The following is a 922,746-nucleotide window of genomic DNA, read 5'->3' as shown; positions in this document are numbered from 1 at the left end:
ATACCCGCTGCGGCCCCGACGTTAACCAATGCCTGGAAGCTAAACCAGATACCAATTGAACAGGCTAAGAATCCTGAGAAGCGGTGATCGATCTCCAGCGCTTTCCGGCCGATGGACATGGCGCGGAAAGCGACGAAGAATACCATTAATAGCGCTAATACCACACCGATATAACCCAGTTCTTCCGCAATAATGGAGAAGATGAAGTCAGTGTGCGCTTCCGGTAAATACTCCAGTTTCTGTACCGAGTTACCCAGACCCTGCCCCCAGACTTCACCGCGACCAAAGGCCATCAGCGACTGCGTCAGCTGGTAACCGCTGCCGAACGGATCTTCCCACGGGTTCCAGAACGAGGTTACACGGCGAATACGGTAAGGCTCGGCGAGGATCAGCAGCACAACCGCCGAAATCCCCATCCCGATGATAGCGATGAACTGCCACAGCTTCGCGCCCGCCAGGAACAGCATCGCCAGGGTGGTAACGAACAGCACGACAACGGTACCGAGGTCAGGCTGCGCCAGCAGTAATACCGCCAGCACCAGAATCACGCCCATCGGTTTTAAGAAGCCGCGCAGGTTGTTACGCACTTCATCTACCTTACGCACCAGGTAGTTAGCCAGGTAGCAGAACAGGGAGAGCTTGGTAAATTCCGCAGGCTGAATACGCAGCGGGCCAAAGGCGATCCAGCGCGATGCCCCGTTAACAGAGCTCCCCACCACCAGTACGATCAGCAGCATAATAATCGAGGCGATCAGCATCGCCGTACTGTGCCGCTGCCAGAACTCCATTGGCAGACGCAAGGTCACCAGCGCCAGACAGAACGCCAGGATGATGTAAAGACCATCACGCTTGGCAAACAGGAAAGGATCGTTCGCCAGACGCTGCCCGACAGGCATTGAGGCTGACGTCACCATAATAAAGCCCACCGCCGCCAGCCCCATCGTGAGCCAGAACAGCGTGCGATCGTACATGACCAGGCTGTCGTTATCTTTTTGACGAGAGCCCATCACCCAGCCTTTGAGCGCCGCAAACACCCATGCCAGGATCCCAAATCCTGGCAGGCGCGGCATTTTCAGGCGAGGGAGAGATAAACGCATTAGCCTAACTCCTTCGCCAGGCGGGTAAATACATCACCACGCTGTTCGAAATTCTTGAATTGATCGAGGCTGGCGCAGGCCGGAGAGAGCAGCACCATATCGCCAGGCTTCACGCGAGGAGCAATCAGCCGCATCGCCTGTTCCATGGTTTCGGTTTGCTCAGCAACCTCAGGGCGCAGCTCAGCCAGCTCGCTGCCGTCACGGCCGAAGCAGTACAGACGGACGTTATCTCCGGAGAGATACGGCTTCAGGGAGGAGAAATCAGCGGATTTACCGTCGCCGCCCAGCAGCAAATGCAGCGTGCCGTCAACGTGCAGGCCGTTCAGCGCGGCCTCCGTGCTTCCTACGTTGGTGGCTTTGGAGTCGTTGATCCAGCGCACGCCGTTGTGCTCCAGCGCCAGCTGGAAACGGTGTGCCAGGCCGGAAAACGTGGTTAACGCTTTCAGGCTGGAAGAGCGCGGCAGCCCGACGGCATCCGCCAGCGCCAGCGCCGCCAGGGCATTGGTATAGTTGTGCTGACCAGTGAGCTTCATCTCTTTCACGTTCAGCACTTTCTCACCCTTCACGCGCAGCCAGGTTTCGCCCAGCTGGCGGTTCAGGTGGTAATCCCCCATCGTGATACCGAAGCTGATACAGCGATCGTCTGCACCACGCACAGGCATGGTCAGCGCGTCATCGGCGTTAACCACGCAGACTTTGGCATTTTCATAAACGCGCAGCTTGGCGGCACGGTACTGCTGCAGGCCAAATGGATACCGGTCCATATGATCTTCAGTCACGTTGAGGATCGTCGCAGCCGCAGCGTGCAGGCTGGAGGTTGTTTCCAGCTGGAAGCTGGAAAGCTCGAGAACATACAGCTCACAGCCTTTATCCAGCAGCATCAGAGCGGGTAAACCAATGTTACCGCCAACGCCGACGTTCACGCCCGCCGCTTTCGCCATTTCACCCACCAGGGTGGTGACGGTGCTTTTACCGTTAGAACCGGTAATGGCGATAACGGGCGCCTGCGCTTCGCGGCAGAACAGCTCGATATCGCCAACAATCTCAACGCCCGCATCCGCGGCAGCGCTCAGCGAAGGGTGCGCCAGCGCCATACCTGGGCTGGCGACAATCAGATCGGCTGCCAGCAGCCAGTCATCATTCAGACCACCAAGGTGGCGTTCAACCTGTTCCGGCAGTTTGTCCAGACCCGGCGGAGAGACACGCGTATCCATCACGCGTGGCGTCACGCCGCGTGCGAGGAAAAAGTCCACGCAGGAGAGCCCCGTGAGGCCCAACCCGATGATAACGACTTTTTTGCCCTGGTAATCTGCCATGATTAACGTACCTTCAGCGTTGCCAGGCCAATCAGCACCAGCATCAGCGAAATGATCCAGAAGCGCACAATCACGCGCGGCTCCGGCCAGCCTTTCAGTTCATAGTGGTGGTGAATCGGCGCCATACGGAAGATGCGCTGACCGCGCAGCTTGAAGGAACCGACCTGCAAAATCACCGACAGGGTTTCAACCACAAACACGCCGCCCATGATCACCAGCAGGAACTCCTGACGCAGCAGTACGGCGATAATGCCGAGCGCACCGCCCAAAGCCAGAGAACCAACGTCACCCATAAAGACCTGCGCCGGATAGGTGTTGAACCACAGGAAGCCCAGCCCCGCGCCGACAATTGCCGTACAGACGATCACCAGTTCACCCGCGTGACGCAGATAAGGGATATGCAGGTAGTTCGCGAAGTTCATGTTACCGGTCGCCCACGCCACCAGCGCAAAACCTGCGGCCACAAAGACGGTTGGCATAATGGCCAGGCCATCCAGACCGTCGGTCAGGTTAACGGCATTGCCGGTACCGACAATCACAAAGTAGGCCAGCAGGATGTAGAACAGCCCCAGCTGTGGCATCACATCCTTAAAGAACGGCACGACCAGCTCGGTGGCTGGCGTGTCTTTCCCGGCCAGATACAGCGCGAAGGCAACGCCCAGCGCGATCACCGACATCCAGAAATACTTCCAGCGCGCGATCAGGCCCTTAGTATCTTTACGAACGACTTTGCGGTAATCATCAACAAAACCGATGATCCCGTAACCCACCAGTACCGTCAGAACGCACCAGACGTACGGGTTGGAGGGATATGCCCACAGCAGCACGGAAACGACGATGGCGGTCAGGATCATGATCCCGCCCATGGTCGGCGTGCCGCGCTTGCTGAAGTGCGATTCCGGACCGTCGTTACGTACAACCTGGCCGAAAGAGAGTTTTTGCAGACGGGCAATCATGCGCGGGCCCATCCACAGCGAGATGAACAGCGCAGTCAGCAGGCTGACGATGGCGCGAAACGTCAGATAGGAAAAGACGTTAAAGCCTGAATAATATTTGACCAAATGTTCGGCCAGCCAAACTAACATGTCCCGTTCTCCTGTAATGCGTGCACAACCTCTTCCATGGCGGCACTACGTGAACCTTTCACTAACACAGTCACAATTTGTTTTTCTGTAATCAACGCCTTAAGGCGCGCTATCAACGCGGCTTTGTCAGCAAAATGCTCGCCAACGCCGCTGGCATGGCTAATCGGCTGGCTCAGTTTTCCCGCGCTCAGCACGCAGTCCAGCCCCGCCGCTTTCGCCGCTTCACCGACCTGGGTATGACAGGCTTCGCTTTCGTCGCCCAGCTCTGCCATATCGCCAACCACCATGATGCGGTAGCCCGGCATTTCAGATAACACCTGCACCGCCGCCGTCATCGAGCCAACGTTCGCGTTGTAGGAGTCATCCAGCAGCAGCTTGTTTTCCGAAAGCTGAATCGGGAACAGGCGTCCCGGTACGGCTTTCAGGTTCGCCAGCCCGGTTTTAATCGCCTCATGCGACGCGCCCACCGCCGTCGACAACGCCGCCGCCGCAAGCGCATTAGCGATATTATGGCGGCCCGGCAGTGGCAGCAGCACATCAACGCCACCCGTTGGGGTGGTGAGGGTGAACTCCGTGCCGTGCGACGTCACATGGATATTGGTCGCGGTAAAATCACTGTTGACCGCATTCGGAGAGAAGCGCCAGGTTTTACGCGAACCAATGATGCTCTGCCAGTTCAGCCAGTCGTTGTTGTCGGCGTTCAGGATGGCGATACCGTCATCCGGCAGGCCGGTGTAAATCTCACCTTTAGCTTTCGCGACGCCTTCCAGCGAGCCAAAGCCTTCCAGATGCGCAGCCGCGAGGTTATTCACCAGCGCGGCTTCCGGACGAGTCAGGCTTACGGTCCAGGCAATTTCGCCCTGATGGTTTGCCCCTAACTCGATCACCGCAAATTCGTGTTCTTTGGTCAGGCGGAGTAATGTCATCGGCACGCCGATGTCATTATTGAGGTTGCCCGCGGTATAGAGCGTGTTGCCGCACTGGCTGAGGATCGCCGCCGTCATCTCTTTCACCGATGTCTTGCCTGATGATCCGGTCAAGGCGACAACGCGCGTAGGGACCTGCTGGCGAACCCAGGCGGCCAGCTCACCGAACGCGAGACGCGTATCTTTCACCACAATTTGCGGAAGATTGATATCAAGCTTGCGGCTGACCAGCAGCGCACCGGCGCCGTTCTCTTTGGCCTGTTCAGCAAAATCATGCGCGTCAAAACGCTCGCCTTTCAGCGCCACAAACAGACAGCCAGCGGTGATTTTGCGGGTGTCCGTCGTGACGGCATCAATCGTCAGGTCTTGCCCGTGCAGGTCGCCCTGCAGGATGGCAGCGGCCTGGCTTAACGTGATGCTAATCATGCCACGACTCCCAGCAGACGCGCTGCCGTTACGCGATCCGAGTAGTCCAGACGGCGATTGCCAACGATCTGATAATCTTCATGGCCTTTACCCGCCAGCAGGACAACATCATTCTCCCGCGCCTGCATGATGGTGTTGGTCACGGCTTCCGCACGCCCTTCCACCACGCGAGCGCGGCCCGCGTCCAGCATGCCCGCCAGAATGTCATTGATGATGGCGCGCGGCTCTTCGGTACGCGGGTTGTCATCGGTCACAACCGGAATATCCGCGAACTGCTCGGCAATAGCCCCCATCAGCGGGCGTTTGCCTTTATCGCGATCGCCGCCGCAGCCAAACACGCACCAGAGCTTACCGGTGCAGTGCAGACGCGCCGCCTCCAGCGCTTTTTCCAGCGCATCCGGCGTGTGGGCATAATCAACCACAACGGTCGGTTTGCCCGGCGCGCTGAACACTTCCATACGGCCGCAAACCGGCTGCAGACGCGCTGAGGTTTTCAGCAGTTCAGCCATCGGATAACCCAGCGCCAGCAGCGTTGCCAGCGCCAGCAGCAGGTTGCTGACGTTAAAGGCGCCCATCAGGCGGCTTTCAATTTCACCTTCACCCCAGGAAGAGGCAAAGCGGATTGTCGCCCCGCTGTCGTGGTAATTCACCTCAACCGCCTTCAGCCAGCGGCCGTGGCAGTTTGGATTGATATGGTCTTCCATCGACACCGCAACCGCATCCGGCAGCTTCGCCAGCCAGCGGCGGCCCACTTCGTCGTCGGCGTTGATGATGGCTTGTCCGTAATGGTGAGTAGAGAACAGCAGCCATTTCGCGGCTTCGTAATGCTCCATATCACCGTGATAATCAAGATGATCGCGGCTCAGGTTGGTAAACACGGAAGCGGCAAATTTCAGCGCCGCGACGCGGTGCTGTACCAGACCGTGGGAAGAGACTTCCATCGCAGCAAAGGTTGCCCCCTGCCCTGCCAGACCGGCAAGCACGTGCTGTACATCTACCGCCGAGCCGGTGGTGTTTTCCGTCGGGCTCACTTTGCCCAGCAGGCCGTTGCCCACAGTTCCCATCACCGCACCAGTTTCACCCAGCAGCTGGGCCCACTGCGCCATCAGCTGCGTAGTAGTGGTTTTACCGTTGGTACCCGTCACGCCAACCAGACGCAGCTGGTCGGAAGGTTCGTGATAAAAACGTCCCGCCAGCGCGGAAAGACGCTCGTTTAACTGGCTGAGATAGATAACAGGCACCCCGTGCATTTCACGGATCTCCCCGTCGGTTGCCTCATCTTTCGCCTCAGCAATAATGGCAGCCACACCTTGCGCAATCGCCTGCGGGATATAACGACGCCCGTCCGCCTGATGACCGACCACCGCCACAAAAAGATCGCCAGAAGCAGCCACGCGGCTGTCCAGTACCATCTCTCGCAGTGCTCGCTCCGGTGCATTTGGCACCCACGGAGCGAGAAGGTCGCGCAAATTACGATCTGCCACCTGTACCCTCGCCTTGATTAATTACAAATTCACTTTTTTCGCCCGTCGCCAGCGCATCCGGTTCAATGTTCATGGTGCGTAACACGCCGCCCATGATAGCCCCGAACACAGGCGCGGAGACGGCGCCGCCGTAGTATTTACCCGCCTGTGGATCGTTTATTACGACCACCAGCGCAAAACGCGGATTGCTTGCAGGCGCAACGCCTGCGGTATAGGCAATGTATTTGTTGATATAGCGGCCGTCCGGCCCCACTTTCTTCGCCGTACCGGTCTTGATGGCGATGCGATAACCTTTGATTGCCGCCTTCACGCCGCCGCCGCCAGGCAGCGCCACGCTTTCCATCATATGAACAACCGTACGGACGGTCGATTCCGGGAAGATTCGCTCACCGGGAACCGGTGGATCAACTTTGGTGATCGACAGTGGACGATAAACGCCATAACTGCCGATCGTTGCGTAGACTCGCGCTAACTGTAACGGTGTCACCATTAGCCCGTAGCCGAAAGAGAAGGTGGCCCTCTCTATGTCAGACCACCGTTGTTTTTGAGGATATAAGCCACTGCGTTCTCCGACCAACCCCAAATTGGTCGCCTTTCCAAGCCCAAAACGTGAGTAAGTCTCTACTAACGCTGAGGACGGCATCGCTAACGCCAGCTTTGAAACACCGACGTTACTCGACTTCTGTAACACCCCGGTCAGGGTCAATTCGCTGTAGCGCGCCACGTCTTTGATTTCGTGACCGTTAATTCGGTAAGGAATGGTATTCAGGACGGTATTTTCATTAACGATACCGCGCTGAAGTGCAGTCATAACCACCATCGGCTTTACGGTCGAACCCGGTTCGAACACGTCGGTGATGGTACGGTTACGCATAACATCCTTCTGCGTACCGGTGAGATTGTTAGGGTTGTAGGACGGGCTATTGGCCATCGCCAGCACTTCACCCGTGTTGACGTCGACTAACACGGCACTGCCCGATTCCGCTTTGTTGAAGGCCACGGCGTTGTTCAGCTCGCGGTAGACCAGCGCCTGTAAGCGCTCATCGATACTCAGCGCAAGGTTGTGTGCGGCCTGGCTGTCCGTTGAGGAAATGTCCTCGATCACGCGACCATAGCGGTCTTTACGCACAATGCGCTCGCCGGGCTGGCCGGTGAGCCATTTATCAAAGCTTTTTTCAACACCTTCAATCCCCTGGCTATCAACGTTAGTAAAGCCAATGAGGTGAGCAGTCACTTCGCCGGATGGATAGTAACGACGGGATTCTTCACGCAGATGGATCCCCGGCAGCTTTAATTTTTTAATATAATCCGCCATATCAGGGTTCACCTGACGCGCCAGATAGATAAAACGCCCTCTCGGGTTGCTATTCACGCGTGAAGCTAACTGGTCCAGCGGCATCTTCAGCGCGTCCGCAAGCGCCTTCCAGCGGTTATCAAGCGTGATACCGCCAGCGTCGTGCAGCTCTTTCGGATCGGCCCAGATCGCCTTCACCGGCACGCTCACCGCCAGTGGACGACCCGAGCGGTCGGTGATCATTCCGCGGGAGGTCGACACTTCCTGGACGCGCAGAGAGCGCATATCGCCCTGGCGTACCAGCATGTCAGGGGCGATGATTTGCAGCCAGGCCACGCGTCCCAGCAGAAAACCCAGCGCGAGTAAAATGCAGCCGCAAAGCAACGCAAAACGCCAACTGACAAAGTTGGCCTGTTCTTCCTGACGTTTTGGTTTTAGCGTTTTTGCCGCTGCTTTCATGCGTCGCGTTTTCCCTTATTTTTGTACTACGATATTTTCCTGCGAAGGATCAACATGCTGCAGCTGCAGCTTTTCCGTTGCGATCCGTTCAACCCGGCTGTGATCGCCGAGCGCGTTTTCTTCAAGGATCAAATTTCGCCATTCAATATCCAGCGCATCGCGTTCCAGTACCATCTGCTCGCGTTGCGCAGTCAATAAACGTGTATGGTGGGCGGTGGTCACCACCGTAACTGCCGTGACAATGATGCAAATGAACAGACAGAGTGGCAGTTTCCCAAACCGCAAAAGATCGTCGCCGATCACGCCAGGCAAGGCATGGCGCTCGTTGCTTCCTAACGAATCCTTAACTTTGCTTAGGGTCTCTGTCACTCTGCCGATCATGCGTTCGTCCTCTCTGCAACACGCAGCACTGAACTACGGGCGCGTGGATTCTCTGCCACTTCTTCTTCGCCCGGCATCAACTTGCCTAATGCTCGCAACTGACGGCCACCCAGCTTCCTGAGTTGTTCTTCCGTCATCGGCAGCCCCGCTGGCACCTGAGGACCGCGGCTTTGTTCACGCATAAAGCGTTTCACAATACGGTCTTCCAGCGAATGGAAGCTGATGATGGATAACCGCCCACCCGGGGCCAGCACGTCGAGCGAGCTTTTTAGCGCCAGCTCTATTTCCTCCAGTTCACTGTTTACCCAGATGCGAACCGCCTGGAAGGTACGGGTCGCGGGATGTTTGTGCTTATCCTTCACCGGCGTCGCCGCCGCGATCACTTCGGCCAACTCTTTGGTGCGGGTCATTGGCTCAATGCGATTGCGCTCAACGATGGCGCGCGCAATGCGTTTGCCAAAGCGCTCTTCGCCGAACGTTTTGATGACCCATGCAATATCTGCTTCGTCAGCGGTCTGTAACCACTCAGCGGCAGACTGGCCGCGCGTCGGGTCCATCCGCATGTCCAGCGGACCATCACGCATAAAGGAGAAACCACGTTCAGCATCATCGAGTTGGGGTGAAGAGACGCCAAGATCGAGAAGAATCCCGTCGATCTTGCCCGTCAGGCCGCGCTCAGCGACATAGTCCGCGAGCGCAGAGAAAGGTCCATGCACGATGGAAAAGCGTGGGTCATTGATGGTCTGTGCAACGGCAATAGCCTGCGGATCGCGATCGATTGCCAGCAGACGTCCTTCCTCTCCAAGCTGGGAGAGAATCAAACGCGAGTGACCACCGCGACCAAACGTGCCATCAATGTAGATGCCATCCGGACGAATATTCAGGCCGTTAACGGCCTCGTCCAGCAACACCGTTTTATGTTTATAATTTTCCATCATATTTATAGAGACAAGTCCTGCAGCCGTTCCGATAATGTCGCGGAATCAGACTGCTCAGCGTCGATATCTTCCTTGACCTGTTGATACCAGGTCGTTTCATCCCACAGTTCAAACTTGTTGAACTGCCCGACCAGCATCACTTCTTTGGTCAGACCGGCATGTTGCCGCAACACAGGGGCAATCAGTAACCGCCCTGCGTTATCCATCTGACATTCACTGGCATGTCCCAATAACAGCCGCTGTACGCGGCGTTCCTGCGGGTTCATGCTCGACAGTCGCGACAGCTTTTGCTCAATAATTTCCCATTCAGGCAAGGGGTAAAGCAGCAGGCAGGGGGAGTTAATGTCAATGGTGCAAACCATTTGACCCGCAGCGTTCTCAATCAGCCGATCGCGGTATCGGGTTGGTACCGATAAACGCCCTTTGCTGTCGAGATTGACTAACGTAGCTCCACGGAACATGCCAGTCTCACCCCTCCTCACCACTTTAACCCACAAATTCCCACCTAAAGGAGTTTACGGAGCGAGGGAAAAGCTTGTCAAGCCAGGACTCTCCGTATAAGGACTCGAAAGCCCTCTATTTACAGAGATAAACAGTCCTGGTTAATAACTGCACAACTGGCGAGGCAAAATTAACGTTATGAATATTTGTAAGAAAAAAACCGAATATGCACACTAGCGTTAAAGCTCACTCAATATCATCGCAGATAAATATAAAGTGTCAGTTTGCGACGCGGGCAGCATTTTATGACAGATTCACAGGGGATAACAGCGCCAGATTCACCCAGACACACGGTAAGCACGGCGGTTGCCACGTAAGCTGGCAAAGGAGAAGGAAAAACGTCTGAATATTCATCGACCGAAGAGGGTTTGTAACAAAATAATACAAAGAATACTGTTTAAAATCGCCCGGGCGTTCTTTAAAGGAACAATTTAAAAGCCAGAATGAATTATCAAAAATAGGTGATTATGATCCCTCAAGAATTATCCTAATTTCTCTCCGGGAATTATCTGCACGAATTAACGCAACACAATGGGGCAGATTTCTCCGCCCCAGTCATTTCATTTTTGGCGGCTTAAAATTCCGCGATGGTAGAGATTACGTTTGATACGCGTCAGGCCCGGCTTCGGCTTGCGCGGCTCATCCAGGCTTGCCAGCACAATCTCAAGCACGCGTTCAGCGACATCGCGGTGACGCTGTGCTACCGCCAACACCGGGCACTGGAGGAAGTCGAGCAGCTCGTTATCCCCGAACGTGGCAATCGCCAGGTCGGAGGGCAGTTTCCCTTCACGGCGTAAGGTCACATCCATAACGCCCTGCAAGAGCGCGAACGAGGTGGTGAACAGCGCCTGAGGCATCGGGTGCGTTTCCAGCCATTTTTCGAACAGCTGCGCGGCGGCTTCACGCTCGTAGCTGTTAGCATAAAGGTAATGAACCTCGCGCGGATCGTCTTTCCAGGCAGTTCTGAACCCCTGCTCGCGCAGGAAGCTCACGGAAAGCTCGGGCAGCGCGCCAAGATACAGCACCGTTTCAGCGGGGAATGTTCTCAGCTCTGCGGCCAGCATTTCTGCATCATCCTGATCCGCACCCACGACGCTGGTGAAATGCTCGCGATCCAGCGCGCGATCCAGCGCAACGATTGGGAACGGGTCGTTCGCCCAGCGCTGGTAGAACGGATGCTCTGGCGGCAAGGAGGTCGACACGATGATGGCATCCACCTGGCGCTGGAGAAGATGCTCAATGCAGCGCATCTCGTTGTCGGGCTGATCTTCCGAGCAGGCAATCAGCAACTGATAGCCGCGCTGACGCGCCTGACGTTCAAGATAGTTGGCGATACGGGTATAGCTGGTGTTTTCCAGGTCAGGGATCACCAGACCAATAGAGCGGGTACGCCCGGCACGCAGACCGGCTGCGACAGCATTCGGATGGTAGTTATGCTCACGAACCACCGCCATAACTTTTTCAACGGTCTTGTCGCTGACACGGTACTGCTTTGCTTTACCGTTAATCACATAGCTGGCCGTTGTTCGTGACACGCCGGCTAGCCGGGCGATTTCATCCAGTTTCACAATTGCCCCTTAAAAAAAGAAAAGAGTCCATGGCCCTGTCAAGGTTATGGTTAAATCTTTTAACATCTAAACGCAGAAAAGCCTTCGCGGCAACCGCTTTTATCTGCGTTGTCGGCTGATTACACAAAAAAAAGCCCGGCTTTGGCGACCGGGCAGAAAGAGGCGAACCTTTTTGACAACTAACGCATGATTTTCTCGCCGCGTGACAGACCAACTACACCCGATCTCGCTACCTCGACAATTTTTGCGACATCCCGCACGGACGCCAGGAAAGCATCCAGCTTGTCGCTCGTCCCGGCCAGCTGAACCGTATAAAGAGAAGGCGTGACGTCGATAATCTGTCCGCGGAAAATATCCGCATTGCGTTTGACTTCATCACGCCCGTAGCCGCTGGCCTGGATTTTCACCAACATGACCTCACGTTCAACGTAGGCCCCCTGCCCCAGCTCGCTCACGCGCAGTACGTCGACCAGCTTATGCAGCTGTTTCTCAATCTGCTCAAGCACTTTGGCATCGCCGACGGTTTGGATCGTCATGCGCGACAGCGTGGGGTCTTCCGTCGGGGCAACGGTCAGGCTTTCAATGTTATAGCCGCGCTGCGCAAAAAGGCCAATGACGCGCGACAGTGCGCCAGACTCGTTTTCCAGTAAAACAGATAATATCCGGCGCATATCAGGTTCTCTCCGTTTTGCTTAACCACATTTCATCCATACCACCACCACGAATATGCATCGGATAAACGTGCTCGGTTCCATCAACAATCACATCCATAAAGACGAGGCGGTTGTTTTTAACGTGCTCAAGCGCTTGTGCGAGCTTCGTTTCCAGCTCAGCCGGATCGGTCACCCGCATGCCTACATGTCCGTAAGCTTCAGCAAGACGAACAAAGTCCGGCAGCGATTTCATATATGACTGAGAATGACGGCCGGAGTAGATCATATCCTGCCACTGCTTCACCATACCGAGATACCCGTTATTCAGGTTCAGTACCAGTACCGGCAGTTCATACTGCAGCGCGGTAGACAGCTCCTGAATGTTCATCTGAATACTGCCATCTCCGGTCACGCAGACGACGGTTTCATTCGGCAGCGCCAGCTTCACGCCCAGCGCGGCAGGCAGACCAAAGCCCATGGTTCCTAAACCACCGGAGTTGATCCAGCGTCGCGGTTTATCAAATGGGTAATACAGGGCAGCAAACATCTGGTGCTGCCCCACGTCTGAGGTCACGTAAGCCTCACCTTTCGTCAGTCGCCACACCGCTTCAATGACCGCCTGCGGCTTTATGTTTTCACTTTGGGTGTCATATTTCAGGCACTGACGCGCGCGCCACTGTTCAATCTGCTGCCACCAGTCGCGGATCTCATCCAGCGGCTGGGTTGTACTCTCCTGGGTCAGCAGGTCCAGCATTTGCTCCAGAACCTGACGGGCATCGCCGACGATTGGCACATCAGCCGACACCGTTTTTGAAATTGACGTAGGATCGATATCAATGTGCAGCACGGTGGCGTTTGGGCAATACTTCGCCAGGTTGTTGGTGGTGCGATCGTCGAAACGCACGCCGACGGCGAAGATGACATCGGAATGATGCATCGTCATGTTGGCTTCATAGGTACCGTGCATACCCAGCATACCCAGTGCCTGACGATGGGTGGCAGGAAACGCCCCCAGCCCCATCAGCGACGACGCAACGGGAAGGTTAAGCTTTTCAATCAGTTCACGCAGCTGCGTTTCACAGGCGGAGTTAACGGCCCCCCCACCCACATAGACCACCGGTTTTTTGGCTGCCAGAAGCGTTTGCAATGCCCGCTTGATCTGCCCTTTATGCCCCTGCGTTGTGGGGTTATAAGAGCGCATGCTGACCGATTCCGGCCAGACATAAGGAAGCTTGTTTGCCGGGTTCAGAATATCTTTAGGCAGATCGACCACCACCGGTCCAGGGCGTCCACTTGCCGCCAGCCAGAAGGCTTTTTTCAGTACGCCGGGAATGTCTTCTGTTTGCTTGACCAGGAAGCTGTGCTTCACAACGGGACGCGAAATCCCGACCATGTCGCACTCCTGAAACGCATCGTAGCCAATCAGTGAGGTTGCCACCTGCCCGGAGAGGATCACCAGCGGGATAGAGTCCATATACGCTGTCGCAATGCCGGTAATGGCGTTTGTCGCGCCGGGGCCAGACGTGACTAACACCACGCCCACTTCACCCGTCGCACGCGCCAGGCCGTCAGCCATGTGCACCGCCGCCTGCTCGTGACGTACCAGAACATGGTCAATGCCCCCTACCGTATGCAGCGCATCATAAATATCGAGGACCGCACCGCCAGGGTAGCCGAACACTTGCTTTACGCCCTGATCGATCAGCGACCGAACGACCATTTCCGCGCCAGACAACATCTCCATGCTTTGCCTCCAGGCATTTTGTTATAGACGGACTGCCGAATTCATTTCCGCACCGTCTTACGATTGGGATAAACCAATCTTATATTTTGCAGAGTGTTCTTTACCTTAACCGCTCGTTATGAGGCAGGCAATTAGCAAACCCGGGGAGATAAACGGCACGCAAAGCAGAAAAAGCAGCCGTTAACAGAAGATATGGTTAATTCCTCTGGGAATAGAGGATGGGGTGATAAATCATCGCTGAAAAGCACGACAATGCAGGAAATCATCTATTTTTGCGTGCCGTAGAGCAGCCTGAAAAAAATCACAGCAGAACAAAATAGCAATTATCCAAAAGAAATCAGGATAAATCACATAAACCGATGCAATTTATCCTGATGCGTTTATCGGCGACAGATGCCAACCAGCAGCTCTTCCATCCACTGATGTCCTTTATCCCGACCCGCCGCTTCATGCCAGGAAAGATAACAGGTACGGCTGTTTAGCTTGAGCGGCAGAGGCAAAATTTGCAGATTTAAAGGGTCAGAAAACTCTTCTGCCAGCCAGCGCGGCGCAATCGCCACCAGATGCGTCTGGGAGACCACGTTTAATACGCTGACCATGGCCATGCCCTGATAAGCTACGCTTGCCTGTTTATCCGCAGTGTCATACCACGGCAGGCTAAAGGACGCATATCTGTCTAGCGCAACAACGGCGTGCTGCTCGTTATAAACATCGTTTTCTCGCAGCGGAGAATTAAGGCGCGGGTGTTTTTTACTGGCGACCAGAACCATTTCATCTTTAAACAGCGGCACGCAGGAAAATTCTGGACGACGGAACTCTTCATATCCCAGAACAAATTCGATCTCCTGATAGCGTAACTGATGTTCCGTGTTTTGATTCAGGGATGATTTAAAAACCAGATTGATATTGGGTGCAATCTCTTCAACTTTATTATAAATAATCGATGTTAAATAATTATCTAACGGGCTACAGACGCAAAGATGGAATACGCGCTCGCTGCTTAAGGGTTCAAAGCCCGATCCCGGCAGCTCGTTTTGTACCAACTGCAACGCCTGGCGGATAGAGCCAAACAGTTGAAATGCGCGCGCTGTAGGCTGAATCCCCCTCCCGTAACGGACAAATAACTCGTCGTTAAACATGACCTTAAGTCTGGCAACGGCATTACTTACGGCAGGTTGAGACATCCCCAACGTTTGGGCCGCGCGGGTGATATTCTGTTCCTGCATGACAGCATCAAACACCGTCAGAAGATTAAGATCCACCGTGCGTAACTGCGGTTTAATCCCATCAGTAGCTTGAGGTTGTTTAATATTATTTTCTGACACTTCTGACTCCACTGTCACGCTACACTCCCTTTGCCATCGTACGGTAATAATCTCGAAAAATATGATTTATCATGCAAATACGAACAGCGAAAGAGAATTATTTAAAATTCGGAATATATAAAGACTCAATATAAACGAAAATTAATGAGCGCAAATGATATGTTTGACTTTAGGATTTGAATGAAACCATAAACCAAACAAATATACAATTGCCGTCAGGTTAATGATGACTTAAGTATTATTAAACTGTTATTGCTATCCCCCCACGATTAGTTAACAACCTGTTATCTCTGTTCGCTTTTCAACATTATAGAATAGATTCACAGCATTTATAACTTGATGATATCAAAACCTTTTAATCATAAAGGATCGTCTTCAGGGCATTTTACGCATTTTAAACAATAATATTTATTTGTTTATGCAACGCTTTTCTTAAGTCCAAAATTAGACAATTAGTCGGGTCGCGAAAGCGAAAACCAGCACAATTAGCTAAAGCGATCACCCTGTCAATTCCGTCTGTCGGGCGCGTTTTCATCGTCAGGGGTTGACATGAACGGGCGTATCCAGTACCACTAAAAGCATATTGAATTTAACGGAGCACGATTCATGATTCGCACCATTCGTTTCACCGGTCTACTACTACTAAACGCATTCACTGTGCGCGGTAGACTGGCGGGCGAAATTCAGCGTTGAATCGTCACCAGTAAGACTAAAAACCCGCGCCACTGCGCGGGTTTTTTTATGCTCGTAGCAAGGCGCCCTAAGACTGACAAGGACCTAACCCATGAGCCAGCAAGTCATTATTTTCGATACTACTTTACGTGACGGTGAACAGGCATTACAGGCAAGCCTGAGTGTAAAAGAGAAACTGCAGATCGCGCTGGCTCTCGAACGTATGGGTGTCGACGTGATGGAGGTCGGTTTCCCGGTCTCGTCTCCGGGTGATTTCGAATCCGTCCAGACTATCGCTCGCACGATTAAAAACAGCCGCGTATGTGCCCTGGCGCGCTGCGTAGAGAAAGACATCGACGTTGCTGCCGAGTCATTGAAAGTGGCCGAAGCGTTCCGTATCCACACCTTTATTGCGACCTCGCCTATGCACATCGCAACCAAGCTGCGCAGCACGCTGGATGAGGTGATTGAGCGCGCGGTCTACATGGTTAAGCGCGCACGCAACTATACCGATGACGTTGAATTCTCCTGTGAAGATGCGGGCCGTACGCCAATCGAAGATCTGGCGCGCGTCGTAGAAGCCGCCATCAACGCGGGCGCGAAAACCATCAACATCCCGGACACCGTCGGCTACACCATGCCGTTTGAGTTCTCCAACATCATCACCGGCCTGTATGACCGCGTACCAAATATTGATAAGGCAATTATCTCCGTCCACACCCACGATGATTTGGGTCTGGCCGTAGGTAATGCTATCGCTGCCGTCCACGCCGGGGCGCGCCAGGTAGAGGGTGCGATGAACGGTATCGGCGAACGCGCGGGCAACTGTTCGCTGGAAGAAGTGATCATGGCGATCAAAGTGCGCAAAGACATCATGGACGTGCACACCCGCATCAATCACAACGAAATCTGGCGCACCAGCCAGACCGTCAGCCAGATTTGCAACATGCCTATCCCGGCTAACAAAGCGATTGTCGGTACCGGTGCCTTCGCACACTCCTCCGGTATTCACCAGGATGGCGTGCTGAAAAATCGCGAAAACTACGAAATCATGACCCCGGAATCCATCGGCCTGAATCAGGTGCAGCTGAACCTGACCTCCCGTTCCGGCCGCGCGGCGGTTAAGCACCGTATGGAAGAGATGGGTTACAAGGACAGCGATTACAACATGGATCAGCTGTACGACGCGTTCCTGAAACTGGCCGACAAAAAAGGCCAGGTGTTCGACTATGACCTGGAAGCGCTGGCCTTTATTAACAAGCAGCAGGAAGAACCGGAGCACTTCCGCCTGGATTACTTCAACGTGCAGTCCGGCTCCAGCGACATCGCCACCGCCTCGGTCAAACTGGCCTGCGGTGATGAAATTAAAGCAGAGGCCGCCAACGGTAATGGCCCTGTTGATGCCATCTACCAGGCGATTAACCGCGTCACCGAGTACGACGTTGAGCTGGTGAAGTATGACCTGACGGCCAAGGGCCACGGTAAAGATGCACTGGGTCAAGTGGACATCGTGGTCAATTACAACGGCCGTCGCTTCCACGGCGTGGGCCTGGCGACCGATATCGTTGAATCCTCCGCGAAAGCGATGGTGCACGTTCTGAACAACATCTGGCGCGCCGCCGAAGTCGAAAAAGAGTTGCAACGCAAAGCTCAGAATAAAGAGAACAACAAGGAAACCGTGTAATGTCGAAGAATTACCATATTGCTGTGTTACCGGGCGACGGTATTGGTCCGGAAGTGATGGCACAGTCGCTGAAAGTACTGGAAGCCGTTCGCGCGCGTTTTGCGATGAAAATCACCACCAGCCACTACGATGTGGGCGGTATTGCAATTGATAACCACGGTACGCCGCTGCCGAAAGCGACCGTGGAAGGCTGCGAAAATGCCGATGCCGTGCTGTTTGGTTCCGTCGGTGGCCCGAAATGGGAACACCTGCCGCCAGCAGAGCAGCCAGAGCGCGGCGCGCTGCTGCCGCTGCGTAAACATTTCAAGCTGTTCAGCAACCTGCGTCCGGCGAAGCTGTATCAGGGTCTGGAAGAGTTCTGCCCGCTGCGCGCGGATATCGCCGCCAACGGTTTCGACATTCTGTGCGTGCGTGAACTGACCGGCGGGATCTATTTCGGTCAGCCAAAAGGGCGCGAAGGCAGCGGACAACACGAGAAAGCGTTCGACACCGAGGTGTATCACCGCTTCGAAATCGAACGTATCGCCCACATCGCGTTTGAGTCGGCTCGCAAACGCCGCCATAAAGTAACCTCCATTGATAAAGCGAACGTGCTGCAGTCTTCCATTTTGTGGCGCGAGATCGTCAGTGAAGTGGCTAAGCAGTACCCGGACGTCGCGCTGTCGCACATGTACATCGACAACGCAACCATGCAGCTGATTAAGGATCCGTCCCAGTTTGACGTGCTGCTGTGCTCCAACCTGTTCGGCGATATCCTCTCTGACGAGTGCGCGATGATCACCGGCTCCATGGGGATGCTGCCCTCCGCAAGCCTGAACGAAGAGGGCTTTGGCCTGTACGAGCCGGCAGGCGGCTCCGCGCCGGATATCGCAGGCAAAAACATTGCCAACCCGATTGCGCAGATCCTCTCCCTGGCCCTGCTGCTGCGCTACAGCCTGGATGCAGGCGATGCGGCAACCGCAATTGAGAACGCCATTAACCGGGCGTTAGAAGAAGGCGTCCGTACCGGCGATTTAGCACGCGGCACGGCGGCAGTCAGTACCGATGAAATGGGCGACATCATTGCCCGCTATGTCGCTGAAGGGGTGTAATCATGGCTAAGACGTTATATGAAAAGTTGTTTGATGCGCACGTTGTTTACGAGGCACCAAACGAAACCCCGCTGCTGTACATTGACCGTCATCTGGTGCACGAAGTGACCTCTCCTCAGGCATTTGACGGCCTGCGCGCGCACAAGCGCCCGGTACGTCAGCCGGGTAAAACCTTCGCGACGATGGATCACAACGTATCCACCCAGACCAAAGACATTAATGCTTCGGGTGAGATGGCCCGTATCCAGATGCAGGAGCTGATTAAGAACTGCAAGGAATTTGGCGTTGAGCTGTACGACCTGAACCATCCATACCAGGGGATCGTCCACGTGATGGGGCCTGAGCAAGGGATCACCCTGCCGGGCATGACCATCGTCTGCGGAGACTCCCATACCGCGACCCACGGCGCGTTTGGCGCCCTGGCGTTCGGTATCGGCACGTCCGAAGTGGAACACGTGCTGGCAACGCAGACCCTGAAACAGGGCCGCGCCAAAACCATGAAGATTGAAGTGAAGGGTAAAGCCGCACCGGGTATTACCGCAAAAGACATCGTGCTGGCCATCATCGGTAAAACCGGCAGCGCGGGCGGCACCGGTCATGTTGTTGAATTCTGCGGTGAAGCCATCCAGGCGCTGAGCATGGAGGGACGCATGACCCTGTGCAATATGGCCATTGAGATGGGCGCAAAAGCCGGTCTGGTCGCCCCGGACGAAACCACCTTTAACTACGTGAAGGGTCGTCTGCACGCGCCGAAAGGTCAGAATTTTGACGACGCGGTCGCGTACTGGAAAACCCTGAAGACCGACGATGGCGCAACGTTTGATACCGTTGTCACGCTGCAGGCTGAAGAGATTGCGCCTCAGGTGACCTGGGGCACCAACCCAGGCCAGGTGATTTCCGTCAATGACGCCATTCCCGATCCAGCCTCCTTCGCCGATCCGGTCGAGCGCGCCAGTGCGGAAAAAGCGCTGGCCTATATGGGGCTGAAGCCCGGCGTGCCGTTGACCGACGTTGCCATTGATAAAGTCTTTATCGGTTCCTGCACCAACTCCCGTATCGAAGATTTGCGTGCCGCCGCCGAAATTGCCAAAGGCCGCAAAGTGGCACCGGGCGTGCAGGCGCTGGTGGTACCTGGCTCCGGTCCGGTGAAGGCCCAGGCGGAAGCCGAAGGTCTGGATAAGATCTTTATCGAAGCGGGCTTCGAGTGGCGCCTGCCTGGCTGCTCCATGTGTCTGGCCATGAACAACGACCGCCTGAATCCGGGTGAGCGCTGCGCCTCCACCAGCAACCGTAACTTTGAAGGCCGTCAGGGCCGCGGTGGGCGCACCCATCTGGTCAGCCCGGCAATGGCCGCCGCTGCGGCAGTCACCGGCCATTTCGCCGATATTCGCAGCCTGAAATAAGGAGACAATCATGGCAGAGAAATTTACCCAACATACGGGCCGGGTTGTCCCTCTGGACGCCGCTAACGTCGATACTGACGCTATTATTCCGAAACAGTTTCTGCAGAAAGTGACGCGTACTGGTTTTGGTGCGCATCTGTTCAACGACTGGCGATTCCTGGACGACAAAGGCGAAGTGCCGAACCCGGAATTCGTCCTGAACTTCCCGGAATACAAAGGGGCATCCATTCTGCTGGCGCGCGAAAACTTTGGCTGCGGCTCATCCCGTGAACACGCGCCGTGGGCGCTCACCGACTACGGGTTTAAAGTGGTCATTGCCCCAAGCTTCGCGGATATTTTTTACGGCAACAGCTTCAACAACCAGCTGCTGCCCGTCACGCTGAGCGATGAACAGGTCGATGAATTGTTCGCGCTGGTTAAGGCGAATCCGGGCATTTCGTTTGAAGTGGATCTGGAAGCGGAAGTGGTGAAAGCCGGGGATAAGACTTACAGCTTCAGCATTGATGCGTTCCGCCGTCACTGCATGCTGAACGGTCTGGACAGCATTGGTTTAACTCTCCAGCACGACGAGGCGATTGCCACTTACGAAAACAAGCAACCTGCATTTATGAAATAATCCTCCGGCCTGCAGTCCATTCTGCAGGCCGCGTTTTATCCCGATACCCGCCACCTTCTGTAAATACGTCCCAAACCCAGCCAATAATGACGTTATATTTAATGTCAATTTAATGTTTCCTGCGCAGAATAACCGCTCAATCAGCTGGCAGCGGACATAATCATGGAAAAGAAAAATGGCAATGAGTCTCATCTCCGTTCTCGAGAAATACAAAAATGCACATTAGTAAGCGTGATAATAAATAGTTTACTCACCGGCTTTCAGATAGTTGCAGGAATATTCTCCGGCTCACAGGGGTTAATTGCTGATGGGATTCATTCTCTTTCCGATTTGTCCTCTGACTTTGTCGTTCTTATTGCAAATAAAAAGAGTCAGAAAGCCTCTGATATCGATCATCATTACGGTCATCTGCGTTTCGAAAACGGTGCAAAGCTCATTATTGGCGCTATTCTGCTGCTTGTTGGCGTCGGGATGCTCTGGTCCGCAGGGAATAAACTGCTTCACCCCGAGACGCATCAGCTGGTGAACGGGGCCGCGTTGTGGGTGGCAATACTGGCGCTGGTGGTGAAGGAAAGCCTGTTCAGATACATGTTTGCCACGGGAAAACGTATTCAGTCCTCGCTGCTGATAGCCAATGCCTGGCATGCCCGCTCTGACGCAGCCTCGTCAGTGGTCGTCGCCATCGGCATTGCCGGGAATTTAGTGGGTTTTCACGCGATGGACCTGATTGCGGCCCTGATTGTCGGGATTTTCATCGCCCATATGGGTTACAAATTCTCTGCCGATGCCCTGCACGACCTGATGGACCGCTCGCTTGAGCCCGAACTGGAGCACGACATCAAAACGTGTCTTCTTGCAACCGAGGGCGTCACCGGGCTCCATGATTTAAAAACCCGCAAGATGGGCGACTTAGCCCTTGTCGATGTCCATCTGGAAGTGAACGGCGAATTAAGCGTAAAAGAAGGACATCAGATTGCTGTGAATGCCAGAAACAATGTAATGCAAAAATTCAATGTACTGAACGTGATGACGCATATTGATCCAGCCCACTAATCAGAACGCATAAATACAGTGTGACGCAAGCGATCGTTAAGGTTTCGTTAATTAATCTGCGTCACACTGCATCGCATGAGCACTCTCATTATTGAGGTAAAAAGCGATGAACCCAACATTACGCGATACGCTTCCCCATAAAGAAACGCCTTTTCTTCGCATACTGCACATTCTTGTGGCCGTACTGGTTCTGGCCCAGATTATCAATTCTAATTTCACCGAAAGTGAAGCCCTCCACGAATCCGGGTTAAACGGAATTATCACCTGGGTCCATGTTATCTCCGGATTTGGTTTAATTTTTTGTGGCATTGCCATGATGGCATGGATGTTAACCCAGCGCGGATTTAAGTATTACTTCGCCTGGCTGGCGCTGGATTTTCGTGGAATTGTTGACGATATTCGCACCCTCGCGCAGCGTCAGCTTCCTGACGCGCATGCCGGCGGCATGGCGGCAACGGTGCAAGGTCTTGGCGTGCTGGCGCTGCTGGGCGTTGCACTCTGCGGCGCGGCCTGGTTCGTGCTGAACGCCACGCTCGGGCCGGTTTCGTCCGTCACGGAATCCGTCCTGGATTTGCATAAATTCCTGACGGTCTTTATCGAGACATATTTCTGGGCACACGGTTTCATGGGCCTCGTTCATATGTACCTGACGCTACGCGCACAGCGTAAATATCAGTATTCAGAATAAAACAGTTCGCAGAGCCCGGCGTTCCCGGGCTCCGTTTCACTCATCCAATCACACGTCTTTTACGCGGCAGGTCAGCAGGAGCGTCACGACGGATAGCGCCGCAATCATCCAGTAGACAGACGCATGCCCATAGCTTTGCGCCAGCGCCCCCTGAATCACGCCAGCCAGAATCACTCCGGTTGAAATACTGTTGGTAAAAAGCGTGGTCGCCGAACCTGCACGACCGGGCATGAGATCCTGAAACCAGAGCATGCCGATCCCGGCAACAATCCCAATAAACACGGCGTTAAACAGCTGAAGAGCCAGCAACGCTTCTCGCGAATGGAAAAGGATCAGCCCCGCGTAGAACAGCACCCCGGCCGCCACGGCGACGATCATCATCCTGCGCTTTCCAAAGCGCTTAACGTAGTAACCCGCCAGAATCATTGCCGGAATTTCCAGCCCGGCGGCAGTTCCCATTAAGATCCCCGCGAGTTTGTCCGGTAAACCCAGATCGCTGCTGATCCACAGCGGCATATCGATGATGTACATGGTGTTGCAGGTCCACATCAGCGTGGAGGCAATAAACAGCATGCGGACGTTTTTGTCCTGCCAGCCGCTCACCTGGGTGACAGGTTTATCCGTCGCCTGTTCGACGCGCGCCACGGACGGCAGCGCAAAGGCAATCAATACCAGGCTGATGACAAAAATCCCGGCGGCAATGGAAAACATGGTGGTAAAGCCGTAGTTCAACGCCAGCATGAAGGCCAGCGGTGGGCCAATGACCCACGCCAGCGAAAGCTGGGCACGCATCACCGAGCTGAACATCACCACTTCACGCGCCGAGTTATCCGCATATTCACGGGCCAGCGCGAACAGCTGCGGCATGGCGGTGTTCGCCAGCGACGCCAGCAGTACGCCGCAGGTAATCAGCGTCAGGTAGTGGCGGTTGAAGGCAAAGAGCAGCGCGTTACCCACGGCCATGGCGCAGCAAAAGAGGATCAGCTTACGACGATCGCCCTGGCTATCCGATCGTTTCGCCAGCGCGAGGCTGACCAGGATCCCCGCAATCGCGTTGACGGTATAAAACAGGCCGACCCAAAACGGCTGTGCCCCCACCTCGCGGCTGAGAAACAGGCTCAGCGTCGGCGCCTGCAGCGCCCCCGCCACGCCCATCATAAAGGCCACCAGCATAAAAGCGGCATACACGCCGTTCAGGCGTCGCCCCATCGTCATCAACCACAGCATGCGCAAGTCCTTGTGAAAGCGAATCGAAATTGGGTGAAAGAATAAACGAAAAAAGCCAGCAAAAACATTTTGCTGGCGGGTGATTAGCACCAATACTCAGTCACACATGATCGAGGCGAGTTAGCGGGAAGAGGTCGGTGTTGTAACGTCCCACTGCATCAATTCTTCTAACGTTTTCAGCCGTTGCTCGGCACACCGGCGGGCCAGCCAGGACGATCCCTTCGTCGCTGAAAAGTACTGCTGATAAAACTGACGTGCGGTAGACCTCTTCATAATTTACCTCCTCGCTTCATCGAGGAGAATTATTGGCCTAATATAGGGATAAATAAATTGCTGGTTTTTTGTCAGGAGTTCCCCTTTTATGCCTTCCGGTCGTCTGCAACAACAGTTTATCCGCCTCTGGCAGTGCTGCGAGGGGCAATCGCAGGAGACCACGCTCAACGAGCTGGCTGACCTGCTTAGCTGCTCCCGCCGCCATATGCGCACGCTGCTCAACACCATGCAGCAACAGGGCTGGTTAAGCTGGGAAGCGGAGGCGGGACGCGGCAAACGTTCGCGGCTGACCTTTCTCTATACCGGGCTGGCGTTGCAGCAGCAGCGCGCGGAAGACCTGCTTGAGCAGGACCGCATCGATCAGCTGGTACAGCTGGTGGGTGACAAGGCCGCCGTGCGCCAGATGCTGGTTTCCCATCTCGGACGCAGCTTTCGTCAGGGCCGACACATTCTGCGGGTGCTCTACTACCGTCCGATGAAAAATCTATTGCCCGGCACGGCCTTACGCCGCTCTGAAACCCATATGGCCCGGCAAATCTTCAGCGGCCTGACGCGGATAAATGAGGAAAATGGGGAACTGGAGGCGGATATCGCGCACCACTGGCAGCAGGTTTCCCCGCTTCACTGGCGCTTTTTCTTACGCCCCGGCATCCATTTTCACCACGGCCGCGAGCTGGAAATGCACGACGTCATCGCGTCTCTGGAGCGAGCACGCAAGCTCCCGCTCTACTCGCATATCTCCCGCGTCCACTCCCCCACGGCCTGGACGCTGGATATTGAGCTGTCGCAGCAGGATAAGTGGCTTCCCTGGCTGCTGGGCTACGTGCCGTCGATGATTCTGCCCGGCGAGTGGGAAACATTGAACAATTTTGCCAGCCTGCCAATTGGCACCGGGCCCTACTCCGTCTCCCGCAATAACAGCAACCAGCTGAAAATCCGCGCGTTCGATGACTACTTTGGCTATCGGGCGCTGATCGACGAAGTGAACGTATGGGTATTACCGGATCTCAATGAAGACCTGAGCTGCGGGCTGACGCTTGAAGGCCCCACCACCGGAGAAAAGGCCGTGGAGAGCCGCCTGGAGGAGGGCTGCTACTATCTCCTCTTTGACCGCCGCACCCACCGTGGGGCAAACCAGGCCGTCCGCAAGTGGATCAGCCACGTTTTGTCCCCTTCCAACCTGATCTACCATGCGGAAGAGCAGTACCAGACATACTGGTTCCCGGCGTACGGCCTGCTTCCGCGCTGGCACCACGCCCGCCCGGTGCACTGCGACAAACCCGCAGGGCTGGAGTCCATCACCCTGACCTACTACCGCGAGCACGTAGAGCATCGTTTTATCGCCAGAATCATGACCCGACTGCTGGCAGCCGAGGGGGTCAAGCTGGAGATCAGGGAAGTGGACTATGACGAATGGCATCAGGGAGAGATCGCCAGTGATATCTGGCTCAACAGCGCCAACTTTACCCTGCCGCTCGATTTTTCCCTTTTCTCGCATCTGTATGAAGTGCCTCTCATCCAGCACTGCATCGACCGTGACTGGCAGCAGGACGCCGCCCAGTGGCGTGCGGGAGATATGAATCTTGCAGCGTGGTGCCAGCAGCTGCTGGCCGAGCAGGCGATCGTCCCGTTGATCCACCACTGGCTGATGATCCAGGGCCAGCGCAGCATGCGCGGCCTGCGGATGAACACCCTGGGCTGGTTTGATTTTAAATCCGCCTGGTTTGCGCCGCCGGAGCCATAACGCTTTCGTAATATTCACCAAATCATTACAATAGCGCCGTTCTCAACGGGGTGCTGCATCACAGATGTGCGCTGAGATAATACCCGTCGAACCTGATCCGGATAACGCCGGCGAAGGGATTTGAGGCTGTTGCTCAAAATCCTTTGCCACTCAACTTTGAGGTGCAAAGTGTTAAAAAAAGTTCTTCCCCTGCTGGCGCTGTTTGCGCTGCCTGCTTTTGCCAAGCCCGTCCTGACGGTCTACACCTATGACTCTTTCTCTGCCGACTGGGGCCCTGGCCCGGTGGTTAAAAAAGCCTTTGAAGCGGACTGTAACTGCGAGCTGAAGTTCGTGGCGCTGGAAGATGGCGTGTCGCTGCTCAACCGTCTGCGCATGGAAGGGAAAAACAGCAAGGCCGACGTGGTGCTCGGGCTGGATAACAACCTGCTGGACGCCGCCTCGCAGACCAAACTGTTTGCCAAAAGCGGCGTCGCGGCAGATGCCGTTAACGTGCCGGGCGGCTGGAAAAACGACACCTTTGTGCCGTTCGATTACGGCTACTTTGCTTTTGTTTACGACAAAAATAAGCTGAAAAACCCGCCGAAGAGCCTGAAAGAGCTGGTCGAAAGCGATCAGAAATGGCGCGTGATTTATGAAGACCCGCGTACCAGTACGCCTGGCCTGGGCCTGCTGCTGTGGATGCAAAAGGTCTACGGGGATAAAGCGCCGGAAGCGTGGCAGAAGCTGGCCGCCAAAACCGTCACCGTCACCAAGGGCTGGAGCGAAGCCTATGGCCTGTTCCTGAAAGGTGAAAGCGACCTGGTGCTGAGCTACACCACCTCTCCGGCCTACCACATTATCGCCGAGAAGAAAGATAACTACGCCGCCGCTAATTTTGGTGAAGGACACTATCTGCAGGTGGAAGTCGCCGCGCGTACCGCCGCCAGCAAACAGCCGGAGCTGGCCGAGAAGTTCCTGAAGTTTATGGTTTCACCGGCGTTCCAGAATGCGATTCCCGCAGGCAACTGGATGTATCCGGTCACTAACATTGCCCTGCCCGCAGGTTTCGAGCAGTTGACCAAACCAAAAACCTCGCTGGAGTTTACGCCGCAGCAGGTCGCCGCGCAGCGTGCAGCATGGGTAAGTGAATGGCAACGCGCCGTCAGCCGCTGATTCCCGGCTGGTTACTTCCCGGGCTCCTCGCCGCCATAGTGATGGTGGTGGTCAGCCTGGGGGCTTTTCTTGCACTGTGGTTCAACGCGCCAGAGAGTGACCTGCTCGCGCTCTGGCACGACGGCTACCTCTGGCACGTTATCCGGTTCTCCTTCTGGCAGGCGTCGCTTTCTGCCCTGCTGTCGGCGATCCCGGCCATTTTTCTGGCGCGCGCCCTGTATCGGCGGCGTTTCCCCGGCAGGCTTGCCCTGCTGCGGCTGTGCGCGATGACGCTGATCCTGCCCGTGCTGGTGGCGGTATTTGGTATTCTGAGCGTTTACGGTCGCCAGGGCTGGCTGGCCTCGCTATTCGGCCTGCTTGGTCTGGAATGGTCATTCTCGCCTTACGGCCTGCAGGGCATTCTGCTGGCGCACGTCTTTTTCAATATGCCGATGGCAACGCGCCTCTTTTTGCAGGCGCTGGAAAATATTCCCGGCGAACAGCGTCAGGTTGCCGCCCAGCTCGGCATGCGCGGCTGGTCATTCTTCCGCTTTGTCGAATGGCCGTGGCTGCGCCGCCAGCTCCCGCCGGTAGCGGCATTAATCTTTATGCTCTGTTTTGCCAGCTTTGCCACCGTGCTGTCGCTCGGCGGCGGGCCGCAGGCTACCACCATTGAGCTGGCGATTTACCAGGCGCTAAGTTACGACTACGATCCCGGTCGCGCCGCGCTGCTGGCGATGGTGCAGATGGCGTGCTGCCTTGCGCTGGTGTTACTCAGCCAGCGGCTGAGCAAAGCGATCCCCGCAGGAAGCAATAATCTTTCTGGCTGGCGCGATCCGCAGGACAGCCTGCACAGCCGCATCTCGGACGTGATGCTGATCGCGCTGGCGCTCCTGCTTCTGCTGCCGCCGCTGCTGGCCGTGATCGCCGATGGCCTCAACAGGAATGTGGTGTCGGTACTGCAACAGCCGGTCCTGTGGCAAGCCACATGGACCTCGTTGCGCATTGCGCTGGCAGCCGGGCTACTGTGCGTGACGCTGACCATGATGTTGCTCTGGAGCAGCCGCGAGCTGTACGCGCGACATGCCCGTAAAGCCGGACAGGCGCTGGAGCTGACGGGCATGCTGATCCTGGCGATGCCGGGCATCGTGCTGGCGACGGGCTTCTTTTTACTGTTCAACAGCACCATTGGCCTGCCGGAAAGGGCCGATGGCATCGTGATTTTCACTAACGCCCTGATGGCCATCCCCTACGCGCTCAAGGTGCTGGAAAACCCGATGCGCGACGTCAACAGCCGCTACGGTTTGCTGTGCCAGTCGCTGGGCATGCAGGGCTGGCAGCGGCTGAAGGCGGTCGAACTCCGCGCGCTAAAACGTCCGCTGGCGCAGGCGCTGGCGTTTGCCTGCGTGCTGTCGATTGGCGATTTTGGCGTAGTGGCGCTCTTTGGCAATGACGATTTCCGCACGCTGCCATACTGGCTCTATCAGCAGATCGGCTCTTATCGCAGTCAGGACGGTGCGGTCACCGCGCTGTTACTGCTGCTGCTGTGCTTTGCCTTATTTACCGTTATCGAAAAACTTCCGGGGCGTGATGTTAAAACTGAATGATGTAACCTGGCTTTACCAGCATCTGCCGATGCGCTTCACGCTCTCCGTGCGTAAGGGGGAGATGATCGCCGTACTTGGCCCAAGCGGCGCGGGAAAAAGCACGCTGCTTAATTTGATTGCCGGTTTTCTGCAGCCGGCAAGCGGCGCGATCGTCATTAACAATCACGATCATACCCACACGCCGCCCGCAAAACGTCCTGTCTCAATGCTGTTTCAGGAAAACAACCTGTTTACCCATCTGACGGTGCGGCAAAACATCGCGCTGGGAATGCATCCGGGACTCAGGCTGAACGATGCCCAGCGCCAGAAGCTGGAGATCATTGCCGCCCAGATGGGGATCACCGAATTCATTGACAGGCTGCCGGGCGAGCTTTCCGGCGGCCAGCGTCAGCGCGTGGCGCTGGCACGTTGTCTGGTACGCGAGCAGCCGATACTGCTGCTGGATGAGCCGTTCTCGGCGCTCGATCCCGCGCTGCGCCAGGAGATGCTGGCGCTGGTGCAGGACGTCTGTCAGCGCCAGCAGTTGACGATGCTGATGGTGTCGCACAGTATTGAGGATGCCGCCCGCATCGCGCCGCGATCGGTGGTGATTGCCGAAGGACGTATTTTGTGGGATGGGAAGACAGAAGAATTGCTGAGTGGTAAAGCGGGGGCGTCTTCACTGTTGGGCATTCGTGCGGTCTGATGCCCTCACCCTGGCCCTCTCCCACGGGGAGAGGGAAAAAGTCCCTAACGGCTGACCACTTTTAATAAAATCTCACCGTATACCGGCATCAGCGGGTGGCGAATCAGCGCGACCAGCGCCACCACGGCCACACCCAGCGTCAGCGGAGCCAGCCACAAAAGACGAGAGCGCGGAAGATAGCGCGTCAAGCGATCGACACTGGCTTTCGCGCTGCGCCATAACCGCCAGCAGAGCCACGCAGCCAGCCACAGCAGCACAGCCGTGCCCAGCAGCAGCCACTTAAACTCACCGCTTTGCATCCCGTCAGGAATATCAATGGCAGCACCCGCGAGGATCCCCGGCAGGAAGTAGAACGGCGGCCAGAAGACGCAGCCGATAATGTTCGGTACCACGAATTTCGCGACGGGCAGATCCAGCATTCCCGCCACCATCGGCACCAGCGGACGCGTTGGTCCCACAAAGCGGCCGACGAGAATGGTAAACATGCTGTGCTGGTGCAGCGCATGCTCGGTTTTATCCAGCAGGGCTTTGTTCTTTTTCATGAACGACCAGCGGTGCAGCGGCTTCTTAAAGCGCCAGCCCAGCCAGAAGGAGATCCAGTCGCCCAGCAAACAGCCGATAATCCCGGCCAGCCACGCCTGCCAGAAATTGACCTCACCGCTGCCAATCAGCGCCCCAAGCCCCGCCATCATCACGGTGCCGGGCAGGATCAGCCCAACCAGCGCCAGCGATTCCAGAAACGCCACCAGCGCCACGGCGATGAGCGAGTACATAACGGACTGGGTAATAAAGTGTTCCAGCAATGCCTGCATAACTATTCCGGTCAGAAAACGAATCAGCGATTCTGCTTAGCGCCCCCCACCGCGTCAAGGCATCAATTGTCTGAATAGTTTACAAGATGCGCCTGAAGTTCACCTGAATGTTTACCGTTTATTCACATCCCGCGCGGAATTCACTCGGGCTGGCGCCGGTACATTTTTTAAATACCCGGGAGAAATAGAGCTGATCCTCAAATCCCACGTTGCGCCCCACGGTGGCGATCGGCATCCGGGTGGTGCTGAGCAGCAGTTTCGCCTGGCTGATGCGCTGATCCTCGCGCCAGCTCAATACGCTGACGCCCAGCTGCTGACGGAACAGATGCGACAGCCGCGACGGCGACAGGCAGACGTGCTGGGCAACGCTGGCGATATCAAACTGGCTATCGGCCAGGTGGTCGCTGATGTACTGGCAGGCGTCGCGCACGCGGTTATCCAGCGGCGGGTTAAGCGACTCGTTAATCGCCTCCATCCGTCGCAGCAGCAGCTGTTCGAGCAGGTTAATCGCCAGCAGTTCAGCGTAGCGCCCACCGGCCTGTCCCGCCTCGATAATCTGCGCAAAAAGCTCGCGAAACTGCGCCAGATGAACCTCATCCGGACGATAAAAACCGGTGTGCGCAAAAATAGCCGGCCAGGAAAGCCACTCCTGCCAGTAGGCGCGCGGACGGAAGTAGACCCACTGGTGATACCACTCTTTGGCATCCGGATGACGGCCATAGTGGTGGATCTCCCCCGGCGGGAATAGCAGGATATCGCCCGGACGGCAGACAAACTGCTGGTCACCGTTCTTGATGATCCCTTCTCCTCGTACGGTCAGATTGAGGATATACCCTTTCATCCCGAGCGGTCGGTCGACGTAAAAGTCGAGATATCCCTCAGCCTCGATAGGGGTCAGTCCCGCCACAAGGTGCGCGTTAAACGAGTATCCCGGCAGCAGGGGATCGTTTTGCGTTTCGGCCATAGATTCAGTTCTCCCAAGGGTCCTGAAGGAAACCAATTGTCCATATCATTAAAAGCAGGTTAAAAATGGCCCGCGAAAAGTTCCAAAAAGCATCACGCCGCTTTTACGTCCGCCATGTTTCAGCCTTCCCCCCTGATTTCTCCGCCAGAGCAGGCAGATAACCAGTAACAAAAGTGTCTATAAGTGCGGCAGAAATGTCCACATTGAATATTTGCACGGCGTCACACTTTCCGTTGTAACAGCAATTTAGTCCATAAGATTAGCGGATCCTGCCTGACGACTTTTGTCCCCAGTCTCTAATGTTCTTCCATACCTGTTTTTTCGATGGAGCAACACCATGGCAATTGCGATTGGCCTCGATTTTGGCAGCGATTCAGTTCGCGCGCTGGCAGTGGACTGTACGTCCGGCCAGGAGATAGCAACCAGCGTTGAGTGGTATCCGCGCTGGCAAGAGGGGCGCTTCTGCGACGCGCCAAACAACCAGTTCCGCCACCACCCGCGTGACTATATCGAGTCGATGGAAGCGGCGATCAAAACCGTCCTGGCTGAACTGACTGATGCCCAGCGGGCTGAGATTGTCGGGATTGGCGTCGACAGCACCGGCTCCACGCCAGCCCCTTTGGATGCCGAAGGCCGCGTGCTGGCGCTGCGCCCGGAGTTTGCCGACAACCCGAACGCCATGTTCGTATTGTGGAAAGACCACACCGCCGTGGAAGAGGCCGAAGCCATCACCCGGCTGTGCCATCAGCCGGGCAAAACGGACTACTCGCGCTACATCGGCGGGATTTACTCCAGCGAATGGTTCTGGGCCAAGATCCTCCACGTTACTCGCGCCGACGCCGCAGTCGCACAGGCTGCGGCGTCATGGGTTGAGCTGTGCGACTGGGTGCCTGCCCTGCTCTCCGGCACCACGCGACCGCAGGATATCCGCCGCGGCCGCTGCAGCGCCGGGCATAAATCCCTGTGGCATGAAAGCTGGGGCGGCCTGCCTCCGGCCGCGTTCTTCGATGAGCTCGACCCGATACTCAACAAGAACCTGACATACCCGCTGTTTACCGACACCTTCACCGCCGATATTCCGGTCGGCACGCTCTGCGAAGAGTGGGCGAAACGCCTCGGCCTGCCGCAGAACGTGGCGATCTCCGGCGGCGCCTTTGACTGCCATATGGGCGCCGTGGGCGCGGGCGCGCAGCCAAACACGCTGGTGAAAGTCATCGGCACCTCCACCTGCGACATCCTGACGGCGGATAAAGCCACCGTCGGTGACCGCGCGGTGAAGGGCATCTGCGGCCAGGTTGACGGCAGCGTGGTGCCGGACTTTATCGGCCTCGAAGCCGGTCAGTCCGCGTTTGGCGATATCTACGCCTGGTTTGGCCGCGTGCTCGGCTGGCCGCTGGACCAGCTGGCGGCGGCGCATCCTGAGCTGAAAACCCAGATAGCCGAGAGCAAAAAGCAGCTTTTGCCGCAGCTCACCGAAGCCTGGGCGAAAAATCCCTCGCTCGATCACCTCCCGGTGGTGCTGGACTGGTTTAACGGCCGCCGTACGCCGTTTGCCAACCAGCGTCTGAAAGGGGTGATCGCGGATCTCAACCTGGCAACCGACGCGCCTGCGCTGTTCGGCGGCCTGATTGCCGCAACGGCCTTCGGTGCCCGCGCCATTATGGAGTGCTTCACCGGTCAGGGCATCGACGTGAACAACGTGATGGCGCTGGGCGGCATCGCCCGTAAAAATCCGGTGATCATGCAGGCCTGCTGCGACGTGCTGAACCGTCCGCTGCAGATTGTGGCCTCCGATCAGTGCTGCGCGCTGGGCGCGGCGATTTTCGCGGCCGTGGCCGCAGGCGTTCATGCCGATATCCCAACCGCGCAGCAGCACATGGCAAGCGCCGTCGAAAACACACTCCAGCCGCGTGTCCAGCAGGCACAACGCTTTGAACAGCTTTATCAGCGCTACCAGCAATGGGCAAAAAGCGCCGAACTTCACTATCTCCCTGTCGCCGCCCCGGCTAAAAGCACCGCGGACACTACGGCAACCCTGACCCATTAAGGACACGATGATGACCATTTTTAATAATTATGAAGTGTGGTTTGTGATTGGCAGCCAGCATCTGTACGGAACGGAAGCGCTACAGCAGGTAACGAAACACGCGGAGCACGTGGTTAACGCGCTGAACGCGGAAGCCAAACTGCCGTGCAAACTGGTTCTGAAGCCGCTGGGCACCACGCCGGACGAAATCACTAATATCTGCCGTGACGCCAACTACGACGACAAATGCGCAGGGCTGGTGGTGTGGTTGCACACCTTCTCGCCGGCCAAAATGTGGATCAACGGCCTGTCTATCCTCAACAAACCGCTGCTGCAGTTCCATACCCAGTTCAACGCCTCCCTGCCGTGGGACAGCATCGACATGGACTTTATGAACCTGAACCAGACCGCGCACGGCGGCCGCGAGTTCGGCTTCATCGGCGCGCGTATGCGTCAGCAGCACGCGGTGGTCACCGGCCACTGGCAGGATGGCAAGGCGCAACAACGTATCGGCTCATGGATGCGTCAGGCGGTCTCTAAGCAGGATACCCGCCACCTGAAAGTGGTGCGCTTCGGCGACAACATGCGTGAAGTGGCGGTCACCGACGGTGACAAAGTCGCCGCGCAGATCAAGTTCGGCTTCTCCGTGAATACCTGGGCCGTGGGCGACCTGGTGCAGGTGGTGAATGAAATCAGCGACGGCGACGTGAGCGCGCTGGTGGACGAGTACGAAAGCCGCTACCGCCTGACGCCTGCGGCACAAATCAACGGCGACAAGCGCCAGAACGTGCTGGACGCGGCGCGCATCGAGCTGGGCATGAAGCGCTTCCTGGAACAGGGCGGCTTCCACGCTTTTACCACCACCTTTGAAGACCTCCACGGTCTTAAACAGCTGCCGGGTCTGGCGGTACAACGTCTGATGCAGCAGGGCTACGGCTTTGCGGGCGAAGGCGACTGGAAAACTGCCGCTCTGCTTCGCATCATGAAGGTGATGTCGACCGGTCTGCAGGGCGGCACCTCCTTTATGGAGGACTACACCTACCACTTCGAAAACGGCAACGACCTGGTGCTCGGCTCCCACATGCTGGAAGTGTGCCCTTCTATTGCCGTCGAAGAGAAACCGATCCTCGACGTGCAGTATCTCGGCATCGGCGGTAAAGCCGATCCGGCGCGTCTGATCTTCAACACCCGTACGGGCCCGGCCATCAACGCCAGCCTGATCGATCTGGGCGATCGTTTCCGCCTGCTGGTGAACTGCGTCGATGCGGTTGAAACGCCGCACTCCCTGCCGAAACTGCCGGTTGCTAACGCCCTGTGGAAAGCACAGCCTGACCTGCCAACCGCCTCAGAGGCCTGGATCCTGGCCGGCGGCGCGCACCATACGGTGTTCAGCCACGCGCTGGATCTGAACGATATGCGTCAGTTCGCCGAGCTGCACGATATCGAACTGACCGTCATTGATAACGATACCCGCCTGCCTGCGTTCAAAGACGCGCTGCGCTGGAACGAAGTATATTACGGTTCAAAACGCTAAGCCCTGAATGCCCGGTGGCACTGCGTTTACCGGGCCTACGGTTCCGTAGGCCGGATAAGCGAAGCGCCATCCGGCAGGAGATAACAATGTTAGACGATCTCAAACGTCAGGTGCTCGAAGCCAACCTGGCGCTGCCGAAACATAATCTGGTGACCCTGACCTGGGGCAACGTCAGCGCCGTTGACCGGGAAAAAGGCGTGTTCGTGATCAAGCCTTCAGGCGTGGATTACGCGGTAATGACCGCAGACGATATGGTGGTGGTCAGCCTCGAGACTGGGGAAGTGGTCGAAGGTAAGAAAAAACCGTCCTCCGATACGCCGACTCACCGCCTGCTGTACCGGTCATTCCCAACCATTGGCGGCATCGTGCATACCCATTCGCGCCATGCGACCATCTGGGCGCAGGCGGGCCAGTCCATCCCGGCGACCGGCACCACCCACGCGGACTACTTTTACGGCACCATTCCCTGCACGCGTCTGATGACCGATGCGGAGATTAACGGTGAGTACGAGTGGGAAACCGGCAACGTGATTGTTGAAACCTTCGAAAAGCAGGGGATCGACGCGGCGCAAATGCCCGGCGTACTGGTGCATTCCCACGGCCCGTTTGCCTGGGGGAAAAACGCAGAAGACGCGGTGCATAACGCCATCGTGCTCGAAGAGGTCGCCTATATGGGGATCTTCTGTCGCCAGCTGTCGCCGCAGCTGCCGGATATGCAGCAAACCCTGCTGGATAAGCATTACCTGCGCAAGCACGGTGCGAAGGCCTATTACGGGCAGTAGCTCATCGCCCGGTGGCGCTGCGCTTACCGGGCCTACGGAACCTGTAGGCCGGATAAGCGCAGCGCCATCCGGCAAAACCAGCACTGTATAAAACCCCAGCAAACACCCCTTAACCAGGCTATAATCAGGCCTGGTTTTGTTTTATGGGATAACGGCGTGGCGCAGGCGCAAGAAGGCTTTTTACTGACCCGACACTGGCGGGATACTCCTCAGGGCACCGAGGTCGCGTTCTGGCTGGCAACCGACAACGGTCCGCTGCACGTTACGCTGCCCCCCCAGGAATCCGTGGCCTTTATTCCTGAAGCCCACGTCGAGAAGGTGAAGCAGCTGCTGCGCGGCGAAAACGGCTGGCGCATCACCCCGCTTGAACTGAAAGATTTCCACCGCCAGCCGGTTTATGGGCTTTACTGTCGCGCCCATCGTCAGCTGATGCGCTATGAAAAACTGCTCCGCGAGGCGGACGTGACGCTCTACGAAGCCGATATCCGCCCACCGGAACGCTTTCTGATGGAGCGGTTTATTACCGCCCCGGTCTGGGTCGACGGCACCGCGCATAGCGGCAGCCTCGTTAACGCGCGCCTGAAGCCGAATCCGCACTATCGCCCGCCGCTGAAGTGGGTCTCCCTGGATATCGAAACCACCCGTCACGGCGAGCTGTACTGCATTGGCCTGGAAGGCTGCGGCGATCGGGTTGTCTATATGCTCGGGCCGCCGAATGGCGATGCGTCCGCGCTGGATTTCCGGCTTGAGTACGTCAGCAGCCGCCCGCAGCTGCTGGAGAAGCTTAACCAGTGGTTTGCCGACTACGATCCCGATGTTCTAATCGGCTGGAACGTGGTGCAGTTCGACCTGCGCGTCCTGCAAAAACACGCCGAGCGCTACCGCATCCCGCTGATGCTGGGGCGCGGAAACAGCGAGCTGGAATGGCGCGAGCACGGTTTTAAGAACGGCGTTTACTTCGCGCAGGCTAACGGCCGCCTGATTATTGACGGCATCGAGGCGCTCAAGTCCGCCTTCTGGAACTTCTCTTCATTCTCCCTTGAAGCGGTGGCGCAGGAGCTGCTTGGCGAAGGCAAATCCATCGACAACCCCTGGGACAGAATGGACGAGATCGACCGGCGCTTTAACGAAGATAAGCCCGCGCTCGCCACCTATAACCTGAAAGACTGCGAGCTGGTCACACAGATTTTCCACAAAACCGAGATTATGCCGTTCCTGCTGGAGCGCGCGACGGTGAACGGACTGGCTGTCGACAGGCATGGCGGCTCCGTGGCGGCCTTTAGCCACCTCTATTTTCCGCGGATGCACCGCGCAGGATACGTCGCCCCCAACCTCGGGGACGTACCGCCGCAGGCAAGCCCCGGTGGATATGTCATGGACTCCCGACCAGGATTGTACGACTCCGTTCTGGTCCTGGATTACAAAAGCCTCTACCCGTCGATCATCCGCACCTTCCTGATCGATCCCGTCGGGCTGGTTGAGGGCATGGCCCAGCCGGATGATGAGCACAGCACTGAAGGCTTCCTCGGCGCACGCTTCTCGCGGGAAAAACACTGCCTGCCTGAAATCGTGGGAAACATCTGGCACGGTCGCGATGAGGCCAAGCGCCACGGCAACAAGCCCCTTTCTCAGGCGCTGAAAATCATCATGAACGCCTTTTACGGCGTGCTGGGCACCAGCGCCTGCCGCTTCTTCGACCCGCGTCTGGCCTCCTCGATCACCATGCGCGGACACGAGATCATGCGCCAGACCAAAGCGCTGATTGAGTCCCGGGGCTATGACGTCATCTACGGCGACACGGACTCCACCTTTGTGTGGCTTAAGGGTGCGCATTCAGAAGACGACGCCGCGCAAATCGGCAAAGCGCTGGTCGCCTTCGTGAACGACTGGTGGCAGGAACATTTGCAGAAAGAGCGGTTAACCAGCGCGCTGGAACTGGAATTTGAAACCCATTTCGCCCGCTTTTTAATGCCCACCATTCGCGGCACCGATCAGGGTAGCAAGAAGCGCTACGCCGGGCTGATTCAGGAAGGCGACGCGCAGCGGATGGTGTTTAAAGGCCTGGAAACGGTGCGCACCGACTGGACGCCGCTGGCGCAGCAGTTCCAGCAGACGCTCTATCTGCGGGTGTTCCGCAATGAGCCGTATCAGGACTACGTGCGCGAGACGATAGCCAGCCTGATGGCGGGCGAACTTGACGCGCAGCTGGTGTACCGCAAGCGTCTGCGCCGCCCGCTGGCCGAGTACCAGCGTAACGTTCCTCCGCACGTACGCGCCGCGCGTCTGGCGGATGAAGAAAACGTCCGCCGCGGCCGCGCGCCGCAGTATCAAAACCGGGGAACCATCAAGTACGTCTGGACAATTAGCGGCCCGGAACCCGTGGATTATCAGCATTCTCCTCTGGATTACGAACACTATCTGACCCGTCAGCTTCAGCCGGTTGCCGACGGAATTTTGCCCTTCATCGACGACGACTTTGCTACACTAGTGACAGGGCAACTTGGCCTATTTTGACGCGTGACGAAATGGCTGCCATCCAGTACCATAGCGCCCTTTCCATTCCCGGACCCATTTTTCGATGACCGTCTTTTTTGACGGGGGTCGAACTATTGCCTGCAATTAAAGATTAGAGCCGAACAACTATGCCTTTTACACTTGGTCAACGCTGGATCAGCGATACAGAAAGCGAACTTGGATTAGGAACCGTCGTAGCAATCGATACGCGTATGGTTACCCTCCTTTTCCCAGCCACCGGTGAAAACCGTCTGTACGCTCGCAATGACTCCCCTGTAACCCGCGTGATGTTTAATCCGGGTGACACCGTGACCAGCCATGACGGCTGGCAGCTCAAGATTGAAGACGTAAAAGAAGAGAATGGACTGCTCGCCTACATTGGGACTCGCCTGGACACCGACGAGGCCAATGTCATCCTGCGTGAAGTGCTGCTCGACAGCAAACTGGTGTTCAGCAAGCCGCAGGATCGCCTGTTTGCCGGGCAAATCGACCGTATGGATCGCTTCTCCCTGCGCTATCGCGCGCGTAAGTTCCAGAGTGAACAGTACCGCATGCCCTGGAGCGGCCTGCGCGGCCAGCGCACCAGCCTCATCCCCCACCAGCTGAATATTGCTCATGACGTGGGCCGTCGTCACGCGCCGCGCGTGCTGCTGGCAGATGAAGTGGGCCTGGGGAAAACCATCGAAGCGGGCATGATCCTGCATCAACAGCTGCTTTCCGGCGCTGCCGAACGCGTGCTGATTGTGGTGCCAGAAACCCTGCAGCACCAGTGGCTGGTTGAGATGCTGCGCCGCTTTAACCTGCGTTTCTCTTTGTTCGATGACGAACGCTATGCCGAAGCGCAGCACGATACCGACAACCCGTTTGAAACCGAACAGCTGGTCATTTGCTCCCTGGACTTCGTGCGCCGCAGCAAGCAGCGCCTTGAGCACCTCTGCGATGCCGAGTGGGACATTATGGTCGTTGACGAAGCGCACCATCTGGTCTGGAGCGAAGACGCGCCGAGCCGCGAATACATGGCTATCGAGCAGCTTGCCGAGCGCGTGCCTGGCGTTCTGCTGCTGACCGCAACGCCGGAACAGCTGGGTCTGGAAAGCCACTTCGCCCGTCTGCGCCTGCTCGATCCAAACCGTTTCCACGACTTCGCGCAGTTCGTGGAAGAACAGAATAACTACCGCCCGGTCGCGGATGCCGTCGCTATGCTGCTGGCGGGCAAGCGTCTTTCCAATGACGAACTCAACACCCTGAGCGATCTGATTGGCGAGCAGGACATCGAGCCACTTTTGCAGGCCGCGAACAGCGAGAGCGACAACGCGGAACCCGCGCGTAAAGAGCTGATCGACATGCTGATGGACCGCCACGGCACCAGCCGCGTGCTGTTCCGAAACACCCGTAACGGCGTCAAAGGCTTCCCGAAACGCGAGCTGCACACCATCAAGCTGCCGCTGCCGACGCAGTATCAGACGGCGATTAAAGTCTCCGGCATTATGGGCGCGCGCAAAACCCAGGAAGAGCGCGCGCGTGACATGCTCTACCCGGAACAGATTTATCAGGAGTTTGAAGGCGACACCGGCACCTGGTGGAACTTCGATCCGCGCGTGGAGTGGCTGATGGGCTATCTGACCGCGCACCGCTCCCAGAAAGTGCTGGTGATCTGCGCCAAAGCGGCCACCGCGCTGCAGCTGGAGCAGGTCCTGCGCGAGCGCGAAGGTATTCGTGCCGCCGTGTTCCACGAGGGTATGTCCATCGTCGAGCGCGACCGCGCCGCGGCGTGGTTCGGGGAAGAAGACAGCGGCGCACAGGTTCTGCTGTGCTCGGAAATCGGCTCTGAAGGCCGTAACTTCCAGTTCGCCAGCAACCTGGTGATGTTCGATCTGCCGTTTAACCCGGATCTGCTGGAGCAGCGTATCGGCCGTCTGGATCGTATCGGTCAGGCGCATGATATTCAGATCCACGTGCCGTATCTGGAAAAAACCGCGCAGTCCGTACTGGTACGCTGGTTCCACGAAGGTCTGGACGCGTTTGAACATACCTGCCCGACGGGTCGCACCATTTACGATCAGGTACATGGCGATCTGATCGGCTACCTGGCCGCGCCGGAAAACGCGGAAGGGTTTGACGATCTGATCAAGTCCTGCCGTGAGAAGCACGACGCTCTGAAAGCGCAGCTGGAGCAGGGTCGCGACCGCCTGCTGGAGATCCACTCCAACGGCGGTGAAAAAGCGCAGGCGCTTGCCGAAAGCATTGAAGAACAAGATGATGACACCAGTCTGATCAGCTTCTCCATGAACCTGTTCGACATCGTCGGCATCAACCAGGACGACCGCGGCGAGAACCTGATAGTCCTGACCCCGTCCGATCACATGCTGGTTCCGGATTTCCCGGGCCTGCCGGAAGATGGCTGTACCATCACCTTCGAACGTGATGTGGCGCTGTCCCGCGAAGACGCCCAGTTTATCACCTGGGAGCACCCGCTGATCCGCAACGGTCTGGATCTGATCCTGTCCGGCGATACCGGCAGCAGCACCATCTCCCTGTTGAAAAACAAGGCGCTGCCGGTGGGTACCCTGCTGGTGGAGCTGATCTACGTTGTGGAAGCGCAGGCGCCGAAACAGCTCCAGCTCACCCGCTTCCTGCCGCCAACGCCCGTCCGCCTGCTGCTGGACAAAAACGGCACGAACCTGGCCGGACAGGTCGAGTTCGAAAGCTTCAACCGACAGCTGAGCGCGGTGAACCGCCATACCGGCAGCAAGCTGGTTAACGCGGTTCAGCAGGACGTGCATGCTATTCTGCAACAGGGCGAAACCCAGATTGAAAAAGCGGCCAGAGCGCTGATTGACGCCGCGCGCAGCGAAGCCGACGAGAAACTGTCCGCGGAGCTGTCCCGTCTGGAAGCGTTAAAAGCCGTCAACCCGAACATCCGTGACGACGAGCTGGCGGCGATTGAAAGTAACCGTCAGCAGGTGCTGGAAAGCCTGAATCAGGCGAGCTGGCGTCTGGATGCCCTGCGTCTTATCGTTGTGACGCATCAGTAACCGGAGCGCAAGATGGTGATGGAGCCGTACAATCCGCCGCAGGATCCCTGGCTGGTTATTCTGTATCAGGATGAACACATTATGGTGGTCAACAAGCCCAGCGGGCTGTTGTCCGTGCCGGGGCGTCTGGACGAGCACAAAGACAGCGTGATGACGCGCATCCAGCGCGATTATCCGCAGGCGGAGTCTGTCCATCGCCTGGATATGGCCACCAGCGGTGTGATTGTGGTGGCGCTAAATAAGGCGGCGGAACGTGAGCTGAAGCGCCAGTTCCGCGAGCGCGAGCCGAAAAAGCAGTATGTCGCCCGCGTCTGGGGTCACCCCGCGCAGGCGGAAGGGCTGGTGGATTTACCGCTGATCTGCGACTGGCCGAACCGGCCAAAGCAGAAGGTGTGCTACGAAACCGGCAAGGCCGCGCAGACCGAGTATGAAGTGCTGGAGTACGCCCCGGATAATACCGCGCGCGTCCTGCTTAAGCCGATTACCGGACGTTCACACCAGCTGCGCGTGCATATGCTCGCCCTGGGTCATCCGATTCTGGGCGACCGCTTCTACGCGCCGCCTGAAGCGCTGGCCTTAGCGCCGCGTCTGCAGCTGCACGCCCAGACGCTCACCATCACCCATCCGGCCTTCGGTAACGCGATGACGTTTAAAGCCCCGGTGGACTTCTAAAAAAAAAGCCCGACACCGTCGGGCTTTTTCTTATTTGAAACCTTTCTTCTCTTTAATGAGCTCGTACGCCTTCTGGATTTCCTGCGCTTTTTGCTTCGCCATCTCCATCATTTCCGGCGGCAGGCCTTTCGCGACCAGCTTGTCCGGATGATGCTCGCTCATGAGCTTACGATAGGCACGTTTAATCGTGGTCTGATCGTCAGAGGGCTTTACGCCAAGCACGTTGCAGGCATCTTCCAGCGTCGGACCACGCTGCGCCTGCTGCCAGGCGCCGCCGGACGACTGCTGGTGATAGCCGCCGCCAAACTGCGCCCCGCCCTGCATCATGCGCAGGAACTGATCGAACTGCATGCGGGAGATGCCCAGCTCTTCAGCAATGACGTACAGCACGTCACGTTCATTAGGGTGAAGTGACCCGTCGGCGAAGGCCGCCTGGATTTGAATTTCCAGAAACATCCGAATTAAATCAAAACGTCCAAAGCAGATGCTGCGGAACTGACGCATTTTTTCGCGAAGCGGATAATTATCCGATTTACCGATGCGAAACGCATTTTGTGCTGCCAGACGGGAATCACCGTGCAGGTTCATGCGATCCATAAAGACGCTGGCAATCTGAATATCGGCTTCTGTGACACGCCCTTTGGATTTGGTTAAGTGCCCCATCACCTCAAAGGTGGTGGAGAAAAAGAGTGACTGACGCTCGCGCTGATTGGCAAACCAGGCCATTTTGCGGCTGCGCGCCTTATCAAACATATGGCCGATAATAAGCCCAAGCACAATCCCCCAGAACCCGGCACCCATGATGATGGCGAACGCAACGCCGATTATTTTACCCCAATACTGCATATACTCCCCGGATAGTCATATTCCTGGCCGACGCAACGTCATCATCACTGTGTTCAAGTCACGGTCAATTGAAGGACATCGCCTATAATTTGCTTTATCATACTCGTCATTCGATAGCGAGCCTAACACTCTGGCACGCAAACGGGCAGGATTAACGCTGGTACTGCGCAGATGAGTAAGATAGTCTCTGAGCGTTTGTAAGCCGTAGCCACTGATGACGGAACAATAAAATACAACGTATGAAAAAACGTATCCCCACCCTCCTGGCCACCATGATTGGCTCCGCCCTGTACAGTCAACAGGGGCTGGCGGCCGATCTCGCCTCGCAGTGTATGCTTGGCGTCCCAAGTTATAATCGCCCACTGGTGAGTGGCGATACAAATAGCTTGCCGGTAACCATTACTGCCGACAGTTCGAAAGGGACTTACCCTGACAATGCCACGTTTACGGGCAATGTTGATATTAACCAGGGCAATAGCCGCCTGCAGGCAGACGAAGTGCAATTGCACCAGAAGCAGCCGGAAGGTGCGGCCGAGCCGGTACGAACGGTGGATGCGCTGGGTAATGTGCACTATGACGACAATCAGGTCATCCTGAAAGGTCCGAAAGCCTGGTCAAACCTGAATACCAAAGATACTAACGTCTGGAAAGGTGATTACCAGATGGTGGGTCGCCAGGGGCGCGGTGACGCAGACCTGATGAAACAGCGCGGTGAAAACCGCTATACGATCCTGGAAAACGGTACGTTCACGTCATGTCTGCCGGGTTCAAATACCTGGAGCGTGGTCGGGAGCGAGGTTATCCATGACCGCGAAGAACAGGTCGCAGAGATCTGGAACGCCCGCTTCAAGCTGGGTCCGGTGCCGATATTCTACAGCCCTTATCTGCAGCTTCCCGTGGGTGACAAACGTCGCTCCGGTTTCCTGATCCCGAATGCCAAATACAGCACGTCGAACTACTTTGAGTTCTACCTGCCGTATTACTGGAACATCGCGCCAAACATGGATGCGACGATTACGCCGCACTATATCCACAAGCGCGGCAACATCATGTGGGAGAACGAATTCCGCTATCTGACCCACGCCGGTGCGGGTCTGATGGAGCTGGATTATCTGCCGTCAGATAAAGTCTTCCAGGACGAGCATCCGACCGAAGGTGATAAGCACCGCTGGTTATTCTACTGGCAGCACGCCGGGGTGATGGATCAGGTGTGGCGCTTTAATGTTGACTACACCAAAGTCAGCGATTCGTCTTATTTTAACGACTTCTCGTCCAAATACGGCTCGAGTACCGATGGCTATGCCACGCAGAAATTCAGCGTTGGCTATGCGATACAGAACTTTGACGCGACCGTCTCGACCAAGCAATTCCAGGTATTTTCTGACCAGTCCACGCCTACGTATGGCGCAGAGCCACAGCTGGACGTTAACTGGTATCAGAATGATGTGGGTCCATTCGACACTCACGTCTACGCTCAGGCGGTGCATTTCGTTAACACGGATTCGGACATGCCTGAAGCCACGCGAGTTCACCTTGAGCCGACGGTCAATCTGCCATGGTCTAACGACTGGGCAAGCCTGAATACCGAAGCCAAGCTGATGGCGACACACTATCAGCAAAAAAATGTTGATAACTACAACGCAACAAACGATACGCATCTGGCAGAGTCGGTCAACCGCACGCTCCCGCAGTTCAAAATGGACGGCAAGCTCATCTTCGAGCGTGATATGGCCCTGTTGGCGGATGGTTATACCCAGACGCTCGAACCGCGTATGCAGTATCTGTACGTGCCGTACCGCGATCAAAGCAAGATTCAGAACTACGACTCCTCTTTACTCCAGTCTGACTACAGCGGCCTGTTCCGTGACCGTACCTACGGTGGTCTTGACCGCATCGCCTCAGCAAACCAGTTGACGACCGGCGTCACAACCCGTGTATATGATGATGCCGCCGTTGAACGTTTTAACGTTTCTGTTGGTCAAATCTACTATTTCACCGAGTCACGCACCGGTGATGACAACATTAACTGGGAGAAAGATAACAAAACGGGATCGCTGGTTTGGGCAGGAGATACTTACTGGCGTATGACTGACCGTTGGGGTCTGCGCGGTGGTGTGCAATATGACACTCGACTCGATAATATTGCGACAAGTAGCGCTGCTATTGAGTACCGCCGTGATGAAGACCGTATGGTGCAGCTGACGTATCGTTACGCCAGCCCTGAATATATTCAGGCAACATTGCCATCTTATGCTGGCTCAGAACGCTATAAAGACGGTATTTCGCAGGTGGGTGGTGCAGCAAGTTGGCCAATCGCCGACCGCTGGTCAATCGTAGGCGCTTACTACTTTGACACTAACGCCAATAAATCTGCTGACCAGATGGTGGGTCTGCAATATAACTCCTGCTGTTACGCGCTGCGTGTCGGCTACGAACGCAAACTTAACGGCTGGGATACTCAAAACAATCAGAGCAAATACGATAACGTGATTGGCTTTAACTTCGAGTTACGCGGCCTGAGTTCCAACTACGGTCTGGGTACGCAGAAAATGCTGCGCTCGAATATTCTGCCGTACCGTAGCGCCTTGTAATGTGCTTGATTTGCAACGTAATCCGCTTTGCGGTTAATTGAAATGGAAAAAGTATGAAGAACTGGAAAACGCTGCTGCTCGGTGTCGCTATGGTTGCGAATACCAGCTTCGCGGCCCCCCAGGTTGTTGATAAAGTCGCTGCTGTGGTTAACAACGGCGTCGTGCTTGAAAGTGACGTTGACGGTCTGATGAAATCGGTGAAGCTCAATTCGGGCGAAGCCGGTCAACAGCTTCCGGATGACGCCACGCTGCGCCACCAGATCCTGGAGCGTCTGATCATGGATCAGATCGTTCTGCAGATGGGGCAGAAAATGGGTGTGAAGGTCACTGACGAGCAGCTCGATCAGGCGATCGCTAACATCGCGAAGCAGAACAATATGACTTTAGATCAGATGCGCAGCCGTCTGGCCTATGACGGCATTAGCTACGCCACCTACCGTAACCAGATCCGTAAAGAGATGCTGATTTCGGAAGTGCGTAACAACGAAGTGCGTCGCCGCGTCACCATCCTGCCTCAGGAAGTGGACGCGCTGGCAAAACAGGTGGGTAGCCAGAACGATGCGAGCACAGAGCTGAACCTGAGCCACATTCTGATCCCACTGCCAGAGAACCCAACGTCCGATCAGGCTGCGGAAGCAGAAAGCCAGGCGCGTTCTATTGTTGAACAGGCGCGTAACGGCGGCGACTTTGGCAAACTGGCAATCACTTACTCCGCTGACCAACAGGCGCTGAAAGGTGGCCAGATGGGCTGGGGACGTATTCAGGAGCTGCCATCCATCTTTGCCCAGGCGCTGAGCACGGCGAAGAAAGGGGATATTGTCGGTCCTATCCGTTCAGGCGTGGGCTTCCACATTCTGAAGGTGAACGATCTCCGCGGCCAGAGCCAAAATATCTCCGTCACCGAAGTTCACGCTCGCCACATTCTTCTGAAGCCGTCACCGATCATGACTGACGATCAGGCGCGGATGAAGCTGGAGCAGATCGCAGCAGACATTAAGAGCGGTAAAACCTCGTTTGCGAAGGCAGCAAAAGAGTTCTCTCAGGATCCAGGCTCTGCTAACCAGGGCGGCGATCTGGGCTGGGCGGCTGCGGATATTTACGATCCTGCCTTCCGCGATGCGCTGATGAAGCTGAACAAAGGCCAGATCAGCACGCCGGTCCACTCTTCGTTTGGCTGGCATCTGATCGAGCTGATGGATACCCGTAACGTTGATAAGACGGATGCGGCACAGAAAGACAGAGCCTACCGTATGCTGTTTAACCGTAAGTTCTCAGAAGAAGCAGCAACCTGGATGCAGGAACAACGCGCCAGTGCTTACGTGAAAGTTCTGAGCAACTAATGAAACAGCATCGTGTTGTTATCACGCCAGGCGAACCCGCCGGGATTGGGCCTGACCTCGTTGTCCAGCTCGCCCAGCGCAGCTGGCCGGTAGAACTGGTTGTCTGCGCCGATGCAACACTGTTACAAGACCGGGCAACGCTGCTCGGTCTGCCTTTAACGCTCATTCCTTACGTTGAAGGCCAACAGCCAGCGCCGCAGCAAGCCGGTACGCTCACCCTTCTTTCCGTTCCCCTACGTACGCCGGTCATTCCGGGCCAGCTCAGCACAGAAAACGGCCACTATGTCGTTGAAACCCTTGCGCGCGCCTGCGACGGTTGCCTGAAGGGCGAATTTGCCGCCCTGATTACCGGCCCCGTTCATAAAGGCGTCATCAACGAAGCGGGTATACCGTTTACCGGGCATACGGAGTTCTTCGAAGAGCGCTCGCACAGCCCGAAAGTGGTGATGATGCTGGCGACGGAGGAGATGCGCGTTGCGCTGGTGACAACCCATCTGCCGATCAAAGCCATTCCTGACGCGATCACCCCTGAACTCCTGCGCGAGATCATCGGGATTTTGCATCACGATCTGCAGACAAAATTTGGGATCCCGCAGCCACACGTGCTGGTCTGCGGCCTGAATCCGCACGCCGGAGAAGGCGGGCACATGGGGACCGAAGAGATCGACACCATTATTCCGGTGCTCGACGAAATGCGGGCGAAGGGGATGAACCTCAGCGGGCCGCTGCCTGCGGATACCCTTTTCCAGCCGAAATACCTGGATAATGCCGACGCCGTGCTCGCGATGTACCACGATCAGGGCCTGCCCGTGCTAAAATACCAGGGCTTTGGCCGCGGAGTGAATATCACCCTCGGTTTACCCTTTATTCGAACGTCCGTTGACCACGGTACTGCGCTGGATCTGGCAGGCCAGGGGAAAGCGGATGTCGGCAGTTTTATTACGGCGCTTAATCTCGCCATCAAAATGATTGTTAATACTCAATGACTAATCGAGTCCACCAGGGCCACTTAGCCCGTAAACGTTTCGGGCAAAACTTCCTTAACGATCAGTTCGTGATCGAAAGCATTGTCTCGGCTATTAATCCGCAAAAAGGTCAGGCGATGGTCGAAATCGGCCCGGGCCTTGCCGCGCTGACCGAGCCGGTAGGCGAACGCCTCGACGCGCTGACCGTCATCGAACTGGACCGCGATCTGGCCGCACGCCTGCAAACGCACCCGTTCCTCGGGCCGAAGCTGACCATCTATCAGCAGGACGCCATGACCATGAACTTTGGCGAACTGTCGGAAAAAATGGGCCAGCCGCTGCGCGTCTTCGGCAACCTGCCGTACAACATCTCCACGCCGCTCATGTTCCACCTCTTTAGCTATACTGATGCCATTGCCGACATGCACTTCATGTTGCAAAAAGAGGTTGTTAACCGTCTGGTTGCAGGCCCGAACAGTAAAGCGTATGGTCGTTTAAGCGTGATGGCACAGTATTACTGCAACGTGATCCCGGTACTCGAAGTACCGCCGTCAGCGTTCACACCGCCACCGAAAGTGGATTCAGCGGTTGTGCGCCTTGTGCCGCACAAGACGAAACCGTATCCGGTTAAAGATCTGCGCGTACTGAGCCGCATTACCACTGAAGCCTTTAACCAGCGCCGTAAAACGATCCGTAACAGCCTGAGCAATTCGTTTACCGTTGAGGTGTTAGCCGAGCTGGGGATCGACCCGGCAATGCGTGCGGAGAACATTTCCGTAGAGCAGTACTGCAAGCTGGCTAATTACATCAGCGATAATGCGCCGCCGAAGGAGAGTTAAGCCATGATTGATTCGCCCCGCGTATGTGTCCATGTACAAAGCGTCTATGTTGAATCACAGTCCTCCCCGGACGAAGAACGTTTTGTTTTCGCTTACACCGTGACCATTCGTAATCTGGGGCGGATGCCCGTGCAGCTGCGCGGGCGCTACTGGCTTATCACTAACGGCAATGGCCGCGAAATCGAAGTTCAGGGTGAAGGTGTGGTCGGTGAGCAGCCCCATATCGCCCCTGGCGAAGAGTACCAGTACACCAGCGGCGCGGTGATTGAAACGCCGATGGGTACCATGCAAGGCCATTATGAAATGGTCGACGTCGATGGCAATGATTTCCGCGTTGCCATTCCTGTGTTCCGTCTCGCCGTAACCACACTCATTCATTAATCTAATGTCTACATATCTGATTGGCGACGTTCACGGTTGCTACGATGAACTGATCGCATTATTAAAACAGGTCGACTTTACGCCAGGACAGGACACGCTCTGGCTGACGGGCGATTTAGTCGCGCGTGGCCCCGGCTCCCTTGAAGTATTACGTTTCGTCAAATCGCTGGGCGACAGCGTGCGCATGGTGCTGGGCAATCACGATCTGCATCTGCTGGCGGTTTTCGCCGGGATCAGCCGCAACAAACCTAAAGATCGCCTCACCCCACTGCTGGAAGCGCCGGACGCGGACGATCTGATTAACTGGCTGCGCCGTCAGCCCCTGCTGCAGATCGACGAAGAGAAAAAGCTGGTCATGGCGCATGCCGGGATCACCCCGCAATGGGATCTTGAGACGGCAAAAACCTGCGCGCGTGACGTTGAAGCGGTGCTGGCGAGCGACTCGTATCCTTTCTTCCTTGATGCCATGTACGGCGATATGCCGAACCACTGGAGCGAGGAACTCAGCGGTCTGGCCCGTCTGCGCTTTATCACCAACGCGTTCACCCGCATGCGTTTCTGCTTCCCGAACGGACAGCTGGATATGTATTCCAAAGAGACGCCGGAAAGCGCGCCCGCTCCGCTCAAACCGTGGTTTGCCATTCCGGGGCCGGTGACAAGCGAGTACAGCGTGGTGTTTGGTCACTGGGCTGCGCTGGAAGGAAAAGGAACACCGGAAGGGATTTACGGTCTGGATACCGGATGCTGCTGGGGAGGCGAGTTAACCTGCTTACGCTGGGAAGATAAAGCTTACTTTGTGCAGCCGTCCAACCGACAGCTGGACTTAGGAGAAAGTGAGGCCGTCGCCTCCTGATACGTTATTCCCTCTCCCGGCCGGGAGAGGGAAAATCACTTAACGACGTTCCAGAATCTCGAAGCAGTAGCTGTGGGAGTTCTGTGCATCCGCGTCGTGGAATTCGCTGAATACCGATTCCCACTCGTCCGGATCGTAGTCCGGGAAATGGGTATCCCCTTCCACTTCTGCATCAATGTGGGTCAGATAGAGCTTCTGCGCTTTTGGCAGGAACTGCTCGTACACGCGCCCACCGCCAATCACCATGATCTCTTCGGCATTGCCGCAAGCAGCAATCGCCTCGTCTACTGATTTAACCCATTCGACGCGATCGTCAGTGCCTGGCTGGCTACTGATAACGATATTCTTACGGCCCGGCAATGGACGACCAATCGACTCCCAGGTCAGGCGGCCCATCACTACCGGCTTGTTTAACGTAGTACGTTTAAACCATGCGAGATCGGCAGGCAGGTTCCACGGCATGGCATTTTCCATACCGATAACGCGGTCCACCGCCAGCGCTGCAATCAGACTGATCATTGAAAATTTCCCGGATGCAAAAAATTGCCGCCACTATACGGAAAGCTTAATCTTTCGTCGACTGGCGGCAGGGTAAAGATAAAGAAATTTTTTATTATTGCTGGCAACTCCACTTCACGCGGAAGGTTTACTCTCGGGCTCGTCAGCCGGATCGCCGGTATGCTTGCCCTCTTCCGTGCCCTGCCAGCCATGACGCTGGATCAACGACAGGTGATTACGGTCCTCGTTAATGATTTCCGTCAGCATCGCGCTGGTGCGTTTGAACACCGCCGCACGCTCGGTGGCCGTACTGCCGGCCATCACCGCCATCTCTTCCACCATCTCGGTATTAAAGCGGCGGAACAGGTCCGCGCGTTCGCGCGCTTCATACGCGCCGAGCCCCAGATTTTCCAGCGCCATACGGCCAGACTTCAGCGCACCTTCGAACGTTTCACGCTCCGGCGCGTCTACGCCCGCCTGTCGCAGCCTGATGTAGTGATCCACATCGCGCGCGCGGGAGATAATGGTCAGCGCCGGGAAATGTTCTTTTACCAGCTCCACCATCTGCATGCTGGTTTCCGGATCGTCAATGGCGTTAATCAATACCTCGGCTTTTGCCGCCCCGGCGGATTCCAGCAGATCGACGCGGGTCGCATCCCCGTAAAACACCTTCATATCGAATTTACGCAGGGTATCAACATGGTCGGGATCGTGATCGAGGATGACCATTTTCACCCCGCTGGAGAGCAGTAAACGACCGACGATCTGCCCGTAGCGGCCAAACCCGGCGATGATGACGCGCGGCTGCTCCTCGTCAATCTCATCGGCTTCGCGCTCCTGCTCGCTGTCAGATTTTTCCAGGCGCGTCAGCACCACCAGCAACACAGGCGTCGCCGCCATCGACAGTGCGACCGCCAGCGTCAGCGCTTTCGCCCACTCGGGATCGAGTACGTTTGCCATCTGCGCGGCGCCAAAGACCACGAACGCAAATTCACTCCCCTGCCCCAGCAGCACGGCAAACCAGCGGCGCTGCCTGCCCGGCACGTTCAGTGGACGAGCAATCAGCCACAGCATCACCATTTTAATGACCAGGAATCCAACGAGCAGGATGACGATCCGCAGCGGGTGCGTCACCAGCGTGCCGAAGTCGACGGACATCCCGACGCCGATGAAAAACAGCCCCAGCAGCAGCCCTTTAAACGGCTCAATATCGCTTTCCAGCGCGTGACGGTATTCAGAGCTCGCCAGCAGAACGCCTGCGAGGAACGCCCCCATCGCCATCGACAGCCCGGCTTCCTCCAGCAGCAGACCGAAGCCAAACACCAGAAACAGCGCCACGGCGCTGAACACTTCGCGCAGGCCAGAGCGGGCAACAAACCGCAGCAGCGGGCGGGTCACGTAGCGGCCAAGCAGCACCACCAGCGCCAGCGCGCCCGCCACCTTCAGCGCCGACAGCGCGAAAGCGCCCAGCGTGGTAGAGGAACCGCTGGCCGCCAGCAGCGGGATCATCGCCACCAGCGGGATAGCGGCAATGTCCTGGAACAGCAGCACCGAGAACGCGCTGCGTCCCATCTGGGATACCGTCAGGTTACGCTCGTTCATCGCCTGCATGGCAATGGCCGTTGAGGAGAGCGCCAGCGTCATGCCGATGAGTTCTGCCACTTTCCAGTCCATACCCAACAGGATGCAGAACCCGCCCAGCAGCAGGCCGCAGGCCACCATCTGCAGCGCCCCACCGCCAAATACCGAGGCGCGGAGCTTCCACAGCCGCTGGGGATCGAGCTCCAGGCCAATCACAAACAGCATCAGCACCACGCCGATTTCAGCGAAATGCAGAATCGCCTCTGCATCCGTGACCAGTCGAAAGCCCCACGGCCCAATGACGCAGCCCGCAATCAGGTAGCCGAGAACAGAGCCCAGCCCCAGGCGTACCGCCACGGGCACAATCAGCGCCGCCGCGCCGAGGTAAATCAGCGCCTGAATCAGCGTATGGCTATCCATGGTGCGCCTCCTGCCACTCAAGTAAGCGTTGTTTATAATGGCGAGCCTGCGCCTGCAGCGTTTCATCGTCGCAAACAAACGTGCAGTGCATCGCAAAAGGCGGGAGCCAGTTCAGACCGCAATACAGCGCGGTCGCCTGCAGCGGTTGCGCCAGGACGTCAAAACCCGGGAAGGAACCGATATCAAAGTGGCTTTCCCCTCCGCCGGTGGTGACCGCCCACATCAGGCTTTTCCCTCTTAGCGCATCGCCGTTGTGGCCATACGCCCAGCCGTGGGAGAAGACTTTATCAATCCACAGCTTCAGGAGCGGGGGCGTGCTGTACCACTGCATGGGATGCTGCCAGATAATCAGATCGGCACGGGAAAGCGCCTCCTGTTCGGCGGCGATATCAATATTAAAATCGGGATAAAGTTGATAGAGGGAACGTATCTCTACGTTATCAAGCGTCCTTACCTGCTCAAGCATCCGCTTATTCGCATGCGAGTGCTGCGGATAAGGATGGGCATAAATTATCAGAATCATTGATTAGCCTGTTGTTACTGCTTTCTTTTAACAAAAGAGTGTAGTCAGTAATTCAACAGGCTAATAGTGAATATTATTGACGGGCTTACGTCAGAATTCTGAATTAGTTATCCAGCTCGCCCATGGATTTCACCTGGTCACGGTTGATCTGTTCGGTTTGACCGGTTTCGGCGTTCTTGTACGACACCAGACCGGTATCGTCATCCACCTGCGGTTTGCCGTCGGTGACAATGGTTTTGCCATCGGTGGTTTTTACGGCCTGATTAGACGAACAGCCCGCAACGGTAAACATTGTCGTGGCAGCCAGAACGGAAGCGATCAGTAATTTATTTTGCATGGTGTTTTCCCCTGCTCTCAGTTGAATTTCGTTATCGACCTAACCATTTTAGGCTAACTGACTGAAAGCGGATGAAAAACCAGAAGGTTCTGAAGATGGGGAAAATGCCCGGCAGCCGAACGGCACCGGGCATTTTGACTTACTTGCTAATCTGCGCGTGCATTTCCTGCACCGAAATCACCTTCTCGGTGGCATCCGCGTTCAGTGCCATGGCCGTCGCGAACCCGCCGTTCAGGGTGGTGTCGTAGTGCACTTTGTACTGCAGCGCGCTGCGGCGAATCAGCTTGGAGTCTTCAATCGCCTGGCGGCCTGCGGTGGTGTTGATGATGTAGGTGTATTCGCCATTCTTGATACGGTCCTGAATGTGCGGACGACCTTCATGCACCTTGTTCACCAGACGCGGGTTGATGCCGGCTTCGCCCAGCACAATCGCCGTACCGTGGGTTGCATCCAGCTCGAAGCCCTGTTTCAGCAGCTTGGCGGCCAGGTCAACCACGCGCTCTTTGTCGCCTTCACGAACCGAGAGCAGCGCACGGCCTGATTTTCTCATGGTAGAGCTACTGCCCAGCTGCGCCTTCGCGAACGCTTCTGCGAAGGTGCGGCCCACGCCCATCACTTCCCCGGTCGAGCGCATTTCTGGCCCTAACAGCGGGTCAACGCCCGGGAATTTGTTGAACGGCAGCACCACTTCTTTCACCGAGTAGTACGGTGGAATGATCTCTTTGGTCACGCCCTGCTGCGCCAGCGTCTGGCCCGCCATCACGCGCGCCGCCACTTTCGCCAGCGGTACGCCGGTGGCTTTGGAGACGAACGGTACGGTACGTGCCGCACGCGGGTTCACTTCTATCAGGTAGACTTCGTTATCTTTCACCGCGAACTGGACGTTCATCAGACCGCGAACCTGCAGCTCAAAGGCCAGCTTCTGCACCTGCTGGCGCATCACGTCCTGAATCTCCTGGCTCAGGGTGTACGCTGGCAGAGAACAGGCCGAGTCACCGGAGTGCACGCCCGCCTGCTCGATGTGCTCCATGATGCCGCCAATCAGCACCATTTCGCCGTCGCAGATGGCATCAACGTCCACTTCTACCGCATCGTCGAGGAAGCGGTCGAGCAGCACTGGCGCATCGTTCGACACGCTCACCGCCGTCTGGAAGTAGCGGCGCAGGTCGGCTTCGTCATACACGATTTCCATCGCGCGGCCGCCCAGCACGTACGAAGGACGTACCACCAGCGGGTAACCAATCTCTTTCGCCTTCTCAACGGCCATTTCGATGGCGGTGACGGTGGCGTTCGCCGGCTGCTTCAGCTTCAGACGGTCAACCGCCTGCTGGAAACGCTCGCGGTCTTCCGCACGGTCAATCGCGTCCGGGCTGGTGCCGATAACCGGCACGCCTGCGGCTTCCAGCGCGCGCGCCAGCTTCAGCGGGGTCTGGCCGCCGTACTGCACGATAACGCCTTTTGGCTTCTCGATGCGCACGATTTCCAGCACGTCTTCCAGGGTAACCGGCTCGAAGTAGAGGCGGTCAGAGGTGTCGTAGTCGGTAGAGACGGTTTCCGGGTTACAGTTGACCATGATGGTCTCGTAACCGTCTTCGCGCAGCGCCAGGGAGGCGTGTACGCAGCAGTAGTCGAACTCGATGCCCTGGCCGATACGGTTTGGACCGCCGCCCAGCACCATAATTTTGTCGCGGTCGACGGACGGGTTCGCTTCGCACTCGTCTTCATAGGTGGAGTACATGTATGCGGTGTCGGTCGAGAATTCAGCCGCACAGGTGTCCACGCGCTTGTAGACCGGGTGCAGGTCGTACTGGTCGCGCAGCTTGCGGATTTCCGCTTCACGCACGCCCGCCAGCTTAGCCAGACGCGCATCGGCGAAGCCTTTACGCTTCAGCACGCGCAGGAAGTCAGCGTCCAGGCCGTTGATGCCCAGCTCAGCTACCTGCTCTTCCAGACGCACCAGCTCTTCAATCTGCACCAGGAACCAGCGGTCAATGTTGGTCAGGTTGAACACGCCGTCGACGGACAGGCCCGCGCGGAAGGCATCGGCGATGTACCAGATACGCTCTGCGCCCGCGTCTTTCAGCTCGCGGCGGATTTTGGTCAGTGCTTCCGGGTCGTCCAGGCTGACTTTCGGGTCAAAGCCGGTCGCGCCCACTTCCAGGCCGCGCAGCGCTTTTTGCAGGGATTCCTGCTGCGTGCGGCCAATCGCCATGACTTCACCAACAGATTTCATCTGGGTAGTCAGACGGTCGTTGGCGCCGGCGAATTTCTCGAAGTTGAAGCGTGGAATTTTAGTCACAACGTAGTCGATGGACGGTTCGAAGGACGCTGGCGTGCGGCCACCGGTGATGTCGTTCATCAGCTCGTCGAGGGTGTAACCCACCGCCAGCTTCGCCGCCACTTTTGCAATCGGGAAGCCGGTGGCTTTAGAGGCCAGCGCGGAGGAACGGGACACGCGCGGGTTCATTTCGATAACAATCAGACGGCCAGTTTTCGGGTTCACGGAGAACTGCACGTTAGAACCGCCGGTTTCCACGCCGATTTCACGCAGTACCGCCATCGAGGCGTTACGCATGATTTGATACTCTTTGTCGGTTAGGGTCTGGGCTGGCGCAACGGTGATGGAGTCACCGGTGTGGATACCCATCGCATCGAAGTTTTCGATAGAGCAGACGATGATGCAGTTGTCGTTTTTATCACGCACCACTTCCATCTCGTACTCTTTCCAGCCAATCAGCGATTCATCAATCAGCAGCTCTTTGGTTGGGGAGAGATCCAGACCGCGTTCGCAAATCTCTTCGAACTCTTCGCGGTTGTAGGCGATACCGCCGCCGGTACCGCCCATGGTGAACGATGGACGGATAATGCACGGATAGCCCACGTCAGCCGCGACGGCCAGCGCTTCTTCCATATTGTGTGCGATACCAGAACGCGCGGTGTCGAGGCCGATTTTCTTCATCGCCACGTCGAAGCGGCGACGGTCTTCTGCTTTATCAATCGCGTCGGCGGTCGCACCAATCATGGTCACGCCGAATTCGGCCAGCACGCCCTGACGCTCCAGCTCCAGCGCACAGTTCAGCGCCGTCTGGCCGCCCATGGTTGGCAGCACCGCGTCCGGGCGCTCTTTCTCAATGATTTTACGCACCACTTCCCAGTGAATCGGCTCGATGTAGGTTGCATCGGCCATTTCCGGGTCGGTCATGATGGTTGCCGGGTTAGAGTTCACCAGGATAACGCGGTAACCCTCTTCACGCAGGGCTTTACACGCCTGCGCGCCGGAGTAGTCGAATTCGCAGGCCTGGCCGATGACGATCGGGCCAGCGCCAAGGATCAGGATGCTTTTTATGTCTGTACGTTTTGGCATTGTCTTCTCGGCTCCTGATTATTTAGCGGTCTTACGGTATTGCTCGATAAGTTCGATGAAGTGATCGAACAGCGGCGCGGCGTCGTGTGGGCCCGGGCTGGCTTCCGGGTGACCCTGGAAGCTGAATGCTGGCTTATCGGTACGGCGGATACCCTGCAGGGTGCCATCGAACAGCGACTTGTGGGTCACGCGCAGGTTAGCCGGCATCGAGGCTTCATCGACGGCAAACCCGTGGTTCTGCGCGGTGATCATCACCGTGTTGTTATCAATGTCTTTCACCGGGTGGTTACCACCGTGGTGGCCGAACTTCATCTTAACGGTGTTCGCACCGCTCGCCAGCGCCAGCAGCTGATGGCCAAGGCAGATGCCGAATACCGGGATGTCGGTTTCCAGGAAGGACTTGATGGCGGCGATGGCGTAATCGCACGGCGCCGGGTCGCCAGGGCCGTTGGACAGGAAAATACCGTCCGGATTCATCTTCAGCACGTCTTCGGCAGACGTTTGTGCCGGAACCACCGTCAGGCGGCATCCGCGGTCAACCAGCATGCGCAGGATGTTGCGCTTGGCGCCGAAATCGTAGGCCACCACGTGGAACGGCAGCTCGCTCTCTTTTTTCGCTTCCGGCAGGTCGCCTTCCAGCGTCCAGCTACCCTGCGTCCAGCTGTAGGCTTCAGCGGTAGTTACTTCTTTCGCCAGGTCCATGCCGTTCAGGCCCGGGAAGGCTTTCGCTTTTTCCAGCGCCAGGGCCGCATCGAGGTTATCACCCGCGATGATGCAGCCGTTTTGTGCACCCTTCTCGCGCAGCAGACGCGTTAACTTACGGGTATCGATATCGGCAATCGCCACGATGTTATGGCGCTTCAGGTAAGAAGAGAGGTCTTCGGTATTGCGGAAGTTGCTGGCAATCAGCGGCAGGTCGCGGATGACCAGGCCTTGCGCATGTACCTGAGAAGATTCTTCGTCAGCCGCATTGGTGCCGACATTGCCGATATGAGGATAAGTAAGAGTAACGATTTGGCGAGAATAGGAAGGATCAGTGAGGATTTCTTGATAACCGGTCATTGAAGTATTGAAAACGACTTCCCCAACCGCCGAACCCGTTGCCCCTATGGCCCGACCGATAAACTGGGTTCCGTCTTCCAGAACCAATAGCGCTGACTTAATCAAAACACCCTCCAGAGAATATTCACTCACTTTATTTGCATATTAATTCATAACCATGTCATGAATCAATGCAAATGTGTTGCCAGCGGATTTTTGGCAAACGGCGGCATTCTGGGGATTTGGTGGGTAAAAGTCAACTTAAAACGGATATTTTGTTTAGTCTTTTGCAGGCCTGGTGAAAGGAATGCGGCTTAAGCGACAAAAAGATCAGGTAAATCACTGCAGAAAACGCTTGCGCACCGGGTTTAATAAAAAATAACGCGATGGAGCATAATAAAGTGGACCAAATGGTCAAAGTTTACATTTCAGTAACGTAAAAATGCAGAAAGAGATATAGTTTTATGGGTTTAAATAAAAATACACCACGAGACAGGTAAAATAAAAGGGCAATAAAATATTGCCCTATGCAATCAATCAATTACGACTGCAATAACCACATCACGATGGGTAATAATGCTTACAAATTGTTGAGATCGAGCACATCTCGCATATCAAAAAGGCCATCTTTCTTGTTTTTCAGCCATAAAGCGGAACGTACGGCGCCGTTGGCGAACGTCATTCGACTGGAGGCTTTATGCGTAATTTCGACACGTTCGCCAATATCGGCGAACATCGCCGTGTGTTCGCCGACGATGTCACCCGCTCGCACGGTTGCGAAACCAATGGTTCCCGGCACGCGTTCGCCGGTGTGACCTTCACGGGTATAAACCGCGCAGTCTTTTAAATCTTTATCAAGTGCATGAGCAATCGCTTCGCCCATCGCCAGCGCCGTGCCTGATGGCGCATCAACTTTGTAACGGTGGTGAGCTTCTACGATCTCAATATCGGTATAGTTGCCCATCACTTTCGCGGCCTTCTCCAGCAGCTTCAGCATGACGTTAACGCCCACGCTGAAGTTTGCGGCGAAGACAATCGCAATCTCTTTTGATGCATCCTGGATAGCCTGCTTACCCGCATCGTCAAAACCGGTGGTGCCGATCACCATCCCCTTGCCGTGCTGGCGACAAAAAGCCAGATGCGCGAGCGTCCCTTCCGGGCGGGTAAAATCGATGAAGACATCGAAGTCCTCTTTTACCGCCTCCAGGCTGCTTTGCACGGTAACGCCCGTGTGGCCTGCGCCCGCCAGCTCACCGGCATCGGTCCCCAGAAGCGATGAACCTTCACGCTCCAGGGCCGCACCAAGCGCGACGCCATCCATCTGAAGTGCCGCCTGAATAAGCTGACGGCCCATACGTCCACCCGCGCCCGCAATGGCGACACGGATCTGTGCATCATGCATAGTTATTCTCTTACGTTAAAATGATGTAAACCGTTTTCAGATTAACCAGCCTTGAGAAGCACTGCCAACTGAAAACACCGATAATTAGAATTTAACGTGAAACCGACTTAAATATCAGTAAAAGACATGATTTTGTCGTCACGATAAAGTAACGGGTAAAAAAAAGGCCAGCACAGGAGGTGCTGGCCTTTCATCAGAAAAAGGACTATTCGACTTCGCGGGCGTCGATGCGCAGTTCTTTCGGGACTTCGAAAACGATGTTCTCTTCACGTCCTTCCAGCGGCACCGCTTCGCCACCACCCAGCTCCTGCAGTCGGGAAATGACGTTCTGTACCAGAATATCGGGCGCAGACGCCCCGGCCGTCACGCCGACACAGGCCGCGTGTTTAACCCACTCTTCCTGAATATCTGACGCATCATCAATCAGGAAAGCCATTTTCCCCATACGCTGCGCCAGTTCGGCCAGACGGTTGGAGTTAGAGGAGTTTTTGGAGCCGACCACCAGCACCACATCCGCCTGTTCAGCCAGTGCGCGCACCGCTTCCTGACGGTTAGTGGTCGCGTAGCAGATATCATCCTTACGCGGACCGACGATTTTCGGGAAGCGCTGGCGCAGGGCGTCAATCACGTCTGAAGTATCGTCTACGGAGAGCGTTGTCTGGGTCATAAAAGACAGACGGGCTTCATTTTTTACGTTCAGCGTAAAGACATCTTCCGGCGACTCGACCAAATACATGCCCCCTTCCGGGTTACTGTACTGACCCATGGTGCCTTCAACTTCCGGATGACCGGCATGGCCAATCAGAATCGACTCTTCACCGCGACGGCTGGCGCGCGCCACTTCCATATGCACTTTTGTCACCAAAGGACAGGTAGCATCAAATACGGTCAGGTCGCGGCTTTTCGCCTCGTTGCGTACCGCCTGCGAGACGCCGTGCGCGGAGAAGATCAGGATCGCACCGTCCGGCACTTCGCTGATCTGCTCAATGAATATAGCGCCGCGCTCGCGCAGGCTGTCGACCACGTAGCGGTTATGCACCACTTCGTGACGCACATAAATCGGCGCGCCGTAAATCTCCAGCGCGTTTTCAACAATGCTGATAGCGCGGTCTACACCGGCGCAAAAGCCGCGCGGGTTAGCCAACAGGATCTGCATTTCAGGCCTCCAGTGCAGGATCGATTTCCAGCACTTCAACATCAAAATGAACGGTACGCCCGGCAAGCGGATGGTTGAAGTCAACGGTAATCGAGTCGCCGTTGATTTCGCGGATCACGCCAGGCATTTCGCTGCCGTCCATAGCGGTAAAGAGCATAATCGCTCCGATTTCCGGTTCACCCGCGTCCATAAACTCGCGGCGCGAGAAATACTGGATCAGGTCCGGACTCGGCACGCCAAACGCGGCATCCGGCTCCAGCGAAAAGGCTTTTTTCTCACCCTCTTTCAGACCGAGAAGCTGCTGCTCAAGACCTTCAGACAGGGAGGTATCGCCAAGACGAAACAGGGCCGGTTTGCCGTTGTTGCGGGTGGATTCGGCCGTGGAGCCGTCATCCAGCTTCAGCGTGAAGTGAACGAGAACCGCGCTGTTGCTCTGTACGGATTTAGACATGCAAATTGCTCGCTTGTTTTGGGTCACCTGTTGCCCGGTGGCGCTGCGCTTACCGGGCCTACGGGAGGCCACAAATTCTGTAGGCCGGGTAAGCGCAGCGCCACCCGGCATTGACAATTAAGCCTGCTCTTTCGCCGCCGGTTTCGGCAGGAAGCCTTCCAGCACGATTAACGCGGCGCCTACGCAAATTGCGGTGTCGGCCAGGTTAAAGGTCGCGAAGTGCCAGTCGCCGACGTAGAAGTCGATCATATCGACCACAAAGCCGTGCCACAGGCGGTCAAACAGGTTGCCCAGCGCGCCGCCAATGATCAGCGCGTAGGCGATGTTATTCAGCTTTTGCGTCGCCTTCGAACGGTACATCAGCACCGCGAGGATCACGCAGATACCGAGAGCGATACCCGCAAAGAACCAGCGCTGCCAGCCGCCGCTGTCGGCAAGGAAACTAAACGCTGCGCCGTAGTTACGCGCGTAGTGCAGGTTAAGCGACGGGAACAGCGGGACCGTCTCCCCCAGAGCGAAATTCTGGAGGATCAGGAACTTGCTGCCCAGATCGATAATCAGCACCACCACAACCAGCCACAGCCAGCGCAGTCCTGTTGAACAGAGAGTTTTACTCATCAGGCAAACTTACGTTTTTCGCCGTCACCGGCGACGTTGCTTACACAGCGTCCGCAGATGTCTGCGTGTTCCGCCACCTGGCCAACATCGGTGGTGTAATGCCAGCAACGCGGGCATTTCTCACCGTCGGCTTTGCTCAGCGCGACTTTCAGTCCTTTGAGCAGTTCGCTCTGCTGAGCATCAGCAGAAGCCTCGGCATAATCCGCAACTTTCGCGCCCGAGGTCAACAGGACAAATCGTAATTCATCGCCCAGCGCCGTCAGCTTCGCCGCCAGCTCCGGTTCGGCGTACAGCGTGACTGCCGCTTCCAGAGAGCCGCCGACTTTCTTGTCTGCACGCGCCTGCTCGATAACCTTGTTCACTTCGCCACGTACTTTCAGCAGCTCGTCCCAGAAGGCATCGTTCATTGCTTCGGTGCTGGAGAGATCGAACAGACCTTCGTACCACTCGCCCGTGAAGACATACTTCTCACGGTCGCCCGGCAGGTAGCCCCAGATTTCATCTGCGGTGAAGGACATGATCGGCGCCATCCAGCGCACCAGCGCTTCTGCGATGTGGAACAGCGCGGTCTGGCAGCTACGACGCGCCACGCTGTCCGCCTTCGCGGTGTACTGGCGGTCTTTGATGATGTCGAGGTAGAACGAGCCCATCTCGATGGAGCAGAAGCGCATCAGGCGCTGCACCACTTCGTGGAAGTCGTAAGACTCATAGGCTTTCAGGATATCCTCCTGCGCCGCTTTCGCGCAGCCTACCGCCCAGCGGTCCAGCACCACCATCTCTTCCGGTTTCACCATGTCTTTTGCCGGATCGAACCCGTTCAGGTTCGCCAGCAGGAAGCGCGCGGTGTTACGGATACGACGATAGCTGTCGGCGGCACGCTTCAGGATCTCGTCAGACACCGCCATTTCGCCGGTGTAGTCGGTAGAGGCCACCCACAGACGCAGAATGTCTGCGCCCAGCTTGTTCATCACATCCTGTGGAGAAACGGTGTTACCGATAGATTTGGACATCTTGCGGCCCTGACCATCCACGGTGAAGCCGTGAGTCAGTACCTGACGGTAAGGTGCTTTACCCTTCATGGCGGTGGAGATCATCAGCGATGACATGAACCAGCCGCGGTGTTGGTCGGAGCCTTCCAGATACATGTCGGCAGCGTGACCGGCAAATTCCGGACGCACGTCAACCACGGAGGAGTGGGTAGACCCGGAGTCGAACCACACGTCCAGGGTATCCGGCACTTTTTCGTAGCTGTCTGCGTCAGCGCCCAGGATGTCGCGGGCGTCGAGATCCCACCACGCCTGAATGCCGTCAACTTCGACGCGCTTCGCCACTTCTTCCATCAGTTCCAGCGTGTTCGGGTGCAGCTCCTGCGTCTCTTTATGTACGAACAGAGACATCGGCACGCCCCAGGTACGCTGACGGGAGATACACCAGTCAGGACGGTTAGCCACCATGGATTCGATACGCGCCTGGCCCCAGTCAGGGACCCACTGCACGCCTTTGATCTCTTTCAGAGACTGCTCGCGCAGGCCTTTCTGATCCATGCTGATGAACCACTGCGGGGTCGCACGGAAGATGATTGGGGTCTTGTGACGCCAGCAGCACGGATAGCTGTGCTGCATTTTTTCAACGTGCAGCAGCGCGCCGCTGGTGCGCAGCATGTCGACGATGATGTCGTTCGCTTTGAAGACGTTGATGCCGTCCAGCGCCGGATAGGTGCCTGGCAGGTAAGATCCGTCCGGGCCAACCGGGTTAGCGATTTCCAGGCCGTACTTCAGGCTGATGTTGTAGTCGTCAGGGCCGTGGCCACCGGCGGTATGCACCGCACCGGTACCCGCTTCCAGCGTCACGTGGTCGCCCAGGATCGCCGGAACGTCGAAGTCCAGGAACGGGTGTTTGAAGCGCATCAGCTCCAGCGCGTCGCCTTTCACGGTGCCCAGCACGGTGTAGTCGGTGATATGCGCGCGCTTCAGCACGCTCTCAACCAGATCTTTCGCCAGAATAACCGCCTGACCGTCAACCTGAACCAGCGCGTATTCGAACTCACCGGACAGGGAGATCGCGCGGTTGGCCGGCAGGGTCCACGGGGTGGTGGTCCAGATAACCAAAGAGATCGGGCCGTTAACGGACGAAACGCCAAATTTGGCTTTCACCGCATCCTGATCGACGGCATGGAACGCCACGTCGATAGACGGAGAGGTTTTGTCGTAATACTCCACTTCCGCTTCTGCCAGCGCAGAGCGGCAGTCCACGCACCAGTGCACCGGCTTAGCGCCTTTGTGCAGGTGTCCGTTACCGATGATTTTACCCAGCGCACGGATGATGTTGGCTTCGGTTTTGAAGTCCATGGTCATGTACGGGTGCGACCAGTCGCCCAGCACGCCCAGACGGATGAAGTCAGCGCGCTGACCGTCAACCTGCGTAGCAGCGTATTCGCGGCACTTCGCACGGAACTCGGCGGCGGTGAACTTCTCACCCGGCTTGCCAAACTCTTGCTCCACTTTCAGCTCGATTGGCAGACCGTGGCAGTCCCAGCCCGGAACGTAAGGCGAGTCATATCCCGTGAGGCCTTTGGACTTCACGATAATGTCTTTCAGAATCTTGTTAACCGAGTGACCAATATGAATGCTGCCATTCGCATATGGAGGGCCATCATGCAGAATGAAGGATTTTTTGCCTTTTTTGGCTGCACGAATGATGCCGTACAGGTCATCATCGGTCCAACGCGCCAGCATTCCCGGTTCGCGCTTGGCGAGATCGCCGCGCATCGGGAACCCTGTTTCCGGCAAATTCAGGGTTGATTTATAGTCACTCATCAGATTCTCGGTTCCGTATTTATCACGTAGGCAGTTAAGCCGGGTTCAAAGCCCAAAAAACTCGCGGGCCGTCAATTCATCTCGCGCAATTTGCGCTTTTAGTTCATCCAGCGAACCAAATCGCTGCTCGTTGCGTATTTTTTTACGCAGTATCACATATATATGGCGACCATAGAGGTCCATTACAACGTCCAGCAGGTGCACTTCTAGCTGTTGACGCACACCGGCGACGGTCGGACGCGTGCCAATGTTGGCGACGCCGTAAAACGGCCTATCGCCCAGTCCTGCCACTTCCACCGCATACACCCCTTTAACCGGGGAAACCTGACGACGCAGCGGTATATTCGCCGTCGGGAAGCCTATCGTGCGGCCCAGCGCATCGCCATGGACCACGCGACCAGAGATGGTGAACGGATGTCCCAGCAGGTTTTCCGCCGTATCCAGTTCGTCATCAGCCAGTGCCCGGCGAACCGCCGTGCTGCTGACGCGCACGCCGCCTTCGCAGAAGGTCATCGCGCTGGTGACGTCAAATCCGTACTCCAGACCAGCCTTCTGTAATAGCAAGAAATCGCCCTGACGACCAGCGCCAAAGCGGAAATCATCGCCCACGGCGAGAAACTGCACGCCAAGACGCTTAACCAGCAGGTCACTGACGAAATTTTGTGCTGTCAGTGCGGCAAAACGGCGATCGAAACGTACACACAATACATAGTCCACGCCGGACTCCGCCAGATAGCGCAGCTTCTCGCGCAGGCGAGTGAGGCGGGCGGGAGATTTATCGCCCGCGAACAGCTCCAGCGGCTGCGGTTCGAAAATCATCACAACAACGGGCAGGCCACGGGCCTCCCCTTCTTTACGCAATCCCTGCAACAGCGCCTGATGACCACGATGCACGCCGTCGAAATTACCAATGGTCAGCACGCACCCGTGTGGCGCGCTGCTGAGATTATGTATGCCGCGTATCAGCTTCATGTCTGGCTCAAAACAGTGAAAATCGCCAAAGTATACCTTGTACAGCGGTTAAGGTTAACCGGCGATTGTTCGCGCAAAACAGAAAGCCGTAATGATTTCATCAGGCTGACCTTTCGCAGCGAAAAAATCTGCTCGTGAACTGCGATTTTTATGCCGAAAGGCTGTATTCAGGGAAGACAAGCTGGTAGAATCCTGCGCCATCACTACGTAACGTAGCGTCGCTAATTAACGGCGCTTATTTGCACAAATCCATTGACAAAAGAAGGCAAAGAGGGCATATTCCTCGGCCTTTGAATTGTCCACATAGAACATATTTGGGAGTTGGACTTGGCTAATATCAAATCAGCTAAGAAACGTGCCGTTCAGTCTGAAAAGGCTCGTAAGCACAACGCAAGCCGTCGCTCTATGATGCGTACTTTCATCAAGAAAGTATACGCAGCAATCGAAGCAGGCGACAAAGCTGCAGCGCAGAACGCATTTAACGAAATGCAACCAATCGTGGATCGTCAGGCTGCTAAAGGTCTGATCCACAAAAACAAAGCAGCGCGTCATAAAGCAAACCTGACCGCGCAGATCAACAAACTGGCTTAATCGCTACTTGTTGTTGCTTGTTTAAAGAACCCGCTTAACGCGGGTTTTTTTATGCCTTCAGATTGCCGGTGGCGTAAACAGGTCCGCGTAGTCACGGTTACAAATTCGCTGTACCGCCGGGTGCTGAATCATCCTTTCGGCAAATATGGCGTGATACTCCTCCATCACGTTATCCACTCTGCCTATCTCCGTAATCTTATCGTCCGAATAGAGATCGTGCGCGTACAGCGTCGGCGCAACGAAGATCGCGTTATGCGCTTCGCCAAAGGCTTTCATCAGCGCCGCATCGTCGAACTCACCGAGGATTTCTACCTTTAGCCCCTGCGAGTTAAACCAGTTCAGCAGCTTCCGTCCGAGCATGGAGCGCCTTCCCGGCACCAGCAGGCGACGCTCCTCAAGGCACGCGGGGAACGGTTTTTCCGGCGGCGGGTTAATGCACCAGAAGCTGACGCCGCATTCGCCAATCTTCACCGAGAACAGCCCTTCCTGCTGGGTGGAGTCAATCGGACAATCCGAGATAATCATGTCCAGCTTGTGCTGGCTCAGCTGTTCCAGCAGCATCTCGTGGGTGGATTCAAAGCAGCGCAGGTGGATTTGCTCATCTTCTACTACCGCTGCATCCAGCACGCCGCTCACCAGCCGCTTGGACAGCGCATCCGCCACGCCCACGTCAAAGAGCAGGTTCGACTCTTTGCGGTAGTTGACGATATCCAGCATCTCCTGGCTCAGGGTGAACATTTTGTCCGCATAGCGGAACACCAGCTCACCCAGTTCGCTGGGTTCAATCCCACGCCCTTTACGCTTGAACAGCTTGCCCTGCAGACGCTCTTCCAGGGCTTTGATTTGCCCGGTGATGGTTTGCGGCGTCAGGTAGAGCGCCTCTGCGGCCCCCACCACCGAGCCCTGTTTATAGACGTGCCAGAAGTAGTACAGATGGTTGTAATTTAAATGAGACATCGCGTCTTCTCTCCCTGAGTGTGTATCGGGAGAAGGCTCGCCTCCTCCCGGTGTTCCGCTATGCCTGGACGGCCTGTCCGGACAATTTCACCTTCAACAAGGTATAACCGATTACCGCGGCCAGTAATGACCCGATGAGGATGCCGAGTTTCGCCCAGACGATAAGCTCAGGCGCATGCGCACCAAACGCCAGCGTCGAGATAAAGATCGACATCGTAAACCCGATGCCACACAGCACGCCGACAGCCATAATCTGCTTAAACGTGGTGCCGTGCGGCAATGACGCCAGCTTCAGCTTCGTCGCCAGCCAGCAGAAGAGGCTAATGCCCAGCGGCTTACCGATAAACAGCCCGGCAATAATGCCCAGCGGCAGCACGGACGTCAGCCCGTCCAGCGTCACGCCACCGAGGGAAACGCCCGCGTTGGCAAACGCAAACAGCGGCAGGATCATAAAGGCGACCCACGGGTGCAGCACATGCTCCAGCTGTTTGGCAGGCGACTTGCCGTCCTGTGGCTTAAGCGGCACGAAGAAGCCGACGATCACACCAGCCAGCGTAGCGTGCACGCCCGATTTCAGCACCGCCGTCCACAGCACCATCCCCACCAGGATATAGATACCGATGCGGCGAACATTGAAGATGTTCAGCAGCGCCAGCACCGCAATCGCCCCGGCGGCCACGCTCAGGGACAGGATCGACAGATCGCTGGTGTAGAACAGCGCAATAATCACGATCGCGCCCAGGTCATCAATAATCGCCAGCGCCATCAGGAAGATTTTCAGCGCAACCGGCACGCGGCTGCCGAGCAGGGCTAAGACACCGAGCGCAAAGGCGATATCCGTCGCAGCCGGGATCGCCCAGCCGTCACGCGCTACAGGATCCTGCCAGGTGAACGCCAGGAAAAGCAGCGCCGGAACGACCATTCCGCCAATGGCGGCGATCACCGGAAACGCCGCGCGCTGGCGGCTGGCAAGCGAGCCCAGAACCAGCTCACGCTTAACCTCAAGCCCGACGAGCAGGAAGAACACCGCCATGAGCGCATCGTTGATCCACAGCAGCATGTTCTTGTTAATTTCCAGCGCCCCGACCTTCAGCTCAACGGGCGTTTCCAGAAATGCATGGTAGAGATCCTGCGTGATGCCAAGGTTAGCCAGCACCATCGCGGCCGCTGCGGCAATAATCAGGATCACGCCACCGGACGCCTCACTGCTAAAGAAACGGTGTAGTAATTTCATTTAAGTTCTCTCTTTTACAACAATACCTCGATAAAACCATAATACCAAGCCAAATAGCTCGGCAAAAACAGATTAATGTTGAGTATAGACTCAGTTTAACCGAGCTATACCCACAAATAGAAAAAGCCCGGAATCGCTTCCGGGCTTGTGCGGATGAAAACCTGAGAACAGATTAACGGGTCAAATCATCGAAGAATTTTTTGACGCCATCGAAGAAGCTTTTGGAACGCGGGCTATTTTTTTCACCCGTCGGGCCGCCAAAGCTCTCCTGCAACTCTTTCAGCAGCTGTTTCTGCCTGTCGTTCAGGCCAACCGGCGTTTCCACGACGACGCGGCACAGCAGGTCGCCCTGCGCGCCACCGCGAACGGATTTAACGCCTTTCCCGCGCATGCGGAACAGCTTGCCGGTCTGGGTTTCGCCCGGCACTTTCAGGTTCACGCGACCGTCCAGCGTCGGTACTTCAATTTCGCCACCGAGTGCCGCCATCGCGAAGTTGATCGGCACTTCGCAGTACAGGTTATTACCTTCACGCTCGAAAATAGCGTGCTGTTTCACCTGAACCTGAACGTACAGATCGCCTGCCGGTGCGCCGTGCTCCCCTGCTTCGCCCTCACCTGCCAGACGGATGCGGTCGCCCGTATCAACGCCAGCCGGGATCTTAACGGACAAGGTCTTGGTTTTCTCAACGCGACCGTGCCCGTGACATTTGGTGCACGGATCTTTAATCAGCGTGCCGCGACCGTGACAGTGCGGACAGGCCTGCTGTACCGCGAAGAAGCCCTGGCGCATCTGTACCTGACCAGAGCCGTGACAGGTTGGACAGGTCTGAGGCTGCGTACCCGCTTTCGCGCCGCTGCCGTGGCAAACGTCACACTCTTCCAGCGTCGGGATACGGATCTCTTTGGTGACGCCGCGAACGGCCTCTTCCAGCGTCAGCTCCATGTTATAGCGCAGGTCCGCGCCGCGCGCCGCGCGCTGACGACCACGGCCGCCGCCGAAGATGTCGCCAAACACATCGCCAAAGATATCGCTGAAGTCAGCGCCGCCGCCAAAGCCGCCGCCGCCGAATCCACCGCCGCCCATGCCACCCTGTTCAAAGGCTGCGTGACCGTACTGGTCATAGGCCGCACGTTTTTGTGCATCGGTCAGGACTTCGTAGGCTTCTTTGATCTCTTTAAATTTGGCTTCAGCCTCTTTGTCACCCTGGTTACGGTCCGGGTGGAATTTCATGGCCAGGCGCTTGTACGCCTTTTTGATTTCACGCTCTTCCGCAGTTTTCGGAACGCCTAAAATCTCGTAATAGTCTTGCTTTGCCATTGGTTTTTTTAAGCCCCTTAACATGCGAGCACGGGCGTGGAGAGTTCTCCTACGCCCGTGCCGATTAATTACCCTGCATCAGGGCGATTATTTTTTATCTTTAACTTCTTCGAACTCAGCGTCGACAACGTCGTCGTCTTTCGCGTTGTTCGCCGAAGCGTCAGCGCCCGCCTGCTGTTGAGCGTGCTGCTGCTGAGCGATTTCCATCAGCTTCTGAGAAGCCTGCGCCAGCTCCTGCATCTTCGCTTCGATGTCCGCTTTGTCTTCACCTTTCAGTGAGGATTCCAGCGCGCTCAGTGCAGCTTCGATAGCAGTCTTGTCTTCCGCTGGCAGTTTATCGCCTGCTTCTTCAACCTGCTTACGGGTGCTGTGCAGCAGATGGTCACCCTGGTTGCGGGTCTGAACCAGCTCTTCGAACTTACGGTCGGATTCCGCGTTAGCTTCGGCATCACGAACCATTTTTTCGATTTCCGCTTCGTTCAGGCCAGAAGATGCCTTGATGGTGATCTTCTGCTCTTTACCGCTGTTTTTGTCTTTCGCAGACACGTGCAGGATACCGTCAGCATCGATGTCGAAGGTCACTTCGATCTGCGGCATGCCGCGCGGTGCCGGGTTAATACCGTCCAGGTTGAACTGACCCAGAGATTTGTTATCCGCCGCACGCTTACGCTCACCCTGAATCACATGGATGGTTACCGCAGACTGGTTGTCTTCAGCGGTAGAGAACACCTGGCTGTGTTTCGTTGGGATGGTGGTGTTTTTGTTGATGAGCGCAGTCATCACACCGCCCATGGTTTCGATACCCAGAGACAGCGGGGTAACGTCCAGCAGCAGTACGTCTTTAACTTCACCGGTCAGTACGCCACCCTGAACCGCAGCGCCGATTGCAACCGCTTCGTCCGGGTTAACGTCTTTACGTGGCTCTTTACCAAAGAACTCAGCCACTTTCTTCTGAACCATTGGCATACGGGTCTGACCACCCACCAGGATAACGTCCTGGATATCGGATACGGACAGGCCAGCGTCCTGTAGTGCAACTTTCAGCGGCTCGATGGAACGGTTCACCAGGTCTTCTACCAGGCTTTCCAGTTTCGCACGGGTCACTTTGATGTTCATGTGTTTAGGACCGGTCGCGTCTGCGGTGATGTACGGCAGGTTCACGTCGGTCTGCTGAGCGGAAGACAGCTCGATCTTCGCTTTCTCAGCGGCTTCTTTCAGGCGCTGCATAGCCAGCGGGTCGTTACGCAGGTCAATGCCCTGATCTTTCTTAAATTCGTCAACGAGGTAGTTGATCAGACGGGTATCGAAGTCTTCACCACCCAGGTGGGTATCACCGTTGGTTGCCAGAACTTCGAAGGTTTTTTCGCCGTCAACTTCGTCGATTTCGATAATAGAGATATCGAAGGTACCACCACCCAGGTCGTAAACCGCGATAGTACGGTTGCCAACTTCTTTATCCAGACCGTAAGCCAGTGCAGCAGCGGTTGGTTCGTTGATGATACGTTTTACTTCCAGACCTGCGATACGGCCAGCATCTTTGGTTGCCTGACGCTGAGCATCGTTGAAGTACGCAGGAACGGTGATAACAGCTTCAGTTACCGGCTCACCCAGGTAATCTTCCGCGGTTTTCTTCATTTTTTTCAGCACTTCAGCAGAGATCTGCGGTGGTGCCGTTTTAGTGCCTTTCACATCAAGCCATGCATCGCCGTTATCTGCCGCGATGATTTTGTAAGGCATGATGGAAACGTCACGCTGAACTTCTTCGTCCTGGAAGCGGCGGCCGATCAGGCGTTTAATCGCAAACAGGGTGTTTTGCGGGTTTGTCACTGCCTGACGTTTAGCCGGCTGACCAACCAGAGTTTCACCATCCTGGGTATAAGCAATGATAGAAGGCGTGGTGCGATCGCCCTCGGCGTTCTCCAGCACGCGTGCAGTAGTGCCATCCATAATCGCTACACAAGAGTTGGTAGTACCCAGGTCGATACCAATAATTTTACCCATCTAAACGTCTCCACTAAAAATTCAGTCAACATGTGGTTGTGTACCTGTAATAAGGGCAGAACGTGCTTTTTCAACTGCCCAGATTTGATTTTTTTCAGGTCCACACACTGCGGTTGACTACAAGATGGGGTCGCGACGGCATCCATCAAGGGGCAAGCATAAAAAAAATTTTAATTTCACCCTGATGAGATCATAGACGCCATCAATTGCGCCCATTATGATGCCGCGCCCAGTCAGGGAGTACTGACGCGGGTTTAACCATTTCACCATATTAATGATGATTTTTTTGAGGACTTATGGGCAACACTAAGTTGGCTAATCCGGCTCCGCTGGGCCTGATGGGTTTTGGCATGACCACTATTCTGCTGAACCTGCACAATATCGGGATGTTCCCGATGGATGGCATCATCCTGGCGATGGGCATTTTTTACGGCGGTATCGCGCAAATCTTCGCGGGCCTGCTGGAATATAAGAAAGGCAATACCTTCGGCTTAACCGCCTTCACCTCTTACGGTTCTTTCTGGCTGACCCTGGTTGCCATTCTGCTGCTGCCTAAAATGGGCATGGCGGACGCGGCAAACGCCCACTTCCTGGGCGTTTATCTGGGCCTGTGGGGCGTCTTCACCCTGTTCATGTTCTTCGGTACCCTGAAAGGTAACCGTATGCTGCAGTTCGTCTTCCTGAGCCTGACCGTGCTGTTCGCCCTGCTGGCGATCGGTCACCTGGTGGATAACGAAGGCATCGTTCATGTTGCAGGCTGGATTGGTCTGGTTTGCGGCGCAAGCGCTATCTACCTCGCAATGGGTGAAGTGCTGAACGAGCAGTTTGACCGCACCATTCTACCGATTGGTGAAAAACACTGATCCCTCTGTCGTGCCCGCCTCGCGGGCACGACATCCCCCCGCCTGACGAAGCCAAAATCCTAATACCAGCCCCATCAGCGAGAGCGCGAGTACATACCAGGCTGGCGCCATCGGCGACACGCCCATCAGTACGGTAACCGCAATCGGCGTTAGCCCGCCGAAAATGGCATACGACACGTTGTAGGAAAATGAGATCCCGGTGAAGCGTACCTCCGGCGGGAACGCGCGGACCATCACGTACGGTACCGCCCCGACAACGCCCACGCACAGCCCTACCGTGCCGTACAGCAGGAACAGCTGTTCAGGATGGCTGCCCGCCAGATGGTAAAACGCCCAGCTTGATGCGGCCAGTAACAGGCTGCCGACGATAAAGGTTACGCTGGCGCCGAAACGATCTGCCGCCAGCCCGGCGGCCAGACAGCCGAAGCAGAGCATGATTGTCGCGATACTGTTCGCCTGTAGCGTCACGGCAGGGGCGAAGCCGTACTGCTTTTGCAGCCACACCGGGGACATCAATATCACCACCACAATGCCCGCCGAGAGCAGCCAGGTGAGCAGCATCGACACCACCACCGCTTTTTTATGGCGTACCACGACCGCCTTCACCGGCAGCTCCTGCGCCAGCGCTTTGCGCTGCTGCATTTCGAGGAAAATCGGCGTCTCCTGCAGCCAGCGGCGCAGGTACATCGCGACCAGACCAAACGCCCCGCCCAGCAGGAACGGAATACGCCAGCCCCAGTCATGCACGGCCTGCTGCGTCATGCTGGTATTCACAATCGTTGCGACCACCGAACCCAGCAAAATCCCTACCGTTAAACCCGCCGTTAAGGTTCCGCAGGCGATACCAATGCGGCGCGCCGGAACATGCTCCGCGACAAACACCCACGCGCCAGGCACTTCACCGCCAATCGCCGCGCCCTGAAGGACGCGCATCAGCAGCAGCAGCAACGGAGCAAGGATGCCCATCGAGGCATAGGTGGGCAGCAGACCAATGGCCAGCGTCGGCACGGCCATCAGCAGGATGCTAAGGGTAAACATCTTCTTACGCCCGACCAGGTCGCCAAAGTGGGCCATGATAATGCCGCCCAGCGGACGCGCCAGATACCCGGCGGCAAAAATGCCGAAGGTTTGCACCTGACGCAGCCATTCCGGGATATCCGCCGGGAAGAAGAGCGCTCCCACCACGGCGGCGAAGAAGACGAAGATGATAAAGTCGTAAAACTCCAGCGCGCCGCCTAAGGCCGCGAGCGTGAGGGTTTTGTAGTCCTGTCGATTCAGAGGTCGGGTGTTATGTGACATAGCGAACCATTATGCATTTATTGTGGATTTATTTTTACAGCAATCGTAAAGAAAAAATTACTATACCGTAAAAGCGTTACCACGCTATCGCCGCTTCAGCTAATGTCACATATTGGTTAATTTCAGGAGATTGTTTCGCGACGCGCGTTTTTTGGACGAAAAGCTGCTACCACTTTCTCATCGGTTTCCACATAGGGACCGTCAAGCAGCTGTATACAATACGGTACACTTGCAAAGATGCCGTGAACGAGGGCGCTGCCATCTTCTGCTTTCAGCCCTTCCAGCGTCTCTTTGATCGACTTCGGCTGGCCCGGCAGGTTCAGGATCAACGCCTGCTTGCGGATCACCCCCACCTGGCGGGAAAGAATGGCCGTCGGAACAAAGTGTAGACTGATCTGCCGCATCTGTTCACCGAAGCCCGGCATTTCGCGATCGGCAATTGCCAGCGTCGCGTCCGGCGTCACGTCGCGGCGCGCGGGACCGGTTCCGCCCGTCGTCAGAACGAGGTGACAGCTCATCTCATCCACCAGCTCACACAGGGTCTGCTCGATGATCGGCTGCTCGTCAGGGATCAGGCGAGTCTGGATCTCAAACGGGGTAGTCAGCGCGCTGGCAAGCCACTCTTCCAGAGCGGGGATGCCTTTATCCTGGTAAACGCCGCTGGAGGCGCGGTCAGAAATCGACACTAAGCCGATGCGTAAGGTATTCATATCCATTCCATTCAAAGAGTACTGATTAAAGGGAATGATACACGCAGAGAGGAAATTCAGACAGAGGCGGGGGTAAGACGCGTGACCGGGAGCCCGGTCACGCGGAATGATTACAGCAGGTCGCCGATCATTTTTTCCAGTTTGCCCTGGTCAACAGCAAACTTACGGATACCGTCCGCCAGTTTGTCTACCGCCATTGGATCCTGGTTGTGCTGCCACAGGAACTCGGATTCAGTGATGCGCTCTGGGCGTGCTTTCACTTCACCGGTGTAGGACAGCTTACGCTCCAGGGTACCTTCGCTTTCAGCCAGCTCTTTCAGCAGTGCAGGCGCGATGGTCAGGCGGTCACAGCCAGCCAGCTCGATGATTTCACCGACGTTACGGAAGCTCGCGCCCATAACCACGGTCTCATAGCCGTGCTGTTTGTAGTATTCGTAGATTTCAGTCACGGAAACCACGCCTGGATCTTCAGCCGGTGCGTACTCTTTCTTATCGGTGTTGGCTTTGTACCAGTCCAGAATACGGCCCACGAACGGAGAAATCAGGTATACGCCTGCTTCCGCACATGCACGCGCCTGCGCGAAGGAGAACAGCAGGGTCAGGTTACAGTTGATACCGTCTTTTTCCAGCTGCTCTGCCGCGCGGATGCCCTGCCAGGTAGAAGCCAGTTTGATCAGGATACGATCGTTGCTGATGCCAGCGTCGTTGTACATTTTGATCAGACGTTTGGCTTTCGCGATAGACGCTTCGGTGTCGTAGGAGAGACGCGCATCCACTTCGGTAGAGATACGGCCAGGAACCAGCTTCAGGATTTCCAGACCGATGTTCACTGCCAGCTTGTCGGTGGCATCCACAACCTGCTGCGCGCGGTCATTGCTCTGTGCTTTCGCCCAGGTCACTGCGTCGTCAATCAGTTTGCGATACTCAGGGATCTGTGCGGCGTTAAGGATCAGAGAAGGGTTAGTTGTGGCATCCTGCGGCTGGTACAGCTTCATTGCCGCGATATCTCCGGTGTCAGCTACGACAGTGGTGAACTGACGAAGGGAGGTCAATTTATCCGTCATGATAGTGTTTCTCTTTTAACGTGCCCTGGATAATTCACGCTACCGACAGCATGCCTGCAGCGGAAAAATGACAGGTTTACTTGTTAGGGGGATGTAACCGGTCTGCCCTGATGATAACACGACGGAGGGGTAGCGCAACCGCAGACAGTGCGCTTAGGCAGAGTATGGTAAACTCGGAATATTAACAGGCTGCTAAGCAACAGCATGCCCAATCAGTGGTAGCGCTTACATATTCACTTTGGCATCAACAAGAGGGACGTTAATGCCTGATTTCTTTTTCTTTATTAACGAAGTCCTCTGGGGTTCGATAATGATTTACCTGCTTCTGGGAGCAGGTATTTGGTTTACGCTACGCAGTGGGTTTATCCAGTTTCGTTATATTCGCAAGTTTGGCAGAAGTCTGAAAAACAGCGTCACGCCCCAGCCGGGTGGATTAACGTCGTTCCAGGCACTCTGTACCAGCCTGGCGGCACGACTCGGCAGCGGGAATCTGGCGGGCGTTGCGCTGGCCATCAGCGCCGGTGGGCCAGGCGCGGTCTTCTGGATGTGGGTAACGGCGCTTCTCGGGATGGCCACCTCCTTTGCCGAAAGTTCGCTTGCACAACTCTATAAAGAGAAAGATAAACACGGCCAGTTTCGCGGCGGTCCTGCCTGGTACATGGCGCGTGGCCTGGGGATGCGCTGGATGGGCGTCCTGTTCTCGCTTTTTTTACTGCTCGCGTACGGCCTCATTTTTAATACCGTCCAGGCAAATTCTGTCGCCAATGCCCTGAGCTACGCCTTCTCCTGCCCGGAGTGGGTCGCCGGTATGACTTTAGCCCTTGTCGTACTGCTCACTATTTCTGCCGGTCTCAGGGGCATCGCCCGCCTGATGCAGTGGCTGGTTCCCGTTATGGCGCTGCTCTGGGTTGCCGCGAGTCTTTTCGTCGCCGCACTGCATATCGAGCTGGTGCCGGGCGTGATTGCGACCATCGTCAAAAGCGCTTTTGGCTGGCGCGAGGTGGCCTCCGGGGCGCTGGGCTACACCTTCAGCCAGGCGCTGATGGCGGGTTTTCAACGGGGAATGTTTTCCAATGAAGCCGGTATGGGGTCAACCCCCAACGCGGCAGCCGCCGCTTCTTCCTGGCCGCCGCACCCGGCCGCACAAGGCATTGTGCAGATGATTGGCGTTTTTACCGATACCATCATCATCTGTTCCGCCAGCGCCATGATTTTGCTACTGGCAGGTCCCGTACCGCATTCCTCAGGAACCGCAGGGATACAGCTTCTCCAGCAGGCGCTGGTGAACCTTACCGGCGGCTGGGGCGCGGGGTTTGTCTCACTCATCCTGGTGTTATTTGCGTTCAGCTCGATTGTGGTGAATTACCTCTACGCCGAAAATAACCTTATTTTCCTGAAGCTCGACTCCCGCGCTGCAATCGGAACCCTGCGTCTGGGGGTCATACTGATGGTGATAGCAGGCTCCCTGCTCAGCATGCCGCTGGTCTGGCAGCTGGCCGATATTATTATGGCGCTGATGGCGATCACTAACCTCACGGCGATCCTGCTGCTCTCACCCGTTGTGACCCTGATTGCCAGAGACTATCTGCGTCAGCGCAAACTCGGCGTTCCACCGATATTTGATCCCGCCCGCTATCCCGATATTAAGGCGCAACTTGCCCCCGGCACGTGGGATGATTTGCCGCGGCAATAACAGCTATCGATCAATTCAGGGCGATTTTTTGCTAAAGTCGCTCTAAATTTCCTGCAAGGACTGGATATGCTGATTCTGATTTCACCTGCAAAAACGCTCGACTACCAGAGCCCGCTCGCCACCGAGCGCTATACCCAGCCTGAACTGCTGGACTACTCGCAACAGCTGATCCGCGAAGCGCGTAAACTTTCTGCGCCGCAAATCGCCTCGCTGATGAGCATCAGCGACAAGCTGGCCGATCTTAACGCGACCCGCTTTCACGAGTGGCACCCGGATTTCACCCCGGCTAACGCTCGCCAGGCGATTCTGGCGTTTAAAGGTGATGTCTACACCGGCCTGCAGGCGGAAGATTTTAGCGAAGCCGATTTCGATTTTGCCCAGCAGCATCTGCGCATGCTGTCGGGTCTGTACGGGGTACTGCGCCCGCTGGATCTGATGCAGCCGTATCGTCTGGAGATGGGGATTCGCCTGGAAAATGCCAAAGGCAAAGACCTGTACCATTTCTGGGGCGATATCATTACCGACAAGCTGAACGCGGCGCTGCGCGCCCAGGGCGATAACGTGGTGATTAACCTGGCATCCGATGAGTACTACAAGTCGGTGAAGCCGAAAAAGCTGGATGCGGAGATTATCAAACCGGTGTTCCTCGACGAGAAGAACGGTAAGTTCAAAGTGATCAGCTTCTACGCCAAGAAAGCGCGCGGCCTGATGAGCCGCTACATCATCCAGAACCGCCTGACGAAGCCGGAGCAGCTGACCGCCTTCAACAGCGAAGGCTATTTCTTTGACGAGTCGTCGTCGGGGAAAGGCGAGCTGGTGTTTAAGCGCCACGAGCAGTAAAAACAAACCCCGCCATCTGGCGGGGTTTTGCATTAATGGTGTTTCCAGTCCGGGCCGCGATCGTCGCGGTGGTCATCGTGATGATGGTCGTCGTGACGATCGTCGTGTTTACGATGCTCGTCATGTGGACGCCAGTGGTTATCACGCCAGTCATAATGCGCCTTCCACCAGTCGTGGTCGCGCCAGCGGCCGCCGTCCCAGTAATGCCCGTTGTTATCCTGGTCGCCAATCTGCAGTTTTACCGCCGGTACGAGGGTAATTTCAGATGCCTGAACCGCCATGGGGGCGACCAGTACCAGTGAAAGCGCGATGAGTGCATGTTTCAGTGTAGACACAGGAGACTCCTTATTCTTCTTGCCCAACGTGGGCCGATGTAAGGAGATTACGCGAGGGGAACGGGGGATGTTATTCTCTGCAATCCTAAACGCTAAGTGACCGCATTTATTGGGAATTTCTACTTTTTTCCTGCTTTATTTCTCCTTAATTTCTTCACAAAAAAAGCCGGGTGGCGGCTTCGCTTACCCGGCCTCGGTACAATGCTTCTGTTGCCGGGTGACGCTGCGCTTACCCGGCCTACGTTCAGGGGGATTGTAGGCCCGGTAAGCGAAGCGCCACCGGGCAAAAAATCACGCTCGGGTCATCATCAGCTTACGCAGCGCGGCAAAATCTGCCGGCAGTTCATGAGACAGCAGCGGCAGGTCGGCACGCTCGGCCAGCTCTTTCGGCAGCGGCAGCGTTTCGTCCAGGATCGCTTCCACGCTCTCTTTGAACTTCGCCGGATGCGCGGTGCCCAGGAACAGGCCATATTCCCCCGGGTTAAGCTGGTCGCGCAGCGCACGGTAGGCAATCGCCGCGTGCGGTTCAGAGGTATACCCCACCGCCTTCAGCTCGCGCATGGTCTCTTTGGTGGTTTCATCCGTCACCGCGGCGTAGCCCAGGTCACCCAGACGCCAGATCTTACGGCGGAACAGCTCTTCCACGCGCGGCCAGTTGTTTGGCTGCGATACATCCATTGCGTTAGAGAGCGTTGCCTGCGTGGCGTTCGGCGCCCACTTCCCGTCTTTCAGGAAGCGCGGCACGGTGTCGTTGGCGTTGGTGGCGGCGATAAAGCGTTTCACCGGCAGACCCAGAGATTTCGCCAGCAGGCCCGCCGTCAGGTCACCGAAGTTACCGCTCGGCACGGAGATCACCAGCTGGTTGCGCGCTTCCTGCGGCAGCTGCGCCACCGCTTCGAAGTAGTAGCAGATCTGCGCCAGCAGACGGCTGATGTTGATGGAGTTAGCAGAGTTCAGACCCAGGGCCACCTTCAGCTCTTCGTCGTCGAAGGCCTGCTTGACCAGCGCCTGGCAGGCATCGAAGTCGCCGTCAATTGCCACGGTTTCAATGTTGCCGCCGAGCGTACAGAACAGTTTTTCCTGCAGCGGGCTAATTTTGCCTTTCGGATAGAGGATCACCACGCGGACGTTTTTCAGGCCGTAGAACGCGTGCGCCACCGCCGCACCGGTATCGCCGGAGGTCGCGGTCAGGATGGTTACCGGTTTATCGCCGCTGATGTGGGTCAGCATCTGCGCCATAAAGCGGCCGCCGAAGTCTTTAAACGCCAGGGTCGGGCCGTGGAACAGCTCCAGGCAGCCAACGTCAGGCTCAACCTGCTTCACAGGCGCCGGGAAAGCGAACGCCGCACGCACGCGCTCTTCCAGCAGCTCCTGCGGGATTTCGTCGCCGATAAACGCCGAGAGAATTTTGGTGCTGCGGGTGACAAAGTCCTGCTTTAGCAGTTCGTCGATGTCGGTCAGCTGGAATTCCGGCAGGTCATGCGGGAAGAACAGCCCCTGATTTTTGCCCAGCCCCTGAGTTACCGCCTGCGCGAAGCTGACCTGCTCGTTATGATCTTTAAGGTTATAGAGTTTCATTAATTATCCCAGTACTCGTGCGCCAGCCGTGTCCAGACGGCAAATATGAACAAAGCCTTCCTGATTTTGCAGGTAGTGTTTAGAGAGCCAATCCGCCACGCGCTGCGCGGTGTCAGGCTTGTCGCACAGGGCGAACAGCGTCGGGCCGGAGCCGGAGATGCCGCACGCCTGCGCGCCGATATCCATGGATGCCTGTCGCGCCTCGTTAAAGCCCGGCAGCAGCTTCGTGCGGTAAGGCTCGGCAATGACGTCCTTCATCAGTTTGGCCGCCAGCTGCGGCTGACGGGTGTAGCAGGCGTGGATAAAGCCCGCCAGATGACGCCCGTGGGCGATACAGTCCTGACGACGATACTGCGCGGGCAGGATCGCACGCGCTTCCGCAGTTGACACTTTAATGCCCGGATAGGCCAGCACCCACAGCCACTCGTCAAACCCTGGCACCTGCTGGCTGATGATGCCATTTTCTTCGATCATCAGCTGCATGCCGCCGAGGAAGCACGGCGCGACGTTGTCATAGTGAATGCTGCCGGAGATGCGCCCTTCCAGCTCGCCCATCAGCCCCAGCAGGCGGTTGTTGTTCAGCGGCTTGCCGCAGTGCTCGTTCATTGCTACCAGCGCGGCGACCACCGAGCAGGCACTGGAACCCAGACCCGAACCAATCGGCATACTTTTTTCCAGCGTCATGGCAACCGGCACGTTTTTGCCGATCTCCTGACAGAAGCGTTCCCAGCACTGATAGACGATATTCTCGCGCGGGTCGGACGGCAGTTTGCTGGCGAAGCGGCCCACGTTATTCAGGCTGAAGCTGTCTGCCGCTTCCACCGTGACCGTATCGCCCAGCAGCGAACCATCCACCGGCGTCACCGCCGCACCCAGCACGTCAAATCCGACGCTCATATTCGCGCTGGAAGCCGGGGCATAAACTTTGACCATGTTAAACTCCTAACTTCCATGACAGGGTACGCAGCAGATCGGCAAACACGCCCGCCGCCGTAACATCGTTCCCTGCGCCATAGCCGCGAAGCACCAGCGGCAGTGGCTGATAATAGTGGCTGTAAAACGCGAGGGCGTTTTCGCCGTTTTTGACTTTGTACAGCGGGTCGTTGCCATCCACTTCGGCAATCTTCACCCGGCACACGCCATCTTCTTCAATGTTGCCAACATAGCGCAATACCTTACCTTCATCACGGGCTTTTGCAACGCGCGCGGCAAACGCGTCGTCAAGCTGCGGCAGCCTGGCCATAAAAGCGCCAACATCACCGCTGCTGTCAAATTCTGCCGGCAGGACCGGTTCAATCACGATATCGGAAAGCTCAAGCTCACGGCCCGTTTCGCGGGCGAGGATCAGCAGCTTGCGCGCCACGTCCATACCGGAAAGGTCGTCACGCGGATCCGGCTCGGTATAGCCCAGCTCGCGCGCGGCGCGGGTCGCTTCCGACAGGCTCATCCCTTCATCCAGCTTGCCGAAGATAAACGACAGCGAGCCGGAGAGAATGCCGGAGAAACGCTGCAGTTCGTCCCCTGCGTTGAGCAGGTTTTGCAGGTTCTCGATAACCGGCAGCCCCGCGCCCACGTTGGTGTCATACAGGAACTTGCGGCGCGACTTGCTCGCCGCCAGACGCAGCTGGTGATAGTAATCCATCGACGAGGTGTTGGCCTTTTTGTTCGGCGTCACCACGTGGAAACCTTCGCGCAGGAAGTCCGCGTACTGATCGGCCACCGCCTGGTTCGAGGTACAGTCGACGATCACCGGGTTAAGCAGGTGGTACTCTTTCACCAGACGGATCAGGCGGCCCAGGTTGAACGGCTCTTTCGCCTCGTTCATCTCGGCCTGCCAGTTCTCCAGGTTCAGGCCGTGAACGTTGGTGAGTAGCGCTCTGGAGTTGGCAATCCCGCAGACGCGCAGATCGATATGTTTCTTCTTCAGCCATTCCTGCTGACGCTTCACCTGCTCCAGCAGCGCGCCGCCCACGCCGCCCACGCCAATCAGGAACAGCTCGATGACCTGATCGGTGTTGAACAGCATCTGATGCACCACGCGTACGCCGGTGGTGGCGTCATCGTTGTCCACGACAACGGAAATTGAACGCTCTGACGAGCCCTGGGCAATCGCCACGATATTGATATTGGCGCGCGCCAGCGCGGCAAAGAACTTGGCGGAGATACCGCGCAGCGTGCGCATGCCGTCGCCGACCACGGAGATGATCGCCAGACGCTCCTGAATGGCGAGCGGCTCCAGCAGCTCTTCTTTCAGCTCCAGATAGAACTCTTCCTCCAGCGCGCGGCGGGCGCGGAGGCAGTCGGCCTGCGGCACGCAGAAGCTGATGCTGTATTCGGAAGAGGACTGGGTGATCAGCACCACCGAGATACCGTTGCGGGACATGGCCGCAAACACGCGCGCCGCCATGCCGACCATCCCTTTCATTCCCGGACCGGAGACGCTGAACATCGCCATGTTGTTGAGGTTGGAGATGCCTTTCACCGGCAGACCGTCTTCATCAGTGCTCGCGCCAATCAGCGTACCCGGCGCCTGCGGGTTACCGGTGTTTTTAATCAGGCAAGGGATCTGGAACTGGGCAATCGGGGAGATGGTACGCGGATGAAGCACTTTGGCGCCAAAGTAGGAAAGCTCCATTGCTTCCTGGTACGACATCGACTTCAGCAGCCTGGCGTCCGGAACCTGGCGCGGGTCGCAGGTATAGACGCCGTCGACGTCAGTCCAGATCTCACAACAGTCCGCGCGTAAACAGGCGGCCAGCACGGCGGCGGAGTAGTCGGAGCCGTTACGGCCCAGCACCACCAGCTCACCCTTCTCGTTACCGGCGGTGAAGCCTGCCATCAGGATCATGTGGTCAGCGGGAATTTTGCTCGCGGCGATACGGCGGGTTGATTCAGCAATATCAACGGTAGATTCGAGGTAGTGGCCCACCGCCAGCAGTTTTTCAACCGGATCGATCACGGTCACGCTATGGCCGCGCGCTTCCAGCACGCCCGCCATGATAGCGATAGAGAGTTTTTCGCCCCGGCAGATCAGCGCCGCGTTGATGCTGTCCGGACACTGGCCGAGAAGGCTGATGCCGTGCAGGACGTGTTTGATTTGCGCGAATTCCTGCTCAACGAAGGCCTTCAGCTGAGCGTACGGGAAGCCGGGCAGCGCCTCTGCCAGCCCTTGCAGTAAGTCAGCAAAGATACGCTCTGCGTCGCTGATGTTCGGGAGTGCATCCTGGCCACCGATGGTTTTTTCAATCATCGCCACCAGATGGTTCGTGATTTTTGCCGGGGCAGAGAGCACGGTCGCAACCTGCCCCTGCCTGGCGTTGCTTTCCAGGATATCGGCAACACGCAGAAAACGTTCTGCATTTGCCACTGATGTACCGCCGAACTTCAACACTCGCATGGTTCTACCTCGTTTCCTTTAGCCGAAAAAAAAGCCCGCACTGTTCAGGTGCGGGCTTTTTTCTGTTTTTCCTGTACGCGTCAGCCCGCATCGTTACCTGTGGTAATGATGATGGTTGTGGTAATGGTGGTGATGCTGATGCGTTTCATGGATGTTGTGTACTCTGTCATTATTATCTGTCTGTGCTGTATTCTTTTAGGGTTAAAGGATCGGGCACCTTAAGTCAACGAATTTTTAATTTGATCACAATTCGTGAGACTCTCACGTCCCGCTGCCTGCAGTTTTATTTTCATCCTATTCGCCCATGTGCAACCCTTCCGGACAGACTTATTCGCCATAGTAAAAACTTATGACAGTATTTTACTCGGCCAATTTTTTTTCAATATCGTGCAGCAAACGGTGCAGCATTGCGGTGTCCCGCTGCTCAAGACGCCCCAAACGCTGCTGCAGCCAGTCAGCCATTTTTTGATCGTCCGCCATTCCCAGCTGAGACAAGAGTTGCTCAACGCGTGCCCGCAGCGCGGCCAGCTGATTTTCATTCGCCCCTTCTGCCTGAGGTTGGGGGATTTGTATTAGGGAGGCTAATTGATAGCAGTAGACCATGACCGCCTGACCCAAATTCAGGGAGGGGTAATCGGCTACCATCGGCGCACCGGTAAGAACGTCCGCCAGCTCCAGCTCTTCGTTGGTTAACCCGGAATCCTCGCGACCAAACACCAGCGCCGCTTTATCAAGCCACTGGCTTTTCTCACTCAACATCGGCACCAGCTCCGCTGGCGTGGCGTAGTAATGGAACTTCGCCCGGCTGCGCGCGGTGGTCGCAACGGTAAACGAAATGTCGTGCAGCGCATCTGCAAGCGTCGCGTAAGTGGTTATATTATCGAGAATATCGCCCGAACCATGTGCCACCCAACGTGCCGCAGGCTCCAGGTGAGCCGTGCTGTCCACGATACGTAAATCGGTAAAACCCATGGTCTTCATGGCACGCGCGGCAGCGCCTATATTTTCTGCTCTGGCTGGGGCAACCAGTACAATCGACAGATGCATTTATGCTCTCTTTTTAATCAGTTAGCGGGTAAAAATGTGATGCGCTTCAACATATTACGCAGCGCGAATTTACAAAATTGCAACACAAATCACCGAAATAGCGTTTCATAACAAATTAAAAACGCTAAACTATTCCTTGTCTGAACAATCAGTTAGAATGTTAACAGAACACTATTATCCCCATGTTTTATAATGATAATGGTGATATGAATACTCTATTCTGATTGGATTCACTTCGTTTATAAATCAATGTCCGCAACTAGTTGGTTTATTGAAAAATTGTGACAAAGGCTAGCATTCGGCTACGATGATTTCATCAAACTGTTAACGTGCTACAATTGAACTTGATATATGTCAACGAAGCGTAGTTTTATTGGGTGTCTGGTGTCACTTAGCCTGTTATGTTGCTGTTAAAATGGTTAGGATGACAGCCGTTTTTGACACTGTCGGGTCCAAAGGGAAAGTACCCAAGACCAAGCTAATGATGTTGTTGACGTTGATGGAAAGTGCATCAAGAACGCAATTACGTACTTTAGTCACGTTAAGCCGATCATGTTAATTTGCGACATGCATCAGGCAGGTCAGGGACTTTTGTACTTCCTGTTTCGATTTAGTTGGCAATTTAGGTAGCAAACATGCAGACCCCGCACATTCTTATCGTTGAAGACGAGTTGGTAACACGCAACACGTTAAAGAGCATTTTCGAAGCAGAAGGCTACGATGTCTTTGAAGCGACCGATGGCGCAGAGATGCATCAGATCCTTTCTGAAAATGATATCAACCTGGTGATCATGGATATTAACCTGCCGGGCAAAAACGGTCTTCTTCTGGCGCGCGAACTGCGCGAACAGGCGAACGTCGCGTTAATGTTCCTGACGGGCCGTGATAACGAAGTTGATAAAATTCTTGGCCTGGAAATCGGTGCGGATGACTACATCACCAAACCGTTCAATCCTCGCGAGTTAACCATTCGTGCACGCAACCTGCTGTCCCGCACCATGAACCTGGGTACGGTCAGCGAAGAGCGTCGTAGCGTAGACAGCTACAAATTCAACGGCTGGGAACTTGATATCAATAGCCGTTCGCTGATTAGCCCGAACGGCGAGCAGTATAAACTGCCGCGCAGTGAATTCCGCGCGATGCTGCACTTCTGCGAAAACCCGGGCAAAATTCAGTCCCGTGCAGAGCTGCTGAAGAAAATGACCGGCCGTGAGCTGAAGCCGCACGACCGTACTGTAGACGTGACCATCCGTCGTATTCGTAAGCATTTCGAATCTACGCCAGATACGCCGGAAATCATCGCCACGATCCACGGCGAAGGGTACCGTTTCTGCGGTGACCTGCAGGAGTAATCCCGCAGTTAACGCATTAAAAAACGGCGCATTTGCGCCGTTTTTTTTATTTCCAGATCCGCATCGTATCGTCATCCGGTGCTGCGGGTGGCTCAGGTCGCTTCGGCTGAGAGAGCGAGTACCAGTCGAAATGCCGGGTCAGGTACATCACCGCAAACAGCGCCAGCGCGAGAACCGCTGACCCCAACAGCAGCGCGCTGTCCTCCGAGCGCAGCAGGAACCACATCACCACGTCCAGCCCGAGTAGCGCCAGCACAAACAGCCCGCTGCGCTTCCAGCTTTTCAGCACGGCCTGCAGGTACATTCCGTTCATCGCTGCGCCAACCAGGCTTGCAACAACCCAGGCTGGCGTAAACCCGACGTGTTCAGACAGCGCCAGCAGCACCAGATAGAACAGGACCAGCGACAGCCCCACCAGCAGATACTGCATCGGGTGAAGGCGTAATCCGGTTAAGGTTTCGAAGACAAAGAAGGCCATAAACGTCAGCGCAATCAGCAAAATAGCGTACTTGATCGCACGGTCAGTCAGCTGATACTGGTCGGCTGGCGTCGCTACCGTGACGCTAAAGGCCGGGAGCGCCTCCCACTCCGGCGACTCCTTGTCGTAGAACCAGCTCTCAAGGTTATTTGCAAACCAGCTGCTCTGCCAGTTCGCCTGGAAACCGGACTCGCCTATCTGATGCTTAACGGGGAGATAATCGCCCATAAAGCCCGGATGCGGCCAGTTGCTGTTGAGCGTCATTTCGCTATTACGCCCTACCGGTACCACCGCAAAACTGCCGGTTCCCGCCAGGCTGAGGGACATCTCAAGCGCAAACGTTTTGGCTTCCAGCGCTTTGTCGGTCAGCGGAATGTGGATCCCTGCAAGCGCCCCGTAGACGCCTGAACCGGGTTCCACGCTTAGCGTCTCACCGTTGATTTTAGAGATACTGACCGTGCCAATACCCCGCGCGTCGCCAACGCCCGTCACGATAAACGGTTGCCCTGTTGTTATCGTTTCCCCTCTCAGCTGTTTTAGCTCTTCGGTATTAAACTGCGCTTTTATCTTCAGGTCAGCGTTCCAGATTTGCCCGTCGTAGATGCCAATATTTCGGGACTCCACGCGCTGGTTACCTTCCACAACCAGAGATTCCGGCAGAATGAAATGCATATAGCTTTTCTTGTATTCGACCTTCTTCTCGTCCTCTATCTTGTAGAAGATCTCCGTCATCGGAATGGCAATCATCGGACCGACCAGTTTTTGCGGTCCGCTGGTGCTCTGACGAAGCGTATTTTCGACATCGTTGCGGTAGCTCTCCCGCTCTGATATCAGGTTACTGACCATAAAAAGCGGGACTAACAGCAGCAGGATGCACCCCAGTAGGGTGCTTACTTTCCAGAACAGGGGGGATTTCATCATTACGTCTCCTTTGTGATGAGGAGAGCGTAACCAGGCCGTGTGGGGTCAGTTTGAAGCTATGTGAAGGGACGGTGAAGTGTCAGCGTGGCCATCACGCCGCCTTCATCACGATTACGCAATGTAATCTCTCCCTGGTGCAGACGCGCCACCTCCTGGACAAACGCCAGCCCGAGGCCGCTGCTCTTCAATCCGTTCTCGCGAGGCAGGGAATAAAAGCGCTCAAAAATACGCGCCAGCGCGTAATCCGGGATACCGCTTCCGCTGTCGGTGACGATAAGCTGTATCTGCCCGTGCTCTTCCCGGGCCGCCAGTCCAATGGCACCGCCCTGCGGCGTAAAATCAATAGCGTTATCCAGCAAATTGCCAAGCGCCTGTTCGAGCAGGTCGGGATCGCCTTCAACATGAAGCGAAACGGGCTGGAGGGTCAGCACAATCTCTTTTGCCGCCAGCAGCGCCGAGCGCGCGTCGGCAAGACGGGTAAACAGCAGGTCGACACGGACGGTCTGAGGCGTAATCTCGACCCGATTTTCAAGCCGTGCCTGAGTGAGCAGTTTTTCAACCAGCGACTGCATACGCGCGTTTTGCACCAGAATATTATCGATAAACCGCGCGGCCACCTGCGGCGGCGGCTGCTCGGCGAGAATTTCCGCCGCGCCGCGTATGGCGGCGATCGGGCTTTTCAGCTCGTGGGTCAGCGCATGGACATAGTGTTCAATGTAGTTTTTCCCTTCCAGGCGAATGCGCATATTCTCCAGCGCCAGGGCCAGCTTGTGCAGTTCGCTGCTGCCAGGATTAGGCAGCGGGAGAGGCGTATCCGTGGTCACCGAGTCGGCATAGCGCGATAATGTACTGATAGAACGATTGATCCACCAGGCGACGAGAAGACCGATAAGCAGGGCAATGCCGAGCAGCGCCCCGCCTGCCCACAGGATCCGCCGCTCGCTGCGATGGATAACCGGTGCCATCGCGCTGTTCGGTTTCCCGACCGACAGCACGCCGATAATCTTGCCCTGCTCCACAACCGGCGCGGCAACATACATCACCGTGCTCTCCGGGTCGTCGGGATGGCTCTGGGTACTGCGCGCGCCGTATTCGCCGCGAAGCGTCAGCCAGACATCGTTCCAGCGCGAGTAATCTTGACCCACGGCCAGACCGGCGGAATCAAACACGACGCGGCCCTGCGCATCGGTCATGTAGACGTGGTATTCGTTACGCACTTTATGAATCCCGCCGATATTGGCGCGGAAAGGGCGCTGATGTAGCTGAGAAAAGGCCTGCGCCAGTTTGCCCTGCTGCGCATGGCCCGAAAGCAAATCATCACGCCCAATTTCAGCCAGCAGGGTCGCGGTATCGATCAACGTGCCCTCGGTTGCCCTGCGCACGCCGGGCTTTACTTCCTGAACGAAGATCGACAGCACGAACCACGCGGCGATGGCGACGATCAGGAAATACCCCAGCAGCAACCGCATCCCAATGCGCATCAGTAAAGGCCCAGACTGTAGCCCATACCGCGATGGGTGCTGATGGGTGACAGTTCCTCGTTCACCGCCCGCAGCTTGGCGCGCAGGGTTTTGATGTGGGTGTCCACGGTACGATCGAAACTGTCGCCGTCTTCACCCCACACCTTGTCCATGAGCTGCTGACGAGAAAAGACCCGCCCGGGAGCCTGTAACAAGGTTTTGAGCAGCAAGAATTCGTAGCGGGTCAGGGGCAATGCTTCACCGCACCAGCTGATTCGCGCGGCAGGTTCGTTAAGTTCAAACTGGCCGATGCGCACAATCTCCGAAGGCGCGGCGGATTTTTGCATGCGCCGTAAAATTGTCCGCACCCGCGCACAGACTTCACGGGGTGAGAAAGGTTTAGCCACGTAGTCATCGGCCCCCATTTCCAGGCCAAGCAGCTTGTCTACCTCATCACTGCGCGCCGTCAGAAACAGCACAGGCAGCGAGGGATGCTGCGCCAGCAGCCGGCGGCAAAGCTCAAATCCACTGATGTCCGGCAGCCCGACGTCCAGAATGGCGAGCGCCGGAACCTGCCGCCGCGCCTCCTCCAGCACGGGTAAACCGCGTTCAAACGCCTTTACCGCGAATCCTTCCTGCTGAAGCATGTAGATCAGCGTATCGGCGATACTGGTTTCGTCTTCAACCAGCCAGACCACAGATTGTTGCATGGTTCATCCCTGAATTAATGCCACGGCATAATCGGCACCGCGCTGATCGCGTTTTTCGGCGAACCTTCCACCACTTTGTCGGAATAGGCCAGGTAAGCCAGCGTATTGCGTTTGGCATCGTAGAAACGCACCACCTGCAGCTTTTTGAACACCAGCGAGGTCCGTTTCTGGAATACCACGTCGCCCTGCGCTTTGCCGTTTTTAATTTTATCGCTCAATTCAACCGGGCCCACCTGCTGGCAGGAAATCGCCGCATCGGAGGTATCTTCCGCCAGCCCCAGTCCGCCTTTGATACCGCCCGTTTTCGCGCGGCTGACGTAGCAGGTGACGTTTTTCACGTCCGGATCGTCAAACGCCTCCACCACGATTTTGTGGTCCGGACCAAACATTTTGAACACGGTATCGACGGAGCCAATCTGTTCTGCCTGCGCCACGCGCCCGACCATCAGCATCAACGCGGTGAAGATCAAAGTCTTGTATTTCATATTGTTACCATTCTTTAAAATTACACTGAGCGATTATTCAACACTTTAGATAAAAATGTAGCAAGATCACAGGATTAGAATATATCTGCCTGTAATGTGCTCTAAAAAGCATGAATGCGCAAAAAAAACACTGAATGCTAAAACATCAAAAAATGCTATTATCCGCTAACCTGTTATCAGGCACCTGCTGTTTTAAGGATGAGGATAGTATATGGATCAGGCTGGAATTATTCGCGACCTGCTCACCTGGCTGGAAGGTCATCTCGACCAGCCTTTGTCACTGGATAATGTGGCGGCTAAAGCAGGCTATTCCAAGTGGCATCTGCAAAGGATGTTCAAGGATGTCACCGGTCATGCTATCGGGGCCTATATTCGCGCACGTCGTTTATCTAAATCTGCTGTGGCACTGCGCCTGACCGCGCGGCCGATTCTGGATATTGCCCTGCAATATCGTTTCGATTCACAGCAGACTTTTACCCGCGCCTTTAAAAAACAGTTCTCGTTGACGCCTGCGCTTTATCGTCGCTCGCCTGACTGGAGCTCGTTTGGCATGCGTCCGCCGCTGCGTCTGGGCGAGTTCGCGATGCCGAAATATGAAATTGTCGCGCTGCCGGAAACCCATCTGATCGGCACGACGCAGAGCTATTCCTGTTCCCTGGAGCAGATTTCTGAGTTCCGTCATCAGATGCGCGTTCAGTTCTGGCGTGATTTCCTGAGCCACGCACCGGCGATCCCGCCAATCCTGTATGGCCTCAACGAAACGCACCCAAGCCAGGAAAAAGACGACGAGCAGGAGGTGTTCTACACCACCGCGCTGACGCCAGAGATGGCCAATGGGTACATTCAGGGTTCGAAGCCTGTCGTACTGGAAGGCGGCGAGTACGTGATGTTCTCGTATGAAGGGCTGGGGACGGGGGTTCAGGAATTTATCCTGACCGTTTACGGGACCTGCATGCCGATGCTGAATCTGAATCGCCGTAAAGGTCAGGACATTGAGCGCTACTACCCGGCGCAGGATGCCAAACCGGAAGAAGGCCCAATCAATCTGCGTATGGAATTCTTGATTCCGATACGTCGTTAACGCTGCAGTTCGTCAAGCGCAGGGGCATCAAGATGCGAAATGTCCCCTGCCATCTCCACTACCCAGCCCGACGCCAGCCACGCGCTTTCCTGATAATCAATCCGGGAAATGGAGCAGTTGCGCAGACGCAAGCGGCGCTCGGCGTAAGCCGGTAACCCCAGAATGGTGCTCACCAGGCAACCCAACGCGATCCCGTGACTCACCAGCAGCGGACGGCTTCCCGCCGGAAGCTTCAGGCATTCCGCCAGTGCAGCATGCATGCGCACGCTCAGCTCCTGCATGGATTCGCCTTCAGGAATACGGCCATCTTCGGTGCCGTTCACCAGCGTGCGGCGCCAGCCCTCCTCCGTTTCCGTCAGCGTATCAATATGGCGTTTTTCCAGCACGCCCATATCCAGCTCGCGCAGGCGCGGCTCCAGCATGACGTCACAGCCGCAGGCATCTGCGATGATGCGCGCCGTCTGCTGTGTGCGACCTAAATCGCTGGTAATCACGTGGGTAATGCCCAGCGTTCTGGCGCGTTCCGCCACCTGCCACGCTTGCTGCACGCCCTTCTCAGTAAGAGGACTGTCTGACTGGCCTTGAATACGTCGCTCGGCGTTCCACTGCGTTTCACCGTGGCGAACAAGGTATACCTGTAACATGCTTTTTTTCCGTTATACTGCGATGAGTTTTTTTTGAATCGAGCTTAATTATGCACCATGTTGTCTCTGCTACCACTAATCCTGCCAAAATTCAGGCAATTCTAAGGGCATTTGACGAGATCTTCGGCGCAGGATCCTGCCATATTGAGGCCATCGGCGTCGAGAGTGGCGTTCCTGAACAGCCGTTTGGCAGCGAGGAAACGCGCGCTGGCGCACGAAATCGCGTGGCAAACGCTAAGGCCGCAGCACCGAATGCGGACTTTTGGGTCGCGATTGAAGCAGGTATCGACGAAGGCGCAACCTTTAGCTGGGTGGTCATCGAAAGCCGCGAGCAGCGCGGTGAAGCGCGTTCGGCCACCCTGCCGCTGCCGGAGATCATTCTGGAAAAAGTCCGTGCGGGTGAAGCGCTCGGGCCGGTGATGTCGCAGTACACCGGCATCGATGAGATTGGCCGTAAAGAAGGGGCGATTGGCGTCTTTACCGCAGGCGCGCTGACGCGTTCAGGCGTTTACCACCAGGCGGTGATTCTGGCGTTAAGCCCGTTCCATAACGCGATTTATCGGTAAGTTTCCAGGCCGGATAAGGCGCAGTCGTCATCCGGCGTTTTTCAGCAATACCGCTTCCAGCCACTGGCGCAGCTCAACCGGCGCAGACTTCAGGCTGTTCGAGCCGCGGGTGATCGTTGCAATGCCCGCGCCGAGCTCATTTTTCAGCTCACGCTGGCTCATCTCGCCGCGCAGCAGCTCCTCAATGATCCGCACGCGCGTGCCCAGCGCCTCGCGCTCGTCCGGCGTGAGCATCAGTTGCATCAGGGGTAAGTGCAGATCCTGTTCGTAAGACTGGCGAAGCAGCTCCACAAAACGAAGCCACTCCTGATGACGTTGTTCGGCCATTGCCGAGGAATACGGGGAATGCTGGGTCATGTTACGCTGCCTCTTGTACTCATTAGCGAGTACAGCATAACACAACCCACGCCGATCAGTAACGTCTCTGCCACTCGGCATCGCTCATCAGGGTATCTTTCTGCCCCATGAAGTAGCGATAGTAAGCGTCATAGGCCAGCACGTTCTTCACGTAGCCGCGCGTTTCCGAGAACGGGATGCTCTCGACAAACGCCACGGCGTCGATGCGTCCGGCGCTGTTGCCGAGCCAGGTACGCACGCGTCCAGGCCCCGCGTTATACGCCGCCGAAGAGAAGATGCGGTTATTGCCGAACTGCTGATACACGTACTGGAGATAGCTGGTACCGATGTTGATGTTGGTATCCGGATCCAGGAGCTGTGACGGGCTGCTGTACCCAGGAATATTAAACATCTTCACCGTGTGCGTCGCCGTGCCCGGCATAATCTGCATCAGGCCGCTGGCACCCACCGGGGAACGGACTTTCGGGTTCCAGGCGCTCTCCTGGCGGGCAATCGCCATCGCGTAGCTTTGCGGGATATCTTTGCCGCTGGTGTAGCGATCGAACAGATCTTTGTACGCCAGCGGGAAACGCTCTTCGAGATGATCCCAGAGCTTGCCGGCGATCGTCGCCTGCACGCTGAGATCCCACCAGTGATTATCAAAGGCGTAGCGGGCAAGCTGGGCTTTCTCGTCGGTGGTGCGGCTGGTGACCAGATTCGCCCACTCGCTGCGCGCGGTGTTATCCATATTCCAGTACATCAGCTCGCGAACGCGCGCCATTTCTGGCCCCTGCGTCAGCGCCGGGTTCGCGTTAGCAGGCGCTTTATCAATGCGGAAGGTGTACTCCTCGCCCAGACGCTGCGCGGCTGCCATCGGGTAAAATCCGCGCTGCTGCATCAGCGTATGGAGGATCTCTTTGGCCTCATCATCACGACCGCGCTCCATCAGCAGATCGGCCTGCCAGTAGCGCCATTCGTCCTTCTCTTTGGCCTCCATCGGCAACCGCGCGAGCCAGGTATTCAGCCCACGGCGATCGCCCGTGCCCAGCGCCATGCGCACGCGGCGTTCCACCAGCGACGTGGAGTTCGAACGCATAATGGCATCGTCACGCCAGCGCGCCTGTTCATCGGTCACGTCGGTGCCCATCAGTCGCCACGCCACAATGTCGCGCAGCTCCTGGGTTTGCTCCTCATTAAGCTGCTGCGCCTGCACCAGCTGCGGGATCATCAGCCGCGCGTTTTCCACATCGTCACGCGCCACGCTGGCAAAGGCCACCGCCGCCATCTGGCGGGTAAAATCGGTCGCGCCCGTACTGCGGGCAAAGGTCAGCACGCTGTTCGGATCGTTAGCCAGCGAGATAACCGCGGTAGAGATCGTCTGGTAATCGGACGGCATCTGCCCCGCCAGCGTGGTCACCAGACGCGTGTTGCCCGCTTTCATCGCCAGGCGAATGCGCTCGAGGTAGGCCAGCGGATCCTGCTTGCCGGAAGCACGCCATGCCCCAAACAGGGAATCACAGGCGTTCGGCTGGTTTTTCCCGGTAAGCCACAGATCTTTCGCCCCGGCCCAGGCCTCTTCCTGCTGGCCGGTCGCCCATTTCGCGTAGTAATAGTTACACTGGGCTTCGGTGGTATTCGGTTTTTCAGGGCTGAATGCCAGCAGCCCGCGCCAGTCTTCGCGACGCGCCAGCTCATTCACAAAACGAGACTGGAGATTTCGGGCTGGCGGCAGGGTCGGGTTCGCCTGAATGAAGTTATTCACGGTGACGGTGGGTTGGTTCATGAGATCGTCGGTTATCTGGCGATACTCCAGATACGGATACAGCGGATAATCCTTTAGCGTCGGCATCAGCGCCTGTACGGTATCCATCTGCTTGTTGTCCCACGCCTGTTTAATCTGGGCGTAGCGGTTACGTTGTTCATCCAGTGAATCGGCATGCACCGCCTGGCTTACCGCCATTACGCATACGCTGGCAGCCAGCAGACGCCAGACCACCCGTTTGGCTTTTTCCACAAGCTCTTCCTCATTGTTTTTTCGTCAATTGCAGCGTCTTGCCACGTCAAAGTCTAATTAACTTATGCTAACCAGGCATTCTTCAACGCGCCACGTCATGGACACTTTTTTACCTTTCTTGCGCGTTTTAACACTCCCGACGTTCCTGGCTGGGATTAGGACGTGAAAAAGGCTACACTTCGAGGCTGAAATTCCTTCTCATTACGATAAAAGAGGCGAAGTCCAACGTGGCTCAATTCGTTTATACCATGCATCGTGTCGGCAAAGTTGTCCCGCCGAAACGTCATATTCTTAAAAATATCTCGCTGAGCTTCTTCCCGGGCGCAAAAATCGGTGTTCTGGGTCTCAACGGTGCCGGTAAGTCCACCCTGCTGCGCATCATGGCCGGGATTGATACAGACATCGAAGGTGAAGCCCGTCCGCAGCCTGGCATCAAGATTGGTTACCTGCCGCAGGAACCTCAGCTGAACCCGGAACACACCGTTCGCGAATCCGTTGAAGAAGCGGTTTCCGAAGTGGTTAACGCCCTGAAAGGTCTGGATGAAGTGTATGCCAAATACGCCGAGCCGGATGCGGACTTCGACAAGCTGGCCGCGCAGCAGGGCAAGTATGAAGAGATTATCCAGGCGCACGACGGCCACAACCTGAACGTGCAGCTGGAGCGCGCGGCGGATGCCCTGCGTCTGCCGGACTGGGATGCGAAAATCGCGAACCTCTCCGGGGGTGAACGCCGCCGCGTGGCGCTGTGCCGCCTGCTGCTGGAAAAACCAGACATGCTGCTGCTCGACGAACCCACCAACCACCTGGATGCGGAATCCGTGGCGTGGCTGGAGCGCTTCCTGCACGACTTCGAAGGCACCGTTGTGGCGATTACCCACGACCGTTACTTCCTCGACAACGTCGCTGGCTGGATCCTGGAGCTGGACCGCGGCGAAGGTATTCCGTGGGAAGGCAACTACTCCTCCTGGCTGGAGCAGAAAGATCAGCGTCTGGCGCAGGAAGCTTCTCAGGAAGCGGCGCGTCGTAAGTCTATCGAGAAAGAGCTGGAGTGGGTGCGTCAGGGCGCGAAAGGCCGTCAGTCTAAGGGCAAAGCCCGTCTGGCACGCTTTGAAGAGCTGAACAACACCGAATACCAGAAACGTAACGAAACCAACGAACTGTTTATTCCGCCTGGAGCACGTCTGGGGGATAAAGTGGTTGAAGTCAGCAATCTGCGTAAGTCTTACGGCGACCGCCTGCTGATTGACGACCTGAGCTTCTCCGTACCGAAAGGCGCTATCGTTGGCATCATCGGTCCGAACGGCGCGGGTAAATCGACCCTGTTCCGCATGATGTCCGGTCAGGAACAGCCTGACAGCGGCTCTATCACCCTGGGTGAAACCGTGAAGCTGGCCTCCGTTGACCAGTTCCGTGACGCGATGGATAACAGCAAAACCGTGTGGGAAGAAGTCTCCGGCGGTCTGGATATCATGCGTATCGGCAACACCGAGATGCCAAGCCGCGCCTATGTTGGCCGCTTCAACTTCAAAGGCACCGACCAGGGCAAACGCGTGGGCGAGCTGTCCGGCGGTGAGCGCGGTCGTCTGCACCTGGCTAAGCTGCTGCAGGTGGGCGGTAACGTACTGCTGCTCGATGAACCAACAAACGACCTGGATATCGAAACCCTGCGCGCGCTGGAAAACGCCCTGCTGGAGTTCCCGGGCTGCGCGATGGTTATCTCGCACGACCGCTGGTTCCTGGACCGTATCGCGACCCACATTCTGGACTACCAGGATGAAGGCAAAGTGGAGTTCTTCGAAGGTAACTTCACCGAATACGAAGAGTACAAGAAACGCACGCTGGGCGCCGACGCGCTGGAGCCGAAGCGTATTAAGTACAAGCGTATTTCTAAGTAAGTGCCCAAAAAGCCGGGTGGCGCTCACGCTTACCCGGCCTACGGTTCTGCGCTGTTTGTAGATACTGTTATGCGACGCAAGCATTTTCCTGGTGCAACGTGGCATCGAACGGGCGTCCTGATTTCAGGACGCCATACGCCACCTGCGCCAGCTTACGCATCATCGCTCCGATTATCAGCTTCGCTCCCTTGCCGTTCTTTTCCAGACGTGTCCTGAACGCTTTTCCCCACTCCGTTTTGTACAGCGCAACCATCGCGGGCATATACAGCGCCCTGCGAAGCGAGACATGGCCTGCCTTACTCATCCTGCTTGCCCTGGTTACGCTGCTTCCGGATTCATGCTGCCGCGGTGTCAGCCCTGCGAACGCCGCGAACTGCCGCGCCTGACCGAACCTGTCCTTCAGCCCCACATACGCCAGCAGTACGGCGGACGTCTTTTCACCGATACCCGGTATGCTGTCCAGCAGTTTTCGCCGGTGCTTCAGGTCCGGGTCGTCATCCGTCAGGTCCTTTATCTGTTTCTCCAGCCGCTTCAACTCCGCTTCCAGCCACAGGAGGTGCGCGTCGATGCTCGGCATCTGCACTTCCCGCGCCGTCTCCCGGCGGTTCAACTCCTGCGTGTGCATGTCCGTCAGGGACTGATGACGCAGTACCAGCGCCCGCAACGCGCGCTCCAGCGGATGGGGAGCCTCCCAGGCTGCCGGACGTTTCTGCCGGCAGAACTCTGCCAGCATACGGGCATCGACGGCATCGGTTTTACTGCGCAGGCCTTCGCTCTGCGCAAAGGCTTTACCCAGAGCAGGGTTGATGATGGATACGGTGAAACCGGCATCACTGAGGGACGCCGCGGCGTCTTCCATATAGGTGCTGGTCGCCTCCATGCAGATATGTGCCGGAGCCACATTATGGCTGCGGAGCCAGCTGAGCAGCTCCTCGTGGCCTTTAGGGGTGTTGGCAAACTTTTTGCTGCGGTGACGGCCATCAGGTCGCAACACATCGATATCCAGCTTAGCTTTGGAGACATCGATACCAATAAAGTGAAGTTCCTGTTCCATAGTGAAACCAACCTTGTGAATGCGGATTACCGGAAAAACCGGTCCATGATACTGTCCGGTTTGTCACTTGTGGAGAAGGGGCAGTCCACTGCAGGGATCTACAATACGGGCTCGTGGCCTGAGGCCGGGTACGGCATGTGGACTGCCTGACAGAAAGAACTGGCCGGTTCTTTCTGTACGGGGGATAATACAAGGCCGGGTAAGGCGAAGCCGCCACCCGGCTTTTTTATTTGTCCACGTAATACCGCTTCACCTCATCAAACTGCATCGCAAAGTCGATATAGCTCATCAGCGCGGGCGAGTTCAGCTTGCGGCTCGGGTAGGCAAGCCACAGATCGTTGCCTTCAACGCTCCACTCCGGCAGCACCTTCACAAGCGCCCCCTTTTCGACCTTATCCTCCAGCAGAAACGCGGGTAAGAGCGTGATCCCCGCGCCGGCAATCGCACACTCGCGGGCGTATACCAGATTATCGGTCATGTGCGCGTTATCCGGCAGATAGCGGTAATCCTCGCCCTCGCTTCGCAGAAGCCACTCCGACCACGCCCGGTGCGTAATGCAGCGGTGTTCCACCAGCTGACGGGGATGAATTAACGGCTCCCGACGCGCCAGATAGTCCGGCGAGGCCAGCATGTAGCGCGGGCAGTGCCCGATCATCCGGCCAATCAGAGAGGAGTCCTGCGGCTTGCCGGTGCGCAGCGCCACGTCAAAACCGGCCTCGACCAGATCCACCACGTCGTCAGAAATAGACACATCCAGCGAAACGTCAGGATAGCGAAGCTGGAACTCGGCATTCATGTGCGCCAGCAGCGTCGCCCCAATCCCTGCCGGACAGGTGATGCGCAGCCGCCCGCTGGGGTTATCGCGCAGGCGCTGAATGGCGTACTCCGCCCGCTCGCTGGCCGCCAGCATCTCGCGACAGTGCACCAGATAGTGCTCGCCCGCAAACGTCAGGCTGATCCTGCGCGTGGTGCGGTTAAGCAGGCGGATCCCCACCTGCTGCTCCAGCTGGCTAATTCGCTGGCTAACGCTGGATTTCGGCAGTTCGGCTTTCTGAGCAGCCGCGGTAAAGCTGCCCATCTCCGCCACCAGTGCGAACAGCGCCATATCCTGCAGCTGTTTAAACATGATTGTTCATCCTGTACGAACGCTGAGTTCTTGATTGTCCATCTTATCACGCAGCTGGCCACTTAATAGACTAGCCTCAATAAAACGCATGCCATTGAGGAGCACACCATGTCAGTTAAAGCCATTGCCGTTAACCCGGAAAATCCCTCTGCTTTCATTGAAATCACTCCGCCGATGCCGCAGCCCGGCGAGCACGATCTGCTGGTGGAGGTGAAGGCCGTCTCCGTTAACCCGGTCGATACCAAAGTCCACGCGGGCATCGCTAAAAACGGGCTGAACGAGCCGCGCATTCTCGGCTGGGATGCCAGCGGGATCGTCAAAGCGGTAGGGGCTGGCGTCACCGGATTCAAACCGGGTGACGAGGTGTGGTACGCGGGCGACATCACCCGCCCGGGCAGCAACACCACGCATCAGCTGATCGATGCGCGGATTGTCGGGCGCAAGCCCGCCAGCCTCGGCTGGGCGGCTGCCGCTGCGCTGCCCTTAACCGCGCTCACCGCGTGGGAAGGCCTGTTTGAACGGCTGAACATTCAGGATGCAGGGGCGGACAAAACGCTGCTGATCATCGGCGGCGCGGGCGGGGTGGGATCGCTGGCGATCCCGTTTGCGAAGCACAACAGCAAGGTGAAGATCGTCGCAACCGCTTCCCGGGAAGATTCCGCCCGGTGGTGCCGCGATCGCGGGGCTGACGTTGTCGTAAATTACCGCGACCTGAAGGGTGAACTGGCGAAACAGGGGCTCACCTTTGTGGATTACATTTTTATCCTCAACGATACCGACGGGCACTGGGATGCGGTCAGCGACCTGATTGCGCCGCAAGGGCATATCTGTTCCATCGTTGAGAATGAACGTCCGCTGAACCAGGACAAGCTGAAGTCCAAATCCGCCGCGCTGCACTGGGAGTTTATGTACACCCGCAGCATGTACCAGACGGCGGATATGGCGCGTCAGGGTGAGATCCTCAATGAGGTGGCGAAGCTGGTGGATAACGGCGTGGTGGAAAGTTCGCTGAGTGAAACGCTGCACGGGCTGAGCGTGGAAAGCATTACCGAGGCGCACCGTAAGGTGCTGGAGGGGCATATGCGCGGGAAAGTGGTGGTTGAGTATTGAGTGATTTGATTCCCTCACCCCGGCCCTCTCCCACAGGGAGAGGGTTAGGGTGAGGGGTAAGTTTTTTACCCCTGCTCCCCCATCATCTCCTTCACCAGCTCGACGCAGCGCAGGAAGCGGGAGTCGTAGTCCGACTCTTCCACATGCACAAACTCAACGTTGTTCTCATTGAGCATCTCCACCAGCATGGTCTGAAACTCTCGCCTGTCCACGGAGCTGCCGAGGCTGCGCATGCCGTCAGCGACCCACGGAGTGTTGTTCTCCAGCAGGATCACCAGGTCAAAGCGGTATTCGTCAATCAGCGCCTGCACGAACGGGTGCTCGCGCCCTTCGTATTTTTTACAGAACGCCTGCGTGGTGACGAAATCGGTATCGATAAACGCCACCTTGTTGGCATATTTCACCGCAAAATCAATGTACTGAGCATGACCAAGTGCGATTTTGTCATAGTCGGAATACTGCAGCGCCATCTCGTCGCCGCCAAGGTGCGAGAAGACATAATCGCGGCCATACTCCCACGCGCTGGTGGTATTGAAGATGTTCGCCAGCTTGTTGACCAGCGTCGATTTACCGCTCGACTCGCCGCCGAGGATCGCCACCGTACGCACGAAGAACGGCTTCACTTCGGTCGGAATGTAATCCCAGTAGCGGAACGGATTCTCGCGGATCTGCGCCCCGCTGATGTTCATGAAGGTGCGTTTCGGGTCGATCAGCACCGTCTCGATGCCCAGATGCTCGCTGAACTGCGGCGCGTCGGACTCTTCAGAGGTGTAGATCCAGTTAGGCGCAATGCCCTTCTCTTCCATAAACGCTTTGATGCCGTTGCTCCACACGTCCCAGCCGTGTGGATACGGCTCCATGCCCTCTTCGTTAAAGGCATGAATACGAATGTTTTTCTGATACTTAAAGGTCTGGAGCAGCCAGCGCAGGCGGTCCGGCACGGTCGGCTGCTGCGACATGGCGCTGTCTTCAAACAGCTGACGGTCGCGGGTTTCGTCGTAGCCCATGATGATGTGCAGCTCGTCCACCTGGCTACAGGCGCGCTGGATCAGATAGATATGCCCGGTATGCAGCGGGTAAAACTTGCCGAACACCACGCCGATGTTCTTTTGCATACGCGGGAATTCCAGCCCCAGAAAGCGGTGCAGCGCTTCCAGCTTCTGCGCGCTGGGGCTTTTGATTTTGGCGTTCAGCAGCTGGCTCAGGTAGCCTTTGGTCATGCCGCTGGCGTCCGCCACCTGCTGCAGCGTGCAGCCCTTCTGGCGGATTGCGGTCTTGATGTAGTCAAATGATGACATAAATTACGGTGCCTCCTGCAAAATCGAATACGTAATTATAAGTCGTCAAAGACATTTAACGCATCTGCGAGTTTCTTCACGCCAAATACCTGCATCCCTTCCGGGATTTTTTTCGGCACGTTGGCAGCGGGAACGATCGCCCGGCGGAAGCCGTGTTTCGCCGCCTCGGAGATACGCTCCTGCCCGCTCGGCACCGGGCGGATCTCGCCAGCCAGCCCTACCTCACCAAATACCACCAGATCCTGCGGCAGCGGTCGGTCGCGCAGGCTGGAGACCATCGCCAGCAGCAGCGCCAGGTCTGCGCTGGTCTCCGTAACTTTGACGCCGCCCACCACGTTCACGAAGACATCCTGATCCGCCATCTGCAGCCCGCCGTGACGGTGCAGCACCGCCAGCAGGATCGCCAGGCGGTTCTGTTCCAGACCGACCGCCACGCGCCGCGGGTTGCCCATCATCGACACGTCCACCAGCGCCTGAATTTCGACAAGCAGCGGGCGCGTCCCTTCCCACAGCACCATCACCGAGCTGCCGGAGGTGATCTCATCGCCACGGCTCAGGAAGATGGCCGACGGGTTGCTGACTTCACGCAGCCCCTGTTCGGTCATGGCAAACACGCCCAGTTCGTTCACCGCCCCAAAGCGGTTCTTGTGGCTGCGCAGGGTACGGAAGCGGGAATCCGCGTCGCCGTCGAGCATCACGGAGCAGTCGATACAGTGCTCAAGCACCTTCGGTCCGGCCAGCGAGCCGTCTTTGGTCACGTGGCCGACCATCACAATTGCCACCCCGCGTGTTTTGGCAAAGCGCGTCAGGTAGGCCGCGGTTTCACGCACCTGCGCCACGCTGCCCGGCGAAGACTGAATGTCCGCCATGTGCATCACCTGGATGGAGTCGATCACCATCAGCTTCGGCTGCTCTTCTTCGGCGATCATGCAGATCTGCTCGATGCTGGTTTCGGAAAGCATGTTCAGGTTGCCGGTCGGCAGGCCCAGACGGTGCGCGCGCATCGCCACCTGCTGCAGTGACTCTTCGCCCGTGACGTACAGAGTTTTCATCTGTTCGGCGAGCTTGCAGAGCGTTTGCAGCAGCAGGGTCGATTTACCCGCGCCCGGGTTACCGCCGATCAGGATCGCGCTGCCCGGCACCACGCCGCCGCCGAGCACGCGGTCAAACTCTTTGAACCCGGTGGAGAAGCGCGGCAGCTCTTCGAGGCTGATGTCCGAGAGTTTTTGCACCTTCGCCACGCCCGCGTTACCGGCATAGCCGCTCAGGCGCTCGTTGCGGGCCACGCTCGGCGAAGCCGCCACACCACGCACTTCGGTGATGGTGTTCCAGGCATGACAGGCGCTGCATTGCCCCTGCCAGCGCGGATAATCCGCACCACATTCATTACAGACAAATGCGCGTTTTGGAGCTTTCGCCACGGTTTACCTCGTTATTTCTGTGCGGCCTGCGTGCCGGGTGGCGCTTACGCTTACCCGGCCTACAAAGCAGACCGTTATTTCTGATTAATGCTGCCGGAGAGAATGCAGAACACCCCCATCAGGTCAGCGTGACGGATAGTGACTTCCGTCTTTTCATTCACTTTTGGCTTGGCATGGTAGGCAATGCCCAGACCGGCGGCTTTGATCATCGGCAGATCGTTCGCACCGTCCCCGATGGCGACGGTCTGGACGACCGGAATTTCATATTTTTCCGCGAGACGCGTCAGCGTATTGGCTTTGTACTGGGCATCTACGATATCGCCGATCACCTGGCCGGTCAGCTTGCCGTCCATGATCTCCAGTTCATTGGCCACCACGGTGGTCAGATGCAGTTTTTCCCGCAGATAATCCGCGAAGAAGGTGAAGCCACCGGAGGCGATCGCCACTTTCCAGCCCAGCGACTGCAGCTTCAGCACCAGCTGCGTCAGCCCAGGCATCAGCGGCAGCACGTCGCGCACCCGACGCAGAATGTTAGCATCGGCCCCTTTCAGCGTCGCCACGCGCTGGCGCAGGCTGGCGGTGAAGTCCAGCTCGCCGCGCATCGCACGCTCGGTGACTTCCGCCACCAGCTCGCCGCTGCCCGCCAGCTTCGCAATCTCGTCAATGCACTCGATCTGAATGGCGGTCGAGTCCATGTCCATCACCAGCAGGCCCGGGGTTTTCAGGTGAGGGATTTTACCCAGCGGCGCGACGTCCAGCCCGGCGTCATGCGCCAGACGCGTTGCGCGCTGCGTCAGGGAACCCGCCAGGCGAATAACCTGGTAGTCTTCCACGCACCAGGCGGCGACGATAACCATCGCGGCGCCCAGCTTGCTTTGATACTGGGTCAGGCGTTGCTTATCCAGACCGCGTCCGTAGAGGAGCCAGCCGCTACGACCGGCATGGTAATCCAGAGGCATCACCTCATCGCCACTTAAAGAGAGCGGCAATCCTGGCCATAAAGAGACATCCGTTGGCAGGTCACACCAGGTAATGTTCGGCATTAAAGCTCCTGTAATTTCGTTCGCGCCGGAAGGTTGCAGAGGGAAAATAACGCATGAGGCTACCCTGTAACCATCACTTCTGGCAACATTAAGCCGTAAATTTTCAGCAGGTGGAATATGGCTCGCGCAAAACTGAAATTCCGGCTTCATCGCGCCGTGATTGTCCTCTCCTGTCTCGCACTATTAGTGGTGCTGATGCAAGGGGCATCGTGGTTTAGCCAGAACCATCAACGGCAACGCAACCCGCAGTTTGAAGAGCTGGCCCGCACGCTGGCACGCCAGGTGACGCTCAACGTCGCGCCGTCCATGCGTACCGAAACGCCGGACGATAAGCGAATAGGCCAAGTTTTACGCCAGCTCACGGAGAATAGCCGCATTCTTGATGCCGGCGTCTATGATGAGCAAGGCAACCTGATTGCCCGCGCGGGCGAGCACGTCGACGTGCGCGACAGGCTGGCGCTGGACGGTAAAAAAGCCGGGGGCTATTTTAACCAGCAGATCGTCGAACCTATTCAGGGGAAGAATGGTCCGCTGGGCTATCTGCGCCTGACCCTCGATACCCACACCCTGCCTACTGAAGCCAAACAGGTCGATAATACCACCAATATTCTGCGCCTGATGCTGCTGCTTTCACTCGCCATCGGCGTTGTGCTGGCACGCACCCTGCTTCGGGGCAAGCGCTCGCGCTGGCAGCAATCCCCGTTCCTGCTGACCGCCAGCAAATCCGTCCCCGAAGACGAAGAGAGCGAGAAGAAAGATTAGTGATAAAGTAGGCGAACGATTCGGAAAAGGAACTTTGCCATGACGACGTTACGCCTGCTTATCTCTGACTCTTACGATCCCTGGTTTAATCTCGCGGTAGAAGAGTGCATCTTCCGCCAGATGCCCGCCACCCAGCGCGTACTGTTTCTCTGGCGTAACGCCGATACGGTGGTCATCGGCCGCGCGCAAAACCCGTGGAAAGAGTGCAATACGCGGCGTATGGAAGAGGACAACGTTCGCCTCGCGCGCCGCAGCAGCGGCGGCGGCGCGGTGTTTCACGATCTGGGCAATACCTGCTTTACCTTTATGGCGGGCAAACCGGAATACGACAAAACCATCTCAACGTCCATCGTCCTCAACGCGCTCAATTCACTCGGCGTGACGGCGGAAGCGTCCGGGCGTAACGATCTGGTGGTGAAAACCCCCGAAGGCGACCGGAAGGTCTCCGGATCCGCCTACCGCGAAACGATGGATCGCGGCTTCCACCACGGCACCCTGTTGCTGAACGCCGACCTGAGCCGTCTGGCGAACTACCTGAATCCTGACAAGAAAAAGCTCCAGGCTAAAGGGATCACCTCCGTGCGCGGCCGCGTGGCAAATCTGGTTGAATTGCTGCCAGGCATTACGCACGAGCAGATTTGTGATGCGATTCGTGACGCGTTCTTTGCACACTACGGCGAGCGCGTGGAAGCAGAAGCGATCTCCCCTGACAAAACCCCGGACCTGCCCAACTTCGCCGACACCTTCGCCCGCCAGAGCAGCTGGGAGTGGAACTTCGGTCAGGCGCCTGCGTTTTCCCACCTGCTGGATGAGCGTTTTACCTGGGGCGGCGTGGAGCTGCATTTTGACGTGGAGAAAGGCCATATCACCCGCACGCAGGTGTTTACCGATAGCCTGAACCCGGCACCGTTAGAGGCGCTGGCGGCTCGTTTGCAGGGCTGTTTGTACCGGGCGGATATGCTGCAGCAGGAATGCGACGCGTTGATTGGGGATTTTCCGGAGCAGGAAAAAGAGCTGCGGGAGCTGTCGGCGTGGATTGCTGGCGCAGTGCGGTAAGATGAAAAATGATAAAGAGCAAGAATTTCTCATTTATCCCTTGCATCATAAACAGGCTCATGATTACGCACTGAAAAATAATAAAATCAATAGGTAATGTTTATATATTCCTGCCAGAAATCGCAACGATTTCTGGCAAATATGCACGAAACAAAACTATTCATCATTACTACATATCTTTTCAAGATTAACTAAATAGACGAATAGCCCCGCCCCTCAGAAAATAGCCTTCCGGAAATAATCTTTCTTTTTGCTGTAATTCTCTTCTCACACTCGTTAAGGATTAACGATGAAAAAATTACTGATTGCAACCGCGGTTGCATTGTCTTTGTCTGCGGCTGCGCACGCGGCTGAATCTACCGCAGTATTAAAAGTGGCAGGTGTACTGACCAACGATGCTTGTACCCCGAGTCTGGACGGTGGCGGCGTGGTGGATTTTGGCACCAAATACATCAATGAATTGTCTGCAACAGAGACAAACCAGTTAGGCAACAAAGACCTCTCCTTCAAAATTTCCTGCACCGCGCCAACCAAGGTTGGTTTTACTATCAGTGACGATCGTGCTGACTCTACAGCAAATATCATCGTTGAACACACCAGCTTTACCACCCCTAACGAGACCGCCTGGACCAACTCTATCCGTTACGGCGTCGGGAAAACGGCAGGCAATGTCAATATCGGCGCCTACTCTGTTGCGCTAAACCGAAGCGCGGTTATTGCAGACGGTGAAACACAGTCGGTTGTGCGAGCCACGCCAGGCTATGACTTAGACACCGAATGGAGTGTATGGACCGATGACAAAGACCTTCTGAACAACAGTGGTATATACGAGTACAGCTTAGGCAGTGCGGCAGGCATACCCGTTGCCTTTACCAATGCAGAATTTCCTTTACGCGTCGCATTAGCCGTTCAAAACACGGATGCGCTGGCCATTACCGACAACACGACACTTGATGGCCAGGCCACCCTTACCCTGATTTATATGTAATTTTTTCATGCGCCAACTGACGCTGACGCGATAATTTATCCCCGTTAAGGAACAACGATGAAAAAGATTTTAGTTGCCACTGCTGTTGCAGCGGTACTTGCTTCAGGTGCTGCCAATGCAGCGACCACTGCCTTACTGAAAGTCACCGGCGTGCTGTCCGTGGCGGCATGTACCCCTACATTGAACAAAGGCGGCACCGTTGATTATGGCCGTATTCACCTGTCCGATCTGTCTTCCACTGGCATCAACCAGTTGGGCACCCAAAATATCAGCCTGACCATTACCTGCCCGGCGGCGACGAAAGCAGGCTGGACCATCACCGACGATCGCGCGGATACCCATCCGGGCGCATCTGTCATCACCATCAACAACGCAGATGCCGCTAACGGCGCAGTATCCGATACCAGCATGTCCTACGGTGTAGGTAAAACCACAGGCGACGTAAAAATTGGCGCCTACTCGATCTTTACCGATATCAGCAACGTGACCGCCGATGGCGTAAAAGTTGACGCGATTTCAGGTACGACGGTTAGCCCTACGTGGCAAAAAACCACCACCGGTATCATAAAGAACGGTAATGCTGAAGTGATGACCGTTGCGGCGACGGGTTCAACCGCTCCTCTTGCTTTCACCACGGCTATTTTCCCGCTGAAAACATCACTGGCAATCCAGAGCACCGCAGCGCTGGCCGTCACCGATGATACTAACCTGGACGGTCAGGCGACAATCACCGTTAAATATCTCTGATATTCAGCACACTATTGCGTGAAGCACCTCCCCTTGATTGGGGAGGTTTTTTTAAGGTTAAAGGATTAATCTCGATGTCAAAGACACTGTGCAAACTTACGCTTGCCGCACCCTTTTTATTCGCCACGCTTTTTTCTCAGGCTCACGCCGATGGCATGGTGCCGGAAACCACCTTACTGGTGATTGACGAATCCACCCATAGCGGCGTCATGAACGTCAAAAATACCGATAATTTTCCGGCGCTGCTCTATACCACCATTGTTGACCTGCCGGACGATACCGGCGTGAAGCTCAACGTGACCCAGCCGGTCGTTCGGGTGGAGCCAGGCCAGCAGCAGCAGTTGCGCTTTATTATGGAAAGCCAGCAACCGCTGACGGTTGAGCACTTTAAGCGCGTGATATTCGAAGGCATCCCCCCCAAACGCACCGACAAAAATATGAAGATTGGCTTCAATATGCGCCAGGATTTGCCGGTGTTGATTCGCCCCAAAAATCTGCCGGTGGTGACCGACGCCTGGAAATTGCTTCAGTGGTCTGGCCGCGGCAAAGCCGTCAAAGTGAAGAACCCTTCAGCTTACGTGGTGCGGATGTCCCCCAACGTTAACTTCCTGCCATCAGGCGCCAAAGGCATGCTGAAAAAGACCTACATTCTGCCCGGCGAAACACTGAATGTGCAGATGCAGAACGGCCTCGCAGGAGATACCTCGGTTCGATTCTATCCGGCAAGCCGCTACGGTGTTGAAGTGCCCAGTTTTACCGCTCCGCTCACCCAATAATTAAAATAATAAAGAGAGTTAACTGGTGAAAAGTATTCATCTTGCTTCTTGCATACGCGCCGCATTACATTGCTCAGTCGCTGTTTCATTGCTTCTCTCTGTTCCTGCTCAGGCCAGGGACGTCGCGTTTGATACGGATATTCTGACGTCAAGAGGCATCAGTAAGAACCTTGCCGATTATTTTTCTGATGCGCCGCGGTTTCTGCCAGGCAGCCATACCGTTGCGATAAAAATTAACGGCCAGGAAAAGGGCACGCTGGCCGTTCGTTTCAATGAAAATGGTCAGCTTTGCGTTGACGACGATTTTCTTAGCGCAACGGGTCTGATGCCGGTCAACATCGGGAAAAACGAACCGTGTCACGACCTGCGCACTAATTACCCTTCAGCCGTGGTAAATCCCATGCCGAATAGCGAATCGCTGGAACTGTTCGTTCCTGCGCAAGCGCTGGACAACGGTTTTCTTACGCCGCAAAACTTTATGAAGGGCGGTACCGCCGGGTTATTTAACTACAATCTGTTTTCCAGCCGTAATGACGTTTCCGGAGGCGACAACAGTACCTATTCCCAGGCAAATCTGGAAGCGGGGCTTAATATCGCGGAATGGACGCTACGCAGTCGCTATATGTTAACCGATGATGACGGGCAATATCATTCGGACAGCCTCTACACCTATGCAGAACACGTTTTCCAGGCACAAAAAGTACGTGTCCAGGTCGGGCAGATTAACGTCAGCTCATCGCTCTTTAGCGGCCCGGCGATCGACGGGGTGCAGTTTATTCCCGAACAAAAACTGCAACAGGATATTCCGGGCGTAACCATTAACGGTATTGCGCACACTCACCAGGCGCGCGTGGAAGTCCGCCAGGCCGGGCAGCTAATCTATACCGCGCCAGTAAATGCCGGCCCCTTTACCCTTGATAACGTTCCAGTGGTTCGCAGCAATGCGGATCTCGATGTCAGCGTGGTTGAAACCGATGGCTCAACCACGCATTTTACCCTTCCGGCGTCGTCGTTCAATCTGCATACTTTGCGTCCTGTCGGGCTGACGGTGTCGGTGGGTCGGGTACGTGAACTGACCACTGATTATGATAAACCGTATGTCACTAACGTTACGAATGGCTGGCGTCTTAACCGGGACTGGAGCACCACCGTTTCCGGCGTATTAGCAGAAGACTATCAGGCGGCGGGCGGTATGCTTCAGTGGCTTCCGGCGGAAGGGATGATGGTGTCAGGTTCGCTCCTGGGCAGCCGGGAGTCTTTCGGCGACGCTCAGCAAGGCGCGAAGAGTGAATTAACAACCAGCATGGGTTTACCGGGTGATGTTGGTTTTGACCTGAGCGCCGCGAAATACAGCAGCGGCTATCGCGAACTGACGGAGTCGCTGGATGATGATTTCCACGGTTACCAAAGCAGCTATAGCGGCAACCTGAACTGGAGAAATGACCTGCTGGGCACGTTCTCTGTCGGTTATTACGCCTATGAAGCCGCCAATGGCTACGACGATTCCCGCAGCATGATCGTCTCCTGGGGCAAATCATTTAACTATTTCAACATCAATGCGAACTGGCAACATGCCGTTAATCAGCAGGACGACGATAACAGCTATAGCAATGATGATCTTTTCTACGTCAACATCAGCATTCCTCTTGGCACTCAGCGTGTAGGCGCCTACATGCGCAACCAGGGGAATAAAACCGCCTACGGTTTACAAAATAACGGTTCTCTCGGCCAGGATACCAGCTACTACATATCTGCCGATCGCGATAACGAAACGAATGAAAACTCTTTCAACGGCAGCCTGAATACCAATCTTCACTATACCCAGTTGAGCCTGGGTGCAGGCTCAAGCGGCGACAATCAGCATAACTACAATGCGACCTTAAGCGGCGGAATTGCCGCCCACGAGCACGGCCTGACGTTCACGCCTTATAACGTTCGGGACACGTTTGCTATTGCCCGTCTGAGCGAGCCTGAAAGCGGCATTGAAATTTCGACCCCGCAGGGCAGAGTCTGGACCGATTATTGGGGACAAGCGGTGGTGCCGGGGTTGACCGAGTGGCGAAAATCACGCATTGAAGTGAACGCTAACACCTTACCGAAAAGCATGGATCTGGCGAACGGTATCAAGAATGTCGCCGTTGCCCATGCCGCCTTCAAAGAGCTGGAATTTAAAGTGCTCAACACACGGCGCGTCATGCTGGAAGTGAAACAAGCCGACGGTTCCTGGTTGCCGAAAGGCACCAGTATTGTCGACAAGAAGAATAACTATCTGGTGAGCGCAGTGGATAGCGGGCGCGTGTTCGTCACCGACATGTCAGATAGCCCGGCCCTGTATGCCGTCGACGACGATATGCAACGGCTGTGTCAAATTGATTACAAATTAAGCGATACTCAGGACAAGGAAGCCTTTTATGAAACGGCGAAAGGAGTCTGCAAATGACATTCAAACGTACATCTATACTGATTGCCCTGACGGTTTGCACTTCGCTTTTTACTCAAATGGCGCAGGCAGACGAAGAATGTCAACTTACGTTTGCTACCAATAACGTGAGCTTTGGTGCATTCAAACAGGATGACATTGTCAATTCCCAAAAAGGCTGGCATCAGATGCCGTCCAGAGAAATTAACGTCAGCGTTTACTGTCCGCAAAGCCAGCCAATAGCGCTGTTTGTCCAGGCTCGGGCAGGCGAAAAAGGGCGTTTTTACTTTGGTGACAGTAGTGGCCTGGCCGTAAGCGTGAGTCAAATGGTGGTGGACGGTAAAAACTACGATATTGCCAAAACCATTGACCGGACTCACTTTGCGCCTGACGGCGATAGCGGTGAAAGCCTGCTGCTTCACAATAACGAGGGAATTATCGCGGTTGAAAACCAAACCCAGGTGAATGGTAAGCAGATGAACTTTACGCTGAAAATGACGCCGGTATTAAACGATCAGCAGTTTACGCACGCTTCAGATGTGACAACGCTGGAAAGTGACCTTACGTGGGAAGTGTTGACGAAATAGCGGCAGGACATTGCCGGACAGGTTCGCTGTCCGGCAATGGCAACATTACTCTTTATCGCCCAACAGAACGGATTCCAGCGCGATTTTGATCATGTCGTTGAAGGTGGTCTGACGCTCGGCAGCAGTGGTCTGCTCGTGGGTACGGATGTGGTCAGACACGGTGCAAATGGTCAGCGCTTTCGCACCAAACTCAGCCGCGACGCCGTAGATACCCGCCGCTTCCATCTCCACGCCCAGGATGCCGTATTTTTCCATCACGTCGAACATCTCGCCGCCGTCTGGTGCATAGAACAGGTCAGCAGAGAAGATGTTACCTACGCGTGCTTCAACGCCCAGCGCTTTTGCAGCGTCAACCGCGTCACGCACCATGCCGAAGTCAGCAATCGCCGCGAAGTCATGATCTTTGAAACGCATGCGGTTAACTTTGGAATCGGTACAGGCACCCATGCCGATAACGATGTCGCGCAGCTTAACGTCCATGCGCACCGCGCCGCAGGAGCCCACGCGGATGATTTTCTTCACGCCGAAGTCGGTGATCAGCTCTTTGGTGTAGATAGAGCAGGATGGGATACCCATACCGTGGCCCATCACAGAGATTTTGCGACCTTTGTAGGTACCGGTGAAGCCCAGCATGCCGCGAACGTTGTTCACTTCACGCACGTCTTCCAGGAAGGTTTCAGCAATGTGCTTCGCGCGCAGCGGGTCGCCCGGCATCAATACGACGTCAGCGAAATCACCCATTTCTGCATTAATGTGAGGAGTTGCCATCTTCAGTTCCTTTTCATTTGAGTTTTTTTGCCCGGTGGCGCGCAGCGATCCGGGCCTACGGTTTTGTAGGCCGGGTAAGGCGCAGCCGCCACCCGGCAATGACCTCAGAACATAGCCTTGCCATATTCCATGTCAGACGTACCAAAGTATTTCGCGATAGTCTGGCCGATGTCCGCGAAGGTTTCACGGTGACCGAGCGAGCCCGGCTTCACTTTCGGGCCGTACACCAGCACCGGAATGTGCTCACGGGTGTGGTCGGTACCGGTCCAGGTTGGGTCGCAGCCGTGGTCCGCGGTCAGGATCAGAATGTCATCTTCACCCACCAGCTCCATCAGCTCCGGCAGACGGCGGTCGAACAGCTCCAGACCGGCCGCATAGCCTGCGACGTCGCGACGGTGGCCCCAGGAGGAGTCGAAGTCCACGAAGTTGGTGAAGACAATGGTCTTGTCGCCCGCTTCTTTCATCTCTTTGATGGTGGCATCGAACAGCGCATCCAGACCGGTGGCTTTCACTTTTTTGGTGATGCCGCAGTTGGCGTAGATATCCGCGATTTTACCCACGGACACCACGTGGCCGTCTTTCTCTTCAACCAGCTTCTGCAGCACGGTTGGCGCCGGTGGCTCAACGGCCAGGTCGTGACGGTTACCGGTACGCTGGAAGTTACCCGCTTTGTCGCCGATAAACGGACGAGCGATCACGCGGCCGATGTTGTAGCCGCCTTCGGTCAGTTCTTCACGGGCGATTTCGCACAGCTCGTAGAGTTTATCCAGGCCGTAGGTCTCTTCGTGGCAGGCAATCTGGAAAACGGAGTCAGCGGAGGTGTAGAAAATCGGCTTGCCGGTTTTCATGTGCTCTTCGCCGAGCTCGTCCAGAATCACGGTACCGGAAGAGTGACAGTTACCGAGGTAGCCCGGCAGGTTGGCACGCTTCACCAGCTTGTCCAGCAGCTCCTGCGGGAAGCTGTTCTCATGATCGGAGAAATAACCCCAGTCGAACAGCACCGGCACACCGGCGATTTCCCAGTGGCCAGACGGGGTATCTTTACCGGAAGAGAGCTCGTGCGCCCAGCCGTAGGCACCCACGACTTCCGCGTTGCCGTCCATACCGGCTGCGATTTTACCGGTAGAGCCTTCATGCGCTTTCACCAGACCGAGGCGGGTCAGGTTAGGTAGAGTCAGAGGGCCTTTACGACCGTTGTCCGCTTCGCCTTTCGCACAGGCTTCCGCGATGTGACCCATGGTATCGGAACCCACGTCACCAAAACGTTCTGCATCTTCGGTTGCGCCGATGCCGAATGAGTCCAGCACCATAATAAATGCACGTTTCATAATTGTTCTCCGTACGTAGTGCTTAAAAATGATTGATCAGATCAGTATACCGCTATTCGGTGATACGGCGATAGACAGTCGGTGTGGTTTCCGGCGCTTTATCGTCAAGCGTAATGGCTGCTTTCACCGCTTTCGCCGCGTCCTGCCAGCTGGCTTCGTCTTTGGCGTGGATCACCGCCAGCGGACGTTGACCGTCAACGCTGTCGCCCAGACGGGCCATATCGGTAAAGCCGACGCTGTAATCAATGGTGTCCGATGCCTGACGACGGCCGCCGCCCATCGAGACCACCGCCATACCCAGCGCACGGGTGTCCATTGCAGAAACGAAACCTTCGCTATCGGCATACACCGCTTTGCTGAGCGTCGCGGTTGGCAGGTATTTCGCGTAGTTCTCGACGAAATCGGTCGGGCCTTTCTGCGCCGCGACCATACGGCCGAAGATTTCCGCCGCTTTGCCGTTGTCCAGCACCGCCTGCAGTTTCGCGCGCGCTTCAGCATCGTCTTTGGCCAGCTTGCCGGAGATCAGCATCTCAACGCACAGCGCCATGGTGACGTCGAACAGACGCGGGTTACGGTATTCACCGGTGAGGAACTGTACCGCTTCACGCACTTCAACCGCGTTACCGGCGCTGGACGCCAGCACCTGGTTCATGTCGGTGAGCAGTGCGGTGGTGCGCACGCCCGCGCCGTTGGAGACGCCAACGATCGCTTCGGCCAGCGCAGCAGAAAGCTCATAGGTCGGCATAAACGCGCCGCTACCGACCTTCACGTCCATCACCAGCGCGTCCAGCCCTTCTGCCAGCTTCTTCGCCAGGATAGAGGCGGTGATCAGCGGGATGGAGTCAACGGTCGCGGTAATATCGCGGGTTGCGTAAAAACGTTTGTCTGCCGGAGCAAGAGAGCTTGTCTGGCCGATAATCGCCACACCAACGTCTTTAATAATGTCGCGGAAGCGGTTGTCATCCGGGAAGATATCGAAGCCCGGAATGGCTTCCAGTTTGTCGAGCGTACCGCCTGTGTGCCCAAGGCCGCGCCCGGAGATCATCGGGATGTAACCGCCACAGGCCGCCACCATTGGGCCGAGCATCAGAGACGTCACGTCGCCTACGCCGCCGGTGGAGTGTTTGTCCACAATTGGGCCGTTAAGGTTAAGGCTTTTCCAGTCCAGAACGGTTCCTGAATCTCGCATCGCCATGGTCAGCGACACGCGCTCAGGCATCGACATATCGTGGAAGAAGATGGTCATCGCCAGAGCCGCAATCTGCCCTTCTGAGACGGTGTTATCACGAATGCCGTTGATGAAGAAGCGGATCTCTTCATCGCTTAATGCATGACCATCACGTTTTTTACGAATAATTTCTTGTGCGAGAAACACGGTAACCTCCATGCGGAATCGGGGGAGTTGTGGCGGGTGGCGCTACGCTTACCCGCCCTACGATCCGGTAGGCCGGGTAAGCGTAGCGCCACCCGGCAATTCAAACTTAGTAGCTGCTTGCGCTCTTACCGTCGCCGTGGCCCAGCGCTTTCAGCAGGCTGGCCAGCAGGCTGGACGCGCCGAAGCGGTAGTGACGGGAATCGGCCCAGTCGGCACCAAACAGCTCGTCGGCAATCGCCAGGAACTGCTGCGCGTCTTCGGCGGTACGCACGCCGCCCGCGGGTTTGAAACCAACGGTTTTGGACACGCCCATATCGCGGATAACTTCCATCATGATGCGCGCGCTTTCTGGGGTCGCATTCACCGGCACTTTACCGGTAGAGGTTTTGATGAAATCGGCACCGGCTTTGATGGAGATTTCAGACGCCTTACGAATCAGCGCCTCTTCTTTCAGCTCGCCGGTTTCGATGATCACTTTCAGCAGCACGTTTGCCGCCGCACACGCGTCTTTACAGGCTTTCACCAGATCAAAACCGACCTGCTCGTTGCCGGCGATCAGCGCGCGGTACGGGAATACCACGTCAACTTCGTCTGCGCCGTAGGCAATCGCCGCGCGGGTTTCTGCCAGCGCAATCTCGATATCATCGTTGCCATGCGGGAAGTTAGTTACGGTAGCAATGCGCACGTCCGGCGTACCCTGCTCTTGCAGCGTCTTACGGGCAATCGGGATAAAGCGCGGGTAGATACAGATGGCTGCGGTGTTACCCACCGGCGTTTTCGCCTGATGGCACAGGGCGATGACTTTTTCATTGGTATCGTCATCGTTCAGGGTGGTCAGATCCATCAGCTTCAACGCGCGCAGGCTGCTTGCAGTTAAATCGGTCATAACATTCTCCAACGGCAGTGCCGTATAAATTTTACCTTGCGGGTCTGTGAGTATTCTAACATTCACCCGCATCCACACTTCGACATTCATCACAGTTAATGAAAACTGCGTACAAATTTGCATTACTGTAATGAGATCTTCTTCAAACTTTAGCGCGTAAATTGTCGACTAAAGCAGCGATACCCCCTGTCGGATCAAAAGCCCCGACAGGCTGGCTTCCTACAATCCGTTCATCATCCGCAGAACACTCAAGGAAGCGAATATGCCCCACTCCAGCCCCGACGCCCTGCAACAACGTTGCCAGCACATTGTGACAAGCCCGGTGTTAACCCCGGAACAAAAACGTCATTTTCTGGCGCTGGAAGCGGAAAACAACCTGCCTTATCCGGCACTTCCTGAGGCCGCGCGAGCCGCGCTGGACGAAGGGTTTATCTGCGACATGTTCGAAGGCCATGCGCCCTACAAACCCCGTTACGTTCTGCCGGATTACGCAAAATTTCTGGCTAACGGTTCAGAATGGCTGGAGCTGGAAGGGGCGAAAGATCTCGACGACGCCCTCTCTCTGTTAACCATCCTCTACCATCATGTTCCGTCCGTCACATCGATGCCGGTCTATCTCGGTCAGCTTGATGCGATCTTAACTCCATATGTTAGAATTCTAACACAAGAAGAGATCGATAGCCGAATAAAACGTTTCTGGCGCTATCTCGACCGTACGCTGCCGGATGCGTTTATGCACGCCAATATCGGCCCGGCGGATACGCCCGTCACACGCGCCATTTTGCGTGCCGATGCAGAGCTGAAGCAGGTCGCACCGAATCTGACCTTTATCTACGATCCCGATATCACCCCGGACGACCTGCTGCTCGAGGTGGCAAAAAATATATGTGAATGCAGCAAACCGCATATTTCTAATGGCCCGATGAATGATAAAATTTTCACAAAAGGCCGTTACGGCGTGGTGAGTTGTTACAACTCCCTGCCACTGGCGGGCGGTGGCAGTACGCTGGTGCGCCTTAACCTAAAGGCTATTGCCGAACACAGCGCATCGGTTGACGACTTCTTCACCCGCGCGCTACCGCACTACTGCCAGCAGCAAATTGCCATCATCGATGCGCGCTGCGATTTTCTGTACGGGCAGTCTGGCTTCTTTGAGAATAGCTTCCTGGTAAAAGAGGGGCTGATTGATGCCGATCGGTTTGTGCCGATGTTTGGCATTTACGGCCTGGCGGAAGCGGTAAACGTGCTCTGTGAGAAAGCAGGCATTGCAGGGCGTTACGGCAAAGATGAGCAGGCCAACGCGCTGGGCTATCGCATCAGCGAACAGCTAGCGGCGTTTGTGGAAAACACGCCGGTGAAGCACGGCTGGAAGCACCGCGCGATGCTGCACGCGCAGTCGGGGATCAGCTCCGATTCGGGCACCACGCCGGGCGCACGTCTGCCCTACGGCGACGAGCCGGATCCCATCAGCCATCTGCTGGCCGTTGCACCGCACCACAGACATTATCACTCCGGAATCAGCGATATTCTCACCCTGGAGGAGACGGTTAAACGCAACCCGCAGGCGGTGGTTCAGCTTTGCCTGGGCGCGTTCAGGGCGGGAATGCGTGAATTTACCGCCAACGTAGCGGGTAACGATCTGGTCCGCGTGACCGGTTATATGGTGCGACTATCGGATCTGGAAAAATACCGGGAAGCCGGATCGCGCACCAATACCACGTGGCTGGGCGAAGAGGCCGCGCGCAATACCCGTATTCTCGAACGTCAGCCGCGCGTGGTTAGCCATGAACAGCAGATGCGCTTTAGTTAGTCAGGTCATTCCTTTTTCCTGCGTGGACGGGCCGGGCAGCCGCCTGGCGCTGTTCCTGCAGGGCTGCAACCTGCGCTGTAAAACCTGCCACAACCCGTGGACGATCGGCCGCTGCAACGACTGCGGGGACTGTGTGCCCCACTGCCCGCACGACGCGCTGACGATTCAGGCCGGACGCGTCTGGTGGCAGGAGAGTGACTGCCAGCAGTGCGACACCTGCCTGCACCTGTGCCGGCAGCAGGCAACGCCTATGGCGCACCGCTTCAGCCTGGACGAGATCCTCACTCAGGTCCGCAAATCCGCACCGTTTATCGAAGGGATCACCGTGAGCGGCGGCGAAGCCACAACGCAGCTGCCGTTTTTAGTGACGCTATTCTCAGCGATCAAAGCCGATCCTGCCCTGCGTCACCTGACCTGTCTGGTAGACAGCAACGGTATGTTAAGCGAAACCGGCTGGCAAAAGCTGCTGCCGGTACTGGATGGCGCGATGCTGGATCTCAAGGCGTGGGGGAACGAGCATCACCGCTTCCTGACCGGGCGCGAAAACCCGCAGATTAAGCAGAGCATCCGCTGGCTGGCAGATCGTCACCGTTTGACGGAACTCCGCTTATTGGTCATCCCAGAGCAATGTGATTACCTGGCACATCTCAAGCCGCTAACGGCCTTTATCCACGGGCTTGGAAATGTGCCGGTGCGCATCAACGCGTTTCATGCGCATGGCGTCTACGGTGAGGCGGCGTCATGGCGCAACGCCACGCCCGAGGACGTTGAACCGCTGGCGCAGGCGCTGGAAAAACAGAAGATAACGGTGATTCGTCCGGCGCTTTACCTATAGCGTGATGCCAAATACCGAACGGGTGTTTTCAAGCAGCGCACCGGCAATCACCTCTTCAGGCTCCTGTCGCAGTTCACACAAGGTGGTAAACACGCGCGCCGCCTGTTCCGGGCGATTCGGCTGGCCCTGAAAACCATTCAGCGGCATATCGGGGGCATCGGTTTCCAGCAGAAGCGCCGACAGCGGCAGCTGGGCCATCACGTCCCGGGTTTTACTGGCGCGCGGATAGGTGATGGTGCCCCCGACGCCGATTTTATAGCCCAGCTCAATAAAACGCTGCGCCTGCTGCAGGCTACCGGAGAAACCGTGCACTACGCCCCTGCGAGGCAGATCGATGCGTTTCAGGTGCATCGCCAGCTTATCGTGCGTACGTCTTGAGTGGAGGATCACCGGCAGATCGTGGCGCTTCGCCAGCCTGAGCTGCGCGTCGAGGATCGTCTGCTGGCGCTCAAACTGCGGATCCTCGCGATAAAGATCGAGGCCGATCTCACCGATGGCGACAAGTTTGTCTCCTGCGGTCTGCACTGTCTCATCAAGCCTCTCAATGTGCTCATCAAGATGCCGCTCAATCACAATCGGATGCAGGCCGAGCGCGGCATAGAGCGCGGGGTGCCGCATGGAAAGATCCAGCACCCGGGAAAAATAGGCCGCTTCCACTGACGGCACAATGATGGCCTGAACGCCTGCCTCGGCCGCTTTCGCAATACTTTGCGCTTCATCTCCCGTAAACGGCGGGAAATCAAAGTGACAGTGGGTATCAACAAAGCGGAGCGTCACGCCAGATCCTCGTTATCCAGTAAAGCGTCATTTGCCTGCGGAATATCCACCAGCGGCACCGTCAGGGCGTCGTTGGCAACAATCGCAGGCGGCGTAATAATGCGTTTATGTCGATGAAGCGGCGGTTGCTCCGCCAGCATTTTCCCCACCGTCGCCAGGAAATAGCGTCCGCACAGCCGCCCCGTTTTGTAATCCATGCGCAGCGCAGGAACGCGGCTGCCCAGCGCCATGCTCAGCAGCGGCTTAGGCGGATAGATTTCAAAAATACGCAACTTGCCCGGCGGTTTTTCAATGAAGCGCTGCATCGCACCGTAGGTGGTTTCATGCTGCTTCGCGATATTCACCAGCGGCTGCAGGCTGCTATCGCCCAACCAGCGCTCCATCCGCTTAAACCACTGCGGGGTGTAATACATTTGCGACGGCACGGTACGGATCACCACAATGGTTTTCGCCCCGCGCCGGGCGGCTTCCTGCACCGGCACCGCGTCACTGATCCCCCCGTCCAGATAGCTAATGCCGTCCAGCAGGGCGCCGGTACGATAAAAGCCGGGGATCGCGCTGGAGGCGCGGATGATGTCCAGCCAGTTCTCCTTCTGAGGAGAAAAATAGCCCGGCGAATAATCATCGCCCCGGCTGGCACACATCCAGAACTCTTTGCCGCTATCAAACAGACGGGCAGCGGTATCCATGGCAAGCGGCATCTGGCTGGAGGTCGACTCCAGCAGCCAGTCGAGATCGATCAGGTTGCCGCCGCGCACAAAGCGCACCGGGTTAAAAAATTCTTTCGCCGTGGTGTAGCGCATAATGACCTTTCGCGCGTAGCCGGGCTGGTTACAGACATAGGCAGAGAGGTTCTGCGCCCCGGCAGAGGTGCCGAAGTAAAGATCAAACGGGTTGAACTGCGCGCGCATAAATTCATCCAGCACGCCGGCGGTGAAAATGCCGCGCTGTCCTCCACCTTCGCAGACCAGCGCGAGTTGACCTGCGCGAAACGGCTTTAACGTCAGCGGCGCAATATTGCCGAGCGTAACGGGAATTCGTTGCCCCACCTCTGCTTTCCTGTTTTGATTATTTTATAACACCACAGTAACGCACCCGGCCTGTTACGCAAATAAGAAAAAGCCAGTCGCAGTGACTGGCTTTATTTTGTTGAAGGAATATTGCGTTTGCTACGGACGTCTGCGACCCGTAAACAGGCTGACCAGGAACAGAATAATACCCACAACGAAGACAATTTTAGCTGCCCATGCCGCTGTACCTGCCAGTCCACCAAAGCCCAATGCGGCGGCAATTAACGCGATAACCAGAAATATAATGCCCCAACGAAACATAAGCTTCTCCTTTACCATAGTTAATGTCGGCCGCTAAACGTGAGCGCTCAGGTCACTCACCGGCGTTCTTCCAGAGTCGTTCTTATTTCGCCCGCAGGTGTTACCCAGACGGGCGAATGGTCCAGATTTACTTCGTTTTCAGATCGTTTTTAACGCTTTTCACACCGTCAATCGCTTTCGCGATGGACTCGGCGCGTTCACTTTGCGCCTGCGAATCTACCGTACCGGAGAGCTGAACCACACCATCGGTGGTTTCCACTTTCACCTTGCGGGATGGCACGATGTCATCTGCTAAAAGTTTAGCTTTGATTTCGCTGGTAGTAGCGGCATCACCGGCATAACCTTTCACCGACGCGTTTTTGGCGTCACGTACGTGCAGCTTATCGCTGACGGAGGCAACACCTTCGACGCCCTTCGCCACTTTCACCGCCTGTTCGGCCTGAGCCTGGCTTTCCACAAAGCCGCTCAGCGTGACCACTTTCTTGTCGGTCTTAACGGAAATATCGGTACTTTTGATGGATTCATCATCCACCAGTGCGGCTTTCACTTTTGCTGTGATTGAGCTGTCATCCATGAAGTTGCCGACTTTATTCATAGAGCTATCGATTTTTTGCCCTGCGCTATCGGCCGTGGACTGTGCTTTATCCATGGTGCTGCTTTCCGCCAGAGCAGAACCGCTCACCAGAACGCTACCCAGGGTTACAGCCAGCAGAGTTTTCGAAATCTTCAGTCTTGTCATATTCATCGATCTATTCCTGTGTTGACCCGTTATTCGGGCTACATACTTCCTTAGTAGTTTTATATATTGCGAATAAACACACGGGCAAAATGGATAACCTAAAGTCATGCATTGAACAGTTAATTTATCCACGCCCGGTGTTAAACACTGAGTTAAATATAGATCACTCTCACAGAGCCGCTTTCAGAATTGGGTAAAAAACGCGCGAATAGCGTGAAATTGCGTTGAATTAAGAACATTCCGCAAGGGATTAATAAGACAGGAATTAAAGAAGAGCACGGCGGCAGCCGTGCTCTGAGAGGGGATTAGTGCTCGCGGGTTTTACGGAACTGAACGTCAGGATAACGTTCCTGCGTCAGGTTCAGGTTCACCATGGTTGGTGCGATATAGGTCAGGTTATCGCCGCCATCCAGCGCCAGCTGAATTTCGTTCTTACGCTTAAATTCTTCGAATTTCTTCACGTCAGAACACTCAACCCAGCGCGCGGTCGCGACGTTTACAGATTCGTAAATCGCTTCCACGTTGTACTCGCTCTTCAGACGGGCAACAACCACGTCGAACTGCAGCACACCGACCGCACCAACGATCAGGTCGTTGTTCGCGATTGGGCGGAACACCTGCACGGCGCCCTCCTCGGAGAGCTGAACCAGGCCTTTCAGCAGCTGTTTCTGCTTCAGCGGGTCGCGCAGACGGATACGACGGAACAGCTCCGGTGCGAAGTTCGGAATACCGGTGAACTTCATCATTTCGCCCTGGGTGAAGGTATCGCCGATCTGAATCGTACCGTGGTTGTGCAGACCGATGATGTCGCCCGGATACGCCTCTTCAACGTGCGAACGGTCGCCCGCCATAAAGGTCAGCGCGTCGGAAATCACCACGTCTTTACCGGTACGCACCTGGCGCAGCTTCATGCCCTTTTCATACTTACCGGACACCACGCGCATAAAGGCCACGCGGTCGCGGTGTTTCGGGTCCATGTTGGCCTGAATTTTGAAGACGAATCCGGTGAATTTCTCTTCTTTTGCTTCCACTTCACGGGTGTCGGTTTTACGCGGCATCGGGCGCGGCGCCCACTCCACCAGACCGTCCAGCATGTGGTCAACGCCGAAGTTACCCAGCGCGGTACCGAAGAAGACCGGGGTGATTTCACCGCTCAGGAACAGCTCTTTATCGAACTCGTGAGATGCGCCCTTCACCAGCTCCAGCTCGTCGCGCAGCTGCGCGGCCAGCTCTTCGCCGACTGCCACGTCCAGCTCAGGGTTATCCAGGCCTTTCACCACGCGAACGTCCTGAATGGTGTGGCCTTTACCGGTCTGATACAGATAGGTTTCGTCTTTATAGAGGTGATACACCCCTTTGAACAGCTTACCGCAGCCAATGGGCCAGGTGATGGGCGCACAGGCGATCTTCAGCTCGCTTTCCACTTCGTCCATCACTTCCATCGGGTCACGGATGTCGCGGTCGAGTTTGTTCATAAAGGTGAGGATCGGCGTATCGCGCAGACGGGTAACTTCCATCAGCTTACGGGTCCTGTCTTCTACACCTTTCGCGGCGTCGATCACCATCAGACAGCAGTCCACCGCCGTCAGGGTACGGTAGGTATCTTCGGAGAAGTCTTCGTGGCCCGGGGTGTCCAGCAGGTTCACCAGGCAGTCGTGATACGGGAACTGCATCACGGAGGTGGTAATCGAAATACCACGCTGCTTTTCCATCTCCATCCAGTCAGATTTTGCATGCTGGCTGGAGCCACGGCCTTTAACGGTACCCGCAGTCTGGATCGCCTGTCCGAACAGCAACACCTTCTCGGTGATGGTCGTTTTACCGGCATCCGGGTGCGAGATAATGGCAAAAGTGCGGCGCTTGGCCACCTCTTGCAGATAAGGAGACAACGTCATAATTAAATCTTCTTTTATAAGCGCGGCAGCACGCCACGCATCATGGAATACAAAATTGCGGCTATTTTACCCATCAACGGGGGGCAGGCAATCATTGTTTACACAGGAGTTGCTCCAGTTCGTTCAACGACGTTACGGTCCAGGTCGGCTCGATGCCTTCAGGCTTCACGCGGCCATGCGCGTTGAGCCAGACGGTCGACAGACCGGCATTCATGCCGCCCAGGATATCTGACTCTGCCGTATCACCCACCATCAGGACGCGATCGCGGTCAGGATTACCGGCCTGCGCCAGCGCATAATCGAAAATACGCGGATCCGGTTTAGGTACACCCACCTCTTCGGAGATCACCAGCGCGTCGAAATGATCGCGCAGGCCGGTGCGCTCGAGGCGGATCTGCTGCAGGGCGGTAAAACCGTTGGTGATGATCCCCAGTTTCACCTTGCCTTTCAACGCATTCAGCAGGGAAACCGCACCCGGCAGTGGCGCACAGATATCGGCCATCGCGTTCAGGAACGCCTCGTTCAGCGTCCCCGGACTGACCTTTAAGCGTTCCGCCCAGACGTCAAAACGCTGGTGCTGAAGCTGTAACGCGGTAATGGCACCGTTCTGGTAATCCACCCACAGCGGCTTGTTTACCGCCTGATAGTCCTGAAAATCTTCAGCGGTGAAGGTCACGCTATAGTCGAGAAACATCCGCTGCAGGCCGCCGAACGAATCGAACGTAAACAGCGTTTCGTCGGCATCAAAGAAAATCCAGTCCCATTTCATCGTTACAACCTTATTTTTTATTATCCAATCGGCAGAGCCATTATGATGGCGTCTTCACGTCCCTCTGCGGTGGGGTAGTAGTTACGGCGGATTGTCGCCTCGTTAAAGCCTAAGCTTTCATAGAGCGCGATGGCGGCGACATTCGACGCGCGCACCTCCAGCCACAGGGTGAAAACGTCACGGGTTTCGAGCTCACGGATTAGGTGCTCGAGCAGTTCTCTTCCCAGCCCACGGCGCTGGAACGCGGGATCAACCGCGATATTAAACAGCGTCGCTTCATCAAGAACAACCTGCGTGATTGCGAAGGCGGCCATGGTGCCGTCAACGTCCAGGCGGTAGTTCAGATACCGTTCGCCCTGATTGCTGGCGAAGGTTTTTTCGCTCCACGGAAAGGCGTGGGCGCGTGTTTCAATCGCAAACGCGGTGGTCAGGTCAGGCGTCGTGAGGGAAGAAATCGTGTTCATATTCGCAGATTTGTTGCCATAGCGCGCTGCGCGCTTTTGGGTTGGCTTTCAGTTCGTCCAGCGCTGGCGTGGAGATCTGGCTCCCCTGGAGGGGGATCTCGTTTGTCTCTCCGATACGCCAGCTGTTACAGCGGCTATCAGGAGGAAGCATCGCGACACGCTCTGGCGTCAGCTGTAAAACCTGGTCGGCCGTCATCTTCAGGCTGCGAAGGACATCATCGATCAGGGGTTCATTCAGGGCAGGCAGTTCTTCCGCCACCATCACCAGGCGTACGTGCGCTGGGATGGAAATGGCGATTTCGCCCTGCAACGCCGTCGGGCGACGCAAAGCCCACTGGGTAATGCCCAGCTGCTGCAACTGCCAGTCTCGTCGGGATGTCATAGGGAAAACTCCTGTCTCTCAGGCGCGCAAATATAGCAAATGTGTCGAAAGTGCGCCATCTACCTACTATAATCCCCGCCTGAGTTTATTGAGGAACAATTCATGTCTGCATTTACCCCGGCAAGTGAAGTCTTGCTGCGTCACAGTGATGATTTCGAAGAAAGCCGTATTCTGTTTGCCGGAGATATGCAGGATGACCTGCCTGCGCGTTTCGACTGTGCTGAAAGCCGTGCCCACACCCAATACTACCACCACTGGCAGGTGCTGAGCCGCCAGATGGGCGAGCGCGCGCGCTTTAGCCTGGTGGCGGAGCAGAGCGATATCGCCGACTGCGATACGCTGATTTACTACTGGCCGAAGAACAAACCGGAAGCCCAGTTCCAGCTGATGAACCTGCTCTCCCTGCTGCCGGTCGGCTGCGATATTTTCGTGGTGGGTGAGAACCGCAGCGGCGTGCGTAGCGCTGAACAGATGCTGGAAGGCTACGCGCCGCTGAATAAAGTCGACAGCGCTCGCCGCTGTGGTCTGTACCATGGCCGTCTGGAAAAACAGACAACGTTTGATGCACAGGCTTACTGGGACGAGTACCAGCTTGACGGCCTGACCATCAAAACCCTGCCGGGCGTGTTCAGCCGTGACGCGCTGGATACGGGCAGCAAGCTGCTGCTCTCCACCCTGACGCCGCACACCAAAGGCAAAGTGCTGGACGTGGGCTGCGGCGCGGGCGTGCTCTCTACCGTGCTCGCCAGCCATTCACCAAAAGTGCGCTTAACCTTGTGTGATGTCAGCGCCCCGGCGGTAGAAGCCAGCCGCGCAACGCTTGCTGCAAACGGCATTGAAGGCGAGGTGATCGCCAGCAACGTCTTCTCTGACGTCACCGGTCGCTTCGACATGATCATCTCCAACCCGCCGTTCCACGACGGCATGGAGACCAGCCTGGAAGCCGCGCAAACGCTGATCCGTGGCGCAACCCGTCACCTCAACAGCGGCGGCGAGCTGCGTATCGTTGCGAACGCCTTCCTGGCGTATCCGAAAGTGCTGGACGAAACCTTCGGTTTCCATGAAGTGATCGCCCAGACCGGCCGCTTTAAGGTCTACCGTACCGTAATGACGCGTCAGGCGAAGAAATAATTCGCCATGCAATGCTTGCCGGGTAAGCACCAGCGCCATCCGGCAAGCAGGCGTCCCCGTTCCGGCCATTTTTGCAGCAATCAATAAAAGGCGCGCACTTTTCTGTTGACGTAAAGCTGAAAACATCTAGAATGCGCCTCCGTGGTTACGATACTTTTACAGTATCGATGGTATGCGAAGGTGGCGGAATTGGTAGACGCGCTAGCTTCAGGTGTTAGTGTCCTTACGGATGTGGGGGTTCGAGTCCCCCCCCTCGCACCAACGAGGCGATATCAACAATAGTAAGATGACTGGGCGAAGGTGGCGGAATTGGTAGACGCGCTAGCTTCAGGTGTTAGTGTCCTTACGGATGTGGGGGTTCGAGTCCCCCCCCTCGCACCAACGAGGCGATATCAACAATAGTAAGATGACTGTGCGAAGGTGGCGGAATTGGTAGACGCGCTAGCTTCAGGTGTTAGTGTCCTTAGGATGTGGGGGTTCGAGTCCCCCCCCTCGCACCAATTATCTTGCATCCCTTCTGAAGTTCCTCTTATTTTCCGTGTTATTTCAAGCTCATCAGTATCACCAGAATTCCACTGACCAGTGCTACACAGGATGGCAGTAAAACAAAGTGGCGCAGCTGCTTATGCCAGATCATGCCTGACGTGACTAACAGTCCTGACACAATGATCGTTTTCCAGGTATCAAGGGAGAGATCGGCAAACATCAACACGCCGAGAATGGCTCCCGGTAGCAATACCCCCCAACCACTTCCCAGCGCCTTGTTCAACATGATCTGCCCTCTCACAACGATAATGATAACCAATATCATATGACAGAGATTATCATTTGTCAGCTGAATGAATCAAAATCCATCGACCTTTACCTTTCCCGTAATGACAGGAATTGCCTAAGGTGATAAATTGCACACCTGTTAACAACATCTAAAGATTTTCTGATAATTACTCTTTGAGTTTTTTGCATGTTTTATTGCGAAACAGCACCTACTTATTTGTTTTAATTAAATTTTAATAAAACGCACGACTATGACATCACAATCCTGGCGGTCTTTGGTTCACAGAAAATATCAATTGTCGTTACGTTTATTTTTATTTCTGAACGCAACCTCGGCAGTGTTCTCGGTAACAAATCCGCTCAATTCTGTACGCCTGTTATCTGCCCCACTTATTGCTATTTTCTCCATCAGTACCGGCCTGTTCGTCTGGCACTGGAGAAAGCGCGCGCGGAAGATAAATATTCCTGCCGTTTCAGGGATCTTCGGTATTTTATGGGCGTGGCAAATCGTGTCGAAATTCGCCTTAATTACCCACGACCATGCGACATATTTGTTAATCGCCCTATTAACGGTGCTTTTTATCGGAACGCTGGCATTCGCCAGTAATATCAAAGCATTTACGCTGCACTCATTGCCCACCTTTATTGTCTGCCTGTGGCTAGGCGATCACGATATATGGCTGCGAATGACCTATTCTTTCGCACTTCCTGTGGTGGCAATCGCTATTCATAACATTTTGCAAAGACGTAACGATCGTTTCGCTCAGGAATTGCTCTCTCGCCTGCTGGAAGAGCGAGAAACCCTGACCGATCTCAGCATGATGGACCCGCTTACCGGGCTTTATAATCGTCGCGGTCTGCAAAGCCGTCTGGAGAACCTGCCGACGGTAGAAAATGGCGAGCACTTTGTCCTGCTGATGGATATCGACCACTTTAAAGCCTATAACGACCATTACGGCCATATGATGGGCGACCAGGCATTGAAACGCGTCTCTGCGGCCATCCGCGACGCCGTGCGTTCTCGCGATATTGTGGCGCGTTTTGGCGGGGAAGAGTTTATGGTGCTGCTGACCAATATTTCACTCGAACATGCTCGCCTGACGGCCGAGCGGATCCGCCAGAAAGTCTACGATTTGAAAATCCCGCATCTGTTTAACGAGAGCGTCGCGACAAACGTCACCATCAGCATTGGTATTGCCATTTTCGAGGATGAAGATGTGGAAGGCGCGCTGGAAAAAGCGGACAAAGCCCTCTACGAAGCAAAGCATATGGGGCGTAATAACATTCTGTTGAGTGAAGAGCTTCAGACGGCGTAAACAATACGACGATGTCACCAGGACAAAAGTCTTGCCATTGGTATGAGCAATAGTTAGGATTGGCAATCATTATCATTTAGATTTCTATCTATACTATGGCCACGCATACCGCACACATCGTCGAACCCTTACTCTGGCGAGCGCCCCTCACCAGCGGGGATGCTTCGCTTGCGGATGCCATACGGGATAAGATTGCGGAGACGCGCGCCCACCTGCTGGACTTTATCCGGCTTGATGAAGCGCACCCGAACCATGCCATGACGCTCTCAGAGTGGCGACAGCCGGCAAAACTGCGATCGCTGCTGGCCACCTACTCTGACCATATCTATCGCAATCAGCCTACCCTTACGCGGGAAAATAAACCTCTGCTCTCACTCTGGGCACAGTGGTATATCGGGCTGATGGTGCCTCCTCTCATGCTGGCGCTGTTAACGCAAAAGAGCATGCTGGAACTCTCGCCGGATAATTTCCACGTCGAGTTTCACGAAACCGGGCGTGCAGCCTGCTTCTGGATCGATCTTCACGAAGACCAGAGCGCGGAACGCCTGACGGCTCAGGAACGTATGGAGCGGCTTATCACGCAGGCCCTGATCCCGGTCGTGGACGCGCTTGAAGCGACGGGAGAGATTAATGGGAAGCTTATCTGGAGCAATACGGGCTATTTACTCCACTGGTATTTAACGGAAATGAAGCCCCTTCTCGGTGATGAGAACGTTGACGCCCTGCGTCAGTCCTGTTTCTTTGCAAAACAGCTTTCCGATGGCCGTGACAACCCGTTATTCCGTACCGTCGTGCTCCGTGATGGGCTTCTGGTTCGCCGCACCTGCTGCCAGCGCTACCGCCTGCCGGACGTTAAGCAGTGCGGGGATTGCACGCTGAAGTAATGCAATGAATTGCCCGGTGGCGCTTCGCTTACCGGGCCTACAAAAACAGGCCCGGCCTGATGCCTTCACCCTGACCCTCTCCCACAGTAAGAGGGAACAAACACTAAAAACGGCAACATGCGTTGCCGTTTTGGTTTTACCTAGGCCACCTGCTGATTGTCCTCTTCCGCGTTACGCTGCGCTTCTTCCGCTTCCTGCTCCAGCAGCTGCTTCTCGTACACTTTGAAGAACGGGTAGTAGATGATTGCCGATACGCAGGCCAGAACCACAACCAGAATAGCCGCGCGGAAATCCCAGCCCAGAGCCCACGCTGCGCCTATCGGCGCCGGTGCCGTCCAGGGGACCACAGAGATGACGCGGCCAATCAGGTCAAACGTCATCGCCGCCCAGGCCAGCACGGCATTTACCATCGGTGCCAGCAGGAACGGAATAAAGAACACCGGGTTCATCACAATCGGCGTACCGAAAATGACGGGTTCGTTGATATTAAAGAAGCTGGGGACCACGCTCAAACGCCCGATAGAACGTAAATGCGCTGAACGGCTACGCAGATAACAAATCACCAGCCCCATCGTGGCGCCCGACCCGCCAATCACGATAAAGAACGTCCAGAACGCTTCCATAAAGATATGCGGCAGAGGCTGGCTGGCGGCCAGCGCGGTCTGGTTAGCGCCAAGGTTAGTCAGCCAGAACATCTGCAGCATCCCTGAGACGATGGCGGCGCCGTGGATCCCGGCGAACCACAGCAGATGGCCAATCAACACGGCCAGCAGGATCGCAGGCAGGGAATCCGCTGCGGAAACCAGCGGTTTAAAGACCGACATAATGGCCTGTGGGATCAGCATGCCAAACTGAGACTGAATGACCAGGCTCAGCGGATAGAGCGTCAACACCACCACCAGCACCGGGATCAGCAGATCAAAAGAGTTTTTGATCATCGGAGGAACCTGGTCTGGCAGGCGAATACCGATGTTATGCGCCTTGAGGAAACGCATCATCTCAACGCAGTAGATCGCCACCAGAATCGCGGTAAAAATCCCCGTTCCACCCAGGCTGTCGACGGGAAGCGAGCCTTTGGTTTTCGGTGCCGCAACCAGCAGAAACGCCATCAGCGACAGCATGGCGCACATGAACGGATCTAGCTGGTGCGATTTGACATAGTGTTTGCCAAGGTTATAGGCAATGGCCGCACAGATATAAATGGACATAATGCCCATCGTCATATCAAACGGCGTCAGGATCTGGCCTTCAAACTGCTTCGCCATATCCAGCCAGGCGCGGGCGAAACCCCAGGTGGTATCAGGCGAAAAAGGTGGGTAAGCGAACACTAATAAAAATGAACCCACAATCATAAATGGCATCGCGGAGATGAACCCATCACGAATAGCCATGACGTGACGCTGGGAAGAGATCCGCCCGGCAATTGGGCTCACGTAATTTTCAACGAAACGGAATATCAGGTTAAACGCAGCATGGTTGGCAGACATGGCAGATCTCCTGTCAGACGTTTGTTACGGGCACTTTCGCGCCGCACGTGGTTCCATTAATCAACTTCACAACCTTGCTGGCTTGTGTACCAGTGGTACTGCTCAGACGAAATGGTTTCATAATTTGCTCTTATTATTGGATACAGGGGACGTTACGTACTCAGTATTAATCGACGCAACACGGTCTGCAACCGGTTACTGTAACCGGTTTCTGTGATTGTGAAGAGGATCCAGAAATCAGCCGTTCGGGATATTTGTTACGTAAGAGATATTTACACAGCATAAATTCTTATGACAGATTACGCAGGATATTTGTCAGGAGGAAACAATGAGTTTGCAGTCTGTACAGCAGTTTTTTGCCGACAACGCGCCGGATATCGACGTAATTGAACTTAGCCAGAGTACCGCTACCGTTGCGTTGGCTGCTGCCGCCCATCGTGTTGAACCGGGACAAATCGCCAAGACCTTGTCTTTAAAGGTGAAAAATGAGGTGATTCTGGTGGTAGCGAAAGGCGATGCGCGTCTGGATAACAAAAAGCTGAAAGACACGTTTGGTGCGAAAGCGCGCATGCTCAGCAGTGATGAAGTGGTGACCATCACCGGTCATCCCGTAGGCGGCGTGTGCCCGTTCGGGCTGGAAAACCCGCTCGCGGTTTACTGCGATATTTCATTAAAGCAGTACGCCGAAGTCCTGCCCGCCGCAGGAGCAATTCATAGTGCCGTGCGTATTTCACCTGACAGAATGGCAGAGCTGACTTCTGCAAAGTGGGTTGATGTTTGCATCTGATTGATGCGCCAGAACCTGTCTGGCGCGCAACGGACAGGTTATAAAAAGGTCGGCTTGCTGAGTGCCAAAATTCGCGGTTCTCTTGCCGGAAGGTGAGTAATAATATCCGCCGCATCGAGCAACCCGACGTCAGAATTCACCCCCAGCTTCACCATCGCATTAAACTTATGCGCCCGGATGGTCTTAATATTACGTTCAAGCTGCGCCGCAATTTGAGGAATTGAATAGCCGCAAGACATATAACGCAATATTGCCCGTTCCGTTGGGCTTAACATTCTGTTTTGACTCCGGTACCAGTGATTCATCATATTGTCATTGATGCGCACCGTTTCACTCAACAACACCATGAGTTCCTGCTGCAGGTGCTCAAGCATCAGCGATTTACTGACCACACCGTGAAGGCGTGACGGCGAAAGGTGGCTAATTAACCGTGCTTCCGTCTCATCAGCGACCAGGATAATGCGCTGGATATGACCATGCGAAAATGCGAGATCCCGCAGGTGTGCCAGACAGTTACGACGTTCTTCTCGCGCATCGGAAAGTGAATAGATTAGCGAGAAAAAATTGACGTGCTGAAGTGCTTTCTTAAAGCTGTCAAATTCGCTAAACAGATGCAGCTGATAATGATTCAGGCCGGGCAGCGCAAAAAGATGCTGTAGCCCAACAGCACTCATCGTGCAATTTTCGACGATGGCGATATGTCTTGTTGAATCGGTTTTTTCCATTCCTCGAACTCTCCATAGGCTGACATCAAACTCAGCTCTCTCATTCCCTGCGTACTGTTGATCCAGGCGTACATATCGGCATTACTGCGTAATGACAGCCGTCGCATAGCACTGTTTTTCTGCGCACTAATGGTTTTATTGCTCTTCTTGAGCAATGTGGCGATTTGGTTAATCCCCCATCCTTTACCTAACAGACGCAGGACCTTACGTTCGGAGTGCGTGAGCTCGATAACGTGTTCGTTTTCATCCTCCGTACTTTGAGGTTCCGGGGTTAACAACGTCTGGCTTATTCGCTCTGCCCGCTCGCTCCCTGCCCGAATAGCGTTAACCACGCCTTCAATAGGCTCCATATCAGACAGCAAGGTACTTTCCGGGCGCATAAGTAACTCAACCGCAATAGGGTAAAGCGGCCGCGAGACTAAAAAAATCCAGTGAATGTCCCGATATTGATTCAATAAACCATAGTACTCTTCGAGGGTGCCCCGGGGATTTCGGTATTCGCCTGAAATATCAGCAATAATGACGTCTGCGCGGCGTAACTGGAGCAGCGTTAACTCCTGCAGTGAGCGGCAATAGGTCAATTCAAAATCCGGGAAATGGCATGCCATCACGCCCCCTAACCCGTTTTGCATCACGGGTATCCGGCTAATGACAACGCCGTGCTTACCATGCAATGACAACATAGACCCTCCGTGTCCATTTTTCATTTGATGAGTAACATTAAAACGCATCAATGTATGAGTATTTTCGTCCCTGAGTGTAAAACTGATTAATACAAGCAGAAGATGAGATATGTTCTTTGTTTAAGAAATGCCTAAAACAGCCGTAATATCTCATAAAGCGCAAATAAGTTTAATTGCGGAGCCATTAAAATAACGACAATATAAAATTAGAATAACTAAATACAAATATTCTATATTTTCATATTAATAATTCACCACATTGATAAATTAAGTCAACGTCCCTTTCGCGATACGGGTGGGACTGTTTGCATAAACCTTGATCTGGCCCACAGCAAGAGGCACTGCACTTTGTGCTAAAAGTAATCACTATCGGCCAACCGGCAACTTTCCATCTTCTTCAGGACAATACATGCAGGCAGATCGGTCAACGCAGCGTGCTATCACGCGGCTATGTATTCAGTGCGGTCTTTTTCTGCTCCAGCACGGCGCGGAAAGCGCGCTGGTTGAGGAGCTTTCCACCCGGCTGGGTGTGGCGCTGGGTATGGATAGCGTGGAAAGCGCGATCTCATCCAACGCCATTGTGCTGACCACGATCAAAGACGGTCAGTGCCTGACCTCCACCCGCAAAAACCATGACCGCGGCATTAACATGCACGTCGTGACCGAAGTGCAGCACATCGTGATCCTTGCTGAACACAAGCTTCTCGATCTCCATGAAATTGAAAAACGGTTCAACCAAATTAAGCCGTTACGTTATCCGCGCTGGCTTGTCGTGTTGATGGTAGGGCTGTCGTGCGCCTGCTTTTGTAAGCTCAATAAAGGCGGCTGGGACGGTGCCATCGTCACCTTTTTTGCCAGCAGCATCGCCATGTATGTTCGCCAGCTGCTGACGCACCGGCAGCTGCATCCGCAAATTAACTTCTGCATTACCGCGTTTGTCGCCACTACGGTTTCCGGTCTGCTTCTGCGCCTGCCGCAGTTTGCTAACACCCCGACGATTGCCATGGCCGCCAGCGTGCTTCTGCTGGTCCCGGGCTTTCCGTTGATCAACGCCGTCGCCGATATGTTTAAAGGACACATCAATACCGGTCTGGCGCGCTGGGCTATCGCCAGCCTGCTGACGCTGGCGACCTGCATCGGCGTGGTTATGGCTATGACACTCTGGGGGTTACGCGGATGGGCGTAATAGATTTTCTGCTGGCGCTGGCGCAGGACATGCTTCTGGCCGCCATTCCTGCCGTCGGCTTTGCGATGGTATTTAACGTTCCGCAACGCGCGCTGCCGTGGTGTGCGCTGCTGGGCGCGATTGGCCATGGCTCGCGAATGATGATGATGACCGCGGGTTTTAACATCGAATGGTCAACATTCATGGCGTCCATGCTGGTCGGCAGTATCGGCATCCAGTGGTCGCGCTGGTATCTGGCGCATCCCAAAGTGTTCACCGTCGCCGCCGTAATCCCGATGTTTCCGGGCATATCTGCGTATACGGCGATGATTTCCGCGGTGAAAATCAGCCATTTTGGCTACACCGAGCCTCAGATGATCCTCCTCCTGAGCAACTTTCTTAAGGCGTCGTCCATCGTCGGTGCACTCTCTATCGGGCTGTCGATCCCCGGACTGTGGCTGTACCGCAAACGCCCACGCGTTTGATATTTGTGTTATTTCGCTGCCATGGAGATAATCCTTCTGGTCCGTTTGGTGAAAATAAGGAAAGGATGTGGCTAACCCTGGCAGCGAACACCCCGAGCACGGCGAAGAATCCAGCCTGAAAGAGAAAATTTTTCAGAGCGCCATCGCGCTTTTTGCCGAGTATGGACTGAATGGTGCCCGCATGGAGCAGATCGCGGAGAAAGCGGGTACCACCAAACGCATGGTGGTTTACCATTTTAAGAATAAAGAGAACCTCTATCTCCTGGTACTGGAACATGTTTACACCCAGATTCGCGCCAGTGAAAAAGCGCTAAGCCTGGCGGGAATGCCCCCTGTCGAAGCGCTGGTCGACCTGGTTGAAGCCACCTTTGACTATCATGCCGACCATCCCGACTACATTCGGATTATCTGCATGGAAAACATGCAGCGTGGTCGCTTTATGCAGCAGTCGAGCTATCTTCGCCAGGTCAACCGCAGCGCGCTCGACCTGCTGGAGGAGATCCTGCGCCGGGGCAAAGAAAAACAGCTCTTCAGCCAGACGGTTGACGCCCGCGATCTTCACCGCCTGATAAGCAGCTTCAGCTTTCACTACGTTGCCAACAGCTACACCTTCACGCTCCTGTTTGAAGACGGTGCGGACGAACAGGCTCAGCGCCAGCACTATCGCAAAATGGCCGTTCAGGTAGCGCTCCGCTACACCTGTCCATAAAATTGCTTGCAATTAAATCGCGCACTATCTATATTCATTTCATGAACGCGAAAACGAACGACGCAACCGCTGCGCTCAAGCTGGATAACCAGCTCTGCTTTGCCCTCTATTCGGCAAACCTGGCGCTCAATAAGCTGTACCGGCAACTGCTGGCACCGCTGAACCTGACCTACCCGCAATACCTGGTGATGCTGGTACTGTGGGAGCAGGATGACATGACGGTGTCGGACATCGGAGAACGGCTGTTTCTGGACTCTGCGACCCTGACGCCGCTGTTGAAACGGCTGGAAAGTGCCGGGTTAATCAACCGTCACCGTTCGCGCCGGGACGAACGTCAGGTCGCCGTCACCCTGAGCGAAGCGGGACGTGAACTGCAGCAGCAGGCATTGGGTATCCCCCATGCGGTGGGTTGCGCAGCGCAGTGTGATACCGACACCCTGCTGGCGCTCAAACAGCAGCTCGAACTTTTGCGACAACAGCTACACCGCGCGTAAGGCTATACTTTACGCGTGATTATTACCCATATATATCGCACGCTATTTAATAGCACACACTTAAGCAAGATGAGGAACCTGCCATGTCTTTAGAAAAAGTTGTTTATACCGCCAAAGCCAAAGCAACCGGTGGCCGTGACGGTCGTGCCACCTCTTCCGATGGCGTACTGGACGTAAAACTGGGCGTGCCAAAAGAGATGGGCGGCATGGGGGGAGAAGTAACGAACCCTGAGCAGCTGTTTGCTGCCGGCTACTCTGCCTGCTTCCTGGGCGCGATGAAGTTTGTGGCGGCGCGCGACAAATTTACCCTGCCAAAAGAGGCCTTTATTGAAGGCGAAGTGGGTATTGGCCCGCTGCCAACCGGTTTTGGTATCGAAGCGAAACTGAACATCCACGTTGAGGGTATGGATCCTACGGAAGCCAAAAAGCTGGTCGACGCGGCACACATTGTTTGCCCGTACTCTAACGCGACCCGCGGCAACATCGACGTGACCCTGAATATCATCGCGTGATAAATGCCTGATGGCGCTGCGCTTATCAGGCCTACGACTATAGCCCCGGTAAGCGCAACGCCGCCGGGGAAATCCCCTCCTTCCCTTTCCCCTCTCTGTGCTACCATAACCCCATATCACGCCCGTAGTAATCAGTAGAGTAAGCGTTATGTCCTCCAGAATTCTGACCACCAGCATTGCTGGCATTGATGCCTTTATGCGCGACCCACGCGGGGTGTTGACCCACGCCGAAGGCGGCACGGTTGCGGTTTTTGCCGACAACGCGCCGGCGTTTTACGCAATCACGCCGGAACGTCTGGCACAGCTTCTGGAGATCGAAGCGCAACTGTCACGCCCGGCGAGCGATGTCGCGCTGGACAACCAGTTCTTTGATGAACCGGTCAACGTCCCCGCGACCGTTCCGATGGGGAAATTTGCCCTGTACGCGGGCTGGCAGCCGGATGCGGATTTTCAGCGGCAGGCGGCGCTGTGGGGCATAGCGTTAACCCAACCGGCCACCGCGGAAGAGCTTGCCGCGTTTACCGCCTGGTGGCAGGCGGAAGGTAAAGTCTTTACCCACATTCAGTGGCAGCAAAAGCTTGCGCGTCATCTTCAAATTACCCGCGCCGGCAACAACGGCCAGCCCAAACGCGATATCAACGCGTTTTCAGAACCGGATAAACAGATCCCCAGCGGATTCCGAGGTGCGAAATGAAGAACGTCGGCGACCTGATGAAACGTCTGCAAAAAATGATGCCTGCCAACGTGAAGCCCGCTTTCACCACGGGTGAAGAGCTGCTGGCGTGGCAAAAAGAGCAAGGTGAGATCCGCGCCGCCGCGCTCGCCAGGGAAAACCGGGCGATGAAAATGCAACGCACCTTTAACCGTTCCGGTATCCGTCCCCTGCACCAGAACTGCTCGTTCGATAACTATAAAGTCGAAACCAACGGGCAGATGAACGCCCTTGCGGCCGCCCGTCAATACGTGGATGAATTCGACGGCAATATTGCCAGCTTCATCTTTAGCGGCAAGCCGGGCACCGGAAAAAACCACCTGGCAGCCGCCATCTGCAACGAGCTGCTTCTGCGGGGTAAATCGGTGCTTATCATCACCGTGGCCGATATCATGTCCGCGATGAAAGACACCTTCAGCAACCGCGAAACCAGCGAAGAACAGCTGCTTAACGATCTGAGCAATGTGGATTTACTGGTCATCGACGAGATTGGCGTTCAGACGGAATCCCGCTATGAAAAAGTGATCATCAACCAGATTGTCGATCGCCGCTCTTCGTCCAAGCGCCCCACCGGCATGCTGACGAACCACAATATCGACGAGATGACCCGCCTGCTGGGGGAACGCGTCATGGATCGCATGAAGCTGGGTAACAGTCTGTACGTCATCTTCGACTGGGAAAGTTACCGCAGCCGCGTCACCGGCAAAGAGTATTAAGACAGTTCCAGGAATCGCCGGTCGGGTACAGGTATATACTGGAACCCCATCCGCCCCAAAACGGACCTTTTTGAGAGAACCATGATGAAAAAAGACATTCTAATCAGCACCTTTTTAGGCGCGCTGCTGGTGACCGGCGCAGCGCAAGCGGCGTCCTGGCAGGAATCCCTGTCAAGCGCGGCAAATGAGCTGAGCAAAGAGAGCAGCAGCTCTCAGGGTGGACTTTCCGCCTCTTCCCTCACCAGCCTGCTGGGCAACAGCTCCCAGAGCCTCAGCGCGGGCACGATGAACAACGCGGCGGGGATTCTGGAATATTGCGCGAAGCAAAAGCTGGCCTCCGTGACCGACGCGCAAAACGTGAAAAACCAGGTGCTGGGTAAACTGGGTCTGGATACCCAGGAGCAGAAAGCGGACACCAACTATATGGACGGCATTCAGGGCCTGCTTAACGCGCAAAACGGCCAGCAGCTGAACCTGAGCACCCTCGGCAACTCTTCCCTGGCAAAACAGGTGAAAACCAAAGCCTGCGATCTGGTGCTGAAACAAGGCGTTAATTTCCTCTCCTGATCCACCCCATTTTCTGCCACAACACGCCGCGTTTAATGCGATAGTCTTGCAGCGCGGCGCTAAACGAGCGTTTTTCCAGGTTGCCACCGTCTCAGCGTCCGTTTGTCAGGATGTGTCCATCTTCATAAAAACGATTTTCTAAACCAAATCCTAACAACAGCACACTTTCGTGACACTAAAATTGCAGCTGAACGACATCGCAATTACATTGTATCACCCAAAAAATAAACAGTTAGCCAGCGAATCATCTGGCGTTTTGAGGATATGCTGTTGTCTGAATTCCTGTCTCTTATCCTTTTTCTGGCTTCTGTCGGCGTTTACGCCTGGAAAGCCGGCCGTCACACCTGGTGGTTTATCGCCACGCTGGTGGTGCTCGGCATTTTTATTATTTTAAACATTACCTTATATGCCAGCGATTACTTTACCGGTGACGGTATTAACGATGCGGTGCTCTACACGCTGACGAACAGCCTGACGGGCGCGGGTGTGGGCAAGTACATTCTTCCGGGGCTCGGCCTTATTGTCGCGCTGGTGACGATTTTTGGCGCGCTGGCCTGGGTGCTGCGCCGCCGTCGCCATCTTCCGCACCATCATGGCTACAGCCTGCTGGCATTATTCCTGGCGCTGGCCTCCGTCGACGCCAGTCCGGCGTTCCATCAGATCACCGAGCTGGTGAAATCCCAGTCGCGCGACGGCGATCCTGATTTTGTGGCTTACTACAAAGAACCGTCAAAAACGATCGCCAACCCGAAGCTCAACCTGGTCTACATCTACGGTGAAAGTCTGGAACGCACGTACTTTGATAACGATGCCTTCCCGAACCTGACGCCAGACCTGGGTGCGCTGAAAAATGAAGGTCTTGATTTCAGCCACACCGTGCAGCTGCCCGGCACGGATTATACGATTGCCGGGATGGTTGCCTCCCAGTGCGGTATCCCGCTGTTCGCGCCTTTTGAAGGTAACGCCTCAGCCTCAATGTCGACGTTCTTCCCGCAGAATATTTGCCTCGGCGATATCCTGAAAAACTCCGGCTACGAAAACTATTTTATGCAGGGGGCAAACCTGCGCTTTGCCGGAAAAGACGTGTTCCTGAAATCCCACGGTTTTGACCACCTGTATGGCTCAGAAGAGTTAAAAACGACGGTTGCCGATCCGAGCTATCGTAACGACTGGGGCTTCTATGACGATACGGTACTCGACGAAACGTGGAAGAAATTCGAGGAGCTTTCCCGCGCGGGCAAGCGCTTCTCCCTCTTTGCGCTGACGGTGGACACCCACCACCCGGACGGGTTCGTCTCGCGCAGCTGCAAGCGCAAAAGCTATGACGTTGACGGCAAAAACAACAAGTCTTTCAGCGCCGTTACCTGCAGCCAGGAGCACATTGCCGCGCTGGTCGAGAAAATCAAAGCCTCGCCCTGGTTCAAAAACACCGTCATCGTCGTCTCGTCTGACCATCTGGCGATGAAAAACAGCGCCTGGGATCAGCTCAACAAGCAGGATCGCAGCAATCTGTTCTTCGTCCTGCGAGGCGATCAGCCGCAGCAGGAGGTGATTGCCACCAAACGCAACTCCATGGATAACGGCGCAACCGTGCTGGACATTCTGGGCGGCGACAACTTTATTGGCCTGGGCCGCAGCACGCTGTCGGGGCAATCCCTGTCGGAAGTGTTCCTCAACATGAAGGAAAAAATCCTCGCCTGGAAGCCAGACATCATCCGCCTCTGGAACTTCCCGAAAGAGATGAAGGACTTCACCGTCAATGGGGATAAAAACACGATTGCCTTCTCGGGCAGCAACTTCCGTCTGCCGCTGCTGGTGCGCGTGTCGGAGGGTCGCGTTGAGCCGCTGCCGGAAAGCGAGTACTCCGCGCCGCTGCGCTATCAGCTGGCCGATTTTGCGCCACGCGATAATTTCGTCTGGGTCGACAGGTGTTACAAGATGGGCCAACTCTGGTCGCAGCCACTGGCGCTTTCTACCGACTGGTGCGTCTCTCAGGGGCAGCTTGGCGGGGAGCAAACCGTGCAGCATGTGGATAAAGCCCAGTGGAAAGGCAAAACCGCGTTTAAAGATACGGTGATTGATACCGCGCGCTATCAGCGTAACGTCGACATGCTCAAAATCGTCGATAACGATATTCGCTATAAGGCAGACAGCTTTATCTTTAACGTGGCCGGCGCGCCGGAAGAAGTGAAGCAGTTTAGCGGCATCTCGCGGCCGGAGTCCTGGGGGCGATGGTCCAACGCGCAGCTGGGCAACGAGGTGAAAATTGAGTACGCCCATCCCCTGCCGGAACGGTTCGACCTGGTGATCACCGCCAGAGCGTATGGCCCTAACGCCAACAAGCCCGTGCCGGTGCGCGTGGGCGATCGGGAGCAGACGCTGACGCTCGGGAACGATGTGTCTACGCACACGCTGCATTTTGACAACCCATCGCGCAGCAATACGCTGGTGATTGTGCCGCCAGACCCGCAGTCGACGAATGAAGGGAATATCCTTGGACACTCACCGCGCGAGATCGGGATTGGCATGGTCGAAATCAAAATCGTCGGTACGCAAGGCTAACGCGCACGTGCCCGGCATTCTGCCGGGCACTTATGGAAATAAATAATTCTATAAAATCATTATAAATTAGACAAAAACACTTTATATAAGCCAGTTTAATTTATAAATATCCCGCAAAAAGACAAATCCATAACATGTGCAGCTCCATAAGTTACCACGGAGCATTACGCACTTTTATCATGCTAACCGGCTATAAGTTCGAATCCATCCGGGCACTGCGCAGCGAAAATGTGATTGCCTGGGAGGTATTGTCCACGGCAAAGCCCCACGTCGATCTTGAAGACTATTTTAGCGCGATGTCCTCGACGCAGCGTAAGGCGCACTTCTTTGCGCAGCTTCGTCATGCCATGTATTGCGAGGCGGGCGACAAGTATTATCTCAACGCAACATCGGATTTGCTGCTGGAAACGGACTTCCTCGACAGGCTAAAAGAAGAGACCCCCTGCCCGGAGAGGCTTGCTATCGAGGTCACCGACCTCCATACGCTGGTACAGCTCGACGACACGCAAAGCCGGGCTCTGCGGATATGCATCGCGACGCTCCATCAGTGGGGGATCGAAGTGTGGGCTGACGATGTCTGCGAAGACATTCTTCCCGATCTTCTGACCAGCCAGATCCGCTTCTGCGGCGTCAAAATAGATAAACATACCTTCTGGAGCGGACGCATCGAGCAGGCGAAGTTCCTGCATCTCACCCGCCAGTGCAAGCGCGTCGCCAGCAAGGTGCTGATAGAAGGCATCGAAACCGCAGGGGATTTCGCGCTGGCCCGTGCCAGCGTGGCCGACTACGGCCAGGGCTATCTGTGGGGCAAAAAATGACGCCCTTCATTCCTAATGCTGGCTATCAGGTCATCGTTCTGAGCGGCAATGCGTTTTTATGGCTTGGCCTCCAGTCGATGATTTCGATGGCTGTTACACCCCGTCCTGAGATGTATTGGATCAACAGCGTTGATCCGCAAGGGCTTACCCTCCTTCAGGAACGGCTGCACAGCGCGTCCGTCGCACAGAACTGGCTGATTTTTACGGATGCGGCCTGGGTCAGCGACATTAACGCCTGGCTGCGCAGCGAGCGGGTCAAAGTGGTGGCGGACAACCTGTCTCTTGCGCAGCTGAGCCGCTGCTTTAGCGACACGACATTTTCCTTCGAAAACGCCGCCACGCTCTCGTATCAGGAGATGCGGGTTTGCATGCTGTTACATAAAGGATTCAGCCCGGTTCGTATCGCAAAAATTCTCAATAAGTCACCTAAAACGATCTACACCCACAAGCGTAACGCGATGAACAAATTTTGCTGTCACAGCCTGGCGGAATTCCATCGAAAACTCTGCCTGCTGGACGCTCAGTCATTCTCTTTGTAATTGCATTGTTACTCACGTCAGGAAATAAGATCATGAAAATTATCACCACTGCTGTATGTTGTTCCGCTCTCCTGCTTCCTGCCGCCGCGATCGCCGCAGACAGTACCGCAAGCGCGACGATGCACGTCTCACTTGAGGTCGTGAAGTCGTGCACCCTCAAAGCCAACGACCTCAATTTCGCGCGCCACGGCTCGGATGAATCAAGCGAAATACAGGCCAGTACGCAGGTCGATATTGTCTGTACCAACGGTACCCCGTTCACTCTCTCCGCCACCAGCAACGACAGCAGCGAGAACGGCACCTTCTGGCTGAAGCCGGAAAACGGTGAAACGGGCGCACAGAAGATTGCCTGGAAACTCTTTGCTGACGAGGGCAAACAGACGCAAATCACCAGCACCGATGGGCTAACCGACACCGGCAACGGTCAGGAGCAGAAAGAGACGCTCTATGGCGTGATTGACGCAGGCGCCCTGACGACCGCACAGGCAGGCGCCTACAGCGACGACATCACCTTAAACCTGGTGTACTGATCGTGCGTCGCTATCTTCCCTGCCTCATTCTGTGGCTCATGATGCTGACGCTGCTGTCACGCTACGCGCTGGCCGCCACGCTGCAGGTGGCGCCCGTCACGCTCGATCTGCAAAGCGGTCAAAGAGCAACAGCGGTCACCCTCAGCAACACTGGGAAAGCGGCCATTCATGCGCAGATACGGGTGTACGAATGGACCCAGAAAAACGGTCAGGATGTCTTAGTCGCCACCAATGAGGTCGTCAGCAGCCCGGCGATGACCGCGCTGGCGCCGGGCCAGCAGCAGCTGGTGCGCATTATCGTCATGCAGCCTGGCATCCATACACAGGAGCAAAGTTACCGGCTGGTCATCGATGAACTGCCGGACGCCACGTCCCGTGCCGCCAATCCCAATGCGGTGCACTTCCTGCTGCGCTATTCGATCCCAGTATTCATTGCCGGACCCCAGAATACCCCCGTCGGCCACGATGCCCTGAGCTGTGAACAGGCGGACAGCCCGGCGACGATCCGCTGCTATAACGCCGGAAAAAGCCATATTCGCCTGAGCCATCTTGAGGCCCTGACGGCCAGTGGGCAGGTTGCGGGATCGGTTAAAGGACTGGCGGGCTATGTACTGCCGGGACAGACCGCCCTTGTGAAACTTAAGCAAGCGTCACGCCATACGCTCAGCGCGTTACGCGTCTTCCTCAACGATGACCACCATGCCAGCCAGATACCCCTGCGCCCGCTCGCTTCTCGCGCTCCTGCTTTGGCTACCGCTGATGCTGTCAGCCCGCACTGAAGGACCCGCCAACACCGTACAATGGCTGGCCATCACCGTGAATCACGCCCCGCAAGGGGATCTGTGGGCCTGCCGGGTGGTGGACGATGCGCTGTGGATGAGCGACAGCGATATCAAAAAACTGGGGCTCCGCGCCCCGGACCATCGCGGCGGATGGGTAGAACTCACGGCCCTGCCGGGCCTGAAGGTTGATATCGACCTGCTTGCCCAGCAGGTGGCGATTACGGCCGAGGCAAAGGCGCTCGCCGGAGAGCAGCATCTGACGTTCGAAAAATCGTCCCCGCAGTACGCCTATCCTGAGGCCCAGCCCATCAGCGCGTTTACGCTCGGCTACGCCCTTTACGCCAGCGATGCGCAGGGTAAACGCCAGCTGAATGCCCAGACCCAGCTGACCGCGTCCGGGCTGCTGCCCGGAACGTTCAGCAGCAGCTTTTCAAGCCATGCCGGTGAGGAAAACAGCGCCGGTCGACCTGCCCACACGCGTCTCGAAACCCGCTGGCAGTGGGACAACACCGATTCGCTGACTACCCTTGCGCTGGGCGACAGCATCACCACCGGCACCCGCTGGAGCCGGCAGGTGCGCTTTGGCGGGCTGCACTGGGCGCGTAATTTTGAACTCGATCCGCAGCTTAATACTGAACCGCGCAGCCGCTACAGCGACACGGCCGTGCTGCCTTCCACGGTCGATTTGTATATCGACGGCCTTAAGCAGAGCAGCCAGCGCGTGACGCCGGGGGCGTTTACGCTGGATACTCTGCCGGCCTTCACCGGAAGCGGGCAGGCACAGGTGGTCATTACCGACATCAACGGCCAGCGTCGCACCGTACAGCTCGACGTGTACGGCGCACCGGGAATGCTGGCCGAAGGGCTCAGCAGCGGCTCGCTGGATATCGGCTGGATGCGGCAAAACTACGCCCAGCGCTCCGACGACTACGCCGCGTCGCCGATGCTCGACGCCGGCTGGCGCTATGGGGTCAATAACCACCTGACGCTGGCGCTGCACACGGAGCAGCAGCGTAAACTTCGCCATCTCGGGACAGGCGTTGACTGGTTGATATCCCCCGACGCAGGCATTATCAGCCAGCACGTCGCGGCGAGCGACAGCCCCTACGGTCAGGGAATGCAGTGGGGCCTTGGCTGGCAGTGGAACGGCGGCGGGACGGGCATTTCTGCCAGCACCGTGCGTACCGATGCCGCCTTCGCCGATAATGCCCGCATGGGCGGTGCAGTGCCCGTCAGGCGCAGCGATAGCGTGTGGCTAAGCCATTCATTCTCCCACGTCGGTACGCCAGGCGTGGGCTGGGTACAACAAGATATTAAGGGTAACAAACAACGCTATCTCAACGCCTCCTGGTCCGTTTTTTTACCGGCGCATCTCTCCGCCACGCTGAGCTATACCCGCTCGTTTACGGACGCGTCGAGCAACGTTCAGCTTATGCTCTCTCTCCCGCTGGGCCGCCAGGACACCCTCTCTCTCCAGGCCAGCCAGGACTCGCCGCGCATGGACTATCGCCATCAGCCAGACGATCGGACCGGCGGCTGGTCATGGCAGCTGGGGCAAAGCGTTGGTGAACGCCGGGAAAAGTATGCTGACGTGGGCTATCTGGGCCACGCCGGAGAGTGGCATGTGGGGCTGGAGCAAGGCGCTAACGTAGGTAATCAGTATGCCTCAGCCGAAGGCAGCCTGACGCTGCTGGATAATAGCCTGCACGCCTTGCGCAACAGCGAGCAGGGCCTGGCACTGGTCTCTACGCGCGGTATCGGGCACGTACCGGTGATGCTGGAAAACCGCCCAGCCGGTGAAACGGATGAGGATGGTTATCTCCTGCTGACCGACCTGCCGCGTTACCACAACAGCAAAATCAGCATTAACCCGCTCGATCTGCCTGCCGATGTGATCGCTCCCGTCACCGACATGCATGCCAGACCGGGCAACAGCAGCGCGGTAAAAGTCGATTTTAACGTCCATCACGCCGTCACGGTTCAGGCCCGACTGGTCGACAGCCGCCGCAGGCCGCTCCCGCTGGGCAGCGTCGTGTCAACGCCGCAGGGTGCGACCATCGTAGGACGCGACGGCTTTATCTGGCTTGAAGATCCGCCCCTGCCGGGTGAACTGGTGGTGAAGACCGGTGAGTGGGAGTGCCGGGTCACGCTTCCGTCGCCGCGTACCGCGTCATCAATACAGAATATCGGAGAACAACTGTGTCATTAAGAGCGCCGTTATTATTGCTGCTCGTCCTGTCCGTGAAGGCGATGGCGGCAGCCTGCTGGATAACCTCAACGCCCGCCATTAACTTTGGCAACGTCGTGGCGGGCAATACCACCTCCGTCAACACCGAGGTAAAATTTAGCTGCCAGGCCGACAACGAGGGCAGGACGGAATATATCAACGTCTGCCTGAGCAGCGTAGACGCCCCGCCCTTTGAGATGATCTCGCCGGGGGACCAGGAGGGGAAACAGTACACCCTCCTCTTCCGCCTGCTTAACGGCGCAGCGCGCGCTCAGGAGCTGGGACCTGCCGGCAGCGGGAACCTGATTCAGCAGACCCTGGCCGCGGAAAGCAATGCCAACGTCAGCGGTACCTTTCCGCTTATCGCTACCATTCCGGCAGGGCAAAGCCAGCTTCCGGCCTACCACTATTACAACTACAACATGAATCTGCGCATCGCCTGGCACAGCGCCATGCGTCAGGATGCGCTGCAAAACTGCTCGGACGGTTCCGCAGAGGGAGAGCAGGTGCAGGGCGGCACCAACGCGCAGGCCGAAATCAGCCAGGGATGCTACATCGAGCGCGTAACTCCGCTTAACTTCGGCACCCTGACCAGCACCGCGACCCTGCGCCCGACGCGATCCACCGCCACCCTCACCACGCGCTGTCCGGCCGGAACCGCGTTCACCCTTGCCATGGGCAAAGGCAACCATGCCAGCGGTAATCAGCGTCAGCTCTGCAACAACGAGGGCCAGTGCCTGCGCTACGGGCTCTGGCAGGATGAGGCGGCCACGCAACGCTGGGGGGATCAAAGCAGCGGCGATGCGCTGCAGGTCACCCATCCCGCTGGCGGCACCCAGAACTACACCGTTTACGGCGAAGTCCCGGCACAGCCGCTAACCGGTACCGGGGAATTTATTGATGACGTGATTATCACGCTGACTTATTAAACCACCCAAAATCCTGTCTGGATCAATGTTATCGGTAACAGTGGCGTTAAAATAACCAGCAGTGCTGCCCGGAAGGCATAAACCTTCTCTTTTTATTTGTTATCTCTGTCTGTATTACAACAACTTATGAAATACCTGCTTGCTGACGCCATCGTCTATAACGACGAGGACGGTTCTGTTTCTCTTATCAATGCGCCGGATGAGGATGCGCAGGTCCTCACCTGCACGGCCAATACCATCCTGAGACTGCTGGTTCAGCATCATGGGAACGTGGTCGAACGGGAAACCTTTCTGCATGAAGTCTGGGATCGGCGAGGGCTCCAGGGGTCTAACAACTCCTTAAACCAGTACATCAGCATTCTGCGCAAGATGCTGGCGACCCTGCTTCCCGACGAGCTGTTTATCGTTACCGTACCGAAAACGGGCTTTATGCTCAGCGCAGACGTTACGGTCACCCCGCTTGAGGAAGCCCCACCGGCCGACGAAAAGGCGAAACCTGCCTGGCGCGTTCGCCCGGAATGGCTGTTCTGCGGCGCACTCACGATGGTCGTCGTCGCGCTGTGCATCGGGATCGCGCTCATCAAGCCAGAAAACTCGCAGAGGGAGATCCACCTGCTGACCCATATCGGCACCTGTCCGGTCTACACCTTTACGCCGCTGGCGGACGTGTTCCATGAGAAGGCGATTGGGCTGGCGCAGACGCTTCAGCAGGACGGCCATCTTCCGTGCCTGAAAAATTCCATTTTCTACATGCACATTCAGAGAACGCTTTTCTACGGCCACGAAGGGCGGCTGGTACTCTCCCAATGTTCGCTCACGCGGGGTAAAGCCAGCGCCTGTCGTACGCTTTACTATTACGAGTGGTGATATGAGACACAAAAAAGTTTGGCTAATTCTGATCCTGAACCTGCTGTTGCTGGGCGCCGCGCTGGCGTGGTACTTCCACACGCCCCCGCTCTCGGTAGCCTGCGATGGAAACCTGACCTTCTCCGACAGGCGCGACAGCCACGACTTCACCTTTGACGGCGAGATCATTATGCGTTTTCATCCCGACAAAACGGGGTACATCACGCTAAACGGCAGCGTGGTGAATGCACCGCGCAGCTGGGAGGTTTCCCGCCAGGAAATGTTTAAATGGCGTCACGTGGAGGGCGAACTGTATGAGATTGTCATTCAAAAAGTGGAGCGTTTTAGCCACGATGCCATGCCGCCAGGCGTCTTTGAAAAGTACGTCGCGGGCCTGACGCTGGGCAATAAAAGGCTTCTGACGATTGAGCGAACGCCGGAAGACGCGCTGGTGATCAGCAATTTTTACTCGCCGGTGCTGATCTGCTCGGAATAATGTAAACGGGTCAGGCTATACTTGCCGCCATGCACATTCATATTCGCCCCACGACCCCTGACGACGTTACTGCCCTGCCCGCCATTGAACGCGCGGCGGGTCAGCGCTTTCGTGAAGCCCCCGAACTCGCCTGGCTTGCCGACGGTGAGGTCATTTCCGCTGAGCAGCACCTTGAGTATGCCGAACGTGGGCTAAGCTGGCTGGCGCTGGCGAACGACCACCCCGTCGGGTTTATCCTTACCGAGGCCCATCCTTCATCACTGTTTATTGTCGAACTTTCGGTTGATCTGGACTGGCAGGGAAAAGGGATCGGCAGGCAACTCATCGCCTGCGTGGCAGACCATGCCCGCATGCTGGGGCTGACGTCGCTGACGCTGACGACGTTCAGGGACGTACCGTGGAACGCGCCTTTCTATGCGCGGTTGGGGTTTGAATACGTTACTGAACTCACGCCCGAACTGCGTGAAAAACGTGAAGAAGAAGCAGCGCACGGCTTAGCGTATGAAACGCGCTGCGCCATGCGCCTGCCTCTGTAATATCGCCCGGTGGCGCTGCGCTTACCGGGCCTACAAAACCCTGAACCGTAGGCCGGGTAAGGCATAGCCGCCACCCGGCAAAACCACGAACCGTAGGCCGGGTAAGGCGTAGCCGCCATCCGGCAAAACCACGAAACGTAGGCCGGGTAAGGCGTAGCCGCCACCCGGCACAACGCACCGAGTTAGAACGTTTCCCAGTTATCGCCTGAATCGGCCGTCGCGGTTTTACGCGCCATCACGGGCGTGGAAACCGCTTTAGCCGCAGCGAATTCGCGCGCTTTCATCTGCTCCTGCTGAATGCGGAACACCGCCACGGCCTGCGTCAGACGGCTCGCCTGCTCTTCCAGGGCGGCCGCCGCTGCGGCTGATTCCTCAACCAGCGAGGCGTTCTGCTGGGTCACGCGATCCATCTCCGCGACCGCCAGACCCACCTGGTCGATACCGCGGCTCTGCTCGTCAGACGCAGACGCAATTTCACCCATGATGTCCGTTACGCGGGTTACCGCATTCACGATCTCACCCATGGTTTCACCGGCGCTTTCCACCAGCGTCGAGCCGACTTCCACGCGGCCCACGGAGTCTTCAATCAGGCTCTTGATTTCACGAGCCGCCTGGGCGCTGCGCTGGGCCAGGTTACGCACTTCACCTGCCACCACCGCAAAACCACGGCCCTGCTCGCCCGCACGCGCCGCTTCTACCGCCGCGTTCAGTGCCAGAATGTTGGTCTGGAAGGCAATGCCGTCGATCACGCTGATAATGTCGGCAATTTTCTGCGAACTGCCCGCGATATCGCGCATGGTCTGCACCACGTTATCCACCACTTTGCCGCCTTTCTGCGCGGTTTCAGAGGCGCTCAGCGCAAGATGACTCGCCTGACGGGCGTTTTCGGCGTTCTGCTTAACGGTCGCCGTCAGCTGCTCCATGCTGGCAGCGGTCTCTTCCAGGGAAGCGGCCTGCTGTTCAGTACGGGAGGAGAGGTCGTTGTTGCCCATCGCAATTTCGCTCGCGCCGCTGTAGATAGCGTTCGCGCCGTTACGCACGTCGCCAACGGTACGCACCAGCTCACCCTGCATATGGCGCAGCGAGTCGGCCAGTTCACCCATCTCGTTGGTGCCCTGAACCTCAATGCGCTTCACCAGGTCGCCGCTGGCGATATGGCGAATGTTGTCGATCAGACGATTCAGCGGAGAGATCAGCGTCTGCTTGATGTTCAGCCAGACGGCCACAATCACCACCAGCACGGCAATCAGGACGCTGATCAGCACCCAGATAGCCTGAGTGTAAGAGCTGTTACTGTCTTTGACCGCCGTTTCGTACAGCTTGTCGTTCTGCTGCAGGTAGCTCACGTACTGCTTCTCAAAACCGTCCTGATAGCTCTGGGTCGGCTGGTCGAAGAAGGCGTTGATTTTGCCTGCACCCAGCAGCTGAATCAGCTCCGCCAGCGCGCCGTGGTAAATATCATAGTTACGCTTGATCTCCATGGCATCCGCATCGCTTTGACGCGGATCGCGCGGCAGGGCTTCGTAGGCAGCCCAGTTCTTTTCCGCCTGTTTCAGAGACGTAGACGCGATTTGCATCAAATCGTTAACGGTCGCGCCGCTGCCGATATTGCTCTGATCCATCATGTAGCGAATACCCGCACGGTTCAGGGTATTACGGGTTTGCAGCAACGCGACCCAGCTGGCGTTCAGCGTGGACTGTTGCTGGCGAATGGTTTGCAGGACGGTGAAATTCTCTTTGTCATTCTTAAGGGCATTAAAGAAAAGACCACCGGATGTGAGTTGTAAAAGGCCAAATATCGCTAAAACCAGCATTAAGCTGGTGACAATCTTGATACGGTTTAACATGTTTTCTCTTTCCTCAGACAGATACAGAATTTTCGGCCTGGAAAGAGAAAACTTTACGAAAATCATCCTGGAATTTGGGGTTTTTACTCTTCTTCCCGCGCTGCGTTATGCCGGTTTCCGAGTTCAATAAACTCTTCCAGCAGCGCCGTCAGCTGTTTCATCTTCTCCGGCGTGTATTCCGCCTCAATTTGCTGATACGCCTCTTCGACCTGCGCCTGGGCGTGTTCATACAGCGCATTCCCCTCTTTGGTCAGCGACACGTACAGCTTGCGCTGGTCGTTCACCGGCTTTAAGCGCAGCACCAGGCCGTCGCGCTCCATGCGCGTCAGAATACCGGTCAGGCTCGGGCGCAGGATGCAGGTGCGAAACGCCAGATCGTGAAAATCCATCGACGGATGCTCAGCCAGCACGCGCACAATGCGCCACTGCTGCTCGGTCAGATTATGGCGCTTTACGATCGGGCGGAAGTACGACATCGCCGCTTCCCGCGCCTGCAGCAGCGCGATGGTTAATGAATCATGCATAGCCTCTCCCCTTCACATCATTAACAAGTAAACAATCACTAAAAGATGCTTTTATAAACAACAGGTTTTCCGTCAAAAAGTCTAACAGAAACCATTAAATTTTATTAACCATATGATTTAAATATAAATAAAATTCAACATGTAAATTTATTGTTATTCATATCACAAATTTTTCACTTCTGATTGCGAAATAAACAGCAAAAGCATAAAACCAGATCATTAACATATTAACGAAATCATAACCCGGACCACCGGGCTGAGGAGTATGTGAATGAAAGGTACCGTTTTTGCCGTCGCCCTCAACCATCGAAGCCAGCATGAAGCCTGGCGTGAGGCGTTTGAAAAAGCCCCCTACAACACGCCGCCGAAAACAGCCGTGTGGTTTATCAAGCCGCATAACACGGTGATCCGTGCAGGCGAGCCGATCCCCTTCCCGCAGGGGGAAACGGTGCTCAGCGGCGCGACGGTGGCGCTGGTGGTGGGCAAAACCGCCAGCAAAGTGTGCGTGGAGGACGCCGCGGAGTACATCGCGGGATACGCGCTGGCCAACGAGGTGAGCCTGCCGGAAGAGAGCTTCTACCGTCCGGCCATCAAGGCCAAATGCCGGGACGGATTTTGCCCGCTCGGCGAACCTGTCGCCATTGATAACGTGGATAGCCTGACCATCATCACCGAGATTAACGGTCGCGAAGCGGACCACTGGAACACGGCCGATCTTCAGCGCAGCGCCGCCGAACTGCTGAGCGCCCTGAGCGAGTTCGCCACCCTCAATCCCGGCGATGCGATCCTGCTCGGTACCCCGCAAAGCCGCGTTGAGCTGCGCCCGGGCGATCGCGTGCGTATCCTGGCGGAAGGTTTTCCGGCGCTGGAGAACCCGGTGGTGGATGAACGCGACGTCGCTATCGCTCACGGCGCGCATCCGCACCCCACGCTGTTTGCCCTCGGCCTGAACTATGCCGATCACGCCAGCGAGCTGGACTTCAAGCCCCCCACCGAGCCGCTGGTATTTATCAAAGCGCCAAACACCTTCAACGGCGACAACCAGACGTCGGTGCGCCCGAACAATATCGAATACATGCACTACGAAGCGGAGCTGGTGGTGGTCATCGGTAAAACCGCGCGTAAGGTCAGTGAAGCCGAGGCGATGGACTACGTGGCGGGCTATACGGTCTGCAACGACTACGCCATCCGCGACTACCTGGAAAACTACTACCGCCCGAATCTGCGGGTGAAAAGCCGCGACGGGCTGACCCCCATTTCCCCCCACATCGTGCCGAAAGAAGCCATTCCCGACCCGCACAACCTTGCCCTGCGCACCTTCGTTAACGGCGAGCTGCGTCAGGAAGGCACCACGGCGGATCTGATCTTCAGCATTCCGTTCCTGATTGCGTACCTGAGCGATTTTATGACCCTGCAGCCTGGCGACATGATTGCCACCGGCACGCCGAAGGGGCTGTCCGACGTGGTGCCGGGGGATGAAGTGGTAGTAGAAGTGGAGGGCGTGGGGCGCCTGGTGAACCGAATTGTCAGCGAGGAGACTGCAAAATGAAAAAGATTAACCACTGGATCAACGGTAAAAACGTTGCCGGAAGTGAGTACTTCCACACCACCAATCCGGCCTCCGGCGAGGTGCTGGCAGAAGTCGCCTCCGGCGGTGAAGCTGAAATTCACCAGGCCGTCGCCGCCGCCAAAGAGGCATTCCCAAAGTGGGCTAACCTGCCAATGAAGGAGCGCGCGCGCCTGATGCGTCGTCTGGGCGACCTGATCGACCAGAACGTGCCCGAGATCGCCGCCATGGAAACCGCCGACACCGGCCTGCCGATCCACCAGACCAAAAACGTGCTCATTCCGCGCGCCTCGCACAACTTCGAGTTCTTCGCCGAGGTGTGCCAGCAGATGAACGGCAAAACCTACCCGGTTGACGACAAGATGCTCAACTACACCCTGGTGCAGCCGGTGGGCGTCTGCGCGCTGGTGTCGCCGTGGAACGTGCCGTTTATGACCGCCACCTGGAAGGTCGCGCCGTGCCTGGCCTTAGGGAACACCGCGGTGCTGAAGATGTCTGAACTCTCCCCGCTCACCGCCGACCGCCTGGGCGAGCTGGCGCTGGAGGCAGGCATTCCGGCGGGCGTGCTGAACGTGGTGCAGGGTTATGGTGCCACGGCAGGCGACGCGCTGGTGCGCCATCATGACGTGCGCGCCGTCTCCTTCACAGGCGGCACCGCCACCGGGCGCAACATCATGAAAAACGCCGGGCTGAAGAAATACTCTATGGAGCTGGGCGGCAAATCCCCGGTGCTGATTTTTGAAGATGCCGACATCGAGCGCGCGCTGGATGCCGCCCTCTTCACCATCTTCTCTATCAACGGCGAGCGCTGCACCGCGGGCTCGCGCATCTTTATCCAGCAGAGCATCTACCCGGAATTCGTCAAGCGTTTTGCCGAGCGCGCCAACCGCCTGCGCGTGGGCGACCCGACCGATCCGAACACCCAGATTGGCGCACTCATCAGCCAGCAGCACTGGGAGAAAGTTTCCGGCTACATCCGGCTCGGCATTGAAGAAGGCGCGACCCTGCTGGCGGGCGGGCCGGACAAGCCGGGCGATCTGCCTGCGCACCTGAAGGGCGGCAACTTCCTGCGGCCAACCGTGCTGGCGGACGTCGACAACCGCATGCGCGTGGCGCAGGAGGAGATCTTCGGGCCGGTGGCCTGCCTGCTGCCGTTTAAGGACGAAGCGGAAGGCCTGCGCCTGGCCAACGACGTGGAGTACGGCCTGGCGTCGTACATCTGGACCCAGGACGTCAGCAAGGTGCTGCGCCTGGCGCGCAGCATCGAAGCGGGCATGGTGTTCGTCAACACCCAGAACGTGCGCGACCTGCGCCAGCCGTTTGGCGGCGTGAAGGCCTCCGGCACCGGCCGCGAGGGCGGCGAGTACAGCTTCGAGGTGTTCGCGGAGATGAAGAACGTCTGCATCTCCATGGGCGACCATCCGATTCCAAAATGGGGGATCTGATCATGGGTAAATTAGCGTTAGCGGCAAAAATCACCCACGTTCCGTCAATGTACCTCTCCGAGCTGCCGGGGAAAAACCACGGCTGCCGCCAGTCGGCCATCGACGGGCATAAAGAGATCAGCAAGCGCTGCCGGGAGCTGGGCGTGGACACCATCATCGTGTTCGACACCCACTGGCTGGTGAACAGCGCCTACCACATCAACTGTGCGGACCATTTTTCGGGCGTCTACACCAGCAACGAGCTGCCGCACTTTATTCGCGACATGACTTACGACTACGACGGCAACCCGGAACTCGGCCAACTGATAGCCGACGAGGCGGTGAAGCTTGGCGTGCGCGCCAAAGCGCACAACATTCCGAGCCTGAAGCTCGAGTACGGCACGCTGGTGCCGATGCGCTACATGAACGCGGATAAGCACTTCAAGGTGGTCTCCATCTCGGCGTTCTGCACGGTTCACGACTTCGCCGACAGCCGCAGGCTGGGCGAGGCCATCGTCAGCGCCATCGAAAAATACGACGGCACCGTGGCGGTCCTCGCCAGCGGCTCGCTGTCGCACCGCTTTATCGATGACCAGCGCGCCGAGGAAGGAATGAACAGCTACACCCGCGAGTTTGACCGCCAGATGGACGAGCGCGTGGTGAAGCTGTGGCGCGAGGGGCAGTTCAAAGAGTTTTGCAGCATGCTGCCGGAATACGCCGACTACTGCTACGGCGAGGGCAACATGCACGACACGGTGATGCTGCTGGGCATGCTCGGCTGGGACAGCTACGACGGCAAGGTGGAGTTTCTCACCGAGCTGTTCGCCAGCTCCGGCACCGGCCAGGTTAACGCCGTTTTCCCGCTGCCCGCATAAGGAGCCACCATGCCGCACTTTATTGCTGAATGCACCGACAACATCCGCGAAGAGGCCGACCTGCCTGGGCTGTTCGCCAAAGTCAACGAGGCGCTCGCCGCCACGGGCATCTTCCCCCTCGGCGGTATCCGCAGCCGCGCCCACTGGCTGGACACCTGGCAGATGGCCGACGGCAGGCACGATTACGCCTTTGTCCATATGACGCTGAAGATTGGTTCCGGGCGCAGCCTGGAGAGCCGGGAAGAGGTCGGTGTAATGCTGTTTGGGCTGATCAAAACGCACTTCGCGGAGCTGATGGCGGGCCGTTATCTGGCGCTCTCTTTCGCCATGGAAGAACTCGATCCGACGCTGAACTACAAACAAAACAACGTGCACGCATTGTTTAAGTAGACATCTTTTTCGCCCGGTGGCGCTTCGCTTACCGGGCCTACAACGGCTCGAACGTAGGCCGGGTAAGCGAAGCGCCACCCGGCACCAGCCGCACAAAGGATATCGCCATGCTCGACAAACATACCCATACCCTGATCGCCCATCGCCTGCACCAGGCGGAACAATCCCGGGAGCAGATCCGCGCGATCTCGCTGGACTACCCGGAGATCACGATTGAAGACGCCTACGCCGTCCAGCGCGAATGGGTCAGCCTGAAAATCGCCGAAGGCCGCGTGCTGAAGGGCCACAAGATCGGCCTCACCTCCAAAGCGATGCAGGCCAGCTCGCAGATTAGCGAACCGGACTACGGCGCGCTGCTGGACGACATGTTCTTCCACGACGGCAGCGACATTCCCGTGGATCGCTTTATCGTTCCGCGTATCGAAGTGGAGCTGGCCTTCGTGCTGGCAAAACCGCTGCGCGGCCCGAACTGCACCATCTTCGACGTCTACAACGCTACGGACTACGTCATCCCCGCGCTGGAGCTGATCGACGCCCGCTGCCACAACGTTGACCCTGAAACCCAGCGCCCGCGCAAGGTGTTCGACACCATCTCCGATAACGCCGCCAACGCGGGGGTGATCCTCGGCGGTCGTCCGATTAAGCCCGACGCGCTGGATCTGCGCTGGATCTCCGCCCTGCTCTACCGCAACGGCGTAATCGAAGAGACCGGCGTTGCCGCAGGCGTGCTTAACCACCCGGCGAACGGCGTAGCGTGGCTGGCGAACAAGCTGGCGCCGTACGACGTGCAGCTTGAGCCGGGGCAAATCATCCTCGGCGGCTCCTTTACCCGCCCGGTGCCCGCCAGCAGAGGCGACACCTTCCACGTCGACTACGGCAGCATGGGCTCCATCAGCTGCCGCTTTGTGTAAGGAGACAACCATGCAAAACGCATTTAAAGCGGCGCTGAAGGCAGGCCGTCCGCAAATTGGCTTATGGCTGGGGCTCACTAGCAGCTACAGCGCCGAACTGCTGGCGGGGGCTGGATTTGACTGGCTGCTGATCGACGGCGAGCACGCGCCAAATCATGTGCAAACCGTCTTAACCCAATTACAGGCCATCGCGCCTTATCCCAGCCAGCCGGTGGTGCGCCCGTCGTGGAACGATCCGGTGCAGATCAAGCAGCTGCTGGACGTGGGCGCGCAAACTCTGCTGGTGCCGATGGTGCAAAACGCCGACGAAGCGCGGCTGGCGGTACGTGCCACCCGCTACCCGCCCGCGGGCATTCGCGGCGTCGGCAGCGCCCTGGCGCGCGCCTCGCGCTGGAACCGCATCCCGGATTACCTCCAGCAGGCTAACGACGCCATGTGCGTGCTGGTGCAGATCGAAACCCGCGAGGCATTGAAAAACCTGCCGCAGATACTCGACGTGGAAGGGGTCGACGGCGTGTTTATCGGCCCGGCGGATCTGAGCGCCGACATGGGCTTTGCCGGCAATCCGCAGCACCCGGAGGTGCAGGCCGCCATTGAGCAGGCGATCGCGCAGATACGCGCCGCCGGTAAAGCGCCCGGCATCCTGATGGCGAACGAGCAGCTGGCAAAACGCTACCTTGAACTCGGCGCGCTGTTTGTCGCCGTCGGCGTCGATACCACCCTGCTCGCCCGCGGCGCGGAGGCGCTGGCGGCACGCTTTATCGAACAACCGGTTACGTCAGTTAATAACAATAAATCCGTCTACTAAACGTAAGATCTGGAGCGCACCATGACGACCTCTACCCTGCAAACTCATGATAATAAAGCTGTTGAACATCGCGCCATTAATAAGCTGTTCCGACGTCTGATCGTCTTTCTCTTTATCTTGTTTGTCTTTTCGTTTCTCGATCGCATCAACATCGGCTTTGCCGGGCTGACGATGGGTAAAGATCTGGGCCTTACGTCGACCATGTTTGGCCTGGCCGCGACGCTGTTTTACGTTACCTACGTGCTGTGCGGGATCCCGAGCAACATCATGCTGGCGAAGATCGGCGCGCGCCGCTGGATCGCGGGGATCATGGTGGTGTGGGGCATCGCCTCCACCTGCACCATGTTCGCCACCAGCCCTGAAACGCTCTACGTCCTGCGCATGCTGGTGGGTATTGCCGAAGCCGGCTTCCTGCCGGGGATCCTGGTCTATCTCACCTGGTGGTTCCCGGCGTATCACCGCGCCCGCGCCAACGCGCTGTTTATGATTGCCATGCCGGTGACCATGATGCTCGGCTCGATCCTCTCCGGGTACATTCTGGCGATGGACGGGCTGTGGAACCTGAAGGGCTGGCAGTGGCTGTTCCTGCTGGAGGGGCTACCGTCGGTAGTGCTCGGCGTGGTGACCTGGTTCTACCTCAACGACACGCCGGATCAGGCCACCTGGCTGGACGATGACGAAAAGCAGGCGCTGAAAATGATGATCGCCCGCGAGCAGGAGGTCGCCGTTGCCCAATCCGTCACGCCGCGCTCGACGCTGCGCGAAGTGCTGACCCCGGCGGTGCTGCTCTACACGCTGGCCTACTTCTGCCTGACCAACACGCTCAGCGCGATCAACATCTGGACGCCGCAGATCCTGCAAAGCTTTAACACGGGGAGCAGCAATATCGTCATCGGCCTGCTGGCGGCGATCCCGCAGTTTTGCACCATTCTCGGGATGATCTGGTGGAGCCGCCGCTCCGACAGGCTGAAAGAGCGAAAAAAGCACACCATCCTGCCGTACCTGTTCGCCGCGGCGGGATGGATGCTGGCCTCGGCTACCGATCACAGCCTGATCCAGCTGCTTGGCATCATCATGGCCTCAACCGGATCGTTTACCGCCATGGCGATATTCTGGACCACGCCGGATCGGGTTATTAGCCTGCAGTCCCGCGCCGTGGCGCTGGCGGTGATCAACGCCATCGGCAACGTCGGTTCTGCCGTCAGCCCATTGCTGATTGGGATCCTGCGTGACGCGACCGGCAGCTTCAGCTCCGGGCTGTGGTTTGTGGCCGGACTACTGGTGGTCGGCGCGCTGGTGCTGACGCGCATCCCGATGACGCAGCGGGATCAACAGAGGAACGATCGTGTGCCAGAACCCTATCGCCAACATTGATATCAGCAAGGAGTACGACGAAAGTCTGGGCACCGACGACGTGCACTACCAGTCGTTCGCCCGCATGGCGGCCTTTTTTGGCCGCGACATGCAGGCGCATCGTCACGACCAGTATTTTCAGATGCACTTTCTCGATACCGGACAGATTGAACTCCAGCTCGACGATCACCGCTACTCGGTGCAGGCGCCGCTGTTCGTCCTCACGCCGCCGTCGGTGCCGCACGCGTTTATCACCGAATCCGACAGCGACGGGCACGTGCTGACGGTGCGCGAGGATCTGATCTGGCCGCTGCTGGAGGTGCTCTACCCCGGCACGCGGGAAGCATTTGGCCTGCCGGGGATCTGCCTCTCGCTGGCGGATAAGCCGGACGAGCTGGCGGCGCTGAAGCACTACTGGCAGCTGATTGCCCGGGAATCCACGGAGCAGCTGCCGGGGCGCGAGCACACGCTGGTCCTGCTGGCGCAGGCGGTCTTTACCCTGCTGCTGCGCAACGCGAAGCTTGACGACCACGCTTCAGGCGGTATGCGCGGCGAGCTGAAGCTGTTCCAGCGCTTTACCCAGCTGATTGATGCCCACTACCACCAGCACTGGACGGTGCCGGCATACGCCAGCGAGCTGCACCTGACCGAATCCCGCCTGACCGACATCTGCCGCCGCTTCGCCAACCGCCCGCCGAAGCGGCTGCTCTTCGACCGGCAGCTGCGGGAAGCCAGGCGGCTGCTGCTCTTCTCCGACAGCACGGTCAGCGAGATTGCCTGGCAGCTGGGGTTTAAGGATCCGGCCTATTTCGCCCGCTTTTTTAACCGCTTAGTGGGGTGCTCACCCAGCGCGTACCGGGCGCAGAAAGTACCGGTTTCCTGAACGCATCACGGTTCGTAGGGCGGGTAAGCGCAGCGCCACCCGCCGAAAAGCCACACCGATCACAAAACCACATCCCACCCGAAAAGTACCCGCCGTTGTCCCAAACGTCCCTTCACGTTACGCCCCGCTCAGGCTTCAATTAAACAACAAAAACAAAACATAAATTTAACAACACTATTCCGATACGAGGTCCCTATGAAGCCTGAAGATTTCCGCGCTGATGCCAAACGTCCGTTAACCGGCGAAGAGTATTTAAAGAGCCTGCAGGACGGCCGTGAGATTTACATCTACGGCGAGCGCGTCAAAGACGTCACCACCCATCCGGCGTTTCGCAACGCGGCGGCCTCCATCGCGCAGATGTACGACGCGCTGCACAAGCCGGACATGCAGGATACCCTCTGCTGGGGCACCGACACCGGCAGCGGCGGCTATACCCACAAGTTCTTCCGCGTGGCGAAAAGCGCCGACGACCTGCGCCAGCAGCGCGACGCCATCGCCGAGTGGTCGCGCCTGAGCTACGGCTGGATGGGCCGCACGCCGGACTACAAAGCCGCGTTCGGCTGCGCGCTCGGCGCCAACCCGGCCTTCTACGGCCAGTTCGAGCAGAACGCCCGCAGCTGGTACACCCGCATTCAGGAAACCGGCCTGTACTTCAACCACGCCATCGTTAACCCGCCGATTGACCGCCACAAGCCGGCGGACGAGGTGAAGGACGTCTACATCAAGCTGGAGAAAGAGACCGACGCCGGGATTATCGTCAGCGGCGCGAAGGTGGTAGCCACCAACTCGGCGCTGACCCACTACAACATGATCGGCTTCGGCTCCGCGCAGGTAATGGGCGAAAACCCGGACTTCGCGCTGATGTTCGTCGCGCCGATGGACGCCGAGGGGGTGAAGCTGATCTCCCGCGCCTCTTACGAGATGGTGGCAGGCGCAACCGGATCCCCGTACGACTACCCGCTCTCCAGCCGCTTTGATGAAAATGATGCGATCCTGGTGATGGATCACGTGCTGATCCCGTGGGAAAACGTGCTGATCTACCGCGATTTCGACCGCTGCCGTCGCTGGACGATGGAGGGCGGCTTTGCGCGGATGTACCCGCTGCAGGCCTGCGTGCGTCTGGCGGTGAAGCTCGACTTCATCACCGCCCTGCTGAAGAAATCCCTGGAGTGCACCGGTACCCTGGAGTTCCGCGGCGTGCAGGCGGATCTCGGCGAAGTGGTGGCCTGGCGCAACATGTTCTGGGCGCTGAGCGACTCCATGTGCTCCGAAGCCACCCCGTGGGTCAACGGCGCGTATCTGCCGGATCACGCCGCGCTGCAAACCTACCGCGTGATGGCGCCGATGGCCTACGCGAAGATCAAGAACATCATCGAGCGTAACGTGACGTCCGGGCTGATCTACCTGCCGTCCAGCGCCCGGGATCTGAACAACCCGCAGATCGACCAGTATCTGGCGAAATACGTGCGCGGCTCCAACGGTATGGATCACGTCGAACGCATCAAGATTTTGAAGCTGATGTGGGATGCCATCGGCAGCGAGTTTGGCGGTCGTCACGAGCTGTACGAAATCAACTACTCCGGCAGTCAGGATGAGATCCGCCTGCAGTGTCTGCGTCAGGCGCAGAGCTCCGGCAACATGGACAAGATGATGGCGATGGTCGACCGCTGCATGTCCGAATACGACCAGCACGGCTGGACGGTGCCGCACCTGCACAACAACAGCGATATCAACATGCTCGACAAGCTGCTGAAATAGCGCAGCGGGAGGTTGCAATGCATTTAGATGAACAACGCCTGCGTTTTCGCGACGCAATGAGTAGCCTGTCGGCGGCGGTCAATGTGATCACCACCGAGGGCGAGGCGGGCCGCTGCGGCATTACCGCCACCGCCGTCTGTTCGGTCACCGACACCCCGCCGTCGGTCATGGTGTGCATCAACGCCAACAGCGCCATGAACCCGGTATTTCAGGGCAACGGCAGGCTGTGCGTTAACGTGCTGAATCACGAGCAGGAGATCATGGCTCGCCATTTCGCCGGGATGACCGGTATGACGATGGAGGAGCGCTTTACCCTCTCCTGCTGGCAGAAAGGCCCGCTGGCGCAGCCGGTGCTCAAGGGGGCGCTCGCCAGCCTTGAAGGTGAGATTAGCCAGGTGCAAACCATCGGCACGCATCTTGTCTACCTGGTTGAAATTAAAAATATCATTCTGAGCGATACGGGACACGGCCTCATCTACTTCAAGCGCCGTTTCCACCCGGTCATGCTGGAGGCGGAAGCCGCCGTGTGATCTCCCCTCGCGCTGGCCTTTTTTTCGGCCAGCGCCGCTTTCTACAAAAAATCCTAAGGTTTCCGCTAAATCACGCCGTTATATACCCATAAGAGAAATTTTCTGTGACTGAATACTGACACCCTTTGTCAGTGCACCCGCATCATTCAGCGCATACCTAAATATACAGGATGACCTTATGGCTAAAACGACGCGGAGCCGCTCGGCTGAACGTCTGGTCGATATTCTGGTTGAGCTACATTTAAACGGTGTGGTAAACCGCAGTGCGCTAATGGAGAAATTTAAAATTACCGAGCGTACCGTCTACCGGGATTTAAATGCCCTCTCACCCATTGTTGAACATACCGGTAACGGGCTATATCGACTGATCCATTCCGCACAATCGCCCGGTGGACAAGGCTTACATCACACCCTTGCTAACTTCCTGAATGCTGACAGCTTTTTCCCTGAAAGAAATACGGAATTCTGGCAGAATCTTGAGACGCGCGTTGACGAAAACCATATTCTTATTCTTGCGAATGAAGCTGAACACACGGTCCAGCGCGATATTCGTCGTCATTTAACGAAAATCGAGAGATCGATTAAAAACCATAATGTTTGTCAGATTGTTTATAAGGGAAAAACCCGTCTGATTAATCCCTATAAACTCATTAACAAAAAAAATATATGGTATTTACAAGCCACCGAAAATAGCCGCCTGAAATCCTTCTCATTGAGCCAGATTAGCTGGTTTGATATTCAGAAAACGACCTTCACCCCGGAAGAAAATGTCCTTGCGCTGCTGGAAAAAAGCCTCGACCCCTGGGTCTCTGAAAATACTTTCGCGGTGAAAATATTCATCAAAGATAATATTTCACACTACTTCCTGCGCCGCGATCTTCTGCCGGAACAAGAGCTGCTGGAGGAGCAACAGGGCGGCGTCACGCTGCGCTGCCAGGCGGCGCACGAGAACCAGATCCTGCCGCTGCTGTTCTACTGGCTGCCCCATATTCAGATTCTGGAGCCGAACTGGCTGAAGGAAAAACTGATCGGAACGCTGGAGAGCTATCTGGCGGTGGAACGCAACCCGAATAATCAAGTGATCTCAATCACATAATTTCGCCCCCAGGCGGCGAGCCGGAACCGCTCGTCGCCCCCTTTGACCGCTCACCTGTCACTTTCAACCACTCATTCATTTACCGTCCTTTACACGCGCGAGGATCTGGCACGATCGCTCCAGCATTAATCAATACCTCCTCACAACGAACCCTGACCCTTTTTTCTTTACATAAAAAACCAGGTCTTACTATGGATACTAAAAAACTACTGAAGCACGTGCCCTGGGCCTTACTCGGGATCCTCGGCGCTTTTTGTCTGGCGGTTGTCGCATTACGCCGGGGCGAACACGTAAGCGCCCTGTGGATCGTGGTCGCGTCCGTTTCCGTCTATCTTGTTGCTTATCGCTACTACAGCTTGTACATCGCGCAGAAGGTCATGAAGCTCGACCCGACGCGCGCCACGCCGGCGGTCATTAACAATGACGGCCTGAACTACGTGCCAACCAACCGCTACGTGCTGTTTGGTCACCACTTTGCCGCGATCGCCGGCGCAGGCCCGCTGGTGGGCCCGGTGCTGGCCGCGCAGATGGGCTACCTGCCGGGTACCCTGTGGCTGCTCGCGGGCGTCGTGCTGGCGGGTGCGGTGCAGGACTTTATGGTGCTGTTTATCTCTTCCCGCCGTAACGGCGCTTCTCTGGGTGAGATGGTCAAAGAAGAGATGGGCCGCGTGCCGGGGACGATCGCCCTGTTCGGCTGCTTCCTGATTATGATCATCATCCTCGCGGTGCTGGCCCTGATCGTGGTGAAAGCGCTGGCCGAAAGCCCGTGGGGTGTCTTCACCGTCTGCTCAACCGTACCGATTGCGCTGTTCATGGGGATCTACATGCGATTCCTGCGTCCGGGCCGCGTGGGTGAAGTGTCGGTGATTGGTATCGTGCTGCTGGTAGCGTCTATCTACTTCGGCGGCGTGATTGCGCACGACCCGTACTGGGGTCCGGCGCTGACCTTCAAGGACACCACCATTACCTTCGCGCTGATTGGCTATGCGTTTATCTCCGCGCTGCTGCCGGTCTGGCTGATTCTGGCCCCGCGCGACTACCTGGCGACCTTCCTGAAAATCGGCGTTATCGTCGGTCTGGCGATCGGCATCCTGGTGATTAACCCGGATCTGAAAATGCCGGCAGTGACCCAGTACATCGACGGTACCGGCCCGCTGTGGAAAGGCGCCCTGTTCCCGTTCCTGTTCATCACCATCGCCTGCGGTGCGGTCTCTGGCTTCCACGCCCTGATTGCCTCCGGTACCACGCCTAAGCTGCTGGCGAACGAGAAAGACGCGCGTCTGATCGGCTACGGCGCAATGCTGATGGAGTCCTTCGTGGCGATCATGGCGCTGGTTGCAGCCTCCATTATCGAACCGGGTCTGTACTTCGCGATGAACACCCCTCCTGCGGGCCTCGGCATTACCATGCCAAACCTGCACGAGATGGGCGGCGACAACGCGGCACTGATCATGGCGCAGCTGAAAGACGCGAGCGCACACGCGGCGGCGACCGTCAGCTCCTGGGGCTTCGTGATTTCGCCTGAGCAGATCATGCAGACCGCGAAGGACATCGGCGAACCGTCCGTGCTGAACCGCGCCGGTGGCGCACCGACGCTGGCCGTCGGTATCGCACACGTGTTCCACAAAGTGCTGCCGTGGGCGGACATGGGCTTCTGGTACCACTTCGGTATTCTGTTCGAAGCGCTGTTCATCCTGACCGCGCTGGACGCCGGTACCCGTGCGGGCCGCTTCATGCTGCAGGACCTGCTCGGTAACTTCGTGCCATTCCTGAAGAAAACCGACTCTCTGGTAGCGGGCATTCTGGGTACTGCGGGCTGCGTAGGCCTGTGGGGCTACCTGCTGTATCAGGGCGTTGTCGACCCGCTCGGTGGCGTGAAGAGCCTGTGGCCGCTGTTCGGTATCTCTAACCAGATGCTGGCCGCCGTTGCTCTGGTGCTCGGTACCGTGGTCCTCGTGAAGATGAAACGCACCAAATACATCTGGGTAACGGTTGTTCCTGCGCTGTGGCTGCTGCTCTGCACCACCTGGGCGCTTGGCCTGAAGCTGTTCAGCGCCAACCCGCAGCTGGAAGGCTTCTTCTTCATGGCTAACCAGTACAAAGAGAAGATTGCCGCAGGCGGCGCGGATCTGACCGCGCAGCAGATTGCCAACATGAACCATATCGTGGTGAACAACTACACCAACGCGGGTCTGAGCATTCTGTTCCTGGTGGTGGTGTACAGCATCATCTTCTACGGCATCAAAACCTGGCTGAACGTGCGCAACGCCGACGGTCGTACGGATAAAGAAACCCCGTACGTGCCGGTGCCGGAAGGCGGCGTGAAGACCTCTTCACACCATTAAAAAAATGGCGGGTGGCGCTGCGCTGACCCGCCTTACAACGGTACTGTAGGCCCGGTAAGCGTAGCGCCACCGGGCTTTTTCTGTCTGGAACCCACAATGTTTGGTAACTTAGGCGAAGCAAAAAAATACCTCGGCCAGGCGGCGAAAATGCTGATTGGCATTCCGGACTATGACAACTACGTTGAGCATATGAAGACCAACCATCCGGATAAGCCGTACATGACCTACACCGAATTCTTCCGCGAGCGTCAGGAAGCGCGCTACGGCGGAAGTGGAGAAGGCGGCGTCCGCTGCTGCTAAAGGAGAGACCATGACCCCGATTGCCGTTACCCTGCTGACCGGTTTCCTCGGCGCCGGTAAAACCACCCTGCTGCGCCACATCCTGAATGAACAGCACGGCTTCAAAATCGCCGTCATCGAAAACGAGTTCGGCGAAGTCTCCGTTGACGACCAGCTGATTGGCGATCGCGCCACCCAGATCAAAACCCTCACCAACGGCTGCATCTGCTGTACCCGCTCTAACGAGCTGGAAGACGCCCTGCTGGACCTGCTCGACAGCCGCGACCGCGGTGAAATCGACTTCGACCGTCTGGTGATCGAGTGCACCGGCATGGCCGACCCCGGCCCGATTATTCAGACCTTTTTCTCGCACGAAATTCTTTGCCAGCGCTACCTGCTGGACGGCGTGATTGCCCTGGTGGATGCGGTTCACGCCGACGAGCAGATGAACCAGTTCACCATCGCCCAGTCTCAGGTGGGCTACGCCGACCGCATCCTGCTGACCAAAACCGACGTGGCGGGCGGAAGCGAAAAACTGCGCGAGCGCCTGACCCGCATCAACTCCCGCGCGCCGGTTTACACGGTGACGCACGGCGACATCGATCTGTCTCAGCTGTTCAACACCAACGGCTTTATGCTGGAAGAGAACGTGACCGCAAAACCGCGCTTCCACTTTATGGGAGATAAGCAAAACGACGTGGCGTCGACTGTGGTGGAGCTGGACTACCCGGTGGACATCGGCGAGGTTTCGCGCGTGATGGAGAACCTGCTGCTCTCGTTTGCCGACAAGCTGCTGCGCTACAAAGGGATGCTGTGGATTGACGGCGAGCCGAACCGCCTGCTGTTCCAGGGCGTGCAGCGCCTGTACAGCGCCGACTGGGACAGACCGTGGGGCGATGAAACGCCGCACAGCGTGATGGTGTTTATAGGAATCCAACTCCCGGAAGAAGAAATTCGAGCGGCGTTTGCAGGGCTGAAGAAATAACCGCCCCGAACAATCCCCTCTCCCCTATGGGGAGAGGGTTAGGGTGAGGGGTGAGGGGGATACTTATTTCACCGCCTCCGGCAGCGTCACAACCCACAGCTCGCTGTCCGACTCCGGCTTCTTCAGCGGCTTCACGCTGAGGGTGGTTTCAACCGGCTTATCATCCAGCGTCAGCTTGCCTTCTGCGTTCACCCGGTAATCCTTGAGCTTTTTGCCCTCGACCGGGTTTTGCAGCGCCACCTTCACGCCAAAGTCGTTATCGTTCGCCACCGCAAGCGTTTTGCTGTCGATCAGCGCCAGCCCTTCGGCCTTTTCCTGCTGCCAGCCCAGCGCGCGCAGATCGACGACCTGCGTTTTTGCAGCAAGGGTAATGCCGCGCTGCGCCAGGGTTTTCTCATCATCAAACTCCGGGTATTCCCCCGGCTTGTCGAAGGCGCTCAGGTCACTCGCCTTGCTGAGATCCACCTTGTAAATCAGGTTACGCATGCCGTCGTTTTTATCGCTTCCCTGCTCAATCAGCAGGATGTGCTGGTCATCTAGCGCCACGATGTCGCCGATTTTGGCGTCGCTGTTTTTACCGTAGGCCGCGCTGTCGATGGGGTAGCCGTACATCGCGGTTTTCCCGGTCGCCGGATCGAAGCTCACCAGACGCGTAAACAGCGCCTGCTTTTTGCTCTTACCGTCGATATCCAGCGTACTTTGCACGGCGGCGATAATCCGCCCGTCCGGCATGCGGGTCAGGCCTTCAAAGCCACGGTTTGCCTGACGCCATTTGATAATGTTTGGCAGACCGCCCGCGATGGATTTCTCCCCTTCCGCCGCCTGCGGCCCGTGGATCGCCAGGATCTTGCCTTTGCTGTCGACGTTAATCAGGAACGGGCCATACTCGTCGCACAGCCAGTAGCCGCCTTTGCCGTCCGGCGTGATGCCTTCGGTGTCCAGCCCGCGGTTGTCGCCCTTCAGAATGTTTAGCGTGTCGCTGAATGCCACTTCATTGGTGGAGCCAATCACGCCGCTTTGCAGCGGCAGACCGTTAATCGCGCCTTTATCATCATGCAGCGGGCGGGCATCGACAGCCTCCGCTTTGCCGTTCTCAACGCGGATGGTCATTAGCAGCGGCGCGAAATCTGGCGTGACAAATATTTTGGCCTCGTTTTTACCCATTTTTGGCGCATCGGCGTTTGGACCGCGATCGGTCACGGTCGCAAAGGTCAGGGCGTCGCCCTGTTTGCCCGTAAACAGCAGGCCGGAACCGATACCCACGGGCAGTCCATTCGGAAACGCACTGGCAAACGCGCCGCTGTAGCTCACGTGGGAGCCTTCAGGGAAGCTGACGACATAGCGCTCAGCAGTAGGCTGCGCCGCCAGGCCAGAGAAAGAGAGCGCACAACCGATTAGCACAGGAATAATTTTTCTTTTCATATTGTTAGCATCCAGTTAGTGAAGCCAACAACGTAATGAAGAATCGTGTCAGAAAAATGACACAGGCGGGACGCTGACCCACGCAGCGGCACGTATATCCCTCTTCAGAAATGTAAACTTACGTCTTTATCTATGACAACTGAAACACTTCTGGAAATTATTAGAAATTCAATTAATTCATCTCAAAGGGCTTTTTTCTCCTCGTTCAAACGTCGTTTAGCAAACTCTTTAAACTTTTCCTAAACGCGAATTTAATTGCCATTGACGGCTCGCCAAACAAACAATTCAGCAACAGATAAAAACTAAATAACTAACAAAATCAGCATAAAACCACGACATGCATCACATTTGCAGTCATAAACATCACTTGTTAAGGTGCCCTCAGATTAATTTAATGACGAGGAAAAACTCATGAAAAAGCTTAACGTTCTCATCCTTTCCGCTCTGACCGCTGTCTCTGGCTCCGCACTGGCGATGGGTGGCAGCATTGAGCAGGGTAAAAACTTTACCAACCTGAATGTGGAAATGGGTAAATCGACCTCCGGTCTGTACACCGAAGGCAGCTGGCTGAAAAATACCGATGACGGCACCACAACCGGTGGCGTAGGTGCTGGATACAACTTCGAAGTCGGTCCGGTGATGTTGAACGCAGGCGCTAAGGCCCTCTACGTTGGCCCGAAAAAAGGCGATAACGGCGTAGCGTTCCCAATCGGCGGCGGCGTGAAGGTTGCCCTGACCGACAGCATCAACGTCTTCGGTGAAGGCTATGTGGCGCCAGACGGGCTGAACAACAGCGTCAAAAACTACGTTGAAGCGAACGGCGGCGTAAGCTGGACCCCAATCAAACCGGTTACGCTGAAAGTGGGTTACCGCCACGTGAGCGTTGACGGCAAAGACGGCCGTCCTAACCACACGCTGATCGACGGCGCATACGTGGGCGGCGGCGTGAGCTTCTAAGCCAACGAACAAACAAAAAAACCTGCCATGCGGCAGGTTTTTTTTGTCTCGGGTATTACTTGTGTACCACCACCAGCTTCTGGTTCACAAACTCTTTGATCCCCAGATCCGACAGCTCACGACCGTAGCCGGAGCGCTTCACGCCGCCGAACGGCAGCTCTGGCGCGGTATCGGTGAGCCAGTTGATATACACCATCCCGGTCTCAATGCGCGACGCCATTTTCTTCGCGCGCTCGATATCCTGGCTGAATACCGCCCCGCCAAGGCCGTAGTGGGAGTCGTTCGCCAGCGCGACCGCTTCGTCGTCGTTTTTCACCACATACACCTGCGCCACCGGGCCGAAGAACTCCTCGAAGTACGCCGGGTTGTCGCGGGAGATATTCGTCAGGATGGTCGGTTCGAAGAAACTCCCGTCGCGCTGAACGGGCTTGCCGCCATAGTGCAGCGTCGCACCGTTTTTCACCGCCTCGTTAACCTGTTTGGTCAGCGTTTCCAGAGCATCTTTAGACGACAGCGGCCCCAGCGTGGTGCTTTCGTCCAGCGGGTCGCCAATCTTCACCTGCTTAAACGCCTCGGTGAATTTGCTCAGGAAGGCATCGGCGATCTTTTCATGCAGGATAAAGCGCTTCGCCGCGGTGCAGACCTGTCCGGCATTGTTAAGCCGCGCATTCACGCCAATCTTCACGGCTTTGTCCAGATCCGCATCATCCAGCACCACGAATACGTCGTTACCGCCCAGCTCCAGCGTGGATTTCTTGATGTGCTTCGCCGCCTGCGCGGCCACCACGCTGCCCGCCTTTTCGGAGCCGGTTAATGCGGCACCCTGCACGCGGTCGTCGGCGATGATGTTCGCCACCTGCTCGGAGGAGATAAACAGGTTGGTCCACGCCCCTTCCGGCGCACCCGCCTCGCGCACCAGGTGGGCAAAGGTCTCGGCGCAGTGCGGCACGATGCTGGCATGCTTGGCGATTACCGGGTTCCCCGCCGCCAGGTTCGGGGCCAGAACGCGCATCAGCTGGTAATAGGGGAAGTTCCACGGCTCAACGGCCATCAGCACGCCGATGGGGTGATGCTCCACCCACGCTTCCCCAAGTTCAGATGGGTACTTCACCGGGGCCAGGAACTGCTTCGCGTTATCCGCATAGTAGCGGGCGATCTGCGCGCACAGCTTCACCTCGCCGCGGCTCTGTTCGATGAGCTTACCCATCTCCTGGCTGGCGATTTTCGCCAGCTCCTCGGTGCGCTCGTCGATCAGGTCGGCAAGCTTATGCAGCACCGGCAGGCGCTGGCTGATGTCGCCTTTCGCCCAGTCTGAATGATAAAGCGCATCGGCCGCCTTCAGCGCCGCTTCGATATCCGCGTCGGTATGTGAGGGGTATTCTTTGATGAGCTGGTTAGTGGCAGGATTTACTGTCTGATAAGCCATGTCGAATCTCCTTGTTTTACCGCTTAGGGTATTAAGGGTAGTCAACATGACTGGCTCTGGACGTAAAGTTGGGTATATCCGGAAGGTTCTTAATGAAGCACTGCCCGACGGTTCGCGGCCGTGGTATAAAAAAAGCGCCAGAAGGAGCGCCTATGACCGATACCCGACATGTCCGCCAGACTTTTCACCGCGCCTCAGGCCTTGAGCTGCGCAGCACGTGGCAGAGCACCCAGGCGTACAAACGCCATAGTCACCCTCAGCTCTCCATCGGCGCGATTGTGGAGGGCCAGACCTGCTGCGTGTGTCATGACAGAGAGTACATCCTTAACCCCGGGGACCTCATCGTGATCCCGGCCTGTGCGCCGCACAGCTGCAACCCCGTCGCCGGGCAACCGCGCAGCTACCATATGCTCTACATCGATACCGATCTTCCGCTGGCGCTACAGGTGATTCGTAGCCCAATCCTGTTTGCCCATTACCTGGACGTTGTCGAGACACTGTCTCCAGCGTCCCTGGACACGCTGCTTTCTGCCCTTCCCTACTGTGCGGATAACGCTGACGCGCTTCGCTCAACCAGCCAGCAGGTTCAGGAGGCATTTCTTGCCGATCTCGCCAGCCCGCCTTCTCTCGACGAGCTTGCTCAACGCTTCTCGCTGCGCAAGGAGACGCTGATTCGCACCTTCAAACAGGACACCGGCCTGACGCCTGGCAGCTTCCTTAACATCTCCCGCGTGGAGTACGCCAAGACGCGGCTGCGTGCCGGGGATGATATTGCCGACGTCGGCTACCAGAGCGGGTTTGCCGACCAGAGCCATTTTCATAAGACCTTCGTCAGCTATACCGCCGCCACGCCGCGCCAGTACGCCACGGGCCGATCAATATCAGACAATAAATAGGTTCTGCAGCGCAGTACTCTGACCTCGGATTGTTAACCGAGGTCGCTATGGAACTGTTCTTCCCTTCCGCTTTTCTCGCCCTGGCGCTGGCGCACTTTGTTGCCCTGCTAAGCCCGGGCCCGGATTTCTTCCTGCTGGTGGGCTACGCCGCGCGCTATCGGCTACGCGGCAGCGCAGGACTGTGCTTCGGCATCGCCGCGGGTAACGCACTCTATATTGTTCTGGTCATTATCGGCTGGAGCGCGCTGCGCCAGTTTACGTGGCTGTTTACGCTTATCGAGCTTTGCGGGGCGCTGTACCTGCTGTGGATCGGCTCGCATCTGGTGCGCAGCCGGCCTCAGGCGCTGGCACTGAATGAAACCCACCAGCGCTTTCCCTCGCTTCGCAAGCAGATCCTGCTGGGGCTCGGTTCGGCGCTGCTAAACCCGAAGAACGCGCTGTTCTATCTGGCGCTGATGACGGCGCTGCTGGGGCCGGACGTGACGCTGCTTCAGCAGGCGACCTGCGGCGTCTGGATGGTGATGGTGGTGCTGACGTGGGATCTGGCGCTGGTGTCGCTGATGGGGCTGCGAGCGGTGCAACAGAAGATCAGCCGTTCGCTGTGGTGGATTGAGCGCACGGCAGGGGTGGTGCTGATGGGATTTGGGGGATGGGTGCTGTGGCGGTTGATATGAAAGAATTTACAGGGCTGCTTTCAAGCCCCTAACCGATAATCCCAGTCATCCGAATGAATCACGTTACCGTCACGGTAATGCCAGGCAATCTTTTCATAACGAAGCAGAACAAGCTCAAGATGCCCCTGTTTTTCATGATAAGTCTCTTTCACGTCATGCATGAATGAAAACAGCGTGACGACTTTTACCGATTCCAGCGTTATTGTGAAATAGATTTCCTCCTGACCGGCATCATTGATTCTGTAAAGGTCGATAGTTGCTTTTCTGAGCGTGCCCCCCGTGCTCAGCGCTTTATAGAGAAAAACGCTGGAGGCATCAATTTCCTTCTCAATAAGAAAGGGGCGATGCTGGCGTTTGCTCAGCGCTCTGCCATTGTGCAGGTCTGAGTTATAACTCACATTATGATAGAGTCCCAAAACCTCAATCTGGTTTTCACGATCTTTGATTGTCACGCTGCCTTTTATAATATTACCTGCATCGTCAGTTAATGACATATATCCCGGAATGGCCATTTAAATATCCTTATCGAATGGAACAGAGTGTTCAACGGTGGCGATCATAACAGCGAGGCATCTTTTACCCTTCGGGCTGTTAACTTTAAACATCTCCCTGATGGAATCGACATAAAGCTTATTACTTTCTGCTTCCGTCTCAGGGAAATTGGTAAAAGCGCAGACTTGTTCAATAGTGAGCAACGGTTTATCGTCTTTTAAGATTGCTAAGACACCTTCAGGGTTATGCGGGATGGCTTCAGAAAGTGCCGCCTTTAAATCTTCAGCCGTACTGGCGTCCACTCCGGGTTCAAGGGCACTCGCTACGGCTAACCATGCTTGTGTGCCGCTCCTAATTTTCGGGATGATATGATTCCACCACTCCGACTCACCGTTATCATTTGAATCCAGTTCACTTACAACGGTTCTGGCACCTTTGTCATTTATCATTTGCAATATCTGTTCAGGAGTGTGGTTTTTGGCAAATAAACCCACCGGCAAGCACAAAAAGAATAGCGCAATAATATACTTCATTATCGCACCACCAGTATTGTGTCACCTGAATCATAAATCATATGACGTTTGTCCTGGCCGTTCATAATGATGCAACCTGCTGATGCCGAACCTGGCGGTTGACCTTTTTTATCCCCATGAATCTGGAAATGATCTCGGCCAAAAGTATTAGTGCCAGCTATAGGTTCAAGAACAATGGCCTCTGCACTTTTGTGATTATTCCATCCGGCAATAAAATAAATACCTCTGGGAATCGGTCCTCTGTTTCGTTGACTTTCACACTCAGGCTTATCTTTCGATTCACCCGCACCGCTGTAGCAGTGAGCAACAAACTCGCCGTTATGGCTCAATACTCCTGTCGATACTTTATATTCCCATGTCATTAATACCGTCTCCTTGTGCGAATAGTCCTTTATCTTATGACTCACAAGAAAATCGAAATTACCGTGTCGGTCACAAAACCTTACTGTCGAGAATAAATAAGCACAAAAAATATAGAAAAATGAATAATAGATAACTTTGATATATATATTTTTAATATAATAGCCGTTTGTTTGCACAGAGGCTGCGTCTCCCTCCTCTTACACCAGCTTTGCACTTTTGGTGCACAACCCTCTATCCTTAACCCATGGAAAAACATACCGAACTCAAACGCGCCAAGCTTCTGGCGCTGTCGCTGCTGCTGGTTGCCGCCGCGGCGTTTATCACCACCCTGTTTCTGCCGCAGACCTTCTGGGTGCGCGGCGTAAAGGCCATTGCCGAGGCGGCGATGGTCGGTGCGCTGGCAGACTGGTTTGCCGTGGTTGCGCTGTTCCGCCGGGTTCCCATTCCGTTTATCTCGCGCCATACGGCGATTATCCCGCGCAATAAGGACCGGATCGGCGACAATCTCGGCCAGTTCGTGCAGGAGAAGTTTCTGGATACCCAGTCGCTGGTGGCACTAATCCGCCGCTATGAGCCCGCGCAGATGATCGGAACCTGGTTCAGCCAGCCCGACAATGCCCAGCGCGTCGGGCAGCATTTGATTCAGGTGATGAGCGGTTTTCTGGAACTCACGGACGACGGGCGCATTCAGCGATTGCTCAAACGGGCGGTACACAAGGCCATCGATAAGGTCGATCTCACCGAAACCAGCGCCGTGATGCTGGAGAGCATGACCAAAAACAACCGCCACCAGGTGCTGCTGGACGCCATCATCAACCGCCTGATTACCCTGATTCAGCGGGAAAGCACGCGGGAGTTTATCTCCGATCAGATTGTCCACTGGCTGAAGACCGAACATCCGCGCAAGGCGCTGGTGCTGCCCACCGAGTGGCTGGGCGATCAAAGCGCGGAGATGGTGTCGAACGCGGTGAACACGCTGCTGGACGATATCAGCCACGACCGCACACACCAGATCCGCCAGGCGTTCGACCGCGCCACGCTGAAGCTTATCGACAACCTGAAAAACGATCCGGAAATGGCGGCGAAAGCTGACAACATCAAGCACTACCTGAAAAACGATGAGGCGTTTAACCGCTATCTGGGCGAGATGTGGGCCGATCTGCGCCAGTGGCTGAAGGCGGATATGCAAAGCGAGGATTCGCGCGTGAAGCAGCGCATCGCCAACGCCGGGCTGTGGTTTGGCGAAACGCTAACAAACGACGCCAGCCTGCGGGCGTCGCTGAACGAGCATCTGGAGCAGGCCGCGCACCGCCTCGCGCCGGATTTCGCCGCGTTCCTGACCCGCCACATCAGCGACACGGTCAAAAGCTGGGACGCCAAAGACATGTCCCGCCAGATTGAGCTGAACATCGGTAAAGACCTGCAGTTCATCCGCGTCAACGGCACGCTGGTGGGCGGGACGATTGGCCTGATACTGTTTTTACTCTCGCAGCTGCCTGCCGTGCTGGGACATTAATCTACTTTGGGCGGCGCGATGACGTAGCGCGTCGCCTCAAAGCGGTTGAGGATCAGGTGCACCAGGAAGACCATCGTCAGCGTTGCGGCCAGCGAAAAGGTGACGGAGGTGATGCGATAGAGATCGCTGAACACCAGGTCAGTGTCCGGGTGCATGTTCTGCCCGAACATAATGCCGATGGTGGTGATGCTGGAGAACCCCACGCCCGCGCCCACCTTTTCCATCACGTGGAGTCGCGCGCCAAACGCCAGCCCGAGGCCAATCAGGGGCATCATCAACAGCATATGGCTGCTGTGATCGTAGAGGATCAGCTGCACCACCAGAATATAGAGGCAGCCCAGCACCACGCCGACCACGCGCCAGATAGAGCTCATCACCGAACCGCGGTAGTGCATCGGGAACAGGATCAAAATCCCCGCCATCAGCGCCGAAAGCGAATCGCTTAAGTCGCTAATCTGAAACACCACGAATATCAGCGTCGCGACGGTACCGGAGAGCAGCGACTCGTGGCGCACGCGCGCATCGTCTTTCTCAATCAGCGGCGGCGGCTTGCGGGGCTCCACGTCAGGCAGGAGATAATTCATCAGCGCGCTCAGGCACACCGCCATCACGCTCGCTTCGATGTTGGAAAACAGCAGCGTGTGCCAGCTGGTGGTGGGGTAGCTCATAAAGTTGAGCATCACGCTCTGGCATACCACGCCCATTGAGCCAAACAGGAACAGCGGCCCCTTGCTCATAAAGCGAAAGCGCATCACGTACAGGGCAAACACCACCAGCGTCATAATGACCGGCCATTGCGACAGATAGCCGATGATGAAGATCATTTCGACGCAGTTAAGTGCGGCGCTGAAGATAAACTGCTTCGCCACGTGGCGGTTAAAGACCGGCACCAGCGACAGCAGCATGATCGGGTAGACCACGAAAAACACGCCGTAGCTGGTGTTGTAGAAGCTGGAGATGCTCAGCGCAATCATCCCGGCAAAGACGATGCGCAGGGTCTGGCGAAAGTCGTTTGCCGTATAGACGATGTTGCCGTGCGGGGTAAACACCCGCGCCAGGGTGCTAATAGACATAATGCAGCAGGCTCACCAGGTGGATCTGCATCCCGGAGAAAAAGCGCGCAAACGGCCCCTCGCTGTTGTAGAGCTGCACGGTCGCGCGCGCGCCGGTCGGCAGATGCTTCGGCAGCGCCTCGTCCAGCGCGACGTGAATGCGCATGCGTTGGGCGTCACGCACCCAGCGGTTGGAGGTCTCCGGTTCGGACAGTTGACCGTTAACGGCCTCCTGACCCGCCAGTATCCCCGCGTCGCTGCTGGTCACGTGGGCGCGGAAAACGTGCCCCGGGAAGGCGTCGAACACCACGGCGGCGTCGGTGCCCTGATGGGTGTAACGCAGGCTCTTCTCGCGGAAATCGGCCACGATATCGGTCTGGTTGTTCACCAGCGCCAGCGCGGCGGAACCCGAGGAGGCGTAAAAGCCCGGGCTTAACTGCAGGTTACTGACCGTGCCGTCCGCCTGGGCGTAGACCTTCGTCCAGCCGAGGTTGAGTTCCGCGTCATCCAGCGCGTTGCGGTATTTTTGCAGCGTCACGTTGCGGTGCTCGTCCCGCTCGCCGCGCTGAATACGCAGGTTATGGATATTGGCCTGGATGGAGCTGACGGACTGCTCGCTGCTCTGCCAGGTGGTGCGGACCTTATCCAGATCCGCCTGCGAGACGTTCTGCAGGGTGCTCAGCTTCTGGTAGCGGTCGAAAGTCACTTTGTCGTTACGCGCGGTCAGCACGGCGGTTTTCAGGCTGGCCTGCGCGGCGGCGATCTGCGCGTCCAGCTGTTCGTTGGACAGGCGGGCCTGCTCAAGCGCGATTTGCGCCGCTTCCACTTTATTGCGAAACGGCGTGTCGTCGAGCTCAAACAGCAGATCGCCTTTCTTCACCTGGCTGTTGTTGTGGACGTGTACCGCCGCCACATAGCCGGAGACGCGCGGAGAAACCGGCGTCACCACTCGCATCACGGTGGAGTCCGGCGTCAGCGGGATCCAGATATCCGCGACGATAAAGTAGACAAACATCAGCAGGAAAGAGGCAATACTTACCCTTACCCAGCGGGCAAACTTTTGTTCAGGAGTCATTATTTTTCGGTCTTGTTATCTTCTTCGCGGATTGTCCGCAAATTGCAGGCGATTTGATTCAACGTGGCGCTGAAAATCTCGATATGTTCCGGCGCGATGTTTTGCGATACGCGCGCCTGATAGGTCTCAATCACCTGAGTGAGCCGTTTTAATATGGCTTTTCCCTCAGGCGTCAGCGTCAGAAGCCGGATGCGCTTGTCATAAGGCGATACGGCGCGCAGCAGGTAACCCTGCTTTTCCAGCTGTGTCAGGGTGCGCATCAGCGGCGGCAGTTCAATACCCTGCACCTCCGCCAGCTCACTCATGGAGACGTTATCCCCGAGCTGATGCAGCTGCATCATCACCGTCCAGCTCGACTGGGTTAACCCGGTATCGAGAATGGCATCGTCAATGACGGCACGCCACTGGCGCACGATCATCGCCATCCGCATACCCATCGGCCTGCGGCAGAACAGTTCTTCTTCACTCATGGGGGAACCTCTCATCACACGCGGTCAAGATAATAGTTATCAGGGTAAGTATCAAGAAACGAGAGGTAAAAGCGCAGGAATTGCGAAAGGCGTTATGGGAGGCGATTTACACGTAGGCCCGGTAAGCGCAGCACCACCGGGCTTTTTTTAGCTGCTAAAAAGTCTCTGAACGGCACTTTTCCCCGAAGCCGTCATCACCACCTCCCTGTAGCCCGCCACGCGCTGGATCCAGCCTTTGCTTTCCAGATAAATCAACAGCGCCGCGCCCGCCTCACCGCCAAGATGAAACCGCCGCTCGCTCCAGTCCAGGCAGGCGCAGCAGGCCTTGCGACGGGGGTGAGGCGTTAGCGGAATACCGAGCTTCAGGAACTGCTCCCGGCCATACGGCGTGAGCGCTGAACCGTCCGCTTCCAACCAGCCTTCCGCCTGCATAAAATCATAGATTTGGACCGCAACCGTTCCGGCAAGATGGTCGTAGCAGGTTCGCGCTTCGCGCATGGCTTTCGGCGCGGTGGTTTCCGGCGGGGTGATGCGGCTCCAGGAGAGCCCCATCATCTGCTCGACCAGCGCCGCCACGTCGTGCCCCGCCAGGCGATAGTAGCGATGCCGTCCCTGAGACAGGCAGGTGATCAGCTTTCCCTCCACCAGCCGGACGAGATGCCCGCTGGCGGTCGACGGCGCAACGTCTGCCGCCGCGCTCAGCTCTGTAGCCGTCCACGCCCGCCCGTCCATCATGGCACAGAGCATCTTCACGCGCGACGGATCGGCCATCGCCGCCGCTACCGCCGCAACGGCCTGTTCCAGCGCCGCGCTGTTATCAGGGGGTAAGCTCGTTTTTAACATGTGTCGCCCAGGGTTCGGTGATCTCTGCAGCCAGCTTATCATCATCCGTCAGCAGAATTAGGTGATTCGCGTGGTCGCTGTACTGGGTAAGGATAGACACGCCGCGTGCCGCCAGCGCCGCCGCGATTTCACCCAGCTCGCCGGGGCGCTCCTGCCTGAGTTTCCGGATCACCGGCTTACGCAACGCCTGCACGGTAAACCCGGCCTCCATCAGCACGCGCCGCGCTTTTTCCCCGTCTTCCACCAGAAAATGGGCATCGGTACCAAATACGCCGCCGCCCTCCAGCCCCACGCCGTTGCGCCCCAGCAGCTGTCCAAAGCGCGCCAGCTCGCCGGGCCTGTCGTTGAAAATCACATGAACGTCATACATGTGCGTGTCCTCCGGTTTCGGAACTGTATTCCCGCACCAGCTGCGCCACCCGAATGCGGTAGTACGCGAAAATCGACTCTCGCCCTTCGGCCTGCGCGGCCTGATGGAAGACGTTCTGCTTCCAGCGGCGGACGGCCTCTTCATCCCGCCACCAGGAAAGCGACAGGATTTTGCCGTCGGTTGTCAGGCTCTGGAACCGTTCGATATCAATAAAGCCGTCGACGTCGGACAGCAAAGGCTTAAGCTCTGCGGCAAGCTGAAGATAGCGCGCCTGATGAGCAGGCGCGGCCTTGGCTTCGAAAATGACTGCAATCATGATGGTCTCTCCGTGGTGATGTTGGGGAGAGAATGCAGGATAGAAAAGCACAATGCTTCGGCAAGGAGCGAAGTGTTGCGCCGGATGGCGTAGGCCCGGTAAGCGCAGCGCCACCGGGCAGGCGAGCGCAGAATTATTCCAGGTTAGCCTTATTCAGCCCATAAGCCGCGTCAAGCGAGCCGGGTTCCATGCGGGAGGTGATCCCCAGACGGTTCCAGGCGTTGATCGCCACGATGGCGAAGTTCAGCTCTGAAATCTCCACGTCCGAGAAGTGCTCCGCCACGCTGCGGTACAGCGCGTCGCTCACGCCGTGAACGCCAATCTGGGTCAGCGCTTCGGTGAAGGCCAGCGCGGCTTTCTCGCGGGCGCTGAACAGCGGTGACTCGCGCCAGGCCGCCAGATGATACAGGCGCAGCTCGCGCTCGCCGGCGATTTTGGCCTCTTTCGAGTGCATATCCAGACAGAAAGTACAGCCGTTCAGCTGCGACACGCGAATGTCGATCAGGTGCTTCAGCGCCGGGTCGATGGAGGTTTTTGCCACTTCCATGCTCAGGGCGGACAGGGCGTTGGCGAGGGCAGGTGTAACTTTATGGTGGTTGACGCGAGTGCTCATGGTCTTTCCTCTTTTTGTGCGGCATATGTCATGCGATGAGGCAAATCTACGCCGTTCATGACATAGTAAAAAGATACAAAAAGCGTGAAACGAGGTAGGACATGAAGCCGGGCTATCACGAGATTTATTCCCGCTATCGCGACAACATCACGCGCGGCGTGCTGAAGCCGGGCGATAAGGTTCCCGCCATCCGCGTGCTGGCGGAAGAGCTGAAGGTGGCGCGTAAAACCGTCGAAACGGCGTATGCCATTCTGACGGGTGAAGGGTATCTGGTGAGCCAGGGCGCGCGCGGCACGCGGGTGAACCCGGATTTACTGTTGCCGGATAAGACTGCCCCTGCGGAACAGCCCACCGGCACGCTTCCGGCATCGCTCATCAGCCAGCGCGAGCGGGCGGGGTTTCTGCGCCCCGGCATCCCGGCCCTCGACAGCTTTCCGTATAAAAAATGGCTGCTGCTGGCGGGCCAGGCGACGCGCGCCATGCGTCAGGAGGAGATGCTCAACCCGCCCGTCCTGGGCTGGTATCCGCTGCGCCAGGCCATCGCCAGCTATCTGAACATCTCGCGCGGGCTCTCCTGCACCGCCGAGCAGGTGCTGATCACCAGCGGCTACAGCGGCAGCCTGCGGCTGATCCTCGACACCCTCGCCAGCCGCAGCGACAAGGTGGTGTTTGAGGATCCGGGCTATTTTATGGGCCAGCAGCTGCTCAAGCGGATCGTGCCGCGCCTGCACACGGTGCCGGTCGACCGCTGCGGTATCGACACGGACTACCTGCTCCGTCACCATCGCGACGCCCGTTTCGCCATCGTGACCCCGTCGCACCAGAGCCCGCTGGCGGTCACGCTCTCCCTGCCGCGCAAGCAGCAGCTGCTCGACTGGGCCAGCCAGAACGCGGCGTGGATTATTGAAGACGATTACGACGGCGAGTTTCACTACACCCGCAAGGTGCTGCCGTCGCTGAAAAGCCTCGACCAGCACGACCGGGTGATTTTTATGGGGACCTTCAGTAAAACCATCATGCCGTCGCTGCGCATGGGCTACGTGGTGATGCCCGCCAGCACCGTCGGGGCCTTTACCGACTGCGCGGACATTACCACCAGCGGCCAGCCGGTGCTGACGCAAAAGATCCTCACCGCGTTTCTCAACGAAGGGCATTTTTTCCGGCACCTGAAAAAGATGCGCGCGCTGTATCAGACCCGCCGCGACTGGATGATTGCCGCCCTGCGCGAGGTGTATGGCGATCTGTTTTTCACCGAGCAAAATGACGGCGGGATGCATATCGTGGCGTTTCTGACCAGAGGAAGCGGTGACCGGGAAGTGGCGCGCTGCTGGCAGGAACAGCAGCTGCAGGTGAATGCGCTTTCAGAGTGGTATCGCGGGTCGGGCAAACGCTACGGGCTGGTGATGGGCTATAACAACGTGCGGTCGTATGAAGAGGCGGTTGAGCTGCTGGAAAGGCCGAAATGGCAGACGTTTGAAATATTACTCTGAAATCAGATATCTGCCCCATTAGCACCGATTTAAAATATCGATATAATCTGATGGCTTTTTTACATTTCTAAGGAAAAGAAAATGAAATCAATTTTGGGATTTGATTATTTATTAACACCACGCGTGCTGGTCTTATTTTACTGGATCGCCATGCTGCTTATTTTTGCAGGCGGTGTGTATACCATGTTCAGCGACCATCTCATCACCGGCTTTATCGGTACGGTATGCAGCCTGGTCGGATGCCGCGTGATGTTCGAACTGATTATGGTTGCGTTCAAGAACAACGAATATTTGCGCCGCATCGCTGAAAACACGTCGATAAAATCTGCCGAATAATCCGCTTGTTATATGCCGGGTGACGGCTTCGCCTTACCCGGCCTACTCGATCCCGTAGGCCCGGTAAGCGAAGCGCCACCGGGCGATAAATGCCTCACACATCATACCGCGACAACCCAACGTCCTTGAGCTGCTCGTCGCTCATCTGGCTCAGAATGCGGCGGGTACGGTTGATGCGATACCAGTTGCAGATCGTTTTGCCGATCCAGACAAACACGACGAACGGACGTTTTGAACGGTTCTCATAGAATTCCATGATGCTCTCCTCACTGTACCAGTGGGGTTATCATCCTGGAAATCGGCCTGTACAATACAGATGCAAAAACACCTTTTGTTTAACATACAGATCCGCTAAAACAGTATCTGCATGCCATTTTTTACGGCAATCTGTACTGGTTTTACAATCTGTATGGTGAAAACAAAGGATACAGCATGACGCGCTATCAACATCTGGCCAACCTACTGGCAGAACGCATTGAACAAGGGCTGTATCGCAGCGGCGAACGTCTGCCGTCGGTACGCACGCTGAGCCAGGAGCACGGCGTGAGTATCAGCACCATACAGCAGGCCTATCAGATCCTCGAAAACCTCCAGCTGATCACCCCTCAGCCGCGCTCCGGCTATTTTGTTTCGCAGCGCAAAGCCCAGCCGCCCGTCCCGGCCATGACGCGCCCGGTGCAGCGTCCCGTGGACGTCACCCAGTGGGATGAGGTGATGATGCTGCTGGATGCCCGCGCCGACAAAGAGATGATCTCCTTTGGCGGCGGCTCGCCGGATATCAACCAGCCAAGCCTGAAGCCCCTGTGGCGCGAGATGAGCCGCATCGCGCAGCATAACCCGAGCGAGATGCTGAGCTATGACGTGCTCGACGGCCGCCTGGAGCTGCGCGAGCAGATCGCCCGCCTGATGCTGGACGGCGGCTCGACCGTGGCAGCGAACGAGATTGTCATCACCAACGGCTGCCACGGCGCGCTGTCGATCGCCCTGCTCTCGGTGTGCAAGCCGGGGGACATCGTGGCGGTGGAGTCGCCGTCGTTTCACGGCACCATGCAGATGCTGCGCGGGTTTGACATCAAGGCGATTGAAATCCCTACCGATCCCGAGACCGGAATCAGCATCGAGGCGTTAGAGCTGGCGCTGGAGCAGTGGCCGATCAAGGCGGTGATCCTGGTGCCCAACTGCAATAACCCGCTCGGGTTTATCATGCCGGAAGCGCGCAAAAAGCAGGTTTTAGCCCTCGCCCAGCGGCACGATATCGTGATCGTGGAGGATGACATTTACGGCGAGCTGGCGGCGGAGTACCCGCGCCCGCGTACCATTCACTCGATGGATATCGACGGCCGCGTGATCCTCTGCAGCTCGTTTACCAAAACCGTGGCGCCGGGCCTGCGCGTCGGCTGGATTGTGCCGGGGCGCTATTACGACCGGGTGATGCACATGAAATACGCCGCGGGCGGGTTTAACGTGCCGGGCACGCAGATGGCGGTAGCGGCGTTTATTCGCGACGGGCATTATCATCGCCACGTGCGCCGTATGCGCCAGATTTATCAGCAGAATATGGAAACCTACACCTGCTGGGTGCGGCAGTATTTTCCGGCCGAGATTTGCGTCACTCGCCCGCAGGGCAGCTTCCTGCTGTGGATTGAGCTGCCGGAGAAGGTCGACATGGTGTGCGTCAGCAAGCAGCTGTGTCGGCTGAAGATCCAGGCCGCGGCCGGGTCGCTGTTTTCCGCCTCCGGGAAGTACCGCAACTGTCTGCGGATCAACGTGGCGCTGCCGCCGACGGAGAAGAATCGCGAGGCGTTGAAGAAGATGGGAGAGGCGATTGTGATTGCGATGGAGGAGTAGTGTTTTGCCGGGTGGCGGCTTCGCCTTACCCGGCCTACGTTCTTGCCGTTGTAGGCCCGGTAAGCGCAGCGCCACCGGGCAACAGGCCGCACTACTCGTCGAAGTACCAGTACCCCTGGTTAATCAGCCCGGTGAGCTCTTCAACAAACGCCGGGTTGTTCAGCGCATCGCCCAGCTCGGCCTGGCCGAGTTCGGTGTAGCGGCACAGCGCATCCGCCGCCTTCTCGTCTACCGTCTCCAGCTGTTCGCTGTTGATGAAGAAGCTACCGTTGACGTTCAGCACGCGCAGGCCACTCAGGCGAGACAGCGTTTCGCCGCCCTGCAGCGCGTCCAGCACCTCTTCCGGCGCATACGGCGGCTCGGCGGCGGCGATATCCAGCTCGTGGCGCGGCGTCGAGACAAAGCTGCCGAACCATTTTGTGAAATCTTCCGGCTTGCCGATCATGTCGATCATCATCTGGCGAATGCGATCCAGCTCGTACTGCTCCACGCGGCCCGGGTGTTCGCGACAGGTCAGATCCGGATCGCTGTAGTGCTCGCCGCCCAGATCGTTTTCCAGCGCGTAATCGGCGAAGCTGCTGATCAGATCGCGACCGTTCGGCCCGCGGAATCCGACGGAATAGTTGAGCGCCGTCTCATGGGTAAAGCCGTCGTGCGGGAATCCAGGCGGGATGTAGAGGATATCGCCCGGGGCCAGATCTTCGTCGATGATCGGCTCAAACGGATCGACATGCAGCAGCGCCGGATGCGGGCAGAACTGACGCATCGGCAGCTTGTCGCCCACGCGCCAGCGGCGGCTGCCCATCCCCTGAATGATAAACACGTCGTACTGATCGATATGCGGGCCCACGCCGCCGCCCGGCACGGAGAAGGAGATCATCAGGTCATCCAGACGCCAGTCCGGCAGGACGCGGAATGGACGCACCAGCTCCGCGGCGGGCATATGCCAGTGGTTCACCGCCTGTGCCAGCAGCGACCAGCCGGTTTCGCCCAGATCGTCAAAGTGCTCAAAGGGACCATTGCTGGCCTGCCATTTGCCGTTGAAATGGCTCACCAGACGGCTATCGACTTCCGGCTCCATCGCCAGCCCTGCCAGCTCGTCCGGGGTAATCGGGTCGACAAAATTCGGGAAGGCATTTTTCAGCACTACGGGTTGTTTTTGCCAGTATTTCTCAAGAAATTCCGGCCAGTTCAGGTTCAGTTGATACACCATGAGTAGCACCAGTGAGAGGGGAAACAGGCGCGATTATGGAAGAGAGCAAGCGTGAGCGCTTTGTCGTGGGTCAAGCGAGGGTAAAAAGCGTGTAGGTCGGGTAAGGCAAAGCCGCCACCCGACACAAACACGCCGCGAAAACTTAATCCAGCTTCAGCTCGTCATAATGGGTAATCAGTTTACCCACGATGCCGTAGTCCAGCGCTTCTGCCGGAGACATCCAGAAGTTGCGATCGGTGTCTTTTTTCACTTTTTCCAGCGGCTGGCCGGTGGCGTCGGCGATCAGCTTGTTCACGCGATCCAGCATGCGGATGATCTCGCGCGCTTCGATCTCAATATCCGTTGCCTGACCGCGCACGCCGCCCAGCGGCTGGTGGATCATAAAGCGGGTGTTCGGCAGCGAGTAGCGGTGCTCTTTTTTCGCCGCCAGGAAGATGGTGATCCCGGCGCTCGCCACCCAGCCGGTGCCGATGACGTGCACTTCCGGGCGGATGAATTTGATGAAGTCGTGGATGGTATCGCCCGCTTCCACGTGGCCGCCCTGGCTGTTGATGTACAGCTTGATCGGATCGTTGCTCACGCTTTGCAGCAGGATCATCTGGGTAATGACCTTCTGCGCCAGCTCCTGGTTGATCTCACCGGAGATCACAATCGAACGGGACTCCAGCAGTTTTTGCTGCAGAGCGCCCGCGCCGTTTGACCCTTCCGCTTTATCCTTGTCGCTTTCTTTCAGTGTGTAGTGCATTGTTATTTCCTCAGCTTGTAGCGCTCAAAACCAGAGTGTAGCCTGTTTTACGGGTCAAAGTCCTCACGGACAGATCGCAATCCACGAAGCGGCGACAGAGGACACCGGACGGCAACCGCATCGAACTTGTGGGTGCATAAAATCAGCGTTTCGTTGCTTAACCGCCCCGGCCACGTATCGCTATACTTCATCTTCATACGGTTATCATATTGTTAAATGATAATGATAGTTAATGTGTTAAGATGAAAGTCAGCATAAACAGTCTCTTACGTAAGCGTCGGGACTGTTTGCATCCTCGACATGTCAATCAGCACCGGGGCGGTGAATGGAACACATTGTGTATGTGGTAGATGACGATGACGCAGTCAGACAGTCCGTGATCGGGCTGCTGGACTCGGCGGATCTGAACGCCGTCGGCTTTTCATCGGCAGAAGCGTTTCTTCAACACCGCTTTGAGGATCTGCCGTCGTGCGTGGTTCTCGATATGCAAATGCCCGCCATCTCGGGCTTTGAGGTGGCTGACGCCCTCAAGGACAGCGGGCGCGAGATCCCGATTATTTTCCTCACCGGCCACGGCACTATCCCGATGTCGGTGCGCGCCATTAAGGGCGGCGCGTACGAATTTCTCACCAAGCCCGTCGAATCCACCGCGCTTATCGACGCCATCGAGTCCGCGCTTCAGCTGGCGGAACACAACGCCGCGCGCAATAAAGAACACTACGCTCTGAAGCAGCGCCACATGTCCCTCACTCCGCGCGAGCACGAGGTGCTGACGCTGGCGATAAGCGGCATGCTGAACAAGCAGATTGCCGCCGAGCTGGGCGTTAGCGAGATCACGGTGAAGGTGCACCGTCGCCGCGTGATGGAGAAAATGCAGGTGCGCTCCGTGGCGGAGCTGGTCAGGGCCGTTGAGCGCCTGAACAATAGCCAGCCCGCGGAGTAACCTTTACCCTTCCTGCGCCGCCTGCGGCAGCGCAAACGCAAACACCGTGCCGAACGGCTCCCGGCGGCGCGCGCTCAGCTTCCCGCAGTGGCGCTCGATGATGCTGGCGCTGATGGTCAGCCCCATCCCCATCCCCTGCGCCTTGGTGGAGTAGAACGAGTCAAAAATCTGCTCCAGCCGCTCGGGCTCAATGCCGCTCCCGGTATCGGCGATCTCGACGATCACCTTCCCGTCCGCGTTGGCGGTGCTGAGGGTAATGATGCTGGCGCGATCCTTCACCTCGGCCATCGCCTCTACCGCATTCATCACCAGATTGAGCAGCACCTGCTGGATCTGCACGCTGTCGCCGATGATAAAGCTCTCCTGCGCCCTTAACAGATAATCAACGCTAATGTGTCGCTGCTCCAGCTCGCTGCGCGAAAGCGTGATGATATGGTGGATCAGGTAGTGCATGTCGATGCGCGAGAAGGTGGGATCCTGCTTGCGCGTCAGGGACTGGATGCTGCGAATGATCTCCCCCGCCCGCGCGCCTTCCGCGGCGATCTCCTCCAGCCCTTCCCGCACTTTGTCCAGCCGGGCGGGCTCGCGGTTGAGCCAGCGCAGGCTCGCCCCGGCGTTCGAGACGATCGACATCAGCGGCTGGTTGATCTCGTGGGCGATGGAGGAGGTCAGCTGCCCGACGGTGGTAGCCCGGGACACCCGCGCCAGATCCGCCTGCGCGACCCGCATCGCATCCTCCGCGGCGCGCTGGCTGGTGATATCGGTGATGATGCCGTAATACTCGTTCACCTCGCTGCCCACGCCCACCGGATCGCCAATCCCGAGTATGTAGCGCGTTGAGCCGTCGGTACGCTTCACCCGAAACTCCGCGCGCATGGAGAGCCCGTCGCGCACGCTCCGGGTGACGATGGCGCTGATGCGGGCGTAATCGTCCTCATGAACGAAGGTCAAAAACTCCGCCATGGAGATCATCTTTTGCTGCTCGGGCAGGCCGAGAATGCGGGCGTACTCTTCCGAGACAAACATCAGATCCTGCTCCAGCTCCCAGCGCCAGCTGCCGGTGTGGCTGATCTGCTCGCCGAGCATCAGCGAGGTCTGGCTGGCGCGCAGCTCTTTCTCCACCCGTCGGCGCTGGATGTTCTCTGCCAGCAGCTCGGCGTACAGCCGCGCCGTCTCCAGGGATACCGCGGCCTGCGCGCCCAGCAGGCTCACCACGCGCGAGTGCTCGGCGGTGAAGACCTCCGGCATCAGGCGGTTTTCCAGGTAGAGCACCCCCACCAGCCGCGCCTGCTTGAACATCGGGACACACATGACCGCCGCCCCGGAGGTCACCAGATAGGGGTCCTGGCTGAAGGGATGGAACTCCTCCGGCCTGCCGGTGCGGATCTCCTGCCCGGTGCGGATCACCGCCGCCAGCACCGACAGCGGCAGGTCGGTCGCCGTCGGCACGTCTTTCAGGATCCGCACCCGCACGCCCTCGGTGCTGGTCCAGGCGCTGGCCTCGATCTCCGGAATCAGGCTCTCGCTCACGCGAAGCAGCAGGCCGCGCTGCGCCCCGGCGCGTTCGAGCAGGATGGTCATCAGGTTTTCGATTAAGCGCTCAAGGTTAATCTCTTCCGACAGCGCGCGGGAGGCTTTGATCACGCTCTGCAGATCGCGGATGGTCTCGTTCTGGGCGAACGCCACCGTGTCGTAGGCGCTGGCCTGCCCCGAGGCCAGCAGGTGCGGGAAATCCTGCTCCAGCTGGCGGATTTTGGCCTGCACACCCGCGCGGCCCCAGGCGGCAATTGCGCCGCGGAAGTGCGCGTCCGAGGCGGTCGGGTAGCCGCAGGCCAGGGAAAAGCGCCCCGCCAGCTCGTGGGCCAGGGCGTTGATCGGGTTAAACCCGCCCTCGCGGGAGAGCCGGACCGCCTTCTCATACTGCTCGAGCGCGATGCTGTTCATCCCGTCCAGACGCACGATTTCGGCGTAGATCAGCGCCTCTTTATCCGCGAACGTGCCGGGATTAATGCGCGCCCAGAGGGCAATTTTGTCGTAGTGGGCGTGAATGCTGCGGCGATGATTCGCCGAGAAGGTCTCCGGCGTCAGCTGACGTGACAGCGCCAGGGCGCTGTAGAGATGGTAGTCCAGCAGATGGATGTGCCCCGGCGCAGACCACGCATACCAGCCCGCCATCTCGAGATCCGCCTGCGCGTCGGCATACTCCCCGCAGGTAAAGTGCGCCATGCCGCGGTAGAGCCAGTACCAGAACAGCATGGTGGCGTTCTTCTCCGGCGCCTGCTCCGGCGACGCGGGAAGCAGCGCCTCCGGCAGCACCTGCGCCGCGGTCCAGGTGCCGATGACCGGCGTGCGCAGGAACTCAACGTAGCCGCGCTGAACCATCAAAATAGTTTCCACGTCCTGGAAGTGGGTTTTACGCACGAACGCCAGGCCGCGATCGATGCTGGTCAGCACCCCGTCCAGATGATCGCCCCGCGAGAGGAAGTTAATCACCTGGTGGCAGGCCGCAAAGCAGGCCATCGTCATATCCCCGTGGGTCACTGCCGAGGTGAAGCAGGCCTTCGCGCACTCGATGGTAAACGATAAAGGCTGGGTCCAGACGCTGAGCTGGTCGAGCGGCAGCAGGGTTTTGGCTTCGAACGCGTCGTAGCCGTGACGATTGACCAGCTCGCGGGCCAGGGTGCCGTACTGGAACCCGAGGCGGTACTCGGCGTAGCGGTGACCCATCAGCACGCCAAACCAGGCCATCGCCGTGGTGGACGCGCCGGTAATGCCGTGGTCGAGGGTCAGGTGCATCATGCGGCAGAGCAGCAAAAAGTGCAGGCGCGGGCAGATGAAGCTGGCGCAAATGCTGGCGCTGTAGAGCAGGTTCATCACCGCTTCGGTTTCCGGGTTATCCATCCGCGACAGCTGGGCAAACAGGTTTTGCGGCGCGTCGGCCGTGCGGTTGCAAAACAGCGCCCAGGCCTCGTCGCAGTCGGCGTCTTCCGGATAGCGGCTAATCTGGATCCCAAAAATCCCCAGCCAGCAGAGCGCCGCCTCCAGCGCCAGACGGCTATCCGACTGGCGAATGTACACCTCCACCAGCAGGTTGGCCGCCAGCGCCTTTTCGGTCAGCCCGCCGGGGCAGCCGAGAATGGCATCACACAGCTCGCGGGTGCGCTCCAGGTGCCCCAGCGCAAACTCGCAGCCCGCCTCTTCGATATCGAGCATAAAGTCTGACACCGTCCCGGCATTGCCCAGCGCTCTGGCGGTCTGGATATAGCCGAGCGCCGAAAGGTAATCTCCCGAACGCTTCGCGCGTCGCGCGGCCAGCAGGCTCAGCTCGCGGAACATCTGGCGCTGCGGCGCGGGCTGGATGCTGTCCAGCGCGGCCGTGACGTGGTGAACGGCGCGGAACAGCAGCTCGTTCCCCGCCGCCTGACGCGCGGCGTCGGCCAGCAGGCTGGCGGTGGTCAGGTGAATATGGCTTTTCTCATGCCGTTCCAGCAGCGCAAAGGCCGCCTCCTGCACCCGGTCGTGGGTGAAGGCATACTTTTTTTCCGTCAGCACGATGAGCTGGGCCATCACCGCCGGGTGCAGCGCATAGCGCATTTCCGCCATCGACAGGCCAACCACGCGGCAGATCATCTCCATCTCGCCCGTGCCGCCGAGGCAGGCGATGCTGCCCAGCAGGCGGCGCGTCTCGTCGGGCAGCTCTTCGAGCTGCTCCAGCACCAGAGTGACGACGTTTTCGGTGTAATGCCTGGCGCGGATCGCCTGCAGATCGTAGTGCCACTTGTCCTGATATTTGTTGTGCACCACCAGGCCGTCATCAACGATGCGGCGGAAAAACTCGTGCACAAAGAGCGGGTTGCCGCCCGTCTTCTCGTGGATCAGCGTGGCGAGGTCGGTCGTCGCCGCGCTGCGGGTGCGAAATACCGTCGCCAGCCAGCGCGCCACCGCTTTCACGGAAAGCGCCTGCGGAACAATCTCGCTCGCGTTTTGCGCCGCCTCCGGCAGGCCTGCCAGCAGCGCCTGCAGGGCGGTGTCGGTCACGGAGCTGATATCCCGATGGGCCGCGACCACCAGCAGCGGAACAGCCCCGCAGTTCATCAGCAGATATTTGAGCGTATGCAGGCTGGCGGCGTCGCTCCACTGGAGATCGTCGAGCACCAGCACCAGCGGGCAGCCCTGCGAGGCAAAGGTTTTTACCAGCGCCAGCACCATATGGCTGAAACGCGCCCGGGCATCAATGGAAAACGTATCCGCCGAGAAGCGCGGCTGGCTCTCAAGCAGCAGGCCCAGCTCGGGCACCAGGCTGACGGCCAGCGCCTCGTGCCCCTCCAGGGCGCGGGAGAGGCGGATTTTCCACTTCGCCACGTCCTCTGCGGGCAGCCCCAGCAGGTGCAGCGTCAGGGTGCGGAACGCGGAGCTTAATACGCCGTAGGGCAGCGACGGTGAAAACTGATCCACTTTGCCCACCGCCAGCAGCACCGTACGCTGCTGCAGCGTTTTGAGCGCCGTCGCGATGATCGAGGATTTGCCGATCCCCGACGGCCCGCCGATCGTTACCAGCGCCGGCACCAGGCTCTGCCGCACCCGCTCAAACGCGGCAATGACGTCGTTCGCCTGCGGATGCGTCGCGAACAGGGAGTCCGCCAGATGGATCGCCGGGGTGCGGTCCTGCTGGCCGGGCGTAAAGGCGACGATCTCGCCCTCGCAGGTCAGCGTTGCCTGGCAGCGGCGAAGGTCGGCAATCAATCCGTCGACCGTCTGGTAGCGGTTATCGGGGTGCTTTTCCAGCAGCTTCAGGACGATGGTCGACAGCATTCCCGGCACGTCCGGGCGGATCGCGTCCGGGGCCAGCGGCGCGGAGGCAATATGGTAGTGCGCCCAGTTGTCCCGATCGTCCTCCCCCAGCTCAAACGGCAGGCGTCCGGTCAGGAGTTCATACAGCACCATGCCGAGGCTGTAGAGATCGCTGCGGCCGTCGACGGGGCGCCGGGTGCGGGTGGTGTGCTCCGGCGACATATACGCGGGCGTACCGCCTGAAACGGCAAGCCGGGTCTGGGTGACGGCATCGGAGAGGCTGCTGGAAAGGCCAAAGCTGCCCAGACGGCAGGTGGCATCGTGATGAACAAAAATACTGCCGGGCTTGATATCGCCGTGGATCAGGTTTTGCAGATGCATCTGGCGCAGGGGAGCGCAGATCTGGATCGCCAGCTCGATAAAGCGCGTGATGCCCGAGATCGCCCTGCCCGCGCGCCGCGCCAGCAGCTCAAACGCAAACGGGGCATACACCAGCGCGAAGCGCCCCCGGTACTGGGTGGAGGCAACGGCGCGGATGGCCCAGCTGTCCTGCAGCGCGTCGCGCAGCGCAAACTCGTTTTTGAGCAGCCGGGTGGCCCGCTCTTCCTCTTCGTCGCTCACCGCGGTGGCGATAATGAACGAGCCGCCGGAATGAGGATGTCGCGCGTGCATCCAGGCGATACCGCCCTCCTGCGCCAGCACGGTGAAAATCACATCCTCTTTAAGGACAAAAACCCGCCCCTGGTGAAGATTCCCCTGGGCGGGCCAGAATGCAGGCTGCTCGTGTTCGTTCATCCGCGATCCTTATTGTCGGCGGGCCATCTCCCGCTGAATATGATCCAGCAGAATATCGATGTTAATAGGCTTACGCAAAAATGCAGCGGCGCCCAGATCAAGAGCGTACCGCTGCATATTTTCATCAGCATGACCGGAGATAAAGAGCACGGGCGGAGGCGGTACGGCCAGCAGCCGCAGCTTGTCAAACAGCTCCAGGCCGCTCATGCCCCGCAGCTTGATATCGGTGATGACCAGCGCCGCGCCGGACAGGGCGAACGGATGGCTCAGAAATACCTCTGCCGAATCAAACGTATCGGTCGAATACCCTTCCGACTCCAGGAGATTACTCAGCCCGCTGCGGACGGAACGTTCGTCATCAATGATGGCAATGCGCCACGGCAGCGTCATGCTCTCTTTCCTCTCACAAATCATTAAACGTCGCGATCGTCCTTCGCGGGCGCAGGAGGCGCCGTGCCGCTGATTTTCGGCACGCATTCGTGACGAAACCAGGCGAGGGTAAGCGGTTCGCGACTCAGTAAACGCCGTCCCACCGGGATGAGCTGTTCGCCCACCAGCATGCCAAACAGGCCAAGCAGGGCGACAACCGGCGGTGCCGGGGAATGGACGTCGAGCAGGGCGTAAATTACCCCAGCAGCCACGCCGCACACCAGCGAAATTATCCATGCTTTCATGACGACGCTCCCGTCTGCGATGTCGCCTGCGGAACGGTCACCTGAGGCGGCGCGGCGTCGCGGGATAACAGATGGCGCGTCGCCTGTTCACCCGCCAGCATCCCCAGCAGGCCAATCAGCGCCAGCGCGGGCGGCGCGGGGGAGCGCACCTTCAGCACGGCATACATCAGGCCAATCAATACGCCTGCCGCAAGGGATATCAGCCCAGTACTCATTGTGAACTCCAGAGAAAGAGGCAGCGGCGAGCCGGATGAGGGACCAGCCCGCCAGCGGAACTTAGCGAGCCGGGACCGGCGCTAAGGTGCGGTGTTCGCTCTTCTGGCGAGACGGCGCTTTGTGCACCATGGTGTAGGCGTAATCGACGCCCATGCCGTACGCGCCGGAGTGCTCGCGCACGATGTCCATCACCGCGGTGTAGGTCTCTTTACGCGCCCAGTCGCGCTGCCATTCCAGCATCACCTGCTGCCAGGTCACCGGGATCACGCCCGCCTGGATCATACGCTGCATCGCGTAGTCGTGGGCTTCTTTGGAGGTGCCGCCGGACGCGTCCGCCACCATATAAATTTCGTAGTCGCCTTCCAGCATCGCGCACAGGGCAAAGCTGTTGTTGCACACTTCGGTCCACAGGCCGGCAACCACCACCTTCTTCTTGCCGTTGGCCTGCAGCGCGTCGCGCACCTTCTGGTCGTCCCAGGAGTTCATGGAGGTACGCTCCAGAATGTCCTGGCCCGGGAACACGTCCAGCAGTTCCGGATAGGTGTTACCGGAGAAGCTTTCGGTCTCAACGGTGGTGATGATGGTCGGGATGTTGAACACTTTGGCCGCTTTCGCCAGCGCCACGGTGTTGTTTTTCAGCACCTGGCGGTCAATCGACTGCACGCCAAACGCCATCTGAGGCTGGTGATCGATAAAGATTACCTGACAGTTCGCAGGGGTTAACACTTCGAGCTTTGAAGAGGTCATAGCATTTTCCAGTGGTTAAGGGTGAAATCGCCGCGAGCGCCGCGACGATAAAGTCACCCTCATCCTGCGGTTTTCCGTCCCTGCGCGTAATTATCTCTTCGTATAGTTAACCTTAGGTATAGTTATACTTTGGTATACCTATCCTATTGTATAACTGGATCTTTGCCGAAACCGGTTCCCATAATCCTGACCATTCCCCTCTCAGTCAGGAGCAGTTTATGGTTACCCTCGGTAAAGCCGATCTCATTCTGGTTAACGGCCAGTTTCACACCGTCGATCGCGAGAACCCCGTCGCGGAAGCCGTTGCCGTGCGCGACGGAAAATTTCTGGAAGTGGGTACCGTCGCCGAGGTGATGCAACACCACTGCGACGGCACCAAAGTCGTGGATTTAAAAGGCCACACCGCCATCCCCGGCCTGAACGACTCGCACCTGCACCTGATCCGCGGCGGGCTGAACTACAACCTCGAGCTGCGCTGGGAAGGCGTGCCGTCGCTGGCCGACGCCCTGCGGATGCTGAAAGAGCAGGCCCTGCGCACGCCGTCGCCCCAGTGGGTGCGCGTGGTGGGCGGCTGGACCGAGTTCCAGTTCGCCGAGCGCCGCATGCCGACCCTGGACGAAATTAACGACGCCGCGCCGGATACCCCGGTCTTCATCCTGCACCTGTACGACCGCGCCCTGCTCAACCGCGCCGCGCTGAAGGTGGTCGGCTACACCAAAGACACGCCAAACCCGCCGGGCGGCGAGATCCAGCGCGACGCCAACGGCAACCCAACCGGGATGCTGATTGCCCGTCCTAACGCCATGATCCTCTACGCCACGCTCGCCAAAGGGCCGAAGCTGCCGCTGGAGCAGCAGGTTAACTCCACCCGCCAGTTCATGCGCGAGCTGAACCGTCTGGGGCTGACCAGCGCCATCGACGCGGGCGGCGGCTTCCAGAACTACCCGGAAGATTACGAGGTGATCGCCGAGCTGCACGAGAAGAAGCAGATGACCATCCGCATCGCCTACAACCTGTTTACCCAGCGTCCGGGCCACGAGCTGGAAGACTTTGAAAAATGGACCGATATGCTCACGCCGGGCCAGGGCAGCGACTTCTTCCGCCACAACGGCGCGGGCGAGATGCTGGTCTTCTCCGCCGCCGATTTTGAAGACTTCCTCGAGCCGCGCCCGGACCTCGCGCCGGGCATGGAGGACGAGCTGGAGCGCGTGGTGCGCCATCTGGTGGAGCACCGCTGGCCGTTCCGCCTGCACGCCACCTATAACGAATCCATCAGCCGCATGCTGGACGTCTTCGAGAAGGTGAACCGCGACATTCCGTTCAACGGCCTGCACTGGTTCTTCGACCATGCGGAAACCGTCACCCAGGCCAACATCGACCGCATTAAAGAACTGGGCGGCGGCATTGCCGTCCAGCACCGCATGGCCTTCCAGGGCGAATACTTTGCCGAGCGCTACGGCATCGAAGCCACCCGCCACACGCCGCCGGTGGCAAAAATGCTCGAGACCGGCGTGCCGGTGGGCTTAGGGACGGACGCCACCCGCGTGGCGAGCTACAACCCGTGGACCGCGCTCTACTGGCTGGTCTCCGGCCGCACCGTCGGCGGGATGCAGATGTACGACCACAGCGCCCGTCTGGATCGCGATACCGCCCTGATGCTCTGGACCCAGGGCAGCGCATGGTTCTCCAGCGAGCAGAGCCAGAAGGGGCAGATCAAGGTCGGCCAGCTCGCCGACCTGGCGGTGCTGAGCAAAGACTTCTTCCGCGTGCCGGAAGAGGAGATCAAGGGCATCGAGTCCGTCCTGACGGTGGTCAACGGCGACATCGTCTACGCCGCAGGCAGTTTTGGCCCGCTCGCGCCGCCTGCTATTCCGGTTCTGCCCGAGTGGTCCCCGGTGGTGAAGGTGCCGGGCCACTACCGCAGCGCGCCGCCGCAGGCCGCACGCGTCGGCTTGAGTGTGGTTCACCACTGCAGCGGTCCATGCGGGGTTCACAGCCACCAGCATGATTTCGCCCGCACGTCAGAGATGCCGGTGTCCGACGATAACGCTTTCTGGGGGGCGCTGGGCTGCAGCTGCTTTGCATTCTGATGAAAAACACCTTTGCTCCGCCCCGGGTCGACCTGGGGCTGTTCTTCCTGCGCCTGACCGGCAGCCTGCTGCTGCTGTACGTACACGGCCTGCCGAAGGTGCTGCACTTCAGCGAAGAGCTGACGCGCATTGAAGATCCGTTCGGCTTCGGGCCTTACGCCAGCCTGATCCCGGCAATTGTCGCCGAGGTGGTCTGCCCGCTGTTTATCATTGCGGGGGTTTACACCCGCCTGGCGTGCCTGCCGATTATCGCCGTGCTGCTGGTGGCGATGCTGGCGGTCCACCCGAACTGGTCGATTGCCGAAGGGCAGTTTGGCTGGCTGCTGCTGATTATCTTCACCACTCTCGCCCTCACCGGGCCGGGCCAGTGGCGGCTGCAGCGTAAGGCAACGGAGAGGTTCGCATGACCCAGGTTAACGACGTTCGCGACGCCCACGTCGAGACGACGCCCGCATCGACGGTTTCGCCCTGGCAGCCGCTGAGCCAGCCGGTGTTCCGCATGCTGTGGATCGCCACGGTGGTCTCTAACGTCGGCTCATGGATGAGCGACGTCGGCATCAACTGGAGCATGCTGACCCTGAGCGCCGACCCGCTGGATATCGCGCTGGTACAGGCGGCAAGCAGCCTGCCGATGTTCCTCTTCGCCCTGCCGTCCGGGGTGATGGCGGACATCGTCGACCGACGTAAATACCTGCTCTTCTCCCAGCTGTGGGTGTTCATCGCCGCCGCCGGGCTGACGGTGCTCTCCTTCACCGGACACGTTACCCCCGCCGTGCTGCTGGTGGCGACGTTTCTGCTGAGCGTGGGCGCGGCGATGAGCTCGCCGCCGTTCCAGGCCGTGGTGCCCGATCTGGTGAGCAAGCCGGAGCTGGGCGCCGCCGTGGCGCTGAACTCGCTGGGCGTGAACATCAGCCGGGCGATTGGCCCCGCGCTGGGCGGTTTCCTGCTGTCGCTCGCCGGACCGTGGATGGTGTTTGCCCTCAACGCGCTGTCCGTGGTCGGCGTGGCGTGGGTGCTGTGGCGCTGGCGTCCGGCGCCGTCCGTGCAGCGCCTGCCGCCGGAGCACTTCTTCTCCGCGGTGCGCTCCGGGATTCGCTACGTGCACGCCGCGCCGGTGCTGCGCAACGTGCTGGTGCGCACCGTGGCCTTCTTCGTTTTCGGTAGCGCGGGCTGGGCGCTTCTGCCGCTGGTGGCGCGCCGCGAGCTGGGCCTGGGCCCAGCGGGCTACGGCGTGATGCTGGCCTGCATTGGCCTGGGGGCGATTGCCGGAGCGATCCTGCTGCCGCGCCTGCGCCAGCGGCTGAACGCCGACCGCCTGATGGTGGCCGCCAGCCTGACCTTTGCCCTCACCATGCTGGCGCTGGCGTTCGTGCGCCACGTCTGGCTGCTCAACCTGTTTGAGTTCTTCACCGGCTTCGCCTGGATTGCGGTGCTCTCAACGCTGAACCTCGGCGCGCAGCGCAGCGCCGCCCGCTGGGTGAAGGCCCGCGCGCTGGCGGTTTACCTGACGGTGTTCTTCGGCTCAATGACCGCGGGCAGCGCCATCTGGGGGCAGATCGCCTCCCGCTTCGGCACCCCGACCTCGCTGGTTGTCGCCACGCTGGGGATGGTGCTGGCGAGCGCGACGGTGTTCCGCTGGAAGCTGGGCAAAGATCCGGACCTGAACCTCGACCTGAGCGGTCAGCCGCTGGACGGCGTGGAGATTGACCTGCCGAACGAGCGCGGCCCGGTGCTGGTGTCGCACGAGTACATCATCGACCCGCAGAATACGAAGGCCTTCCTGGAGGCGGTTCACGAGCTGCGCCGGGTGCGCCGCCGCGCCGGGGCGATGAGCTGGGCGGTGTACGAAGATATCGAACGTCCCGGCCTGTTTATCGAGACCTTCCTGATGGGCTCGTGGATTGAGCATCTGCGCCAGCAGGAGCGCCACACCATGAATGACCTCCTGCTGCAGAGCCGCGTTCTGGCTTTTCATCAGGGCACAACATCACCGGCAATTCGTTATCTGGTCGCGCCGGTATAACCATAACCATCACCTGCACAGGAACACACTATGGCAACGTTTAAGGCAAAAGACGGCACGCAGATTTACTACAAAGAAGGCGGCGCGGGCAAACCGGTTCTCTTCAGCCACGGCTGGCCGCTGGACGGCGACATGTGGGACAGCCAGCTGAACTACCTGGCCGAGCGCGGCTTCCGCGCCATCGCTTTTGACCGTCGCGGCTTTGGCCGCTCGGATCAGCCGTGGAACGGTTACGACTACGACACCTTTGCGTCCGACATCAACGACCTGATCACTACCCTGGACCTGCAGGACATGACGCTGGTGGGCTTCTCCATGGGCGGCGGCGACGTGACGCGCTACATCAACAACTACGGCAGCGCGCGCGTCGCCGGTCTGGCGCTGCTGGGCGCGGTCACGCCAATTTTCGGCAAATCCGACTCCTTCCCGCAGGGTGTGGATCAGAGCGTGTTCGACGGCATTCGCGACGGGCTGCGTAAAGATCGCGCCCAGTTCATCAGCGACTTCGCGACGCCGTTCTACGGCACTAACGCCGGGCAGACCGTCTCTGCCGGTGCCCTCACCCAGACGCTGAACATCGCCCTGCTGGCGTCGCTGAAGGGCACCATCGACTGCGTGACCGCGTTCGGCGAAACCGACTTCCGCCCGGATATGGCGAAAATCGACGTGCCGACGCTGGTGATTCACGGCAGCAACGACCAGATCGTGCCGTTTGAAAGCACCGGCAAGCTGGCGGCGGAGATGATCAAAAACGCCACGCTGAAGGTGTACGACAATGCGCCGCACGGCTTCGCGCTGACCCACCAGGACCAGCTCAACGAAGATCTGCTGGCGTTTGTGAAGTCGCTGTAATTTTCTGTAGGCCGGGTAAGGCGCAGCCGCCACCCGGCGCTTTCGCAGACGCGTTTCGCTCCGCCAGCAGCCGACAAATCTCCGCGTGCTTCTCCTCGGTGAAGGTAAAGCGCGACATAAACACGATGCGGATCACCGATCCAATCGCCGGCAGCAGGCAAATCCCGAAGAACAGCCCCGACAGCACGCCCTCGCTCTGAATTTGCGCCTGCGGCACGTAGCCGATCATCGTCAGGAACACGCCGATCAACCCGCCGCCCACCGCCACCGACATCTTGCCGGTAAAGGTCTGCCCGGAGAAGGTGATCGCCGCGCAGCGCTTGTGGGTGTGGTACTCCGCGTACTCGATGGTGTCGGCAATCATCGACGAGGTGAGGATGTTGGTCATCATCACGAACAGGGTGCTCAGGCCAAGCAGAATAAACAGCATCGTCACCTGCTGATACCCGACAAACCACATCACCACGCGCACCGCCACGTCCAGCCCGCAGAGGATCATAAACAGCTTCCGCTTCTGCATCCGGCGCGTCAGCATTGGCGCGACCAGGCACAGCACCGCCGCCACGATCCCCATCACGCCAATCGCCATCTGCAGGCTGCCGTCGCCCAGATTGTTGATAAAGAAATAGATATACAGCCCGCCCGCCACGTTGTGGAACACGCAGAAGAAGAACGACAGCAGGACGATAAACAGCGGCTTGTTCTGGCGCAGGTTGTGGAAGGTGTCGCGGATGGTCACCTTTTCCGGGCTCGGCGGCACGCGCTCTTTGATCTGCATAAAGCCGTTAAGCATTAGCGGCAGGCCCACCAGCATCATCACCAGCGCCGCCATAAAGTAGCCTTTATCGTTGCTGTACTGGGCGAAGAACGCCGCCAGCTTCGGGAAGAAGATGTTGGCGCAGGCAATCCCGGCGTTGACCCCGAGCATCGCCGCCGTCACCGCGCGGGTGCGCTGGGCGGAGTCGTTGGTCATCACCGACGACATCGACCAGAACGGGATATCGGAGATGGCGTACAGCGTCCCCCACAGGATATACGTCACCCCGGCGTAGAGGATTTTGGTGGTCATGTCCGCTTCGATTTTATAGAACGACAGCAGCGTGACGCCGGTGATCAGCAAAGGGGCGATCAGCAAAAAGTGGCGAAATTTGCCGAACCGGCTGTTAATAGTGTCCATAATGCTGGCAAAAAGCGGATCGTGAACCGCGTCCCACGCGCGGGCAATCAGGAAGATGGTGCTCGCCGCCAGCGCCGAGATCCCCAGCACGTCGGTGTAAAAATAGTTAATAAACGAACCCACTAAACCAAAGCTAAAACACTGACCTAAACCATAGCCAAAATAAGACCACAGCTCGCGAGACGGTATTTTCATTGTCGTTGCCATTGATATATGCCTGCCTGGTTGCCCGGCGGTGGTCCGCCGGGTCGATATTATTAGCCCTGAACTTTCGGGGCGATCTTGCGCAGCTGCTGCATTAATGCGATTTCACGGCGCGAGAACGGAATGCCGTTCTCCTCGAACACGTCGTGGAACCAGAGGCGGCAGTAGTCCGTGGACTCCTTCATCACCACCGGCCACGGCAGCCACGTCTGGGTTTTGCCGCGCACCAGCCCCCACTGGTACGGTGCGACCTTCGCCGCGTACATCAGCGGGAGCTGCTCCTCGATGGTGCTGCCCACGTGGCGCGCCAGCCATTCGGTGCAGAACAGCGGGCGACCAAGCTGTTGCAGCTGCTGGATAATCGCCGTCATGCGCCCGGTGTGGGTGTAGGCGTGGAAGCTCACCACGTCCGAGAGCGCCAGCGCGGTCTGGTCCAGCGGGTGCTGGAAGAACGTCTCGCCCTCCTCTTCCGGCGGCAGACGCCACGCGCAGACGGTGAGCGGCTGGGTCGGGTCTTCTTCACGCACCCACTGGAACGCGAGCTTCATCAGCGCGTGGGCGCAGGTCTCCAGCTTCGCGTCGTACTGCACCTCCTGCGTGCCGGTCGCGAAAATGCCGCGGTTGCCCGGCTCGTTATAGAGATCCCACAGCAGCACGCGCTTATCGTCGCGGAACTGGCGGACAACGTCGCGGATATAGCGCTCAATGTCTGCCCAGCAGTCGGGATCGCATACCTTGTCGCGCCCCGGGCTGGCCGCCGCCTGGCTGTTGTGCTTGCCCGGCACGGGCGGCTTTTGCGGGCCGAGGTACGGCTCGTCGCCGGAGAAGCCGCAGTCGTCCATCAGGGTCAGCATGGTGCTGAACCCGCGGTCGTCGGCAATCGTCAAAAACCGGTCGATGCGCGCCATCAGCCCGTCGCGGTCGTGCTCCCAGACGATAAACGGCAGGTTGATGCGCAGGGTGTTGTAGCCCGCGTCCGCCGCCCAGCCCAGCTCGCGCTCGATGGTGGCGGCATCGAAGGTCTCTTCCTGCCAGATATCGGTCCAGTTCACCGCCGTCGACGGCAGATAGTTAAACCCGCACAGCCAGTCTTTTTGCTCATACCACGCCTGTGCCTGCTCCCTGCTCCACTGCTCTTTCATTACGCGTCCTCTTACTGATAATATTTAGCTAATAAATATTAGCTGCAGGATAAATGCGCAAATCACGGCGTTTAGAAAAGCGATGCCCCTCACAAAGTTCACGCTTCGATGAATGAGAAACGTGATCGACGGCGCTAAAGCGTGCGGTTAGGGTATGATGCGAAGTCGCGAAAGGGAGAGGACGGATGAAGCGAAAAACGAAAGTGACGATGAACGATATTGCGCGGGCGGCGGGCGTGTCGCAGGCGACGGTATCGCTGGTGCTTAACCAGTCCCGCAACATCAAGCTCAGCGACGACACCCGCCAGCGGGTCATTGGCGTCGCTACCGAGCTCGGCTACGACCGCCTCCCCGCCGTTCACGCCCCGCGCAACCAGGAAGAGATCGCCTTGCTGGTCAGCTCTATGCAGAGCTTCGACCCGTTTATCGACGCCATCAGCCAGGCGCGGGAAGCCGCGTGGCGCAACGAGACGTTGCTCACCGTGTACGACTACGGCGACGACATTGAGCTGGCGCTGAACATTATCCGCCAGCTGGAGAAACGCAACTGCATCGGGATTATTCTCGCGTCCCCGGTCACCACGCTGGTGGACATGACGGCCTTCCAGGACTGCACCCGCATCCCGCTGGTGCTGCTCAACCAGCGCGACCCCGGCTCGCCGCTGCTGCCGTCGTTTATCCCGGACGACTACGCCAATGCCTTCCAGGTCACTAAACACCTCATCGCCTGCGGGGCCACGCGCATCGCCCACATTACCGGGGAGAGCTGGATGGAGGCATCGCGCCAGCGTCTGGCGGGCTACCAGGCGGCATTACAGCAGGCCGGACTCGCGTGCGAAGACGGCCTGGTGCGCCAGACCAACTGGCAGTTCAGCGAGTCCTTTACCGCCACCACCTCTCTGCTGGAACTGGCCGAGCGTCCGGACGCCATCTTCTGCGCCAGCGACTGGCTGGCGATTGGCTGCTATCAGGCGCTGGCGGTGAACGGCGTGCGCATCCCGCAGGATATGCTGCTGGCGGGCTACGACGACCAGAAGATCTCCGAGCAGCTCACCCCGCCGCTGACCAGTATCCAGCTGCCCTACAGCGAGCTGGGACGGCTGGCGGTGGAGTACCTGTGCAATCAGGAAGATGCCGCCACGCACGTGACGCTGGCGGGCAGGCTGAAGGTACGCGCCTCAAGCCTCGTCTGAGCTAAACACCATGCCCGCATAGGGCTTCTCGCGACACGCCGCCAGCCGCGCGGCGAGGCTGCCCACGTGCAGCTCCAGCTTGTGCCCGTCCGGGTCGAGAAAATAGAAGGACGCCCCCTCGCTTTTGTTCTGCTTCCAGACGGTGACGCCCGCCTGCTCAAGCCTTTGCGAGAACGGTTCAAAATCCGCTTCCGCCACGGTAAACGCGTAGTGGGTATAGTCACTCTCCTGCGGCGGCACATACTGGCGCGCCTCGTCGTACGACAGGCAGACCCACAGATCGCCGCAGGTGAGATAGGCCCCGGTATTCCAGCGGGCGTGCAGCGCAAGCCCCAGCAGCTCGTGCCAGAAGGTGACGCTTTTTTGCAGGTCGCTGACCGCGAGGGTCAGGTGGTTGAGTGATTGCAGCATGACGTGCCCTTTTGTTTTTCGCGCCGGACATGGTACGGTAAAGAGATGAACATAAACCACGCCGTGCTCACCGTAAACCGCTGGTGGCTGCCTTCTTAAAGGCGGCACGGAGTAGTTTTCCCCATTTTCAGATAGCCGCCGAAAGGCGGCTTTCTCACATCTAAGACCCCTTTCGGCATTACAACGTTAAGGAGTCTTTATGAACGCACCCACCATCCTCACCGGCGACCGCCCAACCGGCCCGCTGCACCTCGGCCACTTCGTCGGATCGCTGCGCCAGCGCGTGGCGCTCCAGCAGACGCACAGCCAGTTTGTGTTGATTGCCGACCTGCAGGGGCTGACCGACAACGGCAGCAACCCGCAAAAAATTCGCGACAACATCCCCGAAGTGCTGGCCGACTACCTCGCCGCCGGCATCGACCCGAACCTGACCACGATCTGCCTGCAGTCCGCCCTGCCCGCCCTCGCCGAGCTGACGATGCTGTATATGAACATCGTCACCGTCGCCCGCGTGGAGCGTAACCCGACGGTGAAAAACGAGATTGCGCAGAAGGGTTTCGCCCGCTCGCTGCCGGTCGGGTTTATGGCCTACCCCATCAGCCAGGCGGCGGACATCACCGCGTTTAAGGCCGAGTGCGTGCCCGTCGGCGACGACCAGCTGCCGATGATTGAGCAGACCAACGAGATTGTGCACAAGATGAACAGCCTGCTGCCCGCTCCTGTGCTGCGCCACTGTAAGGCGATGCTGAGCGACACCAGCCGCCTGCCCGGCATCGACGGCAGCGCCAAGATGTCGAAATCGCTGGGCAACACGCTGCACCTTTCGGCCAGTGAAGAGACCATCCATCGCGCGGTAAGCGCGATGTACACCGACCCGAATCACCTGAAGGTGAGCGACCCGGGGCAGATTGAGGGGAACGTGGTGTTTACGTACCTCGACGCGTTTCACCCGGACAAGGACAAAGTGGCGGCGATGAAGGCGCACTATCAGGCGGGCGGGCTTGGGGACCGGGTATGTAAGAACGAGCTGGAGGTGTGCCTGCAGGAGCTGATTGCGCCGATGCGGGAGCGGAGGGCGATGTATATGCAGGATAAGGGCGAGCTGATGGCGATGCTGAAGCGCGGAACGGAACGGGCGCAGGGGGTGACACAGGAGACGTTGAGGGAGGTGAAGGTGGGGCTGGGGGTGCCGGTGTTTAGTTAAGTTAGATTTAGCGGTGGAGTGCGTGGAATTGGCATGAAGCCGCTAACTTGATTATTACGGAAATCAGCGAGGCGCAATAAATTCTGAAATGCATTATTAGTCAATGTTGTTTGTCATTCTGTTGAGAGCGCTATATTCATAGACTCTTTATATTTTTCGAACGTCGTAGCAAATGTTATGAGCAAGTTTATTATTTACATGCTGAATATATTTTTTTGTGGTTATGTGCTGACTATATGCCTCATTTCTTTGGTTAGTTTTGATAACTGGGAGGACCGTACGATCGCAATAACAATCATATTAGGAAGTGCACAGCTTATTGCGACATTACTTAATCGGGTGCTGCCTCATAAGTTACATATTTTAGGGGGGATAGCTGAACTGATAGAAGGTCCGCTATTAGTTATTGGCGCGATTGTGTGTCTGGATGTGTTTGAACCCTGGCCGATGAAGATTATTGGGATGTTTACGTGGATTGTTTTGATTTTCTTTGTACCTTCAATAATAAGTCCCAAGCGTTAACTCGGTCTATTAATCAATGTCTACGTCATTTCTTCACCCACGGAATCCAACATAATGTACCCCACTCTTTCGCAGGTCATTGAGGTTGTACGTCAGTCCTCGGGACATCATCGCAAGCGCATTGATAAGAACACCCTAATCGAAGCCGACCTCGATATATGCGGCATGGATGGCGATGTCCTGATTGAAGACTGCGAGGAAGCGTTTGGCGTTACGCTCGTCACTGAAGAAGATGGTTATGAGAAAATTTTTTCCCTCGCTGAAAACGAGTTTCTTTTTAGCACCGAGGGCATAGATTACTTTGGTATCTGCCGCTTGATTCGCAGGTTGCGAGGCATTCCGGAACCTGTGATACGCGATTTAACCGTTGGCGAACTCCATGCTGTGCTGGTTAAGGCTGTGAAAGAACAAATACATCATGATTGAATTACTTTTAGCGTAGTGCGGGCATGTGCTCATATGCCCGCACTCGTTAGTCTTAAGTTTAAACGGCCTTCCCACTCCCCCGCTTAATCACCGGAACATCACCTGTATCATTCAGCGCTCCCGGAAAGGTCTTCAACCACTGTGCGACTTTCTGCTTATTGATATTCACCACGCTCATACCCTCCAGGCATCCCCATAATTCTCTTGTATGCTGCGGCGTAATCACAATGCAATCTTTCATGGCGCGGATTTTCACGGGCATGCCGTTGATAAAGCCTGCACGGGTTAACCAGTCCCCGCCCAGAAGAAGATATTTCATGTCTATGCGAGCATAGAGTTCGCAGCAGGCGGCACTGTCCTGCGGCGTTTCCGCTCGTGGATGGAGGGGCGCCGCGTTGGGCGGGTTGCCGTGCAGACGGCGGGCGCTGTTTTTGCGTACCAGCTCGCGGTTTTCAATCATGCCGGTGAAAGCGTCTGATTCTGTTTTGCAAACAGTAAACTCTGGCTTAAAATTCGTCACAGCCATTTTCAACTCCTGATTAGTTGTTGGTGGTTAGCGGTATGGGGGTGTTGCAGCACCTTCATATCGCGAATTCTCTCTTTAAATATTCTTTGATACTTCCTTTTGCCATTCGGCTAATTTCTGATGGTCATTATACAGGGCTGAATATAAATACAGCGGTTTGGTGTGGGGCAAATTTGAAATTTGCGAGGAAGATTCAGGAAATAGTGTTGTGTGCGGTATGGTCATGTTTTTGTTGATTGCAGGTTGATTGGTCTGGGTTTTGCGAGCATCATCGCAATTATTTACCTTCTTCCGTAACGCGATGGCTTCCAGCAAAACTCTCGAACAGGCAATTGCCGATATCACCATCTGGCGCAAAGGCGAACAGCGTGCGCCGCATAAGCCTTTATTGCTTCTGTACGTGCTGGCGAACTATCAGCAGGGACATGCGCGACTGTTTGATTACGGTACTGAAGTACGCGATCAGCTACACAGCCTGCTGGAACGTTTTGGACCACAGCGTGCACAGTACCGTCCTGATATGCCGTTCTGGCGTTTACAAGGTGATGGCTTTTGGGAACTACAAAACGCAGAGCGCTGTTCCACATCAGGTACCAGCAAACAACCCCCTGCGGGGGAGTTGGTTGAACATCATGTTGCAGGTGGTTTTGACGAGCAGCATTACTCTCGTTTGATAAACAGTAAGAACCTCATTAACTCTATAGCTCAGCAAATCCTCGAAGCACACTTTACCGAAAGCATCCAGGAAGAACTTGCCGACGAGTTGGGATTCGATCTCCTGCAAATTCGCAAACAGCGCGATCCCTTATTTCGACAGCAGGTATTGCGAGCCTATAACTATCAGTGCGCCGTTTGCGGTTTCAATATGCGACATGATAATACCTCTGTCGCACTTGAAGCCGCTCATATTAAGTGGAAGCAACATGGAGGACCATGTGAGATCGCGAATGGTTTAGCTCTCTGCTCAATCCATCATAAAGCCTTTGATAAAGGTTCTCTTGGAGTGGATGAAAACATGCGCGTTCAAATATCTTCCGCTGTAAATGGCAATAGCGTTGTATCCAGATTCTTTTGGGACTACGCAGGAGCTCAAATTCACCTCCCACTACAGAAAGAAAATTATCCGCAGGCTAGTTATATAGAGTGGCATATACGCGAAATTTTCAGAAAGTAATCGATACAATTTGGAGAACACAAAGATGCCGTTTCCTAGTTATAAAGAGATAGAGATCCCTTTACTTTTAAATATCTATAATCGGGGCGGAGAAGTAAGTTCTTCCTCATGTTATGAACCGCTTGGTAAGGAGTTCGACCTTACAGATGAAGAAATGAGCATTTTACTTTCTGATGGAAGCAACCGTCTCCAGTGGAACAATATGGTGCAATGGGCGCGCAATCAGCTTGTTGACTACAAGTACCTTCACAATGCAAAAGAATCGGGCCATGGCATCTGGAAACTCACTCAAGATGGCATCAAAAAAGCAGAATCGCTTTCAACCAAGTTAGAAATCGGCTACCCAGATGATGTGTCCGAAACCTTTTATGAGGGGGCTGTAAAGCGGATTAAAGTTAACAAGTACGAACGGAGCAAAACAGCAAGAGACAAATGTATAGACCACTACGGCTGTCAATGTAGCGTATGCAATATGGACTTTGAGAAAACGTATGGTGAAACCGGCAAGGACTATATTCACGTACACCATATCACCCCTCTCTCTGAGATTGGAGAGCGCTACAAACTCGATCCTGTAAATGATCTTCGCCCTGTCTGTCCCAATTGCCATGCAATGATCCACAGGCGAAAACCCTCACTTACTATTGAGGAATTGAAGGTCTTGATGACCAAAGCACAAAAAGAAAATGAATCGGCACAGAGTGAGTTAACTCAGTAATTCATCACTTTGGTCAACTCAACTTCACCCGTAGCGGTATTGAAGTACAAATAGAAAAGATCCCCGTTTACCTGATCGGGTTTTGACCAGATCTCCTTATCCCCAGGCGACGCTTTTCCTTTGTGTATCCCAGCGTTTCAAGATACGTGCGCAACGGTGCTACACCAGTGGCCCCTTTAAATAAAATGCTATTTGAAGGGGCATAACCATCACCGGGATGCGCCTCGAAATAGTAGTCGTCCGTGATACGCGGGGCGTTTTCAATATCCTTGTCAGTCAGCGTGTGATATTGGAAAATGTCATTTTCGGTGTAAACCGTTGTTTGATCAGAACCCGATGCCACGAGCCAGACAAACAGCCATCCGAGGATAAAGATTGTGGCGACCGAGAGTGCACACCACTTCAGGACTTTTAAAAAGATTTTCATAGCTTAGCTCCCATGAATGAGAGCGATGTGCCATCATTTGTAATGACCTAATCTTGCCGATACATGGACTGACCCCAGCCCGGTAGACGATCCTGCCCTAATAGTCCCACGCCTCAAACGCCAGCGGCATCTTATTGAGCAAATCCCGGCGCTCGCGCCAGTTAGGGATCAAGCGGTCCATATGCAGCCGAAAGCGCTCGTTATGATGACGCTCCAGCAGGTGAACCAGTTCATGCACCAGAATATACTCCAAACACTCAGGTGGCTTCTTGACCAGCTCCAGATTGAGCCAGATTCGCTTTGTGGTGGTATTACAGGTACCCCAGAAGGTTTTCATCTTTTTGATGCCCCAGAACGTTGGGGAAACACCGGTTCTGGCCTGCCATTCGGGCAGCAATTTGGCAACCTGCCGCTTCAGTTCATGCCGATAAAACTCGGTTAATACCAGCTCCTTATTTTCATTACTGGTTCCCGGCTGAATATAAAGCTGGAGTTTATTGTTTCCCGCGACCTTCACTTCATGGCGTCCCTGGCGCTCGATCACAAACAAGCGATACTTGCGGCCCCAAAGATAGTGGCACTCTCCGCTGACCATCTCCCGCTCGGATTGACGGGGCTGTCTGGCAAAATCCTGCTGCTGCTTTCGGATCCAGCGCAAGCGGGAAGCGACAGCCATCCGTATCGCCGTTTCCGTCATGTGTTCCGGGGCAGAAACGCGGACTTTGCCGTCGGGCGGCAGGACGTTGATATGCAGGTTCTTAATCGCTTTACGATTAACCTGCAAGCGCAGCGTGCCTATCTGCATGACCGGCATCAGTGGTATTCCTTTTGCTTGCGGGCAAGCTCAAGAACGTCATCAATATTGACGTTATAACTGGCGGTTTCTTCGCGTAGTGCACGGGCAAGCTCTCGTTCCTTAAAACGATCGCCAATCCACTCCGCTTTTTTGGTATAGCGGATTGTCGTATCAATACGGGTTGCCAGCACCTCGTCATGACCGAAGTTATCATAAAACGCACGCTTTGCCTGTGTATCCATTGTTTCAGGATAGGATGCTCCGTTGGTTTGTTCCGGGCGGATGACCTGCTTGCTCAAATCCCGGATACGCTCCAGGTACTGCTGATAATCAAGCGCATTCTGGCGGCGAAGGGTAATCAGTTCATCCAGCAAAAGCGACATGCGTCCGTAGTATTTTGGGTTCACCGGGTTTTCATCCACGATGGTTTTACGCACGTTGTTTTCGATGGTTTCCGCCATCGCATCCTGATTGTTGCGGATCTCGTCTGGTAGAGCCGCGGTTGCTGCTGCGCCTTTTTCAACAATCAGCTCAATCAGGCTTAACTCTTCGAAATCCATCAGCACTTCGCTACCATCGGCGCGAACGTACATGTCCAACAGGTGGCGCATGGCGGGTTCAAAGCGCTTCATGTCCAGCAGATCGCCGCTGGTCAGCTTAATGTCGTAGCGCAGTCTCTCGAATTTAGCGACTTCGGCTCGGATGCTTTCCACTTCTTCATCGGTATAACCCGCTTCCTGCATTTCATTTGCCAGGCTGGCGTAAGCGCGTAGCAGGCGGGCGACATTCTGATAGAACGATAGGCGCAGCGCCTCTTTTTCGCCTAATATCGTCTGGTTTTCCCCTGACTGGCCGCAGAAATAGTGCTGATAGTCAGGCAAATCGCGCGGTGCCCTGACGGGTTCGCACAGGCTGCGAACCACCTCCAGCGCGCTGTCAAGATCCAGCTTTGCCTGCTCCAGCCGATTTTTCAGCAGGCCATCAACATCATCGCGATCGTAATCGTCAAACGCACCCGTGGTGTAATCGGTTATCGCTTTATCCAGCGAGCGGAACAGATCTTTATAATCGATAATATAGCCGTACTCTTTATCTTCCCCATCCAGCCGGTTTACCCGACAAATCGCCTGAAACAGCGTATGGTCTGTCATGGTTTTATCAATATAAAGATAGGTGGCGGACGGTGCGTCAAAGCCAGTCAGCAGCTTATCCACGACGATAAGCAGGCGCATTTGTCCCGGCTCATTAATAAAGCGCTGCTTAACGTCTCGCTCGAACTCGGCGATACGCCCGGCAACCTTCTCTTCGCTTTGCTCAAAGTAGTCAGCCAGCATTTTGCGGTAGGTCGAGAATTTAAACAGTTTCTCGGTCAGGCCCGCTCCGGTTTCTTCACCTTTGATACTGGCCGCGTCGGGACGGAAGCTGGTCACAATCGCCACTTTTCCCGCCAGATCGGTCTGGCTGAACATCTCGTAAACCTTACAGGCCTGATACACACTGCTGCATACCAGCATGGCGTTGCCACGCCCGTCCATCAGGCGCGGACGGGTATCCATATCCAGCAGAATATCGTTAACGATCTGCTCCAGCCGCGACTTACTGGACAGCAGTTTCTGCATTGAGCCCCATTTCTGCTTAAGCTGGGTTTTGGCTAAATTCGACAGGCCGCGCGTTTTGGCTTCAAACCAGTCATCGACCTTTTTCTCCGACGTCAGATACTGGTCAATATCGCGGGCCTCATAGCGCAGATCCAGTACCACGCCGTCTGCTACTGCTTCATCAAACTTATAGGTATGGATATAAGGGCCGAACACTTCCACCGATTTCTTTTTATCTTTCTTCATCAGCGGCGTGCCGGTAAAACCGATAAACAGGGCTTCCGGCAGAATAGCGGTCATCGCATTATGCAATTTGCCGGACTGCGTACGGTGGCACTCATCCACGAAGACAAACAAGTCGCCTTTGGCCCGGAACGTTTTAGTCAGAGATTGTTGCAACTCGGTGATGAAGTCGTCAGTTGCAGCAGCGTCTTCCGCCTCGCTACGACGACCAAACTTATGCACCAAAGAGCAGATGAGCCACGGGTTCGGATGGTTAAGCGTCGCAATAAGGTCGTTGCCGCTAGAGGTGCGATAAATCTCTTCATCCACACCCATAAACACGCTTTCGATCTGTTCATCCAGCTCGGTGCGGTCGGTCACAATCAGCACGCGTGAATTGGGTACGTTTTCACGGATCCACTTCGCCAGCCAGACCATCGTCAGGCTTTTACCCGATCCCTGCGTGTGCCAGATAATCCCGCCTTCACGACGGGCAATATGCTGTTTAGCTGCCTCGACGCCAAAGAACTGATTATGGCGACAGAGTTTTTTCACTCCAGCGTCAAAGGCCATGTAGTTATGGACGATATCCAGCAGCCTTGATTTGCTGCAAAGGCGGCTTAAATGAAAGTCGAGTTTATGCGTGTATGTGCCGGTATTCTCTTCTTTCCACTCCAGATAATATTTTTCCGGCGTTTCGATGGTGCCGTAGCGCAGTCCCTGCGTATCGTTACCTGCCATCACCAGTTGCATGGTGGTAAAGAAATTGCGGATAAATGTTTTCTTTTGATTATCGAGATTCTGCCGGATGCCTTCGCTAACGTGGACAGACGAGCGTTTAAGCTCAATCACTCCCAGCGCGATGCCGTTAACGTACAGCACCAGATCCGGGCGCTTGCTGTATTCACCTTTGACCGTCACCTCGTCGGCGATGGCGAAATCATTGGCTTCAGGATTTGCCCAGTCAATAAGCCACACGGTCTGATTCTGCTCGCCCGCGCCTTCCTTTTCCTTCACGCCGTAACGCAACAGGCGATAGACCTCTTTATTGGCGTAATACAACTTCTTGCCTTCGCCCAGCGCAGCTGCGGAATCCAGTTGCCGAAGCACGCGGGTGATCAGGGTATCGCTGACGCCGCGCCGCTTGAGCCATGCGCTCAGTATGTCAGTGTTGATATTGCTGTCACCGGCATATCCTGCGCTGCGGCCCAGATAGCGGTATCCCAAATCCTTAACAAAAAACTGGATCAAACGCTGCTGTGTGGCGCGTTCGCGCTGGCCGATAGTGCTCAAAGGGTGCTCTCCCTAAATGTTCAGCAATGGAACTCCATCACACGGTTTATGGCGAATTGAAGATGATTATCATCAAACAGCTTCATCTTACGGCTGGCCCAGCGTTCACCGGCAGGCCACTGGTGTAGCCCCTCTTTTACTGAATCTAGAGTGGGCTGGCATTCTCCTCGGGTCAGCAGCCAGTCAACGGTCGCCAGCAGCTCCAGACCAAACGGTGATTCAAAGCCGTCAATCAACTGACTGACCTGCTCAAGCGCCGGTAGCCACTCTTTGGCCTCGTTATTCAGCCAGAGGTTGACGTGTTCTTTTTCCCGATCGTTAAACCAGATCACGTCCAGCGGCTGGCTGTCTGGGATGCGTTTCTCGGCTTTCAGATAGGTGCCGTCCAGCGCATTAAGCAGATGGTTCAGGTTGGGGGAAAAGGGACCGTAATTGTGCGCCTCAAAGCGCAGCTTTAAAACGTCCTCCTGCTGGTGCAGTTCAATAGCACGTTGTAACAGCCATGCCAGCTTCTGGATTTCCAGCAGGCTGCACTCCATACCCAGCACCCAGTAGCGGCGCACAAGTTCAGCGATCATCGCTCTGGCGGGAGTAAGCTTTTTTACGCCGGTGTTCTTGGCGACGTTCTGGTATTTTTCGGTAGGCTCATAAATCAGAATTTCCGTGTCCTGAAGGTCGCCTAGCGCAGATTCAATCCGCGCCCGCACGTCTGGCCAGTTCAGGCCGCCGTTGCCCGCGCCCAGCGGGGGAATAGCGATGGATTGCACTTTCTCTTCGATCAAAAAGCGGCGTAGATCCTGCAAACCTTCTTCGATCCACTCCATGCGGGAGTCGGCGCGCCAGTGCTGCTTGGTAGGGAAGTTGACGATCCAGCGCGGCCCCATTAGTTCGCCGGTTTCGGTAATAAACATCTTGCCGGTCATGACCTGCTTTTGTTTGCAGGCGAGGGCATAGGATTTCATATTGTCGGGGAAGCGCTCTTTGAACATCAGCGCGATGCCTTTACCCATGACACCGACGGTATTAACCGTATTCACCAGTGCTTCCACGGGCGCATCCAGTAAATTGCCTTGTGTATATGTCATCATGAGAAGTACCACCCGGCCCGTGCGTGAACGGGCATTGACAGATTGCGTTGCGACAGCCACTGCTCTAATTGTAACCTGACGCCATCGTTGTAACAAATCATCCCGACCAGCAGTGTGATTGGGCAGTGCTGCCAGATTAACGCCTCGGCCTGATAGCGTTCAAACTTGGCAAGATCGTCCTGATCGCGACGGAAATCCCTCGCCTGTAGGATAGGCCAGTCGATCCGGTGCAGATTGTCCAGATCGGTATAATAATTAGCCAGATTATAGTAGGCATGGCTGTCGGTAAACACGAAGGGGACTTGTTGTGCCGCCACATGTCGCAGGCTGCTGACCAGAATGACGATTTCTTCATTAGGGCGCTGCTTAATGCCGCCGCGCCCGCTGCGGATATTCATCAGCATCGGCGAGAAGGGAGTAAAGTAAAATGGCACATAGTCATGCAGCGTCCCGCCTGTACCGGCAGGCACCGGGTGCCCGGCGCGTTTGCCGATCAGCTCCGGGTTGCCGATATTGATCCAGTTTTCCGCCTGAACCGGGCTGTTGCCGCAGTGCAGACCGTTGTCCAGTATCCACGGGATATTGTCCCGATGGACAATGCGCCAGATCAGGGCTTTTTCCGGGTTGAGATTAGCGCTGTAATCATAGGCCACAATCAGGCTCCGGGGAACATATATGGGTTAACGGCAATGAATATACTAAGCCTATATTTTTCTTTTAAGGCGATAACGGTTCTCTCTGTTGCGCGATCAGGGACATAAATACTGAAAAAATCACTGGATGGTACAATGGCAGGAGATAAGCATTCCGCCATGCAGATATGCCTACATTCATCCTCTGCGTAAGCCCTACGATTCATTGTATCCCAGTCGATATTTTTTATCCCCGTGTCATAATCCAGTAGCGTGATATTGGCTCCAGCTAAAGGGTGTCTGGGAATGATTTTCCAGTTATTTTTCTGGGCATGATCGCGATGAACAGTGATAAGGATGAACTTTTTACCTCGGTTATCGAGGTGAACTCTGCCATCAAAAGGGTTCCCGGCAAAAAAATGAAAAGGAACAAATTCTTCTAATCGCAAAGCGCGACGTGAATCGATGATGTCAGGGTCGGCAACATCTGAAAACTCCCTTAACAGACTACGTGGCTTTAATCCATCCGAAAAAATAGCTTCCAGATTATTAATGTCCGTTAAGTGAAAAATCAGCTTTTGCTCTCGAATATCAACCATTTATTTAGCTCCTTTCCATGAGTCGGGTTTTCCCGGTTAACAACTCTTGCATCATCCCCTGTTTTAGCTGGCGGGTTTTGTCAAGACGCTGTCGCAGGGTTTGAATGTCCTTGTCCATATCGGAGAGAATGGCGGCGATGGCGGTTTGTTCTTTTTTATCAGTTGGTAAGAACAACGGTATTTTTCTGATTAAACCAGCCGTATAGCTTAATTGTTTTGTCCCCTGACAGTATTTAAATGCCAAGGTATCACCATTGTAAACATACCAGTGATAAAGATAGTTACTATCCAGTTTATTATTGGGATAGATAGCCATACAAGACTGATTTGTAGCAGAAGGTTTACCGACAATCCCACAAGCGCCGCGTGTTCCTGCGGCTTCAAGACCTGTTATCGCCATCAGGAATGTTCCTGTTGGATGAATTTTCAGATTTGTATCTTTAATAGCACCGTCACTAATTTTCTCTATTGTGTCATTAATAACACAATAATTGAGCTCACCACTGGTGATCCAGCGGTTGTTTCCTTTGTAATATTCAGTTACGCCACGATATGGTGTTGCTCCACTTGAGCAGGAGTCTATAACATCATTCAGTATAGTAACTGTCCAATCCTCAGGAATATCCCCCAACTCACTCTTTTTATATCCCTTAACAGCCCCATCGTCCCGTAGCGCAAACTGTGGCAAACGGGTTTTACCTGTAAGTAGTTGCTGCATGGTGGCTGTTTTTATGGCCTGTTTTTTAGCGATAAGTTTTTCTGACGCTATAATAAAGTCGTCAACATCCGATAATGTATCAGCAATAGCACGTTGTTCTTTCCTATTTTTGGGACATGGAATCAAATATGTTTTTATAGCAACTAGCGGTACGCGACGATGTCCCGCACTTCCCACCATCTCTGATTCCAGAGACGACCTGAATTTTTTCTCAGTTGTCCAAAAATAAATGAAGCGAGAATCGGAATCTTCATTTTCTCTTAATACATGAAATTCAGTACTACCAAAGCCTACGTTAGTAGGTAACTCAGCGGTATGGCATCCCTTTCCATTTTCAAAACATGGGGTTATTTTAGCTAACAAAACATCCCCTTTTTCAAAGTATGTGAAACCGCTTTTAACTTCTTTAAAAGGAAGTCGTATACTATTTTTTAATTTTGCATCCTCACTAACATCCTGCATCCCAATAAACGAAACAAGCTCATGATCGCTGACGTTTATTTTCTTTATGTTTGTTTTAAACAAGTTGCCAAATGGTACGCACTCCCAATCCTGCGGAATAATCCCCACCTCAGTCAGCTTAAACCCCGCAGGTACGCCTTTCTCCGTCGTACCCGACCGCTGCTCACTCACCATTAAATCCACCATCACCACACCAGCCCCATCGCCCGCAAATGCCCGGCCACCTTCTCGTTCAACGCTTCAACGGACGCTTCCAGCGCCGGTAACGGTTCGGCATAGCGCTCTTCCAGCTCCTTCACGCGCTCCGCCAGTTGCTGGGTGATGCGCTCAATCTCCGCCTTAATCCCGGCCTGCAACGTCGCCAGCCATTTGTCCTGCACCACCAGCACCTTGATCGCCGCTTCATCCAGAGTGGGATAATGTTTAAACACCGCGCGATCCAGCGCTTCCTGTGCGGCTTTCAGCGCTTTTTTCGCATTCGCCTCTGCTTTAATCAGCGCCAGGCAGCGGGTCAGCGCCGTCAGCTCATCCGGGTCGGCAGTGGTTTTCTTCAATTTTGTCAGGCGAGCATTGACCAGCTTTTGCGTCACCTTATCCTTATCATTCTTCACCTCGGCCAGCAGATCGTCTTCCCCGGCCTGCTCCTCGACATACTCAGCTAACTGACGGCTGGCTTTTTCGCTGCGTTCCTGTGCGTGGTTCAGCGCATCCAGCAGCTCCGGGAAACAGCGAATTTCTACCAGTGAACGGGGCAGCACATCAGCCTTGTAGCGCCGCTTGTCAAACTCAAAATCATGCGCTTCTTTCCAGACGTTTTTGCCGTCCTTGCCTTTTCCCGGCTGGAGTTCGCGAATTTGCGCGGCGGCTTGCCAGCCTTCCTGCATAATCACATATACATCGTCCTGCATGGCATCGGCCCAGTAGTCCATTAGGATCTGGTACACGCTGTATTTGTTCAACAGCTCGCTGTTGGCGTACTGCGCCAGCAGCATCTCGCCGATATCGTGGATCAGTTCCTTCGGTTTATCGCCTTTGCCAATATCCGCCAGCGCCGCCTCTTTCACCCACGCCTTAAATGGCAGCAGGCTACGGGTGGCAAAATCCTTAAATTCCTTATGCGCTAGAATGGTAGGTTTCACCAGCTGTGCCTCTACCTGCGCCCAACAGTAGCCGGGGCGAGCGTCGGTAAACAGTACGTCGCGCAGGGCAGGGAAGACTCGCCAGTAGTCTTGGAGAGCATCAACATCACGTGCCGGAATACCGCCCTGTAAGTGTGCGGTCAGATCGTGCAGATCTTCCGGTTCGCCGCCATCGATATAGCGGGGGATATTCAGGTTGTAATTATTTTGTTCGCTGGCAATTTCACTTAACGGCACCATCCGGCTGTAGCCGGGCACCGTGCGCTGGTGGTTAAACACGTCCACGATGCGGTGAATATCCCGGCTGCGCAGGCGGTTCTTATTGCCGTCCTTGATAAAGCCCCGGCTGGCGTCGATCATAAAAATACCTTTGCGGCTGTGGGCATGTTCCTTGTCAATCACGATAATGCACGCCGGGATGCCGGTGCCGTAAAACAGGTTGGCCGGTAAGCCGATAATGCCCTTGATATAGCCCTGTTTTATCAGGTTTTGGCGAATATTCGCCTCGGCGTTGCCGCGGAACAGCACCCCGTGTGGCAGGATCACCGCCCCTTTGCCGGTGCTTTTCAGGCTCTTGATAATATGTAGCAGAAAGGCGTAATCGCCGTTCTTCTCCGGCGGGACGCCCCAGACGAAGCGCTCAAACGGGTCTTTCTTCGGATCCAGTCCGCTGGTCCAGTTTTTATTTGAAAACGGCGGGTTCGCCACAGCGAAGTCAAAGGTTTTCAATTTGCCGTTGGCCTCTTTCCACTGTGGATCGCTCAGGGTATTGCCCTGCCAGATTTTCGCGGTGGCATTGTTGTGCAAGATCATGTTCATCCGCGCCAGCGCGCTGGTGGCGTTGTCCATTTCCTGCCCAAAGATCGACAGCCCGCGTCGCGTTTCGTCGCTGACTTTGAGCAGCAGCGAGCCGGAGCCGCAGGTCGGGTCGTACACAGTGGCATCCTGCGGCGTATCGGGCGAAATGCCGATCACCTTCGCGAGAATGCGCGACACCTCTGCAGGAGTATAAAATTGTCCCTTGCTTTTACCGGATTCGGTGGCGAAGTGGCGCATCAGATATTCATAGGCATCGCCCAGCAGATCATCGCCATCGGCCCGGTTGCTGGAAAGATCCAGCCCCTCGAAGATACCGACCAGCTTCGTCAGGCGGTCAATCATCTCCTTGCCTTTACCAAGCTTGTCTTCGTCGTTGAAGTCAGCCTCGTCGATGACGCCTTTCAAATCGTTCTCTTCCGCCAGCTTGCGGATGATTTTGTTGATTTTATCGCCGATTTCTTTATCGTTCTTCAGCGCGATCATATCGTCAAAGCTGGCCCCTTTCGGGATAAGGATAATGCCGTCGGGATCGCCCTTATATTTGTCGGACACATACTTCATAAACAGCAGGGTCAGCACATAGTCCTTGTACTGGCTGGCATCCATCCCGCCGCGCAGTTCGTCGCAGCTTGCCCACAGGGAGGAGTAGAGTTCGGTTTTCTTGATAGCCATTAAATATCTCGTTCCGCGCGATGACGTGCCGTAAGCAGGTTACAGCAGATCGGTGTTCAGTCCGGCGTCTTTCAGCCGACGGGTTAAGTTACGCATTTTGCTGAATTCGGTGCCGAGACTCTGGCTCAGACCGGTGCCTTCGCAAAAGGCTTTTGCCGTAATGTGTTCCAGTTCGTCGGCATATTTGATCATTTGCAGATGCAGCTCGACGGTATATTGGTTACGTGGCGCGTTGGACAGCGCCTGCTGAATACGGCGATAAATATCGTTTTCGTTCATAAATAGAGTGCAACTGTCGACTTACTGAGTAATTTAGCTAAATTAGCTAAACGCGGCCTCGGATTCAAGAACTAAGGTAATTCGCAGTGTTATCTGAAGGATTTTTGAACGGTGTTAATTTCTTCCACCACATTAACTATTGCTGTATTACATACATATGAATGCAAGCCTGGAATACACAGTTATTACAGCAATAAGTATCTTGAATCGACTAGATCTAGAACAAATGAAAAAGCGAGGAAAGCCTTACGGATACTGAGTTCCAGACACAAAAAAAGCCGCCCTTAAGCGACTTTGATTTGCATCTTTTGGTGCCGAAGGCCGGACTCGAACCGGCACGTATTTCTACGGTTGATTTTGAATCAACTGCGTCTACCGATTTCGCCACTTCGGCACTGAAGGGGATGCGTAAACGTTGTGGATTATACCTGTCGCGCGCCGCCATGCAAGCGACGACGCGCTAAACCCGCGCTAAGTGCCCAAAAAACCAGCGCTACCGTCAGTCCAGCTCAGACACCGCCAGCCGAATCACCCTCGCCGCCTTCTGCTCCGGCAGCGCCAGCACCTTCGCCCACATCTCCTGCACCATATCGCAGGAGAGCTTCTCTTTGCCCGCCGCCTTCTCCGGCGTCTGCAGCAGCTGGATGTCCTCACCGTACTTATCGGCAAGTTCTTTCATAATCGGCCGCACATCCTCGACAGCCGCCTCGCGTTCGGCCGGGGTCACGGTGTGGCGGTTTTTGCCGTAGGCCGCGCGCATCATGTCGGCGTCGGCCTGCATGCGCCGCGTCATCAGGTCTTTATCCAGCATGCGCATCGGGTTCACGCCGCCCTTCACCATCGGGTAGAGGAAGCGGAAGCAGGCGTCGTCGCTCACCTTCTGGATGGCAGCGGTCTGCTCCATGTTGATGGTCATGTAGTTCACCACGTTGGCGTCCGGGGCGTTCTGCAGGCGCGACATCTGCAGATGCAGGATCTGCGGCTGGATGGTGTCGATAATCTGCTGCTCCGGCTCGCCCGCTTTTTGCAGGGCGGCCATCTGGTCGAGGATGCGCTGATGCAGCGCGGGCTCCTGCTCCTTAATCACCTGCCAGGCGGGCATCGCGTTGAGGGTGGTATCAATCTAGTGTTCGGGGGCACGCTGCTTATCGAAGAATACCCAGAACGCCACGGCGGCAACCGCGACGACGACAATCACAATACGGGTCCACGTTTTATTCATCTCGCATCCTTATCCTTTCGCTATGCCGGTTTACACCGGCACGCCGCTATGGAAGCGAAACTCGTTGTCCGGTGTCGAGATAAGTGTGGCTTCAATTTCGCCAAAATGCTGTATGCGCGGTGAGATATCGTCGTCGCTCACCTGCTGCGCCAGCGTCAGGTAGTCCTGATAGTGGCGTGCTTCCGAGCGCAGCAGCGAGAGATAGAACTTCTGCAGGTCGTCGTCGAGGAACGGAGCCAGCGCGGCGAAGCGTTCGCAGGAGCGGGCTTCGATGTAGGCGCCGCAGATGAGCTTGTCGATCAGCGTCAGCGGTTCGTGAGTGCGCACGTCCTTCAGCATCCCTTTGGCGTAGCGGCTGGCGGTGATTTTGACGTACGGAATGTCGCGCGCCAGCATCGCCTCTCGCACCTGCCAGAAATGGTGCAACTCCTCTTTAATCAGCAGCACCATGCTGTCGATGAGCGCCTGGCCCCACGGGTCGTCGGTTTTGGGCATCACGCTTTTGCCAATCTGCCTGTGCAGGGCGATGAAGTCCGGCTCCGGGCCGTCGCGGAAGGTGAACTGTTCGTAGGGTTTGAGCCAGTCGAGCAGCGCGTCGGCACCGCTTTCGTCGGCGACGTATTTACGCACCAGCAGCAGCGCGGTCTGGGCGGCCTTGAGCTCGCACACCATGTGGTCGGTGAGCAGCAGCGGCAGGTTCGCCGGGTCGCGGGCTTTATCAATCCATGCTTGCGGGGTCGGGCACTGGAGGAAGTTGAGTACGGGGGCGAGTATCTGCGGGTAATCCATGGTTCTGCCTTGAAAAAAGCGGTGGCGCGCGCCACCGCCTGAAACGCTTAGTGACGCACGCCGTCGTCGTCTTCGTCGACGTAATCTTCGTCGTCGCCTTCTTCGCCGTCTTCACCGTTCGGATCTTCGAAGTAGGTTCCCCAGCCGTCGTATTCCACGTCAAACTTCTCGGCCAGGTTCATCAGCTGTTCGACCTGCGCGTCGATAAGCTCCGCCTTCAGCGCGCCTTCGCTCAGAATGTCGCAGCAGATGACGGTGTCGCCCTCTTCCACTTCCAGCTCTTCCGGCTCGGTCACTTCGTAACCCAGCTTGAAGGCTTCTACCGCCAGTTTTTCCAGCGCGTCGAAATCATCCGCAGAGAAATGGTGCTCGATGGTGTACAGCGCGTCCGGATCGCTACCGTCTTCCAGCAGTTCTTCAATAATCAGACGCGTCTCTTCGCGTTGCTCTTCCAGGTGTTCCGGGTTTGCCATGGCTCAATCCTCTTTAAAGTGCGGCAGATACTTCTATTTTCACACACGGACGGGTTTGCCTCCACCTTTGTTGGAAAGATTTGTGAAACGGGGTTGCAAATGAATAATTACACATATAAAGTGAATTTTAATTCAATAAATGGCGTTCGCCATGTGAGGATAAAATGTCTGATCTGTACAAGAAACACTTTCTGAAATTGCTTGATTTTACCCCTGCACAGTTCACTTCTCTGCTGACCCTTGCCGCACAGCTCAAAGCCGATAAAAAAAATGGCAAGGAAGTACAGAAGCTTACCGGTAAAAACATCGCGCTCATCTTCGAAAAAGACTCGACCCGTACACGTTGCTCTTTCGAAGTTGCCGCATTTGACCAGGGCGCGCGCGTCACGTATTTAGGGCCGAGCGGCAGCCAGATTGGGCATAAAGAGTCAATTAAGGACACCGCACGGGTGCTCGGGCGGATGTACGACGGCATTCAGTATCGCGGCCACGGCCAGGAAGTGGTCGAAACGCTGGCGCAGTATGCGGGCGTGCCGGTGTGGAACGGGCTGACCAACGAGTTCCACCCGACGCAGCTGCTGGCGGACCTGCTGACCATGCAGGAGCACCTGCCGGGCAAGGCGTTTAACGAGATGACGCTGGTTTACGCGGGCGACGCGCGCAACAACATGGGCAACTCGATGCTGGAAGCGGCGGCGCTGACCGGGCTGGATCTGCGCCTGGTGGCCCCGAAGGCCTGCTGGCCGGAAGAGAGCCTGGTGGCGGAGTGCAGCGCGCTGGCGGAAAAACACGGCGGAAAAATTACTCTGACGGAAGACGTGGCGGCGGGCGTGAAGGGCGCGGACTTTATCTATACCGACGTGTGGGTGTCGATGGGCGAAGCCAAAGAGAAGTGGGCGGAGCGGATCGCGCTGCTGCGCGGGTATCAGGTGAACGAACAGATGATGGCGCTGACCGGCAATCCGGACGTGAAGTTCCTGCACTGTCTGCCGGCGTTCCATGACGACCAGACCACGCTCGGCAAGCAGATGGCGAAAGAGTTCGATCTGCACGGCGGGATGGAAGTGACGGACGAGGTGTTTGAGTCGGCGGCGAGCATTGTGTTCGACCAGGCGGAAAACCGGATGCATACGATTAAGGCGGTGATGGTGGCGACGCTTGGGGAGTGATTGGCTCCTCTGCGGTCTGATGTCCTCACCCCGGCCCTCTCCCACAGGGAGAGGGAGAAAACCCTAAAAACGACAACAGCGTTATCGTCAGGCAGAAAAATTCATTTTACTGACGCTTTCTCAACTAGACATTAACCATAATAAGAATTTATGTTTTTATTAACCATTATTTATTGAGTAGATAATGGTTAATATCAGGTCATTATCAATTACAAAACACCGTATATTATCGGCGTAATATTTCCTTATTGCTGCATTTCGTTAATAAGGATTATTTATGTCATGGAATAAGCATGAAGCTGTGTCATACGCCCGTAGCCACGCACTAACCCATACTGGACACTATTGCGCTCGCGCAATCGCCGCCGCCATTCGAGCAGGAGGGCTTAAAATCGAAGGGGCAAACGCCAAGGATTTCTGGCGTTCTCTTGAAAAAGCAGGGTTCTCAAAAGTCTATGGCACCCCCATAGAGGGGGATATCGCGGTGATTGATGCCTTGCCCGGCCCGAATCAGTACGGACATGTCTGTATTTACGATGGCGCTGGAACCTGGTATTCAGATTTTAAACAGAGAACACTGTACCCGGGGCCAACCTATCGCCAACTTCAGCCAGCAATAACCTTATACAGGCATTATTAAAATGAATAAGCTCATCTTAATTGTGTTATTCAGCACAGCCGCATTGGGGGCCGAAGATTTTCAGATACCGATGCAGCGCGCCCTTGAATTCAATCGCTGGTACGTCAAACAGGTGAACAACGATCGTTATCCCATCCAACAGGGAAATGAAATCGATAAGTTCGTTACGGCCAGCACCATGAAAAAATTACGTCATGCAGACGATCCCCGTTATGCCGACGCTGAATTTTACGAGGCTGATTTTTTTATGAAATCGCAGTATATCGGCGAGGACTGGGCTGAGAATGTGGCTATTGATTCGTATGATTCAGACCCGGTCTGTGTAAACGTGAATATCACGTTTGGCAAAAAGACCCAGCACACAGTCATTGATTGCATGGTGAAAGAAGATGGGATCTGGAAAATCCAGTCTGTCGCTGCTCGGGATAATAATTGATGCCCCCGCTAACAATAATGTAGCCGGGTGGCGCTGCGCTTACCCGGCCTACACAACCCGTAGGCCCGTGCAAGCGAAGCGCCGCCGGGCAAATCAGGTGACGATGCGGCCTGATGCCCTTTCTCCCACAACCCGCTCTACTCAATTGATTTTTCACCCCGAAAAAGGTACGTTTTCGCCTTAATTCCAGCGTGGACATGCCAGCATTATGCCGATTATTCAGTCTGTTGAACGTGCGTTGCAGATCCTCGACCTGTTCAACGAGCAGGCCACCGAGCTTAAGATCACCGACATCAGCAAACTGATGGGGCTGAGCAAGAGTACCCTCCACTCGCTGCTGAAAACCCTGCAGCTTCACGGCTATATCGATCAGAACCCGGAAAACGGCAAGTATCGCCTCGGCATGAAGCTGGTCGAGCGCGGTCATTTTGTCGTGGGCTCCATCGATATTCGACAGAAGGCGAAAGGCTGGCTGACGGAGCTGTCCCAGCGGACCGGGCAGACGACCCATCTGGGGATCCTGGACGGGCGTGAAGGGGTCTATATCGAGAAGATTGAAGGCAAGCTGGCCGCCATCGCCTATTCGCGCATCGGCCGCCGTCTGCCGGTTCACGCCACCGCCATCGGCAAGGTGCTGATTGCCTGGCTGGGCGAACCCGAGCTGAACGCCCTGCTGGAAGGCTATCAGTACACCACCTATACCCCTTCCACCCTCGCCTCTCGTGAAGAGCTAATGGCCGCCCTGACGCTGACCCGCGAGCAGGGCTATGCCCTTGACAGCGAAGAGAACGAGCAGGGTGTGCGCTGCGTGGCGGTGCCGGTGTGGAACCACGAGTCCCGCGTCATCGCCGCCCTGAGCCTGTCGACGCTTACCTCCCGCGTGGACGACGCAGAGCTGGCTAACTTCCGCGAGCAGCTCCAGCAGGCCGGGCTCCAGCTCTCACGCGCGCTGGGCTACCCGGCCTGAGCCGTTAGGCCGGCTCGTAGGTGAAGTAGTCGAAGTCCGCGTGGCAGCCGTCGCCGCTGATGTCCTCGCAGTGCAGCCCCACAAATGCGCCGGTGAAGAAGCCGCGCCCGCCGATGTAGTCGTCCGACAGCTTCCACGCCTCATAGGTTACCGGCACGGCGTGCCACGTCTCGCCGTCGAACGAGTAGCTGTAGCGGTAGACCAGCGTATCCACATCTACCCGCAGCCAGACGCTCTCCGCACTCTCCGGCACCGGAATGGGCTGCTCGTGCAGCGGCCATGACGGCACGTTGTGGTCGAGCTGAATAACCTTGATGGTTCTCCCCTGCCCCTCCTCGTAGTCCACAAAGCAGTAGCTCCAGTTTTTGCTGTTGTAGTAGCAGGTCAGCCCCGCGCTCTGCTGGAAGTGGACCGGCGAGAACTGCATCCGCGTTTCTGAACGAAAAGCGAAGTGCTGCCAGCGGCGCGCCACGGTCGACTGGGTAAAAGTCGAGTTGAGCGAGTCGTTGCCGTAGAGCCGTAAATAGCCGGGGCGCGCGGTGAGCGAGCCGAGGGTGTCGTCGAACGGAACGCGCAGGGTCTGCAGTTCCGGGTCGAGCGAACTGGCGTCGAAATCGTCCCGCCAGCTGTGCTGAACGGCAGCGGGCTGCTCGGCAATCTGCGGGCCGGGCACGGTCAGCTGCGCGTGCTTGCCGCCTTCCACGTACGGCCAGCCGTCGCGCCACTCAATGCGGGCGATACCGGTCTCACGGCCCAGCGGGCAGTAGCCGCGTCCGCCGGAGGCCAGCAGCGGCACGCCGGGCAGGCGCAGCGGGCGGCTGGTGAGGTAGGCCATGTACCACTCTCCAGTGTGGGTCTGCAGCAGCGAGCCGTGGCCGCTCTTCTGCAGCGGGTTCTCCGGCAGGTGCCAGCTGGTCATCATCGTCACGTCCGGGTGAAGCTCGTACGGCCCGTCGATGGTTTTTGCACGCAGCATCACGACGGCGTGCTCGTAGCTGGTGCCGCCTTCGGCGACCATCAGGTAGTACCATCCCGCGTGGCGATACAGGTGTGCGCCCTCGGTGTAGCAGAGCGGCGTGCCGGTAAACAGGGTTTTGCGCTCGGGCGAGAGGGTGCCGGTCTGCGGGTCAAACGCCTGCATCACGATGTTGTTGTGCGGGTTGCTGTGGTGGCGCGGCCCCCACGGGCGGTAGATATAGTACTTGCGGTCATCGTCGTCGTGGAACAGGGACGGATCGAACCCGCCGTTGCCCATCGGGATCGGCTCGCTCCACGGCCCCTCGATGGACGGCGCGGTGACGAGGAAGTTGCGGCCGTTTTTCCACGGCGAGTCGACAATCTTCACGTCGGTGTAGAGCAGCCAGAATTTGCCGTCGGCGTAGCTCAGGCACGGTGCCCAGATGCCGCCGGAGTCCGGGTTGCCCTTCATGTCCAGCATCGACACGCGGTCCAGCGGGGTGCTGACCAGCGACCAGTTTTTCAGGTCGCGGGAGTGGTAGATGCGCACGCCCGGGAACCACTCGAAGGTCGAGGTGGCGATGTAGTAGTCCTCGCCCTGGCGGCACAGGGACGGGTCCGGGTTGAAGCCGGTGAGTATCGGGTTAGTGATTTGCATAGTGCCTCCGGTTAATGGGATGCGGCTGTCGCTGCGTCGGGAACGGCCTCGCCCTGCGCCGCGCGGTGTTTGATCAGCTGCTGGCTGATGGCCTCCACGCGGGCGTCGGTGAGCTTATAAAACGACAGCATGATGAACATGCCCGCGTAGAGCACCACCGGCACCACGCAGAACAGAATTTTGATGGTGGTCAGCACTTCAACCGGCTGCACGCTGCTGCTGGCGGAGTAGTTCACGTACGCCAGGATCCAGCCCACCACCGCCCCGCCAATCGCCAGGCCAATCTTCAGGCTGAACAGGTAGGTGGAGAACACCAGCCCGTCGAGGCGGCGCCCGCTGCGGCTCTCCTCGTAGTCCACCACGTCAGAGGCCATCAGCCACTGCAGCGGCGTGGTGGTGTTAAAGACGAACAGGAACAGGATGTTGAGGGCGAAAATCAGCGCGATATGCTCCGCCGGGGTGACGAAAATCAGCAGGCTGATCAGCGAGTAGGCGACGATGATCCACTTGAAGGCGGTAACGCGGTCAAAGCGGCCCAGCAGGCGGGAGGAGCAGAGCGAGCCGAACATGGTGGCGAGGCTGCCGTAGAGTAAGAACTGGGTCGCCATCTCCGGGTGATCCATCACGTATTTCACGAAGTAGAGCGTCGCCCCGCCGCGCACCACGTTAGAGCAGGTCGCCATCATCTTGAACGCGCACATGATCCGCCACTGGCTGTTGCCCAGCAGCAGCTTAAGATCTTTCGCCACCGACGAGCCCGGCTGCACCTCAAAGGTGTAGCGCTCTTTGGTGGTGAAGAAGCAGACGTAGAGCAGCACCACGCCGCTCAGCCCGAGTACGCACATGGCGCCGAAGTAGCCCACCTGCTCGTTCCCTTTGCCGATGATGCTCACCAGCGGCAGCGCGATGCCGCTGATGGCGAGCGAGCCCGCCGCCGCCAGGAAGAAGCGCCAGGACTGCAGGGCGTGACGCTCTTTCGGGTCGGCGGTAATGACGCCCGGCATGGCGCAGTACGGCACGTTAACGAAGGTATAAACCAGGGTCAGGAGAATGTAGGTCACGCAGGCGTAGATGATCTTGCCCTGCGCGGAGAAGTCCGGCGTGTAGAAGGTCAGCACGCAGACGATGCCAAACGGGATGGCACCCCACAGCAGAAACGGGCGGAACTGGCCGTGCCGCGTGCGGGTGCGGTCTACCAGCAGCCCCATCAGCGGGTCGGTCACGGCGTCGAGCACGCGGGAGACCAAAAACAGCGTGCCCATAATCCCCGCCGACAGGCCGAAGACGTCGGTGTAGAAGTAGGCCAGCAGGAACATCGTGGCCTGCCAGACGAAGCCGCAGGCGGTGTCACCCAGCCCGTAGCCAATTTTGTCTTTCATGGTTAATTGCGTCATCAGAATTACACCCTTATGTAGTGTGCTGAATTACAACATCGTGTTAATGGAGTGTAATGAGCTGTTCAATTAACCAGCAATGGTCATATCTTATTTCTGAATTACGTTATTTTGCTTTTGTGACGCCAACGATATATCGCAACTTATTGTTTAAATTGATAAATAACAGGAACAGCAAAACCGCCCGCGGAATATTTCCCGCAGACGGTTTTATCTCTGAAAATAATTAAATGCCGAGCGCTTTTTTACCGGCGTTAATTACCTCAATGATTTTATCGGTGTCATAAATGCAGCCTTTCCAGGTGCCGCCGCTCACCGACTGCAGCGCCGCCCACAGCCGGGTATCGTCCGGCAAAAAGTCGTGGGCATGCAGGTCCGGATGCGTCTGCCTGACTGCCAGCTCGCGCGCCCCCTCTTCCGGCGTCAGCGGGTTGTCCGCCGTGCCGATAAAGTTCACGCTGCCTGTTAACGTCAGGCGGTCGACCGCAATCTCGATGATGTCGTTGTCGCGCAGCTTGCCAATCGGCCCGCCCGCCAGCGCCTCCGGCGACACGTGGCCGAAGCAGGCGCCCGTCGACACGCCCGAGAAGCGCGCATCGGTGATTAACGACACCGTTTTGCCCCACGAGATATGCTTGAGCGCGGAGGTGAGCTGGTAGGTCTCTTCCATGCCGGTGCCGGACGGCCCGCCGCCGATCACCACCATGATATCGCCCTGCTTAATCTCTTCCCGCTTGATGGCCTTAATCGCCTGCGCTTCCGAGACAAACACCCGCACCCGGCCGGTGTGGCGGTAAACGCCATCTTCGCCCACCACCGACGGGTCAATGGCCGTGGCCTTGATCACCGAGCCTTCCGGCGCGATGTTGCCCGTCGGGAAGCAGACCGTCGAGGTCAGCCCTTTCGCTTTTGCCTTCTCCGGCGGCAGGATCACGTCATCCGGATCCACGCCGTCCTGCTCGCGCAGGCACTGACGGAAGCGCGCCCGGCGCTCGGACGCCTGCCACCAGTCGAGGTTCTCGCCCACCGTCTGGCCGGTGACGGTCATCGCATCAAGATGCAGCAGGCCGAGATCGCGCAGGTGGAGCATCACCTCCGGCACGCCGCCCGCGAGGAAGGCGCGCACGGTCGGGTGATAGTCCGGGCCGTTGGGCAGCACGCTGACCAGGCGAGGCACCCTGCGGTTAACCCGCGTCCAGTGTTCAACGTCCGGAATAGTGCAGCCCGCCGCGTGGGCGATGGCCGGAATGTGCAGCAGTAAATTGGTTGAGCCGCCGAACGCCGCGTGGATCACCATCGCGTTTTCGATGGCTTTATCGGTGAGGATATCGCGCGTGGTGATGCCGCGGTTATCCAGCTCGCTCACCGCGCGCGCCGACTGGCGGGCGATCTCCAGCCACACCGCCTGTCCGGACGGCGCCAGCGCGGAGTGCGGCAGCGCCAGGCCCAGCGCTTCCGCGACCACCTGCGAGGTGCCCGCCGTGCCGAGGAACTGACACCCACCGCCCGGCGACGCGCAGGCGCGACAGCCCAGCTCGGCGGCCTCCTGCAGGGAGAGTTCGTGGTTGGCGAAGCGCGCGCCGATGGTCTGGACCTTGCCCGCGTCTTCGCCCACGGTCGGCGGCAGCGTCGCCCCGCCCGGCACCAGAATGGTCGGCAGGTCGTGCATGGAAGCCAGCGCAATCATGGTGGCGGGCAGCCCTTTATCGCAGGTCGCCACGCCGATCACCGCCCGCCGCGTCGGCAGGGAGCGAATCAGGCGGCGAAACACGATCGCCGCGTCGTTGCGGTACGGCAGGGAGTCGAACATGCCGTGCGTGCCCTGAGAACGGCCGTCGCACGGATCGCTGACGAAGGCCGCAAACGGGATCCCGCCGTTGCGGGTGATCTCCTTCGCCGCCGCCTGCATCTGCATGCCGATTTCCCAGTGCCCGGTGTGGTAGCCCAGCGCAACCGGACGCCCGTCTCCGGCGCGGATCCCGCCCTGGGTGCCGATGATCAGCACCTCTTTGCCGGTGAGCCTGTTGGCGTCCCATCCCATCCCGGCGTTCTGCGTCATGCCGAACAGGTTGCCGCTGGGAGATTCCATCAGCATCTGCGGAGTCAGCGGCAGCGCGCCCTGCGGCCCCGCCGCGTGGGTGATCACCGCATAAAACGCATCGTCCTGCGGGGTGAAAATTTTCTCGATGGTCATGGTTATCGTCCGGCTCAGCAGAGCTTGAGCTGTTGTAGCAGGGTTTTCAGCTGCGCCTTACGCGGCTCGTCCAGCGCAGAGGCGGGCGGCAGCACGTGGGTAGAAATCGGGCGGCCGCAGAGCACGATCGCCTCTTTAATGACGTTCACAAACGGCGTATCCAGCTGATACATCTGCGGGATTTGCAGCAGGGTCTGATGATACTCGGCCGCTTTCGCCACGTCTTTATCCCGCCAGGCTTTCAGAAGATTCACCGACACCTGCGGGGCAAAGTTGCCGCTCGCCGAGATCGCCCCGTCGCCGCCGAGCAGCAGGGTATTAAACAGATGATCGTCATAGCCGCACAGCACGGTGAAGTGCGGATGGGCGGCTTTGACGGTGTGGATCATGCTGCGCAGGTGGGCGACGGAGTCGATGGTGTCTTTAATACCGATAATGTTACTGCGCGAGTCGGCGAGGGTTTTCACCAGCGCCGGGGTCAGATCCTGCCCGGTCAGCGCCGGGAAGTTGTAGAGCATCACCGGCAGCGTGACGCTGTCCGCCACCTGTTCGAAATAGCGGATCAGGTTCGCTTCCGACACTTTCCAGTAGTAGGGGTTGATCACCACGATGCCGTCCGCGCCCGCCTGCTGCGCGTGCTGGCTCAGCTCAACGGTTTCCCGGGCGTTGGTGCCGCCGGTGCCGATCAGCACCGGCACGCGGCGATCGACGTGATCGATAGCAAACTGGGCAATGGTTTTACGCTCTTCGGCGCCGAGCTGGGAGAACTCGCCGCCGCTGCCCAGGAAGAACAGGCCGTCAACGCCTGCCGCGATCAGATCGTCGATCAGCGCGGCGGTGCCCTGCTTATCGAGCTGGCCGTCGGCGGTAAAGATGGTGGAGACAGGGGGAATGATTCCCGTGAACAACGCGGACTGCGGCATAAGATCTCCTTGCTGAATCATTTTGTTCTACATTATAGAACAGCGTTCATTAAATTAACAATCATACTATGACGCAGAAAAAGCGCAGGTAAATGGAAAGGGAAGAGGGAGTGTGGGAAATTTAAGCTGGATCACATTATGCGTGGGTGCGGTCTGGTGCCCTCACCCTAACCCTCTCCCAGAGGGAGAGGGGACTTTTACACCCTCTCCCTCTGGGAGAGGGCCGGGGTGAGGGAAAATTACTCCACCAGCATTTTAACGACCACTTTCCTGACCTTAGCAGGCGCTCCCACCGCGCACAGCGGCTTATGCACTTCGCCCGGCCAGAACACCACGAAATCCCCTTCGCTCAGCACCACGGTTTTCTCCTCCTCGCCTTCCGGCAGAAACGCGATGTCTTTGTCCGCCAGCCAGTCGGTGTCCGGCGCGCCGTGCGGCAGGGTGCTGAAGGTCATCCCTTCCTGGCCTTTCATAATTATCTGGATATCCAGATAGCGCGCGTGGTACTCGGCGCGGCGCTCGGCGAACGGCTGGGTCGTATCTTCGGAGACCAGATAAAACAGGCTGTTGCCGTTGATGTCGTGTTTCCCGAGCGGCGTGGCGTCGGTGACATGGGTTTTGACGTGCTCAATGGCCTGACGCAGATCGTCAGGCAGCCAGGACTGCAAATGGTGGATGTTGCCGATAATCATGTTTCAATCCTCAATATAAAACAATGTTTCATTTTTATCTTTTATACGAGAATCCCGGCTGCCATACCAGCCCTTTTTAGACGTGGTTTGCGCGAGCGCATGTTTATCGGAAATGGTGTTAAATTGCTGTTAACCCTGCCCAGGCATTTATGCAGGGGTTATGCATAACCTCGATCAGCGCTTATCGCACGACCGCTCTAACCTCTTGATCGTGCTCTCTAATTAACAAAACCCGTTGCCGCCTCACACTTTACTGTTTTGATAATTTGCTCTAAAAAACCATAATTATTTATTGATTTTTCTTAAGTCAAAAATAGTTAATTACGTTAATTGCATAGCCATTCTTGTGCATGATATTTATCATTTAAAATCAGTTACATAACAATATATTTCAAAAGGTTAAAATCTACAAAATAATAACAACCTCAAATAATGCCACCGGATCCTGCTTAGCTATTCACGCCTCAATAATATGAAATTAATCATTATCTGATGCGAATCATGCAAATGAAAACAAACCCCTTAATATCCGGTTTCGCGTGAGCAATATCACAATACGGATTATTTAACTGCCTAGTATGAATCACGAAATCAATTGAGCTTAGCCGCCATGCAATTAAATACATCACATGGCGCATGCCCTTTTTATTCTGAAAAACAGTTAAAGGAATAATTATGGAAAAGCATTACGTCGGTTCTGAAATTGGTCAATTGCGTAGCGTTATGCTGCACCGCCCAAATTTAAGTCTGAAACGTTTAACGCCATCAAACTGTCAGGAGCTGCTTTTTGATGACGTGCTCTCGGTTGAGCGGGCGGGTGAAGAGCATGACATCTTCGCCAACACGCTGCGCGAGCAGGGTGTGGAAGTCCTGCTGTTAACCGACCTTCTGACACAAACCCTTGATATTGCAGAAGCGAAAGCCTGGCTGCTGGATACGCAAATCTCCGACTATCGCCTCGGTCCCACCTTTGCCGGCGACGTGCGCGGCTGGCTGGCGGATATGCCGCACCGCGAACTGGCGCGCAGATTAAGCGGCGGATTAACCTACGGTGAAATTCCGGCGGCCATTAAAAATATGGTGGTCGATACCCACACGGCGAATGATTTTATTATGAAGCCGCTGCCGAACCATTTATTTACCCGCGATACCTCGTGCTGGATTTATAACGGCGTGTCCATTAACCCGATGGCGAAACCGGCCCGTCAGCGTGAAACCAATAACCTGCGGGCTATATATCGCTGGCACCCGGCGTTTGCCGACGGCGATTTTATTAAGTATTTCGGCGACGAGAATATTAATTACGACCACGCCACCTTAGAAGGCGGCGACGTACTGGTTATTGGCCGCGGCGCGGTCCTGATCGGCATGTCCGAGCGCACGACGCCGCAGGGCGTGGAGTTCCTCGCCAACAGCCTGTTCAAACACCGCCAGGCCGAGCGCGTGATCGCCGTTGAGCTGCCGAAACACCGCTCCTGCATGCACCTCGACACCGTCATGACCCACATCGACGTGGACACCTTCTCCGTCTACCCGGAAGTGGTGCGCAAGGACGCCCAGTGCTGGACGCTCACCCCGGACGGACGCGGTGGCCTGCAGCGCACGCAGGAAACCGACCTGCTGCACGCCATCGAGAAAGCGCTCGGCATTAACCAGGTACGTCTGATCACCACCGGCGGCGACGCCTTTGAGGCCGAACGCGAGCAGTGGAACGACGCCAATAACGTCCTGACTATCCGCCCCGGCGTGGTGATCGGCTACGAGCGCAACGTCTGGACCAACGAGAAGTACGACAAAGCGGGTATCACCGTGCTGCCCATCCCTGGCGACGAACTCGGACGCGGCCGCGGCGGCGCGCGCTGCATGAGCTGCCCGCTGGAACGCGACGGAATTTAAAGGAGCCATCATGGAACGAAAACCCACTCTGGTTGTGGCGCTTGGCGGCAACGCGCTGCTCAAGCGCGGCGAGCCGCTGGAAGCGGAGATCCAGCGCCAGAACATCGAGCAGGCCGCCCGCACCATCGCCGGGCTGACGGAACAGTGGCGCGTGGTGCTGGTGCACGGCAACGGACCGCAGGTCGGGCTGCTGGCGCTGCAGAACAGCGCCTACGACAAAGTCACGCCCTACCCGCTGGACGTTCTCGGCGCCGAAAGCCAGGGAATGATCGGCTACATGCTCCAGCAGGCGCTGAAAAACAATCTGCCGCAGCGCGAGGTGAGTGTCCTGCTCACGCAGGTGGAAGTGGACGCTGCCGACCCTGCCTTCAGCAACCCGACCAAATACATCGGCCCGGTGTACAGCGAAGCCCAGGCAAAAATGCTGGCCGCGGAAAAAGGCTGGGTGTTCAAGGCCGACGGGAGCTACGTCCGCCGCGTGGTGCCGTCACCGCAGCCGAAGCGCATCGTCGAGAGCGACGCCATCACGGCGCTGATTCAGCGCGACCACCTGGTGATCTGCAACGGCGGCGGCGGCGTGCCGGTGGTGGAAAACGCCAACGGCTATCGCGGGATTGAGGCGGTGATCGACAAAGACCTCTCCGCCGCCCTGCTGGCGCGCCAGATTGAGGCGGATGCCCTGCTGATCCTCACCGATGCCGACGCGGTGTACCTCGACTGGGGCAAACCGACCCAGCGCCCGCTGGCGCAGGTTACGCCGGAGCTGCTCAGAGGCATGCAGTTCGACGCCGGATCGATGGGGCCGAAAGTGGCCGCCTGCCGCGAGTTTGTTGAGGCCTGCAACGGCATTGCCGGGATCGGGGCGCTGGCCGACGGCGCGGAGATCCTCGCGGGCGAGAAAGGCACGTTGATTCGTAACTGAACACTCATTTTAAAAAGGATTTACCCATGACCATCAACCTGAAAAACCGCAACTTCCTGAAACTGCTGGACTACACCCCGGCGGAGATCCAGTACCTCATCGACCTCGCCATCGAACTCAAGGCCGCCAAAAAAGCCGGGCGTGAGAAGCAAACCCTGGTCGGGAAAAACATCGCCCTGATTTTTGAAAAAACCTCTACCCGCACCCGCTGCGCCTTTGAAGTGGGCGCATTCGACCAGGGCGCGCAGGTCACCTACCTCGGCCCAAGCGGATCGCAGATTGGCCATAAAGAGTCAATGAAGGACACCGCCCGTGTGCTGGGCCGCATGTATGACGGCATAGAATACCGCGGCTACGGCCAGGCCATCGTCGAAGAGCTGGGCGAGTACGCGGGCGTGCCGGTGTGGAACGGCCTGACCGACGAGTTCCACCCAACGCAGATCCTCGCCGACCTGATGACCATGCTGGAGCACGCGCCGGGCAAAACCCTGCCGGAGCTGAGCTTTGCCTATCTCGGCGACGCGCGCAACAACATGGGCAACTCGCTGATGGTCGGCGCGGCCAAGATGGGGATGGATATCCGCCTCGTCGCGCCGAAATCCTTCTGGCCGGAAGCCGGGCTGGTCGAGCAGTGCCGCGCCATCGCGAAAGAGACGGGCGCGCGCATCACCCTCACCGACGACGTGGAAGAAGGCGTGCGGGGGACCGATTTCCTCTACACCGACGTGTGGGTCTCTATGGGCGAGCCGAAGGAAGCCTGGGCCGAGCGCGTCAGCCTGATGAAGCCGTATCAAATCAACGCGGACGTGATGAAGGCCACCGGCAACCCGAACGTCAAGTTTATGCACTGCCTGCCGGCGTTCCACAACGAGCACACCAAAGTGGGCCGCGAGATCGAGATGGCGTACGGCCTGAAGGGGCTGGAGGTGACGGAAGAGGTCTTCGAATCACCGAACTCCATCGTCTTCGACGAAGCAGAGAACCGCATGCACACCATTAAAGCGGTCATGGTGGCGACACTCGGCGACTAATCACCGCCCGGCGCGCCAAGGGGTGCGCCGGGTTTAAGGAGCACATCATGGGCAAATTTAAGTTTCCCTCCGCTTACACCATTCTCTTTTTTCTGATTGCCGTTGTGGCGGCGCTGAGCTGGGTCGTCCCCGCCGGGCAGTACCAGATGGCAATGAACGAAACCCTCGGTAAAGAAGTCCCGATTGCCGGAACGTACGCGCACGTGGCGGCACATCCGCAGGGGCTGGTTTCCGTCCTGATGGCGCCGATTGCCGGGCTGTACGATCCGGAGTCCGGCCAGGCCGGGGCGATCGACGTGGCGCTGTTTATCCTGATCATCGGGGGATTTCTCGGGATCGTCACCAAAACCGGGGCGATTGACGCCGGGATCGAACGCGTCACCACCCGGCTGCGCGGCCGCGAGGAGTGGATGATCCCGATCCTGATGGCGCTGTTTGCCGCAGGCGGGACGATTTACGGCATGGCCGAGGAGTCGCTGCCGTTCTATACCCTGCTGGTGCCGGTAATGCTGGCCGCGCGGTTCGACCCGGTGGTCGCCGCCTCCACCGTGCTGCTTGGCGCGGGGATCGGCACCCTCGGCTCCACCATCAACCCGTTTGCCACGGTGATCGCCGCCAACGCCGCCGGGATCCCCTTCACTAACGGCATCGCCCTGCGCGTGGCGCTGCTGGTCATCGGCTGGATCATCTGCGTGGCGTGGGTAATGCGTTACGCCCGCAAGGTGCGCCAGGATCCGTCACTGTCGATCGTGGCGGATAAGCAGGAAGAGAACCGCGCCCACTTCCTCGGCAACAAGGGCGAACAGTCGCTGGAATTTACCCCGGTGCGCAAAATCATCCTGGTGATTTTCGCCCTCGCCTTCGCGGTGATGATCTACGGCGTGGCGGTGCTGGGCTGGTGGATGGCGGAGATTTCGGCGGTGTTTCTCGCCAGCGCGATTATCGTCGGCCTGATTGCCCGCATGAGCGAAGAAGAGCTGACTTCGACGTTTATCAACGGCGCGCGAGATTTGCTGGGCGTCGCGCTGATTATCGGCATCGCGCGCGGTATCGTAGTCATCATGGATAAGGGCATGATTACCCACACCATTTTGCACAGCGCGGAAGGGCTGGTCAGCGGGTTGTCCACGGTAGCGTTTATCAACGTGATGTACTGGCTGGAGGTCGTGCTGTCGTTTCTTGTGCCTTCTTCGTCCGGCCTGGCCGTTCTGACGATGCCGATCATGGCGCCGCTTGCCGATTTCGCTAACGTCAACCGCGACCTGGTGGTCACGGCTTACCAGTCGGCCTCAGGCATCGTGAACCTGGTCACTCCCACCTCTGCCGTCGTGATGGGCGGGCTGGCTATCGCCCGCGTGCCCTACGTGCGTTATCTGAAATGGGTGGCGCCGCTGCTGGGCATTTTAACGGTAGTGATTATGGCGGCGTTAAGCCTGGGGGCGGTGTTGTGATGTTTTGAAGTTGTAGGCCCGGTAAGCGTAGCGCCACCGGGCGTTTTGTTTCAGCCACTTACATGGGAAATAGTTATGACGGAATATGGTGATTACTCTCCAAAAGAACAGCTTCAGCTGACGGTCTGCCAGCGTCTGATCGCAGAAAAGAGTTATCTCTCTCAGGAGGAGATCCGCCGGGATTTGCAGGAGCGTGGTTTTGAGACCATCAGCCAGTCCACCGTTTCACGTCTGCTTAAATTGCTCGGTGTCATAAAAATTCGAAATGCCAAAGGGCTAAAAATTTATTCGCTGAATCCCCAGCTGCGCCCTGCCCCCGACGCCGCGCGTACCGTGTCCGAAATGGTGGTCAGCGTCGAGCACAATAGCGAGTTTATCCTTGTTCATACCGTCGCCGGATATGGCCGCGCGGTGGCGCGTATTCTGGATTATCACCAGCTGCCGGAAATTTTAGGCGTGGTGGCTGGCAGCAGTATCGTCTGGGTCGCCCCTCGCGTCGTGAAGCGCACCGCGCTGGTGCATAAGCAAATTAATTATTTACTCAGAACGCATTAATATTCATAAAGAACCGTTTGCATTGAGTAAAGCGTGCATTAAATCGCTTGATCCGAAAAGCGAGCTGCGTATAATGCCCGACAATTTGCCGGGAGGAAGCATGGTCAAGCGTGTACGACATAACGTCTTACCGCGTCTGAAATCAGACGCTGGCCTGCCGTTTTTCTTCCCGTTGCTAAACCTATTCCCAGAGCCCCTCATTTGAGGGGCTTTTTTTTGCCCGGCGTCAGGAGATAAACATGAATCCGCTTTATCAAAAACACATCATTTCCATAAACGACCTCAGCCGCGAAGAGCTGGAACTGGTTCTGGAAACCGCGGCAAAACTGAAGGCCAATCCGCAACCGGAGCTGCTGAAGCACAAGGTGATTGCGAGCTGCTTCTTCGAAGCCTCAACCCGCACCCGCCTCTCCTTTGAAACCTCCATGCACCGCCTGGGCGCGAGCGTGGTGGGCTTCTCGGACAGCAGCAACACGTCGCTGGGTAAAAAAGGCGAGACCCTGGCGGATACCATTTCAGTGATCAGCACCTACGTCGACGCGATTGTGATGCGTCACCCGCAGGAGGGCGCGGCGCGTCTGGCGACCGAGTTTTCCGGCGGCATTCCGGTGCTGAACGCCGGTGACGGTGCTAACCAGCATCCGACCCAGACCCTGCTGGATCTGTTCACCATTCAGGAGACGCAGGGCAAGCTTGAGAACCTGAACATTGCCATGGTCGGCGACCTGAAGTACGGCCGCACCGTCCACTCCCTGACCCAGGCGCTGGCGAAATTTAACGGCAACCGCTTCTTCTTCATCGCGCCTGATGCGCTGGCGATGCCGCAGTACATTCTCGACATGCTGGACGAGAAAGGCATTGCGTGGAGCCTGCACGCCAGCATCGAAGAGGTGATGGGCCACGTGGATATTCTCTACATGACCCGCGTGCAGAAAGAGCGTCTGGACCCGTCCGAATACGCCAACGTGAAGGCGCAGTTCGTGCTGCGTGCCAGCGACCTCGAGGGCGCGCGCGACAACATGAAGGTCCTTCACCCGCTGCCGCGCATCGATGAGATCGCCACAGACGTGGACAAAACGCCGCACGCCTGGTACTTCCAGCAGGCCGGAAACGGCATCTTCGCCCGCCAGGCGTTACTGGCACTGGTTCTGAATCGCGAATTGGCACTGTAAGGGGAAACGACCATGACACACGATAACAAACTCCAGGTTGAAGCCATCAAGCGTGGCACCGTGATTGACCACATCCCTGCGCAGGTCGGCTTTAAGCTGCTGACGCTGTTCAAACTGACCGAAACCGACCAGCGCATCACCATCGGCCTGAACCTGCCGTCAGGTGAAATGGGCCGCAAGGACCTGATCAAAATCGAGAATACCTTCCTGACCGACGAGCAGGTTAACCAGCTGTCGCTGTACGCGCCGGACGCTACCGTCAACCGCATCGACGAGTATGAAGTGGTCGGCAAATCCCGCCCGAGCCTGCCGGATCGTATCGAGCGCGTGCTGGTCTGCCCGAACAGCAACTGCATCAGCCATGCGGAGCCGGTTTACTCCAGCTTTGCAGTGAAAAAACGCGCCGATGACATCGCGCTCAAATGCAAATACTGCGAAAAAGAGTTTTCTCATTATGTGGTGCTGGCCAATTAATTGAGGTTGGTAATGAAATCCCGGCTGTTATAATGGCCGGGAACATTCTTAACGCTGTAATTCTGGAGAAAACATGAGCAAAGTACTCGCGACGGAAAATGCACCAGCCGCTATCGGCCCTTACGTTCAGGGCGTTGATCTGGGCAGCATGATCATCACTTCAGGTCAGATCCCGGTAAACCCAAAAACTGGCGCGGTGCCGGAAGACGTCGCGGCGCAGGCGCGTCAGTCGCTGGAAAACGTGCAGGCTATCGTTGAATCTGCCGGTCTGAAAGTGGGCGACATCGTGAAAACCACCGTTTTCGTGAAAGATCTGAACGATTTCGCGACCGTTAATGCCACTTACGAAGCGTTCTTCACCGAGCATAATGCGACTTTCCCGGCGCGCTCCTGCGTGGAAGTAGCCCGTCTGCCTAAAGACGTGAAAATTGAAATCGAAGCGATCGCCGTACGTCGTTAATTCGCTTTGGCGATAAAAAAAGGCAGCCCAGGCTGCCTTTTTTGTTGCTTGCTACTGATTCCGCGTCGCGCGCAGCAGCGTCTCCAGCGGATAGACCGCCGCAATCACCACTTCGTCCTGAACCTTCGCCGCGTTGTCCAGCTCGCTCTGAATCGAGGCGATCTCTTTGTCATCCAGCGTGCCCTGGCGCGCCACCAGATCCGTCAGCCGCAGGCCAATCGAGGCCAGCTTATCCACCTCCTGAATCACCGGCTTCATCGCCTTCAGCTGATAGCTGTTTTCGCTTAGCGCCAGCGCGTCGCTGGTGTTGTTCTGCCACCGGTTGAAAACGTGGCGCAGCGCGTCGGCGCTTTCCGCGTCTTCCGCATCGCTCACCAGACGGTCCGCCCATTTGTGCATCTGGCGCACGGTGGCGCTTTCGGCGTTCAGAGCATCCGCGAAGCGGTTGAGCGGCTCAAACTGATGGTAGTTTCCGGACTGGAACTTGAGGTGCTGACGGGTGTAATACTGCGCGGGCTCTACCGCCTGCGCGAGGATCTGCAGCGGCAGCGTGTCGGCATTACCGGCGAGGCGCGTGAACTGCACCTGCTGCTGGGTATGCTGCTGCAGCCCGACCGACACCGTCGACCAGCTGTCCATCGCCTGCAGGCGGGTGTACATGTTGTCGACGTCGTTGACATCCTGTGCAGACCACAGCCGCTCCGCCACCGCAAACGTTCGCGGCCACAGGCGGATATCCAGCACCGGCGCCACCACGTTTTCCGCCCACAGCGCGGCCTCGCCGCCGAGCAGGTTGGCCTGATTCGCCACGTCCGGCACGACCGGCGGAATGCCTTTCGGTACGTCGTCCAGACGCGTGCCGCTGATGGGGTAGCGCGTATTCCCCACCAGGAAATAGCCGGTGAGCGTGTCGTTATCGACGGAGACCACCGGGCGCGTTTCGCCCATCCAGGTGTCGACGGTAAAGGTCACCTGATTGTCGCCACGCCATTCAATATCCTGCACCGCTCGGCGGGATTTCCCGGCAAAATCAATAAATCCGCGCCAGCCGGACTCCCCTTTCACCAGCGTGAAGCTCCCCTCAATCGGCTTGCCCTTCAGGCGCGGCATGGTGAAGGCCCAGCTCTGGGCGCTGTCGGTGTCTGCAATCACATCCACGCCGTTCAGCCCCTGCGGGACAATTTCGTTGCGATAGTGATAGGCGGTGGACTGGGGCTGGTCGAGATAGAAGCCCGTCGAGAGAATGCCCTTGTAGCCGTTCTGCGCCACCTGCCCCAGCGCGTCCTGCCCCTGCCAGGACTGGATCAGAATGCTTTTCGGCAGGTCGGGATGGTAGATCTCGTCCCAGCCGACCATCTGACGGTGATGCTTCTCAAGGATCGTTTCCAGCTTGCGGTTGAAATAGGCCTGCAGCGCGTGGCTGTCCGCCAGCCTGTTGTCGCGCATGAAATTCTGGATCGCGGCGTTCGCTTTCCACTGGCTGTCGTCCACCTCATCGCCGCCGATGTGCAGATACGGATCCGGGAAGATCGCTGCCAGTTCGCTGACCATAGCGTCGGCGAAGGCGTAGGTTGCCTCTTTTGTCGGATCCAGCACCGGCTTCAGCACGCCCCAGTGGCGCTCCATTGCGTACGGCCCCGGGGCGCTCATCAGCTCCGGGTAGGCCACGGCAATCGCCGAGGCGTGGCCCGGCATGTCGATTTCCGGCACTACGCGAATGCCGCGTTCGGTGGCGTAACGCACCACCTCGCGCATCTGTTCAGGCGTGTAGAACAGCCCGTCGCTGGCAAGCTGCGTCAGCTTAGGGTAGCGCTTCGAGCTAAAGCGCCAGCCCTGGTCGTCGGTTAAGTGCCAGTGCAGCACGTTGAGCTTTGCCGCGGCCATGCCGTCGATCTGGCGCTTGATATCCGGCAGCGGAATAAAGTGACGCGCCGAGTCGAGCAGCAGCCCGCGCCACGGGAAGCGCGGCGAATCTTCAATGGTGACCCACGGCAGCGAGGTGTTTTCCGCGCCGTTCTGCATCAGCTGGAGCAGCGTTTCCATGGCGCGCATGGCACCAAAGCGGGTATTGGCGGAGATAGTTACGCCGTTGGCGTCCACCGTGAGCGTATAGCTTTCATCGCTGTCAGGCAGCGGCTGCGGCTTCACCTTTTTAGCGATGGCAATGCGGATGGTCGGTTTGTCTGGCTTTTCAGCCTGAGGCTGCAGCGTCCAGCCGGTTTGCAGGGCGATGCGCTGGCGCAGGCGGTTGACGGCATCGCCGAGATCGTCCCCGCTGACGCTAATGGATACGTTGTTGCTGAGCACCAGCGCGCCCTGGGTCGTCGGGCGTTCGACCTTCGCAGGCCAGGGCATTAAGGGGAGATCCCCTGCCGGGGCAGCAAAGGCAGAGGCGCCGAGCATCAGCCCGGCGGTTAAGAGACTGTACCGTAACATGAATGTTCCTTATCTGACGGGCCAAATATACCCGTCATACTTCAAGTTGCCTGTGCGTTGGCTGCACTCGTTCACCCCGGTCACTTACTTATGTAAGCTCCCGGGGATTCACTCCCTTGCCGCCTTCATGCAACTCGAATTATTTAGGGTATAAAGGCAAAACATTCTGTTAACATGCGCTCAATTTGTCGTCAAGCGAATGCGCCGACGGAGATCACAGGTTGTTGAATTTGAGAGGAAAGCTATTGCCCGGTGGCGCTGCGCTTACCGGGCCTACGTTTCGGGAGTAGGCCGGGTAAGGCGAAGCCGCCACCCGGCAAACATAACTTACTGCCACCCATACCGACGCGCATAGAACCCTTTCACCATCTGGGTCAGCACCATGTAGCCCGCGAGGATCGCCACCAGCCACGGGAAGTAGCTCAGCGGCAGCGCCTGCAGCTGCAGGTAGCCAGCCAGCGGTGAGAACGGCAGCGCGATGCCGAGCGCCATCACAATGCCCGTCATCACAATCAGCGGCCACGCCGCGCGGCTCTGGATGAACGGAATGCGGCGGGTGCGGATCATATGCACAATCAGCGTCTGCGACAGCAGCCCGACCACGAACCAGCCGGACTGGAACAGCGTCTGGTGTTCCGGGGTGTTGGCGTGGAACACAAACCACATCAGGCAGAAGGTCAGGATGTCGAAGATGGAGCTGATCGGGCCAAAGAACAGCATAAAGCGCCCGAGATCCGCCGGGTTCCAGTGCTGCGGCTTCTGGATCTGCTCGTCGTCGACGTTATCAAACGGGATCGCCACCTGAGAGACATCGTACATCAGGTTCTGGATCAGCAGGTGCAGCGGCAGCATCGGCAGGAACGGCAGAAACGCGCTCGCTACCAGCACGCTGAAGACGTTACCGAAGTTGGAGCTGGCGGTCATTTTGATGTACTTGAGCATGTTGGCAAAGGTGCGGCGCCCTTCGATGACACCCTCCTCCAGCACCATCAGGCTCTTTTCAAGCAGGATGATATCCGCCGCTTCGCGGGCAGTATCGACCGCCCCGTCTACGGAGATACCGATATCCGCCGCACGCAGCGCGGGCGCGTCGTTGATGCCGTCGCCCATGAAGCCCACCACGTGGCCTTCGCGCTTAAGCAGGGTGACGATGCGCTCTTTGTGCATCGGCGTCAGCCGGGCAAACAGCGTGGTGCGCTGGGCAAGCTTCGCCAGCTCGTCATCAGAGAGATGTTCAATATCGCTCCCCACCACCACGTCGCCCGCGTCCAGACCCACTTCATGGCACACTTTGGCCGCCACCAGCTCGCTGTCGCCGGTGAGGATTTTCACCGTGATGCCGCTCGCCTTCAGCGCCTTCAGCGCCGGCGCGGTAGTCTCTTTCGGCGGATCGAGGAAGGCGATGTAACCTTCGAGGATCAGATCGGATTCGTCGATACGCTGATAGTCACCCTCACGCGCGGGCAGGAACTTGCTTGCAACCGCCACCACGCGCAGCCCCTGACGGTTCAGGTTGTCGGTGACGCGCTTGATGCGGCGCAGCATGGTGTCGTCCAACGGCACGATGTCGCCGTTATGGCGCACCTGCGTCGACACGTTGAGGATCTCCTGCAGCGCCCCTTTGCAGATCAGCTGGTGGACGTCCTGCTGCTCGCTCACCACTACCGACATGCGGCGGCGCTCGAAGTCGAACGGGATCTCATCCACCTTCTGCCAGCGACCGGAGAGCGTGCGGGCGGATTCCTCATCCACCCCTTCCAGCACCGCCACGTCGAGCAGGTTTTTCAGCCCGGTCTGGTAATGGCTGTTCAGCCACGCGCTGTGCAGCACGCGCTCGCTGGTTTTGCCGGAGATATCGGTGTGGTTCTCCAGCACGATTTTGTCCTGCGTCAGGGTGCCGGTTTTATCGGTGCAGAGAATGTCCATCGCGCCAAAGTTCTGAATGGCGTCGAGGTGTTTGACGATGACTTTCTGTTTAGAGAGCTTCACCGCCCCGTGCGCCAGTGTGGAGGTGACGATCATCGGCAGCATTTCCGGCGTTAAGCCGACGGCCACGGAGAGCGCAAACAGCGCCGCTTCCCACCAGTCGCCCTTGGTGTAGCCGTTGATCAGCAGCACGATCGGCGTCATCACCATCATAAAGCGAATCAGCAGCATGCTGACGCGGCCAATGCCTTTCTGGAAGGCGTTCGGCTCGCTCTCCTGCTCGCTGACGCGCCCGGCAAGCTGTCCGAACCAGGTGTTGCCCCCGGTAGCGGTGACAATCGCCTGCGCGGTGCCGCTGACCACCGTGGTGCCCATAAAGCACAGGGTGTCGCACTCGAGCGGGTTCATCTGCTGCGGGTCGCGGCTGCGCGCCACCTTTTCAACGGGCAGGGATTCCCCGGTCAGGGAGGCCTGCGCGACGAACAGATCGCGCGCCTGGATGATGCGTAAATCCGCCGGGATCATGTCCCCCGCCGCCAGCTTCACCAGATCGCCCGGCACCAGCTGGTCGATAGGCAATTCCACCCAGGCGTTTTCGCCGAGATCGTTAATCACGCGCGAGACGGTCGCGGTATTGCTGACCATCGCCTTCAGGGCGTCCGCCGCTTTGGTGGAGCGGGCCTCCTGAATAAAGTTCAGCAGCGTGGAAATGCCCACCATCAGGGCAATCACCCCTGCGGCAAACAGATCTTCCGTCGCGTAGGAGATAAGGCCGAGCACGGTCAGCAGCAGGTTGAACGGGTTGCGGTAGCAGAGCCACAGGTGTACCCACCACGGAGAAGGCTTCTGCGCCGGGATCTGGTTATCGCCGTGCACGGCGCGGATTTTTTCCACTTCGGCCGCGTTTAGCCCTTCCGGGTGTCCGCCGAACGCGCGCCAGACTTCGTTTTCATCCATCGCCGCCACGTTCAGGCAGCGTTCGGTCAGGGACGCGGGGATCGCGGTGCCCGCCATGTTTTTAGCATTGGGCAGCGGGTCGCGCTGAACAAGACGGTGTGGCAGGTGGCGGCTCAGCAGGGCCTGCAGCTGCCGGGTGATATTTTTAAACATACTCATTCCTCCGCATCCGCGAATGCGGACGCAGCATTTCCTTCAGGCGTGGCAAGGCCGTACCTGAGAGGCACTTAATTTTTCAAGCAGGAACGTTTGTGGCGTTGCTGCCTCACATCACCGGTGAGTCAGCAACAGGCTGGCTTACCGGAAAGAACGCATTCTCCCGTTCAGGAGAGGTGTGGGATCGGGATCCATGAAGCCTCCGGTAAGTAAAAAGTAGGGTGTCGTCGCGCAGTATAGGGATTTAAGCGTACCCTTTGTGACGATTCGGGCGGTATTATACCCCCCTGCAAATAAACCGAACGTAAACCAGACTTTGCCCATAGCGAAATCGCGCTATAGCATTAGGCTCAATTCACTACATCGTCGTTGTTACAGGGAATACAGCATGCAGAACCGCCTTACGATTAAAGACATCGCGCGTTTAAGCGGCGTGGGGAAATCGACCGTCTCACGCGTGCTGAACAACGAAAGCGGCGTCAGCGAACGCACCCGCGAGCGCGTTGAGGCGGTCATGAATCAGCACGGTTTTTCCCCTTCCCGCTCCGCGCGCGCCATGCGCGGGCAGAGTGACAAAGTCGTCGCCATCATTGTTTCGCGTCTGGATTCCCTGTCAGAAAACCTCGCCGTGCAGACCATGCTGCCCGCCTTCTACGAGCAGGGCTATGATCCGATCATGATGGAGAGTCAGTTTTCTCCGCAGCTGGTGGAAGAGCATCTGGGCATGCTCCAGCGGCGCAACATTGATGGCGTGGTGCTGTTCGGTTTTACCGGCATCAAAGACGAGATGCTGAAACCCTGGCAGCCTTCGCTGGTGCTGCTGGCGCGCGATGCCCACGGCTTTGCCTCCGTCTGCTATGACGACGAGGGCGCGATAATCACCCTGATGCAGCGCCTGTTCGACGAAGGCCACCGCCACATCAGCTTCCTCGGGGTACCGCACGCGGACGTCACCACCGGTAAGCGCCGCCACGAGGCCTACCTGACCTTTTGCAAAAACCACAATCTCTCCGCCGTGGCCTCCCTGCCGGGGCTGGGCATGAAGCAGGGTTACGAGCAGGTCGCCAACGTCCTGACCCCGCAGACCACCGCGCTGGTGTGCGCCACGGATACGCTGGCGCTGGGTGCCAGCAAATATCTGCAGGAGCAGCGCATCGATAACCTGCAGGTGGCGAGCGTCGGCAGCACGCCGCTGATGAAGTTCCTGCACCCGGAGATCATCACCGTCGATCCGGGCTACGCCGAGTCCGGCAGACAGGCCGCCGCGCAGCTGATCGAACAGATCAACGGGCGCGCTGAGCCGCGTCAGATCGTCATTCCTGCCCACCTCTCTTAACCCCCCCTCAACGGTTTATTGTGATCTTCGCCCGATTTCGGGAACGTTCCCATTTTCGCCGTCACGCTGAAGGAGTAGGCTTGCGCTCAGGTCATTACACCCCCCTCACCATCTGTCATGAGGTTTCATGATGAGTAAAGTCAAACAAGCAGATATCGATCGGCTGATCGTCCTGGTCGGCGGCCGCGAGAACATCGCCACCGTCAGTCATTGCATTACCCGCCTGCGCTTCGTGCTGAACGATCCGGCCAAAGCGGACCCGAAAGCCATTGAAGAGCTTTCCATGGTCAAAGGCTGCTTCACCAACGCCGGTCAGTTCCAGGTCGTTATTGGTACCGAAGTGGGCGATTACTATCAGGCTCTGCTGGCGACAACCGGGCACTCTTCTGCCGATAAAGAGCAGGCGAAGAAGGCCGCGCGCCAGAATATGAAGTGGCACGAGCAGCTGATCTCCCATTTCGCGGAGATCTTCTTCCCGCTGCTGCCGGCGCTGATCAGCGGGGGCTTAATCTTAGGCTTCCGTAACGTCATCGGCGATGTGCCGATGAGCGACGGCAAAACGCTGGCGCAGATCTATCCGGCGCTGAAAACCGTTTACGATTTCCTGTGGCTGATTGGCGAGGCAATTTTCTTCTATCTGCCGGTCGGGATTTGCTGGTCCGCGGTGCGCAAAATGGGCGGCACACCGATTCTTGGTATCGTGCTGGGCGTCACGCTGGTCTCTCCGCAGTTAATGAACGCTTACTTACTTGGTCAACAGGTGCCGGAGGTGTGGAACTTCGGGCTGTTTACCATCGCTAAGGTGGGCTACCAGGCGCAGGTGATCCCGGCACTGCTGGCCGGTCTGGCGCTGGGCTTTATTGAAACGCGCCTGAAGCGCATCGTGCCGGATTATCTCTATCTGGTGGTGGTGCCGGTTTGCTCGCTGATCCTGGCGGTGTTCCTGGCGCACGCCTTTATCGGTCCGTTTGGCCGCATGATCGGCGACGGCGTGGCCTTCGCGGTGCGTCACCTGATGACCGGCAGCTTCGCGCCGATTGGTGCCGCGCTGTTTGGCTTCCTGTACGCCCCGCTGGTGATCACCGGCGTGCACCAGACCACGCTGGCGATTGATATGCAGATGATCCAGAGCCTTGGCGGCACGCCGGTCTGGCCGATTATCGCCCTGTCTAACATTGCACAAGCATCGGCGGTGACCGGCATCATCATCGTCAGCCGCAAGCACAACGAGCGTGAGATCTCCGTTCCGGCAGCTATCTCCGCCTACCTCGGCGTCACCGAACCGGCGATGTACGGTATCAACCTGAAATACCGCTTCCCGATGCTCTGCGCGATGATCGGTTCCGGTCTGGCGGGCCTGGTGTGCGGCCTGAACGGCGTGATGGCGAACGGGATTGGCGTCGGCGGCCTGCCGGGCATCCTCTCCATCCAGCCCGCGTACTGGCAGGTGTTTGCCCTGGCGATGGCCATCGCGATTATCGTCCCAATGGCGCTCACCACCGTGGTTTACCAGCGCAAGTTCCGTCAGGGCTCGCTGCAGATTGTTTAATTCTCTCTTTCGGGGCGCAATTGCGCCCCTTCGCATTTGCAGGAACGCACTATGAATACCCTTCCTCACTGGTGGCAAAACGGCGTCATCTATCAGATTTACCCAAAGAGTTTCCAGGACACGACCGGCAGCGGCACCGGCGATCTGCGCGGCGTGACGCAGCGTCTGGACTACCTGAAAACCCTCGGCATTGATGCCATCTGGCTGACGCCGTTTTATATCTCCCCGCAGGTGGATAACGGCTACGACGTGGCGAATTACACCGCCATCGACCCCGCCTACGGCACGCTGGATGATTTCGACGAGCTGGTTGCCGAGGCGCACGAGCGCGGCATCCGCATCGTGCTGGACATGGTGTTTAACCACACCTCCACGCAGCACGCCTGGTTCCGCGAGTCGCTGAACAAAGCGAGCCCGTATCGCCAGTTCTACATCTGGCGCGACGGCACGCCGGAGCAGCTGCCCAACAACTGGCGCTCCAAGTTTGGCGGCAACGCCTGGCGCTGGCACGCCGAGAGCGAGCAGTACTATCTGCACCTGTTTGCGCCGGAGCAGGCGGACCTCAACTGGGAAAACCCGGCCGTGCGCGCCGAGCTGAAAAAGGTGTGCGAGTTCTGGGCCGATCGCGGCGTGGACGGCTTGCGTCTGGACGTGATTAACCTGATTTCAAAAGATCAGGATTTCCCGGACGATAACATCGGAGACGGCCGCCGCTTCTACACCGACGGGCCACGCATCCACGAATACCTGCAGGAGATGAGCCGCGACGTCTTCACCCCACGCAACCTGATGACGGTTGGCGAGATGTCCTCGACCTCGCTGGAGAACTGCCAGCAGTACGCGTCGCTCGACGGCAGCGAGCTGTCGATGACCTTTAACTTCCATCATCTGAAAGTGGACTACCCCGGCGGCGAAAAATGGACGCAGGCGAAGCCGGACTTCGTCGCGCTGAAAACCCTCTTCCGCCACTGGCAGCAGGGGATGCACAACAAAGCGTGGAACGCGCTGTTCTGGTGTAACCACGATCAGCCGCGCATCGTGTCGCGCTTTGGTGATGAAGGGGAACACCGCGTGGCTGCCGCGAAGATGCTCGGCATGGTGCTGCACGGCATGCAGGGTACGCCGTATATCTACCAGGGCGAGGAGCTGGGGATGACCAACCCGCACTTCAGCCGCATCACCGATTACCGCGACGTGGAGAGCCTGAACATGTTCGCGGAACTCCGCGCCAACGGCCGCGAGCCGGATGAATTACTGGCGATTCTGGCGAGTAAGTCACGTGATAACGGACGAACCCCAATGCAGTGGGACGCGTCGCACAATGCGGGCTTTACCGAGGGCGAGCCGTGGATTGGCGTCTGCGAGAACTACGAAACCGTGAATGCACGCTCGGCGCTCGACGACCCGGATTCGGTGTTCTACACCTACCAGTCGCTGATTAGCCTGCGCAAAACCCTGCCGGTGCTGACGTGGGGAGATTATGAGGATCTCCTGCCGGACCATCCTTCCCTGTGGTGCTACCGTCGTCAGTGGCAGGGTCAGACGCTGATGGTGGCGGCAAACCTGAGCCATACGCCTCAGGAATGGCAGACAGACGCTCTCAGCGATAAATCACAGGTGCTGATGAGTAACTACCCGGCACCGCAAACGACGTCGCTCCGTCCGTTTGAAGCCGTCTGGTGGCTGCAGCAGTAACCTTCTCGCCGGGTGCAGCCCAGCATCCGGCTTATTTTACTGTTTTTGTTGAATAATTAATCAGATTTTTCTCGCGCGCCTTTACAATCGCTGAAGCGCCCGTCGTTTGTACTCTCGTCTTTTTACTTTGTTCTGCATCAAATAAATCGCAAACATGTTTGATGCAAATCACTATATGTAGCACTTAAAATGCACGCCGACCCAATATCTTGTATTTATCGTCTACTATTCCAACAACAAGACGGCGCTTACGCTGGCCGGAATTGTGGATAACACGAGCTGGGAACGCGGGAAGTCTTTGGCCCGGCGGGGAATACGCCCGGTGAATACTTCTCCACCTCTGTGGATAACCTGTTTTCAAAAAATGGAGTGATCATGACACCGCATGTGATGAAACGTGATGGCTGTAAAGTGCCGTTTAAATCAGAGCGCATCCAGGAAGCCATTCTGCGTGCAGCTAAAGCAGCGGGAGTCGATGACGCAGATTACTGCGCCACCGTCGCAGAAGTCGTTAGCAGCCAGATGAACGAACGCAGCCAGGTCGATATCAATGAGATCCAGACTGCGGTTGAAAACCAGCTGATGGCGGGGCCTTACAAGCAGCTGGCGCGCGCCTACATTGAGTACCGTCACGATCGTGACGTGCAGCGTGAGAAGCGCGGTCGTCTGAACCAGGAGATCCGTGGACTGGTGGAGCAGACCAACTCCGCCCTGCTCAATGAAAACGCCAATAAAGACAGCAAAGTGATCCCGACCCAGCGCGACCTGCTGGCCGGTATCGTGGCTAAACACTATGCCCGCCAGCATCTGCTGCCGCGCGACGTGGTGTCGGCGCACGAGCGCGGCGAGATCCACTACCACGATCTCGACTATTCGCCGTTCTTCCCGATGTTCAACTGCATGCTGATCGACCTGAAGGGCATGCTGACCCACGGTTTTAAAATGGGTAACGCCGAGATTGAACCGCCCAAGTCGATCTCCACGGCCACCGCCGTCACCGCGCAGATTATCGCGCAGGTTGCCAGCCACATTTACGGCGGCACCACCATTAACCGCATTGATGAAGTGCTGGCCCCGTTCGTGACGGCAAGCTTTAACAAGCATCGTAAAACCGCCGAAGAGTGGCAGATCCCGGACGCGGACGGCTACGCGCACTCCCGTACCGAGAAAGAGTGCTACGACGCCTTCCAGTCGCTGGAATATGAGGTGAACACGCTGCACACCGCCAACGGTCAGACGCCGTTTGTGACCTTCGGCTTTGGTCTGGGCACCAGCTGGGAATCGCGCCTGATCCAGCAGTCCATCCTGCGCAACCGTATTTCCGGCCTCGGCAAAAACCGTAAAACGGCGGTGTTCCCGAAACTGGTGTTCGCCATTCGCGACGGCCTGAACCACAAGTTTGGCGATCCGAACTACGACATCAAACAGCTGGCGCTGGAGTGCGCGAGCAAGCGCATGTATCCGGACATCCTGAACTACGATCAGGTCGTCAAAGTGACCGGTTCGTTTAAAACGCCAATGGGCTGCCGCAGCTTCCTCGGCGTGTACGAAGATGAAAACGGCGAGCAGATCCACGACGGACGCAACAACCTGGGCGTCATCAGCCTGAACCTGCCGCGCATCGCGCTGGAGGCGAAAGGCAATGAAGCTGAATTCTGGACGCTGCTGGACGAGCGTCTGCAGCTGGCGCGTAAGGCGCTGATGACCCGCATCGCGCGCCTTGAAGGAGTCAAGGCCCGCGTGGCGCCGATCCTCTATATGGAAGGGGCCTGCGGCGTGCGCCTGAAGGCGGACGATGACGTGTCTGAGATCTTCAAAAACGGTCGCGCGTCCATTTCGCTGGGCTATATCGGCATTCACGAAACCATCAACGCGCTGTTTGGCGACACGCACATGTACGACAGCGAGGCCCTGCGCGAAAAAGGCATCGCCATCGTTCAGCGCCTGCGCGACGCGGTAGACCAGTGGAAAGAGGAAACCGGCTACGGTTTTAGCCTCTACAGCACGCCGAGTGAGAACCTGTGCGACCGCTTCTGCCGTCTGGACACCGCCGAGTTCGGGATTGTGGAAGGCGTGACCGACAAAGGGTATTACACCAACAGCTTCCACCTCGACGTGGAGAAAAAGGTGAACCCGTACGACAAGATCGACTTCGAAGCGGCGTATCCGCCGATCGCCAGCGGCGGCTTCATCTGCTACGGCGAGTATCCGAACATTCAGCACAACCTGAAGGCGCTGGAAGACGTGTGGGATTACAGCTATCAGCACGTGCCGTATTACGGGACCAACACGCCAATCGACGAGTGCTACGAGTGCGGCTTTACCGGTGAGTTCGAGTGTACGAGCAAAGGCTTCACCTGCCCGAAATGCGGCAACCACGACGCGGCCCGCGTCTCCGTGACCCGCCGCGTGTGCGGCTATCTCGGCAGCCCGGACGCGCGTCCGTTTAACGCCGGCAAGCAGGAAGAGGTGAAGCGCCGCGTGAAGCATCTGGGGAATGGGCAGATCGGGTAAGTTCTGCGCAGGGTTTTCCCCCTCACTCTACCCCTCTCCCTCAAGGGAGAGGGAACCGATCGAGCACATTGTTATTCCGGCCACCGGTTTTCTCCCTCTCCCTGTGGGAGAGGGCCGGGGTGAGGGCATCAGGTTAACGCTATGAATTATCATCAATACTACCCCGTCGACATCGTCAACGGCCCCGGCACCCGCTGCACCCTGTTCGTCTCAGGCTGCGTCCACGAATGCCCCGGCTGCTATAACAAAAGCACCTGGCGTCTGAACTCCGGCATGCCGTTTACCGCTGAGATGGAAGACCGCATCATCAACGACCTCAACGACACCCGCATCAAACGCCAGGGGATCTCGCTCTCCGGCGGCGACCCCCTGCACCCGCAAAACGTGCCGGATATCCTGAAGCTGGTGAAGCGCATTCGGGCAGAGTGTACGGGAAAAGATATCTGGGTCTGGACGGGCTACAGGCTGGAAGTGCTGAACGCGCAGCAAAGGGAAGTGGTGGATCTGATTAACGTCCTGGTCGACGGCAAGTTCGTGCAGGATTTAAAAGACCCGGCGCTGATCTGGCGCGGCAGCAGCAACCAGGTTGTGCATCATCTGCGTTGAACAAAGGCGGATGTTATCCGTCCGCCCTTACCTCAAAACCGGCTCAAACTCTCCATTGCCACCGCCTTAAACTCGGCAAAATTTCCGCAGCCACACAGCCGCGACATTGCCCGTTCACGCAGGAAAGTGACAAAGATATCGTAAATCGCCATCGCCTCTTCGTACTCGCTTTTGCTGATGGCGAGCAGGAAGATGACGTGCGCGGTTTCGTCGCCCCACGGGACGCCGTGCGGGGCGAGTACGGTATAGACCACCGTTTTCTGCGCCAGCAGGCCGAGGGAGTGCGGCAGCGCGATGCCGTCGCCGAGCATGGTGCTGACGATGGCTTCACGCTCGACGACGGAATCCAGGAACTCCGCGCCGACAAACCCCTCGCCTTCAAGCTGCGCGCACAGTTCCCGGAACAGCGTTTGCTGATCAACGGGCGTGTCGATAATGCGGAAATGGGCCGCGTCGAAGTATTTATCCAGCATCCACGGGCGGGTGCGGTCCACCAGCACCAGCTTGCCGATCTGCTCTAACTGATAGTCGGTCGGGAACGGGGCGATCGTCACCACCGGTTTCGACTTTTCACTGACGCGGGCGGTGGCGATCACAAAGTCTTCGCCAATCGTTTCCGCCAGCTCGTACTCGCGCAGGGTGAGCGTGCGCGTGACCTCAATTTGCGGGTATTTGCGCTGCAGCACCGCCTCGATCATGCGGACCATGGCATTACCGGCGTCGCACACCAGCAGCACGCGCGGCTGGCGCTGGTAGCCGATGTTGTAGTGACGCTCCAGCCCGACGCCAATGTGCAGCACCAGGAAGCCAATCTCGTTTTCGCTGATCACGTACGGCGTGTATTTGCCCCAGCTCGACACCGCCGCGAGGGTCATATCCCACGCCATCGGGTAGTGCTGCTTGATGTTATCCAGCAGCGGGTTGGGGATCATGATTTGATACCGCACGCGGGTGATCATGGTTTTGATGTGCGTGAGCAGGTCCGCGTGCAGCTGCTCGTCGCTGAGCAGGTTGTAGTTATAGTGGGTGTTGATGTAGCGCAGGATGTAGTTGACCAGCGCTTCGTCGTCGTCTGCGTTAATGGCGCTCGGGGCAATCTCCTGGATCTGCCGCGCCGCAATGTGCACGCACAGCCAGCTCTCCTCCGAAGGTGAAAGCGCTTTGCCCGCCAGCTGCTGGATAGTGACGGCGATATCCTTCGCCGCCTCGCGCACGTTCTCTTCTACGTCTTCGGCATGGAACTCCGGCAGCGGATAGCCTTCGCTGATGCGCCGCACCGACACCGCGCAGTACAGGCGCAGGAACAGCTCCCCTTCATCGGTCAGACGGATGTGATGACGCGTCAGCGCCTCGTGCAGCACGGGCACCATCTGCTCCGCCACGCCCGCGTTCAGCGCCACGTCGGTCACCAGCGGGTTCAGGCTGTCCTGCTGTGCCAGCTCCCAGAGCAGATCGGTCAGGCAGGCGCGGGTCGACATCTCGCTGCCAAACAGCTTCATGCCGTGGCGCGGACGCGTTTCCAGCGTCAGGTTATAGCGGTGAAACCACTCGCGGACTTCCGCCATGTCGCTTTGCAGCGTGGCGCGGCTGACGAACCACTCGTCCGCCAGATCCTCAAGCTTAAGAGAAAATGCCGAGGTGAGAAAACGCACCACCAGATAATGCACGCGCTCCGGTCCGGTCCGGGGAATGCGCAGCGCGCGCGGATGGGATGCCTGCAGCTGCTGGTAGCGCACCACATCATCAATTTTGAGCTGATAGCCGTTGCCCCGGCTCAATATAAACTGCGCGCCGTGGCTGGCCAGCAGCGCGTTCAGGGCGGTGATATCGGCACGGACGGTTCGCGTGGAGACCGACAGCCGCTGCGCCAGCTCGTCCTGCGGCAGCGTCTCGTTTTGCAACAGATCGAACAGTTGCGCTAAACGTTGGTTCGGAAATCGCACGGGTTTGTCCTCTACAGCTTAAGGTGAAATGACCATCTGGGATGGGCTGCCGACCGGAGTGTAGTCTGGCTCGAAGCTCAATTTGCCGTCCTGCGCTACGCGGAAACGGGTGATGTTGTCGCTGCGCTGGTTCATAACGTACAGCCAGCGTCCCTGTTTATCGAGCGTCAGGGTGCGCGGGTAGTCGCCGCGCGTCCACACGTCGTCCTGATGGGTCAGCGTGCCCTCCGCTGTTACGGTAAAGTGCCCGATGCTGTTATGCAAACGGTTAGCCACATACAGCTGTTTGCCGTCGGCGCTTAATGCCAGCCCGGCAGCAAAGCTGGTGCCTTTGTAACCTTCCGGCAGGGCTGAAAGCGTTTTGCCCTCTTTTAAGGTGCCGTTGGCGCTCACGGTATAATGGGTGAGCGTAGACGCCTCTTCGTTAATCAGCCACAGGGCATCGCCTTTTGGCGTAAAGACAAAGTGGCGCGGCCCGGCGCCTTTTGAGGAGGCGCTGATAAACGGCGGAGCGTTCGGGGTCAGCTTTCCTGTTCGATCGTCAAAACGGTACTGGTAGAGGCGATCCAGCCCAAGATCGGTGGAAAATACGTATTTCCCGCTCGGATCGGCAGCGATCATGTGCGCGTGGGGGCCGTTATGATCGCTGATGGCAAAACTGCCCTCCGCTGCCGCTTCCGGCTTCGCCGCACCCGGTTCGCCTTGATCCTGATGAGTGTCCGTGGCCTCACCCAGGCTGCCGTCTGCGTTAACGGGCAGCACTGCGATAGATCCGCTGACGTAGTTCGCCACCAGCAGGTGCTGGCCGTTCGGCGTCAGCGACAGGTAAACCGGCCCCGCGCCGCCGGAGGCTACCTGATTCAGCTCGCTTAGCTCGCCGTTTTCGCCCACGCGCAATGCCTGCACCACGCCCTGCTCCACTTCGCTTGCCAGATACAGCGTTTTGCCGTCGCGTGAGACGGCCAGCTGCGCGGCGTTCGGCAGCTTGCTGACCAGCGTTTTATTCGCCAGCGCGCCGCTTTGCGGGTCAACGGTAAAGCGGTACAGCCCTTCGCCGTTGGGGTTGTAGGTGCCCACCCAGGCGTATTGCGTCTGGGCGATAGCGGTGGTGGCGAACATTGAGAGTGAAGCAACAAGCAGGGTACGGGTGTGCATGGTGGCTCCTTTGGGTGTGTGCGGTAAGGTTTTATTTTACTTAACCAGCTTCTTCGTCATCGCAAGCAGGGTGCGCACGTCTTCCGGGCGCGTATCGCCGCTGGCTTTGTCGATAATCGAGCTGTAGATATGCGGGATGATTTTGCTCACGCCCGCGTCGAGGGCGATCTGCAGGATCTCCTCATAGTTTTCCAGATCGATACCTCCGGTTGGCTCCAGCCAGAAGTCGTGACGGGCGCAGGCTTCCGCCACCGCTTTGTACTCGTCACGGCACTTCAGGCCGCCCATCGGGAAGTATTTGATGGAGCTGCCGCCGAAATCCTTCAGCAGGGCAATCGCGGTTTCAACCGGCACGATGCCGTCAGGCGCGGCGCTGCTCAGCGGTCCGGTGGAGATTTTGACCATCCCGACGGTGCCGGTCGGAGAGACCAGACCGTTGACCACGGAGTCGTTCTGCCCCAGCAGCGCGCGGCTGGTAGCCACGCCGGTAAAGACCTGGTTGACGTGCTGCGGCTGCACCTGACGGGAGATTTCACTCACCATCGCCGACTGGTTCGGATCCCCCGCGCCGAGGCCGACGGAGAGCGCGTTATCAATCAGCGCCGCGTATTCGCGCATGTCCGCAACGGCGCTCGCCACGTCCGGGTAATTTTTGGAGAGCACGCCCACCAGCACGTGACCTTCCGCCGCCTCGTAAATGGCGCTGGCGTTGGCTTTCGATCCTGCCAGCACGTTCAGGCAGACGCGGTCACGGTAAAAGTTGGGGGTCAGTTTCATGCGTTTTTCTCCTGTCCTAATACTTCGCTAATGCGGCGGTACACGATGTTCAGCTGGTCTGCGTTCACGCTGCGCACGTCCGCTTCGATAATCCCTTCGTTGGCCTTGTAGCCACGGAAGTAAATGGCGTATTCGCCCTGCTTGAGCTTCGCCACCAGATCGCCCGTGCCGACGCCCGTTGTGGCTTCATCAAACTTAATCTCGGTGCGGGCGATATCGCGACCGGCGCTGTCCCAGACCACGCGTGCGGTCACGCCGTTGAGGGTGTTGAGCGCGTCGATAAACGGCGTCATCTTCGCCACCATCTCGGCCCCGCTCTCTTTGGTCGCCGTCAGGTAGTGTTCGATGGCGCAGGTCAGGCCCAGGATACCCTCTTTGCCCACCTTCATCGCGCGACCAATGCCCGCCGTCTGGCGCTTCACCCACTCAACGTACTGGGTTTTGCCGATCACCAGCCCGCTGGTTGGTCCTTCAATCGCCTTCGCGCCGCTGTAGATCACCAGATCGGCGCCAGAGCGGTAGTACGCGTGAAGATCTTCTTCCGCCGCCGCATCAACGATCAGCGGGAGATCGTGCTTGCGCGCCACCACCGCCGCCTGCTCGACGCTGAGCATGCTTTTCTGCACGCAGTGGTGCGATTTGATGTAAAGGATCGCCGCCGTGCGTGGGGTGATCGCCGCCGCCAGCTGATCGGCAGAGCATTCGTTGGCGTAGCCCGCTTCCACCAGCCTGCCGCCGCCCAGCGCTACCATGGTGCCCACCGGCGCGCCAAAGTTGACGTTGTGGCCTTTCGGCAGGACGATCTCGTTATTCTCGATTGGAGTGACGTGCAGGTTTTCCAGCAGCCAGTCGCTGTCTTTCACCAGCACCGCCGCCACGGACTGAGCAATGCCCGCCGACGCGCAGGAGACCACCGTTGCCCCTTCCACATCCAGCAGCTTCGCGATGTATTCTCCGGTTTTATTAACCAGATCCTTCATCTCGAAGTACTCATTCATACCGTCCATTGCCGCCTGCACCACTTCCGGGCGCGGCGTGGAGACACCCAGCGCCGTCATGCGGCCAGAGGTGTTGATCACCTGCTTTAAGTTGTACTTCTCATAAATCGAAGGCATGTTCCGTGCTCCCTTGTTCGGTCATGTAGCCCTTGCCCGCGCGGATCGCGGCAAGCGGCACCAGAATGTGTTCAGCCTGCAGGCTGTCGTTTTCAGCGTCCGTCAGCACCGTCGGCTGGCGTTTGAGGGTAAACAGCGTCAGGTCGGCGTCGAGGCCCGGCTGAATGCGGCCTTTGCGCGCCAGGCGCAGCCCGTCGGCAGCGTTCGCGGTCACGCAGTCAATCACCTGCGGCAGCGACATGCCGATGGCGAGGAATTTCGACATTACGCTTGCCAGCGAGCCCACCGGGCCGTTGATGCGGTTGCGGCAGTAGATATCCGAGCTGATGGTATGCGGCAGAATACCCATCGCGATGGCGCGTTTCGCCACCTCAAAGCTGAAGCTCGCCGTACCGTGGCCGACGTCCAGGCGCACGCCGCGCTTCAGGGCGGAGGTGATGGAGGCGCGCAGCTCGCCGGATGGCGTCAGAATGCGGTTGGGTTTGCCGTTGTAGCAGTGGGTGATGATGTCTCCGGAGCTCAGCAGCTCGGCAATTTCGTCGAGGTTCGGCGGGTTGTTGCCGATGTGCACCATCAGCGGCAGGTCGCCGTTCTCTTTCTGAATGGCTTTCGCCCGCTCCAGCGGCGTAATGCCGTTTTCACCGACCACGCTGCTGCTCATACGCGCCTTCAGGCCGACGATAAAATCAGGGTGGCGCTTCACCGCCTGCTTCACCGCGTCGGCGTCGATGTTGGCCATGTTAGCCAGCTCGTTCTGGGCAATCAGCCCCACGCGGGAGATGTTCAGCAGGGCAAACACCTCGGTGGAGGCTTTGCGGGTGATGGCGTAAAAATCGTCCACGTCGTCGGCTCCGGTACTGCCCGCGTCCACCACGGTGGTGACGCCGGTGGCAATGCCGACGCTGTCCGGCTCGTCGTGGTAAATCGGGGAGTTCGGGTAGCAGTGGACGTGGGAGTCAATCCAGCCTGCGCTGACGAATACGTCGCCGTTCAGCTCAACCGTTTTATGCGCGGGGGCGTCAATCTCGCCCAGCGCCGCGATCTTCCCGTTCTGAATGGCGATATCGGTCAGGGTATCGTCGGCAAGGCGCGCACGGCGCAGGAGTAAATCAAACATGAGGATCTCCTGATAAGGCGGGCGCCTGAGCGCCCGCGGGTATTAAAGGGCGACCGGGAACAGCCAGCCCAACAGCATTGCGCCGAGGATCGCGCCACCGGTGATCGGCTTCTGCCAGATGTAGAACACCAGCGCACCCAGCAGGGAACCGACGCCGATAGGAATGGAGGCGGTCATGGCGCTGAGGATAATCAACGGCCCGAGGAAGCGGCCGGAGGCGTTACCCGCGCCCATCATCACGTCTGCACCGTAGGTAGAGTTGCTCTGGTTGATGGTGAACTTACGCGCCAGGATGATGACGTAGCCAATCGCCAGACCAATCACCAGGCCGGTAATCAGCGCGGCAATGAAGTTGGTCACCGGGAACATGATCCCCGCGCCCAGCAGCAGCGCCGGTACGCCGAGGCCTACGCCAGTCTGGATCGCCCCGCCGATATCAAGAATACCCACCAGCGACCCTTCGATAATTCGGGCGAACAGGAAGCTCGCGCCAAATGCCGCCACCGCGCCGTAGACGCCGGTATCGATCCCCGCTTTAAGCATCGCCACGAAGGCCACTTCGTTAAACGCGCCGATGCCGTAGAGGTAGTACATGTGCGTCCCGGCGAAAACGCCCGAGGAGAGCAGGCCAACGAAGATCGGGAACGACCAGTCGGCATACCAAAAACCTTTATTCTGTTCCATTTAGAGGCTCCTGTTATTTACCGCTGAGCGAGTTGTGGATCATGTCGAGCCAGTTCGGCACGGTCAGATGGAAGGATTCGATCATCTTCATGTCGAAGCCGCGGAAGAAGCCGCTCAGCACGAAGAGCAGGACGATGGCCGCCATCATCACTTTGGTGACGTGGTTCCAGCCGCTCTCTTCCACGCCTTTACCGATCAGGATCCCCAGCACCAGGCCCGGTACGGCGTTCCCCATGATCAGCTGCGCCGCGCCGCCAAAGATGGTGGCCCAGAAGCCTGATTTTTTACCCGCGTCGATGGCCGCCAGCCAGAAGATCACCGGCATCACGGTGTTCACCAGCAGGTTAGCCGCCGGTACCAGCACCTTCACGGCGGTGACCTGAAGCGCTGCCGGAACGGAGGAGGCGGTCAGGTTCAGGAAGGTGACGACGAGCATGCCAATCACGCCGCAGGCAATCGCCATTTTGCGCGGGTCGTGCAGCGTTTCGCCGACGTTACGGTTTTTGATCATCAGTGCAGCAGCACCCCAGTTCGGGATGATGCGGTGGTCAACGTCCTGTGTGAAGGCACCTGCGGCCACGGAAGAGGCCCAGGCGTTAAAGAAGAAACCTAACCCAAAGGAGAAGTGAGACGCTGGGTCCCCTTCGCAGGAGTTCAGTTCCCCCAACGTACGAAACGCGCCCATACCCTGTGTGGTAGGCGCATGAAACATGCGTGCAGCCCCGGCTCCGACACCGACGCCAACCAGGCCGCCAATGATGAGCGATTTTATTAATATAATTAAGAACATCAGTCTGCCCTTTTATGAATAATCAGCGTTGCGTGACGAAATCCACCTGGTCGAGATTGATGGCGGTCACGTTGACGGTCACATCCAGCTCCACGCTGTAGGTGCGTCTTTCCCGGCGCAGAAAGAAGAACAGAAACGCTTCTTTTCGCACCGCTTCTTGCGCCTGAACGACCTGCACATCCTGTGGCTCAATACGCAGTAAGATATGCGGTGAGGCTTTCATCACCGCGGCCTGAACGTGGTTGAGCGCGTCGGCAAAGGCGCGCGCTTTTGCGTCACCTTTGCCCTTCACTCTCACCGTGGTTGTGAACTGTTCTTTCATGCTTATGCGCCGTATTTCTTCTGCCACGCCTGTACCAGACGCTCGCCCAGCTCTTCTTTATCCATGAAGCCGAAGCCCAGCACGTTGCAGCCTTCGTTGATGGCGGTCACGCCCTCTTCCACTGAACGCATGCCGTATTTGGCCTTGTAGCCATATTTCGTTTGGGCTGTGATGGCACCCGCGCCGCCGCTGCCGCAGAAGGAGATGCCGAAGGTGGCGTTTTCCGCTTTCATCACGTCGCCGAGCTTCATGTCCGCGGCCATGCCCGGTACGACAACCGCGCGTCCGCCTGCTTTTTCGACACCGGCGGCCACTTTCTGACCTTTGCCCAGGCGATCGCCAATCACGACTGTAATCTGTTCCATGTGTTGCTCCTTAAAGGTTGTCTTTCGCGACTTCAAAGTGAACGGAGAGCAGCCAGGCTTCTTCATCAGGAAGATTGCCAAACTGCGCGACCACTTCACGGGCGAGCCGCATTGAATCCGGTGAAATTTCGTCAAACAGCTCTGCTTCAACCTCCGGCAGCGGCTCGCCGGTCACGGACCGGTGTGCCATTGCGCGCACGTGGGAAGTGAGCATCTGCTCCTGTACCGCATTGGGGATGATGTTGTTTCGGGCCAGCAGGGCATAAACCTGCTGCAGCATGGTGTTCGCGAGCTGTTCTGTTTGCTCCGCCTGTTCCCCAACGTCGTTCATTACCGCTCCGTTAATCACTGGTCTTACCCCGTTAATGGCTCTGGAATAAAACTAACGTTGGGGGGGAATGGTTTGTAGCGAGTTGTTTTCCACTTCGAAGTGGAAAGGCGAGCCGCAGCAGTGATCTGTGCCACATAAATGCGGTGAATCTGGATTAATAACGGTATTTACGTGATGAATGTCACGTATTCCAGCGGCAAAACGCGCGCCTGGGAAACGAAAACGTTCAGGCGTGGTGACGCAAAAATGTGATGGCGATAGGGTTTACTTATTACCGCGTAAAAAAAACGGGAGCCACTGGCCCCCGCTGATTGTTTGTCAGATGCGCGATCGGTTAACGGTATTTCTGGTGATATGTGTTGCGCGTAGTCACAAACTGCTCGGCCGCCGCCTGGGCTTCCTTCACTTTGCCTTCGTTAGCCAGCTTCAGCGCGCCGTCGATCTGGCCGACCAGCACGTCAAAGCCGTGGCGGTAGTCTTTCATCTCTGCGCTGTCTGCCGCTTTGCTTTCCAGCTTCGGAGGCGTCGCTTTTTGTGCGTCCAGCGCCGCTTCACGCATTTTGGTCAGCGCGTCTTTCATTTCAGCCGCATTGTCGGTTTTCTGCACCACCTTCAGGTTTTGACCGAGGATGCCCATGTCGTCTTCAAGATCGGCAGCAAACGCAGAAGAGCCAAGAACCAGCGTTGAAGCCGCGACGATCGCTAACAGATGTTTACGCATTGCTCACTTCCTTTTTTATTATTAAAACGCCTTTACGGGTATTACTGACCGGCGATTTTCATTTCCGGCAGAAGTACAGAACCACACTGTATATTGCTACGTGTTTCAATATCGTTACCGACCGTAACGATATTGCGCCACATGTCCTTCAGGTTGCCGGCGATGGTAATTTCGCTCACCGGATACTGGATTTCACCGTTTTCCACCCAGAAGCCCGCCGCGCCGCGCGAGTAGTCGCCGGTGATGCCGCTTACGCCCTGGCCCATCAGCTCGGTGACCACCAGACCGGTGCCCATCTCTTTCAGCATCTGCTCAAAGCTCAGGCCCTGTCCGGCAATGCGCCAGTTGTGGATGCCGCCAGCGTGTCCGGTGCTTTTCAGCCCCAGCTTGCGCGCGGAGTAGTTGGTCAGCAGCCACTGGGTCAGAATACCGTCTTTGATGATATCGCGACGTTCGGTGCGCACGCCTTCGCTGTCGAACGGCGTGGAGGCCAGCCCCTTCAGCAGGTGCGGATGTTCTTCAATGGTGAGCCATTCCGGCAGGATCTGCTTGCCCAGCGAGTCGAGCAGGAAGGTCGATTTACGGTAAACCGAGCCGCCCGCAATCGCGCCGACCAGATGGCCAAACAGGCCGGTCGCCACTTCGTTGGCAAAAATGACCGGAGCCTTCATGGTGGAGAGTTTGCGCGGCGACAGGCGTGACAGCGTGCGTTCGGCACACTCTTTACCCACCCACTCAGGAGACTGCAAATCCCCCAGCGCGCGGCCAATGGTGTAGGCGTAGTCACGCTCCATGTCACCGTTCTCTTCGGCGATCACGCAGCTGGAGAGCGAATGGCGGGTGGAGCAGTAGCCCTGCAGCATGCCGTGGCTGTTGCCGAACACTTTGATGCCGTAGTGGCTGTTGAAGCTGCCGCCTTCGGTATTGGTGATGCGCTTATCCGCCTGCAGGGAAGCCTGCTCGGCGCGCGCGGCCAGTTCAATGGCTTCGTCCGGGGTCACTTCCGCCGGGTGGAAAAGATCGAGATCCGGCGCGTCAAACGCCAGCAGGTCTTTATCCGCCACGCCTGCGTAAGGATCCGGGGAGGTATAACGGGCGATATCCAGCGCCGCCTGCACCGTACGGGCAATGGCATCCGGGCTGAGATCGGTGGATGACGCGCTGCCTTTGCGATTCTGGTGATACACCGTGATCCCAAGCGCGCCATCGCTGTTGAATTCGACGTTCTCCACTTCACCATAGCGGGTACTCACGCTGATGCCGGTGGTTTTGCTGACCGCCACTTCGGCGCCATCTGATTTTTCTGAAGCAAGCATCAGCGCGGTGGAGACGGCTTCTTCCAGAATCTTACGCTGCGCTTCAACTTGTGAGGTTACTTTCATCGCAAATGCCATACTGTAAGAGAGAGTTATCTGAAGTCTAACAGAGAACCGTTTTTCAGTGCGCGTCTTAACTGGTAACATTAGCCTCTTTTTTTAAGGAGCCTGACATGACTAAGCAGCCCGAAGACTGGCTCGACGACGTTCCCGGTGATGACATCGAAGACGAAGATGATGAGATCATCTGGGTCAGTAAAAGTGAAATTAAACGTGACGCCGAAGAGTTAAAACAGCTTGGCGCAGAAATGGTAGAACTGGGTAAAAACGCGCTGGACAAGATCCCGCTCGACCAGGATCTGCGTGATGCCATTGAACTGGCACAGAAAATCAAAAAAGAAGGCCGTCGTCGCCAGCTTCAGCTTATCGGGAAAATGCTGCGTCAGCGCGACGTCGATCCGATCCGCCAGGCGCTGGACAAGCTGAAGAACCGCCACAACCAGCAGGTTGCGTTTTTCCACAAGCTTGAGCAGATCCGCGATCGCCTGATTGAACAGGGTGATGATGCCGTACCGGAAGTGCTGAACCTGTGGCCGGATGCCGACCGCCAGCAGCTGCGTTCCTTGATCCGCAACGCGAAGAAAGAGAAAGAAGGGAATAAGCCGCCTAAGTCTGCGCGCCTGATTTTCCAGTACCTGCGCGAGCTGTCTGAGAACGAAGAGTAATCTGTTCCCCTCACCCCGGCCCTCTCCCCGGAGGGGCGAGGGAGAAAACACGGGAAGTAGGCCCGGTAAGCGCTAGCGCCACCGGGCTTTTTTTTTACTCTGCGGCTGCCGCTTCCGCTTTCTTCGCCAGACCGTCCAGCAGCTTCTGATGGATCCCACCGAAACCGCCGTTGCTCATCACCAGAATGTGGTCACCGGGCTGAGCGGCTTTCACCACCATATCCGCGAGCACATCCACATCCGCACTCCAGTGCGCAGGCTGAATGCAGGCATCGGCCACCTCCGCTACCTGCCACGGAATATGCTGCGGCTGCAGCAGGAAGACTTCATCGGCGCGTCCTAACGACGGCGCGAGGTCATCTTTGCAGATGCCCATCTTCATGGTGTTCGAGCGCGGCTCCAGCACTGCCAGAATGCGGGCTGTGCCGCCGACCTTGCCACGCAGGGCGGCAAGCGTGGCCAGAATGGCCGTTGGGTGGTGCGCGAAATCGTCATACACGGTAACGCCGTGGGCTTCACCGCGCAGCTCCAGGCGGCGACGGGCATTGATAAACGAGCCCAGCGCATTCGCTGCATCCGCAGGCTGAACGCCCACGTGGCGTGCGGCAGCAATGGCCATCAGGCCGTTGTGCATGTTGTGCTCACCCACCAGACCCCACTTCACCTCACCCACTTTCTCACCGTCGAGCAGCACTTCCCACTCGGAGGCATCGGCGTTGAGTTTCTTCGCCTGCCAGTGGCCCTGCTCGCCCACCAGCTCCTGCTCGCTCCAGCAGCCCATCGCCAGGGTCTGCTTCAGGTTGATGTCGTTCTCCGGCAGGATGATGCGTCCCTGGCCCGGCACGATGCGCACCAGGTGGTGGAACTGCTTCTGAATGGCTTTCAGATCGTCAAAGATATCCGCATGGTCGAACTCAAGGTTGTTGAGGATCAGCGTGCGCGGGCAGTAATGCACGAACTTAGAACGCTTGTCGAAGAACGCGCAGTCGTATTCGTCGGCTTCGATCACAAAGAACGGGCTGTCGCCCAGACGTGCAGAAACGTCGAAATTACCCGGTACGCCGCCAATCACGAAGCCCGGCTTGTAGCCGCAGGCTTCGAGGATCCAGGTGGCCATGCCCGCGGTGGTGGTTTTGCCATGGGTACCGGCAACGGCAACCACCCAGCGGTCGCGCAGCACGAAATCATGCAGCCACTGCGGGCCGGACATGAACGGAATATTGCGTTCCAGAACCGCCTCGACGCACGGATTACCGCGGGTCATGGCGTTGCCAATGATCACCAGGTCCGGCTCGGGATCAAGCTGGCTGGCATCGTAGCCCTGAATTAAAGAGATGCCCTGTTTCTCCAGAAGTGTGCTCATTGGCGGATACACATTGGCGTCCGAACCTGTCACTTCATGGCCCAGCGAGCGCGCCAGCATTGCCAGTCCGCCCATGAAAGTGCCACAAATCCCCAATATATGAATGCGCATACGTCACTATCCTTCTTCAATGTGGCGCACATTTTACTCACATGTTAGCGGCTGTGAAACGCATTTCAGGTAAATCCGTATGTTGCTGGCGCGATTCACCTCTGCGCTACTATTTGAATATTTGTTAAGATTGTTGGGCTTTAGTCGTTTTAGTGAACATACAATCGCTCTACTCACAAAGATGCAGGGAAAGTGTTATGAAAACGTTAGGTGAATTTATTGTCGAAAAGCAGCACGAGTTCTCTCATGCTACCGGTGAACTCACTGCTTTGCTGTCGGCAATAAAGCTGGGCGCTAAGATCATCCACCGCGATATCAACAAGGCCGGTCTGGTCGATATCCTGGGTGCCAGCGGTGCCGAGAACGTTCAGGGCGAGGTTCAACAGAAGCTCGATCTGTTCGCAAATGAAAAATTGAAAGCTGCACTGCGCGCGCGCGACATCGTTGCGGGTATCGCCTCTGAAGAAGAAGATGAAATTGTTGTTTTCGAAGGGTGTGAACACGCTAAATACGTTGTTCTGATGGATCCGCTCGACGGCTCCTCAAACATCGACGTTAACGTTTCTGTCGGTACCATTTTCTCCATCTACCGCCGCGTCACGCCTGTTGGCACGCCGGTAACCGAAGAAGATTTCCTGCAGCCGGGCATTAATCAGGTTGCTGCCGGTTACGTCGTTTATGGCTCCTCCACCATGCTGGTATATACCACCGGGTGCGGGGTTCACGCCTTTACGTACGATCCTTCACTGGGCGTTTTCTGCCTGAGCCAGGAACGCATGCGCTTCCCGGAGAAGGGCAACACCTACTCCATCAACGAAGGTAACTACATCCGCTTCCCGAACGGCGTGAAGAAGTACATTAAATTCTGCCAGGAAGAAGATAAAGCGACCCAGCGCCCTTACACGTCCCGCTATATTGGCTCTCTGGTCGCGGATTTCCACCGTAACCTGCTGAAAGGCGGTATCTACCTCTACCCAAGCACCGCCAGCCACCCGGACGGGAAACTGCGTCTGCTGTATGAGTGCAACCCGATGGCGTTCCTCGCCGAACAGGCGGGCGGCAAGGCGAGCGACGGTAAAGAGCGTATTCTGGATATCGTGCCGGAAAGCCTTCACCAGCGTCGTTCATTCTTCGTCGGCAACAACCACATGGTTGAAGACGTTGAACGTTTTATCCGTGAGTATCCGGACGCGTAATACCTCTCTACAGGGGAGCCGTTCTGGCTCCCCTGGTCATTTATATATTTTACCGTATAAGTGTTTATAAAAAACATGCTTTAATATTCACCACTGCTCCTGCATTATTTCCATAACAGTTTGACAGATATTTCGTGGAGCAGAATCGCAATGAAAAATTATTCCCGTGCTAATACCGGTATTGATTTAAATCTTATCCCTGTATTTATTGAAATCGTCCGCTGCGGCAGCATGGCAAAGGCCTCTTTGCGTCTGGAGATGTCCCGCCCCGCGGTGAGTCTGGCATTAAAGCGTTTTAATCAACTCTTTGATGAGCCATTATTTTTCCGCAAAGGTTTATATCTTGAACCGACGGAAAAAGCGTTAGCCTTAACCCGTTCGCTGGAAATATTAATGGGTGAAATTCACGATAATATTGCGGCGGTTAATTCCGGTGGAAATAAAACCCCGGCACAGAGCGTACCGGGGCTGGGTAATATTATACAGCGGTCTGAGTCGTCACTTTGAAGGATGACATGGCTTCCATCAGCTGACGCGACTGTTCCTCAAGGGAGCGGGTCGCGGCGGAGGATTGCTGCACCAGCGCCGCATTCTGCTGCGCGGTTTCGTCCATCTGATTCACCGCAATATTTACCTGCTCAATGCCGCGGCTCTGCTCCTGAGACGCAGTCGCAATCTCGCGCATCAGTTTGGTCATGCGCAGCACTTCTGTTGCGATCTCGTCCATCGTTTCGCCAGCCTGCTGGGCCAGCTCGCTGCCCTCGGTAACGTGGGTCTGCGAATCACTGATAAGCGTTCGGATCTCTTTCGCCGCGTCGGCGCTGCGGCTGGCGAGGTTTCGCACTTCGCCCGCAACGACGGCAAACCCGCGCCCCTGCTCGCCCGCGCGCGCCGCTTCCACGGAGGCGTTAAGCGCCAGGATATTGGTCTGGAAGGCAATACCGTCGATCACGCTCAGGATATCGGCGATGCGCGCCGAGCTGCCGGAGATATCGCGCATTTTTTCAATCACGTAGCAGACCATCTCGCTGCCGTGATCGGCCGTGTCGGACACCGACTTCGCCAGCTGGTGCGCCTGCTCGGCGTTATCGGCATTGAGCTTCACCGTGGCGGTGATCTGTTCCATGCTGGCCGCCGTCTGCTCCAGCGACGTGGCGGTGGATTCCGTACGCTCGGCAAGATCGCGGTTTCCCAGCGTCAGCTCGCGGCTACCGGTATCAATCTGCGCGCTGGCGTCGCGTACCCGCATAACCGAGTTCATCAGCGACTGTCGCATCTCCTCTATCACCGCGTTGAGGCGGTTAAACTCCTGGCTTGCGGGGGCATTCAGCGTGTGGGTTAAATCCCCCGCCGCCACATTCTCCAGTTGAGCAATGGAGGCCGAAAGCGGCTTGAGCAGCATATGGCGCAGCACCAGCCAGGCGAGTACGATAATGCCCGCCGTCAGCAGCGCGGCGACGATAATCAGGATCAGTACGCGGGTTTTGCTCGCCTGCACGGCGCTCACTTCCGCCTGACCGCGCGCTTCGCTCCATTTCTGAAACGCCTGCATATCGTTATCAAACTGCTTCGCCACCGGTATCAGCGTCTTCTCCAGCAGATCGTAATACCCGTCCGCACTCTGATCATTCAGGGTTTTCAGCATCGGGTTGATCCCCTGCTGGTTATACGTCGCCAGGCTGGCCGCCACGTTATCGAGCAGCTCTTGCCCCTGTGCGTCAGCCACGCCGCCGTCGATCACGCCTTTCAGCGTTTTCTGGGCCAGGGCAACCTCCTGATTGATGTTTTTTACCGCGTTGGCCGCATCGTCCAGCATGCCGATTTCCATCATGCGGACGGCCTGGCCCGCCTCATTGCGCGCGCGCAGGATCAGCGTATAGCCTGAATTAAGCTGCACCATCTGCTCACCCTGAAGGTGGTTGATACGCTGCAGCGAAGAAGAACTCTGTGTGAGGGCATAAATGCCGATGCCGCTGACAATCAGCAGCAGAAGGGTCATAACGGCCAGTAAAGAGAGCAAGCCGGTACGAATCGATAGCGTTTTAAGCATGATATTATTTCCGGTAGCGAGATATTTCTGGGCATAAAAAAAGAGTATCGGCCGCTACCGGAAAATGTTTAGACTTTAAGCAAATTCAGCGTGTTATCGCTCTGTTACCGATGTGTTTACACGGGTAACAGGCGAGCTTTGACGGTTCTCCCAGAGCACCGTCAGACCCCGCTGCAGGGCAATAAAAATAAACAGCAGAATGCCGATGGCGATCTTCGTCCACCAGGAGCTGAGCGTGCCGTCAAAGTTGATGTAGGTCTGTATCAGCCCCTGAATCGCCACGCCGAACAGCGTCCCCAGCACCGTACCCACCCCGCCGCTGAGCAGCGTGCCGCCGATAACCACAGAAGCAATCGCATCCAGCTCAACGCCCACGCCTGCAAGGGCATAGCCCGCCTGGGTATACACCGAGAAGACGATACCCGCCAGCGTCGCGAGGCCGGTCGAGAGCATATAGATGCGGATGGTGGTGCTGCGGGTTGAAATGCCCATCAGGTTGGCCGACGTGGCGTTACCGCCGATGGCGTAAACCTGATTGCCAAACCGGGTACGGTGGGCGAGGAAGATGCCAATCACGACCACGCCCAGCATCAGCAGCCCCATCGCGCTCAGGCGGCCGCCGCCGGGAATTTTCCACGCCAGGCTGGAGAGCGTGTCGTAGATGGGGTGGTTAATCGGGATCGACTCTTCCGACACCAGATAGCTCACCCCGCGCAGGAAGAACATTCCCGCGAGGGTAATGATAAACGCCGGGATTTTTAACGCGTCGATCAGCAGCCCCATAAAGGCACCAAACGCGCAGCCCATCGCCAGTACCAGCGGGAACGCCACCAGAGGAGAGATCCCCCAGAAGCCGATCGCCTTCGCGAGGAACACGCCGGTAAACGCGATCACCGACCCAACGGAGAGATCGATCCCGCCGGAGAGGATCACAAAGGTCATCCCAACGGCGATGATGCCTAAAAAGGCGTTATCGGTCAGGATATTGCAGATCACGCGCGTCGAGGCAAAACCGGGGAACTGGGTCAGACAGTAGAGATAGCCCAGCACAAACACGCCCAGCGTGATCATTAGCGGTAAATTACGTTTTATCATGGCCACGGATCCCCTTAATGATGCTGACAAAGCGCGGCGACTGGACGATCAGCACGCAGAGCACAACCACCGCCTTCACCACCTGGTTGAGCTCCGGCTGGAATCCCGAAAGCAGGATCCCGGTGTTCATGCCCTGAATGATCAGCGCGCCGATCACCGAGAGCAGCAGGTTAAAGCGCCCGCCCATCAGCGACCCGCCGCCGATCACCACCGCGAGGATCGCGTCCAGCTCCAGCCAGAGCCCCGCGTTGTTGGCATCGGCTCCGCGAATATCCGCCGCGACGATGACCCCGGCAATGGCGGCGCAGACGCCGCTCAGCACGTAGGTCAGCATTACCATCAGCCGGGTGTTGACCCCGGCGTTGCGCGCGGCGCGGATGTTGATCCCGACGGCCTCAATGAACATGCCGAGCGCCGTTTTGCGGGTGAAAAGCCAGAAGACAACGAGCGTAGCCAGAGCAATAATCACCGGCGTCGGGAAGAACAGAAGGTTGCCGCTACCGAGCCACGCCAGGCTCGGGGAGTTAAAGGTGACAATCTGTCCGGAGGTAATCAGCTGCGCCACGCCGCGCCCGGCCACCATTAAGATCAGGGTGGCGACAAAGGGCTGGATTTTCAGTACTGCCACCAGAATGCCGTTCCATAATCCTGCCAGCACGCCGGTGCCTAAGGTCGCCAATAAAACGACCGGCAGGCTGTGCCCGGCCACGGTCATGGAGGCTGCCGTGGCCCCGGCGATCGCCATCACCGCGCCGACGGAGAGGTCAATCCCGCCGGTGGCAATGACCAGCGTCATCCCGATGGCCAGCAGCGCCACGGGGGCGGCACGGTTTAAAATGTCTATCGGGCTGCCAAACAGGCGGCCATCCTGCACGATAATCTGGAAGAAATGCGGCGCGACCAGGCTATCCACCAGTAAAACCACCAGCAGCGCCGCGATTTGCGGCGTGCCGGTCGGCCAGCTGAAGCGGCGCTTTGACTCACCTGTTTGCGAAAGCGAACGGGGCATCACGATTCACTCCTTATGCCGCGATGGCATTCATGATCGCCGGAACGGACAGCTTATCCAGCGGGATCTCTGCCACCTGTTTACGATCGCGCATGATGATGACGCGATCGGCATAGCCCACCAGTTCCTCAAGCTCGGAGGAAATGACCAGCAGCGCCAGACCGTCCGCACACAGGGTTTCAATAAGCCGGATAATTTCAGCGTGCGCCCCCACGTCAATGCCGCGGGTCGGTTCGTCGAGGATCAGGAACTGGGGTTTGGTCAGCAGCCAGCGTGACAGCAGCACTTTCTGCTGGTTACCGCCGGAAAGAAACTCAATAGGCTGTTCCGCGCTCGGGGTGCGGATGCCGAGCTGGCGGATAAAGCGCTCGGCGATGGCGTTCTGCTCTTTGCGTGGGATCGGCCGTAGCCAGCCGCGCTGGGCCTGCAGGGCCAGAATGATGTTTTCCCGCACCGAGGCCGCGGCGATAATACCGTCCGTTTTCCGGTCTTCCGGGCAGAAGCCCACTCCCATGCAAGAGGCCTGATGCGGCGATCGCAGGGTTTGCGGTTTGCCCTTGATCAGCGCGCTGCCGCTGTCAGCAGGCTTGATCCCGAAGATCACCTCGGCGGTTTCGGTCCGGCCGGAGCCCAGCAGGCCCGCCAGGCCGACAATTTCGCCTGGTCGCACCTCAAGGTTAAACGGTGAGATCACCCCTTTCTTGCCGTAATCGCTGAAGGCGGCGACCGGTTTCTCGCTCAGCAGCGTGCGGCCTGCGCGCTGAAGGGCGTTGGTTTCCAGCTCGCGGCCGAGCATCATTTTGACCAGCTCGATCTGCGGCAGCTCGCGGGTTTCGCGGCAGCCGACAAAGCTGCCGTTGCGCAGCACCGTAATGCGATCGCTCACCTCATAAACCTGATCGAGGAAGTGCGTCACGAAGATCAGGCTCACGCCCTGATCGCGCAGCTGGCGCATCAGGGTAAAGAGCATCTCCACTTCCTGGGTATCGAGGCTGGCGGTGGGTTCATCCAGGATCAACACCTTTGCCGAGAGATCGATAGCCCGGCAGATGGCGACGATCTGCTGCATCGCCACGGAAAAGCGGTTCAGCGGCTCGCGGACGTCGAGGGAGAAGCCGTACGATTCCATCAGCTTTGTCGCCCGCGCCTCCATCTCTTTGCGGCGCAGCAGGCCAAAGCGGCGTGGTTCACGGCCAATAAACAGATTATCCGCCACCGACATATTCGGCAGCAGGTTCACTTCCTGGTACACCGTCCCGATCCCCAGCTGTTGGGCATGGGCGGTATTTTTTGGCGAAATGGCGTTGCCTTCCAGCCAGATGGTGCCACGATCGGCGTGATAGACGCCGGTCAGCGCTTTAATCAGCGTCGATTTCCCCGCGCCGTTTTCGCCCAGCAGCGCCATAATCTCACCGCGCCGCAGGCTGAAATCAACGCCATCCAGCGCCTTTACGCCGGGGAAGAATTTACTCAAGCCCTCCGTGCGGAGGATTTCCTGGTGTTGTTCAGTTTTCATATTTACGCCCCCGGCACGTTCCCGTAGGCCGGGTAAGCGCAGCGCCACCCGGCAATTTCACTGGATCAGTAGCCCATATTTTTCTTCTTCTCTAACTCTTCTTTCGCCGTATCCGGCAGGTAGAGCGTGGACTTGGTGACCGTCACTTTCTCAGGCATCGTGCCGTCTTTCTTGAATTTCTCCAGCGCGTCGAATGCCGGGCCCGCCATGTTTGGCGTCAGCTCCACGCTGGCGTTGGCTTCGCCGTCGATCATCGCTTTATAGATGTCCGGCACGCCGTCGATAGAGCCGGTGAGGATATCTTTGCCCGGCTTCAGGCCCGCTTCTTTAATCGCCTGAATCGCACCGATCACCATGTCATCGTTGTGGGCGTAAACCATGCAGATGTTCTTGCCGTTGTTTTCAGCCTTAATAAAGCTCTCCATAACCTCTTTACCTTTACTACGCGTAAAGTCGCCGGACTGAGAGCGGATGATCTTGATGTTTGGCGCTTTCGCAATGGCTTCAGCAAAGCCTTTTTTACGGTCGATGGCCACGCTCGCGCCGACGGTACCCTGCAGCTCAACGACGTTACACGGCTTGCCGTCGACCTGCTTCACCAGCCAGTCGCCAATCAATTGCCCTTCAAGCACGTTGTTGGCGGTGACGGTGGTCATATAGAGGGATTTGTCTTTGACGTCGATGGAACGGTCGAGCAGGAAGACCGGGATCTCAGCGTCTTTCGCTTCCTTCAGTACGGGTTCCCAGCCGGTCGCCACGACGGGTGCAATAAAGATGGCATCCACGCCCTGGGCGATAAAGGAGCGCACGGCTTTGATCTGATTCTCTTGTTTTTGCTGACCATCGGCGATTTTCAGGGTAATGCCGCGTTTCTGAGCTTCGCTTTTCGCCACGTTGGTTTCTGCCGCTCGCCAGCCAGATTCAGAGCCGACCTGCGAAAAACCTACGGTTAAGGGAGCGGCCATCGCCATAGACGACATGGCTGCCGAAACTGCTGTGACCAGGAGTAAGCGCTTCCACATATTAACGTCCTCGTAGGGTGAGTTATTGTTGGTTAAAAGATGTTCTGCGGAATGACTATAGCCCATGAAATATGTAACGAATTGCGTTACATCACACTTCAGAAAAGTGAATAAATCGTTAATCACAAGTTTGTAATCGCTTTCATTTCGCCATGAAAAATGCGGCTGAGTTTATGGATTTTCCTGTCATGGAATCGGTCTGAAAAGTGGAGAAAGCGGGGAGAGAAAGCGAAAACAGGCGGAGACATTCAGCGCGAGTTGGCTATAATACCTGCCACTTGTTTACCATCCATTTTAAAGGACACCGACATGAGCTTACTCAACGTCCCAGCGGGTAAAGAACTGCCAGAAGACATCTACGTAGTTATCGAAATCCCGGCTAACGCAGATCCGATCAAATACGAAGTGGACAAAGAGAGCGGCGCCCTGTTCGTAGACCGTTTCATGTCTACCGCGATGTTCTATCCGTGCAACTACGGCTACATCAACCACACCCTGTCTCTGGACGGTGACCCGGTTGACGTGCTGGTCCCAACGCCATACCCACTGGAGCCAGGCTCCGTCATTCGCTGCCGTCCAGTTGGCGTGCTGAAAATGACCGACGAATCCGGTGAAGATGCGAAGCTGGTTGCGGTACCGCACACCAAGCTGAGCAAAGAGTACGATCACATCAAAGATGTGAACGACCTGCCAGAACTGCTGAAAGCGCAGATCACTCACTTCTTCGAGCACTACAAAGACCTCGAAAAAGGCAAGTGGGTTAAGGTTGACGGCTGGGACAACGCAGAAGCGGCGAAAGCAGAAATCATCGCCTCTTTCGAACGCGCTGCTAAGAAGTAATTCTTACTGCCGATCGATAAAGCCCCGCTGGTCGGGGCTTTTTTATTTCGTTGGTTAAAAGCGGTACAAACGGATTATTTAAGAAAAATCCCATTCCTTTTGGTTTGGATATTAAAAAAAAGAAAAGACGCCCTATCATTTATGGTGGGAGTGGTTGAATAGCCAGGCTGTTCGCAACATACTGTCATGATGAACATTAATCCCCCTTCCTTACAGGATTCATATGTCATCCATTAACATTGACGTTGCCCGCCCAACTGGGATTTATTTTATTATTGAACGGCTTTATTCCCGCGATGGTCTTATGCCTTCTATTGGGGAAATCAGCCCCTCTTTAACACAAGTGCACCGTACTGTCATTCAGCTAAAACGCAAGCAAGATATGTTTATGGATGGCGTTAAGGTTTCCCCTAAAGATATTACCCTTTGGCAACAGATAAAATATATTACGGGTTCAAAAGTAACGACCAAAGATACAGATGCGTTAGTGTATACGACCGATTTTATTGGCTCTCTTGTTGCCACAACGCCTTTAGGTAATATTGAGCATGAAAATATTCCTCGGTTCCTCACGACAGAGTCTATCCACTCCCTGCCACAGGCGGTGAGCTATGGGCGGGATCCCATCCCACAAGTTCTTCTTTATGGTCGTAAGGATATTGTCTTCTTTATGGACAATGGTGGTAAAGGTACGCCAACCGCTATTGCAAAATATAACCACAATACTCGTGACCTTGCCATAATCAAAGATCAGCTAGAAGCCAGTAAAACGATGAAGGAACTGCTATCTAAGGGAGCAAAATTATGAGTAAGAAAAGCCATATTGTGAGCCTATTCATCCTTATTGTTGCCTCCTTTATCTTTGGCAGAAGTACGTATATTGAATATCTGTCATGGTACTATGGAAGCGATAATTTAATATTCAGCGAAATAAATAGTTCTTTACTATCTAGTTTATTTAACGGACTTTACTTCGCTCTATCAGCAAGTATTATTTATGCATTACTCACTCTATTAAAAAGAATACCAGGAAATATTGTCATTTCTTGTCTGCTTCAGTTCTGTATTAACATCGGGCTATATACGCTTTTTGTTGCAGTAGATAGAGGATATAGTAAATTACATACTTTAAGCTCGGGTGCTACTGATATCACCCACAGCTTTTTTTTAGGGGCGTTGCTGACGAGCACGCTCCTGACCGTCGCGATCGTGAGCGTTATACATGCTAAGTTTCTTTCTTCAAAGCATAAAGATGGGCTACATAAAGGCGTTTGACTGTTACGGCAAAGACAGCAAATGGCAGTATCTCTGCATCATGACATTCCAGCTTGCCTGGTTTTTGTTTTACTTATGGATCCCTTATCGAAGCGATTATGCGATTCTGCTGTTTTTACTGTTTTTCCTGCCCGTCATTTCAAGCAATACGCGGTGCATAAACTACTATGGCCGTTCACGCGCCCTGTGTTTGTTATGGCTTATTGCCCCGTACATCATGCTGTTCGTTCCTCTGTTTTTAACCCGGCGCCGGGATACAGAAGAGAGTTGAAGGAACAAAAAAAACAACGCCACCTCACGGTGGCGTTGTTTTTTTCAGTACTGGTCTCTGTCTAACCAGTTACCGCTTACAATCCGCGTTAACCCTTCGACCGGACGCTGGTAGACATACATCCACGCACTTCCGTACGGCGTCTGGATCAACTGGCGTGCGTATTCACCGCCCCTGGTGCGCAAGGCATCAAGTTCGGCAAGCGTCGCGTTATCAATACGATAGACTTCACCCTGTACTGTTCCTTCGCCCGGAACCGCGCCTGGATAGTGGCCCAGGCTGTACAACTGGTAGTTCTCGATATTGTAATTCCCCAGCAGCAGGGCATTGGTCATCCAGTGACTGTTGCCTTGCTTGGTTCGTAAACTGCCGTAGACAAATATTCGCATTGCTAAAACTCAAACTGATAGAGCAGATCAAGTGCCTGGTCTACGCCGGACACTGCTTCCAGATATAGCTTAGGCATCAGGCGATAGCGTAACGTGAGTGTTGCCAGTGAGTCAAAGATCCCCACACCATATTTTACCTGCAGACCCGGCAGCACATACCCACTGACCACCACCTGCGAGGAGTCACCCACGCCCTCGGTGTCCAGCGCCAGATTGCTTACGCCGAACGTCTCGCCGATTTTACCCACAACCTGCCCACTTTGTGCAACCCCCAGACCCACTAACATCGAGGTCATCGCCGCGCTGTCGCTTTGTCCGCTGTCCAGACCTTGTCCACGCAGCAGATAAGAGAGAGCTTCCTGCTGCGACATCGCCGGGTCAGAGAAGATCTCCGCCTTCGGTTCGTCAGCAGAACCGGTGACGCGAACGCCAGCAATGACGTCGTTTTCCGTCGCTTCCGGGTTACGAATCGCTTCGATGTTCAACAGGGGCTGATCCGGTGGACCGGAGAACAGCAGCTCGCCTTTGCGGACAATCAGATCCTGACCATAGGCATGGAAACGCCCTTCAGGGATATTGATCTGCCCGTTCAGGCCAAGCCCTTGTTTATCCTGCGCCACTTTCAGGTCGCCCGTGAGCCTCGCCTTCAGCCCAAACGCATCCAACCGCACGTTATTCCCCACGTGCACGATAAGGTTACTATTAATCGGTATGCCAGCGCTCTTCTGTTCGACAGGTTTCAGATTTTCATTGAGCATAACTTCATCACTTGAGACGCCGACCGCACTTTCCGGCACGTCGTGAACCACGATGCGCGCCCAGGGTACGTCGACGCGTCCGTCAAGCGTGAAGAGGCTTGGCGTGGCTTCAAAGACCACATCAGGCGAGACGTCGAGGCGCACCATTGGCGGTACGGTGATGCGTACCCGGCTCCCCTTCGCCGCGATGCGGGCGCGCCAGTTATCGATCTGGCTCCAGTCCGCGTCGCCGCTCAGGTTGATTTGCCCCTGCTGGGTGAGCACCGAGCCGCTCAGCGTCGAGCTCATACCGTTGAAGTTCATCGCTATCTGGCTGGGCTGCATATCGAACGGCATGAAGTTACCGTCGATATCCACGCCGCTGAGGCGCAGCTGGCCGAACAGCTGCGGGCTTTGCGCGTTGCCGGCCAGGCGCAGGTTGGCATTCACCATGCCCTCTGCTTTTTCCCCGCGCGCGAAAATCGGGTTCACCATCGCCAGATTGAAGTTACGAATGTTGACGTTGCCGCCCAGATTACGGCGTCCCTGCGGATCGGTAATCTGGACCTGCCCGTCCATCTGACCGTTGTTGGTCAGGCGGATTGTCCACCCCAGCTGTGCGCGATTGTTATGCAGATCGGCACTCAGGTTCAGGGTGTCGAATGCCACCGGAAGCGGCGCGTCGTTGACCTCCTGCGTCACCTTCACATTACGCCCGGACAGCGTGACGCTGCCCTGCGGCAGCCCCTCTTTGGTGGTATCCCATGCCACATCGGCTTTCCCGCTGAAGACGCCGCTGGCCTGAGTCGTGTCCGGCATAAACGGCTTCAGCATCGCCAGATCGAAACGATTAAGGTTGATCTGCGCCCGCCCTTCCGCGCCCGCATCAATGGTCTGCGGCACGCACAACTCCGCATTCGGGTTGGTCCAGCAGTGTGGCCCAATGCTGATCTTCTGCTCGGCGTTGCGGTAGTCCAGCGCGATGGAGCGCGACAGCGCCAGCGGCCCGACCGGCGTATTAAAACGCGTGTTATCCAGCGTCCCTTTCCAGCGTTCTTCCTTGCGGTCGAAGCTGCCGGTCAGGTGAAGCTGGCCGGAGACCGGCTCGCCCTGCACGCGCAGCTGGAGATCGTGCTGCTTCTCGTTCCCTTTGGCGTCCAGGGTGACCAGGTTAATGTTCACGTCCGGCTGAGAAATACGCTCTACGCGCAGGTTCAGGTTACCGCCGATCTGATCGGTGGATTTCACATCCCCTTCCACGCGGACGCGGGCAACGCTCAGCTCCTGCCAGCGCAGGTTATTGGCGGTAATGTCCGCCAGCAGCTGCGGCGCATCCACGGTGCCGCGCACTTTCACGAGACCTTTCGCCGTCCCCCCCAGACCCGGAAGGGCGTTATCCAGATTCGGCGCGTCGATGGTGGCGTCCAGATTAAGATCTTTCACCCCCAGCTCGCCTTTGATATCCGCCGTGTTGCGGCCCAGCGCCACGTGCAGACCCGGAATGACCCACTGCAGGTAGCTGTTGCCTTTCACCGAGCCTTCAACGTTAACCTTGTTCTGCTTCACGTTCCCGGTGAGCTTAATTTCCGGCACGTCCATCTGCCACGTACCGCCGTACAGGCTGCCGCGCGTTTTGATCAGGCCGTCCAGTTTTGACGGCCAGTCCGGCACCTCTTTAGCGGTGTTAATGCCCGTCAGCTTCAGCTCGCCGCGCCAGCTGATCGCCTGCTGCCAGTCGAGCAGCGCGGTCAGCTCGGTTTTGCCTTCCAGCGCCGCGACGGTCAGCTTGTCGAGGTTAACCTGCTGTTCGTTGCCCTTCGCATCCAGCGTGATGTTTGCGGGCGGCACGCCCTGCCCCTTCACCGCGGTGCGGAACGAGAGCGTGTAGTCGGTCATCTTGCCGCTCAGCTTCAGCTTCAGGTCATCGGCCTGGAACTGCTTTTCGCCGGTGAACGGCCAGTAAAGCTGCTTGCTGACAACCTCAAGATTGAGCGGCAGCCCGGCTTCCGCCAGCTGCGTTTGCGCGCGCAGGACCAGGTCAACCGGGCCAGAGAGATTGACCCCGACGTCCAGCTTATCGCGCAGCGCCCCGCCCACCTTGACCTTCACCTTCTCGCCTTTCAGCGGATCGATGTTGAGCGCGCTGTTGAGGGTGATATCGACCGGCCAGTTGTCGCGCAGCAGCGCATTCCCCGACGCATTCACCGAGCCCTGGTTGGTGTCGATATCCAGCGCGTCGAGCTTCATGTTGCCGTCAATGCTGCTGACTTTCAGCAGCATATTGTAGACCGTCAGATCGGTATCGCCGGTCAGGCGCAGCTGCTCACCTTTGAACTCCTCAATATTGAGGTTCAGCGGCAGGTGAACGTCGGTCATTTCCGGCAGGACAGGCTTCGAGAAGAGATCTTTCAGCGTTTCGCCCAGCGGCTTTTCTTCTGGCTGCGGGTTCTGGATCTTCGGCTCGACGATCTCTTCCTGCGCCACGTCGGCCACTTTCGGCAGCGCGATCAGCAAGCCCTGCAGGGACGTCGGCGTCAGGGTGAGGTTTTTCTCCTGCCAGCGCAGGCCGGAGGTGAAATCCATCACGGACACGGTGGTGTCGTCGATTTTGATGTTGACGTTATCGAGCGCGACCCGATAGAGCGCGATCGGGTACGGCGTGGAGAGATTCAGCGGGCCGCTGTCCTCTTCCTCGACCGGCGCAGACTTCGGCATTTTTTTCGAATCTATCGCCACGTTGACGTCTTTAAGCGACAGATCGTTGACGCAGAGCTTGCTGTCACGCAGGCAGCCCAGCTTCACCGCGAGATGGAACTCCCCGGCGTTCACCGCCACGCCCGGCTGCTCGTAGCGGATGTTTTTCAGACGCAGATCGCGCCAGCCGCCCGTTACCTGACCAATCTCCAGCCCCGGCACCCAGCGGTTCGCGGCGTTAAACAGCAGATGCAGCCCGGTCGTCGTTCCCACCAGAAACGCCACCGTACCGAGCAGCAGCACGATAAAAATCAGCACCCCGAGGCTTATTTTCTTCCATAAACTCATAATTCAGGCCCCAGACCGATGTAAAACTGTAATCCGTGTTCATCTTTGTCGCCGACAGGTACGGCGAAGTCGAGCTTGATGGGCCCGACGGGTGACTGCCAGCGTACGCCCACGCCCGCGCCGGTTTTAAAGTCGCTGCGGCGGATATCGTTCACCGCTTCACCGCCGTCAACAAACATGGCGCCCCACCATTTTCCGCTGACGTTGTACTGATACTCCAGCGACCCCGTCGCCAGTTTTGACGCGCCGGTTAGCTGGCCCTTTTCGTTCTCAGGCGAGATCGATTTGTACTTATACCCACGAATGCTGCGGTCGCCACCGGCGAAGAAGCGCAGATCCGGCGGCACGCGCTCGAAGTCTCCCGTTTCAATCCAGCCGAGATTGCCGCGCATCACAAAGCGATGTTTGTCATACAGCGTGCGGATCCAGACGTTTTGCGCCTGCAGGACGGAGAAGTCCACGTCGGAGCCCCAGGCGGAGTTGGAATAGTCGATGGAGTAGCGCTGCGAGTCGCCCCAGGTCGGCATCAGGCCCCCACGCGAGCGGGTGCGGCTGATCATCACGCCCGGATAAAGCAGCATGGTGGTATTGGTGACGTTGGCCTGGGTAAAGTGGTCCAGGCTCCAGCGCAGGTTAATGGCGCGCTGCCAGCCGCTGGAGAGATCCCAGAAGCGGGAGACCGCAAGCGTCGTAGAGTCCTGCTTGGTGTCGTTCAAATCGGTGCGCTTAAAGCCGCCCTGCAGAAGGTAATATTGCTCAAGCGGATTTTTCAGCAGCGGCATTTTGTAGCTGAAATCCAGCTGCTGTTCGGGCGCCGAGAGGCTCAGGCTGGTGGTCAGGCTGTGACCGTACGAGTTCATCCACGGTTTTTTCCACGAGGTTTTCACGCGTGGTCCTACATCCGTCGAGTAGCCAACACCGGTCTCAATGGTGTTCTCGGTGCGCGGCGAGACAACGCCATGCAGCGGCAACACCTTGGTTTTGCGAGACTTATCAAATTCCGGGGCGACAACCACGGAGTTAAACCAGCCGGTGGCTGAAAGGCGACGGTTCAGTTCCGCCAGGTCCCTCGACTGGTAGTAATCCCCTTTTTTGAACGGCACGAGGTTTTGCAGGTACTCTTCGCGAATTTGCGAACCTTCAAACGTCACATCGCCAAAGCGGTAGCGTTCCCCGCTGTCGTAGTCGATATCCCAGAAGGCCTGACGTCGCGCCAGCGCAATGCCCAGCTGGCTTTTATTAAACTGGCTGTCGAAGTAGCCCTTACGCAGAGAAACGCTCGTCAGCTCTTTTTTGAAATGGTCGTAGTCGCCGTGGTTAAGCACGGTACCGACTTTCGGCCGCGTGCTGAGCAGGTCCAGGTAATCCCGGTCGGTACGCGCTCCGCCGCGCAGGATGACGTTTGTGCCGCCAATCAGTACCGGCTCACCCGGCGAAACGCGGGCAATAAGCACCTGGCGCCCCTTCTTTGGCGGCGGACGGAGATCGAAATCAATGGTGGGTTCGTAATAACCCAGCGCCTTTAGGCCCTCACGGATGGCGTCATCGACGCGCGCGCGAAAACGCCGGTCCAGCGTCACCTCATCACTCTGGATGGTCGACAGCTGCGCACGCACGTTTTTTTCCAGCGCCCCGGATAACCCCTCAACCTGCAAACGGACATTCGCCGCGCTGGCAATCCCGCTTGTCAGCAACACACTGACCAAACATAACTGGCGGATTTTTGTCACGTTTTCTCCTGAATATCCCTGTTTCCACCCTGGAAGCAAATGAAGTGCCGCTCCGCGGCAAAATACGGCCTGTTGGCCAAAAACCCGAATCGCGGGTTGAAAATGGGTGCAACACCCAAATATTTCTTATGATTAAATCTAGACTCATTCAGCGCATTTATTGTGTTCAATTAAACGCGTCGTGACAACCTTAACTGAAACATCGCACCCCGGGAGGCCCCATCGTGAGTTTATTCGACAAAAAGCATCTGGTTTCACAAACAGATGCATTACCGGGACGCAACACCCCTATGCCTGTGGCGACCTTACACGCCGTCAATAACCATTCCATGACCAACGTGCCGGAGGGAATGGAAATCGCCCTGTTCGCCATGGGCTGCTTCTGGGGCGTTGAGCGCCTCTTCTGGCAGCTGCCCGGCGTTTACAGCACGGCAGCTGGCTACACGGGCGGTTACACGCCGAATCCGACCTATCGCGAAGTCTGCTCCGGCGAAACCGGGCATGCGGAAGCGGTACGCGTAGTCTATGACCCTGCGGTGATTAGCTACGAGCAGCTCCTGCAGGTCTTCTGGGAAAATCATGACCCGGCGCAGGGCATGCGTCAGGGCAACGATCACGGCACCCAGTACCGCTCGGCTATTTATCCGCTCACGCCTGAGCAGGATGCCGCCGCGCGCGCCAGCCTTGAGCGTTTCCAGCAGGCCATGCGTGAAGCGGGCGATACGCGCGAGGTGACCACGGAAATCGCGACGGCGAAACCGTTCTACTACGCCGAGGACGATCACCAGCAGTATCTGCATAAAAACCCGTACGGCTACTGCGGTATCGGGGGCATCGGCGTCTGCCTGCCGCCACAGCTGGCCTGATTACCGATCCAGCGCCACGCGCGCCGCGTGGCGCGTGGCGTTACTGACCGAACCGTAATCCATCACTTTGCCCTGCAACAGCAGATTAAAGACCGGCGCCTGCGGTCGGTTAAGCCGCGTTTGCAGCAGATGTACGGCCTCAATCCCCAGCTCGCGGCAGGGCACCGTGACGCCGGTGACCGGTTTTTCCAGACGGTGCGCTAAATTCCAGGCAAAATCGGTCGTAATCAGCGAAATGTCTTCCGGAATGCGCAGCCCGTGGCGCGTTAGCACCCTAACCACCCCTTCCACCATGCGGGTACTGTTCGGGAAAATGACCTCCGGCCACTGGGATCGGTCATGACTCAACAGCCACGCATCCAGCGCCTGCTCGGCCTCTTCAGCGGTAAACCACTCCGTCACGAGCAAATCGCGCTGCGGGTCAAAAGCCACGTGAAAATGGCGGTACGCCTCTTTGATACCGTCCAGACGCGCATACAGCGTATCCCGCCGCAGGCAGGTGAGCGTGAGCACACGGCGATGCCCCTGCTCAAACAGATACTGCATGGCAGTGAAACCAATCGCCCGGTGATCGGGCGACACGGCATCCAGCACCCGATCCCGATCGACGGAATTAATCAACACGCAGGGCTTATTCAGCGTGCTCGCCAGTTTAAATATGGTGGAATCATCAGTTCCAATAATAATTATCGCGTTGATATTCTTATGACTGGCCTTTTCCATAAATAATTTCACATCGGCGTGCTGTTCTTCTAACCCACAGCAGCTGACCCACACGTTGTGCGGCGCGCAGGCTTCCGCGATCCCTTTCGTCACTTCCAGATAAAAAATATCCCCGCGTCCCTGAAAGGTTCTTTCCGGCGCAAAAACAGCGATACCGTTAATTAATAGTCTTCCGCTCGCCATTGACTCCAGCACCCCTAATTCTCGCGCGGTGCGAACTATCGCTTCCCGGGCTTTATCGCTGGTATACGACTTGCCGCTTAATACCCGCGAAACCGTGCTGACGGAATAGCCCGTTAGGGCCGCAATTTCCTCCATTTTCAACTTGCCCGGCATAGTGTGACCTCGCTCTCATTCAGTTTTTGCAAATATTTGCAGAAACAGTTCGTTGATTTTAAAACCAAATTTCAGAAAGCCTGGAGATTACTTAATCACCTTGCGAGTATTCTCACAAAAACACATTGTCGCTGCGGCTCCCCTTTCCTATTTTCCGGTCATCACTCATTTCAACTGAAATTAAGGTGTGACATGGAGAAGGTACGTTTTGGCATTATTGGAATAGGGAATATCGGTACGGTCCATGCGCGTTATTTACTGGCGGGTACGGTCAGCGACGCCTGCCTGACAGCGGTTTGCGATAATGCACTGGAAAAACATCCGGCCATTCGCCAGCTGGTCGGCACCCTCCCCCTTTTCAGCGACGCGCAGGAGATGCTCCAGAGCGGGCTTATCGACGCGGTGATTGTCGCTACGCCGCACTACGAGCATCCGCGCCTGTCGATGCTGGCGATGCGCAGCGGCATCCATACCCTGTGTGAAAAACCGGCGGGCGTGTATACGGCGCAGGTGCAGGAGATGAACGCCTGCGCCCAGACGTGCGACGTGGTGTTCGGCATCATGTACAACCAGCGCCCGAATCCGCTCTACCAGAAGGTGAAAGATCTGATCGACAGCGGCGAACTGGGTGAGATCCGCCGCTCCAACTGGATCATCACCAACTGGTATCGCTCGCAGAGCTACTACAACTCCGGCGGCTGGCGCGCCACCTGGAAAGGAGAAGGCGGCGGCGTATTGCTCAACCAGGACCCGCACCAGCTCGATCTCTGGCAATGGCTGGTCGGCATGCCGGTCCGCCTGCGCGCGTTCTGCCAGTTCGGTAAGCATCGTGAAATCGAAGTGGAAGACGAGGTCACCGCCTACGCCGAATATGCCAACGGCGCGACGGGCGTGTTTATCACCACCGTGGCGGAAACGCCGGGCACCAACCGGCTGGAAATCGTCGGCGATCGCGGCAAGGTGGTCGTCGAAGAGGGCAAGCTGCGCTACTGGCGGCTGCGTGAATCTGAAACCGCCTTCAACGCCCGCTGGCAAAACGGTTTTGGTGAACCCGAATGCTGGGAAGTCACGCTTCCCGTCGCCCCGGAGTGCAGCGAACACCACGTCATTACCGCCAACTTCTGTGCCGCCATCCTGCGCGGCGAGCCGCTCATTGCGCCGGGTCTGGAAGGGATCCTCGGGTTGACGCTCTCCAACGCCATGCACCTCTCCACCTGGACGGACGACTGGGTCGACCTCCCGCTCAACGAAAAACAGTATCTGCGCCTGCTTCAACAGCGCATCAGCACCTCAGTGGCTAAAGAGACAGCCAGCGTCACGCTGGATGCCTCCGGCACCTGGTAACTCCGGAGAAGAATCGATGTTAAATGTCGCTATTGTGGGAACAGGAAATATCTCGCATAACCATATTCAGGGCTATTTGCAGTTTGGCCAGCGCTGCCGGATCGTCGCGCTGGTGGATATCTACCCGGAAAAAGCCCACGAGAAAAAAACGCGCTACGGCCTGACGGAAGCACGCGTGTATGACAGCCACCAGCAGATGCTGGCCTCAGAGCCGGATATCGACATCGTCGACGTCTGCACGCCGCCCTACGTCCACGCAGAGATCGGCATTGATGCCCTGAACGCGGGGTGCCACGTGCTGTGCGAAAAACCGATGGCCGCCTCGCTGGAGGAGTGCGACGCGATGATCGCCGCGCAGCGAGCCAGCGGCAAAACGCTCGCCATCATTGCCCAAAACCGCTTTACCGATGCCTTCTGGCGTCTGAAAGCCGCGCTCGATTCCGGCCTTGCGGGAAAAGTCTGCCACGCGCAGGTGGATTCGTTCTGGTGGCGCGGACACTGCTACTACGACCTGTGGTGGCGCGGCACCTGGGAAAAAGAGGGAGGCGGCTGCACCCTTAACCACGCGGTGCACCACATCGACGCCATCCAGTGGATGCTTGGCTTCCCGTCCGAGGTGGTGGCGATGATGACCAACGTGGCGCACGACAACGCTGAAGTCGAAGACCTCAGCGCCGCGATCTTCAAATACCCCAGCGGCGCGCTCACGCAGTTGACCGCCTCGGTCGTGCACCACGGCGAAGACCAGAAAATTATCATTCAGGGTGATAAAGCGCGCATCTCCGCCCCGTGGCAGGCCTTTGCCAGCGTCAGCGCCGATAACGGCTTCCCGCAGGAGGATCGGGATCTGCAGCGAGAAGCGCAGCTTAACGCCGTTTTTCAGGAGACGCCGAAGCTCGAGTGGACGCTGCATACCGGGCAAATTAACGACCTGCTTTATGCCATTGAGCACGGCACCGCGCCGTTAGTGGATGGCCTGCAGGGCAAACGCTCCCTGGAGCTGATTACTGCGATCTACAAATCCGCCATTACCCGCAGCGTGGTCTCGCTGCCGATTCAGCGCGATGACCCGTTTTACCGTACCGGCGGGACGAACGCCCTCGCCCCCCGTTTTTATGAAAAATCCGCAAGCGTCGCCAACTTCAGCGAAGTCGGTGCGATTCCTCTTGGCAAAGATCTGGATGAAGGAGTGACACCATGAACAAGAATGACGGAATGAACTATGCCCCGGTGGGCAAACCGCAGCCGGTTGTCCGCGAAGGTGAATTCGTCTTCGCCGCCGCCGCGCTCGACCACGGCCATATCTACGGGATGAGTAACGGCCTGATAGAAGCCGGGGCCACCCTGAAATGGGTGTACGACCCCGATCCGGCCAAAGTGGATAAATTTATCCAGCAGTACCCGCAGGCAAAAGTGGCGGAGTCGCTGGAAGTGATACTCAACGACGACGAGGTGCGTCTGGTTGCGGGTGCGGCCATCCCCTCCGAGCGCTGCGCGCTGGGGCTGAAAGCCATGGCCGCGGGCAAGGACTACTTCACGGATAAAGCGCCGCTCACCACTCTTGAACAGCTGGCGGATGCCAAAGCGATGGTCGAGAAAACCGGACGGAAATACGCCGTGTACTACAGCGAACGTCTGCACGTCGAAAGCGCGGTTTTTGCCGGACAGCTGGTACAGCAGGGGGCGATCGGTCGCGTGGTGCAAACCCTGGGCACCGGCCCGCACCGGGAAGGAACGGGCCGCCCGGACTGGTTCTACGATCGTCGCTACTTCGGCGGCATTCTGTGCGATATCGGCAGCCACCAGATCGAGCAATTTCTCTTTTACACGGGCAACAGTAACGCCACCGTGGTCGCCAGCCAGGCACGCAATTTCAACCATCCGCAGCATCCGGCATTTGAAGATTTCGGCGACGCAACAATCAGAGGCGAAAACGGCGCCAGCGGCTATTTCCGCTGCGACTGGTTCACCCCGGACGGACTCTCAACCTGGGGCGATGGCCGTCTGACGCTGCTCGGGACCGAAGGCTATATCGAAATCCGCAAATATGTCGATCTCACCCGCGGCGAGCAGGACGTGGTTTATCTCGTCAATAAAAAGGGGGAATTCCGCTATCCGGTCGCCGGAGAGGTCGGGTTCCCGTTCTTTGGCGAACTGATCCTCGACTGTCTGCATCGTACCGAAAACGCCATGACGCAGGCACACGCTTTCAAAGCGGCGGAGCTCTGCGTGAAGGCTCAGATGCTGGCGAACGCGACGGAATAACGGGAGGCGATAATGACGATCCTGAACACGGCGGTTATCGGTGCCGGTGCAATTCACGGCTGCCACGTGAACGCGCTGCGCCAGATGCCCAACGTCGCACTGCGCGCGCTGGTAGACATCGACAGCGTCAAAGGACAGAAGCTGGCGATGGGCTATCAGTGTCGCTTTTATCAGGATTACCGGGAAATGCTGCTGGATGGGGACATCGACGTGGTCAATATCTGCACCCCGCATTTCGAGCATAAAACCATGATCCTGGCGGCGCTCGCCGCCGGGAAGCATGTTTTCTGCGAAAAACCGGTGGGGATGAACGGCAGCGAGCTCGTTGAAATCACCCGCGCCGCGGAGCAGGCGCCGGGGCTGCTCGGCGTGTGCTACCAGAACCGGCTCAACCCCACCAGCCTGGGCATTCTCCAGGCGCTGGACGATGGTGAACTGGGGAAAATGCTCAGCATCAAAGCGGTGCTGACGTGGTCACGCTCGGGCACGTACTACACCGAAAGCCCGTGGCGCGGGCGGCTGGCAACGGAAGGCGGCAGCCTGCTGATCAACCAGGCCATCCATACCCTCGACCTGATGCAGTGGTTCGCCGGCGGCGTGACGCGGGTGAAAGGCGTGGTGGACCGCGGCGAGCTGGCGGACGTGACCGAGGGAGAAGACAGCGCGATGGCGACGCTGCATTTTGCCAACGGCGCGCGCGGCCTGTTATATGCCAGCAACTGCAATACCACGGACTCCCCCCTCTGGCTTGAAATCCACTGCGAACGGGGCTCTCTGCTGCTCAGTGACAACGTGCTCTGGCGCATCACTCCCGGCGAGCGCCGGAGGCTGGCCAGCGATAACTCCCCTGACGGCTCGGTCAAAAGCTACTGGGGGCTGGGGCATGAGCAGGCGATCCGCCGTTTTTATCATGCCATTTCTCATCCCGGAAACGCGAATTACACCGACATCCGCGAAGCCGGAAAATCACTCACCCTTGTGGAGGCTATTTATCGCTCATCTCAGTTAAGACAATGGATAGAACTCAATAAGTAGAACGTAATGTGTCGTCCAGATTTGAATAAAAATACGACCTGAAAAACAGGTTAATCATTACCCTACACTGGATATTATTATGGTCAAACCTACTGAACGTAGAGTGGGTTACGGCGTGGCGCTTGGCTACGGCGTAACCGATCTGTTTGGCGGAGGTGCGTTCACCATCATTGGCACCTGGCTGCTCTTTTTTTACACCACCTATTGCGGGCTCTCGGTTATTGAAGCGGGGTCCATATTCGCCATTGCCCGCGTGATTGATGCGTTATTAAGCCCGATTATGGGCTATATCACCGATAATTTCGGCGATACCTGGCTCGGACGTAAATTTGGCCGTCGCCGCTTCTTTTTACTACTCAGTTCGCCGCTCATGTTTTTGTATGCCCTGCTGTGGCTGACGGACATGGGCTACTGGTATTACCTGGGGACCTATCTCTCTATTGAGCTGCTGTCGGCAATGGTGCTGGTGCCCTGGGAGACGCTGGCGGCGGAGATGACAAACCGCTATGAAGAGCGTAGTCGCCTCTCCGGCGTGCGCATGATCTGCTCTCAGTTGGGCGGTTTTCTTGCGGTTTCCGTTCCCGGCGTGATTATGCAGTTCACGGGGAAAGATAATCCCTTTACCTATACTCTCACCGGACTGATTTTTTCCTGCGTGTTCTGCATCGCGGTATTTATTACCTGGTACACCACCTGGGAAGCAAAGGATGTGCATCAAGAGTCCGATTTTAAAGTGGACAACCAGCGCAGCAGCGGGATACTCAATCACCTGAAATACCTGGTACTGGATCTCTTTTCGTCATTCCGCATTCGCGCGTTTCGCCTGCATATTATTATTTATATCTTTTCGTTCACGGCGATGGACGTATTCGGCTCGGTCTTTACCTATTATGTCGTGTATTGCCTGAGCCAGGATGCCTCAGCGGTTTCCGGCTGGCTCAGTATTGCCGCCTTTGCCTCAGTACCCGGTACCTATGGATTTATGCTGCTGTTGAACCGTCTGAACATGACGCCGTCTGCCGCCCTGCGACTCGCGTACGGCTGCATCCTTCTGGTACTGGCGTTCCTGTTTACGGTCTACCTGACCAAAACGCAGGTGCCGACGCTGCTGTTCTCGGCGGTCTTTGTTCTGTTGGGTGCCGCCCGCGCCGGTCTCTATTATATTCCGTGGAATATTTACAGCTTCATTCCGGATATTGACGAGATGGTGACCCAGCAGCGCCGCGAAGGCATTTTTGCCGGTGTGATGGTCCTGACCCGTAAGAGCACCGTGGCGATTGCCATCATGATCATTGGCCTGGTGCTGCAGGAGTCCGGCTTCGTGAAGGGCAGCGGTGCACAGCCTGAAAGCGCGCTGGGGGCGATTATCGGCCTGATGATCTTCGCGACGGCAGCCCTGCTGGCGGTCAGCTTCTTTACCACCTACAGGTTCAAGCTCACCCGCGAGACGCACAAGCTGCTCCTGAAGGAGATTGCGCGCCGCAAGCTGGGCGGCGATTACCGCGACTGCGACGCCAGGACCCGCGTGGTGATAAAGCAGTTAACGGGTTATGAGTATGACCAGGTGTGGGGAGGAAGCGCCTCACGACGCGCGGAGGGGAACGCCCGTTTATCCGCCGCGAAATAGCGCCCTGTACCGGACAGCGCCACGCTGTCCGGTCTGTTTTATGCCAAAAATGTGACCTCTGGCAGATTTACATCTCTTTACGCTATACTACCCGCTGAAATAATCGGCTCAACGCTACGAGCTGACGTTCAATGTGTTTTCACACAAATGGTATCAACTTCCCTTCCGAGGATCTGGCGAGAAGCCGGATAAACTATGTTAAACAGTATTTTAGTAATACTTTGTCTGATTGCCGTCAGTGCATTTTTCTCGATATCTGAGATCTCGCTGGCCGCATCCCGTAAAATCAAACTGAAGCTGCTTGCCGATGAAGGCAACATCAATGCTACCCGCATCCTGAAAATGCAGGAAAACCCCGGCATGTTCTTCACCGTGGTGCAGATTGGCCTTAACGCGGTCGCCATTCTCGGCGGTATCGTGGGTGATGCGGCGTTTTCCCCGGCGTTTTATAGCCTGTTCGTTAAGTACATGTCCGTTGAACTGGCCGAACAGCTGAGCTTTATCCTCTCCTTCTCGCTGGTAACCGGCCTGTTCATCCTCTTTGCAGACCTGACCCCGAAACGCATCGGTATGATTGCGCCAGAAGCTGTGGCTTTGCGTATCATCAACCCGATGCGCTTCTGTCTGTACGTGTTTCGTCCGCTGGTGTGGTTCTTCAACGGCCTGGCAAACGTCATTTTCCGCATCTTTAAGCTGCCGATGGTGCGTAAAGACGACATCACGTCTGACGACATTTATGCGGTCGTGGAAGCCGGCGCGCTGGCCGGGGTGCTGCGCAAGCAGGAACACGAGCTGATTGAGAACGTATTCGAACTGGAATCCCGTACCGTGCCGTCTTCCATGACGGGCCGTGAAAGCATTATCTGGTTCGATTTACATGAAGATGAGCAGAGTCTGAAGAACAAGGTGGCGCAGCATCCGCACTCCAAGTTCCTGGTCTGTAATGAAGATATCGACCACATCATCGGTTACGTCGACTCCAAAGATCTGCTGAACCGCGTGCTGGCAAACCAGAGCCTGGCGCTCAACAGCGGCGTGCAGATCCGCAATACCCTGATTGTGCCGGACACCCTGACGCTCTCCGAAGCGCTGGAAAGTTTCAAAACCGCCGGAGAAGACTTCGCGGTGATCATGAACGAATACGCGCTGGTGGTGGGTATTATCACCCTGAATGACGTGATGACCACGCTGATGGGCGACCTGGTTGGCCAGGGGCTGGAAGAGCAGATTGTTCAGCGCGACGATAACTCATGGCTGATTGATGGCGGCACACCGATTGAAGACGTGATGCGGGTGCTGGATATCGACGAGTTCCCGCAGTCCGGCAACTACGAGACCATCGGCGGCTTTATGATGTTTATGCTGCGTAAAATCCCGAAACGTACCGACTCGGTGAAGTTCTCTGGCTACAAGTTTGAGGTGGTGGATATTGATAACTACCGCATCGACCAGCTGCTGGTGACGCGCATCGACAACAAGCCGACCGTACTGGTGCCGAAGCTGCCGGATGCGGAAGAGAAAGTGTCGGCGTAACCTTCCTGCCCCCACAAACATCAACGGCTCCCATTGGGAGCCGTCTTTTTATCTACTACTACTGCATAGCACGTTGGTTAAGCCATCTCAGTCTGCAGACGCATAACCTGACGGTTGACCTCGGACATCACAGACAGGTGCTGTTTGTCCTTCACTTTTGGGACAAGGATCTTGCCCTTATCAAACTCAAAAGCGCCAACATCCTTGATGTACAACCGTCCACGGAACAGGATCTTCACGTACTTCGCCACCTGAAGCGGGTTGTAGCGTTGGAAAATTTTCATTCTTGTATCTCCTGCGAATCATACGCTCTTGCGGTGCCACAATCGGCCCGACTGTCCTGAGCGCAAATTTTGATGCCCAATGACTATAGACCAGAACTACGGTGTTACCCAGTGTGCATAAGTTTATTTACCGTTTGATTACAATTATTCAGAATAATCTTTGCAAAGCGTGACTGAGAGCAGTATAAGCCGTCGTTTTTTCATGGATATGTGCGTTCACCCGCAAACTGGCATCGGGATTGCGGGAAAACCCCATTGATCGCACTTATGATTAAAAGCGCAAGACCAAGTGGTCGGATCACCTGCAAACAATAAGGAAACGCCATGACCCTACGTAATATCCTTGCAGCAGCCTGCCTGCTGCTGCCCCTGTGGGCTTCCGCTCACAGCATTGAAAAAGGACAACGTGTACCGCCAGTCGGCATTGCTGACCGGGGAGAATTGATTCTCGACAATGATAAGTTTAGCTACAAACCCTGGAATAGCGCGCAGCTCGCGGGCAAAGTGAGAGTTGTACAACATATTGCTGGTCGTACATCCGCAAAAGAGAAAAATGCCAACCTGGTGGAAGCGATCAAGGCCGCAAAATTCCCTCACGACCGCTACCAGACCACCACGATCGTGAATACCGACGATGCCATCCCGGGCTCCGGAATGTTTGTGCGCTCCAGCCTTGAGAGCAACAAAAAGCTCTATCCGTGGTCGCAGTTTATCGTCGACAGCAACGGCGTAACCCGAAAGGCCTGGCAGCTGGAGGAAGAGAGCTCCGCGATTATCGTGCTGGATAAAGAGGGCCGCGTACAGTGGGCGAAAGACGGCGCGTTAACCCAGGAAGAGGTGCAGCAGGTTGTCGACCTGCTGCATAAGCTGCTGGCTCAGTAAATAGAGACGCGGAAGCCGGGGTTGAGGAAGGATTCGCGCGGGGTATAGTCCAGCGGCTTGCCCTGCCAGTCATGAACGTGCGCCCCGGCGGCTGCGGCAACGGCATGACCTGCCGCGGTATCCCAGACGTTGGTTGGCCCAAAGCGAGGGTAGAGCTGCGCGTGGCCTTCCGCCACCAGGCAGAATTTCAGCGATGAGCCAATCGAGGTGGTCTGGTGTTCACCCAGCTGCTGCAGATACTCCTGCAGCTCGCTGTCGCCGTGCGAGCGGCTAATCACCACCAGCGGTGGACGCGCATCGCGCACCTGGATCTGCTTGCGCACGCCGCACTCTTCCTTCCACGCCTTCCCTTCTGCGGCGCTGTACATCACCTTCATTACCGGCGCGTAGACCACGCCCAGCACCGCTTTGCCCTTCTCGATCAGGGCGATATTGACGGTGAATTCTCCGTTGCGCTTGATGAACTCTTTCGTCCCGTCCAGCGGATCGACCAGCCAGTAGCGCTGCCAGTGCTGGCGTTCGTCCCAGCTTTGTGGCGCTTCTTCTGACAGAACGGGGATGTCCGGCGTTAAGGCCTGTAACCCTTTCAGGATAACCTTATGCGCCGCAATATCCGCCGCCGTGACCGGAGAGTCGTCGGCTTTGCTGACCACCTCCATAGGTTTGCTACCGTCATACACCTGCATGATGGCATCTCCCGCATCCCGTGCGAGCTGACAAATTTTATCTAGCATTTTCCACCTCTTTGTTAACGCAGTGAGGTTAACTCTTTGTTTTAGTTATATCGTAATGTGAACAATTCCGCTATCTGTGAAGCAATTCCGGTTTCAGGTGACTTTTTTCTGTCAGGATTCACATTTCTGTAAGCAACACGCTATAGATACATACTCTTTTGTGCTCTGCATCGAAAAAAGGACTCCTCTGATGATTAAGTTTAGTGCAACGCTTCTGGCGACGCTGATTGCAGCGAGCGTGCAGGCGGCGACGGTAGATCTGCGTATTCTGGAAACGACCGATCTGCACAGCAACATGATGGACTTCGATTACTACAAAGATACCCCGACGGAAAAATTCGGACTGGTGCGCACGGCAAGTTTGATCGATGCGGCGCGTGGCGAAGTGAAAAACAGCGTGCTGGTCGACAATGGCGATCTCATTCAGGGTAGTCCGCTCGGGGATTACATGGCGACCAGGGGCCTGAAAAAAGGCGAGATCCATCCAGTGTATAAAGCGATGAACACCCTGGACTATACCGTCGGCAACCTCGGCAACCACGAATTCAACTACGGTCTGACATACCTGCATGATGCGCTGGCCGGTGCGAAATTCCCGTATGTTAACGCCAATATCATCGACGTTAAGACCAAAAAGCCGCTCTTTACCCCTTATTTGATCAAAGAGACAAACGTCGTCGACAAGGATGGTAAAAAACAGACGCTGAAAATCGGCTACATCGGTTTTGTCCCGCCGCAGATCATGACGTGGGATAAAGCCAACCTCGACGGAAAAGTAACCGTTAACGACATCACCGAAACCGCACGCAAATACGTGCCGGAAATGCGGGAAAAAGGTGCCGATCTGGTGGTCGTTGTCGCCCACTCGGGTCTCTCCGCCGATCCGTACCAGGCCATGGCAGAAAACTCTGTTTACTATCTGAGTGAAGTCCCGGGCGTCGACGCGATCCTGTTCGGCCACGCCCACGCGGTCTTCCCGGGCAAAGATTTCGCCAGCATCAAAGGCGCAGACATTGAGAAAGGGACGCTCAACGGCGTGCCGTCGGTGATGCCGGGCATGTGGGGCGACCACCTTGGGGTGGTGGATCTGGTGCTGAATAACGACAGCGGCAGCTGGAAGGTGACGCAGTCAAAAGCCGAAGCGCGCCCGATTTACGACGCTGCGGCTAAAAAATCGCTGGCGGCTGAAGATAAAAAACTGGTCGACGTGCTGAAGCACGATCACGACGCCACGCGCGAATTCGTCAGCAAGCCGATCGGCAAATCCGCCGACAACATGTATAGCTTCCTGGCGCTGGTGCAGGATGACCCGACCGTTCAGGTCGTCAACATGGCGCAGAAAGCCTATGCCGAACACTTTGTGCAGGGCGATCCGGATTTGGCAAAACTGCCGGTCCTGTCAGCCGCTGCTCCATTCAAGGTGGGCGGGCGTAAGAATGACCCGGCAAGCTATGTTGAAGTCGAAAAGGGCCAGTTGACCTTCCGTAACGCCGCCGATCTCTATCTCTACCCGAACACGCTGGTGGTGGTAAAAGCGACGGGCCAGGAAGTGAAAGAGTGGCTGGAGTGCTCTGCCGGACAGTTTAACCAGATTGACCCGCACAGCAGCAAGCCGCAGTCGCTGATTAACTGGGACGGCTTCCGGACCTATAACTTCGACGTGATCGACGGCGTGAACTACCAGATTGACGTCACCCAGCCGGCGAAATATGACGGCGAGTGTCAGGCGATTAACCCGCAGGCGGAGCGCATCAAAAACCTGACCTTCAACGGCAAGGCGATCGACCCGAATGCCACCTTCCTGGTGGTGACCAATAACTACCGCGCCTACGGCGGCAAGTTTGCCGGGACGGGAGATAGCCACATCGCCTTTGCCTCGCCGGACGAGAACCGCTCGGTGCTGGCGGCGTGGATCGGCGCGGAGTCGAAGAAGGCGGGTGAAATTCATCCGGCAGTGGATAACAACTGGCGTCTCGCGCCGATCCACAGCGATACGAAGCTGGATATCCGCTTCGAAACGTCGCCGTCCGATAAGGCTGCCTCGTTCATTAAGGACAAGGCGCAGTATCCGATGAAACAGGTCGCGACGGATGATATTGGGTTCGCTATTTATCAGGTGGATTTGAGCAGGTAGCGGTGATTGTGCCGGGTGGCGCTTCGCTTACCCGGCCTACGGGATGGAAGATTACGGGTAGGCCGGGTAAGGCGAAGCCGCCACCCGGCTTTTACGCCGCACGGTCGTCCCGATTCGCCATCACCTTCGGTGTATTCACCTCAATCCAGTCCGCCAGCGCGGCGACCTTCTCGCTCACCTCAACGCCCAGCGGCGTCAGGCTATACTCTACGTGCGGCGGCACCACCGGATACGACACGCGATCGACAAACCCGTCCAGTTCCAGCGCCTGGAGCGACTGGGACAGCATCTTTTCGCTCACCCCGCCCATTTTACGGCGCAGATCGCTAAAGCGATGCGTTCCCTGGCGCAGGGCCAGCAGAATCAGGACACCCCAGCGGCTGGTCACGTGTTTGAGCACCTCTCGTGAAGGGCACTGCTCCGCGAAAAGATTGCCATCGCGCATTTGTTCGCTGAGCGTTGGTATCGTTGTTTTCATACTTACCTTTTTGTACGTACTTACTAAAAGTTAGCTATGGTGCTAGTGTGCCACAACACCAGACAAACACGAAGGAGATTCATCATGATCGCGATTACCGGCGCTACCGGCCAGCTTGGCCATCTCGTTATCGAACAGCTGTTGAAAACCGTACCGGCCAGCCAGATTGTGGCCATCGTACGTAACCCGGCGAAAGCGCAGGCCTTAAGCCAGCAGGGAATTGTGGTTCGTCAGGCGGACTACACGGATGAAGCCGCATTCACCGCCGCGCTGAGCGGCGTGGATAAGCTACTGCTGATCTCTTCCAGCGAAGTCGGCCAGCGCGCGACCCAGCACCAGAACGTGATTAACGCCGCCAAAACGGCAGGGGTGAAATTTATCGCCTACACCAGCCTGCTGCATGCGGACAAATCACCGCTGGGTCTGCACGTTGAACACGTTGCCACTGAAAAAGCGCTGGCGGCGTCCGGCATTCCGTATGCCCTGCTGCGCAATGGCTGGTATACCGAAAACTACCTGGCGAGCGCGCCACCTGCCCTGGAACACGGCGTATTTATTGGTGCGGCAGGCGAAGGCAAAATTGCCGCTGCTCCCCGTGCAGACTATGCCGCGGCGGCAGCCAAAGCGATCGCAGAAGAAGGCCATGCGGGCAAGGTCTACGAACTGGCGGGCGACCACGGCTGGACGCTGAGCGAACTGGCGGCTGAACTCAGCAAACAGAGCGGGAAGCCTGTCACCTACCAGAATCTCAGCGAAGCGGATTTTGCCGCCGCGCTGAAAAGCGTCGGCCTGCCTGCCGGGCTGGCAGATATGCTGGCGGACTCCGATGTGGGCGCGTCCAAAGGGGGACTCTTTGACGATAGCCATACGCTGAGCAAACTGATCGGGCGCGCAACGACGCCGCTTGCGCAGAGCATTAAAGCCATTCTGTAACGGTGTCACCGTTCTTTCCTGCGGCCGGGTGATTTCCCTTACCCGGCCTGCTCATATTGATTAATAATAAAATCAGATAGAACGATTAAAAGTCCGGGTATTCTTTATCCGTCGCGTAGGTTATCGGTTTTTCAAATCCGGGAATGGTGATGCCATTCATATCAATCTTAATATCTTCCTCATTTATCCCCTGCTGGCCGAAAAGATAAATAACATTGAGTTCACCCTGCGATGCCGCTTCGTCGTATGCGTTTGCCTGACGTCGCACCAGGTGGTTACGCTGTTGATATTCCGCAAACACCGCGTCCCCGTAGCGTTTACGCAACCATTGATGGGTAAGCTTTGGCGAGTAAACCACCCCCGTGGCATTATTACCGCCAAAGCCTTTTGAATTAATAAAGGCGATTTGTCCCTGGCCTTCCTCTAACTTGCAGTCCTGAAGAGGAATGGCTAAGCGCGCGTTGTTCACCTGCGGCGCGATGTGGGACACGCTTTTAATTCCCGGCAAAATACCGTAGCGGAAGACGCCGAGGCAGCCGATCAACTGGTCGCCGCTGGCGGGCCCCAGAGAGTGGCCGAGATACGATTTCACCGCCGTCACCGGCCAGTCGCGAATCGAAAAGGCTTGCGCAACGCGGTCAAAAATATCCGCCTCGGAGACGCAATTCTTCGGCGTGCTTGAACCGTGCGCCTGAATAAACGATCCCTTCTGCACCGTCTCCATCCCGGCCATCGATACCGCAGAGGCGACGGCTTTCGCCATGGTGATGTAGTTCCCTGGGCCCGGTGACGCAATCGAACGTTTAAAGCCGTCAGCGTTGATAAAGATATTCCCCACCGAACCGTGGATCTCTGCGCCAAGCTGCAGCGCCAGCTCGTCGTCCATTAACACGACATACTGGCTGGATTCTGCGATAACAAAACCGCAGCTGTTACCAAACGGGCGGCTGCTGTTGCGCCAGTCGGCCGTTTCCGTTTCATCAATGTGCTTAAGCTTGCTCTGTGTTGCCAGGGCGCCCATGGCGTCGAAGCCTTCAATCACTTCTGAGGTAACCGGCGCTTCGGCGCTGCCAACAACGGCCACGCGAATGCGCCCCGCTTTGATATCTTCAACTGCCGCATTGAGGTTATACAGAAACGTGGCGCATGCCCCCAGCGTGGCGCTGGTATGGCCGACGCTACCCAGCACATACGCATTGAGGAAATCAGCACACATGCTGTTCAGGCCCAGCGGACAGTGTTTAGCGCTGACGCGATGGCCTTTCAGGCGAGACTGCAGCATTCCGCCAAAACCATAATCGTCGAGCTGTCCCAGGATATTGCCCGAATAGACGCCGAGCTGATCCGGCGCGATTTTTGCCTGCACCTCTTGCCACGGGATCCCCAGGGCGTTGATGGCGTCTGACGCCCCAACAATCGCCATTTGTAACGCCCGCGGATGAAACTGCGAGCTGTAATGGTCGCCTGGGCGGAATCCCTGCGGCAGCAAGCCTGCAGCCTGAACTTCCGTGCGCAAAAACGCCTCAATTTTGCAGTCCATCTCTCCCTGAACGGTAATAAGCGCGCGCTGATCCGCTAATGCCTCAACCTGCCATCCCGCCGGTAAAGGGTCAGGTAATTGCCTGGCAGAGATATTAAAACTGAATCCTTCTTCGCCTGAAACCATATTCAATTTTGCATGGCTGGCGATAGCATCGACATCGAAATAGTCGCGCGTAATTTTTCTGATTAGGGTTCCCTCAAGCACCTCGTCTTTTATCCTCGCGGCAGCCTGAGCAGGTGTAAATCTTTTACCTGAAATGTCGCAATAATCGCCCTCATTATATTTAAGCGTGCCCATCAGGATGGCTAACGATAATAATTCCTCCTGCCTTTCCTCTTCCGATAATGACTCAATAATCATTCGACGAAATGCATGATGTGAAGAACTACGACCCGCTGGACCGTAGCCGCCAAAAGCCGTTATTACGGGTAATTTCGCCATAATCCATCCTGTAGTGGTCGCTGATTAATATTGCTAAGTAAGTGCGATCGTTTCAGATATGAGTTTACAAATTACCCACAAAAGCTAATATGAAAATCCAGCCAAAATGCTGACTTTTCTGGCCAGGGTAACGTTGAGCCACCAAAAATAATAGCCAAAACAGGTATTAACCAAAAATGACAAATACACAAATAGGATTTGTGTTATGCGAACGCATGCTAATTTCCGGTCTCAGCCTGCCGATTGAAATGTGGAAAGCCGCAGCCAGCAGCTATTTAGCCGAGCAAAAAACAATGTCCCACGCAGAGACGCACAAACCTGAGAAGTCGCTCTTCAGACTCTGTCGCCCGGAGAATATTCTGAAGGTGAATATCATTGGCATAAACAGCGAGCCTATCCTGACGCACAGTGGTTTTAGCATCACCGCCGATACCACGCTTGCTGCAGACAGGCACTATGACGTTATCTATCTTCCTGCCCTGTGGCGGAATCCTCGTGCAGTGGTCAGACAGCAGCCTGAACTTCTGAAATGGCTGACCGAGCAGGCCGCGCGAGGAACCCGCATCGCCGCCGTCGGAACGGGGTGCTGTTTTCTGGCGGAGTCGGGACTGCTCGACGGGAAGCCCGCCACCACCCACTGGCACTACTTCAAACAATTCTCGCGCGACTACCCCAGCGTAAAATTACAAACAAAACACTTTCTCACGCAGGCCGATAATATTTTCTGTGCCGCAAGCGTTAAGGCCCTGTCAGACCTGACGATTCATTTTATCGAAACGATATACGGAAAACGTGTAGCCACACATACTCAGCGGACATTTTTCCATGAAATTCGCAGCCAGTTTGATCGCCAATGCTACAGTGAAGAAAACAAACCTCATCCGGATGAAGAGATCGTTCAAATACAAATCTGGATAAAAGCCAACTGCGCTACAGATATATCCATGCAAAATCTTGCCGATATGGCTGGCATGAGTTTGCGCAACTTTAATCGCCGCTTTAAAAATGCCACCGACATGTCTCCTCTGCAGTATTTATTAACCGCCAGAATTGAATCCGCCATGACAATGTTGCAATCCACCAATCTGTCCATTCAGGAGATTGCGAATGCGGTTGGATATCAGGATATTGCGCACTTTAATCGCCAGTTTAAGCATAAAACCACGATTTCTCCGGGGGATTACCGTAAGACCGTCCGGGCAAAGATGTTTAGTGCATAAACGCCGGTCATCTCTGATAATGAAAAGATGACCACGAGGAGGCTCACCGTGCAAGGCGTACCGGAACAGTTTATTGATGAAAGAGACAGCGCGCGCTTTCGCCATCTGGCACAGCTGCCGGGCCTGGAGCTGTATCACGCGCATATTTCTGACTACGCCTTTGAGCCTCACACCCATGAAGCCTTCGGGATCGGCACGATTGAAACCGGTGCCGAACGCTTTCGCTATCGCGGTACCCAGCATCTCGCCGCGGAAAAATCCGTCGTTACTATGAACCCGGACGAGATCCACACCGGTGAATCCGCCACCGAGGGCGGCTGGCGCTATCGGATGGTCTATATCGAACCCGATCTGCTGGAAGAGGTGACCGGCCTCCGGCACTGGTGGTTTAGCGACGTGACCCGTCATGACCCGCTGCGCTCGCAGCAAATCGGCAGACTCATTTACGGCCTGTGGCATACGGACGATCCGCTTGCGCAAAAAGGATTACTGCTGGATCTGATTGATACCTTCCGGCCGTTTGCCCATCACGCGCCGGTGGCTCAGGAAGGCGCGCACCGCTTCGAACGCGTGCGCGAGTACCTGCACGACAACTATATGCGCGCCCTGACGCTGGACGAGCTGGCCAGCGTCGTTTCGCTCAGCCCGTACCATTTCCAGCGCCAGTTCAAAGCCCATTTTCACGTGACGCCGCACCAGATGCTGATGGCCATTCGCCTCTGGCGCGCCAAAGCGTTCCTCACGCACGGCATGCCCGCGGCAGAGGTTGCCGCCGCGACCGGACTGACGGACCAGTCTCATTTAACCCGGGCGTTTACCCACCGCTACGGTATTACCCCCGTGCGCTACCAGAAGCAGGTCACCCGGCGCTAATGCGCAACCTCATACAATACGCGCGCATTTTCCCCTCCTACACTGCATACAGCGTAAATACCTGTGGATGGAAAAATGATTAGTGGTGTGTTGTATGCCCTGCTGGCCGGGCTGATGTGGGGGCTGATTTTTGTCGGCCCGCTGATTGTGCCCGAGTATCCGGCAATACTGCAGTCGACCGGACGTTATCTGGCGCTGGGGCTGATTGCTCTGCCTCTGGCGTGGCTGGGACGCGCGCGCTTGCGTCAGCTCAGCCGCAAGGACTGGGGTACCGCGCTGGCGCTAACCATGATGGGGAATCTTATCTACTACGTTTGCCTCGCCAGCGCCATTCAGCGTACCGGTGCGCCGGTATCTACCATGATTATCGGCACGCTGCCGGTCGTCATCCCCGTCTTTGCGAACCTGCTCTACAGCCACCGCGATGGCAAACTGGCGTGGTCAAAAATGGCGCCGGCGCTGATCTGCACCGCCGTGGGGCTGGTATGCGTCAATATTGCCGAGCTGCGTCATGGGCAGGCGGAAGATGACCTGTGGCGATACGGTTCTGGCATTGTGCTGGCGTTCATTTCCGTGGCGTGCTGGGCCTGGTATGCCCTGCGCAACGCGCGCTGGCTGCGGGAGAACCCGGACAAGCACCCGATGATGTGGGCGACGGCGCAGGCGCTGGTCACCCTGCCCGTCTCAATGGTGGGCTATGCCGGGGCGTGCATCTGGTTAGGCCATCAACAGCCTGACTTCGCCCAGCCCTTCGGGCCAAGACCGTGGGTGTTTGTCGGCCTGATGGTGGCGATTGCGGTGCTGTGTTCATGGGTGGGCGCGCTGTGCTGGAACATTGCCAGCCAGAAGCTGCCGACGGTGATCTTAGGGCCGCTGATTGTCTTCGAAACCCTGGCCGGACTGCTTTATACCTTCCTGATGCGCCAGAGCATGCCGCCGCTATTCACGGCCTGCGGGATCGCGCTGTTGGTGGTGGGGGTGGTGATGGCGGTAAGAGCGAAGCCGGAAAAACCGCGGGTCGTTCCGGCGTCGGAGATGTGATTTTTGCCGGGTGGCGGCTCCGCCTTACCCGGCCTTGTATTATCCCCCGTACAGAAAGAACCGGCCAGTTCTTTCTGTCAGGCAGTCCACATGCCGTACCCGGCCTCAGGCCACGAGCCCGTATTGTAGATCCCTGCAGTGGACTGCCCCTTCTCCACAAGTGACAAACCGGACAGTATCATGGACCGGTTTTTCCGGTAATCCGCATTCACAAGGTTGGTTTCACTATGGAACAGGAACTTCACTTTATTGGTATCGATGTCTCCAAAGCTAAGCTGGATATCGATGTGTTGCGACCTGATGGCCGTCACCGCAGCAAAAAGTTTGCCAACACCCCTAAAGGCCACGAGGAGCTGCTCAGCTGGCTCCGCAGCCATAATGTGGCTCCGGCACATATCTGCATGGAGGCGACCAGCACCTATATGGAAGACGCCGCGGCGTCCCTCAGTGATGCCGGTTTCACCGTATCCATCATCAACCCTGCTCTGGGTAAAGCCTTTGCGCAGAGCGAAGGCCTGCGCAGTAAAACCGATGCCGTCGATGCCCGTATGCTGGCAGAGTTCTGCCGGCAGAAACGTCCGGCAGCCTGGGAGGCTCCCCATCCGCTGGAGCGCGCGTTGCGGGCGCTGGTACTGCGTCATCAGTCCCTGACGGACATGCACACGCAGGAGTTGAACCGCCGGGAGACGGCGCGGGAAGTGCAGATGCCGAGCATCGACGCGCACCTCCTGTGGCTGGAAGCGGAGTTGAAGCGGCTGGAGAAACAGATAAAGGACCTGACGGATGACGACCCGGACCTGAAGCACCGGCGAAAACTGCTGGACAGCATACCGGGTATCGGTGAAAAGACGTCCGCCGTACTGCTGGCGTATGTGGGGCTGAAGGACAGGTTCGGTCAGGCGCGGCAGTTCGCGGCGTTCGCAGGGCTGACACCGCGGCAGCATGAATCCGGAAGCAGCGTAACCAGGGCAAGCAGGATGAGTAAGGCAGGCCATGTCTCGCTTCGCAGGGCGCTGTATATGCCCGCGATGGTTGCGCTGTACAAAACGGAGTGGGGAAAAGCGTTCAGGACACGTCTGGAAAAGAACGGCAAGGGAGCGAAGCTGATAATCGGAGCGATGATGCGTAAGCTGGCGCAGGTGGCGTATGGCGTCCTGAAATCAGGACGCCCGTTCGATGCCACGTTGCACCAGGAAAATGCTTGCGTCGCATAACAGTATCTACAAGGAGCCGTTTCGTAGGCCGGGTAAGCGCCAGCGCCACCCGGCATGATGTTAAAACGTTTCCCAGTTCCCTTCAGACGCCGCCGCTGCAGGCTGCGCTTTTGGCACGTAGGTTTTTACCGGCGCCGCTTTAACCGCCTGGTTGCGGGTGATTTTGAACACCGCCACCGCTTCGTTCAGGCGTGCTGCCTGATCTTCCAGCGCTGCCGCCGCGGCCGCAGACTCCTCTACCAGCGAGGCGTTCTGCTGGGTCACGCGGTCCATTTCGGCTACCGCCTGGCCCACCTGGTCGATACCGCGGCTCTGCTCGTCAGAGGCCGAGGCAATTTCGCCCATGATGTCGGTGACGCGGGTGACCGCATTGACGATCTCCGCCATCGTTTCCCCGGCTTCGTTAACCAACTGGGAGCCCGCGTTCACGCGCTCGCCGGAATCATCGATCAGCGCTTTGATCTCTTTCGCCGCCTGGGCGCTGCGCTGTGCGAGAGTACGTACTTCACCGGCCACCACCGCAAAACCGCGACCCTGCTCGCCCGCGCGCGCCGCTTCCACCGCCGCGTTCAGCGCCAGGATGTTAGTCTGGAAGGCAATACCGTCGATCACGTTAGTAATTTGCGCGATTTTGCTGGAACTGGTGGCGATTTCGTCCATTGTACGCACCACGCCTTCCACCACGTTACCGCCCTTCTTCGCCGTTGAGGAGGCGTCCAGCGCCAGACGAGACGCCTGACGCGCGTTGTCGGCGTTCTGCTTCACGGTTGCCGTCAGCTGTTCCATGCTGGCAGCCGTTTCTTCCAGAGAAGCGGCCTGCTGCTCGGTACGTGAGGAGAGATCGTTGCTGCCCGCAGAGATTTCGCCTGCACCGGTGTAAATGGTATCGGCGCCTTCACGCACCACGCCCACCGTGTTCGCCAGCGAGGTTTGCATCTCCTGAACGTTGCGCGCCAGGATGGCCATCTCATTTTTACCGTCAGCCTGAATCGGCTGGGTTAAATCCCCTGCCGCAATGGCGCGAATATGGTTAATCACCTCTTCCAGAGGCAGCAGCAGCACGCGGCGCATGGCTACCCAGCTGGAAATAATCACCACAATCACCAGCAGCATGACCGCAGAGAGGATCCACAGGATGTGTTTGTAATCACTTTCATTATCCTGAATGCCTTTATCGGTGAGCGCGGCCTGCGCTTCACGCCATTCACGATAAACCTTCTGCATCGCATTTTGCTTTTGTTCTGCATTCTGCTTGAACATATCTTCCAGATTGCCCTGGCTCAGCAGAACGTTCATTTGGGTCAGCGTTGCAGAGTAAATGCGGTACTGCTCTTCGAGCCGGTTAGCCAGGTTCTCATCCAGCCCTGGCGTATTCGGCAAGGCATAGTATTTATCGTAATGAACCTGGGCTTCTGTCAGCAGATTTTTCGCCGTCGTCACCAGTTCATTCAGCTGACCGCCGTTAATTTGCGAGGCCATGCTGCTTTGCAGGCGCAACATCCCGCGGTTCAGGGTGACGCGCGCCTGATTCAGACTGATCCACGCATCGGTAAACTCCGCCACGTTCTTGCTGGAGAGCTGCGACACGGTGAAGTTGTCTTTATCGTTGTTCAGCGCGTTGATAAAGATACCGGCGGAAATCACTTGCATGATGCCGAGCACAAGCAGCACCGAAATCAGAAGGGTAATGACTTTTATACGTTTAAACATGCGTTGCCTTTGTTATATGCAGGTTTGTCTGACGTGGATATATCGGCAGGCGCGGCGGGTTGTTTACTGTTTCTACACCTTTAAAAAGTTTCTAAACCACTTTCCTAAGTCCATTCAGAGAGTTAAATCGGATATTTTTTTGTGATCCGCATCTCACTTTTACCCGTCCCTCTAAAGGGTTATAGCGTCGCCTTAAAGATGCATTTAATATGCATCTTATATTATTAATGACGAGGTAACTGCTATGGCCTTTCGCGACCAACCCCTTGGCGAGCTGGCGCTCTCCATTCCTCGCGCTTCAGCGCTGTTCCGTAAATACGATATGGATTACTGCTGCGGCGGTAAGCAAACCCTGGCGCGAGCGGCTTCCCGCATGGAGCTGGACGTTGAGGTGATTGAAGCAGAGCTGGCGGAGCTAGCCGAGCAGCCCGTCGACAAAGACTGGCGAACCGCCCCGCTCGCTGAAATCATCGACCATATCATCGTGCGATACCATGACCGTCACCGTGAACAGCTGCCGGAACTGATCCTGCAGGCGATCAAAGTCGAGCGCGTTCATGCCGATAAACCGTCCGTACCGCGCGGCCTGGCGAAGTACCTGACCCTGCTGCACGAAGAGCTTTCCAGCCACATGATGAAAGAAGAGCAGATCCTCTTCCCGATGATTAAACAGGGAATGGGAAGCCAGGCAATGGGGCCAATCAGCGTGATGGAAAGCGAGCACGATGACGCAGGTGAATTGCTGGAGGTGATCAAACACACCACCCACAACGTCACGCCGCCGCCAGAAGCGTGCACAACGTGGAAAGCGATGTACAATGGCATTAACGAGTTGATCGACGACCTGATGGAACACATCAGTCTTGAGAACAACGTTCTGTTCCCGCGGGCATTAGCTGATAAATAAAAAAGCCCGGTGGCGCTAGCGCTTACCGGGCCTACAACGTCCTCGAACGTAGGCCGGGTAAGCGTCAGCGCCACCCGGCAACATCCTTAACGCATGCCTGCCATACGTTTCTTACCGATAAACACCCAGCCCAGCCCCAGCGCGATAAACCACAGCGGCGTGACGATCAGCGCCTGACGGGTATCATCTTCCAGCGTCAGCAGAACCAGCACGAAGACGAAGAACGCCATGCACACCCAGCACATCAGCTTGCCCAGCGGCATCTTGTAGATCGATTTTTCATGCAGGTGTGGACGCTGCTTGCGGTACACCAGGTATGAACAGAGGATGATGGTCCAGACGAACATAAACAGGATCGCAGAGACCGTGGTAATCATGGTGAACGCGCCAATCACGCTTGGGTTCACGTAGAGCATCACCACACCGCCCAGCAGGCACATGCAGGAGAAGGTCAACCCTTTAGCCGGTACCGCGCGCTTCGACAGCTTGGCGAACGCGCTCGGCGCCACGCCTTCCTGCGCCAGCCCAAACAGCATACGGCTGGTGGAGAATACGCCGCTGTTTGCGGAAGACGCCGCAGAGGTTAGCACCACGAAGTTAATCAGGCTCGCGGCAGCAGGCAGGCCTACCAGCACGAACAGTTCAACGAACGGGCTCTTGGTTGGCACCACGGAGCTCCACGGCGTCACGGACATAATAATGACCAGCGCGAAGACGTAGAACATGATGATACGAACCGGAATAGAGTTAATGGCGCGCGGGAGAGACTTCTCGGGATCTTTGGTCTCTGCAGCCGTGGTTCCCACCAGCTCAATGCCCACGAAAGCAAATACCGCAATCTGGAAGCCGGCAAAGAAGCCGCTGATGCCTTTCGGGAACCAGCCACCGTCATTCCACAGATGGGTAAACGACGCCTGAACGCCCGTTGGCGACTGGAAGTGGGTGAGCACCATCACCAGACCCACGACGATAAGCCCGACAATCGCCACGATTTTGATCATCGCGAACCAGAACTCCATCTCACCGAACATTTTAACGGTGGCGAGGTTAAGGCTCAGCAGTAGAACAATGACCGCCAGCGAGGCGACCCAGTCCGACAGTCCCGGGAACCAGAACTGCGCGTAGGCGGTAATCGCCACGACGTCCGCCATACCGGTGACCACCCAGCAGAACCAGTAGGTCCAGCCGGTGAAATATCCCGCCCACGGCCCGAGCAGGTCAGAAGCGAAGTCGCTAAAGGATTTGTATTCGAGGTTCGAGAGCAGCAATTCACCCATTGCACGCATCACGAAGAAGAGCATAAAACCGATGATCATATAAACGAATATGATCGACGGCCCGGCAAGACTGATGGTTTTGCCTGACCCCATAAACAGCCCGGTACCGATGGCACCCCCAATCGCAATGAGCTGAATATGACGGTTTGTGAGATTGCGCCGTAGCGACTGTTCAGACGTCGCCTCTTCTGTAGCGGCGACTTTGACCTGATCTACCATGTAATTTTCCTGTTTATGCCTGTCTGTGTTGTTAAGGCTCTTCTGGCCTTTAAAAACGTCAAAAAAATGACGGTCCCTTTGTAAGGGTTTATCGATATTAGGTAAGAATCGGCGGGATGAATACTATGATTTAGATATTATGTTAATAATATGTTGAAAGTGAGTGTCATATCACTCATACAGCGCGAAACAGCTCACAAAAATACACGCAACAGTTTCGTTTGCAAGATAAAATATTGATTACGTCGTAACTATAGGTTTTAACACTTTTTTCCTCTCCCCAACCGGGAAGAGGAAATAAGAAAAGTCGATTACAGAATTTCCAGCAGCTCGACTTCAAACACCAGGGTGCTGAATGGCGGAATGGACGCGCCAGCGCCGCGCTCGCCGTAGGCCAGGTTGTGCGGGATGGTCAACTCCCATTTAGAACCCACTGGCATCAGGGTCAGCGCTTCGATCCAGCCTGCGATAACGCCATTCACCGGGAATTCAGCCGGTTCGCCGCGCGCCACGGAGCTGTCGAAGACGGTGCCGTCGATCAGCTTACCGGTGTAGTGTACGCGAACGTGGTCGGTACGTGCCGGGATTGCGCCGTCGCCCTGATTGATCACGCGGAACTGCAGGCCGGATTCGGTGCTGTTCACGCCTTCACGCTCGCGGTTCTCTTCCAGATATTTCACACCTTCGGCGGCCATCTCTTCAAAGCGCGCGCGACGCACGGCGTCAGCACGTTCGTGGATTTCACGCAGCGCACGGTGCACGACGTCAACCGGAACGGCAGGCTGTTTGCCTTCCAGCGCGTCAGCGATACCCGCCACCAGCGCTTCTGGTAACAGACCTTCCAGGCCGGATTCGCTCAGCTGCTGTCCTACCTGCAAGCCGATACCGTAACTTGCCTGCGCTTCGATAGTGTCAAAAGTCGGGGTGGTCATGGGTTTTCCTTCCATCACATTTAAAGTAGCGGGCAGCATATCAGCCATGCCCTTATGGGTAAAACTTTGTCTGAAGTTAAGGTGACAAACCGCGACGAAACGGAAACAATAGAGATAACCAGGATTAATCCCGAACTGATGTCACGGATGTCGGGTTTACTACGCCGTTCAGGCAGTTAGCAAACTATACTTCGGGGCACAGGATAAAAAATACGCGGAGCAGGAGGAGTGCCATGCCCGGGCGATTTGAACTGAAACCTACCCTGGCGAAAATCTGGCAGGCGCCGGACAATTTTCGCATCATGGACCCGCTGCCTCCTCTGCATCGCAGAGGGATCATCATTGGCGCGCTGATGGTGATCGTGGGCTTCCTGTTACCTTCCGGGGGCGATGATGTCGATACCGCACCCGTCACCCGCAATGCCCAACTGGACATTCAGTCGCAGACGCGGCCGCAGCCAGACGCACAGCCGATGCAGACGCAGCTCGTCACCCCGTCTAACGATCCGGGTCAGGTCGCGCCGGTTGAGCCAGAGCCTATTCAGGATGAACAACCGCAGGATCAAGCCGCCGCCGCCCCGTCTCAGCCTCAGGCGCAACAGCCCACCGGCATTGAGCAACAGTGGCGTTCCTATCGCGTAGAGCCGGGCAAAACCCTGGCACAACTCTTCCGGGACCACAACCTGCCGCCAACCGACGTATATGCCATGGCGCAGGTGGAAGGTGCGGGTAAACCGCTCAGTAACCTGCAGAATGGTCAGATGGTACAGATTCGCCAGAATGCCAGCGGGGTGGTGACAGGGTTAACGATTGATACGGGAAGTGGACAACAGGTACTGTTTACCCGCCAGCCAGACGGCAGTTTTATCAGGGCGCGTTAAAAACCCGGTTCTGTAAAAAGCAAAACGCCGGCACAAGGCCGGCGTTTCAACGTGAGCGGAGTAAAAAATTACTCAGCTACAACGTTAACAACCAGTTTAGCGAACACTTCGCTGTGAACCTGGAAGTCAACTTCGTGCTCACCAGTGGTACGCAGAACGCCGTTCGGCAGACGAACTTCGCTCTTAGCCACTTTAACGCCTGCTGCAGAAACTGCATCAGCGATATCGCGGGTACCGATGGAACCGAACAGTTTACCTTCGTCGCCAGATTTAGACGCGATGGTAACGGTGCCCAGTGCGTTGATTGCTTCAGCGCGAGCGTTAGCAGCCGCCAGAACGTCAGCCAGTTTGGCTTCCAGTTCAGCGCGACGTGCTTCGAAAAACTCTACGTTTTTCTTGGTAGCTGGAACAGCTTTACCCTGTGGAACCAGGAAGTTACGTGCGTAACCCGCTTTAACGTTAACCTGATCACCCAGGCTGCCCAGGTTTGCTACTTTATCAAGCAGAATAACTTGCATTACCTTATCCTCTTAAAGTCGTATTAATGGACCGTGCCCGATTACTGATGACGATCAGTGTACGGCAGCAGGGACAGGTAGCGAGCGCGTTTGATAGCGCGAGCCAGCTGACGCTGGTATTTTGCACGAGTACCGGTGATACGGCTTGGGACAATCTTACCGCTTTCGGTGATGTAGTTTTTCAGCGTTGCGATATCTTTATAGTCGATCTCTTGAACGCCTTCCGCGGTGAAACGGCAGAACTTGCGACGACGGAAATAACGTGCCATATGGCTAGTCTCCAGAATCTATCAAATCAATCTGCTCGGCATGCAGAACCATTTTGCTCAGGCCGTTCTTTGCCTTGTGGCAAGAGATGAACCCCTGAACGATTACTGCGCTACCGACCGTTAAACTGTGAGTAATGGCCTGGTTTTCGTGTCCGCTAATAATAACGGGCATTTGGCACCACGCCTGCCGGTGAAACCCGGCTTCCTCTTGCACAGAACGATGCTCAAGCACGAACTGGCAATGCGGAATTCCTGATGGACTGACCTTTCGAAGGGGAGCCCTGCATACGATGCCGGACAACGCCAGACGGTTGGTCATCAGAAATTACTCTTCAGAATCCCCAGCATCAGAATCATCTGCGGTTTCGTTTGCGAAATCATCGCGACGCTCACGGCGCTCGTCTTTCGCTTTAACCATCGGAGATGCTTCGGTAACTGCGTTTTTGGTACGCATAACCATGCTGCGGATAACGGCATCGTTGAAGCGGAAGGTAGTTTCCAGCTCATCGATCACTTCCTGCGGCGCTTCAACGTTCATCAGAACGTAGTGTGCTTTGTGCAGTTTGTTGATCGGGTAAGCCAGCTGACGGCGGCCCCAGTCTTCCAGACGGTGGATCGTACCTTCTGCACCAGTGATGGCAGCAGAGTAACGCTCGATCATACCCGGAACCTGTTCGCTCTGGTCAGGATGGACCATAAAAACGATTTCGTAATGACGCATCGAATTGCTCCTTACGGATTATTCAGCCTCCTGTCTGGGTCAGCCGAGGCCCGGGGAGGCAAGGAACGTGTTAAAGGTCGGCTGAAAAATTGACGCGTCATAATACTTGCGCGCCCCTGGAAACTCAAGCTGATTGCACAAATAATTCGCACAAAGCGCGAAGCGGGTCTAAGTGGGTGATTTAAAATTGGTCACACCCGGAAGCGCTGTTTTTTTGAACAACTGCATCAGAAATGGTCACGCATCCCCGCAGGATGAGTGATTACACTTTAATCAGAGATCACCTGAATTAAAGAAGGAGTATCCCCCCTCTCGCAGCACGTAGTCGTGGAGCGCATATCATGAAAAAAATCGCATTAGCCATAATGGCGGCGCTTTTGCTCAGTGCAAACGCGATGGCAGCCATCAAGATAGACAGCCGACAGGCCAGAAACATGGATGATGTGCAAAGCTTGGGCGTAATTTACATCAATCATAATTTCGCCACGGAAAGTGAAGCAGATCAGGCATTAAATGAAGAAACCGATGCGCAGGGCGCAACCTATTACCACGTGATGTTAACCCGTGAGCCCGGCAGCAACGGCAACATGCACGCCAGTGCAGATATTTACCGATAACGCTTTAACGCTAGCACCAGGAAAGCCAACAACGAGAACATAGCCATAGTTGACGTTGCCCCCTGCCCGGGGGCTTTTTTTGTGAATGGCTCCGGAATACCACCGGTTACAACTGTTTTTCGGTATTCCAGAGCACTTATTCACTTCTGCCCGTAGTAGGCATTCGGGCCGTGCTTGCGCATGAAATGCTTGTTCATCAGGTAGTCATCAATGCCCTGAAGCTGTGGGTTAATGCCGCGGGCAATCCACGCCATACGTGCCACTTCCTCCATGACGACCGCATTATGGACGGCGTCGTGGGCATCTTTTCCCCAGGCGAACGGGCCGTGCTGATAGACCACAATACCCGGCGTATGCAGCGGTTCGCTTTCGCCCAACGTTTCGATGATGACTTTACCGGTGTTGAGCTCGTATTCGCCTTCCACTTCAGCCTGCGTTAATGCGCGCGTGCAGGGAATGTCGCCAAAGAAGTAGTCCGCGTGGGTCGTGCCCAGCGCCGGGATGGGCAGCCCCGCCTGTGCCCAGGCCGTCGCGTGCGTGGAGTGGGTATGCACCACGCCGCCAAGGGACGGATAACGCCGGTACAGCGCCAGATGGGTGGCGGTATCTGAAGAGGGACGCCATTTTCCCTCCACGACGTTTCCGTCGAGATCCACGACAACCATATCGTCTGCTTTCATGGTGTCATACGCCACACCGCTCGGCTTAATCACGATCAGCCCCTGCTCGCGGTCGATTGCGCTCACATTGCCCCAGGTGAACGTGACCAGACCATAGCGCGGCAGATCCATGTTGGCTTCAAAGACCTGCTGTTTAAGCTTAAGCATGTTCAGCCTCCAGCAACCCTGCACGCGCCATACGTTCGCGCACCCAGTCCCGTGCCTTCGCCACTTCCGCAGCCGGGTCGTCCGACGTCTCGCTCCACATCTCAATCAGGTACGGCCCGCAATAGCCTGTCTGCCTGAGCGTTTCGAAGCACCGTTCGAAATCCACCACCCCGGTGCCGAACGGAACATTTTTGAACACGCCTGGACGGGTATCTTTGACGTGCACCGCCACAATATGCCCGACGCCCGCCTGCAGCTCCATCTGCACGTCGTTATCCCATGCCGACAGGTTGCCGATATCAGGATAAAGCTGGAACCAGGGGTTATTCAGGTAGTGCGCGTAGCCCAGCGCCTTGCTGATGGAGTTCATCAACGGGTAGTCCATGATCTCCATCGCCAGCGTGACCTGCGCGCGGCTTGCCATCTCAACGCTCTCCTTCAGGCCGTCACGGAAACGACGGCGCGTTTCATCGTTGGCTTCCTGATAGTAAACGTCATAACCCGCCAGCTGGATCACGCGGATACCGACATCCTGCGCAAAGCGAATGGCTTTACGCATGATCGCCAGCCCCTGCGCGCGCACGGCATCGTCTTCGCTGCCGAGCGGAAAACGGCGGTGGGCGCTCAGGCACATGGACGGCACGCGCACGCCCGTTTCAGCGACGGCGCTCACCAGCGCCAGGCGCTGTTCGCGGCTCCAGTCGAGGCGAGAGAGACGCTCGTCCGTCTCATCCACGGACATTTCGACAAAATCGAAACCCAGCTGTTTTGCCAGCTGTAACCGCTCCAGCCAGCACTCCCCCGCAGGGAGTGCCTTTTCATAGATGCCAAGCGGGACCTGTTTTGACAACATACCCGCTCCTTAGCCCCAAAGCTGAGCGATTGAGCGTTTGAACTGACGCGCCGCTTCCACCGGAGACGCCGCATCACGAATGCTACGACCGGCAATAAAGACGTGAATCGGGATCCCCTGGAACAGCGGCAGATCTTCCAGCGCCAGGCCGCCGGTGACGGTGACTTTGAAGCCCATATCCGCCAGACGTTTGATAGCGCTGATATCCGCTTCGCCCCACGCCACCCCTGCGGCCTGCGCATCGCGGCTACGGTGATACACCACCTGCTGAATGCCCGCGTCGCGCCACTCCTGGGCCTGCTCCCAGGTCCAGAAGCCGGTCAGCTCAATCTGCACGTCGCCGTTAAACTCTTTTGCCACGTCCAGCGCGCCTTTGGCGGTGTTGATATCCGCACAGCAGATCACGGTGACCCAGTCAGCATTTGCTTCGAAACACATGCGGGAGAGGATTTTGCCTGCGTCGGCGATTTTGGCATCCGCCAGCACGATTTTATGCGGATAGAGCGCCTTCAGGTCGCGAACGGCGCGTACGCCTTCGCCCACGCAGAGAATGGTGCCCACTTCGATGATGTCGACTTCTTCCGCAATCAGGCGGGTGGTTTCGTAAGCGTGGGACAGAGTTTGGTTATCCAGCGCAACCTGCAACATTGGTAAAGACATGTTCAATTCCTCTTAGACTGCCGCCGCATTGGCGTTATCAATTAAATCCAGCACTTCCTGCTCGGTACGGCAGGCGCGTAAACGGTCGAAATTGGCTTCGTCATCAAACAGATTGACGATCTGCATGATGCCCACCTCCTGGTGGGTGTTGGCATCCACGGCGGCCATGGTGATCAGGATATCGACCGGGTCGTTATCTTCATGGTTGAATACCAGCGGCGTTTTCAGCGTCACCAGCGCGAAGCCGGTTTTCTTCACGCCCTCTTCAGGACGCCCGTGCGGCATTGCCAGCCCTGGCGCTATCACAAAGTACGGGCCGTGCTGCGCGACGCCATCAAGAATGGCCTGGTAGTATCGCGGCTCGACAACGTCAGCCTTAACCAGCAGATCCACGCTCAGCTTCACCGCTTCCTGCCAGGTGCTGGCCTCAGCCTGTAAAAGGATGGAGTTATTCTCTGCCAGCGAATCACGTAGTTTCATGTGGCGTCCTTACTTCACGTCTTGTGGGAAGTGCTCTTTAATCACTTCCAGCAGTTTTGGTCCGAAATCCGCAGGCGACAGCATGTTGCGCACGCCTACCACATATTTATTGCCCGACACGCTAATTTCACCGGCGATATGCGTAGAGGCGATGATGATGTCCGCGCCGTTCAGTTCACTTTTATATTCACCCACTGCGCAGCTGTTCACCGTGTGGTCGATGTTTGACTGGGTTAAAAACTGGTCCACTTTCATCTTCATGATCATGGAGCTGCCTTGCCCATTGCCACACACAGCCAGGATACGTACGGTCATAATCGAAACTCCTTAATGAGCAGACACTTCTGCTGTTTGTTTTTCCGCATCTTCTTCAGCTCGCAGCGAACGGCCAGCGAAGAACATATAAGTAAGAGCAATCAGGATGATGACGGCCATAAAGACCAGCCCGACGGAGGCAAAGCCCTGCATCATCGGCGGTGCCAGAATTGACCAGTCCGCCATGCCCATCCAGGCACTCATACCGGTGAGCTTGACCGCCCACACGCAACCGAAGATTTCCACCATGCCCATCACCAGGCAGATCTTGAGCGCTGCGCGCCAGCCGCCGAAGTGGTTAGCAAACACGCCGATGGTGGCGTTGGAGAAGAACATCGGGATAAAGCCAGGAATAATCAGGATTGAAGAGCCGCAGCCGACCAGGATGCCCACCGCAATCAGCTGGCCGATGGTGCCCCACATAAAGCCCCAGACCACCGCGTTTGGTGCAAAGCTGTAGATAGCGGCACAGTCAATCGCCAGCACCGCTCCGGGGATCAGGCGCTGTGAGATACCGTTGAAGGCTTCCGACAGTTCGGCGACGAACATACGCACACCCTGAGTGATGATGAAAATAGCTACCGCGAAGGAGAAACCGGTCTGCAGGATATAAACCGTCCAGTGGGTTTTACCCGCCATCGCCTGAACAACATCAATGCCGAAGGAGAGCAGAATGGCGCCGAAGAAGATGGTCATCACAATGGCGGTGGAGACGATGTTGTCATGGAAGATATTCAGCCAGCCCGGCAGCTTAAGGTCTTCAACGCTCTCTTCTTTTTTGCCCAGGTACGGCGCAACTTTATAGGCAATCCATGAGGCGAACTGCTGCTGGTGACCGATGGAAAAGCCACAGCCGTCAGTCACTTCCTGGGTTGGCTTGTACATCATGTTGGAGGTGATACCCCAGTAGAGCGAAACCAGCACCGCGGTGCAGATAATCGTGGTCCACATTGGGTAGCCGAAGATATAGAGAGAAACCGCGATCAGCCCCGCCTGCTGGAACATGATGTGCCCGGTAAGCATGATGGTGCGAATGCCGGTAATACGGCGCAGAAGAACGTAAATGATGTTCAGCGCCAGGGCGAGCAGAACCGCATAACCCACCCAGCTATAGGCATCACCCATGCGGTCGATGGTCGCCATCATTGAGGCGTAGGTGTCAGAGATGGCACCGTTGATGCCATACACCTCAGACATTTTGGCGACGACCGGCTTGAAGGTGCTGGTCAGAATGCCTGACCCCGCCTGCAACAGCATGAAACCGATAATGGTTTTGATGGTGCCTTTGATAATCACGCTGACGCTTTTGCGCAGCAGGATATAGCCCAGGCACGTCACGATACCCAGCAGCAGCGGGGCGTTGGTCATTACCTGATTAAAGAACACGGTAAAGACGTTGTAGAGGATCTCCATAACTCTCTCCAAAAATGAGAACACGAGGGGCAATCCCTGTGTGGTTGGTGCCATCACTCTATTAATCACAAATAATCACCACAAGATTGAATCTGATTATTTGTGACGTATCACGCAAATTATTTCCACGGTGTTAGTAATGATTTTCAGTACCGTACACAGAAAATGAATTAATCTTTATAATTCATGTAATTAATAGTTATTGCGGGATAGTCTAACAAGGAAGAAGCGCAGAGTCCGTGAAGTCGAGCAGATAAAATTCCTCATTTTTGCCATTGCAAAGCGCATCAAATGGTGACAGCATTAATCATAACGAATCACATAGTGATTACTTTTGATTAAACCAGGAGTCAAAACGATGAGTAAAGTGAACACCATCACCCGTGAGTCATGGATTCTGAGCACCTTCCCGGAGTGGGGCAGCTGGCTGAATGAAGAGATTGAGCAGGAACAGGTTGCTCCTGGCACGTTTGCAATGTGGTGGCTGGGCTGTACCGGTATCTGGCTGAAATCAGAGGGTGGCGCCAATATCTGCGTCGATTTCTGGTGCGGTACCGGCAAGCAGAGCCACGGCAACCCCCTGATGAAAAAAGGCCATCAGATGCAGCGCATGGCGGGCGTAGAAAAACTGCAGCCGAACCTGCGTACCACACCGTTTGTGCTTGATCCGTTTGCCATTCGCCAGATCGACGCCGTCCTTTCTACTCACGATCACAACGATCATATCGACGTGAACGTGGCGGCAGCGGTGATGCAAAACTGCGCGGACGACGTGCCGTTTATCGGGCCACAGACCTGCGTGGATCTCTGGATTGGCTGGGGCGTGCCGAAAGAACGCTGCATCGTGATGAAGCCTGGCGACGTGGTGAAAATCAAAGATATTGAAATCCATGCGCTGGATGCCTTTGACCGTACCGCATTGATTACCCTGCCAGCCGACCAGAAAGCCGCTGGCGTTCTGCCGGACGGTATGGATGAGCGTGCGGTCAACTACCTGTTTAAAACCCCTGGCGGTTCCCTGTACCACAGCGGCGACTCTCACTACTCCAACTATTACGCGAAGCACGGTAACGAGCACCAGATCGACGTGGCACTGGGCTCCTACGGTGAGAATCCGCGCGGCATTACCGACAAAATGACCAGCGCCGATATGCTGCGCATGGCGGAAGCGCTGAATACCAAAGTGGTTATCCCGTTCCACCACGATATCTGGTCAAACTTCCAGGCCGATCCGCAGGAAATCCGCGTGCTGTGGGAAATGAAAAAAGACCGCCTGAAGTATGGCTTCAAGCCGTTCATCTGGCAGGTCGGCGGCAAGTTCACCTGGCCACTGGACAAAGATAATCTGGAATATCACTATCCACGTGGTTTCGATGATTGCTTCACCATTGAGCCAGACTTGCCGTTCAAGTCCTTCCTCTGATTGTGCAGCCAAATCGCCAGACGTGATGTCTGGCGATGCCATATTTCTTTTAGTAATTTCACGCTATTTCAAATATCATCTTTTCAAATCAATTCTTATCGGAATAGCTCATGACGGAAGCGCAACGGCATCAAATTCTCCTGGAACTCCTGGCGCAAACCGGGTTTATCACCGTCGAGAAAGTGATCGAACGTTTAGGGATCTCCCCGGCAACGGCACGGCGAGACATTAACAAGCTGGATGAAAGCGGCAAGCTGAAAAAGGTCCGCAACGGTGCGGAAGCCATCAGCCAGCAGCGCCCCCGCTGGACGCCGATGAATATTCATCAGGCGCAGAATCATGATGAAAAAGTACGGATCGCCAGAGCTGCGTCGCAGCTGGTGAATCCCGGCGAGAGCGTGGTCATCAACTGCGGCTCTACGGCGTTTCTGCTGGGTCGCGAAATGTGCGGCAAGCCGGTACAGATCATCACCAACTACTTACCGCTCGCCAACTATCTCATCGATCAGGAGCATGAGAGCGTGGTGATCATGGGCGGCCAGTACAACAAAAGCCAGTCCATCACCCTTAGCCCTCAGGACAGCGAGAATAGTCTCTATGCCGGGCACTGGATGTTTACCAGCGGCAAAGGCCTGACGGCGGATGGCCTGTATAAAACCGATATGCTGACCGCGATGGCGGAGCAAAACATGCTTAACGTTGTGGGCAAGCTCGTTGTACTGGTCGACAGCACCAAAGTGGGCGAGCGCGCTGGCATGCTGTTCAGCCGTGCCGAACAGATCGACATGGTGATCACCGGTAAAAATGCCAACCCTGAGATCCTCCAGAAGCTGGAAGATCTGGGGGTGAAAGTCCTGCGCGTCTAAAGATGCTGGCGGAAAAAGGCCACCGTGGCGTCCAGCGCCGTTGGCGTGATGCGGTGGCGGACGCCCGATTCCCACAAACAGGTCAGATTATCGTCCAGTCCTTCATTTATTAACGCCTGCTGCAGACGGAAGGTTCCCTCGGGCGGGACCACATCATCCGCGTCACCGTGCCACAGCAGCAGTGGGCGATCGGCCACGCGTGGCAATGCCCGGGTCACTTCCCACTCTGCCAGCATCGCGGTCATTTCCGTTAAATCCTGCGGGGGAAAAAGCGTCTTCGCCAGCGACGTAAAGTAGCCCGAGCCCATCAGACAGGCGACAGACGTCACTTCAGGGTGATGCGTCATAATCCCCAGCGCCGTCATCCCCCCCATCGACGCCCCGGCTACCGCCAGACGATTGTCGGCCACCAGCCCAGCCTCATAAAGCGCATCGCGCAGCCCGGCAAACTCGGTCAGGCTACCGTGCAGAATCTGCCAGAACTGCCCCAGCCGCGCCTGCTCGTTACCCATAAAGCGTGCGCCGTGGTCTGGTGCATCTGGCATTACCACGCGAAAACCCGCCTGTGCCAGCGCTACCGCAAAATAACTGTAAACCAGCTTCGATGAGGTAAACCCGTGATAAAAAACCACAACAGGCAGCGGTTTATCACGTTTACCCGCTGGCATCGCGTGTAAAATTTCATGGTCGCCGAGGTGGCGTATTTCAATTTCAATCATTGTCGACCCTGTGCGAATGTATGATTCATAATGTTGAGAACTGGGTTACGCTTTCACGTCATTTTCATTCGAAATATACGTCCCAGATAACACTTCGGGAACATTCCCCCAAAACTAAATTCACAGACAACTACACTATGGCTATCAGGAAACGAGATATGGTTATGCGCAGGTTTGCTGCTTTATTGCTGGTGTTTCTGCTGAGTGGCTGTAGCGCGCTGCAGGGAACGCCGCAACCCGCTCCACCGGTCGCCGATCATCCGCAGGAGATTCGTCGTAATCAGACGGAAGGATTACAACGAATGGGCACCGTCTCCGCGCTGGTTCGCGGCTCTCCGGATGACGCAGAATCAGCAATAAAAGCACAAGCCGTCGCCGCCAAAGCAGATTATTACGTCATCATTATGATCGACGAAACCATCATAACGGGACAGTGGTATTCACAGGCCATTTTGTACCGGAAATAATGGTTTTCCTTTGAACGAGATTTACACTGCTTTGCGTCCATAGACATTTTCCTGTCCACAATAAACTCCATGCCCGCGTCAATGGAAGGGAGTTTATTTGCGAAGGATTGCCCGGCGGATACCGGATATATGTGAAATGGAGCTGACGATGAAACGAACTCTTGCTTTGACCTCACTGTTGCTCTCAGCAGGCCTGGTGAGCACCACCGCGCAGTCAGCAGAATTCGCCAGTGCTGACTGCGTGACTGGCCTGAATGAAATTGGCCAGATCTCCGTGAATAATATCTCGGGAAGCCCGCAGGACGTTGAACGTGTCGTGGCATTAAAGGCCGATGAGCAGGGTGCTTCATGGTATCGCATCATCCAGATGCAGGAAGATAACCATATCGATCGCTGGCGGGTACAGGCCATTCTCTACGTGTAATCTCCCTTCTGATAAAAGCCACTTATTTTTAGTGGCTTTTCGTTTTTGCAAATTTTTTATCTTATACAAAACCAATTAAGAACAATAAAATAACATTTTGTTACATTAATTCAGTAAACGTAATCCCTGCTCTGCCGTTGAAGAACCATACCTTTTCAATGATGAGCAATTTATGATCAACGTTTTTCGCCGTGCAGGCCTGGGTACGAAGCTGTCACTGCTTACGGGCGTCAGTGTCGCCACGCTGTTTCTGCTTTTTACTTTTCTGCTCAGCCAAAAAGCCAGCCAGCAGCTTGAAGCCCTTGCGGTAGAAGATCTGCATAATCAGTCCACCGGCATGGTCGACATGGTGCAGATGTTTAACACCAGCCTGAGTGAAGAGGTTGAGAGCTATACCCGTCTGTTCACCACCTTTTTACCGCAGCCCCTGAACATTGATACTTCCCAAACCCAGACGATTAACAGGCTTAGCGTTCCGCTTCTGAAAGGCGGAGAAACCGGGCTGCATGAAAACAACACCCTATCAGACGAGTTCCTGAACCGTACGGGAGCCATTTCGACGCTGTTTGTACGCAGCGGTAACGATTTTGTTCGCGTAGCCACGTCGCTGCGCAAAGAGAACGGCGATCGGGCAATGGGTACCGTTCTGGATAACGCCAGCCCGGCCTTTGCCGCCGTCAGCAATGGTGAAGTCTACCGCGGCCTGGCACTGCTGTTTGGCAAACGCTACATCACTCAGTACCAGCCCGTTAAAAACGCCGAAGGACAGGTGATTGCGATCGTCTTTGTCGGGGTGGACATCACCCACTCCTGGAACGTCATGCGTGAGAAAATCCTCAACCGCCGGTTGGGCGAGAGCGGTCACTTCTTTGTGCTGGATCGCAGCAACGGTAAAACGCGCGGGCAATACCTGTTCCATGCCGGAGAAGAGGGAAAACTGCCGAAGTGGGACGGCACAACACAACAACAGCTTCTGAGTGACAAACCCGGCACGCTGGAGCGAGTAAGCGACGATGGTCGCACGCTGAAAATGGCCTATACCCCGCTGCCGGGCTGGAACTGGACTATCGTGGGCGAAGTGGATAAATCGGTGCTGCTCTCAAGCGTCACCGCCATGCGCGATCGTTTCCTGCTGGCTGGAGTGGTCTTATCCATCCTGTTTGCTGGCCTGTTCGTGGTCCTGATTCGCCGCGTGCTGACCCGACCGCTGCGCAATGTGATCCATCTTGCCCGGCAATATGCCGCAGGGGATCTCCGTTCCAGCCTGCCGGTGACGCGCCAGGACGAAGTGGGTCAGCTGATCGATGCTATCAACGGCATCGGCGGCGGCCTGCAAAAAATTGTGCTGCAGGTCCGTGAGGCTGCAGGCGAGATCCATTCAGGCACCAACGCGCTGGCCGCCGACACTGGCGAGATTTCAGAGCAGATCAACAAGCAGGCCAGCAGCGTGGAAGAGACGTCCGCCAGCATGGAGCAACTGGCCGCCACCGTGCAGCAAAATGCCGCCAACATGGAGCAAACCCAGCAGCTGGTGGGTGAAACCTCGCTCGCGGTTCATCAGGGCGGTGAGACGGTCACCCACGCAGTGTCGACTATGGACGACATTCGCGAAGCGTCAAAACGCATCGAAGACATTACCCGCGTGATCGAGTCCATTGCTTTCCAGACCAATATTCTGGCGCTGAATGCGGCAGTGGAAGCGGCTCGCGCGGGCGAGCACGGAAAAGGATTTGCGGTAGTCGCCCAGGAAGTTCGCGCCCTGGCGGGACGCAGCGCTAACGCGGTGAAGGAGATAGAACAGCTGATTGGCGATACGCTCAGAAAAGTGAGTGAGGGTCATGCGCTGTCTGAACAGACGCGTCTGGCGATGGATGACATCATCATTCATATCGATAACATTAGCCAGCTGGTCACAGAGATTAACCATGCCTCACGCGAGCAGTCCGCCGGGATCGGCCAGGTGAACCTCGCCATGACCCATATTGGCGAAGCGTCGCACATCAATGCCGATCGCGTCTCACGCAGCGAGCAAACGGCTCAAACGCTGCGCGAGAAGGGTTCACACCTGACTCAGCTGGTGAGTCTGTTCCAGCTAAAAGGCTAGCCGACTCTGCCCGTGGCGCGCAGCAGCAGGTCACTTTGCACCTGCTCGCTCATCAGCGTACCGCCACGGGTGTCCAGCATCATGCGGCACCACGCCTGCGCCACCGGGGGCGATGCGTGCCGCAGCATCTGGCTCCCGGTACCGAGCAAGAAAAGCTGCTGCGCGATCTCCCGCCCCTGCGCCTCCTGCGGTTTACGCAGTTTTTGCTGCAGCTGTCGCCAGCTGCGGTCGAAGTGTCTGTCCTGCCCTTTCACCTGCGCAAACTCATCGGCAAGCAGATCGTGAATGCCCGGCTGCTTCGCCAGCACGCGCAGCACGTCCAGGCACATGATATTCCCCGATCCTTCCCAGATACTGTTGACTGGCATCTCGCGATACAGGCGGGGAAGTTCGCTCTCTTCGCAATATCCGATCCCACCCAGCACCTCCATCGCTTCAGCGACAAACGGGATGCCCGCTTTACAGATGCTAAATTTCGCAGCCGGGGTAAACAGCCGCGCCCAGGCGGCCTCTTGCGGATCGGCACGCTTGTCCCACGCCCGGGCCAGGCGGAACAGCAGCGCCGTGTGCCCCTCCAGCACCAGTGCCATCCGGCTTAGCACCTCACGCATTAGCGGCTGGTCGATGAGATTTTTGCCGAAGGTTTGCCGCTGATGGGCATGGTACAGCGCCACCGAGAGCGCCCGACGCATCAGCCCGTGGCTGCCCAGCGCGCAGTCAAAGCGCGTCAGACCGCCCATTTTGAGGATCTGCCGTACCCCTTCGCCCTCTTCCCCCAGCAGCCAGCCGGAAGCATCCAGGAACTCCACCTCGCTGCTGGCGTTGGAGCGGTTTCCGAGCTTGTCCTTGAGGCGCTCCAGCCGGACGGCGTTGCGCTGTCCGTCTGGCAAAAAGCGCGGCACAAAAAAGCAGGATAGCCCGCCTTTCGCCTGGGCCAGCACCAGGTGTGCATCGCTTTGCGGGACGGAGAAAAACCATTTATGCCCCACCAGCCTGTAACTGCCGTCGCTGCATTTTTCCGCTTTGGTGGTGTTGCTGAGCACGTCTGAGCCGCCCTGCTTTTCCGTCATTCCCATGCCGATCAGCAGGCCGCGCTTTTGCGCACCGGGGGCCAGATGCGGATCGTAGCGATCGCTGAGCAGCGGCGTCAGCCAGTCGTGAAATGCTTTGGGGAGCGCCTGCTGCAGCAGCGGCGTGGCGGCGAACGTCATGGTGACCGGGCAAAGCGTGCCCGCCTCCACCTGAGCATGCAGCACAAAGCGTGCGGCCCGAGCGACAAACGACCCTTTACGCGCCTCCTCTTCCCACGCCAGATTATGCACGCGATTGGCACAGAGTCCCTGCATCAGCAGGTGCCATGCCGGGTGAAATCGGACGTCGTCCAGCCGCTCTCCGGTGGCGTCATAGCGTAGTAATTCCGGAGGATTAACGTTTGCCAGCCTGCCCAGCTCCAGCGATTCCGCGGTGCCTAACTGCTGTCCGATGCTGGCGAGCAACTCAATATCCCACTCGGCCCCTTCACGCGCGACCGCATCGCGCAGGGCGCAGTCCGAGAGGAAAAGGTTGCTGTTGGAAAGCGGTGCAGGTTGATTGAAAACCGTATGGGTCTGCCAGTGCATGCTGTCTCCCTCCTTCAGTGGCAATGACGATAAGTATGGACAAACCGCGCACACGCTGCATGGGAGGGGAGTCACACGTTCGCGATCCCGCTGATATCATTCGTGAAATAGCTCACAGAACATAAGAATAAACTATTTCATGACTTCGCTTTTGTTGAATAATTTATTCTTACCCTTTTCAGTGAGGATCGTTATGCAACCGGATGCGCACAAGCGAGCATTAATTGCAGGCTCCATTGGTAACTTTATCGAGTGGTATGAGTTTGCGGTCTACGGTTTTCTGGCGACCGTCATTGCGAAAAACTTCTTCCAGCTTGAAGGCGAAGCGGGTCTTACCAGCCTAATCCTCACCTACGCCTCGTTTGCCATCGCCTTCTTCTTCCGCCCGCTGGGTGCGGTAGTGTTTGGCCGCATCGGCGACCGGATTGGCCGTAAGCCGACGCTAATCATTGTGCTGGTGCTGATGACGCTCGCTACCGCCGCCATCGGCATTGTGCCGGTTTATGCTAGCATCGGGATTGCCGCGCCGCTCATTATTACGCTACTGCGCATCCTGCAGGGGCTGTTCGCGGGCGGTGAGTACGGCGGTGCGGTCTCGCTGATGACGGAGTTCGCCCCGCGCGGCAAGCGTGGGCTCTATGGCGCGTGGCAGTCCTTTACCGTGGCGCTGGGGCTGTTAGCGGGCGCAGGCATCGTGGCGCTGCTCTCCGCCCTTCTCACGCCTGAGGCATTGCACGACTGGGGCTGGCGCATTCCGTTCTTCCTGGCGCTGCCCATGGGCGTCGTGGCGCTGTGGCTGCGTGTCAGCATGGAAGAGACACCCAGTTTTGTGCAGCAGCAGGATAAACCGGCTGTCGCTCAGGCGGATACTGCCGCCACGCTCCGGGCCATCGTGATGGGGATTGGGCGCGTCATGGTCTGGTCTGCGGCGGGGTACACCTACCTGGTGATTATGCCGACCTATCTGCAGTCGGCGCTGCACACCGGGTTTAACCAGGCGCTGCTGATAGCGGTGATTTCCAATATTGGGTTTGCGCTGACGATTATTCCGTCGGGGATCCTGAGTGACCGGATCGGGCGCCGCACGGTGATGATTATCGCCACCGCGCTTTTGCTGATCCTCGCCCTGCCGCTGCTGAAAATCCTGCAGGCGGAGTCGAGTACGCTGGCGGTGAAGGCTGTTGTGGTGTTGATTGCGGGCGGTCTGGTCGGGATGCTGGCGGGGCCGGGCCCGGCGATGCTATCTGAGATGTTCCCGACGCGCGTGCGCTATACGGGACTGGGGCTGGCCTACTCTTTGTCGAACGCGATTTTCTCGGGATGTGCAGGGTTAATCATTACCGGGCTGATTAAGCAGACGGGCAACCTGGATATTCCGGCGTATTACGTGATGGCGACGGCGGTAGTGAGTATCTTTGCGCTGATGACGCTGAGAAAGGATGACCATTTGCGGTCATTAGAGGAGTGAGGTTAATGCCCGGTGGCGCTACGCTTACCGGGCCTACGGTACCGTGCCTTTGTAGGCCGGGTAAGGCGAAGCCGCCACCCGGCACAACAGGCTACCCTCGCTGACGCACCGCTTCAAACAGGCAGATACCCGTCGCAACGGAAACGTTCAGGGACGACACACTGCCCGCCATCGGGATGCTGATCAGCTCATCGCAGTGCTCGCGGGTCAGACGGCGCATGCCTTCGCCTTCCGCACCCATCACCAGCGCCAGGCGGCCGGTCATTTTGCTCTGGTACAGAGTATGGTCCGCTTCACCGGCAGTACCGACGATCCAGATGTTCTCTTCCTGCAGCAGACGCATGGTGCGCGCCAGGTTAGTCACGCGGATCAGCGGAACGTTTTCCGCCGCGCCGCAGGCCACTTTCTTCGCCGTCGCGTTCAGCTGCGCGGAGCGGTCTTTCGGCACGATCACCGCATGCACACCCGCCGCATCCGCGCTGCGCAGGCACGCGCCGAGGTTATGCGGATCGGTAACGCCATCGAGGATCAGGAAGAACGGGTTATCCAGCTCTGCAATCAGATCCGGCAGATCGTTTTCCTGATACTGACGACCCGGCTTCACGCGGGCAATGATCCCCTGGTGCACCGCGCCTTCGCTTTTCTCATCCAGGAACTGGCGGTTCGCCAGCTGGATCACCACGCCCTGCGCTTCCAGCGCGTGGATCAGCGGCATCAGACGCTTATCTTCACGCCCTTTCAGAATAAAGACTTCCTGAAAACGCTCCGGTGCGCGCTCGAGAAGGGCCTGCACCGCGTGGATGCCGTAAATCATTTCACTCATTGATGGTTCTCGTAATAAATATTTCCCCTCCCCCATTAGGGAGAGGGTCAGGGTGAGGGGAGAATTTACTCCGCCTGCTTTTTCTTGGCCGCGCGCTTCGCTTTGGTGGCGGCAGCGATTTTCTGCGTTTTCGCGGAAGGTTTTTTCGCTGAACGAGCTTCTTTCTTCGCCGCCTTCGGCTTCTGTTTCTTCTCGCCGCGGAACGCGCTGTCCGGCTCGAAGTTTACCTTCTTGCCCGCCTGACGACGTTTACCGCCGCCCGGTTTACCGTTACCGGTTTTTTTCGCCCTTTCACGCTCGGTTTTACCGACGTTACGCGGCGCGCGCTCGCTGGAGATCAGGCTGAAGTCGATTTTACGATCGTCCATATTCACGGCTTCGACCTTCACTTCCACACGGTCGCCCAGACGATAGGTCTGGCCGCCAGACTCACCAATCAGGCGCTGACCGACCTGGTCGAAGCGGTAGTAGTCGTTGTCCAGGCTGGAGACGTGCACCAGACCGTCGATGAACAGCTCGTCCAGACGAACGAAGAAACCAAAGCCGGTCACGCTGGCAATCACACCTTTGAAGACGTTACCGACCTGATCGAGCATAAAGTCACACTTCAGCCAGTCCGCCACGTCGCGTGTGGCTTCATCGGCACGACGTTCGGCCATGGAGCAGTGCTGACCCAGCTGCAGCATCTCTTCCATCGAATAGTGATAGCCACCGGTTTCGGTGGTGTTCCCTTTATGACCTTGCTCCTGCGCCAACAGATACTTGATCGCACGGTGCAGTGAGAGGTCAGGATAACGACGGATCGGCGACGTAAAGTGGGCGTAAGACTGCAGCGCCAGGCCGAAGTGTCCCCGGTTTTCCGGATCGTAAATCGCCTGCTTCATAGAGCGCAGCAGCATCGTCTGCAGCATTTCTGCATCCGGACGATCGCTAATGGATTCCAGCAGCTCGGCGTAATCGCGAGGCTCTGGCTTGTTACCGCCTGGCAGCTCCAGACCGAGTTCGGCCAGCACGGAGCGGAACGACGTAATGGCTTCCGTGGTCGGCTTATCGTGAATACGGAACAGCGCTGGCTCTTTGGCTTTCTCGACGAAGCGTGCCGCCGAGATGTTCGCCAGAATCATACACTCTTCGATCAGCTTGTGCGCATCGTTACGCTGGGTCTGTTCGATACGCTCGATGCGGCGTTCAGCGTTGAAGATAAACTTCGCCTCTTCGCTCTCAAAGGAGATCCCGCCGCGCTCTTCGCGCGCCTGATCCAGCGTTTTGTAGAGGTTATGCAGTTCTTCGATGTGTTTAACCAGCGGCGCGTACTGTTCGCGCAGATCCTGGTCGCCCTGCAGCATATGCCAGACCTTGGTATAGGTCAGACGCGCGTGCGAGCTCATCACCGCTTCGTAGAACTTGTAGCCGGTTAAGCGCCCTTTGGTGGAGATGGTCATCTCGCAAACCATACACAGGCGGTCAACCTGCGGGTTCAGGGAGCACAGGCCGTTAGAGAGCACTTCCGGCAGCATCGGCACGACCTGGGACGGGAAGTAGACCGAGGTTCCGCGGCTGCGCGCTTCGTTATCCAGCGGCGTATGCGGACGGACATAATAGCTTACGTCAGCGATAGCCACCCACAGACGCCAGCCACCGCCGCGTTTTTTCTCGCAGTAGACGGCGTCATCGAAGTCGCGGGCATCTTCACCGTCGATAGTGACCAGCGGCAGGGAGCGCAGATCCACGCGGCCCGCTTTGGACTCTTCCGGCACTTCTTCGCGCAGGCTTTCGATCTGCTCTTCAACCGCTTTCGGCCAGATGTAAGGAATTTCATGGGTGCGCAGCGCCATATCAACGGCCATGGTAGTGCCCATGTTGTCGCCAAGCACTTCGACGATTTTACCTACCGCTTTGGTGCGACGTGTTGGGCGCTGGGTGAGTTCCACCACCACCACAAAGCCCATGCGGGCGCCCATCACCTCTTCAGGTGGGATCAGAATGTCGAAGCTCAGACGGCTATCGTCCGGCACCACAAAGCCCACGCCCGCGTCGGTAAAGTAGCGCCCGACGATCTGGCTGGTTTTTGGCACCAGAACGCGAACCACGCGCGCTTCGCGGCGGCCTTTACGGTCCGCGCCCAGCGGCTGCGCCAGGATCTGGTCGCCGTGGATGCACATTTTCATCTGTTCAGATGAGAGGTACAGATCGTCCTTACGGCCTTCCACGCGCAGGAAGCCGAAGCCATCGCGGTGACCAATGACGGTCCCTTTCAGCAGATCGAGTCGTTCTGGCAGCGCGTAGCACTGGCGACGGGTAAAGACCAGCTGCCCGTCACGCTCCATCGCGCGCAGGCGGCGGCGAAGGGCTTCAATTTGCTCTTCACCTTCAATGTTTAATTCAACGGCAAGTTCTTCACGATTGGCGGGTTTTTCGCGTTTTGTTAAGTGTTCAATGATGAACTCGCGGCTGGGAATAGGATTCGCGTATTTTTCAGCTTCGCGTTCCTGGAAAGGATCATGTGACATGTCGGTTCCTCCGTTGTCAGCTCCGGTGGAAATTTTCTTCATTCCACCAGCAATAATTTATAAAGCGGTTGATTCTCTTCAACCAAATCGGCCAGCGTGTAGTTATCCAGTTCCATGAGAAAACTTTGCACGGCCTTTGAAAGCGCCTTTTTCAGGCGGCAAGCGGGCGTGATGTGGCAGAACTCGCTGCTGCAGTTCACCAGAGACAGCGGCTCCAGTTCACGTACCACATCGCCAACACGAATACTCTGTGCCGGTTTACCGAGACGGATCCCACCATTCTTCCCGCGGACGGCAGCAACGTATCCGGCACGACTAAGTTGATTGATTATTTTGACCATATGATTACGGGATACGCCGTAGACCTCTGTGACTTCAGAGATACTGGTCATCTTCCCCTCGGGTAACGACGCCATGTAGATCAGCGCACGTAAGCCGTAATCGGTGAAACTTGTTAACTGCACATCAACCTCAGGAAAAAGGGAAATCGCGGTTAAACCGCAGAGATATTCATTAATGATGATAAACCAGCCAGATAGTTAGCGGCTAATTTATTTGACAGACGGGGCGAAAAAGCGGAGATCCAGGAGCGTTCGCCGGATGGCGCTACGCTTATCCGGCCTACGGGTCACCCCGCAGGCCAGCATTCACGAAGATTATGCGTCGAACGGGTCGCGCAGGATCATCGTTTCAGTACGATCCGGGCCGGTAGAAATAATATCGATCGGCACTTCGGTCAGTTCTTCAATACGCTTGATGTAATCCAGCGCCGCCTGCGGCAGGCCGCTACGCTCTTTCACACCGAAAGTGGTCTCAGACCAGCCCGGCATGGTTTCGTAGATTGGCTCAATGCCTTCCCAGTCGTCAGCAGCCAGCGGCGTGGTGGTCACTTCGCGGCCATCTGGCATACGGTAGCCAACGCAGATTTTCACTTCTTTCAGGCCGTCCAGTACGTCCAGCTTGGTCAGGCAGAAGCCAGACAGGGAGTTGATCTGCACTGCACGACGCACGGCAACCGCATCCAGCCAGCCGGTACGACGACGACGACCGGTGGTCGCGCCAAACTCGTTACCCTGCTTGCACAGGAACTCGCCGGTTTCATCAAACAGCTCGGTCGGGAATGGACCTGCACCCACGCGAGTGGAGTATGCTTTGATGATGCCCAGAACGTAATCCACATAACGTGGACCCAGGCCAGAGCCGGTCGCCACGCCACCTGCAGTGGTGTTAGAGGAGGTAACGTACGGATAGGTACCGTGGTCGATGTCCAGCAGCGTACCCTGCGCACCTTCGAACATGACGAAATCGCCACGCTTGCGCGCCTGGTCCAGCAGATCGGACACATCAACAACCATACCGGTCAGAATGTCAGCGATAGCCATGACGTCATCCAGCACTTTCTGGTAGTCAACAGCGTCAGCTTTGTAGAAGTTCACCAGCTGGAAGTTGTGATATTCCATCACTTCTTTCAGTTTTTCAGCGAAGGTGGCTTTGTCGAAGAGGTCGCCCACGCGCAGACCGCGACGCGCAACTTTATCTTCGTAAGCCGGGCCGATACCACGACCGGTGGTACCGATCGCTTTCGCGCCGCGCGCTTTCTCACGCGCTACGTCCAGCGCCACGTGATAATCCAGGATCAGCGGGCAGGCTTCGGAGAGCAGCAGACGCTCACGAACAGGGATACCACGGTCTTCCAGACCTTTCATCTCTTTCATCAGCGCAGCAGGAGACAGCACAACGCCGTTACCGATGATGCTGGTGACGTTATCACGAAGAATGCCTGATGGAATAAGATGGAGGACGGTTTTTTCACCGTTGATTACGAGAGTATGGCCTGCGTTGTGACCGCCCTGGTAGCGTACAACATATTTAGCCCGTTCAGTCAGAAGATCAACAATCTTCCCTTTACCTTCGTCACCCCATTGGGTGCCCAGTACGACGACGTTGTTACCCATTTTTTTCAAAATCACCGTTTGCTTAAAAATGGATTCTACCATCGCTTTTTCAGATATACAGCACTTTTTGACCTCAAAATACGCCGATTGCGCCTACTTTTTGATCAGCCAATCGTTTTCCTCAACATGTAGTAGATCACGATGCCCGCAACCACAAGACCTCCGCCGAAACGACGCAAAATATTATCCGGCAGTTGGCTCATCGTGGCGATCATTCGGCGCCAGGCGCGCGGATAAAGCATCGGTCCAATACCTTCCAGCACCAGGACCAAAGCCAGTGCGAGCCAGATCGTTGAATTCATTTTTATTCCTTATAAAAGAAAACCACCGCTCCGTTGAGAGCGGTGGTTTGAATACTCAAACGTGCCTGAGTTTATCGCGTTGCGTTAGTCGGCGTCTTCATATAACGGAAGAAATCGCTGTCCGGGCTGAGCACCATGACATCCTGGTTGCTCTGGAAGCTATTCTCGTAAGCGCGCAGGCTACGGATAAAGGCGTAGAAGTCAGGATCCTGGCTGAAGGCATCCGCAAACAGCTTCGCCGCTTCGGCATCGCCTTCACCGCGCAGGATACGGCCCTGGCGCTCAGATTCTGCCAGCGTCTTGGTGACTTCATAGTCCGCTGCTGCACGCAGCTTCTCAGCCTCTTCCTGGCCCTGTGAACGGTGACGACGGGCTACCGCTTCACGCTCGGCGCGCATACGGTTGTAAATCGCCTCGGACACTTCCACCGGCAGGTTGATCTGCTTGATACGCACGTCAACCACTTCGATACCCAGCGCAGCCATACTGTTCGGGTTGATCACCGGCACTTTACCGTTGGTCTCCGCCTGAACGCGTTCAGCCGCTTTGGCAATCGCATCATCTGCTGCCGGCGTTGAAACTTCATCTTCCGTGCCTGCGGTACCGGAGTTCAGCGCATCGCGAACTTCCAGGGTCAGACGACCACGGGAGTCGGTCACGATGTCTTTCACATCCAGACGACCAATCTCGGAACGCAGACGGTCAGAGAACTTACGTTTCAGCAGCACTTCTGCCTGAGAAACGTCACCACCGCCCGTTGCCAGGAAGTAACGGCTGAAGTCGCTGATGCGCCATTTGATATAGGAATCAACGATCAGGTCTTTCTTCTCTTTGGTCACGAAACGATCGGCCTGGTTATCCATGGTCTGGATACGCGCATCAAGCGTTTTCACTGACTGAATGAACGGCACCTTGAAGTGCAGACCCGGCTCGTAAATCACCGGGCGTTTGTCGCCATCACGCACGACGCTGCTGAACTGGAACTTAATCCCACGCTCGCCTTCTTTCACCACAAAAATCGAGGTATAAAGCGCGACCAGTACGATGACGATGATCGCAATAACTGACTTACGCATCCTTATTCCCCCTGACGCTGGTAGTCGTTACGCTGCGCGTTAGCACGGCGTTGGTCCATGATGTCACCATCGTTCGAAGAAGGCGTTGTGTTCGTGCTGGCGCTGCCTGTTGAGGCTGGCGGCAGACGCAGCAGGTTGTTCGCGCCGCTGGTGTCGCCTTTCGCTGCTGGTGCAGAACCGCCTTTCAGCATCTGATCCAGCGGCAGAACCATCAGGTTTCCGCCTTTACTGTCGTTCACCAACACCTTGCGGGTGTGGCTCAGCACTTTTTCCATGGTCTCGATATAGAGACGCTCACGGGTAATTTCCGGCGCCGCTTTATATTCCGGCAGGATCTTCGCAAAGCGAGCCACTTCACCCTGAGCTTCCAGGATGGTCTGCGTCTTATACGCGCGCGCTTCTTCCAGAATACGCTGCGCCTGACCGTTAGCGCGTGGCTGAACTTCGTTGGTGTACGCTTCTGCTTCACGGATGTACTGCTGTTCGTTTTCACGGGCAGCAATCGCATCGTCAAATGCGGCTTTCACCTCTTCCGGCGGACGCGCAGCCTGGAAGTTGACGTCCAGCAGGGTGATACCCATATTGTACGGACGAATGGTCTCTTCCAGCTCGCGCTGGGTATCGCTACGAATAACGGTACGACCTTCGGTCAGGATACGGTCCATGGTGTATTTACCGATCACACCGCGCAGGGCGCTATCGGTCGCCTGACGCAGGCTGTCATCGGCGCTGGTCACGCTAAACAGATAACGCTCAGGATCGGTCACGCGGTACTGCACGTTCATCTCAACGCGCACCACGTTTTCGTCAGAGGTCAGCATCACGCCAGAGGCGGCCAGTTCACGGACGGATTCCACGTTTACCGCGGTCACGTAGTCAATGAAGGTCGGCTTCCAGTTCAGACCCGGCTCAACCAGATGGCTGAACTTACCGAAACGGGTGACCACGCCGCGTTCTGCTTCTTTAATGGTGTAGAACCCGCTGGCTGCCCAGATGATGACTACCGCAGCGGCCACGATGCCCACTACGCGGCCACCCATTGGCGGGCGCGAACTCTGAGTGGAATTGCCACCCGAGCCAGAACCTTTTCCTCCGCCAAGGCCACCAAGCTTCTTGCTCAGTTTGCGGAAGATATCATCCAGATCCGGCGGCCCCTGCTCGCGACCACCTTTGTTGCCATTTCCCTCAGAGTTGCCGCCAGGTTTGCTGCTTCCCCACGGGTCGCGGTCTTGTCCGTTATTACCGGGCTGATTCCACGCCATGTATATGCTCCATATTTGTTATGCAAGGGCGAATTATTCAGGCATCCCCTTTCTGATCAGACGATATAGTCGACCAGCGCAGGTTCTTGTTTACAGAGGCGACGCCAGTCAACGATCGGCATACGCACCTGCATCCCCACGCTGCCGTCATCCTCCATCCACTCTTTTTCTATCGCCTGAAGCTGATAAAACCGGCTGCGCAGCCTGCCTTCCTGTGGCGGCAGTCGCAGCGTGTGCTGAGCTACCTCACCGGAAAGACGTTCTGTCAAAGCCTGGAAAAGCAGTGGCACACCAATACCGGTCTGGGCAGAAAGCCAGACCCGAATCGGTTTGTTTTCTTCATCTCTGTCGATACGCGGTTCGAAATCGTCCAGCATATCGATCTTGTTCATGACCAACAGCGTTGGGATCTCGTGGGCATCGATCTCTTCGAGCACCACGTTCACCGCGTCGATGTTCTCCTGCACGCGCACGTCTGCCGCATCAATCACGTGCAGCAGCAGAGTCGCCTGTCGCGTCTCCTGCAGGGTGGCTTTAAACGCCGCCACCAGGTCATGCGGCAGGTGGCGGATAAACCCTACGGTATCCGCCAGCACCGTTTCACCGACGTCTGCGACGTCAATACGGCGCAGCGTAGGGTCCAGAGTCGCAAACAGCTGGTCTGCGGCATAAACCTGGGCCTCGGTTATCTGGTTAAACAGGGTGGATTTACCGGCGTTGGTATAGCCCACCAGCGACACCGTCGGGATGTCGGCTTTGGTTCGCGCCCGGCGTCCCTGTTCACGCTGTTTCTCTACCCGTTCCAGACGTGAGAGGATCTGGGTAATTCGGCCGCGCAGCAAACGACGGTCGGTTTCGAGCTGGGTTTCACCCGGGCCGCGCAAACCGATCCCGCCTTTTTGTCTTTCAAGGTGTGTCCAGCCACGCACCAGACGCGTTGCCAGATGGCGCAGCTGCGCCAGCTCAACCTGCAGTTTCCCTTCGTGGGTACGTGCACGCTGAGCAAAAATATCTAAAATCAAACCCGTGCGATCGATAACACGGCATTCGCAAAGGGCTTCCAGGTTGCGCTCCTGGGCTGGAGACAGCGCATGATCAAACAACACGACTGACGCGCCGGTTGCTTTTACGGCATCCGCAATTTCGACTGCTTTACCTTCACCAACAAAATACTTTGGGTGCGGCGCTTTACGGCTACCGGTAATCACCTGCATTGCTTCGACACCGGCGGAAGAGACCAGAGATTCAAACTCCTGGAGGTCTTCCATATCTTTGTCTTGCGAAAAATAGATGTGTACCAGCACCGCCTGCTCACCGGCATCATAACGGTCAAACAAGCGTAAACCTCTCTAAAAAGATCAGCGGGGAACGCAGGATCCCTGGCTCCCCGTGTGGATAACAGTGCGAAACCTTATTCGGTCTCGTCGCTGTCCTGCGCCGGCGTTGAAGAACCCTGCGCGCTGCTGCCATGATGGTAGTTACTACCAGTGCCGCCGCCAGCGTTATTGCTGTGATGAGATACCGGACGGGACGGAACAACAGTAGAAATAGCGTGCTTGTAGACCATCTGACTGACCGTGTTTTTCAACAGAATCACAAACTGATCGAAAGACTCAATCTGACCTTGCAGCTTAATACCATTCACCAAATAAATAGAAACTGGAACACGTTCCCGACGCAATGCGTTCAGGAACGGATCTTGTAAAGATTGCCCCTTAGCCATTCTATCTTTTCCTTATATGCTTGTTTTGTACTTAGAACCTTGCGATTCTGAAAAATTGCGCACGATACGTCTCAATTGTACACATTCAGTGAGCGATATCACCAATAACCTCAATCACTTCGTTTAACGCCTGTTGCGGTTTTTCACTGTCTAACCAGTGAACGCCGTCCCAACCGCGCAACCAGGTGATCTGGCGCTTCGCTAACTGTCTCGTGGCGCAAACACCTCTATAAACCATTTCATCGTATGAAATCTCACCTTCAAGATACGACCACATCTGGCGGTATCCCACACAACGAATGGAAGGCATGTCCGTATGCAAATCTCCACGGGCAAAAAGCGCCCGCACTTCTGCTTCAAAATCTGAAGCTAACATCTGATGAAAACGCTGCTCAATTCGCTGATGGAGCAGTTCACGGCTCGCCGGGGCGATGGCGAACTGATGCACCTGATACGGCAGAGCGTCTCCTGACGTTTGCGTCAGTTCCGTTAAAGTTTTACCCGAAATGAAAAAAACTTCCAGTGCCCGGGAAAGCCTTTGCGGATCATTTGGATGGATTCGCGCTGCAGCAACCGGGTCAATCTCCGCCAGTTGCTGATGCAAAACGTCCCAACCCTGCTCTGCCGCCTGCTGCTCAATTTTCGCTCTTACTTCCGGATCCGCAGATGGCAGAGGTGACAACCCCTCCAGCAACGCCTTGAAATAGAGCATGGTTCCGCCAACCAACAGCGGTATACGTCCCGCCGCCGTTATCTCGGCCATCTCGGCTAAGGCATCCCGGCGGAAATCCGCTGCGGAGTACGCCTGAGCCGGGTCGAGTATATCCAGCAAACGGTGCGGTGCCGCACGCAGCTCTTCTGCGTCAGGCTTCGCCGTGCCGATGTCCATCCCTCGGTAGATGAGGGCGGAGTCGACGCTAATCAACTCTACAGGCAAAACTTTACGCAACTCAATGGCTAGCGCCGTTTTGCCGGAGGCCGTTGGGCCCATTAAAAAAATTGCCTTAGGCAGGCTCGCCTTACTTGCGTCAATCATGTTTCAGGGCATTCATCGCCGTTTGTAAATCAACAGGTTGTAATAACCCACCCGGCGGCGTTTTCACCAGATGCGGACAGAGGCGTTCCACCTCCGCCAGCACGCTAATGGCCTGCGCCATACTCCACGGCGCATGTTCGCTTGCCAGATGGCGGGCGATCCACTGCGCGGTGTTGGCGGCATCAAACGATGTTTGCTGCGCCAGGTAGCCTATCAGTTCAGGAATCAAGTTTTGTAAATTTTGTTGGCGTAAGGGTAAAGGCACTGCACGAATTGTCACATGTTGTGGTTCGAGCACAGTTTCAATGCCCATTTGCGCCAGCTGCGGCTCGGCGCGCTGCAATACCCTTGTTTCTTCAGAGGATATTTTCAGGCGAACCGGAATTAACAATGGCTGCGCACAGGCTGCATTTTCGCCTGGCGTAAGCTGCACCTGTTTGAGCCAGCGTTCGGCGACCGGCAGTGCCAGAAGCATCAATTTGCCGTCACGTTCAAGCAGTGCCATATCCGGCGCGATAATCGTCAGCACCCGGCCAAAACTCTGGCTATGGCCGTCCAGAGAAGGCTGAGCGGCCGGAATGTGCTCTTTACGCTCCACGGCTGGCGTTTCCAGCAGCTTGCGGTATAACGCTCCCTGCTGCTTTTGATAGCCAGGCTGAGCATTCGGGTAGTTCGCGCCCGTCGGACGCGGTGCGCTCCCTGCAGGGGAAAAACGCGGGGCTTCCGGTTCACGCGCGACGGCAGGCTCCGCAAAATGATTGCGGCCTGCCGCTACACGGTTTTCCGGCAGCGGACGCGGTGCAGGGGCGTCGTTCTCCAGCGGCAGCGTTGGCTCTGCCTGCTGCTGCAATACTGTGGCCACGCCCTGATAAATGAAGTCGTGAACCAGACGCGACTGGTGGAACCGCACCTCATGCTTGGCGGGATGGACGTTCACATCCACCTGATGGGGGTCGATTTCCAGATAAAGGACGAAAGCAGGCTGCTGATCGGCCCCGAGTTTGTCTTCGCAGGCCTGGCGAATCGCGTGATTGATGAGACGGTCGCGCATCATGCGGCCGTTCACGTAGCAATACTGAATTTCAGCGAACGCAGCACTGCTTGCGTTTGGATCGGCAACCCAGCCGCGTAAAGCCAGATCGCCGTGCTGCCACTCAATGGCCAGTGCCTGTTCCAGAAACGGCGTACCGCAGATCGCCCCCAAACGCCGCTCTTTCTGTCCACCTTCCGCCACCGCGCGGTACTGGCGCATTACCTTGCCGTTGTGGCTGAGGTTGATGGTGACATCGAAGCGGGCCAGCGCGATACGGCGAATGATCTCGTCGATATGGCCGAATTCGGTCTTCTCGGTACGCATAAACTTGCGTCGGGCGGGGGTGTTGTAGAAGAGATCTAATACTTCCAGCGTCGTGCCGACAGGGTGCGCCGCGGGTTTGACCGTCACATCCATGTCGCGCCCTTCGGCGTAAGCCTGCCAGGCTTCCTGCTGTTCAGCGGTACGGGAGGTCAGCGTTAAGCGCGAAACCGAGCTGATACTGGCCAGCGCTTCACCGCGAAAACCGAGGCTAATAATCGCTTCCAGGTCATCGAGAGAGGCAATTTTACTGGTGGCGTGACGTGCCAGCGCCAGCGCCAGCTCGTCTTTTTTAATGCCACAGCCGTTGTCGCGAATGCGGATTAGCTTCGCGCCACCGCGTTCGATATCAATATCAATGCGGGTTGCGCCCGCATCGAGGCTGTTTTCCACCAGCTCCTTCACCACCGACGCAGGGCGTTCCACCACCTCACCGGCGGCGATTTGGTTCGCGAGCTGCGGCGGTAGAACCTGAATCGGCATGAATTCTCCTTAGTTGGTCGCGGTCATCTCACCCGGTAGCGCTGCACTGGCCGTCTGGGCAGCGCCGCTCTGCGGCGCGGACTGCAGCGGATGGGCATCAAAATATTTACGCAGACCGTTATAAATCGCTTCGGCAATTTGCTGCTGGTAGCTGTCGCTTCCCAACAGACGCTCTTCACCGTTGTTACTGATAAAGCCCGTCTCTACAAGGATGGACGGGATATCCGGCGAGCGCAGAACGCCGAGGCTGGCATGTTCCGGACGACGCTTGTGCAGCACGCCAATACTTTGCAGCTGGCTCAATACGTTAGTGGCGACATCATACCCGACGCGCTGAGAATGACCGAACTGTAAATCCAGCACCGCCTGGCTGAGGTATGGATCGGACTGGCTGTTCGCCAGCACGTCGCCCGCGCCGCCTAACAGTTCAGACTGCTTCTCATGCTCTTCCAGCCAGTTGGCCATTTCGCTGTTCGCGCGACGGTTCGACAGCACCCAAACCGAGGCGCCGGTGGCGCTACGATTCGGTGCGGCATCCGCATGAATGGAGACCAGGAAGTTCGCGTTTTGCTTACGCGCTACATCCGAGCGTCCCATGACGGAGATAAAGTAGTCCCCGTCGCGGGTCAACACGCCTTTAAACATAGGGTCGTCATTGAGCAGCGAACGCAGCTTACGCGCGATAGCGATGGTCACGTTTTTTTCTCGCGTGCCGCCTGGGCCAATCGCCCCCGGATCTTCCCCGCCGTGGCCCGCATCAATGGCGATAATCACTTTGTCACCGCTGACCGTCGCGCGTCGCGCGCTGGCCGCCGGACGCGTCACCGTATTGCTGCTGGTTGCCGCAGTAATGCGGTCGTTCTGCGATTTAAACGGATTACGCGCAGGTTCAGAAGGACGCGGAGTATATACCGGTTCTTCCACGCGCTTCGCTACGACCGGCGGCGGTGGAGGCGGTGGCGGTACGTCGGCATTGATGGTAAAGACCACCGTATAGTTCGCCCCGTTTTGCTGCTTCACCGCCTTCGTTTTGCCCTTTTCGGTCAGATCGACCACCAGGCGTAACGACTGGCTATCCTGCGGCGTTCCCGAACGGATACTTTTCACCAGGTTGTTACCGCTGAACCGCAGCGGTAGCCCCTGGATCACGCCAGTCTGCTTGATATCCAGCGCCACGCTGTGGCTGTCTGGCTGTGAAAATGCATATTCAGGATCGCCCATAAAGCTGAACGTAATCCGGGCCTGGCTTTCGCCGTTTGATACCTGAATATCTGAGAGGTTTGCCGCCCCGGCCTGCGCGCACAGCAGCACGGTGGCAGCCAACAACCAACCTTTAACGCGATTTATCATCCCGTCATCCCTACGCTTAACCGGCCAGTCGCGCCAGTAAGGAACTGCCTGATGAGGAAACAGCACTGATGCGTGCCTCACGCCCTTGTGCCTGGTAATCTAAGTGAATTTCGACATCCGGGTCAGGCAGCACACCCGCACCTTGTTGCGGCCACTCCACCAGGCAAATGGCGTCGTTGGCAAAATAATCACGGATCCCCATAAATTCCAGCTCCTCAGGATCCGCAAGGCGGTATAAATCGAAGTGGTACACCATGAGATTTTCAAGGGTGTACGGTTCGACCAGCGTGTAGGTTGGGCTTTTCACATTCCCGTTATGCCCTAACGCCTGCAAAAAACCCCGGCTGAAGGTGGTTTTACCCGCACCTAAATCACCATACAGATAAATGACGGTTGCCCCCTGACAGGCCTGCGCCACGCGCTTGCCGAGTTCTAAAGTGGCTTGTTCATCAGGTAAAGGAATCGCTCGATTAGTCATTTTCTACGTCAATCACATCCGGGTTAACAACACGCCGCAGCGTGCAAAAAAGATCGGTGGCCAGCATACCGCGTGTACCGTAACGCGCGGCCAGTTTATCCGCCGCGACGCCGTGGGCCACGCAGCCCGCGCAGGCTGCATCATAAAGGGGAAGTTTCTGTCCAAGCAATGCGCCAATGATGCCGGAAAGCACATCGCCCATGCCGCCGCTTGCCATGCCCGCATTTCCAGCATCAATAATGCCCTGCGTCTCGTCACTGGCGACAACGGTTCCTGCCCCTTTCAAAACGGCAACACCTCCGTAACGTTTTACCAGACGCTGAGCAGAAAGTAAGCGATCGCTTTCAATTTCTGCCACGCTGCAGTTAAGCAGTCGCGCGGCTTCGCCGGGGTGTGGCGTCAGAATGCGATTGTGACGCTTATCCGGGTTTATTGCCAGAAGGTTAAGCGCGTCGGCATCCCACAGCATCGGTTTACGAAAATTCTCGACCTTTTGCAGGGCCTGTTTACCCCATGCCTGCTGCCCAAGACCCGGGCCAATTACTACCACGTCCGCCCATTCCAGGCTTTCTTCAAGCGTCTGGGACGTAAGCTCATGGACCATCAGCTCCGGTCGGGCCGTCACGATCGGCATAATATTCTCAATGCGAGTGAGTACCCGCACTAATCCGGCACCGCTGCGCAGGGCCGCTTCGCCGGTCATGCGAATCGCACCTGCCGTACCGTGGTCGCCGCCAATAATCACCAGCCTGCCGTGATCGCCCTTATGGGACGTCGGCCGGCGCGGCGGGAGCCACGCAGCAAGCTGCGACGCATCAAAACGCGCGATGCGCATTTCCTGCCCGGCCAGCCAGCTCTCCAGCCCCAGCGCATTGTGGTGCAGCACGCCAACGACGTCTCGCGCTTTACCGGTCAGTAACCCCGGCTTGAGGGCGATGAAGGTCACCGTATGGGCAGCCTGAATGACCGCCCCCGGCGTCGCGCCGGTTTGTGCAATCAGGCCAGAGGGAATATCCAGGGCGACTACCGGCGCGGAATGTCTGTTTGCGTGTTCAATAAGCGCGGCAATGTTCTCACGAGGCGCACTGCGTAGACCGGTCCCCAGCAGACCATCAACAATCAGATCCACCTCTTCTGGCCAGACGATATCAGGCGCATGAATCACACCGCCTGCGTTAAGCCACGCCTCCCGCGCCGCATCGGCCTCTTCCGGCAGCGGTTTATCGCTCTCCAGGGCCAGCAACGTCACGCGAATACCTGCCGCAACCGCGAGACGGGCGACGACGTAGCCGTCGCCGCCGTTATTGCCGTGACCGCACAGAATCAGCCAGTGGGAGGCCTGCGGGTAGGCGCTCTGGGCAACGTTAAACGCCGCCTCACCCGCGCGCAGCATCAGTTCATAAAGGGTAATCCCGAGGCTGTCTGCGGCCTCTTTTTCGGCGCGCCGGAGGTCATCCGCATGCCAGATGGAATGTGGTATACTTGCGGGGTTTTTCTTCACCGTATGGTCCGTCATGTCACAGCCCCTCGATCTCAATGAATTAGCGCAAAAAATAAAACAGTGGGGTGCTGAGCTTGGCTTCCAGAAGGTGGGCATTACCGATACCGACCTTTCCGCCAGCGAGCCGAAACTGCAGGCCTGGCTGGACAAACAATACCACGGCGAAATGGAATGGATGGCGCGTCATGGCATGATGCGCGCCCGCCCTCACGAGCTTTTGCCGGGCACATTACGCGTCATCAGCGTGCGCATGAACTATCTACCTGCCAACGCGGCCTTTGCGCGCACGCTAAAAAATCCCTCACTGGGTTACGTCAGCCGGTACGCCCTGGGACGTGATTACCATAAGCTCTTGCGTAACCGTTTAAAAAAACTCGGGGAAACTATTCAGCAGCACTGTGTTTCGCTGAATTTTAGACCCTTTGTCGATTCTGCGCCTATTCTTGAGCGCCCGATCGCTGAAAAAGCCGGGCTTGGCTGGACAGGTAAGCACTCACTTATCCTCAACCGCGACGCCGGATCGTTCTTCTTCCTGGGTGAACTGCTGATTGATTTACCGCTGCCGGTAGACGGCCCGGTAGAGGAAGGCTGTGGCCGCTGCGTGGCCTGCATGACCATCTGCCCGACGGGTGCCATCGTCGAGCCTTACACCGTTGATGCGCGCCGCTGCATCTCCTACCTCACTATCGAACTGGAAGGGGCCATTCCCGAAGAGTTTCGACCGCTTATTGGCAACCGCATCTACGGCTGCGACGACTGCCAGCTGATCTGCCCGTGGAACCGCTATTCGCAGCTCACGGACGAAGAGGATTTCAGCCCGCGTAAGGCGTTGCATGCCCCGCAGCTCATTGAGCTGTTCGCCTGGAGCGAGGCCTGGTTCCTGAAGGTGACGGAAGGTTCTGCCATTCGCCGTATCGGCCATCTGCGCTGGCTGCGTAATGTTGCCGTCGCGCTGGGTAATGCCCCGTGGGATGAAGCGAACGTGCGGGCGCTTGAAAGCCGTAGAGGTGAGCACCCACTTCTTGATGAACATATAGAATGGGCGATTGCGCAGCAAATTGAGAAGCGTAATGCCTGTACGATCGAGGTGCAGCTACCGAAGAAACAGCGTCTGGTGAGGGTGATTGAAAAAGGGCTTACGCGGGATGCCTGAACTATTCACAGCCTGTGAATAAAATTACAAACTCAAGCGCCATCTGGGCTAGAGAAGAGGTCAAGTGATCTCACTAACATTTTGAAATGAAAATTTATCCATTAAATACAGTGTGTTAAGTGGATACTATTCACCCTGCTAAGTTTTAACCCTGTTCAGGGTAAGTGCGGTTTCTGTGGATAACTCTGTTCACAAGAGTATTTCAGAGACAATAGAAAACGTCCCCAACGAATCTTTTCGCTGTGGATACTTTAGAGATGAAGAAGAATTTGGAGCGGGAAACGAGACTCGAACTCGCGACCCCGACCTTGGCAAGGTCGTGCTCTACCAACTGAGCTATTCCCGCTTAATCTGTGTCTTTCAAGCTGCCACTGCGTTGGCTGCCTTCACTCACCTTAGTCACTTACTCAAGTAAGCTCCCAAGGATTCGTTCAGTTGCCGCCTTGTTGCAACTCGAAATCCCACGATTTGGTGGTCTGTGCTTTAGAAGCACTTTCAAATTTTGGAGCGGGAAACGAGACTCGAACTCGCGACCCCGACCTTGGCAAGGTCGTGCTCTACCAACTGAGCTATTCCCGCAAATCTGCACTGCTTTTGTTGCTGTCGTAACGTGTAATTCTCTGTCGTTACGGGAGGCGCATTATACGAGAAATCCTTTTAGCTGCAACCCCCCTTAAAGCGATTTTTTCGAAATTAAGTTCAAATGCTTATTTAATCGGCAAGCTGAACAATTTAACGACAAAAACCCGGCCACGCAAGGCGCCGGATCGCAAAATCACAGCTTAATAAAGTTTTCGCGGTAGTAGGAAAGCTCCGCCACGGACTCACGGATATCGTCCATCGCCTGGTGGGTCCCCTGCTTTTTAAAGCCGTCGAGGATTTCAGGCTTCCAGCGACGCGCCAGCTCTTTCAGGGTGCTGACATCCAGATAGCGGTAGTGGAAGTAAGACTCCAGCTCCGGCATATACTTAAACAGGAAACGGCGATCCTGGCCGATGCTATTCCCACATATTGGCGATTTGCCTGCCGGAACCCACTGTTTCAGGAACTCAAGCGTCGCCAGCTCCGCCTCGCGGTCACCGAACGTGCTCGCCTTCACGCGCTCCACCAGGCCACTGCCGGTGTGGGTGCGCACGTTCCATTCATCCATCAACGCCAGCTGATCGTCGGACTGATGCACCGCAATCGTTGGCCCTTCCGCCAGGATATTCAGGTTGGCGTCCGTCACCAGCGTTGCAATTTCAATGATGCGATCGCGCTCGGGATCCAGTCCGGTCATTTCGAGATCGATCCAAATCAGGTTGTTTTCATCCGCGCTCATGTTATTTTCCACCCTTCTCGCATAACCGGCAGTAGCAGGTTAACTAGTATTAATTAGAGTGTATCATAGAGGTTTTGCCCCTTACGGGCGACCAGGAGCCAGCGCGATTGAGTAAAAATAAACTCTCCAAAGGGCAGCAGCGCCGCGTAAACGCCAACCACCAGCGCCGTCTTAAAACCACTTCGGAGAAGCCGGATTATGACGACAACCTGTTTGGTGAAGCGACAGAAGGCGTAGTCATCAGCCGTTTCGGTATGCATGCCGATGTCGAATCCGCCGACGGAGATATTCACCGTTGCAATATCCGTCGCACCATCCGTTCACTGGTTACCGGCGATCGCGTGGTCTGGCGTCCGGGTAAAGAGGCCGCTGAAGGTGTCACGGTTAAGGGCATCGTTGAAGCCGTGCATGAACGCACGTCGGTACTCACCCGCCCGGATTTCTACGATGGCGTAAAACCGATTGCCGCCAACATTAACCAGATCGTCATTGTTTCGGCGATTTTACCTGAGCTTTCGCTCAATATTATCGACCGATACCTTGTCGCCTGCGAAACGCTGCAGGTTGAACCGATTATCGTGTTGAACAAAATCGATCTGCTGGATGACGACGGCATGGCCTTCGTGAATGAGCAGATGGATATCTACCGCAAGATTGGTTATCGCGTGCTGATGGTCTCCAGCCACACCAAAGATGGCCTGAAACCGTTAGAAGAGGCGCTGACCGACCGTATCAGCATCTTTGCGGGCCAGTCCGGCGTGGGTAAATCGAGCCTGCTGAACAACCTGCTTGGCCTCCAGCAAGAGATCCTGACTAACGATGTGTCCAACGTATCGGGTCTGGGCCAGCACACCACCACCGCCTCGCGTCTGTATCATTTCCCGCACGGCGGCGACGTGATTGACTCCCCAGGGGTGCGTGAGTTCGGTTTGTGGCACCTTGAGCCGGAACAAATCTTTAACGGATTTGTCGAATTCCATGATTATTTAGGCGCTTGTAAATACCGCGACTGTAAACACGATAACGACCCAGGGTGCGCTATTCGAGAAGCGGTTGAGAAAGGCGAGATCGCAGAAACCCGCTTCGAGAATTACCACCGTATTCTTGAGAGCATGGAAGACGTAAAAACGCGTAAAAACTTTTCTGATTCTGATAACTGACAACTAAGCTAAGCATCGCTAAAATCGTCCCCTTTTTTCAGGTTCCGGCGGCTTAACGCCGGATCAGGAACGACAAAACAATGGCCTGGAGGCTACCTTGTTAAACGCATTTAAACTTTCGCTTCAATACATTCTGCCAAAACTGTGGCTCACTCGCCTGGCGGGCTGGGGCGCAAGCAAACGCGCGGGCTGGCTGACCAAACTGGTCATCGATCTTTTCGTAAAATATTACAAGGTCGACATGAAAGAGGCGCAAAAGCCGGACACCGCCAGCTACCGCACCTTCAACGAGTTCTTCGTGCGTCCGCTGCGTGACGAAGTGCGCCCGCTGAACACCGACCCTAACGTTCTGGTGATGCCAGCAGACGGCGTGATAAGCCAGTTGGGTAACATCGAAGACGACAAAATCCTGCAGGCGAAGGGCCATAACTACAGTCTGGAAGCGCTGCTGGCAGGTAACTACCTGATGGCGGATCTGTTCCGTAATGGTACGTTTGCCACGACCTATCTGTCACCACGCGACTATCACCGCGTGCACATGCCGTGTAACGGTATCCTGCGTGAAATGATTTATGTCCCAGGCGACCTGTTCTCCGTAAACCATCTGACCGCGCAGAACGTGCCGAACCTGTTTGCCCGTAACGAGCGCGTCATCTGTCTGTTCGATACTGAATTTGGTCCTATGGCACAGATTCTGGTGGGTGCGACCATTGTAGGCAGTATCGAAACCGTCTGGGCCGGCACCATCACCCCACCGCGCGAAGGCGTGATCAAACGCTGGACCTGGCCTGCCGGTGAAGCGGAAGGCTCTGTGGCCCTGCTGAAAGGTCAGGAGATGGGTCGCTTCAAGCTGGGCTCGACCGTGATTAACCTGTTTGCGCCGGGCAAAGTGAAGCTGGCTGAACACCTCGAAAGCCTGTCAGTTACCAAACTGGGCCAGCCGCTGGCGGTCTCTACCGAAACCTTCGTGACGCCAGATGCAGAGCCTGCGCCGTTGCCGGAAGAAGAGATCAAGGCCGAGCACGACGCCAGCCCGCTGGTTGACGACAAAAAAGACGAAGGCTAACAACAGAAGGATCGCTGACGTGCGCCCGATTATCGTTCTACTGATGGCCTGGTGCCTCAGCATGGGGGCGTACGCAGCGACAGCCCCCGACGCCAAACAGATAACTCAGGAACTGGAGCAGGCAAAAGCGGCCAAACCCGCTCAGCCAGAGACCGTCGAGTCGCTCCAGGCTGCCCTGAACGCGCTTGAGGAGCGGAAAGGCTCTCTTGAGCGCGCTCAGCAGTATCAGCAGGTTATCGACAACTTCCCCAAACTCTCGCAGACGCTGCGCACGCAGCTTAATAATTTGCGTGACGAACCGCGCGATGTGCCCGCAGGGATGACCTCCGACGCACTAAACCAGGAGATCCTGCAGGTCAGCAGCCAGCTTCTGGAAAAGAGCCGCCTTGCTCAGCAGGAGCAGGAGCGCGCGCGCGAAATCGCCGACTCGCTCAGTCAGCTTCCGCAACAGCAAACCGACGCCCGTCGCCAGCTTAATGAAGTTGAGCGCCGTGTGGGTACGCAAAGCGGCAACACGCCGCAGGCGCAGGCCCAAAATCTGGGTCTGCAGGCAGAATCGGCTCGCCTGAAGGCCCTTGTCGATGAGCTCGAGCTGGCGCAGCTTTCCGCCAATAACCGCCAGGAACTGTCGCGGATGCGCTCAGAACTCGCTCAGAAGCAGAGCGAGCAGTTAGACGCGTATCTTCAGGCCCTGCGCAACCAGCTCAACAGCCAGCGTCAACGCGAAGCGGAGCGCGCGCTGGAAAGTACCGAACTGCTCGCTGAAAACAGCGAAAATCTGCCTGCCGGTATCAACGAACAATTCAGGGTCAACCGCGAGCTTTCCGCCGCGCTGAACCAGCAGGCGCAGCGCATGGATCTGGTTGCCTCGCAGCAGCGTCAGGCCACCAATCAAACCCTTCAGGTTCGCCAGGCGCTCAACACCCTGCGCGAGCAGTCCCAGTGGCTCGGGTCATCTAACCTGCTGGGCGAAGCGTTGCGCGCCCAGGTCGCGCGCCTGCCGGAGATGCCGAAGCCGCAGCAGCTGGATACCGAGATGGCCCAGCTGCGCGTTCAGCGACTGCACTTTGAAGATCTCCTCAATAAACAGCCGCAAATCCGCCAGATCCGTCAGGCTGACGGACAGCCCCTGACCAGCGAGCAAAACCGCATTCTGGAAGCCCAGCTGCGTACCCAGCGTGAACTGCTGAACTCTCTGCTCCAGGGCGGGGATACGTTGATTCTGGAGCTGACCAAGCTAAAAGTATCCAACAGCCAGCTGGAAGATGCGCTGAAAGAGGTGAACGAGGCGACGCACCGTTATCTCTTCTGGACGTCCGACGTGCGTCCAATGACCTTCTCGTGGCCGATTGAGATTGTTCAGGACCTGCGCCGCCTGATTTCACTGGACACCTTCAGCCAGCTGGGACAGGCCAGCGTGATGATGTTCACCAGCAAAGAGACCATTTTCCCGCTGCTGGGGGCGTTGATTCTGGTGGGCTTCAGCATTTACTCGCGCAGACATTTCACCCGTTTCCTGGAGCGTTCCAGCTCCAGGGTCGGGAAAGTCACCCAGGATCACTTCTGGCTGACGCTGCGCACCGTATTCTGGTCGATTCTTGTCGCCTCCCCGCTGCCGGTGCTGTGGATGACGCTAGGGTATGGCCTGCGGGAAGCCTGGCCCTATCCGCTCGCGGTCGCGATTGGCGATGGCGTCACCGCCACGGTGCCGCTGCTGTGGGTGGTCATGATTTGCGCCACCTTCGCACGCCCTAATGGCCTGTTCATCACCCACTTTGGCTGGCCGCGTAATCGCGTCGCGCGCGCCATGCGCTACTACCTGATGAGCATCGGGTTGATTGTGCCGCTGATTATGGCGCTGATCATGTTCGATAATCTCAACGACCGGGAATTCTCAGGCTCGCTGGGCCGCCTCTGCTTTATGCTGATATGCGGGGCGCTGGCTATCGTCACGCTCAGCCTGAAACGCGCGGGTATTCCGCTCTATCTGGATAAATCCGGCAGCGGCGAAAACATGTTTAACCGGCTGCTCTGGAACCTGCTGCTTAGCGCGCCGCTGTTTGCGATGCTGGCAGCCGCAGTGGGCTATCTGGCAACCGCGCAGGCGCTGCTGGCGCGGCTGGAAACCTCGGTGGCCATCTGGTTCCTGCTTCTGGTGGTGTACCACGTGATCCGCCGCTGGATGCTGATCCAGCGCCGCCGCCTGGCCTTTGACCGAGCCAAGCATCGTCGGGCGGAGATCCTCGCCCAGCGCGCGCGGGGTGAGGAAGAGCCAAACCACGTCAACAGTACGGAAGGCACGACGGATGCGGACGAGGTTGAACTGGATCTGGATGCCATCAGCACCCAGTCCCTGCGCCTGGTTCGCTCCATCCTGATGCTGATTGCCCTCCTGTCGGTGATCTTCCTGTGGTCAGAGATCCACTCCGCATTTGGCTTCCTGGAGAACATCTCTCTCTGGGACGTGACGTCCACGGTGCAGGGTGTTGAAAGCCTGGAGCCGATTACCTTAGGGGCGGTGCTGATTGCCATTCTGGTGCTGATCATCACCACGCAGCTGGTGCGCAACTTCCCGGCGCTGCTGGAGCTGGCGCTGCTGCAGCACCTGGATTTAACCCCGGGGACGGGTTATGCGATTACGACCATTACCAAATATCTGATCATGCTGTTTGGCGGGCTGGTTGGCTTCTCAATGATCGGTATTGAGTGGTCGAAGCTCCAGTGGCTGGTAGCGGCTCTTGGTGTAGGGTTGGGTTTTGGTTTACAGGAGATCTTCGCCAACTTCATCTCTGGCCTGATCATTCTGTTCGAAAAACCGATCCGTATTGGCGATACCGTGACGATCCGCGATCTGACCGGCAGCATTACAAAGATCAACACCCGTGCGACGACGATCAGCGACTGGGACAGGAAAGAGATCATCGTGCCAAACAAGGCGTTTATCACCGAGCAGTTCATCAACTGGTCGCTGTCAGACTCCGTTACCCGTGTGGTGCTGACGGTACCGGCACCCTCGGATGCCAACAGCGAAGAGGTCACCCAGATCCTCTACACCGCCGCTGAGCGCTGCTCGCTGGTCATCGACAACCCGGCGCCGGAAGTCTTCCTTGTGGATTTACAGCAGGGGATTCAGATTTTCGAGCTGCGTATCTACGCCGCCGAAATGGGCCACCGTATGCCGCTGCGCCATGAGATCCACCAGCTGATTCTGGCGGGCTTCCGCGAGCACGGTATTGATATGCCGTTCCCACCGTTCCAGATGCGTCTGGAAACTCTGGACGGACGTAAAACGGGAAGAACGCTGACGTCAGCGGCGCGTACGCGCCCGGCGGGAAGTTTGTAACGCTTCTCCCCTCCCTTTCGGGAGGGGAATATTCCCGCTACGCCACTTCTGCGACGTACGCCATCGCGCGTCGACGGTAATTCTCATAAATCCCCATCGCCAACAGCGAGAAGAAGATTGGGCCGCCGACCATCCACAGCGCGCTGTTCCAGTCATTCGCCTCAATTACCGGCTGAATAATGGTAAAGATGTTGGCAAACGCCACCACCAGCACCACCACCGTGGTGGCCAGCAGCGTTGCCGCGCGGGTTTTAAAAATCACAAACGGACGTTCAAGATCCTGCTTCGCCTTAAAGAACGGGAATGCCAGGGTCAGGAACAGGTACGGCAGCGTCATCGACACGTTCGCCATCAGGGTCAGCTTGTTATAGAACGCCGATGCGGTATCGCCGCCAAATGACACCAGCAGAATAAACACGCACACCAGCAGACACTGCATCCACATGGCGTTGGCAGGCATGCCTGCGGTATTGAGTTGGGTCATGCGTCCCGGCCACAGCGCTTTTGGCGTCCCCTGGATGATCGCTTTCAGCGGCGAGTAGATCAGCGTGAAGAACGCACCGGTATAGGCAAGGAACATCGACAGGCCGGTAATACGCGCAAACCAGACTCCCATTATCGATGCCGCCTCGGGACTCAGATTCATCGCCTGTCCCAGCGTCATCCCCAGGCTTTTCATCAACACATAGGTGATGTTGCCAAGGTTAGTGGTGTTGTTGCTCAGCACCTGCTGCCAGTTGGTGCTGACGCCCCAGAGGAAAATCGCCAGCGAATAGCCGATGGAAATGACGATGGCGGCAAAAATAATGCCTTTCGCAAAGTTCTTTTCCGGGTTCTCCGTTTTATCGACTAGGCCGCCTACGGCTTCAATACCGCCGTAAGCGAAGATGGCAAACACCACGAAGGAGAGCATAGCGAGCCCGGACTGGTAGCCCGGATTCGGCGAGGAGGCAAAATTAACCTCCTGCGCGAAATGGCCGCCGTTCAGGCACAGGATAGCGATGCTCGCCAGCAGCAGTACCAGATTCAATCCCATAACCGAGATCCCGCCCACGGCGGTAATCCGGGCAATTTTGTTGATACCTTTAGACGCTACCAGGGTGACCAGCACCATCCAGCCTACCGCCAGAACCCCGACAACCTGCGTGGAGCTCAGCCCGGCTAAAGACCAGACCTGCGTTTTATCGGCACCGAAAAGAAACGTTGAGAACGGCACCCAGACTTTGGCCGCCGTACTGACCATCCAGACGACGTAGGATGAGAACCACATAAACGTGCCGATAAACGCATAGCGCGGCCCGACGCTGTTATTCATCCATGAGTAGATCCCGCCCTCTTCTTTCCGGTAAGCCGAGCCCATCTCCGCCATCATCAGCGCAAACGGGATAAAGAAGAACAGAGCAGAAACGATATAAAACGGCGTCGCGCTGTAGCCCATCAGATAGAACGCTGACGGGCTGTTGGCAAAGCCAAAGACTGAAGTAAATATCATCAGAATGAGCCCGGTAAGGGTCATCTTTTTGAGTGACTGGGACATAGAACCATCCGAAGAGGAATTAAACTGCGCGGATGGTAGCAGAAGACCAGATAAAAATTGCGCCTATAAGGAGCAAATTAAGAAAAAGACCCGTGTATAGAGAAAGTGGCAGTTTTTAATGTTGTTGTGCGGAAATGGAAAGGTTAATTGACAGGAATGGTAGGCCGGGTAAGCGCAGCCCACCCGGCATGTTATTAGGCGCGATCGACCGTAAAGGCAATCACATCGCCTAGCTGCTCTGCGCCAAGCGCCAGCATCACCAGACGGTCAACGCCCAGCGCCACGCCGGAGCAATCCGGCAGACCTGCTTTTAATGCTTCAAGCAGATTAACATCAATTGGCTGCTGCGGCAGACCTCGCGCGGCGCGCTTGCGGTTATCCTGCTCGAAGCGCTGCTGCTGCTCGCGGGCATCAGTCAGTTCGTGGAAGCCGTTCGCCAGCTCGATGCCTTTGTAATAGACCTCAAAACGCTCTGCAACACGATGATCTTCGGTACTGATCTGCGCCAGTGAGGCCTGGCTTGCCGGGAAGTGATAGACAAACGTCGGACGATCTTTGCCAATCTGCGGTTCAACGCCGAAGGTGAACAGCAGCTGCAGCAGCGTGTCGCGATCCTCTTCGGTATCCGCCACGTTGCTCAGATCCAGCTTTGCCGCCACTTCGCGCAGCTGGGCTTTGTCCGCCGACAGCGGATCGATTTCCAGATGGCGCTGGAAAGCCTGCTGATAGGAGAGCGTTTCAGCTTCTGAGCACTCCAGGACCTGCTGCAGCAGATCGTCCACCTCATTCATCAGGCGGTACATATCATAATGCGGGCGGTACCACTCCAGCATGGTGAATTCCGGGTTGTGGTGACGACCCATCTCTTCATTACGGAAGCTGCGGCACAGCTGATACACCGGACCACATCCCGCCGCCAGCAGGCGTTTCATGTGGTATTCCGGGCTGGTCATCAGATACAAATTCATGCCCTGAGAGTGGCCGGGGCCAACAAAACGGGTTTCAAACGGGACCAGATGAATATCCGTTACCGTTGCCTGACTCATGCACGGCGTTTCCACCTCCAGGACTCCGCGGTCGGCAAAGAAACGGCGGATCTCCGCCATAATTGCAGCGCGTTTTAACAGATTAGGGATGGATGCGCTCGGCTGCCAGGTGGCCGTTTCGCTCATGAGTTGTTCTCCGATTTCAGACAAGGGCACGAAGTCTACTCGTTAGCAGGGGCAGAGACAAATTTTGCGCAGTAAAAAAGCGCATTTCATTTAGGTGAGTAATTACGTGACGTAATTCATCAATCTTCATGATAAATCGCCTGACAGAACAGCAAAAAAATCGAACACGTCAAATTTCCCTGACATCTACACGGTTATACTGTTTTACCCATAAAGGAGCAGTGGAAACGCTTTCGCAATCGTCCTTTTGGACGGGTGAACTACCTTTAGTTTGTCGCGTTGCGAAATAACAAAAATCTGGAGGAATGTCGTGCAAACTTTTCAAGCCGATCTTGCCGTAATAGGCGCTGGCGGGGCTGGATTACGTGCTGCGATTGCTGCAGCACAAGCTAATCCCAACGCTAAAATCGCATTGATTTCAAAAGTCTATCCAATGCGTAGTCACACAGTGGCAGCAGAAGGAGGGTCCGCCGCCGTTGCGCAGGATCATGACAGCTTTGAATACCATTTCCACGACACGGTTGCAGGGGGCGACTGGCTTTGCGAACAGGATGTCGTTGACTACTTTGTGCATCATTGTCCAACGGAAATGACCCAGCTTGAACAGTGGGGATGTCCGTGGAGCCGCCGTCCGGACGGCAGCGTCAACGTTCGCCGCTTTGGCGGAATGAAGATTGAACGCACCTGGTTCGCCGCCGATAAAACCGGCTTCCACATGCTGCACACCCTGTTCCAGACCTCCCTTCAGTTCCCACAAATTCAGCGCTTCGATGAACATTTCGTCCTCGACATTCTGGTTGATGACGGACAGGCGCGCGGCCTGGTGGCGATGAACATGATGGAAGGCACGCTTGTCCAGATCCGCGCGAAAGCCGTGGTGATGGCAACAGGCGGTGCGGGCCGCGTTTATCGTTATAACACCAACGGCGGCATCGTCACCGGTGACGGCATGGGCATGGCGCTCAGCCACGGCGTACCGCTGCGCGATATGGAGTTCGTGCAGTATCACCCAACCGGCCTGCCGGGCTCCGGCATTCTGATGACGGAAGGCTGCCGCGGCGAAGGCGGTATTCTGGTCAATAAAAACGGCTACCGCTATCTGCAGGATTACGGCATGGGCCCGGAAACCCCGCTCGGCGAGCCGAAGAACAAATACATGGAACTCGGCCCGCGCGACAAAGTCTCTCAGGCCTTCTGGCACGAGTGGCGCAAAGGCAACACCATCTCCACGCCGCGCGGCGATGTGGTCTATCTTGACCTGCGTCATCTTGGCGAGAAGAAGCTGCTGGAACGTCTGCCGTTCATCTGCGAGCTGGCGAAAGCTTACGTCGGCGTCGACCCGGTGAAAGAGCCTATTCCGGTGCGTCCAACCGCGCACTACACCATGGGCGGGATCGAAACCGACCAGCAGTGCGAAACCCGAATTAAAGGCCTGTTCGCCGTCGGCGAGTGTTCCTCTGTCGGTCTGCACGGCGCTAACCGTCTCGGGTCTAACTCGCTGGCAGAGCTGGTCGTCTTTGGCCGCATGGCGGGCGAGCGCGCGATGGAGCGGGCGGCGACAGCAGGCGAAGCTAACGGTGCCGCGCTCGATGCGCAGGTCGCAGACGTTGAAAAACGCCTTAAAGCTCTGGTGAACCAGGAAGGTAATGAGAACTGGTCGAAGATCCGCGACGAGATGGGCCTGTCGATGGAAGAAGGCTGCGGTATCTACCGTACCCCTGAGCTGATGCAAAAAACCGTCGACAAGCTGGCGGAGCTGCAGGAGCGCTTCAAGCGCGTGCGCATCACCGACACCTCCAGCGTATTCAACACCGACCTGCTCTACACCATCGAGCTGGGCCACGGTCTGAACGTCGCGGAATGTATGGCGCACTCTGCGCTGGCGCGTAAAGAGTCGCGTGGGGCCCACCAGCGTCTGGACGAAGGCTGTACCGAACGTGACGACGTCAATTTCCTGAAACACACTCTCGCCTGGCGCGATGCGGATGGCACCACACGTCTGGACTACAGCGACGTGAAAATCACCACGCTGCCGCCGGCAAAACGCGTGTACGGTGCAGAAGCAGAAGCCGCCGAGAAGAAGGAGAAGGCGAATGGCTGAGATGCAAAAAATGAAAGTTGAAGTGGTGCGCTACAATCCGGAAGTGGACGCCGCGCCGCACAGCGCTTTCTATGAAGTGCCTTATGACGAGCAAACCTCCCTGCTGGATGCGCTCGGCTATATCAAAGACAACCTGGCGCCAGACCTGAGCTACCGCTGGTCCTGCCGCATGGCGATTTGCGGCTCCTGCGGCATGATGGTTAACAAGGTGCCAAAGCTGGCCTGTAAGACCTTCCTGCGCGAATACACCAAAGGCATTAAGGTCGAAGCGCTGGGCAACTTCCCGATTGAACGCGATCTGGTGGTCGATATGACCCACTTTATCGAAAGCCTGGAAGCCATTAAGCCGTACATCATTGGTAATCCGCGCACGCGGGATCAGGGCCCAAATACCCAGACGCCGGCGCAGATGGCGAAATACCATCAGTTCTCCGGCTGCATCAACTGCGGTCTTTGCTACGCCGCCTGTCCACAGTTTGGCCTGAACAAGGAGTTCATCGGCCCGGCCGCCATTACCCTGGCGCACCGCTATAACGAAGACAGCCGCGACCACGGCAAAAAAGAACGTATGGCGCAGCTTAACAGCCAGAACGGCGTCTGGAGCTGTACCTTTGTGGGTTACTGCTCCGAAGTTTGTCCGAAGCACGTCGACCCGGCCGCCGCAATTCAACAGGGTAAAGTGGAAAGCTCGAAAGACTTTCTTATCGCTACCCTGAAACCACGCTAAGGAGTGCATGATGACGACTAAACGCAAAGCCTATGTGCGGCCTGTGCCGTCCACCTGGTGGAAAAACCTGCCGTTTTATCGCTTCTACATGCTGCGTGAAGGCACGGCGGTACCGGCGGTCTGGTTCAGCCTTGAGCTGATGTACGGCGTTTTTGCCCTCAAGCACGGTCCGGAAGCCTGGGCCAGCTTTGTCGGTTTCCTGCAAAACCCGATCATTGTTGTTCTGAACCTGATCGTGCTCGCGGCCGCGCTGCTTCATACCAAAACCTGGTTTGAGCTGGCGCCAAAAGCGGCGAATATCATCGTAAAAGACGAGAAAATGGGGCCAGAGCCGGTGATTAAAGGGCTCTGGGCAGTGACGATTTTGGTCACTGTGGTCATTCTGTCTGTCGCATTGTTCTGGTAAGGAGACTACTGTGATCAATCCAAATCCAAAACGTTCTGACGAGCCGGTCTTCTGGGGCCTGTTTGGCGCAGGCGGCATGTGGAGTGCCATCATCGCCCCCGTCATCATCCTGCTGGTCGGCATTATGCTGCCGCTGGGGCTGTTCCCGGGCGATGCGCTGAGCTACGAACGCGTACTGGGGTTCGCGAGCAGCTTTATCGGCCGCGTGTTCATCTTCCTGATGATCGTCCTGCCGCTGTGGTGTGGTCTGCACCGTATTCACCATGCGATGCATGACCTGAAAATCCATGTCCCGAGCGGTAAATGGGTATTCTACGGTCTGGCGACCATCCTGACCGTGGTGACGCTGATTGCCGTGGTCACCATCTGACGCTTCTGGCCCGCCATCCGGCGGGCCTTTTATTTCTGCATCTTCCCCACCAGCCATTGAGCAAACTCGCGCATTGCGGGCGTTTCTGTCCGTGACTGTAGCCTTGTCAGCCAGTAGCTGCCGAGGTCAATCTGCGTTGCAAACGGCTGCACGATGCGCTCGCTGCTGAGTAAATGGGTAAACATGTCGACAGGCGCAATGGCAATCCCTGTGCCTGCCTGCGCGGCTTCCAGCATGGTCACGGACGAATCAAACACCATCACCCGGTGCGTCGGCGAGGGAGGATGTTCACCCGCTGCCTGCATCCACGCAGCCCACTCGTCGCGCCGGTAGGAGCGCAGCAGGGTAAACTTCAGGATATCTGCCGGGCTTTTGAGTACTGAGGCAATCTCGGGTGTACAGAGCGGAGACAGCGGCGCAGGGCAAAGGAATTCAGCATCGGTTCCATGCCACGCGCCGCCACCGTAGCGAATGGTGTAATCAAGCCCTTCAGCCGCCGGATCGACGCGATTGTTGTGGGTGGAAAGCTGAAGATCAATATGCGGATAGCAGCGGCGAAAGTCCGCGAGCAGCGAGAATAAAACGCCCGTAGCAAAGGTCCCTACCACACCTATTTTGAGCTTCTCCTGAGCGCGCTGGCTGGCAAAACGATCCAGCATTCCGGCGATGCGATCGAATGAGTCATTCAGCACCGGCAGCAAATTCTCGCCTTCGGTGGTCAACATCAGCCCGCGCGAAACGCGGACAAACAGCTGGCAATTAAGGTGCTGCTCCAGCGCCTTTACGTGCTGGCTAATCGCGGAATGGGTGACATTCAGCTCGATAGCGGCATGCGTAAAACTGAGGTGCCTGGCGGCCGCTTCAAACGCCCGCAGGGAATTAAGAGGAAGATAGCTGCGCGTCATGGCCTCGTCCGTTAGAAAAATTAACAGCTAATGCTAAATTTAACCGTTTGTCAGCCATAGTCAAATCCAACAGACTACAGCGGTCTGACGGGCCCGGACACTCCCTTGAATTGCTATTACGGAAGATAAATGATGATGACAAAATCCCTTTGCTGCGCCCTGCTGCTCAGCACCTCCTGCTCGGTATTGGCTGCCCCGATGTCAGAAAAACAGCTGGCCGAAGTGGTGGAACGTACCGTTACGCCGCTGATGAAAGCGCAGGCCATTCCGGGTATGGCGGTGGCGGTGATTTATCAGGGTCAGCCGCACTACTTTACCTTCGGTAAAGCCGATATTGCGGCAAACAAACCCGTTACCCCACAAACCTTGTTCGAACTGGGTTCTATAAGTAAAACCTTCACCGGCGTATTGGGTGGCGATGCCATTGCTCGCGGTGAAATATCGCTGGGCGATCCGGTGACCAAATACTGGCCTGAGCTGACAGGCAAGCAGTGGCAGGGGATTCGCATGCTGGATCTGGCAACCTATACCGCAGGCGGTCTGCCGTTACAGGTACCGGACGAGGTCACGGATAGCGCCTCTCTGCTGCGCTTTTATCAAAACTGGCAGCCGCAGTGGAAGCCGGGCACCACGCGTCTTTACGCCAACGCCAGCATTGGTCTTTTTGGCGCGCTGGCGGTTAAGCCTTCCGGCATGAGCTATGAGCAGGCCATAACGACGCGTGTCTTTAAGCCCCTCAAGCTGGACCATACCTGGATTAACGTTCCGAAAGCGGAAGAGGCGCATTACGCCTGGGGATACCGCGACGGTAAAGCGGTACACGTTTCGCCAGGCATGCTCGACGCGGAAGCCTATGGCGTAAAAACCAACGTGCAGGATATGGCAAGCTGGGTAATGGTCAACATGAAGCCGGACTCCCTTCAGGATACTTCACTCAGGCAAGGCATTACCCTGGCGCAGTCTCGCTACTGGCGCGTGGGAGCGATGTATCAGGGTTTAGGCTGGGAAATGCTTAACTGGCCGGTCGATGCCAAAACCGTGGTAGAGGGTAGCGGCAATAAGGTGGCGCTGGCGCCGCTGCCCGCGAGAGAAGTGAATCCACCGGCGCCTCCGGTAAAAGCCTCCTGGGTCCACAAAACCGGCTCAACCGGCGGGTTTGGCAGCTACGTGGCCTTTATTCCTGAAAAGCAGCTCGGCATTGTGATGCTGGCGAATAAAAGCTATCCGAACCCGGCACGCGTTGAAGCGGCATACCATATCCTCGACGCGCTGCAGTAAAACATTGCCGGGTGGCGGCTTCGCCTTACCCGGCCAACAAAATCCACGGTGTGGCCACCCGGCGAAACACACCGCACAAAAACCACATTTTCCTTGCCGTCATCTACACTTAACAAAAAACAGTAAGGAAACTCCTATGCGCATTCTGCCTGTTATCGCCGCGGTGACAGCCGCGTTTTTAGTGGTTGCCTGCAGTTCCCCTACCCCACCGCCTGGCGTTACCGTCGTCACGCCTTTTGATGCACAACGCTTCCTTGGAACATGGTATGAAATCGCGCGCTTCGACCATCGTTTTGAGCAGGGCTTAGAGAAGGTCACTGCGAATTACAGTCCGATGGATGATGGCGGTATTCAGGTGATCAACCGGGGCTATAATCCCGACCGGGAGATGTGGCAACAGTCGATTGGGAAAGCGTACTTCACGGGCGACCCGCGACGGGCCGCGCTCAAAGTCTCGTTTTTTGGCCCGTTTTATGGCGGCTATAACGTGATCGCGCTCGACAGAGAGTACCGTCACGCGCTGGTCTGCGGACCGGATCGCGACTATCTGTGGATACTTTCCCGCACGCCAACTATTTCGTCAGAAATGAAACAGCAGATGCTGGACGTCGCGACCCGGCAAGGGTTTGATGTGTCAAAACTCATCTGGGTAAAACAACCCCATTAATGGGTACTGAGCTTCAGCCCAATGATCCCGGCCACAATCAAGGCGAGGCTGGCGATACGCGCCAGACTCGCTGACTCTCCCAGCAGCAGAATGCCGGTGATGGCGGCCCCAACCGCACCAATGCCCGTCCAGACGGCATAAGCCGTCCCCACAGGCAGCGAGCGCATCGCCCAGGATAACAGGACAATACTCACGATCATCGCGGTGACGGTAATGACGCTGGGCGTCAGACGGGTAAATCCGTGGGTGTATTTGAGACCAATCGCCCATACCACTTCGAGCAGGCCAGCAATAAAAAGAATGATCCAGGACATTTCAGGCTCCTTAACTTAATTCAAGTTGGGGCCGTCCCCGGTGAAAGAAACGCTTACGGGTCGTCCCGTAAGGCAGAGATTACGCCTCATATTGTGGTTAGCGTGCTATTTTTTTTCAATCATTTTTTGCTGAACACGTTAAGGCAAGAAATAGCCGCAGTATGGCGCGTAGTTCCGGCATTTAGCACTCATCCGACTTCTCTATGATGATGTGCTTTCTGATGGCAGGAAGCCAAACCACTAGCCGACTGCGAATAAAATATGTTCAAAATTCTTTTGATTGACCGTTGTCACTTCACCCGCACGGGGTTTGAAGCATGGCTCAATCATTCCGGTTTGTTCCCGGGACACTACGTTGTGACCGGGCTGAATAATCTGTTCCTTGCCAGAGAGCACATTCTGCAATGGAAACCCACGCTGGTTATCGCTGACCTGTACGGCTTCAGGCAGGATATCCACCATTTTCAGCAGCTCTCGTCCTTGCTCAACGCCAGTGAACGCTTACCGTTTATTTTGCTGCAATCGGGAGAGGACAACGGCATGACAGACTGGCTCGGACAGTTCCCGGTGTGGTCGTCGTTGTTGAAAAACGCCAGTCTTGAAAAGGTGGCAACGGTTATCAACGACGCATTGATCTCGCGCTCATATTCTGAAAGGCCAACAGCCGCCGCCCCCTTGCTGACCCGGCAGGAAGAGAAGGTGCTGACATTATGGATGGACGGCGCGAGCAATCAGAAGATTGCTGCTCACCTGAGTATTAACGGAAAAACGGTTTATACCTATAAACGCAATATCCGCATGAAACTGCATATGGATACGCGTTTCTCCCCGTTTTTATCCCTGCAGGAAGTCGAGAATTGACGGTACGGTGAAAGTATCATGCCGTACCGTCCATACTTTTAGTTCTGGGCTTTCGTTGCTGCACCAGAGATTGCGCTACCACCTTCAGAAATATCCTGACCGACGCCACGCGTGGTATTACAGGCCGTTAACACTGAAGAAAGCACCAGGACTGAAAAGATCGCTGCAATTGTCTTCTTAACCATAATATCTTCCTTTTATAGCCAAAGTTGTTTTGTGTATAGCAACTTAAGAATAGACAAGATCCCGCCGGTTGACGGAAAAGGAAGCATTTTTAGGAAAATTAGACGAGCTTAGCTGGCGGCGTGAGAAATGATATGACCGAGATCCTGGATATCTTGTCCCATTCCACGGGTGGTGTTACACCCGGAAAGCAATGCACTGGAAAGCGCTAACAGAAGCAGAATTTTAACGGTACGTTTCATCATCCCTGCCTGCAAAAATCAGGCGCAGCGGGCGCTGCGCCTTCAATCATGACGTAAATTACTTCACGCGGGACACGTATTCGCCGGAGCGGGTATCCACTTTGATCACTTCGCCAGTCTGTACGAACAATGGCACTTTAACCACTGCGCCGGTAGACAGTTTGGCTGGTTTACCGCCGGTACCTGCGGTATCACCTTTCAGACCTGGATCGGTTTCAACGATTTCCAGTTCTACGAAGTTTGGTGGGGTCACAGCGATAGGCTGGCCGTTCCACAGGGTCACGATGCACTCAGCCTGATCCAGCAGCCATTTAGCGCTGTCGCCTACTGCTTTCTCATCAGCAGACAGCTGTTCGAAAGTAGAGTTGTTCATGAAATGATAGAACTCACCGTCGTTGTACAGATAGGTCAGGTTCATATCAACAACATCAGCGCCTTCAGCAGAGTCAGTAGACTTGAAGGTTTTCTCAACACGGGTACCGGTCAGCAGGCGGCGCAGCTTAACGCGTGCGAATGCCTGGCCTTTACCTGGTTTAACGAATTCGCTGGCTTCAACCGCGTACGGTTCGCCGTCCATCATGATTTTAAGACCAGCACGAAAATCGTTGCTATAGTACGTTGCCATAAGGCCCTCTAAATTTGTTAACTGGTAGCTAAGCCACAAAATGGCGCATATTGTAACCCTAAACACCCCGTCCAGAGAAGATTGGTTATCGCAACTTGCCGATGTAATCACCAGTCCTGATGAATTGCTGCGTCTTTTAGACCTCGATCAGCATCCAGAGTTGCTTGCAGGCCGCGAGGCAAAACGCCTTTTCGCCCTGCGAGTTCCCCGCGCGTTTGTGGCGCGGATGGAGAAAGGCAATCCCAACGATCCGCTATTAAAACAAACGCTTACTTCGCAGGATGAGTTTGTCACCGCGCCCGGTTATAGCACCGATCCGCTGGAAGAACAGAACAGCGTGGTGCCGGGTTTACTGCACAAATATCTCAACCGCGCCCTGCTGCTGGTAAAAGGCGGCTGCGCGGTAAATTGTCGTTATTGCTTCCGTCGGCACTTTCCTTATGCCGAAAATCAGGGCAATAAACGCAACTGGCAGGTCGCGCTGGACTATATCGCCGCCCATCCGGAGCTGGATGAGATTATTTTTTCCGGCGGCGACCCGCTGATGGCGAAAGATCATGAGCTGGACTGGCTGCTGACCCAGCTTGAAGCCATCCCGCATATTAAGCGTTTGCGCATTCACAGCCGTTTACCGATTGTCATTCCGGCCCGTGTCACGGATGGCCTGGTGTCACGCATGGAGCAGTCAAGATTGCAGGTGCTGCTGGTAAACCATATCAATCACGCGAATGAAATTGATGATGCATTTCGCGCGGCGATGGCGCGGCTGCGTAAAGCGGGCGTGACGCTGCTGAACCAAAGCGTGCTGCTGCGCGGCGTGAATGACAGTGCCCGCGTGCTGGCAGATTTGAGCAATGCGTTGTTTGATGCGGGCGTGATGCCCTATTACCTGCACGTGTTGGATCGCGTTCAGGGCGCGGCACATTTCATGGTGACGGATGACGAAGCCCGGAAGATTATACGCGAACTTTTAACGCTGGTTTCAGGCTATATGGTGCCGAAGCTGGCGCGCGAGATTGGCGGTGAGCCAAGCAAGACGCCGCTGGATTTGCAGCTGCGGCAGTGCTAAAAGGCAGGTGGCGCTACGCTTACCTGCCCTACGGGGTCCGGAGGCAGCGCCATCAGCAAGTTAACTCAGTTCGGGCACTTGTAGACCTGACCGTTCATCTGGCTGGCGGTCGGCACGAAGCTGGACAGCATACTCTGCGTAGGGCTGCTCACGCCGTAAATCACGTTACCGCCCATTGCCGCAGCCTGGTTACGCAGGGCATTCGCCGCACCGCGCATCGAGCCACCTTCTTCGCCATGCTGACCTGACATCCAGTTACTTTGCTCACCGGTTGCCGTGCCTAATAGCTGGCATTCACTGCCAGGCTTATCTTCCACAAAGCGAACGCCCTGGCCCGCTGCCGACAGCTCATTGCTGGAGCTACAACCCGCCAGCAGCAATGCTGCTCCTACGATCCCTGCACAGACTTTTACGCGCATGTTATTCCTCGTTTTCAATAAGCTGGACAGTAGTTGTCCGTGTGTAAATCTTATACCTAAAAGATGACCAAAAGAAAAACCCCCGAGCATCTCTGCCCGGGGGTTTTTCACATTCTACGACGTAGAACGCACGATTACATCATGCCGCCCATACCGCCCATGCCACCCATGCCAGCAGCACCTAAGTCTGGTGCATCGCCTTTAGGCATATCGGTGACCATACATTCGGTGGTGATCATCAGGCCAGCGACAGACGCCGCGTACTGCAGAGCAGAACGGGTTACTTTCGTTGGGTCCAGGATACCGAAGTCGATCATGTTGCCGTATTCTTCAGTTGCTGCGTTGTAACCGTAGTTACCTTCGCCCGCTTTCACGTTGTTCGCAACCACAGATGGCTCTTCACCAGCGTTGGACACGATCTGACGCAGAGGCGCTTCCATTGCGCGCAGCGCAACTTTGATACCCACGTTCTGGTCTTCGTTCTGAGCGGTCAGGCCAGCCAGTTTAGCGGCTACACGCACCAGCGCGACGCCACCACCAGCAACTACGCCTTCTTCTACCGCAGCACGGGTCGCGTGCAGGGCATCGTCAACGCGTGCTTTCTTCTCTTTCATTTCAACTTCGGTCGCAGCACCAACTTTGATAACCGCAACGCCGCCTGCCAGTTTCGCTACGCGCTCCTGCAGTTTTTCACGGTCGTAATCGGAAGTTGCTTCTTCGATCTGCTTACGGATCTGACCAACACGGCCCTGAATAGCGGCTTCTTCACCCACGCCATCGATGATGGTGGTGGTGTCTTTGTTGATCACAACGCGTTTCGCCTGGCCCAGGTCTTCCAGGGTCGCTTTTTCCAGCTCCATACCGATCTCTTCAGAGATCACGGTACCGCCGGTCAGGGTAGCGATATCCTGCAGCATTGCTTTACGGCGATCGCCGAAACCAGGTGCTTTAACCGCAGCCACTTTCACGATGCCGCGCATGGTGTTAACCACCAGGGTCGCCAGCGCTTCGCCTTCAACGTCTTCAGCGATGATAACCAGCGGCTTGCCTGCTTTCGCAACGGCTTCCAGCACTGGCAGCATTTCGCGGATGTTGGAGATTTTCTTGTCAGCCAGCAGGATGAACGGGCTTTCCAGCTCAACAGCGCCAGTCTCTGGCTTGTTGATGAAGTATGGGGACAGGTAACCGCGGTCGAACTGCATACCTTCAACCACGTCCAGTTCGTCTTCCAGACCGGTACCGTCTTCAACGGTGATCACACCTTCTTTACCGACTTTGTCCATCGCTTCAGCGATCAGTTTACCTACGGTTTCGTCGGAGTTAGCGGAGATGGTACCAACCTGAGCAATGGCTTTAGAGTCAGAGCACGGTACGGACAGCGCTTTCAGTTCTTCAACAGCGGAAGCGACAGCTTTGTCGATACCACGTTTCAGATCCATTGGGTTCATGCCCGCAGCAACGGCTTTCAGACCTTCAGTGATGATAGCCTGCGCCAGAACGGTCGCGGTGGTGGTACCGTCGCCTGCAGCGTCGTTCGCTTTAGAGGCAACTTCTTTCACCATCTGCGCGCCCATGTTTTCAAACTTGTCTTCCAGCTCGATTTCACGTGCTACAGAAACACCATCTTTGGTGATGGTTGGCGCGCCGAAGGATTTATCCAGCACTACGTTGCGGCCTTTCGGGCCCAGGGTCACTTTAACTGCATCTGCCAGTACGTTTACGCCGCGGAGCATTTTTACACGAGCGTCGTTACCGAATTTTACGTCTTTAGCTGCCATGTTCTTATTTCCTCAAATTCTCGTGCGTAAATTACGCTTCAACAATTGCCAGAATGTCGCTCTCGGACATGATCAACACTTCTTCATTGTCGATCTTCTCGGATTTCACGCCGTAGCCATCGTTGAAAATTACGATGTCACCAACTTTAACGTCCAGTGGCTGCACAGTTCCGTTTTCCAGGATGCGGCCCTTACCGACAGCGATGATTTCGCCACGAGTTGATTTGGCTGCTGCAGAACCGGTCAGAACGATGCCGCCAGCAGACTTGGTTTCAACTTCTTTACGTTTGACGATCACACGATCATGTAACGGACGAATACTCATTGATAGCTCTCCTTTGAGAAAGTCATTATCAGTTATGGATGACGCCGGCCCGCATGCGGTTTTCCGACTAGTGCCCTGAGAGATGGGGATAGCTTTTTACCCCTTCAAGGGGGAGTCGAAAAAAAATTTGCGAAAGTGTTACCATCGCCTCTCTTTTGGTACTGGCAGGGCGATGTCAATGAGTGGACTCAAGCAGGAGTTGGGGCTGGCGCAGGGCGTTGGATTGCTCTCAACCTCCTTGTTAGGTACGGGCGTGTTCGCCGTACCCGCGCTGGCGGCGCTGGCGGCTGGAAATAACAGCCTGTGGGCGTGGCCAGCGCTGATTGTATTGGTTTTCCCGATAGCCATTGTGTTTGCCATCCTGGGGCGGCATTTTCCCAGCGCGGGCGGCGTGGCGCACTTTGTCGGCCTGGCCTTTGGTCCGCGGCTACAGCGCGTTACCGGCTGGCTGTTTCTCTCCGTCATTCCGGTTGGTCTCCCTGCGGCGCTGCATATTGCGACCGGCTTTGGTCAGGCGCTGTTTGGCTGGCATAACGAGCAGTTATTGCTGGCCGAACTGGGTACGCTGGCTATCGTCTGGTGGGTAGGCTCTCGCGGAGCCAGCTCCAGCGCCAACCTGCAGACGCTGGTTGCGGTGCTGATTGTCGCGCTCATTGCCGCTATCTGGTGGGCGGGCGATATCACAATCAAGGAAATTCCCTTCCCGGCGATGACAGATGTCGACCCTTCACAACTTTTCGCCGCGCTTTCCATCATGTTCTGGTGTTTTGTGGGCCTGGAAGCCTTTGCCCATCTGGCCTCTGAATTTAAGCAGCCTGAGCGTGATTTTCCCCGCGCGCTGATGATAGGCCTGCTGCTGGCAGGTACGGTCTATTGGGCCTGCACCGTGCTGATATTACACTTCAACGCGTTCGGTGCAGATCTCGCCGCCGCGGCATCGCTGCCGGGTATCGTGGTTAAACTGTTCGGTGTGAAGGCGCTGTGGATCGCCTGCGTCATCGGCTATCTGGCCTGTTTTGCCAGCCTGAATATTTATATCCAGAGCTTTGCCCGGCTGGTGTGGTCGCAGGCGCTCGACAAACCTGAGAATCGCCTCGCGCGCCTGTCTAAACGCCAGCTTCCGCTGAATGCCCTGAATGCCGTACTGGGCTGCTGCGTGTTGAGCACGCTGTGTATTTACGCATTGAAGATCAATCTGGACGCGCTGATCGTCTACGCCAACGGCATTTTCATCATGATCTATCTGCTGTGCATGCTGGCGGGATGTCGTTTGCTGAAAGGTCGTTATAAAGCACTGGCAGTCGTCGGGGGCATGCTTTGCCTGCTGTTGCTGGCGATGGTGGGCTGGAAAAGTGTGTACGCGATTGTCATGCTGGCAGGGCTGTGGCTGTTTTTGCCGAAGCGCGGTCTGCTGTCGGATGCCCGGTAAGCGAAGCGCCACCGGGCAACAACATCACCGATCGTCTTTATGGTCTAAACGGTCGTGCTGCTCATCCTTACGCTGATACTCCCCTTCAAAGGTATCGCCCGGCCCGGTGCTGAACCCGCCCCCGGGCATACGGCTAAAGCGCAGATGCGGCAGCAGCTTCATAGTCAGGTGCTTTTGCACCGGCGGCAGAAGCAGCAGAAGGCCGAGGAAATCAGTGAAGAACCCCGGCAGGATCAGCAGCAGCCCCGCAATAATCAGCGATACGCTTTTGATCATCTCCGCCGCCGGGCTTTCGCCTGCGGCCATCTTTTGCTGCATTAACAGGAAATTTTTGAAACCCTGATTACGCACCAGCGACATGCCGATGACGGAGGTGAAAATCACCAGAATCAGCGTCAGCAGGACGCCCAGCACATGGGCAACCTGGATGAAAATAGAAATCTCAATGTAAACATAGAGAAAGAAAGCAATAAACGGTATCCAGCGCACTGGCATCTCCTGTGTGGCAAGGGCCGTCGGGCCCCTGTCTGAATGTGTTCGCGACGCGCGTTTGTATGAAATGGTGACGGTTAGCGAAAATTCAATCAGTTTGCACGGATATTTTTTTTGGAAATATTAAAGCGGTGACCCATTTCACAGATTAATAATTATCATGGAATCGGCTCGATAATAAGTGATCCAGCTTACGGCAATTCGCTATCATCAGCATATGATCTCGAACATCTGGCTGATTGAGGGAATAATCGTCGGCCAGAAAATATTCAAAACCACATAAATACTGTGTGTTTAGTACAATCCATCGGCAGCTTGAAAAGAAGGTTCACATGTTAAACAACATTCGTATCGAAGAAGACTTGTTGGGTACCAGGGAAGTTCCAGCGGATGCCTACTACGGTGTTCACACTCTGAGAGCGATTGAAAACTTCTACATCAGCAACAGCAAAATCAGTGACATCCCTGAGTTTGTCCGTGGCATGGTGATGGTGAAGAAAGCCGCAGCACTGGCCAACAAAGAGCTGCAAACCATTCCTAAAAGCGCGGCAAATGCGATTATCGCGGCCTGCGATGAAGTGCTGAACAACGGCAAATGCATGGACCAGTTCCCGGTTGACGTCTATCAGGGCGGCGCGGGCACCTCCGTCAACATGAATACCAACGAAGTACTGGCAAACATTGGCCTGGAGCTGATGGGTCACCAGAAAGGTGAATACCAGTACCTGAACCCGAACGACCACGTTAACAAATGCCAGTCCACCAACGACGCCTACCCTACCGGCTTCCGTATCGCGGTGTATGCCTCTGTAGTGAAACTGGTGGATGCGATCAACCAGCTGGGTGATGGCTTCCAGCGTAAAGCGGTTGAGTTCCAGGACATCCTGAAAATGGGTCGTACCCAGCTGCAGGACGCGGTGCCGATGACGCTCGGCCAGGAATTCCACGCGTTTAACGTGCTGCTTAATGAAGAGACCAAAAACCTGCTGCGCACCTCCGAGCTGCTGCTGGAAGTGAACCTGGGCGCAACCGCCATCGGTACGCGTCTGAACACCCCGGATGGCTATCAGCAGCTGGCGGTACAGAAGCTGGCTGAAGTCTCTAACCTGCCGGTTGTGCCTGCAGAAGACCTGATTGAAGCTACCTCAGACTGCGGCGCCTACGTTATGGTACACAGCGCCCTGAAACGTCTGGCAGTGAAACTGTCCAAAATCTGTAACGACCTGCGCCTGCTCTCTTCCGGTCCGCGCGCTGGCCTGAACGAAATCAACCTGCCAGAACTTCAGGCCGGTTCGTCCATCATGCCAGCCAAGGTGAACCCGGTTGTGCCAGAAGTGGTGAACCAGGTTTGCTTCAAGGTCATCGGTAACGATACGACCGTGACCATGGCCTCTGAAGCCGGTCAGCTGCAGCTAAACGTGATGGAGCCAGTGATTGGCCAGGCGATGTTTGAATCCATCCACATTCTGACCAACGCCTGCTACAACCTGCTGGAAAAATGCATTAACGGCATCACAGCGAATAAAGAAGTCTGTGAGGGTTATGTCTATAACTCCATCGGGATCGTCACCTACCTCAACCCGTTCATCGGTCACCACAACGGTGACATCGTCGGTAAGATTTGTGCCGAAACCGGTAAGAGCGTACGTGAAGTGGTGCTGGAGCGCGGGCTGTTGACCGAAGCCGAGCTGGACGATATCTTCTCGGCCCAGAACCTGATGCACCCGGCATATAAAGCAAAACGATATACCGATGAAAGCGAACAGTAACCGTTCAGGCTAGGCTTCTTAAGGCACGTCACTTGTGACGTGCCTTTTTTCTTTTTAGGCGTTACCAAAATACAACAATTCAATATCAACTTGTTAATAAGCAAGGAAGGTCCTTATGTTTGGAGCAGAACTCGTCATCGTCTTGTTGGCGATTTATTTGGGAGCAAGACTCGGGGGTATCGGCATCGGTTTTGCCGGCGGTCTCGGGGTGCTCGTTCTTACCCTTATCTTTCAGATTAAACCCGGCGCAATCCCGTTTGACGTTATCGAAATCATCATGGCAGTTATTGCCGCTATCGCCGCCATGCAGGTGGCAGGCGGTATGGACTACCTGGTGAGCCTGGCGGAGCGTATGCTGCGCCGCCACCCAAAATACATTACCTTCCTTGCCCCGCTGGTGACCTGGTTTATGACTATTCTCGCCGGTACGGGCCACACTGCCTTCTCTACGCTGCCGGTGATTACCGAAGTGGCGAAAGAGCAGGGTATCCGTCCGTCTCGTCCACTCTCTATTGCCGTCGTGGCGTCCCAGATTGCGATTACCGCCTCGCCGATTTCCGCTGCGGTGGTCTTCTTCGCCGGTATCCTTGAGCCGATGGGCGTGAGCTACCTGACGCTGCTGGCGATCTGTATTCCGGTGACGCTGATTGCGGTCATGATCACCGCCGTGCTGTGTAACTTCCTTGGTGCCGAGCTGAAAGACGATCCGGTTTATCAGGAACGCCTTGCCAAGGGTGAAGTGAGGCTGCGCGGCAGCCAGGTCTTCGAGCTGAAGCCACACGCGAAACGCTCCGTGCTGCTGTTCCTGATTGGTATCGTCGCCGTCATGTTCTATGCGACCGCCATCAGCGATACCGTGGGCCTGATCCAGAACCCGGTCCTGCCACGTAACGAAGCGATTGTGGTATTTATGCTGACCATCGCGACGCTGATTAGCATCACCTGTAAAATTGACACCAGCGAAGTGCTGAACGCCAGCACCTTCAAATCCGGTATGAGCGCCTGCGTGTGCGTCCTCGGCGTGGCGTGGCTCGGTGATACCTTCGTGAAAGCGCACATCAGCGATATTCAGACCGTAGCCGGCGACCTGCTGCACAACTATCCGTGGCTGCTTGCGGTCGTGCTGTTCTTTGCCGCTACCCTGCTTTACTCCCAGGCGGCAACCACCAAAGCGCTGATGCCTGCGGCACTGATGCTGGGCGTTACCCCACTGACGGCGATTGCCTCTTTCGCGGCGGTTTCTGCCCTGTTCGTTCTGCCAACCTACCCAACCCTGCTGGCGGCGGTGGAGATGGACGACACCGGCTCAACCCGTATCGGTAAGTATGTGTTTAACCACGCGTTCCTGATCCCAGGCGTAGTCGCCATTTCACTTTGCGTGATCCTCGGCTTTATCATTGGCGGTGTGGTCCTGTAAACGGTGAGTGGTTGTAAAAATAGTTAAAATCGGGCCGCTCTGCGGCCCGTTTCATTAATGACCAACCGCCTTGCGTGATATAGTGAAGCCTTTCGTGATGAGGAGGTCGACTTGTGAACACGCCTGATGCTGTTGTCGTACTGTGTACCGCCCCTGATGAAGCCTCTGCCCAGGATCTCGCCGCCAAAGTGCTCGCCGAAAAACTGGCTGCCTGCGTGACGCTCCTCCCCGGTGCCACCTCCCTTTATTACTGGGAAGGCAAGCTGGAGCAGGAGTACGAAGTTCAGATGTTGCTCAAAACCAATCCGGCGAATCAGCAGGCGCTTCTGGACTGCCTCAAATCTCATCATCCTTACCAAACTCCGGAGCTGCTGGTGCTGCCAGTGGTCCACGGCGATAACGACTATCTCTCATGGCTCAACGCTTCCTTACGCTGATCCTGCTGCTGTGCAGCACGTCAGCTTTTGCCGGGTTGTTTGACGCGCCCGGCCGTTCAAACTTTATTCCTGCCGACCAGGCGTTTGTTTTCGACTTTCAGCAGAACCAGCACGATCTCAATCTAACCTGGCAGGTGAAAGAAGGTTATTACCTCTACCGCAAGCAGGTCAGCATTACGCCTGCCCAGGCAAACGTGGGCGCATTGCAGTTGCCCGCCGGCGAGTGGCACGAGGACGAGTTCTACGGCAAGAGTGAAATCTACCGCCAGCGCTTAAGCGTGCCCGTTACGGTGAATCAGGCGGATAAAGGCGCGACGCTGACGGTGACCTATCAGGGATGCGCGGACGCGGGATTCTGCTATCCACCGGAAACTAAGGTTGTGCCGCTCAGCGAAGTGAAAGCGGCTGCCGCCGTTTCCCCTCTCCCCTCGGGCGAGACGAGCGAAGAGCGTACAGACCTTCCGTTCTCAGCGCTTTGGGCTTTGCTGATCGGTATTGGCATTGCCTTTACGCCGTGCGTGCTGCCGATGTATCCGCTCATCTCAGGCATCGTGCTGGGCGGTAAGCAACGGCTTTCCACCGCACGCGCCCTGCTGTTGGCCTTTATTTATGTGCAGGGCATGGCGTTGACCTACACAGCCCTTGGCCTTGTGGTTGCCGCTGCCGGGTTACAGTTCCAGGCAGCGCTTCAGCATCCTTACGTCCTTATTGGCCTGTCGGGGGTCTTCATCCTGCTGGCACTGTCGATGTTCGGCCTGTTTACCCTGCAGTTACCGTCGGCTTTGCAGACTCGCTTAACGCTGATGAGTAACCGCCAGCAGGGTGGCTCGGCGGGTGGGGTATTCGCGATGGGAGCCATCGCCGGTTTGATTTGTTCCCCTTGCACCACCGCACCGCTGAGCGCCATCCTGCTCTATATCGCCCAGAGCGGCAATATGTGGCTCGGCGGCGGAACGTTGTATCTGTATGCCCTGGGCATGGGCCTTCCGCTGATTCTGGTCACAGTTTTCGGCAATCGACTGCTGCCGAAGAGCGGCCCGTGGATGGAGACGGTGAAAACCGCGTTTGGCTTTGTCATCCTCGCGCTGCCGGTGTTTCTCCTTGAGCGTATCGTCGGCGACGCCTGGGGTTTGCGCCTGTGGGCGATGCTCGGCGTAGCATTCTTTGCCTGGGCGTTTATCATCAGCCTGGGAGCGAAAAAAGCGTGGATGCGCCTGATGCAAATCCTCCTGCTGGCTGCCGCGCTGGTGAGCGTACGCCCTCTGCAGGACTGGGCGTTCGGCACACCGGTGAGCCAGACGCAAGCGCACCTGAACTTCACCCAGATTAAAAACGTGGATGAACTCAACAGCGCCCTGGCAGAGGCGAAAGGCAAAGCGGTGATGCTCGATCTCTATGCCGACTGGTGTGTCGCCTGCAAAGAGTTTGAAAAATATACCTTTAGCGATCCGCAGGTGCAAAGCGCCCTGAAAGAGACCGTTTTGCTCCAGGCGAACGTGACCGCCAATAATGCGCAGGATAAGGCTCTGCTGAAGCAGCTTAACGTGCTCGGGCTGCCAACCATTCTGTTCTTCAATCAGCAGGGCCAGGAGCAGCCAGAGCAGCGTGTAACCGGGTTTATGGATGCAGCGGCATTTAGCGCGCATTTGCGCAATCGCCAACCGTAAACAACACTTTAAACGGGACAAACCGTTGGGAATAGCGGAGGAGATAACCGTGCAACGTGAAGACGTACTGGGACAAGCCCTGCAACTGCTTGAGATTCAAGGGATCGCCAGCACCACGCTTGAGATGGTAGCCGACCGTATCGATTATCCCCTGGATGAACTTAAGCGCTTCTGGCCGGATAAAGAGGCGCTACTCTATGATGCCCTGCGCTATCTCAGCCAGCAGGTTGATGTCTGGCGCAGGCAACTGATGCTGAATGAAGAACTGACCGCGGAGCAAAAGCTGCTGGCGCGCTATACCGCCCTGACGGAATGCGTCAGCAACAACCGTTACCCGGGTTGTCTGTTCATCGCCGCCTGCACTTATTTTCCCGACCCAGGCCATCCTATCCACCAGTTGGCGGAGCAACAAAAACGGGCGGCGCATGACTTCACCCACGAGCTGCTGACCACGCTGGAAGTGGATGACCCGGCAATGGTGGCGAAACAGATGGAGCTGGTGCTGGAGGGCTGCCTGAGCCGCATGCTGGTGAACCGTAGCCAGGCCGATGTGGATACGGCGCACCGACTGGCGGAAGATATTCTCCGCTTTGCTCAATGCCGTATGGGCGGGGCGTTGACATAAGCGAACCTGTTAAATTTGCCGTATTCGACGCGTAAACCATCAGATTGCCGCAAACTTAAGCAATTGAACAGCTTTTCCTGAAATAATGTTGACGATAAGGCGCGATTGCGGTTTAATGCGCTCCGTTGCCCGGATAGCTCAGTCGGTAGAGCAGGGGATTGAAAATCCCCGTGTCCTTGGTTCGATTCCGAGTCCGGGCACCACTATTTAAAGAACCCAGCCTATGGCTGGGTTTTTGCTTTTCTGCGTTTATAAATCCCTTCTTTAGTATTCTTGTTTCTCTTTGCCGTGGGACCGTGCGGCCTGCGGGTTTTGTAGGCCGGATAAGGCGAAGCCGCCATCCGGCATGTTTTTCCGGGCACAAAGCAAAAAACCCCGCACCTTTCGGTACGGGGTTCTTCTAATTGATGCCTGGCAGTTCCCTACTCTCACATGGGGAGACCCCACACTACCATCGGCGCTACGGCGTTTCACTTCTGAGTTCGGCATGGGGTCAGGTGGGACCACCGCGCTAAAGCCGCCAGGCAAATTCTGTTAATCTGTATCAAAGCTGAAAATCTTCTGTCTCTCGTCCGCCGAAACAGCTTCGGCGTTGTAAGGTTAAGCCTCACGGTTCATTAGTATCGGTTAGCTCAACGCATCGCTGCGCTTACACACCCGACCTATCAACGTCGTAGTCTTCAACGTTCCTTCAGGAGACTTAAAGTCTCAGGGAGAACTCATCTCGGGGCAAGTTTCGTGCTTAGATGCTTTCAGCACTTATCTTTTCCGCATTTAGCTACCGGGCAGTGCCATTGGCATGACAACCCGAACACCAGTGATGCGTCCACTCCGGTCCTCTCGTACTAGGAGCAGCCCCCCTCAATTCTCCAGCGCCCACGGCAGATAGGGACCGAACTGTCTCACGACGTTCTAAACCCAGCTCGCGTACCACTTTAAATGGCGAACAGCCATACCCTTGGGACCTACTTCAGCCCCAGGATGTGATGAGCCGACATCGAGGTGCCAAACACCGCCGTCGATATGAACTCTTGGGCGGTATCAGCCTGTTATCCCCGGAGTACCTTTTATCCGTTGAGCGATGGCCCTTCCATTCAGAACCACCGGATCACTATGACCTGCTTTCGCACCTGCTCGAGCCGTCACTCTCGCAGTCAAGCTAGCTTATGCCATTGCACTAACCTCCTGATGTCCGACCAGGATTAGCTAACCTTCGTGCTCCTCCGTTACTCTTTGGGAGGAGACCGCCCCAGTCAAACTACCCACCAGACACTGTCCGCAACCCGGGTAACGGGTCTACGTTAGAACACCAGCCATTAAAGGGTGGTATTTCAAGGTTGGCTCCACGCAGACTGGCGTCCACGCTTCAAAGCCTCCCACCTATCCTACACATCAAGGACCAGTGTTCAGTGTCAAGCTATAGTAAAGGTTCACGGGGTCTTTCCGTCTTGCCGCGGGTACACTGCATCTTCACAGCGAGTTCAATTTCACTGAGTCTCGGGTGGAGACAGCCTGGCCATCATTACGCCATTCGTGCAGGTCGGAACTTACCCGACAAGGAATTTCGCTACCTTAGGACCGTTATAGTTACGGCCGCCGTTTACCGGGGCTTCGATCAAGAGCTTCGCGTTGCCGCTAACCCCATCAATTAACCTTCCGGCACCGGGCAGGCGTCACACCGTATACGTCCACTTTCGTGTTTGCACAGTGCTGTGTTTTTAATAAACAGTTGCAGCCAGCTGGTATCTTCGACTGATTTCAGCTCCACCCGCAGGGGCTTCACCTACATATCAGCGTGCCTTCTCCCGAAGTTACGGCACCATTTTGCCTAGTTCCTTCACCCGAGTTCTCTCAAGCGCCTTGGTATTCTCTACCTGACCACCTGTGTCGGTTTGGGGTACGATTTCGTGTTACCTGATGCTTAGAGGCTTTTCCTGGAAGCAGGGCATTTGTTACTTCAGCACCGTAGTGCCTCGTCATCACACCTCAGCGTTAAAAGGTACCGGATTTACCTGGAACCTCCGCCTACATGCTTAAACCGGGACAACCGTCGCCCGGCTAACATAGCCTTCTCCGTCCCCCCTTCGCAGTAACACCAAGTACAGGAATATTAACCTGTTTCCCATCGACTACGCCTTTCGGCCTCGCCTTAGGGGTCGACTCACCCTGCCCCGATTAACGTTGGACAGGAACCCTTGGTCTTCCGGCGAGCGGGCTTTTCACCCGCTTTATCGTTACTTATGTCAGCATTCGCACTTCTGATACCTCCAGCATGCCTCACAGCACACCTTCAACGGCTTACAGAACGCTCCCCTACCCAACAACGCATAAGCGTCGCTGCCGCAGCTTCGGTGCATGGTTTAGCCCCGTTACATCTTCCGCGCAGGCCGACTCGACCAGTGAGCTATTACGCTTTCTTTAAATGATGGCTGCTTCTAAGCCAACATCCTGGCTGTCTGTGCCTTCCCACATCGTTTCCCACTTAACCATGACTTTGGGACCTTAGCTGGCGGTCTGGGTTGTTTCCCTCTTCACGACGGACGTTAGCACCCGCCGTGTGTCTCCCGTGATAACATTCTTCGGTATTCGTAGTTTGCATCGGGTTGGTAAGCCGGGATGGCCCCCTAGCCGAAACAGTGCTCTACCCCCGAAGATGAGTTCACGAGGCGCTACCTAAATAGCTTTCGGGGAGAACCAGCTATCTCCCGGTTTGATTGGCCTTTCACCCCCAGCCACAAGTCATCCGCTAATTTTTCAACATTAGTCGGTTCGGTCCTCCAGTTAGTGTTACCCAACCTTCAACCTGCCCATGGCTAGATCACCGGGTTTCGGGTCTATACCCTGCAACTTAACGCCCAGTTAAGACTCGGTTTCCCTTCGGCTCCCCTATACGGTTAACCTTGCTACAGAATATAAGTCGCTGACCCATTATACAAAAGGTACGCAGTCACACCACGAAGGTGCTCCCACTGCTTGTACGTACACGGTTTCAGGTTCTTTTTCACTCCCCTCGCCGGGGTTCTTTTCGCCTTTCCCTCACGGTACTGGTTCACTATCGGTCAGTCAGGAGTATTTAGCCTTGGAGGATGGTCCCCCCATATTCAGACAGGATACCACGTGTCCCGCCCTACTCTTCGAGTTCACAGCCTGTGTGCTTTCGTGTACGGGAGTATCACCCTGTACCCTGCGACTTTCCAGACGCTTCCACTAACACACAAGCTGATTCAGACTCTGGGCTGCTCCCCGTTCGCTCGCCGCTACTGGGGGAATCTCGGTTGATTTCTTTTCCTCGGGGTACTTAGATGTTTCAGTTCCCCCGGTTCGCCTCGTTAACCTATGTATTCAGTTAACGATAGTGCAACGAATTGCACTGGGTTTCCCCATTCGGACATCGCCGGGTCAAAGGTTCATATCACCTCGCCGGCGCTTTTCGCAGATTAGCACGTCCTTCATCGCCTCTGACTGCCAGGGCATCCACCGTGTACGCTTAGTCGCTTAACCTCACAACCCGAAGATGTTTCTTTCGATTCATCATCGACTTGCGAAAATTTGAGAGACTCGAACACACATAACATGTGTGTCGTTTCAATTTTCAGCTTGATCCAGATTTTTAAAGAGCAAATATCTCAAACGTCACCCGAAGATGAGTTTTGAGATATGACGGCAGGTGACTTTCACTCACGAACCAGCAAGTGGCGTCCCCTAGGGGATTCGAACCCCTGTTACCGCCGTGAAAGGGCGGTGTCCTGGGCCTCTAGACGAAGGGGACGTGTAAGTCTCAATCGCAAGACGCCTTGCTATTTACTTTTCATCAGACAATCTGTGTGAGCACTACAAAGGCAGGTTCTTTAAGGTAAGGAGGTGATCCAACCGCAGGTTCCCCTACGGTTACCTTGTTACGACTTCACCCCAGTCATGAATCACAAAGTGGTAAGCGCCCTCCCGAAGGTTAAGCTACCTACTTCTTTTGCAACCCACTCCCATGGTGTGACGGGCGGTGTGTACAAGGCCCGGGAACGTATTCACCGTAGCATTCTGATCTACGATTACTAGCGATTCCGACTTCATGGAGTCGAGTTGCAGACTCCAATCCGGACTACGACGCACTTTATGAGGTCCGCTTGCTCTCGCGAGGTCGCTTCTCTTTGTATGCGCCATTGTAGCACGTGTGTAGCCCTACTCGTAAGGGCCATGATGACTTGACGTCATCCCCACCTTCCTCCAGTTTATCACTGGCAGTCTCCTTTGAGTTCCCGGCCGAACCGCTGGCAACAAAGGATAAGGGTTGCGCTCGTTGCGGGACTTAACCCAACATTTCACAACACGAGCTGACGACAGCCATGCAGCACCTGTCTCAGAGTTCCCGAAGGCACCAATCCATCTCTGGAAAGTTCTCTGGATGTCAAGAGTAGGTAAGGTTCTTCGCGTTGCATCGAATTAAACCACATGCTCCACCGCTTGTGCGGGCCCCCGTCAATTCATTTGAGTTTTAACCTTGCGGCCGTACTCCCCAGGCGGTCGACTTAACGCGTTAGCTCCGGAAGCCACGCCTCAAGGGCACAACCTCCAAGTCGACATCGTTTACGGCGTGGACTACCAGGGTATCTAATCCTGTTTGCTCCCCACGCTTTCGCACCTGAGCGTCAGTCTTTGTCCAGGGGGCCGCCTTCGCCACCGGTATTCCTCCAGATCTCTACGCATTTCACCGCTACACCTGGAATTCTACCCCCCTCTACAAGACTCTAGCCTGCCAGTTTCGAATGCAGTTCCCAGGTTGAGCCCGGGGATTTCACATCCGACTTGACAGACCGCCTGCGTGCGCTTTACGCCCAGTAATTCCGATTAACGCTTGCACCCTCCGTATTACCGCGGCTGCTGGCACGGAGTTAGCCGGTGCTTCTTCTGCGGGTAACGTCAATTGCTGAGGTTATTAACCTCAACACCTTCCTCCCCGCTGAAAGTACTTTACAACCCGAAGGCCTTCTTCATACACGCGGCATGGCTGCATCAGGCTTGCGCCCATTGTGCAATATTCCCCACTGCTGCCTCCCGTAGGAGTCTGGACCGTGTCTCAGTTCCAGTGTGGCTGGTCATCCTCTCAGACCAGCTAGGGATCGTCGCCTAGGTGAGCCGTTACCCCACCTACTAGCTAATCCCATCTGGGCACATCTGATGGCAAGAGGCCCGAAGGTCCCCCTCTTTGGTCTTGCGACATTATGCGGTATTAGCTACCGTTTCCAGTAGTTATCCCCCTCCATCAGGCAGTTTCCCAGACATTACTCACCCGTCCGCCGCTCGTCACCCGGAGAGCAAGCTCTCCTGTGCTACCGCTCGACTTGCATGTGTTAGGCCTGCCGCCAGCGTTCAATCTGAGCCATGATCAAACTCTTCAATTTAAGTTTGATGCTCGTGAATTAAACTTCGTAATGAATTACGTATGTTCACTCAGAGACTTGGTATTCATTTATTGTCCGAAGACATTAAGAATCCATGTCACTTTGAGTGCCCACACAGATTGTCTGATAAATTGTTAAAGAGCAGTGCAACGCGGCTTTCGCTCACCGTTGCGAGGTGGCGTATATTACGCTTTCCTCTTTCAGAGTCAACCCGTTATTTCAGGATTTTTTCTCTTCAACCGACCGGGTTGTTTGTGAAGTGATTCACATCTGCCGTGTCGATGGAGGCGCATTATAGGGAGTTCTCCGCAAGCCGCAACCGCTAAATGACAGAAAAATGACTGACTGCTGCATTCCACAGCAAAACCCCGCCTTATACCCTTTTATGCACAAAGTTATCCACAATTATGAGCGGATCGCGATGCGATCCTACGAATTGAGCGGGAAGATCAACTATACTAGCGGCAAATAATCTCCTCTGTGCAGGCCCCCTCATGACCACACAACGCCTCGCCCGTGACTGGCGTCTCCCTACAGCAGGGGTGATGCTGCTGGCAATCCTCTTTGCCGGTTTTACCCTGCATGCGCACTGGAATGCCTTTATCCAGTGGTGTCTCGCCACGCAAATTACGCTGCACCGCTATCTGGTGATGTATCTACTGCAGCTTAATAACCACCAGTACAGCGGCGGATTATGGCTGTTAACGGGGGCTTTCCTTTATGGTGTCCTTCACGCCATCGGACCCGGGCACGGAAAATTCATTGTGACGACCTATCTGACGACAAATAAAGAAAGCGAGCTGGCCGCCCGGGTCGTCCCCTTCCTGGGTAGCCTGATGCAGGGCGTCAGCGCCATTCTGTTTGTCTTTATTCTGGCGGTGGGGTTTAACCTCGCCTCAGGAGATATCAGCACCAGCCGCTGGTACGTGGAGAAGATAAGCGCAGTGCTGATTGGCGCATTTGGCGCGTTTGTCATTTACCAGGCGCTGAAGAGCCTGCGTCCGCGCAGGATGACTATCTCCGCCATCAAGCCGCTTCATCAGCACGATGAACACTGTGGCTGCGGCCACCACGGCGTGGGGGCAAACCTGACAGAAGGCGACTGGAAAACGCGCCTGGGCGTCATTCTGGCGATTGGCGCACGCCCGTGCAGCGGGGCGATCATGATTCTGATGTTTTCGAACGCGCTGGGGATTGTCACCTGGGGGGTGGCCGCAGTCATGACCATGTCTCTGGGAACCGCGCTTTCAATCGTGGGGCTTTCACTGGCAGTACGCTACGCCCGCGAGCGCACGGTGAGCTGGTTCGGAGAAAGCGCCTCATTAAGATGGCTCGTACCGGCAGTCAAAATAGCCGGAGGGATAGTCCTGATCCTGTTCGCGACGGTGCTGTTTCTGACGGTGATCCCCATCAGCGCCAATGGCGACTACATCGCTGCTGGATGCTAATAAAAGAAAACCCGCCGTTGGCGGGTTTCTTTATTACTCGTTGATGCGTGGATGCTGGTCCACCAATCGGGAGCGTTTTTTCTGCAGCTCTTCAATCTCTGCGTCAATATCCTCAATCTTCTGCTCGACGTTATCGTAGTGCTCACGCAGGATCTCTTTCGCTTCCTGGATATCAGACGCCGCAGGCGTTGCCCCTTTCAGCGGACGATTCGCCGTCTCCTTCATGGTAATACCGGTAATCAAACCAATCACCGCGATCACCATCAGGTAATAAGCCGGCATCATCAGGTTCTGCGTACTCTCGACCAGCGAGGCGGCAAGCGTCGGGGTCAGACCGGCAATCAGCACCGAGATGTTAAATGCCGCGGCCAGCGCGCTGTAGCGAATGTGGGTCGGGAACATCGCGGGCAGCGTTGAGGCCATCACCCCGATAAAGCAGTTAAGGATCACCGCCAGCATCAGCAGACCGGCAAAAATCAGCCCCAGCACATCACTGTTAATCAGTATGAAGGCCGGAATGGCCAGAGCAAACAGCGCAACGCTTCCCAGGATAATGAATGGTCGACGACCAAAACGGTCACTCAACAGGCCCATAATCGGCTGCACAAACAGCATACCTACCATGATGGCGATAATGATCAGCACGCCGTGATCTTCCGAGTAGTGCAGGTTATGCGACAGATAGCTCGGCATGTAGGTCAACAGCATGTAGTAGGTCACGTTGGTCGAAATCACCAGACCAATACAGGTCAGCAGGCTGCGCCAGTGCTTAGTGGCAATCTCTTTGAACGACACCTTCGGACCATCCTGCAGCCCTTCGCGGTCACCCTGTTCCAGTTTATCGACGTGCTGCTGGAACGCGGGCGTCTCCTCAAGCGCATGACGCAGGTAGAGACCAATAATCCCCAGCGGCAAGGCCAGGAAGAACGGGATACGCCAGCCCCAGTCGAGGAAGTTATCTTCACCCACCACGGTTGAAATCAGAACCACTACGCCCGCGCCGAGGACAAACCCGGCAATCGAGCCGAAGTCCAGCCAGCTTCCCATAAAACCGCGCTTACGATCCGGGGAATATTCGGCAACGAAGATCGAGGCACCGGTATATTCACCGCCCACGGAGAAGCCCTGAGCCATCTTACAAATCAGCAGCAGAATCGGTGCCCAAATGCCGATGGTGGCGTACGACGGTATAAGGCCGATACAGAATGTACTGATCGACATAATGACGATGGTGATGGCAAGGATTTTCTGACGACCATATTTATCGCCGAGCATACCGAAGAACAGACCGCCCAGCGGACGAATCAGGAAGGGAACGGAGAACGTACCCAGTGCGGCAATCATCTGCAGGCTGGGATCGGCCCCGGGGAAAAACACTTTACCTAACGCATAGGCCACAAAGCCGTAGACACCAAAATCGAACCATTCCATCGCATTACCGAGCGAGGCTGCGGTAATGGCTTTACGCAGCTTTGCGTCATCAATGATGGTAACGTCGCGAAGCGTGATGGGTTTAATCTTTTTCCTTCTCAGCATAGCTATCCTCGTTGACTCGGCCCTGTCTGTTTCACAGTCCAGTTAGCGTTCTGTGAACCATGGGATCCGCTCCATGCGAATCGCCTTATTCAAGCGTAGCAGGTTTACTTACATTGACGTTTAACGTCGATACAACCGAACCTGTTGACGCCTGTCTGGGCAGTTAATGACCTTTTTACCCTACCAGCGTTTATATTTGTGATCAACTTCACATATATTTTTGTGCCCGGTCAAGCCGGTTCAGTTTTTGTCAACGCGCGCCAATAAGCACTTTCTCACCCGCCTAAAAAACATCCTCGCACACATCATTATTTCCTTCTTAACAGAAAAACAACCCACGTTAATTCACATCAGATTTACATAAATTTTCATCATCATAAATCGGCCCAAAGTTTTACGCCGAATATGTGACAAAGATAACTAAAACGATGTTTTATTTTCATTGAATCACTATTCCAATGATCGCATGATAAATCCGAATTCAGCGTTTAAGGTGTTTCTGAATCGGTTTAATCGGGAGCACACATTTAATTATGCTGCAGGGTTATCGAAAAAAGCCTGCAAGAAGAAAAGCAATTATTTGAATTTATTGACTAATTTTTTACACCTATCACCCGTCCTGCGGGATCCGATGTGAGGTTTGTCCATGAAGATTAAAGCCACGATAGAACGTATACCTGGCGGTATGATGCTGGTACCGCTGGTACTGGGCGCGATCCTGAATACCCTTGCTCCCGATACCGGAGCTTATTTTGGGGGTTTCACAAAAGGCATGATAACAGGCACGGTTCCCATTCTTGCCGTCTGGTTTTTTTGTATCGGCGCATCCATTAATTTGCGGGCAACGGGGACAGTATTACGGAAATCCGGCACGCTGGTGTTAACCAAAATAGCGGTAGCCTGGGCGGTGGCAATGATATGCGCGATGTTCATACCGGAGAATGGAATTCAGACTGGGTTCTTTGCGGGTTTATCGGTCCTGGCGATTGTCTCGGCGATGGACATGACTAACGGTGGATTGTACGCCAGCCTGATGAACCAGTACGGGACGAAAGAAGAGTCCGGCGCATTTGTGTTGATGTCTCTGGAATCCGGCCCATTGATGACGATGCTGATCCTGGGGTCTGCTGGCCTGGCCTCGTTTGAACCTCACCACTTTGTCGGCGCGATCCTGCCCTTCCTGGTCGGTTTCGCACTTGGCAATCTCGATCACGATCTGCGTGATTTCTTTAGCAAAGCCACGCCGGTGCTGATCCCGTTCTTCGGTTTCGCACTGGGGAACACCATCAATCTGAAGGTCATTCTCGATACCGGCCTGCTGGGGATTGTGTTGGGTGTCGCCGTGATCGTCATCACCGGTATTCCGCTGATTATTGCCGACCGCGTAATCGGAGGAGGAAACGGCACGGCCGGCGTCGCTGCCTCTTCAGCCGCGGGTGCTGCTGTTGCAAACCCGGTGATTATTGCCCAAATTAACCCGGCCTTCGAACCGGTGGCCGCTTCAGCGACGGCGCTAGTTGCCGCGAGCGTAATTGTCACCGCGATTCTGGTGCCCATCATCACGGCGCTGTATGCGAAACGCTACGCAAGTGCCCCCGAGCAGGATATCGAAAGAAAAGCGGTAGAACTCCGCCATTAACACACCGCACCAGGCCATCCCCTCTCCCCTACGGGGAGAGGGTTAGGGTGAGGGGTAAGGGATTTACCCAAAAATCTCTTCTACCATCGCGTCCACCAGCCGTTTTGCCGAACAGAGCCTCGGCATACCCAGCGCGACGGTCTGCCAGTTTTGCGTGACTGACCAGCTCACCGGATGTTGATCCGACTGACACCAGTCTCCCAACCACCCCAGCATGTCTTTATGATCGATTAAACCCGGAGAAGCAGGCGTTGACAGCCACTGATGATAGAAATGGCGGGTCGTGGGTGATGCATTAATGCCCTGCGCCAGATAGTTTGCCGCCATGCTGCGCAGGTTATCCTTGAGCATGGCCGCCACATCATCATTCGCGAGACGGCAGGCATCACCAAATGGCCCCCAGCGCAGCTCTTCCAGCACGATAAAACAGCGCCCGGCCAGCGACCAGCCGTCATAATGCCCGGCCCGCCAGCGGGTAAAAATCTGCTCGCTGTGCTCACCCGCCTGCACCGTGAGCCCACGCTGGGTCAGCGCCTTTTCTTTATATGCTGCGCGTTGAGTAAAATGAGAAGCGAGTTCAGCGTACTGCTGCATCAGCCCTGGAGATTGCGGCGCGCGCGGGTGCGTCTGCTGGCGCAAAGCAATCAGCTTCTCTGCCATCAGCGTCAGCGCGAGATGACCAGGGTCAAGCATGCCGGCCAGTTTTTCCGCCAGCCCCAGGCGCAGCGCCGTATTTTCATTGAGCATCCCCGCCATCGCCCAGGGGCGTAGCCGGGTATGGGTCATGATTTCCTGTGTCAAACGCTCACGAAACTGCAGCTGTTGTGGTCCCAGGTGGGAGTGACGCGCAGCGTCTCCCCCCTGCACCAGATCGACCATAAATTTTGGATTAATACACTCCAGCGTTCGCCCGGGGCCGTCCAGTAATGGTGTTGTCATGGTTGCTCTGCCGCGAATAGAGTTTGAATATCATCGCGTAACAGTCGGGTATCTTCCTGTATCCACGTCGCAGTAGTGATGCTTTGCTTCAACAACTGGCAGAGCGCTCGGGTCGAATGCTCATTTTGTTGACGCACTGCGAGGCTATCACGCAAGCTTTCCTGTAAGCCGGACAGGCACAGCGAAAATTCTGCAAAGAACGTTGCCATTCCTGCCGTAACAGAGACATCGACCTGCGCGGACAAAGCTTTACGTATTTGTTCACAAAACTGATCAATATGTTGTTTAAATTTGTCATGTAGCTGCGCAATGTCGATAACATATCGCGTACGCGTTTCCACATAATCATCCCAGCCCCAGCCCGGATTATTGAGCCAGCGAGAGACCGTTTCACGCATGCTGCTCCCGCCTGATGACGGGCCAGCCTGGCTGTCATCTTCCGCAATCGCATCGTTAAACAGCGCCCGCGTATTGAAGTTAAGCTGGTTCGCCTGAAACGCCGGGAAACTGATTCGCGCCCGAAAACCCGCATGGCTCAGATGCTCTCTAATACGCGTTTCGATGGGGCGCATGGCTTCGTTCAGGGAACGTGCCAGCGTAGATTCAAGCTGGTCGAAGCGTAACGCCAGCTCACGGGCGATCTTCGTCTGCGCATCCAGCATGATAAGCTCGCAGGAGGCACGGATTTTACTCAGCGCGATTTGCGCCTGCCCTTCATCGTCCAGCACCAGCTGCTTCAGCGATTGCGGCTCGTCATCGCGGCGGTTCAGTCGATCGATACCTGCCAAATCAAGAATATGGCGTGCGCTAAACACATCACCAATTGCCTGGTGAAGCGCCGTTTTCTGAGACGTCATAAAGTCTGCGGTGGCGTTCAGCGCCTCCTCAACCTCATGTTTCACCTCATCGCTCACTACGCTCTGGCGCGTCTGCAGAAGCGCCATGTTCTCTTCCAGACGTACGATGTTCAGTTCCAGCGCTTCAAAGGCCACCGTCAGTCCCTGATAACGGAAGTCGAGATACTCCCGGGCATTTTGTGCGTAGTTGAGCAGCTTATGCGAGGCCGAACGCAAAGCGAATAGCGAGGCATTGGCATAGGCGGCGTAAATCAGCTTGCGGATCGGTTGTTCAAAGAGCGAATCTTCCCAGAGCAGATCGGCAGAATGACGAACATGCTCGATATCGTCCAGGTCCGCCGTACGCCAGCGACGCCCAAGCGCAGCTTCGGCAAAATCCTGTACCCAGGGTTGTTCCTGATGATCCGGCAGTTTTCCGTGGGTACTCATCTCGTAGCGAGCGCGGTTCGCCAGATAGGCCCACATGGACGAAACGGGGTAGATCTGGCCAGGCGAAATATTGCCTTTCATTAAGGTGCCGGAGATCATCGCCCGGATCTGCTCTTCATCGTCGCTATTGCGATCTTTCTGATCGAATTTATTGACCAGCGCATACAGCGGCACCGATTTTCCCGCCGCGGAAATGGCCTGGCGGACTTCTTCATCAGAGATGGATTTAAGCTGGGTATAATCCATCACGGCCAGCACCGCCGACGCGCGGGACAACTGCTCGCTGAGCATTTTTTGCAGATGCGGCTGTCCGGCCTCATTCGGCCCGGGCGTATCGAGCAGCGTCAGCTGTCCGAGGTGAGCATCCAGACCCGCGAGATGCACAAACTCCACCTCAATCACCGGAATATGTTCGATGGCGGCATATTCTGAGAAGGGAAACTCCACGCCTAACGCCTGGGAAAGTCTCACCAGGTCGTTGAGGCTTTTCAGACAATGAAATATCGGCTGCGCGCCCAGGTGATGCTTCTCAAAAGCTTCTCCTCTTTCAATGCGCTCCAGCAGCGTATTCATGTCTTTATCAATTTCCAGATGCTGGGCCAGCTTCCCGCGATCGTAATCACATAGCTTTTTCTGGAGCAGTTGAATCAATTCATCAATCGGCGAGGCATGTGAGAAATGCAGCACCGGGTCCTTCTGACCCGGCGTATGGCGAATAAGGGTAGGGAGCGCCGTCATCGGACGATTGCGGTTCGGCAACACTTCGGTACCCACAATCGCATTAATGGTGGTCGATTTCCCCGCTTTCATGGTGCCAACAATAGCCAGGACCATTTCCAGCCGGGTTATTTTCCGTAATTCATTATTCAGCATCGCCTGCTGCGCGTCGACACCGCGCGCACTAAAATGCAAAGGTAAAACGTTGTTCTTTTCACCCGTAATGGCAGCCGACGTGCTCTCCAGCATCGCCATCGGCATTGATTTCAATGTATCAAGGTTTTGCAGGGCGAGCTGTAACAAACGCTCAGCTTCCTGGCTTAATTCAAAAATGGTCTGTGTGTGCATGATAAAAGCCTTTCCTTAACGCAAATTTATTACTTTTATTAAGCCACTGGTTTTAATTATGTTGTTCAGGCTTATATGATCACGTGTGGAAAACATGTTCGCCGAAATATAACTGATTGATGATAATCAGAAATAATTCGCTATCCTTGCATGGCGTGTATAGCTCCCCTCCTGGCCTGACGGCCAAAAGAAAAAAGCGTAGCCCAATTTTAAGAAACTTCAGGATATATCATCATTATTTACCCACCTAAAAAGAGAGGTAATACGCCCCTGCCATAAGATATGGATGGCAGCGAAGTCAGGAGATAAATAACAATGTGTCGCTTCACCTTATCCGAAATGGAGGAACGTAGCAATTTGCCGCAATAAAATATTCGATATATTTAGCCCCCATTCTTTCCACCGTGTTAACGACGTAAGCATCGCTTAACTGACTGACAGGAAGTGTCACTCCCGATACGCTTTTTGCATTTTTTTAATTCACAATATCACCGACAATCGTGTGGATTTGCGCTATACTTGCCGCCTTTTTCGGCACCCTGCCGTCATTTAGCTGGCACTTTCCAGCGCGTTTACACTTTTTTTTGAGGATACCGATATGTCACTCCCACACTGCCCAAAATGCAATTCTGAATACACCTATGAAGATAATGGCATGTTCATCTGCCCGGAATGCGCTCACGAATGGAATGATGCCGAACCATCGCACGATGCTGATGCACTTGTCGTAAAAGATGCGAACGGCAATCTGCTGGCGGACGGCGACAGCGTAACCGTGGTTAAAGATCTGAAAGTGAAAGGCAGTTCTTCCATGCTGAAGATTGGCACCAAAGTGAAGAATATCCGTCTGGTTGAAGGCGATCACAATATCGACTGCAAAATTGACGGCTTCGGTCCGATGAAGCTGAAATCCGAGTTCGTTAAAAAGAACTGATTTGCCCGCCCGGTGGCGCTTCGCTTACCGGGCTTTCGGGAACTACACTTAACGGGCTTTTCTTACGTGAGGTAAAGATTATGCCGTTAAGTCCCTACATCTCTTTCGCCGGCAACTGCGCAGAGGCTACCGCCTTCTACCAGCAAGCCGTCGGCGCAGAACTCCTCTATAAAATCACCTTCGGCGAAATGCCAAAAAGCGATAACAGCGATGAAGGCTGTCCGTCCGGCATGCAATTTCCGGATTCAGCTATCGCGCACTCCAACGTCCGCATTGCGGGCAGCGATATCATGATGAGCGACGGGATGCCGCCGGGCAGCAACGTGCAGTACGCGGGTTTCACGCTGGTACTGGACACGCAGGACGTGTCGGAAGGCAAGCGCTGGTTCGACAACCTTGCCGATGGTGGGAATATCGAAATGGCCTGGCAGGAAACCTTCTGGGCGCACGGTTTCGGTAAAGTCACCGATAAATACGGCGTGCCGTGGATGATTAACGTCGTTAAGCAACACCAAACGTCGTAGGCCGGATAAGCGCAGCGCAGCCAGCAACAGCGCCCGGTGGCGCTGCGCTGACCGGGCCTACGGTGATTGTCATCAAACTCCCCTCAACTCTTCAAACTCCCGCAACCCAGACTTAACCCAAATGTCACATTGATGCGCCAGCATGAGGCCACATTTATCGTGAGGCCCAGCACATGCAAACCGTCATCCGCGTCGAGAAACTGAGCAAGACCTTCAATCACAACAAGGCCCTGCATGCCGTTGATCTGACCGTCCAGCAGGGCGAAATGGTGGCGCTGCTGGGGCCATCCGGTTCAGGTAAATCCACCCTTCTGCGCCATTTGAGCGGGCTTATCACCTGCGATAAAACGCCGGAAAGCCACGTCGAGCTGCTGGGCAATACCGTGCAGCGCGCGGGGCGTCTCGCCAGCGATATTCGCAAAAGCCGCGCCCAGACGGGCTACATCTTCCAGCAGTTCAACCTGGTGAACCGCCTGACGGTGCTGGAGAACGTGTTGATTGGCGCGCTCGGCAGCACCCCGTTCTGGCGCACCTGTCTGCGCTGGTTCTCCCCTTCCCAGAAGCAGGAAGCCTTACAGGCGCTGACCCGCGTCGGCATGGCGCATTTCGCCCACCAGCGCGTCTCCACCCTGTCCGGTGGACAACAGCAGCGCGTCGCCATTGCCCGCGCCCTGATGCAAAAAGCGCAAATCATTCTCGCTGACGAACCCATTGCCTCGCTGGACCCGGAGTCCGCCCGCATCGTGATGGAAACCCTGCGCGACATTAACCAGAACGACGGCATCACCGTGGTGGTCACGCTGCATCAGGTGGATTACGCCCTGCGCTACTGCGAACGCATTGTCGCCCTGCGCCAGGGTCATGTGTTCTTTGATGGCGCGAGCCATCAGTTCGATAACGAACGTTTTGACCATCTCTACCGCAGCATTAACCGCGTCGAAGAGAACGCGCAGGCTGCTTAATTAAACCCGATCCGAGGAAAGTACATGAGCTACAAAGCCGTTGCCGCGCTGGCCTTTACCAGCATGTTCAGCCTCAGCACCCTGTTAAGCCCGGCGTATGCACAAGAGCAGGAAAAAGCGCTGAACTTCGGCATTATTTCGACGGAATCACAGCAGAACCTGAAGCCTCAGTGGGAACCGTTCCTGAAAGATATGGAAACCAAACTGGGGATCAAAGTGAACGCCTTCTTCGCCCCGGACTACGCGGGCATCATCCAGGGGATGCGCTTTAATAAAGTGGACATCGCCTGGTACGGCAACCTCTCCGCCATGGAAGCGGTGGACCGCGCGAACGGCCAGGTCTTTGCCCAGACAGTCGCGGCAGATGGCTCCCCGGGCTACTGGAGCGTGCTGATCGTGAACAAAGACAGCCCGATCAACAACCTCAACGACATGCTCGCCAGGCGCAAAGAGCTCACCTTCGGCAACGGCGACCCGAACTCCACCTCCGGTTACCTTGTCCCCGGCTACTACGTCTTCGCCAAAAACAACGCCTCCGCCAGCGACTTCAAGCGCACGGTGAACGCCAGCCACGAAACTAACGCCCTGGCCGTGGCCAACAAGCAGGTGGACGTTGCCACCAACAACACCGAGAACCTCGACAAGCTGAAAACCTCAGCGCCGGACAAGCTGAAAGAGATCAAGGTTATCTGGAAATCGCCGCTGATCCCCGGCGACCCGATCGTGTGGCGTAAAAACCTGTCTGAAAGCACCAAGGACAAGGTGTACGACTTCTTTATGACCTATGGCAAAACGCCGGAAGAGAAAGCGGTTCTGGAGCGTCTGGGCTGGGCACCGTTCCGCCCGTCAAGCGACCTGCAGCTGGTCCCGATTCGTCAGCTGGCGCTGTTTAAAGAGATGCAGGGCGTGAAGGACAACAAAGGGCTGAAGGACGAGGAGAAGACCAGCAAAGTGGCCACCATTCAGGCCCAGCTGGAAGACCTCGACCGCCTGACCGCCGCGCTCGGTGCAATGACGAGCGTGAATAAAGCGGTGCAGTAACTTACGTCCCCTCTCCCTTGAGGGAGAGGGTTAGGGTGAGGGGGAAATGCGCACGCTGATGCCCTCACCCCGGCCCTCTCCCACAGGGAGAGGGGGAACAGATCGTAGGCCGGATAAGCGTAGCGCCATCCGGCACACAAAGACCCATGGAGCCAACATGCAAACCATCACCCTCCCACCGCCGAAGCGCAGCTGGTTCTCGCTCATAAGCTGGGCCATCCTGCTGGCGGTGCTGGTTATCTCCTGGAAGGGCGCGGAAATGGATCCGCTGCTGCTCTTCAAAGACGCGGGCAACATGGCGACCTTCGCCGCCGACTTCTTCCCGCCGGACTTCAGCCAGTGGCAGGACTACCTCAGCGAAATGGCGGTCACCCTGCAAATCGCCGTCTGGGGCACCGCCCTTGCCGTCGTTCTCTCCATTCCGTTTGGCCTGATGAGTGCCGAAAACATCGTGCCGTGGTGGGTATACCAGCCGATGCGTCGCCTGATGGACGCCTGTCGCGCCATCAATGAAATGGTCTTTGCGATGCTGTTCGTGGTCGCCGTCGGCCTGGGTCCGTTCGCCGGCGTGATGGCACTGTTCATCCACACCACCGGCGTGCTTTCCAAGCTGCTCTCCGAAGCGGTCGAAGCCATCGAGCCCGGCCCGGTGGAAGGCATCCGCGCGACCGGCGCCAACAAAATCGAAGAGATCCTTTACGGCGTCCTGCCGCAGGTGATGCCGCTGCTCATCTCCTACTCCCTGTACCGCTTTGAGTCCAACGTCCGCTCCGCGACGGTGGTCGGCATGGTGGGCGCAGGCGGGATTGGCGTCACCCTGTGGGAAGCGATTCGTGGTTTCCAGTTCCAGCAAACCTGCGCCCTGATGGTGCTCATCATCGTCACCGTCAGCCTGCTGGATTTCCTCTCTCAACGTTTGCGTAAGCACTTCATCTGAGAAGCGAGGCTTTGTTTTCTATGCACTTATCCAGACATCCGACCAGTTACCCCACCCGCTGGCAAGAGATTGCGGCAAAGCTCGAAGTGGAGCTGCGCACGCACTACCGCTGCGGAGACTACCTGCCCGCCGAGCAGCAGCTTGCCGACCGCTATGAGGTAAACCGCCACACCCTGCGCCGCGCCATTGACCAGCTGGTCGAGCGCGGCTGGGTCCAGCGCCGCCAGGGCGTGGGCGTGCTGGTGCTGATGCGCCCCTTCGACTACCCGCTAAACGCACAGGCGCGCTTTAGCCAGAACCTGCTGGATCAGGGCAGCCATCCGACCAGCGAAAAGCTGCTCTCGGTATTGCGCCCGGCCTCCAGCCACGTGGCGGACGCGCTGGGCATTCAGGAGGGCGATAGCGTCATTCACCTGCGCACCCTGCGCCGCGTTAACGGCGTGGCGGTGTGCCAGATAGACCACTACTTCGCGGACCTCGCCCTCTGGCCCGTGCTCCAGCATTTCTCCAGCGGATCGCTGCATGATTTTCTTCAGGATGCGACCGGCATTGCGCTCAAGCGCACCCAGACCCGCATCAGCGCCCGTCGCGCGCAGGCGAAAGAGAGCAAGGTGCTCGAAATCCCCAATATGGCCCCGCTGCTCTGCGTGCGCACCCTCAACCACCGTGACGGCGAGATCAACGCGACGGAATACTCCGTCAGCCTGACCCGCGCCGACATGATCGAATTCACCATGGAGCACTGAATGCACTTCGATACCTCCACCCGACAGCGCTGGATGCGCGTGCTGGCCCACAGCCAGCCTGCCGCGCTGGCTGCCCGCATGAGCGCGCTCAGCCTGACGCCAGACTACGACACCCTTCGCGCCCCGGAGATCGGCCTCGTTCAGATCCAGGCGCGCATGGGCGGCACCGGCGAGCGCTTTTTCGCCGGAGACGCCACCCTCACCCGCGCGGCGATCCGCCTGAACAGCGGCACGCTGGGCTACGGCTACGTGCTGGGGCGCGATAAAGCCCACGCCGAGCGCTGCGCGGTGATCGACGCGCTTTTACAGGAACAACCGCATTTCCAGACGTTAATGGAAACCCTTATTGCCCCGCTGGAAGCCGACCGCGCCGCGCGCATTGCCGCGCGTCAGGCCGAAGTGAACACCAGCCGGGTCGACTTCTTTACGCTCGTTCGCGGAGACAACGCATGACGCTTCAACCTGCTTTTACCCTGGCCGTCCAGGATGCCCAACACAGTTTTCGTCGCCTGCTGAAGGCCATGAGCGAGCCGGGCGCGATCGTCTCGCTGCACCAGCTCTCCCAGGGCTGGCTGCCGCTGAATCTGGCGACCACCAGCGCGCTGCTGACGCTTGCCGATAACGACACCCCGGTGTGGCTCTCGGGCGCGCTGTCGAACGATATCGCCAGCCAGAACCTGCGTTTTCACACCGGTGCGCCATTGGTCGATCAGCCCCAGCAGGCAATCTTTGCCGTGGCCGATGAACAAATCAGCCATGAACAGCTCAACGCCCTGAGCGAAGGCAGCGCCGTCGCTCCGGAGACCAGCGCCACGCTGATTCTGCAGGTCTCCAGCCTGAGCGGCGGCCGCATGCTGCGCCTGACGGGCGCAGGCATCGCCGAAGAACGCATGGTCGCGCCGCAGCTGCCGGAGTGCATCATTCACGAGCTGACCGAACGCCCGCACCCGTTCCCGCTGGGCATTGACCTGATCCTGACCTGCGGCGAGCGCCTGCTGGCGATCCCGCGGACCACCCACGTGGAGGTGTGCTGATGTACGTTGCCGTCAAAGGGGGCGAAAAAGCGATCGCCGCCGCCCATGTGCTGCAGGCGCACAGACGACGGGGCGATGAACGGCTTCCCGAGCTGAGCGTCGCCCAGATTGAGCAGCAGTTAAACCTCGCCGTTGACCGCGTGATGACCGAGGGCGGCATCGCGGACCGCGAACTGGCGGCGCTGGCCCTGAAGCAGGCCAGCGGCGATAACGTGGAAGCTATCTTCCTGCTGCGCGCCTACCGCACTACGCTTGCCAAACTGTCGGTCAGCGAGCCGGTGAATACGGCACAGATGCGCCTGGAGCGCCGCATTTCTGCCGTTTATAAAGACATTCCCGGCGGCCAGCTGCTTGGCCCCACCTACGACTACACCCACCGCCTGCTGGATTTTACCCTGCTGGCGAACGGCGAAGCGCCGCCGCTGAGCACCTCCGACGCTGAACAAGAACCGTCTCCGCACGTCTTCAGCCTGCTGGCAAAACAGGGCCTGGCGAAGGTGGAGGAAGATTCAGACGCGCAGCCGGATGACATCACCCGCACGCCGCCGGTTTACCCGTGCTCGCGCTCGTCCCGCCTGCAGCAGCTGATGCGCGGCGACGAAGGCTATCTGCTGGCGCTGGCCTACTCCACCCAGCGCGGCTACGGGCGCAACCACCCGTTTGCGGCTGAAATTCGCAGCGGCTACATCGACGTTGAAATCGTGCCGGAAGAGCTGGGTTTTGCGGTGAACGTCGGCGAACTGCTGATGACCGAGTGTGAAATGGTGAACGGTTTTGTCGCGCCCGAAAATGAAGACCCGCACTTTACCCGCGGCTACGGGCTGGTGTTCGGCCTCGGCGAGCGCAAGGCCATGGCAATGGCGCTGGTCGACCGCGCCCTGCAGGCGCCAGACTACGGCGAACACGTTGCAGGCCCGGCACAGGACGAAGAGTTTGTGCTGGCCCACGCGGATAACGTTGAGGCCGCCGGCTTCGTCTCGCACCTCAAGCTGCCGCACTACGTCGATTTCCAGGCCGAACTGGAACTGCTGAAACGCCTGCAACGGGAGCGCAAAAATGGCTAACTTAAGCGGCTACAACTTTGCCTATCTGGACGAGCAAACCAAACGCATGATCCGCCGCGCGATACTGAAAGCGGTGGCCATTCCGGGCTATCAGGTGCCGTTCGGCGGCCGCGAAATGCCGATGCCCTACGGCTGGGGAACGGGCGGTATTCAGATCACCGCCAGCGTGATCGGCGAGTCTGACGTGCTGAAGGTCATCGACCAGGGCGCCGACGACACCACCAACGCCGTGTCGATCCGCAGCTTCTTCCAGCGCGTCACCGGCGTAAACACCACCGAAAAAACCGAAGACGCGACGCTGATCCAGACCCGTCACCGCATCCCGGAAACCCCGCTGACGGAAGATCAGATTTTGATTTTCCAGGTGCCGATCCCGGAGCCGCTGCGCTTTATCGAGCCGCGCGAAACGGAAACCCGCACCATGCACGCGCTGGAGGAGTACGGGGTCATGCAGGTGAAGCTGTATGAGGATATCGCCCGCTTCGGCCATATCGCCACCACCTACGCCTACCCGGTGAAGGTGAACGGGCGCTACGTGATGGATCCGTCGCCAATCCCGAAATTCGATAACCCGAAGATGGACATGATGCCCGCCCTGCAGCTGTTCGGCGCCGGGCGCGAAAAACGCATCTACGCCGTTCCGCCGTACACCCGCGTGGAAAGCCTGGATTTCGACGATCACCCGTTTACGGTGCAGGAGTGGGACGAGCCGTGCGCCATCTGCGGATCCAAACACAGCTATCTCGATGAAGTGGTGCTGGACGACACGGGCAAACGGATGTTTGTCTGCTCCGACACCGATTACTGCCGCCAACAGAGCGAGGCGAACAGCCAATGAAACCGCTGCTTTCGGTTAACAACCTGACCCACCTGTATGCGCCGGGCAAAGGCTTCAGCGATGTCTCCTTCGAGCTGTGGCCGGGCGAGGTGCTGGGGATCGTCGGCGAGTCCGGCTCCGGCAAAACGACGCTGCTGAAGTCCATCTCCGCGCGCCTGACGCCGCAGAACGGCGACATTCTGTATGAGGGACACTCCCTTTACGGCATGAGTGAAGCCGAGCGCCGCCGCCTGCTGCGCACCGAGTGGGGCGTGGTCCACCAGCACCCGATGGACGGCCTGCGCCGTCAGGTCTCCGCCGGGGGCAACATCGGCGAACGCCTGATGGCCACCGGCGCGCGCCACTACGGCAACATCCGCGCCACCGCCCAGCACTGGCTGGAGGAGGTGGAAATCCCCGCCTCGCGCATCGACGACCTGCCGACAACCTTCTCCGGTGGGATGCAGCAGCGTCTGCAGATCGCCCGCAACCTGGTCACCCACCCGAAGCTGGTCTTTATGGATGAACCCACCGGCGGGCTGGACGTCTCCGTGCAGGCGCGCCTGCTCGACCTGCTGCGCGGTCTGGTGGTGGAGCTGAACCTTGCTGTGGTGATTGTCACCCACGATCTGGGCGTCGCACGCCTGCTGGCGGACCGTCTGCTGGTGATGAAGCAGGGTCAGGTGGTGGAAAGTGGGTTAACCGACCGGGTGCTCGACGATCCTCACCATCCTTACACCCAGCTGCTGGTGTCGTCCGTGTTGCAGAACTGAGGTTGCTGTTGCCGGGTGGCGCTTCGCTTACCCGGCCTACGAACACCGCACCTGTAGGCCGGGTAAGCGAAGCGCCACCCGGCAAGAAAACGCCACGAGGCCAACATGATCCACGTAGAAAACGTAAGTAAGACCTTTGTGCTCCACCAGCAAAACGGCGTGCGCCTGCCGGTGCTGCAAAACGCCTCGTTAGAGGTCAGCAAGGGCGAATGCGTAGTGCTGCACGGCCACTCCGGCAGCGGAAAATCCACCCTGCTGCGCTCCCTGTACGCCAACTACCTCCCGGACGAAGGCCATATCCGCATTCGCCACAACGATGAGTGGGTCGATCTGGTGCAGGCCCCCGCGCGTCAGGTGCTGGACGTGCGCCGCACGACGATCGGCTGGGTGAGCCAGTTTCTGCGGGTGATCCCCCGGATCTCCGCCCTGGACGTGGTGATGCAGCCGCTGCTGGATCTCGGCGTGCCGCGTGAAACCTGCGCCGCCAAAGCCGCCAGCCTGCTGACGCGCCTCAACGTGCCTGAACGCCTGTGGCACCTTGCCCCGTCGACCTTTTCCGGCGGCGAGCAGCAGCGCGTCAATATCGCCCGCGGGTTTATCGTCGACTACCCGATTTTACTTCTGGATGAACCCACCGCCTCGCTCGACAACAAAAACAGCGCCGCCGTGGTGGAGCTGATCGAACAGGCCAAAGCGCGCGGCGCGGCGATCGTCGGGATCTTCCACGACGAAAGCGTTCGCAGCCGCGTGGCGGACAGACTACACCCGATGGGGAACGACGCATGATTATCAATAACGTCAGGCTGGTGCTGGAAAATGAAGTCGTTGATGGCTCGGTTGAAGTCCATGACGGCGTTATTCGCGCCTTTGCCGAAACCCAGAGCCGCTCGCCGGAGGCAATGGACGGTGAAGGCGGCTGGCTGCTGCCGGGGCTGATTGAGCTGCATACCGATAATCTGGACAAATTTTTCACTCCGCGCCCGAAGGTGGACTGGCCCGCCCATTCGGCGATGAGCAGCCACGACGCGCTGATGGTCGCCAGCGGCATCACCACCGTGCTCGACGCGGTGGCGATTGGCGACGTGCGCGACGGCGGCGACCGCCTGGAGAATCTGGAGAAGATGATCAACGCCGTGGAGGAGACGCAAAAACGCGGCCTCAACCGCGCCGAGCACCGTCTGCACCTGCGCTGCGAGCTGCCGCACCACACCACCCTGCCGCTGTTTGAAAAGCTGGTCGGGCGCGAGCCGGTCTCGCTGGTCTCCCTGATGGACCACTCGCCGGGGCAGCGCCAGTTCGCCAACATTGAAAAGTATCGCGAATACTATCAGGGCAAATATTCTCTCAGCGATGCGGAGATGGCCCGCTACGAAGAAGAGCAGCTGGCGCTTGCGGCACAGTGGTCGCAGCCGAACCGCCTTAAGATTGCCGCGATGTGCCGGGACCGCAATATCGCGCTGGCCAGCCATGACGACGCCACGCACGATCACGTGCGCGAATCCCACCAGCTTGGGAGCGTAATCGCCGAATTTCCCACCACGTTTGAAGCAGCTGAAGCCTCCCGCAGGCACGGCATGAACGTCCTGATGGGCGCGCCAAACATCGTGCGCGGCGGCTCGCACTCCGGCAACGTCGCGGCAAGCAAGCTTGCCTCGCTCGGCCTGCTGGATATTCTCTCGTCCGACTACTATCCCGCCAGCCTGCTGGATGCGGCGTTTCGGGTGGCCGACGACGAGGGCAACACCTTTACGCTGCCGCAGGCGATTCGCCTGGTGACGAAAAACCCGGCCTCGGCGCTTAATCTCCAGGATCGCGGGGAAATCGCCGAAGGTAAACGCGCGGATCTGGTGCTGGCCCACCGCAAGGGGGAGCACATCCATATCGACCACGTCTGGCGTCAGGGAAAAAGGGTGTTCTGATGGGAAGACTTATCTGGTTAATGGGGCCGTCCGGCTCCGGTAAGGACAGCCTGCTGTCCGCCTTACGGCAGCGAGAACATCCGCAGCTGCTGGTCGCGCACCGCTATATTACCCGCGCGGCCAATGCAGGGAGTGAAAACCATATCGCCCTGAGCGAGCAGGAGTTTTTCATCCGGGCCGGGCAAAACCTGCTGGCGCTGAGCTGGCACGCCAACGGTTATTACTATGGGATCGGCATTGAGACCGATCTGTGGCTGCATGCGGGCTTCGACGTGCTGGTTAACGGCTCGCGTGCGCCCCTGCCACAAGCGCGCGCCCGCTATGAGGCGGCCCTGCTGCCGGTCTGTCTGCAGGTTTCGCCGGACGTCCTGCGCAGCCGGTTGCAGAGCCGGGGGCGTGAATCAGCCCGTGAGATCGACAAGCGGCTTGAGCGCGCGGCCCGCTATGCCCCGTCAGACTGTCACATCCTCAATAACGACGGAAGTTTGCTACAGTCAGTCGATACCTTTTTATCGCTTATCCGCCAGAAGGAGAAACAGCATGCCTGACTGCCAGCTTCGCCCCGCTACCGCCGACGATGCGCAGAGTGTTTACGCCCTGATCTGCGAGCTTAAGCAGGCAGAGTTCGATCGCCCGGCGTTTCACGCGGGCTATCTTGCCAATCTGCAGGATCGCAATATGCGCTACCAGCTTGCGGAGAGAGAGGGGCAGGTCATCGGCATGATCGGTCTGCACATGCAGTTTCACCTCCATCACGCGCGCTGGATCGGCGAGATCCAGGAGCTGGTGGTGATGCCGCAGGCGCGCGGGTTAAAGGTGGGAAGCCAGCTGCTGGCCTGGGCGGAAGAGGTGGCTAGACAGGCCGGTGCGGAGCTGACCGAACTTTCCACCAGCGTGAAGCGCACCGACGCGCACCGTTTTTACGTTCGTGAAGGATATACGCAGAGCCATTTTCGATTCACTAAACCGCTGTAGAGGTGCGTTATGAGTCTGACCATCACGTTGACGGGAACCGGTAGCGCCCAGCTGGTGCCGGTCTTTGGCTGCGACTGCGCGGCCTGCCGCCGGGCGCGACTGCAGGATAACTATCGCCGCCGTCCCTGCAGCGCGGTCGTCAAATTCAACGATGCGGTGACGCTGCTGGACGCGGGCATTCCGCACCTGATGGACGACTGGCCCGCAGGCAGCTTCCAGCAGTTTTTGCTCACCCATTACCATATGGATCACATTCAGGGGCTCTTCCCCCTGCGCTGGGGCGTGGGCGCGACCATTCCGGTTTACGGTCCGCCGGACGACGCGGGATGCGACGACCTGCTTAAACATCCGGGGATTCTGGATTTCAGCCACACGGTCGAACCGTTTGTGATGTTTGAACTTCAGGGGCTGCGGGTCACGCCGCTGCCGCTCAACCATTCAAAACTGACCTTCGGGTATTTGCTGGAATCGGCTCACAGCCGCGTGGCCTGGCTTTCCGACACCGCCGGGCTGCCGGAAAAAACGGTGAAGTTCCTGCTCAACAATCAGCCGCAGGCGATGATTATCGACTGCAGCCATGAACCGCGCGAGGAAACGCCGCGAAACCATTGCGACTTAACTACCGTGATTGCGTTAAACGAGGTGATTGGCTGCCCTCAGGTGATCCTGACGCACGTCAGCCATCAGTTTGACGTATGGATGATGGATAACCCGCTGCCGCAGGGCATGGAAGCGGGCTATGACGGGATGATGCTGGTGCTCGACTAAGTTTTGCCGGGTGGCGGCTGCGCCTTACCCGGCCTACGGTCCAGGGTTTTGTAGGCCTGCGTAAGCGAAGCGCCACCAGGCTTTAGCCTCGATCGTAATCGTCTTCTAACCTGCGCTCATCTTCTTCTAACCGACGGCGATCGTCATCCAGCTGACGCTGACGTTCATCTAAACGGCGTCGTCTGTCTTCAAGCTGCCGACGACGATCGTCGTACTGTCGGCTGTCGATTTGACGGCTGCGGTCATAACGATCGTCGTCATCACTGTTTCGGCTGCTGCTGGGGTTGTAGGCATCGTTTATCGCCTGCTGAATGTTGCCAATAGCATCATCAACAATATCGGCATGAGCCAGCTGGCTGGTGAGTGACAGCAGACCGAATAACAGAGCAGTTGAGTAACGTTTCATAAGGCCAGACTCGCAGGTGAACTGGCTTTACGATAATGAACGGCGGGGAGCCGGGGTAGCGGAGGAATCTCAAATTACCATGACCTTGCGCAGCGCCTGCGCCAGCTGCACCCGCGTAAACGGCTTACGCAGTAGCTGAACGTCCGGCAGCTGAGGATTGTGCGTGGGGCGTAAATCCTGGCCACTGATCAGCAGCACCGGAAGCTGCGGATAATGGCTACGCACATGGTTAATCACCTCGGCGCCGCTCAGGCTTCCCGGCAGCATCAGGTCGCTGATAAACATGCCAATATCCGGTGACGCCGCCAGCATGCTCAGCGCCTGCTCGCCGTTGTCCGCTTCCAGCGTCAGGTAGCCAAGCTGGTGCAGCTGCTCGCACAGGGTCTGACGGACATCGGCTTCATCTTCCAGCACCAGCACCAGCCGCTCGCTATCGACGGAGGCGGTGGCTGACAGCGCTTCAGCAGCAGCAGCGGCGGGCAGCACCGAGCGCGGGAGATGAAGCCGGACGGTCGTTCCCTGCCCCGGCGCGCTTTCAATCTCCACGCGACCGCCGGACTGGCGCACAAAGCCGTAGACCATCGACAGGCCCAGCCCGCTTCCGCTCCCGGTCTGCTTGGTGGTGAAGAACGGTTCAAAGACCCGGGATTTCACCTCCTGCGACATGCCGCTGCCTCGGTCAATCACTTCCAGCGCCACCATATCCTGCCTGCGCCCGTCGCTGCGGGTGACGCGCTGATTCCAGGTGCGGATTTTAATCACCCCGCTTTGCCCTTCCATCGCATCGCGGGCGTTCATCACCAGGTTAATGATGGCGTTTTCCAGCTGGCTAACGTCTATCCAGGCGGGCCATGCGGGCGATTGCGCCTCAATCTCCAGGGTCAGGGTGGCAGGCAGGGAGTGGCGCATCAGCTCCCGGAGGTTCTCCAGCAGCGGCAGCATCTCTACCGCATGCGGCGTCAGGGATTGCTTGCGGGAAAACGCCAGCAGCCGCTGGGTCAGTAAGGCACCACGCTCGGCGGCCTTCAACGCCCGGGTGATGCGCGGCGCGTCTTTTGATTCGGGATCGGTAAGCTCAAGGCTGCCGATGATCACCGCCAGCAGGTTGTTAAAATCATGCGCCAGTCCGCCGGTCAGCTGTCCGACCGCCTTCATCTTCTGGCTGTGCAGCAGCGCCTCTTCCAGCCCCTGACGCTCAACGCGGTCGATCTCCATCTGCGTGGTTTTCTCTTTCAGCAGGCGCGTGGTGTGCTCAAGCGAGGCGGTGTTGCGGGCAAAAACGTTAAACGCGCGCGCCAGCTCGCCCAGTTCATCGCGCCGCTGGAGGGCGGGAACGGAAACATCCTGTTCGCCGTGGGCAAGGCGCGACATCGCCCGGGAAATGGCCGTCAGGTTAGAGGCGAGATTGCGGTAGATATACCAGCAGGCGCACCCGGTAATGATCAGCGCCAGCACGGCGAAGATGCTGATAAACACGCTGATGGACTGCAACTCGTGATGGCTCTGGGCCGTGCGAAGCCGGGAGGCCTGCGCCACCTGTTCGACGTACTGATTAATGTCACCGTTGAGGATCGCCACCAGCGCCTTGATGTGGAACATATACCAGCTTATCGCCAGATCGCTCTCTTCCAGCTGCTTCGACAGCGGGGCGAGCTTGCCTAACTCGGCATTAAAATCAGGCAGAACGCTGTTCACAACCGGCTGTGCGGCACTCCGGGGCAGCGCTGCGGCCACGCCGTCCAGCTGATGAACGGTCGCGCGCGGCGAAGGGGTGTCGATGGCGGCGGCGATCAGCCGGTCCATCTCCATCAGCTGCTGCGCATCCGGTACGTTGCTGCCATAGCGGCGGTTGATGTCCTGCAGATGACGCAGGTAGCTCTGGCTTTGATACAGTGAACTCAGCAGCGCGTTACGCTCCAGATGGCGTCGCTGTCCGCGCTCAAGCATCTCCGTCACGCTCTGCTGTAGCTCATTGCTTCGTTGAATAATGCGCGCCACCAGCGCCGGCTCCTGCTGCGCCAGCGGCGCATCCGCAAGCTGCTCCAGCGAGCGGCGCAGCGCCATTTGCGTCTGCTTCAGGCGCTCGGCTTCGCCTTTGTACTCCAGCGCCCCCACCACCTGTGAGAGCCGCACCGCTGCCGTCGCCACGTTGGCGGTATCACGGGCCAGGTTCATGCTGCCGGTCATGTCATCCAGCGTTTGCTGCTGCACCTGCTCCTGGATCTGGCTGGCATGACGAAAGCCGAGCACCGCCACACCGCTCACCATCAGCGTCACGGCGACCACCAGCAGATTGAAAATCAGCAGGCGTCCGCGGGCGCTGGCGAAAAACGGGGGGCGTGATGGCATGGGTTTGGGCTCCTGTGCGGTTTGCTGCCCTCACCCTGGCCCTCTCCCACAGGGAGAGAGAAAAGAGAAATGTGACGGCGATTAGCTATTCATAACTATGACAAATATGAACGGCTTCTGACATTTTGCATTTACGTACCTGTGATGAAGTGCAGATATCGGCATTCGCAGGAGATCCGCCATGAGCAGAACCCCGGTATTAGAGATGCGCAGCATTGCCAAAACGTTTGGCAGTTTCCACGCGCTCAAGGGTGTGGATTTGACGGTCTTTCCCGGTGAGATCCACGCGCTGATGGGTGAAAACGGCGCGGGAAAAAGCACGCTGATGAAAATTCTCGCGGGGGCCTATACCGCCACCAGCGGCGAGATCCTGATCGACGGTCAGCCGTTTCACATTAAAGGGCCGAAAGATGCGCTGGCCGCTGGCATTACCCTGATTTATCAGGAGATGCAACTCGCGCCCAATCTGACCGTTGCCGAAAATATCTTCCTCGGCAGCGAGCTGTCGCGCGGCGGGATGGTGCAGCGCAAAGAGATGGCCGCCCAGGCGCAGGCGGTGATTGACCGTCTCGGTGCGCAGTTCAGCGCCACCGACCTGGTAATGAAGCTGACCATCGCCGAGCAGCAGCAAGTGGAAATTGCCCGTGCGCTGCACCGCAACAGCCGCATTCTGGTGATGGACGAACCCACCGCCGCCCTCTCCTCCCGCGAAACCCACCGCCTGTTCGAACTGATTTTGCGCCTGCGCGATGAAGGAATGGCGATCATCTATATCAGCCACCGGATGGCGGAAGTGTATGAACTCTCTGACCGCGTCAGCGTGCTGCGCGACGGGCAATACGTCGGCAGCCTGACGCGCGACAAGCTGAACGCCTCCGAGCTGGTGCGCATGATGGTGGGCCGCCCGCTAAGCGACCTGTTCAACAAGGAGCGTGACATTCCTCTCGGCAGCCCGCGCCTCAACGTCCACCACCTCACCGACGGCAAAAAAGTACAGCCGTGCAGCCTGCAGGTACGTTCCGGCGAAATCGTCGGGCTGGCGGGCCTGGTCGGGGCCGGACGCTCCGAGCTGGCACAGCTCATCTTCGGCGTACGTAAAGCCACCGGCGGCATGATTGAGGTCGACGGCGAGCCGGTGGTAATCCACTCCCCGCGCGCGGCCATCGAAAACGGCATCGGTTTTCTCACCGAAAACCGCAAGGAGCAGGGGCTGTTTCTGGAGCTGGCGGCGCAAGAGAACATCACCATGGCGACGCTGGAGCGTGACGCCACCTTCGGCATGTTAAACCGCAAAAAAGCCCAGTCCATTTCCGACGACGCCATTGCCCTGCTCAACATCCGCGTGCCGCATTCTCAGGTGCGCGCGGGCGGGCTGTCCGGCGGTAATCAGCAAAAGCTGCTGATCTCCCGCTGGGTGGCCATCGGCCCGCGCATTCTGATTCTGGACGAACCCACTCGCGGCGTGGACGTCGGCGCGAAAAGCGAGATCTACCGCATCATGAACCAGATGGCGCGCAAAGGGGTGGCGATTCTGATGATCTCCAGCGAGCTGCCGGAAGTGGTAGGCATGAGCGACCGGGTGTACGTGATGCGCGAAGGCAGCATTGCGGGCGAGCTCCACGGGCGCGACATCTCTCAGGAAAACATCATGACGCTGGCAACCGGCGTGAACGACACTCATCATCAGGCGGTGTAACCATGACACATTCAACCAGTCCGCAGCAGGTGGCGAAATCCGCCTCCGCAAAAAAAATGCTGATGAGCGATCTGATGCAAACTGTCGGTATCCTGCCGATTCTTATTCTGATTGTGGCGGTATTTGGCTTTATCGCCCCTAACTTTTTCACCGAGAGCAACCTGCTCAACATCACCCGTCAGGCGTCGATCAACATCGTACTGGCGGCGGGAATGACCTTCATCATCCTGACCGGCGGGATTGACCTCTCCGTGGGCTCGATTTTGGGCACCACGGCGGTGGCGGCGATGGTGGTCTCGCTTATCCCTGAATTTGCCATGCTCTCCATTCCGGCCGCGCTGATGCTCGGCATGGTGCTGGGCCTGTTCAACGGCGCGTTGGTGGCCTTTGCCGGGCTGCCGCCCTTCATCGTGACGCTCGGCACCTATACGGCGCTGCGCGGCGCGGCGTATCTGCTGGCGGACGGCACGACGGTCATTAACTCCAACATCAGCTTCGAGTGGATCGGCAATAACTACCTCGGCCCGATCCCGTGGCTGGTGGTAATCGCGCTAGCGGTCATTGCTATCTGCTGGTTCATCCTGCGCCGCACCACGCTCGGCGTACATATCTACGCGGTCGGCGGCAACATGCAGGCGGCGCGACTGACCGGCATTAAGGTCTGGCTGGTGCTGCTGTTTGTCTACGGTATGAGCGGCCTGCTCTCCGGGCTTGGCGGCGTGATGAGCGCCTCGCGCCTCTACAGCGCCAACGGCAACCTCGGCACGGGCTACGAGCTGGATGCGATTGCGGCGGTGATCCTCGGCGGCACCAGCTTTGTCGGCGGGATCGGCACGATCACCGGCACGCTGGTCGGCGCGCTGATCATCGCCACCCTCAACAACGGAATGACGCTGATGGGCGTCTCCTACTTCTGGCAGCTGGTGATCAAAGGGGCGGTGATCATCATAGCGGTGCTGATCGACAAATACCGTACCCGACACCATCAAAGTGCATAACAACAACACCCTACAGCTTCGAGGAAAACCCTATGCGTTTGAAACCCTTAGTGACCGCGCTCTGTGCTGGCGCGCTGCTGGCCGCAACACCGTTTGCGCAGGCAAAAGATCTGAAGTCCATCGGCGTGACGGTGGGCGACCTGGCTAACCCGTTCTTCGTGCAGATCACCAAAGGTGCCGAGCTGGAAGCGCGCAAGCTGGCTGGCGATAACGTCAAGGTGACGCTGGTTTCCAGCGGTTACGATCTGGGCCAGCAGGTGGCGCAGATCGACAACTTCATCGCCGCGAAGGTGGACATGATCATCCTCAACGCCGCGGATTCCAAAGGGATCGGCCCGGCGGTGAAGCGCGCGAAGGACGCCGGGATCGTGGTCGTGGCGGTTGACGTGGCGGCGGAAGGGGCCGACGCGACCATCACCTCCGATAACACCCAGGCGGGCGAAATGGCCTGTAAGTACATTACCGACCGCCTGAAAGGCAAAGGCAACGTGGTGATCATCAACGGACCACCGGTCTCTGCGGTGCAAAACCGCGTGGAAGGCTGTCAGACGGAATTCAAAAAACATCCGGATATCAAGGTGCTCTCGGATAACCAAAACGCCAAGGGCAGCCGTGAAGGCGGTCTGGAAGTCATGACCTCCCTGCTGGCGGCCAATCCGAAGATCGATGGCGTATTCGCCATTAACGATCCGACCGCGATCGGTGCCGATCTGGCCGCGAAGCAGGCGCAGCGCAACGAGTTCTTTATCGTCGGCGTGGATGGTTCGCCGGACGGTGAGGAAGCGCTGAAGCGCGAAAACTCCCTGTTTGTCGCAACCCCGGCGCAGGATCCACAGGTGATGGCGGCAAAAGCGGTGGAGATCGGCTATGACATTCTACAGGGCAAACCTGCGCCGAAAGCGCCGGTGCTGATCCCGGTGACGATGATCGATAAAAAGAACGTCGGGACCTATAAGGGGTGGACGGTTAAGTAACCCCGGTGCGGCCTGATGCCCTCACCCTAACCCTCTCCCACGGGGAGAGGGAACTTACTCCCCCTCTCCCTTGAGGGAGAGGGCCGGGGTGAGGGGGTGGCATAAAACTCAAGGAGTCCCCATGAAACGCTCCGACATCAATGAAATCCTCGGCCACACGCGGCAGTTCTTTTCCATGCACGACGTGCATCTCCCGCCTTTTGCCAGCTTTCCGCCCACAAAATGGCAACAGCTTGACCAGGCCGCATGGCAGGAAGTGTTCGACCTCAAGCTCGGCTGGGACGTGACGGCGTTCGGCGGCAATAACTTTGCCGCTGAGGGCCTGACGCTGTTTACCCTGCGCAACGGCTCGCCCAACGGCGTGCCTTATGAAAAAGGCTATGCCGAAAAAATCATGCACGTGCGCGACGGCCAGGTCACGCCGATGCACTTTCACTGGCGCAAGCGTGAGGACATCATCAACCGGGGCGGCGGGAACCTGATTGTAGAATTGTGGAATGCCGGTGCACATGAAGAGACGGAAAACACCGACGTGACGGTCACCGTCGACGGCTGCCGTCAGACCCACGCGCCCGGCAGCCAGCTGCGCCTCACGCCAGGGGAAAGCATCTGCCTGACGCCCGGTCTGTACCACAGTTTCTGGGGCGAACGCGGCTTCGGCGACGTGCTGGTTGGGGAGGTGTCATCGGTCAATGACGATGAACACGACAATCACTTTTTGCAGCCCGTTGCCCGCTATAACAACATAGAAGAAGACGAACCGGCGCTGCTGGTGCTGTGCAACGAGTACAACCTGTTTCGGATATAAGGGGTGAATGATGCCATTGATTTCTCTTGCCGACGGTCTGGAGCACGCCAGGGCGCATCGCTATGCGCTGGGCGCGTTTAACGTGCTCGACTCCCACTTCCTGCGCGCGCTGTTCGCCGCCGCGAAGCAGGAACGCGCGCCGTTTATCATCAACATCGCCGAAGTGCATTTTAAGTACGTGTCGCTGGATTCGCTTGTCGAAGCGGTGAAGTTCGAAGCCGCCCGTCACGACATTCCTGTGGTGCTTAACCTCGACCACGGCCTGCATTTTGAGGCCGTCGTACGCGCCCTGCGCTTAGGGTTCAGCTCGGTGATGTTCGACGGCTCTACGCTGAGCTACGAGGAAAACATTCGCCAGACGCGGGAAGTGGTGAAGATGTGCCACGCGGTCGGCGTGTCGGTGGAGGCGGAGCTGGGTGCGGTCGGCGGGGATGAAGGCGGCGCGCTGTACGGGCACGCGGATGAAGCCTTCTTTACCGACCCGCAGCTGGCGCGCGAATTTGTCGATTCAACCGGCATTGACGCGCTGGCGGTCGCCATCGGCAACGCGCACGGCAAATACAAGGGCGAGCCGAAACTCGATTTCCCGCGCCTGGACGCCATTCGCCAGCAGACGGGGCTGCCGCTGGTTTTACACGGCGGCTCCGGGATTAGCGATGCCGACTTCCGCCGCGCCATCGAGCTGGGCATCCATAAAATCAACTTCTATACCGGCATGTCGCAGGCCGCGCTCGCCGCCGTTGAGCAGCGCATGGCGAACCGCCAGCCGCTGTACGATGAATTTGCAGAGCTGCTGCTGGGCATTGAAGAGGCGATTACCGATACGGTCGCCGAACAGATGCGCATCTTCGGCAGCGCGGGGAAAGCCTGATGGAACGTAAAGGGATCATTGCCGCAGGCAACATGCTGGTGGATCACGTCCACCAGATCGTGCAGTGGCCGGAGCGCGGCTGGCTGGCGGAAATCACCCACAGCGAACGCTCCACCGGCGGCGCGCCGCTCAACGTCCTGCTGACGCTGGCAAAAATGCACGTTGGCCTGCCGCTGCAGGCGGTGGGGCTGATTGGCGAAGACGGCGACGGGGACTACATTCTGGCGATGCTCGACCAGTACCACGTCAACCGCCAGCGCGTACAGCGCACCACCTTTGCGCCAACCTCCATGTCGCAGGTGATGACCGACCCCAGCGGGCAGCGCACCTTTTTCCACTCGCCGGGCGCCAACCGTCTGCTGGATCTTCCCGCCTTCGATCGTTTAGACGGATCGATGAAGATCTTCCATCTCGGCTACCTGCTGCTGCTCGACAGTCTGGATATGCCCGATGACGAGTTTGGCACCCGCAGCGCGCGGCTGCTGGCGCAGATGCGCGACCAGGGATATGAAACCTCGCTCGATCTGGTGTCCCGCAAGGGCGACCCGCGCTACCAGCCGCTGGTGCTCCCTGCCCTGCGTCATCTGGATTATCTGGTGATTAACGAACTCGAGGCCGGTGAGTTTAGCGGACTGACAATGCGTGACGATAACGACGCCCCACACGTTGCCCATATCGCCGACGCCGCCGCGCAACTGTTGGCGGCCGGCGTCCGCCAGCGGGTAGTGATCCACTGTCCGGAAGGGGCATGGGGAGAAGCACCCGGTGAAGAGGGTCGCTGGATCCCGTCATGGATGCTGGAGCAGGAAGAGATTATTGGCAGCGTCGGCGCGGGCGATGCCTTCTGCGCAGGCTTTTTATACGGCTGCCATGAATCGCTCCCGCTGACAGAGAGTATTTATCTGGCGCACGCCTGCGCGCGCGCAAGTCTGCTGGCCGCCAATGCGATTGACGGCGCAAAAACGCTGGCCGAGCTGCAGGCGTTTATTCGCGAGAGCGTTTAATTTAACAATAATTGCGATTTTTCATTACAGTTCTATGAATTTTACATTCCCAAACTACACTCTCTCCATCTGGCATATTCGGCGTGGGCAGCACTCTGTCCGCATACTTTTCCGAAATGAGATAGAAAGAGGACAAGGGAAAAATGTTCGCAGCAATCATCATCGGTATTTTCATTATCAGCGTTATTTATGCGCATTCACGCGGCAAAGAAAAACAGACGCTTTCCCGTCAGCTCTTCGACCATTCAACGTTCATGGCACCCATCAATATGTTTATGACGGCGTTTTCTTCCCTGCCCGCCAGGCAGCCTTTCTTTGAAACAGAACGCTTCCCGGAATTAAATAAGCTGACGGAAAACTGGCTGGTTATTCGCGAAGAGGCGCTGCGTTTGCAGCATCATATTAAGGCGGCGGAAAATAATAACGACGCTGGCTTTAACACCTTTTTTAAACGCGGCTGGAAACGTTTTTATCTGAAATGGTATGCCGATGCCCATCCCTCCGCGCAGTCTTTATGCCCGGTGACGACCCGGCTGGTGAGTGAAATCCCCTCGGTGAAGGCGGCCATGTTTGCCGAGCTGCCGGCGGGTGCGAAGCTTGGCAAGCACCGGGACCCGTACGCGGGCTCGGTTCGATACCATCTGGGCTTATTCACACCGAATGACGATCGCTGCTTTATTGAAGTCGACAGGCAGCGCCACAGCTGGCGGGATGGTGAAGCCGTTATTTTTGATGAGACCTACGTCCACTGGGCAGAGAATAAATCGGATCAAACGCGCATTATTCTCTTCTGTGATATTGAGCGTCCCATGAAATGGCGCTGGGCGCAGGCGGTTAACCATTGGGTGGGAACCACGCTGATGTCTGCAGCCAGTTCACCGAATGACGAGAATGACAGCACTGGTGGCATTAACCGCATCTTTAAATACGTTCATGCGGGCCGCGAGCGGGGGCAGCGTCTGAAAAAAAGAAACCGTAAGGCCTATTACGCCCTCAAGTATCTGTGCATCGTTGCCATCTTTGCCGCCATTATTGTTCCGGCGATAACGTAAGCCTTATGCCGCCTGTTCGGGCCGGCTCACATCGGTGGCAAACACGTAACCCAGCCCGCGGATGGTTTTGATGAGCGCAGGCTGATGCGGGTTAGCCTCTATTTTCCGGCGCAGGCGCATGATCAAGACGTCAATCGTGCGGTCGAACACGTCGGCGCTTTCGCTGTGGGTCAGCTCAAGCAGACGATCGCGGCTCAGCACCCGGCGGGCATTCTGCGTAAGCGCCAGCAGCAGGCCGTACTCACCCTGGGTTAAGGGCACGGTATTCCGCTGCGGATCGCTCAGCTCGCAGCGGGTGGTATCAAGCGTCCATCCGTTAAAAGCAATGCCCGCGACGGGCGCTGCGGGGGCTTCAGCAGCAAGCACGCCGGTACGTCGCAATACCGCTTTCACGCGGGCGACCACCACGCGCGGGTTGAACGGTTTGCCAATATAATCGTCGGCCCCCATCTCCAGCCCTACCACCACGTCTGACTCACTGCCCAGCCCGGTTAACATCACAACCGGTAGCGCCGGTCGCTGCTTTTGCAGCTGCAGAAGAACCTGCAGGCCGTTGATATCCGGCAGCATCATATCCAGCAGCACAAGCGCGATATTCGGCTCCTGCTGTACCTGCCGCAGTGCATCCTGGCCGTTATGGCAGACAAGCACGCTAAAGACGTGCTCGCTCAGCACGTCCTGAAGCAGTTCGCAGACTGCCGTATCGTCATCAACCACCAGAATCGCCGGTTTCATCGTATGCTTCCGTCAGGGGATTATGTTAAGTCTGAACCATTCTGCCGTCGGCTCCAGTCAAATGGTTTTTTCAGTGACGGAAATTCAACCCATGTCACATCCGCTGCCCTGTCGACACGTCAATTTTGACGATTGGCTGTTTTTTGTCAGGGTTTTCACCGCGAAGGGGCCGTAAAGTCAGGGTATACCCATACGAAAAACATGGCATAGAAGCTGCATAGTGGGTGCGAATGATTCGATTAACTGGAGCAGACTGATGAAAAAAGTCGTCACGGTTTGCCCTTATTGTGCCTCAGGTTGCAAGATCCACCTGGTGGTCGATAACGGCAAAATCGTCCGGGCGGAGGCCGCACAGGGGAAAACCAACCAGGGCACGCTATGCCTGAAAGGTTACTACGGCTGGGATTTTATTAACGATACCCAAATCCTCACCCCGCGCCTGAAAACCCCTATGATCCGCCGCGAGCGTGGTGGCAAGCTGGAAGCCGTCTCCTGGAGTGAGGCGCTCGATTACGTCGCTACGCGCCTTAGCGCCATCAAGGCCAAATATGGCCCGGATGCGATTCAGACCACCGGCTCTTCACGCGGGACGGGGAATGAAACCAACTATGTGATGCAAAAATTCGCGCGCGCCGTTATTGGAACCAATAACGTCGACTGCTGCGCTCGCGTCTGACACGGCCCATCGGTTGCAGGTCTGCACCAGTCGGTCGGTAACGGCGCAATGAGTAATGCCATCAACGAGATAGATAATACCGATCTCGTCTTCATCTTTGGTTATAACCCGGCGGATTCTCACCCTATCGTCGCGAACCACGTTATTCGCGCTAAGCAGAACGGGGCGAAAATTATCGTCTGCGATCCGCGCAAAATTGAAACCGCGCGCATTGCGGATATGCACATCGCGCTGAAAAACGGCTCGAACATCGCGCTGCTGAACGCAATGGGGCACGTCATTATTGAGGAGAATCTGTACGACCAGGCGTTTGTCGCGACCCGTACGGAAGGCTTTGAAGAGTATCGGAAAATCGTCGAGGGCTATACGCCAGAGTCGGTGGAAACAATCACCGGCGTCAGCGCGCAGGAGATCCGCCAGGCGGCACGGATGTATGCCGGGGCGAAAACCGCCGCCATCCTGTGGGGCATGGGCGTGACCCAGTTCTATCAGGGGGTGGAAACGGTACGTTCTCTTACGAGTCTCGCGATGCTGACCGGCAACCTGGGTAAAGCGCACGTCGGCGTGAACCCGGTACGTGGTCAGAATAACGTCCAGGGTGCCTGCGACATGGGCGCGCTGCCGGACACCTACCCGGGCTACCAGTACGTGAAGTTCCCGGAAAACCGCGAGAAATTCGCGAAGGCCTGGGGCGTGGAAAGTCTGCCTGAGCACACCGGGTACCGCATCAGCGAGCTGCCGCACCGCGCGGCGCACGGCGAAGTGCGTGCGGCCTACATCATGGGTGAAGATCCGCTCCAGACCGACGCCGAGCTGTCTGCGGTACGCAAAGGATTTGAGGATCTGGAGCTGGTGATTGTCCAGGATATCTTTATGACCAAAACCGCGGCGGCGGCGGATGTGATTTTACCGTCGACCTCCTGGGGCGAGCATGAGGGCGTCTACACGGCGGCGGACCGCGGCTTCCAGCGCTTCTTTAAGGCGGTCGAGCCGAAGTGGGATCTGAAAACGGACTGGCAGATCATCAGCGAAATCGCCACCCGCATGGGCTACCCGATGCACTACAACAACACTCAGGAGATCTGGGACGAGTTGCGCAGTCTGTGCCCGGACTTTTATGGGGCAACCTATGAAAAAATGGGTGAGCTGGGGTACATCCAGTGGCCGTGCCGCGACGAGTCTGAATCCGACCAGGGGACGTCGTATCTCTTTAAAGAGAAGTTCGACACCCCGAACGGGCTGGCGCAGTTCTTCACCTGCGACTGGGTCGCGCCGATCGATAAGCTCACCGATGAGTATCCGATGGTGCTCTCCACCGTGCGTGAAGTAGGCCACTACTCCTGTCGTTCGATGACCGGCAACTGCGCCGCACTGGCGGCACTTGCGGACGAACCGGGCTATGCGCAAATCAATACCGCCGACGCAGAGCGCCTTGGTATTGAGGACGAAGCGCTGGTATGGGTGAACTCGCGCAAAGGGCGAATCATCACCCGTGCGCAGGTCAGCGACCGTCCGAACAAAGGGGCGGTCTATATGACCTACCAGTGGTGGATTGGCGCCTGTAACGAGCTGGTAACGGAGAACCTAAGCCCGATAACCAAAACGCCGGAGTATAAATACTGCGCCGTGCGCGTGGAGCCGATTGCGGATCAACACGCGGCGGAACAGTATGTGATCGACGAATATAACAAGCTGAAAGCCCGACTGCGCGAAAGCGCAATGGGTTGAACCCGTTAATTCATCAATGAATAAAGGGAGTGAGATATTCACTCCCTTTTTATTTCTGCTTAACCTATCAATAATATCAATTATTATTCTGGAAAGCGGCTCGCAGAAATAATGTAATTTTCGCGAAAAAGAATTACATCTTTGCATTTTAATTCAGAGGGATAAGATGTGCGGCGGGTGCTTAAGACTTTCTGTCTTGAGCATTGTTGAGGGACAGAAAGTAGAAAGCCCCGGGAAATTTTCATTTACCCGAGGCTACTCCCTCAACTCCGAACAAGTTGAGAGTAGCCTCTTATTCTTTTTTTGACAAGGAGTAAAAGGTATGACGCCATTAAAAACTGCGTTAGGCATCGTCTTTATTATTTGCCTGACGATAGCGATCTTTACCTTTATTACTCGCGGCAGGCTCTGCGAGTTTTCAATAAAGAGTGAGCATCAGGAGGTGGCGGCTAAATTAGCCTGCAACGCAGGCTAACCTCTGCGGGCGGAACGAAGGTTCCGCCCGGCTTGTAGGATGCTGAGGTCTTAATGCACCCATTTTTTTCTTCCGCCACCGCGATTATACTGCGCGGCGTGTACCCAGATGATAAGAATCCATGAAACCCATTTTTCTGTTGTTATTCTTTTTAACCTCGTTCGCCTATGCGGATGAGATCGGCAGCCAGTATCAGAAGCAGGCGGAAGCAGGCGATGCCCGCGCCCAGTATTATCTTGCTGATACGTACTTCAGTTCCGGTGACAGCAAGCAGGCAGCGCTTTGGGCAGAGAAAGCCGCAAAAGGCGGCGATGTTGACGCCATGGCGCTGTTGTCGCAAATCCACTTTACGCAGGGCGATTACGTACAGGCCAAAGCCCTGGCGCAGCAGGCAAACATTGCCGGCAGCAAACGCGGCGCAATCATGCTGGCGCGCGTGCTGGTGAACACCCAGGCGGGGAAAACTGACTATCCGCAGGCGATCAAGCTGCTGCAAACGGCGACCGAAGATATCGACAGCGACTCAGCGGTAGATGCGCAAATGCTGCTGGGCCTGATTTATGCCAACGGCGTTGAAGTGGTTCAGGACGACGCCCTGGCGGCATCGTGGTTTAAGCGCAGTTCATCTCTGTCACGCACCGGCTACGCGGAATACTGGGCAGGGATGCTGTTCCAGCAGGGCGAGAAAGGCTTTATCACACCCAATAAACAGAAAGCACTGTACTGGTTGAACCTGAGCTGCACCGAAGGGTTTGATACGGGATGTGAAGAGTTTGATGCGTTGAGCGGAGAATAAAGTGCCGGGTGACGGCTTCGCCTTACCCGGCCTACAAAAACCGTAGGCCCGGTAAGCGCAGCGCCACCGGGCTTAACACATTACTGGTCAGCCGTCTTATCAAAACGACCCAGCACCTCGCGCTCATACGCCAGCGCTTTTTTACGATCGAATTTGTGTTCCCACTTGGCGATAACCAGCACGGCCAGCGCATTACCCACCACGTTCAGCGCCGTACGCGCCATGTCGAGGATACGGTCCACGCCGGCGATAAACGCCAGGCCTTCCAGCGGAATACCGACGCTGCCGAGCGTAGCCAGCAGCACTACGAAGGAGACGCCCGGAACGCCTGCAATACCTTTAGACGTCACCATCAGCGTCAGCACCAGCACGATCTCCTGCCACAGCGACAGGTCAATGCCGTACAGCTGCGCAATAAAGATAGCGGCGATGCTCTGGTACAGCGTCGAACCGTCCAGGTTAAAGGAGTAGCCGGTCGGTACCACGAAGCTGGTAATAGAGGCCGGCGCGCCGTAGGCTTCCATCTTCTCAATGATACGCGGCAGCACGCTCTCAGAGCTTGCCGTGGAGTACGCCAGAATCAGTTCATCTTTCAAAATACGAATCAGGATCCAGATGCTCAGCCCGCACAGGCGCGCCACGATCCCCAGCACCACCAGCGCGAAGAACAGGATGGCGAAGTGCACCAGGAGCACCAGCTTCGCCAGCGGCCACAGGGAAGCAAAACCGAAGTTCGCCACGGTGACGGCGATAAGCGCAAACACCCCTACCGGCGCGTAACGCATCACCATGTGGGTCACTTTAAACATGGTTTCAGAGATGGAACGGAACACGGTGACCAGCGGCTCACGGTGCGTCGCCGGCAGAGAAGAAAGCCCCAGACCGAACAGCACCGAGAAGAAGATGATAGGCAGCATCTCGCCCTTCGCCATCGACGCCACGATGTTGGTCGGCACCAGCGACAGGATAGTGCCCATCAGGCCATGCGCGTGGCTCTGCACGTCAGCGGTCGTACTTTGGTATTTCGAAATATCCACCGTCGCCAGCTGCGACATATCAATCCCGGAACCCGGCTGGAACACGTTCGCCAGCGTGATACCGAGGATAATCGCAACCGTAGTGATCACTTCGAAATAGATAATGGTTTTCGCACCAATACGGCCTAACTGCTTCGCATCGCCGACGCCCGCAATACCGACCACCAGCGTCGAGATCACAATCGGCACCACGATCATCTTGATCAGATGAATAAAGATATCCCCTGCCGGTGAAAGCAGGTTCGCAATCAGCCATTCGCGGCTGTCGCTGTGATAGTGGAGGTAACTGCCCAGCAGGATGCCCAGCACAAGGGCGATTAAGATCTGCCAGGCAAGGCTGACTTTAACGTTTTTCATAGAAACTGACTTCCTCAATGAAGCGCCTTATTCACTCAAACTGCATGAATAGGGAGACATACTGAAAGGGTATGAATTGTGTTGCGTTGGTTTATGGGATTTTTTAACGCGGCGTATGAGTATCATTTGCGCGACCTGTTGCGCAAGCCTTAAAGAACGACGCGTTTCACTCACAAAAGCGACGATGACGGGAGTTTGTTCTAATTCTGATAAATAACCTTTTGTTATAAAAACGCTTTTTTAAACATAAATGTGAATAATCGTCAGCATAAATTATTTTCCTTCAAAGTTTCATTCGCTCGTTTTTCATACTCTTCAAACAATGCGTGATCTGTAGCCCAAATAATAAACAAAGCTTGTAAAGCCCCTACAATTAACGTTTTTGCGACATATTATTAACATCTTACAAGGAGAAAAAAAGCCATGAGCCAAATCCACAAACATGACATTCCCGCAAATATTGCGGACCGTTGCCTGATCACCCCGGAGCAGTACCACGAGAAATATCAGCAGTCCATCACCGCCCCGGACACCTTCTGGGGTGAGCAGGGCCATATCCTTGACTGGATCAAACCTTATCAGAAGGTGAAGAACACCTCCTTTGCGCCCGGCAATGTCTCTATTAAATGGTATGAAGATGGCACCCTGAACCTGGCGGCGAACTGCCTCGATCGTCACCTTGCCGAGCGCGGGAACGAGACGGCAATTATCTGGGAAGGCGATGATGCCTCCCAGAGCAAACACATTACCTATAAAGAACTGCACCGCGACGTGTGCCGCTTTGCCAACGTCCTGCTGGAAAAGGGCATTAAAAAGGGCGATGTGGTCGCTATCTATATGCCGATGGTGCCGGAAGCGGCGGTGGCCATGCTGGCCTGCGCGCGTATCGGCGCAATTCATTCGGTGATTTTCGGCGGGTTCTCGCCAGAAGCGGTTGCGGGTCGTATTGTCGATTCAAGTTCAAAACTGGTGATCACTGCCGATGAAGGCGTGCGCGCCGGACGCGGTATCCCACTGAAGAAAAACGTCGACGAAGCGCTGAAAAACCCGAACGTCAAAACGGTCAGTAACGTCATCGTCCTGAAGCGTACCGGCGGCAAAATCGACTGGAACGAAGGGCGCGACCTGTGGTGGAGCGACCTGATTGAGAACGCGAGCGACCAGCATCAGCCGGAAGAGATGAACGCAGAAGATCCGCTCTTCATTCTTTATACCTCCGGCTCCACCGGTAAGCCGAAAGGCGTGCTGCACACCACCGGCGGCTATCTGGTCTATGCGGCCACCACCTTCAAATACGTCTTCGACTATCATCCGGGCGACATCTACTGGTGTACCGCCGACGTGGGCTGGGTCACCGGACACAGCTACCTGCTGTACGGCCCGCTGGCCTGTGGCGCAACAACGCTGATGTTTGAGGGCGTACCCAACTGGCCGACCCCGGCGCGTATGTGTCAGGTGGTCGACAAACACCAGGTCAACATTCTCTACACCGCGCCAACGGCGATCCGCGCATTAATGGCGGAAGGTGATAAAGCCATCGAAGGCACTGATCGTTCTTCATTGCGCATCCTCGGTTCCGTGGGTGAGCCAATCAACCCGGAAGCCTGGGAGTGGTACTGGAAGAAAATCGGCAATGAGAAATGCCCGGTGATGGACACCTGGTGGCAGACCGAAACCGGCGGCTTCATGATCACCCCAATGCCGGGCGCCACGCAGCTGAAGGCTGGTTCCGCAACCCGTCCGTTCTTCGGCGTGCAGCCTGCGCTGGTGGATAACGAAGGCAACCCGCTGGAAGGGGCCACCGAAGGCAACCTGGTGATCACAGACTCCTGGCCGGGTCAGGCGCGTACCCTGTTCGGCGATCACGATCGCTTCGAGCAGACCTACTTCTCGACCTTTAAAAACATGTACTTCAGCGGCGACGGCGCGCGTCGTGATGAAGATGGCTATTACTGGATAACCGGGCGCGTGGACGATGTGCTAAACGTCTCCGGCCACCGTCTGGGCACCGCTGAGATTGAATCGGCGCTGGTGTCGCATCCGAAGATTGCTGAAGCCGCCGTTGTCGGTATTCCGCACAACATCAAAGGCCAGGCGATTTACGCCTATGTCACCCTGAACCACGGGGAAGAGCCGTCGCCAGAGCTTTACGCTGAGGTGCGCAACTGGGTACGTAAAGAGATTGGCCCGCTGGCGACGCCGGACGTGCTGCACTGGACCGACTCGCTGCCGAAAACCCGTTCCGGCAAAATTATGCGTCGTATCTTGCGCAAAATCGCGGCTGGAGACACCAGCAACCTCGGTGATACCTCAACGCTCGCGGATCCTGGCGTGGTGGAAAAACTGCTCGAAGAGAAGCAGTCCATCGCAATGCCTTCCTAGTGTTTTCTCCCTCTCCCCGCGGGAGAGGGCCGGGGTGAGGGCATCAGACCGCACCTTCCTCCCCTCACCCTAACCCTCTCCCCAAAAGGGAGAGGGGACTAAAAACAAACCTACCTTACCTTTGGAGACTCTGTGATGAATAACGATATTTGTCAGCAGATAGAGAATAGTGCGCACTACAGGGAGCTCGTCGATAAGCGGCAACGGTTTGCCTTCATCCTTTCCATCATCATGCTGGTTATCTACGTCGGCTTTATTCTGCTGATCGCATTTGCTCCGCACTGGCTGGGCACCCCGCTGCATGAGGGGACCAGCGTGACGCGCGGCATTCCGATTGGCATTGGCGTGATTGTGATTTCATTCGTGCTGACCGGCGTCTACGTCTGGCGCGCAAACGGTGAATTCGATCGTCTTAATAAAGCGGTACTGCAAGAGGTAAAAGCATCATGAAGCGAGTTCTGACGGCGCTCGCCGCCACACTTCCCTTTGCCGCCCACGCGGCGGATGCCATTACCGGCGAGGTCCAGCGCCAGCCAACCAACTGGCAGGCGATTGTGATGTTCCTGATTTTCGTCCTGCTGACGCTCTACATCACCTACTGGGCGTCGAAGCGCGTGCGCTCCCGTAATGATTACTACACCGCGGGCGGCAACATTACCGGCTTCCAGAACGGGCTGGCGATTGCGGGTGACTTTATGTCCGCCGCCTCCTTCCTCGGGATCTCCGCGCTGGTGTATACCTCCGGCTATGACGGTCTGATCTACTCCCTCGGCTTCCTCGTCGGCTGGCCGATCATCCTGTTCCTGATTGCCGAGCGCCTGCGTAACCTGGGCCGCTATACTTTCGCAGACGTGGCCTCGTATCGCCTGAAGCAGGGGCCGATTCGCACCCTCTCCGCCTGCGGCTCGCTGGTGGTGGTGGCGCTGTACCTGATTGCGCAGATGGTGGGCGCGGGTAAATTGATCGAACTGCTGTTCGGCCTGAACTACCACATCGCGGTAGTGCTGGTTGGCGTGCTGATGGTGATGTACGTGCTGTTCGGTGGCATGCTGGCGACCACCTGGGTGCAGATCATCAAAGCCGTCCTGCTGCTGTTCGGCGCCAGCTTTATGGCCTTTATGGTGATGAAGCACGTCGGCTTCAGCTTCAATAACCTGTTTACCGAAGCCATGGCGGTCCACCCGAAAGGGGAAGCGATCATGAGCCCGGGCGGGCTGGTGAAAGACCCAATATCCGCGCTCTCGCTGGGTCTCGGACTGATGTTCGGCACCGCGGGTCTGCCGCATATCCTGATGCGTTTCTTTACCGTGAGCGATGCGCGTGAAGCGCGCAAGAGCGTCTTCTACGCCACCGGTTTCATGGGTTACTTCTATATCCTGACCTTTATCATCGGCTTTGGCGCGATCATGCTGGTGGGGGCGAACCCGGCGTTTAAAGACGCGGCGGGCGCGCTGATTGGCGGTAACAACATGGCGGCGGTGCATCTGGCCGACGCGGTTGGCGGTAACCTGTTCCTCGGCTTTATCTCCGCCGTGGCCTTCGCCACCATTCTTGCGGTGGTTGCAGGGCTGACGCTGGCCGGCGCGTCTGCGGTGTCGCATGACCTCTACGCCAACGTCATCCGCAAAGGCGCGAGCGAGCGCGATGAGCTGAAGGTCTCGAAAATCACCGTGCTGGTGCTGGGCGTCGTGGCGATTCTGTTAGGCATTTTGTTCGAGAAGCAGAACATCGCCTTTATGGTGGGGCTGGCCTTCTCGATTGCGGCCAGCTGTAACTTCCCGATCATCCTGCTCTCCATGTACTGGTCAAAACTGACCACCCGTGGGGCGATGATTGGCGGCTGGCTGGGGCTGCTGACGGCGGTGATCCTGATGATTCTGGGCCCAACCATCTGGGTGCAGATCCTCGGTCACGCAAGCGCCATCTTCCCGTATGAATACCCGGCGCTGTTCTCTATCGCCGTGGCGTTTATCGGCATCTGGTTCTTCTCGGCCACCGACAATTCGCCGGAAGGTAACCTGGAGCGCGAGAAATTCCGCGCCCAGTTTATCCGTTCACAAACCGGTCTCGGCGTTGAGCAGGGTCGCGCGCACTAAGCCTTTCTCCCCGGCCGTTCTGGCCGGGGAGCTTAAAACATCACCCAGGCCACCAGCGGCGCAATCAGCACCATCACCACGCCCGAAAGCATCATCACCAGGCTCGCGACAACGCCCTCCTGCTGCCCAAGCTCATACGAACGTGCCGTGCCCGCCCCGTGCGACGCCGCGCCAAACCCCGCGCCTTTTGCCATCCCTTCACGGATCGACAATCGCAGGAACAGCATATCGCCGACCGCCATACCGAACACGCCCGTCACGACAACAAACAGCGCCACCAGATCCGGCTGTCCGCCGAGCGGTTTGGCGGCAGCCAGCGCAAACGGCGTGGTCACCGAGCGCACGGCCAGGCTGCGCTGAATTTCATCGGGCAGCGTAAACAGTCTCGCCAGCCAGACGGAGCTGCACACCGCGACCACCGTGGCGGTGATCACGCCTGCGCTGAGCGACATCCAGTGGCGTTTGATAATCGCCAGGTTGTCGTAAACGGGGACGGCAAAAGCGATGGTCGCCGGGCCCAGCAGCCACAGCAGCCAGTGGGATTCACCAATGTAGTTCTGCCAGGAGATGTGGCCGAAGACCAGCATCAGCACCAGCAGGATCGGCGTGAAGACCAGCGGCATCAGCGGCAGGGCGTGAAAGCGGCGATACAGCCGCTTGTTGGCAAAGTAGATCGCCAGCGTCGCAATCAGGCACAGGACGCTGATCTGAAAATTAGTCATGTTTGTGCCTGCTGATTTCAAAGCGATACACTTTATCCACCACCCAGGCGGTTGCCCCCAGCACCATCAGCGTACTCAGCGCGATGACCGCAAAGATTCGCCAGCCGTCGACCATCAGCAGCTGCGCATAGTTCACCACCGCCACCACGGCAGGAACAAAGAACAGCAGCATCTCCGCCAGCAGCCATCGCGCCCCGGCGCGCACCCAGTTAAGGGGGATCACGCGGCACAGAATAAGCGTGAGCATCAGCAGCATCCCGACAAGGTTGGCAGGCAGCGGCAGATGCAGCCAGCCGACAAGATATTCTGCGAAAACAAACAGTCCCGCGTAGAGCAGTACCTGAACCGGGACCTGGAGTCGTTGCACAACGGCAGGCGTAACACGGCTTAACGCCACGGCCATGGGGGTTTTCCTCAAAAATGAGACGAGGCGCCAGTATAGAGAGCGCACGGTGTGGACTGAAATGAATTAAAATCATCAAAGGTATAGTTTCGAGGAATAATCATGGACATAAGAACGCTGCGCTATTTTGTCGAAGTGGTTCGTCAGCAAAGTTTTACCCGCGCAGCGGAGAAGTTGTTTGTTACCCAGCCCACCATCAGCAAGATGCTGAAAAACCTCGAAGATGAACTGAACTGTACCTTGCTGATCCGCGACGGACGCAAGCTGTTGCTGACCGACACCGGACGCGTGGTGTTCGAACGCGGGCTGGCGATTCTGGCGGAGTTTCGCCAGCTGGAAGCAGAGCTGGGCGATATCAATCATCTGACGAAAGGGGTGCTTCGCCTCGGCATTCCGCCAATGGTGGGGATGATGATGGCCGGGCCGATTAGCCTGTTTCGCCAGCGTTATCCCGGCGTTGAGCTGAAGATTTCGGAGTTTGGTGGGTTAACCGTCCAGCAGGCCGTCACCAACGGCGAGCTCGACGTGGCAATGACCGCCCTTCCCGTTGAGGAAGAGAGCGGTCTGGCAACGCTTCCGCTCTTTAGCCACCCGCTGTGCGTGCTGGTTCCCCGCTCCGGCGACTGGCTGAAGAGAGACTCGGTGAGACCTGAACTGCTCGGCGAGCACCCTCTGCTGATCTACAACGAAGACTTCGCCCTCAGCCGCCAGCTGATGACGCTGTTTAGCCACCATAACGTCAAGCCGCGTATAGCGGTACGCAGCGGACAGTGGGATTTCCTGGCGGCGATGGTGCAGGCAGGCGTGGGAATTGCCATTCTGCCGCAGCCGATCTGCGAGCGTCTGGATAAAAACACGCTGCGCTGGATCCCGCTGGAAAGCGACCTGCACTGGCAGCTGGGGATGATCTGGCGAGAAGGGGTGTATCTGTCGCACAGCGCGCAGGCGTGGCTGCAGTGTTGTGAGGGGTTTTGGGTGCGGTCTGAATAGTGCCGGGTGGCGGCTTCGCCTTACCCGGCCTACGGTTCGAAGGTAGGCCCGGTAAGCGCAGCGCCACCGGGCAAAAGCGCGCTACTGATTCTCTATTAACAGCGCTTCCAGCAGGTCCAGATCGTGCAGCAGCTTTTGCAGCGTTTCGTTGCTGATCTGGCGCGTGGCGCGCAGGTGGTACAGTTCGGCACGCTCTGAGCGCAGCGCCGCCAGACGGAACCGGCGCTCCAGGTTCTCCTCCTGCAGCGAGCTTTCCACATCATTACGCCCGTCCGCGCGGCGGCGCAGGTTACCAATCACGCGGGAACTAACTTCCGTCAGCAGCTGATTGTCGATGTTCTCTTCCGCATCCGCAGCCAGACGCTCTTCCATTTTCTGAATCGCGACAATTGCCACTTCGGCGGTGGCCGCCCGGGCAATACGCTCCTCTTTATGCTGCTGGGTCGAATCACCGGCATCAATATGCTGGAGTAAAATCGGCAGCATAATCACGCCGACAAACAGGGAGAACAGAATCACGCCCGCCGCCAGGAAGACCAGCTCGTAGCGCGCCGGGAAGACGTCGCCCGTAGGCAGCAGCAGCGGAATGGAGAGCACACCGGCCAGGGTAATCGCCCCGCGGACGCCCGCAAAAGAGGCGATCAGCAGCTCACGCGTTGTCCACGAGCCGAACTCCATCGGCTTTTTCTTCAGGAAGCGTACGCTGAAGTTTTTCATCGTCCACAGCCAGCCGAAACGCACCAGCATCAGCGCCAGGTAGATCAGCACGACGTCGGTAAACAGCATCCAGACCTCAACGTTCGGGTCGGCTTCGGCCGCCACCAGCGAGGATTCCATAATGCCCGGCAGCTGCAAGCCCAGCAGCAGGAACACCATGCCGTTAAAGACAAATTCCAGCATGGCCCAGGTGCTGTTGGCACGCAGGCGCATGGCCAGCGGCGCGCGGCGCATCACGCCGGAGCGGGTGATGGTCATCCCTGCCGCAACCGCTGCCAGAATGCCCGACACGCCGATATGTTCGGCAATCAGATAAGAGGCAAACGGCAGCAGGAACAGCAGTACGATCTGCGTAGCGGGTTCATCGCCGCCCCAGCGGCTGAGGAAGCGCAATGAGCGGCCGTACAGCCAGCTCACCACGAAGCCTGCGAGAATACCGCCAATCGCCACCTTGAAGAATTCCAGCGTCGCGCCGCCGACGGTAAAGACCATCGTGCCCATCGCAACGGCCACGGCAAACTTCAGGGCGACCAGGCCGGAGGCGTCGTTCATCAGCGCCTCGCCCTGCAAAATGCCCATGATTTTCTTCGGAATACGGCCTTCGCCCACAATGCCGGAAAGCGCCACGGCATCGGTTGGCGACAGTACGGCGGCCAGCGCGAAAGCCGGTATTAATGGAATACCCGGTACCGCCCAGTAGATCAGAAAACCAATCCCGACGACGGTGACCACCACCAGCGCCAGCGCCAGGCCGAAGATTTCGCGCCCGTGCTCAAGGAATTCGCGCGTGGGCGTTTTCCAGCCATCGGCAAACAGCAGTGGCGGGATAAACAGCACGAGGAACAGTTCGGGGTCAAATTCCACGTGCAGGCCAAACGTCGGCCACGCCAGCAGCGCGCCGATGGCAATTTGCATTAATGGCAGGGGGACCTGAAAGGGCAGTACGCGTGTAACCACCCCGGATAGCGAGACCACAAGGGTCATGATGAGTATTGTGAAGAAGATTTCCATGCGTTCCCTGTTTGCTGTGTTGCTTATTTACTCCGGAAGGCGTCGTGCCTTTTATTCTATCTTCCCCAGAGTAACGCAAAAGGCAACAGGATGAGTCCTGAAAATAAAAACGGGCGGCCTGAGCCACCCGTTTTCGCATCAAAGGACAACTTAGATTGCCCAGCCGCCCGCATAGAACGCCACCAGCGCAACGGCGATAACCACGGTGCCGACGTTCAGCTTGCGCCACTCACCGGAGACCAGACGACCAATCACCAGCGACGCGAAGCCGATCATAATGCCGGTCACGATGTTACAGGTCAGCACGATAAAGACCGCGGTAATCAGGCCAGACATCGCATCCACGAAATCCGCAAAGTCGATTTTCGCCACGTTGCTCAGCATCAGCAGGCCAACGTACATCAGCGCTGGCGCGGTCGCATACGACGGAACCAGATAGGAGAGCGGAGAGAGGAACAGGATCAGCAGGAACAGCACGCCGACGGTGATTGCCGTCAGACCGGTTTTACCGCCTGCCGCCGTACCCGCTGCGGATTCGATGTACACCGCCGCAGGCGCCGCGCCCACCAGGCCAGAGAAGACGCTGCTCAGGGAGTCAGTGGTCAGCGCTTTGCCGCCATCAATAATCTGACCGTCTTTATCCAGCAGGTTCGCCTGACCGGCCACCGCACGAATGGTACCGGTCGCGTCAAACACGGCGGTCATCACCAGCGCCAGCACGCTTGGCAGGATCACCGGGTTCAGCGCGCCAACGATATCCAGGCTGCCAATCAGGGAGTTGCCTTTGTCATCGCTCAGCGACGGCATAGCGAAGATACCCGAGAAGTGTACGGTTGGATCGAAAATCAGGCCGACAACGGAAACGCCGATAATGGTCAGCAGAATGCCGCCCGGGACTTTCAGTTTTTCCAGACCGATAATCACCGCCAGACCGATCAGCGACATAATCACCGGGAAGCTGGCGAAGTGGCCCAGCGCTACCGGCAGACCGTCCAGCGGGTTCTTGATGACCAGACCAACGCCGTTGGCGGCGATCAGCAACAGGAACAGGCCGATGCCGATGCCGGTACCGTGCGCCACGCCCTGCGGCAGGTTGCGCAAAATCCAGCTACGGATGCCGGTTGCGGAAATCACGGTAAACAGCACACCCATCAGGAACACGGCACCCAGCGCAACCGGTACGCTGATGTGCTGACCCAGCACCAGGCTGAACGCGGTAAACGCGGTCAGAGAGATGGCGCAACCAATCGCCAGCGGCAGGTTCGCCCACAGGCCCATCACGATGGAGCCCACGCCGGCCACAAGGCAGGTCGCCACAAAGACAGCCGCTGGCGGGAAGCCTGCTTTGCCCAACATACTCGGCACAACGATGACGGAATAAACCATCGCCAGAAATGTTGTCAAACCGGCAACGATTTCCTGGCGCACGGTGCTGCCGCGGGCCGAAATTTTAAACATGGCGTCAAGTGAACCGCCAGTACGCGCAGATGGCGTAGACATAGAAAACATCCCCTGAGAGTTTTTTAGGAAGTCCGTAAGCGAGGTGGAGACGCCACTGCCAGCTGAACGTCAAATCCTTGTGTTGCGTTTGCGACGAAAGGGCGTCACAAAAAAAGCAAACGTTTAGCTCCGCGCTTACAAACGGGTGGTCAAATTAAGGCAAACGATTATCTAGCGTAATCCCCGCCCTTTTCAACTGAACTTTCTCGTTTTTCGCTAAAATTCACTTATGACGCTGAAGAAATAAACAGAGGATGCGCAAACGTTATCGTCTATGCGCAATTTGTTTACATTTCAGTCCTCACCCGGAATAGATAACGGGCCACCCTGTTGCAGCGTTTTTTGCCAGCCAGGGCTATTCTCAACCTTTGTCTTCCATGCCTGAATATGCGGCAGATTAGCGATACCGCCGCGTGCCAGCAGGGCAAAGATGGGAAAGCTCATCTGAATGTCGGCCATGCTGAGCGTATCCCCGGCAAACCAGCTGTTTTTAGCAAGGTGCGACTCAATAAAGCGCGCATGGGTTTCCAGCTGACGGTTGAGATACGCTTTCTGCACCCCCTGCCCCAGCGCTTTACCCAGGGTTCTGATACCAAACGGCACCGGCGGCTTGCCGAGGCTGTTGAAGACCAGCTTCATTAACAGCAGCGGCATCAGCGATCCTTCGGCGTAATGCAGCCAGAAGCGATATTGCACCTTATGCGCCGGATCCAAAGGCTTAAGGCGTGACGCGGGATCGTACGTTTCCTGCAGGTACTCCAGGATAGCGCCCGACTCCGCAAGGATCAGTCCGTTATCTTCGATGACCGGTGATTTACCCAGCGGATGCACCTTTTTGAGCGCCTCCGGTGCCAGCATGTTCTTTTCGCGCTGGTAGTGAACGATCTCATAAGGCAGGCCGAGTTCTTCCAGCGCCCAAATCACGCGGTGCGAGCGTGACTGGTTAAGGTGGTGTACCGTGAGCATGGTTTTCTCCTGTTATTCATACTTTTTAACTATAGAAAATTGAACAACACCGCGAAAAAAATTCGGCTAAAAACCGGTCAGCGACGCTGGCGAAAAAACGGGTCTTGCATAGAATTAAAGTGTCAGCACAATCCGGAACCTCCCCAACCAGCTCGACACTGAGGGGTGCTGATGTCGGGGGAAACCCTCCCGTGAACCAGCGGGATAGAGTGAAAGACAAAGACCGGGAAAAACTAAAGCGCCCTTATGTGGCGCTTTAGTTCTTTATAATGCTTTTTGCCGGGTGGCGGCTGCGCCTTACCCGGCCTACATTTGACGGTTTGGTAGGCCGGGTAAGCTAAGCGCCACCCGGCGAATGGGCTACACGCACGCTCAATCTTCTTCCAGCAGCCGCGCCCCCGTTCCCTGCTCACCCAGCCTGTCGCCGGGGTTACGCAACGGACAATCGCTCCGCGACAGGCAGCCGCAGCCGATACAGCCATCCAGCTCGTCGCGCAGGGCGACCAGCGTATGGATACGCCTGTCCAGCTCTTCACGCCACTGGGACGACAGCTCTTTCCACTCTTTCGGGCTAAGCGTGTGCCCTTCCGGCAGCACGCCAAACGCCTCGCCGATCGTGGCCAGGGGAATTCCGATTCGTTGCGCAATTTTGATAATCGCGACGTAGCGGAGCACGTCGCGGGTATAGCGGCGCTGGTTGCCCCCGTTACGGATACTCTTAATTAACCCTTTGCTTTCATAGAAGTGGAGCGCCGATACCGCAACGCCGCTTCGCTTTGCCACTTCGCCGGGGGTTAACAGCGCTTTAATTCGCGGCAATCTCTTTTCCATAAAACCTCTTTACCTCAAGTTAACTTGAGGAATTATACTCCCCCGCAGAGAAAACGACGAATTAACCGAGATAGTTGTATCTACAGAGGGGCAACCTTATGTCGCATCAGCAGATTATTCAGACGCTTATTGAATGGATTGATGAACATATCGACCAACCGTTGAACATTGATGTGGTCGCTAAAAAGTCGGGCTATTCGAAATGGTATTTACAGAGAATGTTCCGCACGGTCATGCATCAGACGCTGGGCGAGTACATTCGCCAGCGCAGACTGCTGCTGGCGGCGCAGGCGCTACGCTCAACGCAGCGGCCCATTTTTGATATCGCGATGGATCTTGGCTATGTGTCGCAACAAACCTTTTCCCGCGTGTTTCGCCGCGAGTTTGACCGCACGCCGAGCGACTATCGCCACCAGTTGAATTAATTACCCTCAGTGTAAAGGCTGCTGCTGCCAGGTCATAAATTCCTGGGGCGGCATCGCTTTTGCGAAGTGCCATCCCTGACAAAACTGGACGCCGCGCTTCAGCAGCCAGCTTACCTGCTCTGCCGTCTCTACCCCTTCCGCAATGGTTTTCAGCCGCAGGCTTTGCGCCATCTCGATAATATGCTCGGCGATCAGGTGGCTGGTGCTGTTGGTCGTTAGGGTATCGATAAACGATTTATCGATTTTCAGAATATCCACGTTCAGCGAGTAGAGGTTGTGCAGGTTCGAATAGCCGGTACCGAAATCATCAATCGCGACTTCATAACCCGCCTGACGGAAAGCCTGAATCACCGGCGTGGTTTTTGGCACATCGATAAAACCGCGTTCCGTCACTTCTATTTTGATTTGCTGCGCACGGACGGCGTAGTGGTGAGCCTTGTCGGAAATCATGGCGATCAGCCGCGAGGAGTGGAAATCCGTGGCCGACAGGTTAATCGAAATATAGAGATGCGGGTGCTCGGCCAGGAAATGGCCCAGATCGTTGAATACTTCCTCAACGACATAGTCCGTAATCCGCTCGCTCATCCCCTCATTTTCCGCCAGCGGAATAAACTCCGCCGGGCTCATCACCTGCCCGTTAAAACCGGGCCAGCGTAACAACGCCTCCGCGCCCACGCACTGGTTGTTCTTGATATCAATAATCGGCTGATAGTGCACGCAAAGCTGTCGTTTGTTCAGCGCCCGGTGCAGTAAGCGCCCCGGCGAATTGAGCTCACGATGGGTACGAGACCATACCAGCAAAATAATAATGCTGCAGATCATGCCCAGCGGTAGGGTCAACGTCGCCTGGTGATAAAGCGTTTCATAAAAGCGTTTATTCGATGTCGACACAATGGCCGCAATAGGTCTTTTGGGGGATGTTACGATCGTATAAAAGCGATTATCTTTTTGAAATACCGATTCCTTATCCCGAATCATCGAATTTAATAAAGAAACATTGGCTTTCTGGCTCACGGAAAAGAAAGCATTGGTTACCGTGTCGTACACCCCCCAGGAGAGAGAATGATCTGCGGACATGACTTCGCTGTATGAAAGCGGGTTGACGACCACCACATAATTTCCGCGCTGCATATATGTCATTTTATAGCCAGTATAAAATGGGGTATCGCGATAATAATAGATAGCGACGTCAGGTTTACGCGTGTAATTAGCGACAGGAATGGCGTAGGGGTGATCCGGTGTAAAAACGGTCGAACAAAGAAAATTCTGACCTTCCGCGTAAATTAAATCGGCGACAAACAGACGGCCACGAACAACGTTCAGCATATATTGACGATGTCCCGGCGTGCAACGCTCACCCTGATATTTTTTAGCCTCGTTCCGGGCCAGATCAACCTGTTGAATAACCAGTTCTGTTTTGTCTAATGCCAGTTCGGCAAATGTCCGTAGCTGGGCGCTTGTTTCAGACACGGCTCGTAGCTGGGCAAACCATAGCGCAAGCATCACCGGCAGCATAACTACCATGATGATCCCTACCATCCTGAGCATTTTGCGCCGCGCGCTACGATTCATTTCCCGCCCTATATCCCTGCATGTTGTACGCCTGTAGTAATGAAGGCCGGATGCTTTGTTAAACAGGTGATTACGTTGCATGAATCATGCGAAGTTAGCAACTGACTTTTGGTATTAAAAATCTTAAATTTCGTTATGACGATAATATTTTCCCGTAAGCTAAACTATAAGTATTCGTTCCGTTTCAATTAAGGAAAATAATTATCCAGCCCGCAAGGGCGGTGGGAAGATAACACACCAGGCGATTGTTGATTAAGCCAAACGTCTGACAGCATGAAAAAAGTACAACTTCATCATGACGTTTTATGCTATTTACTCTGGGCTTTTGTGTTCGTTGATTTATAAATAATCAGTCTTTACCACACTATTTTCAGGATCGGCTGAGAATAACCCTCTTTTATAAAAACCGAATTTGAGGTACCCCCACTCGCCCGATGGGCGCTTCCGCCGCGCTGTGGGTCCGCCCCCCTCCAGCGCCAAAGGTACAACCAGCCTGCCCGCTCTCCTTTCCGGAGGAATAAAATCCTCTTTTTTGATCGCACAGATACTGGCGAATAAATCAACAAACGTGATATAGTTCACACATATTTTGTAACGAGAAACACTGTTTCATTCAGTTCGTCTGTTTTGTAGAGGATGGGTTTTATGGCAACCATTACTACCAGCATGGTTCTTCTGCGTTGGCCTTTGTTGAGTGCGGTACTGATGTTTTTAGCCAGCACGCTGAACATTCAGTTTCGCAAATCTGACTATGCGGGTCTTGCTGTTATCAGCACCCTGCTGGGGCTGGGTGCGGCCTGCTGGTTTGCAACGGGTCTGCTTGGCATCACTCTGCTGGATATCGCCGCCGTCTGGGAAAATATTAAAGTGGTGATGGTTGAGGCGATGAGCCACACGCCGCCCGACTGGCCGATGGTGATTACCTGATCCCTTACGGAATAAAAAAACCCAGACCATGGTCTGGGTTTTTTGTCTTAAGCACTCGGAAATCAGAACGGAATGTCGTCGTCGAAATCCATTGGCGGTTCGTTAGACGGCGCCGGAGCAGACTGCTGCTGCGGACGTGACTGTGCGCCGCCGCTGAACTGGTTGCCGCCCTGCGGCTGCTGAGGCTGACCCCAACCGCCCTGCTGCTGGCTCTGACCACCACCTGCTGGTGCACCACCGCCCTGACGGCCACCCAGCATCTGCATGGTACCGCCCACGTTAACCACGACTTCAGTGGTGTACTTCTCAGCACCGGACTGATCGGTCCATTTACGGGTACGCAGCTGGCCTTCGATATAGACCTGAGAACCTTTACGCAGATACTCACCGGCCACTTCGGCCAGTTTGCCAAACAGCACTACTCGGTGCCATTCGGTCTGCTCTTTCATCTCACCGGTCGCTTTATCACGCCAGGATTCGGAAGTAGCCAGCGTAATGTTGGCAACTGCGCCACCACTCGGCATGTAGCGTACTTCCGGGTCCTGGCCCAGATTACCGACGAGAATCACCTTGTTTACGCCTCTGCTGGCCATGTTCGTGTCTCCTGAATACGTTTCTTAATAGTGTAAACGCGCGAGTGTACCATTTCCATGCTGCACTTTGATAGTTGCGTAGCACGTTCCAGAGTTCTCTCGCAACTCGGCATTGTTACACAGCCAATCAGAAAATGCATTCCAATACTGTATATTCAAACAGGTCAAATTGTGTCATAATTAGCCGTTTCTGACAGCCGTTTGTCCTTCAAACAAACCAGGCAATCCGTGTTCCAACCGGGAAAGGTGAATGGATAAGATCGAAGTTCGGGGCGCCCGCACCCACAATCTCAAGAATATCAACCTCATAATCCCTCGCGACAAACTCATTGTCGTGACCGGGCTTTCGGGGTCTGGCAAATCCTCACTGGCCTTCGACACTTTGTATGCCGAAGGACAGCGTCGTTACGTTGAATCACTCTCTGCGTACGCGCGTCAGTTCCTGTCGCTGATGGAAAAACCGGATGTCGACCATATTGAAGGGTTGTCCCCTGCTATCTCTATTGAGCAGAAGTCCACCTCGCATAACCCGCGTTCAACGGTCGGTACCATTACCGAAATTCATGACTACCTGCGTCTGCTGTATGCCCGCGTGGGTGAGCCGCGCTGCCCGGACCACGACGTTCCGCTGGCGGCCCAGACCGTAAGCCAGATGGTGGATAACGTGCTGTCGCAGCCGGAAGGCAAACGCCTGATGCTGCTGGCGCCGATCATCAAAGAGCGAAAAGGCGAACACACCAAAACGCTGGAGAACCTGGCAAGCCAGGGCTATATCCGCGCGCGTATCGACGGCGAGGTGTGCGACCTGTCCGATCCGCCAAAGCTGGAGCTGCAGAAGAAGCACACCATCGAAGTGGTGATTGACCGTTTCAAGGTGCGCGACGATCTCGCCACGCGTCTGGCGGAATCCTTTGAAACGGCGCTGGAACTCTCTGGCGGCACGGCCGTGGTCTCCGACATGGACGACCCAAAAACGGAAGAGCTGCTCTTCTCCGCCAACTTCGCCTGCCCGATTTGCGGCTACAGCATGCGCGAGCTGGAACCGCGCCTGTTCTCATTCAACAACCCGGCGGGCGCGTGCCCGACGTGTGACGGCCTGGGTGTTCAACAATATTTCGACCCGGACCGAGTGATTCAAAACCCGGAGCTGTCGCTGGCGGGCGGCGCCATTCGCGGCTGGGACAAGCGTAACTTCTACTACTTCCAGATGCTGAAATCGCTGGCGGAGCACTACAAGTTCGACGTTGAAGCCCCGTGGGCCAGCCTGAGCGCGAACGTGCACAGAGTGATCCTGTTCGGTTCCGGCAAAGAGAACATCGAGTTCAAGTATATGAACGATCGCGGCGATACCTCCGTGCGTCGCCACCCGTTCGAAGGGGTGCTGCACAACATGGAGCGCCGCTACAAAGAGACCGAATCCAGCGCGGTGCGCGAGGAGCTGGCGAAGTTCATCAGCAACCGCTCCTGCGCCACCTGTGAAGGCACGCGTCTGCGTCGCGAAGCGCGCCACGTGTTTGTGGAAAACACGGCGCTGCCGACCATCTCAGACATGAGCATCGGCCACGCGATGGACTTCTTCAACAACCTGAAGCTCTCCGGCCAGCGCGCGAAAATTGCCGAAAAAGTGCTGAAAGAGATCGGCGATCGCCTGAAGTTCCTGGTGAACGTTGGCCTGAACTACCTGACGCTTTCCCGCTCGGCGGAAACGCTCTCCGGCGGTGAGGCCCAGCGTATCCGTCTGGCGAGCCAGATTGGTGCGGGTCTGGTAGGCGTGATGTACGTGCTGGATGAACCGTCCATCGGCCTGCACCAGCGCGACAACGAGCGTCTGCTCGGGACGCTGGTTCACCTGCGCAACCTCGGCAACACGGTCATCGTGGTCGAGCACGATGAAGATGCGATCCGTGCGGCTGACCACGTCATCGACATCGGACCGGGCGCTGGCGTGCACGGCGGACAGGTGGTCGCGGAAGGCACGTTGAAGGACATTATGGCGGTACCCGAGTCGCTGACCGGCCAGTTCATGAGCGGCAAGCGCAAGATTGAAGTGCCGAAACAGCGCGTGGCGGCAGATCCGGAAAAAGTGCTGAAGCTGACCGGCGCGCGCGGCAACAACCTGAAAGACGTCACCCTGACGCTGCCGGTTGGCCTGTTTACCTGTATCACCGGCGTGTCCGGTTCCGGTAAATCGACGCTGATCAACGATACGCTGTTCCCGATTGCGCAGACGGCGCTGAACGGCGCGACGCTGGCCGAGCCTGCGCCGTACCGCGACATCCAGGGTCTGGAGCATTTCGATAAAGTTATCGACATTGACCAAAGCCCGATTGGCCGTACCCCGCGCTCTAACCCGGCAACCTATACCGGCGTCTTCACGCCCGTACGTGAACTGTTTGCCGGCGTGCCGGAAGCGCGTTCACGCGGCTATACGCCAGGACGTTTCAGCTTTAACGTTCGCGGCGGTCGCTGCGAAGCGTGCCAGGGCGACGGCGTGATCAAGGTTGAGATGCACTTCCTGCCGGATATCTACGTGCCGTGCGACCAGTGCAAAGGCAAGCGCTATAACCGCGAAACGCTGGAGATTAAGTACAAGGGCAAAACCATCCACGAAGTGCTGGATATGACCATCGAAGAGGCGCGCGAGTTCTTTGACGCCGTTCCTGCGCTGGCGCGTAAGCTGCAAACGCTGATGGACGTGGGCCTGACCTACATTCGTCTGGGGCAGTCGGCCACCACGCTGTCCGGCGGTGAAGCGCAGCGCGTGAAGCTGGCGCGTGAGCTGTCAAAACGCGGCACCGGTCAGACGCTCTACATTCTGGACGAGCCGACCACCGGCCTGCACTTTGCCGACATCCAGCAGCTGCTTGAGGTGCTGCATCAGCTCAGAGATCAGGGCAACACTATCGTGGTCATCGAACATAACCTAGACGTGATTAAAACCGCGGACTGGATTGTCGATCTCGGCCCGGAAGGCGGCAGCGGCGGCGGTGAAATTCTCGTCTCCGGTACGCCAGAGACCGTTGCAGAGTGCGAAGCCTCGCACACCGCGCGCTTCCTCAAACCGTTGCTGTAATTGTCACACGGAGAGTTGCTGTCGGGTGGTTTCCGGCAGCAGCTCAACCGCCTGCTGATAGGACGCGTCCACCAGGTAGTAAATCTGCGAGCCAGGAATCGAACCGTCCAGATAAACGGTGCTCCAGTGAGCCTTATTGAGGTGCTTGCTCGGCCTCACGTCATCATGCTGCTGACGTAACAAATCCGCCAGTTCAGGGCTGGTTTTCAGCGACGCCGCCGGACGGCCCTCCACCTCTTTCACCATCGCAAACAGCACATCACCCACCTTAATCTGCGTGGCTTTCCAGTCGCTGTGGACGCTCTGCTCCGCGCCGGGCTTGCTCATGCAGTACTGAAGTATCTCCGAAATTGTCATCTTTATTCCCCTTGCAGCGTGGCGATAATTTTACGCGAACCACCATGAATACGATGCTCTCCCAGCCAGATCCCCTGCCACGTTCCCAACAGCAACCGCCCGTTGTAAACCGGCAGCATCAGCGATACGCCCAGCAGGGAGGATTTAATATGCGAAGGCATGTCGTCCGCCCCCTCATAGTCATGCTCATAAGGCGCGTTATCCGGCACGCTCTTCAGAAAATAGTGCTCCATGTCGGACCGGACGGTGGGATCGCAATTTTCATTAAGCGTGAGAGAGGCGGACGTGTGCTGAAGCAGCAGATGCAGCAAACCCGTTCTGACGCGCGACAGATCGCGGAGTTGCCCGATGACTTCATCCGTCACCAGGTGGAATCCGCGTGGTTTAGCGCTTAAGGTCAGAGTCTGTTGGTACCACATGTGCTGCTCCGTATTGAAAGATGAATCTTTCTAAGTGTGCAGCAAGAAGACGAAAGGTAAAACCCGCAGCAGCGAGATTTGATTAAAAAAGAGACAAACTCGCTGCCCGGTACTTAATACTCCGAGTTGACGATCACCTCTTCGCCAAACTTTCCGGCCATCGGCAGCGGTCGATACGTGGAGTTAGAGGCACGTAACACCCTGATCCCTCTGGCGCCCACGTCATGCGCGGCGGTGATGTCGTTATCCGAATCGCCGTAGAATACTTTGATATTTTTCTTTTCCAGCCACTGGGTTTTGGTGTTTTGCCCTTCTTTGTCACCGGCAAAAATCACCGGATTCATGCTGGCCGCCGGGATCTGGAAATCATCCTGCAGCGTTTTCGAGACGGTTTCCGTTTTGGTCTGACTGCGGCCGGTCACAAAATAAATGCTGTCACCGCGCTTCACGTGCATGGCAATAAGCGCACGGGCAACCTCTTTCGGGATGCTGAATTCGTCCCAGCCGTTATTCATTTTTTCCCAGAATTCCGGGTTCTTCAGATACGCTTCGCTGTCCGGTGAATACGTTTTCTTTCCGCGCCAGAAGCCGGGGCTTGAGAACAGCACGGTATCATCAATGTCAAAGCCCACGGCCATTGGCGCACGGCCCATCAGGCTGTTTTCGATTTGGGCCACGGAAACCCAGTGAATGGGTGCCTGCTCGGCGAGAATGGCGGCGGTGGTGCCTGTGTAAAGCGGCGTCGGGGCAGAAGCTCGCGCGACGACGGCGCTATTAAGCGAGAACAATAAGCAGGCGGCGCTGAGCGCCAGTGTGATCTTGCGCATATTTTCCCCTGAATATTCAGTTTGTTATTGTTTTAATTTGAGCGAATGGTCAAAAAACTATCCGACCATAACCCCAGCGGGAGGTGAAGGGAAGGAGTTTTTGCTTATGAAGCTGAATAAAAAGAAGACGATCACAAAGAGTGGAATAGGCGTGTAGGCCCGGTAAGCGAAGCGCCACCGGGAAATGATTGGCACCGGCGCAAACAAAAAAGCCGGGTGGCGGCTGCGCCTTACCCGGCCTACATATGGCATGTAGTAAGTGAATACTTACATCACAGCAGCAAACGCCTGCGCCACGCGATGAACGTTGCTGGCATTCAAACCCGCTACGCACATACGGCCACTGGCGATCAGGTAGACGCCGAACTCTTCGCGCAGGCGATCGACCTGGGCCGCACTCAGTCCGGTATAGCTGAACATCCCGCGCTGCTTGAGCAGATAGTCGAAATTATGTCCCGGCACGGCCTCTTTCAGGACGTTAACCAGCTCCTGACGCATCGTCTGAATGCGCTGGCGCATCGCTTCCACTTCCGCAAGCCAGGACGCTTTCAGCTTTTCGTCACCGAGCACCGTCGCCACCACCTGCGCACCAAAGTTTGGCGGGCTGGAGTAAATGCGACGCACCGTCGCCTTCAACTGGCCCAGCACGCGACCTGCCGCTTCGGCGTCTTCACACACCACGGACAGACCGCCAACGCGTTCACCGTACAGGGAGAAGATTTTAGAGAAGGAGTTGCTGACCAGAACAGGCAGCCCGGCGCTGGCCACGGCGCGAATGGCGTAAGCATCTTCTTCCATGCCCGCGCCAAAGCCCTGGTAGGCAATGTCGAGGAACGGGATCAGGTTGCGGGCCTTCAGTACCTCAATCACCGCATCCCACTGGGCGTTGGTGAGATCCGCACCGGTTGGGTTATGGCAGCATGGATGCAGCAGCACAATACTGCGCTCCGGCAGGGTGTTCAGTTTTTCCAGCAGCGCGTCAACGCGCACGCCGTTAGTTTCGCTGTCAAACCATGGATAGGTCGCCACTTTGAAACCTGCGCCCTCGAAGATCGCAACGTGGTTTTCCCACGTCGGGTCACTCACCCACACGCCTGAATCCGGGAAGTATTTTTTCAGGAAGTCGGCACCCACCTTCAGCGCACCCGAGCCGCCCAGCGTCTGGATGGTCGCCACGCGTTTTTGCGCGAGCACCGCGTGATCGGCACCAAACAGCAGCGGCGCAATGGTGCTGCGGTAGGCATTTAATCCTTCCATCGGCAGATAGAGCGACGCGCCGTGTGGAACAGCGTTCAGACGCGCTTCAGCTTCGGCAACGGCCTGCAGCTGAGGAATAAAACCCTCGTGGTTGTAATACAAACCGATGCTCAGGTTCACTTTGTCGCTGCGAGGATCTTCTTTGAAACGCTCCATTAAGGAGAGGATAGGGTCGCCGGCATAGGCGTCAACTTTCTGAAACACGCGATGGTTCTCCGGAATTCGATGAGGCAGGGATTTCAACAATAAACCGGAATATCACGCAACACCACCCTTTAAGATTATCCTGCGATCGGCATAGGTTTTTTGCGTCCTCTCGCCATGACATTTACCCAATATTTTCCTCTTCTCGCTTTCCGTAATGTGACTCCTGCGCAACCGCGCATTCACTGATTCAAGGAGTTCACATCATGGATTCACAATTTATTGGTTCAGTCATTAACGCCCTGCCGCTGGAGCATATGATCGGCGGCCCGCTGCAGGCGATGATCAAAGCACAGGTTCAGGCGAGCAAGGCCTACACTGACTTCCTTCTCTCCGTCTGTATTAAAGACGGCAAAGCTGTCGCGATCGAGTTCGACTACGACGAAACCGTGGTAGACGAACAGGGGGTCAATAAAGGCAGCGTGACCCGCAAGATGAGCATTCCGCTCCTGGCGGCGGTCACCCACCCCATCATCTGTATCGAGGACGGTACCATCGACTTTGAGCTGGAAGTGAGCCAAAGCGAAGCCAGCTCCAGCAGCACCGAAGCGGAAGCCTCCGTGGAAGCGTCCGTCGGCTGGGGCGTATTTAAAGCGAAAATGACCGGCAAGGTCTCCCATAAATCGGAGCAGACCCGCTCGACCGATACACGCGCGAAATACTCCATTCATACCCAGATTAAACGCCAGGAGCCACCTGAAGCTCTGCAGCGCGTAATTGATTACCTGACCAACGCCAAAACCAAGCCTGTCGCCGCGCAGTAATCTTCCACGCCGCGACATACGTGCGATTCCGTAACGCAGGGGCTACCCGGGTAGCCCTTTTTCCAGGAGCGAAATATGTCTTTTAAAAAATGGCTGCGCGGCGGCAAGGATGAAGAGCCGGAAAACAGGGCGGGCAAAGAGGATGAAGGCACGCCGCCGCTACAGGAAAACACGCCTCCAGCGCCTCCAGCCGATATTCCCGGCGTGCCGATCTCGCTTGAAGATATCACGCGCGGGATGCAGTACGCGGCCACTGCGGCCAACGAACTGATTGCTCAGCAGTATATGAAGGCGCTGGATCCCTTTTTCGAACCCGCAGAAGACGGTTCGTTGATTCCACGTACGGTACAGCTGGCACTGGATGAAAAGCACTACTTTGACCTGCCCTTAGTCGCGCTTTCAACACCGCGCGGGCTGATGCTGGAAAAGATGAAGGTCAACCTGACGATCCGTACGGAAGGCATGCAGGCACCTTCCCGCCAGTCCGGTGAGAACGAATTTGGCCGCTTTCACGTCAGCCTTTCACCTTCCAGCGATAACAAAGGCGGGCGTGACAGCCGCCACGTCGATGTGGAAATGCAATTTGCCGCGCTTGAGCCGCCGGAGAGCGTCATGCGTTTGATTGACGAATACACCAACAAGGTGATTCCCCGCCCGAAAGCAGAGGAGACTCCATAATGCAAAAACAACCAGAACGTACCGGTGACAAGGGCATTCAGCTTATTTGCCAGTTTGAAGGGCTGAAGCTGGAGCGTTATCGCGATGCCGTAGGTTTATGGACCATCGGCTATGGCCATTTGATCCTCAAAGAGGAGATGGAAAAACTCACCAAAATTACTACCGGCGAAGCCAAAGATCTGCTGCGCAAAGATCTGAAACGCACCGAGGACGGCGTGAAAAAACTGCTGAACCAACCAGCAACGCAGGTTCAATTCGACGCGCTGGTTTCATTCGCCTTCAACCTTGGCGTGGGCAATTTAAAGAAATCCACGCTGCTCAAAAAATTTAACGCGGGCGATATCCAGGGCGCCGCACTGCAGTTCAAAAGCTGGAATAAGGCAGGCGGTAAGGTTTTGACCGGTCTTACCCGACGCCGCGAAGCAGAAATGAAGCTATTTCTCAGTTAACTCAACAGGAAAAACACAATGAAACCACTCTCCATAGTGAAAATGGCCGTGCTGTCTGTTTCATTATTCACCGTTTTACAGGCAACCGCCGCCATGCCAACCTGCGAAGATGAAATAAAGGAAGCCAACGCCTTTTTATCTTCCCAGGGGATGCCGCCCGTCAATAACGTGACCGATCTGGCGACAACGCTTCGTCATATAAAAAATTTCGGACGCCTGCCCGACCGCTATATCACCTCGGAGGAAGCCAAACGCCTCGGCTGGTCGGGTAGTGAAAGCGAATCGCTTTGGGGGGTGAAACTCACCCATCAAAAGTGGATCGGTGGCGATAAATACAGCCATAGCGCTCTTCCTGCCAGTCAGCCCTGGCTTAGCGCAGATGTCGATGTCGTGAAGGGATATCGCTCTCCCAAGCGTTTGATTTACAGCCTGTCAGGGCAACAGCGCTTTATTACGACCGATAGGTATCAGCATATTGTTGAGCTGGATCCCTGCCAATAATAAGCGCCCGTTACGATAATAAATCCCCTTTTCCAGGGGGATTTATCCTTGCAGAGGATGAACGTATGTCTGACATCTATCTCCCGACACTCATCAGTGAAGCCTTGCTGGCTTTTTCAGGTTTATTTGGCGGCGTCAGTATCTCGTTTTTCTGGCAACCGCAGCGGTTGCACCAGCACAGCCGGTTTATGGCAGGCATTATTTTTGGTGGAATTAGCATGGGCGCGGCCGTCGCATTAGGCGGGTTATCAGCCCGCTGGTTAAAGATAGACCTCAATCAGGCCGATATCACGCTTGGTTTAGGGTATATCCTCGGTGCAATGAGTAATGGCCTGATCGTCTGGCTGGCAAACTTTTTCCGCCGGCATGAACAGCGCGATATTTTTGATGTTGCAAGCGTCATCAAAAGTAAAGTCAGACATGAGTCACTTTCTCCGCCTGATTTAACCCACAACAAACCCGATGGAGAATAAATGCTTAACATGATGAATGGCTGGGTGCTCCCCTTTATTATCTTCGTCGACCTGGTTACATCGCTGCTGATTTTGTTTGCCGCCTATAGCCGACGAGTCCATGCCCTGCCGGTAATGTGTAAAATCGGCTTGGCCGCCCTTGCCTTTGGTTTTTTTGGTGAGAGCAGCTTAAACATGAAATTTATTATTACCGGCGCTGATATACTGAGTGACAGCTTTCCGTTCTGGCTGTTGCAGGACTTCGGAACGCTGGTGGTGGTGATATATTATTTTAAATCTCAGTACCGTTAAAAAACAAAGCGCAACAGAAGTCTGCCTGTTGCGCTTTTCTCTTAACGCGTGTTGACTGCAGCCCTTCGTTTTGCTGAAAATCGCCTAATTAGCCATATATTTAAAATAGAGCATTGCGGCCTGAGTCCGATTGTTGACCTGTAATCGGTGAAAGATGGATTCCAGATGCACTTTGACCGTACCTGCACTGATATTCAATTGCCTGCTGATCTGCTTATTTGTTCCTCCATTAGCCAGCAGCTTGAGAACCTCCTTCTGCCGACGACTCAGGGAGTGGATCGGCAAACCGCCAGTGGGTTGTTCCCGCTGGACCACTGCTTGCTCCGGAAAGCAGACCACTCCCGAGGAGACCATGCTAAGTATCTGGCTGATTTTTTCAGCGGGGAGATCCTTGGTAAATATGCCCTTAATGCTTTGGCGGATGTAGAAATTGAATATCTTATCCGTCGCTTTTCGTAACATTACCACGATCGGTAGCTCAGGCCAGTTTGTCATCAAATTAGTGATAAAATCACGGCACTTCATTTCACCATCCAGCAAAATAATGCTGACCGGCATAGCGGTTAAAATTGCGTGTGCATCTTCAAAATTGTTCGCTGCAAAAACAGTGCATTCCGGCATTACGCGTTCCAGCTCTGTTTTCATACCGTGAATGAAGATCGGTAATTCATCGATCATTAATATATTCATTGTAGCATAACCCCGTGTGAAATCTATTTTCTTAGATTATTCAACCAACTCATTCCGAAATTAAGTATGCGTGCTATTGCAAAACTGTAAAAACAGCATTCGGCATAAGGCGAATGTCATATGCCCTAAGCAAAAAGTTAAGCAGTACTACACATTAAACATAGCTATGTTTAATTAAGAACGATCTTATCGTTATCAAAAACGACCTGGGCTCAATAGCATATTCCTAGAAATATTGCTGACACGTATTATTTAACTACACGCGTGTCACCACTACATATTAATATTTCAATGAGGTCATTTATGACAATACTAACAGTGTATTTCTGTGGTACTGGTTCTAATAAATTTGATGAGTCTCATGCTAATTACTGGAACGGCGAACTCATCTCTTCTCTGGCTGCCAATAACAAGGGTAAAGAGTTCGCCGAATGGGTCATTCTTGATGGCCCGGGAAGCGGAAATTTACAAAGCGACGAGCTTTGGGTCAAAAGCGGAGAATATTCTCAGCTTCGCGCCCAGCTTCTGGGCAGCGGCTGGAATGAGAATGTTCAGCACGCGATCAATATTATAAAAGGGCACGTTGACTGGCAGCGTGAGAAGCTCACAAAAGAAAACTACGAGCAGCTCAAAAAGGCTGGCGTGCCGATTCAGGACATTGAGGTTACCGGTTCTTTTTGGTGGCGTAAATATGACTATGGCGATCGTAAAGTAACCCAGCAGGCGCTGCAGCAGCAAATCATCAAAACCTTCCGTCAGGGGCAGATCCTACCCACTCAGGTGAATCTTGTTGGGTGGAGCCGGGGAGGAATTAGCTGCCATATGCTTGCCAATGCAATGCTGGCCGATCCCCTTTTAACGACGATCCCGGTGAATATTTTTGCGGTCGATCCGGTCCCGGGCATGGGTAATTTCCAGGCGGACAAAGTCACTCTGGGTAGCAACGTTAAGGAGTATGTGGCTTTCTACGCCAGACATGAGCGGTCAAAAGGTTTCTCGTGCGTCATTCCACAGACCGATAGTGCGACAAAAGTCCATATTTACCCCATGTCGGGCCGCCACGCTACGCTGGTGGGGAATGCTTCGGCCAATGGGAATAGCGGGGAAAAAGTCGTCCATGAACCCGGCACAATCGTGCGCCATTTCGCCGAAGTCTGCCTGCAAAGATGGGGCGTCAAGCTGGATAAAAAGCTCAATCTGGATGGAGTGCAGCTGCTGGAATTGCATCAGACCATTCAGCGTAACGCTCCGCTATTCGCCGAGATGCAGAAAACGGTGTACACCATTTCGGAAAACGATGGAGGAGAACGCTATGTCTCGCTGGGCAGCACTGGAAAACGGTTCTCGTCCATCCAGGGTTCACGCTTCACTCCGGAGTCAGGGCTAGCGTCGGATTATTTGACTAATCAGGCGATCTATAACGTGTTGAAATAAGCGTTACGCGTCCAACGGCAGCTTATGCCGTTGGACTACTCTATGCGAGTCTCAATCAATGTACTTCATCGCAACCCTTGAAGTCAGGCGCGTGATAAGTTCGTAAGCACTCACTTTTGTAATTTCAGCAATGCGTTCGACGGGCAAACCTTCGCCCCACATTACCACATCGTCGCCGGGCTTATCCTGGGCTTCAGGCCCCAGATCGACGCAAATCATGTCCATCGCCACGCGGCCAACAATCTTCACCTCGCGTCCGTTGACCAGAACCGGCGTACCCGACGGTGCGGCGCGCGGATAGCCGTCACCATAGCCCATCGCCACCACGCCAAGACGGGTATCACGCTCGCTGGTCCAGGTGCCGCCGTAGCCCACCGGCTCGCCCGCTTTATGGTCACGCACGGCAATCAGGTTAGAGACCAGCGACATAACCGGCTGGAAGCCAAAGTCCGGCCCCCAGGGTTTGTTCTCCAGCGGCGATACGCCGTAGAGAATGATACCCGGTCGCGCCCAGTCGAAATGCGACTGCGGCCATAGCAGAATACCGCCGGATGCCGCAATCGAGCGCATCCCCGGCTTGCCTTCGCAGAAGGTGTTAAAGATATCCAGCTGCCGCTCGGTTGCACCGCACTCGGGCTCATCGGCACGGGCGAAGTGGCTGACGATATTCACCGGCTGGCGCACGTTTTTGCACCGGCATAAACGCTGATAGAACGCTTCCGCGCTCTCCGGACGCACGCCCAGACGGTGCATGCCCGTATCGAGCTTCATCCATACGGTCACCGGCTCGCTCAGCTCGGCGGTTTCGAGTGCGGCGAGCTGTTCATCGTTGTGTACCGCCGTATGCAGATGCTGGTCAGCGATGGTCGGCAGATCGCTGGCTTCGAAAAAGCCTTCGAGGAGCAGAATGGGTTGAGTAATGCCGCCCGCGCGCAGGCGGAGAGCTTCTTCGAGACGGGCGACGCCAAAGGCGTCGGCATCGGGGAGCGTTCGCGCGGTCTCCAGAAGACCGTGTCCGTAAGCGTTCGCTTTCACGACTGCAACGAGCTTGCTGGCGGGTGCCAGTTCACGCAGACGTTGCAGGTTGTGTCGCAGAGCGCGGCGGTTAATAACAACAGTTGCCGCTTGCATTTGAATTCCTTAGAAATTACTCATCATCATATTGAGGACCGGCATAGTTGTCGAAACGCGACCACTGTCCGTTAAAGGTCAGACGCACCGTCCCGATCGGGCCGTTACGTTGTTTACCAATAATAATTTCGGCGATCCCTTTCAGGTCGCTGTTCTCGTGATAAACCTCATCACGGTAGATAAACATGATTAAGTCGGCATCCTGCTCGATGGAGCCGGATTCGCGGAGGTCAGAGTTGACCGGGCGCTTGTCGGCACGTTGTTCCAGGGAGCGGTTGAGCTGCGACAGCGCAACGACCGGTACGTGCAGCTCTTTGGCTAACGCCTTGAGCGAGCGGGAAATCTCCGCAATTTCCAGCGTACGGTTGTCGGAGAGCGACGGGACGCGCATCAGCTGAAGGTAGTCGATCATGATGAGGCCGATGCCGCCGTGTTCACGGGCGATACGGCGCGCGCGGGAACGGACCTCCGTCGGCGTCAGGCCAGAAGAGTCATCGATGTAGATGTTACGTTTTTCCAGCAGAATGCCCATGGTGCCGGAGATGCGCGCCCAGTCTTCATCATCAAGCTGGCCGGTACGAATGCGGGTCTGATCCACGCGCGACAGCGACGCCAGAGAACGCATCATAATCTGCTCGGAGGGCATCTCAAGACTGAAGATCAGCACCGGCTTATCCTGCAACATCGCCGCGTTTTCGACGAGGTTCATCGCAAAAGTGGTTTTACCCATCGACGGACGCGCGGCGACGATGATCAAATCCGACGGCTGCAGGCCGGCGGTTTTCTTGTTCAAATCGTCATAGCCGGTATTCACGCCGGTGACGCCATCGTGCGGCTGCTGGAACAGCTGTTCGATACGGGCAACGGTGGCGTCGAGGACATCGGCGATGTTTTTTGGGCCTTCGTCTTTATTGGCGCGGCTTTCGGCGATTTTAAAGACGCGCGACTCGGCAAGGTCGAGCAGGTCTTCGCTGGTGCGACCCTGCGGATCGAAACCGGCTTCGGCGATCTCGTTCGCCACCGAGATCATCTCGCGAACGACGGCACGTTCGCGCACGATATCGGCATAAGCGCTGATGTTCGCCGCACTAGGCGTGTTTTTTGACAGCTCCGCCAGATAGGCAAACCCGCCGCAGCTGTCGAGTTGCCCAAGACGCTCCAGCGATTCCGCGAGCGTGATCAGGTCTATCGGGCTGCCCGACTCCTGCAGACGCGCCATTTCGGTAAAGATGTGGCGGTGCGGACGGGTGTAGAAATCTTCCGCCACGACGCGCTCGGCGACGTCGTCCCAGCGCTCGTTATCCAGCATTAAACCGCCCAACACCGACTGTTCCGCTTCAATCGAGTGCGGCGGGACCTTTAACCCTGCGACCTGGAAATCACGCTCGCGAGGTTCAGTCTGTTTGTTGAAGGGTTTGTTTCCTGCCATAGTGAATGGAGTTACCGAGATAAAGAGTGGGTCGAAAGATTACCATATTTTTCTTACGGAGGGAGCATGGCAACGCGCATTGAATTCCAGAAACACGGTGGGCCAGACGTACTGAAAGCGGTGGAGTTCACCCCTGCCGCACCTGGCGAAAACGAAGTGCAGGTTGAAAACAAAGCCATCGGCATAAACTACATCGACACCTATATTCGCGGCGGTCTCTACCCGCCTCCGTCAATGCCGAGCGGCCTGGGCACCGAGGCAGCCGGTATCGTCGTCAAAGTGGGCAGCGCAGTTAAGCATATTAAAGAGGGCGACCGCGTGGTGTATGCACAGTCCGCGCTGGGCGCTTACAGCTCCGTTCACAACGTTCCGGCGGATAAAGCCGCCCTGCTGCCTAACGCCATCTCCTTTGAGCAGGCGGCAGCCTCGTTCCTGAAAGGTTTGACGGTTTACTACCTGCTGCGCAAAACCTATGAAATTAAACCCGACGAGCAGTTCCTGTTTCATGCCGCAGCGGGTGGCGTCGGGCTTATCGCCTGTCAGTGGGCAAAAGCGCTGGGCGCGAAGCTGATCGGCACAGTCGGAAATGCACAAAAAGCGCAGCGCGCGCTGCAGGCGGGCGCCTGGCAGGTGATTAACTACCGTGAAGAGAGCATTGTTGAGCGGCTGAAAGAGATCACTAACGGCAAAAAAGTCCGCGTGGTGTATGACTCGGTAGGGAAAGACACCTGGGAAGCGTCGCTGGACTGCCTGCAGCGTCGCGGGCTGATGGTAAGCTTCGGGAATGCGTCAGGCGCGGTGACCGGCGTTAATCTCGGCATACTGAACCAGAAAGGTTCTCTGTACGTGACGCGCCCTTCCCTGCAAGGATACATCACCAACCGGGAAGAACTTGAGGAAGCCAGTAACGAGCTCTTCTCGCTGATCGCCAGCGGCGTCATTAAGGTGGATGTGGCTGATGCGCAGAAATACGCGCTAACCGATGCGCAGCGTGCACATGAAGTGCTGGAGAGCCGGGCAACGCAGGGGTCAAGTTTGTTGATTCCCTGAGCCCTAAAAAGAAATTGGGCTTCCCGTGGGAAGCCCTTTCTTTTTTTAGTTCGGCTGTATGTAGGGTACAGCTCGATGAATTCTTTAGCGGCAGTCATAGTGACAGATTCGATAAGTAAATCCTATTCTGTTCTAAGCCCTGCCGCCGGAAAAGTTACAAGTATGTGACGAACCCCTCAATACCTTAGTAACGGAAGCGGTTATTGCGCTGATAACTGGGCACTTTTGGCGATTTAATCGCCCGAATCACCCACACGACCGCAATGGCCAGCAGTAGCCACGGCAACAGCTTGATCGTCAGAGCAAACAGTCCGCCAATAAACATGACCACCGTCGCCACCACGATAGCCGCCAGAATGCCGAGCAGCGAAACGCCTGTCGCTAACAGCATGACAAAAAAGCCAATCACAAAAAGCAGTTCCAGCATGGTGCTCTCCCACGAGTTCCCGAGTAATGCAGTAAGCATTACAAGAATCATGCCAGTGTTAACCTGTTGTTATTAAAGCAAAACGCCCTGCGATCGTTCGCAGGGCGTGGTGAATTTGACGAACTTTTAGCGAAAGTTATCGCTTATCTGCCACCAGCCGCAGCGCATGTTCCAGCACCTCGATATCTGCACCGGCTTTATGCGCATTCTCGCTCAGGTAACGACGCCACTGACGCGCGCCCGGAATACCCTGGAACAGGCCAAGCATATGGCGGGTGATATGGCCGAGATAAGTGCCATTGCTCAGCTCGCGCTCAATGTAAGGATACATCGCACGCACGACGGCAACCGGATCGGTGTCTGCGCATTCGATGCCGAAGATTTCACGGTCCACCGTCGCCAGAATACCCGGGTTCTGATACGCCTCGCGCCCGACCATCACGCCATCCATATGTTCCAGATGCGCTTTGGCCTCTTCCAGCGACTTGATGCCGCCGTTAATGGACATCGTCAGGTGCGGGAAATCACGCTTAAGCTGGTACACGCGCGGATAGTCCAGCGGCGGAATTTCGCGGTTCTCTTTCGGGCTCAGGCCGGAGAGCCAGGCTTTTCGCGCGTGGATGATGAACATCTCGCACTCGCCTTGCCCGGATACCGTATTGATGAAGTCGCACAGGAATTCATAGCTGTCCTGGTCGTCAATGCCGATACGGGTTTTGACCGTGACCGGAATGGAAACCACGTCGCGCATCGCCTTGATGCAGTCCGCCACGAGCTGCGCGTTCCCCATCAAACATGCGCCAAACATGCCGTTTTGCACGCGATCGGACGGGCAGCCAACGTTGAGGTTGATCTCGTCGTAGCCGCGTTCCTCTGCCAGCTTCGCGCACTGCGCCAGCGCGGCCGGATCGCTGCCGCCCAGCTGCAGGGCAACCGGATGCTCTTCTTCGCTGTAGGCCAGATAGTCGCCCTTCCCGTGAATGATTGCGCCCGTGGTCACCATTTCGGTGTACAGCAGCGTATGGCGGGAGAGCTGGCGCAGGAAATAGCGGCAGTGTCTGTCCGTCCAGTCGAGCATCGGCGCAATGGAGAAACGGTGTGCAGGAAAAGCGGTCTGTAATTCTGACGACATGGCGAAGTTTTAAGCATCTGGTGGAAAAGGGGCGCTACTATAGCACAGGCTCAAAAAGGATACGATCCGGCTTGATATGATATCAAAAAGTGATATCATTTATTTCTACTTGGCGGAGAGAAAAATCAAAATGGAATCTATTAAAAATGAAAACATTGAACGCCCGCCACCAAAAAACATTGCAGTTGATTTTCTCTATGCCTACACCCAGTTCTCTGGAATGGCGCAGGATTGAAGCGCTTTTTATCGCATTGGGTGCGAAAGCCTCAGAAGGCAACGGCTCAAGGGTAAGATTCGAAATCAATGGAGTTGTGGCTTCGTTTCATCGTCCTCATCCGGATAAAGAAGCGAAGGTTTATCAGGTTCGCGACGCAATGGCTTTTCTCATCTCAACAGGGGTATCTCCATGATTAACACTATGACTTATAAAGGCTATGCCGCAAAAATAGATTACAGCGACGAAGATCTGTGCTTCGTTGGGCATGTTGCTGGCATAAGAGATGTTATCGGTTTTCATGCTGATAACGTCGCTGCCCTGCGTAAAGCGTTTGAAGAAGCAGTTGATGATTATCTGGCATATTGTGCTGAGCAGGGCCGAGAGCCTCTGCGACCAGCTAGCGGAAAAATCAGTTTGCGCATCTCGCCAGAAGTCCATTCAGCGATCAGCATTGCCGCTGAAGTTTCAGGTAAAAGCGTGAATCAATGGATCAACGATACGCTGGCTAAAGCAGCACACGGATAAGTGTAAAGGGCACCAGCCGGGGTGCCCTTTGTGTTTAGAACGTCATGCTCAGCTGAGCCCCTGCGCCCCAGGTTTCGTCTTCACCGTACAGGCCCATCAGGTCAACATGAACGGTACTGAACGGCGCGAAACCGACACCGCCTGTAAAGACATTGCTGTCGTTACCCTTCACGTCCGCGCGATAACCCGCACGCACCGCCAGCCAGCTGAGCGGCGTAACCTCGGCACCGACGCCAACGTACTGCGACGTATCTTCGCTCTTGAAGCCTTTGGTTTCCGTCAAATCGCCATCGGCGGTCAGCGTCACCAGATCGTTGTGCCAGGCGGCACCGGCGGTCACTACAGGACTGATTTGATAAGTATCACGCACGCCATCCACTTTCTTCGTGTCGATATCCCGGGAGATGAGATTTTGTCCGGTTAAACCAACGGTCCAGTTATCGCCGAAGTCAGCAGCAAGACCGGCGTCAACGTTAAAGCCGGTATCATCATTACGATAGCGACTACTATTGATATCGCCGCTGTCGAAGTTGTAGATGGAAACCGTATAGTTATAGAGCCAGGTTTTTTGCAGCTTTGGCGTGATACCTACGGAGACCGGTACGCCGCTAATGTCAAACTGACGCGCCACCGCCACACCATAGTCCGAAACGATCGCCGCGCGACCAAAACCTTTTGACTTCAAATCATTCGGATTTACCGCTAACGCGGTGGCTGGAACGGCCTCAATACCGCGCAATGTGTCAATATCGCCCTGATCAATATAGGAACTCACGCGTGCGCGCGCATTCGCTTTTGCGACGAATGCTACGGATAACACGTCATTAGGAATACTGACAGCAATCCCGGCACCCGCTTTACCGCTGGCGGTTTTTCCTTTCAGAGAATCCAGTTGATTAGCAAGATCGCCCGCAGCGGCTGAGACGTTCCGGGAGGCCGGACTCGCGGGATTGAGGAGATCGAAAAGATTGATATTATCCAGCGTGCTGCGATATTTGCTGACGTCGTCGCTGATATCATCAATCTTATCGCGCAGATTGTCCTTATCCGAAATTTGAGCGCCAATTGACGGCAGAATAACCGTAACATCATCATCCGGCTTTGCCTTTGCCAGCAGCGCCGGGTTTATCAATACTGCACTGCCATAGCTCCCAGCCGCAACGCCAGTGCCACCCATTGCGTCACTGCGCGCTTCTGTCCAGGTATTGGCTGCTCCCGCCTGATTTGCCATAAACAAGGAAACAGCGATGCTAACCACCGAAAATTTAAAAATTTTTTTCACAGTATGCCCGTTATAGTCTGTTATGAAATAACCCCTGTCTGTTATCACCCAAACAGGAACGAACTATTGCTGTGAATAAGTAGTAAAAGACCCGCTATTTCTATCCCTAAGTAAAACTCCCTTACGGCCTGTTATATTTTGTGACGGCCCTCAATATTTATAGAAGAGGAAATTATTTTTTCCCAGGTTTTCCATCATGCGGTCCAAAAAACTGGGGTGGGTGGTCTACCCAGCGATCCTCACGGGTCGCGGCATACACGGGGTTGAGTGGATAGTAGATGCGGTTCTGCTTCTTGTTGGCCTCGCCCACGACCAGCAAACGCACCTCTTCCTCCGTGTTGTTGATAAAGGTGTGGCAGATACCGGTTCCGGCAGGGAACCCCACGCTGTCGCCCGGTTCTAGTTTCCATAAATAGCCATTAATCCACGCTTCTGGATAACCTTCGAGCACATAAATGAACTCTTCTTCATCGCTTTCCGCATGCGGATAGGACGTCCTGCGCCCGGGCGGTAAACGCTCATGATGGATACCGATGCGCCCGAGCCCGAGCTTGCGGGCCAGCGGAGCGCCGATAGAAAACAGCTCGTCGCTGTCTGGATAGGTTGAATCATCCGCGCCTTCAACGTCGCGCCAGTGCCGAATACAGTCAGGTCTTTTCATTGTGTATTTCCCGGTTTGTAATGGGTCAGGTATAGCACAGACTGGTGGATCTCGGTGTTTTTACCAGAACATGATAAAGTGGGGGTTTTCCGTCCTATAACATCCGGGGTGCTACATGGATAAGTCCACAAAAGAGCTGTTAGCGCAGGCCGAAAAGCTGTGTGCGCAACGCAATGTGCGCCTGACTCCGCAGCGCCTTGAAGTCTTACGTCTAATGAGCCTGCAGCAGGGTGCTATCAGCGCTTACGATCTGCTCGACCTGCTCCGCGAAAGCGAGCCGCAGGCGAAACCACCGACGGTGTATCGCGCGCTGGATTTCCTGCTTGAGCAAGGGTTCGTGCATAAGGTTGAATCCACCAACAGCTATGTGCTATGCCACCTTTTCGATCAGCCAACGCATACATCGGCCATGTTTATCTGTGACCGCTGTGGCGTGGTGAAAGAAGAGGCTGCGGAAGGTGTGGAAGATATTATGCATACGCTGGCAGCGAAAATGGGTTTTGCCCTGCGCCATAATGTAATTGAAGCGCACGGGCTGTGCTCTGCGTGCGTTGAAGTGGAAGCCTGTCGTCATCAGGACGCATGCCAGCATGACCACTCTATTCTGGTGAAGAAAAAACCGCGTTAGCGGTAAAAGCAAAGGCGGCACATGGCCGCCCTCAGGGTGTACTTCCTTGTACTTTCGGGTATAGCCCGGTTACCAGCGGTAGTCGTTGCGTTTTTCCCAGTCGCCCACTTCTTTTTCCGCCTGGTCTTTTGCGTAGCCGTAACGCTCCTGGATTTTACCGACAAGCTGATCGCGTTTACCTTCAATGACGGTCATATCGTCATCAGTCAGCTTACCCCACTGTTCTTTCGCTTTACCTTTGAACTGCTTCCAGTTGCCGCCGATTTCGTCTTTATTCATCATCGTGTCCTCTTAGTTAAGCGTCGGGTCGTAACGTCCGTTACGTTCTTTTCTGCTGGACGTGATAATTATTGTAGTTAAGGACTCGGTGGTTGATTTCATATTCGGAATCTTTAACCGTCACGATATATCGTGGCGCGAGGGAAACCAGGTATTGTTTTGCCAGTGGCGGTGCCAGATAAACGCCAGCGATATCCCGCGCAGCGAGAGGAAAACGGCCAGGGCCAGCCACAAACCGTGATTACCCAGCCAGGGAAGCGTCAACAGCGTCAGACCAAACCCTGCCGCCGCGACCGCCATGCTGTTGCGCATTTCCGCTCCGCGCGTCGCACCAATAAACATGCCGTCCAGCAGATAACACCAGACGCCGACCACCGGTAAGATGACTTGCCAGATGAGATAGTGACTCGCCAGCTCGCGCAGCGCTGGGATAGACGTAAGTAACGCAACGATCTGCTCACCAAAGCAGGCGTAAAGCAGACCGAATGCCAGCGCCACCAGTCCCGACTGACGGCAGGCTGCCCGCCAGACGTCCCGAAGCTGCCCGCTTTCGCGTGCGCCGTACGCCTGCCCGGAATGCGCTTCTACCGCATAGGCAAACCCGTCCAGCGCATAGGCGGTAAAGGTCAGTAGCGTCATCAATACCGCGTTGACCGCAACGATTTCTGGCCCCAGCCGGGCCCCGAAAACCGTCAGCGCGCCGAAGCAGAGCTGAAGCAACAGCGAGCGCAGCATGATGTCACGATTAAGCGCCAGCAGCTTACGGATATTGCCGCGCCATGCGGTTTTGAGCAACGCCAGGGAGATGCCGCGCATCGCCAGCACGCGCCAGACCATCCACAGACCAATAATAAAGGTTCCGTATTCGGCAATTGCCGTCGCCAGCGCCGCGCCCTGCACGTTCATATGCAGGCCCATTACCAGCCAGACATCCAGCACAATGTTGAGAAGGTTGCCTACCACCAGCAAAATGACTGGCGCACGGGCATACTGAACGCCCAGTAGCCAACCCAGCAGAACCAGGTTAGCCAGCGAGGCGGGCGCGCTGAGCCAGCGGATCTCAAGGAAACGTCGCGCCTGCGCCAGTACCGCCTCGCTGCCGCCAACAACATGGAGCGCAAGGTCGATCAGGGGCGCACGTAATAAAACGATTAACGCCCCCGCACCAAGCGCAAGGATCAGCGGCTGGACCAGTGCTCGCGCCAGACGCAGCGGATCTTTTGCACCATAAGCCTGGGCTGTGAGTCCGGTGGTGCTCATGCGTAAAAAGAGCAGCAGCATAAACAAGAAGCTGGTTGCCGTCGCACCAATTGCCACGCCGCCGAGATAAACCGGGGAATCAAGATGACCAATAACGGCAGTATCGACCAGACCCAGCAAGGGCACGGTAATATTGGAGAAAATCATCGGCAGAGCAAGACGCCACAATGCCTTATCGGATGCCGTCAGCAGTGACATGAAAAATACCGGGAGTGGGAAACGAAGCAGGCTACAGCGGCGCCATAGCCTGACAGGAAGAGGTTACAGCCATTCACCGTTGCGAATGACCCCAACCGCCAGTCCTTCGATAGAGAAGTTCTGTTCGCGGAGATCGACCACAATCGGCGAGAACTCGTTGTTTTCAGGCAGCAACTGAACGGTGTTACCTTGTTTTTTCAGACGCTTGACGGTGACTTCATCATCAATGCGCGCGACAACCACCTGGCCGTTACGCACATCCTGCGTTTTGTGCACCGCAAGCAGATCGCCGTCAAGAATGCCGATGTCTTTCATCGACATACCGCTGACGCGCAGCAGAAAATCCGCGCTCGGTTTAAACATGGCCGGATCGACCTGGTAGTGGCCTTCAATATGCTGCTGTGCCAGTAAAGGCTCACCGGCAGCAACACGCCCCACCAGCGGAATGCCCGTCTCTTCTTCCACCAGCAGGCGGATACCGCGTGACGCGCCGGAAACAATCTCAATCACGCCTTTACGCGCCAGCGCTTTCAGGTGCTCTTCGGCAGCATTCGGAGAACGGAAGCCCAGACGCTGCGCGATTTCCGCACGCGTGGGTGGCATACCCGTCTGGCCGATATGATCCCGGATGAGATCAAACACCTCTTGCTGCCTGGTCGTTAACGCTTTCATTCCGCCCCCTGGGTGTATATACAGTTATGCTGTGAGTATATACAGTCAAAGGCGATTTTGGAACCAAAAACTGCACAAAAAACCAGGGACTTAATTATTCCTCGAGGCTCATCGGAAATGTGACCAAAGCAGTGTGACCCAGGTGATAACGGCAGTGATAATCGCCAGCAACACGGCAGCAGAGCCCATGTCTTTTGCGCGGCCAGAAAGCTCGTGGAAATCTGAACCAATGCGATCAACAACGGCCTCAATAGCGCTATTAAGAATTTCCACTATCATCACCAGAAGCACGGAACCGATAAGCAGTACGCGGGTAATAGCATCAACATCAAGGAAACAGGCGATAATCACCGCGATGATAGCGGCGACGCCCTCCTGGCGAAAGGCGGCTTCGTTGATCCACGCAGCGCGGAACCCTTTCCATGAATAGCCAGCGGCTTTGATGATACGCGTTAACCCAGTGGTATTATTGGCCATTAAAAGAACCTTTTAAGAAAAAAAGCGTCAGTAACAGGAACTGTAGCGCGTTTCGCTACAGCCTGAAGTATGACGGGTAACAACAGAAATTTTGCGCGCTTTCTGTTATCCTTGCGCCGCAATTGCATTATTAACCAGAGGCTTTACATCGTTTATGTCCGGCTGGCCACGAATTTACTACAAATTACTTAATTTACCATTAAGCATCCTGGTAAAAAGCAAGTCTATCCCAGCAGAACCCGCGCTGGAATTGGGGCTCGATACGTCGCGTCCTATTATGTACGTTTTGCCTTATAACTCGAAGGCAGACTTACTGACGCTTCGCGCCCAGTGTCTGGCGCATGACTTACCTGACCCGCTTGAACCGCTTGAAGTTGACGGCACTTTGCTGCCGCGCTACGTGTTCATTCACGGCGGGCCGCGCGTGTTTACCTACTACACGCCAAAAGAAGAGTCCATCAAGCTGTTCCATGACTATCTCGACCTGCACCGCAGCAACCCCGATCTGGATGTGCAGATGGTGCCGGTATCGGTGATGTTTGGCCGTCGCCCGGGCCGTGAAAAAGGTGAAGAGAACCCGCCGCTGCGCATGCTTAACGGCATCCAGAAGTTCTTCGCGGTCTCCTGGCTGGGACGCGACAGCTTTGTGCGTTTCTCCCCTTCCGTTTCGCTGCGTCGAATGGCGGACGAGCACGGCACCGACAAGATCATCGCGCAAAAACTGGCGCGCGTGGCGCGTATGCACTTCGCTCGTCAGCGCCTGGCTGCCGTAGGGCCACGTCTCCCGGCGCGTCAGGATCTGTTCAACAAGCTGTTGGCCTCCAAAGCGATTGCCCGCGCCGTTGAAGACGAAGCGCGCAGCAAGAAAATATCGCATGAGAAAGCCCAGCAGAACGCCATTGCGCTGATGGAAGAGATTGCAGCGAACTTCTCTTACGAGATGATTCGCCTGTCCGATCGTATTCTCGGCTTTACCTGGAACCGTCTCTACCAGGGCATCAACGTTCATAACGCCGAGCGTGTACGTCAGCTGGCGCATGATGGCCATGAGATTGTCTATGTTCCCTGCCACCGCAGCCACATGGACTACCTGCTCCTTTCCTACGTGCTCTATCATCAGGGGCTGGTACCACCGCACATTGCTGCCGGTATCAACCTGAACTTCTGGCCAGCAGGTCCGATTTTCCGCCGCCTGGGCGCCTTCTTTATCCGTCGTACCTTCAAGGGCAACAAGCTCTACTCCACCGTGTTCCGCGAGTATCTGGGCGAGCTGTTCAGCCGCGGCTATTCCGTGGAGTACTTCGTCGAGGGCGGTCGTTCCCGTACCGGACGTCTGCTCGATCCGAAGACCGGCACGCTGTCGATGACCATTCAGGCGATGCTGCGAGGAGGAACCCGTCCAATCACGCTGGTGCCTATCTACATTGGCTATGAGCACGTGATGGAAGTGGGCACGTACGCCAAAGAGCTGCGCGGTGCGACCAAAGAGAAAGAGAGCCTGCCGCAGATGCTGCGCGGCTTGAGCAAGCTACGCAATCTCGGTCAGGGCTACGTGAACTTCGGCGAACCGATGCCGCTGATGACGTACCTGAACCATCACGTTCCCGAGTGGCGCGAATCCATCGATCCTATTGAAGCGATTCGTCCGGCCTGGCTGACGCCAACGGTCAACGGCATCGCGTCCGAGCTGATGGTGCGCATTAACAACGCCGGTGCGGCTAACGCCATGAACCTGTGCTGTACGGCGCTTCTGGCTTCGCGTCAGCGCTCGCTGACCCGTGAACAGCTCACGGAGCAGCTGGATTGCTATCTGGACATGATGCGAAACGTGCCGTATTCCGTTGATTCAACCGTGCCTTCTGCTACCGCCAGTGAGCTTATCGATCACGCGTTGCAGATGAACAAGTTTGAAGTCGAAAAGGACACGATCGGCGACATCATCATTCTGCCGCGCGAGCAGGCAGTGCTGATGACCTACTACCGCAACAACATCACCCATATGCTAATGCTGCCGTCGCTCATGGCGGCTATCATCACCCAGCATCGCCGCATCTCGCGTCAGGAACTCTTGCGTCACGTTGAGACGCTCTACCCGATGCTGAAAGCGGAGCTGTTCCTGCGCTGGAGCAAAGATGAGCTGGCGGGTGAGCTGGACAAACTGACGGAAGAGCTGCGTCGTCAGGGGCTGATCACCGTCTCAAACGACGAGCTGCATATCAATCCATCACGCTCCCGTACCCTGCAGCTGCTGGCGGCCGGTGCGCGCGAAACGCTGCAGCGCTACGCCATTACGTTCTGGCTGCTGAGTGCGAACCCGTCTATCAACCGCGGTACGCTGGAGAAAGAGAGCCGGACGCTGGCACAGCGCCTGTCCGTTCTGCACGGCATTAACGCCCCTGAATTCTTCGACAAAGCGGTCTTCAGTTCCCTGGTGCTGACGCTGCGTGACGAAGGCTTCATCAGCGATACGGGTGATGCCGAGCCGGAAGAGACGCTGAAGGTGTACCAGATGCTGGCAGAGCTGATCACCTCGGATGTGCGTTTGACGATTGAGAGCGCGACGCAGGGCGAGTAACGCAATGCCGGGTTATGGCCCGGCCTGATGCCCTGGATAATAAAAAGGCCCGGTAAGCGCTTACGCTACCGGGCCTTATTTTTAAGCCTTGTTACATCACCGCATTCAGCTCAGCAGCGTAAAGGCAATCATCCCAACAATCGCCCCCGTCGTGCCGAGGATGGTTTCCATCAGCGTCCAGGTTTTCAGGGTTTGCGCTTCGGTGGCACCGGTAAATTTACCGAACAGCCAGAAACCCGCGTCGTTAACGTGAGAGACCACAATCGAACCGCCCGCGATACAGATAGACAGCGCGGCCATCTGCGCACCGGAATAGTTCAGCTGTTCAATCACCGGCATCACCAGACCCACCGCGGTTAAACACGCCACGGTTGCGGAACCCTGGATGATACGCACCGCCGCGGCCAGTACGAAGCAGGTTACCGCAATCGGCAGGCCCATCCCGGTCAGCGCTTCGCCCAGAGCCGGACCTACGCCAGAATCCACCAGCACCTGCTTGAACACGCCGCCTGCACCGATCACCAGCAGGATAATACCCGCAGGCTGCAGCGCGGCACCGCAGATCTCCATCACGCGGTCTTTCGGCATCCCCTGACGCATCGCCAGGCCGTAAATCGCCACCAGACACGCGACCAGGATCGCGGTGAACGGGTGACCGATGAACTCAAACCACTCGTAGGCGCTGGAGCCCACCGGCACAAAGCGCGCGGCGATGGTTTTCAGACCCACGAGAACCAGCGGGAGCAGGATCAGCGACAGGCTGAAGCCGAAGGACGGCATTTTACCCTCGCCCAGGTGCGGCTCGGTGATGTCGTCGGGAATATGCAGCTCAACGTAGCGGCTGATGAAGTTGCCCCACAGCGGACCGGCAATAATCATCCCCGGGATTGCCGCGCACAGGCCAATCAGGATCATCCAGCCAAAATCAGCGTGCATTTGGGACGCCAGCAGCATCGGCGCAGGCCCCGGCAGCAGAAACGCTGCGGCCGCCGCCACGCCCGCAAACAGCGGAATAACCAGCTTCACGAGGTTAGTGCCGGTATGGCGCGCCATGGAGAACGCGACGCTTATCAGCAGCACAACGGCCACTTCGAAGAACAGCGGCAGCGCGCAAATCAGGCCAGCCAGACCAATCGCGTAGTGCGCGCGGCTGTGGCCAAAGGATTTCAGCATCTTGACGGCAATCTGGTCGACCGCGCCCGTCTCGTGCAAAATCTTGCCAAACATCGCGCCAAGGGCGACCACAATCGCCAGGAAGCCCAGCGTACCGCCCATCCCTTTTTCCATCGTCGCGGCGATCTTGTCGAGCGGCATACCGGAAAAGAGACCTGCACCTATAGAAACCACCATCAAAGCAACAAAGGCATGCATACGCGCCTTCATCACCAAAAACAGCAGCAGCAATACGGAACCCACTGCTGTCAAAACTAGCGTTAATGTACTCAAAACTTACTGCCTTTTATTAATGACCTCGATGGTGCTGGCAACAACACCTTCCAGTGACTGATCGATATCAACCACTAAGACGTCTTTCTCATCTTCACCCGGCTCCTGCAGCGCTTCGAACTGCGTCACCAGCATCTGGGTTTTGAAGAAGTGACCTTTACGCGCCTTCAGACGGCTTTCAATCACCTCGAAATCCCCTTTCAGGTAGATGAAAGAGAGATTCGGGTTGCCGTCGCGCAGCAGGTCGCGGTAGGTTTTTTTCAGCGCGGAGCAGACGATCAGGGAGACTTTGTTGGTACGCTGCATAGCGAACGCGGCGTCATTCAGCGCCTGCAACCACGGTTTGCGGTCGTCGTCGTTCAGCGGCTCGCCGGAGGCCATTTTCATGATGTTGCTGCGCGGATGGAGGAAGTCGCCATCAAGGAACGCAGCCTGGAGTTGATGCGCCACTTCGCTGGCTACGGCTGATTTCCCGCTACCGGAAACGCCCATCAGGACGTAGACGTGGTGATCGTGATTAGTCGTGCTCAAAGGGTGTCCCTCAGCCAATTGTTACGGGTAACAGTTATCGGTAACATTGTCCTGCCGGGGCAAAAGAGAAGCAATATCCAAACGTGCGCGAAGTGAATAAGTGTGAGCTAGTTCAAATTTGTCAGTTCAAATAGATCCACCCGGTGACAAGGTGAAACCTAAATCTAACATTTTTGGAGTCACCGTCTCACCACGAATGCGCGCCAGCAGGCGTTCTGCGCCAATGCGGCCCATACGTTCACGCGGGGTCAGGACGCTCGCCAGACGCGGCTCCATCACCTGGCCGATGTCGTGGCCGTGGAAACCGGCGATCGCCATATCATCCGGGATCTTCAGCCCCAGACGCTGACACTCAAATGCCGCGCCGACCGCAAGGTCATCATTGGTACAGAAAATACCGTCCAGTTGCGGATACTCGCGTCGCGCCTGACGCATCAGCTCAATACCCGACGTGTAGGACGAGGACTGCTCCACCATCACGCTGTAGGGGGTTAAGTTGGCGTCGAGCATCGCCTGCTCGTATCCCTTCTGTTTGATGATAGTACGTTCATCAAGACGCGCACCCAGATAGGCGATATGACGATGCCCGCGGGCGATGATGGCCGCCGTCATCTGGCGCGCCGCTTCGAAGTTATCGAACCCAACGGCGATATCGAGGCACGGCGACTGGCTGTCCATCAGCTCCACCACCGGAATACCGGCCACTTCAATCATTTTGAGCGTGCGGGCAGTGTGGGTACGTTCGGTTAAAATCAGGCCGTCAATGTTCCAGGAAAGCATGGATTCAAGACGTTCCTCTTCCAGTTCCGGCTTGTACCCATAGTGGGCGAGCATGGTCTGGTAGCCAAAAGCATCAGTGACGCTTTCAATTCCCCGCAGTACTTCGGCGAAAACCTGGTTGGTCAAGGATGGAAGCAGGACGCCCACCGCACGGCTGGTCGCATTGGAGAGAATATCGGGCGCGCGGTTGGGGATATAACCCAGTTCATCAAGGGCGGCGGCAATCTTGCCACGCAACGCCACGGAAACCTGTTCCGGGTTACGTAAAAAACGGCTGACCGTCATTTTGGTCACACCGACGCGATCGGCGACATCCTGAAGTACGGGGCGTTTCTTTTTCATCGTCCTGAGAAATCTTGAAGTGAGAGATTTGCTCAGTTTATCACGGACAAAGCTCAACCTTCCCCGTTTAAAGGGAAGGTTGAGAAATTATTTAGACCGGCGGCAGGTCAAACAGCAGGATTTCACTTTCACTGTCGGCGTGCACGGAGAGCGCCTGCTCATCCCAGACGGCCAGACCATCGGCGGTGGTGGCTTTGGTGCCGTTGATGGACACTTCACCTTTCACCACCTGGATCCAGACGCGGCGGTTGGCGGCAATTTGGTGCACAGACTGTTCGTCTTTTGCCAGCGCCCAGCGATACAGCTCCATATCCTGATGCACCTTCAGGGAACCTTCACGCGCATCCGGGGAGAGCACCAGCTGTTTGCCCTGTTTCGCGTCGAAGCGGCGCTGCTCGTAGCGCGGCGTGATGCCGGTTTCTTCTGGAATGATCCAGATTTGATACAGGTGCAGTTTTTCCGTTTTGCTCGGGTTGTACTCGGAGTGACGCACCCCGGTACCCGCGCTCATAATCTGGAACTCGCCCGCCGGAACCTGCTCTTTGTTGCCCATGCTGTCCTGGTGCTCAACCGCCCCTTCCAGCACATAGGTCAGGATTTCCATGTCTTTGTGCGGGTGGGTACCGAAGCCCTGGCCTGCATCAATCACGTCGTCGTTAATCACGCGCAGTGCGGAGAAGCCCATGAAGTTTGGGTCGTAGTAGTCGGCAAACGAGAATGAATGCCATGAGTCCAGCCAGCCATGATTCGCGTGACCACGTTCGTTTGCTTTGCGTAAGTAGATCATTGTTTCACCCTCAGTTCGTTTCGATGGAGTAAGTGTGGACGCAAACCGCCTGGGATCATAGAGGGTGAAAATTGACTCCTCTGTTCAAAAATTATGAACAAGCGCAGAGGAGCCGTTTTTGCTTATTTCGCGAGGGTTACCGTGGCAGGAGAGGCCTGCTCGAAAGCCCGCTCAAGGATTTCCAGGTTGGTCAGAACGTCAGATTCCTTGACGTAATTCGGCGCGCCGGCTGTGAGGGTTTCATACAGCGCATCGTACACGCGGCCATAGTCGCCCGTTTCCGGTTTCAGCTCTTCCCTGACCGTCAGGCCCTCATCGTTCACGTACTCCAGCACGCCGACGGAATCATCCGCCGCAAAACCCGGTTCGCCCGGCATGATATTGGCCTTCAGGCTGGTCTCCTGCTGGTCAATACCGTACTTGATGAACGAGCCTCGGGTGCCGTGAACGATAAATTTCGGATAGTCGATTTTCACCAGATGGCTGGTTTTGACGATGGCTTTCAGGTCGCCGTAGAACAGCTGCGCTTCAAAGGTGTCGTCCGGGTTGGCTTTATTACGCAGGCTGCGAATGTCATACGCCACGTGGTCCGGGCGTCCAAACAGGGAGATGATCTGGTCCATGGTATGCACGCCCAGACCATAGAAAGAGCCGTCCTGCGGCAGGCCGGGCTGGGTCTCCGCCACCGGACGGTAGTAATCGAAGTGGCTTTCTATTTCCACGATGTCGCCAAGCTTGCCGCTTTCAATCGCTTTTTTCGCCGTCAGGAAGCAGCTGTCAAAGCGACGGTTCTGATACGGCGTAACGGTCAGGCCTTTACTTTTCGCCAGCGCGAACAGCTCTTTTGCTTCGGCGATAGTTGGGGTGAACGGCTTTTCCACCAGCACGTTTTTACCCGCTTCCAGCGCGCGTTTCGCGTAGTCAAAATGGCTGTCGGCGTGGGTGCAGACAACAACCAGTTTGACCTGAGGGTCGTTAAGTACCTCATCAAGATCGCTGGTGAAATGGATGTGGGAATACTGCGGGGATTGCTCTTCCGGCTTCGCGCGGCGGCGGTAGATATGGGCCACATGCCAGCTGTCTTTACGGTTGAGAACATACGGCAGGTGGTAGCGGGTGGTGCTTTTACCAAATCCAATAAATGCGCAATGTTGTGTCATGGCTCAATCCTTTTGGAAGGTTACTGAGTCTAACCATAACAAAAAAAAAGCCAGCTCGAAGCTGGCTAAAGTAATACTGGAAGCAATGTGAGCAATGTCGTGCTTTCAGGTTCCCGTAGAGGTCTTCCTGAACGCAGAGCAATAATAATCATTCTCATTCGCACTTGTCTACTTTTTTTTGCAAAAAATAGCGGTTGACTCAAATTTTAAAGTCATTGATGTTGAAAGGGACGTTTAACTGACTGAGGAACAAGGAATGAGTGAGATAGTGATACGCCACGCGGAACCAAAAGATGCCGAAGCCTTACGCCAGAACTACATGCATCCAGGGGTGTATCACGACACGCTACAGCTACCTCATCCTTCCCTTGAGCACTGGCAAGAGCGGCTTCATCCTAAACCTGGCCAAAAACGTCTGGTCGCATGCATCGATGAAAACATCGTCGGTGACCTGGCGCTGCAGGTAGAAGCCAGCCCGCGACGCAGCCATGTGGCAACCTTTGGTATCAGCGTTGCGGCGCACGCCCAGGGGCGCGGCGTGGGGAGCGCGCTCATGCGCGAGATGATCAACCTGTGCGATAACTGGATGCGCATCGAACGTATCGAGTTAACGGTTTTTGCCGATAACCCAGCAGCACTGGCGCTGTACCGGAAGTTTGGCTTTGAAATCGAAGGCACCGGCAGGAAATTCGCCCTGCGCAACGGCGAGTATGTGGATGCGTATTATATGGCGAGAATGAAGTAGTTATTTGCCGGGTGGCGGCTTCGCCTTACCCGGCCTACGTTCGTGCAGTTGTAGGCCCGGTAAGCGCAGCGCCACCGGGCAATACGTTAATACCCTGCCGTTAAATCATCCACCGAACGCGGGTCCGATGCCCCAAACAGCGCCCCGTCCGGCCCCACCATAATGCTCTGGGTGCTGCCCATTGCCTCTTTCACCGCCACCTTCTGACCGCGCTGCTCCAGCAGTTTGATGGTATCCGGGCTAAAGCCCTTCTCGACGCGCAGCTCGTCCGGCAGCCACTGATGATGGAAACGCGGGGCGTTGGTTGCTTCGGCGACGTTCATGCCAAAGTCGATGCTGTTCACTACCATTTGCAGTACGGTGGTGATAATACGGCTGCCGCCAGGGCTGCCGGTCACCAGCCAGGTTTTGCCGTCTTTCACGACAATGGTGGGCGACATGGACGACAGCGGACGTTTCTTCGGCCCTACCGCATTCGCATCGCCGCCCACCAGCCCGTAGACGTTCGGCACGCCCGGCTTGGCAGAAAAGTCATCCATCTCGTTGTTCAGCAGAATGCCGCTGTTGCCCGCCACAATCCCGGTGCCGAAGGTGGTGTTGAGCGTATACGTCACCGCCACCGCGTTACCGTCTTTATCCACCACCGAGAAGTGGGTGGTCTGGTTGCTTTCATACGGCGCCAGCTTACCGGGGCGGATCTCGCTCGACGGCTTGGCCTTGTTGATATCAATCTGATCGGCAATGGATTTGGCATACGCCTTGTTGGTCAGCGCCTGCCACGGCACCTTCACGAAGTCCGGATCGCCGAGATACTCCGACCGGTCGGCGTAGGCGCGTTTTTCCGCTTCCGCCATCACCTGCATGGCGTCCGCGCTGCCGAAGCCGAACTTGTGCATATCGAAGTTTTCGAGAATATTGAGGATCTGCACGATGTGGATCCCGCCGGAGGACGGCGGCGGCATGGAGAAGACCTCGTAGCCGCGATAGGTGCCGCTAATCGGCTCGCGCTCCACCGCCTTGTACTCCGCCAGGTCCGCTTTGGTGATGAGCCCGCCGTTTTTCTGCATCTCTTCCGCAATCTGGTCGGCAATTGCCCCTTTGTAGAAGGCATCCGGGCCGTGCTCCGCAATCAGTTCCAGGCTTTTGGCGAGGTTCTTCTGCACCAGCTTGTCGCCCTTCTTCAGCGGCTCACCGTCTTTCCAGAAGATAGCCTTGCTGTTTTCATGATTGGGAATGACTTCGCTGCCGTAGGTTTTGAGATCGTCCGCCAGCGCGTCATTCACCACAAAGCCGTCGCGCGCCAGCTTGATGGCAGGCTGCACCACCTTGTTCAGCGGCATCGTGCCGTATTTTTCCAGCGCCAGCGAGAAGCCCGCAACGGTGCCCGGCGTGCCGGAGGCAAGGTGCGACGTCAGGGATTTTTTGCTGTCAGGGTTACCCTGATCGTCGAGGAACATATCGCGGGACGCCTGAGCAGGCGCCATCTCGCGGAAGTCGATGGCGGTGGTTTTGCCGTCTTTAGTGCGCAGCATCATAAAGCCGCCGCCGCCGAGGTTACCCGCCTGCGGATGCGTTACCGCCAGCGCATAGCCGACGGCGACCGCTGCATCCACCGCGTTACCGCCCTGCTTGAGAATATCGACGCCCACTTTCGTTGCCAGCGCGTCCACCGACGCCACCATGCCATGCGTCGCACGCACGGGATGGAAAACGTCTTCCTCCACGCCGTAGGAGACGGGAGGCGCCGCGGGCGGATTGGCCGCCACGCTAAATGTGCCGCCGGCCATCAGCGCGGCGATGGCGACCCAGCGCAAAAACGTTGGTTTCATCATTATTGTTCTCCAGGTGATGGGGTCCATGCTCCCCGCTTAAGCCTGGTTCACAACTCCTAAAAAATCATCGTCATGGTGAAATCAGGGTAAACTTAAGAGAGACCTCAAAAGGAGGAAATGACAATGAAACGCTTGATGATTCTTGCGGCGCTGCTTCCCTTTGCCGCGCTCGCACAGCCGCTTAACACCCTGAACAACCCGAACCAGCAGGGTTACGTTATCCCGAGCCAGCAGCGTATGCAGACCGAGATGATGAGCCAGCAACAGCAGCAGAAAGGGATGCTTAACCAGCAGCTTAAAACGCAGACCCAGATGCAGCAGCAGAGCCTGCAAAACCAGATGAACGCCAACACCCAGCGCGTGCAGCAGGGTCAGGTGCGCGAGCAGCCGCTGCCGAATAAAAACGGCGGGATGTTAGGTGGGATGACGTCGTCAGGCAGCGGACAGCAGCATATGCTGCCGCCGCAGTCGAATGGCAGTATGCTTAATCCGCAGAACTAAAGTTTGGGCCGATCAGGTCAATTGCATCGGTACAGATGCTGTCCACGCCCCAGCGCAGCAGTTCGGCTGCGCGCTGGGGTTTGTTAACCGTGTAGACCAGAATATGCAGACCCGCGTCTTTCAGCATCTTCACCCGCGCCTCATCCAGCAGCTTGTGATTGAGATGAATAGAGACGCACGCTAAGCGCGTCGTCAGTTCGCGCCAGTCCTCGCGCCACTCGTCAAGCAGCAGCCCGCGCGGCAGCTGCGGCACGGCCGCCTGTGCCGCTTCCAGGGCGTCAATTTCAAACGAGGAGAGCAGCGGCGCGGTCATCCCCTCCCACAGCTCGCGCGCGGCCAGGGCAATCACCTTACCCGTCAGCGGCCCGGTGCCGGTGGTTGGTTTGATTTCGATATTGGCCATCATGCCGTGCTGGCGGCAGCGATCCGCCACCTCCGCCAGCAGCGGCAGCGGTTCGCCTTTGAATTCGCCGCTGTACCAGCTTCCGGCGTCCACCTTCAGCAGATCGCGCCACGGCAGTTCACCCGCCACGCCCCAGCCGTTGCTGGTGCGTTCGAGGTTATCGTCATGCAGCAGAAAAATTTCGCCGTCTTTCGACAGCTTGGCGTCGAACTCGATCATCGTGTGACCGTAGCGCGCGCCGACGTCAATTGCCGCCAGGGTGTTCTCCGGCGCCAGCTTACCGCCGCCCCGGTGGGCGACGACGTGGGGATAAGGCCAGTTGCTCATACTCGTTGTCCTGTTTCACCGTCAAACAGGTGCAGATGGTTTTCCGGCAGGTGCAGCCACAGCGTGCTGCCGCCTTTCGGGCGCTCCTGATGCGCCAGGCGCACCACCATTTTTTGTTCGCCCCAGCGCCCGTGCGCCAGGTTATCTGCACCCAACATCTCCAGCGTGTCCATCACCAGCGGCACGCCGCCGTCCGCCTGAGAGGTTAAACCGATATGCTCGGGGCGGATACCGAGCGTCATCTTACGCCCGGCGTAGCCACGATAGTACCAGTTGATCGGCACTGCCATCCCGCTTTCCAGCTCAAAATGCGTGCCCGCGCTGCTGATACGCCCTTCCAGCAGGTTCATTGCCGGGCTCCCAATAAAGCTCGCCACAAAGCGGGTGGCCGGTTTCTCATACACTTCCACCGGGGTGCCAATCTGCTCGGCGATGCCTTTGTTCATCACCATCACGCGCTGGGCGAGGGTCATGGCTTCGACCTGATCGTGGGTCACGTACAGGGAGGTGGTTTTCAGACGACGATGCAGCTGCTGCAGCTCAAGACGCATCTGCACGCGCAGCTTGGCGTCGAGGTTAGAGAGCGGCTCGTCGAACAGGAATACCGCCGGGTCGCGCACGATGGCGCGCCCCATCGCCACGCGCTGACGCTGGCCCCCTGAAAGCTCGCGCGGGCGGCGCTTCAGCAGGCCGTCCAGCTCCAGAATGCGCGCCGCTTCTTTCACCCGCTCCTCGATATGGCCTTTTCCCATGCCGCGGATTTTCAGCCCCCAGGCCATGTTCTCTTCCACACTCATGTGCGGATAGAGGGCGTAGTTCTGGAACACCATCGCGATGCCGCGATCCTTCGGCTCCATCTCGGTGACGCGCTGGCGGTCAATCCAGATATCCCCGGAGGTGACGCGCTCAAGTCCCGCCACCATGCGCAGTAGGGTCGATTTGCCGCAGCCGGACGGGCCGACCATCACGATGAATTCCCCATCCGCCACGTCGAGCGTTAACGGCTGAATGACCTGGGTTTTGCCATCCCAGCTTTTGGTGACTGCCTGAAGTTTTAAACCTGCCATCTTATTTCTCACTGTCCACTAAACCACGCACAAACGCACGCTGCATGGCTAAAACGATAACGACCGGGGGGATAAGGGTGAGCAGCATTGCCGCCATCACCTGGTTCCAGAGGGTGGTGCCTTCGCCGGTGGTGATCATGCCTTTGATGCCCGCCACGGCGGTGCCGAGATTGACGTCCTGAATAATCAACAGCGGCCACAGGTACTGGTTCCAGCCGTAGATAAAGGTGATCACAAACAGCGCCGCAAGGTTGGTTTTCGACAGCGGCAGCACGATATCGCGGAAGAAGCGCATCGGCGAGGCGCCGTCGATGCGCGCGGCTTCAATCAGCTCGTCCGGCAGGGTCATAAAGAACTGGCGGAACAGGAAGGTGGCGGTCGCCGAGGCCATCAGCGGCAGGGTTAAGCCCGCGTAGCTGTCGAGCATCTTCAGGTTGGCGATCACCTCCACCGTCGGGAAGATACGCACCTCCACCGGCAGCATCAGGGTGATAAAAATCATCCAGAAGAAGAGGTTACGCAGCGGAAAGCGGAACCAGACGATGGCGAAGGCCGAAAGCATCGACACCGTAATTTTGCCGACCGTAATGCCAAACGCCATGATGAAGCTGTTGAGCATCATCAGCCAGAACGGCGCGCTGTTGGCGCCCACGCCCTGGGTCCAGATGGTCTTCATATTCTCGAACAGATGTGTGCCTGGGATCAGCGTCATCGGCGTATCAAATACGGCTTTGGTGTCCAGCGTGGCGGCGACAAAGGCCACATACAGCGGGAAGAGGATGACGATAATCCCTAAAATCAGCATGGTATGGCTGAAAATCGTCAGCCCGCGACGGTTCTCAATCATTGGTAGCGCACCTTACTTTCGACATAGCGGAACTGCACCACCGTGAGGACGATGACGAGGAACATCAGCACCACGGACTGCGCGGCGGAGGCCGAGAGATCAAGACCGGCGAAGCCTTCGCGGTAGATCTTATAGATAAGCGTGGTGGTCGCCTGCACCGGACCGCCTGCGGTCGCCGCGTCGATCACCGGGAAGGTGTCGAAGAAGGCGTACACGAGGTTGACCACCAGCAGGAAGAAGCTCACCGGGGCAATCAGCGGCAGCGACAGTCTGAAGAAGCGACGAATCGGCCCTGCGCCGTCAATCGCGGCGGCTTCCACCAGCGAGCGCGGGATGGACTGCAGCGCGGCAAAGAAGAACAGGAAGTTGTAGCTGATCTGCTTCCACACCGAGGCGAACACCACCAGGAACATCGCCTGGCCGCTGTTCTGGGCGTGGTTCCAGTCGTAGCCGAACTCTGCCAGAAAATGGGTAATCAACCCTCGCCCGGGGTTAAACAGGAAGATCCACAGCACGGCGGCGACGGCGGGCGCCACGGCGTACGGCAGCAGCATTAGCGTTTGATAAATACGGCTGCCGCGCACCACGTAGTCCACCAGCGCGGCGAAAAACAGCGATGCCAGAAGGCCGCTGACGGTGACCAGGGTGCTGAACTTTATCGTCGTCCAGAAGGCGTCGATGTAGTAGCTGTCGTGCCACAGTGCAGCGAAGTTATCCAGACCCACAAACTGGCTGGAAAGCCCGAACGGATCGACGCTTTGTACCGAGTACCACAGCGCTTCGCCCGCAGGCCAGATAAAGAAAACAACGGTGATGACCAGCTGCGGCGCGACCAGCAGGTACGGCAGCCAGCGGGAACGAAACACCGGACGGGATGATGACATAGGTTTGCTCTGTAGGTATTCACCCCTCACCCCGGCCCTCTCCCCAAAGGGGCGAGGGAGAAAAGACGGCTCCGCGCAGTCCCCTCTCCCCTACGGGGAGAGGGTTAGGGTGAGGGGCAGGTTTGAATTACGATTTGGTGGACTGCTCAAAGCGGCGCAGCAGCTGATTCCCGCGCTCTACCGCGGAATCCAGCGCCTGCTGTGGCGTTTTCTTCCCGGTCCAGACGCTTTCCAGCTCCTCATCCACGATGGTGCGGATCTGCGGCATGTTGCCCAGGCGCAGGCCTTTAGTGAACGGCAACGGCGGCTTGTTCAGCATCTGACGCGTCGCGATATCCGCGCCTGGGTTCTTGCTGTAGAAGCCCTGCTCGCGGGTCAGGTCATACGCGGCTTTGGTGATCGGCAGGTAGCCGGTCTTCTGGTGCCACTCGGCGGCGTTTTCCGGCTTGGCCAGGAAGTCGAGGAACTCGGCTACGCCTTTGTAAGTGCCTTTGTCTTTACCCTGCATCACCCACAGGCTCGCCCCGCCGATAATGGCGTTCTGCGGCGCGCCCTTCACGTCAGCGTCATACGGCATCATGCCCACGCCGTAGTTGAATTTGGCGTAGTGACGGATATCCGCCAGCGAGCCGGACGAGGCGGTGGTAATGGCACAGTCGCCATTGTAGAACTTCTCGGTGGATTCGTCCTTACGCCCGAAGTAGCTGAAATCGCCCTTCTTGTTGAGTTCTTCCAGCAGCGCGATGTGCTTCACCTGCTCCGGCTTGTTGAACTCCAGCACCGCATCGGTGCCGTCGAAACCGTTGTTTTTGGTCGCCACCGGCAGGCCGTGCCAGGCGCTGAAGTTTTCAATCTGGATCCAGCCCTGCCAGCCGCTGGCGTAGCCGCACTTCATTCCCGCCGCCTTCAGCTTCGCGGTGTACTCCGCCAGGTCCTGCCAGGTTTTTGGCGGCTGCTCCGGGTCTAAGCCGGCTTTCTTGAAGGCGTCTTTGTTGTAGTACAGCACCGGCGTAGAGCTGTTAAACGGCTGGGACAGCAGGTGGCCGGTTTTGGAATCGGTGTAGTAACCCGCTACGGTCGGCACAAACTGCGACTCGTCGAAGCTGATGCCCGCTTCTTTGAAGACTTCATAGACCGGCTTGATGGCTTTGGAGGCCATCATGGTGGCGGTGCCCACTTCATAAACCTGTAACAGGGCCGGCGCGTTGCCGGTACGGAAGGCGGCGATGCCCGCGCTCAGGCTCTGCTCGTAGTTGCCTTTATACACCGGCACAATTTTGTAATCCGGGTGGGTGTCGTTGAAACGCTGCGCCAGGGAGTCAACTTCTTTACCCAACTCCCCTTCCATGGAATGCCAGAACGGAATGGTGGTGACAGCCATTGCGTTCGTCGCAAAAGCCAGACCCAGTGCCAGACCCAAAGCCGTGTGTCGTAACGATGTCATTGTCATCTCTCTTATTGTGCCGGATGCGCGATATCACGCGTTTTATGCTCGCGAGGTAACATGACATGCTCGAATTACAGAAAAATAACTGTTTGTTTACAGATAAGTGACAGCCAGGCGTCAGGGGGATGATGGTTGTGTGAAGGGGTGTAGTGGTTAAAAAAGCCGGGTGGCGGCTACGCCTTACCCGGCCTACTCGATCCCTGTAGGCCCGGTAAGCGCAGCGCCACCGGGCAACACAGACGGCTTAGCCTCCGAGGTACGCGCTCCGCACCGCCTCGTTCGCCAGCAGCGCGTCACCGGTATCCTCCAGCACCACGCGGCCGTTCTCCAGCACGTAGCCACGGTCGGCGAGCTTCAGCGCCTGGTTGGCGTTCTGCTCGACGAGGAAGATGGTCATCCCCTCTTTACGCAGCTGTTCGATGGTGTCGAAGATCTGCTGGATGATGATCGGCGCCAGACCGAGCGACGGTTCGTCCAGCAGCAGCAGGCGCGGCTGGCTCATCAGCGCGCGGCCAATCGCCAGCATCTGCTGCTCACCGCCGGACATGGTGCCCGCACGCTGGATGCGGCGCTCCCACAGGCGCGGGAAGAGTTCGTATACCCACTTGATGCGGGTCTGGTATTCATCGCGGTGAGCGAAAAACCCGCCCATCGCCAGGTTCTCTTCCACCGTCATGCGGGAGAAAACGCGGCGCCCTTCCGGAACAATCGCCACCGCCTCGCGCATGATTCTGGCGGTCTGCCAGTCGGTAATGTCTTTACCATCGAACACAATCCGCCCGCTGGTGGCGCGCGGGTCGCCGCACAGGGTGCCGAGCAGCGTGGTTTTGCCCGCGCCGTTGGCGCCAATCAGGGTCACGATTTCACCCTGATTGATATGCAGGCTGACGTCGTGCAGCGCCTGGATCTTGCCGTAGTGCGCATTGACCTTGTCGAACGTTAACATCGCTTTTTCCATCTTATGCCTCACCAAGGTATGCGCGGATCACGTCCGGGTTGTTGCGGATCTCTTCCGGCGTGCCGTTTGCCAGCGGCGTGCCCTGGTTTACCACGTAGATACGGTCCGAAATGCCCATCACCAGCTTCATGTCGTGCTCAATCAGCAGGATGGTGGTGTCATGACTGTCGCGCAGCTCGGCAATCAGCTCGTCCAGCTCTTTGGTCTCTTTCGGGTTGAGCCCTGCCGCCGGTTCGTCGAGCATCAGGATTTCCGGCTGCGTCACCATGCAGCGCACAATCTCCAGGCGGCGCTGGTCACCGTAGGCCAGGTTGCTCGCCTGACGGTTGGCGTGCTGCAGCAGGCCAATTCGGTCAAGCCAGGTAGCGGCGCGATCGAGCGCTTCATCCTGCGCGCGGCGGAAGGCCGGGGTTTTCAGCAGGCCGGAGAACAGCCCGGTTTTAAGCTGCTGATGCTGTGCCACCAGCAGGTTCTCAATCACCGTCATCTCGCGAAACAGACGCACGTGCTGGAAGGTACGCACCACGCCCATGCGGGCGATCTGCTGGCCCGGCAGCCCTTCCAGGTGCTGGTCGCGCAGCATGATGGTGCCACCCGTCGGCTTGTAGAAGCCGGTCAAACAGTTAAAGACCGTAGTTTTCCCCGCGCCGTTCGGGCCAATCAGGGAGACAATCTCTTTCTTGTGCAGATCCAGATTCACGTTGTTGACCGCCAGCAGGCCGCCAAAACGCATCATCAGACCGTTAACGGATAATAAAGGCTTCATGCCTGCTCTCCTTTCGCCTGAGTGCGTTTCAGCTTCAGCTGTGGACGGGTCATCGGCAGCAGCCCCTGCGGACGCCAGATCATCATCAGCACCATTAAACCACCCAGCATCAGCATGCTGTATTCGTTAAAGTCGCGCATCAGCTCGCGCGAGACCACCAGCAGGATGGCCGCGAGGATAACGGCAAACTGCGAGCCCATCCCACCGAGCACCACAATCGCCAGCACGAAGGCGGATTCGGCAAAGGTGAACGATTCCGGGCTGACGAAGCCCTGACGCGCGGCGAACAGCGTTCCGGCGAAACCGGCAAACGCGGCGCTGATGGTGAACGCGGTCAGCTTGATGCGGGTCGGGTTCAGGCCCAGGGAGCGGCAGGCGATCTCATCTTCACGCAGCGCTTCCCACGCGCGGCCCAGCGGCATGCGCAGCAGACGGTTGATCACGAACAGGGTAATCACCACCAGCAGCAGCGCCACCAGATAGAGCCAAATCACGCGGTCGGACGGGTCATACTTCACGCCAAAGAAGTTGCTGAAGGTATCCCAGCCGCCTTCGCGGGCGGTACGGCTGAACTCCAGGCCGAAGAAGGTCGGTTTCGGGATCTGGCTGATGCCGTTCGGGCCGCCGGTCACTTCGGTGTTGTTGAGCAGCAGGATACGGACGATTTCGCCGAAGCCTAAGGTCACAATCGCCAGGTAGTCACCGCGCAGGCGCAGCACCGGGAAGCCAAGCAGGAAGCCTGCAGCGGCAGAGACCAGCCCCGCCAGCGGCAGGCACGTCCAGAAGCCGAGGCCGTAATAGTGGTTCAGCAGCGCGAAGGTATAGGCACCGATGGCGTAGAAGCCGCCGTAGCCCAGCACCAGCAGGCCAGACAGCCCCACGACAACGTTCAGACCGAGACCGAGAATCACGTAGATCATGGTCAGAGTGGCAATATCCACGGTGCCGCGAGACACCACAAACGGCCACGCCACGGCGGCCACCAGCAGCGCCACGAGGAACAGCTTCTGCTTAACCGTAGAACCGTCGATTGCCGGCAGCACGAATTTTGGACCGGAGACGTTTTTCAGCGTCTTCTGGAACAGCGGACGCAGCAGCTGGAACAGGAACACCACGGCCGTACCGATAAATACCCACTGCCAGCGGATGTCAGCTGCGGTATCGACAACCAGTTTGGTGCCATTCAGCTCAAGCTGGACGCCCATAAAGACGCTGGCCAGCACGAAGAACATGGCGGCAGAGAGCAGCGCCATTGCAAAATGCATCGGTTTCATACTTTCTCTACCTCCGGACGGCCCAGAATACCGGTAGGCATCACCAGCAGAACCAGAATCAGCAGGGCAAACGACACCACGTCTTTATACTCCGTGCTCAGGTACGCCGAGGAGAGCGCTTCCGCCACGCCCAGGATCAGGCCACCGATCATCGCGCCCGGAATACTGCCGATACCGCCCAGAACCGCGGCGGTGAAGGCTTTCATCCCGGCCATAAAGCCGATGTACGGGTTGATCACGCCGTAGAACTGGCCGAGCAGGACACCCGCCACCGCCGCCATCGCGGCACCAATCACGAAGGTCAGGGCAATCACGCGGTCGGTGTTGATGCCGAGGAGACTCGCCATCTTCAGGTCTTCTGCGCACGCGCGGCAGGCGCGTCCCATACGCGAGTAGCGGATGAACAGCGTCAGGGCGAGCATCGCAATAAAGGTCACGACCCAGATAACCAGCTGCATGGTGGTGATAGAGGCCGCGAAGTTTTCGCTGGCCCCCACAATCCACTGGCCGTTAAACAGGCTTGGCAGCGCCACGTCGCGCGAACCTTCGGTCAGGCTGACGTAGTTTTGCAGGAAGATCGACATCCCGATGGCGGAGATCAGCGCAATCAGGCGCTTGGAGCTGCGCACCGGCCTGTAGGCCACGCGCTCGATGCTCCAGCCGTAGGCGCTGGCAATCACAATCGCGCCGACAAACCCGGCGGCGACCAGCAGCCAGCTGCTGTCGATGCCCATCATCATCAGGGCGGCGATAATCATGAAGGAAACGTAGCTACCGATCATGTACACCTCGCCGTGGGCGAAGTTGATCATGCCGATAATGCCGTAAACCATCGTATAGCCGATGGCGATCAGCGCGTAGGTGCTTCCCAGCGTAACGCCGTTAAACATCTGCTGCAGGAAATAGAGAAACTGCTCGGACATATGCAAACCTTTTTATACCCGCCCGTCATGCCGGGCGGTGGGATAATTATTTGGCGGCCGAGGATGAACCGTCGGCGTGCCACTTAAAGACACCAAACTCAAATCCCTTCAGATCGCCTTTCTCATCCCAGTTCAGCGGCCCAATCACGGTGTTCGCCCCGTGCGCTTTTAAATCTTTCACCAGATCCAGCGGTTCTTTGCTGCCGGAGCGATCCAGCGCGGTGGCCAGAGACTGTACGGCCGCGTAGGTGATCCAGACGTACGGACCGCTCGGATCTTTCTTCTGCGCCTTGAGCGCATCCACGATAGCCTTGTTGGCCGGATCCTGGTCATAGCGTTTTGGCATCGTCACCAGCATGCCTTCAGCAGAATCCCCCGCGATGTTTGACAGGGAGGCATTGCCCACGCCCTCTGGCCCCATAAACTGGGTTTTCAGGCCGGTGGCGCGCGCCTGGCGCAGCATCTGCCCCATTTCCGGGTAGTAGCCGCCGTAGTAAACGAAGTCGATGTTCTCTTTTTGCAGGCGGGCGATCAGCGCGGAGAAGTCTTTCTCACCGGCGGTAATCCCGTCGAAGAAGACGATGTTCGCGCCGCCTTTTTTCAGGCCATCCTGCACGGAGCGCGCCAGGCCTTCGCCGTACTGCTGCTTGTCATGAATAATGGCAATGCGCTGTGGCTTAACGGTCTCGAGGACGTATTTGGCGGCGGTGGGCCCCTGCGAGGAGTCCAGACCGGCGGTACGCATGATGTGCTGGTAGCCGCGCTGGGTCAGCTCAGGGTTAGTTGCGCCTGGGGTGATCATCAGGATACCTTCGTCTTCGTAGATGTCAGACGCAGGCTGGGTGGAGGATGAACACAGGTGGCCGATCACATACTGGATACCGTCGTTGACGATTTTGTTGGCGACCGCGACGGCCTGCTTCGGATCGCAGGCGTCGTCATATTCCACGCCCACCAGCTTGTCGCCCTTGATGCCACCCTTAGCGTTGATGTCTTTAATGGCCTGGCGCGCGCCGTTGAACTCCATGTCACCCCACTGGGCAACAGGGCCGGACATTGCACCCACTACCGCAACTTTAATGTCCTCCGCCATAGCGGCATGCGAGATCGACAGTGCGACCATCCCCGCGATTAACGTCTTCGCGTTCCTTTTCATCTCTGAATCCCCATTCGTGATGTCGTGTTTATATTTTGTTTTATTATGGTTAAAAAGCATTCTGTACTTTTAATGAACAACGCTATTTTTACCAGTGCCTTTAATGGTTTAGCGCAGGTTTTTGTCAAAAACCAGACTAAAATCTCTATTTTTCAGGCGATTAAGCAAAGATAATATTCTGAAATCAGGCAGAGATAAACAAATAAAAGTGCAGTTTGCAGCATAAAATAACGGTACAAAGCGCCGAATAAATCACTACCATTCAGGTTAAAATTCTGCTTATTTTTCGATCCATGTGTTTTCAAACTGCCCATTGCGTTGCCAAAAAACTAATCACCTGGTTAATGAGAATAAAAAGAGGAAGCCGCTGAGTGAATAAATTGAGTACACTGCCTCTACTCAATTTGATTTGGACAAGTAGCTAATGAAACTGACTATCGTGCGTCTGGTGACCTTTAGCGACCAGGATCATATCGACCTGGGCAAGATCTGGCCGGAATATTCCCCTTCGTCGCTACGCGTTGATGAGACCCACCGTATTTATGCCGCGCGTTTTAACGAGCGCCTGCTGGCTGCGGTTCGCGTGACCCTGAGCGGTACAGAAGGGGCGCTGGACTCGCTGCGCGTGCGTGACGTCACCCGTCGTCGCGGTGTGGGACAGTATTTAATTGAAGAAGTGATCCGTGAAAACCCGAGCGTGACCTCATGGTGGATGGCTGACGTGGGCGTGGAAGACCGCGGCGTGATGGCGGCGTTTATGCAGGCGTTAGGGTTTACGGCGCAGGAGAGCGGGTGGGAGAAGCGCTAAAAGAAAGCCGGGTGGCGGCTGCGCCTTACCCGGCCTACATTATCTGCCGCATTTTCCCAAGCATTTCGTGTTGCAGGAAGGCGGCAAGTTATGAAATCCCCGGGAGCTTACTTAAGTAAGTGACCGGGGTTGAATAACGCAGCTAACGCACCTGCGGCGCGAAAGGCGACGGGAAAATTATTTGGCGTCGGTCGCCGTGCCGTTCGCATGCCAGTCAAACACGCCGAACTCGAAGCCCTTCAGGTCGCCCTTCGCGTCCCAGGACAGCGGTCCCATGACGGTCTCGACGGTGTTCGCTTTCAGCCAGGTGGCAATCTCTGCCGGATCGGCTGACTGGTTCAGGCCCGCCTGCAGAGACTGCAGCGCCGCGTAGGTGGTCCAGACGAACGCGCCGCTTGGATCCTGTTTCTTCGCCTTGATGGCATCTACGATAGGTTTGTTCGCAGGGACCTGGTCGTAGTTCTTCGGTTTGGTTACCAGCAGGCCTTCGGCTGATTCACCCGCAATGTTAGACAGGGAAACGTTCGCCACGCCTTCCGGCCCCATAAACTGGGTTTTCAGGCCCGCAGCGCGCGCCTGGCGCAGGATCTGGCCCATTTCCGGGTGATAGCCACCGTAGTAAACGAAATCAATATTCTCTTTCTTCAGACGCGCCACCAGGGTGGAGAAGTCTTTCTCACCGGCGGTGATCCCGTCGAAGAACACCACGTCAGCATTCGCTTTCTTGAGGTTGTCCTGCACTGAACGCGCCAGACCTTCACCGTACTGCTGCTTGTCATGAACGATAGCAATGCGCTTCGGCTTCACTTTTTCAACGATGTATTTCGCCGCGGTTGGACCCTGGTCAGAGTCCAGACCGGTGGTGCGCAGGGTCAGCTTGTAGCCACGGGCGGTCAGCTCTGGTGCGGTCGCTGCCGGGGTGATCATCAGAATACCTTCGTCTTCGTAGATGTCAGACGCTGGCTGAGTTGAAGAAGAGCACAGGTGACCGATAACGTACTTGATCCCGTCGTTCACCACTTTGTTCGCCACCGCGACCGCTTGTTTCGGGTCACAGGCATCATCATATTTTACGATCTGCAGTTTTTCGCCTTTGATACCGCCCTTAGCATTAATGTCTGCAACCGCCTGCTCAGCGCCGGTAAATTCCTGGTCGCCGTACTGTGCTACCGGACCGGACATTGCGCCAACAACAGCCACCTTGATGTCTGCCTGTGCCATGGTGCTGAATGCCAACGCGATACATCCTGCCAGTAACGCTTTACCCTTCATGTTCATCCTGAGATTCCCCATTATTATGGTTATTACGATTGTTGTGATGTTGTTGTGCAGCGCTTTATTTCAGTTATAGGTGTGCTGTCCGCGCTTTTTCAGCATACTCTGCTAAAACATACCCGATTTTTATGATTTTGGAATAGCTAATTTGAAATGAATATATGATAAGCCCGGCAGGGTTTTCGCCGGGCATGTGGCTTTAACGTGTCAGCGACGCGGAGATAATGTCCAGCGCTTTGCGGAACTGCGCTTCAGGGATAGTCAGCGGATAGAGGAAGCGAATGACGTTACCGTAGACGCCGCAGCTCAGAAGAAGCAGCCCTTCCTGCAACGCGCGATCCTGAACCTGGCGGGTAAATTCCGGCGAAGGCTGACCCGTTTGCGGGTCGTTAAATTCCACCGCCACCATCGAGCCCTGCGCGCGAATGTCAGCGATATACGGGCAGTGTTCCTTCGCTTTGTTCAGCACTTCCACCAGGTGATGGCCGAGATGCGCCGAGCGCGTGCAGAGATCCTCTTCATCAATCACGTCGAGCACGGCATGCGCCGCCGCAATTGCCAGCGGGTTACCGGCGTAAGTACCGCCCAGCCCGCCCGGCGCCGGTGCGTCCATCACCTCCGCACGGCCCGATACCGCCGAAAGCGGCATGCCGCCCGCCAGGCTTTTCGCCATGGTGATCAGATCGGGCTTCACGCAGTGGTGTTCCATCGAGAACAGCTTGCCGGTACGGGCGAAGCCGCTTTGCACCTCGTCGGCAATCAGCAAAATACCGTGGGTGTCGCACAGGGCGCGCAGCGCCTGCATAAAATCAGCTGGCGCAATGTTGAAACCGCCCTCTCCCTGAACCGGTTCGAGAATAATGGCCGCGACCTGATCAGGGGCGATATCCGCTTTAAAGATACGCTCCAGGCTTTTCAACGCTTCCGCCGTGCTGACGCCGTGCAGTTCATTCGGATACTGCGCGTGATACACCGAACCGGGGAACGGGCCAAAGCCGAGCTTGTACGGCGCCACTTTGCCGGTCAGCGCCATGGTCATAAAGGTGCGGCCGTGGAACGCGCCGCCGAAAGTGATAAGGCCGGGACGTTTGGTGTACGCCCGGGCGATTTTGACCGCGTTTTCGACCGCCTCTGCGCCCGTAGAGAAGAAGGCGGTTTTGGCGGGACCGTCAACGGGGACGCGCTGGTTGATGCGCTCGGCAAGCGCGACATAGCTCTCATACGGCACAATCTGGTACGCCGTATGGGTAAACGCGTGGAGTTGCTTTTCAATGGCGGAAATGACTTTTGGATGGCGATGGCCGGTATTCAGCACCGCGATCCCGGCGGCGAAGTCGATGTACTCGTTGCCTTCCACGTCCCACACCGTGGCGTTTTCGGCTTTATCGGCATAGAAATTACACATCACGCCGATGCCGCGCGGCGTCGCCTGTAAACGCCGGTCGTTCAGTTCGTTATTTTTCACCCTGTCCCCCTGAGAAAGTCGCCTGCTTAGCGCATCAGTAAGTGTTTGCCAGGGGGAGGGAATTCGCCAGAGCGGGCGCTAAAAAAACAAAACCCCCGAATTTGCATTCGAGGGTTCTCGGTGTACTTCGCGGAAATTACGCTTCGATAGCGGCGCGAAGTTTTTTCATGGCGTTCTTTTCAAGCTGACGGACACGTTCCGCAGAAACGCCGTAGCGGTCGGCCAGCTCCTGCAGCGTGGACTTGTTGTCTTCGTCCAGCCAGCGGGCGCGGATAATATCCTGGCTACGTTCGTCGAGGCCTTCCATCGCATGGGTCAGCTTGTTCGCGGCCTGATCTTCCCAGTTATCCTCTTCGATGCCGTCAGCAAAGTTAGAGGTTTTATCCTGCAGATACAGAACCGGTGCCATCGGCTGGCTGTCGGACGCGTCGTCGTCGGAGGACATATCAAAGGTCATGTCCTGCGCGGCCATACGGGATTCCATCTCACGCACGTCTTTGCTGGTTACGCCCAGCTCGCGCGCCACCATTTCCACTTCATCCTGGTTGAACCAGCCCAGACGCTGCTTGGCTTTACGCAGGTTGAAGAACAGTTTGCGCTGCGCTTTTGTCGTGGCGACTTTCACGATACGCCAGTTGCGCAGCACGTATTCGTGAATTTCAGCTTTGATCCAGTGCACGGCGAAGGAGACCAGTCGAACACCCACTTCCGGGTTGAAGCGACGTACAGCCTTCATCAGGCCGATGTTACCTTCCTGAATCAAGTCCGCCTGCGGCAGGCCGTAGCCCGCATAATTACGAGCAACGTGAACAACAAAGCGCAGGTGAGACAGGATCAGCGTCTTAGCTGCTTCCAGATCGCCCTGGTAATGCAGCTTTTCAGCAAGCTCCTTTTCTTCCTCGGCCGTTAACATCGGCCAGGTGTTCGCAGCCCGGATGTAAGATTCCAGGTTACCAACAGGGGCTAAAGCTAAAGTTTGCATTTCTTTGGTCATTCATTCCTCTCAATGTTTCTTCTGGTCCAGGTCGTCCCCGTCAGGCAACAACCATGCCAAAGCGTTTGAGCAACGAGATTAGCATTCACTCTTTTATCAGACAGTGATTTTATCCACAAGTTCCAGTTGCAACGGTGAATAAATTACGCACAAAATGTGACATGGAAATGAAAACAGGGGAAGCGACGACAGGGACGCTTTCCCTGCAGAGCGAACATCTCGGTGCAGGGAAAGATTATATCACGCTTTTATTAGTCGGGAGTAAAGTGACGTAAATGTTGAACGGTTGCCAGCCATGCGGCCACCCACCCAATCATCGAGCAAACCAGCAGCAGTAACAGGCACTCATCGAAACCTAAGCCACTGATATCAAACTTGGTTCCGAAAACCTGCGCCACTTCAGTCACGGCGGACGAAAGCCGCATCACCAAAATTTCTGACAATATCAGTGAAAGAAATGCGCCGGAAAAACCGAGCAATGCACCGCCGTAAAGGAACGGTCGGAGGATGAAGCCATCCGTTGCACCAATCAGTTTCTGCACGTTGATGGTATCGCGACGGGCAAAGATGCTCAGGCGTACGCTGTTGCCGATGACGAGGAAGACCGCCGCCACCATCAGCACGCCAATCATCGCCGCGACGCGTCCTACCAGCCCGGTCAGGGCAGAGAGACGCGCAAACCAGCTGTCATCCATGCGCACTTCATCAATGCCCTTAATGCGCGTGATGCGATCGCGCAGGGTGTTAAGCGAATCGGTGCCCTGGAAATCCAGCTTCGGGATCACCACCGCCACGGCGGGCAGCGGGTTCTCTTCGAGCATATCCAGCGCGCCGCCAAAGCCTGACCAGTTACGGAACTCGCCCAGCGCGTCTTCGCGTGAGAGATAGTTGACCTTCTCCACGCCCTGCTCGGCCTGGATTTGCCCAACCACCTGCGCCGCGGCATTATCGTCGAGCGCTTTATCCATATAGACCGTGATCTGCGGGGACGGATAATACTGGGAAGCCGCCTGGTTGACGTTTTTATAGACCATATAGCAGACGCTTGGCAGCGTCAGGGAGATGGCAATCACCATCACCGTCAGGAACGTCGCCAGCGGTTTGCTTTTCAGGTCCTGCAGCGCGCCGTGGAAGGCGTAGCGCACCTGCTCGTTAAAGACGTTGGTTTTACGGGAGGCCGGTTTTGGCGCGGCCTTCTGGCGCTTCGGCGCATTACGATTGCCGTCACCACCGCCCTGCGGCTTACGGAAACGGTCAAACCGGTTCCCAAACTGCCGAATCTGGTTCATTGCATCACGCTTGTTCACCGTGGCCTCCGTGCAAATGCCCGTCGCTCAGGGTCAGCATGCGGTACGAACGACGGGAAATGAGCCCGATGTCGTGCGTCGCCATCAATACCGTGACCCCTACGCGGTTGAATTCCTCAAACAGACGCAAAATCCCTTCGGACAGGGCATCGTCCAGGTTACCGGTTGGTTCATCCGCCAGCAGCACCGCAGGCTTGTTCACCACCGCGCGGGCGATGCCCACGCGCTGCTGTTCACCGCCGGAGAGCTGGATCGGGAAGTTCTTCGCTTTGTCCAGCAGCCCGACCTTATCCAGCGCCGCAGAGACGCGACGGCGGATATCGTCATAGCTGGCGCCGGCAATAATCAGCGGAATGGCCACGTTATCGAAAACGGTGCGATCCATCAGCAGGTGGTGATCCTGGAAAATCATGCCGATCTGACGACGCAGGAACGGCACTTCGCGGTTTTTCAGGCGGCTGATCTCATGGCCGCCGAAAAAGATTTTCCCGGCGCTTGGCCTCTCGATCCCACAGATAAGCTTGAGCAGGGTACTTTTCCCCGCGCCGGAATGGCCGGTCAGGAATGCCATCTCGCCCGGCTGCAGGTGGAATGTCACCCCCTGCAGCGCTTGTCTCCCACCGAGATAGGCCTTGCTGACGTGTTCAAAGCGAATCATTGTTAGTCCTCTCGGGCAAATAATGCCTCAATAAAGTCGTCCGCCTTAAACGGACGCAAATCCTCAATACGCTCGCCCACACCGATGTAGCGGATAGGAATACCGAACTGATCGGCCACGGAGAAGATCACCCCGCCTTTCGCGGTGCCGTCCAGTTTGGTCAGCGCGATCCCCGTCAGTCCTACCGCTTCAGTGAACAGCTTCGCCTGACTGATGGCGTTCTGTCCGGTGCTGGCATCAATGGTCAGCATAATTTCATGCGGTGCGTCTTCGTCCAGCTTCTTCATCACGCGAACGATTTTCTTCAACTCTTCCATCAGGTGCGATTTGTTCTGCAAACGCCCTGCGGTATCGGCAATCAGCACGTCCACGTTGCGCGCCTTCGCCGCCTGGATGGCGTCGAAGATCACGGATGCGGAATCCGCGCCGGTATGCTGGGCAATCACCGGAATGTTGTTGCGCTGGCCCCAAACCTGCAGCTGCTCAACCGCCGCCGCACGGAAAGTATCGCCCGCCGCGAGCATCACCGATTTGCCCTGCTGCTCGAACTGACGCGCCAGCTTGCCGATGGTGGTGGTTTTACCCACGCCGTTCACGCCAACCATCAGAATAACAAATGGCGTTTTGCCTTCAATATTAAGCGGTTCGTCAACTTTTGCGAGAATTTCGCCCATCTCGTCTTTCAGCAGACCGTACAGCGCCTCGGCGTCGCGCAGCTGTTTGCGGCTCGCCCCTTCGGTCAGATTGGCGATGATCTTACGGGTGGTTTCCACGCCGACGTCCGCAATCAGCAGCTGTTCTTCCAGCTCTTCAAAGAGATCGTCGTCGATCTTCTTGCCGCGGAAAAGACTGATAAATCCGGAACCTAAGTTTTCTTTGGTTTTGAGCAGGCTGCGCTTCAGGCGGGCGAAGAAACCTTCTTTGGTCGGTTTTTCCTGCTCCTGAACGATCTCTTCTTCCGGTTCTTCTTCTACCGGCACGACGATGACCGCTTCTTCCGCGGCTTCTGCCGCCAGCGCCTGGGCTTCCAGCTCTTCGTCGGTCAGTTCTGGCTCGAGTGCCGCCTCTTCTTCCACCGCCTCAACAATTTCAACGGTTTCCGCTTCGGCCTGCCACTCTTCGGCAGACACCTCTTCGGCTTTCACCTCTTCCGGCAGCGGCAGCTCTTCGTGTTCGATAACGGCCTGCGGCGCTTCGGGGATCTCTTCAACCACAACCGGCTCTGGCTTCTCGCTCTCCTGAACCTGTTCAGTGACCTCAACCACCTCTTCTGCAAAGGATTCAATCTCTTCTTTGCTGTGCGCCGTTTCTTCCGCTTCGACAACCGCGGCGGTTTCTACAGGCGTTTCAGGCTGCGACTGCTCTTCAACGGCTTGTTGCTCTTCGGTTTTCTGTTCTGTTTCTTGCTCTTTTTCACCGAAGCCCAGCCAGGAAAAGAAGCCACGTTTTTTTTGTTTTGCCATCTGCGACTACACTCCTCGCGGCGCTATATACATGGAAGCTAAAAAAATGATGAAATAGTCTAACACTTTACTTAATTGACATCACCGCCCGCAATCGCAGGCCAATTGTTAACAGAGCTTTCCTGAGATGAAGAAACCCAACCGCGCCCCGGCCGGTCAAATTCGTATTATCGGCGGTCAGTGGCGAGGCCGGAAATTACCGGTGCCGGATAGCCCCGGTTTACGCCCTACTACCGACCGCGTGCGCGAGACGCTGTTTAACTGGCTGGCCCCGTCAATGGTAGACGCCCACTGCCTGGACTGCTTCGCCGGAAGCGGTGCGCTCGGGCTGGAAGCGCTGTCGCGCTATGCCGCCAGCGCCACGCTGCTGGAGATGGAGCGCGGCGTGGCGCAGACGCTGCAGCAAAATCTGGCGACGCTGAAGGCGAGCAACGCCAAAGTCGTGAACACCAACACGCTGAGTTTTCTTGCGCAGAAAGGCACGCCGCATAACGTGGTGTTTGTCGACCCGCCGTTCCGCAAGGGGCTGCTGGAGGAGACGTTATCCCTGCTGGAGCAAAACGGCTGGCTGGCGGATGACGCGCTAATTTACGTTGAAAGCGAAGTGGAAAACGGTTTACCGCCGGTTCCCACTCACTGGGATCTGCACCGTGAAAAAGTCGCGGGTCAGGTTGCTTATCGTCTGTATCACCGTCAGGCACAAGGAGGCTCCGATGCCGGTACTGATTAACCTGGGACGTTTGCTGATGCTGGGCGTCTGGGCATTTTTGATTTTAAATCTTGTGCACCCGTTCCCGCGTCCGATGAACATTTTCGTTAACGTGGCGCTGATTTTTACGTCGTTCATGCACGCCCTGCAAATGGTGATGCTGAAAAACGGCCTGCCGAAAGACGGCCCGCAAATGACCGGATGGCAGCAGCTGCGCGTCTTTATTTTCGGCGTGTTTGAACTGCTGGTGTGGATGAAGAAGTTTAAGGCGCAGGTGAAGAAGTAAGGTGCGTTTAGTTGCCCGGTGGCGCTGCGCTTACCGGGCCTACGAAACCCCGTAGGCCGGGCAAACGCAGTGCCGCCCGGCATTACCGCTCCGGTTCAAACCCTTCAAACCGCGTCCCTTTGTAGCTCAACGTCCCTTTGTCCCCCACCGTCAGCTGATGATACTGCTGCGCCTCCAGGCGGAAGGTCATCTCCAGGCCGCCCGTTTCCGGCTTAAAGCTCGCTTCATAGCGTATTGCTGTGCCCGCAGGCGTCACCTGCTGCTGGCGCGAGCGGCGGTCGTTGAGCGGTTTCTCACGCTTGTTCGTCACCACCACGCGCTTTTGCATCAGCGGCGCGGCGTCGTTATCCGCCTTCTCGCGGCGCTGCTGCACAAAACGGAACGAGGCGGCAATAATGATAATCGCCACCACGATAATGAAAAAAAGCGGCATCTTGCTCATTCGATAATCCCATCAGATTTTGCGGAATTCAGGATACCTTGCCTGTACCGGCATTGCCAAACGCCCGCCCGCGTCACTACACTGGATCAGAAACTGATTATTCAGACTTAACAGATACAGGGAGTTAATATGCTTTGGTCATTTATCGCTGTCTGTTTTTCCGCATGGCTTTATGTCGATGCGTCCTACCGCGGTCCCACCTGGCAGCGCTGGTTGTTTAAACCGGTTACGCTGTTGCTCCTGCTGCTGCTGGCCTGGCAAGCGCCGATGTTTAACGCCGTCAGCTATCTGGTGCTCGCCGGGCTGTGCGCATCTTTGATTGGCGATGCCTTAACCCTGCTGCCGCGCCAGCGCCTGCTGTACGCCGTTGGGGCGTTCTTCCTCTCCCATCTGCTGTATACCATCTATTTTGCCAGCCAGATGACGCTCTCCTTCTTCTGGCCGCTGCCGCTGGTGCTGCTGGTGATTGGTGCCCTGCTGATTGCGGTGATTTGGTCACGTCTGGAAGAGATGCGTTTGCCGGTCTGTACCTTTATCGCCATGACCCTGGTAATGGTGTGGCTGGCGGGCGAGCTGTGGTTCTTCCGTCCGACCGCTCCGGCGATGTCCGCGTTCTTCGGCGCCGCGCTGCTGCTGATCGGGAATATCGTCTGGCTGGGCAGCCACTATCGCCGCCGCTTCCGGGCCGATAACGCGATTGCCTCCGCGTGTTACTTTGCCGGGCACTTCCTGATTGTGCGTTCGCTGTATATCTAAATAGCGCTTGACTCTGGAGTCGACTCCAGAGTGTATGCTGCGGTTAATGAGAAAATTATCATTGCCGGAGACTGCCATGTCGACTCCAGAAATACCTAAAAAAGTTCCTCAATTCTCGGCACTTAAGCTCAGCCCGGTTCCGTCGAAAGACGAGTGCTGCTGCGAAGGCGCGTGCGAGACGCAAGCTCAACCCCTTCCTGAAAGCGGCAACCGCTACAGCTGGGTCGTCAACGGTATGGACTGCGCGGCCTGCGCCCGCAAAGTGGAAAACGCCGTCAAACAAGTGCCGGGCGTGAGCCACGTTCAGGTGCTGTTCTCCACCGAAAAGCTGCTGGTTAGCGCCGATAACGACGTCAGCAAGCAGGTTGAAGCCGCCGTCAGCAAGGCGGGCTATACCCTGCGCAGCGAAACGGCACCCGTTGAAAAAACCGCCTCCCTGAAAGAAAACCTGCCGCTCATTACCCTCATCATCATGATGGCCCTGAGCTGGGGTCTTGAGCAGATTAACCACCCGTTCGGCAATCTGGCGTTTATCACCACCACGCTGGTCGGGCTGTTCCCGATTGCCCGTCAGGCGCTGCGCCTGACGAAAAGCGGCAGCTGGTTTGCCATCGAAACGCTGATGAGCGTGGCGGCGATCGGCGCGCTGTTCATTGGCGCGACGGCAGAAGCGGCGATGGTACTGCTGCTGTTCTTAATCGGCGAACGTCTTGAAGGCTGGGCGGCGAGCCGGGCGCGTAAAGGGGTCAGCGCGCTGATGGCGCTGAAGCCGGAAACCGCCACTCGCGTGATAAACGGCACGCGTGAAACGGTCGCCATCAATACGCTGCGCCCGGGCGACGTGATTGAAGTGTCCGCGGGGGGGCGTCTGCCCGCCGACGGCGCGCTGCTTACCGCCACCGCAAGCTTCGATGAAAGCGCCCTGACCGGGGAATCCATTCCGGTAGAGCGTGCCGCGGGTGAAAAAGTGCCTGCGGGTGCCACCAGCGTCGACCGTCTGGTGCAGCTCACCGTGCTTTCCGAGCCGGGCGACAGCGCCATCGACCGTATCCTGAAGCTGATTGAAGAGGCAGAGGAGCGCCGCGCGCCGGTCGAACGCTTTATCGATCGCTTCAGCCGGATTTATACCCCTGCCATCATGCTGGTTGCCCTGCTGTTCACCGTCGTCCCACCGCTGTTCTTTGGCGCGCCGTGGGAGGGCTGGATTTATAAAGGGCTGACGCTGCTGCTGATTGGCTGCCCGTGCGCGCTGGTGATTTCCACCCCGGCGGCGATTACGTCAGGCCTGGCGGCGGCGGCACGTCGCGGGGCGCTGATTAAGGGCGGCGCGGCGCTGGAGCAGCTGAGCCAGGTCCAGCATATCGCCTTCGATAAAACCGGCACGCTGACCGTCGGCAAGCCGCAGGTAACCGGCGTGTATCCGCAGGACATCAGTGAAAATGCGTTGCTTACGCTGGCCGCCGCCGTTGAACAGGGCTCCACTCACCCGCTGGCGCAGGCGATTGTGCGTGAAGCGCAGGCGCGCGGGCTGAACATCCCTCCGGCAACCGCCCAGCGGGCGCTGGTTGGGTCAGGGATTGAGGCTGTCGTCGAGGGTAAAAAGGTGCTGATTGTCGCGGCGGGCAAGTCGTCCAATCCAGAGGTTGAGGCGTTAGAACAGACCGGACAAACCGTCGTGACCGTGATGCAGGACGGCGTCGCGAAAGGGTTGCTGGCGCTGCGCGATACCCTGCGCGATGACGCAAAAGAAGCCGTGGCGGCGCTGCACAAGCTGGACGTGCAGGGCGTTATTCTTACCGGCGATAACCCTCGCGCGGCGGCAACGATTGCCGGTGAGCTGGGGCTGGAGTTTAAAGCCGGATTGTTGCCTGCGGATAAGGTCAGCGCCGTGACGGAGCTGAACGCTCGCGCGCCGCTGGCAATGGTCGGTGACGGGATTAACGATGCCCCGGCGATGAAAGCCTCCACCATTGGTATTGCGATGGGCAGCGGCACCGACGTAGCGCTGGAGACCGCCGACGCGGCATTGACCCACAACCGCCTGACCGGGCTGGCGCAGATGATTAGCCTGGCGCGGGCGACGCGGGCCAACATCCGACAAAACATCGGCATTGCGCTCGGTCTGAAAGGGATTTTCCTGGTGACGACCCTGCTCGGCATGACCGGACTGTGGCTGGCGGTGCTGGCGGATACCGGGGCAACGGTGCTGGTGACGGCGAACGCGCTTCGGCTGCTGCGCCGCCGGTAAAAAAACGCCCGGTGGCGCTGACGCTTACCGGGCCTACATGTTCTGCTAACGCGTAGGTCGGGCAAGGCGAAGCCGCCACCCGACTTTTTTATAAGAAATAGCTCATCGCCAGGCCTAAAAACAGCACCAGACCGACGTAGTTATTATTCATAAACGCTTTAAAACAGGCGTCACGTTCACGCTTCGCAATCAGCTTTTGCTGGTACGCAAACAGCAGTCCCGCCACCAGCACGGACCAGTAAAACTCCCAGTTCAGCCCGTTCAGGCGACCGATCGCAACCATCAGCGCCAGTACCGCGACCTGCAGGATACCGATAATCAGCTTGTCCTGACGACCAAAGAGGATGGCGGTGGATTTGATGCCAATTTTCAGGTCATCGTCGCGGTCTACCATCGCGTATTGCGTGTCATACGCCACGGCCCAGAGAATGTTCGCCAGGAACATCAGCCAGCAGCTGAGCGGTAAGGACTCACTAACCGCCGCAAACGCCATCGGAATCGACCAGCCAAACGCCGCGCCCAGCACCACCTGGGGCAGGTGGGTATAGCGCTTCATAAACGGATACACCCAGGCCAACGCCAGCGCCGCCACGGAAAGCAGAATGGTCATGGTGTTGAGGGTTAACACCAGCAGGAAAGAGAGCAGCACCAGAATGATGAACAGCACGCGGGCTTCTTTCCCGGTGACCTGCCCGCTGGGTAACGGACGACCGGCAGTACGCTTAACATGGCCGTCGAATTTACGATCGGCATAGTCATTCACCACGCAGCCCGCCGCGCGCATCAGCCAGACGCCGGCAACGAACACGCCCAGGATCCACAGCGGCGGCACGCCCGGCGTGGCCACCCACAACGCCCACAGGGTCGGCCACAGCAGCAGCAACGCGCCGATGGGTTTATCAGTACGCATTAAGCGGTGATACGCCAGCAGCTTATTCTGCGTCAGGCTCCACTCCATTTTTTCTTCCTCTTAGTACAACGGTGATGCCGGTAAAAAAAGCTCCGTCAGAATTAACGGCTTACCGCTCAGGCGAAGGCGGGAACGACGCCCCCACAGTTCGGCATCACGACCAATCTCAATAAAATCCCGGGTAAGCTCAGACGAGGTGAAAAGGTAACGCCCCAGCGGCGTTTTCCCCAGACGTTGCAGCGCCAGTTCTGGCCCGGAAAGGGTGGACTCGGGCACCACCGTCCGTCCGGCAAGCCATGGCTCACCATCAGCACAAAGTAAAATTTCGCGCAGCCAGTAGCGTGGCTCTTGCGGCAGCAGCGGCAGCTCGCTGGCGATCTCATCGCCAGAGACAAACCCTTCCTGAATCAGGGTCACCGTGACCGTTTTACCCTGTTGCTCAAAACGTTTCGTCATGGAATCTTCCAGCAACAACCAGTCCAGCTGTTGCGGATCAAGCGCAGGTATTTGGTCGAAATAGCGCAGCGCACGCAGTTGCGTTAGCGCAGGGTGTGACATGCCAGACTCTCCGATACATAACGTAATGGCATTGTATCGCAGAAACACGGATTGAGGGGGGCCAAACGTTATTTAACGATCACGATCGCAACATGGGCGCAACAGCCTGGCGGATACGAAAAAAAGTGCGCCCACTCAGGCGCACCAAACTACTAACAAATCAGCACTGTGGGGAAACGGTTACCCCTTGCCTTTTACACTGCTGATAAAGGTGGAACGGGCAGTGGTTGAACCTAAACGTTCGGCTTCATCAAGCAGTTTCAGCGCTTTATCGACATCGCCGCGCTTCACCGCCTGCTTAATGGCGTTGTTGAAGTACTCTTCGGTGTCGTTCAGTACCGGCTCAGCTTTCTTCGCCGGGGCAGGCGCTGCGGTCGCCACCGGTGCGGCTGCCGTAGCAGCTGGCGCGGTATAGGCAGGAGCAGCAGTGTTACCTACAGTGACAGGGCCGGTACCGGAGGAGCCAAACAGCGGGCCGACCAGCACGCTGGACGCATTGTTCGTTGAGACTTTCAGCTTGAGCAGGCCGTCGGTGACGTGGCGCGCTAACGGATCCGGGATATCCGGAACAGAGTTACCCGTTCCCTTGGCGTAGGCTTTTGCCGGATCGATAAGCTTAGTGGTCTGCTGGAGATCTTTTTCAGTCGTGAAAACCAGAACATAAATCTTCTGCTGTCCCAACGCTGGCGTCAGACGCATTTTGCCTTCCAGACGATCGGCGCTCATGACGCCAGGCTCCTGATAGCTAAAGTACTCGCTTGGGAAGAAAGCAGATGGCGTCAGGTTCTGATCCAGAATCAACACGTTTGGCGCAAAAACGCTGGTTTGCTTGTTCACTTCGCTGGTCAGCGTCAGGGTCAGCTCACCAATGTTGGCCGGCACGCTATAGGCGGCAACAGGCCCGGTGATCCCCGGCACGTTCAGCTGCTGACCGCCCGTAGAAAGCTGTGTCGACTGTGTTTTGGATTGATCAACAGGCGTCCATGTCAGCTGCTGGAGCGCCGCCGCCGGGATAGCCGGCGCAGCGCTGGTATTTTGTGGTACGAAATTCACGTCTGCAAAGGAGACCGCCGGAACACAGGCCATCAGCCCCGCAGAGAGGCACAGCGCGACGAGACTTTTCTTCATTTTCATTGTTATTACCTCTGATAGCGTGAGCACTGCGGTGGCCAGGCAATAGCGCGCAGCACCCTAAGGATAGAGGGGCTTGCGCCCCTCTTTTAGGTCATTACGTCAGGTCTAACGAATTACCACCAGATTTCCATCTGGGCACCGAAGGTCCACTCATCAGAGTCGCCGCGGCTGAAGGTTTTTGCGGACGTGTCGCTGTACGCAATACCAGAGTCATAGCCTGCACCGGAGTCGCCGTTCGCGTAGCCCCATTTCTCATCCCATTTCGCGTAGGTTGCGAAGACACGGATAGCCGGACGGGACCAGATGCTGTCGCCAGCCTGCCATTGCTGTGCCAGGGTAATTTTGTACTGGCTGTTAGTGTCGTCAGTTTTCTGAGACTTGACGTTGTCGTAGCCCACTTCCAGCAGGGTACTCATGATTGGCGTCCATTTGTACATAGGACGAACACCGACGGTCCACCATTTGGTGCCGTTGTTGTTATCCAGGTTGATGTCCTGGTACATACCCACGTACATCAGATCCCAGGAGTCGCCCAGAGAGATCGCACCGTGGTCCAGCACACGCCACATGTCGCCGTTGTTGTTGATGCTACCACCTTCCGGACGGCCTTTGCCGTTGGAGGTCATAGAGTCAGTTGCGTACTGCAGCACAAACTTGTTAAAGCCCTTCAGCATGCTCTGAGTATGTTCAGCGGTGAACATCCAGCCGTCTTTAGACGCGCCAGGCTGCAGGTAGTAATCATCTGGAATATTGGTGTGACCATAATCAACACCGAACTCCAGCGTACCGCCTTCGTTGACCTGCATCTGTGCTAAACGGACGTCGAAGACATCGTTCGGTACCAGGTTGTCATAAATACGGTTACCCAGCGCGTCACGATCGGCAAAGGTCGCTGAGCCGCCCGCTTCAGAAGAACGAGTTGCTGCCAGAGAGAGCTTACCGAAGCCCAGGTCGATGTTTTCGATACCCGCACCAGGACCTGAAATATCCCAGTAGTAGAAGTCGATCATGTGAACGTCATGACGCTGATAGAAGCGCTTACCGGCCCAGATAGTAGAACCTGGCAGTGCGTCAATGAGGTTTTTACCCTGCACGTTAGCTTCACGGAAGGCCGGGCTGGTGGATTCCCAGTCGTTCTGCTGAGAGACGGAATACGCGACGTTGGTGTCGAAGTAGAAGCTCTTATCGCCCTCTTTCCACACTTCCTGGCCCAGTTTCAGTTCAGCGTAGGTTTCACATTCGTTACCGAGACGGTATTTACTTTGAGCACCTGTTGCCTGGAAGCATTGCTGTTCACCGCCACTCCCGGTCCAGCCAATGCCGGAACGAGCATAACCTTTAAAGTCCACGGCGCCTGCCTGGGCAGACAGGATGCCTGCCGCAACGGCGATTGCCAGAGGGACTTGTTTGCGCAGAGTAATCATCATTCTATCTCCTGAGATCATTGCTTTTCTTTGAACACTTCACCTGTCGGTTTCGTGTCTTCTTTTGGGATTGCTTAAACGCCTGGCTCTTTGTGCAACCGACGACATGCAGTGCCATCCTCACGGAACAGATGGCAACGCTCTGGCGGCAAGCCGATAGCGAATGTGGCACCCTCTTCTACCAACACCACGTCATTCTGGCGGTAGACCAGGTTCTGACGGATGGCGGGGATCTGGATATGAATCTGTGTTTCGTGACCAAGCTGTTCGACGACCTGAACGTCACCTTCCAGGGTCACATCAGCGATGTGGCTCGGCAGCAGATGCTCAGGACGAATACCGAGGGACATGTTCGCCCCGACCTGTACGTTGGCGCTGTCGACCGGCAGCCAGACCTGCTGGCGGTTTGGCAGCTCCACCTGTACCTGTTCAATGGCTGTCGCGGTCACTTTGACGGGCAGGAAGTTCATCTTTGGCGAGCCAATAAAGCCCGCAACAAAGCGGTCTGCCGGGTAGTGGTACAGCTCCAACGGTTTACCTACCTGCGCTACGCGGCCGGCATCCAGCACCACGATTTTGTCGGCCAGCGTCATCGCTTCGACCTGATCGTGGGTGACGTAAATCATCGTGCGGCCAAGACGCTTGTGCAGACGGGAGATTTCAATACGCATCTGGACGCGCAGGGCGGCATCCAGGTTAGAAAGCGGTTCATCGAGCAGGAATACGCGCGGTTCGGCCACCAGGGTACGGCCAATCGCCACACGCTGACGCTGACCACCGGAAAGCGCTTTTGGTTTACGCTCCAGCAGGTGAGCCAGCTGTAACACTTCCGCCACCTGCGTCACGCGCTGGTTAATGACCTCTTTCTTCGCGCCGGCCAGCTTCAGGCCAAAGGACATATTTTCGGCAACGGAAAGGTGGGGATAGAGTGCATAAGACTGAAACACCATGCCTACGCCACGTTCGGCAGGCGGGATGTCGTTCATTCGGGTATCACCGATCAGCAGGTCGCCGCTGGTGATGGTTTCAAGACCGGCAATCATACGCAGCAGAGTAGATTTACCACAGCCTGATGGGCCAACAAACACCACGAATTCGCCTTCGTTGATGTCCAGATTGATGTCTTTCGACACCACAACGTCACCCCAGGCTTTCGTTACATTACGCAGCTGTACGCTCGCCATGCCCTTCTCCCTTCGTTACAACCTGTCACCGACAGAAACATTCAAGATAAGTTCACTATGGGGTATCCATTACTTTCCCGAATCCTCCACCCCCCGGCTTTTTTATGGGGGAGGAGGCGGGAGGATGAGGGAGCAGGCTCTGCGACCGGCGTGGGAGGGCTGAGGCAAAATTCGTGAAGCCGCCTGCAAAATTCGGTGGGGTTTTATGTGCGCCAGCACTCATAACTTAAATTTATGCAACGGAGATCACACAAACGGGGGGTGGGGCGTAGGGATTGGGAGGATGGAAAGAGGATGTCAAATAAGGAGACTGAGTCACGTTGAACCACCTTATGTATCCACGAGCACATCACCAAAAAGGATGGCAGATATGAATATCAAGACTGGCGCACGCGTTTTCGCATTGTCCGCCCTTGCAGCAATGATGGTTTCCGCCCCAGCGCTCGCCAAAATTGAAGAAGGCAAGCTGGTTATCTGGATTAACGGCGACAAGGGCTATAACGGCCTGGCCGAAGTGGGCAAAAAATTCGAGAAAGACACCGGTATCAAAGTGACCGTAGAACACCCGGACAAGCTGGAAGAGAAGTTCCCGCAGGTTGCGGCAACCGGCGACGGCCCGGACATTATCTTCTGGGCGCATGACCGTTTCGGGGGCTACGCGCAGTCTGGCCTGCTGGCTGAAGTCACGCCAGACAAAGCTTTCCAGGACAAGCTGTTCCCATTCACCTGGGATGCCGTTCGCTATAACGGCAAGCTGATCGCTTACCCTGTCGCGGTTGAAGCCCTGTCTCTGATTTACAACAAAGACCTGGTGCCAAACCCGCCGAAAACCTGGGAAGAGATCCCGAAACTGGATAAAGAGCTGAAGGCGAAAGGTAAATCCGCCCTGATGTTCAACCTGCAAGAGCCGTACTTCACCTGGCCGCTGATTGCTGCCGACGGTGGTTACGCGTTCAAGTTTGAAAACGGCAAGTATGACGTGAAAGACGTGGGCGTGGATAACGCTGGCGCGAAAGCGGGTCTGACCTTCCTGGTCGATCTGATCAAGAACAAACACATGAACGCGGATACCGACTACTCCATCGCGGAAGCGGCGTTCAACAAAGGCGAAACCGCGATGACCATCAACGGTCCGTGGGCCTGGACCAACATCGACAAGAGCAAAATCAACTATGGCGTGACGCTGCTGCCAACCTTCAAAGGCAAGCCGTCTAAACCGTTCGTTGGCGTGCTGAGCGCGGGCATCAACGCCGCCAGCCCGAACAAAGAGCTGGCGAAAGAGTTCCTGGAAAACTACCTGCTGACCGATCAGGGTCTGGATGAAGTGAACAAGGACAAACCGCTGGGCGCCGTTGCGCTGAAATCCTTCCAGGATCATCTGGCGAAAGATCCACGTATCGCGGCCACCATGGATAACGCCCAGAAAGGCGAAATCATGCCGAACATCCCACAGATGGCCGCGTTCTGGTACGCCACCCGTACCGCGGTCATCAACGCAGCAAGCGGTCGTCAGACCGTCGATGCCGCGCTGAAAGATGCTCAGGGTCGTATTACTAAGTAAGTCTGAAAAACGGCGGGTGGCGCATGCGCTTACCCGCCCTACGACTACGGCACGATCCGTAGGTCAGGTAAGCGCAGCGCCACCTGACGATAAGTTTCCACCGTTGTAGAGGAAAAACCCCATGGATGTCATTAAAAAGAAACGCTGGTGGCAAAGCGACGCGCTGAAGTGGTCAGCGATTGGTCTGCTGTGTCTGCTGGTGGGTTACCTTGTTGTTTTAATGTACGTACAAGGGGAATATCTGTTTGCCATCATGACGCTGATTTTAAGCTCTGCTGGCCTGTATATTTTCGCGAATCGTAAAGCCTATGCCTGGCGCTATGTCTACCCGGGCGTGGCCGGGATGGGGCTGTTTGTCCTGTTCCCGCTGATTTGTACCATTGCCATTGCGTTTACCAACTACAGCAGCACCAACCAGCTTGCGCAGGAACGCGCGCAGCAGGTCCTGCTGGATCGCTCATATCAGGCAGGCAAGACCTTTAACTTCGGCCTGTATCCTGCCGGTAACGAGTGGAAGTTAGCGCTTACTGACGAAGCAAGCAGCAAGTACTATATCTCCGACGCGTTCAAATTTGGCGGCGAACAGAAGCTGGCCTTAAAAGAGGCACCGGCCCTGCCGGAAGGTGAACGTGCCAACCTGCGCGTCATTACCCAGAACCGCCAGGCGCTGACCCAGCTCACCGCCGTGCTGCCAGATGAAAGCAAAGTGACCATGAGCTCGCTGCGCCAGTTCTCCGGCACGCAGCCACTCTATACCCTGGCGGATGACGGCACGCTGACCAACAACCAGAGCGGCGTGAAATATCGTCCGAATAACGACATTGGTTTCTATCAGTCCATTACTGCCGACGGCAAATGGGGTGATGACAAACTCAGCCCGGGCTATACCGTGACCATCGGCTGGGATAACTTTACCCGCGTATTCACTGACGAAGGCATTCAGAAACCGTTCTTCGCCATCTTCGTCTGGACGGTCGTCTTCTCGGTGCTGACCGTGATCCTGACCGTTGCCGTGGGCATGGTGCTGGCCTGCCTGGTGCAGTGGGAATCCCTGAAAGGCAAAGCGATTTACCGCGTGCTGCTGATCCTGCCCTACGCCGTACCGTCGTTTATCTCGATTCTGATTTTCAAAGGGCTGTTCAACCAGAGCTTCGGCGAAATCAACATGATGCTGAGCGCGCTGTTCGGTATCAAACCGGCCTGGTTCAGCGACCCAACCACCGCCCGCTCGATGATTATCATCGTGAACACCTGGCTGGGTTATCCGTACATGATGATTCTGTGCATGGGGCTGCTGAAGGCCATCCCGGACGACCTGTACGAAGCCTCGGCGATGGACGGCGCGGGTCCGTTCCAGAACTTCTTCAAGATTACGCTGCCGCTGCTCATCAAGCCGCTGACCCCGCTGATGATTGCCAGCTTCGCCTTTAACTTTAACAACTTCGTGCTGATTCAGCTGTTGACCAACGGTGGTCCGGACCGTCTCGGCACCACCACGCCGGCAGGTTATACCGACCTGCTCGTAAGCTACACCTACCGTATCGCCTTCGAAGGCGGCGGTGGCCAGGACTTCGGTCTGGCGGCCGCAATTGCCACCCTGATCTTCCTGCTGGTCGGCGCTCTGGCGATTGTGAACCTGAAAGCCACACGTATGAAATTTGACTAAGGAGGGCACTGAACATGGCTATGGTACAACCCAAATCTCAGAAACTGCGCCTCCTGGCGACGCACTTAGGCCTGCTGATTTTTATCGCGGCGATCATGTTCCCGCTGCTGATGGTTATCGCCATCTCCCTGCGTTCGGGTAACTTCGCCACCGGGAGCCTGATCCCGGACGAAATCTCCTGGGAGCACTGGAAGCTCGCGCTGGGCTTCAGCGTGGAACACGCCGATGGCCGCGTCACGCCGCCGCCGTTCCCGGTGCTGCTGTGGCTGTGGAACTCAGTGAAAATCGCAGGCATTACCGCTATTGGTATCGTGGCGCTGTCCACCACCTGCGCCTACGCCTTCGCCCGCATGCGCTTCCCGGGCAAAGCAACGCTGCTGAAAGGGATGCTGATTTTCCAGATGTTCCCGGCCGTGCTGTCACTGGTGGCTTTATATGCCTTGTTTGACCGTCTGGGCCAGTACGTACCCTTTATCGGCCTGAACACCCACGGCGGCGTGATCTTCGCCTATCTTGGCGGTATCGCACTGCATGTCTGGACCATCAAAGGCTATTTCGAAACCATCGACGGCTCGCTGGAAGAAGCGGCCGCGCTGGATGGCGCAACCCCGTGGCAGGCGTTCCGTCTGGTGCTGCTGCCGCTGTCGGTGCCTATCCTGGCGGTGGTGTTTATTCTGTCGTTTATCGCTGCGATCACCGAAGTACCGGTTGCCTCACTGTTACTGCGCGATGTGAACAGCTACACCCTGGCCGTCGGTATGCAGCAATACCTCAACCCGCAAAACTACCTGTGGGGCGACTTTGCCGCGGCGGCCGTACTTTCCGCCATCCCGATTACCGTGGTGTTCCTGCTGGCGCAGCGCTGGCTGGTCAACGGTCTGACGGCGGGCGGTGTGAAAGGTTAAGTTTCATTTGTTATGCCACTGCAACCCTCAACTTTAGACGTATTGTATTGACCCAACTTGTGACTGTTGTTAGGCGCTCCTCGGAGCGCCATTTTTTTATTCGCGCTTCAGCCGCTTCGAGTTACACAGCCAGAGGGTGATCACCAGCAGCAGGATCGCCGCCGAGTAGATCAGCACGTCGAGCGGGGATTTATGATCGACGATGATCAGCCGCACTATCGCGGTGATCCCAATGTAGACAAAATAACGCAGCGGGAAGTGAAAGCCGGACTGAAAATACTTCACAATCAGGGCGATAAATTCAAAGTAGAGAAAGTAGACCACCAGGCCTTCCACCAGCGCATATTTGCTGGTTTGTTCAGGGGCAAACAGCACATCCGCCAGATGCACCGTCTCTTTACCCAAAAAGACGACCAGTATCAGGCCAAGGCTCAACAGACCGAGGTTCAGCACGGTCTGGAGGATAGTTGAGATAAACTCAACGCGCGGGCGAGTCAGGGATGTCATACAGCACCTCATTCTCCAGGGCGAGGTTTCTGTATAACGCAAAAATGTGACGGAGATCTATATTTTTTAATTATGTTTTATGTTGGGAGGTAACCGATGGATCGTAAACCAACCGGGGTTCGCAACGTGACCTGCGGCGACAATGTGACCGTATATGAACCCACTAATCTTTACGACTGTGTACTGGGCAACGGCGTATTCGTCGGCCCGTTTGTTGAAATCCAGGGCAATTCGCGCATCGGTGACGACAGCAAAATTCAGTCGCACACCTTCATCTGTGAGTATGTGACCATTGGTAAGCGTTGCTTTGTTGGCCATGGCGTGATGTTTGCCAACGATATGTTTCGTGAGGGGAAACCGAACGCCGACCGGGCCAGCTGGGGCCATATTACCGTCGGGAATGATGTGTCGATAGGCAGCGGTGCCACCATTCTGGCGGTCTCCATTTGCGACGGCGCGGTGATTGGGGCGGGAAGCGTGGTGACGAAATCGATTGTCGAGAAAGGTGTCTATGCCGGGAACCCGGCGAGGCTGCTGCGCCGCTTGTGATTCGCCCGGTGGCGCTGCGCTTACCGGGCCTACAAAAACCGTAGGCCGGGCAAACGCAGTGCCGCCCGGCGTGACGCATCAGCGGAAGTTAATGTTCTTATCGCTCGTCATGTCATACAGCTGGAACTTACGTCCAAGCTGCTGACCGCCGTCGCGCGTCAGCGGCGTCCAGCCGATGGCCGCGCGGCTGCGGGTTGGGCCTGACGAGAAGAGATCCAGCGGAATCGACACGTAAACCCCTTTGGTAAAGTCCCCTTCCCCGTACTCGTCCGGAGAGACGTTGGTGATGGTCGCATAGCCGCCCACCACCACGCCGCTGTCGAAGTGTTTGGAGATATCCAGCGTGCCGCCCTTATCGCCCGCCAGATACTGACCGACGCTGGCTTTCACCAGCACGTCAGGGGCGAACGACGGCGTCCAGTAGGCGGTCAGGTGGCCAGTTTTGACGCTGTAGTCGGTGAACTTCATCATGTCCTGCGCGCTGCGCCAGTCACGCTGCTTGACGTAGTTGGCATCAACCCCGAACGCCCAGTTGCTGTCAACCGGACGATAAAGCACTTCCGCCCCCGCGCCGCCGTACATGGTTTCCAGATACCCGCCGTACACCTGGCCGTAGAAGCCGTTGCCGAAGTACTGGAAGTAGTTGGCCTGCAGGTTATTCACGTAAGCATCGTTCTGCACGTACTCACGCACGCGGGTACGCACGCGCGGCAGCGTCGAGTCTTTTGGCGGGTTGGTGTAGTTGAACTTGTCGTAGTTGTTGGCGATGTTGCCGAACAGGCTGCCGGTGGTCAGCAGGTGGTCGGTGAGCCACAGATCCGCCGTTGCCATGACGCCCAGCTGATACATGTAGAAGTTTTCAGGCCCGCCCACGGACTGGTTCAGCACCGGATCGATATGGAAATCGAAGCGCGACTTGTCGATATACCAGCCCTGCTCGGTGGTGTCTGGCACCACGGGCTCGATGCGTTTTTGCACCAGCTCGGTTTCATGCCCGAGCGGTTCACCTTCCAGATGGCGCTTGAGGCTGGCGACGTCCGTTTCGGTCGTCACCTGCGGCATGTTGAGGCGGTTTTCCGTCACGCGGATCGTGCGGATCCCCTCCGGCAGATCGTTCATCACGATCCGGTTGGCGCGCTCGATCCCTTCGCGCGAGTCGCGGTATTTCACCTGCTCGCCGGTGACGTACAGCGTATCGCCCTTGGTTTGGATCTTCGGATCCGCCAGGCCGGCATTGTATTTCAGCAGCGTCAGCTGGTTTGCCACCACGGAGTGCTGCAGAATCGCATCCTGCGGCTCCGGCTGGTATGCAGGCCGCGCGTTATCATTGTAGTGCGGCCGCATGTCGTTAAAGTTGGTGCGCAGCGTGAAGCCAAACATCACCGTATTGCCGCGCTCGTAGCTGAGGTTAACGTCGGCCCAGTCGGTGACGCGATAAATGGCGCCGACGTTAAACTTGCTCTTCTGCTCAATCTTTCCGGCGAAGTCCTGCGAGTAGTCATTCCCTTCATACTCCAGCTTCAGGCGTAACGGCTGCCAGGGCGTTTGATACTCCACGCCGCCAAACAGCGATGCCGGGCCGTGGAACATCTGATCCCCGTTGATGGAACCCGCTTTCTTATAGCTGTTATCGCGGTAGCAGTATTTATCGCTGTAGGAGCAAAACGGGTTTTTGACGTTACCGCTGGTGCCCAGATAGCCCCACCCCAGGCCGAGCGAGAAGTCGAACGGCCCCCAGGCTTTGCTGGCCACGATGTATTCCGCATCAAACAGGCCGGTACCGCCGATATCCCTGCCGCCCACGGAGACCTGCGGCATCCAGTAGCTCTCTTCCCACAGGCGCAGCTTGACGTCGAAGGCTTTATCTTTGTAGGTCTGATCGCCGGAGAACGCCTCAACGCTGCTGTACCGCTTCGTACGCACGTCGGTATAGCGCAGCGTGGTTTCAAGCCACGGGAACAACTGCACCGACGCCGAGTAGTAGCGATACTGGTCGTTATCACGGTAGTTAAGGCTAATTTCCCCTTCACGCGCCATCCGCGCGGTGGGCGTTTGCAGTAAACCGACGCCGCCGAAATCTGACTGAGACGGGCCAATGGGTGCCGGATACGTTTCTGCATGGCAGGCGGCACTCACGCAGAGCGCCAGCATGCTGTAGAGATAAGTTCTTTTCATTATTCCGGTATCCGCTGAATCAGGGAGTGAAGGATATCGGCGTTAAGCCCGTCATACGCCTTCGTCCAGAAATGGTCGGCAAAACCGACAAAAATGATGCTGCCCGGCATAGGTTCGATATGCCGTTTATTCCAGTAAGCAACGGGGGCTTTCTGTGTGTGCCCGTCAGGGTAAACCACCCAGGCGTAGCTGTTATCGGCACCGCTCAGCAGGCTCTGCTCGTCGAGGTAGCTCGCCACATCACGACCGGGCGTAAAGGGCTTTTTACCTGGGCTGCTGATAAGCCCCATCACGGTCACCGTCGTCGGCTTCTCCGGCAGCCAGAGCGTATATTCCCCTTCAAGCGTCGGGTTGCCTTTTTCCGTGACGCGCACTTCATCGGGATCAAGGTTCACGTTCTGACGGCCCGTCACCTTCAGCGCCTGCAGCTGCTGGCGAACGCTGTTAATGGCCGCCGCGTCGTCGCCATCCTCCTGCTCCGCTAACCCCGTCAGCCTGGCAAGGAGCGCCTTGTGCTGTTGTTCCGCTTCAGCGGTCTTCTGACGTTCAGCGATCACTGCCCCCGGCCACCAGCTGTTGGCGAGCCTTGGCTGTCCGACGAGATCGAGCAGATGCTCAGCGTGGGTTAAGGTTTTGGGTTTTTCACTGTCCGGCGTGTAGACCTTCACAGTCCCTGCGGACCATGCCAGCGGCGCGGCAAGGCTGGCGAGAAGCGCAACGTGGATGAGCGTTTTCATGATTTCGCCGCCTTGATCAGGGTGGTTTTCACCGGGAAGAATCCGGCACCGAGATACTGCAGGGACTGGCGGATCTGCCCGTCTTCGTCGATCCAGAAGCGGTTGTGCCAGGTGGCCTGGTCGGTGGTGACCTCTTCATCCAGCACGCGAACACGGGTTTCGTCGCTGCCGACTTTCACGCTGTCCGTGCCGTCCCAGCGGAAGGCCGAGCGTGCCGTGGCGTAACGCACCTGCTTATGTTCGGTCCAGCCCATCGTGCGCGTCCAGCTTGCGCCATCGACTATCTGGTTCGGCTTGATCAGCGGATCTTCCGCGAGGTTGTTGACCTCAAGCAGGTTGTCGCCGCCAAGCAGCGTTTTCACAATTCGACCATGCTGCGTCACAATGGTGGCCCGATCCTGCGTCACCCATTTCTGCTGCCCGTTTTCATCGAAAGCGAGCACCACAAACAGCTGCGGGCCATCGTTAAGCTGCATGTACTGACTGGCATAGGGCATGTTTTGAAGTTCGTCATCGGTCAGATGTACGCCCGGTGTGCCGAACACGCTTTCCCACAGTGAATTTCCCAGCCCTTTAGTGGTGGCCGAGCACGCCTGCAGCAGCAGGCAAATCAAAATGATTGCTGGTCGCTTCACGACTCTTCTCCGAAGGGGCGAAATAACCACACCGAAGTGTGGTTATGATTAAACACCCGCTATTACTGGGTGCTGGTTGTCGTGGTGGTCGTGGTTCCGGTATTGGAGCCATCACCGCCACCGGTTGCCGCCAGCGCGACACCCACGGCTGAACTTACGGTGCTGGCGCTGGCTGCGGTAGAACTTCCCGCAGACGCAGACGTCGCAGCCGAACCTGCCGCTTCCCCGACCTGAACCGGAGCTGCATAGACAGATGTCGCCGCAAGCGCAGATATGGCAAAAATGCCATACAGTACTTTCTTCATAACAATTTCCCTTCAATGAATGAATGGAGATTTGCCCGAAAAGAATTTCAGGCGGAATCGAGTATACACAACTACTGCCGTGGGTTTGCCGTAAGGGGAAATAGGGAGAGGGTTTTCGGACTAATGGATAAAATCAAAATGAAAGACAAATAACATAAATATATAATTAATTAAAATCAACAAGTTATAATATGTGAATATTAAATTCCTTCTGCGTATTTTCTTAAAATAAACCGCAGCAATTAACGGGTTAAGCGTCTTTTTCGGATTAAACTCAGATCCAGAATTTGAGTTAACTAACAGACATCAGGAATTATCCGATAAAAAAATGCCGGCATTACGCCGGCACGTTTTCATGACGTTTTAATTACGCACGCCATGCTTTATAACGGTTGATCAAACCGTTTGTCGAGCTGTCGTGGCTGTCGATAGCTTTATCGTCACCCAGCTCTGGCAGAATACGGTTTGCCAGCTGTTTGCCCAGCTCAACGCCCCACTGGTCAAAGGTGAAGATGTTCAGGATAGCGCCCTGCGTGAAGATCTTGTGCTCGTACAGAGCAATCAGCGCACCCAGGCTGAACGGGGTGATTTCGCGCAGCAGGATGGAGTTGGTTGGACGGTTGCCTTCGAACACTTTGAACGGCACAACGTGGTCCAGCGTGGCCGGATCTTTACCCTGGTCACGGTATTCCTGCTCAACCACTTCGCGGGATTTACCGAACGCCAGCGCTTCGGTCTGCGCAAAGAAGTTCGACAGCAGCTTCGGATGGTGGTCAGACAGCGGGTTATGGGTGATAGCCGGGGCGATGAAATCGCACGGTACCATTTTGGTGCCCTGGTGAATCAGCTGGTAGAAGGCATGCTGACCGTTGGTGCCCGGCTCGCCCCAAATGATTGGACCCGTCTGGTAATCCACCGCGTTGCCGTTACGGTCAACGTATTTACCGTTGGATTCCATGTTGCCCTGCTGGAAGTAGGCAGCAAAGCGGTGCATATACTGGTCGTACGGCAGGATCGCTTCGGTTTCAGCGCCGAAGAAGTTGTTGTACCAGATTCCGATCAGCGCCAGCAGCACCGGCAGGTTTTTCTCTGGTGCGGTCGTGGAGAAGTGTTTATCCATTGCGTGCGCGCCGGAGAGCAGCTCAACGAAGTTGTCGAAGCCCACGGACAGGATGATGGACAGACCGATCGCAGACCACAGGGAGTAGCGGCCACCCACCCAGTCCCAGAACTCGAACATGTTCGCGGTATCAATGCCGAACTCGCTGACCGCTTTACCGTTGGTAGACAGCGCCGCGAAGTGTTTCGCCACGTGCTTGTTGTCGCCTGCGGTTTTCAGGAACCAGTCGCGCGCGCTGTGGGCGTTGGTCATGGTTTCCTGAGTGGTAAAGGTTTTGGAGGCCACCAGGAACAGGGTGGTTTCCGGGTTCACGTTCTTCAGCACTTCGGCGATGTGGGTACCATCGACGTTAGACACAAAGTGCATGTTGAGGTGGTTTTTGTACGGACGCAGCGCTTCGGTCACCATGAACGGGCCGAGGTCAGAGCCGCCGATACCGATGTTAACCACGTCGGTGATCGCCTTGCCGGTGTAGCCTTTCCAGCTGCCGGAGATGATCGCTTCGGAGAAGGTTTTCATCTTTTCCAGCACCGCGTTCACTTCCGGCATCACGTCTTTGCCGTCAACGATGATTGGCGTATTGCTACGGTTACGCAGCGCCACGTGCAGCACGGCGCGGTCTTCGGTGCGGTTGATCTTCTCACCGGAGAACATGGATTTGATGGCGTCGGCAAGCTCGGTCTCTTTCGCCAGATCCTGCAGTTTTGCCAGCGTCTCTTCGGTAATGCGGTTTTTGGAGAAATCCACCAGCATCAGGTCGTCGAAGGTCGCGGAGAACTTAGAGAAACGATCGGCATCTTTCGCGAACAGATCCGCGATGGTGACGTCTTTCATTTCATCAAAATGTTTCTGGAGTGCCTGCCAGGCAGCGGTCTGCGTTGGGTTGATGTTTTTCATTAGCAATACTCTTCTGATTTGAGAATTGTGACTGCGGTCGATTGTAGCGCCTGCAAATAAAAATTGTGATGGTTTTTATGCCATTGCCCTGGCCTGCATCAAACGCAGGTGAAAAGACCCGAAAAGTATAGCTGCTGAAGTGGCCTCCTGCGGCGGCAAAATGTCGCCCAAAACAGGCTAAAACGGAGCATAAAATATGGCCCTGTTATAAGTCCTGTTTCTCAGGGGTACCCCCCCATAAAAAATCCGCATAATCCCAGCATTGACAGGACCTCCCCCGCATTTTATTTATAGGGCCGTATTTTGCGCCTGCACCTGTTTTCGTTTCACTCTTGTGCCAAGGTCGCTTATTCATTCCCTGACACGAGGTTGTTATGACGAGTTTTGTGGTCGCCAAATTTGGCGGCACCAGTGTGGCCGATTACGATGCCATGAACCGCAGCGCCGATGTGGTGCTGGCCGATCCGAATACCCGCCTGGTGGTGCTGTCTGCCTCCGCCGGCGTGACGAACCTGCTGGTTTCTCTGTCTGAAGGACTGGAAGCGACAGAACGTTTCGTGAAGCTGGATGCACTGCGCAAAATTCAGTTCGACATTCTTGAACGTCTGCAGAACCCGAACGTCATCCGCGAGGAAGTGGAACGTCTGCTGGAAAATATTACCACCCTGGCAGAAGCTGCTTCTCTGGCGACGTCCACCGCCCTGACCGACGAACTGGTCAGCCACGGGGAGCTAATGTCCACCCTGCTGTTTGTTGAAATCATGCGCGAGCGTAACATTCAGGCGCAGTGGTTTGACGTGCGTAAAGTGATGCGTACCAGCGATCGCTTCGGCCGCGCCGAGCCGGACGTTGAGGCGCTGGCGGAGCTGACCAATCAGCAGCTGGCACCACGCCTGGCAGACGGTATCGTGATCACCCAGGGCTTTATCGGCAGTGAAGCGAAAGGCCGCACCACCACGCTTGGCCGTGGCGGCAGCGACTACACCGCCGCGCTGCTGGGCGAAGCCCTGCATGCAACGCGCGTGGATATCTGGACTGACGTTCCGGGCATTTACACCACCGACCCGCGCGTCGTTTCCGCGGCTAAACGTATTGATGTGATCGCGTTTGAAGAAGCGGCCGAAATGGCCACCTTCGGCGCGAAAGTGCTGCACCCGGCAACGCTGCTGCCGGCCGTACGTAGCGATATTCCGGTCTTCGTCGGCTCCAGTAAAGATCCGAAAGCGGGCGGGACGCTGGTCTGCAAGAAAACGGAAAACCCACCGCTGTTCCGCGCTCTGGCCCTGCGTCGTCGCCAGACGCTGGTGACGCTCCACAGCCACAATATGCTGCATTCCCGCGGTTTCCTGGCGGAAGTGTTTGGCATCCTGGCGCGCCACAATATCTCGGTGGATCTGATCACCACCTCTGAAGTGAGCATTGCGCTGACGCTGGACACCACCGGCTCCACCTCCACGGGCGATACCCTGCTGACGCAGTCGCTGCTGATTGAGCTCTCCGAGCTGTGCCGCGTGGAAGTGGAAGAAGACCTGGCGCTGGTTGCCATCATTGGCAACAAGCTGTCGCGCGCCTGCGGCGTGGGTAAAGAGGTCTTCGGCGTACTCGACCCGTTCAGCATCCGCATGATTTGCTACGGCGCGTCCAGCTACAACCTCTGCTTCCTGGTGCCTGCCGATCAGGCCGAGCAGGTCGTGCAGAAACTTCATCAGAATTTGTTTGAATAACTTTTTTGCAAAACAGATAAGCCGGGCCCTGTGCCCGGCTTTTTATTTTGTTGTCTCACCCGGCCAAATATCACAGGGCATAAAGCAAATTTTCAGTCATTGAAACTTTCTTTAGTTTCAACAGGCACACACTTTTGCTGAAGGAAAATGAGATGAAAAAAGCCCTGATCGTTATCGCCGCACTCTTCGTATTTACCCACCAGGCTCTGGCGGCCCCACGGCCCATTGCTGCTGGCGCCTACAAAATCACTATGCCGAACGTTCGTAATGGCTCATGTTTCCCTGCCATGCCTAATTACAGTAAAGACCTTACTGTTGCTGGCGGCGCTGAGCCTGTTCATGTATCAAGGCATCACATCATCCCTTATAACCTGCTGCGCGATTTTTATAACCGGGCGCTGCAAGAAAACGCGTTACCTAAACTTCGCGGTGTCTTTTTGACTCTCCGGGATAATCTGCGGGGTTATGCCACCGCAGGAAATTGTGCTGTTAACGCCGACGATTTAGCGGGAACAGCAAACCTTATCGATATGATAATCAACGGCACGGTGACCAATAATTCTGCGGCGGCATTTCCTGACTATTTTGACGACTTTGCATCGTTCTATGCCTGGCTACCGGGTAATTTATTTATTGGTCCGACAAACAGAAATGACGACCCCGAAGATGAGTTCGAAGCCAGAGCAGGCGTCGTCGTGGGTGATAACTTCTCGCTTTATGAACGCGCAAATAAAAATATGAAATCCTATGTGGCAACAGGTGATGCTAGTTTGCTTTTAAGCATTAACAGCGACTTAACGAGTATCGCCAAAAAGAAAAGCGTATATCCGCTGGACGGCCACAACTGGAACCTGTCTCGTGAAGGAAACTATGTTTTGCGCTAAATAATACTCAAAAATGATTTAAACGCACGCGTTGTAATCATATATCTGGCTGTCAGTATGTTTTACACTGAAGCCTCCCCATCAGGAGGCTTCAGCAATGGCTACACCACGTTTGACCCAGAAAGACATGACGGAAGCCGAGCAGCGCGAACTGAAAACGCTTCTCGACCGCGCCCGTATCGCACATGGCCGCACGCTGACGAACGCCGAAACCAATCAGGTGAAAAAAGAGTACATCGATAAGCTGATGGCGCAGCGTGACGCCGCGGCGAAAAAAGCCCGCAAGCTGAAAAAAGAGCAGGCTTATAAACCCGATGCAGAGGCGACCTTTTCCTGGTCGGCCACAACCTCTACCCGTGGAAGGCGCTAATCAGCGCCCTTTCTTTTTGCGCCCCGGCTGGGTAAAGCGCTTTCCGTTGCCCGGCTTGCCTCGCCCTTTCTCTTCCGCCTGCGGTGCCTTCACCACCGGGCGCTTAATCGCCTGGGTTTTCGGTTTTGCTTTAGCCTTCGGCTTCGCTTCTGACGAGGAGTTCTCGATAAGCTTGAACAGCTCAATCAGCTCGTCATCGGTTAAATCACGCCACTCGCCGAGGGGAATGCCCGACAGGCTGACGTTCATAATGCGCGTGCGTTCCAGCTTCGTCACCTCGTAGCCGAAGTGCTCGCACATGCGGCGGATCTGGCGGTTCAGGCCCTGCACCAGCGTAATGCGGAACGCGAACGGTGCTTCTTTCTTGACCTTACACTTTTTCGTGACGGTACCGAGGATCGGCACGCCTGCGCCCATGCCGCGAATAAATTCGTCCGTGACCGGCTTATTCACCGTAACGACATACTCTTTCTCGTGGTCGTTACCGGCACGCAGAATTTTGTTGACCAGATCGCCGTGGTTGGTGAGGAAAATCAGCCCCTGAGAGTCTTTATCCAGACGGCCAATCGGGAAGATACGGCTGCTGTGGTTCACGAAATCAACGATGTTGTCCCGCTCGCCGTCTTCCGTGGTGCTGACAATCCCAACCGGTTTGTTCAACGCGATAAACACCAGGTCTTCAGCATCACGCGGTTCGATGACCTGACCATTCACTTTAACCACATCGCCAGGGACCACCTGGTCGCCGATGGTGGCGCGTTTGCCGTTAAGAAACACGTTACCTTGTTCAATGTAACGGTCAGCCTCGCGACGTGAGCAGATCCCGCTCTCGCTAATGTACTTGTTTAATCGGGTTGATTGAGTTGGCAGCATAGTTTCTCCTGTGAAGGGCGAAATATACCTTACCTTAAGGCTGACAAAAAAGTGTTAGTAACCGTTGATCAAAAAATCGAGTGCATCCCGCAGTGAAGCCCGGTTTTGCGTAAGATCGGCAACACGTTCGCCTAACTCTTTTGGCGATATGCCTGCCATCATGTGCATCATGACCACGCAGGGTTTTCCCGCGACCTCAACGGCGGGAGCGACCAGTACATGCTTCATCAGAACGACCTCTGAAAGTCACTAAAGGAGCCGTTTTCATCAACCCACTGGTTAATGGCATCAATAGAAGCTTTATTTTCTTCCAGCCACTCTGCGCGCCGATGTTCACGAAATTGCTCCTGCAAAGCCGCCGTTAGCACGGCAGAAAGGTTAAGTTTAAGCCTTCGCGCCTCTTCAAGGATGTCGGGCGACAGGGAAACATTCACTGATTTTTTAATGCTATTAGCACCGCGCATGAGAACCCCCATTGGAATGCGCATGAATTGGCGAAGTGTAGCGTAATAATTGAGCACTTCCTATTCCCTTAAAAATGTAAGGGTTGAAGAATAAATTGCTCTTTATGGGGAGTCACGCCTCACAAAACCGTTTTGCGAGGCGCTTTCTGAGATTAGTACTCATCCCGCTCGTCATCTTCATCCGGCTGTTCCATCACGCTGTACGCCACCGCGCAGAACAACGAGTTGAGACGTTTCATATCGCCCAGCAGCCCCAGGTGGAGCGAGCTGGTTTCGATACTCTGCACGTTCTGCTGGTGCAGACGCTCGACGTGAGCGTGCGAGTAGCGGCGGTTCAGAATGCGGAAACGATGCTTGTTCCGACGCAGGCGGCGCGCGCTCGGCACGTCGCTGGAGAAGAAGACCAGCATCGCCAGCTTGAGGTTGCTGACCAGCTGTTCGTGCAGCGCTTCCAGCTCCTTCAGGCCTTCACCTGAAAACGCCCGACGCGCGGCAAGGGATTTGTCGGCGATCTCGCTCCCCATACGCTCCACGATATCGGAGGCCTGCTCCAGGTTAAGCGACATCTCGATGATTTCCGCCCAGCGGCGGGACTCCTCCTCCGCCAGCTCGTCCTGCGGCATGCGCGCCAGGTAAAGCTTAATGGCGGTATAGAGCACGTTGATATCGTCCGCCAGTCTGCGCAGCTCTTTCTCCTCCCGCGGCTCGCCGTGCATCACCTTTTGCAGGCCTTCGAGCATGGTTTCCATCGCGTCGCCCATGCGCAGCGTCTCGCGCGCGGCATTCGCCAGCGCCAGCGCCGGGGTATCCAGCGCGGACGTATCCAGGTGCTTCGGTTTCAGGCGCGCATCCAGCTCCGGTTCGTCCTGAATAAGGCGTTCGCAGAAGCGGGCCATTGGCCCAGCAAAAGGTACCATCGCCAGGCAGCGCACCAGGTTGTAGAACACGTGGAAATAGATCACCAGCTCCGCCTTCGGCAGCGGGAGGTTGTCCATGAGGTTCGCCAGCGGGTGAACGAACGGCAGAATAATCAGGCTGCCCACCAGCTTAAACAGCAGGCTGCCGAGGGCCACGCGGCGGGCGGCGGCATTGGCGGCGCTGTTGTTGAGCATCGCCAGCAGGCCGGAGCCGAGGTTGGCACCGATCACCAGACACAGCGCCACCGGGAAGGAGATCGCCCCTGCGGCGGTGAGCGTGGCCGTCAGCAGGACCGCCGCCAGGCTGGAGTAGCTAACGATGGCAAACACCGCGCCAATGAGCGCGTCAAGCATGATGTCCCCGGTCAGGGAGGCGAAGATGACCTGCACGCCGTTGGCCTGGGTGATCGGCGTGACCGCCTGTACGATCAGCTCCAGCGCCAGCAGGATCAGCCCCAGGCCAATCCCTACGCGCCCGAGCTGCCCGGCGCGCGTCTGCTTACGACCGAGGAAAAAAATAACGCCGATAAAAATCAACAGCGGCGACAACCAGGAGAGATCGAACGTAAGAACACGCGCCATCAGCGCGGTACCTACATCCGCCCCCAGCACAATGACCAGCGCCGGGGCGAGCGCGACCAGATCCTGTGCCACAAAAGAGGTGACAAGCAGGGTCGTGGCGTTACTGCTCTGAACCAGTGCCGTTACGCCAATGCCCGCACAGAAGGCGAGCGGCTTCTTCTCAACGCTGCTGCTGAGAACGGTACGTAAGCGCGCGCCGAACACGCGCATCACGCCGGTACGAACGATATGGGTGCCCCATACGAGCAGTGCGACTGCAGAGAGCAGGTGTAACAACGTCAACACGGAAGGTGTTCCTCCTTATCGTTATCTGTTTTCCTGAGGTTCGCTGCGCGTTGCCTTGCCGGATGACGGCTACGCCTTATCCGGCCTACACGTAGGCCCGGTAAGCGCAGCGCCACCGGGCAATAGGGTTAGAACCTTATTTCAGTATAAGGGTTTAAACGTAAGAAAGAGACAGGGCGCCCCATGAGCGCCCTGTTTGTTGTAAGGAAAAGTGATTTTAGTCGGCGTCGTAGCCCAGATTAGGGGCCAGCCAGCGCTCCACTTCAGACACGCTCATCCCTTTGCGCAGGGCATAATCTTCGATCTGATCCCGCTGCAGCTGCGCCACGGCGAAGTACTTGCTGTCCGGATGGCTGAAGTACCAGCCGGAGACGGACGCGCCCGGCCACATGGCGAACGACTCGGTGAGCTTCATGCCGGTATGGGTTTCCACGTCCAGCAGCTTCCAGATGGTGCCTTTTTCGGTGTGCTCCGGACAGGCCGGGTATCCCGGCGCCGGGCGAATGCCCTGGTAATTTTCGCGGATCAGCTCCTCGTTGCTGAGGTTCTCATTCGCCGCGTAGCCCCAGTGTACTTTGCGCACGCGCTCGTGGAGGTACTCAGCGAAGGCTTCCGCCAGGCGGTCGGCAATCGCTTTCACCATGATTTTATTGTAATCATCGTGCTGCGCTTCGAACGCGTCCGCCAGCGCATCTTCTTCCAGACCGCCGGTTACCGCAAAGGCGCCGATATAGTCGGCTTTACCACTCAGCTTCGGCGCGACGAAATCGGCCAGGCAGTAGTTGGCAAAGCCCACTTTCTCCGTTTGCTGGCGCAGATGGCGGCTCACCGCCAGCACGTGGGTGCGGGTTTCATCGCGATAAATTTCAATGTCGTCGCCCACGCGGTTCGCCGGGAACAGCCCCACCACGCCGCGCGGGTTGAGGCTTTTCTCTGCGCTCAGCGTATCGAGCATGTCGTTGGCATCTTTAAACAGGCGCTTCGCCTCCTCGCCAACCACCTCATCCTCCAGGATGCGCGGATATTTGCCCGCCAGCGACCAGGTCATAAAGAACGGCGTCCAGTCAATGTAGTTGCGCAGCGTTTCGATGCTGGCCGTCACGTCCTGTACGCCCAGACGGTGCGCGACCGGCGGCGTATAGCTGGACCAGTCGAAGGCCAGATCGTTGTCGCGCGCCGCCTGCAGCGAAACAGGCGGGGTGCGCGGTTTCTTACGCCCGTGCTGGATGCGAACGGTTTCGTACTCTTTACGGGTGCGCGCCACAAAATCGTCGCGCTGGGTGTCGGAGAGCAGCGCGGAGACCACGCCCACCGTGCGCGAGGCGTTTTGCACGTAAACCGTCGGGCCGCTGTAGTTCTGCTCGATTTTCACCGCCGTGTGCGCTTTCGAGGTGGTCGCCCCGCCAATCAGTAGCGGTATGGTAAAGCCCTGACGCTCCATCTCTTTCGCCACGTTGACCATTTCGTCCAGCGACGGCGTAATCAGCCCGGAGAGGCCAATCAGGTCGGCATTCACCTCGCGCGCGGTCTTGAGGATTTTATCCGCCGGGACCATCACACCGAGGTCGATAATTTCGTAGTTATTGCACTGCAGCACCACGCCGACGATATTCTTGCCGATGTCGTGCACGTCGCCCTTCACGGTGGCGATAACCATCTTGCCGTTGCTGGAGCCTTTCTCTTTGCTGGCTTCGATGTAGGGCTCAAGATACGCCACCGCCTGCTTCATCACGCGGGCGGATTTCACCACCTGCGGCAGGAACATTTTGCCCTCACCGAACAGATCGCCGACCACGTTCATGCCGTCCATCAGCGGGCCTTCAATCACCTCAATCGGGCGGGCTGCCTGCTGGCGCGCCTCTTCGGTATCGAGCTCGATAAATTCGGTAATGCCTTTGACCAGCGAGTATTCCAGACGCTTTTTCACGTCCCAGGCGCGCCACTCGGCCTGCTGAACGTTTACCGCCTCATCCGATTTGCTGCCGCGGTATTTTTCCGCCAGGTCCAGCATGCGCTCGGTAGCGTCGTCGCGGCGGTTAAGGATCACGTCCTCTACGGCATCGCGCAGCTCGGCAGGAAGGTCGTCATAAATCGCCAGCTGGCCGGCGTTAACGATCCCCATGTCCATGCCGTTGCGGATGGCGTAGTAGAGGAACACGGCGTGGATCGCCTCACGCACCGGGTCGTTGCCGCGGAACGAGAACGACACGTTCGACACGCCGCCGGAGATCAGCGCGTGCGGCAGTTCGCGCTTGATGTCTTCACACGCCCCGATAAAGTCCTGGGCGTAGTTGTTGTGCTCTTCAATCCCGGTCGCGACGGCGAAGATGTTCGGGTCGAAGATAATATCTTCCGGCGGGAAGCCCACCTCTTCGGTCAAAATCTTGTACGCGCGGCGGCATATCTCAATTTTGCGCTCGCGGGTATCGGCCTGGCCCACTTCGTCAAAGGCCATTACCACCACGGCGGCACCGTAGCGGCGGACCCTCTTCGCGTGGTGGATAAAGATATCAACGCCCTCTTTCATCGAGATAGAGTTGACGATGCCTTTACCCTGAATGCACTTCAGCCCTTTTTCGATGACTTCCCATTTGGACGAGTCGATCATGATCGGCACGCGGGCAATATCCGGCTCACCGGCAATCAGGTTGAGGAAACGCACCATCGCCGCTTCGGCGTCGAGCATCCCCTCATCCATGTTGATATCAATAATCTGCGCGCCGCTTTCCACCTGCTGGCGGGCGACGTCCAGCGCTTCACTGTACTTCTCTTCTTTGATCAGGCGCTTGAACTTTGCCGAACCGGTGACGTTAGTCCGCTCACCCACGTTCACAAACAGGCTGTCGTCGCCGATGGTCAACGGCTCGAGGCCGGACAGACGACAGGCAACCGGAAGCTCGGGCAGCTTGCGCGGCGGCAGACCGGCGACGGCGTTGCTCATGGCCGCGATGTGCTCCGGCGTGGTGCCGCAGCAGCCGCCGACGATGTTCAGGAAGCCAGACTCGGCCCACTCGCGGATTTGCGCCGCCATGGTGTCGGCATCAAGATCGTATTCGCCAAACGCGTTCGGCAGACCGGCGTTCGGGTGGGCGGTGACGTAGCATTCCGCGATGCGGGAAAGCTCCTGCACGTACTGGCGCAGTTCATCCGGCCCCAGCGCGCAGTTCAGGCCGAAGGAGAGCGCTTCGGCGTGACGCAGGGAGTTATAAAACGCTTCGGTTGTCTGGCCGGACAGGGTGCGGCCGGAGGCGTCGGTGATGGTGCCGGAAATCATGATCGGCAGGTCGACGCCGAGCGCCTCAAACTCCTCTTTCACCGCGTAAATCGCGGCTTTGGCGTTGAGGGTGTCGAATACCGTTTCAATCAGGATCAGATCGGAACCGCCTTCCACCAGCGCTTTGGTCGATTCACGGTAGGCCGCGACCAGCTGGTCAAAGGTGATATTACGAAACGCCGGGTCGTTGACGTCCGGTGAAATCGACGCGGTGCGGTTCGTCGGGCCAAGCACCCCGGCGACGTAGCGAGGCTTGTCCGGCGTGCGGGCCGTCCACTCGTCGGCGCAGGCGCGTGCCAGCTTTGCGGCTTCAAAGTTGATCTCCGCCGACAGGGATTCCATCTGGTAATCCGCCATGGCGATGGTTGTCGAGTTGAAGGTGTTGGTTTCAACGATATCCGCACCCGCTTCAAAGTAGGCGTTGTGGATATCTTTAATAACCGACGGCTTGCTGAGCACCAGCAGGTCGTTGTTCCCTTTCAGGTCGCAGGGCCAGTCTGCGAAGCGCTCGCCGCGGAAATCGTCTTCACTCAGACGATAGCCCTGGATCATGGTGCCCATGCCGCCGTCCAGCACCAGAATTCGTTCATTTAACTGCGCACGCAGTTGCTCTACTTTGCTGCTCACACTTGCTCCCGACAACGCTCAACAAGGCCAAAAGGCTGGGTTCCATACTGGCACAATCTCGCAGGGTCGAAAAGTCACACAGCGGTAACATGAGACATGTTCACTATCACTCATCCGATCAGTCATGAAAGCGGTTGCAAATTCACCAAATAAAACGAAAATGATTTCCACGATACAGAAAAAGGAGATCGTCATGGTCGCGACCGTTCCCGCCAAACGCGGCAGAAAGCCTGCTGCCACCACCACCGCACAACAGGGCGGACAGGTTCAATCGCTCACGCGCGGTCTGAAGCTGCTGGAGTGGATAGCCGAGTCGCACGGCAGCGTGGCCCTGACCGAGCTGGCCCAGCAGGCTGGGCTGCCGAACTCCACGACGCACCGCCTGCTGAGCACCATGCAGCAGCTGGGCTTTGTCCGCCAGGTCGGCGAGCTGGGGCACTGGGCGGTGGGCGCGCATGCGTTTATCGTTGGCAGCAGCTTCCTGCAGAGCCGCAACCTGCTGGCGATTGTGCACCCGATTCTGCGCAAGCTCATGGAAGATTCCGGCGAGACCGTAAACCTGGCTGTGCTGGACCAGAGCGACCATCAGGCGATTATCATCGACCAGGTGCAGTGCACGCAGCTGATGCGCATGTCCGCACCGATTGGTGGCAAGCTGCCGATGCACGCCTCCGGGGCGGGGAAAGCGTTTCTCTCACAGCTGAGCGAGGAGCAGGTGACGGGGCTGCTGCACCGTAAAGGTTTGCACGCCTATACCCACGCCACGCTGGTATCGCCCGTGCATCTGAAAGAAGATCTGGCCCTGACCCGCAAGCGCGGCTATTCGTTTGATGACGAAGAACATGCCCTGGGCCTGCGCTGCCTGGCGTCCTGTATTTTTGACGAGCACCGCGAGCCGTTTGCCGCCATCTCCATCTCCGGGCCGATTTCGCGCATGACCGATGACCGCGTGACCGAGCTGGGGGCGCTGGTGATTAAGGCGGCGAAAGAGGTGACGCTGGCGTACGGTGGGATTCGTTAAGATCGCTTTGCCGGGTGGCGGCTTCGCCTTACCCGGCCTACATGATGCCCTCTGAAAACCTAATGCAAAACCTCTGCTTGCGGCGGTAAGCGTACACATCTTCGACATGCCCATTTTTGATCCGCGCTTGCAGTCCGCGCCAGTAGCTGGCGCGGAACAGATCCTCATGCATCTCTTCGAATAGCGGCCCGATGCGCGGGTCGGCACATAGCCAGTGGCGAAACTCCTCCGGAAACACATCGCCCGGCGAGACGCTGTACCACGGCTCCCCGGAAAGCTCATCTTCCGGGTAGCGGGGCTGTGGTATATCGCGGAAGTTCACTTCGGTCATGTAGCAAATTTCATCGTAATCGTAGAACACCACCCGCCCGTGACGGGTGACGCCGAAGTTTTTAAACAGCATGTCGCCCGGGAAAATATTGGCGGCGGCAAGCTGGCGAATCGCGTTGCCGTATTCTTCAATGGCATCCCGCAGCGCCTGACCTTCGGACTGCTCAAGCCAGATATTCAGCGGCACCATGCGGCGCTCAATGTAGAGATGGCTAATGGCAATTTTGTCGCCAAGATCGGTGATTTTCGCGGGCGCTTCCTGCATCAAAAGCGCCATGAGCGCCGGGTCGATCTGCTGTTTATCCAGCACAAAGTTTTCGAATTCCTGAGTATCCGCCATGCGCCCGACGCGATCGTGTTCTTTAACCAGCTGGTAGCAGGCGCGAACATGGGCTGCGGTCATCTCTTTCTGCGGCGCGAATCTGTCTTTAATCACCTTAAAGACCCGGTCAAAGCCCGGCAGCGTAAACACCAGCATCACCATACCGCGGATGCCGGGCGCTTCGATAAACTGCTCATCCGCCGTGGTGACATAGCGCAGGTACTCCCGGTAGCTTTCCGTCTTGGCGTGCTTCTGGCAGCCAATCGCCATATACAGCTCGGCGGTGGTTTTGCCCGGCAGGATCTCCCGCAGCCACTCCACCAGCGCGGCAGGCAGCGGGGCGTACACCATGAAATAAGAGCGGGCGAAGCCAAACACGATGCTGGCCTCGGCGCTGGTAGTCAGGCAGGTATCGACAAACAGTTCCCCGTCGTCGGTACGGTGAATGGGCAGCAGAAACGGCACAATGGCGGTCGGCGTAACCAGTTTGCCGACCAGCCAGGCGGCTTTATTGCGGTAGAAAAGCTCATTGGCCACCTGCAAATGGCTATGGCTGAGCACCTCCGCGCCGAAGGTTTCGTTGAGATGCGCGTGGATATAACCGATATCCCGGGTTTTATTCTCCCAGGGCAGGCGCAGCGGCAGATCCGTTAGCACGCGGTGCAGGAGCTTTTCCCATCCGCGATCGGGAAAGAAATCTTTCGCCAGCGGACGGGGAATGGTTCGAAAGCGTCGCTCGGGCTGGGAGCTGAAGATAAATAACCGCTCAGGAGAGAGTGAGCGGTGGTCAAATAACCGGCAATAGACGGAGTTAAAAAAGCTCTCCGCAATCTCGAAGCGCGGGTAGTCGGGTAACAGGTGGGTGTAATGCTCCTTCACGCGCAGTAAAAAATCCGCGTCCGGGCTTTTGCCATCGGTAATACAGCGCAGCTGCTCCACCACCAGACCCACGTGGTGATCGTAGAGATGGATGCGCTGCTTCATGGCCTGCTGAACCGCATGCCAGTCTGCATGTTCGAAGCGCTGCTGCGCGCCGGATGTCACTTCAAGAAAACGACCATACTGGGCATCAAAGCCCTGCAAAATAGTTTGGGCAATCAGTAATTCCAGACCACGCGACATATATTCCCCCTCACCCCAACCCTCTCCCCGAGGAGGGAGAGGGGGAAAAGATTAGAACTGTGCTTCTTCGGTTGAGCCCGTTAAGGCGGTGACGGAGGAGGTGCCGCCCTGAATGATGGTCGTCACGTTATCGAAGTAGCCTGTTCCCACCTCCTGCTGGTGAGAGACGAAGGTATAACCGTCTTTACCCGCCGCAAACTCCGGCTGCTGCACCTTCTCAACATAGTGCTTCATGCCCTCACCCTGCGCGTAGGCGTGCGCCAGGTCGAACATGTTGAACCACATGCTGTGGATGCCTGCCAGGGTAATGAACTGGTATTTGTAGCCCATGTCGGACAGCTGCTGCTGGAAGCTGGCGATGGTTTTGTCATCCAGCTTTTTCTGCCAGTTGAAGGACGGCGAGCAGTTGTAGGCCAGCAGCTTGCCCGGGTATTTCGCGTGGATGGCATCAGCAAAGCGTTTTGCCAGCGCCAGATCCGGCGTGGAGGTTTCACACCAGACCAGGTCTGCGTAAGGCGCGTACGCCAGGCCGCGGCTGATCGCCTGTTCAATCCCGGCATGGGTACGGTAGAAACCTTCGCTGGTACGCTCACCGGTGATGAACTCGCTGTCGTACGGGTCGCAGTCAGAGGTGATCAGATCCGCCGCGTCCGCATCGGTACGGGCAATCACCAGCGTCGGCACGCCGAGCACGTCAGCAGCCAGACGCGCCGCAACCAGCTTCTGCACGGCTTCCTGGGTTGGGACGAGAACTTTGCCGCCCATGTGTCCGCATTTCTTCACGGACGCCAGCTGGTCTTCGAAGTGAACGGCCGCTGCACCGGCCTCAATCATCGATTTCATCAGCTCGAAGGCGTTCAGCACGCCGCCGAAGCCCGCTTCCGCATCCGCGACGATCGGCAGGAAGTAGTCAATGAAGCGCGGATCGTTGGGTTCGATACCGGCAGCCCACTGGATCTGATCCGCACGGCGGAAGGTGTTGTTGATCCGATCCACCACCGACGGCACGGAGTTAGCCGGATAGAGTGACTGATCCGGGTACATGCTGGAGGCAAGGTTGGCGTCCGCTGCGACCTGCCAGCCGGAGAGATAAATCGCCTCAATACCGGCCTTCGCCTGCTGCAGTGCCTGACCGCCGGTCAACGCGCCGAGGCTGTTGATGTAGCCTTTTTTAGAGCCCCCGTGCAGCAGCTTCCACATTTTCGCCGCACCGTTCTGGGCCAGCGTGCATTCCGGGTTGACCGAGCCGCGTAATTTCACCACTTCCTCCGCGCTGTAAGGACGGCGGATGCCTTCCCAGCGAGGTTGTGTCCACTCTTTCTTCAACTCTTCGATTTGTTGGGTACGGGTTTTCATGTGCAGATGCTCCATATTGTTATGTGGTGAGTTACGCCAGGAAGCGGTAGCCCGGCAGGGTCAGGAAGTCGATTAAGTCATCTGATGTGGTGATTTGCTCCATCAGGCGCGCGGCGTCGTCAAAACGTCCGCTGCTGAAGCGGTGTTCGCTCAGCTCGTCCTGGATCACGCGCATCTCTTCGGCCAGCATCTGGCGGAACAGGGATTTGGTCACCGGCTTGCCGTTGCTGAGCGTTTTTTGATGGTGGATCCACTGCCAGATGGAGGTGCGCGAGATCTCCGCCGTCGCGGCATCTTCCATCAGGCCGTAGATCGGCACGCAGCCGTTGCCGGAGATCCACGCTTCGATGTACTGGACCGCGACGCGGATATTGGCGCGCATCCCCTCTTCCGTACGCTCGCCCGCACACGGTGCCAGCAGCTGTTCTTCTGCCGTTGGGGCATCTTCTTCACGTGTGACAAACAGCTGGTTTTTATTTTCACCGAGTACGCGGTTGAAGACCTCCATCGCCGTATCGGCCAGGCCGGGATGGGCAATCCACGTGCCGTCGTGACCGTTACGGGCTTCAAGCTCTTTGTCGGCTTTCACCTTGTTGAGCACCTGATTGTTGCGCTCTGCGTCTTTGCTCGGGATAAAAGCCGCCATGCCGCCCATCGCAAAGGCACCGCGCTTGTGGCAGGTTTTGATCAGCAGGCGCGAATAGGCGCTCAGGAACGGTTTATCCATGGTCACAACCTGGCGATCCGGCAGCACGCGATCGGGATAGTTTTTCAGGGTTTTGATGTAGCTGAAAATATAGTCCCAGCGCCCGCAGTTCAGGCCGACAATGTGGTCGCGCAGGGCATGCAGAATTTCATTCATCTGGAACACGGCTGGCAGCGTTTCAATCAGCAGCGTGGCCTTGATGGTGCCGCGCGGCAGGTTGAAACGATCTTCCGCGTAGCTGAACACCTCGCTCCACCAGGCCGCTTCCTGCCAGGCCTGCGTTTTTGGCAGATAGAAATAGGGACCGCTGCCTTTTGCCAGCAGGTTCTTGTAGTTGTGGAAGAAATAGAGTGCGAAATCAAACAGGCTGCCCGGAATGGCTTCCCCACGCCAGGTGACATGTTTTTCAGGCAGGTGCAGGCCGCGTACGCGACAGATCAGCACTGCCGGATTCGGCTTGAGCTGGTAAATTTTACCGGCTTCGTTGGTGTAGCTGATGGTGCCGTTCACGGCGTCGCGCAGGTTGATCTGCCCCTCGATGACCTTACGCCAGTCCGGCGCCAGCGAGTCTTCGAAATCGGCCATAAAGACTTTAACATTCGCGTTCATGGCGTTGATCACCATTTTACGCTCTACCGGACCGGTGATCTCAACGCGACGATCCTGTAAATCTTCAGGAATGCCGCGGATTTTCCACTCACCACGGCGAATGGAAGCGGTTTCCGAAATGAAACCAGGCAACTTGCCATCGTCAATTTCCTGCTGCTGATGAATGCGTGCCGCCAGCAGCTTATTACGCTGTGGCGTAAAGCGGGTCACCAGCTCAGTCAGAAATTCTACCGCTTCTGGCGTCAAAACCTGCTGTTCTTGCTCGCCATACGGCTGGGTAAAGGCCAGTTCATCGACCGTCGTTGCCTGTTGAGTCATTACTCTGCTCCTCATCAAAGATCCAAAATCACGCCCCCGATGCGAACGAAAGATCGTTGGGTAGTTTTCGCTCAGCAGAATTAAGACTATCTATATTTTTTCTAAAATCAAAAACAATTTCCATTTTAATTATTAAATGAAATCAACTTATTGATTTTTATGTAATTAAAGTTATGTTGAATGATGAGTGGTATTTCGGAAATAAAAAAGGCACCCGAAGGTGCCTGATCTGAATAGCTGAAACGCTTTAGGATCGTTTAATGCAGAAGATTACTCCAGCGTCGGATTCATGTGACGCAGATCGTATGGCGTTATCTGGTAGACGTAATAGTTGAGCCAGTTGGTAAAAAGCAAATTCCCGTGGCTGCGCCAGGTCGCTCTTGGTTTGTTTTGTGGATCGTTTTTCGGGAAATAGTTGTACGGCACATCCGGATTAAGACCCGCTTCGACATCACGGAAGTACTCTGACGCGAGGGTATGTGGATCGTATTCAGGATGTCCGGTTACAAAGGCAATGCGCTTATCTTTGCTGGCAAACAGGTAGGCATCGCCATCCTCGGTTTCGGCCAGGATCTCCAGATCGGTGTAATCACGAATCAGCTGGGCCGGGAAATCGGCATAGCGCGAATGCGGGGCCAGGAAAGAGTCATCGAAACCACGTGTCAGCAACGCATGTGGATGAAGAATGTGGTGTTCGTATACGCCGGAGAGCTTTTCAGTGCGGGTTTGCTTGGGGATGCCATAAAGAATATTCAGGGCGGCCTGTACCGCCCAACAGACAAACAACGTGGACGTAACGTGATCTTTTGCCCACTCCAGAACCTGTTTGATCTGCGGCCAGTAGGCGACATCATTAAATTCAACCAGGCCAAGCGGCGCGCCGGTCACAATCAGTCCGTCGAAGTTTTCACCCTGAATGTCATCGAAGTTACAGTAGAAGTTGTTCAGATGCTCAGAAGGCGTGTTGCGTGACTCACGGGCATCGATTCGCAGCAGCTGAATATCGACCTGCAGCGGGGAGTTAGAAAGCAAACGCAGGAACTGGTTCTCTGTTTCGATCTTTTTCGGCATCAAATTTAGAATGAGTACCTTCAGCGGGCGGATTTCCTGACCTGTAGCACGCGAAGCCGTCATAACGAAGACGTTTTCTTCACGTAAGAAATTGACGGCTGGTAGCTCGTCCTGCACCCGAATCGGCATAACTTTATATCCTCACAGCATACGTATAAACGTTTAGACATCCAGATAGCTAACGATACCCAGAAACGGTATGAATGTCGAGCCTGCAAGCGGAAGGTGAGAAAGTTTCAAGGAGAGGGTGAAAAACAAAAGCAAAAAACCCCGCACCTTACGGTACGGGGTTCTTCTATTTGATGCCTGGCAGTTCCCTACTCTCACATGGGGAGACCCCACACTACCATCGGCGCTACGGCGTTTCACTTCTGAGTTCGGCATGGGGTCAGGTGGGACCACCGCGCTAAAGCCGCCAGGCAAATTCTGTTAAATCTGTATCAAAGCTGAAAATATCGTGTCTGTCTCTCCGCCGAAACAGCTTCGGCGTTGTAAGGTTAAGCCTCACGGTTCATTAGTATCGGTTAGCTCAACGCATCGCTGCGCTTACACACCCGACCTATCAACGTCGTAGTCTTCAACGTTCCTTCAGGACCCTTAAAGGGTCAGGGAGAACTCATCTCGGGGCAAGTTTCGTGCTTAGATGCTTTCAGCACTTATCTTTTCCGCATTTAGCTACCGGGCAGTGCCATTGGCATGACAACCCGAACACCAGTGATGCGTCCACTCCGGTCCTCTCGTACTAGGAGCAGCCCCCCTCAATTCTCCAGCGCCCACGGCAGATAGGGACCGAACTGTCTCACGACGTTCTAAACCCAGCTCGCGTACCACTTTAAATGGCGAACAGCCATACCCTTGGGACCTACTTCAGCCCCAGGATGTGATGAGCCGACATCGAGGTGCCAAACACCGCCGTCGATATGAACTCTTGGGCGGTATCAGCCTGTTATCCCCGGAGTACCTTTTATCCGTTGAGCGATGGCCCTTCCATTCAGAACCACCGGATCACTATGACCTGCTTTCGCACCTGCTCGAGCCGTCACTCTCGCAGTCAAGCTAGCTTATGCCATTGCACTAACCTCCTGATGTCCGACCAGGATTAGCTAACCTTCGTGCTCCTCCGTTACTCTTTGGGAGGAGACCGCCCCAGTCAAACTACCCACCAGACACTGTCCGCAACCCGGATTACGGGTCTACGTTAGAACACCAGCCATTAAAGGGTGGTATTTCAAGGGCGGCTCCACGCAGACTGGCGTCCACGCTTCAAAGCCTCCCACCTATCCTACACATCAAGGACCAGTGTTCAGTGTCAAGCTATAGTAAAGGTTCACGGGGTCTTTCCGTCTTGCCGCGGGTACACTGCATCTTCACAGCGAGTTCAATTTCACTGAGTCTCGGGTGGAGACAGCCTGGCCATCATTACGCCATTCGTGCAGGTCGGAACTTACCCGACAAGGAATTTCGCTACCTTAGGACCGTTATAGTTACGGCCGCCGTTTACCGGGGCTTCGATCAAGAGCTTCGCGTTGCCGCTAACCCCATCAATTAACCTTCCGGCACCGGGCAGGCGTCACACCGTATACGTCCACTTTCGTGTTTGCACAGTGCTGTGTTTTTAATAAACAGTTGCAGCCAGCTGGTATCTTCGACTGATTTCAGCTCCACCCGCAGGGGCTTCACCTACATATCAGCGTGCCTTCTCCCGAAGTTACGGCACCATTTTGCCTAGTTCCTTCACCCGAGTTCTCTCAAGCGCCTTGGTATTCTCTACCTGACCACCTGTGTCGGTTTGGGGTACGATTTCGTGTTACCTGATGCTTAGAGGCTTTTCCTGGAAGCAGGGCATTTGTTACTTCAGCACCGTAGTGCCTCGTCATCACACCTCAGCGTTAAAAGGTACCGGATTTACCTGGAACCTCCGCCTACATGCTTAAACCGGGACAACCGTCGCCCGGCTAACATAGCCTTCTCCGTCCCCCCTTCGCAGTAACACCAAGTACAGGAATATTAACCTGTTTCCCATCGACTACGCCTTTCGGCCTCGCCTTAGGGGTCGACTCACCCTGCCCCGATTAACGTTGGACAGGAACCCTTGGTCTTCCGGCGAGCGGGCTTTTCACCCGCTTTATCGTTACTTATGTCAGCATTCGCACTTCTGATACCTCCAGCATGCCTCACAGCACACCTTCAACGGCTTACAGAACGCTCCCCTACCCAACAACACATAGTGTCGCTGCCGCAGCTTCGGTGCATGGTTTAGCCCCGTTACATCTTCCGCGCAGGCCGACTCGACCAGTGAGCTATTACGCTTTCTTTAAATGATGGCTGCTTCTAAGCCAACATCCTGGCTGTCTGTGCCTTCCCACATCGTTTCCCACTTAACCATGACTTTGGGACCTTAGCTGGCGGTCTGGGTTGTTTCCCTCTTCACGACGGACGTTAGCACCCGCCGTGTGTCTCCCGTGATAACATTCTTCGGTATTCGTAGTTTGCATCGGGTTGGTAAGCCGGGATGGCCCCCTAGCCGAAACAGTGCTCTACCCCCGAAGATGAGTTCACGAGGCGCTACCTAAATAGCTTTCGGGGAGAACCAGCTATCTCCCGGTTTGATTGGCCTTTCACCCCCAGCCACAAGTCATCCGCTAATTTTTCAACATTAGTCGGTTCGGTCCTCCAGTTAGTGTTACCCAACCTTCAACCTGCCCATGGCTAGATCACCGGGTTTCGGGTCTATACCCTGCAACTTAACGCCCAGTTAAGACTCGGTTTCCCTTCGGCTCCCCTATACGGTTAACCTTGCTACAGAATATAAGTCGCTGACCCATTATACAAAAGGTACGCAGTCACACCACGAAGGTGCTCCCACTGCTTGTACGTACACGGTTTCAGGTTCTTTTTCACTCCCCTCGCCGGGGTTCTTTTCGCCTTTCCCTCACGGTACTGGTTCACTATCGGTCAGTCAGGAGTATTTAGCCTTGGAGGATGGTCCCCCCATATTCAGACAGGATACCACGTGTCCCGCCCTACTCTTCGAGTTCACAGCCTGTGTGCTTTCGTGTACGGGACTGTCACCCTGTACCGTGCGACTTTCCAGACGCTTCCACTAACACACAAGCTGATTCAGACTCTGGGCTGCTCCCCGTTCGCTCGCCGCTACTGGGGGAATCTCGGTTGATTTCTTTTCCTCGGGGTACTTAGATGTTTCAGTTCCCCCGGTTCGCCTCGTTAACCTATGTATTCAGTTAACGATAGTGCAACGAATTGCACTGGGTTTCCCCATTCGGACATCGCCGGGTCAAAGGTCCATATCACCTCGCCGGCGCTTTTCGCAGATTAGCACGTCCTTCATCGCCTCTGACTGCCAGGGCATCCACCGTGTACGCTTAGTCGCTTAACCTCACAACCCGAAGATGTTTCTTTCGATTCATCATCGACTTGCGAAAATTTGAGAGACTCGAACACACATTAACTGTGTGTCGTTTCAATTTTCAGCTTGATCCAGATTTTTAAAGAGCAAAACTTCTTAATGCACTCAAAAGTACATTCAGAAGTTCATCATTCATCAGACAATCTGTGTGAGCACTACAAAGGCAGGTTCTTTAAGGTAAGGAGGTGATCCAACCGCAGGTTCCCCTACGGTTACCTTGTTACGACTTCACCCCAGTCATGAATCACAAAGTGGTAAGCGCCCTCCCGAAGGTTAAGCTACCTACTTCTTTTGCAACCCACTCCCATGGTGTGACGGGCGGTGTGTACAAGGCCCGGGAACGTATTCACCGTAGCATTCTGATCTACGATTACTAGCGATTCCGACTTCATGGAGTCGAGTTGCAGACTCCAATCCGGACTACGACGCACTTTATGAGGTCCGCTTGCTCTCGCGAGGTCGCTTCTCTTTGTATGCGCCATTGTAGCACGTGTGTAGCCCTACTCGTAAGGGCCATGATGACTTGACGTCATCCCCACCTTCCTCCAGTTTATCACTGGCAGTCTCCTTTGAGTTCCCGGCCGAACCGCTGGCAACAAAGGATAAGGGTTGCGCTCGTTGCGGGACTTAACCCAACATTTCACAACACGAGCTGACGACAGCCATGCAGCACCTGTCTCAGAGTTCCCGAAGGCACCAATCCATCTCTGGAAAGTTCTCTGGATGTCAAGAGTAGGTAAGGTTCTTCGCGTTGCATCGAATTAAACCACATGCTCCACCGCTTGTGCGGGCCCCCGTCAATTCATTTGAGTTTTAACCTTGCGGCCGTACTCCCCAGGCGGTCGACTTAACGCGTTAGCTCCGGAAGCCACGCCTCAAGGGCACAACCTCCAAGTCGACATCGTTTACGGCGTGGACTACCAGGGTATCTAATCCTGTTTGCTCCCCACGCTTTCGCACCTGAGCGTCAGTCTTTGTCCAGGGGGCCGCCTTCGCCACCGGTATTCCTCCAGATCTCTACGCATTTCACCGCTACACCTGGAATTCTACCCCCCTCTACAAGACTCTAGCCTGCCAGTTTCGAATGCAGTTCCCAGGTTGAGCCCGGGGATTTCACATCCGACTTGACAGACCGCCTGCGTGCGCTTTACGCCCAGTAATTCCGATTAACGCTTGCACCCTCCGTATTACCGCGGCTGCTGGCACGGAGTTAGCCGGTGCTTCTTCTGCGGGTAACGTCAATTGCTGAGGTTATTAACCTCAGCACCTTCCTCCCCGCTGAAAGTACTTTACAACCCGAAGGCCTTCTTCATACACGCGGCATGGCTGCATCAGGCTTGCGCCCATTGTGCAATATTCCCCACTGCTGCCTCCCGTAGGAGTCTGGACCGTGTCTCAGTTCCAGTGTGGCTGGTCATCCTCTCAGACCAGCTAGGGATCGTCGCCTAGGTGAGCCGTTACCCCACCTACTAGCTAATCCCATCTGGGCACATCTGATGGCAAGAGGCCCGAAGGTCCCCCTCTTTGGTCTTGCGACGTTATGCGGTATTAGCTACCGTTTCCAGTAGTTATCCCCCTCCATCAGGCAGTTTCCCAGACATTACTCACCCGTCCGCCGCTCGTCACCCGAGAGCAAGCTCTCTGTGCTACCGCTCGACTTGCATGTGTTAGGCCTGCCGCCAGCGTTCAATCTGAGCCATGATCAAACTCTTCAATTTAAGTTTGATGCTCATGAATTAAACTTCGTAATGAATTACGTATGTTCACTCAGAGACTTGGTATTCATTTTTCGTCTTGCGACGTTAAGAATCCATGTCACTTTGAGTGCCCACACAGATTGTCTGATAAATTGTTAAAGAGCAGTGCAACGCGGCTTTCGCTCACCGTTGCGAGGTGGCGTATATTACGCTTTCCTCTTTCAGAGTCAACCCGTTATTTCAGGATTTTTTCTCTTCAACCGACCGGGTTGTTTGTGAAGTGATTCACATCTGCCGTGTCGATGGAGGCGCATTATAGGGAGTTCTCCGCAGGCCGCAACCGCTAAATGACAGAAAAATGACTGACTGCTGCATTCCACAGCAAAACCCCGCCTTATACCTTTTTACACACAGACTTATCCACAATGATACGAAAAAGTGAAAATGTGCGAGCGTTGCGCAAACGTTTTCGTTAAAATGCTCGCGCTTAACAAGGATGCCCCGTCAGGTGTGTTAGATGAGTTTTTCGCAGGAAAATTCATCTAACGCTCTCTGTAATCGTGAAATCCAGGGGATTTACCATGCAACAACGTCGTCCAGTCCGCCGCGCTCTGCTCAGTGTTTCTGATAAAGCCGGTATCGTCGAATTCGCTCAGGCACTTTCCGCACGCGGTGTGGAGCTGCTTTCTACAGGCGGTACCGCTCGCCTGTTAGCAGATAAAGGTCTGCCGGTAACCGAAGTGTCCGATTACACCGGTTTCCCGGAAATGATGGATGGACGCGTCAAAACCCTGCACCCGAAAGTGCACGGCGGTATTCTTGGCCGTCGCGGTCAGGACGACGCCATTATGGAACAGCATGACATCGCGCCAATCGACATGGTGGTTGTTAACCTCTACCCGTTTGCCCAGACCGTTGCCCGCGAAGGCTGCTCTCTGGAAGATGCCGTAGAGAATATCGACATCGGCGGCCCAACCATGGTGCGCTCCGCGGCCAAGAACCATAAAGATGTGGCCATCGTCGTAAAGAGCAGCGATTACGAAACCATTATTAATGAGATGGATGCCAACGAAGGGTCACTGACGCTGGAAACGCGTTTCGACCTCGCCATCAAAGCCTTCGAGCACACCGCGGCGTACGACAGCATGATCGCCAACTACTTCGGTAGCCTGGTGCCTGCTTACCACGGTGAAAGCAAAGATCCTTCTGGCCGCTTCCCTCGCACCCTGAACCTGAACTTCATTAAGAAGCAGGATATGCGTTACGGCGAGAACAGCCACCAGCAGGCAGCCTTCTATATAGAAGAAGTAAAAGAAGCCTCTGTTGCGACCGCCCAGCAGGTTCAGGGCAAAGCGCTCTCCTATAACAACATTGCCGACACCGACGCCGCGCTGGAATGCGTGAAAGAGTTCAGCGAGCCGGCCTGCGTTATCGTCAAGCACGCGAACCCATGCGGCGTTGCCGTGAGCACCTCTATTCTGGATGCCTACGATCGCGCCTACAAAACCGACCCGACCTCCGCGTTCGGCGGCATTATCGCCTTCAACCGCGAGCTGGATGCTGAAACCGCACAGGCCATCATCTCCCGCCAGTTCGTTGAAGTGATCATCGCGCCATCCGCATCCGCAGAGGCGCTGAAAATCACTGCGGCAAAACAGAACGTGCGCGTGCTGGTTTGTGGCCAGTGGGCAGAACGCGTGCCGGGCCTGGACTTCAAGCGCGTGAACGGCGGTCTGCTGGTTCAGGACCGCGATCTGGGCATGGTGACAGAAACCGACCTGCGCGTGGTGACCAAACGTCAGCCGAGCGAACAGGAGCTGCGTGACGCGCTGTTCTGCTGGAAGGTTGCGAAGTTCGTCAAATCCAACGCCATCGTCTACGCCAAAGAAAACATGACCATCGGGATAGGTGCAGGCCAGATGAGCCGCGTCTACTCCGCGAAAATCGCGGGTATTAAAGCAGGCGATGAAGGTCTGGAAGTAAAAGGCTCAGCCATGGCTTCTGACGCCTTCTTCCCGTTCCGTGACGGTATCGACGCGGCTGCTGCAGTGGGCATCACCTGCGTGATCCAGCCTGGCGGCTCAATCCGCGACGACGAAGTGATTGCCGCCGCCGACGAACACGGCATTGCGATGATCTTCACCGACATGCGCCACTTCCGCCATTAATTCCCGGAGCTGAAAATGAAAGTATTAGTCATTGGTAACGGCGGACGCGAGCACGCTCTGGCGTGGAAAGCGGCGCAGTCTCCGCTGGTGAAAACGGTCTTCGTGGCACCGGGCAACGCCGGTACCGCCCTGGAGCCGACGCTACAGAACGTCGCTATTGGCGTAACCGATATCCCGGCGCTGCTGAGCTTTGCCCAGAGCGAGAAAATCGACCTGACCATCGTCGGCCCGGAAGCGCCGCTGGTGATTGGCGTCGTCGATGCCTTCCGAGCGGCGGGCCTGACCATCTTCGGGCCAACGCAAGGTGCCGCGCAGCTGGAAGGCTCTAAAGCCTTCACCAAAGATTTCCTCGCGCGTCATAACATCCCAACGGCGGAATATCAGAACTTCACCGAAGTAGAGCCAGCCCTGGCCTATCTGCGTGAAAAAGGCGCGCCGATTGTTATCAAGGCCGACGGTCTGGCAGCAGGTAAAGGCGTGATCGTGGCGATGACCCTCGAAGAAGCCGAAGCCGCGGTTCAGGATATGCTGGCGGGCAACGCCTTTGGCGATGCGGGCCACCGCATCGTGATCGAAGAGTTCCTCGACGGTGAAGAAGCGAGCTTTATCGTGATGGTCGACGGCGAACACGTTCTGCCGATGGCCACCAGCCAGGACCACAAGCGCGTGGGCAATGGTGATTCCGGTCCGAATACCGGCGGAATGGGCGCTTACTCCCCCGCTCCGGTAGTGACTGACGAAGTCCACCAGCGCACCATGGATCGCGTCATCTGGCCTACCGTGAAAGGGATGGCGGCAGAAGGCAACACCTACACCGGTTTCCTTTACGCAGGTCTGATGATCGACAAGCAGGGTAACCCTAAGGTCATCGAATTCAACTGCCGCTTTGGCGATCCGGAAACGCAGCCCATCATGCTGCGCATGAAATCCGATCTGGTGGATCTGTGTCTGGCAGCCTGCGAGGGCAAGCTGGACGAGAAAACCTCCGAGTGGGACGAGCGTGCCTCTTTAGGTGTAGTGATTGCTGCGGGTGGGTATCCGGGCAACTACAACACCGGGGACGAGATCCACGGTCTGCCGCTGGAAGAGATTGAGGGTGCGAAGGTGTTCCATGCAGGTACGAAGCTGGCTGAAGACGATCGCGTCCTCACCAACGGCGGACGCGTGCTGTGTGCGACCGCGCTGGGCCATACCGTGGCAGAAGCGCAGAAGCGCGCCTATGCGCTGATGGCGGATATTCACTGGAACGGCAGCTTTAGCCGTCAGGATATCGGTTATCGCGCAATTGCGCGCGAGCAGGGCGAGTAATTCCACACCCTCACCCTCTCCCTCAAGGGAGAGGGTACTTAAATCAAAAACTCTTTTCCGTCGGCTGCCAGGTGCAGAAGTCTTCGTTCGCCACCAGCAGCAGCTGAGAGCCTTCCGGCGCTTCCAGCCACGCCACACTCACCTCCACTGATGAATGACGCTGACGGCGTTGAATGTGTTCCGTCGCCCAGGATTCAAGCTCAGGCTTGACCGTCTGCCCTTCGCAGGTGGTTACCGTTCCATCGTTATGCCAGCGCCCCTGGCGCAGCACAACGCGGCCCAAACGAAGCGCATCGCTGGTCTGGCGGATTTGTTCGGCACGATAACGGTAGAGGGCGATTTGATCGCTGGAAAGCTGCTGTTTTTGACCGCTGACTTCGCGCTGCATAAAGCTCAGCTCGCCATGGTCGTCAAAACGCACTTTCACGTGTTCGGGGGTCTTGCTGTAGACGTTCAGTTCAATCAGCGACAGGTCATCTCCCTGCCAGCGATACTCCGCAGTCGACGTATTGCCGTTATGCCACGGGCTGAAGGCAGAAAGCAGATGCACTTCACCGCCGGAATCCTTGCGCCAGATCCTGACTGCCCCCTGGTTGTCCGCGTAACCGCTGGCGGTAAACGGCGGCAGGGAGGTATCGTGGCTACAGGCTGACAGCAACAGCATGCCTGCCAGCGCGAGCGTTCCACGCCAGAAAGACAAAAGGGGCGTTACCGCCCCTTCGCTAAAACTGTTCACTGCCACGCGTCTTACTTAACAGCGTCTTTCAGTGCTTTACCAGAAACAAATGCCGGCACGTTAGCTGCGGCGATTTTGATTTCTTTACCGGTCTGCGGGTTGCGGCCAGTACGCTCAGCGCGGTGGTTCACTTTGAAGGTACCGAAACCAACCAGTTGTACAGCATCGCCTTCTTTCAGAGACTCAGTAATAGCAGCCAGGGTAGATTCCAGAGCAGCTTTAGCCTGCACTTTAGACAGATCAGCCTTGTCCGCAATTACATCAATCAGTTGAGTCTTGTTCATAAGTTATCCTTTCAATGTGTTTATCGCTTGCTAAGCATCGAGTGCGACGAAAATGCCAAAAAAGCACTCTCCTGCATACACGCACCGATAGCCACTTTTTTTCGCCCCCCAAATGTAGACCAGACAAGGGGCGAAAGGGAAGAGTCGAGGAGCGACAAAACGGGCGTTATCTCAAGTTTTCTTGTCTTATTGGTTAAAAATTATACCAATATTGCTCTCGGCAGCCTCTCGTAAGTCCGCGCGCAGCCCTTTTATCAGCTCAATATCGCGTTCTTCACACTCTGCCAGCAGGCGGAAAATTTCCCACTGAATGTCCCATTCTTGCTCAACCGCCGGGTTCGCACGCAGCTCTTCGTCGGTCATCTCCCGTCCTTCCTGGGTCATTTCCAGCATCGCGACGGTCGTAATAGATGCCTTACTGACTTCAATAGCGTGCTCCAGCGTTTCACCGCTCAGACGGGAGTGAAGCAGCTCGCTTAACGCCACGCAGGCATCAATTGCCGGGTAGACACCGTACAGATCAAAATCATCCGCAACCGGAATCGCCTCTTCCAGCTTTTCCAGCTGGGAGTCGAAGTTCACCTTCGCGTCTTTCACCGTCAGCGTTTCCCAGATCAGATCCAGAATGCGGCGGTAGATATGGCCATCACCAAAGCCCGTTTCCTTACAGAACGCGGCATAGTTGGGATACATGCGCTCGCACAGGCAAGCCATAAACGTCACGTGCTGCCAGCTTTCAACTTTCTCAAGGCGCAGGTGAATCGGATTTTGTAGCATGATGATCTCTCGAATCGAAAATTAGGCGCAGTTTACCTGAATCATCGCTGAATTTCCTGCCAACGAACAAAAGCCGGACGCGAAGATGCCACGGCGTCTGCCCAGCGCGTCGGCTCCGGCAAGCGGTAGCCCTTCATGCAGCGCTGCACCCACGCCAGGGCGCTGTCCATGCTCACCCGGTGCCCGGTGGCGATAAAGAGCGGGTTACAGCGCGCCTTGCTGCGCCAGACCCACGCCAGCTGCTCGCCTTTATGGATAAGCGGCGCCAGCGCGCCCGGCTCGGCAGAAAGAGGTTCAAACGCACCGCACAGGCGTTTCTTGGCGACGCCAATGGTCGGCACATCCACCAGCAGCCCAAAGTGGCTGGCAACGCCTAAACGGCGCGGGTGTGAAATACCGTGCCCATCGACAAACAGCAGGTCAGGTTTTTGCGAGAGTTGCTCCCACGCTGCCAGCAGCGCGGGATATTCGCGGAAGGAGAGAAAGCTCGGAATGTACGGCATGGTGGTCGCGATACGCGCGACCTTGTACTCCACCAGCTCAAGCGACGGGTATTTCAGTACCACCATCGCCGCTCGCGTCACCTCTCCACCCTGCTCGAACCCGACGTCTGCTCCGCCAATGTACTGCGGAGGATCCTTATCCAGACGATCCTCGCGGATCACCGATGAGGCCAGTTCGATTTGCTGAGCGCGTAGCGACGCGAGATCCATAACCACTCCTTACTTATGATACTGGGCAGAAAGCCGGTGCACCGCCTCCACAAATACGCCAGCGTGTTCTGGCGGCACATCCTGATGGATACCGTGGCCGAGGTTAAAGACGTGGCCTTCCCCCTGGCCGAAACCAGACAGTATAGTCGACACTTCTTCTTCAATGCGGGATGGCGGCGCATAGAGCATGGACGGGTCCATATTGCCCTGCAGCGCCACTTTGTCGCCCACGCGGCGGCGGGCATCGGCAATATCGGTGGTCCAGTCGAGGCCCAGCGCGTCGCAGCCGGTTGCCGCCATCGCTTCCAGCCATTGACCGCCACCTTTGGTGAACAGCGTCACGGGCACGCGACGGCCTTCGTTTTCACGCAGCAGGCCGTCAACGATTTTGTGCATGTAGTACAGGGAGAACTGCTGATAGTCGCGCCCGGTCAGCACGCCGCCCCAGGTATCGAAAATCATCACCGACTGCGCACCGGCTTTAATCTGCGCGTTGAGATAAAGCGTGACGCTCTTCGCCAGCTTGTCGAGCAGCGCATGCAGCGCCAGCGGCTCGGCGTACATCATCTTTTTAATCATGGTGAAGGCTTTGCTGCTGCCCCCTTCCACCATATAGGTCGCCAGCGTCCACGGGCTGCCGGAGAAGCCAATCAGCGGCACTTCACCTTTCAGCTCGCGGCGAATGGTGCGCACGGCGTTCATCACGTAGCCCAGCTCGCCTTCCGGATCGGGGATCGGCAGCTTATCCACGTCGGCTTTGCTTTTGATTGGGGAGGTGAAACGCGGACCTTCACCGGTTTCGAAGTACAGGCCAAGGCCCATTGCATCCGGAATGGTCAGAATATCCGAGAAGAGGATCGCAGCATCCAGCGGGAAGCGGCGCAGCGGCTGGAGCGTCACTTCGCAGGCCAGCTCGGCGTTTTTGCACAGCGACATAAAATCGCCCGCCTGCGCGCGCGTGGCTTTGTACTCTGGCAGATAGCGTCCCGCCTGGCGCATCATCCACACCGGGGTGACATCAACGGGCTGGCGCAGCAGCGCACGCAGATAACGATCGTTCTTCAGTTCGGTCATTTTTGCAGTTCCTTAAGCGTCATGGCCCCAGTGTAACACTACTCATACTCGGCCCGACACATCGCCACGGTATCTTCTATCAGCCGACGCGCCACGGTGCCCGGCGGAGGTAACAGCGGTAAATCGTCGTAGCGATACCAGTTCGCGTCCAACAGCTCTTTCTGGTCGATAACAATCTCGCCGCTGTCGTATTCGGCCATAAATGCCGTCATCAGCGACTGCGGGAACGGCCACGGCTGGGAGGTGACGTAGCGCAGGTTCTTCACTTTGATTCCGCTCTCCTCCATCACCTCGCGCGCCACCGCCTGCTCCAGCGTTTCGCCCACTTCGACGAAGCCGGCCAGCACGGTGTGAACGCCGTTGCGATGGCGGGTATGCTGCGCCAGCAGGATGGAATCCTCCCGGCGGATAGCGACAATGATGCACGGTGCGATCTGCGGGTAATAGCGTTCGCGACAGTGGTTACAGAGCAACGCCCACTCGGTTTTGCTCGGATGCATGGTGTATCCGCAGTAGCCGCAGTATTTATGCGAGCGGTAAAACTCTGCCAGCTGCACGCCGCGCCCCGCCAGCTGGAACAGCCCGACATCCAGATCCAGCACCTGGCGAACGGATCCCATATCCTGGCGGCGAGCCTGTTGGATCAACCACACAGGATCGCCCTGCCACTCGCCAATCTTCAGCGCGCGCTGGCCTACAAGATCGAACATTTCCGCTGCACCGTAGGGCAACTCTCCGGCAGGCAGCCATAACTTTTGTTCGTGACTGACGATCCACCAACCAAGATCTGATTTTTCAATAATACGATCCATATCTATTGCACTACCTTCGCTTCACTGACATGTTGTTAGCATTGTGGTTACATTCTGGATAAGCAGATTCAATCCTACATTTTGCGGAGTCGACCATGTTAAACCAGCTGGAAAGCCTGACTGAGCGCGTTAGAGGAAGTAACAAACTGGTGGATCGCTGGCTACATGTGCGCAAGCATCTACTCGTGGCTTATTACAATCTGGTCGGTATTAAGCCTGGCAAAGAATCGTTTATGCGACTGAATGAAAAAGCGCTGGATGATTTTTGTCAGGGCCTGGTCGACTATCTGTCCGACGGCCATTTCAATATTTATGAACGCATTATCCGCGAAATGGAAGGGACAACACCGTATTTAGCGGCCAGCAAACTCTATCCGCTGCTGGAAGCCAACACCCAGCAGATCATGGATTACTATGATTCCGCGCTCGAGAACGCCATCGATCACGATAACTATCTTGAGTTTCAGCGTGCGCTATCCGACCTCGGTGAGGCGCTGGAAGAGCGATTCACGCTGGAAGATAAGCTGATCGCTCTCGTACTGGACAATGATTTGAACATCAGTAACGAAGAGAACGTCGCGCGCCCTGCTTGAGTTCTTCATCGTTAACGAGTAATTTACAACCATTCGCCCCTCTCACGAGGGGGATTTTTCTTGTCGGAGTGCCCAGCGCCTGAAAGCGCGGGCTGAGACCGTTAATTCGGGATCCGCGGAACCTGATCAGGCTAATACCTGCGAAGGGAACAAGAGTCAAACAGCTGTTGTATCGCCCAGGGGCGATCCTCTCTTGCTTCATCCGTCGTCTGACAAGCCATGTCCTTCACTTTTGGAATGAGCTATGTCTACTGCAAAACTGACCCGCCGCGAACAGCGCGCACAGGCCCAACACTTCATCGATACCCTGGAAGGTACCGCTTTCCCGAACTCGAAACGCATCTACATTTCCGGCTCGCAGGCCGATATCCGCGTCCCGATGCGCGAAATTCAGCTCAGCCCGACGCTTATCGGCGGCAGCAAAGAGGATCCGCAGTTTGAAGACAACGAAGCCGTGCCGGTGTATGACACCTCCGGCCCGTACGGCGACCCATCTGTTACGATCAACGTCCAGCAGGGTCTGGCTAAGCTGCGCCAGCCGTGGATTGATGCGCGCAACGACTGCGAAGAACTGAGCGTGCGCAGCTCTGCGTACACCAAAGAGCGCCTGGCCGACGACGGCCTGGACGCGCTGCGCTTTACCGGCCTGCTGACGCCAAAACGCGCTAAAGCGGGCAAATGCGTGACCCAGCTGCACTACGCGCGCCAGGGCGTCGTCACGCCGGAGATGGAGTTCATCGCCATCCGCGAAAACATGGGCCGCGAGCGCATCCGCAGCGAAGTGCTGCGCTACCAGCATCCGGGTGAAGGCTTTGGCGCACGCCTGCCGGAGAACATCACGCCGGAGTTTGTGCGTGACGAAGTGGCCGCAGGCCGCGCGATCATCCCCGCCAACATTAACCACCCGGAATCCGAGCCGATGATTATCGGCCGCAACTTCCTGGTGAAGGTCAACGCGAACATCGGTAACTCGGCCGTCACCTCCTCCATCGAAGAAGAGGTGGAAAAGCTGGTCTGGTCAACGCGCTGGGGCGCGGACACGGTAATGGACCTCTCCACCGGCCGCTATATCCATGAAACCCGCGAATGGATCCTGCGTAACAGCCCGGTACCGATTGGCACCGTCCCGATTTATCAGGCGCTGGAGAAGGTCAACGGCATTGCCGAAGACCTCACCTGGGAAGCGTTCCGCGACACGCTGCTGGAGCAGGCTGAACAGGGCGTGGACTACTTCACCATTCACGCGGGCGTGCTGCTGCGCTACGTGCCGATGACGGCGAAGCGTCTGACCGGCATCGTCTCGCGCGGCGGTTCCATCATGGCGAAGTGGTGCCTCTCCCATCATCAGGAAAACTTCCTCTACGAGCACTTCCGCGAGATCTGCGAAATCTGCGCCGCGTACGATGTTTCTCTGTCACTGGGCGACGGCCTGCGTCCGGGCTCTATTCGCGACGCCAACGACGAAGCGCAGTTTGCCGAGCTGCACACGCTGGGCGAGCTGACCAAAATCGCCTGGGAGTATGACGTGCAGGTGATGATTGAAGGCCCGGGACACGTGCCGATGCAGATGATCCGCCGCAACATGACCGAAGAGCTGGAGCACTGCCACGAAGCGCCGTTCTACACGCTGGGGCCACTGACAACCGACATCGCACCGGGCTATGACCACTTCACGTCAGGCATTGGGGCGGCGATGATCGGCTGGTTCGGCTGCGCCATGCTCTGCTACGTGACGCCGAAAGAGCACCTCGGCCTGCCTAACAAAGAGGACGTGAAGAAGGGGCTGATTACCTACAAGATTGCCGCCCACGCCGCGGATCTGGCCAAAGGTCACCCGGGCGCGCAAATCCGCGATAACGCCATGTCAAAGGCGCGCTTCGAATTCCGCTGGGAAGATCAGTTCAACCTGGCGCTGGACCCGTTCACCGCGCGCGCCTATCACGACGAGACCCTGCCGCAGGAATCGGGCAAAGTCGCGCACTTCTGCTCGATGTGCGGGCCAAAATTCTGCTCGATGAAAATCAGCCAGGAGGTGCGCGACTACGCCGCCGCGCAAACCATTGAAGTGGGTATGGCGGACATGTCTGAAACCTTCCGCGCCAGAGGCGGCGAAATCTACCTCAAAAAAGAGGAGGCGTAATGTACCAGCCCGATTTCCCGCCCGTCCCCTTTCGGTTAGGGCTCTATCCGGTGGTGGACAGCGTAGAGTGGATAGCGCGCCTGCTGGAAGCCGGCGTCCGCACTCTCCAGCTGCGCATCAAGGATAAACGCGATGACGAGGTGGAAACCGATGTGGTTACCGCCATTGCGCTGGGGCGCCAGTATAACGCCCGTCTGTTTATCAACGACTACTGGCGGCTGGCCGTTAAGCACGAGGCTTACGGCGTGCATCTGGGCCAGGAGGACCTGGAAACAACGGATCTGAGCGCTATCCGCGAAGCCGGGCTGCGTCTTGGCGTTTCAACACACGATGACATGGAGATCGACGTGGCGCTGGCGGCCCGTCCCTCTTACATCGCGCTGGGTCACGTCTTCCCGACGCAAACCAAGCAGATGCCCTCCGCACCGCAGGGCCTGGCGCAGCTGGCGAGTCACGTCAAACGCCTTGCCGAATACCCTACCGTCGCCATCGGCGGAATCAGCCTTGAACGCGCCCCGGCGGTGCTGGAGACCGGCGTCGGCAGTATCGCCGTCGTCAGCGCCATCACCCAGGCCGCAGACTGGCGGTTCGCCACCGAACAGCTGTTACAGCTGGCAGGAGCGGGTGATGAATGACCGCGATTTTATGCGCTATAGCCGTCAGATCCTGCTGGAAGATATCGCCATCGACGGACAGCAAAAACTGCTCGCCAGCCGGGTGCTGATTGTCGGTCTGGGCGGGTTAGGCGCGCCCGCCGCGCTTTATCTGGCAGGTGCAGGTATCGGTACGCTGGTGCTGGCCGACGACGACGAGGTACACCTCAGCAACCTGCAGCGACAAATCCTCTTCACCACCGAAGATATCAACCAGCCGAAAGCGCAAGTCACCCGGCAGCGCCTGAACCAGCTCAACCCGGATATCGAGCTGATTGCCCTGCAGGATCGGCTCAGCGGTGAAAGCCTGCGCCGCGAGGTCGCCCTTGCCGACGTGGTGCTGGACTGCACGGACAACATGGCGACGCGCCAGGCGATTAACGCCGCCTGCGTGGCAAATAATACGCCGCTTATCACCGCCAGCGCGGTGGGGTTCGGCGGGCAGATGATGGTCCTGACCCCGCCGTGGTCGCAGGGCTGCTATCGCTGCCTGTGGCCGGATGATGCAGAGCCAGCGCGCAACTGCCGTACGGCGGGCATTCTTGGTCCGGTGGTCGGCGTAATGGGCACAATGCAGGCGCTGGAAGCCATCAAGCTGCTCAGCGGCATGGAGACGGAACGCAATACGCTGCGGCTGTTCGATGCCCGCTCCAGCGGCTGGCGCCACCTGGCGTTACACCGCGCCAGCCGCTGCCCGGTATGCGGAGGCCGCGATGCGCATTCTGTTTAACGATGAGCCGATGAGATGCGACGACGGGCTCACCGTTGCGGTACTGCTCGACAAGCTGCGTCAGCTCAAGCCGGGAACGGCGCTGGCGCTCAATCAACAGATCCTGCCGCGCGAGCAGTGGGAACATCAGCAGGTCAATGACGGCGACCAGATCCTGCTGTTTCAGGTTATCGCAGGGGGCTGAGATGTTACGTATTGCCGATAAAGTCTTTGATTCACATCTGTTTACCGGAACCGGAAAGTTCGCCTCGCCGCAGCTGATGGTGGATGCCATTCGCGAAAGCGGCAGCCAGCTGGTGACGCTGGCGCTCAAGCGCGTGGATCTGCGTCATCACAGCGATGCCATACTCGCTCCTTTACTGGAGGCTGGCGTCACGCTGCTGCCCAACACCTCCGGTGCCAAAACGGCCGAAGAGGCGATTTTCGCCGCGCAGCTGGCCCGCGAGGCGCTCGGCACCCGCTGGCTGAAGCTGGAAATTCATCCTGACGCCCGCTGGCTGCTGCCTGACCCCATCGAAACGCTGAAAGCGGCTGAAAAGCTGGTGCAGCAAGGGTTTACCGTCCTGCCTTACTGCGGCGCCGACCCGGTCCTGTGCAAACGGCTGGAAGAGGTCGGCTGCGCCGCCGTCATGCCGCTGGGCGCCCCCATTGGCTCCAACCAGGGGCTGGAAACCCGCGCGATGCTGGAAATCATTATTGAGCAGGCTACCGTACCGGTGGTGGTTGATGCGGGCATTGGCGTGCCCAGCCATGCCGCGCAGGCGCTGGAGATGGGCGCCGACGCGGTACTGGTCAACACGGCCATCGCGGTTGCCGACGATCCGGTCATGATGGCGCGTGCGTTCCGCATGGCCGTAGAGGCTGGCCTGCTGGCAAGGGAGTCCGGCCCCGGCTCGCGCAGTTTCCAGGCGCAGGCCACCAGCCCGCTGACCGGTTTTCTGGAGGCGATCTCATGAGCACGTTTACCGATCGCTGGCGGCAGCTGAGCTGGGACGACATTTCCCTGCGCATCAACAGCAAAACGGCGGCTGACGTGGAGCGCGCGCTGCATGCCCGCCATCTGACCCGCGAGGATCTGATGGCCCTGCTCTCCCCGGCGGCCAGCGCGTACCTCGAACCGATGGCCCAGCGAGCGCAGCGGCTCACCCGCCAGCGTTTTGGCAACACGGTGAGCTTCTACGTGCCGCTCTATCTCTCAAACCTGTGCGCCAACGACTGCACCTACTGCGGTTTTTCCATGAGCAACCGCATCAGGCGTAAAACGCTCGATGAAGGTGAGATTGCCCGTGAGTGTGCGGCCATTCGTGAAATGGGCTTTGAACATCTTCTGCTGGTCACGGGTGAACATCAGGGCAAAGTGGGAATGGACTATTTCCGTCAGCACCTTCCGGCTATTCGCCGTGAATTTGCATCGTTGCAGATGGAAGTGCAGCCCCTGTCGCAGGAGGAGTACGCGGAGCTTAAAACCCTCGGCCTTGACGGCGTTATGGTCTACCAGGAAACCTATCACGAGGCGACGTACGCCCGGCACCACCTGAAGGGCAAGAAACAGGATTTCTTTTTCCGGCTGGAAACGCCGGACAGGCTGGGTCGCGCGGGGATCGACAAAATCGGTCTGGGCGCGCTGATCGGGCTCTCTGACAGCTGGCGGGTGGATTGTTACATGGTGGCGGAACATCTGCTCTGGCTCCAGCAGCACTACTGGCAGAGCCGTTACTCCATCTCCTTCCCGCGCCTGAGACCCTGCGCGGGCGGGATTGAACCGGCTTCGCTGATGGATGAACGCCAGCTGGTGCAGACCATCTGTGCGTTTCGCCTGCTCGCCCCGGAAGTGGAATTATCGCTCTCAACGCGTGAATCCCCGGCGTTTCGCGATCGCGTTATCCCGCTGGCGATTAACAACGTCAGCGCATTTTCCAAAACGCAGCCCGGCGGCTACGCCGACGATCGTCCGGAGCTGGAGCAGTTTGCACCGCATGACGGACGACGTCCGGAAGCCGTTGCCGCCGCCCTGACGGCACAAGGTCTGCAGCCTGTCTGGAAGGACTGGGACAGCTGGCTGGGAAGAGCCTCGCAGTGACGTTGAAACGCACTGCAACACGTTAAAAAATTGTCGAGGCGCGACGAAAAGACAAAACCGGATGGTTGTCAGCGATCGTCCGGTTTTTTATTGTCACACGGTCAGCAACGGATGCTGACCAGGGCGAAAAGCTTCTTCCTCGTTTCGCCCTGCCTCAGGTGCATTGCACAAACGGCCCTGCCAGTTTAATAAGTATTTTCTTAATGGTTCTTAAGATAAATCATCCCGTCAGAAATCGTGTGCCGTATAATTCACCGCTAACCGCAGGACAGCGACTATGCTGAGAGGATATCGGCAGACGAAAAGTATTCACCATCAGGAACGATGTACAGCTCATGGCACTTCACAGCAAAAAGCTCTCTTTTACCCGGCCCATTATGCTCAGCTTCGCGGGGATCCTCTGCAGTTTTGCGGTGATCGCGATCGCGGTGACGCTTTCGCAACGGAAGGATTTTCTTGAGGATTACCATAAGATCAATAGCAACTTCACGCACAACCTGGCGGTGAACTACACCGAATCCATCCTGCGTGAAAACGACTATATCCTGGGCCGTTCCGCGATGTATTTTGCGCGCGACGACAGGCTAAACGAGACGCTCAACGTCAACCCGACGCAGGGGCTACAGATGATGATGCATTTGCAGAACCTGATGCCGACCGTCTCCTCCATCTCGCTGGCGGACACGCAGGGGCATTATCTTCGCGCACCGGAAGTGCTCCCCACGGAGAAGAGTAAAACCTTCGATCCCCGGGCGCGGCCCTGGTTTGTCGCGCAGGCCGAAGCCAGTATCTTCAGCCACTATACCCGCCCCTACATGGACTACTTCACCGGCCATCCGACGGTAACACTCTATAAGCCATTGATTTCACCGGAAGGCCGACTGAAGGGAACGATCGCGTTCCACCTCGATTTGACGTCAATGGGCTACACCCTGCGTCAGATGGTGGCGCCCGTTCAGGGGGAATTCTTCGTCGTCGAACGTGACGGCGCCGTTGTGCTTCACCCGGATACAGGCGCGCTCTTCAAACAGTACGTGAGCGAAGCGCTGATGGACAAAATGACCAGCGGCGAAGGCCACCTTTATGACAAGAAAAGCAACGCCTGGTACTACTACTACTCATTTACCAATCCGGACTGGTTTGTCATTTACCGGGTCTCTGGCGAGACGCTCACCGATATCACCCGCCACGAAACGACGATTGTTGGCTGGGGGTTTGCGCTGGCGGCCATCATCATCATCCTCTTCGGCTTATATCTCCGCCATGCCTCGCGTACCGTGCTGATGCACATTATCAATGCCATCAAAACCGGCGACGTCAGCGAGGCGCCGCGACTGGAAGCGATGCTGAGCCACACTATCCAGTCCAATAAAGAGCGTGAGATGGCCTATGTGCGCCAGGCTACTCACGATGCGCTGACGGGCTGCAAAAACCGCCGCGCATTCGATAGCGATATTGCGGAGCTGCTGAATGCCCATCAGCCTTTCGCGCTGGCGCTGGTGGACATTGATAACTTCAAGTCGATTAACGACACGCTGGGCCACCTGACCGGTGATATCGTTCTGCGCAACGTGGCCCGCGAAGGGATCCAGATCATGCAGCCACATCACGTCTCGCTTTACCGGTACGGTGGAGAAGAGTTTGCGGTAATTTTCCAGGCTGAGCAGATGACGTCTGCGCTCTCATTACTCGAAGCGTGGCGTATCGCTGTTGAAAAACGCGTCTGGCGAGAAGAAAACCTGCGGGTGACGTTCAGCGGCGGTCTTGGGGAGTGGCATTTTGAACCGCTGGATCAATTTGTCGGAAGCGTTGATAACGCCCTCTACAGCGCCAAACAGCAGGGCAAAAACCGCATTAACCGAACGTCCATCAGCTAATCCTCCCTCTTTCACCCCTGCCCGTTTCGACGGGCCGGGTACCCGACAATGCAAAATTGTAACCGGTTTCAGAAAATCACCGGTTTCTTTGTGATGCCTGACACACAATCGCGGTAAACCGGTTGTTGAAGCGGTCTGCACGGGATAATTATCAATAAACACATGTAGATCGAGGCTGATTATGAAGAACATCGTTTTATGCTGTGCAGCGGGAATGTCAACCAGCATGCTGGTTCAACGTATGAAAGACGCCGCGCAGAAAAAAGGGGTTGAAGTCACCATTAAAGCCGTTCCGGTTGCGGAGTTTAAAGACAACATCGCGACGGCCGACATCGTATTGCTGGGGCCACAGGTTAAATACGAGCAGGCTAAACTCCAGGCGCAGGCCGAGCCGCTGGGTAAAAAGGTCGCGGTGATCGACATGATGGATTACGGCATGATGAAAGGCGATGCCGTACTGGAAAAAGCGCTCAAACTTCTGGAGTCATAATGGAAGACTTAGAAACTACGATTATGGAACTGCTGGTCAACGCAGGCGCGGCGCGCAGTGCGGCCCTGACGGCGTTACAGATGGCGCGTAAAGGTGAGTTTGACGAAGCGGAAAAAGCGATGGAAGAGTCGCGCGAATATGTGAAGCATGCGCACACGATCCAGACGCAGCTTATCGGCCTTGACGAAGGGACCGGGAAGCTTCCGGTTAACCTGATCACCGTCCACTCTCAGGATCACCTGATGAACGCGATGGTCATTCAAGACCTCGCGGGTGACATGATTGAGCTTTATCGACGGATCCCCCTGGTAAACTGATAACCTACAGATGTAAAAAAACCCGCCGAGGCGGGTTTTTTATTGTCGGGTGGCGCTACGCTTGCCCGACCTACGAGGCACATGCCCGGTAATTTTACCTACCGGGCATCAACGATTACTCGTTGTCGGAACCGCCCAGACCTGCGTTCAGCAGTTCTGCCAGGCTCGCGGATGCATCTTCAGCAGTCACCTGCGGTGCAGCTGGCAGTTCGCCCGCAGCACGACGACGCATACGATCCTGATGGTATGCATAACCGGTACCCGCCGGGATCAGACGACCCACGATAACGTTCTCTTTCAGACCGCGCAGTTCATCACGCTTACCAGCAACAGCGGCTTCGGTCAGGACACGAGTCGTTTCCTGGAACGATGCTGCAGAGATGAAGGACTCGGTTGCCAGAGACGCTTTGGTGATACCCAGCAGATCGCGCGAGAAGGTCGCACCGATTTTGCCGTTCGCTTCAAGTTCGCGGTTAGCAATCTTGACGCGTGAGTATTCAACCTGCTCGCCTTCCAGGAACTCGGAGCTGCCTGCGTTTTCGATGGTTGCTTTACGCAGCATCTGACGAACGATAACTTCGATGTGCTTATCGTTAATCTTAACGCCCTGCAGACGGTAAACGTCCTGTACTTCGTTGGTGATGTAACGCGTTACCGCGTGTACGCCACGAAGACGCAGAATGTCGTGCGGAGCTTCTGGACCATCGGAAACCACGTCACCACGTTCTACACGTTCACCTTCGAACACGTTGAGCTGACGCCACTTAGGAATCATCTCTTCGTACGGCTCGCTGCCATCTACTGGGGTGATAACCAGACGGCGTTTACCTTTGGTCTCTTTACCGAAGGAAATGATACCGCTGATTTCAGCCAGGATTGCAGGCTCTTTCGGACGACGTGCTTCGAACAGATCCGCAACGCGCGGCAGACCACCGGTGATGTCCTTGGTACCGCTGGATTCCTGTGGAATACGCGCCAGAGCATCACCCGCACCGATCTGAATGCCATCTTCCAGCTGAACGATCGCTTTACCCGGCAGGAAGTACTGCGCAGGCATGTCGGTACCAGGGATCAGAACGTCGTTACCCTGAGCATCAACGATTTTCAGTGCAGGACGCAGATCTTTACCACCGGTAGTACGTTCAGCAGAATCCAGAACCACCAGAGAAGACAGACCGGTCAGCTCGTCGGTCTGACGAGTAATGGTCTGGCCGTCGATCATGTCAGTGAAGCGGATGAAACCACTTACTTCGGTGATAACCGGCATGGTGTGTGGATCCCAGTTTGCAACGGTTTCACCGCCGGCAACCTGCTCGCCATCACCTTTCGCCATAACCGCACCGTAAGGCACTTTATAGCTCTCTTTGGTACGACCGAATTCGTCGATCAGCTTCAGCTCGGTGTTACGAGAGGTCACAACCAGCTTGCCTGCGGAGTTAACAACAGACTTCGCGTTGCTGAGCTTGATGCTACCTTTGTTTTTCACCTGGATGCTGGATTCAGCAGCCGCACGAGATGCCGCACCACCGATGTGGAACGTACGCATCGTCAGCTGTGTACCCGGCTCACCGATGGACTGTGCCGCGATAACGCCGATTGCTTCACCTTTGTTGATGATGTGGCCACGCGCCAGGTCACGACCATAGCAGTGCGCACATACACCAAAGTCGGTGTCACAGGATACAACGGAACGTACTTTCACGGAGTCAACAGAGTTCGCTTCCAGCAGGTCACACCAGTGCTCGTGCAGCAGCGTGTTGCGTGGAACCAGAATATCTGCAGTACCCGGCTTCAGAATGTCTTCCGCGGTCACACGACCCAGAACGCGATCGCGCAGTGGCTCTTTAACATCACCACCCTCGATAACCGGGGTCATGGTGATACCTTCGAGGGTGCCACAATCGTCTTCGGTCACAACCAGATCCTGCGCAACGTCAACCAGACGACGCGTCAGATAACCGGAGTTCGCTGTTTTCAGTGCGGTATCCGCCAGACCTTTACGAGCACCGTGCGTGGAGATGAAGTACTGGAGTACGTTCAGACCTTCACGGAAGTTCGCGGTGATTGGCGTTTCGATGATGGAGCCATCTGGCTTCGCCATCAGACCACGCATACCTGCCAGCTGACGAATCTGCGCTGCGGAACCACGCGCACCGGAGTCGGCCATCATGTAGATGCTGTTGAAGGAAACCTGCTGCTCTTCTACGCCGTCACGGTTAATGACGGTTTCGGTCTGCAGGTTATCCATCATCGCTTTGGATACACGATCGTTCGCCGCTGCCCAAATATCGATAACTTTGTTATAGCGTTCGCCCGCGGTTACCAGACCAGACTGGAACTGCTCCTGGATCTCAGCAACTTCGGCTTCCGCTTCAGAGATGATCTCGTGTTTCTTCTCTGGGATGACCATGTCATCGATACCAACAGATGCACCTGAACGCGCTGCATAAGCAAAGCCGGTATACATTGTCTGGTCAGCGAAGATAACGGTCGGCTTCAGACCCAGAATGCGGTAACAGGTGTTCAGCATTTTGGAGATCGCTTTCTTGCCCAGCGCCTGGTTGACGATGGAGAAAGGCAGACCTTTCGGTACGATCATCCACAGAATGGCACGGCCAACGGTCGTGTCTTTCAGGCTGGTTTTCGCAACGAATTCGCCGTTTTCATCTTTTTCGTATTCGGTGATACGCACTTTAACGCGCGCATGCAGAGAGGCCAGGCCAGCGCGATAAATACGCTCAGCTTCTTTCGGGCCAGTCAGCACCATGCCTTCGCCTTTGGCGTTAACACAGTCACGGGTCATGTAGTACAGACCCAATACAACGTCCTGAGAAGGAACGATGATAGGCTCACCGTTCGCTGGGGACAGGATGTTGTTGGTAGACATCATCAGCGCACGCGCTTCGAGCTGGGCTTCCAGCGTCAGCGGTACGTGAACAGCCATCTGGTCACCATCGAAGTCGGCGTTATAGGCCGCACAAACCAGCGGGTGCAGCTGGATAGCTTTACCTTCGATCAGGACTGGCTCAAATGCCTGGATACCCAAACGGTGCAGGGTTGGTGCACGGTTCAGCAGTACCGGGTGTTCGCGGATAACTTCGTCCAGGATATCCCAAACGACAGCTTCTTCACGCTCAACCATTTTCTTAGCGGCTTTGATGGTGGTGGCCAGGCCACGCAGTTCCAGCTTGCCGTAGATGAACGGTTTGAACAGCTCCAGAGCCATTTTCTTCGGCAGACCGCACTGATGCAGACGCAGGTATGGACCTACGGTGATTACAGAACGACCGGAGTAGTCAACACGCTTACCGAGCAGGTTCTGACGGAAACGACCCTGTTTACCTTTGATCATGTCGGCCAAAGATTTCAGAGGACGTTTGTTAGAACCGGTGATCGCACGACCGCGACGACCGTTATCCAGCAGGGCATCTACCGCTTCCTGCAGCATACGTTTTTCGTTGCGTACGATGATGTCCGGCGCAGCCAGATCCAGCAGACGTTTCAGACGGTTGTTACGGTTGATAACGCGACGATACAGATCGTTCAGATCGGACGTTGCGAAACGACCACCATCCAGCGGAACCAGTGGACGCAGATCTGGCGGCAGAACCGGCAGAACGGTCAGGATCATCCACTCTGGTTTGTTACCAGACTGAACGAACGCTTCCAGCAGTTTGATACGCTTGGTCAGCTTTTTACGTTTGGTTTCGGAGTTGGTTTCGTTCAGCTCTTCACGCAGCTGCTCGCACTCTTGCTCCAGATCCATGCTCTTCAGCAGGGCCTGAATAGCTTCCGCACCCATCTTCGCGTCGAATTCGTCACCGAACTCTTCCAGCGCATCCAGATACTGCTCTTCAGTCAGGATCTGATGACGTTCCAGGTTCGTCATCCCGCCTTCGATAACCACATAAGATTCGAAGTACAGAACGCGTTCGATATCGCGCAGCGGCATATCCAGCAGCAGACCGATACGGGACGGCAGAGATTTCAGGAACCAGATGTGAGCGGTTGGAGACGCCAGCTCAATGTGGCCCATGCGCTCACGACGCACTTTGGTCTGGGTCACTTCAACGCCGCACTTCTCACAGATCACACCACGGTGTTTCAGGCGCTTGTACTTACCGCACAGGCACTCGTAATCTTTTACTGGCCCGAAAATACGCGCACAGAAAAGGCCGTCACGCTCAGGTTTGAACGTACGGTAGTTGATGGTTTCCGGCTTTTTAACTTCACCGAAAGACCATGAACGGATCATGTCTGGCGAAGCCAGAGCAATTTTGATCGCATCAAACTCTTCGGTTTTAGTCTGCGCTTTCAGAAACTTTAATAAATCTTTCACGGATTTGCTCCCGTCGGAGTTAGCACAATCTGGTGCCGGGGGTTAACCCGGCACCAGTGACCTGTTTGAGCGAGAATTACTCGTCTTCCAGTTCGATGTTGATACCCAGCGAACGAATCTCTTTCAACAGTACGTTGAAGGATTCTGGCATGCCCGGTTCCATCTGATGGTTGCCGTCCACGATGTTCTTATACATCTTGGTACGACCGTTCACGTCATCAGACTTAACGGTGAGCATTTCCTGCAGGGTGTATGCCGCGCCGTATGCTTCCAGCGCCCACACTTCCATCTCCCCGAAGCGCTGACCACCGAACTGTGCCTTACCACCCAGCGGCTGCTGAGTAACCAGGCTGTAAGAACCGGTAGAACGAGCGTGCATCTTGTCGTCGACCAGGTGGTTCAGTTTCAGCATGTACATGTAACCGACGGTTACCGGACGCTCGAACTGTTCACCGGTACGGCCGTCAAACAGCGTAATCTGACCAGACGTTGGCAGACCACCCAGTTGCAGCAACTCTTTAATTTCAGCTTCTTTCGCACCGTCGAAGACCGGCGTTGCGATTGGCATACCTTTTTTCAGGTTCTCAGCCAGGCGCAGCACTTCTTCATCGCTGAAGGTATTCAGGTCGACTTTCTGGCGCACATCGGTACCCAGATCGTAGGCACGCTGGATGAATTCGCGCAGTTTCGCGACTTCTTCCTGCTGCTTCAGCATGGCGTTAATCTTGTCGCCGATACCTTTCGCAGCCATACCCAGGTGGGTTTCCAGGATCTGACCGATGTTCATACGAGACGGTACGCCCAGTGGGTTCAGTACGATATCTACCGGCGTACCGTTAGCATCGTGCGGCATATCTTCGATCGGGTTGATCTTAGAGATAACACCCTTGTTACCGTGACGACCTGCCATCTTATCACCAGGCTGGATCTGACGTTTAACGGCCAGATACACCTTAACAATCTTCAGCACGCCTGGTGCCAGATCGTCGCCCTGAGTGATTTTGCGGCGTTTCGCTTCGAGTTTTTTCTCGAACTCGTGTTTCAGTTCGTCATACTGCTCAGCCAGCTGTTCCAGCTGATTTTGTTTCTCTTCGTCGGTCAGGCCCAGTTCCAGCCAGCGATCGCGTGGCAGTTTGTCGAGCTTCTCAGCTTCAACGCCACCGGCAACCAGCACCGCATAGATACGGCTGAACAGACCCGCTTCGAGGATCTGCAGTTCTTCAGACAGGTCTTTCTTAGCCTGTTTGAGCTGCATCTCTTCGATTTCCAGCGCACGCTTATCTTTCTCAACGCCGTCACGGGTGAAGACCTGAACGTCGATAACCGTACCGGAAACACCGTTTGGTACGCGCAGAGAAGAGTCTTTAACGTCAGACGCTTTCTCACCGAAGATTGCACGCAGCAGTTTCTCTTCTGGCGTCAGCTGGGTTTCACCTTTAGGCGTAACCTTACCAACCAGTATGTCGCCGCCGGTCACTTCCGCACCGATGTAAACAATACCGGATTCATCCAGTTTGGAGAGCGCAGCTTCACCCACGTTAGGGATGTCAGCGGTGATCTCTTCTGGCCCCAGCTTGGTGTCACGGGACACACATGCCAGTTCCTGAATGTGGATGGTGGTGAAACGATCTTCCTGAACCACACGCTCGGAGACGAGGATGGAGTCTTCGAAGTTGTAACCGTTCCACGGCATGAACGCTACGCGCATGTTCTGACCGAGCGCCAGTTCACCGAGGTCGGTGGACGGACCGTCTGCCAGCACGTCGCCGCGCTCAACTGGCTCACCCAGAGATACGCAAGGCATCTGGTTGATACAGGTGTTCTGGTTAGAACGGGTGTATTTGGTCAGGTTATAAATGTCGATACCTGCTTCGCCCGGATACATCTCGTCTTCGTTAACTTTGATAACGATACGGGATGCATCGACGTACTGAACAGTACCGCCACGTTTGGCAACTGCAGTAACACCGGAGTCAACGGCAACAGCACGTTCCATACCGGTACCAACCAGCGGCTTGTCAGCGCGCAGAGTTGGAACGGCCTGACGTTGCATGTTCGCACCCATCAATGCACGGTTGGCGTCATCGTGTTCCAGGAACGGGATCAGGGACGCACCGACGGATACCACCTGCTGGGTGGAAACGTCCATGTAGTCAACCTGGTCGCGGCTGAACAAGCTGGATTCGCCTTTGCTACGGCAGGTAACCAGATCTTCTACAAAGTGGCCTTCGTCATCCAGGTTGGAGTTCGCCTGAGCGATAACGTAGTTGCCTTCTTCGATAGCAGACAGGTAGTGAATTTCGTCGGTTACAACACCGTCAGTCACTTTACGGTACGGGGTCTCAAGGAAGCCGTATTCGTTAGTCTGTGCGTACACGGACAGGGAGTTGATCAGACCGATGTTTGGACCTTCAGGCGTTTCGATTGGACATACGCGACCGTAGTGCGTCGGGTGTACGTCTCGAACTTCAAAGCCTGCGCGTTCACGGGTCAGACCGCCTGGGCCGAGTGCAGAGATACGACGTTTGTGCGTAATCTCAGACAGCGGGTTGTTCTGGTCCATGAACTGAGACAGCTGGCTTGAACCGAAGAACTCTTTCACTGCTGCAGAAATCGGCTTGGCGTTGATCATATCCTGAGGCATCAGGGTATCCAGATCGCCCAGAGACAGACGCTCTTTCACCGCACGCTCTACACGCACCAGGCCAACGCGGAATTGGTTTTCCGCCATTTCGCCTACGGAACGGATACGACGGTTGCCGAGGTGGTCGATATCGTCCACTTCGCCTTTACCGTTACGGATATCAATGAGCTTCTTCATCACTTCGATGATGTCGTCTTTGCTCAGGATACCGGAACCTTCGATTTCGTCGCGCAGCAGAGAACGGTTGAACTTCATACGACCAACCGCGGACAGATCGTAGCGGTCTTCGGAGAAGAACAGGTTCTCGAACAGGCTTTCCGCCGCTTCGCGAGTTGGTGGCTCACCAGGACGCATCATGCGGTAGATTTCTACCAGCGCGCTCAGACGATCGGTGGTTGGGTCGACGCGAATAGTCTCAGAGATATAGGCACCGTGGTCCAGATCGTTGGTGAACAGCGTTTCGATACGTTTGTGGCCAGACTGACTCAGCTTAGCCAGCAGATCCAGGCTCAGCTCCATGTTCGCTGGGCAGATCAGCTCACCCGTTGATTCATCAACGTAATCTTTCGCGGCTACTTTTCCTGCAATGTACTCAACCGGAACTTCGATGAGTTTGATATCATCTTTTTCCAGCTGGCGGATGTGGCGCGCAGTGATACGGCGACCTTTTTCCACATACACTTTGCCGTCGGCTTCGATGTCGAACGACGCGGTCTCACCACGCAGACGTTCCGGCACCAGCTCCATCTGCAGCTTGTTGTCGCGGATTTCAAAGATCACTTTCTCAAAGAACAGGTCCAGGATCTGTTCAGTGGTGTATTGCAGCGCACGCAGAATGATGGTTGCAGGCAGCTTACGACGACGGTCGATACGGACAAACAGGTTGTCTTTCGGATCGAACTCGAAGTCCAGCCATGAACCACGGTAAGGAATGATGCGTGCGTTATACAGTACTTTACCGGAAGAGTGTGTTTTACCTTTATCGCTGTCGAAGAAGACGCCCGGGCTACGATGCAGCTGGGAAACGATAACACGCTCAGTACCGTTGATAACGAAAGTACCGTTGTCCGTCATGAGTGGAATTTCACCCATGTAGACTTCTTGTTCTTTAATGTCTTTTACGGTGCCTTCCGGCGCTTCGCGCTCGTAGATCACCAGACGCAGTTTTACGCGCAGCGGTGCGGAATAGGTCACGCCACGGATCTGACATTCCTGAACGTCAAACACCGGTTCGCCAAGGCGGTAGCTGACGTACTGCAGCTCGGAGTTACCGCTGTAGCTCTGAATCGGGAACACGGAGCGGAAGGCTGCTTCCAGACCGTACTGCCCTTCAGGATCTTGCTCGATAAACTTCTGGAACGAGTCAAGCTGGATAGAAAGGAGATATGGAATGTCCAGAACTTGTGGACGTTTACCAAAATCCTTACGAATACGTTTTTTCTCGGTATAGGAGTAAACCATAGGGTTCCTCAGCTCGCTGACAAGTCGACCCATCTGTCCGACGAAGGGACAGTTTGTGCAACACCATTTTGTGGACCGGAAAATTGAATACTTTCCGCAATACCTGTTGCTATCACGCTTAAATCATTTCGTCGCGATTTACACAGAGCGAGCACCCTGTCGCAATATATTAAGTCGTCGATAGAAACATGCATTGTCAGGACAATCAGCAGTCAAACAGTGTGAAATGCTACTGATGCCTTACAGCGCAAAAAGGCTGGTGACTAAAAAGTCACCAGCCATCAGCCTAATGACTTAGGCTGCAACCAGAAAAGTTGGCTTATTTAACTTCAACTTCAGCGCCAGCTTCTTCCAGAGATTTTTTCAGTGCTTCTGCGTCGTCTTTGCTCACGCCTTCTTTCAGCGCAGCTGGAGCAGATTCTACCAGGTCTTTAGCTTCTTTCAGACCCAGGCCAGTTGCGCCACGTACTGCTTTGATAACAGCAACTTTGTTAGCGCCAGCAGCTTTCAGAATTACGTCGAATTCAGTTTTTTCTTCAGCAGCTTCAGCCGGGCCCGCAGCTACAGCTACAGCAGCAGCAGCAGAAACACCGAATTTTTCTTCCATTGCAGAAATCAGTTCTACAACGTCCATTACGGACATAGCTGCAACTGCTTCAATGATTTGATCTTTAGTGATAGACATTTAAATTGTTCCTGAAAATCAGAATAAGTTTATACGTAAGCGAATGCTTTATAAAGATAACTGCGATTAAGCAGCTTCTTTCGCATCGCGAACAGCAGCCAGAGTGCGAACCAGTTTGCCAGCCGAAGCTTCTTTCATGGTTGCCATCAGGCGTGCAATTGCTTCTTCGTAGGTCGGCAGGGTTGCCAGGCGATCGATTTGCGATGCCGGGATCAACTCACCTTCAAAGGCTGCAGCTTTGACCTCAAATTTTGCATTCGCTTTCGCGAACTCTTTGAACAGACGAGCAGCAGCGCCCGGGTGTTCCATAGAGTATGCAATCAGGGTCGGACCAACAAACGTGTCTTTCAGGCACTCGAACTGAGTACCTTCAACTACGCGACGCAGCAGGGTGTTACGAACAACACGCATGTATACGCCAGCTTCACGACCTGCTTTACGCAGTTCAGTCATTTTGTCTACAGTAACGCCACGGGAATCCGCAACTACTGCAGACAGCGCGCCTTTGGCTACTTCGCTGACTTCAGCAACAATCGCTTGTTTGTCTTGAAGATTTAAAGCCATTAGCTTTGCTCCTGGATGTTTGCCGGAACTCATGTTCCGGAACTCACTTCACTCTCCCCAACGGAAAGAGCGTCTTAATACGGTGAGCAGAAACAAGCCAGAGTATCCAAAAATAATCTTAGCGTTCTGTCACCGTCTACGCAGGGGATTAAGTCTCTTGCGAAACACCTGCGGTCTTCGACGGAGGCCTGGATTAGGCCAGGCTCCAACGAACAAATCTTTTAGCCGCTAACTTTCGTTAGCAAACGTGGGGGTAAGATTGTAGACAAAATCACCGCCCACGTAAAGGCATTAGTTTGCAGCAGCGCTCAGGCCAGCCTGGTCAACTGCAACACCTGCACCCATGGTGGTGGAGATGCTAACTTTCTTGATGTACACGCCTTTCGCCTGAGTTGGTTTTGCTTTTTTCAGCGCAACCAGCAGAGCTTCCAGGTTTTCTTTCAGTTTGTCAGCGTCAAAGTCCACTTTACCGATGGTGGTGTGGATGATGCCGTTTTTGTCGTTACGATAACGAACCTGACCTGCTTTAGCGTTCTTAACCGCTTCAGCAACGTTAGGCGTTACAGTACCCACTTTCGGGTTTGGCATCAGGCCGCGTGGACCCAGAACCTGGCCCAGCTGGCCAACAACGCGCATTGCATCTGGAGAAGCAATAACAACGTCAAAGTTCATTTCGCCTTTCTTGATCTGATCAGCCAGATCTTCCATACCTACCAGTTCAGCGCCGGCAGCTTTAGCAGCTTCAGCGTTTGCACCCTGAGCAAATACAGCTACGCGAACGGAACGGCCAGTACCGTGTGGCAGTACAGTTGCGCCACGAACGTTCTGATCGGATTTACGCGCGTCGATGCCGAGGTTAACGGCAACGTCAACGCTTTCAACGAACTTAGCAGTTGCCAGTTCTTTCAGCAGAGCGATAGCTTCGTTGATGTCGTACTGTTTGGTCGCATCAACTTTGTCACGGATCACGGACATGCGCTTGGTCAGTTTAGCCATTTCTTAGTCCTCCACTACCAGGCCCATGGAACGTGCAGTACCTTCGATTGAGCGAGTCATCGCTTCAATGTCGGCACCAGTCATGTCGGCAGCTTTGGTCTGCGCGATTTCCTGCAGCTGAGCGCGGGAAATTTTACCCACTTTGTCTTTGTTCGGTTTACCGGAACCAGACTTGATACCAGCCGCTTTCTTCAGCAGAACTGCTGCTGGAGGGGTTTTGGTAACGAAAGTGAAAGAACGGTCAGCGTAAACAGTGATTACGACTGGGATTGGCAGACCTTTTTCCAGGGATTCGGTTTTGGCGTTGAACGCTTTACAGAATTCCATGATGTTCACACCCTGCTGACCCAGAGCTGGACCAACTGGTGGACTTGGGTTCGCCATACCAGCTGCAACCTGCAGCTTGACGTAGGCTTGTACTTTCTTAGCCATTCTAAAATCCTCTGATTGGGTAATAGCGCCTCAGGGAGGCTCCCCGTGAATAAAATTCGTTTTACGGGCCGGGGCCCATAAAAACAAAAGGCGCGAAATTGTATTCCAATCTCGCGCCCTGTGCAACGATTAAATCGCCGCTTTTTTGATCGCTGCTTAGGCTTTTTCGACCTGCGCAAAGTCCAGTTCTACCGGGGTCGCACGACCGAAGATAGAAACAGAAACTTTCAGGCGGGACTTCTCGTAGTCCACTTCTTCAACGACGCCGTTAAAGTCAGCAAACGGACCGTCGCTAACACGAACCATTTCACCCGGTTCAAACAGCGTTTTAGGACGCGGCTTATCACCCACCTGCTGCAGGCGGTTCATAATCGCATCAACTTCTTTGTCGCTGATTGGCGCCGGACGGTCAGACGTGCCGCCGATAAAGCCCATCACGCGCGGTACGCTGCGCACCAGGTGCCAGCTCGCGTCGTTCATCACCATCTGAACCAGCACGTAACCCGGGAAGAATTTACGCTCGCTTTTGCGACGTTGGCCGCCACGGATCTCAACCACTTCTTCGGTCGGAACCATAACTTCGCCAAATAACTCTTCCATGTTGTGTAATTTGATATGCTCGCGCAGCGACGTTGCTACGCGGCCTTCAAAACCGGAAAACGCCTGAACGACGTACCAACGCTTTTTAGGGGCTTCAGACATCTTAGAACCTCAGGCCAGTAATAAAGGAAACCAGGCGAACCAGAATACCATCCAGTCCCCACAGGATCAGTGACATTACAGCGGTAACCGCCGCTACGATCAGCGTGGTGTGCAATGTTTCCTGGCGAGTCGGCCAAATGACCTTACGAACTTCGGTACGCGCTTCACGTGCAAAAGCAACGGTTGCTTTACCTTTAGTCGTCAACAGCGCGACACCGCCCGCTGCAGCAATCAGAATCACCACTGCCAGCGCACGGAGCGGCAGCATCATGTCACGATAAAGATAGTTGCCAACGATTGCCACAATCAGCAGCACGGCAACAGCGACCCACTTCATCGCTTCCAGGCCGCGCCCGCTCCCTTGAGCTTCGGTATTCGCACTCATAAACCAACCTGTCAGAAGAATTCTACAAATAATTTCACCCCGCGATTGCGAGGCGAGCCAAATCGAAATAATCCCTTTATGGATTATACGCTCTCTGCAGAGCCTGTCTCAGCAATGATTATGACAAAAATAATCACTGATGAGCCAGGTTCTGATGTGAAAGCGTGCAAAAAGGGCATCAAATGATGCCCTTTTCATGCGCATTGCGTCAAATGTTATCAGCGATTAGCCGAGAACTTTAGCAACCACGCCCGCGCCAACGGTACGGCCACCTTCACGGATTGCGAAACGCAGACCGTCGTCCATCGCGATTGGGTGGATCAGCGTCACAACCATCTTGATGTTGTCGCCTGGCATTACCATCTCAACGCCTTCTGGCAGTTCGATGGTACCGGTCACGTCAGTTGTACGGAAGTAGAACTGTGGACGGTAGCCTTTGAAGAACGGAGTATGACGGCCGCCTTCGTCTTTGGACAGGATGTACACTTCAGATTCGAACTTGGTGTGTGGCTTGATTGAGCCTGGCTTCGCCAGAACCTGACCACGTTCGATTTCTTCACGTTTGATACCACGCAGCAGAACACCAACGTTCTCACCAGCACGGCCTTCGTCCAGCAGTTTGCGGAACATTTCAACGCCAGTACAGGTAGACTTCGCAGTCTCTTTGATACCAACGATTTCAACTTCTTCGCCAACTTTGATGATACCGCGCTCTACACGACCGGTAACAACGGTACCACGACCGGAGATGGAGAATACGTCTTCGATTGGCAGCAGGAATGGCTTGTCAATCGCACGCTCTGGTTCTGGGATGTAAGAATCCAGGAAGCCAGCCAGTTCGATGATTTTCGCTTCCCACTCAGCTTCGCCTTCCAGCGCTTTCAGAGCAGAACCACGAACGATTGGGGTATCGTCGCCTGGGAAATCGTACTGAGACAGCAGTTCACGAACTTCCATCTCTACCAGTTCCAGCAGCTCTTCGTCATCAACCATGTCACATTTGTTCAGGAACACGATGATGAAAGGAACGCCTACCTGACGACCCAGCAGGATGTGCTCACGAGTCTGAGGCATTGGGCCGTCAGTCGCTGCAACAACCAGGATCGCGCCGTCCATCTGCGCAGCACCGGTGATCATGTTTTTAACATAGTCGGCGTGGCCTGGGCAGTCTACGTGTGCGTAGTGGCGAGTCGGGGTGTCGTACTCAACGTGAGAGGTGTTGATGGTGATACCACGAGCTTTTTCTTCTGGCGCGTTATCGATCTGGTCGAATGCGCGAGCAGAACCACCGTAGGTTTTTGCCAGAACGGTAGTGATTGCAGCGGTCAGCGTTGTTTTACCATGGTCAACGTGGCCGATAGTACCGACGTTAACGTGCGGTTTTGTACGTTCAAACTTTTCTTTAGACATCGATTGTCCCTCTAAGACACGGATAAATCGGTGATATCACCACATCAACCAGGCGAAATGCCTGAATTGTTGAATACAGTAAAATTGAAACAGAGAGAAACGGGAAGGAGAAGTGAAGTGGTGCTGATACCCAGAGTCGAACTGGGGACCTCACCCTTACCAAGGGTGCGCTCTACCAACTGAGCCATATCAGCACGTATTGGAGCGGGCAGCGGGAATCGAACCCGCATCATCAGCTTGGAAGGCTGAGGTAATAGCCATTATACGATGCCCGCATCCTGAAACTCGGCTACCCAGTTCTTTCTGTAACAAAAAAAGAGATTTCTCTCTTTTTCAGTTTGAGCTGGCTAATTTTTCCAACCAGCTCCGGCGGCATTTACGCTGCCAGAAAGTGGTGGTGGGGGAAGGATTCGAACCTTCGAAGTCTGTGACGGCAGATTTACAGTCTGCTCCCTTTGGCCGCTCGGGAACCCCACCGGACTTGATGGTGCCGACTACCGGAATCGAACTGGTGACCTACTGATTACAAGTCAGTTGCTCTACCTACTGAGCTAAGTCGGCATCAAGTAGCGCGCATTCTATGGATACCTGCGCGGTCATGCAACTAAAAATTTGCATAAAACGTTCTTTCGCTCACATTTTATGCGAACAGCGTATCGAACGCTGTAAAAGTAGTCATTTAAGGTCAAATATTCAACATATCAGCGTGATTTGCACCGTATTCACCGTAGCGTGACGGCTTCCGCGTAACGCAGCGCTTTCCATCTTTTTTCTTATTATTCCTGTCATCTGGTGTTAACCTCCTGCCCATTGTCCAAAATTAACTGTGTGATGAGCCACGATCCGGCAGTGTGATGCTGGCTCACTGAAGCATGCTTATGAGCAAAAAAGAGCAAACGTTAATGACGCCTTATCTTCACTTTAACCGCAGCCAGTGGGCTGCCCTGCGTGATTCCGTCCCTATGACGCTGACGGAAGGTGAAATCGCACGGTTAAAAGGGATAAACGAAGATCTGTCCCTGGAAGAAGTGGCAGAAATTTATCTCCCCCTCTCTCGCTTGCTTAACTTCTATATCAGCTCGAACCTGCGCCGTCAGGCTGTGCTGGAGCAGTTTCTCGGGACGAACGGTCAACGCATTCCTTATATCATTAGTATCGCAGGCAGCGTGGCCGTGGGTAAAAGTACCACCGCGCGTGTCCTGCAGGCGCTGTTGAGCCGCTGGCCGGAACACCGCAGCGTGGAACTGATCACCACCGACGGCTTCCTGCACCCGAATGAGGTGTTAAAAGAACGCGGGCTGATGAAGAAGAAAGGCTTCCCGCTCTCTTATGATATGCACCGTCTGGTGAAATTTGTCTCTGACCTGAAATCCGGCGTGCCGCACGTGACTGCGCCAGTCTATTCGCATCTGATCTACGATCGCATCCCGGACGGGGATAAAACGGTGGTCCAGCCGGACATCCTTATTCTGGAAGGTTTGAACGTGCTGCAAAGCGGGATGGACTATCCTCACGATCCGCATCACGTATTCGTCTCGGATTTCGTCGATTTCTCTATTTATGTCGATGCGCCGGAAGACCTGCTGCAAAACTGGTACATCAACCGCTTCCTGAAGTTCCGCGAAGGGGCGTTCACTGACCCGGATTCCTATTTCCACCACTATGCTCAGCTTTCTGAAGAAGAAGCGATCGGCGTGGCCACAGGTCTGTGGAATGAGATCAACTACGTCAACCTCAAAGAGAACATCCTGCCGACGCGCGAGCGTGCAAGCCTGATCCTCACCAAGAGCGAGAAGCACGCCGTCGACCAGATTCGCCTGCGGAAATAATCAAGCAGACATAAAAAAACCGGCTTAGCGCCGGTTTTTTTTCGTTATGCCTGTGGCTTCTCGCCATTTTCATCCTGATCGACCGCGAAGCAGGCAACCAGCTGGCCGCCATAATCCTTCAGCTGCGGCTGGAGCTGAGTGCACGGGCCAAAGCGGCGACTGCAGCGGGCGTTGAATGCACATCCCGGAGGTGGATTCAGCGGACTTGGCAGTTCCCCCGTCAGCTTAATACGCTCTCGACGATCGTCCGGGTTCAGACGCGGCGTCGCAGACAACAGCGCCTGGGTATACGGGTGACGAGGGTTATTAAAGATCTGGTCTTTCGTCCCCTTCTCCACGCAGCGCCCCAGGTACATCACCATCACTTCATCAGCAATGTGCTCGACAACCGACAGGTCGTGGGAGATGAACACATAAGACAGCCCCAGCTCCTGCTGGAGATCCATCATCAGGTTCAGTACCTGCGCACGCACGGATACGTCGAGCGCGGAGACCGGCTCATCGGCAATCACCACGTCGGGATCGAGCATAAGCCCACGAGCAATCGCGATACGCTGACGCTGGCCGCCGGAGAACATGTGCGGATAGCGATCGTAATGCTCGGTTTTGAGGCCGACCTTCGCCATCATCGCCAGCGCTTTTTCACGGCGCTGCTCTTTGCTCAGATTACTGTTGATCAGCAGCGGCTCTTCCAGAATCTGCCCCACTTTTTTACGCGGGTTCAAAGAACCATACGGGTTCTGGAACACAATCTGGATTTTCTGACGACGCAGCTTCTGCGCCTGCGGATCGTGCTTGAGCAGATCCTGTCCCTGATAATAGAGCTCACCGCCTGTTGGTACTTCAATCATCGTCAGCAGACGGCCCAGCGTGGATTTGCCGCAGCCTGACTCCCCCACCACCGCCAGCGTTTTACCGCGTTCGAGGTTAAAGGAGACGCCGTCCAGCGCTTTCACCAGGCGTTCAGGGGCAAACAGCCCCTTCTTCACCGGGTAGTATTTTTTCAGATCGATGGCCTGCAGCAGCGGCTGTTGCGTGGTGGCCTGTTGCGTACTCATAGTGTTGGCCTCCCGGCATCATCGAGTGGGTAGTGGCATTTCGACTGACGACCGTCAGCAAGCTGGTTCAGCTCCGGCTCTTCTGCCCGGCATTTGTCCGTAGCATACGGGCAGCGCGGATTGAGCAGACAGCCCTGAGGACGGTCATATTTACCCGGTACCACACCCGGCAGCGACGCCAGACGCGCTTTGTCCTGGGCAAACTCCGGCAGCGCGCGTAAAAGCGCCTGGGTATACGGATGACGCGGCGCGCGGAAAATATCGTGTGAGTTTCCGGTCTCGACCACCTGACCGGCATACATCACGATGATTTTGTGCGCGGCTTCGGCCACCAGCGCCAGATCGTGCGTAATCAGCACCAGCGCCATATTCTCTTTCTGCTGCAGCTCCAGCAGCAGTTCGATGATTTGCGCCTGAATGGTCACATCCAGCGCCGTCGTCGGTTCATCCGCAATCAGCAGTTTTGGTCGACAGGCAATTGCCATGGCGATCATCACGCGCTGGCTCATCCCACCGGAGAGCTGGTGCGGATAAACGTCCAGACGCGATGCCGGGTCAGGAATACCCACCTGGTTCAGCAGGTCGATCGCGCGCTGACGACGGGTTTTCTTATTCCCGCCCTGATGCACCTTAATCGCTTCCATAATCTGGAAACCGACGGTGTAGCACGGGTTCAGGCTGGTCATCGGGTCCTGGAAGATCATCGCTACTTCGGCACCCACCAGCTGGCGGCGCTGTTTTTCAGAAATGCGCTTCAGGTCCTGACCGTTGAACTGCAGGTTTTCCGCCATCACGCGGCCCGGGTAATCAATCAGTCCCATAATCGCCAGCGAACTCACTGACTTACCGGAACCGGACTCCCCGACAATGCCAACCACTTCGCCCTGATTTACGCTGTAGCTGATGCGGTCCACGGCGCGAAACGGGGTGCCTTCGTCGCCGAAGTGCACCGATAATTTATCTACATTTAATAACGCCATCTCGTGCCTCTTACTGCTTCAGTTTGGGATCAAGCGCATCACGCAGGCCATCACCCATCAGGTTAAATGCCAGCACCGTCAGCAGGATTGCCAGACCCGGGAAGGTGACAACCCACCAGGCGCTTTGTGCGAACTGCAACACGTCGGAGAGCATGGTGCCCCACTCCGGTGTTGGCGGCTGCGCACCCATGCCCAGGAAGCCAAGAGCGGCCATATCAAGAATGGCGTTAGAGAAACCGAGCGACGCCTGAACAATCAGCGGCGCAAGACAGTTAGGGAAGATATTGACGAACATCTGGCGCATCGCACCGGCACCCGCCACGCGAGATGCCGTGACGTAATCGCGGTTCACTTCCACCAGCACCGCCGCACGGGTTAAACGTACATAGTGAGGGAGCGCCACGAAGGTCAACGCCAGCGCGGCGTTACCAATCGACGGGCCGAAGATCGCCACCAGCACCAGCGCCAGCAGCAGGCTCGGCAGCGCCAGCATGATGTCGACGATACGCATGATGATGTTATCAACGATGCCACCGAAGTAACCGGCAACCAGGCCGAGAACAACGCCCATGATCAGCGACAGCACAACAACGAGACAGCCGACCAGCAGCGACAGGCGCGCGCCGTACATCAGACGCGACAGCACGTCGCGGCCCACGTCATCGGTACCCAGCAGGTGCGCCAGGCTACCGCCATCCTGCCACGCAGGCGGCGCGAGCAGCGCATCGCGGAACTGATCCGCCGGGTTATACGGTGCGAGGAAGTTCGCAAACACCGCAATCAGGATCATGATTACGACATACACCAGCCCTACCACCGCGCCTTTATTGCGCTTGAAGTAGTGCCAGAACTCCTGCAGCGGCGTCATAGGAACCGGTGCAGCGACCACTTTATTTTGAGTGACTTGTGACATGATGGTCCCTTACTTCTTATGACGAATACGCGGGTTCACCACGCCGTACAGCAAATCGACCAGCAGGTTGACGAGGATAATCATCGTCGCGACCAGCAGTACACCGCCCTGCACAACCGGATAGTCACGGCGTTGCAGCGCGTCAATCAGCCAGCGTCCAAGGCCCGGCCAGGAGAAGATGGTTTCGGTCAGGATCGCCCCCGCCAGCAACGTCCCCACCTGGAGACCGATAACGGTCACCACCGGCAGCATGGCATTACGCAGCGCATGAACGATGATGACGCGCATACGCGTCAGGCCCTTGGCGCGCGCGGTGCGGATATAATCTTCACCCAGCACTTCCAGCATTGATGAACGGGTCATACGCACGATCACCGCCAGAGGAATAGTGCCTAGCACCATGGCAGGCAGGATCATGTGCGCCACGGCATCAATGAAGTTACCCTCTTCTCCCCAGATAGCCGTATCAATCAGCATAAAGCCGGTGAGCGGGTTGCTATCATCCAGGAAGACCATATCGCTGACGCGCCCGGAGACCGGCGTCAGGTTAAGCTGCACCGATACCAGCATGATCAGCATCATGCCCCACCAGAAGATAGGCATGGAGTAGCCGGTCAGCGCCAGGCCCACGGCGGTATGATCAAAAATAGAGCCACGCTTGACGGCAGCCAGTACCCCAACAGGAATACCCACCGCAGTGGCGAAAATCATGGCGCAGACGCCAAGCTCCAGTGTCGCTTTAAAACGCGGCACGAACTCGTCCCACACCGGAAGACGGCTTTTCAGCGAAATCCCTAAATCACCGTGCAACACGCCCCAGATATAGTGGAGGTACTGCTGCCACATCGGCTTATCGAGACCGAGTTCCGCCAGCAGCTGTGCATGGCGTTCAGGGGAAATACCACGCTCGCCCGCCATAATCATTACCGGGTCGCCGGGGATCATATGGACGAAGGCAAAAGTGAGAAGGGTGATACCGATAAACGTGGGGATAACAAGTCCCAGACGTCGGAGGATGAACTGCAACATAACCCGGATTCTCTCTGATGACGCACGACCAGTGGCGTGACGTCTGTATTGCTCACAAATGTAAATTCCCTCTCCCTGTGGGAGAGGGTTAGGGTGAGGGGATGCATGCACGACCCTCACCCCTGCCCTCTCCCAAAGGGAGAGGGAGAACACCCTACTTATTATTCAACCGATACGTTTTCGAAGTGGTGTTTGCCCAGTGGATCAACCACGTAGCCCTTCACTTCTTTACGCACTGGCTCGTACACGGTGGAGTGGGCAACAATCAGCGCCGGAGCCTGATCGTGCATAACAACCTGAGCCTGCTTGTACAGTTCAATACGTTTGTTGTGATCGTCGGTCGCACGCGCCGGCTGGATCAGGTCTTCAAACGGCTTGTAGCACCAGCGAGAATAGTTAGAACCGTCTTTCGCCGCCGCGCAGCTGAACAGGGTGGCGAAGAAGTTGTCCGGATCCCCGTTATCACCGGTCCAGCCCATCATTACCGCCTGGTGCTCACCCGCTTTGGCGCGCTTCAGGTACTCGCCCCACTCGTAGGTCACAATCTTGGCCTGTACGCCAATCTTCGCCCAGTCAGCCTGAACCATTTCCGCCATACGGCGTGCGTTCGGGTTATACGGACGCTGTACCGGCATCGCCCACAGCTCAACGGTAAAGCCTTTATCCTGGCCCGCTTCTTTCAGCAGCGCTTTCGCTTTCTCAGGATCGTAGCTGTAATCTTTAACGTCGTCGTTATAGCCCCACATTGTTGGTGGGATCAGGTTTTTGGCAGCAACGCCAGCGCCCTGGTAAACGGCTTTGATGATCGCTTCTTTGTTCACCGCGTAGGTCAGCGCCTGACGCACTTTCACGTCATCAAACGGTTTCTTCTCGGTGTTGAAGGAGAGATAGCCCACGTTCAGGCCAGCCTGCTCCAGCAGGTTGATGTTCTTGTCCTGCTTCATGCGGGCGATATCAGCCGGGTTCGGGTACGGCATCACCTGGCATTCGTTTTTCTGCAGTTTTGCATAACGCACTGACGCATCAGGCGTGATGGAGAAGACCAGACGGTCGATCTTCGGCTTGGTGCCCCAATAGCCTTCGAAGGCTTTGTACAGAATGCGGGAATCTTTCTGGTACTGCAGCAGCTGGAATGGACCGGTACCGATTGGGTTCAGGTCGACTTTTTCCGGCGTACCGGCTTTCAGCATGTTGTCTGCGTACTCTTTGGACAGAATAGAGGCGAAGTCCATGGCCAGGTCAGCCAGGAACGGCGCTTCCGGACGCGTCAGCACGAACTGAACCGTATTATCGTCCACTTTTTTCACTTCAGAGATCAGATCCGGCAGACCCATCCCTTCGAAGTATTCATAGCTGCCGCCAGACACTTTGTGGTACGGGTTCTGGGCGTTTTTCTGACGGTCGAAGGAGAACACAACGTCGTCGGCGTTAAAGTCGCGCGTTGGTTTGAATTCTTTGCTGTCCTGCCACTTCACGCCCTGGCGCAGGTGGAAGGTATAGGTTTTGCCGTCTTCGCTGACGTCCCACTTCTCGGCCAGACCCGGAATCACTTCCGTGGTACCGGTTTTGAATTCAACCAGACGGTTATAGATCGGTACAGAGCTTGCGTCGTAAGTCGTACCAGAGGTAAAGAGCTGTGGGTTAAAGCCTTCCGGCGAGCCTTCAGAACAGTAAACCAGGGTTTTTGCCTGTACGCTTGCTGCCACGGTCATAGCCACCAGGCTCAGACCAAGCTTCAGCATCCCTGACTTCTTCAAGGAAATACTCATTATTCTGCTCCAATGTGATGTTTTGCTTTGTTGTGTTACGCCGCCAGACCTTTATTTATTTTTTACCCGGTCCGGTCGGTGATGCCCGAAGGCTTTAAAGGGATGGAGAATCCTTTCAGAAGAGCGTTTGAGTTGCAGCGCAGATCGTCCCTGAAATGCCCCTCATGCCCTACAATCTGTCAACAGAATGTGAAAACGTCAATACAGGTGACGGGGATTTACGCTGAGTGTGAGAAACCGCAAACAAAGATTAAAAAAACTATGTATGCCAGTTTTCAGCAGGGAAATTTATGCTACTCGCTATCTTGCAGCACAAGTCTCTTCATATTTCGCAACAATCAGTGATTAACTTTTATTCAGAATGGGTAAATTTTCTTGCAGAATGGTGATTATCTGAGCACTAAATACCGCGAACGTTAAAACGCACAGCGAAAAATGCTGAGGTTATCCATAAGCAACGCGAAAAAAGATCAATCTATATATAAAAAAATACAATGGATTATGTCACAAAATCGTTAACAGATAGGCAGAAGCGGGTGTAAGGGGCGTTTTGGTTAGTCTGACGGGCTAAGGTCATAATGCAAAAAGGGCTAACCTTGCGGTTAGCCCTTTTCAGAATGTGGTCGGCGAGAGAGGATTCGAACCTCCGACCCACTGGTCCCAAACCAGTTGCGCTACCAAGCTGCGCTACTCGCCGAATGCGGAGCGCATCTTACTGCTGAGGTGCGCCCCCGTCAATCCCTTATTTTCAAAAAGACAATCAACTGGCGATATTCTCGCCAGAGCAGCTACTGCGCGGCTTTTGCGGTGTTATCAGGGAGTTTACACCAGTTGTTGTTTTCGTTAATCCCACCGTTCGGTGAGGTGTAGCCGAGACAACCCATAATGGTGTCGTACAGCTCAACGTGACGACGCGGCACCTTCATCTCCGCCTCTTTCTTCAGCTGAGCAAACATCTTCGCCTTCTCCGGGTTTTCCAGATACTTATCTGACATCCACATGATCATCGGCACGCGGAACTGTTCTGGCGGTGCCAGCTTGCGCGGCGTACCGTGCAGATGCTCTTTCTCGTTGATGGATTCACCGTGGTCTGCCGCGTAAATCACAATCGCTTTCTTATCGCGCAGCTGGTCAATCACCCGGCTCAGGAAGGTATCCACATACAGCACCGAGTTATCGTAGGCGTTGATCAGCTCCTGCTTGCTGCAGTCTTTATTAATGCCCACGCACTCAGGCTGCCACTTCGCGAAATCACGCGTGTAGCGCTGGTAATAGCTGTAATGCGACCCTTTGGTATGCAGAATAACCAGATGCTTGCCCTGTGGATGGTTCTTGAGGGACTGCGACATCTCTTCCAGCAGCAGCATGTCGTCGACGTTTTTACCGCGGTTACGCGGCTCGGCGCCAATCTGCTCGCGGTACGCGATGTTATCTGCCAGCGTGTTGGTGTAGAACCACATCTCACTTTGCATGGCGAACAGGTCGGAGCTAAATCCAAGCTGCTTCAGCACGGCAAACACGTTCTGTTCTTTCAGCGTGCGTTGCGGGTTATCGCTTGCACCGCCTTCACGCACAAACATACAGCGCAGCGAGAGCTTGGTTGCGGTATCACAGGAGTAGCCACGGTAAGCCACCAGGTTCTTTTCCTGCGCCAGCTTTGGCGTGGTATCCCGGTCATAGCCGAGAATGCCCATATGATCCCAGCGCGTCGTTTCACCAATGACAAAGACGACGTATGTATCATCAATTCCGTCGGCTGGCGGCTGGTAGGTGAATTTTTTCAGTGGATTGATCAGAGACTTCACATCACTGGATTCATCCGCCTGCGCCCAGGCATACAAACCTAACGCTGACAGCCAGTTAGACGGCAAATAGGAGTTTGCCACCACGCCGCCATAGCTTGGCATATCGACGCCCGTCGCTTTTTCGACGCGTTTTTGCTGCGTTTCCATCAGGCGGATAGGCGCCCATACCAGCAGACCGGCCAGCAGGACGACGACGATATTGCGGATCCGCTGCCCGCGCGTACGCAGCTGGCGTAAAAGCGTATAGCGACAGGTATTGCTCCAGATAAAGAACAGCGGGATCAGACAGGTTAAGATCGTCCAGACGATAAAGCCTTTCCCAACCACCTCTTTCGAGAGATCGATATCCGTGGTCATCACCGAGGCAACGATACCGTAGCCAATGACCACGTTCATAAACGTCATGTAATAGCTTGCGGCAGCGGAAATAATCACCACCAGCGAGGCTAAAATTTGCCAGGTTCGGCGGCCAAAGAGAGAGAGCAGGCGTAACAGGAAAAAGGTAGCCAGAACAGAGCCAAACACTTCAATCGCGGCGAATATCCCATTGCTTACGGTGAGGTGTTCAAAATAGCCTTCCACTCTTCTGAACAGCACCGCGCCATTCAGAAACAAACCGATATAGACAGCCAGCATCAGACACAAACGTTGCTGGGTAAGAGACCTAATGTATTTCATGCAAACAACCCTGGGGGAAGGGGTATAAAGACCCGCCGAATCTCAACGAGAAAGCGGACAGAGTAAGTAAATGCGTAAGGAAGCGTTATGAGAAACGTCTACAAGCGCGGTAAGTAGACCACAGCGGGAGAGAAAAGTGGCAGCAGAGAGTGTGATCGGTGTAAATTTTTACAAAATATCGAGACGGGAAGCCTCTCACATAAAGAAAAAAGAGGCCGCAATGGCCTCTTTCATTCCGCTTATGCATGTACTTCTTTAAATACTTCGCGCTGCGGCTGGCGAATCGTGGTGGATAGCGCCAGTGAGATAATCAACAAGGCGAAGATGACGCAGAAGGTCACATAGAACCCGCCGAACAGGGAGGCAATCAGCGAACCGCAGATACTGCCGATGCCGAAGCCGAGATAAATCACGCCATAGTTTTTCGCCAGATTGTTCAGGCCAAAGAACTCGCTCACCAGTGACGGGAAGACGGTAATGGTGCCGCCGAAGTTAAAGGCCACGCAGGCAATCGCCGCGAAGAAGGTGGCTTCATTCAGCGGAGCGAACAGCAGCGCCGCCATGCCGACCAGCGAAACCACCTGCCCAATCGTAATCACGCGGATGCGGGCAATTTTGTCAGACAGAATACCGAGGACCAAACGACCGGAGAGGTTAGCAATGGAGATCACGGTCACCGCATTCGCCGCCGTGGCCGCATCCAGCTTCACCATCCCCTGCGCGATGTCCTTCGCCACGCCGATAACATACAGTCCGCTCATGCAGGCCGTCAGGAACATCACCGCCAGCATCCAGTACTGTGGCTTACGCATGGACTGCGCGAGAGTGAAGTCGTTCTCCACCACGCCGTTAACGGATTTGACCTCCTGCTGCGGCGCATCGGTCATCAGCGTGGCACCGAACAGAATCATCACCAGCACGATGGCGCCCCAGATCATAAAGGTGTTTTCGAGGCCAACGGACGCCAGCAGATGAGAGTCGATAAATTTGAACCCGAGGCTGCCCAGACCATAGGATCCGATGGCAAACGCGGAGATTAAACCTTTACGCTCCGGGAACCACTTCACGCAGTTCGACAGGGTCAGGAGGTAACCTGCGCCATCGGCCAGGCCCACCAGCACGCCGGCGCTCAGCCACAGCATCATCAGGTTGCTGGAATGCGCCGTCAGGAAAAAGCCCAGACCCAGCAGTATGCCGGACGCCATGGTCACACGCTTCACCCCGAAACGCTCCTGCAGCTTGCCCGCGACGGAAGACGAAATCGCCAGACCCAGGCTCAGCAGACCAAAGGAGAACGCGACCTGGCTGACCGGTGCGCCAAGTTTGTCGGAAAGCGCACTGTTAAACAGGCTCCAGGTATAGACCGACCCCAGCGCAAACTGGGTAACGATGGTGCCAAAGAGCGTAAGCCAGCGCGTGCGGTTATAAGTTGATGTGTTCATGGCAGTTGTCCTGCAAGAGAAATTAAGGAAGTTCGCTGAGGACAACGATAAACAAAACCTTAATACGCCTGGGGGGAAACGGCATGAAATGCAGGCGGAGCGGAATGAAATGCCTGGAATCGGGAATGAATGGCCTGGTTCGGGAATAAAGCGACAGCGTGTTAGTACCCGCTATCGCTACAATGCCCGTGGTTGTTGTATTCTAAATGTTATCGTAACGTTTAAAAAAGTAACAACACTAGAAATTCGCGCTGACGCCGAGGGTGTATAAAAACTCCTCACCGATGGTGGTATGCTCACCCTGAGCCAGCGACGCATAGGCCGCCATGTGTGTATTAAAGGGAATATCCGTTCCCACGGTGACATCCATCCAGCTACCACTTTGGGCAGGGGCCGGCGTTTGCGGCATACCAAACTGCGATTTCCACTGGTTTTCACCAAACTGCTGGTTATAGCTGATCTGCGCCCAGGGACGGAGATCCCCGTACTGGGTATTCACGCGCCACCCCAGCGTGCTCACGCTGGCATGCCAGAGCGGGTCGGTAAGTGCCTGCGTCGACGCGCTATCACCAAACTCGTTGACCATCATGGGAGTCGTTCCGTCATACCGCCACGCCACCACCGGGCCGGTGGTGATACGTGCTGAAACCGGAAAATTCCAGCCCACGCTCATCGCCCCATCCACCGTGTTGCCTGACGGCACATTCAGGGCAAGGCCTGGCGCATTTTGTGAAGACTGAATACGCTCAGCGAGAATATCCTCATAACGCGGTTGGTGATCCGCGTCCCATGTATAGCGTTCCGCCGTATTATTTTGGGCGTCTGAAACGATATATTCCTGTTGCCAGGCAGACGCTGAATTACAAAAAAACAGGCAGGCTGAAATCCCCACCAGGCCAGAAGCAGCATGGCGACCACTGATTTTTTTTATCATCATCAACGCGACCCCAGAGAGAGCCGAATTCGGCGATATTTGTCGTTATTCAGGAAGAGCTTATAGAGCACATGGCCCTGTATTAACTATTGTCTTTATAGTAAACACGTCAAGCCAGACAGAATGAAAATTTTGCGAAATCAGTATCAATAAGGGAGATGACGGATGGAACGTTGCGGTTGGGTAAGCCAGGATCAGCTTTATATCGACTATCACGATCGGGAATGGGGCGTGCCGGAAACGGATGGCAAAAAACTCTTTGAGATGATCTGCCTGGAAGGCCAGCAGGCGGGGTTATCGTGGATAACGGTACTGAAGAAACGCGAAAACTACCGCAACGCCTTCCTCCAGTTCGATCCTGTCGCCGTCGCCGCGATGACCGATGAAGACGTGGAACGCCTGGTACAGGATGCCGGCATCATCCGCCATCGCGGTAAGATTCAGGCCATCATCGGTAACGCACGCGCTTACCTGGCGATGGAACAAAACGGCGAATCGTTTTCAGATTTTGTCTGGTCGTTTGTGAACAACGATCCGCAGGTCACCCAGGCCGCCACGCTCGCGGAAATCCCGGCCTCTACCCCGGCCTCGGATGCCCTCTCGAAGGCCCTGAAAAAACGCGGCTTTAAGTTTGTCGGCTCCACCATCTGCTACGCCTTTATGCAGGCCTGTGGCCTGGTCAACGATCACGTTACCGGCTGCTTCTGTCATCCGGGAGACCATCATGATCCGCAAATGGCAAAGTGAGAATACCACACCGCTTCTGAGCCTGTGGCTTGAAAGCACCACGGAGGCGCATCCGTTTATCGAGCCGGGTTACTGGAAAGAGAACGAGGCGATGGTGCGGGACGTTTACCTGCCGTCGGCGGAAACCTGGGTCTGGGAACAGGATGGCGAACCTTGCGGATTTATCAGCGTGATGCAGTCTCAGTTTGTCGGCGCCCTGTTTGTGGCGCCGTCATGCATCGGGAAAGGCATCGGGCGCGCGCTGCTGAACCACGTTCAACAGCGCTTCCCGCACTTAACGCTGGAGGTGTACCAGAAAAATGTTCGGGCGGTGAATTTCTACCATGCTCAGGGCTTTCGCATTGAAGACAGCGCCTGGCAGGATGATACCCAGCACCCGACGTGGATCATGAGCTGGCAGGCGGATCAAACGCCGTTAAGGTAAGCTCGGGTCCCTGATATTTCTCGACCCAGGCCAGGGCCGTGTTCCCTGCGCAACCATTCCCCAGCTTCGAGCTGGGGAGATCTTTGGTCAGCACGTTAACCGCCCCGTTTTTACAAATACCGCCTTCGGCGGGCTCCAGATCGGGCCATGCGCCCTGATGAATACAGAGCACGCCCGGTTTAATCCCGTCGCTCACCACTGCCCCTGCCAGTACCTGCCCGCGCGAGTTCCAGACGCGCACCACGTCGCCGTCCGCAATCCCGCGCGCTTTCGCATCGAGGGTATTCAGCGTGATCGGCTCTCGCCCGGCGACCGCATACTGCTCGCGCAGGGACGTATAGTTAAGCTGGCTGTGCAGACGGTGCGCGGGATGCGCAGACAGCACCTGCAGCTGTTCCGGCTGGGCGTTGCCGTGCCACTCGTCCGGCTCGAGCCACATAGGGTGTGGCGGGCAGTCGGCATACCCGAAGCTGGCGATGCGCTCGCTGTAGATCACGATCTTTCCGCTCTCGGTTTTCAGCGGGTGGCTCTCCGGTTCGCGGCGGAAATCGGCAAAGCGGACAAACTTCGCGTTCTGTTCGCTCTCCGGCATCTCGACGATCTGGTTTGCCTCCCAGAACTCAGCAAAGGGCGGAAGCGTCACGCCCTGCGCTGCGCCGCGCTGTCCGGCAATCTGATAGAAGGTCTCCAGCCATTCGAGGTCAGTTTTCCCCTCGGTGAAACGCGCGCGGCCGCCCGCTTCCCACAGCTCGCTCAGTTCAGCAAACACGTCAAAATCATCACGTGCTTCATCTCGCGGGGCCACTACACGCTTCATCGGGACCATATGCTGGTTGCTGTAGTCGCCGGTCATGGTGAGATCGTTACGCTCAAACGAGGTGGTCGCCGGCAGCACAATATCTGCATGCTTAGCCGAGCCGGTCCAGAAACACTCTGAGATCACCACCAGCTCCGGCTTCTGCCAGGCGCGGATCAGGCGATTGGTATCCTGATGGTGCGTGAAGTTCGACCCGCCCGCCCACCAGACAAATTTAATATCCGGGAAGTGGCGGTCCAGACCATTGTGCTGATAAAAACCGCCGGGATTTTCCAGGGCTTCAACGATCCGCGCCACCGGGATTTTATCCACGGCGTCCACGCCCCCCTGCACCGAGCCTTGCAGAGACGCCAGCACCGCCGCTTTACGCGTAGGATTACCGCCGTTTGCAAAGTGATAGGAGAGACCAAAACCCCCGCCCGGCGTGCCGATCTGCCCAAGCATTGCGGCAAGGGTGACCAGCATCCAGTGTTTTTGCTCGCCAAACTGCTGGCGCTGCATCCCCCAGCCGGACATTAACATCGTGGTACTTTTATGGAATAACGCCGCCAGTTCGCGGATTTTCTCTGCGGGAACGCCGCAAATATTTGCCGCCCACTCTGCCGTTTTTGCTACCCCATCGGATTGACCCGTCAGGTAGTCGGCGAATTTATCGAAGCCGGTGGTACAGCGCGTCAGGAATTCAACGTCGTGCCAGCCGTTTTCAACCAGCGTATGAGCGATACCCAGCATCATCGCCACGTCGGTGCCCATATGCGGGGCAATCCACTCGGCGCTGTCGCCGAAGAAATCCATGGTTTCAGAGCGCATCGGGTCAATGCAGATGATGCGCTTGCCGCTTTTGCGCAGCGCGTCGAAATATCCAATGCCCTGCTCGTCGCTGGCATTCCAGGCAATTTTCAGTGTGTTAAGCGGATTAGCGCTCCAGAGCACCACCACGTCGGTATGCGCCAGCACCAGCGGCCAGCTGGTCTGCTGCTGGTACACTTCGTTCCCCCCGACAACGTACGGCATGATCGCCTGCGCCGCGCCGGTGGAGTAATCACCCAGATGACCGGTATAGCCTCCCGTCAGGCTCATGTAGCGCTGCAGCAGCGTCGAGGCCTTATGCAGCACGCCGTTAGAACGCCAGCCGTAGGAGCCGGCGAAAATGGACGACGGCCCGTAACTGTCGCGAATACGCTTGTGCTGGGCGTGGATCAGCGCCAGCGCGTCATCCCAGCTCACGCGAACAAACTCATCCTGACCGCGAATACCCTGAGGCTTGTCCGGCGAGGCCAGAAAACCTTTACGCACCATCGGCCAGCGAACGCGCGTTTTGCTATGCACCTGATCGCGAACGACGGTCTGTAACGAGTTGGGATGTTGGGTTGGTAATGCCCCGCGGGACGACAGAACATTTTCGCCGTCGGTTTCGACCAGCATCGGCCCCCAGTGGGCGGCGGTCAGAATGGTTTTCGTTGAGGTGCTCAAGCGTGCGCTCCTGGTTGCGTGCAGGTTTTACCGCCTTCTTGCTGAGGCAGTTTATGGTTTGTCACAAATTTCAGAGTTATACCCGGAATTTTCTCCGTATCTGGACGTCATAATCAACTGCCACGCTCGCCGTGGCAAAGAATAAAAAGGATTAAGGAAAGAAGATGAAAAAACGCGTACTCGTTATTGCCGCTCTGGTGAGCGGTGCACTGGCTGTTTCTGGCTGCACAACCAACCCTTATACCGGTGAGCGCGAAGCGGGTAAATCCGGCATTGGCGCAGGTATCGGCTCGCTGGTCGGCGCAGGCGTTGGAGCACTCTCCTCCTCCAAGAAAGATCGCGGCAAAGGCGCGCTGATTGGCGCAGCGGCGGGCGCGGCGCTGGGCGGCGGCGTAGGCTATTACATGGACGTGCAGGAAGCGAAGCTGCGCGACAAAATGAAGGGTACCGGTGTGAGCGTAACGCGCAGCGGGGATAACATCATCCTGAATATGCCAAACAACGTGACCTTCGACAGCAGCAGCGCAACGCTGAAGCCTGCGGGCGCGAACACGCTGACCGGCGTGGCAATGGTGCTGAAAGAGTACAACAAGACCGCCGTGAACGTGATGGGCTATACCGACAGCACCGGCAGTCAGGATCTGAACATGCGTCTGTCCCAGCAGCGCGCCGACGCCGTGGCCAGCTCGCTGATTACCCAGGGCGTTGAAGCGAACCGCATTCGCACCAGCGGCATGGGACCTGCCAACCCTATCGCCAGCAACAGCACGGCGGAAGGCAAAGCGCAGAACCGCCGCGTTGAGATTACGTTGAGTCCTGTGCAGTAATCATTAAGCCGGGTGGCGGCTTCGCCTTACCGGGCCTACGTTCAGCATGTAGGCCCGGTAAGCGCAGCGCCACCGGGCAAATGACTTGATTCGCCAGATTTTCCCGCTAAGGTATTCACACTAAATTCAGGGAAATCAGCGATGAGCAAACCAGCCCGGGCCACCATCAGCGACGTGGCGAAAGCCGCCAAAACCGGTAAAACCAGCATTTCGCGCTACCTTAACGGCGAGAAACACCTGCTGTCCGATGCGTTGCTGGCGCGTATTGAACAGGCCATTGCCGATCTCGACTACCGTCCCAGCCTCATGGCGCGCGGGCTCAAACGCGGCCGCACCCGCCTTATCGGGCTTATCATCGCCGATATCACCAATCCCTATTCCGTTAACGTGCTCAGCGGTATCGAAGCCGCCTGTCGCGAGAAGGGTTTCACGCCGCTGGTCTGTAACACCAACAACGAAGTCGATCAGGAGCTGCACTATCTCGACCTGCTGCGCAGCTACCAGGTCGAAGGGATTGTGGTGAACGCCGTGGGCATGCGGGAAGAGGGTTTAAATCGCCTGCAGCAGTCCTCCCTGCCCATGGTCCTCATCGACCGTAAAATTCCGGAATTTGCCTGCGATGTGGTCGGGCTGGATAACACCCAGGCCGCCACGACCGCCACCGAGCACCTGATCGACCAGGGCTTCGAGGCCATTCTGTTTCTGAGTGAACCGTTAGGGATGGTCAACACCCGTCGCGAACGTCTGAGCGCATTTCGCGCCACGCTGGAGCGATATCCCGGCGTGATCGCCGAAAATGCCGAAACGCCGCTTCACGAAGCCGACCAGCTCGACAACACCCTGCGTCAGTTCCACACACGCCATCGCGGGATGCGCAAAGCCGTTATCTCCGCCAACGGGGCGCTGACGCTTCAGGTCGCCCGCTCGCTCAAGCGCATTGGTCTGCACTGGGGCAGCGATATCGGTCTGCTGGGGTTTGATGAACTGGAGTGGGCGGAGCTGGCGGGCGTCGGCATTACGACACTCAAACAGCCCACCTGGCAGATTGGCTATGCTGCTGTTGAACAAGTGGTTCGCCGCATTGAAGGCACCAGCGATGCCGTTCGCGAGCAGGTCTTCTCCGGCGAGCTGATCGTTCGCGGCTCCACGGCGCGTTAATTTTCCCTTGTGATACCGATCATAAATTCGACATCCTGACCTTTTCTTTGGAACCGGTTCCATCTAGCGTAATAGTATTGATATGTTGCGATGGAGTCCGAAGATGGGCAGGAAAATTATGGTGGTCACCGCCGCGTACGGTGCGGAACAGGTGCGACAGGCAGGCGGTCAACGGGCGATGCTTCCCGTTATTGCAGGCGCGGGGGCAGACGGCGTGGAGATCCGCCGGGAACTGTTCAGCAGTGAAGAGCTGCTGGCGCTGCCTGCGCTGGGAGAATCCATTGAGCTGCTCGGCCTGCTGGCGTGCTACTCCGCCCCCGCCGCCCTGTTTATGCCCGACGGCACCCTCAACCCGGACCTGACCCGCTATCTCTCTGAGGCCTGCACCCTGAACGCCCTGTGGCTGAAGGTTTCCCTGGGCCATTTCCGCGACGCGCAGCCTCTCGACGCCCTGCGTACCCTGCTGAACGCAAGCGGCATGGCGCTGGTCGTGGAGAACGATCAGACCGACTGCGGACAGCTCGCCCCCATGCAGCGCTTCCAGGCCGCCTGTCGGGAAATGGCATTGCCCGTCACGCTGACCTTCGACATGGGCAACTGGCTGTGGGTCGGTGATTCCCCCGAAGAAGCCGCGCGTCATCTGGCCCCAGCGGTGAGCTATATCCACGTGAAAGCCGCCGTGCCGCATAAAGATAACTTCCGCGCCGTGGCACCGGACCACGCCGATGCGCGCTGGCTGGATCTGCTCGGCCAGCTGCCTGCCGATGCCCCGCGCGGTATCGAGTTCCCGCTGGAAGGGACGGATTTAACCGCCGTTACCCGCCATTACGTCAACCTGCTGCGCGAGGAGTAAACCATGCACAAGACGCTGGATGTCATCACAATCGGCGAAGCCATGGCGATGTTTGTCGCCACCGAAACGGGCGAGCTGAGCGCGGTAGAGCACTTTATCAAACGCGTGGCAGGCGCAGAGCTGAACGTCGCGACCGGCCTGGCACGTCTCGGCCTGAACGTCGGCTGGGTCAGCCGCGTGGGGGACGACAGCTTTGGCCATTTCGTCCTCGACTCGCTGAAAAAAGAGGGAATTGATGCCGCAGGCGTCACCCTCGACGAACGCTTCCCTACCGGCTTTCAGCTTAAATCAAAGGTCGAAAATGGAACCGATCCCATCGTGGAATATTTCCGTAAGGGATCGGCCGCCAGCCACCTCTCTGTCGCGGATTATCACGCCGACTATTTCGCTTCCGCGCGCCACCTGCACCTGAGCGGCGTGGCGGCAGCGCTCTCTGCCAGCTCGTATGAGCTGCTGGATCATGCGGCAGCCACGCTGAAAGCACAGGGAAAAACGATCTCTTTCGATCCGAACCTGCGCCCGGTGCTGTGGAAAAGCGAAGCGGAAATGGTTGAGAAGCTCAACAATCTGGCATTCCAGGCTGACTGGGTTCTCCCGGGTCTGAAAGAAGGGATGATCCTGACCGGTGAAAGCGCGCCGGAAGGCATTGCCGATTTCTACCTGAATAAAGGCGTAAAAGCGGTGGTGCTGAAGACCGGTGCCGACGGCGCCTGGTTTAAGACGGCCAACGGCGAACAGGGCGCGGTCGCGGCGGTGAAGGTTGAGAACGTAGTCGACACCGTCGGCGCGGGCGACGGTTTTGCCGTGGGCGTGATTAGCGCCCTGCTGGAAGGCAAAACGCTGCCGCAGGCCGTGGCGCGGGGCAACAAGATTGGCTCGCTGGCCATTCAGGTCCAGGGTGACAGCGAAGGATTACCCACGCGAGCAGAGCTTAACGAATAAACATTCCCCTCACCCTAGCCCTCTCCCCAGAGGGGCGAGGGAATGACTTGCTCCCTCTCCCCTTTGGGGAGAGGGCCGGGGTGAGGGGCATAAATCGCACTCAACAAAACAAACCACCGTGTACCCTACAGACAACGGCGGTAACAACCTCAACAACAGAGGCAAGCCTATGAACAGTTCGACCAATGCAGTAAAACGCTGGTGGTACATCATGCCAATCGTGTTTATCACGTACAGCCTGGCGTACCTTGACCGTGCTAACTTCAGCTTCGCGTCCGCGGCAGGGATCACCGAAGACCTCGGCATCACCAAAGGTATCTCCTCCCTGCTGGGTGCCCTTTTCTTCCTGGGCTACTTCTTCTTCCAGATCCCCGGCGCTATCTATGCGGAACGCCGCAGCGTGCGTAAGCTGATCTTCGTCTGCCTGATCCTGTGGGGCGCCTGCGCGTCGCTGACCGGCGTGGTGAACAATATTCCTGCCCTGGCCGCCATTCGCTTTATCCTCGGCGTCGTTGAGGCGGCGGTCATGCCGGCAATGCTGATCTACATCAGCAACTGGTTTACCAAATCTGAACGCTCGCGCGCGAATACCTTCCTGATCCTCGGTAACCCGGTCACGGTACTGTGGATGTCGGTGGTGTCTGGCTACCTGATCCAGTCCTTCGGCTGGCGCGAAATGTTTATCATCGAAGGGGTCCCGGCAGTGATCTGGGCATTCTGCTGGTGGGTGCTGGTGAAAGATAAACCTGCCCAGGCGAAATGGCTTTCCGAAGATGAAAAAGCGGCGCTGCAGGCGCAGCTGGATAAAGAACAGCAAGGTCTGAAGGCGGTTCGCAACTACGGTGAAGCCTTCCGCTCGCGCAACGTGATCCTGCTCTGCGCGCAGTACTTTACCTGGAGCATCGGCGTGTACGGTTTTGTGCTGTGGCTGCCGTCGATTATCCGCAGCGGCGGCGAAAACCTCGGCATGGTAGAAGTGGGCTGGCTCTCTTCGGTACCGTATCTGGCCGCGACCATCGCCATGATCGTCGCATCATGGGCATCGGATAAGCTGCAGAACCGTAAGCTGTTTGTCTGGCCGCTGCTGCTGATCGCTGCCTTTGCGTTCATTGGCTCCTGGGCCGTCGGCGCGAATCACTTCTGGGCCTCTTACGCTCTGCTGGTCATTGCCGGTGCCGCCATGTACGCCCCGTACGGACCGTTCTTTGCCATCATCCCGGAAATGCTGCCGCGTAACGTCGCGGGTGGCGCGATGGCATTAATTAACAGTATGGGTGCGCTGGGTTCGTTCTGCGGCTCCTGGTTCGTCGGTTACCTGAACGGTGCTACCGGCAGTCCATCCGCATCGTACATCTTTATGGGGGTGGCGCTTTTCGCCTCCGTGTGGCTTACTCTGATTGTTAAGCCTGCTAATAATCAACAACACCCTGTCGGCGCTCGCCACGCCTGAATCCTTAAAAATCAACGGAGATTAGCATGAAGCCGTCCGTCATTTTGTATAAAGCACTGCCGGAAGATCTGCAGAAACGCCTTGAAGAACACTTCACCGTCACGCAGGTGAAGAACCTGAGCCCGGAAACCGTGGCACAGCACGCCGAAGCGTTCGCCAGCGCCGAAGGCCTGCTGGGTTCAAGCGAGAAAGTGGATGTCGCCCTGCTGGAGAAAATGCCGAAGCTTCGTGCTACCTCTACCGTTTCCGTGGGTTACGACAACTTCGACGTGGATGCCCTCAATGCCCGCAAGATCCTGCTGATGCATACGCCACATGCCCTGACGGAAACCGTGGCCGACACGCTGATGGCGCTGGTTCTCACCACGGCCCGTCGCGTGGTGGAAGTCGCCGAGCGCGTGAAAGCGGGAGAATGGACAAAAAGCATTGGTCCGGACTGGTTCGGCGTGGACGTTAACGGCAAAACCCTGGGCATTGTTGGCATGGGGCGTATCGGGCTGGCACTGGCGCAGCGCGCGCATTTTGGCTTTAACATGCCGATTCTGTATAACGCGCGTCGCCATCACAGTGAAGCCGAAGAACGCTTCAACGCGCGCTACTGCGAGCTGGATACCCTGCTGCAGGAAGCTGATTTTGTTTGCCTGGTTCTGCCGCTGACGGACGAAACGCGTCATCTGATTGGCAAAGAGGCGTTTAAGAAAATGAAGCAGTCAGCCATTTTCATCAACGCGGGTCGCGGCCCGGTGGTGGATGAGAAGGCGCTGATTGAGGCCCTGCAGAATGGTGAGATCCATGCAGCAGGTCTGGACGTCTTTGAGCAGGAGCCGCTGCCGGTGGATTCCCCGCTGCTTTCGCTGCCTAACGTGGTTGCGCTGCCGCACATCGGCTCAGCCACCCATGAGACGCGCTACAACATGGCGGCCACTGCGGTCGATAATCTCATCGCCGCCCTTAGCGGAGAGGTGGAGATAAACTGCGTGAACCCGCAGGTGCAACGATAGAAACGAAAAAACCCGCCAGAAGGCGGGTTTTTGAATTTTGTGCTACTGGGTTGGAAGCTTACAGGCTTACAACGTTACCAGCTGCTGGGCCTTTAGCGCCGCTTTCGATGGTGAAGGACACTTTCTGACCTTCGTCCAGAGATTTGTAGCCATCGTTCTGGATAGCAGAGAAGTGTACGAACACGTCTTTTGAGCCATCGTCAGGAGTGATGAAGCCGAAACCTTTATCAGCGTTGAACCATTTTACCAGACCAGTCATTTTAGCAGACATAGAAATTACCTTATTAACAAATATATTGTGCCTTCCGGCTTGATGGATTGCGTTACAGATTTTTAAGCGATGAAGGAAGGGTCACTACGAAGGGTATCTATGGATAACAATCTGGACTGCTTTACTAAACTGCTTTAGGTCTGTGTAACAAACCGACGGGAATAGTTATACCGATGTGGTAGAGGAATGACAAGCGTTATTTTCAATATGCATAAAAAAACCCCGCCGGAAGCGGGGTTTTTTGGTTTATTCTGTGGCCGTGACGGCGGCACTCCAGGCCTGGCTAAAGGCCTGATGCTGGGAGGCCAGCGGCCCAATCAGCGTATTGTACTGGCTTGCCTGCTGCGAGGTTGGGAACTGAATGCCGTTAGCAACAAAGCTCACCTGAGCTTCCTGCTGGGCAATAAAGTCACCCACCTGAACCAGCTGCTGCGTGAAGATTTGCGCGGCCGGAATCAGCGGTTGCAGCGCTTCAGAAGGCTTGGTCACCACTTTCTCATACACTTTGTCGAAGACCGGTTTGAGATCGTCGCCCTGCTTCAGCGCAGAACGTGACGCGTCAGCCTGCATTTTCGCATTCTGCAACTGCTGGCTCAGCACGCCAAGCGCACCGTTGGACTGGCGAAGCGGTTCGCGCTGCGTCATATAATCCTGCGGAACGCGAATGGCGTTCACGCTATCCACTACCGGGCGGATACCGGAATCCATCGCCTGGCTCACCTGCTGTGAATAACCATAAAGAATGGCGTAATCGGACACGAAGGGGCCAAACTGTTTTTTCTGATCCGCAGTCAGCGTCGGCAACCGTTCGCCGCTGCGCATCACTGTATTCTGCAGAAAATCGATAAACGCTTTGCGCTGATCGCCTTCTTTATCAAAACACCCACTCAGGCTAACAACCATCAACAACGCCGCAATAGGCGCAAACCAGCGAGAGCAGGACTTTCCTGTCGCCATTTTATTACTCCTTTCACCCAAAAAAGCGCACACCGGCACACGCGTGCCCGACGCTGACAAGGATAGTCCAGGTCAGCCTTGCAAGATACTCTTTTCATGCAAAACGGCTATTGCCGATTTATTTCTTACCATTTACAAAAAAATACCTGCCGAAGCCGACACATGACTAATCAGGGAATTAGCATAACTGTCCATATTGCTGAATCGGGTAAAGCGATCGTTACCGCACGATTAATCACACCCGTGACGATCCTGGGTTGGTATTAGGGACTATTCTTAACTGGCTCTCTGATGTTCTTGATCACGATGTGAGATTTAAGAGGAGTCCTCAATGGAATATAAAGATCCTGAGTTTGAACTGCTGAGCAGTCTGGAACAGATCATTTTTAAAGATGTACCGCAGACGATTACCCTGCAACAAAAATCCAATCCCTTTACAGAATATGAGCAATTGCGCAAAGGGACGGGACTGAAAACGGAAGAATTCGCCAGAGCGATGGGTGTCAGCGTAGCTATGGTGCAGGAGTGGGAGTCAAAACGTGAGAAACCCACCCCAACCGAGTTAAGGCTGATGCGCCTGATTCAGGCCAACCCTGCACTCAGCAAACAGATAGCGTAGTCAAGTTTGAACGCCCCCGCCTCTGCGGGGGCTTGTGTTTAAAGGCTCTCGCAACGCCAGCCCGCCTCTTCCCATACCCATTCATGCGTTAACGTTAAGCCTCTTAGAAAAGCCTCGTCGTGTGATACCACCAGCAGAGCTCCGGGGAAACCGTCCAGCGCCGCTTCAATAGCCTGGACCGAGGCCAGATCCAGATGGTTGGTCGGTTCATCCAGCAGCAGAAGCTGCGTGGCCTCCGCGCGCCACAGCACGCAGGCCAGGGCGGCTTTAAGACGCTCGCCGCCGCTGAGCTCCGCCAGCGGGAGCGTGACTTTGTCGGCACCCAGTTGAAGCTGCGCCAGACGGGTTCGCAATACCCCCTCTTCCAGAGGCGTATGACTCAGGTTGAGATGCGTCATGACCGACTGCGAAAGATCAAGTTGTGACAAATGCTGGTCGAGATAAGCACAGCTGACGGAAACCTTACACGTCCCTGAACGGGGGGCGATCTCGCCGAGGAGGATTTTTAACAGCGTCGATTTGCCGCAGCCGTTCGGTCCCTTTAACGCCACGCGCATCGGTCCGTCCATCCGCCAGTTGAGCGGAGGAGCAGGCACATGCGGCAGCACCAGATCCTCCAGCACCAGCACCTGCTTCCCCTCCGGGATCTGACTCCCCGGCAGGGTGAACATGACCGGGCTATCTTCTTCAACGCGTTCACGCGCCTTGTTTACCGCGGCATTCAGGGCTTCATTTTGCTCGCTGTGCTGTTTTTTCCAGGCGCCAATACGCTCCTTTGCCGCACCTTTGTATTTGACCCGCTCAAACGAGGCAATATTCAGGGTATCGACGGTGCGCAATGTCTTTGCCGACCGCCGCTGGCTGTCATCATGCTCTTTTTGCATGCGTGCCCGGGTGCGTTTGCGCTCGGTAGCTGCATGTTCCAGCGCCGCGCGGGCCGCCTGCTGTTCGGCATCGCGCTGGGTTTGATAATCCGCATAATTCCCGCCGTAGCTGCACAGACCCGAGGCGCTCAGCTCAAGGATACGCGGCACCTGCTCCAGAAGCTCACGGTCATGGGAGGCCACCAGCACGCCGCCCTGAAAACGACTGAGCTGGTCGTAGAACCACGCCCGGCCTTGTCGATCCAGATGGTTAGTGGGCTCGTCCAGCAGCAGGAAATCCGCTTCAGCCGTAAACGCCCCGCACAGCAGGGCGCGGATGCGCTCGCCGCCGCTGAGCTCAGCGGCGGTTTTATCCGGGTCAAACGTTGGGAGTTTCGCATTGATAAACGCCTCGCGCAGGCGCTCGGCAACATCCCAGTGGCCGTCAAGCAGCTCCAGATCGTCAGGCTGGTAATCGCCGCTGTCGATGCGCTTACGCGCCGTAAAAATCGCGTCATACCCGAGCAGTTGAGCAAGCGTCGTCTGCGGAGAAATGACGTGCTGCTGCGCCACCCAGGCATGCGAGCCAAAGCGTTCGATATGGCCGGTAGCCGGTTCGTCCAGCCCCGCCAGCAGACGCAGCAGACGCGTTTTCCCGCTGCCGTTGCGGCCAACCAGCGCGCACAGGGAGGGTTCCAGCGTGAGATTCAGCGGACCAAAAAGGATATCGCCCGTCGGAAACTGACAGGTGACCTGATGCAAAATAAAAGAAGGGGACTGCGCAAAATGAGCCATAAGCACTCCTGAATGAAATCAAAACATCCCCTGCCGACGCGGTGGCGTTTAGCAAGGATCGAAATTCATCAGTCGTGTTTGTTCATTTTTGGGGGGCACTCCGGCGCGAGAAAGTTAACGGGATAAGGATAGCGGTAATGTGTTGACGGTTTCAAGGTTAAATTTTGGACGATTTGAACTCCCTCTCCCTTTGGGCTGAGGGATCCCCACCAAATATTGCCTGCACAGACGGCCCCCTCTCCCTTGAGGGAGAGGGCTGGGGTGAGGGGAAGCATACGGCTCTGGTGGTCATTCCGTTCACTTTATGTTCCTTGCTACTCTGTAACGACAATACCCGTGAACGTGCCAGGGTGGCTCAGTCGCCACCACCCTGGCTACCCGGGCTCCCGGCGGTAAATCGCCGCTACGCGGTACCTTCGGCTTATTCCTTCCGGCTTATCGGGGACGGGCGGAGGTAACATCCCTGTAAAGCCCGCCCTCTCGGCGCATCCATGCGCCTCGCCCCGGCCTGCAGGAAACGCCTCAGCGATTTACAGCCGGACCATAGCGTCGCTGTAAGACCTCTGCCCGCAGTATGCTTTTCATTGCGGTAATTTTGCGAGTCTCTTTCCAGAAATGGTAATATCCTCAGTGGTATAGCTCAAATCTGTTGCCGCCTGTTTTGATGAGCAGTAAGTTCTCTTCGCACCTGCAAAATCAGGTGCCGGGATTGGAACCCTGAATCACTTCACTGGCGACACAGGCTCTGTGTCGTACGGCCTGTTGCATCTCAATGGCGGGCCGGACAGGGGCGCTGCAAAGCGCGCTGGTGTCAGTGAGGCCAGTCGTTCCAACCTTGTTCGGTTCCGCCACCAGCGAGCCTGGAACCTCCCGTGGCGGAAGATATACCACTCACTGAGGTTATTTTATGTCATTGACTGACTCTTTAATCACCCTGCCCTTCAACCACGCCACCGACTTCACCGAACTGGCGGATAACTGCGAACGTTTTACCGACGCAATTGTAGATTGCGAACAACGTGCCCACAAAATGGCGCTTTACGGCAGACTCTATGCCTGTCTGAATCTTCTGCAACCCACGCTTCTGGATCCTGTTCCGGACGCTTTAAAAGCCAGCCTGACCGTGAAGGAACTCCCGTCACGCGTTCCGGCTTTCGAACCCGAATGCGATCAGCTGGGGCGCTATTGTCAGGAGATTACGCAGATGTTGATGAACGGCTCACTGCCGCGACAATCTGAAATCGTGATGGAAGATTTGCTGTGCGAACTGGTCAGCTACTTTGCCGATACGCTGAAGGCACCGCGCTGGCTGCAGACAGACGAAGGCACAATCGCGATCGGCTAAACCTGCCGGATGACGCTGCGCTTATCCGGCCTACAAAAGCCCCATAAAAAAACCCGCCGAAGCGGGTTTTTAGCATTTGTAACATCGGGCACATTACTGCAGCAGCGAAATATCCGCGACGCGCAGGAACAGCTCGCGCAGTTTTTCGAGCATGGAGAGACGGTTAACGCGCAGCTCTTTATCTTCGACGTTCACCATCACTTTCTCGAAGAAGGCGTCGATAACGTCACGCAGCTCTGCCAGCTCCACCAGCGCTTCCTGGTAGCGACCTTCCGCAAAGTACGGCTCGAGCTTGTCGCGCAACACCACAACCTGCATCGCCAGGGCGATCTCTTCCGGCTCTTTCAGGGTCGCAGCGTTCACGCGCTCGTTCAGCGTCTCGTCGGATTTCGCCAGAATGTTGGATACACGCTTGTTGGCCGCGGCCAGGGCAGATGCCGCTTCCAGAGTACGGAAGTGGGAAACCGCCTTCATACGCGCATCGAAATCAGCCGGACGGGTCGGACGACGCGCCAGCACCGCCTGAATGGTGTCAACGGTGTAGCCTTCATCCTGATACCACGCGCGGAAACGACCGAGCATGAAGTCGATCACATCATCCACAACCTTCGCGTTGGTCAGCTTGTCGCCGTACAGACGCACCGCTTCTTCGGTCAGGGTCTGCAGATCGAGGTTCAGGTTCTTCTCAACGATGATGCGCAGCACGCCCAGCGCGGCACGACGCAGCGCGAACGGGTCTTTATCGCCTTTAGGATGCTGACCGATACCGAAGATACCCGCCAGGGTGTCCATCTTATCGGCAATCGCCACGGCGCACGCAACCGGGTTGGACGGCAGGTCGTCACCCGCAAAGCGCGGCTGATACTGCTCGTTCAGGGCCACGGCCACATCTTCCGCTTCGCCATCGTGACGCGCGTAGTGCATGCCCATCACGCCCTGGGTGTCGGTAAATTCGAACACCATATTGGTCATCAGGTCGCACTTGGACAGCAGGCCCGCACGCGTCGCGTGGTTGACGTCTGCACCGATTTCGCGGGCGATCCAGCCGGACAGCTCCGCAATGCGGTCGGTCTTGTCGCGCAGCGTCCCCAGCTGCTGCTGGAACAGCACGGTCTGCAGGCGCGGCAGGTTATCTTCCAGACGTTTTTTACGGTCGGTGTTGAAGAAGAACTCCGCATCCGCCAGACGCGGACGAACGACTTTCTCGTTACCGGAGATAATCTGGATCGGATCTTTCGATTCGATGTTTGCCACGAAGATGAAGTTTGGCAGCAACTTGCCGTCGTTGGCATAAACCGGGAAGTACTTCTGGTCACCCTTCATGGTGTACACCAGCGCTTCAGCCGGAACGGCCAGGAATTTCTCTTCGAACTTCGCGGTCAGCACGACCGGCCATTCCACCAGAGAGGTGACTTCTTCCAGCAGGCTTTCGCTCAGGTCGGCGTTACCGCCAATCTGGCGCGCCGCTTCTTCAGCGTCCGCTTTGATTTTGGCTTTACGCTGTTCGTAGTCGGCAATGACCTTACCGCGCTCCAGCAGGATCTGCGGGTACTGGTCGGCATTGTCGATGGTGAACTCCGGCTCGCCCATAAAGCGGTGGCCGCGGATCACGCGATCGGACGCCACGCCCAGAATGGTCGCCGGGATAACGGTATCGCCCAGCAGCAGGGTAACGGTGTGAACCGGACGCACGAAGTGCACGTCAGACGCGCCCCAGCGCATCAGCTTAGGAATCGGCAGCTTAGCCAGCGAGGTCGCGATCATGTCCGGCAGCAGCGCTTCTGCACTCTCGCCCTTCACATGGGCGCGATACAGCAGCCATTCGCCTTTATCCGTGGTCAGACGCTCGGCCTGATCAACGGTGATGCCGCAGCCGCGCGCCCAGCCTTCAGCCGCTTTGCTCGGTTTGCCTTCCGCGTCAAACGCCTGGGCAATCGCCGGGCCACGCTTTTCGACTTCACGATCCGGCTGAGACGCCGCCAGATTTGCCACTTTCAGCGCCAGACGGCGCGGTGCGGCAAACCACTCAATTTTACCGTGCGCCAGACCAGCGTTATCCAGCTCGGCGGTCACGTTCGCAGCAAAAGATTCAGCCAGGCTGCGCAGGGCTTTTGGTGGCAGCTCTTCGGTGCCGATTTCCACCAGGAAAGTTTTCTCAGACATGGCCGCCTCTTATTTGTTTCGGTTGCACATCGGGAAGCCAAGGGCTTCACGGGACGCGTAGTAAGCTTCTGCAACGGCTTTGGTCAGGGTACGAATACGCAGAATGTAGCGCTGACGTTCAGTCACGGAGATGGCTTTGCGGGCGTCCAGCAGGTTGAAGCTGTGGGCGGCCTTCAGAATACGCTCGTAAGCAGGCAGCGGCAGCGGAGTCTCCAGCGCCAGCAGCTGCTGCGCTTCTTTCTCGTACTGTTCGAAGCAGGTGAACAGGAAGTCCACGTCCGCGTATTCGAAGTTATAGGTGGATTGCTCCACTTCGTTCTGATGGAACACGTCGCCGTAGGTGGTTTTACCCAGCGGGCCGTCGCTCCAGACCAGGTCGTAAACGCTGTCTACGCCCTGAATGTACATCGCCAGACGTTCCAGACCATAGGTGATTTCACCGGTGATCGGCTTACATTCCAGACCGCCAACCTGCTGGAAGTAAGTGAACTGGGTCACTTCCATACCGTTCAGCCACACTTCCCAACCCAGACCCCAGGCACCCAGCGTTGGGTTTTCCCAGTTGTCTTCCACGAAACGAATGTCGTGGATGGTTGGATCCATACCCAGCTCTTTCAGCGACCCGAGGTACAGTTCCTGAATGTTGTCGGGTGATGGCTTAATCACCACCTGGAACTGATAGTAATGCTGCAGGCGGTTTGGGTTCTCACCGTAACGACCATCGGTCGGACGACGGGAAGGCTGCACATACGCAGTCGCCATTGGCTCAGGCCCCAACGCGCGCAGGCTGGTCATCGGGTGTGAAGTGCCGGCGCCGACTTCCATGTCCAAAGGTTGAACAATGGTACAGCCCTGACGAGCCCAGTAATCCTGTAAGGTCAGGATCAGGCCCTGGAAGGTCTTGGTATCAAACTTTTGCATAGTATTTCGTGCTGGATACGTGTGGTTTTAAATGGAAGGGACCAGTATACCCGCTGGCTGCAAGATATACAGTACGAAACGGGGTTGTTTAGGGAAAATTGGGAAATAAGCTTTCCAGCCAGAAGGCTGACGGCGTCTGGCTGTTGATTATACGAGCAGTCTAGCGCATGGAGAGGTGTAAAAACTGACCGTCCGCGTCAAACGAGCAGACAAAGCCCTCTTTACGCGACGTATGGCCCCGCAGCTCGTAGCTTCCCTGAAAACGCTCAAACCCGGTGACATCAATTTTCTTTACGTCCGAGTTATAGCGGCGAGCGGCCCGATCCTTACAGAGCGCTTCCATATTCAGTGAACGCTCCGGGCTCATTTTACCCTGCTGCGCTTTTTGCACAGGTGCTTCTTGCGGCGCACTGCATCCCGCCAGGATCACCAGCAGAAAGAGTGACGCCACACGCTTCATCATCATTTTTATTACCGCCCTGGTCAGTGGCTGTTATTTTTAGTATCAAAGCTTTTATAGATTACGGTCCGGCATTCTGCGAATCTCGCGGCCTCCCTACAAGCCTGCTGAATAAAACTCAGAATTTTCCAAACGAAGACTTTTGGACAACGGCAGTCACACTCAATTTACAGGGAATACGAGGAACTGATGCAGTCAAAAATTAACTGGATTGATAACCTGCGAGGAATAGCGTGTCTGATGGTGGTCATGATCCACACGACGACCTGGTACGTTACAAATGCCCACAGCATCAGCCCCGTTAACTGGGATATCGCCAATATTCTCAACTCTGCGTCACGCGTCAGCGTGCCGCTGTTCTTTATGATTTCCGGCTTTCTCTTTTTTGGCGATCGCAGCGCGCAGCCAAGGCATTTCATTCGCATCGCGGCCTGCCTGGGGTTCTACAGCGCCGTTACCCTGCTCTATATCACTCTGTTCACCTCGATTAACGCCGGGTTATCGCTGAAATACCTGCTGCAAAAACCAGTGTTCTACCACCTGTGGTTCTTCTTCGCCATTATCGTTATCTATCTGGTCTCTCCGCTTATCCAGGTAAAAAACGTCAGCGGTAAAATGCTCCTGGCCCTGATGGTGGTGATTGGCATCATCGCCAACCCGAATACGGTCTCGCAGAAAATCGACGGATTTGAGTGGTTGCCGGTAAACCTCTATATCAACGGCGATACCTTCTACTACGTGCTTTACGGCATGCTGGGGCGCGCCATCGGGATGATGGACACACAAAAACGCGGGCTGAACTGGCTCTGCGGGGGGCTGTTTATCGCTGGCGTGGTGGTGATTTCACGCGGGACGCTGCACGAGCTGCAGTGGCGCGGCAATTTTGCCGATACCTGGTATCTGTATTGCGGGCCGATGGTCTTTATCTGTGCCGTTTCGCTGCTCACCCTCGCCAAAAACACACTGAATACGCGTCCCCTGCCCGTGCTGAGTCTTATCTCGCGGCACTCTCTCGGGATTTACGGTTTTCACGCGCTGGTGATCCACGCGCTGCGCACGAGAGGCGTTGAGCTAAAAAGCTGGCCGGTGCTGGATATCGTCTGGATTTTTGCCGCCACGCTGGCGATCAGCCTGCTGCTGTCGATGCTGCTGCAAAAAATAGACGCTCGCCGCTTCGTCAGCTAATGCTTCGCTGCCGGGCGCGATGGTACTGGCGCGGGGAGGAAAACCCTGCCGCCAGTGAAGCCTGCTCCACGCCGCGCCCCTGCAATAGCCACTGCTCCGCCACCGCCAGACGCAGCTGCTCCAGATAATCGCGAACGCTAATCCCTAAATGTGACTGAAAAAGCCGGGTGAGGTGACGCGGGCTGACGTGCGCCAGCGCAGCAATGTCAGGCAAGCTCCACGTTTTTTGCGGCTCGGCGGTGAGCGCATCCTGCGCCCGATGAATCGCCGGGTGAAGATGATTGCGGTAGCGTAGCCACGGAGATAGCTGGGGATCGTCGCCGGAACGGCGGAACCAGACCACCATCTCACGCGCCACGGTCAGCGCCTTTTCAGGGCCGCACAGGCGGTTAATCATGTGCAGAGCCAGATCGATGCCCGACGTGATCCCGGCGCTGGTCCAGATATTCTCATCCTGCATAAATATGCGGTTTTCTTTAATCGTCGCCGTGGGCGCCGCAGTGCGTAAACGGCTAATAACGTCATGGTGAGTTGTGCACTGTCGATTGTTCAGCAGGCCCGATTTCGCCGCCAGCAGCGCGCCAGAACAGACGCACATCACCGTGATATCCCGGCGCTGTATCTGCGGCTGCAGGCGCATCAGCCAGTGCTGTATCTGTAACGCCTGCGGTGTCGAAAACTGAACGCGGGAGTCGCTCACGCCGGGCAATACCAGCAGGCTTCCCTCTGGAAGACGCTCCGGCAACGGCTGGATGCCTCCCATCGTCAGGCCTATCGACGTCGGAACCTCCGGCTGCGGGCCAATGTAATGCAGACGAAACGCGTCGCCAGCCAGTACAAAGGTTTCTGCCGGGCCGGTCATGTCTAATGACAGCACCCCGGGCAACATCACAAACCAGACGTCGATGCTCATTACAGGGACTCCAGCGTCTCCGCTACCGTTTTAATCTCGGCAAAACGCCCGGACAGTACCGTTTCGGTACGGTGGCGAATTTCCGCTGCGCTAAGGGTAATGCCCCTGTACGTCATGGGGAACGTCAGCGTGGCCTCGCTAACAAAGGACACAGCATAACCCAGATCGGATGCCACCCGGGCGGTGGTTTCACAGCATTGTTCAGTGCGAATGCCGCAGATAATCACACTGTTGATATCACGCTCGCGCAGCCAGCGGTCAAGCCCGGTATCCGTGAAGGCATTATGGACGTGTTTCTGGAAAACCACATCCGACTGATGGCGTAAAAAGGCCATCGGTTTGACGTAGCCGCTTTGTAGCGTGAAGGGGCCATCTTCATCCACATGAAAAATATCAACGACCGGAATACCGCGCGCCTGGCAGCCTTCAATCAGCCCCAGCATCGCCTGCTGAAAGGCAGGAATGTCGTCCTCCTGCCAGTAATTGCGATGATGGAACGACTGCTGAGTATCAATATTGATGAGTGCAATGCGTGACATGTTGGATCTCCTCGCCAGTGGGTGTGGCACCATACTGGCAAGGAAATGAAGGCACGCACAGACCAAAAAAGGACATCCTCGCGCCTCTACCGGACAAGCGTATTTACGACATCAGCGGCAGCAGCTGCTGGTAGATTTTGCGGAACACGTCGCGCCTTTCCGCGTAGCGCGCATGGCGCGCTGCGTCAGGCAAATGCGCCTGTTCAAGCGTAAGCTGCGGCAACAGTTGTGAAAGCGGTTGTTCCGGATGAATGGCTATCTGCGCCAGACGCGCGGCACCGAGCGCGGGGCCAACATCCCCTCCAGTGCGGAAATCCAGCTGCAACCCGCTAATATCCGACAGCATCTGTCGCCAGTAAGGGCTTCGCGCACCGCCGCCAATCAGGGTGACGCTCGACGGTTTCAGGCCGCAGTCGTGCACCACGTCCATCCCGTCGGCCAGGGCATAGCCCACGCCTTCCAGCACCGCACGCGCCAGTTCTGCCGGGCCATGCTGATGGGTTAAGCCAAAGAACACCCCTTTTGCTTCCGGGTTGTTGTGCGGCGTACGCTCGCCGGAAAGATACGGTAAAAACCAGACGGTACCCGCAGCCTCATCCGCCTGCTGTGCCGCAGAAATGAGCGCCGGAACGTCGGCCATGCCGGTGAGTTTTGCCGCCCAGTCCAGGCAGGACGCCGCGCTGAGCATCACCGACATCAAATGCCATTTGCCGGGAAGGGCATGACAGAAACTGTGCACAGCGCTTTCTGGATTACTGCGATACCCATCGCTGACGGCAAAATAGACGCCAGACGTTCCCAGCGACAGCATCGCCTGCCCCGCCTCAACCATCCCGACACCGACAGCGCCCGCCGCGTTATCGCCGCCCCCGGCCACCACCGGTACGGCAGGCATATTCCAGCGTTCCGCAACGTCTGGCAGCAGTGTGCCTGTCACGTCACAGCCTTCGTACAGCGCGGGCATGTGGTCACGGGTCAGATGGCAAGCATCCAGCATTGCCTCGCTCCAGTCACGTTTCGCCACGTCGAGCCACATCGTGCCTGCGGCATCAGACATGTCGGAAGCAAAATCGCCCGTCATGCGAAAGCGCAGATAGTCTTTCGGCAGCAGGACTTTCGCCACCTGACGGAAAATCTCCGGTTCGTGGCGCTGCACCCACAGCAATTTGGGCGCAGTAAAGCCGGGCATCATCAGGTTGCCGGTAATCTCGCGGGAGGCAGGTACGCGCGCCTCGAGAAGCGCACACTCTTCCGCGCAGCGGCCATCGTTCCAGAGGATCGCAGGACGTAACACACGATGCTGGCTATCGAGCAGCGTAGCGCCGTGCATTTGTCCGGCAATCCCCAGCGCTTTCACGTCGCGCAGGCTGTGCTGCTCGCCTAGCGCCTTAATCGCGCGGTCCGTCGCCCGCCACCACTGCTCCGGATCCTGTTCCGACCACAGCGGATGCGGACGTGAAACCTGCAGCGTTTCCGTCTGCGTGGCTAACACGTCGCCCTGCTCGCTCAACAGGATGGCTTTCACACCCGATGTGCCAAGATCGATCCCGATATACATTGTGGTGACTCCTTTGACAGAAATGCCCGGTGGCGCTGCGCTTACCGGGCCTGGATGCTGTTATTTATCGAACAGGTAATGATTGACCAGGTTTTCCAGCAGTTCCTGGTGTCCACTCTGATGCTGCGGTGCCAGTTGATGCTGTTCAGCGTACTTCGCGATCTCAGAGAGCGATAACTGGCCTTTCAAAATTTGCTGGCCCAGCTCACTGTTCCAGCCGCTGTAACGCTTCGCTACGCGCTTATCCAGTTCGCCGTCTTCAATCATACGAGCTGCCACTTTCAGCGCCAGCGCCATGGTGTCCATCGCGCCAATGTGGCCGTAGAACAGATCGTATTTGTCGGTGCTCTGACGACGTACCTTGGCGTCAAAATTCAGGCCGCCGGTGGTGAAGCCGCCCGCTTTGATGATTTCGTACATCACCAGCGCGTTCTCTTCCACGCTGTTCGGGAACTGATCGGTGTCCCAGCCCAGCTGTGGATCGCCACGGTTAGCATCGACAGAACCGAAGATACCCAGCGCAATCGCAGACGCAATTTCGTGATGGAAAGAGTGGCCCGCCAGCGTGGCGTGGTTGGCTTCAATGTTTACTTTAATCTCTTTTTCCAGACCGAACTGCTTCAGGAAGCCATACACCGTCGCCACGTCGTAGTCATACTGATGCTTGGTTGGTTCCTGCGGTTTCGGCTCAATCAGCAGCGTGCCGCGGAAGCCGATTTTGTGCTTATGGTCGACAACCATCTGCATAAAGCGGCCAATCTGCTCGCGCTCCTGGCGCAGGTCGGTGTTGAGCAGGGTTTCATAGCCTTCACGGCCACCCCACAGAACATAGTTTTCACCGCCCAGCTGATGCGTGGCGTTCATTGCCGTCACCACCTGCGTGGCCGCCCAGCTAAACACGTCCGGATCCGGATTGGTTGCCGCGCCCGCGCCGTAGCGTGGGTTGGTGAAGCAGTTTGCCGTGCCCCAGAGCAGCTTCACGCCGCTTTGCTGCTGTTTCGCCGCCAGCACATCCACCATCTGCGCGAAGTTGTTCAGATACTCTTTCAGCGACGCCCCTTCCGGCGACACGTCCACGTCGTGGAAGCAGTAGTACGGCACGTTCAGCTTGTGGAAGAACTCAAACGCCACATCGGCTTTACGCTTTGCCAGTTCAAGCGCCTCCCCCGGCTGCTGCCACGGCCGGTCAAAGGACCCCACGCCGAACATATCGGCGCCGTTCCAGCAGAAGGTATGCCAGTAACAGGCGGCAAAGCGCAGATGATCTTCCATGCGCTTACCCAGCACCAGCTCATCCGGGTTGTAGTGACGAAACGCTAAAGGATTGGTCGTTTTTGGGCCTTCGTAACGAACACGATCGAGTTGGTCGAAATAAGCTTGCATATTGAGCTCCATAATCAGGGTATGCGGCGAGTCGTTGATACAGGAGTAATAGTGAATAGACATTTTGGGTTGCTCAATTACGTTATTTCACACTGCTATTGAGAGAATGCACAACTGTGCGCTGGCTCGCAAAATAATGCGCAGACAAACTATTTTTCGGCGCGTATTCCAGAATCAAATGTAATTAAGACGTTACGTATTTTAAAATACGATCGCGGTCATAAATTCAGAAATAAACCAAATATCATAATGAGAAGATAAAAATCTGTAATTGCCAGCCCGCCTTTCCGCGTTAAAAATTTGCTGCGTCTCAGCAGTGAATGTTTCTTTTATCTCAGCAACACATACCCCTACAAAAAGGCCTAATAATTATGAAGATAAAGAACCTGACTCTAACGCTCTGCACTACGTTCCTCCTTGCAAGCTTTGCAGGACATGCCAAAGAGGTCAAAATTGGCATGGCGATTGACGATCTGCGCCTGGAGCGCTGGCAAAAAGATCGCGATATTTTTGTTAAAAAAGCAGAATCCCTCGGCGCCAGCGTGTTTGTTCAATCAGCTAACGGCAACGAAGAAACACAAATGTCGCAGATCGAGAATATGATCAACCGTGGCGTCGATGTCCTGGTCATTATCCCCTATAACGGCCAGGTATTAAGTAACGTGGTGAAAGAAGCCAAACAGGAAGGCATAAAAGTCCTGGCCTATGACCGCATGATTAATAATGCGGACATTGATTATTATATTTCGTTCGACAATGAAAAAGTCGGGGAATTACAGGCGCAAAGCCTGATCGACAAAGTGCCTCAGGGCAATTATTTCCTGATGGGCGGCTCTCCGGTGGATAACAACGCCAAACTGTTCCGCGAAGGACAAATGAAAGTCCTTAAGCCGTACATCGACAGCGGGAAAATTAAAGTGGTTGGCGATCAGTGGGCCGACGGCTGGCTGCCAGAAAACGCGCTGAAGATTATGGAAAACGCGCTGACGGCCAACAACAACAAAATTGATGCGGTTGTGGCCTCCAATGATGCCACCGCAGGCGGTGCTATCCAGGCCCTGAGCGCCCAGGGGCTGGCCGGTAAAGTCGCCATTTCAGGACAGGATGCCGATCTGGCTGGCGTAAAACGCATTATCGCAGGCACCCAAACCATGACGGTCTACAAACCGATTACCCAGTTGGCCAATACGGCGGCAGAAATCGCCGTAGAGCTGGGCAATGGCAAACAACCTAAAGCAGACGCAACGCTGAATAACGGGCTGAAAGATGTTCCGGCTCGCCTGCTCACACCGATTGAAGTCAACAAAGAGAACATTGACGCCACCGTGGTTAAAGACGGTTTCCACAAGAAGAGCGAACTGTAATCCGGCGCGGCCCCTGCTCTGCGGGGGCGCATCACGTTGTACTGTTCTTCCCTCGGGTTATGTGGAGCGGTTATGCCTTATTTACTTGAAATGAAAAGCATCACCAAACGCTTCGGCACGGTGAAAGCCGTCGACAACGTCAGCCTCCGGTTGAACCCCGGCGAAGTGGTTTCGCTGTGCGGTGAGAACGGTTCGGGCAAGTCGACGCTGATGAAAGTGTTGTGCGGGATTTACCCCCACGGCAGCTACGAAGGCGAAATCGTCTTTGCCGGTGAAGTTATCCAGGCAACACACATCCGCGATACCGAACGCAAAGGCATCGCCATCATCCACCAGGAGCTGGCGCTGGTGAAGCATCTCACCGTGCTGGAGAACATTTTCCTCGGGGCCGAAATTTCCCGCCACGGCGTGCTGGATTACGACACCATGACGCTCCGCTGCGAAAAGCTGCTGGCGCAGGTGAGCCTCAACATTTCACCGGATACCCGCGTAGGGGATCTGGGCCTCGGGCAACAGCAGCTGGTCGAAATAGCGAAAGCGCTAAATAAACAGGTCAGGCTGCTGATTCTTGATGAACCCACGGCGTCGCTCACCGAACAGGAAACCGCGGTTCTGCTCAATATCATCCGCGATCTGCAAAACCACGGCATCGCCTGCATCTACATTTCGCACAAGCTGAACGAGGTAAAAGCCATTTCGGACACCATCTGCGTGATCCGCGACGGGCAGCACATCGGCACGCGTGAAGCCGCCGGGATGAGCGAAGATGACATCATCACCATGATGGTGGGCCGCGAGCTGACGGCACTTTACCCGAATGAACCCCACGCAACGGGCGATGAAGTGCTGCGCGTGGAAAACCTGACCGCGTGGCACCCCGTTAACCGCCACATCAAGCGCGTGAATAACGTGTCGTTTTCCCTTCACAGTGGAGAAATTCTTGGGATTGCGGGCCTCGTCGGTGCCGGGCGCACCGAAGCCGTACAGTGTCTGTTTGGCGTGTGGCCGGGGCGCTGGGAGGGCTCGATTTATATCGACGGCCAGCCGGTGAAAATCGACAACTGCCAGGAGGCAATCGCCCGCGGCATTGCCATGGTGCCGGAAGATCGTAAAAAAGACGGCATCGTGCCGGTGATGGCGGTCGGTAAAAACATTACGCTTGCGGCACTCGATCGGTTCTCCGGCGCGCTGAGCAGCCTGGACGATGCCGCCGAGCAACAGTGCATTCTTCAGTCACTTGCCCGGCTAAAGGTCAAAACCTCTTCGCCGGAGCTGGCGATTGGCCGCCTGAGCGGGGGAAACCAGCAGAAGGCGATTCTGGCGCGCTGCCTGCTTCTCAATCCACGCATTTTAATCCTTGATGAGCCCACGCGCGGGATTGATATCGGAGCCAAATACGAAATCTACAAACTGATTAATCAGCTTGTAAAGCAAGGGATTGCCGTCATCGTCATCTCGTCTGAGTTACCCGAAGTGCTCGGCCTGAGCGACCGCGTGCTGGTCATGCACGAGGGAAAACTGAAAGCCAACCTGATTAACCAGAACCTGACGCAGGAGCAGGTGATGGAAGCCGCTTTAAGGAGCGAACGTCATGTCGAAAAGCAATCCGTCTGATATCAAAGTCGCTGTTCCGACGCCCGGTGCGTTCGCGGGGCTAAAAGCGCTGAACCTGCAGGTTTTCGTGATGATCGCAGCAATCATCGTCATCATGTTGTTCTTCACGTGGATGACGGATGGCTCTTACCTGAGCGCGCGTAACGTCTCCAACCTGCTCCGCCAGACCGCCATCACCGGCATTCTGGCCGTGGGCATGGTCTTCGTGATTATCTCTGCGGAAATCGACCTGTCTGTCGGCTCGATGATGGGTCTGCTTGGCGGCGTGGCGGCGATTTTCGACGTCTGGCTTGGATGGCCGCTGCCGCTGACCGTGGCGGTCACGCTGTTGCTGGGTCTGGTTCTGGGGGCCTGGAACGGCTGGTGGGTTGCCTACCGTAAGGTGCCGTCGTTCATCGTCACCCTGGCGGGGATGCTGGCCTTCCGCGGAATTTTAATCGGTATTACTAACGGTACCACGGTCTCCCCCACCAGCGCGGCCATGTCGCAAATTGGCCAGAGTTACCTCTCAGATAGCATAGGCTTTACGATCGGTGTGGTGGGACTGCTGGCGTTTGTCGCGTGGCAGTGGCGGGGACGTATGCGCCGTCAGGCGCTGGGTCTGGCATCGCCTGCATCAACGTCCGTGGTGGGGCGCCAGGCGCTCACGGCGGTCATTGTGCTCGGCGCCATCTGGCTTTTAAACGACTATCGCGGCGTTCCGACACCCGTCCTGCTGCTGGCGCTTCTGCTGCTGGGCGGCATGTTTATGGCCACGCGCACCGCGTTTGGTCGCCGTATTTATGCCATTGGCGGCAACCTTGAAGCGGCCCGCCTCTCGGGTATCAATGTCGAGCGTACCAAGCTGGCGGTCTTCGCCATTAACGGCCTGATGGTCGCTATCGCCGGGTTGATCCTCAGCTCGCGTCTGGGTGCTGGCTCTCCCTCCGCCGGTAACATCGCCGAGCTGGATGCTATCGCCGCCTGCGTCATTGGCGGCACCAGCCTCGCAGGGGGTATCGGTAGCGTGGCGGGTGCGGTCATGGGGGCATTTATCATGGCATCGTTGGATAACGGGATGAGTATGATGGACGTCCCGACGTTTTGGCAGTATATCGTCAAGGGGGCCATTCTTTTACTGGCAGTCTGGATGGACTCGGCCACCAAGCGACGGGCCTGATAACCGTATTGTGACTTAATTGGGAAGTGAGCCATGTTTGAAAAGCGTCACCGCATTACGTTGTTATTCAATGCCAATAAAGCCTACGACCGTCAGGTGGTAGAAGGTGTTGGTGAATATTTGCAGGCGTCGCAATCTGAATGGGATATTTTTATTGAAGAAGATTTTCGCACCCGTCTGGAGAACATCAAAGACTGGCTGGGCGATGGCGTCATCGCCGACTATGACGACCCCGTCATCGAGCAGCTGCTGACCGACGTCGACGTCCCGATTGTGGGCGTCGGTGGCTCCTACCATTCACCCGAACACTATCCGCCGGTCCACTATATTGCCACCGATAACCATGCCCTGGTCGAGGCCGCCTTTCTTCATTTAAAAGAGAAAGGCGTCCATCGCTTCGCGTTTTATGGGTTACCGGCCACCAGCGGCAAGCGCTGGGCCGTTGAACGCGAACACGCGTTTTGCCAGCTGGTCGCGAAGGAAAAGTACCGCGGCGTGGTGTACCAGGGGCTGGAGACCGCGCCGGAAAACTGGCAGCACGCACAAAACCGCCTGGCGGACTGGCTGCAAACGCTGCCGCCGCAAACCGGTATTATTGCCGTGACGGACGCCCGCGCGCGGCACGTGCTGCAGGTCTGCGAACACTTACACATTCCGGTGCCCGAAAAGCTGTGCGTGATTGGCATTGATAACGAAGAACTGACCCGCTATCTGTCTCGCGTGGCGCTCTCCTCCGTTGCACAGGGCACGCGTCAGATGGGTTATCAGGCGGCGAAGCTGCTGCATCGTCTGCTGGATAAAGAATCTCTGCCCCTTCAGCGCTTGCTCGTGCCACCTGTCCGCGTCGTAGAACGTCGCTCAACTGACTATCGCTCCTTAAGCGACCCGGCCGTCATTCAGGCCATGCACTATATTCGCAACCACGCCTGCAAAGGGATTAAGGTCGATCAGGTGCTGGATTCGGTGGGCATTTCGCGTTCGAATCTGGAGAAGCGTTTTAAAGAAGAGGTGGGAGAAACCATTCATGCCGTCATCCATGCTGAAAAGCTGGAGAAAGCACGCAGCCTGCTCATTTCCACGTCGCTGTCGATCAACGAAATCTCGCAGATGTGCGGTTACCCGTCTCTGCAATATTTCTATTCGGTGTTCCGCAAAGAGTATGACACCACGCCGAAGGAGTATCGGGATCGCCACAGCGAGGTGCTGATCTAGAAAAGAAAACGCCTTCCAGTGGAAGGCGTTTTTTTGAGATTACATATGGGCGGCGATTAAGCGCTGGTTATCCTGGTACATGGCGAACAGATAGTTGTTATAGCTCTGTCCCTTTGTCGAATAACCTTTCAGCTTGTGGATCATCGTACTGGCCGTCACTTCCTGGTCCGCTTTACGCAGCTGAGCGCGTGATTTACGGAACGATGAGTAGGCCGGGTGCGTGTTCAGATTCACCACGTAGGCGCTCACTGAATCTTTCACTGATTCAAACTGCGAATAGCCTTTCACCTTGCCAGGGGCATTGTTACAACGACCTTTCACACATTTCATGCCGAAAAGGTTGTTGTTGTTACGCGCAAGCTTAGACGTCCCCCAGCCGCTTTCGGCAGCAGCCATGGTCGCAACCATGCTGCCCGGGATGATATCCACACGCTCAAGGAGAGCATTCCACGGCACACGACGCGTGTTACCGTTCCAGCTCAGCTTGTATCGCTTCGTGATATCTTTAAGACGCGCGCGCTCAGACGGCGACCAGCGGCTATCGTACTGTTTGGAAATCAGCCAGTTACGATCCGCAGTAATCGCGGCATTTTGACTCGTGATGTAAGGCATTACCGTCCGGAGAAACGCTTTTTTCCTTGGTGTTCCGGAAGGGTATTTTCGCAAATCAGGAAGTGAACTACTCTTTGCACTATTGCGAGAATACTCTTGTTTACTGCTAACCTTACTACTTGTCGTCTTTATTACGTGGGCTTTCTTACTCGTTGTATCCGTGTGCGTCTTCGCAAGCACCTCACCCGAAAATGCCGTGGTGAGTAACATGAGTATCGCAGCCCCATATCGTCGAATGGGAGTCGATATCATTAGGTCTCCTGGTCGGATGTAATCATCCCAACACCTTATTTTTTTCACAAATTTGAGAGCGGAATCTCAAATCATATCAAAAATAGACTTCAAGAGCACGTATAGAAATAGTCCAATTCCGAAACTATGTCACCTGAAACTTGCTCATAAAACCATCATTCCATGAAAATTGTGTGCGCTATCGCATATAACTCCCTAATTTTGCGCGAGATCACTCATCCTCACGCATCCTCCTGGCAGAAAGCGACGGGGGATGAGTTTTTGCTCTCCGCCTGATGGCACACTGGTCAAAAATGCCGCAACAGGAAAAAGGAATGAAACGTACCGCATTGGCCTTTCTGATGTTACCCGCACTGGCGCATGCCGACTGGTCATCGCCGGGGTTTAGCGCCTTTAGCGCCGAAGGCACGGGGGTCTTTACCAGCCAGGCAAAGCTTGCGAAGGGTACGCGTCCTCTGACGCTGAGTTTTGACAAGACGTGCTGGCAGCCTGCGGACGCGATAAAACTCAATGAGATGCTGTCGCTCAAGCCCTGTGACGGCACGCCGCCGCAGTGGCGCCTTTTCCGCGACGGTGACTACCAGATGCGGATTGATACCCGCTCCGGCACGCCCACCCTGCTGCTGACGATTCAGAGTGCCGCAGAACAGCCGGTTGCAAACGTCATCCGCCAGTGCCCGAAGTGGGACGGTAAACCGCTGACGCTGGATGTCAGCGCTACCTTCCCGGAAGGCTCCGTCGTGCGCGACTACTACAGTAAACAGACGGCGACGGTGCAGAATGGAAAAATCACTCTGCAGCCAGCCGCCAACAGTAACGGCCTGCTGCTGCTTGAGCGCGCCGAAACCGACAAACCTGCGCCGTTTAGCTGGCAAAACGCCACCGTCTATTTTGTGCTAACCGACCGTTATGTGAATGGTGACCCGGGCAACGACAACAGCTACGGTCGCCATAAGGACGGCATGCAGGAGATTGGCACCTTCCACGGCGGCGACCTCAAGGGACTCGCCGGCAAGCTCGATTATTTACAGCAGTTGGGGGTGAATGCGCTCTGGATAAGCTCCCCGCTTGAGCAGATCCACGGCTGGGTAGGCGGTGGCACCAAAGGAGATTTCCCTCACTACGCCTATCACGGCTACTACACCCAGGACTGGACCAAGCTCGACGCCAACATGGGCACCGAAGATGATTTACGCCATCTTGTCGACGAAGCGCACAAGCGCGGGATCCGCGTTTTGTTTGATATCGTTATGAACCATGTTGGCTATGCCACGCTGGCAGACATGCAGGAATTTCAGTTTGGTGCCCTGTACCTTCAGGGTGATGAGCTGAAAAAGACGCTGGGAGAACGCTGGACGGACTGGAAGCCGGGCGCGGGCCAGAGCTGGCACAGCTTTAACGACTACATCAACTTTAGCGACAAAGCCGCATGGGAAAAATGGTGGGGCAAGAAATGGATCCGCACCGATATCGGCGATTATGACAACCCTGGCTTCGATGATTTGACCATGTCTCTGGCATTTTTGCCGGATCTGAAAACGGAATCCACCGTCCTTTCCGGGTTACCCAATTTCTATCAACACAAACCTGACACCCATGCGAAAGCTATTCCGGGCTATACCCCGCGCGACTACCTGACCCACTGGCTCAGCCAGTGGGTCCGTGACTACGGCATCGACGGTTTCCGGGTGGATACGGCTAAACACGTTGAGCTTGCGGCCTGGCAACAGCTGAAAGACCAGGCAAGCCAGGCGCTGGCCGCCTGGAAAGGGGCGAACCCGGACAAAAAGCTCGATAACGCACCGTTCTGGATGACCGGGGAATCCTGGGGACACGGGGTGATGCAAAGCGATTATTACCGCCACGGTTTTGATGCGATGATCAACTTTGATTATCAGGAGCAGGCGGCAAAAGCGGTGGATTGCCTGGCCGACATGGATCTTACCTGGCAGCAGATGGCGGAGAAGCTGCAAAGCTTCAACGTCCTGAGCTATCTCTCATCACACGATACGCGTCTGTTCCGCGAAGGGGGCCAGCGCGCGGCGGAGCTGCTTCTGCTGGCGCCGGGCAGCGTACAAATCTATTACGGGGATGAATCTGAACGTCCGTTTGGGCCAACAGGCTCCGACCCGCTACAGGGCACCCGTTCGGATATGAACTGGCAGGACGTCACGGGCAAGCAGGCCCTAACCGTCACCCACTGGCAAACGCTGGGCCAGTTCCGCGCCCGCCATCCAGCGATCGGTGAAGGCAAGCAAACTACCCTGTCGCTGAAAGAGGGGTACGGCTTCGTGCGCGAGCACAAGGACGATAAGGTGATGGTGGTATGGGCAGGTAATCAATAACGGCACACTCCAGTTCCCTCTCCCTCAGGGCTGAGGGATCCCCGGTAATTTTTTAACCGGAAGCGGTGAACGTTGCTTCAGGAAAATGAATGGATTACAGCGATGCCCTGGTCCGGCTGTAAATCGCCGAAGTGTTTCCGTAAGGCCGGGTCGAGGCGCAGGGATGCGCCGAGAGGGCGTGGCCTGCAGGGATGCAGGCTCATGCCCGACCCGATAGCCTGAAGGAATAAGCTGAGGGAACCGCGAAGCGGCGATTTACCGCCGGGAGCCCGGATTGCCAGGGTGGTGGCGATTGCACTGAACCCCTAAACCTGGACACCAGATCATAGAATCTGGAGGTTCAGATGAGGTATCCCTTTCACATCCGTCTTGCGGCTGTTCAGCATTACATGACTGGCCAGTCGAGTATCAAAGAAACAGCCCGCCTGTTTTCTGTTGGTCGAACACCTCTCACCCGATGGATACGGACTTACAGGCGCCAGGGTAAGGCTGGGCTGGAGGATCGTCCTGCACGAACCTATACTTCTGCTTTCAGGCTCCGCGTAATCCGTTATGTGGCTGAACACGGATGCAGCTATGCGGAAGCTTCAGCGCGCTTTGCCATTCCAAATGAGTCGCTCATTCTTGACTGGACAAGACGTTACCGGAAAGGCGGCGCACAGGCGCTTAATACAGCCAAATCCGGGCCCGCTATGTCACAGAAAAAGTTTATACCTGACTCCAGACCGCTCAGTGAGATGACTCCCTCAGAACTTCTGAGAGAGCTGGAATACCTGCGGGCGGAAAACGCATATCTAAAAAAGCTCAAAGCCCTGAGGGAAGAAAAGGCTCTCAGGGAACAGCAGAAAAAACGCGAGTAATACAGGGTCTGCTCGCAGACCACCGGCTTGTTTACCTGCTCTGTGCCGCAGGGCTGGCACGCAGCACGTATTATTACCAGATATCCAGACCCGCAAATGAGCCGGTTCGGTATGCGGCGGCTGTCAGTGCTATGTTCACGATCAGCCAGAGAAATGCCCAACGTTATGGCTATCGAAGAATGACGGCGGCACTGCGTAATGAAGCCTTCACTCTGAACCATAAAACGGTTCGTATATTGATGAAAAAGCATGATCTGACATGCCGGTTGCGCCGAAGAAAATACCGCTCCTGTATGGCCGGCGGCGGCCCGGCTTCCGATAATATTCTTGCCCGTAACTTCAGAGCCGAATGCAGTGGGATAAAGTGGTGCACAGACGTGACAGAGTTCCGTGCCGGTGGTCAAAAACTGTTCCTGTCAGCCCTTCAGGATCTGTTCAATAATGAAATTGTGGCCTGGCAAACATCAACCAGTCAGTCACAACCTCTGGTCTGCAGGATGCTAAAAAAAGCGCTTAAAGCATGCAGAAACAAAGAAGGCGCGATGTTGCACAGTGATCAAGGCTGGGCTTACAGAACGCCTGTATGGCGCAGAATGCTGGCTGACGCAGGCATCACACAAAGTATGTCGCGTAAGGGTAACTGTCTGGATAATGCAGTAATGGAAAACTTCTTCAGTCATCTGAAGGTAGAGATGTATTACAGGAAAAAGTACAGTTCAGTGGAAGAGCTTGAAAGCGATATTGGCAGGTATATTCGCTATTACAACACCGAACGAATCAGTTTAAAAATGGGCGGGATGAGTCCGGTTGAATACCGAACTCTGACAGAACAATAAAGAAAGCAAGGTGTCCAGGTTTAGGGGTTCAGTGCAGATTGAGCCACCCTGGCACGTTCACCGGTCATGTCGTTACAGAGTAGCAAGGAACATGAAGTGAACGGAATGACCACCAGAGCCGTATGTTCCCCCTCACCCGAACTATTCACTACAAAAATCAAACTCCGCCATATAAAACAACAAATCCGACCACATCACCCGATTTGCACCAGCACGGTGCTAGCGTTATGGTTACCCACTTTCAAAATAAGCTCGACAGATCACCTGCTATGACGTTTTCACTTTTCGGCGACAAATTTACCCGCCATTCAGGCATTACTCGCCTGATGGAGGACCTCAACGACGGGCTGCGCACACCGGGCGCAATCATGCTCGGCGGCGGAAACCCGGCTCAAATCCCGGAGATGACGACCTATTTCCAGACGCTGCTCGCTCAGATGCTGGAAAGCGGCAAAGCAACCGATGCGCTTTGCAATTACGACGGCCCGCAGGGTAAAACCGAGCTGCTGGCACTCCTCGCCGAAATGCTGCGTGACGAGCTGGGTTGGGATATCGAACCACAGAATATTGCACTGACAAACGGCAGCCAGAGCGCGTTTTTCTACTTGTTTAACCTGTTCGCAGGGCGTCGCGCCGACGGCACCACCAAAAAAGTGCTGTTCCCGCTGGCACCGGAGTATATCGGCTACGCTGATTCCGGCCTGGAAGAGGATCTGTTCGTCTCCGCGCGCCCGAACATTGAGCTGCTGCCGGAAGGCCAGTTCAAATATCACGTCGATTTTGAACACCTGCATATTGGTGAAGAGACGGGCATGATCTGCGTATCGCGTCCGACGAACCCAACGGGCAACGTGATCACCGACGACGAACTGATGAAGCTGGATGCGCTCGCGAATCAGCACGGCATTCCGCTGGTGATCGATAACGCCTACGGCGTGCCGTTCCCGGGCATTATCTTCAGCGAAGCACGTCCGCTGTGGAACCCAAACATCGTCCTGTGCATGAGCCTCTCTAAGCTCGGTCTGCCCGGCAGCCGCTGCGGCATCATCATCGCTAACGAGAAAATCATCACCGCCATTACCAATATGAACGGCATTATCAGCCTTTCACCGGGCGGCATTGGCCCGGCAATGATGTGCGAAATGATTAAGCGCAACGACCTGCTGCGTCTTTCCAATGACGTGATCAAGCCTTTCTATTACCAGCGCGTTCAGGAGACGATTGCGACAATTCGCCGCTATTTACCGGAAGAACGCTGCCTGATCCACAAGCCTGAAGGGGCGATTTTCCTGTGGCTGTGGTTTAAGGATTTGCCTATCACCACCGAGCTGCTCTACCAGCGCCTGAAAAAGCGCGGCGTGCTGATGGTCCCGGGCGATTATTTCTTCCCGGGGCTCGATAAGCCGTGGCCGCATACGCACCAGTGCATGCGCATGAACTACGTGCCCGATCCGGAAAAAATCGAAGCGGGTGTGAAAATTCTCGCAGAAGAGATTGAGAACGCCTGGCGCGAAGACGGCCAGTAAGTTCTTACGCCAGATTATGCAGCCGTTCGGTGCGTAATCTGGCGGGATCAACACAGCGCAGCGCGTGGGTTGGACAGGCCTCCACGCAGGCCGGTCCGCCTTCGCGATGCACACATAAATCACATTTCACCGCCTGCGCCCTATTTCCCTCCAGACGAACCTGCATCGCCCCAAACGGACACGCCACCACACAGCTTTTGCACCCAATGCAGCGCGTCTGCTCAACGATCCAGGCTCCCGCCGTACGGCTGATGGCACGGGTTGGGCATACATTTGCACAGGGCGCATCCTCGCACTGATGGCAACCCACTGCCGTAGTGTAGGCATCCCCCTTAACGACCCGAATGCGGGGCGTAAAGGCATGAGCGGAGACAGCGCTCTGATGCGACACCGCGCAGGCCACTTCGCAGGTGCGGCACCCAATGCATTTTTCCGCATCCGCCATGATAAATCGGTTCATCTGTTACGCCTCGCGCACGTTAAAACCCAGCTCTTTTGAGATAGCCTCTGCCGTTTCGCGCAGCGGTTTGAGCAAGTTCTTCTCACCCACCTGCTTCATGCGCGACGTCGACAGCGAGATAGAGATCGCATACGGGACGCGGCCATGGATATCAAAGACCGGCACGGCAATGCAGGAAACGCCCAGCTCGTTCTCTTCTTTGTCCATCGCCATGCTGCGGTCGCGAATTTCCGCCAGCTCATCATACATGGCGCTCAGCTCAGTGATGGTGTTGCGCGTCAAAGGTTGGATCTGTTCCTGATGGCTTTCCCAGTAGCTCGCCACGTAATCCTGATGACCAAACGCCATGTAGATTTTGCCCATTGCGGAGCAGTAGAGCGGCATATGCTGGCCGATATAGGCACGCGTGCGCAGCATACCGGTTGTCGGTTCGAGCTTATAAATCAGGATGGCGTGGTCGTCCTCACGGCTGGAGAAGTTCACCGTTTCGCCGGTGGCAATGTTCAGCGCCTCAAGGTGCGGAGCGGCCACGTGAATAATATTCAGCGACGACAGGGCCTTTTGCCCGACGGCGATAAATTTGGTGGTCAGGCGATAGCTGCCCGCCGCGGGTGCAGGGGTCACGTACCCGCACGACTGTAGCCCCTGCAGCAAGCGGTGCACCGTGCTCTTATTCAGCCCCGCCAGTTCCGATAAATGCGCAAGCGGACACCCGTTCGGATAGTTGCTGAGGATCTCAATCAGCATCAGGCCGCGAAACAAGCTCTGGCTGCCTGCTGGCCTCTCTTTTTCTTGCGTCATTTCGCTCTCTTTCATGCTCATTAAATGGCTCCTTTTTATCGCGTCCTGATGGTAGCGCAAAGTGTGGTTCAGTTCACGATCTCAACAGAAAAAACACAACCATTTGATTTTAATAGATTTTGAAAAACATGAATATCGTTGATCTGACAAAATTTGATCGCTATATTTGAAATCAGATTTCGCATAGTGAAATTTAACGATAAAAAAGCACTCGCACTTGCCCCTTAAAAGAACAGGAGAACAGGGATGAAAGTGACCTTTGAAGAGTTGAAAGCGGCGTTCAATCGGGTCCTGCTCGATCGCGGCGTGAAAGCGGAAACCGCAGACGCCTGCGCCGAGATGTTCGCCCGCACAACGGAGTCCGGCGTCTATTCGCACGGCGTTAACCGTTTTCCGCGTTTCATTCAGCAGCTTGATGCTGGCGACATCCTTCCCGACGCTCAGCCAAAACGGGTGACGACATTAGGCGCCATCGAACAATGGGACGCCCAGCGCTCCATTGGCAACCTGACGGCGAAAAAAATGATGGATCGCGCCACCGAGCTGGCGTCCGACCACGGTATTGGTCTGGTGGCACTGCGTAACGCGAACCACTGGATGCGCGGCGGCAGCTACGGCTGGCAGGCGGCAGAGAAGGGCTACATCGGCATATGCTGGACTAACTCCATTGCCGTGATGCCCGCGTGGGGATCAAAAGAGTGCTGTATCGGCACTAACCCGCTGATCGTGGCTATTCCCTCTAACCCGATCACCATGGTCGACATGTCGATGTCGATGTTCTCCTACGGCATGCTGGAAGTGAATCGCCTGGCCGGGCGCGAGCTGCCGGTCGATGGCGGCTTTGACGACGAGGGCAATCTCACCCGAGAGCCAGGCGTGATTGAGAAAAACCGCCGTATTCTGCCGATGGGCTACTGGAAAGGGTCCGGCTTATCCATCGTGCTCGATATGATCGCCACCCTGCTCTCTGACGGCGCATCCGTTGCGGAAGTAACCCAGGACAACAGCGACGAGTATGGCGTGTCGCAGATCTTTATCGCCATCGAGGTTGATCGCCTGATTGACGGCCCAACCCGAGATGCCAAGCTGCAGCGCATCATGGACTTCGTTACCACCGCCGAACGTGCTGATGAAAATGTCGCCGTCCGCCTTCCGGGCCATGAATTCACGCGCCTGCTGGAAGAGAACCGCCGCGACGGAATCACCATCGACGACAGCGTGTGGGCGAAAATCCAGTCTCTGTAAGGAGTGGACCATGATATTCGGACATATTTCCCAGCCCAATCCGTGTCGTCTGCCGCTGGCGATTGAAAAAGCACTTCATTTTTTGCGCACTACGGATTTCACCACCCTGGCGCCAGGCGTGGTGGAAATTGAAGGTCGCACTATTTTTGCCCAGGTTCTCGACCTGACGACAAAGGAACCGCACGAGAACCGCCCGGAAGTGCACCGCCGCTATCTGGATATTCAGTTTCTGGCATGGGGTGAAGAGAAAATCGGTATCGCTATTGATACCGGTAATAACGAAATAAGCGAATCATTACTGGAACAGCGAGATATTATTTTTTATCACGACAGTGAAAATGAATCGTTTATCGAAATGATACCCGGCAGCTATGCCCTATTTTTCCCGCAGGATGTGCATCGTCCTGCCTGTATTAAAAACAAGGGATCCGCAATTCGTAAAATTGTGGTGAAAGTGGCAATCAGCGAATTAGATTAATTTTCTGATAAATACAGGAACGCGAAATGACCAACACCGGTTTTATTATTGGTGCGTACCCCTGCGCACCCTCGTTTCACCAGAAAGGGGAACAAGAAGAACAAACCTTCTGGCAGGAACTTTCCGACACGCCGCATATCCGCGGGCTGGAGCAGCCTTGCCTTGAAAATCTGCATCCTCTTGGCGACGAATGGCTGTTCCGCCATACGCCGGGTGAATGGCAAATTGTGGTCACGGCTGTGATGGAAACCATGCGCCGCCGCGGCAGCAACGGCGCGTTTGGCCTGGCGTCAGCCGACGAAACGCAGCGTAAAGCCTGCGTAGACTTTTACCGGCATCTGCACCAGAAAGTTAACGCCGTGAACGCCCGTTATCCGGGCAAAGTGATAGCCCTGGAAATGCAGGCAGCCCCGCAGGCGGGCAATGCTTCCGTCGACCAGGCCACCGAAGCGTTTTCCCGCTCGATTCGAGAAATCGTGGGCTGGGACTGGGGCTGCGATCTGGTGCTGGAACACTGCGATGCCATGAACGGCCCGGCACCGCGCAAGGGTTTCCTGCCCTTAGAGCAGGTGCTGGAGGTGGTGAAAGAGACGGATATCAGCGTCTGCATCAACTGGGCGCGTTCGGCCATCGAAGGCCGTAGCACGACCCTTCCGCTTGACCATGTTCAGGCCGCGCTCAACGCCGGGAAACTGGGTGCACTGATGTTTTCGGGCACGACCACCCAAGGGGAGTACGGAGAATGGCAGGATCTGCACGCGCCGTTTTCTTCATTCTGCGCCGACAGTTTGATGTCAACTGAACATGCAAAATCACTCTTTACTGCGGCGAGCGCCGCAACGTTGAAATTCTCCGGTATTAAATTACTGGAAATAAATGCTAATGCTGACGTCAGCCATCGCATCGCCATTTTGCGCGACGGTATTAGTGCTATGAATAAAGCGAAACAATAAAAACAAAAGACATATTCCGATTACATTCACTGAGACATTAACCATGAATATTTCATCGAATGCTCTACATGCGGACATTCCGCGCCAGCGCTGGCTAAGAATCATTCCTCCCATTCTTATCGCCTGCATTATTTCATATATGGACCGCGTGAATATCGCGTTTGCGATGCCGGGTGGTATGGATGAAGAATTAGGTATTACCGCGACGATGGCAGGCCTGGCGGGCGGGATCTTCTTTATCGGCTATCTGTTCCTGCAGGTTCCCGGCGGCAAGATTGCCGTGCACGGCAGCGGCAAGAAATTTATCGGCTGGTCGCTGGTTGCCTGGGCGGTGATCTCGGTGCTCACGGGACTCGTGACGAATCAGTATCAGCTTCTGGTGCTGCGCTTCTTACTCGGCGTGGCGGAAGGCGGGATGCTGCCCGTAGTGCTCACCATGATCAGCAACTGGTTCCCGGATGCCGAGCGCGGTCGCGCCAATGCCATTGTGATTATGTTCGTGCCTATCGCCGGGATCATCACCGCCCCGCTGTCGGGCTGGATCATCACCGCGCTCGACTGGCGCTGGCTGTTCATTATTGAAGGTCTAATGTCCGTCGTTGTGCTGGTGCTGTGGGCGTTCACCGTGTACGACCGTCCGCAGGAAGCCCGCTGGATCTCAGAGGCGGAGAAAAACTATCTGGTGCAAACGCTGGCGGCGGAGCAGCAGGCCATCGCCGGAAAAGAGGTGAAAAATGCCTCACTCAGCGCCGTGCTGTCCGACAAAACCATGTGGCAGCTGATCGCCCTGAACTTCTTCTACCAGACCGGGATTTACGGTTACACGCTCTGGCTGCCGACCATCCTGAAAGAGCTGACGCACACCAGCATTGGTCAGGTGGGGATGCTCGCCATTCTGCCCTACATCGGCGCCATTGCGGGCATGTTCCTGTTCTCTACCCTTTCTGACCGCACCGGCAAGCGCAAGCTGTTTGTCTCCCTGCCGCTGATCGGTTTTGCGCTCTGCATGTTCCTCTCCGTGGCGCTGAAAGCAAACACCTGGCTGGCCTATGCCGCCCTGGTGGGCTGCGGGTTCTTCCTGCAATCCGCTGCGGGCGTGTTCTGGACCATCCCGGCGCGTCTGTTCAGCGCAGAGATGGCGGGCGGCGCGCGCGGCGTGATCAACGCCCTGGGCAACCTCGGCGGCTTCTGTGGTCCGTATGCGGTTGGGGTGCTGATCACCTTGTACAGCAAGGATGCGGGCGTTTACTGCCTGGCCGTTTCTCTGGCGCTGGCGTCGCTGCTGGCCCTGCTGTTACCGGCGAAATGCGATGCCGGCTCAGAGCCTAATCCCACGGTGACGCCACACAAGCGTGCGGCCTGAGGCCCTCACCTGACCCACTAAACCAAACCGTAGGCCGGGTAAGCGAAGCGCCACCCGGCAATTAAGCGAGATGAAGATGAGTGAAAAAGAGCCCTTCTGGCTGGGTATCGATTGTGGCGGTACTTATCTGAAAGCCGGTTTATACAACAGCCAGGGTAAGGAAATTTGTATCGAACGTCGCGCCGTTGCCACGCACAGCCCGCGCGCAGGCTATGCGGAGCGGGATATGCATCAACTGTGGCAACACTGCTACGTAACCATCGCTGCGTTGTTCAAAAGTTCAGGCGTAAACGGTAAACAGATCAAAGGTGTCGGTATTTCTGCACAGGGTAAGGGACTGTTTCTGCTCGATAAACAGGACCAACCGCTGGGCAACGCCATTCTCTCCTCTGACCGCCGGGCACTGGAGATTGTGCAGCGCTGGCAGCAGGACGGCATTCCCGAAAAGCTTTATCCGCATACGCGTCAGACGCTGTGGACCGGGCACCCGGCCTCGCTTCTACGCTGGGTCAAAGAGAATGAACCGCAGCGGTACCAGCAGATTGGCAGCGTAATGATGGCGCATGACTATCTGCGCTGGTGCCTGACCGGCGTGAAGGGCTGTGAGGAGAGCAATATCTCTGAGTCCAATCTCTACAACATGAATACCGGGAAATACGATCCCCAGCTCACGCGCTGGCTCGGTATCAGCGAAATTGACGGCGCTCTGCCGCCGATTGTCGGTTCAGCAGAAATTTGCGGGGAAATCACCGCTCAGGCAGCCGCCCTTACCGGTCTCGCGGCGGGCACGCCCGTCGTGGGGGGACTGTTTGATGTGGTTTCCACCGCGCTCTGCGCCGGACTGCAAGACGAACAGACGCTGAACGCCGTGATGGGGACCTGGGCCGTCACCAGCGGGATTGCCAGTGCGCTTCGCAGCAACGAACCCTTCCCGTACGTCTATGGCCGCTACGTGCATCCGCAGCAGTACATCGTTCACGAAGCCAGCCCGACCTCGTCCGGCAACCTTGAGTGGCTCACCGCGCAGTGGGGCGACATGTCGTTCAGCGAGATCAACCACGCCGTCGCCAGCCTGCCGAAAGCCGAAAGCGATGTGTACTTCCTGCCATTTCTCTACGGCAGTAACGCCGGGCTGGAGATGACCAGCGGTTTCTACGGGATGCAGGCGCTACACACCCGCGCGCACCTGCTGCAGGCCGTTTACGAGGGCGTGGTGTTCAGCCACATGACCCACCTCAACCGCATGCTTGAGCGCTTTACCCAGGTGCAGGCGCTGCGCGTCACGGGTGGCCCGACCCATTCCGACGTGTGGATGCAAATGCTCGCCGACGTCAGCGGGCTGGCGATTGAGCTGCCACAGGTGGAAGAGACGGGATGTTCCGGCGCGGCGCTGGCGGCGCTGGTCGGCACCGATGTGTACCCCAATTTCCATGCGGCGCAATGCGCCCTCCGACACGACATTCGTGTCATTGAACCTGACATGCGCGCCCATGAGGCCTATCAGCGCAAGTATCAGCGCTACCAGCTACTGATTTCAGCACTACAGGGCTATCACGCCCGTGTTAAGGAGTACGACCTATGAGCCGACCATTACTGCAGCTGGCACTCGACCACACCTCTCTTCAGGCCGCGCAGCGCGACGTCGCGACGCTTGCAGATCACGTCGATATCGTCGAAGCGGGCACCATTTTGTGCCTGACCGAAGGGCTGAATGCCGTGCGCGCCCTGCGTCAGCAATGCCCGGATAAAATCATCGTGGCGGACTGGAAAGTGGCCGACGCCGGAGAAACGCTGGCAGAACAGGCGTTTGGCGCGGGCGCGAACTGGATGACCATCATCTGCGCCGCCCCGCTGGCCACCGTTGAACGAGGCCACGAGGTGGCCCTGCGCCGCGGCGGCGAAATCCAGATGGAGCTCTTTGGCAACTGGACGCTGGACGACGCGCGCGCGTGGCATCGCGTCGGCGTGAAGCAGGCAATCTATCACCGCGGGCGCGACGCACAGGCGAGCGGTCAGCAGTGGGGCGAAGCGGATCTCGCGAAAATGAAAGCGCTCTCCGACATCGGTTTGCAGCTTTCGATCACCGGCGGCATCACCCCTGCCGACCTGCCGCTGTTTAAGCAGATCAACGTAAAAGCGTTTATTGCAGGACGCGCGCTGGCAGGCGCCGCTAATCCGCCGCAGGTGGCACAGGCATTCCATTCGCAAATCCGCGACATCTGGGGAGCGTAACCATGCGTCAACATCCGTTAGGTATTTACGAAAAAGCGCTGTCGAAAGATCTCTCCTGGCCGGAACGCCTGGTGCTGGCGAAAAGCTGCGGGTTCGATTTCGTTGAGATGTCAGTCGACGAAACCGACGAGCGTTTGTCACGCCTCGAGTGGAGCACCACGCAGCGCGCTTCGCTGGTTGAAGCGATGCTTGAAACCGGCGTGGCGATCCCGTCGATGTGTCTTTCTGCCCACCGCCGTTTTCCCTTTGGCAGCCGGGATGAAACCGTGCGCCAACGCGCCCGCGAGATCATGACCAAAGCCATCAGGCTGGCGCGTGACTTAGGCATTCGCACCATCCAGCTCGCGGGCTATGACGTTTATTACGAAGTGCATGATGAAGGCACGCAGCAGCGCTTTACCGAAGGGCTGGCGTGGGCCGTCGAGCAGGCCGCCGCCGCGCAGGTGATGCTGGCGGTGGAGATCATGGACACCGCGTTTATGAACTCCATCAGCAAGTGGAAAAAGTGGGACGACATGCTCGCCTCGCCGTGGTTCAGCGTTTACCCGGATGTCGGCAACCTGAGCGCGTGGGGCAACGATGTCACCGCCGAGCTGACGCTGGGCATTGACCGCATTGCGGCTATTCACCTGAAAGATACCCAACCCGTCACCGCGCAAAGCCCCGGACAGTTCCGCGACGTGCCGTTTGGAGAAGGCTGCGTCGATTTCGTTGGCGTGTTTAACACGCTGAATAAGCTGAACTATCGCGGTGCGTTTCTGATTGAGATGTGGACTGAAAAAGCAAAAGAGCCGGTGCTGGAGATTATCCAGGCACGCCGCTGGATTGAAGCCCGTATGCAGGAAGGAGGCATGACATGTTAGAACAACTCAAAGCCGAGGTGCTGGCGGCAAACCTGGCGCTGCCCGCCCACCAGCTGGTGACCTTTACCTGGGGCAACGTCAGCGCAGTGGACCGCCAAAGCGGCATGATGGTGATTAAGCCCTCCGGCGTGGAGTATGACGTGATGACGGCGGAGGATATGGTGGTGGTGAATATTGCCACGGGCCAGGTTGTCGAGGGTAATAAAAAACCCTCTTCCGACACGCCCACCCATCTTGCGCTGTACCGTCGCTACCCGGAGATTGGCGGCATCGTACATACCCATTCTCGCCACGCCACCATCTGGTCACAGGCGGGGCAGGATTTACCCGCCTGGGGCACAACGCACGCGGACTATTTCTACGGAACCATTCCCTGCACGCGCCTGATGACCTCGGCAGAAATTGCCGGGGAATACGAATATCAGACGGGTGAAGTGATCATCAAAACCTTCGAGGAGCGCGATCTCAGCCCGATGCAGGTCCCGGCGGTGCTGGTCCACTCCCACGGCCCGTTTGCCTGGGGTAAAGATGCTGCCGATGCGGTCCACAATGCCGTGGTACTGGAAGAGTGCGCCTATATGGGCCTGTTCTCACGTCAGCTCGCACCGCAGTTACCGGTTATGCAGCAGGAGCTGCTCGACAAGCACTATCTGCGCAAGCACGGGGTGAATGCCTATTACGGCCAGTGATCAGCCGGAATTGATATGCTCTTTACAGTACCGCCGTTTCCAGACGGCGGGTGTTAAGCCCGTGTGCTTTGAAAAGATCTGCCGAAAATAGCCCACGTCATTAAAGCCGCAGCGGGTTGCCACTTCAGTAAGCGAAGCAGAACCATCCAGCAACAGCTTTTCCGCTGCCCTGACGCGCTGGCGATGTATTGCCTCCGTCAGGGTTAAATGGAAAGTTCGGCGAAACACGCGCCCGAGATAATCGGCATTGCAGTGCAACGCTTTTGCCAGTTGCGACGTCGAAAGCGGTAAATGAAACTGCGTGCGAATAAGCTGCTTCGCCTTCCACGCCATCGCCGCACCGGCTTCATCTGCGTTATCTTCATAGCCTGATGAAATAGAAATTTGCTGCAAAATCAGTAATAAAATGATTTCCAGCGCCACGCTTCGCTGTAATTTCTCCTGCTCGCTCAGGAACTGGCGGAAAAGAGAAATTACATACTGTGCATCCCTCACGCGGCAATGTTGTTCGATTGCCAGATTAGGCAACCGGGGCGGGTGATGCTCAACCTCAAAATGCAGCCAGTAAAATTTAAGATCGGCCGGAAAGTCGCCGACGCCCACATGGCGTCGGTCTGGCCAAAGCAGCAAACTCTCTCCTGCTTTTACCTCAAATAACGTGCTTTCTTCCTCGATCGTTAATGTCCCTTTTTCGACAAAAATAATCTCCCACGACGTTAATTTTCGCGCAGGGTGGCGGCCTACGCCCCGGGAGATAAATAACCCGCCATTTTGAACCTTAATCGGAAGCGCTATGGATAATTCAAGCATGGATATTCACCATTCCGCTTTTATTGCCGCTGATATTCAACTTACACTTTGATTATTAATCAATATTCGAATAACTGTCCGATCGGAATCACATTTTTATCATCAGGTCGGAATCGTCATCTTTTTATACTTTTCCCTTCCCTTGTTGGCCTTTCCGTTCGGTGCAGAATAAATGAGTACCTTGCACAAATACGATAATAAATTCGATTACCGAGGAGTTACTTCATGACTTCCACACCGATTACAGAATCAGACGTGACACAAGGGGCAACAGATAGCCGCTTGTCCGTGCGCGAAAAAATTGGCTACGGCCTGGGCGACGCGGGCGGGACGGTGATTACCTGCCTGATCATGAATTTTCTGACCTTTTTCTATACTGATGTGTTTGGCCTGACACCCGCGCTGGTGGGCACACTGTTTATTGCCTTACGTGTATTTGACGCCATTTCCGATCCGGTGATGGGCGTGATTGCCGACCGCACGCAGAGCCGCTGGGGGCGCTTTCGCCCGTGGCAGCTGTGGGTTGCCTTCCCCATCGGGATTATCGGCGTGCTGACTTTCACCGTTCCGGACGCCAGCATGGGCGTGAAAATCGCGTGGGCGTTCGGCACCTATCTGCTGTTGTCTGTGGGCTATACCGCCATCAACGTGCCCTACTGCGCGCTGATCAACACCATGACAACCCGTCACAATGAGGTGATCTCCTGCCAGTCATGGCGCTTTGTACTCTGCGGCGTGGCGGGCTTCCTGGTCTCAGTGGGCCTGCCGTGGCTGGTCGCGGTACTGGGGCAGGGCAATACCGCACGGGGTTATCAGCTTGGCGTTGGGGCACTGTGCGCTGTCGCCGTGGTGATGTTTCTGTGCTGCTTCTTCTGGGTGCGTGAGCGCGTCCCGCTGGCGCTGATGGGCAAATTCACCCTGCGCGAGCACCTGGCAGGCCTGCGTAAAAACGATCAGCTGCTGCTGATGCTGGTAATGTCTTTTCTGCTGATCAACGTCTTCAACATTCGCGGCGGCGGATACATGTACTTCATCACCTACGTGCTTCAGGGCAGCACCGCGTACACCTCGCTGTTTTTCACCATGGTGACCTTTGCCGCCATTCTGGGCGCGGTGATTGTCAGCCCGCTGTCGCGGCGGATTGATACCGTCAAACTCTACTACTACACCAACCTGGTACTCGCTGCGCTTGCTGTGGGAATGTGGTTCCTGCCGGGGGGCCCGGCGCACCAGACGCTTTGGCTGGTCGTGATTTTGAGTAACGGCGTGATCCTGGGCTTCACCCTGCCGCTGCACTTCTCGCTGATGGCCTTTGCCGATGATTACGGCGAATGGAAAACCGGCGTGCGCTCCTCGGGCATGAACTTCGCCTTCAACCTGTTTTTCATCAAGCTCGCGTGGGCATCCAGCGCAGGGATCATCAGCCTGGTGTTTATTGCCGTGGCCTATCAGCCAGGCGTGGGCAACCAGACGCCCGCCTCATTGCAGGGCATCACCGCCATGGAGACGCTGCTCCCTGCCCTTTTCCACCTGCTGCTGGCAGCCACTATCCGCTGGTGCAGGCTTAACAATCCCGTGATGTCGCGCATTGCCACCGATTTGCGCCAGCGTCATGTACAGTCCTGAGGAGAACGATATGACCATAATGGAAGCCGACCTGCACCAGCTGAAAATCAACGACCCGTTTCTTGGTCAGTACCAACGGCTGGTCCGCGATGTGGTGATCCCCTACCAGTGGGATGCGCTTAACGATCGCGTGGCAGAGGCCGAACCCAGCCACGCCATCGCCAACTTCCGCATCGCGGCCGGTCTGGAACAGGGGGAGTTCTACGGGATGGTATTTCAGGACAGTGACGTGGCGAAATGGCTCGAAGCCGTGGCGTGGTCGCTGTGCCAGAAGCCTGATGCTGAACTGGAAAAAACCGCCGACGAGGTCATTGAACTGATTGCCGCAGCGCAGTGTGAAGATGGCTATCTCAACACGTACTTTACGGTGAAGGCCCCAGAGGAGCGCTGGACGAATCTGGCCGAATGCCACGAGCTGTACTGCGCCGGACATATGATTGAAGCGGGCGTGGCGTATTTCCAGGGAACCGGAAAGCGCCACCTGCTGGACGTGGTGTGCAGACTGGCGGACCATATCGATAGCGTGTTTGGCCCGGGTGAGAACCAGCTGCACGGCTATCCGGGCCACCCGGAAATCGAGCTGGCGCTGATGCGGCTGTATGACGTCACGCAGGAGCCCCGCTACCTCACGCTGGTGAAATATTTCATCGAACAACGCGGCGTGCAGCCTCACTTTTATGATATCGAGTACGAGAAACGCGGCAGAACGTCATACTGGAACACCTATGGCCCGGCATGGATGGTCAAAGACAAAGCCTACAGCCAGGCGCATCAGCCGCTTTCTGAACAACAAACGGCCATCGGCCACGCGGTGCGTTTTGTCTACCTGATGACGGGCATGGCGCATCTGGCGCGCCTGAGTCATGACGAGGGTAAACGGCAGGACTGTCTGCGGCTGTGGAAAAACATGGCGCAGCGCCAGCTGTATATTACCGGCGGGATCGGGTCGCAAAGCAGCGGCGAGGCGTTCAGCAGCGATTACGATCTGCCCAACGATACGGTATACGCCGAAAGCTGCGCCTCCATCGGCCTGATGATGTTTGCCCGCCGGATGCTGGAAATGGAGGCCGACGGCCACTACGCCGACGTGATGGAGCGCGCGCTGTACAACACGGTGCTGGGCGGGATGGCGCTGGATGGTAAGCATTTCTTTTATGTGAATCCGCTGGAAGTACACCCGAAAACCCTGGCGTTCAACCATATCTACGATCACGTGAAACCCGTCCGCCAGCGCTGGTTTGGCTGCGCCTGTTGCCCGCCGAATATCGCCCGCGTGCTGACTTCGCTGGGGCACTACATTTATACCGTCCGCCAGGATGCGCTTTTTATTAACCTCTACGTGGGCAACGATGTCGCCATATCGGTTGGCGACGAAGCCCTGGCGCTGCGAATAAGCGGTAACTATCCGTGGCATGAACAGGTAAAAATCGACATTACCTCGCCTGCTCCCGTCACGCATACGCTCGCCCTGCGGCTGCCGGACTGGTGCGCCTCGCCTGACGTTTTATTAAATGGTGAAGCGGTAACGGGCGAGATCTCCCGTGGATACCTTTATCTGACCCGCAGCTGGCAGGAGGGTGACGTTATTACGCTAACGTTACCTATGCCGGTTCGCCGGGTGTATGGCAATCCACAGATCCGCCAGCAGGCGGGGAAAGTCGCCCTGCAGCGCGGACCGCTGGTTTACTGCCTGGAAGAGGCCGATAACGGTGCCAATCTGCATCACCTTTCTCTGCGTGAAAACAGCGAGTTCAGGGTCTTTGAAGGAAAAGGGATTTTCGCGCACAAGATGCTGATACAGGCAGAGGGGATTGGGTGTAACGTGAAGGACACGGATGCGCTGTGGCAATACGATCGCTCGCCGGTACAACGTCATCCCCAGACGCTGACCTTTATTCCCTGGTTTAGCTGGGCTAACCGGGGAGAAGGGGAAATGCGGATATGGGTGGATGAAGCATAATTAACTGCGGTTAGCTGCCCGGTGGCGGCTTCGCCTTACCGGGCCTACGATGTGCCCCATGCCCCACGTAGGCCGGGTAAGGCTGAGCCGCCACCCGGCTTTACCGCATCAGAAACGCCAGGTCAGGCCGGTCATCAGCGCGAAGCTGTCGTCGCGGTCGATCATCGGGCTGTTCTTCACGTCATCAGGCAACACGGTGTAGACCGCGCTGGCGTTGAGGTACAGCTTTTGGGTTAACTGATATTTAGCCGCCAGGCCAACGTATGGCGTCCAGCTGTCACCGGCGGTGTATTCATCCAGACCTGAGCGGCGAGACTCGCTGCCAGATACGCCGTAGTAGTAGTCGTTATAGCTTTCGTCGCTGTAGAACACACCAACAGAAGGCGTCAGGGTCAGGCGCTCCATTCGGATCGGACGGAAGTAAGATACCTCTCCGATCACGCCACCGCTTTCATCCGTGGCATCCCCCGAGACCGCCACTTTCAGTGAACCCCAGCTTTCATGGCGGTAGTACGCGCCGCCGAGGAAGGCTGACGCTTTACGCTCATCAAGCTGCTTCATCTGATGGTCGTCGTTGTCATCAGGATCGAAATGCAGCGGCATCCACGATGCGGTCAGGCTGAGTTCATTTTTTGCGTCTTTCCACAGGATCCATCCGCCCGTGGTCTGGCGAACGTAAAAGCGATCGCCTTCGTAGCTAATTAACGGTACTGCGGTAGTATTTTCGTTATAGCCTTTATAAGGAGACTCATTAAATACAGCCCCCGCTCCAAGTGAAAAGTCTCCGGCCATTGCTGAGGATGTTGCAAATAACGTGGCAGCGATGAGTAAATTGTATTTAATAGTCATTACATGTAATCCATTAAAATGCCAAACAAGCGAGGCGCATAATAATGGTTACAAATTTGCCAATGCAACGCTGCGGTTTATATAATATTATATATAAAATCATATAGATGGGTGCGCATGATGAATAAATTACAGCTAAAACCACGCGAATTAAAAATTATATCCGTCATCGCAGCTACCCACAGCATTGGTGATGCCGCCGCCCTGCTGGGCATGGCGCAGGCCAACGTCAGTAAATACCTGTCTGATTTTGAAACGCGGGTTGGACTGAAGGTTTTTGAACGCACCACGCGGCAACTGGCCCTGACCCAGTTTGGTGAAGCGTTACTCCCTTACGTTAATGCCACGCTGGATAAGAACAGTCAACTCGTTAATTTCATTGCTGATTATAAGCATGAAAAGCGAGGAAAGGTCACAATCTATGCCCCCACAGGTATCGTGACCTATCTCGCGCGACACGTGATCCATCAAATAGAAGATATCGGTGACATTCGCATCTCCCTGAAAACCTACAACCTGGACCGGAATGAATTTTCAGAAGGCGTTTCCTTTCCTGATGACTGCGACATTTTAATTACCTATGCACAACCGAAAGACGAAAACCTGGTCGCCAGCGTTTTGACAAAATATTCCGTTACGGCATTCGCAACCGTTGAGTATTTAAATAAACACCCCTTAACGGGACCTGAAGATTTAATTAACCACTCCTGCATTCTCATTGACTCTATGCTGGTCGATGATGCAAACATCTGGCGTTTCCGCGTGCACGGCAGTGATAACGTGCACGACTACCGGGTGACCGGTAATTATATTTGCGACAATACGCAGACGGCCCTGGAGCTGGCAAGAAATAATCTCGGGATTGTTTTTGCGCCAAAAGAGAGTCTAAAGAAAGAACTAACGCAAGGAATGCTGGTCCCCTGCTTCCCGCATCAGGAAGAGTGGTGGCTCGATCTCACGGCCATCTTCCGCAAACGCGAATACCAGCCCTGGCGCGTGCAATACGTTCTGGATGGCGTTCTGAACTGCCTGCGCCAGCAAATTGCTCAGGCCGTCCATGGACGGCCTGAGCTGGGCGATTAGAACAGCCCCAGCGGTTTATCGGAGTAGCTGACCAGCAGACATTTCGTCTGCTGGTAATGCTCCAGCATCATCTTGTGGGTTTCACGCCCGATACCCGACTGCTTATAACCGCCAAATGCCGCGTGCGCCGGATAGGCGTGGTAGCAGTTGGTCCAGACGCGCCCGGCCTGAATGCCTCTGCCCATTTTATAGGCCAGATTACCGTTGCGGCTCCAGACGCCTGCCCCCAGGCCATACGGCGTATCGTTGGCAATCTCCAGCGCCTCCTCCATCGTTTTGAAGGTGGTCACAGCCAGCACCGGTCCGAAAATTTCCTCCTGGAAGACGCGCATGTTGTTCTGACCGAACAGGATAGTCGGCTCAAGGTAATACCCTTCCTGCAGATCCCCGCCGAGCACTTTACGGCGACCGCCGGTCAGAATGTCCGCCCCCTCTTTCTTGCCGATATCAATGTAGTTGAGGATAGTTTCCAGCTGTCCATGCGAAACCTGCGCGCCCATCTGCGTGACGTTATCGAGCGGGTTACCGCTGCGGATAGACTCAACGCGGCGAATAGCGCGCTCCATAAAGCGCTCATAGATGGACTCCTGCACCAGCGCGCGGCTTGGACAGGTGCAGACTTCGCCCTGGTTAAACGCAAACAGCGCAAACCCTTCCAGAGCTTTATCAAAGAAGGCATCCTCTTCCTCCATCACGTCCGCGAAGAAGATGTTCGGGGATTTCCCGCCCAGTTCCAGGGTCACCGGAATGATGTTCTGCGTGGCGTACTGCATAATCTGCTGGCCCACTTCCGTCGACCCGGTAAACGCCACTTTAGCGATCCGTTTCGAGGTCGCCAGATATTCCCCTATCTCACCGCCCGCACCGTTGACCACGTTAATCACGCCCGGCGGCAGAAGATCGCCAACGATTTCCATCAAAAGCAGCACCGAGAGCGGGGTCAGGCGCGCCGGTTTCAGCACAATGCAGTTCCCGGCCGCCAGCGCGGGCGCCATTTTCCAGCTCGCCATCAGCAGCGGGAAGTTCCACGGAATAATTTGCCCGACGACGCCCAGCGGTTCGTGGAAATGATATGCCACGGTATCGCTGTCTACCTCACTAATTCCCCCCTCCTGAGCGCGAATACAGGAGGCAAAATAGCGGAAGTGGTCGATGGCCAGCGGCACGTCTGCCGCCATTGTTTCCCGGATCGGCTTGCCGTTATCCCAGGTCTCCGCGGTCGCCAGCAGCTCCAGATTCTGCTCCATTCGGTCGGCGATTTTGAACAAAATGGCCGCGCGATCCTGAACGGAGGTATGGCCCCATTTTTCTTTTGCTTTGTGCGCCGCATCCAGCGCCAGATCGATATCGCGCTTGCCGGAGCTGGCTATCTCGCACAGCGGCTGGCCGGTAACGGGAGTCAGGTTGGAATAGTATTCGCCGTCGACGGGAGCCACCCAGTCGCCGCCAATGAAGTTGTCATAACGAGGCTTCAGCTTGAGGGGAAAACCATACTCGCCGGGCTGGATACGCGATGAGGGAGGATTATTTGTCATGACCGTCTCCTTGCTGTTGGTGTACAACAAGGGTAGTTCCGGCTGGCGATTTTCTCGCCAACCGGTAACGGCGTTTACGACGGGGGTCACATCGCGGCGCGATAAATCGCCACGATCTCATCATGGGTAGCCTGAACGGGGTTGGTGAACCCGCAAGCATCCTTGAGCGCATTGGTCGCAAGAACCGGAATATCTTCCTCTTTGACGTTCAGTTCACGGAGGCCGGACGGGATATTCACTTTACGAGCCAGGGCACGAATTTCTACGATGCACGCCTGTGCACCCTGCTCATCAGTCATCTTGCTAACATCTACGCCCATGGCTCCCGCACAGTCACGCAAACGGGCTGCCGCCACTTTACTGTTAAACACCTGAACGTGCGGCAGCAGTACCGCGTTACATACGCCGTGTGGAAGGTCGTAAAAACCACCCAACTGATGCGCCATCGCGTGTACGTAGCCTAAGGAAGCATTGTTAAACGCCATGCCCGCGAGGAATTGTGCATAGGCCATCGCCTCGCGTGCCTTCGCATTACTGCCTTCTTCAACAGCATGCACCAGATTTTCGCTGATCATCGTCACTGCTTTAAGGGCACAGGCGTCCGTAATCGGTGTGGCTGCCACGGAGACATAGGCCTCAATCGCGTGGGTCAGGGCGTCCATACCGGTTGCCGCCGTTAGCGATGCAGGCATCCCTGCCATTAGAGAAGAATCGTTAACGGACAGAACCGGTGTGACATGTTTATCCACAATAGCCATTTTGATATGGCGCGCCTCATCGGTAATAATACAGAAGCGTGTCATTTCAGAGGCTGTACCGGCAGTGGTATTAATAGCAATCATTGGCAATTGCGGTTTTGCCGAGCGATCAACACCCTCATAGTCACGAATGTCGCCGCCATTAGCGGCCACCAGTGCAATACCTTTTGCACAGTCATGTGGCGACCCGCCACCCAGTGATATAACGCAGTCGCAGTGGTTGCTTTTTAATATTTCCAGACCAGCAGCAACGTTTGCCGTTGTTGGATTCGGATGTGTGCCATCGTAAATCACACTGGAAATATCGCGTTCCTTAAGCGCGTTTTGGATATCAGTAGCCATACCCAGTTTGCTCAGCATCGCGTCGGTGACAATCAGCGCGCGGCGCCACCCGTAGTCGCGCATGGTATCCATCGCGGAAGATAATGAATCAGAACCAATAATATTCACGGAAGGAATATAAAATACGGATGCAGCCATAATAAATCCTCAAAGAGATATAAACTCTCGGCAGCATACGGAAAATAGTATTTTAAAAATATGATCAAAAACCTGTTTTTGCGTACACCTTCGCAGGTTTAACAAATTACTGCCTGCGAAAGTGTTAATTAATATATAAATCTATTTCAATCTATTTTTATTTTGTATTCATCCCGCCTTTCGTTTCAGGAAATAATAACGAATCGCGTAATAAATGATCGTTACCGCGACGGCGGGTAAAGCCGATGCGGTTGAAATACTCCAGGATCTGAATCGCCAGCTTGCGGCCCACGTTCAGTCGGTCGCGGAAATCGGCTGCGCAGGTGGAGCCCCGCTCCTGATCCAGCTCGCGGATCAGGTTGGCAAACGCCACAATGCGATCGTTACGGTAATAACGATCTTTCACGATCGCGACTATCAGCCCCTGCTGCGCTGCATGCCGCAATACCTGACGCATCACCTGCTCGTCGGTATTCGTTTCGCGAGCCAGATCGCGAACCCACCACGGCTCATCGCCAAACAGCGGGGCCACTTTTTGCCACACTGCCTCTTGCTCTGCGGTGAACCCGGCCTTGTGATCCGGCAGATGCAGCCAGCCGTGGTGGCTTTTAATCACACCGCTTTCGCGCATGTTTTCAATCAGCAGCAGCACCAGCGCATCGTCTTCCATCGGCAGCGCCATGCGCCGCAGACGCTCACGGCCCGGGCCAGGCTCGTCCTGATGCTGTTCATGATACGTTGCCAGCGTGTTCAGTATCTTACGCTGCCAGCGTGCCGCAACCGGGGCATTAAGCAGACTGTTTCCAGCCTGAATAAAGCCCGGCTGCTGGGTGAGCTGGTTCAGGCCTTCCCCGCTCAGCTGGCGTGCCCATGCAAAATCACTCAGGCTCACCGCACCGCGATCGAGATGCACCCGCAGCGCGGCGTTATCATCGCTGGTCAGCGCCAGAGCAGCCAGCCACTGCAGATATTCAGGTTTACGCTTGCCGCGTCGCGGTGGATTCAGCGCGACAACCCGTGCTCCGGCCAGCGTTTCCCGCGCGGAAATATCACGCAGTACCAGACGATCGTTGTCTGCAAGCCAGAGCGGAGAATCGAATACCAGTTCGGCAAGGTCGTTTTCCAGCAGCGACACGCGCCCGGTGATATGGCTGGCCGCGTGGTGGATATGCAGCGGCTGCCATTGGGTCAGGGGCACGTTTGTCTGCAGGGAGACAATGACGCGTTCAGACGGTTCAGGTGGGGCATCGGCCAGCAGCCAGTCGCCGCGGTTAAGCTGCTCTTTTTCCGCATCCCCGGCAATGTTCAGCGCGATCCGCTGCCCGGCATGAGCACGCTCTGCGGGCTGGTTTTGCGCATGCAGGCCGCGCACGCGCATCGGTTTGTTAACGCCCGTCAGCCACAGGCTATCCCCCACTTTCACTTCACCACTCAGCGCCGTACCGGTAACCACCAGACCCGCCCCTTTGACGGTAAACGCCCGGTCAATCGCCAGACGGAAGCGGTGATGGCCGGCGTGGTCACGCGACGAAAGCTGCTGTAAGTGGTGGCGAAGTTCATCAATACCGCGCCCTTCTGTCGCCACGGTGATAAAAAGCGGGGCATCGGCAAAACCATATTCCCGCAGGGTCGCCTGTACCGTTTCGCGCACCTCGCTGACGCGTGCGTCATCCACGCGATCAGCTTTGGTCAGCGCCACGGTCAGCTGCGGGTTGCCGGTCAGCTGCAGGATCGCCAGGTGCTCACGGGTTTGCGCCATAACGCCATCATCGCAGGCCACCACCAGCAGGGCATGATCGATGCCCCCCACGCCCGCCAGCATGTTAGACAGAAACTTTTCATGCCCCGGAACATCTATAAAACCCAGTACGCGCCCATCAGGCTGGGGCCAGTAGGCATAGCCCAGATCGATGGTCATGCCGCGCTTTTTCTCTTCCGGCAGGCGGTCGGCGTTTATGCCGGTAATCGCCTGCAGTAATGTGGTTTTTCCGTGGTCGACATGACCGGCGGTGGCAATAATCATTTCAACAACATCTCCAGAAATCGCTCTTCATCTTCAAGGCAGCGCAGATCCAGCCACATTCGGCCATCGTAAATCCGCCCGATGACCGGGGCAGGCAGGCCACGCCAGCGCGACGACAGGGCTTCAAGGTGGCTGCCTCGCCCGTCACGCGGGGTGAACGTGAGCGCTTCACTCGGCAACCTGTCCACCGGCAGCGAACCGCTGCCAATCTGCGACTGGCAGGGCTCAATGCGAACGTCAAAATCGGGATAGTGCGGGGCAATGCGCGGCAGCAGTAATTCGGCCTGGGCGCGAATCGAGGCGGCATCGCGGCTTAACAAACGCAGCGTGGGCAGGCGGTCGGCCAGTTTCTCCGGATGGAGATAAAGCCGCAGCGTCGCCTCCAGCGCGGCAAGCGTCATTTTATCGGCTCGCAGGGCGCGCTTGAGCGGATGCTGCTGCAGCTTCGCAATCAGCTCGCGCTTGCCGACAATAATCCCGGCCTGCGGCCCGCCCAGCAGTTTATCACCGGAAAAGCTGACCAGGCTGACGCCCGCCGCAATCATCTCTTGCGGCATCGGTTCTTTCGGCAGCCCGTATTGGCTCAGGTCCACCAGCGAGCCGCTGCCGAGATCGGCAATCACCGGTATTTTCAGTTCGCGGCCTATCGCCGCCAGCTCCGCCTCTTCGACCGTTTTGGTGAAGCCTTCAATATGGTAATTGCTGGTGTGAACCTTCATCAGCAGGGCGGTATTTTCATTCACCGCCGCGCGATAGTCTTTCGCATGGGTACGGTTGGTGGTGCCCACCTCATGCAGCGTACAGCCCGCCTGGCGCATCACGTCCGGAATGCGAAACGCCCCGCCAATCTCCACCAGCTCGCCGCGGGAAACCACCACCTCTTTGCCGCTGGCGGTGGCCGCCAGCATCAGCAGCACCGCCGCAGCGTTGTTATTCACAATGCAGGCATCTTCCGCGCCGGTCAGCTGGCACAGCAGGTCCGCCAGCGCGCGATCGCGATGCCCGCGTCCGGCACCGTCCAGATCGTACTCCAGCGTCACGGGCGCCCGCATGGCCTGCACAACCGCCGCGATAGCCTCATCCGCCTGCTGCGCGCGTCCCAGGTTGGTATGCAGGACGGTACCCGTCAGGTTAATCACCGAGCGTAACGCGCTTTGCGCTTTCTCGTCCAGCCGGTGTTCGGCTTCCTGCTCCCATGCTGCGCACCAGTCGGGCAAGGCGTTTTCTGCCTGAATTACGCTTCGGGCTTCGTCCTGAAGCAGGCGTAACATCTCCACCGTCGCGGTATGGCCGAAGCGCTCAACAACAGCATGAATGCGGGGCTCGCGAAGGAGACGGTCGGTAGCGGGGATCTGGCTGTACAGCGAATGATGAGTAGTCATGAAAGCGCCTGGCGAGTAAATATCTTCCCCCCTCCCGACGGGAGAGGGAGTTAACATGTGGAGGGATTGTACCGCCTCCGATGCCTAAGTGTTATAACCCGCGTCAAGCCTTTGGCGGTTCGGTACGGGCAAAGCTCTCGCGGCTAAAAAGCGTGTCTGCCAGTTTCACCAGCAGCGGACGGTCGACGCACCAGCCAGGGGAAACGCGGCGGAAGTTGAGATAGCCGATAGCGCAGGCGATGGCGATGGTTGCCAGGTTCAGCTCGTCGGTTTGAATCTTTCCCTCCTGGATTAGCTGTTCGCATCTGTCCAGGCTGCGGCTGATTTTTTCCCGCTGGCGTAACAGTTCCGTTTCCGACTGCTGGGCGACGGGCCTTGCCTGCTCACGCACGGAGGTTAACGCCGCATCCATAATACCATCGGCCAGGGCTTCGATTTGCTTCACTGCCAGCGCCGCTTTGGGGTCACCAGGCAGCATTGCCGGGGCAACGCCCAGCAGCTCGATATACTCCGCGATAATTGGGGAATCGAACCAGTATTCGCCCTCGTCCGTCACCAGCGCCGGGACTTTCCCCAGCGGGTTGTACTGCGCGACGCCGTTTTCAGCGTTGTAGGGCTGTTCATTGATGAATTCAAATTCAATCCCTTTCTCCAGCAGGAGAATCGAGATCTTTCGCACGAAGGGACTGGTGTAGCTACCGATGAGTTTCATTGCCTGATCCTTGATGCCGGAAAAAGGTCAGTATGGATCAAGCGATGAAAAAAGGGCAGGTATGCGTGTCGCATTCCTGCCCCGGAAGGATTAGTGATCGAGATAGAGGTAGTGCATCCAGCTGGTCATGCGCAGCAGTACTTTACGCATCACCGAGACGTGGGCGAAATGGTCCGAGTAGACCGCCACCTGGGCATAGATACCGTCCGGCAGCGCATCGACATCCGCATTCGGATCCAGTTCGATAGTGCCCAACACGCCATCCGTTCCCGGCACCACCGTCAGCGACTGCAGCGCGCCCTGCGCCTGATAGGAACCGCCCGGCACCACCGGCAGAATGCTGGTGAGTTTACCGGTAAACACCTGGCCCGGCAGCGCGTTAAACACCACTTCCGCTTCATCGCCCGGCTTCAGACGCAGCAGCGAGTTCTGACGGAACTGGGCCACGATCTGACGCTTCTGTTCAGGAATAAAGACCATCACCGGACGCAGAGGCAGCGCGGCGGCGTACGTCCCCGGACGGATCAGCACCTGGGTGATGTAACCATCGCTTGGCGCACGGACCACGGTCTGATCCAGGTTGTATTTGGCTTCAGCAAGCTGCGCACGTAAGGAGGCAATCTGCGACTGTTCGCCGTTCACCATGCTATCCAGCTGGCTTTGAATCTGCGTCTGTTCAGCAACGGAGCCTTTTACCAGCGCATCCTGCGCGAGATAGTTCTGCCGCGCGTTGTCGATATCGCTTTCAGAGAACGGATTCACCTTCGCCTGACTGCCTTTCAGGTAGCGCTGATAATCTTTATACAGGCGGTCGCGCTCTGCGGAGACGCGCGTCGTATTGGCGACGGCCTCCACCAGCTGCGCTTTCAGATTGTCGATGTTGTGCGTCGCGGTCACCAGGTCAGCCTGCAGTCTGTCGACGCGCGCCTGGTAGCGGCCCGGATCCAGTTTAAATAACACTTCGCCTTTTTTAATAAGCTGGTTATTTTTATCAGTCACTTCACTGACCACCCCGGTAACCTGCGGCGTAATCGGAATAGAAATAACCGCCTTTTGCGCCGTAAAGGTATACGGATGGTTATAGTTCATTAACAGAATAAGTCCGGCAACAATAAACACCCCGCCTAATGTCGCGGTGGCAAGCGTCCACTGGTTTACCGGAATACGGAATATTTTAAAAATCACCCAGGCAAATGCCACATAGGTCAAAATAATCAACAGATCCATGATTAGCGCTCCAGCGTGTTTTTATCAGCAGCGGGCTGTACCGCGGCCAGCTTTTGTTCTAATTCGGCCACGCGTTTGGCCAGCGCATCCATGCCCGGAACCTCATCAGGCTTGGTGATGTGGTTTTGCATCCCCCAGCCGCGATCTTCACGGTACAGCGTGGCCCATATCCACAGGAACGGCCAGATGGCATGGAGCGTAAACAGGCTAATCCAGCCTGCCGTATGAATCGCATCGGCATGGGGATGGTTACGCTTTTTGGCCATATTATAAGGAATGTCATGGATGGCGATGATTCCATAAAAGAGAACCAGAAATACAAAAATCAATACGCCCAGCGCAAAATAGTTGAGAAACATATTCTCCTCACTTAAACAACGTCAACTCATTAAATTAATAAAACAGTACGCAACCTAATTAATTTATTTTAAAATACAAAAGGCATGCTGGTTATTTCAGAGCCGGGGAGTATCGGTTTTTATAATATCTCCATGCAAGTTTATAAGCGTGTCAAAATATATCCTGAATAATAATATACTTAACCTTACAATATGAGCGTAATCCACGTTTTAACTTTTCGCCATACCACACATCAAAAGTGGTTTTTTAGCTTATCGTGTCGTGCAATATCATCCTGGCGCTGAATCGCGAAGCAGAGTTTGCCGCCGATCACAGCCGGAGAAATCTGTATAAAAATATTTTGTGAAATCAGTCACAATCCAGAAACAAACCCACAAAATCAAATCGTGATACTCATCACATAAAAGAGTGGTTTTTGTCGTTTTTCTCGCCATCGTATTTTTTTTGTCCATTCGTTTTGTGATTCAGATCACCTCATTGATGTCCGCACCCCCTACATTTACGTGATGCGTGTCACACAAATTTCCACCGTCTGGACAGTTGAACGATTCAGTGCCAGATTTCACAGCATCAGAACAGGGTCCGGCTACCTCTGCCGCCTCATTAACAACAAACCTCGGGCCGCAAGCCTAAGCGCAAACAGAAGAAGGGGTGTTTTATGTCATCCGATTTCAAGATCAAAGTTCAAAGCTTTGGTCGTTTCCTCAGCAACATGGTGATGCCAAATATCGGCGCGTTTATCGCGTGGGGTATCATCACCGCATTGTTCATTCCGACAGGGTGGTTGCCTAACGAAACGCTGGCGAAACTTGTTGGCCCAATGATTACCTATCTCCTGCCGCTGCTCATCGGTTTCACCGGGGGTCGTCTGGTGGGCGGTGACCGTGGTGGCGTAGTGGGTGCCATCACGACCATGGGTGTTATAGTCGGTGCGGATATGCCGATGTTCCTCGGTGCGATGATTGCCGGTCCTCTGGGCGGCTGGGCGATTAAGAAATTCGACGTCTGGGTTGATGGTAAGATCAAATCCGGCTTCGAAATGCTGGTGAACAACTTCTCTGCGGGCATCATCGGGATGATCCTCGCGATTCTGGCGTTCCTCGGCATTGGCCCTGCGGTTGAAGTGCTGTCCAAAATTCTGGCGGCAGGCGTTAACTTCATGGTTGCGCACGACATGCTGCCGCTGGCGTCTATCTTCGTAGAGCCGGCAAAAATCCTGTTCCTGAACAACGCCATCAACCACGGTATCTTCTCGCCGCTGGGTATTCAGCAGTCACACGATCTCGGCAAGTCTATCTTCTTCCTGATTGAAGCTAACCCGGGTCCGGGTATGGGCGTTCTGCTGGCGTATATGTTCTTTGGTCGCGGCAGCGCGAAGCAGTCTGCTGGCGGTGCGGCAATCATTCACTTCCTGGGCGGTATTCACGAAATTTACTTCCCGTACGTGCTGATGAACCCACGTCTGATCCTGGCCGTTATCCTCGGCGGTATGACCGGCGTGTTCACCCTGAGCGTGCTGGGCGGCGGTCTGGTGTCTCCGGCTTCTCCGGGTTCCATCCTGGCGGTACTGGCGATGACGCCGAAAGGGGCGTACTTCGCGAACATCGCGGCGATCTGTGCGGCGATGGCGGTCTCCTTCGTGGTCTCTTCTATCCTGCTGAAAACCAGCAAAGTGAAAGAAGACGACGATATCGAAGCGGCAACCCGTCGTATGCACGACATGAAAGCCGAATCCAAAGGCGCGACCCCGCTGGCGGCTGGCGATGTCTCTAACGACCTGAGCCATGTGCGTAAAATCATCGTTGCCTGCGACGCCGGTATGGGTTCCAGCGCAATGGGTGCAGGCGTACTGCGTAAGAAAGTGCAGGATGCGGGCCTGACCAACATCTCCGTCACCAACAGCGCCATTAACAGCCTGCCGCCGGACGTTGACCTGGTCATCACGCACCGCGACCTGACCGAACGCGCCATGCGCCAGGTGCCGCAGGCACAGCACATCTCGCTGACTAACTTCCTCGACAGCGGCCTGTACACCAGCCTGACCGAACGTCTGGTTGCCGCGCAGCGTCACGAAGACAACGAAGTGAAAGTGCGCTCCAGCCTGCAGGACAGCTTTGACGAGAGCAACGCCCACCTGTTCAAACTGGGTGCGGAAAACATCTTCCTCGGTCGCACAGCGGCAACCAAAGAAGAAGCGATTCGCTTTGCCGGTGAGCAGCTGGTGAAAGGCGGCTACGTTCAGCCTGAGTATGTCGACGCAATGCTGGAACGCGAAAAACTGACGCCAACCTACCTGGGTGAATCCATCGCAGTGCCGCACGGTACGGTTGAAGCGAAAGATCGCGTCCTGAAAACCGGCGTCGTATTCTGTCAGTATCCGCAGGGCGTACGCTTCGGTGAAGAAGAAGACGACATCGCCCGTCTGGTGATTGGTATCGCCGCTCGCAACAACGAGCACATTCAGGTGATTACCAGTCTGACCAACGCGCTGGACGATGAGTCTGTCATCGAGCGTCTGGCCAGCACCACCAGCGTGGAAGAAGTCCTGGCACTGCTTAACAAATAAGTTCTCTTCCCTCTCCCCCCGGGGAGAGGGCTAGGGTGAGGGGAAACGTTCCTCACCCCAGCCCTCTCGGGTAAAAACATTGATGAAGGTTAACACTATGAAAGCATTACATTTTGGCGCAGGTAATATCGGTCGTGGTTTTATCGGTAAACTGCTGGCAGACGCGGGCATTACGCTGACATTCGCCGATGTGAATCAGGTTGTCCTGGATGCCCTGAATGCGCGTCATAGCTATCAGGTCCATGTGGTCGGTGAAAACGAACAGGTTGAGACGGTATCCGGCGTCAACGCGGTCAGCAGCATCGGTGAAGACGTTATCGACCTGATCGCCAGCGTCGATCTGGTCACCACGGCGGTAGGCCCGGTGGTGCTTGAGCGCATCGCCCCTGCTGTCGCAAAAGGCCTGGCAAAACGTAAAGCGCAGGGCATCGACACCCCGCTGAACATCATCGCCTGTGAAAACATGGTGCGCGGCACCACGCAGCTGAAAGGCCACGTGCTCAACGCTGTAGCAGACGAAGACAAAGCCTGGGTTGAAGCGCACGTCGGGTTTGTGGATTCCGCCGTGGATCGCATCGTTCCGCCGTCTGAATCCGCCACCAACGACCCGCTGGAAGTGACCGTGGAAACCTTCAGCGAGTGGATCGTGGATAAAACCCAGTTTAAAGGCGCCCTGCCGACCATTCCGGGAATGGAATTAACCGATAACCTGATGGCATTTGTCGAACGCAAACTCTTCACGCTGAACACCGGGCATGCTATAACCGCGTACCTCGGAAAATTGGCCGGTCATCAGACCATTCGTGACGCGATCCTCGATGAGAAGATCCGCGCGGTGGTAAAAGGGGCAATGGAAGAGAGCGGCGCGGTGCTGATCAAACGCTACGGTTTTGATGCTGATAAACACGCAGCATACATTCAGAAAATCCTCGGTCGCTTTGAAAACCCGTATCTGAAAGATGACGTTGAGCGCGTGGGCCGTCAGCCTCTGCGCAAACTGAGCGCGGGCGACCGCCTGATTAAGCCGCTGCTGGGCACGCTGGAATACGGCCTGCCGCACGCCAACCTGGTGAAAGGGATTGCCGCTGCGATGCACTACCGCAGCGAGCAGGATCCACAGGCGCAGGAACTGGCTCAGCTGATTGATGACAAAGGCGCGCAGGCTGCGCTGGCGCAGATTTCCGGTCTGGACGCCAACAGCGACGTGGTTGTGGAGGCGGTTAACGCATACAACGCAACCAAATGATGCACAGTGCGGCGCAGGTTAACCTGCGCCCAAATAATAGATTGTCAGATATGCAGGCAATAATGGAACAAACCCAGGCCTTTGAAAATCGTGTGCTTGAGCGTCTGAATGCTGGCAAAACCGTACGAAGTTTCCTGATTGCCGCCGTCGAGCTGTTAACCGAGGCGGTGAACATTCTGGTGCTTCAGGTGTTTCGCAAAGACGACTACGCGGTAAAATATGCTGTAGAACCGTTACTGGACGGAGACGGACCGCTGGGCGATCTCTCCGTGCGTCTGAAGCTGATTTATGGTCTTGGCGTGCTGAACCGGCAGGAGTATGAAGATGCGGAGCTGTTAATGGCGCTGCGCGAAGAACTCAATCATGACGGTAATGAGTACACCTTTACCGATGATGAGATCCTGGGGCCTTTCGGCGAGCTGCACTGCGTCACCGCGCTGCCCCCTGCTCCCCATTTTGATAACAGCGACCCTGAGCTTTACGCGATGCAAAAGCTGCGTTATCAACAGGTTGTCCGTTCCACGATGGTTCTCTCCCTGACTGAGCTGATTTCCCGAATCAGCTTAAAAAAAGCGTTTCAGAAGTAAGCCTGCTCACATTGGTGTATCCTTCCCTGTAAATTCCCCGTTTTCAGAGTTATTTGTCATGAAAGAAGTCGAAAAGAACGAAATTAAACGCCTGAGTGACCGCCTGGATCTGATCCGCCACCAGATGGCTGGCCTGTCACTGGTCGAGTCCGCCGAGAAGTATGCCGAGCTGGAAAAAGAGGCCGCCACGCTGGAAACAGAAATCGAGCGCCTGCGCGAAGTCAAAGGCCAGAAGCTGAGCAAAGAAGCGCAGAAGCTGATGGCCATGCCGCACCGTCGCGCGATCACTAAGAAAGAGCAGGCCGATATGGGTAAGCTGAAGAAAAGCGTCCGCGGTCTGGTGGTGGTACACCCGATGACCGAGCTTGGCCGCGAAATGGGCCTGAAAGAGATGACGGGCTTTTGTAAGACGGCGTTCTGATTTCATGCCGGGTGGCGCTGCGCTTACCCGGCCTACTCTTTTCCCCTTCGCGTGAATTGGTCCAACCAATAGCGCAATCAATCCTCCCCCGGTTCACAATTCCATTATTTTCGCTCACAAACCCATTGCCAGCTCATAACATCTGGTTAACCATTCATTGTCATTAACCCTACAACACAACATTGGCAGGACCACTTTTACACAACCTGTGACGCAGAGTTGAGCGGAGACTCACCCGCAGCGCAGGCTGTCTGGTCCCCAGGAGACCTGCATGAGCCTCTGGCAACAAAACTACGACCCGGCCGGTAATATCTGGCTGTCGAGCCTGATCGCATCGCTTCCGATCCTGTTCTTCTTCTTTGCGCTGATTAAGCTCAAGCTGAAGGGCTACCTCGCCGCGACGTATACCGTTGCTATCGCCCTGATGGTGGCGCTGTTCTTCTACAAAATGCCGGTCGATCGCGCGCTGGCTTCCGTCGTCTACGGTTTCTTCTACGGCCTGTGGCCGATCGCGTGGATCATCATCGCGGCGGTCTTTGTCTATAAAATTTCGGTGAAAACCGGGCAGTTCGACATCATTCGCTCGTCGATTCTCTCCATCACGCCGGACCAGCGCCTGCAGATGCTGATTGTCGGCTTCTCCTTCGGGGCGTTTCTGGAGGGAGCGGCAGGCTTTGGCGCACCGGTGGCGATCACCGCCGCGCTGCTGGTGGGTCTGGGCTTTAACCCGCTCTATGCTGCGGGCCTGTGCCTGATTGTGAACACCGCGCCGGTGGCGTTTGGCGCGATGGGTATTCCAATTCTGGTGGCCGGACAGGTCACCGGGCTGGACAGCTTCGAGATCGGCCAGATGGTTGGCCGCCAGCTGCCCTTCCTGACCATTATCGTCCTGTTCTGGATCATGGCGATTATGGACGGCTGGCGCGGCGTGAAGGAGACCTGGCCTGCGGTGATGGTAGCGGGCGGTTCGTTCGCCATTGCCCAGTACCTCAGCTCGAACTTCCTCGGCCCGGAGCTGCCGGACATCATCTCCTCGCTGGTGTCGCTGGTCTGTCTGACGCTGTTCCTGAAACGCTGGCAGCCGGTGCGTATTTTCCGCTTCGCCGACATGGGCGCCTCGCAGGTTGATCAAACCCTGGCGCGTACGGGCTATACGGCAGGACAGGTGATCCGCGCCTGGTCGCCGTTCCTGTTCCTGACCGCAACGGTCACCCTGTGGAGCATCCCGCCGTTTAAAGCCCTGTTTGCCCCAGGCGGGGCGCTGTACGACATGGTGATTAATATTTCCGTACCGTTCCTCGACAAAATGGTCGCCCGTATGCCGCCGGTGGTGCACGCCGCCACGCCGTATGCTGCGGTCTATAAATTCGACTGGTTCTCCGCCACCGGTACCGCCATCCTGTTTGCCGCTATTCTTTCCGTGGTGTGGCTGCGCATGAAGCCTGCGGCCGCGGTGCAGACCTTTGCGGCGACCGTTAAAGAGCTGATGCTGCCGATTTACTCCATCGGCATGGTGCTGGCGTTCGCGTTTATCTCGAACTACTCCGGCCTGTCGTCGACGCTGGCACTGGCGCTGGCCCATACCAGCCACGCCTTCACCTTCTTCTCGCCGTTCCTCGGCTGGCTGGGGGTGTTCCTGACCGGTTCCGATACCTCGTCTAACGCCCTGTTTGCCGCGCTGCAGGCAACGGCAGCCCAGCAGATTGGCGTGTCGGACGTCCTGCTGGTGGCCGCAAATACCACCGGCGGCGTGACCGGGAAAATGATCTCACCACAATCCATCGCCATTGCCTGTGCGGCGGTGGGACTGGTCGGTAAAGAGTCGGATCTGTTCCGCTTTACCGTGAAACACAGCCTGATATTCACCTGCATGGTCGGGGTGATCACCACCCTGCAGGCCTATGTCTTAACCTGGATGATCCCATGATAGTGATGCCCAGACGCCTGTCCGACGAGATTGCCTCTCGCGTGCGGGCGCTGATTGAAGAACAACAGCTGGAAGCGGGCATGAAGTTGCCCGCCGAACGCCAGCTCGCCGCCCAGCTTGGCGTATCGCGCAATTCACTGCGCGAGGCGCTGGCGACGCTGGTCAGCGAAGGAGTGCTGCTGAGCCGTCGCGGCGGCGGCACCTTTGTGCGCTGGCAGCATGACGACTGGTCCGAGCAAAACATCGTTCAGCCGCTGAAGACGCTGATGGAGAACGACCCGGACTACAGCTTCGACATCCTTGAAGCGCGTCACGCCATCGAAACCAGTACCGCCTGGCACGCGGCCATGCGGGCAACCGACGCCGACAAAGAGAAACTCATCGCCTGCTTTGAGGCCACGCAAAGCCGCGACCCGGATATCGCCTCCCAGGCGGACGTCCGTTTTCACCTGGCGATTGCCGAGGCGTCGCACAACGTGGTGCTGCTCCAGACCATGCGCGGGTTCTTCGACCTGCTGCAATCCTCGGTTAAACAGAGCCGCCAGCGCATGTATCTGGTTCCGCCGGTGTTTGCCCAGCTGACCGAACAACACGAGGCGGTGCTCAACGCCATTCTGGCCGGTGATGCCGAGGCCGCGCGCAAAGCGATGATGGCGCATCTCGGTTTCGTGCACACCACCATTAAACGATTCGATGAAGACCAGGCCCGACAGGCGCGTATTACCCGTCTGCCTGGCGACAGTGATATTTCCAGGGAGAACAAAGCATGATTATTTCAGCAGCCAGTGACTATCGCGCCGCGGCGCAACGCATTTTGCCGCCGTTCCTGTTCCACTATATCGACGGCGGAGCGTATGCCGAATACACCCTGCGCCGCAACGTGGAAGATCTGTCGGAGGTGGCTCTGCGCCAGCGCGTGCTGAAGAATATGTCTGATCTGAGCCTTGAGACAAAGCTGTTCAACGAGACGCTCTCCATGCCGGTAGCGCTCGCACCTGTAGGCTTATGCGGCATGTATGCCCGCCGGGGTGAAGTGCAGGCCGCCGCCGCGGCGGATGCCAAAGGCATTCCGTTTACCCTTTCCACCGTATCCGTCTGCCCGATTGAAGAGGTCGCCCCGACCATCAAGCGCCCGATGTGGTTCCAGCTGTACGTCCTGCGGGATCGCGGCTTTATGCGTAACGCGCTGGAGCGCGCCAAGGCGGCGGGCTGCTCGACGCTGGTCTTTACCGTCGATATGCCGACCCCCGGCGCACGCTACCGTGATGCGCACTCCGGCATGAGCGGCCCGAATGCTGCGCTACGCCGCTACTGGCAGGCCGTGACCCACCCGCAGTGGGCGTGGGATGTCGGCCTGAACGGTCGTCCGCACGATCTGGGCAATATCTCGGCTTACCTCGGTAAACCGACCGGGCTGGAGGATTACATCGGCTGGCTGGCGAACAATTTCGATCCGTCGATCTCGTGGAAGGACCTGGAGTGGATCCGCGAGTTCTGGGACGGCCCGATGGTGATCAAAGGGATCCTCGATCCGGAAGATGCCCGCGACGCGGTACGCTTTGGCGCAGACGGGATTGTGGTCTCTAACCACGGCGGACGCCAGCTTGACGGGGTGCTCTCTTCCGCACGCGCCCTGCCGGCCATCGCTGATGCGGTGAAAGGCGATATTGCCATCCTCGCCGACAGCGGCATCCGCAACGGGCTGGACGTGGTGCGTATGATTGCGCTGGGCGCCGACAGCGTACTGCTGGGGCGTGCGTATCTGTATGCGCTGGCGACGGCGGGCCAGGCAGGCGTGGCGAATCTGCTCAACCTGATCGAAAAAGAGATGAAGGTGGCGATGACGCTGACAGGTGCAAAAACGATTAGCGAAATCAGCAAAGATTCCCTGGTGCAGGAGTTAAGCAAATTACCGGCGGCGCTGGCTCCCCTTGCTCAGGGAAACGCGGCCTGACCTTTTCCTGTTAACCCTCCTTTCTCACGCGCCCGATTTCCCCCTCCGGGCGCTTTTTTATGCGAAAAATAACATCCAGATAACATATTAGATAAGAAAATTTGACATCCACCTGCCGCCCGCAATTGTATAGACAAGCAAATACAAGAACACAAAAACAACATCAGATCGGAGTGGAGCGTATGGCATATTCAGGTAAGGTGGATATTCAGCAGGTGATCGATGAGAGTCCCTTTTCAGGGTTTCACTGGCTGCTCATTGTGCTGGGCTTTCTGGTTCTGGCGATCGATGGTTTTGATACGGCAGCGATGGGTTACATCGCGCCTACGCTGTCTACAGAATGGGGAATACACAAACAGGATCTCGGGCCGGTGCTGAGCGCTGCGCTGCTGGGGCTGTCGCTGGGCGCGCTGATCGCCGGTCCGGTATCGGATCGGATGGGGCGCAAGCGCGTGCTGGTCTTCTCCTGCCTGTTCTTCGGCCTCGCGAGCCTGGGGACGGCCTGGGCGCAAAGTCTGAATACCCTGACGCTGTGGCGCTTTCTGACGGGCCTCGGCCTCGGCGCCGCAATGCCTAACGCCATCACGCTGATCTCCGAATTTGCCCCCCAGCGCTGTCGCGCCATGGCGATCAATACCATGTACTGCGGCTTCCCTCTGGGTGCGGCGGGCGGCGGTGCGATCTCTTCCTGGCTTATCCCCCACCACGGCTGGCGAAGCGTGCTGCTGACCGGCGCGATTGCTCCGCTGGTTTTAACGCTGCTGCTGGCGCTGTTTTTACCGGAGTCGGTGAAATTTCTGGTGCAGCGCGGGAAGGACGTCATGCAGGTTCGCCGAATCGCCAGCCGGTTCGCCCGCAGCACGCTGGATAGCGTCACGGGTTTTTTCCTCGCGGAGGAGAAAATCGCGTCTAAAAAAGGGAGCGTGTCGCAGCTGTTTTCCATGCCCTGGCTGCCCGGCACCCTGATGCTGTGGGTGACCTATTTTATGGGCCTGGTCATTTACTACGTCCTGCTGAGCTGGATGCCAACGCTGATGCAGGGGATGGGTTATGCCCTGGCGGAATCCGCCTGGCTCACCTCGCTGTTCACCTTCGGCGGCACCGCAGGCATTCTGCTCGCGGGCTGGATGATGGACCGCTGGGAAGCACATAAAGTCGTCGCGGGAGGGTTTGTCCTGACGATGGGGCTGATCCTGCTGCTCGGCATGGAGCATAATCATATCGCCCTGTTTGGCGGGCTGATCTTCCTGATGGGGATCGCGATGAACGGCGCGCAGTCGGGCATGCAAACCCTGGCCGCTACCTTTTACCCTACCGAGTGCCGCGCGACGGGCATCGCCTGGATGCAGGGGATCGGCCGCTTTGGCGGCGTAGCGGGCACCATGACCAGCGCCCAGCTTCTTTCCATGCAGTGGCAGGCAGACAGTATTTTAATGATCCTCAGCGTGCCCGCTCTGGTGGCCGCTGCGGCAACCGTCTACAAAATGCTGTACAGCCGCTCGCAGGAACCCGGCGTCGCGTAGTTCCTCTCTTTTCTGCTATTCTGCCCCCGCAATTAAGGGGGCAGCATGCTTAACATCGTTTTATTCGAACCAGAAATTCCGCCGAATACCGGCAATATCATCCGCCTGTGTGCGAACACCGGTTTTCGTCTGCATATCATTGAGCCGATGGGCTTTACCTGGGACGACAAACGTCTGCGTCGCGCAGGGCTGGATTATCATGAATTTACCGCCGTCGTTCGCCATCACGATTACGCCGCGTTTCTGGAAGCAGAGAAGCCGCAGCGCATGTTCGCCCTGACCACCAAAGGCACGCCAGCGCATAGCGCCGTGAGCTATCAGGCAGGTGACTATCTGATGTTTGGCCCGGAAACCCGCGGCCTGCCGGCCACGATCCTGGATGCCCTGCCCGCCGAGCAGAAAATCCGTATTCCGATGATGCCGGACAGCCGCAGCATGAACCTGTCGAACGCGGTGTCGGTGGTGGTGTATGAAGCCTGGCGCCAGTTGGGTTACCAGGGCGCCATATTAAGGTAAGCCCGGTAAGCGCCGCGCCACCGGGCAAAATCTCAGATGCCGTCACCATACTCGAAGGTATGGTGAATGCCGTTGAAGTGCTGATCCATGTCCATGGACGGCTTATCGCTGTCTGGTTTACCGACGATGCGCGCTGGTACGCCAGCGGCGGTGGTATGCGGCGGCACGGGCTGGAGCACCACGGAGCCTGCGCCGATCTTCGCGCCGCGCCCGACTTCGATATTGCCGAGGATCTTGGCACCCGCGCCAATCATCACCCCTTCACGAATTTTCGGATGGCGGTCGCCGCTGGTTTTACCGGTACCACCCAGGGTAACCGACTGCAGGATCGAGACGTCATCTTCAATGACCGCCGTTTCCCCGACGACAATCCCGGTGGCGTGGTCGAGCATGATCCCGCGGCCAATCTTCGCCGCCGGGTGAATATCGACCTGGAACGTCACGGAAACCTGGTTTTGCAGGAAGATCGCCAGCGCGCGGCGGCCTTCATTCCACAGCCAGTGGCCAATGCGGTAAGCCTGCAGGGCGTGGAAGCCTTTCAGGTACAGCAGCGGCGTAGAGTATTTATCGACCGCCGGGTCACGCGTGCGCACGGCCTGGATATCGCAGGCGGCAGAAGCGATCATTTCCGGGTCTGCGGCGTAAGCCTCTTCCACCACTTCACGGATGGCAATAGCAGGCATGATCGAGGAAGCGAGCTTATTGGCGAGCATATAGCTCAGCGCGCTGCCAAGATTTTCGTGCTTGAGTAGCGTCGCGTGGTAGAAACTGGCCAGCATAGGCTCGCAGTCGGCCAGCGCCCGGGCTTCGGCTTTAATATTGTTCCAGACGATATCCAGTTCTTCACACGGCATTGCTTACTCCAGACGATAGTTAATGACCAGCCAGTTCTGCGCTGGCTGGGTCATTCAGGTGACAACGGTTCCGACTAGTTACTGCTGCGCTCGTCCTTGCGCGCACGACCTAATAAGGTCAATGCTGCCTCGCGCGCATTTTTTCCGCAATACAATACCTGATAAATTTCCTCGGTTATTGGCATTTCGACACCGAAACGGTGCGCCAACTCGCGGACTTCTTTGGTATTGCGGTAGCCTTCAACCACCTGACCAATCTTCTCCTGCGCGCCTTTTACATCGCTGCCCTGTCCGAGCATCATGCCAAAGCGGCGGTTACGAGACTGGTTGTCGGTACAGGTCAGCACCAGGTCGCCGAGACCAGCCATCCCCATAAAGGTGGCCGGATCGGCACCCAGCGCTTCGCCAAGGCGGGACATTTCCGTCAGCCCTCGGGTGATCAGCGCCGTACGCGCATTGGCACCAAAACCAATGCCGTCTGACATTCCGGCACCAATCGCAATCACGTTCTTCACCGCGCCGCCCAGCTGCACGCCGATAAAATCGGGGTTGCTGTAGACGCGGAAGCTCTTGCCGCAGTGCAGCAGCTGTTGAAGATCGTCGGAGAAGGCCTGATCGGTAGAGGCCAGCGAAATCGCCGTCGGCAGGCCAGCGGCCAGCTCTTTGGCAAAGGTCGGGCCGGAGATGACCGCCAGCGGGATCGCATCACCCAACGCTTCGCGGGCAACGTCCTGCAGCAGGCGTCCGGTTTCGGCCTCCAGTCCTTTTGTCGCCCAGACAATGCGCGCATCCGGGCGCATCAGCGGCTTAATCTGACGGAGCACGTCGCCAAATACATGGCTCGGGACCACAATCAGAATGTTGCGGCTGGCCGCCAGCGCGGTCGCAAGGTCGCTTTCAAGGTGCAGGGAGTCAGGGAACGGAACGTCCGGGAGAAACGCGACGTTGCAACGGTCGCGCTGCAGCGTGGCGATATGTTTTGGGTCGTGGCCCCAGAGAACCACTTCGTGACCATTTCTTGCCAGCGTGATGGCAAGAGCGGTGCCGTATGAGCCGGCACCGATCACAGTCATTGACGCATTAACAGTGCTCATCAGGCATCCTGATGTTGTTCAGCACCTTCGCCAGCCTGCTGCTGCAGATAGTTCATGAACAGCGCATCAAAGTTAACTGGCGCAAGGTTCAGTTGCGGGAATGTACCGCGAGAAACCAGGCTGGTGATGCATTCACGTGCATACGGGAACAGAATGTTCGGGCAGTACGCACCCAGGCAATGCGCCATCTGGTTGCCTTCGATACCGCCGATAGAGAAGATGCCGCCCTGCTGTACTTCACACAGGAATGCAGTTTCTTCGCCCAGAGACGCGGTAACGGTCACACGCAGCACGACTTCATACACGTCATCTGCCAGCTGGGTAGATGCGGTATCCAGATCAAGTTTAACCTCTGGCTGCCAATCTTTCTGGAAAACATGTGGCGCATTTGGCGCTTCGAAAGAGACGTCCTTGGTGTAGATACGCTGGATCTGGAAAGTCATTTCGGTGTTGTTTTGTTCTGACATGGAAATACCCTTTTTAATTGTCCTAAAGTCTCTTAGCTCAGCAGCGGATCGAGTCCACCACGGGCGTCGAGCGCATACAAGTCATCACAGCCGCCAATGTGCTGCGCATCAATAAAAATCTGCGGAACCGTCGTACGACCACTACGTTTGATCATCTCTTCGCGTTTAATCGCGTCACCGTCAATCGGCAGTTCCTGGAACGTGACGCCTTTGCTGTTCAGCAGCGCTTTCGCACGATGACAGAACGGGCACGTCGCTTTGGTATAGATCTCAATATTGGCCATGACTGAACTCCTTATTTACCGCGTACCAAAGGAAGATTTTCCCCGCTCCAGCCGGAAATACCTTCTTTCAGCACCGTTACGTTTTCGAAGCCTGCTTTATGAAGCGCGCTGGCAGATTCCTGTGCCTGCATGCCGGTCGCATCAACAACGATAATCGGCTGGGCTTTATGTTTCTCAAGCTCGCCGACGTTGTTCGCTTTGATTTCAGCTGGCAGCAGGTTGATTGCGCCCGCAATGTGACCTTTACGGAAATCGTCACGCTGACGCAGATCGACCACGACGGCATCTTCTTTGTTGATCAGACGCGTCGCTTCACCACGGGTGATAACCTTAATTTTAGACGTCAGGCTCTTAAATGTGGTGAACAGCACAGCAGCCAGCAGGCCAATCCACGCGATGCTCAGAACCGGATGGCGGCTAACGAATTGCATAATTTCTTGCATGGAGGGTAACTACTCCCGACTAAGTGATAAAAAAAACCAGGACAGGAGTATACCTGTGCGTTCTGGCAAATACAGCCAGCGACCATAACCTAATCCATTTTCTGCGGCATGCCACCTAAAAAAATGCCTCAAAATGGTCTGGTCAGCACCTTGCCCCTGCGCTTTCTTTGATCTTCTGCGGCTATTTGATCGATTCAGCTGTAGTAAAATTACGCAAATTTTGACTCTTGAGCATGAGGTTGTCGCAATGTCGGTTTCTAAAAAACCTATGGTACTGGTGATTCTGGATGGCTATGGCTACCGTGAAGATAGCCAGGATAACGCTATTTTCAACGCCAAAACCCCGGTCATGGATGCCCTGTGGGCGAAACGTCCGCATACGCTGATTGACGCGTCTGGCCTGGAAGTGGGCCTGCCGGACCGCCAGATGGGCAACTCCGAAGTCGGTCACGTAAACCTGGGCGCCGGGCGTATTGTGTATCAGGATCTGACGCGTCTGGACGTTGAAATCAAAGAACGCACCTTCTTCTCCAACCCAACGCTGTCTGGCGCGGTCGATAAAGCCGTTGCCGCTGGCAAGGCCGTACACATCATGGGCCTGCTCTCTGCGGGTGGCGTTCATAGCCACGAAGATCACATCATGGCGATGGTTGAACTGGCCGCCGAGCGCGGTGCGGAAAAAATCTATCTGCACGCCTTCCTGGACGGGCGCGATACGCCACCACGCAGCGCAAAAGGCTCTCTGCAAGCCTTCGAAGAGAAATTCGCCGCGCTGGGTAAAGGCCGCGTAGCGTCCATCATTGGCCGTTACTACGCCATGGACCGAGACAACCGCTGGGATCGCGTTGAACAGGCTTATGACCTGATGACCCTGGCCAAAGGTGAGTTCCAGTTCGCGACCGCCGTTGAAGCCCTGGAAGCCGCATACGCACGTGATGAAAACGACGAATTCGTGAAAGCGTCCGTGATCCGTGCTGAAGGCCAGGCTGATGCCACCATGGAAGATGGCGACGCGCTGATCTTCATGAACTTCCGCGCTGACCGCGCGCGCGAAATCACCCGTGCGTTCGTCAACAGCGACTTCGACGGTTTTGCCCGCAAGAAAGTGGTAAAACTGGACTTCATCCAACTGACCGAATACGCGGCAGACATCAAAGCGCCTTGCGCGTATCCACCAGCATCGCTGGCCAACACCTTCGGTGAGTGGATGGCGAAGAACGATAAAACGCAGCTGCGTATTTCCGAAACTGAAAAATATGCACACGTGACCTTCTTCTTTAACGGCGGCGTTGAAGAGCCGTTCAAAGGCGAAGACCGCATTCTGATCAACTCTCCGAAAGTCGCCACCTACGATCTGCAGCCAGAAATGAGCTCTGCCGAACTGACGGAAAAACTGGTTGCGGCCATCGAGAGCGGTAAGTACGACACCATCATCTGCAACTACCCAAACGGCGATATGGTGGGGCATACCGGGGTGATGGAAGCGGCAGTGAAAGCGGTTGAAGCGCTGGACAACTGCGTTGAGCAGGTAGCAAAAGCGGTTGAATCCGTTGGCGGCCAGCTGCTGATCACCGCTGACCATGGTAACGCTGAACAGATGCGCGACCCGGCGACCGGCCAGGCGCACACGGCCCATACCAACCTGCCTGTGCCGCTGATTTATGTAGGTGATAAATCACTGAAAGCAGTGGAAGGCGGCAAGCTTTCTGACATCGCGCCAACCATGCTGTCGCTGATGGGTATGCCGATCCCTGAAGAGATGACTGGTAAGCCGCTGTTCATCGTGGAATAATCGCTCCCCATGAGGGGAAAGGCGATTTTTTCAATCACATGGGTCGTGAAGCCGCTTAGGTTATCAGTCAGACCTCTGTTTTACGCCAGCGCACTCAGCGCTGGCGTATTGCTGTGCGCCGCATCCGCCCACGCGGATGATCGCGACCAGCTGAAATCCATTCAGGCCGATATCGCCGCCAAAGAGCGTGCGGTACGCCAGCAGCAGCAGCAGCGCTCCGCCCTGCTCGCCCAGCTTAAGCAGCAGGAAGAGGCGATCTCCGCCGCCACGCGTAAACTCCGTGAAACGCAAAACACCCTCGCCCAGTTGAATAAACAGATCGACGAGATGAACGCGTCGATTGCAAAACTGGAGCGCCAGCGTGATGCGCAGGAGCGCAATCTTGCCGCACAGCTTGATGCCGCATTCCGCCAGGGTGAACATACCGGACTCCAACTGATCCTCAGCGGCGAAGAGAGCCAGCGCGGCCAGCGCCTGCAGGCCTACTTTGGCTATCTCAACCAGGCGCGTCAGGAGACGATCGCGCAGCTGAAGCAGACGCGCGAAGAAGTCTCCACGCAAAAAGCCGAGCTGGAAGAGAAGCAGAGCCAGCAGCAGACGCTGCTTTACGATCAGCAGGCCCAGCAGGCGAAGCTTGAGCAGGCTCGCAACGAGCGTAAGAAAACCCTTTCCGGCCTTGAATCCTCCATTCAGGAAGGTCAAAGCCAGCTGAGCGAAATGCGCGCCAACGAATCAAAACTGCGTAACAGCATCGCCCGTGCGGAAGCGGCGGCGAAAGCGCGCGCCGAAAAAGAGGCGCGCGAGGCGCAGGCCATTCGCGACAAGCAGCAGGAAGCGTCCCGCAAAGGGACTACCTACAAGCCAAGCGAGAGCGAACGTTCCCTGATGTCGCGTACCGGCGGTTTGGGCTCTCCTCGCGGTCAGGCTTTCTGGCCCGTTCGCGGTTCAATTCTGCATCGCTATGGCGAACAGCTGCAGGGTGAGCTACGTTGGAAAGGGATCGTTATCGGTGCGTCTGAAGGTAGCGAAGTGAAAGCCATCGCCGATGGCCGCGTGATTCTGGCCGACTGGCTGCAGGGTTACGGACTGGTGGTGGTGGTCGAACACGGTAAAGGTGACATGAGCCTTTACGGCTACAACCAGAGCGCGCTGGTCAGCGTCGGCACGCAGGTGCGCGCAGGCCAACCCATCGCCCTTGTGGGCAGCAGTGGCGGTCAGGGCCGCCCGTCACTCTATTTCGAAATTCGTCGCCAGGGTCAGGCGGTCAATCCACAGCCGTGGTTGGGAAGATAAGTTTTGCTTCAATTTCGTCGATTGGTTTTCTCCGTCGTCAGCGCGCTGGCGTTGGCTGCACCGGTATATGCAGGTAAACTCGCTATCGTGATTGATGACTTCGGTTATCGTCCACACTATGAAAATCAGGTGCTGGCGATGCCGTCGGCCATCTCTGTCGCCGTCCTTCCGAATGCCCCCCACGCGCGCGAGATGGCGACCAAAGCCCACAATACTGGCCATCAGGTTCTTATCCACCTGCCGATGGCACCGCTCAGCAAGCAGCCGCTGGAAAAAGATACCCTCCGCCCGGATATGAGCAGCGAGGAGATCGAGCGCATCATCCGCGACGCCTACAACAAAGTGCCGTATGCCGTAGGGCTGAACAACCATATGGGCAGCGCGATGACATCGAGTCTGTACGGGATGCTGAAGGTAATGCAGGCGCTGGAGCGCTACAACCTCTACTTCCTCGACAGCATGACCATCGGCAACAGCCAGGCGATGCGTGCCGCTCAGGGAACGGGCGTAAAAGTCATTAAGCGCAAGGTGTTCCTGGATGATACCCAGAACGACGCCGATATTCGCGTACAGTTCAATCGCGCGGTACAGCTGGCCCGGCGTAATGGCTCAGCCATTGCCATCGGTCACCCGCACCCGTCTACCGTTCGCGTCCTGCAGCAGATGCTGCCGACCTTGCCTTCCGATATCACGCTGGTGCGTCCGAGCGATCTGCTGAACGAGCCGCAGGTGGATACCTCCACACCGAACTCTGCGCAGCCCGTCCCGACTGCACCGCGTAATCCGTTCCGCGGCGTGAAGCGCTGCGCACCGAAGCAACCGCTTGAGCCGGTCTATGCGACCCGCTTCTTCTCCGTCATCGGAGACAGCATCAGCAACAGCACGCTGGTGAAATACGTCCAGCAGCAGTGGCAGGGATGGGGTAAGAAAGCCTGACGCTTATTTCGCAATCTGAGAGTCCGTCTGCTCGTTAGCAACGGGCTCTTTTTTCTCCTGATGCTGATACCAGGATTTGAAATACTTCAAAAAGCTATAGGCTGTAGCATACAGTCCTGTTGCCACCCCCACTTTGCCCTGACGCCAGGCACCGCTAAACAGATACCATTTGAAAAAAGCACCGATGGCGCTGATTACGCCGCGCCCGATAGAGGGCCGTATTTTTTGATGTTGGACCAGGCGGGTTGAATAACAGTTTAATTTGTTAAAAAGTTCATGCAGCGTGGGAAACGTATCATGCTTTACATAGCCCGGAATACGCGCACAACGGAGAAAACCTTCGACCTGATCGTCTACCGGTCGGTTATTAAACCGGGACTGTTTACGGTTAAAAAGACGCACAGGATAATCGGGGGATGAAACAGGATAGATCGTCCGGACTTCTTCACCCAGAACAAACCAGTGGCGGCATATTCGCCATGCCATGCCGGCGTCTGGCTCATCGCCTGCTTTTAACGTTAAAATGGCATCAACCGTTTCCTGGTCAAGAATTTCGTCGCTGTCGATGCACAGGACCCAGTCATTGCTGGCTAAGGATATGGCATGGTTCATCTGCTCGCCATGCCAGCCAAATTTTTTATAGACGGGTAGTAGTCCAAAGCTTTCACAAATATATCGTGTTTTGTCCGTACTGCCTGAATCGACCACAACAACCTCATCCGCTATTTTTAAAAGAGGCGGGATAACGTCGTGCAATAATCTTTCAGAATTAAACGTTAATAAGCAGACCGTTATTTTAAACATTTTTCCACTCTCAATAGCAGCCTAAATTAATATTATTAATACTATATAAATGAGTAGAGTCGATTAAAGTCCTGAATCACACTTTTCAAATAAGCACGTTTGAATATTTGTCTAATCCTGAAGCGCAATAAAATAGAAAAATCTATTTTATTTCAACAGATTCTTTATAATGCAGTCAGATGAAGGGTAGCACACGGATTCAGACATGCCGCACAAAAGTAAAATTCTCCTCCTGGACACGGGTAAAGAATGGGGGGGAGGCACCAACAGTATGCTTGAGCTCCTGAAGCGAATCAATCGCGATAAATTCGATATTACCTGTTGTTTTTACAGTGATTATAGTCGTGCTGAAGGTGAGACAATTGGCCAGGTGCTCAACGGCATCGGGATCCCGCTCATCGTGATCCCTCAACGTCAGCAGCCGGTCTGGGCCAAATTGCTGAAGGAAGCGGGACGTGGCCTGCTGTTTTTCTCACGCGGCGCCCGCAAGGCATTGACGCGTCATGTGGATATTTTGTGGCGCATCCGGCCTAACGTCAGCAAAATCGAAACCCTTTTCACCCGGGGTGGTTTCGATACGCTCTATATGAATAACCAACCGGGCTCAAATGAGGAAGGCTATCTCGCGGCGGCAAAACTGCAGGCGCGGTTGATTCAGCACTGCCGCATTGAACCTGTTTTGACCCCACCGCTGGTGAAGCTGGTTAATGCCCATGCCACTAAAATCATCGCCGTCTCGCACGGCGTTGAACGCGTGTTGCTTCAGCATGGCGTCCGGCCCGAACTGTGTACGACGGTCAATAATGCCATCGACATCCACCAGCCTTTACCTGACCGACGCGCGATGCGCCAGCGCCTGAACATCGATGACGACACGTTTGTGTTCGGCAGTATTGGGTCGTTAATCCCTCGCAAAGCCAACCACCACACGCTGGAGGCGCTGGCGCAGTTCAGCCAGAAGCATCCCCAGGCGAAATGGAAAATGGTGCTGGTCGGCGAAGGTGCCGAACGCCGCGCGTTAGCGGAACAGGCCCAAGCGCTGGGAATTGAATCCCGCGTCATCTTCACCGGTTTTCAGAATACCCCGTTTGATTACCTCGCTACGTTTGACGCCTTTATTCTGGCCTCAAAAAGCGAGGGGCTGCCGCGCGTGGTGCTGGAAGCGATGCTTCTCAATATCCCCGTTATTGGCTCTCAGGTGACCGGCACGGCGGAGTTGATTGACCATGATTCGACAGGGCTGCTCTTCCCCTGGAGCGATGTTTCACAGCTTGCCCGGCATCTGGACAATATCTGGGCAGATGCGGATCTGCGGGCGCGACTGGCTGCGGCTGCATACCAGAACGTCTGTCATACCTATGCCATCGAAAACTATGTCAGCGGTGTCGAAGCCGTGCTTGGCGCGCACTAACCAAACGAGATAACTATGTTTAAATTTCTTAATGCTCGCTATCGTCATATCACTGGGCGACACAACATTCCTTATAGCTCTCTGCCCGTGACGGGCGCACTTGCTGCGGTGGAGTCTATTGTGATTCCGTGTACCGGCGCAGATTTCGTCGAAGAGGCATTACTCTCTGCCACCTTCGCGGAACGTTATGCCACCGGGGTGAGCGAAATCGTCATCGTCAGCGATCAGCCTGAATCCGCTTTTGGGGTACTGCCGCCTAAAACCCGCGTCGTGACGCTTAATCTTCCGGTTCGTGAGGAAGGTTACCGCTATAAGCAGATCTACCTCAGCCGTCTGGTGAAGCTTAACGCCCCGCTGCAGGCGCGCGGTGAAGGCATATTGATGATCGATTCCGATCTCAACCTGCTCAAGATGCCCGAGATCAATATGGCCGATATGCACATCTACTCCAGCTTCCGTCAGGGCAAAATGATTGCCAAGCTGGACGGTGCGCCAGCGGAGAAAGTTCCGGCGTATTACAAAGAGACGGTACGCCCGTATCTGGTCGATCACGTTAACGGCGCGTTTCTTGCGGCAACCAAAAAAACCTGGCGCCGTATCTGCCCGCTGTGGCTGACGCTGTTCCAGGATACCTGGGAGCTGATGGACGATACGCAGCCGCCGACCGATCAATTACCCCTCGCCGCACTGCTGGACATGCTGGATTTAAAAACGGTTAACCTGGGTGACTGGATGAACTGGCCGGTCTCCAAGAAGATTGGCGGTCAGGAAGCCGTTGTACCGAAAGAGGTGATTGGCGCGCACGGCGGTTTCCCACTCTCCGAATGGCAGAAGTATCTTGAATCGCCGGATAACAAACTGTTGTTCAAAGGTCAGGACTACACCCGCAAGGTGCGTTACCTGACGGATGAAGAGAAAAAGAATCAATGAAAAAAGGGGCCTCAGGCCCCTTTTTGATTATTTATCCCAGCTCAGGATCACTTTCCCTGACTGGCCGGAACGCATCGCGTCAAAGCCCTGCTGGAACTCATCAATGGAGAAACGATGAGTAATAATCGGGGACAGATCCAGACCGGACTGGATCAGCGCCGCCATCTTGTACCAGGTCTCGAACATCTCGCGGCCATAAATGCCCTTGATGAACAGCCCTTTGAAGATGACTTTGTTCCAGTCGATAGACATATCTGACGGCGGGATACCCAGCATCGCGATACGGCCGCCGTGGTTCATGGTGTCGAGCATGGTGCGGAACGCCGGTGGCGCGCCGGACATCTCCAGACCCACGTCAAAGCCTTCGGTCATGCCCAGCTCTTCCATTACATCGCTCAGGCTCTCTTTCGAGACATCTACCGCGCGGGTGACGCCCATTTTGCGCGCCAGCGACAGACGGTATTCGTTCACGTCGGTAATCACAACGTTGCGCGCACCCACGTGTTTCGCCACAGCAGCGGCCATAATGCCGATTGGGCCCGCGCCGGAGACCAGCACATCTTCACCGACCAGGTCGAAGGAGAGCGCCGTGTGCACCGCGTTGCCGAACGGGTCAAAAATGGAGGCCAGATCGTCAGAGATATTGTCGGGGATTTTGAACGCGTTAAACGCCGGGATCACCAGGTATTCCGCGAAGCAGCCCGGACGGTTTACGCCCACGCCAACGGTATTACGGCACAGGTGCGTACGTCCGCCGCGGCAGTTACGGCAGTGACCGCAGGTAATATGGCCTTCACCGGAGACGCGGTCGCCAATTTTGAAGCCTTTGACTTCCTGGCCGATACCCACCACTTCGCCGACATATTCGTGACCGACAACCATCGGTACCGGAATGGTTTTCTGCGACCACTGGTCCCAGTTATAGATGTGAACGTCAGTACCGCAGATAGCCGTTTTACGAATTTTGATCAGCAGATCGTTATGACCGACTTCCGGTTCCGGCACGTCGGTCATCCAAATCCCTTCTTCCGCTTTCAGTTTGGATAACGCTTTCATCATACGTCCTCAGGCAATGACGCCCAGCTGTTTACCGATGCGGGTAAAGGCTTCCACCGCACGTTCAATTTGTTCAGGCGTATGCGCCGCAGACATCTGGGTGCGGATACGCGCCTGACCTTTTGGCACCACCGGGAAGAAGAACCCGGTGACGTAAATCCCTTCTTTCTGCAGTTCGCGGGCAAATTGCTGCGCCACGACCGCATCGCCCAGCATCACCGGGATGATCGCGTGGTCAGCACCGGCCAGGGTGAAGCCTGCGGCGCTCATTTTTTCACGGAACAGACGGGCGTTGGACCACAGGCGGTCGCGCAGCTCAGCGCCGGACTCCACCATCTCCAGCACTTTGATGGAGGCGGCAACAATCGCCGGTGCCAGGGAGTTAGAAAACAGATACGGGCGAGAGCGCTGGCGCAGCCACTCAACCACCTCTTTACGCGCGGCGGTATAGCCGCCGGACGCGCCGCCGAGCGCTTTGCCCAGCGTACCGGTGATGATGTCCACGCGGCCCATCATGTCACAGTATTCGTGGGAACCGCGGCCGTTTTCGCCGACAAAACCGACCGCGTGAGAGTCATCGACCATCACCAGCGCGTCGTATTTATCCGCCAGGTCGCACACGCCCTTCAGGTTGGCGATCACGCCGTCCATGGAGAACACGCCGTCGGTGGCGATCAGCACGTGGCGAGCGCCCGCTTCACGGGCCTCTTTCAGACGCGCTTCCAGCTCGACCATGTCGTTGTTGGCGTAGCGGAAACGCTTCGCTTTGCACAGGCGTACGCCGTCGATGATGGAGGCGTGGTTCAGGGCGTCGGAGATAATCGCATCTTCTGCGCCAAGCAGGGTCTCAAACAGACCGCCGTTGGCGTCAAAGCAGGAGGAGTACAGAATCGCGTCTTCCATTCCGAGGAAGCTCGCCAGCTTTTGCTCAAGCTGCTTGTGGCTGTCCTGCGTACCGCAGATAAAGCGTACGGAGGCCATGCCGAAACCGTGGGTATCCATGCCGTTTTTTGCAGCGGCAATAAGCTCAGGGTGATTCGCAAGACCTAAGTAGTTGTTCGCACAAAAGTTGATCACATGGCTGCCGTCGGCAACGGTGATGTCCGCCTGCTGGGCAGACGTGATAATACGCTCTTCCTTGAACAACCCTTCCGCACGTGCGGTGTCGAGGTCGCTGTTTAACTGTTTGTAAAAATCACCACGCATTGCAATTCTCCAGACTCGGCAAATTTCGGGACATATTACCCAAACCTATAGTTCATGACGAGATGACACGTCATCTCTTGTCGTTTTTGCAGCATAAATCACGCGTACCCCTGCGCTGTGAAGGTGAATGGCTGAAGGGCAGCCATACTAATGATATGATAGAGACATTAGCGTCCGGGATTGTCCCCGGGCTCCACACTTCAAAGGTTACAGTTATGATCATCGTTACCGGCGGCGCGGGCTTTATCGGCAGCAATATTGTTAAGGCTCTCAATGACAAAGGCATCACCGACATCCTGGTGGTTGACAACCTGAAAGACGGCACCAAGTTCGTTAACCTGGTGGATCTGAACATCGCTGACTACATGGATAAAGAAGACTTCCTTATCCAGATTATGGCAGGCGAAGAGTTCGGCGAGATCGAAGCCATCTTCCACGAAGGTGCGTGCTCTTCCACCACCGAGTGGGACGGCAAGTACATGATGGACAATAACTATCAGTACTCTAAAGAGATCCTGCACTACTGCCTGGAGCGTGAAATTCCGTTCCTGTACGCCTCCTCCGCGGCAACCTACGGCGGCCGCACCTCGGACTTCATCGAGTCCCGCGAATATGAGCAGCCGCTGAACGTCTACGGTTATTCTAAGTTCCTGTTTGACGAATACGTGCGTCAGGTTCTGCCAGAAGCGAACTCGCAGATCGTCGGCTTCCGCTACTTCAACGTCTACGGACCGCGCGAAGGCCACAAAGGCAGCATGGCAAGCGTAGCGTTCCACCTGAACACCCAGTTGAACAACGGCGAAAGTCCAAAACTGTTCGAAGGCAGCGACGGCTTTAAGCGCGACTTCGTTTACGTGGGCGATGTTGCCGCAGTGAACCTGTGGTTCTGGGAAAATGGCGTATCCGGCATCTTCAACCTCGGTACCGGCCGCGCGGAATCCTTCCAGGCGGTGGCAGACGCAACGCTGGCATATCACAAAAAAGGCAGCATTGAGTACATCCCGTTCCCTGACAAGCTGAAAGGCCGTTATCAGGCGTTCACGCAGGCCGATCTGACCAACCTGCGCGCCGCGGGCTACGACAAGCCGTTCAAGACCGTTGCCGAGGGCGTAACGGAATATATGGCCTGGCTGAACCGCGACGCATAAGTATGAAGATTCTGGTGATCGGCCCGTCATGGGTGGGCGACATGATGATGTCGCAAAGTCTCTATCGCACGCTCAAGGCGCGCTATCCCCAGGCGATAATCGACGTGATGGCACCCGCATGGTGCCGTCCGCTGTTGTCGCGAATGCCGGAAGTGAATGAAGCCATCCCGATGCCGCTTGGCCACGGGGCGCTGGAAATCGGCGAACGCCGCAAGCTCGGTCATAGCCTGCGCGATAAGCGCTACGATCGGGCGTATGTCCTGCCCAACTCCTTTAAATCCGCCCTGGTGCCCTTTTTTGCGGGCATCCCACATCGCACCGGCTGGCGCGGCGAAATGCGCTACGGCCTGCTGAACGATGCACGGGTGCTGGATAAAGCGGCCTGGCCGCTGATGGTGGAGCGCTACGTGGCGCTGGCCTACGACAAAGGCGTGATGCGCAGTGCGAAAGACCTGCCGCAGCCGCTGCTCTGGCCACAGCTTCAGGTTAACGACGGTGAAAAATCCCAGGCCTGCAACGCGTTTGGCCTTTCGTCTGAACGTCCGATGATAGGCTTCTGCCCCGGCGCCGAGTTCGGCCCGGCAAAACGCTGGCCGCACTACCACTACGCGGAGCTGGCGAAACAGCTGATTGACGAAGGCTACCAGATTGTCCTTTTCGGTTCGGCAAAAGACCACGAGGCTGGCAACGAAATTCTCGCCACGCTCAGTAATGAACAGCAGGCCTGGTGCCGCAACCTGGCGGGAGAAACGCAGCTTGAACAGGCGGTTATTCTGATTGCGGCCTGTAAGGCTGTGGTCAGCAACGACTCTGGCCTGATGCACGTCGCTGCCGCGCTCAACCGCCCGCTGGTGGCGCTATATGGCCCAAGTAGCCCGGACTTCACGCCCCCGCTTTCTCATAAAGCGCGCGTCATCCGCCTGATCACCGGCTACCACAAAGTGCGCAAAGGCGATGCCGCAGAAGGCTACCATCAGAGCCTGATCGATATTACGCCAGCACGCGTGCTCGAAGAACTCAACGCACTGCTGTTGAGCGAAGAAGGATAACGAATGCGGGTACTGATCGTTAAAACTTCTTCGATGGGCGATGTTCTGCATACGCTGCCGTCACTGACGGATGCCATGCGGGCCGTTCCCGGCATTCGTTTTGACTGGGTGGTGGAAGAAGGCTTCGCGCAAATCCCCACCTGGCATGAAGCGGTTGACCGCGTGATCCCGGTGGCGATACGCCGCTGGCGCAAAGCGTGGTTCTCCGCGCCGATTAAAGCCGAACGCAAAGCCTTCCGCGAGGCGGTGCAGGCACAGCACTACGACGCTATCATCGACGCCCAGGGGCTGGTGAAAAGCGCCGCGCTGGTGACGCGTCTGGCACACGGCGTAAAGCACGGTATGGACTGGCATACCGCCCGCGAACCGCTGGCGAGCCTGTTCTATAACCGCCGCCACCACATCGCAAAGCAGCAGCACGCCGTCGAACGGACCCGCGAGCTGTTTGCAAAAAGCCTGGGCTATGCGAAACCGGAAACCCAGGGCGACTACGCCATTGCGCAGCACTTTTTGCGCAATACAGATCCCTCTGCTCAGCCTTATCTTGTCTTCCTGCATGCCACAACGCGCGACGATAAACACTGGCCGGAAACGCACTGGCGAAGCCTGATTGAACTAATGCAACCCACCGGCATCCATATTAAACTGCCCTGGGGCGCTGAACATGAGCGGCAGCGAGCAGAGCGTCTGGCTGCAGGCTTTGCGCACGTCGAGGTATTGCCGAAACTCACGCTGGCGGAAGTTGCAGCGCAGTTGGCGGGGGCGAATGCTGTTGTTTCCGTTGATACAGGCTTAAGTCATTTAACCGCGGCGCTGGATCGTCCGAATATTACGATTTTTGGTCCGACCGATCCTGGATTGATCGGGGGTTACGGTAAAAACCAGCATCAGATGGTCAGCCCGACCCAGCAAACGAAGGATATCAGCGCAGATGCTATTTTTTCATTTTTACAGGGCAGCCGTTGGCTTTCCAACAGGGATATCTAACGCATGAGTTACGTATTTCTGCTGATTTTACTCTTTCCGGTGAAACTTATCCGGAAGCTGTTCCGCAAAGAGACAGGTAAAAACCTGGTCATTCAGACGGCAAAAATCGGCGATTTTGTTAATGCCACGCCCCTCCTGGCATACCTGCAAAAAAGCGACGTGCTCGTCAGTCGTAGCGTGGGTGCATTGGCGAAGCATGATGAGACGATCGACGAGATTTTTTTTATCGAGCAGCATAAGCGTAACCTGTGGCGAAAGCTGGTCTTTGCCTGCCGGATCATGAACCGCTATGACAATGTCTATCTTCTGCAGCCTAACAGCGTGAACCTCTTTTTTGCCTCCGTTTGTAATGCTAAAAACAAACAATTTTTAAGCATTTACACGCGCAGATGGTATCACGGGATTTTCTATGCAACGGCAGACGGTACTGTTGAACACGGTAGAAAGACGCTGTCAGTCACGAACTATCTAAAACTGGCCGACCGCAACTTAACCTGGCAGGACTCGCCAAAGCACGCTACAAAGCCACTGTTCAAACCCGCGACCTATCCGGCAATCCTCGATAAACCCGGCGTGATCCGCATTGGCATCAGCGTAGCCGCCGGGAACAAAGCGAAAACCGTTCCGCCGGTCATCTGGAAGCAAATTGCCGATCGTCTCGCGGACCTGCCCTGCGAATTTTATGTCTTTGGCGCCCCGAATGAACAATCGTGGATGGATGATATCACCCGCGATTATGGTGAACTGCCCAACTTTATTAATATGATTGGCAAAATCTCGCTCGAAGAGTTGCCGTGGGCCATTTCTAAAATGGATTGCTATATCGCATCTGATTCGGGGAATGTCTACATTGCCGATGCAGTCGGGGTGCCGGTGATCTTACTGTTCGGGCCTTGCTGCCACTATGAACAGCGTCCGCTGGGCAACGTATTGCTGATTGGTAATGATGCCAACATTTGCTCATATGTTTTTGAAACACGATATTACTTCTCACAGAGCCGGGAAGAACTCTTCGCTGTAACAGACGAATCGCTACGTGACCTCAAACATTTCATTTGCGAGTTGCCAGCAATTAACGCAACCGCAAATACCTTTGATGCTCTGGGAAACTAATTATTATGGCTTTTCTAAGCATCATTATTGCCGCGCATAACGCCAAAGATACGCTACACGCAACCCTGGAAAGCCTGCAAAACGCGATTGATGATGCGGGCGATGATGTAGAGATCATTATCTTTAATGACAGTTCCGATGACTCAACACAGGATATTATTGAGTCATGGCTGCCAACGTTTCCGAATGCGCAATCCCGATACGTTGAGTACCGTAACGTTGGTCATGTTAGAAACAGTGCCGTCTCGCTGGCCTCAGGTGAATACATTACCATGCTGGATAGCGATGACCGAATGAAACCGGGCAGCATCCGGGATGCCGTGGCATACCTCCAAACAGAGCGCCCTGATATGCTACTGACGCGCCTGCTGGAAATTCGTGATACCCAAAAAATCACCGCCGACTGGCAGGGGTTCTCTCCTGTTGCTTTGTCACAACATGAGGCAATAAAGCGGTTCCTGCAGCACAAAGATTTTCAGGCACATCTCATCGGGCAGTTCATTCATCGGAAATTGTACGTAAGCAACCCGATTCCTTCGATGGTCTGCTATGAAGATTTCGCCGTATTTCCCGACATGTTGATGCAATCGAGTAAAATAGTCTATCAGCGTCAGGGACACTATTATTACATCAAACGTAGCGACAGTTTATCGAGCCGACTCGATGCCACCAAAATCGCGACGTTGATTGATTGCACATTACATATGGAAAAAACATTCCCTGGTTCTTTTAAGCATCTTGTTCATTGTCACTGGTTTGACATCTACAGTAATCACCGGCAGCATCTGACCGACCTGCAACTAAAACTGGTGAAACAGCGGGTAAACGCACTTTATTGTTTCTCTTTCTTCTTCTCCAGAGATGTACGTTTCAGCTACAAAAAAAGGGTCATTGAAGCATTATGGAAAAAGTAAAACTGCGGCTTTATCAGCTTACGCTGGTTTTGAGCCTTATTGCGCTTGCGCTGGCGCTGCTGAGTTCAGGTAAGCAACGGGAATTTTTCTATATTGCAATTTATGCCAGTATTATCGGTTTAGCTTGCGAATATAAAAAAATCACACTGCGTCCCTTTTCTATCGCATTACCCATTTTGCTGGTAGGGTTGCTCAACCTTATCTGGTATATGGTGTATGAATATCATAGCGAAGGTTTAAACGCTTATAGCGATTATCTTGGTGCCAGTAAGAAACTGATTTTAGCGAGCATTCTCGTTTTCTACCTTGACCGGTTTAAAAGTTACGTCGATAAAACCTCTTTCCAGAAGTATTTCCTGTTTGCGGTAAGTGCGGGGTTTGTCCTCGCCACAGGTTATGGCTTGTGGCAGGCGACGCAGGGTGTGGATCGTGTTGAGATGGCCATAAATCGCCCTACCGTTTCGGCCTATGTTTACTCTGTACTGTCACTGGCGCTGGTATACAGTCTTTATCTTCAAAAAAACAGAAAATTGTATGTTGTCGCGGGTCTCACCATCTTAATTTCCTGGTTTGTCATCCTTTTTACAGGAACACGCGCCGCAATGGGGCTATATTTGCTTCTGGCGATTGTGCTGACACTTTACCACTTCAGAAGAATTCATCTTAAATCGATGCTAATTTTCTCATGTATCGTGGCGGGTATTGTTATTGTTAGTTACAAACCCTTGATCTCGCCAAAGATAGATCAAACGCAGATGGAACTGGAAAGATACCAAAAAGGCTACGACGCCACGTCACTTGGCGCGCGTTTTTCCATGTGGATAGTCGGTATTCAGAACGGACTTTCTCACCCGCTAGGGCAGTCAATTGAAGATCGCGAGGTTTGGACACAGCATTATGTTAAAGAGGGACATCCCCACCTGGTCTCCGCACTCGGATTTCTTAGGATACATCTGCACAATGAGTTTATCGAAAAATATTCTCTGCAGGGGATCCCAGGACTAGCGATATTATTCTTTTTCTATATTTCGATGATCGCTTACGCGCTTAAAAACAGAAATGGCCTGCTGCTGACAACCATGCTTCTTTTATTACTCTATGGCCTGACGGACGTCATACTATTGAGCTCAGAAGCCTTAATTTTCTTTGTCACCGTGTTTGCACTGAGTACACCTTTTTCGCAAACCAGGCAACGTTAATGATAATGCCCGCGTCGCGGGCATTATTTTTTCTTGTATTCATAAAACTCCGCCAGCGTCATCCCCACCGTCTTATCGGATAACCAGCTAAAGAGCGTTTCTAAATCCTGATACAACCCTTCAATCGCCGCCTCATCCTTAAACGTGGGGCTTCCGCCAGGCATAAATTCCGACGAATGAAGCATAAACTCCACGTACTCACTTCCCTGAGAGAGGCACTGCTGTGCGACCTGAATCATTTGTGCCGCATTCCCACCGGACGGTCTTAGCCAGTTCACAGAGGGGGAGCGGTATTTACCGCGAAGCCGATCGTAACCCTGTTTGATCGTGTTCAACCAGGCCGGGTGTTTATACTGAATGCTCATCGGCACTTCGAGCAATGGGCTATTGCCCGCCCGGGAAATATTATCTAAATCCATAAAATAGGCGTGGTCGGGGAAATGCTGATAATTCGTTCCGCCATTACCCTGCGGGGCGCCTTTCGCATTGCGCCAGTTCACCCGCGGCGTCACGGAACAATCTACCTGATAACCCAGTTCAACGAGCAATTTTGCATAGCGGCTATCAAATGCCCAACGCCCGGCACGGTGGCTTAACATTTTGGTCTGGAATGTCTCTTCCAGCAGGTGGGTCATGAACAGCACTTTCTCACGCATAACCTCATCCGAAAACTCAATCAAATAAGGCTGCCAGCGCCAGTCATCTCCTGTGAGATCGTGTTCCGGCGGGCTATTCCATGCGTGAAGGTGCATCCCCACCTCCCCCTGACCGCGGGCGATCGCGTCCCTGGCGAATTCAATGAAAATGGGTTCGATCGCCATCTCGTAATTGGTCAGCCACACGGGCTTAAAGCCGAAACGCTCACAAAGCGTCTGGAACCGCGCCAGATAGCGCGCGTTTTCCGTTTTAATGGCGCGGTGATTTTGCCAGAGATTATCGCCCTCAGTATCAATTGTGATGATAAACGCTGGTTTGTTCATAATGAGTCCGCAAGACAGGAAAGTTAGCGCTATGTTACGCACTCTCCAAAGCATGAGTAAACCCTTCCTGGGAAATTACTGAGATTATGGAGAAAGAGTGCAAGTCGCTATCAGGTCTATTAGAATTGCCATCAGTACAACGCCGATAAGATGATGATGAATAACTTACCTGACACACCTGATTTGCGCATTTTACTTATCAAACTCCGCCATCATGGCGACATGTTGCTGACCACTCCCGTCATTGATTCGTTACGTCAAAAATGGCCCCAGGCGCAGATCGATGTCCTGCTGTATGAAGAAACACGCGATATGCTCGCCGCGCATCCGGCGATCGGTACAATTTATGGAATCGATCGTAAATGGAAGCAGCTGGGCACGCTGAAGCATCTTCAAAAAGAGTGGCAGTTGCTGTGTGCGTTAAGAAATCAGCATTATCATCTGGTCATTAACCTGGCCGATCAATGGCGTAGCGCGATCGTCACCCGTTTCACCGGTGCCCCCGTTCGCCTCGGATTCGCATTCAACAAACGCAAAAGTGCATTCTGGCGTTTTTGCCATACCGATCTGGTCTCTGTCGACGGCCATAAATCCCTGCATACGGTCGAACAAAATCTCTCCATTTTGGCGCCATTACCGGTCGCGCCGCAGCCTGCCGTTACCATGGCCTACGCCGCGGAAGACTGGGATTATGCCCGTCAAAGACTGACGCAGTCGGGTGTAGGCGAGCGCTATATCGTGATCCAGCCGACGTCCCGCTGGTTCTTTAAATGCTGGAGCGAAGACAAAATGGCGCAGACCATTACTGCACTGCAGCAGGATGGTCATACGGTTGTGCTCACCGCGGGGCCGGATAAAAAAGAGCTGGCGATGATCGATCGTATTCTCGCTGCTGCACCGAAAACCGGTGTCGTTTCGCTGGCGGGCCAGTTGACGCTGCGTCAACTGGCGTCGCTTATCGATCACGCCTCACTGTTTATTGGTGTCGACTCCGTGCCGATGCATATGGCCGCCGCGCTGCAAACGCCCTGCGTGGCATTGTTTGGCCCATCAAAACTGACGTTCTGGTCACCGTGGCAGGTTAAAGGGGAAGTGATCTGGGCCGGCGATTATGGCCCGCTCCCCGATCCGGATGCCGTTGATACCAAAACGAAAGAGCGCTATCTCGACGCCATTCCCGTTGATGCTGTCGTCTCCGCCGCAAGGAGATATCTGTCATGAAACACCATCGTCTGGCCATTGTTCGCCAAAAGTATCGTCCTGATGGCGGAGCGGAACGCTTCGTTTCGCGTGCTCTCACCGCGCTGAGCAATCAGAACCTTGAACTCAACGTCATCACCCGCGAATGGCAGGGCGAGAAGCAGGACGACTGGCATATCCATATTTGTGACCCGCGCAAATGGGGGCGAATTAGCCGCGAACGCGGGTTTGCCCATGCTGCCCGTGCGCTCTGGCAACAACAGCAGTTTGATATTGTGCAAAGCCACGAGCGTATTCCGGGCTGCGACATTTACCGCGCTGGCGATGGCGTCCATCAACGCTGGCTGCTGCAGCGCGCGCGCATTCTGCCCGCCTGGCGCGCGAAAATGTTGATGCTCGACCGTTATCACCGCTACGTGATGCATGCCGAACGTGAAATGTACCAGGCGCCCGAGTTAAAAGCGGTGATTTGTAATGCGGAGATGATCAAACGCGAAATCGTTGAAGACTTTGATATTGACGCAAAAAAAATACATGTGATTTATAATTCAATAGACTCCGCCCGCTTCGTTCCGGCTGAAGAGTCGCAGCGTTTTGCACTACGCCAGCAGTTTGGCTTGCCAACCGATGCCGTAATATTCTGCTTCGTAGGCTCAGGGTTTGAACGAAAAGGATTGACCAGCGCCATACGCGCTATCGCGGGAACATCAGCCTGGCTGATTGTCGTTGGACAAGATAAAGCAGAAAGCCGTTATCGCGACCTCGCCCGTTCGTTAGGCTGCGAGGGGCAAATCCGTTTCCTGGGGGTGCAAAAAGAAACTCTGCCTTTTTATCAGCTATCCGATGGTTTACTGTTGCCAACGCTGTATGATCCCTTTCCTAACGTCATTCTTGAAGCGATGGCCTGCGGCTTGCCCGTCATTACTTCAGAAAGTTGCGGTGGTGCAGAATTTATTCAACAAGGCCAGAACGGATTTTACTGTGACGCACTTGATATCAGTACATTGAAGGAAGCGGTAGCAGCCATCCCTTCTCTGGAAAAAAATAACAATATGGGACGAGCGGCACGTGAACGTGTAAAAGACGCCACGCCTGAAAAACTGTCAAGTCAGCTTATTTCGCTTTATCAAAAATTACTGGATTAAAAATGCGCATCCTAATGATTATTGATGGTTTACCCGGTGGAGGAGCTGAAAAAACGGTTCTTACACTCTCCCGTGGGTTAATAGAAATGGGGCATCAGGTCTCTCTATTCTCTCTGCGGAAAGTGTGCGACTACGCCATCCCGGAAGGCATCGATTATCAGGTTGTTCAGGACACATGTAAAAAACCGTGGCGAAAGCTGACGGAGATCCCACGCCGCGCCCGCCTGCTGGATCAGGCGATTGAACGGGCTGAGCGCAGCGGCAAATTTGATGTGGTTTTCTCTCATTTGCACAAAACAGATCGCATTGTGGCGCACTGCCGCGCGCTGGAACGTGACAAAGTCTGGTTCTGCGTGCACGGCATGTTCTCGTTCTCCTATCTTCGCCATCGCCGCGGACTTTCACGCTGGTTTAAACACCTTAAAATTCGTCATACCTACGAAAACCGTAACGTTGTCGCCGTCTCAGGCGCCGTGTTGAAAGATCTTTCCGAGACGCTGGCACTCAATCTTCGACGCAAAGCGGTTATCCACAATCCTTTCGATATTCCTGAAATTCAGCGTCTGGCGGATGCTCCCTTCGAGATGCAGGGCAAGGATTACATCATTCATGTTGGCCGCTTCCATGAGCACAAACGCCACGACCGCCTTTTACGTGCGTTCGCCCTGAGTAAAATTGACACAACGCTGGTCATGATGGGCAATGGTTCCGAAGCGCAAATTCAAAAACTCAAGCAGCTGGCTGTCGAGCTGGGGATTGAAAACAAAACGGTTTTCCGCCCGTTCGATTCCAATCCCTATCCCTGGATTAAAGGGGCACGGCTTTTAGTGTTAAGTTCTGACTGTGAAGGTTTTGGTAATGTGCTGGTCGAAGCCATTATCTGCCAGACGCCACCGGTCAGTACAAATTGCCCCGGTGGCCCCGCCGAAATCCTTACCGGACCCTTAGCGCGCGGGCTGGCAGAGTTAAATGACGCGTCACTGGCAAAAACGCTGGCGGAGATTTATACCGCCCCGCCGGTCGTTGGCGATGCAACCATCGCGTCGTTTGGTATCAGTGCCATTTGCCAGCAATATATTGCTCTGGTCGACAATCAAAAATAATCAGGTTTCTTATGCAAAATTCAGCCCCATTGTTGAGCGTGGTGGTTGCCGTTTATAACGGTGAAGCTTTCCTGGATCAGTTCTTTACCTGCCTTGTGAATCAACGCATCGACAGCATGGAAGTCATCATTGTCAATGATGGCTCTACTGACCGCTCGATGGAGATCGTCGAAAACTGGCGAGAAAAACTGCCGCAGATGCAGGTTATAGAACAGCAAAACCAGGGCGTATCCATCGCGCGTAACACCGGTCTGGCCGTTGCGACGGGTCAATATCTCTCTTTCCCGGATATTGATGATGTCTTTAAACCCGGCATGTACCAGCGCCTGCTGGATATGGCCGTCACGCAGGATCTGGATGTCGCCACCTGTAACGGGAACTACGTCTGGGAGAACAACAAGAAACCCTCACGCCCGATCTTCCCTGAAGACAAGCTGGCTTCGACAGGGGTCATGGCTGGCCCGGCGTGGTTAAAAATGGCGCTGGATTCGCGTAAATTCCTTCACGTCACCTGGTTAAACATCTACCGCCACGACTTTATCCGTAAACACAGTTTCCATTTCGAACCCGGCCTGCGCCATCAGGATATCCCGTGGACCACCGAAGTGCTGCTCGCAGCAGAGCGGGTTCAGTACACCAGCGAGCGTTATTACGACTACTATATTCACTCTGCATCGGTGTCCCATATGCCGGACAATGACGACACGCTGATTCGCTCCGCGCGTCACTACATGAAAATCCTGCAGCTGCTCGATGCCATCAATCAGCGTTACCCGGATAAAGTGAAAGGGATCCCTGCCTGCCACTGGCAAATTGCCAAAGAGGGGCTGGGAATTATTCACACCTTCGACAACATGAAGGATGAGAAGAAGAAATCAATGATTATCAAAGAGTTCTTCGAAACAGGCATCTGGAAACTCATCTGGAAAAGTGCAAAAAGTCCGCGTCTGCGCTGGCGGCTGGGTCGACGTTATTTCCGTTTGAAACGGTATCTGGCATAAGAGATAGCTTTACCTGGCCTAAATGCTTAGAATTTGCCCGCCGAAACTAAAAAAACGGATAATCGCTTGGAATTGTTGTATACCGCTCTGCTCTACATCATTCAGCCACTGGTGTGGCTGAGACTGTTGCTTCGTAGCCGGAAAGCGCCTGCGTATCGTAAACGCTGGGCTGAACGCTATGGCTTCTGCCGCAATAAAGTCACACCGGACGGTATTTTGCTGCATTCCGTTTCTGTCGGTGAAACGCTGGCGGCGATCCCGCTGGTTCGCGCCCTGCGTCACCGCTACCCGTCGCTGCCCATCACCGTCACGACGATGACGCCGACCGGCTCTGAGCGCGCGTTATCCGCTTTCGGCAAAGACGTGCAGCACGTCTATCTGCCTTACGATCTGCCCTGCGCCATGAATCGTTTCCTCAACACCGTGCGCCCGAAGCTGGTAATCGTGATGGAAACCGAACTGTGGCCGAACATGATTTCCGCCCTGCACGCCCGTAAAATTCCGCTGGTCATTGCCAACGCCCGCCTGTCAGAGCGCTCGGCGAAAGGTTACGGCAAGCTGGGTAAATTTATGCGCCGCCTGCTCAGCAAGATCACGCTGATTGCCGCGCAGAACGAAGAGGACGCGGCGCGCTTCATCGCACTGGGTCTGAAACGCAATCAGCTTGCGGTAACGGGGAGCCTGAAATTTGATATTTCCGTTACCCCTGAGCTCGCCGCCCGTGCGATCACACTGCGTCGCCAGTGGGCCCCGCGTCGTCAGGTCTGGATTGCAACCAGTACGCATGATGGCGAAGAAGAGATCATCCTTCAGGCTCACCGCAAACTGCTGGAAAAATTCCCTGATTTACTGCTGATCCTCGTGCCTCGCCATCCGGAGCGTTTTAAAGATGCCCGTGAAATGGTGCAGAAAGGCGGCTTCAGCTTCACGCTGCGCAGCAGCGGTGAAATCCCTTCCGGCAGCACCCAGGTGGTGATTGGCGATACGATGGGCGAGCTGATGCTGCTGTACGGCATTGCTGACCTCGCGTTTGTCGGTGGCAGCCTGGTCGAGCGCGGCGGTCATAACCCGCTGGAGCCAGCAGCCCACGCCATTCCGGTGCTGATGGGGCCGCACACGTTTAACTTCAAAGATATCTGTGCAAAATTACAGCAGGCCGATGGTTTAATTACCGTGACCGATGCAGATTCAGTGGTCAAAGAGGTATCGACCCTTCTGACGGACGAAGATTATCGCCTGTGGTACGGGCGTCATGCCGTCGAAGTGCTGCACCAGAACCAGGGCGCACTGACCCGACTGCTGCAGCTTCTGCAACCTTATCTGCCCCAGCGGAGCCACTAATGTCAACGCGTCTGTCGGTCGTAATGATCGCCAAAAACGCCGCCGACCTGCTTCCGGATTGCCTGGCGTCGGTTGCCTGGGCTGACGAGATAGTCATTCTTGATTCCGGAAGTACGGATAACACCGTGGACGTCGCCCGGGCAGCGGGTGCAAAAGTCTTTACCGATACAGACTGGCAAGGCTATGGCATCCAGCGCCAGCGCGCGCAGGGGTATGCCACCGGTGATTATGTCCTGATGCTCGACACCGACGAGCGCATTACGCCGGAGCTTCAGCAGGCCATTCAGGCGGTGCTTGCCTCGCCCCAGCCTGGCGCCGTATACAGCATTGCCCGCCGCAACTACTTCCTTGGCCGTTTTATGCGCCACAGCGGCTGGTATCCTGACCGCGTGATGCGCCTCTACGAGCGCGAGCGGTATCAGTACAACGACAATCTGGTCCATGAATCCCTGAGCTGCGATAGCGCCCAGGTCATCCCCCTGACGGGCGATTTGCTGCACCTGACCTGCCGTGATTTTGCGAGCTTCCAGCGTAAACAGCTCAACTATGCCACCGCATGGGCGCAGGAGCGCCACCAGCGCGGCAAAAAGGCCTCGCTGACGGGGATCTTCACCCACACGCTGGGCGCGTTCCTGAAAACGCTGCTGCTGCGTGGTGGCGTACTGGACGGTAAGCAGGGCTGGTTACTCGCGGTAGTGAATGCCCAGTATACTTTCAACAAATACACCGAGCTGTGGGCGCTCTGCCGCGGCTACTCAGAGAAAACGTGAGCCATGAGCACAAAAGCGATTTATCCGGGTACCTTCGATCCGATCACCAACGGTCATCTTGATATCATCACCCGTGCGGCGTGCATGTTCGACAAGGTGATCCTGGCCATTGCCGCCAGCCCCAGCAAAAAGCCGATGTTTGACCTCAACGAGCGCGTACAGCTCGCCACCGATGCCATTTCGCACCTGCCGAATGTTGAGGTGGTCGGGTTTAGCGACCTGATGGCTAACTTCGCCCGCGCTCAGCAGGCAAACATTCTTATCCGTGGTTTACGCGCGGTGGCAGACTTCGAGTATGAGATGCAGCTGGCGCACATGAACCGCCACCTGATGCCGGAGCTGGAGAGCGTGTTCCTGATGCCCTCCAAAGAATGGTCGTTTATCTCTTCCACGCTGGTAAAAGAGGTGGCGCGTCATCACGGCGACGTCACCCATTTCCTGCCGACTAACGTCCATCAGGCATTGATGGAAAAGCTAAAGTAACCCTATTTCTGGCACTGACGGCAGTAGAACGTGGCGCGCTGGGCGTGCTTCGTGGCAATAACGGGCGTGCCGCAGACTCTGCACGGTTCGCCTTTACGGCCATATACCTGCAGCTCCTGGGCAAAATAGCCCGGCTTGCCGTCACTTTGCAGGAAGTCCTTCAGCGTTGTCCCGCCCTGCTCAATCGAGCGAAGTAATACAGCTTTAATCACCCGAACCAGCAACTCACACTCCTGCGCAGACAGCGAAGAGGCCAGCCGATCGGGATGGATCCCGGCCGCAAACAGCGATTCGCTGGCATAGATATTCCCCACGCCGACCACCAGCTTGTTATCCATCAGCCAGGGCTTAATCGGGCTTTTCTTCTTCGCACACTTCGCCTTGAGGTATTCCGCGTTAAACGCGTCTGAAAGCGGCTCCGGGCCCAGATGCGCGAGCACGTTGTGCCCTTCCAGCTCCTTCGTCCACAGCCACGCGCCAAAGCGCCGTGGATCGGTGTAACGGAGCACTTTGCCGTTGCTCATCACCAGATCGACGTGGTCGTGCTTTTCCGCAGGCAGCTCTTCGGTAAGAATGCGCAGGCTCCCGGACATTCCCAGGTGGATAATAATCCAGCCGTCGGGCAGTTCCAGCAGCAGGTATTTCGCGCGGCGCTGTACGCTAAGGACGGGTTTATCGCTCAGGGCATGGATCTCATCGGACACCGGCCAGCGCAGACGTCCATTGCGGACCACCGCGTGAAGAATTGTCGCGCCGACCAGATGGGGCTCAATGCCGCGACGGCTGGTTTCTACCTCAGGTAATTCAGGCATGGTTCCTCCGTTGAGATACAGAATGCAAAAAACCCCGCAGTTGCGGGGTTTTTCGATACAAGGAGACTAAAATTATTTGATTTTAGCTTCTTTGTACAGTACGTGCTGGCGTACAACTGGATCGAATTTTTTCAGTTCCAGTTTTTCCGGCTTAGTACGTTTGTTCTTCGTGGTGGTGTAGAAGTGACCTGTACCAGCAGAAGAAACCAGCTTGATTTTCTCGCGAATACCTTTAGCCATGATTTATTTCCTCTTTAAGTACTTAGTACTTTTCGCCACGGGCACGCAGTTCGGACAGAACTGTATCGATGCCTTTCTTATCGATTACACGCATACCTTTAGCAGATACGCGCAGGGTGACAAAACGCTTCTCGCTCTCAACCCAGAAACGGTGAGAGTGCAGGTTCGGCAGGAAACGGCGTTTAGTCGCGTTCAGTGCGTGGGAACGGTTGTTACCGGTCACCGGACGCTTGCCAGTAACTTGGCAGACTCGGGACATGTCTATTCTCCAAAAATCAAATTAGCTCGAGCTTCGTATGGGGTATCGGCGCCTCGTCAGGCTTTACAGCCCGGTCATCGCATAGTTCTAAGTGAACTCTCGATTGCCAGGCCCAAATGCCAAACCCGAGATTCTCAAAGGTGGCGTAGTATACGCTGACTCGGCGGTGTGCTCAAGTCCCGAACAGACAAAGATCCCGATGGATCGCGAGAAATAGCCTAAATCCAGCCATGTTCTGCGAAAGAAATGTACTCACCGCGGCCAATTATCAAATGGTCCAGCACACGAATGTCCATGAATTGACAGCATTTGATAATGCGTTCGGTGATTTCTTTGTCCGCTCTGCTCGGTTCTGCACAGCCAGAGGGGTGATTATGCGCGAGGATCACGCCCGCTGCATTCACTTTTATCGCTTCCCGCACAATTTCACGCGGATGCACCTCAACGTGGCTCAACGTCCCCGCAAAAAGACAGCTATGTTTCAGCACCCGATTTCTGTTATCGACAAAGATCACCATAAAGATCTCGCGTTCGATATCGGTTAACTGGCTTTGCAGGAATTCGCGCGTCATCGCGGGCGTCAGGATCGGATCCTCCTTCTCCATGCGGACGTTGTAAAAACGGCGGGCGAGTTCAGCAATGCCTCTCAGCTGAGCATATTTCGCCACGCCAATCCCCTCAACGTGCTTAAACTGCGCCAGATCGGCGGTCAGTAAACCGTACAGCGAACCGAAATGTGCTATCAGCTCTTTTGCCAGCGTAAATACCGTTTTTCCGGGCGTGCCGGTACGTAAAAAGAGCGCCAGCAGTTCATCGTCTTTTAACAGGGTGACACCATAGCGCAGCAGTTTTTCGCGCGGCAGCAGCTGCTCATCCTCTTCTTCCATGCTCTTTCTCCCTTTTTTAACCTCATGCTGCCACAGGCTAATTCGTCGCTCGACGGCCACATTGCGTTCTTGCGTAGCGCCTCGCAAAGTGGTCGAAGGACAAAATCACCCCGCTTTGGGGATTGTGATAAAATGCCCGCACTCTGGTGAAACCCAACAGGAAAGAATCATGATGAGCCTGGCCGGTAAAAAAATCGTTCTTGGCGTGAGCGGCGGTATTGCCGCCTATAAAGCGCCGGAGCTGGTGCGTCGTCTGCGCGAGCGCGGGGCAGATGTACGGGTCGCGATAACGGAAGGCGGTAAAGCCTTTATCACCCCTCTGAGCCTGCAGGCGGTTTCAGGTTACCCGGTATCTGACAGCCTGCTCGATCCCGCAGCCGAAGCCGCGATGGGCCACATTGAGCTGGGTAAGTGGGCAGACCTGGTTATTCTTGCCCCTGCCACGGCAGATTTAATCGCTCGGGTGGCGGCAGGTATGGCAAACGACCTGGTCTCTACCATTTGTCTGGCCACGCCTGCGCCTGTTGCCGTCGTTCCTGCCATGAACCAGCAGATGTACCGTAACGCCGCCACCCAGCACAACCTGGAGACGCTGGCCTCGCGTGGCCTGCTTATCTGGGGTCCGGACAGCGGCAGCCAGGCCTGCGGCGATGTTGGCCCGGGTCGCATGCTCGATCCGCTGACGATTGTTGATATGGCCGCAGCCCATTTTTCGCCTGTCAACGATCTGCAACATCTCAACATCATGATTACCGCGGGCCCGACGCGCGAGCCGCTGGATCCGGTGCGCTACATCACCAACCACAGCTCCGGCAAAATGGGCTTTGCGATTGCCGCCGCCGCCGCAAAGCGTGGTGCGCACGTCACGCTGGTGAGCGGCCCGGTATCGCTGCCTACCCCTGCGTTTGTGAAGCGAATTGACGTTACCACCGCGCTGGAGATGGAAGCCGCCGTTCAGGCCCATGCGCAAAGCCAGCAGATTTTTATCGGTTGTGCGGCCGTGGCTGACTATCGAGCCGAGACCATCGCCGAGTCTAAAATCAAAAAGCAAGGCGATGAATTAACACTAAAAATGGTGAAAAACCCGGACATCGTTGCCGGTGTCGCCGCATTAAAAAGCCATCGTCCTTACGTTGTTGGGTTTGCCGCAGAAACGAATAATGTGGAAGAATATGCCCGGCAAAAACGTACCCGCAAAAACCTCGATTTAATTTGCGCGAACGACGTATCGCTGGCCACGCAAGGATTTAACAGCGACAGCAACGCACTGCACCTTTTCTGGCAGGATGGAGATAAAATCTTACCGCTTGAGCGCAAGGAACTCCTGGGCCAACAATTACTGGACGAGATCGTTACCCGTTATGATGAAAAAAATCGACGTTAAGATTCTGGACCCGCGTGTTGGCGAGCAATTCCCGCTGCCAACCTATGCCACCTCCGGCTCTGCTGGACTTGACCTGCGCGCCTGTCTCGATGACGCCGTAGAACTGGCTCCGGGTGCCACTACCCTGGTTCCAACGGGCCTGGCAATTCACATTGCTGATCCGTCGCTTGCAGCGGTGATCCTGCCGCGCTCCGGCCTGGGCCATAAGCACGGCGTTGTGCTGGGTAATCTGGTCGGCCTGATCGACTCCGACTATCAGGGTCAGCTGATGGTATCCGTCTGGAACCGTGGTCAGGACAGCTTCACCATTGAACCGGGCGAACGTATCGCACAAATGGTCTTTGTACCGGTGGTTCAGGCAGAATTTAACCTGGTGGCAGACTTTGATGCCACCGACCGTGGCGAAGGCGGCTTCGGCCATTCCGGGCGCAAATAACGGCCCGAAAGACACGTATCTCACAGCGTCATAATGCAATAACAAACCGCAAACGCCAGTTTGCGGTCGCTGTGTGGATGCCAGCCTGGCAAGTGCTTATTTTCAGGGGTATTTTGTAACATGGCAGAAAAACAAACCGCGAAAAGGAATCGTCGCGAAGAAATACTTCAGTCTCTGGCTCTGATGCTTGAATCCAGCGATGGCAGTCAACGCATCACCACCGCTAAACTGGCCGCCTCTGTAGGCGTGTCTGAGGCGGCGCTGTACCGTCATTTTCCGAGCAAAACCCGGATGTTCGACAGCCTGATCGAATTTATCGAAGACAGCCTGATCACGCGCATCAACCTGATTCTGAAAGACGAAAAAGACACCACCGCGCGTCTGCGTCTGATTGTGCTGTTAATCCTGGGCTTCGGTGAACGCAATCCGGGCTTAACCCGTATCCTCACCGGCCACGCGCTAATGTTTGAACAGGACAGACTGCAGGGCCGCATTAACCAGCTTTTCGAACGTATTGAAGCGCAGCTGCGCCAGGTACTGCGCGAAAAGAAAATGCGTGAAGGCGAAGGTTACAGCATTGATGAAACGCTGCTGGCGAGCCAGATTCTGGCGTTTTGTGAAGGGATGCTCTCCCGCTTTGTGCGCAGCGAATTCAAATACCGTCCAACGGACGATTTTGACGCCCGTTGGCCGTTAGTGGCTGCTCAGCTGCAGTAATCCGTAAGCCCGGTAAGCGTCGTGCCGCCGGGCAATTTAACTACACCCCGAACTCTTCCCGATACGCACGTACCGCCGCCAGATGGTCCGCCATCTCAGGCTTCTCTTCCAGATACGCAATCAGGTCTTTCAGGGTGATGATGGAAGTCACTTTGCAGGCATAATCACGCTCCACTTCCTGAATAGCGGAAATGTCGCCGCGACCACGCTCCTGACGATCCAGAGAAATCAGCACGCCAGCCAGCGTCGCGCCGTTGGCCTGAATAATCTCCATCGATTCGCGGATCGCCGTACCTGCGGTGATCACATCGTCGACCAGCATGACGCGGCCCTGCAGCGCGCTGCCGACCAGATTCCCGCCTTCACCGTGGGTTTTAGCCTCTTTGCGGTTAAAGCAGTACGGCACGTCGCGGTCATGGTGTTCCGCCAGCGCCACCGCGGTGGTGGTCGCAATCGGAATCCCTTTATAAGCCGGGCCAAACAGCAGATCAAAATCAATCCCGGAATCCACCAGCGCTTCGGCATAGAAACGGCCTAACAGTGCCAGATCGCGCCCGGTATTAAACAGCCCGGCGTTGAAGAAATAGGGACTCTTACGCCCGGATTTCAGCGTAAATTCGCCAAACTTAAGTACCTGCTTGTTAAGCGCAAACTCAATAAACTGGCGCTGATACGATTTCATGGATTTGCTCCTTTGGTTTTTCTGTCTTACAGGCAAAAAAAAGGCGACTCATTGGTCGCCTTTAAAATCAATTTTCTAACGCCGCTTTCTGCGTCGTTACAATGGATTCGATTCCCCCTCGGGCCAACGCCAACAGGGAGAGAAGCTCTTCGTGAGTGAACGGCTCGCCTTCTGCCGTACCCTGTACTTCAATGATGCGGCCATCTTCGGTCATCACCACGTTCATGTCGGTTTCGGCTGCGGAATCTTCAACGTATTCCAGATCGCAAAGTGCTTCACCGTTAACGATACCCACGGAAACCGCCGCAACCATGCCTTTCATTGGATTGGTTTTCAGCTTACCGGCCGCAACCAGCTTATTCAGGGCATCGGCCAGCGCCACGCAGGCACCGGTAATGGACGCCGTACGCGTACCGCCGTCTGCCTGAATCACGTCGCAGTCCAGCGTGATGGTGAATTCGCCGAGGATTTTCAGGTCAACGGCGGCGCGCAGCGCACGCGCGATCAGACGCTGAATCTCCATGGTACGACCGCCCTGCTTACCCTTTGCCGCTTCGCGGGCATTACGGGTATGGGTCGCACGCGGCAGCATGCCGTACTCAGCGGTGATCCAGCCCTGGCCCTGACCTTTCAGGAAGCGCGGAACGCCTTCTTCGATGGAGGCGGTGCACAGCACTTTGGTGTCACCAAACTCAACCAGCACGGAGCCTTCAGCGTGTTTTGTATAGTTACGGGTCAGGGTGACGGGACGCACCTGGTTGGCGCTACGACCTGATGGACGCATGATGGATTCTCCGGCTTGAAACGAATGTGGCTGCGCATTATACGGATAAAGGACGCTTATTCCTATCCTGAGAAGCCCCCGAAAGCTATAATCCCCCCATCTCTCCTTTAAAAACGGGAATGTCTATGATCCGCAGTATGACCGCCTACGCCCGGCGTGAAATCAAGGGTAGCTGGGGCAGCGCCACATGGGAAATGCGCTCGGTAAACCAGCGTTACCTGGAAACGTATTTCCGTATGCCGGAGCAGTTCCGCAGCCTTGAGCCTGTCGTACGTGAACGCATCCGTACGCGCCTGACGCGCGGGAAAGTGGAATGCAACCTGCGCTTTGAGCCCGATGCCAGCGCACAGGGTGAGCTCATCCTCAACGAAAAACTGGCGAAACAGCTCGTGAATGCGGCGAACTGGGTCAAAATGCAGAGCGATGAAGGCGAAATCAACCCGGTTGATATTCTACGCTGGCCTGGCGTCATGGCCGCCGGTGAGCAGGATCTGGACGCCATTGCCGCTGAAATCCTGGCAGCCCTCGACGGCACGCTTGACGACTTTATCGTTGCCCGCGAAACCGAAGGTCAGGCGCTGAAAGCGATGATTGAGCAGCGTCTTGAAGGCGTGAGCACCGAAGTAGCCAAAGTCCGCACCCATATGCCAGAAGTGCTGCAATGGCAGCGCGAGCGTCTTGTCGCCAAACTGGAAGAAGCGGAAGTTCAGTTGGAAAACACCCGTCTGGAACAAGAGCTGGTGCTGATGGCGCAGCGTATTGATGTCGCTGAAGAGCTGGACCGTCTGGAAGCGCACGTTAAAGAAACCTACAACATTCTGAAGAAGAAAGAAGCTGTGGGCCGCCGTCTGGACTTTATGATGCAGGAGTTCAACCGCGAGTCGAACACCCTGGCGTCTAAGTCGATCAATGCAGAAGTGACGAATTCAGCGATTGAGCTGAAAGTGCTGATTGAGCAGATGCGCGAGCAGATCCAGAATATCGAGTAACGCCTTTCGGGTGGTGTCGACCGCACCACCCATTACTATTTCTAATCCATATCCACGTCCGTTTTTACGCTTTACCGCCTGTCATCAAGCTAGCCCAACATAACGTGATAAAAATTTATAGGGCAAACTGACTCGCCTTAGAAAATCTCAATCGTGATCGTGCGCACAAATCGCTAACCTCCCCCGCGTTCACACCGGAGGGTATATGCTGCTTCACATCCTTTATCTCATTGGCATCACCGCAGAAGCCATGACCGGCGCGCTTGCCGCCGGACGTCGTCGTATGGACACCTTCGGCGTGATCATTATTGCTACCGCGACCGCGCTGGGCGGCGGTTCCGTGCGGGATATCCTGCTTGGTCATTATCCACTCGGCTGGGTTAAACACCCTGAATACGTGATTATCGTGGCGACGGCGGCTGTATTAACCACCATCGTGGCGCCCGTTATGCCCCATCTTCGCCGACTGTTCCTGGTGCTTGATGCGCTGGGGCTGATCGTCTTTTCGATCATCGGTGCGCAAATCGCGCTCGATATGGGGGAAGGACCGGTTATCGCCACTATTGCTGCCGTGGTCACGGGCGTATTCGGCGGTGTGCTGCGCGATATGTTCTGCAAACGCATCCCCCTGGTCTTTCAAAAAGAGCTGTATGCCGGCATATCCTTTGCGGCAGCGGTGCTTTATATCGCGCTGCAGCATTACGTTTCGAACCATGATGTGGTGGTTATCTCCACGCTGCTGTTTGGCTTTACGGCCCGCATGCTGGCGCTGCGTCTGAAACTCGGGCTACCCGTTTTTCATTACAAACACAGCGCGCACTAGCTTCAGAACCCGTTGATGTGCTGTTCAGCGAGCCATTTCGCCAGCACATCAATCTGAGGTGCGTGCATCCAGTTAACGATTTGTCGCGCTTTCTCCTCGCCCGTTCCCGGCAGGGTTTGCCAGTCCTTTGCGTTGCGCCCGCTCATCTCCTGCCATGATATGTTACCCATCGCCTTCAGCGAAGCCTGCGTCATTGGCACACCCAATGCCATGAGCCAGCGGATAAACGGCTTCTCGCGCACCAGATTAAATCGGTGCCAGAGCGCCAGCCCGCGTGCTGAGGAAAACCCCGGTGTAGACTGCAGCTGCGCCTGAGTTAATAACAGCCATGAAAAGAGATGTTCAAAACGATGCGCCTGCCAGAGGGTCCGCCAACCTGACTCGCCTAATCCTTCAATATCGAATACCTGCTTTGAGCTGAGCCATGCCAGCCTGGCAAAGAACTGCTCCATGCACTCCGGCGAAGCATAGAAGCAGCTAAGAGCATGATAGCGCGGGGCCGGAGGCTCTGGTTTATGTCTGTCCGTCCCGCGCCAGAGCACCTTATCAAACCGGGGGATACCCTGACCGGCCAGGCTGACCTGTATCTGATCCCCCGGGGCAATATCCAGCCTCTGCCAGCGCCCAACCGAGCCCAGACTCACCCGCTGCACCTGTTTATCATCCAGTTGCACGGGTTCCAGCGCTGCTACAACGGAAATTTTGCCCGTTCGCCCCACGGAAAAATGAATATCCCTCACCTCAGCGACCTGGGCTGCAGGAGAATATTTCCACGCGACAACCCAGCTACCTTCTCCCGGTAACCAGCTTTCGCCCGCGGGTTCATCCTGCGAACGCACCACAATGCCATCCGTGGCAAAGGGTAGTGTGGTCACGTGCCAGGCCGCGCGCTGTTTCTCGACGGCATCAACAGATTCGGCGGGAAGCGTGTACCGTGCCGACAGCGTAAAACCGGCCTGGGACAGTTCAGCTAAAGAGGTCTGCATATCTTTCGGTCCGTCCGGCCAGGCCCAGATGAATACGCCGATCTTGCTCAATAGCGCGTTATCCTTTTGCCGCATCATCGTCCCCGCCACCTTTGCGCGAGCGTTCATTCCGCCCATCTGCTGCTGAATGTGGTTGTCACGCAACCAGAAAAGCTCGCCCTGTAAGACGCTATTCGCCAGCGCGCCGGTGAGCTTTTGCGGAACAGTCGGGATTAAACGTACCTTCCCGGTCCAGTCTTCCCCTTTCAGGCCATCACCGCGACTGATAGCCTGGGCTAACTTTCCGTCACGATAGACCAGCGTCACCGCCACACCGTCAACTTTGGGTTGCAGCCACAGATGCTGTCGGGCACGCATCCACTGTCTTAGTTCCTCTTTGCTGGCCACTTTATGTACGCCCGTATGGGCAACAGGGTGTTTTACGCCCCCCGTCAGCGCCGGGAGTTTCTCTTCTGAAGGCTCACTGCCAAAACAGCGCTGCCACTGCGATAACCGCCCGTGAAGCTGGTCGTAAGCCTCATCGTTGATCTCGCTCACGCCCTGCTTCCAGTAAGCCTCATCCCAGCGTTTGATTTGTGCGCTTAACGACGCCATCTCTTGCTCTGCTTTTGCCTGCGACCACACCGGGCACACCGCCGCGCCATAGCCACACCACAACAGCATTAACCCGCTTATCCATCGCCACATCGCTACCCCTCCTTTGCATTGCAGGAGGTATACCCGGATGCCTGAAACAACGCTAATGGCAACGTTTCACAATGCGAGACGCTATCCGGTATTTCTTTTGGTTGCTGAAAACCCCCGATAAAACCTGAAAACGGCACGCAAAATTCAATAATCCAGGGGAAAAAGTGTGACAAAGGCTACGTCACACGGCGGTGACGTGTATAATAAGCCCGTATGTAGGACTTCTTCGTTAACACATACAAAAGACTCTCATGGCTCAAGGCACGCTTTATATTGTTTCTGCCCCTAGTGGCGCGGGTAAATCCAGCCTTATTCAGGCACTGTTAAAAACCCAACCGTTGTACGACACACAGGTTTCTGTTTCTCACACCACGCGCCAGCCGCGTCCGGGTGAAGTGCACGGTGAACACTATTTCTTTGTGGATCACGACGAATTCAGAGCGATGATCGGCAGAGACGCGTTTCTTGAACACGCTGAAGTATTCGGTAATTACTACGGTACCTCGCGTGAAACCATTGAGCAGGTTCTGGCCACGGGCGTGAATGTGTTCCTGGATATCGACTGGCAGGGCGCACAGCAAATTCGCAAGAAAATGCCTGACTCGCGCAGTATCTTTATTTTACCGCCATCGAAAGATGAGCTCGATCGCCGCCTGCGTGGCCGCGGTCAGGACAGCGAAGAAGTGATCGCAAAGCGAATGGAACAGGCTGTTGCAGAAATGAGCCATTACGCGGAATATGATTACCTTATTGTGAATGATGATTTTGATGCCGCGCTGAGCGATCTCAAAACCATTCTTCGTGCAGAACGTCTGCGTATGAGCCGCCAGAAGCAGCGACATGACGCATTAATCACCAAACTGTTGGCAGACTGAACCCACTTTCAGTATCATGCCCAGTCATTTCTTCACCTGTGGAGCATTTTAAGTATGGCACGCGTAACTGTTCAGGACGCTGTAGAGAAAATTGGTAACCGTTTTGACCTGGTGCTGGTCGCCGCGCGTCGCGCTCGTCAGATGCAGGTAGGCGGCAAAGATCCGCTGGTACCGGAAGAAAACGATAAAACCACCGTTATTGCACTTCGCGAAATCGAAGAAGGTCTGATCAACAACCAGATCCTCGACGTGCGTGAGCGCCAGGAGCAGCAAGAGCAGGAAGCCGCAGAACTGCAGGCCGTAACCGCTATTGCTGAAGGTCGTCGTTAATTAAACCTGCGGGTCGCCCTTGTATCTGTTTGAAAGCCTGAATCAACTGATTCAAACCTACCTGCCTGAAGACCAGATTAAGCGTCTTCAGCAGGCGTATCTCGTTGCACGTGACGCTCACGAGGGCCAGACACGTTCAAGCGGTGAACCCTATATCACGCACCCGGTAGCGGTGGCCTGTATTCTGGCCGAGATGAAACTCGACTACGAAACGCTGATGGCCGCTCTGCTGCACGACGTGATCGAAGATACCCCTGCCACTTATCAGGACATGGAACAGCTGTTTGGCAAAAGCGTTGCCGAACTGGTGGAAGGGGTCTCTAAGCTTGATAAGCTGAATTTCCGCGACAAGAAAGAGGCGCAAGCCGAAAACTTCCGCAAGATGATTATGGCGATGGTGCAGGATATCCGCGTCATTCTCATCAAACTCGCTGACCGTACCCACAACATGCGCACGCTGGGCTCACTTCGCCCGGATAAACGTCGCCGCATTGCCCGTGAAACCCTCGAAATCTACAGTCCGCTGGCGCACCGTTTAGGTATTCACCACATTAAAACCGAGCTGGAAGAGCTGGGTTTTGAAGCGTTGTACCCGAACCGCTATCGCGTGATTAAAGAGGTGGTGAAAGCCGCACGCGGTAACCGTAAAGAGATGATTCAAAAAATCCTCTCCGAAATCGAAGGGCGCTTACAGGAAGCGGGGATTCCGTGCCGCGTCAGCGGTCGCGAGAAACATTTGTACTCCATCTACTGCAAAATGGTGCTCAAAGAGCAGCGTTTTCACTCGATCATGGATATCTACGCGTTCCGCGTAATCGTCCATGACTCAGACACCTGCTATCGCGTGCTGGGGCAGATGCACAGCCTCTACAAACCGCGTCCGGGGCGCATGAAAGATTACATCGCCATTCCAAAAGCGAACGGCTATCAATCTTTGCACACCTCGATGATCGGGCCGCACGGCGTCCCTGTTGAGGTGCAAATTCGCACCGAGGACATGGACCAGATGGCAGAGATGGGTGTTGCCGCACACTGGGCGTATAAAGAGCACGGTGGCGAAAGCAGCACGACCGCACAAATCCGCGCCCAGCGCTGGATGCAGAGCCTGCTGGAGCTTCAGCAGAGTGCGGGTAGCTCGTTTGAATTTATTGAGAGCGTTAAATCCGATCTCTTCCCGGATGAGATTTACGTTTTCACCCCAGAAGGTCGCATTGTCGAACTGCCTGCGGGCGCAACGCCGGTCGACTTCGCTTACGCCGTGCATACCGATATCGGGCATGCCTGCGTCGGCGCGCGTGTCGACAGACAGCCTTATCCGCTGTCTCAGCCGCTCTCCAGCGGCCAGACGGTAGAAATTATTACCGCGCCGGGCGCACGTCCAAACGCGGCCTGGCTGAACTTTGTCGTGAGTTCCAAAGCACGCGCCAAAATTCGCCAGCTGCTGAAAAACCTCAAGCGTGATGATTCCGTCAGCCTGGGGCGTCGTCTGCTCAACCACGCGTTGGGCGGCAGCCGTAAGCTGGCTGAAATTCCGCAGGAGAACGTCCAGCGCGAGCTGGAGCGCATGAAGCTCGCGTCGCTTGATGACCTGCTGGCAGAGATTGGCCTCGGCAACGCCATGAGCGTGGTGGTGGCGAAGAACCTGCAGCAAGGCGACACGACAGCGGTGCCTGCAACCACGCAAAGCCACGGACACCTGCCGATTAAAGGCGCGGACGGGGTGCTGATCACCTTCGCAAAATGCTGTCGTCCAATTCCTGGCGACCCGATTATTGCGCACGTCAGCCCGGGTAAAGGGCTGGTTATCCACCACGAGTCCTGTCGTAACATTCGCGGCTACCAGAAAGAAGCCGAGAAGTTTATGGCCGTCGAGTGGGATAAAGAGACCGCGCAGGAATTTATTACCGAAATTAAGGTGGATATGTTCAACCACCAGGGTGCCCTGGCGAACCTGACGGCAGCGATCAACACGGCTTCTTCCAACATTCAGAGCCTGAATACGGAAGAAAAAGATGGCCGCGTGTATAGCGCCTTTATTCGTCTGACCGCCCGCGACCGCGTGCATCTGGCGAATATTATGCGCAAGATCCGCGTCATGCCGGACGTGATTAAAGTCACCCGAAACCGAAACTAGGTTTATGAATTCACAACGTTATGCACGTATCTGCGAAATGCTCGCCAGGCGTCAGCCTGACCTGACGGTCTGCATGGAGCAGGTGCATAAACCTCATAACGTCTCTGCTATCGTTCGTACCGCAGATGCCGTCGGTGTGCATGAAGTGCACGCCGTCTGGCCGGATGGCCGCATGCGCAATACGGTCTCGGCGGCGGCAGGCAGCAACAGCTGGGTGTCTGTCAAAAATCATCGCACTATTGGTGAAGCCGTATCACACCTGAAAGGGCGCGGGATGCAGATCCTGGCCACTAACCTGTCCGCTAAAGCCGTAGATTTCCGCGAGATCGACTACACCCGTCCGACCTGCATTTTGATGGGTCAGGAGAAAACCGGGATCACCCGCGAAGCGCTGGATCTGGCAGATCGGGACATCATCATTCCGATGATCGGCATGGTGCAGTCTTTGAACGTCTCCGTGGCGTCCGCACTCATTCTGTATGAAGCGCAGCGTCAGCGTCAGAACGCCGGGATGTACGAGCGCAGCAACAGCATGCTGCCGGAAGATGAACAGCAGCGCCTGCTGTTTGAAGGTGGCTATCCGGTGCTGGCTCGCGTTGCGAAGCAGAAAAAATTGCCTTACCCCCACGTCAACGCGCAGGGCGAAATTGAAGCCGATGCCGAGTGGTGGGCCACCATGCAGTACGCCGGGTAACCGATGAAAGGCCGCCTGCTGGATGCCATCCCGCTTAACAGCCTGACGGGCGTGGGCGCGGCGCAAAGCAATAAGCTGGCAAAAATTGGCCTGCACACCGTGCAGGATCTTCTGCTTCACCTCCCACTGCGTTACGAAGACCGCACCCAGCTCTACAAGATTGGCGATCTCCTTCCCGCCATTTACGCCACCGTTGAAGGCGAAGTCCTGAACTGCAACATCACCTTCGGCGGACGCCGGATGATGACCTGCCAGATCAGCGACGGCACCGGCATTCTCACCATGCGTTTTTTCAACTTCAGCGCGGCGATGAAAAACAGCCTGGCGACGGGCCGCAGGGTGCTGGCCTATGGCGAAGCCAAACGCGGTAAATACGGCGCAGAGATGATCCATCCGGAGTACCGCGTGCAGGGCGATCTCAGCACGCCGGAAATGCAGGAGACGCTCACCCCGGTTTACCCGACGACCGAAGGCATCAAGCAGGCGACGCTGCGCAAGCTCACCGATCAGGCGCTGGAGCTGCTGGATACCTGCGCCATCACCGAGCTGCTGCCGCCCGAGCTGGCGCAGGGCATGATGAGCCTGCCCGAGGCGCTGCGCACCCTGCACCGCCCGCCGCCAACGCTGCAGCTCAGCGATTTAGACAGCGGCAAACACCCCGCCCAACAGCGTCTTATCCTTGAGGAATTACTGGCCCATAACCTGAGCATGCTGGCGCTTCGCGCGGGCGCGCAGCGTTTCCACGCCCAGCCATTAAGCCCGCGTGATGAGCTCAAAGATAAGCTGCTGGCCTCTCTGCCGTTTAAGCCCACCGGCGCGCAGGCGCGCGTCACCGCCGAAATCGAACGCGATATGGCACTCGACGTGCCGATGATGCGCCTGGTGCAGGGCGACGTCGGGTCCGGTAAAACGCTGGTCGCCGCGCTGGCGGCCCTGCGCGCGATTGCCCACGGCAAGCAGGTGGCGCTGATGGCGCCAACCGAACTGCTGGCTGAACAGCACGCCAACAATTTCCGCGCCTGGTTTGCGCCGCTGGGGATTGAAGTGGGCTGGCTTGCCGGGAAGCAAAAAGGCAAAGCGCGCCTTGCGCAACAGGAGGCTATTGCCAGCGGGCAGGTGCAGATGATTGTCGGCACGCACGCCATCTTCCAGGAGCAGGTGCAGTTTAACGGTCTTGCGCTGGTGATTATCGACGAGCAGCACCGCTTCGGCGTGCATCAGCGTCTGGCACTGTGGGAGAAAGGCCTGCAGCAGGGCTTCCACCCGCATCAGCTGATCATGACCGCCACGCCAATCCCACGTACCCTGGCGATGACCGCCTACGCCGATCTGGATACCTCCACCATCGACGAACTGCCGCCGGGCCGTACCCCGGTCACAACGGTCGCCATTCCTGACACGCGCCGCAGCGATATCATCGACCGCGTGCGCAACGCCTGCACCCAGGAAGGACGTCAGGCCTACTGGGTCTGTACGCTTATTGAAGAGTCTGAACTGCTGGAAGCGCAGGCTGCCGAAGCCACGTGGGAAGAGCTTAAGCTGGCGCTGCCGGAGCTGAACGTGGGTCTGGTTCACGGACGCATGAAGCCCGCCGAAAAACAGGCGGTGATGCAGTCGTTCAAGCAGGGTGATTTACATCTGCTGATCGCCACCACGGTGATCGAAGTCGGCGTGGACGTCCCGAATTCCAGCCTGATGATCATCGAAAACCCGGAACGTCTCGGCCTTGCCCAGCTCCACCAGCTGCGCGGGCGCGTTGGCCGTGGTGCGGTAGCGTCCCACTGCGTACTGCTCTACAAAGCGCCTCTTTCCAAAACCGCCCAGATGCGTCTGCAGGTGCTGCGCGACAGCAACGACGGTTTTGTGATTGCGCAAAAAGACCTGGAGATCCGCGGCCCGGGCGAACTGCTGGGCACGCGTCAGACGGGGAACGCGGAATTCAAAGTAGCGGATTTACTGCGCGATCAGGCCATGATCCCAGAAGTTCAGCGCCTGGCCCGCCATATTCACGAACGCTACCCCGAACAGGCGGCAGCGTTAATTGAGCGCTGGATGCCGGAAACCGAACGCTACTCCAACGCCTGATTCAGCCAAACATCGGCAGCATCAGGTACAGCTTGATCACCAGCGCGTTGACGATATCAATAAAGAACGCCCCGACCATCGGGACCACCAGAAACGCCATGTGCGATGGCCCGAACCGTTCGGTGATCGCCTGCATGTTGGCGATAGCCGTTGGGGTAGCCCCCAGGCCAAACCCGCAGTGACCCGCCGCCAGCACCGCCGCATCGTAGTTTTTACCCATCATGCGCCAGGTCACGAACATGGCGTACAGCGCCATAAACAGCGCCTGCACCGCCAGTATGGCCACCATCGGCAGCGCCAGCGAGGCCAGCTCCCACAGCTTGAGGCTCATCAGCGCCATCGCCAGGAACAGCGACAGGCAGACGTTGCCGAGCACCGATACCGCCCGTTCAAACACGCGGTAGAAGCCCATCAGCGCCAGACCGTTGCTCAGGATCACCCCAATAAACAGCACGCAAACAAACGTTGGCAGTTCAAACGCAGAGCCCGCCAGCCATTGCGCAACCACTTTGCCTACGGTCAGGCAGATGGCGATCATCGCGATGGTTTCAATCAGCACCAGCGAGGTAATGCTGCGCCCGACGTCCGGCTTTTCGAACGCGGTCGGCACCAGCTCATCGTCAGGTCTGCCGTTCGGCGTGGTGGAGTGTTTAACCAGATACCGCGCCACCGGGCCGCCAATCAGGCCACCTAGCACCAGACCAAAGGTCGCACAGGCCATCGCGACTTCAGTCGCGTTTTCAAAGCCGTAGCGCTCGACGAACAATTTACTCCACGCCGCCCCGGTACCGTGACCGCCTGACAGCGTAATCGACCCTGCCAGCAGCCCCATCAGCGGATCCAGCCCCAGCAGCGTTGCCATGCCGATGCCAATGGCGTTTTGCATCAGCAGCAGCCCCACCACCACAATCAGGAATACGCCGAGCACCTTACCGCCCGAGCGCAGGCTCGCCAGATTGGCGTTCAGGCCGATAGTGGCAAAGAAGGCCAGCATCAGCGGGTCTTTCAGGGACATATCAAAATCGATTTCCCAGCCCATGCTTTTTTTCAGTATCAGCAGGGCCAGCGCCACCAGCAGGCCGCCGGCGACAGGTTCAGGAATGGTGTATTTCTTCAGAAGGGAAACGCTGTGGACCAGCTTGCGACCAAGCAGAAGAACCAGCGTTGCGGCAACAAGGGTCGACAACGTATCGAGATGAATCATAAAAGGCTCCTGTTATGCGCGTGTTCCATACACACGCGGCGTTATCCTGGGCCGGGTTGCGCTCTTCATGAGCCCCCGGCGCAAAAAGTGTAATTTTTTTTCCTCACGCGTTGTAGAAAACCTGCTCACATCGGCAGATTTTCTTCCCTTTTTTTGCTGGCAATCGTTTGCTTTTACCAGGTGGTCAGATAAAATGCCCGCTTTTCCACCGTGGGATTGCCGCCGATGTCCGTTAACAGCATAGAGTCGCCTGATGCGCAACCGATTGCGCAGAAGCACAATAGCGAACTGATTTACCGCCTTGAAGACCGCCCGCCGCTGCCGCAAACGCTTTTCGCCGCCTGCCAGCATCTTCTGGCGATGTTTGTTGCGGTGATCACCCCGGCGCTGCTGATTTGCCAGGCGCTCGGTTTACCGGCGCAGGACACGCAGCACATTATCAGCATGTCTCTCTTCGCCTCCGGCGTGGCCTCGATTATACAAATTAAAGCATGGGGTCCGGTGGGATCGGGTTTATTGTCGATTCAGGGCACCAGCTTTAACTTCGTGGCACCGCTGATCATGGGCGGTACGGCGCTGAAAACCGGCGGTGCGGATGTCCCAACCATGATGGCGGCGCTGTTCGGCACCCTGATGCTGGCCAGCTGCACGGAGATGGTCATCTCCCGCGTTCTGCATCTGGCTCGCCGCGTCATCACCCCGCTGGTTTCCGGCGTGGTCGTAATGATTATCGGCCTGTCGCTGATCCAGGTGGGCCTGACCTCCATCGGCGGCGGCTATGCCGCCATGAGCGACCACACCTTCGGCGCGCCGAAAAACCTGCTGCTGGCGGGCGTGGTACTGGCGATCATTATTCTGCTTAATCGTCAGCGTAACCCTTACCTGCGCGTCGCCTCGCTGGTGATCGCCATGGCGGCGGGTTACCTGATGGCCTGGGCGCTGGATATGCTGCCGGAAAACACCGCGCCGACCAATGCCGCGCTGATCACTATCCCAACGCCACTCTATTACGGACTGGGCATTGACTGGGGTCTGCTCCTGCCGCTGATGCTCGTCTTTATGATCACCTCTCTGGAGACCATCGGCGATATCACCGCCACCTCCGACGTCTCCGAGCAGCCGGTGTCCGGCCCGCTGTACATGAAGCGCCTGAAAGGCGGCGTGCTGGCGAACGGCCTGAACTCGTTTGTCTCTGCGGTATTCAACACCTTCCCGAACTCCTGCTTCGGCCAGAACAACGGCGTGATCCAGCTGACCGGCGTGGCCAGCCGCTACGTCGGTTTCGTGGTGGCGCTGATGCTGATCGTCCTCGGCCTGTTCCCGGCGGTCAGCGGCTTTGTGCAGCATATCCCTGAGCCGGTGCTGGGCGGCGCAACGCTGGTCATGTTCGGGACTATCGCGGCCTCCGGCGTGCGTATCGTCTCCCGCGAGCCGCTGAACCGCCGCGCGATCATGATTATCGCGCTGTCGCTGGCCGTCGGTCTGGGCGTATCCCAGCAGCCGCTGATCCTGCAGTTTGCGCCAGACTGGGTGAAAAACCTGCTCTCTTCCGGCATTGCCGCGGGCGGTATCACCGCTATCGTTCTGAACCTCGTTTTCCCGCCTGAGAAAAATTGATTTCTCTCACGGCAGGCAGCCAATGCCTGCCGTGACATCTCATTACACCATTCCCGCCTTGAGGATTGCGCATAAATCGTGCATAACTCCCTTATGTGCGTTTTGCGGGATGGAAGACCATGAAATTTATTGGAAAGCTCCTTATCTATCTTCTGGTAGCCCTGCTCATTGTGCTGCTGGCGTTCTACATTCTGCTCCAGACCCGCTGGGGCGCGTCTCAGGTCAGCAGCTGGGTGACGGTGAATACCGACTACGAACTCAGTTTCGACAAGATGAATCACCGCTTTTCGTCGCCTTCCCACATCATTCTGGAAAACGTCACCTTCGGTCGGGACGGTAAACCCGCCACGCTGGTAGCCAAAAAAGTCGATATCGGCCTGAGCAGCCGCCAGATAACCGATCCGCTGCATATGGACACCATTACCCTGTTCGACGGCACGCTGAATCTCTCGCCCCAGACGGCACCGCTGCCTTTTCAGGCGGATCGCCTGCAGCTAAATAACATGGCGTTTAACAGCCCAAATACCGAATGGGACCTGAGCGCGCAGAAGGTCACGGGCGGCGTCAGCCCGTGGCAGCCGGAAGCGGGCAACGTGCTGGGGAACAACGCGCAGATTCAGATGAGCGCAGGCTCGCTGACCCTGAACGGCGTACCGGCCACCAACGTGCTGATCGAGGGCCAGCTTAACGGCAAGGAAGTGGTGCTGAACACCATTGGTGCCGACATGGCCCGTGGCTCACTCACCGGATCCGCCCTGCGCAATGCCGACGGGAGCTGGATTATCGACACCATGCGCCTGAACGAAATTCGCCTGCAGAGCGATAAAACGCTTATGGCGTTCTTCGCGCCGCTGGCCACCATCCCCTCTCTGCAGATTGGCCGTCTGGACGTGACCGACGCCCGGCTTCAGGGCCCGGACTGGGCGGTGACCGATCTCGACTTAAGCCTGCGCAACCTGACGTTAAGCAAGGGCGACTGGCAGAGCCAGGAAGGCCGCCTGTCCATGAACGCCAGCGAGTTTATCTACGGCTCGCTGCATCTTTTCGACCCTATCCTGAATGCGGAGTTTTCCCCGCAGGGCATGGCGCTGCGTCAGTTCACCTCCCGGTGGGAAGGCGGCATGGTACGCACTTCCGGTAACTGGCTGCGCGACGGTAAAGCGCTGGTGCTGGACGATGTCGCTATCGCCGGGCTGGAATACACCCTGCCGCAGAACTGGAAAACGCTGTGGATGGAGCCTCTGCCGGAATGGCTGAACAGCGTCACGCTGCAAAAATTCGGCCTGAGCCGCAACCTGGTGATCGACATCGATCCCGCCTTCCCGTGGCAGATCACCTCTCTGGACGGCTATGGCGCAAACCTGCAGCTGGTGAAAGATCGCCAGTGGGGCGTCTGGGGCGGCAACGCAACCCTGAACGGCGCGGCGGCGACCTTTAACCGCGTGGACGTGCGCCGTCCGTCGCTGGCGCTGAATGCGAACGCCGCCACGGTGAACATTACCGACCTGAGCGCCTTTACCGAGAAAGGTATTCTTGAAGCCACGGCGACGGTTTCACAGCTGCCGCAGCGGCAGACCACGGTGAGCCTGAACGGGCGCGGTGTGCCGCTCAACGTGCTGCAGCAGTGGGGCTGGCCTGCGCTGCCGATTACGGGTGACGGCAATATTCAGCTCACCGCCAGCGGAAGCGTGCAGGCAAATGCCCCGCTGAAGCCGACGGTGAATGCAAAGCTGAGCGCGGTAAATATGGATAAACAGCAGGTGCAGCAGACGATGGCGGGCGGTGTGGTGTCAACACCACCCTCACCCCAGCCCTCTCCCTAAAAGGGAGAGGGAGCAAACCATTCCCTCGCCCCTTTGGGGAGAGGGTTAGGGTGAGGGGAATTAAAGGTGAACCACCACCTCATTCCCCTCCGCTTTCACCACCACGCCCCGCTCGCTGCCCTCGTGTGAGCCGCCCTTCACGCCGCTCACCTTCTGCACGTTGCGCAAGCACACCGACCAGTTTTGCGCGTCTCCCGCGCCGGTAAAGGTCACGATGTCACCCCGACGTGACGCCTTCAGCGTAAACGCCACGGACCCGTCCGCCGCAGGCACTTCGCTCATCGCCGTTGCGCCGTCGTCCAGGTTAAACAGCTGGAAGGCCGTCCCCGCGTTCCACGCGTAGTCCGGCTTCTGGTTATTGTTACCCAGCGCCAGCAGCGTGTTGTCGCGCACGTAGACCGGCAGGCTCATGAAATCGTGCTGCTGCTTATGCCAGCGGCTGCCCTGAATTTCGTCGTTATGCCACAGGTGCGTCCATCGGCCTTCCGGCAGGTAGAACTGCACGTCGCCCACCTCGGAGAACACCGGCGCGACCATCACCGAATCCCCCAGCATGTACTGGCGGTCGAGATAATCGCACGCCGGATCGTCCGGGAACTCCAGCATCATCGCCCGCAGCATCGGCGTACCGAACTCGCGGGCCAGCGCTGCCTGACGATACAGATACGGCATCAGCTGACATTTCAGCTGCGTAAAGTGGCGAACCACGTCGCAGGACTCGTCATCGTACGCCCACGGTACGCGGTAGGATTTGCTGCCGTGCAGGCGGCTGTGGCTGGAGAACAGCCCGAACGCGCACCAGCGTTTGTAGACGTGCGCCGGCGCGGTGTTTTCGAACCCGCCGATATCGTGGCTCCAGAACCCGAAGCCGGACAGGCCAATCGACAGCCCGCCGCGCAGGCTTTCGGCCATGGATTCATAGTTGGCGTAGCAGTCGCCGCCCCAGTGCACCGGGAACTGCTGCGCACCCACGGACGCCGAACGGGCAAACAGCACCGCCTCTTCTTCCCCCACCGACTCTTTCAGCACGTTCCACACCAGCTCGTTATAGATGTAGGCGTAGTGGTTGTGCATCTTCTGCGGATCGGAACCGTCGAACCACTGCACGTCCGTCGGGATACGCTCGCCGAAGTCGGTCTTGAAGCAGTCGACGCCAATATCTACCAGGCCTTTCAGCTTGTCGGCATACCACCGGCACGCGTCCGGGTTGGTGAAGTCGTAAACCGCCAGCCCCGGCTGCCATTTGTCCCACTGCCACAGGGAGCCGTCCGGGCGCTTGAGCAGGTAGCCCTTCTCTTTCAGCTCCCGGAAAATCGGGGATTTCTGACCGATGTACGGGTTGATCCACACGCAGACCTTCAGCCCTTTCTCTTTCAGGCGGCGGATCATCCCTTCCGGGTCCGGGAAGGTCACCGGGTCCCACTCAAAGTCGCACCACTGGAAGGCCTTCATCCAGAAGCAGTCGAAGTGGAACACGTGCAGCGGCAGGTCGCGCTCGGCCATGCCGTCGATAAAGCTGTTTACCGTCGCTTCGTCGTAGTTGGTGGTGAACGAGGTGGTCAGCCACAGGCCGAACGACCAGGCAGGCGGCAGCGCCGGACGCCCGGTAAACTGCGTATAGCGGTTCAGCACCGCTTTCGGCGTCGGGCCGTCGATCACGAAGTACTCGAGATATTCCCCTTCCACGCTGAACTGCACCTTGGAGACTTTCTCGGAGCCGACTTCAAACGAGACGTTTTCCGGGTGATTCACCAGCACGCCGTAGCCGCGGTTGGTCAGGTAGAACGGGATGTTTTTGTAGGACTGCTCGGTGCTGGTGCCGCCGTCGCGGTTCCAGGTTTCGACCGTCTGGCCGTTGCGCACCAGCGCGGTAAAGCGCTCGCCCAGGCCGTAGACCGTTTCCCCCACGCCCAGATCCAGACGTTCAAACACATAGTTGCGATCGGTATTGCTGTCCTGCACGTAGCCGTTATTTTTCAGCTGGCTGCCGGTAATGCGCTGGCCGTTGCGCAGGAAATCCAGCGCCCAGAACTCGCCTTTGGTGACGCGCACGCTGACGCTTCCACTTTTCAGCTCGGCAAATTCGGCGTTGTTTTCAATCTCTACCTTCACGTCTTTCAGAACGTTCAGCGGATAGTGCGGGCCGTTATTCAGCGCGCCCTGGAAATGCTCAATGCGCACCCCGACAATCCCTTCCTGCGGGGCAAACAGGCGCACCGTGAACATCAACGTGTCGAGCTGCCAGGTGCGCTCACGCACGTCGCGCGGCGCCACGTACGCCACCAGGTCATTGCCCTGCTGCTCCACGTCGAACACCTGAACCGGATAGGTCACGTTCAGGCCCGGTTGAATGAGCCAGTTTCCATCACTGATTTTCATACTCTCGTCCTCTTAGTTCTGTAATTCTTTGCTGACCGGCAGGTTTTCAAATTCCTGCTGATTGCGGCGCGCGCCCTGCGCCAGCTCGCCCAGGATTTTGGTCAGGAAAGGGGTTTTCAGCGTGTAGTAGCGTTTGGCGATGATGGCGCTCAGCACGTAGCAGACCGCCGGGGCCAGCGTAAACAGGCCGATAATGATGCTGATGGTCGCGCTGTTCTGGGTTTTGGCTGCCGCGTCGTAGCCGCCGCCTGCCAGCATCCAGCCGATCATCGCCCCGCCCAGCGCCAGACCAAGCTTCAGCACGAATAGCGTGCCCGCAAAGCTGATGCCGGTCAGGCGCTTGCCGTTGGTCCATTCGCCGTAGTCGACGGTATCGGACATCATCACCCACTGAATCGGCGTCACCAGCTGGTGCAGCACGCCAATGACGAAGATAAAGGCGAACATCAGCACGGTGGCATGCATCGGCACGAAGAACATCGCCACGCTGACCACCGCCAGCGCCGCGTTGGTCCACCAGAAGATGCTGACCTTGCACTTCCAGTCGGTGAGCGGTTTCGCCAGCGCGGAGCCAATCAGGTTGCCGACGCAGTAGGTGGTAAGGAAGGCGACGAACACCTCCGGCGAACCCATGATCCAGGTGCAGTAGTACATCATCGCCCCGCCGCGCACGCAGACGGCGAGGATGTTGAGGATGGTGAGCACGCCGACGATGCGCCACTGGTCGTTGTGCCAGATGTCGCGCAGGTCTTCCCGCATAGAAGTGGTGCTCGGCGGCACCTGAATGCGCTCTTTGGTGGTGAAGAAGCAGAATGCCAGCATCAGGAACGCGACCACCGACAGCACGGCGATGCCGCCCTGGAAGCCGAACGCCTTATCGTCGCCGCCAATCAGTTTCACCAGCGGCATCATCAGCACCGTAGAGAGCATGCCGCCCGCCGTCGCCAGCACAAAGCGCCAGGACTGCAGGGAGATACGCTGCGTCGGGTCGTTGGTGATCACGCCACCTAGCGCGCAGTACGGGATATTGACCACGGTATAGAGCAGGGTCAGCAGGGTGTAAGTAATGGCGGCGTAAACCATTTTGCCGTTGAGGCTGAGGTCCGGCGTGGTGTAGGCCAGCACGCAGACGATACCGAACGGGATGGCACCAAACAAAATCCACGGACGGAACTTGCCCCAGCGGCTGCGGGTGCGGTCGGCAATCAGCCCCATGCACGGGTCGGAGATCGCATCCAGCGCGCGCGCCAGCAGGAACATGGTGCCGACAAACCCGGCGGGAATGCCGAAAATATCGGTGTAGAAAAACATCATGTACAACATGACGTTATCAAAAATGATGTGGCTGGCGGCGTCTCCCATGCCGTAGCCAATCTTCTCTTTTACTGACAATACTTCGCTCATCTTTTTTATCCTTCACGCTGTAGGGGGCGCTGAGACCGGTTGCATTGGTTTTAAACCATTGTTTCAAAGGCGGGTATTGCGATTTCTGGTTAGCAGATTACGTTTCTTGTTTTTTGTGATCGCGGTAAATGTTGAGAGCACGAAGGGCTAACATGAGGATTTTCTTAGGAATTAACTGAAACAGGGGTGTACAGGTCAAAAGAGAGGTGAAAAAAGTGGTGTGGGGTATGTGGTAAATGTCTGAAAGTAGCTATAATGCGCCCCGCCTCCATGTAGCAATCGAGGCGCGGAAGATCGTCATCTCCGGTGAGGTGGCTGGACTTCAAATCCAGTTGGGGACGCCAGCGTTCCCGGGCAGGTTCGACTCCTGTGATCTTCCGCCAGTCCCCTACCATCGGTAGTTGTAATTTTGTGAATTGGGATTCATTACTCTTTCAATGCCATTTTCTATTAACCCTTTCCTTAATGCTTTGCTGATCAAAAGGAAACTAGGAATCTCCAATAATTTTTTTCCATTAATTTTAACTTTTGAACAATTAGTAAGTAAGTTAACTTTAGACTGATTGAATGGGAAACTATGATTTCTGTTATATCCATGCTGAGCAAGAAGTTTTGATCTTAACAATAAAGCTCTATAAATAGTAGAAACTAACCATCCATCCAGTTCTCTTAACTGCCTCTCATTCGTGACGAGTGGGTAAAAGCTCATTACACCTTTAAAGAAAATTCTTTTTGACCTTCCAGAAAGAAAGTTTTTAATGGTAGTATCCTGAAGACCACCGTACATATACCTTCTAATCTGAACCATTGCTCTTAAAAAATTTACATCTTTATCATTGGCAGGAATTGACTGACCAGCAAGATTCCCCTTTTTTAACGGCTGAATAAGATTTCTGTATAAAAGATAAGATATTTGTTTTTTTATTTTAAGAACTGATGAGTGTTTAATAGACACCTTATCTACAGCTAAAGAGTAACCCAGAAAATCGAGGCTTTTCTTTGATACTATCTCAGACTTTAATCCATCCTTTGTTAATAAGGATATTCCGTCTGATTTCTTTACATTAATTTTTACACCAGCACTCTTCGAAAATTCAGTAATCAAATTAAAGGCATTACAAATTTTTGAATACTCTCTGGTCCAAACAATTGTATCATCCGCATATCGAGAGAACTTTACACCTTCTCTTTCAAGTGCTTGATCAAAATTCCAGCAGCACAAATTAGCTAAAAATAGGCTAATTGATGTACCTTGAGGGATGCCTACACTTCGCTCAGCAAGAAACGCCTTAATTATATATTTCTCTTCTTGACTAATATAAAAACCATTGAGATTAAACTGTTCAAAAAGGAACCTATGTTCAATAGTCCCGAAAAAATCTGAAAAATCGAATTCTGCAATAAACATCCTTTCACTAAGCGATAGGTCGACGAATATATCCTGTATTGCAAAATGAACATTTCTGTCGTTTCTGTATGCATATGAAAAAGAGCTAAATCGATGCTTGTTTTTTTCTAAAAGGCGATTAAAGAAAAACTTTGAAACCGCAGCATCAGGTATTTGATATATTGATACAGTTCTTTCACCACCACCTTTTTTTGGAATCTGTTTTAAATGAACCTCACTTGGTTTATATGTTCTATTTTCAATTTTCTTGGCTATAGAGTGCGCGATTGATTTATGTTTTCGTAATACGTGGAATGGATTAAATCTTTTATCTTTCTCCCAATAATCAGGAGTATGGATTTCTTTAGCCTTAGTATATGAATGGCCGAAACGTTTAATGTTTCTGATATGCTCAAGATGCAATCTATTATGATATGCGTGGTAGCGTTTAATAAGTTTTTTGGCTTCTTCTTTAATAATTTCACTTAAAGATTCTTCGAGACTCATTTTATCCTCCATAAAAAAACCCGAGACGTAGCTCGGGTTATTCCGCGGTGCAAGCCCAAGTAAAAGTAAGTTATCACTTGGTTGGAAAAGGTTCGACCCCACTCCCCCATCGATCCACAAAGTGGATCGGAGACCTCTTTCGAGGCAGAAGGCAAGACCACTACACCTATTAGGCGCTGGAGAAAAGAATGCATCAATTATCAGTTAAAAACAACTTTGATATGAGATTTAACTGAAAAAATGCAACTACTGCGAACTAAGTCGCATTCTACAAGCCTCTTTCACCCACTTACTAAAATTCCCTTTCCCGGCAGCCTTCTCAATCTGCTCCAAAAGCTCATCCTCAAACCGAATATTCTTCATCGTGCTCTTGGTACGGTCAAAATTTGGTTTCTTTTTCTCTTGCATGGTAGGTACCACTTCGGTTAGTTTATCTGCACGTGGTACCTACCACATGGATTTGGAATTCTGACAACGCCCAGCAGTGTTGGAGCACTAAAGGGCGTCTAACCTCACCAACTATCAAGGAGTTGATTATGGCTGATTCGCATTCTACCCCAGACACAGACCAATCCGGAACTGAGCGTTCGTTAATTGTGGGATACCGCCCGAATGTTTTCGACAAATCCACGCCGAAAATCATCCTTTCCGGCAAGTGGCTGCGCGCAGCAGGTTTTGATACCGGACAGCAGGTCACAGTAAAGGTCATGAAAGGATGCATCGTTCTGGTGGCGTATAATGAGCAAGAGCAGCGGTTGCAGGACGATTATAAACGGACGAAAGCAAAACTCATTGAGATAGAGGACGCGCTGGCGGCGATCCAAACTCCGCGTCCTGGAAAGCGCCTCGCAAAATCAAATACAAACCACCTGGCTTAGCGCCTATTTCTGGCATACTACGAGCTTACCGGCATCAACCTTATGACGCGGAGGCAGCATGACATATGAAGAATTAATTAACTCACCAGCCGGTGAGTTCGTCATGTTTGCCAGCAAAGATGGAAAAGTTCACATTGAATGCCGCTTCGAAAGCGATACGTTGTGGCTCTCACAGGCCACGATCTGTGAGTTATACGGCAAAGTCAAAGCCACGATCAGTGGGCATATCAAGAATATTTTTGATGAGAGTGAGCTGGTCGAAAATTCAGTTGTTCGGTTTTACCGAACAACTGCCAGCGATGGAGTAGGTATTTTTACGAGACTGGCAAACCAAACTCGATCAGTTCCTGCAATTTAACGACCGGGACGTTTTAGAAGGAGCAGGAAAGGTCAGCAAGAAAGCGGCTGATGAAAAGGCGTGCTCAGAATACGTTGAGTTTGAAAAAAAGCAGCGCCTGCTGAAAGAGGCCGAAGGTGAGAAAGATATCGTCGGCTTATTAAAATGGGATAAGCAGGCTAAGCGCTAATCCCGGTCCCCCTGCTCACATCATCCACAAACAGCATTTCAATGCGGTTTTCATCCATGCCTAAAAAGCCGTGAATAACGCCTGCGTCATCCTGGGCTGAGCGCGACGATTAACTCCGTGCAACTTCCGGTGGGCAGCAGGACAGGGCTGATATTCAGCCCTATGACAGTTATATTCAGCGAAAACTTTCAGATATTACGCTCTGAGATCTCTGCTTTTATTAAGCTGTATAGCTTATCTGATAACTCATTAAGGGTATTGTTTTCAGCTTGCAGCATTTTGCCGTTATTTTGCAATATTAAGTCGTTAAAGGAACCAGCCCCTCTGAAAATAGACCTAATGCCTAACACGACCTGGTCATAATCAGAATCCAGGTGCTCACGATAATAAATTAGTCTTTTTGACCAAACTCTTTCATCACAAGAGACAAGTAATTCAATGATTTGATTAAGTAACGTATGTATATCTGATTTCATTTCAATCCCCCAAAATTAACCGTCTCTACGCCTGGAATATTCCAAGGCGCAGGGATTACGACTTGCTCAGTACCTCCAGGGAAAATATCAGACTGGTAGCCCACCTCTCCGACATATACCTTCGATCCTGCAGGAATTTTTATCTCATAAAAACTATCGATCACAGATTCAGAACCGTCAGGCCATTTTGGTAACACAGCCTTATCGACACGCGTCTGTAGTACTCCTAAAGGTCGTTCATAACTGAAAAATCGCCCTAACTCTGTGCCGCTTTGACCACCTCTAAAAAATGTGGTGTCCTGGGACAATGTTATTTCCTTGTAAGCTCCGCCTGAGAACGTTTCGGCAAAGCGCTCATTTAATGGTCCGGGTTTTATCATTGAGTATTCACCCTCGACTTTTCCCAGAACATGGAGATTGTTAAGCTCACTCGCCGCCCCCAGTCTGCCAAGGCCAAGACCCGCAGCAACAGAAGCGCCGGCAATAACCAGCCCTTTATTGTCCATAACCTGATTGTAACCCGCTGGCGCATCGCCACCGAGCTGCTGAGCGGTCTGATGGAATCCCTCGATATTACCATTATAGATCCCGCCCGCGGCCAACAACCGACCAGCAGCTTTGCTGTTGATGGTTTTTGCAGCCTGAGCATGTTGCGCAGGTGCCGCCGGGCGAACGTGATATCCCGGGCGTTTCAGTTGCCGGGACAGGAGATGGCTGAGCCGGGTATGAAGGAATAGCGGCAGATCATTGCGAAGGTCACCGGATGTCGTCAACACTCCCGAAATAGCATGCCCGGTTATGTCTTTTCTCAGCAGAACGAGCTTCCCGGATTTGATGTCGGCAAGAGTGTCACGGTATGCCATCCACGGATGCTGCCAGTGAAACGGTTGATAACGGCTGACAAACCGGGTGTAGCCCTGCGGTAAATTCCACTCCTGAATGATGCGGTTGGGCAGTGCAGTTTCTGCGAGATCTCCTACCGCAGTGTCCGGATGGATAATGTGAGGAATGTCCTCAAGGTAGAGGTCGTCCAGTGACATTGCCTGACTGCGATGAAGCATGGTGTCCCTTTTACGCTGCCGTTATACGCCCAATTATTGCGCATTCCAGGCAACAGGCAAAGACCCCTAATGTCCCCGCGGTTGATTTACCGCGTACCCTGCCTGGGTTATGTCTGACCGGAGACTGACCAGAAAAAGTCCGCTACGAGCGAGGAATTGAAGTTCGCAGTTACTCTCAAAGACGATGAAGAAATTGCCAGCATTACTGTGTATTAATCAATGGGGAGCAGGTCAAGGGCGTTAAGCCTGTCCACCCAACCGCATATGCAGCAACGGAAACGGATTCCCCTGCCCGTCCAGTTCCGAGCGTCCGACCTGCTCAAACCCCATATGGCGATAAAACGCGACGCCCTGCGAGTTCTGCTCATTCACGTCCACTTCGTTCGCGCCGAACGCTGCGATGGCGTGTTGCAGCAGCAATTTCCCAACGCCCTTCCCCCGGCTCGCATCGTCAACAAACAGCATTTCAATGCGGTTTTCATCCATGCCTAAAAAGCCGTGAATAACGCCTGCGTCATCGCGAGCAATCACAACCTTGAGGTTTGGCAGATAGGCGTTGAGCAATAGCGGGCGCAGCGCCGCAATATCGCTTTCCTGTAAAAAGTGATGGGTGGCGCGGACGGAGGATTCCCAGATAGCGACCAGACGTTCGAAGTGTGTGGGGAGTGCGGTTTCAATTTTCATGGGGGGATCATGTTGGGAAAATCCTACTAATGCAAGTCACTCTGTGCGCCCTGCTCCCCCTCACCCTAGCCCTCTCCCTCAGGGAGAGGGAACCGATTGTGCGGTTTGTCCCCCCACACAGCTCGCGCTAAACCCTAATCTCCATCACCGCATACACCCCGTCCTTCGGCACCACCACGGTGACGTTTTCCACCGGCACGCCCGCCGCGAGGTGAATATCCTGCAGCTGCTGTAACGTCCTCGGGTAAATATCCTCCCAGCCGATCCCCCGCAGCACAAAGTCAATTTGCGGGCTGCTGGTGAGCATGTTCGACACTATCACCGCGCCGCCGGGCTTAACCAGCCGCAGCGCGCGCTGGAGAAAAATCACCGCATCGGTATCGTTGAAGTATTCGAAAATCCCCAGCGCGTCGACCAGTTCGGCCTGGTGCTCGCCCAGCTCCAGCAGCAGGTCCTCGTTACGCACCAGCGTATGGAGCAGGTTGCGCCTGAGCAGCGTCAGCTGTTCGCCCACCACAATACCTTCCTGCGCCGCCATGGTTTCGGCCCAGCTCAGCGCCACCGGGTCTTTGTCCACCAGCGTCAGATACACCTGCTGACCATCGAGCTTTGCTTCGCGCAGCGCCTCCAGCACCGGGATGGCGGCGCCGCTCGCCAGGCTGACCCAGTTGTTCTCGCTTTCATTGTGAATGTACTTATCCACCAGTGCGGCCAGCACCCTGGCGCGGGAACGCACGCCTACCGCATCGTTCGCGTGGATAAACCACTGGCGGCTGTCGCTGTCCATTTTAGTGCCGTCGGGCAGGCGATCTTCCAGCGGGTTTTGCACCACAAACAGCGCCAGCGCGGAGGGCACCAGCCGGGTGCGCCACGCGGTGAGCGCCGGGCGGTTGCGGAAGGCCTGTTCGGAATAGCGGTTCTGGGGAACAAGCACGGCTTGCCCCCCTTCTTCGTATTCCACCCTGGGTGGCCGAAGCGCTGGCTCGGCTTTCAGGGCACGGTCAAGGGAGGCGATCTCACGGGCAGCATCGTCTTTCATCGGCCACTGGTCGCTGACGTCGGGAAATGACGCGCTGAAAATAGTCATATTTTCCGGCGCATCGCCGCGAAAAGGCTGCCAGTTCATGTCGTCTTCCCTCCGTTGGGCTTTTAACGGAAGTCTATCCAGGCGAGCCAGTAATGCCCCAGGAAGAAAGCACGATTTTTACTGCTTCACCCACACCAGCTGGTCAACCCGGAAGCCCAGACTGCGCGCGGTGTTCAGGTAATCCTGCTTCACCGCGTCCGGGATGGTCGGCGTGCGCGACAGGATCCACAGGTAATCGCGGTTCGGGCCGCTGACCAGCGCATACTGGTACTTATCGTCGAGCCTGATCACGTTATAGCCGCCGTAGAACGGGCCGAAGAACGACACCTTCAGCGCGGCGGTGGTCGGCTCGCCGGTAAAGTACGCTTTTCCTTCGCTCTCATTCCACTTGCTCTTCACCGGATCGTAGCCCCGGTTAAGCACGCTAATACCGCCGTCGCTGCGCTTGCCGTAGGTGGCGGTTACCTTCTCCAGCCCGCGTTCAAAGCGGTTTTCCAGACGGGCGACCTCATACCATTTGCCAAGATAGCGGCTGGCGTCAAAACCGGAAATCGGCTGCACGCCTTTCGGCGGCGTGGGGGATTTACAGGCGACCAGCGTCAGCGCAATGGCAACACCGGTCACAACAGGCCATAGCTTCATGAGAATTCCTTTCATTTGCACGGTTGGATGTTAAGTGTAGTGCACCGTTTCGGCGCTTCATCCCGTTCGGGAAAATTCGTAGTATATTGAGAGTATTCCTCCACTCTGGACACGGACATGGCTTACTCCATCGGCGAATTCGCCAGACTCAGCGGCATTACCGCCACCACCCTGCGGGCGTGGCAGCGTCGCTATGGTTTACTCAAGCCACAGCGCACGGAAGGCGGCCATCGCCAGTACAGCGACGAGGACGTCCAGCAGGCGCTAAAAATTCTCGACTGGGTAAAAAAAGGCGTCCCGATTGGTCAGGTCAAACCGCTGCTGGAGCGCCCGACGCCGGGGCGGACCAACAACTGGCAAACCCTGCAGCAGAACATGCTGCAACGCCTGCAGGACGGCAAAGTCGAGTCCCTGCGCCAGATGATTTACGACGCCGGACGCGAGTACCCAAGGCCGGAGCTGGTCGCGAACGTGCTGCGCCCGCTGCGCAGCCAGGTCTCGGCCAACGTCGCCGCCGCCATGACCCTGCGCGCGCTCCTCGACGGCATCATCATCGCCTACACCTCGTTTTGTCTCGAAGGTGACAAAAAAGCGCCGGGCGATAACATTCTGCTCAGCGGCTGGCATCTGAATGACCCGTGCGAGATCTGGCTCGAAGCCTTAACGCGCACCGGGCAGGGCCACCGCATCGACATCCTGCCGGTTCCGCCTGACGCGCTGGCCCCGGAAATTTTCCCGGAGCGTAAATGGCTTCTGGTCACCAGCGGCAAGCTCACCGCCGGGCGGAAAAAGCAGGTGGAGCAGTGGCAGCAGCAGGTATCGCTTGAAGTCATTATCCTCTGATCATTTTCTCCTGCGGGAATCTTCACGAAAAGTTGAATATTTTCCCGCGCCGCAGATGCTAACGTTTTCCTGTGACGAATAACTCAACAGGAAAACACCATGAAAAAAACTGCCCCTCTGCTGATCCTGGCCTCGATGGCCTTCGCCCCTGCCGCCTTTAGCGCCCCTGCCGGCACGCTGAGCGTCCACATTCTCGACCAGCAAACCGGGATGCCGCCATCAGACGTTACCGTTACGCTGGAGAAGCAGCAGCAGGACAAATGGACTCCGGTTGCCAGCGGCAAGACCGACCAGGACGGACGTATCAAATCGCTCTATCCGCAGGATCAGGACATGCAGCCTGGCGTGTATAAAGTGACCTTCAAAACCGCAGATTACTTCCACGGCAAAAAGCTGGACTCCTTCTTCCCGGAGATCCCGGTGCTCTTTACCGTGACCCGCACCAACGAAAAGCTGCACATCCCGCTTCTGCTGAGCCAGTACGGTTACTCGACCTACAAGGGCAGTTAAGACGCATTGATTTTAAAGGATTATAAAAAATAGTTTCGCGAATACTTGGACAAATTAGTCATGTTGTGTAAGTTTTAGTTATATGAACGGGAGGACCACACCATGACAACGAAACCTGTACTCGGTATTAGCGGATGTTTGACCGGTTCCGCCGTTCGCTTTGACGGCGGACACAAGCGTATGGGCTTCGTCATGGATGAGCTGGCCCAGTGGGTGAATTTCAGGCCCGTCTGCCCGGAAATGGCTATCGGTCTGCCGACCCCTCGCCCGGCCATACGCCTGACGCTGACGGACAGCGGCGAGACGCAGCTCCGTTTCAGCAAGCCGCCTCATGATGACCTCACGCAGAAAATGGCCGACTTTACGGCGGACTATCTGCCAAAAATCGGCGATCTTTCGGGATTTATCGTCTGTGCAAAATCCCCAAGCTGCGGCCTGGAACGCGTGCGGCTGTACGATGAAAACGGCAACCGGGGCCGCAAGGAGGGCGTCGGGCTGTTCACCGCCGCCCTTCTTGAAACCTACCCGTGGCTGCCCGTCGAGGAAGATGGTCGGCTGCACGACCCTGTGCTGCGGGAAAACTTTATTGAGCGGGTATTTGCCCTGCACGAGCTAAACACGCTGCGCGCTAAAGGTCTGACGCGACGTGGGCTGCTGGATTTCCACAGCCGCTATAAATTGCAGCTGCTGGCGCACCATCAGGCGGGCTACCGTGAAATCGGCCCGTTCGTCGCCTCGCTGCACGAGTGGGAAGACCTGGACGCCTTCTTTGTGGCGTACCGGGAAAAGCTGATGACCATCCTGAAAAAACCCGCCTCGCGGAAGAATCACACCAACGTACTGATGCATATCCAGGGGTATTTCCGTAACCAGCTGAACACCCGCCAGCGCGGCGAGCTGCGCGACGTGATCCTGCACTATCGCAACGGACAGTTGCCTATCCTCGCCCCGATCACGCTGCTGAAGCACTACCTGGCCGAATACCCCGACCGGTATCTGATGACGCAAAACTACTTTGATCCCTATCCTGATGATTTGGGTCTGCGTCTGGCAGTCAAGTGATCATAAAAATGCGAAGGCCCCATTGACCCTTAGAGGCCCAAAGCAGTACCCCGTTTAGACGACATCCTCACTGTCGTCTCTTTTTTGCATTTCATCTCAAAGACTGTGATTATATACAGGCTTATTATGCAAAAAGGGGCCTGCCTGTGATCAACACCCTGCACATTCAAAACTACCGCTCTATTCGCGATATGTCGCTGGAGCTGGAGCAGCTCAACATCGTCTTCGGACCGAACGGCACCGGGAAATCCAATATTTACAAGGCGATATATCTGATGCACAGCGCCGCTCAGGGGCAGTTTTCCCAGGCGCTGGCGAACGAGGGCGGCATTCTGAAGGTGTTCTGGGCAGGCAAAACCCGCAGCGACCAGCTGCGGCGGATGAATCTGGCCGTGGAAACAGAGACCTACGAATACGAGCTGCAGGTCGGGTTTGTGGAGAAGCTGCCTTACCCTTCGCAGTTTCAGCTCGATCCGGTGATCAAAGAGGAGTCCATCTGGCTGAGCGGCCAGCACCGTCGGCCTTCGTCACAGCTGATGAAGCGTAAGAACCAGGCGGTGTTTCTGAACAACGTGCATCACGAGAAAGTGACCCACAGCGGCACGCTGTATGAGAACGAATCGGTGTTCGGGCAGCTCGGCGAACCGCATCTTTACCCTGAAGTGTCGCAGATGCGCGAGTCCCTGCGTAACTGGCGCTTTTATCATGAGTTTTCCGTCTCATCCGGCTCGGCGATGCGCGCCCCGCAGGTCGGTTTCCGCTCCCCGGTGCTGGCCAGCGACGGTGCCAACCTGGCGGCGGCATTTCAGACCATCGTCGAGATTGGCGACGAGCTGCTGCTGATGCGCATCCTCGACCAGGCCTTCCCCGGCTGCGTGTTTTACAGCGACAACACCGGTGGACGTTTTCGCATGATGATGCAGCGCGAGGGGCTGAGCAGGCCGCTGGAACCGGCGGAGTTCTCCGACGGCACCCTGCGCTTCCTGTGCCTCGCGGTAGCGCTGCTAAGCCCGCGCCCACCGGCGTTTATCGCGTTAAACGAACCGGAAAACAGCCTGCACCCGCAGATGCTGCCCGCACTGGCGAGCTTAATCGCCGAGGCCAGCCGCTACTCGCAGATTTGGCTCACCAGCCACTCGCCGGAGCTGGCGAAGTTGATTGAGAAGCAGAGGTCGTTTTCGCTTTATCAGCTGTCGATGGTGGAGGGGGAGACGAAGGTGGAGAGGCTGGGGTAAACGCCGGGTGGCGCTGCGCTTACCCGGCCTACAAATGAGTCCGAAAGGTCTTACGCCACTCCGCCGGGCTGACCCCAAAACGCGCCTTAAACTGCTGTCGCCAGGTGACGGCGGAATTAAATCCCACCAGCTCGGCCACGCGTTCAATCGGCATATTTCCGGCTTCAAGCAGGATCTGGCTACGCCGCAGGCGTTCGGCGGTAAGCCAGTCGGCGACGCTCATCCCCGTGGCTTTAATAAAGTGACGGGTCAGCGTGCGGCGGCTCATCGAAACCACCTCCGCCAGCGAGTCCAGGCTATGCGGTTCGGTGATGTGCTGCTGAAGGTAGTCGATCAGGCAGTTAATGCGTCCGTCCCGGGTATCTTTAGGTACCGGCTGGGCAATGAACTGCGCCTGCCCGCCCTCGCGGTGGGGCGGAACAATCATCCGACGGGCAATCTGGTTGGCGACCACGCTGCCAAAGCGCTGGCGAATGATATACAGACAGCAGTCCAGCGCGGCGGCAGTGCCTGCGGAAGTGATGATATTGCCGTCATCCACGTAGAGGGCATTAATATCCAGCCAGATGTTCGGGAAGAGCGACTGAAACTGGCGTTCGAACTCCCAGTGGGTGGCCGCACGTTTACCGTCGAGGATCCCCGCATAGGCCAGCACAAACGACCCCAGACACAGCCCGACGATCTCCGCGCCGTTGTCTCTCGCCTGCACCAGGCTGTCGAGCAGCGTCTGGGGCGGGCGTTCAAGGACGTGCTGCCAGTAGGGAACGACGACTATATCGGCCCGACCAATGGCGGTGTAGTCCTGCGTGGCGTTGAGGGCGAACCCGTCTTTTGAGGTGAGGAACCCCGGCGTTTCGGCGCAGATCGTCACGTTAAAGCGCTTTTCGCCGGAGACCGAATCGCCAAACAGAATGCAGGGAACGGAGTAGTGGAACGGGCTGAACCCGTCTACCGCGACAATCGCGACGTTGATTAGCGACATCTGTCTCTCCTTTCCCTTTAACGCACTCAGAATATAACGGTTTCGCCATCCTGGGGAATGCTCACTGCGTCACTCACCTGATTGGCTTCAACGTACTCACGCAGCGCGCTGCGGGTCAACAGGCAGTGGTTAATCGCCTCCATGTGGCTCGCCACAATGTTGGCCTGCGGCAGCAGGAAATGAACGTTGAGCACGTCCTCTTGCCCCATAATAATCGGCCCAAAACCAATGACGTGGGCATAGCCAGCGTTCAGCACCACCACGTCCGGCTGGTGCTTTTGCAGATCGGCCGCCACCTCGTCACGCCAGACGGTATCCCCGGCAAGATAAAGCGTCTTCTCATCGGGATGACGCAGCACCACGCCACAGGCTTCGCCCAGCCGCTCCGCCAGCTCCGGCACGGCGTAAGCGCGATCGGTGCCGTGCTGCCCGCCGTGGGTTTTCGTAATCTGAATATCGCCGAAGAAGGTCGCGTCGGTCATGACCGTCAGGTTGCTAAACCCCTGGCTGCGCAGCAGCGTGGCGTCACGGTCGTTTTGCACGTAGATCGGCTTGTCTTTGGCGATCAGCTCCGCCGCGGTGCGATCCCAGTGATCGTCATGGGTATGGGTGACGATCACCGCGTCAGCGTTCAGCAGCGTGTTAACGTCAACGGGGAGTTCGACCGTCGGGTTACGGCGTTCGGCATGCGCCGTGCCGGGAAAGCCCGGATAAGCGCCCTTCGGGGCCAGCATCGGGTCGATTAAAAGACGTTTACCGGCGTAGGTAATCATCTGGGTGGCGTTGCGAATGTGGGTAATGTTCATGGGCTATCCTCCGATTGGTGTGATAAGGAGGATAGCCAGCCGTCGCAATTGGCGCTGTGGGCTAAAGGGCGATTACCGATGGAATCGGGCCAATTGAAGACACCGCGTTTTTTGCCGGTTTCTTTACCAGCCCGGCACCGCCCCGCCGTTAAAGATCGTCTCCGCCGCTTTCGCTACCTCAGGCGATTGATACGACTGGATAAATTCCTTCACGTTCTCCGCGTCCTTATTGTCTTCGCGCGTCACCACAATGTTCACGTAGGGCGAGTTTTTATCTTCAATAAAGACGCTGTCATGCACCGGCGACAGCCCGGTTTGCTGAATATAGGTAGTGCTGATGATGGCGACATCCACTTTCGGGTCGTCCAGCACGCGCGGCAGCTGTGCCCCTTCCAGCTCCATAATTTTCAGCTGTTTAGGGTTGGCGGTAATATCCAGCGCCGTCGGCAGCAGCCCGGTGTCCGGCTTCAGGGTAATGAGCTTCTCCTTTTGCAGCAGCAGCAGCGCGCGGCCAAGGTTGGTCGGATCGTTTGGAATAGCTATGGTCGCCCCGTCCTTCAGGTCAGACACGGATTTGATTTTGCGGGAATAGCCGGCCATCGGGAAAACAAAGGTGTTCGCCACGGCCACCAGCTTGTACCCATGCGCCTTGTTATCTTCTGCAAGGAACGGGCGATGCTGGAAGACGTTGGCATCCAGTTCCCCCTGGTTAGTGGCATCGTTAGGCAACAGCGAGCCGCTGAAGCCGACCAGCTCCACGTCCAGGCCATATTTCTCTTTTGCCACTTTTTTGGCGACTTCCGCCACGTCCTGTTCAGCGCCGTTGATGACGCCCACTTTTATGTGTTTGGCATCATTGCTGTTTTGGTCACAACCCGCGAGCAGCAGGCCAGTCATCAGGAGAAGCGCACCCAATCGAAGTTTCACGAGACAGATCCTTTTGATAAACGTTTAGAAGACTATATCGACAACGCAACGGCTCTCTAAAAACCGAAAAAGAATCAATAAGAAGGATACGTTATATGCGGTCTGTTGCCGGGTGGCGCTACGCTTACCCGGCCTACGCGCGGAGGTGTTGTAGGCCCGGTAAGCAAAGCGCCACCGGGCGATGGGCATCACGCCTGCCGACGCAGCGGCGCTTCCCGTAAAAACCACGACAGCGCAAACGCCAGCACCATAATCCCTGCCGCCAGCAGGAATACCGCATGAATGGCCGAGCCGAAGGCATCGAGATAGTCCAGCCTCAGGGCGTCTGGCAAATGATGAATGGCGGTCGGGTTCAGCTCGCGCGGCAGTTCCGCCCCTTCAGGCAGCCTGTCGACCAGCCCTGACTGCAGAACATTCGTGAACACCGCGCCAAACAGCGCGACGCCGATCGCCCCACCGATGGACCGGAAGAGCGTGACGCCAGAGGTGGCTACGCCGTATTGATCCGCCGATACGCTGTTTTGCACCGCCAGCACCAGCACCTGCATCACCAGTCCCAGCCCCATGCCCAGCACGCTGGTGAACAGATAAAGCTGCCAGGTTGGCGACGTGATTGAAATGCGCGTCAGTAAAAACATCCCCACCACGCCGAGCAGCGTGCCGAGGATCGGGAACAGGCGATATTTCCCGGTACGGCTGATGATCCGCCCGCTGATAATCGAGGTCAGCAGCAGCCCGCCCATCAGCGGGATGAGCTGCAGGCCGGCCTGCGTTGGCGTGGCGTCTTTCACCACCTGCAGGTACAGCGGCAGGAAAGTCACCGAGCCAAACAGCGACATGCCGATGATAAAGCCAATCAGGCTGCAGAGCAGGAAGCTGCGGTCGCGGAACAGCGACAGCGGGATGATCGGCTCCCACGCCAGCCGCTCCTCATAGATAAACCCGGCAATGCCCGTCAGGCCAAAGGCCAGAATGCACCACAGCTGCGGGTCGCTCCACTGGCGAACGGTGCCGCCTTCGGTGGTAAACAGGATGATGCACAGCAGCGCCATGCTGAGGTAAATCGCCCCCAGATAGTCAATCTCGTGCCTGCTGCGCCGCGCGCTACCGTGGAACACCGCACCAATCACCAGCAGGGCAAACAGCCCCAGCGGCAGGTTGATGTAGAAAATCCAGCGCCAGGAGACGTGCTGGACGATAAACCCGCCGATCAGCGGCCCAATGACCGTCGCCAGCCCGAATACGCCGCCAAACAGCCCCTGATAGCGCCCGCGATCGGCAGGCGGGATCACGTCCGCGACGGCGGCCATGCTGATGACCATCAGGCCGCCGCCGCCCAGCCCCTGCAGGGCGCGCATCAGCACCAGCTGGGTCATGTTTTGCGCCAGCCCGCACAGCGCGGAGCCCACGAGGAACAACACAATCGCGATTTGCAGGACGATTTTACGCCCAAACAGATCGCCGAACTTGCCGTACAGCGGTACCACGATGGTGGAGCTGAGAATATAGGCCGTTACCACCCAGGAGAGCTTATCCAGCCCCCCAAGCTCGCCGACGATGGTCGGCAGCGCGGTAGAGACAATGGTCTGATCCAACGCCGAAAGCAGCATCACCAGCAGCAGCGCGCTGAACAGCAGCTTAATCGACGGCGCTTTTTGCGCAGGTTGAGTCATTACGTCGGACTCCATAAGACATCACTTGAAATTAATTAATCGTGTAATTAATATTTGTGTAAGTGATGAATAAGATCAAGAGGCACCGTGGTCATGCCAGCATTAAAAGACAATTCTGAACCGCGCCGCCCCGGCCGCCCTCGCGGGGGGAAACGCGTCACCGCCAGCCGCGAACAGCTGCTGGATATCGCCCTGAACCTCTTTTCCCGTCAAGGGATCGCCAACACCTCACTCAACGCCATTGCCAAAGAGGCGGGCGTCACGCCCGCGATGCTGCACTATTACTTCAACTCCAGAGAGCAGCTGCTGGATGCGATGATTGAGGAGCGTTTTCTGCCGTTACGCGAGAGGATCGGAACGATTTTCGCCGATAACCGGGATTCGCCGGTGAACGCCCTGACGGAAATGGTTAAGGTGCTGGCCGAACTGGCGGAACAGTATCCCTGGTTTGCGCCGCTGTGGATGCAGGAGGTGATTGGCGAAATGCCGGTACTGCGCACCCATCTGCAGGCGCGGTTTGGTGACGAGAAGTATCAGGCGACGCTTGCCACCCTCAAAGACTGGCAGCAGGACGGGAAGTTGAATCAGGCGCTGGCACCGGAGCTGCTGTTTACCACCTTACTGAGCCTGGTGCTGGTGCCGTTCTCACGCATGCGCAATGACGAGAGGCTAAAATCCCTCTCGCCGGAAATCATTGTCCGTCATGCGCTTGCCGTAATCGGCACCGGGATCGGCGGTTAAAGCGCCTTTGCCAGATAGTGGCGCTGCATGCCCTCATACGGATAATCCTGCAAAGACATCTGCAGCTGATACCCCTGTTTTTCATAGAACGGGCGCGCCTGGAAGCTGGCCGTATCCACCAGCGCGTGCTTGCAGCCTTTGCGTCGGGCTTCGTCTTCTGCGGTTTTGATAAGCTGGCTGCCGACGCCGGATCCGCGCACGGTGTCGCTGACCCACAGAAAATCAATATTCAGCCAGTCGCCTTTACGCACCCCAATTAGCCCGCCGAGCATGACGCCGTTTTCGTCCCGCACGTAAACGCCAATATCCCCGCTGAAGGTCGCCAGATCTAAAAACTGCCCGTTATACGATCTCAGCCCCGTTAATAACTCTTCTTTTTCTTCAGGCGTAACTTTTTCAGTGATGCTCAACTGCATTTTGTTCTCCTTATTTTGAGCGCAATCTGAATATCTCACAGCTTCACCTTCATAAAAACTCCTTATTTCCTCCATTGTTTAACCCTGGAAATATTCATTCAATATGTAAATAAAAAAAGCCTTTCCAATACGCACCTAAAACGTATACTGAGAACGATCATTCTCACTTTTAAACGGTAGCCGACGATGAGTACGAAACTGGAAGAAAGACAAAAACAACGTCAGGACGAGATCATCATCGCCGCGCGCCGCTGCTTTCGCGCCAGCGGATTTCACGCCGCCAGCATGTCGCAGATCGCCAGCGAGGCGAAGCTTAGCGTCGGGCAAATTTACCGTTATTTCAGCAATAAAGACGCGATTATCGAAGAGATGATCCGCCGCATCATCGACTCGCGCATCGAGGAGATGCAGGGTAAAACCCTGGTGGAAGGGATGCCGCAGGCGCTCGCCTGGCGACAGACCCTCAACGAAGATGATGATGCGCTGATGCTGGAAATGTCCGCTGAGGCCACGCGCAATCCGCAGGTGGCAGCGATGCTGATCGAAGCCGAATCGCGCATGTTCGCCAACGCCTGCGCGCACCTGAAAAAGCAGTTCCCCCACCTGAGCGACGAGCATATTCGCTGCTGCGTGGAGATTACCGCCGTGATGATTGAGGGGACGATTTATCGTCGATTAACCCCCTTAAAAGTCCCGTCAGAACAATTAGAACCCCTTTATCAGGATATTTTAAATATGCTTTTCTCTGCGAAGTAATCGCATATGAATAATTAGCGGGAATAAGTAATTCCCCATTTTTACATTTCTGGCTCAGCCAGAGATGCGGTATCGCTGTGCCTTTAAATAGCCCTCCTCCCTGTTAAGCGATTAACAGGGCAGGCATCGTTCACCCTGGAAAAAGATTATGAAAACCATAACAACCTCCATCGCGGCATTACTCCTCCTGACAGGGTGCGATAATGCGCAAACATCTGCTCCCCAGCGTCCTCTTCCGGATGTGGGAATTGTCACCCTCATGAGCCAGCCGGTTTCCGTCGTCAGTGAGCTGACCGGCCGCACCACGGCTGCCATGAGTGCCGAAGTGCGCCCGCAGGTGGGCGGGATTATTCAGAAGCGGCTGTTCACCGAAGGCGATACGGTCAAGGCCGGCCAGGCGCTGTATCAAATTGACCCTTCCAGCTACCGCGCGGCGTTTGATGAAGCCGCCGCGGCGCTGAAACAGGCCCAGGCGCTGGTAGTGGCCGACTGCCAGAAAGCCCAGCGCTATGCGCAGCTGGTGAAAGACGACGGCGTGTCGCGTCAGGACGCAGAGGACGCGAAGTCCACCTGCGCACAGGATAAGGCCAGCGTTGAATCAAAGAAGGCCGCGCAGGAGAGCGCGCGCATTAACCTCAACTGGACCACCGTTACCGCGCCGATTGCCGGACGCATCGGCATCTCCTCTGTAACCCCCGGCGCGCTGGTGACCGCGCAGCAGGATACCGCGCTCGCCACCATTCGCGGGCTGGACAGTATGTACGTCGATTTAACCCGTTCCAGCGCCGATCTGCTGCGTTTACGCAAGCAAACCCTTGCCACCAATCGCGATACGCTAAGCGTGTCGTTAATCCTCGAAGACGGCAGCACCTACAGCGAGAAAGGCCGTCTGGCGTTAACCGAAGTGGCGGTGGATGAATCAACCGGCTCCGTCACCCTGCGCGCCGTCTTCCCGAACCCGCAGCATCAGCTCCTGCCGGGCATGTTCGTTCGCGCCAGAGTGGATGAAGGCGTCATGAACGACGCGATCCTCGCCCCGCAGCAGGGCATCACCCGCGATGCCAAAGGCGCCGCCACCGCGCTGGTGGTGAACGCCAGCAACAAGGTCGAGCAGCGTCAGCTGGAGACGGGCGACACCTACGGCGACAAATGGCTGGTGCTGAGCGGCCTGAAGGCGGGCGATAAGCTGATTGTGGAAGGCACCGACAAAGTGACCGCCGGGCAGGAAGTGAAAACCGAAGAGATGAAAGCCAGCGGAGGAAACGCCTGATGTTCTCCCGTTTCTTCGTGCGACGCCCGGTGTTTGCCTGGGTTATCGCCATTCTCATCATGCTCGCTGGGATGCTGGCGATCCGCACGCTGCCGGTCGCGCAATATCCGGACGTTGCCCCGCCGTCGATCAAAATCTCGGCCACCTACACCGGCGCCTCCGCGCAGACGCTGGAAAACAGCGTGACGCAGGTGATCGAGCAGCAGCTCACCGGGCTGGATAACCTGCTCTACTTCACCTCCACCAGCAGCTCGGACGGGTCGGTGAGTATTAACGTCACTTTCGAGCAGGGAACCGATCCGGATACCGCGCAGGTGCAGGTGCAGAACAAGGTTCAGCAGGCGGAATCTCGCCTGCCGACCGAAGTGCAACAGTCCGGCATTACCGTCGAGAAATCGCAGAGCAACTTCCTGCTGATCATGGGCGTGTACGATAAAACCGACGCCGCCAGCAGCTCGGATATCGCCGACTGGCTGGTGAGCAATATGCAGGACCCGCTGGCGCGCGTGGAGGGCGTTGGCAGCCTGCAGGTGTTTGGGGCGGAATACGCGATGCGCATCTGGCTCGACCCGGCGAAGCTGGCGTCCTACTCGCTGATGCCGTCCGACGTGCAGAGCGCGATTGAAGCCCAGAACGTGCAGGTCTCCGCCGGTAAAATCGGCGCGCTGCCCTCGTCAAACGCCCAGCAGCTGACCGCCACCGTGCGCGCCCAGTCGCGCCTGCAGACGGTGGATCAGTTTAAAAATATCATCGTGAAAAGCCAGTCCAGCGGCGCGGCGGTGCGCATCAGCGACGTCGCCCGCGTGGAGATGGGCAGCGAGGATTACACCGCCACCGCGAAGCTGAACGGCCACCCGGCGGCGGGTATGGCGGTCATGCTTTCACCGGGCGCGAACGCGCTCAACACCGCCACGGCGGTAAAAAATAAAATCGCCGAGTTCAAAAAGTCGATGCCGGAAGGCTACGACGTGGCCTACCCGAAAGACAGCACCGAGTTCATCAAGATCTCCGTTGAGGACGTGATTCAGACCCTGTTCGAAGCCATTATCCTCGTGGTAGTGGTGATGTACCTGTTCCTGCAAAACATCCGCGCGACGCTGATCCCGGCGCTGGCTGTACCGGTCGTTCTGCTGGGCACCTTCGGCGTGCTGGCGCTGTTCGGCTACTCCATCAATACCCTGACGCTGTTTGCGATGGTGCTGGCGATTGGGCTTTTGGTGGATGACGCCATCGTGGTGGTGGAAAACGTCGAGCGTATTATGCGCGACGAGGGGCTGCCCGCCCGGGAAGCCACTGAGAAATCAATGGGTGAAATCTCCGGCGCGCTGATCGCCATCGCGCTGGTGCTCTCTGCGGTATTCCTGCCGATGGCCTTCTTTGGCGGCTCCACCGGGGTGATTTACCGTCAGTTCTCGGTCACCATCATTTCAGCGATGTTCCTCTCCGTGGTGGTGGCGTTGACCCTGACGCCCGCGCTGTGCGGCTCGATCCTGAGCCACACGCCGCCGCACAAAAAGGGTTTCTTCGGCGCGTTTAACCGCTTCTACAGCAGGACCGAGCGCGGCTATCAGAACAAGGTGCTGCGCGCTCTGCGCCGTTCCGGCGGGATGCTGGTCATCTACGCCCTGCTCTGCGGCGCGATGGGCTTCGCCATGCTTAAGCTGCCGGGCAGCTTCCTGCCGACGGAAGACCAGGGCGAAATCATGGTGCAGTACACCCTGCCAGCCGGTGCGACGACGGTGCGTACCGCCGACGTCAGCCGCCAGGTGCGCGAATGGTTCCTCACGAAAGAGAAAGCCAACACTAACGTGATCTTCACCATTGAGGGCTTCAGCTTCAGCGGCAGCGGCCAGAACGCCGGGATGGCGTTTGTCTCCCTGAAAAACTGGTCAGAGCGTAAAGGCGATGAGAATACCGCGCAGGCCATTGCCCTGCGCGCCACGCAGGAGCTGAGCACCATCCGCGATGCGACCATCTTTGCCATGACGCCGCCTGCGGTGGACGGTCTGGGCCAGAGCAACGGCTTTACCTTTGAGCTGATGGCCAGCGGCGGCACCGACCGCGACGCGCTGCTGAAGCTGCGTAACCAGCTGATTGGTCAAGCCAACCAGGACAGTTCGCTGCACGCCGTGCGCGCCAACGATCTGCCGCAGATGCCGCAGCTTCAGGTGGATATCGACAACAACAAGGCCGTGTCGCTGGGGCTGTCCCTGAGCGACGTCACCGACACCCTCTCCAGCGCCTGGGGCGGGACCTACGTGAACGACTTTATCGATCGCGGCCGCGTGAAAAAGGTCTACATCCAGGGCGACAGCGACTATCGCGCCGTGCCGTCGGATCTCAACAAATGGTTTGTGCGCGGCAGCGACAGCACCATGACCCCGTTCTCCGCCTTTGCCACCACCCGCTGGGAGTACGGCCCGGAAAGCCTGGTGCGCTACAACGGCTCGGCGGCGTATGAGATTCAGGGTGAAAACGCCAGCGGCGCGAGTTCCGGCACGGCGATGAGCAAAATGGAGCAGCTGGCAAACAGCCTGCCGTCCGGCAGCACCTGGGCATGGAGCGGTTTGTCGTTGCAGGAAAAACTGGCGAGCGGTCAGGCGATGAGCCTCTATGCCCTCTCCATCCTGGTCGTGTTCCTGTGCCTGGCGGCGCTGTATGAGAGCTGGTCGGTGCCGATTTCGGTCATTCTGGTGATCCCGCTTGGCGTGCTGGGCGCGGCCGTCGCCGCCTCCCTGCGCGGGCTGAACAACGACGTCTATTTCCAGGTGGCGCTGCTGACCACCATCGGTCTGTCGTCGAAGAACGCCATCCTGATTGTCGAGTTTGCCGAAGCCAAAGTCGCTGAAGGGTACTCCCTGACGCGCGCCGCCCTGCGGGCCGCCCAGACGCGCCTGCGTCCGATCATCATGACCTCGCTGGCGTTTATCGCAGGGGTGACCCCGCTGGCCGTGGCAACCGGTGCAGGTGCCAACAGCCGCGTGGCGATCGGTACCGGCATTATCGGCGGGACGCTGGCCGCGACGCTGCTGGCGATCTTCTTCGTCCCCTTATTCTTTGTACTGGTGAAACGTCTGTTCTCCGGTAAGCACGCAAACCGGAGGTCATAATGTTTCGTGTATCTATTTTAGCGTTAGCCCTGCTGAGCGTAGGCTGTGTGTCGTTAGACCCAACGTATCAACGCCCGGACGCCCCCGTCCCGGCAACCTTACCCGGCGCGCACGGCGAAGCCGCCGCCGTGGTGAGCCAGTGGCAGCAGGTGATGAACGACGCGCGGCTGAAAAGCGTGGTGACGATGGCGCTCAACAGCAACCGCGACGTGCAGAAAGCGATTGCGGATATCGACGCCGCCCGCGCCCAGTACGGCGAAACGCGCTCGTCCCTGTTCCCGACGGTGGACGCGGAACTGAGCCACACCCGCAGCCGCACGCTGGCGAGCGGCGTGACCACCAGCGACGAAGCCAACGGCGCGGTCTCCAGCTTCGAGCTGGATCTGTTTGGCCGCAACCAGAGCCTCTCCCGCGCCGCGCGTGAAACCTGGCTTGCCAGCGAATTCACCGCGCAGAACACGCGCCTGACGATGGTCAGCGAGCTGACCACGGCCTGGGTGACGCTGGCGGCGGATAACAGCAACCTGGCGCTGGCGAAATCCACGATGGAGAGCGCGGCCAGCTCGCTGAAAATTGTGAAGCGCCAGCAGGACGTGGGCGTGGCGGCCGCCACGGACGTCAACGAAGCGATGGCGGTGTATCAGCAGGCGCGCGCCAGCGTGGCGAGCTACCAGACGCTGGTGATGCAGGACAAAAATGCCCTTAATCTGCTGGCGGGCGATACGGTGCCGGACAACCTGCTGCCCGGCACGCTGGAAAGCCTGAGCGATAACGCTATCACGCTGATCCCGGCGGGCGTCAGCTCCAGTGCGCTACTGCGTCGCCCGGACATTCAGGAAGCGGAACATAACCTGCTGAGCGCCAACGCCAACATCGGCGCGGCGCGCGCCAACTTCTTCCCGACCATTTCGCTGACCGCCAGCGCGGGCGTCGGTAGCGATTCGCTCTCATCCCTGTTCAGCCACGGGATGAAGGTCTGGTCGTTCGCGCCGTCCATCACCCTGCCGCTGTTTAGCGGCGGCAACAATCTGGCGCAGCTGCGCTACGCGGAAGCGGAGAAGAAGGGACTGATCGCCACCTATGAGAAAGCCATCCAGAGCGCGTTTAAGGACGTGGCCGACGCGCTGGCGCGACGCGAAACCCTGAGCGAGCAGCTCGACGCCCAGCGCGAATACGTGGCGGCAGAGAAAAAAACGCTGGATGTGGCAACGCGCAGCTACAGGGCGGGCGCGGGGGATTATCTGACGGTACTGACCGCACAGCGGTCGCTGTGGTCGGCGCAGGAATCGCTGATTGCGCTGCAGCAAACCGACCTGGAAAACCGCATCACGCTGTGGCAGTCGCTGGGCGGGGGGATCCAGTAACCTTATCAGTGGGCGATTCTCACGCGCAGAAAAGAGAAAATCATACTTTCGGCTGGAATCGCTACACTGAATGTAACGATATATTTCATGGGAAGCATGTGACTTTTAAAGGGGGTTGTTGATGAAAGCTGCGCACCTGGTCTGCCTGCTGGTTTGTCTGCTCTACCGTAGCAGGTGATTTACTGATTGATATTACAACGGTGGATAACTCGCATAAGCAGATGGCCGGTACCTCCTATCTGATTTATATCAGAACAGGCCCAAATAATCCGACAACCACAGATATTAAATATTAATGGATGTGTTTACCCCAATCTGCAAAGATTTCTTGCCGCCCCGAAGTGCTTAATTGAATATCCTGTATTGTTATATTTATGCGGAGGTTCTCCTCAGCATTTAATCTGATTCGTGAATACTTGTTATATATTTATTCAGTGAATAAATATTGCTTTTTACTATTTTTATTCTGCCTTGTGGAAGGGTATTTTAATAACCAGCCTGAAAGCGTATTATTTTGATGAACCTTATTGCTTTATCAAAAGGATATTTGACGATGGCAGGACAATCAGACACGGTTCAACAACAGGATACCCTGAATCGTTATTTACTGTATTTCCCACGAAGTAAAAACGTTTCACCGGATGTTCATTCTTTTTGCGGGGAAGAAGAACTCAGTAAGCCCTACCGGTATACCATTCGCTTCACCAGTCCGAATCCGAACATTGCAGTCAAAGACGTTCTGAACAAGATGGCTGAATTTATTCTGCGCGCGCCTAACCCGAAAGTGAAATCGACCTGGCACAATCAGGAATCCTGGTTGCCGGTGCGCCAGATTAATGGCGTGATCACGTCATTTTCCCGTCTGAAGTCGTCCGCTGATGAAGCCCTGTATGAGTGTGTGTTGGAGCATGAACTGGCGCTGTTGGATCGGAACTACCGTTCGGCCGTTTACATGGACATGACAGTGCCTGAACTCGTCACGAAGCTGATGAAGGAGAGCGGGCATTTTCAGGGTTACAACATCGATTTTGATCAACTGAGCCACAACTACCCCAACCGCGAAATGATTATCCAGTGGAAGGAAACCGATCTCCAGTTTATCCGCCGTCTGCTGGCCGAAGTCGGGATCTGGTTCCGCTTTGAAAATCACGACAAGGTACAAGGTGAAACGGTAGTGATTTTCGGTGACGGTGGTCGCCGCTATGTTTTCAGCAATAAGCAGCTGCCATACGTCCGCCATTCCGGCATGACCAGTCATGAAGAGTACGTAACCGAACTCGAAGAGCAGTACCAGCTCATCCCCGAAAATGTACGGGTCCGTACCTATAACTACCGTGATCCGTTTTCCCCACAGGCGGATAAAACCATTGCAGGGAACGACATTCCTCACGGGATAACCCGCGGAAAACAGTACCACTACGCCGATCACTTTCTGGCTGCAGGTGACTTTTACGGCCAGGAGGCAGAAACAGCCTCGTTCTACGCACGCCTGCGTTATGAGCGCCTGCTGAACAAACAGAGCGTACTGGGGGTGACAACCAGCGATCCGGAACTGCTGCCGGGCGTGATGTTTCACCCGACAGGGGATATTCCTGACGGGTTTAAGCCCGGATTTCTTGTGACCACAATGACGCTATCTGGCAGTCGCGCACAGCACTACCGCGCCATCCTGAAGGGTATCCCTTATCTGAACGGCTACAGCTATCGTCCGGACTCTCTGCCGCGGCCGGTAATAGCAGGTACGGTGCCCGGCCGCGTGGCGGCCATCAATCGCGATCATACGTATGCCGGAGTCGATGCGCAGGGCCGCTACCGCGTGAAGTTTGATTTTGATCTGGATGAAAAACGGGACGGTTTTGAAAGCGCGCTGATGCGTCTGGGCAGGCCCTACGGCGGGGATGTGTTCGGTTTTCACTTCCCGCTGCTGGACGGGACGGAGGTGGCAGTGGCCTTTGAAGGGGGCGATCCGGACAGGCCGTATATCGCGCACGTCATGCATGACGGCAGCCATCCGGATTTGGTCACAAACCGCAACGACACCCGCAACGTGATCCGTACGGCTGCGTCGAACAAGATTCGTCTTGAGGACCGGCGCGGGCAGGAACACATCAAAATTTCCACGGAGCACGGTAAGGGGCAGGTCAGCGTCGGCCACCTGGTGGACGCCGAAGGGAAAAAGCGCGGGGAAGGCGTGGAGGCCCGTACCGATGACTGGATGGCGCTGCGTGCCGCTAAAGGGGTATTACTCACCACGGAGGCCCAGCCGCGCGCGGCAGGCAAACAGCTGGATATGACGGCCGCCATTACACAATTGGAAAAAGCGCTGTCACTGGCGATGACGCTGCAACAATCAGCGGCGACGGCCGGGGCCGGGAATGTGGAAACCGATCAGCAAAACCAGCTGAGCCAGATGCTGAACAACCTCACTGGTGCGGGCCTGCTGACCTATGCCGAAAAAGGGCAGGCGCATGTCACGCCAGACAGCCTGCAGCTGTCAGCCGGGAAAGACCTGATCGCCACGGCAGGCAGTGATGCCAGCGTGAACGTGGTAAAAAAATTCTCTCTGGCCGTGGGGGAGAAACTCTCGCTGTTCGCCCGCAAGCTCGGCATTCAGATGATTGCCGGGGCCGGGGATATCACGACGCAGGCCCAGCGCGGTGCCATGCATATGCTCTCGCAGAAGGATTTCACGATGGCGAGTACCGACGGGCAGCTGAACGGTAGCGCCAAACAGGGCATACAGCTGGTCTGTGGCGGGGGCGGGATACGCGTCAGTTCGAACGGGCTGGTCACCATCTTCTCGCCGACGGGAATTGAACTGAAAGGGCCAAATCTGAAGTATGACGGCCCGGAAAGCGCGCAGGTCACGATCCCTCCATTCAACCAGGGCGCGTTTAAACTCCGCTACCAGCTGCACGCCGGAGACGACCCGGAGCAAATTCTCGCGAACAAAAAATTCAGACTGACCAGCTCGGCCGGGAAAGTGGTGGAAGGCGTGACGGACAGCAACGGCCATTCATCGTTGCTCGATGCCGATGACCTGGACACCTACAAAATGGAGTTAATGGAATGACGGAAGCCAAACAAAGCCCGTATGCCCCACGGGTATTATCAGAAGGGGATATTCCGGTACACAAAGATTTGGGTGAGGTGGCCCAGACCCGTCGCGTTGGTGTGCCGCGCCCGATGCCGGGGATCGTGATCCTGGTTCACGGCGTAAACGACGTGGGTGAGGCGTACCAGAATCAGGAAAAAGGCATTCTTGCGGGTCTGAGTAAACGTCTTAATCGTCAGGACTTTTACGCGCATGAATGGGGAGAGTACCGCATTACCCATCCTGGCCGTTCGCCTGTTATCCCATTCTACTGGGGGTATAAGCCTGTTACCCATGAAGACTACCGGGCAGACCAGAAGCGGTACCGGGATGAAGTCGGAAAACTTTCTTCCGGTGCCCATCTGCCGTATGACGCCTATCAGGAAGATAACGAGACGAACAAGGCCGCGCTGGGTAATGACGGTAAGGGTTCGTTTAAGTACCAGAATGACAATCTCAAGAATGGTCTTGATTCAAATTTTGCAAAAGGTGGCGGGACGTTCGCCAATGCGACTACCAATATTCCCGATATGCTGGGGCCAGGAGCTGGAGGTTTTGGCGTGGCAGCGGCGGGATTTGCATCACTGCATATGAACGACGGGGATTACACTCACCCCATTTATGAAAACCCGCACCGTATTTACCAGTTTTTTGCTGCGCAGCGTCTGGCTGATTTGATAATTCAGATTCGTCAGGAACCTGTAACCAGAGACGACGTGATTAACATCGTGGCCCACAGCCAAGGCACCATCATTACCATGCTGGCGAATATGTTGGTTAAACAGGCAGGGTATCCTCCCTCAAACTGCGTGATCCTGAATCATTCCCCTTATTCACTGGAGTCCCGCGTGGCTGAAAATATTCAGCCCGGATACCAACAGACGGATGCCGCCAGGCAGAAGACATTCAAAAAGTTTTGTAGCCTGATGCATACGCAGTGGAAAGGTGGAGGAAAATTATCTGAAGACGAATTACTGGCCCTTGAAGCCTCTTGTACGCTGCGCAAACCTTCTGATAATCCGTTGCGGGCTGATGATCGCTATGGACGTAACAATAACGGTAAAGTGTATAACTACTTCTGTCCAAATGATGGCGTTGTATCGCTGGAAAATGTGCAGGGATTTGGCTGGCGAGGGATCCCTCAGAAAATTGCAGATGGCATTCCTAACCTGTTCCAGCGAGTTTTTTATCAGCACGGCGAAGTAGGAAAAGCACCTGACACTAAGCCCTTTGAGGTGCCACAACGAAAAGAGGGGGATGCAAAATATTCGTTTCTCCCGAATGCCAGCTACCGCGCCCATGACGTAGTGGTAAACGGTGAAGAATTGCCAGAACCCTTTATTTTCAAACTACAGGGTCAGGATAACCATCCGGATAATGACCCTCAAACGAGTGACAAGCCGTATACGTATTATATCGACCCGGATAGCCCGGATGCCTACATATCCTATTCGGCTAAAGCCAGTGCCATCAAACGCACGGATTCTGCGATGTATATGCTTAACAGTTATCAGCGTATTAGCTGGAAGCCTGGGCATGTTTTAACACCAGATGAGCTGAAGGTGGAAAGTCATGACCGGGAGCATACCGTTATTCACGGGGAAGTTACTGGTTCTAAAGATTATCCTGTTTTGTCCATTACCTGGATGAAAACCCGTGAAGAACTTGAAAAAGAATGGAAAAAAGCTGACCCGGTAAGCTACAGCCAGCATTCGTCAATTGTTATGAGCGAGTTCGCACCTTCGCACGCGATGGCGTTCGACCTGGCAATCGGCCAGTGCAAGTCATTTGACTACAAAGCCGGTAAATTCTGGGAAAGCCTGTTGCATCGTGCCGACTGGCGTGATCCGCAGAATGGCTTCCCGGCCGCAAAAAAATATTACCAATCAGGTCAGTTACCAATAGCACCAACAAAAGATTTTATGAATAAACCGGAAGATGTGCTGCCGAAGGGCGATTTTGGTGTGGAAAATGATTATGCCGGTATTCGGCCTCGCTCGCGTAATCTGATGGATATTGAGACGGGAACTGTCAGGCCAGGAGATTTCCAGGAAATAAAACTGCTGCAATGGGAAATGCCGAAACCTAAAAGCGACAGCCAGTTGGCTAAAGGATAAGACATGAAAGGACTATGTGTAGGAGTTATTACTATTTTCGTTTTATTTGCGGCAGCTTGTAAGGCTTCAGAACCGCCTACCCAAGTAGTTTATCGTTTTGATGATCACCGCTATCTGGAACTGAAAGGCTGGGACTGCGAAGGAGAGCTCTGGTACACCGATACGCAAAGGACTATCCATTCTCAAGTTTATTTACAGTTTTATAGGATCTTCACCCGTATATTTATTCATCCTTCAGAAAAATATATATCTATCCCTATTTGGGGGGCTGATGGCTTTAGAGTATCGAAGGATTATGGTCGAACATGGAAGCTTGCACAATTTGCACCAGGGGAAAATGAACCTAACGGCGATGATTACGCGCCTTATGAGGATGTTCTTTCTTTCACCGTCGTCAACGAACAGGGATTTTTACAGACCAAACACCGGTTGTATATGTCGTCAAAGCCGTTTGATGATCCGCGTTTGGCTGCTGGTGGCCCTGGGATCGAATATACCGTAGATGATGGCATGGGCAACAAAGTCAACGGGAAACTGGAACCCCGTTTTCCTGGGTGGGCCTGGGGAATGGTCTATATGACAAAACAGGCACTAAAGCACAGCACAGAGCAGTTCAAAGACAACTGGCAGGGTCAGCCAGACAAGATCCCCGAAGTAAAAGGCTACACCGGTTGGGACCATATGCGTTGTGACATGGACGTTGGGAAATAACTCATGAAAGGATTATGTGTAGGGATTATTACTACTGCTGTTTTATTTGCGGCGGCTTGTAAGGCTTCAGAGCCACCGACGCAGGTGGTTTACCGATTTGACGATCACCGTTATCTGGAGTTGAAGGGTTGGGACTGTGAAGGCGAGCTCTGGTATACGGACACAGAACGAGGGATTCATTCTCAGCCATTTTTTCAATTTTACCGGATATTCACTAAAAAGTTTGAACATCCATCCCAGCGCTATATTTCTGTTCCAAACTGGGAGGTGGATGGATTTATGGTTTCGAAAGATTATGGGCAAACCTGGAAGGCTGTAGGTTTTTCTCCTTCGGGGAATGAACCGAACGGTGATAACCGAGCGCCAGCGGAAGACGCAGTATCTTTCACCGTCGTCAACGATCAAGGTTTTTTACAGACCAAACACCGGCTGTATATGTCGTCAAAACCGTTTGATGATCCGCGAATTTTGCCGGGCGGACCGGGGATTCAATATCGTTTAGACACTGGTGAAATGGATGAAATTACTCCAGATGCTCCAGGATGGTCCTGGGGGATGGTTTATTTTACGAAGGAAGGTTTACAGGGAAAGGTTATGCGCCGTGAGGCCAATTATCAGGACCTGCCCGACAAAGTGCCGGAAGTGAAAGGCTACACCGGTTGGGACCATATGCGTTGTGACATGGACGTGGGGAAATAACTCATGAAAGGGTTATGTGTAGGGATTATTACTAGTGCTGTTTTATTTGCGGCAGCTTGTAAGGCTTCAGAACCGCCAACACAGGTGGTTTACCGTTTTGATGATCATCGCTATCTGGAACTGAAGGGTTGGAACTGCGAGGGCGAACTCTGGTATACGGATACAAAACGGGGCATTCATACCAAGCCTGTGAGTCAATTTTATCAAATTTTTTCTAAAACATATATTCATCCATCAGAAAAATATATTGCCGTGCCGACAAAAAACGTATCGGAATTTATCATTTCAAAAGACTATGGGAAAAACTGGCAAATAGCCGTTTTTGCGCCAGAGAGTTTAGAAATTAGATTGAGGGCGTGGTCTAATCAGTCTGTTCATCCTGATCAGCAAAACGCTATTTCATTTACAGTTATTAATGATCAAGGTTATTTGGTCATTAAGCCGTATGATGGAGGAAACAAAAATCAGCGTAACTTCATTTATATGTCATCTAAGCCATTCGATGATTCCGGCTTTAAAAGCAAAGATTATATCGATATTGGTTTAGATGAAAATTATAAGCCTTTACAAATGCCTAAATCATTCAGCGATTGGTCATGGGGAACGCTCTATATAACGAATGGTGAGTTAGACCAAACAGGCTTAAAAGAAATGAAAAAATATCAGGGTCTGCTCGATAAAGTTCCGGAAGTAAAAGGCTATACCGGCTGGGATCACATGCGCTGCGATATGGACGCAGGGAGGAAGGGAAACTGATGAATGGCGTAATTCGACTCAATGACCCGCTGGTGAGCGGTGGAAAAGTGATTAAAGCGTCCGGCGCGGACTTTATGGGAAAACCTGTGGCCCTCAAAAACGATCTGGTTATGTGCCCTGAGCATAAAGGAACGTTCCCTATCAACGAATGCCACCCGACCTGGACGATGAACGGCCGCGGCGTGGTCGTGGATGGCTGTAAAGCTGCGTGCGGCTGTGCCATTCGCACCACGCTCCCCACTGCGGGGGCTGTTTGATGAACTGGTGGTTATTCTCAAAACAGAATGAATTTGACGAGAAATATCCCTATTTGTGGATATGTCTCTTATATGTGGTCGTCGTGGTTATCTGCCTGGCCGTCAGGGCTGTCACCTGGCCGGGTAATAAACATGTCGATCTCGATTTTCTTGCCCAGTCTGTGGCGATTCCGGTTGTTTTCCTGACGGGGTTCGTACAAGTGTTCTCTGCCGTGTATCACGGACTCAGGCACTACATGGAAACGCGGTTGCTGATTGCGGCCCAGCAGGAATACAAGGTTGTCAGCTACGCCAGGGGTAACATTACCCTGGCAGGCTGGTCCGTGCTGACTCCTCCAAAGGCAACGAAGGAACTGGCGCTGAGTATGCTGAAACTGGAGGGAGAGTTTCCGCTGGCCGCTAAAATGCCGTTGAAAATCGAACTGGAAACATCCTTCGATTTCACGAGAGCCGGGCAGGCAATGTTCAACGTTCTGGAGCCGATGGCAGGAAAACTTTCTCAGTATCGGCAGATTGAAGCGCTTGTGTGGGTTCGCGGTGGGGACGGATCCTGTAGCGATGAACTCCGTCGTGTGCTCGAACGGTTAGCGATCTCTACTAAAAAAATCACCTTTTTGCCTGAATGTCCGGACTATACGCAAGTCACGGAATGGATAAAGCAGACTAACGGGTATGTTGTTGAACGGCTGCTTATCTGTGTAGACCTTCATTCTGACGAAGAAGAGTCTAAACAGATGGAAAATGTTACTGCGCTTCTCTTCACGAATTACTACGTCAAAACAGAAGGAGAAAAACGGGTTTATCTTTATCAACCGATGACGGGGGTTACAGACGTTGAAACAACAGTACCTGTTTATCTGCGAGCGGAAGCTGTCAGTAAACCAAAAAAACTCTGGTATACCGGACTCTCTCGCACGGAGAAGTACCCGCTGCTGGAAGTGCTGGATGAGAAAAAGGCCGTACGGGACAGGCTGGATCTTGAAATGTCACTCGGTGAGCATTCTTCCGGGTACGTCTGGCTGATGCTGGCATTGGCATCAGATGCAGTGGTGTATGCGCAGGGTGATCAGCTGGTGGCCGCTTCCGAACAGAACAGGTTTTCAATGACGGCTCTGTCGTCCCGATTAACTCGCCAACCTGATTATCCCCAGCAGAAAAGATACACGACACCGTGGGAAGTTTGTGGGATCGCCGGGCTGATGTTCTTTTTGGGAATTATGATAACCATTGGCACTTTTGGTGATGGCGGTAAATCTATATCCGGCTGGTTTTTAATTATAATGGCTGTTCTATGCATAGTTATATTTTGTGGTATGGGAGCATTTTTCACCTGGTTTTATGGTGATAAAGCTCGTGAGCATATGGGAATGTAACAATGAATTTATTGCTCTGATTTTACCTTATAAAGCTGTTTTTTATTATAATGGTTTGGCTGTAGGCGTAATACTTGCGTTAATGGCAGTGTATGTTGATTTATCATTTGATTACAGAAGCAGAAAATACTGGTGTGTGCGCAATAAATTAAAGACATTGAAGGATTCTCCGAAAACCTACCAGTTGTAACTGTTGAGCTACTGTATTGCGCTGGCAGTTGGGTCTCACGCGCAGAAAAGAGAAAATCATACTTTCGGCTGGAATCGCTACACTGAATGTAACGATATATTTCATGGGAAGCATGTGACTTTTAAAGGGGGTTGTTGATGAAAGCTGCGCACCTGGTCTGCCTGCTGGTTTGTCTGCTCTTCGCCGCGTTTGTCCATGCTCAGGAAAAGGAGGACCCGGCGAAAGAGGCGCAAATAAAGCAGCAGGTCCTGAAAGATATTAAGAAAACCTGTACGCCACAGAAAAAGCAGAGCGATAAGGCCTGGCAGGAGATGATTTTGTCGTCCGAGGCCAATCAGCTGCTGATCAAAAACGCCATCACCGCCGTGAAGCGCGACAACCTGGACGCCTACTGGGCGGCGATTGGTCAGGTGGATTGTATGGAAGATTATTGAGAGCTGCTTGCCGGGTGGCGCTGCGCTTACCCGGCCTACACCACACGTTTAACGCTTCCGCATATCCGGAATAATGAGATCCCCGCGCAGCACGTACGACCCCAGCATCTGCGTTTTCTCCGTTAGCCAGCTCACTATCCGCGCCGCCATGGCGTCCATGGAATATTCAATCGCCGGGATCACCGGAATACCCGGCAGGTGCAGCGATCCGGCCAGGCTAAAGACCATAATGTCGTCCGGCACCGATTTATTAAACGCCCGCAGCTGCGGGATCACCCGCTGGGCTTCCTGCTCGTCCGCCACCAGCAGCGCGTTGAAGTTTAGCGTGCTGGCATTATTAAGCAGCTCCTGCAGCGCAACGGACGAGGAGGTGACGTCCATAAAGACCAGGTTGCGATTAAAGGGCAGGAAATTTTTCTCCAGCGCGTGCTTGTAGCCGAGCAGCACCTGGTCGGCAAAACCGCTGCCGTGCGGGTGGATCAGCGCAATCTGGCGGCGACCCTGGCTGGTGAGGTAGTTACAGGCGGTTTCGGCGGCAAAGGCGTGATCGAACTGGATGCTGTTGGAATTATCAGACTCCATGCAGTCCACCAGAATGACGTTTTCCATATCCACGTCCAGCGGGAAACGCGCGCCAATCACCAGGATATCATCACAAAGCCCGCAGGAGAGTTCTTCAAGGGCGTGCATCACTTCCGCTTTGCTGTGCGCAAAGCGCAGCAGGAGGTGTTTTTGATGCTGGCTGAGCTGTTTTTCCAGCGCGTACAGATAACCGGTGGTCTGGTTAATGTTTTCCTGCGCGCAAATGACCCCGATACAGCCCGTCGACTGGCTCAGCAGCGACTGGGCAATCACGTTAGGCCGGTAGTTCAGCTCATCCACCGCTTTCAGTACGGCCTGACGGCTGGCTTCCTTTACGCCACGCGACCCGCTCAACACTCGCGATACCGTGGCTTTAGACACCCCGGCAAGACGTGATACATCATTGATTGTCGACATCTTTTTCCCCTGACAGGCTTACCTCGTGCCTGCAAATTCCATGACCGCTTCGGCTCACATTATAGCCAGAACGGAGTATATCCGTTTCCGTTTTCCATGGAAACCGATTTTCCGTTTCCACTCAAAATGATGTCAAAACGGCCAAATTATGTGATGCACATCCGGTTAATTAGCCTCATAAGCAAGGGATCTTGATGGGTATCACACTTCTGTCTTTTATGAATGGAAACCGGTTTCCGTATAATGTCCAATCATTCTCGCAATAACTTTTTACATTTAGAGGATGGTTGTCGATGTTCAAGATTATGCTGTGCTGCTCTGCCGGGATGTCCACCAGCCTGCTGGTCAGCAAAATGGTCGATGTCGCGAAAGAACGTGGTTTGCCGGTGAAGATTGATGCGTACGGTGTTTCCGAATTTGATACGCAGTTTCCGCAATACCAGGTTGTCCTTCTCGGACCGCAAGTGAAATACATGTTACAGACACTCTCAGACAAGGCGGCGACGCAAGGCATTCCGGTCCAGCCCATCGACATGATGGACTACGGCATGCAGCGTGGCGATAAAGTACTGGACTATGCTCTGTCGCTCATCGAAGCGGCACACTAAAAGGTGTTCACATGAGTTCGTTATATCAATCCATGGTCGCGGTGATTGAGCAGTCAATTACCCCGCTGGCCGCAAAGCTGGGTCAGCAAAAGTATGTGATTGCCATCCGCGACGGCTTTACCGCCGCGCTGCCGTTTATGATCATCGGCTCGTTTATGCTGGTGTTCATTTTTCCGCCTTTCTCGGCGGATACCACCAACAGCTTCGCCCGCGGCTGGCTGGATTTCTCCCAGACCTACCGCGAGCAGCTGATGCTGCCGTTTAACCTCAGCATGGGCGTGATGACCTTCTTCATCTCGGTTGGGATAGGGGCGAGCCTGGGGCGTCAGTTCAACCTCGACCCGGTGATGTCCGGCCTGCTGGCCTTTATGGCCTTCCTGCTGGTCGCAGCACCCTATGCCGACGGCAAAATCTCGACCCAGTATCTCTCCGGTCAGGGGATTTTTACCGCGCTGATCACCGCGATCTACGCCACCCGCGTCTATGCGTGGCTGAAGCAGAACAACGTGACCATTCGCCTGCCGAAGGAAGTGCCGACCGGCGTGGCGCGTTCGTTCGAGATCCTGATCCCGGTGATGGTGGTGATCGGGACACTGCACCCGCTGAACCTGTTTATCGAAGCGCAAACGGGAATGATTATTCCGCAGGCAATCATGCACCTGCTGGAGCCGCTGGTGTCGGCGTCTGACTCCCTGCCCGCGATTCTGCTCTCCGTGCTGCTGTGCCAGATTTTCTGGTTTGCCGGTATCCACGGCTCGCTGATCGTCACCGGCATCATGAACCCGTTCTGGATGGCTAACCTCTCCGCAAACCAGGCGGCGCTGGCGGCTGGTGCGGCGCTGCCGCACGTTTACCTGCAGGGCTTCTGGGATCACTACCTGCTGATTGGCGGCGTAGGCTCTACGCTGCCGCTGGCGTTCCTGCTGCTGCGCAGCCGCGTGACCCACCTGCGCACCATCGGCAAAATGGGCGTTGTGCCAAGCTTCTTTAACATCAACGAACCGATTCTGTTCGGCGCGCCGATCATCATGAACCCGATGCTGTTTATCCCGTTCGTGTGCGTTCCGCTGGTCAACGCCTGCCTGGCGTACGGCGCAACCAGGCTCGGCTGGCTGGCACAGGTCGTCTCGTTAACCCCGTGGACCACCCCTGCACCGATTGGTGCGTCGTGGGCGGCGAACTGGGCACTCAGCCCGGTGGTGATGTGCCTGGTTTGTATGGTGATGTCGGCGCTGATGTACCTGCCGTTCCTGCGCGCCTATGAGCGTACGCTCATCAAAAACGAAGAGCAGAAAGCCCAGGCAACCGTCGGTAACGCTGAAACAGTTAGCAATTAAGTCGAAGAGGAATGGTCATGAAATACGCATTTCCCGATAACTTCTGGTGGGGCAGCGCAAGCTCCGCTCTCCAGACCGAAGGGGCAAGAGAGGGGGAAACCACGTGGGATTACTGGTTTGCCCGCGAGCCGAACCGTTTTCACAACGGCGTGGGGCCGCAGCAGACCTCCACGTTCTATCAGCACTGGAAAACGGACATTCAGCTGTTAAAGCAGCTGAACCACAACAGCTTTCGCACCTCGATTAGCTGGGCGCGCCTGATCCCCGACGGTATCGGTGAAGTGAACCCGGAAGCGGTCGATTTTTATAATCAGGTCATTGATGAGCTGAATGAACAGGGCATCACGCCGTTTATCACCCTGTTCCACTTCGACATGCCGATGGCGATGCAGGAGATTGGCGGCTGGGAAAGCCGCGACGTGGTGGACGCCTACGCCCGCTATGCGCAGATCTGCTTCGAGCTGTTTGGCGATCGCGTGCTGCACTGGTTTACCTTCAACGAGCCGATCGTGCCGGTGGAAGGCGGCTATCTTTACGATTTCCACTATCCGAACGTGGTGGATTTTCGTCGGGCGGCCACCGTGGCGTATCACACCGTGCTGGCCCATGCGAAGGCGGTTCAGGCCTACCGCGCCGGGCATTATGCGGGTGAAATTGGCATCGTGCTGAACCTGACGCCGTCGTACCCGCGCTCGCAGAACCCGGCAGACGTGAAGGCGGCGCACATCACAGACCTGATGTTTAACCGCAGCTTCCTTGACCCGGTCCTGCGCGGGGAATACCCGGCGGACCTGGTGGCGCTGCTGAAATCCTACGATCAATTACCCGCCTGTAAACCGGAAGACGGTTTCCTGATTGCGGAAGGGAAAATCGACCTGCTCGGCGTGAACTACTATCAGCCGCGTCGCGTGAAGAGTCGCGACAGTGCGGTGAACCCGCAGGCGCCGTTTATGCCGGAGTGGTTCTTTGATAACTACGAGATGCCGGGCCGCAAGATGAACCCGTACCGCGGCTGGGAAATCTACGCGCCGGGTATTTACGATATTCTGGTTAACCTGCGCGACAATTACGGCAACCCACGCTGCTTTATTTCTGAAAACGGCATGGGCGTCGAAAATGAGCAGCGCTTTATTGAAAATGGCCAGATTAACGATCAATACCGCATCGAGTTTATTTCCGAACATTTAGCCTGGCTGCATAAGGGTATTAGCGAAGGGTGCAATTGTCTTGGTTACCATATGTGGACGTTTATTGATAACTGGTCGTGGTGTAACGCGTATAAAAATCGCTACGGATTTATCCAGCTCGATTTAGAAACGCAGGAACGCACCATCAAGAAAAGCGGAGAGTGGTTTGCCGCCACCGCCTTAAATAATAGCTTTGATAAAGAGTAATGATGATGATCGCACTAGAAGAAGCCGTAATGGAAATTATCGTCAACGCCGGGCAGTCCCGCAGCCTGTGCTTTGAAGCACTGCACGCGGCGCGTCAGGGCAACATTGACGAGGCCAAAAGCCTGCTGCGCGAAGCCGACGGCTATTCGCGCCAGGCGCACAAGATGCAGACCAAACTGATCGAGCAGGATGCGGGCGAAGGACGTCAGCCGATGACGTTAATCATGGTGCACGCGCAGGATCATTTAATGAATTCCTTATTAGCGCGTGAATTATCCGAAGAAATTATTCATTTATATCAGAGATAGTCTATGGCCAAATAAATTACTGTAATACCTCTGTACCTTAAATAGAATTCCACTTGTTCTGATGATAGCGACATACTCTGTCAGATCGGAGCGGGATGGTTATTGTCTGAATAAAATTAAACTATATTGAGATAACCATGAATACGATTAAAAAACTTCCATTAACCATGGCGGTTATCGCCGCGCTTTGCCCAATTTCCGTGCTCGCACAGGAATTTACGCAGGAGCAAATCGACGCCATTGTGGCGAAAGCAGTGGATAAAGCCCTGGCCGAGCGTCAGGCCAAAATGGATGCGGCGGTCGCGAAAAAAGCGGACGTGGTGACCGAGCCGCAAAGCGCGGCACAATCTCCCGATATGGCGATACCGTTCGGGATTAAATTTACCGGCTACGCCCGCTACGGCGCGCACTTCCAGGCCGCCGATCAGAAATACGTGGCGGTGGACGGCTCCTACAACGGCGCGTCCGCCATTGGTCGTCTGGGCAACGAAGGCAACGGCGGGGAATTTCAGCTCTCCAAGGCCTTCAAGGGTGAAAACGGCGCCATCTGGGACGTTAACGTGATGATCGACCACTGGGGCGACGAAGTTAACCTGAAAAAAGCCTACGCCGGGGTGACCAACATTATGGCCTCCAACCCGAACGCCTATTTCTGGGCCGGCCGTGACTTCCACCAGCGTCCGCAGCAGGGCATCAACGACTACTTCTGGATGAACCACGACGGCCAGGGCGCCGGGGTGAAGAACTTCGACATCGGCGGCGTGCAGTTCGACGTGGCCGCCGTGGCGGCGGTGGAATCCTGTAGCCCGGAAGTGATGGAAGATGAGGCCAACCCGTCGCGCATCACCTGTACCGGCGGTTCCGGCACGGGCGACAAAGGCAACTACGCCGCGACCTCAAAAATCCACGGCATGAAGCTCGGCCCGATCGACATGGAGCTGTACGCCAACTACGGCTTTGACTCCAAGGCGGTGGAGAGCGACGAACGTCTGAACGCCTGGCAGGGCGGCCTGGTGCTGAGCCACACCAACGACAGCGGCGTGAACAAGGTGATTGCCCGCTACTCCGATAACGCGGACAACAGCGTGTTCAACAAAACCGAGGATCTGACCACGGTTTACGCCAGCTTCGAAGGGCTGTACAAATTCACCCAGGCGACGCAGGTGGAGTACATCCTCGCCTTCCACGACTACGACAACAGCCGCGATAAGACCGACAACCGCAAGAACTACAACGCCATCGTGCGCCCAATGCACTGGTGGAACGACGTTCACTCCACCTGGCTGGAAGCGGGCTGGCAGCACGTGGATTACGACAACGGCGGCGACAACAAGGGCTGGAAGCTGACCCTGTCGCAGAACATGTCTATCGCCATGGGGCCGGAGTTCCGCCCGATGCTGCGCTTCTACGTGACCGGCGGCAAAGTGGATAACGCACGCACCGCGCGCGTAAACGGCACCAAAGACGAAACGCTCGACGACTTCAACGTCGGCGCGATGTGGGAGGCGTGGTTCTAGTACAGCGCCGTTTGTTTCGCCCGGCGGCGCTGCGCTTGCACGGGCCTACAAAACCTTGTAGGCCGGGTAAGCGCAGCGCCACCCGGCAAGCTCCCATGTTATGCTACAAAAAAACCAACATAGCAGGGGAGAAAATGGGTTCCACACGTAAAGGGATGCTGAACGTCCTGATCGCCGCCGTTTTATGGGGCAGTTCCGGCGTTTGCGCGCAGTACATCATGGAGAAAAGCCACATTTCTTCGCCTTACCTGACCATGGTTCGCCTGCTGTTTACCGGCGTGATCCTGCTGACGCTCTCTTTCGTTCACGGCGACAAGATTTTCTCGGTCATTAAGCATCGCAAAGACGCCCTCAGCCTGCTGATTTTCTCACTCGTCGGCGCGCTCACCGTGCAGCTCACCTTCCTGCTGACGATTGAAAAATCCAACGCTGCGACCGCTACGGTGCTGCAGTTTCTGTCACCGACCATCATTGTGGCGTGGTTCGCCCTGGCGCGGAAAAAGCGTCCCGGCGTGTTTGTGCTGTCGGCCATCATGACGTCCCTTGTCGGCACCTTCCTGCTGGTCACCCACGGCGATCCGACGTCGCTCTCCATCTCGCCTGCCGCACTGTTCTTCGGCATCGCCTCGGCGTTTGCCGCCGCGTTTTATACCACGTACCCGTCGACGCTGATCGCCCGCTACGGTACGCTGCCGATTGTCGGCTGGAGCATGTTGATTGCCGGGTTAATGCTGACGCCGTTCTACGCCGGACGCGGGACCACCTTCGTGATCGACGGCAGCCTGCTGCTGGCGTTTTTCTACCTGGTGGTGATCGGCACCGCGCTGACGTTCAGCCTGTACCTGAAAGGTGCGCAGATGATCGGCGGGCCGAAGGCGAGCATCCTGAGCTGCGCCGAACCCTTGAGCAGCGCGTTGCTGTCGGTGATTTTGCTGGGCGTGGCGTTTACCCTGCCGGACTGGCTGGGCACGCTGCTGATTGTGTCGTCGGTGGTACTGATTTCGATGGATTCGCGTAGAAGGGTTAAGGCATCGGCGTAGCCTGATGTCCCCTCACCCCGGCCCTCTCCCCAAAGGGGCGAGGGTGAAAAGACAGCACCGAGCAGTCCCCTCTCCCCTATGGGGAGAGGGTTAGGGTGAGGGGAAAATTGACTACTTAGCTTTAACCTTCCCCGCCACCAGCAGTGCCGTCAGCAGCATCAGCGTACCGGAAATCACCAGCGGTGACGTCAGCCCCAGATGGTCGAGCGCCACGCCGCCAATGGCCGCGCCGCAGGTGTTTGCCAGCTGGATCACCGCCACCTGAATCGACCCGGCTTTTTCCGCCTGATCGGCAAGCGAGCGGGTGATCCACGTCGACCAGCCCACCGGCACCAGCGCAAAGGCAAAGCCCCAGATAATCGCAATGGCAGACGCCACCCACTTATCGCTGCCCCACAGCACCAGCACCGCCGCACTCGCCGCCAGCACCAGCGGCGCGCCCGCCAGCGCGACCTTCAGGGAGCGTTTCAGGAACTGGGACGACAGCGAGGTGCCGACAAAACTCGCGATACCAAAGCTCAGCAGCACCAGCGTCAGGCCGTCCACGTCAAAGCCCGCCATGGTCATAAACACCGGGCGGATATAGGTAAAGAAGGCAAACTGCCCGGCGAAGGACATAAAGATGGCGGTCATCCCCGCCAGTACGCCGGGGCGCTTCAGCAGCGCGAACATGTTCTGCTTATGGTGCGCCGCTTCGCCCGGCAGCGACGGCAGCGCTTTCCACACCCAAATGATGCAGAGCAGGCCCATCACCGCCGCAGCGTTGAAGACGTTACGCCAGCCGATAATTCCACCGAGGAAGCTGCCGAGCGGCGCGGCAATCACCAGCGCGATAGAGACCGCACCGAAGATAACGGAAAGCGCTTTTGGCACCGTGCGCGCGGGCACCAGTCGCATGGTCAGCGAAGCGGACATCGCCCAGAAGCCGCCCAGCCCCAGCCCCAGACAGGCGCGCCCCAGCAGCAGCAGGGTAAAGCTTTCAGCAAAGGAGACCAGCAGGCAGGAGAGCGTCAGCAGCACGCTGAACAGGATGACCACCCTGCGGCGGTCGATAGTGCCAATCACCTGGGTGATAAACAGGCTGGCGAACATCGCCACAAACGCGGTGACGGTAACGGACTGCCCCGCCACGCCTTCGGAAATGCCCAGATCCTGCGCCATCGGCGTCAGCAGGCTCACCGGCAGAAACTCAACGGTAATCAGGCAGGCGACGCAGAACGCCACGGCGAAAACGGCCGACCAGTTGGGGCGAGAAACCTCTTTGGTCTGCGGTCTGGTCGTGGGCTGGATATGTTCTGTCATGGCGTCACCTGAAGATAAAAACGTGCGGAAAAGTCGCGCAGTTTATCATCAAAAGTGTGACGAATTTAACGATTTGACAACTTTTGTCGTTTTTAATGAGCCAGGAGGGAGAGCGTCATCGACTGATACCTTTTCAGCATAACGAAAATGAAAATTCAGTATCCACATTTGAGGTGAAACAATCATAGCGTCTGAAAAGGAGAAACTATGAAAACACGTAACTTATCTCAAAATCTTAGTGTTAGTGCTATTGGCTTTGGTGCGATGGGGCTGAGTGAATTTTACGGGCAGACGAATGACAATGCATCACTTGAGGTGCTGCATAAGCTCATCGAACTGAACGTGACGTTCATTGATACCGCAAATCTGTATGGCCGCGGTCACAATGAAAGGCTGATCGGTCACTTTCTTGCCGGGCTGGATAAAAGCACACGCGAGCAGTTTAAAATTGCCACGAAGTGCGGTATCGATCGCTCTCCCGACGAGTCCTATGCCCGCTCCATTAATAACACGCCCGACTATATCATCCGCTGCTGTAACGAATCCCTTAAGCGCCTTGGCGTTGAACGCATCGATCTCTTTTACCTTCACAGAGTGAGCAACGAAACACCGGTCGAAGAAAGCATGGATTGCCTGAGTGCGCTCGTTAAAGAAGGTAAAATTAACCATATTGGTCTTTGTGAAGTGTCAGCGTCAACGCTACGACGGGCCCATGAAGTCCATCCTGTCACCGCGCTGCAAACGGAATATTCTCTGTGGACGCGTGACATTGAAGATACAGTTCTGCCGGTCGTGAAAGAGTTGGATATCGGCCTGGTGCCTTACTCACCTCTCGGTAGAGGCTTCCTTACCGGAAAATACCTGAACAACAGTGATTTTGCAGAGGGTGATTTCCGCAAGAATAACGAACGTTTTGTTCAGTCCAGCCTCGATCATAATCGCCAGTTGCTCGATGCGATTACGCCGCTTGCGCAGAAATACGGTTGCACTTCAGGTCAAATTGCACTGGCGTGGTTGCTGGCGCAATACGATAAGCTGGTCCCCATTCCGGGCACTAAGCACACCCGTTATCTGGCTGAGAATGCACACGCAGCCGACATTGTTCTGGAAAAAAGCGATATTCAATCACTGAACGATATTCATCGAAAGATAGAGATTAAAGGTGAACGATATTCTGCAGAGGGAATGAAGGGTGTGAACGCCTGATACCTCATCATGAAATAAAAAACCGGGTTTACCCGGTTTTTTTATTTCTACAGATACGCCGTGCCGTTAGCGATAAACGCTCAACGCGACACCTTCCCCACCGCCTACGCACAGTGCGGCGACGCCACGCCTGCCGTCGTTACGGACCAGGGAATGAACCAGCGTCACCAAAATCCGGCAGCCAGATGCGCCTATCGCATGCCCAAGCGCGATGGCCCCGCCGTAAGGATTGATACGATCCGGGGAAATCCCAGCCCGCTGAATCACCGCCAGCGCCTGGGCGGCAAACGCTTCGTTCGATTCAAGGTGATCGACATCTTCAGGCTTCCATCCCGAGCGGGAAAGACAGTCGGCAATGGCTTGAATCGGGGCTGCGCCCATTAATGCCGGCTGGATACCGGAATTGGTAAACGCGCCCAGCGACGCCAGAACCGGCAAGCCACGCGCTTCGGCGGTATCACGTGTACAAAGCAGTACCGCAGCGGCACCGTCATTCAGCGATGATGCATTTCCCGCCGTCACCGTTCCCTCTTTTCGGAAGACAGGCCTCAGCTTCGTCAATTTTTCAATACTGGTTGCACGCGGCCCTTCATCCCTTTCCACGCTAATCGTTTCGCCTTTTCGCGTCAGCCACTCAACCGGAACAATTTCGCGCTCAAAAATGCCGCGCGCCTGCGCTTCAAGCGCATTGTGGTGAGAGATAAGGGCATACTCATCCTGCATTTCGCGGCTGATACCAAACTCCGTCGCGACATTCTCAGCGGTGATACCCATATGATAATCGTTGAAGGCATCCCAGAGCCCGTCAGAAACCAGGCTATCTTTGAGAGTGATATCACCCAGCCGCGTTCCGCTACGTGACGTCATGGCGATATGCGGCGCGTTGGACATACTCTCCTGACCGCCGGCGATAACAAACTCAGCCTCCCCCGTCTGAAGCGCCTGCATGCCCAGATGGACCGCCTTTAGCCCGGAACCACACACTTTATTGATTGTCAGACATTGCGTTTCTACCGGTAATCCGGCATTCAGGGCCGACTGCCGGGCCGGATTCTGACCGCAACCCGCAGTAAGTACCTGCCCCATAATGACCTGAGAGATATCACCGGCCTCTACGCCAGATTCTTTCAGGAGCGCCTGAATGACCCGGCTTCCCAGGTCAGAGGCGGAATGCTCCGCAAGTGCGCCCTGAAATGCGCCCGTCGCCGTGCGGCGGGCTGCTATAATGACAACCTCTCTCATGCGTCACCCCCTTTCAGTCCTGGCAAGGTATGACCCGTCGCGGCCATTGCCGCCCGGTATGCAGTTAGACCATTCATACAGGCGGGAACGCCAGCATACACCGCCATCTGTATCACGATTTCAAGCAGCTCTTCCGGCGTCACGCCTGTGTTGAGCGCGCCTCTCATATGCAGTTCCAGCTGCGGCATGGCATTACCCAGCGTCACAAGCGAGGCGACGGTCAGCATTTCGCGCGTTTTGAGATCCAGTCCCGGACGCCCCACCACATCCCCGAACGCATAGTCGGTAATCAGGGCGGGCAGCCCCGGGTCCAGCTCGCTCAGGCGGCGGGTGACTTTATCCGCAAGTCCCGCTTCAAGACGGTCCATAATCTCTCTGCCATAGCGCGTGCGGTCATTAATTTGACTCATAAGATTTCTCCAGAGGGGACTGTTTTGCGGTCAACGTTGCAGGAATAACCGCGACAAGCAGAACGGACAGGCCGATGGCCGTGCCGGCGACGATATACAGAAGCGGCATTGAAAATGCTGAAACCATCCAGGCACCGACCGACGCGCCGATACCAATGGCGGTATTGAAAAACGAAACGTAGATGGCGGAGGCCGGGAAAGCTTTATCCTCAGCCATACGTAAAACCCAGGTCTGGAAGCCGACAAATATTCCTGACACGGCAACGCCCCAGACAATCATGCTGATAAATATCAGCGCAGCAGAGAGCGAAGCACCTGACAGGCCCAGGAACAGCAGCACTGCACAGATCAGCAGTACAGACAAAGAGACCGTCAGCTTGAGATACTTATCAATCAACACGCCGGTCAGAAAATTACCGGCAAGACCCGCGATGCCGTAAACAAAAAGCACAGCGGGAATAAACGCGGTGGACAGTAAACTCTGCGTATGTAGCCAGGGTTCAATGTACGTAAAGGCGGCAAAGTGGGCCGTAACGGCCAGCAGGGTAGCGGAGTAAATTTTCCACAAGGTAGACGATTTCAGCACGCCTTTAAGCGCATCCAGGCCTAGCGCACTTTTGCTGGTGATCTGGGGAACAAGAACGCTAATACCCACAAAGGCAATTACGCTCAGCGCGGCCATCAGCCAAAATGCCTGCCGCCAGCCGAAGTGAATACCAATGTAGTTAGATACCGGTACGCCAAAAACGCTTGCTGCAGAGACGCCACCAAATACGATTGACGTCGCCGCCCCAATATATCTGGCAGGAACGATAGCAACCGCCGTTGCGCCGATCATCGCCCAGAATGCACCGTGAGCAAGCGCACCCAGCACTCGGGCGCTAAGCAGCATGCTGTAGGTGTTTACCGTCGCGGCCATGATGTTGGAGATCAGAAGCACCACGGTGAGCACGAGTAAAAGCCGCTTCTTGGCCACATTGCCTAAAAAAACGGAGGCAAACAGCGCACTCAACGCCCCCACCCAGGCATAAAGCGACACGGTCATGCCCACCGCGGATTCCGAAGACTGTAGCCCCTCTGCGATTGGCGTTAATAATCCGACGGGCGCCAGTTCAGTAGTGACAATAGTAAACGTTGAAATAGCCAGAATGAATAAAGCAAGCCATGACCTTAACGTCATATTTTGCAAAGAGAGTTCTGAAGTCATACTACTTACCTCAATGATGGTTTAAATAATGTGCCAATTTTTTTCTGTTGCATATCTGGTAAGCGCAGAATGCTCTCCCACACACACGGGATGCCCGATAGCTTCGAGCATTGGAATATCCGAAACATCATCACCGTAGGCATAACAATCCGCCGGGTTAATCTCCTTATCCCGGCAAAACGTTATAAGCGCATCTTTTTTACCCGCGCCAATGGTTTGCGGCAGGCCGATTTCACCCGTTAACTCACCTGCTTCATTTATTATGACCGGCGCACAGAGTACATCCGTTACCCCAAGGTATTTCGCAATGGGTGAAAGAATCGGAAGCATAGAGCCCGATATAAATACGGTGTACATGTTCTGACTTTGATGTTTTTTAAGTGCTGCAACGGCGCTCTCAATAAAAAACACGTTTTCCAGCTTACGCCTGAACCATTCCTCGCCCATTTCGTCCAGATAACGACAAGATACACCTTTAAACTGGCGATAATACTCTCGGTTCAGCGTCTCCCTTGGTACACCGTTTTTTACGTCGGCGCGAAAGCGAGACATAAAGCGTTGAAGACGATCGAGTTGATTATTTTCCCTGCACCAGAAATCATAGAAATCAAACATACTTTTAATATTTATAAGCGTCTCATCAACGTCAAAAAATGCGGCGTGTTTACGCAAAGCCTATTCCTCGTAGTTTTTTCTTCGGCTCTTGACCGGGAAATCTTTATCCGTACCAGACACACCTGCATCCGCCCAGCGGGAAGGCGAAATTTCAGAAACCACCACGGAGATTTTATCCAGCGGTGCACCTGTATTTTTGTGTACGGCAAACGTAATATCTTCCTGAAGCCTGATGATTTGATTTTCATCTTTCGTCGGCCAGGTCATCACATGAACAAACGGCATATTTTTCTCACTCTATAGTTGTAAATTCATCGAAGGAACGGCCTTTAAGTTTTAAATGGGCATGGATATCGCCTCCAAGACCGTAAAAACCAATTGCACCGCCGTAGCTCTGGCGCGAACTCATATAAAGTACGACCACGTTAATAATTCTGTTTCCTTTCCTCTCCGGCGCCGGAAAAGGATCGGTTAACTCTGCCCAATATTCGGCATTACCTTCGCTATCGGTTATAAATACGTTGGGTATGCCGAGCGGGCCAGGCCTGCTCGGCGCCTCAGAGGCTAAATCGTTTTCCCTGAGACTCATCACGGTATAAACGCTATCCGGAACAAGACTCCGGAACGAAAACGTGAACCGCGCTCGTTTTTTATCTTCGGACAACGTGACGTCAAAAATGCCCTCTGCCTCCAGCCAGGCTGCGAGGGTGACAGGCTGGATGTCTCGCTTTCCATCGCTGCTGCGATAATCCGCAATATAGCCGTCATGAAGCGGCACGCTCGGCCGCATTTCATTATTGGCCTGCGGCCGCTGTTCCGGTGCGAAAATCATCCGATAGTTGTTCATCGGAATGGGTAAAGGAAGCGTATGAAGAATGATCTCCTTCAAGGCATCCTGAGGCATTTTTTCTATATCACACAGAATGTTATAGGGTGCGATTTCCCCAAATGCCGGGAGCGCGCTGTCCGGTGAGACAATGACGCTTCGCCACTGCAGGCCGTTATCCCCGGGCACCATGCCAACCACGACAAAATTACCCTTCCCGTCCATGACCTCCGCAGGGGGGTAAAGCGGCCCCTGCGTGGTCGCAGCCAGACGGTATTTCTGGCTACGTAATTCAGGCATGCGTTACCCCCTGAGCCACCCCTTGCTGCTGAACGATGGTCGCCTGCATGGCAACCTCAGCCAGCGATTTTTCTTTCTCTGTAATCAGGGCGGAAGGATAGACGGTGAACGACACATCCATTGTCGCGCAGAGCGTTTGGTGCTGCGTGACGCGCACCTGAGCCTTGAAACGCCCCCGGCGGTCATTAATATCTTTTTCCAGAAATTCAAAGTGGACCAGCGCCGGTAAAGGGAACAGGAAACTGGCAAAATTGATTGCCATGCTATTAATGACGTAATAGCGCCCGCTTTCCTGCTGGTAAATAAATTCTTCGGTGACGCCGATAAAGGCCTGTCGGCTGGCTTCAACCAGCAGCATGCCCTGAATATGCTGGCCAGTCTGATGATCCGCCATCAATTCGCAACGCTCGTCGATCAACAAAGGCATAGCATACCGATCGGGATTATGCTCAATCTGTTCCGCAGGCCCTATAAGTACGTTCTGCTCCAGCTTTTTATGGCAATGTACATTTTTTTTGTCGCTAACCAGTTTTTCCAGAGAGCACATTTTAAGTTTATTACCATGAACTGCATTTCTTGCCTGGTTTGAAATTACTTTTCCGGCAAAATCCTTGCGCACGCCCTGACCAACAATAATTTCGTGTTCTTTATCAATGATATTCGCAGGGATCTGAGTCAATAATTCAAGCTGAGATATAGTCAATACATCTTTACCGTTGGCAAATTCATTAAATTTATCGCCAACAACAACCAACTTTTTACAGTTCATTCAGTGTTCCTCAACAACAGCAAGCACGGTAGATGCGCGTATAAAGGCCTTCATTGCCGCCAGTGATAAAGTTGTCGCCGGCCTGCTGAATGATTTCCTGGTAACGTGCATTGGTAAATGCTTCTTTATATGCTGCTTTATCACCGTTGAATGAGGAGATAAACATTACGCCCGGAACGCCGCTGATCAGAGAATGAAATGCTTCGAAACTTTCAATCTTATCTTTGTTATCTCTTACCACATTAAAAATGGTTTCATCGCGCCACTGACGGTACTGCTGATAGTTATGCGCAGGCACTTCAACGTGACGAAGCTGGATATAATTTGATTCTGGTAAGTGCTTTTTATTATCGATCGGGGATTCAACAAACTTAAGTAATTCGCGACGAATATCGGCAGAAAGAACATCCGAGAAACGATGGAACATAGATTCCATTTCACTCTCAACCCACGCAATTTCTTTAATGTCATTGAACGCGCGCAGCTCCAGCAATTCATTAATGCCGTTTTCTTCACAGGAATAGTAGCGAACGTTTTCATTGCTTTTTAATGAAGTGAATTCTTTTTCAGAAAAAGTATTTTTTAATGGGAAGCGTGATACCAGTACATATTTAGACGACATAATTACTCCGAATATTGATTGAGTGGGGATTCGCATAGAAATTTATCAATACAGGAAACAATTGGAATTGTTAAATTTGTAATATATTTTTGGTATTACTGTTAAAACGGGTTTTGCTGCCCGCATTTAGCGTGTAATATCGAAATCGAAAAAAGACTAAATACCTTTTCGCATTCAGGACTCACGTATGGCCACAGCAGAACATTTAATCAGCAATAACCTGCCCAGTATCAAACAATTACAATGCTTTCTTGCTGTTGCACATGAACTGAATTTCCGTAAGGCTGCCGAACGTCTACGCATGACTCAACCGCCATTGACGCGCCAGATAAAGTGCCTTGAAGCGGTCCTGAAACGTCAGTTGTTCAGCCGCAGCACGCATGACGTTAGCCTCACTGAAGCAGGTCGAGCGCTGGTTGTTCAGGCAGAAAAAATACTGAAAGACATCAGCAATCTAAAAGAAGATCCTCTCTCTTCTGAAACGAGCCTGCGTATCGGACTCACGCGGACGCTTAATTTTGAATATATTGAACCCGTGAACACCCAGCTTCAAAAAATGAACGCGGGAGATGATGTCGAAACGCCGGATCTGACGTCAGCCCAGCTGCTGCAAAGCTTGTCTAAAAATATGCTGGACCTGGTGCTGACCGGTGAAAAAGGAACGGGTCATGAAGACATTGTTCAATACCGCTGGGTCTGCCAGGAGCCGTTGCTCATCGCAATGCCCTCTTTGCATCCTGCCAGCCTGAAAGAGAAAGTCGCGCTGGAAGACATTAGCGATCTCCCGATTTTTTGGTTTTCGCGAAGCGCTAACCCGTCATTCTATGACAAATGCGAAAGCTACTTTGATACGCTGAAAACGCCGCTGAAGCGGATAAAAGAGCCGGATGATACCCTCGTGATGCTGAGCCGTATCGCAAGAGGGAAAGGATTTGCCCTGCTGCCACAGTCGAAATGCACCTTTAATCAGGAAGGACTTTGCTACCGTGAACTCACGGACGCGGAGGCAAAAAGGTTAAACATAGATATCTATGCCGCCACCCGCCTCAATGAAAATAGAGAGGAGATTCTGAACGCTCAGAATGTATTATGCGGGAAAATGCCTTAATGCAGATAAAACACACCCTCTTCCGGCAGGAAGAGCTGGTTGTAGCGTAGCTGGAAGGCATTCAGCTCCTGCGGATCGGGCTCCATCTCGCGCATGAAGCCAAGCGCCAGACGAATTTGCGCATCGGTAATGGGTGCGGCCAGGCGGGCTTTACGCAGCATGCGGTGCCAGGCGTGCAGGTTCTCTTCGCTACCGTCAACGATGCAGACCTGCCAGATGAGCAGCACCTGCGCGGCGTTTTGCAAATGCGCCTCGTCCGGCCGCTCAAGGTAGCGGATAAACTCATTCCCCGGCGTTTTTCCGAACTGGTCGATCATCGACTCAACCGGCATCGGGGTGATCCCCAGCCGTTCGCTTAATCGTTTGATGGCGCGGCGGGAATCTGAGGTCAGGACGCGAAATCCCACCACAAACACCACGGCAAGCGTTGCCAGCATTATCCAGACCATGCGTTCTCCTATGAATAGCCGCTCATCATAGCGGGAAACGCAGCGCGTCGACAGCGGGCAGGACCATAATAGTGAACGGAAAAGATGTTGAAGAATGGGAGATGAAGAATTAACGCCGTCGCGGCAATATAAAAAAGCCCGGCATCACACACCGGGCAAAGAAGTTACCTGCACACTCAGGCTGTTTTTAATTTCTGCGCACGATTCTCACGGCGAATTTTACGTTCTTCCAGCACCGCAACCATCGCCATCAGGACGATACAGCCAATGGCTGCCGCATCCAGCGCGGCGAAGGTGCCCGCCCAGCCGGTGAGGCCGAAAATCGGCGTGCCGTCGGCAATCATCCCCAGACCCAGCTTGGCGAAGCTGTCGCCGATCAGGTAGGCGAAGGTGCCTTTAATCCCATCGGCGGCGCCGATCGCTTTTTTCGGGACGAAGCCCACTGCCGCCACGCCGATCAGTAATTGCGGACCAAACACCAGGAAGCCGAGCGCGAACAGGGACGCCAGGTAAACGTACTGGTTGCTGGCGTGCTGGTAGACGCCGAGGGTGGCGATAATCAGCGCCAGCGCGACGCAGGCCACCAGCGCACGACGGCCGTTGGCGAGGTCAGAGAGCCAGCCCCACAGCAGCGTGCCGACCAGCGCGCCTACTTCGAACAGGGTGAAGCCCTGAATCGCCACTTCTTTTGAGAGCTTCAGCTCCTGGAAGGCATACACGGTCGACCACTGGTCGATGCCGATACGCACCACGTAGAGGAAGATGTTTGAGAAGCACAGCAGCCAGATCACTTTGTTTTTCAGCACGTACTCAACAAAGATCTGCCATTTGGACATCTCGTTTTCTTCGGTCTCTTTGTCCTCTTCGCTGATCTCCTCCCCGAACAGCTCTTCGGCTTTGCCGAGGCCGTAAGACTCCGGGGAGTCGCTGCCGTAGCGCAGGCCGATAAAGCCGACAATCAGGGCGATAATCGACGGGAAGATAAACATCCCGATCACGTGGCCGTCGAACAGGTAGTTTGCGCCGAACAGCGCCACGCCAGCCGCACCCGCCCCGCCGAGGTTGTGGGAGATGTTCCACATGCCGAGGTACGAACCACGCTTGCGGCGCGGGGTCCATTTGGTGATGGTGGAGTAGCTGCACGACCCGCCGGTGCTCTGGAAGAAACCGCTCAGGGCGTAGAAGGCGATCATCATGAACAGGCTGACGGAGCCCGCGCCCATGCTGGCGCTGAAGCCGAGCATACAAATGGCGGAGAGGATCAGCATAAACGGCAGGAACTGCTTGGTGTTTTTGCCGTCCGCGTAGTAGGAAACGACGGTTTTCCCCACGCCGTAGGTGATGGAGAAGCCCAGGCCAATCATCCCCAGCTGCGTCATGCTCAGCCCGTAGGTTGAGATCATGTCGTTCTGCGCGATGTTAAAGTTTTTGCGGATCAGGTACATGGTCAGGTAGCCGATGAAGACCACCAGATAAGACTGCATGAACGGTTTGAACCACATCTTGCGCCGCACGTCGAGCGGCAGATCCAGGGTCGGCTTGCGCACCTGATTTAAGAAGGCCAGCATGACTGAGTTACTCCTGAGCTGATTTTTGCAGCATTGTAAAAATCAGCCGGGAGAGATGCCTGAGACAGCGTCCTGGTAAAACCGGGAAAATTTCCTAGTTTTGCGCCATTCGGGGTGAAAAGGTGAGACGCATCACGCTTCACTCACCTCGCGCGGGGCCTGCGCGTGCAAAAACGGCAGCAGCAGCAGGGCGGAAATCCCCGCCGCGATGGCGATCACCGCGAAGAACCCGCTCCAGTGCCAGACGTCGATCACCCGTGCCAGCGGCCAGCCGGAGAGCGACGCGCCGAGGTAGGCAAACAGCCCGACAAAGCCCGTCGCCGCGCCAGCCGCCTCTTTGTGGGAACACTCCGCCGCCGCCATGCCGATCAGCATCTGCGGGCCAAATACGAAGAAGCCGATGGTGAAGAAGCACGCCGCCTGCATCACGTAGCTGGCGAACGGCATCAACCACAGCGAGCCGACGGAGAGCAAAATCCCGGCGGCGAAAATCAGGTTCATTGGGCCACGGTTGCCGTTGAACAGCTTATCCGATCCCCAACCCGCCACCAGCGCGCCGATAAACCCACCCAGCTCGAACATCGTCACCGCCGAGTTGGCGGTCACCAGGTCCACGCCGAGCGTCTCGGACATGTACAGATTGCCCCAGTCGTTGATGGCCGCGCGCACCACGTAGACCAGCACGTAGCAGAGCGACAGCAGCCAGATGTACGGGTTTTTCAGCACGTATTTGGTGAGTATCTCCCTTCGGGTCAGCCCCGCGCCTTCCTGCTGCTGGGCAATTTCCATCTCGTCGTGCCGCCAGTCGCCCACCGGCGGCAGGCCGACGGTTTGCGGCCTGTCGCGCAGGCGCCAGCAGAGGAACAGCCCGGCGACAATCGCGAGGCCACCGGCAATCATCATCCCCGCGCGCCATCCGTAGTGCAGCGCTGCCGCCCCTACCACCATCGGGATCAGCGCCCCGCCGACGTTATGCGCGGTATTCCAGATTGCCCACCAGCCGCCGCGCTCGTTGCGCGAATACCAGGCGGTGAGCAGGCGGGCGCAGACCGGCGCCCCCCAGCCCTGGAAAAAGGCGTTCAGCGCCCACAGCAGGGCAAAGGCCCACAGCGAGGTGGAGAAGCCAAACAGAATGTTCACCACGCCGGTGGCGATCAGCCCAACGCCCATGAAATAGCGCGCGTTGGAGCGATCGCTGACGATGCCGGAGAAGAACTTCGACAGGCCGTAGGTGATATAAAACAGCGTCGCCAGCAGACCGATATCGGTGCGGGTCATCACGCCGCTGGCGAGGATTTCCGGCGCAGCGGCGTTGAAGCTTTTGCGGGTGAAGTAGAACAGCGCGTAGCCGAGCCAGATGGTAATCAGGATATGGCGACGCCAGTAGCGGTAACGGGCGTCGATTTCCGCTTTATCGCCTATCGGCGCGGCGCTGGCAGGGGTTTTAAACATGGTGGCTCCTTAGCGGCAGGCTGACGCTGACGCGCGTCCCGTGGGTGCAGGAGATGTTCAGCGTGCCGCCCAGCGCCTTCACGCGCTCGCGCATGCCCGCCAGGCCAAAGCCCTGCTGCCCGGAGCCCGGCGGCAGGCCGCAGCCGTCGTCTTCAATCACCAGCTTGAGGCTGTCATCCTGCTGCCAGCCCTGGATCGTGACCGCGCTGGCGCTGGCGTGTTTGACGATATTGTTCAGCCCCTCCTGACAGACGCGAAACAGCGTCACGCGCTGGCCTTCGCTCAGCGCAGGCTCGTTAATGCGCCAGTCGAGATGGCTAACAATGCCGCGGCTTTCCAGCTCCATCTCACGCATCAGGGAACGCACCGCCTGCTCAAGCGACAGGTCGTCGAGCTGCCGCGGGCGCAGCCGTCCTAACAGGCGGCGAACGGAGTCATAGACGCCCAGCGAAAGCTGTTCGATATGCGCCCCGCCCTGCTTCACGCCCGCGTTTTCTGCCGCCAGGCGCTGGACAATACCTGCCTGGGTGCGGATCGCGGTGATGGTCTGGCCGATATCGTCGTGCAGCTCGCGGGCGACCTCCTGCCGCACGCTCTCTTCCGTCTCCAGCAGACGCTCCGCCAGACGACGGTTGCGCGCCAGTTCGGTCTGCAGGGACTGGTTCAGCTCGCGCAGGCGCTGAATGCCCGCGCCGAGAAGCAGCCCGGTCAGGCTCTGGGCCAGCAGTGAAAGCAGTAAATCCACAGGATGATCGTGCCAGGTCTGGCTGGCGATCAGCGCGATGGCGTTCATCAGCGTGGCGATCAGCGCCCCCTGCCAGCCGTAGTGCCAGGCAAGGGCGATGATTGGAAGCGCCAGACAAAACGGCGTGAAGCGTGAAAGCTCTGCGGGCAGGCCAAGCTGTAGCCACAGGCTCACCACAAACAGCAGCAGATACCAGATGAGGTGCCGGGCGCGCCAGTTCACCGGTTGGGAAACCAGCGCCGGGCCCAGCGGCTGCCAGACGGTGCTGGTGAGGTAGTGCCAGATTACGAGGCAGGTCGGGGCGAGCGTCAGGCCGCCGGTGAGAGTCAGCAGCAGGGCGTTGAGCATCTCCTTTTCACCCACCCACGGAAGCGACTGCAGCAGCGCGGCGGCAATCAGCGCCGCCCCCTGCCGCAGCAGCGTGCGCCAGTCGCGCTGGTGACGGTAGCGGGAAATGAGCGCAACCGGGAGAAGCGTGAGCAGGCTTCCGGTCATCAATAAGGGCAGGTGCGCCAGGGCCACTTCCTGCGCCAGCCAGACCAGCATCAGCCACTCTGCGCCGAGTAAAACCGGCCAGTAGCCGCGCGGGCACTGGAGCATTAAGCCCAGACGCAGGCCGAAGGGAAACAGCAGCACCGCCAGCTCCGGGCGTTCCACCAGGTGCAGGCTGATGCTCCACAGGCAAAACCAGGCGGCGGAGAAGATAAAAAAGCTGGCGACAACGGCGATCAGCCGTGAAAAAGCGGAACTCATTGCCAGCTGTCGAACATGCGGCGCGCCAGCTCGACGTCGTTGCTGACGTTAAGTTTTTCCATCAGGTTGGCGCGGTGAACGTGCACGGTTTTCGGGGACAGATCCAGCTCGGCGGCAATCTCTTTTACCGACATTCCCTGCGCGAGTTTTTCTGCAACCTGACGCTCGCGTTTGGTGAGCGGATCCTGACGTCCGGCCGCCAGCTTGATGGCGATATCCGGCGTCAGATAGCAGCCGCCGGTGGAAACGGTGCGGACGGCGGCGATCAGCTCGTCCGGGCTACAGCGTTTAGAGAGGAAACCGCGCGCGCCCGCGTTGAGCGCCTGCTCGACCAGCGCCGGGCTATCGTGAACCGACAGCATAATCGTCGCCATCCCTTTCGGCAGCTGGCTTAGCAGCTCCAGTCCGGAGAGATCCGGCATCGAGATGTCGCAGATACAGACCTGCACTCCGCGCCCCGGCAGGCCCGCCAGCGCCTCGCGACCGGAGCCAAACTCGGCCACGACCTGAAAATCCGGTTCGAGGTTCAGAAGCTGGGCAAAGCCGGAGCGGACGATAAGGTGGTCGTCGATGAGAGCGATGGTGGTCATGAGTTGATCCTGATGCGTGAACACGCCGGATGGCGCTGCGCTTATCCGGCCTACGTGTAAAGTCCTTGTAGGCCGGATAAGCGCAGCGCCATCCGGCAAAAGCCTCTTACCTTAAGTGATTTACTCGAAAAACACCGCAATTTTGTTAAACATGGTGGGATCGGACTGGTTGCGCGCCACTTTAGTGACATCTTCCAGCTTGTCGATCTGCGCCATCATTTGCTCCAGACGCTGGTCATCGTTAACCAGTAGCCAGATGCGGCTGTGCTCGCTGCCCTGAATCGGCAGACAGAGAATGCCTTCAACGTTAAACGCGCGGCGGGCAAATAGCCCGCAGACGTGCGTCATGACGCCAGGATGGTTGCGGACGGTGAGTTCCAGAATGACGTTATCATGTTGTTTCTGCATGGCTTATTCTCCCACCATCTCAGTATTTGCCGCACCCGGCGGCACCATCGGATACACTTTTTGTTCAGGGTCGATACGGACGTGGATCAGCGCCGGGCCGGGGCGAGAAATCGCCGCCTGCAGCGCCGCGTGGGCATCCTCTTCGGCGTTCAGATCGCAGGTGTGCAGGCCAAAGCCGGCGGCAATCTGCATAAAGTTAATCATCCCCGGATAGGTCGCGGCAAACACGCCCTGCTTGTAGAACAGGCTCTGCTGCTGGTGCACCAGACCCAGCGCCTCGTTGTTCATCAGGATGATTTTCACGTCTAACTGGTTTTCGGCCGCGGTCGCCATTTCCTGAATGTTCATCATCAGGCTACCGTCGCCGGAGAAGCAGATCACCTTGCGGTCCGGATTCGCCAGCGCCGCCCCGACTGCCGCCGGCAGGCCGAAGCCCATAGTGCCGAGACCGCCGGAGGTCAGCCACTGGCGCGGACGGTTCAGCGGGTAGGCCTGAGCGGTCCACATCTGATGCTGGCCCACGTCGGTGGTGATAATCGCGCTGTCGTCCACGCAGGCGGCCACGGCGTTGATCAGCCCGTAGTGGCTCAGCGGGTCGCCTTCGGTTGGGATGGCGCCCGGGAACTCGCGCTGCAGATCGGCCACCAGCTGACGCCAGTCGGCGCGGTCGGTTGCTGCGGTTTGCGGGATCAGCTGCGCCAGCACTTCGGCCACGTCGCCCTGAATCGCCACGTGCGGCTGCTTGATTTTACCCAGCTCGGCGCGGTCGATATCCACGTGAATGATCTGCGCGTTCGGGCAGAACTGTTCGGTTTTGCCAATCGCCCGGTCATCAAAACGCGCCCCCATAACAATCAGCAAATCCGCCTCTTGCAGGATGTAGTTGGTGCTGCGCGCGCCGTGCATGCCCAGCATGCCTAATGACAATGGGTGCGCTTTAGGCAGCATGCCCAGCGCCATCAGGGTCATGGTGGTCGGCAGGTTGGCTTTTTCGGCGAACTGACGAATTTCATCCGCGGCGTTAATCGCCCCGCCGCCCAGATAGAGTACCGGACGTTTGGCGGCGTTAATCATGGCGGCAGCATCGCGCACGCTCTCAGCGCTGAATTCTGGCGCGGGGGCACGGTCGCCCGGCTCCGGCAGAACGTCTATCTCGATCTCTGCGGTCTGGACATCCTTAGGAATGTCTATCCACACCGGGCCCGGGCGGCCAGACTGCGCAATGCGGAACGCATCGCTGATAACCTGAGGCAGCTCGCTGATATCGCGAACTAAATAGTTATGTTTGGTGATGGGGATAGAGATGCCGTAGGTATCCACTTCCTGGAACGCATCGGTGCCGATCATCGAGGACGGTACCTGGCCGGTAATGCAGATCAGCGGAATCGAGTCGAGACGCGCGTCGGCAATGGCGGTGACCAGGTTGGTTGCACCCGGGCCGCTGCAGGCCATACAGACCGCCGGTTTGCCCTGCGTACGCGCCATGCCCTGAGCAATAAAGCCTGCCCCCTGCTCGTGGCGCGCCAGCACGTGGCGGATCTTCGTGCTTTGGCTTAACGCATCGTACAGCGGCAGCACCGTGCCGCCCGGGATACCCGCAACCGTAGTGATGCCCTGCCGTTCCAGTAAATGAACAATCAGCTGCGCGCCAGTAAAACGCGTCTTTGTGGATGTCGTGCCCGAACTTGCCATGCTCCAGTCCTTTTCTTCTGAGCCAGCCTTCCGGGGAGGGTCCTAAACAAAAAACCCCGCCCGGTTTGCGCCGGCGGGGTTTTGGATTCGTGTGTTGATCCAGTCCCTACGGCGCATTGCCGACGACCACCACCACACGCACGACGACCACTGCGGCAGGTTGCGCAGTTTTTAGTAGGGTCGAAGTGAAGATGGATGAAGTCATTGGGGACCTGTGTTTGGATTCATTGATTGAATTTATACAAACACAGGTTTTCGGGCGTGACAATGGAAATATTTTCATCTGCGCAAAAATGCGTCAGGGATCACGTTTCGTTTGTTGAGTGATGACACTCAAAAAGTCGGTTTTTACTCACTCAATAAACAGAGCAGGTGATACCCCAAATCTGGCCGCCAGCTTTTTAATATGGTTCAGAGTAAGCTGTCTCTGGCCATTCAGAACCCGTGAAACCATCGATTTACTGCCAATTTCATCCTGAAAATCCGATATCGTCAGGTTGTACTGATCCATCAAGGTTCTTAAAACCGCAATACCGACGGGGACGGACTCCATCTCCTTACGTAATGCGACTATCTCTGGCCGACTGGCTTCGTAACGGCTAATCCTGGCGCACACAATATCCAGCAAGGGGCTATCGGGCTCGTTCATAAGGAGATACTCAACCAGCTCAAGCGCATCCTTGTAATCCCTCTCGCTCGGCTGTTCACCCAGTAAAGGAACGGCCGCAACAAGGGCATGCGTAGCTTTTATTGCATCAGCGACGATCATCATTTCTTCCCCTTAGTGCGATGTTTCTCCGTAAAACGGTCATATTCCTTATGCTGGGGAAACTGGGTTACCGCATCCAAAATAGCTTTCATAGAGATTAAATGCATACTGCATGCCTGCCGCGTCCGTTGCCATTATGGCAATGATGACATCCGTTGCCAATAAGTCAACAGACATCTTTTTATGGGCAGACCAGAAAACAAAAAACCCCGCCTAAGCGAGGTTTTTATCAGGGTTTTGCGGTTGGTCGCCGCAGAACACACTGTGTTACGTCAACGCAAAAAGTATACGCGATCGAAGACGAACGCGCAATTCCGGCACGGATTTTGACTTTTTTGAGTATGGATCGCCTTCCAAATTTTGTCCATAAAATACTGTTCATGCATACAGTATTTATCTATACTGAGGGTGTTCGCAGTGAGCGAGGGGGCCGCAGTTCTACCGGCGCAACGAAGTCCTGGCTGAAACGGGTGGTGCCGTCAGTGCCTTAACCCCTGAAGTGAGCACACTGTGTTACGTCAATCCAGGTGCTGGCAACAGGCGGCGGAAAGGTACGCCAGCATCGTGCTCCTTTTAACCAAAAGGAGACGCGTATGAGCGTAGTGGATATGGTGATACTTATCCTCAAACTCATTGTTGCTGTACTGCAACTGCTTGATGCTGTCCTGAAATTCCTTCGGTAATTCAGGTTCAAGTCGCACCTGAGAGGGGCGGGTAACCGCCCCTCTTTAATAACGAGGGAATGCTATGTCGCGTCTGTTAATTGAGCCTGTCACACCGGATGAGCCGGGGTATATTGCCCTGAAGGCTGAAAGTATCGCATTGAATTTTAACATGCTGCGCAGGCTGGAAGAGAACTGGCAGCGGGGTGAGAACCGCTTTAACGCACCGGGCGAAAAGCTGCTGGGGGCGTTTCTCAACGGCAAGCTGGTGGGCGTGTGCGGTCTGAATCGCGATCCTTTCAGCCAGCAGCCGCGCGCCGGACGTATTCGCCATCTCTACGTCAGCGAGAAGTGCCGCGGGCTGGGCATTGGCAAGCAGCTTTTAACCGTGGTAATGGCCGATGCCAGCATCTGGTTTGATTTTCTGAATACCCACGCGCCGGACAGCGCCTACGGATTTTATCATCAAGCGGGTTTTACGCTGGTCTCAGACGAAGCGCGGGTGACACACCGCCTTTTTTGTGCGGTGTAACCGGCTGGCAGCATCAGGATGTGAATGTTACAGTTGAGTGACAATTCATCATCCGATACGCCATGACCATCACCGTATTCTGCATTTTGCTCTTCGCCGCGCTGCTGCATGCCAGCTGGAACGCCATCGTCAAAGCCGGAACGGACAAGCTCTATTCCGCGATTAGCGTCAGCGGCTCCGCCACGGTTATCGCTCTGGTTTTACTGCCGTTTTCACCACAGCCTTCTGCCGCAAGCTGGCCGTTTTTGTTAGTCTCCTGCGCCTTACAGGTGGTCTACACCGTGCTGGTAGCGAAGACCTATCAGGTCTCCGATATGAGCCAAACCTATCCGCTGATGCGCGGCACCGCCCCGCTGCTGGTGGCGCTGATCAGCGTTCTGGCGCTCGGCGATCGTCTCTCCTGGCTCGCCTGGTCCGGGATCGGGGTAATTTGCCTGTCGATTCTGGCGATGGCGATGAACGGGCGCATGCAGTCGCGCAAAGGGATCTGGCTGGCGCTGCTGAACGCCTGTTTTATTGCCGGCTACACGCTGGTGGACGGCACCGGGGTGCGGCTGTCAGACACCGCGCTGGGCTATACGCTGTGGACCTTCTTTATGAACGGCTTCTGCCTGCTAAGCTGGGCGATGGTGGCGCGTCGACGTGAGGCGTCCGGCTACCTGCGCCTGCACTGGAAAAAGGGGCTGCTCGGCGGCGTTGGCACCATGGGATCTTACGGTCTGGCGCTGTGGGCAATGACGCAGGCCCCGCTGGCAGTGGTCGCGGCGCTGCGTGAAACCTCAATTCTCTTTGGGGCACTGATCGCGTTTGTCCTTTTAAAAGAGAAGGTTGCGGGCCTACGCATCGTGGCGGCGCTGGGCATTGCTGGCGGCGCTATTCTGCTGCGTCTGGCGTAGATCACTGGCAACATTAGTTGCCGTTCTTGTTTACAAATCCTGCCTTCCCCATTTTTTTCATTCACCACGACAATGCTTAAATTGTCATCTCTCTGTGGTAGATTCCTCGCGCATTTATGGGAATGCGCAGTCACTTATTCTTCATTTTTCTCTTTTGGCAAAAGTATTCAGCGACATGAAAAAACAAAGGAACGTTAACTTATTGTTGATGCTGGTGTTACTGGTGGCCGTCGGTCAGATGGCGCAAACCATCTACATTCCGGCGATTGCCGACATGGCAAAGGAATTAAACGTCCGTGAGGGCGCGGTGCAGAGCGTAATGGCAGCCTACCTGCTGACCTATGGCGTTTCGCAACTCTTCTACGGCCCGCTGTCCGACCGCGTCGGGCGTCGCCCGGTGATCCTGGTGGGCATGAGTATTTTCATGGCGGCGACGGTAATTGCCATTACCACCCACAGTCTGACCGTACTGATTGCCGCCAGCGCCCTACAGGGCGTTGGGACCGGCGTCGGCGGGGTGATGGCGCGTACCTTACCGCGCGATATGTATCAGGGTACGCAGCTCCGCCATGCCAACAGCCTGTTGAATATGGGTATTCTGGTCAGCCCGCTGCTGGCCCCGCTGATTGGCGGCCTGCTGGACACGGTTTGGTCCTGGCGCGCCTGCTACGCCTTCCTGCTGGTGCTGTGCATCATTGTCACCTTCAGCATGGCGCGCTGGATGCCGGAAACGCGTCCGCAGGACGCGCCGCGCACGAAGCTCATTACCAGCTATAAGACGCTGTTCGGTAACGGCGCGTTTACCTGCTATCTGCTGATGCTGATTGGCGGCCTGGCGGGCATTGCGGTGTTCGAAGCCTGCTCCGGCGTGCTGCTGGGCGCAGGTCTTGGGCTGAGCAGTATGGTGGTGAGTATTCTGTTTATTCTGCCGATCCCGGCGGCGTTCTTCGGCGCGTGGTTTGCCGGACGTCCGAACAAACGCTTCTCCACCCTGATGTGGCAGTCGGTGATCAGCTGCCTGCTGGCGGGTCTGATGATGTGGATCCCAGGGCTATTTGACGTGATGTCGGTCTGGACGCTGCTCATCCCGGCTGCGCTGTTCTTCTTCGGCGCGGGAATGCTGTTCCCGCTCGCCACCAGCGGCGCGATGGAGCCGTTCCCGTTCCTTGCAGGTACGGCGGGCGCGCTGGTGGGCGGTTTGCAGAACATCGGTTCCGGCGCGCTGGCCTGGCTTTCAGCGATGATGCCACAGACCGGGCAGGCTAGTTTGGGCCTGCTGATGACGCTGATGGGGCTGCTGATTTTACTGTGCTGGCTGCCGCTGGCGTCACGCGTCCCGCATCACGAGCAGCCGGTTTAACCGCATGATGGCCCGGCTTCTCGCCGGGTTTTTCACAGACGGGCGCAATCATCGCCTGCAATAACGGCTCTGGCGCTGGCCGCCAGGCGCCCTCTTCCCCGTCGTAAAACTGAAAATCCGCGTTAAGCGCATAGGGGATTTTCGCCTTTTGCAGCTCGCAGGCCATAAAGGTAGCGAAGGCCATTTGCGAAGCGGTTGGCGTGAGGTGGTTTGACTCCCCTACGCCCCAGCCTCCGACCCAGCTAACGTGTCCGGTTTTTTGCTGCCAGCGCAGCGCGGTATTGATGCGATTATGGATAGCCTCTTTCTCCGCCACCGTGCCGGACGTCCACGGGTATTTACCGCTGTTTTTCAGCGGCCCCCACGGGAAAATATGCCACTCCGCCAGCAGGTAGTTTTGACTGTGCGCGGGCAGCTTCAGGCTGGATAAATCCTCCGGCACGGCACGCAGGCGCGGCGCAATAAAGATCATGCGCTGCGGGTCCATGTCGTGGATCGCTTTAATGGTTTTTTCATACACGCGGTTTAGCGACGCGAGGTTGTGGTTAAGCTTGTCGGCTGGCTCATAAATGAGATCAAAACCCAGCAGCGGGTAGCTCTGACCGAAATAGTGCGCCACGGCAATCCACCAGTTGATCGTCTCTTTCTCGTTATCGGCTTTAGGGTCGTTTTTATATTCATCGGCCTGATAAGCGATTATCGGGATCACGCCATACTGCTCGCAGGCTTCCACCAGCTTGCGCAGGTGGATCAGCCGCGCTTCCGTCGGCTCATCGGCCACGCGAATGCGCACGTGGGTAATACCTTTTGCACGAAAATCGCGTACCACCAGCGGGTCGAATTCGCGTATGCCGCGCTCGGTGCGCGCCCAGTCCACATCCATCCCGACGCCCAGCTGCTGCGCATAATGGGCAGCCGTCAGCGGCGGCTCAGCGGCAATCGCCCAGCCGGAAAAGATCAGTAATGCAGAGGCAATAAAAGGCTTTAACACGGTTTACCCTGGATAAATCGAAAGCATTACCTGTATTTAGCACGCTTTTTCACATTTGGTGTAGAGCGAAAGCGTAATAATTCTTCAACCTGCCAGTTCTCTCAGCCAGCCGATAAAGGCGTCTATTTTCGGCCACTGGCGGCCAGAAAGCGTCGAGACATAATAGTGCTGATGGCATTTCAGGGTCTTTTCACCAAACGGGGCGATCAGCTCGCCCCGTTCCAGCCGCTTCTGCACCAGCCGCTTTCTCCCCATCGCGATGCCTACGTGGTTAATGGCCGCAATAATCGCCAAATCGGAACGATCGAACCCAATGCCCGACGATGGCCGCATATTCATCGCAAAGTGCTGCGCCCAGCTCAGCCACTCGTCCGTGCCGGAATCATTGCTCCAGGCCTGGCGGTCATGCAGCAGCGTGCAGTGGCTGAGGTTCTCGGGGTTTTTCAGCAGCTCATGCTCGCGGGCATACTGCGGCGAGCAGACGGGCAAAATCTCCTCGTCCATCAGGAAGTGATGAGAGAGGTGGTTTGGCGGCGTATCGTCGAAATAGAGTGCCAGATCGACGCCCGTTCGCTGCATATTGACGTAATCATTGCCGGTCAGGATGGTGAGTGAAATCGACGGATAGCGGCGGGTAAAGTCCCCCAGCATGGGCACCAGCCAGCACTGGGCAATCGACGGGCGGGAGTACACCGTTAGCGTACCTGACAGCGCCTGGTTTTTGATATCCAGGATCTCCTGATTCAGGGTGTCGAGGGACGATTTCAGCGTCCAGTAAACGCGCTTTCCCTCTTGCGTCAGCTCGACTTTCCGGTGCGAGCGGACGAACAGCTGAATGCCCAACTCCTCTTCCAGCAGGTTGATGCGGTGGCTCACCGCGCTGGGACTGAGCGACAGCTCCTCCGCCGCCAGCGCGAAGGACTCATGCCGGGCGGCTACTTCAAAGGTATACATTTTCGACAGCTGCCAGCCGTTTAACAGCCGGTTTCTGGCTTCATTTGCATCGGTCATCACAATTCTCACGCGTAGTTTCTGCACTCAGCATACCGCTTCAGGGTGAATTTATGTGAACCTAATACGGATTAGGTGCGTTTTTTAGAACGTAGTCACTCAGTTGATCCAATCTGGCTCACCTGAACGCCAATTTATATCGTTTGTCAGCCCACGACGATTTTTCGTCCAATACCCCCAGATGACATAAGGGTGAGGTGAGATATGGGATCTCAGGTCTGGGTTGTGGCAACGCTGCTGGTCAGCATTGTGTTGATTGTTTTAACCATCGTAAAACTGAAGTTTCACCCGTTCCTCGCGCTGCTGCTGGCGAGCTTTTTCGTCGGCGCGATGATGGGGATGAGCCCGCTGGATATGGTGAACGCCATTGAGAGCGGAATTGGCGGTACGCTGGGCTTCCTGGCGGCGGTGATTGGTCTGGGCACCATTCTCGGCAAGATGATGGAGGTTTCCGGCGCGGCCGAGCGCATCGGGATTACGTTGCAGCGCTGCCGCTGGCTGTCGGCGGACGTGATTATGGTGCTGGTGGGCCTTATCTGCGGTATCACACTGTTCGTGGAAGTGGGCGTGGTACTGTTGATCCCGCTGGCGTTTTCCATCGCCAAAAAGACCAACACGTCGCTGCTCAAGCTGGCCATTCCGCTCTGTACCGCGCTGATGGCGGTGCACTGCGTGGTGCCGCCGCATCCGGCCGCGCTGTTTGTGACCAATAAATTAGGCGCGGACGTCGGAACGGTCATTGTCTACGGTTTGATGGTAGGCCTGATGGCCTCGCTGGTCGGTGGCCCGCTGTTCCTGAAACTGCTCGGCAATCGTCTGCCGTTTAAACCGGTTCCGGCGGAATTTTCAGACCTGAAGGTGCGGGAAGAGCACACCCTGCCGTCGCTGGGCGCCACGCTGTTCACGGTGCTGCTGCCGATTGCCCTGATGCTGGTGAAAACCCTCGCCGAGCTGAATATGGCAAAAGAAGGCACGCTGTATACGCTGCTTGAATTTATCGGCAACCCGATCACCGCCATGTTTATCGCCGTGTTTGTCGCCTACTACCTGCTGGGGATCCGCCAGCATATGGGCATGGGCACGATGCTGACGCATACGGAGCACGGCTTCGGCTCTATCGCCAACATTTTGCTGATTATCGGCGCGGGCGGCGCGTTTAACGCCATCCTGAAAACCAGCGGACTGGCGGACTCGCTGGCGCATATTCTCTCTAACCTGCACATGCACCCTATCCTGCTCGCCTGGCTGGTGGCGCTGGTGCTGCATGCTGCCGTTGGCTCCGCCACGGTGGCGATGATGGGCGCCACGGCGATAGTCGCGCCTATGCTGCCGCTCTACCCAAACGTCAGCCCGGAGATCATCACCATTGCCATCGGTTCCGGCGCCATTGGCTGCACGATCGTGACCGATTCCCTCTTCTGGCTGGTGAAGCAGTACTGCGGCGCGACCCTGAATGAGACCTTCAAATACTATACGACGGCGACGTTTATCGCCTCGGTGCTTGCACTTGGCGGCACATTCCTGCTTTCCTTCATTATCTGAGCGCGAAGAGACGTATTATGGAAAACGCAACTATCACTACTTTAACCGCACAGTTTCCTCTGGTTGAGGATCTGATTGCCCTGAAAGAAACCACCTGGCTTAACCCGCGTACCACCACGCTGGCGGAAGGACTGCCCTATGTCGGGCTGACTAAAGCCGACGTGGACGACGCGCACGCTCGCCTGAAACGCTTCGCGCCGTATCTGGCAAAAGCCTTCCCGGAGACGGCCGCCACAGGCGGGATTATTGAATCCGAGCTGGTCGCCATTCCGGCAATGCAGGCGCGGCTGGAGAAAGAATCTGCTAAGTCTATTCCCGGCACCCTGCTGCTGAAAAAAGACAGCCATCTACCGATTTCCGGCTCGATCAAAGCGCGCGGCGGTATCTATGAGGTGCTGACCCATGCGGAAAAACTGGCGCTGGAGGCCGGATTGCTGAGCGTTGAAGACGACTACAGCGTTCTGCTGGAACCGCGCTTTAAGGACTTCTTCAGCCAGTACAGCATTGCGGTAGGCTCTACAGGCAACCTCGGGATGTCTATCGGGATTATGAGCGCCCGCATCGGCTTTAAGGTGACGGTACATATGTCTGCCGACGCCCGCGAGTGGAAGAAAGCCAAACTACGCAGCCACGGCGTCATCGTCGTGGAATATGAGCAGGATTACGGCGTGGCGGTGGAGCAGGGACGAAAAGCGGCGGAAAGCGATCCGAACTGTTTCTTCATTGACGATGAAAACTCCCGCACCCTTTTCCTGGGCTACGCCGTTGCAGGCGAGCGCCTGAAGGCACAGTTTGCCGAACAGGGCCGCGTGGTGGATGCCGATCATCCCCTGTACGTCTACCTGCCCTGCGGCGTTGGCGGCGGCCCTGGGGGCGTGGCGTTTGGCCTGAAGCTGGCCTTTGGCGATAACGTCCACTGCTTCTTCGCGGAGCCAACGCACTCCCCGTGCATGCTGCTCGGCGTCTACACCGGCCTGCACGATGAGATTGCGGTGCAGGATCTGGGCATTGATAACGTGACGGCAGCGGACGGTCTGGCGGTAGGGCGCGCGTCCGGCTTCGTGGGCCGCGCGATGGAGCGCCTGCTCGACGGGTTCTATACGCTTTCCGATCAGAGCATGTACGACATGCTCGGCTGGCTGGCGCAGGAGGAAGGGATTCGCCTGGAGCCGTCGGCGCTGGCAGGGATGGCCGGACCGCTGCGCGTGCAGGCGGATGCCAATTCCACGCACCTGGTCTGGGCGACCGGTGGCGGCATGGTGCCAGAAGACGAGATGGCAAAGTATCTGGCTAAAGGGAAGTAATGATGCCGGGTGGCGGCTGCGCCTTACCCGGCCTACAGCTGCAAAATTTGTTGAATGTGGGTTACCGCAAACAACAATGACAGCGAGAGAACAGCGAGCGCGATCAGGAACTTATCGCGCACCGCTTTCGGTTGCACAAAATCGCTCTTCGCCACGTCCATCAGGTTACGGCTGCGGGTATAGCGCCATAAAATAATCGCCACCAGCGCCAGCACGATAAGCGAGATCCAGAACGGCATCCCCGTGCGGTGCCAGTTGTGCTTAATCGCCAGGGCAATCAGCGCGCCATACCCCAGCAGCGTGCGCAGCCAGGCGAGTGACGTCCGCTCCGGCTGCAGGCCGGGGTCCGCTTCACGTCGCGCTTTGCGGCTATCCGCCATAAAACACCAGCACCATCACCACACCCGCCACCGTCAGCAGAATCGTGCTGACGATCAGCAGCCCGCGCGTATAGGGCAGATCCTGCTTCAGACGCATCGCCTTCTCATTGCGCAGCCAGCGCAGATAGCCGTAAATCGCCAGCACGCCCGCGAACAGGCACAGCAGCAGCGCCAGCACTTCACGGATCAGCGGCGTGGCGAAATCGGGCGCGAGCTGATCGAGGCCCACCCCTGCGGCAAGAAAGCCCAGCGCGGTGCGGATCCACGCTAAAAAAGTGCGTTCATTAGCCAGCGAGAAGCGGTAGTCCGGCGCTTCGCCGAGGCGGGAAATTTTCATGAAGGTTCCTTGTCGTGCTACGGGCAGGCTTCAGCATAGCGTAAATCGACAAGGACAAGGAGACCGGCATCGGGCGATGCCGGTCAGGACGATTAATGCAGCTCTGGCCAGTACGCTTTGTTGGCCTCGATCAGGTCATCCAGAATCGCTTTCGCAACGGACGCGCTCGGCACGGTTTTCGACAGGGTGATAGCCTGCCAGAGTTTCTGGTACGAGCGCTGCTCCCAGGCATCCACCACCAGTTTTTCCACCGCCACCTGCTGGCTCATCAGCCCTTTCTGGAAGTGTGGAATATCACCCACCGTGAGCGGCTCCGGCCCGTTATGGCCCACCAGGCACGGAATTTCTACCATCGCGTCAGCATCAAAGTTATGGATGGCCCCGTTGTTTGGCACAATCAGCAGCATCCGCTCCTGGGTGTTAAAGGCAATTGCCGTCGCCAGATCGACGATGTACGACGCATGTTCGTCAATTTCCAGCTCACCGGCGGAGGATTTTCCCGCCTCGATAATCGCCCGGCAGGAACTGAATACGTGCTTCTCACGGTGATCCATGACCTCATTGGCGCGGGTGCGTTCCGGGTTGGCGTGCGCGACCACGTAGTCCGGGAAAAGGTAATACTTCAGGTAGGTGTTCGGCATGGTGTCCGGATCCAGCGCCTGCACGTCTTTTGCTTTGGCAAAGGTATCGTTCCAGCTCGCTTCGGTATGCGCATCTTCCGAAGGTGGGACATAGCCGTTTTTCGCCACGTATTCGCGCAGTTTCGGCATCAGATCGTTGCCGTTCAGGTCTTCAATCGACGTCCACCAGCCGAAGTGGTTCAGGCCGTAGTAGCGCACGCGCATCTCTTTGCGGTCCTTCAGGCCGACAATCTGCGCCATGCGTCCTTCAATGCCGATCGGCATATCGCAAATGTTGAGGATTTTGGCGTTCGGGCGCAGGCGGCGAGTGGCTTCCGCGACGATCGCCGCCGGGTTGGAGTAGTTCAGCATCCACGCGTTCGGGGAGTACTGCTGCATATAATCCACCAGCTCCAGCACGCCGCCGATAGAGCGCATGCCGTAGGATATCCCGCCCGGCCCGCAGGTTTCCTGGCCCAGCACGCCGTGGCGCAGCGGGATTTTTTCATCTTTTTCGCGCATCGGGTATTTGCCCACGCGGATATGCGCCATCACGAAATCTACATCGGTAAACGCCGCTTTAGGGTCGGTGGTGTAGCTAAATTCAATCTCCGGCGCCTGCTCCCTGAGGATGATTTTGCACGCTTCGGCGATGGTTTCCTGACGTGCGCCGTCGTTGTCATAGAACTTCAGCGCGCGCAGCGGGAAACGGTCACGGTTGGCTAACAGCATCAGGACGATACCAGGCGTAAAGGTACTGCCGCCGCCTGCAATGACAACTGAGAATTTTTTCATGATATAGCCTCTGTCAGGGTGGTTTGTTCATTTGTTAAAGGAGTTTTCATCAGCGATTCCAGCTGGTCGCGTACCTGAGGAACGTGCAGGCCGACAATCACCTGAATGCCGTTGCCGCGTCGCACCACGCCGTGGGCGCCGAGGGCTTTGAAGACGTCATCGCTTTGCGTTTTCGCCATATCGACCAGGGTGATACGCAGGCGGGTGGCGCAGTTGTTGATGCTTTCAACGTTGGCCGCGCCGCCGAGCGCCTGCAGGAATCCGGCTGCCTGCCCAACCTGCTGGCTGGCCGCCGCCGGGGCGGTGGTTTGCCCGCGCGCCGCCTTATAGTCGGCCTTGCTGTAGAGTTTGATTTCGCTCTCTTCCCGGCCCGGAGTTTTCAGGTTCAGACGCGCAATCAGCGTTTTGAAGACCACGAAGTAAATCCCGGTGAAGCAGACGCCAATGCCGATCTGGGTAAACACCGTCGCGGCGTGGTTATGGAACATCGGGATCCAGTTTTGCGGCAGAAACTGGTCAAGCAGGCCGCCGCCCATGTTCCCCACGACGCCGAAGGTGTACATCACCGTCGCCATGGTGGCTGCCAGCACGGCGTGCACGGCAAACAGCAGCGGCGAGATAAACAGGAAGGTAAATTCGAGGGGTTCAGTAATGCCCACCAGCACGGCGGTGAGCGTGGCCGGGATCAGCAGTCCCGCCACCTTGACGCGGTTTTCCGGTGACGCGGTGTACCAGATCGCCAGCGCAATTCCGACCGAGCCAAACACCTTTGAGTTGCCGTGCAGCGCGAATCCGCCTTCCGGGAAGAGGGTTTTCAGCGGCAGGGTGCTCTGGCTGAATTCCTGAAGGTGCTGCGCCCAGTAGACCTGAATGCCGCCTTCCACCGCCGCCGGACCGAAGATGAACGGACCGTAGACGAAGTGGTGCAATCCAGTTGGGATCAGAATGCGTTCCAGGAAGGTATACACCCACACGCCCAGCGCTCCGGCAGAGCGCAGGAACGCCTGCAGGGACTCGATGCCCATCTGCACTTTCGGCCAGCCCAGCAGCGTCAGCCAGGCGCAGGGGATCATGACGAAGAATGCGAGGATAACGACAAACGAGCTACCCTGAAAAATCCCCAGGAAGACCGGCAGCGGCTTGTCGAAGTAGCGGTTGTGGATGGCGGTGACGATGCCTGAAATCACAATGGCGCCGATGATGCTGGTATCGAGGGTTTTGATCCCGGCAATCATCGCCAGCCCGCTTCCCGCCGTGGGTTCGGCGGAGAAATCGACGCCAAAGAAGTGGCCCCAGGTCATTCCCATCGCGTTGATGAAGTAGTTCCAGGTCAGAAAGCTAATCAGCACCGCCAGACAGGCGCGGCCCTGCGCCTGCTTCGCCAGGCCAATCGGCAGGCCCACGGCAAAAATCAGCGGCATATTGCGAAACACCGCCCAGCCGCCCTCTTCAATGATGTGAACGATCTGCGCGAAAAGATGATCGGGGGCCGTTAGCGCTTCGCCGACAAACAGCGGGTTGCGAAGCATGATGGCGATTCCCACCACGATCCCGGCGAACGGAAACAGCAACACCGGGGTAAACATGGCACCGCCAAAACGTTGTATTTGACTGAGCATTTTTAAATCCTCATGAAACAACCTGTAGGGGTAGAGACCTTTATGGTTTTTTGCTGGCCTGAGGTGAGCATAAGAACTTACTGATGCGCGAACATGGGGTGCCGCTGCGATTCGTGATCGCATTCATGGTTTTATTTTGACCAATCAGGTCTACTTTTTGCGGTAAATATGGACATGTCAGGATGCAATCCACGCCCTGATAAGGGCAGAGAGGTCTACTGGTGATCTACAAATCAATTGCCGACAGGTTGCGGCTGCGGCTAAATTCATCGGACTACAACATCGGCAGCCCGCTGCCGGGCGAAAAAGCGCTGGCGCAGGAGTTTGGCGTGGCGCGAATGACCATCCGCAAGGCGCTGGATCTGCTGGTGAGCTGGGGGCTGGTTGAGCGGCGGCACGGCAGCGGAACCTTTGTCTCACGCAAAGACGTTCACCACGAAACCACCAACCTGACCGGGCTGGTGGAGGTGCTGCGTCAGCAGGGAAAAGAGGTAAAGAGCAAGGTGCTGCAGTTCGAAGTGATGCTCGCCCCGCCCGCCATCGCCAGCCAGCTGCGGATTCAGGTGGATGAGCGGATCTATTTTTCCCGGCGTGTGCGCTACGTGGACGGGAAGCCGCTGATGCTCGAGGACAGCTTTATGCCGGTGAAGCTGTTCCGCAACCTGTCGCTGGCGCATCTTGAAGGGTCTAAGTTTGATTACATCGAAAAGGAGTGCGGGATCACCATCAGCGGCAACTACGAGAGCCTGACGCCGGTGCTGGCAGATAAACAGCTGGCGGGTTATATGAATCTTCCGGAACAAACGCCGCTGCTGCGTATCACCTCCCTTTCCTACAGCGACAGCGGCGAGTTCCTCAATTATTCCGTGATGTTCCGAAATACCAGTGATTACCAGGTGGACTACCATCTGCGGCGCATCCACCCGGATGACCTGCTAGCTCATCCCCCAGAACAGCACCGCCAGTAGCTGCGGGGTGATGATACGCAGGAACATCACCAGCGGATAGACGGTGGCATAGGAGAGCGCGGCCGCACCGCTGGTGGCGTGCAGGTTGTTGGCAAAAGCCAGCGCTGGCGGATCGGTCATGGAGCCCGCCAGCATCCCGCACAGCGTCAGGTAGTTCATTTTGGCGAACATCCGCGCCAGTATTCCCACCGTCAACAGCGGGATCGCCGTGATAAAGATGCCGTAACCGACCCAGCTCATCCCTTCGCCCTTGACCAGGGTATCGACAAAATCCCCGCCGGACTTCAGCCCGACCACCGCCAGGAACAGCACGATACCCAGCTCGCGCAGCGCCAGGTTGGCGCTCGGCGGCATAAACCAGTAGAGCTTCCCGATACAGCCGATACGCCCGAGGATCAGCGCCATAATCAGCGGCCCGCCCGCCAGGCCCAGCTTGAGCGCCACCGGGAAGCCCGGCACGTACACAGGAATAGAGCCGAGCAGTACGCCAAGCCCGATGCCGATAAACACCGGCAGCATCTGCACCTGCTGCAGTTTTTGCTGGGCGTTACCCACCATATCCGCGACGGCGTCAATGGACGACGGCCGCCCGACCAGGTTGAGGATATCCCCGAACTGCAGGCTGGCCTCCGGGCTGGCGACCAGTTCGACACCCGCTCGGTTAAGGCGGGAGATCACCACGTCGTAGCGTTCTTTTACCTGCAAATCGCGGATTTTCTTGCCAAGAACGTGTTCGTTAGTCACCACAACGCGTTCCACGCGCATATCGGTGCCGCGGGTTGAGAGAGAGGTATCCACTTCCTGACCAATCACCAGCCGCGCGTTGTTTAAATCCCCGGGCTGGCCGACCAGGTGCAGCAGATCGCCCTGCTGAATGACGGTGCCGGGCGCGGGCACCATCAGCATATCGTCACGCTTAAGGCGGGAGCAGATGATGTTGGCGCTGTTCAGGATCGGCACGTCCTGAATCGCCATATTGTTCAGGTTGGGGTTATCGACCCGAATGTTGATGGTTTTGATCGGCATATGGCCGTTAGTGAGCGTGGTTTCGTGATCCTTCGCCTCTTTCTCGACGTTAATGCGAAACAGGACGCGTACCAGCCACATGGAAAGCAGAATGCCGCAAATCCCAAACGGATAGGCCATGGCGTAGCTCATCCCCATCTGGTCGACAATGCCGGGTTCAATGCCCAAATCGCGCAGGATTTGCTGCCCGGCGCCGAGCGCAGGCGTGTTGGTGACCGCCCCGGAGAAAATGCCCAACACCACGGGCAGCGGGATATCGAAGATTTTGTGCAGGATCGCGGTGACCAGCCCGCCCATCACCACAATGCCGAGGGCAAACAGGTTGAGCCGTAATCCGGAGACCCGAAGCGAGGCGAAAAACCCCGGTCCTACCTGAATACCGATGGTATAAACGAAGAGGATCAGGCCGAACTCCTGAGTAAAGTGGAGCATTTCGGCGCTGAGGACCAGCCCGAGCTTGTCGGCAAAGTGGCCGACAAAAATACCGCCAAACAGCACCCCGCCGATCCCAAACCCGACGCCGCGGATTTTAATATTCCCTATCCACAGGCCAACAACAGCGACCAGGGCCAACACGCTGACGGTTAACGCGATATCACTCATGATCCACTTCCTTGGCATAACCTTAGTTATGCTAAGGATTCTCTCAGAGCCGCGGGTGGTTGTATGGGCGATGGCGCACAAAAAAGCCCTGCCGTGGCAGGGCTTCGTGCAGTCTGTGAGTATTGTCGGGTGGCGGCTGCGCCTTACCCGACCTACAGGAACGGCAGGATTTGTAGGCCGGGTAAGGCATAGCCGCCACCCGGCAAAAAAGTCTATTAACTATTCAACGCCGGACGCTCGCTAATGGCGATACGCTGCGGTGCGATGGCTTCCGGCACGTTGCGAAGCAGGTCGATATGCAGCAGCCCGTTGGTAAACGTTGCGCCGGACACTTCCATATGGTCTGCCAGGGTAAAGCTCAGGCTAAACGGCTGATTAACCAGCCCCTGATGCAGCCATTTGGTCTCGGTCTCTTGTTTTTCCGGCGACCCTTTCACGGTCAGGCGAGTGCCTTCAAGCTGGATGTCCAGATCGTCCTGGCGGAAACCGGCCAGCGCAAGGGTAATGCGATAGTGGTTATCGTCGCTTTTTTCGATGTTGTACGGCGGAAACGTCTGTTGCTCGGTGGTGCTTTGCAGGGCGTTAGCCAGTTTGTCAAAACCAATCCACTGACGCAGCAGGGGGGATAAATCATAGTTACGCATATTAAATCTCCTTCTGAGAAGCGAGTTCGGCACAGTTTAATTTTGTGCGCAGTTGTTCCTGCAAATCCTGATGGATTCGCATATGCTCCCGTTACGGCAAGCAAGTTCGTGTGGGCCGCTCACGCGACCCGCGTAATTAGTTAATTTCGATACGACGCGGTTTTTTCTCTTCCGGAATCACACGTTCCAGTTCGATAAACAGCAGGCCGTTGACCAGGTTCGCGCCTTTAACGTGAATGTTTTCAGCTAACTGGAACTTGCGTTCAAAGTTGCGCTCGGCGATGCCCTGATAAAGGTAGGTACGTTCTTTCTGCTCGGCCGTATGGGAACCTTTCACCACCAGCAGGTTGTCCTGCGCGGTGATCTCCAGTTCGTTTTCTGCAAAACCGGCGACGGCAATGGCGATGCGGTAGTGGTTTTCGTCAACCAGCTCAACATTGTATGGAGGGTAGCCGTTGCTCTGGCTTTGGTTATTTTCTAAATGGTTAAACAGGCGGTCAAAACCAATTGCAGAACGGTATAGGGGAGAAAGATCGAAGTTACGCATAAATAAAACTCCTGAAATCAGCGAGAAATTGTAGCCTTCCACCATGGACAGGCCTTTGCGCCCCCGAACACCCATCAGGCGAGTTCGTTATCGGGTCACATTCTTAAAATGGGTCTGCAATCGGGCTTTTCAAGCACGACAACTGCACTTTTTTTTGCACTTTCCTGCATCTCGCTTAGACTGGGACAACAGCACAAAGGGTTAAATTGCGATGGCTGCCACAGTGCGGGGTTATCGGGCTATCCATTTTGGATAAGGCTCGCTATAACCCTGAGTTGCAGGTCTATGCAGTGCCATTAACGATGACTGAGTGATGATGAAAAATGTTCTGATAAAGCTGACGACGTTCAGCGGGGTTGTTTTACTTTGCGGGTGTTCGAGCGTGATGTCTCACACCGGCGGTAAAGAAGGAACATATCCGGGGACGCGCGCCAGCGCGGCGATGATCTCCGATGACGATACAAACTGGGGCACCAAATCCCTGGTTATCCTGGATATGCCGTTTACGGCCGTGGCGGATACGCTTCTGCTACCGTGGGATATGTTTCGTAAGGACAGCTCCGTGCGCTCACGGGTAGAAAAAAGCGAGCAGGAAAACCTGGCGACAAACGCCGTCATCCCGCCCGCAGAGATGCCTCCACGCTAGTGCTGCGCGGTTTCCGTTGCCCAAAGCTGACGGAAACCGCCTGTCTCTTCCATCCACGCAATAACGCACCCGTCCGGGGAAAACACGACCGCATCAGCAGACGGCGGGTTGCCGTGATCGGACGTCAAAAACGTCACCTCTCCGGTCTGCGCGTCGCAGCAGGCGATCCGATTTTCGAGCACAAACCCCAGACTATCGCCGGAAGGATGCCAGTTAAATGCAGACTGAATATCGCTCCCGGTGCGCGTCAGCTGGCGCGGCTCGCCGCCCTCAGGAGAGATCAGCCACAGCTGCACGATGCCGTTATCATCCCGCATCAGAAACGCGATCTGCGTCCCCTGCGGGTTGCTGCGTACCCAGTGGCGCGGCACGTTCACCAGGCCTGGATACGCCCTCTGATGCGTAAAGGTCAAACGACGCTGCATCACCCCGGCAGGCGGCGCTGGCAGGGTCTCAGCGGTGCCCTGCAGCGGCGCATCGCCCGCACGCTTCCAGCCCTGCTCGTCTTTCGGCAGGTCGACGATAAACAGTTCGGGTACTTTTTCGCCCTGCGCAGAGAGGGTGTCGCCGATAAACGCCAGCCTGTCGTTGCCCACCCACCCCTCTTCGTAAGCGCGGTTGATTTCATCGCTGCCCGGCTGTGGGTCAGGCGTCGTGCGGCTAACCAGCACGCTCCAGAAGGTTCCCGGATACTCACGGGGATGGTTCCCCTGCGGGTTCACCGGGCCGTAAGGCGCAGCCACGCCGACGTTGCGTAAATCAAGTTTAGGATCGCGCGCGTGCAGGACATGGTCGTTATAGGTAAAGCTGACGAGCTGCCCGTTCGGGCTGAAGACATGGACGTGGCTGCCGCCGCGCAGCGCGCCTGCGGTGTAAGGCGCGGTGATATCCATCGCGTCCAGGTTGCTCACCTGACCGTTTTGCGCAATCACCCCCTGGCGATGATGAAAATCGTAGTGCCAGTCTGCATCCGGGTTTTTCGGCCCGTGGATAAAGACATAATTCTCTTCTGCAGGATGAACGGTCACCACGCCGACATGCGCACCGTCAGTCGCGCGATAAACCACCTCTACCTCACCCGTAACGACATTGACCCGCTCAATGGTTTCACCGGTGAACGACGCACCGGACGGGCGCACGTCGTAGACCAGCCACTGGCTGTCCGGCGTCCAGGTATTGATGTTAGTGAGCTGATGATGGCGGGAGGCGAAGGTGATTTGTTTCATGAGGATACCCTGATGCGCAGTTATCGCATCAGGTTATCGCAAGCGGGTTTTTAGTTCAGCACAAACTTCTCAATGGCGTAAGCCACGCCGTCTTCGAGGTTGGATTTGGTCACAAAATTAGCCACCTCTTTCACCGACGGGATCGCGTTATCCATCGCCACGCCCATGCCTGCGAACTCAATCATCGCGATGTCATTTTCCTGGTCGCCCAGCGCCATGATCTCTTCCGGCTTGATACCCAGCGCATCGGCCAGTGATTTCACGCCGGTGCCTTTATTGACGCGTTTATCGAGAATTTCGAGGAAGTACGGCGCACTTTTCAGCACGGTGTACTTCTCTTTTACCTCCGCCGGAATGCGCGCAATCGCTTTATCCAGGATCTCCGGCTCGTCGATCATCATCACTTTCAGGAACTGTGTCGCCGGGTCCATTTTCTCCGCTTCACAGAACACCAGCGGAATGGTCGCAACGTAGGATTCATGCACCGTGTAGTAGCTGATATCGCGGTTGGCGGTATAGAGCGTATTGCGATCGAGCGCGTGGAAATGGGACCCCACGTCGCGGGACAGTTTTTCCAGGAACAGGTAGTCATCGTAGCTCAGCGCGGTTTGCGCAACCGTACTGCCATCTGCGGCTTTCTGCACCAGCGCGCCGTTATAGGTGATGCAGTAGTCGCCCGGCTGATTCATGTGCAGCTCTTTCAGGTAGCTGTGTACGCCCGCATACGGACGCCCCGTGGTCAGGACCACATTCACACCCTTTGCGCGCGCCGCGGCGATCGCATTCTTAACGGCTGGAGAGATGGTGTGGTCTGGCAGCAGCAGCGTGCCGTCCATATCGATTGCAATGAGTTTGATAGCCATGAGTTCCCCGAAATAAATGAGTGCTGCCTCATGCTAACGCGATTAAGCACACAAAAATAGAGCTATATTGCGCAACAGGAATGCCCCTTTTACGCTTATCCCGGGGAACAAAGGCTTACTCGCGGGTGAGCACAATTTTACCGAACGCGCCGCGATCGAGGTGTTCAAACGCCTGTTCAAGCTCGTTAAAACGGTAGCGATGCTCAATAACCGGCTTCAGTCCCGTGACGTCAACAGCGCGGACAAAATCTTCCAGCGCCCGGCGATGCCCCACGCCAATCCCCTGAATGACGGGGGATTTCAGCAGCAGTTCGCCAGCAGAGAGCGTAATCTCCGTCCCGGCCAGCACGCCAATGACGGAGATACGTCCGTGAACGGCAACAGCGCGCAGGGAATGCTTCAGGTTCTCTCCGCCTACGGTTTCAATGATATGGTCAATGCCGCGATCCTGCGTGAGCGCCAGCGTATTTTCCGCCCAGTCGCCTTTCAGACGGTTGATGCCCTGGCTGGCTCCCAGCTTTTTGGCCAGCGCCAGTTTTTCATCACTCCCCGAGGTGACAAAAACCTCCGCACCGTGGGCTTTTGCAATTTGCAGGGCGAAAATCGCCACGCCGCCCGTGCCCTGTACCAGCACCGATTGTCCGGCGCGCAGCTGGCCGCGTTCCACCAGCGCAAACCAGGCGGTAAGCCCTGCGCAGGGTAAAGTACTCGCCTCGGCGTCATCCAGGGTTTCCGGCGATGCCGCCAGCGCGTCTTCATTTACAATCACATACTCGGACAGCATGCCCTGGAAGTATCCGCCGGACGTTTTATAGGGCAGATTACGCGCGTCCGCCTGCGGCTTACCGTCGATCCACTCAGGGAAGAAGGTTGAGATGACGCGTGCGCCGGGCTTGAAACGCGTAACGCCTTCACCAATGCTGTCCACCACGCCCGCCATGTCAGAGGCCGGGGTAAACGGGAAGGAAAGCGGGATCGGCATGGTGCCTTCAACAACCATTTTATCGCGATAGTTAAGCGCAACGGCATTCACCCGCACGCGCACTTCACCCGGGCCTGGCTGTGGAACGGGTGCCTGAGTCAGCTTGAGGTTCTCGCGCCCGAGGGCATCCATGGACCAGCGTTGCATTGTCTCTGTCATTTTATTTCTCCTGCCATCAGATGAGTTTAGTCCTGACAGTCTACCGTTGACTAAGCGTCGCCAGTGGCGATAAGTTTTCTCTTTATTGACGCCAGAATAGATACAATCCATGACCGATACGCTGAAGGATATTCCTGTTTTTGTGGCCGCCGTTGAGGCGGGAAGTTTTGCTCAGGCCGCCATCCGTCTGCATTTGTCACGCTCGGCGGTTGGAAAAAGCATTGCCCGCCTTGAAGAGCGGCTGGGGGTACGTCTTTTTCAACGCACCACCCGCAGCCAGAGTCTGACCGATAACGGCGCCCTTTTTTATGAACGCTGCCTGCGCGCGCTGGAGGAGATTCGGGGTGCGGAATCGCTGCTTGAAACCGGGAAACAGCAGGTCAGCGGCCGCCTGCGCGTTGCCATGCCGGTGCTGTTTGGTCGCCAGTGTGTCGCCCCGCTGCTGATAGCGCTGGCGCAGGAACACCCCGGGCTTGAACTGGAAATGTCATTCAGCGACCGCGTGGTGGATCTGGTCGAGGAAGGGTTTGATATGGCGGTGCGTAACGGCACGCTTCAGGACAGCAGCGTGCTGGTCGCCAGAAAGCTGGGAGAACACCGCATGGTGTTGTGCGCCGCGCCGGAGTATCTGCAGAAGAAAGGCCAGCCACAAAGCGTTAATGATTTACCCCAGCATACGGCCATTAACTATTTGAGCGCAGGCAGAGTATTGTCCTGGCAGCTGATGGATAACGAAGGAACGTCGCACACCTTTACGCCCCGATCGTCGCTCAATATGGATGATTTGCAGGCGATCTGCGACGCTGCGCTGGCCGGACACGGCATTGCATGGCTGCCCTGCTGGATGGTCGTCAACGATATTCACCAGGGTAAACTCATCCCGCTCCTGAAGCAGGCGCCGGATGTGCATTTCAACGTTCATGCCGTGTGGCAGCAGACGCCGCATCTGCCGCTGAGGGTAAGAATAGCGATAGATACGCTGGCGAGCCGTTTACCGTCCGTGATGTCGCTGGATATGCCTGCGCCCACAAAAAAGCCGCGCTAAAAGCGCGGCCAGTTTTCGAGCGGTATAACGACGATTAAATATCGATATTTGCCGCTTTCAGGGCGTTCTCTTCGATGAAGGCACGACGTGGTTCAACCGCATCGCCCATCAGGGTCGTAAACAGCTGGTCTGCAGCAATAGCGTCCTTAACGGTGACGCGCAGCATGCGGCGGCTTTCCGGATCCATAGTGGTTTCCCACAGCTGGTCCGGGTTCATTTCGCCCAGACCTTTATAACGCTGGATCGCGAGGCCACGACGGGACTCTTTCACCAGCCAGTCCAGCGCCTGCTCGAAGCTGGCTACCGGCTGACGACGTTCGCCACGTTCGATGAACGCATCATCTTCAATCAAGCCGCGCAGCGTCTCGCCGAGCGTGCAGATACGACGGTATTCCGGCCCGGTCACAAACTCGTGCTCCAGCGGGTAGTCGGTATCCACGCCGTGGGTACGCACGCGAATAATAGGCTCGAACTGCTTATCGGCGTTCTGCTGGATATCGCATTTCCACATGCTGCCGTGCTGCTCTTTCTCGTTGAGATCGGTCACCAGGGCGTTCACCCAGCGGGTCACGGTCTGCTCGTCGCTCAGATCGGCTTCGGTCAGGGTCGGCTGATAAACCAGCTCCTTCAGCAGCGTTTTCGGATAACGTCGTTCCATACGCGTGATCATTTTCTGCGTGGCGTTGAACTCGGACACCAGACGCTCCAGCGGCTCACCGGCCAGTGCAGGGGCGTGCGAGTTCGCGTGCAGGGTCGCGCCATCAAGGGCGATTGCGATTTGGTACTGATCCATCGCTTCGTCGTCTTTGATGTACTGTTCCTGCTTGCCTTTCTTCACTTTGTACAGCGGCGGCTGTGCAATGTAGACGTGGCCACGCTCAACGATTTCAGGCATCTGACGATAGAAGAAGGTCAACAGCAGCGTACGGATGTGCGAGCCGTCGACGTCCGCATCGGTCATGATGATGATGCTGTGGTAGCGCAGTTTGTCCGGGTTGTACTCGTCGCGACCAATGCCGCAGCCGAGCGCGGTGATGAGCGTCGCCACTTCCTGAGAAGAGAGCATCTTGTCGAAACGGGCTTTCTCAACGTTGAGGATTTTACCCTTCAGAGGCAGGATAGCCTGGTTCTTACGGTTACGGCCCTGCTTCGCAGAACCGCCCGCGGAGTCCCCTTCCACGAGGTACAGTTCGGACAGCGCCGGGTCGCGTTCCTGGCAGTCAGCCAGTTTGCCCGGCAGGCCTGCGAGATCCAGCGCGCCTTTACGACGGGTCATTTCACGGGCTTTACGCGCCGCTTCACGGGCACGCGCCGCATCAATAATTTTGCCCACCACGATTTTCGCGTCGGACGGGTTTTCCAGCAGGTATTCGCTCAGCAGTTCGTTCATCTGCTGTTCAACCGCCGATTTCACCTCGGAAGAGACCAGCTTGTCTTTGGTCTGTGAGGAGAACTTCGGATCCGGCACCTTCACGGAGACAACGGCAATCAGGCCTTCACGGGCGTCGTCACCGGTGGCGCTGACTTTCGCTTTCTTGCTGTAGCCTTCTTTGTCCATGTAGGCGTTCAGGGTACGGGTCATCGCCGCACGGAAGCCTGCAAGGTGCGTACCGCCGTCACGCTGTGGAATGTTGTTGGTGAAGCAGTAGATGTTTTCCTGGAAACCGTCGTTCCACTGCAGCGCCACTTCCACGCCGATACCGTCTTTTTCAGTGGAGAAGTAGAAGATATTCGGGTGAATTGGCGTTTTGTTCTTGTTCAGATACTCAACGAACGCTTTGATGCCACCTTCGTAATGGAAGTGGTCTTCTTTGCCGTCACGCTTGTCGCGCAGGCGAATAGAGACGCCGGAGTTCAGGAACGACAGTTCACGCAGGCGTTTCGCCAGGATGTCGTACTCGAATTCGGTGACGTTGGTGAAGGTTTCATGGCTCGGCCAGAAACGCACCATGGTACCGGTTTTGTCGGTATCGCCGGTAACGGCCAGCGGTGCCTGCGGCACGCCGTGCGTATAGAGCTGACGGTGAATTTTGCCTTCGCGCTGAATAACCAGCTCCAGCTTCTGCGACAGCGCGTTAACCACGGAGACGCCTACGCCGTGCAGGCCGCCGGAAACTTTATAGGAGTTATCGTCGAACTTACCGCCTGCGTGCAGGACGGTCATGATCACTTCCGCGGCAGAGACGCCCTCTTCCGGGTGAATACCGGTTGGGATGCCGCGTCCATCATCGGTGACGGAGACGGAGTTGTCCGCATGGATGGTGACCACGATGTCTTTACAGTGACCCGCGAGCGCTTCGTCGATAGCGTTATCTACCACCTCGAATACCATGTGGTGCAGACCGGTGCCGTCATCCGTGTCGCCGATATACATACCCGGGCGCTTACGCACCGCATCCAGTCCTTTCAGGACTTTGATACTGGAGGAGTCATAAGAATTCGACATCAACGTTTCTCGCTCATTTCAACTTGGGTTAATCCGTTATTTTACCCTTTTCCACGGTAAACATCTTCGAATTTTCGTCCGACATGTCTAGAACGTGTTCAGCGCTAATGGCGCTGACGAAAACCTGCGACTGCGTGGCTTTTAAGCGGCTGGCAAGCAGCCCGCGCCGCGCGTCGTCAAGTTCCGAGGCAAAATCATCTATCAGGTACAGGCAGCGTCTTCCGCTCTCGCGGGTGAGAAACTCTCCCTGTGCCAGGCGCAGCGCACACATCAGGAGCTTGAGCTGCCCGCGCGACAGCGTGTCTTCCACCGGTGCACCGTCAGCACGAATGCGGAAATCCGCCTTGTGCGGACCGTGTGCGGTGTAGGTCAACATGCGGTCGCGCTCGAAGCTTCTCTCTAACACCTCGGCATAATCCGTCTCTTTCTCCCAGCCGCGCTGGAAGGAGAAGGTGAGAGAGAATTCGGGTAAAAACTGTTTGCAGGTGTCGGCCATGTCTTCGGCGATACCTGCGCTGTATTCGGCACGCCAGCGGCTGATTTGTTCCGCGAGAGGGATTAACTCCATGTCCCACGGACGCAGCTGGGCGTAGCGTGTCACCTGGCGCAGTGCAGCGTTACGCTGCTTGAGCAGACGCTTCAGGTTGCTCCAGGCGTTAAAGAAACCGGCTTCGTTGTGAAAGCATCCCCAGTCGAGGAACGCTCTTCTGTATTTGGGGCCGCCGTTGAGTAAAGTAAACCCCTCCGGCGTAATCAGCTGCATTGGCATCAGCAGCGCCAGCTCCGCCACCTTATGGCCGTCGGTGCCGTCGATACGCACCTTGCTGTCGCCCTGCTTGTCTTTGGTCAGGCCAATGGCGGTTTCCCGCTCTGCGCCCTGCAAACGTCCGTGCAGAACAAAAGATTCCTGCTCGTGGCGAATGACGCGACCAATCTGCAAACTGCGAAACGCCCGGCCGTGGCCGAGCGTATAGATGGCTTCCAGCACGCTGGTTTTGCCGCTGCCGTTTGCGCCAACCAGGAAGTTAAAGCCAGGGGATAAAGCGAGATCCGCGCTTTCGATATTGCGAAAGTCGCGGATCAACAGACGGGTGAGCGACATTACAGTCTCATTGGCATGACAACATAGGCAGCCGACTGTGATGCGGCATCTTCAATCTGTACGCTTGAAACGGAGTCGGTCAGCAGGATACGCACGTTCTCGCATTTCAGCGCGTTCAGCACATCCAGCACGTAGCTGACGTTAAAGCCGATTTCCATCTCAGCCCCGGCATAGGTGACGTCCAGAATCTCTTCTGCCTCTTCCTGCTCCGGGTTGTTAGCGGTGATTTTGATCTGGTTTTCGCTCACGTACAGGCGCACGCCGCGGAATTTCTCGTTAGAGAGGATGGCCGCACGGGCAAAGGCCTGCTTGAGGCTATCGCAGCCTGCTTCCAGCGTTTTGTCCGGGTTCTTCGGCAATACGCGGCGATAATCCGGGAAACGACCGTCAACCAGCTTCGACGTGAAGACAAAATCCCCCACGTGTGCGCGGATGTTGTTGCTGCCAATCTGCACGCGCAGCGGCGTGTCGCCACCGTCGAGCATACGCATCAGCTCAATCACCCCTTTACGCGGTACGATCACCGAATGGTTTGGCAGTGAATCGCCAATCGGCATAGAACAGACCGCCAGACGGTGGCCGTCGGTGGCTACGGTACGCAGCTCTTCACCTTCGGTTTCGAACAGCATGCCGTTTAAGTAGTAACGAACGTCCTGATGCGCCATGGAGAACTGCGTGGCTTCAATCAGACGCTTCATCGTCGCCTGCGGCAGGGTAAATTCAACTTCACTCTGCCAGTCGTCCAGGTTCGGGAAGTCCGCAGCAGGCAGCGTGGAGAGCGAGAAACGGCTGCGGCCAGAGCGCACCAGCATACGGTCGCCTTCCAGCTGCACGGCAATTTCAGCGCCTTCCGGCAGCCCGCGGCAGATGTCAAAGAATTTACGTGCCGGAACCGTGGTCGCGCCCGCGTCGTGCGGCTGCGTCAGCGTAACGCGCGCGATCATTTCCATTTCCAGATCTGTACCGGTCAGCGACAGCGTACCGTCCGCGACCTGAAGCAGCAGGTTTCCGAGAATAGGCAGCGTTGGGCGGCCGCCTAATGGGCCACTCACCTGTTGCAGCGGTTTTAATAAATGTTCACGTTCAACGGTAAATTTCATAGCGTCACGATGATAATGTTCTGATTAGATTGGAAAAATCTTCTTTTATGTCGTGGCTTTCTTCGCGTAACTGCTCAATCTTACGACAAGCGTGCAGCACGGTCGTATGGTCACGGCCACCAAACGCGTCCCCGATTTCCGGCAGACTGTGGTTGGTTAACTCCTTTGCCAGCGCCATCGCCATCTGACGCGGTCGCGCCACCGAGCGGGAACGACGTTTAGACAGTAAATCTGCCACTTTGATCTTGTAGTACTCAGCCACCGTCTTCTGAATATTGTCGATAGTGACCAGTTTTTCCTGCAAAGCCAATAAATCGCGCAGCGCTTCACGCACAAAATCGATGGTGATCGCCCGACCGGTGAAGTTGGCGTTGGCGATAACGCGGTTCAGCGCCCCTTCCAGCTCACGCACGTTGGAACGCAGGCGCTTGGCAATGAAGAACGCCACTTCACCCGGCAGGCGAATGTCGTTCTCGTCGGCTTTTTTCATCAGGATCGCGACGCGGGTTTCCAGCTCCGGCGGCTCGATCGCCACGGTCAGTCCCCAGCCGAAGCGGGATTTCAGACGATCTTCAACGCCATTGATCTCTTTTGGATAACGATCCGAGGTCAAAATGATCTGCTGATTGCCTTCCAGCAGGGCATTGAAGGTGTGGAAAAACTCTTCCTGCGATCGTTCTTTATTGGCAAAGAACTGGATGTCATCGATCAGCAGGGCGTCAACGGAACGATAGTAGCGTTTAAACTCTTCGATCGCATTGTTTTGCAGGGCTTTTACCATGTCCTGAACGAAGCGCTCGGAGTGCATATACACCACTTTGGCATTGGGCTTGCGCGCCATAATGCCGTTGCCCACCGCATGCAGCAGGTGCGTTTTACCCAGACCCGTGCCGCCATAAAGGAACAGCGGGTTGTAGGCCCCACCAGGGTTGTCAGCAACCTGGCGAGCCGCCGCGCGCGCCAGCTGGTTCGACTTACCTTCAACGAAGTTATCAAACGTGTGTTTCACGTTAACGTTAGAGCGGTAGGTTGGCTCAGCCGGTGCAGGAACATTATCCCAGCCCTGACGAGCGGGTGCGACGCGAGGGGCCGGCGCGGGCGCGGCCTGAGCAGGCGCTGCGACGTTCACGGTTTCACGAACGGTTTGGGTAACCGGCTTTGTGCCCACTTCAAAGCGCAGCTGCGGGGCATCTGACCCGCAGAAATCGTTCAGCAGTCCATTGATGTTATTAAGGTACTTGTCCCTTACCCAATCGAGCACAAAACGGTTTGGCGCATACAAAGCCAGCGTGTTATCGCTCAGTTCCGCCTGCAACGGGCGGATCCACATACTGAATTCTGTGGCTGGTAACTCATCCTGCAATCGGGCAAGACACTGCTGCCAAAGCGAAAGTGACACGGCGGACTCCACTCGAACAATAAAAGAAAACTATTGAATATTCATGATTGTTGGCGCACATCGACATGACCCTGTGTAAAGGGGGACGTGCGAATTGCTATCTGCAATTTATCCTGACCAGGATCCTGGGATCCCGATCGGGACCGCGGATCATAGCCTAAACTGAGCCAGAGATCTTCTGTTTCTCACAGATTCTTCCCGATTTATCCACAGGAAGATCCGAAACCGGGTAAGTGTAAACGATCCTGGCGCGAGTGCCCCGCGATTTAGTCCGCATATTGGAAAAATTAATGAGCACAGACAATTTATTGCTTAAATGATCTAACGAAGATCCGGGACGATCCTTGCGCTTTATCGTTGAGCCCGTATAATCCTCGACCCGGCGCGTGATGCTCATCTTCCTGCGTCGTCCGTTGCTCATTTTCCACGCGAAAACGTGCGGAAATACGCGGGAAATAAGGAAAGAGAATTGACTCCGGAGTGTACAATTATTACAATCCGGCCTCTTTAATCACCCACGCTGAGGCGTTAGTCGTTCGAAACTCGTTCGGGTATACGCAAAAGTCAGTGAATTTATTCAAGTTTAGGTAGAAATCGCCATGAAACGCACTTTTCAACCGTCTGTACTGAAGCGCAACCGTTCTCACGGCTTCCGTGCTCGTATGGCTACTAAAAATGGTCGTCAGGTTCTGGCACGTCGTCGTGCTAAAGGCCGCGCTCGTCTGACCGTTTCCAAGTAATAAAGCTAACCCCTGAGTGGTTAAGCTAGCATTTCCCAGGGAGTTACGTTTGTTAACTCCCGCTCATTTCACTTTCGTCTTCCAGCAGCCACTACGGGCTGGCACGCCGCAAATCACCATCCTCGGCCGCCAAAATTCGCTGGGGCATCCCCGCATCGGTCTCACAGTCGCCAAGAAAAATGTTAAGCGTGCGCATGAACGCAATCGGATTAAACGTCTGACGCGTGAAAGCTTCCGTTTACGTCAGCACGAACTGCCTTCAATGGATTTCGTGGTGGTGGCGAAGAAAGGGGTTGCCGACCTCGATAACCGTGCTCTCTCGGAAGCGTTGGAAAAATTATGGCGCCGCCACTGTCGCCTGGCTCACGGGTCCTGATAGCCCTCATTCGGGTCTATCAACGCCTGATTAGTCCGCTACTCGGGCCGCACTGCCGTTTCACACCAACATGCTCAAGCTACGGAATTGAGGCATTGCGCAGGTTTGGAGTGATAAAAGGCAGTTGGTTGACGGTGAAACGCGTATTAAAATGCCACCCTTTACACCCAGGTGGAGACGACCCCGTCCCCCCAGGACCCTTTGATACCAGAGAACACTAACGATGGATTCGCAACGCAATCTTCTTATCATCGCTTTGTTGTTCGTGTCTTTCATGATCTGGCAGGCATGGGAGCAGGATAAAAATCCTCAACCCCAGCAGCAGACCACGCAGACGACGAACAGCCAGGGGAGTGCCGCCGACCAGGGCGTACCGGCCAGTGGCCAGGGGAAACAGATTACGGTTAAGACCGATGTGCTTGAGCTGACAATCAACACCCGTGGTGGTGATGTTGAGCAGGCGCTGCTGTTGACCTACCCGAAAGAGCTGAAGTCTACCGAACCGTTCCAGTTACTGGAAACCACGCCTGAGTTTATCTACCAGGCGCAGAGCGGCCTGACCGGTCGTGATGGCCCGGATAACCCGGCTAACGGTGCGCGTCCACTGTATACCGTCGAGAACGACACCTTTGTACTGGCTGATGGTCAGAACGAACTCGCGATCCCGATGACGTACACCGACGCCGCAGGCAACACCTTCACCAAAACCTTCACCCTGAAACGCGGTGAATATGCGGTGAACGTGGGCTATAGCGTACAGAACGCCGGCGAGAAACCGCTGGAAATCTCTACCTTTGGTCAGCTTAAGCAGTCCATCAATCTGCCGTCTCACCGTGACACCGGAAGCAGCAACTTTGCGCTGCATACCTTCCGTGGCGCGGCGTACTCCACGCCAGACGCGAAGTATGAGAAATACAAATTCGACACCATTGCCGATAACGAAAACCTGAACGTCAGCTCCAAAGGCGGTTGGGTAGCAATGCTGCAACAGTATTTCGCGACCGCATGGATCCCAAATAACGACGGTACCAATAACTTCTACACCGCGAACCTGGGTAACGGTATTGCAGCCATCGGCTACAAATCACAGCCGGTTCTGGTTCAGCCGGGTCAAACCGGTAAGCTGGCAAGCACCCTGTGGGTCGGCCCGGAAATCCAGGACAAAATGGCCGCTGTTGCGCCGCACCTGGATCTGACCGTTGATTACGGCTGGTTGTGGTTCATCTCTCAGCCGCTGTTTAAGCTGCTGAAGTTCATCCACAGCTTCCTGGGTAACTGGGGCTTCTCCATCATCGTTATCACCTTCATCGTTCGTGGCATCATGTACCCGCTGACTAAAGCGCAGTACACCTCCATGGCGAAGATGCGCATGCTGCAGCCGAAGATTCAGGCAATGCGTGAGCGTCTGGGCGATGACAAACAGCGTCAGAGCCAGGAAATGATGGCCCTGTATAAAGCAGAGAAAGTAAACCCACTGGGTGGTTGCTTCCCGCTGCTGATTCAGATGCCAATCTTCCTTGCGCTGTACTACATGCTGATGGGCTCCGTTGAACTGCGCCACGCGCCGTTCGCCCTGTGGATCCATGACCTGTCCGCACAGGACCCGTACTACATCCTGCCGATCCTGATGGGCGTGACGATGTTCTTCATCCAGAAGATGTCGCCGACCACCGTGACCGACCCGATGCAGCAGAAGATCATGACCTTTATGCCGGTCATCTTCACGGTGTTCTTCCTGTGGTTCCCGTCAGGTCTGGTGCTGTACTATATCGTCAGCAACCTGGTGACCATCATCCAGCAGCAGCTGATTTACCGTGGTCTGGAAAAACGTGGCCTGCATAGCCGCGAAAAGAAAAAGTCCTGATTCGGTAAGTTAACGCTAAAATAAGGGCGGTCGATTGACCGCCTTTTTTATTTGTATTGAACGAGACCAACCATGAGCCATAACGACACTATCGTCGCCCAGGCAACCCCACCGGGACGCGGTGGTGTAGGCATTCTGCGCATCTCCGGCCTGAAGGCGCGCGAGGTGGCCGAAGCGGTGCTGGGTAAACTGCCAAAGCCGCGCTACGCTGATTACCTGCCGTTTAAAGACACCGACGGCACGCCGCTGGACCAGGGCATTGCGCTGTGGTTCCCCGGGCCGAACTCCTTTACGGGCGAAGACGTGCTGGAGCTGCAGGGCCACGGCGGCCCGGTTATCCTCGACCTGCTGTTAAAACGTATTCTGACCCTGCCTGGCCTGCGCATAGCGAAGCCGGGCGAGTTCTCCGAGCGTGCCTTCCTGAACGACAAGCTCGACCTGGCACAGGCCGAGGCGATTGCTGATCTGATCGACGCCAGCTCGGAACAGGCGGCCCGCTCCGCCCTGAACTCGTTGCAGGGCGCATTCTCCGCACGTGTGAATCACCTTGTGGAAGCACTTACTCACCTTAGGATCTACGTGGAAGCGGCTATCGACTTCCCGGATGAGGAGATCGATTTCCTCTCTGACGGTAAAATCGAAGCGCAGCTCAACCAGGTGATGAACGATCTCGACGCCGTGCGTGCCGAAGCGCGTCAGGGCAGCCTGCTGCGCGAAGGGATGAAAGTGGTGATTGCCGGACGCCCTAACGCCGGGAAATCGAGCCTGCTGAACGCCCTGGCGGGCCGTGAAGCGGCCATCGTGACCGACATTGCCGGTACCACCCGCGACGTGCTGCGCGAGCATATCCACATCGACGGAATGCCGCTGCATATTATCGACACAGCAGGCCTGCGCGACGCCAGCGACGAGGTCGAACGCATCGGTATCGAACGCGCCTGGCAGGAGATTGAGCAGGCCGACCGCGTGCTGTTTATGGTGGACGGCACCACGACCGACGCCGTGGACCCGGCAGAGATCTGGCCGGACTTTATCGCCCGCCTGCCGGCTAAGCTGCCGATCACCGTGGTGCGCAACAAAGCGGACGTCACTGGCGAAACGCTGGGCATCAGCGATGTGAACGGTCACTCACTGATTCGCCTGTCGGCGCGTACCGGTGAAGGCGTTGACGACCTGCGTAACCATCTCAAGCAGAGCATGGGCTTTGACACCAGCATGGAAGGCGGCTTCCTGGCGCGTCGCCGTCACCTGCAGGCGCTGGAAGAGGCGGCGAACCACCTTGTTCAGGGTAAAGCGCAGCTGATCGGCGCGTGGGCGGGCGAGCTGCTGGCGGAAGAGCTGCGTCTGGCGCAGCAGAATCTGAGCGAGATCACCGGGGAGTTTACGTCGGACGATCTGCTCGGAAGGATTTTCTCGAGCTTCTGTATCGGTAAGTAACCCCCCTGATTGATGGTGATTTCCTCCTGGGAAATCACCATTGTCCAAATGGCAACTCGCTTAATCCCCCCATGCCCCCTATCCTGCATGCCTGCATCTATGGGGGGTTTATGGCGCGTTTTCTGTTTTGTAGTTTCGCATTAGTTCTGCTTTATCCGTCCGGCATTGATATGTATCTGGTGGGATTACCGCACATCGCGCGCGATCTGGGTGCCAGCGAAGCGCAGCTGCACATCGCGTTTTCGGCCTACCTCGCGGGGATGGCGTCGTCGATGGTGTTTGCCGGGAAGATCGCGGATAAGGCAGGCCGTCAGCCTGTCGCCATAACCGGCGCCATCATTTTTGCCCTGGCCTCTCTTCTCTGTTCACAGGCGCAGAACAGCGCCTTGTTCCTGACTGGACGGTTTATCCAGGGCATTGGCGCCGGTGGCTGCTACGTCGTCGCGTTTGCCATTTTGCGCGACACCTTAAGCGCCCAGCGTCGCGCTAAGGTACTTTCGATGCTGAACGGTATTACCTGCATCATCCCGGTGCTGGCTCCGGTCGTAGGGTATCTGATCATGCTGAAATTCCCGTGGCAGAGCCTGTTCTGGACCATGGCGGCGATGGGCGCGCTGGTGTTTGTCCTGTCCATCACCGTGCTGAAAGAGACCCACCCGGGCTCGCAGAATACCGGTCATACCCCAACGATTCACCCGGCCGAGAAGCTGCTTAACCGCTTTTTCCTCAGTCGTCTGGCCGTGACCACGTTAAGCGTGGCGGTGATCCTGACCTATGTAAACGTTTCCCCGGTTTTACTGATGGAAACCATGGGCTTCGATCGGGGTGAGTATTCGACGGTAATGGCGCTAACCGCCATGGTCAGTATGGCAGTCTCGTTTTCTACCCCGTTTGCGCTAAATGTGTTCAGCCAGCGCACGCTGATGCTGACCTCACAGGTTTTATTCCTCACGGCGGGCGTGCTCCTGGCGACCGCCAGCTCGCATGCGGTGATGCTGGTGGGTATTACCCTCATTTGTGCCGGGTTCTCGGTTGGCTTTGGCGTGGCGATGAGTCAGGCGCTTGGCCCCTTCTCGCTGCGGGCAGGCGTGGCAAGCTCGGTGCTGGGCATTGCGCAGGTCTGCGGCTCGTCACTGTGGATTTGGCTGGCGGCGGTCATCGGGCTTAACGCGCTGAATATGCTGATCGGGGTTCTGATTGGCTGTAGCATACTGTGCATTACCTTACTTACGGTCATCCGGCCCGCGGCGCATTATGAAGAAGCCCATCAGCAGTCTCGATCTTAACCTGTTGCTGTGCCTGCAGCTTTTGCTGCAGGAGCGCAGCGTTACCAAAGCCGCGAAGCGGATGAACGTGACGCCGTCAGCGGTGAGCAAATCGCTGGCCAAGCTGCGCGACTGGTTTGACGACCCGCTGTTTGTGAAAACGCCGCTAGGGCTGCTCCCTACGCCCCTGACGGTGAGCCTGGAACAGGATCTAGCCGACTGGATGCAAATCGGCAACCAGATCCTCGATAAATTTCACCATGATTCCCCAGGCGGGCTAACGTTCGTGCTGGCCGCCGAAACGCCATTGATGCTGATCCGGTTTAATACCCTGCTGGAGCAGGTGAACCAGCGCTATCCGCAGGCGACGGTGAAGATGCGTCACTGGGATTACGACTCGCTGGACGCCATTACGCGTGGAGAGGTGGATCTGGGATTCACCGGACGCGAAACACACCCGCGATCGCGTGAATTGCTGAAGCTAATGCCGTGGTTCATCGACTATGAGATCCTGTTCAGCGACCGTCCGTGCGTGTATCTGCGCGAGGATCACCCTGCGCTACAGGATGAATGGAACCTCGAGACCTTCCTGCGCTACCCGCATATCAGTATCTTCTGGGAACGTAGCGACACCTGGGCGCTGGATGAGGTGCTAAAGGAGATGGGGCGCGAGCGCAATATCGCCATGTGCCTGCCGGGGTTCGAACAGGCAATGTTTATGGCGGCGCAGCCCGGCCATAACTATATCGCCACGGCTCCGCACTACTGCCACCACTACAATGAACTCCACCAGCGGAAGCTGATCGCGCTTCCGATTCCCATTGACGAAGCGCAGGCTGAAAAGCTTACCGTTCCCTTCACGCTGATCTGGCATAAACGGAACAGCCATAATCCGAAAATCCTCTGGCTGCGGGAAACTATCAAGGCGCTGTACGGTGCCAGCGATCCAATTTTTGCCTAAGAAAATGTAAAGTTCGGTCCTAAGGCTTCTCTTACTCCCATTTACTGATTAAAACAGGAGTCAAGTTAAGCGATAATCATGTAACCGTTTAACCGATTACGACCATTATCAGGGAGCGAAAAATGGCTACGCACTTTGCAAGAGGGATACTTACGGAAGGACGTCTCGTATCGGCAAGAATTTCTTCAGCCTGTCACAGTGAAGCACTCACTCTCCCGGAACACCGGAGGACGCGGTTTTTAGCGTCCAGAGCGCTTCTCGCAGAACTGCTGTTTATGCTGTACGGCACCAGCGAGCTGCCGGACATCATTACCCAACCCGAAGGCCGCCCGGTCTTTGCCGACCCGGATCTCCCTCGTTTTTCGATTGCCTACACGGGCAATATCATTGGCGTCGCACTGACCACCGAAGGGGATTGTGGGCTCGATATGGAACTTCAGCGCGCGACGCGCAGCTTCCATGGCGGTAATGCGCATGAAGACTATCCGCTCTCCAGCAATGAGAAGCTGTGGGTCCGCAACCAGAACGATCCTGTCGAAGCCAGAGCCCAGCTCATTACCTTGCGCCAGAGCATTCGCAAGCTCTGTGGATGCGCCTCAGACGACGCCAGCCTGCTGCAGCTGCTGCCAGGCTCCGGACGTCTGCGTGCCACTCAGGCCACGCTGGTAGAGGCGCTCAGTGACGCAGAGGATGTGCTCATCTGGTCCATTGCAGTTACCCCCGCCATCGAACGCATGAAAATCTGGGAATTTGACAGTCAACAGGGATGGCGTAGCCTTCCTGATGTGCCCGAGCGCGCCAACGAGCCCGCCGCACGTCTGATGCGTTTAACCAGTTTACCAGCAGAAAAAGCATTCACCCTTAGCTGATCCAATCAGGGTCATCATGATGAAACAGGAGTAATCATGTCTGATACGTTGAAAGTAGTTACGTTACTGGGAAGCCTGCGCAAAGGTTCATTTAACGGGATGGTTGCCCGCACGCTGCCACAGCTGGCACCGGCAGGAATGGAAATTAGCGCCCTGCCGTCTATTGGCGATATTCCGCTGTATGATGCGGATGTCCAGCAGGAAGAAGGGTTCCCGCAGAGCGTTGAGGCGCTGGCAGAGCAGATCCGCCAGGCCGACGGCGTGGTCATCGTCACGCCGGAGTATAACTACTCGGTGCCGGGTGGCCTGAAGAATGCCATCGACTGGCTGTCCCGTTTACCTGAGCAGCCGCTGTCAGGCAAACCGGTGCTGATCCAGACCAGCTCAATGGGCGCGATTGGCGGCGCGCGCTGCCAGTATCATCTGCGTCAGATCCTGGTATTCCTGGATGCGATGGTCATGAACAAGCCGGAGTTTATGGGTGGTGTGATTCAGAACAAGGTCGACCCGCAAACGGGTGAAGTGGTGGATCAGAGCACGCGCGATCATCTGTCGGGCCAACTGACGGCGTTTGGGGATTATATTAAGCGGGTTAAAGCCTGATAAAAAAGCCCGGTGGCGCTAGCGCTTACCGGGCCTACACTCGTCAGTAGGTCAGGTAAGCGAAGCGCCACCTGACACCACAAACCGCACCTTAGTGCGCGTCAATAAACACAATCTTCAGCACAAACAGCAGCGCCACAACAATCACGCATGGACTGAGGTCGCGGAAGCGGCCGGTACCGATCTTCATTATGCAGTAAGAGATAAAGCCCAGCGCGATACCTTCGGTAATCGAGAAGCTGAACGGCATCATCACGGCGGTAATAAACGCCGGCACCGCTTCGGTTAAATCATCCCACTTCACGCGTGACAGGCTGGAGGTCATCAGCACCCCCACATAGATCAGCGCGCCGGCTGCCGCATACGGTGGAACCATACCCGCCAGCGGAGAGAGGAAGATCACCAGCAGGAAGAGAATACCCACGACCACTGCCGTCAGGCCGGTACGGCCGCCCACGGACACGCCGGAAGAAGATTCAATGTACGCGGTAACGGACGAGGTTCCGATAAAAGCACCGGTCACAGAGGAGACGCTGTCCACAAACAGCGCCTGCTTCATGCGCGGGAATTTCCCTTTTTCATCCGCCAGACCCGCTTTGTCGGTCACGCCAATCAGCGTGCCGGAGGAGTCAAACAGGTTGACCAGCATGAAGGAGAAAATCACGCCCGCCAGGCCCAGGTTCAGGGAACCCGCCAGATCGACGTGACCAATCACGGTAGAAACGCTCGGTGGCGCGGAGACGATACCGTTATAGTGAACGTCGCCCAGCATCCAGCCCAGCAGCGTGGTCACCACGATGGAGACCAGCACCGCCGCGTGAATATTGCGAGAAGCCAGGATCGCGATGATAAAGAAGCCCAGCACGCCCAGCAGCACGTTATGAGAGGTCAGGTGACCGATGCTCACCAGCGTATCCGGGTTCGCCACGATAACGCCGGCGTTTTTCAGCCCCATCATACCGATGAACAGACCGATACCGCTGGTGATGCCCACGCGCAGGCTCACTGGAATGTTTGCAATCATCCAGTAACGCACGCGGAAAATGGTCAGCAGCAGCAGACCAACCGCGCCCCAGAAGATGGCGCCCATACCAACCTGCCACGGCAGACCCATCGCCTGAACGACCACGAACGCGAAGAACGCATTCAGGCCCATTGCCGGTGCCAGCGCAACCGGCAGGTTAGCGAACACGCCCATCAGAATGCTGCCAAGGGCCGCGATCAGACAGGTGGTCACGAAGACGGCGCTGGTATCCATGCCAGCAACGCCCAGAATTTGAGGGTTCACAAAAACGATATAGACCATCGTCAGGAAGGTGGTGAAACCAGCGATCACTTCGGTGCGTGCCGTTGTGCCGTGCTCGCGCAGTTTAAAAACGCGCTCAAGCAGACCCTGACCAGATGTCTGGGTAGTGTGTTGTTGACTCATCATCAATTTCCGAACAAGGAGGGAAAATTCGTCGCTATCCTATACCAAAATGCGACAATAGTGGCGGTTACGTGATACTTTTTTCATTGATTTTGCTTATACGGCAACGATTGCGTCCCGGTGAACTGCCGTACGTAAACGTTAAACTTGTTAAAAGGGAAAGGCATGTCCGGAATTGAAGCGGTATTTTTCGACTGCGACGGTACGCTGGTCGACAGTGAGGTCATTTGTTCCCGCGCGTATGTCACTATGTTCAAGGAATTTGGCATTACGCTGGAACTCGAAGAGGTGTTTAAGCGCTTTAAGGGCGTGAAGCTCTACGAGATCATCGACATCATTAACGAAGAACACGGTGTGGATCTGGCGAAAACGGATCTGGAGCCAGTGTACCGCGCCGAGGTCGCACGCCTGTTTGATTCGGAGCTGGAGGTCATTCCGGGCGCAAACGCGCTGCTGGATGCGATGACGGTGCCTGTCTGCGTCGTTTCTAACGGCCCGGTTAGCAAAATGCAGCACTCGCTGGGCAAGCTTGAGATGTTGCACCATTTCCCGGAAAAATTGTTCAGCGGCTACGATATCCAGCGCTGGAAGCCGGACCCGGCGCTGATGTTCCATGCGGCAAAAGCGATGAACGTCAACGTAGAGAACTGCATTCTGGTGGATGACTCGTCTGCGGGCGCGCAGTCGGGGATTGATGCGGGGATGGAGGTGTTTTACTTCTGCGCCGATCCGCACAACAAGCCGATCGATCATCCAAACGTGACGACCTTTACCGATCTGGCACAGTTGCCGGAACTGTGGAAGGCGCGCGGGTGGGATATTACACGCTGAAAAAAACAAAGCCGGATGGCGCTAACGCTTATCCGGCCTACAGGGCTCGTAGGGCGGGTAAGCGCTAGCGCCACCCGCCACAAATATCACTCTTTCGGATCTTTACCCGCCAGCAGCTTGTCCAGCTCATCGCCGCCCACGTGACGGAAGTCCTGCCCCTTCACGAAGTAGAAAATGTATTCGCAAATGTTCTGGCAGCGGTCGCCGATACGCTCGATGGAGCGCGCGCAGAACAGGGCAGTCAGTACGCTTGGGATCGTACGTGAATCTTCCATCATGTAGGTCATCAGCTGACGCACGATGCCTTCATACTCCTGGTCGACCTTCTTGTCTTCACGGTAGATACGCACCGCTTCGTCCAGGTCCATACGCGCAAAGGCATCCAGCACGTCATGCAGCATCTGCACCGTGTGGCGGCCCAGCGACTCCAGGCTCACCAGCAGCGGCTGGTGTTGCTGAGAGAACTTCTCCAGCGCGGTGCGGCAGATTTTATCCGCAACGTCACCAATACGCTCCAGCTCGGCGATGGTTTTGATGATCGCCATCACCAGACGCAGGTCGCTCGCCGTCGGCTGACGTTTCGCGATAATGCGCACGCAGGCCTCGTCGATAGCCACTTCCATCATGTTGACGTTTTTGTCGCCTTCAATGACGCGCTTCGCCAGCTCGCTGTCCTGGTTGTGCATTGCCGTAATCGCATCAGAAAGCTGCTGCTCGACCATGCCGCCCATGGTCATTACCTGGGTGCGAATGCTTTCCAGCTCTGCGTTGAACTGGCCGGAAATGTGTTTATTAAGATTGAGGTTGTCCATGGTTTCTCCACATGCACTAAGGCAAATCAACCGTAGCGGCCAGTAATGTAATCTTCGGTTTGTTTCTTCGCGGGCCTGGTGAACAGCGCGTCCGTATCGCTGAACTCAATCAACTCGCCCAGGTACATAAACGCCGTGTGATCGGAACAACGTGCAGCCTGCTGCATGTTATGGGTCACGATAACCACGGTGTAATCCTGCTTCAGCTCGGTGATCAGCTCTTCAATACGGCCGGTTGAGATCGGGTCCAGCGCTGAACACGGCTCATCCAGCAGCAACACTTCCGGGCGAATAGCGATACCGCGCGCAATGCACAGACGCTGCTGCTGACCACCGGAAAGAGAGTAACCGCTCTGGTGCAACTTATCTTTGGTTTCGTTCCATAATGCGGCCTTGGTCAAAGCCCACTGCACGCGCTCGTCCATATCGGCACGGGAGAGCTTTTCAAACAGGCGAACGCCGAACGCGATGTTGTCATAAATGGACATCGGGAAGGGCGTTGGTTTCTGGAACACCATCCCCACTTTGGCGCGCAGCAGGGCAATATCCTGAGCCTGGGTCAGAATGTTTTCACCGTCCAGGATGATTTCACCTTCAGCGCGCTGCTCCGGATAGAGCGAATACATTTTGTTAAAGGTACGCAGCAGCGTGGATTTTCCGCAGCCGGACGGACCGATAAATGCCGTGACCTGGTTCTTCGCGATATCCAGGTTGATATTCTTCAGGGCATGGAATTTGCCGTAGTAGAAGTTCAAATCACGAACCTGAATCTTACCCGGGGCAGTATCAACCATACTCATTGACTCATTTCCTCATTCGGCGCCGCGAGCTGCCGCGCCGTAAAAAATTAACCGTGTTTCTTCTTCGCGAAAATGACGCGCGCCAGAATGTTCAGCAACAGTACGCAAAGGGTAATGATCAGCACCCCGGCCCAGGCCAGCTGCTGCCATTCCGCGAATGGGCTCATCGCAAATTTAAAGATCGTCACCGGCAGGTTGGCGATCGGCTGCATCATGTCCGTGCTCCAGAACTGGTTGGAGAGAGACGTAAACAGCAGCGGCGCCGTTTCACCTGCGATACGCGCAACCGCCAGCAGGATACCGGTCATGATCCCTGAGACGGACGCCTTCAGCGTAATCGCAGAGATCATCTTCCATTTCGGCGTACCCAGCGCATAAGCCGCTTCACGCAGGCTGTCCGGCACCAGTTTCAGCATGTTCTCGGTGGTACGAATAACAATCGGCACCTGCAGCAGCGCCAGGGCAATCACACCCGCCCAGCCGGAGAAGTGTTCCATCTGCGCCACCACCACGGTGTAAACAAACAGACCCACGACGATAGACGGGGCTGACAGCAGAATGTCGTTGATGAAGCGAATCACTTCCGCCAGCCAGGATTTACGACCGTATTCTGCCAGGTAGATGCCCGCCATGATGCCCAGCGGCGTGCCGAAGACCGTCGCCCACAGGATCAGCAGGCCGCTGCCCGCCAGGGCATTCGCCAGGCCACCACCCGCCGTGTTCGGCGGCGGCGTCATCTCGGTGAACAGCGACAGTGACATCCCGTCAATCCCGCGAACGACCGTCGAGAAGAGGATCCAGACCAGCCAGAACAGGCCGAATGCCATCGTCGCCATAGAGAGCGACAGGGCAATACGGTTTTTCATGCGGCGTCTGGCCTGCATTTTGCGGCGGGATTCCGCCAGTTCAGCGGTAGCTTGCATTTCGAGAGTGGCCATTAGCGTGCTCCCTCATTTTTAGCGAGGCGCATAATCATCAGCTTGGAAATCGCCAGAACAATGAAGGTGATAACGAACAGAATCAGACCCAGCTCCATCAGCGCCGCCACGTGCAGACCCGATTCCGCTTCCGCAAATTCATTCGCCAGCGCCGAGGTAATACTGTTACCCGGCATGTAGAGCGACACGCTGTCGAGCTGGTAGGTGTTACCGATGATAAAGGTGACCGCCATGGTTTCACCCAGCGCACGACCTAAGCCCAGCATCACGCCCCCGATCACCCCATTTTTGGTGAACGGAAGGACAATGCGCCAGATAACTTCCCAGGTGGTGCAGCCGATGCCGTAGGCCGACTCTTTCATCATCACCGGCGTTTGTTCGAAGACATCGCGCATAACCGCCGCAATGTACGGAATAATCATGATGGCGAGGATCACACCTGCCGCCAGAATGCCGATACCGAAAGCCGGGCCGGAGAACAGGGCACCCACAAACGGAATGGCAGAAAGAACGTTACCGACCGGTTCCTGGAAGTATGTGGCGAACAGCGGAGCAAAGATGAACAGGCCCCACATGCCGTAAACGATACTCGGAATGGCCGCCAGCAGTTCGATGGCGATCCCTAGCGGACGACGCAGCCAGCCCGGCGCCAGCTCCGTCAGGAACAGGGCAATACCAAAGCTCACCGGAACCGCAATCAGCAGGGCGATGAACGAGGTCACCAGCGTGCCGTAAATCGGCACCAGGGCACCGTAGATGTCGTTCGGCGCGTCCCACTCTTTGGTCCACAGGAAGGAGAAACCGAATTTCTGGATGCTCGGCCATGAGGAGAAAATCAGAGACACGATAATGCCGCCCAGCAGCAATAGCACAATCAGCGCAGCCAGTTTTACCAGCGCGCTGAAAATCATGTCACCTTTTTTACCCGGAGGGTTAAATGCAGGCTTGGTTGCAGCCATAAATTACTCTTCTGTTTGAGACGTTTTTACGAATATGCCCGGTGGCGCTGACGCTTACCGGGCCTACAGCTTAAACCGTAGGGCGGGTAAGCGCAGCGCCACCCGCCATCTTCGTTAAATATATCCTGTTAGTACAGCGCTTTACCGCTGCTGTCTTTCACGTTGGTTTTCCATGCAGCGCGAATCTGCTCAACCACGTTGTCCGGCAGGGTAGCGTAATCCAGGGCGTTAGCCTGTTTGCCGCCGTTTTTGTACGCCCAGTCGAAGAACTTCAGCACTTCGGCGCCCTGCTCAGGTTTCTTCTGCTCTTTGTGAACCAGGATGAAGGTGGTAGAGGTGATTGGCCATGCACCTTCGCCTTTCTGGTTAGTCAGATCCTGCGCGAAGGATTTGCTCCAGTCAGCGCCTTTCGCGGCGTTAGCAAAGTTCTCTTCGGTCGGGCTAACCGGTTTGCCGTCGGCTGAAACCAGTTTGGTGTAGGACAGGTTGTTCTGCTTAGCGTACGCATACTCTACGTAACCAATTGAGCCAGGCAGACGCTGTACGAACGCGGCGATACCGTCGTTACCTTTACCGCCCAGACCGGTTGGCCAGTTAACGGTAGAGCCGGAGCCGACTTTAGACTTCCACTCTTCGTTCACTTTTGCCAGGTAGCTGGTGAACACGAAAGAGGTACCGGAACCATCCGCACGGCGAACCACGGCGATGTTCTGAGAAGGCAGCTTCAGGCCTGGGTTGAGTTTAGCGATCGCTTCGTCATCCCATTTTTTGATTTTGCCCAGGTAGATGTCACCCAGGGTTTTGCCGTCCAGCACCAGCTCACCCGACTTCACGCCCGGCAGGTTGATGGCCAGAACCACGCCACCGATCACGGTCGGGAACTGGAACAGGCCTTCCTGAGCCAGTTTGTCATCAGACAGCGGAGCGTCTGATGCGCCGAAATCAACCGTGTTCGCGGTAATTTGTTTAACGCCACCGGAGGAGCCGATACCCTGATAGTTAACCTTGTTACCGGTTTCTTTCTGGTAGGTATCCGCCCATTTGGCATACACCGGCGCAGGGAAGGTTGCACCAGCGCCAGTCAGGCTTGCTTCTGCAAATACAGAGAACGCGCTCAGAGATAAGGTCGCGGCGACAACAGTTGCGACAGTGGTACGCATAACTTTCATAATGTCTCCTGCAAGGATTTCGTAAATCATTGTTTAAGTGGCTACGATGAGCAAAATAGGACAAACAGGTGACAGATAAATGTACGAATTATGACAGTTTTATGACAATGAAAATTTCACTTAAAAATATGCAAAATAATCATTAATTTTCATAGCGTTAGCCACTTTTATGACAAGGCGTTTTCAGAAATATTTTCTTTATGTGACACTGAAAAAAGTAGCTGAAGATGACAGATTGTCATTATTAAAAACGAGAAAGGATTGATTAAAAACAAACCGGGCGGGATAAAAAAGCTCCACCCGAAGGTGGAGCCTGAAGGGATTATTCTACGGTAACCGATTTTGCCAGGTTACGCGGCTGGTCAACGTCGGTGCCTTTGATCAGCGCAACATGATAGGCCAGCAGCTGCAGCGGAACGGTGTAGAAGATCGGTGCAATCACCTCTTCAACGTGCGGCATCTCGATGATGTGCATGTTGTCATTGCTGACAAAACCGGCATCTTGATCGGCGAAGACGTACAGTACGCCGCCGCGGGCGCGCACTTCTTCGATGTTAGATTTCAGTTTTTCCAGCAGTTCGTTGTTCGGTGCCACAACGATGACCGGCATATCCGCGTCAATCAGCGCCAGCGGGCCGTGCTTCAGCTCGCCTGCCGCATAGGCTTCTGCGTGAATGTAGGAAATCTCTTTCAGCTTCAACGCGCCTTCCAGCGCAATCGGATACTGATCGCCACGGCCCAGGAACAGGGCGTGATGTTTGTCAGAGAAATCTTCCGCCAGCGCTTCAATGCGTTTGTCCTGAGACAGCATCTGCTCAATACGGCTCGGCAGTGCCTGCAGGCCATGAACGATGTCATGCTCAACGGAAGCATCTTCGCCTTTCAGACGCGCCAGCTTCGCCACCAGCATCAGCAGTACGGTCAGCTGAGTAGTAAACGCTTTGGTGGAGGCCACGCCGATTTCGGTACCCGCTTTGGTCATCAGCGCCAGATCGGACTCACGCACCAGCGAGGAGCCAGGAACGTTACAGATGGCCAGCGAGCCCAGGTAACCCAGCTCTTTTGAGAGACGCAGCGCGGCCAGCGTATCCGCCGTTTCGCCGGACTGGGAAAGGGTGATCATCAGGCTGTTACGACGCACCGCAGATTTGCGATAGCGGAATTCAGACGCGATTTCCACATCGCACGGCACACCCGCCAGGGATTCAAACCAGTAGCGAGAAACCATACCGGAATTATAGGAAGTGCCGCAGGCCACGATCTGAATATGCTCAACTTTACCGAGCAGTTCGTTCGCGTTTGCGCCCAGCTCGCTCAGGTCCACTTCACCGTGGCTGATGCGCCCGGTGAGGGTGTTTTTGATGGCGTTTGGCTGCTCGTAAATCTCTTTCTGCATGTAGTGACGGTAAGCGCCTTTGTCGCCCGCGTCGTACTGCAGATTCGATTCGATCTCCTGACGTTTCACCTGCTCGCCTTTGGTATCGAATACGGTCACGCTGCGGCGAGTCACTTCCGCGATATCCCCCTCTTCGAGGAAGATAAAGCGACGGGTAACCGGCAGGAGCGCCAGCTGGTCAGAAGCGATGAAGTTTTCGCCCATGCCCAGACCGATAACCATCGGGCTACCGGAACGCGCGGCCAGCAGCGTGGACGGGTCGCGGGAATCCATGATCACCGTACCGTACGCACCGCGCAACTGAGGGATAGCACGCAGCACCGCATCACGCAGCGTGCCGCCCTGCTCCAGCTCCCAGTGCACCAGGTGAGCAATCACTTCGGTGTCAGTTTCAGAGACGAAGGTGTAGCCGCGCGCTTTCAGTTCTTCGCGCAGCGGTTCGTGGTTTTCGATAATGCCGTTGTGCACGACCACGATGTGTTCAGACACATGCGGGTGCGCGTTACCTTCAGACGGTTCGCCGTGCGTCGCCCAGCGGGTGTGCGCAATACCGGTACCCCCATGCAGCGGATGTTCCTCCGCGGCCTGGGCCAGCATCTGCACTTTACCGAGACGACGCAGACGGGTCATATGACCTTCTGCATCGACGACAGCCAGACCGGCGGAGTCGTAACCACGGTATTCCAGACGACGTAAACCTTCGAGAAGGATTTCAGCAATATCACGCTGCGCAACTGCGCCAACAATTCCACACATAATTTTAGATTCCGAATTTAGGCATTATGCCTGCGTTGTCGCTGACCTGTATTTGCCCTTTCCGGGCGCCCCGAGCCTTGTAGAGAGTGGGGTTATTTTTATGGGTACTGCTTGTGGGGGAGATATATATTTATCTCCTCTCCCGGGTTTGCCTGATGTCGGCTACGCCTTATCAGGCCTACTCAATCGTAGGGCGGGTAAGCGTAGCGCCACCCGCCTTGTTGTTACTTTTTCTTCACCGGGCGTTTCCAGCCCTGCTTGCTGACCTGCGGAACGCGGCTTAACACCAGCTCGTTCTCGGCCACATCGCGCGTCACGGTTGTTCCGGCGGCAATGGTCACCCCATTACCCACGGTAACAGGCGCCACCAGCTGCGTATCGGAGCCAACAAACACATCATCACCGATGATGGTTTTAAACTTATTGGCGCCGTCATAGTTACAGGTAATAGTCCCTGCACCAATATTCACGTTATTACCAATTTCCGCATCGCCCAGATAGGTCAGATGACCGGCTTTCGAGCCTTTACCCAGACGCGCTTTTTTCATTTCCACGAAGTTACCCACGTGAGCGCCTTCCAGCAGCTCAGCGCCCGGGCGCAGACGCGCAAACGGGCCGATGGTACAGGCGGCATCCAGACGGGCATCTTCTACCACGCTGTACGGGCTGATTTCGCAGTCGTCACCGATGACGCTGTTTTTAATCACGCAGCCGGCGCCAATTTTGACGCGATTGCCCAGCGTGACGTGACCTTCGAGGATAACGTTAGTATCAATTTCAACGTCACGCCCGTGAGATAACGAACCACGCAAATCGAAACGCGCCGGATCGCGCAGCATCACGCCTGCCAGCAGCAGTTTTTCGGCCTGCTCGGACTGATAAATACGCTCAAGACGGGAAAGCTGAAGGCGGTTATTGACGCCGTCCGTTTCGCTGATGCGCGCCGGATGAACGGCGGCAATTTCACGCCCTTCATGGTAGGCCATCGCAATGATGTCGGTGATGTAGTATTCACCCTGCGCGTTGTTGTTGTTGAGTTTTGACAGCCAGCGCTTCATATCCGCGCCATTGGCAATCAGGATACCGGTGTTGATCTCCTGAATCTGGCGCTGCTCGTCGCTGGCATCTTTATGCTCAACAATCCCCGTGACGTTGCCGTTTTCACGGGTGATGCGGCCATAACCGGTTGGATCGTCCAGCACGACGGTTAACAAACCGATGCCACCCTGCGGTTTGGCTTCACGCAGGCGAGTCAGTGTTTCAACGGAGATCAGCGGGACATCGCCGTAGAGCATCAAAATGTCTTCGTCATCCGCAAAGAATGGCGCAGCCTGCTGCATCGCATGGCCTGTGCCCAGCTGTTCTGCCTGAAGCACCCAGTTGAGCTTGTCATCGCTCAGCGTCTTTTTAAGCAGATCGCCGCCGTGGCCGTAGACCAGATGAACCTGACTGGCACCCAGTTCATTCGCTGCATCAATGACATGCTGCACCATTGGCTTTCCTGCAAGCGTGTGGAGCACCTTAGGCAGATCGGAATACATGCGGGTCCCTTTGCCAGCGGCAAGGATCACCACGCTCATCGCACTGTTTGACATACGCATCCTGACGGTAGTTTGAGTGTGAAGTAAAAACGTTTGATGCTTAAAATTCTACATCTTTTTAATCATGAATTAAGGCCGAAAAAAAAAGCCAGCCTGGTATCCAGACTGGCTTTTGTGCTTTTCAAGCCGGTGTTACATCGCTTTTTTGGTCAACTCGATAACGCGCAGTTTCGCGATCGCTTTGGCCAGCTCCGCAGACGCCTGAGCGTAATCCACGTCACCATGAGAGCTGCTAATGTGCTCTTCAGCCTTACGCTTCGATTCCAGGGCTCGCGCTTCGTCGAGATCCTGTCCACGGATAGCGGTATCGGCCAGAACGGTCACACTGCCAGGCTGCACTTCAAGAATGCCGCCAGACAGATAGATAAACTCTTCGTGACCGAACTGTTTAACGATGCGGATCATACCAGGCTTAATGGCGGTGAGCAGCGGTGCGTGACCTGGGAAAATACCCAGTTCACCTTCACTACCCGTTACCTGGATTTTCTCGACCAGACCAGAGAACATTTGTTGCTCTGCGCTGACGACGTCCAGGTGGTAAGTCATTGCCATATCACCCTCCGATTAAGGCGTTAAAGTTTTTTGGCTTTTTCCACGGCTTCGTCGATGGAACCAACCATGTAGAACGCCTGCTCCGGCAGGTGATCGTATTCGCCTTCCATGATGCCTTTAAAGCCACGGATGGTGTCTTTCAGGGAAACGTATTTACCTGGGGAACCGGTGAATACTTCCGCAACGAAGAATGGCTGGGACAGGAAGCGCTGGATCTTACGCGCACGTGCTACCACCAGTTTGTCTTCTTCAGACAGTTCATCCATACCCAGGATGGCGATGATGTCTTTCAGTTCCTGGTAACGCTGCAGCAGGGACTGTACGCCACGCGCGGTGTCGTAGTGTTCCTGACCAACTACCAGTGGATCCAGCTGACGGCTGGTGGAGTCCAGCGGGTCAACGGCCGGGTAGATACCCAGAGACGCGATCTGACGGCTCAGTACCACGGTTGCGTCTAAGTGAGCAAAGGTGGTTGCTGGCGATGGGTCAGTCAAGTCATCCGCAGGTACGTATACCGCCTGAACGGAGGTGATAGAACCGGTTTTGGTAGAGGTGATACGTTCCTGAAGAACACCCATCTCTTCCGCCAGCGTAGGCTGATAACCTACCGCTGAAGGCATACGACCCAGCAGTGCAGATACTTCCGTACCGGCCAGGGTGTAACGGTAGATGTTATCAACAAACAGCAGAACGTCACGGCCTTCGTCACGGAACTTCTCAGCCATAGTCAGGCCGGTCAGCGCAACGCGCAGACGGTTTCCTGGTGGCTCGTTCATCTGGCCGTAAACCAGGGATACTTTGTCCAGAACGTTGGAGTCGGTCATTTCGTGGTAGAAGTCGTTACCCTCACGAGTACGTTCACCTACGCCCGCAAACACAGAGTAACCGGAGTGCTCGATCGCGATGTTACGGATCAGCTCCATCATGTTTACAGTTTTACCAACACCCGCACCACCGAACAGACCGACTTTACCGCCCTTCGCGAACGGACACATCAGGTCGATAACTTTGATACCGGTTTCCAGCAGTTCCTGAGAGCTGGACAGCTCTTCGTAGGAAGGTGCCGCGCGGTGGATAGCCCAACGCTCTTCTTCACCGATGTCGCCTTTCATGTCGATTGGCTGACCCAATACGTTCATGATACGACCCAGTGTTGCTTTACCTACCGGGACTTCGATCGGGTGCTCAAGGTCTTTGACTTCCAGACCACGACGCAGACCGTCGGAAGAACCCATTGCGATGGTACGCACGATACCGCCGCCGAGCTGCTGCTGAACTTCCAGCACCAGGCTCTCGTTACCATTCTGTACCTCAAGCGCGTCGTACACGCGTGGTACGGCGTCCTGAGGGAACTCGACGTCCACCACGGCGCCGATTACCTGGACAATCTTTCCAGTAGCCATCTTGAATCCTCTACGTAATTCGTAAACCTGGTTAAACCGCGGCGGCCCCCGAGACGATCTCGGTGAGTTCCTGAGTAATGCTGGCCTGACGAGCTTTGTTGTAAACCAACTGCAGCTCTTTAATCAGGCTGCCGCCATTATCGGTCGCGGCTTTCATCGCCACCATTCGTGCGGCCTGCTCGCTGGCCAGGTTTTCTACAACGCCCTGATAAACCTGAGATTCAACGTAACGACGCAGCAGGGTATCCAGCAGCGGTTTCGGATCGGGTTCATACAGGTAATCCCAGGCTTTGTGCTTCAGCTCGTCATCTTCTGATGCCGGTAACGGCAGCATCTGAGTGAGCGTTGGAACCTGAGACATGGTGTTAATGAATTTGTTGCTGACAACGTACAGTCTGTCCAGACGGCCTTCATCATAGGCCTGCAACATCACTTTAACCGGGCCGATCAGTTCGGACAGGGACGGGTTATCACCCATACCGGTCACCTGAGCGACAATGTTGCCGCCAACGGAGTTAAAGAAAGAGACGCCTTTAGAGCCGATCATTGCGATATCGCACTGAACGCCTTTTTCAGACCATGCTTTCATATCCGCCAGCAGTTTTTTGAACAGGTTAATGTTCAAGCCGCCACACAGACCACGGTCGGTCGACACCACCAGGTAGCCCACGCGCTTAACGTCGCGTTCTTCCAGGTAAGGGTGCTTATATTCCAGATTACCGTTTGCAAGGTGACCAATCACTTTGCGCATGGTTTCTGCATAAGGACGGCTGGCCGCCATGCGATCCTGCGATTTACGCATTTTGGAAGCGGCGACCATCTCCATCGCTTTAGTGATCTTTTGCGTGTTCTGGACGCTTGCGATCTTACTACGTATCTCTTTTGCGCCGGCCATGAGCTTCTCCTCAATGCCAGGCGGCTTGTCCTGAGACAAGCCGCCGGACGATTACCAGGATTGGGTTGCTTTGAAGGAATCGAGGATAGCTTTCAGCTTGCCTTCGATTTCGTCGTTATAGCCACCGGTCTGGTTGATCTCTTGCATCAGCGGAGCGTGATCACGGTCAACGTAAGCCAGCAGAGCGGCTTCGAAGCTACCGATTTTCGCCAGTTCCACATCTTCGAGGTAACCGCGTTCAGCCGCGAACAGTACCAGGCCCTGCTGAGCAACAGACATTGGTGCGTACTGTTTCTGCTTCAGCAGCTCGGTCACTTTCTGGCCGTGGCTCAGCTGTTTACGGGTTGCTTCGTCCAGATCGGATGCGAACTGAGAGAACGCAGCCAGTTCACGATACTGTGCCAGCGCGGTACGGATACCACCGGACAGTTTCTTGATGATCTTGGTCTGAGCAGCACCACCAACACGGGATACGGAGATACCCGGGTTAACCGCCGGACGAATACCGGAGTTAAACAGGTTAGTTTCCAGGAAGATCTGACCATCGGTAATGGAGATTACGTTGGTCGGAACGAACGCAGAAACGTCACCCGCCTGGGTTTCAATGATCGGCAGAGCGGTCAGAGAGCCCGTTTTACCCTTCACTTCACCTTTAGTGAAGTTCTCAACGTATTCCGCGTTAACGCGGGAAGCACGCTCCAGCAGACGAGAGTGGAGGTAGAATACGTCGCCAGGGAACGCTTCACGTCCAGGTGGACGACGGAGCAGCAGGGAAACCTGACGATAAGCAACAGCCTGTTTAGACAGGTCATCGTATACGATCAGCGCATCTTCACCGCGGTCACGGAAGTATTCGCCCATTGCGCAACCTGCGTATGGCGCCAGGTATTGCAGTGCAGCAGATTCAGACGCGGTCGCTACCACAACGATGGTGTTAGACAGTGCGCCGTGCTCTTCCAGTTTACGAACCACGTTGGAAATGGTGGACGCTTTCTGGCCGATGGCCACGTACACGCATTTGATACCGGAGTCACGCTGGTTGATGATGGCGTCGATTGCCATCGCGGTTTTACCGGTCTGACGGTCACCGATGATCAGTTCACGCTGACCACGACCGATTGGGATCATGGCATCAACGGACTTATAACCAGTCTGCACTGGCTGATCTACGGACTGACGGTCGATAACGCCTGGTGCGATAACTTCGATTGGGGAGAAGCCATCGTGCTCAACCGGACCTTTACCGTCGATTGGCGCACCCAGGGTGTTAACAACGCGACCCAGCAGGCCACGGCCAACCGGTACTTCCAGAATACGGCCAGTACACTTAACCTTCATGCCTTCGGCGAGGTCAGCGTATGGGCCCATAACAACTGCACCTACGGAGTCGCGCTCCAGGTTCAGTGCGATAGCGTAACGGTTACCCGGCAGGGAAATCATCTCACCCTGCATACAATCGGCAAGGCCGTGGATGCGGATAACACCGTCACTTACAGAAACAATAGTACCTTCGTTGTGAGCTTCACTCACAACACTGAACTGAGCAATGCGCTGCTTGATCAGTTCGCTGATTTCGGTGGAATTCAGTTGCATGCTCCAGTCCCCTTAAGACTGCAAGACGTCTGCAAGGCGCTCAAGACGGCCGCGTACGCTGCCATCAATGACCATATCACCCGAACGGATGATTACGCCTGCCATTACAGACTTATCGATTTTGCAATTCAGCTTAACTTTGCGTGACAGACGTTTTTCCATCGCGGCGGTGATTTTCGCAAGCTGTTCGTTACTCAGTTCAGTCGCAGAAGTCACTTCGACTTCAGCGGTTGCTTCACTAAGGGCACGTAAGTGCTCAAACTGCTCGAGAACATCCGGGAGCACACGGAGACGACCATTTTCTGCCATGACCTTAATCAGGTTCTGGCCGTTGGCATCCAGTTGCTCTCCGCACACGGCGATAAACGACGCGGCGAGAGTTTCAGGTGCTAACGCACCGGAAAGCAACTCAGCCATTTGTTCGTTTTTCGTCACCTCAGCGGCAAACGCCAGCATATCCTGCCAGCGATCGACATTTTGGTGTTCGACAGCAAAGTCAAAAGCTGCTTTGGCGTAGGGGCGAGCTACCGTAACAAATTCAGACATCAGCCCCTCCCTCCTTACAGTTCAGCGACAAGTTTGTCCACGATGTCGCTGTTAGCAGCTTCATCCACGGAACGTTCGATGATCTTCTCGGCGCCAGCAACAGCCAGAATCGCAACCTGCTTACGCAGTTCTTCACGAGCACGTTTACGCTCAGCATCAATTTCTGCCTGAGCCTGTGTCACGATCTTAGTACGTTCCTGTTCTGCTTCAGCTTTGGCTTCGTCCAGGATCTGCGAACGGCGTTTGTTAGCCTGTTCGATGATAACCTGAGCTTCAGCTTTCGCTTTTTTCAGCTGGTCTGTCGCGTTGGCCTGTGCAAGGTCCAAATCTTTCTTAGCGCGTTCTGCGGAAGCCAGACCGTCAGCAATTTCTTTCTGACGTTTTTCGATGGCAGCCATTAAAGGCGGCCATACATACTTCATGCAGAACCAGACAAAGAGAATAAACGCGATGGCCTGGCCGAGGATTGTTGCGTTCATGTTCACAGCACAATACCTCTTTAATTTCTGTGGCTTAGGGTTTTAAAACTACTACTACGCGACAGCAAACATCACGTACAGACCCAGACCTACAGCGATCATTGGGATAGCATCCACCAGACCCATAACGATAAAGAACTGAGTACGCAGCAGAGGAATCAGATCAGGTTGACGCGCTGCGCCTTCCAGGAATTTGCCCCCGAGGATGCCGATACCGATCGCAGCACCGATAGCCGCCAGACCCATCATCACAGCGGCAGCCATGTACAGCAGATCCATATTCAGGTTTTCCATGACAGTCTCCAGTTTGTTTCAATTAAAACGTAGTAGTGTTGGTAAAAAATCAGTGCTCTTCAGACGCCATCGACAGATAGACGATCGTCAGAACCATGAAGATAAAGGCTTGCAGCGTAATGATCAGGATGTGGAAAATGGCCCATGGCACATTAAGAATCCACTGTGACCACCACGGCAGAAGACCCGCGATCAGAATGAAAATCAGCTCACCCGCATACATGTTGCCGAACAGTCGCAGACCCAGTGAAACAGGTTTGGACAGCAGGCTAACGCCTTCCAGGATCAGGTTGACCGGAATAAACGCCCAGTGGTTGAACGGCTGCAAGGTAAGCTCTTTCACAAAGCCGCTTACGCCTTTCATTTTGATGCTGTAGAAAAGAATCAGGATAAATACGCCCAGCGCCATCGACAGGGTGATGTTCACGTCCGCAGACGGTACAACACGCAGCGCAGGCAGGCCGAAGATGTGCTCGCCGATAAATGGCAGCAGATCGATTGGCAGCAGGTCCATCAGGTTCATCAGGAAGACCCAAACGAACACGGTCAGGGCCAGCGGAGCAATCAGCTTGCTCTTACCATGGTACATGTCTTTGACGCTGCCATGGACGAAGCCGATGATCATTTCGATGAAGGTTTGGAATTTCCCTGGTACACCGCTGGTCGCTCGTTTAGCAACACCGCGGAACATGGCCAGGAACAGAAGACCCAATACCACCGAGAAGAACATGGAGTCGATGTTGATCGTCCAGAAGGTGGCCGGGGGGTTATGTGGATCCACCAGCGAGAATGTACGCAGGTCCAGCTGAAGGTTATTCAGATGGTGACCTATGTAATCCTGCGGCGTCATATTTTCTGAAGCCATGATGCCTTTTACCCTTTGTTATTGATTACAGCTGGAGCCAGAACTTGTACCACCAGCACCAAAACCCACGTTGCTATCAGCGGCATGAAGACCACTTTCAAAACCGCCAGCGCCATCACCAGTAGAGCAAAGGTCAGCAACACCTTACACACTTCGCCGAGGGCGAAGGACCAGGCCACGCGGCCTTTGGCGGGTGTATGCGCCTGATGACGCCAGGCAAAAATCATAAACAACACGTTTGGCAGCACAACCGCCAAACCCCCGCACACGGCGGAGATGCCCCAGAAGGGGTCTTTGAGGCTAAACAGCAGTCCACTTGCTATCACAGCCAGAAACTGAACGAACAGAAGCTTACGAGCAACGTTTCTACTCAAGAGCGACACAGACATCACGTTTTTACTCCTGCTCCCTTCGAGGTATGCCGCGTGTCGTATAAAACGTCCTTTAAGGCTCAGAGTCAAGCATCAAAAAGCGGTCAAATTATACGGTGCGCACCCGTGATTTCAAACATTAAGTAGCGAAAAGGTGAATAAATGTTTAAATATTTTTCCCCACCGCTATTTTTTAACTTTCGCCGAAAGCGTCAACCTTCGAGCAAAACTGCAAACAGCGCGAAAACGTTGACGATAAAGCGTGCACGAGATCACAAAACACACATTTGCGATAAGGTTGTATTTATCAAAGGCGCAAATCGCGTAAATTTATCTTTATGAAATTAAAAGCAAAACGTCGTAACTATTTTCAAAACAGCCCAGTACACAATAAAAACCTTTTATTGACATTCTTAATAAATAATTAACATTGCGTTCTGGTTACTGCCTTCCATTTTTAGCAGACTTATATTTTCACAGATGACTATCTTCACGGTGAACAATAGACATTACGTTAACCGGAAGAAAAACCTGAGTTAAAAAGAGGTTAAAGGCTCACCGGTAAATCCCCGGTAGTTGTGCTGTTTTTTAACATGCCAGGAACAGCACAAATTCCACATTTTTTATTAAATTTTTAAAAATTGTTTGGCTTAATTATCACCAGATGACGTTCCCCATCGAGCTGAGGAATGTTTAATTTCTCGATGGATTCAACAGCAAATCCGTCCGGAAGCTGTTCAATCTCATCGCCTGGCAACTGCCCTTTCAGCGCATAAAAGCGTCCGTTCTCTGCCGGTAAGTGCTTGCACCAGCTCACCATATCGTTGAGCGACGCAAAAGCACGGCTGATAACCCCATCAAACGGCGGCTCTGCCGGGAATTCCTCTACCCTGCTCTGTACGGGCGTAATGTTCTCAAGCTTCAGCTCATGCTGAACCTGACGTAAAAAGCGCACGCGCTTGCCAAGACTGTCCAGCAGCGTGAAATGGCTTTCAGGGCGAACAATCGACAGTGGAATGCCCGGTAAACCCGGGCCCGTTCCCACGTCGATGAAACGCTCACCTTTCAGATACGGCGCAACCACAATGCTATCGAGAATATGGCGAACGAGCATCTCGCTGGGGTCACGTACTGAGGTCAAGTTGTACGCTTTGTTCCATTTGTTCAGCATATCGACATAGGCCACCAGCTGATTTTTCTGGTGATCGGTGAGCGAAATACCTGCCTGATCCAGCAGACGAGAGAGTTTGTTGAGCACGGTGAATACCTGTTTAGCGATTTTTCGCCCGGTGGCGCTGCCGCTTACCGGGCCTACGAATAAGTAGGGCGGGTAAGCGAAGCGCCACCCGCCAAAAGCAATGTCAATTACGCGCTGCGGCGCAACATACCTTGCTTTTTCAGCCAGACCAGCAGGATCGAAATCGCCGCAGGGGTCACCCCCGAGATGCGTGATGCCTGGCCGATCGACACCGGTTTGTGATCGTTCAGCTTGGCGATCACTTCGTTGGAAAGGCCCGTCACCTGGCGGTAGTCCAGCATTTCCGGCAGCAGCGTGTTTTCGTTACGCTGCTGCTTTTCGATCTCATCCTGCTGACGCGCGATGTAACCTTCGTACTTCACCTGGATCTCAACCTGCTCTGCCGCTTCAGCGTCTTCCAGGCCCGGCGCGAACGCGGTCAGTTTGACCAGGTTCTCGTAGGTGACTTCAGGACGGCGCAGCAGATCTTCCCCGCTGGCTTCGCGCGACAGCGGCGCGGTTAAGTGAGCGTTTACTTCGGCAGCGGTTTCCGCCTGCGGATTGACCCAGGTGGTTTTCAGGCGCTGACGTTCCTGTTCAATGCGCTCCAGCTTCTCGTTAAAGCGCGCCCAGCGCTCGTCATCGACCAGACCCAGCTCGCGGCCCATTTCGGTCAGACGCAGGTCGGCGTTATCTTCGCGCAGCATCAGGCGATATTCCGCGCGAGAGGTAAACATACGGTACGGTTCTTTGGTTCCCAGCGTGCAGAGATCGTCAACCAGCACGCCCAGATAAGCCTGAGAACGGCCTGGCGCCCAGCCCTCTTTCTCAGCAGAGAAACGCGCGGCGTTCAGACCGGCAAGCAGACCCTGTGCAGCCGCTTCTTCGTAGCCTGTGGTACCGTTAATCTGCCCCGCGAAGAACAAACCGTGGATGAATTTGCTTTCCAGGGTTGGCTTCAGGTCACGCGGATCGAAGAAATCGTACTCAATAGCGTAGCCAGGGCGAACGATTTTCGCATTCTCCATCCCCTGCATTGAGCGAACAATTTGCATCTGCACATCGAACGGCAGGCTGGTGGAGATGCCGTTCGGATAAATTTCGTTTGAGGTCAGCCCTTCCGGCTCCAGGAAGATCTGGTGCTGGTTACGATCGGCAAAGCGCATCACTTTGTCTTCGATCGACGGACAGTAGCGTGGGCCGATCCCTTCGATCACGCCAGCATACATGGGGCTGCGATCGAGGTTATTGCGGATCACGTCATGGGTTTTCTCGTTGGTATGCGTGATGTAGCACGGCACCTGCTGCGGATGTTGCGCTGCATTGCCCATGAACGAGAAGACCGGCATTGGGTTATCACCGTGCTGTTGCGCCAGCACGCTGAAATCAATGGTGCGCGCATCAATACGCGGCGGCGTGCCGGTTTTCAGGCGGCTGACGCGCAGCGGCAGTTCACGCAGACGACGGGACAGAGGAATAGACGGCGGATCGCCGGCACGGCCACCGCTGTAGTTATCCAGGCCGATATGAATTTTACCGTCCAGGAATGTCCCCACGGTCAACACCACGGCTTTGGCGCGGAATTTGAGGCCCATCTGGGTCACGGCACCTACAACGCGATCGTTCTCAACGATAAGATCTTCAACCGCCTGCTGGAAGATCATCAGGTTCGGCTGGTTCTCCAGCGCGGTACGCACCGCCTGACGGTAAAGCACGCGGTCTGCCTGTGCACGGGTCGCTCGAACAGCAGGTCCCTTGCTCGCGTTTAGTATCCTAAACTGGATGCCAGCCTGATCGATCGCTTTCGCCATCAGGCCGCCAAGCGCATCCACTTCTTTTACCAGGTGTCCTTTCCCAATGCCGCCAATCGCCGGATTACAGGACATTTGTCCCAGCGTGTCGATATTGTGTGTCAAAAGCAGGGTCTGCTGACCCATTCGCGCTGCGGCCATTGCGGCCTCAGTGCCTGCGTGACCCCCGCCAATGATGATGACGTCAAAAGGATCCTGATAAAACATGGTGGTCTGCCTCGCGTAAAGCGGTATGAAAATGGATTGAAGCCCGGGCCGTGGATTCTACTCAACTTTAGTCTTTCGAGAAAGCATTGGGATCCTGGGCTATTAAAAAGAAGATCTTTTTATTTAGAGATCTGTTCTATTGTGATCTCTTATTAGGATCGCGGACATGTGTGGATAAGTCCGATCTCATAAAGAAGATCATGCAGTTAGAAAGGATCGTTTGCTGTGAATGATCGGTGATCCTGAACAGTATAAGCTGGGATCAGATCGCGACTTTATGCACAGGTCAAAAACGATACAAGAGTTGTTCTTTGGATAACTACGGGTTAATACGAGCTTTTAACCAGAGTTATCCACATCTGTTCGCGCGATCTTTAATCGTTTTTGAGTAAATTTTTCCATTCCGCGAGCCAGATCTCGGCTGGATCCTCCGGAATGTCATGATCGAGGATGTTGATCTTGAGCGTTTCACCCAGCTGTTTTGCTCCGCAGGAGGTTACGGCGGCTTCAACTTTCTCTATTGCCCCGCAAAAGGTGTCATATTCGCGACTGCCGATCCCCACCGCGCCAAAACGTACGTTTGACAGGTCGGGCTGTTGTTCCAGCAGTTCGTCATATAAAGGTTGCAGGTTATCCGGCAGATCGCCCGCGCCGTGCGTGGAGGTGATCAGCAGCCAGACCCCGTCAGCCGGGAGATCTTCAAGCAACGGTCCGTGCAGGGTTTGTGTGGAAAAGCCCGCATCTTCCAGCTTTTCAGCCAGGTGTTCCGCTACGTATTCCGCACCACCAAGGGTGCTGCCGCTGATAAGGGTAATGTCCGCCATTGATCGCTCGCCCAGATAAAGAGACGGCCATTGTACGCTGTGAACGAGCTGGGATCTACCTGTGGAAAATGTGGGAATGAATTTGCCCGATCACGGGCGGATGGTACGCATGATCGGGTTTTGCAGGGAGATCAATGTCTCGGTGGACTGAATTTCATCGATTGTTTGGATCTTGTTGATAAGTACCTGCTGGAGGGCGTCAATGGATCGGCACATGACCTTAATAAAGATGCTGTAGTGCCCGGTGGTGTAATACGCCTCGGTGACCTCATCCAGCGCGTTCAGCTTCGCCAGGGCGGAAGGATAGTCTTTGGCACTTTTAAGAATGATGCCGATGAAGCAGCAGACGTCGTAACCCAGATGTTTAGGGCTGACGTCTATGCGTGCGCCGGTAATGATCCCCGCCTGTTTCATCTTCTCTACGCGAACGTGAATGGTTCCCGGGCTAACGCCAAACTGTTTCGCCAGCTCGGCGTAGGCGGTACGGGCATTGGCCATTAACGCCTCCAGGATGCCGCGGTCGAGATTGTCGATCTGATAATTTTCCATAGCTTTTTCTTATGAAGATTAATGAATCACTCTATTCTAGCGTTTAATTTTATTGAATCAAAAGTGAAGGTGGCTTTTTGTTGATGAGTTATTGAATCCGATGCCGTTTCTGTTGCTTAATCAATATCAACAGGACGCAGGAGTATAAAAAAATGAAAACCGCTTACATCGCAAAACAACGCCAGATCAGTTTCGTTAAATCCCATTTTTCCCGCCAGCTGGAAGATAAGCTTGGGCTAATTGAAGTCCAGGCGCCGATTCTGAGCCGCGTGGGTGACGGGACCCAGGATAACTTGTCTGGATGCGAAAAAGCGGTACAGGTGAAAGTGAAAACACTGCCCGACGCCCAGTTCGAAGTGGTTCATTCACTGGCGAAGTGGAAGCGTCAAACCCTGGGACAACACGACTTCAGCGCGGGTGAAGGGCTCTACACGCATATGAAAGCCCTTCGCCCCGATGAAGATCGCCTTTCTCCGATTCATTCCGTTTACGTTGACCAGTGGGACTGGGAGCGCGTAATGGGTGACGGTGAGCGTCACGTCGGCACGCTGAAGTCTACCGTTGAGGCGATCTACGCCGGGATTAAAGCGACCGAAGCAGCCGTAAGCAAAGAGTTTGGTCTGGCACCGTTCCTGCCGGATACGATCCACTTTGTACACAGCCAGGAACTGCTGAGCCGCTACCCGGATCTGGATGCTAAAGGCCGTGAGCGTGCGATCGCCAAAGAGCTGGGCGCGGTCTTCCTGATGGGTATCGGCGGCAAACTATCTGATGGCAAACGTCACGACGTTCGCGCGCCGGATTACGATGACTGGAGCACTGCGGGTGAGGGTGAATTTGCCGGGCTGAACGGCGATATTCTGGTGTGGAACCCGGTACTGGAAGACGCATTCGAGCTTTCTTCTATGGGGATCCGCGTGGATGCTGATGCGCTGAAGCGCCAGCTGGCGGTCACCGGTGATGAAGATCGTCTCAAACTCGAGTGGCACCAGGCGCTGCTGCGCGGTGAAATGCCACAGACCATCGGCGGCGGTATCGGGCAGTCCCGTCTGACCATGCTGCTGCTGCAATTACCCCATATCGGCCAGGTTCAGTGTGGCGTCTGGCCGCAGCAGGTGCGTGAAAGCGTCGGTTCTCTTCTGTAATTAACGCCGCCAGCGTCTGAGCAGGCGGCTACGCAACCCGGTATCAAAGCGCCAGATATGATCGAAGATGCGCATGATGCCGGGCTTTCCATGGGCGGACATCGCTACCGCATGAAAACGGTGCTGATGCACCCGCTGTAACTCCTTCACTTTATTCACCACGTCATCCGGCAGCCGCTGGGCAATAAAATCGGAAATCACCACCGCGTCAGCGTCGTACCAGTCGCCGCCCTGCATACGCTCTACAATGCTGCGAAAGCAGCTGGCCAGATCCGTGCCGCCGCGAAAACGCTGGCTCAAAAAGCGGATCGCCTGCTCGATACCCTGCTGGTTCGTCAATTCATAGCCCACCACCTCGCTGGAGAAGAGCATGATGAAGCAGCGGCGCCGATCGGCGAGCGCCACGCGCATCAGTGCCAGACAGAACGCCTTCGCACACTGCTCGTTAAACCCGCCCATCGATCCGGATGTATCCACGCAAACAATGAATGGCCCGCGCGGCTGTTCATCAAAATCCTGATGAATGACCGGCCGCTGGCTAAGCTTCTCGCGCCAGGATTCGCCATGCAGCCGGTAGGTGAGGAGCTGCTTTTCCACCAGCCGACGATAGAACTCATATTCCAGTTCGGTCATCCCCAGCGTGCTTAGCTCGGTCGGCAGCAGCCGTAAGATGTCGTCGCTTTGCTGCAATCCATCCACCTGCTCGGGCACGGTTGCCGGTTCGCGCACCAGGGTGCGGAAGGTTTCCATCGGGGCATCTTTCTTTGGGACCGACTTTGCCTCCCTTGAGCGCCCCAGCTGTTCTGCAAGCTTCATTAGCTCGGGCTGTTGCGTTAGAAAGTCGCCGTACTTGACGATCAGCTGGTAGTCACCGCGCTTCAACTGACCAGCGCTCATATCCCAGAGACGTCCTGCGGCGTTTTCATTTTCTACCAGCACCTCTTCAAGCTGGCCGCTGAGCGTCATCCGTTCCTGAACTTCGCTAAGCAGCTGTTCGCGCTCTTCATCCAGCAGCTGCTGGTTAAGGGTTGTGGCCTGAACGACCAGACTCAGCCGCCAGCGCTGTAAAAACAGGGTATGCAGCGCCGGGGTAAACGTGGCGTTATCCGTGACCAGCGCCCGCGCCTGGCTGGCAAAAGGAGAGTGGACTTTATCAAGCAGCGTAAGGGTTTGCGGTAGCTGGACGATAAACTGCGGTGTCGACAGCCGTTGGCACTGCTGGTAGCAAGCTACTTCTTCCGTTAACTCTGGGGGAACCTCGGTTTCCTTGAACCGCTGGCGAAGGGTTTCCCGCCAGCGCGGCAGATCGTCCGTCATCGCTTTTTTAAGCTTCGGGAATTTTTCAAAGAACGCTGCCAGCTGAGGCGAAGCCAGAAGGGTAATGACCACCTCTTCGATCAACCCTTCTTCGCTGACGGCCAGCATGACGTTAAGCGTATCCAGCGTTAGCATTGACGCGCCTGTTTGATCTGCGCGCTGACGTCCTGCAGGCTGGCTTCGATGCGACCTAACCAGTCGCTATGAATAAAGAGGCATTTTTGCTGCTCGCTAAAGCGGGTGTGCTGCTGATGCCATTCGGTATCCAGCGCTTCCAGCTGCTGCTTAATCTCTTCGGGCACGCTGTCGGAAGCGGTGCCCGGCAGAGCAAGACGCGAGCCCTGCAGGCTGACGTCGCGGATCACCAGATGCTGGCTGCTGTCCACTTCCATCGTCAGCGGCTGCGCGAAGCCAATGCCGTTGAGTTTTCCACGGATCTCACCGCCCTTATCCAGCCACTGCGCCAGCGCCTCGCGCTCAATCGTAATGTGGACCACCTGCATGTCATGAAGTTTGAGCGGCTGCTGGAGCAGCAGAGTCAGCGTCGGGCTGGTCAGCTCGGCGGGTAATTCATAGTGCGGTTTGCGGGCGAACATGCCTCCCAGGCGGTTCACTTTCAGCGCAGTTTTATCACTTTGCTGCTGCTGAAGCTGGATGCGCCGCTGGGCAATCGCCCCCAGCTGATTGAGCATTGCCTGCTGCCCCCAGGCGTGTCCGGTCATCAAAACGTCAAGCTGCTGCTGCATCAGGTTCATGCCTTCTGCATCGTGCCAGAGGCAGTCTTTGAGCAGGATCAGATCGATTGGCGCAACGGCATCACGCCCGCTGAACAGGGCGCTGGCCTGCAGCAGGCGGATCGCTTTTTTCCAGCGGCGATCGGAGACATAGGGCGCAGAAGGGAGGAGATCAAGCTGCTGACGCAGCAGATAGATCAGCTCGAAGACCGCGTCCGGCAGCTTGATTTTGCCAATATCCTGCTGCCACTGGTGATACTCCTCATCCGTCACCTGCAGCGAAGCGGATACCGGGTTTTCACTTTCATCCTGCTGGCTGACCAGCATGGAGCGGAAGTTGGCCTTATCCTGCACTTTGTCCAGCCACAGGCGGATCAGCATACGGTCATACAGCGCTTCCAGACTGCTGTCGGCTTCAGGCAGTTCGTTAGAGGCGGCCACCAGCAGGCGCATCGGGATTTTCTCTTCACTGGCACCGTTACGGAACCGACGTTCGTTTATCGCCGTGAGCAGGGTGTTCAGAATAGCCGGTCCCGCTTTCCAGATCTCATCGAGAAAAACAATCTCAGCCTCCGGGAGATACCCTTCTGTAAGACGCTGATAGCGCCCCTCATCTTTCAATGCCTGAATGGAGAGCGGGCCAAAAACTTCTTCTGGGGTGGAAAACCGGGTCATGAGATATTCGAAGGCGCGGGCGTTCTGAAAAGCAAATTTTAGCCTGCGGGCGATCAGGCTTTTGGCAATGCCCGGCGGTCCCAGCAAAAACACGCTCTCACCGCTCAACGCCGCCAGTAAACAGAGGCGGATGGCGTGGCTACGCTCGAAAAGGCCTTTCTCCAGCGCGCTGCTGAGGCGGGAAATTCTTTCTGCTAATAAATGTGAGTGAGCCATAATAGTTTTGCATCCTTTCGCCGTCGTGGCGGCCAATTGAAGCGAGTATAGACGTTTCAGTCAGGGCTGGTAATAGACTGAAGTGCGGCGCAATTTTCTTTGCGCTACATTAATGCGGTTGCATTTAGGGGTACGATTTTGCAATGAATCGTGCATACTGTGCGCTTTTTGTGGGCCAAGGGACCGGGAACACATTTGTTATTTAAACGAAAAGACTAGTCTATGAGCACTGATAATAAGCAATCATTACCCGCAATAACGCTTGCGGCGATCGGGGTTGTCTACGGTGATATCGGCACCAGCCCGCTTTATACGCTTCGTGAATGTCTGTCCGGCCAGTTTGGCTTTGGTGTTGAACGCGATGCCGTGTTTGGCTTCCTGTCCCTCATTTTCTGGCTGCTGATCCTGGTGGTTTCCGTTAAATATCTCTCCTTCGTTATGCGCGCTGATAACGCGGGCGAAGGCGGTATCCTGACCCTGATGTCCCTTGCCGGGCGTAATACCTCGGCCAGAATGACCTCAGTGCTGGTCATTATCGGCCTGATTGGCGGCAGTTTCTTCTACGGGGAAGTGGTGATAACGCCAGCTATCTCGGTGCTGTCGGCAATAGAGGGGCTGGAGATTATCGCGCCACAGCTGGATACGTGGGTGGTTCCGCTCGCTATCATTGTCCTGACGCTGCTTTTCGCTATTCAAAAGCACGGCACCGGGCTGGTGGGTAAACTGTTTGCACCGATTATGCTGGCCTGGTTCCTGATCCTGGCGGCGCTTGGCTTGCGCAGCATTATCGCGAACCCGGAAGTGCTGCATGCGCTGAACCCTTACTGGGCCGTGCATTTCTTCCTTGAATACAAAGTGGTGTCCTTCGTGGCGCTGGGGGCCGTTGTGCTCTCCATCACCGGTGTGGAAGCGCTGTATGCTGACATGGGCCACTTCGGGAAACTGCCTATCCGCGTGGCATGGTTTATTGTGGTGCTCCCCTCGCTGGTGCTGAACTACTTCGGTCAGGGAGCGCTGCTGCTTAAAAACCCGGAAGCGATCAAGAACCCGTTCTTCCTGCTGGCGCCTGACTGGGCGCTGGTGCCGATGCTGATCCTGGCGACGCTGGCGACCGTCATTGCCTCCCAGGCGGTGATTTCCGGCGTGTTTTCTCTGACGCGCCAGGCCGTGCGTCTGGGCTATCTGTCACCGATGCGCATCATCCATACCTCAGAGATGGAGTCGGGTCAGATCTACATCCCGTTCGTTAACTGGCTGCTCTATTTCGCTGTTGTCATTGTTATCGTCAGCTTCGAGCACTCCAGTAACCTGGCGGCGGCGTACGGTATTGCGGTAACCGGTACGATGGTGCTGACATCGCTTCTCTCCACCACGGTGGCGTACCGAAACTGGCACTGGAATAAATTCCTCGTGGCGATGATTCTGGTAGGCTTCCTGTGCATCGACGTGCCGCTGTTCTCTGCGAACCTCGACAAAATTGTCTCCGGTGGCTGGCTGCCGCTGACGCTGGGTCTGGTGATGTTCATCGTCATGACCACCTGGAAAAGCGAGCGTTTCCGCCTGCTGCGCCGCATGCATGAGCACGGGAACTCTCTGGAGGCGATGATCGCTTCTCTGGAGAAATCCCCGCCGGTTCGCGTGCCGGGGACCGCGGTATACATGTCTCGCGCGCTGAACGTCATTCCGTTCGCGCTGATGCATAACCTCAAGCACAACAAAGTGCTGCACGAGCGCGTGATCCTGCTGACGCTGCGCACCGAAGATGCGCCGTATGTTCATAACGTCCGTCGCGTGCAGATTGAGCAGCTGTCGCCGACCTTCTGGCGCGTGGTGGCAAGCTACGGCTGGCGTGAAACGCCAAACGTGGAAGAGGTGTTCCACCGCTGTGGCCTGGAAGGGCTGAGCTGTCGGATGATGGAGACGTCGTTCTTTATGTCGCACGAGTCGCTGATCATCGGCAAGCGCCCGTGGTATCTGCGCCTGCGCGGCAAGCTGTACCTCATCCTGCAGCGTAACGCCCTGCGTGCGCCTGACCAGTTTGAGATCCCGCCTAACCGCGTGATTGAGCTGGGAACGCAGGTCGAGATCTAAGTCTTTGTACGGCCTGATGCCCTCACCCCGACCCTCTCCCACAGGGAGAGGGCGCAAACATAAAAAACGGTAACCTTGGGGTTACCGTTTTGCATTTACCTCCATTCCATTTCACTTAGCGAAACGTTTCGACGTCGATCACAAATCTGTTACGTCATGATGGTTTTCTGAACATTTCTGGGGCTACACTACTTTTAGCGAAACGTTTCGCTAGTGGAGCAAGAAAATGAAGAAAGGCACGGTTCTCAACTCAGAAATCTCATCGGTTATTTCCCGTCTTGGGCATACCGATACGCTGGTGGTTTGCGATGCAGGCTTACCGGTTCCGCGCAGCACAACCCGTATCGATATGGCGTTAACGCAGGGTGTTCCTTCGTTTATGCAGGTACTGGAAGTCGTGACCGCGGAGATGCAGGTTGAGGCGGCCATTCTCGCGGCGGAAATCAAACAACATAATCCGCAACTCCACGAAACGTTGCTCAGCCACATTGAGCAACTGCAACAACACCAGGGAAACACCATAGAAATTCGTTACACAACGCACGAGCAGTTCAAACAACAAACCGCAGACAGTCAGGCGGTGATTCGCAGCGGGGAGTGTTCCCCGTATGCGAATATCATTCTCTGTGCTGGCGTCACCTTCTGAGGCCATCATGGACGCATTACTGCAACTCAAAGGGATCGATAAGTCGTTCCCGGGCGTAAAAGCCCTCTCCGGCGCGGCGCTGAACGTCTACCCCGGGCGCGTGATGGCGCTGGTGGGCGAAAACGGTGCCGGCAAATCCACCATGATGAAAGTGCTGACCGGTATCTACCAACGCGATGCAGGTTCACTCGTCTGGCTGGGCAAAGAGACCACCTTCACCGGCCCGAAATCCTCTCAGGAAGCGGGCATCGGTATTATTCACCAGGAGCTGAACCTCATCCCTCAGCTCACCATTGCGGAAAACATCTTCCTCGGCCGCGAGTTTGTTAACCGGTTCGGCAAAATCGACTGGAAAACCATGTATGCCGAAGCAGACAAGCTGCTGGCGAAGCTGAACCTGCGCTTTAAGAGCGACCGTCTGGTAGGCGATCTCTCCATTGGCGATCAGCAGATGGTGGAAATTGCCAAGGTGCTGAGCTTTGAGTCGAAGGTCATCATTATGGATGAACCAACCGACGCCCTGACCGATACCGAAACCGAATCCCTGTTCCGCGTGATCCGCGAGCTGAAATCGCAGGGGCGCGGGATTGTCTATATCTCTCACCGTATGAAAGAGATCTTCGAAATCTGCGATGACGTCACCGTCTTCCGCGACGGGCAGTTTATTGCCGAGCGCGAAGTGGCGACGCTGACCGAAGATACGCTCATCGAAATGATGGTGGGACGTAAGCTCGAAGATCAGTATCCGCATCTGGATAAAGCGCCGGGTGAGATCCGCCTGAAGGTAGACAACCTCTGCGGTCCGGGTGTGAACGACGTGACCTTTACCCTGCGCCAGGGCGAGATCCTGGGCGTGGCGGGCCTGATGGGTGCCGGACGTACCGAGCTGATGAAAGTGTTGTACGGCGCACTGCCGCGCACCAGCGGTTATGTCACCCTCGACGGTCATGAAGTGGTCACCCGCTCTCCGCAGGATGGCCTGGCGAACGGCATCGTCTATATCTCTGAAGACCGTAAACGCGACGGTCTGGTGCTGGGGATGTCGGTAAAAGAGAACATGTCCCTGACTGCGCTGCGCTATTTCAGCCGCAGCGGCGGTAGCCTGAAGCATAAAGATGAGCAGCAGGCGGTGAGCGATTTTATCCGCCTCTTCAACGTCAAAACCCCATCGATGGAGCAGGCGATTGGCCTCTTATCCGGCGGTAATCAGCAGAAAGTGGCGATTGCGCGCGGGCTGATGACGCGCCCGAAAGTGTTGATCCTCGACGAGCCAACCCGCGGCGTGGACGTGGGCGCGAAGAAAGAGATCTATCAGCTGATTAACCAGTTTAAGGCCGACGGTCTGAGCATCATTCTGGTCTCTTCCGAGATGCCAGAAGTATTAGGCATGAGCGATCGCATTATCGTCATGCATGAAGGGCATCTCGGCGGTGAATTCACTCGCGAGCAGGCCACCCAGGAAGTTCTGATGGCTGCCGCTGTGGGCAAGCTTAATCGCGTGAATCAGGAGTAAGAAGATGACTACCCAGGCTGTTTCTGGTCGCCGCTATTTCACAAAGGCATGGCTGATGGAACAAAAATCGCTGATTGCCCTGCTGGTGCTGATCGCGATTGTGTCCACCATGAGCCCGAACTTTTTCACCGTTAATAACCTGTTCAACATTCTGCAGCAGACGTCGGTGAACGCCATTATGGCGGTCGGCATGACGCTGGTGATTTTGACCTCGGGTATCGATCTGTCCGTCGGTTCCCTGCTGGCGCTCACCGGTGCGATCGCCGCTTCGATTGTCGGCATTGAGGTCAACGCGCTGGTGGCCGTGGCCGCTGCCCTGGCGGCAGGCGCGGCGATTGGTGCCGTAACCGGCGTGATTGTGGCAAAAGGCCGCGTTCAGGCGTTCATCGCCACGCTGGTGATGATGCTGCTGCTGCGCGGTGTGACCATGGTTTACACCAACGGCAGCCCGGTCAATACCGGTTTTACCGATAACGCCGATCTGTTTGGCTGGTTCGGTATCGGTCGCCCGCTGGGTGTCCCGACGCCGGTCTGGATCATGGCTATCGTCTTCCTGGCGGCGTGGTACATGCTGCACCATACCCGTCTGGGCCGTTATATCTATGCGCTGGGCGGTAACGAAGCGGCAACGCGCCTGTCCGGTATCAGCGTTAATAAAGTCAAAATTATCGTTTACTCCCTGTGCGGTCTGCTGGCGTCACTGGCAGGCATCATCGAAGTGGCGCGCCTCTCCTCCGCGCAGCCGACGGCGGGTACAGGATATGAGCTGGATGCTATCGCGGCAGTGGTTCTGGGCGGTACGAGTCTTGCGGGCGGTAAAGGTCGCATTGTTGGGACATTGATCGGCGCACTGATTCTCGGTTTCCTGAATAATGGTTTGAATTTGTTAGGTGTTTCCTCCTATTACCAGATGATCGTTAAGGCAGTGGTGATTTTGCTGGCGGTACTGGTAGACAACAAAAAACAGTAACTGACGACACTACAGGACATCTTATATATGAACATGAAAAAACTGGCTACCCTGGTTTCTGCTGTCGCGCTGAGCGCAACCGTAAGTGCTAACGCCATGGCGAAAGACACCATCGCGCTGGTTGTCTCTACCCTGAACAACCCGTTCTTCGTCTCCCTGAAGGACGGTGCGCAGAAAGAAGCGGACAAGCTGGGCTACAACCTGGTGGTTCTGGATTCACAGAACAACCCGGCGAAAGAGCTGGCTAACGTTCAGGACTTAACCGTTCGTGGCACCAAAATTCTGCTGATTAACCCAACCGATTCTGATGCCGTAGGCAACGCCGTGAAGATGGCAAACCAGGCGAAAATTCCGGTAATCACCCTGGACCGTCAGGCGTCTAAAGGTGAAGTGGTCAGCCACATTGCCTCTGATAACGTGCTGGGCGGCAAAATCGCGGGTGATTACATCGCGAAGAAAGCCGGTGAAGGCGCGAAGGTTATCGAACTGCAGGGGATTGCCGGGACTTCCGCGGCCCGTGAACGTGGTGAAGGCTTCCAGCAGGCTGTGGCTGCACATAAATTCAACGTGCTGGCCAGCCAGCCGGCCGACTTCGACCGTACTAAAGGTCTGAACGTTATGCAGAACCTGCTGACCGCGCATCCTGACGTGCAGGCCGTGTTTGCACAGAACGACGAAATGGCGCTCGGCGCGCTGCGTGCTCTGCAGACCGCAGGTAAATCTGATGTGATGGTTGTCGGATTTGACGGCACGCCGGATGGTGAAAAAGCAGTAAACGATGGCAAACTGGCTGCGACCATCGCTCAGCTGCCTGAGCAGATTGGCGCCACTGGCGTTGAAACTGCCGACAAAGTGCTGAAGGGCGAAAAAGTTCAGGCCAAATACCCGGTTGACCTGAAGCTGGTCATCAAGCAGTAAAAGGCGAATCAGGCAGTCGCTGGCTGCCTGAGGGACACCAATAAAGAAAAGTGTGGCATACGCCACCGGGTAACACCGGTGGCGCTCTCAGATGGACAACCCAACCATGAAAACCGCAGGCAACCTCGTCGTCCTTGGCAGTATCAATGCCGATCACATTCTTAACCTTGAATCGTTCCCTACACCGGGCGAAACCGTCACGGGTAACCAGTACCAGGTGGCCTTCGGCGGTAAGGGCGCAAACCAGGCTGTCGCTGCCGGTCGCAGCGGGGCGAACATTGCGTTTATCGCCTGCACGGGTGATGACGATACCGGTGAGCGCGTACGCAAGCAGCTGGCGAGCGACAACATTGATATCGCACCGGTCAGCGTGGTTGCAGGGGAATCGACCGGCGTGGCGCTGATTTTCGTCAACGCGGAAGGTGAGAATGTCATCGGTATTCATGCTGGGGCTAATGCCGCGTTAACGACGGAGCGCGTCGAAGCGCAGCGTGGAATCATCGCCGGAGCGGAAGCCCTGCTGATGCAGCTGGAGTCACCGGTTGAAAGCGTGCTGGCCGCTGCCAAAATTGCGCATGAAAATCATACCACTGTCGTACTTAACCCGGCCCCAGCCCGTGTATTATCAGACGAGCTGCTGGCGCTGGTGGACATCATTACGCCGAACGAAACCGAAGCCGAAAAGCTGACGGGCATTCGCGTTGAAAATGATGACGATGCCGCGCGAGCCGCGCGTGCGCTGCACGATAAGGGCATCGGCACCGTGATTATCACCCTGGGGAGTCGTGGGGTGTGGGCAAGCGTCAATGGCGAAGGCCGTCGCGTGCCGGGCTTTAAGGTCAAAGCGATTGATACCATCGCGGCGGGAGATACCTTCAATGGTGCACTGGTGACCGCGCTGCTGGAAGGCAAAAGAATGGATGACGCTATCCGCTTCGCCCACGCTGCCGCCGCGATTGCGGTGACGCGCAAGGGGGCCCAGCCTTCCGTTCCGTGGCGTAAAGAGATCGATGAATTCTTAAGTCAGCAGGGGTAACGCTTGGCCACAATGAAAGATGTCGCCCGCATGGCGGGCGTTTCTACCTCGACGGTCTCTCACGTTATAAACAACGATCGCTTCGTCAGCGAGGCGATTCGGGAGAAAGTTGAAGCTGCGGTAAAAGATCTCAACTATGCGCCGTCTGCGCTGGCGCGCAGCCTTAAGCTCAACCAGACGCGCACCATCGGTATGCTGATCACCGCCAGTACCAACCCCTTTTATTCAGAACTGGTTCGCGGCGTGGAGCGCAGCTGCTTCGAGCGTGGCTACAGCCTGGTGCTGTGCAATACCGAGGGTGACGAGCAGCGTATGAATCGTAACCTGGAGACGCTGATGCAAAAACGCGTCGACGGGCTACTCCTGCTCTGCACCGAAACGCACCAGCCTTCGAAAGAGATCATCCAGCGCTATCCCTCGATTCCCACAGTGATGATGGACTGGGCGCCGTTTGATGGAACCAGCGATCTCATTCAGGATAACTCCCTGCTGGGCGGTGATATGGCGACGCAGCATCTGATTGATAAAGGCTATACCCGCATCGCCTGTATTACCGGCCCGCTGGATAAAACTCCGGCGCGTTTGCGTCTGGAAGGGTATCTCTCCGCCATGGAACGAGCAGGACTCGCCATTCCTGATGGCTACCGGATCACCGGCGACTTTGAATTTAACGGTGGCTTCGAGGCAATGCAGAAACTGCTGACGCAAGCGCAGCGCCCGCAGGCGGTCTTTATTGGTAACGATGCAATGGCGTTTGGTGCCTATCAGGCGTTGTACCAGGCGGGACTACGCGTGCCGGACGATATGGCGGTGATTGGCTACGATGATATCGAACTTGCCCGTTACATGACGCCGCCGCTGACCACTATTCATCAGCCGAAGGATGAACTGGGCGAGCTGGCCATCGATGTGTTGATCCACCGTATGGCGCAGCCCACGCTGCAGCAGCAACGCCTGCAGCTTACTCCTGTTCTGATGGAACGCGGTTCGGTTTAGCTTTCTCTTTGTGACGCTCTTTAATCAGGTTTCGGCCGTCTTTCGGTTTTAACAGCATAAAGACCAGCGCCGATACCACGGTAAGTGCGCCCATGGTGATAAAGGTATAGTGGAACTGCTCAACGGTATTTGCGCTGTCGAAACCCTCATAAAACCTCAGCACTGCTGCACTCACGGCAACCCCTAAACTGATCGACAGCTGTTGCGTTACCGCCAGCACGCTGTTGCCGCTACTGGCGTTCTCGTCGGTCAGGTCCGCAAGGGTGATGGTGTTCATCGACGTGAACTGCGTTGACATCGCCATCCCCAGCACAAACAGCGGCAGGATCAGCATCCAGACGGGTAACGCCGCGGATTGCAGCGAGAACTGCGCAATCATCAGGCCGATAAAGACCGTCACGCCGACCAGCGTCTTACGATAGCCAAACCAGCGTAGCACCTGCGTCACGGTGGATTTTGCCAGAATCGAGCCCATCGCCGTAGGCGCCATCATGCAGCCGGCAATCAGAGCCGGGTAGCCGAAACCCACCTGCAGCATCAATGGCATCAGGAACGGTACGCAGCCTGTTCCCAGACGTGAAGCAATGTTGCCCGCAATCCCTACGGAAAACGTTCGGGTGTTAAAGAGCCCGAGGGAGATTAACGGCGTCGGGTGACGGCGCGCGTGACGTATATAAAGAAGGAACAGCAGAATCCCGGCGAGGATGACGGACAGGGCCAGCCACGTCGCCACGATTTTCTCACCGAACAATTCCATCCCGCTGGAGAACAGAACCAGGCTCAGGCCAAACAGGAAAAAGCCGCCCATGTCGAAGCTGCGCCTTGGCGTGGTGAAGTTCGGCATATATTTACGGGCATACAGCAGCCCAGCAACGCCAATCGGAATATTAATCAGGAAGATCCAGTGCCAGCTTGCCCAGGTGACAAACACGCCACCGAGTACCGGGCCTAGAATCGGGCCGACCAGGCCTGGCATGGTGACGAAGTTGAGCACGGGAAGCAGTTCGCTCCTGGGGTAGGCTCGCAGCAAGGCAAGGCGCGCCACCGGCATCATCATCGCGCCGCCAATGCCCTGTAATACGCGGAAGATAACCAGCTCTGTTAAGGATGAGGAGAGCGCACAGGCCAGCGAACCGAGCGTAAAGAGCGTTACGGCCAGCATGAAAATTTTGCGGGTGCCAAAGCGGTCGGCCAGCCAGCCGCTGACCGGAATTAACATTGCGACCGTCAGGGTGTAGCTGATGATGGCGGACTGCATCGCCAGCGGGGAGCGATTAAGGCTTTGTGCAATAGCGGGAAGCGCAGTGTTGAGGATGGTGGCATCCAGTGCCTGCATAAAAAACGCCATGGCTGCAATCCACGGCAATCCGGCCATGCTGCGCGCTTTTTTCTTTGTCATTTATTTACCTGCTGGTGGGTTGGCGCGGCCAGCAATGCCTGGCACGCACTCAGGGCTCGCTGCCCGTCGCTTTCCTGAATGGCATCCACTATCGCCTGATGCAAATCCAGTTTTACCACTTCGTTTTGTGTAATAGAGGTAAAGTAGGTGTGGTACACCGAATGAAATAAAGAGGCAAAAGAGGTGAGGAACGGATTGGCGCTCATCATATAGATGTGTTCATGCCAGGCCATATCGACCTCAACCCAGCGTTCGCGGTTGAAGTGCTTTTTCAGGAACACCATCTCTTCCATTAGCACGTTAAGCTGTGCTTTCTGTTCTGCTGTTCCTAGCGTGGCGGCAAGCAGACACGCCTGAGGTTCAAGGCTGCTGCGCATCACCAGGAAGTGATCGACGACCTGATGAAAGTTATCTTCCGTCATCCACCAGGAGAGCAGCTCCTGATCGAGAAAATTCCAGTTACTCTGGGGCATCACGCGTGTGCCAATACGAGGACGTGGAAGCACCATACCTTTTGCCGTCAGGGTTTTCACCGCTTCGCGCACGGCGGTACGGCTCACCCCAAACTGCTCACCCAGCTCCATCTCACCCGGCAGGATGCTACCGGGGGCATATTTACCCGCTAAAATCCGCTGAGCCAGCTTTTCTGCCAGCACGTACGACAGGTTTTTTTGGGCGGCCAGCTGTTGTGCGCTTAATGGCATCGCTTTTATTCCTTAAAGATTCATGCTGATAATTATGCCACCTCGAATGTGATTGTGGTTGCAGATACATCAAATAGAACAATTTGTAGCTTGATTTCACCTCTATTGGTGAAAAAAAACGCGGACAGAATCTTTTTTTAAATTTCCTCTTGTCACATCGGAATAACTCCCTATAATGCGCCTCCACTGACACGGAACAACGGCACGCACGCCGCCGGGTCAGCAGAGAAAAGCGAAAATAAACGCTTGACTCTGAAGCGGGAAAGCGTAGTATGCACACCCCGCGCCGCTGCGAAAAGCGAAGCGGCACTGCTCTTTAACAATTTATCAGACAATCTGTGTGGGCACTCAAAGTGACATGGATTCTTAACGTCGAAAGACAAAAAATGAATACCAAGTCTCTGAGTGAACATACGTAATTCATTACGAAGTTTAATTCACGAGCATCAAACTTAAATTGAAGAGTTTGATCATGGCTCAGATTGAACGCTGGCGGCAGGCCTAACACATGCAAGTCGAGCGGTAGCACAGAGAGCTTGCTCTCGGGTGACGAGCGGCGGACGGGTGAGTAATGTCTGGGAAACTGCCTGATGGAGGGGGATAACTACTGGAAACGGTAGCTAATACCGCATAACGTCGCAAGACCAAAGAGGGGGACCTTCGGGCCTCTTGCCATCAGATGTGCCCAGATGGGATTAGCTAGTAGGTGGGGTAACGGCTCACCTAGGCGACGATCCCTAGCTGGTCTGAGAGGATGACCAGCCACACTGGAACTGAGACACGGTCCAGACTCCTACGGGAGGCAGCAGTGGGGAATATTGCACAATGGGCGCAAGCCTGATGCAGCCATGCCGCGTGTATGAAGAAGGCCTTCGGGTTGTAAAGTACTTTCAGCGGGGAGGAAGGCGATAAGGTTAATAACCTTGTCGATTGACGTTACCCGCAGAAGAAGCACCGGCTAACTCCGTGCCAGCAGCCGCGGTAATACGGAGGGTGCAAGCGTTAATCGGAATTACTGGGCGTAAAGCGCACGCAGGCGGTCTGTCAAGTCGGATGTGAAATCCCCGGGCTCAACCTGGGAACTGCATTCGAAACTGGCAGGCTAGAGTCTTGTAGAGGGGGGTAGAATTCCAGGTGTAGCGGTGAAATGCGTAGAGATCTGGAGGAATACCGGTGGCGAAGGCGGCCCCCTGGACAAAGACTGACGCTCAGGTGCGAAAGCGTGGGGAGCAAACAGGATTAGATACCCTGGTAGTCCACGCCGTAAACGATGTCGACTTGGAGGTTGTGCCCTTGAGGCGTGGCTTCCGGAGCTAACGCGTTAAGTCGACCGCCTGGGGAGTACGGCCGCAAGGTTAAAACTCAAATGAATTGACGGGGGCCCGCACAAGCGGTGGAGCATGTGGTTTAATTCGATGCAACGCGAAGAACCTTACCTACTCTTGACATCCAGAGAACTTTCCAGAGATGGATTGGTGCCTTCGGGAACTCTGAGACAGGTGCTGCATGGCTGTCGTCAGCTCGTGTTGTGAAATGTTGGGTTAAGTCCCGCAACGAGCGCAACCCTTATCCTTTGTTGCCAGCGGTTAGGCCGGGAACTCAAAGGAGACTGCCAGTGATAAACTGGAGGAAGGTGGGGATGACGTCAAGTCATCATGGCCCTTACGAGTAGGGCTACACACGTGCTACAATGGCGCATACAAAGAGAAGCGACCTCGCGAGAGCAAGCGGACCTCATAAAGTGCGTCGTAGTCCGGATTGGAGTCTGCAACTCGACTCCATGAAGTCGGAATCGCTAGTAATCGTAGATCAGAATGCTACGGTGAATACGTTCCCGGGCCTTGTACACACCGCCCGTCACACCATGGGAGTGGGTTGCAAAAGAAGTAGGTAGCTTAACCTTCGGGAGGGCGCTTACCACTTTGTGATTCATGACTGGGGTGAAGTCGTAACAAGGTAACCGTAGGGGAACCTGCGGTTGGATCACCTCCTTACCTTAAAGAACCTGCCTTTGTAGTGCTCACACAGATTGTCTGATGAAAAGTAAATAGCAAGGCGTCTTGCGATTGAGACTTACACGTCCCCTTCGTCTAGAGGCCCAGGACACCGCCCTTTCACGGCGGTAACAGGGGTTCGAATCCCCTAGGGGACGCCACTTGCTGGTTCGTGAGTGAAAGTCACCTGCCGTCATATCTCAAAACTCATCTTCGGGTGACGTTTGAGATATTTGCTCTTTAAAAATCTGGATCAAGCTGAAAATTGAAACGACACACATGTTATGTGTGTTCGAGTCTCTCAAATTTTCGCAAGTCGATGATGAATCGAAAGAAACATCTTCGGGTTGTGAGGTTAAGCGACTAAGCGTACACGGTGGATGCCCTGGCAGTCAGAGGCGATGAAGGACGTGCTAATCTGCGAAAAGCGCCGGCGAGGTGATATGAACCTTTGACCCGGCGATGTCCGAATGGGGAAACCCAGTGCAATTCGTTGCACTATCGTTAACTGAATACATAGGTTAACGAGGCGAACCGGGGGAACTGAAACATCTAAGTACCCCGAGGAAAAGAAATCAACCGAGATTCCCCCAGTAGCGGCGAGCGAACGGGGAGCAGCCCAGAGTCTGAATCAGCTTGTGTGTTAGTGGAAGCGTCTGGAAAGTCGCACGGTACAGGGTGACAGTCCCGTACACGAAAACACACAGGTTGTGAACTCGAAGAGTAGGGCGGGACACGTGGTATCCTGTCTGAATATGGGGGGACCATCCTCCAAGGCTAAATACTCCTGACTGACCGATAGTGAACCAGTACCGTGAGGGAAAGGCGAAAAGAACCCCGGCGAGGGGAGTGAAAAAGAACCTGAAACCGTGTACGTACAAGCAGTGGGAGCACCTTCGTGGTGTGACTGCGTACCTTTTGTATAATGGGTCAGCGACTTATATTCTGTAGCAAGGTTAACCGTATAGGGGAGCCGAAGGGAAACCGAGTCTTAACTGGGCGTTAAGTTGCAGGGTATAGACCCGAAACCCGGTGATCTAGCCATGGGCAGGTTGAAGGTTGGGTAACACTAACTGGAGGACCGAACCGACTAATGTTGAAAAATTAGCGGATGACTTGTGGCTGGGGGTGAAAGGCCAATCAAACCGGGAGATAGCTGGTTCTCCCCGAAAGCTATTTAGGTAGCGCCTCGTGAACTCATCTTCGGGGGTAGAGCACTGTTTCGGCTAGGGGGCCATCCCGGCTTACCAACCCGATGCAAACTACGAATACCGAAGAATGTTATCACGGGAGACACACGGCGGGTGCTAACGTCCGTCGTGAAGAGGGAAACAACCCAGACCGCCAGCTAAGGTCCCAAAGTCATGGTTAAGTGGGAAACGATGTGGGAAGGCACAGACAGCCAGGATGTTGGCTTAGAAGCAGCCATCATTTAAAGAAAGCGTAATAGCTCACTGGTCGAGTCGGCCTGCGCGGAAGATGTAACGGGGCTAAACCATGCACCGAAGCTGCGGCAGCGACGCTTATGCGTTGTTGGGTAGGGGAGCGTTCTGTAAGCCGTTGAAGGTGTGCTGTGAGGCATGCTGGAGGTATCAGAAGTGCGAATGCTGACATAAGTAACGATAAAGCGGGTGAAAAGCCCGCTCGCCGGAAGACCAAGGGTTCCTGTCCAACGTTAATCGGGGCAGGGTGAGTCGACCCCTAAGGCGAGGCCGAAAGGCGTAGTCGATGGGAAACAGGTTAATATTCCTGTACTTGGTGTTACTGCGAAGGGGGGACGGAGAAGGCTATGTTAGCCGGGCGACGGTTGTCCCGGTTTAAGCATGTAGGCGGAACGATTAGGTAAATCCGGTCGTTTATTAACGCTGAGGTGTGATGACGAGGCACTACGGTGCTGAAGTAACAAATGCCCTGCTTCCAGGAAAAGCCTCTAAGCATCAGGTAACATCAAATCGTACCCCAAACCGACACAGGTGGTCAGGTAGAGAATACCAAGGCGCTTGAGAGAACTCGGGTGAAGGAACTAGGCAAAATGGTGCCGTAACTTCGGGAGAAGGCACGCTGATATGTAGGTGAAGCCCCTGCGGGTGGAGCTGAAATCAGTCGAAGATACCAGCTGGCTGCAACTGTTTATTAAAAACACAGCACTGTGCAAACACGAAAGTGGACGTATACGGTGTGACGCCTGCCCGGTGCCGGAAGGTTAATTGATGGGGTTAGCGGCAACGCGAAGCTCTTGATCGAAGCCCCGGTAAACGGCGGCCGTAACTATAACGGTCCTAAGGTAGCGAAATTCCTTGTCGGGTAAGTTCCGACCTGCACGAATGGCGTAATGATGGCCAGGCTGTCTCCACCCGAGACTCAGTGAAATTGAACTCGCTGTGAAGATGCAGTGTACCCGCGGCAAGACGGAAAGACCCCGTGAACCTTTACTATAGCTTGACACTGAACACTGGTCCTTGATGTGTAGGATAGGTGGGAGGCTTTGAAGCGTGGACGCCAGTCTGCGTGGAGCCGCCCTTGAAATACCACCCTTTAATGGCTGGTGTTCTAACGTAGACCCGTTACCCGGGTTGCGGACAGTGTCTGGTGGGTAGTTTGACTGGGGCGGTCTCCTCCCAAAGAGTAACGGAGGAGCACGAAGGTTAGCTAATCCTGGTCGGACATCAGGAGGTTAGTGCAATGGCATAAGCTAGCTTGACTGCGAGAGTGACGGCTCGAGCAGGTGCGAAAGCAGGTCATAGTGATCCGGTGGTTCTGAATGGAAGGGCCATCGCTCAACGGATAAAAGGTACTCCGGGGATAACAGGCTGATACCGCCCAAGAGTTCATATCGACGGCGGTGTTTGGCACCTCGATGTCGGCTCATCACATCCTGGGGCTGAAGTAGGTCCCAAGGGTATGGCTGTTCGCCATTTAAAGTGGTACGCGAGCTGGGTTTAGAACGTCGTGAGACAGTTCGGTCCCTATCTGCCGTGGGCGCTGGAGAATTGAGGGGGGCTGCTCCTAGTACGAGAGGACCGGAGTGGACGCATCACTGGTGTTCGGGTTGTCATGCCAATGGCACTGCCCGGTAGCTAAATGCGGAAAAGATAAGTGCTGAAAGCATCTAAGCACGAAACTTGCCCCGAGATGAGTTCTCCCTGAGACTTTAAGTCTCCTGAAGGAACGTTGAAGACGACGACGTTGATAGGTCGGGTGTGTAAGCGCAGCGATGCGTTGAGCTAACCGATACTAATGAACCGTGAGGCTTAACCTTACAACGCCGAAGCTGTTTCGGCGGACGAGAGACAGAAGATTTTCAGCTTTGATACAGATTTAACAGAATTTGCCTGGCGGCTTTAGCGCGGTGGTCCCACCTGACCCCATGCCGAACTCAGAAGTGAAACGCCGTAGCGCCGATGGTAGTGTGGGGTCTCCCCATGTGAGAGTAGGGAACTGCCAGGCATCAAATAAGTGAAGAGGCCATCCGGAAGGATGGCCTTTTTGCGTTTATAAGCCACAAAACGGTAGGCCGGGTAAGGCAAAGCCGCGACCCGGCAAGTCAGACCGTACTCCACGCCACAATAAACTCTGCAATTCCATCCACATCATTTAAATCCAGCACCGGAACTTCTAGCGGCAATACAACATCACTGGCCACCGCAATCACATGCTCATCCAGGGTTAACTCGCTGAAATCATGCCCTGCATCGCTTCTGAACAGCAGGATCTTAGACACGGCCTCATGCTTAAATCCTTCAACCAGCACCAGATCCAGCGTGGCATGATCCATTCGGCTGACCAGATAAGCGAGATCCAGCGGCGCCTCATCCGGCGTTTCTGTCATCAACGCCCAGCGTTGAGTACTTGCCACCATCGTCTGTGCCGCGCCCGCTTTACGCAGCTCAAAGCTGTCTTTTCCCGGTTTATCGACATCAATATTATGGTGGGTATGCTTAATCAATCCTGGACGGATACCTCTGGCACAAAGCGCAGGAATGAGCTTTTTCAGCAGCGTGGTTTTCCCGGTCCCACTCCAGGCGGAAATGGCTACAACAGGTATCATCTTTTCTCCTGCATCATCTGCAAATCGTCAGGCGTATTCACGTTCACAAATGCTGATTTCAAATCGCTAAAATCAACGGGATGGCCGCCAGACCCGCGCATAAAAGCCATCACCCTGCGCTCTCCCGCAGCCAGATAGGCCTGCAGGGAAGGTACTAGCGATCGGTGCATCAATGCGATAGCAGGATGATCACGCTCGCCGTCATGTACCCAAACCACAGGAGCCGTACCGCGAAGCTGTAACAAACGCTCGACAAGACAGGACGGAATAAACGGGGTATCGCAGGGACAGAAGATAAACCACTCTCCGCGAGACTGTTGCATGACCGAAAGCATACCGGCTAACGGTCCCGGGAAATCCTCAAGGATATCCTGGTAAACGGCGTACCCGCTGAGCTGGTAAGTATCGATATGCCGGTTAGCGCTGATGACCATTGTCGATACCTGGCCTGCGAGCGTATCAGCGACACATTGCCATAAGGGTTTGCCGTTCAGGCGTTGAAGCCCCTTATCTTTTCCGCCCATTCGCGTCGCTCTGCCACCTGCCAGAACGACCCCAATGATTTCCTGGCTAAGATTCACGAATATCGCCTCTTTTATTGTGGGATTGACCCTGCTAACGTGTCACTCTAAATGAAAGGAGCACCACCATGAAATGTAAACGTCTGAATGAAGTCATTGAACTCCTCCAGCCCGCCTGGCAAAAAGAGCCAGAGCTAAATCTGATGCAATTTTTACAGAAACTGGCGAAAGAGTCAGGTTTTGACGGCGATCTGGCAGACCTTTCTGACGACATCCTGATCTACCACCTTAAAATGCGTGACTCTGCCAAAGATGCTGTTATTCCTGGTATTCAGAAGGATTATGAGGAAGATTTTAAGACCGCATTATTGCGCGCCCGAGGCGTAATTAAAGAGTAAAAGCTTGTAAGCGGCGGCACCGAAATCGCCACAAGATGATATCCTGAATCATTCGTATAATTTCCGGATGATCGGATGAACGACCAGGCTTTTACTTTCCAGACATTACACCCGGACACCATTATGGATGCCCTGTTTGAACAGGGTATTCGGGTGGATTCCGGGCTAACACCGTTAAACAGCTACGAAAACCGCGTCTATCAATTTCAGGATGAGGAGCGCCAGCGCTTCGTCGTAAAGTTCTATCGTCCTGAACGCTGGTCCGCAGAACAAATTCAGGAAGAGCATCAGTTTGCTCACGATCTGCTGGATGACGATGTCCCCGTTGCCGCACCGCTAAAATTCAATAACCAGACGCTCCTCACGCACGAAGGGTTTTATTACGCTGTATTCCCAAGTCTGGGTGGTCGCCAGTTTGAGGCGGATAATATCGATCAGATGGAATGGGTGGCTCGCTATCTGGGGCGTATACACCAGACGGGACGCAAAAAAGCCTTTATTGCCCGCCCGACTATCGGGATTCAGGAATACCTTCTTGAACCGCGCAAAATATTCGAAACGTCTGCCCTGATCCCCACTGCGTTAAAGGATGATTTCCTCAACGCCACCGATAAGCTCATTGCTGCAGTGAAAACCTGCTGGCGCGACGATATTCCCGTCCTGCGCCTGCATGGCGATTGTCATGCCGGAAATATCCTCTGGCGTGATGGCCCGCTGTTTGTCGATCTCGATGATGCGCGTATGGGGCCAGCGGTTCAGGACCTGTGGATGCTGCTCAATGGCGACAAAGCCGAGCAACGCATTCAGCTTGAAACCATTATTGAAGCTTATGAAGAATTTAGCCCGTTTAATTCAGACGAAATTGCCCTGATTGAGCCTTTACGTGCGATGCGTTTTGTTTATTATCTCGCATGGTTAATCAGGCGTTGGGACGATCCCGCATTTCCCCGGAATTTCCCGTGGCTTACCGGAGAGGATTACTGGCGCAGCCAGATATCTACATTTACTGAGCAGGTCAAGGTTCTTCAGGAACCCCCTCTGCAATTAACGCCGATGTATTAATTGGACACACCCAGGAGAGAGTTAATCATGAAAAAAATTTGGCTGGCGCTGGCAGGTATGATTCTGGCATTTAGCGCTTCTGCTGCGCAGTTTACCGATGGTAAACAGTTTACCACGCTGGAAAAGCCGGTTGCTGGTGAGCCGCAGGTTCTGGAGTTCTTCTCGTTCTATTGCCCACACTGCTATCAGTTCGAGCAGGTTCTGCATGTGTCTGACAACGTGAAGAAAAAGCTGCCAGAAGGCACCAAAATGACCAAGTACCACGTCGAGTTCCTGGGCCCATTGGGTAAAGACCTGACTCAGGCATGGGCGGTCGCGATGGCACTGGGCGTGGAAGATAAAATCACTGCGCCAATGTTTGAAGCCGTACAGAAAACCCAGACCGTTCAGACTACTGCGGATATCCGTAAAGTGTTCGTTGATGCTGGCGTGAAAGGTGAAGAGTATGACGCAGCATGGAACAGCTTTGTGGTGAAATCCCTGGTGGCTCAGCAGGAAAAAGCGGCTGCTGACCTCCAGCTTCAGGGCGTTCCGGCGATGTTTGTTAACGGCAAATACCAGCTGAACATGCAGGGCATGGACACCAGCAGCATGGATATCTTCGTACAGCAGTATGCTGATACCGTGAAATACCTGGTTGAGAAGAAGTAATTTTATTGATGTAAAAACGCCGGTCACTGACCGGCGTTTTTGTATGAAGATTTAATACTGTCTATCTGTTCGTCTTTCTCTTTCCAGAGCGTATTAAGCCACTGCTGGAAACGACGTTTGAAATTCTTATCGTTAACGTAATCACCGTGCAGCTCGGCATCAATCGGGACCAGATCGACACGCACAACAATGCGCGTCAGGTTGCCGCTGAGCATATCGAAGAACGGCGTCTTATTATTTTCCGGATAGCAGAGCGTGACGTTCAGGAGTTTATCGAACTGAGATCCCAGTACGTTAAGCGCCATCGCAATACCCGCCGCCTTCGGCGGCAGAAGATGCTGGTAAGGAGAGCGCGTTTGTTGATGCTTCTCTTCCGTAAACCGGGAGCCTTCAACAAAGTTCACGATGGTCGTTGGATGCGCGCGAAACTTTTCGCAGGAACGGCGCGTGGTCTCAACATCTTTGCCGCGGCGCTCGGGATGACGAATCAAATAGCTGCGCGAATAGCGTTTCATAAATGGCATATCGAGCGCCCAGCAGGCCAGCCCGATAAAAGGCACCCAGGCGAGCTGCTGTTTCAGAAAGTATTTGTTCATCGGGATGTGTTTGCGAAAAAGCACGCATAACACCACGATGTCCGCCCAGCTGTGGTGATTACAGATCAGCAGGTACCAGTTCTTCTTGTTAAGACCTTCAAGTCCTTTGACATCCCACTTCAGATGCGGGTTCAGGCATAGCAGGATCGCCAGTCCTTCGCACCAGCAGTACATCATGAAGTTACAAAATGCGGACACGGCTCGCCACACCACAGGGACAGGCAGCAGAAGTTTTATGATCCCGGCGACAATGATTGGCACAGAGCAGGCGACCGTCACCAGAATAGTTAAAATGATGCTTAAGAGTAATGTTATTGCTGCGAGCAATCTCGGCATGATGAGCTTTTTCAGATAGTTAGCTGTAAGTGAGCGGCAGGCTATGCGACGCCGGGCGCTGATTTTATCAGAAAACAGACAAATTAATGGTGCTTTCACGTGATGATTTGACCGCTTTTACCCTGACGTAGAATATTTCACTGTGATTCTGCGCTTAGCAAGGCTTATATCCACATAGACTAAATTGCCATCAGTTGACCATATCGATAAGATCTATTGCCATAACAGCATGATAATTAAGATCTAAAAATTAACTCATATGTATTTTTTACGTCTGTTATTCATATGAAGTGAAAATATGCACAAACTTATCCACAGTTTGATTTTTGCGAGCGATCCTCACGATCGCAAAATCTTTTCCTGTATCTGGCGCTAATAACTGATGTTTTCATCCTTCTGTGGCATCCTTTAACCATAAATTGATTAAAGGCACGGACATTATGGTTCAGATCCCAGAAAACCCTCTTATTCTCGTCGATGGCTCTTCTTACCTGTATCGGGCATACCATGCGTTTCCTCCTCTGACCAATAGCGCAGGGGAACCCACCGGCGCAATGTACGGCGTGCTCAACATGCTGCGCAGCCTGATCCTTCAGTATCAGCCAACTCATGCGGCTGTGGTCTTTGATGCGAAAGGTAAAACCTTCCGCGATGAGCTGTTTGAGCATTACAAATCTCACCGTCCGCCAATGCCTGACGATCTGCGTGCGCAGATTGAGCCGCTGCACACCATGGTAAAAGCGATGGGGCTGCCGCTGCTGGCCGTCTCTGGCGTGGAAGCTGATGACGTCATCGGCACGCTGGCGCGTGAAGCCGAAAAAATGGGCCGTCCTGTACTGATCAGCACCGGTGATAAAGATATGGCGCAGCTGGTGACGCCAGGTATCACCCTGATTAACACCATGACCAACACCATTCTGGGGCCTGAAGAGGTGGTCACTAAGTATGGCGTGCCGCCTGAACTGATTATCGACTTCCTCGCGTTGATGGGCGACTCCTCGGATAACATCCCGGGTGTCCCTGGCGTCGGTGAAAAAACCGCGCAGGCGCTGCTTCAGGGGCTGGGCGGATTGGATACGCTATACGCGGAATCGGATAAAATCGCCGGTCTCTCCTTCCGTGGCGCAAAAACCATGGCCGGAAAACTGGAAGAGAACAAAGAGGTGGCTTATCTCTCCTATAAGCTGGCGACAATCAAGACCGATGTCGAACTGGAGCTGGGCTGTGAGCAGCTTGAAGTGCAACAGCCTTCCGCTGACGATCTGCTGAGCCTGTTTAAGAAATACGAATTCAAGCGCTGGATCACTGACGTGGAAGCCGGTAAATGGCTACAGGCAAAAGGGGCCAAACCTGCTGCTAAGCCGAAGGAGACGATCGTCGTTGACGCAGAAGAGCAGGCGGAAGAAGAAGCCGTGGTGCTTTCCTTCGACAACTACGAAACCATTCTTGAAGAGTCGCAGCTGATCGCCTGGATCGAGAAATTGAAAAAGGCGCCGGTCTTTGCCTTTGATACCGAAACTGACAGTCTCGATAACATCTCAGCCAATATGGTTGGCCTGTCATTTGCGACAGAACCGGGTATTGCCGCCTACGTTCCTGTGGCGCACGATTACCTGGATGCGCCGGAGCAAATTTCCCGTGAACGCGTGCTTGAACTGCTGAAGCCGATCCTGGAAGACGAAAAGGCGCTCAAGGTTGGGCAAAACCTCAAGTACGACCGCGGCATTCTGCAAAACTACGGCATTGAACTGCGCGGGATTGCCTTCGACACCATGCTTGAATCCTACATTCTGGACAGCGTCGCGGGCCGTCATGATATGGATTCCTTATCTGACCGCTGGCTCAAGCACAAAACCATCACCTTTGAAGAGATTGCCGGGAAAGGGAAAAATCAGCTCACCTTTAACCAGATTGCTCTTGAAGAGGCGGGGCGCTACGCGGCGGAAGACGCTGATGTCACGCTGCAGTTGCACCTGAAGATGTGGCCAAAACTGCAGAAGCATGAAGGTCCGCTGAACGTGTTCCAGCATATCGAAATGCCGCTGGTTCCCGTGCTGTCACGCATTGAACGTAACGGCGTGAAAATCGACCCAACGGTGCTGCATAACCACTCCGGGGAGCTGGCGCAGCGTTTGACCGAGCTCGAGCAAAAAGCGCATGAGCTTGCAGGCGAGCCGTTTAACCTCTCTTCACCGAAGCAGCTGCAAACCATTCTGTTTGAAAAGCAGGGCATCAAGCCGCTGAAGAAAACCCCAGGCGGCGCACCGTCAACCTCTGAAGAGGTGCTGGAAGAGCTGGCGCTGGATTACCCGCTGCCAAAAGTGATTCTGCAGTACCGTGGTCTCGCGAAGCTGAAGTCTACCTATACCGACAAGCTCCCGCTCATGATCAACCCGAAAACGGGTCGCGTACATACGTCGTATCATCAGGCTGTCGCGGCGACCGGTCGTCTCTCATCAACCGATCCTAACCTGCAGAACATCCCGGTACGTAATGAAGAAGGCCGCCGTATTCGCCAGGCTTTCATCGCACCAGAGGATTATCTGATTGTCTCTGCTGACTACTCGCAAATTGAGCTGCGCATTATGGCGCATCTGTCCCGCGACAAAGGCCTGCTGACCGCGTTTGCCGAAGGAAAAGATATCCACAGGGCAACCGCGGCGGAAGTCTTCGGCTTGCCGCTGGACAGCGTGACCAACGAGCAGCGCCGCAGTGCTAAGGCGATCAACTTCGGTCTGATTTACGGCATGAGTGCATTTGGTCTTTCGCGCCAGCTCAATATTCCGCGTAAAGAGTCGCAGAAGTATATGGATCTCTACTTCGAGCGTTATCCGGGCGTGCTGGAATATATGGAACGCACCCGCGCGCAGGCGAAGGAAAAAGGTTACGTCGAAACCCTGGATGGCCGCCGTCTCTACTTACCGGACATCAAATCCAGCAACGCGGCGCGTCGCGCTGGCGCAGAGCGTGCGGCGATCAACGCCCCGATGCAGGGTACCGCGGCGGACATTATTAAGCGCGCAATGATCGCCGTTGATGCCTGGCTGGAAAAAGAGCAGCCTCGCGTGAAAATGATCATGCAGGTACACGATGAACTGGTATTTGAAGTGCACAAAGACGACCTCGACGCCGTGTCGAAGAAGATCCACGAACTGATGGAAAGCAGTATGACGCTTGACGTGCCGTTGCTGGTGGAAGTGGGAAGTGGCGAAAACTGGGATCAGGCTCACTAACGGTTCTTCGCATAACGCGCTTTTTATGTAAGTTTGCAACATAACAACGCGCGTTTTGTGACGATCATTAGAATTCCCTATGTAAAGAATGAAAAAAAACTACAAAAAGTGCTTTTTCTGCAGCACAAAAAGGGGTAGAGTTATCGGCGTAGGGTACAGAGGTAAGATGTTCTATCTTTCAGACCTTTTACTTCACGTAATCGGATTTGGCTGAATATTTTAGCCGCCCCAGTCAGTAATGACTGGGGCGTTTTTTATTGCGGCAAAGAAAAATTCAGGCAAAAAAAACGCGGCTATCGCCGCGTTCGGTATTACTCTTCTTCCGCTTCCGTCGCGGGTTCCAGCTCGCTAAACCAGGTATCGAGCTTCTGACGCAGCTTGTCCACGCCCTGCTTTTTCAGCGAGGAGAACGGTTCAACCTGCACATCACCGTTGAACGCCAGCACCGCTTCGCGAACCATATTCACCTGCGCTTTGCGCGCGCCGCTCGCCAGCTTATCGGCTTTCGTCAGCAGCACCAGCACGGCGATATCGCTTGCTACAGCCCAGTCGATCATCTGCTGATCCAGATCTTTCAGAGGATGGCGAATATCCATCAGCACCACCAGACCTTTCAGGCACAGGCGTTTTTCCAGGTATTCACCCAGCGCACGCTGCCACTTGATTTTCATCTCTTCCGGTACCTGCGCGTAACCGTAGCCCGGTAAGTCGACCAGGCGTTTGCCTTCTGCCACTTCAAACAGGTTAATCAGCTGGGTACGGCCAGGTGTTTTTGAGGTACGCGCCAGGCTCTTCTGATTGGTCAGCGTATTCAGGGCGCTGGATTTCCCCGCATTGGAGCGGCCAGCAAATGCCACTTCAATACCGGTATCAGAAGGAAGGTGGCGAATATCGGGCGCACTGGTGACAAAATGCGTCTGTTGGTAGTTCCAGGTAGTCACGTGGTCGTCTCCAAAATCGTAATCTGAAGGGGATTATACCCGAATGCAGGCAAAAGGCTTTTCTGATTGCGATGAGCTGTAGGCGAATACCCCAACCGGTGTGAGAGATCGGCTAATGATGCTATGGGAGATTTCAGAGAATTCGCAGGCGTCAAAAAAGCCAAACTGTTTTAAATCATAATCTTATTTCCAGGTAATTATCTGAAAATCCCTTTTTGTACCGTTTCGTTGCTTGTTAGTTTAACGGAACAAGGTAAAGTGTGCGTCAGGGCGAGGAAGCCAGCAGGATATCGACTTAAGGACAAGGGTCAGGAACGCCAGGAGGCGAAGACGCAGGATTGTCAGGATGACCAGCGCCTGGAGGCGTTTTAACAGGAAATGGAACCGTATCACGGACGGTATTAGCCAAGGGATAAACAGGGTTTGTTGTTGGCAAACATGGAATGTCTGACCCGCTAAGGGTTGTGAGTCAGGAAAAAAGGCGACAGATTGCTCTGTCGCCTTTTTTCTTTGCTTGCTTTCTGCTAGATTTCGCCGCAATTCTATACTGAATAAAACGGCTTAAAGATAAAACATCATGAAAAAACCGACCACCGCAGCAGGCGCGAAACGCCCTGCAAAAGCACGCCGCAAAACGCGCGAAGAACTGAACCAGGAAGCGCGCGATCGTAAACGCGACAAAAAACATCGCGGTCATGCTGCGGGTAGCCGTGCCAACGGTGGTGGTGCAGCGGGTGCTTCTGCAAAAGGCAAACAGCAGAAAGACCCTCGTATCGGCAGTAAAACTCCCATTCCACTGGGCGTGACAGACACCCCGGTCACTAAGCAGCACAAACCAAAGAGCGAGAAACCTATGCTTTCACCGCAGGCTGAGCTGGATTTGCTGGAGAACGATGAGCGCCTGGACGCGCTGCTGGAACGTCTTGAAGAGGGTGAAACCCTGACCGCTGAAGAGCAGTCATGGGTGGATGCCAAACTGGATCGTATCGATGAACTGATGCAGAAGCTGGGCCTGTCATACGACGATGACGAAGATGAAGAAGAAGACGAGAAGCAGGAAGATATGATGCGTCTTCTGAAGGGTGGAAACTAACATTTGCACCCGGCAGGCACGATAGTCCTGCTTATAACCCTTCCGGTTATATGTTATCTGGTGTGGTTATTCGTTAAACTACGGCGGTTGTCGCGGCGACAGAAGTGGTTGCGCACCCGAGTGATGGCCCGCAATGGGGCCAGAACGGGCCGCCGTATACGAACGCGACACCAACGGAAGGAGTGAGCATGTCAGCACCAACTATCGACTGGGATTTGGCCCTAATCCAGAAATATAACTATTCCGGGCCGCGTTATACGTCATACCCCACCGCGCTGGAGTTCTCCGATGCCTTCGGCGAGGATGATTTTCAGCAGGCTGTCGCGCGCTATCCTGAGCGTCCGCTGTCGCTCTACGTCCATATTCCGTTCTGCCATAAGCTGTGTTACTTCTGCGGCTGCAATAAAATCGTTACCCGTCAGCAGCACAAAGCCGACCAGTATCTTGATGCGCTCGAACAAGAAATTGTCCATCGTGCGCCGCTGTTTGCTGGCCGTCACGTCAGCCAGCTTCACTGGGGCGGGGGCACGCCAACCTATCTGAATAAAGCGCAAATCAGCCGCCTGATGACCCTGCTGCGCGGCAATTTCAGTTTTAACGCCGACGCTGAAATCTCGATCGAGGTCGATCCGCGTGAAATTGAGCTGGATGTACTGGATCACTTACGCGCCGAAGGCTTCAATCGTCTGAGCATGGGCGTGCAGGATTTCAATAAAGAGGTTCAGCGTCTGGTGAACCGCGAACAGGACGAAGCGTTTATCTTCGCCTTACTCAACCACGCGCGTGAGATTGGTTTCACCTCGACCAATATCGACCTGATTTACGGCCTGCCAAAGCAAACGCCGGAAAGCTTCGCCTTCACCCTGAAGCGCGTGGCCGAACTCAACCCGGACCGCCTGAGCGTCTTTAACTATGCGCATCTGCCGACGCTCTTTGCCGCCCAGCGCAAAATTAAAGATGCCGATCTGCCTTCTGCCCAGCAGAAGCTGGATATTCTGCAGGAAACCATCACCTCGCTGACCGAAACCGGCTATCAGTTTATCGGGATGGATCACTTTGCCCGTCCGGATGACGAACTGGCGATTGCTCAGCGGGAAGGCGTTCTGCACCGTAACTTCCAGGGATACACAACCCAGGGCGATACCGATTTACTGGGGATGGGCGTTTCCGCTATCAGCATGATTGGCGACTGTTACGCGCAGAACCAGAAAGAGCTGAAGCTGTACTATCAGCAGGTTGATGAGACCGGCAGCGCACTGTGGCGCGGCATTGCGTTAACGCGCGACGACTGCATCCGTCGGGATGTCATTAAGGCGCTTATCTGCAACTTCCGTCTCGATTTCGGCGACGTTGAGTCGCAGTGGGATCTGCACTTCAGCGATTATTTTGCGGAAGACCTGAAGCTGATTGCACCGCTGGCGAAAGACGGGCTGGTGGATGTGTCGGAGAGCGCGATTGAGGTCACGCCGAAAGGGCGTCTGTTGATTCGTAATATCTGCATGTGCTTTGACGCGTATCTGCGCCAGAAAGCGCGACTGCAGCAGTTCTCGCGGGTGATTTAAGCCGCAAAAGCGCAAAACGTAGGCCGGGTAAGGCGAAGCCGCCACCCGGCTTTTACGTTCAACCCCGTTAGCTAAACAGCCCAACCAGCGCCGCACACAACATAGCCGCAACGGCTGTTTGTGGCGTGTGGCTTTCAGCGGCTCCGCTAGAGAGCATATTCACGATTGTTTCCAGCATGATCTTCCCCCCAATTTCCGGGCACGATCATACAAAACTCATCGGAACAGTAAAGCGCAAAATAACGGCAATTTGCGCTCAATTAATAACCTTTACACAGGGATGTACGATCACTCCATTCCCAGCTCTTTAAGCTTGCGCGTCAGGGTATTACGTCCCCATCCCAACAGGCGAGCGGCTTCCTGCTTATGACCCTGCGTATGACGAAGCGCGGTGGTTAACAGCGTACGCTCCATCTCTGGCTGAGCTTCAGACAACAGGTTTTGATGACCGGAACGCAGCGCGCGGTCGGCCCACTGCGCCAGCAGCGTCGCCCAGCTGTCCGGCAGCGCGTGCCCGGTACTGCTTTCAGGTGCGGTCGCTTCAAACAGCTCGGCCGGTAAATCCTGAATCAGCACTTCCTGCCCGGCTGCCATCACGGTTAGCCAGCGGCAGGTGTTTTCCAGCTGACGTACGTTGCCCGGCCACGCCAGACGCGTCAGAGCGGCATCGGTTTCCGGGTGAAGCTGCTTGGCTTCCACACCCAGCTCGCGGGCGGCCACCTGCAGGAAATGGCGTGCCAGGCGGGGAATATCTTCCCGACGCTCACGCAGCGGCGGCAGATGAACGCGGATGACGTTCAGACGGTGGAATAAATCCTCGCGGAATTTGCCTTCCTGCACGCGTTGCTCCAGGTTCTGGTGGGTCGCGGCGATAATACGCACGTCCACCTTCACCGGCGCATAGCCGCCCACGCGATAAAACTGCCCGTCGGCCAGCACGCGCAGCAGGCGGGTCTGGACATCCAGCGGCATATCCCCGATTTCATCCAGGAACAGCGTGCCGCCGTCAGCCTGTTCGAAGCGCCCCTGGCGAATGGTATTTGCGCCGGTAAATGCCCCTTTTTCATGGCCGAACAGTTCGGACTCAATCAAATCCTTCGGGATCGCCGCCATATTCAGGGCGATGAATGGCGCTTTTGCCCGCGGGCTGTGGCGGTGCAATGCATGCGCCACAAGCTCTTTACCGGTTCCCGATTCACCGTTAATTAATACGCTGATGGACGAGCGGGACAAACGACCAATAATGCGAAACACGTCCTGCATCGCCGGCGCTTCGCCGATGATGTCTGTCGTTGGCCCAAAATCAGGCGCGTGGCGCGGCTGTTGCTGCTCCTGATAATGGCTAATCGCGCGCTCAACCAGCGCCACCGCTTCGTCGATATCAAACGGTTTGGGCAGGTAATCGAACGCCCCTTGCTGATAGGCGCTCACTGCGGCATCCAGATCGGAGTGCGCGGTCATTATGATGACCGGAAGCATAGGGTGGCGTTGTTTGATCTGCTTTAACAGCGCCAGCCCGTCCATGCCCGGCATACGAATATCCGAAAGCAGAACATCTGGCGTTTTGGTGGTGAGTGCGTCGAGCACTTCGCTGCCGCTCTCAAACGTCGTGCAGCTTAATCCCGCCCCTGTGAGCGCGCGTTCAAGCACCCAACGGATGGAGCTATCGTCATCGACTACCCAGACTATCCCTCGTTGCATAAACGTCACCTTTATTTTTTAATCGGCAGGAAAACCGAAAACTCGGTATGTCCCGGCCAACTGGTAAATTCAATTTTCCCGGAGTGTTGATCGATCAAACTGCGGGCAATGGATAAGCCCAGGCCGGTACCGCCTTCGCGACCGCTTACCATCGGGTAGAACAGGGTATCCTGCAGATGCGATGGAATGCCGGGCCCGTTATCCTCAACGTCGATTCGGGCCGCCAGCCGGTAGCGCACGCCGTGTAACGTGAGCTGGAAGGCGGTGCGGGTGCGTAAAATAATCTCGCCCCCTTCAGGTCCCAGCGCCTGCAGGGCATTACGCACAATATTCAACAGGACCTGCTCAATCTGGTCCGGGTCATGGGCCAGTTCCGGCAGGCTTGGGTCGTAATCACGTACCAGCGTGACGTTCTCCGGCAGCTCCATTGAGACGAGCTTCACCACCCGCTCAGCCACTTTATGGATGCTTTCAGTGACGTGCATTCCCGGCTGCTGTGGCCCAAGAAGACGGTCTACCAGATTCCGCAGACGGTCCGCCTGCTCAATGATGACGTTGGTATATTCCGCCAGCGCGGGGTCGGGCAGCGCCTTGGTCAGAAGCTGCGCCGCGCCGCGTAATCCACCCAGCGGGTTTTTGATTTCATGCGCCAGACCGCGCACCAGGTCACGGGCGGCAATTTGCTGCGCATGCTGAAGCTGCTCCTGGCTCAGTCGACGCTGATTATCCATCGGCGCCATTTCCAGCAGGATCATCCCATCAGGAAGACGCTGCGCGGTCAGCGACAGAATGTGCGAGCGCCCGTCGATCACCAGCGTCACTTCGTTATCGGTAAACCCCTGACCCGCCTGCAAACTTTCCTGCATCAGGCCAATATTCAGCGAAAAATAGCTCAGGAGTTCAGGAAGCGGGGTGCCAAACAGTTTACGTGCGCTTTGGGCAAGCAGCTGCTGCGCCGCCGGGTTGGCGTAATGAACGGCCAGCTCGTCATCGACCAGCAAGATGCTGTTAATCAAAGAATTGAGGATCTGCCCAGCATCGGGCAGCGTGCCAGTTGCCATTCAGCAGTCTCCTGGAGTCGTTTGCACTAATTTAGTGCAGTATAGCGTTTTCGGCGTAAAAAGCGCGTGAGATCAGGTTGTTGGTGGAGAAAAAAGCCCATCCGGAGATGGGCTAAAAGTTTCCACGGCAACTACTCCCGGCGCTTGTCACGCCGGGTAAAACAACTTTATTAAACGCTGTAGTACAGTTCGAACTCAACCGGGTGCGGAGTCATACGCACGCGGTCGTTCTCTTCAGTACGCAGAGCGATGTAAGCGTCAATCGCTTCATCTGTGAACACGCCACCCGCAGTCAGGAACTCACGGTCTGCGTCCAGCGCCTGGAGGGCTTCTTCCAGAGAGCCAGCAACCTGTGGGATCTCTTTCGCTTCTTCTGGCGGCAGGTCGTACAGGTTTTTGTCCATCGCTTCGCCCGGGTGGATCTTGTTCTTGATACCGTCCAGACCGGCCATCAGCAGTGCTGCGAAGCACAGGTATGGGTTAGCCGCTGGGTCCGGGAAGCGAACTTCGATACGACGCGCTTTCGGAGAAGCAACAACCGGGATACGGATAGAAGCAGAACGGTTACGGGCAGAGTAGGCCAGCATCACCGGTGCTTCGTAGCCTGGGACCAGACGCTTGTAGGAGTTGGTGGTTGGGTTCGCCAGGGCGTTGATCGCTTTAGCGTGTTTGATAACACCACCGATGTAGTGCAGCGCCTGCTCGGACAGACCGGCATATTTGTCGCCAGAGAACAGGTTGGTCCCGTTCTTGGACAGAGACATGTGGCAGTGCATACCGGAACCGTTATCGCCAAACATTGGTTTTGGCATGAAGGTCGCGGTTTTACCGAAACGGTGCGCAACGTTGTGCACAACGTATTTGTAGATCTGAATCTCATCCGCTTTCTTGGTCATGGTGTTGAAGCGGGTAGCGATTTCGTTCTGGCCAGCGGTCGCCACTTCGTGGTGGTGCGCTTCAACCACCAGGCCCATCTCTTCCATGATCAGACACATGGTAGAACGGATGTCCTGTGAAGAATCAACCGGAGGAACCGGGAAGTAACCGCCTTTCACGCCAGGACGGTGACCTTTGTTACCACCTTCGTATTTGGTGGAAGAGTTCCATGCGCCTTCGATGTCGTCGATAGCCACGTGGGAACCAGAAATTGAAGCGCCGAAACGGATGTCGTCAAACAGGAAGAACTCTGGCTCTGGTCCGAACAGAACGGTGTCCGCGATGCCGGTAGAACGCAGGTACTCTTCAGCACGTTTTGCGATAGAGCGTGGGTCGCGGTCGTAGCCCTGCAGGGTGCCTGGCTCGAGGATGTCGCAACGGATGATCAGAGTGGGTTCTTCGAAGAACGGGTCAATGAGCGCAGTGGTCGCGTCCGGCATCAGAACCATGTCGGATTCGTTAATGCCTTTCCAGCCACCAATGGAGGAGCCGTCAAACATTTTGCCTTCTTCAAAGAATTCGGCGTTCACCTGATGAGCAGGGATTGTGACGTGCTGTTCTTTACCTTTGGTATCGGTGAAGCGCAGATCAACAAACTTCACTTCATGTTCGTTCAGCATCGTCAAAACGTGTTCAGCGGACATACTTAACTCTCCAGATTGGTCATTGTCGTCGTGGTAACGAGGTCTTCAATTTCTGTTTGTACTGGCTGGTGCCATGTATTTTTTATAAAGCGAAATCTGTGCCAACTTTTAAAACACCCCAAAAAGGCGTTATCATGCGCACCATAGTGCAAAAGGGCTGCACCACGATGGATTTGTTGCACCAGTATAGTGCTTCAATGTGAACATTGAGCACCATATTGGTGCAATTTACGTTAAAGTGCCCTTTTACCGCTCCGTGAAAGCGATCACAAAGCATCTCTGCAATACTTGTTTGCGGGGGATGTTTGTGATCCTGTTTTGTAGTGCGATTAATCCGTGTACAATAACGCGCTATTTCTAAATGCCTGAGGCAAAGTTGTGATCGAAAATTTGCGTAACATCGCCATCATCGCGCACGTAGACCATGGTAAAACTACTCTGGTTGACAAGCTGCTGCAGCAATCCGGTACGTTTGATGCGCGTGCCGAAACCCAAGAACGCGTGATGGACTCCAACGATTTGGAGAAAGAGCGTGGGATTACCATCCTCGCGAAAAACACCGCGATTAAATGGAATGACTACCGTATCAACATCGTTGATACCCCAGGGCACGCCGACTTCGGTGGTGAAGTTGAACGTGTAATGTCCATGGTAGACTCCGTTCTGCTGGTCGTTGACGCAATGGATGGCCCAATGCCACAGACGCGCTTCGTGACCAAAAAAGCTTTTGCCCATGGTCTGAAGCCAATCGTTGTTATCAACAAAGTTGACCGCCCTGGCGCGCGTCCTGACTGGGTTGTTGACCAGGTCTTCGACCTGTTCGTTAACCTCGACGCGACCGACGAGCAGCTGGACTTCCCTATCGTTTACGCCTCTGCGCTGAACGGTATCGCAGGTCTGGACCACGAAGACATGGCTGAAGACATGACCCCGCTGTATCAGGCGATTGTTGACCGTGTTCCTGCGCCAAACGTCGATCTCGACGGCACCCTGCAGATGCAGATCTCTCAGCTCGACTACAACAACTACGTTGGCGTAATCGGCATTGGTCGTATCAAGCGCGGTAAAGTGAAGCCTAACCAGCAGGTTACTATCATCGATAGCGAAGGCAAAACCCGTAACGGTAAAGTCGGTAAAGTACTGACTCACCTGGGTCTTGAGCGTATCGAGAGTGACGTTGCGGAAGCGGGCGACATCATCGCTATCACCGGTCTGGGTGAACTGAACATCTCCGACACCATCTGCGATCCGCAGAACGTCGAAGCGCTGCCAGCCCTGTCCGTTGATGAACCAACCGTATCCATGTTCTTCAACGTCAACACCTCTCCGTTCTGTGGTAAAGAAGGTAAATTCGTTACCTCTCGTCAGATCCTTGACCGCCTGAACAAAGAGCTGGTGCACAACGTTGCGCTGCGCGTTGAAGAAACTCAGGATGCCGATGCATTCCGCGTTTCGGGTCGTGGTGAGCTGCACCTGTCTGTTCTGATCGAGAACATGCGTCGTGAAGGTTTCGAAATGGCGGTTTCCCGTCCGAAAGTAATCTTCCGCGAAATCGACGGCCGTAAACAAGAGCCGTTCGAAAACGTAACGCTGGACGTTGAAGAGCAGCACCAGGGTTCTGTGATGCAGGCTCTGGGTGAGCGTAAAGGCGACCTGAAAAACATGAATCCAGATGGCAAAGGCCGCGTACGTCTCGACTACGTGATCCCAAGCCGTGGTCTGATCGGCTTCCGTTCAGAGTTCATGACCATGACCTCCGGTACCGGTCTGCTGTACTCCACCTTCAGCCACTACGACGACGTTCGTCCGGGCGAAGTGGGCCAGCGTAACAACGGCGTGCTGATCTCCAACGGTCAGGGTAAAGCGGTTGCGTTTGCGCTGTTCGGTCTGCAGGATCGCGGTAAGCTGTTCCTGGGTCACGGTGCTGAAGTTTACGAAGGCCAGATCATCGGTATTCACAGTCGTTCTAACGACCTGACCGTAAACTGCCTGACCGGTAAGAAACTGACCAACATGCGTGCGTCCGGTACTGACGAAGCAACGGTTCTGGTTCCACCGATCAAGATGACTCTGGAGCAGGCTCTGGAATTCATTGATGATGACGAACTGGTCGAAGTGACTCCACAGTCAATTCGTATCCGTAAACGTCACCTGACCGAGAACGATCGTAAACGTGCGATGCGCGGTGCGAAAGAAGAGTAATACGGTTATGCCGTAGGCCGGGTAAGCGTGAGCGCCACCCGGCAACGAAAAAGCCGCTGAGCGATCAGCGGCTTTTTTATTAGAACGAGTACCTTAACCCCAGGCGAATCCGGTACTGCTCGCGATTGTAATCATTCCATCGGTCCAGCCACTGGAGTTCGAGATACGGCAGCCAGTTTCTGTCGATCTTATAGCTGAACTTATTGGTAATCTCCCAGTGATGGTCCTTGCCATTTTTGCTGTGGTAATCATTCACCCGCTGGAAAAAATGCGGCTCAAAGGTGTAGAAAAACGCATCCGTCACTTTGAAATTCCAGTAGTTGGCAAACTCGTGCGTGTCGTTTTTATCCATCTGCCCGTTATAGTCCGGCGTATCGTAATTGTTATGGTTATAGCGATAGCGGAACGTCAGATTAAACCCGTCCGTAAATTTGTAGTTGGTATCTAAATAAACCGCACCGCCGGACCCTGCGCTGCTGTCGTTAATTAATCCGCCGGGCTGGAAGGTGAGTTTGTCGGTCGGTTTGAAGAGCGGATACCACCCCTCTATTTCGTTATAGCTGTGCTTGAGCTCATCCCATTTCCCCACGTTATAGGCGTTGGTGAACATCAGCCCCGCGCCCATATCGAAGTTATATCCCGCGCGCAGGATCACCTCGTGCAGCTCAGAGGCCGTATTGTAGGCTTCACGCGTTTCGACATACGCTCCGGCAAATACCGGGCAGGACACAGACGACACGATCAGTACGGTAATGATTCTTTTCATAATTTGTCCATGTATCAGGTACAGAAAGGCCTCCCTCCTGATTAACAGGAAGGAAAGAATGGCCGGATTTATTGTTATAAAGTGACTGCTGACGCTTTATTGTTGGTGGTTATCTCAGGGGTATTCGCTGATTGTTTTTTCCGTTTTCCAATCTCCTCAATAATAAAGGCGAAGCGCGCTTCGTTGAGTTTATAAAACAACCCCATGGTCACGGCGGCCACGATCGCCAGGCCGCACGGCCAGAGGAAAATAAGCTGACGCAACCCAAGCAGCGTGCCCGCGCTCTGCACGGCATGGGGAACGTAGCCAATCTGGGTCAACATAATGCCGGGCAGAAAACCGGCGAGCGCGGCGGAGATTTTGCGTGAGAAGGTGTAGCCGGTATACACCGATCCTTCGGCGCGAATGCCGGTTTTCCACTCGCCATAATCAACCGTATCCGGAACCAGCGCCCAGTTGAGGCTGTTCACAAACGCCGTGCCGAAGAAGGCCATGCAGGAAAACAGCACGAACAGCAGGGAGCTGGTTCCCCAGAAGAAGTTCAGCACGTCGCCTACTGCCCATAGCGTCAGCCCACCCAGATAGACCGGCTTCTTGCCAAATCGCTTCACCGCGCCCGGCACCAGAAACACGCCAATCAGAATGCAGCCCATGCTGAAGAAGCCCATCCACGACAGCAGGTGCAGATCGTTCAGCACGTACTGGGTGTAATAGACCTGAATCGCCAGCTTGATGTTAAATGCGGCGAGGGTACACAGGTTGGCGATACACAGCACCAGCAGCGGCGGGTTACGAAAGATGGCGCAGAAGGATTTCAGCATGCCGGGCTTATGATGATCGGGCGTGAGCTCCACGTAGCGTTCTTTCACGCCGCTATAACACCACCACATACAGAACAGGCCGCCGGTGACGAACGCCAGCGCGGCCACCAGATAGCCCAGGGAGGGTTGGCTGACGAACAGCGCCTGAATGGGCATAAAGCCGACGGTGCAGAGCAACAGTCCCACCGTTGCGCCACCCTGACGCCACGCCGCCAGCTGCGCGCGCTCGTTCGGGTTTTTGGTGATGGCCGGGACCATCGCGCCGTAGGCGCAGTTCATCAGGCTATAACAGAGGCCAAACATCATGAAGAGCACGGTGGCGAGAGCCGTTTTCACCGTCAGGCTAAAGTCGTTGGCCATAAACTGCGCCGTGGCGACCAGCGCCACCGGGACGGAAGCGTAAAGAATGAATGGCCGGAACTTCCCCCTCGGTCCGATGTTGCGCCGGGAGTCGAGCAGCACGCCGGTCAGCATGTCGGTCAACGCGGTAAAAAACTTCGCCACCAGGAAAATGATGCCGCCATAGAACGCAGGCATACCCAGTTCGTCAGTATAAAACTTCAGCAAATACAACGTCCCGATACATAGCATCAGGTTCGAGCCAAAATCACCCATCCCGTAGGCGCACTTCTCTCGCAGGCTCAATTTCAGGGTTAACGGATCAGTGTTATGTCTCATGGTCGATCCTCAAAGCGCCCCGCAGGGCGCTCAATCACGTCATTTATGCCGTACGTTTGCGCAGTTCGATCTCTTCCACGATGCGCACATACATCTTCTCGTTGAGGTTGTAGAAGCAGCCCATCGCCACGATGGTGATGACCGCCAGCAGGCTCGGATAGATAAATATCAGCTGCCGCAGCCCTTCAACCGTTCCGGCGGATTGCACCACGTTGGGCACATAACCGATCTGGGTGAGCATGATCCCCGGGAAAAAGCCCGCCAGCGCCTGCGATACCTTCCGGAAGAAGGTAAAGCCGGTATAGACCGTCCCCTCGGAGCGCACGCCGGTGCGCCATTCGCCGTATTCCACGGTATCGGACACCAGCGCCCAGTTCAGGCTGTTCACAAACGCGGAGCCAAAGAACGCCAGGCAGGAGAACGCCACAAAGCTCACCGATCCGCCGCCGAAGAAGTAGTTGAGCAGATCGCCCGCCACCCAAATCGTCAGCCCACTGATGTAGACCTTTTTCTTGCCAAAACGCCGCACCGCGCCGGGCATCATAAAGACGCCGATAAAAATACAGCCCATGCTGAAGAAGCCCATATACGACAGCAGGATCGGGTCGTTTAGTACGTACTGCGTGTAGTACACCTGAATAGCGAGTTTGACGTTAAAGGCACCCAGCGTGCACAGGTTGGCGATGCAGAGGATAAACAGCGGGCGGTTCCCGGCGATGGCGCGAAACGACTGCAGCAGGCCCGGTTTTTGCGCCGGGTTAGCAGGCTGTGTCTCAACGTAACGCTCGGTCACGCCCTTATAGCACCACCACATGAAGAACAGCCCGAACAGCGAGAAGAGGGTCGCAGCGAAGATATACCCAAGCTGGTTGTTACCTTCAATCAGGTTCATCACTGGCACAAAGCCCACGGTACAGAGCAGCAGGCCCAGCGTGGCGCCGCCCTGACGCCAGGCGGCCAGCGACGCGCGCTCGTCCGGGTTTTTAGTAATGGCGGGCACCATCGCGCCGTAGGAGCAGTTCATCATGCTGAAGAACAGGCCGTAAAGCATGAACAGCACCGTCGCCATCACCGTTTTGCCGGTTACCTCAAACGGCGTGCCGACAAAGTTGGCAATCGCCAGCAGCGTCACCGGGAAGGCCGCATACAGTACGAACGGGCGGAATTTCCCTTTCGGGCCGATCTTGCGCCGGGAGTCGAGCATGATCCCGGTCCCCATGTCGGTGAAGGCGGTAAAGAACTTCGCAATCAGGAAGATAATCCCGCCGTAGGTGCCCGGGAGCCCCAGCACGTCGGTGTAAAATTTCAGCAAATAGAGCGTGCCGATATCCAGCAGGATGTTAGAGCCGAGGTCGCCCATCCCGTAGGCGAGTTTTTCTTTAAACGGCAGTCGTAGGGTTGCCGGATCGGAAGTAAGTTGACTCATTATTGTTCTCCGTCTGCCCGCAGGTTTCCCCGCGGGCTAGCCTTATCAGATATGACGTAAGGTGCTAAACAGATCTGCCCATTCGCTGTGCTGGCGATAGAACACCGGCGGTTTGCCGAGCGGGGCATCAACGGTGACGTCACCGCCCTGGCAGGTTTCCCCGGTCCACGCATTGACCCAGCTGTCCTGCGGCAGATAGAGCGTCCAGTCGCGACGGCCCTCTTCATAAACCGGCGCCACCAGCAGGTCACGGCCAAACAGATACTGGTATTTCAGCGTGAAGGCGCGCGCGTCGTCCTCGTAGTGCAGGAACAGCGGGCGCATCACCGGCAGGCCGCTTTTCGCGTTCTGCGCAACCGCAGCTTTGATGTACTGCTTCAGGGTGGTGAACACGGTGGTCATGCGCGCGAAGTGGGCGATGGTTTCCGCATCGCCGTCGAACTGCCAGTTATCGCCAGGGCGGTTGCCCTCGTGGGTACGCATCATCGGCGTAAAGGCGCTGAAGTCGCACCAGCGCAGCAGCAGCTCTTTGCTGCGCTTCATCTCGAAAAGCGTCGTATAGCCGCCAATGTCGCTGTGGTGTAACCCGTGCCCGGTCATTGCCAGTGAAAGGGCCGCCGGTACGACGGACGCCAGACCGTCGTCCAGGCTCCAGTCGACGTTCTGATCGCCCGCCCACATCATCACAGAGTGCTTCTGGCTGCCGGTGTATCCCGCGCGCATAAAGAACAGGATCTCTCCGAGCTTGCCGGTCTCCTCCAGCGCTTCGTAGTTACATTTCGCCCACAGGGCAGGCCAGGCGTTATGCATGATCTCCGCGCTCACGCCGTTGTGCAGGAAGGTATCGGTCGGCAGATACTCCCCGAAATCGGCCATCCAGCCGCCGCAGCCCAGTTCAATCAGGTTCTTTTTAATCACCTCTTTGTACCAGCTGTAGGCTTCCGGGTTGGTCAGGTCGATAACGCCCGCGTAGAACTCGCCGAACTCAACGTGGTAATCCTTGCCGTCGGTATCTTTGGTCAGATAGCCGCGCTTCGACGCCTCTTCGCAGAGATCTTTATCGCTGGCGACGTACGGGTTGATATAGGAGAGGAACTGCACGCCTTCCTGTTTCCACTGCGCAATCCGCTCATCAAGCTGCGGATAGAGCGCGCTGTTCCACTTCCAGTTCCACATCACGCGTTTGCCAAAGGAGGTCATCCGGATGCCGGACCAGTCCTGCGCCCAGATGCCGTTTACCTTCACGCCGCCCTCGCGCATGGCGTTGAGCTTCTGCTGACACACCTCGGTGCCGCCCTGAATACCCAGCGTCACGCCGTCGTAAACCCAGTCCGGCAGTTCAGGCTGACGCCCCAGCAGGCCGGTCAGTTTTTCCAGCAGATCGACGTAGGTTTCCGCACATTCGAAGCGCAATGTGGCGTTATCTTCCCAGAACGCCAGCTCGTGGAAGTCCGGCGCGCTGAAGTCGAAGTTCATATAACAGCTGTTATCCACGTGGCAGTAGTACTTCTGGGTGCTCACGAAGGTAGGCTGCGGGAAGAAGGTCCAGTAGTAGTCGCCGCCCGCGTTCTCTTTGCAGTCGGCCTGCCAGGTGACGTAGGTCTGCTTATTGCGGCCCACGCCCTGCTCGCTGGTCCACAGCGGGAACGGCTTGCCGCGCAGATCGAAATACGAGAACTGCTCGCCGCAGCCGTAGATATGATCTTGTGGCTGAGCCGCCAGCCGCAGCCAGATGCGGTTATGGCTGGTGGCGTCATTTTTCAGCTTCAGCTCCAGACGGCCTTCGCCATCCACGCCCACCAGCAGCGTCGCGCTCACCGCATCGCCGCGGGTAAAGCGGATCGCCCAGCCCGCGCTTTGGTGCGTGACGGTCGCGTCCGTCAGGGCAATCTTTTCGTTGAGCTTGTCTTTGATGCTGAAGTTGCCGCGAAACATCTCGATATCCGCCTCGCCTGCGCCGATCCACAGGCAAGGGGCATCCGCGGTGTGGGATAAAATCAGACGGTCCTGCCAGCGCAGGGTGAAACCACTTTCGTTATTTTTCAGGTCAATATTATGTAGGGTACGCATAAAAACTCCGTCTTTATTATTTGGCCAGGCTATCCAGTAATCCGGCGGCTACGGCTGGGGCTAAGCCCGGCGCAAGCGGCAGGCGGGGGATCGCCAGACAGTGCAGCAGATGGTAAATATCCTGCTTGCCGTCCCAGACTTTGGTGGTCACTTCGTTATTGGTGTCCAGCTCCTGCCACCAGGAACCATTTTCGTAATCCATCAGGTACTTGATGCAGTAATCCCACCATTTCTGATACCAGGCTTCGTACTGCGCCTCACCGGTGACGGTGTAGAGGGCATAAGCCGTGCCCATCGCCTCGACGATCGGCCAGCGCACGCGTTCGCGCACGATAGGCTTACCGTCCCAGCCCACGGAGTAGACAAACCCGTCGGCCCCGTCGGGTGCCCAGGCGTCGCGGATAGTGGCGTGAAACAGGCCTTTCGCATCTTCCAGCAGCCACTCCGGCGGGTTTTCAAAGCGGGCTTCCAGCGCGGCGCGCAGGTGCAGCATCAGGCGGCCCCACTCAATCCAGTGCCCCGGTGTGCCGCCATAGGCGCGGAAGCGGTGGGCGGGGTTATCGATGTTGTAATCGCGGATCGGGTTCCAGTTCGTATCGAAATGCTCATTAACGCGATACTCTCCTTTGCGCGCCACGTCGTGAATAATCACCGAGGCGATACGCAGGGCGCGGTCGAGCCATTTCCGGTCGTGGGTCACGTCATAGACAATCAGAAAGGCTTCCACGGCGTGCATGTTGGCGTTACCGCCGCGGTAATCTTCCGTTTTGCTGAAGGCTTCGTCCCAGGACTCCAGGCACATCTGCTCCTGTTCGCTCCAGAAGTAGCGCTCAATCACCTCGATGGCGTCGTCCAGCAGCTTGCGCGCCTCGGGGTGGCCGGTGGTGACGGCGCTCGCCGCGCCCAGCAGGACGAAGAAATGCTGATAGCCCTGCTTGGAGGCATCAATCACGCCTTCATCGTTTACGCAGGCGTACCAGCCGCCGTGCTGTTTGTCGCGCAGCGGACCGTTCAGGGCATTAATGCCGTGCTCAACCAGGGCGTACGCGCCGGGGCGCCCCATGTTCGCCGCCACTGCATACACGTGCAGCATGCGGGCGGTGATCCACAGATGGGTGCCCATATCGCTGCGCACCTGCCCGTTATTGCCCAGCCAGCCAAAGCCGGTTGGTACGGCGGCGTTTTTACCGAAATCGAGAATGCGGTCGGTCTCTTGTTCGAGCCAGCGGTTATGGCTCAGGGTGTTAAACCATTTCATGTTCGGGTCCTTTCTCAGCGGCGAGCCATCATTTCGTCGACGATCTCACCCAGACGCTGCAGTTTTGGTACGGAAATATCGCGGAGCATCAGCTCCGTATCCGGCAGGCCAATCACGGATGACCAGACGGCGCGACCGGCTAAAAAGCCCGATGCCCCTGCCTGCATCGCCACGCTCACGGCGCGCGGGAATAACTTATCGTCCACGCCGGAAGAGAGGATCACCCACGGCATAGCGATGTGCTCGTTCAGCTTCTGCGAGGCCGCCAGCAGCGCCGGCTGCGTGCCTTTGCCAAACAGCGGCATCTCCACTTTGTAGAGGTCGGCACCGCTGTCACCCAGCTCTTTGGCCGCGTCGATAATCGCCTGTTCACGGTCAAACGCGGCACCGCGACGCGGCGGACGCACAACCGGCTCGATAATGCTCAACAGCCCGTTGTCGTGGCACAGCGTGTTGAACGCCTTCACCATCTCAAGACGCTGCTGCGGATCTTCATCGCTGCGCCACAGCACCAGCAGCTTCAGCGCCTTGCCGCCATCGCGTTTCACCGCCTGCGCGTCAATATTCTTGTCGATCACCACGCTGTCGACCGGAATGCCGTTACCCGGGATAAACTCGTCGGCCGCCACAATCATCGCGCAGCTTTTGGCGACGGCCTGCTGCGCCACAATTTGGCGATAGCAGAACTGCTGGTCGACGAGAATGGCAGAGGCGTACGGCGACAGAATCTTCGCCGCGTTAACCTTAAAATCCGTGAGGTGCTGGTCGGTTACCGGCACCGGCGCGCCTGCCGCAGCAAACATCAGGCGCATCGCTTCGCGCTGGTCCACGGCCAGCATCGCAAAACCGCCGGAAGGTCGGGTGATATCTTTCAGGGTGTACATCGTCATTCCTCAGTCCTTTCGTATCAGTGTGATTTTTTCAGCCCGGCAGATGCGCGAACCTGTTCAAGAATGGCCGTCCAGTCTTCGCGCCCGCGCCCGGCGGCTCGTGCCTGGTTGTAAACTTCGCGGGAGGCCGCGCCCAGTGGCATCGGAACGTGGAGTTGGTTGGCCACGTCCAGGGCGATCCCCAGATCTTTATGCGCAAGGTCGATCATGAAGGCGGGTGAAAGATCCCCTTTCAGCACCTTGTTCGGCCATGAGGTGGTGAAGTGGCCTTTACCCGCAGGCGTGCCGCTCATCACCCTTAGCGCCACGTCAAAGGAGAGACCGAGCGCTTCGCACAGCACGGCCGCCTCTGCCGACAGGGCGTTGAGGGCGATGCTCATATAGTTATTGATAAGCTTCACGCGAATGCCCATACCCGGCCCGCCGGCGTTAATCAGCTCATTGCCCATTGCCATTAATACGGGCGTGGCACGCTCAACCTGCTGCGCCGTGCCGCCAGCCAACAGGAGCAGCGTGCCGGCGACGGCATGGTCAGAGGTGCGTCCCACGGGCACGTCCATCAGGCTGAAGCCGCGTTCAGCCATGTCGCGGATCAGCGCGTCGGTTTGCAGCGGGTGAATGGTGGACATATCAATGACCAGCGCGTCTCGGGATAACCCTTCGCATACGCCGTGCTCGCCGAACAGCACGCTGCGCACCAGGTCGCCATTTGGCAGCATGGTAATCACGAATTCAGCATCCGTTGCGGCCTGCTCGGGTGTTGCCGCCGCTCGTGCGCCGTTCTCCACCAGCGCCTGAACCGCCTGCGGGTTCACGTCAAAAACGTTAAGCTGGTGGCCTTGCTTCAACAGATTCGTCGCCATTGGCGCGCCCATCTGTCCTAATCCGATAAATGCGATTGCTGACATGCCTCTCTCCTGTCACATCGTGTCAATTTCTGCGCGTTTGTGTTGTCTGTTTTTGATCGTATTTGTAATTTATAGTCAAAAAATTGACATGGGTCACTTTTTAAACATTTGATGAAATTAAAATGAAAGCATCAGAAATTGCAGAAGGAATCACCATGACTCGCATCGTTTGTGTCGGCATAACCGTGCTGGATCGCATCTGGTATCTCGATGATTTACCTAAAGAAGGTGGGAAATATGTCGCAAAAGACTATACGGAAGTGGGCGGCGGTCCGGCGGCAACGGCGGCCGTGGCGGCGGCAAAGCTGGGCGCGGAAGTGGATTTTATTGGTCGGGTGGGGGACGACGATACCGGCAGACGGCTGCTGGCGGAGCTGGAGTCCCTGGGGGTGAATACCCGCTACACGCGCGTGTTTAAAGATGCGCGTTCGTCACAGTCTGCGGTGCTGGTTGACGGCAGCGGGGAGCGCGTGATTGCGAACTATCCCAGCCCCGATCTCCCTGCCGCGGCAGACTGGCTGCGTGAAATCGACTTCTCGCAATGGGATATCGTGTTAGCGGACGTGCGCTGGCATGACGGCGCAAAGCAGGCGTTTACCCTTGCCCGTCAGCAGGGTGTGCCGACCCTTCTTGATGCGGATGTCACCCCGCAGGACATCGCGGATCTGGTTGCCTTAAGCGATCACGCGGCCTTCTCCGCACCGGGACTCCGGCGCTTAACGCAGCGGGAGGAAACTGAAGACGCGCTGAAAAAAGCACAAACGCTCACAAATGGACATGTTTACGTCACCCAGGGGCGTGACGGCTGCTTCTGGCTGGAAAATGACACGCTGTGCCATCAGCCCGGCTTTGAGGTGAACGTTATTGATACCACCGGGGCGGGCGACGTTTTCCACGGCGCGCTGGCGTTCAGCCTGGGACAGCAAACGCCTTCAGCCGACGCCGTGCGTTTTGCCAGCGCCGTCGCAGCCCTTAAATGTACAAAGCCCGGCGGGCGCGCGGGTATACCCGACTGTGATCAAACCCGCTCTTTTTTGTCACTTTTTGTATAAAATGCGGGGCGTGATGGTATTCAGAGGACAGCCCATGAGCCCTACCGAACTAACCGGCAACCCGCGTCACGATCGGCTGCTAACGCTGATTGCCGATCGCGGCTATATGAACATTGATGAACTGGCACAGCTGCTGGATGTCTCCACGCAAACGGTGCGCCGGGATATCCGCAAGCTCAGCGAGCAGGGGCTGATCACGCGTCATCACGGCGGCGCGGGCAGGGCATCCAGCGTGGTGAACACGGCATTCGAGCAGCGAGAAGTCTCGCTTACCGAAGAGAAGCGGGCAATTGCTGAGGCGATTGCGGACTATATTCCCGATGGCTCAACTATCTTTATCACCATCGGGACGACCGTGGAGCATGTTGCCCGGGCGTTGCTTAACCATAATCATCTGCGCATCATCACCAACAGCCTGCGGGTGGCGCATATTCTGTATAAGAATCCGCGCTTTGAAGTCATGGTGCCGGGCGGCACGCTGCGTCCACATAACGGCGGCATTATCGGCCCGGCGGCCACGGCGTTCGTATCGGGATTCCGTGCGGATTACCTGGTCACCAGCGTCGGGGCGATCGAACACGACGGTGCGATGATGGAATTTGACGTCAATGAAGCCAGCGTGGTGAAAACCATGATGGCCCACTCTCGCCACATTCTGTTAGCAGCCGATCATACGAAATATCAGGCGTCTGCGGCGGTGGAAATTGGCAATGTTGCGCAGGCGACGGCGCTCTTCACCGACGAACTGCCCGGTTCGGCGCTGCAAAATCATCTCAAATCCAGCAAAGTTGAAATTGTTGAAGTGATTTCAACCGACGAACAGCAGGCAGGTTAACGCCTCTACTGGCCCGGTATTGACGTCCGGGCCATTCCTTTCTTTAAGCTGAATCTGGCGCATAGCCAAACCTTCTCTTTCCCGCTACAGTTATTTTTCCACGGCGAGCAGGAGATAAACATGCTTTATATCTTTGATTTAGGAAATGTAATCGTCGATATCGATTTTAATCGCGTGCTGGGTGCATGGAGCGACTTTAGCCGCGTTCCGCTGGCGACATTGAAACAGAATTTCACTATGGGGGAGACCTTCCATCAGCATGAACGCGGCGAGATCGGCGATGAGGAGTTTGCTGAACGTTTCTGTCAGGAGATGGATCTACCGCTAAGCTATGAGCAGTTTTCACACGGCTGGCAGGCAGTATTTGTCGCCATCCGGCCTGAAGTGATCGACATTATGCACAAACTGCGCGAGCAGGGGCATCGGGTCGTTGTGTTGTCAAATACCAACCGTCTGCACACCACGTTCTGGCCTGAGGAATACCCTGAAGTTAAGGCGGCGGCCGATAAGATCTACCTTTCGCAGGAGATGGGGATGCGTAAGCCTGAAGCGCGAATTTATCAGGCTGTTCTGCAGGCAGAGGGATTCACCGCGGCCGATGCGGTCTTTTTCGACGACAACGCCGATAATATAGAGGGAGCTAACCAGTTGGGTATCACGTCAATTCTGGTGACCGGAAAAGAGACGATACCAAACTACTTTGCGAAGCAGCTATGTTAAAAACCGTTCATCAAAAAGCCACGCATCATACTCGTCCGCTGAGGGCCTGGCTGAAGCTGCTCTGGCACCGCATTGATGAGGACAACATGACCACGCTGGCGGGTAACCTCGCCTACGTGTCGTTGCTCTCATTAGTGCCGCTGGTGGCCGTTATCTTTGCCCTGTTTTCCGCTTTTCCAATGTTTGCGGACGTTAGCCTGCAGCTTCGCCATTTTGTCTTCGCGAATTTTATCCCTGCAACCGGGGATGTCATCCAGAACTACATTGAGCAGTTTGTCGCCAACTCCAGCAAGATGACGGCTGTGGGGGCATGCGGTCTTATCGTCACTGCGCTGTTGTTGATGTACGCCATTGATAACGCGCTGAACACCATCTGGCGGAGTAAAAAGGCACGACCAAAGGTCTATTCCTTTGCCGTGTACTGGATGATTCTCACGCTGGGGCCGTTGCTGGCCGGGGCGAGCCTGGCAATCAGTTCTTACCTTCTTTCCCTGCGCTGGGCGAGTGATTTAAACGGCGTTATTGATAATGGGCTTCGCATTTTTCCATTGATCCTGTCGTGGCTCTCGTTCTGGCTGCTCTACAGCGTCGTACCAACCACGCGCGTGCCTAACCGCGATGCGGTCGTGGGGGCGCTGGTGGCGGCGTTGCTCTTTGAGCTGGGCAAAAAAGGGTTTGCCCTCTACATCACCATGTTCCCGTCCTATCAGCTGATTTACGGCGTGCTGGCGGTGATCCCCATTTTGTTTGTCTGGGTCTACTGGACCTGGTGTATCGTCTTGCTTGGGGCTGAAATAACTGTCACTCTCGGTGTATACCGCGAACTTAAAAAAGCAGCAGCAGCTGAAAAACAACAAGAAGCAGACCAACCATGATTGCATTGATACAGCGCGTAACCCGTGCCAGCGTCACCGTGGAGGGAGAGGTGACGGGTGAAATTGGCCCAGGACTTTTGGTGTTGTTAGGTGTCGAAAAGGATGACGACGAACAAAAAGCCAACCGCTTGTGTGAGCGCGTGCTGGGCTACCGTATTTTCAGCGATGCGGAAGGTAAAATGAACCTGAACGTCCAGCAGGCGGGCGGCAGCGTGCTGGTGGTTTCCCAGTTTACGCTGGCAGCGGATACCGAGCGCGGCATGCGCCCGAGTTTCTCTAAAGGCGCCGCGCCGGATCGTGCAGAAGCACTTTACGAGTACTTTGTTGAGCGTTGTCGCCAGCAGGAAATGAATACGCAAACCGGACGATTCGCTGCAGATATGCAGGTTTCGCTGGTGAACGATGGCCCCGTCACATTCTGGCTCCAGGTATGAGCCAACTGGCGGCGTGGCCGCGGGTAACAAGAGAGAGTACAGCTATGTATCACCTTCGAGTACCGCAAACGGAAGAAGAGTTAGACGCTTATTACCAGTTCCGCTGGGAAATGCTACGCAAGCCACTGCATCAGCCGAAAGGATCTGAACGCGACGCCTGGGACGCAATGGCGCATCACCAGATGGTGGTTGATGAAGAGGGTAATCTCGTCGCCGTGGGGCGTCTGTATATCAACGCCGACAACGAAGCGTCTATTCGCTTTATGGCCGTTCATCCCTCCGTGCAGGACAAAGGGCTCGGCACCCTGATGGCCATGACGCTGGAATCCGTCGCCCGTCAGGAAGGGGTGAAGCGCGTCACCTGTAGCGCCCGTGAAGACGCCGTCGAGTTCTTTGCTAAGCTCGGCTTTGTGAATCAGGGGGAAATTACCGCCCCGCAAACCACGCCGATTCGTCACTTTTTGATGATCAAACCCATCGCCACGCTGGATGACATACTGCATCGCGCCGACTGGTGCGGGCAACTCCAGCAGGCCTGGTATCAGCATATTCCGCTCAGCGAAAAAATGGGCGTGCGCATTCAGCAGTACACAGGGCAGAAATTCATTACCACCATGCCGGAAACCGGCAATCAGAACCCGCACCATACTCTGTTTGCCGGCAGCCTGTTTTCACTCGCCACGCTCACCGGCTGGGGACTGATCTGGCTGATGCTGCGCGAACGTCATCTCGGCGGCACCATCATTCTGGCCGATGCCCATATCCGCTACAGTGCGCCGATCAGCGGCAAGCCGAGCGCCGTGGCCGATCTGGGTTCGCTGGGCGGCGATCTTGACCGTCTGGCGCGAGGTCGCAAAGCTCGCGTACAAATGCAGGTAGAGCTGTTTGGCGATAAAACGCCGGGCGCGGTGTTCGAAGGCACCTATATCGTTCTTCCGGCGAAGCCCTTTGGCGCGTATGAAGAGGGCGGTAACGAGGAGGAATAATCCCTCCGTTGTTATCGCTGGGCGGAGTGAATCCGCCAGGCGATGTCCCGTATAACGTCTCGTGCTGACTGGCTAACCCCGCCAAGCTGAAAGAAGCCATGGATGACGCCCAGCCAGCGCTGAGCGGTACACTTCACACCCTGCTCAGTCAGATGCTGATACAACATTTCTCCCTCATCGCATAGCGGATCGTACTCTGCGGTAATAATGTGCACTGGCGGAAGACCGTTAAAATCATCCCGCCACAGTGGGCTGGCTTCCGGATGTTGGCGGTCAGTCTCTGCGAGATACATTTCATACCCGCTGAGCAGGGTATCGCGGGTGATAATATAATCCGTGCCATTAAGGGCATAGCTTTCAAAACTGGCCGTGGCATCGAGCATGGGATAGATAAGAATAAGCTGTACAGGTTGCCACAGCTTTTTAACCTTAAGTCGCAGCGCCGTTACCAGCGCCAGATGCCCTCCTGCGCTGTCCCCACAGAGGGTGAGCCGGTTCTTATCCACGCCTAATTCGTCTGCATACTGCCAGACCAGATTCGCACCTCTTTCTGCATCGTCATGTGCGGCGGGGAAGGTATGCTCTGGTGCCAACCTGTACTGAATCGCAACAATCCGGCAGTTTCCTTTAAACGCCAACTGGCGAAGCTGATTATCATGGGTATCAAAACCACCGCTGACAAAAAAGCCGCCGTGATAGTAGATGGCAGCAGGTAGTGTTTCTTGTGCATTGAGGGGCGAAAATACCCGAAAGGTCATACCTTCAAGAACATGCGTTTCAACCTGGACGCGAGCTTCTGTCTCTCCGGCCAGTTCTGTGCTGGCGATATACCCAGCCCTCCGGTCATCAATATCTTGCTTTCGCGAGGAAGGTCTTCCTGCAGCAATAAAATCTTGAACAAGCTTATCAATACCCTTTTCAAGAGCCATGGTGGCGTCCTTTTGCTGTATGAATATACAGCCTTATAACCTGGTTTAATGCAGAAGAAAACATCAAATTGTGTGAAACCAGTGATCTGGAAAACGGCTCGCAGAAACCAACATCACTCGATGAAACAGATGGATAAGTAACCAAAATCGCAATAACGTAACTCATATTAGGGGTACGTCATTGACGTATATTGGATGTTTGCTACTATAAGCCAATGGCGTATAATTTATGCTGTTCATTGAAACGGATATTTTCACAGAAGACGTCAAAACGTTACTGGATGACGACGAATACCATAGGTTCCAGATATTCCTCGCTACGCAACCGGAGTATGGCGATCTTATCCAGAATACGGGAGGCTTGCGAAAGATTCGCTGGCTTGCTGGCGGTAAGGGAAAGCGTGGCGGAGTCAGGGTTATCTATTTTCATCGCACGCGTGAGCTTGAAATCAGGCTGCTGCTCATCTATCGCAAAGGGATCAAAGATGACCTGTCTGCGAGTGAAAAAGCCGTACTGAGAAAGATGATTGAGAGGTGGTAAATGGACAAGGCACTCTTTGAGCGGTTAACCCAAAGCCTGGCGCAAATGAACGAAATCGCTGAGGGCAAACGTGAACCGTCACGTACTTTTCAAATCGATGCGATGAAAATCAAAGAAATCCGTCAGGCGTCCGGGCTATCGCAGAGTAAATTCGCGAATTTAATTTCTGTTAGTGTCGATACACTGCGTAACTGGGAACAAGGCAGGCGCTCACCGACAGGCCCGGCTAAAGCGCTGCTGCGGGCTATTGCCAACGATCCGCAACATGTTATCCCTGCACTTTCGCAGTAATTAGCCCGGCAGCAAAGAGGCTGACCGGGCTAAATGGGAATTACTCCCCTTCACCCGGGAACAGGAACGGGTTGATCGAGCTGCGGGCAAAGCCCTCCTGCTCCATTTTCGCGTCCAGAATCAGCGAGGCGAGATCGTCAGCGACCGCTTCAACTTTCGGGTCTTTTTCCTGATACAGAATCTTCAGGTAGGTCCCGCAGTCGCCGCAGCTTTCGGCTTTCACCGCCGCTTCTTCATTTTCCAGCGACCAGTAGTTCAGATCGCGCGTCTGCTCGCAGTTGCTGCACTTGATGCGCACCACGTGCCACTCGGTTTCACACAGGTTGCAGTGCAGGTAGCGCAGCCCCTGAGTGGTGCCGATTTGCACCATGCTCGATACCGGCATGGAGCCGCAGACCGGGCAGAACTGACGCGCCTCGCCGTATTCGGCGCGGGCTTTGCCCGGGATCAGGCTTGCCATTTGCGCCCAGTAGAGCGACAGCGCGGCCCAAATGAACGGTGCTTTATCGCTGCTGACCAGCGAGAAGTCGGAAGCAAACAGCGCGCTCGCCATCTCTTCCAGCTCCAGTTCGGACGCTTTTTCCAGATTCTCAATGACCGCCAGCGCGGTGCCGCTCATCTCCGGCTTCAGCTCGGCAATCAGCGAATGCAGCAGCTTTTGCCAGTGCTTGTCGCGCGGCAGGACGTGAATGTCCAGCGGCGGCTTGCCCTGCGCGTTGGCTTCTTTGATGCGTGCGGTCAGATCCATTTGCAGCGGGTGGTCATACAGCACCACTTCCTGCGCGTGGGCAACCAGCGCGGCAAAGCGCAGAAAATCACCCAGCGGGTTGTTCTCTGCCAGCTCGCGCAGACGCTCTGCGCGGCGGTTGTAGAGGTTCTTGAGTCTGGGGAATAACAACGGCGGAATATAATCCGCCGTGCGTTTCTCGCTCGACCCCAGCTCATCTTGCGGGATTATGCGAATACTCATTCAGATGACTTTTCCTGTTTCTGGCGGACTTCACGGTACCAGCGCGGGTGATGTTTCTTCGCCCACGTACTGGTTACCCATCCTTCCACCATCGCGGTAATGGTGCCTTTCACCCAGAGGGCGGCGTAGATATGCACCATGATAACCACAATTAACGCCACTGCGGCAAATGAATGCAGCATCAGCGCGAATCGGATCACCGGGATTGAGAAAGCAGGCGCAAAGTACGGACGCCAGATGATCACGCCGCTCACCAGCAACAGGACCAGGAAGATAATCGCCGCCCAGAATACGCATTTCTGGCCGAAGTTATAACGCCCGGTATCACCCACTTCCTCGTTGACGACGATCTTACGAATATTCTTCGCCCAAAAGATATCATCCCGATTGATTAGGTTATGGTGCCAGTAGCGGAAAAACATGATGATGAACGACGCGAACATGATGACGCCCACAAACGGGTGCAGAATACGCGCCAGCTGTGGTGTCCCCATGATCTGCATCAGCCAGTTGAAGGACGGGAAGAAGAACCCCAGCCCGCTTATCGCCGCCAGCATGAAGCAGAAGGCGGTGACCCAGTGGTTGATGCGTTCCGGCGCGGTGTAGCGCACGATGGTGTCACGTTTTCTCATTTGCGCACCTCGTCTTTCTCTTCATGCAGGTTGTCGTCTTCCTCTTCCGCGCGGTTCGGACCAACGCCGACGTAGTGGAAGATGCTCGCTGCGAAGGTGGCAGCAAAACCGACCGCTGCCAGCGGTTTCCAGATGCCTTTCCAGAACTTCACGGTGGCGCTGATTTCCGGGTTCTCCGGCAGGCCGTGGTACAGATTCGGCTTGTCGGCGTGGTGCAGCACGTACATCACGTGCGTACCGCCAACCCCGGCCGGATCGTACAGGCCTGCGTTGTCGTAACCACGGGTTTTCAGCTCGCCCACGCGCTCTGCTGCCAGCGTTTTCATATCCTCTTTGGAGCCAAAGTGGATAGCGCCGGTTGGGCAGGTCTTCACGCACGCTGGCTCCTGGCCGACGGTGACGCGGTCAACGCACAGCGTGCATTTGTAGACGCGGTTGTCTTCAGGGTTCAGGCGCGGTACGTCGAACGGACAGCCCGCGATGCAGTAGCCGCAGCCGATGCACTGTTCGGACTGGAAGTCGACGATGCCGTTGGCATACTGAATGATAGCCCCTTCTGACGGACATGCCTTCAGGCAGCCCGGATCCGCACAGTGCATACAGCCGTCTTTGCGGATAAGCCATTCCAGTTTGTCGTTCTGCTCCACTTCCGAGAAACGCATCACCGTCCAGGACTTGGCGGTCAGGTCCGCCGGGTTGTCGTACACCCCAACGTTGTGACCCACTTCGTCACGGAGGTCGTTCCACTCAGAACACGCCACCTGACAGGCTTTGCAGCCGATACAGGTGGTCACGTCGATAAGCTTCGCCACTTCCTGCTGGTGGTCCCGCGCCTGAGGCGCGGGCGTGAAACCGTTAGTCGCGGAACGACGGATAATGTCTTGAGATTGATAAGCCATAAGTCGTCTCCGTTACACCTTTTCCACGTTCACGAGGAAGGCCTTAAACTCCGGCGTCTGCGTGTTCGCATCGCCGACGAACGGCGTCAGGGTGTTCGCAATGAACCCTTTCTTCGCCACGCCCTCGTAACCCCAGTGAATTGGGATGCCGATGGTATCCACCTGCTGTCCGTGAACGTTCAGCGTGCGGATACGCTTGGTCACCACCGCCTTGGCTTTGATATAGCCGCGGTTAGAAGAGACCTTCACGGTATCGCCATGGGCAATGCCGAGCTTGCCCGCCAGCTTCTCGCCGATCTCCACGAACTGTTCCGGCTGCGCGATGGCGTTAAGCAGCGCGTGCTTGGTCCAGTAGTGGAAGTGTTCGGTCAGACGATAGGTAGTGCCCACGTACGGGAACTTGTCCTTTTTACCCAGCGCGTCGAAATCGCCCTTAAAGATACGGGCTGCCGGGTTAGAGACCACGTTCGGGTGCAGCGGGTTGGTGCCCAGCGGCGTCTCAAACGGCTCGTAGTGTTCCGGGAATGGACCTTCCGCCATCTTATCGATAGCAAACAGGCGTCCCATCCCTTCAGGCTGCATGATAAACGGCCCAACGTCGCTGCCCGGTGCGGCAGTGCTGTAGTCCGGAATATCCACGCCGCCCCATTTCGCGCCGTCCCACTTCAGAAGCTGACGCTTCGGATCCCACGGGTTGCCCTGCGGGTCAGCGGACGCGCGGTTATAGAGGATGCGGCGGTTGAGCGGCCACGCCCATGCCCAGCCCAGCGTATTGCCGAGGCCCGATGGGTCGGCGTTATCGCGGTTGGCCATCTGGTTGCCCTTCGGTGTCCAGCTACCGGCAAAGATCCAGCAGCCGCTGGAGGTGGTACCGTCATCGCGCAGGTGTGCGAAGGTGCTGAGCTGATCGCCTTTCTTCGCCAGCACGGTACCGGTGGCCGGGTCGATAACGTCCGCCAGCGCCTTACCGTTGCTCTCCATCGCCACTTCTTCCGGCGCTGGGTTTTCCGGCGTCGAGTAGTTCCAGGTCATGTTCAGCACCGGTTCCGGGTTCGCGCCGCCTTCTTCCGCATACATCTTACGCAGGCGTAAGAAGATGCCGGCCAGGATCTCGCCGTCGTTCATGGCGATGCCCGGGGCGTCCGCGCCTTTCCAGTGCCACTGCAGCCAGCGTCCGGAGTTGACGATAGAACCGTTCTCTTCCGCGAAGCAGGTCGACGGCAGACGGAACACTTCGGTCTGAATCTTCGATGGATCGACGTCGTTCGATTCACCGTGGTTCTGCCAGAAGGTTGAAGTCTCGGTATTGAGCGGGTCAATCGTCACCAGGAACTTCAGCTTCGACAGGGACTCAACAACCTTGTTCTTGTTCGGGAACGAGGCAACCGGGTTAAAGCCCTGGCACAGATAGCCGTTCACTTTGCCCTGGTGCATCATTTCGAAATATTGCAGAACGTCGTAACCTTTGTCCCATTTCGGCAGCCAGTCAAAGCCCCAGCTGTTTTCCGCCGTCGCTTTGTCGCCGAAGAAGGCTTTCATCATTGAGACGAAGAACTTCGGATAGTTGCCCCAGTAGTTTACCTGGCCTTCGAGCAGCGGTTTAGGCGTGCTGGCCGTCAGGTAGGTTTGCAGGTCGGTCTGTTTCTCGTTTGGCAGGTTCATGTAACCCGGCAGGCTTTGAGACAGCAGGCCGAGGTCGGTCAGACCCTGAATGTTGGAGTGACCGCGCAGGGCGTTCACGCCGCCGCCTGCCATCCCCATGTTACCGAGCAGGAGCTGAACCATCGCCATGGTACGGATGTTCTGCGCACCGATGGAGTGCTGCGTCCAGCCGAGCGCATACAGGAACGACGCGGTTTTGTCTTTCGCGCTGGTTTCGGCGATAAGCTCGCACACCTTCAGGAAGTCCGCCTTCGGCGTACCGCAGATATTCTCAACCACCTCCGGCGTGTAGCGGGAAACGTGCTCTTTCAGCAGGTTCCACACGCAGCGCGGATGTTGCAGGGTGGTGTCGCGCTTCGCAAAGCCTTTCTCGTCCAGCTCGTAGTTCCAGCTGGTTTTGTCGTATTTGCGTTTCTCGGCGTCGTAACCGCTGAACAGGCCATCTTCGAAGTGGTAATCCTCACGCACGATCAGGCTGGCGTTGGTATAGGCTTCGGTGTATTCGCGGTTATATTTTTCGTTGGTCATCAGGTACAGCAATACGCCTGACAGGAAAGTGATGTCAGTACCTGAACGAATAGGGGTGTAGAAATCCGCCACTGACGCAGTACGCGTAAAGCGGGGATCGATCACAATCAGTTTCGCACCGTTGTGGATTTTGGCTTCCATCGCCCAGCGGAACCCGACAGGGTGCGCTTCAGCGGCGTTACCGCCCATCACCACAATGAGGTTGGCGTTCTTGATGTCGACCCAGTGGTTGGTCATCGCACCGCGACCAAATGTTGGAGCAAGACTTGCTACCGTTGGTCCGTGTCAGACACGCGCCTGGTTGTCGACCGCGAGCATACCGAGTGCGCGCGTAAATTTCTGGGTTAAATAACCGGTTTCGTTGCTGGAAGCAGAGGCACACAGCATCCCGGTGGAGAGCCAGCGGTTGACCGTGACGCCGTCAGCGTTCTTCTCAACAAAGTTGGCATCGCGGTCTTCTTTAATGTGTTTTGCGATGCGGTCGAACGCCTCTTCCCAGCTGATTTGCTGCCATTTGTCGGAACCAGGCGCGCGATACTCAGGGAATTTGAGGCGGCTTTCGGAGTGGATAAAGTCCACCAGACCAGCCCCTTTCGGGCACAATGCGCCGCGGTTGACCGGATGATCCGGGTCGCCTTCGATATGGAAAATAGACGCTTTGGCGTTTTTAGCACCGTCGCCGAGGCTATACATCAACAGCCCGCAACCGACAGAGCAGTACGTACAGGTATTACGGGTTTCACGGGTGCGCAGCAGTTTATACTGCCGCGTTTCCGCCAGCGCTACGCCGGGCGCAAAGCCCAGTGCCGCTGCCGTGGTGCCTGCCATACCGCCAGCGCAGATCTTAAAGAACTGCCTTCTGCTGACCTGCATGGGTCACTCCTTGTTTCGACATTGCTTACATATGGTGTTTTGACTTCGCGGCTGAAGAATGACCGCAAAGGAAAAAATTTGCGTTAATCCCTCAATTCCACGAGGGATATCATCAGAATACCACAATGTCGGTACAGCTGTTCTAATGGCGTTAATACAAAGTGAACGTATTATCACCATGTTGATTATAAAGTGTGATACCGATCACATTAACAGCTCTGCTTGTTAAAGGGGTGTAGCGGGTGTCGGGTTGCACCGCTTCTAAATGAGTAGGAAAATGATTGTTGAAAAGTTGATCCATACTATGCGTAAAGCCTGTGGATTATGCTGCAATAGCAGGCTCACCTCCGTGGTTGTTCAGGAATACCGCTGTGTCTAAACAAAACCGTGCTCCCCTCTCGTCACCCCTGCCTGCGGGCATTGTGGAACTGTCGGTACACAGACCGCCCCACATCACCCATGCCACGCCGGATTTTCTGGCGGAAGAAGTGCCCGTTGCGCTCGTTTACAACGGCATCTCGCACGTGGTGATGATGGCTTCGCCGAAAGATCTTGAGCTGTTCGCCATCGGTTTTTCCCTCTCGGAAGGCATCATTGACCATCCGCAGGAGATCTACGGCATGGACGTGGTGCAGGCCTGCAACGGCCTTGAAGTGCAAATCGAACTCTCCAGCCGCCGCTTTATGGGGCTGAAAGAGCGCCGCCGCGCGCTGGCCGGGCGTACCGGTTGCGGCGTCTGTGGCGTTGAGCAGCTCAATGATATTGGCAAACCCGTTGCACCACTGCCGTTTACTCAGACCTTTAATCTGGCTCACCTCGACCCTGCGCTCGAGCACCTGAACGATGTACAGCCCATCGGCCAGCTGAGCGGCTGCACGCACGCGGCGGCATGGGTGATGCCGTCGGGGGATATTGCCGGGGGACATGAGGACGTTGGCCGCCACGTGGCGCTGGATAAGCTGCTCGGTCGCCGGGCGCGTGAAAGTGACGTCTGGAAGCAGGGGGCGGCACTCGTTTCCAGCCGCGCCAGCTATGAGATGGTGCAAAAATCCGCGATGTGCGGTGTGGAAATTCTGTTTGCGGTCTCAGCCGCAACGACGCTGGCGGTGGAGGTGGCGGAGCGCTGCAACCTGACGCTGGTGGGCTTCTGCAAGCCGGGAAGGGCAACCATTTATACCCATCCACAGCGATTAATAGTTAATCAGTAATTTTGAACGATATTAGCAAATCCTTCCGCTTTTAGTTGTTCGTGATGAGGTCTAGTATTTATCTCATCAAGGCACGGTGCCTTACCTAAACAACTTAATGAAAGGGTTTATATTATGAAAAGCATCAAAACTTTTGTCGCTGTAATCGCTCTGGCTACTTCTTTCGGTTCTTTCGCTGCACAGACCGTGACCGCAACCGCGTCAACCATTGATGGCGCAGAAGCGAAAATCGCGGCTCAGGCTCAGGAAGCCGGCGCGTCATCTTACAAAATTACCCAGGCGTTCTCAGGTAACCGCGTACACATGACTGCTGAACTGACCAAATAAGTCGTGTAGCCACTGTCCCTCGCTCTTCGGAGCAGGGACAGGTTGTTCTTCTGCTCCCCTCTGCTTAACTTCCGCCTGCCTCCTCCCAAAACAGTCATGTCCTCCAGGATAATCCTGATAAACAAAATAAAAAAAGTAAGAATCCGGTTTCTTGTGTAACGTTTGTTTAAAAAACAACAATCCTATAAATAATTTAAATAAATGGTCTGGCCAGTTAATCCACTGTATTTCTTTGGTGAATGTTTTTGGTGGCTATAAGCCGGGGTTTTGAGTTTTGCATATAAAATAATTATTATTGATCTTGAGATTTAAGGAATTCCTCAGGCGCTAATCCTAAAAGATTTTGGGGTTATTGATCTGACCTATCTGTAATGCTACTTTCTAAAATAATGTTTAGTTGTACCCCATCAGGCCAAATATTAATTATTTGGCATGTTTTGTATTTCACTTTTATAAGGAAATTAAATGAACGCGATGTTCAAAAAAGGAATGCTGGCGTCCGCGCTGGCTATCGTGGCGTCCTCTGCTATGGCCGCTTCAAGTGTTGATATTCAGGTGACCGGTAAAATCGTCCCCTCTTCCTGTACGCCTACATTTATTAGCGGTGGTGGTATTGCCGATTATGGCACGATAAGTGCGTCTTCACTGAATTCCACGTCGGCTACACCATTGGCGGATGTCAAAATTATTCCTATTTCCATTACCTGCGAAGAGGCCACCCGCATTGCAGTGACGTTTAATGATGCCCATGCAGATTCAGGACCCACTCAAGTTTTGCCGACCAATTTTATTGATACGGAATTTGGGAGAGAGGCGTACCAGACCGCAGGGTTGGGTATGTACAATGGTAAGAAAATTGGTGCCTATTCATTAGCGATTCAGATGACGAAAGGCGCTGTCACGAATGACGCTGGCGATGAACTGTATCCTACCGCATCGCGCGATAACGGAACAACGTGGGCAACCACAGGCGGAGAGCGCTATTTAAAAGTTAGCACAGACAAAAGCGAATTATATTCCTTCAGTAACACTTTGGGCGGCACGCCTGTCGCGCAAACCAAGGTTAACTTTAACGTGGGTGTTGCCGCGATGATTAACCCAACCGACGATTTAAATATCACGGATGAAGCCACGCTGGACGGCTTAACCAACGTTGAGCTGGTTTACCTGTAATCCCCCTCGAGCATCAGAAAATGGCTGACATCCCACTCCGGTGGGGTGTCATTTACCAATATTAATGGACTAATATTATGCTGCTTTTAAAGAGAACGCTGATCTGTGCCTGCCTGCTGGCTTCATTCAACGGCATGGCTGCCGGGATGGTGCCGGACACCTCGCTGCTTATTGTCAATGAAGACAAGCAGGGGGGCAGCATGGATGTTAAAAACACCGATGCTGACGCACAGCTGCTGTACACCAAAATTATCGATCTCCCGGATGACCCAAAACCTGGCCTGATTGCCACGCAGCCGGTTGTGCGCGTTGAGGCGGGTAAAACCCAGCGCGTACGCTTTGTGCTGAAAAGCAGCGCCGAGCCTCTGAAAGTGGAGCATTTCAAGCGCGTCATTTTTACCGCCATCCCGCAGCGTGAAAAAAATAAAGTTAAAGTGGTGTTTAGCCAGAACCTTCCCGTCATTATTCACCCGGCTGGCCTGGCGGTAAATCTTGAACCCTGGAAGGCACTTACCTGGCAAATTAAAAATGGCAACGTCACGGTAGAGAACAAAACGCCTTATGTGGTACGGATGGAGCAAAAGGTAAAATTAATGGCGTCGGGTGCGGTCGCGAAATTGAATAAAACCTATATTCTTCCTGGCGAAAAAATGACGGCCATCGCGCCAGCCAATATATCAGCATCCGAAAAACAAATCGAAATCTATCCGGCAACGCGCTATGGCTATAAGGCGGGCAGTTATATTGCCGATCTTAAGCAATAAAATCACTTAACGGTACATGGAGTAGTTATGTTAAACGGTTCCTGTAAAAAGGGAATGCTCGTGTTTTGCCTTAGCGCGCTGGCATTTAATATTCGGGCTGAAATTTCCTCTACGGCAAATGACTCTCTGGAGCTGGCGCGAGCCATATTTGATGGTGATGCCTTAAAAAGCAATGGGCTTGATCCGGCCATTGCGGATTACTATTCCCTTGCTCCCCGTTTTACCCCTGGCTACCATAATGTGACGGTTAATATTAACGGTAAGCCGCGCAATATTATGCCTGTGAAATTTGATGAAGAAGGAACGCCCTGTATTGATAAAGATTTTCTGGAAAACGCAGGTCTGATTAAACAGATTAAAAGGGGTACCTGCCCGAAGATTCATCAATACTGGTCCGGGTCAACAATTCAGACGTCACCCGATATTGAAGAAATATCGGTGGTCGTTCCGCCGGAAGCGGTAGATCCTGATTACGGCCGCCAGTTCGCAGAGGTAAGCGGCGGACGTGCAGCCATGCTGAATTACTCCATGTTCGGCACCCATAATCAATATGATGGTGACAACGCCGACCGTTTTCAGTCGACCTTTGAAATGGGCTTTAACGCCGGCGACTGGATTGTACGCAGCACGCAGTTTATTAGCGACGGCAGCGATCAGGGTTTTGACGTCGAGTCTCTCTACACCTATGCCCAACGTACCTTTACCGATTACGGCATCATGGTGCAGGGCGGCCAGATTAACGTCGCCAACAGCCGCTTCAGTATCCCGAGTATTTACGGGGTCCAGATGATGCCGGATACCGCACTCGCTTCCCAGGCGGGTACAGGCGTCGAAGTCAGCGGTATTGCTCGTAATCCGCAGGCGCGCGTCGATATCCGCCAGGGCGGACAGCTCATCTACTCCACGTTGGTTCCCGCCGGGCCGTTTAACCTGGACGATGTGCCGCTGGCTAATCTTAATACCGACCTGAACGTCACCGTGACCGAGACCGACGGCAGTGAAAACAGGTTTACCGTCTCGGCGAGCACATTTCGCAGCAACCACGTGGGACGCGCCCCGGGCTTTACGCTGGCTGTGGGTCGCGTTGAAGACATGGACTCGCGCTTTGAAAACCCGTGGGTGGTTTCTGCCAACAACGGCTGGTCTATCAACAAGCGCATGAATTTCCTGGCCGGTATGGTCATGGCGGATAACCACTATTATGGCTTCTCCGGCAACCTGGATACCGTACCCATGCAGAACCTGTATGCCTCGTTGGGTTTTCTGGCGTCAATTGACAACCAGACGCAAACCGATGGCAACAAAACGACGCTGGATCTGGGCTATGCCCTGCCGTACGGCATCGGCATTTCGCTGGGCGGCAGCTACGGCACGCCGGATTATCGGGAGATGCAGGAACTCTACGGCGACGATGATGATATGTCGCAAACCAAATACGACTCTAACGTCGGCATCAACTGGTCAAACGCGACGCTCGGCCGCTTCTCTCTAAGCTATTACCGCAATGAGAGCTGGGACAGCGAGTATGACAGCCGCCGGTTTATCACCTCGTGGTCGCAGACCTTTAAGTATTTCAACGTGAGCGTGAACTGGGAGTCGGACGTTAGCCGGAACGACAGCAGCGACAACGATCAGTTTTACGTGAACGTGTCGATCCCGCTGGGGCGGTCCGGGGTGACGACCAGCTCCTGGTATCGCGAGAGTGAAGGTAAGAGCTCTTACGGCACGCGCGCGATGGGGTCACTTAATACCGAAAACCAGTACACGGTAGGCGTGACGCAGGATCATGACGAGAACACCACCAGCTGGGATAGCTCGCTGAACAGTAATCTGCATTACACCAACCTGGCGCTGGCGGCAGGTGGCGATAACGACAACAACACCAACTACTCTGCAGCGTTAAGCGGTGGCATTGTCGCCCACAGCGACGGGGTGACCTTCTCGCCTTATCGGGTTACCGATACCTATGCCATTGCCAGACTGGATAAACCGGTGGCCGGCATCGAGTTAGACACCTCACGCGGTGCAGTATGGACCGATAAATGGGGTCAGGCGATTATTCCTGCGCTGACGCCGTTCCGTGAAAGCTCGATTGAGATCAACACGGAAAGTCTGCCAGGCAATCTGGACGTGAGAAATGGCCGAACGGCGATCAAAGCGTCTCACGGCGCCGTGGCGAAGTGGGAATTTGCGACGTTGAGCCAGCGCCGCGTGCTGCTCAATATTCAACGTGCGGACGGCACGCCGCTGCCGGAAGGGGTCTCGATTGTAGATGCCGCTGGGGAGTATGTGACGAGCGCACCCGAAGATGGCGTGATCTTCCTGAACGATATCTCCGCCAGCCAGGCGCTGTATGCGAAGCTGGACGACAGACGCTGCAAGCTGACGTACACCCTGCCGGAGGCGGAACCGAATAAATTCTATGAAGAGGTGACAGGGAAATGTCTCTAAATAACGTTCGTAAATGCGCGCTGATGATCGCATTACTCTGCGGCGCGTCGACGCTACCGGCAGTTGCCCGGGCCGATAATGGCGACTGCGACATGATGTCTGCAGTGAAGAAAGTCGATTATGGACGCTACCGTAAGGAGGATATGCGGCAGGCCTCCACTGAACATGTTGGTAAGGTCTATAACGGTTATGCCTCGGTCACGCGCGAGTTTCAGGTTTCGGTCCTGTGCCCGGATCCGCGCAAAATGCGCATCTTCATTGACGGTGCAGCCCGACAGAACATGGCGTATCGCTTTACGGACAGCGGCGCGATGAAAATTGAATTCAAGGATGGGCGAGTTGACGGGAGTCCGGTGCAACTGGCTGCGGTCGATATTGGTGCGGTTGCCGTTCAGGGGGGCGCATCACAGGTTACGCTGAAGCCTGAAAAAGCCCTGGCTGCGGTTAACGGCACCGAAGTGGTGGGCGAGCAGTTCACCGCCACTATGATGATCACGACCTATCTTTCTGATGAGGCATTTAGCGTCACCAACACCACTGATTTTAACGAGACGCTGACGCTTAACGTCGATACGCTCCCGGCGCATTAATCTCTCGGGTACCCGACAGATCGGTTCTGTCGGGCATTTCTCTTAGTGGAGACCCGCCAGACGCAATAACGCCGTCACCACCGCTGCTGCGACGATCACCACAATTAACGGCATCTTTCTCCAGGCCAGAAACACCGCAAACGCCACGCCCAGCACGCGCGCCATTCCTGCGAAATGTTCGCCTTCATAAAACGTGGTCGCCAGCGCCACGGAAAAAAGCAGCACTGTTGCCGCGTCCGAAAGCAGCGCCTGAGAGCGTTCTGACAGTGCCAGCCTGTTCCCCAGTTTCGCCCCGCCAAGGCGCATCAGATACGTTCCCGCAGACAACATGGCGATGCCGAGAATAAAAAACGTCATATTTCCCATTATTTTTTCCTCGCAGCAAGACCCAGTAAAGAGAGCAGCACCGGTAATCCTACCGGGGCAAACGGCACGGCAGCCAGTGAAAGCGCGGCCCCGCTGCAGGCGCGGATCAGCGTGGTACGGTTTTTAAATGCGGGAACCACCAGCGCCAGCAATATGGCCGGAAATACCGCGTCCAGGCCGATGGTTTCCGGGTCAGGTAACAGTTTGCCAACCATTGCGCCCAGCAGCGCACCGAGCGGCCAAACGATGGCGACGCCTAAGCCGCACAGCCAGTAGGCGGCCTTACGCTGCTCGGCGGTTTTTTGCGACAGGCCAAACACCACGCTTTCGTCGTTCATGATGTGGCAGCCCAACAGGCTCAGACCGCGCTTACCCACCAGCTCACGCACCGTCACGCCAAACGGAACGTGCCGCGCGTTGACCAGCAACCCCGCGGCTGCGGCCGCCAGCGGGTTACCGCCGCTTGCTACAATGCCGATAAACATAAACTCTGACGCGCCCGCGAGTACGGTGATGGAGAGTACAAACGGTACCCAGACCGGGAAACCGTAGGCCATCGCCAGGGAGCCGTATGACATTCCGACCACGCCGACCGCGAGGCAGACCAGGATGATTGCTTTTATGGTGTCGCCTTTCAGGCAAGAGAGATGATGCTTCATACATTTTTAGCCATAACGAACGTGTATCCATTATAATGAACGCAACAGATGTGTTTTTCAAGATGAACGATTCGTTCGATTTATAGAACAAAGAGGCCGTTATATGACGCAGCCGATCAGCCTGATCGCCAAAAGTCTGGTGCGGGAACGCCTGCGAACCGGGCTTTCACTGGCGGAAATTGCCCGCCGTGCCGGGATCGCAAAATCCACCCTTTCCCAGCTGGAGTCCGGCAACGGTAACCCTAGCCTGGAAACGCTGTGGTCGCTTTGCGTGGCGCTGGATATTCCTTTCGCCCGCCTGCTAGAGCCGCAGCTGCCGACTACGCAGTTGATCCGCCGTGGTGAAGGGACGAAAGTGGTTGCCGGGCAGGCTAATTACGAGGCTATTTTACTGGCAGCATGCCCCCCCGGCGCGCGCCGCGATGTCTATCTTCTGATGACCCAGCCGGGCGCAGATCGTATTTCTCAGCCGCATCCGCCGGGCTCGGTTGAGCATATTATTGTGACGCAGGGACGGGCGCTGGTCGGCCTGCTTGACGCGGCGGAAGAGCTCGGCGCAGGGGATTACATCTGTTACCCCGCCGACCAGCCGCACATCTTTAAGGCCCTGGAGCCAGACACGTACGCGCTGCTGGTGGCGGAACAAAACTAACCCAACAATGCTGCCGTCATCGCGGCAGTATCCTCCGTTAACCTCCTGAGTGAATTACCCATTTTGGCTTTTGTCAGAATGTGAATAACCTTATAAAAACTACGGCATTGATAATCATTTTCAATATCATTTAATTAACTATAATGAACCAACTGCTTACGCGGCATTAACAGCTGTGCCGCCCGACAATAATGGAGAGGATTATGAGTTATACACTGCCATCCCTGCCGTATGCCTACGACGCACTGGAACCGCATTTCGACAAGCAGACGATGGAAATCCATCACACTAAACACCACCAGACCTATGTGAACAACGCGAACGCCGCGCTGGAAAGCCTGCCTGAGTTCGCTAACCTGTCTGCTGAAGAGCTGATCACCAAGCTGGACCAGCTGCCAGCGGACAAGAAAACCGTTCTGCGTAACAACGCTGGCGGCCACGCTAACCACAGCCTGTTCTGGAAAGGCCTGAAAACCGGTACCACCCTGCAGGGCGACCTGAAAGCGGCTATCGAGCGCGACTTCGGTTCCGTTGACAACTTCAAAGCGGAATTCGAAAAAGCTGCTGCAACCCGTTTCGGCTCTGGCTGGGCGTGGCTGGTTCTGAAAGGCGACAAGCTGGCGGTGGTTTCTACTGCTAACCAGGACTCCCCGCTGATGGGTGAAGCGATCTCTGGCGCATCCGGCTTCCCAATCCTGGGTCTGGACGTATGGGAACACGCTTACTACCTGAAATTCCAGAACCGTCGCCCGGACTACATCAAAGCCTTCTGGGACGTGGTGAACTGGGACGAAGCAGCAGCACGTTTCGCCGCTAAAAAATAAGGTTGCATTGACGCCTGTGAGAAGCGAGTCTTATGACTCGCTTTTTTTGTATCTGCAGAAAGGAGCAGCGATGCATTATCCGGTGAATGTATTTACAGGCAAGGTAAGGGAGTACGACGGCAGCCGCCCGAGTGCCATCGCCAAAATTCAGGTCGACGGTGAGCTGACGTTAACCGACCTCGGGCTTGCGGGTGACGAGCAGGCCGAAAAGAAAATCCACGGCGGGCCCGAGCGCGCGCTGTGCCACTATCCTCGCGAACACTATCAGCACTGGAGAACCGAGTTTCCCGAGCAGGCGTACCTCTTCGTCGCCCCCGCGTTTGGCGAGAATCTTTCCACCGAAGGGCTCACCGAAAAGAACGTGTTTATCGGTGATATCTATCGCTGGGGCGATGCCCTGATTCAGGTGACGCAGCCGCGCTCGCCGTGCTTCAAGCTCAACTACCATTTCGGCATTCAGGATATGTCTGCCCAGCTGCAAAACGCGGGCAAAACCGGCTGGCTGTACCGCGTGGTGCTGGCTGGGCAGGTTTCAGCGGACGCGCCGCTTGAGCTGGCGTCGCGCCTGAGCGATGTGTCTGTTTATGACGCCGGCGCCATTGCCTGGCATATGCCGTTTGATGACGAACAGTATCACCGCCTGCTGTCGGCGGCGGGGTTATCGACCAGCTGGACCAGAACGATGCAGAAGCGGCGTTTAAGCAGCAAGATCGAGGATAATTCTCGGAGATTGTGGGGGAAATAGCCCACGGAAGAGTGTAGGCCGGGTAAGGCGAAGCCGCCACCCGGCATTTTTGCCTCTGCGCTGTTATTGCCCGGTGGCGCTGCGCTTACCGGGCCTACAATACGGTGCCAGAGAACTACGAACGCTTGTACAACGGTAGCCACAGCGTTAACCGCAACCCGCCCAGCGGGCTATCGTCGGCTTTCACCCATCCGCGGTGCTGCTGCATGGCGGTTTCAACAATCGCCAGACCCAGTCCGGTACCGCCCGATTCCCGGTCGCGTGCCTCATCGGTACGATAGAACGGACGGAAAATCTGCTCGCGATCTTCCGGGCTGACGCCAGGACCGTCGTCATCGACAATGACCGTAATCCCGTCTTTATCCACCGAAAACGCCACCTCAATCTTCGTATGCGAGTAGCGCAGGGCGTTACGCACGATATTCTCCAGCGCGCTTTCCAGCGTGTTAGGGTTACCGTACAGCGGCCACGGGCCCGGCGGGAAGTTGACGGTGAAGGATTTACCCATCTGTTCCGCTTCGAACGCCGCGTTGTCCAGCACCTCATGCCACAGGTGGTTGGCTTTCACCGTTTCGCTGACCAGCGCGTTTTTCTGCTGATTGCGCGACATCACCAGCAGATCGTTGATCATGCTGTCCAGGCGATGCGCTTCCGTCTCAATGCGCTCCAGCTCTTTGCTCTCACCGCTGCGGCGGCGCAGCAGCGCGGTGCCAAGCTGCAAGCGCGTAAGCGGGGTACGCAGCTCGTGGGAGATATCCGACAGTAAACGTTGCTGGGCCGTCATCATGCGATCGAGCGCGCTCACCATCTGGTTAAAACTGGTTCCGGCGGCCAGGAACTCCTGCGGCCCGGATTCCAGTTCAGGGTGTTGTCGCAGGTTACCCTGCGCCACCTCATCGGCGGCATTCTTCAGCTTACGCGCCGGTTTTGCCAGGCTCCACGCCAGCCATAACAGCAGCGGCGAGCTGACCAGCATGGTGACAATCAGCAGCAGGAGAGGGCGGTCAAACAGCAGGTTGATAAAATCAGACTGGGAGTTGCTCGCCGGACGGATCAGGTAGAGCTGATAATTATCCTCCCCGTCCCTGACGGAGAAAGGCCCCACCATCTCTACGCGGCCATATTTCTTCTTCTGGGGATGATCGGCGTTATCCGCCTGGCCAATAAAGTTGCGGATAATCTGCATTTCATTGCGATCGGCCCCAATGACGCGGCCTTCGCTGGTCACCAGCAGCAGGCGTTGTCCGGGCGGCGCCCACTTGTCGATAGCGCGAAACAGCCTGCGCCACCACATTAAATCGTTCGGCGGATCGTTTGCCAGCTCGGCTTCGACGTGCTGCTCGATCATCACGCCCTGACGTTGCTCGCTGTCGAGAAGCTCCGTCATCTGGCGTGAGTCGAGTTTTGGCAACATCAGTACGAGCATTAAAACCAGTGCCAGCGTCAGCCAGAAGATGGCGAAGATGCGGGCGGTTAAGCTTCCTATCATGAAGCGGAAACCATCAGATAACCGCGACCACGCAGGGTTTTAAACCATGGATGACCGTCTTTACGCTCCGGCAGCTTACGGCGCAGGTTAGAGATGTGCATGTCGATGGCGCGGTCAAACGGGGTCAGACGTTTGCCCAGCACTTCCTGACTTAAGTGTTCACGCGATACCACCTGGCCGAGGTGCTGCGCCAGCAGATACAGCAGGGTGAACTCCGTGCCGGTCAGTTCCAGCGTCTGGCCATCAAAGCTCGCTTCCTGACGGCCCGGGTTCAGGCTCAGGGAGTCGACTTCAAGAGTAGGTGAGCTGTTGTCGGTATTTTGCTGCTGCTCGCTCCAGTGGGAACGACGCAGGATAGCGCGAATACGGGCAACCAGTTCACGGTCGTTAAACGGCTTCGGTAAATAGTCATCCGCGCCCAGCTCAAGGCCGAGTACGCGGTCAAGTTCGCTGCCGCGTGCGGTCAGCATAATAACGGGGGTCTGGTGTGTCTGGCGAAGCTCTTTCAACGTATCAATGCCGTTTTTCTTCGGCATCATCACGTCGAGCAAAAGTAAATCGATGCTGTCGTCAAGGAGACTCAGCGCCTGCTCGCCATCATGGGCAACCAGGACGTTGAAACCTTCCATGTCGAGCAACTCCTTTAAAAGGGATGTGAGCTCTCGGTCATCATCAACTAACAGGATTTTATTCATTGTTTAAATACCTCCGAGGCAGAAATTACGACATCAAGGCCGTCTAATCCATGACTTTACGTTGTTTTACACCCCCTGACGCATGTTTGCAGCCTGAATCGTAGACTGTCTCTCGTTGAATCGCGACACGAAAGATTTTGGGAGCAAGTGATGCGCAAAGTTACCGCTGCCGTCATGGCCTCAACGCTGGCGTTCAGTGCGTTTAGCCAGGCTGCTGTAGCTATCATCAGCGATAACAGTCCCTTACAAGAGGGTGTAACGCAGAACAGCAGCCAAAGCCATATGTTTGACGGCATAAGTTTAACCGAACATCAGCGTCAACAGATGCGAGATCTGATGCAGAGGGCCCGACACGAGCAGCCCCCTGTTAATGTTAGCGAAATGGAGACAATGCATCGCCTTGTCACCGCAGAAAATTTTGACGAAAGCGCTGTGCGCGCTCAGGCCGAAAAAATGGCACAGGAACAGGTTGCCCGTCAGGTAGAGATGGCGAAGGTCCGCAACCAGATGTTCCACCTGCTAACGCCCGAGCAGCAAGCGGTTTTGAACACCAAACATCAGCAGCGAATGGACCAGCTGCGTGAGGTTGCACGGATGCAGCGAAGCTCAGAAACGACGTTTTTCAGTAGCAATAGCAGTACCCGTAGTAACCAGTAAACCCTGTTTTCCTTGCCATAGACACCATCCCTGTCTTCCCCCACATGATGTGGGGGTTTTTTTTGCCTGTCATTCTCTATTGTTAACCGTTTATTCACCCTTCGACTCCTCATGCTTCCGTTATAATAGCGGCATGACATGACAGGAGCGTTTATGAATCAATCCTATGGAAGACTGGTCAGCCGGGCCGCCATCGCGGCGACCGTCATGGCATCCAGCCTGTTACTGATTAAAATCTTTGCCTGGTGGTACACCGGCTCGGTCAGTATTCTGGCGGCGCTGGTGGATTCGCTGATGGACATTGCCGCCTCATTGACCAACCTTCTGGTCGTGCGTTACTCGCTGCAGCCAGCGGATGAAGAACACACGTTTGGGCACGGTAAAGCGGAGTCGCTGGCCGCGCTGGCGCAAAGTATGTTTATATCCGGTTCTGCGCTGTTCCTGTTTCTCACCGGCATTCAGCATCTCGTCTCGCCGACACCGATGAACGATCCCGGCGTGGGCGTCGTTGTGACGGTCGTTGCACTTATATGCACACTTGTTCTGGTAACGTTCCAGCGCTGGGTGGTTCGCAAAACGCAAAGTCAGGCCGTACGGGCGGATATGCTTCATTATCAATCTGATGTTATGATGAATGGGGCTATTCTTATTGCGCTCGGTCTGGCCTGGTATGGCTGGCATCGGGCCGATGCGTTGTTTGCGTTAGGGATTGGTATCTATATTTTATATAGCGCCCTGCGGATGGGGTATGAAGCGGTGCAATCACTGCTTGACCGCGCCCTCCCGGACTCAGAACGTAATGAAATTTTTTCCATCGTGACCTCCTGGCCCGGCGTCAGCGGTGCACACGATCTTCGAACGCGGCAGTCAGGGCCGACCCGCTTTATTCAGATTCATATTGAAATGGAAGACAACCTGCCACTGGTACAGGCTCACGTTATTGCTGAGCAGGTCGAGCAGGCGATTTTGCAGCGTTTTCCTGGTTCAGACGTCATCATTCACCAGGATCCCTGCTCGGTTGTACCCGGTCATGTTGGGCTTTCGTAATTCGTTGTAAAAAAGTGAGCCAGGCCAGCATTTTGTGTATAAATTACCGCCATTTGGTCTGACCTGAATCAATTCAGCTGGAAGGGATTGATATACTATTTGCAGTATTCGTTGGTCGATAAGTTTCTTCCGGCAACAGATTTCAATTTTGCATTCCTAAGTTCAGAGGTAGTCATGATTAAGAAAATCGGTGTGTTGACAAGCGGCGGTGATGCGCCGGGCATGAACGCGGCAATTCGTGGTGTTGTCCGTGCAGCGCTGACGGAAGGCCTGGAAGTTTTTGGCGTTTATGACGGTTATCTGGGCCTGTATGAAGATCGTATGGTTCAGCTCGACCGTTACAGCGTGTCTGACATGATCAACCGTGGCGGTACTTTCCTCGGTTCTGCACGCTTCCCGGAATTCCGTGATGAACACGTTCGTGAAGTGGCTATCGAAAACATGAAGAAACGCGGCCTGGACGCCCTGGTGGTGATCGGGGGTGACGGCTCCTATATGGGTGCAAAACGTCTGACCGAAATGGGTTTCCCGTGCATCGGTCTGCCGGGCACCATCGACAACGACATCAAAGGCACTGACTACACGATCGGCTTCTTTACTGCACTGGGTACCGTTGTTGAAGCGATTGACCGTCTGCGTGACACCTCGTCTTCTCACCAGCGTATCTCTATCGTTGAAGTGATGGGCCGTTACTGCGGCGACCTGACGCTGGCGGCAGCCATTGCGGGCGGTTGCGAATTTATCGTCGTGCCAGAAGTCGAATTTAGCCGTGAAGATCTGGTGGCTGAAATCAAAGCGGGCATCGCGAAGGGTAAAAAACATGCGATCGTGGCGATCACCGAGCACATCTGTGACGTTGACGAGCTGGCGAAGTACATCGAAGCCGAAACCAAACGCGAAACCCGCGCGACCGTACTGGGTCACATCCAGCGTGGCGGTTCCCCAGGCCCTTACGACCGTATTCTGGCGTCCCGTATGGGCGCGTACGCTATCGATCTGCTGCTGCAGGGTCACGGCGGCCGCTGCGTCGGTATTCAGAACGAAAAACTGGTTCATCATGACATCATCGACGCGATTGAAAACATGAAGCGTCCGTTTAAAGGTGACTGGCTGGACTGCGCGAAAAAACTGTACTGATCGATGTTGATTGCCCGGTGGCGCTGCGCTTACCGGGCCTACAAAAGCACGACTCGTAGGCCGGGTAAGGCGTCGCCGCCACCCGGCTTTTTTATGCGCGCACGCTTTTTTATTCCACTACGTTATAGCCAATCTTTTTTTATTCTTTAATCCTCGATTCGCTTTCTGGCACGCTGCATTCATCAAAACACTACATAAGAGAGCTGGGCGATGAATAAATGGGGCGTGGGTTTTACATTATTGCTGGCATCGACCAGCGTTCTGGCTAAGGACATCCAGTTACTGAACGTGTCATACGACCCGACGCGTGAACTGTACGAGCAATACAACAAAGCGTTTGCAGCACACTGGAAGCAGGAAACCGGTGACAATGTCGTGGTTCGCCAGTCTCACGGTGGCTCCGGCAAGCAGGCGACCTCGGTTATCAACGGTATTGAAGCCGACGTGGTGACCCTGGCGCTGGCCTACGACGTCGACGCGATCGCCGAGCGTGGCCGCATCGACAAAAACTGGATCAAACGCCTGCCGGATAACTCCGCGCCATATACGTCCACCATTGTTTTCCTGGTACGTAAAGGCAACCCGAAACAGATCCATGACTGGAATGACCTGATCAAACCGGGCGTCTCGGTGATTACCCCGAACCCGAAAAGCTCCGGCGGCGCTCGCTGGAACTACCTGGGCGCGTGGGGCTACGCGCTGCACCACAACAATGGCGACCAGGCCAAAGCGCAGGAATTTGTGAAAGCGCTGTATAAAAACGTTGAGGTGCTGGACTCCGGCGCGCGTGGCGCCACCAACACCTTCGTCGAGCGCGGGATTGGCGACGTGCTGATCGCATGGGAAAACGAAGCCCTGCTGGCCACCAACGAGCTGGGTAAAGACAAGTTTGAGATCGTCACCCCAAGCGAGTCTATTCTGGCTGAGCCGACGGTTTCCGTGGTCGACAAAGTGGTTGAGAAAAAAGATACCAAAGCGGTAGCTGAAGCGTACCTGAAGTATCTCTACTCGCCAGAAGGCCAGGAAATTGCGGCGAAAAACTTCTACCGTCCACGCGATCCGGCCGTTGCGAAGAAATACGAAAGCGTATTCCCTAAGCTGAAGCTCTTCACCATTGATGACGAGTTCGGCGGCTGGACGAAAGCGCAGAAAGAGCACTTCTCTAACGGTGGCACTTTCGACCAGATCAGCCAGCGCTAACCATTAGCCCATGACACGGAAACCCGGCGTGAGAAATCCGCCGGGTTTTTTATTTGGTCATCATTTTGCGTTACTCTTTTGCCTCTATTGAAAACAGGGAACGCGTTGTGAAAAAAATTATCTTATTGATCCTGATTGTCATCGCCCTTGCCGCTGGCGGCGTGTACTGGATGAAGGCGGGTAATCCGAATGCGTTGCGACATATCGTTCTCGACCAGTGTGTGCCGAATCAGATCCAGAACCGTAACCCGGCACCGTGTGCGCAGGTGAAAATGGATGCAGGCTATGTGGTATTTAAAGATCGCAACGGGCCGCTGCAATACCTGCTGATGCCGACATATCGCATCAACGGTACCGAGAGCCCGCTGTTGACCGACGCTCATACGCCGAACTTTTTCTGGCTGGCGTGGCAGTCGCGCAGCTTTATGACCCTGAAGCGTGGATCCGAGGTGCCTGACAGCGCCATTTCGCTGACGATTAACTCCCCGACAGGGCGCACGCAGAACCATTTCCATATTCATATCTCCTGCCTTCGCTCGGACGTGCGCGAGAAGCTTAACGCGGCACAGGGAGAAATCAGCACCCAGTGGCTACCGTTCCCGGGTGGGCTGGAAGGGCATGAGTATCTTGCCCGTCGGGTGACGGAAAATGAGCTGGTCCAGCGCAGCCCGTTTATGATGCTGGCGGAAGAGCTGCCGGAGGCGCGCGACCATATGGGGCGCTTTGCCCTGGCAATGGCGCAGCAGTCGGATGGCTCGTTTGTTTTGCTGGCGACAGAGCGTAACCTGCTCACGCTTAACCGCGCGTCAGCAGAGGAATTGCAGGATCATCAATGCACTATCCTGAAATAACCCCACCATAAATCGCGTTTACTCGGGCGGCCTGTCACCGTAGACTTGCTGAAAAATTCTACAGGAGACAGGTATGTCGCTCTGGTTAACGCATCCTCTGCTGCTGCCTTCATTGATTGTGGGCGTCACCATCGTGCTGTGGGCGACGTCGCTGTTGCCGGAATTTATCACCGCGCTGCTGTTCTTCACGGCGGCGATGACTGCCAGAATCGCCCCGCCGGAGGTTATCTTCGGCGGTTTTGCCTCGTCAGCTTTCTGGCTGGTATTCAGCGGCTTTGTGCTCGGCGTGGCGATCCGTAAAACCGGCCTGGCGGACAGGGCCGCCCGGGCGCTGTCGGCAAGGCTCACTGACTCCTGGGTGATGATGGTGGCGAGCGTGGTGCTGCTGAGCTACGCGCTGGCGTTTGTGATGCCGTCGAACATGGGGCGTATTGCGCTGCTGATGCCGATTGTCGCGGCGATGGCAAAACGCGCCGGTATCGCCGACGGCTCCCGCGCCTGGTTCGGGCTTGCGCTGGCCGTGGGGTTCGGGACTTTCCAGCTTTCGGCCACTATCCTGCCCGCTAACGTGCCCAACCTGGTGATGAGCGGCGCAGCGGAAGGTTCGTACGGTATTCACCTGAACTATGTCCCGTATCTGCTGCTGCACACGCCGGTGCTGGGCATTCTCAAAGGCCTGATTCTGATTGGCCTTATCTGCTGGCTATTTCCCGGCAATCCAAAACCGCAGAAGGAACAGGCGCCGTCTGAGCCTATGGGGCGGGATGAAAAGCGTCTTGCCTGGCTGCTGGCGGTGGTGCTGGGGATGTGGGTGACGGAGAGCTGGCACGGCGTGGGGCCCGCGTGGACGGGGCTGGCGGCCTCGGTCATCGTTATGCTGCCGCGCATCGGTTTTATCACCGGAGAGGAGTTTTCTGCGGGTGTGAATATGCGCACCTGTATTTACGTCGCGGGTATTCTCGGGCTGGCCATTACGGTGACGCAGACCGGTATCGGTTCGGCCGTAGGCGAGGCGTTGCTCCATATCATGCCGCTGGATGCAGACAGGCCGTTCACCAGTTTCCTGGCGCTGACCGGGATTACCACCGCGCTCAACTTCATTATGACCGCCAACGGCGTGCCGGCGCTTTACACCACTCTGGCGCAGAGCTTCTCGGACGCGACCGGTTTCCCGCTGCTGTCGGTGATCATGATTCAGGTGCTGGGCTATTCCACGCCGCTGCTGCCGTATCAGGCGTCGCCGATTGTGGTGGCAATGGGCTTGGGGAAGGTGCCTGCGAAGGCGGGGATGCTGCTCTGTCTGGCGCTGGCGATAGCCACCTATCTGGTGCTGCTGCCGCTGGATTATCTGTGGTTTAGCGTCTTAGGGAAGTTGTAGGTTTTTTGTAGGGCGGGTAAGCGCAAGCGCCACCCGCCACAAAGGCAATTACGCCTGTTTAGCCGCTTCTGCCGCTTTAACGATCACCGCGAAAGCGTCAGCTTTCAGGGATGCACCGCCAACCAGCGCGCCATCGATGTCTGGCTGGGTGAACAGCTCAGCAGCGTTGGAGGCGTTTACGGAACCGCCGTACTGGATGATCACTTGCTCAGCGACTTTCGCGTCGGCTTTAGCAATGTGGTCACGAATGAATTTGTGAACTGCCTGAGCCTGCGCAGGGGTTGCAGATTTGCCGGTACCGATCGCCCAGACTGGCTCGTATGCGATTACCGCGCCTTCGAACGCTGCCGCGCCCTGGGTTTTCAGCACGGCGTCGATCTGACGTGCGCACACTTCTTCGGTTTTACCCGCTTCGTTTTCCGCTTCGGTTTCACCGATGCACAGAACCGGGATCAGACCCTGCTCTTTCAGCACGGCGAATTTCTTCGCGATGAACTCATCGGATTCTTTGTGATAGGTGCGACGCTCAGAGTGGCCGATGATGATGTATTTCGCGCCGATATCTTTCAGCATTTCAGCGGAGGTTTCACCGGTGAACGCGCCAGACAGGTTAACGTCAACGTTCTGCGCGCCCAGAATGATGTGGCTGCCGTCAGCGGCGTGTTTAGCCAGATCCAGGTACATATCCGGCGGAGCGATAGCAACCGCGCAGCCGGTCACGCCAGCCAGCTCTTTACGCAGGTTCGCAACCAGCTCGTTTACCATATGGCGGCTGCCGTTCAGTTTCCAGTTACCCATCACTAAAGGATGTCGCATTTCAATTCTCCACGCTAAATAAGCGAATTAAGGAATATGGCCACCCTGTCGGGCAGCATGGTCTGTGAATCAGTATAGAGATTTTCCCTCGAAAGGCTTTGCTTTTTGTCATTAATTCGCCCCGCCGAGGGTGTCAGATAGTGCCAGCTTAATCGGTTCAACAGCGAAGGTCAGTCCTTTTTCGCCGTTGTCCGCCACAACATAGCGGATCGCGCCTTCGGTATCGGCGTAGTAACGCTTGTTTTTCCCGGCGGTAAGGAGTTTTTGCAGCTTTTGCTGACTTTGCTTTTTCGTCAGCGCAGGGGTAAAGGCCTGCAATACCGCGCTCATGTACTCCAGCGCTTTCGCCTTAGCGGCTTTCTGCTCTGGTCCCTGTATCGGCAGCCAGGTGATTTGCATGCTTTTAATTTTTAACGTACCGCGCTCCAGCGCCGTGGAGGCATACAAATTTTCGTTTATCTTGCTTGCCGCACGCGTCAGTGTAGGGGTATCGCGTGAGCCATCAATCGCGCGAAACTCATCCAGCGGCAGCGTGGGGTTGGTCTTATTGAAGGTTTCACGAAACTGGCTGATGGACTGATCGAATGACGGCGCGCCCGCCAGCAGATACGGTGCTGTGGTCGGGGCGCTGGTTTCGGCGGCGTGCAGGGGATAACCCACGCTGAGCAGCGCTAAACACAGGAAGAGAGAACGTGCCGAACTTTTCATCAACATTGCCCCTGGCCGTAAGTGCTCATGATTAAAACGATATCTGGTCGGCTTGTCAAAAGGTCACAACTCCAGGGTAAAATGCGCGCTATACGATAATAAGGAACCTTACATGACCATACAGCAGTGGCTGTTTTCGTTCAAAGGGCGTATTGGACGCCGTGATTTCTGGATCTGGATGGTGACGTGGATTGTCGCCATGCTGCTTCTGTTTTTCGTTGCTTACAATGCATGGCTGAGCACGCAAACGGCGGCCTTCGCGCTGGTCTGCCTGCTATGGCCAACGGCGGCGGTTGTCGTAAAGCGTCTGCACGATCGCGGACGTTCCGGCGCGTGGGCATTTCTGATAATTCTGGCGTGGATGCTGGTGGCGGGAAACTGGGCGATGCTTCCGTCCATCCTGCCGTGGGTTGTGGGCAGGCTGCTGCCGTCGGTCATCTTTGTGATGATGATTGTCGATCTGGGCGCGTTTATTGGCACCCAGAGCGAAAATAAATACGGTAAAGACACCGTTGAGGTGAAGTACCGCTGATCACCAGTAGTGTTCGGCGGTCATATGGCCCGGTCGGCGGCGAAGATGTTTCGTCATCTGCCGGGTATCCTTCAGAAGCTGCTGCGTGTCCCGCACCATCTGCGGGTTACCACACAGCATGACGTGGCTGGTTTCAGCGTTCAGCGGCAGGCCCACCGCGTTTTCCAGGGCGCCACTCTCAATTAACGCCGGTACGCGGCCGGTAAGCGCTCCTGCTACGGTTTCGCGGCTGACAACCGTCTGAATCTTTAACTTCCCGCCGTACTGCTGTTCAAGCGCCTGCATCTGCGGCAGGTAGCTCAGGTCTGCGGCGTAGCGCGCAGCGTGAACCAGCACGATGTTTTTAAAGCGTTCCAGATCTTTGCCGTACTGCAAAATAGAGAGATAAGGGCCGATGGCCGTACCGGTTGCCAGCATCCAGAGCGTGTCGCAGTCAGGGATCTCTTCGAGCACAAAGAAGCCTGCTGCTTCACTCACAATTTGCACCTCGTCGCCGGGCTTAAGCGCGGCAAGCCGCGGGCTGAGTTTACCGTCAGGAACGGTGACCAGATAGAACTCGAGATCCGGGTTATCAGGCGCGTTAACGTAAGAGTAGGCGCGCTGCACGCGCTCGCCGTCGACGTCCAGTCCCAGCTTCGCAAATTGCCCGGCCTTAAACGGGTGAACGGGAGCATGTACGGTGAGACTAAATAGCGCATCGGTCCAGAACTGTACCTTTGTGACTTTACCTGTTACCCAGTCCGCCATGATCTTCTCCTGTGCTGTTTCTCTGTTCTATCTTCCGTACTTGTGGTGACAATTTCCAGCCCGTCAGGGCCGGAAAGCTCTATCGATCAAACGGTTTTACAGAATGTGCGTCTGTACGTCCGGGTCTTTGCGGTCGAGATAGTGGATAGACTGGATGCGGCGAATGGTGCGTGATTTACCGCGGATCAGCAGCGTTTCGGTGGTGGCCATATTACCCTTGCGGGTGATGCCGTCCAGCAGATCGCCTTTGGTGATGCCGGTCGCCGAGAAGACAACGTTATCGCTACGCGCCATTTCGTCCAGAGCCAGCACTTTATTGGCCTCGATGCCCATCGCTTCGCAGCGTGCCAGCTCGTTTTCCCCGATACGGCGGTTCTCCTCGCTATCACCTTTCACCTCATGGCGGGGCAGCAGACGGGCCTGCATATCGCCATCCAGCGCGCGGATCACTGCCGCAGAGACCACACCTTCCGGCGCGCCGCCGATGCCGTACAGCACGTCCACTTCGCTATCCGGCATGCAGGTCAGGATTGAGGCGGCAACGTCACCGTCCGGAATGGCAAACACCCGCACGCCGAGCTTTTGCATCTGCGCGATGGTGGCGTCGTGGCGCGGTTTCGCCAGAATCGTCACGGTGAGTTCGCTAAGCGGTTTGCCCAGAGCTTTAGCGATGTTGCGCAGGTTCTCTTCCAGCGGCAGGCTGAGGTCGATTGCGCCCTTCGCGCCAGGACCGACAATCAGCTTTTCCATATACATGTCCGGCGCGTTGAGGAAGCAGCCCTTATCGCCCACGGCCAGCACCGCTAAGGCATTGGCCTGACCCATCGCCGTCATGCGGGTGCCTTCGATGGGGTCGACCGCGATATCCACGGCATCGCCTTTGCCGGTACCGACTTTTTCACCGATATAGAGCATCGGCGCTTCGTCGATCTCGCCTTCACCGATCACGATGGTGCCGTCGATGTTGACCTGGTTAAGGACAATGCGCATGGCATGGACGGCTGCGCCGTCTGCGGTATTTTTGTCGCCACGACCCAGCCATTTATAGCCGGCGAGGGCGGCAGCTTCGGTGACGCGGGAAAACTCGATAGCAAGTTCACGTTTCATGAGGTACTCGTGCAATCAAAAGGAATTGCACGAAGTTTATCACAGAGTGGAGAGGGGGTTTTAAGTCCCCTCTCCCCTTTGGGGAGAGGGTTAGGGTGAGGGGGGCTTACTCGTCGTGCTCTTCCCACGCCAGGGCGCGTTTCACCGCTTTCTTCCAGCCGCTGTAGCGGAAGTTACGCTCGGTGGTTTCGATGCCAGGGCGGAATTCGCGTTCGATCACCGCTTTTTCCTGCAGCTCGTCCAGGTTCTGCCAGAAGCCTACCGCCAGACCGGCAAGGTACGCCGCGCCCAGCGCCGTCACTTCACGCACTTCAGGGCGCTCAACGCGGGTGCCCAGAATGTCGGACTGGAACTGCATCAGGAAGTTATTCGCTACCGCACCGCCGTCCACGCGCAGGGCGTGCAGACGAATGCCGGAGTCCGCCTGCATCGCCTCCAGCACGTCACGCGTCTGGTAGGCGATAGATTCCAGGGTGGCGCGAATGATGTGGTTAGAGTTCACACCGCGCGTCAGGCCGAAAATCGCGCCGCGGGCATACGGATCCCAGTACGGTGCGCCCAGACCGGTGAATGCAGGCACCACGTACACGCCGTTGGTGTCTTTCACTTTGGTCGCGAAGTATTCGGAGTCGAACGCATCGCTGATCAGCTTCATCTCGTCGCGCAGCCACTGGATAGACGCGCCGGCCATGAACACCGCGCCTTCCAGCGCATAGTTCACTTCGCCGCGCGGGCCGCAGGCGATGGTGGTCAGCAGGCCGTTTTCTGATTTCACCGCTTTCTCGCCGGTGTTCATCAGCATAAAGCAGCCGGTGCCGTAGGTGTTCTTCGCCATCCCTTCCTTGACGCACAGCTGGCCGAACAGGGCCGCCTGCTGGTCACCGGCGATACCGGCGATAGGAATACGGGTGCCGCCTTTACCGCCGATGTTGGTCTGGCCGTACACTTCTGAAGACTTACGCACTTCAGGCAGCATCGCACGTGGAATATCCAGCGCGTCCAGCATCTTGTCATCCCACTCCAGGGTGTTGATGTTGAACAGCATGGTACGCGAGGCGTTGGTGTAGTCGGTGACGTGAACGCGTCCCTGGGTCATCTTCCAGATAAGCCAGGTATCGACGGTACCGAACAGCAGCTCGCCGCGTTTAGCACGCTCGCGTGAACCTTCCACGTGGTCGAGGATCCATTTCACTTTGGTGCCGGAGAAATACGGGTCAACCACCAGACCGGTAGCGCTGCGCACGTACTCTTCCATACCGTCGCGCTTCAGCTGTTCGCAGATCTCGGATGTACGGCGGCACTGCCAGACGATAGCGTTGTAAATGGGCTTACCGGTTTCGCGCTCCCAGACAACAGTGGTTTCACGCTGGTTGGTGATACCAATCGCGGCAATCTCGTCGGAACTGATATCGGCTTTCGCCAGCACTTCGACCAGCGTGGAGCTTTGTGACGCCCAAATCTCCATCGGGTCGTGTTCTACCCAGCCTGGACGAGGATAAATTTGCTCAAATTCGCGCTGTGACACGCTGACGATGTTCGCGTCATGATCCATTACGACAGCGCGGGAGCTGGTAGTGCCCTGGTCGAGCGCAACGATATATTTTTTTTCGGTCATGGTATGTGTCCCGTAGTCAGATTACAGCGAAGCTTTTTGTTGTGCGGTAGAAGTCGTTTCCTTCTCCTCTTCCACACAGGTGTCGCACGGTAAGTGGCGACCAATTAATTTGCGGTAGCTAAACGCACCCAGCGCAGCCCCGACAACCGGTGCAAACAGCGGTACCAGGAAGTAAGGAATGTCTTTGCCGCCGGTGAAGGCGACGTCGCCCCAGCCTGCGATAAAGGCGAAGGCTTTTGGTCCGATATCACGTGCCGGGTTCATCGCGAATCCGGTCAGCGGGCCCATGGATGCGCCAATCACCGCAATCAGCAAACCAATCAGCAGAGGGGCCAGCGGGCCGCGCGGAATGCCGTTTCCGTCGTCGGTCAGCGCCAGGATAACGCCCATCAGAATAGCGGTAATCACCATTTCAACTGCGAACGCCTGCACAAAATTGATATGCGGGTTAGGGTAGGTTGAGAAGATGCCTGCCAGATCCAGACTTTCGACGCTGCCGCGTACCATATGATGCGTCTGTTCGAAGTCGATGAAAAGATTGTAATAAAGCCCGTAAACTAACGCCGCTGCGCAAAACGCGCCGGCAAACTGAGAAAGAATAAAAGGTACAACTTTGCGTCCGTCGAAGCACGCGAACAGCCACAGTGCGATTGTCACCGCCGGGTTAAGATGTGCACCAGAAACCCCTGCAGTCAGGTAGATGGCCATCGCCACGCCCAGACCCCAGATGATACTGATTTCCCACTGACCAAAACTGGCACCTGCCACTTTCAGTGCAGCGACACAGCCCACTCCGAAGAATATCAACAACCCGGTACCAAGGAACTCGGCAATGCACTGGCCTTTTAAGGTTGATGTCTGACTCATAATCGGAATCCTGAAGAAATTGATGTTTATTGTTAGCATGGCCGCCCGTGACAGCCACGATGTCCTGTAGACATAGTGTTAATTTATCGTTAACGAGCAAAAACGAGAAATATCGAAATCAAAATGTGTGGTCTGCGTCAATAAAATGAGCGTTTTCGCGCCATAAAGCACATTTTTGCATCAGTACAAGAATGTGAGCTGAATCATTTCATTAACGAATCAGTTAACAATTTAGGGGTATATGACGCGAACGCACCAGGACCAGACCTAAAAGTGTTGCAAACCGCGATCTGCGCGGTGTGTCGCTGGACACAGAGCGCCGCGCTCCATACAATCGACGGTATATGTCGTGCGCGTTTATGTTAAAGCGTCGCCTTGCAATTCAGGAGAGGTAGCATCATGTCTTTAGAAGTGTTTGAGAAACTGGAATCGAAAGTACAGCAGGCGATTGACACCATCACCCTGCTGCAGATGGAAATTGAAGAACTGAAAGAGAAGAACAACAGCCTGGCGCAGGAAGTTCAGAACGCTCAGCACGGCCGCGAAGAGCTGGAGCGCGAAAACAACCAGCTGCGCGAGCAGCAGAACGGCTGGCAGGATCGCCTGCAGGCGCTGCTGGGACGTATGGAAGAAGTTTAATTCCCATCGGGATGAACTGACCTGGCCGGGTAAGGCGAAGCCGCCACCCGGCTTTTTTTATGCCAGTTATAAAAAAGGCCGCCAACGGCGGCCTTAACGCTACTTGTCCTGCGCTGTCATAGCATAAGCAACGAACACATTGGGTTCATCACTCTTTACCACGAGTACGCTGGCGACAATGAACGCGATACATAAATAGCGTTTCATTATGCGGTCCCTGCAGCTAACCGCTCCACCGTTCACCACCGGTGATAAGTCGGTGGACACAAGCCCTGGTGTTAGCCTGTTTTACGGTTGTGAAGACACCTTTCCCTGGACCGATGCCCATTTGCGAGATGGCGGAAAGGGACGCTGCATCATAATAAGCAGCAACCGTGGTGTTAAGGAATTCATAAACAATTAGGATTTTATAAAGCTTCTGAGGGGTTGCCCAAGGGTTGGACGAGAGTATGATGAAGATCCCTGGTGTTAGCCTGCAAAACTCCCCAACGGACCGCGAATCCCGAGGGACAAAAAAACCGCCACATTGCTGTTGGCGGTTTTTTTATGGTTCACGCTTACGGTTTTACTACTCGATATCCAGCGGATCTTCGGAAAGGATAATGCCGGTATTATCGGCGTAGAGATGGTCCCCGGAGAAGAAGGTCACGCCGCCGAAGTTAACGCGCACGTCGCTTTCGCCGATGCCGTCGCCCGCCGCCCCTACCGGGATAGCCGCGATGGCCTGAATCCCGATATCCAGGTCTTCCAGATCGTCCACCTGACGCACGGAACCGTACACCACAAGGCCTTCCCACTCATTCTGGACGGCAATTCCCGCCAGTTCAGCATCAATCAATGCACGGCGCACGGAACCGCCGCCGTCGACCACAAGAACGCGGCCGCGGCCATTCTGTTCGAGCAGATCGTAGAGCAACCCGTTGTCCTCGAAACATTTCACCGTGATGATTTGCCCGCCAAACGACGACCGCCCACCAAAGTTGGAGAACAGCGGTTCAACGACGTTGACATCTTCCTGGTAGATGTCACAAAGCTCGGAGGTATCGTATTTCATAGGTTTAACGCTCAGTTGCTGCGAATGTGTTCAGTATATCGTGCGAAATGCGTTGTTGGCAAAATCATCAATTGTTAATTGATATTTGTCAGCTAACTGAGCGTCTGGCTTAACACAATCCCGATGACGAACAACAGGTTAGTCAGCAGGGCGCCTTTTACCGTGCGTTCCAGCATTGGCGGCATGGCTGCCGGGCTGAGTTCACGCATCACAAAGCGGGCCTGTTTCACCAGCAGCGGCGCGGCAAGCACAAACAGCCACCCCCACAAACTCTGCAGGGAAATCAGGTTAAACAGCGCCAGGCAGACCAGCGCGCCAATGAGCAGGCAGGCATGATAGCGGCGCGCATTGACCGGCCCCAGACGAACCGCCAGGGTATTTTTGCCGTTCTCGCGATCGCTGTCGATGTCGCGCAGGTTGTTGATGTTGAGCACCGCCGTCGCCAGCAGACCGCAGGCGGTCGCGGGCAGGAACAGGGCAGGGATCACCGTATGCGCCTGCAGGTACCAGCTCCCCATCACGCTCAGCCAGCCGAAGAATACCAGTACGGAGATATCCCCGAGCCCAATATAACCGTAAGGACGCGTGCCGACGGTGTAGGTGATGGCCGCGATAATGGCCAATAAACCCAGCACCAGGAAGCCAATAAAATCGCTGGTGGTTTTAGACGCCACCGTCACCAGCGCCAGGCCGGATACGCAGATCAGCACCACGGTGATAATCAGCGCGCGTTTCATCTGCGCCTGGGTAATCACCCCTTTCTGCATTCCGCGCAGCGGCCCGATGCGGTCCGGCTTGTCGCTGCCTTTTACCGCGTCGCCGTAGTCGTTGGCGAGATTGGAGAGAATTTGCAGCAGGCCCGCGGTAATCAACGCCAGCGCGGCGACCAGCGGATCGAAATAACCCTGCCACCAGGCAAGGGCGGTGCCGACGATAATCGCGGCAAAGGCCAGAGGAAGTGTTTTAGGGCGCAGACTTTCGAGCCACGCCTGCGTACGGCTGATGTCAGTCATAAGTATTTAGCCAATAAAATGGGGGCATTAGCCCCCATTAAACGTGATGAGAATCCAGTAACCGCGATTATAGGATAAAACGGCTCAGATCTTCATCTGCCACTAACGCATCCAGATGTTTACTCACATATTCTGCGTCAATGGTAACGGTTTGACCGTTAAGGTCGCTCGCATCATAAGAGATATCTTCTACCAGGCGTTCCAGCACGGTATGCAGGCGACGCGCACCGATGTTCTCGGTGGTTTCGTTAACCTGCCAGGCAGCCTGGGCAATACGTTTGATACCGTCTTCGGTGAACTCGAGGTTCACGCCTTCGGTCGCCATCAGCGCTTTGTACTGAACGGTAGCAGAGGCGTTTGGCTCGGTCAGAATACGTTCGAAATCTTCGGTGGTCAGCGCCTGCAGCTCAACGCGGATAGGCAGACGCCCCTGCAGCTCAGGGATCAGATCCGATGGGCTGGCAACCTGGAACGCGCCTGAAGCGATAAACAGGATGTGGTCCGTTTTCACCATGCCGTGCTTGGTGGAGACGGTGCAGCCTTCAACCAGCGGCAGCAGGTCGCGCTGAACGCCTTCACGGGATACATCCGGGCCTGAGCTGTTGCCGCCGCGCTTACAAATTTTGTCGATTTCGTCGATAAACACGATACCGTGCTGCTCAACCGCGTCGATAGCGTCCTGCTTCAGCTCTTCCGGGTTCACCAGCTTTGCCGCTTCTTCTTCAATCAGCAGCTTCATCGCGTCTTTAATTTTCAGCTTACGCGCTTTTTGCTTCTGGCCGCCCAGGTTCTGGAACATGGACTGGAGCTGGCTGGTCATCTCTTCCATGCCCGGAGGTGCCATGATTTCCACACCCATTGGCGCGGCAGCGAGATCGATCTCAATCTCTTTGTCGTCCAGCTGGCCTTCACGCAGCTTCTTGCGGAATGCCTGGCGCGCAGCGGACGGTTCCGCCTGCTGTTCTGCCTGGCCCCAGTTGTTTTTTGCCGGTGGGATCAGCACGTCGAGAATGCGCTCTTCGGCCATCTCTTCTGCACGGTAGCGGTTTTTCTCAATGGCCTGGACGCGCACCATTTTGATCGCCGAGTCGGTCAGATCGCGGATGATGGAGTCCACTTCTTTACCCACATAGCCCACTTCGGTGAACTTAGTGGCTTCCACTTTGATGAACGGTGCGTTAGCCAGCTTTGCAAGACGACGGGCGATTTCGGTTTTACCGACGCCGGTTGGGCCGATCATCAGAATGTTTTTCGGCGTCACTTCGTGGCGCAGCTCTTCGTCAAGCTGCATACGACGCCAGCGGTTACGCAGGGCAATAGCCACGGAACGCTTCGCGTTATCCTGGCCGATAATGTGTTTGTTCAGTTCGCTGACAATTTCGCGTGGGGTCATTTCAGACATGGGAGATCCTTACGCTTTGGAGGTCAATTCTTCGATGGTGTGGTTGTGGTTGGTATAAATGCAGATATCGCCTGCAATATCCAACGCCTTCACCGCGATATCACGCGCGTTCATGTCGGTGTTTTCCAACAGCGCGCGGGCTGCAGCCTGGGCATAAGGGCCGCCAGAGCCGATGGCAATCAGGTCATTTTCCGGCTGAATCACGTCACCGTTGCCGGTGATGATCAGCGATGCTGTTTCATCGGCTACCGCCAGCAGCGCTTCGAGCTTGCGCAGCATGCGGTCGGTACGCCAGTCTTTTGCCAGCTCAACGGCGGCTTTCACCAGATGACCCTGGTGCATTTCCAGTTTGCGTTCAAACAGTTCAAACAGCGTGAAGGCATCCGCCGTGCCGCCTGCAAAACCGGCGATCACTTTGTCGTTATAGAGACGACGCACTTTCTTCACGTTGCCTTTCATGACGGTATTACCCAGCGTGGCCTGGCCATCACCGGCGATTACCACATGGCCGTTACGGCGTACACTTACTATTGTTGTCACGAGCAGACCCCCTGGTTACAGAATCGGGAAACAGAAGCCCTGAGCCTGTGCTCAGGGCTGAATTAAATGATAGATGGGGGGGATTTTGGGGGTTTCAACCCCCGGAGGCGAGTCGAATGCAGTTTGTGTGACCAGCGATTTTCAACCGCGAAATGGTGCCATCGGCATTTTCTTTGCCTTTGACCGGACCAATCACCACGCGATTCCAGCCGTTATTGGTGGTAATACGCGAATCAAACCCTTCAAAGGCCAGCTGCGCGCGCACCGTTTCCGCCTGCTCGGCACCTTTGAACGAACCGCACTGCACCATCCAGCGGCGTTCGTCTTTTTTCTCCGCCGTCTGCTTCGGCGCTTCGGTCTCTTTGGTGACCGGCGCGGCCGGCTGCGTTTTCGGCTGCTGCGCGGTGGTATGTGCTGGCGTCTGGAGCAGATCCTGATACGGCTGGGCCGCCTGTTTTTGCGGCTGCGCTTTTGGCTGCTGCTGAACAGGCTGGGACTGCGCTGTTCGCGTCTGCTGCTGGTATGGCTGTTCCGTTACCCGCGGCTGTGCTTTCGGCTGCTGCACCGGCTGGGTTTGCGCCCATTGCTGTTGTTGCTGCTGGATCTGCTGTTGCGCCTGACGTCGCTGCAGCGTTTGCTGACGCTGCGCCGGCGTCTGCTCATTCCACGGCACTTCGTTCAGCTGCGTAGGCTGCTGGCGCATATCGGCCTGCATTTGTGCCAGCAGCTGACGCTGTTCATCCGTCAGCTGATTCGCATTCTGCACTTCACCACCCGCAGAAGGTTCGGTTGGCGCACGCACCCCAGGCTGACGGCTTTCCAGCTCTTTGATATAGCGCCAGCGCTCTTCAGGCTTCGGAGGAAGGCCATTTCCGGCAACTTTACTGGCCTGAAGCGCCTCAGACTCTTCTTTTTTATGGTGCGTGATAAAGTACAGGCCACCAATAAAGGCGACGACTACAGCCGCAGCAATAGCGACCATTGCTGGCGATACAGCAGGCAGGTTACGTTGCTTTTTCCTTGAGCTACTCTTTTTGCGTCGCGAAGGTGCCGGCTGGCCGCGACGTACATAATCTCGTTGTGCCACTATCGTTTCGCTGTATTTATTCGTTCGTCAGTCCGCCATGTTACTTAAGCGGCGGGGCTTTGACCAGATAAGGGTATCCGAAAGACGTTTACTTTAAGTCAATGCCTGGGTAGTGCCGCGAACAATCAGTTCGCAGTCCAGCAAACGTGAGCCGCTGCTAACTGTTTGACCGTGAAGCTGATCCAGCAGAAGCAGCATCGCTTCGCGGCCGATTTGATAGCGCGGCTGAGCGACCGTTGAGAGCGGCGGATCGCAAAATTCTGAAAGCGAAATATTATCGAATCCGACGATCGATAAATCTTTCGGTATCCGCAGGCCGCGGCGTTTGGCGTACGATAATGCGCCCAGCGCCATCACGTCGCTGTGACAAAATACGGCGGTTGGCGGTTCAGGCAGATCCAGAAGTTTCTCCAGCGCTTGTCCACCCGCGGCGAAGGTAAAGTCACCGCGCGCAATGTAGTGCGGATCGACGGTGACGCCGGTACGGCGCAGCGCCTGAACGTAGCCCTGCAAGCGATAGTGACACAGCGGCATCTCTTCCGGCCCAGCAATACAGCCAATGCGCTTATGCCCCAGCTCCTGGAGATAGTTTACGGCGTTGAACGCGGCGGTGAGGTTATCAATGTGGACCGTCGGCAGCTCCAGCTCTGGCGCAAACTCGTTGGCCATGACCATCGGCGGTAAATTACGCTGTTCTTCAATGCTGGCATCAAACGGCAGGCGAGAGCCAAGCAGCAGCATGCCGTCGATCTGCTTGGTGATAATGAGGTCGATGAAGGTTTTTTCCTGCTGGTTTTGGTGAGCACAATCGCCAATCAGCACCAGGTAACCCTGTTCCGCTGCGGTGACTTCAATACCGCGGATGATCTCGCTGAAGAAGGGATCACAGATGTCCGGCACAATCACCAGAATGGTGCGCGACTCATTGCGTTTAACGTTACGCCCCATCGCCTGTGGGAAATAGCCCACTTCAAGCGCAGCCTGCTCCACCCGGTTACGGGTCGCCTGGGAGACTTTGTCCGGGTTCATTAATGCGCGGGACACGGTTGCCGTTGAGACTTGTGCTTTCTCGGCAACGTCTTTCATGGTCGCTGTGGCAACCTCTTTCCTGGACTTCAACGTCTTCTCCTCGCCTGAACACCGAACTTCTGACATCACCATTTTTACAGATAGTTAATGGAATCGGTTACAGAATTTTCATAAAAAGTGTGAGGAGCGTTAAATTTTTCGATCCGTCTTCAGCCTTCGATGGGATCGACGTCCAGCACCCACTTCACTTTTCGCGCTTCCGGCAGGGTGTTGATGAGCGCCAGCGTGCCGCTGACGATATGCTGAAGACGAACCCGCGAGGGGTGTTGAAGTAAGATTTGCCAGCGGAAACGTCCGCCGCGTTTTGGTGCCAGCGCCGGCACCGGGCCCAAAATCCACAGCGAGTTATCCACCAGCGGGCTGGCCTGCAGGAGGTTTCTCAGCTGCTGCAGGAAAAGCGGCGCCTGCTGGTTGTTGTGATCTTCCGCGCGGATGATGACGTGGCTGGTCCACGGCGGCAGCTGCATGGTCTGGCGTTCGGCCAGCGCCTGCTCGGCAAAAGCGTCATAGCCTTTATGCAGCAGGGTTTGCAGCAGCGGATGCTCAGGGTGGTGCGTTTGCAGCACCACTTCACCCTGTTTACCGGCGCGACCGGCGCGCCCCGCCACCTGGGTATACAGCTGGGCGAAGCGCTCGGCGGAGCGGAAATCTGCCGAAAACAGTGCGCCGTCCACGTCCAGCAGGGCGACCAGCGTCACGTCCGGGAAGTGATGGCCTTTGGCCAGCATTTGGGTGCCAATCAGGATGCGCGCGCCACCGCGATGCACTTCCGCCAGCTGCTGTTCCAGCGCCCCTTTGCGGCTGGTGGTGTCCCGGTCGATACGCGAAATAGGCACGTCCGGGAAGAAAGGGCCAAGCGCCTGTTCCAGCTGTTCCGTTCCCAGACCCACCGGCACGATATGCGTGGAACCACATGACGGGCACTGGCGCGGCACCGGCCGCTGGCTGTCGCAGTGGTGACAGCGCAAATGCCGCTGGGCCTGGTGGAAAGTGTAGTAGTGGTCGCAGCGCGGGCACTCGGCAATCCAGCCGCAGTCGTGGCACAGCAGGGCGGGCGCGAAGCCTCGTCGGTTGAGGAACAGAATGACCTGATTGCCCGCCTGCAAATGCTGGCGCATACGGGTAATCAATGCAGGCGCGAGCCCGGCCTGGACCTGCTGACCTTTGAGATCCAGCACGTGCTGAATGGCTGGACGGGCATTCCCCGCCCGACGCGTCAGGCGCAGCATATGGTATTTACGCTGGCGCACGTTGTGCAGCGTTTCGAGCGCAGGTGTGGCGGAGCCGAGAATAATAGGAATTTGCTCGCTGTGCGCGCGATAGACCGCCAGATCGCGGGCGTGATAGCGCCAGCCTTCCTGCTGTTTATAGGAGCTGTCGTGTTCTTCGTCGATCACGATAACGCCAAGATTTTTAAACGGGGTAAACAGCGACGAGCGGGTGCCGATCACAATCGCCGCTTCACCGTTTTTCGCTTTCAGCCAGGCGCTTAGGCGCTCGCTGTCGTTCAGGCCGGAGTGCAGCACCTCAACCGGCGCGTTAAAGCGTTCGCGGAATCGGGCGATGGTTTGCGGCGTCAGGCCAATTTCCGGCACCATCACCAGCGCCTGTTTGCCCTGAGCGAGCACGTTTTCCAGCACGCTCAGGTAGACTTCGGTCTTGCCAGAACCCGTCACGCCCGCCAGCAGCCAGGCAGAGAAATGATCGGAGGCGCTATGAATCGCGCCCACGGCGGTGGCCTGCTCGGTATTCAGGCGTAGGCGATCCCCTGAAACGGAGAAACTCTCCCGCCAGTCGTAAAGAGCGGGTGCTTCGCTGGCCAGTTCGCTCAGCCCTTTCTTTCTTAAGGCCTGTAGCGCCGTTTCGCTGACCTCAAGCTCGTCGACCTGATGACGCCAGATTTTCCCCTGACGCAGCGCCGCCAGGGCCTGCTGCTGTTTCTGCGAGCGCTTGAGGCTGTTAATATCCACCGCCTGACCCTGCTCGGTAGCAAACCAGTACCACATCGGCGCGTGGCTGGCGCTCTTGCCCTGGCGCAGCATGATCGGCAGGGCGTGGAACAGCACGTCGCCAATCGGGTGATGATAATAATCTGCCGCCCACAGCAGCAGTCGCCAGGTGCTGGTGGAGTAAACCGGCTCGCTGTCCAGCACCTCAACGACCGACTTCAGTTCATTGAGCGGCAGTTCGCTTTGGTCGCTGACGGAGACAACAATACCCACGCGCTGCTGTTTGCCAAACGGCACGGTCACGCGACAGCCCGCTTTGGCGCTCATGCTGTCGGGCAGCAGATAGTCAAAGGTACGGGGAAGCGGAACGGGCAGGGCAACGTGAGCGACGGGCATCGAATCTTCCTGACTTGAAAAGTGGCGCGTTAGTATACACATTAGTGAAAGCGGCGTGCGGATCAGTTTGCATACGTTGGTCAAATTCTGTATGATTCGCCGCCTTTGGTGTATATTACGCCAGAGAAATTACATTCAACATCGCGTGGTGTCTGGCGTTAGGGCTGGAAGAGCGACGCGGCCTTAACTGAGGTTCTCCCATGAAAAAAGATATTCACCCGAAATACGAAATGATTACTGCAAACTGTTCTTGCGGTAACTCTATCCAGATCCGCTCCACCGTGGGTCACGATCTGAACCTGGACGTGTGCGGCAAATGCCACCCGTTCTACACTGGTAAGCAGCGTGATGTTGCAACCGGTGGCCGTGTTGACCGCTTCAACAAGCGTTTCAGCATCCCGGGCGCTAAATAAGTTTCCCGAAAAAAAGGCACCGCAAGGTGCCTTTTTTGTATCCGCTTCTCAGTATTCCCACGTATCCGGGTCAATACCCAGTTCACGCATGATCACCTTCGCCTCTTCCGGGATTTCATCACTGCGCTCTTTGCGCAGATCTTCATCGTTCGGCAACGGTTGACCGGTAAACGCATGCAGGAACGCTTCGCACAGCAGTTCGCTGTTGGTCGCGTGGCGCAGGTTGTTCACCTGACGACGCGTACGTTCATCGGTGAGGATCTTCAACACCTTCAGAGGAATAGAAACCGTAATTTTCTTTACTTGTTCACTCTTCTTACCGTGCTCAGCGTATGGGCTGATATATTCGCCGCTCCATTCAGCCATGAGATACCTTTAATCCTCTCAGTCATTTATCTAAAGGTGCAAAACCTGTAACCACCCGTTTTGAACCGCAATCTTGCCTAGTTTACCGTAGAGACGATACCGTGGCACGGATATTGCCGCTGCAGCGTGCACTAAAGCATATAATTTTAACGGCTATTTGCGCATTGCTCAATCTATACGCAAAGAAGTTTAGATGTCCAGATGTATTGACGTCCATACTTTCAATGTTTACTCTGGTGCCTGACTTTTCACCTCATTCGCCAGGAAGCCCTCACCATGACGCGTAAACAGGCCACTATTGCAGTGCGTAGCGGATTAAATGATGACGAGCAGTACGGCTGCGTTGTCCCGCCGATTCATCTTTCCAGTACCTACAATTTCACCGGATTTAATGAACCCCGCGCGCATGATTACTCGCGTCGTGGCAACCCTACGCGTGACGTGACCCAGCGTGCGCTGGCCGAGCTGGAAGGTGGCGCAGGTGCAGTATTAACCAATACGGGGATGTCAGCCATTCACCTGGTGACCACGGTGTTCCTGAAACCAGGTGACCTACTGGTTGCGCCGCACGATTGCTACGGCGGCAGCTATCGTCTGTTCGATAGCCTGGCAAAACGCGGCTGCTATCGCGTGCTGTTTGTCGATCAAAACGACGAACAGGCGCTGAAGCAGGCGCTGGCAGAGAAGCCAAAGCTGGTTCTGGTGGAAAGTCCAAGCAATCCATTGTTGCGCGTTGTCGATATTGCGAAAATTTGTCAGCTCGCAAGGGATGCGGGAGCGATAAGTGTAGTGGATAATACGTTCCTCAGTCCGGCCCTTCAGAACCCACTCGCACTGGGTGCCGATCTGGTATTGCATTCATGTACTAAATATCTGAACGGCCATTCTGATGTGGTAGCAGGCGTGGTGATTGCCAAAGATCCCGACGTTGTCACCGAACTGGCATGGTGGGCCAATAATATTGGCGTCACCGCGGGTGCCTTCGACAGCTATCTGCTGTTGCGCGGCATTCGCACGCTGTCGCCGCGCATGGACGTGGCGCAGCGCAATGCCCAGGCGATCGTCGATTTCCTGAAAAACCAGCCGCTGGTGAAGAAGCTGTATCACCCGTCGCTACCGGAAAACCAGGGGCACGAGATTGCCGCGCGCCAGCAGAAAGGGTTTGGCGCGATGTTGAGTTTTGAACTGGACGGTGACGAGCAAACGCTGCGTCGCTTCCTGAGCGGGCTGTCATTGTTTACGCTGGCGGAGTCCTTAGGTGGGGTTGAAAGCTTGATCTCCCACGCCGCGACCATGACGCACGCAGGTATGGCACCGGAAGCACGTGCCGCCGCCGGGATTTCTGAGACGCTGCTGCGTATCTCAACCGGTATTGAAGATTCTGAAGATTTAATTGCCGATCTGGAAAATGCCTTCCGGATCGCAGCCAAGGGGTAATCATGAGTGTGATAGCGCAGGCAGGGGCGAAGGGTCGTCAACTGCACAAGTTTGGTGGTAGTAGTCTTGCTGATGTGAAATGTTACCTGCGTGTCGCAGGGATCATGACGGAATATTCACAGCCGGGTGACATGATGGTTGTCTCGGCGGCGGGCAGCACCACCAACCAGTTGATTAGCTGGCTGAAACTGAGCCAGACCGATCGCCTTTCTGCGCATCAGGTGCAACAGTCCTTACGCCGTTACCAGAGCGAGCTGATTGCCGGCCTGCTGCCTGCGGACGTGGCGGACGGGCTGATCAGCGCCTTCACGCATGACCTTGAACGTCTGGCTGCCCTGCTGGACAGCGGGATTACCGACGCGGTGTATGCCGAAGTGGTGGGCCACGGTGAAGTGTGGTCCGCGCGCCTGATGGCCGCCGTGCTGCAGCACCTGGGCGTGGAGGCGGCCTGGCTCGACGCGCGTGATTTCCTGCGCGCCGAACGCGCCGCGCAGCCGCAGGTAGATGAAGGGTTGTCCTACCCGCTGCTGCAACAGCTGCTGGTGCAGCATCCGGGCAAACGTATTGTCGTCACCGGCTTTATCAGCCGCAGCAACGCGGGCGAAACCGTGCTGCTGGGCCGTAACGGCTCGGACTACTCGGCAACGCAAATTGGTGCGCTGGCGGGCGTGTCCCGCGTCACCATCTGGAGCGACGTGGCCGGTGTGTACAGCGCGGACCCGCGTAAAGTAAAAGATGCCTGTCTGCTGCCGCTTCTGCGTCTCGACGAAGCCAGCGAGCTGGCGCGTCTGGCCGCGCCGGTACTGCACGCGCGCACCCTGCAGCCGGTTTCCGGCAGCGATATCGACCTGCAGCTGCGCTGCAGCTATACCCCGGATCAAGGCTCTACCCGTATTGAACGCGTACTGGCCTCCGGTACGGGCGCGCGTATTGTCACCAGCCACGACGACATCTGTCTGATTGAGTTCCAGGTGCCTGCGGGCCAGGACTTCAAGCTGGCACATAAAGATATCGACCTGGTATTAAAGCGCGCTCAGGTGCGCCCGCTGGCCGTTGGCGTTCACAATGACCGCCAGTTGCTGCAGTTCTGCTATACCGCTGAAGTGGCTGACAGCGCGCTGAAAATTCTGGATGAAGCGGGCCTGCCGGGCGAGCTTCGCCTGCGTCAGGGGCTGGCGCTGGTGGCGATGGTGGGTGCGGGTGTCACCCGTAACCCGCTGCACTGCCACCGCTTCTGGCAGCAGCTGAAAGGCCAGCCGGTGGAATTTACCTGGCAGTCGGAAGAGGGTATCAGCCTGGTCGCCGTCCTGCGTAAAGGGCCAACCGAGAGCCTGATTCAGGGCCTGCACACCTCCCTGTTCCGCGCGGAAAAGCGCATCGGTCTGGTGCTGTTTGGTAAAGGCAACATCGGTTCCCGCTGGCTGGAGCTGTTCGCCCGCGAGCAGGTCACGCTCTCGGCGCGTACCGGATTCGAATTCATTCTCGCGGGCGTCGTGGACAGCCGCCGCAGCCTGCTGAACTACGAAGGGCTGGACGCCAGCCGCGCGCTTGCCTTCTTTAATGATGAAGCCGTAGAGCAGGATGAAGAGTCGCTGTTCCTGTGGATGCGCGCGCACCCGTATGACGATCTGGTGGTGCTGGACGTTACCGCCAGCGAACAGCTTGCCGATCAGTACCTTGATTTCGCCAGCCACGGCTTCCACGTCATCAGTGCCAACAAGCTGGCGGGGGCGAGCAGCACCGATAAATACCGCCAGATCCACGACGCGTTTGAAAAAACAGGGCGCCACTGGCTTTATAACGCCACGGTAGGGGCTGGCCTGCCGGTTAACCACACCGTGCGTGACCTCATTGAAAGTGGCGACAGCATTCTGGCGCTGAGCGGCATCTTCTCCGGCACGCTCTCCTGGCTGTTCCTGCAGTTTGACGGCACCGTACCGTTCACCGACCTGGTGGATCAGGCGTGGCAGCAGGGTTTAACGGAACCCGATCCGCGCGTTGACCTCTCCGGTAAAGACGTGATGCGTAAGCTGGTGATCCTGGCGCGTGAAGCCGGTTACGACATCGAACCTGATGCCGTCCGCGTCGAATCGCTGGTGCCTGCCGGCTGTGAAGAAGGCTCTGTGGACCATTTCTTTGAAAATGGTGAAGAGCTTAACGAGCAGATGGTGCAGCGTCTGGAAGCGGCGAACGAGATGGGGCTGGTGCTGCGCTACGTGGCGCGTTTCGAGGCCAACGGAAAAGCGCGAGTCGGCGTCGAGGCGGTGCGTCCTGAACATCCGCTGGCGGCGCTGCTGCCGTGCGATAACGTCTTCGCCATCGAAAGCCGCTGGTACCGCGATAACCCGCTGGTGATCCGCGGTCCGGGCGCGGGGCGCGATGTCACGGCCGGTGCGATCCAGTCCGACATCAACCGTCTGGCTAAGCTGCTGTAACCCCTCACCCTAACCCTCTCCCCAAAGGGGAGAGGGGACTGCTCGGTGCGGTCTTTTCCCTCTCGCCCCTTTGGGGAGAGGGCCGGGGTGAGGGGCCTTCTCACCCTCATCCTGAATTTCTCTCATCTTCCCTGAGCAAACCTCACCGTTATTGTTGATTATTTATGTTGACGTCCCTCCGCTTTTCCGTCATTTTTACATCTGGACGTCTAAACGTATAGAAGTTCACAACACAACAGACAACGACATGCGATTGATAGAGGTAAGGTATGAGCTTTTTTCACGCCAACCAGCGGGAAGCACTGAATCAGAGCCTGGCCGAAGTAAACGGCCAGATTAACGTCTCTTTTGAATTTTTCCCGCCGCGCACCAGTGAAATGGAGCAAACCCTGTGGAGCTCTATCGATCGTCTCAGCAGCCTGAAACCGAAGTTTGTCTCCGTGACTTACGGTGCGAACTCCGGCGAGCGTGACCGCACGCACAGCATCATTAAAGGCATTAAAGATCGTACCGGTCTGGAAGCGGCGCCGCACCTTACCTGTATCGACGCCACCCGCGACGAGCTGCAGGCCATCGCCCAGGATTACTGGAATAACGGCATTCGTCATATTGTCGCGCTGCGCGGCGATCTGCCGCCGGGTAGTGGTAAGCCGGACATGTATGCCGCCGATCTGGTCGCGCTGCTGAAAGACGTGGCTGACTTTGATATCTCCGTTGCTGCTTATCCTGAAGTGCATCCGGAAGCGAAAAGCGCCCAGGCCGATCTGCTTAACCTGAAGCGTAAAGTGGACGCTGGCGCGAACCGCGCCATTACCCAGTTCTTCTTTGATGTGGAAAGCTACCTGCGCTTTCGCGACCGCTGCGTCTCCGCAGGCATCGACGTTGAGATTATCCCGGGTATTCTGCCGGTGTCTAACTTCAAACAGGCGAAGAAATTTGCTGATATGACCAATGTGCGCATTCCGCTGTGGATGTCTAAAATGTACGAGGGGCTGGACGATGACCCGGAAACACGCAAGCTGGTGGGCGCAAATATCGCGATGGACATGGTGAAGATCTTAAGTCGTGAAGGGGTGAAGGATTTCCACTTCTACACGCTGAACCGTGCAGAGATGAGTTACGCCATATGCCATACGCTCGGCGTTAGACCCGGCGTGTAACAAAAAAGGGCCCTCTTCGGAGGGTTTTTTGATTTATAAGGGTTTTATTTTCCTGCCATATCAGCAATGCTGCCTTTGACGTACATAACTCATGTATTTTCCATGGGAAATTAAACGGATTTAACTATCGAATCTGTGGGTTATCTCAACTATACCTTATCAACAAGGGCGTATATCGTAACGGTAACACTGTAAAAGGGAGCATAGCGATGAGCACGTCAGACGAGACCAATAAAGCGGCATCAGTCGGCAAATGCCCGTTCCATCAGGGCGGCGTCGATCACAGCGCGGGCGCAGGTACAAGCAGCCGCGACTGGTGGCCAAAACAACTCCGCATCGATCTTCTTAACCAACATTCCAACCGTTCGAACCCGCTGGGTGAAGACTTCGACTACCGCAAAGAATTCAGCAAGCTTGATTACTCCGCTCTTAAAGGCGATCTCAAAGCACTTTTAACTGACTCCCAACCGTGGTGGCCTGCCGACTGGGGCAGCTATGCGGGCCTGTTTATCCGTATGGCCTGGCACGGCGCGGGTACCTATCGCTCCGTTGACGGGCGCGGTGGGGCTGGACGCGGTCAACAGCGCTTTGCGCCGCTGAACTCCTGGCCGGATAACGTGAGCCTGGATAAAGCGCGTCGTCTGCTGTGGCCAATCAAGCAAAAATACGGACAAAAAATTTCCTGGGCTGACCTCTTTATCCTCGCGGGTAACGTCGCACTGGAGAACTCCGGCTTCCGCACCTTTGGTTTTGGTGCCGGGCGTGAAGACGTCTGGGAACCGGATCTCGACGTGAACTGGGGTGATGAAAAAGCCTGGCTGACCCACCGCGACCCGGAAGCGCTGGCGAAGCGCCCTCTGGCCGCCACCGAAATGGGCCTGATCTACGTTAACCCTGAAGGACCGAACGCCAGCGGTGAACCCCTGTCTGCAGCGGCAGCCATTCGCGCGACCTTCGGCAACATGGGGATGAACGACGAGGAGACCGTTGCGCTGATCGCAGGCGGCCACACCCTCGGCAAAACCCACGGCGCGGGTGAAGCCACCCACGTGGGCACCGATCCGGAAGCCTCGCCGATTGAAGCGCAGGGTCTGGGCTGGGCCAGCACGCACGGTACGGGCGTTGGTGCAGATGCCATTACCTCCGGTCTGGAAGTTATCTGGTCGCAAACCCCGACCCAGTGGAGCAACTACTTCTTCGAGAACCTGTTCAAATATGAATGGGTACAGACCCGCAGCCCGGCGGGTGCGATTCAGTTTGAAGCCGTGGATGCGCCGGAAATCATGCCCGATCCGTTCGACCCGTCGAAAAAACGCAAACCTACTATGCTGGTCACCGACCTGACGCTGCGTTTTGACCCGGAATTCGAGAAAATTTCCCGCCGCTTCCTGAACGATCCGCAGGCTTTCAACGAAGCCTTCGCGCGTGCCTGGTTCAAGCTGACCCACCGTGATATGGGGCCAAAAGCGCGCTACATCGGCCCTGAAGTGCCGAAAGAAGATTTGATTTGGCAGGATCCGCTGCCGCAGGCGGTGTTCAATCCGTCGAAAGAAGACATTGAAAGCCTGAAGGCTGAAATCGTGGCATCCGGTCTGTCCGTGAGCGAACTGGTTTCGGTTGCCTGGGCGTCAGCTTCAACCTTCCGCGGTGGCGATAAGCGCGGCGGTGCCAACGGCGCGCGTCTGGCGCTGGCTCCTCAGCGCGACTGGGACGTTAACGCCGCTGCGGTTCGCGCGTTGCCGGCTCTGGAGGCTATCCAGCGCACCACCAACAAAGCTTCTCTGGCCGATATCATCGTACTGGCAGGCGTGGTAGGTGTTGAGCAGGCGGCAAAAGCCGCAGGCGTTTATGTCAACGTGCCGTTCACCCCGGGGCGCGTAGATGCGCGTCAGGATCAGACGGATATCGAGATGTTTAACCTGCTCGAACCGATTGCCGACGGCTTCCGCAACTACCGTGCGCAGGTGGATGTGTCCACCACTGAGTCACTGCTGATCGACAAAGCCCAGCAGCTGACGCTGACCGCGCCTGAGCTGACGGTGCTGATCGGTGGCCTGCGCGTGCTGGGTGCCAACTTTGATGGCGGTAAGAATGGCGTGTTCACCGACCGCGAGGGCGTGCTGAGCAACGATTTCTTCGTGAACCTGCTGGACATGAACACCCAGTGGAAGGCGACCGACGAATCTAATGAACTGTTTGCCGGAAGCGATCGCGCCAGCGGTGAAGTGAAATACACCGCCACCCGCGCCGATCTGGTCTTCGGTTCGAACGCCGTCCTCCGCGCGCTGGCAGAGGTTTATGCCAGTGATGATGCGCATGAGAAGTTTGTCCGCGACTTCGTTGCCGCCTGGGCGAAGGTCATGGATCTGGATCGGTTTGACGTGAAGTAGCCAGTGTGCCGGGTGGCGGCTACGCCTTACCCGGCCTACAAATTAAAGTGCCATGTAGGCCGGGTAAGCGCAGCGCCACCCGGCTTTTTTATTACTCCCACTCCTGCAGGAACCGCTGGCCATACTGGTCGGCCACCAGCAGCGCCGCATACACCTGATCCGGCGTGACGCCCCCCGGCATGTTGTGGATCGTTTCTCCTTTGGCACAGGAGGCTTCCGCGATCAGACGCATTTTGGCCGGAATATCCTCTTTGATGTTCAGCTGTGCCAGGGTGATCGGCAGCCCAACGCTGTGGCAAAGCGCGGCGACGGTCTCTATTTCTTCTACCGGCGCGTTTTCCAGTACCAGCTGCGTCAGCGTACCAAACGCCACTTTTTCGCCGTGATAGAAGTGATGCGCGTCCGGTACCGCCGTCATACCGTTATGAATAGCATGTGCCGCCGCCAGCCCGCCGCTTTCAAAGCCTACGCCGCTGAGATAGGTGTTGGCTTCGATAATGCGTTCCAGGGCCGGTGTAACCACATGCTGTTCCGCGGCCAGCATGGCTTTTTCACCCTCTTCAACCAGCGTGTTGTAGCACAGCTCGGCCAGCGTGAGTGCTGCCTGCGTACATTTGCCGCCCGCCATGGTGGTTGCGCCGCTGCGCGAGCAGGCGCGTGCTTCAAACCACGTCGCCAGCGCATCGCCAATCCCGGCGGCAAGTAGACGTGCCGGCGCACCCGCTACCACTTTGGTATCGACGATAACCATGTTCGGGTTGTGCGGCAGCATGAGGTAGCGATCGAACTCACCGCTGTCGGTGTAAATAACGGAAAGGGCGCTGCACGGCGCATCGGTGGAGGCAATTGTTGGCGCAATGGCGACGGGTACGTCCATAAAATGGGCCAGCGCTTTGGCGGTATCCAGCGTTTTACCGCCGCCAATGCCCAGCACCGCCATGCAGTCGGCGCTATCGGCCAGCTTTTTCAGGCGATCGATTTCATTTTGTGAACATTCGCCACCAAACGGCGCGATTTCGGCATGCAGTTCGGCTTTTTTAAAACTCTGACGCAGGGTCTCTTTGGCAAAACCCAGCACAAATTTATCGCCGACAACCAGCCAGCGATTGGCCAGGGGTTTCAGATAGTCGCCGAGACGGGTAAGCACATCAGCGCCCTGGATATATTTCCCCGGCGATTGAATGATACGGTCCATAACATTTCTCCCTTAGAGGTTGAGGTTACCAAACGCGTTTTTCCAGTCCTGCTCGAACTTCTCTATGGCTGACTCTACCGCTGGCGTGCCGAGCATTTGTTGCGCTACGTCTAAGGGAAGCGTGATTGCCTCACATCCGGCGAGCAGGCAGTCCAGCGCCTGACGCGGGGTTTTAAAGCTGGCGGCCAGCACTTTGCTTTCTGGCGCGTGCAGTTCCAGCAGGGATTGCAGCTCCTGGACCATGCGAATGCCATCACCGCCCTGAGCGTCAACGCGGTTGACGTACGGCGCGACATATTTCGCGCCTGCCAGCGCGGCAAGCAAACCTTGTGCCGCGCTGTAAACGGCGGTCCCCAGCGTGGTAATGCCCTCTTTTTTCAGCACCTTGATTGCGGTAAGGCCCTCAGCCGTGACCGGGATTTTTACCACGATGTCCGGGATGGCGTTACTCAGACGTTTTGCCTCCGCCACCATGCCTTCGGCATCGCGGCTCATGGTTTGAGCAAACAGCGTGCCTTCCGGTCCAATGGCTTTTTGCAGACGCGGCAGCACGTCCCAGATGGATTCACGGCTGGCGGCAATGATGCTCGGGTTGGTGGTGACGCCCACAATAGGGAAGATGCGGGCCAGGCGTTCAACTTCCGCCACGTTGGCGGTATCCAGGTACAGTTCCATTATTTTTCCTTAAGTCAGAAAGGTTAAATAAAGGATAAGGCCCTGCCAGGCGCGGCCGATACAGGTCAATTTTGCTAAATACTGGACAAATGTATTCTGCTTAACGAAGTGCGATGCCGATCACAGTGCTAGTTTTTGGCGATCAGCTGGCTGTGATACTGGCGGCGATATTCGGAAGGTGAACGTTCGGTGTGTTTGCGAAAGAGACGGCAGAAATAGTTGCTGTCCATAAACCCGCAGCGTGCCGCAATATCCTTAATTTTTAAATCGTACTCCTTGAGCAGCTGGCGCGCGAGTTCCAGACGCGTCTGCGTCAGGTATTCATTGAACCCAACATTTCCGGTCTTCTGAAAAAGGTGAGAGAGATAGTTAGGGGAAATATAAAACGCCTCGGCAACGGAATCCCGGGTCAGCGCTGAGGCATGATGTTCGTCAATAAAGCGACGAACGGCTTCGAAGAGCGCGCGACTGCGGCTATCAGTGTGGATCTCGCTGCCAAGCAGATCGCGGCAGTGGCTGAGCAGACTTAAGACTACCAGCCTGGCCGTGTCCTGCTCGGTCGGTTGCATGTGCAGTTCGTTGAGTGTTTGCAGGAGAAACGCGCCCGTCCGGGGGCCTCGCCTGGCGGCCTGCTGCTGTTGTAAAAGGACGTTATCCCGATGGAGCTGAAGCGTCAGCTGCTGTTTACCGAAGCTTATTCTGAGAATGTTTGAAGAATGAAGCGGGACGTGCCCGGATGTGGAAAAGAATGCCTCGCAGCGGGTTTCCATGATAACCGAGAGACAAGGTGATGTTCGGGTATTCTTCCTGGCAGGCGCGACAAAGTGCACCTGATGCAGGGGTAATGCGCCGTTAATCAGCTCCGTCAGGATTTGTCTAACATCGTGGTGCATGGTGGATACCAGGGTATTGCCGGGTGGCGCTAACGCTTACCCGGCCTACTTAACGTAGGCCCGTGCAAGCGCAGCGCCGCCGGGCATAAAGCATTAGCCAGTGTTACGCATACCCGCCGCAACGCCTGCAATCGTCACCATCAACGCCTGTTCAACACGCGGATCCGGCTCTTTACCTTCTTCTTCCGCCAGACGCGAACGGTGCAGCAGTTCTGCCTGCAGGACGTTCAGCGGGTCGGTGTAGATGTTACGCAGCTGGATAGACTCTGCAATCCACGGCAGGTCCGCCATCAGATGTGAGTCGTTGGCGATGTCCAGCACCACTTTGATGTCGCCTTCCAGCAGTTCGCGCAGCTCTTTACCCAGCGCCCACAGCTCAGGTTTCACCAGACGCTGATCGTAGTATTCCGCCAGCCACAGGTCCGCTTTCGAGAAGACCATCTCCAGCATGCCCAGACGGGTAGAGAAGAATGGCCAGTCGCGGCACATGGTTTCCAGTTCGTTTTGTTTACCGTCTTCCACCACTTTTTGCAGCGCGGCACCGGCACCCAGCCAGGCGGGCAGCATCAAACGGTTCTGCGTCCAGGCGAAAATCCACGGGATTGCGCGCAGAGACTCTACGCCACCGGTTGGGCGGCGCTTCGCAGGACGTGAGCCCAGCGGCAGTTTACCCAGCTCCTGCTCAGGCGTAGCCGAGCGGAAGTAAGGGACGAAATCTTTGTTTTCACGCACGTAGCCGCGGTACAGATCGCAGGAGATATCAGACAGTTCGTCCATGATATGGCACCAGGATGCTTTCGGCTCCGGCGGCGGCAGCAGGTTCGCTTCCAGAATAGCGCTGGTATAGAGCGACAGGCTGCTGATGGTCACTTCCGGCAGGCCGTACTTGAAGCGGATCATCTCGCCCTGCTCGGTGACGCGCAGGCCGCCTTTCAGGCTTCCCGGCGGCTGTGACAGCAGCGCCGCGTGTGCTGGCGCGCCGCCACGGCCAATTGAACCACCGCGTCCGTGGAACAGGGTCAGTTCAATACCGGCTTTCTCGCAGGTTTTGATCAGTGCGTCCTGCGCCTGATACTGCGCCCAGGATGCCGCCATCACGCCCGCGTCTTTTGCGGAGTCTGAATAGCCGATCATCACCATCTGCTTGCCCTGAATAAAGCCGCGGTACCAGTCGATGTTCAGCAACTGCGTCATCACGTCGTTGGCGTTGTTCAGGTCGTCGAGGGTCTCAAACAGCGGGGCGACCGGCAGAGCGTAGTCGATTCCCGCTTCCTTCAGCAGCAGGTGAACGCCCAGCACGTCGGACGGGGTCTTCGCCATGGAGATCACATAGGCGGCCACCGATCCTTTCGGCGCATCAACGATCGCTTTACAGGTGTTGAGCACTTCGCGGGTTTCGTTACTTGGCTCCCAGTTGCGCGGCAGCAGAGGGCGCTTCGAGTTCAGCTCGCGGATCAGGAAGGCCTGTTTGTCGGCTTCGGACCAGCTTTCATAATCGCCGATGCCGAGATAGCGGGTCAGCTCGCCCAGCGCTTCGGTATGACGGGTACTTTCCTGACGTACGTCGATACGCACCAGCGGCACGCCGAAACACTTCACGCGGCGCAGGGTGTCGAGCAGTTCGCCATTGGCGATGATGCCCATCCCGCATGCCTGCAGTGATTTATAACAGGCGTACAGCGGCTCCCAGAGCTGTTCGTTCTGGCTGAGCAGCCCTTCTGGTTTTGGCAGGCGCTGACCTTTCAGACGCGCTTCCAGCCAGGCCTGAGTGGCCATCAGCTGACCACGCAGTTTTTTCATCAGGAAACGGTACGGCTCGCTGGCACCTTCTTCCCCGGCCAGCGCGCGCAGTTCAGGCGTCGCCTCAACCATCGACAGCTCGGAGATCAGCACCTGAATGTCTTTCAGGAACAGGTCGGTCGCTTTCCAGCGGCTCAGCAGCAGGACGTGACGGGTGATTTCCGCGGTCACGTTCGGGTTACCGTCGCGGTCGCCGCCCATCCAGGAGGTGAAGCGCACCGGAACAAAGTCGACCGGCAGGCGGTAGCCCAGGTTCTCTTCCAGCTGTTCGTTCAGCTCGCGGAGGTAGTTAGGCACCCCTTCCCACAGGCTGTTTTCCACCACCGCAAAGCCCCATTTGGCTTCGTCTACCGGGCTTGGGCGATGCTTACGAATTTCATCGGTGTGCCAGGACTGGGCAATTAGCTGGCGCAGACGGCGCATCAGCTGGTTGCGTTCGTAGTCGGCAATGTCTTTATTATCCAGTTGCTTGAGGCAGTTGTTCACTTCCACCATTTTGTGGATCAGGGTGCGGCGGGTAATTTCGGTTGGGTGAGCTGTCAGCACCAGCTCCAGCGAAAGCGACTCCACCGCTTTTTTGATGGTGGCTTCGTTGAGGTCTGTCTGGTCTTTCAGTTTACGAAGGGTGCGGGCAATGACTTCCGGGTTGCTGGCCGCTTCGCCGTTAGGCGAAATGCTGTGGTATTGCTCAGCGGTATTTGCCAGGTTCAGGAACTGGCTGAATGCGCGTGCAACGGGCAGCAGCTCATCGTTAGAAAGGTTCTGCAAGGTGGTGAGCAGCTCCTGACGACTGGCCTCGTTACCTGAACGGGAAGATTTAGACAGCTTGCGGATGGTTTCAACGCGGTCGAGGATGTTCTCCCCCAACGCATCTTTGATGGTATCTCCAAGCACTTTGCCGAGCATACTGACATTACTACGCAACGCGGAATATTGTTCGTTCATAAAAACCCAGTCACCCCATCATTTTTGTTTATGCCCAGGCGAGAATCTTCTGGACATTATTTTGTCATCTCCCTTTATAAAGCCACGTAAAACCCCCGTCGTCAATTGCTGCGAAAACGGTTCAGCAAACGAATAAATGTGGGTAATTTACGAAATTTAATTCGTATTGCGTCAGATAAGAGATGCTTATGGGAATGTGACGGAGATCGCGGGATTTTCCCCTCTCTTCCGAGAGGGGAAAGGTCATTAATGCCAGCAGAAGTGATGCACAACCTGGGCGATCAGCTCGCGGGTGGGCTTGATGAAGCGGGTTTCCAGATATTCATCCGGCTGATGGGCCTGGTTGATGGAGCCCGGGCCGAGCACCAGCGTCGGGCATAGCGTCTGAATAAACGGCGCTTCGGTGCAGTAGTTCACCACGTCGGTTTTTTCGCCGAGCAGCTTTTCCACCACTTCGACCAGCTGATGATCCGGCGGGCATTCATAACCCGGGATCGGCGGATGCAGCTCGGAGACCGTCAGACGGCCCGGCCAGCGCTCGCTCACCGGGGCCAGTGCTTCATTCAGCAAGCCGTCGAGATCGCTCAGCGTCATGCCCGGCAGCGGGCGGATGTCCATATGCAGTTCGCAGCAGGCGCAGATACGGTTGGAGGCATCGCCGCCGTGCAGGCTGCCGAGGTTCAGCGTCGGATACGGCACGGTGAACGCCTCGTAGTGGTAACGCTCTTTCAGGTCGTCGCGCAGGGTCATGATGCGGCCGATGGCGTCATGCATCAGCTCGATGGCGTTGACGCCGCGCGCCGGGTCGCTGGAGTGGCCGGACTGGCCCAGCACGCGCACGGCGGTAGAAATATGGCCTTTGTGCGCGCGGATCGGCTGCAGAGAAGTCGGTTCGCCGATGATCGCGCAGTCCGGGCGAATCGAGGTGTTTTCAGAGAAGTAGCGCGCGCCCGCCATGCTGGTCTCTTCATCGGCGGTCGCCAGAATATAGAGCGGTTTTTTCAGCTTCGTCACGTCCACGTCACGCAGCGCGTCGAGGATAAAGGCGAAGAAGCCTTTCATGTCGGCGGTGCCCAGACCGTAGAGCTTGTTGTCGTGCTCGGTCAGAGTGAACGGGTCGCGCGTCCAGCGGCCATCGTCAAACGGTACGGTGTCGGTATGACCGGCCAGCAGCAGGCCACCTGCACCGGTTCCGGTGCTGGCGAGCAGGTTAAATTTGTGGCGTGTTCCGGGGACGGGCTGAACCTCAACGTTGAACCCAAGATCGCTAAACCAACCCGCCAGCAGATTGATTAAAGACTCATTGCTCTGATCCAGCGCTTCTTCCGTTGCGCTGATGGACGGTGTGGCAATCAGGGCGCGGTAGATCTCGATAAATGGCGGTAAGTTCATTTTCATTGTTGACACACCTTAGGTCGTGATAGTATCAATATTCATGCAATAAATGTGAATAAAAATACACTAACGTTGAGCATAAAGGAACCCGATGTTGAATACGCTGATTGTAGGCGCTAGCGGTTATGCGGGCGCAGAGCTTGTAAGCTACGTGAATCGCCATCCACATATGACCATAACCGCTTTGACCGTGTCAGCGCAAAGCAATGATGCAGGAAAGTTAATTTCCGATTTGCATCCGCAGCTTAAGGGCATTGTCGATCTGCCGCTGCAGCCAATGTCTGACATCAGCGAGTTTACCGACGGCGTCGACGTGGTGTTTTTAGCCACTGCGCACGAGGTCAGCCACGACCTGGCGCCGCAGTTCCTGGCGGCCGGCTGCGTGGTCTTTGACCTCTCTGGCGCGTTCCGCGTTAACGACGGCGCGTTTTACGAAAAATATTACGGCTTCACTCATCAGCACCCGGATCTGCTTGAAAAAGCGGTGTACGGCCTGGCGGAGTGGAGCGCAGACAAGCTGAAAGAAGCGGACCTGATTGCCGTGCCGGGCTGCTACCCGACGGCGGCGCAGCTTTCCCTGAAGCCGCTGATCGATGCAGGCCTGCTGGATCTCAACCAGTGGCCGGTGATCAACGCCACCAGCGGCGTGAGCGGAGCAGGGCGCAAAGCGGCTATCTCCAACAGCTTCTGCGAAGTGAGCCTTCAGCCGTATGGCGTGTTTAATCACCGTCATCACCCTGAAATCACCACTCATCTGGGCGCGGACGTGATTTTCACCCCGCACCTGGGCAGCTTCCCGCGTGGGATCCTCGAAACCATTACCTGCCGCCTGAAGCCCGGCGTGACCAAAGAGCAGGTGAACGAGGTCTTCACGCAGGCCTATGCGGATAAACCGCTGGTGCGCCTGTACGACAAAGGCGTGCCGGCGCTGAAAAATGTGGTCGGCCTGCCGTTCTGCGACATCGGCTTTGCCGTGCAGGGCGAGCATCTCATCGTTGTCGCCGCAGAAGATAACTTACTCAAAGGCGCTGCCGCACAGGCAATGCAGTGTGCAAATATTCGTTTCGGTTTCCCGGAAACGCAGGCTCTTATTTAAGGTGTGATGATGAACCCATTAATTATCAAACTCGGTGGTGTACTGCTGGACAGCGAAGAAGCGCTGGAGCGTCTGTTTACCGCGCTGGTGAACTATCGCGAATCACACCAGCGTCCGCTGGTGATTGTGCACGGCGGCGGCTGCGTGGTGGATGAGCTGATGAAAGGGCTCAACCTGCCGGTGAAAAAGAAGAACGGCCTGCGCGTCACGCCTGCTGACCAGATTGACATCATTACCGGTGCGCTGGCGGGTACGGCGAACAAAACGCTGCTGGCGTGGGCGAAGAAACACCACATCGCGTCCGTGGGTCTCTATCTGGGCGATGGCGACAGCGTAAAAGTGACCCAGCTCGACGAAGCGCTCGGCCACGTTGGACTGGCGCAGCCAGGTTCGCCTAAGCTGATTAACACTCTGCTGGAAGGCGGATTCCTGCCGGTGGTGAGCTCTATCGGTGTGACCGAAGAGGGTGAGCTGATGAACGTCAACGCGGACCAGGCGGCGACGGCACTGGCGGCAACGCTGGGTGCGGATCTGATCCTGCTCTCCGACGTGAGCGGCATTCTGGACGGTAAAGGCCAGCGCATTGCGGAAATGACGGCTGAGAAAGCCGAGCAGCTGATTGCTCAGGGCATTATTACCGACGGCATGATCGTCAAAGTGAACGCCGCGCTGGATGCCGCACGCACGCTGGGCCGCCCGGTGGATATCGCCTCCTGGCGTCACGCGGAGCAGCTCCCGGCGCTGTTTAACGGCACGCCGATTGGCACGCGTATTTTAGCGTAAGTTTTTATTGAATGACCGTAGGCCGGGTAAGCGAAGCGCCACCCGGCAGAACTAACGAATAAAGGAATCATGTTATGGCACTTTGGGGTGGGCGTTTTACACAGGCAGCGGATCAGCGGTTCAAACAGTTCAACGACTCTTTGCGCTTCGACTACCGCCTGGCCGAACAGGATATTGTCGGCTCTGTGGCCTGGTCCAAAGCGCTGGTGACGGTGGGCGTACTGACCGCAGACGAACAATTACGGCTGGAAGAAGCGCTGAATAATCTGCTGGAAGAGGTGCGTCTTAACCCGCAGCAGATCCTCGAAAGCGATGCTGAAGATATTCACAGCTGGGTGGAAGGCAAGCTTATCGACAAGGTCGGTCAACTGGGTAAAAAGCTGCACACCGGCCGTAGCCGTAACGACCAGGTCGCCACCGATCTGAAGCTGTGGTGTAAAGATACCGTCGGCGAACTGCTGGCGGCTAATCGTCAGCTGCAGACCGCGCTGGTGGAGACCGCACAGAATAATCAGGACGCGGTGATGCCGGGTTATACCCACCTGCAGCGCGCGCAGCCGGTGACCTTTGCGCACTGGTGTTTGGCCTACGTTGAGATGCTTGCGCGTGACGAAAGCCGCCTGCAGGATACGCTCAAGCGTCTGGACGTGAGCCCGCTGGGCAGCGGTGCTCTGGCCGGTACGGCGTATGAAATCGACCGTGAACAGCTGGCAGGCTGGCTGGGCTTTGCCTCCGCCACCCGTAACAGCCTGGACAGCGTCTCTGACCGCGACCACGTGCTGGAGCTGCTCTCAAACGCGTCTATCGGGATGGTGCACCTGTCGCGCTTTGCCGAAGACCTGATCTTCTTTAACTCTGGCGAAGCGGGCTTCGTCGAGCTGTCCGATCGCGTGACGTCCGGCTCTTCACTGATGCCGCAGAAGAAAAACCCGGACGCGCTGGAGCTGATCCGCGGCAAGTGTGGCCGCGTGCAGGGCGCGTTGACCGGCATGATGATGACCCTGAAAGGGCTGCCGCTGGCGTACAACAAAGATATGCAGGAAGACAAAGAAGGGCTGTTCGACGCCCTCGACACCTGGCTGGACTGCCTGCATATGGGCGCGCTGGTGCTGGACGGCATTCAGGTGAAACGTCCGCGCTGCCAGGAAGCGGCCCAGCAGGGTTATGCAAACTCTACCGAACTGGCGGATTATCTGGTGGCGAAAGGCGTACCGTTCCGTGAAGCGCACCATATTGTGGGTGAAGCGGTAGTGGAAGCCATTCGTCAGGGTAAACCGCTGGAAGATCTGGCGCTGGCCGACCTGCAGAAGTTCAGCGCGGTGATTGGAGACGATGTGTATCCGATTCTGGCCCTGCAGTCTTGTCTGGACAAGCGTGCGGCGAAAGGCGGCGTGTCGCCGAAGCAGGTGGCGCAGGCGATTTCGGATGCGAAAAACCGGCTGGTTTGATTTGTGCGGGCGGGTGCCCTCACCCCGGCCCTCTCCCACAGGGAGAGGGAGAAAAACAGAGCCTGGCTTAGTGCCAGGCTTTTTTTACGCAAAAAAAAAGCGGACCACGGGGTCCGCAAAAGTTCACGTTGGCTTTAGTTGTTCGAGTTTTGAGAGAAACTCGCTGACGGTGCGGGGACGTCAAGGGTCAAACACGTGCCGCCTCGTCTATGTGGTGTATTATTCAACAGAATGCTTGATAGGGATAATCGTTCGTTGCTATGCTATCTATCGCCATGAACTATCGTGGCGACGGAGGATGAATAATGAATATTCGTGATCTTGAATACCTGGTAGCGTTAGCCGAGCATCGTCACTTTCGCCGCGCGGCAGATTCCTGCCACGTCAGCCAGCCCACGCTGAGCGGTCAGATCCGCAAGCTGGAAGACGAGCTGGGCGTGATGCTGCTGGAGCGCACCAGTCGTAAGGTTCTGTTCACACAGGCAGGTCTTCTGCTGGTGGATCAGGCGCGCACCGTGCTGCGCGAGGTCAAAGTGCTCAAGGAAATGGCAAGCCAGCAGGGGGAGGCGATGTCCGGCCCGCTGCATATTGGCCTGATCCCAACCGTTGGCCCGTACCTGTTGCCGCACATCATTCCGATGCTGCACCAGACGTTCCCGAAACTCGAAATGTACCTGCACGAAGCGCAAACCCATCAGCTTCTGGCGCAGCTGGACAGCGGCAAGCTCGACTGCGCCATTCTGGCGCTGGTGAAAGAGAGCGAAGCGTTTATTGAAGTGCCGCTGTTCGATGAGCCGATGATGCTGGCGATCTATGAAGATCACCCGTGGGCGAACCGCGATCGCGTGCCGATGGCCGATCTGGCCGGTGAAAAGCTGCTGATGCTGGAAGATGGCCACTGCCTGCGCGATCAGGCGATGGGTTTCTGCTTCGAAGCGGGTGCGGATGAGGATACCCATTTCCGCGCAACCAGCCTGGAGACGCTGCGTAATATGGTCGCGGCGGGAAGCGGTATTACGCTGCTGCCTGCGCTGGCCGTGCCGCGCGAGCGTAAACGTGATGGCGTGGTTTATCTGCCGTGCATTAAGCCGGAGCCGCGTCGCACGATCGGCCTGGTTTATCGTCCGGGTTCACCGCTGCGCAGCCGCTATGAGCAGCTGGCAGAGGCCATCCGCGGTTCGATGGATGGCCATTTCGACAGCGCGTTAAAACAGGCGGTTCAGGCCGTTTAGTGCCGCTACCCGGTAGGCTTCCGCCATAGTTGGGTAGTTAAAGGTGGTGTTAACGAAGTACTCAATGGTGTTACCACCACCTTTCTGCTCCATTATCGCCTGGCCGATATGAATGATTTCCGCCGCGCGTTCACCGAAGCAGTGAATGCCGAGGATCTCTTTCGTCTCGCGGTGGAACAGGATCTTCAGCGTCCCCACGCTCATACCCACGATTTGCGCCCGCGCCAGATGTTTAAACTGCGCACGACCCACCTCGTAAGGCACCTTCATTGACGTCAGCTGCTGCTCGGTTTTCCCGACTGAACTGATTTCCGGGATGGTATAGATGCCCGTCGGGATATCTTCAATCAGATGCGCCGTCGCTTCGCCTTTTACCAGCGCCTGTGCGGCAATGCGTCCTTGGTCGTAAGCGGCAGAGGCCAGGCTTGGGTAACCAATCACGTCGCCGACCGCGTAAACGTGCGGCAGGGCGGTCTGGTACATGCTGTTGACCTTCAGCTGACCGCGGCTATCGGTTTCAAGACCGATGTTCTGCAATTGCAGTGAATCGGTGTTGCCGGTACGGCCGTTGGCGTACAGCAGACAGTCTGCTTTCAGCTTTTTACCGGACTTCAGGTGCATGATCACCCCGTCGTCACAGCCTTCGATCTTCTCGTACTCTTCGTTGTGGCGAATCACCACGCCGCTGTTCCAGAAGTGGTAGGAGAGGGAGTCCGACATTTCCTGATCGAGGAACGCCAGCAGGCGGTCGCGGGTATTGATCAGGTCAACTTTGACGTCCATTCCGCGGAAGATCGACGCATATTCGCAGCCAATGACCCCTGCGCCATAGATAATGACGTGGCGGGGTTCATGATGCAGGCTCAGAATCGAGTCGCTGTCGTAGACGCGCGGGTGCGAGAAGTCCACGTCTGCCGGATGGTACGGACGTGAACCGCAGGCAATCACAAATTTTTCAGCCGTGATGGTTTCAACCGAACCGTCGTGGCATTCGAGTGCCAGGGTGTGTTCATCCACAAAATGCGCGTTGCCCTGCAAAATCTCACAGTGGTTACGCTCATAAAACCCCTGACGCATGCGCGTCTGCTGGTTAATAACGGTATCCGCGTGATTCAGGATGTCAGCAAAAGATGAACGAAGAAGTCGGGAGTGGTCGCTGTAAAGAGGGTTCTGGTTAAATTCGATAATGCGGCTAACGGCGTGGCGGAGGGCTTTCGAAGGGATGGTGCCCCAGTGGGTGCAACCGCCGCCGACATTATGGTAGCGCTCAATGACCGCTACTCTGGCTCCCTGTTTCACCAGACCCATAGCAGCACCTTCGCCGCCGGGGCCGGAACCAATAACTATTGCGTCGTAATCGTAGGAATGTGGCATGGCAAGGCTTACCTGTTCTTATACATAAAAGCAACAGAATCATAACATCATTGCCAGAGTAACCCAATTATCGTTGTGCTTTTTTCCGGCAGTGGAGCACAAACCGCACGTAAACAATCATTCACAAAGCCAGGCAAACAGATTAATTTTATTCTCTGGTATAGTGCCATCAGGCCTTTGGAAGGATTCAACTATCGTGATGGGCGTAAGAGCACAACAAAAAGAGAAAACCCGGCGTTCGCTGGTGGAAGCCGCATTCAGTCAACTGAGTGCTGAGCGGAGTTTTGCCAGTTTGAGCCTGCGCGAAGTCGCACGCGAGGCCGGGATTGCGCCAACGTCCTTCTATCGTCATTTCCGTGACGTGGATGAACTGGGCCTGACCATGGTCGACGAGAGCGGTTTAATGCTGCGCCAGCTGATGCGCCAGGCGCGTCAGCGTATCGCCAAAGGGGGCAGCGTGATCCGCACCTCCGTATCGACCTTTATGGAATTTATCGGCAATAACCCCAACGCGTTTCGTCTGTTACTGCGCGAGCGTTCGGGCACGTCGGCGGCGTTTCGTGCCGCCGTCGCGCGTGAAATTCAGCACTTCATCGCGGAACTTGCCGACTATCTTGAACTCGAAAACCATATGCCGCGTGCGTTTACTGAAGCACAGGCCGAGGCGATGGTGACGATTGTTTTCAGCGCGGGTGCCGAAGCGCTGGATGTCAGCATTGAACAACGCAAACAGCTCGAAGAGCGACTGGTATTGCAGCTCAGGATGATCTCCAAAGGCGCGTACTACTGGTATCGCCGTGAACAAGAGAAACTGGCACATCAAACCGAAGAGTGAAGGTGAGTAATGAAACAGTCAGGTCAGGATAAAGGGACGCTGTTGCTGGCATTGATCGCTGGCTTATCCATTAATGGTACGTTTGCGGCTATTTTTAGCTCAATCGTGCCGTTTTCGATTTTCCCGCTTATTGCGCTGGTGCTGACGGTTTACTGCCTGCATCAACGTTACCTGAACCGCACCATGCCGGTGGGGTTACCGGGGCTGGCCGCTGCCTGCTTTATTCTGGGCGTATTGCTGTATAGCACCGTGGTGCGCGCGGAGTATCCGGATATCGGCTCTAACTTCTTCCCTGCGGTACTGTCTGTGGCGCTGGTGTTCTGGATTGGTTCGCGCATGCGTAGCCGTAAGAGCCAGTTACCAGAGTAAAGGGTTTTGTCATTGTAGGCCGGATAAGCGAAGCGCCATCCGGCTTTTTTGGCAGGTGGCGCTTCGCTTACCTGCCCTACAAGGCTCACATTACTTCGCCGTGAGCAGTACGCCACACTCCATATGGTGCGTATACGGGAACTGATCGAACAGTGCCAGACGTTCAACCTTGTGCGTCTGGCCTAATGTTTCGAGGTTCTTGCACAGCGTCTCCGGGTTACAGGAGATGTATAAAATACGCGGGTACGCCTGCACCATCTTTTCGGTTTCGCTGTCCAGGCCGCTGCGCGGCGGGTCGACAAAAATCGTCTCACACTGGTAGCTCTTCAGATCGATCCCTTCCAGGCGGTTAAACTGGCGTACGCCGTTCATGGCCTGCGTGAACTCTTCTGCGGCCATACGAATGATCTGCACGTTGTCGATATGGTTAGCGGCAATGTTGTACTGCGCGGCGGCCACCGACGGCTTGGCGATTTCCGTTGCCAGGACGCGATCGAAGTTACGCGCCAGCGCCAGCGAGAAGTTGCCGTTACCGCAGTAGAGCTCAAGCAGATCGCCCGTTGACCCTTCCGTCGCCTTCAGCGCCCACTCCAGCATCTGCACGTTCATCGCGGCGTTCGGCTGGGTGAAGCTGTTCTCAACCTGGCGATACACCATCTCTTTACCCGCCACCGGCAGACGCTCGTCGATGTAGTCCTGATCCAACATGATTTTGGTTTTTGTCGCGCGGCCAATCAGGTGAACGTTGATGTTCTGCGCACGCAGCGCATCGCGCAGGGCTTCTGCCTGCTCGCGCCACTCGTCGTTAAGCGCTTTGTGATACAGCAGAGAGACAATCGCCTGATTGCTTTGCGTGGTCAGGTAGTCAATCTGGAACAGCTTGTTACGCAGTACCGGATTGTTGCGCACGCCGTCCATTATCAGCGTCATTAATTGGTTAATGAGCTCGCTCGCCGCCGGAAAGCTATCCACGCGGATACGGGACTTCGTCTGCTGATCGAAAATGATGTGGTACAGGTCGTCACCGTCGTGCCAGATGCGGAACTCGGCGCGCATGCGGTAATGGCTGACAGGGGAGCGGAACACCTCGGGAACGGGCGCGTTGAAAGGCGTCATCATACTCTGCAGGCGGACAACTTTCTCTGCCAGCTGCGCGTCGTACTGTTCTGTCGGGAGGTGTTCTGGGGTCATGATGCGTCCTGAGTGATAATGAATTACGCGGGGATTGTAGGCATTGTTCAGGGGATGTCCAGATTTAATGGCCAATAGCTGTCTGGACATCTATACGTGTCTAATTGTAGCATTCTGTTTCCGGTCTCCTGAGAGTGAAAAGGGAATCCAGTGTAAATCTGGAGCTGACGCGCAGCGGTAAAGTCTGGCGGGATGAGCGTTGTAGACACTGTGAAAATGGGAAGTCTTCATCCTTATATGCCACCTAGCCCGAAGACCTGCCGGGATCACGTCGCATTTGGTTTCATCATCGCGTGCTATCGATGAGGCCTGCGGCATCCTTCTTATATTGTGGATGCTTTAACAATGATTAAAAAAGTATCGCTGTTGACGGCGCTGTCCGTCACGGCATTTTCGGGCTGGGCGCAGGATAGCGCCGACTCGTTGGTGGTGACGGCAAATCGTTTTGAACAACCTGAAAAAACTATTCTGGCTGCAAACACGGTTGTTACGCGTGCCGATATTGACCGTTGGCAGTCAACCTCGGTCCTGGATGTTATGCGTCGCCTGCCCGGCGTGGATACGGCGCAAAGTGGTGGGATGGGGCAACTCTCTTCTCTCTTTATACGTGGCACCAACTCCAGCCACGTCCTGATTCTTGTTGATGGGATCCGCCTTAATCAGGCTGGCGTTACGGGGTCATCCGATCTCAGCCAGTTCCCGATCTCTCTGGTGCAGCGTATCGAATATGTGCGTGGTCCGCGTTCGGCGGTATACGGCTCGGACGCGATCGGCGGAGTTGTAAACATTATTACCACTCGCGCGAAGGACGGTACCACGCTGAATGCAGGTGTAGGGTCGCATGGTTACCAGAATTATGGCGGCAGTACTCAGCAAACATTGGGCGACAGCACGCGCGTCACGCTTGCGGGTGATTACACCTATACCAAAGGGTTTGATGTGGTTGCAGACGGCAACAATGGTGGTCTTGCCCAGACCGATCGCGACGGCTTTATGAATAAAACGCTCTATGGTGCACTGGATCACGCATTCTCGGAGCAGTGGAGCGGATTTGTTCGCGGCTTTGGCTACAGCAACCGTACCGCCTACGACGCTTACTACAGTTCATTTACCCCTAACGTACTGGTCGATACCCGCCAGCTCTATAGTCAGACCTGGGATGCAGGATTGCGCTTCAACGATGACATCTTCCATTCACAGTTGCTCACCAGCTATAGCCACAGCAAGGACTATAACTACGACCCAAATTTGGGCCGCTACGATTCGACAGCCACGCTGGATGAAATCAAACAGTACAACGTCCAGTGGATCAACTCCGTTGATGTTGGCCATGGAAACATTGGCGCGGGCGTTGACTGGCAGAAGCAGAGCACTGAACCGGGTACAAACTACGTGACCAACGGCTACGACCTGCGTAACACCGGCGTTTACCTGACCGGGTTGCAGCAGTTTGGTGACTTCACTCTGGAAGGCGCGGTTCGCAGCGATGACAACTCTCAGTTCGGTCGCCATGGTACCTGGCAAAGTAGTGCGGCCTGGGAGTTCGTGGAGGGTTACCGCTTTGTTGCTTCTTATGGTACGGCCTATAAAGCACCGAATCTGGGTCAACTTTATGGTTTATATGGCAATGACCATCTTGATCCAGAAGAGAGCAAGCAGTGGGAAGGTGCGTTTGAAGGCCTGACGGCGGGCGTGAGCTGGCGCGTCTCCGGCTACCGTAATGACGTTGATAATCTCATCGACTTCAATAATAACCTCCAGCAATATTACAACGTCGGTAAAGCACGCATCAAAGGTGTGGAAGCGACAGCATCATTTGATACGGGCCCGTTGACGCATACTGTAGGCTACGACTATGTGGATGCCCGCAATGCCGCAACCAACGAACTTCTGGACCGTCGTGCTAAACAGCAGGTGAAATATCAGCTCGATACGCAGATCTATGATTTCGACTGGAGCCTGACTTATCACTACCTCGGTACGCGTTACGACACTGACTTTGGTACTTATCCGTCTGAGAAAGTAAAAATGGGCGGTGTAAGCCTGTGGGATGTCGCAGTTTCGTATCCTGTCACCTCACATCTCACAGTTCGTGGTAAAATAGCCAACCTGTTCGATAAAGATTACGAGACAGTTTATGGCTACCAAACTGCAGGACGGGAATACACCTTGTCTGGCAGCTACACCTTCTAATCCGCGTCCCACCGTGCTGGTGTTTGATTCCGGCGTCGGTGGGCTTTCGGTCTATGATGAGATTCGGCATCTTCTGCCGGATCTCCATTACATCTACGCCTTCGATAACGTCGCTTTCCCGTACGGGGAAAAAAGCGAAGATTTTATTGTTGAGCGTGTGGTTGAAATCGTCACCGCCGTACAAAAGCGCTATCCCCTTGCGCTGGCCGTTATCGCCTGTAATACGGCGAGCACCGTTTCTCTTCCCGCCCTGCGTGAAAAATTCCCGTTCCCGGTTGTGGGTGTCGTTCCTGCAATAAAGCCTGCTGCGCGTCTGACGGCGAACGGCATTGTGGGGTTGCTGGCAACGCGAGGCACGGTGAAGCGTCCTTATACCCGCGAGCTGATCGATCGTTTTGCCAATGAATGCCAGATTGCGATGCTGGGTTCGGCTGAGCTGGTGGAGATGGCGGAAGCGAAGCTGCATGGAAAGGCGGTATCACTCGACGAGCTGCGTCGTATTCTTCGTCCGTGGCTGCGGATGCCCGAACCCCCGGATACCGTTGTGCTGGGCTGCACCCACTTCCCGCTATTACAGGAAGAGCTATTAGAGGTGCTGCCGGAAGGGACGCGCCTGGTGGATTCCGGTGCCGCTATCGCCCGTCGCACCGCATGGCTGCTGGAGCATGAAGCGCCAGATGCGAAATCTACCGATGCGAATATCGCGTTTTGTATGGCCCTCACGAAAGAGACTGAGCAACTTTTACCCGTTTTACGCCGTTATGGCTTTGAAACGCTCGAAAAACTGGCGCTGTAGCACGGTTTTGAGCAAAAAAGAGACGGTTGAAAGTTTTTTTTAAAAGAGGGGTTGTCAACGTCTGAGAACTCCCTATAATGCGCCTCCACTGACACGGAACAACGGCTTACAGGCCGCCGGGTTAGCGGGGTTCAGAGATGAACGCCAGCAGAGAAAAGCGAAAATAATTGCTTGACTCTGAATGAGGAAAACGTAATATACGGGACCTCGCAACGGTGAGCGAAAGCCGCGTTGCACTGCTCTTTAACAATTTATCAGACAATCTGTGTGGGCACTCAAAGTGACATGGATTCTTAACGTCCTCGGACGAAAAATGAATACCAAGTCTCTGAGTGAACATACGTAATTCATTACGAAGTTTAATTCACGAGCATCAAACTTAAATTGAAGAGTTTGATCATGGCTCAGATTGAACGCTGGCGGCAGGCCTAACACATGCAAGTCGAGCGGCAGCGGGAAGTAGCTTGCTACTTTGCCGGCGAGCGGCGGACGGGTGAGTAATGTCTGGGAAACTGCCTGATGGAGGGGGATAACTACTGGAAACGGTAGCTAATACCGCATAACGTCGCAAGACCAAAGAGGGGGACCTTCGGGCCTCTTGCCATCAGATGTGCCCAGATGGGATTAGCTAGTAGGTGGGGTAACGGCTCACCTAGGCGACGATCCCTAGCTGGTCTGAGAGGATGACCAGCCACACTGGAACTGAGACACGGTCCAGACTCCTACGGGAGGCAGCAGTGGGGAATATTGCACAATGGGCGCAAGCCTGATGCAGCCATGCCGCGTGTATGAAGAAGGCCTTCGGGTTGTAAAGTACTTTCAGCGGGGAGGAAGGTGTTGAGGTTAATAACCTCAGCAATTGACGTTACCCGCAGAAGAAGCACCGGCTAACTCCGTGCCAGCAGCCGCGGTAATACGGAGGGTGCAAGCGTTAATCGGAATTACTGGGCGTAAAGCGCACGCAGGCGGTCTGTCAAGTCGGATGTGAAATCCCCGGGCTCAACCTGGGAACTGCATTCGAAACTGGCAGGCTAGAGTCTTGTAGAGGGGGGTAGAATTCCAGGTGTAGCGGTGAAATGCGTAGAGATCTGGAGGAATACCGGTGGCGAAGGCGGCCCCCTGGACAAAGACTGACGCTCAGGTGCGAAAGCGTGGGGAGCAAACAGGATTAGATACCCTGGTAGTCCACGCCGTAAACGATGTCGACTTGGAGGTTGTGCCCTTGAGGCGTGGCTTCCGGAGCTAACGCGTTAAGTCGACCGCCTGGGGAGTACGGCCGCAAGGTTAAAACTCAAATGAATTGACGGGGGCCCGCACAAGCGGTGGAGCATGTGGTTTAATTCGATGCAACGCGAAGAACCTTACCTACTCTTGACATCCAGAGAACTTTCCAGAGATGGATTGGTGCCTTCGGGAACTCTGAGACAGGTGCTGCATGGCTGTCGTCAGCTCGTGTTGTGAAATGTTGGGTTAAGTCCCGCAACGAGCGCAACCCTTATCCTTTGTTGCCAGCGGTTCGGCCGGGAACTCAAAGGAGACTGCCAGTGATAAACTGGAGGAAGGTGGGGATGACGTCAAGTCATCATGGCCCTTACGAGTAGGGCTACACACGTGCTACAATGGCGCATACAAAGAGAAGCGACCTCGCGAGAGCAAGCGGACCTCATAAAGTGCGTCGTAGTCCGGATTGGAGTCTGCAACTCGACTCCATGAAGTCGGAATCGCTAGTAATCGTAGATCAGAATGCTACGGTGAATACGTTCCCGGGCCTTGTACACACCGCCCGTCACACCATGGGAGTGGGTTGCAAAAGAAGTAGGTAGCTTAACCTTCGGGAGGGCGCTTACCACTTTGTGATTCATGACTGGGGTGAAGTCGTAACAAGGTAACCGTAGGGGAACCTGCGGTTGGATCACCTCCTTACCTTAAAGAACCTGCCTTTGCAGTGCTCACACAGATTGTCTGATGAAAAACAGCAGTAAAAATCTCTGCAGGCTTGTAGCTCAGGTGGTTAGAGCGCACCCCTGATAAGGGTGAGGTCGGTGGTTCAAGTCCACTCAGGCCTACCAAATTTTTGCTGATGCTGCGTTGCGGCGACACTCACATACTTCAGTATGCTTCGTGTCACCACGCCTTGCCTCAACAAAAATTACCGGTACAGAGGTTGGCAAAACGATGGGGCTATAGCTCAGCTGGGAGAGCGCCTGCTTTGCACGCAGGAGGTCTGCGGTTCGATCCCGCATAGCTCCACCATCTTTTACTGCGAACACAAGAAAACTTCAGAGTGAACCTGAAAAGGTGCACTGCGAAGTTTTGCTCTTTAAAAATCTGGATCAAGCTGAAAATTGAAACGACACACATGTTATGTGTGTTCGAGTCTCTCAAATTTTCGCAAGTCGATGATGAATCGAAAGAAACATCTTCGGGTTGTGAGGTTAAGCGACTAAGCGTACACGGTGGATGCCCTGGCAGTCAGAGGCGATGAAGGACGTGCTAATCTGCGAAAAGCGCCGGCGAGGTGATATGAACCTTTGACCCGGCGATGTCCGAATGGGGAAACCCAGTGTGATTCGTCACACTATCGTTAACTGAATACATAGGTTAACGAGGCGAACCGGGGGAACTGAAACATCTAAGTACCCCGAGGAAAAGAAATCAACCGAGATTCCCCCAGTAGCGGCGAGCGAACGGGGAGCAGCCCAGAGTCTGAATCAGCTTGTGTGTTAGTGGAAGCGTCTGGAAAGTCGCACGGTACAGGGTGACAGTCCCGTACACGAAAACACACAGGTTGTGAACTCGAAGAGTAGGGCGGGACACGTGGTATCCTGTCTGAATATGGGGGGACCATCCTCCAAGGCTAAATACTCCTGACTGACCGATAGTGAACCAGTACCGTGAGGGAAAGGCGAAAAGAACCCCGGCGAGGGGAGTGAAAAAGAACCTGAAACCGTGTACGTACAAGCAGTGGGAGCACCTTCGTGGTGTGACTGCGTACCTTTTGTATAATGGGTCAGCGACTTATATTCTGTAGCAAGGTTAACCGTATAGGGGAGCCGAAGGGAAACCGAGTCTTAACTGGGCGTTAAGTTGCAGGGTATAGACCCGAAACCCGGTGATCTAGCCATGGGCAGGTTGAAGGTTGGGTAACACTAACTGGAGGACCGAACCGACTAATGTTGAAAAATTAGCGGATGACTTGTGGCTGGGGGTGAAAGGCCAATCAAACCGGGAGATAGCTGGTTCTCCCCGAAAGCTATTTAGGTAGCGCCTCGTGAACTCATCTTCGGGGGTAGAGCACTGTTTCGGCTAGGGGGCCATCCCGGCTTACCAACCCGATGCAAACTACGAATACCGAAGAATGTTATCACGGGAGACACACGGCGGGTGCTAACGTCCGTCGTGAAGAGGGAAACAACCCAGACCGCCAGCTAAGGTCCCAAAGTCATGGTTAAGTGGGAAACGATGTGGGAAGGCACAGACAGCCAGGATGTTGGCTTAGAAGCAGCCATCATTTAAAGAAAGCGTAATAGCTCACTGGTCGAGTCGGCCTGCGCGGAAGATGTAACGGGGCTAAACCATGCACCGAAGCTGCGGCAGCGACACTTAGGTGTTGTTGGGTAGGGGAGCGTTCTGTAAGCCGTTGAAGGTGTGCTGTGAGGCATGCTGGAGGTATCAGAAGTGCGAATGCTGACATAAGTAACGATAAAGCGGGTGAAAAGCCCGCTCGCCGGAAGACCAAGGGTTCCTGTCCAACGTTAATCGGGGCAGGGTGAGTCGACCCCTAAGGCGAGGCCGAAAGGCGTAGTCGATGGGAAACAGGTTAATATTCCTGTACTTGGTGTTACTGCGAAGGGGGGACGGAGAAGGCTATGTTAGCCGGGCGACGGTTGTCCCGGTTTAAGCATGTAGGCGGAACGATTAGGTAAATCCGGTCGTTTATTAACGCTGAGGTGTGATGACGAGGCACTACGGTGCTGAAGTAACAAATGCCCTGCTTCCAGGAAAAGCCTCTAAGCATCAGGTAACACGAAATCGTACCCCAAACCGACACAGGTGGTCAGGTAGAGAATACCAAGGCGCTTGAGAGAACTCGGGTGAAGGAACTAGGCAAAATGGTGCCGTAACTTCGGGAGAAGGCACGCTGATATGTAGGTGAAGCCCCTGCGGGTGGAGCTGAAATCAGTCGAAGATACCAGCTGGCTGCAACTGTTTATTAAAAACACAGCACTGTGCAAACACGAAAGTGGACGTATACGGTGTGACGCCTGCCCGGTGCCGGAAGGTTAATTGATGGGGTTAGCGGCAACGCGAAGCTCTTGATCGAAGCCCCGGTAAACGGCGGCCGTAACTATAACGGTCCTAAGGTAGCGAAATTCCTTGTCGGGTAAGTTCCGACCTGCACGAATGGCGTAATGATGGCCAGGCTGTCTCCACCCGAGACTCAGTGAAATTGAACTCGCTGTGAAGATGCAGTGTACCCGCGGCAAGACGGAAAGACCCCGTGAACCTTTACTATAGCTTGACACTGAACACTGGTCCTTGATGTGTAGGATAGGTGGGAGGCTTTGAAGCGTGGACGCCAGTCTGCGTGGAGCCAACCTTGAAATACCACCCTTTAATGGCTGGTGTTCTAACGTAGACCCGTAATCCGGGTTGCGGACAGTGTCTGGTGGGTAGTTTGACTGGGGCGGTCTCCTCCCAAAGAGTAACGGAGGAGCACGAAGGTTAGCTAATCCTGGTCGGACATCAGGAGGTTAGTGCAATGGCATAAGCTAGCTTGACTGCGAGAGTGACGGCTCGAGCAGGTGCGAAAGCAGGTCATAGTGATCCGGTGGTTCTGAATGGAAGGGCCATCGCTCAACGGATAAAAGGTACTCCGGGGATAACAGGCTGATACCGCCCAAGAGTTCATATCGACGGCGGTGTTTGGCACCTCGATGTCGGCTCATCACATCCTGGGGCTGAAGTAGGTCCCAAGGGTATGGCTGTTCGCCATTTAAAGTGGTACGCGAGCTGGGTTTAGAACGTCGTGAGACAGTTCGGTCCCTATCTGCCGTGGGCGCTGGAGAATTGAGGGGGGCTGCTCCTAGTACGAGAGGACCGGAGTGGACGCATCACTGGTGTTCGGGTTGTCATGCCAATGGCATTGCCCGGTAGCTAAATGCGGAAAAGATAAGTGCTGAAAGCATCTAAGCACGAAACTTGCCCCGAGATGAGTTCTCCCTGAGACTTTAAGTCTCCTGAAGGAACGTTGAAGACTACGACGTTGATAGGTCGGGTGTGTAAGCGCAGCGATGCGTTGAGCTAACCGATACTAATGAACCGTGAGGCTTAACCTTACAACGCCGAAGCTGTTTCGGCGGATGAGACAGACACGATATTTTCAGCTTTGATACAGATTTAACAGAATTTGCCTGGCGGCTTTAGCGCGGTGGTCCCACCTGACCCCATGCCGAACTCAGAAGTGAAACGCCGTAGCGCCGATGGTAGTGTGGGGTCTCCCCATGTGAGAGTAGGGAACTGCCAGGCATCAAATTAAGTAGTAAGCCGGTGCATAAATCTGGTGGTTACAAGCAGTCTTCGGTGGAGCGGTAGTTCAGTCGGTTAGAATACCTGCCTGTCACGCAGGGGGTCGCGGGTTCGAGTCCCGTCCGTTCCGCCACTTATTAAGACATTAAGCCTGCCTAATTGGCAGGCTTAATGGCAAAAACTTTAGGGGCGTAGCTCAGTTGGTAGAGCACCGGTCTCCAAAACCGGGTGTCGCGAGTTCGAGTCTCTCCGCCCCTGCCATATAGAATCCTTTGCTTCGGCAAAGGATTTTTTTTTGCCTGAAACGCTGCAAAAAACGCTCTTCTTAATTTTCAGCCAGCATTCCTGCTGGCTGATGTATCAATCCATTACATTGATTTTTAACAGATCTTTTATCTGCGATTGCTTATCGCTGTTTTGCAGCCAAATTGCATATAGCGGCCTGGTAAGCGTGGTGGAATCCATCACGGTGTGCAGCCCCGCTTTAGTGTCTGCCCAGCTAACAGGTAACCAGGTACAACCTTTCAGCAGTGACAGCTGCTGACAGGCGATCTCTGCAGAGCTGGTCGTTAACTGCGGAACATCATCAGGTG

842 protein-coding genes, 19 tRNA genes, 12 rRNA genes, 5 pseudogenes, 3 riboswitches and 2 other annotated features (2 of these 883 running past the window's edge) are annotated in these 922,746 nt (G+C 56.2%); of the genes and pseudogenes, 420 read left to right on the top strand and 458 right to left on the bottom strand.

Annotation, left to right across the window (positions count from 1 at the left end; all coding sequences use genetic code 11):
- The 13 genes from ftsW to leuO all read right to left on the bottom strand — a co-directional run.
- Positions 1 to 1,097: the 5' portion of a cell division protein FtsW gene (gene ftsW, locus L370_RS11525; protein WP_023310395.1), read on the bottom strand. It extends 148 nt beyond the left edge of the window; only the first 1,097 of its 1,245 coding nucleotides appear in the window; its start codon is at positions 1,095 to 1,097; the stop codon falls past the left edge of the window.
- A complete protein-coding gene (gene murD, locus L370_RS11530) occupies positions 1,097 to 2,413 on the bottom strand; it encodes a UDP-N-acetylmuramoyl-L-alanine--D-glutamate ligase (RefSeq protein WP_023334503.1) in 1,317 nt (438 codons plus the stop codon). The genes ftsW and murD overlap by 1 nt, the downstream gene beginning before the upstream one ends.
- Positions 2,414 to 2,415: 2 nt before the next feature.
- Positions 2,416 to 3,498, bottom strand: coding sequence for a phospho-N-acetylmuramoyl-pentapeptide-transferase (mraY, locus tag L370_RS11535; RefSeq protein WP_008501985.1), 1,083 nt, complete (start codon positions 3,496 to 3,498; stop codon positions 2,416 to 2,418).
- On the bottom strand, positions 3,492 to 4,850 hold the full coding sequence (murF, locus tag L370_RS11540) for a UDP-N-acetylmuramoyl-tripeptide--D-alanyl-D-alanine ligase (protein WP_023334502.1): 1,359 nt from the start codon (positions 4,848 to 4,850) through the stop codon (positions 3,492 to 3,494). The genes mraY and murF overlap by 7 nt, the downstream gene beginning before the upstream one ends.
- Positions 4,847 to 6,334 carry a UDP-N-acetylmuramoyl-L-alanyl-D-glutamate--2,6-diaminopimelate ligase gene (gene murE / locus L370_RS11545; protein WP_023334501.1) on the bottom strand — a complete coding sequence of 496 codons (1,488 nt, stop codon included), beginning with the start codon at positions 6,332 to 6,334 and terminating at the stop codon, positions 4,847 to 4,849. Before murE ends, murF begins: the two co-directional genes overlap by 4 nt.
- The gene (locus L370_RS11550) at positions 6,321 to 8,087 is read right to left on the bottom strand and encodes a peptidoglycan glycosyltransferase FtsI (protein ID WP_023334500.1); all 1,767 of its coding nucleotides are present in this window, start codon (positions 8,085 to 8,087) and stop codon (positions 6,321 to 6,323) included. The genes murE and L370_RS11550 overlap by 14 nt, the downstream gene beginning before the upstream one ends.
- Before the next feature lie 15 nt (positions 8,088 to 8,102).
- A complete protein-coding gene (ftsL, locus tag L370_RS11555) occupies positions 8,103 to 8,468 on the bottom strand; it encodes a cell division protein FtsL (RefSeq protein ID WP_008501989.1) in 366 nt (121 codons plus the stop codon).
- Positions 8,465 to 9,406: a 16S rRNA (cytosine(1402)-N(4))-methyltransferase RsmH gene (gene rsmH, locus L370_RS11560; RefSeq protein ID WP_021240527.1), complete on the bottom strand. Its 942-nt coding sequence runs from the start codon at positions 9,404 to 9,406 to the stop codon at positions 8,465 to 8,467. The genes ftsL and rsmH overlap by 4 nt, the downstream gene beginning before the upstream one ends.
- Positions 9,407 to 9,408: 2 nt before the next feature.
- Positions 9,409 to 9,867, bottom strand: a complete 459-nt coding sequence (gene mraZ, locus L370_RS11565; RefSeq protein ID WP_032642561.1) for a division/cell wall cluster transcriptional repressor MraZ — start codon at positions 9,865 to 9,867, stop codon at positions 9,409 to 9,411.
- A gap of 600 nt (positions 9,868 to 10,467) precedes the next feature.
- Complete coding sequence (cra, locus tag L370_RS11570) at positions 10,468 to 11,475, bottom strand: catabolite repressor/activator (protein ID WP_008501993.1); 1,008 nt, start codon at positions 11,473 to 11,475, stop codon at positions 10,468 to 10,470.
- A 179-nt stretch (positions 11,476 to 11,654) separates the two neighbouring features.
- Positions 11,655 to 12,146 (bottom strand): acetolactate synthase small subunit, encoded by a 492-nt coding sequence (gene ilvN / locus L370_RS11575; protein WP_023334498.1) that lies wholly within the window; start codon positions 12,144 to 12,146, stop codon positions 11,655 to 11,657.
- A gap of 1 nt (position 12,147) precedes the next feature.
- The gene (ilvI, locus tag L370_RS11580) at positions 12,148 to 13,872 is read right to left on the bottom strand and encodes an acetolactate synthase 3 large subunit (RefSeq protein ID WP_023334497.1); all 1,725 of its coding nucleotides are present in this window, start codon (positions 13,870 to 13,872) and stop codon (positions 12,148 to 12,150) included.
- Positions 13,873 to 14,252: 380 nt separating this feature from the next.
- Positions 14,253 to 15,197 carry a transcriptional regulator LeuO gene (gene leuO / locus L370_RS11585; RefSeq protein WP_032666566.1) on the bottom strand — a complete coding sequence of 315 codons (945 nt, stop codon included), beginning with the start codon at positions 15,195 to 15,197 and terminating at the stop codon, positions 14,253 to 14,255.
- 606 nt (positions 15,198 to 15,803) lie between these two features.
- Here leuO and leuL point away from each other — a divergent pair.
- The 7 genes from leuL to L370_RS11615 all read left to right on the top strand — a co-directional run bounded on the left by leuL (position 15,804) and on the right by L370_RS11615 (position 22,404).
- Positions 15,804 to 15,890 (top strand): leu operon leader peptide, encoded by an 87-nt coding sequence (gene leuL, locus L370_RS23805; protein WP_071787438.1) that lies wholly within the window; start codon positions 15,804 to 15,806, stop codon positions 15,888 to 15,890.
- 91 nt (positions 15,891 to 15,981) lie between these two features.
- Positions 15,982 to 17,553: a 2-isopropylmalate synthase gene (gene leuA, locus L370_RS11590; protein WP_023334495.1), complete on the top strand. Its 1,572-nt coding sequence runs from the start codon at positions 15,982 to 15,984 to the stop codon at positions 17,551 to 17,553.
- A complete protein-coding gene (gene leuB, locus L370_RS11595; protein ID WP_023334494.1) occupies positions 17,553 to 18,644 on the top strand; it encodes a 3-isopropylmalate dehydrogenase in 1,092 nt (363 codons plus the stop codon). The genes leuA and leuB overlap by 1 nt, the downstream gene beginning before the upstream one ends.
- A gap of 2 nt (positions 18,645 to 18,646) precedes the next feature.
- Complete coding sequence (leuC, locus tag L370_RS11600) at positions 18,647 to 20,047, top strand: 3-isopropylmalate dehydratase large subunit (RefSeq protein WP_023334493.1); 1,401 nt, start codon at positions 18,647 to 18,649, stop codon at positions 20,045 to 20,047.
- 10 nt (positions 20,048 to 20,057) lie between these two features.
- The gene (gene leuD / locus L370_RS11605) at positions 20,058 to 20,663 is read left to right on the top strand and encodes a 3-isopropylmalate dehydratase small subunit (protein ID WP_023334492.1); all 606 of its coding nucleotides are present in this window, start codon (positions 20,058 to 20,060) and stop codon (positions 20,661 to 20,663) included.
- Positions 20,664 to 20,825: 162 nt separating this feature from the next.
- Positions 20,826 to 21,716 (top strand): cation diffusion facilitator family transporter, encoded by an 891-nt coding sequence (locus tag L370_RS11610; protein ID WP_023334491.1) that lies wholly within the window; start codon positions 20,826 to 20,828, stop codon positions 21,714 to 21,716.
- Positions 21,717 to 21,822: 106 nt separating this feature from the next.
- Positions 21,823 to 22,404: a cytochrome b/b6 domain-containing protein gene (locus L370_RS11615; protein WP_023334490.1), complete on the top strand. Its 582-nt coding sequence runs from the start codon at positions 21,823 to 21,825 to the stop codon at positions 22,402 to 22,404.
- Between the two features lie 48 nt (positions 22,405 to 22,452).
- On the opposite strand, the gene L370_RS11620 is transcribed toward L370_RS11615, so the two are convergent.
- Together L370_RS11620 and sgrT are read right to left on the bottom strand one after the other, a co-directional pair.
- Positions 22,453 to 23,631: a sugar efflux transporter gene (locus L370_RS11620; protein ID WP_023334489.1), complete on the bottom strand. Its 1,179-nt coding sequence runs from the start codon at positions 23,629 to 23,631 to the stop codon at positions 22,453 to 22,455.
- A 120-nt stretch (positions 23,632 to 23,751) separates the two neighbouring features.
- On the bottom strand, positions 23,752 to 23,904 hold the full coding sequence (gene sgrT, locus L370_RS11625; protein ID WP_023334488.1) for a glucose uptake inhibitor SgrT: 153 nt from the start codon (positions 23,902 to 23,904) through the stop codon (positions 23,752 to 23,754).
- Between the two features lie 88 nt (positions 23,905 to 23,992).
- Here sgrT and sgrR point away from each other — a divergent pair, with 88 nt between their 5' ends.
- The 4 genes from sgrR to thiQ all read left to right on the top strand — a co-directional run bounded on the left by sgrR (position 23,993) and on the right by thiQ (position 29,071).
- Positions 23,993 to 25,648, top strand: coding sequence for an HTH-type transcriptional regulator SgrR (gene sgrR / locus L370_RS11630; protein ID WP_023334487.1), 1,656 nt, complete (start codon positions 23,993 to 23,995; stop codon positions 25,646 to 25,648).
- Between the two features lie 36 nt (positions 25,649 to 25,684).
- A riboswitch (TPP riboswitch) is annotated at positions 25,685 to 25,785 on the top strand.
- A 31-nt stretch (positions 25,786 to 25,816) separates the two neighbouring features.
- On the top strand, positions 25,817 to 26,800 hold the full coding sequence (gene thiB, locus L370_RS11635; protein WP_023334486.1) for a thiamine ABC transporter substrate binding subunit: 984 nt from the start codon (positions 25,817 to 25,819) through the stop codon (positions 26,798 to 26,800).
- Positions 26,776 to 28,386 carry a thiamine/thiamine pyrophosphate ABC transporter permease ThiP gene (gene thiP, locus L370_RS11640; protein ID WP_023334485.1) on the top strand — a complete coding sequence of 537 codons (1,611 nt, stop codon included), beginning with the start codon at positions 26,776 to 26,778 and terminating at the stop codon, positions 28,384 to 28,386. The genes thiB and thiP overlap by 25 nt, the downstream gene beginning before the upstream one ends.
- On the top strand, positions 28,370 to 29,071 hold the full coding sequence (gene thiQ, locus L370_RS11645; RefSeq protein ID WP_023334484.1) for a thiamine ABC transporter ATP-binding protein ThiQ: 702 nt from the start codon (positions 28,370 to 28,372) through the stop codon (positions 29,069 to 29,071). The genes thiP and thiQ overlap by 17 nt, the downstream gene beginning before the upstream one ends.
- 44 nt (positions 29,072 to 29,115) lie before the next feature.
- On the opposite strand, the gene L370_RS11650 is transcribed toward thiQ, so the two are convergent.
- Complete coding sequence (locus L370_RS11650; RefSeq protein WP_023334483.1) at positions 29,116 to 29,883, bottom strand: DedA family protein; 768 nt, start codon at positions 29,881 to 29,883, stop codon at positions 29,116 to 29,118.
- 118 nt (positions 29,884 to 30,001) lie between these two features.
- Entirely contained in the window at positions 30,002 to 30,847 is an 846-nt protein-coding gene (gene araC, locus L370_RS11655; protein WP_023310373.1) for an arabinose operon transcriptional regulator AraC, read from the bottom strand.
- A gap of 337 nt (positions 30,848 to 31,184) precedes the next feature.
- Between araC and araB the strand changes: the two genes are divergently transcribed.
- The 6 genes from araB to rluA all read left to right on the top strand — a co-directional run bounded on the left by araB (position 31,185) and on the right by rluA (position 41,410).
- Positions 31,185 to 32,894 (top strand): ribulokinase, encoded by a 1,710-nt coding sequence (gene araB / locus L370_RS11660; protein WP_023334482.1) that lies wholly within the window; start codon positions 31,185 to 31,187, stop codon positions 32,892 to 32,894.
- A 10-nt stretch (positions 32,895 to 32,904) separates the two neighbouring features.
- A complete protein-coding gene (gene araA / locus L370_RS11665) occupies positions 32,905 to 34,407 on the top strand; it encodes an L-arabinose isomerase (RefSeq protein WP_023334481.1) in 1,503 nt (500 codons plus the stop codon).
- Positions 34,408 to 34,493: 86 nt separating this feature from the next.
- A complete protein-coding gene (gene araD, locus L370_RS11670; protein WP_023334480.1) occupies positions 34,494 to 35,189 on the top strand; it encodes an L-ribulose-5-phosphate 4-epimerase in 696 nt (231 codons plus the stop codon).
- A 156-nt stretch (positions 35,190 to 35,345) separates the two neighbouring features.
- Entirely contained in the window at positions 35,346 to 37,703 is a 2,358-nt protein-coding gene (polB, locus tag L370_RS11675; RefSeq protein ID WP_023334479.1) for a DNA polymerase II, read from the top strand.
- A 128-nt stretch (positions 37,704 to 37,831) separates the two neighbouring features.
- Positions 37,832 to 40,738 (top strand): RNA polymerase-associated protein RapA, encoded by a 2,907-nt coding sequence (rapA, locus tag L370_RS11680; protein ID WP_023334478.1) that lies wholly within the window; start codon positions 37,832 to 37,834, stop codon positions 40,736 to 40,738.
- Between the two features lie 12 nt (positions 40,739 to 40,750).
- Positions 40,751 to 41,410, top strand: coding sequence for a bifunctional tRNA pseudouridine(32) synthase/23S rRNA pseudouridine(746) synthase RluA (gene rluA, locus L370_RS11685; RefSeq protein ID WP_008502014.1), 660 nt, complete (start codon positions 40,751 to 40,753; stop codon positions 41,408 to 41,410).
- A gap of 30 nt (positions 41,411 to 41,440) precedes the next feature.
- Here rluA and djlA read toward each other — a convergent pair whose 3' ends face one another.
- Positions 41,441 to 42,256: a co-chaperone DjlA gene (gene djlA, locus L370_RS11690; RefSeq protein WP_023310366.1), complete on the bottom strand. Its 816-nt coding sequence runs from the start codon at positions 42,254 to 42,256 to the stop codon at positions 41,441 to 41,443.
- Between the two features lie 239 nt (positions 42,257 to 42,495).
- Here djlA and lptD point away from each other — a divergent pair, with 239 nt between their 5' ends.
- Genes lptD through apaH form a run of 6 tightly spaced genes read left to right on the top strand, consistent with a single transcriptional unit; the run spans position 42,496 to position 49,225 of the window.
- Entirely contained in the window at positions 42,496 to 44,847 is a 2,352-nt protein-coding gene (gene lptD, locus L370_RS11695) for an LPS assembly protein LptD (protein WP_023334477.1), read from the top strand.
- Positions 44,848 to 44,900: 53 nt separating this feature from the next.
- Complete coding sequence (gene surA / locus L370_RS11700) at positions 44,901 to 46,187, top strand: peptidylprolyl isomerase SurA (RefSeq protein ID WP_023334476.1); 1,287 nt, start codon at positions 44,901 to 44,903, stop codon at positions 46,185 to 46,187.
- The gene (pdxA, locus tag L370_RS11705) at positions 46,187 to 47,173 is read left to right on the top strand and encodes a 4-hydroxythreonine-4-phosphate dehydrogenase PdxA (protein ID WP_023334475.1); all 987 of its coding nucleotides are present in this window, start codon (positions 46,187 to 46,189) and stop codon (positions 47,171 to 47,173) included. Before surA ends, pdxA begins: the two co-directional genes overlap by 1 nt.
- Positions 47,170 to 47,991, top strand: coding sequence for a 16S rRNA (adenine(1518)-N(6)/adenine(1519)-N(6))-dimethyltransferase RsmA (gene rsmA / locus L370_RS11710; protein WP_023334474.1), 822 nt, complete (start codon positions 47,170 to 47,172; stop codon positions 47,989 to 47,991). The genes pdxA and rsmA overlap by 4 nt, the downstream gene beginning before the upstream one ends.
- A 3-nt stretch (positions 47,992 to 47,994) precedes the next feature.
- Entirely contained in the window at positions 47,995 to 48,372 is a 378-nt protein-coding gene (gene apaG, locus L370_RS11715) for a Co2+/Mg2+ efflux protein ApaG (protein ID WP_023310361.1), read from the top strand.
- A 4-nt stretch (positions 48,373 to 48,376) separates the two neighbouring features.
- Complete coding sequence (gene apaH / locus L370_RS11720; RefSeq protein ID WP_023334473.1) at positions 48,377 to 49,225, top strand: bis(5'-nucleosyl)-tetraphosphatase (symmetrical) ApaH; 849 nt, start codon at positions 48,377 to 48,379, stop codon at positions 49,223 to 49,225.
- Between the two features lie 39 nt (positions 49,226 to 49,264).
- Here apaH and folA read toward each other — a convergent pair whose 3' ends face one another.
- The 13 genes and pseudogenes from folA to L370_RS23680 form a co-directional block, all read right to left on the bottom strand.
- Complete coding sequence (gene folA, locus L370_RS11725; RefSeq protein ID WP_008502023.1) at positions 49,265 to 49,744, bottom strand: type 3 dihydrofolate reductase; 480 nt, start codon at positions 49,742 to 49,744, stop codon at positions 49,265 to 49,267.
- A gap of 114 nt (positions 49,745 to 49,858) precedes the next feature.
- Positions 49,859 to 51,724, bottom strand: coding sequence for a glutathione-regulated potassium-efflux system protein KefC (kefC, locus tag L370_RS11730; RefSeq protein ID WP_023334472.1), 1,866 nt, complete (start codon positions 51,722 to 51,724; stop codon positions 49,859 to 49,861).
- The gene (gene kefF, locus L370_RS11735) at positions 51,717 to 52,247 is read right to left on the bottom strand and encodes a glutathione-regulated potassium-efflux system oxidoreductase KefF (protein ID WP_023334471.1); all 531 of its coding nucleotides are present in this window, start codon (positions 52,245 to 52,247) and stop codon (positions 51,717 to 51,719) included. Before kefF ends, kefC begins: the two co-directional genes overlap by 8 nt.
- Before the next feature lie 103 nt (positions 52,248 to 52,350).
- Positions 52,351 to 52,584: a YgdI/YgdR family lipoprotein gene (locus L370_RS11740; RefSeq protein ID WP_023310357.1), complete on the bottom strand. Its 234-nt coding sequence runs from the start codon at positions 52,582 to 52,584 to the stop codon at positions 52,351 to 52,353.
- 139 nt (positions 52,585 to 52,723) lie between these two features.
- Positions 52,724 to 55,948, bottom strand: a complete 3,225-nt coding sequence (gene carB / locus L370_RS11745) for a carbamoyl-phosphate synthase large subunit (RefSeq protein WP_023334470.1) — start codon at positions 55,946 to 55,948, stop codon at positions 52,724 to 52,726.
- Positions 55,949 to 55,966: 18 nt separating this feature from the next.
- A complete protein-coding gene (gene carA / locus L370_RS11750; RefSeq protein ID WP_023334469.1) occupies positions 55,967 to 57,115 on the bottom strand; it encodes a glutamine-hydrolyzing carbamoyl-phosphate synthase small subunit in 1,149 nt (382 codons plus the stop codon).
- Positions 57,116 to 57,569: 454 nt separating this feature from the next.
- Positions 57,570 to 58,391 (bottom strand): 4-hydroxy-tetrahydrodipicolinate reductase, encoded by an 822-nt coding sequence (gene dapB, locus L370_RS11755; RefSeq protein ID WP_023334468.1) that lies wholly within the window; start codon positions 58,389 to 58,391, stop codon positions 57,570 to 57,572.
- Positions 58,392 to 58,596: 205 nt separating this feature from the next.
- Positions 58,597 to 59,547 (bottom strand): 4-hydroxy-3-methylbut-2-enyl diphosphate reductase, encoded by a 951-nt coding sequence (gene ispH / locus L370_RS11760; RefSeq protein ID WP_023334467.1) that lies wholly within the window; start codon positions 59,545 to 59,547, stop codon positions 58,597 to 58,599.
- 1 nt (position 59,548) lies between these two features.
- Entirely contained in the window at positions 59,549 to 59,998 is a 450-nt protein-coding gene (gene fkpB / locus L370_RS11765) for an FKBP-type peptidyl-prolyl cis-trans isomerase (protein ID WP_003856450.1), read from the bottom strand.
- Positions 59,999 to 60,115: 117 nt separating this feature from the next.
- A complete protein-coding gene (gene lspA, locus L370_RS11770) occupies positions 60,116 to 60,616 on the bottom strand; it encodes a signal peptidase II (protein WP_023310352.1) in 501 nt (166 codons plus the stop codon).
- A complete protein-coding gene (ileS, locus tag L370_RS11775; protein ID WP_023334466.1) occupies positions 60,616 to 63,432 on the bottom strand; it encodes an isoleucine--tRNA ligase in 2,817 nt (938 codons plus the stop codon). Before ileS ends, lspA begins: the two co-directional genes overlap by 1 nt.
- A gap of 45 nt (positions 63,433 to 63,477) precedes the next feature.
- On the bottom strand, positions 63,478 to 64,404 hold the full coding sequence (gene ribF / locus L370_RS11780) for a bifunctional riboflavin kinase/FAD synthetase (RefSeq protein ID WP_023334465.1): 927 nt from the start codon (positions 64,402 to 64,404) through the stop codon (positions 63,478 to 63,480).
- Positions 64,405 to 64,411: 7 nt separating this feature from the next.
- Positions 64,412 to 64,630 (bottom strand): annotated as a pseudogene (locus L370_RS23680) (DUF2575 domain-containing protein).
- Positions 64,631 to 64,731: 101 nt separating this feature from the next.
- On the opposite strand from L370_RS23680, the gene rpsT reads away from it, so the two are divergent.
- A complete protein-coding gene (gene rpsT / locus L370_RS11785; protein WP_003856458.1) occupies positions 64,732 to 64,995 on the top strand; it encodes a 30S ribosomal protein S20 in 264 nt (87 codons plus the stop codon).
- Positions 64,996 to 65,052: 57 nt separating this feature from the next.
- On the opposite strand, the gene nhaR is transcribed toward rpsT, so the two are convergent.
- The 4 genes from nhaR to dnaK form a co-directional block, all read right to left on the bottom strand.
- The gene (gene nhaR / locus L370_RS11790) at positions 65,053 to 65,952 is read right to left on the bottom strand and encodes a transcriptional activator NhaR (protein WP_023334464.1); all 900 of its coding nucleotides are present in this window, start codon (positions 65,950 to 65,952) and stop codon (positions 65,053 to 65,055) included.
- 58 nt (positions 65,953 to 66,010) lie between these two features.
- On the bottom strand, positions 66,011 to 67,186 hold the full coding sequence (gene nhaA, locus L370_RS11795; protein ID WP_023334463.1) for a Na+/H+ antiporter NhaA: 1,176 nt from the start codon (positions 67,184 to 67,186) through the stop codon (positions 66,011 to 66,013).
- Between the two features lie 172 nt (positions 67,187 to 67,358).
- A complete protein-coding gene (dnaJ, locus tag L370_RS11800; RefSeq protein WP_023334462.1) occupies positions 67,359 to 68,504 on the bottom strand; it encodes a molecular chaperone DnaJ in 1,146 nt (381 codons plus the stop codon).
- An 87-nt stretch (positions 68,505 to 68,591) separates the two neighbouring features.
- Positions 68,592 to 70,505, bottom strand: coding sequence for a molecular chaperone DnaK (gene dnaK, locus L370_RS11805; protein WP_023310346.1), 1,914 nt, complete (start codon positions 70,503 to 70,505; stop codon positions 68,592 to 68,594).
- 296 nt (positions 70,506 to 70,801) lie between these two features.
- Here dnaK and satP point away from each other — a divergent pair, with 296 nt between their 5' ends.
- Complete coding sequence (gene satP / locus L370_RS11810; RefSeq protein ID WP_023334461.1) at positions 70,802 to 71,368, top strand: acetate uptake transporter; 567 nt, start codon at positions 70,802 to 70,804, stop codon at positions 71,366 to 71,368.
- Here satP and L370_RS11815 read toward each other — a convergent pair.
- The 3 genes from L370_RS11815 to tal form a co-directional block, all read right to left on the bottom strand.
- Positions 71,345 to 72,667, bottom strand: a complete 1,323-nt coding sequence (locus L370_RS11815; protein WP_023334460.1) for an MFS transporter — start codon at positions 72,665 to 72,667, stop codon at positions 71,345 to 71,347. The genes satP and L370_RS11815 overlap by 24 nt on opposite strands.
- Before the next feature lie 122 nt (positions 72,668 to 72,789).
- Positions 72,790 to 73,377, bottom strand: a complete 588-nt coding sequence (gene mog / locus L370_RS11820) for a molybdopterin adenylyltransferase (protein WP_023334459.1) — start codon at positions 73,375 to 73,377, stop codon at positions 72,790 to 72,792.
- A gap of 110 nt (positions 73,378 to 73,487) precedes the next feature.
- Positions 73,488 to 74,441, bottom strand: a complete 954-nt coding sequence (gene tal / locus L370_RS11825) for a transaldolase (protein WP_023334458.1) — start codon at positions 74,439 to 74,441, stop codon at positions 73,488 to 73,490.
- Positions 74,442 to 74,703: 262 nt separating this feature from the next.
- Between tal and L370_RS11830 the strand changes: the two genes are divergently transcribed.
- Together L370_RS11830 and yaaA are read left to right on the top strand one after the other, a co-directional pair.
- A complete protein-coding gene (locus L370_RS11830; RefSeq protein ID WP_023334457.1) occupies positions 74,704 to 76,134 on the top strand; it encodes an alanine/glycine:cation symporter family protein in 1,431 nt (476 codons plus the stop codon).
- Positions 76,135 to 76,200: 66 nt separating this feature from the next.
- Positions 76,201 to 76,974, top strand: a complete 774-nt coding sequence (yaaA, locus tag L370_RS11835) for a peroxide stress protein YaaA (protein ID WP_023334456.1) — start codon at positions 76,201 to 76,203, stop codon at positions 76,972 to 76,974.
- Between the two features lie 32 nt (positions 76,975 to 77,006).
- Here the strand turns inward: yaaA and L370_RS11840 are convergent, their stop codons facing one another.
- From L370_RS11840 to yjjY, 7 genes are all read right to left on the bottom strand, one after another.
- Positions 77,007 to 77,309 (bottom strand): DUF2502 domain-containing protein, encoded by a 303-nt coding sequence (locus L370_RS11840; RefSeq protein WP_023334455.1) that lies wholly within the window; start codon positions 77,307 to 77,309, stop codon positions 77,007 to 77,009.
- 291 nt (positions 77,310 to 77,600) lie between these two features.
- Positions 77,601 to 78,887, bottom strand: coding sequence for a threonine synthase (thrC, locus tag L370_RS11845; RefSeq protein ID WP_023334454.1), 1,287 nt, complete (start codon positions 78,885 to 78,887; stop codon positions 77,601 to 77,603).
- Positions 78,888 to 78,890: 3 nt separating this feature from the next.
- On the bottom strand, positions 78,891 to 79,820 hold the full coding sequence (thrB, locus tag L370_RS11850; RefSeq protein WP_023310337.1) for a homoserine kinase: 930 nt from the start codon (positions 79,818 to 79,820) through the stop codon (positions 78,891 to 78,893).
- 1 nt (position 79,821) lies between these two features.
- Positions 79,822 to 82,284, bottom strand: coding sequence for a bifunctional aspartate kinase/homoserine dehydrogenase I (gene thrA / locus L370_RS11855; RefSeq protein ID WP_023334453.1), 2,463 nt, complete (start codon positions 82,282 to 82,284; stop codon positions 79,822 to 79,824).
- 24 nt (positions 82,285 to 82,308) lie between these two features.
- Positions 82,309 to 82,426 (bottom strand) — a sequence feature (Thr leader region).
- Positions 82,365 to 82,433, bottom strand: a complete 69-nt coding sequence (gene thrL / locus L370_RS22705; RefSeq protein ID WP_015572623.1) for a thr operon leader peptide — start codon at positions 82,431 to 82,433, stop codon at positions 82,365 to 82,367. Its footprint overlaps the feature before it by 62 nt.
- Before the next feature lie 211 nt (positions 82,434 to 82,644).
- A complete protein-coding gene (locus L370_RS11860) occupies positions 82,645 to 83,331 on the bottom strand; it encodes a tRNA/rRNA methyltransferase (protein ID WP_023334452.1) in 687 nt (228 codons plus the stop codon).
- A 399-nt stretch (positions 83,332 to 83,730) separates the two neighbouring features.
- Complete coding sequence (gene yjjY / locus L370_RS23390) at positions 83,731 to 83,871, bottom strand: YjjY family protein (RefSeq protein ID WP_085928893.1); 141 nt, start codon at positions 83,869 to 83,871, stop codon at positions 83,731 to 83,733.
- Between the two features lie 95 nt (positions 83,872 to 83,966).
- Between yjjY and arcA (L370_RS11865) the strand changes: the two genes are divergently transcribed.
- Positions 83,967 to 84,683, top strand: a complete 717-nt coding sequence (gene arcA / locus L370_RS11865; RefSeq protein WP_003856501.1) for a two-component system response regulator ArcA — start codon at positions 83,967 to 83,969, stop codon at positions 84,681 to 84,683.
- A gap of 46 nt (positions 84,684 to 84,729) precedes the next feature.
- Here the strand turns inward: arcA (L370_RS11865) and creD are convergent, their stop codons facing one another.
- Genes creD through creA form a run of 4 tightly spaced genes read right to left on the bottom strand, consistent with a single transcriptional unit; the run spans position 84,730 to position 88,737 of the window.
- Positions 84,730 to 86,082: a cell envelope integrity protein CreD gene (creD, locus tag L370_RS11870; RefSeq protein ID WP_023334451.1), complete on the bottom strand. Its 1,353-nt coding sequence runs from the start codon at positions 86,080 to 86,082 to the stop codon at positions 84,730 to 84,732.
- Between the two features lie 56 nt (positions 86,083 to 86,138).
- Entirely contained in the window at positions 86,139 to 87,563 is a 1,425-nt protein-coding gene (gene creC, locus L370_RS11875) for a two-component system sensor histidine kinase CreC (RefSeq protein WP_023334450.1), read from the bottom strand.
- A complete protein-coding gene (gene creB / locus L370_RS11880) occupies positions 87,563 to 88,252 on the bottom strand; it encodes a two-component system response regulator CreB (protein WP_023334449.1) in 690 nt (229 codons plus the stop codon). The genes creC and creB overlap by 1 nt, the downstream gene beginning before the upstream one ends.
- Before the next feature lie 14 nt (positions 88,253 to 88,266).
- Positions 88,267 to 88,737, bottom strand: a complete 471-nt coding sequence (creA, locus tag L370_RS11885; protein WP_023334448.1) for a protein CreA — start codon at positions 88,735 to 88,737, stop codon at positions 88,267 to 88,269.
- A gap of 211 nt (positions 88,738 to 88,948) precedes the next feature.
- Between creA and robA the strand changes: the two genes are divergently transcribed.
- Entirely contained in the window at positions 88,949 to 89,818 is an 870-nt protein-coding gene (gene robA / locus L370_RS11890; RefSeq protein WP_014882475.1) for an MDR efflux pump AcrAB transcriptional activator RobA, read from the top strand.
- Here robA and gpmB read toward each other — a convergent pair.
- Positions 89,815 to 90,462, bottom strand: a complete 648-nt coding sequence (gene gpmB / locus L370_RS11895) for a 2,3-diphosphoglycerate-dependent phosphoglycerate mutase GpmB (RefSeq protein WP_008502057.1) — start codon at positions 90,460 to 90,462, stop codon at positions 89,815 to 89,817. The genes robA and gpmB overlap by 4 nt on opposite strands.
- A 50-nt stretch (positions 90,463 to 90,512) precedes the next feature.
- Between gpmB and yjjX the strand changes: the two genes are divergently transcribed.
- A complete protein-coding gene (gene yjjX / locus L370_RS11900; RefSeq protein ID WP_023334447.1) occupies positions 90,513 to 91,028 on the top strand; it encodes an inosine/xanthosine triphosphatase in 516 nt (171 codons plus the stop codon).
- Between the two features lie 27 nt (positions 91,029 to 91,055).
- Here the strand turns inward: yjjX and trpR are convergent, their stop codons facing one another.
- Both trpR and sltY read right to left on the bottom strand, forming a co-directional pair.
- Entirely contained in the window at positions 91,056 to 91,385 is a 330-nt protein-coding gene (trpR, locus tag L370_RS11905) for a trp operon repressor (RefSeq protein WP_010427104.1), read from the bottom strand.
- A 55-nt stretch (positions 91,386 to 91,440) separates the two neighbouring features.
- The gene (sltY, locus tag L370_RS11910; protein ID WP_023334446.1) at positions 91,441 to 93,378 is read right to left on the bottom strand and encodes a murein transglycosylase; all 1,938 of its coding nucleotides are present in this window, start codon (positions 93,376 to 93,378) and stop codon (positions 91,441 to 91,443) included.
- 227 nt (positions 93,379 to 93,605) lie between these two features.
- Between sltY and ettA the strand changes: the two genes are divergently transcribed.
- Entirely contained in the window at positions 93,606 to 95,273 is a 1,668-nt protein-coding gene (gene ettA, locus L370_RS11915) for an energy-dependent translational throttle protein EttA (RefSeq protein WP_023334445.1), read from the top strand.
- Between the two features lie 67 nt (positions 95,274 to 95,340).
- Here ettA and L370_RS11920 read toward each other — a convergent pair whose 3' ends face one another.
- Together L370_RS11920 and L370_RS11925 are read right to left on the bottom strand one after the other, a co-directional pair.
- Positions 95,341 to 96,327: an IS110 family transposase gene (locus L370_RS11920; protein WP_023334272.1), complete on the bottom strand. Its 987-nt coding sequence runs from the start codon at positions 96,325 to 96,327 to the stop codon at positions 95,341 to 95,343.
- 226 nt (positions 96,328 to 96,553) lie between these two features.
- Positions 96,554 to 97,453: a LysR family transcriptional regulator gene (locus L370_RS11925; protein WP_023334444.1), complete on the bottom strand. Its 900-nt coding sequence runs from the start codon at positions 97,451 to 97,453 to the stop codon at positions 96,554 to 96,556.
- 108 nt (positions 97,454 to 97,561) lie between these two features.
- On the opposite strand from L370_RS11925, the gene L370_RS11930 reads away from it, so the two are divergent.
- The gene (locus L370_RS11930) at positions 97,562 to 98,563 is read left to right on the top strand and encodes a zinc-binding alcohol dehydrogenase family protein (protein WP_023334443.1); all 1,002 of its coding nucleotides are present in this window, start codon (positions 97,562 to 97,564) and stop codon (positions 98,561 to 98,563) included.
- A gap of 65 nt (positions 98,564 to 98,628) precedes the next feature.
- Here L370_RS11930 and nadR read toward each other — a convergent pair whose 3' ends face one another.
- The 3 genes from nadR to serB form a co-directional block, all read right to left on the bottom strand.
- On the bottom strand, positions 98,629 to 99,861 hold the full coding sequence (gene nadR / locus L370_RS11935) for a multifunctional transcriptional regulator/nicotinamide-nucleotide adenylyltransferase/ribosylnicotinamide kinase NadR (RefSeq protein ID WP_023334442.1): 1,233 nt from the start codon (positions 99,859 to 99,861) through the stop codon (positions 98,629 to 98,631).
- 35 nt (positions 99,862 to 99,896) lie between these two features.
- Complete coding sequence (gene radA, locus L370_RS11940; protein WP_014068810.1) at positions 99,897 to 101,282, bottom strand: DNA repair protein RadA; 1,386 nt, start codon at positions 101,280 to 101,282, stop codon at positions 99,897 to 99,899.
- Between the two features lie 74 nt (positions 101,283 to 101,356).
- Positions 101,357 to 102,325, bottom strand: coding sequence for a phosphoserine phosphatase (serB, locus tag L370_RS11945; protein ID WP_023334441.1), 969 nt, complete (start codon positions 102,323 to 102,325; stop codon positions 101,357 to 101,359).
- Between the two features lie 117 nt (positions 102,326 to 102,442).
- On the opposite strand from serB, the gene L370_RS11950 reads away from it, so the two are divergent.
- The 7 genes from L370_RS11950 to L370_RS11980 all read left to right on the top strand — a co-directional run bounded on the left by L370_RS11950 (position 102,443) and on the right by L370_RS11980 (position 109,660).
- On the top strand, positions 102,443 to 103,087 hold the full coding sequence (locus L370_RS11950) for a YtjB family periplasmic protein (RefSeq protein ID WP_023334440.1): 645 nt from the start codon (positions 102,443 to 102,445) through the stop codon (positions 103,085 to 103,087).
- 39 nt (positions 103,088 to 103,126) lie between these two features.
- Positions 103,127 to 104,143: a lipoate--protein ligase LplA gene (gene lplA / locus L370_RS11955; protein WP_023334439.1), complete on the top strand. Its 1,017-nt coding sequence runs from the start codon at positions 103,127 to 103,129 to the stop codon at positions 104,141 to 104,143.
- A gap of 289 nt (positions 104,144 to 104,432) precedes the next feature.
- Complete coding sequence (locus L370_RS11960) at positions 104,433 to 105,131, top strand: DUF1120 domain-containing protein (protein WP_023334438.1); 699 nt, start codon at positions 104,433 to 104,435, stop codon at positions 105,129 to 105,131.
- A 57-nt stretch (positions 105,132 to 105,188) separates the two neighbouring features.
- Positions 105,189 to 105,878, top strand: a complete 690-nt coding sequence (locus L370_RS11965) for a DUF1120 domain-containing protein (protein ID WP_023334437.1) — start codon at positions 105,189 to 105,191, stop codon at positions 105,876 to 105,878.
- A gap of 74 nt (positions 105,879 to 105,952) precedes the next feature.
- Positions 105,953 to 106,654 carry a fimbria/pilus chaperone family protein gene (locus L370_RS11970; RefSeq protein ID WP_023334436.1) on the top strand — a complete coding sequence of 234 codons (702 nt, stop codon included), beginning with the start codon at positions 105,953 to 105,955 and terminating at the stop codon, positions 106,652 to 106,654.
- 25 nt (positions 106,655 to 106,679) lie between these two features.
- Entirely contained in the window at positions 106,680 to 109,094 is a 2,415-nt protein-coding gene (locus L370_RS11975) for a fimbrial biogenesis usher protein (protein WP_023334435.1), read from the top strand.
- Positions 109,091 to 109,660, top strand: a complete 570-nt coding sequence (locus tag L370_RS11980; protein ID WP_023334434.1) for a DUF1120 domain-containing protein — start codon at positions 109,091 to 109,093, stop codon at positions 109,658 to 109,660. The genes L370_RS11975 and L370_RS11980 overlap by 4 nt, the downstream gene beginning before the upstream one ends.
- Before the next feature lie 45 nt (positions 109,661 to 109,705).
- Here the strand turns inward: L370_RS11980 and deoD are convergent, their stop codons facing one another.
- The 4 genes from deoD to deoC all read right to left on the bottom strand — a co-directional run bounded on the left by deoD (position 109,706) and on the right by deoC (position 114,017).
- Positions 109,706 to 110,428: a purine-nucleoside phosphorylase gene (deoD, locus tag L370_RS11985; protein WP_010427122.1), complete on the bottom strand. Its 723-nt coding sequence runs from the start codon at positions 110,426 to 110,428 to the stop codon at positions 109,706 to 109,708.
- 104 nt (positions 110,429 to 110,532) lie between these two features.
- On the bottom strand, positions 110,533 to 111,756 hold the full coding sequence (gene deoB / locus L370_RS11990; RefSeq protein WP_023334433.1) for a phosphopentomutase: 1,224 nt from the start codon (positions 111,754 to 111,756) through the stop codon (positions 110,533 to 110,535).
- 52 nt (positions 111,757 to 111,808) lie between these two features.
- Entirely contained in the window at positions 111,809 to 113,131 is a 1,323-nt protein-coding gene (deoA, locus tag L370_RS11995; protein ID WP_023334432.1) for a thymidine phosphorylase, read from the bottom strand.
- 106 nt (positions 113,132 to 113,237) lie between these two features.
- A complete protein-coding gene (gene deoC / locus L370_RS12000; protein WP_023334431.1) occupies positions 113,238 to 114,017 on the bottom strand; it encodes a deoxyribose-phosphate aldolase in 780 nt (259 codons plus the stop codon).
- A 262-nt stretch (positions 114,018 to 114,279) separates the two neighbouring features.
- On the opposite strand from deoC, the gene L370_RS12005 reads away from it, so the two are divergent.
- A complete protein-coding gene (locus L370_RS12005; RefSeq protein ID WP_023334430.1) occupies positions 114,280 to 115,827 on the top strand; it encodes a YjjI family glycine radical enzyme in 1,548 nt (515 codons plus the stop codon).
- Positions 115,802 to 116,662, top strand: coding sequence for a YjjW family glycine radical enzyme activase (locus L370_RS12010; RefSeq protein WP_023334429.1), 861 nt, complete (start codon positions 115,802 to 115,804; stop codon positions 116,660 to 116,662). Before L370_RS12005 ends, L370_RS12010 begins: the two co-directional genes overlap by 26 nt.
- On the opposite strand, the gene L370_RS12015 is transcribed toward L370_RS12010, so the two are convergent.
- From L370_RS12015 to L370_RS12050, 8 genes are all read right to left on the bottom strand, one after another.
- Entirely contained in the window at positions 116,657 to 117,439 is a 783-nt protein-coding gene (locus L370_RS12015) for a TatD family hydrolase (RefSeq protein WP_023334428.1), read from the bottom strand. The genes L370_RS12010 and L370_RS12015 overlap by 6 nt on opposite strands.
- Positions 117,436 to 118,488 carry a patatin-like phospholipase family protein gene (locus L370_RS12020; protein WP_008502074.1) on the bottom strand — a complete coding sequence of 351 codons (1,053 nt, stop codon included), beginning with the start codon at positions 118,486 to 118,488 and terminating at the stop codon, positions 117,436 to 117,438. Before L370_RS12020 ends, L370_RS12015 begins: the two co-directional genes overlap by 4 nt.
- Positions 118,489 to 118,608: 120 nt before the next feature.
- Positions 118,609 to 118,770, bottom strand: a complete 162-nt coding sequence (locus L370_RS12025; RefSeq protein WP_003856556.1) for a DUF1328 domain-containing protein — start codon at positions 118,768 to 118,770, stop codon at positions 118,609 to 118,611.
- 127 nt (positions 118,771 to 118,897) lie between these two features.
- Complete coding sequence (gene osmY / locus L370_RS12030) at positions 118,898 to 119,515, bottom strand: molecular chaperone OsmY (protein ID WP_023334427.1); 618 nt, start codon at positions 119,513 to 119,515, stop codon at positions 118,898 to 118,900.
- 299 nt (positions 119,516 to 119,814) lie between these two features.
- On the bottom strand, positions 119,815 to 121,404 hold the full coding sequence (gene prfC, locus L370_RS12035; protein WP_023334426.1) for a peptide chain release factor 3: 1,590 nt from the start codon (positions 121,402 to 121,404) through the stop codon (positions 119,815 to 119,817).
- A 91-nt stretch (positions 121,405 to 121,495) separates the two neighbouring features.
- A complete protein-coding gene (yjjG, locus tag L370_RS12040) occupies positions 121,496 to 122,173 on the bottom strand; it encodes a pyrimidine 5'-nucleotidase (protein WP_023334425.1) in 678 nt (225 codons plus the stop codon).
- Positions 122,174 to 122,193: 20 nt separating this feature from the next.
- Complete coding sequence (gene rimI, locus L370_RS12045; RefSeq protein ID WP_023334424.1) at positions 122,194 to 122,637, bottom strand: ribosomal protein S18-alanine N-acetyltransferase; 444 nt, start codon at positions 122,635 to 122,637, stop codon at positions 122,194 to 122,196.
- Complete coding sequence (locus L370_RS12050; RefSeq protein ID WP_023334423.1) at positions 122,606 to 123,019, bottom strand: DNA polymerase III subunit psi; 414 nt, start codon at positions 123,017 to 123,019, stop codon at positions 122,606 to 122,608. The genes rimI and L370_RS12050 overlap by 32 nt, the downstream gene beginning before the upstream one ends.
- Positions 123,020 to 123,121: 102 nt before the next feature.
- On the opposite strand from L370_RS12050, the gene rsmC reads away from it, so the two are divergent.
- From rsmC to L370_RS12070, 4 genes are all read left to right on the top strand, one after another.
- Complete coding sequence (gene rsmC / locus L370_RS12055; RefSeq protein ID WP_023334422.1) at positions 123,122 to 124,150, top strand: 16S rRNA (guanine(1207)-N(2))-methyltransferase RsmC; 1,029 nt, start codon at positions 123,122 to 123,124, stop codon at positions 124,148 to 124,150.
- Between the two features lie 174 nt (positions 124,151 to 124,324).
- Positions 124,325 to 124,411, top strand: a tRNA-Leu gene (locus tag L370_RS12060).
- Between the two features lie 33 nt (positions 124,412 to 124,444).
- Positions 124,445 to 124,531, top strand: a tRNA-Leu gene (locus L370_RS12065).
- 33 nt (positions 124,532 to 124,564) lie between these two features.
- Positions 124,565 to 124,650 (top strand) — tRNA-Leu (locus L370_RS12070).
- A 41-nt stretch (positions 124,651 to 124,691) separates the two neighbouring features.
- Here the strand turns inward: L370_RS12070 and L370_RS12075 are convergent.
- Positions 124,692 to 124,961, bottom strand: a complete 270-nt coding sequence (locus tag L370_RS12075; protein WP_032666565.1) for a DUF1435 domain-containing protein — start codon at positions 124,959 to 124,961, stop codon at positions 124,692 to 124,694.
- Positions 124,962 to 125,175: 214 nt separating this feature from the next.
- Between L370_RS12075 and L370_RS12080 the strand changes: the two genes are divergently transcribed.
- Positions 125,176 to 126,240 carry a GGDEF domain-containing protein gene (locus L370_RS12080; protein ID WP_023334420.1) on the top strand — a complete coding sequence of 355 codons (1,065 nt, stop codon included), beginning with the start codon at positions 125,176 to 125,178 and terminating at the stop codon, positions 126,238 to 126,240.
- Positions 126,241 to 126,335: 95 nt separating this feature from the next.
- Positions 126,336 to 127,124 carry a siderophore-iron reductase FhuF gene (fhuF, locus tag L370_RS12085; protein ID WP_023334419.1) on the top strand — a complete coding sequence of 263 codons (789 nt, stop codon included), beginning with the start codon at positions 126,336 to 126,338 and terminating at the stop codon, positions 127,122 to 127,124.
- Between the two features lie 140 nt (positions 127,125 to 127,264).
- Here fhuF and L370_RS12090 read toward each other — a convergent pair whose 3' ends face one another.
- Positions 127,265 to 128,611, bottom strand: coding sequence for a PTS sugar transporter subunit IIC (locus L370_RS12090; protein WP_023334418.1), 1,347 nt, complete (start codon positions 128,609 to 128,611; stop codon positions 127,265 to 127,267).
- Between the two features lie 328 nt (positions 128,612 to 128,939).
- Here L370_RS12090 and L370_RS12095 point away from each other — a divergent pair, with 328 nt between their 5' ends.
- Positions 128,940 to 129,398, top strand: coding sequence for a YbaK/EbsC family protein (locus L370_RS12095; RefSeq protein ID WP_008502085.1), 459 nt, complete (start codon positions 128,940 to 128,942; stop codon positions 129,396 to 129,398).
- A gap of 38 nt (positions 129,399 to 129,436) precedes the next feature.
- On the opposite strand, the gene bglJ is transcribed toward L370_RS12095, so the two are convergent.
- Positions 129,437 to 130,072 carry a DNA-binding transcriptional activator BglJ gene (gene bglJ, locus L370_RS12100; protein ID WP_032666564.1) on the bottom strand — a complete coding sequence of 212 codons (636 nt, stop codon included), beginning with the start codon at positions 130,070 to 130,072 and terminating at the stop codon, positions 129,437 to 129,439.
- The gene (locus L370_RS12105) at positions 130,069 to 130,806 is read right to left on the bottom strand and encodes a helix-turn-helix transcriptional regulator (RefSeq protein WP_023334416.1); all 738 of its coding nucleotides are present in this window, start codon (positions 130,804 to 130,806) and stop codon (positions 130,069 to 130,071) included. Before L370_RS12105 ends, bglJ begins: the two co-directional genes overlap by 4 nt.
- A gap of 409 nt (positions 130,807 to 131,215) precedes the next feature.
- On the opposite strand from L370_RS12105, the gene L370_RS12110 reads away from it, so the two are divergent.
- From L370_RS12110 to L370_RS12195, 18 genes are all read left to right on the top strand, one after another.
- Positions 131,216 to 131,992: a threonine/serine exporter family protein gene (locus L370_RS12110; protein ID WP_023334415.1), complete on the top strand. Its 777-nt coding sequence runs from the start codon at positions 131,216 to 131,218 to the stop codon at positions 131,990 to 131,992.
- Positions 131,983 to 132,456 (top strand): threonine/serine exporter, encoded by a 474-nt coding sequence (locus L370_RS12115; protein ID WP_023334414.1) that lies wholly within the window; start codon positions 131,983 to 131,985, stop codon positions 132,454 to 132,456. Before L370_RS12110 ends, L370_RS12115 begins: the two co-directional genes overlap by 10 nt.
- Positions 132,457 to 132,523: 67 nt before the next feature.
- Positions 132,524 to 133,165: a TetR/AcrR family transcriptional regulator gene (locus tag L370_RS12120; RefSeq protein WP_023334413.1), complete on the top strand. Its 642-nt coding sequence runs from the start codon at positions 132,524 to 132,526 to the stop codon at positions 133,163 to 133,165.
- A 41-nt stretch (positions 133,166 to 133,206) separates the two neighbouring features.
- Positions 133,207 to 133,659: a MarR family winged helix-turn-helix transcriptional regulator gene (locus tag L370_RS12125; RefSeq protein ID WP_023334412.1), complete on the top strand. Its 453-nt coding sequence runs from the start codon at positions 133,207 to 133,209 to the stop codon at positions 133,657 to 133,659.
- 83 nt (positions 133,660 to 133,742) lie between these two features.
- A complete protein-coding gene (locus tag L370_RS12130; RefSeq protein ID WP_023334411.1) occupies positions 133,743 to 134,171 on the top strand; it encodes an organic hydroperoxide resistance protein in 429 nt (142 codons plus the stop codon).
- Positions 134,172 to 134,319: 148 nt separating this feature from the next.
- Complete coding sequence (gene dnaT / locus L370_RS12135; RefSeq protein ID WP_023334410.1) at positions 134,320 to 134,865, top strand: primosomal protein DnaT; 546 nt, start codon at positions 134,320 to 134,322, stop codon at positions 134,863 to 134,865.
- Positions 134,862 to 135,599: a DNA replication protein DnaC gene (gene dnaC, locus L370_RS12140; RefSeq protein WP_023334409.1), complete on the top strand. Its 738-nt coding sequence runs from the start codon at positions 134,862 to 134,864 to the stop codon at positions 135,597 to 135,599. Before dnaT ends, dnaC begins: the two co-directional genes overlap by 4 nt.
- Before the next feature lie 84 nt (positions 135,600 to 135,683).
- Entirely contained in the window at positions 135,684 to 136,166 is a 483-nt protein-coding gene (locus tag L370_RS12145; RefSeq protein ID WP_081706856.1) for a YjjA family protein, read from the top strand.
- Between the two features lie 270 nt (positions 136,167 to 136,436).
- A complete protein-coding gene (opgB, locus tag L370_RS12150) occupies positions 136,437 to 138,728 on the top strand; it encodes a phosphatidylglycerol--membrane-oligosaccharide glycerophosphotransferase (protein ID WP_023334407.1) in 2,292 nt (763 codons plus the stop codon).
- A gap of 179 nt (positions 138,729 to 138,907) precedes the next feature.
- Positions 138,908 to 139,546 (top strand): EAL domain-containing protein, encoded by a 639-nt coding sequence (locus L370_RS12155; protein WP_032642676.1) that lies wholly within the window; start codon positions 138,908 to 138,910, stop codon positions 139,544 to 139,546.
- Positions 139,543 to 140,085, top strand: coding sequence for a helix-turn-helix transcriptional regulator (locus L370_RS12160; protein WP_023334405.1), 543 nt, complete (start codon positions 139,543 to 139,545; stop codon positions 140,083 to 140,085). Before L370_RS12155 ends, L370_RS12160 begins: the two co-directional genes overlap by 4 nt.
- Before the next feature lie 32 nt (positions 140,086 to 140,117).
- Positions 140,118 to 140,615: a Csu type fimbrial protein gene (locus tag L370_RS12165; RefSeq protein ID WP_023334404.1), complete on the top strand. Its 498-nt coding sequence runs from the start codon at positions 140,118 to 140,120 to the stop codon at positions 140,613 to 140,615.
- 2 nt (positions 140,616 to 140,617) lie between these two features.
- A complete protein-coding gene (locus L370_RS12170) occupies positions 140,618 to 141,394 on the top strand; it encodes a fimbrial biogenesis chaperone (RefSeq protein WP_032666563.1) in 777 nt (258 codons plus the stop codon).
- Positions 141,315 to 143,606: a fimbria/pilus outer membrane usher protein gene (locus L370_RS12175; RefSeq protein ID WP_255344009.1), complete on the top strand. Its 2,292-nt coding sequence runs from the start codon at positions 141,315 to 141,317 to the stop codon at positions 143,604 to 143,606. Before L370_RS12170 ends, L370_RS12175 begins: the two co-directional genes overlap by 80 nt.
- Complete coding sequence (locus L370_RS12180) at positions 143,597 to 144,553, top strand: Csu type fimbrial protein (protein WP_023334401.1); 957 nt, start codon at positions 143,597 to 143,599, stop codon at positions 144,551 to 144,553. Before L370_RS12175 ends, L370_RS12180 begins: the two co-directional genes overlap by 10 nt.
- Before the next feature lie 126 nt (positions 144,554 to 144,679).
- The gene (locus L370_RS12185) at positions 144,680 to 145,420 is read left to right on the top strand and encodes a winged helix-turn-helix domain-containing protein (RefSeq protein ID WP_023334400.1); all 741 of its coding nucleotides are present in this window, start codon (positions 144,680 to 144,682) and stop codon (positions 145,418 to 145,420) included.
- Between the two features lies 1 nt (position 145,421).
- The gene (locus L370_RS12190) at positions 145,422 to 145,895 is read left to right on the top strand and encodes a hypothetical protein (RefSeq protein WP_023334399.1); all 474 of its coding nucleotides are present in this window, start codon (positions 145,422 to 145,424) and stop codon (positions 145,893 to 145,895) included.
- Between the two features lie 29 nt (positions 145,896 to 145,924).
- A complete protein-coding gene (locus L370_RS12195) occupies positions 145,925 to 146,431 on the top strand; it encodes a GNAT family N-acetyltransferase (protein ID WP_023334398.1) in 507 nt (168 codons plus the stop codon).
- Between the two features lie 182 nt (positions 146,432 to 146,613).
- Here the strand turns inward: L370_RS12195 and tsr are convergent, their stop codons facing one another.
- Together tsr and hpaR are read right to left on the bottom strand one after the other, a co-directional pair.
- Positions 146,614 to 148,278, bottom strand: a complete 1,665-nt coding sequence (gene tsr, locus L370_RS12200) for a methyl-accepting chemotaxis protein (protein WP_023334397.1) — start codon at positions 148,276 to 148,278, stop codon at positions 146,614 to 146,616.
- A gap of 83 nt (positions 148,279 to 148,361) precedes the next feature.
- Positions 148,362 to 148,802: a homoprotocatechuate degradation operon regulator HpaR gene (gene hpaR / locus L370_RS12205; protein ID WP_023334396.1), complete on the bottom strand. Its 441-nt coding sequence runs from the start codon at positions 148,800 to 148,802 to the stop codon at positions 148,362 to 148,364.
- Positions 148,803 to 149,073: 271 nt separating this feature from the next.
- Here hpaR and hpaG point away from each other — a divergent pair, with 271 nt between their 5' ends.
- The 14 genes from hpaG to yjiA all read left to right on the top strand — a co-directional run bounded on the left by hpaG (position 149,074) and on the right by yjiA (position 164,006).
- Positions 149,074 to 150,351 (top strand): 4-hydroxyphenylacetate degradation bifunctional isomerase/decarboxylase, encoded by a 1,278-nt coding sequence (hpaG, locus tag L370_RS12210; protein ID WP_023334395.1) that lies wholly within the window; start codon positions 149,074 to 149,076, stop codon positions 150,349 to 150,351.
- A complete protein-coding gene (gene hpaE, locus L370_RS12215) occupies positions 150,348 to 151,814 on the top strand; it encodes a 5-carboxymethyl-2-hydroxymuconate semialdehyde dehydrogenase (RefSeq protein ID WP_023334394.1) in 1,467 nt (488 codons plus the stop codon). Before hpaG ends, hpaE begins: the two co-directional genes overlap by 4 nt.
- A 2-nt stretch (positions 151,815 to 151,816) precedes the next feature.
- A complete protein-coding gene (hpaD, locus tag L370_RS12220; RefSeq protein ID WP_023334393.1) occupies positions 151,817 to 152,668 on the top strand; it encodes a 3,4-dihydroxyphenylacetate 2,3-dioxygenase in 852 nt (283 codons plus the stop codon).
- A gap of 9 nt (positions 152,669 to 152,677) precedes the next feature.
- A complete protein-coding gene (locus L370_RS12225; RefSeq protein ID WP_023334392.1) occupies positions 152,678 to 153,058 on the top strand; it encodes a 5-carboxymethyl-2-hydroxymuconate Delta-isomerase in 381 nt (126 codons plus the stop codon).
- 107 nt (positions 153,059 to 153,165) lie between these two features.
- Positions 153,166 to 153,969, top strand: coding sequence for a 2-oxo-hept-4-ene-1,7-dioate hydratase (gene hpaH / locus L370_RS12230; protein ID WP_023334391.1), 804 nt, complete (start codon positions 153,166 to 153,168; stop codon positions 153,967 to 153,969).
- 10 nt (positions 153,970 to 153,979) lie between these two features.
- On the top strand, positions 153,980 to 154,777 hold the full coding sequence (gene hpaI, locus L370_RS12235; protein WP_023334390.1) for a 4-hydroxy-2-oxoheptanedioate aldolase: 798 nt from the start codon (positions 153,980 to 153,982) through the stop codon (positions 154,775 to 154,777).
- A gap of 21 nt (positions 154,778 to 154,798) precedes the next feature.
- Positions 154,799 to 156,151 carry a 4-hydroxyphenylacetate permease gene (gene hpaX / locus L370_RS12240; RefSeq protein WP_023334389.1) on the top strand — a complete coding sequence of 451 codons (1,353 nt, stop codon included), beginning with the start codon at positions 154,799 to 154,801 and terminating at the stop codon, positions 156,149 to 156,151.
- Positions 156,123 to 157,013, top strand: a complete 891-nt coding sequence (hpaA, locus tag L370_RS12245) for a 4-hydroxyphenylacetate catabolism regulatory protein HpaA (RefSeq protein ID WP_023334388.1) — start codon at positions 156,123 to 156,125, stop codon at positions 157,011 to 157,013. The genes hpaX and hpaA overlap by 29 nt, the downstream gene beginning before the upstream one ends.
- Before the next feature lie 195 nt (positions 157,014 to 157,208).
- A complete protein-coding gene (hpaB, locus tag L370_RS12250) occupies positions 157,209 to 158,771 on the top strand; it encodes a 4-hydroxyphenylacetate 3-monooxygenase, oxygenase component (protein WP_023334387.1) in 1,563 nt (520 codons plus the stop codon).
- Positions 158,772 to 158,788: 17 nt separating this feature from the next.
- Positions 158,789 to 159,301 (top strand): 4-hydroxyphenylacetate 3-monooxygenase reductase subunit, encoded by a 513-nt coding sequence (locus L370_RS12255; protein ID WP_023334386.1) that lies wholly within the window; start codon positions 158,789 to 158,791, stop codon positions 159,299 to 159,301.
- A 178-nt stretch (positions 159,302 to 159,479) separates the two neighbouring features.
- Positions 159,480 to 160,397, top strand: coding sequence for a helix-turn-helix transcriptional regulator (locus L370_RS12260; RefSeq protein WP_023334385.1), 918 nt, complete (start codon positions 159,480 to 159,482; stop codon positions 160,395 to 160,397).
- A gap of 191 nt (positions 160,398 to 160,588) precedes the next feature.
- Positions 160,589 to 162,742, top strand: a complete 2,154-nt coding sequence (locus L370_RS12265; protein WP_023334384.1) for a carbon starvation CstA family protein — start codon at positions 160,589 to 160,591, stop codon at positions 162,740 to 162,742.
- A gap of 96 nt (positions 162,743 to 162,838) precedes the next feature.
- Entirely contained in the window at positions 162,839 to 163,042 is a 204-nt protein-coding gene (locus L370_RS12270) for a YbdD/YjiX family protein (RefSeq protein ID WP_003856610.1), read from the top strand.
- Positions 163,043 to 163,052: 10 nt separating this feature from the next.
- Positions 163,053 to 164,006, top strand: coding sequence for a GTPase (gene yjiA, locus L370_RS12275; protein WP_023334383.1), 954 nt, complete (start codon positions 163,053 to 163,055; stop codon positions 164,004 to 164,006).
- Between the two features lie 63 nt (positions 164,007 to 164,069).
- Here yjiA and L370_RS12280 read toward each other — a convergent pair whose 3' ends face one another.
- Entirely contained in the window at positions 164,070 to 165,428 is a 1,359-nt protein-coding gene (locus L370_RS12280; RefSeq protein ID WP_023334382.1) for an esterase-like activity of phytase family protein, read from the bottom strand.
- 411 nt (positions 165,429 to 165,839) lie between these two features.
- Between L370_RS12280 and L370_RS12285 the strand changes: the two genes are divergently transcribed.
- Positions 165,840 to 166,385 (top strand): YfaZ family outer membrane protein, encoded by a 546-nt coding sequence (locus L370_RS12285; protein ID WP_023334381.1) that lies wholly within the window; start codon positions 165,840 to 165,842, stop codon positions 166,383 to 166,385.
- A gap of 55 nt (positions 166,386 to 166,440) precedes the next feature.
- Here the strand turns inward: L370_RS12285 and L370_RS12290 are convergent, their stop codons facing one another.
- Positions 166,441 to 167,811: an NAD-dependent succinate-semialdehyde dehydrogenase gene (locus L370_RS12290; protein WP_023334380.1), complete on the bottom strand. Its 1,371-nt coding sequence runs from the start codon at positions 167,809 to 167,811 to the stop codon at positions 166,441 to 166,443.
- Positions 167,812 to 167,963: 152 nt separating this feature from the next.
- Here L370_RS12290 and L370_RS12295 point away from each other — a divergent pair, with 152 nt between their 5' ends.
- Both L370_RS12295 and L370_RS12300 read left to right on the top strand, forming a co-directional pair.
- Entirely contained in the window at positions 167,964 to 168,707 is a 744-nt protein-coding gene (locus tag L370_RS12295) for an AraC family transcriptional regulator (protein ID WP_023334379.1), read from the top strand.
- 47 nt (positions 168,708 to 168,754) lie between these two features.
- The gene (locus L370_RS12300; protein WP_023334378.1) at positions 168,755 to 169,381 is read left to right on the top strand and encodes a LysE family translocator; all 627 of its coding nucleotides are present in this window, start codon (positions 168,755 to 168,757) and stop codon (positions 169,379 to 169,381) included.
- A gap of 20 nt (positions 169,382 to 169,401) precedes the next feature.
- Here L370_RS12300 and tssD read toward each other — a convergent pair whose 3' ends face one another.
- Genes tssD through L370_RS22695 form a run of 3 tightly spaced genes read right to left on the bottom strand, consistent with a single transcriptional unit; the run spans position 169,402 to position 170,768 of the window.
- Complete coding sequence (tssD, locus tag L370_RS12305) at positions 169,402 to 169,893, bottom strand: type VI secretion system tube protein TssD (protein WP_023334377.1); 492 nt, start codon at positions 169,891 to 169,893, stop codon at positions 169,402 to 169,404.
- Positions 169,894 to 170,406 carry a hypothetical protein gene (locus L370_RS12310; protein WP_023334376.1) on the bottom strand — a complete coding sequence of 171 codons (513 nt, stop codon included), beginning with the start codon at positions 170,404 to 170,406 and terminating at the stop codon, positions 169,894 to 169,896.
- Positions 170,406 to 170,768: a tlde1 domain-containing protein gene (locus tag L370_RS22695; protein ID WP_023334375.1), complete on the bottom strand. Its 363-nt coding sequence runs from the start codon at positions 170,766 to 170,768 to the stop codon at positions 170,406 to 170,408. Before L370_RS22695 ends, L370_RS12310 begins: the two co-directional genes overlap by 1 nt.
- 245 nt (positions 170,769 to 171,013) lie before the next feature.
- On the opposite strand from L370_RS22695, the gene L370_RS12315 reads away from it, so the two are divergent.
- Positions 171,014 to 172,285 (top strand): DUF445 domain-containing protein, encoded by a 1,272-nt coding sequence (locus L370_RS12315; RefSeq protein WP_023334374.1) that lies wholly within the window; start codon positions 171,014 to 171,016, stop codon positions 172,283 to 172,285.
- Here L370_RS12315 and L370_RS12320 read toward each other — a convergent pair.
- The 7 genes from L370_RS12320 to L370_RS12350 form a co-directional block, all read right to left on the bottom strand.
- The gene (locus L370_RS12320) at positions 172,282 to 173,358 is read right to left on the bottom strand and encodes a DUF2955 domain-containing protein (RefSeq protein WP_023334373.1); all 1,077 of its coding nucleotides are present in this window, start codon (positions 173,356 to 173,358) and stop codon (positions 172,282 to 172,284) included. The two genes, L370_RS12315 and L370_RS12320, sit on opposite strands and share 4 nt — an antisense overlap.
- A complete protein-coding gene (locus L370_RS12325) occupies positions 173,348 to 174,415 on the bottom strand; it encodes an HlyD family secretion protein (RefSeq protein WP_155858032.1) in 1,068 nt (355 codons plus the stop codon). Before L370_RS12325 ends, L370_RS12320 begins: the two co-directional genes overlap by 11 nt.
- Positions 174,412 to 174,882 carry a MarR family winged helix-turn-helix transcriptional regulator gene (locus L370_RS12330; protein WP_023334371.1) on the bottom strand — a complete coding sequence of 157 codons (471 nt, stop codon included), beginning with the start codon at positions 174,880 to 174,882 and terminating at the stop codon, positions 174,412 to 174,414. The genes L370_RS12325 and L370_RS12330 overlap by 4 nt, the downstream gene beginning before the upstream one ends.
- Before the next feature lie 147 nt (positions 174,883 to 175,029).
- Entirely contained in the window at positions 175,030 to 175,725 is a 696-nt protein-coding gene (locus tag L370_RS12335) for an ArsR/SmtB family transcription factor (protein WP_023334370.1), read from the bottom strand.
- Positions 175,700 to 176,095 (bottom strand): amino acid-binding ACT protein, encoded by a 396-nt coding sequence (locus tag L370_RS12340; protein WP_023334369.1) that lies wholly within the window; start codon positions 176,093 to 176,095, stop codon positions 175,700 to 175,702. The genes L370_RS12335 and L370_RS12340 overlap by 26 nt, the downstream gene beginning before the upstream one ends.
- Entirely contained in the window at positions 176,088 to 176,411 is a 324-nt protein-coding gene (locus L370_RS12345; protein ID WP_023334368.1) for an antibiotic biosynthesis monooxygenase family protein, read from the bottom strand. The genes L370_RS12340 and L370_RS12345 overlap by 8 nt, the downstream gene beginning before the upstream one ends.
- 133 nt (positions 176,412 to 176,544) lie before the next feature.
- Positions 176,545 to 177,024 carry a carboxymuconolactone decarboxylase family protein gene (locus tag L370_RS12350; protein WP_023334367.1) on the bottom strand — a complete coding sequence of 160 codons (480 nt, stop codon included), beginning with the start codon at positions 177,022 to 177,024 and terminating at the stop codon, positions 176,545 to 176,547.
- Positions 177,025 to 177,125: 101 nt separating this feature from the next.
- Here L370_RS12350 and L370_RS12355 point away from each other — a divergent pair, with 101 nt between their 5' ends.
- On the top strand, positions 177,126 to 178,514 hold the full coding sequence (locus L370_RS12355) for a MocR-like pyridoxine biosynthesis transcription factor PdxR (RefSeq protein WP_023334366.1): 1,389 nt from the start codon (positions 177,126 to 177,128) through the stop codon (positions 178,512 to 178,514).
- Between the two features lie 81 nt (positions 178,515 to 178,595).
- The gene (locus tag L370_RS12360) at positions 178,596 to 178,850 is read left to right on the top strand and encodes a DUF4282 domain-containing protein (protein WP_023334365.1); all 255 of its coding nucleotides are present in this window, start codon (positions 178,596 to 178,598) and stop codon (positions 178,848 to 178,850) included.
- 94 nt (positions 178,851 to 178,944) lie between these two features.
- Here the strand turns inward: L370_RS12360 and L370_RS12365 are convergent, their stop codons facing one another.
- On the bottom strand, positions 178,945 to 179,106 hold the full coding sequence (locus L370_RS12365) for a DUF1127 domain-containing protein (protein ID WP_023334364.1): 162 nt from the start codon (positions 179,104 to 179,106) through the stop codon (positions 178,945 to 178,947).
- A 176-nt stretch (positions 179,107 to 179,282) separates the two neighbouring features.
- On the opposite strand from L370_RS12365, the gene L370_RS12370 reads away from it, so the two are divergent.
- Positions 179,283 to 180,698: an aminotransferase-like domain-containing protein gene (locus tag L370_RS12370; protein WP_023334363.1), complete on the top strand. Its 1,416-nt coding sequence runs from the start codon at positions 179,283 to 179,285 to the stop codon at positions 180,696 to 180,698.
- Between the two features lie 91 nt (positions 180,699 to 180,789).
- Here the strand turns inward: L370_RS12370 and L370_RS12375 are convergent, their stop codons facing one another.
- Together L370_RS12375 and L370_RS12380 are read right to left on the bottom strand one after the other, a co-directional pair.
- Complete coding sequence (locus L370_RS12375; RefSeq protein ID WP_023334362.1) at positions 180,790 to 181,911, bottom strand: ribosomal protein uL16 3-hydroxylase; 1,122 nt, start codon at positions 181,909 to 181,911, stop codon at positions 180,790 to 180,792.
- Positions 181,912 to 182,053: 142 nt separating this feature from the next.
- Positions 182,054 to 182,656 carry an ATP-dependent Clp protease proteolytic subunit gene (locus tag L370_RS12380; protein WP_008501342.1) on the bottom strand — a complete coding sequence of 201 codons (603 nt, stop codon included), beginning with the start codon at positions 182,654 to 182,656 and terminating at the stop codon, positions 182,054 to 182,056.
- A gap of 325 nt (positions 182,657 to 182,981) precedes the next feature.
- Here L370_RS12380 and L370_RS12385 point away from each other — a divergent pair, with 325 nt between their 5' ends.
- Entirely contained in the window at positions 182,982 to 183,599 is a 618-nt protein-coding gene (locus L370_RS12385) for a response regulator transcription factor (protein WP_023334361.1), read from the top strand.
- A gap of 3 nt (positions 183,600 to 183,602) precedes the next feature.
- On the opposite strand, the gene L370_RS12390 is transcribed toward L370_RS12385, so the two are convergent.
- From L370_RS12390 to L370_RS12410, 5 genes are all read right to left on the bottom strand, one after another.
- Entirely contained in the window at positions 183,603 to 189,185 is a 5,583-nt protein-coding gene (locus L370_RS12390; RefSeq protein ID WP_023334360.1) for a trifunctional serine/threonine-protein kinase/ATP-binding protein/sensor histidine kinase, read from the bottom strand.
- A 9-nt stretch (positions 189,186 to 189,194) separates the two neighbouring features.
- Entirely contained in the window at positions 189,195 to 189,575 is a 381-nt protein-coding gene (locus L370_RS12395) for a response regulator transcription factor (protein WP_023334359.1), read from the bottom strand.
- 23 nt (positions 189,576 to 189,598) lie between these two features.
- On the bottom strand, positions 189,599 to 189,859 hold the full coding sequence (locus L370_RS12400; protein WP_023334358.1) for a XapX domain-containing protein: 261 nt from the start codon (positions 189,857 to 189,859) through the stop codon (positions 189,599 to 189,601).
- Complete coding sequence (locus L370_RS12405; RefSeq protein WP_023334357.1) at positions 189,856 to 190,074, bottom strand: DUF1427 family protein; 219 nt, start codon at positions 190,072 to 190,074, stop codon at positions 189,856 to 189,858. The genes L370_RS12400 and L370_RS12405 overlap by 4 nt, the downstream gene beginning before the upstream one ends.
- A gap of 61 nt (positions 190,075 to 190,135) precedes the next feature.
- Positions 190,136 to 190,822 (bottom strand): hydrolase, encoded by a 687-nt coding sequence (locus tag L370_RS12410; RefSeq protein WP_023334356.1) that lies wholly within the window; start codon positions 190,820 to 190,822, stop codon positions 190,136 to 190,138.
- A 218-nt stretch (positions 190,823 to 191,040) separates the two neighbouring features.
- On the opposite strand from L370_RS12410, the gene L370_RS12415 reads away from it, so the two are divergent.
- From L370_RS12415 to L370_RS12430, 4 genes are read left to right on the top strand one after another with little or no spacing between them, the layout of a single operon-like run.
- The gene (locus L370_RS12415; RefSeq protein WP_023334355.1) at positions 191,041 to 192,912 is read left to right on the top strand and encodes an amidohydrolase; all 1,872 of its coding nucleotides are present in this window, start codon (positions 191,041 to 191,043) and stop codon (positions 192,910 to 192,912) included.
- Positions 192,912 to 193,319, top strand: coding sequence for a DoxX family protein (locus L370_RS12420; RefSeq protein ID WP_023334354.1), 408 nt, complete (start codon positions 192,912 to 192,914; stop codon positions 193,317 to 193,319). Before L370_RS12415 ends, L370_RS12420 begins: the two co-directional genes overlap by 1 nt.
- Entirely contained in the window at positions 193,316 to 194,935 is a 1,620-nt protein-coding gene (locus L370_RS12425; protein WP_023334353.1) for an MFS transporter, read from the top strand. The genes L370_RS12420 and L370_RS12425 overlap by 4 nt, the downstream gene beginning before the upstream one ends.
- Before the next feature lie 30 nt (positions 194,936 to 194,965).
- Positions 194,966 to 195,787 carry an alpha/beta fold hydrolase gene (locus L370_RS12430; RefSeq protein ID WP_023334352.1) on the top strand — a complete coding sequence of 274 codons (822 nt, stop codon included), beginning with the start codon at positions 194,966 to 194,968 and terminating at the stop codon, positions 195,785 to 195,787.
- Here L370_RS12430 and L370_RS12435 read toward each other — a convergent pair.
- Complete coding sequence (locus L370_RS12435) at positions 195,750 to 197,171, bottom strand: MFS transporter (RefSeq protein ID WP_023334351.1); 1,422 nt, start codon at positions 197,169 to 197,171, stop codon at positions 195,750 to 195,752. The two genes, L370_RS12430 and L370_RS12435, sit on opposite strands and share 38 nt — an antisense overlap.
- 50 nt (positions 197,172 to 197,221) lie before the next feature.
- Positions 197,222 to 198,310: a cellulase family glycosylhydrolase gene (locus tag L370_RS12440; RefSeq protein WP_023334350.1), complete on the bottom strand. Its 1,089-nt coding sequence runs from the start codon at positions 198,308 to 198,310 to the stop codon at positions 197,222 to 197,224.
- Positions 198,311 to 198,495: 185 nt separating this feature from the next.
- On the opposite strand from L370_RS12440, the gene L370_RS12445 reads away from it, so the two are divergent.
- Positions 198,496 to 199,503: a LacI family DNA-binding transcriptional regulator gene (locus L370_RS12445; protein ID WP_023334349.1), complete on the top strand. Its 1,008-nt coding sequence runs from the start codon at positions 198,496 to 198,498 to the stop codon at positions 199,501 to 199,503.
- Here L370_RS12445 and fosA read toward each other — a convergent pair.
- The gene (gene fosA, locus L370_RS12450) at positions 199,489 to 199,914 is read right to left on the bottom strand and encodes a FosA/FosA2 family fosfomycin resistance glutathione transferase (RefSeq protein WP_023334348.1); all 426 of its coding nucleotides are present in this window, start codon (positions 199,912 to 199,914) and stop codon (positions 199,489 to 199,491) included. The two genes, L370_RS12445 and fosA, sit on opposite strands and share 15 nt — an antisense overlap.
- Positions 199,915 to 200,113: 199 nt before the next feature.
- On the opposite strand from fosA, the gene trpS reads away from it, so the two are divergent.
- The 3 genes from trpS to L370_RS12465 all read left to right on the top strand — a co-directional run bounded on the left by trpS (position 200,114) and on the right by L370_RS12465 (position 202,066).
- Positions 200,114 to 201,118: a tryptophan--tRNA ligase gene (trpS, locus tag L370_RS12455; RefSeq protein WP_023334347.1), complete on the top strand. Its 1,005-nt coding sequence runs from the start codon at positions 200,114 to 200,116 to the stop codon at positions 201,116 to 201,118.
- A 177-nt stretch (positions 201,119 to 201,295) separates the two neighbouring features.
- Positions 201,296 to 201,640: a hypothetical protein gene (locus L370_RS12460; RefSeq protein ID WP_023334346.1), complete on the top strand. Its 345-nt coding sequence runs from the start codon at positions 201,296 to 201,298 to the stop codon at positions 201,638 to 201,640.
- Positions 201,641 to 201,694: 54 nt separating this feature from the next.
- Positions 201,695 to 202,066 (top strand): hypothetical protein, encoded by a 372-nt coding sequence (locus L370_RS12465; protein ID WP_023334345.1) that lies wholly within the window; start codon positions 201,695 to 201,697, stop codon positions 202,064 to 202,066.
- Positions 202,067 to 202,124: 58 nt separating this feature from the next.
- On the opposite strand, the gene L370_RS23195 is transcribed toward L370_RS12465, so the two are convergent.
- On the bottom strand, positions 202,125 to 202,592 hold the full coding sequence (locus L370_RS23195; protein ID WP_023334344.1) for a SymE family type I addiction module toxin: 468 nt from the start codon (positions 202,590 to 202,592) through the stop codon (positions 202,125 to 202,127).
- Positions 202,593 to 202,893: 301 nt separating this feature from the next.
- On the opposite strand from L370_RS23195, the gene L370_RS12470 reads away from it, so the two are divergent.
- Positions 202,894 to 203,766 (top strand): phosphorothioated DNA-binding restriction endonuclease, encoded by an 873-nt coding sequence (locus L370_RS12470; protein ID WP_023334343.1) that lies wholly within the window; start codon positions 202,894 to 202,896, stop codon positions 203,764 to 203,766.
- A 25-nt stretch (positions 203,767 to 203,791) separates the two neighbouring features.
- The gene (locus L370_RS12475; RefSeq protein ID WP_023334342.1) at positions 203,792 to 204,484 is read left to right on the top strand and encodes a winged helix-turn-helix domain-containing protein; all 693 of its coding nucleotides are present in this window, start codon (positions 203,792 to 203,794) and stop codon (positions 204,482 to 204,484) included.
- A gap of 67 nt (positions 204,485 to 204,551) precedes the next feature.
- Here L370_RS12475 and L370_RS22310 read toward each other — a convergent pair whose 3' ends face one another.
- The 13 genes and pseudogenes from L370_RS22310 to rraB form a co-directional block, all read right to left on the bottom strand.
- Complete coding sequence (locus L370_RS22310; RefSeq protein WP_023334341.1) at positions 204,552 to 204,911, bottom strand: hypothetical protein; 360 nt, start codon at positions 204,909 to 204,911, stop codon at positions 204,552 to 204,554.
- Positions 204,912 to 205,008: 97 nt separating this feature from the next.
- Complete coding sequence (locus tag L370_RS12480) at positions 205,009 to 205,725, bottom strand: M48 family metallopeptidase (RefSeq protein WP_023334340.1); 717 nt, start codon at positions 205,723 to 205,725, stop codon at positions 205,009 to 205,011.
- Positions 205,725 to 208,820 carry a type I restriction endonuclease subunit R gene (locus L370_RS12485; RefSeq protein ID WP_023334339.1) on the bottom strand — a complete coding sequence of 1,032 codons (3,096 nt, stop codon included), beginning with the start codon at positions 208,818 to 208,820 and terminating at the stop codon, positions 205,725 to 205,727. Before L370_RS12485 ends, L370_RS12480 begins: the two co-directional genes overlap by 1 nt.
- A gap of 20 nt (positions 208,821 to 208,840) precedes the next feature.
- A complete protein-coding gene (locus tag L370_RS12490) occupies positions 208,841 to 209,908 on the bottom strand; it encodes a type II toxin-antitoxin system antitoxin DNA ADP-ribosyl glycohydrolase DarG (protein ID WP_023334338.1) in 1,068 nt (355 codons plus the stop codon).
- Positions 209,905 to 210,561 carry a type II toxin-antitoxin system toxin DNA ADP-ribosyl transferase DarT gene (locus L370_RS12495; RefSeq protein WP_023334337.1) on the bottom strand — a complete coding sequence of 219 codons (657 nt, stop codon included), beginning with the start codon at positions 210,559 to 210,561 and terminating at the stop codon, positions 209,905 to 209,907. Before L370_RS12495 ends, L370_RS12490 begins: the two co-directional genes overlap by 4 nt.
- A gap of 2 nt (positions 210,562 to 210,563) precedes the next feature.
- Entirely contained in the window at positions 210,564 to 211,139 is a 576-nt protein-coding gene (locus tag L370_RS12500) for a DarT ssDNA thymidine ADP-ribosyltransferase family protein (RefSeq protein WP_023334336.1), read from the bottom strand.
- A gap of 4 nt (positions 211,140 to 211,143) precedes the next feature.
- Positions 211,144 to 212,505, bottom strand: a complete 1,362-nt coding sequence (locus tag L370_RS12505) for a restriction endonuclease subunit S (protein WP_023334335.1) — start codon at positions 212,503 to 212,505, stop codon at positions 211,144 to 211,146.
- On the bottom strand, positions 212,505 to 214,949 hold the full coding sequence (locus L370_RS12510) for a type I restriction-modification system subunit M (protein ID WP_023334334.1): 2,445 nt from the start codon (positions 214,947 to 214,949) through the stop codon (positions 212,505 to 212,507). Before L370_RS12510 ends, L370_RS12505 begins: the two co-directional genes overlap by 1 nt.
- 39 nt (positions 214,950 to 214,988) lie before the next feature.
- The gene (locus L370_RS12515; RefSeq protein WP_023334333.1) at positions 214,989 to 215,228 is read right to left on the bottom strand and encodes an HTH-like domain-containing protein; all 240 of its coding nucleotides are present in this window, start codon (positions 215,226 to 215,228) and stop codon (positions 214,989 to 214,991) included.
- Between the two features lie 309 nt (positions 215,229 to 215,537).
- Positions 215,538 to 215,622 (bottom strand) — tRNA-Leu (locus L370_RS12520).
- A gap of 105 nt (positions 215,623 to 215,727) precedes the next feature.
- Positions 215,728 to 216,450 (bottom strand): annotated as a pseudogene (locus tag L370_RS12525) (topoisomerase II).
- 30 nt (positions 216,451 to 216,480) lie between these two features.
- Positions 216,481 to 217,239 (bottom strand): tRNA isopentenyl-2-thiomethyl-A-37 hydroxylase MiaE, encoded by a 759-nt coding sequence (gene miaE, locus L370_RS12530; RefSeq protein ID WP_023334330.1) that lies wholly within the window; start codon positions 217,237 to 217,239, stop codon positions 216,481 to 216,483.
- 47 nt (positions 217,240 to 217,286) lie between these two features.
- The gene (rraB, locus tag L370_RS12535; RefSeq protein ID WP_023334329.1) at positions 217,287 to 217,712 is read right to left on the bottom strand and encodes a ribonuclease E inhibitor RraB; all 426 of its coding nucleotides are present in this window, start codon (positions 217,710 to 217,712) and stop codon (positions 217,287 to 217,289) included.
- Between the two features lie 99 nt (positions 217,713 to 217,811).
- Here rraB and L370_RS23610 point away from each other — a divergent pair, with 99 nt between their 5' ends.
- The 5 genes from L370_RS23610 (at position 217,812) to xynR (ending at position 220,924) form a co-directional block, all read left to right on the top strand.
- On the top strand, positions 217,812 to 217,907 hold the full coding sequence (locus tag L370_RS23610; RefSeq protein ID WP_219811098.1) for a putative translational regulatory protein ArgL: 96 nt from the start codon (positions 217,812 to 217,814) through the stop codon (positions 217,905 to 217,907).
- Complete coding sequence (gene argF / locus L370_RS12540) at positions 217,877 to 218,881, top strand: ornithine carbamoyltransferase (RefSeq protein ID WP_023334328.1); 1,005 nt, start codon at positions 217,877 to 217,879, stop codon at positions 218,879 to 218,881. The genes L370_RS23610 and argF (L370_RS12540) overlap by 31 nt, the downstream gene beginning before the upstream one ends.
- Before the next feature lie 277 nt (positions 218,882 to 219,158).
- Positions 219,159 to 219,521 carry a hypothetical protein gene (locus tag L370_RS12545; protein WP_017383896.1) on the top strand — a complete coding sequence of 121 codons (363 nt, stop codon included), beginning with the start codon at positions 219,159 to 219,161 and terminating at the stop codon, positions 219,519 to 219,521.
- A gap of 1 nt (position 219,522) precedes the next feature.
- A complete protein-coding gene (locus tag L370_RS12550) occupies positions 219,523 to 219,957 on the top strand; it encodes a DUF3828 domain-containing protein (protein ID WP_023334327.1) in 435 nt (144 codons plus the stop codon).
- Positions 219,958 to 220,165: 208 nt separating this feature from the next.
- On the top strand, positions 220,166 to 220,924 hold the full coding sequence (gene xynR, locus L370_RS12555; protein WP_023334326.1) for a DNA-binding transcriptional repressor XynR: 759 nt from the start codon (positions 220,166 to 220,168) through the stop codon (positions 220,922 to 220,924).
- Positions 220,925 to 220,928: 4 nt separating this feature from the next.
- Here the strand turns inward: xynR and L370_RS12560 are convergent, their stop codons facing one another.
- The 5 genes from L370_RS12560 to L370_RS12580 all read right to left on the bottom strand — a co-directional run bounded on the left by L370_RS12560 (position 220,929) and on the right by L370_RS12580 (position 227,742).
- Positions 220,929 to 222,539, bottom strand: coding sequence for a glycoside hydrolase family 43 protein (locus tag L370_RS12560; protein ID WP_023334325.1), 1,611 nt, complete (start codon positions 222,537 to 222,539; stop codon positions 220,929 to 220,931).
- A gap of 11 nt (positions 222,540 to 222,550) precedes the next feature.
- Positions 222,551 to 223,933 (bottom strand): MFS transporter, encoded by a 1,383-nt coding sequence (locus L370_RS12565; protein WP_023334324.1) that lies wholly within the window; start codon positions 223,931 to 223,933, stop codon positions 222,551 to 222,553.
- A gap of 226 nt (positions 223,934 to 224,159) precedes the next feature.
- On the bottom strand, positions 224,160 to 226,127 hold the full coding sequence (gene yagF, locus L370_RS12570) for a xylonate dehydratase YagF (protein WP_023334323.1): 1,968 nt from the start codon (positions 226,125 to 226,127) through the stop codon (positions 224,160 to 224,162).
- A 14-nt stretch (positions 226,128 to 226,141) separates the two neighbouring features.
- Positions 226,142 to 227,050 carry a 2-keto-3-deoxygluconate aldolase gene (gene yagE, locus L370_RS12575; RefSeq protein WP_023334322.1) on the bottom strand — a complete coding sequence of 303 codons (909 nt, stop codon included), beginning with the start codon at positions 227,048 to 227,050 and terminating at the stop codon, positions 226,142 to 226,144.
- 239 nt (positions 227,051 to 227,289) lie between these two features.
- Positions 227,290 to 227,742: a YhcH/YjgK/YiaL family protein gene (locus L370_RS12580; protein ID WP_023334321.1), complete on the bottom strand. Its 453-nt coding sequence runs from the start codon at positions 227,740 to 227,742 to the stop codon at positions 227,290 to 227,292.
- A 675-nt stretch (positions 227,743 to 228,417) separates the two neighbouring features.
- Between L370_RS12580 and arcA (L370_RS12585) the strand changes: the two genes are divergently transcribed.
- From arcA (L370_RS12585) to L370_RS12605, 5 genes are all read left to right on the top strand, one after another.
- A complete protein-coding gene (gene arcA / locus L370_RS12585; protein WP_023334320.1) occupies positions 228,418 to 229,638 on the top strand; it encodes an arginine deiminase in 1,221 nt (406 codons plus the stop codon).
- Between the two features lie 10 nt (positions 229,639 to 229,648).
- Positions 229,649 to 230,560: a carbamate kinase gene (arcC, locus tag L370_RS12590; protein WP_023334319.1), complete on the top strand. Its 912-nt coding sequence runs from the start codon at positions 229,649 to 229,651 to the stop codon at positions 230,558 to 230,560.
- Between the two features lie 26 nt (positions 230,561 to 230,586).
- On the top strand, positions 230,587 to 231,591 hold the full coding sequence (gene argF / locus L370_RS12595) for an ornithine carbamoyltransferase (protein WP_023310201.1): 1,005 nt from the start codon (positions 230,587 to 230,589) through the stop codon (positions 231,589 to 231,591).
- Positions 231,592 to 231,638: 47 nt separating this feature from the next.
- A complete protein-coding gene (locus tag L370_RS12600) occupies positions 231,639 to 233,042 on the top strand; it encodes a YfcC family protein (RefSeq protein ID WP_023334318.1) in 1,404 nt (467 codons plus the stop codon).
- Between the two features lie 75 nt (positions 233,043 to 233,117).
- Positions 233,118 to 233,597, top strand: a complete 480-nt coding sequence (locus L370_RS12605) for an arginine repressor (protein WP_023334317.1) — start codon at positions 233,118 to 233,120, stop codon at positions 233,595 to 233,597.
- Between the two features lie 3 nt (positions 233,598 to 233,600).
- Here L370_RS12605 and L370_RS23385 read toward each other — a convergent pair.
- Positions 233,601 to 233,718 (bottom strand): annotated as a pseudogene (locus L370_RS23385) (hypothetical protein).
- Here L370_RS23385 and L370_RS22690 point away from each other — a divergent pair.
- The 4 genes from L370_RS22690 (at position 233,698) to ridA (ending at position 235,703) form a co-directional block, all read left to right on the top strand.
- Entirely contained in the window at positions 233,698 to 233,802 is a 105-nt protein-coding gene (locus L370_RS22690; RefSeq protein ID WP_022646880.1) for a pyrBI operon leader peptide, read from the top strand. The pseudogene L370_RS23385 and the gene L370_RS22690 sit on opposite strands and share 21 nt — an antisense overlap.
- A 34-nt stretch (positions 233,803 to 233,836) precedes the next feature.
- Positions 233,837 to 234,769: an aspartate carbamoyltransferase gene (pyrB, locus tag L370_RS12610; protein ID WP_023334316.1), complete on the top strand. Its 933-nt coding sequence runs from the start codon at positions 233,837 to 233,839 to the stop codon at positions 234,767 to 234,769.
- A gap of 12 nt (positions 234,770 to 234,781) precedes the next feature.
- A complete protein-coding gene (gene pyrI / locus L370_RS12615; protein WP_023334315.1) occupies positions 234,782 to 235,243 on the top strand; it encodes an aspartate carbamoyltransferase regulatory subunit in 462 nt (153 codons plus the stop codon).
- Between the two features lie 73 nt (positions 235,244 to 235,316).
- Positions 235,317 to 235,703, top strand: coding sequence for a 2-iminobutanoate/2-iminopropanoate deaminase (gene ridA, locus L370_RS12620; protein WP_008501391.1), 387 nt, complete (start codon positions 235,317 to 235,319; stop codon positions 235,701 to 235,703).
- Positions 235,704 to 235,754: 51 nt separating this feature from the next.
- On the opposite strand, the gene L370_RS12625 is transcribed toward ridA, so the two are convergent.
- Entirely contained in the window at positions 235,755 to 238,139 is a 2,385-nt protein-coding gene (locus L370_RS12625) for a beta-N-acetylhexosaminidase (RefSeq protein WP_023334314.1), read from the bottom strand.
- 327 nt (positions 238,140 to 238,466) lie between these two features.
- On the bottom strand, positions 238,467 to 241,175 hold the full coding sequence (gene mgtA, locus L370_RS12630) for a magnesium-translocating P-type ATPase (RefSeq protein WP_023334313.1): 2,709 nt from the start codon (positions 241,173 to 241,175) through the stop codon (positions 238,467 to 238,469).
- A 391-nt stretch (positions 241,176 to 241,566) separates the two neighbouring features.
- Between mgtA and treR the strand changes: the two genes are divergently transcribed.
- The 5 genes from treR (at position 241,567) to nrdG (ending at position 248,878) form a co-directional block, all read left to right on the top strand.
- Positions 241,567 to 242,514: a trehalose operon repressor TreR gene (gene treR, locus L370_RS12635; RefSeq protein ID WP_023334312.1), complete on the top strand. Its 948-nt coding sequence runs from the start codon at positions 241,567 to 241,569 to the stop codon at positions 242,512 to 242,514.
- 130 nt (positions 242,515 to 242,644) lie between these two features.
- Complete coding sequence (treB, locus tag L370_RS12640; RefSeq protein ID WP_023334311.1) at positions 242,645 to 244,063, top strand: PTS trehalose transporter subunit IIBC; 1,419 nt, start codon at positions 242,645 to 242,647, stop codon at positions 244,061 to 244,063.
- A gap of 51 nt (positions 244,064 to 244,114) precedes the next feature.
- Entirely contained in the window at positions 244,115 to 245,758 is a 1,644-nt protein-coding gene (gene treC, locus L370_RS12645; protein WP_023334310.1) for an alpha,alpha-phosphotrehalase, read from the top strand.
- 375 nt (positions 245,759 to 246,133) lie between these two features.
- A complete protein-coding gene (gene nrdD / locus L370_RS12650) occupies positions 246,134 to 248,272 on the top strand; it encodes an anaerobic ribonucleoside-triphosphate reductase (RefSeq protein ID WP_023334309.1) in 2,139 nt (712 codons plus the stop codon).
- 141 nt (positions 248,273 to 248,413) lie between these two features.
- The gene (gene nrdG, locus L370_RS12655; protein ID WP_023334308.1) at positions 248,414 to 248,878 is read left to right on the top strand and encodes an anaerobic ribonucleoside-triphosphate reductase-activating protein; all 465 of its coding nucleotides are present in this window, start codon (positions 248,414 to 248,416) and stop codon (positions 248,876 to 248,878) included.
- Positions 248,879 to 248,910: 32 nt separating this feature from the next.
- Here nrdG and L370_RS12660 read toward each other — a convergent pair whose 3' ends face one another.
- The 12 genes from L370_RS12660 to pmbA all read right to left on the bottom strand — a co-directional run bounded on the left by L370_RS12660 (position 248,911) and on the right by pmbA (position 259,592).
- On the bottom strand, positions 248,911 to 250,821 hold the full coding sequence (locus L370_RS12660; RefSeq protein WP_023334307.1) for a BglG family transcription antiterminator: 1,911 nt from the start codon (positions 250,819 to 250,821) through the stop codon (positions 248,911 to 248,913).
- An 18-nt stretch (positions 250,822 to 250,839) separates the two neighbouring features.
- A complete protein-coding gene (locus tag L370_RS12665; protein ID WP_023334306.1) occupies positions 250,840 to 251,976 on the bottom strand; it encodes a lactonase family protein in 1,137 nt (378 codons plus the stop codon).
- Between the two features lie 36 nt (positions 251,977 to 252,012).
- A complete protein-coding gene (locus tag L370_RS12670) occupies positions 252,013 to 252,753 on the bottom strand; it encodes a 2-dehydro-3-deoxy-phosphogluconate aldolase (RefSeq protein WP_023334305.1) in 741 nt (246 codons plus the stop codon).
- Positions 252,750 to 253,868 (bottom strand): DgaE family pyridoxal phosphate-dependent ammonia lyase, encoded by a 1,119-nt coding sequence (locus L370_RS12675; RefSeq protein ID WP_023334304.1) that lies wholly within the window; start codon positions 253,866 to 253,868, stop codon positions 252,750 to 252,752. The genes L370_RS12670 and L370_RS12675 overlap by 4 nt, the downstream gene beginning before the upstream one ends.
- Positions 253,852 to 254,985, bottom strand: coding sequence for an amidohydrolase/deacetylase family metallohydrolase (locus L370_RS12680; RefSeq protein WP_023334303.1), 1,134 nt, complete (start codon positions 254,983 to 254,985; stop codon positions 253,852 to 253,854). The genes L370_RS12675 and L370_RS12680 overlap by 17 nt, the downstream gene beginning before the upstream one ends.
- A gap of 42 nt (positions 254,986 to 255,027) precedes the next feature.
- Entirely contained in the window at positions 255,028 to 255,669 is a 642-nt protein-coding gene (locus L370_RS12685) for a DUF4310 family protein (RefSeq protein ID WP_023310183.1), read from the bottom strand.
- Positions 255,670 to 255,682: 13 nt separating this feature from the next.
- Positions 255,683 to 256,459 carry a DUF4311 domain-containing protein gene (locus L370_RS12690; RefSeq protein WP_023310182.1) on the bottom strand — a complete coding sequence of 259 codons (777 nt, stop codon included), beginning with the start codon at positions 256,457 to 256,459 and terminating at the stop codon, positions 255,683 to 255,685.
- Between the two features lie 22 nt (positions 256,460 to 256,481).
- A complete protein-coding gene (locus L370_RS12695) occupies positions 256,482 to 256,781 on the bottom strand; it encodes a DUF4312 family protein (protein WP_006810338.1) in 300 nt (99 codons plus the stop codon).
- A gap of 2 nt (positions 256,782 to 256,783) precedes the next feature.
- Positions 256,784 to 257,146, bottom strand: a complete 363-nt coding sequence (locus L370_RS12700; RefSeq protein ID WP_023293430.1) for an SFCGS family glycine-rich protein — start codon at positions 257,144 to 257,146, stop codon at positions 256,784 to 256,786.
- Positions 257,147 to 257,156: 10 nt separating this feature from the next.
- Positions 257,157 to 257,495 (bottom strand): glycine dehydrogenase, encoded by a 339-nt coding sequence (locus tag L370_RS12705; protein ID WP_025911967.1) that lies wholly within the window; start codon positions 257,493 to 257,495, stop codon positions 257,157 to 257,159.
- Positions 257,496 to 257,811: 316 nt separating this feature from the next.
- Complete coding sequence (gene cybC, locus L370_RS12710) at positions 257,812 to 258,198, bottom strand: cytochrome b562 (RefSeq protein ID WP_023334302.1); 387 nt, start codon at positions 258,196 to 258,198, stop codon at positions 257,812 to 257,814.
- Positions 258,199 to 258,239: 41 nt separating this feature from the next.
- Entirely contained in the window at positions 258,240 to 259,592 is a 1,353-nt protein-coding gene (gene pmbA / locus L370_RS12715; protein ID WP_023334301.1) for a metalloprotease PmbA, read from the bottom strand.
- Between the two features lie 95 nt (positions 259,593 to 259,687).
- Here pmbA and yjgA point away from each other — a divergent pair, with 95 nt between their 5' ends.
- A complete protein-coding gene (gene yjgA / locus L370_RS12720; RefSeq protein ID WP_023334300.1) occupies positions 259,688 to 260,239 on the top strand; it encodes a ribosome biogenesis factor YjgA in 552 nt (183 codons plus the stop codon).
- Positions 260,240 to 260,333: 94 nt separating this feature from the next.
- On the opposite strand, the gene mpl is transcribed toward yjgA, so the two are convergent.
- On the bottom strand, positions 260,334 to 261,713 hold the full coding sequence (gene mpl, locus L370_RS12725) for a UDP-N-acetylmuramate:L-alanyl-gamma-D-glutamyl-meso-diaminopimelate ligase (protein ID WP_023334299.1): 1,380 nt from the start codon (positions 261,711 to 261,713) through the stop codon (positions 260,334 to 260,336).
- A 197-nt stretch (positions 261,714 to 261,910) separates the two neighbouring features.
- On the opposite strand from mpl, the gene fbp reads away from it, so the two are divergent.
- Together fbp and L370_RS12735 are read left to right on the top strand one after the other, a co-directional pair.
- Positions 261,911 to 262,909, top strand: coding sequence for a class 1 fructose-bisphosphatase (gene fbp, locus L370_RS12730; protein ID WP_023310178.1), 999 nt, complete (start codon positions 261,911 to 261,913; stop codon positions 262,907 to 262,909).
- A 150-nt stretch (positions 262,910 to 263,059) separates the two neighbouring features.
- On the top strand, positions 263,060 to 263,416 hold the full coding sequence (locus L370_RS12735) for a helix-turn-helix domain-containing protein (protein WP_023334298.1): 357 nt from the start codon (positions 263,060 to 263,062) through the stop codon (positions 263,414 to 263,416).
- On the opposite strand, the gene L370_RS12740 is transcribed toward L370_RS12735, so the two are convergent.
- The 5 genes from L370_RS12740 to ytfQ all read right to left on the bottom strand — a co-directional run bounded on the left by L370_RS12740 (position 263,388) and on the right by ytfQ (position 269,601).
- Positions 263,388 to 264,959, bottom strand: coding sequence for a methyl-accepting chemotaxis protein (locus tag L370_RS12740; protein ID WP_023334297.1), 1,572 nt, complete (start codon positions 264,957 to 264,959; stop codon positions 263,388 to 263,390). The genes L370_RS12735 and L370_RS12740 overlap by 29 nt on opposite strands.
- Positions 264,960 to 265,052: 93 nt before the next feature.
- Positions 265,053 to 266,054, bottom strand: coding sequence for a galactofuranose ABC transporter, permease protein YjfF (gene yjfF, locus L370_RS12745; RefSeq protein WP_023334296.1), 1,002 nt, complete (start codon positions 266,052 to 266,054; stop codon positions 265,053 to 265,055).
- A complete protein-coding gene (ytfT, locus tag L370_RS12750; RefSeq protein ID WP_181012992.1) occupies positions 266,041 to 267,066 on the bottom strand; it encodes a galactofuranose ABC transporter, ATP-binding protein YtfT in 1,026 nt (341 codons plus the stop codon). Before ytfT ends, yjfF begins: the two co-directional genes overlap by 14 nt.
- A gap of 10 nt (positions 267,067 to 267,076) precedes the next feature.
- The gene (gene ytfR / locus L370_RS12755) at positions 267,077 to 268,579 is read right to left on the bottom strand and encodes a galactofuranose ABC transporter, ATP-binding protein YtfR (RefSeq protein WP_023334294.1); all 1,503 of its coding nucleotides are present in this window, start codon (positions 268,577 to 268,579) and stop codon (positions 267,077 to 267,079) included.
- Between the two features lie 65 nt (positions 268,580 to 268,644).
- A complete protein-coding gene (gene ytfQ / locus L370_RS12760) occupies positions 268,645 to 269,601 on the bottom strand; it encodes a galactofuranose ABC transporter substrate-binding protein YtfQ (RefSeq protein ID WP_014882271.1) in 957 nt (318 codons plus the stop codon).
- A 309-nt stretch (positions 269,602 to 269,910) separates the two neighbouring features.
- Here ytfQ and ppa point away from each other — a divergent pair, with 309 nt between their 5' ends.
- The 4 genes from ppa to L370_RS12780 all read left to right on the top strand — a co-directional run bounded on the left by ppa (position 269,911) and on the right by L370_RS12780 (position 272,052).
- Positions 269,911 to 270,441: an inorganic diphosphatase gene (gene ppa, locus L370_RS12765; protein WP_010427397.1), complete on the top strand. Its 531-nt coding sequence runs from the start codon at positions 269,911 to 269,913 to the stop codon at positions 270,439 to 270,441.
- 223 nt (positions 270,442 to 270,664) lie between these two features.
- Positions 270,665 to 271,249: a hypothetical protein gene (locus L370_RS12770; RefSeq protein ID WP_023334293.1), complete on the top strand. Its 585-nt coding sequence runs from the start codon at positions 270,665 to 270,667 to the stop codon at positions 271,247 to 271,249.
- Positions 271,246 to 271,716, top strand: coding sequence for a hypothetical protein (locus L370_RS12775; protein WP_023334292.1), 471 nt, complete (start codon positions 271,246 to 271,248; stop codon positions 271,714 to 271,716). Before L370_RS12770 ends, L370_RS12775 begins: the two co-directional genes overlap by 4 nt.
- Before the next feature lie 21 nt (positions 271,717 to 271,737).
- A complete protein-coding gene (locus L370_RS12780; protein ID WP_155858029.1) occupies positions 271,738 to 272,052 on the top strand; it encodes a hypothetical protein in 315 nt (104 codons plus the stop codon).
- Here L370_RS12780 and L370_RS12785 read toward each other — a convergent pair.
- The 3 genes from L370_RS12785 to tamA are packed head-to-tail and all read right to left on the bottom strand — an operon-like array spanning position 272,032 to position 277,885.
- Positions 272,032 to 272,376, bottom strand: coding sequence for a gamma-glutamylcyclotransferase family protein (locus L370_RS12785; RefSeq protein WP_014830431.1), 345 nt, complete (start codon positions 272,374 to 272,376; stop codon positions 272,032 to 272,034). The genes L370_RS12780 and L370_RS12785 overlap by 21 nt on opposite strands.
- Before the next feature lie 2 nt (positions 272,377 to 272,378).
- Entirely contained in the window at positions 272,379 to 276,155 is a 3,777-nt protein-coding gene (gene tamB, locus L370_RS12790; RefSeq protein ID WP_023334290.1) for an autotransporter assembly complex protein TamB, read from the bottom strand.
- Positions 276,152 to 277,885 carry an autotransporter assembly complex protein TamA gene (gene tamA / locus L370_RS12795; RefSeq protein WP_023334289.1) on the bottom strand — a complete coding sequence of 578 codons (1,734 nt, stop codon included), beginning with the start codon at positions 277,883 to 277,885 and terminating at the stop codon, positions 276,152 to 276,154. Before tamA ends, tamB begins: the two co-directional genes overlap by 4 nt.
- Before the next feature lie 224 nt (positions 277,886 to 278,109).
- On the opposite strand from tamA, the gene msrA reads away from it, so the two are divergent.
- Complete coding sequence (msrA, locus tag L370_RS12800; RefSeq protein WP_023334288.1) at positions 278,110 to 278,751, top strand: peptide-methionine (S)-S-oxide reductase MsrA; 642 nt, start codon at positions 278,110 to 278,112, stop codon at positions 278,749 to 278,751.
- Here the strand turns inward: msrA and L370_RS12805 are convergent, their stop codons facing one another.
- Positions 278,752 to 279,810 (bottom strand): LacI family DNA-binding transcriptional regulator, encoded by a 1,059-nt coding sequence (locus L370_RS12805; RefSeq protein WP_023334287.1) that lies wholly within the window; start codon positions 279,808 to 279,810, stop codon positions 278,752 to 278,754.
- Positions 279,811 to 280,002: 192 nt separating this feature from the next.
- Here L370_RS12805 and L370_RS12810 point away from each other — a divergent pair, with 192 nt between their 5' ends.
- The 6 genes from L370_RS12810 to L370_RS12835 all read left to right on the top strand — a co-directional run bounded on the left by L370_RS12810 (position 280,003) and on the right by L370_RS12835 (position 287,614).
- A complete protein-coding gene (locus L370_RS12810; RefSeq protein WP_023334286.1) occupies positions 280,003 to 281,154 on the top strand; it encodes a Gfo/Idh/MocA family protein in 1,152 nt (383 codons plus the stop codon).
- A gap of 16 nt (positions 281,155 to 281,170) precedes the next feature.
- A complete protein-coding gene (locus tag L370_RS12815) occupies positions 281,171 to 282,355 on the top strand; it encodes a Gfo/Idh/MocA family protein (RefSeq protein ID WP_023334285.1) in 1,185 nt (394 codons plus the stop codon).
- Positions 282,352 to 283,419 carry a Gfo/Idh/MocA family protein gene (locus tag L370_RS12820; RefSeq protein ID WP_023334284.1) on the top strand — a complete coding sequence of 356 codons (1,068 nt, stop codon included), beginning with the start codon at positions 282,352 to 282,354 and terminating at the stop codon, positions 283,417 to 283,419. Before L370_RS12815 ends, L370_RS12820 begins: the two co-directional genes overlap by 4 nt.
- Before the next feature lie 12 nt (positions 283,420 to 283,431).
- Positions 283,432 to 284,454, top strand: a complete 1,023-nt coding sequence (locus L370_RS12825; RefSeq protein ID WP_023334283.1) for a Gfo/Idh/MocA family protein — start codon at positions 283,432 to 283,434, stop codon at positions 284,452 to 284,454.
- Between the two features lie 79 nt (positions 284,455 to 284,533).
- On the top strand, positions 284,534 to 286,081 hold the full coding sequence (locus tag L370_RS12830) for an MFS transporter (RefSeq protein WP_023334282.1): 1,548 nt from the start codon (positions 284,534 to 284,536) through the stop codon (positions 286,079 to 286,081).
- Between the two features lie 195 nt (positions 286,082 to 286,276).
- Entirely contained in the window at positions 286,277 to 287,614 is a 1,338-nt protein-coding gene (locus L370_RS12835; protein WP_023310162.1) for a polyamine export protein PaeA, read from the top strand.
- A gap of 77 nt (positions 287,615 to 287,691) precedes the next feature.
- On the opposite strand, the gene L370_RS12840 is transcribed toward L370_RS12835, so the two are convergent.
- Positions 287,692 to 287,898, bottom strand: a complete 207-nt coding sequence (locus L370_RS12840; protein ID WP_008501430.1) for a DUF1107 domain-containing protein — start codon at positions 287,896 to 287,898, stop codon at positions 287,692 to 287,694.
- A gap of 324 nt (positions 287,899 to 288,222) precedes the next feature.
- Between L370_RS12840 and L370_RS12845 the strand changes: the two genes are divergently transcribed.
- Positions 288,223 to 288,780 (top strand): YtfJ family protein, encoded by a 558-nt coding sequence (locus tag L370_RS12845; RefSeq protein ID WP_023334281.1) that lies wholly within the window; start codon positions 288,223 to 288,225, stop codon positions 288,778 to 288,780.
- Here the strand turns inward: L370_RS12845 and cysQ are convergent.
- Positions 288,774 to 289,514, bottom strand: a complete 741-nt coding sequence (gene cysQ / locus L370_RS12850; protein ID WP_023334280.1) for a 3'(2'),5'-bisphosphate nucleotidase CysQ — start codon at positions 289,512 to 289,514, stop codon at positions 288,774 to 288,776. The genes L370_RS12845 and cysQ overlap by 7 nt on opposite strands.
- A gap of 190 nt (positions 289,515 to 289,704) precedes the next feature.
- Between cysQ and L370_RS12855 the strand changes: the two genes are divergently transcribed.
- A complete protein-coding gene (locus L370_RS12855) occupies positions 289,705 to 291,648 on the top strand; it encodes a bifunctional 2',3'-cyclic-nucleotide 2'-phosphodiesterase/3'-nucleotidase (protein ID WP_023334279.1) in 1,944 nt (647 codons plus the stop codon).
- Positions 291,649 to 291,739: 91 nt separating this feature from the next.
- On the opposite strand, the gene L370_RS12860 is transcribed toward L370_RS12855, so the two are convergent.
- Complete coding sequence (locus tag L370_RS12860; RefSeq protein WP_023334278.1) at positions 291,740 to 292,126, bottom strand: winged helix-turn-helix transcriptional regulator; 387 nt, start codon at positions 292,124 to 292,126, stop codon at positions 291,740 to 291,742.
- Positions 292,127 to 292,210: 84 nt separating this feature from the next.
- Between L370_RS12860 and L370_RS12865 the strand changes: the two genes are divergently transcribed.
- Entirely contained in the window at positions 292,211 to 293,059 is an 849-nt protein-coding gene (locus tag L370_RS12865) for an SDR family oxidoreductase (RefSeq protein WP_023334277.1), read from the top strand.
- 85 nt (positions 293,060 to 293,144) lie between these two features.
- Here the strand turns inward: L370_RS12865 and L370_RS12870 are convergent, their stop codons facing one another.
- Positions 293,145 to 294,806, bottom strand: a complete 1,662-nt coding sequence (locus L370_RS12870; protein WP_255344007.1) for a beta-ketoacyl synthase — start codon at positions 294,804 to 294,806, stop codon at positions 293,145 to 293,147.
- Between the two features lie 413 nt (positions 294,807 to 295,219).
- Between L370_RS12870 and L370_RS12875 the strand changes: the two genes are divergently transcribed.
- The 4 genes from L370_RS12875 (at position 295,220) to L370_RS12890 (ending at position 299,391) form a co-directional block, all read left to right on the top strand.
- Positions 295,220 to 296,263: a GlxA family transcriptional regulator gene (locus L370_RS12875; RefSeq protein ID WP_023334275.1), complete on the top strand. Its 1,044-nt coding sequence runs from the start codon at positions 295,220 to 295,222 to the stop codon at positions 296,261 to 296,263.
- 48 nt (positions 296,264 to 296,311) lie between these two features.
- The gene (locus L370_RS12880) at positions 296,312 to 297,136 is read left to right on the top strand and encodes an AraC family transcriptional regulator (RefSeq protein WP_023334274.1); all 825 of its coding nucleotides are present in this window, start codon (positions 296,312 to 296,314) and stop codon (positions 297,134 to 297,136) included.
- Positions 297,137 to 297,211: 75 nt separating this feature from the next.
- Entirely contained in the window at positions 297,212 to 298,177 is a 966-nt protein-coding gene (locus L370_RS12885) for a DMT family transporter (RefSeq protein ID WP_023334273.1), read from the top strand.
- Between the two features lie 227 nt (positions 298,178 to 298,404).
- Positions 298,405 to 299,391 (top strand): IS110 family transposase, encoded by a 987-nt coding sequence (locus L370_RS12890; protein ID WP_023334272.1) that lies wholly within the window; start codon positions 298,405 to 298,407, stop codon positions 299,389 to 299,391.
- A gap of 60 nt (positions 299,392 to 299,451) precedes the next feature.
- Here the strand turns inward: L370_RS12890 and L370_RS12895 are convergent, their stop codons facing one another.
- Positions 299,452 to 301,101 (bottom strand): methyl-accepting chemotaxis protein, encoded by a 1,650-nt coding sequence (locus L370_RS12895; protein ID WP_023334271.1) that lies wholly within the window; start codon positions 301,099 to 301,101, stop codon positions 299,452 to 299,454.
- A 244-nt stretch (positions 301,102 to 301,345) separates the two neighbouring features.
- Between L370_RS12895 and ytfE the strand changes: the two genes are divergently transcribed.
- Positions 301,346 to 302,008, top strand: coding sequence for an iron-sulfur cluster repair protein YtfE (gene ytfE / locus L370_RS12900; protein ID WP_023334270.1), 663 nt, complete (start codon positions 301,346 to 301,348; stop codon positions 302,006 to 302,008).
- 86 nt (positions 302,009 to 302,094) lie between these two features.
- Here ytfE and cycA read toward each other — a convergent pair whose 3' ends face one another.
- Positions 302,095 to 303,504, bottom strand: coding sequence for a D-serine/D-alanine/glycine transporter (cycA, locus tag L370_RS12905; RefSeq protein WP_023334269.1), 1,410 nt, complete (start codon positions 303,502 to 303,504; stop codon positions 302,095 to 302,097).
- A gap of 311 nt (positions 303,505 to 303,815) precedes the next feature.
- Positions 303,816 to 304,436 carry an FKBP-type peptidyl-prolyl cis-trans isomerase gene (gene fklB, locus L370_RS12910; RefSeq protein ID WP_008502892.1) on the bottom strand — a complete coding sequence of 207 codons (621 nt, stop codon included), beginning with the start codon at positions 304,434 to 304,436 and terminating at the stop codon, positions 303,816 to 303,818.
- 233 nt (positions 304,437 to 304,669) lie between these two features.
- Here fklB and L370_RS12915 point away from each other — a divergent pair, with 233 nt between their 5' ends.
- Positions 304,670 to 305,317, top strand: a complete 648-nt coding sequence (locus tag L370_RS12915) for an OapA family protein (RefSeq protein ID WP_023334268.1) — start codon at positions 304,670 to 304,672, stop codon at positions 305,315 to 305,317.
- 68 nt (positions 305,318 to 305,385) lie between these two features.
- Here the strand turns inward: L370_RS12915 and rplI are convergent, their stop codons facing one another.
- Genes rplI through rpsF form a run of 4 tightly spaced genes read right to left on the bottom strand, consistent with a single transcriptional unit; the run spans position 305,386 to position 306,825 of the window.
- Positions 305,386 to 305,835, bottom strand: coding sequence for a 50S ribosomal protein L9 (gene rplI / locus L370_RS12920; RefSeq protein ID WP_023310148.1), 450 nt, complete (start codon positions 305,833 to 305,835; stop codon positions 305,386 to 305,388).
- 41 nt (positions 305,836 to 305,876) lie between these two features.
- Positions 305,877 to 306,104 (bottom strand): 30S ribosomal protein S18, encoded by a 228-nt coding sequence (gene rpsR / locus L370_RS12925; RefSeq protein ID WP_000135199.1) that lies wholly within the window; start codon positions 306,102 to 306,104, stop codon positions 305,877 to 305,879.
- A gap of 4 nt (positions 306,105 to 306,108) precedes the next feature.
- Positions 306,109 to 306,423, bottom strand: coding sequence for a primosomal replication protein N (gene priB, locus L370_RS12930; RefSeq protein WP_008502895.1), 315 nt, complete (start codon positions 306,421 to 306,423; stop codon positions 306,109 to 306,111).
- A gap of 6 nt (positions 306,424 to 306,429) precedes the next feature.
- Positions 306,430 to 306,825 (bottom strand): 30S ribosomal protein S6, encoded by a 396-nt coding sequence (rpsF, locus tag L370_RS12935; protein WP_014068637.1) that lies wholly within the window; start codon positions 306,823 to 306,825, stop codon positions 306,430 to 306,432.
- Between the two features lie 341 nt (positions 306,826 to 307,166).
- On the opposite strand from rpsF, the gene yjfY reads away from it, so the two are divergent.
- Positions 307,167 to 307,442, top strand: a complete 276-nt coding sequence (yjfY, locus tag L370_RS12940) for a DUF1471 family protein YjfY (protein ID WP_010427445.1) — start codon at positions 307,167 to 307,169, stop codon at positions 307,440 to 307,442.
- Between the two features lie 140 nt (positions 307,443 to 307,582).
- On the opposite strand, the gene L370_RS12945 is transcribed toward yjfY, so the two are convergent.
- The 6 genes from L370_RS12945 to ulaA are packed head-to-tail and all read right to left on the bottom strand — an operon-like array spanning position 307,583 to position 311,990.
- A complete protein-coding gene (locus L370_RS12945) occupies positions 307,583 to 308,269 on the bottom strand; it encodes an L-ribulose-5-phosphate 4-epimerase (protein WP_023334267.1) in 687 nt (228 codons plus the stop codon).
- Positions 308,262 to 309,122 carry an L-ribulose-5-phosphate 3-epimerase gene (locus L370_RS12950; protein WP_023334266.1) on the bottom strand — a complete coding sequence of 287 codons (861 nt, stop codon included), beginning with the start codon at positions 309,120 to 309,122 and terminating at the stop codon, positions 308,262 to 308,264. Before L370_RS12950 ends, L370_RS12945 begins: the two co-directional genes overlap by 8 nt.
- Before the next feature lie 9 nt (positions 309,123 to 309,131).
- Entirely contained in the window at positions 309,132 to 309,782 is a 651-nt protein-coding gene (ulaD, locus tag L370_RS12955; protein WP_023334265.1) for a 3-keto-L-gulonate-6-phosphate decarboxylase UlaD, read from the bottom strand.
- A 12-nt stretch (positions 309,783 to 309,794) separates the two neighbouring features.
- Positions 309,795 to 310,262, bottom strand: coding sequence for a PTS ascorbate transporter subunit IIA (ulaC, locus tag L370_RS12960; RefSeq protein ID WP_023334264.1), 468 nt, complete (start codon positions 310,260 to 310,262; stop codon positions 309,795 to 309,797).
- 9 nt (positions 310,263 to 310,271) lie between these two features.
- Positions 310,272 to 310,577, bottom strand: a complete 306-nt coding sequence (ulaB, locus tag L370_RS12965) for a PTS ascorbate transporter subunit IIB (protein ID WP_003856022.1) — start codon at positions 310,575 to 310,577, stop codon at positions 310,272 to 310,274.
- A gap of 12 nt (positions 310,578 to 310,589) precedes the next feature.
- Positions 310,590 to 311,990 (bottom strand): PTS ascorbate transporter subunit IIC, encoded by a 1,401-nt coding sequence (gene ulaA / locus L370_RS12970; RefSeq protein WP_023334263.1) that lies wholly within the window; start codon positions 311,988 to 311,990, stop codon positions 310,590 to 310,592.
- A 358-nt stretch (positions 311,991 to 312,348) separates the two neighbouring features.
- Here ulaA and ulaG point away from each other — a divergent pair, with 358 nt between their 5' ends.
- Positions 312,349 to 313,413 (top strand): L-ascorbate 6-phosphate lactonase, encoded by a 1,065-nt coding sequence (ulaG, locus tag L370_RS12975; RefSeq protein WP_010427455.1) that lies wholly within the window; start codon positions 312,349 to 312,351, stop codon positions 313,411 to 313,413.
- Positions 313,414 to 313,523: 110 nt separating this feature from the next.
- Positions 313,524 to 314,279 carry an HTH-type transcriptional regulator UlaR gene (gene ulaR, locus L370_RS12980; RefSeq protein WP_023334262.1) on the top strand — a complete coding sequence of 252 codons (756 nt, stop codon included), beginning with the start codon at positions 313,524 to 313,526 and terminating at the stop codon, positions 314,277 to 314,279.
- Here ulaR and yjfP read toward each other — a convergent pair.
- Positions 314,276 to 314,998, bottom strand: coding sequence for an esterase (gene yjfP / locus L370_RS12985; RefSeq protein WP_023334261.1), 723 nt, complete (start codon positions 314,996 to 314,998; stop codon positions 314,276 to 314,278). The genes ulaR and yjfP overlap by 4 nt on opposite strands.
- Positions 314,999 to 315,135: 137 nt before the next feature.
- Here yjfP and bsmA point away from each other — a divergent pair, with 137 nt between their 5' ends.
- The 3 genes from bsmA to L370_RS13000 all read left to right on the top strand — a co-directional run bounded on the left by bsmA (position 315,136) and on the right by L370_RS13000 (position 317,993).
- A complete protein-coding gene (bsmA, locus tag L370_RS12990) occupies positions 315,136 to 315,465 on the top strand; it encodes a biofilm peroxide resistance protein BsmA (RefSeq protein ID WP_071787435.1) in 330 nt (109 codons plus the stop codon).
- 136 nt (positions 315,466 to 315,601) lie between these two features.
- Complete coding sequence (yjfN, locus tag L370_RS12995; RefSeq protein ID WP_032639878.1) at positions 315,602 to 315,889, top strand: DUF1471 family protease activator YjfN; 288 nt, start codon at positions 315,602 to 315,604, stop codon at positions 315,887 to 315,889.
- Positions 315,890 to 316,061: 172 nt separating this feature from the next.
- Entirely contained in the window at positions 316,062 to 317,993 is a 1,932-nt protein-coding gene (locus tag L370_RS13000; RefSeq protein ID WP_023334258.1) for a methyl-accepting chemotaxis protein, read from the top strand.
- Here the strand turns inward: L370_RS13000 and L370_RS13005 are convergent.
- Positions 317,990 to 319,612, bottom strand: a complete 1,623-nt coding sequence (locus L370_RS13005; RefSeq protein ID WP_023334257.1) for an isovaleryl-CoA dehydrogenase — start codon at positions 319,610 to 319,612, stop codon at positions 317,990 to 317,992. The two genes, L370_RS13000 and L370_RS13005, sit on opposite strands and share 4 nt — an antisense overlap.
- A gap of 193 nt (positions 319,613 to 319,805) precedes the next feature.
- Between L370_RS13005 and L370_RS13010 the strand changes: the two genes are divergently transcribed.
- The gene (locus tag L370_RS13010) at positions 319,806 to 321,080 is read left to right on the top strand and encodes an MFS transporter (protein ID WP_023334256.1); all 1,275 of its coding nucleotides are present in this window, start codon (positions 319,806 to 319,808) and stop codon (positions 321,078 to 321,080) included.
- Positions 321,081 to 321,171: 91 nt separating this feature from the next.
- On the opposite strand, the gene rlmB is transcribed toward L370_RS13010, so the two are convergent.
- From rlmB to nnr, 14 genes are all read right to left on the bottom strand, one after another.
- Positions 321,172 to 321,903: a 23S rRNA (guanosine(2251)-2'-O)-methyltransferase RlmB gene (rlmB, locus tag L370_RS13015; protein ID WP_023334255.1), complete on the bottom strand. Its 732-nt coding sequence runs from the start codon at positions 321,901 to 321,903 to the stop codon at positions 321,172 to 321,174.
- 65 nt (positions 321,904 to 321,968) lie between these two features.
- Positions 321,969 to 324,413: a ribonuclease R gene (gene rnr, locus L370_RS13020; RefSeq protein WP_023334254.1), complete on the bottom strand. Its 2,445-nt coding sequence runs from the start codon at positions 324,411 to 324,413 to the stop codon at positions 321,969 to 321,971.
- 38 nt (positions 324,414 to 324,451) lie between these two features.
- Entirely contained in the window at positions 324,452 to 324,877 is a 426-nt protein-coding gene (nsrR, locus tag L370_RS13025) for a nitric oxide-sensing transcriptional repressor NsrR (RefSeq protein WP_023334253.1), read from the bottom strand.
- Between the two features lie 192 nt (positions 324,878 to 325,069).
- Entirely contained in the window at positions 325,070 to 326,368 is a 1,299-nt protein-coding gene (locus L370_RS13030) for an adenylosuccinate synthase (protein ID WP_024907332.1), read from the bottom strand.
- Between the two features lie 104 nt (positions 326,369 to 326,472).
- Complete coding sequence (locus L370_RS13035) at positions 326,473 to 326,670, bottom strand: DUF2065 domain-containing protein (protein ID WP_023334251.1); 198 nt, start codon at positions 326,668 to 326,670, stop codon at positions 326,473 to 326,475.
- Positions 326,671 to 326,741: 71 nt separating this feature from the next.
- Positions 326,742 to 327,746 carry a protease modulator HflC gene (hflC, locus tag L370_RS13040; RefSeq protein ID WP_023334250.1) on the bottom strand — a complete coding sequence of 335 codons (1,005 nt, stop codon included), beginning with the start codon at positions 327,744 to 327,746 and terminating at the stop codon, positions 326,742 to 326,744.
- A gap of 2 nt (positions 327,747 to 327,748) precedes the next feature.
- Positions 327,749 to 329,008, bottom strand: coding sequence for an FtsH protease activity modulator HflK (hflK, locus tag L370_RS13045; protein WP_023334249.1), 1,260 nt, complete (start codon positions 329,006 to 329,008; stop codon positions 327,749 to 327,751).
- Between the two features lie 56 nt (positions 329,009 to 329,064).
- A complete protein-coding gene (gene hflX, locus L370_RS13050) occupies positions 329,065 to 330,345 on the bottom strand; it encodes a ribosome rescue GTPase HflX (RefSeq protein ID WP_023310136.1) in 1,281 nt (426 codons plus the stop codon).
- Between the two features lie 74 nt (positions 330,346 to 330,419).
- Complete coding sequence (gene hfq / locus L370_RS13055) at positions 330,420 to 330,731, bottom strand: RNA chaperone Hfq (RefSeq protein WP_023334248.1); 312 nt, start codon at positions 330,729 to 330,731, stop codon at positions 330,420 to 330,422.
- An 85-nt stretch (positions 330,732 to 330,816) separates the two neighbouring features.
- Positions 330,817 to 331,767, bottom strand: a complete 951-nt coding sequence (gene miaA / locus L370_RS13060; RefSeq protein WP_023334247.1) for a tRNA (adenosine(37)-N6)-dimethylallyltransferase MiaA — start codon at positions 331,765 to 331,767, stop codon at positions 330,817 to 330,819.
- Positions 331,760 to 333,604, bottom strand: coding sequence for a DNA mismatch repair endonuclease MutL (gene mutL / locus L370_RS13065; protein WP_023334246.1), 1,845 nt, complete (start codon positions 333,602 to 333,604; stop codon positions 331,760 to 331,762). Before mutL ends, miaA begins: the two co-directional genes overlap by 8 nt.
- Before the next feature lie 9 nt (positions 333,605 to 333,613).
- Complete coding sequence (gene amiB, locus L370_RS13070; RefSeq protein WP_032641364.1) at positions 333,614 to 334,954, bottom strand: N-acetylmuramoyl-L-alanine amidase AmiB; 1,341 nt, start codon at positions 334,952 to 334,954, stop codon at positions 333,614 to 333,616.
- A 16-nt stretch (positions 334,955 to 334,970) separates the two neighbouring features.
- Positions 334,971 to 335,432 (bottom strand): tRNA (adenosine(37)-N6)-threonylcarbamoyltransferase complex ATPase subunit type 1 TsaE, encoded by a 462-nt coding sequence (tsaE, locus tag L370_RS13075; protein ID WP_013095283.1) that lies wholly within the window; start codon positions 335,430 to 335,432, stop codon positions 334,971 to 334,973.
- Positions 335,425 to 336,948, bottom strand: coding sequence for a bifunctional ADP-dependent NAD(P)H-hydrate dehydratase/NAD(P)H-hydrate epimerase (nnr, locus tag L370_RS13080; protein ID WP_032666562.1), 1,524 nt, complete (start codon positions 336,946 to 336,948; stop codon positions 335,425 to 335,427). Before nnr ends, tsaE begins: the two co-directional genes overlap by 8 nt.
- Between nnr and queG the strand changes: the two genes are divergently transcribed.
- On the top strand, positions 336,947 to 338,086 hold the full coding sequence (queG, locus tag L370_RS13085) for a tRNA epoxyqueuosine(34) reductase QueG (RefSeq protein ID WP_023334243.1): 1,140 nt from the start codon (positions 336,947 to 336,949) through the stop codon (positions 338,084 to 338,086). The genes nnr and queG overlap by 2 nt on opposite strands.
- A gap of 270 nt (positions 338,087 to 338,356) precedes the next feature.
- Here the strand turns inward: queG and L370_RS13090 are convergent.
- The 3 genes from L370_RS13090 to orn form a co-directional block, all read right to left on the bottom strand.
- Positions 338,357 to 338,432, bottom strand: a tRNA-Gly gene (locus tag L370_RS13090).
- A 157-nt stretch (positions 338,433 to 338,589) separates the two neighbouring features.
- Positions 338,590 to 338,665 (bottom strand) — tRNA-Gly (locus L370_RS13095).
- A gap of 196 nt (positions 338,666 to 338,861) precedes the next feature.
- Positions 338,862 to 339,407: an oligoribonuclease gene (gene orn / locus L370_RS13100; protein ID WP_023310130.1), complete on the bottom strand. Its 546-nt coding sequence runs from the start codon at positions 339,405 to 339,407 to the stop codon at positions 338,862 to 338,864.
- 107 nt (positions 339,408 to 339,514) lie between these two features.
- Between orn and rsgA the strand changes: the two genes are divergently transcribed.
- The 3 genes from rsgA (at position 339,515) to mscM (ending at position 344,976) form a co-directional block, all read left to right on the top strand.
- On the top strand, positions 339,515 to 340,567 hold the full coding sequence (rsgA, locus tag L370_RS13105; protein ID WP_023334242.1) for a small ribosomal subunit biogenesis GTPase RsgA: 1,053 nt from the start codon (positions 339,515 to 339,517) through the stop codon (positions 340,565 to 340,567).
- A 97-nt stretch (positions 340,568 to 340,664) separates the two neighbouring features.
- Positions 340,665 to 341,633, top strand: coding sequence for an archaetidylserine decarboxylase (gene asd / locus L370_RS13110; RefSeq protein ID WP_023334241.1), 969 nt, complete (start codon positions 340,665 to 340,667; stop codon positions 341,631 to 341,633).
- 19 nt (positions 341,634 to 341,652) lie between these two features.
- Complete coding sequence (gene mscM / locus L370_RS13115) at positions 341,653 to 344,976, top strand: miniconductance mechanosensitive channel MscM (RefSeq protein ID WP_023334240.1); 3,324 nt, start codon at positions 341,653 to 341,655, stop codon at positions 344,974 to 344,976.
- A 37-nt stretch (positions 344,977 to 345,013) separates the two neighbouring features.
- On the opposite strand, the gene yjeM is transcribed toward mscM, so the two are convergent.
- Together yjeM and epmA are read right to left on the bottom strand one after the other, a co-directional pair.
- Positions 345,014 to 346,513 (bottom strand): glutamate/gamma-aminobutyrate family transporter YjeM, encoded by a 1,500-nt coding sequence (gene yjeM, locus L370_RS13120; protein WP_023334239.1) that lies wholly within the window; start codon positions 346,511 to 346,513, stop codon positions 345,014 to 345,016.
- 194 nt (positions 346,514 to 346,707) lie between these two features.
- Positions 346,708 to 347,685, bottom strand: a complete 978-nt coding sequence (epmA, locus tag L370_RS13125) for an elongation factor P--(R)-beta-lysine ligase (protein WP_023334238.1) — start codon at positions 347,683 to 347,685, stop codon at positions 346,708 to 346,710.
- 310 nt (positions 347,686 to 347,995) lie between these two features.
- On the opposite strand from epmA, the gene frdA reads away from it, so the two are divergent.
- Genes frdA through frdD form a run of 4 tightly spaced genes read left to right on the top strand, consistent with a single transcriptional unit; the run spans position 347,996 to position 351,289 of the window.
- Positions 347,996 to 349,786 carry a fumarate reductase (quinol) flavoprotein subunit gene (gene frdA, locus L370_RS13130; protein ID WP_023334237.1) on the top strand — a complete coding sequence of 597 codons (1,791 nt, stop codon included), beginning with the start codon at positions 347,996 to 347,998 and terminating at the stop codon, positions 349,784 to 349,786.
- Positions 349,779 to 350,513 carry a succinate dehydrogenase/fumarate reductase iron-sulfur subunit gene (locus L370_RS13135; protein ID WP_023334236.1) on the top strand — a complete coding sequence of 245 codons (735 nt, stop codon included), beginning with the start codon at positions 349,779 to 349,781 and terminating at the stop codon, positions 350,511 to 350,513. The genes frdA and L370_RS13135 overlap by 8 nt, the downstream gene beginning before the upstream one ends.
- Positions 350,514 to 350,523: 10 nt before the next feature.
- Positions 350,524 to 350,919: a fumarate reductase subunit FrdC gene (gene frdC / locus L370_RS13140; RefSeq protein ID WP_023334235.1), complete on the top strand. Its 396-nt coding sequence runs from the start codon at positions 350,524 to 350,526 to the stop codon at positions 350,917 to 350,919.
- 10 nt (positions 350,920 to 350,929) lie between these two features.
- Positions 350,930 to 351,289: a fumarate reductase subunit FrdD gene (gene frdD / locus L370_RS13145; protein WP_023334234.1), complete on the top strand. Its 360-nt coding sequence runs from the start codon at positions 350,930 to 350,932 to the stop codon at positions 351,287 to 351,289.
- 29 nt (positions 351,290 to 351,318) lie between these two features.
- Here the strand turns inward: frdD and ampR are convergent, their stop codons facing one another.
- A complete protein-coding gene (ampR, locus tag L370_RS13150; RefSeq protein WP_023334233.1) occupies positions 351,319 to 352,194 on the bottom strand; it encodes a LysR family transcriptional regulator AmpR in 876 nt (291 codons plus the stop codon).
- A gap of 132 nt (positions 352,195 to 352,326) precedes the next feature.
- On the opposite strand from ampR, the gene blaACT reads away from it, so the two are divergent.
- On the top strand, positions 352,327 to 353,472 hold the full coding sequence (gene blaACT, locus L370_RS13155; protein ID WP_032666687.1) for an ACT family cephalosporin-hydrolyzing class C beta-lactamase: 1,146 nt from the start codon (positions 352,327 to 352,329) through the stop codon (positions 353,470 to 353,472).
- Positions 353,473 to 353,608: 136 nt separating this feature from the next.
- Entirely contained in the window at positions 353,609 to 354,139 is a 531-nt protein-coding gene (locus L370_RS13160) for a lipocalin family protein (RefSeq protein WP_023334231.1), read from the top strand.
- Here the strand turns inward: L370_RS13160 and sugE are convergent.
- Positions 354,136 to 354,453 carry a quaternary ammonium compound efflux SMR transporter SugE gene (sugE, locus tag L370_RS13165; RefSeq protein ID WP_006178944.1) on the bottom strand — a complete coding sequence of 106 codons (318 nt, stop codon included), beginning with the start codon at positions 354,451 to 354,453 and terminating at the stop codon, positions 354,136 to 354,138. The two genes, L370_RS13160 and sugE, sit on opposite strands and share 4 nt — an antisense overlap.
- 261 nt (positions 354,454 to 354,714) lie before the next feature.
- On the opposite strand from sugE, the gene L370_RS13170 reads away from it, so the two are divergent.
- Positions 354,715 to 355,314, top strand: a complete 600-nt coding sequence (locus L370_RS13170) for a helix-turn-helix transcriptional regulator (RefSeq protein WP_023334230.1) — start codon at positions 354,715 to 354,717, stop codon at positions 355,312 to 355,314.
- Positions 355,315 to 355,352: 38 nt separating this feature from the next.
- On the opposite strand, the gene ecnB is transcribed toward L370_RS13170, so the two are convergent.
- The 3 genes from ecnB to efp form a co-directional block, all read right to left on the bottom strand.
- Positions 355,353 to 355,499, bottom strand: coding sequence for a lipoprotein toxin entericidin B (ecnB, locus tag L370_RS13175; RefSeq protein ID WP_014068593.1), 147 nt, complete (start codon positions 355,497 to 355,499; stop codon positions 355,353 to 355,355).
- A 108-nt stretch (positions 355,500 to 355,607) separates the two neighbouring features.
- The gene (locus L370_RS0121885; RefSeq protein WP_024907352.1) at positions 355,608 to 355,739 is read right to left on the bottom strand and encodes an entericidin A/B family lipoprotein; all 132 of its coding nucleotides are present in this window, start codon (positions 355,737 to 355,739) and stop codon (positions 355,608 to 355,610) included.
- A 58-nt stretch (positions 355,740 to 355,797) separates the two neighbouring features.
- Positions 355,798 to 356,364 carry an elongation factor P gene (gene efp, locus L370_RS13180; protein WP_010427766.1) on the bottom strand — a complete coding sequence of 189 codons (567 nt, stop codon included), beginning with the start codon at positions 356,362 to 356,364 and terminating at the stop codon, positions 355,798 to 355,800.
- Positions 356,365 to 356,404: 40 nt separating this feature from the next.
- Between efp and epmB the strand changes: the two genes are divergently transcribed.
- Entirely contained in the window at positions 356,405 to 357,433 is a 1,029-nt protein-coding gene (gene epmB, locus L370_RS13185) for an EF-P beta-lysylation protein EpmB (protein ID WP_023334229.1), read from the top strand.
- A 65-nt stretch (positions 357,434 to 357,498) separates the two neighbouring features.
- On the opposite strand, the gene L370_RS13190 is transcribed toward epmB, so the two are convergent.
- The 3 genes from L370_RS13190 to L370_RS13200 form a co-directional block, all read right to left on the bottom strand.
- Positions 357,499 to 357,852 carry a DUF4156 domain-containing protein gene (locus tag L370_RS13190; RefSeq protein ID WP_023310115.1) on the bottom strand — a complete coding sequence of 118 codons (354 nt, stop codon included), beginning with the start codon at positions 357,850 to 357,852 and terminating at the stop codon, positions 357,499 to 357,501.
- Between the two features lie 134 nt (positions 357,853 to 357,986).
- Positions 357,987 to 359,630 (bottom strand): chaperonin GroEL, encoded by a 1,644-nt coding sequence (groL, locus tag L370_RS13195; RefSeq protein ID WP_014882201.1) that lies wholly within the window; start codon positions 359,628 to 359,630, stop codon positions 357,987 to 357,989.
- Positions 359,631 to 359,661: 31 nt separating this feature from the next.
- Positions 359,662 to 359,955 (bottom strand): co-chaperone GroES, encoded by a 294-nt coding sequence (locus tag L370_RS13200; RefSeq protein WP_003855929.1) that lies wholly within the window; start codon positions 359,953 to 359,955, stop codon positions 359,662 to 359,664.
- A gap of 178 nt (positions 359,956 to 360,133) precedes the next feature.
- On the opposite strand from L370_RS13200, the gene yjeH reads away from it, so the two are divergent.
- Entirely contained in the window at positions 360,134 to 361,384 is a 1,251-nt protein-coding gene (gene yjeH / locus L370_RS13205) for an L-methionine/branched-chain amino acid transporter (protein WP_023334228.1), read from the top strand.
- Positions 361,385 to 361,408: 24 nt separating this feature from the next.
- On the opposite strand, the gene L370_RS13210 is transcribed toward yjeH, so the two are convergent.
- Positions 361,409 to 361,873 carry an FxsA family protein gene (locus tag L370_RS13210; protein ID WP_023334227.1) on the bottom strand — a complete coding sequence of 155 codons (465 nt, stop codon included), beginning with the start codon at positions 361,871 to 361,873 and terminating at the stop codon, positions 361,409 to 361,411.
- 335 nt (positions 361,874 to 362,208) lie between these two features.
- Between L370_RS13210 and aspA the strand changes: the two genes are divergently transcribed.
- The 6 genes from aspA to L370_RS13240 all read left to right on the top strand — a co-directional run bounded on the left by aspA (position 362,209) and on the right by L370_RS13240 (position 367,994).
- Positions 362,209 to 363,645: an aspartate ammonia-lyase gene (aspA, locus tag L370_RS13215; RefSeq protein ID WP_003855923.1), complete on the top strand. Its 1,437-nt coding sequence runs from the start codon at positions 362,209 to 362,211 to the stop codon at positions 363,643 to 363,645.
- Between the two features lie 115 nt (positions 363,646 to 363,760).
- Positions 363,761 to 365,062, top strand: coding sequence for an anaerobic C4-dicarboxylate transporter (locus L370_RS13220; protein WP_023334226.1), 1,302 nt, complete (start codon positions 363,761 to 363,763; stop codon positions 365,060 to 365,062).
- Between the two features lie 113 nt (positions 365,063 to 365,175).
- Positions 365,176 to 365,499 (top strand): divalent cation tolerance protein CutA, encoded by a 324-nt coding sequence (gene cutA, locus L370_RS13225; RefSeq protein WP_023334225.1) that lies wholly within the window; start codon positions 365,176 to 365,178, stop codon positions 365,497 to 365,499.
- Positions 365,475 to 367,166 (top strand): protein-disulfide reductase DsbD, encoded by a 1,692-nt coding sequence (locus L370_RS13230; RefSeq protein ID WP_023334224.1) that lies wholly within the window; start codon positions 365,475 to 365,477, stop codon positions 367,164 to 367,166. Before cutA ends, L370_RS13230 begins: the two co-directional genes overlap by 25 nt.
- A 49-nt stretch (positions 367,167 to 367,215) precedes the next feature.
- Complete coding sequence (locus L370_RS13235; protein WP_023334223.1) at positions 367,216 to 367,791, top strand: transcriptional regulator; 576 nt, start codon at positions 367,216 to 367,218, stop codon at positions 367,789 to 367,791.
- A 127-nt stretch (positions 367,792 to 367,918) separates the two neighbouring features.
- Positions 367,919 to 367,994: transfer RNA gene (locus L370_RS13240), tRNA-Phe, on the top strand.
- A 206-nt stretch (positions 367,995 to 368,200) separates the two neighbouring features.
- Here the strand turns inward: L370_RS13240 and rrf (L370_RS13245) are convergent.
- The 4 genes from rrf (L370_RS13245) to L370_RS13260 all read right to left on the bottom strand — a co-directional run bounded on the left by rrf (L370_RS13245) (position 368,201) and on the right by L370_RS13260 (position 373,187).
- Positions 368,201 to 368,316 (bottom strand): 5S ribosomal RNA (rrf, locus tag L370_RS13245).
- A gap of 71 nt (positions 368,317 to 368,387) precedes the next feature.
- Positions 368,388 to 371,292 (bottom strand): 23S ribosomal RNA (locus L370_RS13250).
- A 192-nt stretch (positions 371,293 to 371,484) separates the two neighbouring features.
- A tRNA-Glu gene (locus L370_RS13255) sits at positions 371,485 to 371,560 on the bottom strand.
- An 85-nt stretch (positions 371,561 to 371,645) separates the two neighbouring features.
- A 16S ribosomal RNA gene (locus L370_RS13260) occupies positions 371,646 to 373,187 on the bottom strand.
- A 494-nt stretch (positions 373,188 to 373,681) separates the two neighbouring features.
- Between L370_RS13260 and L370_RS13265 the strand changes: the two genes are divergently transcribed.
- On the top strand, positions 373,682 to 374,635 hold the full coding sequence (locus L370_RS13265) for a nickel/cobalt transporter (RefSeq protein WP_023334222.1): 954 nt from the start codon (positions 373,682 to 373,684) through the stop codon (positions 374,633 to 374,635).
- A gap of 33 nt (positions 374,636 to 374,668) precedes the next feature.
- Here L370_RS13265 and proP read toward each other — a convergent pair whose 3' ends face one another.
- Positions 374,669 to 376,171 (bottom strand): glycine betaine/L-proline transporter ProP, encoded by a 1,503-nt coding sequence (gene proP / locus L370_RS13270; RefSeq protein ID WP_023334221.1) that lies wholly within the window; start codon positions 376,169 to 376,171, stop codon positions 374,669 to 374,671.
- Between the two features lie 646 nt (positions 376,172 to 376,817).
- Here proP and kdgT point away from each other — a divergent pair.
- Positions 376,818 to 377,810 carry a 2-keto-3-deoxygluconate transporter gene (gene kdgT, locus L370_RS13275; RefSeq protein WP_023334220.1) on the top strand — a complete coding sequence of 331 codons (993 nt, stop codon included), beginning with the start codon at positions 376,818 to 376,820 and terminating at the stop codon, positions 377,808 to 377,810.
- 63 nt (positions 377,811 to 377,873) lie between these two features.
- On the opposite strand, the gene L370_RS13280 is transcribed toward kdgT, so the two are convergent.
- Entirely contained in the window at positions 377,874 to 378,749 is an 876-nt protein-coding gene (locus tag L370_RS13280) for a diguanylate cyclase regulator RdcB family protein (RefSeq protein WP_023334219.1), read from the bottom strand.
- Positions 378,746 to 381,100 (bottom strand): clamp-binding protein CrfC, encoded by a 2,355-nt coding sequence (gene crfC / locus L370_RS13285; RefSeq protein ID WP_023334218.1) that lies wholly within the window; start codon positions 381,098 to 381,100, stop codon positions 378,746 to 378,748. Before crfC ends, L370_RS13280 begins: the two co-directional genes overlap by 4 nt.
- Before the next feature lie 598 nt (positions 381,101 to 381,698).
- On the opposite strand from crfC, the gene L370_RS13290 reads away from it, so the two are divergent.
- The 16 genes from L370_RS13290 to phnP all read left to right on the top strand — a co-directional run bounded on the left by L370_RS13290 (position 381,699) and on the right by phnP (position 393,594).
- Positions 381,699 to 382,034 (top strand): zinc ribbon domain-containing protein YjdM, encoded by a 336-nt coding sequence (locus tag L370_RS13290; RefSeq protein WP_023334217.1) that lies wholly within the window; start codon positions 381,699 to 381,701, stop codon positions 382,032 to 382,034.
- An 80-nt stretch (positions 382,035 to 382,114) separates the two neighbouring features.
- Positions 382,115 to 382,558: a VOC family metalloprotein YjdN gene (yjdN, locus tag L370_RS13295; protein ID WP_023334216.1), complete on the top strand. Its 444-nt coding sequence runs from the start codon at positions 382,115 to 382,117 to the stop codon at positions 382,556 to 382,558.
- 173 nt (positions 382,559 to 382,731) lie between these two features.
- Positions 382,732 to 383,520, top strand: coding sequence for a phosphonate ABC transporter ATP-binding protein (gene phnC / locus L370_RS13300; protein WP_023334215.1), 789 nt, complete (start codon positions 382,732 to 382,734; stop codon positions 383,518 to 383,520).
- A 24-nt stretch (positions 383,521 to 383,544) separates the two neighbouring features.
- Complete coding sequence (gene phnD, locus L370_RS13305; protein ID WP_023334214.1) at positions 383,545 to 384,561, top strand: phosphonate ABC transporter substrate-binding protein; 1,017 nt, start codon at positions 383,545 to 383,547, stop codon at positions 384,559 to 384,561.
- Between the two features lie 157 nt (positions 384,562 to 384,718).
- Entirely contained in the window at positions 384,719 to 385,498 is a 780-nt protein-coding gene (gene phnE / locus L370_RS13310; RefSeq protein ID WP_023334213.1) for a phosphonate ABC transporter, permease protein PhnE, read from the top strand.
- A 20-nt stretch (positions 385,499 to 385,518) separates the two neighbouring features.
- Positions 385,519 to 386,244, top strand: coding sequence for a phosphonate metabolism transcriptional regulator PhnF (gene phnF / locus L370_RS13315; protein WP_023334212.1), 726 nt, complete (start codon positions 385,519 to 385,521; stop codon positions 386,242 to 386,244).
- A complete protein-coding gene (phnG, locus tag L370_RS13320) occupies positions 386,245 to 386,697 on the top strand; it encodes a phosphonate C-P lyase system protein PhnG (protein ID WP_023334211.1) in 453 nt (150 codons plus the stop codon). It begins immediately after the preceding gene.
- Positions 386,694 to 387,278 (top strand): phosphonate C-P lyase system protein PhnH, encoded by a 585-nt coding sequence (phnH, locus tag L370_RS13325; protein ID WP_023334210.1) that lies wholly within the window; start codon positions 386,694 to 386,696, stop codon positions 387,276 to 387,278. The genes phnG and phnH overlap by 4 nt, the downstream gene beginning before the upstream one ends.
- On the top strand, positions 387,278 to 388,342 hold the full coding sequence (locus tag L370_RS13330; protein WP_023334209.1) for a carbon-phosphorus lyase complex subunit: 1,065 nt from the start codon (positions 387,278 to 387,280) through the stop codon (positions 388,340 to 388,342). Before phnH ends, L370_RS13330 begins: the two co-directional genes overlap by 1 nt.
- Complete coding sequence (gene phnJ / locus L370_RS13335; RefSeq protein WP_023334208.1) at positions 388,335 to 389,180, top strand: alpha-D-ribose 1-methylphosphonate 5-phosphate C-P-lyase PhnJ; 846 nt, start codon at positions 388,335 to 388,337, stop codon at positions 389,178 to 389,180. Before L370_RS13330 ends, phnJ begins: the two co-directional genes overlap by 8 nt.
- Positions 389,177 to 389,932 (top strand): phosphonate C-P lyase system protein PhnK, encoded by a 756-nt coding sequence (phnK, locus tag L370_RS13340; RefSeq protein ID WP_023334207.1) that lies wholly within the window; start codon positions 389,177 to 389,179, stop codon positions 389,930 to 389,932. Before phnJ ends, phnK begins: the two co-directional genes overlap by 4 nt.
- 105 nt (positions 389,933 to 390,037) lie before the next feature.
- The gene (gene phnL / locus L370_RS13345) at positions 390,038 to 390,718 is read left to right on the top strand and encodes a phosphonate C-P lyase system protein PhnL (RefSeq protein WP_023334206.1); all 681 of its coding nucleotides are present in this window, start codon (positions 390,038 to 390,040) and stop codon (positions 390,716 to 390,718) included.
- Positions 390,715 to 391,851, top strand: a complete 1,137-nt coding sequence (gene phnM, locus L370_RS13350) for an alpha-D-ribose 1-methylphosphonate 5-triphosphate diphosphatase (RefSeq protein ID WP_023334205.1) — start codon at positions 390,715 to 390,717, stop codon at positions 391,849 to 391,851. Before phnL ends, phnM begins: the two co-directional genes overlap by 4 nt.
- Positions 391,848 to 392,399, top strand: coding sequence for a ribose 1,5-bisphosphokinase (gene phnN / locus L370_RS13355; protein WP_155858027.1), 552 nt, complete (start codon positions 391,848 to 391,850; stop codon positions 392,397 to 392,399). Before phnM ends, phnN begins: the two co-directional genes overlap by 4 nt.
- A complete protein-coding gene (gene phnO, locus L370_RS13360) occupies positions 392,392 to 392,826 on the top strand; it encodes an aminoalkylphosphonate N-acetyltransferase (protein ID WP_023334203.1) in 435 nt (144 codons plus the stop codon). The genes phnN and phnO overlap by 8 nt, the downstream gene beginning before the upstream one ends.
- Before the next feature lie 9 nt (positions 392,827 to 392,835).
- Positions 392,836 to 393,594 carry a phosphonate metabolism protein PhnP gene (gene phnP, locus L370_RS13365; RefSeq protein ID WP_023334202.1) on the top strand — a complete coding sequence of 253 codons (759 nt, stop codon included), beginning with the start codon at positions 392,836 to 392,838 and terminating at the stop codon, positions 393,592 to 393,594.
- A gap of 82 nt (positions 393,595 to 393,676) precedes the next feature.
- Here the strand turns inward: phnP and yjdP are convergent, their stop codons facing one another.
- Positions 393,677 to 394,000, bottom strand: coding sequence for a DDRRRQL repeat protein YjdP (gene yjdP / locus L370_RS13370; protein WP_023334201.1), 324 nt, complete (start codon positions 393,998 to 394,000; stop codon positions 393,677 to 393,679).
- Between the two features lie 69 nt (positions 394,001 to 394,069).
- Positions 394,070 to 396,349: a hybrid sensor histidine kinase/response regulator gene (locus tag L370_RS13375; protein WP_023334200.1), complete on the bottom strand. Its 2,280-nt coding sequence runs from the start codon at positions 396,347 to 396,349 to the stop codon at positions 394,070 to 394,072.
- Positions 396,350 to 396,530: 181 nt separating this feature from the next.
- On the opposite strand from L370_RS13375, the gene L370_RS13380 reads away from it, so the two are divergent.
- The 7 genes from L370_RS13380 (at position 396,531) to lpxO (ending at position 403,752) form a co-directional block, all read left to right on the top strand.
- A complete protein-coding gene (locus L370_RS13380) occupies positions 396,531 to 398,045 on the top strand; it encodes a sugar ABC transporter ATP-binding protein (protein ID WP_023334199.1) in 1,515 nt (504 codons plus the stop codon).
- 2 nt (positions 398,046 to 398,047) lie between these two features.
- Complete coding sequence (locus L370_RS13385; RefSeq protein WP_023334198.1) at positions 398,048 to 399,043, top strand: ABC transporter permease subunit; 996 nt, start codon at positions 398,048 to 398,050, stop codon at positions 399,041 to 399,043.
- A gap of 32 nt (positions 399,044 to 399,075) precedes the next feature.
- Complete coding sequence (locus L370_RS13390; RefSeq protein ID WP_021242935.1) at positions 399,076 to 400,017, top strand: ABC transporter substrate-binding protein; 942 nt, start codon at positions 399,076 to 399,078, stop codon at positions 400,015 to 400,017.
- 121 nt (positions 400,018 to 400,138) lie between these two features.
- Positions 400,139 to 400,825 carry a D-lyxose/D-mannose isomerase gene (locus L370_RS13395; protein WP_023334197.1) on the top strand — a complete coding sequence of 229 codons (687 nt, stop codon included), beginning with the start codon at positions 400,139 to 400,141 and terminating at the stop codon, positions 400,823 to 400,825.
- A 10-nt stretch (positions 400,826 to 400,835) separates the two neighbouring features.
- On the top strand, positions 400,836 to 401,696 hold the full coding sequence (locus L370_RS13400; protein ID WP_032639423.1) for a ketose 1,6-bisphosphate aldolase: 861 nt from the start codon (positions 400,836 to 400,838) through the stop codon (positions 401,694 to 401,696).
- Positions 401,696 to 402,700, top strand: coding sequence for a carbohydrate kinase family protein (locus tag L370_RS13405; RefSeq protein WP_023334195.1), 1,005 nt, complete (start codon positions 401,696 to 401,698; stop codon positions 402,698 to 402,700). The genes L370_RS13400 and L370_RS13405 overlap by 1 nt, the downstream gene beginning before the upstream one ends.
- Before the next feature lie 143 nt (positions 402,701 to 402,843).
- Complete coding sequence (gene lpxO, locus L370_RS13410) at positions 402,844 to 403,752, top strand: lipid A hydroxylase LpxO (protein WP_023334194.1); 909 nt, start codon at positions 402,844 to 402,846, stop codon at positions 403,750 to 403,752.
- 3 nt (positions 403,753 to 403,755) lie between these two features.
- Here lpxO and L370_RS13415 read toward each other — a convergent pair whose 3' ends face one another.
- Positions 403,756 to 404,487 (bottom strand): response regulator, encoded by a 732-nt coding sequence (locus L370_RS13415; protein ID WP_023334193.1) that lies wholly within the window; start codon positions 404,485 to 404,487, stop codon positions 403,756 to 403,758.
- Between the two features lie 256 nt (positions 404,488 to 404,743).
- Here L370_RS13415 and fdhF point away from each other — a divergent pair, with 256 nt between their 5' ends.
- The 3 genes from fdhF to L370_RS13435 all read left to right on the top strand — a co-directional run bounded on the left by fdhF (position 404,744) and on the right by L370_RS13435 (position 408,162).
- Positions 404,744 to 406,891, top strand: a complete 2,148-nt coding sequence (fdhF, locus tag L370_RS13425; protein WP_081706855.1) for a formate dehydrogenase subunit alpha — start codon at positions 404,744 to 404,746, stop codon at positions 406,889 to 406,891.
- A gap of 322 nt (positions 406,892 to 407,213) precedes the next feature.
- Positions 407,214 to 407,366: a Hok/Gef family protein gene (locus L370_RS13430; protein ID WP_023334190.1), complete on the top strand. Its 153-nt coding sequence runs from the start codon at positions 407,214 to 407,216 to the stop codon at positions 407,364 to 407,366.
- A 121-nt stretch (positions 407,367 to 407,487) separates the two neighbouring features.
- On the top strand, positions 407,488 to 408,162 hold the full coding sequence (locus tag L370_RS13435) for a tetratricopeptide repeat protein (protein WP_023334189.1): 675 nt from the start codon (positions 407,488 to 407,490) through the stop codon (positions 408,160 to 408,162).
- 80 nt (positions 408,163 to 408,242) lie between these two features.
- Here the strand turns inward: L370_RS13435 and gltP are convergent, their stop codons facing one another.
- Positions 408,243 to 409,556, bottom strand: coding sequence for a glutamate/aspartate:proton symporter GltP (gene gltP / locus L370_RS13440; RefSeq protein WP_023310067.1), 1,314 nt, complete (start codon positions 409,554 to 409,556; stop codon positions 408,243 to 408,245).
- Positions 409,557 to 409,979: 423 nt separating this feature from the next.
- Here gltP and acs point away from each other — a divergent pair, with 423 nt between their 5' ends.
- The 3 genes from acs to actP all read left to right on the top strand — a co-directional run bounded on the left by acs (position 409,980) and on the right by actP (position 414,034).
- Positions 409,980 to 411,938, top strand: a complete 1,959-nt coding sequence (gene acs, locus L370_RS13445) for an acetate--CoA ligase (protein WP_023334188.1) — start codon at positions 409,980 to 409,982, stop codon at positions 411,936 to 411,938.
- Between the two features lie 135 nt (positions 411,939 to 412,073).
- Positions 412,074 to 412,388 carry a DUF485 domain-containing protein gene (locus L370_RS13450; protein ID WP_023334187.1) on the top strand — a complete coding sequence of 105 codons (315 nt, stop codon included), beginning with the start codon at positions 412,074 to 412,076 and terminating at the stop codon, positions 412,386 to 412,388.
- Positions 412,385 to 414,034, top strand: coding sequence for a cation/acetate symporter ActP (actP, locus tag L370_RS13455; protein ID WP_023334186.1), 1,650 nt, complete (start codon positions 412,385 to 412,387; stop codon positions 414,032 to 414,034). Before L370_RS13450 ends, actP begins: the two co-directional genes overlap by 4 nt.
- Positions 414,035 to 414,066: 32 nt before the next feature.
- Here actP and L370_RS13460 read toward each other — a convergent pair whose 3' ends face one another.
- Together L370_RS13460 and L370_RS13465 are read right to left on the bottom strand one after the other, a co-directional pair.
- On the bottom strand, positions 414,067 to 414,756 hold the full coding sequence (locus tag L370_RS13460; protein ID WP_023310063.1) for an LrgB family protein: 690 nt from the start codon (positions 414,754 to 414,756) through the stop codon (positions 414,067 to 414,069).
- Complete coding sequence (locus L370_RS13465) at positions 414,749 to 415,159, bottom strand: CidA/LrgA family protein (RefSeq protein ID WP_021242769.1); 411 nt, start codon at positions 415,157 to 415,159, stop codon at positions 414,749 to 414,751. Before L370_RS13465 ends, L370_RS13460 begins: the two co-directional genes overlap by 8 nt.
- A gap of 102 nt (positions 415,160 to 415,261) precedes the next feature.
- Here L370_RS13465 and L370_RS13470 point away from each other — a divergent pair, with 102 nt between their 5' ends.
- Positions 415,262 to 416,149: a LysR family transcriptional regulator gene (locus tag L370_RS13470; protein ID WP_023334185.1), complete on the top strand. Its 888-nt coding sequence runs from the start codon at positions 415,262 to 415,264 to the stop codon at positions 416,147 to 416,149.
- Between the two features lie 81 nt (positions 416,150 to 416,230).
- On the opposite strand, the gene L370_RS13475 is transcribed toward L370_RS13470, so the two are convergent.
- The 4 genes from L370_RS13475 to soxR form a co-directional block, all read right to left on the bottom strand.
- The gene (locus tag L370_RS13475; RefSeq protein WP_023334184.1) at positions 416,231 to 417,877 is read right to left on the bottom strand and encodes a Na+/H+ antiporter; all 1,647 of its coding nucleotides are present in this window, start codon (positions 417,875 to 417,877) and stop codon (positions 416,231 to 416,233) included.
- Between the two features lie 150 nt (positions 417,878 to 418,027).
- Positions 418,028 to 419,377, bottom strand: coding sequence for a guanine/hypoxanthine transporter GhxP (gene ghxP, locus L370_RS13480; RefSeq protein ID WP_023334183.1), 1,350 nt, complete (start codon positions 419,375 to 419,377; stop codon positions 418,028 to 418,030).
- A 294-nt stretch (positions 419,378 to 419,671) separates the two neighbouring features.
- On the bottom strand, positions 419,672 to 420,343 hold the full coding sequence (locus L370_RS13485; protein WP_023334182.1) for a glutathione S-transferase family protein: 672 nt from the start codon (positions 420,341 to 420,343) through the stop codon (positions 419,672 to 419,674).
- A 372-nt stretch (positions 420,344 to 420,715) separates the two neighbouring features.
- A complete protein-coding gene (gene soxR, locus L370_RS13490; protein ID WP_023331806.1) occupies positions 420,716 to 421,174 on the bottom strand; it encodes a redox-sensitive transcriptional activator SoxR in 459 nt (152 codons plus the stop codon).
- A gap of 98 nt (positions 421,175 to 421,272) precedes the next feature.
- On the opposite strand from soxR, the gene soxS reads away from it, so the two are divergent.
- Positions 421,273 to 421,599, top strand: coding sequence for a superoxide response transcriptional regulator SoxS (gene soxS / locus L370_RS13495; RefSeq protein ID WP_013095071.1), 327 nt, complete (start codon positions 421,273 to 421,275; stop codon positions 421,597 to 421,599).
- Positions 421,600 to 421,605: 6 nt separating this feature from the next.
- Here soxS and L370_RS13500 read toward each other — a convergent pair whose 3' ends face one another.
- On the bottom strand, positions 421,606 to 423,171 hold the full coding sequence (locus L370_RS13500) for an EAL domain-containing protein (RefSeq protein ID WP_023334181.1): 1,566 nt from the start codon (positions 423,169 to 423,171) through the stop codon (positions 421,606 to 421,608).
- A gap of 645 nt (positions 423,172 to 423,816) precedes the next feature.
- Between L370_RS13500 and L370_RS13505 the strand changes: the two genes are divergently transcribed.
- Positions 423,817 to 424,098: a YjcB family protein gene (locus L370_RS13505; RefSeq protein WP_008503385.1), complete on the top strand. Its 282-nt coding sequence runs from the start codon at positions 423,817 to 423,819 to the stop codon at positions 424,096 to 424,098.
- Positions 424,099 to 424,160: 62 nt separating this feature from the next.
- Here the strand turns inward: L370_RS13505 and ssb1 are convergent, their stop codons facing one another.
- Positions 424,161 to 424,691, bottom strand: coding sequence for a single-stranded DNA-binding protein SSB1 (gene ssb1 / locus L370_RS13510; RefSeq protein WP_023310055.1), 531 nt, complete (start codon positions 424,689 to 424,691; stop codon positions 424,161 to 424,163).
- A gap of 250 nt (positions 424,692 to 424,941) precedes the next feature.
- Between ssb1 and uvrA the strand changes: the two genes are divergently transcribed.
- Positions 424,942 to 427,764, top strand: a complete 2,823-nt coding sequence (uvrA, locus tag L370_RS13515) for an excinuclease ABC subunit UvrA (protein WP_023334180.1) — start codon at positions 424,942 to 424,944, stop codon at positions 427,762 to 427,764.
- A 3-nt stretch (positions 427,765 to 427,767) separates the two neighbouring features.
- Here the strand turns inward: uvrA and L370_RS13520 are convergent, their stop codons facing one another.
- The 4 genes from L370_RS13520 to tyrB all read right to left on the bottom strand — a co-directional run bounded on the left by L370_RS13520 (position 427,768) and on the right by tyrB (position 430,828).
- The gene (locus tag L370_RS13520; protein WP_023310053.1) at positions 427,768 to 428,121 is read right to left on the bottom strand and encodes an MmcQ/YjbR family DNA-binding protein; all 354 of its coding nucleotides are present in this window, start codon (positions 428,119 to 428,121) and stop codon (positions 427,768 to 427,770) included.
- A 2-nt stretch (positions 428,122 to 428,123) separates the two neighbouring features.
- Positions 428,124 to 428,540 carry a secondary thiamine-phosphate synthase enzyme YjbQ gene (locus tag L370_RS13525; RefSeq protein ID WP_023334179.1) on the bottom strand — a complete coding sequence of 139 codons (417 nt, stop codon included), beginning with the start codon at positions 428,538 to 428,540 and terminating at the stop codon, positions 428,124 to 428,126.
- Between the two features lie 113 nt (positions 428,541 to 428,653).
- Entirely contained in the window at positions 428,654 to 429,367 is a 714-nt protein-coding gene (gene aphA / locus L370_RS13530; protein WP_023334178.1) for an acid phosphatase AphA, read from the bottom strand.
- 267 nt (positions 429,368 to 429,634) lie between these two features.
- The gene (gene tyrB, locus L370_RS13535) at positions 429,635 to 430,828 is read right to left on the bottom strand and encodes an aromatic amino acid transaminase (RefSeq protein ID WP_023334177.1); all 1,194 of its coding nucleotides are present in this window, start codon (positions 430,826 to 430,828) and stop codon (positions 429,635 to 429,637) included.
- Positions 430,829 to 431,034: 206 nt separating this feature from the next.
- On the opposite strand from tyrB, the gene L370_RS13540 reads away from it, so the two are divergent.
- From L370_RS13540 to L370_RS13565, 6 genes are all read left to right on the top strand, one after another.
- The gene (locus tag L370_RS13540) at positions 431,035 to 431,592 is read left to right on the top strand and encodes a DUF2589 domain-containing protein (RefSeq protein ID WP_023334176.1); all 558 of its coding nucleotides are present in this window, start codon (positions 431,035 to 431,037) and stop codon (positions 431,590 to 431,592) included.
- 75 nt (positions 431,593 to 431,667) lie between these two features.
- Positions 431,668 to 432,270 (top strand): DUF2589 domain-containing protein, encoded by a 603-nt coding sequence (locus L370_RS13545; RefSeq protein ID WP_023334175.1) that lies wholly within the window; start codon positions 431,668 to 431,670, stop codon positions 432,268 to 432,270.
- Positions 432,270 to 432,719: a lysozyme gene (locus L370_RS13550; RefSeq protein ID WP_023334174.1), complete on the top strand. Its 450-nt coding sequence runs from the start codon at positions 432,270 to 432,272 to the stop codon at positions 432,717 to 432,719. The genes L370_RS13545 and L370_RS13550 overlap by 1 nt, the downstream gene beginning before the upstream one ends.
- An 18-nt stretch (positions 432,720 to 432,737) precedes the next feature.
- Positions 432,738 to 433,220 carry a ribonuclease domain-containing protein gene (locus L370_RS13555; RefSeq protein ID WP_023334173.1) on the top strand — a complete coding sequence of 161 codons (483 nt, stop codon included), beginning with the start codon at positions 432,738 to 432,740 and terminating at the stop codon, positions 433,218 to 433,220.
- A gap of 65 nt (positions 433,221 to 433,285) precedes the next feature.
- Entirely contained in the window at positions 433,286 to 433,693 is a 408-nt protein-coding gene (locus L370_RS13560) for a hypothetical protein (protein WP_023334172.1), read from the top strand.
- Positions 433,694 to 433,984 carry a hypothetical protein gene (locus L370_RS13565; protein ID WP_023334171.1) on the top strand — a complete coding sequence of 97 codons (291 nt, stop codon included), beginning with the start codon at positions 433,694 to 433,696 and terminating at the stop codon, positions 433,982 to 433,984.
- Between the two features lie 84 nt (positions 433,985 to 434,068).
- Here the strand turns inward: L370_RS13565 and L370_RS13570 are convergent, their stop codons facing one another.
- Positions 434,069 to 434,662, bottom strand: coding sequence for a response regulator transcription factor (locus L370_RS13570; RefSeq protein WP_231686668.1), 594 nt, complete (start codon positions 434,660 to 434,662; stop codon positions 434,069 to 434,071).
- Positions 434,663 to 434,977: 315 nt separating this feature from the next.
- Between L370_RS13570 and L370_RS13575 the strand changes: the two genes are divergently transcribed.
- Positions 434,978 to 436,108, top strand: coding sequence for an ENY2 family protein (locus L370_RS13575; RefSeq protein WP_023334169.1), 1,131 nt, complete (start codon positions 434,978 to 434,980; stop codon positions 436,106 to 436,108).
- Between the two features lie 51 nt (positions 436,109 to 436,159).
- Here the strand turns inward: L370_RS13575 and alr are convergent, their stop codons facing one another.
- Positions 436,160 to 437,239 (bottom strand): alanine racemase, encoded by a 1,080-nt coding sequence (alr, locus tag L370_RS13580; RefSeq protein ID WP_023334168.1) that lies wholly within the window; start codon positions 437,237 to 437,239, stop codon positions 436,160 to 436,162.
- A 16-nt stretch (positions 437,240 to 437,255) separates the two neighbouring features.
- A complete protein-coding gene (gene dnaB / locus L370_RS13585; protein WP_023310046.1) occupies positions 437,256 to 438,668 on the bottom strand; it encodes a replicative DNA helicase in 1,413 nt (470 codons plus the stop codon).
- A gap of 66 nt (positions 438,669 to 438,734) precedes the next feature.
- Between dnaB and L370_RS13590 the strand changes: the two genes are divergently transcribed.
- Positions 438,735 to 439,718: a quinone oxidoreductase gene (locus tag L370_RS13590; RefSeq protein ID WP_023334167.1), complete on the top strand. Its 984-nt coding sequence runs from the start codon at positions 438,735 to 438,737 to the stop codon at positions 439,716 to 439,718.
- Between the two features lie 184 nt (positions 439,719 to 439,902).
- On the opposite strand, the gene pspG is transcribed toward L370_RS13590, so the two are convergent.
- Positions 439,903 to 440,145 (bottom strand): envelope stress response protein PspG, encoded by a 243-nt coding sequence (gene pspG, locus L370_RS13595; RefSeq protein ID WP_023334166.1) that lies wholly within the window; start codon positions 440,143 to 440,145, stop codon positions 439,903 to 439,905.
- 136 nt (positions 440,146 to 440,281) lie between these two features.
- Entirely contained in the window at positions 440,282 to 441,277 is a 996-nt protein-coding gene (dusA, locus tag L370_RS13600; protein WP_023334165.1) for a tRNA dihydrouridine(20/20a) synthase DusA, read from the bottom strand.
- 146 nt (positions 441,278 to 441,423) lie between these two features.
- Between dusA and L370_RS22665 the strand changes: the two genes are divergently transcribed.
- A complete protein-coding gene (locus tag L370_RS22665) occupies positions 441,424 to 441,687 on the top strand; it encodes a type II toxin-antitoxin system HicA family toxin (RefSeq protein WP_071787433.1) in 264 nt (87 codons plus the stop codon).
- A complete protein-coding gene (locus tag L370_RS13605) occupies positions 441,684 to 442,019 on the top strand; it encodes a type II toxin-antitoxin system HicB family antitoxin (protein ID WP_023334163.1) in 336 nt (111 codons plus the stop codon). The genes L370_RS22665 and L370_RS13605 overlap by 4 nt, the downstream gene beginning before the upstream one ends.
- Positions 442,020 to 442,053: 34 nt before the next feature.
- On the opposite strand, the gene L370_RS13610 is transcribed toward L370_RS13605, so the two are convergent.
- Both L370_RS13610 and L370_RS13615 read right to left on the bottom strand, forming a co-directional pair.
- Positions 442,054 to 443,301 (bottom strand): conjugal transfer protein TraF, encoded by a 1,248-nt coding sequence (locus tag L370_RS13610; RefSeq protein WP_032666561.1) that lies wholly within the window; start codon positions 443,299 to 443,301, stop codon positions 442,054 to 442,056.
- Positions 443,302 to 443,473: 172 nt separating this feature from the next.
- Positions 443,474 to 443,962: a cupin domain-containing protein gene (locus tag L370_RS13615; protein ID WP_023334161.1), complete on the bottom strand. Its 489-nt coding sequence runs from the start codon at positions 443,960 to 443,962 to the stop codon at positions 443,474 to 443,476.
- 115 nt (positions 443,963 to 444,077) lie between these two features.
- Between L370_RS13615 and zur the strand changes: the two genes are divergently transcribed.
- Positions 444,078 to 444,590, top strand: coding sequence for a zinc uptake transcriptional repressor Zur (gene zur, locus L370_RS13620; RefSeq protein WP_008503369.1), 513 nt, complete (start codon positions 444,078 to 444,080; stop codon positions 444,588 to 444,590).
- A 69-nt stretch (positions 444,591 to 444,659) separates the two neighbouring features.
- On the opposite strand, the gene L370_RS13625 is transcribed toward zur, so the two are convergent.
- The 4 genes from L370_RS13625 to L370_RS13640 form a co-directional block, all read right to left on the bottom strand.
- Positions 444,660 to 444,869: a CsbD family protein gene (locus L370_RS13625; RefSeq protein ID WP_014830284.1), complete on the bottom strand. Its 210-nt coding sequence runs from the start codon at positions 444,867 to 444,869 to the stop codon at positions 444,660 to 444,662.
- Between the two features lie 120 nt (positions 444,870 to 444,989).
- Positions 444,990 to 446,327: an MATE family efflux transporter DinF gene (gene dinF, locus L370_RS13630; protein WP_023334160.1), complete on the bottom strand. Its 1,338-nt coding sequence runs from the start codon at positions 446,325 to 446,327 to the stop codon at positions 444,990 to 444,992.
- Positions 446,328 to 446,390: 63 nt separating this feature from the next.
- Positions 446,391 to 446,999: a transcriptional repressor LexA gene (gene lexA / locus L370_RS13635; RefSeq protein ID WP_023334159.1), complete on the bottom strand. Its 609-nt coding sequence runs from the start codon at positions 446,997 to 446,999 to the stop codon at positions 446,391 to 446,393.
- 108 nt (positions 447,000 to 447,107) lie between these two features.
- Complete coding sequence (locus L370_RS13640; protein ID WP_023334158.1) at positions 447,108 to 447,476, bottom strand: diacylglycerol kinase; 369 nt, start codon at positions 447,474 to 447,476, stop codon at positions 447,108 to 447,110.
- Positions 447,477 to 447,630: 154 nt separating this feature from the next.
- Here L370_RS13640 and plsB point away from each other — a divergent pair, with 154 nt between their 5' ends.
- Entirely contained in the window at positions 447,631 to 450,051 is a 2,421-nt protein-coding gene (plsB, locus tag L370_RS13645) for a glycerol-3-phosphate 1-O-acyltransferase PlsB (protein ID WP_023334157.1), read from the top strand.
- 105 nt (positions 450,052 to 450,156) lie between these two features.
- Here the strand turns inward: plsB and gntU are convergent, their stop codons facing one another.
- The 5 genes from gntU to L370_RS13670 form a co-directional block, all read right to left on the bottom strand.
- Positions 450,157 to 451,497 carry a gluconate transporter gene (gntU, locus tag L370_RS13650; protein WP_010436459.1) on the bottom strand — a complete coding sequence of 447 codons (1,341 nt, stop codon included), beginning with the start codon at positions 451,495 to 451,497 and terminating at the stop codon, positions 450,157 to 450,159.
- Between the two features lie 3 nt (positions 451,498 to 451,500).
- Positions 451,501 to 452,028, bottom strand: coding sequence for a gluconokinase (gene gntK / locus L370_RS13655; RefSeq protein WP_008503362.1), 528 nt, complete (start codon positions 452,026 to 452,028; stop codon positions 451,501 to 451,503).
- 126 nt (positions 452,029 to 452,154) lie between these two features.
- Positions 452,155 to 453,150: a gluconate operon transcriptional repressor GntR gene (gene gntR / locus L370_RS13660; RefSeq protein WP_021242747.1), complete on the bottom strand. Its 996-nt coding sequence runs from the start codon at positions 453,148 to 453,150 to the stop codon at positions 452,155 to 452,157.
- Positions 453,151 to 453,241: 91 nt separating this feature from the next.
- Entirely contained in the window at positions 453,242 to 453,937 is a 696-nt protein-coding gene (locus L370_RS13665) for a pirin family protein (protein WP_003861565.1), read from the bottom strand.
- A gap of 122 nt (positions 453,938 to 454,059) precedes the next feature.
- A complete protein-coding gene (locus L370_RS13670) occupies positions 454,060 to 455,097 on the bottom strand; it encodes an oxidoreductase (RefSeq protein ID WP_023334156.1) in 1,038 nt (345 codons plus the stop codon).
- A 256-nt stretch (positions 455,098 to 455,353) separates the two neighbouring features.
- Here L370_RS13670 and yhhY point away from each other — a divergent pair, with 256 nt between their 5' ends.
- Positions 455,354 to 455,842 (top strand): N-acetyltransferase, encoded by a 489-nt coding sequence (gene yhhY, locus L370_RS13675; protein WP_010436469.1) that lies wholly within the window; start codon positions 455,354 to 455,356, stop codon positions 455,840 to 455,842.
- Between the two features lie 86 nt (positions 455,843 to 455,928).
- Here yhhY and ggt read toward each other — a convergent pair whose 3' ends face one another.
- Complete coding sequence (gene ggt, locus L370_RS13680; protein WP_023334155.1) at positions 455,929 to 457,674, bottom strand: gamma-glutamyltransferase; 1,746 nt, start codon at positions 457,672 to 457,674, stop codon at positions 455,929 to 455,931.
- Positions 457,675 to 457,797: 123 nt separating this feature from the next.
- On the opposite strand from ggt, the gene L370_RS13685 reads away from it, so the two are divergent.
- Positions 457,798 to 458,175 (top strand): DUF2756 family protein, encoded by a 378-nt coding sequence (locus L370_RS13685; RefSeq protein WP_023334154.1) that lies wholly within the window; start codon positions 457,798 to 457,800, stop codon positions 458,173 to 458,175.
- Here L370_RS13685 and ugpQ read toward each other — a convergent pair.
- The 10 genes from ugpQ to livK all read right to left on the bottom strand — a co-directional run bounded on the left by ugpQ (position 458,159) and on the right by livK (position 468,227).
- Positions 458,159 to 458,905, bottom strand: coding sequence for a glycerophosphodiester phosphodiesterase (ugpQ, locus tag L370_RS13690; RefSeq protein ID WP_023334153.1), 747 nt, complete (start codon positions 458,903 to 458,905; stop codon positions 458,159 to 458,161). The genes L370_RS13685 and ugpQ overlap by 17 nt on opposite strands.
- Complete coding sequence (locus L370_RS13695) at positions 458,902 to 459,972, bottom strand: sn-glycerol-3-phosphate import ATP-binding protein UgpC (protein WP_023334152.1); 1,071 nt, start codon at positions 459,970 to 459,972, stop codon at positions 458,902 to 458,904. The genes ugpQ and L370_RS13695 overlap by 4 nt, the downstream gene beginning before the upstream one ends.
- Before the next feature lies 1 nt (position 459,973).
- Positions 459,974 to 460,819, bottom strand: a complete 846-nt coding sequence (gene ugpE / locus L370_RS13700) for a sn-glycerol-3-phosphate ABC transporter permease UgpE (protein ID WP_023334151.1) — start codon at positions 460,817 to 460,819, stop codon at positions 459,974 to 459,976.
- Positions 460,816 to 461,703: a sn-glycerol-3-phosphate ABC transporter permease UgpA gene (gene ugpA, locus L370_RS13705; RefSeq protein WP_032639468.1), complete on the bottom strand. Its 888-nt coding sequence runs from the start codon at positions 461,701 to 461,703 to the stop codon at positions 460,816 to 460,818. Before ugpA ends, ugpE begins: the two co-directional genes overlap by 4 nt.
- A gap of 127 nt (positions 461,704 to 461,830) precedes the next feature.
- A complete protein-coding gene (ugpB, locus tag L370_RS13710) occupies positions 461,831 to 463,147 on the bottom strand; it encodes a sn-glycerol-3-phosphate ABC transporter substrate-binding protein UgpB (protein ID WP_023334149.1) in 1,317 nt (438 codons plus the stop codon).
- Between the two features lie 247 nt (positions 463,148 to 463,394).
- Positions 463,395 to 464,108, bottom strand: a complete 714-nt coding sequence (gene livF, locus L370_RS13715; RefSeq protein ID WP_008500102.1) for a high-affinity branched-chain amino acid ABC transporter ATP-binding protein LivF — start codon at positions 464,106 to 464,108, stop codon at positions 463,395 to 463,397.
- Position 464,109: 1 nt separating this feature from the next.
- Positions 464,110 to 464,874, bottom strand: coding sequence for a high-affinity branched-chain amino acid ABC transporter ATP-binding protein LivG (livG, locus tag L370_RS13720; protein ID WP_023334148.1), 765 nt, complete (start codon positions 464,872 to 464,874; stop codon positions 464,110 to 464,112).
- The gene (locus L370_RS13725; RefSeq protein WP_023334147.1) at positions 464,871 to 466,148 is read right to left on the bottom strand and encodes a high-affinity branched-chain amino acid ABC transporter permease LivM; all 1,278 of its coding nucleotides are present in this window, start codon (positions 466,146 to 466,148) and stop codon (positions 464,871 to 464,873) included. The genes livG and L370_RS13725 overlap by 4 nt, the downstream gene beginning before the upstream one ends.
- Complete coding sequence (gene livH / locus L370_RS13730) at positions 466,145 to 467,071, bottom strand: high-affinity branched-chain amino acid ABC transporter permease LivH (RefSeq protein WP_008500099.1); 927 nt, start codon at positions 467,069 to 467,071, stop codon at positions 466,145 to 466,147. The genes L370_RS13725 and livH overlap by 4 nt, the downstream gene beginning before the upstream one ends.
- Before the next feature lie 46 nt (positions 467,072 to 467,117).
- Complete coding sequence (gene livK, locus L370_RS13735) at positions 467,118 to 468,227, bottom strand: high-affinity branched-chain amino acid ABC transporter substrate-binding protein LivK (protein ID WP_023334146.1); 1,110 nt, start codon at positions 468,225 to 468,227, stop codon at positions 467,118 to 467,120.
- A 424-nt stretch (positions 468,228 to 468,651) separates the two neighbouring features.
- On the opposite strand from livK, the gene panM reads away from it, so the two are divergent.
- Positions 468,652 to 469,035: an aspartate 1-decarboxylase autocleavage activator PanM gene (gene panM, locus L370_RS13740; protein ID WP_023334145.1), complete on the top strand. Its 384-nt coding sequence runs from the start codon at positions 468,652 to 468,654 to the stop codon at positions 469,033 to 469,035.
- 177 nt (positions 469,036 to 469,212) lie between these two features.
- Here panM and livJ read toward each other — a convergent pair whose 3' ends face one another.
- The 6 genes from livJ to ftsY form a co-directional block, all read right to left on the bottom strand.
- Positions 469,213 to 470,313: a branched chain amino acid ABC transporter substrate-binding protein LivJ gene (gene livJ / locus L370_RS13745; RefSeq protein WP_072163886.1), complete on the bottom strand. Its 1,101-nt coding sequence runs from the start codon at positions 470,311 to 470,313 to the stop codon at positions 469,213 to 469,215.
- A gap of 196 nt (positions 470,314 to 470,509) precedes the next feature.
- Positions 470,510 to 471,775 (bottom strand): 4-aminobutyrate--2-oxoglutarate transaminase, encoded by a 1,266-nt coding sequence (locus L370_RS13750; RefSeq protein WP_023334144.1) that lies wholly within the window; start codon positions 471,773 to 471,775, stop codon positions 470,510 to 470,512.
- A 136-nt stretch (positions 471,776 to 471,911) separates the two neighbouring features.
- Entirely contained in the window at positions 471,912 to 472,769 is an 858-nt protein-coding gene (rpoH, locus tag L370_RS13755) for an RNA polymerase sigma factor RpoH (protein ID WP_023334143.1), read from the bottom strand.
- Positions 472,770 to 473,020: 251 nt separating this feature from the next.
- On the bottom strand, positions 473,021 to 474,076 hold the full coding sequence (gene ftsX, locus L370_RS13760; RefSeq protein ID WP_023334142.1) for a permease-like cell division protein FtsX: 1,056 nt from the start codon (positions 474,074 to 474,076) through the stop codon (positions 473,021 to 473,023).
- A complete protein-coding gene (ftsE, locus tag L370_RS13765; RefSeq protein ID WP_023310016.1) occupies positions 474,063 to 474,734 on the bottom strand; it encodes a cell division ATP-binding protein FtsE in 672 nt (223 codons plus the stop codon). The genes ftsX and ftsE overlap by 14 nt, the downstream gene beginning before the upstream one ends.
- A 2-nt stretch (positions 474,735 to 474,736) precedes the next feature.
- Entirely contained in the window at positions 474,737 to 476,197 is a 1,461-nt protein-coding gene (gene ftsY / locus L370_RS13770; protein WP_023334141.1) for a signal recognition particle-docking protein FtsY, read from the bottom strand.
- A 127-nt stretch (positions 476,198 to 476,324) separates the two neighbouring features.
- On the opposite strand from ftsY, the gene rsmD reads away from it, so the two are divergent.
- Positions 476,325 to 476,927 (top strand): 16S rRNA (guanine(966)-N(2))-methyltransferase, encoded by a 603-nt coding sequence (rsmD, locus tag L370_RS13775; RefSeq protein WP_023334140.1) that lies wholly within the window; start codon positions 476,325 to 476,327, stop codon positions 476,925 to 476,927.
- Complete coding sequence (locus tag L370_RS13780) at positions 476,911 to 477,192, top strand: DUF1145 family protein (protein WP_010436509.1); 282 nt, start codon at positions 476,911 to 476,913, stop codon at positions 477,190 to 477,192. The genes rsmD and L370_RS13780 overlap by 17 nt, the downstream gene beginning before the upstream one ends.
- 82 nt (positions 477,193 to 477,274) lie before the next feature.
- On the opposite strand, the gene L370_RS13785 is transcribed toward L370_RS13780, so the two are convergent.
- Positions 477,275 to 477,634 (bottom strand): DUF2500 domain-containing protein, encoded by a 360-nt coding sequence (locus L370_RS13785; protein ID WP_023334139.1) that lies wholly within the window; start codon positions 477,632 to 477,634, stop codon positions 477,275 to 477,277.
- Between the two features lie 129 nt (positions 477,635 to 477,763).
- Between L370_RS13785 and L370_RS13790 the strand changes: the two genes are divergently transcribed.
- Together L370_RS13790 and zntA are read left to right on the top strand one after the other, a co-directional pair.
- Entirely contained in the window at positions 477,764 to 478,390 is a 627-nt protein-coding gene (locus L370_RS13790; protein WP_023310011.1) for a lysoplasmalogenase, read from the top strand.
- A 76-nt stretch (positions 478,391 to 478,466) separates the two neighbouring features.
- Positions 478,467 to 480,638 carry a Zn(II)/Cd(II)/Pb(II) translocating P-type ATPase ZntA gene (zntA, locus tag L370_RS13795; RefSeq protein WP_023334138.1) on the top strand — a complete coding sequence of 724 codons (2,172 nt, stop codon included), beginning with the start codon at positions 478,467 to 478,469 and terminating at the stop codon, positions 480,636 to 480,638.
- 88 nt (positions 480,639 to 480,726) lie between these two features.
- Here zntA and ubiA read toward each other — a convergent pair whose 3' ends face one another.
- The 5 genes from ubiA to malK all read right to left on the bottom strand — a co-directional run bounded on the left by ubiA (position 480,727) and on the right by malK (position 485,848).
- Complete coding sequence (ubiA, locus tag L370_RS13800; RefSeq protein ID WP_023334137.1) at positions 480,727 to 481,596, bottom strand: 4-hydroxybenzoate octaprenyltransferase; 870 nt, start codon at positions 481,594 to 481,596, stop codon at positions 480,727 to 480,729.
- A 12-nt stretch (positions 481,597 to 481,608) separates the two neighbouring features.
- Positions 481,609 to 482,106 carry a chorismate lyase gene (gene ubiC / locus L370_RS13805; RefSeq protein WP_023334136.1) on the bottom strand — a complete coding sequence of 166 codons (498 nt, stop codon included), beginning with the start codon at positions 482,104 to 482,106 and terminating at the stop codon, positions 481,609 to 481,611.
- 180 nt (positions 482,107 to 482,286) lie between these two features.
- Positions 482,287 to 483,240, bottom strand: a complete 954-nt coding sequence (gene malM, locus L370_RS13810; RefSeq protein ID WP_023334135.1) for a maltose operon protein MalM — start codon at positions 483,238 to 483,240, stop codon at positions 482,287 to 482,289.
- 113 nt (positions 483,241 to 483,353) lie between these two features.
- Positions 483,354 to 484,667, bottom strand: coding sequence for a maltoporin (locus L370_RS13815; protein ID WP_023334134.1), 1,314 nt, complete (start codon positions 484,665 to 484,667; stop codon positions 483,354 to 483,356).
- Between the two features lie 71 nt (positions 484,668 to 484,738).
- Entirely contained in the window at positions 484,739 to 485,848 is a 1,110-nt protein-coding gene (gene malK, locus L370_RS13820; protein WP_023310005.1) for a maltose/maltodextrin ABC transporter ATP-binding protein MalK, read from the bottom strand.
- A gap of 370 nt (positions 485,849 to 486,218) precedes the next feature.
- Here malK and malE point away from each other — a divergent pair, with 370 nt between their 5' ends.
- The 3 genes from malE (at position 486,219) to malG (ending at position 489,980) form a co-directional block, all read left to right on the top strand.
- Positions 486,219 to 487,409 carry a maltose/maltodextrin ABC transporter substrate-binding protein MalE gene (gene malE / locus L370_RS13825; RefSeq protein WP_023334133.1) on the top strand — a complete coding sequence of 397 codons (1,191 nt, stop codon included), beginning with the start codon at positions 486,219 to 486,221 and terminating at the stop codon, positions 487,407 to 487,409.
- A 121-nt stretch (positions 487,410 to 487,530) separates the two neighbouring features.
- Positions 487,531 to 489,075, top strand: a complete 1,545-nt coding sequence (malF, locus tag L370_RS13830; RefSeq protein WP_023334132.1) for a maltose ABC transporter permease MalF — start codon at positions 487,531 to 487,533, stop codon at positions 489,073 to 489,075.
- A gap of 14 nt (positions 489,076 to 489,089) precedes the next feature.
- Positions 489,090 to 489,980: a maltose ABC transporter permease MalG gene (gene malG, locus L370_RS13835; RefSeq protein WP_023310002.1), complete on the top strand. Its 891-nt coding sequence runs from the start codon at positions 489,090 to 489,092 to the stop codon at positions 489,978 to 489,980.
- Positions 489,981 to 490,076: 96 nt separating this feature from the next.
- Here malG and psiE read toward each other — a convergent pair whose 3' ends face one another.
- A complete protein-coding gene (gene psiE, locus L370_RS13840) occupies positions 490,077 to 490,487 on the bottom strand; it encodes a phosphate-starvation-inducible protein PsiE (RefSeq protein WP_000202963.1) in 411 nt (136 codons plus the stop codon).
- 96 nt (positions 490,488 to 490,583) lie between these two features.
- Here psiE and L370_RS13845 point away from each other — a divergent pair, with 96 nt between their 5' ends.
- On the top strand, positions 490,584 to 491,036 hold the full coding sequence (locus tag L370_RS13845; protein ID WP_023334131.1) for an acyltransferase: 453 nt from the start codon (positions 490,584 to 490,586) through the stop codon (positions 491,034 to 491,036).
- A 78-nt stretch (positions 491,037 to 491,114) separates the two neighbouring features.
- Here L370_RS13845 and L370_RS13850 read toward each other — a convergent pair whose 3' ends face one another.
- The 5 genes from L370_RS13850 to pgi form a co-directional block, all read right to left on the bottom strand.
- A complete protein-coding gene (locus tag L370_RS13850) occupies positions 491,115 to 493,211 on the bottom strand; it encodes a YjbH domain-containing protein (protein WP_023334130.1) in 2,097 nt (698 codons plus the stop codon).
- Complete coding sequence (locus tag L370_RS13855; RefSeq protein WP_023334129.1) at positions 493,211 to 493,948, bottom strand: capsule biosynthesis GfcC family protein; 738 nt, start codon at positions 493,946 to 493,948, stop codon at positions 493,211 to 493,213. The genes L370_RS13850 and L370_RS13855 overlap by 1 nt, the downstream gene beginning before the upstream one ends.
- On the bottom strand, positions 493,945 to 494,583 hold the full coding sequence (locus tag L370_RS13860; RefSeq protein ID WP_023334128.1) for a YjbF family lipoprotein: 639 nt from the start codon (positions 494,581 to 494,583) through the stop codon (positions 493,945 to 493,947). Before L370_RS13860 ends, L370_RS13855 begins: the two co-directional genes overlap by 4 nt.
- A gap of 62 nt (positions 494,584 to 494,645) precedes the next feature.
- Complete coding sequence (gene yjbE / locus L370_RS13865; protein WP_008503423.1) at positions 494,646 to 494,888, bottom strand: exopolysaccharide production protein YjbE; 243 nt, start codon at positions 494,886 to 494,888, stop codon at positions 494,646 to 494,648.
- A gap of 367 nt (positions 494,889 to 495,255) precedes the next feature.
- Entirely contained in the window at positions 495,256 to 496,905 is a 1,650-nt protein-coding gene (gene pgi, locus L370_RS13870; protein ID WP_023334127.1) for a glucose-6-phosphate isomerase, read from the bottom strand.
- A 374-nt stretch (positions 496,906 to 497,279) separates the two neighbouring features.
- On the opposite strand from pgi, the gene lysC reads away from it, so the two are divergent.
- From lysC to L370_RS13885, 3 genes are all read left to right on the top strand, one after another.
- Positions 497,280 to 498,629, top strand: coding sequence for a lysine-sensitive aspartokinase 3 (lysC, locus tag L370_RS13875; protein WP_023334126.1), 1,350 nt, complete (start codon positions 497,280 to 497,282; stop codon positions 498,627 to 498,629).
- Between the two features lie 152 nt (positions 498,630 to 498,781).
- The gene (locus L370_RS13880) at positions 498,782 to 499,513 is read left to right on the top strand and encodes a hypothetical protein (RefSeq protein ID WP_023334125.1); all 732 of its coding nucleotides are present in this window, start codon (positions 498,782 to 498,784) and stop codon (positions 499,511 to 499,513) included.
- A 97-nt stretch (positions 499,514 to 499,610) separates the two neighbouring features.
- On the top strand, positions 499,611 to 499,883 hold the full coding sequence (locus tag L370_RS13885; RefSeq protein WP_023309994.1) for a YjbD family protein: 273 nt from the start codon (positions 499,611 to 499,613) through the stop codon (positions 499,881 to 499,883).
- Here the strand turns inward: L370_RS13885 and rluF are convergent, their stop codons facing one another.
- The 5 genes from rluF to metH all read right to left on the bottom strand — a co-directional run bounded on the left by rluF (position 499,884) and on the right by metH (position 506,905).
- On the bottom strand, positions 499,884 to 500,756 hold the full coding sequence (gene rluF / locus L370_RS13890) for a 23S rRNA pseudouridine(2604) synthase RluF (RefSeq protein WP_023334124.1): 873 nt from the start codon (positions 500,754 to 500,756) through the stop codon (positions 499,884 to 499,886).
- Positions 500,757 to 500,810: 54 nt separating this feature from the next.
- Entirely contained in the window at positions 500,811 to 500,984 is a 174-nt protein-coding gene (locus L370_RS13895) for a CcdB family protein (RefSeq protein ID WP_023334123.1), read from the bottom strand.
- Positions 500,984 to 501,277, bottom strand: a complete 294-nt coding sequence (locus tag L370_RS13900; RefSeq protein WP_032666560.1) for a type II toxin-antitoxin system CcdA family antitoxin — start codon at positions 501,275 to 501,277, stop codon at positions 500,984 to 500,986. The genes L370_RS13895 and L370_RS13900 overlap by 1 nt, the downstream gene beginning before the upstream one ends.
- Before the next feature lie 95 nt (positions 501,278 to 501,372).
- A complete protein-coding gene (locus L370_RS13905; RefSeq protein ID WP_023334121.1) occupies positions 501,373 to 503,004 on the bottom strand; it encodes a Na/Pi cotransporter family protein in 1,632 nt (543 codons plus the stop codon).
- Between the two features lie 217 nt (positions 503,005 to 503,221).
- Positions 503,222 to 506,905 (bottom strand): methionine synthase, encoded by a 3,684-nt coding sequence (gene metH / locus L370_RS13910; RefSeq protein WP_023334120.1) that lies wholly within the window; start codon positions 506,903 to 506,905, stop codon positions 503,222 to 503,224.
- Positions 506,906 to 507,098: 193 nt separating this feature from the next.
- Here metH and iclR point away from each other — a divergent pair, with 193 nt between their 5' ends.
- Complete coding sequence (gene iclR / locus L370_RS13915; RefSeq protein WP_023334119.1) at positions 507,099 to 507,926, top strand: glyoxylate bypass operon transcriptional repressor IclR; 828 nt, start codon at positions 507,099 to 507,101, stop codon at positions 507,924 to 507,926.
- 37 nt (positions 507,927 to 507,963) lie between these two features.
- Here the strand turns inward: iclR and aceK are convergent, their stop codons facing one another.
- From aceK to L370_RS13950, 7 genes are all read right to left on the bottom strand, one after another.
- Positions 507,964 to 509,700, bottom strand: coding sequence for a bifunctional isocitrate dehydrogenase kinase/phosphatase (gene aceK, locus L370_RS13920; RefSeq protein WP_023334118.1), 1,737 nt, complete (start codon positions 509,698 to 509,700; stop codon positions 507,964 to 507,966).
- A 51-nt stretch (positions 509,701 to 509,751) separates the two neighbouring features.
- On the bottom strand, positions 509,752 to 511,056 hold the full coding sequence (gene aceA / locus L370_RS13925) for an isocitrate lyase (protein ID WP_023334117.1): 1,305 nt from the start codon (positions 511,054 to 511,056) through the stop codon (positions 509,752 to 509,754).
- A 31-nt stretch (positions 511,057 to 511,087) separates the two neighbouring features.
- The gene (aceB, locus tag L370_RS13930) at positions 511,088 to 512,689 is read right to left on the bottom strand and encodes a malate synthase A (protein ID WP_023334116.1); all 1,602 of its coding nucleotides are present in this window, start codon (positions 512,687 to 512,689) and stop codon (positions 511,088 to 511,090) included.
- A 270-nt stretch (positions 512,690 to 512,959) separates the two neighbouring features.
- Positions 512,960 to 513,889, bottom strand: coding sequence for a homoserine O-acetyltransferase MetA (gene metA, locus L370_RS13935; protein WP_023334115.1), 930 nt, complete (start codon positions 513,887 to 513,889; stop codon positions 512,960 to 512,962).
- A 175-nt stretch (positions 513,890 to 514,064) separates the two neighbouring features.
- A 5S ribosomal RNA gene (rrf, locus tag L370_RS13940) occupies positions 514,065 to 514,180 on the bottom strand.
- A gap of 73 nt (positions 514,181 to 514,253) precedes the next feature.
- Positions 514,254 to 517,157: ribosomal RNA gene (locus L370_RS13945) — 23S ribosomal RNA — on the bottom strand.
- Positions 517,158 to 517,365: 208 nt separating this feature from the next.
- Positions 517,366 to 518,905: ribosomal RNA gene (locus tag L370_RS13950) — 16S ribosomal RNA — on the bottom strand.
- Positions 518,906 to 519,465: 560 nt separating this feature from the next.
- Here L370_RS13950 and purH point away from each other — a divergent pair.
- Together purH and purD are read left to right on the top strand one after the other, a co-directional pair.
- Complete coding sequence (gene purH, locus L370_RS13955; protein WP_023334114.1) at positions 519,466 to 521,052, top strand: bifunctional phosphoribosylaminoimidazolecarboxamide formyltransferase/IMP cyclohydrolase; 1,587 nt, start codon at positions 519,466 to 519,468, stop codon at positions 521,050 to 521,052.
- A 15-nt stretch (positions 521,053 to 521,067) separates the two neighbouring features.
- Positions 521,068 to 522,360: a phosphoribosylamine--glycine ligase gene (purD, locus tag L370_RS13960; RefSeq protein ID WP_023334113.1), complete on the top strand. Its 1,293-nt coding sequence runs from the start codon at positions 521,068 to 521,070 to the stop codon at positions 522,358 to 522,360.
- A 43-nt stretch (positions 522,361 to 522,403) separates the two neighbouring features.
- Here the strand turns inward: purD and L370_RS13965 are convergent, their stop codons facing one another.
- The 6 genes from L370_RS13965 to nudC all read right to left on the bottom strand — a co-directional run bounded on the left by L370_RS13965 (position 522,404) and on the right by nudC (position 526,756).
- Positions 522,404 to 523,096, bottom strand: coding sequence for a DUF1481 domain-containing protein (locus L370_RS13965; RefSeq protein ID WP_023334112.1), 693 nt, complete (start codon positions 523,094 to 523,096; stop codon positions 522,404 to 522,406).
- Positions 523,097 to 523,107: 11 nt separating this feature from the next.
- Positions 523,108 to 523,380 carry a nucleoid-associated protein HU-alpha gene (gene hupA / locus L370_RS13970; RefSeq protein ID WP_002445246.1) on the bottom strand — a complete coding sequence of 91 codons (273 nt, stop codon included), beginning with the start codon at positions 523,378 to 523,380 and terminating at the stop codon, positions 523,108 to 523,110.
- A 186-nt stretch (positions 523,381 to 523,566) separates the two neighbouring features.
- Positions 523,567 to 524,157: a YjaG family protein gene (locus L370_RS13975; protein WP_023334111.1), complete on the bottom strand. Its 591-nt coding sequence runs from the start codon at positions 524,155 to 524,157 to the stop codon at positions 523,567 to 523,569.
- A 41-nt stretch (positions 524,158 to 524,198) separates the two neighbouring features.
- The gene (gene nfi, locus L370_RS13980; RefSeq protein ID WP_023334110.1) at positions 524,199 to 524,870 is read right to left on the bottom strand and encodes a deoxyribonuclease V; all 672 of its coding nucleotides are present in this window, start codon (positions 524,868 to 524,870) and stop codon (positions 524,199 to 524,201) included.
- A 9-nt stretch (positions 524,871 to 524,879) separates the two neighbouring features.
- Positions 524,880 to 525,944 carry a uroporphyrinogen decarboxylase gene (hemE, locus tag L370_RS13985; RefSeq protein ID WP_023334109.1) on the bottom strand — a complete coding sequence of 355 codons (1,065 nt, stop codon included), beginning with the start codon at positions 525,942 to 525,944 and terminating at the stop codon, positions 524,880 to 524,882.
- Between the two features lie 38 nt (positions 525,945 to 525,982).
- Positions 525,983 to 526,756 carry an NAD(+) diphosphatase gene (gene nudC / locus L370_RS13990; RefSeq protein WP_023334108.1) on the bottom strand — a complete coding sequence of 258 codons (774 nt, stop codon included), beginning with the start codon at positions 526,754 to 526,756 and terminating at the stop codon, positions 525,983 to 525,985.
- A gap of 95 nt (positions 526,757 to 526,851) precedes the next feature.
- Between nudC and L370_RS13995 the strand changes: the two genes are divergently transcribed.
- The 10 genes from L370_RS13995 to L370_RS14040 all read left to right on the top strand — a co-directional run bounded on the left by L370_RS13995 (position 526,852) and on the right by L370_RS14040 (position 535,636).
- A complete protein-coding gene (locus tag L370_RS13995; protein WP_023334107.1) occupies positions 526,852 to 527,349 on the top strand; it encodes an Rsd/AlgQ family anti-sigma factor in 498 nt (165 codons plus the stop codon).
- A gap of 54 nt (positions 527,350 to 527,403) precedes the next feature.
- Positions 527,404 to 527,515, top strand: a riboswitch (TPP riboswitch).
- 78 nt (positions 527,516 to 527,593) lie between these two features.
- Positions 527,594 to 529,489, top strand: coding sequence for a phosphomethylpyrimidine synthase ThiC (thiC, locus tag L370_RS14000; RefSeq protein ID WP_023334106.1), 1,896 nt, complete (start codon positions 527,594 to 527,596; stop codon positions 529,487 to 529,489).
- On the top strand, positions 529,489 to 530,124 hold the full coding sequence (thiE, locus tag L370_RS14005) for a thiamine phosphate synthase (protein ID WP_023334105.1): 636 nt from the start codon (positions 529,489 to 529,491) through the stop codon (positions 530,122 to 530,124). Before thiC ends, thiE begins: the two co-directional genes overlap by 1 nt.
- A complete protein-coding gene (thiF, locus tag L370_RS14010) occupies positions 530,117 to 530,872 on the top strand; it encodes a thiazole biosynthesis adenylyltransferase ThiF (RefSeq protein ID WP_023334104.1) in 756 nt (251 codons plus the stop codon). Before thiE ends, thiF begins: the two co-directional genes overlap by 8 nt.
- Positions 530,856 to 531,056: a sulfur carrier protein ThiS gene (gene thiS, locus L370_RS14015; RefSeq protein ID WP_023309972.1), complete on the top strand. Its 201-nt coding sequence runs from the start codon at positions 530,856 to 530,858 to the stop codon at positions 531,054 to 531,056. Before thiF ends, thiS begins: the two co-directional genes overlap by 17 nt.
- Before the next feature lies 1 nt (position 531,057).
- Positions 531,058 to 531,828, top strand: coding sequence for a thiazole synthase (gene thiG, locus L370_RS14020; RefSeq protein ID WP_023334103.1), 771 nt, complete (start codon positions 531,058 to 531,060; stop codon positions 531,826 to 531,828).
- Complete coding sequence (thiH, locus tag L370_RS14025; protein WP_023334102.1) at positions 531,825 to 532,952, top strand: 2-iminoacetate synthase ThiH; 1,128 nt, start codon at positions 531,825 to 531,827, stop codon at positions 532,950 to 532,952. Before thiG ends, thiH begins: the two co-directional genes overlap by 4 nt.
- A gap of 335 nt (positions 532,953 to 533,287) precedes the next feature.
- Positions 533,288 to 534,829, top strand: a complete 1,542-nt coding sequence (locus tag L370_RS14030; protein ID WP_023334101.1) for a sensor domain-containing diguanylate cyclase — start codon at positions 533,288 to 533,290, stop codon at positions 534,827 to 534,829.
- A 181-nt stretch (positions 534,830 to 535,010) separates the two neighbouring features.
- A complete protein-coding gene (locus L370_RS14035; protein WP_023334100.1) occupies positions 535,011 to 535,319 on the top strand; it encodes a PTS sugar transporter subunit IIB in 309 nt (102 codons plus the stop codon).
- A complete protein-coding gene (locus tag L370_RS14040; protein ID WP_008503455.1) occupies positions 535,319 to 535,636 on the top strand; it encodes a PTS lactose/cellobiose transporter subunit IIA in 318 nt (105 codons plus the stop codon). The genes L370_RS14035 and L370_RS14040 overlap by 1 nt, the downstream gene beginning before the upstream one ends.
- 115 nt (positions 535,637 to 535,751) lie before the next feature.
- Here the strand turns inward: L370_RS14040 and rpoC are convergent, their stop codons facing one another.
- From rpoC to L370_RS14105, 13 genes are all read right to left on the bottom strand, one after another.
- A complete protein-coding gene (rpoC, locus tag L370_RS14045; RefSeq protein ID WP_023309968.1) occupies positions 535,752 to 539,975 on the bottom strand; it encodes a DNA-directed RNA polymerase subunit beta' in 4,224 nt (1,407 codons plus the stop codon).
- 76 nt (positions 539,976 to 540,051) lie between these two features.
- On the bottom strand, positions 540,052 to 544,080 hold the full coding sequence (rpoB, locus tag L370_RS14050) for a DNA-directed RNA polymerase subunit beta (protein ID WP_023334099.1): 4,029 nt from the start codon (positions 544,078 to 544,080) through the stop codon (positions 540,052 to 540,054).
- A gap of 319 nt (positions 544,081 to 544,399) precedes the next feature.
- Entirely contained in the window at positions 544,400 to 544,765 is a 366-nt protein-coding gene (gene rplL / locus L370_RS14055; RefSeq protein ID WP_006176746.1) for a 50S ribosomal protein L7/L12, read from the bottom strand.
- Between the two features lie 66 nt (positions 544,766 to 544,831).
- Positions 544,832 to 545,329: a 50S ribosomal protein L10 gene (gene rplJ / locus L370_RS14060; protein ID WP_001207203.1), complete on the bottom strand. Its 498-nt coding sequence runs from the start codon at positions 545,327 to 545,329 to the stop codon at positions 544,832 to 544,834.
- A gap of 291 nt (positions 545,330 to 545,620) precedes the next feature.
- Positions 545,621 to 546,325 carry a 50S ribosomal protein L1 gene (rplA, locus tag L370_RS14065; protein ID WP_006810530.1) on the bottom strand — a complete coding sequence of 235 codons (705 nt, stop codon included), beginning with the start codon at positions 546,323 to 546,325 and terminating at the stop codon, positions 545,621 to 545,623.
- A gap of 3 nt (positions 546,326 to 546,328) precedes the next feature.
- The gene (gene rplK, locus L370_RS14070; RefSeq protein WP_008503452.1) at positions 546,329 to 546,757 is read right to left on the bottom strand and encodes a 50S ribosomal protein L11; all 429 of its coding nucleotides are present in this window, start codon (positions 546,755 to 546,757) and stop codon (positions 546,329 to 546,331) included.
- Between the two features lie 156 nt (positions 546,758 to 546,913).
- On the bottom strand, positions 546,914 to 547,459 hold the full coding sequence (nusG, locus tag L370_RS14075) for a transcription termination/antitermination protein NusG (protein ID WP_002438628.1): 546 nt from the start codon (positions 547,457 to 547,459) through the stop codon (positions 546,914 to 546,916).
- 1 nt (position 547,460) lies between these two features.
- Positions 547,461 to 547,844, bottom strand: coding sequence for a preprotein translocase subunit SecE (gene secE / locus L370_RS14080; protein ID WP_014068449.1), 384 nt, complete (start codon positions 547,842 to 547,844; stop codon positions 547,461 to 547,463).
- Positions 547,845 to 548,069: 225 nt separating this feature from the next.
- Positions 548,070 to 549,254 carry an elongation factor Tu gene (tuf, locus tag L370_RS14085; RefSeq protein WP_014068448.1) on the bottom strand — a complete coding sequence of 395 codons (1,185 nt, stop codon included), beginning with the start codon at positions 549,252 to 549,254 and terminating at the stop codon, positions 548,070 to 548,072.
- Between the two features lie 118 nt (positions 549,255 to 549,372).
- Positions 549,373 to 549,448, bottom strand: a tRNA-Thr gene (locus L370_RS14090).
- Between the two features lie 6 nt (positions 549,449 to 549,454).
- Positions 549,455 to 549,529 (bottom strand) — tRNA-Gly (locus L370_RS14095).
- A 117-nt stretch (positions 549,530 to 549,646) separates the two neighbouring features.
- Positions 549,647 to 549,731: transfer RNA gene (locus tag L370_RS14100), tRNA-Tyr, on the bottom strand.
- Between the two features lie 8 nt (positions 549,732 to 549,739).
- A tRNA-Thr gene (locus L370_RS14105) sits at positions 549,740 to 549,815 on the bottom strand.
- Positions 549,816 to 550,132: 317 nt separating this feature from the next.
- Here L370_RS14105 and coaA point away from each other — a divergent pair.
- Positions 550,133 to 551,083, top strand: coding sequence for a type I pantothenate kinase (coaA, locus tag L370_RS14110; RefSeq protein WP_032643800.1), 951 nt, complete (start codon positions 550,133 to 550,135; stop codon positions 551,081 to 551,083).
- Between the two features lie 44 nt (positions 551,084 to 551,127).
- Here coaA and dppF read toward each other — a convergent pair whose 3' ends face one another.
- The 9 genes from dppF to L370_RS14155 form a co-directional block, all read right to left on the bottom strand.
- Positions 551,128 to 552,141: a dipeptide ABC transporter ATP-binding subunit DppF gene (dppF, locus tag L370_RS14115; protein WP_023309965.1), complete on the bottom strand. Its 1,014-nt coding sequence runs from the start codon at positions 552,139 to 552,141 to the stop codon at positions 551,128 to 551,130.
- Positions 552,138 to 553,121, bottom strand: a complete 984-nt coding sequence (gene dppD, locus L370_RS14120) for a dipeptide ABC transporter ATP-binding protein (protein WP_008502772.1) — start codon at positions 553,119 to 553,121, stop codon at positions 552,138 to 552,140. Before dppD ends, dppF begins: the two co-directional genes overlap by 4 nt.
- Positions 553,122 to 553,131: 10 nt before the next feature.
- Positions 553,132 to 554,034: a dipeptide ABC transporter permease DppC gene (dppC, locus tag L370_RS14125; protein WP_023309963.1), complete on the bottom strand. Its 903-nt coding sequence runs from the start codon at positions 554,032 to 554,034 to the stop codon at positions 553,132 to 553,134.
- Positions 554,035 to 554,043: 9 nt separating this feature from the next.
- Positions 554,044 to 555,063: a dipeptide ABC transporter permease DppB gene (dppB, locus tag L370_RS14130; protein ID WP_023334097.1), complete on the bottom strand. Its 1,020-nt coding sequence runs from the start codon at positions 555,061 to 555,063 to the stop codon at positions 554,044 to 554,046.
- A gap of 161 nt (positions 555,064 to 555,224) precedes the next feature.
- Positions 555,225 to 556,832: a dipeptide ABC transporter periplasmic-binding protein DppA gene (gene dppA / locus L370_RS14135; protein WP_023334096.1), complete on the bottom strand. Its 1,608-nt coding sequence runs from the start codon at positions 556,830 to 556,832 to the stop codon at positions 555,225 to 555,227.
- A gap of 620 nt (positions 556,833 to 557,452) precedes the next feature.
- Positions 557,453 to 557,529, bottom strand: a tRNA-Pro gene (locus L370_RS14140).
- 91 nt (positions 557,530 to 557,620) lie between these two features.
- Positions 557,621 to 559,315 (bottom strand): kdo(2)-lipid A phosphoethanolamine 7''-transferase, encoded by a 1,695-nt coding sequence (eptB, locus tag L370_RS14145; protein ID WP_023334095.1) that lies wholly within the window; start codon positions 559,313 to 559,315, stop codon positions 557,621 to 557,623.
- Between the two features lie 239 nt (positions 559,316 to 559,554).
- Positions 559,555 to 560,757 (bottom strand): L-lactate MFS transporter, encoded by a 1,203-nt coding sequence (locus L370_RS14150; protein WP_023334094.1) that lies wholly within the window; start codon positions 560,755 to 560,757, stop codon positions 559,555 to 559,557.
- 238 nt (positions 560,758 to 560,995) lie between these two features.
- Positions 560,996 to 561,694 (bottom strand): autotransporter domain-containing protein, encoded by a 699-nt coding sequence (locus tag L370_RS14155; RefSeq protein WP_023334093.1) that lies wholly within the window; start codon positions 561,692 to 561,694, stop codon positions 560,996 to 560,998.
- A gap of 162 nt (positions 561,695 to 561,856) precedes the next feature.
- Here L370_RS14155 and tag point away from each other — a divergent pair, with 162 nt between their 5' ends.
- Complete coding sequence (gene tag, locus L370_RS14160) at positions 561,857 to 562,438, top strand: DNA-3-methyladenine glycosylase I (protein ID WP_023334092.1); 582 nt, start codon at positions 561,857 to 561,859, stop codon at positions 562,436 to 562,438.
- Complete coding sequence (locus L370_RS14165) at positions 562,416 to 562,862, top strand: N-acetyltransferase (protein WP_023334091.1); 447 nt, start codon at positions 562,416 to 562,418, stop codon at positions 562,860 to 562,862. The genes tag and L370_RS14165 overlap by 23 nt, the downstream gene beginning before the upstream one ends.
- On the opposite strand, the gene L370_RS14170 is transcribed toward L370_RS14165, so the two are convergent.
- Positions 562,825 to 565,104, bottom strand: coding sequence for a molybdopterin guanine dinucleotide-containing S/N-oxide reductase (locus tag L370_RS14170; RefSeq protein ID WP_050582372.1), 2,280 nt, complete (start codon positions 565,102 to 565,104; stop codon positions 562,825 to 562,827). The two genes, L370_RS14165 and L370_RS14170, sit on opposite strands and share 38 nt — an antisense overlap.
- 212 nt (positions 565,105 to 565,316) lie before the next feature.
- Between L370_RS14170 and L370_RS14175 the strand changes: the two genes are divergently transcribed.
- From L370_RS14175 to ghrB, 6 genes are all read left to right on the top strand, one after another.
- Complete coding sequence (locus L370_RS14175; RefSeq protein ID WP_023334089.1) at positions 565,317 to 565,979, top strand: OmpA family lipoprotein; 663 nt, start codon at positions 565,317 to 565,319, stop codon at positions 565,977 to 565,979.
- A gap of 141 nt (positions 565,980 to 566,120) precedes the next feature.
- Positions 566,121 to 567,137 (top strand): LacI family DNA-binding transcriptional regulator, encoded by a 1,017-nt coding sequence (locus L370_RS14180; RefSeq protein WP_023334088.1) that lies wholly within the window; start codon positions 566,121 to 566,123, stop codon positions 567,135 to 567,137.
- Positions 567,138 to 567,240: 103 nt separating this feature from the next.
- On the top strand, positions 567,241 to 567,990 hold the full coding sequence (locus L370_RS14185) for a sugar phosphate isomerase/epimerase family protein (RefSeq protein WP_032666559.1): 750 nt from the start codon (positions 567,241 to 567,243) through the stop codon (positions 567,988 to 567,990).
- A gap of 3 nt (positions 567,991 to 567,993) precedes the next feature.
- Positions 567,994 to 568,932, top strand: a complete 939-nt coding sequence (locus L370_RS14190; protein WP_023334086.1) for a sugar kinase — start codon at positions 567,994 to 567,996, stop codon at positions 568,930 to 568,932.
- A gap of 169 nt (positions 568,933 to 569,101) precedes the next feature.
- Complete coding sequence (locus L370_RS14195) at positions 569,102 to 570,382, top strand: MFS transporter (RefSeq protein ID WP_023334085.1); 1,281 nt, start codon at positions 569,102 to 569,104, stop codon at positions 570,380 to 570,382.
- A 26-nt stretch (positions 570,383 to 570,408) separates the two neighbouring features.
- Complete coding sequence (ghrB, locus tag L370_RS14200; protein ID WP_023334084.1) at positions 570,409 to 571,383, top strand: glyoxylate/hydroxypyruvate reductase GhrB; 975 nt, start codon at positions 570,409 to 570,411, stop codon at positions 571,381 to 571,383.
- A 58-nt stretch (positions 571,384 to 571,441) separates the two neighbouring features.
- Here the strand turns inward: ghrB and cspA are convergent, their stop codons facing one another.
- A complete protein-coding gene (cspA, locus tag L370_RS14205; RefSeq protein ID WP_003860775.1) occupies positions 571,442 to 571,654 on the bottom strand; it encodes a transcription antiterminator/RNA stability regulator CspE in 213 nt (70 codons plus the stop codon).
- A gap of 246 nt (positions 571,655 to 571,900) precedes the next feature.
- Positions 571,901 to 572,611, bottom strand: a complete 711-nt coding sequence (locus L370_RS14210; RefSeq protein ID WP_023334083.1) for a DUF3053 domain-containing protein — start codon at positions 572,609 to 572,611, stop codon at positions 571,901 to 571,903.
- A 331-nt stretch (positions 572,612 to 572,942) separates the two neighbouring features.
- Between L370_RS14210 and L370_RS14215 the strand changes: the two genes are divergently transcribed.
- The gene (locus tag L370_RS14215; RefSeq protein WP_008502755.1) at positions 572,943 to 573,230 is read left to right on the top strand and encodes an HTH-type transcriptional regulator; all 288 of its coding nucleotides are present in this window, start codon (positions 572,943 to 572,945) and stop codon (positions 573,228 to 573,230) included.
- Between the two features lie 38 nt (positions 573,231 to 573,268).
- Here L370_RS14215 and L370_RS14220 read toward each other — a convergent pair whose 3' ends face one another.
- Positions 573,269 to 574,888, bottom strand: coding sequence for an ABC-F family ATP-binding cassette domain-containing protein (locus L370_RS14220; protein ID WP_023334082.1), 1,620 nt, complete (start codon positions 574,886 to 574,888; stop codon positions 573,269 to 573,271).
- A gap of 907 nt (positions 574,889 to 575,795) precedes the next feature.
- Between L370_RS14220 and L370_RS14225 the strand changes: the two genes are divergently transcribed.
- The gene (locus L370_RS14225; RefSeq protein WP_023334081.1) at positions 575,796 to 576,233 is read left to right on the top strand and encodes a hypothetical protein; all 438 of its coding nucleotides are present in this window, start codon (positions 575,796 to 575,798) and stop codon (positions 576,231 to 576,233) included.
- Between the two features lie 93 nt (positions 576,234 to 576,326).
- Here the strand turns inward: L370_RS14225 and glyS are convergent, their stop codons facing one another.
- From glyS to L370_RS14240, 3 genes are all read right to left on the bottom strand, one after another.
- Positions 576,327 to 578,396 carry a glycine--tRNA ligase subunit beta gene (glyS, locus tag L370_RS14230; RefSeq protein ID WP_023334080.1) on the bottom strand — a complete coding sequence of 690 codons (2,070 nt, stop codon included), beginning with the start codon at positions 578,394 to 578,396 and terminating at the stop codon, positions 576,327 to 576,329.
- Between the two features lie 9 nt (positions 578,397 to 578,405).
- Positions 578,406 to 579,317 (bottom strand): glycine--tRNA ligase subunit alpha, encoded by a 912-nt coding sequence (gene glyQ / locus L370_RS14235; RefSeq protein WP_003860141.1) that lies wholly within the window; start codon positions 579,315 to 579,317, stop codon positions 578,406 to 578,408.
- A gap of 160 nt (positions 579,318 to 579,477) precedes the next feature.
- A complete protein-coding gene (locus tag L370_RS14240; protein ID WP_023334079.1) occupies positions 579,478 to 579,783 on the bottom strand; it encodes a YsaB family lipoprotein in 306 nt (101 codons plus the stop codon).
- A 183-nt stretch (positions 579,784 to 579,966) separates the two neighbouring features.
- Between L370_RS14240 and L370_RS14245 the strand changes: the two genes are divergently transcribed.
- Entirely contained in the window at positions 579,967 to 580,962 is a 996-nt protein-coding gene (locus L370_RS14245) for an acyltransferase (RefSeq protein WP_023334078.1), read from the top strand.
- Here L370_RS14245 and L370_RS14250 read toward each other — a convergent pair.
- The 4 genes from L370_RS14250 to xylA all read right to left on the bottom strand — a co-directional run bounded on the left by L370_RS14250 (position 580,955) and on the right by xylA (position 585,355).
- Entirely contained in the window at positions 580,955 to 581,875 is a 921-nt protein-coding gene (locus L370_RS14250; protein ID WP_023334077.1) for a GlxA family transcriptional regulator, read from the bottom strand. The two genes, L370_RS14245 and L370_RS14250, sit on opposite strands and share 8 nt — an antisense overlap.
- The gene (locus L370_RS14255; RefSeq protein WP_023334076.1) at positions 581,875 to 582,414 is read right to left on the bottom strand and encodes an isochorismatase family protein; all 540 of its coding nucleotides are present in this window, start codon (positions 582,412 to 582,414) and stop codon (positions 581,875 to 581,877) included. The genes L370_RS14250 and L370_RS14255 overlap by 1 nt, the downstream gene beginning before the upstream one ends.
- Before the next feature lie 103 nt (positions 582,415 to 582,517).
- On the bottom strand, positions 582,518 to 583,972 hold the full coding sequence (xylB, locus tag L370_RS14260; RefSeq protein ID WP_023334075.1) for a xylulokinase: 1,455 nt from the start codon (positions 583,970 to 583,972) through the stop codon (positions 582,518 to 582,520).
- 60 nt (positions 583,973 to 584,032) lie between these two features.
- Positions 584,033 to 585,355 (bottom strand): xylose isomerase, encoded by a 1,323-nt coding sequence (gene xylA / locus L370_RS14265; protein WP_155858070.1) that lies wholly within the window; start codon positions 585,353 to 585,355, stop codon positions 584,033 to 584,035.
- A 371-nt stretch (positions 585,356 to 585,726) separates the two neighbouring features.
- Between xylA and xylF the strand changes: the two genes are divergently transcribed.
- The 4 genes from xylF (at position 585,727) to xylR (ending at position 590,704) form a co-directional block, all read left to right on the top strand.
- Entirely contained in the window at positions 585,727 to 586,719 is a 993-nt protein-coding gene (gene xylF, locus L370_RS14270; protein WP_023334073.1) for a D-xylose ABC transporter substrate-binding protein, read from the top strand.
- A gap of 72 nt (positions 586,720 to 586,791) precedes the next feature.
- On the top strand, positions 586,792 to 588,333 hold the full coding sequence (locus L370_RS14275; protein ID WP_023334072.1) for a xylose ABC transporter ATP-binding protein: 1,542 nt from the start codon (positions 586,792 to 586,794) through the stop codon (positions 588,331 to 588,333).
- Positions 588,311 to 589,492 carry a xylose ABC transporter permease XylH gene (gene xylH / locus L370_RS14280; RefSeq protein ID WP_023334071.1) on the top strand — a complete coding sequence of 394 codons (1,182 nt, stop codon included), beginning with the start codon at positions 588,311 to 588,313 and terminating at the stop codon, positions 589,490 to 589,492. Before L370_RS14275 ends, xylH begins: the two co-directional genes overlap by 23 nt.
- Before the next feature lie 33 nt (positions 589,493 to 589,525).
- The gene (gene xylR, locus L370_RS14285; RefSeq protein WP_023334070.1) at positions 589,526 to 590,704 is read left to right on the top strand and encodes a D-xylose utilization transcriptional activator XylR; all 1,179 of its coding nucleotides are present in this window, start codon (positions 589,526 to 589,528) and stop codon (positions 590,702 to 590,704) included.
- Positions 590,705 to 590,743: 39 nt separating this feature from the next.
- On the opposite strand, the gene L370_RS0121855 is transcribed toward xylR, so the two are convergent.
- Complete coding sequence (locus L370_RS0121855) at positions 590,744 to 591,568, bottom strand: protein bax (RefSeq protein WP_032666558.1); 825 nt, start codon at positions 591,566 to 591,568, stop codon at positions 590,744 to 590,746.
- Positions 591,569 to 591,882: 314 nt separating this feature from the next.
- On the opposite strand from L370_RS0121855, the gene L370_RS14290 reads away from it, so the two are divergent.
- From L370_RS14290 to avtA, 3 genes are all read left to right on the top strand, one after another.
- Entirely contained in the window at positions 591,883 to 593,913 is a 2,031-nt protein-coding gene (locus tag L370_RS14290; RefSeq protein ID WP_023334068.1) for an alpha-amylase, read from the top strand.
- Between the two features lie 344 nt (positions 593,914 to 594,257).
- Positions 594,258 to 595,609 (top strand): IS3 family transposase gene (locus tag L370_RS23375; RefSeq protein ID WP_155858014.1). Its coding sequence is split into 2 segments (ribosomal slippage): positions 594,258 to 594,708 and positions 594,708 to 595,609, totalling 1,353 coding nucleotides; the frame shifts between segments, so codons are not numbered across the junction.
- A gap of 269 nt (positions 595,610 to 595,878) precedes the next feature.
- Entirely contained in the window at positions 595,879 to 597,135 is a 1,257-nt protein-coding gene (gene avtA / locus L370_RS14300) for a valine--pyruvate transaminase (RefSeq protein WP_023334067.1), read from the top strand.
- 4 nt (positions 597,136 to 597,139) lie between these two features.
- Here the strand turns inward: avtA and L370_RS14305 are convergent, their stop codons facing one another.
- The gene (locus L370_RS14305; RefSeq protein WP_023334066.1) at positions 597,140 to 597,595 is read right to left on the bottom strand and encodes a 4Fe-4S dicluster domain-containing protein; all 456 of its coding nucleotides are present in this window, start codon (positions 597,593 to 597,595) and stop codon (positions 597,140 to 597,142) included.
- Between the two features lie 3 nt (positions 597,596 to 597,598).
- The gene (gene yiaJ / locus L370_RS14310; RefSeq protein WP_021242452.1) at positions 597,599 to 598,417 is read right to left on the bottom strand and encodes an IclR family transcriptional regulator YiaJ; all 819 of its coding nucleotides are present in this window, start codon (positions 598,415 to 598,417) and stop codon (positions 597,599 to 597,601) included.
- A gap of 225 nt (positions 598,418 to 598,642) precedes the next feature.
- Between yiaJ and yiaK the strand changes: the two genes are divergently transcribed.
- From yiaK to araD (L370_RS14350), 8 genes are all read left to right on the top strand, one after another.
- Positions 598,643 to 599,641: a 3-dehydro-L-gulonate 2-dehydrogenase gene (gene yiaK, locus L370_RS14315; RefSeq protein ID WP_023334065.1), complete on the top strand. Its 999-nt coding sequence runs from the start codon at positions 598,643 to 598,645 to the stop codon at positions 599,639 to 599,641.
- Between the two features lie 10 nt (positions 599,642 to 599,651).
- Positions 599,652 to 600,119: a YhcH/YjgK/YiaL family protein gene (locus L370_RS14320; protein WP_023334064.1), complete on the top strand. Its 468-nt coding sequence runs from the start codon at positions 599,652 to 599,654 to the stop codon at positions 600,117 to 600,119.
- Between the two features lie 26 nt (positions 600,120 to 600,145).
- Positions 600,146 to 601,072: a DUF4862 family protein gene (locus L370_RS14325; protein WP_023334063.1), complete on the top strand. Its 927-nt coding sequence runs from the start codon at positions 600,146 to 600,148 to the stop codon at positions 601,070 to 601,072.
- Between the two features lie 43 nt (positions 601,073 to 601,115).
- Positions 601,116 to 602,435, top strand: a complete 1,320-nt coding sequence (locus L370_RS14330) for an MFS transporter (RefSeq protein WP_023334062.1) — start codon at positions 601,116 to 601,118, stop codon at positions 602,433 to 602,435.
- A gap of 76 nt (positions 602,436 to 602,511) precedes the next feature.
- Positions 602,512 to 604,017 (top strand): FGGY-family carbohydrate kinase, encoded by a 1,506-nt coding sequence (locus tag L370_RS14335; RefSeq protein WP_023334061.1) that lies wholly within the window; start codon positions 602,512 to 602,514, stop codon positions 604,015 to 604,017.
- Positions 604,014 to 604,667 carry a 3-keto-L-gulonate-6-phosphate decarboxylase UlaD gene (gene ulaD / locus L370_RS14340; RefSeq protein WP_023334060.1) on the top strand — a complete coding sequence of 218 codons (654 nt, stop codon included), beginning with the start codon at positions 604,014 to 604,016 and terminating at the stop codon, positions 604,665 to 604,667. Before L370_RS14335 ends, ulaD (L370_RS14340) begins: the two co-directional genes overlap by 4 nt.
- A 2-nt stretch (positions 604,668 to 604,669) precedes the next feature.
- The gene (locus tag L370_RS14345; RefSeq protein ID WP_023334059.1) at positions 604,670 to 605,530 is read left to right on the top strand and encodes an L-ribulose-5-phosphate 3-epimerase; all 861 of its coding nucleotides are present in this window, start codon (positions 604,670 to 604,672) and stop codon (positions 605,528 to 605,530) included.
- Positions 605,524 to 606,219, top strand: coding sequence for an L-ribulose-5-phosphate 4-epimerase (gene araD / locus L370_RS14350; RefSeq protein ID WP_023334058.1), 696 nt, complete (start codon positions 605,524 to 605,526; stop codon positions 606,217 to 606,219). The genes L370_RS14345 and araD (L370_RS14350) overlap by 7 nt, the downstream gene beginning before the upstream one ends.
- Here araD (L370_RS14350) and L370_RS14355 read toward each other — a convergent pair whose 3' ends face one another.
- Positions 606,220 to 607,029 carry an AraC family transcriptional regulator gene (locus L370_RS14355; RefSeq protein ID WP_023334057.1) on the bottom strand — a complete coding sequence of 270 codons (810 nt, stop codon included), beginning with the start codon at positions 607,027 to 607,029 and terminating at the stop codon, positions 606,220 to 606,222.
- A 225-nt stretch (positions 607,030 to 607,254) separates the two neighbouring features.
- On the opposite strand from L370_RS14355, the gene L370_RS14360 reads away from it, so the two are divergent.
- Together L370_RS14360 and L370_RS14365 are read left to right on the top strand one after the other, a co-directional pair.
- The gene (locus L370_RS14360) at positions 607,255 to 608,655 is read left to right on the top strand and encodes an MFS transporter (protein ID WP_023334056.1); all 1,401 of its coding nucleotides are present in this window, start codon (positions 607,255 to 607,257) and stop codon (positions 608,653 to 608,655) included.
- A 10-nt stretch (positions 608,656 to 608,665) separates the two neighbouring features.
- Complete coding sequence (locus L370_RS14365; protein ID WP_023334055.1) at positions 608,666 to 610,615, top strand: glycoside hydrolase family 127 protein; 1,950 nt, start codon at positions 608,666 to 608,668, stop codon at positions 610,613 to 610,615.
- A 108-nt stretch (positions 610,616 to 610,723) separates the two neighbouring features.
- Here the strand turns inward: L370_RS14365 and L370_RS14370 are convergent, their stop codons facing one another.
- On the bottom strand, positions 610,724 to 611,464 hold the full coding sequence (locus L370_RS14370) for a MipA/OmpV family protein (protein WP_023334054.1): 741 nt from the start codon (positions 611,462 to 611,464) through the stop codon (positions 610,724 to 610,726).
- A 117-nt stretch (positions 611,465 to 611,581) separates the two neighbouring features.
- Here L370_RS14370 and L370_RS14375 point away from each other — a divergent pair, with 117 nt between their 5' ends.
- On the top strand, positions 611,582 to 612,547 hold the full coding sequence (locus L370_RS14375; protein WP_071787431.1) for a LysR family transcriptional regulator: 966 nt from the start codon (positions 611,582 to 611,584) through the stop codon (positions 612,545 to 612,547).
- Here L370_RS14375 and aldB read toward each other — a convergent pair.
- From aldB to L370_RS14410, 7 genes are all read right to left on the bottom strand, one after another.
- A complete protein-coding gene (gene aldB, locus L370_RS14380) occupies positions 612,544 to 614,082 on the bottom strand; it encodes an aldehyde dehydrogenase AldB (protein ID WP_023334052.1) in 1,539 nt (512 codons plus the stop codon). The genes L370_RS14375 and aldB overlap by 4 nt on opposite strands.
- Positions 614,083 to 614,168: 86 nt before the next feature.
- Positions 614,169 to 615,320: an L-threonine dehydrogenase gene (gene yiaY / locus L370_RS14385; protein ID WP_023334051.1), complete on the bottom strand. Its 1,152-nt coding sequence runs from the start codon at positions 615,318 to 615,320 to the stop codon at positions 614,169 to 614,171.
- A 157-nt stretch (positions 615,321 to 615,477) separates the two neighbouring features.
- Positions 615,478 to 617,343, bottom strand: coding sequence for a selenocysteine-specific translation elongation factor (selB, locus tag L370_RS14390; protein ID WP_023334050.1), 1,866 nt, complete (start codon positions 617,341 to 617,343; stop codon positions 615,478 to 615,480).
- Positions 617,340 to 618,725, bottom strand: a complete 1,386-nt coding sequence (selA, locus tag L370_RS14395) for an L-seryl-tRNA(Sec) selenium transferase (protein ID WP_023334049.1) — start codon at positions 618,723 to 618,725, stop codon at positions 617,340 to 617,342. Before selA ends, selB begins: the two co-directional genes overlap by 4 nt.
- A 103-nt stretch (positions 618,726 to 618,828) precedes the next feature.
- Entirely contained in the window at positions 618,829 to 619,437 is a 609-nt protein-coding gene (locus L370_RS14400; RefSeq protein ID WP_023334048.1) for a glutathione S-transferase, read from the bottom strand.
- A gap of 90 nt (positions 619,438 to 619,527) precedes the next feature.
- A complete protein-coding gene (locus tag L370_RS14405; protein WP_023334047.1) occupies positions 619,528 to 620,664 on the bottom strand; it encodes an HlyD family secretion protein in 1,137 nt (378 codons plus the stop codon).
- A gap of 2 nt (positions 620,665 to 620,666) precedes the next feature.
- The gene (locus L370_RS14410) at positions 620,667 to 621,023 is read right to left on the bottom strand and encodes a DUF3302 domain-containing protein (RefSeq protein ID WP_023334046.1); all 357 of its coding nucleotides are present in this window, start codon (positions 621,021 to 621,023) and stop codon (positions 620,667 to 620,669) included.
- Positions 621,024 to 621,682: 659 nt separating this feature from the next.
- On the opposite strand from L370_RS14410, the gene L370_RS14415 reads away from it, so the two are divergent.
- The 9 genes from L370_RS14415 to trmL all read left to right on the top strand — a co-directional run bounded on the left by L370_RS14415 (position 621,683) and on the right by trmL (position 631,764).
- Positions 621,683 to 623,590 carry a PTS mannitol transporter subunit IICBA gene (locus tag L370_RS14415; protein WP_023334045.1) on the top strand — a complete coding sequence of 636 codons (1,908 nt, stop codon included), beginning with the start codon at positions 621,683 to 621,685 and terminating at the stop codon, positions 623,588 to 623,590.
- A gap of 97 nt (positions 623,591 to 623,687) precedes the next feature.
- Positions 623,688 to 624,836 (top strand): mannitol-1-phosphate 5-dehydrogenase, encoded by a 1,149-nt coding sequence (gene mtlD / locus L370_RS14420; RefSeq protein WP_023309921.1) that lies wholly within the window; start codon positions 623,688 to 623,690, stop codon positions 624,834 to 624,836.
- Positions 624,833 to 625,423 carry a mannitol operon repressor MtlR gene (gene mtlR / locus L370_RS14425; protein ID WP_023309920.1) on the top strand — a complete coding sequence of 197 codons (591 nt, stop codon included), beginning with the start codon at positions 624,833 to 624,835 and terminating at the stop codon, positions 625,421 to 625,423. Before mtlD ends, mtlR begins: the two co-directional genes overlap by 4 nt.
- A 58-nt stretch (positions 625,424 to 625,481) precedes the next feature.
- On the top strand, positions 625,482 to 625,844 hold the full coding sequence (locus L370_RS14430) for a YibL family ribosome-associated protein (protein WP_023334044.1): 363 nt from the start codon (positions 625,482 to 625,484) through the stop codon (positions 625,842 to 625,844).
- A 271-nt stretch (positions 625,845 to 626,115) separates the two neighbouring features.
- A complete protein-coding gene (gene lldP, locus L370_RS14435; RefSeq protein ID WP_023309919.1) occupies positions 626,116 to 627,771 on the top strand; it encodes an L-lactate permease in 1,656 nt (551 codons plus the stop codon).
- Entirely contained in the window at positions 627,768 to 628,541 is a 774-nt protein-coding gene (gene lldR / locus L370_RS14440; protein ID WP_023334043.1) for a transcriptional regulator LldR, read from the top strand. The genes lldP and lldR overlap by 4 nt, the downstream gene beginning before the upstream one ends.
- Positions 628,538 to 629,725 carry a quinone-dependent L-lactate dehydrogenase gene (gene lldD / locus L370_RS14445; RefSeq protein WP_023334042.1) on the top strand — a complete coding sequence of 396 codons (1,188 nt, stop codon included), beginning with the start codon at positions 628,538 to 628,540 and terminating at the stop codon, positions 629,723 to 629,725. The genes lldR and lldD overlap by 4 nt, the downstream gene beginning before the upstream one ends.
- A gap of 182 nt (positions 629,726 to 629,907) precedes the next feature.
- Positions 629,908 to 631,248: an MFS transporter gene (locus L370_RS14450; RefSeq protein WP_023334041.1), complete on the top strand. Its 1,341-nt coding sequence runs from the start codon at positions 629,908 to 629,910 to the stop codon at positions 631,246 to 631,248.
- Positions 631,249 to 631,293: 45 nt separating this feature from the next.
- Positions 631,294 to 631,764 carry a tRNA (uridine(34)/cytosine(34)/5-carboxymethylaminomethyluridine(34)-2'-O)-methyltransferase TrmL gene (gene trmL / locus L370_RS14455; RefSeq protein WP_023334040.1) on the top strand — a complete coding sequence of 157 codons (471 nt, stop codon included), beginning with the start codon at positions 631,294 to 631,296 and terminating at the stop codon, positions 631,762 to 631,764.
- A 32-nt stretch (positions 631,765 to 631,796) separates the two neighbouring features.
- Here trmL and cysE read toward each other — a convergent pair whose 3' ends face one another.
- The 5 genes from cysE to L370_RS14480 all read right to left on the bottom strand — a co-directional run bounded on the left by cysE (position 631,797) and on the right by L370_RS14480 (position 634,906).
- Positions 631,797 to 632,618, bottom strand: coding sequence for a serine O-acetyltransferase (cysE, locus tag L370_RS14460; RefSeq protein WP_008502718.1), 822 nt, complete (start codon positions 632,616 to 632,618; stop codon positions 631,797 to 631,799).
- Positions 632,619 to 632,692: 74 nt separating this feature from the next.
- Positions 632,693 to 633,712 (bottom strand): NAD(P)H-dependent glycerol-3-phosphate dehydrogenase, encoded by a 1,020-nt coding sequence (gene gpsA, locus L370_RS14465; RefSeq protein ID WP_023334039.1) that lies wholly within the window; start codon positions 633,710 to 633,712, stop codon positions 632,693 to 632,695.
- Positions 633,712 to 634,179: a protein-export chaperone SecB gene (secB, locus tag L370_RS14470; RefSeq protein WP_003860835.1), complete on the bottom strand. Its 468-nt coding sequence runs from the start codon at positions 634,177 to 634,179 to the stop codon at positions 633,712 to 633,714. Before secB ends, gpsA begins: the two co-directional genes overlap by 1 nt.
- Positions 634,180 to 634,211: 32 nt before the next feature.
- Complete coding sequence (grxC, locus tag L370_RS14475; protein ID WP_023309914.1) at positions 634,212 to 634,463, bottom strand: glutaredoxin 3; 252 nt, start codon at positions 634,461 to 634,463, stop codon at positions 634,212 to 634,214.
- Positions 634,464 to 634,474: 11 nt separating this feature from the next.
- Positions 634,475 to 634,906 carry a rhodanese-like domain-containing protein gene (locus L370_RS14480; RefSeq protein ID WP_023309913.1) on the bottom strand — a complete coding sequence of 144 codons (432 nt, stop codon included), beginning with the start codon at positions 634,904 to 634,906 and terminating at the stop codon, positions 634,475 to 634,477.
- Between the two features lie 247 nt (positions 634,907 to 635,153).
- On the opposite strand from L370_RS14480, the gene gpmM reads away from it, so the two are divergent.
- From gpmM to L370_RS14495, 3 genes are read left to right on the top strand one after another with little or no spacing between them, the layout of a single operon-like run.
- The gene (gene gpmM / locus L370_RS14485; protein WP_023334038.1) at positions 635,154 to 636,698 is read left to right on the top strand and encodes a 2,3-bisphosphoglycerate-independent phosphoglycerate mutase; all 1,545 of its coding nucleotides are present in this window, start codon (positions 635,154 to 635,156) and stop codon (positions 636,696 to 636,698) included.
- Between the two features lie 33 nt (positions 636,699 to 636,731).
- Positions 636,732 to 637,991, top strand: a complete 1,260-nt coding sequence (envC, locus tag L370_RS14490; RefSeq protein ID WP_255344054.1) for a murein hydrolase activator EnvC — start codon at positions 636,732 to 636,734, stop codon at positions 637,989 to 637,991.
- A gap of 3 nt (positions 637,992 to 637,994) precedes the next feature.
- Positions 637,995 to 638,927, top strand: coding sequence for a divergent polysaccharide deacetylase family protein (locus L370_RS14495; RefSeq protein ID WP_032643733.1), 933 nt, complete (start codon positions 637,995 to 637,997; stop codon positions 638,925 to 638,927).
- A gap of 3 nt (positions 638,928 to 638,930) precedes the next feature.
- On the opposite strand, the gene L370_RS14500 is transcribed toward L370_RS14495, so the two are convergent.
- Complete coding sequence (locus tag L370_RS14500; RefSeq protein WP_023334035.1) at positions 638,931 to 639,731, bottom strand: glycosyltransferase family 2 protein; 801 nt, start codon at positions 639,729 to 639,731, stop codon at positions 638,931 to 638,933.
- A gap of 205 nt (positions 639,732 to 639,936) precedes the next feature.
- Here L370_RS14500 and L370_RS14505 point away from each other — a divergent pair, with 205 nt between their 5' ends.
- Together L370_RS14505 and L370_RS14510 are read left to right on the top strand one after the other, a co-directional pair.
- Positions 639,937 to 641,142 carry a glycosyltransferase gene (locus tag L370_RS14505; RefSeq protein ID WP_023334034.1) on the top strand — a complete coding sequence of 402 codons (1,206 nt, stop codon included), beginning with the start codon at positions 639,937 to 639,939 and terminating at the stop codon, positions 641,140 to 641,142.
- Between the two features lie 15 nt (positions 641,143 to 641,157).
- Positions 641,158 to 642,072 (top strand): hypothetical protein, encoded by a 915-nt coding sequence (locus tag L370_RS14510; protein WP_023334033.1) that lies wholly within the window; start codon positions 641,158 to 641,160, stop codon positions 642,070 to 642,072.
- Positions 642,073 to 642,099: 27 nt separating this feature from the next.
- On the opposite strand, the gene tdh is transcribed toward L370_RS14510, so the two are convergent.
- Together tdh and kbl are read right to left on the bottom strand one after the other, a co-directional pair.
- A complete protein-coding gene (tdh, locus tag L370_RS14515; RefSeq protein WP_023334032.1) occupies positions 642,100 to 643,128 on the bottom strand; it encodes an L-threonine 3-dehydrogenase in 1,029 nt (342 codons plus the stop codon).
- Between the two features lie 9 nt (positions 643,129 to 643,137).
- Entirely contained in the window at positions 643,138 to 644,334 is a 1,197-nt protein-coding gene (gene kbl / locus L370_RS14520) for a glycine C-acetyltransferase (RefSeq protein WP_023334031.1), read from the bottom strand.
- A 215-nt stretch (positions 644,335 to 644,549) separates the two neighbouring features.
- Between kbl and rfaD the strand changes: the two genes are divergently transcribed.
- Genes rfaD through L370_RS14550 form a run of 6 tightly spaced genes read left to right on the top strand, consistent with a single transcriptional unit; the run spans position 644,550 to position 650,744 of the window.
- Positions 644,550 to 645,482: an ADP-glyceromanno-heptose 6-epimerase gene (gene rfaD, locus L370_RS14525; protein WP_008502707.1), complete on the top strand. Its 933-nt coding sequence runs from the start codon at positions 644,550 to 644,552 to the stop codon at positions 645,480 to 645,482.
- Between the two features lie 2 nt (positions 645,483 to 645,484).
- Positions 645,485 to 646,531 (top strand): ADP-heptose--LPS heptosyltransferase RfaF, encoded by a 1,047-nt coding sequence (gene rfaF, locus L370_RS14530; RefSeq protein ID WP_023334030.1) that lies wholly within the window; start codon positions 645,485 to 645,487, stop codon positions 646,529 to 646,531.
- Between the two features lie 3 nt (positions 646,532 to 646,534).
- Entirely contained in the window at positions 646,535 to 647,518 is a 984-nt protein-coding gene (gene rfaC, locus L370_RS14535; RefSeq protein ID WP_023334029.1) for a lipopolysaccharide heptosyltransferase RfaC, read from the top strand.
- Between the two features lie 3 nt (positions 647,519 to 647,521).
- Entirely contained in the window at positions 647,522 to 648,631 is a 1,110-nt protein-coding gene (locus tag L370_RS14540; RefSeq protein WP_023334028.1) for a glycosyltransferase family 9 protein, read from the top strand.
- A 5-nt stretch (positions 648,632 to 648,636) separates the two neighbouring features.
- Positions 648,637 to 649,545 carry a glycosyltransferase family 2 protein gene (locus L370_RS14545; RefSeq protein ID WP_023334027.1) on the top strand — a complete coding sequence of 303 codons (909 nt, stop codon included), beginning with the start codon at positions 648,637 to 648,639 and terminating at the stop codon, positions 649,543 to 649,545.
- Positions 649,533 to 650,744: an O-antigen ligase family protein gene (locus L370_RS14550; protein WP_023334026.1), complete on the top strand. Its 1,212-nt coding sequence runs from the start codon at positions 649,533 to 649,535 to the stop codon at positions 650,742 to 650,744. The genes L370_RS14545 and L370_RS14550 overlap by 13 nt, the downstream gene beginning before the upstream one ends.
- Before the next feature lie 23 nt (positions 650,745 to 650,767).
- Here the strand turns inward: L370_RS14550 and L370_RS14555 are convergent, their stop codons facing one another.
- The gene (locus L370_RS14555; RefSeq protein WP_032666557.1) at positions 650,768 to 651,724 is read right to left on the bottom strand and encodes a polysaccharide deacetylase family protein; all 957 of its coding nucleotides are present in this window, start codon (positions 651,722 to 651,724) and stop codon (positions 650,768 to 650,770) included.
- A 150-nt stretch (positions 651,725 to 651,874) separates the two neighbouring features.
- Between L370_RS14555 and rfaQ the strand changes: the two genes are divergently transcribed.
- The 7 genes from rfaQ to coaD all read left to right on the top strand — a co-directional run bounded on the left by rfaQ (position 651,875) and on the right by coaD (position 658,767).
- Positions 651,875 to 652,945 carry a putative lipopolysaccharide heptosyltransferase III gene (gene rfaQ / locus L370_RS14560; protein WP_023334024.1) on the top strand — a complete coding sequence of 357 codons (1,071 nt, stop codon included), beginning with the start codon at positions 651,875 to 651,877 and terminating at the stop codon, positions 652,943 to 652,945.
- The gene (locus tag L370_RS14565) at positions 652,942 to 654,069 is read left to right on the top strand and encodes a glycosyltransferase family 4 protein (protein WP_023334023.1); all 1,128 of its coding nucleotides are present in this window, start codon (positions 652,942 to 652,944) and stop codon (positions 654,067 to 654,069) included. The genes rfaQ and L370_RS14565 overlap by 4 nt, the downstream gene beginning before the upstream one ends.
- A 2-nt stretch (positions 654,070 to 654,071) precedes the next feature.
- Complete coding sequence (locus L370_RS14570; protein WP_023334022.1) at positions 654,072 to 655,172, top strand: glycosyltransferase; 1,101 nt, start codon at positions 654,072 to 654,074, stop codon at positions 655,170 to 655,172.
- A gap of 11 nt (positions 655,173 to 655,183) precedes the next feature.
- The gene (locus L370_RS14575; protein WP_023334021.1) at positions 655,184 to 656,173 is read left to right on the top strand and encodes a glycosyltransferase; all 990 of its coding nucleotides are present in this window, start codon (positions 655,184 to 655,186) and stop codon (positions 656,171 to 656,173) included.
- A gap of 66 nt (positions 656,174 to 656,239) precedes the next feature.
- On the top strand, positions 656,240 to 657,514 hold the full coding sequence (gene waaA / locus L370_RS14580; protein WP_023334020.1) for a lipid IV(A) 3-deoxy-D-manno-octulosonic acid transferase: 1,275 nt from the start codon (positions 656,240 to 656,242) through the stop codon (positions 657,512 to 657,514).
- Positions 657,514 to 658,284: a glycosyltransferase family 2 protein gene (locus L370_RS14585; protein WP_023334019.1), complete on the top strand. Its 771-nt coding sequence runs from the start codon at positions 657,514 to 657,516 to the stop codon at positions 658,282 to 658,284. The genes waaA and L370_RS14585 overlap by 1 nt, the downstream gene beginning before the upstream one ends.
- Before the next feature lie 3 nt (positions 658,285 to 658,287).
- Positions 658,288 to 658,767 carry a pantetheine-phosphate adenylyltransferase gene (coaD, locus tag L370_RS14590; RefSeq protein ID WP_023334018.1) on the top strand — a complete coding sequence of 160 codons (480 nt, stop codon included), beginning with the start codon at positions 658,288 to 658,290 and terminating at the stop codon, positions 658,765 to 658,767.
- Between the two features lie 2 nt (positions 658,768 to 658,769).
- On the opposite strand, the gene mutM is transcribed toward coaD, so the two are convergent.
- The 4 genes from mutM to radC all read right to left on the bottom strand — a co-directional run bounded on the left by mutM (position 658,770) and on the right by radC (position 660,965).
- Positions 658,770 to 659,579, bottom strand: coding sequence for a bifunctional DNA-formamidopyrimidine glycosylase/DNA-(apurinic or apyrimidinic site) lyase (mutM, locus tag L370_RS14595; protein ID WP_023309890.1), 810 nt, complete (start codon positions 659,577 to 659,579; stop codon positions 658,770 to 658,772).
- Between the two features lie 72 nt (positions 659,580 to 659,651).
- Positions 659,652 to 659,819 (bottom strand): 50S ribosomal protein L33, encoded by a 168-nt coding sequence (rpmG, locus tag L370_RS14600; RefSeq protein WP_003024094.1) that lies wholly within the window; start codon positions 659,817 to 659,819, stop codon positions 659,652 to 659,654.
- Between the two features lie 22 nt (positions 659,820 to 659,841).
- A complete protein-coding gene (gene rpmB, locus L370_RS14605) occupies positions 659,842 to 660,078 on the bottom strand; it encodes a 50S ribosomal protein L28 (protein ID WP_002436699.1) in 237 nt (78 codons plus the stop codon).
- Between the two features lie 218 nt (positions 660,079 to 660,296).
- The gene (gene radC, locus L370_RS14610; RefSeq protein WP_023334017.1) at positions 660,297 to 660,965 is read right to left on the bottom strand and encodes a RadC family protein; all 669 of its coding nucleotides are present in this window, start codon (positions 660,963 to 660,965) and stop codon (positions 660,297 to 660,299) included.
- Between the two features lie 172 nt (positions 660,966 to 661,137).
- Between radC and coaBC the strand changes: the two genes are divergently transcribed.
- The 3 genes from coaBC to slmA all read left to right on the top strand — a co-directional run bounded on the left by coaBC (position 661,138) and on the right by slmA (position 663,502).
- On the top strand, positions 661,138 to 662,349 hold the full coding sequence (gene coaBC / locus L370_RS14615) for a bifunctional phosphopantothenoylcysteine decarboxylase/phosphopantothenate--cysteine ligase CoaBC (protein WP_155858069.1): 1,212 nt from the start codon (positions 661,138 to 661,140) through the stop codon (positions 662,347 to 662,349).
- Positions 662,327 to 662,785, top strand: a complete 459-nt coding sequence (gene dut / locus L370_RS14620) for a dUTP diphosphatase (RefSeq protein ID WP_008502691.1) — start codon at positions 662,327 to 662,329, stop codon at positions 662,783 to 662,785. Before coaBC ends, dut begins: the two co-directional genes overlap by 23 nt.
- 120 nt (positions 662,786 to 662,905) lie before the next feature.
- Positions 662,906 to 663,502 carry a nucleoid occlusion factor SlmA gene (gene slmA / locus L370_RS14625; protein ID WP_008502690.1) on the top strand — a complete coding sequence of 199 codons (597 nt, stop codon included), beginning with the start codon at positions 662,906 to 662,908 and terminating at the stop codon, positions 663,500 to 663,502.
- 40 nt (positions 663,503 to 663,542) lie between these two features.
- On the opposite strand, the gene pyrE is transcribed toward slmA, so the two are convergent.
- Together pyrE and rph are read right to left on the bottom strand one after the other, a co-directional pair.
- On the bottom strand, positions 663,543 to 664,184 hold the full coding sequence (gene pyrE / locus L370_RS14630) for an orotate phosphoribosyltransferase (RefSeq protein WP_023334015.1): 642 nt from the start codon (positions 664,182 to 664,184) through the stop codon (positions 663,543 to 663,545).
- 67 nt (positions 664,185 to 664,251) lie between these two features.
- Positions 664,252 to 664,968: a ribonuclease PH gene (gene rph / locus L370_RS14635; RefSeq protein ID WP_010426431.1), complete on the bottom strand. Its 717-nt coding sequence runs from the start codon at positions 664,966 to 664,968 to the stop codon at positions 664,252 to 664,254.
- 125 nt (positions 664,969 to 665,093) lie between these two features.
- On the opposite strand from rph, the gene L370_RS14640 reads away from it, so the two are divergent.
- Both L370_RS14640 and L370_RS14645 read left to right on the top strand, forming a co-directional pair.
- Positions 665,094 to 665,957: a YicC/YloC family endoribonuclease gene (locus L370_RS14640; RefSeq protein ID WP_023309886.1), complete on the top strand. Its 864-nt coding sequence runs from the start codon at positions 665,094 to 665,096 to the stop codon at positions 665,955 to 665,957.
- Positions 665,958 to 666,162: 205 nt separating this feature from the next.
- A complete protein-coding gene (locus L370_RS14645) occupies positions 666,163 to 666,780 on the top strand; it encodes a trimeric intracellular cation channel family protein (protein ID WP_023334014.1) in 618 nt (205 codons plus the stop codon).
- A 2-nt stretch (positions 666,781 to 666,782) separates the two neighbouring features.
- Here L370_RS14645 and ligB read toward each other — a convergent pair whose 3' ends face one another.
- The gene (gene ligB, locus L370_RS14650) at positions 666,783 to 668,453 is read right to left on the bottom strand and encodes an NAD-dependent DNA ligase LigB (protein WP_023334013.1); all 1,671 of its coding nucleotides are present in this window, start codon (positions 668,451 to 668,453) and stop codon (positions 666,783 to 666,785) included.
- Between the two features lie 251 nt (positions 668,454 to 668,704).
- Between ligB and gmk the strand changes: the two genes are divergently transcribed.
- From gmk to recG, 5 genes are read left to right on the top strand one after another with little or no spacing between them, the layout of a single operon-like run.
- Positions 668,705 to 669,328: a guanylate kinase gene (gene gmk, locus L370_RS14655; RefSeq protein ID WP_008502674.1), complete on the top strand. Its 624-nt coding sequence runs from the start codon at positions 668,705 to 668,707 to the stop codon at positions 669,326 to 669,328.
- A gap of 54 nt (positions 669,329 to 669,382) precedes the next feature.
- Positions 669,383 to 669,658 (top strand): DNA-directed RNA polymerase subunit omega, encoded by a 276-nt coding sequence (gene rpoZ / locus L370_RS14660; protein WP_000135058.1) that lies wholly within the window; start codon positions 669,383 to 669,385, stop codon positions 669,656 to 669,658.
- 19 nt (positions 669,659 to 669,677) lie between these two features.
- Positions 669,678 to 671,792: a bifunctional GTP diphosphokinase/guanosine-3',5'-bis pyrophosphate 3'-pyrophosphohydrolase gene (gene spoT, locus L370_RS14665; RefSeq protein WP_023309883.1), complete on the top strand. Its 2,115-nt coding sequence runs from the start codon at positions 669,678 to 669,680 to the stop codon at positions 671,790 to 671,792.
- Positions 671,793 to 671,796: 4 nt separating this feature from the next.
- Positions 671,797 to 672,486 carry a tRNA (guanosine(18)-2'-O)-methyltransferase TrmH gene (trmH, locus tag L370_RS14670; protein WP_032643719.1) on the top strand — a complete coding sequence of 230 codons (690 nt, stop codon included), beginning with the start codon at positions 671,797 to 671,799 and terminating at the stop codon, positions 672,484 to 672,486.
- Between the two features lie 3 nt (positions 672,487 to 672,489).
- Positions 672,490 to 674,571, top strand: a complete 2,082-nt coding sequence (gene recG, locus L370_RS14675) for an ATP-dependent DNA helicase RecG (RefSeq protein WP_023334011.1) — start codon at positions 672,490 to 672,492, stop codon at positions 674,569 to 674,571.
- Position 674,572: 1 nt separating this feature from the next.
- On the opposite strand, the gene gltS is transcribed toward recG, so the two are convergent.
- Positions 674,573 to 675,775, bottom strand: a complete 1,203-nt coding sequence (gene gltS / locus L370_RS14680) for a sodium/glutamate symporter (protein WP_023334010.1) — start codon at positions 675,773 to 675,775, stop codon at positions 674,573 to 674,575.
- 225 nt (positions 675,776 to 676,000) lie between these two features.
- Here gltS and L370_RS14685 point away from each other — a divergent pair, with 225 nt between their 5' ends.
- Entirely contained in the window at positions 676,001 to 677,392 is a 1,392-nt protein-coding gene (locus tag L370_RS14685) for a nucleobase:cation symporter-2 family protein (protein ID WP_023334009.1), read from the top strand.
- 119 nt (positions 677,393 to 677,511) lie between these two features.
- Positions 677,512 to 679,215 carry an AsmA family protein gene (locus L370_RS14690; RefSeq protein ID WP_023334008.1) on the top strand — a complete coding sequence of 568 codons (1,704 nt, stop codon included), beginning with the start codon at positions 677,512 to 677,514 and terminating at the stop codon, positions 679,213 to 679,215.
- Between the two features lie 60 nt (positions 679,216 to 679,275).
- Here the strand turns inward: L370_RS14690 and yicI are convergent, their stop codons facing one another.
- Both yicI and L370_RS14700 read right to left on the bottom strand, forming a co-directional pair.
- Positions 679,276 to 681,594 (bottom strand): alpha-xylosidase, encoded by a 2,319-nt coding sequence (gene yicI / locus L370_RS14695; RefSeq protein WP_023334007.1) that lies wholly within the window; start codon positions 681,592 to 681,594, stop codon positions 679,276 to 679,278.
- A gap of 12 nt (positions 681,595 to 681,606) precedes the next feature.
- Entirely contained in the window at positions 681,607 to 682,998 is a 1,392-nt protein-coding gene (locus L370_RS14700; protein ID WP_023334006.1) for a glycoside-pentoside-hexuronide family transporter, read from the bottom strand.
- 288 nt (positions 682,999 to 683,286) lie between these two features.
- Here L370_RS14700 and L370_RS14705 point away from each other — a divergent pair.
- Positions 683,287 to 683,381: transfer RNA gene (locus tag L370_RS14705), tRNA-Sec, on the top strand.
- Positions 683,382 to 683,386: 5 nt separating this feature from the next.
- Here L370_RS14705 and L370_RS14710 read toward each other — a convergent pair.
- Positions 683,387 to 684,892, bottom strand: a complete 1,506-nt coding sequence (locus L370_RS14710; RefSeq protein ID WP_023334005.1) for a reverse transcriptase domain-containing protein — start codon at positions 684,890 to 684,892, stop codon at positions 683,387 to 683,389.
- A 246-nt stretch (positions 684,893 to 685,138) separates the two neighbouring features.
- Complete coding sequence (locus L370_RS22640; protein WP_065189817.1) at positions 685,139 to 685,300, bottom strand: YlcI/YnfO family protein; 162 nt, start codon at positions 685,298 to 685,300, stop codon at positions 685,139 to 685,141.
- 128 nt (positions 685,301 to 685,428) lie between these two features.
- On the opposite strand from L370_RS22640, the gene L370_RS14715 reads away from it, so the two are divergent.
- Positions 685,429 to 685,770 (top strand): SymE family type I addiction module toxin, encoded by a 342-nt coding sequence (locus L370_RS14715; protein WP_023334004.1) that lies wholly within the window; start codon positions 685,429 to 685,431, stop codon positions 685,768 to 685,770.
- A 58-nt stretch (positions 685,771 to 685,828) separates the two neighbouring features.
- Positions 685,829 to 686,297, top strand: a pseudogene (rhuM, locus tag L370_RS22635) (RhuM family protein).
- On the opposite strand, the pseudogene L370_RS23675 reads toward rhuM, so the two are convergent.
- From L370_RS23675 to L370_RS14735, 6 genes and pseudogenes are all read right to left on the bottom strand, one after another.
- Positions 686,296 to 686,394: pseudogene (locus L370_RS23675) on the bottom strand (GNAT family N-acetyltransferase); the annotation flags it as partial. The pseudogenes rhuM and L370_RS23675 sit on opposite strands and share 2 nt — an antisense overlap.
- 91 nt (positions 686,395 to 686,485) lie before the next feature.
- Entirely contained in the window at positions 686,486 to 686,773 is a 288-nt protein-coding gene (locus L370_RS14720) for a DUF6966 domain-containing protein (protein WP_023334002.1), read from the bottom strand.
- A complete protein-coding gene (locus L370_RS22300; RefSeq protein ID WP_023334001.1) occupies positions 686,770 to 687,834 on the bottom strand; it encodes a hypothetical protein in 1,065 nt (354 codons plus the stop codon). Before L370_RS22300 ends, L370_RS14720 begins: the two co-directional genes overlap by 4 nt.
- A gap of 240 nt (positions 687,835 to 688,074) precedes the next feature.
- Entirely contained in the window at positions 688,075 to 688,518 is a 444-nt protein-coding gene (locus L370_RS14725) for an acetyltransferase (protein WP_023334000.1), read from the bottom strand.
- 127 nt (positions 688,519 to 688,645) lie between these two features.
- Positions 688,646 to 689,644 (bottom strand): class I SAM-dependent methyltransferase, encoded by a 999-nt coding sequence (locus tag L370_RS14730; RefSeq protein WP_023333999.1) that lies wholly within the window; start codon positions 689,642 to 689,644, stop codon positions 688,646 to 688,648.
- A gap of 78 nt (positions 689,645 to 689,722) precedes the next feature.
- The gene (locus tag L370_RS14735) at positions 689,723 to 690,247 is read right to left on the bottom strand and encodes a lipocalin family protein (RefSeq protein ID WP_023333998.1); all 525 of its coding nucleotides are present in this window, start codon (positions 690,245 to 690,247) and stop codon (positions 689,723 to 689,725) included.
- Between the two features lie 117 nt (positions 690,248 to 690,364).
- Between L370_RS14735 and L370_RS14740 the strand changes: the two genes are divergently transcribed.
- The 4 genes from L370_RS14740 to L370_RS14755 all read left to right on the top strand — a co-directional run bounded on the left by L370_RS14740 (position 690,365) and on the right by L370_RS14755 (position 693,897).
- Positions 690,365 to 691,090: a MerR family transcriptional regulator gene (locus L370_RS14740; RefSeq protein ID WP_023333997.1), complete on the top strand. Its 726-nt coding sequence runs from the start codon at positions 690,365 to 690,367 to the stop codon at positions 691,088 to 691,090.
- A 99-nt stretch (positions 691,091 to 691,189) separates the two neighbouring features.
- Positions 691,190 to 691,600 carry a hydroxyisourate hydrolase gene (uraH, locus tag L370_RS14745; protein WP_023333996.1) on the top strand — a complete coding sequence of 137 codons (411 nt, stop codon included), beginning with the start codon at positions 691,190 to 691,192 and terminating at the stop codon, positions 691,598 to 691,600.
- Positions 691,601 to 691,702: 102 nt separating this feature from the next.
- A complete protein-coding gene (locus tag L370_RS14750) occupies positions 691,703 to 692,662 on the top strand; it encodes a YbgA family protein (RefSeq protein WP_023333995.1) in 960 nt (319 codons plus the stop codon).
- A 146-nt stretch (positions 692,663 to 692,808) separates the two neighbouring features.
- The gene (locus L370_RS14755) at positions 692,809 to 693,897 is read left to right on the top strand and encodes an AAA family ATPase (protein WP_023333994.1); all 1,089 of its coding nucleotides are present in this window, start codon (positions 692,809 to 692,811) and stop codon (positions 693,895 to 693,897) included.
- 28 nt (positions 693,898 to 693,925) lie between these two features.
- On the opposite strand, the gene L370_RS14760 is transcribed toward L370_RS14755, so the two are convergent.
- From L370_RS14760 to L370_RS14775, 4 genes are all read right to left on the bottom strand, one after another.
- Entirely contained in the window at positions 693,926 to 694,879 is a 954-nt protein-coding gene (locus L370_RS14760) for a GlxA family transcriptional regulator (RefSeq protein ID WP_023333993.1), read from the bottom strand.
- A 26-nt stretch (positions 694,880 to 694,905) separates the two neighbouring features.
- Positions 694,906 to 695,685, bottom strand: coding sequence for an MBL fold metallo-hydrolase (locus L370_RS14765; RefSeq protein WP_023333992.1), 780 nt, complete (start codon positions 695,683 to 695,685; stop codon positions 694,906 to 694,908).
- A 123-nt stretch (positions 695,686 to 695,808) separates the two neighbouring features.
- Positions 695,809 to 696,612: a lipoprotein NlpA gene (gene nlpA / locus L370_RS14770; RefSeq protein WP_023333991.1), complete on the bottom strand. Its 804-nt coding sequence runs from the start codon at positions 696,610 to 696,612 to the stop codon at positions 695,809 to 695,811.
- A 188-nt stretch (positions 696,613 to 696,800) separates the two neighbouring features.
- Entirely contained in the window at positions 696,801 to 698,300 is a 1,500-nt protein-coding gene (locus L370_RS14775; RefSeq protein ID WP_032666556.1) for an MDR family MFS transporter, read from the bottom strand.
- Positions 698,301 to 698,378: 78 nt separating this feature from the next.
- On the opposite strand from L370_RS14775, the gene L370_RS14780 reads away from it, so the two are divergent.
- Positions 698,379 to 699,026 (top strand): TetR/AcrR family transcriptional regulator, encoded by a 648-nt coding sequence (locus L370_RS14780; protein WP_023333989.1) that lies wholly within the window; start codon positions 698,379 to 698,381, stop codon positions 699,024 to 699,026.
- Here the strand turns inward: L370_RS14780 and L370_RS14785 are convergent.
- Entirely contained in the window at positions 699,023 to 699,442 is a 420-nt protein-coding gene (locus L370_RS14785) for a GNAT family N-acetyltransferase (RefSeq protein ID WP_023333988.1), read from the bottom strand. The two genes, L370_RS14780 and L370_RS14785, sit on opposite strands and share 4 nt — an antisense overlap.
- A 186-nt stretch (positions 699,443 to 699,628) precedes the next feature.
- Here L370_RS14785 and L370_RS14790 point away from each other — a divergent pair, with 186 nt between their 5' ends.
- The 12 genes from L370_RS14790 to L370_RS14845 all read left to right on the top strand — a co-directional run bounded on the left by L370_RS14790 (position 699,629) and on the right by L370_RS14845 (position 715,573).
- Positions 699,629 to 700,198 carry a TetR/AcrR family transcriptional regulator gene (locus L370_RS14790; protein WP_023333987.1) on the top strand — a complete coding sequence of 190 codons (570 nt, stop codon included), beginning with the start codon at positions 699,629 to 699,631 and terminating at the stop codon, positions 700,196 to 700,198.
- 148 nt (positions 700,199 to 700,346) lie between these two features.
- Positions 700,347 to 701,468, top strand: a complete 1,122-nt coding sequence (locus L370_RS14795; RefSeq protein WP_023333986.1) for an efflux RND transporter periplasmic adaptor subunit — start codon at positions 700,347 to 700,349, stop codon at positions 701,466 to 701,468.
- On the top strand, positions 701,468 to 704,578 hold the full coding sequence (locus L370_RS14800) for an efflux RND transporter permease subunit (protein WP_023333985.1): 3,111 nt from the start codon (positions 701,468 to 701,470) through the stop codon (positions 704,576 to 704,578). The genes L370_RS14795 and L370_RS14800 overlap by 1 nt, the downstream gene beginning before the upstream one ends.
- The gene (locus L370_RS14805; RefSeq protein ID WP_023333984.1) at positions 704,578 to 705,942 is read left to right on the top strand and encodes an efflux transporter outer membrane subunit; all 1,365 of its coding nucleotides are present in this window, start codon (positions 704,578 to 704,580) and stop codon (positions 705,940 to 705,942) included. Before L370_RS14800 ends, L370_RS14805 begins: the two co-directional genes overlap by 1 nt.
- A gap of 517 nt (positions 705,943 to 706,459) precedes the next feature.
- A complete protein-coding gene (locus L370_RS14810; protein ID WP_369796116.1) occupies positions 706,460 to 709,015 on the top strand; it encodes a type VI secretion system Vgr family protein in 2,556 nt (851 codons plus the stop codon).
- Positions 709,012 to 711,153: a T6SS effector phospholipase Tle3 domain-containing protein gene (locus L370_RS14815; RefSeq protein ID WP_023333982.1), complete on the top strand. Its 2,142-nt coding sequence runs from the start codon at positions 709,012 to 709,014 to the stop codon at positions 711,151 to 711,153. Before L370_RS14810 ends, L370_RS14815 begins: the two co-directional genes overlap by 4 nt.
- 3 nt (positions 711,154 to 711,156) lie before the next feature.
- Positions 711,157 to 711,864 carry a T6SS immunity protein Tli3 family protein gene (locus tag L370_RS14820; protein WP_023333981.1) on the top strand — a complete coding sequence of 236 codons (708 nt, stop codon included), beginning with the start codon at positions 711,157 to 711,159 and terminating at the stop codon, positions 711,862 to 711,864.
- 3 nt (positions 711,865 to 711,867) lie between these two features.
- Complete coding sequence (locus L370_RS14825; RefSeq protein WP_023333980.1) at positions 711,868 to 712,563, top strand: T6SS immunity protein Tli3 family protein; 696 nt, start codon at positions 711,868 to 711,870, stop codon at positions 712,561 to 712,563.
- A gap of 3 nt (positions 712,564 to 712,566) precedes the next feature.
- Entirely contained in the window at positions 712,567 to 713,319 is a 753-nt protein-coding gene (locus L370_RS14830; protein ID WP_023333979.1) for a T6SS immunity protein Tli3 family protein, read from the top strand.
- Positions 713,319 to 713,576 carry a PAAR domain-containing protein gene (locus tag L370_RS14835; RefSeq protein ID WP_023333978.1) on the top strand — a complete coding sequence of 86 codons (258 nt, stop codon included), beginning with the start codon at positions 713,319 to 713,321 and terminating at the stop codon, positions 713,574 to 713,576. The genes L370_RS14830 and L370_RS14835 overlap by 1 nt, the downstream gene beginning before the upstream one ends.
- Positions 713,576 to 714,949, top strand: coding sequence for a hypothetical protein (locus L370_RS14840; RefSeq protein ID WP_023333977.1), 1,374 nt, complete (start codon positions 713,576 to 713,578; stop codon positions 714,947 to 714,949). Before L370_RS14835 ends, L370_RS14840 begins: the two co-directional genes overlap by 1 nt.
- Before the next feature lie 327 nt (positions 714,950 to 715,276).
- Positions 715,277 to 715,573, top strand: a complete 297-nt coding sequence (locus tag L370_RS14845) for a YicS family protein (protein ID WP_023333976.1) — start codon at positions 715,277 to 715,279, stop codon at positions 715,571 to 715,573.
- A 48-nt stretch (positions 715,574 to 715,621) separates the two neighbouring features.
- On the opposite strand, the gene L370_RS14850 is transcribed toward L370_RS14845, so the two are convergent.
- A complete protein-coding gene (locus L370_RS14850; protein WP_023333975.1) occupies positions 715,622 to 716,572 on the bottom strand; it encodes a LacI family DNA-binding transcriptional regulator in 951 nt (316 codons plus the stop codon).
- Positions 716,573 to 716,865: 293 nt separating this feature from the next.
- On the opposite strand from L370_RS14850, the gene L370_RS14855 reads away from it, so the two are divergent.
- From L370_RS14855 to L370_RS14880, 6 genes are all read left to right on the top strand, one after another.
- Positions 716,866 to 717,180: a PTS sugar transporter subunit IIB gene (locus tag L370_RS14855; RefSeq protein WP_023333974.1), complete on the top strand. Its 315-nt coding sequence runs from the start codon at positions 716,866 to 716,868 to the stop codon at positions 717,178 to 717,180.
- 11 nt (positions 717,181 to 717,191) lie between these two features.
- Positions 717,192 to 718,517 carry a PTS sugar transporter subunit IIC gene (locus L370_RS14860; protein ID WP_023333973.1) on the top strand — a complete coding sequence of 442 codons (1,326 nt, stop codon included), beginning with the start codon at positions 717,192 to 717,194 and terminating at the stop codon, positions 718,515 to 718,517.
- 17 nt (positions 718,518 to 718,534) lie between these two features.
- Positions 718,535 to 719,911, top strand: coding sequence for a glycoside hydrolase family 1 protein (locus tag L370_RS14865; protein ID WP_023333972.1), 1,377 nt, complete (start codon positions 718,535 to 718,537; stop codon positions 719,909 to 719,911).
- Between the two features lie 5 nt (positions 719,912 to 719,916).
- Positions 719,917 to 720,219: a PTS lactose/cellobiose transporter subunit IIA gene (locus L370_RS14870; RefSeq protein WP_010426515.1), complete on the top strand. Its 303-nt coding sequence runs from the start codon at positions 719,917 to 719,919 to the stop codon at positions 720,217 to 720,219.
- Positions 720,220 to 720,356: 137 nt separating this feature from the next.
- Entirely contained in the window at positions 720,357 to 721,736 is a 1,380-nt protein-coding gene (locus tag L370_RS14875) for a carbohydrate porin (protein ID WP_023333970.1), read from the top strand.
- A gap of 134 nt (positions 721,737 to 721,870) precedes the next feature.
- On the top strand, positions 721,871 to 722,776 hold the full coding sequence (locus L370_RS14880) for a DMT family transporter (protein WP_023333969.1): 906 nt from the start codon (positions 721,871 to 721,873) through the stop codon (positions 722,774 to 722,776).
- Positions 722,777 to 722,887: 111 nt separating this feature from the next.
- On the opposite strand, the gene nepI is transcribed toward L370_RS14880, so the two are convergent.
- The gene (nepI, locus tag L370_RS14885; protein WP_023333968.1) at positions 722,888 to 724,078 is read right to left on the bottom strand and encodes a purine ribonucleoside efflux pump NepI; all 1,191 of its coding nucleotides are present in this window, start codon (positions 724,076 to 724,078) and stop codon (positions 722,888 to 722,890) included.
- Positions 724,079 to 724,285: 207 nt separating this feature from the next.
- Here nepI and L370_RS14890 point away from each other — a divergent pair, with 207 nt between their 5' ends.
- On the top strand, positions 724,286 to 725,284 hold the full coding sequence (locus L370_RS14890) for an aldo/keto reductase (RefSeq protein ID WP_023333967.1): 999 nt from the start codon (positions 724,286 to 724,288) through the stop codon (positions 725,282 to 725,284).
- Positions 725,285 to 725,350: 66 nt separating this feature from the next.
- On the opposite strand, the gene L370_RS14895 is transcribed toward L370_RS14890, so the two are convergent.
- From L370_RS14895 to L370_RS14930, 8 genes are read right to left on the bottom strand one after another with little or no spacing between them, the layout of a single operon-like run.
- Positions 725,351 to 726,526: an acetyl-CoA C-acetyltransferase gene (locus tag L370_RS14895; protein ID WP_023333966.1), complete on the bottom strand. Its 1,176-nt coding sequence runs from the start codon at positions 726,524 to 726,526 to the stop codon at positions 725,351 to 725,353.
- The gene (locus L370_RS14900) at positions 726,523 to 726,936 is read right to left on the bottom strand and encodes a carboxymuconolactone decarboxylase family protein (RefSeq protein ID WP_023333965.1); all 414 of its coding nucleotides are present in this window, start codon (positions 726,934 to 726,936) and stop codon (positions 726,523 to 726,525) included. The genes L370_RS14895 and L370_RS14900 overlap by 4 nt, the downstream gene beginning before the upstream one ends.
- Positions 726,923 to 728,143: an MFS transporter gene (locus L370_RS14905; RefSeq protein WP_023333964.1), complete on the bottom strand. Its 1,221-nt coding sequence runs from the start codon at positions 728,141 to 728,143 to the stop codon at positions 726,923 to 726,925. The genes L370_RS14900 and L370_RS14905 overlap by 14 nt, the downstream gene beginning before the upstream one ends.
- Before the next feature lie 21 nt (positions 728,144 to 728,164).
- Entirely contained in the window at positions 728,165 to 728,815 is a 651-nt protein-coding gene (locus tag L370_RS14910) for an HAD family hydrolase (protein ID WP_023333963.1), read from the bottom strand.
- Between the two features lie 3 nt (positions 728,816 to 728,818).
- A complete protein-coding gene (locus tag L370_RS14915) occupies positions 728,819 to 729,043 on the bottom strand; it encodes a 2-hydroxymuconate tautomerase (protein WP_023333962.1) in 225 nt (74 codons plus the stop codon).
- A gap of 7 nt (positions 729,044 to 729,050) precedes the next feature.
- Positions 729,051 to 729,884: a hypothetical protein gene (locus tag L370_RS14920; RefSeq protein WP_023333961.1), complete on the bottom strand. Its 834-nt coding sequence runs from the start codon at positions 729,882 to 729,884 to the stop codon at positions 729,051 to 729,053.
- Complete coding sequence (locus L370_RS14925; protein WP_023333960.1) at positions 729,877 to 730,653, bottom strand: AfsA-related hotdog domain-containing protein; 777 nt, start codon at positions 730,651 to 730,653, stop codon at positions 729,877 to 729,879. The genes L370_RS14920 and L370_RS14925 overlap by 8 nt, the downstream gene beginning before the upstream one ends.
- Before the next feature lie 10 nt (positions 730,654 to 730,663).
- Positions 730,664 to 731,275 (bottom strand): hypothetical protein, encoded by a 612-nt coding sequence (locus tag L370_RS14930; RefSeq protein WP_023333959.1) that lies wholly within the window; start codon positions 731,273 to 731,275, stop codon positions 730,664 to 730,666.
- A 187-nt stretch (positions 731,276 to 731,462) separates the two neighbouring features.
- On the opposite strand from L370_RS14930, the gene L370_RS14935 reads away from it, so the two are divergent.
- Positions 731,463 to 732,383 (top strand): LysR family transcriptional regulator, encoded by a 921-nt coding sequence (locus L370_RS14935; RefSeq protein WP_023333958.1) that lies wholly within the window; start codon positions 731,463 to 731,465, stop codon positions 732,381 to 732,383.
- Here L370_RS14935 and L370_RS14940 read toward each other — a convergent pair.
- The 9 genes from L370_RS14940 to L370_RS14975 all read right to left on the bottom strand — a co-directional run bounded on the left by L370_RS14940 (position 732,380) and on the right by L370_RS14975 (position 740,812).
- On the bottom strand, positions 732,380 to 732,832 hold the full coding sequence (locus L370_RS14940; RefSeq protein ID WP_021242696.1) for a DUF1198 domain-containing protein: 453 nt from the start codon (positions 732,830 to 732,832) through the stop codon (positions 732,380 to 732,382). The two genes, L370_RS14935 and L370_RS14940, sit on opposite strands and share 4 nt — an antisense overlap.
- 176 nt (positions 732,833 to 733,008) lie before the next feature.
- Positions 733,009 to 734,400 carry a hexose-6-phosphate:phosphate antiporter gene (gene uhpT, locus L370_RS14945; protein ID WP_023333957.1) on the bottom strand — a complete coding sequence of 464 codons (1,392 nt, stop codon included), beginning with the start codon at positions 734,398 to 734,400 and terminating at the stop codon, positions 733,009 to 733,011.
- A 132-nt stretch (positions 734,401 to 734,532) separates the two neighbouring features.
- Positions 734,533 to 735,852, bottom strand: coding sequence for an MFS transporter (locus L370_RS14950; RefSeq protein WP_023333956.1), 1,320 nt, complete (start codon positions 735,850 to 735,852; stop codon positions 734,533 to 734,535).
- Complete coding sequence (gene uhpB / locus L370_RS14955) at positions 735,845 to 737,350, bottom strand: signal transduction histidine-protein kinase/phosphatase UhpB (RefSeq protein WP_023333955.1); 1,506 nt, start codon at positions 737,348 to 737,350, stop codon at positions 735,845 to 735,847. Before uhpB ends, L370_RS14950 begins: the two co-directional genes overlap by 8 nt.
- Positions 737,347 to 737,940 (bottom strand): transcriptional regulator UhpA, encoded by a 594-nt coding sequence (gene uhpA / locus L370_RS14960; RefSeq protein ID WP_014881931.1) that lies wholly within the window; start codon positions 737,938 to 737,940, stop codon positions 737,347 to 737,349. The genes uhpB and uhpA overlap by 4 nt, the downstream gene beginning before the upstream one ends.
- A gap of 120 nt (positions 737,941 to 738,060) precedes the next feature.
- On the bottom strand, positions 738,061 to 738,348 hold the full coding sequence (gene ilvN, locus L370_RS14965) for an acetolactate synthase small subunit (RefSeq protein WP_010426528.1): 288 nt from the start codon (positions 738,346 to 738,348) through the stop codon (positions 738,061 to 738,063).
- A gap of 3 nt (positions 738,349 to 738,351) precedes the next feature.
- Complete coding sequence (ilvB, locus tag L370_RS14970; RefSeq protein WP_023333954.1) at positions 738,352 to 740,040, bottom strand: acetolactate synthase large subunit; 1,689 nt, start codon at positions 740,038 to 740,040, stop codon at positions 738,352 to 738,354.
- A gap of 106 nt (positions 740,041 to 740,146) precedes the next feature.
- On the bottom strand, positions 740,147 to 740,245 hold the full coding sequence (ivbL, locus tag L370_RS23365; protein WP_057979964.1) for an ilvB operon leader peptide IvbL: 99 nt from the start codon (positions 740,243 to 740,245) through the stop codon (positions 740,147 to 740,149).
- A gap of 147 nt (positions 740,246 to 740,392) precedes the next feature.
- Complete coding sequence (locus L370_RS14975) at positions 740,393 to 740,812, bottom strand: helix-turn-helix domain-containing protein (protein ID WP_023333953.1); 420 nt, start codon at positions 740,810 to 740,812, stop codon at positions 740,393 to 740,395.
- Between the two features lie 590 nt (positions 740,813 to 741,402).
- On the opposite strand from L370_RS14975, the gene tisB reads away from it, so the two are divergent.
- From tisB to emrD, 4 genes are all read left to right on the top strand, one after another.
- Positions 741,403 to 741,492 carry a type I toxin-antitoxin system toxin TisB gene (gene tisB, locus L370_RS22625; RefSeq protein ID WP_023309830.1) on the top strand — a complete coding sequence of 30 codons (90 nt, stop codon included), beginning with the start codon at positions 741,403 to 741,405 and terminating at the stop codon, positions 741,490 to 741,492.
- Positions 741,493 to 741,556: 64 nt separating this feature from the next.
- Positions 741,557 to 742,003: a GNAT family N-acetyltransferase gene (locus tag L370_RS14980; protein ID WP_023333952.1), complete on the top strand. Its 447-nt coding sequence runs from the start codon at positions 741,557 to 741,559 to the stop codon at positions 742,001 to 742,003.
- 62 nt (positions 742,004 to 742,065) lie between these two features.
- Positions 742,066 to 742,899, top strand: a complete 834-nt coding sequence (locus tag L370_RS14985) for an EamA family transporter (protein WP_023333951.1) — start codon at positions 742,066 to 742,068, stop codon at positions 742,897 to 742,899.
- A 175-nt stretch (positions 742,900 to 743,074) separates the two neighbouring features.
- Complete coding sequence (emrD, locus tag L370_RS14990) at positions 743,075 to 744,259, top strand: multidrug efflux MFS transporter EmrD (RefSeq protein WP_032640336.1); 1,185 nt, start codon at positions 743,075 to 743,077, stop codon at positions 744,257 to 744,259.
- Here the strand turns inward: emrD and L370_RS14995 are convergent.
- The gene (locus tag L370_RS14995) at positions 744,162 to 745,250 is read right to left on the bottom strand and encodes a cellulase family glycosylhydrolase (RefSeq protein WP_023333949.1); all 1,089 of its coding nucleotides are present in this window, start codon (positions 745,248 to 745,250) and stop codon (positions 744,162 to 744,164) included. The two genes, emrD and L370_RS14995, sit on opposite strands and share 98 nt — an antisense overlap.
- 84 nt (positions 745,251 to 745,334) lie before the next feature.
- Entirely contained in the window at positions 745,335 to 746,261 is a 927-nt protein-coding gene (gene dsdC, locus L370_RS15000) for a DNA-binding transcriptional regulator DsdC (RefSeq protein ID WP_023333948.1), read from the bottom strand.
- Between the two features lie 204 nt (positions 746,262 to 746,465).
- On the opposite strand from dsdC, the gene dsdX reads away from it, so the two are divergent.
- Together dsdX and dsdA are read left to right on the top strand one after the other, a co-directional pair.
- Positions 746,466 to 747,803, top strand: coding sequence for a D-serine transporter DsdX (dsdX, locus tag L370_RS15005; RefSeq protein WP_023333947.1), 1,338 nt, complete (start codon positions 746,466 to 746,468; stop codon positions 747,801 to 747,803).
- Between the two features lie 17 nt (positions 747,804 to 747,820).
- On the top strand, positions 747,821 to 749,107 hold the full coding sequence (gene dsdA / locus L370_RS15010) for a D-serine ammonia-lyase (protein ID WP_023333946.1): 1,287 nt from the start codon (positions 747,821 to 747,823) through the stop codon (positions 749,105 to 749,107).
- A gap of 32 nt (positions 749,108 to 749,139) precedes the next feature.
- On the opposite strand, the gene L370_RS15015 is transcribed toward dsdA, so the two are convergent.
- The 4 genes from L370_RS15015 to L370_RS15030 all read right to left on the bottom strand — a co-directional run bounded on the left by L370_RS15015 (position 749,140) and on the right by L370_RS15030 (position 752,858).
- The gene (locus tag L370_RS15015; RefSeq protein ID WP_023333945.1) at positions 749,140 to 749,487 is read right to left on the bottom strand and encodes a DUF202 domain-containing protein; all 348 of its coding nucleotides are present in this window, start codon (positions 749,485 to 749,487) and stop codon (positions 749,140 to 749,142) included.
- Positions 749,477 to 749,824: a YidH family protein gene (locus tag L370_RS15020; RefSeq protein ID WP_023333944.1), complete on the bottom strand. Its 348-nt coding sequence runs from the start codon at positions 749,822 to 749,824 to the stop codon at positions 749,477 to 749,479. Before L370_RS15020 ends, L370_RS15015 begins: the two co-directional genes overlap by 11 nt.
- A 92-nt stretch (positions 749,825 to 749,916) precedes the next feature.
- Entirely contained in the window at positions 749,917 to 751,239 is a 1,323-nt protein-coding gene (locus tag L370_RS15025; RefSeq protein ID WP_023333943.1) for a 6-phospho-alpha-glucosidase, read from the bottom strand.
- Positions 751,236 to 752,858, bottom strand: coding sequence for an alpha-glucoside-specific PTS transporter subunit IIBC (locus L370_RS15030; RefSeq protein WP_023333942.1), 1,623 nt, complete (start codon positions 752,856 to 752,858; stop codon positions 751,236 to 751,238). Before L370_RS15030 ends, L370_RS15025 begins: the two co-directional genes overlap by 4 nt.
- A 221-nt stretch (positions 752,859 to 753,079) precedes the next feature.
- Between L370_RS15030 and L370_RS15035 the strand changes: the two genes are divergently transcribed.
- Positions 753,080 to 753,826, top strand: a complete 747-nt coding sequence (locus L370_RS15035; RefSeq protein ID WP_023333941.1) for a GntR family transcriptional regulator — start codon at positions 753,080 to 753,082, stop codon at positions 753,824 to 753,826.
- Here L370_RS15035 and L370_RS15040 read toward each other — a convergent pair.
- From L370_RS15040 to ibpA, 3 genes are all read right to left on the bottom strand, one after another.
- Positions 753,794 to 755,455 carry a putative transporter gene (locus tag L370_RS15040; protein ID WP_023333940.1) on the bottom strand — a complete coding sequence of 554 codons (1,662 nt, stop codon included), beginning with the start codon at positions 755,453 to 755,455 and terminating at the stop codon, positions 753,794 to 753,796. The genes L370_RS15035 and L370_RS15040 overlap by 33 nt on opposite strands.
- A 215-nt stretch (positions 755,456 to 755,670) precedes the next feature.
- Complete coding sequence (gene ibpB / locus L370_RS15045; protein WP_023333939.1) at positions 755,671 to 756,099, bottom strand: small heat shock chaperone IbpB; 429 nt, start codon at positions 756,097 to 756,099, stop codon at positions 755,671 to 755,673.
- Positions 756,100 to 756,235: 136 nt separating this feature from the next.
- Positions 756,236 to 756,646, bottom strand: a complete 411-nt coding sequence (gene ibpA / locus L370_RS15050; protein WP_008500162.1) for a small heat shock chaperone IbpA — start codon at positions 756,644 to 756,646, stop codon at positions 756,236 to 756,238.
- Positions 756,640 to 756,711: a sequence feature (ROSE (Repression Of Heat Shock gene Expression) occurs in the 5'-region of heat shock genes and acts as an RNA thermometer to modulate expression.), on the bottom strand. It overlaps the preceding gene by 7 nt.
- Positions 756,712 to 756,959: 248 nt before the next feature.
- Between ibpA and L370_RS15055 the strand changes: the two genes are divergently transcribed.
- Entirely contained in the window at positions 756,960 to 757,292 is a 333-nt protein-coding gene (locus L370_RS15055) for a YceK/YidQ family lipoprotein (protein ID WP_032640291.1), read from the top strand.
- Here the strand turns inward: L370_RS15055 and L370_RS15060 are convergent.
- The 3 genes from L370_RS15060 to L370_RS15070 form a co-directional block, all read right to left on the bottom strand.
- Entirely contained in the window at positions 757,289 to 758,518 is a 1,230-nt protein-coding gene (locus tag L370_RS15060; RefSeq protein ID WP_023333937.1) for a DUF3748 domain-containing protein, read from the bottom strand. The two genes, L370_RS15055 and L370_RS15060, sit on opposite strands and share 4 nt — an antisense overlap.
- A 50-nt stretch (positions 758,519 to 758,568) precedes the next feature.
- Complete coding sequence (yidA, locus tag L370_RS15065) at positions 758,569 to 759,381, bottom strand: sugar-phosphatase (RefSeq protein WP_023333936.1); 813 nt, start codon at positions 759,379 to 759,381, stop codon at positions 758,569 to 758,571.
- A 115-nt stretch (positions 759,382 to 759,496) separates the two neighbouring features.
- Positions 759,497 to 760,522, bottom strand: a complete 1,026-nt coding sequence (locus tag L370_RS15070) for a zinc-dependent alcohol dehydrogenase family protein (protein ID WP_023333935.1) — start codon at positions 760,520 to 760,522, stop codon at positions 759,497 to 759,499.
- A 109-nt stretch (positions 760,523 to 760,631) separates the two neighbouring features.
- Between L370_RS15070 and L370_RS15075 the strand changes: the two genes are divergently transcribed.
- Positions 760,632 to 761,567 carry a LysR family transcriptional regulator gene (locus L370_RS15075; protein WP_023333934.1) on the top strand — a complete coding sequence of 312 codons (936 nt, stop codon included), beginning with the start codon at positions 760,632 to 760,634 and terminating at the stop codon, positions 761,565 to 761,567.
- A 34-nt stretch (positions 761,568 to 761,601) separates the two neighbouring features.
- Here the strand turns inward: L370_RS15075 and gyrB are convergent, their stop codons facing one another.
- From gyrB to dnaA, 4 genes are read right to left on the bottom strand one after another with little or no spacing between them, the layout of a single operon-like run.
- A complete protein-coding gene (gyrB, locus tag L370_RS15080) occupies positions 761,602 to 764,013 on the bottom strand; it encodes a DNA topoisomerase (ATP-hydrolyzing) subunit B (protein WP_023333933.1) in 2,412 nt (803 codons plus the stop codon).
- Positions 764,014 to 764,041: 28 nt separating this feature from the next.
- On the bottom strand, positions 764,042 to 765,115 hold the full coding sequence (gene recF, locus L370_RS15085; protein WP_023333932.1) for a DNA replication/repair protein RecF: 1,074 nt from the start codon (positions 765,113 to 765,115) through the stop codon (positions 764,042 to 764,044).
- Positions 765,115 to 766,215, bottom strand: a complete 1,101-nt coding sequence (dnaN, locus tag L370_RS15090; protein ID WP_008500170.1) for a DNA polymerase III subunit beta — start codon at positions 766,213 to 766,215, stop codon at positions 765,115 to 765,117. The genes recF and dnaN overlap by 1 nt, the downstream gene beginning before the upstream one ends.
- 4 nt (positions 766,216 to 766,219) lie before the next feature.
- Complete coding sequence (dnaA, locus tag L370_RS15095; protein ID WP_010426558.1) at positions 766,220 to 767,614, bottom strand: chromosomal replication initiator protein DnaA; 1,395 nt, start codon at positions 767,612 to 767,614, stop codon at positions 766,220 to 766,222.
- A gap of 599 nt (positions 767,615 to 768,213) precedes the next feature.
- Between dnaA and rpmH the strand changes: the two genes are divergently transcribed.
- From rpmH to L370_RS15130, 9 genes are all read left to right on the top strand, one after another.
- Positions 768,214 to 768,354, top strand: a complete 141-nt coding sequence (rpmH, locus tag L370_RS0121830) for a 50S ribosomal protein L34 (protein ID WP_000831330.1) — start codon at positions 768,214 to 768,216, stop codon at positions 768,352 to 768,354.
- Positions 768,355 to 768,370: 16 nt separating this feature from the next.
- The gene (rnpA, locus tag L370_RS15100) at positions 768,371 to 768,730 is read left to right on the top strand and encodes a ribonuclease P protein component (protein WP_032640303.1); all 360 of its coding nucleotides are present in this window, start codon (positions 768,371 to 768,373) and stop codon (positions 768,728 to 768,730) included.
- The gene (yidD, locus tag L370_RS22615) at positions 768,694 to 768,951 is read left to right on the top strand and encodes a membrane protein insertion efficiency factor YidD (RefSeq protein ID WP_001307474.1); all 258 of its coding nucleotides are present in this window, start codon (positions 768,694 to 768,696) and stop codon (positions 768,949 to 768,951) included. Before rnpA ends, yidD begins: the two co-directional genes overlap by 37 nt.
- A gap of 2 nt (positions 768,952 to 768,953) precedes the next feature.
- Positions 768,954 to 770,594: a membrane protein insertase YidC gene (gene yidC, locus L370_RS15105; RefSeq protein WP_023333931.1), complete on the top strand. Its 1,641-nt coding sequence runs from the start codon at positions 768,954 to 768,956 to the stop codon at positions 770,592 to 770,594.
- 72 nt (positions 770,595 to 770,666) lie between these two features.
- Positions 770,667 to 772,031 (top strand): tRNA uridine-5-carboxymethylaminomethyl(34) synthesis GTPase MnmE, encoded by a 1,365-nt coding sequence (gene mnmE, locus L370_RS15110; RefSeq protein ID WP_023333930.1) that lies wholly within the window; start codon positions 770,667 to 770,669, stop codon positions 772,029 to 772,031.
- A gap of 110 nt (positions 772,032 to 772,141) precedes the next feature.
- On the top strand, positions 772,142 to 773,317 hold the full coding sequence (locus tag L370_RS15115) for an MFS transporter (RefSeq protein ID WP_032640308.1): 1,176 nt from the start codon (positions 772,142 to 772,144) through the stop codon (positions 773,315 to 773,317).
- Positions 773,286 to 774,257: an HTH-type transcriptional regulator YidZ gene (gene yidZ, locus L370_RS15120; RefSeq protein ID WP_023333928.1), complete on the top strand. Its 972-nt coding sequence runs from the start codon at positions 773,286 to 773,288 to the stop codon at positions 774,255 to 774,257. The genes L370_RS15115 and yidZ overlap by 32 nt, the downstream gene beginning before the upstream one ends.
- Positions 774,258 to 774,379: 122 nt before the next feature.
- A complete protein-coding gene (locus L370_RS15125; RefSeq protein ID WP_023333927.1) occupies positions 774,380 to 775,126 on the top strand; it encodes a 4'-phosphopantetheinyl transferase family protein in 747 nt (248 codons plus the stop codon).
- A gap of 36 nt (positions 775,127 to 775,162) precedes the next feature.
- Positions 775,163 to 775,729, top strand: coding sequence for an NADPH-dependent FMN reductase (locus L370_RS15130; RefSeq protein WP_014833835.1), 567 nt, complete (start codon positions 775,163 to 775,165; stop codon positions 775,727 to 775,729).
- A gap of 91 nt (positions 775,730 to 775,820) precedes the next feature.
- Here L370_RS15130 and adeP read toward each other — a convergent pair whose 3' ends face one another.
- Positions 775,821 to 777,158, bottom strand: coding sequence for an adenine permease AdeP (adeP, locus tag L370_RS15135; RefSeq protein WP_148243918.1), 1,338 nt, complete (start codon positions 777,156 to 777,158; stop codon positions 775,821 to 775,823).
- 165 nt (positions 777,159 to 777,323) lie between these two features.
- On the opposite strand from adeP, the gene yieH reads away from it, so the two are divergent.
- On the top strand, positions 777,324 to 777,989 hold the full coding sequence (yieH, locus tag L370_RS15140) for a 6-phosphogluconate phosphatase (RefSeq protein ID WP_023333925.1): 666 nt from the start codon (positions 777,324 to 777,326) through the stop codon (positions 777,987 to 777,989).
- Between the two features lie 86 nt (positions 777,990 to 778,075).
- Here the strand turns inward: yieH and phoU are convergent, their stop codons facing one another.
- From phoU to asnC, 20 genes are all read right to left on the bottom strand, one after another.
- Positions 778,076 to 778,801, bottom strand: a complete 726-nt coding sequence (gene phoU / locus L370_RS15145) for a phosphate signaling complex protein PhoU (RefSeq protein ID WP_008500182.1) — start codon at positions 778,799 to 778,801, stop codon at positions 778,076 to 778,078.
- 26 nt (positions 778,802 to 778,827) lie between these two features.
- Positions 778,828 to 779,601: a phosphate ABC transporter ATP-binding protein PstB gene (gene pstB / locus L370_RS15150; RefSeq protein ID WP_010426574.1), complete on the bottom strand. Its 774-nt coding sequence runs from the start codon at positions 779,599 to 779,601 to the stop codon at positions 778,828 to 778,830.
- 47 nt (positions 779,602 to 779,648) lie between these two features.
- Entirely contained in the window at positions 779,649 to 780,539 is an 891-nt protein-coding gene (pstA, locus tag L370_RS15155; protein WP_023309794.1) for a phosphate ABC transporter permease PstA, read from the bottom strand.
- Positions 780,539 to 781,498: a phosphate ABC transporter permease PstC gene (gene pstC / locus L370_RS15160; RefSeq protein ID WP_023333924.1), complete on the bottom strand. Its 960-nt coding sequence runs from the start codon at positions 781,496 to 781,498 to the stop codon at positions 780,539 to 780,541. Before pstC ends, pstA begins: the two co-directional genes overlap by 1 nt.
- 128 nt (positions 781,499 to 781,626) lie before the next feature.
- A complete protein-coding gene (pstS, locus tag L370_RS15165) occupies positions 781,627 to 782,667 on the bottom strand; it encodes a phosphate ABC transporter substrate-binding protein PstS (RefSeq protein ID WP_008500186.1) in 1,041 nt (346 codons plus the stop codon).
- Positions 782,668 to 782,989: 322 nt separating this feature from the next.
- Entirely contained in the window at positions 782,990 to 784,819 is a 1,830-nt protein-coding gene (glmS, locus tag L370_RS15170) for a glutamine--fructose-6-phosphate transaminase (isomerizing) (RefSeq protein ID WP_023333923.1), read from the bottom strand.
- Positions 784,820 to 785,043: 224 nt separating this feature from the next.
- Positions 785,044 to 786,414: a bifunctional UDP-N-acetylglucosamine diphosphorylase/glucosamine-1-phosphate N-acetyltransferase GlmU gene (glmU, locus tag L370_RS15175; RefSeq protein ID WP_023333922.1), complete on the bottom strand. Its 1,371-nt coding sequence runs from the start codon at positions 786,412 to 786,414 to the stop codon at positions 785,044 to 785,046.
- Between the two features lie 138 nt (positions 786,415 to 786,552).
- Positions 786,553 to 786,972 carry a F0F1 ATP synthase subunit epsilon gene (locus L370_RS15180; protein WP_006177560.1) on the bottom strand — a complete coding sequence of 140 codons (420 nt, stop codon included), beginning with the start codon at positions 786,970 to 786,972 and terminating at the stop codon, positions 786,553 to 786,555.
- A gap of 20 nt (positions 786,973 to 786,992) precedes the next feature.
- Positions 786,993 to 788,375 carry a F0F1 ATP synthase subunit beta gene (atpD, locus tag L370_RS15185; RefSeq protein ID WP_006177559.1) on the bottom strand — a complete coding sequence of 461 codons (1,383 nt, stop codon included), beginning with the start codon at positions 788,373 to 788,375 and terminating at the stop codon, positions 786,993 to 786,995.
- A 31-nt stretch (positions 788,376 to 788,406) separates the two neighbouring features.
- On the bottom strand, positions 788,407 to 789,270 hold the full coding sequence (atpG, locus tag L370_RS15190; RefSeq protein WP_023333921.1) for a F0F1 ATP synthase subunit gamma: 864 nt from the start codon (positions 789,268 to 789,270) through the stop codon (positions 788,407 to 788,409).
- A gap of 51 nt (positions 789,271 to 789,321) precedes the next feature.
- On the bottom strand, positions 789,322 to 790,863 hold the full coding sequence (gene atpA / locus L370_RS15195; RefSeq protein WP_006808751.1) for a F0F1 ATP synthase subunit alpha: 1,542 nt from the start codon (positions 790,861 to 790,863) through the stop codon (positions 789,322 to 789,324).
- Between the two features lie 12 nt (positions 790,864 to 790,875).
- Positions 790,876 to 791,409, bottom strand: coding sequence for a F0F1 ATP synthase subunit delta (atpH, locus tag L370_RS15200; protein ID WP_023309790.1), 534 nt, complete (start codon positions 791,407 to 791,409; stop codon positions 790,876 to 790,878).
- A 14-nt stretch (positions 791,410 to 791,423) separates the two neighbouring features.
- The gene (gene atpF / locus L370_RS15205; protein WP_014072436.1) at positions 791,424 to 791,894 is read right to left on the bottom strand and encodes a F0F1 ATP synthase subunit B; all 471 of its coding nucleotides are present in this window, start codon (positions 791,892 to 791,894) and stop codon (positions 791,424 to 791,426) included.
- A gap of 48 nt (positions 791,895 to 791,942) precedes the next feature.
- On the bottom strand, positions 791,943 to 792,182 hold the full coding sequence (gene atpE / locus L370_RS15210) for a F0F1 ATP synthase subunit C (RefSeq protein ID WP_000429386.1): 240 nt from the start codon (positions 792,180 to 792,182) through the stop codon (positions 791,943 to 791,945).
- Positions 792,183 to 792,231: 49 nt separating this feature from the next.
- Entirely contained in the window at positions 792,232 to 793,047 is an 816-nt protein-coding gene (atpB, locus tag L370_RS15215; protein ID WP_023309789.1) for a F0F1 ATP synthase subunit A, read from the bottom strand.
- 8 nt (positions 793,048 to 793,055) lie between these two features.
- Positions 793,056 to 793,436, bottom strand: coding sequence for a F0F1 ATP synthase subunit I (gene atpI, locus L370_RS15220; RefSeq protein WP_023333920.1), 381 nt, complete (start codon positions 793,434 to 793,436; stop codon positions 793,056 to 793,058).
- Between the two features lie 616 nt (positions 793,437 to 794,052).
- Positions 794,053 to 794,676, bottom strand: a complete 624-nt coding sequence (gene rsmG / locus L370_RS15225; protein ID WP_023333919.1) for a 16S rRNA (guanine(527)-N(7))-methyltransferase RsmG — start codon at positions 794,674 to 794,676, stop codon at positions 794,053 to 794,055.
- Between the two features lie 107 nt (positions 794,677 to 794,783).
- The gene (gene mnmG / locus L370_RS15230; RefSeq protein ID WP_023333918.1) at positions 794,784 to 796,673 is read right to left on the bottom strand and encodes a tRNA uridine-5-carboxymethylaminomethyl(34) synthesis enzyme MnmG; all 1,890 of its coding nucleotides are present in this window, start codon (positions 796,671 to 796,673) and stop codon (positions 794,784 to 794,786) included.
- A 374-nt stretch (positions 796,674 to 797,047) separates the two neighbouring features.
- Positions 797,048 to 797,497 (bottom strand): FMN-binding protein MioC, encoded by a 450-nt coding sequence (gene mioC, locus L370_RS15235; protein WP_023333917.1) that lies wholly within the window; start codon positions 797,495 to 797,497, stop codon positions 797,048 to 797,050.
- Between the two features lie 90 nt (positions 797,498 to 797,587).
- A complete protein-coding gene (gene asnC / locus L370_RS15240) occupies positions 797,588 to 798,046 on the bottom strand; it encodes a transcriptional regulator AsnC (protein ID WP_023333916.1) in 459 nt (152 codons plus the stop codon).
- A 152-nt stretch (positions 798,047 to 798,198) separates the two neighbouring features.
- Here asnC and asnA point away from each other — a divergent pair, with 152 nt between their 5' ends.
- A complete protein-coding gene (asnA, locus tag L370_RS15245) occupies positions 798,199 to 799,191 on the top strand; it encodes an aspartate--ammonia ligase (RefSeq protein ID WP_023333915.1) in 993 nt (330 codons plus the stop codon).
- Here the strand turns inward: asnA and viaA are convergent, their stop codons facing one another.
- Both viaA and ravA read right to left on the bottom strand, forming a co-directional pair.
- Positions 799,192 to 800,643: an ATPase RavA stimulator ViaA gene (gene viaA / locus L370_RS15250; RefSeq protein WP_023333914.1), complete on the bottom strand. Its 1,452-nt coding sequence runs from the start codon at positions 800,641 to 800,643 to the stop codon at positions 799,192 to 799,194.
- On the bottom strand, positions 800,637 to 802,133 hold the full coding sequence (gene ravA, locus L370_RS15255) for an ATPase RavA (RefSeq protein ID WP_023333913.1): 1,497 nt from the start codon (positions 802,131 to 802,133) through the stop codon (positions 800,637 to 800,639). Before ravA ends, viaA begins: the two co-directional genes overlap by 7 nt.
- Positions 802,134 to 802,355: 222 nt before the next feature.
- Between ravA and kup the strand changes: the two genes are divergently transcribed.
- The 7 genes from kup (at position 802,356) to rbsR (ending at position 810,303) form a co-directional block, all read left to right on the top strand.
- Positions 802,356 to 804,224 (top strand): low affinity potassium transporter Kup, encoded by a 1,869-nt coding sequence (gene kup, locus L370_RS15260; protein WP_014881875.1) that lies wholly within the window; start codon positions 802,356 to 802,358, stop codon positions 804,222 to 804,224.
- A gap of 226 nt (positions 804,225 to 804,450) precedes the next feature.
- Positions 804,451 to 804,870 carry a D-ribose pyranase gene (rbsD, locus tag L370_RS15265; RefSeq protein ID WP_003862392.1) on the top strand — a complete coding sequence of 140 codons (420 nt, stop codon included), beginning with the start codon at positions 804,451 to 804,453 and terminating at the stop codon, positions 804,868 to 804,870.
- Between the two features lie 7 nt (positions 804,871 to 804,877).
- On the top strand, positions 804,878 to 806,383 hold the full coding sequence (gene rbsA / locus L370_RS15270) for a ribose ABC transporter ATP-binding protein RbsA (RefSeq protein ID WP_023333912.1): 1,506 nt from the start codon (positions 804,878 to 804,880) through the stop codon (positions 806,381 to 806,383).
- 4 nt (positions 806,384 to 806,387) lie between these two features.
- On the top strand, positions 806,388 to 807,353 hold the full coding sequence (gene rbsC / locus L370_RS15275; protein ID WP_006808742.1) for a ribose ABC transporter permease: 966 nt from the start codon (positions 806,388 to 806,390) through the stop codon (positions 807,351 to 807,353).
- A gap of 27 nt (positions 807,354 to 807,380) precedes the next feature.
- Complete coding sequence (gene rbsB / locus L370_RS15280; RefSeq protein WP_023333911.1) at positions 807,381 to 808,271, top strand: ribose ABC transporter substrate-binding protein RbsB; 891 nt, start codon at positions 807,381 to 807,383, stop codon at positions 808,269 to 808,271.
- 106 nt (positions 808,272 to 808,377) lie between these two features.
- Positions 808,378 to 809,307 (top strand): ribokinase, encoded by a 930-nt coding sequence (gene rbsK / locus L370_RS15285; RefSeq protein WP_023333910.1) that lies wholly within the window; start codon positions 808,378 to 808,380, stop codon positions 809,305 to 809,307.
- A 3-nt stretch (positions 809,308 to 809,310) separates the two neighbouring features.
- Positions 809,311 to 810,303 (top strand): ribose operon transcriptional repressor RbsR, encoded by a 993-nt coding sequence (rbsR, locus tag L370_RS15290; protein ID WP_072163920.1) that lies wholly within the window; start codon positions 809,311 to 809,313, stop codon positions 810,301 to 810,303.
- On the opposite strand, the gene mdtD is transcribed toward rbsR, so the two are convergent.
- Together mdtD and L370_RS15300 are read right to left on the bottom strand one after the other, a co-directional pair.
- Positions 810,269 to 811,702, bottom strand: coding sequence for a multidrug transporter subunit MdtD (mdtD, locus tag L370_RS15295; RefSeq protein ID WP_023333908.1), 1,434 nt, complete (start codon positions 811,700 to 811,702; stop codon positions 810,269 to 810,271). The two genes, rbsR and mdtD, sit on opposite strands and share 35 nt — an antisense overlap.
- A complete protein-coding gene (locus tag L370_RS15300; protein WP_023333907.1) occupies positions 811,699 to 812,406 on the bottom strand; it encodes a FadR/GntR family transcriptional regulator in 708 nt (235 codons plus the stop codon). Before L370_RS15300 ends, mdtD begins: the two co-directional genes overlap by 4 nt.
- A gap of 454 nt (positions 812,407 to 812,860) precedes the next feature.
- Here L370_RS15300 and L370_RS15305 point away from each other — a divergent pair.
- From L370_RS15305 to rrf (L370_RS15320), 4 genes are all read left to right on the top strand, one after another.
- Positions 812,861 to 814,400: ribosomal RNA gene (locus L370_RS15305) — 16S ribosomal RNA — on the top strand.
- 85 nt (positions 814,401 to 814,485) lie between these two features.
- Positions 814,486 to 814,561, top strand: a tRNA-Glu gene (locus L370_RS15310).
- Between the two features lie 192 nt (positions 814,562 to 814,753).
- Positions 814,754 to 817,659: ribosomal RNA gene (locus L370_RS15315) — 23S ribosomal RNA — on the top strand.
- A 72-nt stretch (positions 817,660 to 817,731) separates the two neighbouring features.
- Positions 817,732 to 817,847: ribosomal RNA gene (gene rrf / locus L370_RS15320) — 5S ribosomal RNA — on the top strand.
- A 97-nt stretch (positions 817,848 to 817,944) separates the two neighbouring features.
- Here the strand turns inward: rrf (L370_RS15320) and mobB are convergent.
- Together mobB and mobA are read right to left on the bottom strand one after the other, a co-directional pair.
- Positions 817,945 to 818,448 carry a molybdopterin-guanine dinucleotide biosynthesis protein MobB gene (mobB, locus tag L370_RS15325; protein WP_023333906.1) on the bottom strand — a complete coding sequence of 168 codons (504 nt, stop codon included), beginning with the start codon at positions 818,446 to 818,448 and terminating at the stop codon, positions 817,945 to 817,947.
- Positions 818,445 to 819,029, bottom strand: coding sequence for a molybdenum cofactor guanylyltransferase MobA (mobA, locus tag L370_RS15330; protein ID WP_023333905.1), 585 nt, complete (start codon positions 819,027 to 819,029; stop codon positions 818,445 to 818,447). Before mobA ends, mobB begins: the two co-directional genes overlap by 4 nt.
- 68 nt (positions 819,030 to 819,097) lie before the next feature.
- On the opposite strand from mobA, the gene L370_RS15335 reads away from it, so the two are divergent.
- The 3 genes from L370_RS15335 (at position 819,098) to dsbA (ending at position 821,080) form a co-directional block, all read left to right on the top strand.
- Positions 819,098 to 819,367 carry a YihD family protein gene (locus tag L370_RS15335; RefSeq protein ID WP_008501866.1) on the top strand — a complete coding sequence of 90 codons (270 nt, stop codon included), beginning with the start codon at positions 819,098 to 819,100 and terminating at the stop codon, positions 819,365 to 819,367.
- 75 nt (positions 819,368 to 819,442) lie between these two features.
- Entirely contained in the window at positions 819,443 to 820,429 is a 987-nt protein-coding gene (locus L370_RS15340; RefSeq protein ID WP_023333904.1) for a serine/threonine protein kinase, read from the top strand.
- 27 nt (positions 820,430 to 820,456) lie between these two features.
- Positions 820,457 to 821,080, top strand: coding sequence for a thiol:disulfide interchange protein DsbA (gene dsbA, locus L370_RS15345; protein ID WP_023333903.1), 624 nt, complete (start codon positions 820,457 to 820,459; stop codon positions 821,078 to 821,080).
- 23 nt (positions 821,081 to 821,103) lie between these two features.
- On the opposite strand, the gene L370_RS15350 is transcribed toward dsbA, so the two are convergent.
- A complete protein-coding gene (locus tag L370_RS15350; RefSeq protein ID WP_023333902.1) occupies positions 821,104 to 822,012 on the bottom strand; it encodes an acyltransferase in 909 nt (302 codons plus the stop codon).
- A 440-nt stretch (positions 822,013 to 822,452) separates the two neighbouring features.
- Here L370_RS15350 and polA point away from each other — a divergent pair, with 440 nt between their 5' ends.
- Positions 822,453 to 825,245 (top strand): DNA polymerase I, encoded by a 2,793-nt coding sequence (gene polA, locus L370_RS15355; RefSeq protein ID WP_023333901.1) that lies wholly within the window; start codon positions 822,453 to 822,455, stop codon positions 825,243 to 825,245.
- Positions 825,246 to 825,556: 311 nt separating this feature from the next.
- On the opposite strand, the gene yihA is transcribed toward polA, so the two are convergent.
- Entirely contained in the window at positions 825,557 to 826,186 is a 630-nt protein-coding gene (gene yihA / locus L370_RS15360) for a ribosome biogenesis GTP-binding protein YihA/YsxC (RefSeq protein WP_023309768.1), read from the bottom strand.
- Between the two features lie 577 nt (positions 826,187 to 826,763).
- Between yihA and yihI the strand changes: the two genes are divergently transcribed.
- Both yihI and hemN read left to right on the top strand, forming a co-directional pair.
- The gene (gene yihI, locus L370_RS15365; RefSeq protein WP_023333900.1) at positions 826,764 to 827,279 is read left to right on the top strand and encodes a Der GTPase-activating protein YihI; all 516 of its coding nucleotides are present in this window, start codon (positions 826,764 to 826,766) and stop codon (positions 827,277 to 827,279) included.
- Between the two features lie 188 nt (positions 827,280 to 827,467).
- Positions 827,468 to 828,841: an oxygen-independent coproporphyrinogen III oxidase gene (gene hemN, locus L370_RS15370; protein WP_023333899.1), complete on the top strand. Its 1,374-nt coding sequence runs from the start codon at positions 827,468 to 827,470 to the stop codon at positions 828,839 to 828,841.
- A 67-nt stretch (positions 828,842 to 828,908) separates the two neighbouring features.
- On the opposite strand, the gene L370_RS23360 is transcribed toward hemN, so the two are convergent.
- The 4 genes from L370_RS23360 to glnA form a co-directional block, all read right to left on the bottom strand.
- A complete protein-coding gene (locus L370_RS23360) occupies positions 828,909 to 829,019 on the bottom strand; it encodes a YshB family small membrane protein (protein ID WP_023333898.1) in 111 nt (36 codons plus the stop codon).
- 110 nt (positions 829,020 to 829,129) lie between these two features.
- A complete protein-coding gene (gene glnG, locus L370_RS15380; protein ID WP_023309765.1) occupies positions 829,130 to 830,542 on the bottom strand; it encodes a nitrogen regulation protein NR(I) in 1,413 nt (470 codons plus the stop codon).
- Positions 830,543 to 830,553: 11 nt separating this feature from the next.
- On the bottom strand, positions 830,554 to 831,603 hold the full coding sequence (gene glnL / locus L370_RS15385; protein ID WP_023333897.1) for a nitrogen regulation protein NR(II): 1,050 nt from the start codon (positions 831,601 to 831,603) through the stop codon (positions 830,554 to 830,556).
- Between the two features lie 170 nt (positions 831,604 to 831,773).
- Positions 831,774 to 833,183 (bottom strand): glutamate--ammonia ligase, encoded by a 1,410-nt coding sequence (glnA, locus tag L370_RS15390; RefSeq protein WP_023333896.1) that lies wholly within the window; start codon positions 833,181 to 833,183, stop codon positions 831,774 to 831,776.
- Between the two features lie 378 nt (positions 833,184 to 833,561).
- On the opposite strand from glnA, the gene typA reads away from it, so the two are divergent.
- On the top strand, positions 833,562 to 835,385 hold the full coding sequence (typA, locus tag L370_RS15395) for a ribosome-dependent GTPase TypA (protein WP_023333895.1): 1,824 nt from the start codon (positions 833,562 to 833,564) through the stop codon (positions 835,383 to 835,385).
- A 79-nt stretch (positions 835,386 to 835,464) separates the two neighbouring features.
- Here typA and ompL read toward each other — a convergent pair whose 3' ends face one another.
- From ompL to yihU, 7 genes are all read right to left on the bottom strand, one after another.
- Entirely contained in the window at positions 835,465 to 836,151 is a 687-nt protein-coding gene (gene ompL, locus L370_RS15400; RefSeq protein WP_023333894.1) for a porin OmpL, read from the bottom strand.
- A gap of 74 nt (positions 836,152 to 836,225) precedes the next feature.
- Positions 836,226 to 837,650 carry an MFS transporter gene (locus tag L370_RS15405; RefSeq protein WP_023333893.1) on the bottom strand — a complete coding sequence of 475 codons (1,425 nt, stop codon included), beginning with the start codon at positions 837,648 to 837,650 and terminating at the stop codon, positions 836,226 to 836,228.
- 43 nt (positions 837,651 to 837,693) lie between these two features.
- Positions 837,694 to 839,076, bottom strand: coding sequence for an MFS transporter (locus L370_RS15410; RefSeq protein ID WP_023333892.1), 1,383 nt, complete (start codon positions 839,074 to 839,076; stop codon positions 837,694 to 837,696).
- A gap of 45 nt (positions 839,077 to 839,121) precedes the next feature.
- Positions 839,122 to 841,146, bottom strand: coding sequence for an alpha-glucosidase (locus L370_RS15415; protein WP_023333891.1), 2,025 nt, complete (start codon positions 841,144 to 841,146; stop codon positions 839,122 to 839,124).
- Positions 841,147 to 841,162: 16 nt separating this feature from the next.
- Positions 841,163 to 842,404 (bottom strand): sulfoquinovose isomerase, encoded by a 1,242-nt coding sequence (gene yihS / locus L370_RS15420; RefSeq protein WP_023333890.1) that lies wholly within the window; start codon positions 842,402 to 842,404, stop codon positions 841,163 to 841,165.
- A 14-nt stretch (positions 842,405 to 842,418) separates the two neighbouring features.
- A complete protein-coding gene (gene yihT / locus L370_RS15425; protein WP_023333889.1) occupies positions 842,419 to 843,294 on the bottom strand; it encodes a sulfofructosephosphate aldolase in 876 nt (291 codons plus the stop codon).
- A gap of 17 nt (positions 843,295 to 843,311) precedes the next feature.
- Entirely contained in the window at positions 843,312 to 844,202 is an 891-nt protein-coding gene (gene yihU, locus L370_RS15430) for a sulfolactaldehyde 3-reductase (RefSeq protein ID WP_023333888.1), read from the bottom strand.
- A 155-nt stretch (positions 844,203 to 844,357) separates the two neighbouring features.
- On the opposite strand from yihU, the gene L370_RS15435 reads away from it, so the two are divergent.
- The 6 genes from L370_RS15435 (at position 844,358) to fabY (ending at position 849,104) form a co-directional block, all read left to right on the top strand.
- Entirely contained in the window at positions 844,358 to 845,254 is an 897-nt protein-coding gene (locus L370_RS15435) for a sugar kinase (RefSeq protein WP_023333887.1), read from the top strand.
- 34 nt (positions 845,255 to 845,288) lie between these two features.
- Positions 845,289 to 846,089: a DeoR/GlpR family DNA-binding transcription regulator gene (locus tag L370_RS15440; protein WP_023333886.1), complete on the top strand. Its 801-nt coding sequence runs from the start codon at positions 845,289 to 845,291 to the stop codon at positions 846,087 to 846,089.
- A gap of 120 nt (positions 846,090 to 846,209) precedes the next feature.
- On the top strand, positions 846,210 to 846,809 hold the full coding sequence (gene yihX, locus L370_RS15445) for a glucose-1-phosphatase (protein ID WP_023333884.1): 600 nt from the start codon (positions 846,210 to 846,212) through the stop codon (positions 846,807 to 846,809).
- Positions 846,803 to 847,684 carry a virulence factor BrkB family protein gene (locus tag L370_RS15450; protein WP_023333883.1) on the top strand — a complete coding sequence of 294 codons (882 nt, stop codon included), beginning with the start codon at positions 846,803 to 846,805 and terminating at the stop codon, positions 847,682 to 847,684. Before yihX ends, L370_RS15450 begins: the two co-directional genes overlap by 7 nt.
- Entirely contained in the window at positions 847,681 to 848,118 is a 438-nt protein-coding gene (dtd, locus tag L370_RS15455; protein ID WP_008501836.1) for a D-aminoacyl-tRNA deacylase, read from the top strand. Before L370_RS15450 ends, dtd begins: the two co-directional genes overlap by 4 nt.
- A 44-nt stretch (positions 848,119 to 848,162) precedes the next feature.
- Positions 848,163 to 849,104, top strand: a complete 942-nt coding sequence (gene fabY / locus L370_RS15460; protein WP_023333882.1) for a fatty acid biosynthesis protein FabY — start codon at positions 848,163 to 848,165, stop codon at positions 849,102 to 849,104.
- An 11-nt stretch (positions 849,105 to 849,115) separates the two neighbouring features.
- Here fabY and L370_RS15465 read toward each other — a convergent pair whose 3' ends face one another.
- Positions 849,116 to 850,033 (bottom strand): alpha/beta hydrolase, encoded by a 918-nt coding sequence (locus L370_RS15465; RefSeq protein WP_023333881.1) that lies wholly within the window; start codon positions 850,031 to 850,033, stop codon positions 849,116 to 849,118.
- 229 nt (positions 850,034 to 850,262) lie between these two features.
- Here L370_RS15465 and L370_RS15470 point away from each other — a divergent pair, with 229 nt between their 5' ends.
- Both L370_RS15470 and nadS read left to right on the top strand, forming a co-directional pair.
- Positions 850,263 to 850,574, top strand: coding sequence for a hypothetical protein (locus L370_RS15470; RefSeq protein WP_023333880.1), 312 nt, complete (start codon positions 850,263 to 850,265; stop codon positions 850,572 to 850,574).
- Positions 850,575 to 850,865, top strand: coding sequence for a NadS family protein (gene nadS / locus L370_RS15475; RefSeq protein WP_023333879.1), 291 nt, complete (start codon positions 850,575 to 850,577; stop codon positions 850,863 to 850,865).
- Between the two features lie 40 nt (positions 850,866 to 850,905).
- Here nadS and fdhE read toward each other — a convergent pair whose 3' ends face one another.
- From fdhE to fdnG, 4 genes are read right to left on the bottom strand one after another with little or no spacing between them, the layout of a single operon-like run.
- Complete coding sequence (gene fdhE, locus L370_RS15480; RefSeq protein WP_023333878.1) at positions 850,906 to 851,835, bottom strand: formate dehydrogenase accessory protein FdhE; 930 nt, start codon at positions 851,833 to 851,835, stop codon at positions 850,906 to 850,908.
- On the bottom strand, positions 851,832 to 852,467 hold the full coding sequence (gene fdoI, locus L370_RS15485) for a formate dehydrogenase cytochrome b556 subunit (RefSeq protein WP_008501832.1): 636 nt from the start codon (positions 852,465 to 852,467) through the stop codon (positions 851,832 to 851,834). Before fdoI ends, fdhE begins: the two co-directional genes overlap by 4 nt.
- Positions 852,464 to 853,366 carry a formate dehydrogenase subunit beta gene (gene fdxH, locus L370_RS15490; RefSeq protein WP_008501831.1) on the bottom strand — a complete coding sequence of 301 codons (903 nt, stop codon included), beginning with the start codon at positions 853,364 to 853,366 and terminating at the stop codon, positions 852,464 to 852,466. The genes fdoI and fdxH overlap by 4 nt, the downstream gene beginning before the upstream one ends.
- 12 nt (positions 853,367 to 853,378) lie before the next feature.
- Positions 853,379 to 856,429 carry a formate dehydrogenase-N subunit alpha gene (fdnG, locus tag L370_RS15495; protein ID WP_155858025.1) on the bottom strand — a complete coding sequence of 1,017 codons (3,051 nt, stop codon included), beginning with the start codon at positions 856,427 to 856,429 and terminating at the stop codon, positions 853,379 to 853,381.
- Between the two features lie 371 nt (positions 856,430 to 856,800).
- On the opposite strand from fdnG, the gene fdhD reads away from it, so the two are divergent.
- From fdhD to L370_RS15530, 6 genes are all read left to right on the top strand, one after another.
- The gene (fdhD, locus tag L370_RS15505) at positions 856,801 to 857,637 is read left to right on the top strand and encodes a formate dehydrogenase accessory sulfurtransferase FdhD (protein ID WP_023333876.1); all 837 of its coding nucleotides are present in this window, start codon (positions 856,801 to 856,803) and stop codon (positions 857,635 to 857,637) included.
- 114 nt (positions 857,638 to 857,751) lie between these two features.
- Positions 857,752 to 857,964 (top strand): YdgH/BhsA/McbA family protein, encoded by a 213-nt coding sequence (locus L370_RS15510; protein WP_023309747.1) that lies wholly within the window; start codon positions 857,752 to 857,754, stop codon positions 857,962 to 857,964.
- Positions 857,965 to 858,429: 465 nt separating this feature from the next.
- Positions 858,430 to 859,137: a DUF1120 domain-containing protein gene (locus L370_RS15515; RefSeq protein ID WP_023333875.1), complete on the top strand. Its 708-nt coding sequence runs from the start codon at positions 858,430 to 858,432 to the stop codon at positions 859,135 to 859,137.
- A gap of 77 nt (positions 859,138 to 859,214) precedes the next feature.
- Positions 859,215 to 859,901: a fimbria/pilus chaperone family protein gene (locus L370_RS15520; RefSeq protein ID WP_023333874.1), complete on the top strand. Its 687-nt coding sequence runs from the start codon at positions 859,215 to 859,217 to the stop codon at positions 859,899 to 859,901.
- A 27-nt stretch (positions 859,902 to 859,928) separates the two neighbouring features.
- Positions 859,929 to 862,352 carry a fimbrial biogenesis usher protein gene (locus L370_RS15525; protein ID WP_023333873.1) on the top strand — a complete coding sequence of 808 codons (2,424 nt, stop codon included), beginning with the start codon at positions 859,929 to 859,931 and terminating at the stop codon, positions 862,350 to 862,352.
- Entirely contained in the window at positions 862,343 to 862,942 is a 600-nt protein-coding gene (locus L370_RS15530; RefSeq protein ID WP_023333872.1) for a DUF1120 domain-containing protein, read from the top strand. The genes L370_RS15525 and L370_RS15530 overlap by 10 nt, the downstream gene beginning before the upstream one ends.
- A 42-nt stretch (positions 862,943 to 862,984) precedes the next feature.
- On the opposite strand, the gene L370_RS15535 is transcribed toward L370_RS15530, so the two are convergent.
- The gene (locus L370_RS15535) at positions 862,985 to 863,308 is read right to left on the bottom strand and encodes an AzlD domain-containing protein (protein WP_023333871.1); all 324 of its coding nucleotides are present in this window, start codon (positions 863,306 to 863,308) and stop codon (positions 862,985 to 862,987) included.
- Complete coding sequence (locus tag L370_RS15540) at positions 863,308 to 863,967, bottom strand: AzlC family ABC transporter permease (RefSeq protein ID WP_023333870.1); 660 nt, start codon at positions 863,965 to 863,967, stop codon at positions 863,308 to 863,310. Before L370_RS15540 ends, L370_RS15535 begins: the two co-directional genes overlap by 1 nt.
- Positions 863,968 to 864,070: 103 nt before the next feature.
- On the opposite strand from L370_RS15540, the gene L370_RS15545 reads away from it, so the two are divergent.
- The 3 genes from L370_RS15545 (at position 864,071) to yiiM (ending at position 866,188) form a co-directional block, all read left to right on the top strand.
- Positions 864,071 to 864,619, top strand: a complete 549-nt coding sequence (locus tag L370_RS15545; RefSeq protein ID WP_023333869.1) for a helix-turn-helix domain-containing protein — start codon at positions 864,071 to 864,073, stop codon at positions 864,617 to 864,619.
- 203 nt (positions 864,620 to 864,822) lie between these two features.
- On the top strand, positions 864,823 to 865,443 hold the full coding sequence (gene sodA, locus L370_RS15550; protein WP_004203668.1) for a superoxide dismutase [Mn]: 621 nt from the start codon (positions 864,823 to 864,825) through the stop codon (positions 865,441 to 865,443).
- A 70-nt stretch (positions 865,444 to 865,513) separates the two neighbouring features.
- Positions 865,514 to 866,188, top strand: coding sequence for a 6-hydroxyaminopurine reductase (gene yiiM / locus L370_RS15555; protein ID WP_023333868.1), 675 nt, complete (start codon positions 865,514 to 865,516; stop codon positions 866,186 to 866,188).
- Between the two features lie 115 nt (positions 866,189 to 866,303).
- Here the strand turns inward: yiiM and cpxA are convergent, their stop codons facing one another.
- Together cpxA and cpxR are read right to left on the bottom strand one after the other, a co-directional pair.
- The gene (gene cpxA / locus L370_RS15560) at positions 866,304 to 867,677 is read right to left on the bottom strand and encodes an envelope stress sensor histidine kinase CpxA (RefSeq protein WP_023333867.1); all 1,374 of its coding nucleotides are present in this window, start codon (positions 867,675 to 867,677) and stop codon (positions 866,304 to 866,306) included.
- Positions 867,674 to 868,372 (bottom strand): envelope stress response regulator transcription factor CpxR, encoded by a 699-nt coding sequence (gene cpxR, locus L370_RS15565; protein WP_006179159.1) that lies wholly within the window; start codon positions 868,370 to 868,372, stop codon positions 867,674 to 867,676. The genes cpxA and cpxR overlap by 4 nt, the downstream gene beginning before the upstream one ends.
- Positions 868,373 to 868,522: 150 nt before the next feature.
- On the opposite strand from cpxR, the gene cpxP reads away from it, so the two are divergent.
- From cpxP to L370_RS15595, 6 genes are all read left to right on the top strand, one after another.
- Entirely contained in the window at positions 868,523 to 869,029 is a 507-nt protein-coding gene (cpxP, locus tag L370_RS15570; RefSeq protein WP_023333866.1) for a cell-envelope stress modulator CpxP, read from the top strand.
- Between the two features lie 153 nt (positions 869,030 to 869,182).
- A complete protein-coding gene (fieF, locus tag L370_RS15575) occupies positions 869,183 to 870,076 on the top strand; it encodes a CDF family cation-efflux transporter FieF (RefSeq protein ID WP_023333865.1) in 894 nt (297 codons plus the stop codon).
- 174 nt (positions 870,077 to 870,250) lie between these two features.
- A complete protein-coding gene (gene pfkA, locus L370_RS15580) occupies positions 870,251 to 871,213 on the top strand; it encodes a 6-phosphofructokinase (RefSeq protein ID WP_023309696.1) in 963 nt (320 codons plus the stop codon).
- Positions 871,214 to 871,423: 210 nt separating this feature from the next.
- Complete coding sequence (locus L370_RS15585) at positions 871,424 to 872,413, top strand: sulfate ABC transporter substrate-binding protein (RefSeq protein ID WP_023333864.1); 990 nt, start codon at positions 871,424 to 871,426, stop codon at positions 872,411 to 872,413.
- 107 nt (positions 872,414 to 872,520) lie between these two features.
- A complete protein-coding gene (locus L370_RS15590; RefSeq protein WP_023333863.1) occupies positions 872,521 to 873,264 on the top strand; it encodes a CDP-diacylglycerol diphosphatase in 744 nt (247 codons plus the stop codon).
- A 73-nt stretch (positions 873,265 to 873,337) separates the two neighbouring features.
- The gene (locus L370_RS15595) at positions 873,338 to 874,642 is read left to right on the top strand and encodes an SLC13 family permease (protein WP_023333862.1); all 1,305 of its coding nucleotides are present in this window, start codon (positions 873,338 to 873,340) and stop codon (positions 874,640 to 874,642) included.
- Positions 874,643 to 874,690: 48 nt separating this feature from the next.
- Here the strand turns inward: L370_RS15595 and tpiA are convergent, their stop codons facing one another.
- Positions 874,691 to 875,458 carry a triose-phosphate isomerase gene (tpiA, locus tag L370_RS15600; protein ID WP_014172206.1) on the bottom strand — a complete coding sequence of 256 codons (768 nt, stop codon included), beginning with the start codon at positions 875,456 to 875,458 and terminating at the stop codon, positions 874,691 to 874,693.
- Between the two features lie 111 nt (positions 875,459 to 875,569).
- Positions 875,570 to 876,166: a DUF1454 family protein gene (locus tag L370_RS15605; RefSeq protein WP_023333861.1), complete on the bottom strand. Its 597-nt coding sequence runs from the start codon at positions 876,164 to 876,166 to the stop codon at positions 875,570 to 875,572.
- Between the two features lie 112 nt (positions 876,167 to 876,278).
- Between L370_RS15605 and L370_RS15610 the strand changes: the two genes are divergently transcribed.
- Positions 876,279 to 876,698, top strand: coding sequence for a DUF805 domain-containing protein (locus L370_RS15610; RefSeq protein WP_023333860.1), 420 nt, complete (start codon positions 876,279 to 876,281; stop codon positions 876,696 to 876,698).
- On the opposite strand, the gene fpr is transcribed toward L370_RS15610, so the two are convergent.
- From fpr to L370_RS15630, 4 genes are all read right to left on the bottom strand, one after another.
- Positions 876,699 to 877,445, bottom strand: coding sequence for a ferredoxin--NADP(+) reductase (gene fpr / locus L370_RS15615; RefSeq protein WP_023333859.1), 747 nt, complete (start codon positions 877,443 to 877,445; stop codon positions 876,699 to 876,701).
- A 96-nt stretch (positions 877,446 to 877,541) separates the two neighbouring features.
- On the bottom strand, positions 877,542 to 878,552 hold the full coding sequence (gene glpX, locus L370_RS15620; protein WP_023333858.1) for a class II fructose-bisphosphatase: 1,011 nt from the start codon (positions 878,550 to 878,552) through the stop codon (positions 877,542 to 877,544).
- Positions 878,553 to 878,658: 106 nt separating this feature from the next.
- Positions 878,659 to 880,167, bottom strand: coding sequence for a glycerol kinase GlpK (gene glpK / locus L370_RS15625; protein WP_023333857.1), 1,509 nt, complete (start codon positions 880,165 to 880,167; stop codon positions 878,659 to 878,661).
- Positions 880,168 to 880,188: 21 nt separating this feature from the next.
- The gene (locus tag L370_RS15630; RefSeq protein WP_014885705.1) at positions 880,189 to 881,034 is read right to left on the bottom strand and encodes an MIP/aquaporin family protein; all 846 of its coding nucleotides are present in this window, start codon (positions 881,032 to 881,034) and stop codon (positions 880,189 to 880,191) included.
- 399 nt (positions 881,035 to 881,433) lie between these two features.
- On the opposite strand from L370_RS15630, the gene zapB reads away from it, so the two are divergent.
- On the top strand, positions 881,434 to 881,673 hold the full coding sequence (gene zapB, locus L370_RS15635; protein ID WP_010436935.1) for a septal ring assembly protein ZapB: 240 nt from the start codon (positions 881,434 to 881,436) through the stop codon (positions 881,671 to 881,673).
- A gap of 568 nt (positions 881,674 to 882,241) precedes the next feature.
- On the opposite strand, the gene rraA is transcribed toward zapB, so the two are convergent.
- From rraA to priA, 7 genes are all read right to left on the bottom strand, one after another.
- The gene (gene rraA / locus L370_RS15640) at positions 882,242 to 882,727 is read right to left on the bottom strand and encodes a ribonuclease E activity regulator RraA (protein WP_023333856.1); all 486 of its coding nucleotides are present in this window, start codon (positions 882,725 to 882,727) and stop codon (positions 882,242 to 882,244) included.
- Positions 882,728 to 882,819: 92 nt separating this feature from the next.
- Entirely contained in the window at positions 882,820 to 883,740 is a 921-nt protein-coding gene (gene menA, locus L370_RS15645) for a 1,4-dihydroxy-2-naphthoate polyprenyltransferase (protein ID WP_023333855.1), read from the bottom strand.
- A 67-nt stretch (positions 883,741 to 883,807) separates the two neighbouring features.
- Positions 883,808 to 885,142: an HslU--HslV peptidase ATPase subunit gene (gene hslU, locus L370_RS15650; RefSeq protein ID WP_023309685.1), complete on the bottom strand. Its 1,335-nt coding sequence runs from the start codon at positions 885,140 to 885,142 to the stop codon at positions 883,808 to 883,810.
- A gap of 9 nt (positions 885,143 to 885,151) precedes the next feature.
- Positions 885,152 to 885,682, bottom strand: a complete 531-nt coding sequence (gene hslV, locus L370_RS15655; RefSeq protein ID WP_008501802.1) for an ATP-dependent protease subunit HslV — start codon at positions 885,680 to 885,682, stop codon at positions 885,152 to 885,154.
- A 94-nt stretch (positions 885,683 to 885,776) separates the two neighbouring features.
- On the bottom strand, positions 885,777 to 886,769 hold the full coding sequence (gene ftsN, locus L370_RS15660; protein WP_032666555.1) for a cell division protein FtsN: 993 nt from the start codon (positions 886,767 to 886,769) through the stop codon (positions 885,777 to 885,779).
- Positions 886,770 to 886,862: 93 nt separating this feature from the next.
- A complete protein-coding gene (gene cytR / locus L370_RS15665; protein ID WP_023333853.1) occupies positions 886,863 to 887,888 on the bottom strand; it encodes a DNA-binding transcriptional regulator CytR in 1,026 nt (341 codons plus the stop codon).
- A 119-nt stretch (positions 887,889 to 888,007) separates the two neighbouring features.
- The gene (gene priA / locus L370_RS15670) at positions 888,008 to 890,203 is read right to left on the bottom strand and encodes a primosomal protein N' (protein ID WP_023333852.1); all 2,196 of its coding nucleotides are present in this window, start codon (positions 890,201 to 890,203) and stop codon (positions 888,008 to 888,010) included.
- A 200-nt stretch (positions 890,204 to 890,403) separates the two neighbouring features.
- Here priA and rpmE point away from each other — a divergent pair, with 200 nt between their 5' ends.
- Positions 890,404 to 890,616, top strand: a complete 213-nt coding sequence (gene rpmE, locus L370_RS15675; protein ID WP_003862040.1) for a 50S ribosomal protein L31 — start codon at positions 890,404 to 890,406, stop codon at positions 890,614 to 890,616.
- Between the two features lie 48 nt (positions 890,617 to 890,664).
- On the opposite strand, the gene metJ is transcribed toward rpmE, so the two are convergent.
- A complete protein-coding gene (metJ, locus tag L370_RS15680; RefSeq protein WP_007369220.1) occupies positions 890,665 to 890,982 on the bottom strand; it encodes a met regulon transcriptional regulator MetJ in 318 nt (105 codons plus the stop codon).
- A gap of 276 nt (positions 890,983 to 891,258) precedes the next feature.
- On the opposite strand from metJ, the gene metB reads away from it, so the two are divergent.
- The 4 genes from metB to katG all read left to right on the top strand — a co-directional run bounded on the left by metB (position 891,259) and on the right by katG (position 898,404).
- Entirely contained in the window at positions 891,259 to 892,419 is a 1,161-nt protein-coding gene (metB, locus tag L370_RS15685; protein WP_023333851.1) for a cystathionine gamma-synthase, read from the top strand.
- A 2-nt stretch (positions 892,420 to 892,421) separates the two neighbouring features.
- Positions 892,422 to 894,854 (top strand): bifunctional aspartate kinase/homoserine dehydrogenase II, encoded by a 2,433-nt coding sequence (locus tag L370_RS15690; RefSeq protein WP_023333850.1) that lies wholly within the window; start codon positions 892,422 to 892,424, stop codon positions 894,852 to 894,854.
- Positions 894,855 to 895,123: 269 nt separating this feature from the next.
- Positions 895,124 to 896,014 carry a methylenetetrahydrofolate reductase gene (gene metF / locus L370_RS15695; RefSeq protein WP_023333849.1) on the top strand — a complete coding sequence of 297 codons (891 nt, stop codon included), beginning with the start codon at positions 895,124 to 895,126 and terminating at the stop codon, positions 896,012 to 896,014.
- A gap of 209 nt (positions 896,015 to 896,223) precedes the next feature.
- On the top strand, positions 896,224 to 898,404 hold the full coding sequence (gene katG / locus L370_RS15700) for a catalase/peroxidase HPI (RefSeq protein ID WP_023333848.1): 2,181 nt from the start codon (positions 896,224 to 896,226) through the stop codon (positions 898,402 to 898,404).
- 91 nt (positions 898,405 to 898,495) lie between these two features.
- Here the strand turns inward: katG and L370_RS15705 are convergent, their stop codons facing one another.
- The 5 genes from L370_RS15705 to argE form a co-directional block, all read right to left on the bottom strand.
- The gene (locus tag L370_RS15705; RefSeq protein ID WP_023333847.1) at positions 898,496 to 899,599 is read right to left on the bottom strand and encodes a bifunctional L-1,2-propanediol dehydrogenase/glycerol dehydrogenase; all 1,104 of its coding nucleotides are present in this window, start codon (positions 899,597 to 899,599) and stop codon (positions 898,496 to 898,498) included.
- Between the two features lie 12 nt (positions 899,600 to 899,611).
- The gene (fsa, locus tag L370_RS15710) at positions 899,612 to 900,274 is read right to left on the bottom strand and encodes a fructose-6-phosphate aldolase (RefSeq protein ID WP_023333846.1); all 663 of its coding nucleotides are present in this window, start codon (positions 900,272 to 900,274) and stop codon (positions 899,612 to 899,614) included.
- Between the two features lie 128 nt (positions 900,275 to 900,402).
- Positions 900,403 to 901,167 carry a helix-turn-helix transcriptional regulator gene (locus tag L370_RS15715; protein WP_023333845.1) on the bottom strand — a complete coding sequence of 255 codons (765 nt, stop codon included), beginning with the start codon at positions 901,165 to 901,167 and terminating at the stop codon, positions 900,403 to 900,405.
- 93 nt (positions 901,168 to 901,260) lie between these two features.
- Complete coding sequence (ppc, locus tag L370_RS15720; protein WP_023333844.1) at positions 901,261 to 903,912, bottom strand: phosphoenolpyruvate carboxylase; 2,652 nt, start codon at positions 903,910 to 903,912, stop codon at positions 901,261 to 901,263.
- 246 nt (positions 903,913 to 904,158) lie between these two features.
- Complete coding sequence (argE, locus tag L370_RS15725; protein ID WP_023333843.1) at positions 904,159 to 905,310, bottom strand: acetylornithine deacetylase; 1,152 nt, start codon at positions 905,308 to 905,310, stop codon at positions 904,159 to 904,161.
- An 88-nt stretch (positions 905,311 to 905,398) separates the two neighbouring features.
- Here argE and argC point away from each other — a divergent pair, with 88 nt between their 5' ends.
- The 4 genes from argC to oxyR all read left to right on the top strand — a co-directional run bounded on the left by argC (position 905,399) and on the right by oxyR (position 909,866).
- The gene (argC, locus tag L370_RS15730; RefSeq protein ID WP_023333842.1) at positions 905,399 to 906,403 is read left to right on the top strand and encodes an N-acetyl-gamma-glutamyl-phosphate reductase; all 1,005 of its coding nucleotides are present in this window, start codon (positions 905,399 to 905,401) and stop codon (positions 906,401 to 906,403) included.
- 6 nt (positions 906,404 to 906,409) lie between these two features.
- Positions 906,410 to 907,186 (top strand): acetylglutamate kinase, encoded by a 777-nt coding sequence (argB, locus tag L370_RS15735; protein WP_155858022.1) that lies wholly within the window; start codon positions 906,410 to 906,412, stop codon positions 907,184 to 907,186.
- Between the two features lie 74 nt (positions 907,187 to 907,260).
- Entirely contained in the window at positions 907,261 to 908,634 is a 1,374-nt protein-coding gene (gene argH / locus L370_RS15740; RefSeq protein ID WP_023333840.1) for an argininosuccinate lyase, read from the top strand.
- Between the two features lie 305 nt (positions 908,635 to 908,939).
- The gene (gene oxyR, locus L370_RS15745) at positions 908,940 to 909,866 is read left to right on the top strand and encodes a DNA-binding transcriptional regulator OxyR (RefSeq protein WP_023333839.1); all 927 of its coding nucleotides are present in this window, start codon (positions 908,940 to 908,942) and stop codon (positions 909,864 to 909,866) included.
- Here the strand turns inward: oxyR and sthA are convergent.
- The gene (sthA, locus tag L370_RS15750) at positions 909,840 to 911,240 is read right to left on the bottom strand and encodes a Si-specific NAD(P)(+) transhydrogenase (RefSeq protein WP_023333838.1); all 1,401 of its coding nucleotides are present in this window, start codon (positions 911,238 to 911,240) and stop codon (positions 909,840 to 909,842) included. The two genes, oxyR and sthA, sit on opposite strands and share 27 nt — an antisense overlap.
- Positions 911,241 to 911,436: 196 nt before the next feature.
- Here sthA and fabR point away from each other — a divergent pair, with 196 nt between their 5' ends.
- Positions 911,437 to 912,075 (top strand): HTH-type transcriptional repressor FabR, encoded by a 639-nt coding sequence (gene fabR, locus L370_RS15755; protein WP_008501784.1) that lies wholly within the window; start codon positions 911,437 to 911,439, stop codon positions 912,073 to 912,075.
- A gap of 9 nt (positions 912,076 to 912,084) precedes the next feature.
- Positions 912,085 to 912,444 carry a YijD family membrane protein gene (locus tag L370_RS15760; RefSeq protein ID WP_008501783.1) on the top strand — a complete coding sequence of 120 codons (360 nt, stop codon included), beginning with the start codon at positions 912,085 to 912,087 and terminating at the stop codon, positions 912,442 to 912,444.
- 90 nt (positions 912,445 to 912,534) lie between these two features.
- Here L370_RS15760 and trmA read toward each other — a convergent pair whose 3' ends face one another.
- Complete coding sequence (gene trmA / locus L370_RS15765; RefSeq protein WP_023333837.1) at positions 912,535 to 913,635, bottom strand: tRNA (uridine(54)-C5)-methyltransferase TrmA; 1,101 nt, start codon at positions 913,633 to 913,635, stop codon at positions 912,535 to 912,537.
- A gap of 104 nt (positions 913,636 to 913,739) precedes the next feature.
- Positions 913,740 to 913,915, top strand: a riboswitch (cobalamin riboswitch).
- Between the two features lie 65 nt (positions 913,916 to 913,980).
- Here trmA and btuB point away from each other — a divergent pair.
- From btuB to L370_RS15810, 9 genes are all read left to right on the top strand, one after another.
- On the top strand, positions 913,981 to 915,828 hold the full coding sequence (gene btuB, locus L370_RS15770; RefSeq protein WP_023333836.1) for a TonB-dependent vitamin B12 receptor BtuB: 1,848 nt from the start codon (positions 913,981 to 913,983) through the stop codon (positions 915,826 to 915,828).
- Positions 915,773 to 916,624 (top strand): glutamate racemase, encoded by an 852-nt coding sequence (gene murI / locus L370_RS15775; protein ID WP_023333835.1) that lies wholly within the window; start codon positions 915,773 to 915,775, stop codon positions 916,622 to 916,624. The genes btuB and murI overlap by 56 nt, the downstream gene beginning before the upstream one ends.
- Before the next feature lie 381 nt (positions 916,625 to 917,005).
- Positions 917,006 to 918,547, top strand: a 16S ribosomal RNA gene (locus tag L370_RS15780).
- A gap of 69 nt (positions 918,548 to 918,616) precedes the next feature.
- Positions 918,617 to 918,693 (top strand) — tRNA-Ile (locus L370_RS15785).
- A gap of 108 nt (positions 918,694 to 918,801) precedes the next feature.
- Positions 918,802 to 918,877, top strand: a tRNA-Ala gene (locus L370_RS15790).
- Positions 918,878 to 919,057: 180 nt separating this feature from the next.
- A 23S ribosomal RNA gene (locus tag L370_RS15795) occupies positions 919,058 to 921,963 on the top strand.
- Between the two features lie 74 nt (positions 921,964 to 922,037).
- Positions 922,038 to 922,153 (top strand): 5S ribosomal RNA (gene rrf / locus L370_RS15800).
- A gap of 56 nt (positions 922,154 to 922,209) precedes the next feature.
- A tRNA-Asp gene (locus L370_RS15805) sits at positions 922,210 to 922,286 on the top strand.
- 52 nt (positions 922,287 to 922,338) lie between these two features.
- A tRNA-Trp gene (locus L370_RS15810) sits at positions 922,339 to 922,414 on the top strand.
- A 99-nt stretch (positions 922,415 to 922,513) separates the two neighbouring features.
- Here L370_RS15810 and hdfR read toward each other — a convergent pair.
- Positions 922,514 to 922,746, bottom strand: partial view of an HTH-type transcriptional regulator HdfR gene (gene hdfR, locus L370_RS15815; protein ID WP_023333834.1) — the 3' end only. The gene runs 589 nt beyond the window's last position; the window shows 233 of its 822 coding nt (coding positions 590–822); the start codon falls outside the window, past its right edge — the gene reads right to left on this strand; its stop codon occupies positions 922,514 to 922,516.

The organism is Enterobacter sp. MGH 24 (assembly GCF_000493015.1).
GTDB lineage: Bacteria > Pseudomonadota > Gammaproteobacteria > Enterobacterales > Enterobacteriaceae > Enterobacter.
Note: the sequence above shows the minus strand (reverse complement) of the source record. Positions and strands in the feature narration are given on the sequence as shown.

Coding starts and splice junctions, on each gene's coding strand:
- murD (WP_023334503.1), bottom strand. CDS start 2,413: ATGGCAGATTACCAGGGCAAAAAAGTCGTTATCATCGGGTTGGGCCTC.
- mraY (WP_008501985.1), bottom strand. CDS start 3,498: ATGTTAGTTTGGCTGGCCGAACATTTGGTCAAATATTATTCAGGCTTT.
- murF (WP_023334502.1), bottom strand. CDS start 4,850: ATGATTAGCATCACGTTAAGCCAGGCCGCTGCCATCCTGCAGGGCGAC.
- L370_RS11550 (WP_023334500.1), bottom strand. CDS start 8,087: ATGAAAGCAGCGGCAAAAACGCTAAAACCAAAACGTCAGGAAGAACAG.
- ftsL (WP_008501989.1), bottom strand. CDS start 8,468: ATGATCGGCAGAGTGACAGAGACCCTAAGCAAAGTTAAGGATTCGTTA.
- rsmH (WP_021240527.1), bottom strand. CDS start 9,406: ATGATGGAAAATTATAAACATAAAACGGTGTTGCTGGACGAGGCCGTT.
- mraZ (WP_032642561.1), bottom strand. CDS start 9,867: ATGTTCCGTGGAGCTACGTTAGTCAATCTCGACAGCAAAGGGCGTTTA.
- ilvN (WP_023334498.1), bottom strand. CDS start 12,146: ATGCGCCGGATATTATCTGTTTTACTGGAAAACGAGTCTGGCGCACTG.
- ilvI (WP_023334497.1), bottom strand. CDS start 13,872: ATGGAGATGTTGTCTGGCGCGGAAATGGTCGTTCGGTCGCTGATCGAT.
- leuL (WP_071787438.1), top strand. CDS start 15,804: ATGATTCGCACCATTCGTTTCACCGGTCTACTACTACTAAACGCATTC.
- leuA (WP_023334495.1), top strand. CDS start 15,982: ATGAGCCAGCAAGTCATTATTTTCGATACTACTTTACGTGACGGTGAA.
- leuB (WP_023334494.1), top strand. CDS start 17,553: ATGTCGAAGAATTACCATATTGCTGTGTTACCGGGCGACGGTATTGGT.
- leuC (WP_023334493.1), top strand. CDS start 18,647: ATGGCTAAGACGTTATATGAAAAGTTGTTTGATGCGCACGTTGTTTAC.
- leuD (WP_023334492.1), top strand. CDS start 20,058: ATGGCAGAGAAATTTACCCAACATACGGGCCGGGTTGTCCCTCTGGAC.
- L370_RS11610 (WP_023334491.1), top strand. CDS start 20,826: ATGGAAAAGAAAAATGGCAATGAGTCTCATCTCCGTTCTCGAGAAATA.
- L370_RS11615 (WP_023334490.1), top strand. CDS start 21,823: ATGAACCCAACATTACGCGATACGCTTCCCCATAAAGAAACGCCTTTT.
- L370_RS11620 (WP_023334489.1), bottom strand. CDS start 23,631: ATGCTGTGGTTGATGACGATGGGGCGACGCCTGAACGGCGTGTATGCC.
- sgrT (WP_023334488.1), bottom strand. CDS start 23,904: ATGAAGAGGTCTACCGCACGTCAGTTTTATCAGCAGTACTTTTCAGCG.
- sgrR (WP_023334487.1), top strand. CDS start 23,993: ATGCCTTCCGGTCGTCTGCAACAACAGTTTATCCGCCTCTGGCAGTGC.
- thiP (WP_023334485.1), top strand. CDS start 26,776: ATGGCAACGCGCCGTCAGCCGCTGATTCCCGGCTGGTTACTTCCCGGG.
- thiQ (WP_023334484.1), top strand. CDS start 28,370: ATGTTAAAACTGAATGATGTAACCTGGCTTTACCAGCATCTGCCGATG.
- L370_RS11650 (WP_023334483.1), bottom strand. CDS start 29,883: ATGCAGGCATTGCTGGAACACTTTATTACCCAGTCCGTTATGTACTCG.
- araC (WP_023310373.1), bottom strand. CDS start 30,847: ATGGCCGAAACGCAAAACGATCCCCTGCTGCCGGGATACTCGTTTAAC.
- araB (WP_023334482.1), top strand. CDS start 31,185: ATGGCAATTGCGATTGGCCTCGATTTTGGCAGCGATTCAGTTCGCGCG.
- araA (WP_023334481.1), top strand. CDS start 32,905: ATGACCATTTTTAATAATTATGAAGTGTGGTTTGTGATTGGCAGCCAG.
- araD (WP_023334480.1), top strand. CDS start 34,494: ATGTTAGACGATCTCAAACGTCAGGTGCTCGAAGCCAACCTGGCGCTG.
- rapA (WP_023334478.1), top strand. CDS start 37,832: ATGCCTTTTACACTTGGTCAACGCTGGATCAGCGATACAGAAAGCGAA.
- rluA (WP_008502014.1), top strand. CDS start 40,751: ATGGTGATGGAGCCGTACAATCCGCCGCAGGATCCCTGGCTGGTTATT.
- djlA (WP_023310366.1), bottom strand. CDS start 42,256: ATGCAGTATTGGGGTAAAATAATCGGCGTTGCGTTCGCCATCATCATG.
- lptD (WP_023334477.1), top strand. CDS start 42,496: ATGAAAAAACGTATCCCCACCCTCCTGGCCACCATGATTGGCTCCGCC.
- surA (WP_023334476.1), top strand. CDS start 44,901: ATGAAGAACTGGAAAACGCTGCTGCTCGGTGTCGCTATGGTTGCGAAT.
- pdxA (WP_023334475.1), top strand. CDS start 46,187: ATGAAACAGCATCGTGTTGTTATCACGCCAGGCGAACCCGCCGGGATT.
- rsmA (WP_023334474.1), top strand. CDS start 47,170: ATGACTAATCGAGTCCACCAGGGCCACTTAGCCCGTAAACGTTTCGGG.
- apaG (WP_023310361.1), top strand. CDS start 47,995: ATGATTGATTCGCCCCGCGTATGTGTCCATGTACAAAGCGTCTATGTT.
- apaH (WP_023334473.1), top strand. CDS start 48,377: ATGTCTACATATCTGATTGGCGACGTTCACGGTTGCTACGATGAACTG.
- folA (WP_008502023.1), bottom strand. CDS start 49,744: ATGATCAGTCTGATTGCAGCGCTGGCGGTGGACCGCGTTATCGGTATG.
- kefC (WP_023334472.1), bottom strand. CDS start 51,724: ATGGATAGCCATACGCTGATTCAGGCGCTGATTTACCTCGGCGCGGCG.
- kefF (WP_023334471.1), bottom strand. CDS start 52,247: ATGATTCTGATAATTTATGCCCATCCTTATCCGCAGCACTCGCATGCG.
- L370_RS11740 (WP_023310357.1), bottom strand. CDS start 52,584: ATGCAAAATAAATTACTGATCGCTTCCGTTCTGGCTGCCACGACAATG.
- carB (WP_023334470.1), bottom strand. CDS start 55,948: ATGCCAAAACGTACAGACATAAAAAGCATCCTGATCCTTGGCGCTGGC.
- dapB (WP_023334468.1), bottom strand. CDS start 58,391: ATGCATGATGCACAGATCCGTGTCGCCATTGCGGGCGCGGGTGGACGT.
- ispH (WP_023334467.1), bottom strand. CDS start 59,547: ATGCAGATCCTGTTGGCTAACCCGCGCGGCTTTTGCGCCGGTGTAGAC.
- fkpB (WP_003856450.1), bottom strand. CDS start 59,998: ATGTCTAAATCCGTACAGAGCAACAGCGCGGTTCTCGTTCACTTCACG.
- lspA (WP_023310352.1), bottom strand. CDS start 60,616: ATGAGTAAAACTCTCTGTTCAACAGGACTGCGCTGGCTGTGGCTGGTT.
- ileS (WP_023334466.1), bottom strand. CDS start 63,432: ATGAGTGACTATAAATCAACCCTGAATTTGCCGGAAACAGGGTTCCCG.
- ribF (WP_023334465.1), bottom strand. CDS start 64,404: ATGAAGCTGATACGCGGCATACATAATCTCAGCAGCGCGCCACACGGG.
- nhaR (WP_023334464.1), bottom strand. CDS start 65,952: ATGTCTCATTTAAATTACAACCATCTGTACTACTTCTGGCACGTCTAT.
- nhaA (WP_023334463.1), bottom strand. CDS start 67,186: ATGAAATTACTACACCGTTTCTTTAGCAGTGAGGCGTCCGGTGGCGTG.
- dnaJ (WP_023334462.1), bottom strand. CDS start 68,504: ATGGCAAAGCAAGACTATTACGAGATTTTAGGCGTTCCGAAAACTGCG.
- dnaK (WP_023310346.1), bottom strand. CDS start 70,505: ATGGGTAAAATTATTGGTATCGACCTGGGTACTACCAACTCTTGTGTA.
- satP (WP_023334461.1), top strand. CDS start 70,802: ATGGGCAACACTAAGTTGGCTAATCCGGCTCCGCTGGGCCTGATGGGT.
- L370_RS11815 (WP_023334460.1), bottom strand. CDS start 72,667: ATGTCACATAACACCCGACCTCTGAATCGACAGGACTACAAAACCCTC.
- mog (WP_023334459.1), bottom strand. CDS start 73,377: ATGAATACCTTACGCATCGGCTTAGTGTCGATTTCTGACCGCGCCTCC.
- tal (WP_023334458.1), bottom strand. CDS start 74,441: ATGACGGATAAATTGACCTCCCTTCGTCAGTTCACCACTGTCGTAGCT.
- L370_RS11830 (WP_023334457.1), top strand. CDS start 74,704: ATGCCTGATTTCTTTTTCTTTATTAACGAAGTCCTCTGGGGTTCGATA.
- yaaA (WP_023334456.1), top strand. CDS start 76,201: ATGCTGATTCTGATTTCACCTGCAAAAACGCTCGACTACCAGAGCCCG.
- thrC (WP_023334454.1), bottom strand. CDS start 78,887: ATGAAACTCTATAACCTTAAAGATCATAACGAGCAGGTCAGCTTCGCG.
- thrB (WP_023310337.1), bottom strand. CDS start 79,820: ATGGTCAAAGTTTATGCCCCGGCTTCCAGCGCGAATATGAGCGTCGGA.
- thrA (WP_023334453.1), bottom strand. CDS start 82,284: ATGCGAGTGTTGAAGTTCGGCGGTACATCAGTGGCAAATGCAGAACGT.
- L370_RS11860 (WP_023334452.1), bottom strand. CDS start 83,331: ATGCATCTGTCGATTGTACTGGTTGCCCCAGCCAGAGCAGAAAATATA.
- arcA (WP_003856501.1), top strand. CDS start 83,967: ATGCAGACCCCGCACATTCTTATCGTTGAAGACGAGTTGGTAACACGC.
- creD (WP_023334451.1), bottom strand. CDS start 86,082: ATGATGAAATCCCCCCTGTTCTGGAAAGTAAGCACCCTACTGGGGTGC.
- creC (WP_023334450.1), bottom strand. CDS start 87,563: ATGCGCATTGGGATGCGGTTGCTGCTGGGGTATTTCCTGATCGTCGCC.
- creB (WP_023334449.1), bottom strand. CDS start 88,252: ATGCAACAATCTGTGGTCTGGCTGGTTGAAGACGAAACCAGTATCGCC.
- creA (WP_023334448.1), bottom strand. CDS start 88,737: ATGAAATACAAGACTTTGATCTTCACCGCGTTGATGCTGATGGTCGGG.
- robA (WP_014882475.1), top strand. CDS start 88,949: ATGGATCAGGCTGGAATTATTCGCGACCTGCTCACCTGGCTGGAAGGT.
- gpmB (WP_008502057.1), bottom strand. CDS start 90,462: ATGTTACAGGTATACCTTGTTCGCCACGGTGAAACGCAGTGGAACGCC.
- yjjX (WP_023334447.1), top strand. CDS start 90,513: ATGCACCATGTTGTCTCTGCTACCACTAATCCTGCCAAAATTCAGGCA.
- trpR (WP_010427104.1), bottom strand. CDS start 91,385: ATGACCCAGCATTCCCCGTATTCCTCGGCAATGGCCGAACAACGTCAT.
- L370_RS11920 (WP_023334272.1), bottom strand. CDS start 96,327: ATGGAACAGGAACTTCACTTTATTGGTATCGATGTCTCCAAAGCTAAG.
- L370_RS11925 (WP_023334444.1), bottom strand. CDS start 97,453: ATGTTTAAACAGCTGCAGGATATGGCGCTGTTCGCACTGGTGGCGGAG.
- L370_RS11930 (WP_023334443.1), top strand. CDS start 97,562: ATGTCAGTTAAAGCCATTGCCGTTAACCCGGAAAATCCCTCTGCTTTC.
- nadR (WP_023334442.1), bottom strand. CDS start 99,861: ATGTCATCATTTGACTACATCAAGACCGCAATCCGCCAGAAGGGCTGC.
- serB (WP_023334441.1), bottom strand. CDS start 102,325: ATGCCGAACATTACCTGGTGTGACCTGCCAACGGATGTCTCTTTATGG.
- L370_RS11950 (WP_023334440.1), top strand. CDS start 102,443: ATGGCTCGCGCAAAACTGAAATTCCGGCTTCATCGCGCCGTGATTGTC.
- lplA (WP_023334439.1), top strand. CDS start 103,127: ATGACGACGTTACGCCTGCTTATCTCTGACTCTTACGATCCCTGGTTT.
- L370_RS11960 (WP_023334438.1), top strand. CDS start 104,433: ATGAAAAAATTACTGATTGCAACCGCGGTTGCATTGTCTTTGTCTGCG.
- L370_RS11965 (WP_023334437.1), top strand. CDS start 105,189: ATGAAAAAGATTTTAGTTGCCACTGCTGTTGCAGCGGTACTTGCTTCA.
- L370_RS11970 (WP_023334436.1), top strand. CDS start 105,953: ATGTCAAAGACACTGTGCAAACTTACGCTTGCCGCACCCTTTTTATTC.
- L370_RS11980 (WP_023334434.1), top strand. CDS start 109,091: ATGACATTCAAACGTACATCTATACTGATTGCCCTGACGGTTTGCACT.
- deoD (WP_010427122.1), bottom strand. CDS start 110,428: ATGGCAACTCCTCACATTAATGCAGAAATGGGTGATTTCGCTGACGTC.
- deoB (WP_023334433.1), bottom strand. CDS start 111,756: ATGAAACGTGCATTTATTATGGTGCTGGACTCATTCGGCATCGGCGCA.
- deoC (WP_023334431.1), bottom strand. CDS start 114,017: ATGACCGATTTAACTGCAAGCAGCCTGCGCGCGTTGAAGCTGATGGAT.
- L370_RS12005 (WP_023334430.1), top strand. CDS start 114,280: ATGCCCCACTCCAGCCCCGACGCCCTGCAACAACGTTGCCAGCACATT.
- L370_RS12010 (WP_023334429.1), top strand. CDS start 115,802: ATGAACAGCAGATGCGCTTTAGTTAGTCAGGTCATTCCTTTTTCCTGC.
- L370_RS12025 (WP_003856556.1), bottom strand. CDS start 118,770: ATGTTTCGTTGGGGCATTATATTTCTGGTTATCGCGTTAATTGCCGCC.
- osmY (WP_023334427.1), bottom strand. CDS start 119,515: ATGAATATGACAAGACTGAAGATTTCGAAAACTCTGCTGGCTGTAACC.
- prfC (WP_023334426.1), bottom strand. CDS start 121,404: ATGACGTTGTCTCCTTATCTGCAAGAGGTGGCCAAGCGCCGCACTTTT.
- yjjG (WP_023334425.1), bottom strand. CDS start 122,173: ATGAAATGGGACTGGATTTTCTTTGATGCCGACGAAACGCTGTTTACG.
- rimI (WP_023334424.1), bottom strand. CDS start 122,637: ATGAACACGATTTCTTCCCTCACGACGCCTGACCTGACCACCGCGTTT.
- L370_RS12050 (WP_023334423.1), bottom strand. CDS start 123,019: ATGACATCCCGACGAGACTGGCAGTTGCAGCAGCTGGGCATTACCCAG.
- rsmC (WP_023334422.1), top strand. CDS start 123,122: ATGTCTGCATTTACCCCGGCAAGTGAAGTCTTGCTGCGTCACAGTGAT.
- L370_RS12075 (WP_032666565.1), bottom strand. CDS start 124,961: ATGATATTGGTTATCATTATCGTTGTGAGAGGGCAGATCATGTTGAAC.
- L370_RS12080 (WP_023334420.1), top strand. CDS start 125,176: ATGACATCACAATCCTGGCGGTCTTTGGTTCACAGAAAATATCAATTG.
- fhuF (WP_023334419.1), top strand. CDS start 126,336: ATGGCCACGCATACCGCACACATCGTCGAACCCTTACTCTGGCGAGCG.
- L370_RS12090 (WP_023334418.1), bottom strand. CDS start 128,611: ATGTCTGCCAACCATGCTGCGTTTAACCTGATATTCCGTTTCGTTGAA.
- L370_RS12095 (WP_008502085.1), top strand. CDS start 128,940: ATGAGTTTGCAGTCTGTACAGCAGTTTTTTGCCGACAACGCGCCGGAT.
- bglJ (WP_032666564.1), bottom strand. CDS start 130,072: ATGAGTGCTGTTGGGCTACAGCATCTTTTTGCGCTGCCCGGCCTGAAT.
- L370_RS12105 (WP_023334416.1), bottom strand. CDS start 130,806: ATGTTGTCATTGCATGGTAAGCACGGCGTTGTCATTAGCCGGATACCC.
- L370_RS12110 (WP_023334415.1), top strand. CDS start 131,216: ATGCAGGCAGATCGGTCAACGCAGCGTGCTATCACGCGGCTATGTATT.
- L370_RS12115 (WP_023334414.1), top strand. CDS start 131,983: ATGGGCGTAATAGATTTTCTGCTGGCGCTGGCGCAGGACATGCTTCTG.
- L370_RS12125 (WP_023334412.1), top strand. CDS start 133,207: ATGAACGCGAAAACGAACGACGCAACCGCTGCGCTCAAGCTGGATAAC.
- L370_RS12130 (WP_023334411.1), top strand. CDS start 133,743: ATGTCTTTAGAAAAAGTTGTTTATACCGCCAAAGCCAAAGCAACCGGT.
- dnaT (WP_023334410.1), top strand. CDS start 134,320: ATGTCCTCCAGAATTCTGACCACCAGCATTGCTGGCATTGATGCCTTT.
- dnaC (WP_023334409.1), top strand. CDS start 134,862: ATGAAGAACGTCGGCGACCTGATGAAACGTCTGCAAAAAATGATGCCT.
- L370_RS12145 (WP_081706856.1), top strand. CDS start 135,684: ATGAAAAAAGACATTCTAATCAGCACCTTTTTAGGCGCGCTGCTGGTG.
- L370_RS12155 (WP_032642676.1), top strand. CDS start 138,908: ATGCTAACCGGCTATAAGTTCGAATCCATCCGGGCACTGCGCAGCGAA.
- L370_RS12160 (WP_023334405.1), top strand. CDS start 139,543: ATGACGCCCTTCATTCCTAATGCTGGCTATCAGGTCATCGTTCTGAGC.
- L370_RS12165 (WP_023334404.1), top strand. CDS start 140,118: ATGAAAATTATCACCACTGCTGTATGTTGTTCCGCTCTCCTGCTTCCT.
- L370_RS12175 (WP_255344009.1), top strand. CDS start 141,315: ATGCCAGCCAGATACCCCTGCGCCCGCTCGCTTCTCGCGCTCCTGCTT.
- L370_RS12185 (WP_023334400.1), top strand. CDS start 144,680: ATGAAATACCTGCTTGCTGACGCCATCGTCTATAACGACGAGGACGGT.
- L370_RS12190 (WP_023334399.1), top strand. CDS start 145,422: ATGAGACACAAAAAAGTTTGGCTAATTCTGATCCTGAACCTGCTGTTG.
- L370_RS12195 (WP_023334398.1), top strand. CDS start 145,925: ATGCACATTCATATTCGCCCCACGACCCCTGACGACGTTACTGCCCTG.
- tsr (WP_023334397.1), bottom strand. CDS start 148,278: ATGTTAAACCGTATCAAGATTGTCACCAGCTTAATGCTGGTTTTAGCG.
- hpaR (WP_023334396.1), bottom strand. CDS start 148,802: ATGCATGATTCATTAACCATCGCGCTGCTGCAGGCGCGGGAAGCGGCG.
- hpaG (WP_023334395.1), top strand. CDS start 149,074: ATGAAAGGTACCGTTTTTGCCGTCGCCCTCAACCATCGAAGCCAGCAT.
- hpaE (WP_023334394.1), top strand. CDS start 150,348: ATGAAAAAGATTAACCACTGGATCAACGGTAAAAACGTTGCCGGAAGT.
- hpaD (WP_023334393.1), top strand. CDS start 151,817: ATGGGTAAATTAGCGTTAGCGGCAAAAATCACCCACGTTCCGTCAATG.
- L370_RS12225 (WP_023334392.1), top strand. CDS start 152,678: ATGCCGCACTTTATTGCTGAATGCACCGACAACATCCGCGAAGAGGCC.
- hpaH (WP_023334391.1), top strand. CDS start 153,166: ATGCTCGACAAACATACCCATACCCTGATCGCCCATCGCCTGCACCAG.
- hpaI (WP_023334390.1), top strand. CDS start 153,980: ATGCAAAACGCATTTAAAGCGGCGCTGAAGGCAGGCCGTCCGCAAATT.
- hpaX (WP_023334389.1), top strand. CDS start 154,799: ATGACGACCTCTACCCTGCAAACTCATGATAATAAAGCTGTTGAACAT.
- hpaB (WP_023334387.1), top strand. CDS start 157,209: ATGAAGCCTGAAGATTTCCGCGCTGATGCCAAACGTCCGTTAACCGGC.
- L370_RS12255 (WP_023334386.1), top strand. CDS start 158,789: ATGCATTTAGATGAACAACGCCTGCGTTTTCGCGACGCAATGAGTAGC.
- L370_RS12260 (WP_023334385.1), top strand. CDS start 159,480: ATGGCTAAAACGACGCGGAGCCGCTCGGCTGAACGTCTGGTCGATATT.
- L370_RS12265 (WP_023334384.1), top strand. CDS start 160,589: ATGGATACTAAAAAACTACTGAAGCACGTGCCCTGGGCCTTACTCGGG.
- L370_RS12270 (WP_003856610.1), top strand. CDS start 162,839: ATGTTTGGTAACTTAGGCGAAGCAAAAAAATACCTCGGCCAGGCGGCG.
- yjiA (WP_023334383.1), top strand. CDS start 163,053: ATGACCCCGATTGCCGTTACCCTGCTGACCGGTTTCCTCGGCGCCGGT.
- L370_RS12280 (WP_023334382.1), bottom strand. CDS start 165,428: ATGAAAAGAAAAATTATTCCTGTGCTAATCGGTTGTGCGCTCTCTTTC.
- L370_RS12285 (WP_023334381.1), top strand. CDS start 165,840: ATGAAAAAGCTTAACGTTCTCATCCTTTCCGCTCTGACCGCTGTCTCT.
- L370_RS12290 (WP_023334380.1), bottom strand. CDS start 167,811: ATGGCTTATCAGACAGTAAATCCTGCCACTAACCAGCTCATCAAAGAA.
- L370_RS12295 (WP_023334379.1), top strand. CDS start 167,964: ATGACCGATACCCGACATGTCCGCCAGACTTTTCACCGCGCCTCAGGC.
- L370_RS12300 (WP_023334378.1), top strand. CDS start 168,755: ATGGAACTGTTCTTCCCTTCCGCTTTTCTCGCCCTGGCGCTGGCGCAC.
- tssD (WP_023334377.1), bottom strand. CDS start 169,893: ATGGCCATTCCGGGATATATGTCATTAACTGACGATGCAGGTAATATT.
- L370_RS12310 (WP_023334376.1), bottom strand. CDS start 170,406: ATGAAGTATATTATTGCGCTATTCTTTTTGTGCTTGCCGGTGGGTTTA.
- L370_RS22695 (WP_023334375.1), bottom strand. CDS start 170,768: ATGACATGGGAATATAAAGTATCGACAGGAGTATTGAGCCATAACGGC.
- L370_RS12315 (WP_023334374.1), top strand. CDS start 171,014: ATGGAAAAACATACCGAACTCAAACGCGCCAAGCTTCTGGCGCTGTCG.
- L370_RS12320 (WP_023334373.1), bottom strand. CDS start 173,358: ATGTCTATTAGCACCCTGGCGCGGGTGTTTACCCCGCACGGCAACATC.
- L370_RS12330 (WP_023334371.1), bottom strand. CDS start 174,882: ATGAGTGAAGAAGAACTGTTCTGCCGCAGGCCGATGGGTATGCGGATG.
- L370_RS12335 (WP_023334370.1), bottom strand. CDS start 175,725: ATGTTAAAAACGAGCTTACCCCCTGATAACAGCGCGGCGCTGGAACAG.
- L370_RS12340 (WP_023334369.1), bottom strand. CDS start 176,095: ATGTATGACGTTCATGTGATTTTCAACGACAGGCCCGGCGAGCTGGCG.
- L370_RS12345 (WP_023334368.1), bottom strand. CDS start 176,411: ATGATTGCAGTCATTTTCGAAGCCAAGGCCGCGCCTGCTCATCAGGCG.
- L370_RS12350 (WP_023334367.1), bottom strand. CDS start 177,024: ATGAGCACTCGCGTCAACCACCATAAAGTTACACCTGCCCTCGCCAAC.
- L370_RS12355 (WP_023334366.1), top strand. CDS start 177,126: ATGAAGCCGGGCTATCACGAGATTTATTCCCGCTATCGCGACAACATC.
- L370_RS12360 (WP_023334365.1), top strand. CDS start 178,596: ATGAAATCAATTTTGGGATTTGATTATTTATTAACACCACGCGTGCTG.
- L370_RS12365 (WP_023334364.1), bottom strand. CDS start 179,106: ATGGAATTCTATGAGAACCGTTCAAAACGTCCGTTCGTCGTGTTTGTC.
- L370_RS12370 (WP_023334363.1), top strand. CDS start 179,283: ATGACGCGCTATCAACATCTGGCCAACCTACTGGCAGAACGCATTGAA.
- L370_RS12375 (WP_023334362.1), bottom strand. CDS start 181,911: ATGGTGTATCAACTGAACCTGAACTGGCCGGAATTTCTTGAGAAATAC.
- L370_RS12380 (WP_008501342.1), bottom strand. CDS start 182,656: ATGCACTACACACTGAAAGAAAGCGACAAGGATAAAGCGGAAGGGTCA.
- L370_RS12385 (WP_023334361.1), top strand. CDS start 182,982: ATGGAACACATTGTGTATGTGGTAGATGACGATGACGCAGTCAGACAG.
- L370_RS12390 (WP_023334360.1), bottom strand. CDS start 189,185: ATGAACGAACACGAGCAGCCTGCATTCTGGCCCGCCCAGGGGAATCTT.
- L370_RS12395 (WP_023334359.1), bottom strand. CDS start 189,575: ATGACGCTGCCGTGGCGCATTGCCATCATTGATGACGAACGTTCCGTC.
- L370_RS12400 (WP_023334358.1), bottom strand. CDS start 189,859: ATGAAAGCATGGATAATTTCGCTGGTGTGCGGCGTGGCTGCTGGGGTA.
- L370_RS12405 (WP_023334357.1), bottom strand. CDS start 190,074: ATGAGTACTGGGCTGATATCCCTTGCGGCAGGCGTATTGATTGGCCTG.
- L370_RS12410 (WP_023334356.1), bottom strand. CDS start 190,822: ATGACCTCTTCAAAGCTCGAAGTGTTAACCCCTGCGAACTGTCAGGTA.
- L370_RS12415 (WP_023334355.1), top strand. CDS start 191,041: ATGGTTACCCTCGGTAAAGCCGATCTCATTCTGGTTAACGGCCAGTTT.
- L370_RS12420 (WP_023334354.1), top strand. CDS start 192,912: ATGAAAAACACCTTTGCTCCGCCCCGGGTCGACCTGGGGCTGTTCTTC.
- L370_RS12425 (WP_023334353.1), top strand. CDS start 193,316: ATGACCCAGGTTAACGACGTTCGCGACGCCCACGTCGAGACGACGCCC.
- L370_RS12430 (WP_023334352.1), top strand. CDS start 194,966: ATGGCAACGTTTAAGGCAAAAGACGGCACGCAGATTTACTACAAAGAA.
- L370_RS12435 (WP_023334351.1), bottom strand. CDS start 197,171: ATGGCAACGACAATGAAAATACCGTCTCGCGAGCTGTGGTCTTATTTT.
- L370_RS12440 (WP_023334350.1), bottom strand. CDS start 198,310: ATGAAAGAGCAGTGGAGCAGGGAGCAGGCACAGGCGTGGTATGAGCAA.
- L370_RS12445 (WP_023334349.1), top strand. CDS start 198,496: ATGAAGCGAAAAACGAAAGTGACGATGAACGATATTGCGCGGGCGGCG.
- fosA (WP_023334348.1), bottom strand. CDS start 199,914: ATGCTGCAATCACTCAACCACCTGACCCTCGCGGTCAGCGACCTGCAA.
- trpS (WP_023334347.1), top strand. CDS start 200,114: ATGAACGCACCCACCATCCTCACCGGCGACCGCCCAACCGGCCCGCTG.
- L370_RS12460 (WP_023334346.1), top strand. CDS start 201,296: ATGAGCAAGTTTATTATTTACATGCTGAATATATTTTTTTGTGGTTAT.
- L370_RS12465 (WP_023334345.1), top strand. CDS start 201,695: ATGTACCCCACTCTTTCGCAGGTCATTGAGGTTGTACGTCAGTCCTCG.
- L370_RS23195 (WP_023334344.1), bottom strand. CDS start 202,592: ATGGCTGTGACGAATTTTAAGCCAGAGTTTACTGTTTGCAAAACAGAA.
- L370_RS12470 (WP_023334343.1), top strand. CDS start 202,894: ATGGCTTCCAGCAAAACTCTCGAACAGGCAATTGCCGATATCACCATC.
- L370_RS12475 (WP_023334342.1), top strand. CDS start 203,792: ATGCCGTTTCCTAGTTATAAAGAGATAGAGATCCCTTTACTTTTAAAT.
- L370_RS22310 (WP_023334341.1), bottom strand. CDS start 204,911: ATGAAAATCTTTTTAAAAGTCCTGAAGTGGTGTGCACTCTCGGTCGCC.
- L370_RS12480 (WP_023334340.1), bottom strand. CDS start 205,725: ATGCCGGTCATGCAGATAGGCACGCTGCGCTTGCAGGTTAATCGTAAA.
- L370_RS12490 (WP_023334338.1), bottom strand. CDS start 209,908: ATGATGACATATACACAAGGCAATTTACTGGATGCGCCCGTGGAAGCA.
- L370_RS12500 (WP_023334336.1), bottom strand. CDS start 211,139: ATGGTTGATATTCGAGAGCAAAAGCTGATTTTTCACTTAACGGACATT.
- L370_RS12505 (WP_023334335.1), bottom strand. CDS start 212,505: ATGGTGGATTTAATGGTGAGTGAGCAGCGGTCGGGTACGACGGAGAAA.
- L370_RS12510 (WP_023334334.1), bottom strand. CDS start 214,949: ATGGCTATCAAGAAAACCGAACTCTACTCCTCCCTGTGGGCAAGCTGC.
- L370_RS12515 (WP_023334333.1), bottom strand. CDS start 215,228: ATGAACGAAAACGATATTTATCGCCGTATTCAGCAGGCGCTGTCCAAC.
- miaE (WP_023334330.1), bottom strand. CDS start 217,239: ATGGATTACCCGCAGATACTCGCCCCCGTACTCAACTTCCTCCAGTGC.
- rraB (WP_023334329.1), bottom strand. CDS start 217,712: ATGGCAAACCCGGAACACCTGGAAGAGCAACGCGAAGAGACGCGTCTG.
- L370_RS23610 (WP_219811098.1), top strand. CDS start 217,812: ATGAATAATTACACATATAAAGTGAATTTTAATTCAATAAATGGCGTT.
- argF (WP_023334328.1), top strand. CDS start 217,877: ATGTCTGATCTGTACAAGAAACACTTTCTGAAATTGCTTGATTTTACC.
- L370_RS12545 (WP_017383896.1), top strand. CDS start 219,159: ATGTCATGGAATAAGCATGAAGCTGTGTCATACGCCCGTAGCCACGCA.
- L370_RS12550 (WP_023334327.1), top strand. CDS start 219,523: ATGAATAAGCTCATCTTAATTGTGTTATTCAGCACAGCCGCATTGGGG.
- xynR (WP_023334326.1), top strand. CDS start 220,166: ATGCCGATTATTCAGTCTGTTGAACGTGCGTTGCAGATCCTCGACCTG.
- L370_RS12560 (WP_023334325.1), bottom strand. CDS start 222,539: ATGCAAATCACTAACCCGATACTCACCGGCTTCAACCCGGACCCGTCC.
- L370_RS12565 (WP_023334324.1), bottom strand. CDS start 223,933: ATGACGCAATTAACCATGAAAGACAAAATTGGCTACGGGCTGGGTGAC.
- yagF (WP_023334323.1), bottom strand. CDS start 226,127: ATGACCATCGAGAAAATTTTCACCCCGCAGGACGATGCGTTTTATGCG.
- yagE (WP_023334322.1), bottom strand. CDS start 227,050: ATGCCGCAGTCCGCGTTGTTCACGGGAATCATTCCCCCTGTCTCCACC.
- L370_RS12580 (WP_023334321.1), bottom strand. CDS start 227,742: ATGATTATCGGCAACATCCACCATTTGCAGTCCTGGCTGCCTGACGAT.
- arcA (WP_023334320.1), top strand. CDS start 228,418: ATGGAAAAGCATTACGTCGGTTCTGAAATTGGTCAATTGCGTAGCGTT.
- arcC (WP_023334319.1), top strand. CDS start 229,649: ATGGAACGAAAACCCACTCTGGTTGTGGCGCTTGGCGGCAACGCGCTG.
- argF (WP_023310201.1), top strand. CDS start 230,587: ATGACCATCAACCTGAAAAACCGCAACTTCCTGAAACTGCTGGACTAC.
- L370_RS12600 (WP_023334318.1), top strand. CDS start 231,639: ATGGGCAAATTTAAGTTTCCCTCCGCTTACACCATTCTCTTTTTTCTG.
- L370_RS12605 (WP_023334317.1), top strand. CDS start 233,118: ATGACGGAATATGGTGATTACTCTCCAAAAGAACAGCTTCAGCTGACG.
- L370_RS22690 (WP_022646880.1), top strand. CDS start 233,698: ATGGTCAAGCGTGTACGACATAACGTCTTACCGCGTCTGAAATCAGAC.
- pyrB (WP_023334316.1), top strand. CDS start 233,837: ATGAATCCGCTTTATCAAAAACACATCATTTCCATAAACGACCTCAGC.
- pyrI (WP_023334315.1), top strand. CDS start 234,782: ATGACACACGATAACAAACTCCAGGTTGAAGCCATCAAGCGTGGCACC.
- ridA (WP_008501391.1), top strand. CDS start 235,317: ATGAGCAAAGTACTCGCGACGGAAAATGCACCAGCCGCTATCGGCCCT.
- L370_RS12625 (WP_023334314.1), bottom strand. CDS start 238,139: ATGTTACGGTACAGTCTCTTAACCGCCGGGCTGATGCTCGGCGCCTCT.
- mgtA (WP_023334313.1), bottom strand. CDS start 241,175: ATGTTTAAAAATATCACCCGGCAGCTGCAGGCCCTGCTGAGCCGCCAC.
- treR (WP_023334312.1), top strand. CDS start 241,567: ATGCAGAACCGCCTTACGATTAAAGACATCGCGCGTTTAAGCGGCGTG.
- treB (WP_023334311.1), top strand. CDS start 242,645: ATGAGTAAAGTCAAACAAGCAGATATCGATCGGCTGATCGTCCTGGTC.
- treC (WP_023334310.1), top strand. CDS start 244,115: ATGAATACCCTTCCTCACTGGTGGCAAAACGGCGTCATCTATCAGATT.
- nrdD (WP_023334309.1), top strand. CDS start 246,134: ATGACACCGCATGTGATGAAACGTGATGGCTGTAAAGTGCCGTTTAAA.
- nrdG (WP_023334308.1), top strand. CDS start 248,414: ATGAATTATCATCAATACTACCCCGTCGACATCGTCAACGGCCCCGGC.
- L370_RS12665 (WP_023334306.1), bottom strand. CDS start 251,976: ATGCACACCCGTACCCTGCTTGTTGCTTCACTCTCAATGTTCGCCACC.
- L370_RS12670 (WP_023334305.1), bottom strand. CDS start 252,753: ATGAAACTGACCCCCAACTTTTACCGTGACCGCGTCTGCCTGAACGTG.
- L370_RS12675 (WP_023334304.1), bottom strand. CDS start 253,868: ATGCCTTCGATTTATGAGAAGTACAACTTAAAGCAGGTGATCAACACC.
- L370_RS12680 (WP_023334303.1), bottom strand. CDS start 254,985: ATGTTTGATTTACTCCTGCGCCGTGCGCGCCTTGCCGACGATACCCTG.
- L370_RS12685 (WP_023310183.1), bottom strand. CDS start 255,669: ATGGAACAGAATAAAGGTTTTTGGTATGCCGACTGGTCGTTCCCGATC.
- L370_RS12690 (WP_023310182.1), bottom strand. CDS start 256,459: ATGTTCTTAATTATATTAATAAAATCGCTCATCATTGGCGGCCTGGTT.
- L370_RS12695 (WP_006810338.1), bottom strand. CDS start 256,781: ATGAAAGAACAGTTCACAACCACGGTGAGAGTGAAGGGCAAAGGTGAC.
- L370_RS12700 (WP_023293430.1), bottom strand. CDS start 257,146: ATGGAACAGATTACAGTCGTGATTGGCGATCGCCTGGGCAAAGGTCAG.
- cybC (WP_023334302.1), bottom strand. CDS start 258,198: ATGCGTAAACATCTGTTAGCGATCGTCGCGGCTTCAACGCTGGTTCTT.
- pmbA (WP_023334301.1), bottom strand. CDS start 259,592: ATGGCATTTGCGATGAAAGTAACCTCACAAGTTGAAGCGCAGCGTAAG.
- yjgA (WP_023334300.1), top strand. CDS start 259,688: ATGACTAAGCAGCCCGAAGACTGGCTCGACGACGTTCCCGGTGATGAC.
- mpl (WP_023334299.1), bottom strand. CDS start 261,713: ATGCGCATTCATATATTGGGGATTTGTGGCACTTTCATGGGCGGACTG.
- fbp (WP_023310178.1), top strand. CDS start 261,911: ATGAAAACGTTAGGTGAATTTATTGTCGAAAAGCAGCACGAGTTCTCT.
- L370_RS12735 (WP_023334298.1), top strand. CDS start 263,060: ATGAAAAATTATTCCCGTGCTAATACCGGTATTGATTTAAATCTTATC.
- L370_RS12740 (WP_023334297.1), bottom strand. CDS start 264,959: ATGCTTAAAACGCTATCGATTCGTACCGGCTTGCTCTCTTTACTGGCC.
- yjfF (WP_023334296.1), bottom strand. CDS start 266,054: ATGATAAAACGTAATTTACCGCTAATGATCACGCTGGGCGTGTTTGTG.
- ytfR (WP_023334294.1), bottom strand. CDS start 268,579: ATGAAAACTGAACAACACCAGGAAATCCTCCGCACGGAGGGCTTGAGT.
- ytfQ (WP_014882271.1), bottom strand. CDS start 269,601: ATGTGGAAGCGCTTACTCCTGGTCACAGCAGTTTCGGCAGCCATGTCG.
- ppa (WP_010427397.1), top strand. CDS start 269,911: ATGAGCTTACTCAACGTCCCAGCGGGTAAAGAACTGCCAGAAGACATC.
- L370_RS12770 (WP_023334293.1), top strand. CDS start 270,665: ATGTCATCCATTAACATTGACGTTGCCCGCCCAACTGGGATTTATTTT.
- L370_RS12775 (WP_023334292.1), top strand. CDS start 271,246: ATGAGTAAGAAAAGCCATATTGTGAGCCTATTCATCCTTATTGTTGCC.
- L370_RS12780 (WP_155858029.1), top strand. CDS start 271,738: ATGGCAGTATCTCTGCATCATGACATTCCAGCTTGCCTGGTTTTTGTT.
- L370_RS12785 (WP_014830431.1), bottom strand. CDS start 272,376: ATGCGAATATTTGTCTACGGCAGTTTACGAACCAAGCAAGGCAACAGT.
- tamB (WP_023334290.1), bottom strand. CDS start 276,155: ATGAGTTTATGGAAGAAAATAAGCCTCGGGGTGCTGATTTTTATCGTG.
- L370_RS12805 (WP_023334287.1), bottom strand. CDS start 279,810: ATGCCGGGCAAGTTGAAAATGGAGGAAATTGCGGCCCTAACGGGCTAT.
- L370_RS12810 (WP_023334286.1), top strand. CDS start 280,003: ATGGAGAAGGTACGTTTTGGCATTATTGGAATAGGGAATATCGGTACG.
- L370_RS12815 (WP_023334285.1), top strand. CDS start 281,171: ATGTTAAATGTCGCTATTGTGGGAACAGGAAATATCTCGCATAACCAT.
- L370_RS12820 (WP_023334284.1), top strand. CDS start 282,352: ATGAACAAGAATGACGGAATGAACTATGCCCCGGTGGGCAAACCGCAG.
- L370_RS12825 (WP_023334283.1), top strand. CDS start 283,432: ATGACGATCCTGAACACGGCGGTTATCGGTGCCGGTGCAATTCACGGC.
- L370_RS12830 (WP_023334282.1), top strand. CDS start 284,534: ATGGTCAAACCTACTGAACGTAGAGTGGGTTACGGCGTGGCGCTTGGC.
- L370_RS12835 (WP_023310162.1), top strand. CDS start 286,277: ATGTTAAACAGTATTTTAGTAATACTTTGTCTGATTGCCGTCAGTGCA.
- L370_RS12840 (WP_008501430.1), bottom strand. CDS start 287,898: ATGAAAATTTTCCAACGCTACAACCCGCTTCAGGTGGCGAAGTACGTG.
- L370_RS12845 (WP_023334281.1), top strand. CDS start 288,223: ATGACCCTACGTAATATCCTTGCAGCAGCCTGCCTGCTGCTGCCCCTG.
- cysQ (WP_023334280.1), bottom strand. CDS start 289,514: ATGCTAGATAAAATTTGTCAGCTCGCACGGGATGCGGGAGATGCCATC.
- L370_RS12855 (WP_023334279.1), top strand. CDS start 289,705: ATGATTAAGTTTAGTGCAACGCTTCTGGCGACGCTGATTGCAGCGAGC.
- L370_RS12860 (WP_023334278.1), bottom strand. CDS start 292,126: ATGAAAACAACGATACCAACGCTCAGCGAACAAATGCGCGATGGCAAT.
- L370_RS12865 (WP_023334277.1), top strand. CDS start 292,211: ATGATCGCGATTACCGGCGCTACCGGCCAGCTTGGCCATCTCGTTATC.
- L370_RS12875 (WP_023334275.1), top strand. CDS start 295,220: ATGACAAATACACAAATAGGATTTGTGTTATGCGAACGCATGCTAATT.
- L370_RS12885 (WP_023334273.1), top strand. CDS start 297,212: ATGATTAGTGGTGTGTTGTATGCCCTGCTGGCCGGGCTGATGTGGGGG.
- L370_RS12890 (WP_023334272.1), top strand. CDS start 298,405: ATGGAACAGGAACTTCACTTTATTGGTATCGATGTCTCCAAAGCTAAG.
- L370_RS12895 (WP_023334271.1), bottom strand. CDS start 301,101: ATGTTTAAACGTATAAAAGTCATTACCCTTCTGATTTCGGTGCTGCTT.
- ytfE (WP_023334270.1), top strand. CDS start 301,346: ATGGCCTTTCGCGACCAACCCCTTGGCGAGCTGGCGCTCTCCATTCCT.
- cycA (WP_023334269.1), bottom strand. CDS start 303,504: ATGGTAGATCAGGTCAAAGTCGCCGCTACAGAAGAGGCGACGTCTGAA.
- fklB (WP_008502892.1), bottom strand. CDS start 304,436: ATGACCACCCCGACTTTTGACACTATCGAAGCGCAGGCAAGTTACGGT.
- L370_RS12915 (WP_023334268.1), top strand. CDS start 304,670: ATGCCCGGGCGATTTGAACTGAAACCTACCCTGGCGAAAATCTGGCAG.
- rplI (WP_023310148.1), bottom strand. CDS start 305,835: ATGCAAGTTATTCTGCTTGATAAAGTAGCAAACCTGGGCAGCCTGGGT.
- rpsR (WP_000135199.1), bottom strand. CDS start 306,104: ATGGCACGTTATTTCCGTCGTCGCAAGTTCTGCCGTTTCACCGCGGAA.
- priB (WP_008502895.1), bottom strand. CDS start 306,423: ATGACCAACCGTCTGGCGTTGTCCGGCATCGTATGCAGGGCTCCCCTT.
- rpsF (WP_014068637.1), bottom strand. CDS start 306,825: ATGCGTCATTACGAAATCGTTTTTATGGTCCATCCTGACCAGAGCGAA.
- yjfY (WP_010427445.1), top strand. CDS start 307,167: ATGAAAAAAATCGCATTAGCCATAATGGCGGCGCTTTTGCTCAGTGCA.
- L370_RS12945 (WP_023334267.1), bottom strand. CDS start 308,269: ATGCTTAAGCTTAAACAGCAGGTCTTTGAAGCCAACATGGATCTGCCG.
- L370_RS12950 (WP_023334266.1), bottom strand. CDS start 309,122: ATGTTGTCAAAACAGGTCCCGCTTGGCATCTATGAAAAGGCACTCCCT.
- ulaD (WP_023334265.1), bottom strand. CDS start 309,782: ATGTCTTTACCAATGTTGCAGGTTGCGCTGGATAACCAAACTCTGTCC.
- ulaC (WP_023334264.1), bottom strand. CDS start 310,262: ATGAAACTACGTGATTCGCTGGCAGAGAATAACTCCATCCTTTTACAG.
- ulaB (WP_003856022.1), bottom strand. CDS start 310,577: ATGACCGTACGTATCCTGGCTGTGTGTGGCAATGGGCAAGGCAGCTCC.
- ulaA (WP_023334263.1), bottom strand. CDS start 311,990: ATGGAGATCCTCTACAACGTCTTTACCGTGTTCTTTAATCAGGTAATG.
- ulaG (WP_010427455.1), top strand. CDS start 312,349: ATGAGTAAAGTGAACACCATCACCCGTGAGTCATGGATTCTGAGCACC.
- ulaR (WP_023334262.1), top strand. CDS start 313,524: ATGACGGAAGCGCAACGGCATCAAATTCTCCTGGAACTCCTGGCGCAA.
- yjfP (WP_023334261.1), bottom strand. CDS start 314,998: ATGATTGAAATTGAAATACGCCACCTCGGCGACCATGAAATTTTACAC.
- bsmA (WP_071787435.1), top strand. CDS start 315,136: ATGGCTATCAGGAAACGAGATATGGTTATGCGCAGGTTTGCTGCTTTA.
- yjfN (WP_032639878.1), top strand. CDS start 315,602: ATGGAGCTGACGATGAAACGAACTCTTGCTTTGACCTCACTGTTGCTC.
- L370_RS13000 (WP_023334258.1), top strand. CDS start 316,062: ATGATCAACGTTTTTCGCCGTGCAGGCCTGGGTACGAAGCTGTCACTG.
- L370_RS13005 (WP_023334257.1), bottom strand. CDS start 319,612: ATGCACTGGCAGACCCATACGGTTTTCAATCAACCTGCACCGCTTTCC.
- L370_RS13010 (WP_023334256.1), top strand. CDS start 319,806: ATGCAACCGGATGCGCACAAGCGAGCATTAATTGCAGGCTCCATTGGT.
- rlmB (WP_023334255.1), bottom strand. CDS start 321,903: ATGAGTGAAATGATTTACGGCATCCACGCGGTGCAGGCCCTTCTCGAG.
- rnr (WP_023334254.1), bottom strand. CDS start 324,413: ATGTCACATGATCCTTTCCAGGAACGCGAAGCTGAAAAATACGCGAAT.
- L370_RS13030 (WP_024907332.1), bottom strand. CDS start 326,368: ATGGGTAACAACGTCGTCGTACTGGGCACCCAATGGGGTGACGAAGGT.
- L370_RS13035 (WP_023334251.1), bottom strand. CDS start 326,670: ATGAATTCAACGATCTGGCTCGCACTGGCTTTGGTCCTGGTGCTGGAA.
- hflC (WP_023334250.1), bottom strand. CDS start 327,746: ATGCGTAAGTCAGTTATTGCGATCATCGTCATCGTACTGGTCGCGCTT.
- hflK (WP_023334249.1), bottom strand. CDS start 329,008: ATGGCGTGGAATCAGCCCGGTAATAACGGACAAGACCGCGACCCGTGG.
- hfq (WP_023334248.1), bottom strand. CDS start 330,731: ATGGCTAAGGGGCAATCTTTACAAGATCCGTTCCTGAACGCATTGCGT.
- miaA (WP_023334247.1), bottom strand. CDS start 331,767: ATGATTGACGCAAGTAAGGCGAGCCTGCCTAAGGCAATTTTTTTAATG.
- mutL (WP_023334246.1), bottom strand. CDS start 333,604: ATGCCGATTCAGGTTCTACCGCCGCAGCTCGCGAACCAAATCGCCGCC.
- amiB (WP_032641364.1), bottom strand. CDS start 334,954: ATGATAAATCGCGTTAAAGGTTGGTTGTTGGCTGCCACCGTGCTGCTG.
- tsaE (WP_013095283.1), bottom strand. CDS start 335,432: ATGACTAATCGAGCGATTCCTTTACCTGATGAACAAGCCACTTTAGAA.
- queG (WP_023334243.1), top strand. CDS start 336,947: ATGTCACAGCCCCTCGATCTCAATGAATTAGCGCAAAAAATAAAACAG.
- nnr (WP_032666562.1), bottom strand. CDS start 336,948: ATGACGGACCATACGGTGAAGAAAAACCCCGCAAGTATACCACATTCC.
- orn (WP_023310130.1), bottom strand. CDS start 339,407: ATGAGCGCGGATGAAAACAACCTGATTTGGATCGATCTCGAAATGACC.
- yjeM (WP_023334239.1), bottom strand. CDS start 346,513: ATGTCCCAGTCACTCAAAAAGATGACCCTTACCGGGCTCATTCTGATG.
- epmA (WP_023334238.1), bottom strand. CDS start 347,685: ATGAGCGAAACGGCCACCTGGCAGCCGAGCGCATCCATCCCTAATCTG.
- L370_RS13135 (WP_023334236.1), top strand. CDS start 349,779: ATGGCTGAGATGCAAAAAATGAAAGTTGAAGTGGTGCGCTACAATCCG.
- frdC (WP_023334235.1), top strand. CDS start 350,524: ATGACGACTAAACGCAAAGCCTATGTGCGGCCTGTGCCGTCCACCTGG.
- ampR (WP_023334233.1), bottom strand. CDS start 352,194: ATGACGCGCAGCTATCTTCCTCTTAATTCCCTGCGGGCGTTTGAAGCG.
- blaACT (WP_032666687.1), top strand. CDS start 352,327: ATGATGACAAAATCCCTTTGCTGCGCCCTGCTGCTCAGCACCTCCTGC.
- L370_RS13160 (WP_023334231.1), top strand. CDS start 353,609: ATGCGCATTCTGCCTGTTATCGCCGCGGTGACAGCCGCGTTTTTAGTG.
- sugE (WP_006178944.1), bottom strand. CDS start 354,453: ATGTCCTGGATCATTCTTTTTATTGCTGGCCTGCTCGAAGTGGTATGG.
- L370_RS13170 (WP_023334230.1), top strand. CDS start 354,715: ATGTTCAAAATTCTTTTGATTGACCGTTGTCACTTCACCCGCACGGGG.
- ecnB (WP_014068593.1), bottom strand. CDS start 355,499: ATGGTTAAGAAGACAATTGCAGCGATCTTTTCAGTCCTGGTGCTTTCT.
- L370_RS0121885 (WP_024907352.1), bottom strand. CDS start 355,739: ATGAAACGTACCGTTAAAATTCTGCTTCTGTTAGCGCTTTCCAGTGCA.
- efp (WP_010427766.1), bottom strand. CDS start 356,364: ATGGCAACGTACTATAGCAACGATTTTCGTGCTGGTCTTAAAATCATG.
- epmB (WP_023334229.1), top strand. CDS start 356,405: ATGGCGCATATTGTAACCCTAAACACCCCGTCCAGAGAAGATTGGTTA.
- L370_RS13190 (WP_023310115.1), bottom strand. CDS start 357,852: ATGCGCGTAAAAGTCTGTGCAGGGATCGTAGGAGCAGCATTGCTGCTG.
- groL (WP_014882201.1), bottom strand. CDS start 359,630: ATGGCAGCTAAAGACGTAAAATTCGGTAACGACGCTCGTGTAAAAATG.
- L370_RS13200 (WP_003855929.1), bottom strand. CDS start 359,955: ATGAGTATTCGTCCGTTACATGATCGTGTGATCGTCAAACGTAAAGAA.
- yjeH (WP_023334228.1), top strand. CDS start 360,134: ATGAGTGGACTCAAGCAGGAGTTGGGGCTGGCGCAGGGCGTTGGATTG.
- aspA (WP_003855923.1), top strand. CDS start 362,209: ATGTTAAACAACATTCGTATCGAAGAAGACTTGTTGGGTACCAGGGAA.
- L370_RS13220 (WP_023334226.1), top strand. CDS start 363,761: ATGTTTGGAGCAGAACTCGTCATCGTCTTGTTGGCGATTTATTTGGGA.
- L370_RS13230 (WP_023334224.1), top strand. CDS start 365,475: ATGGCTCAACGCTTCCTTACGCTGATCCTGCTGCTGTGCAGCACGTCA.
- L370_RS13265 (WP_023334222.1), top strand. CDS start 373,682: ATGACCACACAACGCCTCGCCCGTGACTGGCGTCTCCCTACAGCAGGG.
- proP (WP_023334221.1), bottom strand. CDS start 376,171: ATGCTGAGAAGGAAAAAGATTAAACCCATCACGCTTCGCGACGTTACC.
- kdgT (WP_023334220.1), top strand. CDS start 376,818: ATGAAGATTAAAGCCACGATAGAACGTATACCTGGCGGTATGATGCTG.
- L370_RS13280 (WP_023334219.1), bottom strand. CDS start 378,749: ATGACAACACCATTACTGGACGGCCCCGGGCGAACGCTGGAGTGTATT.
- crfC (WP_023334218.1), bottom strand. CDS start 381,100: ATGCACACACAGACCATTTTTGAATTAAGCCAGGAAGCTGAGCGTTTG.
- L370_RS13290 (WP_023334217.1), top strand. CDS start 381,699: ATGTCACTCCCACACTGCCCAAAATGCAATTCTGAATACACCTATGAA.
- yjdN (WP_023334216.1), top strand. CDS start 382,115: ATGCCGTTAAGTCCCTACATCTCTTTCGCCGGCAACTGCGCAGAGGCT.
- phnC (WP_023334215.1), top strand. CDS start 382,732: ATGCAAACCGTCATCCGCGTCGAGAAACTGAGCAAGACCTTCAATCAC.
- phnD (WP_023334214.1), top strand. CDS start 383,545: ATGAGCTACAAAGCCGTTGCCGCGCTGGCCTTTACCAGCATGTTCAGC.
- phnE (WP_023334213.1), top strand. CDS start 384,719: ATGCAAACCATCACCCTCCCACCGCCGAAGCGCAGCTGGTTCTCGCTC.
- phnF (WP_023334212.1), top strand. CDS start 385,519: ATGCACTTATCCAGACATCCGACCAGTTACCCCACCCGCTGGCAAGAG.
- phnG (WP_023334211.1), top strand. CDS start 386,245: ATGCACTTCGATACCTCCACCCGACAGCGCTGGATGCGCGTGCTGGCC.
- phnH (WP_023334210.1), top strand. CDS start 386,694: ATGACGCTTCAACCTGCTTTTACCCTGGCCGTCCAGGATGCCCAACAC.
- L370_RS13330 (WP_023334209.1), top strand. CDS start 387,278: ATGTACGTTGCCGTCAAAGGGGGCGAAAAAGCGATCGCCGCCGCCCAT.
- phnJ (WP_023334208.1), top strand. CDS start 388,335: ATGGCTAACTTAAGCGGCTACAACTTTGCCTATCTGGACGAGCAAACC.
- phnK (WP_023334207.1), top strand. CDS start 389,177: ATGAAACCGCTGCTTTCGGTTAACAACCTGACCCACCTGTATGCGCCG.
- phnL (WP_023334206.1), top strand. CDS start 390,038: ATGATCCACGTAGAAAACGTAAGTAAGACCTTTGTGCTCCACCAGCAA.
- phnM (WP_023334205.1), top strand. CDS start 390,715: ATGATTATCAATAACGTCAGGCTGGTGCTGGAAAATGAAGTCGTTGAT.
- phnO (WP_023334203.1), top strand. CDS start 392,392: ATGCCTGACTGCCAGCTTCGCCCCGCTACCGCCGACGATGCGCAGAGT.
- phnP (WP_023334202.1), top strand. CDS start 392,836: ATGAGTCTGACCATCACGTTGACGGGAACCGGTAGCGCCCAGCTGGTG.
- yjdP (WP_023334201.1), bottom strand. CDS start 394,000: ATGAAACGTTACTCAACTGCTCTGTTATTCGGTCTGCTGTCACTCACC.
- L370_RS13375 (WP_023334200.1), bottom strand. CDS start 396,349: ATGCCATCACGCCCCCCGTTTTTCGCCAGCGCCCGCGGACGCCTGCTG.
- L370_RS13380 (WP_023334199.1), top strand. CDS start 396,531: ATGAGCAGAACCCCGGTATTAGAGATGCGCAGCATTGCCAAAACGTTT.
- L370_RS13385 (WP_023334198.1), top strand. CDS start 398,048: ATGACACATTCAACCAGTCCGCAGCAGGTGGCGAAATCCGCCTCCGCA.
- L370_RS13390 (WP_021242935.1), top strand. CDS start 399,076: ATGCGTTTGAAACCCTTAGTGACCGCGCTCTGTGCTGGCGCGCTGCTG.
- L370_RS13395 (WP_023334197.1), top strand. CDS start 400,139: ATGAAACGCTCCGACATCAATGAAATCCTCGGCCACACGCGGCAGTTC.
- L370_RS13400 (WP_032639423.1), top strand. CDS start 400,836: ATGCCATTGATTTCTCTTGCCGACGGTCTGGAGCACGCCAGGGCGCAT.
- L370_RS13405 (WP_023334195.1), top strand. CDS start 401,696: ATGGAACGTAAAGGGATCATTGCCGCAGGCAACATGCTGGTGGATCAC.
- lpxO (WP_023334194.1), top strand. CDS start 402,844: ATGTTCGCAGCAATCATCATCGGTATTTTCATTATCAGCGTTATTTAT.
- L370_RS13415 (WP_023334193.1), bottom strand. CDS start 404,487: ATGAAACCGGCGATTCTGGTGGTTGATGACGATACGGCAGTCTGCGAA.
- L370_RS13430 (WP_023334190.1), top strand. CDS start 407,214: ATGACGCCATTAAAAACTGCGTTAGGCATCGTCTTTATTATTTGCCTG.
- L370_RS13435 (WP_023334189.1), top strand. CDS start 407,488: ATGAAACCCATTTTTCTGTTGTTATTCTTTTTAACCTCGTTCGCCTAT.
- gltP (WP_023310067.1), bottom strand. CDS start 409,556: ATGAAAAACGTTAAAGTCAGCCTTGCCTGGCAGATCTTAATCGCCCTT.
- acs (WP_023334188.1), top strand. CDS start 409,980: ATGAGCCAAATCCACAAACATGACATTCCCGCAAATATTGCGGACCGT.
- L370_RS13450 (WP_023334187.1), top strand. CDS start 412,074: ATGAATAACGATATTTGTCAGCAGATAGAGAATAGTGCGCACTACAGG.
- actP (WP_023334186.1), top strand. CDS start 412,385: ATGAAGCGAGTTCTGACGGCGCTCGCCGCCACACTTCCCTTTGCCGCC.
- L370_RS13460 (WP_023310063.1), bottom strand. CDS start 414,756: ATGACTAATTTTCAGATCAGCGTCCTGTGCCTGATTGCGACGCTGGCG.
- L370_RS13465 (WP_021242769.1), bottom strand. CDS start 415,159: ATGGCCGTGGCGTTAAGCCGTGTTACGCCTGCCGTTGTGCAACGACTC.
- L370_RS13470 (WP_023334185.1), top strand. CDS start 415,262: ATGGACATAAGAACGCTGCGCTATTTTGTCGAAGTGGTTCGTCAGCAA.
- L370_RS13475 (WP_023334184.1), bottom strand. CDS start 417,877: ATGGAAATCTTCTTCACAATACTCATCATGACCCTTGTGGTCTCGCTA.
- ghxP (WP_023334183.1), bottom strand. CDS start 419,377: ATGTCTACGCCATCTGCGCGTACTGGCGGTTCACTTGACGCCATGTTT.
- L370_RS13485 (WP_023334182.1), bottom strand. CDS start 420,343: ATGCTCACGGTACACCACCTTAACCAGTCACGCTCGCACCGCGTGATT.
- soxR (WP_023331806.1), bottom strand. CDS start 421,174: ATGGAAAAGAGATTGCCGCGAATTAAAGCGCTGTTAACCCCCGGCGAA.
- soxS (WP_013095071.1), top strand. CDS start 421,273: ATGTCGCATCAGCAGATTATTCAGACGCTTATTGAATGGATTGATGAA.
- L370_RS13500 (WP_023334181.1), bottom strand. CDS start 423,171: ATGAATCGTAGCGCGCGGCGCAAAATGCTCAGGATGGTAGGGATCATC.
- L370_RS13505 (WP_008503385.1), top strand. CDS start 423,817: ATGGCAACCATTACTACCAGCATGGTTCTTCTGCGTTGGCCTTTGTTG.
- ssb1 (WP_023310055.1), bottom strand. CDS start 424,691: ATGGCCAGCAGAGGCGTAAACAAGGTGATTCTCGTCGGTAATCTGGGC.
- uvrA (WP_023334180.1), top strand. CDS start 424,942: ATGGATAAGATCGAAGTTCGGGGCGCCCGCACCCACAATCTCAAGAAT.
- L370_RS13520 (WP_023310053.1), bottom strand. CDS start 428,121: ATGACAATTTCGGAGATACTTCAGTACTGCATGAGCAAGCCCGGCGCG.
- L370_RS13525 (WP_023334179.1), bottom strand. CDS start 428,540: ATGTGGTACCAACAGACTCTGACCTTAAGCGCTAAACCACGCGGATTC.
- aphA (WP_023334178.1), bottom strand. CDS start 429,367: ATGCGCAAGATCACACTGGCGCTCAGCGCCGCCTGCTTATTGTTCTCG.
- L370_RS13540 (WP_023334176.1), top strand. CDS start 431,035: ATGGATTCACAATTTATTGGTTCAGTCATTAACGCCCTGCCGCTGGAG.
- L370_RS13545 (WP_023334175.1), top strand. CDS start 431,668: ATGTCTTTTAAAAAATGGCTGCGCGGCGGCAAGGATGAAGAGCCGGAA.
- L370_RS13550 (WP_023334174.1), top strand. CDS start 432,270: ATGCAAAAACAACCAGAACGTACCGGTGACAAGGGCATTCAGCTTATT.
- L370_RS13555 (WP_023334173.1), top strand. CDS start 432,738: ATGAAACCACTCTCCATAGTGAAAATGGCCGTGCTGTCTGTTTCATTA.
- L370_RS13560 (WP_023334172.1), top strand. CDS start 433,286: ATGTCTGACATCTATCTCCCGACACTCATCAGTGAAGCCTTGCTGGCT.
- L370_RS13565 (WP_023334171.1), top strand. CDS start 433,694: ATGCTTAACATGATGAATGGCTGGGTGCTCCCCTTTATTATCTTCGTC.
- L370_RS13570 (WP_231686668.1), bottom strand. CDS start 434,662: ATGATCGATGAATTACCGATCTTCATTCACGGTATGAAAACAGAGCTG.
- L370_RS13575 (WP_023334169.1), top strand. CDS start 434,978: ATGACAATACTAACAGTGTATTTCTGTGGTACTGGTTCTAATAAATTT.
- alr (WP_023334168.1), bottom strand. CDS start 437,239: ATGCAAGCGGCAACTGTTGTTATTAACCGCCGCGCTCTGCGACACAAC.
- dnaB (WP_023310046.1), bottom strand. CDS start 438,668: ATGGCAGGAAACAAACCCTTCAACAAACAGACTGAACCTCGCGAGCGT.
- L370_RS13590 (WP_023334167.1), top strand. CDS start 438,735: ATGGCAACGCGCATTGAATTCCAGAAACACGGTGGGCCAGACGTACTG.
- pspG (WP_023334166.1), bottom strand. CDS start 440,145: ATGCTGGAACTGCTTTTTGTGATTGGCTTTTTTGTCATGCTGTTAGCG.
- dusA (WP_023334165.1), bottom strand. CDS start 441,277: ATGTCGTCAGAATTACAGACCGCTTTTCCTGCACACCGTTTCTCCATT.
- L370_RS22665 (WP_071787433.1), top strand. CDS start 441,424: ATGAAAACATTGAACGCCCGCCACCAAAAAACATTGCAGTTGATTTTC.
- L370_RS13605 (WP_023334163.1), top strand. CDS start 441,684: ATGATTAACACTATGACTTATAAAGGCTATGCCGCAAAAATAGATTAC.
- L370_RS13615 (WP_023334161.1), bottom strand. CDS start 443,962: ATGAAAAGACCTGACTGTATTCGGCACTGGCGCGACGTTGAAGGCGCG.
- zur (WP_008503369.1), top strand. CDS start 444,078: ATGGATAAGTCCACAAAAGAGCTGTTAGCGCAGGCCGAAAAGCTGTGT.
- L370_RS13625 (WP_014830284.1), bottom strand. CDS start 444,869: ATGAATAAAGACGAAATCGGCGGCAACTGGAAGCAGTTCAAAGGTAAA.
- dinF (WP_023334160.1), bottom strand. CDS start 446,327: ATGTCACTGCTGACGGCATCCGATAAGGCATTGTGGCGTCTTGCTCTG.
- lexA (WP_023334159.1), bottom strand. CDS start 446,999: ATGAAAGCGTTAACGACCAGGCAGCAAGAGGTGTTTGATCTCATCCGG.
- L370_RS13640 (WP_023334158.1), bottom strand. CDS start 447,476: ATGGCCAATAATACCACTGGGTTAACGCGTATCATCAAAGCCGCTGGC.
- plsB (WP_023334157.1), top strand. CDS start 447,631: ATGTCCGGCTGGCCACGAATTTACTACAAATTACTTAATTTACCATTA.
- gntR (WP_021242747.1), bottom strand. CDS start 453,150: ATGAAAAAGAAACGCCCCGTACTTCAGGATGTCGCCGATCGCGTCGGT.
- L370_RS13665 (WP_003861565.1), bottom strand. CDS start 453,937: ATGATCTACTTACGCAAAGCAAACGAACGTGGTCACGCGAATCATGGC.
- L370_RS13670 (WP_023334156.1), bottom strand. CDS start 455,097: ATGACACAACATTGCGCATTTATTGGATTTGGTAAAAGCACCACCCGC.
- yhhY (WP_010436469.1), top strand. CDS start 455,354: ATGAGTGAGATAGTGATACGCCACGCGGAACCAAAAGATGCCGAAGCC.
- ggt (WP_023334155.1), bottom strand. CDS start 457,674: ATGATGAAACCAACGTTTTTGCGCTGGGTCGCCATCGCCGCGCTGATG.
- L370_RS13685 (WP_023334154.1), top strand. CDS start 457,798: ATGAAACGCTTGATGATTCTTGCGGCGCTGCTTCCCTTTGCCGCGCTC.
- ugpQ (WP_023334153.1), bottom strand. CDS start 458,905: ATGAGCAACTGGCCTTATCCCCACGTCGTCGCCCACCGGGGCGGCGGT.
- L370_RS13695 (WP_023334152.1), bottom strand. CDS start 459,972: ATGGCAGGTTTAAAACTTCAGGCAGTCACCAAAAGCTGGGATGGCAAA.
- ugpE (WP_023334151.1), bottom strand. CDS start 460,819: ATGATTGAGAACCGTCGCGGGCTGACGATTTTCAGCCATACCATGCTG.
- ugpA (WP_032639468.1), bottom strand. CDS start 461,703: ATGTCATCATCCCGTCCGGTGTTTCGTTCCCGCTGGCTGCCGTACCTG.
- ugpB (WP_023334149.1), bottom strand. CDS start 463,147: ATGACATCGTTACGACACACGGCTTTGGGTCTGGCACTGGGTCTGGCT.
- livF (WP_008500102.1), bottom strand. CDS start 464,108: ATGGAAAAAGCGATGTTAACGTTCGACAAGGTCAATGCGCACTACGGC.
- livG (WP_023334148.1), bottom strand. CDS start 464,874: ATGAAGCCTTTATTATCCGTTAACGGTCTGATGATGCGTTTTGGCGGC.
- L370_RS13725 (WP_023334147.1), bottom strand. CDS start 466,148: ATGAAACCGATGCATTTTGCAATGGCGCTGCTCTCTGCCGCCATGTTC.
- livH (WP_008500099.1), bottom strand. CDS start 467,071: ATGTCCGAGCAGTTTCTCTATTTCCTGCAGCAGATGTTTAACGGCGTT.
- livK (WP_023334146.1), bottom strand. CDS start 468,227: ATGAAAAGGAACGCGAAGACGTTAATCGCGGGGATGGTCGCACTGTCG.
- panM (WP_023334145.1), top strand. CDS start 468,652: ATGAAACTGACTATCGTGCGTCTGGTGACCTTTAGCGACCAGGATCAT.
- livJ (WP_072163886.1), bottom strand. CDS start 470,313: ATGAACATGAAGGGTAAAGCGTTACTGGCAGGATGTATCGCGTTGGCA.
- rpoH (WP_023334143.1), bottom strand. CDS start 472,769: ATGACCAAAGAAATGCAAACTTTAGCTTTAGCCCCTGTTGGTAACCTG.
- ftsE (WP_023310016.1), bottom strand. CDS start 474,734: ATGATTCGCTTTGAACACGTCAGCAAGGCCTATCTCGGTGGGAGACAA.
- ftsY (WP_023334141.1), bottom strand. CDS start 476,197: ATGGCAAAACAAAAAAAACGTGGCTTCTTTTCCTGGCTGGGCTTCGGT.
- rsmD (WP_023334140.1), top strand. CDS start 476,325: ATGAAGAAACCCAACCGCGCCCCGGCCGGTCAAATTCGTATTATCGGC.
- L370_RS13780 (WP_010436509.1), top strand. CDS start 476,911: ATGCCGGTACTGATTAACCTGGGACGTTTGCTGATGCTGGGCGTCTGG.
- L370_RS13785 (WP_023334139.1), bottom strand. CDS start 477,634: ATGAGCAAGATGCCGCTTTTTTTCATTATCGTGGTGGCGATTATCATT.
- L370_RS13790 (WP_023310011.1), top strand. CDS start 477,764: ATGCTTTGGTCATTTATCGCTGTCTGTTTTTCCGCATGGCTTTATGTC.
- zntA (WP_023334138.1), top strand. CDS start 478,467: ATGTCGACTCCAGAAATACCTAAAAAAGTTCCTCAATTCTCGGCACTT.
- ubiA (WP_023334137.1), bottom strand. CDS start 481,596: ATGGAGTGGAGCCTGACGCAGAATAAGCTGCTGGCGTATCACCGCTTA.
- ubiC (WP_023334136.1), bottom strand. CDS start 482,106: ATGTCACACCCTGCGCTAACGCAACTGCGTGCGCTGCGCTATTTCGAC.
- malM (WP_023334135.1), bottom strand. CDS start 483,240: ATGAAAATGAAGAAAAGTCTCGTCGCGCTGTGCCTCTCTGCGGGGCTG.
- L370_RS13815 (WP_023334134.1), bottom strand. CDS start 484,667: ATGATGATTACTCTGCGCAAACAAGTCCCTCTGGCAATCGCCGTTGCG.
- malK (WP_023310005.1), bottom strand. CDS start 485,848: ATGGCGAGCGTACAGCTGCGTAATGTAACGAAAGCCTGGGGTGACGTT.
- malE (WP_023334133.1), top strand. CDS start 486,219: ATGAATATCAAGACTGGCGCACGCGTTTTCGCATTGTCCGCCCTTGCA.
- malF (WP_023334132.1), top strand. CDS start 487,531: ATGGATGTCATTAAAAAGAAACGCTGGTGGCAAAGCGACGCGCTGAAG.
- malG (WP_023310002.1), top strand. CDS start 489,090: ATGGCTATGGTACAACCCAAATCTCAGAAACTGCGCCTCCTGGCGACG.
- psiE (WP_000202963.1), bottom strand. CDS start 490,487: ATGACATCCCTGACTCGCCCGCGCGTTGAGTTTATCTCAACTATCCTC.
- L370_RS13845 (WP_023334131.1), top strand. CDS start 490,584: ATGGATCGTAAACCAACCGGGGTTCGCAACGTGACCTGCGGCGACAAT.
- L370_RS13850 (WP_023334130.1), bottom strand. CDS start 493,211: ATGAAAAGAACTTATCTCTACAGCATGCTGGCGCTCTGCGTGAGTGCC.
- L370_RS13855 (WP_023334129.1), bottom strand. CDS start 493,948: ATGAAAACGCTCATCCACGTTGCGCTTCTCGCCAGCCTTGCCGCGCCG.
- yjbE (WP_008503423.1), bottom strand. CDS start 494,888: ATGAAGAAAGTACTGTATGGCATTTTTGCCATATCTGCGCTTGCGGCG.
- pgi (WP_023334127.1), bottom strand. CDS start 496,905: ATGAAAAACATCAACCCAACGCAGACCGCTGCCTGGCAGGCACTCCAG.
- lysC (WP_023334126.1), top strand. CDS start 497,280: ATGACGAGTTTTGTGGTCGCCAAATTTGGCGGCACCAGTGTGGCCGAT.
- L370_RS13880 (WP_023334125.1), top strand. CDS start 498,782: ATGAAAAAAGCCCTGATCGTTATCGCCGCACTCTTCGTATTTACCCAC.
- L370_RS13885 (WP_023309994.1), top strand. CDS start 499,611: ATGGCTACACCACGTTTGACCCAGAAAGACATGACGGAAGCCGAGCAG.
- rluF (WP_023334124.1), bottom strand. CDS start 500,756: ATGCTGCCAACTCAATCAACCCGATTAAACAAGTACATTAGCGAGAGC.
- L370_RS13895 (WP_023334123.1), bottom strand. CDS start 500,984: ATGAAGCATGTACTGGTCGCTCCCGCCGTTGAGGTCGCGGGAAAACCC.
- iclR (WP_023334119.1), top strand. CDS start 507,099: ATGGTCGCGACCGTTCCCGCCAAACGCGGCAGAAAGCCTGCTGCCACC.
- aceK (WP_023334118.1), bottom strand. CDS start 509,700: ATGTCGCGTGGTCTGGAATTACTGATTGCCCAAACTATTTTGCAGGGC.
- aceA (WP_023334117.1), bottom strand. CDS start 511,056: ATGAAAACCCGTACCCAACAAATCGAAGAGTTGAAGAAAGAGTGGACA.
- aceB (WP_023334116.1), bottom strand. CDS start 512,689: ATGACTCAACAGGCAACGACGGTCGATGAACTGGCCTTTACCCAGCCG.
- metA (WP_023334115.1), bottom strand. CDS start 513,889: ATGCCGATTCGGGTGCAGGACGAGCTACCAGCCGTCAATTTCTTACGT.
- purH (WP_023334114.1), top strand. CDS start 519,466: ATGCAACAACGTCGTCCAGTCCGCCGCGCTCTGCTCAGTGTTTCTGAT.
- purD (WP_023334113.1), top strand. CDS start 521,068: ATGAAAGTATTAGTCATTGGTAACGGCGGACGCGAGCACGCTCTGGCG.
- hupA (WP_002445246.1), bottom strand. CDS start 523,380: ATGAACAAGACTCAACTGATTGATGTAATTGCGGACAAGGCTGATCTG.
- L370_RS13975 (WP_023334111.1), bottom strand. CDS start 524,157: ATGCTACAAAATCCGATTCACCTGCGCCTTGAGAAAGTTGAAAGCTGG.
- nfi (WP_023334110.1), bottom strand. CDS start 524,870: ATGGATCTCGCGTCGCTACGCGCTCAGCAAATCGAACTGGCCTCATCG.
- hemE (WP_023334109.1), bottom strand. CDS start 525,944: ATGACCGAACTGAAGAACGATCGTTATCTGCGTGCGCTGCTGCGCCAG.
- nudC (WP_023334108.1), bottom strand. CDS start 526,756: ATGGATCGTATTATTGAAAAATCAGATCTTGGTTGGTGGATCGTCAGT.
- L370_RS13995 (WP_023334107.1), top strand. CDS start 526,852: ATGTTAAACCAGCTGGAAAGCCTGACTGAGCGCGTTAGAGGAAGTAAC.
- thiC (WP_023334106.1), top strand. CDS start 527,594: ATGTCTACTGCAAAACTGACCCGCCGCGAACAGCGCGCACAGGCCCAA.
- thiE (WP_023334105.1), top strand. CDS start 529,489: ATGTACCAGCCCGATTTCCCGCCCGTCCCCTTTCGGTTAGGGCTCTAT.
- thiF (WP_023334104.1), top strand. CDS start 530,117: ATGAATGACCGCGATTTTATGCGCTATAGCCGTCAGATCCTGCTGGAA.
- thiS (WP_023309972.1), top strand. CDS start 530,856: ATGCGCATTCTGTTTAACGATGAGCCGATGAGATGCGACGACGGGCTC.
- thiG (WP_023334103.1), top strand. CDS start 531,058: ATGTTACGTATTGCCGATAAAGTCTTTGATTCACATCTGTTTACCGGA.
- thiH (WP_023334102.1), top strand. CDS start 531,825: ATGAGCACGTTTACCGATCGCTGGCGGCAGCTGAGCTGGGACGACATT.
- L370_RS14030 (WP_023334101.1), top strand. CDS start 533,288: ATGGCACTTCACAGCAAAAAGCTCTCTTTTACCCGGCCCATTATGCTC.
- L370_RS14035 (WP_023334100.1), top strand. CDS start 535,011: ATGAAGAACATCGTTTTATGCTGTGCAGCGGGAATGTCAACCAGCATG.
- L370_RS14040 (WP_008503455.1), top strand. CDS start 535,319: ATGGAAGACTTAGAAACTACGATTATGGAACTGCTGGTCAACGCAGGC.
- rpoB (WP_023334099.1), bottom strand. CDS start 544,080: ATGGTTTACTCCTATACCGAGAAAAAACGTATTCGTAAGGATTTTGGT.
- rplL (WP_006176746.1), bottom strand. CDS start 544,765: ATGTCTATCACTAAAGATCAAATCATTGAAGCAGTTGCAGCTATGTCC.
- rplJ (WP_001207203.1), bottom strand. CDS start 545,329: ATGGCTTTAAATCTTCAAGACAAACAAGCGATTGTTGCTGAAGTCAGC.
- rplA (WP_006810530.1), bottom strand. CDS start 546,325: ATGGCTAAACTGACCAAGCGCATGTCCGTGATCCGTGACAAAGTTGAT.
- rplK (WP_008503452.1), bottom strand. CDS start 546,757: ATGGCTAAGAAAGTACAAGCCTACGTCAAGCTGCAGGTTGCAGCTGGT.
- nusG (WP_002438628.1), bottom strand. CDS start 547,459: ATGTCTGAAGCCCCTAAAAAGCGTTGGTACGTCGTTCAGGCGTTTTCC.
- secE (WP_014068449.1), bottom strand. CDS start 547,844: ATGAGTGCGAATACCGAAGCTCAAGGGAGCGGGCGCGGCCTGGAAGCG.
- tuf (WP_014068448.1), bottom strand. CDS start 549,254: ATGTCTAAAGAAAAGTTTGAACGTACAAAACCGCACGTTAACGTCGGT.
- coaA (WP_032643800.1), top strand. CDS start 550,133: ATGAGCAAAAAAGAGCAAACGTTAATGACGCCTTATCTTCACTTTAAC.
- dppF (WP_023309965.1), bottom strand. CDS start 552,141: ATGAGTACGCAACAGGCCACCACGCAACAGCCGCTGCTGCAGGCCATC.
- dppD (WP_008502772.1), bottom strand. CDS start 553,121: ATGGCGTTATTAAATGTAGATAAATTATCGGTGCACTTCGGCGACGAA.
- dppC (WP_023309963.1), bottom strand. CDS start 554,034: ATGTCACAAGTCACTCAAAATAAAGTGGTCGCTGCACCGGTTCCTATG.
- dppB (WP_023334097.1), bottom strand. CDS start 555,063: ATGTTGCAGTTCATCCTCCGACGTCTGGGACTTGTTATCCCCACGTTT.
- dppA (WP_023334096.1), bottom strand. CDS start 556,832: ATGAGTATTTCCTTGAAGAAGTCAGGGATGCTGAAGCTTGGTCTGAGC.
- eptB (WP_023334095.1), bottom strand. CDS start 559,315: ATGAAATACATTAGGTCTCTTACCCAGCAACGTTTGTGTCTGATGCTG.
- L370_RS14150 (WP_023334094.1), bottom strand. CDS start 560,757: ATGAACACATCAACTTATAACCGCACGCGCTGGCTTACGCTCTTTGGC.
- L370_RS14155 (WP_023334093.1), bottom strand. CDS start 561,694: ATGATGATAAAAAAAATCAGTGGTCGCCATGCTGCTTCTGGCCTGGTG.
- tag (WP_023334092.1), top strand. CDS start 561,857: ATGGAACGTTGCGGTTGGGTAAGCCAGGATCAGCTTTATATCGACTAT.
- L370_RS14165 (WP_023334091.1), top strand. CDS start 562,416: ATGATCCGCAAATGGCAAAGTGAGAATACCACACCGCTTCTGAGCCTG.
- L370_RS14170 (WP_050582372.1), bottom strand. CDS start 565,104: ATGCTGGTCGAAACCGACGGCGAAAATGTTCTGTCGTCCCGCGGGGCA.
- L370_RS14175 (WP_023334089.1), top strand. CDS start 565,317: ATGAAAAAACGCGTACTCGTTATTGCCGCTCTGGTGAGCGGTGCACTG.
- L370_RS14180 (WP_023334088.1), top strand. CDS start 566,121: ATGAGCAAACCAGCCCGGGCCACCATCAGCGACGTGGCGAAAGCCGCC.
- L370_RS14185 (WP_032666559.1), top strand. CDS start 567,241: ATGGGCAGGAAAATTATGGTGGTCACCGCCGCGTACGGTGCGGAACAG.
- L370_RS14190 (WP_023334086.1), top strand. CDS start 567,994: ATGCACAAGACGCTGGATGTCATCACAATCGGCGAAGCCATGGCGATG.
- L370_RS14195 (WP_023334085.1), top strand. CDS start 569,102: ATGAACAGTTCGACCAATGCAGTAAAACGCTGGTGGTACATCATGCCA.
- ghrB (WP_023334084.1), top strand. CDS start 570,409: ATGAAGCCGTCCGTCATTTTGTATAAAGCACTGCCGGAAGATCTGCAG.
- cspA (WP_003860775.1), bottom strand. CDS start 571,654: ATGTCTGCTAAAATGACTGGTCTGGTAAAATGGTTCAACGCTGATAAA.
- L370_RS14210 (WP_023334083.1), bottom strand. CDS start 572,611: ATGGCGACAGGAAAGTCCTGCTCTCGCTGGTTTGCGCCTATTGCGGCG.
- L370_RS14215 (WP_008502755.1), top strand. CDS start 572,943: ATGGAATATAAAGATCCTGAGTTTGAACTGCTGAGCAGTCTGGAACAG.
- L370_RS14220 (WP_023334082.1), bottom strand. CDS start 574,888: ATGGCTCATTTTGCGCAGTCCCCTTCTTTTATTTTGCATCAGGTCACC.
- L370_RS14225 (WP_023334081.1), top strand. CDS start 575,796: ATGTCATTGACTGACTCTTTAATCACCCTGCCCTTCAACCACGCCACC.
- glyS (WP_023334080.1), bottom strand. CDS start 578,396: ATGTCTGAGAAAACTTTCCTGGTGGAAATCGGCACCGAAGAGCTGCCA.
- glyQ (WP_003860141.1), bottom strand. CDS start 579,317: ATGCAAAAGTTTGATACCAAGACCTTCCAGGGCCTGATCCTGACCTTA.
- L370_RS14240 (WP_023334079.1), bottom strand. CDS start 579,783: ATGATGATGAAGCGTGTGGCGTCACTCTTTCTGCTGGTGATCCTGGCG.
- L370_RS14245 (WP_023334078.1), top strand. CDS start 579,967: ATGCAGTCAAAAATTAACTGGATTGATAACCTGCGAGGAATAGCGTGT.
- L370_RS14250 (WP_023334077.1), bottom strand. CDS start 581,875: ATGAGCATCGACGTCTGGTTTGTGATGTTGCCCGGGGTGCTGTCATTA.
- L370_RS14255 (WP_023334076.1), bottom strand. CDS start 582,414: ATGTCACGCATTGCACTCATCAATATTGATACTCAGCAGTCGTTCCAT.
- xylB (WP_023334075.1), bottom strand. CDS start 583,972: ATGTATATCGGGATCGATCTTGGCACATCGGGTGTGAAAGCCATCCTG.
- xylA (WP_155858070.1), bottom strand. CDS start 585,355: ATGCAAGCTTATTTCGACCAACTCGATCGTGTTCGTTACGAAGGCCCA.
- xylF (WP_023334073.1), top strand. CDS start 585,727: ATGAAGATAAAGAACCTGACTCTAACGCTCTGCACTACGTTCCTCCTT.
- L370_RS14275 (WP_023334072.1), top strand. CDS start 586,792: ATGCCTTATTTACTTGAAATGAAAAGCATCACCAAACGCTTCGGCACG.
- xylH (WP_023334071.1), top strand. CDS start 588,311: ATGTCGAAAAGCAATCCGTCTGATATCAAAGTCGCTGTTCCGACGCCC.
- xylR (WP_023334070.1), top strand. CDS start 589,526: ATGTTTGAAAAGCGTCACCGCATTACGTTGTTATTCAATGCCAATAAA.
- L370_RS0121855 (WP_032666558.1), bottom strand. CDS start 591,568: ATGATATCGACTCCCATTCGACGATATGGGGCTGCGATACTCATGTTA.
- L370_RS14290 (WP_023334068.1), top strand. CDS start 591,883: ATGAAACGTACCGCATTGGCCTTTCTGATGTTACCCGCACTGGCGCAT.
- avtA (WP_023334067.1), top strand. CDS start 595,879: ATGACGTTTTCACTTTTCGGCGACAAATTTACCCGCCATTCAGGCATT.
- L370_RS14305 (WP_023334066.1), bottom strand. CDS start 597,595: ATGAACCGATTTATCATGGCGGATGCGGAAAAATGCATTGGGTGCCGC.
- yiaJ (WP_021242452.1), bottom strand. CDS start 598,417: ATGAGCATGAAAGAGAGCGAAATGACGCAAGAAAAAGAGAGGCCAGCA.
- yiaK (WP_023334065.1), top strand. CDS start 598,643: ATGAAAGTGACCTTTGAAGAGTTGAAAGCGGCGTTCAATCGGGTCCTG.
- L370_RS14320 (WP_023334064.1), top strand. CDS start 599,652: ATGATATTCGGACATATTTCCCAGCCCAATCCGTGTCGTCTGCCGCTG.
- L370_RS14325 (WP_023334063.1), top strand. CDS start 600,146: ATGACCAACACCGGTTTTATTATTGGTGCGTACCCCTGCGCACCCTCG.
- L370_RS14330 (WP_023334062.1), top strand. CDS start 601,116: ATGAATATTTCATCGAATGCTCTACATGCGGACATTCCGCGCCAGCGC.
- L370_RS14335 (WP_023334061.1), top strand. CDS start 602,512: ATGAGTGAAAAAGAGCCCTTCTGGCTGGGTATCGATTGTGGCGGTACT.
- ulaD (WP_023334060.1), top strand. CDS start 604,014: ATGAGCCGACCATTACTGCAGCTGGCACTCGACCACACCTCTCTTCAG.
- L370_RS14345 (WP_023334059.1), top strand. CDS start 604,670: ATGCGTCAACATCCGTTAGGTATTTACGAAAAAGCGCTGTCGAAAGAT.
- araD (WP_023334058.1), top strand. CDS start 605,524: ATGTTAGAACAACTCAAAGCCGAGGTGCTGGCGGCAAACCTGGCGCTG.
- L370_RS14355 (WP_023334057.1), bottom strand. CDS start 607,029: ATGCTTGAATTATCCATAGCGCTTCCGATTAAGGTTCAAAATGGCGGG.
- L370_RS14360 (WP_023334056.1), top strand. CDS start 607,255: ATGACTTCCACACCGATTACAGAATCAGACGTGACACAAGGGGCAACA.
- L370_RS14365 (WP_023334055.1), top strand. CDS start 608,666: ATGACCATAATGGAAGCCGACCTGCACCAGCTGAAAATCAACGACCCG.
- L370_RS14370 (WP_023334054.1), bottom strand. CDS start 611,464: ATGACTATTAAATACAATTTACTCATCGCTGCCACGTTATTTGCAACA.
- L370_RS14375 (WP_071787431.1), top strand. CDS start 611,582: ATGATGAATAAATTACAGCTAAAACCACGCGAATTAAAAATTATATCC.
- aldB (WP_023334052.1), bottom strand. CDS start 614,082: ATGACAAATAATCCTCCCTCATCGCGTATCCAGCCCGGCGAGTATGGT.
- yiaY (WP_023334051.1), bottom strand. CDS start 615,320: ATGGCTGCATCCGTATTTTATATTCCTTCCGTGAATATTATTGGTTCT.
- selB (WP_023334050.1), bottom strand. CDS start 617,343: ATGATTATTGCCACCGCCGGTCATGTCGACCACGGAAAAACCACATTA.
- selA (WP_023334049.1), bottom strand. CDS start 618,725: ATGACTACTCATCATTCGCTGTACAGCCAGATCCCCGCTACCGACCGT.
- L370_RS14400 (WP_023334048.1), bottom strand. CDS start 619,437: ATGAAACTCATCGGTAGCTACACCAGTCCCTTCGTGCGAAAGATCTCG.
- L370_RS14405 (WP_023334047.1), bottom strand. CDS start 620,664: ATGGATCTGTTGATTATTTTGACCTATGTGGCATTTGCCTGGGTGATT.
- L370_RS14410 (WP_023334046.1), bottom strand. CDS start 621,023: ATGTTTCTCAACTATTTTGCGCTGGGCGTATTGATTTTTGTATTTCTG.
- L370_RS14415 (WP_023334045.1), top strand. CDS start 621,683: ATGTCATCCGATTTCAAGATCAAAGTTCAAAGCTTTGGTCGTTTCCTC.
- mtlD (WP_023309921.1), top strand. CDS start 623,688: ATGAAAGCATTACATTTTGGCGCAGGTAATATCGGTCGTGGTTTTATC.
- mtlR (WP_023309920.1), top strand. CDS start 624,833: ATGATGCACAGTGCGGCGCAGGTTAACCTGCGCCCAAATAATAGATTG.
- L370_RS14430 (WP_023334044.1), top strand. CDS start 625,482: ATGAAAGAAGTCGAAAAGAACGAAATTAAACGCCTGAGTGACCGCCTG.
- lldP (WP_023309919.1), top strand. CDS start 626,116: ATGAGCCTCTGGCAACAAAACTACGACCCGGCCGGTAATATCTGGCTG.
- lldR (WP_023334043.1), top strand. CDS start 627,768: ATGATAGTGATGCCCAGACGCCTGTCCGACGAGATTGCCTCTCGCGTG.
- lldD (WP_023334042.1), top strand. CDS start 628,538: ATGATTATTTCAGCAGCCAGTGACTATCGCGCCGCGGCGCAACGCATT.
- L370_RS14450 (WP_023334041.1), top strand. CDS start 629,908: ATGGCATATTCAGGTAAGGTGGATATTCAGCAGGTGATCGATGAGAGT.
- trmL (WP_023334040.1), top strand. CDS start 631,294: ATGCTTAACATCGTTTTATTCGAACCAGAAATTCCGCCGAATACCGGC.
- cysE (WP_008502718.1), bottom strand. CDS start 632,618: ATGCCGTGTGAAGAACTGGATATCGTCTGGAACAATATTAAAGCCGAA.
- gpsA (WP_023334039.1), bottom strand. CDS start 633,712: ATGAGCACTGTTAATGCGTCAATGACTGTGATCGGTGCCGGCTCATAC.
- secB (WP_003860835.1), bottom strand. CDS start 634,179: ATGTCAGAACAAAACAACACCGAAATGACTTTCCAGATCCAGCGTATC.
- grxC (WP_023309914.1), bottom strand. CDS start 634,463: ATGGCCAATATTGAGATCTATACCAAAGCGACGTGCCCGTTCTGTCAT.
- L370_RS14480 (WP_023309913.1), bottom strand. CDS start 634,906: ATGCAAGAAATTATGCAATTCGTTAGCCGCCATCCGGTTCTGAGCATC.
- gpmM (WP_023334038.1), top strand. CDS start 635,154: ATGTCGGTTTCTAAAAAACCTATGGTACTGGTGATTCTGGATGGCTAT.
- L370_RS14500 (WP_023334035.1), bottom strand. CDS start 639,731: ATGTTTAAAATAACGGTCTGCTTATTAACGTTTAATTCTGAAAGATTA.
- L370_RS14505 (WP_023334034.1), top strand. CDS start 639,937: ATGCCGCACAAAAGTAAAATTCTCCTCCTGGACACGGGTAAAGAATGG.
- L370_RS14510 (WP_023334033.1), top strand. CDS start 641,158: ATGTTTAAATTTCTTAATGCTCGCTATCGTCATATCACTGGGCGACAC.
- tdh (WP_023334032.1), bottom strand. CDS start 643,128: ATGAAAGCGTTATCCAAACTGAAAGCGGAAGAAGGGATTTGGATGACC.
- kbl (WP_023334031.1), bottom strand. CDS start 644,334: ATGCGTGGTGATTTTTACAAACAGTTAAACAGCGACCTCGACACCGCA.
- rfaD (WP_008502707.1), top strand. CDS start 644,550: ATGATCATCGTTACCGGCGGCGCGGGCTTTATCGGCAGCAATATTGTT.
- rfaF (WP_023334030.1), top strand. CDS start 645,485: ATGAAGATTCTGGTGATCGGCCCGTCATGGGTGGGCGACATGATGATG.
- rfaC (WP_023334029.1), top strand. CDS start 646,535: ATGCGGGTACTGATCGTTAAAACTTCTTCGATGGGCGATGTTCTGCAT.
- L370_RS14540 (WP_023334028.1), top strand. CDS start 647,522: ATGAGTTACGTATTTCTGCTGATTTTACTCTTTCCGGTGAAACTTATC.
- L370_RS14545 (WP_023334027.1), top strand. CDS start 648,637: ATGGCTTTTCTAAGCATCATTATTGCCGCGCATAACGCCAAAGATACG.
- L370_RS14550 (WP_023334026.1), top strand. CDS start 649,533: ATGGAAAAAGTAAAACTGCGGCTTTATCAGCTTACGCTGGTTTTGAGC.
- L370_RS14555 (WP_032666557.1), bottom strand. CDS start 651,724: ATGAACAAACCAGCGTTTATCATCACAATTGATACTGAGGGCGATAAT.
- rfaQ (WP_023334024.1), top strand. CDS start 651,875: ATGATGATGAATAACTTACCTGACACACCTGATTTGCGCATTTTACTT.
- L370_RS14565 (WP_023334023.1), top strand. CDS start 652,942: ATGAAACACCATCGTCTGGCCATTGTTCGCCAAAAGTATCGTCCTGAT.
- L370_RS14570 (WP_023334022.1), top strand. CDS start 654,072: ATGCGCATCCTAATGATTATTGATGGTTTACCCGGTGGAGGAGCTGAA.
- L370_RS14575 (WP_023334021.1), top strand. CDS start 655,184: ATGCAAAATTCAGCCCCATTGTTGAGCGTGGTGGTTGCCGTTTATAAC.
- L370_RS14585 (WP_023334019.1), top strand. CDS start 657,514: ATGTCAACGCGTCTGTCGGTCGTAATGATCGCCAAAAACGCCGCCGAC.
- coaD (WP_023334018.1), top strand. CDS start 658,288: ATGAGCACAAAAGCGATTTATCCGGGTACCTTCGATCCGATCACCAAC.
- mutM (WP_023309890.1), bottom strand. CDS start 659,579: ATGCCTGAATTACCTGAGGTAGAAACCAGCCGTCGCGGCATTGAGCCC.
- rpmG (WP_003024094.1), bottom strand. CDS start 659,819: ATGGCTAAAGGTATTCGCGAGAAAATCAAGCTGGTTTCTTCTGCTGGT.
- rpmB (WP_002436699.1), bottom strand. CDS start 660,078: ATGTCCCGAGTCTGCCAAGTTACTGGCAAGCGTCCGGTGACCGGTAAC.
- radC (WP_023334017.1), bottom strand. CDS start 660,965: ATGGAAGAAGAGGATGAGCAGCTGCTGCCGCGCGAAAAACTGCTGCGC.
- coaBC (WP_155858069.1), top strand. CDS start 661,138: ATGAGCCTGGCCGGTAAAAAAATCGTTCTTGGCGTGAGCGGCGGTATT.
- dut (WP_008502691.1), top strand. CDS start 662,327: ATGATGAAAAAAATCGACGTTAAGATTCTGGACCCGCGTGTTGGCGAG.
- slmA (WP_008502690.1), top strand. CDS start 662,906: ATGGCAGAAAAACAAACCGCGAAAAGGAATCGTCGCGAAGAAATACTT.
- pyrE (WP_023334015.1), bottom strand. CDS start 664,184: ATGAAATCGTATCAGCGCCAGTTTATTGAGTTTGCGCTTAACAAGCAG.
- rph (WP_010426431.1), bottom strand. CDS start 664,968: ATGCGTCCATCAGGTCGTAGCGCCAACCAGGTGCGTCCCGTCACCCTG.
- L370_RS14640 (WP_023309886.1), top strand. CDS start 665,094: ATGATCCGCAGTATGACCGCCTACGCCCGGCGTGAAATCAAGGGTAGC.
- L370_RS14645 (WP_023334014.1), top strand. CDS start 666,163: ATGCTGCTTCACATCCTTTATCTCATTGGCATCACCGCAGAAGCCATG.
- ligB (WP_023334013.1), bottom strand. CDS start 668,453: ATGTGGCGATGGATAAGCGGGTTAATGCTGTTGTGGTGTGGCTATGGC.
- gmk (WP_008502674.1), top strand. CDS start 668,705: ATGGCTCAAGGCACGCTTTATATTGTTTCTGCCCCTAGTGGCGCGGGT.
- rpoZ (WP_000135058.1), top strand. CDS start 669,383: ATGGCACGCGTAACTGTTCAGGACGCTGTAGAGAAAATTGGTAACCGT.
- trmH (WP_032643719.1), top strand. CDS start 671,797: ATGAATTCACAACGTTATGCACGTATCTGCGAAATGCTCGCCAGGCGT.
- recG (WP_023334011.1), top strand. CDS start 672,490: ATGAAAGGCCGCCTGCTGGATGCCATCCCGCTTAACAGCCTGACGGGC.
- gltS (WP_023334010.1), bottom strand. CDS start 675,775: ATGATTCATCTCGATACGTTGTCGACCCTTGTTGCCGCAACGCTGGTT.
- L370_RS14685 (WP_023334009.1), top strand. CDS start 676,001: ATGTCCGTTAACAGCATAGAGTCGCCTGATGCGCAACCGATTGCGCAG.
- L370_RS14690 (WP_023334008.1), top strand. CDS start 677,512: ATGAAATTTATTGGAAAGCTCCTTATCTATCTTCTGGTAGCCCTGCTC.
- yicI (WP_023334007.1), bottom strand. CDS start 681,594: ATGAAAATCAGTGATGGAAACTGGCTCATTCAACCGGGCCTGAACGTG.
- L370_RS14700 (WP_023334006.1), bottom strand. CDS start 682,998: ATGAGCGAAGTATTGTCAGTAAAAGAGAAGATTGGCTACGGCATGGGA.
- L370_RS14710 (WP_023334005.1), bottom strand. CDS start 684,892: ATGAGTCTCGAAGAATCTTTAAGTGAAATTATTAAAGAAGAAGCCAAA.
- L370_RS22640 (WP_065189817.1), bottom strand. CDS start 685,300: ATGCAAGAGAAAAAGAAACCAAATTTTGACCGTACCAAGAGCACGATG.
- L370_RS14715 (WP_023334004.1), top strand. CDS start 685,429: ATGGCTGATTCGCATTCTACCCCAGACACAGACCAATCCGGAACTGAG.
- L370_RS14720 (WP_023334002.1), bottom strand. CDS start 686,773: ATGAAATCAGATATACATACGTTACTTAATCAAATCATTGAATTACTT.
- L370_RS22300 (WP_023334001.1), bottom strand. CDS start 687,834: ATGCTTCATCGCAGTCAGGCAATGTCACTGGACGACCTCTACCTTGAG.
- L370_RS14725 (WP_023334000.1), bottom strand. CDS start 688,518: ATGAAAATTGAAACCGCACTCCCCACACACTTCGAACGTCTGGTCGCT.
- L370_RS14730 (WP_023333999.1), bottom strand. CDS start 689,644: ATGAACTGGCAGCCTTTTCGCGGCGATGCGCCGGAAAATATGACTATT.
- L370_RS14735 (WP_023333998.1), bottom strand. CDS start 690,247: ATGAAGCTATGGCCTGTTGTGACCGGTGTTGCCATTGCGCTGACGCTG.
- L370_RS14740 (WP_023333997.1), top strand. CDS start 690,365: ATGGCTTACTCCATCGGCGAATTCGCCAGACTCAGCGGCATTACCGCC.
- uraH (WP_023333996.1), top strand. CDS start 691,190: ATGAAAAAAACTGCCCCTCTGCTGATCCTGGCCTCGATGGCCTTCGCC.
- L370_RS14750 (WP_023333995.1), top strand. CDS start 691,703: ATGACAACGAAACCTGTACTCGGTATTAGCGGATGTTTGACCGGTTCC.
- L370_RS14760 (WP_023333993.1), bottom strand. CDS start 694,879: ATGTCGCTAATCAACGTCGCGATTGTCGCGGTAGACGGGTTCAGCCCG.
- L370_RS14765 (WP_023333992.1), bottom strand. CDS start 695,685: ATGAACATTACCCACATTCGCAACGCCACCCAGATGATTACCTACGCC.
- L370_RS14775 (WP_032666556.1), bottom strand. CDS start 698,300: ATGGAGTCCGACGTAATGACTCAACCTGCGCAAAAAGCGCCGTCGATT.
- L370_RS14780 (WP_023333989.1), top strand. CDS start 698,379: ATGCCAGCATTAAAAGACAATTCTGAACCGCGCCGCCCCGGCCGCCCT.
- L370_RS14785 (WP_023333988.1), bottom strand. CDS start 699,442: ATGCAGTTGAGCATCACTGAAAAAGTTACGCCTGAAGAAAAAGAAGAG.
- L370_RS14790 (WP_023333987.1), top strand. CDS start 699,629: ATGAGTACGAAACTGGAAGAAAGACAAAAACAACGTCAGGACGAGATC.
- L370_RS14795 (WP_023333986.1), top strand. CDS start 700,347: ATGAAAACCATAACAACCTCCATCGCGGCATTACTCCTCCTGACAGGG.
- L370_RS14800 (WP_023333985.1), top strand. CDS start 701,468: ATGTTCTCCCGTTTCTTCGTGCGACGCCCGGTGTTTGCCTGGGTTATC.
- L370_RS14805 (WP_023333984.1), top strand. CDS start 704,578: ATGTTTCGTGTATCTATTTTAGCGTTAGCCCTGCTGAGCGTAGGCTGT.
- L370_RS14810 (WP_369796116.1), top strand. CDS start 706,460: ATGAACCTTATTGCTTTATCAAAAGGATATTTGACGATGGCAGGACAA.
- L370_RS14815 (WP_023333982.1), top strand. CDS start 709,012: ATGACGGAAGCCAAACAAAGCCCGTATGCCCCACGGGTATTATCAGAA.
- L370_RS14820 (WP_023333981.1), top strand. CDS start 711,157: ATGAAAGGACTATGTGTAGGAGTTATTACTATTTTCGTTTTATTTGCG.
- L370_RS14825 (WP_023333980.1), top strand. CDS start 711,868: ATGAAAGGATTATGTGTAGGGATTATTACTACTGCTGTTTTATTTGCG.
- L370_RS14830 (WP_023333979.1), top strand. CDS start 712,567: ATGAAAGGGTTATGTGTAGGGATTATTACTAGTGCTGTTTTATTTGCG.
- L370_RS14835 (WP_023333978.1), top strand. CDS start 713,319: ATGAATGGCGTAATTCGACTCAATGACCCGCTGGTGAGCGGTGGAAAA.
- L370_RS14840 (WP_023333977.1), top strand. CDS start 713,576: ATGAACTGGTGGTTATTCTCAAAACAGAATGAATTTGACGAGAAATAT.
- L370_RS14845 (WP_023333976.1), top strand. CDS start 715,277: ATGAAAGCTGCGCACCTGGTCTGCCTGCTGGTTTGTCTGCTCTTCGCC.
- L370_RS14850 (WP_023333975.1), bottom strand. CDS start 716,572: ATGTCGACAATCAATGATGTATCACGTCTTGCCGGGGTGTCTAAAGCC.
- L370_RS14855 (WP_023333974.1), top strand. CDS start 716,866: ATGTTCAAGATTATGCTGTGCTGCTCTGCCGGGATGTCCACCAGCCTG.
- L370_RS14860 (WP_023333973.1), top strand. CDS start 717,192: ATGAGTTCGTTATATCAATCCATGGTCGCGGTGATTGAGCAGTCAATT.
- L370_RS14865 (WP_023333972.1), top strand. CDS start 718,535: ATGAAATACGCATTTCCCGATAACTTCTGGTGGGGCAGCGCAAGCTCC.
- L370_RS14870 (WP_010426515.1), top strand. CDS start 719,917: ATGATCGCACTAGAAGAAGCCGTAATGGAAATTATCGTCAACGCCGGG.
- L370_RS14875 (WP_023333970.1), top strand. CDS start 720,357: ATGAATACGATTAAAAAACTTCCATTAACCATGGCGGTTATCGCCGCG.
- L370_RS14880 (WP_023333969.1), top strand. CDS start 721,871: ATGGGTTCCACACGTAAAGGGATGCTGAACGTCCTGATCGCCGCCGTT.
- nepI (WP_023333968.1), bottom strand. CDS start 724,078: ATGACAGAACATATCCAGCCCACGACCAGACCGCAGACCAAAGAGGTT.
- L370_RS14890 (WP_023333967.1), top strand. CDS start 724,286: ATGAAAACACGTAACTTATCTCAAAATCTTAGTGTTAGTGCTATTGGC.
- L370_RS14895 (WP_023333966.1), bottom strand. CDS start 726,526: ATGAGAGAGGTTGTCATTATAGCAGCCCGCCGCACGGCGACGGGCGCA.
- L370_RS14900 (WP_023333965.1), bottom strand. CDS start 726,936: ATGAGTCAAATTAATGACCGCACGCGCTATGGCAGAGAGATTATGGAC.
- L370_RS14905 (WP_023333964.1), bottom strand. CDS start 728,143: ATGACTTCAGAACTCTCTTTGCAAAATATGACGTTAAGGTCATGGCTT.
- L370_RS14915 (WP_023333962.1), bottom strand. CDS start 729,043: ATGCCGTTTGTTCATGTGATGACCTGGCCGACGAAAGATGAAAATCAA.
- L370_RS14920 (WP_023333961.1), bottom strand. CDS start 729,884: ATGCCTGAATTACGTAGCCAGAAATACCGTCTGGCTGCGACCACGCAG.
- L370_RS14925 (WP_023333960.1), bottom strand. CDS start 730,653: ATGAACTGTAAAAAGTTGGTTGTTGTTGGCGATAAATTTAATGAATTT.
- L370_RS14930 (WP_023333959.1), bottom strand. CDS start 731,275: ATGTCGTCTAAATATGTACTGGTATCACGCTTCCCATTAAAAAATACT.
- L370_RS14935 (WP_023333958.1), top strand. CDS start 731,463: ATGGCCACAGCAGAACATTTAATCAGCAATAACCTGCCCAGTATCAAA.
- L370_RS14940 (WP_021242696.1), bottom strand. CDS start 732,832: ATGGTCTGGATAATGCTGGCAACGCTTGCCGTGGTGTTTGTGGTGGGA.
- uhpT (WP_023333957.1), bottom strand. CDS start 734,400: ATGCTGGCCTTCTTAAATCAGGTGCGCAAGCCGACCCTGGATCTGCCG.
- L370_RS14950 (WP_023333956.1), bottom strand. CDS start 735,852: ATGTTTAAAACCCCTGCCAGCGCCGCGCCGATAGGCGATAAAGCGGAA.
- uhpB (WP_023333955.1), bottom strand. CDS start 737,350: ATGAGTTCCGCTTTTTCACGGCTGATCGCCGTTGTCGCCAGCTTTTTT.
- uhpA (WP_014881931.1), bottom strand. CDS start 737,940: ATGACCACCATCGCTCTCATCGACGACCACCTTATCGTCCGCTCCGGC.
- ilvN (WP_010426528.1), bottom strand. CDS start 738,348: ATGCAGAAACAACATGATAACGTCATTCTGGAACTCACCGTCCGCAAC.
- ilvB (WP_023333954.1), bottom strand. CDS start 740,040: ATGGCAAGTTCGGGCACGACATCCACAAAGACGCGTTTTACTGGCGCG.
- ivbL (WP_057979964.1), bottom strand. CDS start 740,245: ATGACTTCATCCATCTTCACTTCGACCCTACTAAAAACTGCGCAACCT.
- L370_RS14975 (WP_023333953.1), bottom strand. CDS start 740,812: ATGATGATCGTCGCTGATGCAATAAAAGCTACGCATGCCCTTGTTGCG.
- tisB (WP_023309830.1), top strand. CDS start 741,403: ATGAGCGTAGTGGATATGGTGATACTTATCCTCAAACTCATTGTTGCT.
- L370_RS14980 (WP_023333952.1), top strand. CDS start 741,557: ATGTCGCGTCTGTTAATTGAGCCTGTCACACCGGATGAGCCGGGGTAT.
- L370_RS14985 (WP_023333951.1), top strand. CDS start 742,066: ATGACCATCACCGTATTCTGCATTTTGCTCTTCGCCGCGCTGCTGCAT.
- emrD (WP_032640336.1), top strand. CDS start 743,075: ATGAAAAAACAAAGGAACGTTAACTTATTGTTGATGCTGGTGTTACTG.
- dsdC (WP_023333948.1), bottom strand. CDS start 746,261: ATGACCGATGCAAATGAAGCCAGAAACCGGCTGTTAAACGGCTGGCAG.
- dsdX (WP_023333947.1), top strand. CDS start 746,466: ATGGGATCTCAGGTCTGGGTTGTGGCAACGCTGCTGGTCAGCATTGTG.
- dsdA (WP_023333946.1), top strand. CDS start 747,821: ATGGAAAACGCAACTATCACTACTTTAACCGCACAGTTTCCTCTGGTT.
- L370_RS15015 (WP_023333945.1), bottom strand. CDS start 749,487: ATGGCGGATAGCCGCAAAGCGCGACGTGAAGCGGACCCCGGCCTGCAG.
- L370_RS15020 (WP_023333944.1), bottom strand. CDS start 749,824: ATGAAAATTTCCCGCCTCGGCGAAGCGCCGGACTACCGCTTCTCGCTG.
- L370_RS15025 (WP_023333943.1), bottom strand. CDS start 751,239: ATGAAAAAATTCTCAGTTGTCATTGCAGGCGGCGGCAGTACCTTTACG.
- L370_RS15030 (WP_023333942.1), bottom strand. CDS start 752,858: ATGCTCAGTCAAATACAACGTTTTGGCGGTGCCATGTTTACCCCGGTG.
- L370_RS15040 (WP_023333940.1), bottom strand. CDS start 755,455: ATGAGTGATATCGCGTTAACCGTCAGCGTGTTGGCCCTGGTCGCTGTT.
- ibpB (WP_023333939.1), bottom strand. CDS start 756,099: ATGCGTAACTATGATTTATCCCCCCTGCTGCGTCAGTGGATTGGTTTT.
- ibpA (WP_008500162.1), bottom strand. CDS start 756,646: ATGCGTAACTTCGATCTTTCTCCCCTATACCGTTCTGCAATTGGTTTT.
- L370_RS15055 (WP_032640291.1), top strand. CDS start 756,960: ATGATGAAAAATGTTCTGATAAAGCTGACGACGTTCAGCGGGGTTGTT.
- L370_RS15060 (WP_023333937.1), bottom strand. CDS start 758,518: ATGAAACAAATCACCTTCGCCTCCCGCCATCATCAGCTCACTAACATC.
- yidA (WP_023333936.1), bottom strand. CDS start 759,381: ATGGCTATCAAACTCATTGCAATCGATATGGACGGCACGCTGCTGCTG.
- L370_RS15070 (WP_023333935.1), bottom strand. CDS start 760,522: ATGACAGAGACAATGCAACGCTGGTCCATGGATGCCCTCGGGCGCGAG.
- L370_RS15075 (WP_023333934.1), top strand. CDS start 760,632: ATGACCGATACGCTGAAGGATATTCCTGTTTTTGTGGCCGCCGTTGAG.
- gyrB (WP_023333933.1), bottom strand. CDS start 764,013: ATGTCGAATTCTTATGACTCCTCCAGTATCAAAGTCCTGAAAGGACTG.
- recF (WP_023333932.1), bottom strand. CDS start 765,115: ATGTCGCTCACCCGTCTGTTGATCCGCGACTTTCGCAATATCGAAAGC.
- dnaN (WP_008500170.1), bottom strand. CDS start 766,215: ATGAAATTTACCGTTGAACGTGAACATTTATTAAAACCGCTGCAACAG.
- rpmH (WP_000831330.1), top strand. CDS start 768,214: ATGAAACGCACTTTTCAACCGTCTGTACTGAAGCGCAACCGTTCTCAC.
- yidD (WP_001307474.1), top strand. CDS start 768,694: ATGGCGCCGCCACTGTCGCCTGGCTCACGGGTCCTGATAGCCCTCATT.
- yidC (WP_023333931.1), top strand. CDS start 768,954: ATGGATTCGCAACGCAATCTTCTTATCATCGCTTTGTTGTTCGTGTCT.
- mnmE (WP_023333930.1), top strand. CDS start 770,667: ATGAGCCATAACGACACTATCGTCGCCCAGGCAACCCCACCGGGACGC.
- L370_RS15115 (WP_032640308.1), top strand. CDS start 772,142: ATGGCGCGTTTTCTGTTTTGTAGTTTCGCATTAGTTCTGCTTTATCCG.
- yidZ (WP_023333928.1), top strand. CDS start 773,286: ATGAAGAAGCCCATCAGCAGTCTCGATCTTAACCTGTTGCTGTGCCTG.
- L370_RS15125 (WP_023333927.1), top strand. CDS start 774,380: ATGGCTACGCACTTTGCAAGAGGGATACTTACGGAAGGACGTCTCGTA.
- L370_RS15130 (WP_014833835.1), top strand. CDS start 775,163: ATGTCTGATACGTTGAAAGTAGTTACGTTACTGGGAAGCCTGCGCAAA.
- adeP (WP_148243918.1), bottom strand. CDS start 777,158: ATGAGTCAACAACACACTACCCAGACATCTGGTCAGGGTCTGCTTGAG.
- yieH (WP_023333925.1), top strand. CDS start 777,324: ATGTCCGGAATTGAAGCGGTATTTTTCGACTGCGACGGTACGCTGGTC.
- phoU (WP_008500182.1), bottom strand. CDS start 778,801: ATGGACAACCTCAATCTTAATAAACACATTTCCGGCCAGTTCAACGCA.
- pstB (WP_010426574.1), bottom strand. CDS start 779,601: ATGAGTATGGTTGATACTGCCCCGGGTAAGATTCAGGTTCGTGATTTG.
- pstA (WP_023309794.1), bottom strand. CDS start 780,539: ATGGCCACTCTCGAAATGCAAGCTACCGCTGAACTGGCGGAATCCCGC.
- pstC (WP_023333924.1), bottom strand. CDS start 781,498: ATGGCTGCAACCAAGCCTGCATTTAACCCTCCGGGTAAAAAAGGTGAC.
- pstS (WP_008500186.1), bottom strand. CDS start 782,667: ATGAAAGTTATGCGTACCACTGTCGCAACTGTTGTCGCCGCGACCTTA.
- glmS (WP_023333923.1), bottom strand. CDS start 784,819: ATGTGTGGAATTGTTGGCGCAGTTGCGCAGCGTGATATTGCTGAAATC.
- glmU (WP_023333922.1), bottom strand. CDS start 786,414: ATGTCAAACAGTGCGATGAGCGTGGTGATCCTTGCCGCTGGCAAAGGG.
- L370_RS15180 (WP_006177560.1), bottom strand. CDS start 786,972: ATGGCAATGACTTACCACCTGGACGTCGTCAGCGCAGAGCAACAAATG.
- atpD (WP_006177559.1), bottom strand. CDS start 788,375: ATGGCTACTGGAAAGATTGTCCAGGTAATCGGCGCCGTGGTGGACGTC.
- atpG (WP_023333921.1), bottom strand. CDS start 789,270: ATGGCCGGCGCAAAAGAGATACGTAGTAAGATCGCAAGCGTCCAGAAC.
- atpA (WP_006808751.1), bottom strand. CDS start 790,863: ATGCAACTGAATTCCACCGAAATCAGCGAACTGATCAAGCAGCGCATT.
- atpH (WP_023309790.1), bottom strand. CDS start 791,409: ATGTCTGAATTTGTTACGGTAGCTCGCCCCTACGCCAAAGCAGCTTTT.
- atpE (WP_000429386.1), bottom strand. CDS start 792,182: ATGGAAAACCTGAATATGGATCTGCTGTACATGGCTGCCGCTGTGATG.
- atpB (WP_023309789.1), bottom strand. CDS start 793,047: ATGGCTTCAGAAAATATGACGCCGCAGGATTACATAGGTCACCATCTG.
- atpI (WP_023333920.1), bottom strand. CDS start 793,436: ATGTCTGTGTCGCTCTTGAGTAGAAACGTTGCTCGTAAGCTTCTGTTC.
- mnmG (WP_023333918.1), bottom strand. CDS start 796,673: ATGTTTTATCAGGATCCTTTTGACGTCATCATCATTGGCGGGGGTCAC.
- mioC (WP_023333917.1), bottom strand. CDS start 797,497: ATGGCGGACATTACCCTTATCAGCGGCAGCACCCTTGGTGGTGCGGAA.
- asnC (WP_023333916.1), bottom strand. CDS start 798,046: ATGGAAAATTATCAGATCGACAATCTCGACCGCGGCATCCTGGAGGCG.
- asnA (WP_023333915.1), top strand. CDS start 798,199: ATGAAAACCGCTTACATCGCAAAACAACGCCAGATCAGTTTCGTTAAA.
- viaA (WP_023333914.1), bottom strand. CDS start 800,643: ATGCTAACGCTGGATACGCTTAACGTCATGCTGGCCGTCAGCGAAGAA.
- ravA (WP_023333913.1), bottom strand. CDS start 802,133: ATGGCTCACTCACATTTATTAGCAGAAAGAATTTCCCGCCTCAGCAGC.
- kup (WP_014881875.1), top strand. CDS start 802,356: ATGAGCACTGATAATAAGCAATCATTACCCGCAATAACGCTTGCGGCG.
- rbsD (WP_003862392.1), top strand. CDS start 804,451: ATGAAGAAAGGCACGGTTCTCAACTCAGAAATCTCATCGGTTATTTCC.
- rbsA (WP_023333912.1), top strand. CDS start 804,878: ATGGACGCATTACTGCAACTCAAAGGGATCGATAAGTCGTTCCCGGGC.
- rbsC (WP_006808742.1), top strand. CDS start 806,388: ATGACTACCCAGGCTGTTTCTGGTCGCCGCTATTTCACAAAGGCATGG.
- rbsB (WP_023333911.1), top strand. CDS start 807,381: ATGAACATGAAAAAACTGGCTACCCTGGTTTCTGCTGTCGCGCTGAGC.
- rbsK (WP_023333910.1), top strand. CDS start 808,378: ATGAAAACCGCAGGCAACCTCGTCGTCCTTGGCAGTATCAATGCCGAT.
- mdtD (WP_023333908.1), bottom strand. CDS start 811,702: ATGACAAAGAAAAAAGCGCGCAGCATGGCCGGATTGCCGTGGATTGCA.
- L370_RS15300 (WP_023333907.1), bottom strand. CDS start 812,406: ATGCCATTAAGCGCACAACAGCTGGCCGCCCAAAAAAACCTGTCGTAC.
- mobB (WP_023333906.1), bottom strand. CDS start 818,448: ATGATACCTGTTGTAGCCATTTCCGCCTGGAGTGGGACCGGGAAAACC.
- L370_RS15335 (WP_008501866.1), top strand. CDS start 819,098: ATGAAATGTAAACGTCTGAATGAAGTCATTGAACTCCTCCAGCCCGCC.
- L370_RS15340 (WP_023333904.1), top strand. CDS start 819,443: ATGAACGACCAGGCTTTTACTTTCCAGACATTACACCCGGACACCATT.
- dsbA (WP_023333903.1), top strand. CDS start 820,457: ATGAAAAAAATTTGGCTGGCGCTGGCAGGTATGATTCTGGCATTTAGC.
- L370_RS15350 (WP_023333902.1), bottom strand. CDS start 822,012: ATGCCGAGATTGCTCGCAGCAATAACATTACTCTTAAGCATCATTTTA.
- polA (WP_023333901.1), top strand. CDS start 822,453: ATGGTTCAGATCCCAGAAAACCCTCTTATTCTCGTCGATGGCTCTTCT.
- yihI (WP_023333900.1), top strand. CDS start 826,764: ATGAAAAAACCGACCACCGCAGCAGGCGCGAAACGCCCTGCAAAAGCA.
- hemN (WP_023333899.1), top strand. CDS start 827,468: ATGTCAGCACCAACTATCGACTGGGATTTGGCCCTAATCCAGAAATAT.
- L370_RS23360 (WP_023333898.1), bottom strand. CDS start 829,019: ATGCTGGAAACAATCGTGAATATGCTCTCTAGCGGAGCCGCTGAAAGC.
- glnG (WP_023309765.1), bottom strand. CDS start 830,542: ATGCAACGAGGGATAGTCTGGGTAGTCGATGACGATAGCTCCATCCGT.
- glnL (WP_023333897.1), bottom strand. CDS start 831,603: ATGGCAACTGGCACGCTGCCCGATGCTGGGCAGATCCTCAATTCTTTG.
- glnA (WP_023333896.1), bottom strand. CDS start 833,183: ATGTCCGCTGAACACGTTTTGACGATGCTGAACGAACATGAAGTGAAG.
- ompL (WP_023333894.1), bottom strand. CDS start 836,151: ATGAAAAGAATCATTACCGTACTGATCGTGTCGTCTGTGTCCTGCCCG.
- L370_RS15405 (WP_023333893.1), bottom strand. CDS start 837,650: ATGAGACATAACACTGATCCGTTAACCCTGAAATTGAGCCTGCGAGAG.
- L370_RS15410 (WP_023333892.1), bottom strand. CDS start 839,076: ATGAGTCAACTTACTTCCGATCCGGCAACCCTACGACTGCCGTTTAAA.
- L370_RS15415 (WP_023333891.1), bottom strand. CDS start 841,146: ATGCGTACCCTACATAATATTGACCTGAAAAATAACGAAAGTGGTTTC.
- yihS (WP_023333890.1), bottom strand. CDS start 842,404: ATGAAATGGTTTAACACCCTGAGCCATAACCGCTGGCTCGAACAAGAG.
- yihT (WP_023333889.1), bottom strand. CDS start 843,294: ATGACGATGTACACCCTGAAAGATATCACCCGACCTTCCGGCGGTTTT.
- yihU (WP_023333888.1), bottom strand. CDS start 844,202: ATGTCAGCAATCGCATTTATCGGATTAGGACAGATGGGCGCGCCAATG.
- L370_RS15435 (WP_023333887.1), top strand. CDS start 844,358: ATGACTCGCATCGTTTGTGTCGGCATAACCGTGCTGGATCGCATCTGG.
- L370_RS15440 (WP_023333886.1), top strand. CDS start 845,289: ATGAGCCCTACCGAACTAACCGGCAACCCGCGTCACGATCGGCTGCTA.
- yihX (WP_023333884.1), top strand. CDS start 846,210: ATGCTTTATATCTTTGATTTAGGAAATGTAATCGTCGATATCGATTTT.
- L370_RS15450 (WP_023333883.1), top strand. CDS start 846,803: ATGTTAAAAACCGTTCATCAAAAAGCCACGCATCATACTCGTCCGCTG.
- dtd (WP_008501836.1), top strand. CDS start 847,681: ATGATTGCATTGATACAGCGCGTAACCCGTGCCAGCGTCACCGTGGAG.
- fabY (WP_023333882.1), top strand. CDS start 848,163: ATGTATCACCTTCGAGTACCGCAAACGGAAGAAGAGTTAGACGCTTAT.
- L370_RS15465 (WP_023333881.1), bottom strand. CDS start 850,033: ATGGCTCTTGAAAAGGGTATTGATAAGCTTGTTCAAGATTTTATTGCT.
- L370_RS15470 (WP_023333880.1), top strand. CDS start 850,263: ATGCTGTTCATTGAAACGGATATTTTCACAGAAGACGTCAAAACGTTA.
- nadS (WP_023333879.1), top strand. CDS start 850,575: ATGGACAAGGCACTCTTTGAGCGGTTAACCCAAAGCCTGGCGCAAATG.
- fdhE (WP_023333878.1), bottom strand. CDS start 851,835: ATGAGTATTCGCATAATCCCGCAAGATGAGCTGGGGTCGAGCGAGAAA.
- fdoI (WP_008501832.1), bottom strand. CDS start 852,467: ATGAGAAAACGTGACACCATCGTGCGCTACACCGCGCCGGAACGCATC.
- fdxH (WP_008501831.1), bottom strand. CDS start 853,366: ATGGCTTATCAATCTCAAGACATTATCCGTCGTTCCGCGACTAACGGT.
- L370_RS15510 (WP_023309747.1), top strand. CDS start 857,752: ATGAAAAGCATCAAAACTTTTGTCGCTGTAATCGCTCTGGCTACTTCT.
- L370_RS15515 (WP_023333875.1), top strand. CDS start 858,430: ATGAACGCGATGTTCAAAAAAGGAATGCTGGCGTCCGCGCTGGCTATC.
- L370_RS15520 (WP_023333874.1), top strand. CDS start 859,215: ATGCTGCTTTTAAAGAGAACGCTGATCTGTGCCTGCCTGCTGGCTTCA.
- L370_RS15525 (WP_023333873.1), top strand. CDS start 859,929: ATGTTAAACGGTTCCTGTAAAAAGGGAATGCTCGTGTTTTGCCTTAGC.
- L370_RS15530 (WP_023333872.1), top strand. CDS start 862,343: ATGTCTCTAAATAACGTTCGTAAATGCGCGCTGATGATCGCATTACTC.
- L370_RS15535 (WP_023333871.1), bottom strand. CDS start 863,308: ATGGGAAATATGACGTTTTTTATTCTCGGCATCGCCATGTTGTCTGCG.
- L370_RS15540 (WP_023333870.1), bottom strand. CDS start 863,967: ATGAAGCATCATCTCTCTTGCCTGAAAGGCGACACCATAAAAGCAATC.
- L370_RS15545 (WP_023333869.1), top strand. CDS start 864,071: ATGACGCAGCCGATCAGCCTGATCGCCAAAAGTCTGGTGCGGGAACGC.
- sodA (WP_004203668.1), top strand. CDS start 864,823: ATGAGTTATACACTGCCATCCCTGCCGTATGCCTACGACGCACTGGAA.
- yiiM (WP_023333868.1), top strand. CDS start 865,514: ATGCATTATCCGGTGAATGTATTTACAGGCAAGGTAAGGGAGTACGAC.
- cpxA (WP_023333867.1), bottom strand. CDS start 867,677: ATGATAGGAAGCTTAACCGCCCGCATCTTCGCCATCTTCTGGCTGACG.
- cpxR (WP_006179159.1), bottom strand. CDS start 868,372: ATGAATAAAATCCTGTTAGTTGATGATGACCGAGAGCTCACATCCCTT.
- cpxP (WP_023333866.1), top strand. CDS start 868,523: ATGCGCAAAGTTACCGCTGCCGTCATGGCCTCAACGCTGGCGTTCAGT.
- fieF (WP_023333865.1), top strand. CDS start 869,183: ATGAATCAATCCTATGGAAGACTGGTCAGCCGGGCCGCCATCGCGGCG.
- pfkA (WP_023309696.1), top strand. CDS start 870,251: ATGATTAAGAAAATCGGTGTGTTGACAAGCGGCGGTGATGCGCCGGGC.
- L370_RS15585 (WP_023333864.1), top strand. CDS start 871,424: ATGAATAAATGGGGCGTGGGTTTTACATTATTGCTGGCATCGACCAGC.
- L370_RS15595 (WP_023333862.1), top strand. CDS start 873,338: ATGTCGCTCTGGTTAACGCATCCTCTGCTGCTGCCTTCATTGATTGTG.
- tpiA (WP_014172206.1), bottom strand. CDS start 875,458: ATGCGACATCCTTTAGTGATGGGTAACTGGAAACTGAACGGCAGCCGC.
- L370_RS15605 (WP_023333861.1), bottom strand. CDS start 876,166: ATGAAAAGTTCGGCACGTTCTCTCTTCCTGTGTTTAGCGCTGCTCAGC.
- L370_RS15610 (WP_023333860.1), top strand. CDS start 876,279: ATGACCATACAGCAGTGGCTGTTTTCGTTCAAAGGGCGTATTGGACGC.
- fpr (WP_023333859.1), bottom strand. CDS start 877,445: ATGGCGGACTGGGTAACAGGTAAAGTCACAAAGGTACAGTTCTGGACC.
- glpX (WP_023333858.1), bottom strand. CDS start 878,552: ATGAAACGTGAACTTGCTATCGAGTTTTCCCGCGTCACCGAAGCTGCC.
- glpK (WP_023333857.1), bottom strand. CDS start 880,167: ATGACCGAAAAAAAATATATCGTTGCGCTCGACCAGGGCACTACCAGC.
- L370_RS15630 (WP_014885705.1), bottom strand. CDS start 881,034: ATGAGTCAGACATCAACCTTAAAAGGCCAGTGCATTGCCGAGTTCCTT.
- zapB (WP_010436935.1), top strand. CDS start 881,434: ATGTCTTTAGAAGTGTTTGAGAAACTGGAATCGAAAGTACAGCAGGCG.
- rraA (WP_023333856.1), bottom strand. CDS start 882,727: ATGAAATACGATACCTCCGAGCTTTGTGACATCTACCAGGAAGATGTC.
- menA (WP_023333855.1), bottom strand. CDS start 883,740: ATGACTGACATCAGCCGTACGCAGGCGTGGCTCGAAAGTCTGCGCCCT.
- hslU (WP_023309685.1), bottom strand. CDS start 885,142: ATGTCTGAAATGACCCCACGCGAAATTGTCAGCGAACTGAACAAACAC.
- priA (WP_023333852.1), bottom strand. CDS start 890,203: ATGCCCGTCGCTCACGTTGCCCTGCCCGTTCCGCTTCCCCGTACCTTT.
- rpmE (WP_003862040.1), top strand. CDS start 890,404: ATGAAAAAAGATATTCACCCGAAATACGAAATGATTACTGCAAACTGT.
- metJ (WP_007369220.1), bottom strand. CDS start 890,982: ATGGCTGAATGGAGCGGCGAATATATCAGCCCATACGCTGAGCACGGT.
- metB (WP_023333851.1), top strand. CDS start 891,259: ATGACGCGTAAACAGGCCACTATTGCAGTGCGTAGCGGATTAAATGAT.
- L370_RS15690 (WP_023333850.1), top strand. CDS start 892,422: ATGAGTGTGATAGCGCAGGCAGGGGCGAAGGGTCGTCAACTGCACAAG.
- metF (WP_023333849.1), top strand. CDS start 895,124: ATGAGCTTTTTTCACGCCAACCAGCGGGAAGCACTGAATCAGAGCCTG.
- katG (WP_023333848.1), top strand. CDS start 896,224: ATGAGCACGTCAGACGAGACCAATAAAGCGGCATCAGTCGGCAAATGC.
- L370_RS15705 (WP_023333847.1), bottom strand. CDS start 899,599: ATGGACCGTATCATTCAATCGCCGGGGAAATATATCCAGGGCGCTGAT.
- fsa (WP_023333846.1), bottom strand. CDS start 900,274: ATGGAACTGTACCTGGATACCGCCAACGTGGCGGAAGTTGAACGCCTG.
- L370_RS15715 (WP_023333845.1), bottom strand. CDS start 901,167: ATGCACCACGATGTTAGACAAATCCTGACGGAGCTGATTAACGGCGCA.
- ppc (WP_023333844.1), bottom strand. CDS start 903,912: ATGAACGAACAATATTCCGCGTTGCGTAGTAATGTCAGTATGCTCGGC.
- argE (WP_023333843.1), bottom strand. CDS start 905,310: ATGAAAATGAACTTACCGCCATTTATCGAGATCTACCGCGCCCTGATT.
- argC (WP_023333842.1), top strand. CDS start 905,399: ATGTTGAATACGCTGATTGTAGGCGCTAGCGGTTATGCGGGCGCAGAG.
- argB (WP_155858022.1), top strand. CDS start 906,410: ATGATGAACCCATTAATTATCAAACTCGGTGGTGTACTGCTGGACAGC.
- argH (WP_023333840.1), top strand. CDS start 907,261: ATGGCACTTTGGGGTGGGCGTTTTACACAGGCAGCGGATCAGCGGTTC.
- oxyR (WP_023333839.1), top strand. CDS start 908,940: ATGAATATTCGTGATCTTGAATACCTGGTAGCGTTAGCCGAGCATCGT.
- sthA (WP_023333838.1), bottom strand. CDS start 911,240: ATGCCACATTCCTACGATTACGACGCAATAGTTATTGGTTCCGGCCCC.
- L370_RS15760 (WP_008501783.1), top strand. CDS start 912,085: ATGAAACAGTCAGGTCAGGATAAAGGGACGCTGTTGCTGGCATTGATC.
- trmA (WP_023333837.1), bottom strand. CDS start 913,635: ATGACCCCAGAACACCTCCCGACAGAACAGTACGACGCGCAGCTGGCA.
- btuB (WP_023333836.1), top strand. CDS start 913,981: ATGATTAAAAAAGTATCGCTGTTGACGGCGCTGTCCGTCACGGCATTT.
- murI (WP_023333835.1), top strand. CDS start 915,773: ATGGCTACCAAACTGCAGGACGGGAATACACCTTGTCTGGCAGCTACA.